Origin of the sequence: Microbacterium elymi (genome assembly GCF_021582895.2) — a bacterium.
GTDB classification, from domain to species: domain Bacteria; phylum Actinomycetota; class Actinomycetes; order Actinomycetales; family Microbacteriaceae; genus Microbacterium; species Microbacterium humicola.
In genome coordinates this window covers 1,090,493-1,998,214 of sequence record NZ_CP091139.2, presented here as the reverse complement: position 1 = coordinate 1,998,214, position 907,722 = coordinate 1,090,493, and the positions used below count along the sequence as shown (strand labels likewise).

Here is a 907,722-nt window from a genome sequence, read left to right as displayed (position 1 = left end):
GTGGCGCTCTGCCGTGATCTACCAGATCTATCCCCGCTCGTTCGCGGACGCCAACGGCGACGGCGTGGGCGACCTGCCCGGCATCACCGCCCACCTCCGGGACCTGCAGACCCTCGGCGTGGACGCGGTCTGGCTCAGCCCGTTCATGACCAGCCCGCAGAAGGACGCCGGCTACGACGTCGCCGACTACTGCGACGTCGATCCGCTGTTCGGCACGCTCGAGGACTTCGACCGGATGCTGGAGCGCGCGCACGAGTGCGGCATCCGGGTGATCGTCGACCTGGTCCCGAACCACTCCTCCGACCAGCACGTCTGGTTCCAGGCGGCGCTGGCCGCCGACCCCGGCAGCCCGAGCGGGCCCGCTACCTGTTCCGCGACGGCCGCGGCGAGCACGGCGAGCTTGCCGAACAACTGGGAGTCGGTGTTCGGCGGTCCCGCCTGGACCCGCGTGACCGCACCGGACGGCACTCCCGGCCAGTGGTACCTGCACCTGTTCGACGCATCGCAGCCCGACTTCGACTGGACCAACCCCGAGGTGCGCGCGGAGTTCCGTCGCATCCTGCGGTTCTGGCTCGACCGGGGCGTGGACGGCTTCCGCGTGGACGTCGCCCACGGCCTGATCAAGGCCGACGGCTTGCCCGACTACACCCCGGCCGTCGACGGCGGCTCGATGGGCGGCGACGAGACCGACGTCCCGTACTGGGGCCAGGAGGGTGTGCACGACGTATACCGCGACTGGCATAAGGTGCTCGCCGAATACGACGGCGACCGCGCCCTGTGCGCCGAGGCGTGGCTGCCGACCATCGCGCAGACGGCGCTGTGGGTGCGCCCGGACGAGATGAACCAGGCCTTCAACTTCGGCTACCTGATGAGCGAGTGGAACGCCGGCGCCCTGCGCCGGGTGATCGCCGACTCGATCCGGGAGTACGGCGCGGTCGGGGCCCCGAGCACCTGGGTGCTGTCCAACCACGACGTGATCCGGCACGCGTCGCGGCTCGCGCTGACCGCCGACAGCCCGCAGGGCGAGGGCATCGGCCCGAACTCCCCGGGCAAGCCCGACCCGGTGATCGGCCTGCGCCGCGCGCGTGCGGCCACGACGCTCATGCTCGCGCTGCCCGGCTCGGCTTACCTGTTCCAGGGCGAGGAGCTCGGGCTGCCCGAGGTCATCGACATCCCGGATGAGGCCCGGCAGGATCCGACCTGGTTCCGCACCGGCCACCAGCGGTACGGCCGGGACGGCTGCCGCGTCCCGATCCCGTGGCGGTCGGATGCCCCGGCGTACGGCTTCAACACGACCGGGACGTCGTGGCTGCCGCAGCCGGCCGAGTGGGCGCGGCTGGCCCGCGACGCGCAGTCGCAGGACCCGGCATCCACCCTCTCGCTCTACCGGCAGCTGCTCGCCGAGCGTCGCACGCGCGGCCTGGGCGTCGGCTCCCTCACCTGGACCGACTCCGAGCGGACGGATGTCGTCGCATTCCGCAACGGGAATGTCGCGGTGGTGGCGAACATCGGCGCCGAGCCGATCCCCGTCCCCGCGGGGCGGGTCATCCTGTCCAGTGGACCGCTGGCCGACGGGATGCTGCCGGTCGACACCTCGGTCTGGGTCGAGACGGACTGAGGCGGACTGAGACGGCCGGCCGGGAGGCGCCATGGTGAGCATCGACGAAGTCGCGCGGCTGGCCGGCGTGTCCACCGCCACCGTGTCGCGCGCGCTCAGCGGCCGCGGGCACGTGTCGGACGCCTCGAAGTCGCGGGTGCACGCCGCCGCCGAGTCGCTCGGCTATGTCGTGTCGGCGTCCGCGTCGAGCCTGGCATCGGGGCGGACCCGCAACGTCGGCGTGCTGGTGCCGTTCCTGCAGCGCTGGTTCTTCAGCACGGTCCTGTCCGGCGTGGCGGACGAGCTGATGCGGCACGGCTACGACATCACCCTGTACAGCCTCACCGAGGACCAGGAGCTGCGTCGCAACGTCTTCGACACGCTTGCGCCGACAGCGCGTGGACGGGGTGATCTCGATCTCGATCGAACTGGGGGATGCCGAGATCGAGCGCCTGCTCGCCCTGGGCATCCCGGTGATCGCGATCGGCGGGTCCGATCCGCGGCTGACCACGCTCACCGTGGACGACGTCGCGGTCGCCGAGCTGGCGGCCGACCACCTGCTCGCGCTCGGCCATCGCGAGATCGCGCACATCGGAGCCAGCCCCGAGTTCGATCTCGACTTCCACATCCCCACCCAGCGCCGGCAGGGCTTCGAGCGCGCGCTGGAACAGGCCGGGGTCGAGGTCAGGCCGCGGCTGTTCGAGCCGGCGGACTTCACCATCGACGGCGGATTCCGGGCGGCCAGGCACTGCCTGGGCCGGCCCGGCGAGAAGCCGACCGCGATCTTCGCGGCCTCGGACGAGATGGCCGTCGGCGCGCTGCTGGCCGCACGCGAACTGGGCTTCCGCGTTCCCACCGACCTGTCGGTGGTGGGGGTGGACGGCCACGAACTGGGCGACTTCTTCCAGCTCACCACGGTGGACCAGTTCCCGGTGCGCCAGGGCGAACGCGCGGCCGACGCGATCCTGCGCTTCCTCGAGCCCGGCGCGCATCCCCGTCCCGAGCCGGGCAGCCTCCCCTTCGAGCTGGTCGTGCGCGGCACGACCGCCCGGCCCGCAGCAGCCGCCTAGCATGCCGTTATGACCGATGCATCCCCCACCGCTCCCGCCCTGCGTCACGTGACCAGCATCCGGGTGGAGGTGGACGAGCCGATCGACCTGGGCTCCGGACCGGACGGGTGGCGCCGTATCGTGCCGATCCGCTCCGGCACCGCGACCGGCGAGCTCTCCGGTCGCGTGCTCGGCGGCGGCGCCGACTTCCAGGTCCTGCGGCCGGACGGCGTGACCGATCTGCAGGCGCGATATCCGATCCAGGTCGACGATGACACGGTGATCGAGGTGGTCAACACCGCGATCCGGGCCGGAGCGCCGGAGGATATCGACCGGCTGATGCGGGGCGAGACGGTGGATCCGGACCGGATCTACTTCCGCTGCGTTCCCGGTTGCGCGCCCCGCGCGGCGCCTGGGACTGGGTGAATCGCACGATCTTCGTGGGCACCGGCGTGCGGCACCCCGATGCCGTCGAGATCGCCGTGTTCGCCGTCGTCTGACCCGCGCCCGCGCCGTCGTCTGACCCGCGCCCGCGACGCCGTCCGACCCGCCCTCGCGGCGGCGCCGCCGCCGCCGCCAGATCACCTCTTGATCACGGGATGCCGCGCACGGCCGCGTCGCGTTGCAACCGCCCCCCGATAGGCGTAGTGTCACGCGCCGTGACAACAGAAGATCGTGATCCGGCGCCGGAGTCGCCGATCGCGAAGCGCATCCTCCTCGGCGACCCGCTCGCGTCGCAGAAAGCGGACGAGCACCTCCTGCCCAAGCGGATGGCGCTGCCGATCTTCGCGTCCGATGCGCTGTCGAGCGTGGCCTACGCCCCGCAGGAGCTGCTGATGATCCTGCTGACCGGCGGATTGGCGTTCCTGGCCTTCGCGCCCTGGGTCGCCGCGGCGGTCGTGCTGCTTGCCGTGGTCGTCCTCTCGTACCGGCAGCTGATCCGGGCGTACCCGTCCGGCGGCGGCGACTACGAGGTGGCGCGGACGAATCTCGGCGAAGTGCCCGGCGTAGTCGTGGCATCCGCTCTGCTGGTGGACTACATCCTCACCGTGGCCGTGTCGACGGCATCCGGGGTCGACAACATCATCTCGGCGCTGCCGGGACTGAACCCGTGGCGGGTCGAGCTGGCGGTGGGATGCGTCATCCTGATCATCGTCGTGAACCTGCGCGGCGTGCGCGAGGCGTCGCGCGCCTTCGCGATCCCCACCTACGTGTTCATCGCGTCGGTCGGCGTCATGGTGGTGGTGGGCATGGCGCGCACCTTCATCGGCGCGGCGCCGGTCGCCTCCAGCGCCCAGTACGGGCTGCACGCGCAGAGCATCTCGCAGGCCGCGGTGATCCTGCTGGTGCTGCGGGCCTTCTCCAGCGGCTGTTCGGCGCTGACCGGGGTGGAGGCGGTCTCGAACGGCGTGCAGGCGTTCCGCAAGCCCAAGATCCGCAACGCCCGCGCGACCCTGGCGCTGATGGGCACGATCGCCGGCCTCATGTTCGCCGGACTGGTCACGCTGGCGCTGATCTCGGGGGTGCAGTACTCCGAGAACCCGTGCGACCTGGTCGGCTTCGACTGCAAGAACCTGCCGCAAGCCGAGCCTGATGGCGCAAGCTGTCGGCGGCGACGTTCGGAATGAACTCGGTGCCGTTCTTCATCGTGCAGGCAGCGACCGCGTGCGTGCTGCTGCTGGCGGCCAACACCGCCTTCAACGGGTTCCCGCTGCTGGGTGCGGTGCTGGCCCGCGACGGCTATGCGCCGAAGGCGCTGAACACCCGTGGCGACCGCCTGGTCTACTCGAACGGCATGATCGTGCTCGGCATCGCCGCGATCGCGGTGCTGGTGGTGTACCGGGCGAACCTGAGCAATCTGATCCAGCTGTACATCATCGGCGTGTTCGTGTCGTTCTCGCTGGGCCAGATCGGGATGATCCGACATTGGATCCGCGGCCTGCGCCGGATCCAGGCGCTGCCCGCCGACGCCCGCGCGCAGGAGTCCGCCCATCGGCAAGCGCGCAGCTATCGCAAGGGCCTGGCCATCAACAGCGTGGGCGCGACCATGACCGTGGCGGTGCTGATCATCGTGACGATCACGAAGTTCACGCATGGCGCGTGGCTGGTGTTCCTGGCGATCCCCATCCTGTCCGTGCTGATGATGGGGGTCTACCGGTATTACCGGGATGTCGAGCACGAGATCCGGATGGATGACACCGTGCACTTCGGGGCGGCGGGGGATGTCGCGGTCATCCTGGTGAACCGGCTGCAGAAGCCGGTCGTCAAGGCCGTGGACTACGCCCTGGCCGCCCGGCACGACAAGACGATCGCGGTGCACGTCGGCGTCACCGAGGCCGAGTCGCGCGCGCTGCAGAAGGACTGGCAGGAGCACGGGATGCCGGTGCCGCTGATCACCATCGAGTCGCCGTTTCGCAGCTACGCCGGGCCCGTCATCGAGTTCATCAAGCAGTATCGCGCCGAGCACGGGTCGGCCGTCGTCACCGTCTACCTGCCGCAGTACATCGTCGGGCACTGGTGGGAGTCGATCCTGCACAACCGCCGCGCGCGGCGGATGGCACAGCAGCTGATGCTGGTGCACGGCGTGACGATCACGCTCGTGCCCTGGCTGCTGGATTCGTCCGAGCTCATCTACGGCCGGCGGTCGCGGCCGGTCCCCGGTCAGGATCGCGCCGGGCGGCCGTTCGCGCCGCAGACCCTGCCGCCGCCGGTGAAGCCGCACACCCCGGACCGCTGACCGCGGCCGGCCGCGGCATCCGCTCCGCCCGCTGCGGAGCGCGCACGTTTGAACCGGCCCGGCACCGCGCCTAGGGTGGGGGTCCATGGTCTCGTTCTGGAACCTCGCCCCTGCCCTGAACGCCCTGATCCTGCTGGTGATCGCCGCGGTGATCGTGATCGCCGCGGCCTATGTTCTCGGTCGCGTGCTCGGCGCTCTCGCCCGGCGCCGGCCGTGGCTCGATCTTCTCCGCCGCCGCACCCGTGTGCCGTTCCTGGTGGTCCTCTCGGTGATCCTGGCCTGGATCGCCCTGGCGGCGACCCTGCCCCTGACCGACCCCGGCGCCGTGCTGATGCGGCACGTGTTCGTCGTGCTCCTCGTGCTGTCGGCGGTGTGGGCGATCGGGTCGGTGCTCATGTTCGCGGCCGACATCGGCCTGTCGCACTACGCCACCGACGGCTCGGACGGATGGCAGGCGCGGCGCGCCCGCACCCAGGTGGTGGTGGTGCGTCGCCTGATCGGCGCGGCCACGGTGGTCATCGGCGTCGGCGCCGCGCTGCTGACGATCCCGCAGATCGCCGCACTCGGAACGACCCTGCTGGCGTCGGCCGGATTCCTGTCGGTGGTGGCCGGCCTTGCCGCCCAGTCCACGCTGGGAAACCTGTTCGCCGGCATGCAGCTGGCCTTCAGCGGGGCGGTGCGGCTGGAGGATGTCGTCGTGGTCAACGGCGAGTGGGGCTACATCGAAGAGATCACCCTCACCTATGTCGTGGTGCGGATCTGGGACGAGCGCCGGCTCGTCCTGCCCTCCACCTACTTCACCCAGCAGCCGTACGAGAACTGGACGCGCGAGTCGACCGCCGTGCTGGGCACGGTCTTCTTCGACCTCGATTGGGGCGTCGACATCCCGCGCATGCGCGCGCAGCTGGACCGCGTGCTCGATGAGAGCGGGCTGTGGGACGGAGCGGCCTCGTCGCTGCGCGTGACCGACACGGTCGGCGGGTATGTCCAGGTGCGGGCGCTGGTCAGCGCCGATGATGCGTTCAAGATGTTCGATCTGACGCGGACGGTGCGCGAAGAGATGCTGCTGGTGGCCGAGCACGAGAACCCCGAGGGCCTGCCGCGCACCCGCATCCAGACGATCCAGCGGGACGGCGAGCAGCTTCCGCGCACGCACCGGGCGCCGGTGGGCGGCGCTGCGACGGAGGATGCCGCGGACCACCGCTCGCGCGGGGATGAGACCCGGCCCATCCCGGTGATCGCGGACGCCGACGCGGATGAGGCATCCGCCGCCGACGCCCGCGACTGACGATCAGCCGAGCACCTCGCGGAGCCGGGCGGCGAACCCCGCCGGGTCGCCGGGCATGCCCGGCTGATCGGTGAAGCCCGCATGGTGGCTGGGCACGTCCATCACGCCGATCCCGACGGCGGCGGCGACGGCACGTCCGGCGCGTGCCGGCATCGTCTGGCCCGACTCGACGCCCACCGCGATGACCAGCCGGTCGCCGAGGGCCCGCAGGGCGTCGAGGTCGGGACGGTGATCGAGGATGTCCGGCATGTTGCGGAACAGCGGGTTCGTGCGGGTGCGGTCATCGACCGCCGACATGCCGAACATGGCGGGGTCCGGTTCAGGCCGCTGGAGGTAGTCGTCCGGAACGGTTCCGTCCAGCATCACGAATTGGATGAACTTCGCCATGGCCGGGCCGTCGCCGCGCTCGGCGTACGTGCGCTTCAGGTCGTCGACCACGGCGTGCACCGCGCGCTCGTCCGGCAAGCGCGGCGGTGGCCGGCTCGTGGGCCACCGCGTAGCGCACGTCCTCCGGGTGCGCGGCGACGAGGGCGAGCAGGTTCACGCCCCCGCCGCTGGTGCCGAAGGCGTCCACGGCGCCGACGCCGAGCGCCGAGATGACCCGGTGCAGGTCGTCGGCGTGCCGGTCGACGGTGATGTCGGCGGTGCCGAGCGGATTGCGCCCCGTGCCGCGCGGGTCGTAGGTCACCACCGGACGGTCGGTGAAGTGACCGGCCAGCAGGCCGAATCCTGTGGCGTCCATCGGAGCGCCGAAGAGGAACAGCACGGGGCGTTCCGGAGTCGCCGTGGCGAGGTCGCCGAGGATGTCGTAGGTGATGGCATCGTCGCCCTCGCCGACCAGCTGGGTGGTCACGGGGCGCGCCGCGTTGTCGTCGGTCATGCGGATTCCTCTCGGTCGTGCCGGGTCACGCCGGCAGCAGTTCGCGCTCGAGGCGCCGGTAGCTGGTCTCCATGCCGTCGACCATGCCCGTGGCCAGGACGATGTCGCGGGTCGCGGCATCCGGGTACTCGATGAGCAGGGTCAGGAGCGTCGCACCGTCCTCCTCGTAGAGCTGCAGGTCGTTGACGGTGGCCGGGTAGTCGGTGCCGGTCATGTGCTCGGTGGTCACCGCGCGGCGCGGCGCGTCCGAGACGAGCGTCTCGCCGTCGAAGCCGAACGCCTCACCCTCGGTGCCGGTTTCGGGCTCCCACGCGTACCGGTAGGTGCCGCCCGGGGCGGAGTCCACCTCGCACACCGTCATCCGCCATCCGTCCGGACCGAGCAGCCACTGCTTCAGCAGCTCGGGGTCGTGGTGCGCACGCCAGACGAGCTCGCGCGGGCCCTCGATCAGCCGGGTGATGCGCACGTGCTGGTCGTCCAGCACCTCGAGCCGGGTGCCCTTGCCGGCGGCGTAGTCGCGCAGGTCCTGCAGCACGGCGTCCAGCTGGTCCATGGCCATCCGGGTGCCCTCGACCATGCCCATGCCGACGGCCTTCTCGAGGTCGTCGACCGAGTGGAAGTACGTCGCCCCGTTCAGGCGCGTGCCGGTCGAGGTCGGCTCGAACGCGAACACCATCCGCATCGCCGGCATCGCGTCGTCCAGCTCGCCGTTCTCGTCGGCGAAGCCGTCCAGCACCTCGAACGAGCGGGGCGCGTCGATGGTGAGGAACTCCCAGCGACCGCGGGAGGTCTCACCGCGGGGACCGGTCATCCGGTACTGCGCGAGGCCGCCGGGCGCGAACTCGAACCCGGTGAAGGTGGCGGGCCACCCGGGGGACCCCAGAACCGTTCGAGCTGGCGGGGATCGGTGAAGACGCTCCACACGCGCTCGGGCGGGGCGGCGAAATCGGCGACGATGTTCATCGTCAGCTTCTCGGGATCGCTGGTGATGTCGATGACGGGCATGATCTCTCCTTGTGTGACGGATGCTGTGCGGTCATTCCTCGGGATCCTCGGCCAGCAGCGCGTCGATGCGATCGATACGGTGCCGCCACAGGTCCTGGTAGCGCTCGAGGGCAAGCCTGCGCCCGGGCGATCATCTCGGGATCGGTGCGCACGAGACGCTCCCTTCCCTCGGCCCGCTTGACGATCAGGCGGGCGGCTTCGAGCACGGCGACGTGCTTCTGCACCGCCGCGAACGACATGTCGTAGTCGGCGGCAAGCGTCGACACCGACTGCTCGGCGGCGATCGTGCGGCGCAGGATGTCGCGCCGCGTCGCGTCGGCGAGGGCCCGGAAGATCCGGTCCACCTCGTCGTCGCTGAGTCCAGTTCGTGCAACCATTTGGTTGTACGTTATACCCGCTCCCGGTGCCCGTCAACCCTTCGCTGCAGAATCAGGCGTACCCGTGGCCCAGCAGGCGCTTCGACGCCTTCGCGAAGTCGTCGGCGCTCGGGATGTCGAAGTCGAGCGCGTTCGCGTAGCGGGTGATCACGTTGAACGCGGCGGCGACGGCGGCCGCGTCCTCCAGCGCTGCGGGCTCACGCCCGCGGCGAAGGCGGCGCGGGCGTCGGCCGCGTCGACCCCGTCCGGGTCGCGGGTCAGCTTCTCCAGGAACAACAGCGCCGCCCGCAGCTGCGGCGAGAGCGGTGCCGCCCGGTAGTCGTCCAGCGCCCGCGCGACCACGTCGGCGTCCATGCCGTGCACGGCTACCGCGCTGTGCGCCCCGACGCAGAACGGGCACGAGTTCCAGGTCGCGACCAGCGCAGCCATCAGCTCCCGCTCGGCCACCGACCAGTCGCTCTCGCCGCGCATCGCCGCCTGCGTCCACGCGTTCAGCGCCGGTCCGACGTAGTCGGGGTGGTACATGGCCACCCGCGCGGCGTCGGGCAGCCGCATCCCCGAGACGGCGGAGACGAACCGGAACAGCAGCCGGGTCTTCAGCCGGTCGCCGTGCTCGACCTCATCCAGGCGCATCGCCGGCCTCCGCGATCGCGCGGACCGCGGCATCCCACCGCTGCGCACCCGCACCGGATGCTGCCGCCAGGATCACCTCGAAAGCCGCGCTGTCGCCGCCGGCGGCGGCGCGCACCGCCGAGACGTCCGCACCGGTGACCCGAGACGACTCCTCCCGGACCCGCTCGACGAGCGTGCGGTACGGCGGGCCCAGCGCCGACAGATCGCCGGCGAATGCCGCGGCACGCACGCCGAGGTCGCTGGTCCCCGCACCCCGCACCGCCGCTTCGAGCCGACGGCGGAGGGCGGCGTGCCCCTCGTACTCGCCCATGCCGGCAGGGTAGCCCGCTGTACGGCCGCTCACCAGACCCGACACGTCCCGCCCTCGGCCAGGTCTGCGACGCGTAGCCTGGAAGATGTGATCCCCCTCGCCGAGACCGGCGCGCTCGACGTCGCCGCCGTCCGCGCCGACTTCCCGATCCTGGCCGAGACGATCGGCGGCGCACCGCTGGTCTACCTCGATTCCGCCGCGACGAGCCAGAAGCCGCGCGCGGTGCTGGACGCCGAACGCGACTTCCTCGCGCACGGCAACGCGGCCGTCCACCGCGGAGCGCACACGCTGGCCGCCGAGGCCACGGAGCTGTTCGAGGATGCCCGAGCCACCGTGGCCGCGTTCGTCGGCGCCGCCGGCGAGAGCCTGGTGTGGACCTCGGGCGCGACGGCCGCCCTCAACCTCGTGGCGGCCGCGATCGGCAATGCGAGCATCGACGGGTCACGGTATGGGCTCACCGCGGGTGACGAGATCGTCGTGACCGAGGCCGAGCACCACGCGAACCTCATCCCGTGGCAGCAGCTGGCCGCCCGCACCGGCGCAGTGCTGCGTCACATCCCGGTCCGCGAGGACGGCACGCTCGACCTCGAGGCGGGCGGCCGGCTGATCGGCGAGCGCACCCGCGTCGTCGCCTTCGCGCACGTCTCGAACGTGCTGGGCATCGTCAATCCGGTCGCCGAGCTCGTCGCGCTGGCTCACGCCGTCGGCGCCCTCACCGTCCTCGATGCCTGCCAGTCGGCCCCGCACCTGCCCGTCGACCTGCCCGCGCTCGGCGTCGACCTCGCCGCGTTCTCGGGCCACAAGATGCTCGGCCCGTACGGCATCGGGGTGCTCTACGGCCGCAGCGAGGTGCTCGACGCGCTGCCGGCGGTGCTCACCGGCGGCTCGATGGTCACGACGGTCACTCTCGATCGCGCCGAGTTCCTGCCCGCGCCGCAGAAGTTCGAGGCGGGCACCCAGCCGGTGTCGCAGGCCATCGCCCTGGCCGCCGCCGTGCGATACCTCGACGCGCTCGGCATGCCCGCCGTGCACGCGCACGAGCGGATGCTCGAACGGCGTATGCGCGACGGGTTGCACCGGATCGACGGCATCCGGCTGCTGGGGGATGCCGCGGCCGACCGCGTCGCGCTGTGCGCATTCGAGGTGGCCGGGGTGCATGCGCACGACGTGGGCCAGGTGCTCGATGACCGCGGCATCGCGGTGCGCGTCGGCCACCATTGCGCGCAGCCGCTGCACCGTCGGTTCGGGGTGACCGCGACCGTCCGGGCGAGCGCGTCGGTTTTCACCACCGCGGACGAGGTCGACGCGTTCCTGGACGCCGTCTCGGGCGTGCGGGCGTTCTTCGGGGTGTCGCGATGAGCGGGCTCGAGTCGCTGTATCAGGACCTGATCCTGGACCATTCGCGCACCCCGCACGGCTTCGGGCTGAGCGCCGACGAGCACGCGGCCACCTCGCATCAGCGCAATCCCGTGTGCGGCGACGAGGTCACGCTGCGCGTGCACGTGGACGGGGACGTGGTGCGCGACGTCACCTGGGAGGGCTCGGGCTGCTCGATCTCGCAGGCGTCCGCGTCGATGCTCGCGGTGCTGGTGGACGACGCCGACGGGATGTCTCGGGCCGAGGCATCCGCCCTCATCGCATCGTTCCGCGAGGCCCTGCGCTCACGCGGCGAGACTCCGCTGGATGAGGAGCGGTTCGGGGATGCCGCGGCCCTGTCGGGCGTCTCGAAGTACACCGCCCGGGTCAAGTGCGCGATGCTCGCCTGGGTCGCGCTGGAGGACGCCCTCTCGCGCGCCTGAACGGCGAGGTGTATCGTTGGTGTATGACACGCACCAACATCGACCTGGACGACTCTGCCGTGGAGTCCGTGATGCGTCGGTTCGCGTTCTCGTCCAAGCGGGATGCCGTCAACTATGCGCTGCGCGCCCTCGCCGCCGATCCGCTGGACGTCGACAAGGCGCTGGCCTTGCGGGGGTCGGGGTGGGAAGGCGATCTCGACGCGCTCCGCGAGAGCCGGGCATCCTGAGGTGCTGGTCGACTCGTCCGCCTGGATCGAGTATCTGCGCGCGACAGGTTCGCCCGCGGATGCTGCCGTCGAACGGCTGATCCGCGAACAGGCTCCGCTGAAGACCTGTGAGCCGGTGATGATGGAACTGCTCGCCGGCGCGCGCTCGGACACCCACACACGCCAGTTGGAGCGACTGCTCGCGCGCGCGACCCTGCTGCCGACCCAGCCGACGGATTGGGTCGACGCCGCGCGCATCTATCGCACGGGACGTCGCGAGGGGGTGACGGTCCGCAGACTCGTCGACTGCCTCATCGCCGCCATCGCCCTGCGCAACGACGAATCGATCCTGCACCACGACGTCGATTTCGACGCCATCGCTCGCGTGACCTCGCTGACCGTCGCGCGCGACTGACCGCGGCTGCTCGCGCTCAGGGCAGGTCGTCGACGAAGCGCACGGCGGCCGCGGAGATCTGCGCACGGGCATCGTCCGCGCTGATCGTCGGCGTTCCGTCGCCGGCCTGCGGGCCGTAGGAGCCGAACTGCGCGTGCGACGCGCCGTCGATCTGCACGAACTCGGCGCCGGCGGGCAGGTTCGCCCGCGACGCGTCGACCTTCTCCGGAGTGGACAGGCCGTCCTTCGAGCCCGAGATCGACAGCACCGGCACGGTCAGCGACCCGCTGATGTCGTTCGCCGGGTAGGACGCGAAGAACATGAGCCCGACCGCGGGGTGCGTCGCCGCGGCATCCGCCTCATCCGCCTCGATGGCCGCCACCGTGCCGCCGAGAGAGTGGCCGGCCACGACCCAGCCCGTGACCTCGGCGAAGCGCGGACGCGTGGCGTCGAGCGCGCCGATGGCGAGGAACGCGATGCCCAGCGGCTGCTTCGGGATGACGACCGTGTGCCCGGCCTCGGCCAGCGGACGCAGTACGGCGGCGTACGCCCGCGCATCGACGAAGGCGCCGGGCTGGAAGAGCACGCCGACGTCGTCGACCTCGCCGGTCGGGGTCATCACGATCTCGGTGGCCGACTCGGCGACGGTGACCGCGGCATCCGACCGCATGGCCTCCAAGGCCGGTTCGGCGGCCGTGTGCGGGCGCATCCACACCGTGAGGGCGAGCCAGCCGACGCCCAGCACGATCGCGACGATGCGCAGGGTGAGACGCGCGGTCCCAGGGCGCCGGCCGCGAAGACCGACCACCCCGGTCAGGACCGACGCCACAACCGTGACGGCCAGCAGCACGGCGTAGGCGGGGTGTCCGTGCACGACGCCGCCCCACTGCGTGACGCACACCCAGACCACCACCAGCACCCCGACGCCGCCGAGCGCGACCAGCGTCCAGCTGAGGGGGTCGCGAGAGCGCGACATCCTATGCCGCCGTCAGGGCGCTGCGCCCGGCGACCAGGCACCACGCGCCGATCGCGAGGAATATGGGCGCGCCGATCAGCCCGCACCAGAAGCTCGGGGCGGCGAAATCGCGCGGCAGGAATGCGGCCACGATCGCGAGGGCGGTCAGCAGTCCGCCGGCCAGGTGCAGCGACGGGCTGGCCGAACACGACGGCGAGCGCGAAGAAGTGGATGCCGACGATCGCCAGGATCAGCGGGGCGACCAGATCCGACCGACCCGCCCGGATGACGACGAACGCGAGCACGCCGGCGATGACGAACTCGGCCCAGAACACGATGATGTAGATGACGAACGCACGGGTGTGCGGGTCGATCGCCGTCCCGGCGCCCCAGTTCTTGATCGCGAGCGGGATGCTGAGGGCCGCCAGGGCGACGCCGAGCAGCGAGAGCGCGCCCAGCACGACGCGCCATCCCGTCTGGGCAGGCGGACTCTCCTGCGCCCACCCGGCCCACATGAAAGCCGCGACGCCGAAGATGGCGCCGATCATGACGAGGTCGCGCGGATGGCCGAAGTCGAGCATGATGCCCCTTCCGATGTCTGCGCCTCACCCTAGCTGTGGCGCCCTCTCGCCGGCCAGGGGCGGCAGCGGGGCGAGGGGCGCTCGTTCCGTCGGTTCTCCACAGATTGGACAATCCGTCGGCTGTCCACAGATTGGGCGATTTTACTTCGGATGTCGGGAGCCAGTGTCAGGATGAAGTATGTCATTTTCATCCGAGCTTCGGGAGGCGGCAGACGCCCTCGCTTCCCGCCCTGAGCTCGGTGCGGCCACGCCGGATCTGCCCCGCGCGCTGCGCCACATCGATGGCGATGACCTCGTGCGGCTCCTGCGGGACGCCGCGACCCTCACCCGCGCCGTCGAGAAGGTCCGCGTGATCGGCGCCGGCATCCTGGCCGAGCGATCGGCGCGCGATATGGGGCAGTCGGGGCTTGCCGCGAAGCACGGCCATCGCACCCCGGTCGAATTCGTGCAGTCGATCGGCGGCGTCACCCGGGCCGAGGCGCGCCGGGACGTCACGCTGGGCGCGTCACTGCTGGATGGCCCGGGGGATGAACCCGGCGACGGCACGGGTGCCGGCATCGACGCGCCCGCGCCGCCCGACGCTGACAGGCCGCAGGACTGGCGCGCCCCGCTTGCGCGCGGCGCTGCTGAACGGCACCCTCTCGACCGCGCAGCATGAGGCCATCCAGCGTGGGCTCGGGGATCCGCCGGAAGATCGCGACGAGGGCGAGGCGGCCGAGGTGTGGCGCATCGCGGCCGAGCAGCTGACGGTCGAGGCGGCAGCGATGCCGGTCGAAGAGCTTGCGCGACGCGCTCGACAGGTGCGGGACGTGCTGGATGCCGCAGGAGCCGAGAAGAGATTCGCGCAAGCGGTTCGAGCGCCGGTCGTATCGAGCTGGACCGACCAGGACGGTCTGCACCACGGCCATATCGTGTACGACGACGAGATGGCGGCGTGGGTGCGCTCGATCACAGCGGCGGGACTGCGGCCGCGCCGCGGTGGACCGCGCTTCCAGACTGACGAAGAGCGGGCCGCCGAGCAGAGCCTCATCGACGATCCGCGCACGAACGAACAGCTCGAGTACGACCTGCTCATGCAGGTGCTGCGCGCCGGCGCGCTCGCGACTGCAAGCCGAGGTGTTCGGCGCGCGCCAGCCCGGCGTGCGGATGGTGACGATCGTAGATTCCGCCGGCCCGCGCGACGCGTTCGGGCGCGCGCTGATGACCGGGCACCTCGAGGACGGCGGCGATCCGCTGCCGGGTTCGGTCATCGCGCGATCCTTGTGCGAGACCGGAGCAGTGCCGGTCACCGTCGATTCGTGCGGCAACCCCCTCGACGTCGGTCGAGGCAGCGTCTGTTCACCGCGAAGCAACGGATCGCGCTGGCGATACGAGATGGCGGATGCCTGTGGCCCGGGTGCGTCGTGCCCGCGTCGTACTGCGAGGCGCACCACTGCGACCACTGGTCCGCCGACCATGGGTCCACCGACATCGACCGGGGCATCCTCCTCTGTCGATTCCATCATCTGCTGCTCCATAACGCCGGCTGGCACATTCGGCGCGGCGGCCACGGGCCATTCCTCCTGCACCGGCCGGACGGTGGTCCTCCGATCCCGGTCATCTCCCGTTCGCCGCTGCGGTGGGCGTGGGATCCACCACCCGACCGCGGCGATTGGCGTCAAGATCACGGGGGGCAGGAAGACCGACCGGTCGGAGTGCCGACTCCCGGCAGAGCTCGTGGTGCCCCGAACTAGACTGGGCACGCGGTCCCCTGTCGGCCGCCCGACACCGCCGGCTACCGCCCGGCATCCCGAACTTGGAGCTCAGTCGCGTGACCAACCCCACCGCTCAGGCACCAGCATCCGTCACCGCCAGCTCCGTGGCAGACACCGTTGAGAACGCGGCCGCGACCCCGGAGCGGGAGCAGCCGTACGGCGCCCTCGGTCTGAAGGACGACGAGTACGCGCAGATCCGCGAGATCCTCGGCCGGCGTCCCACCAGCGGCGAGCTGGCCATGTACTCGGTGATGTGGAGCGAGCACTGCTCGTACAAGTCGAGCAAGATCTACCTCAAGCGGTTCGGCCAGAAGGTCACCGACGAGATGCGCGAGCGGCTCATGGTCGGCATGGGTCAGAACGCCGGTGTGGTCGACATCGGCCAGGGCTGGGCGGTCACCTTCAAGGTGGAGAGCCACAACCACCCCAGCTACATCGAGCCGTTCCAGGGCGCCGCCACCGGCGTCGGCGGGATCGTGCGCGACATCATCTCGATGGGGGCCCGCCCGGTCGCGGTGATGGACCAGCTGCGCTTCGGCGCCATCGACCACCCCGACACCGCGCGCGTGGTGCACGGCGTGGTGTCGGGCATCTCGTTCTACGGCAACTGCCTGGGCCTGCCCAACATCGGCGGCGAGACGGTGTTCGACCCGGTGTACCAGGGCAACCCGCTGGTCAACGCCCTGGCCGTCGGGGTGCTGCGCCACGAAGACCTGAAGCTGGCCAACGCGTCCGGCACCGGCAACAAGGTCGTGCTGTTCGGCGCCCGCACCGGCGGTGACGGCATCGGCGGAGCATCCATCCTCGCCTCCGACACGTTCGCCGCCGGCGGGCCGACCAAGCGTCCGGCCGTGCAGGTGGGCGACCCGTTCGCCGAGAAGGTGCTCATCGAGCGCTGCCTCGAACTGTACCGGGGCGAACTGGTCGAGGCGATCCAGGACCTCGGAGCCGCCGGCATCTCGTGCGCGACCTCCGAGCTGGCCGCCAACGGCGGCTCGGGCATGCGCGTGGATCTGGAGAACGTGCTGCTGCGCGACCCCTCGCTCACGCCCGAAGAGATCCTCATGAGCGAGAGTCAGGAGCGCATGATGGCCATCGTCGCGCCGGACAAGCTCGACGCCTTCCTCGCGGTGACCGGAAAGTGGGATGTCGAGACCAGCGTGCTCGGCGAGGTCACCGGCGACGGCCGCCTGAAGATCTACTGGCACGGCGAGCAGATCGTGGATGTCGACCCGTCGACGGTGGCCGTCGACGGCCCGGTGTACGAGCGCCCCGTCGCCTACCCCGCGTGGCTGGACGCGCTCGAGCAGGACCCGGCGGCCGCGCTGCCGCGGTCCACCGATCCCGACGTCCTGCGCTCGCAGTTCCTGCAAGCTGGTGGCCGGCCCCAACCAGGCCGACACGTCCTGGATCACGAACCAGTACGACTACTACGTCGGCGGCAACACGGCGCTGGCGTTCCCCGACGACGCGGGCATGATCCGGGTCGACGAGAACTCGGGCCTCGGCTTCGCGATCGCCACCGACGCGAACGGCCGATACTGCCAGCTCGAACCCTATCAGGGGGCCAAACTCGCCCTCGCCGAGGCGTACCGCAACGTCGCCGTGACCGGGGCGACCCCGGCGGCGGTCACCGACTGCCTCAACTTCGGCAGCCCGGAGAACCCCGAGGTCATGTGGCAGTTCAGCCAGGCCGTCGACGGCCTCGCCGACGGATGTCTCGAGCTCGGCATCCCCGTCACCGGCGGCAACGTCAGCTTCTACAACCAGACCGGCGAGGTCCCGATCCACCCCACGCCGGTCGTGGGCGTGATGGGCATCATCGACGACGTCGCCCACCGCATTCCATCCGGCTGGCAGGACGAGGGCGAGAACATCTACCTGCTCGGGGTGACCGCCACCGAGCTGAGCGGATCGGCCTGGGCGGCCACCGTGCACCAGCACCTCGGGGGGCGGCCGCCGGCCGTCGACCTCGAGGCCGAGAAGCGCCTCGCGCACCTGCTGCGCGCCGCCAACGACCAGAACCTGATCTCCAGCGCGCACGATCTGTCCGAGGGCGGGCTGGCCCAGACGCTGGCCGACGGTGTGCTGCGGTTCGGCGTCGGCGCCCGGGTCTGGCTCGACGAGATCATCGACCGCGACGGGGTGGATGCCGCATCCGCCCTGTTCGCCGAGTCGACCGGCCGCGTCATCGTGTCCGTGCCGCGCGAAGAGGACGTCAAGTTCCGCGGGCTGTGCCAGGGCCGTGGCTACCCGGTGCTGCGCATCGGCGTGACCGATCAGGCCGGCGCCGACGCCGCACTCGAGGTGCAGGGAGTGTTCACCGTTCCGGTCGACGAGCTTGCGCGCGACATCCGCCGCCACCCTGCCGGCGGCCTTCGGACCGACCATCGCGGAGTGATCACCGGGCGGCGTCCGCGCCTGCCCCTAGACTTGAACGCATGTCGAGCGATGAGGACTACGGGCCCCTGAACGAGCGGCGCCAGCGTCGCATCAAGGTGATCGCCTGGGTCGTCATCGTCGCGCTCATCCTCGTGGCCGGCGGTGCCACCGTCCTCGCGCTGCTGTTCGGTTGACCTCGGGCCGAGCGCCCACCGCCGTCATGGGTACCATGGCAGGGTGCATGACTTCTGGCAGTTCGCCGGCAGCTACTGGTGGCTGATCTTCCCGCTGATGGGCGTCCTCGGGGGCGCCGGCAAGGCGTGGGAGCGCAACGCGCGCAGCCGGCACGAGCGGCGACTGGAGATCCTGCACGCGAAGGCCGAGATCACCTCGGCCAAGGCGGCGGCCCGGGGGACGGGCCGGGCCACGGGCCGGGCGGTCGCGGCATCCCCCGCTTCCGTCGAGCAGTCGCACGCCGAGCAGCTCACCCAGCTGTTCCGCGCGCACGACGCGGTGACCAAGCGCTGGCTGGACTACGAGCTGGATGTCGCGAAGCTGATCGCGTTCCCCGCGATGAGCGACGGACGCCAGCCGCTGACCGCGGCGTTCCTGCGGGCGAAGAAGGTCGCGGACCGGTTGCGCCCGGACTCGGAGAAGGTCCGGGTGACGAAGGAGCAAGCTGGACGAGTACCGCAACGCGGTGACCGACTTCGAGGTGGCGTTCGACGTCGCCGAACAGGATGCCCGCCGACTCCGGGACTCGTCGTTCACCGAGCCCGAGCGCAAGCGCCTCGACACGGCGAAGCAGCTGCTGACCGTCGCCATCGACCAGGCGGCGACCCCCGCCGAGCGCCAGGTCGCGTACAAGCGGGTGCGCGAAGAGCTCGACGGACTCATCTCGCTGTCGGACGGCGCGATCGAGGTGCTCGAGAAGAAGGTGGCGCTGGCCCTGCCACCGGGTGCCACGCTTCCGCCGCCCGCCGCGGAGACGCCTGCCGCGACACCTGCCGCGACCACCCCCGGTGCAACCCCGCCGCCGGGCGCCGCAGATGCGCCCTGGCCGGTCCCCCGCCGCAGCGGCGCCCCAGACGGCCGCGCCTGACCATCAGCCAGTGGCCTGATCCAGCACGGGGCTCATCCAACACCGGGCTCATCCAACACGGGCCTCATCCAGGACCGCGCTCATGCAGTACCGCGCTCATGCAGTACCGCGCTCATCCAGGACGGGATGCAGGTGCTTGGTGGTGAGCACGGTCGCCGCATGCCGTGCGCCCGCGGCGAGCGCCTCGGGCGCCTCGGCCCCGTCGAGCGTCGCGTCCAGCACGCCGACCAGGAACGCATCACCGGCGCCGTTGACGTCGACCACCTCGACCGGGACGGCGGCGACACGGTGCTCGCGCCCGGCCGCATCCACCGCGACCGCGCCGTCCGCGCCGAGCGTGCACACGGCAAGCGACGCCCCGCGGTCGACCACGGTACGCAGGAACGGCAGGGGGTCGCCGATGGCGTCCGCGTTCATGAACACGGCGTCGGCTTGCCGCGACGAACGGCCGCGCGAACTCCGCGGTGCCGTCGTAGTCGTGCACATCGGTCCAGATCGGGCGACCGGTCCGCCGCGCCTCGGGGATGAGCCGGCGCGCCTCGGCCGCGAGATCGAGCACGATGGCTGCGGCATCCGCCATCGCGGCCGTGACGGCCGCGGCGGTCCGGGCACGGGATGCGGCGGAGGCCTCACCCGGCGCCGACAGGTACAGCGAGACGCGCTCGCCCGCCGGCGTCATCAGGTTGAGGTGGCGCTCTGTGGCGTCGGCCGCCCCGGTGATGAGCTCGACGCCGGCACCGCGCAGGGCCTCCGCGATGCGGGCGGCCTCGGCATCCTCGCCCAGCAGCGTGTGCAGAACCGGCCGTCGACCCAGTGCCGCCAGCCCGAGCGCCTTGCCGGCCGACGTGCCGCCGACCGTCTCGTGCTCGGCGAGCGCGAACTGCATGTGCGGCACGGGGTCGGGCAGCCGGTCGAGCAGCACGATGCGGTTCCATGACGCGGGGCCCGCGATGAAGACGGTCACCGGTCCATCCTGCCGCCTCGGTCCGGCCGATCGGCGTCGCAACGGCAGGGCGGATCGTGCATTTCGGCGCCGCGGCGACCCCGGGTCCGCGATCCGGCCTGCCGTTGCCACGGCTCAGGGAGGTCCCTGGCCGGGCGGGGTCAGACCTCGGTGGCCTCGACCTTGACGGTCTTGGCCAGCTCGGCGTCGGTGACGGGCACGTCGGCGCGGTTGCTTGGGATGAACAGGGTCAGGACCGCCGACGCGGTCGCGGCGATCGCGGCGACGAGATAGACGACCTGGAAGCCCGAGCCGAGGGATGCGCCGGCCAGCCCCATGATGTCGCCCTGCGATCCGCTCAGTGCTGCGATGGCGCCGTCGACGGTCGCCTGCGGGGCGCCCGAGGCTCCCAGCTGAGCGGCGAACTGGCCGACGACGCCGTCCCAGCCCGAGAGCCACGCCAGCGGAGGCACCTGCGACAGCCCCGCGACGGCCTCGGCCGGCAGACCAGCACCGGTCAGCACGCCCGCGATCGGGGCGGCGAAGGCGGCCGCGCCGAGACCGAACGCGATGGCTGAGCCCACGACGGGTCCGAGCGTGAAGCCGAGGTCGCGCATGAGGCTGGTGGTCGCCGACGCCATGCCGATCTCGTGCGGCTTGCACGGTGTTGATCGCGACGGCCGTGATCGAGCCGATGGTCAGCGCGAAGCCGATGCCGAGCAGGAGCAGCGGTGCGAGGAAGTCCTGCCATGGCGCGCCGCCGAACTGCGCGGGCACACCGACCTTGTAGGTGGAGAGCCAGTATCCGCTCGCGGCGATGAACGCGAACCCGACGGTGAGGATCCACCGCGGCGACACGGAGTGGATGAGGCGTCCGACCAGCGGCGCCAGCACGAACGCGGGGCCCTGGATGCACACGAACAGCACGCCGAGCACCCACACCGGGCTCTGCTGGAGGGCACCGACGGAGATCGAGGTGGAGAACGCCGTCGCGAGGAACGCGAACATGCCGATCACGGCGACAATGCTGCCGATCGAGTACGCGCGGTTCTTGAAGAGCGACAGGTGCAGCAGAGGCGCCTTCGAGCGCAGTTCGATGACGATGAATGCGGCCAGGGTCACCGCGCCGACGATGTAGCCGGCGATGACCTGCCACGCCGACCATCCCGAGTCGACGGCGGTGACGGTGGCGTAGAGCACCGCGATCAGGCCGACCGCGAACGTGATCTGACCGGGGATGTCGAGCTTCCGGCCCGCCGGCGCCGACGAGTCGCGGGTCGCCAGGGACACGAAGACGAGGACGATGGCCACCACCACGATCACCCAATACGACACGCGCCATCCGCTGAAGACGTTCGGTGCCCCCGGCGCCGCCCCCGGGACGGTGAAGAACTGGTCGGTCAGCCCGGCCATGACCGGCGAGATGACGGCTCCGAGCGAGAGGAACCCGGCCCACATCGCGATCACGCGTGCACGCCGCCTCGGGTCGGGGGTCAGCGCGGCCACCATCGCCAGGCCGATCGGGAACAGCAACCCGGCCCCGATGCCGATGACCGCCTGGGCGAAGATCATGAAGCCGATCGTGCCGGCGACGGCGGACAGCGCGGCGCCGACGATCACCAGGGCGCTGCCCGCGACCATGAGCTTCTTGCGACCGAACAGGTCGCCGAGCAGTCCGAACGTGAGCTCGAAGGCGACGATACCGATCTCGAAGATCGCCGTGATCCAGGTCAGTCCCGCGCCGGAGGCGTGGAACTCGGCGGCGAACGCGCCGTTCAGGGCTCCAGGGATCGCGTAGGCGGTCTGGGCGAGCGCCACGGACAGGAACGCGGCGGCGAAGGTCGCCCGCACCGATCCGCGCGAGGCGATGATCGTGGTGGTCTGTGTGCTGGACATGGCTGCGGGAACCCCTTCGTTCCAAACGACGACGCGGCACGTGGGTGCGTGCTGTGATGATTGAACACGTTTCTTTACACTCTGTCAAGTGACTTGTCGCATCGTGAGCCGAACGGCCGATCGGCGGCACTGCGCGCCGAGGCCAGTCGGCGTGCGCACCCGGACCAGCGCGGCTGTCGTCGGCGCCGCAGACTGGGGCCGACGCCCGCGCCACTGCGGATGTCTGGACAACGGGAACGGAATCTCCCATGGATGAGAACCTGACGAAGACGTCATGGTCATCGGCTCGACAGCACCGCGAGGGAGAGGCGGCGGTGAACGACGTCGTCGTGATCGGCAGCGGACCCGCGGGGCTCACGACGGCTCTTCTGCTCGCCCGCCACGGCCTGCGGGTCACCGTCGTGACCCGGGAGACCTGGGTGGCCGATTCGCCGCGCGCGCACATCACCAACCAGCGCACGATGGAGGTGATCCGCCAGCTCGGGCTGGAGGATGCGGTGAGGGCACAGGCGTCTGGCCGCGGAACGATGGCCAGCCAGGTCGTCGCGACGGCGTTCACCGGGATGGAGCTCGGGCGCGCGTGGTCGTGGGGCAACAATCCCGGCCGGCAGGGCGAGTACCTGACGGCGAGCCCGACCGAGGGCTGCGACATCCCGCAGAACAGGCTCGAGCCTCTGCTGCTCGGCGAGGCCGCGCGGCGCGGGGTGCGGGTGCGCTTCCAGACGTCGTTCACGGGTCTGGATCAGGATGCCCAGGGTGTCACCGTGCACGTCGTGGACGGCGTCACCGGCCGAGCTGAATCCCTCCGGGCGCTCTACGCCGTCGGCGCCGATGGCGGCCAGAGTCCGGTCGCTGCGGCCCTCGGCATCCCGTTCGAGGGGGATGCAGGGATCGCGGGCGCGATGAACATCAGCTTCACCGCCGACCTGTCGGCGTATGTGGCTCATCGCCCCGGCTCGCTGTACGAGATCTTCCAGAACCGGCCCGAGGGGCCGACGCGGGCGATGATCCGCATGGTCAAGCCGTGGCACGAGTGGTCGGCATCACTCGTGTATCTCGGCGAGCGCAACTCCCGGCTGACCGCCGATGAGGCCGCCCACGAGATCCGGCAGGCGATCGGCGACGACGACGTCGATGTCACGATCACCGGCCTGTACCCGTGGCGCATCAACCGGATCGTGGCCGAACGGTACGGCCACGGGCGGGTGTTCATCGCCGGCGACGCCGCCCACCGGCATCCGCCGACGAACGGGCTGGGGATGAACACGTGCATCCAGGACGCGTTCAATCTGGCCTGGAAGCTCGCGTTCGTCGTCAAGGGCCTGGCCGGCCCGCGCCTGCTCGACACCTACACCGCCGAGCGGCAGCCGATCGGACAGCAGGTCGTGAACCGGGCGGTGGACAGCTGGGCACTCGGCGCCGATCTGCTGCCGGCCATGGGCCTGGATCCGACGCTGCCGTTCGAGGAGCGTGAGGCGCAGTTCGCCGAGCTCGGCGCGGCCAGCGATGCGGGCGAGCGGCGCCGGGCCGAGGTGCGCCGGGTCATCGCGGAGGAGTCGTACATCTTCGAGGCGCACGGCGTCGAGATGAACCAGGTGTACCGGTCGACGGCGGTGATCGACGATGGCACCGAGCCCGTGTACGAGCGGGATGCCGAGCTGTACATCCAGCCGACCAGCCACCCCGGGGCCCGTATTCCGCACGCGTGGGTCGGGGACGCGACTCGGACGATCTCGACCCTCGACGCCGTGGGCGGCGAGCGCCTCACGCTCGTGGTGCGCGACCGCGGGCAGGCGTGGGTGGATGCCGCGGCTCGGGTCGCCGCCGAGCTCGGCATCGAGCTGGCCACGATAATGATCGCCCAGCGCGGCGACGTGCAGGATCTGTACGGCGACTTCGGGCGGCGCAACGGCGTCGGCGAGGCCGGATGCCTGCTCGTGCGCCCCGATCAGCACATCGCCCTGCGCCAGGTCGACGCCGCCGACGACCCCGACACGGCGCTGTGCGAGGCTCTGGTGCGGATCCTCGATCGACAGGATGCCGGTGCCACCGAACGCGACCGCGACCACGGGGACGTCTGAGTCGGTGCCGCGCCCGGCACGCCACACGTCGCAGCACGCCATGGGCCGGCACCGGGCGCGCAGCACCGGGCGCCACGCGTGCGGCAGTCTCCTATGCGGCCGCTCGGCGCCAGGCACTGGGCGTCTCGCCGAATGCAGCGCGGAACGACCGGGTGAAGTGCGAGTGGTTTGCGAAGCCGTGCGCGAGCGCGATCTGCAGGATGTCGGCATCCGCCCATCCCGGGTCGACGAGCGCCTGCCGGGCCAGCTCCAGCCGACGCTCGCGGATCCACCCGGTCACCGACATGTCCCGCTCATGGAACAGCGCCTGCAGGTACCGCGGCGAGATGTCCACGGCCTCGGCGATCGTCGTCACCCGCAGCGGATCGGCGTTCGCACCCGGCGCCGTCCCGGTCAGGTGCGCGGAGATGTACGCGGTCGCCCGCCGGAACGCCGGCTCGGTCGGCTCGATCACGTCGGCGGCGGCGAGCTGCTCGGCGAGCATCGTCGAGAACACGCCGACCACGTCGTGCAGGATGCCCGAGCCCGACGATCCGGCCAGCAGTGCCGCGTCGTCCAGCACGTCGCGCGCGAAGCGCACCGCGATCCGCGCATACCCGCGGTCGGCGGGGAACGGGCGCCCGAGCACGGGACGCAGAGCCGCCGGGGCGAGGGGCAGGGCCGCACGCGGGGCGCGCAGCATCATCAGCCGGAACGGCCCGTCGAACTCCCACCCGTACGACACCGTCGGGTCGCCGTAGCTGACCATCCCGGGCTCCAGACGCACGGGCGGGTGCCCGTCGGCCGGGGTCAGGACGCTGGTGCCCGACAGCTGCACGACGACGATGTGCCGGGTGGCGGCCGTGCGCGCCACCTCGGCCGGGGTCCGCGCGACGCTCAGGTGGACGGCATCCACATCGAGCAGATCGAGCTCGGTGCGGTCCACGCGCCCGCGGACGAGCCGCCCGTCGACGCCGACCCACTCCTGCGGCGGACGGCGGCGCCCGTCGGCACCGGCGAACCGTCCCCAGCCGTCCAGCGCCGCGCCGAGGTCCCGCGCGGCGACGCACCGTCGTTCCGCCCGCGGCGAGCGACGCGACACGAGGGCCATCTCACACCGTGAATGGCGGCACGAGCCGGGACGGATGCTGCGCGTCGCGGTAGATCGTGTGGGTGACCGGGCGGCCCACCGGCAGGTGGAACGCGTCGGGCGGCAGCAGCGCGTTGTGCTCGTCGCTCAGCGGCTCGTCGCACGACAGTTCGGCCACCAGCCGGTGCCCGGGCAGGATCGTCGCGGCGAACGGGTAGATCCGCAGCACGTACTCGGTGATCTCGCCCGGCACCACCGGCACCTTGCGGGTGTGCGGGTGCACCGGGCTGCCCTCGGCCGACCGGTCGGGGTCGAGCTCGCGCTTGCGACGCCTTCAGGTACGCGGTGGTCAGCAGCTGCCGCGTGCCGCCGGGCGCGGCATCCCACAGTCGCAGGATGAAGTTCGTGTCGTCCTGGTCGATCGCGGCGTACAGGTGGAACGCACCGGTGCCGATCAGCTCGGCCGGCTGCTCGAACGCGGCGGTCGACCACGACAGCACCTCGACGGTGTCGGTCACCGTCAGCGGCGCCTGGAAGAACCCGTCGGGCGCGGCCGCCTCGGGCCCGAAGACCTCGGGCTCGGCCGACAGGGCCCGACGCGTGCGCAGATACAGCGGCCGGTGCTCGACCGGCTTCGGCGGCCACTGGTCGGCTGTGACGACCTCGCGCGACCCCTCGACGAACACCTCGACGGCCGGCTCGTGCTCGACGCCGTTGGAGATGCCCTTCAGCCACCGGTCGTACCAGCGGAACATCTTGTCGTGCTCCTCGATCCACGGCCGCGACTGCATCGGCGGGTACGACCCGATCGAGAGCCGCTTGTGGGGGCCGGGCAGCGCCTGGAACAGCTCGATCGTGCCGTCCAGGGTCCAGCCGCGGCCCTGGTCGAGCTCGAGCCACACCGGGATGTCGATGTTCGGTGCGACCGTGATGGGGTTGCGCTCCTCGTACCAGGGGCCGTCCAGGTCGTTGGTGACGATGTCGAACCACGCCTCGTGGTGCACCGGGTAGTGCAGCGTATGCACGAGATTCGGCCACGCCTGGATGTCGGGGTCGGCCAGCCGCTCGGCCACGCGGCGCTCGACCTCGCCCGGATCGACGTTCTGCAGCATCCGGCTCTTGATCCGGTCGGTGAACGCCCAGCCCGAGTCGCCGCCCCGACCCTCGCGCGCGGCGCGCGGCATGAACCACATGATGCCGCCGTGGTACGTCGTCTCGTAGAAGTCGTAGTGCCCGCCCGAGACGAAGATCGCCTTCAGATGCGGAGGGCGCTCGGCGGCGGCCAGCACCTGCATCGACCCGAAGTACGAGATGCCGATCATGCCGACGTTGCCGTCGCACCACGGCTGCGCGGCGACCCACTCGATGACGTCGTACGCGTCCTGCCCGAGCGAGACGCCGCCCGCGTTGTAGTTGCCGATGTGCTCGCCGCCGGATCCGCCCGATCCGCGCAGGTCGCCGATCACATGCACGTACCCTTCGCCGACGACCCGGGCGATGTCGCCGGCCTCGATGCAGCCGTCCCACATCGGCGAGGGCCGCCGCTGCGGCGGCATCGTGAGCGCGAGCGCCTGCAGCTCTTTGCCGTACGGGCTGAGGGCGATCAGCGCCGGACGGGCCTTCTCGTCCGGCGCGTGGTAGGCGTCGGCGACGAGCGTGACGCCGTCGCGCATCGGGATCTCGAGGTTCTTGCGCACCGCGATGGTCTGGGTGCCGGTTGTCACGGTTTTGATCATGATCGTGCTCCTGGGGAGTGCGTCGCGTAGCCGCGCATCGTGGTGAAGAAGGGGGACGGCTCGAGCATCGGGTCGCCGGTGTAGCCGAGGGATGCCGCGACCCCGGCGTACGGCGAGTACACCGAATCGTCCGGCCGAGGCGGGTGCGCCGCCACGGCCGCCCGGATGCGGGCTTCCTCGGCCAGGCTGCCGGCGAGCGCCTCCTCGGCGTCGACGGCGTCGAGCGCAACCGGGAACGGCGAGCCGTCGGCCCGGCGGTAGGGATGCCCGAGGTACAGGTGCGCGGGATGCAGAGCCTGCAGGCGCTGAAGGCTGGACCGATACGCGTCGGGGTCTTCGTATCCGGGGAATCCGCTGGCCGCGCCGTAGGCCTGGACCGCGTCGCCGGCGAACACGTGTCCGTCGACCGCGTAGGCCACCCCGCCCGCGGTGTGCCCGGGGACGGCGTGCACGTCGACCGTCACGCCGCCGAGGTCGAGCCGGTCGCCGTCGTCGACCACGCGGGTCGGCTCCAGCTCGCCCGAGATCGCCGCGGCCGCTTCGGCGGTCTTGGCGGCTTCGAGCCCGGGCACGCGGTCGCCGCGCAGGGCGAGCGCCTCGTCGACGTGCGCGCGGCGCGTGCGCAGGAACGGGGCGTCTCGCCGTCCGATCACGACCTGCGCCTTGCGGCCGGTCGCCTCCCACAGCGCGAACGCACCGCCGACGTGGTCGATGTGCCCGTGCGTGAGCAGGATCCATCGGATGTCGCGGGTGCGGCGGCCCAGCCCCTCGAGCGCGGCGGGCACCCCGGCGGCCGATGCGGTCACGCCGGTGTCGACGAGGGCCGGCTCGGGCGCGTCGATCAGGAAGCTGTAGAGGTGGAACCGCCCCCACGGCGCGGCGATCGGGTGGACGGCGACGGTCATGGCGCCCCCAGGAACGCGGCCACCCGGTCGATGGTCCGTCGGCTCTCGTCGATGGCCGGGAAGTTCTGCACGAACCCGTGGTTGACCCCCGGCATCCGCACCACCGTCGCATCGACGCCCGCCCCGCGCAGGCGCTGCCCGTACCGCTCGCCTTCGTCGCGCAGCGGATCGTACTCGGCGGTGACGATGAGGGCGGGCGGCAGCCCGGCCAGGTCGACCCGCTTGATCGGCGACACGAGCGGGTCATCGGGGTCGGCGCCGCTGCGCAGGTAGAAGGCGTTGAACGGGGCCAGGCCGGCGTACTCGAGCCCGTAGCCGGTGGCGTTCTCGACCAGCGACGGGTAGCGGCTCTGGTCGAAGTCGAGGTCGAGCGACGGGTACAGCAGCACCTGGTGGGTGATGCGGTCGAACCCCTCGTCGTGCAGCCGCGCGGCGACGGCGGCGGCGAACGTGCCGCCCGAGCTGTCGCCGGCCACCGCCCGCACCGGGCCGGGGAACCGGTCGGCTGCCCACCGCACGACGCCGGTCGCGTCGTCGAGCCCCGCGGGGAACGGGTGCTCGGGCGCGAGCCGGTAGCCGGCCGAGACGACGGTGAGCCCGGTCGCCGCCGCGAGCGCGCGGGCGATGTGGTCGTGCGTATCGAGACTGCCGAGGAAGAACGCTCCGCCGTGCAGGTAGACCAGGATGCCGCGGTCGCCGTCGCCGTCGCGGTAGATGCGCACCGGCACGTCGCCGTGCACGGTGTGCGCGATCTCGTCGTCCACCCGCGCCACGACCGGGCGCTCGGCCACCGGTGCCAGGTGCGCCTCGTCGGCTGCGCGCAGCGCGACGGGGTCGATCGGTCCGGGCGACGGCGTCGGCAGCGACGCGAGGACCTGCGCGATCACGGGGTTCAGCGGCATCCGTCAGCCCTTCGCCGTCGCCGCGAGGTCGCCGGGCTTCTGCCCGGGGAACACGGTCTGGATCTCGTCTTCGCTCCAGCCCTCGCGCGACACCTTCTGCAGCCCGTCGGTGATCGGCTTGCGCGCCGCCTGGTACTGCGCCAGCGCCGCGGCGACCGAGTCGGCGCCGGCCAGGGCCTCGGCCAGCACCTGCGCATCGAGGATGGCCGAGTTCGCACCCTGTCCCTGGTGGTGGCACATGGCGTGGGCGGCGTCGCCGACCAGCGCGACGGCCTCGGAGTGCCACACCTCGATCGGGTCGATGTCGTATACGGCGCGGACGTTGACGATGCCCATGTCGAGGTCGCGGGTGGTCTGCACGATCGCGTCCTCGAAGCCGGCGACGGTGGCGAGCATCGCCTGCTTTCCGTCGCGCGGGTTCGGCGTCGGGTCGGGGTTCAGTGCGGTGATGTCGAACGAGATCTGGCCGCGGTGCTCGAGCGGCAGCGAGTAGATCTTCGTGCCGTGGCCCAGGTACATGCGCAGCTTGTCGTCGAACGGCAGACCGTGCGCGTCGGCGATGTCGATCACGGCCCGGTAGGCGTGCTCCCCCGCGTAGATCGGCGGGCGATCGTCGAACAGCTGCTCGCGCACGAGCGAGCGGATGCCGTCGGCCCCGATCACGAGATCGGCGGTCACCGTCTTGCCGTTCGCGAACTCCAGCACGGGCCGAGTGCCGGTGTCGTCGATGCGGGTGAGCGTGTGCGAGGTGTGCACCATCCCGTCGGGCAGCTCGCCGATCAGGGCGTCGATGAAGTCGCCGCGGTGGACGAACCGGGTGGTCAGGCCGAAGACGTCCTTCTCGGGCCACTCCTCCTCGGCGATGCGCTGCCCGGTCGCGGTGAGGATCTCGAAGCTCTCGCTCGGGCTGGTCACCCGTTCGATCGCGTCGAGCATGCCCCAGGAGCGGAATGCGGCCAGCGACGACGGCCGGAGCCCGATGCCGGCGCCGACCTCGCGGATCTCGCGCGCCTTCTCGTAGACGTTCACCGTCGCGCCGAGCCGGCTGAGGGCCTTGGCGGTGGCGGCCCCGGCGTAGCCGGCGCCGACGATGGCGATGTCGAGATTCTTCAGGTCCATGACGCGTCCTTGTCGTTCTGGGGTCGTTCTGGGGTCGTTCGGGGTCGTTCGGGGTCGTTCGGTGTTCGGGTGTCAGCGGTCGATCGCGAGGAAGCCGGCGGGGTTCGTCACGAAGATCCGGTGGATGGTGTCGTCGTCGATGTCGGCGGCGTGCAGGGCCGGGATGAGCTGTTCGAACAGGTAGTTGACGGTATGGCCCTTCACGCCGGGCCAGCCCAGCGGGCTGCAGTTGGCGTCGGCCGAGGCCAGCAGCCGGTCGACGTGCCCGGCCCGCACCAGGCCGAGGAAGTGCGCGAGCCGCTCGTCGCGGTGGCGTCCCCAGAACGGCGGGTCGGGCAGTTCGAGGTCGTACCCGAACGTGTCGAAGCCCAGCCGCCCGCCCGCGGCGAGGATCGCCTCCTGGTTCACCCTGCCCTGGCTGACGCCGTCGTCGGCGTGGCCGAACAGCACGCGGTCCAGCGCGAGCCCCTCCTCGGCGAAGATCGCCAGCGCGGGCTCGACGTCGACGGCGAGGTGCGTGAAGACCGGCACCCCGGTCTGCAGCGCGGCGCGCGCGGCGGCGCGGTAGATGCGCAGGTCGAGCTCCTTCATCCGGAACCCGCGGCTCACGCCGACCTTGATGATCCCCGCCGCAAGCCCCGGTGCCTTGGATGCCGACCGTGATCTCGTGCACGAACTGGCGGTAGAGGTAGTCGACGCTCGCGTCGGCGAAGAACTTCAGCGCGGTGTCGCCGCCGACGAAGCCGGTGCACGCGACGATGTGCACACCGGTCTTCTCAGACAGCGACTGGTAATAGGGCACGTCCCGGCCGTTGCAGATTCCGGTCGCGTCGACGAACGTGCCGCCGCCGTTCTCATGGAACGCGCGCAGCTTCGGGACGGTCTCGTCGTAGCGCTGTTCGGGGCTCTTCCACCACTGGGGGTCCAGCTCTGACCCCGGCATCCCGTACCCGATGTGCTCGTGCACGGCGACGAAGCCGAGCTCCTCGGGGGCGACGGGGCCGAGGACGGTGTTCACGTGCGCCATGTCAGTGCTCCTTCACAGCCAGGAGGGCGGCCGGATTGTCGACGAGCAGGCGATGGATGTCGTCATCCGGCACGCCGGCATCCCGCAGCATCGGCACGAAGACCTCGAGCACGTGCGCGTACTCCGGCGCGGTGTCGGCGTCGGCATCCGGGTGCCCCTTCGCCACGCCGATCGCACTCGACGAGAGGATGATGCGGTCGCCGTGGCCCGCGGAGATGAGCTCGGCGACCAGCTGTGCGCGCTCGAGGTCGGTCGGCAGGTCGGCGCCGAGGTGTCCGATGTGGTCGATGCCGACGTACGCGCCCGCTTCGGCGACGGCGATCGGGGCGCCGGTGGCGAGGGCGTCGGGCCGGTCGAGCCCGCCGACGACCACGCGGTCGACGGGCAGGCCGGCATCGCGCACGACCTCGAGATCGTGCACGGCGTCGGCGCCGTACCGGACCGACAGCGCCGTCCCGGTCACGACGGCCGCCCGCGCGGCCCCGCGGGTCTGGCTCTCGTCGGTCGGCGTCATCCCGGCCGGCGTCACGCCGATCGCGATGAGGCCGGCGTGGCCGCGGCGCTCGACGCGCGGGACGACCATGCCCTCGGTGATCTCGCGCGCGTACAGTTCGGCGAACCGCTCGGCCGGCCACGGTGTGGGCGGGTTGGTCTGCGGGGTGAGGAAATAGCCGCCCAGTTCGTCTTCGGGCCCCTGTCCGGTCGAGGCCACGATGTGCACGCCGGTCGCCCGGGACAGCGCCTCGTAGAGCGGCAGGTCGCGCCCGTGGAACATCCCGGTGGCGTCGACGACCGTGCCTCCCCCGGCGGCGGCGAAGGCGCGCAGCTTCACGGCGAGGGCGGCGAAGATCTCGGACCGGTCGAACGGGATGTCGTACGCGTACTGCGCTCCGGGGACCACCGACAGCAGCGCTTCGTGCGTCGCGACGACGCCGAGCTGGTCGGCGGGGATGTCGCCGAGGACGGTGTGGACTGTGCCGCTCACAGGGTTCCTCTCCATCGAGTCGGGTGATCCGGCGGGATCGCTCTCCAGCTTCGCACTCACTTTACAGCTTGTCAAGTGAGTGACCACAGTGACCGGCGACCCCGCCGAGCAGAGTTAGGCTCGGATTCATGGCGAACCTACGGCAGCTGCAGAAGGAGACGACTCGCAGGCGGCTGCTCGAGGTCGCGCTGGACCTCTTCGTCTCACGTGGCTACGTCGCCACGACGATCGACGACATCGCATCGGCCGCCGGCACGACTCGAGTCACGTTCTATGCGCATTTCGAGTCGCGGCAGGATCTCATGCGCGCGCTGATCGCCGAGCTGAACGAGATCCTCGACCGGCACGCGCGCGCCGGCACCGGGGGATCCACAGCCAGTCCGCTCGTCGAGGCGGTGCAGATCGGCTCGCGTGAGCTGCTCACCGAGTGGCTGCGCAATCAGGCCGTGCGATGGCCGCGCATCCGCCCGTACATCCTGTCGGCCACCGAGGCCTCAGCCGTGGACCCCGACATCCGCGGCCTGTTCTCCGGATGGGTCGAAGAGGTCGTGGCCGATGTCGTCGAGGGGCTGGATGCGGCGGGCAGGTTCGATCCCGCGAGTCGGCACTTCCGCGGCGAGCTCGCGTTCGCGAACCTCGATCAGACGGCGCTGTACTGGATGCGCACCGGCGGCTTCGAGCCGGGCTCAGGTACGGAGTTCGACGTGCTCGCCGAGACCTGGTGGCACCTCGTCGGTGACGGCGGCTCACGCTGACCGCTCCCGCTCCGTCCCAGGTCCCTGAGCGAGGAGCGCAGCGACGAGACGAAGGGCCGGTACCCGCAGAACACGCGGTACCGGCCCCTTCGCCTCGCTCGGTGACCTATCGGGTCACGAGGTGAGCGAGTCGACGTAGTCCTGGTTCTCGGACATCCACTTCTTGACGATGCCCGGGTACTCGCTCTGCTTGTGATCCTCGCGGAACATCGCATTCTCGAGCGAGAACAGCAGGTCGGAGTCCATCTTGAACCCCTTGAACCAGCCGTTGACGTCGGCGAAGTCATCCGCGAACCCGGTGCGGGTCACGGTGTGGATCGACTCGGCGGCACCCAAGGCGCCCTTCGGGTCCTTCAGATCCTTCAGGTCGTAGGCGTCGTACGCCCAGTGCGGGCGCCACAGTGTCACGACGATGTCGTCACCGGCGTCCAACGACTTCTTCAGCTCGGCGAGCATGGCCGGGGTGGACGAGGTGAGGAAGTCCATCTTGTCCAGGCCGTACTCGGGGATGACCTTCTTCTCCATCGCCTCGGTCAGGCCGGCACCCGGCTCGATGCCGACGATGCGGTTGCCGAACTTATCGGCGTTCGCCGCCAGCTGGTCGATCGAGTCGATCGGCGCGTCCGCGTTCACGGCGAGCGTGAGCTTGGCGTCGTCGTTCCACGAGCCGACGTCCACGAGGTCGTCGCCGTACTTCTCGAAGTAGGTCTTGTGCGTGGTCGGCAGCCAGCCGTCGAAGGCCACGTCGTAGTCGCCCCCGGCGAGCCCGGCGAAGACGGGTCCGGCGTCGGCGTACTCGAGGTCGACGGTGTAGCCCTGGTCCTGCAGGACCTGCTGCCACAGGTACGAGGCGGCCTCGCCCTCGGGCCAGCCGTTGAACACGCCGACCGTGATGGTGCCCTTGTCGGCGGAGCCGCCGTCGCTGTCGCCGCCGGTCGAGCTGGAGCAGCCGACCAGCGCGATGCTGGCCACGGCGCCCATGGCGAGGGCGCCGAGCAGTGTGCGCTTCTTCATGTGATTCCTTTCCTCCCGTGTGCTGTCACGGGTGTTGGGGAGGCCCGCGGAGTATCCGCGGGCACGACGGCGCGCGGGCGCGCCGGGTCTGGGATGGGTGTCAGGCCGCGTTCATGCCGGCGGGCACGGATGCCGCGGCCGGCGCCTCGTCGGTAGTGATCGCGGCGGACGTGCGGCGGGGGCGCTTGGCCGCGCCGAGTGCACCCGTGATGCGATCGAGGATCATCGCGATGATGACCACCGACAGTCCGGCCTCGAAGCCGAGCGAGATGTCGGTGCGGCTCAGCGCCTGGATGATGTCCTTGCCGAGGCCGGGGGCGCCGACCATGCTGGCGATCACCGCCATCGACAGGGCGAGCATGATCACCTGGTTGACGCCGGCCATGATCGACGGCATCGCCAGCGGCAAGCTGGATCTGACGCAGGATCCGGCCCGGTGTCGCACCGAACGCGTTGCCGGCCTCGACCACTTCCTTGTCCACCCCGCGGATGCCGAGCTCGGTCAGGCGCACACCCGGTGCGACGGCGAAGAGGATCGTGGCGACCATTCCCGGCACTACGCCGATGCCGAACAGGAAGATCGCCGGGATCAGATAGACGAAGGCGGGCATCGTCTGCAGGAAGTCCAGGATCGGTCGCACGATTGTCGAGACGGTCTGCGAGCGCGCCGCCCAGATGCCGACCGGGATCGCGATGGCGACCGCGATGATCACGGCGACCAGGGTGAGCGCGAGGGTGTCCATCGCGTTGTCCCACTGGCCGACCACGACGATCAGCAGCAGGCCGATGATCGAGCCGACGGCGAGCTTCCAGCCCTTGACGAGCCAGGCGATGGCGGCGACCACGATGATGATCACCCAGAACGGGGGTGCGCCGAACAGCCAGTCGGCAGCGTCGTAGAGCGCGTTGAAGATCGCGGAGATGACGTCGAAGAGTCCTCCGAGGGTGTCGATCACCCAGTTGATGGCGGATTCGACCCAGTCGCCGAGCGGAATGCGGAACGCGTCCATCAGCGCTCACCCCCTCTGCCGTCGCCAGGTCCGGCGTGGCATCGGCGGGGCCGGCTGCCGCGGCGAAGGCTCCGGGGGCGAGCTCGGTCAGCTCGGTCGCGAGCGAGAACGCCGTGCTGGGCACGATGTCGATCGCCTGGGTGGTCGGCGGCACGTTGCCGAGCGCGGCCAGCAGGGTGATGCGGGGCACCACTCCCAGCAGACGCCCGCTCTCGTTCACGACGGGCAGCGGCACGGGCTGCCGACCGAGTCCTCGACGATGTCGGTGAGCAGGTCGTCCGGTCCGACCCGGGTGACGGTCTGGTCGGCGATCGTGCGCAGATCGGTGGTCCCGGCCTTCACAGCCCGGATCACGGTGCGGTCGGTGACCACGCCCAGCAGGTGCCGGTTCTCGACGACGAAGACCTCGTCCACCTGCTCCTCGCGCATGACGCGCAGGGCGCCGCGGATCCCGGCCGAGACCGGCACCGCCAGCGGACGCTCCATCACGGCGCTCGCGGTGAGCACGCGCGCCCGGTCGACGTCCTGCACGAACTGGGCGACGTAGTCGTTGGCGGGGTCGGTGAGGATCTCCTCCGGCGTCCCGTTCTGCACGATGCGCCCGTCGCGCATCACGGCGATGCGATCGCCGAGGAACATGGCCTCGTTCAGGTCGTGCGTGATGAAGATGATGGTGCGGCCGAGCTCCTGCTCGAGCTCGACCAGCTGCTCCTGCATCTCGCGCCGGATCAGCGGGTCCAGCGCCGAGAAGGCCTCGTCCATCAGGAGGATGTCGGTGCCGGCGGTGAGCGCGCGGGCCAGGCCGACGCGCTGGCGCATGCCGCCGGACAGCTCGTCCGGCATCGCGTCGACGCGGTCGCCGAGGCCCACCTTGCCGAGGATCTCGCGCGCACGCTCGCGTCGCTCCGCCTTGCCGACGCCCTGGATCTCCAGCGCATACGCGGCATTGTCGAGCACGCTCAGATGCGGCAGCAGGGCGAAGTGCTGGAACACCATGGACATCGACCGGCGGCGGATGTCGCGCAAGCTCGGCGGGATTGGCGTTCGTCACGTCGGCGCCCTGCACGAGCACCTGGCCGTCGGTGGGCTCGAGCAGCCCGTTGAGCATGCGGATGATCGTCGACTTGCCCGAACCGGACAGGCCCATGATCACGAAGATCTCTCCGGGCTGGACGGTGAAGCTGGCGTCGATCACGGCGGCGGTGCCGGCATCCTGCACGTCGGCGCGGGATTGTCCGGCCTTGAGTCTGCGGACGGCGTCCTTCGGATTGCGTCCGAAGACTTTGAAGAGGCTCTTCGCCTCGACTGCTGGTGGGATGGTCACGTTGCTTGGCCTCGGGCAGCCGATGGAACAGGCTGCTTTTGGTTACGCCCGGGTGACGATCTTCTGCGCATCGCGGCACCGCACGAGCGGCTCCAGACGATACGCGTACCGGCGACACACATCGGGTCCGTCGCCAAGACCGCCGACCATACGCCCACGTGTGCGGCTCCCCAGGAGCAGACGACGCGGTCGCGGACTGGTCGTCAAGGGCACAAGGCCCATCTAACGACATTACGCCCGTCGATAGAAACCCGCAAACCGAGCCCGCTGTCGGACGACCCGGGCTTGACATGGCACGGCCCTACTGGTTACCTGGTCAAGTAACTAACCAAAGAACTTTGAGGAGCAACGTGGTCGATGACGGCAGAGCGCTCTTCCTGCAGATCGCGGAGAGCGTCGAAGGCTCGATCATCGACGGCGGCCTCGCCGAAGAGACGCAGGCGCCGTCCACCAATGAGCTGGCCGCGTTCTACCGGATCAACCCCGCCACCGCCGCGAAAGGAATCGGAATGCTCGTGGACAAGGGCGTGCTGTACAAGCGCCGTGGAATCGGGATGTTCGTCGCGCCCGGAGCGCGTGCGCGCCTCCTGGCCGAGCGACGCACCGCCTTCGCCGAGCGCTACGTCGATCCCCTCCTGATCGAGGCGCGCCGGCTCGAGCTCGGGCCGGACGAGTTGGCCGCACTCATCCGCGAGCGCACATCCGCGAGCGTCCAGCCCGCAGAAGGGAACACACCATGACATCGGTCATCGAGGTCGAAGGCCTCACCAAGCGCTACGGCGACACCCTCGCCGTGGACGACGTCAGCTTCACGATCGAGCAGGACACCATCTACGGCCTCCTGGGCCGCAACGGAGCCGGCAAGACCACGGTCATGTCGATCCTGACCGCGCAGAACTTCGCCACGCACGGCGAGGTGCGCGTGTTCGGCGAGCATCCGTACGAGAACGCTCACGTGCTCGAGCGGGTCTGCTTCGTCCGCGAGGGGCAGAAGTACCCCGACGACGCCCACGCCCGGCACGCATTCGCCACCGCGCGCCTCTTCTTCCCGCACTGGGATCAGGACCTGTGCGAACGGCTGATCGAGGACTTCCAGCTTGCCGCTGAACCGGCGGATCAAGAAGCTGTCCCGCGGCCAGCTGTCCGCGGTCGGGGTGATCATCGGACTGGCCTCGCGCGCCGAGATCACGTTCTTCGACGAGCCCTACCTCGGACTGGATGCCGTGGCCCGGCAGATCTTCTACGACCGACTGCTCGCCGACTATGCGGAATACCCGCGCACCATCATCCTGTCCAGCCACCTGATCGACGAGGTCTCGAACCTGATCGAGCGGGTGCTGGTCATCGACGCCGGGCGGATGGTGATGGATGAGTCGACCGACCAGCTTGCGCGATCGCGCGGCCACGATCGTGGGCGACGCGGCGTCGGTGGACGCATTCGTCGCCGATCACGAGGTGCTTGCATCGCGAGCGGCTCGGCCGCATCGCCTCGGTCACGATGCTCGGCCGGCTCGACGACGAGGACCGCCGCCGGCTGGCCGCCGACGGCCTGGACGTCACACCCGTCTCACTGCAACGCTGATCGTGCGCATGACCCAGCACGCGGCCGAATCCGGCCGCGCCACCACGGAAGGAGCAGTGCGATGACCACCATCGCCCAGCCCGTCACGGGCAGCGGCAACCGCATCGTCAAGGTCGTGCGGATGCAAGCTGATCAACCGCATGACCTACATCTGGATCCCGCTGATCATCATCGTCAGCATGGTGGTGATCACGCTCGCGATCTTCGCGATCGTGCGCAGCGCGGGTGGCGACGTGGCGATGTACGGCGGCGGTGCGCAGGCGCCGCTCTGGTACTTCGGAGTCGTCGGGATGCAGGCGCTGACCCTCACGTTCCCGTTCTCCCAGGCGATGAGCGTCACCCGGCGCGAGTTCTTCCTCGGCACGCTGCTGACCGCCGCGATCACGGCAGCGATCCTGTCGGCCGTGTTCGTGATCGGCGGTCTGCTGGAGCAGGCCACCCACGGCTGGGGCATGAACGGCTGGTTCTTCGCGCTGGATTGGGTGTGGGCGGGCGGTGTCGCGACTGCGGCGCTGTTCTACTTCATGGTGGCGATGCTCTTCTTCGTCGTCGGATTCACCGCCGCGACCGTGTACAAGCGGTTCGGCACGATCGGACTGACACTCGTGGGCATCGGCCTGGCCCTGCTCCTGGTGGTCGCACTGTGGATCGTCGGGCGGCTGAACGCGTGGGTCGCCGTCTTCAGCTGGTTCGCGTCGCTGGGCGCGATCGGCCTCACCATCTGGGGACTGCTGCTGGTCGCGGTGCTCGCCGTCGTCGCGTTCGCGCGCTGCGCCGGGCCGTCCCCTGACCGGTCAGCCCTCCTCGGCGGCCGCCTCGTGATGGCGGATGACCTCGGCCACGACGAACCCGAACCACTTCTGGGCGAACTCGGGGTCGAGGTCAGCCTCTTCGGCGAGGCGGCGCAAGCCGTCCGATCTGCTGCTCCTCCCGAGCCGGATCGGACGGGGGCATCCGATGCACCGCCTTGAGCCGGCCGACCTGCTTGGTGCATTTGAAGCGCTCGGCGAGCAGATAGATGAGTGCGGCGTCGATGTTGTCGATGCTGCCCGCAGTCGCCGGAGCGTGTCGATCGGGTCGGCGTTGCCGTCGTCGGTCATGGCGTCCTCCCTGCATCCGCCCGCACGCGAGCGCGCGAATTCGAGGGTATCGCGCGCACCGCTTCTGCCCGCGCCGCATGACGGCGCGCGGCATCCGTCCCCATTCCGGACCCACCCCGCCCATAGAGTGTCTGCATGACCGACGCCACCAGCGAGTCCGCCGCAGCATCGGATGCCGCGGCATCCGCCCCCGCACCGGCGACGACCGCGCCGAGCGGCTCGACCGGCGCCGCCGCCGACGCCGTCGCCGCGCAGTCCGGCGAGGCCCCGCCATCGCGCACGTTCTGGGCGAGCCTGAACCACCCGTTCGCCCTGGGCTTCTTCGTCACCCTGGGCGCCCTGGTCGCCCTCGTGCTCGGCCTGGCGGTCTCGAATCTGTCGACCGTGATCATCTACGTCGTGTTCGCCCTGTTCGCCGCCCTCGGCCTCGACCCGGTGGTGCGGTTCCTCGAGCGGCACGGCGTGACGCGCGCGTGGAGCATCGTCATCGTCTTCACCGGATTCGCGGTGATCCTGGTCGGCGTGCTGTGGCTGATCATCCCGACGGTGGTCCAGCAGATCAGCCAGTTCATCAGAGACATCCCGGCGCTCATCGCGAACTTCCAGAGCTCCGCCCTGTTCGCCTGGCTGCAGGACAACCTCGGCGACCAGGTCGGCGACATCCTCAAGCAGATCCAGGGCTTCCTGACCAACCCGTCGAACATCGCGGCCATCGGCGGCGGCGTGGTGAAGGTCGGCATCACCATCGGCACGACGATCTCGGGGCTGATCATCGTCCTGGTGCTCAGCCTGTACTTCCTCGCATCGCTGCCCGCCATGAAGGTCTCGTTCGCCCGGCTGACGCCCGCGCGCAACCGGCCGACGGTCACCTCGATCACCGAGCAGATCACCAGCTCGATCGGCGGCTACCTCGGCGGCATGGTGGTGCTGGCGTTCTTCAACTCGATCGTCGCGTTCCTGCTCTACACCTTCCTGGGGTTGCCGTTCCCGCTGCTGATGGCGGTGGTGGCCTTCTCGATCACCCTGATCCCGCTGGTCGGCTCGGTGCTGTTCTGGATCATCGGGTCGATGATCGCGCTGTTCTCCAGCCCCCTGGGTGCGCTGATCTTCGCCATCATCTACCTCATCTACATGCAGATCGAGGCGTACGTGCTGACCCCGCGCGTGATGAACAAGGCGGTGTCGGTGCCGGGCTCGCTCGTGGTCATCGGCGCGCTCGTGGGCGGCACCCTGCTGGGGCTGCTCGGGGCGCTCGTGGCCATTCCGGTCACCGCGTCGATCCTGCTCATCATCAAACAGGTGCTGATCCCCCGCCAGGACGCGAAGGTCTAGCGGGATCAGCGCGTCGGCAGCAGGCAGGTCGGCGACGGCACGGCGGTGCGGTACCGCACCCGGCCGGGCACGCCGGAGTGCGCGTCCAGCGTGAGCGAGGCGATCTCGTTCGAGCGCTGGCCCGCCGCCAGCAGCGTGTCGCGGAGCACGACGTGGTGCCGCGGCCAGTCCACGCCGGAGTCGACCAGCGCGATCGACTGCAGCTCGGACCCGTCGCCGCGCACGCGCAGCGTGGCGATGGTGTTCGAGCCGCGGATGCCGGCATAGAGGAACTCTCCGTCGCGGGATGCCGCCAGCTCGGCCGCCGTGTCGTCGTCGAGCAGGCCCGGGGCCAGCGGAGTGCCGCCGACCACGCGCCAGGTCGCCGATGCGTCCGGCGCGAGCACGAACACCTCGCGCGAGAGCTCGGTGATCACGTACAGGTGGCCGCTGGGGTGCCAGCGCATGTGCCGGGGACCGCGGCCGCGCGGCAGCACGACGGCGCCGGCGGGCCGCAGCCCGGTGGCTGCCGGGCGCCAGAACCGCACGAGGTCCAGACCCATGTCGGTCGTGGCCACGAGCCCGCCGGGCAGGAAGATGGCCTGGTGCGTGTGCGACGTGCGCCCCCGGCGTCCCCGTCCCTGTCCCCGTCCCCATCCCCGTCCCCGTCCCCGTCCCCGGCATCCTCGTCTCCGTCGCCACTCCCGCGAGGGTCGGAGGCGGGATGCCGCAGGTCGACCGCCCTGGCGAACAGCTGCGGGTCGGACTCGGCGAAGGGATCCGGCTCGGCATACGGGTCGACCGCCGCCTCGGCGATCACCGGCGCGGACGGCCGGCCGTCGACATCCAGGCTCATCCGCACCACGCGCCCGTCGCCCCAGCAGGATGCGACCAGCCAGCCGCCGTCCGGCGCGACCTCGACGTGGCAGGTCAGCTCGCCGGCCTCGACCGGCGCCCCCAGCCGGGTGAAGGACGCCTCGCCCGTGCGGGCGAACGCCTGCACGGCGCCGCTCGCCTCGAGCGCGGCGTAGACCACGTCCCGCGTGGGGTGGGCGGCGATCCACGACGGCGACCCGCCGGTGGCCACGGCATCCCCCGCGAATCCGAGCGGGCCGCCGGCCAGCACGTCGTCCGCCGCGCCGGCCAGCAGCGTGCCGATGCCGGTGGCCGCGCCGTCCATGTCGGCGGTGTAGCCGCCCGTGAAGAGCCGCATCAGTCGACGAGGTCGTGGCGCACGACCACCGCATCGCGAGCCGCGCCGACGCCGATCACCGAGATGCGGGTGTTGCTCATGGCCTCGAGTGCGAGCACGTAGTCTCGGGCGGTCTGCGGCAGGTCGTCGAACGATCGGGCCGTGGTGATGTCCTCGCTCCAGCCGGGCAGGTACTCGTAGATCGGCGTAGCGTGGTGGAAGTCGGTCTGATTGACCGGCACCTCGTCGAAGCGGCGGCCGTCCACGTCGTAGGCGACGCAGACCGGAATCTGCTCCAGCCCGGTGAGGATGTCGAGCTTGGTCAGCACGAGGTCGGTGATGCCGTTGATCCGGGTCGCGTAGCGGGTGACGGGGGCGTCGTACCAGCCGACCCGGCGCGGCCGCCCGGTCGTGGTGCCGAACTCGAAACCGCGCGAGCGCAGCCACTCCCCGATTCGTCGAACAGCTCGGTCGGGAACGGCCCCGAGCCGACGCGGGTGGTGTACGCCTTCACGATCCCGACGATCCGGTCGAGCCGGTTCGGCCCGACGCCGGCCCCGGTCGCCGCTCCGCCGGCGGTCGCCGAGGACGAGGTCACGAACGGATAGGTGCCGTGGTCGATGTCGAGCATCGTGGCCTGGCCGCCCTCGAACACGACGACGTCGCCGGCATCCAGCGCCTGATCGAGCAGGAGCGCCGTATCGGCGACCATCGGCCGGAGCCGGTCGACGTACGACAGCAGGTCGTCCACGACCTCGTCGCAGGTGATCGCGCGGCGGTTGTAGACCTTCAGCAGCAGGTGGTTCTTCTGATCGAGCGCCCCCTCGACCTTCTGCCGGAGGATGTTCTCGTCGAACAGGTCCTGCACCCGGATGCCGACGCGGTTGATCTTGTCGGCGTAGGTCGGGCCGATTCCGCGACCCGTGGTCCCGATCTGCCGCTTGCCGAGGAACCGCTCGGTGACCTTGTCGAGGGTGCGGTGGTACTGCGTGATGATGTGCGCGTTGGCGCTGATCTTCAGCCGCGACACGTCCACGCCGCGGGCGGTGAGCGCCTCGAGCTCGCTGAACAGCACCTCGAGGTCGACCACCACTCCGTTGCCGATCACCGGGGTGACGCCGGGAGTGAGGATGCCGCTGGGCAGCAGGTCGCAGCGCGTACTTCTCGTCGCCGACCACAACCGTGTGGCCGGCATTGTTGCCGCCGTTGAACTTCACCACCCAGTCGGTGCGCTCACCGAGGAGGTCGGTGGCCTTGCCCTTGCCCTCGTCCCCCCATTGGACTCCGACGATGACGATTCCTGGCATGAGTGGGCCCCCGGGTTGTGGTCGAACGGGTTACGCCCCATCCTATCGACCGGGCTCCGGCATCCGCGGTCGTATCGCACCGCCGCCCGCTTCCCTACAGTGGGGACATGAATCGACGCTCGGGCACGTTCGCGACCGTCTGGACGGCGCTCCGGCTCGTGCTGGCCGTCGCCATCCTCGTGGCGGTGATCGCCCAGTTCACGACGTCGATGTCGACCTCCGCCGAGCGGGGCCGGGACCTGGCCACCACCGCGGCGAACTTCTTCAGCTTCTTCACGATCCTCTCCAACGTCGCGGCGGCGATCGTCCTGCTCTGGGCGGCGGCATGGTACTGGACGCGGGGGAAGAGCGCGACCCAGGAGCCGAACGGGCTCGCCCTGGCGCTGGCATGCGTCTCGACGTACATGATCGTCACCGGCGTCGTCTACAACGTGCCGCCTGCGCGGAATCACGCTTCCGCAGGGCAGCGAGCCGATCCCCTGGTCGAACGAGATCCTGCACCTGATCGCGCCGCTCTTCCTGCTCCTGGATGTGCTCCTCGGCGCGCGGCGACGATCACTGCGCCGGCGCGCGCTCTTCGTCATCGCCGCCTTCCCGATCGCCTGGGCGGTGTACACGCTCGTGCGCGGTCCGCTCACGACGAGTCCGGTGACCGGCGACGGCTGGTGGTACCCCTACCCCTTCCTGGATCCGCACAATTTCGCGAACGGCTACGGCACCGTGGCGCTGTACATCGTCGCGATCGCGATCGTGATCGTGGGCGTCGGCGCGGCGGTCGTGTGGACGGGGCGGAAGCGGGCGGCGCGGGTGCGGCATCCCGCCTCTTTGTAGACTTGGGCGCATGTCCAAAGTCCTGCAGTCCCTGCCCGTCGGCGAGCGCGTCGGCATCGCCTTCTCGGGCGGTCTTGACACCTCGGTGGCCGTCGCGTGGATGCGCGACAAGGGCGCCGTGCCCTGCACCTACACCGGCGATCTGGGTCAGCCGGACGAGGACGACATCGAGGCGATCCCCGGCCGTGCGCTCGAGTACGGAGCCGAGGTCGCGCGGATCGTGGACTGCCGGCGCGCCCTCGTCGAGGAGGGCCTGGGCGCCCTCGCGTGCGGCGCGTTCCACATCCGCTCGGGCGGTCGCACCTACTTCAACACCACGCCGATCGGGCGCGCCGTGACCGGCACCCTGCTGGTGCGCGCCATGAAGGAGGACGGCGTCGACATCTGGGGCGACGGCTCCACCTACAAGGGCAACGACATCGAGCGGTTCTACCGCTACGGGCTGCTGGCGAACCCGGCGCTGCGCATCTACAAGCCGTGGCTGGACGCCGACTTCGTCAGCGAGCTCGGCGGCCGCCAGGAGATGAGCGAGTGGCTCGTCGCGCACGGCTTCCCGTACCGCGACTCGGCCGAGAAGGCCTACTCGACCGACGCGAACATCTGGGGCGCGACCCACGAGGCGAAGACCCTGGAGCACCTGGACGTCTCGCTCGAGACGGTCGAGCCGATCATGGGCGTGCGGTTCTGGGACCCGGCCGTGCAGATCGACACCGAGGACGTGACGATCGCGTTCGCCGAGGGGCGCCCGGTGGCGCTGAACGGCGTCGAGTTCGGCGACCCGGTCGAGCTCGTGCTGGAGGCCAACCGCATCGGCGGACGGCACGGCCTGGGCATGAGCGATCAGATCGAGAACCGTATCATCGAGGCGAAGTCGCGCGGCATCTACGAGGCGCCGGGCATGGCCCTGCTGTTCATCGCGTACGAGCGCCTGGTCAACGCCATCCTCAACGAGGACACCCTCGCCACGTACCACGAGCAGGGGCGGCGCCTGGGCCGGCTGATGTACGAGGGCCGCTGGCTCGAGCCGCAGTCGCTCATGCTGCGCGAGTCGATCCAGAAGTGGGTGGGCTCGGTGATCACGGGCGTCGTCACCCTGCGGCTTGCGCCGCGGCGAGGACTACACGATCCTGGACACCGTCGCCGCACACTCGTCCTATCAGCCCGAGAAGCTGTCGATGGAGCGCGTCGGCGACGCCGCGTTCGGTCCGGTCGACCGCATCGGGCAGCTCACGATGCGCAACCTCGACATCGCCGACTCGCGGGGCCGGCTCGAGCAGTACGCCGGGCTGGGACTGATCGGCGGAGCGACCCGCGACCTGGTCGGACAGCTCGAGCAGGGCGCCGCCGACGAGATCTCCGAGGCGGGATCCGAGACGCAGCAGGCGGCCGCGGCGGTCAACGAGGCCGTCGAGGGCGCCGCCTTCGACGCCGGCACCGACTGAGGGCCGGCGCCGACTGAGGACTGGCGCTTCCGAGGACGAGCGGACCGCGGCATCCTGCGAGTTTGCACAGTCTTGTGCAAACTATTTGTGCACAGAGGTGTGCAAGTTCTATCCTGGATGTCGTGAACACAGCACTTCCCCCGCGTCGGCGCGACGCCGAGCAGAACCGGGCGGGCATCCTCGGCGCGGCACTCTCCGTCCTCGCCGACGACCCGGCGGCCTCGGTCGACACCATCACGCGCGCGGCCGGCCTGACCCGTCGCGCCTTCTACGGTCATTTCGCCGACCGCGATGCGCTCATCGACGCGGTGATCGCGAGCGGCGCCGAGCGGTTCAATGCGGTCGCGGCGGCCGTGACCGACGACGACCCGCGCGTCGCCCTCGCCCACCTGGCCCGCGAACTGTGGGCCGAGGCCGAGCACGTGCACGCCGCGGCGGCCCTCGCACTGCAGGATCGCCTCGTCGCCCGCACCGCCGATGCCCTGGCGCCGGTGCGCGCGCGGCTCGCCGAGATCTGCGCGCGCGGCTACGAGCGGGACGTGCTGCGGCGCGACATCCCGCCGACGGTGGCGGCGCGTCTGGTCGAAGAGGCCGCGCGCGGCGTCATCACTCGGGTCGACCCCGAACTCGCCCGGGATCACCGACTCGCCGCGCGGGCCGTGCTCGGCGCCGCCGGTCTGAGCTGGACCGAGTCCGATGCGCTGTTGGCCGAACCGGCGGAGGAGCGGGAATGAAGATCGAACTCCACGCGGTCGCCAAGGGGCCGCAGCGGGCTCGGGCGCTGGATCCGGTGTCGGTGTCGTTCGCGACCGGGCAGGCGGTGCTGATCGAGGCCGAGACCGAGCAGCGACCCACCGTGCTCGGCCTGGTCGCCTCGGGGCGGATGCGGCCGGACGCCGGGCAGGTCCTGCTCGACGGCGCAGACGCCGGCCGCGAGATCCGTCGCCGGGTGGCACTCTTGGATGCGCCGGAGGTCTGCGATCCGGCCCCGAACGTCACCGTGCTGGGGCTCGTCGAGGAGGAGCTGATGTTCGCCGGACGCGCGTCGAACGTCATCTCGGCCCGCCGGTGGCTGGATGAGAACGGCTTCGCCGGATTGGTGCGGATGCCGATCTCGGCCGTCGCCGCACGAGACCGCGTGGCGCTGCCGCTCGAGCTGACCGCGCTGCGGCGCGACGTCGAGGGCATGGTCCTGGTCTCGCCGGATCGGCACGGCGGAAGCCCGTTGGACTGGTGGGAGGTCGTCGACGGCTTCGCCGCCCGCGGGTACGCCATGCTCGCGATCACCGGCAGGGCCGCCGCGATGGTGCTGCGCGCCGTCTCGCCGGAGGCTGAGGAGGAGGCCGGGCCTGAGGCTGAGCCTCTTGACGAGCCGACGGGAGAAGAAGATTCCGCCGAGGGAAGGACGTTCGAGGACTCGGGCATCCTTCTCTCGCCCGAGTCTCCCGCCGTCGCAGACGAGACGTCCGACGAGCCACTCGCCGACGAGGCGTCCGAGCCCGAGGCATCCGAGCCCGAGGCATCCGAGCCCGAGGCATCCGAGCCCGAGGCATCCGACGACGCACCCGAGCCCGAGGAGGACCGGTGAAGATCCCCGCGATGATCACAGCCGAGCTCGGCGGCTGACCTCGACGAAGATGGCCGTGCTCGCGCTGATCGCGCTGATCGCCGTGCCGATCCTGTACGGCGGGCTGTACCTGTGGGCGAACCAAGACCCGTACGGCCAGTTCAGCGAAGTGCCGGTGGCGCTGGTCGTCGAGGATGACGGCGTCGCGGCATCCCACGATGCGGATGCCGTGAACTACGGCGATCGGGTGGCGGACGAGCTGCTTGCGGGCAAGGCGTTCGACTGGCACCGCATGACGGCCGCCGACGCCGCCACCGCCCTGCACGACGGCGAGGTCGATTTCACCGTGACGCTGCCCAGCGATTTCTCCGCGGCGCTGACCAGCGTCTCGGGCGCTGCACCGCACCAGGCGCTGATCGAGCTGGAGACCAACGACGCCAACAACTACCTCGCGTCCACGATCGGCGACCAGGCCGTCGAGAAGATCCGCCGCTCGGTGGCTGAGCTCGTCGGCCGCGAGGCCGCCGGGCGGCTGCTCACCGCGCTGTCGGACATCCGCGGCAGCCTGGTCACAGCGGCCGATGGCGCCGCCCAGCTCACCGACGGCGCGGCCCAGGCGGGGACGGGCGCCGCGACGCTGCACGACGGTGCGACCGACCTCGCCTCCGGCGCGAGCACCCTCGCCGGCGGCGCCCATCGAGTCGCCGACGGCTCGACCCAGCTCGTCACGGGCGCGCAGAGTCTCACGGCGGGCGCGCAGCAGGTCGCGGCCGGCACCCGGCAGATCGCGGACTACGCCGACCGCGCAGGCACGGCCGTGCAGCGGGTCACGGATGCGCTGCCCACCGCCCGCGCCGACATCACCCGCGTGCTCGCCGACAAGGGACTGGATGCCGCCGACATCGACGCCGTCCTGGCCACGCTCGACCCGCTCGCTGAGAAGGCGCGCGCCGGCGATGCGCAGGTGCAGGCCGCCGTCGACAAGGTCGACCAGCTCGCCACCGGGGCCGACCAAGTCGCCGCGGGCGCCGGCGACCTCACGGCCGGGGCTCGCACGATCGCCGACGGCGCATCGCAGGTGGCGGACGGGGCGGATGCCGCGGCCTCCGGATCCGCGCAGCTGCGCGACGGCGCCGCCCGGCTGCAGACCGGGCTCGGCACCCTCACGGACGGCGCGGCCGAGCTGCGCGACGGCCTGCGCGACGGGGTCGGACAGATCCCGGCATCCACCGCCGGCGTGCGGGCCGCGCAGGCCAAGACCATCTCGGACCCGGTGGATGTGCACTCGGCGAAGGCCGCATCCGCGGCGAACTACGGCGCGGGACTGGCGCCCTTCTTCGCGGCGCTGGCGGGCTGGATCGGCATCTACGCCCTGTTCCTGATCGTCAAGCCAGTCTCGCGTCGGGCGGTGACGGCCCTGCGCCGGCCGGTGCGGGTGACGATGGCCGGGTGGCTGACGCCGGCCCTGCTCGGCGGCGTCCAGATGGTCGGACTGTTCGGGGTGCTCGCGCTGGCCCTCGGCTTCGGGTTCGCGAACCCGTGGGGCACGCTCGGCGTGATGGTCGCGGCATCCTTCACCTACGCGGCCATCATCCTTGCGCTGAACGTGTGGCTCGGCTCGGTGGGCCAGTTCCTCGGGCTGGTGCTGATGGTGCTCGAGCTGGTCGTGGCCGGCGGCACGTTCCCCTGGCAGACGCTGCCCGCGCCGCTGGCCGGGCTCGACCACGTGCTGCCGATGGGCTACGTCGTCGATGCCATGCGGCAGCTGATGTACGGCGGCGACCTGGCGCGTGCCGGGGGCGACCTGCTCGTGCTGGCCGCCTGGCTGGTCGGGGCGCTCGTGCTCGCGGCGCTCGGTGTGACCCGGATGACCCACCGCCGCACGCTGCGCGACCTGCAAGCCCAGCCTGATCGGCTAGCCGCCCCCGCCCCCTCCTCCTCCTCGTTGAAATCGTACGATTTGGCCGAGTGCACATCAGTTTTGGCTGAGATTGATGTGCACTCGGCCAGATCGTACGATCCCGAGGCGAAGACGGGGGACGATACGATGCCAGGATGCCTGCGTCACCCGAAGCCGCGGGCGCCCGCACTGAAAGAGCGTCAATGTCGCACACGTCCCCCGTGCCCGAGTCCGCCACCCCTGGCACCCCCGGCACCCGGCCGAAGCGATCGCTCGGCCGCAGGATCGGGATCATCGCGTTCGCGGTCGTCGCCGGACTCACCGCGATCGCCCTCGTCGCCGCCGGCGTCGTCACGTTCACGATCCAGCGCTCGTTCCCGCAGCTGGACGGCACGGTCACAGCACAGGGGCTGAACCACGCCGTGACGGTGCAGCGCGATGACCGCGGCATCCCCACCCTCACCGCCGCGGACCCGCACGACCTGTTCTTCGCCCAGGGGTACGTGCACGCGCAGGACCGGTTCTGGGAGATGGACTTCCGCCGGCATGTCACCAGCGGCCGGCTGTCCGAGCTGTTCGGGAAGTCTCAGCTGGGCACCGACCGGTTCCTGCGGACGCTGGGCTGGCGCGCCGTCGCCGAGAAGGAGGTCGACCTCCTCTCGGACGACGCGAAGGCGTACTACCAGGCCTACGCCGATGGCGTGAACGCCTACCTCGCCGCCCACGACGGCGCCGCCGTCTCGCTCGAGTACGCGGTGCTCGGCCTGCAGAACCCGGATTACACGATCGAGAAGTGGACGATCGCCGACTCGCTCGCGTGGCTGAAGGCGATGGCGTGGGACCTGCGCTCGAACCTCGTCGAGGAGACGTCCCGCGCCCTGCTGGCCGCCGACGGCTACTCCGCGGCGCAGATCGACGAGCTCTACCCGAAGTATCCGTTCGATCAGAACCCGGTGATCGTGCCGACGCTGACCACGGATGCACCGAAGGCCAAGGCGCCCACCACGTCGGTGGCGCCGGCATCCGTGACCTGGTCGCACGTCGACTCCGTGATCGAGGCGGCCAGCGCCCTGGTCGGCGGGGCCGGCGAGGGGATCGGCTCGAACTCGTGGGTCGTCTCGGGCGACCTGACCGCCTCGGGCAAGCCGCTGCTGGCCAACGATCCGCACCTCGGCGCAAGCGATGCCCAGCGTCTGGCATCAGATCGGCCTGAAGTGCGCCACGGTGTCGGCGAAGTGCCCGTTCGACGTCGCCGGATTCGGCTTCTCGGGCGTGCCCGGGGTGATCATCGGCCACAACGCGACGATCGCCTGGGGCTTCACGAACCTCACCACCGACGTCACCGACCTGTACCTGGAGAAGATCCAGGGCGAGAAGTACTGGCGCGACGGCACGCTCGTGCCGCTGACGATCACGCACGAGAAGATCAAGGTGGCCGGAGGGAAGGATGTCGATCTCGAGATCCGCTCGACGAACAACGGTCCGATCATCTCGAGCGTGAACGGCGACGACGAGACGATCGCGAAGGATCCGCACACCGGCACCGGCGGCACCGTCACCGCCCCGACCGATGCGCCCGACGGCGAGACGGCGGTGGCCCTGAAGTGGACCGCGCTGACGCCCGGCACCACCGCCGAGGCGATCTTCACTCTGGACACGGCGCAGGACTTCGCCGGGTTCCGCGCGGCGGCGCAGCAGTTCGACGTCCCGGCGCAGAACCTGATCTACGCCGACATCGACGGCAACATCGGCTACCAGGCGCCGGGCAAGCTGCCGCTTGCGCGGCAAGGGCGACGGGTCGATGCCGCAGCCGGGATGGGATCCGGCGTACGACTGGAAGGGCTTCATCCCGTTCGAGAAGCTCCCCGTCTCGTACAACCCCGATTCGGGCTACATCGTGACCGCGAACAACGCGATCGTCGGCAAGGACTACCCGTACTTCCTCACCGACGACTGGGACTACGGCTGGCGCGCCGCGCGCATCGTCGACCTCATCGAGCGCCGGTCCGCCTCGCACAAGCTGACCGCCGAGGACATGCGCACCATCCAGGCCGACACCGACTTCTGGATCGGCAAGAAGCTCATCGCCGCGTACTCGGACATCACGGTCGACGACAAGGACGTGCATTCGGCGCTGGACCTGTTCGATCTGTGGGACGGTCACAACGACGTCGACTCGGCGGCCGCCGCGTACGCCAACGTCGTCTGGGACGAACTGGCGCAGGACCTGTTCTCGCGTCGCGACGCCCCGGCTCCGGTCACCAACCAGGCCCGGCTGTTCCTCGTCGTCGACACGCTGCTCGGCCAGCCCGACTCGCCGTGGTGGACCAACGACACCATCGGCGTGTCCGGCCGGGACCAGATGCTCGCCAAGGCCGCGACCGACGCCTACCAGCGCCTTGCGCAGACCGAGGGCCCGAACCCGGAGAGCTGGACGTGGGGCGGCATCCACACCCTCACTCTGACCAACGGCTCGTTCGGCACCAGCGGAATCGCGCCGATCGAGTGGCTGTTCAACCGCGGGCCGTTCCCGGTCGGCGGCGGCTCGTCGGTGGTGGATGCCACGGGCTGGGACATCGGCGACGACTTCAGCGTCGTCACGGTGCCGTCGATGCGCATGGTCGTCGACCTGTCGGATCTGGATGCGTCGACCTGGAACAACCTCACCGGCGAGAGCGGCCACGCGTTCCATCCGAACTACTACGACCAGACGGATGCCTGGCAGCATGTGACCCGCTGCCCTGGCCGTTCTCGGCCAAGGCGGTCGCCGCCGACGCCACGCACACGCTGGTACTGGCCCCGTAGTACCGCGCCCGACGCACGTCGACACGCCGATTCGTTATCGGACCGTTATCACCTCCCGGTCAGGCTTCTCGGATGAACCGTCCAGAAACCGCCCTTACCGTGGTCCAGTCCGCCGTTCGGCACCCGAGTCGTGGGGTGGATGTCTCGGTCCGACCTCCGCGGTCGAACGGTTTCAGCATCCTCCGTCGCCGTGCGCTGGGGGACATGCCGTGCCGAGAGGACCAGCCCGTCCGGGTTGCGCGAGCTGAACGCGTGCCTGTCACCCACCGCCCCACAGGAGCGGTGGGCACACGGCGGGACAGCATGAACATCGGAGCCCCGTGCGCCTTCGCACCCTCACCCGCCCCCGCAAGTTCCTCCTCGCCGCGGTGACCGTCGCCGCATCCCTCGGAGTCGTCGCCGTTCCCGCCAGTGCCGCCCCGCGCACCGCCGTGGCCGTCGCCGACCCGGTCTCCGCCCCCGTCGTGCGCACCGTGGACCGCGATGCCGCCTACTTCGCCAGTGTCGCCGTCGGCACCGCGAAGCTGGCCCACGGCAAGGTCAGCACCGGCAACCTGGACGTGCAGATCGCTCTCGTCGAGCAGTCCGAGAGCATGTCGGCCGACACCGCGAAGACCCTGACCGCCGATCTGCGCGAGATGACGGCATCCGTCGCCGCGCAGGTGGTGCACCACGACAAGGTCCAGGCCAAGAAGGCCGCCGAGGCAAAGGCCGCCAAGGAGCGCGCGCGCAAGGCCGCCGCCGCCGAGACGAAGCGCCAGGCCGCCGCGCGTGCGGCCGAGCAGGCGTCGGCCCGCTCCGCCGCACCGGCCTCGGTCGGCTCGTCCGCACCCGCCTCGTCCGGAGGCAACTCCCCATCGGCGGCCCGCGCGTTCGCGCGCAGCTACATGGCCGGCACCTACGGCTGGGGCGGCGACCAGTTCTCGTGCCTGAACTCGCTGTGGAACCGCGAGTCCGGCTGGAACTACCACGCCGCCAACCCGAGCGGCGCGTACGGCATCCCGCAGGCCCTCCCCGGCTCGAAGATGGGCGCCGGCTGGCAGGACAGCGCCACCGTCCAGGTCAAGTGGGGACTGGGCTACATCAAGAGCCGCTACGGCACCCCGTGCGGTGCCTGGGGCCACTCGCAGGCCAACGGCTGGTACTGACCCGCCCGGCGACCCTTCCAGCGAGAGGGCTGGGGGCCGGGCGGCGGGCGGCGGGCGGCGCAAGCCGAGCGCGGGATCAGGCGTCGGGGTCGCGCGCGTCGCGCAGTTCGTCGACGACCATCGAGGCCTCGTCGATGCGACCGTTGCGGTAGGCCTGCCGGCCGACCATGTGCGCGGCCAGCGGCGCGGTCGCCAGCTGGATCAGCACCACCGGCACCAGGAACGCCGTGATCGGCCACGACCGCAGCGCGAGCGCGACCGCCAGGCAGATCAGCATCAGCCCGAGCACCTGCGGCTTGGTCGCCGCGTGCAAGCCGGGTGGGCACGTCCTTGAACCGGGCCACGCCGATCGCCGCGGTCAGGCACAGCAGCGCGCCGACCAGCACGAGCACGCCGGCAGCGACATCCATCACCGCGTCCATCACTGCTCCTTCCGCGCCACGAATCGGGCGATCGCGATCGAGCCGAACACGCCCACGGCGGCGATGATCAGCAGCACCGGCAGGGTCTTCGTGTGGTGCGCGAACACCATGTCGGCGCCGAGGACGCACATCACCTCGGTCAGCAGCACGTCGGCCGCGACGGCGCGGTCCAGGATCGACGGCCCGCGCACGATCCGCCACAGCGTCACCAGCGCCGCCACCGCGAAGACCGCGTAGACCACTCCCATCAGCCAGATCATCGTCCGCCTCCCGAACTCGCGGCATCCCGCAGCTGCCGAGCTGTGCACGCGAGCCCACGGCGCGCACGATCCTCGCCTCCCAGTGCTGCACGTTGCGGCGCAAGCTTCTCGACGTCCGCCATCGAGCGCACGCCGATGAAGTGCAGATAGATGATGCGCCGCTCACGGTCGGTGTGCACCACCAGCGACCCGGGGATGAGGGATGCCGTCACTCCGACGTGCGTCATGATCAGGTCGTCGTCGGTGCGCAGCGGGACGGCGATGATCGCGGCGCCGGGCTGACGGCGCCAATCGACCGCCTGCCAGGCCACGGTGAGCGAGCCCACCACCACGGCGCCGAGGAACGTGACGATGTACACCAGGCCCCACCACAGGTTGATCCGACCGGACAGCTCCGCGGGGGGCAGGCGGAACACCCGGGTGACCACGAGCGCGACGACCAGCCCGCTGACGAACGCGAGGACGGTGAACTGCCCCCACAGCAGCATCCACAGCGCGATGAGCCAGACGAAGAACGGCATCTGCCGCCAGGCGGATCTCAGGGCGTTCACTCCCCGCCTCCTCATGCAGCTTGCCAGATGGACGGGTTGGGCGATGCCCACGCCGATCCGCGCGCACAGGTCGTACAGCGGGCCGGCGAACACGGTCAGCGCGATGGTCACACCCACCATCCCCACCGTGGCGGCGGTCATGATGCGCGGGATGACGCGCTGCTCGGTCTCGACCGCGGCCGCCGGAGCGCCCTTCAGGTAGGCCACCCGCGACAGGGTCTCGGCTTCGGCCTCGTCGGGCTCCTCCTCCTCGCGCCAGAACGAGAGGTTCCAGGCGCGCATCAGCGCGTACAGGGTCAGCAGCGAGGTGACGATGCCGCCCACGATCAGCGCGATCATCAGCGGCGTGCCCACCTGGGCGGCCGCGTCGAACAGCGCGTACTTTCCGATGAAGCCCGAGAACGGCGGCAGCCCGCCCAGGTTGATCGCCGGGATGAAGAACAGCACCGCCAGCAGCGGGGCCGCGCGCATCAGCCCCTTGACCTTCAGGATGGATGTCGAGCCCGCCCGCCGCTCGATCAGCCCGACCGCCAGGAACAGCGTCGTCTGCACGACGATGTGGTGCACGATGTAATACGCCGTCGCCCCCAGACCCGCCGGAGTCGCGATCGCGAGCCCGAACACCATGTACCCGATGTGGCTGACCAAGGTGAACGACAGGATCCGCTTCAGTTCGGCCTGGGCCAGCGCGCCCAGGATGCCGACGATCATCGTGGCCAGGCCCACGATCAGCAGGACCGTGTTGATGTCGCTGCTCGCGAAAAGCTGGGTCTCGGTGCGGATCATCGCGTACACGCCGACCTTGGTCAGCAGCCCGGCGAACACGGCCGTGACCGGCGCGGGGGCGGTCGGGTACGAGTCGGGCAGCCAGAACGACAGCGGGAACACGGCCGCCTTGATCGCGAACGCGATCAGCAGCATCAGGTGGAGCACAAGCTGGGTGGAGTCGGGCAGCTCCCCCATCCGCTCCGAGATCTGGGCCATGTTCACCGTGCCCAGGGCGCCGTAGATCATGGCGATCGCCGCGAGGAACAGGATGGACGAGACCAGCGAGACCACGATGTAGACCACGCCGGTGCGGATCCGCGACTCGGTGCTGCCCAGCGTGATCAGCACGAACGACGCCACCAACAGGATCTCGAACCCGACATAGAGGTTGAACAGGTCGCCGGCGATGAACGCGTTGAAGATCCCCGCCGCCAGGATCAGGTAGCTCGGGTGGAAGATCGAGATCGGCGTCTCGTCGTCTCCGTCGGCGGCGCCCTGGCCGACCGAGAACAGCAGCACCGCCAGCAGCACCACCGCCGAGACCCCCACCAGCAGCGCCGAGAGCCGGTCGACGTACAGGACGATGCCGAACGGGATGGGCCAGCCGCCGACCGAGACCGCCAGCGGGGTGCCCGAGGCGTCCACGGCCACCAGCAGGATCGCGGCGATCACGAGCACGGCCGACAGGGTGATGACGGATGCCGCGACCTGTACGCGCCGGCGGCGTGCGGCCGCGAGCGTCACGGCCGCGCCCAGCAACGGCAGCGTGACGATCAGCGGGATGAGCCCGTTCACGAGCGGTCCCCCCGGTCGGTGGGCGCGTCGTCGTCGATCGCCGGATGGTCGCGATGGTGCAGCACCGTGATCGGGGCGGTGGAGGTGCCGATGAAGTCGGTCGTGACCTTCTCGTCGGCATCCTCGACCTCGACCTCATCGTCCAGGGCGTCCTCCTCGGTGACCCACTCCGGCCCGCGCAGCGCGACGTCCTCCACATCGTCCTCGACGGTGTCGGCCTGGCCGAGCTCCAGGACCGGTAGATCAGCGCGAGCAGGAACGCCGACACCGCGAACGTGATCACGATCGCCGTGAGGGTCAGCGCCTGCGGCAGGGGGTCGCTCATGGTGTCCTTGTCGGCCTCGCCGAAGAACGGCGCGTCGCCGGGGACACCCATCACGATCAGCAGCAGCAGATTGGCCGCGTTGCCCAGCAGCAGGAAGCCGATGAGGACCCGGGTCAGGCTCCGCTCGAGCATCGCGTACACGCCGCACGCGAACAGCACGGCCATGATGACGATGAGCACGCCGCTGACGTTCATCGCGCACCCGCCTGCTCAGCCGTCAGCTCGTGCAGCTGCCGGTCGACCTCGGCGCCGAGGCTCGCAGCACGTCCAGCACCAGCCCGATCACCACGAGGTAGACGCCGATGTCGAAGATGGTGGATGTCACGAACTCGACGTGGCCGAGCACGGGCACCTCCGCCTCCAGCACCGCACTGGTCAGCGGTGCCGCCCCGAAGAACACCGGGATGATCGCGCAGGCCACCGCCAGCGTCATCCCGGCGCCCAGCAGCCGGCCGGCGTCCGTGGGCGCGGCCGCGCCGAGCTCGTATCGGCCGCCGGCGATGTAGCGCATCACCAGGGCGACGCCCGCGACGAGTCCCCCGGCGAAGCCGCCGCCGGGCAGGTTGTGGCCGGCGAACAGCAGGTACAGCGAGATGACGATGATGGTGTGGAACAGGATCCGCACGATCACCTCGAGCATGATCGAGCGCTCCCCCGCGCTGACCCGCTGCCCGCCCACCAGCCACGCGCGGCGCCCGCGCGTCTGCCCGGTCTGGCGGCGCAGGCCGTCCGCGGTCTCCACCAGCGGCCGGCGGGAGCGGCCGACGGCGGCGGGCAGGGCGGCGGTGGAGGACAGCAGGTCGGCGCGGTGGGTGACGAAGACGAGGGATGCCACGCCGGTGGCGGCCAGGATGAGCACTGACAGCTCGCCCATCGTGTCCCAGCCGCGCAGGTCCACCAGGGCCACGTTCACGACGTTCCGGCCATGGCCGAGCTGGTACGCGAGCTCGGGGAAGCTGTCGGAGACGGGGGCGGCCTGCCGCGCACCGGTGGCCACGATCGCGATCGCCGCCATGGTCAGGCCGACGGCCGCGCCGAGCACGGCGCGCGCGACCGGCCACACCGAGGCGTGATGGTCGCCCATCCGCGACGGGATGCGGCGCAGCACGAGCGCGAACGTGATCATCGTGACGGTCTCGACCAGCACCTGGGTCACGGCGAGGTCGGGGGCGCCGCTGGTCGCGAACAGCAGGATCATGCCCAGTCCGGTGACCGAGACCAGCACCACGCCGGTGTACCGCTTCCGCGCACGCACGGCCACCAGACCGGCCACGATCATCAACGGTGCCACCAGCAGCTGCATCGGGGTGTGCCACGCCGCCAGGTCGGCGCGCCAGTCCGATCCCGCCAGCAGTGCGGTGCCCTCGGCGGCGACGAAGACCACGAAGATCGTGGCCACGTACAGCGGCAGCGATCCGCGCTGGGTGGTGCGGGTCACGGCGACAGAGACGCGCGCGACTCCGCGCAGGGCGAGGTTGTACACCTCGACCGCGGTGAACGGCAGGACCCGTCGCCAGCGGTCCCACTGCACGGCACGAGCGGCGGCGAACACGAGGGCGCCGACGGCCAGCGTCCCCAGCGAGACCCACAGGGCCGGCTCGAATCCGTGCCAGAGCGCGAGGTGGGCGGGGTGGGCGCCCGGGTCCGCCACGGTGTCGGCATAGCCGGCCAGGACCGGATCCAGCAGCGACGCTGTCAGCCCGGCGACGATCGTCAGCCCCGACAGCAGCACCGGCGCCGCGGCGAATCCCCGCGGCGGCACCGGCCATGCCGTATCCGGCATATACGCGCCGTCGGGGGCCTTCTTGCGCCAGAAGGCGCCCCAGACGAAGCGGATGCCGTAGGCCGCGGTGAGCACGGAGCCCAGGACGACCCCGATCAGCGCGACCAGTCCCCACGCCTGGGTGGTCTGGTCGATCAGAGCCGCGAGGATCCCCTCCTTCGCGGCGAAGCCGATCGTGGGGATCACGCCCGCCATCGAGCAGATGGCGATGATCGTGAACGTGGCCAGCACCGGGGTCTGCCGGCCCACCCCGCTCAGTTCGCGGATGTCGCGGGTGGACAGCTGCCGGTCGATCACGCCGACGACCAGGAAGAGGCAGGACTTGAACAGCGCGTGGCTGATCAGCAGCGCGAGTCCGGCCAGGGCGAGGTCGCGGGTGCCGTACCCGAGCACCACGGTGAGGAATCCCAGCTGGCTGACCGTGCCGAACGCGAGGATGCGCTTGAGGTCGGTCTCGCGGAGCGCCTGGATGCCGCCCAGCAGCATCGTGAACGCCCCGAGCGCGATCAGGATCGGCCGCCACGGCCCGACGAGGGCGAAGGCCGGGGCCAGCCGCGCGATCAGATAGATGCCGGCCTTGACCATGGCGGCGGCGTGCAGGTACGCACTGACCGGGGTGGGCGCGGCCATGGCACCGGGCAGCCAGAAGTGGAACGGGAAGATGGCCGACTTGCTCAGCGCGCCGACCAGGATCAGCACGATCGCCGCATCCACGATCGGACCGGTCGGGGCCAGCGAGATGATTCCGGACAGGCTCGTCGTCCCCGCCTGCACCACCAGCAGCACCACGCCGACCAGCATCACCAGGCCGCCGACGGTGGTCACCAGCAGCGCCTGCAGCGCCGCCCGCCGGCTGGCACCGCGCCGGTGGTAGAAGCCGATGAGCAGGTAGCTCAGGACACTGGTGACCTCCCACAGCATCACCAGGACGACGAGGTCGTCGGTGAGCACCAGGCCGTACATGGCGCCGGCGAAGGCGAGCAGGCACGGCGGCGAACTGCCCGAGTCCCTCGTTCGAACCGGCTCGAAGTACCAGCGGCAGTAGAGCAGGACGAGGGCACCCACGCCCGTGACGATCAGCGCCATGATCCAGCCGAGGGTGTCCATCCGCAGTGAGATGCTGACGGAGAGACTGGGGATCCAGTGATATTCCTCGAACGGAATCCGTCCGGCCAGCACGTCGGGTGCCTGCAGGGCGGTGTGCACGAAGGCGACGATCGGCACCGCGGCCGCGGCGTAGAACGCGCGGGGACCGAGCAGGTGGACCAGCCACGGGAGCACCAGGGGAGCGAGGGCGAACGCGGCGAGGAGCAGCGCACGGTGCGGCCTCCTCGTGCTCGTCACCCGTGCCGCGGCAAGTACCGTGCCCGGGCAGGGACGTTCGGGGTGTGGACTCAATCCTACGGGCCGGTGCCTGCTCGCCGTGTCACGGCTGTCAGGCCGGGCCGGCGGTGTTGCCCGAGTGGAACGTGGAGGTGAAGCGGAAGGACGCCGCGTCCTGTCCGTTCAGCATGGCGGTGACCGCCTGGCCTGCGGCACGGCCCTTGTCGGCAGCCGGCTGGGCCATGGTGGTGAGGTCGTACGGCGCCAGACCGTCGACGCTGATGCCGTCGAACCCGGTCACCGTGAGGTCGGCGGGCACCCGCAGCCCCGCCTCCTCGGCCGCACGGATCACGCCGGCGGCGAGCAGGTCGCTCTGGGCGAGGATCGCCGTCGGCCGCGTGAGCGGATCGGCCAGCAGGATGCGCCCGACGATCAGGCCCTCGTCGATCGAGCTGGCCGCGGCGGCGAAGGCCCCGGCATCCGGATACACGTCCCGGAACCCGGCGAGCCGATCCCGGGTGACGTCGACGGTGATCGGTGCGTCGGGGCCGATCCAGCCGCGCTCGCGTGACTCGTCGCGGGGCAGGGTCACCATTGCCACCCGCTCATGCCCGAGCCGGCGCACGTGCCGGGCGACCTGCCCCTGCGCCTCACGGTTGTCCAGGTCGATCTGCGGGACTCCGGCGCCGGCGTCCCCCTCGATCACGACCACCGGGATGCCGCGGACCCGCAGTGTCTCCAGCGACGAGCGCATCCGCGGGTTGCAGCCCACGAGCACGGCGGCATCCAGCGGAGCGGTGGTCAGCGTCGGCTCGCGGTCCTCGTCGTCGCGCAGCAGAAGGAGGGCCGCCCCGAGATCGGCCACGCCGTCGGCGATCCCGTCCATCATGATGCGGGTCACCGGATCGAGGAACACCGTGCGCAGCGGCCCCTGGAAGACGATCCCGACGATCCCGCTGCGCCCGCGGCGCAGCGAGGCCGCGCGCGGATCCGGCCCCGTGTAGCCGAGCGACGCCGCCGCGTCGAGCACGCGCCGGCGGGTGGCATCCGAGGTCGGCGTCTTGCCGCTGAACACCACCGACGCCGTCGAGGCCGCGACCCCGGCGGCCCGTGCGACATCGGCGATCGTCGCCCTGCGAGTGCTCATCCTCTCGATGCTACCGGCATCGGTCGTTCCCTCCGAATCGATTCGATACACTGGCCCGATGGATCTCGCCCTCACCCGTTCTCAGCTCGTGCGCTGGCGCACCGCGATCTTCGCGATCTTCCTGGCCAGCGGGCTGAGCATCGCCACGTGGTCGGCGCGCGTCCCTGCGATCCGCGACACGCTCGGCATCACCCGCACCGACGTCGGACTGATGCTGCTGATCGGCGGGGCGGCATCGATCCTCGGCCTGTCCACCAGCTCGGTCTTCCTCGCGCGGTGGGGGGCCCGGCGGGCGATGCTGGCGATGATGGTCACCTTCGCGATCGGCATCGCGGTCATCGGCCTCGGCACGGATGTCGCCGGATCCTGGCCGGTCGTGACCGTTGGGCTGGTGCTGTGGGGCTTCGGCAACGGCTGTCTGGACGTGATCATGAACGTCGAGGGCGCCGCCATCGAGAAGCAGGTGAACAAGACGATCCTTCCGCTGTTCCACGCCTTCTTCAGCTTCGGCACCGTGATCGGCGCCGGGCTGGGCGTGCTGGCCATCACCGTGGGCATGGTTCCGGCGGTGCACCTGCCGATCATCGCGGCGATCATCGTCGTGGTCGGCGTGATCAGCGTGGCGAACGTGCCGCGTCGCGAGGCGGCCATGGACGCCCCGCAGCCGGCGGCCCAGAAGCAGGACTGGCGGGAGCGGCTGCACATCGCGCTGTCGGCGTGGAAGGAGCCGCGCACCTACGCGCTCGGCCTGATCATGCTGGGCATGTCGTTCGCCGAAGGGGGAGCGAACGACTGGCTTGCGCTGGGCGTGGTCGACGGGCATTCTGCGCCCGAGGCGATGGGCGCCGCGGCCCTGGCGACGTTCTCGGTGTGCATGACCGGAATGCGGGTCCTGGGCGGGCCGCTCGTGGATCGCATCGGCCGGGTCGCGACGCTGCGCGTCCTGTCGGTGCTGGCCACCGCCGGCCTGCTCCTGTTCATCCTCGCGCCGAACCTCCCGCTGGTGTTCGTCGGTGCGGCGCTGTGGGGGCTGGGCGCGTCACTCGGCTTCCCGCTGGGGATGTCGGCCGCAGCCGACGATCCGGCCAAGGCCGCCGCGCGGGTCAGCGCCACCGCCACGATCGGCTACGTCGCGTTCCTGGCGGGGCCGCCGGTCCTCGGCTACATCAGCGACCACATCGGCCTGCTGAACACCCTCTACATCATCGTCGCGCTCATCGTCCTGTCCGGCCTCGCGTCGGGCGCGGCGCGGCCGATCGCGGGATCGCAGGTCGGGTCCGGGCATCCGTCCGACCACGACGCTCGCTGACGGCCCCGGCCGGCGGCGACTCACGCCGCGCGACGCAGGGCGGATGCGGCGACCAGCGCGACCACCAGATGAATGACGCCGATCCCCACAGCGGCGATGACGACGCCGCCCCAGGCCGCGGCATCCACCCCGCCGGCCAGGACATGGCCGAGCACCACGGTCGCCGCGATCGCGCCGAGGTAGCGCATGGACTGGAGCAGACCGGATGCCACGCCCACCGCATCCGGCGGCGCCGCCCGCCGCACGGACTCCATCATCACCAGCGAGCCCATGCAGTAGGGGATTCCCATCAGCGCGGCCATCACCAGCATCCAGATCGGGGATGTCGTGAACACCCCGATCGTCAGGAACCCGCCTGAGATCAGGAGTGTGACGGCCATCGTGACCAGCACCGGGACGAGCCCGCGGCGTTCGATCACACGGGCGACGACGGGAGCCAGCGCGATCGTCGTTCCCGACAGCGGGAGCATGAGCAGACCCACCACCGCCGTGGAGTAGCCGGCGTGTGCCTCGAGGAACTGCGGCAGCCCGAAGAATGCCAAGTAGTACAACGCGTTGAAGAGACCGAAGCCGACGTAGGTCAGACTGAGAGCGCGGTTGGCGGCCAGCATCCGAACGTCGATGAACGGCACCCGGGCGCGCCGTTCCCGCCAGACGAACAGGCCGAACGCCACCACGCCGATCGCGATCAGGGGCCACAGCGCGTCGGCGCCGGCTCCGAGCGCGGCGATCAGCAGCGCCACGGCGGCGATGGCGAACGAGATCACCCCGGCCGGGTCGAGGGTGCGGACGACTGCGGCTGTGGTGACGGCTTCGCGCGGTGCATCCCGTGGGGCCAGGACGGCGACGCTGATCAGCCCGGCCAGCCCGAGCGGAATGTTCACGAGGAAGATCGCCTGCCACCCGGCCAGGGCGATCAGCAGGCCGCCGACGACGGGCCCGAGGGCTGCGGCCGTCGTGTTGGCGACCTGGATGCGCGCCAACAGCCGCGGGGGACTGGTCCCGCTGACGGCGGCCAATGGCCCCACCAGGGCGACGGCGGCGGGGAACGCGACAGAGGTCCCGATCGCCATGATGACGCGTGAGACGAGGACGAGACCGAAACCGTCCAGGGGTGCGATCGCGCCGGCGACGACCACCACCGCCATGCCGCCCACGAAGATCCGACGCGCCCCGAACGCGTCGATCACCCGCCCCATCAGCGGTTGCCCGACCGTCGAGGCGATGTAGAACAGGGTGATCACCCAGGTGACATCGGGCACCGACAGGCCGAAGTCGTGCTCGAGCGAGAGCAGCGCGACCGCGATCATCGACGAGTTCAGCGGATTCAGCGTCGTGCCGAGGCTGAGGGCTGCCACCGTGAGCGTCGCACGCCGCCGCGCGGCATCCGTCCCCTCGGTCTCGTCTGCGCCCACGCCTCGATCCTCGCACTCGGGCGGGCGAGACCCCGTCCCTACCTCAGCGCCTCGTGGATCCACTGGGCCGTCTCGCGCAGCCCGCCCAGCGAGAAGAAGTGCATTCGCACCTCGCCGTGCACGACCGGGTCGAGCCGCTCGGCGAGCTCGGCGATGAACCGTCCGGGGCCGACGCGCGAAGGCGGGTCGGCCAGCGAGAAGCCGTACCGCTCGACACTGTCGGGATCGGATGCCGCACCCACACGCCGCGCATACCCGAGCAGGCGAGCCGGCTCGATCGGCCCGCACGCCCCGACCCGGATCGGGGCGTGGATCCCCTCCTGCCGGATCGCCTCGATCCACGTCAGCACCGCGTCCACGGTGAGAGCGAGCTGGGTGAACAATTCGAGCCGCATCCTCTGCCTCGCGAGCTCGTCCACCTTCGCGCGAAGCGCGGTGTGGAGCACATCGGCCGGGATCGCGGGATGTCCCTCCGGGTAGCCGCCGATCCCGACGGTCTCGACACCGTAGTCGGCGAGCCGCACGGAGCGGATCAGCGCGAGTGCGCTGTCGAAGGGGCCTTCCGGCGTCGGCGGATCGCCGCCGATGATGAACAGATGACGACCGGTGCCGTCGTTCTGCAACCCGGTCAGCACCTCGCGCAACTCCTGCTCCGAGCCGATCCGCCGGGCCGCCAGATGTGGCACCGGTGTCAGTCCGGCGTCCGCAATCGCGACGCCCGTCATCCGGTGCACCTGCGCGCTCTGCCCGGTCGCAGCGCCCACGTTCACCCGGGTCCCCGGCGGCAGCGCCGCTGTCGCCGCCGTCAGATCACCGAGGCGTCGGCCGACCATGTCCAGCGAACAGTCCGCCAGCAGCTCGCGTGTCTGCATCCCTACCTCTTCCTCGGCGATGTGACGGTCCTGTCACAAGCCCGACGCGACGAGCTTCACGAGCACCTCCCCGGTTCCCGGCGCACCGAACTCGACGTCGGCGACATCGAGCTGATTCGGTGCGGTCACGATCGCCGCGCGCCCGCGGTCACTGTGCGGCCCTCTGCTCGAGGTTGAACACGATCGAATGTGCCCGCTGGTACGACTCCATCGCCTCCGGACCGCCTTCACGGCCCCAGCCGGACGCCTTCACTCCGCCGAACGGCACCGACGGGTCCATCAACGCCCAGCCGTTGATCCAGGTGATGCCCGCCTGCAGGCGCGCTGCGACCCGGTGCGCCTTTGCGAGGTCGGAGGTCTGGATGCCGGAGGCCAGGCCATACGCGGTGCCGTTGGCCAGCGCAACGGCCTCATCCTCGCTGTCGAAGGGCTCCACGGTCAGAACAGGTCCGAACACCTCCTCTGCCACCACCTCCGCATCGGAGTCGAGGCCGGCGAGCACCGTCGGGGCGTAGAAAAAGCCCCCGTTGAGATCGACCTTCTCGCCGCCCGTGACGACGGTGACCCCGGCATCCTTGGCCCGCTGCACCATGCCCGCGACCTTCTCACGCTGGGTCGCGCTCACGAGGGGTCCGATGACCGTTCCAGGATCGGACGGGTCGCCGAACGGCACCTGCGGCACCGCCTGGCCGAGGATGCCGAGCACGGTGTCGTAGATCGGCCGCTCGACCAGCAGCCGGGGCCCGGCCATGCAGAACTGGCCGGTGTTGAACACGAAGGCCGAGATGACCGTGTCGATCGCCTGGTCGAGGTCGGCATCGGCGAACACGATGTTCGCGGCGTTGCCGCCGAGCTCGGCCGTGAACGGAGTCAGAGCCTGTGCGGCCAGGGACGCCGCGCGAGCGCCGACCGCAGTCGATCCGGTGAAGGCGACCTTGTCCACGTCCGGATGGGTGACGAGGTGATCGCCGAGGGTCGAACCGGGGCCGGTCACGACGTTGAACACTCCGTCGGGCACGCCCGCCTCGCTGAGGATTTCGGCCATCATCAGTGCTGACAGCGGCGTGTCGGATGCCGGCTTGTGCACGATCGTGTTGCCGGCGACGAGCGCCGGCGCGATCTTGGAACTGGAGAGGATCAACGGGAAGTTGAACGGGGTGATCGCGACGACGACCCCGAACGGCTCCTTCTTCACATACGCGTGGGTGTTCCCCGTCGTCTCGCGCACCGCTCCGTCGTTGTGGTGCCCGAGGCTCGCGTAGTACTCGAAAAGCTCAGCGGCATTGTTCACGTCGACCGCACGGGCCAGGCTGATCGGCTTTCCGACATCGATCGACTCGGCAAGGGCGAGTTCCTCGGTGCGTTCGCGCATCAACTCATAGGCGCGCTGCAGGATGCGGCCGCGCTCGCGACTCGACATCCGCGGCCAAGGACCCTCGTCGAATGCCGCTCGAGCCGCCGCCACAGCGGCGTCGACGTCGGCGATGCCGGCGCGCGCGACATCGGTGATCTTCTCGCCGGTCGCGGGGTTCACGACATCGGTGCGGGCGCCGTCCGCCGCATCCCGCCATTGCCCCCCGATATACAGCCGACCGGGTGCGGAGCCGGTGCTGGTCTGCGGATTCTCTGTGACAGTCATCATGGTTCTCCTCTTCGAGAATGCCGGCGGGATGACGACCCCGCCGCGGCGCATCGGACTTCAGGCCCTGACAGCATTCTCGCCCGCCTCAGGTGCTCCGGGCGAGATACCGGCGGCGGCTTCGCAATTCGGACAATCACCTGGATATCCGGGCTCCGCGCTTGGCACCGAACTGGGCACATGCTAGGCCTGAGGAATGAAGGTCGACGGCGTAGTCGCAGGCATCGGTGTGGCACCGCCCACAGCGGTACACACCACGCGTGGGCCGACCAGGTGGCGGCGACCTACTCATTCAACGAAGGCGCGCAGCGACGCTTCAACGAGCGCATCAAGGACGCCCTCGACCCCAACGGCATCCTCAACCCCGGCAAGGCGGGAATCTGGCCAGCGCGACTGCGTGGTCGGGATGATCTGTAGCGACAGCGCGGTCGCGTAGGCTCGTCGGGTGCGCCTTGTCATCGCTCGCTGCTCCGTCGACTACCACGGGCGACTCAACGCGCATCTGCCGCCGGCCACGCGGCTGCTCGTGCACAAGGGCGATGGCAGCCTGCTGGTGCACTCCGACTCGCTCAGCTACAAGCCGCTGAACTGGATGAGCCCGCCGTGCACGCTCACGGTCGAAGAGCCGAGCGAGGATGCCGCATCCGCCGGCGTGCTCGAGCAGTGGCGCGTCACCCACCGCAAGAGCGGCGACGAGCTGGTCGTGCAGATCTACGAGCTGATCCACGACTCCCACCACGAGCTCGGCATCGACCCGGGGCTCCAGAAGGACGGCGTCGAGGCCGACCTGCAGCGGCTTCTCGCCGAGCAGGTGGATGTGATCGGCGACGGTCTCACGCTCGTGCGCCGCGAGTTCCCCACGGCGATCGGGCCCGTCGATCTGCTGCCGAGACCCGGCGGGGGGCACCATCGCGGTGGAGGTCAAGCGCCGCGGCGACATCGACGGCGTCGAGCAGCTCACCCGCTACGTCGACCTGCTGGATCGCGACCCGCACCTGACGCCGGTGCGCGGTGTGTTCGCCGCCCAGGAGATCAAACCTCAAGCCAAGGTGCTGGCCGCGGACCGCGGCATCCGCTGCGTCACCCTCGATTACGACGGGATGAAGGGCATCGAGTCCGGGGCGCCCCGCCTGTTCTGATCCGGATCCGAGCTTGCTGGATTTGGTCCTGACGGACTGCCCACCGCGTCAGAAGGGTGCGGGGTCGCGGGCGAGGGCGTGGCTGATCTCGTGGCTGTGTCGTGGTTCGTCGGTGATCAGCGCGATGGGTTGGAATCTGACGGTGCCGGGTGGTCGGGTGTGGTGGATGCGGCCGGTGGGGGCGGTCCATTCCAGGATCCCGCCGGGCAGCTGCACAACGGTCCAGTCGGTCTCGTGTTTGAGGGTGTGGTGCCGTTTGCACAGGTGTGCCAGATTGCACAGACACGTCTGCCCGCCCTCGGCGTACGCGACAGTGTGGTCCACATCGCATTTGTGGGCGGGGCGGCGGCAGCCAGGGAACCGGCAGTGCTCATCCCGCACCCGCAACAACAGCCGCTGTCGCTTCGACGGCCGGTACCGGTCCACACTGGTCGGGACCCCGGTGCACGGGTCGGTGAACACCCGGGTCCAGACCCGGGCCGCCCCGGCCAGGTCCCGGGCGGTGTCATCATCGATCGCCCCGAACCCGACCACCTCACCCCCGCCGACCGTTTCGCCGGTCAGGGTGCGGGCCGGGATGGCGACCTGCACCGTCCCGACGATCGCCCCGAGCTGGTTCCGGGCCTGCTCGGTGGTGCCGTGCCCGTCGGGGACGTTGGTCAGCAGCAGGTCGCTGAACACGTCCGCCATGATCTGCGACCGCGTCCGCTCATCAACCACCACCTCCCCAGACCCGGCCTCCCCAGACCCGGCCTCCTCAGACGGAGCATCATCGCTGCCGCCGTCCGCGACGCCGTCCGCGTCCGTGTCCGCGTCGGCGTTGGCACGGTCGCTGTTCGGGTCTGCCCCGGCGTTCGCATCGGCGGCCGCAAGCCGCGGCTTCGGCTTGGGCTTGGGCGCGGTCGGCGGCGTTCTGTTCGTACAGCTGATCGGCCATCTCCTGCAGCCGGTTCACGATCCCGACACCTTGGGCGGTGGGCAGGTCCGCGGTGATCCGGGCAAGCCCCGGCTCCAACTCCCGCACCGTCACCCTCCGGCGTTTCACGGCGTCCCGGACCCGCTGCTGGGTGCCTTCCGGGTCCAGCCGGGACACCAGCCCGGACAGGGCCGGCCGCAGCTGGGCCGGGGTCATCTCCCCCGCCATATCCACCGCCACAGCCTCGTACTGACGGCGCACCTGATCGTCCTCGATCACCGCACCGGTCTCCGCGATCAGGGTCGCATGCTCCGGCCAGATCCGGCCGTCGCTGGCCTCGCACAACGTCTCATAGAACCGGTGGGTCAGGCTCCACGCCTGCGACACCTTCCGCGCCACCTGCCACTCACTGAGCCGCAACGCGGCCGCGACCTCGGCGAACACCTCTCGCATCCCCAACTGCGACGAGGCGGTGACCGCCCCGTTCCCGTCCCGGGCGGCGCGTTCCCGTTCCCGCTCTTCGACCAGCCCGGCGACCCGTTCGAAGAAGAACATCTCCGCCGCGAACGCCCGCGCCGCCAGAGCCCGCGACCCGGTCAGGTCCTCGACCAGCTGATCCAACTCCGACAGCACCGCAGACCGGCCCGCAGACGATGATGACATCAGCGAAACCTCCGGTCTGTTCCTCGGGTGAACTCCCTTCAGTGTATCGAACGAAGCTTCGCCATGTCAATGGTCAATTCATGATTATCCTGCCGAATCCGTCACCCTCGACATCCCTCGTCCTTGCCATCAGCTTTGACCCAGATACGAACAAAGCAGCGGCTCAACCGCGACCGCGCCGGCGCAAGCCCGAACGACCTTCATCTGTCGCTGATGCACGGGAAACGCCGGGTTCGCGTACATCAGCGACAGCTGAAGCGGGCCGAAGGTCGCCGCGCGCCCCACCCCCACGGCGCGGGGCGATCAGACCGCGCGGACGATGCCCAGCGGAGTCGACTCGTGGCCCGGACCGAGCGGGTTGTCCTTCAGGATCGCCCGCAGCCGGTGTTCGCCGGCCTTGTCCAGCGTGGAGCCGAGGATGTTCCCGCCGAGGTCGTCGATGTCGACCACGGCTACGTCGCAGGCCAGGACCGCGCCCACCGGGCCCCTCCTGAAGGATCCGTGCCAGCCCGCCACCGTAGGCTGGGGGACATGTCCGCCCTCTCGCCGTTCACCTGCGTCCTCTGGGACGTGGATGGGACGATCGTGGACGCCTCCGAGGGCATCCTGCGCCGCCTCTCCATCGCCCTCGAGCACTTCGGCCATCCCGCCCCGACGCACGACGAGCTCGTGCACTGGATCGGACCGCCGATGTTCGACTCGTTCCAGGCGAACGTGGGGATGAGCCTCGAGCAGTCCGCCGAAGCGGTCGCCTACTACCGCACGATCGGCAGGGCCGACGGCTACACCACGGGCGCCCGGCTGTTCCCCGGAATGGCCGCCCTCATCGCCGAACTGGGCGCCGCCGGGATCCCCCAGGCCACGGCCAGTTCCAAGCCCGAGGTGCAGGTGGTGGCGCTGATGGATCACTTCGGCCTCGCCCCCCATCTGACCGCGACCGTCGGCTCCACGCCGGACGAGCAGACCCTGAGCCGCAAGGCCGACATCATCGGCGAGGCGCTGCGCCGGCTCGCGGCGGCCGGGGCGGATGTCTCGCGTCCCGTCCTGGTCGGCGACCGGCATCACGATGTCGAAGGCGGCGCCGAGCGGGATGTCCCGGTGATCTTCGTGCGCTGGGGATTCAGCTGGCCGCACGAGGCCGAGGGCGCCCAGGCGGCGGTGGACACCGTCGCCGAGCTCCGCGCTCTGCTGCTGGTCGGCGAGCCCGAAGAACCCAGGCCCGAAGAACCCGAGCCCGAAGAACCTGCCCGGGCCACCGCATCCCGACCCGCATCCGTCGAGATCGGCTGACATGCCGTTCGCGGGGGTGGTCGGCGAGATCGTGCGCTGGCTCGTGCCCGCGCTGGTCGTGATCGTGGTCGCCGCGGTGGTGATCGTGGCGATCGGCTGGGCGGTGAGGTCTGCGCGCCGCTCCCCGCGGGCCACGGCGGCAGCCGCCGCGGCGCGCACCGACGCGGGCTCGGCCCTGGTTCGACTCGATGACGAGGTGGGCGAGCTCGACCTCGAGGTCGGCCTGTCCGGAGCGCTCTACGGCGGCGGCGCCCCGGCGTCCCTGCGCCGCGCGCGCATGACGGCCCAGCACGTGCGCGACGAGGCCTTCGAGGACTATCGCGCGATCGGCGACGAATCCGGACTGCTGCCCGCCGAGGTGCAGCGCCGGGCAGGGCTGATCACGAGGCACGTCGCCGACGCCCAGGGCATCATCGCCCGCGCCCGCGCCGAGCACGAGGAGTGGATGCGCGCCAACACCTCGGCGCCGGCCCAGATCGACGCCGCCCGCACCCGACTGACCCGGCTGCGGGAAGAGCTCGGCGACCCCACCGCGCCGCTGCGCGAACTGGGCGAGCGGTTCGACGAGTCGGAATGGACGGATGCCGCGGCCGGCGCCGCCGCAAGCCGTGGCCCACGCCGACGAGGCCGCCGAACTCCTCGACCGGGCGGCGGCGAGCGCCCACGACCCGTCCCGCAGCGCTCTGAGCGACCTGGCCCTGGCCGAGCGCCGCATTCGCTCGGCCCAGTCCGAGACCCGCCGGATGGAGGAGGTCCACCGCCTGATACGCCAGGCGTCGGCCGCGCTGCCGGACGAGTTCGACGCGACCCGCGGGGCGATCCGGCAGGCGCTGACGGTGCGCGAGTCGCTCGAGCCGGATGCCTCCGCCCGGCTGGGCGGTGCGATCGACGAGGCGCAGGGCGCCCTGGCGGCGCTCGAATCGGATGCTGCGCGCCACCCCACGGCGGCGGTCGAATCGATCGCGCGGCTGCGCGATCGGCTCGACCTCGCGCTTGGAGACGCCCGCACCGCGCAGCAGCGCCTGCGGGGCGCGCGCACGGCACTGCCGGGCACGATCGCGGCCGCTCAGAACGCGGTCGCGCGGGCCGAGGCATCCGTCCCGGGAACCGGCGCCGACGCGCGCGCACGCCTCATCGGCGCGCAGGAGGAACTCGCCACGGCACGCCAACTGCCCGATCCGGTCGAGGCGCTGGATGCTGCGCGACGCGCACTGAGGCACGCCGAAGACGCACAGGCCCTGGCGGCATACGACCGGATGAGTCCTGCCTGAGGTCGCTGAGCGGGCGCGACGCCGTGCGAGCCCGCTCAGCGACCGAAAGCCGCGCTACAGCGCGCGGATGTTCTCGGCCTGGAGACCCTTGGGTCCCTGCGCCACGTCGAATTCGACGCGCTGGTTCTCCTCGAGCGAGCGGTAGCCGCTCGATTCGATGGCGGTGTAGTGCGCGAAGACGTCAGCGCCGCCTTCGTCGGGGGCGATGAATCCGAACCCCTTCTCGGAGTTGAACCACTTGACGGTGCCCTGCGTGCTCATGTATTGCCATTCTGTGCGTTCCGACACACCGTGCGCCGGATTGCCTCCACCGTAACGAAGTCGCGTGTTCGATGGCGGGTCTGCGACAGATGGTGACGGAAATGTTGCACGACGGGCCCCGTCGACGCCCGGACCGGGTCTGAGACCGACGGTCCGGGCGTCGACGTATCCCCCCGGATAGGCCACGCGCACGTGGCACCCCAACTGTACCGATATATCGGCCCGGTGCCCTCTCGCCACGCAAGATCGCCTGGTGCCCTGATAGTCACGGCTGATATATTGCGACGCATCCCAGTGCTGTTGTTCTCCTCGACCGACCCCCCACCGATCGAGACCCCCTGACAGAAGACTTGGGCAACCCATGACCAGCGATGTAGCTTTCGCGCCGCTCGACCCGCGCGGCGCCATCCTCGGCGACGAGGTGTACCGCGTGCTCGGCGAGGCGATCCTCGACGGCCGGCTCCGATCCGGCGAGCGCCTCCGCGACACCGAACTCGCCGAGCGACTGGGCGTCTCACGCACTCCCGTCCGTGAGGCGCTGCAGCGGCTGGAGCGCTCCGGCCTGGTCGAGGTGTCGGCCAACCGGTGGACGCGGGTGTCCGTCCCGGACGACAGCCTGCGCGCGGCGACGCACGAGATGGTCGTCTACATGATGGGCACCGCGGTGCGCATGGCGCTGAGCCGCTGCTCGGACGAGACAGTGGACCAGCTGCTGGCCGGGATCGATCAGATGATCGCCGCCTCCGACGCCGACGACCGCGACGACCTGCTGCGGGTCAGCATGCACTTCTTCATCCTGGTCACGTACGCCACCGAGAACCGGGTCGTGCAGATGATGCTCGAGGAGTCGGAGTTCGCCCTGCGCCGCAACCTGCACAGCTGGAGCCCGCACGTGACCGACCGCGCCGAGCGCACCGACATCTACCGGGTGTTCCGCGAGGCCGTCGCCGCGCGCGACGGCGACAGCGCGGAGCGCATCCTGCGCATGCAGCACGGCCTGGGCTGAGAGGCATTCCCGCACGGGGCGCGCACGGGTACGGTGTCGGCATGGGCCACATCGAGCTGCGTGACCTGGACGACGACGACCTCGACGCCGTCTTCGAGATGCTGCGCGATCCCGAGGCCATCGCAATGGCGGCCTTCACGGCACGGGATGCCGCGGACCGCACCGCGTTCGACGAATGGATCGCGGTGCGCCGCGCGTCGCCGGATGTCTCGCTGCACGTGATCACCGAGCGGGGCGGCTTCGCCGGCACGATCGCGGCGTTCACTTTGGATGGCGACCGCGAGGTCACGTTCTGGCTGCCGCGGCACGCGTGGGGGAGAGGGGTCGCGACCGAGGCGCTGCGCCTGCTCGTCTCGCGCGAGCCGACGCGTCCGCTGTTCGCCCGCGTGGCCGCACACAATCCCGGGGCGATCGCCGTGCTGGAGCACAACGGCTTCACCGAGGTGTCCCGCGACGTCGCGCCCGCCCCAGGACTCGGCCGCGACGTGGAGGAGATCGTCTACACCCTGGTGCCCACGCTCGAATAGCCGAAGGGCCCGAGGACGACACAGCCCCCGGTCCGGGAACCCGGATCAGGGGCTGTCTCTGCTGTGTGCGCGAGGGGGGACTTGAACCCCCACGCCCTTGCGGGCACTGGCACCTGAAGCCAGCGCGTCTACCAATTCCGCCACTCGCGCGAGTCGGGAAACCCCGAATCTCAACTTGTCGAGGATAGCACGGCTCGACCGGCCTCCGATTCTGGCGCTGCCCGTCGCATCGCCCGTCGCATCGCCCCGCGAGCGCCCTCCCCGCCCCGCGCCTCGCGCTGTCGTTTTCCGCTTTCGCGCCCGTCCTTTTCGGGCGCGGATGCCGGAAACAGCAGCGCGAGCCGCAGGGGCAGGTCGAGAACGGCCGCGCGAGCGGGAAACGACAGCGCGAGCGGGAAAGGACCGCGCGAGCGGGAAACGGCCGCGCGAGCGGGAAAGGACAGCGCGAGCGGGAAAGGACAGCGGGCCCGCGACACCGAATCCATCGTCTCCCCAGGCGGGGGAACTAGCATGTAGCCACTGATCTGCCTGCCTGAGGAGTCGTGTGGGACTACTTGACAGCTTCGAGAAGGGTCTCGAGCGCGCCGTCAACGGCGCGTTCGCCAAGACCTTCCGCAAGCGGCATCCAGCCTGTCGAGATCGCATCCGCTCTGCGGAGCGAGCTCGACAAGAAGGCCGCCGTGGTGTCACGCGACCGCATTCTGGTGCCGAACACGCTCACCGTGCGCCTCGCGCCGTCCGACGACGAGAAGATGGCGGCCATCGGCCCGGCACTGATCGGCGAACTCACCGAGATCGTGCGCACGCACGCGGCCTCCCAGCACTACTCGTTCGCCGGCCCCGTGTCGGTCACGCTCCAGCGCGACGAGCGGCTCTCCACCGGCACACTGCGGGTCGCCTCCCGCACGGCCGAGGGCACGGTGTCCTGGCGAGGCGTGGTCGACATCGACGGCACCCGGCATCCGCTCGCGCACCGGCCGCACCGTCATCGGCCGCGGCAGCGATGCCGACATCACCGTCGCCGACTCGGGCACCAGCCGCAAGCACGTCGAGATCCTCTGGGACGGCGAGCGGGCCATGGTGCGCGACCTCGGCTCGACCAACGGCACCAAGCTCGACGGGCAGCCGGTGAGCCAGGCTCCGCTCCCGCCCGAGGCGACGATCACGATCGGCCGCACCGAGATCGTGTTCCGCGTCGTCCCGCAGGCCGCGCCGCCGGTGCCAAGATCTTCGGCGGCGGATGCCGCGACCCGCATGTTCGACGTCGGGGGTGGCGACCGTTGAGTGAGCTGACACTTCTCCTGCTTGCGCCTCGGTTTCCTGGTGCTGATGTGGTTCTTCGTGTTCGCGGTGGTGTACTCGCTGCGCGCCGACCTGTTCGGGGTGAAGGTGCGCAAGATGCCCGCCCCCGAGGCCGCCGCAGCCGCGGCATCCCCCGCCCCCACGTCCAGCCCGAACGAGCTGACCACGCCCGTGCAGTCGCTGGCGCCGTCGGCCGCCGGCGGGGGAGCGACGACCGCGACGGTGTCGCGCATCGTGATCACCAGCGGCCCCAAGGCCGGACTCGAGCTGCCGCTGGGCACCGAGCCCCTGACGATCGGCCGGTCCAGCGAGTCGGGCCTGGTCGTCCGCGACGACTACACGTCCAGTCATCATGCGCGCCTCGTGCTCTGGGGCGACCAGTGGATGATCCAGGACCTCGACTCGACGAACGGCACCTGGCACGACGGGCGCCGGGTGGCCTCGCCCACTCCGGTGACCATCGGCGCGCCGATCCGCGTGGGCGCGACGACGTTCGAGCTGCGGAAGTAGGCCCCGCCCGCCATGGTCTTCCAGGGTTCGAGCGCTGCTCTCTCGCACACCGGCAAGGTGCGCGGGAACAACCAGGACTCCGGCTACTCCGGATCGAACCTGTTCGTCGTCGCCGACGGAATGGGCGGTCACGCCGGCGGCGACGTCGCCTCGAGCATCGCCATCGACCGGCTCGAGGGGCTCGACCACACCTATGACACCCCGGCCGAGGCCGAGCGCGCGCTCCAGCGCGCGCTCACCGCGGCGGCCGGCGCCCTGATCGACACGGTCAAGATCAAGCCCGAGCTGGCCGGCATGGGCACGACCGTGTGCGCGATCATCATGGTCGACGAGTACGCCGTCATCGCCCACATCGGCGACTCGCGCATCTACCTGTACCGCGACGACGCGCTCACCCAGATCACCACCGACCACACGTTCGTGCAGCGCCTCGTGGACTCCGGCCGGATCACCCCCGAAGAGGCGCGCTACCATCCGCGCCGGTCGGTGCTGATGCGGGTGCTCGGCGACATGGATGCCGACCCCGAGGTGGACACGTTCATCATGCCCACGCAGCCCGGCGACCGCTGGCTGCTGTGCTCGGACGGGCTGAGCGGGGTCGTGGACGACGCGCACACCGCCAAGACGCTGGGCCTGGGCCTGGCCCCCGGCCGCACGGCCGACGTGCTGCTCAAGCATGCGCTGGACGCCGGCGCGCCGGACAACGTCACCATCGTGATCGTGGATGTCGGCGGTCAGCATCCGCTCGTGTCCGGGACGCCGACGATCGTCGGTGCGGCATCCACCCCGAAGGGCGTCGAGGTGCCGCTCGCCCGCCCCGGACGCGTGTCGTGGCTGCACCTGACCCGGCAGGCGGCGAACGAGCCGACCCACTTCGAACCCGACGCCGAGTACCTCGAGGAGCTCATCGAGGAGGACCGCCGACGAGGCCGGCGGCGCCGGATCGGCTGGATCGCCGGGCTGATCCTGGTGCTCGCGCTGATCGGCGCCGCGCTGTTCGGCGCCTACCAGTGGACCCAGACGCGGTACTTCGTCGGTGCCGACGAAGACACCGTGGTGATCTTCCGCGGCATCCAGCAGAGCATCGGCCCGATCTCGCTGTCTTCGCCGTACGAGGACACCGGCCTGCCGCTGAGCGTGCTGCCCGAGTTCGAGCGCCAGGTCGTGCAGGGCACGATCTCAGCGGGCTCGCTCGCGGACGCCGAGCAGATCGTCGACCAGCTTCGACAGAACATCGGGGGTGACTGATGCGCACGCCCCCCGGTGGAAACACCCCGGTCCGCCCCGCGCCGACCCCGGCGCCGACCGACGGCGGGTCGGCCGACACCGCGGTCCTGCGCGCCCTGCGCAAGATCCGGGTGCCGCAGACCCAGCGCAACCGCGAGCTCGCGCTGCTCGTGTTCGCCTTCCTCATCAACGGCGCGGCCGTCGTCCTCGTCCAGCTGGGCGCGGCCGGCGAGATCGACCCGAAGTTCCTCATCTATCTGGGCGCGCTGACCGCGTTGGCCCTGGCGCTGGATATCGTGCTTGCGCCTGGTCGCCCGCGACGCCGACCCGTTCGTCGTGCCGATCGCGACCCTGCTGACCGGCATCGGGCTGGCCGAGATCTATCGGCTGGACGTGCACTGGGGCCGGCACGGCTGGGAGGCCTATTCGACCCGACAGCTCGCGTGGGCCGGGATCGCCCTGGTGGGGGCGATCGTGCTGGTGATCCTGCTGCGCAACTACCGCGTGCTGTTCCGGTACACATATATCTTCGGCCTGGTCGGCATCCTCCTCCTGCTCTGCCGATCGTCCCGGGCCTGGGGACGGATGCCAATGCCGACGTGTGGGTCTCGCTCGGGTTCTTCTCGTTCCAGCCGGGTGAACTGGCCAAGATCTGCCTGGCGATCTTCTTCGCCGGGTACCTGGTGCGCACCCGCGACAGCCTCACCTCGGTGGGCACCCGCTTCCTCGGGATGACCTGGCCGCGCGCCCGCGAGCTCGGGCCGCTGCTGGTGATCTGGCTGGTGTCGCTGGGGATCATCGTGATCCAGCGCGACCTCGGCACCGGGCTGCTCATCTTCGGGATGTTCGTGGCGATGCTGTACGTGGCCACGAGCAAGACCAGCTGGGTCCTCATCGGCGTCATCCTCGCCGCCGGCGGCGCGTTCCTGGCATCCCGCTTTCTGCCGTACGTCGGCGGACGGTTCACGAACTGGCTGGATGCCTTCAACCCCGACCTGGTCAACGGCAGCAGCTATCAGCTCGTGCAGGGCATCTTCGGGCTCGCCCAGGGCGGGCTGATCGGGACGGGGCTCGGACAGGGCCGCCCGTGGCTGACCCCGGTGGCCGAGAGCGACTACATCTTCGCTTGCGCTCGGCGAAGAGCTCGGCCTCATCGGCCTGTTCGCGATCCTCGCCCTCTACATGGTGTTCACCAGCCGCGGCATCCGCATCGGCCTGAACGGCCAGGACGACTTCGGCAAGCTCCTCGCGGTGGGCGTCTCGTTCACCATCGCGCTGCAGGTGTTCATCATGGTCGGCGGTGTGACCCGGGTCATCCCGCTGACCGGGCTGACCACGCCGTTCCTGGCCGCCGGCGGCTCGTCCCTGGTGGCGAACTGGCTGATCGTGGCGCTGCCTGCGGATCTCGGATGCCGTGCGCTCACGTCCGCGGGTGGTGATCGGCTGAGATGACCAAGGAACTGAGACGGCTGTCCATCATCATGCTGGTGATGTTCCTCGCGCTGTTCTGCTCGACCAGCGTCATCCAGGTGGTGCAGGCCGACACGTTGGCACAGAACCCGAACAACAAGCGGGCCATCTACGACTCGTTCGACGTGCAGCGCGGGTCGATCATCGCCAGCGGCTCGGCGATCGCCTCGTCCGTGCCGTCCAAGGACGTCTACAGCTGGCAGCGCACCTACGTCGACCCGCAGATGTGGGCACCGGTCACCGGATACATCAACCCGGTGCTCCGTTCGTTCTCGCCCGCACCGGGCATCGAGCAGACGATGAACCAGCAGCTGTCGGGCACCGGCAGCTCGCAGTTCCTGTCGCGGGTCGAGCGCATCGTCACCGGCCAGCCGGCGCGCGGATCGAACGTCGTGCTCTCCCTGGACGCGAAGGTGCAGAAGGCCGCCTACGACGCCCTGGGAAAGCTGCAGGGCGCCGTGATGGCGATCGAGCCGAAGACCGGCCGGGTCCTTGCCATGGTCACCAGCCCCAGCTATGACACGAACGCGCTCGCGTCCCATGATCCGGACGCCGTGAACGCCGCCTACGACAAGCTGAACGACGACCCGAGCCATCCGCTGTACAACCGTGCGATCGCCGGCAACCTGAACCCTCCGGGGTCGACCTTCAAGCTGGTCACGGTCTCGACGGCGCTGGCCTCCGGCGACTTCACCCCCGAGTCCAAACTCCCCAACCCGGCGCGCTACACGCTCCCGGGCACCTCGCAGCAGATCTCCAACGACACCGGCGGCACATGCGGCCCCGGCAAGGAGGTCACGATCGCCGATGCGCTGCGGCTGAGCCTGCAACATCCCGATGGCCGAGCTCGCGGTCAAACTCGGCGACGACGCCATCCGCGCCGAAGCCGAGAAGTACGGTTTCAACTCGTCGTTCGACCTGCCCCCGACATCGACGGCATCCTCGTACCCGAAGGCGCTGGATGACGCGCAGACCGCCCTGACCGGCTTCGGCCAGGGCCAGGTCACCGCCACCCCGCTGCAGATGGCGATGGTCTCGGCCGGCATCGCCAACGGCGGGAAGCTGATGAACCCGCGGATGGTCGATCAGGTCGTCGGGCCGGACCTGTCTGTCGGCAGCGGTACGAGGACAAGGAGTACGGACAGGTGCTCGATTCTGATCTCGATGCCGAACTGGTACAGATGATGGTCGCCAATGTCAGCAGCGGCGTGGCGACCAATGCAAGAATTGACGGGGTCGATGTGGCCGGCAAGACCGGCACCGCACAGAACGGGCCGGACAAGCCCTTCTCGCTGTGGTTCACCGGGTTCGCCCCTGCAGACGACCCCCAGGTTGCGGTGGCGGTCGTCGTGGAGAATGGCGGAGGTCAGGGGCAGTCGGGCAGCGGCAACACCATCGCCGCTCCTATCGCGAAGAAGGTCATGGAGGCGGTGTTGGGTAAATGAGACCGACGCAGGGTGTGACCTTCGGCGGCCGCTACGAGCTCGACTCGCGGATCGCGATCGGCGGGATGGGCGAGGTCTGGGAGGCCACCGACCACGTCATCGGCCGCACCGTCGCCATCAAGATCCTCAAAGACGAGTACATGGGCGATCCAGGGTTCCTGGAGCGCTTCCGCGCCGAGGCCCGCCATGCGGCCCTGGTCAACCACGAGGGCATCGCCAGCGTCTTCGACTACGGCGAGGAGAATGGCTCGGCCTTCCTCGTGATGGAGCTCGTGCCCGGCGAGGCGCTGTCCACGATCCTCGAGCGCGAGACCCAGCTGTCCACCGACAAGACCCTCGACATCGTCGCCCAGACGGCCACCGCGCTGCAGGCCGCACATGCGGCCGGTCTCGTGCACCGCGACATCAAGCCGGGGAACCTGCTGATCACCCCGGACGGCCGAGTCAAGATCACCGACTTCGGCATCGCCCGGATCGCCGACCAGGTGCCGCTGACGGCCACCGGCCAGGTCATGGGAACGGTGCAGTATCTCTCGCCGGAGCAGGCGTCCGGGCACCCGGCATCCCCCGCCACCGACATCTACTCGCTCGGCATCGTCGCGTACGAATGCCTGGCCGGCAAGCGCCCGTTCACGGGCGAGTCGCAGGTCGCCATCGCGATGGCGCAGATCAACGAACAGCCGCCCCGCTGCCGGCGACCGTCGCACAGCCGGTGCAGAACCTCGTGCTTTCGATGATCGCGAAGAAGCCCGAGGACCGGCCCGCCTCGACGGCGACGGTGGCGCGGGCTGCGACGGCGCTGCGTCGGGGCGACATGGCGGCCGCGATCGCGGCCGTCCCCGCCATCGGGGCGGGAGTGGATGCCGCGACCCAGCTGCTGACTCCCGCCGGCGCCACGGCCGCCACCACTGCGCTGCTCCCGTCCGGTGCTCCCGTGCCGCTCGAGGAGGAGAAGAAGAAGAAGCGCAAGCCCGTGGACCTGGCCGCTGATCGCGCTCATCGCGCTGCTGATCATCGTGCTGGGCGGCACGCTCTGGGCGATCTTCGGCCCCCGCGGTGACGAGGGGAAGGTGACCGGCAGCCCGTCGACGCCGATCTCGTCGCCCTCCAGCCCGACGCCCACTCCGGTGAACATCGATGCGCTGGCACTGACCACGATGAGCTGCGACGACGCGGCGGCGCTGTTGACCGATCGGGATCTGAACCCCGAGCGCCAGGACGGGTCTCCGGCCCCGTCGAAGGACAAGCAGGGCTGGGTCGAGTCCGTGCAGCCGGGCGGCAATGCCGAGAAGGGCACCACCGTCACCCTCACCTGCTACACCGCCCCCACGACGCTCACCGACAAGCCCGGCGCGGCCGACATCCGCGGCGACGGACCGAACAACCAGGTCATCGAGGGCGGGACGGCGATCATCACCGTCCCGGACTTCTCCTGCCCGTCCGGCACCGGAAACCTGACCGGCTACTCGTTCACCGCCACCAACGGACAGTTCGTGAACGGCTCGAACTCCGGTGACAAGTCGACGCTCGAGACGGGGACGACTCCCGGCGAGCTGTCGCTGAACGTCACCGGCAATGCGGGCGATCCGCTGGAGATCAGCTACACGGCGACCTGCTCGGGCGGCAGGCGGTCCGCTGACCTCGCCCGCGTCGTCGAAGTCCGTCACGATCGGCCCCGCCGCCGTCCAGCCGTCCGACACGCCGCCGCCGGCCGATGGACAGGGCGGTGGCGGAGGCGACGGAGCCGCTCCCGGCCCCACCGCCACAACCGAGCCCTGACCGGGAGTGTCCGCGGCCCGGAGCGGGCCGGTCCTCGCCGGTCGGTTAGGCTGGCATCTGTTCATCCCAGGGGAGAGAAGTGTCAGCCGAGCCACGCGTGCTTTCCGGGCGCTACCGCGTCGACGAGCCCATCGGGCACGGCGGCATGGCGTCCGTGTTCCGCGGCTACGACCTGACCCTGGGGCGCCCGGTCGCGATCAAGATCCTCGACAGCGCCCTGGCCGCCGACAGCTCGTTCCGCACCCGCTTCCGGCTCGAGGCGCAGGCGGCATCCCGGATGTCGAGCGCGACCATCGTGCGCGTGTACGACGCCGGTGAGGACAGCGAGGTCGACGACGCCGGCGAGCGGCATCCGATTCCGTTCATCGTGATGGAACTGGTCGGCGGCCGCCTGCTCAAGGACATCATCGCCGCCGGGCCGGTCCCGGTGCCGGACGCGATCCGGTACGTCGACGGCATCCTCGAGGCGCTGGAGTACTCGCACCGCGCCGGTGTGGTGCACCGCGACATCAAGCCCGGCAACGTGATGGTCACCCCGTCCGGCCAGGTCAAGGTGATGGACTTCGGCATCGCCCGCGCCGTCTCGGACTCGTCCTCGACGGTCGCCGAGACCACCAGCATCCTCGGCACCGCCGCATACTTCTCGCCCGAGCAGGCCAAGGGCGACGTGGTGGACGCGCGCGCAGATCTGTACTCCACCGGCGTCGTGCTGTACGAACTGCTCACCGGGCAGCAGCCGTTCCGCGGCGACACCCCCGTCGCGGTGGCCTACCAGCACGTCAGCGAGGCACCGCTCGCACCGTCCGAGGTCGTCGACACGGTGCCGCGCGCGCTGGATGCGGTCGTGCTGCGGGCACTGGCGAAGGATCCGTTCCAGCGATTCCCGGATGCCGCCGCCTTCCGTGAGACGCTGGATGCCGCCGCCTCCGGCTCGTCGCCGTCGCGACGCCAGGTCGACACCCTCGCGAACTCGCTGTACGGGCCCGACCCGAAGCAGGCGGCCGAGACCGCGCGCTCGCTGCGTCAGCTCAGCTCGGACCCGACCATGAAGCGCACCCAGCCCGGACCCCCGGCGGCGTGGATCTGGGCCGGCGTCGCGGTGCTGGCCGTCCTGCTCATCTCGGTGCTCATCTGGGTGCTCACCATGCGTCCCGGCAGCGTCATCCCGAGCGGCTCGCGCATCGTGCCCGATGTGATCGGCATGGTCTACGACGACGCCAACCAGACGCTCGCCGGGAAGGATCTGCTGGCGCATCGCGAGGACGAGGCCAGCGAGACGGTCCCCGAGGGCGACGTGATCCGCACCGACCCGGTCGCCGGCATCTCGGTCGCGCGTGACTCGCAGGTCACGGTGTACGTGTCGAGGGGCCCCGAGACCGTGAAGGTGCCCGCGCTCGTCGGCCTGTCGCGGGCCCAGGCCCAGACCGCGCTCGACGACGCCGGACTGGCCCTCGGCCAGGTGCGTCGTGAGGAGGACCCTGACAAGGAGGCCGACGTCGTGCTGAGCAGCTCGGCGAACGAGGGCGACGAGGTGGCCAAGGGCACCGTCGTCGACCTGGTGGTGGCCACCGGCACGGTCACGGTGGTCGACCTGACGTCCAATTTCAGCTTGGACGATGCGAAGAAGGCGCTCGAAGACCTGAAGCTCAAGGTCACCGTGCAGGACGACGACTCATGCCCGGCGACCGATCCGCGCAGCGTGAAGTCGCAGTCGGCCGGCCCCGGCGACGTGCCGATCCACTCCGAGGTGACCCTCGTCTCCTGCTCCGGCGCGGCCGGCAAGGGCGGCGACTAGGAGCCGTCGGGGGCGGCGCGGCGCACCGACATCCCACGCGCGTGGACCGCGGCATCCGTCATCCCGGTCAGCACCAGCCAGGCGCCGAGCATCCGGTGGCCGCCTTCGGTCAGGACGCTCTCGGGGTGGAACTGCACTCCCCAGATGGGCGCCTCACGGTGCGCGAGCGCCATCACCACACCGGACTCCGTGCGCGCGGTGACCTCGAGGTCGTCCGGCATCCGGGTGACGGCGAGCGAGTGGTACCGGCCCGCGGCGAGCGGCTGAGGCATCCCGTCGAACAGCCCTGTGCCGTCGTGCCAGACCGGCGAGACCATGCCGTGCATCAGCTCGGGAGCTTCACCGACCGTGCCGCCGAACGCCTCGGCGATGGCCTGGTGACCCAGGCACACGCCGAGCAGCGGAAGGCGCGCTGCGAACGCGGCGTGCACGACGGCGATGGACGCCCCGGCCCGTGCCGGGGTGCCGGGCCCGGGGAGATGAGCACGCCGTCGTATCCGGCGAGCGCGTCGGCCGCGGCATCCGGGTCGATCCGATCCGCTTCGACCATCACGACATCCGCCCCCAGCTCGACCAGGTAGTCGATGAGGGTGTGCACGAAGCTGTCGTGGTTGTCGATGACGAGGATGCGGCTCACTGGACCGTGCTCACTGGACCGTGCTCACTGGACCGTGCTCACTGGACCGTGACATCCTGCGGATCGATGAGCGCGCTCACCCAGGGGAAGACGGAGAAGAACAGGCCGTACAGGATGGCGGCCGCCAGCACGACGAGGATGAGCACCCGCACCCACCACGGGCCCGGAAGGATGCGCCACAGCGCCGCATACATCAGCTTGCTCTCCTTTGCCAGGGACGCCGGCGGTCCGTCCGCGCGCGGCGTGTACGACTCGAACACGCTGTAGGCCACGATGCGCTCGCTCTTGAAGTACATCGGGCTCGAGCTGGTCATCGTCAGGTAGCGGCCGTTCGCTTGCACGTGCGTCTCCTGGGGCACCGGCAGCAGCACGTCGACCGCGTCCGGCTTGACGTATTCGAGGGTCCGGAACCGGTAGGTGTACCAGCCGCCCTCCGTCTCGATGACGATGGCGTCGTTCAGGTGCGAGCTTCGCGATCTGGTTGAACGGCTTGCCGAAGGTGGTGCGATGGGCGGCCAGCGCCACGTTGCCGACGGCCCCCGGCATCGGGGTGTCGGGGTAGTGGCCGATCCCGATCGGGTCGAGGGTGCGCGGGCGGGTCACCCCGCCGGCGATCGGCACGTGGTAGTCCGCGCCGAACCGCGGGATGTGCATCACACCGAACACCTGCGCGTCCTTCGCCTCGGACAGGATCACCGGTTCGGCGCTCGAGGTCGGCTTCGGGGTGGATGTCGCGGACGGATCGGGCGTGGATGTCGGTGTCGGGGCGGGTGTGTCGGCGGCGGCCGCCCACTGCTGGCTGTAGCTCGTGCCGACGGCGTTCTTCTGCGCGGCGCCGATCCAGTCGCCGATCCACAGCTGCCAGACGACGAACAGCAGGGTGACCACGCCCAGGGTGATCAGCACCTCGCCGAGCACACCGACCACGCTCGGGCGTCGCGGGGTTGCGCGCGCGTCACGGCTGCGTGGCCGCCGCGTTCCCCCAGCATCCGGCTGATCGGTCACCCCGTGATTCTATCCGGCGCGGCCTGTGGTTCCGCCGGGCAGTTCGATTCGCATCCCTTCGCCCCGTAGAATGCCGGTATGGCACGATCAGGCAAGGATGAGGAGCCCCTCGTCGAGCGCAGCGGAACCGACGCTCCCCAACGCGGTGTGGTTCAAGCCGATCATGATCGGCCTCATGCTCGTCGGCCTCGTGTGGGTGCTGGTGTTCTACCTCAGCGGCAGCCAGTTCCCCATCCCGGGGATCGGCGCCTGGAACCTGGCGATCGGCTTCGGCATCGCGTTCGTCGGCTTCCTCATGACGACCCGCTGGCGCTGACCACCGCCGCCGAATTACACCGGTGTGATTCATCCCCAGCTGGGGATGAACCTGTGGATAACTTTCCGACTCGCCGTCAGACGTAGAACGTCGCGGGGATGATCAACAGGGCCAGCAGCACCACGGTGAGCGCGATCAGCAGGCCGATCTGCAGCCGGCGGCGCCGGATCGATCGCGTCCGGGCGTAGATGAAGCCCACGGCCGAGCCGGCGATCAGACCGCCCAGGTGCGCCTGCCAGGAGATCTGCACCGCGGCCAGCGACCCCGACAGCAGACCGACCACGAACGGGAACGCGAAGTTGATCGCGATGATGATCGCGATGCCCGACACGTTCGCGCCGATGTGGCGGCCGATGATCAGCAGCGCGCCGAACAGGCCGAAGATGGCGCCGGATGCCCCGACCACCCAGGTTCCCGGAGCCAGCAGCGCCACCGCCACGGAGCCGCCGATGCCCGAGATCAGGTAGATCACGAGGAATCGGACATGGCCCAGCAGCGGCTCGAGGATCCTCCCGATCATCCAGAGGGCGAGCATGTTCAGCCCGATGTGCAGCCAGCCGGAGTGCACGAACAGCACGGTGATCAGGCGCCAGGGCTCGATCGGTCCGAGCGCCGGGATCAGGTACGCGCTGTTCAGGGCCAGCCACTGCTGGACCGGTGAGTGCGGGATCAGCTGGGTCAGGTACACCACGACCGTGATGCCGATGATCCAATAGGTGGCCAGCGGTCGGCGATCCAGCGGGGCGGCGACGGTGGACGCGCCGCGGCTGCCGCCCAGCGTCGCTGCGCCTTGCGCTGGGCGGGCGAGGCCGCCTTCTGCTGGTCGCGGAGGCACTCGGGGCAGATCACGCCGACCGGGGCCTGGATCTGGCACTCGGGGCAGATCGTGCGCAGGCACCGCTGGCACAGCACGAAGCTCTGCCGATCGGGATGCCGATAGCAGTAGTTCTCCCGGTTCCGGGCGAAGTCAGCGGACGTCATGCGTCAGGTCAGAGGACCTGCCTCACGCCTCGACGACGTCGATCGATGAGATCACGACCGGCTCGACCGGACGATCCTGCGCGCCGGTGGGGACCTTGCTGATCTCGTCGACGACCGTGCGGGACGCGTCGTCGGCCACCTCGCCGAAGATCGTGTGCTTGCCCTGCAGCCACGGCGTCGGGTCGGTGGTCAGGAAGAACTGCGAGCCGTTCGTCCCCTCGGCCGCCCCCGTGATGGCATTGCGCCGCAGACCGGCGTTGGCCATGGCCAGCAGATAGGGCGAGCCGAACGTCAGTTCGGGGTGGATCTCGTCGTTGAACGTGTAGCCCGGACCGCCGGTGCCCACACCGAGCGGGTCGCCGCCCTGGATCATGAAACCGGGGATGATGCGGTGGAAGGCGACATCCGTGTAGAGCGGACCTTCGCCCGGCTGACCGGTGTGCGGGTCGGTCCATTCGCCGGTTCCGTCGGCGAGGCCGATGAAGTTCTTCACGGTACGGGGTGCGTGGTCGCCGAAGAGGTTGATGACGATGTCGCCGTGGTTCGTGTGGAGCGTGGCGACGGCGGTTGCATGAGGCATGGGCACATTCTCGCAGAGTTATCTTTCTAAGTTCTGTACATCCCCTTCCGCTCACGGGCGCGTCTGGCAAGATGAAGGGGCACACGACCCATTCGACAGGGAGGGAACCCCGTGAGCATCAGCCGCAAGCGCAAGAAGGAACTCCGCAAGCTTCAGGAACAGGCCAACAAGCTCTGGGAGTCGCAGCAGGTGCTGGTCGGCGAAGCCGCATCGGTCGCCCGTGAAGCAGGCCGCCAGCTGGGCAGCTACAACCGGGAGCATGTCGTCCCGGCCGTCCAGCAGAACTATGAGAAGTACGCCGCCCCGTATGTCGAGAAGGGCGTGAAGACCGCCCAGCACGTCTTCAATCAGAAGCTCGTGCCGGCGGCCGGCGCCGTGGTGGGCTCTGCCCTGTCCGTCTGGGATGCCGCGAACGACACCCGCTCGAAGCTCTCCGACGACCGCCGCCTGACGCTGCCGGACCTGGACGCGATGGCCAAGAACGCGAAGAAGCAGGGCAAGAAGGCGTCGAAGACGTTCGCGGCACAGCTGGCCGCGGTCCAGCCTCCCGCCAAGCGGGGAGTGGGCGCCGGCGGCGTCATCGCGATCCTCCTGGGCGTCGCGGCCGCGGTCGGTGTGCTCTACGCCGCCTGGCAGACGCTGCGTGCCGACGATGAGCTCTGGGTCGCCGACGACCCGCTGCGCGCTCCCGAGGCGTGACGGAACCCACGGCGGCTGACCCCACGGCGCGCGTGCGGGACGCGGCATCCGCACGGGGTCTGGCCATCGAGGTACGCGAGCGGCCCGTCGCACAGAGCCTGCCCGAGGCAGCCGCGCTGCTGGGTCTGGCCACGGCCGACATCGTCAAGACGCTCGTCGTCAAGCGCCGCGACGACACCTACCTGTTCGCGCTGATCCCCGGCGACCGCGCCATCTCGTGGCCGAAGCTCGGGCGGTGGTCGGCGTGAACAAGCTGCCGTTGCCCGAACCCGAACTCGCGCTGGCCGCGACCGGCTATGAACGGGGCACGATCGTGCCGATCGGCAGCGCGCATGAGTGGCCGGTGTTCGCCGACGAGCAGATCGTCGGCCGGCGCGTGGCGATGGGTGCCGGTGCGCACGGCTACAGCCTGTTCGTGGACGCCGATGACCTGATCGCCGCGTACGGCGCGACGGTCGCCGACATCTCACAGCCGGTGGACGGCGCCGCTGGCTGAGTCAGTACGCGGCATCCGCCATCTTCAGTGCGATGTCGACGAGCTTGACCCGCTCGAGCCGGCGTACGCCGCTCAGCGCGAACCATTCGGCGCGGTCGGTGGATCCGTCGATCTCGTTGCGCAGCTTGCCGCCCACGATCCGCGCCCGGTAGATGATGCGCGAGCGTGTCGCAGCGGCTCGGTGGCGTCGGTCACACGTCGGCCGGCCGGGATCACGCGCGAGTGGATGCCGAGCAGCTCGCCGACGTCGACCCGGTAGCCGGTCTCTTCGCGGACCTCGCGGCGGGCCGCCTCGACCGGGTCCTCGCCGTCTTCGAGTCCGCCGCCGGGCATCGTCCATGCCGGGCGGCGCCCCTGCGTCCAATGCGAGAGCAGGATGCGGTCGTCCGCGTCGATGATGACCGCATACGCGGCGACCCGTAGATCCATGGCTCCACCCTAGAACCCGGCCACCTCGGGATCGTGGCGCGCCCGGGTGCCCTGGGCGTGACTAGAGTGCGATTGAGGCGTGTAGACCATGGACCGGCGCGAAGACCATCGGCAGACGGCTCGCGTGCGGCGGCACGCGAGGGCCGGGTCTGCGGCCACGTCCGCGGTCTGGCCGGTCGCGTGCTGGGTGTTCGTGCTCGTGGCGATCGGGGTCGTACAGGTCGTGCGGATGCAGTGGTTCGATGCCGTCGTCTTCTGCGTGGCCGCAGGCGGTGTCGCGCTGCAGTCGCTTCGTGGAGTCCCGCGTCGGCCGACACGACGACTCGCCCTGCCGTGGTTGGCCGGCGCGGCGGCCGTGATCGGAGCGGTGCTCTGCTTCCTGCCCCGCCACGGCCCGATGATGCAGGCGATGGTCATCGCGGTCGGGGTGATCGCGATCGTCTTGGTTGCTCCCTCGGGTGCGGCGGTCGCGCGGCCGGACGCCCCCACCGCGCTGACCCCCGGCATCCGCCGTCTCGCCCTCGCGTGGACGGTGATCGTCGTGGCGGGCTGCGTCTGGGAGCTGATCCAGTTCATCCTCGGGCTCGTTCAGCCCGACGCGACCTGGTTCGCGCTGAGCGACCTGCTCAATCCGGCGGTGGCCACGGTGCCGGGCAAGATCCTCTTCATCGCCGTGTGGCTGGCCGGCGGCGTGTCGGCTGCTGCGCCGAGGAGGGAGACGATGATCGTCATCAGCGCCGGTGCGTTCCTCGCATGTGCGGCGGCCCTGGCGGTGGCCGGTTGGGTGATCGGACGGCGGTACGCCGAGGCATCCGTCACCGGGATGTTCGACCGGCTGATGTCGGACCGCGCGATCAGTCTCGCGGTGATCGTCGTGTGGTGGTGGCTCGGATGGCACTTCCTCGCCGGGCAGACGCTGTGATGCGGGTCGCGATGTCCAGGCCGCTCGGTTGCTCATACCGTCGAGCCGGCACTGAGTGACGATCAACGGGACGTCTGCGGGCGCCGGTCTTCTGCAATCAGGATCGCGGCCTGGGTTCGTGACCTCACACCGAGCTTGCTGAGGAGTGCGCTGACGTGGGTGCGGGCCGTGCGTTCGCTGATTCTGAGTTCGTCAGCGATCTCCTTGTTCGCAAGGCCACGCCCCACGAGAAGCAGAACCTGGGTCTCACGGGGCGTCAGCCGCGAGATCGCTCGGTCGATGTGGGTTTCATCTTCACGAGCGAGACTCATCGCCGCAGCAGGCTGGAGATACACACCACCTCGAACGACAGTCCGAATCGCTCGTTCGATCTCGTCGGCTCCGGCATCTTTGAACAGGAAGCCTGCGGCACCGAGGCCGAGTGACGCCCTCACAGTGTCCGATTCCTCGAACCCGGTGAGGCAGATATACGGGAGAGACCGAAATTCGACGGCAAGGCGCTGAGCGACTGCCAGTCCGCCCATCTCGGGCATGTGGATGTCCAGGAGCACCACATCGGGCAGCGCCGCGGGCTGGGCTTCGTGCAGGAGACGCAGCGCGTCGGCGCCGTTCGCCGCCTCCAGGACGCGTTCCACGTCCGGCATCGATTCCAGCAGTGCCCGGAGCCCGCGGCGAACGACCGCATGGTCATCGACGATCAGCACGGAGAGCATCGTCATGCCCTGCGGCGCGGGCTGACCACGAATGGCCCGAATCGGACGGAAACGCAGGTTCCGGTCCCGGTGGAGGTGACATGGAACTGGCCGCCCCATCGCTCGACACGCTGGCGCATGGACACGAATCCGAATCCCTCGGTGGTCGAGCCCGTGGTGAGGCCGCTGCCGTCATCGACCACGGTGCATTGCACGACCTCTGCAACCTGCACCTGTACGCCGATGCGCGTCGGGTTCGCGTGCCGGAGCGCGTTGAAGATCGACTCCGTCAGAATGAAGTACAGGTCCTCTACGAGGCCGGGAGGAAGCGTCTCGGCGCGCGCGTCTACGGTGAGGTCGATGCGGAGTCGGTCATTTCGCCAGCGAGCGACGACGCGTTCCAGAGCTTGCGGCGATCCCGCTCTCATCGAGGGAGGTGACCCGCGCTGACTCGATGATTGAGCGGAGCTCGGAACGTGCGGACACGGAGGTCTCGTGAAACTCTCGTGCCATCGCAAGAATCGCTTCGCCGGAGCGGCCTAGCTCGACGGCCTGCCGTTCGAGTGCTTTGCTCTGCATCCCGATCGCGAACAGATGCTGCAAGACAGAGTCGTGGAGGTCTCTTGCGATCCGCGCCCGCTCATCGAGGCGAGCCTGTTCGCGGTCGCGTCTGATGAGTTGATGATGGTCGATCGCCAACGCCGCCAACGCCGCCATGGAGCGGAAGAACGCCTTCACCTCGTCATCAGGAAGCCCGTTCGTGGCCATGTAGCAGTTGATGACCCCCGTTCCCGTCCCTTGCAGATCGAACGGGGTGGCGACGAAATCGGACCATTCGACTTCGCGCAGATACGGGTGCATCGGCGCCCAGGCCTCGGACGAGAGCATGTCCCGCTTCCGGTTGAGTATGACCACCTGCAGCCCTGTCCTGAGCGCTCTGATCGTCGCGAGGTCGGCGCCACGGTCACGGCAGGCGGCGAGGGTGCCGAAGAATTCCGGATCTGCGGCGAAGCCTGCCGCCCCCATCAGCTTGCAACGTGTGGTCACCCTCGGCGAGAACGACCTGCACACCCGCGACATCCCCAAGCTGGTGGATCTCTTCAGCCAAGGCGATGAGCACTGCGTCCAGCGTCTCGCGGGCAGCGAGGTTGGCTGCGCTGCGGGCCAGCGCGGCCAACCTCTGCCCATCACCTCGCGGAGACGAGGTCGTTCCGTTGCTCAAGGGTGGCATGGACGCAACGCTAGCTCACGTGGTCATTGCACAGCATCGAGCAGCGAGTCCTTCGCGTGCGGGGCCTTGTAGGGGGAGGGGTGCACGGTGACGGGCACACGCTTCTCCGGGTCGCCCGGATTGCCCCAGACCACCTCCAGCTGGGAGCCGGGCTCGGCAGCATCGACATCGATCGTCGCCAGCGACAGCGTCTTCCTGAACCAGTAGCTGAATCCGCGGGACGTGGACACGCCGAGGACCCTGCCGTCGCGTTCCACCCGGTCTGCCCACATGAAGCCCCGCTGGTCGCGGGGGAGCTCCATATACGTGTAGTGATTCTCATCGAGGACGAATGAAGACAGGATGTCTGCGACGTCGTCGGAGTTCCACTCCAGGCTCCGCAGTACGCGGCGTGGATTCTCCTTTTCGGCGAGCAGTGCCTCACGACCGGGGAACTCGTGGTCGCCGCTGATCATCCGGGCCCAGCCGAGCTCCACGGGGGTGCGGTAGTAGTCCTCGATGGAATCGCCACCGAAGCTGCCCGCGATGTATGCCGGAAGCGCGAACTTTGGCATCGACGACATGAAGTACTCGAGATAGTCGGGGTTGTCGAAGATTGCGGGGATGTACTCCGTGGCAATGGTCGGATATCCGGCCTCGAGATGATTGATCGGCGCGCCCCGTCCTCCCATGCGGCGGATGCCGAACTCCTGGCCCGCGTCCCACAAGGCAGCGTAGACGTCGTCCTTCAACTCGATCGGGCCTTGCAGTTCGAATCCGAGCTCTCCAGACATTCCCTGTCTCAGCGCCCAAATGTCGTGCCCCGCGATCCGGATTGGGGACACGTGCATGTAACCCGTTTCAAGGAGACCATCCCGAGGGTCGAGCTTGTGCAGGAGTTTGATCGACAGCGGCCCCGACACCTGCAGGATGAACCAGTTCTCCTGTGCGACGGTCGCGTTGTACCCGCCGCGCTCGGCGTTGAAGCGGAGCCAGAATCCGCCCCGACCGTGCACGAGATAGTCGTCCTCGCCGAACTTTGTCAGGACGCCCTCGTGGATGATCTTGCCGTCCGAATTGGTGTGGATCGCGTGCTTCGACTGTCCGATGCGAAAGCCCTTGACCGTATTCACCGTGTGCTCGCTGATCAGTCGCAACGCGTCTGGCCCGGTGATGCGATGCTGCCAGAGGAACGACCAGTCGCCTATATAGCAGGTCTTCTTCCATGCGATGTTCTCGTCGAACCACGTGGTGTACTCCGGTTCACCGAACCGACTCCATGCATAACCGGCGGGTGTGCGACGCATCGATTCGAGGGTGTAGTTCGTCATCTCTCAGTCTCCTTTCGGGGTGGTGCCATCAGTTGCTGTACGGTTCCGCGGAGCCGAAGATCGTGCCATCGAATTGCTGGATCACGGTCGCGTTGATCGGCGGGACACCGTCGGCAGATGCATCAAGCGCGACTCCGTCCAGCAGCAATGGGACCTTCACGTCGTTCAAGCGATGAATCACGTCCATGAGCGCCGACCTCGTGGGCGTCTCGAGCTGCTCGAACGCCGCCGTCAATGTGGCACCGATACCGTATGCCCACACACACTGCGGCACCACCGTGCTGATGTTCGTCGTCGCGTACTTGTCCAACGCCGCGAGGAATTTCTTCATCTCCGGGTCCTCGGCATAGGCCGGATCCAACGCAGACTTCGCGAATGCGCTGGTGTAGACCATCGGGAACACGCTCGCGTTGGCGGGTGCCAGTATCAGGTTCGGCGCCGAGGTCGTGGAGGGCAGGAACACCTTGGGAAACCATCCCACCTTCTGTGCTTGAAGAAGGGATCCGATGGCGATCGGGGTCAGCGTGGTTGCGTCGAAGAACACGTCGGCGCCGCTCCCGGCAAGCTCGGTGACCTGCGCGTCGACCGAGGTATCGGTCGCCTCATACGTCGCAGTTGCAACAATCGTGACGGCGGAGCCTTCGATGCCCCGTTTGAGTCCATCAACAAAGTCGGCGCCGAAGTCATCGTTCTGGGAGAGGACTGCGACCTTCGTCGGTTCGCCCGACTCCGCAAGGAACGTGCCGAACGCCTCCCCCTCACTCGCATAAGTCGGCGCCCAACCGATCGTGTACGGGTTCGCCGTTCGGTCAGCGCTGAACGCGCTGCTTCCGGACTGCACGAATACCTGTGGCATCTGCTTCGCCGTCGCTATCGGCATGATCGCCATATTCGTCACCGTGCCCAAGCCGCCCACGTCGAGGAACACTCGGTCGCCCACCATTCGCTGGAAGTTCTCGACAGCCCGACCGGGGTCGTACGCATCGTCGAATGACGTGATCTCCACACGACGTGTTGCTCCATCGCCGAACTTCACTCCGCCCGCCGCATTCACCTCTCCGAAGTACGCCTCCAGGCCGGCCAAGGAACAACCGCCTGGACCGGCCAATCCGCCCGATAGCGGTGTGCTGATCCCGATTGTCACGGAATCCTCCGTGATTCCCGGATCGGCAGGGGCCGATGAACCAGCTCCCGGTCCCGCGCTACGACTGCACGCGGTCAGTACCAGACCGACCGACGCAAGCAATGCGAACGCGGTCAGAGTTCGAGTCCTCATCATGCTCCTCCTCCTTGAGTGCATGCTCAGCGTAGAAACCGCGCAAGTCCTTCGTCATCGGCAAATCGGCCGACGGAACCTACGTCAAATGTCGTAGCGAACTGCTGCAAGCTGTGGTGGGGCATCGGGCGGACCATCTTGGAGCGCCAGGAGGCCCAGGGGTGGGGAGCCAAAGTGCTGGAGCGGCTTGCAGACGACCTCCACGCCGGCCGATGCCGGCCAGCTCGGCTTCTATGTCGCCGTCGTCGACGACCGGCTACGGATCCACGACAAGCATCAGCCGACCGTGGGCATCCTGCTGGTCGCCGGCAAGAACGACACCGTGGTCCGGTACGCGCTCGCGTCGACGACGCAAGCCGGTGGCCGTGAGCCGGTGAGAGATCGGCGAGGAAGAGCAGAGAGCTCGTCCCCGAGATCGAGCCCGGACGCTCAGTGCGGAGCGTCGTGACCGAGAGTCCCACCGGACAGATGATCGTCCTCGATTTCGACCGGGTCGGCATCCTGCTCGGCGTCGAAGTGCTCGGCGCACGAAGCATCCTGAACACCGAGTTCATCGACGGCGCCGAGCGACTGGATCAGCAGGCTGTACCTTGCGCAGGCGATTCATTCAGACTGTGGAGCCTACCGGGTTCGAACCGGTGACCCCCTGCTTGCAAAGCAGGTGCTCTACCAACTGAGCTAAGGCCCCGAGAGAGGTGATGTGGGGCTACCAGGATTTGAACCTGGGACCTCTTCATTATCAGTGAAGCGCTCTAACCAACTGAGCTATAGCCCCTCTGTCGACATGCACCGTCAACCTCCAAGAGATTACCCGAATCGGCGTGATTTTCCGAATCCGAACGGGCGAGGGTGCTTGACTGGGGGACATGACGGATGCCGACGGACAGCATCAGGATGAGCCGCACTCCCTGAAGGTCGGGGAGCGCCTCAACTGGCTGCGCGCCGGCGTGCTCGGCGCCAACGACGGCATCGTGTCTGTCGCCGCCGTGGTCGTGGGCGTCGCGGCGGCCACCCCGGATCTCGGCGCGATATTCACCGCGGGGATGGCGGCCCTGGTGGGCGGCGCGATCTCGATGGCTCTGGGGGAGTACGTATCGGTCAGCAGCCAGCGCGACACGGAGCGGGCGCTCATCGAGAAGGAGCGCTGGGAGCTCGCCGAGATGCCCGAGGCGGAGCTGGCCGAACTCACCGAGATGTACGAGCAGCGCGGGCTCACCCCCGAGACCGCCCGCACCGTCGCCCGGGAGCTCACCGCGCACGACGCGCTGGCCGCGCACCTCGAGGTCGAGCTCGCACATCGACCAGGACGACCTGGTCAACCCATGGCATGCCGCGCTGTCCTCGGCGGTGTCGTTCACGATCGGCGCGATCCTGCCGATGCTCGCGATCCTGCTCGTCCCCGCCCCGGCCCGGATCGCCGTCACGTTCATCGCCGTGCTGGTCGCCCTGGTGTTCACCGGGACCGTGTCGGCCCAGCTCGGCGGCGCGCCGAAGGCACGAGCGATCACCCGCCTGGTCGTCGGCGGCGCACTCGCGCTGGCGGCCACGTTCCTGATCGGGATGCTGCTGGGCACCACCGGCATCGCGTGACGAGCAGGTCCCTGAGCGAGGAGCGCATCGCGAAGGTACCGGCCCTTCGTCTCGCTCCGCTCGCTCAGGGACCTGAGGGGCGCAGCGCTGCTCAGGGACCTGAGGTACCGGCCCTTCGTCTCGCTCCGCTCGCTCAGGGACCTGAGGGGCGCTCCGCTCGCTCAGGGACCTGAGGGGCGCGAGGGTCAGTTCGAGGTGAACCCGATCAGCAGACCGCCGGTGATCTTCACCGCGAGGTTGTAGATGCCGGCAACGACCGCGCCGAGCACGGTCACGACGATGAGGTTCAGGATCGCGACGATCGCTCCCATCGCCATCACCTGGGCAGCCCGATGATCGATGACAGCGTCACGCCGCCGTCGCTGATGCTCTTGAACAGATCATCCGTCTTGCCGATCAGCCCGGTCGCCGACACCACCATGTAGATGAGGAAGAACGACACCACCGTGACCACGGCCAGCGCGACCGCGGCCAGGAACGACAGCTTGACCGCCGACCAGAAGTCCACGTAGACCAGCCGCAGGCGCACCTGTTTGGCGCTGGTCTTGTGGCTCGACTTCTTGGCCAGCTTGTCGGCTACCGTGCTCATGCGTCAGTACTCTCTTCGATGCTCTCGGGGGAGGTGTCGGATGCTGCCGCCGCCGAACTCTCGGGGGTTCCGGGCTCCGGTTCCACCGCGTCCTCCTCACCCAGTCCTCGTTCCGAGTTCCGAGCGATCGCGATGATGCGATCGTCGTCATCGGGACGGGCGAAGACGACACCCATGGTGTCACGGCCCTTGGCGGGCACCTCGGCCACGGCAGAGCGTACCACCTTGCCGCTGGCAAGAACCACCAAGACCTCGTCGTCCTCGGTGGCGATCAGTCCGCCCGCGAGATGGCCTCGATCATCGTTGAGTTTGGCGACCTTGATGCCCAGTCCGCCGCGTCCCTGGACGCGGTATTCCGAGACCGCCGTGCGCTTGGCGTATCCGCCGTCGGTGACCACGAAGACGTACCCGTCGTCCGAGACCAGCGACGCCGAAAGGAGGCAGTCGCCCGGCCGGAACGACATCCCCTTCACACCCTCGGTGGAGCGCCCCATCGGCCGGAGCGCCTCGTCGGTGGCGCCGAAGCGCAGCGACATGCCCTTCTGGCTGATGAGCAGGATGTCGTCGCCGGTGTTCACGAGCAGCGCCGAGACGAGCTCGTCCTCATCCGCGAGCCGGATCGCGATGATGCCGCCCTGACGGTTGGTGTCGTACTCGGTGAACGCGGTCTTCTTCACGCGACCGCCGCGGGTGGCCAGCACGAGGTAGGACGCGTCCTCGTAGGTGCGGACGTCGAGGATCTGGGCGATCTCCTCCTCTGGCTCGAGCGCCAGCAGGTTCGCGACGTGCTGACCCTTCGCGTCGCGCCCGGCCTCGGGCACCTCGTACGCCTTCGCGCGATAGACCCGGCCCTTGTTCGTGAAGAACAGCAGCCAGTGATGGGTCGTGGTCACGAAGAAGTGCTCCACCACGTCATCCGCCCGCAGCTGGGCGCCCTTCACGCCCTTGCCGCCGCGGTGCTGCGACCGATAGTTGTCGCTCCGGGTCCGCTTGATGTAGCCGTCGCGCGTGACGGTGATCACCATCTCCTCTTCGGGGATGAGATCCTCCATCGACATGTCGCCGTCGTAGCCGGGCAGGATCTGCGTGCGCCGCTCGTCGCCGAACTTCGCGACGATGTCGGTCAGCTCGTCCCGCACGATGCCGCGCTGACGGGCCGGATCGGCGAGGATCACCTTGAACTCGGCGATCTGGGCCTCGAGCTCGGTGGCCTCGTCGATGATCTTCTGGCGCTCCAGCGCCGCGAGGCGGCGCAGCTGCATCGCGAGGATCGCGTCGGCCTGGTCGGTGTCGATCTCCAGCAGCTGCTTCAGACCCTCGCGCGCCTCGTCGACCGTGGGCGAGCGGCGAATCAGCGCGATGACCTCGTCCAGCGCGTCCAGCGCCTTCAGATATCCGCGCAGGATGTGCATCCGCTCCTCGGCCTTGCGCAAGCCGGTACTGGGTGCGGCGCACGATCACTTCGATCTGGTGCACCAGCCAGTGCGTGACGAACCCGTCGATCGGCAGCGTGCGCGGCACGCCGTCCACGATCGCGAGCATGTTCGCGCCGAAGTTCTCCTGCAGCTGGGTGTGCTTGTAGAGGTTGTTCAGCACGACCTTGGCCACGGCATCCCGCCGCAGGACGACGACCAGTCGCTGCCCGGTGCGGTCGCTGGACTCGTCGCGGATGTCGGCGATGCCCGAGATCTTGCCGTCCCGGGCGAGGTCGCGGATCTTCACCGCCACATTGTCGGGGTTGACCTGGTACGGCAGTTCGGTGACGACCAGGCAGGTGCGTCCCTGGATCTCCTCGACGTTGACCACCGCGCGCATGGTGATGGAGCCGCGGCCGGTGCGGTAGGCCTCCTGGATGCCGCGGGTGCCGAGGATCTGCGCGGCGGTCGGGAAGTCCGGACCGGGGATGCGCTGGATCAGCGCCTCGAACAGCTCTTCACGGGAGGCGTCCGGGTGCTCGAGCGCCCACAGGGCGCCCGCGGCGACCTCGCGCAGGTTGTGCGGCGGGATGTTGGTCGCCATGCCGACCGCGATGCCCACCGAGCCGTTGACCAGCAGGTTCGGGAAGCGCGCCGGCAGCACGACCGGCTCCTGCGTCTGACCGTCGTAGTTGTCCTGGAAGTCGACGGTCTCCTCTTCGATGTCGCGCACCATCTCCAGCGCGAGCGGAGCCATCTTGGTCTCGGTGTATCGCGGCGCCGCGGCGCCCTGGTTGCCGGGCGAGCCGAAGTTGCCCTGCCCGAGGGCGAGCGGGTAGCGCAGCGACCACGGCTGCACGAGCCGCACGAGGGTGTCGTAGATCGCCGAGTCTCCGTGCGGGTGGTACTGACCCATGACCTCGCCGACCACACGCGCGCACTTCGAGAACGACTTGTCCGGACGGTATCCGCCGTCGTACATCGCGTAGATCACCCGGCGGTGCACGGGCTTCAGCCCGTCGCGCACGTCGGGCAGCGCGCGCCCGACGATGACGCTCATCGCGTAGTCGAGGTAGCTGCGCTGCATCTCGACCTGCAGGTCGACCTGGTCGATCTTGCCGTGGTTGTGCTCGGGAGCCTCGGTGGGGCGCTCGTCGTCGGCCATTCTCAGTTCTCTCTTCGTTTCGTTTCGTCTTGCTTCGTCCGCTGGGCGACCGAGGTCGTCCCGACGAAACGGTTCAGATGTCGAGGAAGCGCACGTCCTTGGCGTTGCGCTGGATGAAGCTGCGGCGGGATTCGACATCCTCGCCCATCAGCACCGAGAAGATCTCGTCTGCGGCCGCGGCGTCGTCGATGGTCACCTGTCGCAGCGTCCGCGTGACGGGGTCCATCGTGGTCTCCCACAGCTCCTTGGGGTTCATCTCACCCAGACCCTTGTAGCGCTGGATGCCGTTGTCCTTGGGGATCCGCTTGCCCGAGGCCAGCCCGTCGTTGAGCAGGGCGTCGCGCTCGGGGTCCGAGTACACGTACTCGTGCGCCGAGTTCGACCACTTCAGCCGGTACAGCGGCGGCATCGCGAGGTAGACGAAGCCCGCCTCGATGAGTCCGCGCATGTAGCGGAACAGCAGGGTCAGCAGGAGCGTGGTGATGTGCTGGCCGTCCACGTCGGCATCCGCCATCAGCACGATCTTGTGGTACCGGGCCTTCTCGATGTCGAAGTCCTCGCCGATGCCGGTGCCGAACGCCTGGATCATCGCCTGGATCTCGTTGTTGCCCAGTGCGCGGTCCAGGCGCGCCCGCTCGACGTTGAGGATCTTGCCGCGCAGCGACAGGATGGCCTGCGTGTGCGGGTCGCGTCCCTGCACCGCCGAGCCGCCGGCCGAGTCGCCCTCGACGAGGAAGATCTCGCTGATCGACGGGTCCTTGCTCGTGCAGTCCTTGAGCTTGTCGGGCATGGATGCCGACTCGAAGACGCTCTTGCGTCGTGCGGTCTCGCGCGCCTTGCGGGCAGCCAGTCGGGCGGTCGAGGCGTCGATCGACTTTCGGATGATGTTCTTGGCCGCGGTCGGGTTGCGGTCGAACCAGTCGCCGAGCCGATCGCCGACCACCTTCTGCACGAACGCCTTCGCCGACGTGTTCCCGAGCTTCGTCTTCGTCTGGCCCTCGAACTGGGGCTCGGACAGCTTGACCGAGATGACCGCGGTCAGGCCCTCGCGCACGTCCTCGCCGGACAGGTTGTCGTCCTTCTCCTTGAGCAGGTTGTTGGCGCGCGCATATCGGTTCACCAGCGTGGTCAGCGCCGCGCGGAAGCCTTCCTCGTGCGTGCCGCCCTCGTGCGTGTTGATCGTGTTCGCGTAGGTGAACACGTTCTCGGTGTAGCCGGTGGTCCACTGCATCGCCACCTCGAGCGAGATCTTGCGCTCCGTGTCCTCCGATTCGAAGTCGATGATCTCGTCGTTCACGTGCTCCGCCTTGCGCACGCGGTTGATGTACTCGACGTAGTCGACGAGTCCTCGTTCGTACAGGAACGTGTCGTGTCGCTGCGAGACGACATCGATGCCCTCGGCATCCTCCGTCACCTCGATCGCCTTCTCGCGCTCGTCCTGGAGAGTGATCTTCAGACCCTTGTTCAGGAACGCCATCTGCTGGAACCGCACGCGCAGCGTGTCGTAGTCGAACTCGACCGCATCGAAGATCGACCCGTCGGGCCAGAACGTGATGATCGTCCCGGTCTCGTCGGTCTCTTCCCCGCGCTCCAGCGGCCCCTGCGGCACGCCGCCGTCGGCGAACGTCTGCCGCCACGCGTATCCCTCGCGCTTGACCAGCACCTCGAAGCGGGTGGACAGCGCGTTGACCACGGATGAGCCGACGCCGTGCAGACCGCCCGAGACCGCGTAGCCGCTGCCGCCGAACTTGCCGCCGGCGTGCAGCACGGTGAGCACGACCTCGACCGTGGACTTGGTCGGGTCGGAGGAATGCGGACCGACCGGGATGCCGCGGCCGTTGTCGATGCATCGGATGCCGCCGTCGGCGAGGATCGTGACCTCGATCAGATCGCAGTACCCGGCGAGGGCCTCGTCGACCGAGTTGTCGACGATCTCCTGGACCAGGTGATGCAGTCCGCGCTCACCGGTGGAGCCGATGTACATGCCCGGACGCTTGCGGACGGCCTCGAGTCCCTCGAGGACCTGGATGGCGTCGGCACCGTAGTCGTTCTTTCCGGGTGTGGCGGGCTTCGCCGAGTGCTGCTCGCTCGCCTGCGCGGACTCGTTCTCCGGTGCATCTGACGTCATAGGTATCCCGCGCTCCAGTCGTCTGTGGTGACGTTCCCATCTTACCAAGAGGTGGCTGTAAAAGCCCGCCATACGCCCCTCTGCGGGCAGAAAAGGGACGAGATGGGTCCCGAACGTGGGTCACCCGTAGGTATCGCGCGGGCCGCGCCCTGGAACGGCTCTGGGACCCCATTTCCACGAGGGGACGTCCGGGCCGATGAACCGGATGCTGTCGACCCCGGCGTCCGGATACCGTCGCAGGATCTCGGTGAGGATGTGGGCCCGCATCAGCTGGAGCTGCTTGGCCCACGCGGTCGAATCGCACTGGACCGTCAGCATCCCATCGCTCAGGGCGACCGGACGCGTGTGCCGGGCCGTCTCGTCGCCCGCCACCTCGTCCCACTCCCGGACCAGGTCGGCGCGCGCCAGCTGGGAGTCCCACCCCGCCTCATGCGTGAGCGTCGTGAGCACGTCGCCGACGCCCTTCGGGTCGCGGCCGAGGCTGAACGGCTGGTTCTCGTCGTCGTCGCCGCTGCGGCGCCGGCGTCGACGCCTGCGGTGCGCGGACGGCTCGAGGCCGCGCAGCCGCAGGTAGGTCGCGATCGTCTCGGGGACGGCATCCTTCTCATCGCCCATCTGCGGGCTCCGCGGCGGGGATGGCATCGGCCGGGAGGATCGTGCCGGCCTCGACCCGGACGACATGCGCGCGCAGCGCGTCCGGCACATCGGGCTCGACCGCGGCGGTGACGATCACCTGTTCGTACCCGGCCGCCATGCCGGCCAGCCGCTCGCGCCGGTCGGCGTCGAGTTCGGCGAACACGTCGTCCAGGATCAGAACCGGATCGCCCAGGAGCGAGCGCTCCCGCAGAAGCTCGGCCGACGCCAGGCGCAGGCCCAGGGCCATCGACCACGACTCACCGTGCGAGGCATACCCCTTCACCGGCAGACCGCGCACCCGGAGCAGCAGATCGTCACGGTGCGGGCCGACCAGGGTCACTCCGCGGTCCAGCTCGGCGGACCGTCGGGCTGCGAGCGCGGCGCGGAACAGCTCGGGGTGTCGCCGGCGGCCTCTGCGGTCGCGGCATCCGCGCCCTCTTCCGGGTCGGCGCCGCGCACCGACAGCATCCACTCGAGCTCCGGGGCGTGATCGGCGCCGGCGATCGCCGCGTAGGCACGGGCGAGCGGCGCCGACATCTCGGCGCTGAGCGCGGCACGGGTGTCGATGACCTCGGACCCCAGGACGACGAGTTTCTCGTCCCACACCTCGAGCGTGGACAGCTGATCGCCGCGGATCCCGCGCGCCCGGGCTGACTTGAGCAGGGCATTGCGCTGCCGGCAGCACGCGGTCGTAGTCGGCGAGCACGCCGCTCATCCGCGGTGCGCGCTGGATCAGGAGCTGATCGACGAAGCGGCGCCGCGCCGACGGATCTCCGCGGACGATCTGCAGGTCTTCGGGGGCGAAGAGGACCACCTGCGCGTAGCGCGGCAGTTCGGCGGGCCTGATCGGGGCGCCGTTGACCCGGGCCTTGTTCGAACCCTGTCTGTTGATCTGCAGCTCGAGCTGCACCCGACGCTCACCGTGGGCGAGTCGGGTGCGGATGATGGCGGCGTCGGCGCCCTCCCGCACCAGCGGCGCGTCGGTCGAGACGCGGTGGGACCCGAGGGTGGCGAGGTACGCGATGGCTTCGGCGAGGTTCGTCTTGCCCTGGCCGTTGCTTCCGACGAACAGGTTCGGACCGCGGTCCAGCGTCACCTCGGCGGCCGCATAGTTGCGGAAATCCACCAGGCTGAGCTGCTCGACGATCACCGGATCAAGCCTACCGACGGCATCCCCCGCCGCCCATCTCCCGCCGCCTCTGCGCCCGCTCCACCCCTGGTCCAGTTCCGCGAAATCGTACGATTTGGCCGAAACCACATCAGACTTGGCCGAAATTGATGTGCACTCGGCCGGATCGTACGATTTCGACGAGAAGGCAAGCTGGGGAGGCGGGAAGACGCCGGCGGAGTCAGCGCAGCGAGCAGGTTGGGCTCGAGCAGGTAGCGGAAGCTGTCTTCGCCGCCCTTGTCGACCGAGGTCTGCGGGGTGATCAGCACCGGGCTGAGCTTGTTCTGATTCTCGGTCGACGTGAACGTGACGCGCGCGAACTCGCTGCGCACGGCGGCGAGCGCCTCGAGCAGATACTGCGGGTTCAGTCCGAGCGTGACGTCCTCGCCGACCAGCGTGGCATCGACGGACTCGCTCGCCCGCGCCTGCTCGGTGCCGGAGGCATCCATCGAGACGGTGTCGGGCGTGAACGTGAACCGCAGCGGTGCGGACCGGTCGAGCACGAGCGACACGCGCCGCACCGCCTCGGTGAGGTCGGCGGTGTTGACGACGGCGTGGTGCTCGGTCTGCTCCGGGAACAGCCGACGCACCGGCGGAAAGTTGCCCTTGATCAGCAGCGAGGTGACGGTCTTGTTGCCCGAGGTGAAGGCAATGATCTCGCGGTCGCCGGCACCCGAGAACGAGACCGCGATCTCGCCGCCGTGCGAGAACGTCTTGCCCACCTCGATGAGGGTGCGTGCCGGGACGAGGGCCGATGTGGTGTCTTCGGATGCTGCGGTCCCGCCGTCCCACGGGATCTCGCGCAGCGCGACCCGGTACCGGTCGGTCGCGACCAGGCTGAGCCGAGTGCCACTGACCTCGAGCTTGCACCCCGGTCAGCACCGGAGTGACGTCGTCACGGGATGCGGCGAAGGCGACCTGCGCGATCGCTGTCGCGAAGTCGTCGGCGGGAACGAGTCCCTTCTCGCCGCTCACCTCGGGAATGGCGGGATATTCCTGCACCGGCATCGACGCCAGCATGAACCGCGCGGATCCGCAGGTGAGCGCAATCCCCTCGTCTTCGACCTCGATCTGGATCGGGGCGTTGGGCAGCCGGCTGGCGATGTCGGACAGCAGCCGCCCGTGCACGAGGATCGTGCCCGGGTCGTCGACGCTCGCCTCGATCGTGGTGCGAGCGGATGCCTCGTAGTCGAACGCCGATAGGGAGAGCCCGGATTCGCTCGCCTCGATGAGCACGCCGGCGAGTATCGGCTGAGGATTGCGCTGGGGCAGGAGCTTCACAACGAACGAGACGGCCTCGCTGAAGACATCGCGACCTACGTGGAACTTCACTTGCGCTCCCTTGAGATGGGCGTGGGTTTTCTCATGCTAGTGCCCTTCGCGCTGGATGCCGATGCCGGGATTTCCGAAGCGGACGCTCACACCCCGCGCCGTCGAGGTGATCGGAGTTCCCTCAAATCGTTAACTATCTGTCATGGTGTTAACCGCTGTGGAATCTGTGGATAACTCGGTGGATCGTCTGCGGCTCTAAGGAACTACACGCGTGTGAGATGTGGACGTCCTGCGGAATCCCGGGGACAGAGCGGTTGTGGACAACCAGAGTGCCCCGCCGGTTATCCACAGTGGGGCGGTCCATCGCTCACAGAGAATGACATTCGCCGACGAGTTCTCCACAAGTTATCCACACTGTGCAGAACGCGAATTGTGGTGGTGCCGAGGGGTGGTTGTCAAGAGTCGATCTGTCCGCAGCATCCCGAATGCGTCCCCAGACCGCCCTCCGGCGGTCAGCGACCGTTGCGGCCGAGCTGCGCGGTGATGTCTGTGACGTGGTTGAAGATCGACCGGCGCTCCTTCATGAGGTCGCTGATCTTCTTGTACGCGTACATCACCGTGGTGTGATCGCGTCCGCCGAACAGCTGCCCGATCTTCGGGAGGGACAGGCTCGTCCGCTCGCGGCACAGATACATCGCGATCTGGCGCGCCTGCGCGACGGCCTGCGACCTGCTCGAGCCGTACAGGTCGTCGACCGACAGCTTGAAGTAGGCCGCAGTCGCGGTGATGATGTCGGTCGGCGAGATGATGTTCGCGTCATCCTGATCGACGATGTCGCGGAGCACCGTCTGTGCCAGCGACATGTCGAGGGTCGAGTGGTTCAGGCTCGCGAACGCCGAGACGCGGATGAGCGCGCCCTCGAGTTCGCGGATGTTCGATGAGACGACCGTGGCGATGTACTCCAGCACCTCGTCCGGGATCTGCAGCCGCTCGCTCTGCGCCTTCTTGCGCAGGATCGCGATGCGGGTCTCGAGGTCGGGCGCCTGCACGTCGGTGATCAGTCCCCACTCGAAGCGGCTGCGCATCCGGTCCTCGAAGCCGGTCAGGTGCTTCGGCGGCACGTCGCTGGTGATCACGACCTGCTTGTCGTGATCGTGCAGCGTGTTGAAGGTGTGGAAGAACGCCTCCTGCGTCTCGGCGCGCCCTTGCAAGAACTGGATGTCGTCGATCAGCAGGATGTCGACGTCGCGGTATCGGGCCTGGAAAGCGGAACCGCGGTTGTTCGCGATCGAGTTGATGAAGTCGTTCGTGAACTCTTCGCTGGAGACGTAGCGAACGCGGATGCCGGCGTACATGCTCTTCGCGTAGTCGCCGATCGCGTGCAGGAGGTGAGTCTTGCCCAGCCCCGAGTCGCCGTAGATGAACAGCGGGTTGTAGGCCTTCGCCGGTGCTTCGGCGACGGCGACCGCGGCGGCGTGCGCGAACCGGTTGGACTGGCCGATGACGAAGCTGTCGAACGTGTACTTCGGGTTCAGCCGGGTGTCGTTGCGGGTGCCGGCGGACGGCTTGCTCCACACGTTCGACCGGCGAGTGCTCCACCGTCGGCGACGGCGCGGTCTGCACCGGGATGGCCTCGGTCAGGTGGGTGTCGGTGATCTCCGGATTGACGACCACCCGGAAGGAGTTCACCTCGTCACCGGCGTGCTCCAGGGCCTCCATGATCGGTGCGCGCATCCGCTTGTTCATCTGCGCGGCCGTCAGGTCGTTGGGCACATCGATGTAGAGGATGCCGCCCATCACGCCCTGCGGGACGGCGAGATGCAGGAACCCCCACATCTGCGGGGTGATCCGGCCGTCGGCTTCGAGCAGGTGGAGAACGCTCGCCCAGATCGGAACGTCAGGACTCTCCTGCTGCACGATGGCCCCCCGGCGGAAATGTGACACAGGCGGCGGACCCGCGACTCAACCTGTGGATAACTTGCCCGAGCAACGCTAGTCAGCAGGTGCTCGGAGAGCAAACTCCACTGTAGATCCCGGTCGCGTGTCCCTTCCAGGGTTCCTGCGGCCGCTGTGGATAATGTCTGAGCGAAGTCGGCCGGTTTGAGTTATGTTCCGCCACGACGTAGCCTTAATCGGTTGACGTATGCCCTCCCGGCATGGTCCCCATTCGTCGTCTCCGGGCACATGACCCGGTGAACCTCCGGAGTGATCCCATGAGCAAGCGCACTTTCCAGCCCAACAACCGCCGTCGTGCCAAGAAGCATGGCTTCCGTGCCCGCATGCACACGCGCGCCGGTCGTGCCATCCTCTCTGCTCGCCGCGGCAAGGGCCGCAGCGAGCTGTCGGCCTGATCTGATCCTGGTGCTCGCGCGGCCGAACAGGTTGACCCGCGGTGCGGAATACAAGACCGTCGTCCGCAGGGGCGTCAAGTGCGCCGGTTCGCACACGGTGACGTACGTGGTGTCCTCCGGTGAGGACCGCGCAAGCCCGGTTCGGGTTCATCGTGAGCAAGCAGGTCGGTTCCGCGGTCACACGGAACACCGTCCGTCGTCGACTGAAGGCAGTCTGTGCCGAGGCGCTGCCGGAGGTCCGGCCGGGGGCGGATGTCGTCATCCGCGCGCTGCCGGGATCAGCGGGCGTTGACTTCCGCCAGCTGCGTGCCGAGGTCTCCCGCTGTCTGGCCCGGAGGGCGGCGTGAGCGTCACGACGCTGCCGGCGGCGTACCTCGGCGGCGGGACCTTCCGTGACTCGGGACTGGGTCGCAGCATCCCTCTTCTTCCACGGAACGCGCTGCTTGCGCTGCTCCATGGATATCGAGCGACGATCTCACATGCCTACGGCGACGTGTGCCGCTACTATCCCTCGTGCTCCGCGTACGCCGTGGGCGCGGTGCAGCAGCACGGCGCGGCGAAGGGCGCGGCTCTCGCGGCATTGCGCATCGCCCGCTGCCACCCGTGGGCGGCCGGTGGCGTCGACGACGTCCGGCCCCACGCACACTTCCGCTACGAGCTGACTCCGCACGGATTCGTCGTGCCCCCCAGAAAGGACTGATCCGTGCAGGATCTGCTGTTTCTCGCTGCCACGAGCACGCCGTCACCCACCGACGCGGCCGCCGGCGGCGGCTTCGACCCCATCGGGTTCATCCTCTGGCCGCTGAAGTGGCTCGTCGAGCTCATTCTGGTGGCCTTCCACGCGCTGTTCACCGCCATCGGAATGAACCCGGCTTCAGGTCTGACCTGGGTTTTATCCATCATCGGGCTGGTGGTCGTGGTTCGCGCTTGCGCTCGTTCCACTCTTCGTCAAGCAGATCAAGAGCCAGCGCAAGATGATGGAGATCGCGCCCGAGCTGAAGAAGGTTCAGGCCAAGTACAAAGGCAAGCGCGATCAGCTCTCACGCGAGGCGATGAGCCGCGAGACGATGGCGCTGTACAAGAAGAACGGCACCTCTCCGGTCTCGGGCTGTCTGCCGATCCTCGTGCAGATGCCGGTGTTCTTCTCGCTGTACAGCGTGCTGTCCACGATCAAGACGAACGCCGAAGCCGGACACGGCGGCATCTTCTGGCTCACGAACGAGCTGACTCAGGAGTTCTACAACGCCAAGCTGTTCGGGGTCGCGTCGCTGCACGAGTCGCTCCAGGGCACGCTTCAGACCAAGCCCGAGGGCTGGCAGACCACGGTCACCATCATGGTCACGCTGGTCGTCCTCATGATCGCGTCGCAGTTCTTCACTCAGCTGCAGATCGTCTCGAAGAACCTGTCGCCCGAGGCCAAGCAGGGCCAGGCGTACAAGATGCAGCGGATGATGGTCTACGTCCTGCCGTTCGCCTTCGTCTTCTCCGGCGTGTTCTTCCCGCTCGGTGTGGTGATCTACTGGTTCACCTCGAACATCTGGACCGCCGTGCAGCAGTTCATGGTCATCCGGAATCTGCCGACGCCGGGTTCTCAGGCGGCGAAGGAACGCGAGGAGCGGCTGGCCAAGCGCGGCAAGGCGCTGGACGCCAAGGGCAAGATCATCCCGATGGAGAAGTACGTCGCCGAGCAGGAGCGGCTGCTCGCCGAGGCCGAGAAGGCCAGGGCGGCCGCACCCAAGCGGCAGCAGCCGATGAGCAAGCAGCGCGCCAAGAAGCAGACATCCAAGCAGACCCCCTCCGGGCCGGGCGACTCGCCCGGAACCCCGTCCTGACTCCCTGAAACCCAAGGAAGCTCATGTCCACGACAGAGACCTCGTCATCCGCTCCGCTGGAGGATCGTTCGGCAACCGTCGAGCAGCTCGAGGAAGAGGGCGATATCGCCGCCGATTTCCTGGAGGGGTTGCTCGACATCGCGGATGTCGACGGTGACCTCGCATTGGATGTCCGCAACGGCCGCGCCTACGTGTCGGTCGAGGCGCCGGATGCCGGTGCTCTGGGCGGGCTCGCGGACCCTGACACCGTGCAGGCCGTTCAGGAGGTCACGCGGCTGGCCGTGCAGAACCGCACCGGGCGGTTCTCGCGGCTCATCCTCGACATCGGCGGGTCCCGGGATGCGCGTCAGCAGGAGCTGGCACACCTGGTGGACCGCGCCATCGAGCGACTGGATGCCGGCGCATCTCAGGCGTCGCTGCCGGCGATGTCCAGCTACGAGCGCAAGCTGATCCACGACATCGTCGCGGACCGTGGGCTCGTGTCGGAGTCGTATGGCGAGGGGTCGGACCGCCACACGGTCATCCGTCGCCCGTGATGTTTCACGTGGAACATCATGTCTGACGAGATCGCCGAGCTCGAGTCGGAGCCCGCTGCCGCGGCCGACATCTTCGGCGGCCGCGTCGAGTTGGCACGGCGTTTCACCGCGGCATTGGCACAGCACGGCGAAGAACGCGGCCTGATCGGACCGCTCGAGCGCCCTCGGCTGTGGTCACGACACATCCTGAACAGCGCCGTCATCGCGCCCCTGTTCTCGGGACGGGTCGGGGACGTCGGCTCGGGTGCGGGCCTGCCCGGTATCGTGCTGGCCATCGCGCGCCCGGATGTGGAATGGGTGCTGATCGAGCCGATGGAGCGGCGCGTCGCCTGGCTGGAGGAGCAAGCGGATGCCCTGGGGCTCGCGAACGTCGAGGTCGTGCGGGCACGCGCCGAGGATTGGAAGGGCGGACCGGTTCTGGATGCAGTGACCGCCCGCGCTGTGAGTGCCCTGCGCACCCTCGTTCCGCTCACCGCTCCCCTGGTCCGCGACGGCGGAGAACTCGTCCTCTTGAAGGGCATGAGCGCCCCGAAGGAGATCGAAGCCGCGCAGAAGCAGATCCGGCGCTTCGACTTGTCTGATGTGCGCGTGGAGATTGTCGGCGACGGGCTTATCCCCGACCCATCGCGTGTCATCCGCGCGCGCGTTCGCGCCTGACGCCTGCGCGGAGCGAAGTCGGTTGCGGCCCGCCCCTGCGTTTCACGTGAAACGGCTGTCGCGGTGACGTCATTGAAGTATCTGATGCGCGGTGACGCGCCGGGGGTGCGCCCCCATGTTGGCGGTTCCCGACGGACCGGCCGGTGGTGGCTCGCTGTTGCGCGCCTCTACGGTGGTGGGCAGACGGGCCCGAAAATCAATGCGGACCGAACGCCGCTTTCAGGGCGACCGCCAATGGAGCATGTTGGTGCCGCGGCACCCGGGCCGGCGGGACGCGCGGCCCTATCGCCGGGGTCGCCGGGAGCGAGCCGCGAACCGTGATCACAGGAACGGCCGGGGAGCGAGGAGAGTCCGCCGATGTCGGCCACGATCGACAGCACCGCGGTGGAGGTCACCCGCGCACCCGTCCCTGATCAGGAACGGCGCGACCAGCGTCGCGCGCATTGCCGGTCCCCGCTGCTCGCGCAGTCCGATGTCGGCCATCGTCAGGCGATCGCGGCCGGCTGATGGCTGTCGGCTGATCGGTCGATCGGCGGGACCCGCGGAGCGCCAGTTTTGGACCCCTGCCACTTCCGCGATCGCGGACGAGCTGTTTCACGTGAAACGTCACCCGGCCGGGCTCGGCGTGCGCGCCTGATGTGCCCGCTGGTCCTGGTCCTGGTCCTGCCCACTTCTAGTGTGGGGGATGTGATGTGTCGGGAATGTTGCAGGAGGCTGGCGGCAAACAACTCCGGCAGTACCCGATGCGCGATTCCGCATGTCCGCTGCGCGGAGGCAGACCGTCGGCGCTGCAGGCACCCGAGCCCATTCACGAATCCGCCGTAGGTCCCTTCGCTACGGCGGCGTTGCCGTTGCCCGTTTCACGTGAAACCACCTGGAGTGGCCTGTCCATTACCGTGGGAACGCCACGACGGGCGATCCGTCCGCGGAATTGTGGGACGGGGACCGCCGTCTGGAATCGCCCGCACAACGTATCGCCCATCCACGTGTGGCGTCGTTCCACGTGAAACATGCGAGACGATGTCATCGACAACTCAGAGAGGCCGGGGAGTGCGGGTCCGCGATTCGCGCGCGGCAACACCGGATGCGCCGTTCCCTATGCCCTCCCGACCGGCACGCCGCTGAACCGGCTGTTCGTCACGCTTGTCAGTGCGTCGGCACTGCGTCTCGCATGAGAGCTCGAGTGGGCATGCGTCCCTCGCTGATCCCCCGATGACCGGTCCGCCGGCCCGTTTCAGGTGAAACGACGGGATCGCCCGGGACGCCAACGAGCAGGCCGCGCCCGCTCGCGCAGCCTGCAGTGCCTGCACCCGGACCGACATACCCGAAGCTCGATGAAGATGCGTTCGCCGACACGCGACCCAGTCCACAGCATCCCCGCGCCCACAGCATCCCGCGCCGACAGCATCCCTGTCGCCGAAATCGTACGACTTGGCCGAGACCACATCAATTTTGGCCAAGTTTCATGTTCACTCGGCCAAATCGTACGATTTCGCGCAGGAGGGGCCGCGCGGGGGTGGGATCGACGGGAGCGGGTGCGGCGTCAGGGAATGGGGGATGCGGCGCCTAGACTGGACGGCAGGTCGATCGCACGTGCAGAGGGAGTGTGTTTCACGTGAAACAAGCCGAGAACGCGGGCATCACGGCCTTCGACCCTCTCGACGATGACAGTCCGATTGCGCGTGAGCTCGCTGACCTGTCGGCCCGCCGCCGCATGCTGGAGGCGACGACCGTGGAACTGCCGGGCGTCACGCGTGTGATCACCGTGTCGAACCAGAAGGGCGGCGTCGGCAAGACGACGACTGCCGTCAACCTGGCCGCGGCGCTGGCATCGGTCGGCGCCCGAGTCCTGGTCATCGACCTGGATCCGCAGGGGAACGCGTCGACCGCGCTCGGCATCCCGCACAGCGCGGACACCCCGAGCGTCTACGACGTCCTGATCGACGAGTTCCCGATCTCGGACATCGTCCAGACCAGCCCGGAGTCGGACCTGCTCACCTGTGCGCCGAGCACGATCCATCTCGCCGGCGCCGAGATCGAGCTGGTCTCTCAGGTCGCTCGTGAGCACCGACTGCGAACGGCACTGGACGACTATCTGGCCACGGTCGACGAGAAGCCGGACTTCGTCATCATCGACTGCCCGCCGTCCCTGGGCCTGCTGACGATCAACGCCTTCACTGCGGCGACCGAGGTGCTCATCCCGATCCAGTGCGAGTACTACGCGCTTGAGGGGCTCAGCCAGCTGCTGGGCAACGTGCGCATGATCCAGAAGCACCTGAACCCGCGCCTGCACGTCTCCACGATCATGCTGACGATGTTCGACGCCCGCACCCGGCTGGCGCAGCAGGTGGCGGACGAGGTGCGCGCACACTTCGCCGAGCAGGTGCTGCACACCGTCATTCCGCGGTCCGTGCGCGTCTCCGAGGCCCCGAGCTTCGGCCAGACCGTGATCGCGTACGACGGCCAGTCGGCCGGCGCGGTTGCCTACCGCGAAGCCGCGGTCGAAGTCATCCAGCGGTACAACCACACGCACGAGGACGCGGCTGCGTCAGAGGGAGGCGCCTGATGGCGGCCAAACGAACGGGACTCGGACGAGGCATCGGAGCCCTCATCCCGACTGCGGAGGCGACGATGGAGCGCCCCGTCGACGTCTTCTTCCCAGGGGCGGCCACGCGCACCACCGCGACGATCGCCAAGCCCCAGGACGAGGCGCTGGCCCCGGCCCCGGCCGAGGACGAGACGCCGGACCTGGTCGAGGTCCCCGGCGCGCGCCTGGTCCGCATCGACCCGCACCGCATCGTCCCCAACCCGCGCCAGCCGCGCACAGACTTCGACCCGGACGATCTGGCCGAGCTGGTCCACAGCGTGCGCGAGTTCGGCGTGCTGGAGCCGGTGGTCGTCCGCCAGAACGGCAACGGAGACTACGAGCTGATCATGGGCGAGCGGCGCACGCGCGCCGCGCGCGAGGCCGGACTCGAGTCGATCCCGGCGATCGTGCGCGACACGGCGGACGAACACCTGCTGCGCGACGCCCTGCTGGAGAACCTGCACCGGTCCGAGCTCAACGCCTTGGAAGAGGCATCCGCATATCAGCAGCTGCCTCGAGGACTTCGGCATCACCCAGGAGGAGCTGGCCTCGCGCATCGGCCGTTCGCGTCCCCAGATCAGCAACACGATCCGGCTGCTCGAGTCCCCGTGCCGGTGCAGCAGCGCGTCGCCGCAGGGGTGCTGACGCCCGGCCACGCGCGGGCGATCCTGTCGCTCGACGACGTCGAGGCGATGCAGCGCCTGGCCGACAAGATCGTGAACGAGGACCTCTCGGTCCGGGCGGCCGAGGCGGCCGCGAAGGCGAAGGATGCTGCGGGCACGCGCAGCCTTCCACCCAAGGCCGGTGCCCGCCAGGCGTATCTGAACGAGGTCGCCGACCGGCTGGGCGACCGCCTGAACACCAAGGTGCGGGTCGCGCTGGGTGCGCGAAAAGGCCAGATCACGGTTGATTTCGCCACTATCCAGGACTTGAATCGCATCCTCGCTGAGCTGGGCGAGTCGACGTACGGCGCCTGACCGGCACGCCGGGTCGCGATGGCGCCGAGTCGTCGCGGCTCACGTACCCTGGAACGATGGCGGATCCGGTGGGCGACGAGCGCGAGGTGCGGCTGCGGCGCCGCGCCAGCCTCGAGTTGCTGCGCGCGGAGGCCGCCGACGAGCTCGCCGTGATCGTGCACGAACGCCTGCTGGGCGGCGAGGATCCCTGGGAGTTCATGGACGATCTGCCCACGGTCGACGAGCTCGTCGTGTTCACCCTGCGCGCCGAGAACATCGCCGAGAACGGGGGCGTGCGGCCCAACGCCAGCAGGCATTACCGTGTCCTGCGGCAGATCGCGCTGGACTACCCGGCCCTGACCCCGGCGGTCTGGCGACTGCTCGGTGAGGCCAACACGCACCGGCGATGGGATGCGGTCATCCAGACCGACGCCTCCTGATCCATCCGACGAATCGCGCGGGCAGTTGGCCCCACGACGGCCCGACACGGGCGTACCGTGGGCACCGGCGACCCGCCCGTGAAGACGGGCCGTGACATCGAATCTCATGAGGATGTGTCACAGATGAGCAGCGCGCGCACGGAACCGGAGCCGATCACAGGAGCATTCGAGACCACGGATGCCGGGCTCAAACGCCGACTCTCGTTCACCCAGCTCCTTCTGCTCGGGGTTAGTGCGCAGATCGGGTCCGGCTGGCTGTTCGGCGTGCTCGCTCGAGCGGGGTGGCCGGTCCCGCTGCGATCCTGTCCTGGATCATCGCCTCGGTGCTGGTGTTCCTCATCGCGCTGACGTATCTCGAGCTGGGCGCGATGCTCCCGATCTGGCGCGATCGTGCGGTACACCTACCTCACGCACGGCGCCCTGTCGGGCTGGATCATCGGGTGGGCCTACTGGCTGTCGGTGGTCTCCATCCCGCCGATCGAGGCCGAGGCGACGCTGACGTACATCGGCGGGCGGTTCCCGGAGCTCCATCTTCTGACCAAGGTCGACGGCGTGGACGTGCTGAGCTGGCCCACCGGCATCCTCGCCGGCTTCGTGCTGATGCTGCTCTTCTTCGCCCTGAACTTCTTCGGGGCCCGCTTCCTCGCGGAGTCGAATCGCTGGGTCACGCTGTGGAAGATCGCCCTGCCGACTCTGACGTTCATCTTCCTGTTCTTCATCCTCAAAGGCAGCAACTTCACCAGCTACGGCGGATTCGCACCTCTGGGAGTACCCCCGATCTTCCACGCCATCGCGACCACCGGCATCATCTTCTCGCTGCTCGGCTTCCGCCAGGCGCTGGACTTCGGCGGCGAGGTCAGAAATCCGCAGCGCAACGTGCCCCTCGCCACGATCGGATCCATAGCGATCCCGGCTGTGATCTACACGCTGCTGCAGGTCGCTTTCATCGGCGCGATCAACTGGGCCGATATGGGGCTCGCCCCCGGCTCGTGGGACCAGCTCGTCTCCGGAGGCTGGGCCGATGGACCCTTGTTCCACGCGCTCGACTCGGCGAACATGGCGGCCCTCGCCGCACTCGGCACGTTCCTGCTCATCGACGCGGCGGTCTCGCCGCTGGCGACCGGCTGGGTCTACCTGGGTACCGGAGCCCGCACCGGCTACGGGCTGGGTGTGCACCGCAACATCCCGAAGGCGTTCACCAAGAACAACCGGTTCGGCATCCCGTGGTTGCCGCTGATCGTGTCCACTGTGGTCGGCTGCGTGTTCTTCGTGCCGGCGCCCAGCTGGTATCAACTGGTCGGATTCATCAGCTCGGCGGCGGTACTGACGTACATCATGGGCGGGGCGGGACTGCCGGTGCTGCGACGGACGGCGCCGAACCTGAAGCGGCCGTTCCTGCTCAAGGGCTTTCGCTTCTGGTCGCCGATCTCGTTCCTGGCCGCCGTCCTCATCCTGTACTGGAGCGGATTCTCGACGCTCACGAACGTGATCACCGCGACGTTCATCGGCCTGCCGGTCTTCACCGTCTACTTCGCGTGGAAGCACAAGTGGCTGAACGCCGTCACCAGCATCATCATCAGCGTGGTGTTCTTCGTGCTGTGGATCTGGGTCGCTGCCGCCGGTGGCTGGGTGCTGACCACGAACGGCGAGCAAAGGCCGGGCGGCTGGCCCTTCCCCGTCTACTACATCGCCTTCTGCGTGCTGATCATCGGCTTCTGCACGGCGGTCTGGGTGGCCGGCACCCGCGAGGCGCGACGGCACGTGCAGGCGAACTGGTGGCTGATCTGGCTGCTGCTCGCGTCGCTGCTGGTCGGCTACCTCGGGGAGTACGGACCGATGGAGCATCCGGCTCTCGGATTCCCCTGGGGAATGCTGGTCGAGGTGGCGGTCGGACTCGTCGCGTACGTGTGGGCCATTCGATCGGGGTTCGCCACCGACGAGATCAAAGACATCGTCGCGGTGTCCGCTGCGGAGGACGAGCGACGCCTGGCCGCGGATGCGGAGGCCGACGGCGCGTAGCGAGACGCGTGGAACGACAGAAAGCCCCCGCGGTCCGCCTCGGATTCCGGCGGCGGGTGCGGGGGCTCTCGCAGAGAGGAACTCAGCCCAGGTACGCGGCCAGATCCTGCTCGAGGGCGAACTTCGGCTTGGCGCCGATGATCGAGGTCTTCACCTCACCGCCCTGGAACACCTTCATGGCCGGGATCGACGTGATCTGGTACTTCATGGCCAGATCGGGGTTCTCGTCCACGTTGAGCTTGAGCACCGTGATCTTGTCGGGGTTCTCGGACGCGATCTCGTCGAGCACCGGCGAGACCATGCGACACGGACCGCACCACGCGGCCCAGAAGTCGACGAGTACGGGGCCGGGCGCCTCCAGGACGTCCTGCTCCCAGGTGGCGGATGTGGTCGCCTTGGCGGTCATGTCTCTCCTTCGATGGAAGTCTGTCGGTATGTGAAACGCCGGTGGCGGCGGGTTTGTTCCTCGTGCGCTCTCAGGCGACGCCTGCGTCGACGGTCACCTCGGGCGTCCGCCGATCTCATCGGCGTCGGCCTCGGGAGCGCCGGCCTCACCCAGCGCGGCGAGATAGTGCTCGGCATCCAGTGCCGACACGGTGCCCGAGCCGGCCGCCGTGACCGCCTGCCGGTAGGTGGGGTCGATCACGTCACCGGCCGCGAACACACCGGGGACCGACGTCCTCGACGACCGTCCGTCGACCCAGATCGTGCCCTCGGGCGTCAGATCGAGCTTGTCGTGCACAAGATGCGTGCGCGGGTCGTTGCCGATCGCGACGAACACGCCGGTGACCGGCAGCTCCTGAGTGGAGCCGTCGACCGTGGAGCGCAGCAGCACGCCGGTCACGGCATCCTCACCGAGGATATCGGCGACCTCGCTGTTCCACACGAATTCGATCTTCTCGTTCGCGAATGCGCGCTCCTGCATGATCTTGGAGGCCCGCAGTTCGCTGCGACGGTGGATGACGTAGACCTTCGACGCGAACCGGGTGAGGAACGTGGCCTCCTCCATCGCGGAGTCACCGCCGCCGACGACGGCGATCTCCTGCTCGCGGAAGAAGAATCCATCGCAGGTCGCGCACCAGGACACCCCGTGTCCGGACAGGCGCTGCTCGCCCTCGATGCCGATCTTGCGGTACGCCGATCCGGTCGCGAAGATGAGCGCCTCGGCCTCTTCGACCTTGCCGCTGCCGAGGGTGACGCGCTTGATCGGGCCGGAGACATCCAGTTCCACGACATCGTCGTATGAGATCTCGGCGCCGAACTTCTCGGCCTGCTGCTGAGCTTCGTCATGAGCTCGGGGCCCTGGATGCCCTCCGGGAACCCGGGGAAGTTCTCCACCTCGGTGGTGTTCATCAGCTCGCCGCCGATATCCACCGAACTGGCCACGACGAGCGGGCTGAGGTTGGCCCGCGCCGCGTAGATGGCGGCCGTGAAGCCTGCCGGTCCGGAACCGATGATGATGAGCTGACGCACGGTGTCTCCCTGTCTGCAGACGGTGCAAGACCGCCTGGATGCCTCAACACATCGTAACCGTGCGGCATTCCGCGTCGGCGCCGCACCTTCCGCTGTGTGAAACGTCAGCGACGGACGAAACGCCGCGCCAGCGCGAGGGCGGGGCCGAGCTCGGGTGCGCGGCAGCGCGAGGAAGACGCCGTACACCGCGACGGCGACCAGGCCGATGAGGGCAGCGCCGACGGCGCCGAGCACCCTGCTGGCGGTGGTCCAGCCGTCCACGCCGCCGGTGAGCAGGAACACGCCCCATCCGGCGAGGCCGGCGGGGATCGCCGCGGCGATGAAGCGGCCCAGCGCGGGGATCCACGATCGGGCCCCGAGGTCGCCGATCTTGCGGTGCAGCAGCCACGTCGCCAGGACCAGCTGCACGATCGCCGCCCCGGACTGCGCCAGCGCGAGCCCCGCGGCGATGAACTCGAGCGGGAGGGCGGCGCCGGCCGCCACAGTCGCGCCGATCACGATGGCCGCCTGCACGATCGTGAACAGGAACGGCGTGCGCGTGTCGTTGTACATGTAGAACGTGCGCTGGATGGTGAACTGCACCGCGTTCGGGATCAGCCCCACCAGGAAGCAGACCAGGACGACCGCGGCCGCCGAAGCCTCGCCGGCGGTGGTGGAGAACAGGCGTGAGGCGGGGACGGATGCCGCCGCCAGCGCGAACGTCGAGATGACGATGAACACGCCGAGGGTGCGGATGCTGCGGCCGATGTCGGCGCGCACCTCGTCGTGACGGCCCGCGGCGGCGTGCTCGCTGAGCCGGGTGAAGTAGGGGGTGCCGATGGACAGCACGATCAGCGAGTACGGGATCATGTACAGCAACCAGGCGTTCTGCGTGGCCAGGATGCCGGGGTAGTCCTGGCTCGCCCCGGACAGGACCATCGACTGCACGACTCCGGCGAGCTGGCCGAGCAGGACCATGAGGAAGGTCCAGCCGGCCAGCCGTCCGATCCGGCCGAGGCCGACGCCGCGCCACCGGAAGTCCAGGCGCACGCGCAGGTGCGCACGCGGCCAGAAGGCGGCCAGGATCAGGGCCTGGACGAGGATGCCGGCGGTCGCGGTGCCGCCCAGCAGGGCGACCATTCCCGGCGTCCACTCCAGCGAACTGCCGGTCGGGCCGAACATCAGGATGAACGCCGCGAAGCCGGCGATCGAGACGATGTTGTTGACGATCGGCGCCCAGGTGAACGGGCCGTACACCCGTCGGGCGTTCAGCGATTCGCCGACGAGGGCATAGAGGCCGTAGAACAGGATCTGCGGCAGACACCAGTATGCGAACGCGGTGGCCAGTGCCCGCTGCTCGGTCGGGAATCTCCAGCCGTACAGCTGCACCAGCAGCGGCGCGCAGACCATGGCGATCGCGGTGACGCCCAGCAGCGCCACGGCGCCGAGGGTGAACAGCTTGGAGATGAACGCGGTGCCCCCGTCGGGGTGAGACGCGGCCTGCACGATCTGCGGGACCACGACGGCGGCCAGCAGCCCGGTCGAGATGATCGCGTAGATGTTGTTGGGCAGCTGGTTGGCCAGACCGAACGCGTTGCCGGCCGCGGAGACCTGCCCGCCCACCGCTGCGACCAGGACGATCTGCCGAAGGAAGCCGCTGAGCCGCGAGACGACGGTGCCGGCCCCGATCAGGACGCTCGCGCGCCCGACGCCGCTCACGTGGCCTCCCGGTCATCGTGGGTGTGCTTGTCATCCGACGTGTTCTCGGCGGCGGCCTCGGGGGCGGCGCGCCGGCGGCGGGCGATGACGGTGCGGATCAGGCCCAGCACGAGGAACCCGCCGATCGCGATGCCCAGGGCGGTCAGGCCGATGGCCTCCCAGTCGGCATGCACATTGACCGTGACGCTCTGTGAGGACCCGATGCTCACGCCGGTCGGACTGTACAGCTGCAGATCGAGGGTCACCTCGCCGTTGCCGATCTTCGCGCGGACCGGCACGGTGACGCGGGTGGTGCTGCTGGCGTGCGCGACCACCGAGGTCGTGTTCTGGACTTCCAGGCGCAGGTCGTCCGGGCGGGTGATCAGGGTGAGATCGACCGGCCACGGCAGGTCGTTGCGGACGCCGAATCCCAGGTTGGCGACGGTCCCGGCCAGGTTGATGTTGCTGCTCGGGGCGATCGAGACCGCGGCCAGCGTGGTGCGGGTCGCCTCGCGGTGCGCCGCGATGGCGGCATCCCACCCCTCGGCATCCTCGATCCAGCCGCCGCCCAGCAACTGCAGGATCGAGGCACGCTCCGGCCCGGTCAGCAGCGCGGGGTCGGTCAGGATCGAGGCGAACGACCCGAGCGTCCGCTCGCCCTCGGTGAGCTGCGAGAGCGCGGTCACCCGCTCGGGGTGGGGCGCGGCATCCGCGATCGTCACCGGCCGCGCGGGCGCGGCGGTGAGGTCGGACAGCGACGCGCTGCGGGTGCTGGGCGCGCGGCCGACGGCCTCGACGGCAGCGGACAGTCCGAGGCCCGATCGAGCACCGACCGGTCGATGACGACGAGCACCGGCGTGGTGGGCGACGTGTCGGCGGCGAGCTCGAGGTAGCCGGTCGCCGCGGCCAGCGACGTGCCGCGCACGGCCGGGTCTTCTTCGGTGGATGCCGTGCGCAGCGCGTCCGATGCGGCCGAGTCATAGACCAGCAGGTCGGCGTCCCCGGCGGTGGCGTGCGCAGGAATGGCGTCGGATGCCGTCGCGCCAGAGGTCGTGTCGGAGGGCACGAGGGTCAGCGCCCGCGTGGCGTCGGTGGACAGCGCGCCGAGCGCGGCGACATCCTTCGGTCCGGCCGTCCCGGAGAAGGGCCAGGTGACGGCGTCGCGCGTGTTCCCGCCTAAGTATTGCAGCGCCTCGAGCGTCGGATACACCGGCTCGTTCGGGCCCGTCGTCGCGGTCGGGGAAGGGGTCGGCGACGCGGTGTCCACGGACGCGGGTCCGGCGCTGGCGCCGGTGTCGGCGTTCGCACCGGAGTCGGCGTCGGGGAGAAAGTTGGCCGGCTCCATGTAGGACTGCAGGGATGTCGGGGCCAGCAGGGTGCTGCGGCCGTCGGCGGTCTGCACCGTGACATCCGCGTCGCCGAACTGCAGCGCGAACCGCTCGTTCGGGAGGGCGTCGAGGCGGTCGAGCCAGTCGCGCGCCGAGTCGGGCGCCGACGTGCCGAGGACCCGGATCGCGGCGGGGATCGCGGGATCGATCGCGAGGATCGCCGAGGTGCCGGCGACGGAGTTCAGCTCGGTGGACAGCGCGCCGTCCAGCGCGGTGAGCGCGGCCAGTTCGTCGGAGGTCAGCAGTCCCGCGCTGAGCGGACCCGCCGTGATGGGCACGACCAGCCCGACCGGGGTGCGCTGCTTCGCACCCTCGTCCGGCACGACCACCACGCTGGTCGGGGTGCGCGCCTTCGACGCCCCGGCGATGGTCGCCGCCAGCGGGTAGACCCCGGGCTTCAGGCCCGTGAGGGCCTTGTCGTCGGCCGGCACTGTGATCAGGGTGCGGCCGACCGTGCCGGAGTCGATCGGGTCGATCGTGCCGGTGCCGATCGCCGTCATCCTGCCGGGCGCGGTGCCGTCGGTCAGCCAGGCGGTGAGCGCGGCGCGGGTCGTGATCGGCGCGGTGCCGAGCCGGAGGGTCACATCGGAGGCGGCCACGGAGTAGCCGGTGCCGTTGCGCAAGCGCCGCCCAGGTCGACAGCGGGCGATCGGTGCGCAGAATGCCGCCCGCGGTGGGCGAGACGAACGCCTCGAGCTCGCCCGAGAGGGTGGGGCTCGGAGCGGGTGTGGAGGTGTCGTCCGCGGCCTGCGCCGGGCCGGCCGCGAGGGCACCCAGCAGGGCGGCCGTCGCCGCGAGGGCGGCGCCGAGCCGGCGCCGGGCGGTGCCGGCTCGGCGCGGTGGCCGGGCGGCGCGCGGCGTGCCGGCGACGCGTGCGTGACGACGGCCGGAGCGAACGTCCTCTCGTGCGGTCGGGTCACCGCTGGCGCGCGGGTCGACGCGAGGCGGGGGCGGCTCGGTCTGGGACGCGCGCGTGACGGGATCAGGACGGGTCACGGACATGGTGGTTGGCGTGCGCACGCCGCGCGGCATGCGAACAGGTGCGATTCTACGGGGGACGGGCTCTGCGCTTCCCGAGCGCGCGCCGGAGCACGGGCGCGGTTGAATGGAAGGATGCCGCAGCCTGAACCCGATTCCGACCCGACCCGAGAGCCCGCTCGCGCGTCCGGAGGCGGGCCCGCTCGCGCGTCCGGAGGCGAGCCCAGCCCCGAGCTCTGCCGGGCGCTCGCGGCCGATCTGGACGACGCCGGGTATCGCACCGACCGGCTGCGCACGGCCTGGGGGACGGATGTCGACGGGTTGCTCGGCCGCGGGCCCGCGCTGCCGGCGCGCCGGCGCCTGGTGGCCGACCCCCGTCCGCTCGCATCGATCGCCCTGCTGTTCGGCCTCGGGGACGAGATCGGCGCGGACGCGGCATCCGCCGCCTTCCCCCGCACCGGGATCGACGGGCTCGTCGCGCTCGGGCTCGCGGCGCGGGACGGCGATCTCGTCCGCGCCCGCGCCCTGGTGCGTCCGCAGGGGTTCGCGGACGCGACCGGCGACGACGAATGGTGGATCGCCAGCGACCTCGACGAGGTTGCGATCGGCGGGCCGCTGCCGAGGACCACGTGCTCGGGGTGGGCGGCGCGTCGCTGACGCTCGCCGGCATCCAGCTGCCCGGACCGGTGGATCGGGCGCTGGACGTCGGGACGGGGTGCGGCATCCAGGCGCTGCGGGCACGGCGGGCTGCGGCATCCGTCGTCGCCACCGACGTCTCCGAGCGGGCCCTGCGGTACACCCGGCTCAACGCGCTGCTGAACGGGGTGACGGGCATCCAGACCCGATCGGGTGACCTGTTCGCGCCGGTCGCCGGCGAGCGATTCGACCGGGTCGTGTCGAACCCGCCGTTCGTGATCACCCCCCGCGCGTCGGGCGTGCCCGCCTACGAGTACCGGGACGGCGGGCGCGTCGGCGACGACCTGGTCGCCGAGTTCATCGCCGGCGTCCCGGCGGTGCTCGCGCCCGGCGGGACCGCGCAGCTGCCTCGCGAACTGGGAGAGCCGCGACGGCCGGACCGGGCTGGAGCGCGTCCGGGCCTGGGTGGAGGCCGCACCCGAGCCGCTGGACGCGTGGGTCATCGAGCGCGAGCTGCTGGACCCGGTCGCCTACGCCGAGCTGTGGATCAGGGATGCCGGGACACTGCCGGGCACGGCGGCGCACGACGCCCTGCTCGGCGCCTGGCTCGACGACTTCGCGGCGCGCGGCGTCCAGGCGATCGGATTCGGCTACGTCCTGCTGCGCCGGCCGTTCGGGCACGGGCCGACGCTGGCACGGTACGAGCGGGCGACCCAGCCGGTCGCCGAGAGCGGCCTCGGCCTGCACCTCGGTCAGGCACTGGTCAGGCACGACCGGCTGGCGCTGCTCGATGACGCCGAATTGACGGCATCCGTCCTGACGGTCGCCGCGGACGTCACCGAGGCACGGCACCATCTGCCCGGAGCCGAGGCGCCGAGCGTGATCGAGCTGCGCCAGGGCGGCGGACTCGGCCGGACGATCGAGGTCGACCCGGCACTGGCCGCACTCGTCGGCGCGTGCGACGGCGACCTGGCCGTCGGCCCGCTGATCGGCGCCATCGCCCAGCTGCTCGAGGTGGACGAGTCGGCGCTGTGCGCGGACCTGCTGCCGCGGGTGCGCGAGCTGACATTCTGCGGATTCCTCGACTTCGCGGCGGATTCGCCCACAGATGATGGCGTCGCCCACCCCGGTTAGGCTGGAACCCATGCTCAAGATGGCCGACTCCGTGGCGCGCCTGGACGCGCTGGCCGCATCGGACCCGGTCGATCGCCTGGCGCGCGCCTTCGCCGCCGCGGGCCGGGAGCTCGCCCTCGTCGGCGGACCCGTGCGCGACGCCCTGCTCGGCCGCGACACCCACGACCTCGACTTCACCACCGACGCGCAGCCGGACGAGATCCTGCGGATCGTCACGCCGATCTCCACAGCGCGCTGGGATATCGGGCGCGAGTTCGGCACGATCGGCGCGCGCGTGTCGGGCGAGCAGGTCGAGATCACCACCTACCGCGCCGACAGCTATGACGGCACGACCCGCAAGCCGGTGGTCGCGTTCGGCGATCGCCTGGAGGGCGACCTGGTGCGCCGCGACTTCACCGTGAACGCGATGGCGCTCGAGCTTGCCCGGCAAGCGGCTCGTCGACCCGACGGGCGGGGTCGACGACCTGATGCGCGAGGTCCTGCGCACCCCGATCGATCCGCGGATCAGCTTCGGCGACGACCCGCTGCGGATGCTGCGGGCCGCCCGCTTCGCCTCGCAAGCTCGAGTTCACCGTCGACCCGGACACGGTCGCGGCCATCGAAGAGCTTGCGCGAGACGATCCAGATCGTGTCGGCCGAGCGCATTCAGGGCGAGCGCTGCGACTGCTGGCCACCGGCGACCCGGGCCGCGGCATCCGTCTGCTCGTGGAGACCGGGCTGATGGCGCAGTTCCTGCCGGAGGTGCCGGCGCTGCGGCTCGAGGTGGACGAGCATCACCACCACAAGGACGTCTACGAGCACTCGCTGACCGTGCTGCGGCAGGCGATCGAGCTCGAGCAGCAGCGGCATCCGGGCCAGGCGCCCGACCTGCCGCTGCGGCTGGCGGCGCTTCTGCACGACATCGGCAAGCCCTCCACCCGCAAGCTCGAGCCGGGTGGGGCGGTCACGTTCCACCACCACGACATCCGCGGCTCCCGGCTGGCGCGCAAGCGGCTGCGCGAGCTGCGGTTCGACTCGGCGACCATCGACACCGTCACCAAGCTCATCGAGCTGCACCTGCGGTTCTTCGGCTATGCCGAGGGCGCATGGACGGATGCCGCGGTGCGCCGGTACGTGCGCGACGCCGGGGACGAGCTCGAGCGGCTGCACATCCTGACCCGTGCCGATGTGACCACGCGCAACAAGCGCAAGGCGCGCATGCTCGCATCGGCATACGACGACATCGAGCAGCGCATCGACGAGCTCGCCGCGCAGGAGGAGATGAACGCCATCCGCCCCGAGCTGGACGGCAACCAGATCCAGGAGATCCTGGACATCCCGCCCGGACGCGAGGTGGGCGAGGCATACCGCTTCCTGCTCGACCTGCGTCTGGATGAGGGGATGCTGGGCCCGGACGAGGCCGAGCGGCGCCTGCGCGCGTGGTGGGCCGCGCGCGGCTGACGGCTGAGCCGGGCTAGAGCCAGCCGTTCCCCTCGGCGATGCGGGCCGCGTCGGCACGATTGCGTCCGCCGGTCTTGCCGATCGCGCTGGACAGGTGGTTGCGCACCGTTCCCTCGGACAGATGCAGGATGCGGGCGATGTCGGCGATCGAGCCGCCCGCCCGCGCGGCCTCGAGCACGTCGGTCTCGCGCTCGGTCAGCGGAGAGTCCCCCTGGGCGAGCGACTCCGCCGCCAGCACCGGGTCGACCACACGCAGCCCCTGAGCCACACGGCGCACCGCGTCGGCCAGCTGGGCCGCCGGGGTGTCCTTGACGACGAAGCCGGAGGCCCCGGCCTGCATCGCGCGCTTCAGGTATCCGGGCCGCCCGAACGTCGTGACGATGAGGACGCGGCATCCCGGCATCACCGCCCGCAGTTGCGTGGCGGCGGCGATGCCGTCGATGCCGGGCATCTCGATGTCGAGCAGCGCGACATCGGGGTGGGATGTCTGCGCCGCCGCGACGACCTCGTCGCCACGTCCGACCTCGGCGACCACGTCGATGTCGGTCTCCAGAGCCAGCAGCGCCGACAGCGCCCCGCGCACCAGCGCCTGGTCGTCGGCGATGAGCAGACGGATCACAGCATCACCTTCAGGCTGAAGCCGCCCAGGTCGCTGCGGCCGATCGACATTCTTCCACCGGCGGCCTCGACGCGCTCGCGCAAGCCCGGACAGTCCGGTCGACGACGCGGCGGATGCCACGGGCCCGACGCCGTCGTCGGCGATCTCGATCTCGCGTTCGCCGATCCGCACCTCGCACCGTCCCGCTCGGGAGTGGCGGACGACGTTCGTCACCCCCTCGCGGATCACCCACGCCGCAAGCTCCCGTCGCGCGGCGGGCACGGCATCCGTGGCCCGCGGAAGCTCCGCGGCGATCCCGGCCGCGTGCAGGGCGACCCGTGCCGCGGCCAGCTCGCCGCTGAGGGTCACGCCTCGCGAGCCGGCGACGGTCGCCCGCACATCGGCGAGCGCCCCGCGGGCGAGCGCTTCGATCTCGGTGACCTCGGCTTTGGCGCGGGCCGGGTCGGCCTCGATGAGACGGGATGCCAGCTCGGACTTCACGGTGATCACGGTCAGCGAGTGCCCGAGGATGTCGTGGATGTCGCGCGCCATCCGGCCGCGCTCACGTTCCGCCGCCATCGCCTCGAGCTGATCCTGGGTCGCGCGCAGCTGATTCATCGCCGCGAGGGTGCGGGCGAACGAGGTCATCATGAGCGAGATCGAGAAGGTGATCGCCGGGACCCAGAAGTCGTCTTCGGCCCACCCGTCCAGCAGGAAGCCGAACCAGCCCGCCAGCAGCGTCAGCCCGGTGATCGCCGTCAGGGTGAGCGGCCACGAGACCACCATCATGCCGAGGGCCACCCCGACGTAGGTCCACAGACCGCGCACACCCCAGGACAGCCACGGGAACATCGTGAACGAGAGGGCGAACAGCCCGACAGTCAGCAGCAGTCGGGTACGGGTGCCCGCACCCCACCCCAGGGGGACGACCACGAGGAAGCCCACGGCGTACGCGACGAGCGCGGCGATGCCCAGGACGGCCGAGGTCGTCGTCGCCGCCTCGGCCACGATCTCCTGCCCGGCGCTGATCAGCCAGAGCAGGGCGACGGTTGCGCCGAAGTACCAGCTGACCGCGCCGCGGGAGCAGAGCCGCTGCGGCAGCGGGGTGACCGAGCGGGGACCGAGCGCTGCCGCGCGCACGGGCCAGGGCGGTCCGCTGAAGGGATCCGGCCGCAGCGCGGGGGCAGGGCGCGTCCTCGTGCATGAACTTCACCTTAGATCGTGGGCCGCGGTGCGCCGCGTGCGCCGAGGTTGTCCTCGGTCGCGCGAGGTTGTCCTCGGTTCCGCGAGGTTGTTCTCGGTGTCTCGAGATTGTGCTTGGTCGCGCGAGGTTGTGCTTGGTTCCGCGAGGTTGTGCTTGGTTCCGCGAGGTTGTCCTTGGTTCCGCGAGGTTGTTCTCGGTGTCTCGAGATTGTGCCCCCGTCCCCGGGACAATCTCGGCGGACGGAGGACAATCTCGGCGGACGGAGGACAATCTCGGCGGACGGAGGACAATCTCGGAGGGGAGGGGCGGGGCGGGGGCGGGCTAGACGCGCTTGGTGTCGCGACGGAACAGCAGCGCGGTGCCCACGATGAACAGGCCCAGCCACAGCAGGACGTTCAGCAGAGCGCCGAGGTCGAATCCCTCGCCGGTCAGGGGAGCGCGGCTGAGCTCTCCGATGCCGAACACGGGTGTCCAGGCCGCGACATCCTGCAGCACCGGCGGCATCATGCTCACCGGGTAGAACAGGCCGCCGATGAACGCGAGGAACACGATCACCAGGCTCGTCAGCTGCATGGCGTTCTCGCCGGGCACCAGGTAGCCCATCATCAGTCCCAGGGTCGTGAACACCGCCGACCCGAGCAGCCAGGCGACCAGCGCCGACACAATCCACTGCGACCCGCTCATGTGCACGCCGGTGAAGGCGCCGGCCAGGTAGGTCGCCACGATCGCGACCAGGCCGAACACCATGCCGCCGACCACCTTCGTGGCCACCGCCGCGACCGGCGACAGCGGGGTGAGTCGCAGCTGGCGACTCCACCCGAGCGAGCGCTCCACCGCGACGGCGGCGCCGGATGCCGTGGCCGACATCATCGCCCCGTACACGGCCATCGACACCATGAGGTAGGCCGCGACCGACAGCCCGCCCTGATCGATGGGGTGTCCGTCGATCAGCGGGGTGTTGCGCTGCGGGTAGCCGACCATGAAGTACATGGCGACCGGGAAGATCACGGTGAACACGAGCGTGCGGTAGTTGCGGAAGCGGCGCTTGAGCTCGAGCCCCAGGAAGCGCAGGTTGAACCCGCCGAGCGGCGGAACCTTCCGCTCCAGGCTGACCCGGCCCTGCGGGGTGGCGGTGACGGTCATCGCTGGTCTCCTTCGATGGATGCTGTGGACACGGTGGATGCGGCGGAAGCGCCCGCCCCATCCGAGGTGAGCGCGAGGAACACGCTCTCCAGGTTCTGCGACGAGATCTCCAGGTCGCGGGCCTCGGTGGTGGTGAGCAGGTGGCGGGCCAGGGCGTCCGAGTCGGACGTGCCGATGACCACGCGCTCACCCTGCACCTCGACATCCTTGACCCCGGGGACGGCCGCGAGGGCCACCGGGTCGGCGCCGGGCAGGGTCGCACGGACGATCCGGCCGGACACGAGGTTCTTGATCTGCGCGGCCTGCCCGTCGGCGACGATCCGGCCGTGGCTCATCAGGACGATGCGGTCGGCGTAGGCATCCGCCTCTTCCAGGTAGTGCGTCGCGAACAGGACCGTCCGGCCCCGACCAGCGTCGGCGCGGATGGCCTGCCAGAACGCGCGACGGCCCTCGACATCCATGCCGGTGGTCGGCTCGTCCAGGATCAGGACGCCCGGGTCGCTCAGCAGCGCCATCGCGAACCGCAACCGCTCGCTCCTGCCCGCCCGAGCACTTGCCGACCATCCGGTCGCCGATGTCGCGGATGCCGGCCCGATCGAGCACCTCGTCCACCGGCCGGGTGTCCGAGAACAGGCTCGCGGTCAGCTCGACCGTCTCGCGGACGGTGAGGTCCTTGAGCAGCCCGCCGGTCTGCAGCACCGCCGACACGTAGCCGCGCGAGATGGCGCCGCGCGGCGAGGTGCCGAAGACGCTGATCTGGCCGGTGTCGGGCTGGCTCAGGCCCAGGATCAGGTCGATCGTCGTGGTCTTGCCGGCCCCGTTCGGTCCGAGGAAGGCGACGACCTCGCCCGCCTCGACGTGGAGGTCCACCCCGTCCACGGCGCGCACGCGCCCGAAGCTCTTGGTCAGTCCGGTCGCCGCGATCGCCGGCGGAAGGGCGGCGGATGCGGCATCCGTCCCGATGCGTTCTGTCAGTGCTGTCGATTCCATGTCTCCATGCTCGGATGCCGCGCCCCGATGCCCCGCACACTCCCGTCACGTTCCGCCCATGACATTCGTCACGAGATCGTGTCTGCCGCACCAGACACGAAGAGACCAGATCGTCACCTGGCGACGGTTCGGGTGTACATAGACTTCAGGGGCCGGCAACGCCCGATGTGCCGGAGCAGTCCCCTCAGTGAAGAGGAAAGGCAAGAAATGCGAAGGATGCTCGTTCTGCCGGTGGCGCTCGCCGCGGCAGCGCCTTGCTGACCGGTTGTGTCAACAACCAGGCCGCAGAGAACCCCGGGTCCAGCGGCGGTGGCGAATCGGCCTCGAACCCGTACGGCGTCACGAAGGACGACGCGCTGGCCAAGCTCCTGCCCAGCAAGATCGCCGACGCCGGCTCCCTGCAGATCGGCACCGACCCGACGTACGCCCCCAATGAGTCCAAGGACGACACCGGCAAGATCGTCGGCTGGGACATCGACCTGGGTGATGCCCTGGCGGCCAAGCTGGGGGTTTCGACGGTGTACGTCGAGTCGAAGTTCGACAACATCATCCCGTCGATCACCGGCGGTCGATACGACATGGGCATCTCGTCGTTCACAGACACCCTCGACCGCGAGAAGCAGGTCGACTTCGTCAACTACTACAACGCCGGCATCATGTGGGCGTCGAAGAAGGGCGAGACGGTCGACCCGAACAACGCGTGCGGGCTGAAGGTCGCCGTGCAGGCCGGGACCACCGAGGATCTCGACGAGCTGCCGGCCAAGTCGAAGGCGTGCACGGATGCCGGCAAGAAGGCGATCGAGGTGTTCAAATTCGACGGGCAGGATCAGGTGACCAACGCCCTCGTGCTCGGTCAGGTGCAGGCGATGAGCGCGGACTCGCCGATCACGGAGCACGCGATCCATCAGCAGTCCGACAAGATCCAGGCCGCCGGGACCACGTTCGAGGTCGCGCCCTACGGCTTCGCACTGCCCAAGGGCGGCGAGATGACCCAGGTCATCCAGAAGACGCTGCAGGCGCTGATCGACGACGGCACGTACAAGAAGATCCTCGACAAGTGGGGCGTGGCCTCGGGTGCGGTCACCGAGGCCGCCGTCAACGCCGCCTCGAAGCAGTAGCCGATGAGCGAGAGCGAACGCCCCGGCCCGGCGGGCGGTGAGCCCGCCGAGCCGGGGGCCCGACCCCCGAGCACCGCGAACATCCCGGTGGAGCGGGCCGAGACGATCCGTGCCGTGCCGCAGAAGCACCCCTGGCGGATGACGATCGCCGTCGTCCTCGTCCTCATCGTGCTCCTGTTCATCCTCGACGCCGCCCAGCGCGAGACGTTCCAGTGGGACATCGTCGGCAAGTACCTGTTCGACGCGCGGGTCACGCAGGGCGCCATGGTCACGCTCGCTCTGACCGTGACGGCGATGATCATCGGCATCCTGCTGGGTCTGCTGCTGGCGGTGATGCGGCTGAGCCCGAATCCCGTCGTGAAGTGGATCGCGTGGGCGTACCTGTGGGTGTTCCGCGGGACACCGGTGTACGTCCAACTGGTGTTCTGGGGGCTGATCACCCTCATCTACAAGACGATCAACGTCGGCATCCCCTTCGTGCACACCTGGGCGGTCATCCAGGTCGAATGGGTGCCGCCGCTGTTCCTGGTCGCGATGGTGGGCCTCGCGCTGAACGAGTCGGCGTACATGGCCGAGATCGTGCGGGCCGGGCTTCTGTCGGTGAACCCCGGTCAGGAAGAGGCGGCGACGGCGCTCGGGATGCCGTGGGGCAGGACGATGCGCCGCATCGTGATCCCGCAGGCGATGCGGGTGATCATCCCGCCGACCGGCAACGAGGTGATCTCGATGCTGAAGACCACCTCGCTGGTGGTGGCCGTGCCGTTCTCGCTCGACCTGTTCGGCCGCACCAGCGACATCTCGGCGCGGCTGTTCGCCCCGATCCCGCTGCTGATCGTGGCGTCGCTGTGGTACCTGTTCTTCACGTCGGTGCTCATGGTCGGCCAGTACTTCGTCGAGAAGCGGTTCGCCCGCGGAACCGACCGGAACCGGCCGGCGATCGCGCTGGAGGGCCCCGCCGTCGAAGCGGTGGGCATCGAGATCGGAGGCAAGGGATGACCCCGTCCGACGCCGCGACGGCGACCCCGCCGACGACCCCGCCGCTGACCCCGCCGATGGTCGAGGCCGTCATGGTCTCCAAGAGCTTCGGCTCGCACGAAGTCCTCAAATCCATCGACCTGCGCGTCGAGCGCGGTCACGTGACCTGTGTGATCGGGCCCTCGGGTTCGGGCAAGTCGACGTTCCTGCGGTGCATCAACCACCTCGAGGTGGTCAATGCCGGCCGCCTCTACGTCGACGGCGACCTGGTCGGGTACCGCGAGAAGGGCGACAAGCTCTACGAGCTCAAGCCGAGCGAAGCCGCCCGGCAGCGTCGCGACATCGGCATGGTGTTCCAGCACTTCAATCTCTTCCCGCACATGACGGCGCTGGAGAACGTGATGGAGGCGCCGATGCAGGTCAAGGGCGTGTCCCGGAAGGATGCCGCGGCCCGCGGCCGCGACCTGCTGGCGCGGGTGGGGCTCAGCCAGCAGGTGGGGCACTACCCGGCGCAAGCTGTCCGGCGGGCAAGGCAGCGGGTGGCGATCGCGCGTGCGCTGGCGATGGATCCGAAGCTGATGCTGTTCGACGAGCCGACCAGTGCGCTGGACCCGGAACTGGTCGGCGAGGTGCTCGATGTGATGCGCGAGCTCGCCGCGACCGGGATGACGATGGTCGTGGTCACGCACGAGATGGGCTTCGCGCGCGAGGTGGGCGACCAGCTCGTGTTCATGGACGGCGGCGTCGTGGTCGAGGCGGGCGATCCGCACCAGGTGCTGGCCGATCCGCAGCATGAGCGGACGAAGGCGTTCCTCTCCAAGGTGCTCTGACCCCGGCATCCCCCGCCCGCTGAAGTGCCCCCGCGTCGCCCTCTCTCTTCGCCGAAATCGTACGATCTGGCCGAAACCACATCAAACCGGGCCAAAACTGATGTGCACTCGGCCAGATCGTACGATTTCGGCGGCGCGGGAGGCCGGGCGCGGCGGGCGGCGCATGCGCCCGCATCGAGTTGCTTTCTGGTCACGAATCGGTGCGGCGATTGCCGGATGCCGCGCCCCGCGGGGAGGATGGGAGCACAGTGGCCGCGCCACCCCGCGCGGCCGTCTCTCTTCGTATCAGAAGGATGAACCATGGCATTGCAGACATCCACGCGCGGGCGCGTGCTGTTCGCGCTCGGGGCGCTCAGCGTCTCGGCGATCGTCCTGGCCGGCTGCGCCGGTGGTGGCGGCGGCAACAACACCGGCGACGGCGGGCAGCGCCTCCGAACCGCTTCTGGTCGGCACGACCGACAAGATCACGTCGATCGACCCGGCCGGCTCGTACGACAACGGATCGTTCCAGGTGATGAACCAGGTCTATCCCTTCCTGATGAACACGAAGTACGGGTCGGCCGATGTCACGCCCGACATCGCCGTGTCGGCCGACTTCACCACCCCCACGGAGTACACCGTCAAGCTCAAGCCGGGTCTGAAGTTCGCGAACGGCAACGACCTGACCAGCTCGGACGTGAAGTTCACGTTCGATCGTGTGGTCAAGATCAACGCGGCAGACGGGCCGGCATCGCTGCTGGCCAACATGGACAGCGTCGACGCACCGGATGACACCACGGTCGTGTTCCACCTCAAGCACGCCGACCAGACCTGGCCGCAGGTGCTGTCCAGCCCCGCCGGCCCCATCGTCGACGAGCAGACGTTCTCGGCCGACAAGGTCACCCCCGACGACGACATCGTCAAGGGCGAGGGGTTCGCCGGCCAGTACAAGATCACCTCGTACAAGGTGAACCAGCTGATCAACTACGTGCCCAACCCCGACTACCAGGGCGAGCTGGGCGCCGCGGCCAACAAGGGCATCACCGCGAAGTACTACGCGGATGCCTCGAACATGAAGCTCGCGATCGGCAACGGCGACATCGACGTGGCCTACCGCAGCCTGTCGGCCACCGACGTCGCCGACCTCGGCAAGAACGACAAGGTCCAGGTCGTGAAGGGACCGGGTGGCGAGATCCGCTACATGGTCTTCAACATGGACACGATGCCGTTCGGCGCGAAGGCGCCCGAGGCCGACCCGGCCAAGGCGCTCGCCGTCCGCCAGGCGATGGCCGACCTCATCGACCGCGACAAGCTCGCCACCGAGGTCTACAAGGGCACCTACACCCCCCTGTACTCGTTCGTCCCCGAGGGGCTGACCGGTGCGACCGACGCGCTCAAGGGCATGTACGGCGACGGCAACGGCGGACCGTCGCTCGACAAGGCCAAGCAGGCCCTGCAGGCCGCCGGTGTGACGACCCCGGTGACGCTGAACATCCAGTACAACGGCGAGCACTACGGCCCATCGTCGGCCGACGAGTACGCCGCCATCAAGACCCAGCTCGAGAACGGCGGGCTGTTCAAGGTCAACATCGCGCAGACCGAATGGGTGCAGTACTCGAAGGACCGCACCAGCGACGTCTACCCGATCTACCAGCTGGGGTGGTTCCCGGACTTCTCCGACGCCGACAACTACCTGTCGCCGTTCTTCACCAAGGACAACTTCCTGAAGAACCACTACGACAACCCGGACGTGCAGGCGCTCATCTCGAAGGAGCAGACGGACGCCGACCCGGCGACCCGCAAGACCGACATCGAGAAGGTGCAGGAGCTGGTCGCGAAGGACCTCTCCACGCTCCCGATGCTGCAGGGCGCGCAGATCGCGGTCGTGGGCAAGGACGTCAAGGACACCACCCTCGACGCCTCGTTCAAGTTCCGCTACGCCCCGCTTGCACAAGTAGGCGCCATGAGGTCGCGCCCGGCCCCGATGCGGCCGGGCGCGACCCGCGTCTGAGTAAGGTTCACGCATGACCACTGTCGTCGAAGAAGCCGATCTCGTCGCCAAACCGGTTCGAGCGAAAAGCGGCGGACTCTGGCGGTTCATCCTCGTCCGCCTCGTGATGATCATCCCGACGGTGTTCATCCTCGTCACCGTCGTGTTCTTCCTCATGCGACTGACCGGCGACCCGATCACCGCGGCCCTGGGCGGCCGGCTCACCCCCGACCAGCTCGCCCAGCGCATCCACGAAGCCGGCTACGACCGTCCTCTGGTGGTGCAGTACTTCGAGTACCTCGCCGGGGTGTTCCGCGGCGACTTCGGCACCACCCTCACCGATCATCAGAAGGTCACGACGATCCTTCTGCAATACGGGTCGGCCACCCTCGAGCTGGCCTTCTACGCCCTCATCGTGGCGTTCCTGCTCGGCATCCCGTTCGGTCTTCTCGCTGCCTACAAGCGCGACCGCTGGCAGGACGCCCTGCTGCGCGTGGCCGCGATCCTCGGCTACGCGACGCCCATCTTCTTCATCGCGATCCTGCTCAAGCTCGTCTTCGCGGTGCAGTTCAACATCCTGCCCGTCTCCGGACGGGCCGGCACCCGCACCGAACTCGCGTTGCAGAGCCTGGATCATCCCACCGGCATCTACCTGATCGACGCGATACGGCTGGGGAACCCGGATGCCGTGGCCGACGTCCTCTGGCACGCAGTGCTGCCGGGGCTCGCACTGGGCATCCTCACCGCCGGCATCTTCCTCCGGCTCGTGCGCATCAACGTGATCGGCACCCTCGGCTCGCAGTACGTGACCTCGGCTCGCTCGCGCGGAGTGGGCGAGTATCGGCTGGTGACCACGCACGCCTACCGACCGGCGCTGATCCCGGTGGTCACCCTGATGGGCCTGCAGATCGCGGCGCTGCTGGCCGGTGCCGTGCTGACCGAGACGTCGTTCGAATGGAAGGGTCTGGGCTTCATGCTGGCGCAGTATCTCGGATCCCGCGACTTCGTCGCGGTGCAGGGGATCGTCATCATGATCGCCGTCGTGGTCGCCGTGGCGAACTTCGTCGTCGACGTGCTCGCCGTGCTCATCGACCCGCGAGTGAGGTACTGAGATGTCGGCCGCTGAAGACCCCACCCCGACCGGCGCCGAAGACCCCACCCCGACCGGCGTGCTCGACCCGATGCCCACCGGTGTGCTGCCGGCCGCCGAGACGCCGCGTCGGCCGCTGAGCGACCGCATCCCCGTCGTCTCGCACCTGAAGCACAGCGTGGGCTGGCAGCGCACGATGCTGGTGGTCGGGCTGGTGCTGACGGTGCTGTTCGTCGTCGTCGCGATCTTCGCACCGTGGATCGCCCCCTACGGGTATGCACAGCGCACCCTGGACGGGCGCGAGTTCGGCACTCTGCAGCCGCCCAGCGCGACGAACCTGCTGGGCACCACGGTCAGCGGCTTCGACGTGCTCTCGCGCACGATCTGGGGGGCGCAGACGGCGTTGCTGGTGATCGTGTTCGCCATTCTGTTCTCGATCTTCATCGGCATCTTCGCGGGGCTGCTGTCGGGGTACTTCGGCGGGTGGCTCGACCGCGTCCTCGTCGTCATCGCCGACGCGATCTACGCGTTCCCGTCGCTGCTGCTGGCCATCGTCATGGCGATCGTCATCAGTCACGGGCAGTCCACGCTGTGGGGCGGCATCCTGGCCGCTGCCATCGCGATCACCGTCGTGTTCGTGCCGCAGTACTTCCGGATCGTGCGCAGCGAGGTGCTGCGCGTGAAGTCCGAGCCGTTCGTCGAGTCGGCGAAGGTCATCGGCGTCCCCACGATCCGCATCCTCACCCGGCACGTGCTGCGCAACGCCACGCGGTCGGTGCCGGTGGTGCTGACGCTGAACGCATCCGAGGCGGTCCTGACCCTGGCGGGCCTGGGCTTCCTCGGGTTCGGCATCGAGGCCACCGCGGCGGCGGAGTGGGGCTACGACCTGTCGCGGTCGGTGTCGGATGTCACGAGCCACATCTGGTGGACGGCGATCCCGCCGGGTGTCGCGATCGTGCTGGTGGTGCTCGGCATCACCCTGGTGGGCGAGAGCCTGAACGACCTCAGCGATCCGCGGTTGCGCCGCCGGCGTCGGGTCGTGGTGAAGGGCGGCGACGAATGAGCGATGTCTCGATGCCGGATGCGGCATCCATCCGCAACCTGACGGTCACGTTCGCCACCGACGGCGACCCGGTCGTCGCCGTGAACCGGATCTCGCTCGAGGCGCACGCCGGCGAGGTGCTCGCGATCGTCGGCGAGTCCGGGTCGGGCAAGACCGTCACCGCGAACGCGCTGCTCGGCTGCCTGCCGAGACGGCGACCCTGAAGGGGGCGCTCGTGATCCGCGGGCGCGAGGGCGGCGAGACCGACGTCGTGCATGCGACGCCGGCGCAGCTGCGGGCGATGCGTGGGCGCGACGCGGCGATGGTGTTCCAAGAGCCGTCCACGGCGCTGAATCCGGTGTTCACCGTCGGCTTCCAGATCGCCGAGGGGCTGCGCGCGCACCACCGGATCGGCAAGCGCGAGGCCAAGCGCGCCGCGATCGACATCATGCGCCGTGTCGGCATTCCCGACCCCGAGCAGCGGGTGAACGATTACCCGCACCAGTTCTCCGGCGGGCAGAAGCAGCGGATCGTGATCGCGATGGCGCTCGTGCTGGATGCCGGGCTGATCATCGCCGACGAGCCGACGACGGCGCTGGATGTCACGGTCCAGGCCGAGATCCTCGACCTGCTGCGCATCGCCCGCGACGAGTTCGGCGCGACGGTCGTGCTGATCACGCACAACATGGGCGTGGTCGCCGACCTCGCCGACCGCGTGATCGTCATGTACCAGGGCGACATCGTCGAACAGGCGCCGGCGCGCGAGCTGTTCGCCGCGCCGAAGCAGGAGTACACGAAGAACCTGCTCGCCGCGGTGCCGCACGTGGGCCGAGGCAAGAGCGCGACTCAGGATCCGTCGGCCGAGGCGCCGACCGAGCCGGTGCCCGACTCGCTTGTGGTGGCCCGGGGGCTGCAGATCGCCTATCCGGGCCGGTTCGGCCGGGCGGGAGTGGTCGCGGTGCGGGGCGTGGACTTCTGGATCGGCCCCGGCGAGGTGCTGGGCCTGGTCGGCGAGTCCGGTTCGGGCAAGACCACGATCGGGCGGGCCATCGTCGGGCTCACTCAGGTGGTCGCGGGGTCGCTGACCGTGCTCGGGCACGAGATGCGCGGGACGTCGACGCGCTCGCTGAAGAAGCTGCGACCCGACATCGGGTTCGTCTTCCAGGATCCGGCGACGAGCTTCAACCCGCTGCTGACGATCGCCGAGTGCATCGCCGAGCCGCTGGTGGTGCACGGCCGGGCCGCGAACCCGGGGGCCGCACGTGCCCGGGTGAACGATCTGCTGGATGCGGTCCACCTGCCGCAGACGTTCGGCGACCGATACCCGCACGAGCTCAGCGGCGGCCAACGCCAGCGCGCATCGCTCGCGCGCGCGATCGCGCTGCGGCCGAAGCTGCTGATCGCCGACGAGCCGACCAGCGCGCTGGACGTCTCGGTGCAGGCACGGGTGCTCGAGCTGTTCGACGAGCTGCAGGGCGAGCTCGGGTTCGCCTGCCTGTTCATCAGCCACGATCTCGCGGTGATCGACGAGGTCGCCGACCGCATCGTCGTGCTGCGCCGCGGCGAGATCCGCGAGCAGGGCACGACCGCCCATGTGCTCGGAGCCGCGCAGGACGACTACACCCGCCGGCTGCTGGCATCCATCCCGGTGCCCGACCCGGAGCAGCAGGCCGCCCGCCGCGCCGCACGGCTCGCCGCGGAGGACGCGATCGCGGGCTGACTCCGTTCCCGCGTCGAAATCGTACGATGTGGCCGAGTGCACATCAATTTCGGCCAGGTTTCATGTTCAGTCGGCCAGATCGTACGATTTCGCGAGCAAGGGAGGGTTTCGCGAACGGGGAGGCGGGGGGCGGTCAGGTCGGCCAGGCGCCGGAGGCGGCGAACTCCTCGAGCACGGCCGCCGGCCCGGTGAGGTCCATCCCGCGTTCGGCCACCCACGCGTCGCTGTAGTACGTGTGCCGGTAGCGGTCGCCCGAGTCGCACAGCAGCGTCACGACGCTGCCGGTCTCGCCGCGGCGCAGCATCTCGGCGATCAGGCCGCACGCCGCCCACAGGTTCGTGCCGGTGGAAGCCCCGGCCGGAAAGCCGGTCCGCGCGGCGAGGAACCGCATCGCGGCGATGGACGCTGCATCCGGCACCTGCACCATGTGATCGACGATCTGCGGCAGGAAGCTGGGCTCCACCCGGCTTGCGCCCGATCCCCTCGATCCGGCTGGGCGCGTGCGTGGTCACGCCGCAGTCGCCCGTGGTCCACGCCTGGAAGAACGCGGAGTTCTCCGGATCGGCCACGCACAGCTGGGTGGGATGCCGCTGGTAGCGCAGATAGCGTCCGATGGTCGCGCTCGTCCCGCCGGTGCCGGCACCCACCACGATCCAGCGGGGGACGGGATGCCGCTCCCGCGACAGCTGCTGGAAGATCGACTCGGCGATGTTGTTGTTGCCGCGCCAGTCGGTGGCGCGCTCGGCGTACGTGAACTGATCCATGTAGTGGCCGCCGCACTCGGCGGCGATCCGGGTCGCCTCGTCGTACACGCCGGCGGCGTCGTCCACGAAGTGGCACCGGCCGCCGTAGAACTCGATCAGGTCGATCTTCTCCTGGGTGGTGGTCGCCGGGATCACCGCGACGAACGGCAGCCCCAGCATCCGGGCGAAGTAGGCCTCCGAGACGGCGGTGGACCCGCTGGAGGACTCGACGATCGTCGTGCCCGGCAGGATCCACCCGTTGCACAGTCCGTAGAGGAACAGGGATCGGGCGAGGCGGTGCTTGAGGCTCCCGGTGGGATGCGTCGACTCGTCCTTCAGATAGAGCTCGATGCCCCACTCCTCCGGCAGCGGCACGGTGAGCAGATGCGTGTCGCTGGATCGGTTGGCGTCGGCGTCGACCTTGCGCACGGCCTCGCTCACCCACTCGCGCGTGGTCCGGGCCTCGTTCGGATCGTGCATCGTCGCTCCCTTCCGCCGCGAGCCTATCCGTTCGCCCCGGGCCCGCGCCCTAGCATCGACCCGTGACGGACGAGCCGGGGAGCGAGCCGATGCAGCGCGTCTTCGGCGCCGAGCGCGCCAAGGCGTTCATCGACGCCGTCGTGGCGATCGCGATGACCCTGCTGATCCTGCCGCTGATGGAGAGCGTCAGCGAGGCCGACGGAGCCAAGGGCACCCTCGTCTGGCTCGACGAGCACCAGTGGCAGCTGATCAGCTTCGTGCTCAGCTTCGCCGTGATCGCGAATTTCTGGGTCAATCAGCATCACCTGTTCGCACGCGTCGAGCGGGTCTCGAACGGGCTGTTGTGGGCGTGCCTGGCGTGGCTGCTGACGATCGTGTGGATGCCGGTGGCCACCGCTCTGACGGCGGCTGATGCCGAACACCGAGCCGCTGGTGAAGGTCATCTACATCGGAACGATGATCCTGACGAGCCTGCTCGCACTGCTCGGAGCGCTTCGTGCTCCACCGGCATCCGGACCTGCACCGCATCGATGAGGACGCCCTGCGCCGAGGAATGGCCGTCGACATCTCGACGGCGCTCCTGTTCGGTGCCGCGCTCGTCATCGCCGTCGCGGTGCCCGAGGTGAACTACTACGCGTTGTTCCTGCTCTTCCTCACCGGCGTGCTGCGGCGCCTCATCTCCCGGATGATGGGCGGAAGACCCGTCCCGGGGAACGACCGATAACGTCCGGCGTTATCATCGAAGCGTGGACGACTACGGAGACTTCGTGCGAACACGCCGCGACATCCTCGGGATGTCACAGCGCGATCTCGCGGAGCGCTCCGGTGTGAAGCAGCCCTCCATCGCCGCGATCGAGCGGGGCCGTCGCGATCCGTCAGTCGCGGCCAAAGCCGCACTCGATGCCGCGCTCCGGCTTGCGCCCGTCGGCGGCACTGCGGGCGCGGCGGCGTGAAGTGGCCGGCCTCTTCGCGGCGGCATCGCTGAACCCGCCACTCGTGTTCGGTTCTGTGGCGCGCGGCGACGACGACGAGACCGGTGATCTCGACCTGCTCGTGGACTTCACCGACCGGCACGACATCACCGACCTGCTCGACCTGCGGGAGCGTCTCGGCCGTCTGCTCACGGTCCCCGTCGACCTCGTCGACTCCCGCGCCGGCGGCCGAGTGGTCCGTCAGGCGCTCGACGAGGCGGTGCCGTTGTGAGCGGAGACCCGATCGACGACCGTGTCCACCGTCGGCTGGATGATCTGGCGCACTTCGCGGCGGATGCCGCATACACGGTCTCGCTCGGGCGGGATCGCTACCTCGAACACTCGTCGGCCGGGCGTGTGCTGCGCAACAACGGGCGCCAGATCGTGATTCAGATCGCCACGGTCGTCGAGAAGCTCCCTGCCGAGTTCAAGGACGCGCGTTCCCACATCGACTGGATCCGCATCGCGCGCATGCGCAACCTCATCGCCCATCACTACGACGGAGTGGATGATCGTCTGGTGTTCTCAGCGCTGGAGCATCGCATCCCCGAGCTCGCCCGCGCACTCGGGCTCACCGACTCCTGAGCCCGCTGACCCGGGCGGATATCGACGGGGGCGAGTCAGAACCGCGTCGCCACCATGATCACGATCCACGCGGCGATGATCGCGACCCCGGCCATGACCGTCACCGCCGATGTCGACCGCCGGAGCCGGCGACCCGCAGGTGCGACGCCCGGTGGCGGCGTGAATGCGGCGACCGGTGCGGTGAACGGCAACGACGCGGCGCCTGCCGGTGAAGGTGCGGGGGCGGATGCTGTGCCCGACGTCGTCGCGCGGGCCGCGGCATCCGGAGCCAGCCGGTCGTCGCGCCAGCGCGCCCACTGCGCCATCTTGTCCAGGAGCGCGCCGACGGTCGCGAACATCCACGCCCAGGTCGCCGGATCGAGCGTGGACAGGGTGCGGCCCTGCGCGTACAGGAACAGCCAGTCGTCGACGATCTCCACGTCCAGGGCGGCGGCGTGGTCGATGAAGCGGGCCATGATGTCGGGGGTGAACAGGTAGAGCGCGTCCTGTTCATAGCCCTCGGGGCAGTACAGGGCGAAGTGCTGGTCGAAGTCGCCCTCGAGGTGCAAGCCGCTGGCCGCGGGCGAACGAGGCGGGCAGGTTCGAGCCGAACAGGCCGTTGTTGCTCACCGCATCCAGCACGATGTTCGGCAGCGGGCTGTCGAGCCGGATCGCGACGTAGCCCCAGTGGTGGGTGGTCTGCTCCTTGCCCGAGCCGGTCGTGTACTGGTAGTTGCCGAACTCGACGAAGCGGGACGCTGCCCGCGCACCAGGTCGGCCGAGCGGCGCGCGTTGCCCTGGCCGAAGATCATTCCGGGCAGCTGCGGAGCGGTCAGGCCCGGTTCGTACGACATGCCGTTCGCGCGGGCGAACCGGTCGAGGCGGTAGGCGCGCACGGCCGCGCCGGGGCCGAACATCGACCGGACGACCGCCACCAGCACGCCGATGACGGCGAGCCCGAACACCACCGGGACGACGACCAACAGCGCCCCCATGCCGCCGCCGACGCCGGCACCGGCCGAGAAGAACGCACCGAACACGCGGCTGCCCACACCGACGAAGAAGACCAGGAACACGACGGCGATCGCCACGCCGACGATGCGGTTGGTAGTGATGCCGCCGGACGATCGGATTCGCCTCCAGAAGGCGCGGGCGGCCTTCTTGTCGACGGGTTCGGTCAACGGACGGGGGTCGAAGGATGTCGCGGTCTGACTCATCGGTTCACCTCATCGCTGGTCCAGCCCAGGTCGGCGCCGGCCGGGACCGGCGCGGCCTCGAGCCGCGAATCGGCGACGACCGCGGCGATCAGCGCCTCGCTGCCGGCGACCACCGTCACGTCGAAGTCGACCTCGGTCACCATCACCCAGGCGTGGTCGTCGGGCCAGATGAGGGAGGGCGATTCGGCGGTCGGGTCGAAGCCGTGCTGCTCGCCGCTGTGATCGCTCCAGGGCGCGGTGCGCGCCCACGCCGGGTCGGCGAATTCGGCGACACCCCCGCGGAACAGCACGTAGTCCCGACCGGGCAGTGACAGCCGCGGTCCGCGCGAGATCTGGTCGGAGAGGATGCCGGGGCGCCACGTCGGTTGCAGGAACACGTCATTGAACACGTCCCGGCCGGCGTGGGCGAGGAAGCTCTCGTGCTGTCGGCTGACGTTGCGCGCCTCGTCTGATTCGGGATCGGCGGCACCGGCCTCGGTGAGGAACACGCGCGACGGCCCGTAGCCCATCCCGCCGGTGACCCCGCCCCACCCCTCCCACAGTGCGATGCCCCCGGCATCCGGGGTCGTCGTATGGGCACCGAGCACGTCTGCGAGGACGGCGAGCGTGTCGGGTTCGAGCTGGCCCTGCGGCGGGTCGCTGTAGCGCCAGCCGACGGCGTCGCGCGGCGAGCCGCCGTCGTGTCCGTACGGGTCCCGTTTGCCGACGAGTCGCTGCCACTGCGCGAGTGGGTGCATCGTCGTGCCGAATGCGGCGGCGGTCTGCGCCCACGTCACCCGTTCGGTGTCGACCTCGACACCCGCGCGCAGGAACGCCTCCCATCCGTCGCGGTCGTCCTCGTCGGGCCAGGCGCGGCCGACCGGCCGCTCCCGGGTCGCGGGGTGGAACACGCGCGCGTACGCGGCGAATCCGCGCGGCACGACATCGTGCATCGTGTTCCGCCAGGGGTCGTCGATGCGTGCGCGCAGCCACTCGCCGGTCGAGACATCCGCGGTCCACTCCATCCGACAACGGTACCCGGCGTCGGCGCGTCCGACCGGTCGTGTGCGACGCCGTCGCCACGCCTGGTCGGACGAGCCGAGTCTGGCGCGCGGGTCAGACCAGGGCCGGTTCGCGTTCGGCGATCCAGTCCAGTGCCAGCCGTGCGACATCCCGCCAGCCGGCGTCCATCGTGAGCGAGTGGCCGCGCCCCTCGACCTTGACGAAGTCGGTGCGCGAGGGATTGTCGGCGTACAGCTTGACGACGGCCTCGGTGACCTTCAGCGGCACCGTGTGGTCCTCGGTCCCCGAGATCAGCATCAGCGGACCGCGGATGGCGTGATGGGTGTCGACGGCCGCGGGCGAATCGCGGACGAACGCGGCGGACGCATCCTCGAAGAGCGGCCTGCCGGGCCCGGGGATCGTCCACTGCGCGAACAGCGCGTCCGACTCTTCGCGGGACAGCGTGTTGCCGAAGCCGTAGTGGAACTGGTCGGCGGTCAGCGCCACCGTCCGCTTGCGGTTGGCGGGGTTGCCCAGCACGGGAAACGCCGAGCGCAGCCTGCGAGAGCGGCAGGATCTTCACGCCCTTGACCGGGGCGGGATCGATCGCCACGGCGGCGGTCGCGTATCCGTTGGCCAGCAGCTCCTGGGCGATCAGTCCGCCGAACGAGTGGCCGACCACGATCGGCTTGTGCGGCATCGCGTCGATGAGGTCGGCGTAGTGCCGGCAGATCGCCGTGATGCCGAAGTCGGCGAGCGGCTCGGGGTGGTCGCGGGTGGCCTGCACGGTGTCTCCATCGCCGGGCCAGCCGGGTGCCGAGGTGACGTGGCCGGCGGACTCGAAGAGGTCCTGCCACGGTCGCCAGGCCGTGGCGTGGATCCAGAGTCCGTGGATGAACATCACCGGGAGGTGGTCGGCGGGTCTCGTCTCTGACATGAACTGCTCCTTCGTCTGGTGCCCGCGTACGCGGGCGAGGGTCCCGCTCCTGCGGGGGATCACGCACGGTGGTGCGATCACAGCGTCTGGATGAGGCCGCCGTCGATGCGGAAGTCGGCCCCGGTGACGTTGCCGAGGCGGTCGCTCGCGAGCATCACCACGAGGGCGGCGACCTCTTCGGGCCGAGTGAATCGCCCGGTGACGGCTTGCGCGGCGGCCGCTGCCGCCACCTGCGCCGGTGTCGGTCCGCCCGCTGCGGACACGGTCGCAGCCACGCCGTGCTCGCCGAGCCACAGCGCCGTTTCGACCGGACCGGGACTGACGGTGTTCAGACGGATGCCGGACCCGCCCAGTTCTTTGGACAGCGACTTCGACAGGTTGCTCAGCGCAAGCCTTGGCGGCCGAGTAGTCGATCACGAGCGGATCGGGCAGCGCGGCGTTCACCGAGCTGATCGTGACGATGCTCCCCGCCGCGCTCGATCAGCGCCGGAACCACGGCGCGGATGGTGCGGACCGCCGCCATGAGGGTGAGGTTGATGGTCTGCAGCCACTGCTCGTCCGAGACGGCCGTGAAACCCGAGGGCCGGGGCGTCACCGCGCCCACGTTGTTGACGAGGATGTTGATGCCGCCGCCGCGGAGGGCGCTGCGCACGAGGGTGGCGGGCCCGTCGGCGGCGGACAGGTCGAGGGGCTCGAACTCGACGCGGCCGTCGGCGACGAGTCCGCCCAGCTCATCGCTGAGGGTGCGCGCGCTCGCGACCACCTGTGTGCCTTCGTCCACCAGGGCTCGCACGATCGCGAGGCCGATGCCCTTGCTGGCGCCGGTGACGACCGCCCTCTTGCCTGCCAGGTGAAGATCCATCTGTCCCGCCCACCTCGAACCGCGCGCTGATTTGCGAATCTCGATCAAGGTAGACGGACTGGTCTATCTGGTCGTGTGAAAGTATGGCGTACAGGCAAACGGAAGGCAAGAGCGGATATGAGCCATGTCACGACCGCGGTGGATGCCGCGCCCACCGAATCGGAACGGCCGAGCTCGAAGGCCCGCCAGCGCATCCTGGCCACCGCCACGAGACTCTTCATCTCCGTCGGCATCCGCTCCGTGGGCGTGGACCGCCTGATCGCCGAATCCGAGGTCGCCCGGGCGACGTTCTTCCGGCACTTCCCGACCAAGGACGATCTCGTCGTCGCGTTCCTGCGGTCCCAGGCGGCGGAGGCCCGAGAGCAGCTGACCCGGGTGCGTGCGCAGCCGGACGGCCCCCGTGCGCTCCTGGCCGAGATCGCCGCCGGGGCCAAGGTGGGCATGGACTGCGACGGGTTCCGCGGATGCGAGTTCGTCAACACCGCGGCGGAGTACTGCGACCCCGACCACCCGGTGCGCCTCGTCGTCGATCAGCACCGGGCATGGGTGCGCGACATCATGTCCGACTCCCTGCACGAGCTCGGACATCCCACACCTGTCGCCACCGCCGAGGTGCTGTTCACGATGCGCACGGGCGCCGTCATCGCCTCGTCGCTCGAAGGGTTCGGCAACGTCGACGGCGCGTTCGATCGCGCGTGGTGGGCACTGATCGACCAGCGCTGAGACCTTGGCGTCCCGCTTGGGACGGCTCTCGGCGGCCGTCGAATCGGCGCCGGCCGCGGCATCCGGTACACTATCAAGGTTGCCCGCGGTCTGTCCGCCGGGCGACGTGAATCACACCCTCCTGCTGCGGGGAGATGCCCGCAGCCGTTCTAGTCCGAAGGAGGTGGGTAAGTGACGCACCAGTACGAACTCATGGTCATCTTCAACCCTGAGATCGATGAGCGCCAGGTCCCGACGCACCTGGACAAGTTCCTCAAGGTCATCACGGATGCCGCCGGAACGCTCGAGAAGGTCGACATCTGGGGCCGCCGCCGTCTGGCGTACGAGATCCAGAAGAAGAACGAGGGCATCTATGCCGTCGTCGACTTCACCGCCACGAGCGAGTCCACTCAGGAGCTCGACCGTCAGCTGAAGCTGAGCGAGCTGGTCCTGCGCACCAAGATCCTGCGCGCCGAGGAGGCGATCGCCCAGGTCGCCGCCGAGAAGGAGCGCTCCGAGGCGAAGGCCGCCCGCAAGGCGACCGCCGGCGCGAAGGCGTAACCGCGATGGCCGGCGAGACGATCATCACCGTCGTGGGAAACCTCACGGCCGACCCGGAACTGCGCTACACGCAGTCGGGACTGCCCGTCGCGAACTTCACGATCGCGTCGACGCCGCGCACGTTCGACCGTCAGGCGAACGAGTGGAAGGACGGCGAAGCGCTGTTCCTCCGCGCGAGCGTGTGGCGCGACTTCGCCGAGCACGTCGCGGGGTCGCTGACCAAGGGCTCCCGCGTCATCGCGAGCGGGCGCCTGAAGCAGCGCTCGTACCAGGACCGCGAGGGCAACAACCGCACCTCGATCGAGCTGGAGGTCGACGAGATCGGCCCCTCGCTGCGCTACGCGACCGCCCAGGTCACGCGCGCGGCGTCGTCCGGCTCGGGCGGCGGCAACGCCGGCGGACAGGCGCGCCCGCAGGGCTCGGACGAGCCGTGGTCGACCCCCGGGTCGAACGGCGGCGCCGACGGCTGGGCCGCGCCCGGCTCCTACGGGGACGACACGCCGTTCTGATTCGGGGCGGATCAATGCCGCGCAGCGGCGTTGATGCGACCGCGACTCAAGGCTGAGCGAGCCCGCGTGAAGCGCGAGCGAGACGAAGCCCGAGCGACAGTCTGCGTCTGACCGAGGCATCCGTCGCGAACAACTCTCATCTGATCTAAGGAAGCAACAATGGCTGGAAAGTCGAGCGGCGACCGCCGCAAGCCGCGGAAGGGCGCGAAGAACGCCGCTCCCGCGAAGTCGATCCGGGTCGGCGTCATTGATTACAAGGACGTCGCCACCCTTCGCAAGTTCGTCTCGGAGCGCGGCAAGATCCGCGCCCGTCGTATCACCGGTGTCTCCGTGCAGGAGCAGCGCCTCATCGCCCGCGCCATCAAGAACGCGCGCGAGATGGCTCTTCTGCCCTACGCCGGCGCCGGCCGGTAAGGGGTATCGACATGGCAAAGCTGATTCTCACGAATGAGGTCGCCGGGCTCGGAAGCGCCGGCGACGTGGTCGAGGTCAAGAACGGGTACGCCCGCAACTACCTCGTCCCCCAGGGCTTCGCAGTGGCCTGGAGCCGCGGTGGCGAGAAGCAGGTGGCGTCGATCCGCGCCGCCCGCGACTCCCGCGCGATCCACGACCACGAAGAGGCCGTCGCACTCAAGGACGCCCTCGAGTCGAACATCGTGCGCCTGGCCGTCAAGGCCGGCACCGAGGGTCGACTGTTCGGCGCCGTCAAGACCGGCGACATCGCCGACGCGGTCAAGGCCGCGGGTCTGGGCGAGCTGGACAAGCGCAAGATCCACATCACCGCGCCGATCAAGGCCACCGGCCAGCACGAGGCGACCGTTCGCCTGCGTGACGAGCTGACCGCCGTGATCACGCTGCAGGTGGTCGCCGCCAAGTAAGCGCGATCGCCGTGAGGCCGCCGACCTTCGGGTCGGCGGCCTTCTGCGTTGGCGCTGTTGGCGTCGGTGCTGGCGTTGGTGGAGTTCGCGTCGGCGCTCTTCGCGTCGGCGGTGACGCGCTCGTGCTGCGCTGTCGTTTTCGGCGTGCGCTGTCGTTTTCCCGCGGCGGATATCTGTCGCGCTATCGAAATCCGCTTCCGCGCCCGCGATTTACGGGCGCGGAAGCGGAAAACGACAGCGCGACGAATCGCGCACTGCCGAAGCCGGCGCGAGCGCGGCGCGGAGGGCCGCGTGGGCGCGAGCGCGGGTCAGAGGCCGCGGGCGATGGCCGCGGCGGCGGCGAGCCAGGCTCGGCGGGTGTCTGCCCGCAGAGCATCGAAGGTGATGATGCCGTCGACCAGCGTCGGATCGAAGGGGATGCTGACGACGTCGCGTGCGATCGCCCGGAAGCCGTCCGCGACGTGCCGGATGTCGGCATCCGTCGCCTTCGGATCGGCCTGGGTGACCACGGCCACCGCGTTCGCCGCAAGACGGGCCGAGCGCTCGTCGCGGTCGGCCAGACCCTCCAGCAGAAGCGCCCCGGCCTCGGCGTGGTCGTCGCGCGTGGTCGTCGCGATCACCAGCTGATCGGCGTGCTCGATCATCTGCAAGCCAGAGCGGGTCGGTCTCGTCGTTGCCCGAATCGATCACGATGAGCCGGTAGTACTTCGCCGCCACGGCGTGGATGGCGGAGACATCCTGCGCGGTGATTCGCTGCTCGCTGGCCAGAACCGCGGGCTTCGAGCGCAGCACGTCGTACTTGTCGGCCGTCTGGTGATGGACGAAGCGCGCCAGGTCGGCGGACTGCGCGCTGGTGCCGAGCAGGCGCCCGGTCTGCGGGAGGCTCGAGCAGCGTCGACTCGTGCGGACCGCGTTCGGTGCGCCAGCCCAGGGTGCCGCGGGTCTGGTTGTTGTCCCAGGCGAGGACGCCGGCTCCGCCATGGCGGGCGAACACGGCCGCCAGGTTGATCGTGGTGGGGGTCTTGCCGGCGCCGCCCTTGCCGTTGACCACGGCGATCGTGCGCGGACCGGGCCAGTGCTGCGACACGGCGTGCAGGTCGTCGCGCTCGGCCCGCTCGCTCGCGTTCGGCGGCACGCGCAGCCCCATGCGGACGAGTCCGCCCCGCCAGCCCTTCGAGGCCGGGCGCTCCGCCTGCTCGTGCTTCAGGAACGACTGGCGCTCCTGTGTGCGGGGCACGGATGCCTCACCCTGGGTCGGCGCGGGGGCGGCGGCCGGGACGGAGGTGATGGGCGGCGCGGCGGCGGCGACGGATGCGGCGACCTGCGGTGCTGCCGGCTTGCGGCGACGCGGGCTGCGCCGGTGCCGGGGATGCGGGCTGCGCCAATGTCGGCGACGCGGGCTGCGCCGGTGCCGGGGATGCTGGCTGGGACGCCGACTGCGGGGCCGGGGAAACGGGCTGGGACGCCGGCTGCGGCGACGCGGGCTTGCGCCGGTGCCGGGGCGGCGGTGGGGACCGCTGTGGTCGGTGCCGGATCAGCCGGTGCCGCGGTGGCCGCCGCGGCGGCCGGGACCGCGCTGACCGGCGCGGCAGCGGCGGGCGCAGGCATTCGGGACGGGCGTGTCGGCGGGCGCGGGCGCCGGGTGCGTGTCCTCGACGACGGTCACCGATCCGTCGGTGGCGACGACCAGCTGGACCGCGCCATCCGGCTCGGTCACGATGACGGGAACCGGCCGGCCGAGCGACGCCGCCCGGATGCCGGCGCGCTGCACGACCTCACGGCGCGCGTCTTCGGGGCGAGTCGTCGCGAGGGTCTCGACGCGGCCGTCGACCTCGAGGGTCACCGATCCGTCCACTCGGATGGTGGCGGCGATCTCCTTGGTGTTCGGCATGTGCTGCTCCTCAGCGGATCGGCAGAGACCTGGCGGTCGGATGGACGGCGGCCCCAGCCCGCCGCGGTGGCCCCAGCGATGTCTCCGTTCTCGACGGCTCCGCGGGCGCGCCCCGAAGGAACGCGCCATGAGGGATTTTAGCCGGATGCGGTCGGGAGGACCCTGAGTCCGCATCCCGGCGGCGGAGACGGATGCCGCGACACGTCCGGGCCCCACGGGTCGGGCATACCGAGCGGCAGTGTCGCGCGCGATGCTGATCCGCTACCGTGGCATGCGGACCGAGCGCGCCCAGTGCATCGAGCGCACCGCCTCCCGTCCGGCTTCTGTCCGGTCGAACCCCCCGATATCCGCCGCTGGATGTCGGTGCCGGCGCTTCGCCGAAGAACCCCGATGGCCGCTGAGGAGACCTCATGACCGACCCGATCCAGCGGCCCGAGGCGGCCTGGCCCTGCCCGCAGATCGCGGCCGGGCCCTGCGGCGGGGGCCGTGCCGCTGTGACCGGTGCGGGTCGATGAGCGCGGTCGTGGCGGGCGTGCCGCCGCAGGTGCTGCTGGGCCTGGCCGTCGTCGTGGTGGTCGTCCTGACCAGGCTCCGCGCACGGCCGATCCGACCCCGCCTCGTGATCCTGCCGATCGTCCTGATCGTCGCCGGGATCGCCGTTCTGCTTCCGGCGGTGATGGCCACGTCCGCATTCCACCTCGTGGATGCCCTGGTGCTGACGATCGACGTGGCGTTGTCGGTGGGGCTCGGATGGGTGCGCGGCGCGAGCGTGCAACTCCACGCTGCCGACGACGCCGTGTGGTCGCGGTACACCGTGGTGACGGTGGCGCTGTGGGCGGTGTCGATCGTCCTGCGGTTCGCTCTGGGACTGGTCGGAGACAACTTCGGCGCGGCGGCGGTGGTCACCACCGGGCCGGTGCTGTTCTTCCTCGGAGTCACGCTGCTGGTGCAGAACATCGTGGTCCGCCGGCGCGCATCTCGCCTCTGACCAGGGCCGCTGATGAGGGCGAACGGCCCCGCTCACGCAGGTCTCGGCTCGACTTGCATTCGGGCGCATGCTGTGCATAACTCACCGCGACGACGGAACTTTAAACCGCTACTTCAAACACAGATCCATCCACAGGCTGTGCAGACAAGAGTGCCAGGTCAAGCGGGAGAAAAAACCTGACTTTCGCGAATTACACCTCTGTTGTCCACAGGGCTTGTACACAGGCTCACCGGCGTTCTGCCCAATCTCTCCACATAGTTATCCACAGGGCCGTTTGCGGGCGATCTGCGCCGTGCATAGCGTGGTCTCTGGTTCATCCGGGGGAGAGCATCCGTCACAGGCGAGGGATGTCGGGGGTCCGTGGTGTGCTGTGCTCACGAGCGCGGCATCGACCGGCGACATCCTCCTGATGTGCAGGTTCATGCGTGCCAGACATCGTGGAGGAGGACAGACGACGTGTCGATCGCTGACATCTCCGACGAGCGCCTGGGCGGACCGCCCCGAGAGCACGAGCGGACCCCTCCGCACGACATCCTCGCCGAGCAGAGTGCGCTGGGCGGGATGCTGCTGTCGAAGGACGCCGTCGCCGACGTCATCGAGAGTCTGCGCGGCGCCGACTTCTACGTCCCCAAGCACGAGCTGATCTTCGAGGCGATCCTCAACCTCTACTCGCACGGCGAGCCCACCGACGTGATCACGGTCACCGACGAGCTGATCAAGACCGGTGATCTGCAGCGGGCCGGCGGCGCCGACTATCTGCACACGCTCACCTCGATCGTGCCGACGGCCGCCAACGCCGGATACTACGCGTCGATCGTCTCGGAGCGCGCGCTCCTGCGCCGACTGGTCGAGGCCGGCACGCGGATCGTGCAGATGGGCTACTCCGGCCAGGGCGAGGCGCTCGACCTGGTCAACAACGCCCAGGCCGAGATCTACTCGGTGACCGGCATCGAGGCGTCCGAGGACTATGTGCCGCTGACGATGGCGGTGGATGCCGCGGTCGAAGAGATCGAGGCGGCCCGTGGGCGTGACGGTCAGATGACCGGCATCCCGACCGGGTTCCGTGAGCTGGACGAACTGACCAACGGGCTGCATGGCGGCCAGATGATCGTGGTGGCCGCGCGGCCGGCGATGGGCAAGTCGACGCTCGCTCTGGATTTCGCCCGGGCGGCCGCGATCAAGCACGACATGCCGACGATCTTCTTCTCGCTCGAGATGGGCGCAGCGAGATCGCCATGCGCCTGCTGTCGGCCGAGGGCGCCATCCCGCTGCAGAACATGCGCAAGGGATCGCTCGACCAGCGCGACTGGACCACGGTGGCCGCCACCCGCGGCCGCATCAACGACGCGCCGCTGTACATCGACGACAGCCCGAACATGACGCTGGTCGAGATCCGGGCCAAGTGTCGGCGGCTCAAGCAGCGCGTCGGCCTGAAGATGGTGATCATCGACTACCTGCAAGCTGATGACCAGCGGCAAGCGCGTCGAGTCGCGCCAGCAGGAGGTCAGCGAGTTCTCGCGTGCGCTGAAGCTGCTGGCCAAGGAGCTGCAGGTGCCGGTCGTCGCGCTCTCACAGCTGAACCGTGGATCCGAGCAGCGGCAGGACAAGAAGCCCCAGGTCAGCGATCTGCGCGAGTCGGGGTCGATCGAGCAGGATGCCGACATGGTGATCCTGCTCGACCGCGAGTCGGTCTACGACAAGGACAGCCGCCCCGGCGAGGCCGACCTGATCGTGGCCAAGCACCGCAACGGCCCGACCGCGACCATCGAGATCGCGTTCCAGGGCCACTTCTCCCGCTTCGCCGACATGGCCCCGGCGGGCGAATTCCAGTAGCGCCGGTTGCCGGGGTCCTGCGAAGGGCGGCGACCTCTCGCCGCTGCGCCCGCAACGCGCCCCCGAACGATGCGCCGGAATGGACGCGCGGCGTTCGACGTTTCACTGCTCATGAGCCTCCGCGACATCCCGATCAAGACCATGGAGGGCACGCAGACGTCCCTCTCCGCATTCGACGGCAAGGCGCTGCTGATCGTGAACGTCGCCTCGCGGTGCGGACTGGCGCCCCAGTACGAGACGCTGGAGAAGCTGCAGCAGGAGTACGGCGACCGCGGGCTGCAGGTGCTCGGCTTCCCGAGCAACCAGTTCCTGCAGGAGCTGGGCAGCAACGACGCCATCAAGGAGTTCTGCTCCACCACCTACGGCATCACGTTCCCGATCTTCGACCGCATCCGCGTCAACGGGCGCCGTGAGCACCCGCTCTACACCGAGCTGAAGAAGACGCCGGATGCCTCGGGCAAGGCCGGGCGGGTCACCTGGAACTTCGAGAAGTTCCTCGTCAGCCCCTCGGGCGAGGTGCACCGCTTCCGCCCGCACACCGTGCCGGACGACCCGACGGTCGTCGCGGCGATCGAGGAGAGCCTGCCCGCCTGACTCCGCCCGGGAGCCTGATGCCGGAAGATGGTGTGGTGTCCCGCATCCATCTCTCCGGTGAGCTGATCTGTCGCGACCCGCATGAGGCGCAGGTCGTCGCCGACGCGCTTCCGGAGCACGTCGCGCTCACGCGCGCCGAGGCCGGATGTCTGTCGTTCGAGGTGGTCGCCACGGCCGATCCGCTCGTCTGGCATGTCGACGAACGATTCGTGGATGCCGCGGCCTACCGCCGGCATCAGGCCCGCGTTGCCGCATCCGACTGGGGTCGCGCGACGGCCGGCATCCAGCGACGGTACGAGGTGGAGGGGCTGTAGCCAGCGCCGCGTCCGATCCGGACCCGGCCGACCCCGAACTCAGGACTCCGAGGGCGCCAGCGGCAGCTCCGGACCGTGATTCCACGCGAGGATCGCGGGCTGCTCCCGGTAGAAGCCGAGCACCGAGACCGATCCGGCATCCAACGAGATCATCGCGCCGAAACGCGGTGCCAGACGGAGGAAGACCGCAGTCAGGATGCGCAGATAGTGGCCGTGGGCCACCAGCGCGACGTCCCCCTCCGCCATCGCCGGCAGCACGCGGGTCAGCACGCGTGACGCCCGCGCGGCCACCTCTTCGACGGTCTCACCCGGGGTCGCGCCGCGGATCACGCCGTGCGTGAAGGCCGTCCAGTTGTAGCCCAGCTCGGCGCGGATGTCCTTCGTCGTGCGCCCCTCGTACCCGCCGTAGTCCCACTCGACGAGCAGCGGATCGACGTCCGCGTGCAGCCCGGCCAGCTCGGCCGTGCGCCGACTGCGCTGCAACGGGGAACTCAGCACGAGCCGGAAGTCGTACCCCCGGACGAGTGCCCCGGCGGAACGGGCGAGCTCCTCGCCCCGCGCGGTGAGCGGGATGTCGGTGAGCCCGGTGTGCCTGCCCGCCTTCGACCACTCGGTCTCGCCGTGTCGCATCAGCACGAGCTTGCCGGGAGGGTTGTCGGGGGCGGGGCGGTCCGGCAGCTGATCGACATGGTCCATGTCGTCACCGTAATCCCGTTCCGTCCGCCTCACCCGTCAACGGCGGCCTGGATGTCGCGGATGATCGCTCCGAGCCGACCGGACGCCAGCATCCCCGGGCCGAGCGGCCCCGCGGACCTTATCCGCGCTTGCGCCCGGCGGACCGCGCGGGCCTGCGCGTCGGCGTGCGCGTCGCGCAGCAGGGCGATGACCGTCTCGGCCGTCCGTGCTCCCGGATTGACGACCGAGACCCAGCCCGCCGCGCCGTACAGCGGATGCGGGACGAAGACATCCACATCGGCGGGATCGTCGTGGTCCGCCGTGAGCTTGCGCCGCGATGTCGCGCCCGACGTGGATGTTGACGCGGAACCGATCGGGATCGTCGAGGCGGGATGCCTCGTCATCGGGGTAGTTCTTCGTGATGATCGTCCCGTACGGCTGGGTCCGCTCGGGCATCACGCCGTCCGGGGCGTAGTAGAAGAAGGCGTCTCCCCATGCCAGCTCGGGGAACGGGCCGCCCTCGTGCGGGATGAACACGAGCGCCCCGTCGAATACTTCGACGGCATCGATGATCTGCTGCATATCCATGCTTCCATCGTCACCTTCATGTGCTTATGTGGACTTCAACGGCTCAACGACCGGAGACAGGATGCCGAACCCTCAAGTGCCGCGCATGACGACGGCCGAGATCGGCCGCCTGGCAGGCTACTCCACCCAGCAGGTGCGCGACCTCGAGCGCCTCGGCATCCTGCCCGCCGCGGAGCGTGCACGCAACGGATACCGGCAGTACGAGCACCGGCACCTCGCCGCGCTGCGCGCCTACCGCGCCCTCGCCGTGGCGATCGGTCCGGTGCCCGCACGCCGCCTCATGCCCGTGCTGTTGACGAGTCCCCTGGACGTCGCGGCGGAGAGGATCGACGACCTCCACGCGGCCCTCGCCCGCGACCGCGCGCGGGTCCGCGAGGCGCGCCGCGGCCTCGACGCCGTGCTGGCCGACACCCGCGTCACGGCGGACTTCGATGACCGGGATGCCATGACGATCGGCGAGCTCGCCCAGGCGCTCGGGGTCCGCACCTCTGCGCTCCGGCACTGGGAGAGCGAGGGGCTCGTCATCCCGGAGCGTCTGCCCGCGACCCAGACTCGGCGCTACCGCGCCTCGGCGATCGCCGAGGCGCGCATCGTCGCCGCGCTGCGTGGCGGCGGCTACCGGATCCCCGAGATCGCCGGGGTGCTCGACCGGCTTGCGCACCGACGGAGACGCCGAGCGGGCACGGGCGATGCTCGATGATCGGCTCGCCGGCCTCACCGAGCGCAAGCATTGCACTTCTGGCCGCGGCATCCCACCTGCACGCACTCCTGACCGGTTCGACGCCGCGGTCCGGCGCGGATCTCACGCCTGGGTAGGGGCGGGAACGGCACCGGGGGTGATGTGCCGGCACCCACCGCGTCCATAGCCTCCTCGAGATCCACTCGAGGAGGACCCCCATGGTCATCATGCCTGCGCGCTCGGTGCGCGCGCCCACCGTCCCTCTGCCCACCGGCCGAACGGCGCCGCAGCGCGTCGGGCGCGACACCGCCATCGATCTGGTCCGGGCGCTGTGCGTGGCCACCGTCGTGCCTTGCACGCCCTCATGGTCGGCGTCACCATCGGCCCGGCCGGCCCGGTGTTCGAGAACGCCGCCGACGGGGCGCCGTGGCTGGTGCCGCTGACCTGGGTCGCGCAGATCATGCCGCTGTTCTTCGTGATCGGCGGGTATGCCGGTTCGGCGGCCTACCGCCGACTGCGCGCCCAGGGCGGCACGTCGGTCGGCTTCGTCACGGCGCGAGTGCACCGGCTGCTTGCCGGGCGTGCTGTCGATCGGCGCCGCCGGCATCGGACTCGCGCTGCTCGCGATCTGCGGTGTACCGGGTGACATCGTGCAGCTCGCCGGGTTCCGCTACAGCCAGCCCCTCTGGTTCCTCGGCGTGTTCCTGCTCTGCCAGGCGCTGCGCCGGCTCTGCTGGCCGCGCACGAGCGGGCGCCGATGCGCACCGTGGGCGCGCTCGCCGCGGCAGCGATCCTCGTGGATGTCGTCCGCGGGATCACCGGGGTCGGCGCGATCGGCTTCCTCAACCTCGCCTTCATCTGGCTCGCGCTCGAGCGAGCTGGGGTTCTTCCTCGCCGAGGGACGGATCGAGGCCCTCCCGCGCCGCGTGCGCGCTGGAGCGGCGATCGCGGCGGCCGCCGTGTTCGCCGCGGGGTGTGTGATCGGCGTGTTCTCTCCGGATCTCCTCGAGAACCTCAACCCGCCGACCGCCGCGCTGCTGCTCGTCGGGGTGGCGCAGACGGCGCTCTTCTCGCTCCTGCGCGCTCCGCTCACCGCTGTCAGCCGGCGCCCCCGAGTCGCCGCCTTCACGCGGTTCGTCACCGCCCGCACGATGACGATCTACCTCTGGCACATGCCGGTGCTGCCGACGCTGGCCGGTATCACCGCGCTCGTCGCGATGAGCAGCGGTCTCGCCCTGCCGGAACCGTCGAGCGCGAGCTGGTGGATGACCCGCCCGCTGTGGCTCGCGCTCGCCGTGCTGCTCACCGCCGTCGTCGCCTGGGCGCTGGCCGGGCTGGAACGTCGCCCGATGCCGGCTCCGACCAGCTCCGTGCGTCGCGCTCGACAAGCCGTGATCATCGGCCTGGTCGCCGTCGTGCTCCTGCTCGCGGCCGGCACCACCGCGGTCAGCGCAGCGGTCGCCGTCATCCTGCTCGTCGGCGCGCTCCTCCGCATCCGGGCACCACGACGGGGCGAAGTCGGGCAGATGCTGACGGAGCCTGGGACCGGGTCACCGGCATCCCGGACTCACGCGACGGCGAGCCCCACGATCAGCGCGACGATCGCCAGGAGCGGCACGAGACCCTGAGTGGTCGCCGCGGATCGCTTGTCGGGCGCGGAGCTGAACAGGACCAGGGATGCCGCGAGCATCATCGCCGTGCCGGTGAAGGCGAGAGTGACGCCGACGGTCTGGGCTCCGAACACCCAGACGACGATCCCGGCACAGGCCGCGACCGCCAGGAACAGGTTGTAGAAGCCCTGGTTGAACGCGAGCTTGCCGGGTCTGCTCGGCCTGTGCCGCCGTCATCCCGAAGACGGCGCGAGCGCGAGCGCTCGTCCACGCCACCGATTCGAGACAGAAGATGTACACGTGGATCAGGCCCGCGAGGACCGCGAGGATCAGCCCGACGACGATCATGTGTGCTCCCGCCGTGCCCGGGTCCGAACGTGCACTGCTTCAGTATGGGTGGAAAGCCGGCGCGGGCGTGAGCCCTTCGTGCGCTCAGAATGGTGGAGGGTCGGGAACGAACTGCACCGTCGAGGTCGGGCGATCGAGGTAGACGCGGCCGGTCGGCCTCGTCCACCTGAGGCGGCCGCGGCCCAGCTGCTCGACCCGCCACGGCGAGTGGTGTTTGAGGATGTGATGGCGCCGGCAGAAGTGGGCGAGGTTGCCGGCGCATGTCTTGCCGCCGCGCGCATGGTCGACGGTGTGGTCGAGGTCGCATCGCCACGTGGGCTGGGTGCATCCGGGAAACCGGCAGTGCTCGTCGCGAGCATCGAGGAATCGCTGCTGGGCGGCACTCGGTCGATAGCGGTCCACGGCCAGCGGCTCGCCCGTGCAGGGATCGGTCAGCACGCGGTCCCATCCCGACGCGGAGGCGGCGAGGCGTTTCGCCGTGGCGAGGTCGATCGGGCCGTGTCCGGTCAGGAGTGCCGGGCTGTCGCTCCTGCCGTCCAGAATCCTCATCGGCAAACACTGTGGCGTCGCCGCGCCTGAGCGCGGACACATTGATGCTGTCCCGACGCCTCTGGCGACGTGGAGACCTTGACGACCTCGTCCGGCTTGGAAACATACCGAACGGTTTGGCTCGCCGTACGGTGCACGACTCCGAACGCAGCCTGCGAGCCTGCTGCCGATTGTCCTCACTGACCTGATCAGCTGTCTCACCGACGCGATTCAGCGACTCACGTATTAGGTCCCTAAGCCAATTGATCGAGTACTTGCTGGCATAGTCGGTCGACTCCTCGAGGTCGATCGCACGGAACTTGGAGTGGATGTGCTCCGCGACCTCGTCGACGGAAAACATCTTGTAGCGGATGAGAGTGCGCTTCTCTCGCTGCTTCCCGCTGACCACTCGGCTGTACGTGGTCTCGCGCTCGAGCTCCGAGACCTGAGAAACGAGGGTGACGAACCCCTTCGAAAAATCGTACTCGTCAGGCGCCTGGTGCTCTTCGGACTCCTGCGTCTTGCTGTAGTCGATGTTCTCGAGATCGAAGTTGTAGTCGACTTCTTTGTCTGCCACCCGTGACACAAGCCTGTTCTCGATCTCGAGAACTTCATCGACGAGATGCCGAATCCTTGACGACCACGCATCGTGATTGAACACCGTGAGTACCGGACGCTCACCACGGTAAGAGTCGGGCACGCGAAGTCCGCGTCCCAGAACCTGCGCAATCAAGAGCTTGCTTGAGAACGCCCTCTCCTCGTGCGGCACGACTTGGAACACGTTCTTTACGTCCCAGCCTTCGGTGAGCATGCTCACTGAAACTACCCATTCGACCGGGCTATCCGCTTGGTCCACAGATCCGAGTTGGATCACGTTGCGCTTGTGGTCGGGATCAGAGGTGACGGTCAAGACCTTGGCGGCCGCCTGATCCTGGGTAAGCCCTTCCGCCGACGCCAAAAAACTCGCAACATCGACCGCCAGTCGTTTCGCGGCGGCGATGTCGCGCGTCGCGAGCAAGGTCAGAGGCATCACCTTGCGGTAGAACTGCTTGTTCCCCTGATGGTTGTCGTAGACCTTCTGGAGCTTCTCGTCCCGTGCGCCGCTTGAGTCCTCCGCGACGTAGTCGATCGTCTTGACGACGCCGGAGTCGATCGCGGCGCGAAGCGAGTAGCGGTAGATGACATCCGGGAAGTAGGAATTGTCGACGTAGCAGGTGCCAGAAACGCCAACCACGTAACGGAAGTTGAGGTCGGCGTCGCTGACGAACTCCGCCCACTTCCGCATGTCGCCGTTCGCGGAGTACAGATGGTGCGCTTCATCGTTGAGGATGAGCGTTCGGTCGCCTTTTCCTGCGAGGGTCGGGCGGATCGAGCTTCGCGACGACGCGAAGGTCGCGTGATAGTTCTCGATGCACACGGTGCCCGGGACTATCGACTCGGTGCCGTTGATGACCGCGGGCGCCGTATAAGCGGCACCCGAGGGCATTGCGGCGCGCAGCGCTTCGCTCGCCGCGAGGCTCTTGAACTTTTCCGTGAGGCCCGCCTCGATTGTGAGCGAGGGGCAGAGCACCAGCACTTGGTCGACCGCGCCGGTCGCGAGCATTAGCGCGGCGATCCCATACATCACGTGGCTCTTCCCGGTGCCGGTGGCCAGGTCAAGGCTGCAGGACAGTTGGTCAGGGAAGATGAGCTTTCGCTCTGCGGATGCTTCCCCGCCATAGACGTCCTTGAGCATGGGGTTCGCGTCCAGATTTTCGCGCAGTAGCGCGCGGAGGCTCTCATATCGCTGCCCGAGCAAGTATCTGAGCGTTTCTCGGATCGCGTCTTTCTGATACTCGCGAGTCGAGCAGAGCGCGTCGAGGAACGGCTCGTATGGGTTCAGGTCGAGAACGTTGGGATCGATTGCTTCGGTGACTTTTCGATCCTTACTTGAAGAACGGAACGAAAGTCAGGCAGATTCAGCTCGGGATCAACCCGGAGACGCTTGCGCGGCTGGGTCAAGCAGGCCGAGATCGACGCAGGCCAGGCCCCGGGAGTCACGACCGTGGAGGCGGCGCGGATCAAGGAACTCGAGGATGAGGTCCGGGAGCTGCGGCGGGCGAACGAGATCTTGAAGACGGCGTCGCGTTTTTCGCCGCGGCGGAGCTCGACCGCAAGCTGAAGTAACCGGAGTGCCGACCGCGGTGCTCGTCGAGTACATCGACGGGCACCGCGACCGGTTCGGGGTCGAGCCGATCTGCCATGTCCTGCGCGACAGTGGCCTGCAGATCGCCCCGAGCACCTACTACGCCGCGAAGGCGCGTCCGCCGTCCGTGCGGGCCGTGAGGGATGCAGGACTGACCGAGGACATCCGCATCGTCCACAAGGCCAACCTCGGCGTCTACGGCGCCCGGAAGGTCCACGCCGCCCTCAACCGAGAAGGCATCGAGGTCGCGCGTTGCACGGTCGAGCGGCTGATGCGCACCGCGGGAATCCAGGGCATCCGGCGCGACAAGACCCGCAAGACCACCTTCGGGGAAGGCGCGGAGACCGACCGGCCCGCCGACCTCGTCAAACGCGCGTTCACCGCGACCGCGCCGAACCAGCTCTGGGTCGCGGACCTGACCTACATCCGCACCCACGCCGGGTGGACCTACGCCGCATTCGTTCTCGACGTGTTCTCCCGCCGCGTCGTCGGCTGGCAGGTGTCCACGTCGCTGCGCAACGATCTCGCCCTCGATGCGCTCGACATGGGCCTCTGGGAACGCCGCAGAGCCGGGCAGGACATCACCGGGCTGATCCATCACAGCGATGCCGGAGTGCAATACCGTGCGATCCGCTACACCGAGCGCCTCGCCGAGGCAGAGGCCGTCGCGAGCGTCGGAACGGTCGGCGACAGCTACGACAACGCGATGGCCGAGGCGCTGAACTCGTTGTTCAAGGCTGAGTGCATCCGCAACCCGATGATGCGCCCGAAGGGCGGGTGGGCCTCGGTCCGCGACGTTGAGATCGCGGTCGCCGAATACATCGACTGGTACAACCACCGGCGTCTACAAGGCGAAATCGGACACGTCCCGCCCGCCGAGTTCGAGGCCGCGCACTGGGAATCCCACGAGCCCGTCAGCTACGTTGGAGAACAGGTTCCGATCGGAGCCGGTCCCAGATAACCGAGCCTCCACAAAACCCGGGGCGCTTCAGTCGTTCCGCTTGGTCGCTGGCTTGGACAGCATGAGTAAGGACCGCGTGGCCGTTCTCAGTCAGCTCCAGGACGTTTCGGCGCCGGTCGCCCGTGTCCGGGCGAATTGCCGGCCTCGATCCCGGCCTTCCCACCCTCGAGGAACTGCCCTTTCCAGTTCCCGATCGCTTGCTCGGACACCTTCTCACGACGCGCGGCTTCGGCGATCGAGATCTCACCCTCCCGCACGGATAACACGATGCGGAGCTTCTTCTCCGCGGGGATCGTCGGGCGACGACTCATGATGACTCAGACCTTTCGATAGGGCGCTGCCTCAGCAACTACTACCCCTGCCACATAGGCTGACGCGCGACAGAATCACGCACCCAACTTGCTGCGTGGGATGCGGCGGCTCGGCGACTCCCATAGCGATGATGCGTAGGAACGGGCGCCCGTGGAGCCAGTCCTCGTTGCGCGCCACCGACTTCGGCAATGCAGTGACTTCTGGACACCAGACGCAGAATGCGTAGAACTACGTGGTCACTCTGACCTGGAAGCGATCATGATGGTCAGAGCCGCATCATCGCGGCGGGTGCATGAGGCAAGGGAGCCAAGTAGTGTCTGGGAAGATCATACCCACGGCGGTTCGTATGGGGCTGTTCATTGGAGGTCGGGAACGGCAGACGGCGGAGACGCTGGAGGTCGCCGATCCGGCTATGGCAGGCGTGATCGTGGGTGAGGCGGCCTCCGCTTCGGCCGATGACGTCGCCGACGCGGTCGCGGCGGCCAAGGCGGCCTATCCGGCATGGTCGTCGCTCTCCGCGGCCGAGCGCGCGCGTCAGATGGCCGACGCGATCGCCGGGATCGCGGACGAGCGCGACACGGATGCGGCGATCCTGTCGCAGGAGAACGGCAAGATCCGTATGGAGTCCTGGGTCGACGCCCTGGTGTTCGAGATCCGGTGGAACCTCGCGTTGATGATCGCGGACGAGGTCGACGCGGGTAAGACGCTGCCCGTGGTCCCCGGCATCCCGGTCAGCACCGAGGTGACGTTCCAGCCGCTCGGGGTGGTGACGATCATCGTCCCGTTCAACTGGCCGATCGCGATCCTCGCGGCCTCCCTTCCGCACGCATTGCTGGCCGGGAACACCGTGATCGTGAAGCCGCCGCCCTCGGCGCCGCTGGCGACGACCCGGGTCGTGCAACGGGTGGCCGAGAAGCTGCCCGCGGGTGTGCTGAACGTCGTCACGGGCAAGGACGAGAACATGGGCGGGCTCATCCAGAACCCGGACATCGCGAAGGTCTGCTTCACAGGGTCCGTCAACGGTGGCAAGCGGATCATGGAGATGGCCGCCAAGTCGCTGACCCGCGTGACGCTCGAGCTCGGCGGCAACGACGCGGCGATCTTCGCGGAAGACGCGATCATCGACGACGTGCACCTCGACCGGCTGTACGCGGCGATATTCGACTCCACGGGCCAGATCTGCATGAATGCCAAGCGCATCTATGTGCATCGCTCCCGGATGCAGGAGGTTGTGGACGGCCTGTCGGCGCGGCTCGAGAAGGCAGTCATCGGTTACGGGCTCGACGCGGGCACCACGATGGGGCCGCTGCACTCGCCCGTGCAGAAGGCGTTCGTCGCGGAGATCATCGAAGAGGCCAAGGACTCCGGCGCGACCGTGCTGGAGTTCGGCGAGCTGCCCGGCGGTGACCTCGCCGGCGGCAACTTCCTGCGCCCGGCGATCGTGGTCGACCCCGACCCGGAACTGCGGGTCGTGACGCAGGAGCAGTTCGGTCCGGTCATCCCGATCATCCCGTTCGACACCGAGGAGGAGGCCGTCCGCGTCGCCAACGACACCTGGGGCGGACTCTGCGGCAGCGTCTGGACGGCCGACCCCGAGACGGCGAAGCGCATCGGCAACCAGCTCGTCTGCGGCTACGTGTTCGTCAACGATCACGGAGCAACGCGGCTCGACCTGCGCGCACCGTTCGGCGGCATGAAGCAGTCGGGCATCGGCCGCGAGCAGGGCATCGAGGGCATTCGGGCGTTCCAGGACACCCGCTCCATCGGCACGATCGACCCCGAGGCACTCGCCGCGATGGCACACTGACCGTTCCCGCATGCCGAAGCCATCTCCGAGAGACGGCGGACACGGCTGATTCCCGCATTGAAAGCGGTGCGCGGTCGAACGACTCTTGCGTCAGCACGGGCTGTGCGGCATCCGCCGGGGCAAGCAGTTCGTCACCACGAAGGCTGATGGGGCGGCGTTCCGACCGCCGGATCACGTGCATCGCTGTTTCCGCGCGGACGAGGACGATCGGGACCGTCGGCGACGCGTATGACTGCGAGAGTGTCAGGTGCCTTCTGGCGGCCTGACTCTTGCTGACGACTGACCTCGAGGTTGGGGTGTCCTTGCTGTTGATCTGTCGTCCGCCAGAAGGCGCATCACCCTCGTGGTGCTGGCCAGGCGGGCGTGACCTCATAGGAGCCTGATCGCATCAGTGTCCCATCAGTGTCCCATCAGTGTCCCATCACAGTCCCGTCCACCCGACCGGCCAGCGTCACTCCCCCTGTCTGGCGTCGACACTCACAAACACGTCCACGTCTCCGTCGCGGTCGCGGTCGCGGTCGACGAGCTCGGCGCGGTCCTGGACCGCCGGTCGTTCGCTGCGGATTCCGGTGGCTACGGTCAGCTGATCGACTGGGCCGAGTCGTTCGGTGGGAAGCTCACCTTCGGGATCGAAGGCAAGGATCATGCGGAGCGGGCCTTGCTGGCGCAGTCCGGCGCCACGGCATCGGCGCGTTAGAGGTGATGAGAACGGACCGACGTGACCGGCGGCAAGACGAAGTCCGAGATCATCCGGTGCCTCAAATATCTTCTCGCACGCCAACTCTGGGCCGCGATGCGCCCTATCCGCGAAGCCCGACCACCCCTCCGGATGGCCGCTTGACAGATATAGGAGCATCAACGCACTCGCCGAAACGGTCGTGGGGCTCTACAAGCCCGAGTGCATGATGATCGACGGCCCGTTCCGGACCGCCGACGAGCTCAAGCTCGCCACGTTCTCCTGGGTGCACTGGTTCAAAGAGAACAGGTTGCACTCTTCGATCGGATACCTCACACCCATCGAAAAGCAGGACGAGTACTACCGTGACATCAACTCCCAGAGCCAGCCGGCGCTGGGAGAACTCATCTTCCACTAAACCCGGGGCGATTCAGTTTCCGCCGCGATGCCATCGGCTACTCGATATCGAGGATACCGGGTAGATCGCCGTCAACCACGGGATGTACCCGCTCGATCCTCCCGGCGTCGCCGAGGCGCTGCGACCATCGAGATCCTCCCCTCGCTGCGGGCGCCTCCTACCGCGGATCCCTCGATGCCATGCCGGCCCGCGGAAGTGGACGAGCGGAATCCGCGGAGCGCGCCCATACCGGATTGCCTCATACCGCCGAAGGGCGCCAAAGGTCCAGGCGGATGACGGCACGATCGTTGACTCAGACGTAGACCAGGTTGCCCGGCGACGCGCCGAGCGGCTTTCGGATTCGCTGTCCAGACCGATCCGCCTGTTCCGCCCAACGAGTCGTTAGCGACCCCGATGGCGTCGTCTTCGTTCATCTAGAAAGGTCGGGGATGACAGGTCCGAACGGTTCCTGGGCTACGACGCGCGATCTCCCCTCCGGGTTCAGCCGCCAATGACACCCGGCTTGCCCGGATCTGCCGGGAGCGCTTCATGTTTGAACGGCGGGTTGGACGGATCAAGGTGACGGCGATGGATCAACAATCTCCATATCATCGAGTCTCTCGCCCGGCTTGTATGTTCCACCGAAAAGGTCCGAGCCGTCGTCCGTCAACCGGAGATCGATGACGCGCCATGAATCGGACGTTTCATCGATCGGTGTCGCCTCGCCGCGTGCGATCTCAACGCGGGGCATGGCACTGGGAGCGAGCCACGGATACTCGATCGTCACCGCGAGCACGGTACCGACGAACTCAATGGCGGGGTGCTTTATCGGCACCAACAGCATGCCGTGATGCCCACCGAATCGCACCTCCCCTACAAACTTCCGCTGAGGTGGGTCGGTGCCTGCGGTCGGTACGGGAACTATCTCGGGAGTAAACCGAAAAATCTCTCCGCAGTCGACCGCGCCGTAAGCCTCCACCGCCGCGCCATCGGGAAGACGCTCCACATACGCGCGGAAGCTCTTCTTCACGCTCCAATACAGCCCGGGTTCGCGTTCCATGTCCTCTTCCCGTGCCCCTACAGATCCAGGACGAGACGTCGTGAGCAACTTCGGGATACGCAGATCATCATGAAAGTGTTCTGCGCCTTCTCCGCGTCGGAGAGCACGGAATCCCGGTGGTCTGGAACGCCCTCGATCACCTCGGCCTCGCAGGTCCCGCAGGTCCCCTCCTCACAGGACGCGAGAACCTGCACACCCGTTTCGCGCACGACGTCTAGGATCGAGCGCCCGATGGGAACGGTGACGCTCACCCCGCTCGACGCCAGCTCCACTTCGAACTCCGAATCCACGGTTGCCCCTTCCAGCTGCTTCGGTGAGAAGTACTCCACTCGGGGCGGCATGCGCCCCACGGCTTTGCATGCATCGTCGATCGCCACAAGCAGCCGGGCGGGGCCACAGCAGTACAGGGCGGTCTCCGGACCCAGACCGTTCACGAGCTCCACCACGTCGATCCGTTCCCCCTCGCTGCCCGCGAAGAGGCGGACACGGTCCGCCCAGGGGCTCAGATGTTCCAGGAAAGCCATGTTGGAGCGTTCTCGGCCGCAATAGTCCAGACTCCACGAGGCACCCGAGCGTGCGACCGCATAGATCATCGGGAGGAGCGGGGTTATGCCGATTCCCCCTGCAACGAAGCGGTACTCGGAGGCCTCTATCAGGGGGAAGTGGTTCCGCGGTCCTCGGACCCAGAGTTTGTCGCCGGCCGACACGTGGTCGTGAATGTACTGCGAGCCACCCCGACCGTTCGCTTCTCGCAGAACGGCGACCGTCCATGTCCCGGCGCGAGTCGGGTCACCGGTCAACGAGTACTGGCGAAGCGTCCCGTCGGGCAAGGTCACCTCGATGTGTGCGCCCGGTGCCCACTCGGGCAGCGCCGCGTCATCGATCCCACGCAACGTCAGCTGGGTAATGGCCGCTGAGACGGTCGACTTGTCGACCACGACCACATCACCGGCCCACTCCACCGGTTCCACTGCATCGCCGTGCACGGGTTGTCCCTCACCGGCGAGCAGGTCGCCGAGAACTGTTCCAGTAAAGGACGTAGGCGTTGTGACCATGGCTGCTCCATCGCAATAGGCGTTCCCCTCAGTCTTTTCGGCGATGGATGATTCGGCACGCGTGTTTCTACGTGATTGGCGCACCGGCGGTGAGACGGCTGCGTTCACGGGTCACCCACGCAACCACCTGCGAACGCGATTCGAGTGCGAGCTTCGAGAGCACACTGGCGACGTACCCCTCGACCGTGCGGGGCGAGAGGACGAGACGCTCTGCGATCCGGCGGTTGCTGAGACCATCCGCAAGCAGGTCTGCCACCTGGCGCTCACGAGCGGTGAGGATATCGCCGTTGGAACCCGTCACGGCTGCTGAATTTTTCGTGTCGACCGCATAGGCGAGGAGCGACTCGTAATCCAGCCGTGCACCCTCAGCGAGGAACGAATCAAGCTGCGTAGGGCTGATGGCGGCTTGCAACGCGGCGTAGCAGTCGTCGGACCGCTCCGCAAACTTCGTCCCGAAGGCGGCTATCGACGTGCCGAGGTCGGACCAGATGGCTCGCGCGGCTCCGAGCAGCCGGGCCGCGCGCTGAAGCTGACGACGCGACGCCGACATCCAGGCCAGCGAGTCGATCTTCAGTGCCGTGCCGACCCGATCGAACGCCAGATTCATCCGCAACGCATGCTGGAGGCGCGCGCTCGCCGTCTCGTAGTCGCCCGCCATCCAGATGCCGTAGGCGTAAGCCCAGAGAAGCTGGGACGTGCCCCAGCGCTCCGTCTCGTGCTCGGGTCTGCTCGGGTTGCCGTCGTCAAGCTCACGGATCTCGTCGTAGTGGCCCGTCTCCGCGAGCGCGAGCGCGTAGAGCATAGATACGAAGTGCGGGCCCGGACACTCATCCCGCGTAGCCGCCGCGAAATAGGCGTGAGCCGCTCCGAGCCGTTCGAGAGCGATGTCGAGATCGCCTCGCCACAGATCCGCCGTGCCGCGAAACAGGTGGACGTACGCCCGCAGGCGGTCGTCTGCGAGGCTCTCTGCGATCTCCCACGCTTCCGCGAGGCGAGCCTCGGCTGCCGTCGCATCGCCCTGGAGGATCGATATCCACGCGCTGACCCAGAGGGCATCGCCGCGGACCTCCGAAGGTTCGTCGCTCCCCGCGAGAGCGCGGTTCATCCACCTACTGCCGTCCCGAAGGAACCCATCAACCGCCCAGTGGATGCGCAGGTTTGCCGCGAGGCGCATTCCCCGCGACTGAGCTCCGGCAGCGGTGAAGCTCCACTCCAGCGCCCTCGCGAAGTTCGACCTCTCCGTCCGCATTGCCGTCACGACATCCGGTTGTGACGAAGATCCCCAATCGTCGCACGCGGTCTGTGCCACAGAGGCGAAGTAGTCGAAATGGCGCTCCGAAATCGTGTCGAGCTCTCCCGAGGCGCTCAGTTGCTCCCGCCCATACTCGGCGATGGTCTCGAGGAGCCGAAAGCGGATCGAAGCGCCGGTGGATGTGGCGACGATCAGCGACTTCGCAACGAGGTGGTCGATCACGGCCCAGACCGCGTCGGCGGACCCCTCGCTGCCACAGACACGCTCCGCGGCAGCGAGGTCGAACCCTCCGGCGAACATGGAGCATCGCCGCCACAACACGCGCTCCGACTCCGTGCAGAGGTCCCAACTCCAGTCGATCATGGACCGGAGAGACTTGTGCCGAACGGGCACGGAGAGGTCTTTGGTCGCGATCGAGAGCCGGTCGGCAAGGCTCGTCGCGACCTCTCCGATCGTGAGTGAACGAAGCCGCGACGCAACGAGCTCGATGGCGAGCGGATTGCCCTCCAGTCGAGAGCATACGGAGGCCACCATGCGCCAGTTGTCCTCGTCGACGCGAAAGCCGGGGCGAACCGCCGAAGCACGATCCAGCAAGGCTTCACCGAGTCGAACTGCGCCACGTGATACGGGTCGACCATCGCGTCGGCGTCCGGTACCCCGAGCGGCTGGACGGGGATGACCCGTTCGCGAACGCTGTCGAAGGCCTCCCTGCTGGTGGCGAGAACGTGAATGTCGCGCCCACTGGAAAGAATCCGTGTGATCAGCTTGATGGCGGGCCCGAGTTGGGACTCGCAGTTGTCGAAGATCAGCAGCGCCCGCAATGATCGGAGGTAGCTGATCAGCCGGCCTTCCGATCTTCGCTGGGAATGATCCGGTCCCGCGATCGCGTCGAGCACATAATCCTCGATCTTCACGTCTACGGGTAGCTCCGAGAGATCGATGAACCACACGCCGTCGGGATACTTCGGCAGGACGTCCTCCGCGACCGCGATGGCCAGCCTCGACTTGCCGATGCCCCCCGGCCCGGTGAGCGTGACGAACGATGTCTGCTCGAGCGCGCGGCGAACAGCCGTTCTGGCTGCTCGCCGCCCGACGAGCGATGTCGCGGGGACAGGCGCATTTCCCCCGTCAGCACGCGTCATGGTGCTTGTACCCTACCCGTGGGTGCACGCGTGCTAGCGGATGCGAATGGGCATGCTGGCGTAACCGCGGGTGGAGTTGTTGAGTTCGCGCGTCGGCTCGCCGACGAGCTCGATCGTCTCCACGCGCTCTGCCAGTGCCGTGAACAGGGCCTGGGCCTCCATGGTGGCCAGCGTGCGCCCAGGGCACGAGTGCGTACCGTGATCGAATGCGAGGTGATCGGTCGGATTGCGGCGTACGTCGAAACGGTCGGGATCTGCGTAGCGACGTTCGTCTCTGTTCGCTGCGCCATAGGAATGCACCACCCGAGAATCCGCAGGGATCACCACTCCTTCGCCGAGGTCGACGTCGCGCGTCGTCGCGCGCGAGAAGAACTGGATGGGCGACTCCAGACGCAGCCCCTCGAGGAACGCGCTGGGGACGAGCGACTTGTCCTGCCTGACGATGTCCCACTGACCCGGGTTCTGAGCGAACAGCATGAGCAGGCTGCTCATCGCGTTGATGGTGGTGTCCAGCGACGCATGCAGAATCCCCGTCAGCGCGATCGGAACCACTTCGCGTGGGATGTCGCCCCGGGCCGCTGCGGCGTGCATGACCCCGCCGAAGCTCTGAGCGGGCATCTTATCCTCGGTCGCGTGTGTCCTGACGTACTCGATGCCCGCCTGCAGCTTGGGGAAGGAGTCGATCATTCTCTGGTTGCCTTCGGGACCGAGCGCGTTGAAGGCACCCTCCGCCCATTCGAGCATCTGTTCCCGCCCGTCGGCGGGCCATCCCACGAGGTCCATGATGATGTTCAGCGGGAGATCCTTGGCGAAGTCCTGCACCCCGTCGAACGTCCCGCGTGCAAGCAGAGCGTCGACCACGTCCTCGGAGCGCTGCTTCAGATCACCGAGGGCGTGGCGCACGAAACGTGGGCGAAGCGTGTCATCGAAGATTTTCCGTCGGTTGGTGTGCTCGGGCGGGTCGGATTCGAGGACCGAACCGCTCCAGGCGGCACGTCCGTCCTCGCTCAGCGCAACTCCCCCCATGTGGGCGGAACTGAAGGTCGCCCAGTCCGCGAGAGCGGATTTCACCACGTCGAACCGGGTGATGATCCACATGTCGTACTTCGTCATGTAGGCGGCTGGACCGAGATCGCGCAGCTGCTTGTAGTGCGGGTATGGGTTCGCCAGCACCTCATCACTCCAGATGTCCAGATCCGTGTGAACGTGCTCCTGATTCGCGAGTGTGACCGTCACGTGCTCTACCTTCCTGAGAATGAGGGCCCGCGGTCCACGTATGCTGCCAACATTGGCAGCGCGTGATGCGCCGGAAGAACCGGCCCGGCTTGTCACGCGGGGCTTCTTCAACCGTGGGTCCTCGATGACCTGTTCTCATCGTCCCCGTCTCGGGCGGATCTCCCATCCGTGGAACTACGTGATTGTCACCCTGCTCACAAACACGCGAGAGTCGAATCAGGGCGGCGAGGAAGACGATCGGTCCACGGAGAGTAGGCCGATGGCAGTCACATTCCGCGATTCGCGGCCGACCTCTTCGCAGCCCACAGCGCCAATTGCGTTCGGGAGCGGAAACCGAGTTTGGCGAGCGCGTGAGTCAGATGACCTTCGACCGTACGGACCGACAGGGTGAGCCGTTCTGCGATCTCTTCGGTGCTGAGTCCCTCGCCCACGAACCGGGAGACTTCGTTCTCCCGCGGCGTGAGGTGTCGTTCATCCGGGCTGCTGTTCGCGAGCGCCTTGCCCAACGCATAGTTGATCAGTTCTTCGACATGCAACGCCCGGCCTGCGGCAACACGCGAGTCGAACCTCGCGGCGGACATCGTCAGCCGCAGTGCCTCTTCGCATTCGTGCGCGTGTCGCGCAAAGTGGATACCGAACGCGGAGATGGATGTGCCTAACCGCTTCCACAGCTGTTGAACGCCGCCCAGCAGTGTCGCCGCACGCTCGTACTCGCGGCGGGACGCCGCGACCCACACCAGCGTCTCGAGCTTCAACGCCGTTCCCGTCTGATCGAAGTCGAGTCGCAGGTTCAGGGAACTCTCGACGAGCGTGTGTGCGGCCTCGTGATCCCCGGCGAGCCAACGGCAGTACCCCAGCGCCCACAGCGATTGGGCCCGCCCCCACCTCTCGCCGCTGCGGCCGCTTACGCTGAGGGCCTCCGTCGCCACGGACTCGGCCTCCTCGGCCGATCCCGCTTCCGCGAGAGCGAGAATGAGCATCATCGATGTGAACAGGAGCGCGCCCGCATCCTCCGCGCCACGGAAGAATTCGAGGGCGCTCCTAAGGCTGGTCACCGCATTGTGGGCGTCACCCACCCATAGCAAGGCGGTGGCTCGAAGCACCTGCGCTCGGGTGGAGGCGATCCGGTCGTCTCCTGCGAGCGCGAGCTCCCCGGCCTCGTCTAGCGCAACCGAGCAGGCCCCGGCGTCGCCCTGCAGGATCGTGACCCAGGCCAGCACCCACAGGGCAGTAGGCCTCATCCCCGCATCGGTCGTCGTGGCGTCGAGAGCACGTTGGAGCCACCTCCTTCCGTCGCGGATCGACCCGTCGATCGCCCAGTGATACCGCAGATGTGTGGCGATCTCGAGCCCTGCCTCCTCTTCTCCCGGAGTCGCAAGGCTCCAGCCGAGAGCTCGTGTGATGTTGGCCTTCTCCGCTCGGATCTTGCGTATGGATGCGGTTTGTTCAGCGGTATCCCACGCTCGCGCAGCGTCAGCCGTCATCGAACGGAAATAGTCACGGTGCCGGCGGTCGTAGTGCACACGCTCCGCAGACAGATCGAGCTGCTCACGCCCGAACTGCCGAACGGTCTCCAGGAAGCGGAAGCGCAGCGATGAGGGTCCACGCGTTGCAACGAGGATCGAGTTGGACACGAGCGAGTCCATTACTCGCCATATCTCCTCGCTCGGCAGCCGTTCATCCGAACACACCTGGCGTGCCGCGTCGAGGTCGAAGCCATCTGCAAATGGGGAGGCGCGCTGCCAAAGAGTGCGTGCCGCCGGCTCGCAGAGCTCCCACGACCATCCGATGACGGCCCGCAAGGAAGTATGACGGGCGATCGTTGCCGGGTCCTTGGAACAAAGCGCCAGACGGTCGTCCAACGTCTCGAGAAGCTGCGCCGGCGTCAGCGAGCGCAACTGGGACGCGGCGAGCTCGATGGCGAGGGGCCATCCTTCGAGCCGGGAGCAGACGGCGGCCACCTCCCGAAAATTGGACTGGTCCAGGTCGAAGGACGGCGATGCGGCCATGGCCCGGGCCACCAGGAGCCGGACCCCGTCGAAGGCCCGCACCTCGGCCGCATCCGTCACCAGATCAGGATCGGGGACGGCGAGGGGCGGCACCTGGACCACCCGCTCGCCGACACTGTCGAGCGCGATACGGGACGTCGCCAGGACGCTGAGTCCACGCGCGGTGGCCAGCATGTCCGAGGTGACGACGGATACTTGACGGCTCACATGCTCGCAGTTGTCCAGTATGAGGAGCATCCTCTTGCCTGCCACAACGTCGTTCAGCCGTCGGCCGGACGGCGTCATCGAATGGTCCCCACGCGTGAGGGATTCCAAGATCGCCTCATCGATAGGACCGCCAGCAGGCACGTTCGACAAGTCCACGTGCCACACACCGTCGCCGTAATGAGCACGCTCGCTTTCCGCGACGGCGATCGCGAGACGGGACTTGCCGATGCCGCCGGGACCGGTCAATGTCACGAGCGGCACCTTGCGTAGCGCTCTGACGACCTCCCTGAGGGAGTCGGCCCGTCCGACCATGGACGTGGTGGGAACGGGGAGGCAACCGAGTGGAAGCCGCATCTGTGACGCCCGCTCGACCATGTCGGTTCAGTCGAAAGTCAGAACCGGCTTGACGACCGCGCCAGACTCACTGTCGGCAAAGGCCTGCGCGATGTCGGCGAACGCGTACCTCCGGATGAGTCTGTCGAACGGGAACTCCCCCGCTAGGTACAGTTCGATGAGTTCCGGGATGAAGAGTTGCGGGATCGCCCCGCCTTCCACGACGGACGTCACCCGGATGGCCTGCGCCACGGCAAGCGCGAGGTTCACACGTGTCTCGGCTTCGGGGTTCGCGGCGGCGAGAAGGATGGCGTGGCCCCTGTGCCCGAGCGACTGGATCATGCCATCCACTACTGCGGCGTTCCCGGTCGTGTCGATGGCGTAGTCCACGCCGGACCCCGTGATCGTGGCGAGTGCTTCGGCGACGTCCCCATGCCCGGGATTCACGGTGTGAGTGGCACCCAGTTCGCGTGCGAGATCGAGGCGGGCGTCGACCATATCCACCGCGACGATCGTCTGCACCCGCGCTACCCGCGCCGCCAGGATCGCCGACATGCCCACCGCGCCGGCGCCGAACACCACCAGCGAACCGTCCATTCTTGGCTTCAAGACGTTCAGGACCGCACCTGCACCCGTCTGGACGCCGCAAGCCCAGCGGAGCGAGCGTCTCGAGCGGAACGTCCTTGCGGACCTTCACCACGCTACGCACCGGCACGTTCGCGAACGACGCGAAAGCAGACTGGCCGAAGAAGTGCGAGTTGACCTGTCGGCCTTCCTCATCGGTGAGCGAGGTCGTACCGTCGCCCCTGCCCCCCGCGAAGTTCTGAACATAGGAGTTCGCGCAGAAGGAGGGGTTGCCGGTGAGGCAGTCCACGCACACACCACAGCTCGCGACAGTCAGCACCACGTGATCGCCCGGCTCCAGGTGAGTCACTCCCTCGCCGACACGCTCGATCACGCCGGCACCCTCGTGCCCGAGGACGATGGGGAACGTCGTCGGGATCCAGCCATCTCGGACCGCCATATCGGTATGGCACACCCCGGTTGCCACCATCCGCACCTGCACCTCGCCGGCGCGGGGTTCATCGAGTGTCAGCTGCTCGATATCGAAGTCGCGGTGAAGGTCGCGGGTGACCGCAGCGGTGATGGTGAAGGTCATGGGTAGGCTGCCTTTCGTCATTTGGCCGTTCGACAGTCGCCAAGCGACGGTCTCGGTGACAGTCCCGCCGCGCATCCGTCGCAGAGAGCGGATCCTCGGGTCCGATCTCGACGCTGCTTCTGCGCTGAGGAAGCGTCGCCAACAGTCTCGTTGGCGCCGGCCCGTTCCGGCCGCGTAGAACTACGTGTTTCGTCGCATGGGGACTCGCCAGGCGAACCGCGACCGGCTCTTGTGTGCCATCGCGTAGTTCTACGGGGTCGTGATCGAGGTGTGCCGTTGACCATCGACTCAACCGTACGAAGCGACGGGCCGTTGGAGACAAAAGGAGCGCACCGTGTCAACGCCGACAATTGCACAGTCCGGATTCGAGACAGATGTCGATCTGTGGTCCGATGAGGTACTCGCCGATCCCTACCCCACTTTCCAGCGCCTGCGGGACATCGGCCCGGCCGCGTATCTGACGAAGTACGACATGTGGCTGACCACGCGCTACGACATCGTGAAAGGCGCGCTGAACGACTGGGAGTCCTTCAGCTCGGCACATCTCGGAGGCATCGCACTCAACCCGGGGACGAACATCGCCTGGCACGGCTCCGCACTTAACACTGATCCCCCGGAGCACTCCGTTCCCCGCACCGTGTTCGACAACGCACTGCGCCCTCGTCACCTTCGCAACTCGTTGCCCGACATCGATGCACGCGCTCACCGGCTTGTGGACATCCTCTTGGAGAAGGGCGAGTTCGATGGGGTTCAGGACTTCGCGCGCGATCTGCCCCTCCACATCGTGATGGATCTGGTGGGGTGGCCCCAAGAAGGCCGACGGGAGATGCTCGAATGGGCGGAAGGCGCCTTCAACGCGGCGGGTCCCGAAGGCAATCCCCGGACGGTCGAGGGCGTGAACCGCGTCGTCGCCGCGATGAAGTTCCTGTCGGAAACGGTGAACGCAGACAACATCGCCCCTGGCAGCTTCGGAAGCATCATCTTCCAAGCAGCCGAATCCGGCGCACTCCCCCGCGAGTTCGTCCCCATCACCCTCGCCGGCTACCTCAACGCGTCGCTCGACACCACCATCAACGCGGTGGCGAGCACCCTGTGGCTTTTTGCGACCCACCCTGAACAGTGGCAGTTGGTGCACTCCGACCCGACCCTGGTCCCTTCCGCCTTTTCTGAAGGTGTGCGGATGGAATCGCCCATTCAGTTCTTCTCACGGGCCACGACGCGCGCCGTCGATCTCGGCGACGGTTGCGTGATCCCCGCCGATTCCCGTGTCGTCCATTCGTACGGAGCCGCGAACCGGGACGAACGCCACTACGCCGATCCCCACGTCTTCGATGTACGACGCAACCCGACGGATCATCTCGCATTCGACTTCGGCGTGCACGCGTGTCCGGGCCGAACTCTCACAACGATGGAGGGACACGCACTCTTCACCGCACTCGCAGAAAAAGTGTCAACGATCGAACTGACGGCCGACCCGACCTGGACCCCCAACAACATGACGCGCGGTCCATCATCCGTGCCGGTGCGGATTCGCGCCGCATAGTCCCCTCCGGAGTGTCATTGACCGTGTCACCGGTACCGACAGCCCTTCGGCGAGACGCTGTAGCGTCGTCAGCGAACTTCTCCGCGTCAATGCAGATTTTCATTCGGCTCCTCATGTCGATGAGATGTCATTCCGGCTACGACTTTGCCGCGGTGCACGACGATGCGGGGGTGCGGTGCATCTGAGATCGCTTCGATCACCCCGGATGACGGCACCAAGACGAAGTCCGCCTGCGCGCCGACGAACGCTCCCGCAACGGGGAGCCCGAGAAGTGCCCGCGCCGACGAGCTGACCGTGTCGTACGCCTCATCGGCGCCAAGGTGGCCAGCTGCGATCGTCAATCCTGCGACGTCGAAAGGATCAAAGCGCCCCAGCGGGTTGAACGGATCACGGACGTTGTCTCCGCCCGCCGCGACGAGTACGCCTGCGTCCAACAGCTCGCGTAGAGGTGCCAGTCCACGTGGCCGGCCGATCGAATCCGACCGCCCTTGCAATTAGAGGTTGGTCAAGGGGAGGGTGACCACGCCGATGCCAACTGTGTGAACTTTCGCGGCTCTTCCCAGATGAGGGTGTAGGTCGGCCGGGAGCGTCGGTCCGCAGATAGACGTCGAGGTCTCCCGACGACGGAGGTTCCTACGCCATCCATCCGAAAGACCTCGACGTGTCCGACGCTACCCCGCCGGCCGGCTTCGGCCGCCCTGACCTGACCGCCTTCGCGTCTCATCCCAATCGACCCTGATCGGGTCTGCTGATCCTCTCGACGAGAACGCAGCGACATCACAGCCACCCAACCCCGACCGTCCGGGAAGCCGGGGCACGTCGCATGGCCTGTGCTGCGGGCGTGTCGAGTGGGTCGTCCAGGGGCGACGCAGGAGCGTCGACGCGACGTGCTGAGAGGTGGTTCTAAGGCATGGCGATAGGTCAGGAACGGCGTCGCTCCCTGCGCAGGAGGGAGCGCAGAGTCTCGGCGTTCGCGTAGCCGACCCGTAGCGCGATCTCGGCGGAGGTGAGGTCCGTGGTTGCTGAGAGGTGCCGAGCTCGTTCGATGCGAAGCCGTTGGACGAAGCCGAGCGGAGTGAGGTTGAGCGCCGCACGGACTCGTCGTTCGAGGGTGCGCCGGCTGGTGCCGAGCGACTGCGCGACGAAGGCGACGTTGAACGGTTCGTCCAGGCGGGCGCGCACGAAGCGTTCGAACTCGACGACGATCGGGTCCTCGTGCCGGAGATGTTCGTAGGCGACGAAAGCCGCCTGCGACGGACGCTCGTCGATGATGAGGAGCTTGGCGACATGTTGGGCCAGGTCGGGGCTGATCGATCGCACGAGTGAGAGCGCGAGGTCGATGTGGGCGAACGCGGCGCCGGCGGTGACGAGGTTCCCGTCGACCACGACCATGGTGTCGAGATCGAGGGCGACGGTCGGATAGCGCTTCAGGAACTCCGGCCCCAGGAACCAGCTGGTCGTCGCCCGCCGATGATGCATCCGTCCGGTCTCGGCGACAGCGAACACGCCGGTGCACGCCGCGGCGATCCGGGTGGTCGCCTCGTCGAGGCGCCCGAGCGAGGCGATGACCGAACGAGCATCTCGGCTCTGGAGGGCGTCGTTGGTAGCGGCGGCCGTAAGGGTTCCAAGCGCAGGGACGACGACCACGTCGAACTCTCCGGACTCCGACAGCGGGTGGTCCACCGACAGGGTCATCGATGCCGTCGTGGTCACTCGCCGTTTCGGTCCGAGGATGGCGAGTTCGATCGGGTCGATCCGCGGGTCGACATCGCCGCGGGCTCCGTCGGCCACCCGCACGATGTCGATGATCGACGCGATAGCCGAACCCAAGCAGCCGTCGATCGCGATCAGTCCGATACGCATGACGTAAACAATAGCAATACTGCCGTATACGCCACTCCCCACCGGCCCTCGCTCGTCATACGCTGAACTCGTCCCACGAAGAACCCCGACGTCAAGGAGAGTCCCTCATGTCCACACCCGCATCACTTCCGTATGCCTTCGTCGCCAAGATCGTCGCGGCCGATGGACAGCACGACGCGGTCGCCGATCTGCTCGCCGGCGCTGTCGCACTCGCCAACGAAGAAGTAGGAACGATTGTCTGGTTCGCGGTCAGGACCCACGCCGACACCTTCTGGATCTTCGATGCATTCCCCGACGAAGCCGCTCGCGACGCCCACGCCAACGGCGCCATCGTCGCAGCCCTGATGGCCAACCAGCACCTCCTCGGCGCAGCACCCGAGATCCTGGCGGCCGACGTCCTCGCGTCCAAGCTCCCGTAGTCCGCCAACGCACGAGACGATCGCGCCCCGCCGAGCCGTCGCCAGGTCGCGACGCAACGCCACGCTGCGTTGCCGAGCGGTGCGAGGCCTATCGGCACACGGACAGGATGCCGGCCGCGAGCGCTCAGCCGGCGAGGGGTCCGTCGCAGAGGAGAGCGACGTCGGTGTCGGGCAGAGCCGTGAGGCCAGCGCATCGCGCGACCACCAGAACGGTTCGCCGGAGCCGCCTGTCGGAATCGAACGGACGACCTGAATCACGTCGGCTTTGCGTCTATCGCTTGATGCGCCCACTGGGCGAACGAGCCGCTGACCTGCGCAAACGCCGAGCGTGGAGGACGCCGCCATCCGGTGGTGACCGACGACGACCGACCAGTACCGACCGTTTCACCGGAGCTTGCGGCGGCGTCGAAGCCGAGCAAGCTCCATTCTTTCAGCTCACCGCGCCATCCTCCTCGCCGGCCCCGTCGTCGGCGAAGACGTTTCAGGGGTCTTCTCAGATGACGGTGTAGGTCGGCCGGGCGCGTCGGTCCGCAGATAGACGTCGAGGTCTCCCGACGACGGAGGTTCCTACGCCATCCATCCGAAAGACCTCGACGTGTCCGACGCTACCCCGCCGGCCGGCTTCGGCCGCCCTGACCTGACCGCCTTCGCTCGACTCGACGGCCTCGGTCTGAGCGTGACCGGACAACGACTTGAACCGGATCGTGCGGTCCTCGCGTGCCGCGTGGTGGAACCAGATCAGTGGTGCCGACGGTGCGGCAGCGAAGGCGCCGCTCGTGACACCGTGATCCGGCGGTTGGCCCACGAGCCGCTGGGCTGGCGACCGACCGTGCTGGAAGTTGTAGTGCGCCGCTACCGCTGTGCCGACTGCGGACACGTGTGGCGCCAAGACACCAGCGCCGCGGCGGAGCCACGCGCGAAGCTCTCGCGCACCGGGCTGCGGTGGGCGCTGGAAGGGATCGTGGTCGCACACCTCACCGTCGCCCGTGTCGCCGAGGGACTCGGGGTCGCGTGGGACACCGCCAACAACGCGGTCCTGGCCGAAGGCAAGCGGCTGCTGATCAACGACCCCACGCGGTTCGAGGGCGTGAAGGTCATTGGCGTCGATGAGCACGTCTGGCGCCACACCAGGCGTGGCGACAAGTACGTCACCGTGATCATCGACCTCACCCCGGTCCGCGATGGCGCCGGCCCAGCAAGGCTGCTGGACATGGTCGAGGGCCGGTCGAAGGCGGCGTTCAAGACCTGGCTCGCCGACCGCGACGACGCCTTCCGTGACGCGGTCGAGGTGGTCGCGATGGACGGCTTCACCGGGTTCAAGACTGCCGCTGCAGAGGAGATCCCGGACGCGGTCACGGTGATGGATCCCTTCCACGTCGTGCGCCTGGCCGGTGACGCCCTCGACAGGTGCCGGCGCCGGGTCCAACTCGCGATCCACGGGCACCGTGGGTTCAGGGACGACCCGCTCTACAAGTCGCGGCGCACGCTGCACACCGGCGCGGACCTGCTCACCGACAAGCAGAGCGACAGGCTACGCGCGCTGTTCGTTGATGACGCTCACGTCGAGGTCGAGGCGACCTGGGTGTCTACCAGCGCATGATCGCCGCCTATCGCCACGAGGACCGGCAACGTGGCCGCGAGCTCATGGAGAAGCTGATCACCGACCTCAGCGCCGGCGTCCCCAAGGTGCTCACCGAGCTCACCACCCTGGGCCGGACCCTGAAGAAGCGAGCCGCCGACGTGCTCGCCTACTTCGAACGACCCGGCACCAGCAACGGGCCGACCGAGGCACTCAACGGACGGCTCGAACACCTGCGCGGCTCCGCACTCGGGTTCCGCAACCTGACCAACTACATCGCCCGAAGCCTGCTCGAGACCGGCGGCTTCAGACCCCAACTCCTACACCCCCGATTGGGATGAGCCTCGTTGGGTCACAGCGACGGTGAACTGTCGCGCGACATCGTGCTCGCGCACTGTGCCGCACTCGTCGACGCCGTCGACATCCCGATCAGCGCCGACCTGGAGGGCGGGTTCGGCGACGGTCTCGACGAGGTCGCCGAGACGTACGCCCGCGCCGCCCGGATCGGCCTGGCCGGGGCATCCATCGAAGACTCCGTGCCCGACGACGCGGCGCCGATCCGAGATTCCGCCGCAGCGCCGAACGGGTGCGTGTCGCGGCCGAGGCCGCGCACGCCGTCGACCCCGCGTTCGTGGTCACCGGGCGGGCCGAGAACTTCCTGCACGGGCGGGAGGACCTGCCCGACACGATCGCCCGGCTTGCAGGCGTATCAGGATGCCGGAGCCGACGTCCTCTACGCCCCGGGGCTGATGCGCGCCGACGACATCCGCGCGGTCGTGACCTCGGTCGACCGTCCGGTCAACGTGCTGCTGCGGCGCGGCGGCCCGGGCGTCGCGGAACTGCGGGCACTCGGTGTGGCGCGGATCTCGGTCGGCGGGCGCTTCGCGTTCGCCGCCTTCGCCGCGGCGGACGCCGCGGCGCGAGCATTTCTGGACGAGGGCCGCGAGCCCGGGACGGCCTGATCGCGGGGTGACCACCCGCTCGACCGAGGTCGCCCCAAGTACCCTGGAGGCATGCACCGGATCTTCACCACCAGCGTCGCGGCGGTCTACCCGCTGTACCTGACCAAGCTGGAGAAGAAGGGCCGTACCGCCGAAGAGCTGGACGAGGTGATCGGCTGGCTCACCGGCTTCGACGACGCGCAGCTGCATCGCCACCTCGCAGACGGGTCGACCTTCGAGGAGTTCTTCGCCGACGCGCGGCTGAACCCGAACGTGTCGCTGATCACCGGGATGATCTGCGGGGTGCGGGTCGAAGAGATCGAAGACCCGCTGATGCAGAAGATCCGCTACCTCGACAAGCTCGTCGACGAGCTTGCGCGCGGCAAAGCGATGGACAAGGTGCTCCGGCGCGCGTAGCGCCGCCCGACGGATCGGTCCGGTCCGGCTACACGTCCGGCTCGACTGTGCGCGCGGCATCCCACGGCACGGTCCAGCCCAGCGTGTCGAACATGCCGGACAGGATGATCGCGGTGAATCCCCAGATCAGCCGTCCGTCGAGCTCGAAGGCGGGCATCGGGGGCAGGTCCACCCCGCGCATGCGCGTGACGTTGACCCGGTTGGCGGGGTCGAGCAGGCGCGCGACCGGCGCCCGGAAGACCTCGGCGGTCTCGGCCGCATCCACCGCGTGCACGGGGGATGGATGCCGCCACCAGGCCGGCACCGGGGTCACGAGGTGGTTGCTGACCGCCAGTGGCAGGTCCGGCAGCGGGTCGAACAGCTCGAGCCCGTCCGGGTCCAGGCCGGTCTCTTCGACCGCCTCGCGCACGGCGGTGGCGCGGATGTCGCCGTCGGCCGGCTCCACCCCGCCACCGGGAAACCCGATCTGGCCGGGATGATGCAGCAGACTCGATGCGCGGCGCAGCAGCAGCACGTCCGCATGCGCCGGGTCGACGGGATCCGGGTGGGCGCCGTCCCCGTGCAGGACACCGTCCAGCGGACCGAAGAGGATGAGTACCGCGGATCGCCGCGCCAGCTCCGCGTTCACCGACATCCGCTCCGAGGCGAACTGCCGCCAGTCGAAGCCCGTCCGGCCCAGCGCCGCCAGCGCCGAGCGGACATCGGTCGTGGTCTGCGGGGCCTTCATCCCCTCAGCGTATGCCGCGCCGCCCCCACCGGATCGCCGGATCCGCCCGCCGACCGGAGCCGGCGGGGCACGTCGCGACGCGCCGACGACGCCGATCGGCGAGACTGACTCCATGCGCACGATCGGGATGCTGGGCGGGATGAGCTGGGAGTCGACGGCCGAGTACTACCGGCTGGTGAACGAGCTGGTGCACGAGCGGCTCGGCGGCTACCACTCCGCTCGGGTGATCATCGACTCGGTCGACTTCGCCGAGATCGAGGCCGCTCAGGTGGAGGACCGGTGGGACGACGCCGGCCGTCAGCGCGGCGCGGCGCTGTAGGGCTACCTCGAGCCGCCGGACCGATCGCCGAAGCCGGCGAACAGCGCGTGCAGGAGCGGCAGGGCCGAGATCGACATCAGCACGATGCCGAGGACGTCGTCGCTCGGCCGCAGCAGGATGCCGCCGATGAGCAGTCCGGCGAACAGCACCGCCGAGACCACCCGGCGTGCCGCGCGCTCGAGCCGGCGCATGCGCCGGTCGACGCTCGGCGTGTGCGCGGTCAGCCGGCCCTCTTCGAGGAGGCTCACGAGGGAGTCCAGTCGCTGCCGGCAGCCGCGCGGTGACCCCGGCGACGGTCAGCGCCTGGCGGGCGAGCTCGCGCACCGTGCTGCCGCCCTGGTCGCGCAGCAGCCGCTGCGCATACGGCTCGACCGCGTGCCACATGTTGAACCGCGGGTTCAGGGCGGTGCAGACGCCGGACATCACCGAGACCGCCCGGATGATGAGCAGGAAGTTCTCCGGCAGCTGGAACGGCATCGTGCGCATCACGTCGCTGAACCGGCGGGCGAAGTCCTCGAACTCGCGCGGGTCGACCTGCCAGATCCGACAGCGCCATGCCGCCGAACCGGTCGAACAGCTCGTGCATGGCCCGTTCGAGCTCGCCCGAGTCGGCCCCCGGCAGCAGCACGCCCATGTCGCGGATCGCGCCGACCAGCCCCTTGCCGTCGCGGGCGGCGACCGCGATGAGCACCTTCTGCAGACCCTGCCGAAGCCCGTCCGGGATCTCGCCCATCATCCCGAAGTCGACGAACGTGAGCGACCAGCCGCGTTCGGTGCCCGGTCGCGGTGTCACGAAGATGTTGCCCGGGTGCGGGTCGGCCTGGAAGAAGCCATGGATGAACAGCTGCTCGAACATGACGCCGGCGAACGTGTCGGCCACCTCGGCCGGATCGATCCCTGCGGCCTGCAGCCCGGCGATGTCGTTGATCTTGATCGCGGTCACGTCCGACAGCGTCAGCACGCGCCGGGTGGTGCGCTCCCACACCGGCTGGGGCGCATCCACCCGTGCGTCGTCCGCGAAATCCTCGGCGAAGCGCTCGGCGCTCGCCGCCTCGTGCAGGTAGTCCACCTCCTGCCGGCTGGTCACCGCGAACTCCTCGACCAGGGCCGGCAGGTCCACGCGCGCGGCGATGAACCGCACCCGGCTGAGCCATCCCGCGATCCGCCGCAGCGCCGCGAGGTCGACCTCGATGACCGCGTCGATCCCCGGCCGCTGGATCTTCACGACGACGTCCGTGACTCCCGCCTGCGCGGCATCGGCCGTGGACAGTCGCGCCCGATGCACCTGCCCGAGGGATGCCGCGGCCACCGGCTCCGGATCGAAGAAGGAATACGCCCGATCCAGCGCCACCCCCAGCTCGGTCTCGGCGAGCTCCAGGATCGGGGCGAACGGCACCGGCGGCACCTCGTCCTGCAACGACTCGAGCTCACCGGTGATCTCGGGCGGCAGCACGTCCAACCGGGAGGAAAGGAACTGCCCCACCTTGATCATCAGCCCGCCGAGATCGACCGCCAGCACGTGGAAGCGCCGGGCGATCCGCTCGAACCGGGCGGACCGGCCGGCCCGGGCCAGCCGGCCGAGACCGATGCGGGCAGCACCAGGCCGAACCACCACTCCTGCACCATGTGGCGCAAGCGCGAAGCGCATGATCCGGCGATAGCGGACACGCGTCGCCCTGGCGTCGGTCATCGGCTCCCCTTGGCCCCGGCCTCGCCGGCGGCATCCGCTCAGTCTTGCGCGAGAATCGAGTAGAGCCTACGCCGGGCGTCGTCGATGACCGCCACCGCCTGCTCGACCTGGTCGGCGGATCCGTCGTGGGCCACCTGCATAGCCACCTGCGCCAGCTTCGCCCCCGCCTTGGGCAGCGCGGCGGCGCGCGCGGCGCTCTTGGCCATCGACGACTCCCACGGCGCGTCGCCCTCGGCCGCCTCGGCCTGCTCGCGGCCGGCGTCGGTCAGAGAGTAGGTCTTCTTTCCGTCGGCGTGGTCGACCTCGACGAGGTCCTCGTCGGCCGGCAGGCTGCAGGGTCGGATAGACCGATCCCGGGCTCGGCTTCCATGCGCCGCCGGAGCGCTCCTCGATCTCGTGGATGAGCTGGTAGCCGTGCATCGGCTGCTCCCGGAGCAGGGCGAGGATCGCCGCGCGCACGTCGCCGCGCCCCATCCGCGGACCGACCCGCTGCTCGAACGCCTCCCGCAGATTGCCGACGGCATCCCACAGTCCGAAGCCCAGCGGCCCGAAGTCCGGGCGGTGCGAGTGATCGTCGGGTCGTCCGCTCGAATACGAACCGTTCATGGTGATCCTCCGTTCGATGACGGTGCCCCACCGAGGGGCGTTACCGATAGTCAACGATATATCGTTCAGACCCGAGGTGGAATACCCCGAGGCTGGTCAGGTTGGCGCTGGCATGAAGGCAGTGCGATTCGACCGGTACGGCGACGTGGATGTTCTGGACGTGCGGGAGGTCGCCGATCCGGCGCCCGGACCGCATCAGGTGATCGTGCGGGTGCGCGCGGCCGGCATCAACCCGGGCGAGGCGGCGATCCGACGCGGCGATCTGGACGCCCGCTGGCCCGCGCACTTCCCGGAGGGCGAGGGCAGCGACCTCGCCGGCGTCGTGACCGAGGTCGGCGCGGAGGTCACCGGGTTCGCGGTCGGCGACGAGGTCTTCGGCTTCACCAACGATCGCGCGAGCCACGCCGAGCTGGTGGCCGTCGACGACGACCAGCTCGTGCGCAAGCCCGCCGCGGTGCCGTGGGATGTCGCGGGGGCGCTGTTCGTGGCGGGCACCTCGGGCCGCGCGATCACCGATGCCGTCGGCATCCAGTCCGGCCAGACGGTGGTCGTCGTGGCGGCCGCCGGCGGCGCCGGCGTGTTCGCGACCCAGCTGGCCCGCAACGCGGGAGCGCGGGTGATCGGGCTGGCGAGCCCGGAGAACCACGAATGGCTTGCGCGGGCTCGGAGTGGTTCCGGTCGACTATCACGGCGAGGGGCTGGCGGACCGCATCCGTGCTGCTGCCGAGGGCCGGCCGATCGCGGCGCTGCTGGACACGCACGGAGGCGGATACATCGAGCTCGGACTCGACCTCGGCGTCGAGCCGGCGCGCGTCGCGACCATCGCCGACTTCACCGCGCGAGAGAAGGGCGCGCAGTGGGTCGGACACGACGCGGCCGCCACCCCCGCCGTGCTCGCGGCGCTCGCCGGCGAGATCGCCGCCGGGCGCCTGGAGGTGCCCATCGCGGCCCGCTATCCGCTCGCCGAGGTGCGGGCGGCGTACACCGACCTGGAGCGCCGGCGCACACGCGGCAAGATCGTGCTCGTGCCCTGACCGATCCTGCGGCGGCGTCACGCCGCGGTCCAGGAGCGCAGCTTGTCCGGATTGCGCACCACCCAGATGTGCGTGATCCGACCGTGCGCGACCTGGAAGGCGTAGACCGACACGATGACGCCGTCCCGGACGGCCACCAGACCGGGCTGGCCGTTCACCGTCCGCTCGCGGATGGTCAGCCCGGTGAACAGCTCCCGGAGCCGGACGAACGCGCGCGCGAACTGCTCCGCGCCCTCGATCGGACGCAGGCACGGTGTTGACCCGCCCGCCGCCGTCGCTGACCGCGATGGCGTCGGGGGCGAGGAGGGCGACGAGGGCGTCGATCTCGCCGTGCTCCCAGGCACGCTTGAAGTCTCGGATGACCGCCGCCTGCTCGGCGGTCGGCGGGGCGGGCGTGCGGGCCGCGCGGATGCGTGTGCGGGCGGACGATGCCAGGCTGCCGGCAGGCTGCGGCCGTGCGACCCACGATGTCGGCCACCTCGGCGAAGGAATAGCAGAACACGTCGTGCAGGATGAAGGCGACGCGTTCTGCGGGCGTGAGGGACTCCAGCACGACGAGGAATGCCATGTTGATCGACTCGTCGAGCGTGACCCGATCGGCGGGGTCGACCGGGGCATCGCCGGACAGCGCGACGCGCCAGTCCGATCCGCCGGGGACCGGCTCGGGGATCCACTCGCCCACGTAGCTCTCGCGGCGCACCCGGGCCGAGGTGAGCAGGTTCAGGCAGAGTCGGGTGGCGACCGTGGTCAGCCACGCGCCCGGTGAGGCGATGGCATCCCGCTCGACCCGCGACCGGGTGTACCAGCGGACGTAGGCCTCCTGCACGACATCCTCGGCGTCGGCGACCGAGCCGAGCAGGCGATAGGCGACGTTCATCAGTTGACGGCGCTCCCCCTCGACCTCCGGCGATCTCGGGTCGGGCTCGCCGGGCGGCGGGTACGTGTCGGTCATGATCTCGCCCATTCCCCTCCGGGATGTCTCTCACTGATCCGACCGCGCAGCACCGTGATGTGTCAGGTGGGGCCGCCTGACAATCCGGGCGGCTGTGCGGTCGGAGGGGTGAGACCAAGGAAGGGAGCCTCTCATGTCGACACTCAATCACGACACGTCGGTCCTCGTCATCGGCGGCGGGTATTCCGGGGCGCTTGCGGCCAACCGGCTGCGGAAGCGCCCGGAGGTGCGCGTCACGCTGATCAATCCCCGGCCGATGTTCGTCGAGCGGGTACGGCTGCACCAGCTCGTGGCCGGCACCGCCGCGGCGATCGTGGACTACCGGAGGATCCTCGCGCCCCCGGTCGACCTGGTGGTCGACACCGTCACGCGAATCGACCCCTCGGGGCGCGGCGTGCTCCTCGCCTCGGGGCGCACCCTGCCGTACGACCGCCTGATCTACGCCGTGGGCAGCACCGGCGAGCCTCCGGCATCCGTTGCCGGCGCCCGCGAGCACGCGCTGTCGGTCGCCGAGTTCGAGTCGGCGCAGCGGGCGCGCGCCGCGTTGGACGTGCTGCCGGCGGACGCCCCGATCACCGTGATCGGCGGCGGGCTGACCGGGATCGAGACGGCCACCGAGCTGGCCGGGACGGGCCGGTCGGTCACGCTCGTCTGCGCCGAGGGACTCTCGCCGTACCTGAGCGACCGCGTACGTCGTCACATCGCACGGTGGATGTCGCGGCACGGTGTGGTCGTGCTCGAACGGCAGCGTGTGGTCGAGGTGAGACGCACGGCGGTGGTGCTGGCCGACGGCACGGTGCGCGCGAGCGCGCTGACGCTCTGGACGGCCGGATTCGGGGTGCCGACGCTGGCCGCCGACAGCGGGCTGCGCACCGATGCGGTGGGACGGCTGCTCACTGACGAGACGCTCACGAGTCTTGACGACGATCGGATCGTGGCCACCGGCGACGCCGCCGCGCCATCGGGGCGACCGCTGCGCATGAGCCGCCAGGCCGCAGGCCCGCTCGGCGCCCAGGCCGCCGACACCGTGCTGAGTCGCATCGCCGGAACCGAGCCGAGGGCGATCGACCTCGCCCTCACCGGTGCGTGCGTCAGCCTCGGACGCCGCGCCGCCGTCCGGCAGTTCGCGCACAAAGACGACGTCGCGATGGATGGCTGCCTGTCCGGCGGCCTCGGCGTGGCATACAAAGAGCTGTCGACGAGGGTCGCCGTGGGCAAGATCCGCCTCGAGGCGCGTCGGCCCGGTTCCGTTCCCTGGCCTCGGGGAGGACGCCGGCCGGAGACAGTGGATGCCGGGGACATCGCCCTCGTGCGGGCGAGCGGGGTCACGTCATGACGGAGCGCATCACCGCGGCATCCGTCGTGGAGCGCCGGACCGATGCGAGCGGATGGGTCTTCCGCGGGGTCGTGAGCGCCCACATGGTGGCGCTCATCGGCCAGCCGGTGTTCGCCGGGATCCTCCTCTCCGGCGACCATGGCGGCCTCGGTCTGCACCTGATCGGCGCCAACCTGACCACGGCGATCGGCTATCTGCAGGTGATCGTCGCGATCGTCATCCTGGTGCGGCTGGGCCGACGGTGGCCGTTCGCGTCCTCCCTGGCGATCGCCGTCGCCGAGACCGCGCAGTATTACGCCGGAATCCACATCGGCCCGTGGCTGCACGTCCCTCTGGGCGTGCTGATCGTCGCTGCGGTGGCGCTTCGAGCTCGCCGCCGCCTGGCGCCTGCCGCTGGTGCGGGTCAGCCCATCGTCCCCTCGAACAGTCCGATCACGTTGCCGTCCGGGTCTTCGAACACCGCCCACCAGCTCGTCTCCGAGATCGGGCTCCGCGGGGTGAGGACCTTTCCGCCGGCCTGTTCGACCTGTGCCAGCACGTCCTCGATCGAGTCGACGGTCGAGCAGGATTCGAGAAGCGCGGGGACCGCGGCATCCGTAACGTGGGATCCACCACGACGAAGGGGAAGGCTCATGGCCGAGAAGACAGCCGAGAAGACGACGAAGAGCGGGTTCAGCGCCGACGAGCGGGCCGCGATGAAGCAGCGGGCGGCGGAACTGCGCGCCGAGAAGCAGGCGGCCAAGGGCGCGGAGAAGCGCGAGCAGGGGCTCCGGTCGCTCCAGGAGGCGATCGCCGCGCTGGAGGGATTGGACCGGGAGCTCGCCGAGAAGCTGCACGAGATCGTGACCGAGGTGGCCCGCAGCTCGAGCCGAAGACCTGGTACGGCTTCCCGTCCTATGCCAAGGACGGCAGCGTGCTGTGCTTCTTCCAGCCGGCGAGCAAGTTCAAGGCGCGCTACGCCACCCTGGGCTTCAACGACGGCGCCCAGCTGGACGACGGGTCCATGTGGCCCACGGTCTATGCGCTGATCGAGTTCACCCCCGAGGTCGAGGAGCGGGTGCGCGCACTGGTCGCGAAAGCCGCCGGCTGACTCCCCTCGGGTGACGGGGCGGGGGCGGGGGCGGGCGCGCGGAGAGTGCGGCCGACGGGCGGCAGTGGCAGGCTGAAGGGATGACGCTTCTCGACGATCCCCAGACGGCCGCAGCCGCTCACGCGGCGGCATCCCCCGCACTCCCCTCGACGAGGCCACCGTCGCGCACTGGCGCGAGCAGTTCCTGGCCGATCCGTCCGCCGTCCGTGCGATGAACGCCGTCACCCGCACTCCGATCGACGAGGTCGCCCTGAACCGGGCGCGGGTGGTCGACACGCGGCTGAGCATGTCGCACCGGCTGGACGACTGGGCGGCGACGAACCAGCAGAAGTCGGGGCGCTGCTGGCTGTTCGCGGCACTGAACCTCCTGCGGGCCGATGCCCGGCGCATCCTGCACGTGAAGGACTTCGAGTTCAGCCAGAACCACGCGATGTACTGGGACAAGATCGAGCGGGCCAACTACTTCCTCGACGACATGATCCAGCTCGCCGACACCGCGCCGGACGATCGCCTGATGGCGTTCCTGCTCGAGCAGCTGATGGGCGACGGCGGCCAGTGGAACATGGAGGTCTCGGTCTTCGCCAAGCACGGCGCCGTGCCCAAGGAGCTGATGCCCGAGACCGAGTCTTCGGCGAACACGGCGCGGATGAACTCGTCGCTGCGCACCCAGCTGCGCCGTGGGGCGCGGATGCTGCGCCAGGCCGCCGCGGCGGATGCGGCATCCGATGAGCTCCAGCGGCTGAAGGAGCAGATCCTCGCCGACACGCACCGGATCCTCACGATCCACCTGGGGGTGCCGCCGACCGAGTTCGAGTGGCAGTGGAGAGATGACGAGAGGCAGTTCCACCGCGCCGGCTCGTTCACCCCGCAGTCCTTCCTCGCCGCGTACACCGACATCGACCTGGCCGACTACGTGTGCCTGGTGGATGACCCGCGACCCGAGCACCCGAAGGGCGCCGCGCTGACCGTCGCGCATCTGGGCAACGTGGTCGGCGGCGACCCGGTCGTCTACCTGAACGTGGACATCGACCTGATCAAGCGGATCGCCGCGCAGACGATCGTCGACGGCGAGCCGGTCTGGTTCGGGTGCGACGTGGGTCCGCAGATGGCGCGCAAGGACGGGCTGTGGGCGGCCGACCTGTTCGACTACGCCGGCGTGTACGGGGTCGACCTGTCCACGACCAAGGAGGAGCGGGTCCGCTTCGGAGAGTCGGCGATGACGCACGCGATGCTGTTCACCGGTGTCGACCTCGACGAGGACGGCGCGGCCCGCCGCTGGCGGGTGGAGAACAGCTGGGGCACCGAGAACGCCGACAAGGGCTTCTACACGATGGCCGGCTCGTGGTTCGACGAGTACGTCTTCGAGGTGGTGGTGCGCAAGGACCGGCTGCCGGCCGAGCTGCAGGCGGCGCTGACGACCGAGCCGCTCGAGCTGCCGGCGTGGGACCCGATGGGTGCCCTGGCCTGAGCGCACGCGGTCTCGGCGGATACGCTGAGACCGGCCCCGGCGGAAGGAACCAGCGGTGAGCGCCTTGACGATTGTGCTGGATGTCGCGGTCATCGTGATCGCCACGGTCGTGGCCATGGTCGTGATCGGCGCGTTCGCCCGGCGGGTGCTCGGCATCCGCGTGAGCATCGTCCGCGTCGTCATCGCCGGCATCCTGGGGCTCGGCGCCGAGGTCGGCTTCGAGTCGCAGTTCGTGTGGGGCGCCTACACGCCGGCGCTGATCCCGGTCCAGTTCGGGATCATCCTGTTCGTGGCGATCGCGTTCCTCGTGCTCGCCGAGGTGGCCGTGCCCCAGGGCACGCTGCCGCGGCCGGATCAGTGGGCCGCGGCGATGCGCCGCAAGCCGGGAGCGCACCCGGCGCTATGCCGAGCGTTGCGGATCGCGTCGCATCACCGGCTGCTGCCGTTCAAGATCAACACCGAGCCGACCAACGCCGGCGCGGCCGAGCGGCGCCGCCAGGCCGTCGCGCTCACCGCCGCGCTGGAGGACGCCGGCGGCGCATTCGTGAAGATCGGCCAGCTGCTGTCGACCCGCACCGACGTGCTGCCGGTCGAGTTCACCGAGGCGCTCGGCCGACTGCAGCAGCGCGTGCCGCCGGCACCCTGGGAGCAGATCGCGCCGACGCTGGGGGCGTCGCTGGGCCGGCCGGTCTCGGAGGTGTTCGCCGACTTCCGCGAGGAGGCCGTGGCCGCGGCATCCATCGGGCAGGTGCACGAGGCGACGCTTCCGTCGGGGCAGCGGGTGGCGGTCAAGGTGCAGCGACCCGGCATCGTGCCGCTGGTCGAACGCGACATCGATATCGCCCTGCGGCTGTCGCGGCGGCTCGCGCAGTCGACCGGATGGGCGCGCCGGTTCGGACTCGACGAGCTCGCCGACAGCCTGGCCGCGAGCCTGCGCGACGAACTCGACTATCGGGTCGAGGCATCCAACATCGCCGCGATGGAAGCGGTGCAGGAACGGCGCCCGAAGGGGGAGCGGCTGCGCATCCCCCATTTCATCGCCGCGCTCAGCTCGCGCGACGTGCTCGTGATGGAGTACCTCAGCGGCACGACCCTGAGCGAGGGCGGTGCCGCCGACCGCATCCCGGAGGCGCAAGCGCCGGGCGCTGGCGGTGCGACTGTTCCAGGGCACGCTGGAACAGATCATGGATGCCGGGGTGTTCCACGCCGATCTGCACCCGGGCAACGTGATGGTCACCGACGACGACGATCTCGCGCTGCTGGACTTCGGGTCGGTCGGCCGACTGGACTCGGAGGTGCGGCGGCAGATCACCGACGTGCTGCTGGCGTTCTCGCGCGGCGATGCGCGTGCGTTCGCCGACACCCTGATCACATTCGTCGAGCTGCCGGACGACCTGGACGAGTTCATGCTTGCGCCGTCAGATCGGCGAGTTCATGTCGCGGTACCTCGGGGCCGGATCGGTGCTGGACGCCTCGGCCTTCACCGAGGTCATCGGCATCCTCGGCGCGCACGGACTGGCGGTGCCGCCGGAGCTGACGGCGGCCTTCCGTGCGATCGCGACCGTGGAGGGCAGCGCCCGCGTGCTGGTCCCGGACTTCGAGCTGGTCCCCGCCGCCGCGGCCTACGCGCAGGAGCGCCTCGTCGCGGGACGGAAGCCGGACGCGCTGGCGCGTGCGGTGGGGGATGAGCTGCTCGGCGCGCTCCCGATCGCGCGGCGCCTGCCGCGGCGGATCGACGACATCAGCGGACAGCTGGCCGCCGGGCGGCTCAACCTCAACGTGCGCCTCCTCGCGGACCGCCGCGACCGGGCGCTGCTGCGCGAGTTCATCAACCTCGCCGCGATCACATTCCTCGCCGGCGTGTTCGGCGTGATGGCCGCGATGCTCCTCACCAGCGGCGGCGGGCCCGAGATCACGCCGACCCTGAGCCTGTTCCAGGTGTTCGGCTACCTGCTGGTGCTCGTGTCGGGCGTGCTCACGCTGCGCGTGGTGTTCGATGTCCTCCGCCGAAGGTGAACGGCCGAGGCACAATGGAGGCATGATCGTGACACCGGACGTGATCGGCGTGGTCGTCGCCGTCTTCGTCGCGGCGGTCGGATTCGCGGGCGTGATCGCGGGGATGCTGCATCGCCAGACGCTCCGCTTGGACGCCCGGTTCGACAAGATGGACGCCCGGTTCGACAAGGTGGACGAGCGGTTCGACAAGGTGGACGAGCGGTTCGCCCGCGTCGAAGCCGAACTCGTCGAGGTGAAGATCGCGGTGGCCCGCATCGAGGGCCCGCGGCCGCCGTTCACGCTCGCCCGCTGAGGGTCGCGGCTCAGTCGTCGTCGAGCAGTGCCGCCGCGTACATCGGCCGTGCGGCGTCGGCGCTCGGCGGATGGAACAGCCCGGCCGCGGCATCGCGGTAGAGGCGGCTCACCTCGTTCGCGTTGCCGAACCCGCTGCCGCCGGCGCAGGTCAGGGCCGCCTCGGCAGCCCGCCGCGCCGCGTTGGACGCGTTGATCCGGGCCGAGACCAGGCGCAGCGGCCAGCCGGTGCCGTGATCGACGAGGTCGTCGAAATCGCGAGCGTAGGCGTCCAGCTTGCGCGGGAACGGCCATGTAGTCCATCAGCGCGTCGGCGAGCCGGGCGCGTGATTCCGGGATCTCGGCGAGGGATGCTCCGGCCTTCGCCGACTTCCGACGCTTCAGGCCCGCGGCGCCCAGGTCGAGCGCCCGTCGGGCGACACCGGCGTAGACCGCGCCGATCAGCAGCTGGAAGTTGCTCGTGATCGCGAAGGTCAGCAGATCCGGCACCCGCCCGGGCGCGATCCGGCGGGCGACCCGGTCGGCGCGCATCGGAACGTCCTTCAGGATGGTCGCGCGACTCTGTGAGGCGCGCATGCCGAGCACATCCCAGTCGTCCGAGACCGTGATGCCCCCGGCATCCCGCTCGATGAATCCGTACACGAGCATCGGGTCGCCGGTCGTGTCCAGCCCGTGCACGATCAGCCGGGTCCACACCGGCGACAGCGACGTGAAGATCTTCACCCCGGACAGGCGGTACCCGCCGTCGCCGGTCGGCGCGGCCACCGTGTTCGACCCCTGCAGCACCCAGTCGTTGCTGGGCTCGCTGATCCCGAAGGCGAAGATCTCGTCGGCCATCACGTCGTCGAACACCCAGGTCAGCGAGCGGTCGCCCCGATCGACCATCGCCTTGACCACGCCGGTGCACAGCAGGTGCATGTTGACCGCGAGCGCCGTGGCCGGCGCCGCACCGGCGAGCCGCTGCTGCAGACGCGACACCTCGGAAAGGCCGAGCCCCGGGCCGCCGAACTCGACCGGCACGAACAGCCGCAGGTATCCGCGCTCGCGCAAGCTCGGTCAGGTCCTCGTCGAAGAAGCGGTTCTCCCGGTCGTACACCGCGGCGCGCTCGCGGAATCGCTCGAGCAGTGCATCGGGCAGGTACTGCTCGGCGAGCTGGGCGTGGCGGGCTTCTCGGTCCATCGGGCTCTCCTCATCCGCGGGCGATCACGATCGCCCCGTTGTGTCCGCCGAATCCGAAGGATGTCGACAGGACGGTGTCGATGCGTTCGCGGCGTGGTGCCGCGACAACATTCCAGTCCGGGAATGCAGGGTCGTCGAGGTTGAGCGTCGGCGGCAGGACCTCGTCCCGCAGCGTCTGCACCGCGATGATCGCCTCCACCACGCCGGACGCCCCGAGCAGGTGACCCGTGCTCGACTTGGTGGCGCTGATCGGGATGCTGCGGGCCCGCCCGCCGAGGGCGGCGGCCAGGGCGTTCAGCTCGGCCGCATCGCCGGCGGGGGTGCCGGTGCCGTGCGCGTTGATGTGTGCGATCTCGGCGGCGCCGAGGCCGGCATCGGCCAGGGCCTGCGTGATGGCATCGGCCCCGCCCCGGCCGTCGGGATGCGGCGCCGTCGGATGGTGCGCGTCGCTGGCCGCCCCGAATCCGGCGAGCCGGGCGAGGACGGCCGCACCGCGGGCGTGGGCCGAATCCTCGGACTCGAGCAGGATCGCCGCGGCGCCCTGGGCCATGACGAACCCGCGGCGTCCCGCATCGAACGGACGGGACGCGGCGGTGGGGTCGTCCTCGTACCCGGATGCCAGTGCACGCATATTCGCGTTCGACGACAGGTTCACCGGGTTCAGGCAGTCCTCCATGCCGACCACCAGCACGGCGTCGGCGTAGCCGTGACGGATGCGCCGCAAGCCCCTCGCCCAGCCCGACCGCGCCGCTCGCACAGGTCGCGGACACGCCTTGCGCCGGGCCGCGGATGCCGTAGCGCTGGGTGAGCAGGGCGGCCGCGGCATCCGGTGCGCCGTGCATGGACAGGCTGAGCGGCACGGCGCGCGGGCCGCGCTCGTCGTACGCCCGGGTGGCCTGCTGCATCGCGTCGACCGGTCCCGAGCCGGTGGCGGCGATCACCGCGACCCGCAGCGGATCCCACGGCAGCTCGGCGGTCAGCGGGAATGCCGCCGCCTGCGCCAGCGCCTGGTCGGCCGCCGCGATCGCCCAGTGCTGCACCGGGCTGAGCCGCCGGGCCAGCGCATGGCTCAGTGCGGGGCCCGGTGCGGGACCTGATGCGGGACCTGATGCGGGACCTGGTGCGGGGTCCGGTGCGGGACCTGATGCGGGACCTGATGCGGGGTCCGGTGCGGGGCCCGGCGCGGTCTCGAACCCGCGCACCCGCCCGCCGATCCGGACGGCGAGTCCGGCGAACTCGGGCTCGTCGAGCACCGTGATCGCGCTGCGGCCGGTGGCCACGGCATCCCACAACGCGGGCACGTCCAGACCGCTGGGGGTGACCGCGCCCATCCCGGTGACGACGACCTGCCTCATCCGTCCGCTCCCCCGTCATCCTCGGCCGAGCCGAGGAGATATGCCCGGGCGCGGGCGAAATCGGGCCGGATCATCCTCGCTTCGGCAGATCTCCTCGGCTGGGCCGAGGGCCGGCGGCGCCCAGCGTCGAAGGCGAGGGAGGCGGGGGCAGTGGATGCCGCGGCCAGGGCCCCGCCCGCGGCCAGAACCCCGCGCGCGGCGAGCGCCACGCCCGCGGTCGGAACCCCGCGCGCGGCCAGTGCCACGCCCGCGGTCGGAACCCCGCGCGCGGTCGGAACCCCGCCCGCGGTCGGAACCCCGCCCGCGGTCGGAACCCCGTGCGCGGTCGGAACCCCGCCCCCGCTCACAGCCGGGCCGCCAGTCCGTCGTCCACCAGCTCGGTGGTGGCAGGGCGGCGGATCTTGCCGCCCACAGTCCGGGGCAGGGCCTCGATGCGATACCAGCGGCGCGGCACGAACTGCGGCGCGAGTCGCTCCCGCGCCCAAGCGATCAGCTCGTCCTTGCCGGGCCCGTCGCCCTCGACCACCAGCGCGACCACGCTTCCCAGGCCGCGGTCCGCGAGCGCCACCGCGCAGACGGCGCCGAGCCCCGGCATCCCGTCGAATGCCCGCTCGACCTCGGTGAGGGCGACCTTGTGTCCGCCGGTGATCGTGATGTCTCCGGCCCGGCCGACCAGCTCGCAGGCGGCCGTCGACGAGCCGCCCCTGGTCGTGCACGGTGGCCCACCCGCTGGGGTCCTTGAGCGGCTCGGTGGTCGTCGCCGAGATATACCCGTCCGAGCATGCGTCGGCGCGGATCCAGACCGTGCCGAGTTCGCCGTCGGGCACCGGGGCGCCGACATCGTCGCGCACCTGTGCGCCGATCCCCTCGTAGACCGAGATGAACGTGCCGTCGCCGTCGCGGCTGTCGCCGATGAACCCGATCTCGGCGGCGCCGTAGTAGCTGATCAGCCGCACTGCGGGAAGCACGGCGCGCAGCCCCGCGCGGAGGGATGCCGGCAGGTTCGCACCGCCGGTGACCACCACCTCGAGCCCGGTGATGTCGTGGCGTCGGCGCCGGGCCACGTCGGTGAGCGCTTGCACGACGGCGGGCACCGCCACGACCCGGGTGATCTGCTCGTCGCGGATGCGGCGACCGAGCGCGACCGGATCGAACGCATCCGCCACGTGTGCGCTGCCGCCGGTGGCCAGGCACTCGATCAGCGCATACAGGGTCAGGCTGTACGAGACGGGTCCCGGTGCGAGAGTCGCCACCCCGGGCAGCGGCTCGAGATGCGCCGCCGAGACCGCCACGTTCGCGCGGTACTGCCGCCGGGTCTTCAGGAACGCCTTCGGGTTGCTGGTGGTGCCCGACGAGAACAGCAGCAGGAACGGCTCGTCGCCATCCCGCACGCCCGGCTCGGGGTTCGACCCCGCCCCCGTCGGGACGGATGCCTCGACCTGCATGAACTCCGCGAGGCTGAGGATCGCACCGCCCCAGCCTCGCGCGTGCAGCGCCTCGGCGAGGTCGGCCTGGTCGCTGATGACCACGCCGATGCCGGTGGCCAGGACCACCGCGATGCGATGGGTGAGCGGCCAGCGCGGGTCGATGGTCGCCGAGACGGCGCGGAACCCGGCCAGGCCGGCCACGATGCGGGCGGTGTGGAACGCCGACGTGACGCTGATCGCGGTGATCGGGATGCCGCCGGTCTCGCGAGCCGGCGTCGGCGGCCGGGTCTGTGCCGCGTGCAGCTGATCGACGGCCGCGAACATGCGGCGCGAGTCGGCGACGAGCTCGGCGTAGGTGAGGCGACCGTCCGGTCCGACGATGGCGAGGCGTTCGGGATGTCGTGCCGCGACATCCAGCATCGCCCCCGTGATCGGCACCGTGACCTCCGCTTCCCCGGTCAGTCTATTCGGGATTCCCCGGTCGGGCCCGGGCGAGGGGGCCGTCACCTCATCCGTTCGGATGAGAGAAGGATCGGCCATCTTCCCGACGTGCCCGGCGCCGGCGACGGCTGGACTGGGGACCATGCTGCGTGTTCTGCGTTCGATCCCCTCCGTCCTGACCTCCCGCCGTGGTGCGTGGTGGTCGCTGGCCGTCGCCGCCGTGCTGCTGGTGCTGGCAATGGGCGCGCTCGGCCGCGCCGATCTCGACGCGGGCAACGAGGCCGCCCCGCCGCAGTCCGAATCTGCACGGGCCGCCACGGCCGCCGACCGGTTTCCCGGTGCCGAGTGCCAGACCCTGCTGATCGTGGCGAGCCGCGACGACGGCGCCCAGCTGACCGCCGGCGACACCGCGGCTCTCGGCACCCTGATCGATCCGGTCGGCACCGCCACCGGGATCGCCCCGCTCGGGCCGTTCCCCAGCGACGACGGCCGGGCCGCGGTGATCCAGGCGACCGTGGATGTCGGTGCCGACGGCGACGCGAAGGCGGCCGTGACCACGGTGCGCGATGCCGTCGCCGCGCACCCGATCTCTGGCGTGGCAGTGCAGGTGACCGGCGGTCCCGCGTTCGGCGTGGACGTCGCGGCCGCGTTCGACGGCGCCGACTTCACCCTGCTGCTGGTGACGATCGTGATCGTCGCGCTGCTGCTGATCCTGACCTATCGCTCGCCGGTGCTCTGGATGATCCCGCTGGTGGTCGTCGCCCTCGCCGATGAGCTCGCCGGCAGCGCCACCGTGGCGGTCGGCAACGCCCTGCAGCTGCAGTTCGACACCGGCATCGTCAGCGTGCTCGTGTTCGGTGCCGGCACGAACTACGCGCTGCTGCTGGTGTCGCGCTATCGCGAGCAGCTCGCCGTCGACACCGACCACCGGCGTGCGCTCGCCCGGGCATGGCGGGGCACGGCGGGCGCGATCGTCGCGTCGAACCTGACCGTGGTGCTGTCCCTGGCCACCCTGGTGCTCGCGGTGATCCCCGGCACCCGGGGCCTGGGGGTGGCATCCGCTGTCGGCCTGCTGATCGCCCTGGTCGCGGTGCTGTTCCTGCTGCCGCCGCTGCTGGCGGTGTGCGGGCGCGGGGTGTTCTGGCCGTTCGTGCCGCGTCCCGACCGGCCGCGCGAATACGGTCGGGCCTGGCGTGGTGTGGCCGAGCGTGTGGTGCGCCGGCCGTGGCTGCCCCTCGTGGGCGGAGCGGTGCTGCTGGGTGTGATGGCCGCCGGCCTGTTCGGCACCACCGTCGGGCTCACCCAGGTGGAGAAGTTCCGCGTGCCGTCCGAGTCGGCTGCCGGTCTCACGGTGCTCGGCGCGCACTTCGATCCGGGCCTGGCGCAAGCCGATGATCGTGATCGCCGACACGGCGGCGGCGGATGCCGTCACCGACGCGATCGCGGATGTTCCCGGCGTCGTGCGGGTCACGGCATCCGGCACCAGCGCCGATGACGCGCAGACCCGCCTGGTCGTCACCGGCGAGCCCGCGCCGGGCACCCCGGAGAGCCTCGAGCTGGTGCAGACCGTGCGCGATGCCGCCCGCGCCGTCCCCGGCGCCGATGCCCTCGTCGGCGGGCCGGTGGCCACCGACCTGGATGCGCGCGCCGGCAACCTGCGCGATTTCGTCCTGATCACGCCGCTCATCCTCGGCATCAGCCTGGTCGTGCTGATCGGCCTGCTGCGCGCCCTCGTGGCCCCGGTGCTGCTGCCGTGCGTGAACGCGCTCAGCGCGGTGGCCGCGATCGGCGCCGGCGCCTGGCTCGGCCGGGTGCTGTTCGGCTGGGAGGCGCTGGATCTGCAGGTGCCGCTGCTCGGGTTCCTGTTCCTGGTGGCGCTCGGCATCGACTACACGATCTTCCTCGTGCACCGCGCCCGCGGCGAGGCGCAAGCGGCGGGGCACGCGCGCCGGGATCGTGCGCGCGGTCGCCTCGACGGGCGGGGTGATCACCAGTGCCGGCCTGGTGCTGGCGGCGGTGTTCGCCGCCCTCGGGGTGCTGCCGCTGGTCACGCTCGGCCAGATCGGGCTGATCGTGGGGGTCGGGGTGATCGTCGACACGTTCGTCGTGCGCACGCTGATCGTGCCCGCGCTGTTCGCCGTGCTCGGCGACCGGATGTGGTGGCCGAGCCGGATCCGCCCCTCCGCCGGCCCGTCCGCCGACGGCGTCGACGAATCGGCCGGTGACGGGGGAGAATCGAAGGATGTCGACACCCATCCCGTCTCGGTCGCCGCGCGATAGCGCGCCGGCGCCGCGGTCCTGGGCGGGGCTGGTCGGGTCGATCCGGCTCGGCCAGGCGCTGATCACGGCGACGCTGCTGATCGCGGGCGCCGTCCGGGCCGCCGCCGACGGCGTGCCGATCGCGCTGACCGCGGCGGTCGCCGTCGCGTTCGCGGGCTGGTACGCCGCCGGCCTCGTGCTGAGCACCCGCACCGCCGACCGGCCGCTGGCCGCGTGGTGGCTGCTGGGACTGGCTCTGATCTGGGTGGGCGCCGTCGCCGTCAGCGCCGAGTTCGTCTGGCTGGCGTTCTCGCTGTGGCTGCTGGCCGGCTTCGCGCTGCGGATGCGGTGGGCGATCCCGTACAGCCTGATCGTGCTGGTCGTCGTGCTGGTCGCGCCCGTCGCCCACACCGGCAGCACGTCGTCGGCCAACGTGATCGGGCCGGTGGTGGGCGGCCTGTTCGCCCTGGGCATTGCGCGCGGCTACCTCGAACTCGTCCGGGACGGCCGCGAGCGCCGGCTGCTGATCGCGTCGCTGGTGGCCGCACAGGACGAGACCGCCGCGCTGCAGGACGAGCTGGCGCGCACGCAGCGCGAGTCCGGCGTGCACGCCGAGCGCACCCGGCTCTCGCGCGACATCCACGACACCGTCGCGCAGAGCATGACCTCGATCGGGATGCTGGCGCGCGGCGCCCTGGACGGCGCCGAGCGGGGGACGGGGGCCGAGGCATCCCGTGCCCTGCGGCAGATCGACGAGCTGGCCCGCGACGGACTGGCCGACACCCGACGGATCGTGAACGCGCTCATGCCGGCCGAACTGGACGGCACGGCGCTCGGCGACGCCCTGGCGCGCATGCTGGACCGGCTGCAGGACGAGACCGGCATCCGCACCGAGCTGCACGTGGATGCCGGCTTCCCCGCGCTGGCACCGGCCACCGAGGTCGCCCTGCTGCGGGTCACCCAGTCCGCGCTGGCCAATGTGCGCTCGCACGCCGACGCGCGCCGGGTGGTGGTGACGCTGGCGGATGCCGGGGACACCGTCCGGCTGGATGTGGCCGACGACGGCACCGGCTTCGACGCGCAGCGGTGGAACGCCCGCGCCGCGCGCGCCGGCGACGGCGGCTATGGGATGCGGGCGATGCGGACCCGGCTGCGCGAACTCGGCGGCGGGCTGGACGTGGAGAGCACCCCCGGGGAGGGCACCGCGCTGTCGGCGCATCTGCCGCGGCTGGCCGAGGCGCGTCCGTGACCGGGTCGGACCGGGGCGCGGACCGGGGCGCGGACCGGGGCGCGGACCGGGGCGCGGACCGGGGCGCGGACCGGGTGCGGTTGATCCTCGTCGACGATCACCCGATCGTGCGCACCGGGGTGCGGGCGCTGCTGACCGGGCAGAGCGACGTCGAAGTGGTCGGCGAGGCCGGCTCCGGCGACGAGGCCGTGGCCCTGGCACGGCACCTGCGCCCCGACGTGGTGCTGTGCGACCTGCGCCTGGGCGAGGGGATGGACGGGATCGCGACGACCGTGGCGCTGCGCGGGCTGCCGCATCCGCCCGCCGTCCTCATGCTCACCACCTTCGATCGCGACGCCGAGGTGGTCGGGGCGATCGAGGCCGGAGCCGTCGGCTACCTGCTCAAGGATGTCGAGCCCGCGACGATCGTAGCGGCGGTGCGCGACGCGGCCGCAGGGCGCCTGGTGCTGACCACGGAGCTCAGCCGGCGGCTCGTCACCGCGATGCGCGCCCCGCGGGTGCGCCTGACCGATCGCGAACGCGATGTGCTGCGGTTGCTGGACCGCGGCGCCTCGAACCGCGAGATCGCCCGCGAGCTGTTCGTGACGGAGGCGACCGTGAAGACCCATCTCGCCCATATCTTCACGAAACTCGGTGCCGACAGTCGCTCGCGCGTGCTGGCGGTCGCGCGCGAGACCGGCCTGCTGGAGTGACGACCGCCCGCCCGGATCACCGGGCCGGCGGCGGTGCCGTCGAGTCGCGCGAGCAGCACGGCGGGGTAGTTCCGGGCCATCGGCGTGGTGTCCCCGGAGACGAGCAGAGCCACGGCATCCCTCGCCATCTCGGTCACCTGCTGCGACACCGAGGTGAGGGCGGGCCAGGTGAAAGCGCCCTCTGCTGTGCCGTCGAAGCCCACGACCGACATCTGGCCGGGGATGTCGACGCCGCGCGAGTGCAGCGCGGCCATCAGGCCCATGGCCACCTGATCGGATGCCGCGAACACGGCCGTGATCTCGTCTCGGCGCTCCGCGACCTTCAGTCCCGCATCGAAACCGCTCTGCGGCGTGTATCCGCTGCGGAAGGCCGGACCGGCCGGGATGCCGGCATCCGACAGCGCCCGCCGCCAGCCCGCTTCGCGGGGATCCAGCGTCGACTCCTCGCCGACGAACGCGATCGACCGGTGGCCGAGCCCGAGGAGGTGCTCGACGGCCATCCGCGCGCCCGCGAGGTAATCGGTGCTGAAGGTGGGGTGCCCCGACCGGGCGCTGAACTGGTTCAGGTACACCAGCGGGATGCGGTTGCGCTCGATGATGCTGAGCTCCTGCGCGGTGAGGGTGTCGGCGCTGACGATGCCCTCCAGCTGCCTGCGAGGTCAGCCCGGCGATCTCGTCGCCGTCCGCAGAGCGGCGCTCCCGCGCGTTCAGGGTCAGCACCATCAGGTCGTGCGTGTGCGCGGCGCCGTCCAGCGCGGCCACCATCTCGGCGAAGAACGGGTTGCGCTGGTCGGGCACGATGAACCCGATCATCGTCGACCGGCCGCGGCTGAGAGCGCGTGCGGCCGCATTCGGCCGGTACCCGAGGGCGTCGGCCGCGGACCGCACGCGTTCTCGCGCCTGATCCGAGACCGGTCGGTCCGAGCCGGACAGCACGTAGCTGACCACCGCGGTGCTCACTCCTGCCAGCCGCGCGACGTCCGCTCGCGTGACGGTCCTTCTTCGGCCGTCCATCACCATCCGACTCCCCAGAGCCCCTCGTCCGATGTCATGATCCCGGGATGTCGCCGAAATCGGGGACATCCAACCGCTCGCCGTCCCGTCGGACGGACTCGTGGGCGATGATACCCGGCACGGTGAAGCGAGCCGCCCGCCACGCGTTCACCGGCGGCATCCCGCCGGCGTCGACCGCGACGGCGAAGTCGTCGACGAGGAAGTGGTGGCTGCCCTCGTGCCCGTTCGGCAGCGCCGCGACCGCCGCCGGGATGCGCTCCCGGTGATGCACCGGGGCGTAGCCGGACACGAAACTGGGGCGCAGATCCGGCGCGATGTGCGCCAGCGACGGATCGTCGACGTCCAGCGTGGCGGAGGTCTCCACCAGCCGCGACACGTCCTCGGCCCCTTCCCGGGTGTACCAGAAGGCGGCGGTGGCGACCTCCTCGAAGCTCGCCTCCGTGCCGAAATAGCGGAAGCGCGATTCGCGGATGTGCGACGGGTAGCCGACCCGACGGAACTCGTTCGTCCGGAACGAGCCGCCGCCGGCGACCTCGAACAGGGCCGTAGCGTTGGAGATGTCGTTGTCGAACATGCTCACCGACCGGTCGAACACGCCGTCACCGCGGGTGTCGCGCACGCCGATCCCGATCGCCTTGGTCACATGCGTGTCCCACGCGCCGAGGATGCCGCCGATCGAGTGCGTGGGATACAGCAGCGGCGGATAGCTCGCCGTGCGCCGCCAGTCCTCGCCCCCGCTGAACCGGTACGCGTCATAGAACCCGAGATCCATGTCGTGCAGGTAGTCGCCCTCGGCGTAGAAGAGCCGGCCGAACGCGCCGGCCTCGTTCCGATCGCGGGCCAGCACCGTCGCCGGGTTGTAGAAGCTGGTCTCGCCCATCATGTAGACCAGGCCGCTGGCGGTGACCGCGTCGATGATGGCGCCGATCTCGTCGACGCTGATGCCCATCGGCACCGTCGAGTAGACGTGCTTGCCGGCCCGCAGCGCCTGCACCGCGAGAGCCCCGTGCGTCCACCGCTGGGTGAAGATCGCGACGGCATCCACGCGAGGGTCGGCCAGCATCTGATCGAACGAGTCGAACGTGCCGGACAGGCCGTACCGCGCCACCAGCCGGTCCGCGCGCTCGGACACGACATCCGTGACCCAGACCTCGCCGATCAGGGGATGGTGTGTCAGCAGCGGCGCGAACGTGTCCGCGAACTGGCCGGCGCCGACGATGCCGATCGTGAACGGCATGCACGCTCCTCTCCGAACGGTTCGTCCTGCCCGCTCCAGCATCCAGCAGTCATCTACCCGCGTCAAGGTGCGGCCGTGTCGGCGCGCCCGCGATACCGTCATTTCAGCGATACTGAAGGGCGAATCCGCATCGTCACTTGAATATGTTCAGTTACGCGGGTAGATTCCTTGCCACACACCTCGAGGGCTGGTCGGGATCACAGGGAAGTGAGCAGATGAGCGCACGGAGAAGGACGATGGCGTGCGGTGTCGTGGCGGGCCTGGCCGCCGTCGGCATCGTGCTGACCGGGTGTTCCGGTGGTGGCGGCGGCACGGGCGGCACGGCGAAACTCGAGATGCAGACCGGCCTCGGCTCGGCCGATCCGACCCTCACCGTGCTGCAGGACATCACCAAGACCTGCACGCCGGCCGACACCACGATCGACCTCGTTCCGATGACGAACACGTACGAGGCCGACATGAAGACCCGCATGGCCTCGGGCGACCTTCCCGACATCTGGTCGACGCACGGCTGGTCGCTGCCGCGCTACAGCCCGTTCCTGGAGCCGTTGAACAAGCAGTCTTGGGCCGACAAGTTCAACACCGCGCTCGCACCGGCCATGCAGAACAAGGACGGCCAGTTCTTCGCCCTGCCGATCACCACCGACGTGGCGGGCATCCTGTACAACAAGGACACGCTGAGCAAGGCGGGCGTCGATCCGTCTACGCTCACGACGTGGGATGCGTTCACCAAGGCACTGGTCACGCTGAAGGATGCCGGCGTCACGCCGCTCTCGTCGTCGTCGAAGGATTCGTGGATGGCCGGCAACGTCGCCGACTTCATGTCGTCGGGCGCCTTCAGCGCCGCCGATCTGGAGAAGTTCACGAAGGGGACCTTCGTCGAGGGCGGGTACACGACCATGCTCGACGAGGTGCAGAAGTGGGCGAAGGCCGGGGACTTCAACCCCGACTTCTCGTCCATCACGATGGACGAGATCGGGCGGGGGCTCGGCAGCGGAGACGTGGGGTTCGTCTTCGTGCAGAACTCGCTGGTGAGCACGGCGCTCGAGCAGAGCCCGGACGCGAAGCTCGGCTTCATCCCGATCCCGTCCTTCGTGGGCGACCCGTACTTCGTCGGCGGGGAGGGCACGGCCTACGGCGTGTGGAACAAGAGCCCGCACAAGAAGCAGGCGCTGGCCTACATCGACTGCCTCGCCCAGCCCGACAACATCAGCAAGCTCGCCAAGGCGCTGGGGGCGATCCCCGGCCTGACGGACGCGACCGCCGATCTCGGCGTCCTGCAGGACAGCTACGACACACTCGTGAAGCCGAACACCTACACGCTGGAGCCGTACTTCGACCGGGTGTACCTGCCCAACGGGATGTGGGACACCATGGTGACCACGACCGGCGGAGTCATCAGCGGCCAGTCGACGCCCGCCGCGGCCGTCGACCAGATGAAGCAGCAGTTCTCCTCGTTGTTCGGCCAGTGACCGCTGGGGGCGGCTTTCGGTGGTGGGGCAGGTCGGGGGGCCGCCCCACCACCGAACGGGAGCGGCCATGACGGCGGTCGCCGGGCGCGGAACCGCCCCGCGCAGAACCGCCCCGCGGCGCCCCGCACGATCGCCGGGAGCGCCGTTCGTGCGGCGCCGGGTCAACCTGCTGTACCTGCCGGCGCTCGCCGTCTTCGCGGTGTTCACGGTGTACCCGCTGGTCAACGGCATCGCCATCTCGCTGACGAAGTGGGATGGCTACAGCCCCACCAGGACGTTCGTCGGGCTCGACAACTACCTGCACATGCTCGCCGATCCCCTGGTCGGCACCGCGTTGCGGAACACGTTCGTGTACGGCTTCGGATCGACGATCCTGCAGCAGGTGATCGGGCTCGCCCTCGCGGTCGCCCTCGACCGCGCCCTGCGCGGACGCAACCTCGCGCGCGCCATCGTCTACCTGCCGGTGCTGGTCTCGCCGGTCGTGATGGGGACGATGTACTACCTGCTGTTCTCGTATTCGTACGGCGGGCTCAACGACATCGTCGTCGCGCTCGGCGGGCAGCGGGTGGCCTGGCTGAGCACCGCGCCGTCGGCGATCACGATCATCGTGCTGGTGAACTCGCTGCAGTTCGTCGGGATCTCCATGGTGATCTACCTGGCCGGACTGCAGTCGATCCCGGTGACCTACTACGAGGCATCCCGAATCGACGGGGCAGGCCCGTGGCAGCAGTTCACCTCCATCACGGTGCCGCTGCCGAGCCCGCGTTCGCCACCAGCATCGTGCTCAATCTCATCGGCGGGCTGAAGCTGTTCGACGTGATCCGGGTGATGACCGGCGGCGGCCCGGGATACTCCACCGACTCGATGTCGACCCTGATCTCGAAGTTCTACTTCGACAACCAGAACGCCGGCTATGCGTCGGCGATCGGCGTGGTCCTGTTCCTCATCATCGCGATCTTCACGCTCGCGCTGAACACCTACTTCAACCGCCGACGGCTGGAGTACGTGTGATGCGTCGGCTCGGCACGATCGGAATGGTGGCGGGGCTGCTCGCCGCCTGCGCCCTGCAGCTCGTGCCGTTCTACATCACGCTGACCACGGCGCTCAAGCCCCGCACCGATCTGTCGTCGCAGTGGATCTTCCCCACCCGCGGGATCTACTGGCAGAACTTCCAGACCGCGATCGTGGACGGCGGCATCCTGCGCGCCATCGGCAACAGCGCCGTCGTGACCGTCGCGTCCACGGTGCTCATCTGCGTGCTGGGGGCGCTGGCCGCATACCCGCTGGCCCGTCGCGCGACGCTCGGGAACCGACTCGTGTTCGCGGGGATCATCGGGCTGATCATGATCCCGCCCCTCAGCATCCTGGTCCCCGTCTACACGCTGATGGCCCAGCTTGCACTGGATCAACACCTACTGGGGGGCGACCGCGCTGATGGTGGCGTCCCAGCTGCCGCTGAGCATCTTCCTGTACGCGAACTTCATGCGCAGCCTTCCGCTCTCGATCGAAGAGGCGGCCACCGTGGACGGGGCCGGTCTGCTGCAGACGCTGTTCCGGGTCGTGTTCCCGATGCTCAAACCCGTGACCGCGACCGTCATCATCCTGACCAGCGTGTCGGTGTGGAACGAGTACGCGCTGAGCGTGTTCATCCTCCGCGACCCCGAGGTGCGCACGACCGCGCCGGCGATCGCCACGTTCTTCGCCAGCCAGGGCAGCGATCCGAACGCCGCCGCCGCGGCGGCCCTGCTCACCGTCATCCCGGTGCTGGTGGCCTACCTGGTGCTCGAGCGCTACTTCATCAAGGGCATGGTCGCCGGCTACGAGAAGTGACCCCGCCCGCGAAAGTGCATCTGACGGCCGAGAGAGCGGTGATTTCCCGCATCCTCGGCCGTCAGATGCACTCTCGGCGACGGGGGCGGCCCGTTTAGACTCGAGCGCATGGCCGTCACCACCCGTCGCATGCAGGACCTCACCGTCGAAGATCACACCATCACCGTGCCGCTGGTGTGGGGTGACGCGGCCGACGCCCGCACCATCGAGGTGTACGCCGCGGTGGTCGCGCGCAACGGGGCGAGGACCTGCCGTACCTCGTGTTCCTGCAGGGCGGGCCCGGGGGCGATGCGCCGCGGCCGTTCCACGCGCCGGCGAGTCCGTCGTGGCTGGATGCCGCGCTCGAGCACTACCGCGTGGTCATGATCGATCAGCGCGGCACCGGGCGCTCCACGCCGGTCGGCGACCGCGACCTGGACGAGCGCGGTACCGCCGAGCTGGCCGAGTACATCACCCACCTGCGCGCCGACGCGATCGTGCGCGACTGCGAGGCGATGCGCGAGCACCTGGGCGCCGCCACGTGGAGCGTGCTGGGCCAATCCTTCGGCGGGTTCACCACGCTGGCGTACCTGACGACGGATGCCGCATCCATCCGGGACGCCTACTTCACCGGCGGGCTCTCGGCCGTGGGCCACCACCCCGACGACGTCTATGCGCTCACGTACGACAAGCTGCGGGATGCCTCCCAGCGGTACTACCGGCGCTTCCCGCATCACCGCGACACGATCCGACGCCTGGCGGATCTGGCCGCGGACGGGCGCATCGTGCTGCCGGACGGCGAGGTCGTCTCGGTCTCGCGGCTGCGCTCGCTGGGCACGCTGCTGGGCTCGAATGACGGATGGCAGAACCTGCACGAGCTGCTCGAGCACGAGCCGCACACCAACGCGTTCCGCTACGACCTGGCCGGCCTCCTGCCGTTCTCGGCCCGCGAGCCGCTGTACTACGTGTTCCACGAGTCCAGCTACGCCGACGGTCACGCGACGAGCTGGTCGGCCGAGCGGGTCGAGCCGGACGACTTCCGCAGCGACGTCACGCTGCTGACCGGTGAGCACGTGCACCGCGACTGGCTCGACACGGTGCCCGGCCTGCGGCCGTGGAAGGATGTCGCGCTCGCGCTCGCCGACCACCCCTGGCCGAAGCTCTACGACGCCGACGCCCTGCGCGCCTCGGGCGCGCGCGGCGCGGCCGCGGTGTACGTGCACGACCTGTACGTGCCGCTGGAGTTCTCCGTCGCCACCGCGGCGCTCGCTGCCGGGCGTGACCCCGTGGATCACCAGCGAGCACGAGCACTCCGGACTGCGCGAGGGCGATGTGCTGCCCGCACCTGATCGACCTGGCCCACGGCCGACGGGTGCGCTGAGCACGCGGTGAGGGGATGCCGGCGGCCGACCGCCGGCATCCCCCACGTCTATGGCTTGGAGCAGCACCTTGATCGCCCGCCGCTCGTCCATCGCCCGGTAGCCCTCGGCCACCTCGGACAGCGGCAGGGTCAGATCGAACACCTGGCCCGGGTCGATCTCGCGGCGCCAGATGCGGTCGATCAGGTCGGGCAGGTAGCGGCGCACCGGGGCCGGTCCGCCGAACAGGTGGACTTCGCTGTAGAACAGCAGCTCGCCGGGCAGCGCGACGCCGTGCGAGACGCCCACGAACCCGACGTGCCCGCCGGCGCGGGTGGAGCGGATGGCCTGCACCATCGACTCCTGTGTGCCGACGGCCTCGATGGTGGAGTGCGCGCCCAGACCGCCGGTCAGCTCCTTGATCCGCTCGACGCCCTCGTCGCCGCGCTCGGTGACGATGTCGGTGGCGCCGAACCGCCGCGCGAGCTCCTGTCGGTCGGCGTGCCGGCTCATCGCGATGATGCGCTCCGCGCCGCGGGCCCGGGCCGCCAGCACGCCGAGCAGTCCGACCGCCCCGTCGCCGACCACGACCACGGTCTTGCCCGGCCCGGCATCGGCCGCCTCGGCGGCGAACCACCCGGTGCCCAGGACGTCGGATGCCGCCAGCAGCGACGGGATCAGCTCGGGCGCGGGCTCGCCCGGCGTCGCCACCAGCGTGCCGTCGGCCCACGGGACGCGCAGCCGCTCGGCCTGAGCGCCCAGCGACCCCATCGAGACCACGTTCACGCACCGCGACGGATACCCGGCCCGGCAGATCTCGCACGTCCCGTCGGACGCCATGAACGAGCCGACGACGACGTCGCCGGGCGACAGCGTCCGCACGTCGGCGCCGATCTCCTCGACCACCCCGACGTACTCGTGCCCCATCCACAGCGGACGACGGATGTCGTTGAGCCCCCGATACGTCCACAGGTCGGACCCGCACACGCACGTCGCCAGCATCCGGATGACGGCATCCGTCGGCAGCTCGATCCGCGGGTCGTCCCGCTCTTCGAACCGGACGTCCCCGGGGGCGTGGATCACTGCTCCGCGCATGTCAGACCTCCTTCACAGGGGCGGATGCGGCATCCACCCGTGTCGTTGCCTCATCGGTGATCACCAGCACGCCGGAGCGCTCATGCAGGGCGTCGACCGTGGCCTCGGCCGCCCGGTCGATCTGCACCCGCGGCGCGGTGGGCTCGCCCTCGGGGTAGAACGTGCCCGGCCCGTAGAACTGTCCGTAGCGCAGCACGACGCCGCCGAACGCGAGGACCGAGCGCTCCAGCTCGTCGACCGCGTCCTGCCCCGGGCCCGGCGGCATCGTCCAGGCGACGCTCTGCGCGAGCAGGCGTGTGACCTGGGCGGCACGGGCCGCGGCGAGCAGGTTGCGGGTGCCCTCGGTCCGGATGCGCGAGTGCCGCAGCCGGTACGCGGCGATCTGCCCCGGGTCGTCGGGAAGGTCGGTCAGCTCGTGGATCACCAGGTCGGGCTCGAACGCCACGACCGCGTCGGTGAGGGCGTCCGCGTCGTACACGTCGCAGACCACGGGCGTCGCCCCCAGCTCTTCGAGCAGGACGGCCTTGCTCTCGGTGCGGGTCAGGCCCGCGATCTCGTGGCCGTCGAGACACAGGAGGGGGATGAGTCGGCTGCCGATGACCCCGGAGGCACCGGCCAGGAACACGCGCATGTTCCGATCGTAGGCCGGGCCGGTAGGCCGGGGGAGGCGGGTTGTGTGTGGCAACGGCAGGCGGGATCGGCCGCGGCGGGGCTGTGGTGGGGCGGAACGCCCGTTTCGGCCTGCCGTTGTGACCGGTCGGATCTGTGCCCCGGCCGAGTGGGGCCGGGCCGGCAGGCCGGGGGAGGCGGGTTGTGTGTGGCAACGGCAGGCCGGATCGGCCGCGGCGGGGCTTGCGGCGGGGCGGAACGCCCGTTTCGGCCTGCCGTTGTGACCGGTCGGATCTGTGCCCGGCCGAGTGGGGCCGGGCCGCTCGGTGGGGTGCCCCCGGCCGAGTGGGGCCGGTCCGGCAGGTCCAGAGGAGGCGGGTCGTGTGTGGCAACGGCAGGCCGGATCGGCCTTGGCGGGGCTGTGGCGGGGCGGAACGCCCATTTCGGCCTGCCGTTGTGACCGGTCGGATCTGTGCCCGGCCGAGTGGGGCCGGCCCGGTCGGCGGATGTGGCCTGGCGAGTGGGGCGGCCCGGCCGGGTGGGGCGGCCCGGCCGGGTGGGGTGGTCCGGCGGGTGGGGCGGCCCGGCCGAGCGGCTAGCGTGGAGCGTATGGGACGGAACCACCTCGGTCTGGACACGGTCGCCGTGCACAGCGGCCGCGAAGACCTCGCCGCACTGGGCGTGCATGCGCTGCCGATCGACCTGTCGACCACCAATCCGCTGCCGGACATCGACCGCGGAGGGGACTCGTACGAGTCGATCTCCGGCGGCGGGCATCCGCTCGCCGACGGCGGCATGGTCTACGCCCGGCTCTGGAACCCGACCGTGGCCCGGTTCGAGCAGGCCCTCGCCGAGCTCGAGGGTGCCGAGGCGGCCGTGGCGTTCGCGTCGGGGATGGCCGCCACGACGGCCATGATCATCGCGCACACCGGCACCACCGGCAAGCGGCACGTGGTCGCGGTCCGGCCCCTGTACGGCGGAACGGACCACCTGCTCGAGTCCGGTCTGCTGGGGACCGAGACCACCTACTGCGCCGAGGATGCCGTGGGCGACAGCATCCGCGACGACACGGCCCTGGTCGTGATCGAGACGCCCGCCAACCCCACCCTCGACCTGGTCGACATCGCGGCCGTCGTGGCTCAGGCCGGGTCGGTGCCGGTGGTGGTGGACAACACGTTCGCGACTCCGGTGCTGCAGAACCCGCTCGCGTGGGGCGCCCGGATGTCGCTCGCACAGCGCCACGAAGTACATCGGCGGGCACGGGGATGTCATCGCCGGCGTGATCGCCTGCGACGAGGAGACCGCGGTCGCTCTGCGCAGCGTCCGGGTGATCACGGGCGCGGTACTGCATCCGCTCGCCGCCTATCTGCTGCACCGCGGGCTGCAGACGCTGCCGCTGCGGATGCGCGCCCAGCAGGACAGCGCCGCCCGGATCGCCGCCTGGCTGGCAGAGCACCCCGCCGTGCGCGAGGTCTACTACCCCGGCATCGACGGGGACCCGCGCGGCATCGTCGCCCGGCAGATGCGCGGCACCGGGGCGATGCTCTCGGTCAGCCTGCACGGCGGATACGCCGCCGCCAGCGCCCTGACCTCCGGCGTCCGGCTGTTCAGCCATGCGGTGTCGCTGGGCGGGGTCGATTCGCTTGCCGACCTGCCGGCGGCGCTGACGCATCGACCGGTGCCGGCCGAGGTGCGGCCGGGAGCGGATGTCGTGCGCATCTCGATCGGCCTGGAGGACGTGGACGATCTGATCGCCGACCTCGACCAGGCCCTGCGCTGACTCGTCCCCCGGCGATGTCCCGCCCGGACTCGCGGGTTCGGCCGGGCCGCCGGGAGGCGGGCGCGACCGGCGGGGCGGCGCACGATCTAGACTGGAGGCATCCGTCTCGCGCTCTGCGAGCCCCCGTCGTCGAGGAACCAGTCGTGTCGTCTCGTTCTGCCGTGCGCCCGTTCGAGGTGCGTCACCTTCAGATCGCGCGCGCCGCCATCGCGGCGCTCGCGGCTGCGATGATCACGTTCTCATCCGACCACTCGGCGACGCTGGGACTGTCGGTGTTCAGCGGCTTCGCGATCACCTCGGCCTTCGTCCTGTTCGTCGCAGCCTGGCTGGTCTTCCCGGCCGGGCGGCGGTCGGCCGCCGTGCTGCTGGCCGTGCTCGACCTGGCCGCCGGCATGGTGGCGGGGATCGGGCCGATCCGCAGCGACGGGCTGTTCTTCGGGCTGGTGATCGGCTGGGGTCTGGCCACCGGCGTGGCCGAGGGCGTCGCCGGGCTCCGCGCCCGTCGGGCCGCGGCACTGGGCGACGACCCGAGCTCCGCTCCGAGGCGCGGGACGCCATCACCGTCGGCGCGATCGGCGTGCTCCTCGGTCTCGGCCTGCTCCTGGTCCCGGCCGGTTATGCGCTGAACTACACGGTCGAAGAGGCGCACGCCACGTTCACCCTCACCGGCATCACGATCGGCGTGGGCGTGTTCGGCGGCTATGCCGCCATCGCCGCCGTCTATCTCGGCATCGCGGGATTCTCCCCGCGCAGGGATGCCGCCACGAACACTCCTCTCGCGGCCGAATCGACCGCATCCGATGACCATCCCGGAGGTGCCGCATGAGCGGCCAGCGACCCACCACGCGCCGTGACCTGATGAAGCCGGCGCAACTGCTCGGCCTGGCACTGATCGCCGCGCTGTTCGCCGGGCTGGTCACCCTGTTCTCGATGGGGTTCTTCCAGTCCCGGTTCCCCGGCGAGTCGACGCATGCCCTGATCATGGCGCTCGTCGTCGCCGGAATCACCTTCATCGTGACCATCGTCGTGATCGCGCTGCGCTGCTGGTGGTCCAGCCCGACCAGGTCACGCATCGCATCGACGGTCCCGTGCTCATCGCCCGCGATCGAGCGGTCGCCGACGAGGCGCGGGAGAAGGATGCCGCGGCCGCCCCGGCCTCGGAGACCGACGCCGCCCCCACCGCGCCCGACGAGGACGACTCGACGGAGCGCTGAGCTCCCGGCCCTCGCCGTCCCGGCCCTCGCCGTCCCGGCCCGGCCCTCGGTCAGTCTCGGCGCGCGCCGTCCCGGCTCGGTCAGTCTCGGCGCGCGCCAGCCCGGCCGGTCAGCCGCGAGACCGGGTATCTGCGGCGAAACCCAGCGGAATGTCCTCGGTTTCGCCGGGAGTCCCCGGTCTCGGCGAACCGGGGCGCGGTCAGGGCGAACCGCCGGCCCGCGCTACGGGACGAGGCGGGATGCGAGGCCGGTGTAGCCGGCGGGTGTGAGCGCGAGCAGACGCTGCTTCGCGGCATCCGAGATGTCCAGTCCCTGGACGAACTCCGCCAGCTCGGCCGCGCCCACGCGGTGGCCGCGGGTGAGCTCCTTCAGCAGCGCGTACGGGTCGGAGATCTGGGAGTTGCCGGCGGTGATCTCGGCGCGCACGACGGTCTGGATCGCCTCGGCCAGCACCTCCCAGTTCGCGTCGAGATCGGCCAGCAGCACGTCGCGCGACAGCGAGATCGAATCCAGCCCGCGCAGCAGGTTGTCCAGGGCGAGCAGCGAGTGTCCGAACGCGACCCCGATGTTGCGCTGCGTGGTCGAGTCGGTGAGGTCGCGCTGCATCCGGCTGGTGACGAGGGTGGATGCGAGCGTGGCGAACAGTCCGCCGGAGATCTCGAGGTTCGCCTCGGCGTTCTCGAACCGGATCGGATTGATCTTGTGCGGCATCGTCGACGAGCCGGTGGCTCCGGCGACCGGGATCTGGGCGAAGTAGCCGAGCGAGATGTAGGTCCAGGCATCCGTGGCCAGATTGTGGAGGATGCCGCCGGCATGCCGCGCGCGGTCGTAGAGTTCGACCTGCCAGTCGTGCGACTCGATCTGCGTGGTCAGCGGGTTGAACCCGATGCCGAGGCCCTCGATGAACTCCTGCGACAGCGCCGGCCAGTCCACCTCGGGGTCGGCGGCGAGGTGCGCCGACCAGGTGCCGGTGGCACCGGAGAACTTCGCCAGGAACTCGCCGGAATCGATCTGGTCGGCCACCCGCCGCAGGCGCCACGCGAACACCGCGAGCTCCTTGCCCATGGTGGTCGGCGTCGCCGGCTGGCCGTGCGTGCGCGCCAGCATCGCGGCATCCGCGTGCGTGCGGGCCATCGCGTCGAGCACGGCGATCACCTCGCGCAGCTTCGGCAGCCACACCTGAAGCACGGCGCGCTGCACGGTCAGCGCGTAGGAGGCCGAGTTGACGTCCTCGCTGGTGCACGCGAAGTGGGTGAGCTCGGCGACGGCGTCCAGGCCGAGTGCGGCGAGCCGGTCGCGCACCAGGTACTCGACAGCCTTCACGTCATGGTGGGTGACCGCCTCCTTCGCGGCGAGCCAGGCGATCTCGTCCGGACCGAAGTCGCGGTACAGCCCGCGCAGGCGCTCCTTGTCGGCATCCGCCATCGGGCTCGTGCCGAACAGTCCGCGATCGGTGAGGGTGATCAGCCACTCCACCTCGACCTCGACCCGCGCGCGGTTCAGCCCCGCCTCGGACAGGTACTCGGACAGGCCGGCGACGGCGTCGCGATAGCGTCCGTCCAGGGGGCTCAGGGGCTGAGGGGCAAGAGCGGTCACGGGTCTCCCGTTCGTCGCGGACCCGGCTCGCTGCAGGTCAGCCGGCGGCGCGGATCGCGGGTTCGAGCTGCCGGAAGAGCGCCCGGCACGCGCTCTCGATCATACCGAGCACGTCGTCGAACATCTCCGGCTCGGCGTAGTACGGGTCGGGCACGTCCAGGGCCCCGCCCGCGGTCTGGTCGAACGAGAGCAGCGCGATCTTGGACTCGTCGTCTTCGCCGCGCGCCCACTCGTGCAGCACCCGCTCGTGTCCGGTGTCGAGGGCGACCACCAGGTCGTTGGCGTCGAAGTCGTGGTAGCCGAACTGGCGGGCGCGGTGCGTGGCCGGGTCGTATCCGTGCCGCTCGAGCGCGGCGATGGTGCGGCGATCGGCCTGCTCGCCGACGTGCCAGTCGCCGGTGCCGGCGCTGCTGGAGATCACCCGATGGCCCAGGCCGACCGAGTGGGCGAACCAGCGGAACACGATCTCGGCCATCGGCGAGCGGCAGATGTTCCCGGTGCATACGAACACGACCCGGAAGGGCGGCGGCGCATCGGTCATGCTCCTATTCTGGGGTGTCCAGCGGTTCCTGCACAGCATGGGGCCGCACACGGTCTGTCCACCGATCGGCGAAACCGCGGCATCCGGCACCCGGGGCCCTGGCATCGTGGGGATATGAGCGCTGTGACCGTGGATGCCGTGGCGGCGATGGATGCCGTTCTCCACGCCCTGGACGAGGTCGAGCGGCGGCTGCGCGCGGTGCAGGATGCCGCATCCGCCGTGATCGACGAGACGCACTGGCAGGCGCGGGCCGTCCAGGCGTACCACCGCGACGCCGGGATGTGGCGGGACGGGGTCGGCCGGGTCGCCGCCCGGGTGGTCGACGAGCAGGACCGGCTGCGGGCGATGCGCGCCGCGGCGTACGTGGCGATGGGTGCGGGATGAGGTGTGGCGATGGGCGCGGGATGAGCGATGCGATGGATACGGATGAGCGATGACCTCGACATCCGCGACGGCGGGCTGGTCGCCGTCGACACCGGCAGCCTGCGCGCGGCGGCCGGCCGATACCGCGGCCTGGGGCAGGAGCTCAGGATGCCTGCGATGAAGCTCCGCGCGCAGGCCGAGCGCCTCGCCGCCGTGGGCGCGGCCGGTGCCTGGGGCGGGTCGCTGCCGACGCTCCGAGCAGTCGGCGTGGGCCGCCGCGCAGAGCGCGGACGAGGCGGACGAGATTGCCGACGACCTGCGCACGCTGGCGGAGACGTACGAGATCGTCGAGCTGCGCGCGCGGCAGGCGATGGCGGTCGGGGCGGGCGCCCGGGCGGGAGCTGCCCTGGTGTCCGGGCGGGCCGAGGTGCAGCATCCCGCTGCCGCGGACGCCGCAGATCGCGCGACATCCGCCTGGGAGCGCCGGGTGGGCGGCGGCCTGATCTCCGGCGCGAACCTGGGATGGGCGCTGCCGACGGGACTCGGGCCGGTGCTGCCGGCGCCGGTCGCGGCCGCGCTGTACTCCGCCGTGATCGCGCTGCCCGCGGCGGCGCAGAATCTGCAGGCGCTCGCCGGCTGCCTGGGCACCGGCGTCATCGGGCCCGACGAGCGGCTGGACGGGGCGGCGCGCCCGGTGCGGCTGGAGCGGACCTCGGCGGTCACCGCGACCGGGCCGCCGGACGACTTCGCCGCCGCCCTCGGCCGGATCCCGTCGGGCGACGCACGCATCCGGGTGGAGACCTACACGATGCCCGACGGGACGACGCGGTACGCGGTGTATCTGGCCGGCACCCGCGACTTCTCGCCGACCACGGAAGGCGCCGATCCGTGGGACATGCGCTCGAACCTGCGGCTGTATCTGGGGAGGATGCCTCGGCCTACGAGGCGACCGTGCAGGCGATGAGGGATGCCGGGGTGCCCGATGGCGCGCAGGTGTACCTGTTCGGGCACTCGCAGGGCGGGATGATCGCCGACCGGTTGGCGATCGAAGGCGGCTACGACACCCGGCTGCTGGCCACCGCCGGGTCGCCGACCGAGGCGGCCGTCGGACCGGAGACGCTCAGCGTGCAGCTCCGGCACACCGACGACCTCATCCCGGCGTTGGCGGCGGGCGGATCGCCGACCCGGGTCGGGGCGCCGGGCAGCCTCGTCGTCGAGCGCGTCGGCGACCCGCTGCCCGGACTGCAGGACCTGTCGCTGGCGCCGCACCATCTGGGGAGTACGTGGCGACGGCGCGGATGCTGGATGCCGCGCGCGACCCGCGCACGACGGCTCTGCGTCGCGCCGTCGGCGAGCTGCGCGGCGCGACCTCGGTCACCGCGGTGGAGTACGACGCGCGCCGGGTGCTGCCGGATCCCCCGCCGCGTCCGCACCCGGACCCGCGGCCGGGGCCGTCGCCCAGGCCGACGCCGGGCGCCGCGCCGCCGGGGCCGGGGCCGGGCGCCGCCCCGCCGGGGTCGGGTTCGTGAGCGGGCAGGGGGTCAGAAGCCGGGCTGCGCCAGGACGGCGCCGCCCCGCCGGGGTCGGGCCCGTGAGCGGGCAGGGGGTCAGGAGCCGGGCCGCGCCAGGACGCCGGCGGCCTGCCGCGCTGCCCGAGGGCGACGTACTCGGCCGGCTCCGGCACCTCGACGTCGACGCCGAGCACCGCCGGCGCGATCGCGCGCACCGCCGCGGACTGCGCGCCGCCGCCGATCAGCAGCGCGCGGCGCAGCGGCACCCCGAGCTCGCGCAGGGTCTGCATGCCGAACGCGAGACCGCCCAGCATCCCCTCGACCGCCGCACGGGCGAGGTTCTGCCGGGTGGTCGAGGCCAGGGTCATGCCCGACAGGGTCGCGGTCGCGTCGGGCAGGTTGGGCGTGCGCTCGCCCTCGAAGTACGGCTCGAGCTCCAGGCCGGCCGCCCCCGGCTCGGCCGCGAGGGCCAGCGTGCTGAGCCCGGCGTGGTCCACGCCGAGCAGGGCGGCGATCGTGTCGAGCACGCGCGCCGCGTTCAGCGTGGCCACCAGCGGCAGCCAGTTGCCGTCGGCGGCGGCGAAGCCGGCGACCGTCCCGCTCGGGTCGATCACCCGGTGCGCGCTGACCGCGAAGACCGTGCCGCTGGTCCCGATCGAGACCACCGCGTCTCCGGGGCGGGCGTCCAGCCCCAGGGCCGCACCGGCGTTGTCGCCCGCCCCCGCGCCGACGCGCCGGCTCGCGGCATCCGTCACGAACTCGTCGGGTCCGAGCACCCGCGGCAGGATCGCGTCGTGGCCGAGGGCGGCCGCCAGCACGTCGCGGTCGTACCCGTCCGGCCCCCAGTAGCCGGTGCCCGAGGCATCCGACCGGTCGGTGATCAGCGCCGACAGGTCCGGACGTTCCGGGCCGAATCCGCGCAGCCGCCAGGTGAGCCAGTCGTGGGCAGCGCGACCGCGGCCACGCGGGCGGCGGAGTCGGGCTCGTGGTCGCGCAGCCACCGCAGCTTCGTGCTCGTGAACGACGCGACCGGCACCAGGCCGGTCCGCTCGGCCAGGGCGTCCGCCCCGAACTCGGCGATCAGATCCGATGCCGCCCCGGCCGACCGGGTGTCGTTCCACAGCAGGGCCGGGCGGATGACGCGGCCGGCCTCGTCGAGCGCCACCATGCCGTGCTGCTGCCCGCCGATCGCCCACGCCGCGACGTCATCGAGCCCGCCGGCGGCCGTGATCGCGGCCTGGAGCGCGACCCACCATGCCTCGGGATCGACCTCGGTCCCGGGCGGGTGCGTCGCGCGCCCTTCGCGCACGATCGCGCCGGTCGCGGCATCCATCACCACGACCTTGCACGCCTGGGTCGACGAGTCGACCCCCGCAACGAGCGTCATGCTGGGGGCGGGATCAGCGGGCGCCGAGCAGGTGCTCGGTGGCCAGCTGCTGGAGTCGCACGAACCCGAACCCGCGTCCGCCGAAGTACGGTGCGGGGTCGAAGTCCTCGAACGCGGAGCGGTCGGCCAGCAGCTCGGCGTATCCCTCGCCGTCGGCCAGGGTCGGCTGGGCGAGCTCGGCGACCCGCGACGCGGCCAGGGCCTCCTGCACCTCGGGGTCGGCGCGGAATGCCGCGGCCCGCTCCTTGAGCAGCAGGTAGGTGCGCATGTTCGCGGCGGCCGAGTCCCACACGCCGGTCTCGTCCTCGGTGCGCGAGGGCTTGTAGTCGAAGTGCCGCGGCCCGTCGTAGGCCGGGCCGCCGTCGGGGCCGCCGTTCTCGAGCAGGTCGACGAGGACGAACGCGTTGTGCAGGTCGCCGTGCCCGAACACCAGGTCCTGGTCGTACTTGATGCCGCGCTGGCCGTTCAGATCGATGTGGAACAGCTTGCCGTGGTACAGCGCCTGCGCGATGCCGGCGGCGAAGTTCAGCCCGGCCATCTGCTCGTGCCCGACCTCGGGGTTCAGCCCCACCATCTCGGGGTGCTCGAGCGAGGAGATGAACGCGAGGGCGTGGCCCAGGGTGGGCAGCAGGATGTCGCCGCGCGGCTCGTTCGGCTTCGGCTCGATCGCGAACCGGATGTCGTAGCCCTTGTCGATGACGTACTCCGAGAGCAGGTTCACGGCCTCGCGGTACCGCTCCAGCGCCGAGCGGATGTCCTTGGCCGCGTCGTACTCCGCACCCTCGCGTCCGCCCCACATCACCAGCGTGTTGGCGCCCAGCTCGGCGCCCAGGTCGATCTGGCGCAAGCACCTTGCGCAAGCGCGTAGCGGCGCACCGACCGGTCGTTCGAGGTGAAGCCGCCGTCCTTGAACACCGGCGGGCTGAACAGATTCGTGGTGACCATCGGCACGACCAGCCCCGTGTCGGCGAGCGCCCCCTTGAGACGGTCGATCTGGGTCTGCCGCTCGGCGTCGGTCGAGCCGAACGCGAACAGGTCGTCGTCGTGGAAGGTCAGCCCGTACGCGCCGAGCCCGGCGAGCTTGGTGACCGCATGCACGACATCGAGGGGAGGACGGGTCGGCCCGCCGAACGGGTCGGTGCCGTTGTAGCCGATCGTCCACAGTCCGAAGGTGAACTTGTCGGCGGGTGTCGGGGTGGGCATGGCGCTCCTTCGCGGCGGAGAGGGGGATAAATGTTGCTGCCAACAACCTATACCAGATGGCCCGCCGCGTCCAGCTTTCGTCGGCGAATCCAACAAATCTCATACAGTGGTCGGGTGAGCCATGCCAGACAGACCGGGATCCGCGAAGCGAACCTCGCGCACGTGCTGCGACTGGTGCACCTGGACGGGCCGCTCTCCCGCGCCGTGCTGACCGCGCGGACCGGCCTGAACCGCTCGACCATCGGCGACCTGGTGACCGCGCTCGCCGAGGCCGGGCTGGTGCGCGAGCAGGACCCGGACACCCAGGGCCGGGTCGGCCGGCCGTCCCCGGTCGTCGCCGTCGATCCCGCGCCGGTGGCGATCGCCGCCAACCCCGAGGTCGATGCGCTGACCGTCGCCGCGGTGGGCCTGGACCGCGGCATCCGGGTCCGTGCCCGCATCGAGCGCGACCGGCTGCTCGCCCCCGACGAGACCGCGCAAGCTGATCGCCGAGCAGGTGGCGCAGTGGCGGTCCGGCCCGCTGAAGGACGCGCGCGTGGTCGCGGCCGGGGTCGCCGTGCCTGGGCCGGTGCGCGTGGCCGATGGGCTCGTGCGCGCTGCGCCGCACCTGGGATGGACGGATGCCGCCCTCGGCCCGCTGGTGGCGGAGGCCACCGGGCTGCCCGTCGTGGTCGGCAACGATGCGAACATGGGCGCCGTCGCCGAGCACCTGTTCGGCGCGGCGCGCGGTGTCGACGATGTGGTCTACCTCAACGGCGGGGCGAGCGGCATCGGCGGCGGGATCATCGTCGGCGGCCGTGCTCTGGTCGGTGCCGGCGGGTACGCGGGCGAGTTCGGTCAGAGCCGTCCCGCAGCTTCGCGCGCGGACGACCGCCGCAAGCCCGGACGGTGCGCTCGAAGACGAGGTGAGCAGACGTCGACTGCTGGATGCCGTCGGTCTGCACGCCGCGGACGACGCGGCGCTCGCCGCCGCGCTGGCGGCATCCGCCTCGCCCGCGGTCGCTGCCGAGGTCGGGCGGCAGCGGCGGATCCTCGCCACCGCCCTGGCCAACGCCGTGAACGGGCTGAACCCGTCCGTGGTCGTGCTGGGCGGATTCCTCGCCACGATCGCGGAGGTCGACCTGGCTGGACTGCTCGCCGATGTGCGCGCGCAGTCGATGCCGAGCTCGGGGGAAGGCCTCGACATCCGCCCCGCGACCCTCGCCGAGGATCGGCTGCTGATCGGTGCGGCCGAGGCGGCGTTCGCCGCGCTGCTCCGCGACCCGCTCGGCTGACCGCGGCCGCGCGGTCCGGCGCATCAGCCGGAAGAGGCGGAAGCTCTGCTTCTTCCGGCGGTGCGGGGCTCAGGCACCGCAGGCGTCAGGCGGTGCCGTGTGTGGCGCGCGAGCGCCGCGACAGCGAGTCGATGATCACGGCGAGCAGGAGCACCGCACCGGTCACCATGAACTGCACGTCCGAGTCCAGGCTCAGCAGGGTCAGCCCGTTGAAGATCGACTGGATCACGACGATGCCCAGCAGCGCCGACCATGCCGATCCGCGTCCGCCGAACAGGCTCGTGCCGCCGATCACCGCGGCCGCGATCGCGACCAGGTTCGTCGTGCCGCCGCCGGTCGAGATGCTCGCCGCGGTCAGCCGCGCCGCGAGCATGAGGCCGCCGAGGCTGGCCAGCACGGTCCCGACCATGAGCGCCGAGATGTAGATGGCCTTCACGTTGATGCCGGCCCGGCGGGCAGCCTCGACGTTGCCGCCGACGGCATAGATCCAGCGTCCCCACCGGGTGCGGGTCAGCGCCGACGCCATCACCGCGACCAGCACGATGAACAGCAGGAACGACACCGCGACGCCGCGGTTGGTGGCCAGCCACGTGATCGCCGCGGCGGCCACGATCGCGATGACGATGGCCTTGAGGACGATGAGCGACACCGGCCCGGTCGACAGGCCCGCCTTCGCACGGCGCCGGGCCCTGGTGACGTCGTTGACGACGATGCCGAGCACGACCAGTCCGGCGAGCGTGTACGCGAGCCACGGCGGAAGGAACCAGGATGTCGCGAACTGCACGATCCAGGAGTTGTAGGGCAGGTTGATGGTGCCGGTCGGGCCCAGCACCCACAGCTCGCAGGCCGAGGAATCCCATGAGGCCGGCCAGGGTCACCACGAACGTGGGCACGCCGAATCGCGTGAACAGGAAGCCGTAGATGTAGCCGATCGCCGCACCGACGGCCAGCGACAGCAGGATCGACGCCCAGATCGGCCAGCCCCAGCTCACGAACGTCACGCCGAGGATCGCGGATGCCAGTCCGGCGAGCGACCCGATCGACAGGTCGATCTGGGCGACCAGCAGCACGACCACGACGCCGAGCGCGATGGTGCCCAGCGCCGCGCACTGCAGGGTCAGGTCGACGAGGTTGGTCGCCGACAGGAATCGCGGGTTGAGGATCTGGAAGACGATCCAGATCACGATCAGTCCCAGGAAGACCGGCAGCGAGCCGACGTCGCCGGTGCGGATGCGCGTCCCGAACGCGCTGAAGACTCCGCGCAGGCCGTCCCCGCGCATCAGCCGCTCGTCCTGCAGGTCGGCGGCGACCGTGGTCGGCGCCGAGTTGTCCTTGGTCTCGGGCGTCGCGTTCGTCATTCTGCCTGCTCCTTGTCGGCCGCCCCGGTGTGGGCCCGGCTGCTGACGGGGTTGTCGGTGGCGCCGGTGATCGCGGCCACGATGTCCTCATAGCTGACGTCCGCGGTGCGGAACACGCCGTTGTTGCGGCCCAGGCGCAGCACGACGACGCGGTCGGCCACCGCCTGCACGTCGGCCATGTTGTGGCTGATCAGCAGCACTCCCAGGCCGCGCTCGCGCAGGCGCTCGATCAGGTTCAGCACCTCGGCGGTCTGGGCGACGCCGAGGGCCGCGGTCGGCTCGTCGAGGATCACGATCTGCGGCTCGCCGATCAGCGAGCGGGCGATCGCCACGGTCTGCCGCTGTCCGCCGGACAGGGATGCGACGGCGATGCGCACGGAGGGGATCTTCGCGGAGAGCTGGCGGCAGGCTTCCCAGGCCTGCTGTTCCATCCCCTCCTCGTCGATCGCCAGGCCGCCACGCTCGCGGCCGAGGAAGAGGTTCGCGACGACGTCGAGGTTGTCGCAGAGGGCGAGGTCCTGGAAGACGGTGGCGATGCCCAGTTCGCGCGACTCGGTCGGCGATGGGATGGACACCGGTGCGCCGTTGAACGTGATGGTGCCCTGATCGGCGGAGTGCACGCCGGCGAGGATCTTCACCAGTGTCGACTTGCCGGCGCCGTTGTCGCCCACCAGGGCGACCACCTCGCCGGCATAGACGTCCAGCGCGACGTCGGTGAGTGCGCGCACGGCGCCGAACCCCTTCGACACGTCGCGGATCGACAGGACGGGTTCGCGCGCCGGTGCGCGCTGTTCGTCGGTGGCGGATGCTGTGGCCACGGCGGCTCCTTGGTCGTTGGGGTGGGGCGGTGGTTGACGGGTGCGCGTGCCGGCCGGGTCGCCCCGGCCGGCACGCGGGAGGGATGCTACTCGAGACCGTTCTTCTGGCACGCCGCCTTGTAGGCGGAGGTGCAGATCTGGTCCACGGTGTACAGGCCGTCCTTGACCACGGTGTCCTTGATGTTGTCGACGGTCACGGCGACCGGCGTCAGCAGGAAGGAGGGGATGGACGTCCCGCTCGCGGTGTCGGTTGCGGCATCCGCCTTCGGGCTCTCACCCTTGGTCAGCGCCACGGCCAGCTCGGCCGCCTGGTACGCCTCGGGCTTGAACGCCTTGTAGACCGACATGTACTGGTCGCCGGCGAGGATCCGCTGGATGCCCGAGAGCGCGGCGTCCTGACCGGTCACCGGGGCAGCGGCTTGATGCCGCCGGCCTTCAGCGCCGCGATCGCGCCACCGGCGGTGTCGTCGTTCGCGTCGTAGACGCCCTTGATCTTGTCGCCGAACTTGGTCACCTGGCCGGAGACCCAGTCCTGAGCCTTCGGCGGCTCCCATCCGGGTGTGTCGTACTCGGCGAGCACGGTCAGCCCGGAGGAGTCGATGACGCTGTGCGCGCCCTTCTTGAACTGGGCCGCGTTCGGGTCGGTCGGCGAGCCGTTGACCATGATGATGCCGGCGTCGGCCGGCAGGCCGAGGGCCTTCATCCGGTCGACCAGGGCCTGGGCCTGCAGTTGCCCGACCTTCTCGTTGTCGAAGGACACGTAGTAGGCGACGTCGGCGCTGTCCACGAGACGGTCGTAGGAGATGACCGGGATGTTCTTCGACTTGGCCTGGTTCACGATCGCGGCCGCGGCCTTGCCATCGAACGGGTCGAGGACGAGCACGTTCACGCCCTGCGTGAGCATCGACTCGGCCTGCTGCGCTGCTTGGCCGCGTCGCCGTCGGCGTTCGCGTAGAGCACCTCGCAAGCCGGAGCAGAGGTCCTTGACCTTCTCTTCGAAGTAGGGCTTATCGGCACTCGCGTACCGCTCGGTGACGTTGTCGGGAAGGAGCAGGCCGATCTTGGCCGAGCTCGCGTCGGCGCCCGTGGAGGCCGAGGCGTTGTCTCCGGCCTTCTGCGCGCCGTTCGAACACGCCGACAGCATGCCCATAGACAGGAGCAGCGCGGTCGTGGCGACGAGCGCTCTCTTGGTGGTGATCTTCATCGAAACCTCCGTTGCTGTGCCGACCACTGTGGCGACGATGTTGAGCATTCCATCTTCCCGCGTTGGCGTCAAGACTTGAACACAACGGTTTGGCAACGCCGTTCAGACCGCCGCCGACTGCACGTTCACCTGATCGATCGCGTGCACCGCCGCCCCGATCGCGGCCGCGCTCACTCCGAGCTGCCCCTGCACCACGTCGGGGGCGGAGGCGACATCCACGATCACCGAGTTCTCCATCGCCAGCCGGATCGGTCCGAGCAGCAGCTCGCCGGCGCGGGCGAGGTCGCCGCCGACCACGATCCGCTCCGGGTCGATCAGGTTGCAGAGGTTGCCCGTGGCCAGGCCGATGTGCTTGCCGGCATCGGACAGCGCGCGGATGCTGGCCCCGTCGCCGGCCATCGCCCGCACGACGATGTCGCCGAGCTTCATCGCGCCGGCGATGGGCTCGAGCCGCTCGAGGATCGCCGGTCCGCCGGCGATCGCCTCGAGGCATCCGCGGTTGCCGCAGCGGCAGAGCGGTCCGTCCTCCAGGATCACGGTGTGGCCGAGTTCGCCGGCGGTGCCGTTGTGCCCGCGCAGCACCTGGCCGCCGAGGATCAGGCCCGCGCCGATGCCGTCGCCGATGTCGAGGTAGATGACGTTCTGCCGGCCGCGTCCCGCACCCAGCCGGGCCTCGGCGAGGGCGGCGAGGTTGGACGCGTTGTCGAGGTGGACGGGGCGGCGCAGACCGCCGATGCATCACGTCCGCGATGTCGACGCCGGTCCATCCGCGCAGGATGCCGCGGCCCGCCACCCGGCCGGTGGCCCGGTCCAGCGGCGCCGAGATCGCCACGCCCACGCCGAGCAGCTCGTCCAGCCCGGAATCCAGGGTGGAGAGCATGTCGGCCAGCAGCGCGTGGCCCGGTCCAGCTCGTTGTCGGCGCGGTGATCGCGGGCCAGGGGCATGTGCCGCTCGCTGAGCACGGTGCGGTTCACGTCGGCGACGATCACTCGCAGATGACGGGTGTTGACGTGGATGCCGGCGACCAGACCGACCGCACGGTTGAACGTGACCAGGCTCGCACGCCGACCGCTGCGCGTGCTGGGCGTGGTGCGCAGCACGCCGACGCCGGCCAGCTCGCGCACGATGTTGGAGACGGACGCCGGGGACAGGCCCGTGATGGCGGCCAGCTCGACCTGGGTCAGGCCGCCGTGCTTGTTGATGGCGGTGACGATTCGAGCCCGGTTGGCTTCACGAAGTGAAGCCTGCGAGCCCGGAGTCCGTCGTTGGTTTGCCACGAGCACACGATACCCGGTGACTCGCCCGCGGCAACCGCGGGTTCTGTCGAGCCCGCCCAGCCGCGATGTCAGCGCACGCGATGCGCGGCCAGGAAGACGTCCTCCGGATCGTAGCGGAGCTTGAGCTCGGCGAGCCGCGCAGCGGATTCGCCGAACCCGCCGGCCGGGTCGCGGTCGTCGTCGACGAACGTGAGCGCCAGGCCCGGACCGTGCCATTCCGACAGCGCGCCGACCACACCCCGGACCGCGGCGGTGGCCGCGGGCAGGGCGTCCGGCACGGGGACGAGCTGAACGGCGGACAGGAGATGCTCGCCGGTCACCGCCCCGACCGCGCCGGCGTCGGCCGGGCGGCGTCCGAGCGCACCGCCCAGGTGCCGGATCTCGCTGACCATCGGCCGGGCCGCGAACGCCGTGGACACGAACGCGTCGACGGCTGGGGCATCCAGTGCGGCGAGCATGGCGTGATCCTGCACGGCGCCGGCCGGCTCGGGCGGGTCCATGTGCACGTCGACCAAGCCGGGTGCGGGCATGCGGGCGAATGTGTCCAGCTCGGGTGCGAGCGCGCGCAGCGGCTGGAGGATGGCCGCGGCCGCGGCATCCGTGTCGAGGATCGCGCCGTCCACGATCACCACCGACCGGCCGGACAGGAACGGCGGCAGGCTCGGGGATGGGCGGGAAGTGCATGATCCGCAGCGCGGTGGTCGCCGATTCGGGGGCGGATGCCGTCCACTGCGCCCACGCCTGCGCGACCTCGACCGCGCGGGCGCCGTCCCAGAGCAGCATGCCGGCGAAGACATCCGCGATCGGCAGCAGGTCGATCTCGAGTTCGACGACCACGCCGAACGCGCCGGCACCTCCACGCAGGGCCCAGAACAGGTCGGGGTTCTCGGTGGCGCTCGCCGTGAGGATCGACCCGTCGGCGGTGACCACGCGCGCCGCGCGGACCGTGTTGGTGGCCAGGCCGTGCCGGCGGCCGTAGAACGAGATCCCGCCGGTGAGGGTGTAGCCGATGACCGAGATGTCGGCGGCGCTGCCGTGCAGACCGGTCAGCCCGTGCTCGGCCGCGACCGGCAGCAGGTCGTGCCAGGCGGTGCTGCCTCGCACGGTCGCCGTGCGCGCGGCCGGATCGACGTCCACCCCGCGCAAGCCCCGGAGCGAGACGATGACCGTCCCCGACAGGTCGGCTCCGCGCAGTGCGCCGGCGCCGTGGCCAGTGGACTGCGCCGTGACGCGCAGGCCGGATGCGGCGGCCGCCGCGACCACGGCGGCCACCTCGGCCTCGGTCTCGGGCAGCGCCACGGCGAACGGTCGTTGGTCGACGGCGAGGTTCCAGGCGGTGCGGGCGGCGTCGTAGCCGGCGTCGGCGGCGAAGAGCACGCGGGTGCCCAGGGCGTCGCGCAGCGGCTGCGCGGCCTCGTCAGAGGTGAGAAGTGTCATGTCGTCCGATCCTCGGGGGATGCCGCATCCATCACGACGACGGAACGGCTCTGCCGGGACAGAGACGATGTGCGCACCCCAGATACACGCGATGTCACGATTGTGCTCCTGCCCTGTGACATTGGGAAGGGGGCATGAGGGCGGGTTATTCCCGGAAGTCCTCCGGGTCGACCTCCTCGATGAACTTGGAGAACTCCTCGACCTCGGTCTCGGTCTCGGCCTCGGTGATCACGTCGTCGACCCCCGCCGCGGCGAGCACCTCGTCGGCGACGAAGATCGGGGCGTCCGTGCGCGCGGCCAGGGCCACGGCATCCGAGGGACGCGCGTCGATGCGCTGCACGCCGCCCGTGCCGCCGGCGACGGTGATCTCGGCGTAGAAGGTGCCGTCGTCGATCCGGGTGATCTCGACCCGCTCCACGGTGGCGCCGAGGGTCTCCAGGACCGTGCGCAGCAGATCGTGTGTGAGCGGCCGGGGCGTCTCGGTCCCCTCGATGGCGACCATGATCGCGGTGGCCTCCATCTCGCCGATCCAGATCGGCAGCAGCTTGCTCTCCGCCGGCACCGCCTCCAGCGGCTGGAGCAGGATCACATGCTGCCCCGACGTGTCGAGGGCGACTCCCGCGACTCGAACCTGGACCATGATTCCTCCCGGTGCCCGTCTGGCCATGGTACGCATCACCCGGCCCGGCGTGGGCCGGTCTGCGCGCCCCCGCCCCCGCGCGTCAGGACGCGAAGAAGGTCTGGGCGACGCGGGTCAGGGCGTGCAGGTCGGCGACGCCGGCCAGCTCGCGGGCGGAGTGCATCGACAGGATCGGGATGCCGACGTCCACAGTGCGGATGCCGAGCCGGGTCGCCGTGATCGGGCCGATCGTCGAGCCGCACGGGACGGCGTTGTGCGAGACGAACTCCTGGCTGTCCACGCCGGTCGCGGCGCACCAGCGGCTCCAGGCGGCCGCACCGGCGGCATCCGTCGCATAGCGCTGGTTCGCGTTGATCTTCAGGATCGGTCCGGATCCGAGCAGGGTCTGCACCACCGGATCGTGCTTGTCGGCGTAGTTCGGGTGCACCGAGTGGCCGACGTCGCTGGAGACGCACCACGATGCCGCCAGCGCCCGCAGCTGCCTGGTCGCGGTCGGCGCCGAGGGCCAGCCAGACGCGCTCGAGCACGTTCTCCAGGAACGGACCGGCGGCGCCCGAGCGCGTGGCCGACCCCACCTCTTCGTGGTCGAACACGGCCAGCATCGCGATCCGGTCCAGGTCGCGCTGCGCGGCGATCCGCGCCAGCGCGGCCACCCCGGCGTGCACCGAGGCGAGGTCGTCGAGCCGGCCGGCGGCGAAGAACGCGTCATCCTTGCCGAAGACCTGTCCGCGGGCGGTGTCGGCGGTGACGACGTCGTAGCCCCGGATGCGGGCGGCGTCGACGCCCGCGGATGCCGCGAGCTCGGCGAGGATGTCGGCGGAGTCGACCTCGCCGAGCCCCCACACCGGCTGGGTGTGCCGCTGCTTGTCCAGCGTGAGACCCTCGTTCGCCGAGCGGTCGAGGTGGATCGCCAGCTTGCGGCAAGCCGCAGCGGGCCGGTGGATGCCAGAACCTGCGCGCCGTCGTCGAGCACGAGTCGCCCCGCCAGCGTGAGTTCGCGATCGAGCCAGGAGTTCAGCAGCGGGCCGCCGTACACCTCGACCCCGGCTTGCAGCCAGCCGCGCGATCCGGTCGTCGGCCGCGGCTTCAGCGTGAAGGCGGGCGAGTCGCTGTGCGCGCCGAAGATGTGCATTCCTGTTTCGGCATATGCCTGCTCGGGCACGACCCAGGCGATGATCGCCCCGTCGCGCTGCACGAAGAATCGGCCACCCGGCTGGGCCGGCCAGGGCTCGCGTCTCGTCGAGCGCGCGGAACCCGGCATCGCCCAGGCGCCGGGCCACCTCGGCGGCGGCGTGGAAGCTCGACGGCGAGGCCGCGACGAAATCTGCGAGGTCTTCGGCGTGGGCGAGGGCGGCGGGAGTGGGCACGGCGGGAGTGGGCACGGAGCGGCCTTCCTGGCAGAGAGGATGCGGTTCTTCGATCGTACGCGCGAGCGTGTGGGCCGCCCGGTCGCGCAGCGGGCCGAGCCGCGGGCTGAGCGACGGGGCCGAGCGACGGGGCTGAGCGACGGGGCTGAGCGGCGGGGCCGAGCGACGGGGCCGAGCGACGGGGCCGAGCGACAGGGCCGAGCGGCCCGCCGAGCAACGGGGTCGAGTGGCAGGGCCGAGCGGCGGGGCCGAGCGGCGGGCCGAGCGGCCTCAGTCCTGTGCGACGGGCTCTCCGGCAGGGCCGGCGGCCGCGGACTCCACCCGGTCGCCGCCGATGGCTTCGCCCATGAAGCTCAGGATCTCCCAGCCCGCGTCCGGAGTGCCGTCCGCGACCACGACTCCGGTGTTGTGCAGCGGGTTGTGCATGATGAAGTCAGAGGGCACGTTCCGGCCGCGCAGCGACATCCACGTACGGATCGCCGCACCGTGGCTGACCACCGCGACCGCCTCGTGATCGCCGGACGCGGCCTCGGCGATCACGTCGTCGAACCGGTCGAGGAACTCCGCGCCGCTTTCGCCCCCGGGGATGCGGCGGTCCAGTTCGCCGCGCGTCCAGTCGAAGACCGTGCTCATGTACCGCATGACCGAGTCGTGGTCGCTGCGCATCTCGAGGTCGCCGGAGGTGATCTCGCGGACGCCGGGGCGTTCGATGGTCTCCAGCCGCCGGGCGGCGGCGAGGTGCGCGGCCGTGAGGTGGGTGCGCACCATGGTCGACACGTAGATCGCCGAGATGTCCTCGTCGGCCAGCGCCCGCGGCAGCGCCGCCGCCTGCTCCAGACCGAGGCCGGTCAGTCCCGGCCCGGGCACCCGGGTGTCGAGCAGTCCGCTGACGTTCGACGGAGTCTGGCCGTGACGGATGAGGACGAGACGCACTTCGCTCCCTGGAGATCGGTGTGGACGCAGATCGGTTGGACGCGTCATCCCAGACTACAAGCGGTCCGCTGGGCTTCTCCGCGTCCGCCGGCGGGACTATCGTCGCCTGCATGGACCTCGAACTGAAGGGGCGCGTCGTCCTCGTCGTCGGCGCGACCGGATTCATCGGATCGGCCGTCGCCGCGCGGCTGCGGACCGAGGGCGCGACGGTGGTCGCGGCATCCCGTCACACCTCGGACGGCGTCGTGATGGACGCCCGCGACGACGTCTCGGTGCGCGACGGGCTGGAGCGCGTGCTGCGGGAGCACGGGCGATTGGATGCCGTGGTGGTGACCGCCGCACCGGCCGCGCAGACCCTCGACCCGTCACGGAGCTCTGATCCGGACCAGGTGCTGGAGGCGGTGGAGACCAAGTCGCTGGCGTTCCTGCGGGTGGCGGGCGCGGTCCTGCCCACGATGACCGATGCCGGCTATGGCCGGGTCGTGGGGGTGAGCGGCCAGAACGCGTTCACCACCGGGAGCATCGCGGGGTCGGTGCGCAATGCCGCGCTGATCATCGCGGCGAAGAACCTGGCCGATCAGGTCGCCGGCACCGGCGTGACGGTGAACACGGTGAGCCCCGGCATCGTCTCCACCGATCCCGATCGCGCCGTCGCGCACGGTGGGGGCCAGTGCACCCCGGACGAGATCGCCGACCTCATCGCGTTCCTCGTCTCGCCGCTCGGCGGGGGCGTCTCGGGCGAGTCGATCGCCGTCGGCCATCGCATGCGCGGCACCACCGGGCTGTAACGCGCGGGACCCGAGCTGGGGTCAGCGCCGGTGCGCGCAGGTGCAGAACTCCGGAGATCCGGTGGCCCGAGGGCCAGGACGGCTCTGATTCCGGACCCCAAGGTCGAAATCTCCGGAGTTCTGCACGCCGGGTCCGGCCGACGCACGGCCGCTCCCGGGCTCTGAACCGGGCGCGGCCGATTGGTCGCGCCGCGGCCGCCCGCCGCAGCACTCGGCCGGGAGGAGTCTGGTGCCGGTGGCCGGGCGTGCAGAACTCCGCCGGTGGCCGGGCGTGCAGAACTCCGGAGATCCGGCGCCCAGACCCCCGAGAATGACCTGATTCCTGCCCCTCGTGTGAGAACTTCCGGAGTTCTGCACGGGCAAGGCCGCGGCGGGCGCAGCGGCCGGATGTCCCCGGATCGGTGAACAGTCCGTGTCTGCGGCCTGACATCTCGCGCAGGGGCTGGTGCGCGTCGGGGGGTCGTGCCATTCTGGGGCATCGGGTGCCGCGGCGACGATCGGCGGCGGCGCCCGCTCCCTGCGAGAACCCCACGAGGAAGTGTGCCCGGGATGAACCGATTCGCCACCATCGCCGTCTGCCTGGCCACCGTGGCCGCCACCTGCACGGTCGTCGCCGCGCCGGCCATGGCGAACACGGCCGGCACGGATGTCGTCATCAGCGAGGTCTACGGCGGGGGCGGCAACTCCGGCGCCACCTTCACCAACGACTTCATCGAGCTGTACAACCCCACCGCGGCCGCCATCGCACTGGACGGCTGGAGTGTGCAGTACGCCTCGGCGAGCGGCACCTCGTGGAGTGCGACCCCGCTGCACGGCAGCATCCCGGCGGGCGGCCACTATCTGGTGCAGGAGGCGCAGGGCGCCGCCGGGACCACGCCCCTACCCACCCCGGACGCGACCGGCACGCTGGCGATGTCGGGCTCCAGTGGCAAGGTCGCCCTCGTCTCCAGCACCGCAGCGCTCTCCTGCGGCACTGCCTGCGCCGCCACAGTCGTCGACTTCGTCGGCTACGGCACCGCCAACGACCGGGAGGGGAGCGGGCCCGCTCCCGCACTGACCAACACCACCGCCGACGCCCGCACCAACGGCGTCGACACCGACGACAACCTCGCTGATTTCACCAGGGGCACTCCCGCCCCGGAGAACTCCGGCGGCGGCGACACGGCCACCGTCGCCGTCACGAACCCGGGCGATCGGACCGGCACGGTCGGCACCGCGATCGCGCCGATCACCCTCACCGCCACCGGCGGCACCCCGCCGTACACGTGGGAGGCAACCGGCCTCCCCGGCGGACTGGTCATCACCGCCGCCGGCGTGATCTCCGGCACCCCCGACACCGCCGGCACCTCCACGGTCGCGGTGACCGCGACCGACGCCGCCGGCGCGGCAGGATCAGCCACCTTCGCGTTCGAGGTCGCAGGCCCGGGCAAGCTGCGGTGACCATCGCCGAGATCCAGGGGACCGACACCGACACATCGCCGTACAGCGGGAAGCACGTGACCACCACCGGCGTGGTCACCGCGGCCTACCCGACCGGCGGGTTCAACGGGTTCTACCTGCAGACCGGCGGTTCCGGCGGCGAGCCGGATGCCACCCCCGGCGCCTCGGACGGCATCTTCGTGTTCGGATCGCAGTCGGCGGGCGCAGTGGCGGTCGGCGAGAGTGTCAGCGTCGCCGGCGAGGTGCAGGAGTACCAGGGCACGACCGAGATCACGTTCCCGACCGTCACCAAGCTCGCGCAGCCTCTGCCGGCCGTGACCGCCGGAGCCCTCCCGTGGAACCGGCTCGATACCGCCGCCGAGAAGGAGGCGCACGAGGGCGAGCTGCTCGCACCCCAGGGCGCGTTCACCGTGTCGGACAACTACGACACCAACTACTACGGCTCGTTCGTGCTCGCCGCCGGCACCACGCCGCTCGCCCAGCCCACCGACGTGGGCCCGGCGGGCAGCGACGCCGCACACGCCGCCGTCGCCGACAACGCGCGCCGGATGATCACGCTGGACGACGGCTCGAGCTGGAACTACGCCGTGTTCAGCTCGCACACCGGCGACCCGCTGCCGTGGCTCACCTCCGACAACCACCCGCGGGTGGGCGCGGCCGTCACCTTCACCGCCCCGGTGATCCTGGAGTACCGGTTCGACGCCTGGAACCTCCAGCCCGCGCACCAGGTCACCGACGCCGGCACGGATGTCGTGACCTTCGCCGACACCCGTGCCGACAACCAGCATCCTGCCGCCGTCGGCGGAGACATCCGACTGGCCACGTTCAACGTGGAGAACTACTTCGCCACCACCGGCGAGGAGTACGTGGCCAAGGGGCTCGGCACCTGCACCTGGTACGACGACCGGCAGGGCAACCACGTCACCGACAACCGGTGCGTGGGCACCGACGGCAGCGCGGGCCCGCGCGGCGCCGCCACGGCCGCGAGCTTCGCCAAGCAGCAGGCCAAGATCGTGACCGGGATCAACCGGCTCGACGCCGGCATCGTGTCGCTGGAGGAGATAGAGAACTCGGTGAAGTTCGGCGAGCCGCGCGATGCGGCCCTGGCCGGGCTGGTCGATGCGCTGAACGCCGCAAGCCGGATCGCCGGTGTGGGCGTACGCGCCGTCGCCGGATGCCGCGGACCTGCCGCCCACGGCGCAGCAGGACGTGATCCGCACCGCGTTCATCTACAAGCCGGCTGAGGTCTCGCCGGTCGGCGCCTCGCACGTGCTGAGCGACGAGTCCGGCGCGGGCCAGTCGTTCTCGATCGCGCGGGAACCGCTGGCGCAGGCGTTCACGAAGGCCGGGACATCCGCCCAGTATGCGTTCCTGGTGGTGGCCAACCACTTCAAGTCCAAGGGCGCGGACGCCGACGGCCTGTTCGACGACTGCGTGAACGGCGGGGATGCCGAGAACACCGATCCGGCCCTGGACCAGGGCGCGTTCAACTGCACCCGCGTGCATCAGGCGAAGGATGCCGCGGCCTTCGCCGAGGCGACCGCGAAGAGCATCGGCACCGACCGGATCTTCCTGCTCGGCGACCTGAACGCCTACACGCACGAGGACCCGATGCAGGCACTGTACGACGCCGGATACACCGACCTCGGCAGCGCGATCGACCCCTCCGAGGCGACCTATTCGTACGGCGGCCTGGCCGGCTCGCTCGACCATGTGCTGGCCAATGCGGCGGCGCGGGCGATGGTCACGGGCGCGGACGTCTGGCAGATCAACGCGCAGGAGGCCGTGGCCTATGCGTACAGCCGCGACAACTACAACGTGCGGCAACTGTTCGATGCGTCCGACCCGTTCGCGGCATCCGATCACGACCCGGTGGTCGTCGGACTGACGCTGCCCGCCCCGGCGGACTGGAACGCCAGCACCGTGTACAACACCGGCGACGAGGTGACCTACGACGGGTCGACGTGGCGCGCGCTGTGGTGGACGAAGAACCAGAAGCCGGGTGACCCGAACGGCGCATGGGAGCAGATCGTCGTGGGAGTGGACGGGACCGCGGTGTGGACGCCCTCCCGGATCTTCCACGGCGGCGACTCGGTCACGTACCAGGGCAAGACGTACGAGGCGCTGTACTACACGCGCAACCAGAAGCCCGGCGACGCGAAGGGGCCGTGGCAGGAGATGGCGTCCGCGCCCGACGGCACCGCGCTGTGGACGGCCTCACGGGTGTTCGAAGCCGGAGACGTGGCGCTCTACCAGGGCGTCACGTACGAGGCCCAGTACTACACGCGCGGCGACCGGCCGGGGCAGAAGCACAGCCCGTGGAAGGCGATCGGCTGACCGGATGCCGCGGCCGGAAACCGCCCAGGTCCCTGAGCGAGCGCCCGTCCACCACCCAGGTCCCTGAGCGAGCGCAGCGAGACGAAGGGCCGATACTCACGCCGCCGAAGGGATGCCGCGGCCCGAGTCCGCCCAGGTCCCTGAGCGAGCGCCCGTTCACCCAGGTCCCTGAGCGAGCGCAGCGAGACGAAGGGCCGATACTCGCGCCGCTGGAGGGATGCCGCGGCCCGGTCACGCGGTCAACGCGATGTACTGCTCCTCGAGGAACTCGTGGATGCCCTCGAATCCGCCTTCCCGCCCGAGCCCGCTCTGCTTGACGCCGCCGAACGGAGCGGCGGGATCGCTGACCACGCCGCGGTTGACGGCCACCATCCCGGCTTCCAGTCGTCGGGCCACGGCGACCGCTTCGCGCTCCGGACCGAACACGTACCCCATCAGCCCGTAGATGGTGTCGTTGGCCATGCGGATCGCCTCGTCCACGTCGTCGTACGACACGATCGCGGTGACGGGCCCGAAGATCTCCGAGGTGTTGATGGTGTCGCCGTGCGCGACATCGACGAGGAGGGTGGGCGCGTAGAAGGCGCCGCCCTCGAGCGGCCGGCCACCGCAGACGACGGTGGCTCCCTCGCGCACCGCGCCCTCCACGAGCCGGGCCACCTTGTCGCGTTCGGCCACCGAGACGTGCGCCCCCAGCTCGTTGGATCGCACGCTGCCGGGACCCACGGTGATCTGCTCGAGTGCGGCCTGCATGCGGGCCACGAACTCGTCGTGCAGGGAGGAATGCACGTAGAACCGGTTGGCGGCCGTGCACGCCGACCCGCCGTTGCGCATCTTCGCCAGGAGTGCGCCCTCGACCGTGACATCCAGGTCCGCGTCGGGCAGGACGATGACCGGGGCATTGCCGCCCAGCTCCATCGACGCGCTCACCACGGTGTCCGCGCAGGCGTGCAGCAGCTCGCGCCCGACCTCGGTCGACCCGGTGAACGACAGCTTGCGCACCTCGGGCCGGTCGATCATGCGGGCCACCAGCGGGCCGGTCGGCACCGGCGTGACCAGGTTGACGATCCCGCGCGGTGCGCCCGCGCGCTGCATCGCCTCCACGATGCAGGCGGCGGTCAGCGGCGTCTCGCGCGCGGGCTTGAGGATCGTCGCGCACCCGGCCGCCAGCGCGGGTGCCAGCTTGCGCGTGGCCATGGCCGCCGGGAAGTTCCACGGCGTGACCAGCAGCGAGACCCCGACCGGCTGCCGATCGACGACGATGCGCTTGCGCCCATCCGGCGAGAGGCGGTAGTCGCCCCCGATCCGCACCGCCTCCTCCGAGAACCACCGGAAGAACTCGATCGCGTAGCCCGCTTCGGCCTCAGCATCCGCCCATGACTTGCCGTTCTCGGCGACGATCACCGCCGCCAGCGCCTCGGCATCGGCGTGCAGCTGTTCGAACACGGCGCGCAAGGCTCGCTGCGCTCGCGCGGGGCAGTCGTGCCCCACGACTCCTGTGCGGCCGCGGCCGCGTCGACGGCGGCGTCGCAGTCCTCGGCCGTCGCCACCGCGAACCGCGCGATCGTCGACAGGTTCGCCGGGTCGATCACGGCGAACCGCTCGTCGGACGATCCCGGACGCCACTCGCCGTCGATGAACAGGTCTGCTCGGTACGTCACGATGCGCTCCCATCTGTCAGCGTGCCGGCCAGGGCGTTGTCCAGGATCTCGTGCAGCAGCACGGCGTCAGCCGGCACCGGAGAGATCGCCACGAGCCGCTGCGACTGGAGCGCGAGCTCGACGATGCGGGCAGCTTGCCCGCGCTCGATGCCCAGCTCGGCCAGGTCCGGTGGGACCCCGATGACGCGGTTGAGTTCGACCAGCGCCGCCACGACGGCGCCCGGATCTGCCGCGACGCCGAACGTCGCACCGAGCTCGCCGATCCGCAGGGCGGCCTCGGCATCCTGCGCGAGAACGTCCAGCACGTAGGGAAGCAGCAGCCCGTGCCCAGCCCGTGCGGCGTCTTGGTGAGTGCGCCGATCGGATACTGCAGGGCGTGTGACAGGTGGGTGCCGGTCGGACCGAACGCGATGCCGGCCTGCAGCGCGCCGACCGAGAGCTCGGCCCGTGCGCGGCGGTCGCCGCCGTCGCGCACGGCGACGGGCAGCCAGCGATGGATGCGTCCTGCCGCCTGAAGGCTCAGACCCGCCGTCAGCACGTTCCGCCCGGTGAACACCGGCACCGCAGCCGCGGAATCCGTCGCCGCCTCCGAGGAGAAGGGCGCGGCCGTATAGGACTCGACGGCGTGCACGAGCGCGTCGATCCCGGCGAATGCGGTGACGGATGCCGGCGCCGCCATGGTCAGCTCCGGGTCGACGAGGGCCACGGCGGGAACCAGGTACGGGCTGGAGACGCCCACCTTCAGTTCACGTTCCGAATCCGCGATCACCGCGACCGGAGTGACCTCCGACCCGGTGCCCGCGGTCGTCGGCAGCGCGACCACCGGCAGCACCGGCCCGGGCACGCGGTTCTCGCCGTAGTAGCGCGAGAGCGGGCCGCCGTGCGCGAGGAGCAGGGCGATGAGCTTGCCGGCGTCCAGGGCGCTCCCGCCGCCGACGGCGACGATCACCTGTGCGCCGAAGTCGGCGGCGTCGGCCGCGGCCGCGGTCAGCGAGTCGACCGGCAGCTCCGGCGTGATGTCGGAATACACGCTCACCTGGCGGCCGGCACCCTCCAGCAGTGTCGCAGGCTGCGCCCAGATGGGAGTGCCGACCAGGAACGGGTCGATCACGGCGAGCACGCGCTCGCTGTCGGCAGGCAGCTCGGCGACCAGCCGCTGTCGCACGCCGAATCCGACGTGCACCCGCGGGGGAGCCGCAGGGTCCCCTTCAGCCAGGCATCCGTCATGTGAACCTCACCGTCCTTCCGCGCTCGACCGCCGTGCGCGCCGCGGCGCCCAGCAGCCCGGCATCGTTTCCCATCAGCATGAACCGCAGGCCCGCGTCGACCGCGGTCTGCACGGCCTCGGCCGACGCGGCGCCGGCGCACCCGACCGGCATCCCCCTCGTGGACGCCTGCGCGACGGCATCCGCCGTCATCGCACGCACCCGGGGGTCGGACTCGTCGAGCCCTTCGCTCATCGACAGGTCGGCGGTGCCGACCAGCAGCGCATCCACCCCGGGGACATCCGCGATGGCGCCGGCGTGGGCGATGGCCTCGGCGCTCTCGAGTTGGGCGATGAGCGCGGCCTCCTCCCGACCGAAGCGCACATATTCCTCCCGCGGCATGGCGCCCCAGTCCCCGGCGCGGCTCGTGGCGCCCACGCCGCGCGCTCCGAGGGGCGGGAACCGCACGGCGGATGCCGCCGCCCGTGCCTGCTCGGGGGTGTCGATATGCGGCACCATGATGCCGTCCGCGCCGGCGTCGAGCACGCGCTGGATGACAGCCGCATCGAGCGCGGGGACCCGCACGATCGGCGCGACCCCGGTGTGCGAGCCCGACGCCGATCAGGTCATAGGCGGTCTGCAGATCGATGGGCGAGTGCTCCAGGTCGATCACGGCGAAATCGAAGCCGGCGAGCGCGATCAGCTCCATGCTGCCCGTCGTCGGCAGCTTGATCCAGGTGCCCAGCGCAGGACGATCGTCGTTCAACGCGGCGCGGAAGAGACTGCGTCGCATCATCGGGCCGGGTAGTCGTCGGCGTTGAGGACCCACCCCGAGGCGGAGAAGTCGACGCGCGGCGGCGAGAAGATGTCGATCAGCTGCTGGTGCGGACCCACCCCCTGGGTGGTGTGCACGGTCGGCGGCGGGATGATGCAGATCGAGGGGGTCGCGATCTCGCGACTCTCGTCGGGCCGCCACTGGGTCGAGTCCGGCCCCCACGGATAGCGGATGTGGTGGACGAAGCGCCCCTTGACGGCGAGCGAGATCTGCTCGAAGTCGTCGTGGTGGTGGGGCGACAGCTTGCGCCGGTCGCGCGGAGCCGGTTCCTCGGCCAGGAAGTTCACCATCAGGTTGGTCGTGCGGAAGATGCGCCCGAAGCGCCCCTCGGCGATCGGGGTGTCGGCCAGCCGGTACACCCGCAAGCCGGAATCCGCCGACCGGATCCGGCCACGGCTCCAGCGGCGCCGCCCGCAGGTCGGGCTCGGCGTAGGCGGCCGCGTTCAGGGCGCCGTTGCGCAGGTCGTCGGCGCGCGTGGAGAACAGACGGATCAGGATGCCGTCGGCATCCGCCCGCACCTCGCTGTCGCCGGGCGGCACGACCACGAACGCCTCTTCGGCCACCCGCGCCTCCTCGCCGCCGGCGCTGACCGTGACCGGCGCGGACTCCGAGTACATCAGCACGGCGTACTCGTCCGGCTGACTGCGGCGCGCGAGCACGTCGCCGGCCTTCACGGCCGAGTATGCGATGACCGCGTTCGCCGCGCGTGCGACCCACGTGCGTCCGCCGCGCGGGGTGGTCTCGGTCGGCTCGTGCGCGAGGAACTCGACCCACTGCGAGGGCTTGATCGGGGTCGTCGGATCGATCGTGCGGACCGGTGAGACCTCGGCGAGGGTGGAGCGGATGTCGTCTGCGGCATACGTGCTCATGCGGGTGTGCTTCCTTCCCGGTCCCGACCGCGCAGCGCGAGGATCTCCCGCGCGTCGTCGGGGGTCGCGATCTGCTTTCCGAGGTCCTCGATCACTCCGCGGATCTTGCGGACCTGCTGGGCGTTCGATTCGGCGAGCCGCCCCTTGCCGATCCAGAGACTGTCCTCCAGGCCGACGCGCACATGGCCGCCCAGCCAGGCGCTGTGCGTGCCGAACTGCATCTGGTCGCGCCCGGCGGCGAACGCCGAGAACGAGTAGTCCGCGCCGAACAGCTTGTCGGCGATCCGGACCATGTGCTCGAGGTTCTCGTGGTCCGCACCGATGCCGCCGAGGATGCCGAAGACCCCCTGGATCAGCAGCGGCGGCTTGGCGAGACCCTTCTCGGCGAAGTGGGCGAGCGAGTACAGATGACCGATGTCGTAGCACTCGTACTCGAAGCGCGTGCCCTGCGCGCCGAGCGTGCGCATGGTGTGCTCGATCCGGTCGAAGGTGTTGATGAACGGCTTGCGAGTACGTGTTCAGCACGTAGGGCTTCTCCCAGTCGTGCCGCCACTCGGTCACCCTCTCGGCGATGCCCGAGTAGACGAAGTTCATCGAGCCCATGTTCAGCGAGGCGAGCTCGGGCCGGAACCGGGTCGCCGCCGCCAGCCGCTCATCCATCGTCATGGCGGACGATCCGCCGGTCGTGATGTTGATGACCGCATCCGTCTCGGACTCCAGCACCGGCACGATCTGCTCGAACACCTCCGGCTCGAACGCCGGGCGTCCGTCCGGGTGCCGTGCGTGCAGGTGGATGATCGCCGAGCCGGCCTCGACCGCCTCCAGCGACGCCGCCAGCACCTGCTCGGCGCTCAGCGGAAGGTGCGGACTCTGCGACGGGATGTTGACCGAGCCGGTCACCGCCGTCGTGATGATCACCTTGTCGGCTCGACGCATCAGATCGAGTCCTCGAGTCCGAGCAGGTAGGCGGTGTTGCGACAGATCATCTGACGGATGTCGCGCTCGGAGACGCCGTGGTCCAGGCTTGCCTGGATGATCAGGATGTAGCCGTCGACCGGCAGCGGGTTGCCCTTCTGCCCGAGGTCGGAATCGATCACGGTGTGCTCGGGGCCGATCCGCTCGATCCAGTCCACGAGCCGCTGGATCGGCCATTGCGGCGCCGAGACGCCGGGGTGGTACATCGCCAGCTCGTGCTCCACGAAGGCGCCGAGTCCCACGAGCTCGTCGAGCACGTTCTCGGGTGTGTTCACGATGAAGTCCGGGTGGTGCAGCAGCAGGCGCTTCACCCCGTTGCGGTGCGCGGCGTGGAAGAACGCCGAGATCGAGGTGGGGTCGAGGTGACCGCCGGTGAGCATGACTCCGGCTTCGGCCACGAGCTTGGTCACGGTGTCGGCGGCCTCGGAGACGTCGCCGTCGTCGCCGAGGACCGTCTCGGTCCGCTCGTACAGGTTGCCGCCGATCGTGGGGAACCCGTCGTCGTGGCTGTGAGCGGCGATGTGCTGTGCTGCCGAGACCGTGGGGCCCCAGACGCAGCGCCCGCCCATCGAGAGGGCGAGGGCGACCGCCGAGGGGTTCACGCCGCCGACCTCGGTGTTCAGGGCGACGCCGCCGTACACCGGCGTCGGTGCGTCGGCGAGTGGCTTGCTCATGGCCAGGACGTCCATCGCGGTGTTGTGGTGGTGCGACTTGACCAGGATGGCGCGCATGTTGATGCGGGCCGCGTCATAGGACGCGTCGACGTGGTCGATGCGACGCGGGAACGGGCTCGGGCCCGAGTGGGTATGCAGGTCGACGGCCCCGTCGAGCACCTTGAGCAGAGCGGGGGTGGGAGTCAGGGAATCTTCGCCGACGAACGTCACTATGGTCACCTTTGTTCGGAATACGTATTGCTGGTTCATAATATGCACACGTCGGACAGATGTCCACCATGGAGCGGGATGTGGTCGCGATGTGAACTACGCTGTCGGCATGGCCAAGAGTGAGCGCGGCGAGGCGTCCACCTCAGACATCCAGGCGGTCGATCGGGTTGCGCAGATCTGCGGCCTGTTCGGCGCGAACGAGCTGACCGCGGCGGATGTCGCGGAGCTGACCGGGCTGAACCGCACGACGGCGTACCGCTACTGCGCGTCGATGACGGCCGCCGGCATCCTCGAGCGCGGCTCGCGCCGCGGCACCTTCGCCCTGGGCGGGCTCATGCTGCAGATCGGCATCCAGGCGCTGGGCCGACGCCGCGTGGTCGACATCGCACCCAGCCACCTGAGCGAGCTGCGGGATGCGGTGGGGATGACGACGGTGCTGAGCCTGTGGGCCGCCGGACGCCCGGTCGTCGCCCTCGTCGAGGAGGATGCCAGCCGCGGGGTCATGATCACCGTGCGCCCCGGCACCCGGCTCGACGAGACCGCGGCCCAGACCCACGTCTACCTGGCCTACGCCGGTGACGACGCGGTCGCCGCCGCGGCGAAGGGGCTCCGCAAGGACGACACGGCGCGTCTGCTGGCCGACGTGGAGCGCGCACGGGGGGCCGGCTACTCCGTCGTCGGCTACGACGGCGGGATGTTCGGGGCCGCCGCGCCCGTCTTCGACCAGAACGGCATCTGCGCCACCATCGCCGTGCTCGGCGCGACCCAGCTCGCGGACCTGTCCGAGACATCCCCGGCGCTGGGCAGTCTGCGTGCGACCGCCGCGGCCGTGAGCGCGGAGCTCGGCGGCGCGATCCCGTCCCCGACCGACTGACCCGTCCGGCCGGGCACGCCGGCCGTCGTCCGCGAATCGCCGGCTGCCGCACGCCCGGTGACGGTGTTCGGCCTGTCTGCGATCCGTCCGGGCGCCGGGTGCAGGCCGGCCGACAGCGAGCGCCGCCCCCCGTCTGTGACCGACGATGCCCCTTGGCGGGACGGATGCGGGTGTGGTAGACATCACTCCAGATAATCCGTATTATGCACAAGGTGCGCACATTGCGAACAACAAGGAGGTCGTCGTAATGAAAGCCTGGCTGTGGCACGTCGGCAAACTCCTGCTCTCGTCGTTCCTGCTGTTCCTCGCGGTCGTCACCGTCCTGTTCTTCCTGCTCGAGATCGCGCCCGGCGATCCGGTGCAGGCCCTGGTGGGCGATGTGCCGATCTCCGACGCCGTCCATGACCAGCTGGTCCAGGCGTACGGGCTCGATCAGCCGCTGCTGGTCAGGTACGCCACGTACATGGGCAATGTGCTCACCGGCAACCTCGGCTACTCGTACGCGACGAACTCGCAACCGGTGCTCGAGATCATCCTCAGCCGCGCGGGCAACACCCTGGCCCTGGCCATTCCCGCCTTCATCCTGTCCACGGTGGGCGGCATGGTGCTGGGATCCATCGCCGCACGCACGCGGTCGCGCTGGCTGGACGGGGGCATCTCCGGCACCGCGGTCGGCCTGTTCTCGGTGCCGAACTTCTGGTTCGGGATGCTGCTGATCCTGGTGTTCTCGATCTGGCTGGGGTGGCTGCCCACCGGCGGCATGGCACCCTATGGCGACACGGGCATCCGGCCGCAGTACCTCGTGCTGCCGGTGATCACGATGGCCACCACCGAGCTGGCCTACAAGACGCGCATCATGCGCTCGTCGATGATCGAGTCGCTCGGCCAGGACTTCATCGACACCGCCCGCTCCAAGGGCCTGTCGTCGAACCGGGTGCTGTGGCGGCATGCCATGCCGAATGCGCTCCTGCCGATGATCTCGGTCGCCGGCTACAGCCTCGGGTTCATCCTGGCCGGCTCGATCCTGGTCGAGCGGGTGTTCGGCTGGCCCGGTATGGGCCTGCTGTTCTTCGACGCCATCGAGCGCAAGAACAACATGGTGGCCCTGGGCATCGTGATCGTGCTCACGATCACGATCATCATCGTCAACATCCTCACCGACGTGGTCTACGGGCTCGTCGACCCGCGTCTTCGCGCGCGATTCATCCCGCGCCGACAGGAGGTGGCCGCATGACCGTCGAGCAGATGGACGGTTCGACCGACATCGTCGAGACCCCGCCCGGGGGAACGCGTCCGCCACGGCGGCCGAGTCGGATGCCGCATCGCCGCGACGGGCCGGGGGAACGCGCGCCGCCTGGCGGACGTTCTTCCGCACCCCGGCAGCGATGGTCTTCATCCCGCTGCTGGTGCTGTTCGTACTGGTCTCGGTGATCGGCCCGTTCTTCGTGGCCGACCCGGTCGCCACCAGCTTCCCGAAGCTGCTCCTCCGAGCGGGGAGCACCTGCTCGGGACCGACATGCTCGGGCGCGACTATTTCGCCCGGGTCGTGTACGGCGGCCAGGTCTCGCTGCTGGTCGGCTTCAGCGTCGCCCTGCTGTGCATGACCATCGGCCTGGTCGTCGGCGGACTCGCCGGATATTACGGCGGATTCATGGACGTGATCATGGTCAAGGTCGCCGAGTTCTTCCAGGTGCTGCCCGGCATCGTCCTCACCCTGATCGCGGCCGCCCTGCTCGGGGCGAACATCTGGATCCTGGTGGCGATCCTGGCGATCACCATGTGGCCGGGAGTGGCCAGGATCGTCCGCGCCGAGGCCATGCGGATCTCGCAGCTGGGCTATGTGGAGTCGGGCCGTGCGGCGGGCTTCGGCGGCGTGCGCCTCATCCGCTCGGATGTGATCCCGAACCTCATGCCCCCCGTCCTGGTGGCCACGAGCATGACGGTCGGTCGCGCCATCCTCATCGAGTCGGGACTTGCCTATCTGGGCATCGGCGACCCGAGCGCCCCCAGCTGGGGCGCTCTGCTGAACTCGGCCCAGTCCTACATCAGCGACGCCTGGTGGCTGGCGGTGTTCCCCGGCGGCTGCATCTTCCTCGTGGTCCTGGCCGTGAACATGCTCGGCGACGCCCTGAACGACGCCTTCAATCCGACCGTGGGGAGAGTCAAGTGACCATGGATGCCGCATCCACGCCACTGGTCGCGGTGCGCGACCTGCGCGTCATGCTGCCGACCGGCGCCAAGAGCGAGATCGAGGCGGTGCACCACGTCGACCTCGTCGTCGCCGACGGCGAGCGCGTCGGCCTGGTCGGCGAGTCCGGCTCGGGCAAGTCGGTGACCGGCCGTGCCATCGCGGGACTCCTGCCCACCTCGCCGCGCGTGCGCGTGTCCGGCTCGATCAAGATCGCCGGCGACGAGCTGGTCGGCGCACCGCGGACCGCGTGGGACGAGGTCCGGCGCACCCGCGTCGGCATGATCTTCCAGGATCCGCTGACGTTCCTGAACCCGACGATGCGCGTGGGAGCTCAGGTGGTCGAATCGATCCCGCGGCGTCGCGAGGCATCCGCCGCGGCCCGTTCCGCCGCGGCCCTGGAGTTCCTGCGCCAGGCCGGCCTCGACGATGCCGAACGCGCCGCCGCCGCGTTCCCGCACGAGTTGAGCGGCGGGATGCGGCAGCGGGCGCTCATCGCCATCGCGATCGCGAAGCTGCCGTCGCTGGTCATCGCCGACGAGCCGACCACGGCGCTGGACGCGACCGTGCAGGCCCATGTGCTGCGCACCCTCGACCAGACGGTCCGGCAGCTGAACACCTCGCTGGTGCTGATCTCGCACGACCTCGCCGTGGTCGCCGGGATGACCGACCGCGTCTACGTCATGTACTCCGGGCGCATCGTCGAGGAGGGTCCGACCGAACAGGTGATGAACGACCCGCAGCATCCCTACACGAAGGCGCTCATCCGCAGCGTGCGGAGCCTCACCGACCCCGGGGTCGAGCTCTACTCGATGCCGCCGGGCTGCGGCGCGAACTGTCGGAGATGATGACCGATGCTTGAAGCGCACAACGTGACGAAGATCTTCCGCGGCCGACGGTCCGCGAGCCCGGTGATCGCCGTCGACGAGGTCAGCGTGCAGGCCGGCCCCGGCGAGTTCGTCGCCATCGTGGGCGAGAGTGGCAGCGGCAAGAGCACGCTCGCGCGCATGCTGCTGGACCTCATCCCCGCAACGTCCGGATCCGTCCTGCTCGACGGCCACGACATCACCGCGATGAACCGGACCGACAAGCGCGGCTACCGCCGTCAGGTGCAGGCGGTGCCTGCAGGACCCGGCAGGGTCGCTGAACCCGCGCAAGCGCGTCGATCGCGCGATCGGCGAGGTGATCCGGCTGCATGGGATCGCGACCGGCAGCGGCATCCGCGACAAGGTGGTGCAGACCCTCGAACTGGTGGGGATGTCGCCGGCCGACCGATTCTTGGATCGCTTCCCGCACGAGCTCAGCGGGGGCAGCGGCAGCGCGTGCTCATCGCCCGCGCGCTCGCGCTCGACCCGCGGATCATCATCGCCGACGAAGCGGTGTCGGCCCTGGACGCGTCGGTGAAGGCCGGCGTGCTGCGCGTGATGGTCGATCTGAAGGATCGGCTGGGCGTCGGCTTCGTCTTCATCACCCACGACCTGCCGGTCGTGAAGAAGGTGGCTGACCGGGTCTATGTGATGCACCGCGGAAAGGTCGTCGAAGAAGGTCCGAAGGACCGCATCTTCGACGCCCCGAAGGATCCGTACACGCGCACGCTCCTGGCCGCCGCACCCTCGCTCACCCCGACCACCTGAACCCCGGCGGCGCCGATGCCGCGACCAAGGAGGACATCCGATGACAATCACACGACGCGCGGCCGTCGCGGCACTCGCCGCACTCGCGCTCGCCCTCACCGCCTGCTCCGGAGGCGGCGCGGACGACAGCAGCGAACGCGTCTGGGTCCGCGCCATGAACGGCGATCCGATGACGACCGGGCTGAACGCCCAGTTCACCACCGGCACCGTCCCCAGCCTGTTCAGCGCACAGATCCTGGATCCGCTGATCTTCATGAACGGCGACTTCAAGACCAGCCCGGGGCTTGCCACCGACTGGAAGCTCAGCGACGACGGACTCGACTTCACGATGAATCTGCGTCACGACGTGACGTGGCACGACGGCAAGCCGTTCACCGCGGAGGACGTGAAGTTCGACTTCGACGAGCTCGTGCCTCTGAACGTCGCCGGATCACAGCTGGCCGCGCGGCTGGATTCGACCGAGATCGTCGATGACGACACGGTCGTGCTGCACCTGTCCAAGCCGTTCGGGCCGCTGATCGAGACGATCTCGCAGCAGTACATGCTCCCCAAGCACATCTATGAGGGGACGGACTACCTGACGAACGAGGCGAACAAGGAGCTCATCGGCACGGGTCCGATGATGTACGACTCGTACAGCCCGGGCAAACAGGTCGTGCTGGTGAAGAACCCCGACTACTGGGGCGGGGTGAGCAAGGTCGACAAGGCGGTCTACTCCACGGTGGCCGACCCGAACAGTCGGGCCCAGGCCCTGTTCGCCGGCGAGATCGACGAGGCGATCCTCGACCCGTCCCAGGTGGACAAGGTCGACAAGGACCCGAACACCGAACTGCTCACAAGCGGCGAATACCCGCAGGACGACATCATGATCTTCAACACCGAGAGCGAGCAGCTGAAGGATGCCGCGGTGCGCAAGGCGCTGTACTCCGCGCTGGACCGGCACGCCATCGCCGAGACCGCGATGGCCGGCGTGGGCGAGCCCGCCACGACCTTCCTGCCGGATTCCCTCGGGTGGGCGGTCGACCACGACGTCGACTTCGACAAGATGTACCCCTTCGACCCCGATGCGGCCAACAGGGCCCTGGACGAGGCGGGATTCCCGCGCGGCGCCGACGGCAAGCGCTTCACCCTCAAGGTGGTGTACATCCTCACCCTCAACGAGGTCGTCTCCGCCGTCCAGATGGCCCAGTCGATGTTCGCCGATCTCGGCATCGACCTGAAGCTGGTCCCGGTCGGCGGAGCGCAGTACAGCGAGATGGTCTACACCAAGGGCGATTTCGACCTGGCATTCGTCCGGGCCAACCTCGGCGCGGACCCGAGCCTGGGCGTGGTGCGCTACTTCGAGTGCAACAAGGACCGTCGCGTCGGGTTCAACCCGTCCGGCGTCTGCGACCCGCAGATCGATGAAGCCGCGGCCGCCGCGCTGGACACCTCGGACCGCGCTGCCCGCGGTGCGGCGCTGAAGAAGCTGCAGGCGCGTGCGGCGGAACTGATGTTCAACGTGCCGCTGGCGTGGTACCGGGGCGCGTACCCGACGATCAACTCGTCGCGGTGGAAGGGACAGGACAAGCGCGACCTGATGGCCGAGCGGATGCCGTGGCAGACCATGACGTTGGGCTAGCGACCACCCGACCCGAGCAGGCGACGACGAAAGCAGAACAGACATGACCAGCCCCCTCTTCGACACCCACGCCCATCTCATCTCCGATGACTGGGCCACCTACCCGGCCACACCGCTTGCGCCCGGACCTGCCGGTTCCGCGCAAGCCCGACTACACCGTGACCGTGGACGCGCTCATCGAGATGATGGACGCGCAGGGCGTGACCGACGCGTGCCTCGTGCAGCGCGGTCACCTGTACGGCTACGACAACAGCTACATCCTCGACTCCGCAGCGCGGCATCCGGGCCGCCTGCATCCGGTCGTGATCCTCGACCCGCAGGATCCGGCCACGCCTGCCCGCTACCGGGAGATGGTCGAGAACCAGCACGTGCGCGGGTTCCGGATGGCGCACCTGCGCCCCTGGATCCTCGACACCGCGTGGGTGAGCTCGCCGCAGGCGATGGAGGTGTGGAAGACGTGCGCCGACCTGGGCACGCCGATGACGCTGATCCTGTTCCGCAACCAGCTGTCGTACCTGCTGCCGCTGATCCGGATCATCGCGAAGCAGTTCTCGGAGCTGCCGATCCTGCTCGACCACGGCGGCATGCCGTACGGGATGTCGCAGTACGAGGTCGGACTGGCGCGCGAGGCCGGCGAACCGGTCGAGCTCCGGGGCCGCCGCACTTCGGCATCGACACGACGATCTCGGTGCTGCGGGACGCGCCCAACGTGCATTTCAAGATCACCGAGATCAATATGGAGCGCTTCGACGCCGAGAATGTGCGGGCAGCCCACGTGGTGCGCCGCATGGTCGATGAGTTCGGTCCCGACCGGCTCGTGTGGGGTTCGGACATCGGACAGAGCATGCTGTGGTCGTACGAGGAGAAGGCGGCGATGGCGCGGTCCGCGGCCGACTTCCTCACCGAGGACGAGGCGAACGGCTTCCTGCACGACAACGCCGCGCGCGTCTACCTCGGCGGACGGTGACGGATGGCGATCCAGTACCGCAGACCGCAGCCCGCGTCACAGCTCGAGCACGACGTCGTCTACCGAGACGAGGCGCAGTTCTGCGCGTGGCCGTACACGATGGGGTTCTGGGAGGTCGGCTCGTCCGAGCTCGTCGCGAACTTCATGTCGCTCGACGCGGACTACAGCGACCCGTCCGGCATCAGTCACGATCGCCTCGGCGAACGCTTCGGCGCGGGCAGCCGGATGGTGACGGTTCGTTCGACCGACCGCGGCCGCACCTGGGGCAAGCCCGAGTTCGACGTCTATCCCCGGGTCTCGCCGGACGACGACTTCCCCGCCGACCTGTCGGCGTGGGGGCCGTTCGACTTCACCCGGCCGGATGTGCTGATCGGGAACGTCAGCACCCAGTTCGGCAAACCCGAGAGCCGCGCCTATGTGCGCGTGTCGCAGGATGCCGGCCGCAGCTGGACGCCGTCGGCGCGCCTGCCGCTGGACGGCCTGCACTCGCTGTCGGCGATCAACTCGGCCCTGGTGCGTCCCGACGGGCGGGCGCTCCTGTTCCTCACCCTGGTCAGTGAGGACGGCTGGAACCGGCGACCCCTCGTCTACGCGAGCACGGATGACGGCACGGACTTCCACTTCCTCTCCTTCATCACGCCCGAGCACGACCCGTTCGCCGCCGCCGACGGCGACTGGAAGAGCACGTATCGCTTCGGCGGGCACCGCTGGTTCTACCCGCGCGGCGTGCTGCTGCCGGACGGGCGCATCGTGTGCACGCTGCGCGAGCCAGCGCGACCCCACCGGGGTGATGTGGACCGAGGTGTACGCGAGCGACGACGGGGGCCGCACCTGGTTCTTCCTGTCCCGCGTCAACGACTTCGGCGCGCCCGGCAGCCTCATCGTGCTGTCGGACGGACGGCTGGTCGTGGTCTACGGCTATCGCATCAAGCCCTACGGCATCCGTGCCGTGGTCAGCGAGGACGGTGGACGCACGTGGGGCCCCGAACTGATCGTGCGCGATGACGGCGGCAGGCTGGGATCTCGGCTACCCGAACGCGTTCGAGGTCGAGCCCGGCCGGATCGGGACGCTCTACTACTTCAACCGACGCGACGACGCCGTGCAGGCGAACGGAGGCGTGCGGCACATCGCACGCAGCATCTTCACCGTCTGAAGGTGCGACGAAAACCGACAAGGAGGTCAGGATGATGGGAACGAGCAGGAGAAGAGGAATCGCCGTGCTGGCGGGGCTGGCGATCGGAGCACTCGCCCTCGCCGGCTGCACCGGTGGGGGTGGCGGTGGCGGCGGCGACGAACAGCCTGCGTGGGTGGGCGTCGTCGGCGGCGACCCGATGAACTTCGGACTCAACTCGCAGCTGGCGGTCGGATCGGCCCCGAAGCTGTTCAGCGCCCAGATCCTGGACCCGCTGATCTACATGTCCGACGACTACGAGTTCTCGCCCGCACTGGCTGAGAGCTGGGAGCTCAGCGATGACGGTCTCACGCTCACCCTGCACCTGCGCTCCGGCGTGAAGTGGCACGACGGCAAGCCGTTCACGGCCGAGGACGTGAAGTTCAACTTCGACGAGATCGTCCCGCTCCAGGCCTACGGGAGCGAACTGTCTGCGCGCATCGCCGACGTCGAGATCGCCGACGAGAGCACCGTCGTGGTGCACCTGAAGAAGCCCTACGGGCCGCTGCTGGAGAACCTGTCGACGCAGTTCATGCCTGCCCAAGCACGTCTACGAAGGCACCGACTATGTGACCAACCCCGCCAACAACCATCCCATCGGCACCGGGCCGATGATGTTCGACTCCTATGTCGAGGGGTCCCAGGTCATCCTCGCCAAGAACCCGGACTTCTGGGGCGGCGACGTCAAGGTCGACAAGGCCGTGTACACCGTCATCCCGGACATCAGCGCCCGCGCCGAAGCGCTGTTCGCGGGCGAAGTCGATGAGGCGGTGCTCCACCCGTCCAAGCAGCAGCGCGTGTCCGGCGACGACGACACGAAGCTGCTCACGCACGGCGCCTTCCCCGAAGAGATCGTGATGATCCAGAACACGGAGAAGAAGTTCCTGTCCGACCCGGCCGTGCGCAAGGCCGTATTCTCCGCAATCGACCGGACGGCCATCGTGAACAAGGCCCTGTCGGGTCTCGGCGTGCCCAGCAAGGGCTTCGTCCCCGACACGATCGGCTGGGCCGTCGATCCCGACATCGACTTCACCGAGCAGTTCCCGTACGACGTCGACGCCGTCAACGCCGCCCTCGACAAGGCGGGGTACCCGCGGGGAGCGGACGGCACCCGATTCACCCTCGATGTCGTCTACATCAACGCCCTGCACGCGGTGGTCTCCAGCGTCGAGATGGTGGAGTCGATGCTGGCCGACGTGGGGATCAAGGTGAAGCTGGACGGCGTGGGCGGCGCGGCCTACGTGGACCGGGTGTACGCGAAGGGGGATTACGATCTCGCCTTCGTCCGGTCGTCGGTGGGTCCGGACCCGAGCCTGGGCATCGTCAACTGGTACGCGTGCAACAAGGACCGGCAGCCCGGCCGCAACCCCACCGGCATGTGCGACCCCGAACTCGATGCCGCCGCATCTGCCGCGCTCGACACCAGCGATCGCGACAAGCGCTCCGCCGCGCTGCGGACCGTCGGCAGCGGGCCGCCGACCTGATGTTCTACGCGCCGCTGGTCTGGTACGACGGCGCCTTCCCCACCGTGAACACCTCGCGCTGGCAGCGCGCCGACGAGCCGGCGATCCAGGCCGATCGGCGCCCGTGGCTGACGATGACCCCCGCGAACGGGAAGTGACCGGTGAACCACACCCAGCAGCTCGTGCCCACCGGGTGGCCGCCGCGCCGCGATGAGACCGCCGAACACCACATCGTCTACCGACGAGACGACGAGTTCGCAGCCTGGCCGTACTACTGCGGCCTGTGGCTGACCGCGGACGGGAGCGTGGTCGCCGGCTTCAAACGGGTGCCCACCGACTATCGCGACATCGACCACTACAACCTCGTCCGCAAGCCGGGTGAGATCGTCGTGATCCGGTCGGATGACGGGGGCCGGACGTGGGATGACGAGTCGATAGTGCCGGTGTTCGACATGTCGATCACGTCCGAGGCCGAGCTGCCGGGCGGCGCCAGCGACGAGTGGACCGACCTGCCGCCGCTGGATTTCACCAGCCGCGACACCCTCGTGATGGGCGGAGGCATCCCCCGGCTCATGTCGGGCGACGGCTCCCGCGCGTGGGTGCGTGCATCCGCCGACGGCGGCCGCACCTGGCGGCCGCACCGCCTGCTGCCCAACTGGGACCTGCCGGGCGTGACCATGCCCGGAACGTCGATGTACGCGGTGCGACCGGATGGCGTGATGCTGTTCGGCGTGCACGCCTGGGCGCCCGGCGCCCAGAACCCGCTGCCCGTCGTCTATGCCAGCGAGGACGGCGGCCAGTTCCGCTACCTCGGGCAGATCGTGCCCGAGGCGCCGGCGTCGCCGTTCTGGCCGGGCGGCAGATTCGCCTCGGCCCAGCACATCTACCCGCGCCTGGTGGTCCTGGCGGACGGGCGGGTCCTGGCATCCGTCCGCTACGAACGCGACCCCCGCGGCCTGTTCTGGGTCGAGATCCACGAGAGCCTGGACGGCGGACGCACCTGGCACTGGCTGAGCCGGGTGAACGACTGGGGGCACCCGGCGACCTCGTCCCGCTGCAGGACGGCCGGCTGCTGTGCGTCTACGGCTATCGGCTCTCGCCGGGCCGCGGCATCCGATATCGGATCAGCGCCGACCAGGGGCGCACCTGGGGGCAGGAGGTGATCCTGCGCGACGACGGGGCGACATGGGACCTCGGGTACCCGCGTGCGATCGAGGTGGAGCCGGGCGTGGTGCTCACCCACTACTGGATGAACCTCGCCGAGCCGGGCTCCGGCGACGGTGGTGGAGTCCGCCACATCGCGAGCACGAGGTTCCGGCCATGAGCGGCACGATCACCACGACCGAGACCGCGCGCCTCGCCGGACGTCTTTCCGGCACCGAGGCGGTGCGGGCGATCAAGCGGCTCGCAGCACGCATGGGGACACTACGCCGACGCCGGCGACCTCGAGGCGATGGCCGATCTCTTCGCCCGCGACGGCCGACTCGTCCTCCCGCCGCACGAGGCCACCGGACGCGACGACATCCTGGCCCTGCTGAGCCGGACGATGGGGGGCGCGGATGCCGCACCCGACCGGCTGAACGTCCGGCTCGAGCTCTCCCCGGTCGTCACCGTCGCCGCCGACGGCGCCACCGGCCGGGGGCGCTGGCACGAGCTCGCCCTGACCGGACGGCACGGCGAGAGCGCCCTGTGGTCGGGCGGCATCCACGAGAACACGTACGTGCGCGAGGACGGGGTGTGGAAGATCGGGGTGCTGCATCACCACCCGCAGTTCGCCGGACCGCACGAGACCGGCTGGCGCAGCGTGTCGGACGCCGTCCCACTCGTGCCGTTCCACTTCACCCCGGACGGTGCCGGCACCCCCGTGCCGGACGGGATTCTCGGCGACGAGGCCGAACCGCGCTCGCTCGCCGCCCGCGCGCAGCGCCTGGTCGACCAGGGCCTGGTGCAGAACCTGCTCGCCGCATACGGCTTCTATGTCGATCGTCGGCTGTGGGACGACGTCGGCGATCTTTTCGCCGAGGACGGCGTGCTGCAGTGGGGCGACGACGAGTGGGGCGGACGGGCCGGCATCCGGCTCGCACTCGAGACGATCTCGCCGGCCGGGCTGCGCCGCGGCGAGCTGTTCGACCACCTGCAGCTGATGCCGATCGTCGACATCGCCCCGGACGGGGCGACCGCACGAGTGCGCAGCCTCGAACTGCAGTCCATCGCCGGCCCCGGCCGACCCGACCGATGGGGCGTGCGGGTGTGCGACGGCGAGTTCCGTCGCACCGCGTCCGGATGGCGGATCGTCGCACTCCGGTTCCGTCCGCGGCTGCTCGCCGACCACGACCGCGGCTGGCGGGACGAGCTCCCGCCGCGCTCGGCGCTCGGCACGGCCTACCCCCAGTCCCGCGGACCCGCGATCGCGTTCTCCCATCCGGTGCGAGAGGCGACCCCGCCGCCCGTCGTCCGAAGCGAGGCATCCCTCGATGACCTGCGCGCGACGCTGGCCGTCGCCGAGGCGTTCGACGGGGCGGAGAACGTCGCGTGCGCGTACGGCTACCTCCTCGACGAGGCGCAGTGGGATGCCACGGCCGACCTGTTCGCCCGCGACGGGTGGAAGGAGCTCTCGTTCGTCGGCACCTACATCGGGCGCGAGCGCATCCGCGACTCGCTCGTGGCGCGCTACGGCCGCCGCCCGCGGCGCCCCACCTTCCTGCCGATCCACCAGAAGACGCAGCCCTATGTGACGGCCGAACCCGGCGGACAGCGGGCACGCGTCCGACTGAGGATGCTTCAGGTCAACAGCGGCTGGGACACCGAGGCGAGCACCGTCACCGGGGTCTATGAAGAGCAGATCGTGCGCGAGGACGGTGTCTGGCGGATCCACGGCATGGACCTCGACTACATCGTCGTGACCCAATGGGCCGGCGGATGGTCGGCCGTCACGCCCGACCTCGGACGCAAGTTCGCCCCCACGCCCGAGGTCATCGCCGCCTTCGATCCGGCCCCCGACGGCCCGCTCCGGGGCCTCGCGTTCGCGCCGTTCCCCGAGATCGGGCCGCTCGGCTTCCACTTCGCCAACCCGGTCAGCGGCCGGGCGCCCGCCGTGCACTTCGACTGGTCGGACGGCCGGTTCGACCCCGCCGACGGCATCCCCACCACAGACATGACCCGAAAGGCCCCTCATGACCGATGAACTCTTCGACGTCCGCGGCAAAGTCGCCCTCGTCACCGGCGGCACCGGCGGAATCGGCGGAATGATCGCCCGCGGCTTCGTCCGCCGCGGCGTGCGGACCTACCTCGTCGGGCGTGATCCGCAGAAGACGACGGATGTCGCAGCCGCCGTGTCGGGGGACGACGGCGACTGCCGGCCCCTGGTCGCCGACCTGGCCGATCCCGCTCAGGTGGCGGCGCTGGCCGCCGAGTTCGCGCGGCACGAGGAGCGTCTGCACATCCTGGTCAACAACGCCGGCGCCGTCGGCCCGGACTCGCTCGATGCCAGCACCACCCAGGCGTGGGACGACATCATGGAGCTGAACGTGCGCACCCCGTTCCAGCTCGTGCAGGGGCTGCTGGCGCCGCTGCGTGCGGCGGCGAGCGTGGACGATCCCGCCCGGATCGTGAACATCGGCTCGATCGGCGGCCTGCACGTGCCGAACTGGGAGGCGCATGCGTACGGCGCATCCAAAGCCGCACTGCACCACCTCACCCGGTCGCTGGCCAAGAAGCTCGGTCACGACTCGATCACGGTGAACGCGATCGCTCCGGGCCCGTTCCCGACGAGCATGACCTCCGCGAGCGCCGAGACCGTGCGCAAGAACGTGCAGACCTACATCCCGCTGGCCCGCGCGGGCGAAGAGCACGACATGCAGGGGCTCGTGCTGTTCCTGAGCTCGCGCGCCGGCGCCTACGTCAACGGCGTGACGATCCCGCTCGACGGCGGCTACATGGCCGCCCTGTGACCGTCGGTCAGTCGGTCAGCAGCGAGCTGAGGTAGCCGGCGGCCTCGCTCAGCTGCTCCACCCGGCGGGCGCCGTGTTCGCCGCCCAGCTGGGGGCTCGTGCCGAGCAGACCCATCGCCGCCTGGGCTTCGTCGTCCCGGAAGATCGGGGCGGCGACCGAGGCGAGACCGGTGCGTCCGAGGTCGGCCCACGCGATGCGCTCGTTGCGCACCCGCGCGAGCTCGCCCTGCTCGCGGACCTGTTCGGCCGGCGGCAGGTCGGCCAGCGCGCGGGAGACGATGGCCGGGTCGGACTGGAACGCGAAGAGGGCGCGCGACTGTGCGGCCTTCAGCTCGAGCATGGTGCCCACCCGCACGGTCAGGACGATGGTGCCCTCGCGGGCCTCCTCGACGAGTGTCACCACGGCGCCGGACCGGCCGAGGAACGACAGCACGACGGTCAGGTCGGTCTGCGCGGACAGCTGCCGCATGATCGCCGGGGCGAGGGTGAGCGTCTGCTGCCGCGTGGAGACCAGGCCGGCCAGCTGGTCCAGCAGCGGTCCCGGTGTGTAGCCCGCGGTGAGGAACCCGGCACCCTGCAGGGCGAGCAGGTACCGGTGCGCGGTGGTGCGGTTCAGGCCGAGCCGCTCGGACACGAGATTCGGGGTCAGCACCCGGGTGTCTTCGTCGAACAGGGCGAGCACGTTCGCCGCACGGTCGATGGACTGGATCGGCCCGCGCTCCTCGGTCGCGCGGCTCATACCCGGTACCCCCCGTCTACCGGAAGATGCACGCCGCTCACGTGGCAGGCGCGATCGCTGAGCAGCCAGGCAGCCGCCTGCGCGATGTCGGTCGTGGTCGCCGTCTTGCGCAAGCGGGGTCGCCGCGACGCGCGCCTCGACGCCGCCGGGGATCGCAAGGCGGGTCGCGTCGAGCATCGGTGTCTCGGTGGGCCCGGGTGCGAGCGCGTTGACCCGGATCCCGGCCGGCCCCCCGTCGTGGGCGGCGGTGCCGGTCAGGCCGAGGACGCCGTGCTTGCTGGCCTGGTAGGCGCCCAGCCCGCTGCTCGCCTTCAGCGCGCCCACGCTCGTCACGTTCACGATCGACCCGCCGCCGGCGCGGCGCATGTGCGCCATCTCGCTGCGCAGGCACAGCCAGACCCCCTTGAGATTGACGGCGATGATGCGGTCGAACTCGTCTTCGGTGAGCTCCTCCAGCAGACCCGACTGGGTCATCGCGGCGTTGTTGAACGCTCCGTCGAGGCGTCCGAAGCGCTCGACCGCGGCATCCACCAGGGTCTGCACGTCGGCGGCGGAGGTCACGTCGCAGCGTTGCGACTCCGCGCGGAATCCCTCGGCGCGGAGGCTGTCGACCTGTGCGGCCAGCAGTTCGTCGCTGCGCGCGCCGAGCATGACGGCCGCCCCCTCCTGCGCGAACGCGCGCGCGGCGTCCGCTCCGATCCCCGTGCTGGCGCCGACGACGAGGACGACCTTCCCCGCGAGCAGTCCGCTTGCCGCATCCATGATCCCCCTCGGTTTTCCACCCGGTGTTCACAAACCGAACGTTCAGATTATATGGTGAACAGTCATGGAAAGCTATCACCCCGAGTCCGAGATCCGCTGGCCGTCCTTCCGTGAGCTCGGGCAGGCGGATCCGCCCGAGACCTCCTGGTCGCTGTTCGGCGCCGACGACGGGATCGGCACCCTCAACTTCCTGACGCCGGAGGTCCGGCGCCGGGCCGCCGCGCTGGTGCGGACGGGGCGCACCTTCAACCTCGACTACGCGATCGGGGCGTTCGATCCCTTCCCGACCGGGACCCGGCCCGAAGCCAAGCACTCGATGTTCAGCAACAACCCGTGGCACTTCGACGACTGGCTCGACTCGTTCTATCTGCAGGCGACGACTCAGATCGACGCGCTGCGGCACATCGGGCACCCCGAGCTCGGGTTCTACGGCGGACGGGCGCGTGAGGAGTTCTCCACCGAGACCAGCACTCTCGGCATCCAGACGTATGCCGAAGCGGGGATCGTCGGTCGCGGCGTCCTGCTGGACGTCGCCCGTCACCTCGAGGCGGAGGGCCGGCCGATCGCGCAGGACACGGCGTACGAGATCGGCGTCGACGACCTCGAGGCGACCGCCGCGCGCCAGGGCGTCCGCTTCGAGGACGGCGACCTGCTCCTGGTGCGCACCGGGTGGGCCGAGTACTGCCGCGCGCACATGGATGCCGCGGCCCGGGCCGCCTTCACGTCGGACATGCGTCTTCCCGGCCTGGCCACCACCCGGGCCGTGGTCGCGTGGCTGTGGGACCATCACTTCTCGCTGGTGGCCGTCGACAATCTGGGTGTGGAGTGCTTCCCGTACACCCCCGGCAACGATCTGCGGCTCGAGGGGCAGGAGCCGCCCGAGCGTGGCGTCGACCACAACGGGGGCATCCACCGGCATCTGCTGACCATGCTGGGCTTCGCGCTCGGCGAGATGTGGGCGCTCGACGGTCTCGCGCAGGACTGCGCGACCGACGGGGTCTACGAGTTCCTGGTGACGGCGAAGCCGCTCAACCTGCCGGGTGGAGTCGGTTCTCCGGCCAATGCGATGGCGATCAAATGAGCGCCTCTGCATCCGGCGACATCCGCGTCCTCGCCCGGGACGTCGCACGGCTCGAGTCCCTGCGCTGCGCGAAGGACGTGCAGCGCACGTACGCGCAGCGCTGCAGCTCGGCCGCGCGGAGGACGCCGCCGCGCTGTTCGCCGCGGACGCGAGCGTGCACTGGGGCGATCTGACCCTGAACGGCCGCGACGAGATCCGCGACTGGCTGGCCGGGCGCGCCGGGCGGGCCGTGCAGCCCGGCGGCCTGTACACCGAGCTGATCGATGCCCCGGTCGTGCATCTGTCGCCGCACGGCGACACCGTGTTCGGTCGTTGGTCGGCGCTGGTCTTCCTCGGGGACGGCGCCGGCGCGGCCGCCGTGGAGGGCGGTCTGTACGAGAACCGATACGACCGGCGAGACGGGCGGTGGCTCATCACGTCGATGACCTTCCATCCGCAATACGCCGGGGATGACGTGAACGGGTGGGCCAACGTGAACGGCGCTGCGCTTGCCGGTCATCCCGACGCACTTCGGAGCGTACGACGCGGGGACCCCGCTCATGAAGCCGGTCGGCGACGCGCCCGATCCCGGCATGTCGGTGGGGGAACTGGCCGCGCACATCGGCCGGCTCAACGACGAGGATGCTGTCCGCAACCTCGTGCACGCATACGGCTACTACCTCGACCGGCGGATGTGGGGCGACGTCGTCGACCTGTTCACCGTGGACGCGGCGATCCGGTTCGACGACGAGGTCTTCCACGGGTCCGAAGGCGCCCGGCGCGCACACGAAGCACGCGGGCCGGAGGGCCTCGGATGGGGCGAGGCGGCCGAGCACCCGCTGTTCGACGTGACCGTCGAGATCGCCGACGACGGCACGGCCCGGGCCCGCGGCATCCAGCTCGGGATCCTGGCCGACGTGCGCACCGGGACAGCCTGCTGGGAGTTCGCCACCGTCCGGGCGCGGCTGGTCGCCGGGACCGGCGGCCTCTGGCGCATCGCCGGTCTGGACGTGGATGTGCTGCCGGGCCGACTACCGCGAGGGATGGGCCGGCGGCGGCATCCGGGCTCGACGACCGGACCCCACCCGGGTGATCGAGCCGCACGGGCGGTCACAGCCGCCGATCGCCGCCGGCGCGGCCGGCGAGACGGCTCCGGGTGCCGGGGACACCGCTGATCTGGCGCGACGGCTTGCGCCGTTGCGTGGCCTACGACGGTGTCGAGAACGTGTCGGGCGCGTATGGCTTCTTCCTCGACGACTTCCGCTGGGCCGACATGGCGGCGCTGTTCGCCGCGAAGGGGCACAAGCAGTCCGCGTTCGCCGGCTACGCGATCGGCCCCGAGGCGATCCTGGGCACCGCCATCGCCTGCTACGGCACCACGCGTGCGTTCCGGCCGGTGCTCAGCTTCCACTGGCGCACCCAGCCGGTGATCCACGTGTCGCACGACGGCCGCTCGGCGAACCTGCGCACGCGCCTCTTCCAGCCGCGCACCGCCATCCATCCGGACGACACGCCGCGGGACTTCTACATGGGCGGCCTGCACACCGGAATGTATCCGAACGACCAGGCCGTCCTCGAGGACGGCACCTGGCGACTGTGGAGTCTCGCCGTCGACGAGCATTACGTCGCGATGCAGAACTGGCGCGAGGGCTGGGCCGGCGTCAGCCCACGGCCGGAGGGGATGCGCCGCGGCCGAGTCCGGTGCTGACCGCGTATCCGCCCGAGATCCTGCTGCGCGACATCGCCCCGCGCGAGGAGGGATTCCGCGGCGGTCCGGGTCGGCTGGTGGAGTGGCCGGAGATCCTGCCCATGTGGTTCCACTATCGGAATCCGGTCAGCGGCCGCGTGCCCGAGCGGTTCTGGCCGGACTGCGTTCCGTGCGAGGTCGCACCGCACGCGCGGATGACCGCGCACGGGTACCAGCGGCCGCCTGACGGGCCCGAGATCGACGGACGAGAGGTCCCTCGAGACGTTCGCGATATGGACGGCCAAGACGCAATATGAACAAAGTCCTTGATTTCAGCCGCGCGGCAATCTAGTCTGACCAACAAGAAATGTCCGACAGGTGGAACACGTGTTCAACTGACGGAATACCTCGCTCTCATCAAGACAAGGAAGTCACATGATTCGGACAGGACGTTTGGTGGGATTCGCTGCCGTCGCCGCGGTCTGCGTCGCGCTCGTCTCCGGGTGCACCGCAGGCGGCTCCTCGGGCGGCACGCCGACCGACGGCGACGCCGGCACGCTCAACCTCTACTCCTTCACAGAGCCCACGAGCTGGGATCCCGCCGCCTTCGGCGAGAGCCCATACCTGCCGTACGCGCTCGCGGTCTACGACTCGCTGTTCATCCTGGACAAGGACGGCAAGGTCGCCCCCAAGCTCGCGACCGGCTACAAGTACAGCGACGACAACCTCACGCTGACGCTGACCCTGCAGACCGGCGTGAAGTTCTCGGACGGCACCCCGTTCAACGCCGACGCCGTCAAGGCCAACATGAAGCACTTCCAGGGCTTCGCGACCCCGGCCGGTCCGCTGCTTCAGAATGTCGCGAGCATCGACGCCGTGGATGACAGCACGGTCAAGCTCACGCTGTCCCAGCCCGATCCCGGCTTGCTGTTCTCGCTGACACAGGCCGCCGGCCTGATGGGCAACCCGAAGGACCTCGGCACCAAGGCGATCGCCGCCGACCCGGACGGCACCGGCCCCTACACGCTGGACACGGCCCACTCCGTGCCCGGATCGAAGTACACCTTCCAGCGCAAGGACGGCTACTGGGACCAGAAGTACCCGTACTCGACGGTGACCTACGCGGTCTTCCCGGAAGAGACGGCGCGGCTGAACGCCTTCAAGTCGGGGCAGATCCAGTACGCACACACCACGACCGCCTCGGCGGCGCTCGACGCGAAGAACGCCGTCGCCGGTGCCGACATGAAGCAGAACATGGTCACCTGGGAGGGCCTGTTCTTCCTGGACCGCGACGGCAAGATGCTGCCGCAAGCTGAAGGACGAGCGGGTGCGCGAGGCGCTGACCATCTCGATCGACGCGGATGCCATGATCAAGACCATCCGCGGCGGGTACGGCAAGGCGACCGACCAGATCTTCGCACCCACGATGGACGCGTTCGACAAGAGTCTGGACGACGCCTCGCCGTACGACCCCGCCCGCGCCAAGGCAGCCTGGCCGAGGCGGGCTACCCGGACGGCTTCACCGTTCCGTGGCCGCGCACCGGGTCGATCCTCCCCGAGATCTACACCGCGATCTCGCAGTACTGGAGCAAGATCGGCGTCAAGACGAAGGACGTCCAGTGGGCGCCGGGCGAAGCCGTCAAGTCGATCATGGCCGGCGACTACGGGCTCGTGTACTTCTCGAACCTCGAGCTGCTGGACACCTGGTCGGTCATCCAGCTCTCGGTCGCGCCGCACACGCAGTACAACCCGTTCCACTCCGAGACGCCCGAGCTCGACAAGCTCATCTCGACGCTCGCAGCACGCGACCGACGCCGAGCGTCCCGCGGCCGGACAGGCGGTGAACAAGTACCTCGTGGAGCACTACTGGTACGGCCCGCTGTATCGGCCCGCGATGTTCTACCTCACAGCGCCTGGCATCGACCTGACGGTCTACCCGGGCTACGTGCAGCCGCCCATCTGGGCATTCGCTCCGGCGAAGTGAGGCCGCCGAAGTGAAGACGCTCCTCCTGAAGAGGGCGGTGTCGGGGCTCACCCTGATCATCGTCATCTCGTTCCTCGCCCAGCTGCTCATCCTCCCGGGGCTCGGCAACATCGCGCGGAACGTGCTGGGAGAACTGGCCAGCGACCAGCAGGTGGCGCTGAAGGCGCACGAGCTGGGCCTGGACCAGCCGCTCCTGGTCCGGTATGGCAACTGGCTGGCGGGCGTCGTGCACGGTGACTTCGGCACGTCGTACTACTCGACGCAGTCGGTGACGGATGCCATCGCCACCCGCCTGCCGGTGACCATGTCGCTGGTGATCCTGGTCACCGTGCTCACCGCCCTCATCGCGTTCGCCCTCGGGATCACGGCGGCCGTGCACCGCGGATTCGTGGACCGGATGCTGCAGGTGCTGGTGACGGTGGCCGACGCCCTGCCGGCGTTCGTGATCGGCCTGTTCCTGGCGACGGTGTTCGCCGTCCAGCTCGCATTGGTTCCCGGCCACGGGGTACGTGCCGCTGCTGTCGTCGCCGCTGGGCTGGGCAGCCTCGCTCGCGCTCCCGGTGGCGGCGATGACGGTGTCGGGCGTGGTCGGGGTATCGCAGCACGTGCGGTCCTCCGCGATCACCGTGCTCGCGAGCGACTACCTGCGCACCCGCCGCAGCCGCGGCCTGCCCACCGGCTACCTGCTGACCACCACGGTGCTGCGCAACTCCGCGACCCCGGGCCTGGCCGCTCTCGCGGTGCAGGTGGTGGGCCTGCTGGGCGCCTCGGTCGTGATCGAGATGGTCTTCGCCCTGCCCGGGCTGGGGTCGCTGGCCGTGCAGGCGGCGCTGCGCTCGGACATCCCCGTGATCCTCGGGGTGCTGATGACGTACGTGGTGATCGTGGTGGTGGTCAACCTCCTGGTCGATGTGCTCATCGCCTGGGTGAACCCGAAGGTGAGGCTGAACGCATGAGTGCGACCACAGGGACCGTCGCGCTCCCGACGACCGGCGTCACGCGCCGGCTGCTGGGCAACGGCCTCGGCATGACCTCGGCGATCGTGATCGCGATCGTCATCCTGGTCGCGGCGCTTGCGCCGCTGCCGCCTGCCCTCGCCGGACGCGGGAGAGCTCGCCGACGCCATGCAGGGGCCGAGCGCGGCCCACTGGCTCGGCACCGACACGACGGGCCGCGACATCCTCAGCCGACTGGTGTGGGGTGCGCGCGTCAACCTGCTGGGCGCCGCGCTCGCCGTCGCGGTGGCACTGGTCCTGGGCGTGCCGGTCGGCATCGCCGCGGGCTACTACCGCCGCTGGGTCGACTCGGTCTCGGGCTGGGTGAACGACCTTGTCATGGCGCTGCCCGGCATCATCGTGCTGCTCGCCGTCAGCGCGGTGGTCGGCCCGTCGGTCTGGCTCGCGATGGCGATCTTCGGCATCATGCTGGCCCCCGCCTACTTCCGGATCGTGCGTGCCTCGGTGCTCGCCGTGCGCGGCGAGCTCTACGTCGACGCGGCGCTGGTGTCCGGGCTGTCCGACGGGCGCATCCTGTTCCGGCACGTGCTGGCCGTGGTGCGCGCCCCGATCCTCATCCAGGGTGCCCGGCTCGCTGTCATCGCTATCGCGATCCAGGCGGGGCTGGAGTTCCTCGGCATCGGCGACGTCACCGTCGCCTCGTGGGGCGGGATGCTGAACGAGGGCTTCCGCCGGGTGTACGACGCGCCGATGCTGATCGTCTGGCCGAGCCTGGCGATCGCGGTGGTCAGCGTCGCCCTGGTGCTGTTCTCCAACGCGCTGCGCGATGCGCTCGAGGACCGTACCCAGCCGGTCGGCGGTCGCCGGAAGACGGCGACGATCGTCGCCCCGCCGGCGGTCGGCGAGGATGCGGCACCCGACGCGCTTGCGGGTCGCGGATCTGCGCGTCGGCTACGGCTACCGCACCGGCGAGGTCGAAGTCGTGCACGGCATCTCGTTCGACATCCGCGCGGGCGAGGTGCTCGGGCTCGTGGGCGAGTCGGGGTCGGGAAAGTCCCAGACCGCGCTGGCCGTCCTCGGCCTGCTCCCGCACGGCGGCGAGATCACGGCGGGCTCCGTCCGACTGGACGGGCGCGAGCTGACCGGCCTCGACGAGAAGCGCTACACCGCGCTGCGCGGCACCGACATCGCGTACGTGCCGCAGGAGCCGATGTCCAACCTCGACCCGACGTTCACGGTCGGCAGCCAGCTCGTCGTCCCGCTTGCGCCGCAAGCTCGGGATGTCGGCGCGTGACGCGCGCACCCGTGCCCTCGAGCTGCTGGCCCGGGTCGGCATCCAGGACCCGGAGAAGGTGTTCGCGTCCTACCCGTTCCAGCTGTCCGGCGGCATGGCCCAGCGGGTGCTGATCGCCGGTGCCGTCTCGTGCAGCCCGGCTGCCCATCGCGGACGAGCCGACCACGGCGCTGGATGTCACCGTGCAGGCGGACGTGCTGGAGATCCTGCGCACCCTGCAGCGGGAATCGGGCATGGCGGTGCTCATGGTCACGCACAACTTCGGGGTCGTGGCCGACATCTGCGACCGGGTGGCGGTGATGTCGCAGGGAGAGCTGGTCGAATCCGGCGATGTGCGCACGGTGCTGCGCAACCCGCAGCATCCCTACACCGTGTCGCTGCTGGACGCGATGCTCAGCGAGACCACGACCCGGATCGACATCGACGACCAGGCGAAGGAGACGGTGGCATGAGCGGGGCGCTGCTGGAGGTCGACGACCTCACCATCGGATACCGGACCGGCCTGGCCCGGGCCGCGACGCCGGTGGTGCACGGCGTGGGCTTCGAAGTCGCGCAGGGGCGCACGCTGGGCCTGGTCGGCGAGTCGGGGTCGGGAAAGTCGACGATCGGCCGGGCCATCCTGGGTCTGGCGACGCCGATGGGCGGTGCGATCCGGTTCGCCGGACAGGACATCACGAGCCTGTCCCGTCGCCGCCGGCGCCCCCTGGCCCGCGACATCCAGGTGATCTTCCAGGATCCGTACTCGTCGCTGAACCCGGCGATGCAGATCCAGGACATCCTCGCCGAACCGCTCATCGCGCAGGGGCGCTCGACGCGCGACGCGCGAGCCCGGGTGCGCGAGCTGCTCGATGCCGTGCACCTGCCGGCGGATTCGGCGCGCCGGGTGCCGAGCGAGTTCTCCGGCGGGCAGCGGCAGCGGGTCGCGATCGCCCGGAGCCTTGCCACCGAGCCGCGGCTGATCATCTGCGACGAGCCGGTGTCGGGGCTGGATCTGAAGACGCAGGCGCACGTGCTGGACCTGCTGATCGAGCTCGAGCAGCGCACGGGTGTGGCGTACCTGTTCGTGTCGCACGATCTGAGTGTCATCCGGCACATCAGCCACGACGTGATCGTGCTCCTGCGGGGGCGGATCGTGGAAGAGGGTCCGGTGGTCGACGTCACCGAGCGGCCGCGGCACGACTACGTGAAGCGGCTGTTCATGTCCTCGCCGCTGCCCGACCCGGACGAGCAGGCGGAGCGCCGCGCTGCGCTGCGCGCCCTTCCGCCGGTCGCGTGAGCGGCTGACCTCGGTCTACGTCAGCGACAAGGGAGTGGGAGCAGGCAGTGGCAGATCGCGCCGGAGGGCCGGAGGGAGACATCCGCGTCGTCGTGCGCTGCACGCAGATCCTCGGCATGTTCTCCCGCGAGGTGCGGGCCGTCCGGCTGAAGGACGTGGCCGCCGAGCTCGACCTCGGCCGCACGACGGTCTACCGCTATCTCACCTCGATGGCCAGTGCGGGCCTGCTCGAGCGGGTCGACGAGGGGTATGCCCTCGGGCCCCTGGCCGCGCAGCTGGGTGCGCTCGCGCTGACCGACTCCGACGTGGTGGACATCGCCGGGCCGTACCTGCGCGAGCTGTCGGATGCCGCCGGCGAGACCTCCATCCTCGCGGTGTGGGGCGACCGGCAGCCGGTGGTGGTGCGCACCGCCGAGCCGTTCGACCGCAGCCTGCACATCTCCGTGCGGGTGGGGCAGACGCTCGGGGCGGATGCTGCGCAGTCGGCCGTGTTCGCCGCGTACGGCGCCGACGGCGGGGCCGTGGCGGACGAGCTGGCGGCCCGCGACGGGGTCACCGCGCAGCGCGTGCGCGACCGCATCCGCCGCACCGCGCAGACCGGGATCGCCGTGAGCGACACGGTCACGTCGGGCACCCGCGGCATCGCGGTGCCGGTGTTCGACCGCGATGGCGACGTCGCGGCGACGATCGCGCTCCTGGGCACCGTGCACACGCTGCCCGGGGCGCTGGATTCCGCGCAGGCGACAGAGCTGCGCGGCACGGCGGCCCGTCTCTCGCGCGCGCTAGGCTACTCCGGCGCCGTCGCGGCGGCAGGGCCGTCCGGCGGCAGCTGATATCCGTGCGCCGTCATGCTGGTGTGCGGCGCGATCCGGGTGGGCACGCCGTCCGGCCAGAAGTGCTCGGGCGTGCGCCCGCTGACCGGGTTGCGGTAGTGGAACCACATCGGCAGGATCTCGGGCCACTCCCGCACGTCGCCCGTGCCTCCGCGGAAGTGCCGGGCGCGTCGCCCGAGGGCGGTCATCGGGACGTCGGGCGGGTAGATCTCCATCAGGCGGCTCGGCTTCGGGGCGGTTCCGGTGGCGGCGGGCACCGATGCCCATCCGCCGCGCCAGTCGAGGGAGACGAAGTACGGCTCGTCGATCGTCAGGCTCCACAGCCGCCACTGCCCGTCCTCGAGGACGGCCTGGTCGTTCGGATACATCCCGCTGTGGAAGCCGGCGGCGTAGAAGTCGCCGGCGCGGCTCGGCAGCTTGTGCGTGCGCGGCTGGAAGAGCCGCACCCGGAAGCTCGCGGAGCGCCCGTCCGCCGAGATCGAGATGACGGGCTGGGTGCGCCAGTGGTACGAGATTCCGGGGCGGGTCTCGGGCGGCGAGCCCCAGAAGGATGTCGCGGCCGCGGTGATGCGGTCGCGTCCGAAGTAGTACCCGGCGAACGGGGACTGCTTGTTGCCGTTCTCGGCGAACAGCGCCGCCATCTCGGTCCACTGGAAGTCGTCGATGTAGTAGCCGTAGGCGGATGAGACGTTCTCCACGCCGTCGTAGGCCAGGGCGCGGTCCAGCTGTGTCCGCAGCACCGCGGGCGGGGTGGTCGCCGGTGCGGCCGGATCGGTGGCGGCCGTGGACGTCGCCGGTGCGGCCGCACCGGTGGCGACGGCTGTATCGGTGGCGGCCCTGGCGCTGGCGCTGAGCGGATCGTCGGCCGTCGGAGCCGAGGGGGTTCGGAGGTCGGCATCGGCCCAGCCGCGGAAATAGTCGGCGTGCATCACCCGTTCCAGCCGCACCTCGTCGAGTCGCCAGACCCCGTTGTGCTTGCGGCAGCGGGTGGTGAGGATCCGCACCTCCCAGGCCGCCTCGTGGCGTGTGGCGTCGCCCAGCATGCCGAGCTCGATGCTGCGGGTGGTCGCGAGCCCGCCGGGCAGGATGCGGACCAGGGTGTCGAACAGCGGGCGGTCGTTGAGCTGTCCGGTCTCCAGGCCCTCGGGGCCCATGGTGAGCATCGCCTCACGGATGCCGTCGGCTCCCCGGAAGGATCCGCCGGGGGCGAGGTCGACCTGCACGTCCGCAGTGCACAGCTCGACGACATCCGTCCACATGCGCCGATCGACGTAGTAGCCGTACGCGTGGACGAGGTTGCGCACGGCGCCTTCGTCCTCGAGCGCGGCGATGGTGGATGCGAGCTCGTCGTCGGGGATGTCCGGGCCGGGGGTCGGGGAGTTCGACGGCGGCAGGGGCACGCCGACCTCGTCGACGGTGAAGTGGTAGGGCACCATCGGCAGCTCGGCGCCGTCGATGTTGGTCCAGCCGTCCGCGTGCGTGCCGCTGTACTGCGGGAAGCAGTGCTGCCGGGCGATCCGCCAGCCCTCGGGGTGCGCCGGTACTCGTTCTCGTAGACGCCGCCGTCGATGCCCGTGCCCCCGATGCCGTCCGCGTTGAAGCAGAGGGACGACCAGCGGGCGCGGGCGGTCGATCCATCGCCGTCGAGGTGGGCCAGCGGCTCGTCGACGAGCTCGGTGCGGAACGTGCCGGGCCGGCCCGATGCGCCCGGCTGGGTCGGCAGCCACTTCGCGATCGCGGCACGCCCGGCGACCGTGTGGTCGCCGACCTGCACCGTGGCGTCCGAGGTGAACAGGGCGGCGGCATCCGCCCACCGGCCGAGTTGCCCGAGGTGGGCGTAGCGGCGGTGCAGATCCTTCACCGCGCGCAACGACTGCAAGCCGGGCGATGTCCTCAGCGAGTCTCTTCATCAGTGTTCACAATACAGTCACAGACTTCATAATGCGATCACCCCGGTCCCTGCGCGAGCGCCCGTCCACCCAGGTCCCTGAGCGAGCGCCAGCGAGACGAAGGGCCGATACTCACGCCGCCGAACCGATGGCCCCGGCTCGTCCGAGCGTTCACCGCGGATGCGTGGGCCAGAGGTCGAGGAAGTCGCCGAGCCAGGTCCGCGCCGACGCGAGGCACTCGGCGCTGACCTGACCGGCGATGCCGGTCAGTCGCTCGCGGCTGAGGGTGCCGGGGTGTTCGGTCATGATCCACGAGGGCCGGTCGAGTCCGGCGGGTCCGGTCACGACGACGTGGTTCGGCCACCCGCGGTCCTTCGAGGTGACGGGGAGGACGATGGCCAGCGTGGTCGCGGCCGCGAGGTGTCCGAGCGACGACACGACCAGCACCGGCCGGTGACCGGCCTGTTCGCGCCCGCGGATCGGATCGAGGGCAGCCCAGGCGATCGTTCCCGGCGTGAGCGCGCGATCAGTCATGTTGCGCGTCGGTGAGCTCCGCCGCCTCCCAGCGGCGTGTCTCTTCTCGGTACTCGTCGACGCCAGCGGGAGAGGACGCCATCGCCTGCTTCGCCGCGGCGAGGCGATCTCGCCGGTCGGCGAGGTCCGCGAGTTCTGCCAGGTGGGCGCCGAGGGTGAGGCCCGCTTGGGATGCTTGCGCCTTGAGTCGATCGCGGAGCTCGTCGCTGACCTTGATCGTCGTGGTCATACTTTCAGTATACCGAGTGGATGCCGCAGCGAAGGCGGTCGCTCGGGTCAGAATCCGTACCCGCCACTCAGCGAGATCGCCGCCGGCGTGGTCAGTGCAGCCTGTGCGAACCCCTGCAGTGCGCGCGACGCCCTCCAGGTGTCGCGCGTGCGCGCGGCCAACCCGAGAGGCTCCAGCCTCTCGGTGAGGGGGAGGACCAGCGGCCGGATGCTGTCGACCTCCACCCGCGACGCCACCGACACGCTCGGATCGGCGGGCAGGAAGAAGTCGCGGTCCTCCCACCAGGAGCGTGCTCGCCACGCGTCTTCGTCGATGTCATTGCGGACATCGTGGGCGCGAGCGATGCGATCGAGCCCGCCGTCCTCCCCGCCGTCTGCGATCGAACCGTCGGCGATCGCCAGGAGAACCAAGGCGTTGACGAACCGCAGGCGGCCGTCGCCGGCCTCCGGGAGCTTGTCGGCCAATGCGTCCCACAGCGCGAGCGGGTCATCGGCCAGTGGCACCGCACTCTTCATCGTGAGCAGACGTCCTTGCAGAGTGCGGACGAACCGCAGTTCGCGTGCGGTCCGCTGCACCACCGGAAGCTGCGCGACCGTCGTGCCGCAGGCATCCGCCCACTCCTGAGCGAGCCCGGCCGGCAGGTGTGCGCCGTCGAGCGGCAGCCCCTCGCGGCCACGATCGAGCAGCCAGGCGAACGGGCGGACGAACTGGATCATCTCGTCGCGCGTCACGAGCGGCGGCACGTTCAGACCCACCGAGACGAGATGCCGTTCCAGTCCGGCCGCGTTCGAGGCGGGAAGCGCCTCGAGCACGGCATCCAGACGCGAGCGCGTGCGGCCGCGCGGGGTCGGTTGTGCCCGGTCGAGCCGCTTCTGCACCCACCCCTGCTCGAACCCGGTCGGGTCGAACTGCGCCCAGGGCCCGGCTGCCCTCGCCAGCCGCGCCACGGCTTGCGTCGTGATCGGGATGCGCGGGGCCGGCGTAGGCGCGAAGCAGCTGGGCGTACTCGGCCACGGCGAGCAGCGACAGCGGCGATGCGCCGCGGCCGTCGATGATCTTGACCGATGAGCTCGGCTCGGCCGCGTTGCGTGCGTCGAGGGCGAACCAGGCGAAGTCACCCGGTTCGTGCGGGTCGCCGGAGCGATAGTGGAGGCGCCCGCCGTCGGCGAAGGCATCAGCCAGAGGTGTGTTGGATTCGCTGAGGACGTTGGGGTCGCGCCAGTCGATCATCGTCCAGGTGTCGCCCCACCGACGGCGGGGCCGCCATCCGTAATGGTCCTGACGCGTCGTCCAGGCGCAGTCGTCGTCCCCGCTCTGCGGCGAGGGCGGGAAGCCGCGGGGGAACGGCTCCTGGTCGCTGAAGACGTGATGGGCGTGCACCTCGCCGTCGAAGGCGAGCTGGATCGCCCGGTGGAGGTCGGCGAGCGTGCTGGGCGCGGGCATCGTGACGGTGCGCTCGACGGGCGGGTCGATCCCGCGCAGCACGATAGTGACGGACAGTGCGGTCTGAACGGTCGTGACTTCCATGCCCGAGACGCTACGGGTGCACCGGTCGCCGCAGGTGGCCGAGGCCCGGATCGGTGGAGAACCGGCCGCCGGGGCCCGGCTGGGGAGGAACCGCGCGCCCCTCGCCGGCCGAGGCCCGGTTCCCCCACCCCTACAGCAGCTCGGCGACCATGCCGTACCCGGCGGTGGCGCCAGCGGCGACGGATGCCGCGACGCCGAGCATCGGGCTGACGACGTTTCCGGCGGCCCACAGGCCCGGAACGCTGGTGCGGCCCATCGCGTCGACTCCGGCCCACGTGCGGCCGAAGGCCTCCACCCGCTCTGCGCCGAGCGCGACGAGGACGTCGTCGCGGGGCGCGGTGCGGGGGCTGACGAACAGCGCATCGAGCGGCGACTCGCCGCCGTCGGCGAACGCGACGCCGCGGATGCCGTCGTTCGTGGTGAGCACGCGCGCCAGCGGTCGCTGGTCGAGCGTGATGCCCGACGCGGCGAAGTGCGCCAGCTTGCGTCTCGTCGAACGGCGGGCTGCCGTTTGTGAGCACTGTGATCCGATCGGTCAGGCGCCGCAGCATCCGGGCCTGATGGAACGGGTCGGCACTCTCGGCGAGCACGCCGATTCGGGTGTCGCGGTTCTCCCACCCATCGCAGAACGGGCAGTGGTGCACGCCGCGACCCCAGCGCTCAGCGAGCCCCGGCACGTCGGGCAGGGTGTCGCGCGCGCCGGTCGTGACGAGCACCGCGCGGGCGCGGGCGGTGGCTCCGCTCGTGGTGGTGACGGTGAACAGCTCTCCGGTGCGGGTGGCGGTGGATGCGGCATCCTGCCGAACCTCGACGCCATAACGGGAGAGCTCTCGGCGCCCGTCGGCGAGCAGCTCGAGGGGGGACGTGTGGTCGCGCCCGAGCACGCCGTGCATGTGCCCGGCGAAGCGGTTGCGCGGAGCGTCGTCGTCGAGCACGAGCACACGGAAGCGCAGGCGCGAGAGCTGCAGAGCCGCGCTGAGTCCGGCGCTGCCGCCGCCGACGATGAGCGCGTCGTGGATGTCGATGTCTGTCATGTTCTCACTCTGCGGCCTGGGCGCAGCCAGCAGCAACTATCCTTGCTGAAACAGCAAAGGAGGCATCGTGACAGAACATGTCGACGTCGCCGGGATGCTCGATGCGGTCGGCCCGCGGCTGCGCGCCCTGCGCACGCGTCGCGACTTCACGCTCACCGAGCTGTCGGCCCGCACCGGCATCTCGGTCAGCACGCTGTCGCGCCTCGAATCGGGCGAGCGGCGCGCGAGCCTGGACCTGCTCGCCGATCGCGACGGTCTTCGACGTCGGACTTGACGCTCTCGTCGGGGTCGAGACATCCCGCGATCCGCGCGTGCACGGCACGCCGATCACGCGCGACGGCCGCACCTGGGTCGCGCTGTCGCGTCACGGCGAGGGGCCGACGGCGTTCAAGGTGACGCTGCCGGCGGTGCCCGCGAAGCGCCGCGTCGAGCAGCGGGTGCACTCGGGCTACGACTGGTTCTTCGTCGTCTCGGGCCGCGTGCGCCTTGCGCTCGGCGACCAGGAGCACCTGATCGAGGCCGGCGAGGCGGTCGAATTCGACACCCTGATCCCGCACGGCACCGCCTCGGCCGGGCCGGGACCCGCCGAGATGATCCACCTCATGTCGCGCGACGGCGAGCGGGTGCACCTGCGCGACGTGTGAGCGCGCGGATGCCGTGGTGTGGCATGTACGTCGGCCGGCTCGTCGATCACCCTCGCGTTGCGCATGCCGCCCACGGTAGAGCGGGGGTCGGACAGGCGGCTCGCCCGTAGCCGCCGGCCGGACGTCCAGGTCAGCGCGCTCAGGTCATCGCGCCCGCGACGATCAGGCTGCTGACGACGCCGGTCACGACCAGTCCGAGCGCCGACCAGACGATGATCCGCGGCCAGTCGATCCAGCCGCGCGAGTGCTCGGCGCCGGCGAAGGCGACGGCATCCGTCCACGCGACGAACTCGTCGAAGCGCAGCGTGACCCGCGGCGCATCGGCCCGCGGGGGATGCGGCTCGCCCGTCCGTGATCGTGCAGTCGACGCCGGACGCGACCCGGGCCGCGGCCGCGGCGCCGTGCGGACCGTCGAAGGATCGGATGCCGGAGCCGGCTCGCGCTCGGCGTCCAGCGTGAAGCGCACCAGGATGTCGCGGGCCTGCCGGGCGCGGTCGAAATCGCGCGCGAGGCGCGCGCGGGCTGCGTCATCCACCTCGGGGAAGCGATCCGGGTGCAGCCATCGCGCGCACCGGCGGAAGGCCTGCTGGATGTCTTCCACGCTGGCGCCCCGCTCGATGCCGAGGTGGCGGCGTGCCTCATCGAGGGTCATGCGCTGGTCACCAGATAGCGCTGGTACTCGCGGGTCAGCCGCTGCGACCGGCGGCGATCGGCCTCGGACTCGAGCTGTCGGAACAGGCGCCGCGTCGTCCGCGCCCGGAGGACGGTGTAGACGATGAGGCAGGTGAGCATGGCGGCGCCGAGCGCCATCCCGGCGAGGCGCACGAGCGGGAACGCGCTCAGGAATGCGGATGCCGTGGTGACCAGGATCGAGGCGAGGGCCAGCCACGCGGCGCTGGTCTGCCAGCGCATGACGCCGCGGTACATCGAGGTGCTCGTGGTGTACCAGTGCGGGTTCGGCAGCCAGAACACCCAGTCCGCGGGGGCGAGGGGGAGGCCGTCCCGTGGCGTCCAGTCGGCGGGCGGACGCCAGAAGGCGTTCTCGCGGATCCACTGGTCGGTCGGCGTCGTCCACCCCGGCGGCACGCGGAAGTCGGCGGCGACACCCGGAACCCGGATCCGCCGGGCGCGTCCAGTCATCGCACGACTCCCTTTGAAAATGAGAAAGCTCTCATGAAACTGTAGCCGGTCCGGGCCGAAGGTGGAATGGCGAATCCGCGCGCGCGTTCGCCGCGGTATCAGCCCGATGCGAGGGCCGCTCTTCCCGGTGGACGATGCCGAGGTTGCGGCATCCGATCTTCGGGAGTCCCTCATGTCCACGCAAACGCTCAAGACCTACGGCGACGTGCGAGCGCTGATCGCGCAGCACGATCTGGGATGGCGGGTGCTGCCGTCGATCCCCGACGACGCGCCCCTCGTGCGCCGGCTGCTCGGCGGTCCGCCGCCGAAGCCCGCCGACCCGACGGAGCGCGTCGACGTGCTGACGCTGGTGTCCGAGCATCCCATCGCCCGGCAGTTCGCGCAGGCGCCGTCGCCCGGGCTCGTCCCCGGGTTGCGCCTGCCGATCCCGAAGCCGACGCCGCCCGCGCCGCCGGCCCCGGCGCCCGCACGCCCCGCGGCGGTGGACTGGCGCACGCACAACGGCTGGCCGATCTTCACCCGCACGCGCGACCAGTTCGACTCGGAGCACTGCTGGATCTTCGCCCCGACCGGCATCATCGAGGCGATGACCCGCATCGAGCACTGCACGTGGGCACCGCGGTCGGAAGGGGATGTCGTGCGCGGTCTGACTGTGGTGGTCGGGCAGTGCGGTGACGCCGTGAACACACTCAACTGGGTGAAGAACAACGGGCAGGCCGACCCGGGCTCCATCCCGTGGCCGTTCCCGGCCGCGCACAACGACGGCTACTGGGTGCCGGGACCGAGGCAGGTCCGGCACCGGCTCGACGCAGCACACGACCGCGACGACGACGTTCGACCGCAGCGGTCGCACGGTCAAGATCCCCGCGTTCACCACCCTGAGCAACGTCGACGACATGAAGAACTGGATCTGGCAGGTCGGCCCGACCGTGGCCAGCTCCATCACGATCTTCGACGACTTCTACGGCTACAGCGACATCTCGACCGTGTACAAGGCGGCCCCGCACCAGAGCTCCAACGGCACGCACGTGGTCGACGTCGTCGGGTTCGACGACCGCAAGCAGGCCTGGCTGATCCGCAACTCGTGGGGCGGCACGCCCGGGGGAGACGACTGGGGCGACCGCGGGTACGGCTGGATCGGCTACGGCCAGATCAACATCGACTCGAACGTGATGTACGGGCTTGCGCGGCACGAACCCCGACCCGTGGGCGAAGCGGTTCAGCCACAACGGCGCCATGTTCGAAAGCGGCGACGGCGCGGGCCACGACAACTTCGAGCTGTTCGTGCACGCGGCCGCGGGCGGCGGCATCGCGCACTGGTGGCGCGACAACGGCACCGGCAGCCTGCCGTGGGCCCAGGCATCCGGGTTCGCGAACGACGCCGGCTCCGAGCCGACGGCCACCGGCACGACCTACAACCGCAACTTCGAGCTGATCTACGCGTCCAGCGCCGGCCGCCTGCGGCACTGGTACTTCGATCAGACGCACGGCACCTGGAACGACGGCGCGACCTTCGGGCCGGCCAACGCGGTGGGCACCCCCGGGTTCGTGCAGAGCTCGTACGGCGCGAACTTCGAGGTCGTGGCGGGGCTGGCCAGCGGGCAGCTGCGAGCACTGGTGGCGCGACGGCGGCGGATGGCACGCCGGCCCGGTCTTCGGCACGAACGTGCGCGAGGCGGGGCCGAGCCTGATCCAGACCACGAAGGGCGACCTCGAGCTGGTGTGCGTACGCGCCGACGGCACCCTGCAGCACTGGGCGCGGGCCGACGGCACCACCTGGGCGTGGTCGCCGATGGCGTCGTTCGCGAGCGGATGCCGCACCGCGCCGGTGATGATCGAGGGTCAGTACGGGCGCGCCGACGAGTTCGCGTCGGGCAACTACGAGCTCGTCGTGGCCCTGGCCTCGGGCGTGCTGCGAGCACTGGTGGCGCGACAGCGCGGGAGTGTGGCGCCCCAGTGCGAGCTTCGGCACCGCCATCGAGCGGGTGCTCGCCCTCGTGCAGGGCAGCTTCGGGTTCAACCTCGAGGTGGTCGCCCGCAGGCAGGATGGACGCATGCAGCATTTCTGGCGCGACGGCACGGGATGGCACGACGGAGTGATCATTGGACCTGCCCTCTGAGCTCGAGCTGACGATCGGGGCGCAGTTCCGCGCCCCGATCACCGGCGCGGGCAGCCAGGGCTACCGGTGGCTGGCCACCATCACCGGGGATGCCGCGGCCATCGAGGTGCGGACGGTCGGGATGCCTCCGGTCGGGCACACGCCGGGGCACGGCAGCTACGAGCGCGAGCTGCAGATCGACGCGCTTCAGGTCGGGGTCGCCGTGATCGACCTTGCGCTCACCCACGCGGGCGGGCGCGTGCGGGAGCGGCACGGGCTGGTCGTGCGGGTCGTCGCGCCGGGGTGAGATCCGAGTGCTGACTAACCGTGGTCTGGTGTGCCGCGTGCAGAACTCCGGACGATCGACACGGCGAGGTCCGGATTCTCGGCGTGTTGCGCCGTTGCATGTCGATATCTCCGGAGTTCTGCACGACGACCGCCGCAGAGTGTGGTGGCGGCGCAGCGACGTCACATGCTGGGGTTGTCGAGCACCCACCGCCACGACCCGTCCGGTTGACGGCGAGCGACTTCGGCCGTGACGCTTCCGTCCGCCATGCGCGTGGAGGTCAGCGCGAAGTCTCCGCTCGCGCAGCACCGGCTCGAGCTCTGATCCCGGCCCGCCCGGTGTGCGCTCGGCGAACACCTGACGGAACACTTCGGCGATCGCGGTGTTGCCGCGGGTCTGCTCGCCCGGCGGAAGCGCGAGCACGGCGTCGGGCTCGTAGAGCGAGGCGAGCCCGTCATAGTCGCCCGCCTGCACGAACTGCACGAACAGTCGCGGGATGTCCTCCGGATTCTCGGCCTTCTCGTGCTCGTCATTCGAGGGCATGGCGGTCTCCTGTCTGGTCTGCTCCTCCCAGCTTGGCACCGCTTTCGCGGGCGGGATCGGCCGCGATGCACGCCTCCGGTCCGGTCCCCCGCAGGTCGGAAACCTCGAGAGTCAGGCGGTGAGGACGGGAGCGAGCGCGGCAGCGGCACGGTATCCGGACGCCACCGCCCCCGACAGCGATTGGGCGAGCCCGGTGTGCTCGCCGGCGATCGCCACGCGCGCGGTGGGGCGGTCGAACGCATCCGCGTCGTCGGGCTGCCAGTCCAGACCGGTGTTCGCCGCCCTCGGCCGTCAGCCGCGAGCCACCTCGCGGATCGCGCCGGTGATCTGCTGGCATGACCAGCGGAACAGTTCCGGCTCCATCGTCAGTGCCGGCTGCATGCGGTACAGCGACTTGGATGCCTCGCTGATCGCGAAGACGCCGCGTCGCATCGCTGCGAGGTTGACGGCGTGCTGGAACTCGGGCGCCGGCTCGATCTCGCCCCGGCCGGTGACGAACTCCAGACACGCCCATGCCCCGATCGCACGGGCGTCGCCGAGCTGGTCGATCTCGTCGACCAGCGGCCGGAACTCCTCGAGCGCGATGCGCTCGAGCTCGCAAGTGTTGGCCAGCACGGTGCCATCGGCCAGCAGGTCGAGCCCGGCGATGGCGCCGGCGCAGGCGGCCGGTTCCCACGCGTACGTGCCGCCGAGGTGCGTCGTCGAGTCGGCCATCATCTCGTCGGTGCCCAGCACTCCGGCCACGGCCTGGCCGCCGCCGGTCACGCCCTTGCCGACCAGCAGCAGATCGGGCTCCAGTCCCCAGCGCTCGGCCGCGAACACCGTGCCGCAGCGCCCGAGACCGGTCTGCACCTCGTCCAGGCAGCAGCTTCCAGCCGTACTGGCGGCACATGCCCACCAGGCGATCCCAGAACGCCTGCGACGGCGTCAGAATCCCGGCTTCGCCCGCGACCGGCTCGATGAGCACACCCGCGATCTGGCTCGGCTCGACCTGGTAGCGCAGCACCCAGTCGCGCAGATAGTCCAGGCACATCGTGTCGTCGTACGGCCCGGGCCCCTCGTGGAACGGCGCACGGAACGACTGCGGATACGGGATCTGCACGATCCCGGGCACATACTGCGCGATGCCGCTCGTGTTGCCGGGCATGTCGGTCGAGACCGACGCCGTCAGATACGTCGATTCGCCGTGATACTGCCCGAGGAAGCTCAGGATGATCGGTCGGCCGGTCGCCTCGCGCGCGAGCTTGACCGCGCCCTCGACGGCCTCGGTGCCGGTGACGGTGGGCGCGGCGCGCGTGATCGCGCCGGGCGCGAGCGCCACGAGCCGCTCGGCGAGCGTGACCACCGGCTCGCTGGCGAGGTACTGCGAGATCTCCATGCCGTAGCGATCCCACGCGCCGGTCACGGCATCCCGAACCTGCGGCGGCTTGCGCACCATACGGGGCGGCGCCCCACGCCGACACGTGATCGGCGAACACGTTGCCGTCGACGTCTTCGAGAAGATGCCCGTGCTTGCGCCCGAGCACGAACGGCACGTTCTCGGCGTCGCGCAGGGGTCCCTGCAGCACGGCGTCCTTTCGAGCGAGGATGCCGCGGCTGACCGGCCCCGGAAGCGCGGTGTGCACGCGGGGCCAGTCGGTGGTCAGGGCGGTCGTGAGGGTCATATGCACACATTGAACGGTCATTCAACGAATGTCAAGGGGCGGTCGAGAGCGCGGACGGGCGCGGCGACGGGAGCGGCGTCGGGAGTGCGGTCAGGAGTGCGCGGGGGCGCGGACGTGATCCGGCGGCAGGAGCAGTCGGTCGCGCAGCTCGAAGGCCAGGCTCAGGGCTTCGTCAGGGGTGACGGCGGGGTCGCCCAGCTCGAGCGGAATCGACAGGCCGTCCAGCAGCGCGGTGAGCATGCGGGCGGCACGATCGGAGTCGATCTCGGGGCGGAAGTCGCCGTCGACCTGCCCCTGCCGGATGATCTCGGCCACCGCGGCGACCCAGCGCGCATCCAGCGCGGCGCGCTGGGTCGCGGCATCCCGATCATGCGCCGCCCGGTTCCAGATCTCGAACCACAGCGCCCAGCCCTGCGGCAGGTTCACGTCGGGCTCGGGCGAGCAGTCGATCACGATCAGCTCGGTCAGTCGATCGGCGGCCCGAGCGATCGGGGCGAGACGTTCGGCGACGAGCTCATAGAACCGGTCTTCGGTGTACTGCAGTGCGTCGGTCAGCAGCTGTTCGCGCGTGCCGAAGTAGTGCACGATCAGCGGGGCGCTCACCCCCGCCTCCTGCGCCACATCGGCCAGCCGCGTGTTCGCGAATCCGCGCTCGGCGATCACTCGCGCTCCGGCCTCGAGCAGCTGTTGACGGCGCGCCCGCGTCACCGCTTCGTCAGCCATGGCATCCCCTCTGCACGGCGCCTTCTGCATGCGGCCTTCTGCATGCCGCCTTCTCACCCTGCGATGCAACCGTCACGGCGCCACCGCCGGCGGAAAGACGACGATACCGCGATAGACCGGGTGGCCCCAGCGCGCGACCAGATCGAGGGTCGCCGGCGGCAGCGGCAGCGCGAACGTGTCGGCCCACGTCTCGGCATTGTCGGCGTCGACCCACGGGTCCGAGACGATGAGGTCGTCGCCGATCACGTCGTAGGCCAGGATCCAGTGCGGTGACGGGTCGTCGATGAGCGGGGCGAGGTCGATCAGGATGCCGACGTTCGAGCCGTCGCGCACGAGAGCGGCGATCTCGGCGACGTCGATCCAGCGGTGCTCGACCGGCACGCCGAGCAGGCCCGCGCGGCGCCGGGCCTCGGCCTGCAGGTCCTCGCGCAGGCGCAGTTCGCCGGGCCGGTCGGCGAACTCCTCGAGCAGCACGGGCTGATCGGTGCTCACGATCACCCGCGGCGAGACGGCGTACTCGCCCAGTTCTTCTCGCGTGGCCACGGCCAGGCCGATCGGTTCGCACGCGGGCAGGTTGGTCGCGAGCCGCCAGAACCCCAGCTCGATCGAGTGGTTGTCGTCGCGGTCGGCGGCGAACGCGCCGTGCCCGGCCGCGTGCATCGCACCCAGCGCGGTGACCGCCCCGCAGGTCACCTCGGTCGTCTGGCCGTAGTACGGGATGCGGCGGGTCGGGGCATCCGTGCTCCACCGCGACCACACGTCCACGCCCTTCGGCTTGCCCACCAGGGTGCTCGGCACCGACGGCACGGCGGAGTCTTGACGCCCGAACCCGGCGTCGGCGAGCGCCTGCGCACGAGCGGGCGGCAGTGCCGCGCGCTGTTCGAGGTGCAGCACCGTCGCCGGAAGGATGCCGTCCAGCCCGCCGCCGTCGCCACCGAGAGCGATCACGGCGTCGAGCAGGGCGGCGTAGTCGGCGTCGGTGGCCGCGAGGGTGTCGACGATCTTGCGGTAGGCGGTGCCGGGTCGGGCCATGGTCAGCGCCGCGCCGGTGGCGGTGCCATCGGCCGCGCGGATGACGGTGGTCACCGGCATCCAGAACTCGCGCACCGACGACCAGCGCACGACGGCGTCGGGCGTGGCGAGCGTCTCGGGCAGGTGTGCTCCGGGCCGGTGCTCGACGGTGATCACTCCGCCCCCTCGGTCGTGTCCGGCATCGTGCTGCTCACGTGGGCCATGCTGTCGCGGTGCGCGGCGGCCAGCAAGCCTGCGTGTACGGATGGTCCGGCGTCGTGAGCACATGCGCGGTGGTGCCGCGTTCGACGATGACGCCCTCCCGCAGCACGATGACCCGGTTCGCGATGCGCGCGACCACGCTCAGATCGTGTGTGATGAACAGCATCGCGAGGTTCAGGGTCTGACGCAGGTGGTCGAGCAGCGCCAGGATCTGGGCCTGCACCGAGACGTCGAGCGCCGACACGCTCTCGTCGCAGATGAGCACCTGCGGCTCGGGGGCCAGTGCCCGGGCGATCGCGACGCGTTGGCGCTGCCCGCCCGACAGCTGCGCCGGCCGTCGGCTGCGCAGCTGCCGGGTCGAGTCCGACCAAGGTCAGCAGCTCGTCGACCCGCGCGGTGAGCTTCGTGCTCGTGCCGGTGCCCGCGCCGGTGCCGCTGGCGCGCACCGCCTCGGCCAGGGCCGCCCCCACCGTGAAGGCGGGGTTCAGCGTCGAATACGGGTCCTGGAACACGATCTGCATCTCCCCGGCGTGCGCCCGTGCCGTGTGCTCGACAGCGTGGTGTCGCCGAGTTCGACCACGCCCGCGTCGGGCGCCTCGAGTCCCGCGATGCAGCGGGCCAGCGTCGATTTGCCCGATCCCGATTCGCCGACGATCGCCACCACTTCGCCCGCGGCCACGTCGACCGACGCATCGCGTACGGCGACGGTGCCGCCGAAGCTCTTGGTGATGCCGCTGGCCGTCAGCAGTGCGGGCTGTGAGCCGGCGAGCGGTCCGATCGGATCGGTGAGTGCGGGATTGGCGTCGATGAGGGCGCGCGTGTATTCGTGCGAGGGATGCCGCAGCACCTGATCGGCGCCTCCCCGCTCGACGACCTCGCCGCGGCGCATGACGATCACGTGGTCGGCGCGGCCGCCGACCACGCCCAGATCGTGGCTGATCAGGATGAGGCTCATCCGGTGCGCGAGCTGCAGTTCGCGCAGCAGGTCGAGCACCTCGCCCTGGGTGCTGGCATCCAGAGCCGTCGTCGGCTCGTCGGCGATCGGCAAGCTGCCGGTGACGCCGACAGGGCCGCGGCGATGGCGACCCGCTGGCGCATGCCGCCCGACAGCTCGAACGGGTACTGCCCGGCGACCTTCTCGGACAGGTGCACTTCGTCCAGCCGCCGCGCGACCTCGGTGCGCAGCGCCTTGGCGCCGGGCCGGCCGCCGCCGGCGGCCTGTGCTTGGGCCTGCAGCGTCCAGCGGATCTGGTCGCCGCACCGATACAGCGGGCTCAGGCTCGTGAACGGGTCTTGCAGGCAGGCGCAGCCCGCCGGCCGCGCACGCGCGACCAGGCGTTCTCGCCGCGCTGGGCCAGGTCGTAGGCGAATCCGGCGACGTTCGCCGACCCGTCGGCGGTGACACCGCGCGGGCAGCAGCCCGGTGATTGCGCGGGCGGTCATCGACTTGCCCGAGCCCGATTCGCCGATGAGGGCGACCATGCGGCCGGCCGGCACCGTCAGGTCGAGCGGCGCGACGATCACTCCGTCGGGGCCGTGCACGGTCAGGCCCGACGCGGTGAAGCCCGACGCGCCTGCGTCGTGCGCGCCGCCGGCGGCGGCATCCTGCGTATCGCCGTTCACTGCAGTCCCCGTTCGCGCAGCGTGTCGTCGAGCCAGTCGCCGAGGACGTTGACGGCCATCGCCACCAGCACGATCAGCAGGGCCGGCACGATGAGCATGGCGGGGTTCTCGCTCATGATGTTCTGTCCGTCCGAGATCTGGCGCCCCCAATCGGGGGTGCCCGGGGCCACGCCGATACCCAGGAACGACAGCGACGACAGCGTCACCAGTGCGATCGCGACGTTCAGCAGAAAGTTCGTCACGATCAGGGGCCACACGTTCGGGACGATGTGCCGATACATGATCTTGGCCGGCGACAGCGACAGCATCTGGGCGGCTTCGACGTACGGTCGCGGTGCCTGTTCGGTCACGCCCGCGCGCACGATGCGGATGTCAGAGGGGCAGAACAGGAAGATCAGCATCACCACGGTGACCCAGTAGCCGGCGCCGAACACGCCCGCGACCACCAGGGCGACCAGCATGACGGGCAGCGAGAGCAGGATGTCGACGACCCGGCCGATGACCCAGTCGGTGGTGCCGCGCAGATAGCCGGCGACGGTGCCGAAGATGATCGCGAGCACCATCGAGCCCGCGGCGATCACGACCGGTCCGACCGTCGCCGACCCGGTGCCGGCGAGAGTGAACAGCAGCACATCGCGACCGAGCTCATCCGTCCCCAGCGGGTGCCCGATGGTCCCGGGCGGCAGCGTGGCGTCCATGATGTGCTGCGCGGTGGCCGCCGTCTGCAGGAACGGCGAGGCGATCGCGGTGATCACCACCAGCACCAGGAACACCGCCGAGACGATGACCGTCCAGCTGCGGTGCTTGAGCGACTGGGTGCGCGCGCGGCCGACCGCCGCGATCCGCTCGGTCGGCGTCGACGGGACGCCTTGGCCGGGGTTCTCGAACCCGCCGTCGATGGGCGGCGCGCCGTTCTCGAGGGTCATCGGTTCAGCTCCCTCGCCCGCACCCGGGGATCGAACACCAGATAGCTGAGGTCGACGATCACCGTCACGATGCCGATCGCCGCGGCCACCAGGAGGGTCAGGGCCTGCACCGTCGGCAGGTCTTTGAACAGCACGGACTCTTCGAGCAGCTTGCCCGATGCCCGGCAGCGCGAACACCGTCTCGACGATGATCGTGCCGCCGATGATGAACGTCAGGATCAGGCCGGCGCTGGTCACGATCGGGATCAGGGCGCCGCGCAGCGCGATGCGCTGGACGACCTGCTGCGACAGCCCGCGGGCGCGGGCGAACGTGATGGCGTCGCCGTCGAGCTCACGGATCACGGCGGCCCGCGTCATCCGCATCAGAATCGCCCCGATGCCGGCAGCCAGGACGATCGACGGCAGGATCAGGTGGTACAGCTGGTCCCAGATCCCCGACCCGGCGCCGTAGGCGGGGAAGATCGGCAGCAGCATCGCGAACAGGTAGATGCCGACGATCGCCAGCGCGAAGCTCGGCGCCGACAGCCCGGTCAGTGTGACCGCGCTGGCGAAGCGATCCAGTGCGCTGCCGCGGCGGGTGGCGCTGAGGATGCCGAGCGGGATCGACGAGACGACGGCGATCACGAACGACAGCACGATCAGGATGATCGTGACGCTGCTGCGGTCGGCCAGCACCTGCGAGACCGGTCGCTGCATCCGGATCGATTCGCCCAGATCGCCGTGCAGGCACGCCCTTCAGCCACTCCCAGTACTGCACGATGAACGGGTCGTCGAGGTGGTACTGGGCGCGGATCGCGGCGACCGCCTCGGGGGTGCTCGGCCGATTGCCCAGCAGGTTCTTGACCAGGTCGCCGGGAGCCAGGTACATCAGCGCGAAGGTGAGGAAGGAGATGATCGCCAGGATCACCGCCACCCCGAGCAGGCGCAGGACGATCGTCTGGGCGAGGCGCAGGGACTGCCGGCCGCTCATTTGACCTTTGCCGAGAACAGCTGCGGTCCCCACATCGTCACGAACGTGTAGGGGCTGTATGAGTCGATGCCGATCTTGTTGCTGAAGTAGGTCACCGACTGGCCCCACCAGATCGGCGCGTTCACCGCGCTGTCGGCGCTGAGCTTCTCGAGCTTCATGAGATCGTCGATGCGGGCTTTCGGGTCGGATTGCGCCGACGACGTCGTGATGATCTGTTCGGCGGCGGGGTCGGTGAAGTTGTTCGGGTTGTCCGGGCCGACGAGGTAGCTGTTGATCTCGGACGGGTCGCCGGTGGTCGAGAAGTACCACATGAAGCCCAGGCCGTGCTTGCCGTCGCCGATGGTGGCAAGCCACTGCTCGATGGGCACCTCGCTGACCTTCACGGTGATGCCGATCGTCTTCAGGTTCTCGGCGATCGCCTGCGCGGCCAGGCCGATCTGCGGCCCCGTGTTGGGGTAGGTCAGTTCGACCGTGAAGCCCTTCGGCACCGACGACGCCTGCAGGGCGGCCTTGGCCTTGGCCGTGTCGAAGTCGTACTGCGGAAGGGTGGCCAGCAGCTTCTTGGCCGCGTCGGCGCTGTACGCGGGCTCGAGTGACTCGGGCGTCATGATCGCCGTCGCCGGCTGGCCGAGGCCCGCAGCAGGTTCTGCACGATCGCATCGCGGTCGATGCTGTACGAGATGGCCTTGCGCACGTTGACGTCGTCGAACGGCTTGACCTTCTGGTCGAAGATCATGCCCACGTACGACAGGTCGTTGACGGCCTCGATGCGCGAGTCGCCGATGCTCTGCCACTGCTTGAGCTGAGTGATCGGCACGTTCAGCGCGATGTCGACGTTGCCCTTCTGCGCGGCGGCCAGGCGCGTGTTCTGGTCGGGGATGAACTCGAACACGATCTTCTTGACCTTGGGCACACCGCCCCACCACGTGTCGACGCGCTCGAGGGTGACATGCGAGTCGGGCACGAACTCGGTCACCTTGTAGGGGCCGGTGCCCATGATCAGCGTCTGGCTGGTGCCGATCTTGCCGTTGTGGGCCTGCCAGAACTTCTTCTGCGTGACCGCGATGGCCCCCGCGATCGACATGTTCACGAGGAATCCGGCGTCGGCGTGCTTGGTCTTGACGGTCACCTCGGCGGGCCCGGTCACCGCGACGGATGCCATGTTCTGCAGGTAGTAGTACGTGCCTGGGGATGCTGTGGCGTCGGCCGCTTCCTTGATGCTGAACGCGACGTCCTCGGCGGTGACCGGATCGCCGTTCTGGAACTTCGCGTCTTTGCGCAGTTCGAACACGTAGGTCGTGGCATCCGGCGTCGTCCAGCTCGAGGCGAGCGCGCCGACCATCTTGCCCGACGCATCGCGACCGACCAGGCCTTCCTGCACCGAGGCGATGACGTTGTAGTTGAGGATGCCGTCTTCAACGCCCGGGTACAGGTTCGACAGCGACCCCGGCAGCGCGATGGTGACCTTGTCGACCTCGGCCCCGGTGTTCTCGAGCGTGATGCCCGGGGACTTGATCGTCGCCTGCGTCGCCTTGGGCACCGGCGTGCACGCCGCCATGCTGAGCGCCGCGACGGCGCTGACCGCGACGACGAGGACGGTGCGCCACCCGGGGCGCTTCTGCCGAACTGCTGAGCTCATCTGACCGCTCCCTTGCGTCAGCTCGGCCCGGCGACGGGGATCCTGCGGATTTCGTCGCACGTCGGGCGTAAGGCAACTGATTTCAATGTGGGACTGAATTGGAGTGCACGATACCGCATTTAACGGCGAGTCAACAGCTTCGAAATCAGATTGCGACCAAGCGGGCGCGCGCTACTCGGCGACGAGAACCTCGACACCGCCGGCGTCGAACTCCGCCATCAGGTCGGCCGGCGGCTGCGCGTTCGTGATGAAGTAGTCCGCGGCATCCAGCGTCGCCACCTGGGCGAACAGATCCCGCCCGAACTTCGACGAGTCGGCGAGGATGGCCACCCGTGTGGAGCGGGCCATCATCGCGGCCATCATCGCGGCGTCGCCCAGGTTGCTCGTGGAGTAGCCGCCGACCGGGGACACCGCGCCGATGCCGATGAACGCGAGGTCGCTGCGCACCTCGATCTCGTGATCGCCCGGGCCCAGACGCAGCGAGATCGGGCCGGTCGTGGTCTGGGTCACCGTCCGAACCGGGCCGCCGAACATGTACAGGTCGCGCAGGACGTTGGGCGAGATCTCGGCGGGGATGCGCAGATTGTTCGTCGCCACCGTCAGGTTGCGGTGCTTGCGCAGGTGACGGGCCAGGGCGAGCGTCGTGGTGCCGCCGTTGAGCATGACGACAGATCCGTCTTCCACCAGGCTTGCCGCCCGCCGCCCGATTGCCTCTTTGGCAGACGTCTGAACACGCAGCCGGACCTCGAGCTCGGTGTCGGGCTTCGTCCCGGCGCTCAGGCTCACGGCGCCGCCGTGCGTGCGGATCACCATTCCCTCATGGTCGAGATGATCGAGGTCGCGCCGGATCGTGTCGGTCGAGACGCCGAAATGAGAGGCCAGCTTCGCGACGGTCACCTCGCCGAGCTCTGACACGTAGGCGGCGAGTTCGGCCTTGCGCCCCGCCGGAAGGCGCCGCTCGGAGTCGGGCAGGCTCATCGTTGACCCCCTAGAGATTCGCGTGCGGCGACAGGAACAGCATAGAACAGCCGCATCGAACCGCATCGGATTGCATGGACCGGCGGCCCCGCGAACGCCGTCCGCCCATTATTGCCGTTTTTTGCTTGACTCTGCAAGGCAGATGCTTCTAACATGCAGATAACTGCAGAAAGCAGTAGAGAACAGCAGTCTCATTCCAACGATGGGAGAATCATGGGCAAGGAAGCTCGGAGGCCGCTTCGGCGGCTGCGATGGATGCTTGCTGCCACCGCGACCACGTCGGCGGTCGCGCTCGCGCTGACGGGTTGCAGCGGCGGATCCGGCAGTAACGACGGAGGAAACGTCACACTCACCTTCTCGCAGTGGTGGGCACCCGAGATGCCCAGCGGTGCACTGCAGAAGATCGTGGACGACTTCCACAAGGCGAACCCGAAGATCACGATCAAGCTGATCAGCGCGCCGTTCGCGTCGCTGCAGACGCAGACGATCTCGCAGGCGGCGTCGGGCACGCTGCCCGACATCGTCGGCCTCGACGGCTCGTGGGTGAATCCGCTGTACAAGCAGGGCGCCCTGTATAACCTCACCGACGCCATGAAGAAGGCGAACTACGACGACAGCGAGCTCGCCAGCCAGGTGGCGTTCAAGGGCAGCACGTACATGATCCCGGTGGTCAACTTCGTCTACCCGCTCTTCACCAACGACGCGATCCTCAGCAAGGCCGGCATCACGACGCCGCCCACCACCTGGAGCGAGTTCAGCGCCGATGCCAAGAAGATCAGCAAGACCGAGAGCGGCGTCAAGGGATGGGTCGTGCCGCTGGGCACCACCAACCCCAACGGCGCGCAGAACGACATCCTGTCGTGGGCCTGGGCCTCGGGCGGCAGCATGCTCAAGGACGGCGAGCCGAACCTCACCGACAACCCGGACGTGAGCGGTGCCGTCGACATGGTCAAGGACCTCATCACGTCGGACGCCGTCCTTCCGGGTGCGAACAGCCTGCAGGAGACCGACAAGGTCACCAACTTCATCAACGGCCGGGTCGGCATGATGGTCGACTCGCTCGCACATGTCACCACCATCACGCAGGGTGCGGCCGACCTGAAGTTCAGCGTCTCGGCGCAAGCCGGTGAAGGACGGCTACACCGGCACGAAGGGCATGCTCACCGCATCATGGGGCATCGGGATGTCGGCGAAGACCCAGCACGCGGCGCAGGCGTGGAAGTTCATCCAGTACCTGATGAACAAGGACACCAACTCGACGCTCTCGACCCTGGCCAACGGGTTCCCCGGCAACAAGACCTCGACGCCCGACTTCTCCGGTGCCGACCCGCACTTCAAGGCGGCGTTCGACATCTACCAGAAGAGCAAGCCGGTCAACGAGTTCACCGGCCTGCCGGCAGCCGACCAGCTGATGACCTCGTTCCTCACCGAGTTCCAGAAGGCGGTGGCAGGTCAGGAGCCCACCACCACGATGCTGCAGAACGTCCAAGACCAGTGGAAGAAGCAATTCTGATCCGCGTCGGATCTCGCTGAGGCGCAGATCGGGCCGGCCGCACCCGCACGGTGCGGCCGGCCACCCGGAAAGGGAGCTCCATGACCACGTCTGCACCAGACACCGTCCTGATCACGACATCCGCACCCCGCAGGCCGTCCCATCCGCATTCGGGCCGGCGCGGGCGGTTCGAGCCCTACGTGCTGATCGCGCCGACCGTGCTGCTCGTGCTCGGCCTGATGGTCATCCCGATCATCATCGTCATCGTCTACTCGCTGTTCGACAACGTCGTCACCAACCAGAACCCGCAGTTCGTCGGATTCGCCAACTACGTCACGATCCTGACCGATCCGAACTTCTGGAACGCGGTCAGCAACACGCTGATCTTCACGGTCGCCAGCGTCGTCATCCACATGATCATCGGCGTCGCCTTCGCACTGATGCTCAACTCGAAGCTCGTGCACGCGCTGCCCGGGCGATCTTCCGCGCGATCTACATCCTGCCGTGGATCTTCACGGCATCCGTGGTCGCCGTCCTGTGGCGGCTGCTGCCTGGACCCGTCCGGCGTCATCAACTACGTGCTGACCACGCTCGGTGCCCTGCAGGAGGCGGTGCCGTGGCTGGCGACGCCGGCGACCGCACTGCTCGCGGTGACGGTGATCAACATCTGGTCCGGCTATCCGTTCTTCATGATCAGCCTGCTCGCCGGCCTCCAGGGCGTCCCCACCGATCTGTACGAGGCGGCCCGCGTCGACGGCGCCGGGCTGATCCGCCAGTTCTTCAGCGTGACGCTGCCCGCCCTGCGCCCCGTGCTGTACAGCATGGCGCTGCTGGACCTGCTCTGGACGACCCAGCAGTTCACCCTGATCTGGGCCACCACCGGCGGCGGGCCGATCAACCACACCGAAGTGGTCAGCACCTACACCTACAAGCTCGCGTTCAACAGCTACCAGTTCTCGCTGGCCTCCACGAGCGCGGTCGTCATCCTCGTCGCGTCGCTGTTCGTCGCGATCTTCTACGTGCGCCAGCAGAAGAAGGCGAGTCAGTTTTGAGCATCGCAATGAAGTCCCGCACGCGACGCAACGTCGGACGCGTCCTCATCTACATCGCCCTGGTCGTCGGCGCGATCTTCGCCGGGTTTCCGGTGCTGTGGATGCTGTCGAGCTCGTTCAAGTCGAATGCGAACATCTTCGCGTTCCCGCCGAAGCTCGTGGACGGCTCGTTCTCGTTCAGCGCGTACGCCGCAGTGCTCACCGACCCGGTGAAGATCGGCTACTTCGTCAACAGCTACATCGTGGCGATCTGCGTGGTGATCATCACACTGGTCATCGCGCTGCTGGCCGCCTACGTGTTCAGCCGGTACGACTTCAAGTTCAAGTCGATCATCCGCGTGGTGATCATCGGCGTCCAGGCGGTGCCCCCGATCACGCTGCTGATCCCGTTCTTCGGCATCATGGTCGTGCTCGAGCTCTACAACACCTACCAGGGGCTCATCCTCACCTATGTGGTGTTCACGCTGCCCTACGCGATCATCATGATGACCGCGTACTTCGACAGCCTGCCGCGCGAGCTCGACGAGGCGGCGCGCGTGGACGGCGCCGGATCGATGTCGGTGCTGTGGCGCATCCTGGTGCCCGTCTCGGTGCCGGGCATGGTCTCGGTGGGCCTGTACACGTTCATGATCTCGTGGAACGAGTACCTGTTCGCCCTCACCCTCACCCAGAGCGACGACCGGCGCACCGTCCCGGTCGGCATCCAACTGCTCATGGGGCAGAACAACTACCTCTGGAACGAGGTGATGGCCATGAGCATCCTCGGCTCCATCCCCGTGCTCGTGCTGTTCCTCATCTTCCAGCGGTACTTCATCGGCGGCCTGGCCGCCGGCGCCGTGAAGGCCTGAGCCGACGGCCCCGGAACCTCAACAAGAAAGAGAGACACATGCTCTACGCAGGAAAGTCCATCCTCGACGTCGCGAACGCGCACAACTTCGCGATCCCCGCGTTCAACATCAGCGACTGGGCGATGTTCAATGGCGTCATGGACATCAGCGAGGAACTGGCGGCGCCGGTCATCATCGCGATCCACCCGGACGAGGTGGCGCACATCACGACCGACCTGATTCCCGCGATGCACTCCCGCGCGCACCGCTCGAGCGTGCCCGTGGCGATCCATTGGGATCACGGCGGCAGGCTACGAGCAGATGATCCGGGCGATCCAGGCCGGTTTCACGTCGGTGATGATCGACGCGTCGCTCAAGCCGTTCGACGAGAACGTCGCGCTCACCCGCAAGGTCGTCGAGGCCGCGCACGCCGTGGGCATCCAGGTCGAGGGCGAGCTCGGCACGATCGGGGCGAACGACAGCTACGGCGAGTCCGGCGCCGCCGAGATCATCTACACGAGCGCGGAGGACGCCGTCCGCTTCGTCGCCGAGACGGGGGTCGACAGCCTGGCGATCGCGATCGGCACCTCGCACGGCCTGTACCCGGCCGACAAGAACCCCGAGCTGCGGCATGACCTGCTCGAGGAGATCAAGGCGGCCACCGGCATCCCCCTGGTGCTCGCACGGCGGATCGGCGAACCCCGACGCCGAACTGCGGCGGGCGGTCGAGCTCGGCATCAACAAGATCAACATCTCCAGCGACATCAAGGTGGCGTACCACAACCGGATGCGCGAGGTGCTCGGCACCGACGAACGACTGCGCGAGCCGAACGCCATCCAGCCCGAGCCGATCGCGGCCCTGAAGGTCACGGCGGCGCAGAAGATCGAACTCTTCGATGCAGCCGGCAAAGCGGATCTCTACTGACGCGCATTCTCCCTCGGGGCCCGGGCGCATCGTCCTGGGCCTCGGGGGCACCATCGACGACGAGATCGTCTGGGACGCGCAGGTCCTCGAGGGCATCGCGCGCGAGCACGGCATCCGCATCGCGGACTGCGATCCCACGCTGCCGATCCGCGACGAGCGGTCGCTCGCGTGCGTGATCCTCGGGTTCGCCCGCGAGCGGCGCGGCGGCGAGCGGTTCGTCGAGTCGCCCGACGTCATCGCGCGGTTCGCGGCACGGCATGACAAGACGGTCACCCTCGGCGGTACGTGCGTGCGCGCGGCGCTCATGATGCGGACCCTCGGGGTGCGCTCCACCGTGCACCTCGTCAGCATCGACGTCGACTTCCGCCGGCTGTACCCGAAGGACTGCGACTACATCTCCAGCGCGACCAGTGACGGCATGCACCCGCACCTGATCGTGCAGCTGCCCGAGCACGACCGCGTCGCGCTCGTCGATGGCGAGATCGAGATCGAGGGGCCGAACCGGCTGATCTTCACGAACGATCCACCGCACGTGCAGATGGCGCTGAGCCCCGACTTCGCCGAGGCCGTGCGCCTCGCCGAGTGGCTTCTGATCTCGGGGTTCAACGTCATGACCGACGCGGATGTCGTGAAGGCCCGGCTGGCCGAAGTGCAGGCGGCGATCGAGGCGCGCACGGTGCCCGGTGTGGTGATGTACGAGGATGCCGCGTTCCACGACATCCGTCTGCACGAGATCGTGCGCACGCGCATCGCGCCCGCCGTCGACGTGTACAGCATGAACGAGGACGAGCTGCAGTCGCACCTGGGGCGATCGGTCGACCTGCTCGATGTCGCCTCGGTCGCGCGGGCGCTGCGCGACATCCGCGTGCTCGTGCCCGGGCCGACGCTGATCGTCCACACGCGGCATTGGGCGCTTGCCTATGGTGAGGATGCGGCGCGATTCACGGCGGCGCTGCGCGGCGGCACGTCCGCGGCGACCGCTCGATATGCGCACGGCGACCGGGTCACCGCCGAGCAGGTGGCCGCCATCGCGGAGGGCGAGCCGCCCGCCGCACACTCCAGGTTCGCGGAGGAGATCGTGTCTCAGACGGGGGAGCCGGCCACGTGCGTGCCGGTCCGGTCGATCTCGGTCGAGCGGCCCACCACCATCGGACTCGGCGACTGCTTCGTCGGCGGGTTCCTTGCGGCGCTGGCCGCCGCAGAGAGGATCGAAGCGGCATGACCACACAACTGGAACCGGTCGTTCTCGGCGAGAACCGGCCGACGCCGCGCGCGTACCGCGGCGGCGCGGCGATCGAGTGCTTCCGCCGGAGCGCCGCGAGCGGCGACGAGTGGCTGCCGAGGACTTCGTGGCCTCCACCGTGACCACGTTCGGGTCGGACGATCAGGGGCTCACGGTGATCGACGGGGTCACGCTGCGCGACCGCATCGCCGCCGACCCGGTCGGATACCTGGGCGAGGCGCACGTGTCCGCGTTCGGCGCCGACTCGAAGCTGCTGTGCAAGCGCTGCACACCGGCGATCGAATCTTCGTGCACGCGCACCCCGACGGCGCGTACGCACGCCGCGAGCTGCACGTCGCGAACGGCAAGACCGAGGCCTGGATCGTCCTCGACGCCGAGGGCGGCGAGGGCCGTGCGTGGGTGGGCTTCCGCGAGGACGTGGACGAGGCGACGCTCGCGGAGTGGTTCGACACGCAGGATGCCGCGGCCATGCTCGCCGCGATGAACGAGGTCACGCTGCGGCCCGGCGACGTGCTCTTCGTGCCCGCCGGCATCCCGCATTCCATCGGCGAGGGGATGCTGATCCTCGAGCTGCAGGAGCCGGCCGACCTCTCGATCATCCTCGAGTACGAGCCCTACGAGCGGCTGACCAAGCAGGACTCGCTGCTCGGCCTCGACGAGGCCACGGCGCTGCGCGCTGTCGACCGCTCGGCGTTGAGTGAGGACGCGATCGCCGGATGCCTCGGGCACGTCGACGACGGGTCGTTCCTGCCTACGGGGGCCGAGACCTTCTTCCGCGCCGAGGGGCTGTCGGTGAGACCGGGGAGCGCGGTAGAGCTCGCTCCGCAGTTCTCGGTCATCGTCGTGACCGACGGGACCGGGCAGCTTGCGTGGGACGGTGGAACGCTGCCCGTGACCGCCGGCGAGACGGTGCTCGTTCCGTTCGGAGCCGGTCGAGTGCGAATGACGGGGGAGCTGTCGGCCCTTCGGGGGATGCCGCCCGAGTCGCGCGCTTGATTGCACCATCGGTCAGCCATCAGTGAAGCCAGCGGACCTCATGATCGCCCGCCTGCACGAACTGCACGAACAGTCGCGGGATGTCGCCGCATTCAGTCGACGATGGTGTTCGAGCGCCTCACGTCGTGATCCTCATGGTCGCGGCCTGGTTTGGCGGCAAGGCCCCCCGGTGGTGACGGGCAACCTCTACGCAATGATGAAATCGGTTTGCGCCAGAGCTGCGAATGTGCCAGTCTGTGGGGGTAGCTCCCCACCGTCCTCCGGGACTGGTGGGGCTTTTCTTGTCCTGGGAGTGCAACGATGCCCGACCTTCGCGCAGCCGTCATCATCGACTATCAAAATGTCCACCTGACGGGCGTCGGACTGTTCGAGCATCACCAGCCGCCGCATGAGCATCTCGTTCATCCTCTCCACTTCGCCAACCAACTGATCACTCGGCGCAATAGCAACCAGCGGGAGGGGAGGGCTCACGCAACACTCAGGAAGGTCCTCGTCTACCGGGGTCTCCCATCGGCAGACATCGACCCCAAGGCGTATGCGCGGAACCTCGCGCAGAAGGCACATTGGGAGCAGGATCCTCGCGTCAGTGTCACACTGCGTCCGCTCAAATACCGGTACGCGCGCGCTCAGGACGGGCGCAAGGCGACCGATGCCGCTGGCCGCTTTATCCTCAATGGCAAACCACAGGAGAAGGGCGTCGACGTGCTCTGCGCGCTCGCGCTCGTTCGTGAGGCGCGGGACCCCAACATCGATTTGGTGATCCTTGCCTCTCAGGACACAGATCTCGAGCCGGCCCTCGACGAAGCATGCGCACTCCAGACCGCGAAAGTTGAGACCGTTTCGTGGTTCGATCAAGGACAATATCGACAGAGCCGTGAGATCCGCCCGGACGCACTCCGTATCTGGAACACGCGCTTGAATGCGCAGGCGTTCTCCGCGTGCCGTGACCCGGAGGACTACGACTGAGGCCAACTGTCCGGATAGCGGCTCTCGAGTCAGTGCTCGAACGTAGAAGATGCGCCGTGTCTCGAGACCTCGACGGCCTCAAGCCGGGCCGTCGACGCGCGCGGGATGAGGGTCGGCAACGTGCGCTGCACGGTACCGGTGCGCTTCTCGCCGTCCAACAGCAACTCGATCGCGCGCGCGGCGATCTGATCGAACGGCGTGCGGACTGAGGTGAGCGGGATCGGCAGCCGGGATGCGAGCGGGATGTCGTTGTACCCGACGATGGAGTACTCCCGCCCCGGCGTCAGCCCGAGCGCACTCCCCGCGTTGATCACGCCGACGGCCAGGTTGTCGTTCGCCGCAAAGACGGCGGTGGGACGCTCATCGCCCGCGAACAACTGCCGTCCCACATCGACGCCGGCGTCGACCCCGTAGCCGGTCCAGAGCACCCGTTCTGGCGGGATGCTGATCCCCGCCTCGCGCAACGCGCGCTGCGCACCGGCATGGCGATCGACGCCTGTCGATGTGAACTCTGGGCCATTCACGAGCGCGATATCGCGATGGCCGAGGTCGATCAGATGCCGGGCCGCGAGGTAGCCGCCGGTCTCGTCGTCGCCGAGTGAGGACGGGCTGATCCGGTCGGTGCGCAGGACGAGAACATGGGGGATGCCGCGGTCCCGCAGTGAGGTCGGCAGGGCATCATCCATCCGGGCGGTCGCGAGAATGAGGCCGTCGATGCCGCGATCGAGCAGCGTCTCAGCGGCAGCCCGTTCGTCATTCGGGTCGTCTCCGCAGGTGCCCACGACCGCGAAGTATCCCTGCCGACGGGCAGTGCGCTCGATCGCCTCGAACATGAGCGCCATCACCGTGTCGCTCAGGCGAGGGACCAAGACGCCAACAGTCGCTGCCGCGCCCCGGCGCAGACTCGAGGCGAACGTGTTGCGGCGGTAGCCGAGGCGGTCAGCCGCGGCGCGCACGCGCTCCGCCGCTGCGGACTTGGTCGGGGGAATGCGCTCATCCAGCACCCGACTCACGGTGGAGATGCTCACGCCCGACGCCTCGGCGACGTCCTTGAGCGTCACAACGCGTCGTTCGAGCCGATCTTCGCTGGCCAACGGTCCCCTCTCCGCAACGATCCTACCGGCGTCGTCGCCGATATTGGAAACCTTTGCGGGAACGATCTTGCAAATTCTCTTGACTTGTTCGTGCGCTGGCGGCCATACTTGCAATCGTTCCCGCAAACGTTCACACTCAAGGAGAATGACATGGTCCTCGACCTTCGCGGGCTGAACCCCGCCCCCGTCACCCCGTTCACCGAAGACGGCGACGTCGACTACGCAGCGATCCAGCGTCTGGGCTCCTGGCTCGGCTCGATCGACGGTGTCAAGAGCCTGGTCGTGCTCGGGCACGCCGGCGAGGGCACGTTCCTCACCGAGGACGAGCAAGCTCGACGTGATCCGCGCGTTCCGCGACTCGGTGGACGGTCGGCTGCCGATCATCGCCGGCATCACCAAAGAGGGAAACCTGACCTCCGCCCGCGAAGCCAAGGCCGCCGCGGATGCCGGAGCCCAGGGCGCTCTGGTCTACCCGTCGCACGGGTGGCTGCGCTTCGGGTTCCAGCCGGGCGCGCCGCAGACTCGGTACCGCGCGATCTGGGAAGAGTCCGGGCTCGAAGAGATCCTGTTCCAGTACCCCGACAACACGCACGCCTCCTACGACCTCGACACGCAACTGGAGATCGCCAGTCAGGAGGGTGTGAACCACACCAAGAACGGCGTGCGCAACATGCGGCGGTGGTACACCGAGATCCCTGCGCTGCGCGCTGCGTACCCCGACCTGCAGATCCTGTCGTGCCACGACGAGTACCTGCTGCCGACGATGTTCGATGTCGACGGCCTGCTCGTCGGCTATGGCAACATCGCGCCGGAGCTGCTCGTCGATCTCATCGCAGCGGGCAAGGCCAAGGACTACGCGGCCGCGCATGCCATCCATGAGAGGCTCCTCCCCGTGACCAAGGCGGTCTACCACCGCGGTTCGCACATGGAGGGCACGGTGGCGCTGAAGTGGGGGCTGGTCAGCCGCGGCATCCTCGACCACGCCACCGTGCGCACGCCGCTGCTGCCGCTGCCGGAGGGCGCCGCTGCCGAGATCGCACAGGCGTTCGCCGCCGCTGGGCTGGAGTCGGTTTCAGTATCGGCCTGACCCGGTTCGGGGGTGGGCCGACCGCGGAACCCACCCCCGGGCATCCATCCGGACCGTATCCGGAACCTCTCGCGGGTTGTGCATCCGCACGATCTGTGACATCACCGTCAATGAAGACATGCGGCTCGGCCGCACTCCAACGAAGGAGAACCTGATGAGCGACGAAACGAGAACTCGTCACACATCGACTACGCCCGGCACCGGCTACGGGCGGGTCTCGACGCAGACCATGCGCAAAATCGTAGACTCGCATGCCACGCGCCGCACGTTCTGGCAGCAGCTCGCCCTGATCGGCCCCGCGTTCGTGGCGGGCGCCTGGCAGTTCGGGCCCGGCAACCTCACCACCGCCGTGCAGGCTGGCAGCGCCTTCCAGTACACCCTGATCTGGGTGATCGTCGTCTCGACCATCCTGATGATCTTCCTCACCGACATGAGCGTTCGACTGGGCATCAAGACTCCAGTCTCGCTGATCAGCTCGATCAAGGAGCACCTCGGCGGATGGGTAGGCGTCGTCGCCGGTGTTGGCGTCTTCCTCATCACCCTGTGCTTCTCGGTGGGCAACGCCGTGGGCGCCGGCTTGGGGCTGTCGATGCTCTTCGGCGGCAACCCGATCATGTGGACCGTGGTCTGCACGGTGGCCGTCGCCGCCGTGCTGCTGATCAGGAACGTCTACCGCGTCATCGAGAAGATCCTCGTCGTGATAGTGGCGGTGCTGGCTGCAGTCTTTATCATCAGCGCCTTCATCTCGCGCCCTGACTGGGGGCACGCGGCGTCAGGCCTCTTGCCGACCGCGCCGGGCGGCTCGTGGCTGCTCATCGTCGCACTCGTGGGCACGAACTTCTCGATCAACGCCGCCTTCTACACCTCGTACGGCACGAAAGAACGCAAGCGGACCGAGGCCGAGTGCCGGGACGTGACGATGGTCGACACGATCCCCGGCATCGTCGCACCCGGGATCATGACCGCGCTGGTCATCATCGTCGCGGCGGCCGTGCTCGGGCAGACCGGTGAGACGGCGACGACGATCGTCGGGCTCGCGGGCGTGTTCAAGCCGGTCGCCGGCGCCGTGGGCTCGACGATCTTCGCACTCGGGTTCTTCGGTGCCGCCTTCTCGTCGATGATCGCGAACGCAACCGCCGGCGGCACGATGCTCTCTGACGGCCTCGGCCAGGGCTCGACATCCAACTCGAGGGCAGCGAAGATCATCAGCGGCATCATCCTCGCGTTCGGCATCGCGGTGACACTCACCTTCCAGTCGTCGCCCATCCAGCTGATCGTGGTCGCGCAGGCCTGCACAGTGTTCGTCTCGCCGATCCTCGCTGTGCTGATCATCGTGATGGCGAACCGGCGCCGGTTGATGGCCGAGATGCGCAACAAGTGGTGGCAGAACGTCGCCGGCGTGGTCGGTTTGGTCGCCGTGCTTGCGCTGTCGGTGCGGCTGGCCGTTCGGCTGCTCAGTTAGGCGGAGTGCGACCACGGGCATGATGTGCTGGCAGCGACGCTGGCACACCATGCCCGCAGCCGTGTGCCGATTGATGTCGATCGGACGACCCATCAGCATCGGAATCGGCGTCCGGGTTTCCGTGGTGTGCCCTCGCCGCGGTGAGAGCATGACTGGGTGACGCACTCCACAGAGGTGAGCTGGTCCCTCGACGGCATCGAGATGTACGGCACCGTCACGGCGCCCGACACCCCGGGGCCTCACCCGGCCGTCGTCATGGTCGCCGGAAGCGGCCCGACCGATCGTGATTGGACCTCACCGCTGATCCCCGGCAGCAACGGCAGCGCGAGGCCGCTCGCCGAGGCGCTCGCCGACGCCGGCCTCGTGTCGATGAGGTACGACAAGCGGGCATCCGGACCGTACGTCGCCGAGAACCTTCCCGCGCTGGTCGGCCGGATGAGCATGCAGTCGCACCTTGACGAGATCGTTGCTGCAGTCGGCGCACTGACGGGTCGTGACGATGTGGATGCTGAGCGGGTCGTCGGGCTCGGCAACAGCGAGGGCTGCCTGCACGTGCTCCACTACGCGACCAGCGAGCAGGCCGTGCCGTTCGCCGGCCTCGTGCTCACAGCCCCGCCCGGGCGCTCGATCGGCGATGTGCTGCTGTCCCAACTTGGGATGCAGCTGGGTCAGATGCCCGGCGGAGCGGAACTGTTGCCGCTGGTCGAACAGGCGGCGGCGCGGTTCACCGCCGGTCAGCCGAGTTCGGTCGCTACCCGCTCGCGCAAGCACGTCCTCTTCTCGACGTCGAGGGTCGTGACCGACGCGGAGTGGCATGCGCGAGGTGTGTCGCGGTCTCAGCCTGAGACAGCTCTCCGTCGGGGCACTTCATCCGGGGACTCTCCGATCCGCGTTCTCATTCACTCCTCTACTGGGACGGTATCCAGCGGACCGAGCACGTGGGCTCGGCGGCGGCTGGGCCCCGGAGCGATTCGTTCCTTATGACCAGCCGAATCGCCACCGCCGACTGAAGCTGTCGGACGTGCTCGAGCACCGCGAGCGCACACACCGCGCGACGACCGACCGACTTGACGCACTGACGAGCAAGGCCGCATCGGCGTCACTGTATGACAGCTCAGCCGCCGACCATGCGCAAGCACTCCGCGCGGCGAGAAAGCGCACGAGCGAAGGTTGAGGGTGGCTCGCCTCACTCCCCAGGCGGGCTGAGGTCGATCCGCATCCACTCCAGGTCTTCGTCACGCTCGCCGATGTAGCGCAGCAGGTCCTCCTGCCGCGGCTGACCCATCACCAGCCGGTACGCGCCGACGGTGCGCTCGAGCCGCTCCAGCTTGCGCTGACTCGCGACTGAGCGGCTGCGTCGGCACATACCGTTCGATGACGGCGCCGGTGGGCCGCGTGAACACCCAGAACGGGGTGATGTCGGATGCCGCGGCCGGCCGACCTTCGACGGCCGCATCGACGGTATTCGTGCGCGCGGAACCGGGCGCGCATCTCGTCGGGTGTGCCGCCGTCGTCGGCGGCACGGCGCAGCAGCCAGGGGATGAACAGTACGTAGCGCAGACGTGTGTGCAGCACCGAAGTGCCCGGGAACAGAATGTCGGAGAGTGCGTCGCGCACCGCGCCGATGCCGAGTTCGTCGACCGTGCCCGGCTCGCGGAAGAGGTCGATGATCTCAAGCATCCGACGCCGCTCGCCCGCGTCGGCGTCCAGCCAGCCGAAGGAGGACATGGTTCGACCGTACCGGTGAATTCCGCGCGCTCTTGCCTGGGGCGGGGGATGGGGTTGATGCCGCTCGCATGCCTCGTCCTCACCGCCCGGGGCGCTCGATCGGCGATGTGCTGCTGTTCCAGGTTTGGTCGTGAACCTGGGGTTAAGGATCGGGCGCTCTGAGCTCAGCTTGCGTGGTCATCCGATGGTTGCTCACCGCGTCGACGGGAGAACCGCTCAGCGATCCCGGCTGAGGCACTACTGGCGACAGACTTGGCGTTCATGAGGGCTTCGGTCCCGAAGCGTCCTGTCGCCGTCACCCCGGCTGCCGTCGTCAGCATGATCGCTTCCTTCGTGTCGGACGCTGCCTCTGTCCACCGTTTCGCTTCCACCGACTGGCGGCCCTGCTCGATTCCCAGACGTTGGTTGAACTCGATGACATGGCCCCCGACCTGATTGCTTGAGTGCACCACCTCGCCGGACAGTAGAGGGTGAAGTAACACCTTCGCGTTGGCTGTCGCAGCGGCCGCATCCATGCGGGCGAGGAGACGCACCGTGCTGCGCGCGATGAGCTCCCGACGTTTCTGGCGAGCGGTTTGGAGCCCTGCCCGGTGGCGGTCAAGATCTTCGGGGGAAGAGTCCAACACACGGTCGAGTTCGAGCACCGCGATGCCATCTTGCAGTTGGAAGCATCGGGCGAGGACGGCGAGCCATTCCTGCACGGTCTCTTCAGCAATCTTCGAGACCTTCGCGAGGTCGCTGACCCCGTTCTTCTTCTCCAGCTTCTCTGCGAGGGCGTCAAGCTGTCGCAGGGCGTACGCCTGAGTGCGCGCGATGGTCTGCGGTGCGCCGCTCACCTTCGACCAGGTGACATCCGAGACTCGGCCGACTTCGTCGCGGACCGTCATCGCCTCATCGATGACGAATCCGACTCCGATCATGTCGGCAAGTGCGGCATCTTTCTGGGCGCGCAGGATGTCGTCCACCTTCTCGTCGATCGCGGCGAGGTAGTCGGTGATCTCCTCCATCGTTTGCCTGCATCGCGAGCTTGCGCCATGATGCCCGCTTGCGCCGGCCAGCATCGCCGGGTTGGCCAGCATCGACCGGGGCGTCTTGACGATTTCGAGGATGCCCTTGATCTTGCCCTTGTCTGTCAGCACCGCACGACTGACCCCGCTTGAGGAGCCCTTCATCAGCGTCCCGACGTTCATGGCCTTCGCCGACTCCTCTGTGAGCTTCACCCAGCGACCGGCGTTTGCGGCGACCTCTGAGCTCGCCTGCGCGATACCGGCTCCGGTGCTGAGTGTCGAACTGAGCCGCTGATGCAACGCAAGGTCTCTGGACGGCACGCCCGCAGAACTCAGGAAGCGTTCGACCGCCGTGCGATCACCGATGACGGCAAGGCCATCGCCGTCTGCGATCAGTTCGATCTCGCTGTTCATTTCGGCTCCCGTGGAGTGGGCTGTCGCGCAGGTCTGCGCTTGAATCACGCTAGTCGATACAGCCGACACCCCCGCCAAACCGGCGATGATGACTGGCTCTACGCGCGGGAGGGACGCGAATCGACATACCGGGGCGGTGCTCAGACAGGCCGAACCGTGAGCTCCTTCCCGTGGCATGGGCGGGGTCCGCCTCGTCACCTCCGACGCCCACGCCGGGCTCGTGGAAGCGATCGCGGCGAACCTGCCCGGAGCTGTCTGGCAACGCTGCAGAACCCACTACGCAGCGAACCTGATGAGTGTCTGCCCGAAGAGTATGTGGCCGGCGGTCAAAGCGATGCTCCACTCCGTCTACGACCAGCCCGACGCCGACAGCGTCAACGCCCAGTTCGACCGACTACTCGACTACGTCGAGGAGAAACTCCCCGACGCGTTCGAGCACCTCGATGCCGCCAGAACGGACATCCTCGCGTTCACGCAGTTCCCCGACGGGCTCTGGCAACAGATCTGGTCCAACAACCCCAACGAGCGCCTCAACCGCGAGATCCGCCGCCGCACCGACTCCGTCGGCATCTTCCCGAACCGTGACGCGATCATCCGCCTCGTCGGCGCGGTCCTGGCCGAGCAGACCGACGAATGGGTCGAAGGCCGCCGCTACCTCGGCCTCGAGATCCTCGTTAAATCCCGCCTCACCCTCATCCCCGACACCGGAAGCGAGGTGACCGACCCCATCCTCGAACTCAGCGCTTATACAACCAGAAGGATCACCAACGGCTACACCACGTCCCGGGGCTTGACCCGGGCGCTTCCCTGCGACGCCGAGAGTCTAGCGATCGGTTGCGTCTCCGTTCTCGCCGCACACTCCTTGCAGACTTCGCGCTGGCGCGCTCCGCTTAGCAGCCGTTCGATGACGAGCACTGCGCCGCCCCCGATCGCTGAGGCGGCTGATTGTCGGAGGGGAGGCCGCTGTGCGATACGGGCGCGCCTGGATGGATGCGGCAGAGTACGGCGAGGCCCGCGAGGTGCACATCGAGGACAGTCGTCTCGCGCCCTACGAGAGTGTCGAATCAACGATGGACGACACCTTCGAGGAGCGCTCCACGAGCTCATCACCCCGGTCTTGTTTAGTCTGCTTGAAGTCGGTGAGCGATGTCGTCCGCCACGGCAACAGCAGACTCGTGCTCCCAATACCGCATCACCTTCCAGCCCGCGTCAGCCATCCTCAAATCAGTCAGACGGTCCCGCTCCACGTTGCGTGCGAGCTTCGGCTCCCAGTAGTCGCGGTTCGACTTCGGCATGATGAAGTGGTCAGGGCACATGTGCCAGAAGCACCCATCGATGAATACGGCCACCTTCGCACGGGTGAACACGATATCGGCACGCGAGCGCAACTTGGCGACGGGTGCGAAGTCCACGCGGTACCTGAAGCCTCGGGCGTGAAGGATGCGGCGGACCCTGAGCTCTGGGGTGGTATCCCTGCGGCGGTTGGCAAGCATTGTCCGTCGTGCGCCCTCGGTGCTGGGAGGCGGAACGGCGATGGAGACCATTCAGCAAGCGTAGGCCGCCGGCGACGCGCAACCGTCAGAAACTCAAGAAGTATGAGCCGTCATCGAGTGCGGTGAAGACTGCTTCGGTGGCGCCATAGCGATGCAGATCTCGCGTTGATACGAACGCATTACCAGGTAATCCCAGCCGGCGCCGAAACCACAAGCCGATGTCGGCGTTGTCTGGCACGCTGTGCAGCGCCTTGTCGCCGTCCTGAGCGACCGTGAGAAAGAGAGTTGCTCCGTCATCAGCGTGGACTGCGAATGGGATGCCGCGGTTTGGAAAGAAGCCAGATCTAGCCGCTGCCGCGGGCACCGGAATATACGCCTCGGCGCGCCGCCGGTTTCCGCGCTGGCCCCAGTTCAATCCTGCGCCCGCATTGTGAACTTCGCCAGGATTCTTCGTTCGTTGAACGAGTGGAAGCGAGATCTGGGGTCGCCCCGTGAGCTCCGCGTGTGTCACAGGCTTCGCGGCCGTGACTCTGCTCCGGACCTCCTGCTCGAGCACTTCGTATATCTCAACCTGGGAGAAGACATCGGCTCCATCGGCCGGGACGAACTCGATCGCGGCAGATTGCAACATCCGCCAGGCCGATGCCGCATCGATGGAGACCATTGTCTCGCGACGTGTTCCGTCGATTCCGAACGCTGTCGCGGAGTAGTTCGCAGAGCCGAACCACGCCTTGATCGGGATACCGCCCCTCAGCCACACATACAGCTTCGAATGGTCGGAGATGCCGGCGGGAGCGTATGCGATTCGGAGCCAGGCACCCGAGACAGCGCTTGCGGCAGCGGCGTACGCCTGGTGTGCTCTGAGCAGCAAGCCGTCCGTACCAGTCATGCCGATGTTCAGCCGGATACCGAAGTCGCGCTTCAGGTGTTCGCGCGCTTCCAAGATGTGAAACATCGCGAAGCTTGCAGAGGCGTAACCCGTAAGGATGTGGAGCTCATCCGCACCGTCTGCCAACGGTGATAGCAGGACCTGCTGGAACAGATCGTCGCGGATGAGATCAGTGCTCACGTCAGTTGGCTACCGCGACTTCCTCATAGGACGGGACCATGTGGAGGAGGTTCGCGTCGACCCTGTCGTAGCTGATGCCGGCGAAGCTGCGGAACAGGGCAGTGAACACCGCGCTGGCCCCGTCGACCGGGACGGCCATGCCAATCTGCTTGCGGACGTTCTCCTTCGACCCTTCGAAGACGAAGTCGTCGGGGAATGTCTGGATGCGCGCGCGCTCGCGATTGGTGAGTGCCCGCGGCTCCTGCCAGTGGTAGACGTGGGTGCCGCCGCCACCCGACCCCGTCACGGTGTAGGACGGTTTGGCGTACTCGAGCCGACGGTAGATTTGGCTGATGCGAGCGCCGGCCACATTGAGCTGGAGGTGCTCCGGCAGGTCAGCCGTGAAGGCATTCTGGCCGGGGAGGATGTGAGTCAATCGCTCCACAACCTGCTTCGCCTGGCGCGTGAGCTCGTGGTTCGGAGCATCAGCCGCAATCGGCGGCTTCGAGAGACGTCGACCGACGCTGACGTCGACTTCCTCATACAGTGACGGCGAGGGCACCGTGAAGTCGATGTCGAGGTCGGCGCGGATGCCGACGATGAGGATGCGGTGACGGCGCTGCGGCACCCCGTACTGCTCGAACCTGTAGAGGTGCGGGTAGAGCCGGTAGCCGTGTTTCCCCGCGGACTGGAGCGCCGAGAGGATCATCTTGAATGCTCGACCCTCATTGCTGCTTTGCAAGCCGCCCACGTTCTCAGCGACGAACCATTTCGGGTTGTGTGCCTCCAGCGCATTGACGCCGTACTGATACAGCGGGCCGAAGTTGCCGTGGATGCCCTTCTGCTCTCCTACCAGGCTGAAGTCATTGCACGGGAAGCCGAACGCGAGACCATCGATGGGGGGCAGGCCGCGGATGTCGAGCTTGCGAACGTCCTGATGGATGACCGATTCCCTTGTTGCGCCCGGGATGTTACGGCGATACGTGGCGCAGGTGCTGTGGTCGTAATCAGACGCCCATGCGTGGGTAACCTCGATTCCGGGGACAACATCTGCTGCGTGATGGGCCCCGAGTGCGATTCCACCTGGCCCGCAGAATAGCTCGCCCAGCGCGAAGGTTGTCATGAGTCTCCGTTCGTCTCGTCCATTCTCGCCCGGGCGTCCGACATCCGGTGCCACCACGCCCACGTTCAGCCCCGCTTGGGGGCGAATCCCAACCGGGCGGCCTCATCGAGGATCTTCACCGCTTGCGTCACCTGCTTGGCCGTCGGGGTCTTCCCCGCCGCAACGAGTCGTCCGACGCTGAATGCGATGCCGCGTTGCCAGCCCTGCAGGTTGTCGGTCTCCTTCGCCCAGGAGCTCAGCTGGAACCACGCCTGACTCCCGAACTCCTCCACTCGTTCCCGGGCGGTGATGTCTTCGTCATCTGCTGCGAGACCGATCACGGCCTGGCTCGCGGCAACCGCCATGCGGGTAGCGTCAGGCGCAGGCTCTGAAGTGGTGAGAGCCGAACCGGGGTTCCAATCGATGTCCTGCACTGCAGACCACGCGGCCGTAGTCTTCGACCAGCTCGACACGTTCCGCGCTCCGGCGTCGCGAATGAGGTTCGCGTGGACCTCCGGGGCGACAGCTGTCACGGCGTCTCGCCACGCGTCCCCGGCGTCCTGACGCCGAGCGATGGTGTCCAGATCGAGCCGTCCCGCTGTCCGGTTCGAGATCAGTGCGATGGTGTATCCGACATCGACGGCCTTGTATCCGCCGAGATCGAGCGAGCCGATGACGCGGTCGGTTTCTGCCCATAGCAAGGCCTTCGCGACGAGTCGCCGATAGTACTTCTCATCAGGCACGCCGCCGGAGGCCGGTCCGTGCTCGAGGTTCATGAAGATTGCAAGCGACTTCTCTGCGCCGGCGGCAACGACCTGCGGCATCTGAAGCCACGCGAGCTCGTACTTCGCGAGCTCGGCCTTGTCGAAACGGCGAGTGCGGTCATACTTCCGCTTGAAGCGCGCCTCCGCGCCGAGGGCGCGCGCGGCGGCGGTCTCCGTCGCGAACTGCCCCCGGATGCGCTCGAAGAACCACAGCTTTCCTGTCTGATCCGCAGAAAAGTTCACCGTGCGCGAAAGCTGCTCGATGCTCTGGAAGAAGCGATTGTTCGAGGTGAGGTCGCCCATCCGAACGGGACTCTGACTGTTGGCGAACCGCGCGATCTGCAAAGCCATCTCGTCGGCGCGGATGGGCAGAACGGTGAGCTTCGCCTGAACAGACACGCCAGCAAGGCTGATTCCATCGTGATACTTGGCGTGGTGCAGGGACGCCGTCGTCTGCCCGCCGTTCACGATCTCGAGGCCCTTGATCGAAGTGACGACGTGCTCCCCGCCAACCAGCGATCGCTCCAGTTCGGTCGCAGTCAGGGAGAGCCCATTATTGAAGGCGAAGAACGATCCAGGCGTCTCTCGCAGGCTCTGACGGATGCCCTTGTTCACGCGGTTGTTCACCTGGAGGAACGCGCGAATGTTGCGCCCCAGAATGCTTGCGCCGTGTGCTTGATAGAGATCGGCGATGAGGCCACCGGGAAGGACCATCAGGTAAGAGCTCACATCGTGCTCCCCGATGGGCCCAAGAATGGGGACACCTCCTCCGGGTTGATCGTCGAAGTGAATCGTCTGCTCTCGGACCGCAGTATGCGCCACCGCAGTCGCGAGGTCGCCGGCATCCCAGACGGTGAGTTCTGCAGGGATCTCCGCGATGCTCTCCAGAGCCGCCTGCTGCGTCTCGTAGGACCCATTCGACAATGCGATGATTCGGATTGCCCGGATCTCACCGCTCAGATCACGCAGGTAGGAGATTGCGCGCGTGGCGTCGCCATCGCTTCGAGTTGCGGCGGGCAGCAGTCGAGTGAGCTGCGAAATGGCATCGCTCACAGCGGGGAGCAGTTCGCGCTTGTCGCGGACTTCGCCCCATCTGCTCGGTGCGAAATCGGTGACGATCACAGTGAGTCGACCTGTGTCAGCATCCCAGTCGAACGCATCGATACGACCGACTGGGTTTGCAAACCATTCAGGTCCGTTCAGCTGGCCGGCTTCCTCGAGCAGTGCCATGCCCTGCCCAGTGAATGCCCGTGATGGTGGAACTCCCTCGTTCTCTGCCGAGATCGAGATGATCGTCCGCAGCGTATCCAGCGGGCTGGTCGCTTCCGCCATTGGCTTCTCCTTATGAATGTCTGCTTCAGCTCAGATGGCGTTCGCGCCCGAGCGCCGCGAACGCGCAGTCCACGACGTCATCGTCATCGAGCAGGCCACCGGGGTCGGCATCCGCAGCAACGTCCTCGTCCTCAACGAAGTACGTGATCGCGGCATAGACGATCGACCTCGCGTCGTGGTCAAGCGATGCCCAATCGCCCATGAGATCGGCCAGGTCGTCGTAGATGCGCGCGGCAACCCGATCACCGTCAAATGTTCGGAGGTGCTGCTTCGCCTGGACCAGCATCGCCATCGCGGTCGTGTAGTCGACTGGAACCAGCATCGGCTCGAGGATCACGGCGTATGCCGCCGTTGCCTGAAGGAAACGTGCTCTCGCGTCTGCGGGCGGGACAGCGTTCGACGGCGATCCCATGTCAGCGGTCGAGCTAGAGTCCTCCACATCGATCTGCGATCCACTCGCCGACATCTCGGATGCGGCCGGTAGGTCCTCAGCGTCGGGCTTGGCAGCCGCCGCGTTCGCCTTTGCGGCCCGCTTGGCGGCAGCGGCCGCCTTCTTCGACTCCAGTTCTTCAGCGACGTCAGCGGTCGCGCGATCGAACGCGTGATTGACGATGGTCTTGACGTGTTCCTCCGGCAGCGCTTCGACGGCTATTCGTCCGAACTCACGGCCGATCAGGATGAGTGCGCGCCGAAGAGCGAAACGCCGATGGTACGGGCCCTGTCCTACGCGGTCGAGATGCGCCTGCACAATGAGCCGCGCAAGGGCCCCGTAGCCCGTGAGCGAAACTCGATCGGTAAGGTTGATGAAGTTGTCTTCGTCGAGCCGCAAGCATGCGTCCTGTCCGAGCAGGTTTCCTCGCCACCATGCCTGCCGGAACACGCCACGTCGCCTGCCCAGGAGGCGCTCAGTGCGTGAGTCCGATCGGGTTTCCCCTTCGTCATCGACCAGTGTTCGGTCAGGTTCGCCCTGCATCGCGGGCCATCGCCATATCGCCACGTCTGGCAGCACGCTGAGAGTGATGAACGCCCAAACCTCTTCATCGGCAGCCTCAACAGGAAGCATCGGAACCGACTCAGCGAAGAGCACCGCCAGCTCTTGGTCAAAGGTGTAGGTCTGCCTGTTCCGCGTATGGGGAAACCCGTGCTTCTCGGCTAGCGCGACGACCGAATCTCGAAGCCCATCCAGCGTTCTTTTGTCGACGCGAGTAGGTGCCGTCGCGTAGAACCTGCGTCCTTCGACATCCGTGTTCACGTACTCGGCCGCGGCGACGGGCGACTGCTCCCACAGCTTCGAGATAGCAGTGACCGCCTCATCGATGGGCATGCGCGGCCAGCCAGCGGGCATAAGGACCTCAGCCATTCACCCGCTCCTCGCCGAGCCGGCCTTGCAGTTCGACGTCGAAGCTGGCGGCATCGTATTGGGCGATGTTCTGCAACGAGCTCGAAGTCCTTCCGGAACAGCCCGAGCGACGCAGATAGTGCATCTCCCAGAGAGCCATCGGGGTAGTCACGGTCGTGCTCATACACGCTGTCCTCCGCGAGCGCCAGACGCATGAGCTCCCGCTGAATGTCGATGAGCAGTGACGATGTCATTGCGTTTGCCGTCTCGCCGCCCGGTTCCGCCATCATTCGCTGCACGTTCTCATTCGACTCATTCACGAAGATGCGCACCGCTGCGTCGATGGGCGCTTCGAGGTCGGCCATGTCGACCTTCACCAGCCACCGGGCATTGTGCAGATCGATGAATGGGTGTTGACTCGCCGACACGGGAATGATCGGGAGTCGAGCCGCGATGCCCTCAAGCATGACGTGCCACTCCATAGACCAGAGGACCGATCCCATCTCCGTGGGCGCGAGTTCATCCCGGTGGCCGGTCCCGGGAGTCACGAGTACGACCTTCGCTTCGAGGGTGAGCGAGCCGCCGACTGCGCCTACCGGGATCAGCACGCTCGCGCTTACTTCCGCGCCGTCGACAGGCACGATCGCGGAGCTTCCGCGGAGTCCCACGCGGCTCGTGCGCCAGGCAAGGCTCACCCCGAACTCTGCGTCGTCGGACAGTCCGGCCGCGCTCGCGAGTCCTGCGGCGTCCAAGAGCACTTCGACGCTCGCCTGGATGCTCTGGTAGTACGTCCAGTCCGTTGCGATCGTCATGTTGTCGTAGGACGGCCCATCTTCAACTGCGATCGTCCAGCGGTCGATGCGCGCAAGCCGTGGGAGGCAGGACGCGGTACCCCCGGCTCGAGTGCGTCACGCGAGAGCCTCCTTCGAGATCTGCACTGTGATCGCGGCTCTGCGGGTGTGGACCACTCGAACTTTCAGACCCTCAGCCTTCAGCTTCGGGCCGTCGATCACAGCTCCGCTTGCGACCACGTCGTCACCGGCCACCCATCCGATAATCTCGGCGGGGGTGTCGACATCAGTCTTCGTCGCGCCGCCACCTGCTTCGGCGACCACGCGAGGGTCTGCCATGACCTTCCAGCGCGACAAGTCAGCGCCGGGACGGATGCGAACCGCGAGTGGGAAGTCCACGACGATCTCATCACCATCCGTGCCGACAGGGGAGGGGTCACCATTGACAGTCACGCTCAGCTCCACTCTCGAACGCGTGCCTTGGGTCCTTCGCTGCTTCTCTGCGCCCCTTCCAGTGAACCCCATGAGGTTCTCAGCGAGCGTGCGCGAGAGGTGTGCGACTCCGCCGATGCTCGACTTGGAGTCCTCCGGATCGGGCGCCTGCAGTCGCACGGTGGTGGCGGTTCGAATGCTGTCGAGCGTCCAGGCGACGGGTCGGAGCTTCCTCGCGCCGTGCTCGCGCGCCCATGAGTCGTGTGTAACGGGCTCCGAGCGAGCGAAGTCATCCTCCACTGCGGGGTCCGCGAGGAAGACCCCCGCCAAGTACTGGCCATGCGGATCCGGGTCGACCTTCTCGTAGCGGACTACGAAGCGCGGGCCGCGCATGAGCGCGACAGTTGCGTTGAGATCACGGCTGAGCCGGCGCTCCATCGATTCCGCTTGGAGAGCCCGACGGGTAACCAAGACTCCCGTTCGAGGGCGCTTGGTGTCCAGGGGGAGGGAGTAGGCCTCAGCCTGCCATGAGGGCTCGTAGCCATCCTCTGTCTGGACCCGAGCGGCTTCCCTGAATGCAAGCGCGAACTGCTGGATCTGCGGATAGTGGTCGATCTCGAGGGGAAGCAGCGCGCCGTCCACCGAGTACGCGAAGCGGATGCTCGCCTCACTGCTGGCGGCCGCGAAATGTGGCCACGCCCAGGTCATCGTCGCGTCCCGGATCGAATCCATGATTGCCGGCAGATCCTCGTTGGATTCCACCGACGGATCCTTTGGGGCAAGCACGGCGATCGTCGTGCCTGTAACGCCGCCACTGGTCAGCATGTTGAGCCGTGCGGCGAGTTCCGTCGCTGCCGGGCCCTCAAGGGGGAGGACTCCGTTCTCGGGCGCTGCCCCCACCAGTGGCGGCCGGTGAAGCGACGGCCGGCGTGCGCGAAACCTGAACCGACGCAGGTCGCGATGAAACGGTCGATCAGCTGTCCGTCCATCTCCGTCCGTGTGTACACCAGGCACGTCCGTACCGAGCTCGCGTCGTACAGGACGCCCTTTCCGAACCCGTACGTTCCACCGCCGAGCTCCCGACGAAGATCGCGCCCGATGTCGAACACGAAATTGCGGAAGTCGGTTCGGACGCCGTCATCGACCGCCTGATCAGCTGGCGCGGGCCCGGACAAACCGCGAGTACCGCCGTCACGGACGAGCAGTGCGTTGAGATTGCCCGTGGAGAAAAGCGATCCAAGCTGATCGGCCGGCGCGGGCAGTGAATCCGCGAAGACCAGGTCGCGAAGCGTGGCAATCGCTCGCTGCATCGAACCGGACGGCATCGATCGCGAAGTCGATCGATCCGCCGCGATCGACGCGCGCATCCCAGCTGTTCTGCAGCGACTCCCGTAGGAAGACCTCCCAGAATCCGAGGTTGGGCTTCCCGAGCGCTCGCCGAGCCGCGTCGCCGTCGATCATTCCGGTGGGCGGGACCATCTCGGAGCAAAGGTCAAGCTTCATCGGCGTCGTCCAGCTCTTGCTCGTCTGCCTTGTCGGCGGCGTCCAGAGCATCGGCTTCCTCGATGTCCGCTTGCGCCCGGCACGTTGGCGATCACGTAGCCGATGGCCTTGTCGGGAGTTGACGACTCCGGGAAGTCCACCGAGATGCCTGTGACGATGCCGACTGCGTCGAGCGGGACGCGCGTTGTGGCGCTGGCGGCGGGCGCCGAGGTGCGATCGAGGAAGTACAGACGCAGGATGCCTTCGTCTGGGTGCCGTTCGGAGCGCTCGACCACCAGGTCTGCGCCCTTGGGCGGCGTCTCGCCGCCCTCCCAGTCGATGCCTGCGATGCGGTCCTCGGCGCTCGTGAGGATGCGGATGTTTGCGAGATCGTCGTCTGTATTCCTGAGCCGGCTGCGGACAACCGTGCCGATCTGTCCGATACCGGGAAGATCCAGCTTCTCGCCGTTGGGTCCCTCCATGATCACCACGCGCCATTTCCGCAGCGAGTCCTGTTGGAGTTCGTCCTTGAGGTAGTCGGTGAGCAGAGCTCGGGTCATCTCGCGCTGGTCCTCATCAAACTCGTAGTCCTCGAGGAAGCGCAGGATGTACTCCGCGGGCACGTCGCGATATCCACGGAGCGACTGCTTGAGCGAGGCGCCCGCGGGGAACTTCGCGATGTCGCCGCCATAGCGCTTGCACCGTTTCCAGCAGGTCCTTCGCCGCCGTAAGGTTGCGATTGAGGCGTGCGCCGTCCAACCGCCGGAATACGGTTGTCTGCGGGTTACGGCCGCTGTAAGACAGCGAAGCGTTCACGGCGTTCCGCATCTTCGCCGCTTCGGTGATCGCGAGATCCGGGTGCAGTCGGATGCGCACGCCGAGCTCGAGCGGCGACAGGCCCTCTCGGCGGTAGCGCGCGATCTCGTCGCGGATCTCCTGCTCAACCTTGGACAGGTCGCGGAACCATCCGCGCAGCTCGTCGGTCATCCAGACCCGGCAGAGATCTTCGTACCCTCCGCGATAGCCGAACCATCTGCCCATCTGAAGGAGCGTGTCGTAGGCGGACGCCGAGCGGACGAAGTAGCTGGACGTCAACCCTTCCAATGTCAGACCGCGGGAGAGGGTGTTGCCTCCGATGACGATGGCCGTTGTCGGCTTCGCGCTGGAGTAGCTCAGGCGGTCGGAAGACTTGTAGTTGTCGACGACGATGTCGATGTCATCGATGGTCGCACGCAGCGTCGCCCCCAGCTCACCCCACGTGATGGACTCGTACCCGAAGCTGCTGGCCGGCACGCGCGCCGACTCCGACTTCCAGATCTCCTCAAGTTCGAGGAGCGTGCTCGTGTCGTTGGTCGCGATGCCAACACGCACCGGTTCGAGAGCATCGAAAACGATGTCCCGCGTGCGAAAGTGTGCGTCCGAGAGCATCGACGTGTGGATCAGCATCGAGGAATGCTGTCCGTGCCCGTTCCGAATCCGCTTCGCGGCGGTCGAGAGAACGAACCAGAGAATCGCGCGGCGGAGCTCCGAACCGAGGGTCGGGCTCCAAGTCTTCACCGCACCCAAGCCAGCCGGAGGTCGGGCCGACACCGCCTCTGCCGCCGGAATTGTCCGGATCATGTCAAGGCCCGCCTCGTCCGGTGAGTCGATACCGCCGAAGAGGCGTTCCGGCCCGAAGTAGCCAGCGGGCTTCGGCATCGACACGATGACGGTGCGCGGATAGAGGTCGTTCTCGTTGCTCGGGTCGATGAGTAGGTTCGCAAACGGCGTCGCTGTGTAAGCGACATATGCACTGCGTGGGTGCTTCAAGATGTCGCGGAGAAGGCCATTGATCGTCGAGGTGCGGCCAGCGGCCCCCACGTCGATGCTTGCCTGGTCAGCCTCATCATCGATCAGAAGCATGGGAGCATGCTGCATCGCGATCTTCCCTGCGCCGGTCATCCAATCGCGCAAGCGGCGAAGTCGTGCCGGGTTCTTCTTGATGACGGCGATGAGAGCTCCGTCGAACTTCGTGAAGAGCGCAGCGGCGCCGCTTGACTGCGCGAAGTCCTCACCCCGTTTCGTCAGCGGATACCACTCGACCGAGTCGCCGACCAGCACTTCATCTATACGAGCCTGCGTCTGATCGCGGAGGATGTCGGTCACGCCGGAGAGCACGATGATGAGCTTGTAGCCGGCGTCCGCCGCTTTCGCCGCGAGTGCCATGAAGTTCGTCGTCTTGCCGCTCTGCACGTAGCCGAGGACCAGGCCGCGATCCGAGAACTGGTGGTTCCCTGGAGGGTTCAGCTTCGACAGCGTCAGGCTCGTCACCTTGTCGATGTCGGTGACGGCCGCATCACCGACACGATCCTCGAGGATGGCCTTCACAGGGGGCCAGAAGCGATCGCTCGCTTTCGGTCCCGGGTACCACGGCGTATGCGGAGTCTTCGGGTCGACGACGACCTCGACGCCGGCGATGTCGGACATCCGCATCTCGTGTCGCGCGATCGCGAGTTCGATCAGCTCTTTCGGTGTTCGCGTCGCTCGAAGAAGCTGCGTACCGAATCGAGCGACTGCCCGCCGGCGACCCAGGCGCCGACCATGTTCGTAAAAATGTCGATCTCATCGTCCGAGTACAGGTCACTCATCAGGTCTGAATGCTCCCCTTTTTCAGTAGGTGGTATGTGCACCTGCGTCAGTCCCCATGGCGCAGTTGTCTGGCGTCCGGTAGGTGTCCGCTCCTAGAGCCCGCCAAATGTCTCGTCGAGAATCGCCTTGAATGCCTTAGCGGCGGTGTAGTCGAAGTGGATGCTCTGGGTTGGGGAGTCGCCCGGCCTTGGGCCACTCTCCTTGTAGTTGTAGAGGTAGAGATAGAGGGTCCCGTCCTCGTCCAGGACCTTCTGCACATATCCTTCCACCGTGCTCTGGGGCGGTTTCACCTGCCGATCACCAACCACGAACTTCCCAATTGCCGCCATAGCTCACTCCTTGCTTGTCTGGAGCATCTGCGCCCCGGTTGAACGCTATCGAGGAAGTGCTGCGGGACGCATCCCAACACTTCCGGAAGCCGAATGCGCGCGCGCCGCCCGGCGCAGAGCCGGCAGCCACGCTCCGTAGAAGTTGCGAATCGACGCCGGCGACGGACGGCGAGTGCCCGCAGCCGCCTGCTGTTTGACCCACTTCTCGTAGTTCGCAAAGGTCTGTTCGGTGCGAGACTCCGTCGCATCCGCGATGAAGTCGACGATCGCCTGCGTGTAGTCGTCCTCGCTGAAAGCCAGCAGTCCTTTTTGCCGGCCCTTGGCCGCCGTCGCCAACCCCATCGACTCAAGGGCGTCATTCCAGCCGTCGTATCGCTTCTGGATCGTCTGGCGAGTAGGAGGCCATGGCTTCGCGCCCTTCGCGGACGTCAACCCCATCGCATCGAGCAGTTCGCCGCGCAATTCGTTGTAGCGAGCGCCGGTGATTGTGAGGGTCCCGTCGTCGAGGGCGGCCCGCTGCGCGGCGCCGATGATGCCCAGGATGGTCGCGAGTTCCTCAGGGGTGACGGATGCCTCGACCAGGTGCGCTCCGAGCTCGTCGAGCAGCTCCTGCGGGAGGTTCACGACTGCCCACGCGTAGTCGGGTTTGAGACGGAGCTCTGAGCCGAGGAGGAACCACACTCCCGCTTCGAGGGCGACATTGGAGAAGATGTCGACGTCGTTGTTCTGGTCGAACACGATGCCGGACGCCTTGAGGGCATCGTCGGCCACGACGACATCCATGGCCGGATATAGCACTGCAAGCCGCGAGATCGTCTCGGCTCGCGTGAGGCCCTGGTTCGCGAGACTTGACGCGAGGTCGCGGAACGAGGCCAGGAACTCGTCGCTGGCCTGTGCGGCGACCGCCTCTCTCGCGGCCTGGCGAGCGGCACGCGACGCCTCGGCGTCTGCTCCCCCGTGCTTGACGACGACAAGACGCACACCCTCACGAGTCAGGCCGACAACAGTAGCGATCTCCTGGAGGGTCGCGCCGTCGGCGTAGCGGTCGAGGATGAGCTTGTTGCGGTCGCTGATCGTGGTTGTCGTGTTCATCGGGTTCGACCTTCGGGATCGGATCAGGTGGTGTCGCATTCACAATAGACTATGCGCTGAGCAAAAAACTACTTGTGCATTCAGCGGTCGTCGTGTCATGCTCGACACGTCGGGCCGAAATGCCCGGCGGAAGGCACAACCTGGCGGCTCCGGATGGAGACGCGTCACCACACAAGAAACCCGGCAGGGCTTCTGGAGGGTCATCCCGACCCGCCGCAGCACAGGCCGGCCTCGAGCCGGCCTCTCTGTTTCCAGGGGCTCTCCTCAATGAAAGAGGTAGAGCAATGAACACCACCGTGGCAGCGACATTTTCCGCATTCCACGCGGTGATCAAGTTCGACAAGCTCGTCGAGCAGACCGTTGAACGCATCACCCGCTTCTCGGGGTTCGTTCCGGCGAGGCACTTCGTTCCGGTGATCGACGTGATCGATCTGGAGGCGAATCCGCGGTCCTCAAAGGTCGGACAGGTCACGGCCGCGATCCGGGAGTCGATCGAGAACACCCCGAACGACTTCCCCTTCAAGACCAAGGGCATCCTCCTGGGTGCGTCGAGCTACCGGCGCCTCGACCGCGACCGCATCGGCGTGAACTTCGAGAAGCGCAAGATCGAAGGCATCCTCGACGGCGGCCACAACACACTCGCGATCGGCCTCCACGTCCTTGCCAAGGCGGGTGTGCCCGACGCCTCTATCAGGAAGGTCAAGGTCTGGGACGACTTCCGCACTCTGTGGCATGAGCAGGCTGAGGCGGTCGATGAGCTCCGCGCGAAGGTGCGCGAGGGTGACAGCACCGATCTGGACTTCCTGATCCCGGTGGAGCTCATCGTTCCTTCCGACCCCGAGGATGAGGTCGTGACGGAGGAATTCGAGGCCTCCCTCCTCGACATCTGCGCGGCTCGCAACAACAACGTCCAGCTCAAGGTCGAGGCGAAGGCGAACAAGCGCGGCTACTTCGATGATCTGAAGCAGACGCTGCCGTCGTACATCAGCGAGCGCGTGGAATGGCAGCAGGGCGACCCGAAGCCGATCAAGGTGGCCGACATCGTCGCGCTCGCGTGGATTCCGCTCGGGACGCTGGAGCCGATGCCCGCGGCCGACGACGGCAAGCCGGTCGTTCCGCCGCTTCCGCAGAACCTGTACCGCAACAAGGGCGACTGCATCGTACGCTTCGAGCGGCTGATGAGCTCGCCGGTGGTCACCAAGGAGCACGGCGCGGTCGCTGAGCTTGCACAACATCCCGGTGTTCAGCGCGCTGGCGATCGCGGGGCAGATCCCCGAGCTGTACGAGCTGATCTACCGCAAGTTCCCGGAGGCGTACAACAAGAACGGCGGACTGTACGGGCGCATCACCGCAGTGAGCAAGATGAACCCCGCGAACTCGAAGACTCCGCACAAGACGCGTTTCACCGACCAGGGCGCGAAGTACGCGAGCCCCGAGGGCTTCATCATCCCGCTCGTCTACGGCCTCTCGGCCCTGCTCGAACGCCGCGAAGACGGCACGATCGCGTGGAAGACGGACCCGACGACGTTCCTCAACGACAACCTCGACGAGATCGCAAAGCGGTTCAAGGGCATCATGCAGATGGGAGACTTCGACCCGCAGAAGGTGGGCAAGTCCGGTCCCGCGTACACGATGGTGCGCGACACGTACACGACGCTCGCTGGCGGCGAAGGCAGGGGAGGCCGTCTGATGGGTGACGATGTCGAGTTCAACGTCGGGCTGGTCGCCATCGTGATGAGACCTGAGGATGTCGATTTCCGCGGCATCTCGGTGTCGGCCGGCCGCGGGGGTACCGAGCAAGAGGGCAGACTTCGCGAAGCGGTTATCGAATCCAGCGATGGATTGCGCATGACGATCGGATGCACGGTCTGGGGGGACGGCTCCGCGGACGTGCAGCCCTCGACTTCCTCGCTGGCCCCGACGCCTATCGCCGGCTCGAGGCGGCCGGCCGCATGACGCTCGCCGACGGTGGCAACGGTGCGCGGGTGGCGCTCCTACGCACCCTCAAGTATGGCGATCGCGGTTACCCGTCGCTCGCGTCGATCACGTGGGAAGAGCTGAACGGCCTGGCAGGCGCGGATGCTGCGGACCTCCTGATCTCGCACGGCGCTCGGATCGGGGCGTATGAGGACCTCAGGCCGGAAGCTCGGCAGTACCGTGAGCACCCCGCCTTCGCTGTCTCGGAGGACGGGCTCGAGGCGGTCTTCGCCGCGTTCGCGATCACGCGGGTGATCCCGATCATGAAGGGCTTCGGCCGCGATGGTGGAGTGGAGGCGCTGTACTGATGGCGGGATATATCGTCGAGTTCCCTGATCACAACACCTATGGCGAGGTGATGAAGGGATACTTCTCACTCATGCGCGGATTCGGACTCGAATTCGCGAACCGCAGTCACGGCATCCTCTCACCGACGCATGGTGCGCGCTGGTTCGATGACTACGTCGCATGGCGGAACGAGCAGGATCCGGTTCATGTGAAGCGGCGCCAGTCGCCGGCCGACCCGAGCTTCTTCCTGCGGGAGTTTCTGAGCGCTCCTGAGACTGTTTACCGCGAGGTGATCCCGAACACGGGGGATCTGCGCGTGCTCTCGAAGAAGATCATCGACACTCGCAATACGTGGTTGCACTTCGCCGATGAGCCGTCGGTACTGCAGCCTGCGGGAAGCGGCAGAGTATCTGCGCGACTTCGGCACGAGAGCGTCGATGGGCGTTGCTGTCCCGGCGATCCGCATGATCAAGAGAATCGACCGCATCAAGTCGGGACAGCATCAGCCGGGACAGACGCAGGTGAGTTCCACGTTGCAGGACGCGCCAATGGATGCCGATAGTGGTGAGCCGCCCACCGAGATCCCGCTCGAACCCGTGGCCAACGAGCCTCGCCCTCCGATCGGGTCTCTCTGGCGTGGCGGTATTCCCGCGCGGCGAGTGAAGGTGACCCGCACCCGTGACGTGGTCGACATCGCGACCGGAGCGTCGCTTCGCCAGGAGATCAGCGGCGATCCTGGCGAGAAGATCCGCCAGTGGACTTCGGCGCGCCCGATGGGTGAACTGTGGGTGGATGCCGATGGCGCGGTCGGCGGCTTCGTCGAGGGTCAAGAGCGCCTGCTCGGCTACACCGGCGAAGACCCCGAAAGCGAGACAGCCCGCGGGTTCCTGGTCAAGAGGTTCTACGACATCCGCGACGGCAAGCTCATCGACATCGACTCGGGATCGGCGCTGCGGGATACGGTGAGACCGATATGCGCCGAGCGCGCGCGCGAGATCGAGGATGCCGTGGCCGGCGTCATGGAGCCTGGGGGCACCATTCGCGTGACCAACTACGGCGACGTGCTGTACCTCGACGAGACAGGAACGTCGCGCATCGCTGCGGTCACCCCGGAGACGTGGTTCCCAGGGCACCTGGGGTAAGAGCCATCGGCTACGTACCGCGAATGCTGCAACTCGAGGTCGCTGACAAATCCGTGGCCGGCGAAGCCCCGCGAGCTACAGTCGGGTCGCGACGACGCGTCTGCGATGCAACGCGTGTAACGGTGAGGTAGTCGAGCAAGACTCAGCGTTGCGCGCGGCTACGCTCCTCGACGACGCCCTGCATCACGCGAGTCTGAACTTTGTTGAGTGCTTCCATTCGGACGGACGTGGGGAGCGTTTCCAGGTCCTGGACAGCCCGCGTGATCGCCTCCTCGATGGACGGACGCACCCGGGTTGATAGGGCAGCGGATCGAGGCACTGGCAAGGCCCCGGCGGTGTCGAACAAGTCATCAAGCGACATCCCGAGGACACGCGAAAGTGTGACCTGGTGCTTTGCAGATGGGAGCCGGTACCCGGTTTCGATCTGTGCGACGTACGGGTATGAGAGATCGGTTGCCTCGGCGAGATCCTTTCGACTCATCCCAAGTTCGTCACGTCGCGCAGCGATACGGCGACCAAGCGCGAGGTCTCCGGTGCGCGGGGAGGAACCTCCGTGCGGTTCGGGGCTGACGCGGGCCATGCCTCTATGCTCTCAGAACAGATGAAGTCATGCAAAGGGCGACTGTCGATCGGGCTCCGAACGACTGAATGCTCCCACAACTGTCGACGATCACTTCGCGAGCGCCCTGGCGTTGTTGGTCCGACAACCTCAAGCAGCTCACCCCACCGGGATTTGATCTGTTGATGAACGAGCTCGAAGCGCTTGCCGAGAGAGACCGAACCTAGCGCCGTGCACATGCTTCGCAGATATTGCCCACGCCGGGCAAAAGAACGCTCGCCGCCACGGAGTCGCGGGCTGAACAGAAAGGGGCAATGCACGCAGGCACCCAGGGTGACGGACAACGCTTAGAAGCACTCTCGAGGCCGCGGTGAGAGGCGTCGTGGAGACCTGGCTCAAGGCCGACCTCCGGATCGGAAATCTCTAGCGGTTGAGGGGTCGTCGCGCTGGGCGCAACCTCGGCGGCTTCTGCTCGATCCACGTGTCTGCTCCGACGGCGCACGCCCGTGCGCTCGTAGGTTCGGTATCGTTCTGGCGTCTCGTCCCTCGCCGCGCCGGCGCTACGTGAGCACCTCGGGCCACTTCTCAAGGTACTCGGCGAGGCCCTCGAGGTCGGCGTAGATGGTCGCGAATCGGTGGCCGAACCGTTGCTCGAGTTGATTGCGGATCTCGACCTTCGCGTCCGGGGCTATGACATACGTGAACACCGGAGCCTTCGTGGGGAGACGCCCCTCACGGAGATGCGCCAACCGCATCGGTACCGAGGAGAATCGGCGCACCTCGTCGGCTGCCCACATGGAACGGCCGCGGCCTTCGCCCGGCGCCGCATCGACGGCGTCGATCGGAACGCCATCGAGGATGAACGCCGCGTTCTGTGCCGGGATCCGGCCGTGCAATGCCGGTGGTCGCCAGATCTTGCGCCCGTATCCCGTACCCCAATTCACGGCCCGCCGTGCGGAGGTGTCGTGAAGTCGATGCCAGCGCGGCGTGTTCCCATTCCAATTTGAGTTGAGTTGCAGTGGCTCTCCTGCGGTGAACGCCAGCAGTCGCGCTGGGAGGTCATCTGCCGACGTATCTCTGGCGACGGCGAACCATGCTGCGATAAGGGGGTTGTACGTGACGTCGAGCAGCCGGGTGGGCGCGCCCACGTGCTGCATCTGCGCGAAGAGTTGCAGTGCCGGAATGCCGTCCAGCCGCCACTCCGTGCGCGCCATGCGCAGCAGTCTCGCTTCGGCTGTATTCAGCTCGCTCTCGCTAGGCGGGCTACCAGTCGTGTCCATCAGCAGTCGGTACAGCGAACTGTGCAAGCCCCACCTCGCATCCGTCTGGCCGCGCCAGACGAACCCCTGATCCGGGTGGATGGACGTGATGTGGTTCACCGCGCTTTGGAACGACTGCCAGCCGTCGATCGTCTCCTGCCAGGGGAGAAGAGGTCGGTCGCGTCGATCTGCGCAGGGGCCGTCATGGGCACATCATTCCATGGCACGTGCACCCTCTGCGGTGGGCACTCATCCTGCAGCGATCCTCCTGACGGCCTCGCGCAGGAACTCCTGCGGTGCGAACCCGGGGAGAACGTCGCGAACATCCGCCCACGCCCGGTCCAGAACAACGCCGCAATGGCGGGCGCCGTAGAGTCGCTGCGACGGCGGCCGTGCGGCTGCGCGCTTCGAAGCAGTGCACGAACACCGTTTTGCCTTGCGCGCGCAGGGCGGAGACGGCATCCACTGTCTCGCTCAGGACGAAGTCGACGTCGATGTTGCGGTCCGGCTGGTCGACGAGCCACACCTGCACGCTCTCGCACCACGCCGGCACCTGTGCAGTGCCCACGCGGCACAGCGAGACGACGGCATCCACCTCGTCGGGCAGCCGGTCGAGCGCGGCGATCGATCCGATCCACACGCCGTCATCGTGCGGATGCCGCACCAGAACGTCACTCGCCGGTGACACGGCTGCGCGCTCGGCGAGCGGCCAGCCTGCGGCATCCGGCTCGCCGTGGCGCGCGGCCAGGTATGCCAGGCGGGTGAGCTCGTTGGCGTCGATGCCCGGCCAGCCGTGCAGCACGCGCTTCCACGACAGCGGTACTGCGGTGCCGCCGTACACCGCGCCGGCCAACGACCCGGCGATCGCCGCCACCGTGTCGGTGTCGTTACCTCCGCGGACGGCGCGCTGCACGGCATCGGGCAACGATTGCGACCCGGCGACCGCGGCAAGCGCCCCCTGGAAAGCCCGCACCACCCATCCGTTGGCCTTGTTGAAGTCGCGCGGATGGGCGCCAGGTGTGAGCGCTTCGTCGATCAGAGCCGACCAACGGCGGTTCGTTTCGGCCGGTTCGGCCTCGCTCGACGGGCCAGGGGTCGGGCGTTTCGTCTCGTCGCTGCGCTCCTCGCTCAACGACCGGGGGGTGCTGCGCTCCTCGCTCAACGACCGAGTGTCGGTCAAGGTCCGTACGTACACGTCGAGGGTAGTGCGCATGTCGAGCACGCCGGTCATGATGGCGTGCCTGATCGCGAGGCACCACAGCGCGCATGCGTGGACGTTGTCATCCTCCCAATGCGTCAACTGCGCGACGCGACCGGCCGAGGCGACGAGCTCGGCGGTGGTTCGGTCGAGGTAGCCGAGCGCGACTGGTCCGGTGCGCATGAGCGACCCATTGCCGGCGCTGCGTTTCTCGCAGCGTGTGCGCGCTCCGACTCCGCGAATGCTGCGGCGGCCGTCGGCACGGGCAGCGCGGACAGGATGCTGCGGGTCTGCGCCCCGACATCCTTGGCCGAACGCGACCACTCGCACCAGCTTGCGACGATCTCGTTGAGCGCGGCCAGGTCTTCGAGTGTGCGGCCGTCGGCAAGCACACGGAGGATCGGCATCGCCATGCTGGTGTCGTCCGTCCACTCGCCGACGTCGTGGCCGAACACGCCGCGGCCGAATGCCGGGGTGACCTCGTCGGGCAACGCCGGGCCGAATTCGTATCGCGACCCGAGGGCATCGCCCGCTGCCGAGCCGAGCACGGCACCGACGGCGCGGTCGAGCTGGATTGCGGTCAGGTGGAGCGGGCGTCTGGTCGTTCCTCGCTCGTCCCGTGGCCTAGTCTCCGGTGCGCTCAACGCTCCGCTCCCGCCAGGCCGAGAATGCGCTGCGCCCGTCCGTACTTGATGGCGAGACGGTCTCGCGTCGCAGGGTCGAGCAACCGAGTGCGCTTCGGGCGCAGGTTGTCGCCGATGTCGGCCGAGGCGACCGCACGTGCGACCGGAACGGCGGCGACCCGCTGGTAGTACTCGGCCGCCGGCGTTCCCGGCGCGCGTGTGAGCACGCAGACCAGTTCGACGATGTCGGCATGCACGCCGGCCGCGCGCAGATCGGCGGTCGTCACCCCGGTGTCTTCGATGACGTCGTGCAGCCAGGCGACGCAGTGTTCAAGCGGTTTCCGCAGCGGGTCGAAGCGGGCAGCCACTCTCGCCGCGTGCGCAAGAATCGGTACGCCCGCCTTGTCAGTCTGGCCGCGGTGCGCGATCGTCGCGATGGCGCACGCAAGTGCGACCTGGGCTCCAGCATCCGGGTCCCCGGCATCCGGCGATACCCGTGTGCCGGCGGGCGCTTCACCCTGCCCTGCCACGTCCGTGCGCAGATAGTAGAACTGCCACGTCCCGTTGAGCTTCGCGTCACCGCGGCAGACGTAGATCGCATGGTCGCTGTCGTCAGCCGGTTGGGTGAGCGGGATGCTCAGCGTCACGTTCGTGTACGGCTTGCCCGTGTCGGGCAGGTCGCCGTACCGCGTGCCGTCGAGCGGACCGCCGATCAGTTCGGCGGGGATCGTCCCCCGGATGCCGTCGTTCATGTCTTCCTCCAGGTTTTACGCTCTTGTGCGTTAATAACTGCAGTATGGGGCGAACCTCCGACATTGCGCAAGTCTCAGTAAAATGGAGCCATGACATACCGTGACCGGTCCGGTCGTGCGCTCGAGGACTACCCGCGCCCCTCCGTGGCGGTCGACACCGCGGTACTCACGGTGTGGGACGACACGGTGGGGGTTCTGCTCCTGTCCGACGGCGACGGCGGTCGACGCCTGCCGGGTACCTTCGTCCATCCCGGGGAACGGCTGGCGGATGCCGCGGACCGCGCGCTCCGCGAAAAGGCCGGGCTCACCGGCATCCATCCCCGTCAGCTTGCACGTGTTCGACGCGCCGGCTCGCGACGACCGCGGATGGGTACTCAGTGTCGCGCACTACGACGTCGTGCAGTTGAGCCGGCTGGCCCTGACCGACGGAGTGCAGGTGGTGCGAGTGGAATCGCTTCCGCCGTTGACGTACGACCACGACGCGATCATCGCGTTCGCCGTGGATGCGATGCGCTCGAGGTATCGCGCCGCACCAGATCCGGCCGGGCTGCTCACCGAGCCGTTCACGATCCGCGAGTTGCGCCACGTCCATGAAGCCGTGGCCGGACACAGGCTGCTGCCCGACACGTTCCGGCGATCGATGCTGCCCGGGCTCGCTCAGACCGGCGAGACCTTCAGCGAAGGACGCGGCCGCCCCGCCGAGCTGTATCGGCGGATCTCAGCAGGCTGATGGAGTGGTCGAAGACCACCAGCATCGAGGAAGGCCCAACCTCATGCGGCGGAGCGACCCGGCATGGGGAATTTCAGTGAGCAGAAGTGGCTCTCCTGGCTCTTCCGTGGGTTGTTGAGCGGGTCTGAACGGGCGCACGCCGTTCTCTCGTCTAGGTTTCTGGACTGCTTAGGAACAGGAACCGAGAGTGCGGAGAGCGGCGCGCTGAATCCCAGCCTATGGCGTGCCTTGCTGGGCGTGGACGCAATACGCGCGCTCGCGCGCACGGACGTCGTAGCGGAGCGCGACCAGCTCGATGGCGTGACCGCCAGGCTTCGAGTGGGAGACGTCGATCCCAGCACGGGCGCCGCATACTGCGGACCAACCCAGTATGTGTTGCGTTCTCGCGATCGGATCGTCGTCGACGAAGCCGGCATGGTCGACCTGCAGACGGCGAACGTCCTTGTCGAGCTCGCGATCGAGCAGGGCGCCGGACTGGCGTTCGTGGGTGACACGCACCAGGCGTTGCCGGTCGGACATGCGGGCGCGATGGGTTCTGCGATCCGGCACGCGAACGCTGCGGTCGAGCTCGACACGGTGCACCGGTTCCGCGATCCCGACTACGCGGCACTCACACTGCGGCTCCGGGATGCGGGTGATCGCGAGCGTGCGCTGGTCGTTGCGGGGGAGCTTGCCGAACGCGGTCACGTCGATCGGGTCGATCATCGCGAAGCGGCGCGTGGGCGGATGATCGACGCGTACTTCGATTGGCACGCGCGCGGCAAGCGGGTGACGCTGGTATCTGGCACGAATGCGGAGGCGGATGCGATCAACGACGCCATCCAGCAGCGGCGAGTGGATGAGGGCGAGCTCGACGTCTGCGTCGCCGCGTGGGGAATGGGAGAGCAGCGGATTCTCGTCGGTGACATCGTTCAGACCCGTCGGAACGACCGGCTCACGGGAGTCGAGAATCGCGCGCAGTGGGTAGTGCGCGGCATCCGCGACGAGCACCTGTCTCTTGCCTCCGTGAGCGACAGCGGAGAGGTGGCGCGTGTGTCCTCCGAGTACGCGCGGGAGCACCTGCAAGCTCGCCGACGCATCCACCGCGCACGGCGTGCAGGGCGACACCGCCGAAGCGTCGGTAGTCGGGCCGGATGTCGATGCGGCAGGGCTCTATGTCGGCCTCACGCGAGGGCGGGTGCACAACGTCGCGATCGTCGTGGCGCGAACGGATGCCGCGGCCCGCGAGTGCCTCGCCGAGTCGATGCAGCGCGGCACTCCGGAGTTGACGATGCAGGATGCCGTGCGCGCGGCCCAAGCGGAGATGCGTCGCGCGGCGCGGGAACGGGACTTGGCGCCGATGGCGACCGGACCGGTAGCCGGGCCAGCACCGTCGGCGGGTGCGGGGCGAGGAAGGGGGATCTGAGGCTTCCGCTCAATCGCACGCTGAGATCCATGCTCGGAGATACGGCGAGCTGGCGCTTTACGCCTCCCCGAACGACGCTGGAGGCTAGATAAGAATCATAAGTTGGTCATGAAGGGACCTCAACTCGTCCTCCGCCTCGAGATACAGGGGATGTGCTGCCGCCTCCTTTGCTCCGCCATCGAGTTCGCTCCGGGCGAATGCGCCACGCAGTTCTCGCTGCAAGGAGCGAATTCGCTCGATCCGCTCAACGATCGCCAACCCATCTTCGAGATTTGCTGACACCGTTTGTCCCCTCACCTCGGTCGGCTCCGACCGCCTTTTCGAATGCCCTCGTGCTGTTCGCGCGTCGCGCGGAGAGTCATAAAGATGGGGTCAGCCGCGCATGCTCGTACTGATCAATTCTCTCAATGATCTCTTCGGCGAACAGGCGGCATTGGGCCCGTTGTGCCTCACCGAGGACTTCAGGTCGACCGTGCGCGAGCGGCGCGCGATACTGTGCAAGACCAGTCATGACGCTCCGCCAGTGGGCCTTGTCTTTCGTGCTGAATAAGCCTACGAACGCGCTCCACTCGACTTGTACGATGTCCCAAAGGTCACCGGGATATGTGTAGGACAGCCATGGAGCTTGGCGCGCGAACATTTTCGTGTCCCGTGCTTGTTTAGCATGGGCGTCTGCGAGGGCCTTCTTTACAGCCGGGTGCTTCTTGGCGACCTGGTGTTCCCATTCCTCCCCGTAGACGTCTCGAAGCGTACTATCTATCACTCCTCTCAGCCGAACTTCTGCAAGTCCCAAGAGGCCCCATGGGTTCATGCTCCATGTGCGATGTCGTAGCGCATCTCTAAATATCTGCTGCTCCGACAAGGAGATGGGCGTCTCTTCTTCCCCGCGATCCTTTACATGGTTCACCTGCTCCGGGACAATGCCGAGCAATTCAAGCTCTTGCCTTTCGAACATGAGATCGTCGACGATCGGCCCCAGCACGTATTGTGCCGCTGCATCGATCAGACGCAGGTCGGCGAGGTGATCCAGAACGCGTAAAGCAATCTTGGCGCGCTCCATGTCGCCCGATGGATCAGGTGACAAGTCGGGGCGCGTTGTCAACCAGTACTTAGCGAGTGAGGGGTGCCCACCCGACCATCGAAGACAATCGGTCCGCTCCGCATCTGTGAGCCCGCTTGCACCCGGTCCGAGGTCATCGAGGTCGTTAGCAGCCAGGCTACCGAGATACTGGGTGTAACACACGCTCGCGAGCGTTGAGATCCCGGAGACCTTGGTCTCGATGGATTGAAGCGAACGGCGGGAGACTATCAAGGCCGTGCATCGAAGCGATTCTGGGCGATGCACCAATTCTCGCAACAGGAGCAAAAAGTCTACTGCGTCGTCGAAGTGGACCACTCGGTCGAACTGATCCAGCAACACGACGAAGTGACGATCCGACTGCATCAGACACGTTCGAACTGAACGCCATACCTCACGGATAGAGCCGGTGTCCGTGTGGGCGCGGACATCGGTGCAATTGAGGCCAACAAGCAGTTCGGCAAGCACGTCCTTGCCCGACGACGTTGTCGAGAGGTCTACACGGATAACCGGCTGCCCAGCGTCCTCGAGTAGGTGAATTACGCGATCACTGATCCAGGACTTGCCGGATCCGGGGCTTCCGTGCAGCGCAACGTTCGCGGGAGCACTTAGCAGCGCTCGGACCCGCTCGGGAGTCTTTGCTCTATCGGTCATCACTCATGTCTTCTCAAATAGTCGGCGTAAAGGAGAACACGGATGGAAACCCCGCTTTCGTTACGGCTTAGGACTCCGCGTAGGAGCAGATCTTCGAGGGCCATAACTCGCCACGGATCAAGTTGCAGGTGATCGATCGGTACTGGGCTGTTTTGGCTACCAGAGAGGTGCGCAATTCTCCGCAGTACGGTTAGGGCAAGCTCGGTCCCATCGGCCTCCTCCTCGTCTTCGACGTTTGACATCAATGTGTGCGTATTGTCGGCTGTGACGAGGCAGTCGAACTTATGCGCCTCAATGCGATCTTGACCGGATAATAGGCCTTCGACCGCCTCCTCTACGTCGGTCTCGGTAACCTCGGAGCGGTTGTGGGAGTTTACGAGGGTTATCACTCGGTCACAGAGGATTTGGGTAAAGAACGGGTGTCCGCCCGTATATGACGCGATCGTGCTTAGCGCGTAACCCGTATAGCGACTGCTGTTCTCGGCCGTTCTGACTGGTAGGTCGGCTAGTCGTTGGGTCTCATCCATTGTGAGATAGTCAAGCTTGCGGGTCGTCATGACACTGAACTCGTTTGGATACGACTCCAAGAACCTCGGCATGGTGTCCTGGCCTATCAAGAGAGCGGAAAATAGCCTCGCCTCGAGGAGGCCTTTCAGTTGCCGCATGAAATCTTTGAGTTCGTTGTGTTCCGAGGGGTCGATGCCGCGACGACGCAGGATCTCGTAGACATATGTGAACTCGTCGACGACGACAACGAATGCCACTCCAGTCAAGCCAGTAGACCGAAGGAGCGTCCGTGCCTGCCTCCAGCGCCCTCTGAAAGCTCCGCAGCGGGCGGCTCTCTATGGCTGCCGTCTCGGGCCACCGATCCAATAGGAGCCTTGATGTTTGGGCAGGAAGTGCGCGGTCGATTTGGATACGGAACTGGTCCAGGATCTCTTCCACGAAATCGACAGTCACGCTCCGGCGGTCAATCGTGCCCATTGACAACGAGGCGACGATAGCTTTCCTTTCGAGTAGGCGCGTTCTCACTTGCTCAAGGACGCTCGACTTACCGGTGCGTTGTTGCCCATATACGGCGAAGCACGTACCCCCTGGCGTCTTGCCCAAATCGCGAACCAGGTCGTGAATCATTGCCTCGCGCCCGAAGAACATCTCAGGTGATGACACTGGCAAGCCGCCTGCGTAGGGACGATATGGATTTGGGATCTCGGTGTGCGCCTCGTTGCCCTGAATGCTCAGCAGCAAGGACTGCCGAGGTGACGAATGGGTCTGACCATCTGGCAAGCGATACCTCAGGTGCGCGTCGATACGAATATCTGAACGTGCACCCTGCTTGCGGTTGTCGCGAAGCCGCACATTTACTGTCGTGGTTTGACCGCTCTCAAGCAGCGGCAGGCTAGGCGCTCGACCAATCAGGCTCAGATTTCGATACCTGTCCAACACGACCGTTACGTCGCGCAGTTCCAACGCCGACTGGTCGAGACTGATCCTCACGGGAAGATCGAACTCGTGATCGTTTCTTCGCGTGACGTTGACTCGGTCGCGGGTGACGATGACTGGTGGGTGCGCGGCCCTCGTGGAAGTGGTCATCCAATGTTCTTCGTGCTCAGCGACCAAACTGTCGAGTGCGCTCACGAGGGCGATTGTCAGAGCGTTGCGCGAAGACCTATATCGTCCGTCTGCTCTTGCCTGACGAATGGCACTGGCAGCGCGATCCCTTGGACCTGCCGCGCTAACGAAGTCGTCGTTCGACAGCTTGCGCCTCGACCGCCTCCGCGACAGATAGTACGGCCTTGACAAGACGAGTGTTCAGCGCGGACGATACATCACCCTGCACTTCCTTGAGGCGCAAGCGGATCAACTTCGCGCGCTCCAAAGCCTGCGGTTCGGTCTCGGCGGCTGCCAAGGTGCTCTCCATCGCACGGGCCAACTCGCCTTGCGTGGGTGCAACGCGAGCCGACCGGGAATCCTGCGTCGGCTCAGCATTCGGCTTGTCCACATGAGCAATGCTTACGAGAGCTGTCAGCGGCACTGCTATGGTCCGTCCGTCAGCCATATTCAGCTGCACCGTATCTTCATTGAGACCCGCAACCTTCGCGCGCAGACGGTAGGTCGAGCGAGCGCCCGACAACTCGAACTCGGCACTCATCCCAGCGCTGAGATCTTTATGGCCGATCAAACCGGCTCCTCTTCGTGCGGAACTCGTTCGGACGAGCTTAGTTGTGACTATACATACCTGTGGGACATAGGCCAGGGACCAGCGAATGCTCTCTGGAGTCGATCGAGCCATTTCATCGAGGCGAGTCCGGGCGACGACAGTCCAGCAACGTGACATCGAGCGGGGACCTACGGCCTGGACTCCTGGTTTGCGATGTCCTCCATCGCATCATCGTGGCACTCGATCTCGCGGCGCTCCCACTCGTCGTACTCGGCGTCGGTCTGAACGAGCTTCTCAATGAAGCCCGCACGCCTCGTCTCGAATGGGTCGCGGCGCAGGTACGCCTCGACGATCTCGGTTCCCTCGCCGGCCAAAGCCTCCACGAGCCGATACAGATCCCGATCGGGCGACCCGGGCCAGTTTCCCTCCGCCGACTGGTTACGCGCCTGGTTGAGAAAGTAGATCACCTGCATTACTTCCTCCCGCGTCGCGCGATCGGGAATCAATCCCGCCTGAGCACGGAGCAATCGACGGCGCTCCTTTGTCCAGATCGTCTTCCAGACTGGGTACCAGGGCTCGCTGCGAGATCATCTGCCCGAATGTGCGCTCGGCGTCCGAGATCGACCGCTCGAGGTCGATGAACGATTCAAACAGGGCCCGCACATCAGCCTTGGTGTCTTCTCGGCGTGCGTCCGCCACGGCGGCCTCCCGAGCTTTCTCATCACGATGCGACTGGTGCTTCGCGGAGCGGCTCTGCCCGGCCAAAGTGAAAAAACCACCTATCAGGGCACCGAGCAGCGCGGCGGCCACGGTCCGCAACCACTCTGAGATGTCTTCGTTCTGTGTCCACCAGAAGATGTACCAGAGCCCCTCAGGGTCGGTCGTGGCGGCAAGTGCTGACGGGATCACGCTGCGACCCTATCGAGCGCGGACACCAGCGACTCGGTTGACGTGCCGTGAGTGGCGGATGGGCGAAGCCACCAACCGCGCCTGTAGCCGGAAGGGGTCGCGTCGTGCCTGCCGGCTGATTCGACGTTGGGCAGCGCCGCCCGTCGAGCCGCTATCAGGCGTCGACGCCGAAGGCGCGGAGCAAGCGGGACGCGGGGGATCATCCGGCGCGGGCCGAGTTGGACCGTGGGGATGGTCCCGCTCTCGATCCCGAGCTTGATCGTGCGGTAGTCGACGCCGACGAGCTTGGCGGCATCCTTCATTGTCAGAGCCAAGCAGTCCTGTGACCGGTTCATCGCCCTTCCTTCCTGTGAGCCAGCAGTGTCAGTCTCCCTTCGTCGCAAGCCATCACAATCGTGAGCCAAGATCGACAGTCTTCTTCGCAAATCGTCGACGACCTGGAATAGTGGGCTCCATGGCAGACGTCGAGGCGTATGACTTCAGCGACGAACGCATTGATCTCGGCAGTGGGGTGAGTCTTCCGAAGTCGTGGCGCGCGCGCGTGTCGGGTGAGCAGGGCGCGCGCGGAACGATCACCGTCCGCGTGGAGTGGGATGACACGCTCGGACGCAGCGCCGTCGTCTTCGCTGCCCTCGAGCGCGAAGCGGAGGGCGTCGACATCACCAGCCAGGTGCTCCGGGAGGTGCGGACGCACTGGATCATGACGAGGTCAGCTCTTGATGTCGTCACCGTCGACGTCGGCATCGACGATGGCGACAAGGTCGACCGTGTACCGGTGCGCGAGTTTCTCAGTCGCGTGCGGGCACATAAGGAGCGAGAGCCCATGGAGTCCCTCCACGCGGCGATCTCCGTCTATCGCGTCGCGACAGCAATCAGCTTTCCCCCGCTGAAGCTCGTCGCCGACACTCTCGAGATCAGCCAGAGCACCGCGACCCGCCTCATGAGTCGCGCGCGCGACTCCGGTCTGGCACCCGAAGTCCGCATCCAGGAGCCGCGGCGGGCGCCAGCGGTCGACCCCTACAACCCGGGCAGGCCATACGACCCTGCGGCGCCCCACCAGGGGCCGTCCCAGCCCGGAGGGCCTTCGATCGGCCGATGAGAGACGCGGTGGCGCGGTTCCCCGATTGGGACTCAGCGCGAATGAGCTTCGGAGTTCGCGCCGCAACCGCAACTGTGTCAGACCGCTCCGGAACGGGAGACAGAGCCACCATCGTCGTTGGTGCGCTGCGCGACGCCCCGATCCTGCATGTGCACGATGGCCGACCCCATGTCGTCACTCGCGACCGGGGTGGGGCGGAGGAGTCGTCAGGGGTGGGTCGCGTTTATCTTCTCGGCGAGGGCCTCGAAGTTGTCGAGCGTCGTTGCGGACAACGCGTCCACGCGGGCGGGGTCGTGCAGCGAGCTCGGCGGGCCGCCAGTGGTCGAATTTGGGCTCTCCCGCGGACTCGAGCCGCTTCAGGATGCGATCGTGGTGCTCCGACAGGCTCTCAGCCGTGATGCTCCTGCCCAGCGCCTCGTTGTAGAGCGCGAGGTAGTCCTCCACCGCGAAGAGGTCCTCGATATCGGCGTGATTCTGCTGGAGCACCGAGCTGACGAGAACCACCCGATCGCTGTCGATCTTGTTCGCGTTCATCGCGGCTTCGACCTTGCCCGCACCCTCGACACCCGAGTCGAGCAGGACGGTGACCGAGACCTTCCGGCCGAGGAGTGACACGAAGGTCGGTACGTTCGAGGAACCACCAGCCGGAAGGATGCGCCAGCGTTCGTCGAGCCCCACCCCTCCGACCTTGCGGAGGGCACGACTGAGCAGGTCGAGATAGGCAAGGTCCGACGGGCCCTCGACGAGCAGGTTCCGCTCGCCGATGAAGAGGTTCTGGCTGAGGTCGTAGCCCAGCGCGGCCTGCAGCGGGAACGCGCTGTCCTCGCCCACCTCCAACGCGTCAGAGGAAGTGACCGACCCGATGTCCTCGCCGCGATCCTCGACCACACGGACGCGCTCGATCTGGTCGACCATGAACGGCGAGTGGGTCGTGTAGATGACCTGCCCGGCCGGCGCGAGGCGCTCGTTGATGAATCGCATGAAGTCCCGCTGGGCCTTGGCGTGGAGCGTGAGGCCGGGCTCGTCGAGCAGGATGACGACGTCCTCGCCGCGGCTCTCGAACTCGCTGAACGCCGCGAGGAACGAGAAGAACCACCTATAGCCTGACGACCGGCGGGAGAAGTTGTTGGTGAAGTCGTGCTTGCGGTCCTCGACGCGGAAGTTGAGATAGCGGATGACGCTGCGCTCCCCGCGAGCGTCCGCGACCGTCTCAGGCTCCGTCATGATCTTGATGCGGAGCTCGGGGTTGGTGCTCCAGTACGCCTTCATCTCCCTGGACAGGTCGTTGGAGACCGACTCCAGTTCAGCCGTGCTCGACTCGAAGTTCGAGTTCGCCATCGCGTTGACGTCGGTGTTGGCGAGCTTCAGGAGAGCACGAGCGGTCTGCCGGGGAGATGCACCAGGCTGCTCGTCGGCATCCTCCCTGAGCGTCGCCACATCGACCCGTCCCTCCAGACTCTGGTAGTCCGAGAAGAGGAAGAACTTGGGGATGCGAGCCAGGACGATCGAGTTCGCCACTGCCTCGAGATCGCCGGTACCGACGACCGCAGAGATGCGTGCGAGCACCTCCTGGATGGACGTGCCAGGCGCAGGAACCGGAGCCGGCGACGTGACCGTCTCGCCTGCGGCCTCGGCCTCGGCCTCGGCCTCCGCTGCCGCGCAGCGGCTTCGGCAGCAGAAGCGGCTTCGGCAGCGGCACGGGCAGCGGCATCGGCCTCCTCCTGAGCCAGCGCCTGAAGCGCGGCGCGCAGTGCGGCGACGGTGTTGTGCTGCTCAGCGAAAGCCTGTGCGTCGGGGTGCCCCTCGAGAACGTTCTGGAGGAACCGTGCCTCGTCGAGCTCGACCTGTGCCCACGTCTCACCGCTGTAGCGACGACCGACCAGCGCACTGTCGGCAGTCACGACGCCGTCGCCAAGGGTCGCCGTCAGCGTGTCGAGATCGGCCTTCTCGAGGCGGAAGGTCGCCTGGATCGGCGAGACCTGCAGGAGGTCCTCGCTGCGACTGTCTCGGCTCCGCCTCCAGCGCGGGTAGTCCTCGAGCTCTACGAAGCCGTCGCCGTAGACGGGATTGAGCCGGTAGAGCGCGTCCAGCATCGTGGACTTCCCGGACTCGTTCATCCCGACGAGGGTCGTGATGTCGTCCTCGACGGACACCTCACTCGAGTCCAGCACATTCTTGTACTTGTACACCTGGAACGATGACAGCTTGCATCGCGCCCCCTCACGCCTCGAAAATCAACGCCTCTGACCCTAGCTGGGCGTACGGACACGTCGAAGTTTCAATCGGTGAGGGACTCAGGTGAATCCATCGCCGAACGCTCGACTGCTCGGAAGCGAGACGCTGGTCGACGACCACTAGCCGCCGAGTTTCGGTTCACGCGACCACTCTGCTCGCGAGCGGTGCCCGGGTAAGGATCCCGCCGTCTCGCGCATCGATAGTGTCGACGCGTAAGTGAGCGCAAAAGATCGACCTTGGCGGGGGCCCAATCGACTCGACTCGGATTCCGCGAACTGACATCTGAGCGCCGAGATGGGCCCGTCGAACGTGCACCGCCCGCTTGGGGATCCTCGTTGCGCACCCCACCAACGTGAGCATGCCCGCCCCGATGCCTTTCCGATCACCCGCCGTGGCTCGCTGTGCATAGTTCGCGCGCGGAGACGGTCAGTTCGTCTTTAATGACTTTCCTCGACGGAAGGCGCCCATGCGGGCCTCGTGAGCCGCTCTTGCTGCTCGACGGGTGATGACTCGCTCTGCGATCTCTGTTACCGCGACGGAGAGAGCGCCGGCCATCGTTCCGACGATCAACGACCAGACCCAGAGCACGCTTGGATCGAGGTTGGTCGCTGACCAGAAACCAATCATGACCCCGTAGGCGATCACCAGCGCTCCGATCGATGAACCGATTCGCCATCGTCGCGCCATCCTCCGGTCTGGACCGTTCCATGCGTTCAGTTCATGAGCCAGCTCCGTAATCACGGTGCCGAGTTGATCGCGCTCACTGGATTCAGGGAGTAGAGCGTAAGCCTCCCCGAGTCGGCGGATGCGCATGAGGAGGCGGCCCTCCTTGGTCCAGCGGGGTCCCGCCCACCCGACGACGGCGATAAGCGCGAGGGTGATCGCGCCCAGGAGGGCTCCTAATTCAACACTCACGAGAAGCAAGCTAGTGGAGGACTCCGACAGCGGCCGCCATTGTGCGGTGAGCGCCGGGCACGTCGCGCCGCTATCAGGCGTCGACGCCAAAGGCGCGCCGCGGGCCAGCGCGGCGGATCATCCGGCGCGGGTCGAGTTGGACCGTTGGTATGGTTCCGCTCTCGATGCCGAGCTCAATCGTGCGGTAGTCGACCCCGACGAGCTCGGCGGCATCCTTCATCGTTAGTGCGAGCGAGTTCGGGCGAGCCGGAGAACCTGGGTGTGATCCGTGTGCGCGTCGTTTATGACCAGCAGTTGCGACGGTCGGTCGCGGCATCCGTCAGAGTGGATCGGGCGGGGGCGGGGGCGGGGAGGAAGTCACGGCCGCCTCGCTGCGGGACGTGAGCGTCCTGCAGATTGTCCAACGGTCTGCGCTGCAAGTGGTCACGGTGCAACGCGGCGAGGGTATGGCATTGGAGCTGGGCGAGCACCTCGCCGACGTGCGGGCACGCGCATCGGATCGCCAGCTCGGCGAGACCGTCCGTGAGGCGGTGAGGCTGTACCGGATCGCAACCACGGTGAAGATCGCGCCACTCAAGCTCGTCGCGGATCAGCTCGGCGTGAGCGTCAGCACGGCGACGCGGATGATGGCGCGGGCGCGCGCAACCGGTCTCGCGGAGGACCTCCTCGCTGGGGCTCTGACGTCAGAAGGACGCATCAAGCTGCATCGATGCACATTGCCAAGCAAAGTGCACTCATGCGCGCAAATCGCCCAAAATGTGCCTCATTGCGGACCTGACCAATACAGTCTTGGCCGCATTCGTGTCTGGCATCGGTCGGAGCCTCGCTCCCCCACTGCCAACTCGTGGCCGCAGATTGGCCGCATTCCATTCGCCGCTGGCTGTTTTCGGACGTCGCTGGATGTCGTAGCGGACTCGAAAACCCGCGTAATTCCGCGGAAGTTGTCGTTCGACGTCGCTATGCAAAATGCTCAGAACGTGTTCGAGTCCCTCCAGGGGCACGGCCACCTTCGCCTTGGTGGCTCCTTCTGGCGCAAGACCACGTGAAACCCGCTTGCGCATTCTGAGATCTGCTGAGGGGCGGCAACGACGCGCTTTCACGACGGTCGGGCGTAGCGAGTCCGCGGGCCGTTCGGCACCGCCACCAGTGGCATGGCGCCGTTGAGGCGCCGCGTCGCGACGGCATCCGGGTCATCGTCCAAGAGTTCGGCGTAGGTGTCCAGCGTCATCGCGGCCGACGCGTGCGCGAGCATCCGTTGCACTGCCTTCACGTTCGCGCCTGAGCTGATGGCGAGCGACGCCGGCAGGTCGGTGGGACGCCGCACGGCAAGCGCGGCGTCACAGGGGCAAGTGCTCCAGAGGCGAGCGACAACAGCGCCCCCTGCTACACTCGCCCCACAGCCGAGACACGAAGCGAGGAGGTGATACCCATGAACGAATCGACGTGGGTGCTCCTCAGCGGGGTCACGGTCGGGCGATAGGTCGTCCGGGAGCGCCGTCTGAAGAGCACTCCCGAAAGGCACGACCATGCAGTTCACCAGTGAACGACGACTCGACCACGAGGTCGTCGAGCGCGAGTTCACCCTCGACGAGATCCCCGGGATTCTGTGGACCCCGGGATCCGCCTCCGCCGCCGATCCCGTCCCGCTCATCCTGATGGGCCACCCCGGCCGGCTGGGCCCGATGTATCCGCGGCTGGCCGCGCGGGCCACCGGCGCGGCAGGGCAGGGGTTCGCCGCCGCCACCATCGAGCTGCCCGGCGCCGGCGACCGGCCCCGCCTCGCCGCCGTCGACCACGCCCGCGCCGACCTGCGGAGCGCGCTCGCGGCCGGCGAACCGGTCTCGAGCGACATCGTCGACCGGCTCATCCTCCCGCTGGTCGACCAGGCCGTTCCCGAATGGCGGGCGCTCCTGGACGCGGCGCTCGCACTGCCCGAGATCGGCGGCCCGGTCGGATACTCCGGCGGAGTGATCGGCATCGGCATCCGGCTCGCCGTTGTCGAGCCGCGGATCGTCGCGGCAGGCCTGTTCGCCGGCAGCTACGTGCCGGCGAGTCTGCTCGAAGAGGCCCGGCAGGTCACGATCCCGCTGCACGTGCGCTGCGATGGGATGACGAGGGCAACGACCGGCAGCTGGCGCTGGACCTGTTCGACGCCTTCGGGTCGACCCAGAAGACGCTCCAGGCCAACCTGGGCGGCCACACCGGGGTGCCCTCGTTCGCCGGCGAAGACGCGGCCCGGTTCTTCGCCCGCCACCTGGCCTGACGGCGGGATACCGGCGGTGCGCCGCAGCTGATCCAGCCGTTGCCCGCAGGCTCAGTGCGGCGCCCGCAGCTGATCGACCGGGCGCAGGGCTGTCTCGGCGCGGCATCCCAGTTCTCCGGGCTCGAGCAGCGCACGCGGGGAACGTGGAGAACCTCGACGCCGCCGGTGGGCCGGCGCACCGCGAGCAGGCAGTCGTCGGCATCCCCCATCGCGAACCCGATCTGGTGGTCGCCGATCGTGACGGACGCGGCGAACGCGACCTCGCGGTCGCCGGTGGGCTGCGGCATCCGCTTCTTCACTTCGGCGAGGATGTCGTCGGGCGAACCTTCCGCAGTCGCGCGGGTGAGCACGTCGACGACGACGTCTTCGGCGCCATCGGGCATGACGTAGACGGGGCGGGTGTCGACGGGCGGATCGATGGGATGCGCGTCCGCCGGGCAGTCGATCGAATGGGCGACCGCCTTGTCGTCGTCCCAGTGCGCGTGGTCGTCAGTGACGACGCCCCAGTAATCGAACTGCGACTCGAAGCACGCCACGTAGGGGTCGGCGCCGTCGTAGCGCTCGATCGTGACCCGCAGCTGCAGGGTGCCGAACGGCTCGGCGTGCGTGGCGTCGGGGTAGGCCGTGTAGCCGATCAGCTGGGATGAGGCCAGGCCGCCGAGCCGCTCGTCGGCCCACCGGGCATAGTCGTCGATCGTGTCGGTCGGACCGCGGTACAGGTGCCGGGCGATGTCGGCCGCTTCGTGCTGCGCCTGCGTGGCCAGCGCCGCGTCGCGGCCGGACATGGTGCGGGCGCAAGCCGGTCAGCGCCCCGGCGGCCAGCAGCGATGCGAGGAGGGCCGCGGCGCGGAGGGGACGGGAAGCCGGCATGAGTCGATCTAACCCTGACCGGCCAGTTCCTGCGACCCGAGCACGACCGCCAACTCGAGCTTCTGTGCGCCCTCCGAGCCGGGCTCGGCCGTGTAGACCATGATCCGCAGGTCGTCGTCGGTGACGACGAGCACGTCGCAGTCCAGCTCGATCGGGCCGACCAGCGGGTGGTCGATGATCTTGTGCCGCGACGGCTCGGCGGTCGGGGCATCCGTCGCCGACGTCCACAGCTCGCGGAACGTCGGGCTCTGCGCGCGCAGGTCGTCGACCAGGCGCCGCAGCCGCCCGTCATCCGGATACCGGGCGACCGTCATCCGCAGGTCGGCGACCAGTCCCGCGTTCTGCCGCGCCTGCTCTTCGGGAGTGTGCCGCGCCCGCGAACCGCTGCCGGCCACGTTGCGCCACACCGCGTTGCGGTCGTTGCCCCGCAGCTGCGACGTGGCCCCCATCAGCGCGTCGAACGGCGCATTCGCCTGGATCAGATTCCACGCCGCGTCGTACACGACGACCGGGGTGTTCGCCAGCCGGTCCAGGCAGCCGCTGCACGCTCGGCGCGATCCGGGTCGGAACGACTCCCGGCCCCGGCACCGACAGCCCCGCCCCGCGGAACAGCCGCTCGCGCTCGTTGTCGCTCACCCGCAGCGCACGGGCGAGGGCTTCGACCACCTGCGCCGACGGCGACGTCGCGCGGCCCTGCTCGAGCCGGGTCAGGTAGTCCACCGAGATGCCCGCCAGCTTGCGCCAGCTCTTCGCGGCGCAAGCCCCAGCGCCCGGCGGTGCGCTCCCGCCGGCATCCCGACCGCCGCCGGCTCGACCCGATCGCGCCACTGTCGCACCAGCCGGCCGAATTCGCGATCATCCACTCTGCCAGCCTGGCACTCGCACCGCCGCCTGTCGTGGTACTGCCGTTCCTACGATGAGCGGAGCGCTGGCTGTGGATGCCGCATCCGCGCACGATCGGACCATGACAACAATCCTCATCACTGGGGCCAACAAGGGCCTCGGCAAGGCGACCGCCCAGCTGCTCGTCTCACACGGCCACACCGTCTATGTCGGAGCGAGGGATGCCGCACGCGGCCGCGCCGCCGCCGACGAGATCGGTGCGCGGTTCGTCCCCCTCGACGTGACCGACGACGCCTCGGTCGCCGCCGCGTTCGAGCACATCGCCGCCGACGGCGGACTGGACGTGCTCGTGAACAACGCGGGCATCGCGAACCGTCTCGGCCCGACCGAGGCCCTCGACGGCCCGAGCGTGCTGTCGACGTTCGACACGAACGTGGTCGGCATCGTGCGCGTGACCGAGGCGGCGCTGCCCCTGCTCACCCGATCGGCGAACCCGGTCGTCGTCAACATCTCGAGCGCGCTCGGCTCGTTCTGGGCCACGCACGAGCCGTCGCGCCCGGCATCGCACTTCCCCTCGATCGTGTACGGGTCGAGCAAGGCGGCCGTCTCGATGCTCACCGTGCAGTACGCGAAGCTGCATCCGCAGGTGAAGTTCAACGCGGTCGAGCCGGGCATCACCGCGACCGGGCTCGGCGGCGGGGGCTCGGAGAGCTACCCGGGGCGATCGGCCGACGTGAGCGCCCGGATCGTCGCGCAAGCTGGCCGAGATCGGGACGGACGGCCCCACCGGCGCGTTCTGGGAGGACGACGGCGAACTGGGGTGGTGAGACGGATGCTGCCGGGGGCCACGGCCGCCCGGCAGCATCCATCCGCGGCACGGCGCGGATTACGATGTCGCAGTGAGCCAACCGTCAGACGAGGGACCGTTCTATCACGGCACGAAGGCCGATCTGCGGGAGGGCGACCTGCTCACCGCGGGCTACCGGTCGAACTACCGGCCCGAGGTGGTGATGAACCACATCTACTTCACCGCACTGCCCGACGGCGCCGGGCTGGCCGCGGAACTGGCCCAGGGTGACGCCGAACCCCGTGTCTATCTGGTCGAGCCGACCGGTCTGTTCGAGGACGACCCGAACGTGACCGACAAGAAGTTCCCCGGCAACCCCACCCGGTCGTATCGCAGGCGAGCCGCTACGGGTCGTCGGCGAGATCACGGACTGGACGCGGCTGACGCCCGAAGCGCTGCAGACCTGGCGGGAGCGCCTGGCGACCATCCTCGACGAGGAGCGCGGCGAGATCATCAACTGACGCCCGGGGGCGGCTTGAGCCGAGCAAGAACCTCACGAACTAAGGCCGCCCGTTGGTCGGCGAGTAGTGACCGGCCGTCCTCCCCGGTGCTCACTCCATCTGGCGATCGATGAATGCGGCCATGCCGGGGACCGTGAACGCGACGATGCCATGATCGGGCGCGTACACGAGTCCCTTGTGGATGAGGTTCGCTCGCACGGGTCCGAGGCTATTCACTGACTTCGACAGGCGGTTTGCGACTTCGCCTGACCCGATTCCGAAGTCACCCTCGGGGCACATCGCACGAAGGTACTTCTTCTCGGTAACCGTCGCGCGGTCCCAGCGTGCGCGAAAGAAGCCGTTGTCCAGCTGGTTGCGCCCGGCGGCGACGCCGTATTCGGCGTCGGATAGCTCGATCTTTGTGCCTTCACCGTGATTCCAGGTTTCCTGACCGAACTGCTGGATGAAGTACGGGTAACGTCCGGAGGCATCGACCAGATGGTCGAGCGCGTCCGCTGACCACGTGACACTCTCATCGCTCGCCGGCTTGGCTATTGCTTCACGAGCATCGGTGTCGCTGAGCCTCTCGACGTGCGTGAACTGGAATCGCTCGGTGTATGACTTCGCCTCTGACAAGGTCTGAGGAAGGCTCGGCAGACCGGCGAGTGCGAACAGCACAGGCCAGTCATCTTGTGCGGCGGCCTGTGCCACTATGGCGAGGGTCGTGAGTTCCTCATCCTGAAGCTCCTGTGCCTCGTCGACGAGGATTGCCAACCCAACGCCTTCTTCTCGTGCGGCGAGCGAAACATCCTTGATGATCTTCTTCAGGTCCGTGCTGAGGATCCCGCTGTCTGCTCCACCGCCCGGGGTGGTAGACAGATCGACCCCGAAGGTCCATGTACCGGATGCGTCGTACGACGCTTTGAAGGACAGCGCTGTTTTCAATGCCTTCAGGAGGCGGCGGCCGGCGGCCGGTCTGTCGAGGTCTGAGAGGGGTTCATAGAGCGCCTCGCCCAGCAGTGTCCGAAGACTCTGTTCGCCTCCGGCCTCGATATGCGCGACGATCCAGTCCCGCTGCTCGGCATGGTGGCGGAGCTGAGTAAGAAGGACGGTCTTGCCGACACCACGCAAGCCCATACAAGATGAACGGTTGGTCTGTGACGCCGCGCTCGGCTCGCTGGAGTGCGACCTGCCATGATCTGAGCACCGCATCCCGTCCGACGAGAGCAGCCGGCTTGCGACCGGCGCCGGGCATATACGGGTTGCGAACTGGATCCACTGCGGTCACCCCTAGTGAAGTATAGCTATGTATACAAAGGCACTATAGTCGGCTAGATCTCTCTATAGGTGCTGTTCTTCATCGAGCGTGTGGGTGAGCGATGAAGTCACGGTGGTGAGCTGGTTTGCGCCATCGCGATAGCTCACCGTGTTGATCGTGGGAATCGTAGTGAGCGGTGATGAGAGCGCCAGTGTCCTGGGAGGTCTGAGAGCCTCCGGAAGCGGTCAGCCCTGGAGCACGGACAGGACGTTGCCGGCCGGGTCGCGGAACCAGGCGATGTCGGGGCCATGGCCGTTGCCCCGGGCGATGCCCTTCTCGTCGGTGCCGAAGTCCGGGTCGCGATAGATCTTCGTCTCCACCCCGCGCGTATTGAGGTCGTCGATGGCCGCATCGATGTCGTCGACGCTGAAGTTCAGGATGGTGAAGCTCGCCGGCTCGTGGTTCGGCTTGGGGTAGATCAGCACGTGGGCGCCCGCGGGGAGCACGAGGTCGAGCATGCCCATCGGATTGTCCTCGACGTCCAGCCCGAGGGTCTGGCCGTAGAACGTCTTGGCCGCGGCGATGTCGTCGACGCTGAAGCCGCTGAACGCGTCGGTGGGGGTGAAGCCGGTCATTCCTCCAGCATCCTCCGTCGCAGGCGCCGAGTCCACAGGCGGCTCGACCGGGGCCGCGCGCGGCGCGAGCGTTCGCGCCGGCTCAGGATCTGGCTCGATCCCCGCGACCCGCCAAGGCGTCGGCTTGCGGCATCCTCTTCGGCTTCGGCCGGGATGGGTGCGGGCTCACGCGGGATGACCGGGACCGCGAAGATCGGCGCGAGCGCCACCGCGGCAAACGCGAGCGGGTAGCCGACCAGCGTGATCAGGCCGCCAACGGCCGGCCCGACCACCGATGCCGCCAGGAACTGCCCGGTGTTCTGCGTGCCCAGCGCCCGGCCCGACCAGAATGGCCCGGCGATCTCGGCCACCGCGGTGTAGGCCAGGCCGTTGTCGGCGACCGTGATCGTGGCGGCCACGATCAGCGCGGCCGCGCCCGCCCACGCCGGGGCGAGCTCGCTGGCCGCGAGCAGCACCATGACCAGCCCGGCGGCCCACGCCACCCACCGCAGCGGTCTCATCCGGCTGCCGACGTGGTCCGACAGCATCCCGATCGCGACCCGCCCCAGCGCGCCGATGAACTGCGCGGCGCCCACGACGATGCCGGCCGCCACCGGGCTGAGACCGCGATCGGCGGTCAGCCAGACCAGCCCGAAGATCGACACGGTGAACTGCGGCACGACCAGCAGGGCCGACGCCGCGTGGATCCGGACCAGCCCCAGGCGCGACCGATACGGGTTCGCCGGCCGGGTCGCGGCCGCCGTCCCCGTCCGCGCCGGGCGCGGCGGATCCACGATGAGCACGACGCTGAGCACGGCGAGCACGGCCGTCAGCACGAGCGGCAGCGACATCGCGGCCGACACGCCTCCGGATGCCGCGAGCGGCGGGATCGCGAGGGCCGCGACCGCGACCCCCAGCGGCTGGCACATCTGTCGGATGCCCATCGCCAGCCCGCGACGGTTCTTCGGGAACCAGCCGACGACCACACGGCCGCTGGCGGCGTTCGTGCTGCCCGAGGCGGCCCCGCCCAGCAGGAGGAAGAGGCCGAGCCCGAGGTATCCCGGAGCCAGGACCGCCCCGACTGCGGCGAGGGCGGTCAGGGCCATGCCCCCGGCGATCACCCAGCGCTCGCCGACGCGGTCGGTCAGGGCTCCCCAGGCGACGAGGGTGAGGACGAGTCCGAGCGTGGGGGCGGAGGCGAGCAGGCCCGCCTGGGCGAGCGGGATGCCGCGCTGGGTGTGCAGCAGGGGGATGAGGAAGGCGGGCGCCGACTGGAAGACCGTGCCGGCGGCCTGCGCGAGCACCGCCACGCCCAGCATCACCCACGGGCGGGCGCCGCCGACCCGCGGCTGTGTCGTCCAGCTCATTGGTATACCGTAGTGGTATCCCAATCCAGTTCGCAACTCGCGCTCATGCCGGATACTGGAGCGGAGCCGACACACCGGGAGCGAGCATCCATGCCCACCTCACAGACCCAGCTGCTCTATGACCGGGTGCGGCAGGCGATCCTGTCGTTCGACCTCGTCCCCGGCTCGCCGCTGAGCGAACGCGGGCTCGAGGCCCAGTACGGCGCGAGTCGCACGCCCGTGCGCGCGGCGTTGATGCGCCTGCAGGCCGAGGGGCTGGCGGCCCGCGACGGGCGCGCGTGGCGGGTCACCCCGATCGACCTGGACGAGGTCACGGCCCTGGCCGAGTACCGAGAGGCCGTCGAGATCGCCGCGGCGCGGCTCGCCTGCGAGCGCGCGTCCGATGACGAGATCGCGGCGCTCGCCGCGGCCGACCGCGACGCCCAGGACTCGGCCGGCGATGCGGAGGCCGGGATGCGGCGCGGGTCCGACTTCCACGAGGGGCTGGCCGCGCTGGCCGGGAATCCGTTCATCCGGCAGGCGGTGACGGATGCCGTGACCCGCATGGCGCGGGCGCGCTGGCTCGAGATGCGCAGCGAGGAGGGGCGGGATGCCGCCTGGCGCGAGCACGCCGCGATCGTCGACGCCGTCCGCGACCGCGACGCGCAGGCAGCGGCATCCGCCGTCGCCCGCCACTCGCAGGCGAACCTGGAGCGCCTGCTGACCTCGCTGCGCGCCGATCGTCGTGCGCTCGGCGCGCGCGGGCTGCGCATCGTCGGGGAGTGAGGCGGGGTGCCGGGAACCCCTTCAAGCCGCTCCTCACACCCGCGCAGCATCCATCCGCGCGATCAGCGACGGTCGCCGCGCGTACCGTGCGCGCAGTTCCCCCAGGTAATCGGTGGCGAACTCGGGCTCGCCCGCATCGAGCGCAAGCCTTGCGCAGTGCCTTCATCCGCCGCACGGCTCCGGGATACACGCGCGTGTTCGCCTCGACCAGCCGGTCGTCGATGAGCTGTGCCATCACCGGTAGGACGGCGCCCGGATCGACCTTGGCGTAGCGGGTGACGAGGTCGTCCCACTGATCCGCGAGCAGCGAGCGACCATCCTCGGCGGCGCGAAGCGCCTCGTGCCAGGCGCGCTCGACATCGCCCGCATCGATCAGATATGAGGTGAGCTCCCAGGCCCGCCCGCGCAAGCTGTGCGATCGCCGCCTCGCGGTGTACCTGCCACGTGCCACCCGCCGCCTCTTCCCATGCGCGCGCATTCGATGCCGTCGGCCACCGGTAGAAGACCTCGGATGCCGCAGCCGCGGCATCCTTCCCGCTCGAAGCCGTCACCAGCTCGACCCACAGCTCGCCGCACTCCTGCTGCTGGAAGTCCCCGCCGGGCAGATGCATCCCCTCTTGTGCCACCGTCATCGCCCGTTCGACGAACCCGGCCTCGCGCAGCGCTTCGGCCGCACCCGCGCGCAGGTGCGCACGCGGAAGATCGCCGCCGTGCGTGCGGACGATCGCCGCCTCGTCCCGTGCAGCACGGCGAGCCGTTGCAGGTTGGCCCGCAGGGCATGCCGGGCATGCCACTCGTCATCGTGGTCGAACTCCAGCTCGGGACGCTCGTCGAAGGCCGACAACTCTGCCCGACGCGCCGCCAGCTGCGCCTCGAAGCGCGCGATGCCGCGCTCACCCAGGGCCTCTTCATAATCGATGACATCGATCGTGAAATACTGGCCCAGCTCACCGAACTGCTGCTTCTGGATCCAGCTGGACAGCGTCGCGGGCGCAGGCGGTGCCTCGGCGCACAGCTTGGCGTGCAGCGTCAGCAGGTCGGCGATCACGAGCTGGATCACACCGTTCGAGTCATCCGCGCGCATCAGCACGCGGAACGTGCTGGCGATCGCCTTCTGCACGACCGGGATGACCCCTGCCGCACCGTAGTCCTCGGCCATGTCGGCCAGCAGCGGCACCGCCTGCTCGGCCTCGTACGCGTATTCGTCCACGGCGCGCCAGTTCCACATGTCGCGTCGTGTGGTGCGGAACGAGGCCAGAACGTTCGGGATGTCGCGAGCGAGCGTCATGCGTCCAGGATGCCAGGAGTGAGCGCGGTGCCTCGCCGTCGGGCCTCGACGGAACGCGGCGAGACCGACCGCGCCGAGTGCGCGTCGCGTGCGGGCGGGAGCATCGATGTCGCCGGCCGACCCGGCGCCGCGCCCGGGCGGCCTCAGGCCGTCGTCGCGCGCAGCCCCTCGGCCTTCTGCCGCAGCGACGTGCCGCTGCGCCGCGTTCGTGCACAGCGCCGCCGCGGTCAGCAGCTCCGAGCGGGCCTCGTCGGCCCGGCCCAGCTGGGCCAGCAGCTCTCCGCGCACGCTTGGCACGAGGTGCGAGCCGCGCAGCGCCCCGCCTCGTCGATCTCGTCGACGATCGCCAGCGCCGCGGCCGGACCCTGCGCCATCGACACGGCGACCGCCCGGTTCAGGTCCACGATCGGGTTGGGCGCAACCCGTCCGAGCACCTCGTACAGGGTCACGATCCGCGCCCAGTCGGTGTCGGCCACGCTCGGCGCGACGGCATGACACTGCGCGATCGCCGCCTGCAGGGCATAGGCGCCTCGACCCGTGCCGTGTGCGCGAGCCGCGGCATCCGCCCGCTTCAGCAGCCCGATCGCGCGCTGGATCTGCCCGTGGTCCCACCGCGATCGGTCTTGGTCGGCCAGCAGCACCGGCGCACCCGAGCCGGCTTCGCGGGCGGCGAAGCGCGAGCGCTGGAACTCCATCAGCGCCACCAGCGCGAGCGGCTCGGGCTCGCGCGGCAGAGCCCGACCACGACCCGGCCCAGCCGGATCGCCTCGTCGGCGAGGTCCGGACGCACCCAGCGGTCGCCCGCCGTGGCGGCGTACCCCTCGGTGAACACGAGATACACGACCCCGAGCACGGCGCTCAGCCGCGCCTTCCACTCGCTCGGATCGGGTGTCTCGAACGGCACCCGCGCCGCGGCCAGCGACTTCTTCGCCCGGGTGATCCGCGCCTGCACGGTGGGCACGCTGGTCAGCAGCATCCGCGCGATCTCGTCCGTCGACAGCCCCGCGACCACCCGCAGCGTCAGCGCCACCTGCGATTCGCGCGACAGCGCCGGGTGGCAGGCGGTGAACACGAGCCGCAGCACGTCGTCGTCGATCGGCTGCCAGTCGTCGTCGGATGCCTCGTCCAGCGTCCGCGCGATCGCCGCGTACCGGTCGTCCAGCCGCTCGCGCCGACGCCACGCATCGATCGCGCGCCGCTTCGCGACGGCCGTCAGCCACGCGCCCGGATTGTTCGGGATGCCGGAGTCCGGCCATGCCCCGAGAGCTTCGATGAGCGCTTCCTGTGTGACATCCTCGGCGAGGCCGAGGTCGCCGGTCATCTTGGCGACGGATGCCGTGATCCGCGGCCCTTCGATGCGCCAGACGGCCTCGACCGTGCGCCGGGTGTCATCCATGTCGGTTCGCGTTGCGGCTCAGTTGGCGCCCAGCTCGGCGCGCCACTCCTTCTCCTTCTGGACGTACTCGTTGTCGGCGAACGCCTCGAAGTCGGCATCCTCGTGCACCCGCCGCACCTCGAGCTTGCCTGCCCGGGCCGAGGGGCAGCGCTTGGCCCACTCGAGCGCCTCTTCGGCGGTGGCGGTCTGGATGATCCAGAACCCGTTGAACAGCTCGTGCACCTCACCGTAGGGGCCGTCGCTGACGATCGGCGGCTCGGCGGCGAAGTCGACGACGTAGCCCGGCTCGTACGACAGTCCCTCGCCGGCGACCATCACCCCGGCCTTGATCATGGACTCGTTGTATGCGCCCATCGCGTTCAGCACCTCGTTGAAATCGAGCTGCTTCGACGCCTCGACCGCCTCGGCAGTGGCCCGCATGATCAGCATGTGCTTCATTTCGATTCTCCTCGATCGGTGGGGACCGTTCGTCCCCTCTCACTATCGCGTCGAACGGGCGTCAGCGGAATCGACATCGGGGGGTGAAATCTTCTCGGCGGCGCGGTTCATCTGTCGCGGTTGCGCGCGTTCGCGGGGGATCGTGCGCAACCGCGACAGGTGAACAGGGCGCGGATGCCGTCGGGCCGGCGCTAGCCTGGTCGGGCACGCTGGAAGGAGGACGCGCATGCCGCTGTTCCTGGAAGACCTCGAAGCCGGGCAGTCGTTCGTCAGTCCGGGCCGCACCATCACCGAGGCGGATGTCATGTCGTTCGCCGCATGGACCAACGACAACAACCAGGTGCACACCGACGCCGAGTTCGCGAAGGGCACGCGCTACGGCCAGCGGATCGTGCACGGGATGCTGGGGGCCTCGCTCTGTCTGGGGCTCATCGCCCGCACCGGCGTGTTCGAGGGCAGCGCCGTCGCTCTGCTCGGCATCGACGGGTGGCGATTCACCGCCCCGGTGTTCATCGGCGACACGGTCACGTGCACCGTCGACATCCTCTCCACCCGTCCGACCTCGTCGGGGACTACGGCATCGTCGAACGCCAGGTGACCCTGCGCAACCAGCACGGCGAGACCGTGCAGTCCGGCCGGATGGACCTGATGGTGCTCCGCCGGCCCGCGCCCGACGAGAGCATCACCGCGACGGGCTAGCGGCGCGTTTCGTCAACCGTCGTCGGCTGCCATCCGAGCCGCCGCTGCCAGCGCCGGGAAGCGGCGTCTTTCACAGTGCGACCGCCTCGGCGAGGATCCGCTGATCCCGCGTGTCATCGAGCGCGGTGACGGGCACGGCCGACACCGGGACGCCCAAAACGGTCTCGACGTCCAGTTCGAACTGCGCGATGTCGAAGAGCGTCGCCCCGGGTTCTGGCGTGACGAGAAGGTCGAGGTCGCTGTCGGGACGCTGATCTCCACGGGCCACCGATCCGTAGACTCGTACGCCGCTGAGTCCGGATGCCGCGGCCAGCCGCTCGATCACCGGCTTGAGCGTTCGAAGCCGATCGATCGTGATGCCCGCCGCGCCCGCGTCGGTCAGCTGCCGATATGCCTGGACCGACAGCAGGACCACTTCGGGGCGGCGATGCGTTCCGATGACGACAGGATCGGCCTCGGGATCGGCCCGGAACCGGGCGATCAGTCCCGACAGTCCCGCTCGAGCGTCTGCCACGGGAATCACGTCCATGCGCGCCTCCAAAGATGTACAGCTAATTGTACGACTTCGAGGATATGGCGTCCTCGACCGTGAGCGGGGAGGCCGAACGGCCGCGCCCTGCGGCTTGCCCCCGGCATCCGTTCTGCCCCCGGCATCCGCTCTCGTCCCGGGCCCACTCGGATGCGGCACCTGCGGCTGCCCCCGGCATCCGCTCTGCCCCCGGCATCCGCGCTGTCCCCGGCATCCGCGCGAGCCTGGCCCTAGGCTGGATGGATGACCGGCGACGCCCAGCGGCCCGACCGGCTTGCGCACCTGGTGGAGCCGGCGGCTGCGCGTGTTCAGCGGTGAGATCGTCCGTGCGGCGTTCCCGCCCACGCAGCGCGTCTCGATCCCGTGGAGCGACGACGCGCTCTCGCAGCGGCACGCCCGCGCGGTCATCGACCTGTGCCTGCGCGCCGGCGAGACGATGCTCGCCACCGGCGCGACGACGGCCGACGTGGTGGCCACCGTGCTGCGCATCAGCGCGACGTACGGGCTGCGCAACGTCCACGTCGACATCGCGTTCACCTCGATCACGATCTCGGTGCATCGCGGACTGGACGAGAACCCGATCTCGATCATGCGAGTGGTGAAGGTCCGCACGACCGACTACACGCGGCTGCAGGCGGTGTACCGGCTGATCGACGAGGCGGTCACGTCGGGCGGCGCGATCGACGTCGACGAGGTGCGCGAGCGGCTCGGCACGATCCTGAACCAGCCGCATCCGTACCGCCGGTGGATCGTGACGCTCGGGATGGCGGTGCTGGCCGCCGGCGTGGTCGTGATGTTCAACGCGAGCGTCGTGCTGGTGGTCGTGGCCGCGGCATCCGCGGTGATCGCCGATCTGATCGGTCGGCGCCTGAGCAAGTGGGGGATCGCGGTCTTCTTCTCCCAGATCGCGTGCGCGGCGGCCATCACCATCATCGCCGTGGTCATGTACTGGCTTGCGCTCGGTGGGACTCGAGCTGCCGGGGACGAACCACCCGACCGTGATCGTCATCTCGGGCATCATCATGCTGCTGTCCGGCATCGGCCTGACCACGGCCGCCCGCGACGCCGTCGACGGCTACTACCTCACCGCCGCGGCGCGGATGATGGAGGTCGTCATGCTCACCCTGGGCCTGGCGATCGGCATCTGGATCACGCTCGGCGCCGCCTTCCGGCTCGGGGCACCCGTCGCCGTCGGGACCACGCTCGGCGGCGGGCGCGGGCTGTGGGCCGGGATGCTGGGGGTCGCCCTCATCGGGATCGGCTTCGCCCTCACCTCTTATGTGCGCTTCGGCCTGGCGCCGCTGATGGCGGCCGATGCGGCCGCCGTGTTCGCCGTGTACTACCTGCTGCGCCCGCTCATGCCGCAAGCCGGGGATGGCCGCGGCCGTGGCCGGCGCGGTCGCGGGGGTGATCGCCTACCTCGCGTACCGGTGGATCAAGGTGCCCGAATCGGCGATGGCCATGGCCGGCATCATCGGACTGATCCCCGGCCTGGCCTTCTACCAGGGGCTGTACAGCCTCATCGGCGACGACTTCGACCCGTCGGCGGCGGCGCCCGCGCTGCTGACGGCCGCCGCCACCGGGCTGGGCCTGGCCGCCGGGACCGCCATCGGCGGATACATCGCCCGGCTCAGCTTCGGCCTCGACCGCTCGGCGCGGATCGCCCAGCGCCGCTCCCGCGTCCGCGGCTGAGGCGGGGTGCGGGGCTTCGGATCGCCCGGTTCTGGCGGGTTCGGCATCCTCGGTCGACCGAGTTCTGAGCCCCGCGGCGTCTCGACGGCTCGCCGCCCGCGCATCCGGCGTATCGTGCAGACGGTCGGCGCGTCGCGCGCCGGAAAGGAGGCCATCATGCGGTTGCGAGACATCCCCACCCGGCTGGCCACCGGGGCATACATCGTGCACTCCGGGATCACCAAGCTCAGCGCCGGCCCGGAACAGGTCGCGGGCCTGTACGCCGGCGCCACGAGTGCGTATCCGGCGCTGACGCGCATCCCCGCCGGCAAATTCGTCCGGCTGCTGGCGATCGGCGAGATCACGGTCGGATCGCTGCTGCTCGTCCCGTTCGTCCCCACCGCCCTCGCGGGCGCCGCGCTGACGGTGTTCTCGTCCGGACTGGTCGGCATGTACCTGCGCACCCCGGCGCTGCGCAAGCCGGGCAGCATCTGGCCGAGCCAGGCGGGCACCGCGATCAGCAAGGACTCGTGGATGCTGGCCATCGGCCTGAGCCTGCTGATCGGCGCCGCCGAGGACGACGAGGACTGAGCCGCACGGACGCCGCGACGGTGCACGGCGCATGACCGTCGTCGACTTCGCCGATGTCCCCGGCATGCACCGCGGCTCGGCGCGTCCCTCTGCTCGCGCGCTCGCGCCGGTCACTCGGCGCCCCTGCGGTCGGGCCGGTCGCTCGGCGTCCCTCCGCTCGCGCGCCCGTTTTCCGCATTTGCGCCCGAAAGAAGCGGGCGCGGATGCGGGAAACGGCAGCGCGAGCGTCATCCAGACGTCGTCGCCGTTCGCGGTGCCGACGTTCGTCGCTCCCGCCCGTGTCGCACCGCGCCGCCCGCGCCCCGACCACTCGCGCGCCCGTTTTCCGCATCCGCGCCCGAATGAAACGGGCGCGGATGCCGAATGGGCAGCGCGAGCGCGTCCACATGAGATCGCCGCCCCGTACTGCGCGCTTGCCGGCCGGGTTGACCGCGTCGCCGCTCGCGGTGCCGACGTTCGTCGCTCCCGCCCGTGTCGCACCGCGCCGCCCGCGCCCCGACCACTCGCGCGCCTGTTTTCCGCATCCGCGCCCGAATGAAACGAGCGCGGATGCCGAATGGGCAGCGCGAGCGTCATCCAGACCGTGTCGCCGCTCCGCGGTGCCGACGTTCGCCGCTCCCGGCCACTGCGGCCCGTGTCTCACCGCGTCGCCCGGACCCCCGGCGTACGCACCTCCCACGCCGCTCGGCTCCGCCCCACCTGGGAGGCGTTCCGCTGGTCGATGAACGCCGGCCTGTCGGCCGCAGCATCCGGAATCGTGTACTGGGGCTGGGACATAGCCGGCTTCTCGGGCGAGATCCCGTCGGCCGAGCTGTATCTGCGCGCGACGCAGGCGGCCGCGTTCGTCCCGATCATGCAGTACCACTCGGAGTTCAACCACCACCGCACACCGTCGCGCGACCGCACGCCGTGGAACATCGCCGAACGCACCGGAGACGCCCGGGTCCTCCCCGTCTTCCGCGCGTACGCGCAGCTGCGTGAGCGGCTCGTGCCGTACCTGACGGCGGCGGCCGCCGAGAGCATCGCGACCGATCGACCGCTCATGCGTCCGCTGTTCTTCGAGTGGCCGGACGACCCCGAGGTGTGGCGCGCGGATGTCGAGTGGCTGCTGGGGACGACATCCTCGTCGCGCCGGTGCTCGCGCCCGGGGTCGAGGAGCGCGACGTGTACCTGCCGGTCGGAGAGTGGATCGACGTCTGGACCGGGCAGCGGCATGCGGGCGGACGAACGATCACCGCGGCCGCGCCGATCGACCGGATCCCCGTCTACACCCGCGACGCCGGCCTTCTCGCGCTCTTCGAGGGGGTCGCGCCGGGGGCGTGACGCGGCCGCGGCGGGCGGGGCGGGACGCGGCGCGGTGCCGGATGCCTCGGCGGCGCGGTGTGCAGCGCGCCGCGTCGCAACGGCAGGCTGGATCATGCGTCATCGGGACCTGCAGTCGGGGATCGGCCGATCCGCCCTGCCGTTGCGACGGGCTGGGCGGCTGAGAGCAGGCGGGTTCGCGGCTGGTATCGGCGATACTCTGCGCCGCCGGCACCGCGGCAGCGCCGATTCCGAACCTGTCATCACGAGATGAGAGACATGCTCCGTGATGATGTGCGGCGCACCCGCGCGATGGTGCTGCGACGGTCTGGCGGCTGATGAGCGAGACCGGCACGGCCCGGATCAGCGTCGACGACATCGCCGACCGTGCCGGAGTCAGCCCGGCCAGCGTCTACCGGCACTTCGGCAGCAATCAGGCGCTCATCGATGAGGTGTCGGTCGACCGCTGGCGGCGTGCGGCTGGATGGGCAGCAGGTCGGCCAGAGCCGAGCGGGCCCTGATCGACATCGTCACGACCCTCGACCGGTTCTCGCTGATGGTGGCCGACGACAGCGAATTCATCGCCGCGGCCGGCGTCGACGTGGGTCAGACCTCGGTCGCCATCCTCCCCGTCCGGCGAGAGTTCGCCCAGGGCCGCGGGCCTTGGCCCGCACGGGCGCCTGAACATCAATTCGCCCATTGCACATCAATCTCGGCCGAAATTCATGTGCACTCGGCCAGATCGTACGATCCCGAAGAACACACGACGCGGGGGTCGGGCGGGAGAGACGGGGCCGCGGGCCTTGGCCCGCGCGCGACTGAACATCAATTCGCCCACTGCACATCAATCTCGGCCGAAATTCATGTGCACTCGGCCAAATCGTACGATCCCGAAGAACACACGACGCGGGGCCACGCGACGCGGGGCCGAGCGGGGCCGGGCGGGCGGGAGAAGACGGGCAGGGCGGGCGGTCAGGCGGGGTCGGCCGGCACCGGGGTGAAGCCCGACTCGGCCTCGGTCGCGGCCAGCACGATGTCGCGGAACCACAGCAGCGAGCTGGCCTCCTGATGCGCGGACCGCGTGTACAGCCGCACCTGCACCGGATCGAACGGGAACGGCAGGTCGCGCATCACCAGCGGCCACTCGCGCGCCCACCGCACGGCCAGGCTGTACGGCATCGTGGCGACCAGGTCCGTCGCGCACAGCATCGGCGGCAGCGCCGTGAAGTGGTTCATCACCGCGACCGGCTCGCGCGCCCCGCCCAGCGCGTCCACGGCCCGCTCGATGTTCGAGTGCCCGGATTCCCCGGTCACCACGGCGTGCGACGCACCCCGATATGCGGCCAGGTCGAGCTCGCCCGAGGCGAGGGGGTTGGATGCCGCCATCAGCACGACGTACGGCTCGTGCTTCAGCGTCCAGGTCTGGAACCGGCCCGGGACGACCGCCGAGTTGATCGCGACATCCACCACCCCGCGGGCGAGCGTGTCGGCCATCCCGGCCGGATCGAGCTGGATGACGTCCACGCCCATCCCGGATCCGGCCGCGCTGACCCGCTCCACGATCGAGGCCAGCCAGTGCATCTCGCCGAGCTCGGACAGTGCGATGCGGAAGCGCCGGCTCGAGGTCGCCGGGTCGAACGCCTGCGCCGAGACCGCGTTCTCGATCCGGCCCAGCGCATCCCGGATCACCGGGAACAGCTCCTGGGCGTACGGCGTCGGGAGCATCTCGCGCCCGGACCGGTAGAACAGCTCGTCCGCGACATCCCGTCGCAGCCGACTCATCGCCTGGCTCACCGCCGACTGCGTCACGTGCAGAGCGGATGCCGCTCCGGTCAGGCTGCGCGCTTCGTAGACCGCCATGAAGGTCCGCAGCAGGTTGAGGTCCATGACCCCATACTGGCCGTCCCGCCCGATCACGACGTGGGGACCGCCCCCGTCTTGGCCATCAGCTGGCTGGACGCCTTGATGTTGCGGTAGATGTGGGCCCGCAGCTCGCCGAACTCGGGCAGCTGCTCGGTCGCCAGCTGGTCGCGCGGCTTGGGCAGCGTCACCGCCACGTCCTCCTCGATGAAGGTCGGGCGCGCGCCCATCACCAGCACCCGATCGGCCAGGTAGATGGACTCGTCGATGTCGTGCGTGACGAACACGATCGTCACGTCGAAGTCGTCCCGCACCTTCATCACCAGGTCTTCCAGGTCGGCGCGGGTCTGGGCGTCCAGCGCCCCGAACGGCTCGTCCATCAGCAGGATCTCGGGCTGGTACGCCAGCCCGCGCGCGATCGCCACACGCTGCTGCATCCCGCCGGACAGCTGCCACGGGTACCGGTCGGGCGACGCGCCCAGCCCCACCGACTCCAGCGCGTGCGCTACGCGCTCGCGCCGCGCCGCCCGGCTCAGCTTCATCCGTCGCAGCGGGAACGCCACGTTGTCGGCCACCGTCATCCACGGGTACAGCGAGTTGGCGTAGTCCTGGAAGACCAGCGCGATCTGCTCGGGCGGCCCGGCGACGGGATGCCCGTCCACCTCGATCGTCCCGGCGGTCGGCGCCAGCAGCCCGGCCATCAGCTTCAGCACGGTGGTCTTCCCGCATCCGGAGGGCCCCACGATCGTCACGATCTCGCCGCCGCCGATCTGGAACGTGAGGTCCCTGACCGCCAGCATCCCCGTCGTCGCGTCGCCGTAGCGCTTGCTCACGCCGTTCAGTGTCAGCATCGTGTTCCTTTCACCGCGCCGCAGCGCGCGCCCCGCGGTGCCAGGCCAGCACCCCGCGTTCGATCAGTGTGAACACAAGGTTCAGCAGGTATCCGAGGATGCCCAGCAGCAGGATGCCGGACCACATGTCCGCCAGGGCGAACGTGCGTTGGGCCTGCAGGACGAAGTACCCGAGCCCGTCGGTGGAGGCGACCATCTCGCTGATCACCATGAGGATGATCGCCAGCGGGAGCGCCGTGCGCATGCCCGCGAAGATCTGCGGCGACGCCGCCCGGAGCTGCACGTGCAGCAGATCGTCGGATGCCCGGATGTGATAGACCCGCGCCGTCTCGGCCATCGTCGGCTCGATGCCGGCGATCCCGTCCATCGTGTTCAGCAGGATCGGCCAGATGCACACGAACGCGATCAGGGCGACCTTGGCCGACGAGTCCACGCCGATCGCGACGATCGTGAACGGCAGCAGCGCCGGCGGCGGGATGGCCCGGAGGAACTCGATGATCGGCGAGGCCTGGCGGCGCAGCCAGGCGACGCGCCCGAGCAGGACGCCCAGCAGCACGCCGAGCACAGCGGCGATGAGGTAGCCGCTGAGCAGCCGGGCCAGCGAGGGCACGAGATCGACCGGGATCCGCGCGAACAGCCAGTTCTTCTGGAACGCGACCAGCACGTCCTGCAGCGGCGGGAAGTAGAAGCTGCCGGCCGTGTTCGTGAAGATGAGCACGCCGAGCACCACCAGCACCGGCAGGAGCACCTCGGCCGCGACGTACCAGCCGCCCCGGCGGGTGGCGACCCTTCCCTTCTCGCGCTGCGCCGTGGTCATGACTCGACCTTCCGATGCGATGGATGCCACTTCAGCACGCGCTTCTCGAGCCATGCGAACGCGGCGTTCAGCAGCAGCCCGAGGATGCCGGACATGACCACGTACGCGTACATCACATCCACGGCGCTGCCCTCGCGGGCGAGGTTGATCTGCTCGCCGATGCCGCCGGCGTTGATCACGATCTCGCCGGTGAGCACGAGGATCAGCGCCACGGTGGAGGCGATCCGGATGCCGGTGGCCAGATACGGCGCCGCGCTGGGCAGGCACCACCTTCAGGGCGACGTCGCGGCGGCGGATCTGGAACGAGCGCGCGGTGTCCAGCTGGGTGGGCAGCACATTGCGCACCCCGTAGATCGTCTGGATCAGCAGCGGCCAGATCGCGGCGAACGCGGCGAGGAAGATCTTGCCGTCGCCGAGGTTGCGGCCGAACAGCAGGAACACCAGCGGGATGAGCGCGACCGACGGCACCGGGCGCAGGAACTCCACGATCGGGCGGGTCGCGCGGTACGCGAGCTCGCTCGAGCCGAGCAGCAGGCCGAGGGGCACGGCGATCACGATCGCGATCCCCAGCCCGATCGCCCAGCCGCGGAGGGTGTCCAGGATCGCCCACCACGCCTCGGGCGTGCCGAGCTCGCCGACCAGGGTGACGATGACCACCGACGGCGGCGGCAGGAATCGGCTGGGCAGGATCTCGAGCCGGGTCACCAGCTCGGCCAGCAGGAGGACGACGACCACGCCGCCGAGCGCACCGACCCCCCTGCCCATTCGTCGCAGCAGGGTGGCCGGTCCGCTCGGGGCGGGTCGGGACAGGACCGTCATGATGGCGTGCGGCCTACGACTTCGGCGTGTAGATGAGGTCGGCGGCGTTCAGGTCCTTCTCCAGGACCCCGTAGCTCTTCGTGTAGCCGATCAGCTCCTGCATCTGGTCGATCGGCAGGTCCGGGCTGAAGATCGGCAGCCGGATCGCGGCGGCCATCTCGGGCTTGACCGACGTGTACTCCGGGATGATCTTGCGCACGGCATCCGGGTTGTCCCGGGCGTACTCGACCGACTTGATGATGGCGCGGGTGAACGCGGCCACCGTCTCGGGGTCGCGGTCGATGACCTGCTGCGAGGTCTCCCACGCGCCGTTGGGGAAGTGCTTGCCCATCACGACGTACGGGGTGTCCACGACGTGGCCGCCGGCTTGCAGCACGGCGGTGACGAACGGCTCGGGCACCAGCGCAGCATCCACTCGCCCCTCCGAGAGCGCGACCGGCATCTCGGGGAACGGGATCTCGGTGAGCTTCATCTTCGAGTCGTCGATGCCCTGCTTCTCCAGCGAGGCGCGCACCTGCACCTCGGCCACGCCCTTGAGCGCGTTGACCGCGACGGTGGCGGTGGCGAGGTCCTCGGGGTCTTCACCGCGCTGTCCTTGCCGGCGACCACGATCTGCCAGTCCTTGTCGGGGGTGTCGGCGCCGGTGTCGTTGCCCGCGAGGAACTTCAGCGGCAGGCCCTGCGACTGGGCGGTGAAGACCGGCACGTAGCCGGCGGCGATGAAGTCGAACGATCCGCCCAGCACGCCGGTGATCATCGCGCTGCCGGACTGCACGTTCTGGATCGTGACATCCAGCCCCTCGTCGGTGAAGAAGCCCTGCTGCTGGCCGAGCTGGACCGAGGCGAGGTTGGCGGTCGGCAGCGAGGCGACGGTGATGGCGACGGGCTCGCCGTCGGTGTGGTCGGCCCCGCCGCCGGGGCCGGACGAGCACGCGGTGACGGCGAGGACGGATGCCGCGAGCCCGGCGGCGGCGAGGGTGAAGCGGGTTCTGCGTGAGGACATCGTTGTACTCCTTGGTTGTGCGGGGGATGTGCGTCAGTTCTCGTCCATCGAGTGCCCGAGCAGCCAGGACGGGAAGGCCGCCGTCTTGGCGTCGATCACGAACGGGCGCTCGCGCGGACCGTCCAGCCAGTCCTGCAGCGGCGCGATGTCGGCCGCCGACCGGACCGTGATGGCTTCGCAGCCGTAGCCGCGGGCGACGGCGGCGATGTCGGTCTCGGGGAACAGGACCGTGTCGAGGTCGTCGGTGACGTGCTTGAAGTGCTTGCACCTCGGCGCCGTACGCGCTGTCGTTGTAGACGAGCACGAGCAGGCCCAGCCGCAGGCGGACGGCGGTGTCGAGCTCGACGTGGCTCATCATGAAGCCGCCGTCGCCGACGCCGGCGATCGGGATGCGGTCGGGGTGGGCCAGCCCCGCGCCGATGGCGCTGGCCAGGGCGAGTCCGATCGACTGGAACGCGAGCGGGACGCTGTAGCCGTGCACGTCCGGCACCTGCAGGTAGGCGCCGGGGTAGCCGTTGAAGTTGCCGCCGTCGGGCACCACGACCCGGTTGAGGGGGACCATGGCGTCGACCGCGTTGGTGAACGTGCGCGGGTCGATGCGGTCGGCGTCGCCCTGGTCGTCGAACGGCTGGTCGCGCCACAGCAGGGTCTGGGCGAGCCGGCCCTCGACCTCCGGGGTGCGGTAGCCGGCCCGGCGGACCTCCCGCTCGGCGAGCAGGTCGGCGACCGCCGCGGCGACGGCCGCGGTGTCGCCGCGGACGCCGAGATCGATGCGCGTGTGGCTGCCGAGGGCGTCCGGGGTGTCGTCGATCTGGACGATCGTCTTGTCCTTGAGCAGCGTGCCGTTGCGGGTGGTCCAGCGGTTCAGGCTGGCGCCGAAGGCCACGAGCACGTCGGCGCCGGCGATGAGCTCGGCGCCGCCGTCGGTGGCGAAGCCGCCCATCACGTCGATGTGCCACGGGTCGTCGTGGAAGAGGCCGCGCGCGGCGGCCGAGGTGGTCAGCAGCGCGCCGACCTGGCCGGCGATCCGGGCGATCTGCTCCTTCGCGTGCCAGGCGCCGCGGCCGGCCACCAGCACCGGGCGCTCGGCCGCGGCGAGCAGATCGGCGAGGGCGCGGATCGCGTCGCCGCCGGCTCCGGCGCCCTGCGTGACGGGCACGGCGGGCACGGCATCCTCGTCCCAGTCCACGAGCGCGGTCTGCAGGTCGATGGGCACCGACAGCACGACCGTGCGGCGGTCCTTCACCGCGTGGACGTACGCGCGATAGGTGTCGGCGACGGCGGTCTCGGGGCGGTGCACGCGCATCGCGGCGGCGCCGAGCGCGGCGACCGCGTCGTCCTGGTCGATGTAGAAGTTCGAGGTCTTGGCGTGCCCGGGGGTGTCGCCGGTGAGCACCACGATCGGGGTGCGCGCCTTGGCCGCCTCGGTGATGCCGGTCATCGCGTTGGTCAGGCCGCACCCCTGGTGCAGGCTGACCACCGCGAGCTCGCCGGTCGTGCGCGTGTAGGCGTCGGCCATGCAGGTCGCACCCATCTCGTGCCGGGCGGCCGTGTACGGCATCCCGCCGGTGAGCAGGGCGTTGGTCATGTGGAAGTTGCCGCTGCCGACGACCCCGAACACGCGACTCACCCCGAGGCGGGCGAGGGTGAGCCCCACCGCCTCAGCGACCGTGATCCTGCGACCCATGCTGTTCCTCCGCTTCCTTGCGTCGTGCCTGTCGAGCATCGCAAGGCCGGAAGGATAAGTCGACTGAGGATTACTTGGGTCGCCCATCAGTGGGGCTAATGGGTGGGGTCCGGTCGGGGTCGCGGGTCGGCGGGGTGGGCCGGTCGGCGGGGTTGGGCCGGTCGGCGGCCAGTGCCGGCCCGCGCACACCGGTCGCGTCGGCCTCGCGCACGCTGGCCGTGTCGGTCCGGCGCACGTTGGCCGTGCCGGCCCGCGCACGGCGGCCAGTGCCGGCCCGCGCACGCCCAAACCACATCAAATCGCCCACTGCACATCAATCTCGGCCGAAATTCATGTGCACTCGGCCAGATCGTACGATTTCGCGGAGGGGTCAGCGGGTGAGGGTGAGCGAGAACTCGACGAAGCCGGAATCCTCGACCTTCACGAAGCCGAGGTCCAGGGCCTGCACGCCGTAGTCGGCGAAGCGGATCGGGATGCTGCCGGCCAGCTGGGCCCGCGCGCCGTCGAAGACGGCATCCATCGTCACCGTGACGGTGCGGGTGGTCCCGACCAGGGTGAGCTCTCCGGTCGCCGTCACCGTCTGGGCGGCGCCCAGGTGCGGGGCGGATGCCGCGACCACCGGCGCGGTCAGCTCGAACGTCGCGGTCGGGTGGCGGGATGCCTGCATCGCCGTACTGCGGAAGTACGAGTCGCGACTGCCCTGGTCGGTCGTGATCGAGGCGACGTCGACGGTGAAGGATGCCGCGGTCACGGATTCGCCCGCGACGGTCACGGTTCCGGTGACCTGATCGGTGCGCCCGTCCACCGTGACATCCGTGCCGTTGAGCACCTCGTCGACCCGGTACCCCGCGTACGACCCCTCGCCCACCCGCCAGTCGCCCTGGACATCGGCGGCGGCGACGGCCACGCCGCCGGCCGCGCCGGCCGTCACGGTCGGGGTGGGATCGGGCGCACCCACGATGACGTCGCGGTAGAACGCCGGGCCGACGATCGCGACGGCCGCCCCGGCCACGACGACGACGCCGGCGGTCACCAGCAGGACGATCGCGCGTTTCCTCACGGCTCCACGGTAGGGAACCGCCCTATGAGCGACATATCCGGGCGCCGGCCGGAGGCGCTTCATCTGTCGCGGCTGCACGCGAGGGCCCGCCACGGCGTGCAGCGGCGACAGGCGAAGCATCCCACCCCCGCAAGTAACCACACGATCCCACAGAATTGCCTCTTGTGTCGTGTGGGAACATGTTGTAATGTGTGGGAAACACCGGAGGTGACGATGTACGCGACGGAGCGACAAGAGCTCATCGAGCGGCTGCTGGGCGACGAGGGACGGGTCGGCGTCCACGACCTGGCCGCGCGGTTCGGCGTCACGACCGAGACCGTGCGCCGCGACCTCGCCGTCCTCGAGGGCTCCGGTGCGCTTGCGCCGCGTGCACGGCGGGGCGGTGCCGCAGGAGCGCCGCAGCAACGCCGAGCCCACCGTCACCGAACGCCGCCGTCGCCGCGCCGCGGAGAAGACCGCGATCGCCGCCCGCGCGCTGGAGGCGATCGCCGACGACTTCCGCGGATCGCTGTTCCTGGACGCCGGCACCACGACCGCCGCCGTCGCCGAGCAGCTGCCCGCGCGGCTGGCCGCCGTCCGCGGAACCGCCGATGTCGTGACCCACTCGCTCACGCTCGCCCCGGTGCTGGCCACCGTCGACAACATCACGCTCACCGTCGTCGGGGGCGCGTCCGCGGGGTCACCGCCGCCGCCGTCGGCTCCGCCACCGTGCGCACCATCGACGCGCTGCGGCCGGACATCGTCTTCCTCGGCGTGAACGGACTGTCGGCATCCTTCGGCCTGAGCACGCCCGACCCCGAGGAGGCCGCCGTCAAAGAGGCGATCGTCCGCGCCGCGCGCCGGGTGATCGTCGTCGCCGACTCGGGCAAGTTCGACGTCGAATCGCTCGTCCGGTTCGCGACCCTCGACGACATCGACGTGCTCGTCACGGACGCTTCGCCCGCGGGCGAGCTCGCCGCCGCGCTGCAGACCGCCGGTGTGGAGGTGTGGCTCGCATGATCGTCACCGTCACGCTCAATCCGTCGCTGGATCGCACCATCGTGCTGGATGCCCCGCTCGAGCCGGGAGCCGTGCAGGCCGCGGCATCCACCCGCGAAGACGCCGGGGGCAAGGGCATCAACGTCGCCCGCGTGCTCGCCGCCGCGGGGGCCGACGCCCTCGCCGTGCTGCCGCTGTCCGACGACGACCCGTACCGGACGGTGCTCGGAGCCGAGCGGCTGCCGGCCCGCACGGTGCCGGTCACCGGGCACTGCCGCGCCAACGTCACGATCACCGATCCGGCCGGCGTCACCACGAAGCTCAACCTGCCCGGTGCCACCCCGTCGACGTCCGAACTGGACGCCCTGCAAGCGGCGATCGTGGCCGCCGCCGAGGGCGCGCGCTGGGTGGTCCTGGCCGGGTCGCTGCCGCCCGGCGTCCCCGACGACTTCTACGCCCGGGTCATCGGTGCGGTGCGGGCCCGGTGGGGGGCGGCGGCGCCGCGGGTGGCGGTGGATGCCTCGGGCCCGGCGCTCGCCGCAGTCGTGCAGACCGCGCACCCCGACCTGATCAAGCCCAACGACGACGAACTGGCCGAGCTGTCCGGCCCGCTGCCGGACGACGACCTGATCGCCGCCGCCGCCCGCATCGCCCGCACGCTCGTGCCCGCTCGGGTCGGCGCGGCGCTGGTCACCCTCGGCGGCCACGGCGCCGTGCTTGTCACCGAGGACGGCGCCTACGCCGCCGCTGTGCCGCCGACCCGCGTGCGCAGCACGGTCGGCGCCGGCGACAGCGCGCTGGCCGGCTACCTGCTCGCCGAATCCACCGGCGGCGACCCCGCCGCGTGCGTAGCCTCGGCGACCCGACACGGCGCCGCCGCGGCATCCCTGCCCGGAACGGTCGTGCCGCGACCCGCTGACCTGCCGACGGCCGACATCGCCGTCACCCGCCTCTGAACCCTCGCTTACGGACCCGCATTCCCCGACCGATGGAGGTCACCATGTCCCACACCATCACCCCCGAACTCGTCAGCCTCGACGCCGACCTCGGCGCCGACAAGGCCGCCGTCCTGGGCGCCCTCGCGCGGCGCGTGGTCGACCAGGGGCGCGCGAGCGACGCCGACGCCCTCTTCGCCGATGCCTGGGCGCGAGCAGCAGGACGAGACCGGACTGCCTGGCGGCATCGCGATCCCGCACGCGAAGAGCCCCGCTGTCACCCAGCCGGCGCTGGCGTTCGCCCGGCTGAAGCCCGGTGTCGACTTCGGCGCCGACGACGGCCCGGCCGACCTCGTCTTCCTCATCGCGGCGCCCGCCGACGCCGCCGAGGCGCACCTCGCGGTGCTGTCGAAGCTGGCTCGAAGCCTCATGCAGGACGAATTCACCTCCCAGCTTGCGCGCCGCCGCGACCCCCGACGACGTCGTGCACATCGTCCGGGTCGCGATCGGCGAGGAAGAGCCCGCGGATGGCGCGGGGACGGCTGCCGTGGGTACGGCTGCCGCGGATGCCGCGTCTGCCAGTGCCGCGGATGCCGCGGGGACGACGGATGCCGCCGGTCCGGCGGTTGCCCCAGGGACTGCCCCAGGGACAGCCGAGGCGCCGGGGACAGCACCCGCCGCCCCCGGCGCGGCGCCGGCCGCGGCATCCGGCACCCGCATCGTCGCGGTCACCGCCTGCGCCACCGGCATCGCCCACACCTTCATGGCCGCCGACGCGCTGACGGCCGCAGGCAAGAAGACGGGCGTCGACCTCGTCGTCGAGCCGCAGGGCTCCAGCGGCTACCGCGCCCTGCCGGAGGACGTCATCGCCGCCGCCGATGCCGTGATCTTCGCGGTCGACGTCGACGTGCGCGAGCCGCAGCGGTTCGCCGGCAAGCCCGTCGTGCGCGCGTCGGTGAAGGCCGGCATCGAGCATCCCGAGAGACTCATCGACGAGGCTGTGGCCGCGGCATCCGACCCGCACGCGGAACGCGTGACTGGCGCGACCGCGACGGCGACGGCATCCGCGCCGGCCGAATCCGGGGGAACCCGACTGAAGCGCATCCTGCTGACCGGCGTCAGCTACATGATCCCGTTCGTGGCCGGCGGCGGCCTGCTGATGGCGATCGGGTTCCTGCTCGCCGGGTACGCCATCGCCCTCACGCACGGCGATTCCGGCGTGAGCAACGCGGTCTACACGCTGCAGAACTTCGCGATCTGGCATCTGCCGCCCGAGGGCCTCGTGTACTACCTCGGCGCCATCGCGTTCGAGATCGGCAGCATCAGCATGGGGTTCCTGGTGCCCGCGCTGGCCGGCTACATCGCGTTCGCGATCGCCGACCGACCCGGCATCGCCCCCGGATTCGTGGCCGGATCGGTCGCCGTGTTCATGAACGCCGGCTTCATCGGGGGCCTGGTCGGCGGCCTTATCGCGGGCTATGCGGCCTACCTCATCGGCAAGCCCGCCGTGCCGCGCTGGCTGCGCGGCCTGATGCCGGTGGTGATCATCCCGCTGCTCGCCTCGGCGATCGCCTCCGGTCTGATGCTGCTCGTGCTCGGCGGCCCGATCGCGTGGCTGATGGCGCGGATGACCGACTTCCTCAACGGACTGACCGGGGCCGGCGCGATCGGACTCGGCGTCATCCTCGGACTGATGATGTGCTTCGACCTGGGCGGGCCCGTCAACAAGACGGCGTACGCGTTCGCCGTCGCGGGCCTCGCCGCCCAGACGCCCGCCAGCCTCCACATCATGGCCGCGGTGATGTGCGCCGGCATGGTGCCGCCGCTGGCGATGGCGCTCGCCTCGACCGTGCTGTACCGCCGCGGGTTCACCACCGTCGAGCGCGAGAACGGCGCCGCCGCCTGGCTGCTGGGAGCGTCGTTCATCTCCGAGGGGGCGATCCCGTTCGCCGCCGCCGACCCGCTGCGGGTGATCCCGGCCAACCTGGTGGGCGGCGCCGTCACCGGAGCCCTGTGCATGGCGTTCGACGTGGCATCCCGTGCCCCGCACGGCGGGATCTTCGTGTTCTTCGCGATCGACCCGATCTGGGGGTTTGTGGTCGCCCTGATCGCCGGGACGATCGTGACCGCGCTGCTCCTGGTCGCGCTGAAGCGTTTCGTCGGCCGGCGGGTCGATGCGGTCCAGCCCGCGGCTGTGCCGGCGGCCGTCGCCGCCTGAGCCCGGCCGGCGGTCGGCGGATGCCGCCTCATCTGTCGCTGTTGTGCACTCCCTCGCGGATTTCCGTGCAACGGCGACAGATGAAGGCGCCCCGGGCATAGGCCGCGGCGGATGCCTCGGTGAGGCGGCGCCGTGGGCGGAAGGCCGGGGTGGACGCCTCGGTGAGGCGGGCGCGTGCGGCAGGAGGCCGGGTGGATGCCTCGGTGAGGCGGGGTCGTGCGCGCCGACCGCCGCGGGTGCATCCTGGAGGCATGAGTGAGCAGAACCGGCGTCCGTCGGCGCAGCGGGCGTTCACGCCGGTCGCGAAGGCGCTCGCCGGGCGCCGGTGGTTCCCGCTGTGGGCGGTCATGCATCACCGCGGGCGCCGTAGCGGCACAGTGTACGAGAATCCGGTCGCCATCGTGCCGGTCGTCGATGAGAGCGTCATCCTCATCGGGCTGCCGTGGGGTCGGAAGACGAACTGGGCGCGCAACGTCGTCGCAAGCCGGAGGGGCGATCCTGACCTGGAAGGGGCGCGACATCGTCACGAACGCGCCCCGCATCGTCGCGGCCGCCGAGGCGGCATCCCTCACCAAGCCGCTGTTCCGCGGGGTCGTGCGCCGGATGCCGGCGGCGATCGTCCTCCGGCACGGGGAGTGACCCGAGCGATCCGGCCGGCCGCGGCATCCTTGCCGCCCGCGCGTCCCCGGGCGAGGATGGGGCCATGAGCAACACCGAGGCGCACCCGCAGGAGATCGTCGCCCACGACGGGGGACTGCCGGGGCCGCGATCGGCATGCGCCGACGGCGCGCCGGTCGAGATCATCGAATCGCGCGAGGTTCCCCTCGGCGGCCCGCGCGCGATGACCGTGCGCCGCACGCTCCCGCAGCGCCAGCGCTCGATGATCGGCGCCTGGTGCTTCGTGGACCACTACGGCCCCGACGACGTGTCGACCTCGGGCGGCATGGATGTCGCGCCCCACCCGCACACCGGACTGCAGACCGTGAGCTGGCTGTTCGAGGGCGCGATCGACCACATCGACTCGGGCGGCAACGTCGGTCTGGTGCTTCCCGGAGAGATGAACCTGATGACGGCCGGCACCGGGATCTGCCACTCCGAGGTCTCCACCGCCGAGACCACGACTCTGCACGGCGTGCAGCTGTGGCTCGCGCTGCCCGACGCCGTGCGCAACGCCATCGGGCGCGTGTTCGAGCACTACGCCCCCGAGCCGGTGGCCTTCGACGGCGGGTCGGCGCTGGTGTTCCTGGGCAGCCTGCTGGGGGCGGCATCCCCCGTCGACGTGCACTCTCCGCTGGTGGGCGCCGAGATCCGCCTGGCGCCGGCCGCCACGCTCGTGCTGGACGTCGACCCGGGATTCGAGCACGGCGTGCTGGTGGATGCCGGGGACATCACGCTCGAGGGAGTTCCGGTGCCGCGCGCCACGATCGGGTACACCGGCATCGGCAGCGCCCGGCTGCGGACCCGCAACGAGGGCACGACCGATGCGCGGCTCGTGCTGATCGGCGGCGCTCCGTTCGACGAGGACATCGTGATGTGGTGGAACTTCGTCGGCCGCGACTCGGACGAGATCGCCCGGTTCCGCCAGGAATGGCAGGACGAGGGCGACCGGTTCGGCCGGGTCGAGGGATACGTCGGGCTCGGCGGACCGGGCGGCCTGCAGCGCCTGCCCGCCCCCGCCCTGCCCGGGCTGCGGCTGCGCCCGCGGCAGAACCGTCCGCCGCACGTGCAGGGCTGATCCGGGCTCGTCGTCCACGAGCGGGCCACAGGGCGGACGGATGCCGCGCCGCGTCCCGCTGCGTCCCGCCGCGCCCCGCCCCGCTCCGGCTCATCTGTCGCTGATGCACGGCGGTCGCAGGCATCCGCGTGCAACGGCGACAGATGAACGCCGAGTCAGTGTCGCCGAACCGGGCGACCCGAGGCCCGGGCTCAGCGCCGGCGCTGCGGGCGGAGGATGATGCCGAGGATCCAGTTGATGACGGTGATCAGCAGCGCCGCCACGACGCCCCACCAGAACGACTCGACGCGCAGACCCCAGTTCCACCAGTGCGTGAGCCAGGCGGTGATCCACAGCAGCAGGCCGTTGATCACCAGTGAGATCAGGCCGAGCGTGAGGATGTAGAGCGGGAAGGCGACGATCTTGATGATCGTGCCGATGATCGTGTTCACGATCGCGAAGATCGCCGCCACGATCAGCAGCGTGAGCACGAACTGCAGCGTGTCGCCGGGCGGGAACGCGATCACCGTCACGGTCAGCACCGGGATGAGGGTCGCGACCCAGATGGCGAAGGCGTTGATGACGACGCGGATGAGGAAGCGCATGCGGTCAGTCTGACATGCGGGATCGGCGGATGTCTCGGCCGGCGCGCGTGCAGAACTCCGGAAGAATGCGCCGCCGCGCGGCCGATCACCGGCGTGTCGCGGCGGACGGCTCGAAGTGTCCGGAGTTCTGCACGGGAGGCGGCGCCGCCTGCCGGTCACAGGCGGTAACACGCGCGGAGCCGCCGGCCGTGACGGGGAGAGATAGAAGGATGGACTCGATCGACAGGCAGGAGCACGAGGCGTGGCACCGCGAGCGCCTCGCGTCGGTCACCTCGGCGCGCGGCAACCTCGCCCTGGTCGAGACCCGGTGGTATCCGGCGGGCACCACGATCCCCGCCGAGGCAAGCTGCGCGACCCCGACGAGGACGGGGTGAGCATCACCGCCCTGCGCCGCACCGACCTCGAGACCGGCCTGAAGCAGGAGGGCTTGCGCCGCTGGGACGCGCACTCGCCGGCGATCGCCGCCTTCACCGACATCGGCTGCTACCCGTACGACCCCGCCTGGGTGCTCGAGGGCCGCTACACGCCGCTGGCGGCGGGCCACACCGTCTCGTTCGAGCACATGCGCGACAACGGGCGCACCCGCGACCTGGTCGTGCCGGGCCGGATCGACGTCGAGATCGCCGGGCAGGACTACCAGCTCAGCGCGTTCGACGACGACGGCACGCTGCGCTGGTCTTCGCCGATCCCACCAACGGCGCCGAGACCTACGGCGCCGGGCGGTTCCTGTTCATCGAGCGCGCCGCGGACGGCTTCGCCACCGAAGGCACCGTGACCCTCGACTTCAACCGCGCGTTCGTCCCGCCGTGCGGGTTCAGCGACCAGTACAACTGTCCGTTCCCGCCGCCGTCGAACCGCATCGGCGTCCCGGTGCGCGCCGGCGAGAAGCTGCCGCTGTTCGCACCGGATGCCGCGGCCGACGGCCGCTGAGAACGCGACGTGACCTGGGCGCAGCATCCACCAGGTCGACCCGATGACATACCCGAGAAGGAGAACCATGCGCACGGCACGTCCGATCGCCATCCTCGCCCTGGCGGTCGCCGCCGTCACCGTCCTCGCCGGCTGCGGGGCCGGGGCGTCGCAGAACACGTCCGCCGCGGGCGGATACGACAAAGAGGCGACGATCCAGGTCGGCTCGATCTACGAGCCGCAGAACCTGGACAACACCGCCGGCGGCGGCCAGGGCGTGACCGAGGCGCTGAACGGCAACGTGTACGAGGCGCTGTACAAGCTCGGCGACGACGGCAAGGTCACGCCGCTGCTCGCGGCATCCGAGAAGCACTCCGACGACGGACTCACCTACACGTTCACGCTTGCGCAAGGACGTGACGTTCCACTCCGGGCAGCCGCTGACCGCCCAGGACGTGAAGTACAGCATCGAGAAGGTGCTGGCCCCCGACTCGCAGTCGGCGCGCAAGGGCGACCTCGCCGTGATCGCCTCGGTGCAGACCCCCGACGATGCGACCGTCGTGATCACCCTGTCCAAGCCCTCGATCTCGCTGATCTACAACCTCAGCTACGTGTGGATCATCCAGCGCGACGCGAAGGACCTGAAGACCACCGAGGACGGCACCGGGCCCTACACGGTGTCGGACTGGAAGCAGGGCAGCGCCCTGACCCTGACCCGATTCGACGACTACTGGGGCACCCCGGCCACCAACAAGCAGGTCGTCTACAACTACTACAAGGACTCGACCGCCGAGAACAACGCGCTGCTGTCCGGACAGCTCGACATCGTCACCGGCGAGCAGAGCCCGGACGCGCTCACCCAGTTCGAGAACAACCCGCAGTACAAGGTCAACGACGGGTCGTCCACCACCAAGCGTTGCTGGCGTTCAACGACAAGAAGGCGCCGTTCGACAAGACCGCGGTGCGGGTCGCGATCACCCGGGCGATCGACCGCAGCGCGCTGCTGAACTCGATCTGGGGCTCCTACGGCAAGGTCACCGGATCGATGGTGCCGCCCACCGACCCGTGGTACCAGGACTTCAGCGCGCTCTACCCGTACGACCCCGCCGAGGCGAAGAAGGAGCTCGCCGCGGCCGGCTACCCGGACGGCTTCAGCTTCACCCTGGACACCCCCAACTACGACCCGCACCCGCAGGCGGCGGCGTTCATCAAGGAGCAGCTGTCGAAGGTCGGCGTGGACGTGAAGATCAACATCATCACGCCCGACGAGTGGTACACGAAGATCTACCAGAACCATGATTTCGCCGCCACGATGCAGGAGCACGTGAACGACCGCGACGTGGTCTGGTATGGCAACCCCGACTTCTACTGGGGCTACGACAACCCGGATGTCACGGCGCTGATCGCGAAGTCCGAGCAGGCCAAGACGGCCGACGAGCAGACCGCCGACCTGAAGCAGGCCAACGAGCTCATCGTGAAGGACGCCGCCAGCGACTGGCTGTACCTGTACCCGCAGATCGTCGTGGCCCGCACCACGCTCAGCGGATACCCTGTCAACGGCCTGAACTCGCAGTTCTTCGTGTACGGGATCAAGAAGCAGGGCTGATCGCAGGGCGCCGGGTCACGGCATCCGCAGCCGGGGAGGAGGGGCGACCGATGCTCGCGTACATTCTCCGGCGCCTCGTCTTCCTGCTGGTGTCGCTGGCGGCGGCGGCCGTCGTCACGTTCGTGCCTGCCGGATGCTGCCGGGTGACCCGGCGAACGCGCTGGTCGCCGTCGGCGCCACCCCCGAGCAGATCGCGGCCGCCCGGCACGCGATCGGCTCGGATCAGCCGCTCCTGCAGCAGTTCGCCACGTGGGCGGGGCAGATGCTGCGCCTCGACCTCGGCTCGTCGTTCGTGAGCAGCCTGCCGGTGGGCCCGCAGATCGCCCAGCGGCTGCTGGTGACCCTGCCGTTGACGCTCATCGCGTTCGTGCTGGCGATCCTGATCGCCGCCCCGGTGGGGTTCGTCGCCGCCCGCTACAGCCGCAAGCTGGGTCGGGGTGGTGTGCTCGGCGGTCTCGCAGCTCGGCATCGCGGTGCCGGTGTTCTGGATCGGCATCCTGCTGGTGTGGGCGTTCGCGCTCGGCATGCGGGTGCTGCCGGCGGGCGGCTTCCCGCAGGCGGACTGGGCCGACCCGGCCGAGGCGCTTCGGTCGCTGACCCTGCCGATCATCACCATCGCGCTGGTGATGTCGGCCTCGATCGCCCGCTACGTGCGTTCGGCGTGCATCGAGGTGATCGGCAGCGACTTCCTGCGCACCTTCCGGAGCCTGGGCGCCAGCTTCGGCAGCGCGATGCTCCGGCACGGCCTGAAGTCGGTGGCGGTGCCGCTGGTCTCGGTGCTCGGCATCGAGCTGGCCACCACGTTCCTGGGCGCCGTCGTGGTCGAGAACGTGTTCGCGCTGCCCGGGCTGGGTTCGATGCTGGTCACCGGCATCGCCCAGCACGACTACCCGACGATCCAGGGCGTGATCCTGGTCACCACGATGCTGGTGCTGATCGTGGGCTTCCTCGCCGACCTCGTGCAGAAGATGCTCGACCCCCGGCTTGCGGGGAGCGCTGCTGTGACGGCGCCGGTGGTGGATGTCGCGGCCGAGGTGGATGCCGCGGCGCGCCGCCGCGACCGGCGGTGGTCGGCGACCGCCACGATCGGTGCGGTGCTGGTGGGCATCGTCGTCGTGGTCGCGCTCGTCTCGCTGGTCTACCTGCCCTACCCGCCGGCGCAGATCGGCGGCGGACGGCTGACCGGCCCCTCGCCCCAGCACTGGCTCGGCACCGACACGCTCGGGCGCGACCTGCTCTCCCAGCTCATGGTGGGCGCGCGCATCGCGCTGCTGGCAGGGGCCGGCTCGGCCGCACTCGGCGGCGTGCTGGGCATCGTGCTGGGGCTTGCCGCCGCGTTCGCGCAACGGTGGTTCGACGACGCCATCGCCGCCGTGCTGGACGTGCTGATCGCGTTCCCGGCGCTGCTGCTGGCGATGCTGGTGGTCGCCGCCCGCGGCGCGACGCTCGGCTCGGCGATCCTCGCGATCGGGCTGGCCTGCAGTGCGATCGTCGCGCGGCTGACCCGGATCCTCGCCAAGCGGGTGCTCACCCAGCAGTACGTGACGGCGGCGCGCACGTCGGGCACGCGGTGGCCCGGCATCATCTTCCAGCACATCCTGCCCAACATCTGGCCGACCCTGGCGGTCATCGTGGCGCTGCAGTTCGGGCTCGCAGTCCTGGCCGAGGCGAGCCTGTCGTACCTCGGCTTGGGGGCGCCGCCGCCGAACGCGTCGTGGGGCAGCCTGCCGAGCAGGCGCAGGGGACGGTCTACGTGGCCCCGCTCGGGGCGATCGCCCCCGGTGTGGCGCTGATCGTGCTCGTGCTCGGGATGAACCTGCTCGCCGACGGGCTGCAGGACGCCTTCGACCCCACCCGGAGGCGGCGATGAGCGATCCGGTGCTGAGCGTCGAGCACCTGACCATCCGCGCCGGAGACGGGCGGGTGCTCGTCGACGATCTGACCCTGCGGGCCGAGCGCGGCCAGCGCCTCGCGCTGATCGGCGAATCCGGGTCGGGCAAGTCGCTGACCAGCCTGGCCATCCTCGGACTGCTGCCGGAGGGCATGACCGTGACCGGCAGCATCCGGCTCGGCGGGCAGGAGCTGGTGGGCGCGCCCGACCGGATCGCCCGGGCCGTGCGCGGCCGTCGCGTGGGCATCGTGTTCCAGGAGCCGCTGACCGCGCTGGACCCGCTGATGCGCCTGGGGCGACAGCTCGGCGAGGCGATCGGCCGGGCCGCATCGCCCAAGCCCGGCCGGCGGGCACGGGTCGAGGCCGTGCACGAGGCGCTTGCGCGCCGTGCGGCTGCGCGACCCCGAGCGGATCGCCCGCGCCTACCCGCACGAGGCGTCGGGAGGGCAGCGGCAGCGGGTGGCGATCGCGATGGCGCTCGCGTCGCGTCCCGACCTGCTGATCCTGGACGAGCCGACGACCGCACTGGATGTCACGGTCCAGGCCGAGGTGCTGCGCTGCCTGCACGCGGTGGTCGACGACGACCGGACCGCCACCCTGTTCGTCAGCCACGACCTGGCGGTGGTCGCCGAGATGGCCGACACCGCCATCGTGCTCCGCGACGGGCGCGCGGTCGAGACGGGTCCGGTCGGCCGGCTGCTGACCGCGCCGCAGGAGCCGTACACCCGCCGCCTGGTGGGCGCGGCGCGGGCGCTGGACCGGGCGCTGGATGCCGGGGGCCCGGCATGAGCGCGCTGTACGAGCTGGACGAGGTCGGCTTCCGGTACCGGTCCGGCCCCGACGTCCTGGCCGGCATCTCGTTCGCCATCCAGCCCGGGGAGCACGTCGGCATCGTCGGCGAGTCCGGGGCGGGCAAGTCGACGCTGCCGGCTTGCCGCTCGGCCTGAGCGCGCCCACGGCCGGGACGGTCCGCGCCGACGGGACCGCACTGCAGACCGGGGCGGGCGCGCGCATGCGTGCACACCGTCGTTTCGCGCAAGCCGGTCTTCCAGGATCCCTACTCGTCGCTGGACCCGCGCCAGCGCATCGGCCGCACGGTCTCGGAGCCGCTGCGCTCGCTGGGTGTGGCATCCGGTGCCCGCGCCGAGGAGCTGGCCCGCCGGACCCTCGTCTCGGTCGGGCTGGAGGGCGACACCGCCGACCGGTACCCGCACCAGTTCTCCGGAGGACAGCGTCAGCGGATCGCCATCGCTCGCGCGCTGGTCACGAACCCGCGCGTGCTGCTGGCCGACGAGCCGGTCTCGGCGCTGGACATGGTCACCCGGGTGGCGATCATCGACCTGCTGGAAGAGCTCGGCGGCGGCCGGGCCGGCAGTGGCGGCGGTGCCGAGGGCGACGCGAGCGGCGGCGACGGTGGCGGTGCGGGCGGTGGTGCCCGCGGTGGCGGCGGTGCGAGCGGCGGCGGCGAGGCCGGCGGCGAAGGCGAGGCCGGCCGCACGCCGGTGACGATGGTCGTCGTCTCGCACGACCTCAGCATCGTCGCTCGGCTGTGCCGCCGGATCATCGTGCTCGAGCAGGGGCGGATCGTCGAACAGGGGCCGACGGCATCCGTCCTCGCGGCGCCCGCGCATCCCTACACGCAGCGCCTGCTCGGCAGCGTGCCGCGGCTGCCTCCGGCCTGAGCTCAGGGCTCCGGATCCCCTGCGCGAGATCGGGGAGATGTCTCGGAATCTGGCGCGCAGCGGAGCATATTTCCGATCTCGCTGGGTGTGAAGCGAACGGGAGGCGGCCGAACAGCGAGCGGCCGGCTCAGCGAGCGGCCGGCTCAGCGAGCGGCGTCGCGAGAGACCGGGACGGCCTTCATCGTGGTCATCCCGGGGATCGTGACGTCGACGGCGTCGGTTCCGTCGGGCAGCGGCGGCATGATCATCGACACCAGGATGCCGGTGCCGTCGGCGCTGTCGGGCAAGCCGTCGCAGAGGCATCCGGTGTTCTGGCCGTCCGCATCCCGGGCGTTCTGGTAGGTGTACGGACGGTACGTCTTGCCGCTCGCGGTGTCGACGAGGCCGATGTTGCGGGTGTCGTGGAACGGGGCGACAGCGAACTGGAACGAGGTGATCCGCTCCTCCTTGCCCGAGGCGGTGGCGATCCGCAGTTCGAGCATCGTCGAGTCGGGCAGCGCCTCGAGGGCGACCACATCGATCGTCACCGCCGTCTTGTCGATCGCGTCGATGGTGCCGTCGGTGTGCGCGATCGACCCGGTCGGGAAGGCGGCATCCGCGATCTTCTTCGACACCTGATCGACCGAGAGGGCGGTCGGGCTGGGGGTGCTCGGCGACGGCGGGGTCGGCGGAGGCGTGGCGGTGCAACCGGCCAGGGCCAGCGCGAGGGCGAGACCCGCCGCGGCGAGGCCGGCGGCCGGGTGCGGCATCCTGCGGTTCACTTGTCCCCCTCGGTCGCGAACGAGACCGTCACGCGGCGGTTCAGCTGCCGTCCCTGTGCGGTGCCGTTGTCGGCGACCGGATCCTGCTCGCCGTGCCCGGCGGTCTGGAAGGTCACGCCGGTGTTCGTCACGAGCGGGGTCAGTGCCGTGCGCACCGACTGCGCGCGCGCCTCGGACAGCGCCTGGTTGTGCGCGTCCGAGTCGACCGAGTCGGTGTATCCGTCGATCATCACGACGCCCGTGCCGTGCGCGTTGATCTTGTCGGCCACCGCCCGCAGCGCGGACTGCGCCTTGCCGTTCAGGGTCGCGCTGTCGTTGGCGAACAGCACGTCCGAGGCCAGGGCGACGGTCGTGCGCGTCCGGCTCGTGGAGGTCGCCGCGACGGGGTCGGCGATGTTGGTGGTCAGCGGTCGCGTGGCCTGCTTCACGTCGCCGGCGGCGATCGCGGCCTCGTCGGCAGCTCGGGCCAGGATCCCAGCGGCACCGGCGCCGCGGCGACCGGTCCCGTCGGGGGCGCGTCGCCGACCGGGATGCCGGGCAGGAACGCGTACCCGCCCATCCGGATGGTGACCGAGCTCAGATCGGTCGGCAGCTCGGGCAGAATCGCGTAGCCCACGCTCGGCGTGCCGTTCGCGTCCGTGCCGGACAGGTCGCCGGCAGAGCTCGACAGGCAGCGCTCGCCCGAGATCAACGGCTGGTAGACGGCGTCGTGCGCGACGTCGACGATGGCCAGGTTCGCGAGAGCCTGGACGGGGAACGGATCGTTCAGCGACTTGGTGTGCATGAAGACCACATCGGCGTCGCCGGTGGAGTTCGGGGCCACGGCGTAATAGACCGCCGTGCCATGCGGGATGCGCGCCACCGCCAGGATGCCGACCCTGATCTGGCTCTCGCCGAGGGCGACCACGCGGTACGCGGTGGTGCCCAGCAGGGGCGCGGTGGCCGAGCCGGGGTCGCTCGGCGGGGGTGTGGATGCCGCAACCGCCGGCGTCGCCAGGCTCAGCATCCCGATCACCGCCGCCGTCGCGGCGATCCCTCTGCGTCCTGGCCTCATGTTCCCCCCGACTCCCGTCCCGACGCGGCTGGGTCGCCGGCCGTCAGTGAACGCTAGCCGCCGGCGGCGGATCGCTCCATGGGCACATTTCCCCATCCCCGGGCACACGAAATCGTACGATCTGGCCGAGTGAACATCATCCTGGGCCGAAATTGATGTGCAGTCGGCCAAGTCGTACGATTTCGGCGTCAGGGAGGATTCCGGCGTCAGAGAGGGGAGCGCGCACGGTGGCTCGTAGACTCGAGGCGTGACCGAAGACGTTCCCGTCCGCATCCGCCCCGAGATCGCGGCCCTGCCCCCGTACCGGCAGGGCAAGCAGGCCGGCGAAGACGCGTTCAAGCTGTCCAGCAACGAGAATCCGTACGAGCCGCTGCCCACGGTGGTCGAATCGCTGCGGCGCACCGTCGGCGTGAACCGCTACCCGGATGCCACGGCCGCCCGCCTGCGGCAGGCGCTGGCCGCGCGGTTCGGCGTCACCCCCGACGAGGTGCACATCGGCGCCGGCAGCGTGTCGATCCTGTCGCAGCTGATGCTGGCCGCCGCCGGTCCCGGCGACGAGGTCGTCTACGCATGGCGCTCGTTCGAGGCGTACCCGGGTCTGGTCCTGATCGCCGGGGCGACGCCGGTCGAGGTGCCGCTGACCGCGGACGCCCGGCACGATCTGGACGCGATGGCCGCCGCCGTCACCGACCGCACCCGCGCGATCATCGTGTGCAAGCCCGAACAACCCGACCGGCCCGGTGGTCACCCAGGCCGAGTTCGAGGCATTCCTGGCCAAGATCCCGTCCGACCTGCTCGTGCTCCTGGACGAGGCGTACGCCGAGTTCGTCACCGATCCGGACGCCGTCGACGGCCTGCGCAAGCTCGGCCGCGACGACCACCCCAACGTCGTCGTGCTGCGCACGTTCTCCAAGGCGTTCGGCCTGGCCGGCCTGCGGGTCGGCTACGCCATCGGGCACCGCCGCATCCTCGATGCGGCCCGCTCCACCGCCGTGCCCCTGTCGGTCACGGCGCAGTCCGAAGAGGCGGCGCTGGCGAGCCTGGACGCCGAGGCCGAGCTCCTTGCGCGCGTGCACACGATCGCCGACCGCCGCGACCGGGTCGTCGACGGCCTGCGCGCCCAGGGCTGGGCGGTCCCAGAGGCGCAGGGCAACTTCGTGTGGCTGGCCACCGGCGCCCAGACGATGGAGGCCGCGGAGCGGTTCGAGGGCGACGGATGCATCGTCCGGCCGTTCGCCGGCGACGGCATCCGCGTCTCGGTCGGCGAGGAGGAGTCTGTGGAGAAGGTACTGCAAATTGCAGGATCCATTGTCGAGTCTCTTCCGGAGGGGCATCCGGCGCGACGGTTAGCGTAGAACGGTGCTCCCCACCGATGACGATGTGACCCCTGACGACCCGGGCCTGGTCCGAGTCCTCGATCCGAGCGGATCACTCGCGCCGACACCCGCCGCGGAACCGTATCTCGACCTGGTCGAGGCGCTGCCCGACGCCGAGCTGGAGCAGTTCTACCGCGACATGGTGGTGGTGCGCGCGTTCGACCAGCAGGCCACCAACCTGCAGCGGCAGGGACAGCTCGCGCTCTGGCCGCCGAGCCTCGGGCAGGAGGCCGCCCAGGTCGGCTCGGCCTACGCCGCCCGCACCCAGGATCATCTGTTCCCGTCGTACCGCGAGCACGCGGTCTGCATGATCCGGGGCGTCGACCCGATCGACATCATCCGGCTCATGCGCGGCCTCACGCACGGGGGATGGGATCCGTCCGACCCGGCCGTCGGCAACACCCACATCTACACGCTGGTGCTCGGCTCGCAGACCCTGCACGCCACCGGGCTGGCCATGGGACTGGCCTTCGACGGCAAGTCGGGCACCGGCGATCCGGACCGCGACGAGGCCGTCATCGTGTACTACGGCGACGGGGCCTCCAGCCAGGGCGACGTGCACGAGGCGATGGTGTTCGCCGCCAGCTACCAGACCCCCGAGGTGTTCTTCCTGCAGAACAACCAGTGGGCGATCTCGGTGCCGGTCGCCACCCAGGCACGCGTGCCGCTGTCCCGCCGCGGTGCCGGCTACGGCATCCCGTCGGTCCGCCTGGACGGCAACGACGTGCTCGCCAGCTACGCGGTCACCCGTTGCGCCCTCGACGAGGCCCGCGCCGGGACCGGCCCGCGCGCGATCGAGGCCGTCACCTACCGGATGGGCGCGCACACCACCAGCGACGACCCCACCAAGTACCGCACCTCGGACGAAGAGGAATCGTGGGCGCGCCGCGACCCGATCGCGCGGATGCGCGCGTACCTGCGCGGGCGGGGGGCCTCCGACGCCTTCTTCGACGAGGTGGATGCCGCGGCCGCCGCGGGCGCCGACGACATCCGCACGCGCACGGTCGCGCTGGGGCCGATCCCGGCCTCGACGATCTTCGACCACGTGTATTCCGAGCCGCATCCGCTGATGGAACGCGAGAAGGCGTGGCTGGCCGAGTACGAGACATCCCTCGAGGAGGGCACCCGATGAGCGCTCCTGTCGCATCCTCCGCCGCGCCGGTGAGTGAGCCGGCGGACGTCGACGGCGGCCCCGCCGTGCAGACCATGCCGTTCAGCCGGGCGTTGAACGCCGGGCTGCGCCGCGCGATGGCCGACAACGACCGGGTGCTGCTGATGGGCGAGGACATCGGCCGGCTCGGCGGCGTGTTCCGCGTCACCGAGGGCTGCAGGCCGAGTTCGGCGAGCAGCGGGTGCTCGACACCCCGCTGGCCGAGTCCGGCATCGTCGGCACGGCGATCGGCCTGGCGATGGGCGGATTCCGTCCGGTGGTCGAGATCCAGTTCGACGGGTTCGTGTTCCCCGCGTTCGACCAGATCACCACCCAGCTGGCCAAGATCACGAACCGGCACGAGGGCGCGCTGCGGATGCCGGTGGTCATCCGCATCCCGTACGGCGGCCACATCGGGGCGGTCGAGCATCACCAGGAGAGCCCGGAGACGTACTTCGCGCACACCCCGGGCCTGCGGGTGGTCTCGCCGTCCACGCCGAACGACGCGTACTGGATGATCCAGGATGCGATCGCGTCGGACGACCCGGTGATCTTCCTCGAGCCGAAGGCGAAGTACTGGCAGAAGGGCGAGGTGGACCAGGCCGCCCCGGCGCTGCCGCTGCACGCATCGCGGATCGTGCGGCGCGGCACCGACGTCACCCTGGTCGGGCACGGCGCCATGGTCACGACGCTTGCAGGCCGCCGCCCTGGCCGAGGGCGAGGGCGTCTCGTGCGAGGTCATCGACCTGCGCTCGCTGTCGCCGATCGATTACGGGCCGGTGCTGGATTCGATCCGGCACACCGGCCGGATGGTCTACGCGCAGGAGGCCCCCGGCTTCGTGTCGCTCGGCGGCGAGGTTGCGGCGACCGTCATGACCGAGGCGTTCTACGCGCTCGAGGCCCCGGTGCTGCGGGTGTCGGGCTTCGACGCCCCGTTCCCGCCCGCCAAGCTCGAGGGCGTGTTCCTGCCCGACCCGGACCGCATCCTCGAGGCCGTCGACCGCGTCCTCGCCTACTGAGAAGACCCTCCGCGATGACCGCGAAAGTGCATCTGACGGGCGAGAGTATGGGTGATGCCCGCTCTCTCGGCCGTCAGATGCACTCTCGGCACGGTGCTGGCGGGGTGACGAAGGGAACGATATGAGCCCCCAGACCTTCCTGCTGCCGGATGTCGGCGAGGGCCTCACCGAGGCCGAGATCGTCAGCTGGCACGTGGCCCCCGGCGACCAGGTCGCCGTCAACGACGTCCTGGTCGAGATCGAGACGGCCAAGTCGCTCGTCGAGCTGCCGTCGCCGTTCGACGGCACCGTCGGCGAGATCCTCGTGACCGAGGGGACGACGGTGGATGTCGGAACCCCGATCATCACGATCGCGTCGGGCGCGGCATCCGCCCCCGACGCCGTGATGGGGCAGAGCGAGCACGGCGAGCCGGAGGCCGAACCGGCGACCGAGGGCTCCGTGCTCGTCGGCTACGGCACCGGCGGCCCGGTGAAGTCGCGCCGTCGCAAGCCCGCCGAGCGCCCGGTGCGCGCCTCGGTCGGAGCCGTCGCCAAGCCGCCGATCCGCAAGCTCGCGCGCGACCTGGGGATCGACCTGTCCGCGGTCACGCCCTCCGGCCCCGCCGGCGAGGTCACCCGCGACGACGTCCTGAAGCAGGCGTCGCAGGCCAGCGTCTTCCGCAACATCGAGACCCCCGACTGGTCGCCGGTGCGCGAAGAGACCATCCCGGTCGCGGCGCCGGCCGCGGCATCCGTCGACGAGCGCACCGAGACGATCCCGGTCAAGGGCGTGCGCAAGGCCGTCGCCAGCGGCATGGTGCGCAAGCGCCTACACCGCCCCGCACGTGACGGTGTGGACGGATGTCGATGCCACCCGCACGATGGAGCTCGTCAAGCGGCTCAAGTCCTCGCCGGACTTCGCCGACATCAAGGTGTCGCCTCTGCTGATCGTGGCCCGCGCCGTGATCTGGGCCGTCCGGCGCACGCCGATGGTCAACGCGGCGTGGATCGAGACCGGAGACGGCGCCGAGATCCGGGTGCGGCACTACGTGAACCTCGGGATCGCCGCGGCGACGCCGCGCGGGCTGCTGGTGCCGAACATCAAGGATGCGCAGAACCTGACGATGCGCGAGCTCGCCGCGGCGCTGCAGAAGCTCACGCTCACCGCCCGCGAGGGCAAGACCACTCCGGCCGACCAGCAGGACGGCACGATCACGATCACGAACATCGGCGTGTTCGGGATGGATGCCGGAACCCCGATCCTGAACCCCGGTGAGGCCGGGATCGTCGCGATGGGCACGATCCGGCAGAAGCCCTGGGTGGTCGACGGCGAGGTGCGTCCGCGCTGGGTCACCACCGTGGCCGGATCGTTCGACCACCGCGTGGTCGACGGCGACGGCATGAGCCGGTTCATCGCCGACGTCGCCTCGATCCTGGAGGAGCCCGCCCTCCTGCTCGACTGACCGCCGGCCGGCCGCCGCCCCGACCGCCCGACCCGGCCCGCCCCGGCCCGGCCCGGCCCGGCCCGGCCGCCGCCCCGACAGCGAGGGCGGCGGGGAGAGGGGGAGAGAGGCGCCCCGTGAGTTGAGAATGATTCTCATTACGGGTTAGGGTGGGGGACGTGATGAGAAACCGCGTGATCTTCGCCGCCTCGATCGCCTCCACGGCCGCCCTGTTCGCCGGATGCTCCGGCCCGACCGCCGCCGACGGCTCGGGGGATGGGCGCATCGCCGTGGTCGCTTCGACGAACGTGTACGGATCGATCGCCGAGGCCGTCGGCGGCGACCGCGTGGACGTCACCTCGATCATCGACTCCTTCGCGCTGGATCCGCACGAGTACGAGGCGAGCGCCCGCGACCAGCTTGCGCGTGGCGCATGCCGCGGTCGTGATCGAGAACGGCGGCGGGTTCGACCCGTTCATCGACGGCCTGATCCAGGCATCCGACAGCAAGGCCGCCGTGATCACCGCCGCGACCCTCTCGCCGGAGTACCCCGCCGACGGCGACCTCGGCACCCACCGTGACGACGACGCCCACGCCCATGACCACCTCGAGGGGTTCAACGAGCACGTGTTCTACGACCCCGCCGTGATGGCCACGCTCGCCGGCAAAGTCGCCGAGGAGCTCGGCACGATCGACCCGGCGGGCAAGGACGCGTTCGCGACGAACGCGCAGGCGTTCACGGCCGGCATCGAGAAGATCGACGGCCGCCTGGCCCAGCTGAAGAGCGCGCACGAGGGAACGGGCGTGTTCGTCACCGAGCCGCTGCCGCTCTCCCTCACCGATGCGGCCGGCCTGGACAACAAGACGCCCCCGGCCTTCAGCGAAGCCGTCGAGGAAGGGCAGGATGTCGCGCCCGCGACGCTTCTGGAAGCGCTGCAGATCATCTCGGCGAAGCAGGTCGCCGTCGTGGTCGTCAATGCGCAGGCCGGCGGAGCCGAGACCGACCGGGTGGAGCAGGATGCGAAGGATGCCGGCATCCCGACGCTGCGGTTCTCCGAGCCTTGCCCGACGGCGAGACCTACCTGACCTGGATGACGGCCAACGTCGACGCGCTCGCCGGCGCCCTGTCCTAGCCTCCGCCGCGACCCGGTCGCAGCCGCTCGCCCTCGCCCCGTGCCCTCCCTCGCCCCGTCCGGATGTCGAGACCAGGGATCCTCCGTGACACCGAGTGCATTCCGCCCGGTTTCGCGGCGATTCCCCGGTCTCGGCGTCTGCTCGGCGTCTGCTCGGCGTCTGCCGGGCGAAGGTCGCGCACACACTGAGAACCGTTATCACTAAGGTGGAGTGGTGAAATCCGAGCATTCCGGCCCGCCCCTCGTGATCGAGAACGCGGCGCTGCGACGCGGCGGCCACGGCCTGTGGTCGGGCCTGGACCTGACCGTCGACCCGGGTGAGCTCATCGCCGTGCTCGGGCCGTCCGGCTCGGGCAAGACCACGCTGCTGCGCGCGATCCTCGGGCTCGACCGGCTCAGCAAGGGCCGGATCACCGCGCTCGGCGAGCCCGTGCACCGCGCCGGCAACCGGCGGATCGGATACATCCCGGCAGCGCCCGCTGCCCGCGACACCGCGATGCGGGCCCGCGATCTGGTGCGCCTGGGGGTCGACGGGCACCGGTTCGGTCCGCCGATCCCGCATCGCGGCGACCGGGAGCGCGTCGACGAGCTTGCGCGCGGCCGGCGCCGCGGCGTTCGCCGACCGTCCGGTCGGGCTGCTCTCCGGCGGCGAGCAGGACGGCTGCGGGTCGCGCAGGCCCTGGCCGACCAGCCGAGGCTGCTGCTGTGCGACGAGCCGCTGACGAGCCTCGATCTGGCAAACCAAGACGCCGTCGTGCGCATGATCGACCGGCATCGGCGCGAGCAGCAGGCGGCCGTGCTGCTGGTCACGCACGACATCAACCCGGTGCTCGGCAAGGTCGACCGCATCCTCTACCTCGCCGGTGGGCGATTCATGCTCGGCGCTCCGCGCGACGTGCTCCGCAGCGATGTGCTCACCGACCTGTACGGCGCGGCGGTGTTCGTGATGCGGGCCGGGAACCGACTCGTGGTCGTCGGCGCACCGGATGCCGAGGCATCCCACCACCACCACGAAGGCGAGCACGAATGAGCTGGGGGATGTCTGGAACGCCATGTTCGGCGGCGTGGCCGACTACGGCGAGATCCTGGCACTGGTGTCGAACTCCGTGTGGGCGGGGGCCGTCCTCGGGCTCGTGGGCGGCCTGATCGGCGTGTTCGTGATGCAAGCGCGACATGGCGTTCGCCGTGCACGGCATCAGCGAGCTCTCGTTCGCCGGCGCCGCGGCGGCCCTGCTGCTGGGGGCGGATGCCGTGACCGGATCGATCGTCGGATCGCTGATCGCCGCGGGGCTCATCGGGTGGCTCGGCGCCCGCGCGCGGGAGCGCAACTCGATCATCGGCGTCCTGATGCCGTTCGGGCTGGGCCTGGGCATCCTGTTCCTGTCGCTGTATCCGGGTCGCAGCGCGAACCGGTTCAGTCTGCTGACCGGCCAGATCGTCACGGTGCAGAGTGCGCAGCTGGGCTGGCTGATCGTGATCAGCGCGGTCGTCCTGGTCGGGCTCGTCCTGATGTGGCGGCCGCTGCGCTTCGATTCGCTCGACCCGCAGGCCGCCGCCGCGCGGGGCGTGCCGGTGCGGTGGGTCTCGCTCGGGTTCATGCTGATGCTGGGCCTGGTGGTCGCCGTCGCCGTGCACATCATCGGCGCCCTCCTCGTGCTGGCGTTGGTGGTCACCCCCGCCGCCGCGGCCATGCGGGTGGCGACCGGTCCGGTCGCGGTGCCCGTGCTCGCGGCGGTCTTCGGTCTCGTCTCGGCCGTCGGCGGCATCCTGCTCGCCGTCATGGGCGAACTGCCGGTGAGCCCGTACATCACCACGATCTCGTTCGTGATCTACCTGGTCTGCCGGGGCGTGGGCGCCGGCCGCGACCGCGTCACGCGCTCGGCGGCATAGCCCCCGCCGGGCGCCGTCCGCCCCGCACCCGTCCCTTGTGGCACGGCCGATGCGCAGAGCCTGCGCGGCCACGACGGCCGTCTGAGACCTTCCTTAGTCGGTCGCGCGCACGCTCACCCCATGGTGGTCAGCGCGTTCCTCGCGTCATCCGGATCGCCCGCTCTCGTCGCCGGCGGGGCGGTGATCACCGGTGCCGGGGGCGGCTTCCTGATCGGACGCCGGCACGGGCGTCGATGGTTCCGTCCCGATGTGCGCATCCTGAAGTCCGCGTACCTCGATGAGACAGACGCGTTCTTCCCGCGGCGGGGGACGCCGTGACATGACGACTCTCGACCTCGAGGGGCGGATCCACAGCCCCACGGATCCCCCATCCCGGCGGCGGCTTGCGCCTGGCCGCGGTATCCCTGGGCGCCGTGGCCGCGGCGCTCGCCATGACCGGCTCGTGGATCCCCTCGCTGTGGGGCGACGAGGCGGCCAGCGTCCTGTCTGCGACACGGCCGGTCGGAAGCCTGCTCGCGATGGTCATACACGTCGACGTCGTGCATGCGGCCTACTACCTCGGCCTGCACGACTGGGTCGCGCTATTCGGCGCCGGCCCGTTCTCGGTGCGGTTTCCCTCCGCGCTCGCCGCGGGGATGTGCGCGGCCGCCGTCACCTGGATGTGCGGGCGCGTGGGCACCGTCCGCTTCGGCGTCCTGGCCGGCGTCCTCGTCGCGGTCCTGCCACGGCTCACCTATGCGGGCGAAGAAGCCCGTTCCTATGCGTGGGACGCGGCTCTGGCCGCGATCCTGTGCGCCATCGTCGTCGAGCTGCTGCTCGGCCGGGGGCCCTCCCGGCCGTGGTGGATCGCCTACACCGTGGTGCTCACGGTCGGCGTCTACGCGTTCCTCTACTTCGCGTTGCTCACCCTTGCCGTCGGCGCGGCGATCGCGATGACGCCCGAACTGCGGCCGCAACGGCGTCGCTGGCTGATCGCATCGGCCACTGCATCCGCCCTGGCGCTGCCCTGCTCGCCGTCGCGGCGACCCAGACGGCGCAGATCGGGTATCTGCGCGGGACGGATGTCGCGGGCCCGACCGCCGTGTTCATCCAGATGTGGTTCGCCACACCGCTGTTCGCGGCGATCGCCTGGGCCCTGATCGGTATCGCGACGCTTGGCGTGGTCGGCGATGCCGCGCGGCACATCGGTGACGGATCACCGGTGCGCGCGCTGGATGTGCTGGCCGTGTGCTGGCTGGTGATCCCGGTGGGGATCCTGGTCGCGGCGAGTCCGGTCGCGCCCGGATTCACCGCGCGGTATGGCACCTACGCCGCCCCCGCGGCCGCGGTGCTGATGGCGTCCGGCATCCGCCGGCTCGCGCGACTGCGATTCGGCCGGCGGCTCGCTCCGATCGCCCTGCTCGCGGTCATCGCGGCGGCAGTCCCGGTGTGGGCCTCGCAACGTACGCCGTTCGCGAAGAACCAGTCGGACTGGAACCAGATCGCCCAGGTGATCCGCACGCACGCGCGCGTCGGCGACGCGATCGTGTTCGACGATGGCACCCGCCCATCTCGCCGGCCGCGGCTGGCGATGGACACCGACCCGACATCCTTCGCAACCGTCCGCGATGTCACGCTGGCCTCGCCGTACCCCGACGATCCGACGTGGTATGACACCACGATGTCGGTGGATGCTGCGGCCCGCCACGGCCGGTTCCACGACGTGCAGCGGGTGTGGGTGGTCGAATACCGGGTCGGTCGGGCGGTGGACACCTGGGGCGTGGACGAGCTGCGTCGCCTCGGATACCGCGAGCGTGAGCGCGTCGTCGATCACCGCAGCGTCGTCGCCCTCTACACGTCTGCCGACTGACTGTCAGCGGCGCTTGGCCCGCGGCAAGCCCGATCGTGATCGTCGTCCCGTCGGCCGAGGTCTCGGTCACCTCGACCCAGCCGCCGAACCGCCCGGCGGTGTCCTGCACCAGCGACAGCCCGATCCCGAAACCGCCGGCGCCCGGCTCGGCGGCGCGCGCGAACCGATCGAACACGCGCTCGACGGGGATGCCGCGGATGCCGGGACCATGGTCGCGGACGGCGATCCGCACCTGCGCGCGGTCCGCACGCACCGCGACCTCGACGGCGTCTCCGGCGGCGGAGTTCTTCACGGCGTTGTCGATCACCGCGACCAGGGCGCGGTGCAGGCTCGTCTCGGGGACCCGCACCCAGACGTCCGGGGCGACGTCGCCCGCGGTCACGTGCACGCCCCTGTCCTGGCCGAGCATCCGCATCGACGACACCGCCGTCTGCACGATCGGTGCGAGCGCCACGGCTGCTGGTGCCCGGACGAGGCGACGTCGACCGAGTCGAGCAGGTCCGAGACCACGGCGATCAGCGAGCGGGAGTCCGCGCGCAAGCTCGGCGACGATGCCCCGCTGCGGATCGTCGGGCGGCAGAGAGCGCTCGAGCACCTGCAGCCGCGCGTCGAGGACGGCCAGCGGCGTGCGCAAGCTCGTGCGAGGCGTCGGCGACGAAGCGGCGCTGCCGGGCCAGCGCATCCACGAGCGGCGCGACGGCGCGGCGGGTGACGATCAGACTGAGGGTGCAGGCCAGCACGATGGCGAGCAGCCCGATGACGACGATCCCGGCCAGCGCGTCCAGCCCCCCGACATCGATCGACTCCTCGTGGTGCCGTCGGTCCAGCAGCTCGGCCAGGGGATCTGCCCCAGCACGATCGAGGACGCCGCCACCAGCACTGCGATCACCAGCACGGTCGCGGCGACGGTCATCCACGCCCCGACCGTCCACGCCGTCCGGCGGACCAGCCGGGCATCGGCATCCAATCGCCGCCGCCTCGCGCGGCCCGTCACATCATCCCCAGTCGATAGCCGCGCCCGCGCACGGTCGTGATGATGTCGCGATCGGTCTTGCGCCGCAGGTAGTGCACATACGTGTCGACCGTGCCGGGCGTGTCGGTCGCATCGAAGACGGCCTCGAGGATCTCGCCCCGGCTGAACGTCCTGCGGGGGTGCAGGGCGAGCAGTCGAGCAGCGCGCTCTCGCGATCGGTGAGGATGCTGCGGCCCTCGTACGGCGAGTAGACGGCACGCGACTCGGGGTAGAACTCCCACGGGCCGATGCGGACGAACGGCCCCTCGCCGTCGTCGGTCCGTCGGATCGCCCGCAGCCGGGCGAACAGCTCGTCGAAGTCGAACGGCTTGACGAGGTAGTCGTCGGCGCCGGCGTCCAGGCCGCTCACCTTGTCGTGCACCGTGCCCAGCGCCGTGAGGATCAGGGCGGGGGTGCGCACCCCCTCGCGGCGCAGGCGGGCGATGATCTCGAGGCCGTCCAGCCCGGGGAGCCGGCGATCGATCACGAAGACGGCGAACATGCCGTCCACTGCGGCGGCCAGCGCATCCGCACCATCCGGGATCAGGACCACGTCATACACCTCGTCGAGCACCCGGGCCATCAGGGGGCCGAGCTCGGGTCGTCCTCGGCGAGCAGCAGGCGCGGCCGGTCGCCGGTCATCGTGCGGATCCCATCCGGTCGTCCTCCCCGAGCGCGGCTTGCGGCCCCTGTGAGAAAGATACGTCCGTCCCGGGCGTGCGTCACGGCGCGTCGGCCGGCAGGTGCGTCGGAAGACCGTCGTCGGCGAGCAGGCGGATGCGCCCGGCCACCCGGTCTGCGGCCACGGCGAGCACCGGCACGAGGATCATCGAGGCGATCACATCGGTCGGGTAGTGCGCGCCGAGGTAGATGCGCGACCAGCCGGTCAGAAGCACGACCACCGCGGCGATCGCCACCGCGACCGCGCGGGCACGCCCGGTTGCGAGCAGCAGGATCACGGCGCAAGCCGAGGGCGGCCGCGAACGCCGTATGCCCGCTGGGGAAGCTGTAGGTCAGCGGCGTGGTGGCCGCCTGGCCGAGGAGTGCCGGGTCGGGCCGGGGTCGCCGCACGATGTCCTTGATCGCCTCGGCGACCGCCCAGGGCACCGCGATCACGATCGCCGTGCGGGCCGTGAGCCGCCAGGATCGGGTGCGCAGATATGCCACCGCCAGCACGATCAGGACGACCAGGATCGCCCCGGCCGGCCCGAAGCCGATGCCGATCGCCCCGGCGACGAGCTCGAGTCCGGCACCGCCCACGGACTGCACGGCACGGATCGCCTGGTCCTCGGCGACCGACCAGTCGGGGTGCCCGACGATCGCGAATCCGGCGCCGATGACCACGGCGAGAACAGCGCCGGCGAGGATCAGGGGCGCGACGAGCGCGGGGCGGGGTGAGCTGGTGTGCATGCACAGAACACTGGACGCCTCGCTCTGAGAATCGGCTGAGACGCGCCGCGGCCGTCGCGCGCGGACGCTCTCTGGGTGATTTCTTAGCGTGCGACATCCACTCTCTTCCGCGTGAGCGCACAGATCCCCGCGGCCCGACCGGTGAGCCGAGTGGCCGCTCCGTCGGTGATGTTCTGGGTCACGAAGGGCGCCTCGACGGCGCTGGGCGAGGCGCTGTCGGACTTCTCGATCCACGTGATGCCTCCGGTAGTCGCGGTGCTGCTCGGATTCGCGCTGTTCGCCGCCGCCCTCGCGCTCGAGCTGACCCGGCGGCGCTTCATCGCGGGCGTCTACTGGCTCGCGGTGGCGATGGTCGGCGTGTTCGGGACGATGGCGGCGGATGTCGTGCACGTCGTGCTCGGGGCGCCCTACGCGGTCTCGACCGCCGTGTACGCCCTGCTGCTGGCACTGGTCTTCGTCGGCTGGCGGCTGATCGAGCGCACCCTGGACGTGCACGAGATCACCAGCGCCCGCCGCGAGCTGTTCTACTGGGCGGCCGTCGTGGGCACCTTCGCGCTGGGCACCGCGCTGGGCGACTTCACCGCGGTCGGACTGGGGCTGGGATATCTGCCGTCGATCGCCCTGTTCGCGCTGCTGATCCTCGTCCCGGCGCTCGGGTATCGCGTGCTGCGCTGGAACGCCGTGTTCGCGTTCTGGTTCGCGTACGTGCTGACCCGGCCGCTGGGGGCGTCGGTCGCGGACTGGCTGGGCAAGCCCGTCGCCGACGGCGGCGTCGGCCTGGGCGCCGGCTGGGTGTCGCTCGGGTTCGCGGTGACGATGCTGGCCCTGGTGCTGGCGACTGTGCTGGCCACGGGGCGCGTTCACGCGTCGGTCGATCGGCGCTCGGGGATGCCGAGGGCCGCCGCGGCGCCCGCCCCCGCGCCTGCCCCACCCGGAGCCGACGAGCTCTGACCGGCGGTGCGCGTCGACTCCGAGTCCTAGGCTCGCGGTGTGAGCATCCCGACCGACATCCTGCCGACCCTCGTCGGCGTCGCGGTGCTGGCGGCGGTCACGACCGGCGTGCTGCTGCCGTTCCGGGTGCCCGCGGCGTGGACGCCGCTGCTGGCCATCCTGCGCGGCGCCGTGCAGCTGGCCGTGATCAGCGTCATCCTCAGCGGGATCATCACCCAGCCGGGCTGGATCGCCGTCGCCCTGTGCGTGATGTTCGCCATCGCCGCGTCGGTCGCAACCGGTCGGATCGGCTGGTCATGGCGGTCGATGACCATGATGACCGGCTCGATGGGCGCCGGCATCCTGCTCGCGGCGGTCATCGTGTTCAGCACCGGCGCGCTGGAGTTCACCCCGCGCTACGCCCTGGCCATCGGCGCGATCGTGATCGGCAACGCGATGACCATCGCCACGCTCACCGGCCGGATGCTGACGACGGCCGTCATCGACCACTGGGACGAGGTGGAGGGCTGGCTGGCCCTGGGCGCCACCCCGCGCCAGTCGACGATCGGGCTGGCGCGGCGTGCGGTGCGCGACGCGCTGATCCCGACGATCGACCAGACCAAGACGACGGGGCTCGTCGTGCTGCCGGGGCGTTCGTGGGGGCGATCTTCGGCGGCATCTCGCCGCTGGAGGCCGGCCGGTTCCAGCTCGTCGTGCTCGCGGCGATCATGACGGCGGGGTCGCTGACGGCGGTGCTGGTCGCGACCTGGATGGGGAGGATCACCGTCAAGCCCGTCCCGCTGCGGTGAGGGATGCCGGAGGCCGACGCCCAGCCTCATCTCGGGGAGCCCGCCTAGACTCGGAGCATGGCCCAGCGGAACACCTGGCAGCGCGAACGCGTGCGCGAGGCGCTCACCGACGCCCCCGGATTCGTGAGCGCGCAGACGCTGCACGCGACCCTGCGCGACGAGAACACCGGCATCGGCCTGGCCACCGTGTACCGCGCGCTGTCCGACATGGCTTCGGCCGGCGACGCCGACTCGCTGCAGAGCCCCGAGGGCGAGAGCCTGTACCGCGCCTGCACCAGCCCGGGCCACCACCACCACCTCATCTGCCGATCGTGCGGGCTGACCGTCGAGATCGCCGCGACCGACGTCGAGGACTGGGCGCGACGCACGGCCGCCGGCCATGGGTTCACCGAGGCCGAGCACGTCGTGGACATCTTCGGCCTGTGCGCCGACTGTGCGGCACGACGCGACGCTGCAGGCAAGAGCACGAGCTGACGTGACGCGGACCCCGGCCGCGGCATCCGTCGCCCGCCCGAAGCCCACCGATCGCCTCCGGCCGCCTCGCCGGCCGGCGCCCCGGCGCGCCCTCCTGCTCGGGATCGGCGTCGCCGCGATCGCCGTGCTGTTCGCGCTGGACGCGTTCGCGCCGCAGCTGATGCCCGGGGTCCCGACCCGCGCGCAGGACGGGCTGACCCTTGCGATCAGCGTGCTGATCGAGTCGCTGCCGTTCGTCGTGCTGGGCGTCCTGCTCTCGATCGTCGTGCAGGTGTGGATCCCGCCGGGGATGATCGAGCGGTGGATGCCGCGGCGCGCGTGGGCCCGGCGGGCCGTGCTGTCTCTGCTGGGCATGGTGATCCCGGTGTGCGAGTGCGGCAACGTCCCGTTCGCCCGCGGCCTGCTCATGCGCGGGTTCACGGTGCCCGAGACGCTCACGTTCCTGATGGCCGCGCCGATCGTGAACCCGATCGTGATCATCACGACCCACCAGGCGTTCGGCTTCAGCGACGGCATCCTCGTCGCGCGGCTCGTCGGCGGCTATCTGATCGCCAACCTGATCGGATGGATCTACAGCCGGCATCCCGACCCGGACGCCCTGCTGACCGAGCGGTTCCGCGACACGTGCGAGCTGGTCACGCACGAGCCCGGCGACCGGTGGCGGCGCAGCCTCGCCCAGTTCGTCGTCGAGCTGCGCGCGGTGATGCCGGCGCTGATCATCGGATCGGCCGTGGCCGGTGCCGTGCAGGTGCTCGTGCCGCGCGACGCGCTGCTGGCGATCGGATCGAACCCGGTGTTCTCGATCGTGGCGATGATCATGCTGGCCATGATCGTGTCGATCTGCTCGAACGTCGACTCGTTCTTCGCGCTGTCGTTCGCCTCCACGTTCACGCCGGGGTCGATCGTGGCGTTCCTGCTGGTGGGGCCGCTGGTGGACGTGAAGATGATGGCCCTGCTGCGGACCACGTTCACCACCCGGGTGCTGATCGGGATGGTGGTCACCGTGGTGCTGGCGGCGTTCGCCATCGGGGTGGGGGTGAACCTTGTCGCGTAGCGCCTCGGTCTGGAACCGCTGGCTCGGCGTGGGGCTCGCCTCGTGCCTGGCGGTGGTGACCCTCGGGCTCGCGCTGACCGGCCGGCTGGCCCTGTACATCAACCCGTCGTCGAACTGGTTCGCGATCCCGATGGCGGTGCTCCTGCTGGTCGGGGCGGCGTTGAGCTTCCTGCTGCCGCCCGGCGCCGAGGAGGACCACGGCCACGACCACGGCGACGCCTCTCACGCCCCTCACGCCCCCGCGCCCCCGGCCGCCGCTGGTCCGCGAAATCGTACGATTTGGCCGAGTGCACATCAAACCGGGCCGAGTTTCATGTTCAGTGGGCCAGATCGTACGATTTCGCGGCAGGGGTGGGGCGGAGCGCAGGGGCGGTGGTCGCCGCCACCGGGGGCGTCGCCGCGACCGGCGTCATCCTGTCGATCCTGCTGCCGCCCGCGTCGCTGTCGGCCGAGATCGCGCAGAGCCGCGACGTCGGCGCGGCGCCGCTGTTCGCGGGCGCGGATGTCGTGAGCCTGGCCACCCACGGAGACACGGCCAAGTTCGGGGTCGGCGACTGGGCCAGCGTGTTCGCGACCGCCACGAATCCCGACGCGTTCGAGGGCGACGCGGTCACCCTGACCGGATTCGCGACGCCGGCCGACGGGGGCGGCTTCGAGCTGACCCGCCTGATCATCACCCACTGCGTGATCGACGCGCAGCCGGCCAGCGTCCCGGTGGTCGGATCCGGCGCCGCACCGAAGACCGGCGCGTGGATCGAGGTCACCGGCACCGTCCGCTCGAGCGGGTCCGGCGCGCTGCAGATCGCGGCGACCGGCGTGAAGCCGATCCCCGAGCCCCAGGATCCGTATGAGTACTGACGCCGGAACCCGGCGTGCGGCCTCCCGCCGGCGTCGAGGACGGGCGTTCGCCGGCACGTTCGCGGCCGTCCTGGGTGCGCTCGCCGTCCTCGGACTGGCCGGGGCCGCCGTCGGCGGTGCGCAGGGACCGCGGCCCACGGCGGTGCACGTGGATCCGGATGCCGCGGCCACGGCATCCGGCGCGCGCCTGATCATGACGATGAACCAGTCGCTCGCACAAGATCAGGCCCGCACAGGTCACGGTGACCCCGGATGCCGAGTTCACCGTCGACACCGCCGGCCGCGACCTGGGCATCCGCTTCACCCTCCCGCTGCACGACGACACCGAGTACACGGTGCGCGTCGCCGGCGTGACCGGGCTCGGCGGCGGCCCGTCCACCACCGTGACCGAGACGTTCCGCACGCCGGGGCTGCAGACGTACCTGCTCGAGCGCGGCAGGCACGGCGACCGGATCCTGCGCACCGACCTGCACGGCGCCGACCCGGTGCCGGTGTTCAGCGGCGAGCACATCGAGGACTTCCGCGCCACGACCGGGCACCTGGTCATCTCCACGCTCGATGCCAAAGGCAACACGGCGCTCGTCGTGACCGACCTGCAGGGCAAGGGCGAGCGCACCCTCCCGCTGCCCGGACCCGGCACCATCTGCAGGCTGCAGAGCGCCGACCGCGGCGAGCTCGTCGGGTACACGTTCTCGGATGCCGCACTCGGCACCGCCGGCGCCCGCGAGAACCGGCTGTTCATCGCCTCGGTCAAGGATGCCGCCGCCGACACCGCCCCCACCGAGGTCGCCGTCAGCGGCACCGAGAAGCGGGTCGCCGACTGGCGCTTCGTGCCCGACAGCGACAGCATCCTTGTCCTCACCTACGACGGGCGGATGCTGCCGAGCAGCGCCGACGGACAGGATGCCGCGGACCTCGGCACCGGGATGGCGATCGACGGCATCGCCCGGGGATCGTCCGTCGCCGTCGTCGAGCGGGCCGACGGGATGGTCACCGTCGACCTCACCGACGGCACCCAGAACACGCTCACCAAGGCCAGCCTCGACGGACGCGACGTGCCCGGCCGGATGGGGGTCGTCACCCCGATCCCCGGCGCGGACGGCGGGTCGATCCGCCCCTACACGGTGCTGGACGTGGCCGGCGGCACCGGCGCCGGCCAGGGCGTTCCGGAGGGGACGCGGGTATACCGGGTCGCGGGCGACGGGGCCGCGGCATCCGTCTTCGACATGCCCCCGACGGATGCCCTGCTGCAGACCTGCGTGTCGCCGAGCGGCCAGTACGCGGCCATCACCGTCGCGCCCGATGCGGTCTCGAACAGCTACGACCAGTACCGGATGCCGATGCCGACCCGGGTGGTCACGCACGTGATCGCGCTCGCCGACGGCAGCGCCGTGCACACCTTCACCGGCTTCGACCTGTCCTGGTGTCAGGTGCCTCCGCCGCCGTCCCAGTGACGGGCGTGCTGGATGGTCCGGCGTCGCACGCCGCGGAGGTCAGGAAGCGCCGAACCGCTCCGTGAACGCCCGCAGCATCCGACCCGGCTCGGTGACCGGCGTGGCAAGCACCCGCTTGCGCGATCGCGTCGTACTCGGCGGCGTCGAAGTATCCGCCGTCGCGGTACAGCGCCATCCGCTCGGTGAACGGCACCGGCGTCGACTCGGGATGGAACTGCGTCGCATACAGGCGATCGCCCACCCGGTACGCCTGCGCCGGGCAGGCTTCGTTCGTGGCGAGCAGGGTCGCACCGGCCGGGGCGGCGCCGGCGCCCTCCTTGTGGGCGGACAGCGCGTGGAACGGCGAGGCGAGGCCGCCCGTGATCGGGTCGTCGCGACCGGCTGGGGTGAGCACGACGGTCGCCGGTCCGGTCGGTTCGGGATGCTGCCGGCTCACCTGGCCGCCCAGCATCCGGGTGACGACCCCGATGCCGTAGCAGGTGAACAGCGCCGCGGTGCGCGCGTCGGCCGCTCGAGCCGCGATCGCCTCGAGTTCGGATTCGACGCGGCGCTGCACGTCGGACTTGTCGCGCTCCGGGTCGGTCAGGTTGAACGGGCTGCCGCCGACGAGGAACCCGCGCCACCGCTCGAACGCATCCGCCGGCAGCGGCGCGCGAGTGAGGTCGTGCTGCTCGAGCTCGTCCGGACCCAGACCGGCCGTCTCGCGGAAGGACGCGTATTCGGCGGCGGCCGCCTCATGCTGCGGGCGCACGCACAGGTAGACGAGCGGCATGCGGCGAGTCTACGGCGGGGTGCGTGCGGGGCCGGGCGGTCGGGCGAGCCCGCGCCGCTCGGCGCCCCGCGCCGGTTCGGGCGCGCGGGTCGGGGTCCCGCACCGGTTCGGGCGCGCGCCGGTCGGCTCGCCGCGCCGGTCGGCGCCCCGCGCCCGTTCCCGACTTGTCAGAACTGGCGGGAATCATCGCGACCATACCGACCACTTTTGACGAGTCACGCACGGGCGAGTGGTCGGGGAGGGCCGGGCGGTCCCGCGCTCCGGCGTATCGTGGAGCGCGGGCGCCCCGCCCCGACCGCCATGACTGACACCGCACCCGAGACCGTGCCCCCGGCATCCGCCCGCTCGGCATCCGACAACCGAGCCGTGCCCCCCGCATCCGCCGACCGAGCCGTGCCCCCCGCATCCATCGACCGAGCCGTGCCCCCGGCATCCGCCCGCTCCGCCATGCATCCGGCCGCGCGCGCCGAGCTGTCCGGGCTGCCGCTCGAGGTCGCCCCGCGCCTGCTCGGCGGCGTGCTCACGGTGACGGTGGATGCCGAGACCGTCGCCGCGCGGATCACCGAGGTCGAGGCGTATCACGGCAAGGGCACCGGGCCGGTGCCGGATCCGGGATCGCACGCGCGCATGGGGTACACCCGCCGCAACGCCACGATGTGGGGCGAACCCGGTCACCTGTACGTGTACCTGAGCCACGGCATCCACTCCTGCGCCAACGTGGTGTGCGGCCCGGAGGGCGAGGCCGGCGGGATCCTGCCGCGCGCCGGCGAGATCGTCGAGGGGCTCGAGGTCGCGCGGCGACGCCGGCCGGCTGCCCGCACCGATCGCGAGCTCGCCCGTGGGCCCGGACGATTCGGCGACGCGATGGGACTGCGGCACGCGCTGCACGACGGCATCGACGTGGTCGAGTCCGCGCCGTTCGGCGACGCTGTGGCGCGGCTCGAGCTGCGGGACGAGCCGCTGGCATCCGTGGCATCCGGTCCCCGCGTCGGCATCGCCGGGATCGCCGGGACGGATGCCTTCCCCTGGCGGTTTTGGATCGCCGGCGACCGCACCGTCTCACCGTTCCGCTGGGGGCGGGGAGCCGCCGAGGCCGCGGCATCCCGCTGACGCCTGCGCGCGGGAGGACCCGCCGCCTCAGCCGCCGAAGCGCTGCGTGCCGAGCACGGAGAGCAGCTCGAGCTTCTCGGCCGCCTCGCTGTGCGGCGCGGCGGTGAGCACGAGCAGCGCCTGCGACTGGTCTTCGGTGAACAGGACCTGGCAGTCCAGCTCGATCGGGCCCAGCTCGGGATGGATGAGCGTCTTGTGGTCTTCGAAGCGCGCCGCCACCTCGTGCCGGTCCCACAGCTCGGCGAATTCGGGGCTGACCTCCTGCAGGGCGCGAACGAGCTCTCCGGCGCGCGAACGCCGGCCCATCGCGCCGTACGCGACCCGCAGGTTCGCGACCAGGGCCCGCGCCAGCCGGGGGTGGTCGTCTTCGGGGTAGACGGCGCGCGAGGTCGGCTCGGTGAACCAGCGGTAGACGTCGCTGCGTGAGGGGCCGGTGCGTGCCGTCGTGTCGCCGAACAGCGACGTCGCCATCCGGTTCGCCACCAGGGTCTCGCCGAGGTTCGAGAGGATCAGCGCCGGCGTGTCCTCGAGCCGGTCGAGCACGCGCAGCAGCGGCGGCGCGACATGCGGGAGGGAGCGGCGCCGGCCCGGCGCCGAATGCCCCGCCGTGCGGAAGAGATAGTCGCGCTCGTCATCGGTCAGGCGCAGAGCGCGGGCGAGAGCGGCGAGCATCTGCTCGCTCGGCTGGGGACCGCGACGCTGCTCGAGGCGGGTGTAGTAGTCGGCCGACATCCCGGTCAGGGCTGCGACCTCCTCACGCCGCAGCCCCGGCGCCCGCCGCCGAGCGCCCGCCGGAAGCCCGACATCGGCGGGTTGCAGCGACGCCCGGCGGCGGCGGAGGAAGTCGGCGAGTGCGACGCGGTCCATCCCCCATTGTGCGGCGTGCACGCCGCGGGAACCAGGGATTGAGAGTCCCCCGATCCGCAGGTCTCTTACCGCGTGAACGGATGCCGCGGATTCTGGATCGCATGGACATCACAGGAAACACCGTCTTCATCCCCGGCGCGACCCGCGGCATCGGTCTCGCCCTCGCGACCCGCCTGCAGGCGGCCGGCAACACCGTCATCATCGGCGGACGCAGCGCCGAACTGCTCGCCCGGCTGCAGACCCAGTACGGATTCGACACCGTGCGCATCGACACCGCCGACGCCGGCAGCATCCGCGGTGCGGCCGCCGAGGTGATCGCCGCGCACCCCGACGTGAACGTGCTGATCGCGATGGCCGGCATCATGCGCATCGAGGACTGGCGCGGCGACGGCTTCCTCTCCGACGCCGAGCAGATGGTCACGACCAACCTGCTCGGTCCGATCCGCCTGATCGCGGCGTTCGTCGAGGCAAGCTGCGCAGCCGCCCCGACGCGACGATCGTCACCGTCTCGAGCGGGCTGGCGCACACCCCGCTGCGCGTGACGCCGAGCTACAACGCGACGAAGGCCGCCGTCCACCAGCTGTCGGAGTCGATCCGTCTGCAGCTCGCCGACACGAGCGTGAAGGTGCTCGAACTCGTCCCGCCCGCGGTGGCGACCGAGCTGCTCCCTGGGCAGGACCGGAGTCCGTTCGCGATGCCGCTGGACGCGTTCGCCGACGAGACGATGGCGCTCATCGCCGCGCAAGCCGGACGCCCACGAGATCCTCGTCGAGAACGTGAAGCTGCTGCGCTTCGGCGAGGTGCGCGGCGACTACGCACAGACCGTCGCGACGCTGAACCGGCTCGACCCGCACGCGGCGGCGTGACGGCCGAGACGACAGAAATTCCCCGGTCAGGTGGCAGGAAGTGACTTCCTCGTGAAAGTCGGCTATGGTCGGCGGGACTACCCGCCAGCTGTGAAAGGGGACGCGAGTATCACCATGGCTGACAAGCAGAATGCGAAGAAGGCACCGCAGGCCACGCTGAAGGAGAAGCGTGCGCAGAAGCGGGAGAAGGCCGACGAGGGCATCGTCAAGACGCGCAAGCGCTGACATGAGCGGCGGATGCCCCGGCCTGCCGGCCCGGGCATCCGCCGCTTCTCCAGCCCGTGTCTCGGACGGATGCCGTCTCTCGCCGTTCGGCTCGGCAGTGATCGGGCGCCGGTTCTCCCCGTGCTAAACTGACTCCTTGTCTGCGCGCACTCCTGCGCGCAGTTCGCACCCTCCCCATTCTCGCCGGTCGGAAACGACGGGTTCGTGGAGTGGGTGCAGACAAGGGATCTTGGGTGAGGCCGTCCGGTCTCACGGTACAGAGGGAGACATCACCATGGCTGCAGTGTGCCAGGTGACCGGCGCGGTTCCCGGCTTCGGTCACAGCATCTCGCACTCGCACCGTCGGACGAAGCGCCGCTTCGACCCGAACGTGCAGAAGAAGACCTACTTCGTGCCGTCGCTCGGCCGGAAGATCACCATCAACGTGTCCGCCAAGGGCATCAAGGTGATCGACGCCCGTGGCATCGAGTCGGTCGTACAGGACCTGATCGCGAAGGGTGTGAAGCTCTGATGGCCAAGAAGTCGCAGGACGTCCGTCCGATCATCAAGCTGCGCTCGACCGCCGGCACGGGGTACACCTACGTGACGCGCAAGAACCGCCGCAACAACCCCGACCGCATCGTGCTGAAGAAGTACGACCCGGTAGTGCGTAAGCACGTCGAATTCCGAGAGGAGCGCTGATCCTATGGCGAAGAAGAGCAAGATCGCGCGCAACAACCAGCGCGCCGAGGTCGTGGCCCGCTACGCCGAGAAGCGCGCTCAGCTGAAGAAGCAAGCTCGTGGACCCGAACGCCTCCGACGAGGAGCGCGAAGCCGCTCGCGTCGGCCTGCAGAAGCTGCCGCGCAATGCGTCGCCGGTGCGACTGCGCAAGCCGCGACGTCATCGATGGGCGCCCCCGCGGCAACCTGTCGAAGTTCGGTATCTCGCGCGTCCGCTTCCGCGACATGGCGCACCGGGGCGAGCTGCCCGGCGTGACCAAGTCCAGCTGGTAGACCACGCTTTCGACGAAGGCCGGAGCCCCTCGGGCTCCGGCCTTCTCGCGTCCCTGCCGTCGGCCCCCCGCCCCCGCACCGGCGTACCCGGCCCCTCGCCGATCCGGCGGCGGGAGGATGCCGGAGTCACACCAGTCACACCAGTCACGCCCGGCGCGCGACACGCCGGGGAAGATCACGCAGGACCAGTGGAAATCCGCGTGATTCCGCGGTTTCTTGGTACATTCGACGCGGTTGAAAGACCAGCCGGGGGCAGGCCTTCTTCGGTTCCGTTTAGAACGACGGCGGTCCGCCGTCTGGAGGACACACCATATGGCTGACAAGTCCATCACCAAGACCGAACTCGTTGCGAGCATCGCCAGCGCGACCGGCCAGAGCCAGTCCGTCGTTTCGAGCGTGCTCGACTCCCTCTTCTCCACGGTCTCCGAGGCCGTCGCCAAGGGCAGCAAGGTCTCGATCCCCGGATGGATCGCGTTCGAGCAGGTCGCCACCGCGGCCCGCACCGGCCGCAACCCGCAGACCGGCGCCGAGATCAAGATCCCGGCAGGCAAGCGCGTCAAGGTGACCGCTGGCTCCAAGCTCAAGGCCGCCGTCAAGTAGGACGGTCGCTCGAGAGGGGATGCCGCAGCCGCGGCATCCCCTCTCGCATTCGATCGCGACCCACGCGCCGCCCGCGCACATCGGCCTCACCGGCGGGGCGTGGCAGGCCCGATCCCGCTTAGGCTTGAGGGGTGAACCCCACCCTCACTCCACGCCGCGCCGTCGCGCCGCGCGGAGTCCCGGGGAGCGCGGGCCCGGCCCGCCTGCTGCGGGCGCTCGGACCGGCGCTGCTGGTCGCGGCCGCCCTGCTCACGGCGATCTGGGCGCTCGCGTACGGCGGCGGCGCCGCGCCGCTCGCAGCTGGGCGATCCCGGGCCGTTCGTGCGGTGGAGCCTCCCACTGGTCACGATGGTCGTGAACCTGTCGGCCGCCGGTCTGTGCGGCACGCTCGTGCTCGCGCTGTTCGCCCTCCGCGCCGGCGAGAAGCCGTTCGAGATCGCGCTGAACACGGCATCCGTCTCGGCCGCCGTGTTCACGATCGCCGCCGGCCTCACCGGCTTCCTCACGTTCGTGCTCACCTTCAACGCGACCGTCGGGCTGGACAACACGTTCGGCTCGCAGGCTGGGCAGCTGGCTGGTGGGCACCGAGTCCGGCCGCACCTGGCTGCTGACCACCCTCGCCGGGGCGGTGCTCACTGTGCTGACCTTCGCCGTGCGCGGCTGGACGATGACGCTGATCACCGCCGGGCTCGCGCTGGCCGCACTGGTGCCGATGGGCACGCAGGGCCACTCCGGCGACCTCGCCTCGCACAACATCGCGGTCACCTCGCTGGTCATGCACATGATCGGCGCCGCGGTCTGGGTCGGCGGCCTCGTGCTGCTGGTGCTGATCCGGCCGGTCATGGATCACGACCGCATGGTCGACGTCGTCTCGCGCTACTCGTCGATCGCGCTCGTCGCGTTCGTGGTGGTCGCCGTCTCGGGCGTCGGCCGCGCGATCGTCGGGGTGGGCAGCTGGGCCGGGCTGAACTCCGGGTACGGCACGATCCTGATCGTCAAGGTCGCCGCCCTCGTGCTGCTCGGCCTGTTCGGCGCCGTCTACCGGACCCGCCTGATCACCGCGATGCGCACGGATGCCGCATCCCGCCGCCGGTTCTGGAGCTTCGTCGTCGGCGAGCTGATCATCATGGGCGTGGCCAGCGGCGCCGCCGTGGCACTGTCGCGGACGCCGCCGCCGACGGGGGCCGAGGTGCCGCTGTCGCAGACGCCCGCCGAGATCCTCACCGGCGCCCCGCTGCCGCCGATGCTGACCATGGCCCGCTGGTTCACCCAATGGGACATCGACCTGCTCTGGGCGGTCGTGTGCGGCTTCGGCATCTTCTTCTACCTCGCCGGCGTGCGTCGCCTGCGCCGGCGCGGCGACAAGTGGCCGGTGTACCGCACGGTGTTCTGGATCCTCGGGCTCGCTTGCCGTTCTGGGTCACCTGCGGGCCGATCAACGCGTACCAGGACTACCTGTTCAGCGTGCACATGGTCGGGCACATGCTGCTGAACATGGCCATTCCGGTGCTGCTGGTCCCGGGGGCGCCGGTCACCCTGGCGATGCGCGCCATCGCCAAGCGGCAGGACGAGACCCGCGGCGCCCGGGAATGGATCCTCTGGGCCGTGCACACCCCGTTCGCGCGCGTGGTCACCAACCCGATCGTGGCGGCCGTGATCTTCGGTGCGTCGCTGTGGGTCTTCTACTTCACCGACCTGTTCCGCTGGGCGATGTACGACCATCTCGGGCACGAGTGGATGATCGTCCACTTCCTCATCGCCGGGTACCTCTTCATCCAGTCGCTGATCGGCATCGACCCGGTGCCGTACCGGCTGCCGTGGGCGATGCGGCTGGTGGTGCTCATCCTCGTGATGGCCACGCACGCGTTCTTCGGCATCACGATCATGATGCAGTCCGGACTGATGGTGGCCGAGTGGTTCGGCTCGATGGGCCGCACCTGGGGTGCCACCCCGATGATGGACCAGTACGTCGGCGGCGGCGCCGCGTGGTCGATCGGAGAGATCCCCACCCTCATCCTCGCGATCGTGGTCGGCATCCAATGGAGCCAGAGCGATGCCCGCGCCGAGCGCCGGGCCGATCGCAACGCCGACCGCACCGGCGATGCCGAACTGGTCGAGTACAACGCCCGGCTCGCGGCGCTGGCCGAACGCGACGCCCGCGAGAGTGAGGGTACGGCGCGGCTGTAGCCGGTGCGTGCGGGCGGATGCGGCATCCACCCGCGCATGTCAGTCGCTGTCCGGCGCGCTCACCCGGATCGAGGCGGTCCCGCTCGGGGAGATGTCGATGGTCCCGACCATCGTGAACCGCACGTCCTCGTCGATGTGGGTCAGCGAGCCGTCGTAGATCGAGCGGATGTCGACCACGATGTGCGCGACGCCGTCGGTGGGCGGGATGGCCCAGCCCTCGCCGTCCGGGATCACGTCGATCTTCGGCGGCTGATCCATCGACCACTCCGGCGAGCCGTCGATGCGGTTCTGCACCACGTAGCCGAACGGGCATCCGGTCGGCTCGAGCACCTGCTGGGTCGCGCACTGGGTGAGGAAGTCGTCGACCCGGTCCTGCACGACCTGCACGAACTTCGACGTCGGCTCGGACTGCACCGTGACCGGCACGTTCTTCAGCGGGGAATCCGAGAGCACCGCCACCCCGGACGAGGACGAGATGGCCGTGTCCACCCGCACCGAGTAGATCCCGGGCGAGAACACGAGCAGCGGCACGGCATCCGCCGGGGCGGCCTCGGTGCCGGCGGGGGAGACCTGGCGCTTGTCGATCGCGAAGCCGTTGACCAGGAACGACATCGATCCGTGCACGGTCAGGTCGATCACCGCGAGCGGGCTGCGGGAGAACCGCCAGGTCGGCACAATGCCGATGCTCCCGGCGCGCTCGAGGTCGAACGTCGTGGTGCCCGCGTACCCGCCGGCCCGGTACGAGACGGTGACGTGCGAGCCGGCCGCGTCGGTCTGCTCGGAATCCACCCGGACGTCGGTCAGCGGGGCCAGCGCCGCCTGCCGCAGCGCGTCGGAGGCGTCGTCGGCAAGCCCGGCCGCCTTCAGCTCGGACCGGTCGACGGCGACGCCGGGCACGCGAAGCGCATCGGCCGCGTGCCCGCTGGACAGCAGCGACAGATAGTGCTCGACGAACGCCGACGGGCTGTACAGCGTGCGATAGGCCGCGAAGCCGGCCACCCCGAGGCCGCCCAGCAGGGGCGGTGATCAGCACGATGACGGTCAGATCCCGCCCCAGATGGGTGCGACGGGGTGGGATGTCGGCGCCTGCGACGGTCGCGTCGACGAACGTGGTCCCGGTCGGGGCGGGTGCCGCGGTCACGGGAGTGGCCGGCGGGGCCGAGGCATCCGCAACGGACGGCGCCGGGGCCGTCGCGTCCTTCGCCTGCTGCTCCACGCACCCAGTCTAGGAAAGGGCATCCGGGATTCCCCTGTGGAATGTCGCAGATCGACGCACGCCGACCCGCCTACGATGGACAGGGTGAGCACGCCCGCCCTGTCCGCCGAGCAGGAGGAGCTGTATCGGCTCATCGAGGACACCCGGGAGCACGTGTTCGTGACCGGCCGCGCCGGGACCGGCAAGTCCACCCTGCTGAACCACCTCGCCCGGCACACCGAGAAGCAGATCGCCGTGTGCGCGCCCACCGGGGTGGCGGCGCTGAACGTCGAGGGGCAGACGATCCACTCTCTGTTCAAGCTGCCGATCGGGCTGATCGGCAGCAAGGACGAACCCCAGACCGACGCCACCCGCAAGCTGCTGAACGCCATCGACACGCTGGTCATCGACGAGATCTCGATGGTGAACGCCGACGTGATGGATGCCGTGGACCGCGCGCTGCGGACCGCCCGAGGCCGGCGCAGCGAGCCGTTCGGCGGTGCGCAGGTGGTCATGTTCGGCGACCCGTACCAGCTGGCGCCGGTGCCGCCGCGAGGCGACGAGGCGCGGTACATCGCCGACCACTACCGGTCGTTCTGGTTCTTCGACGCGCACGTGTGGGCCGGCTCGGCGGCGGATGCGGACGGCCTGCTGGATGTCGGGACGTACGGCGCCGAACTGCACATCCGCGAGCTGCGCGACATCCATCGGCAGTCCGATCCGGCCTTCAAGGCGATGCTCAACGCCGTGCGGCACGGGCGGGTGACCGCCGACATCGCGCAGATGCTCAACGACACCGGCGCGCGCACGCCGCCCGAGCCGGTCGACGGCGAGACCCCGATCATCACGCTGGCCACCCGCAACGACCGGGTGAGCGCGATCAACAAGCGGTACCTGGACGCGCTGCCCGGTCGGGCCCAGAACGCGGTCGCCGAGGTCAACGGCGACTTCGGGCGCGGTGACGCCTACCCGGCCGACGTCGACCTGGAGCTGAAGGTGGGCGCGCAGGTGATGTTCCTGCGCAACGACACCGGGTCGTTCGGCGAGCCGCCGCGGTGGGTGAACGGCACGATCGGGACGGTCACGCGGATCGCCGGCGGCACCGTGCGGGTGGACGTCGACGGCGAGGAGCACGACGTGGAGCCGGCGGTGTGGGAGAAGTTCCGCTATGCGTACGAGCCGTCGACCAAGGCGCTGACCCGTGAGATCGTGGCGGAGTTCACCCAGTTCCCGCTGCGGCTGGCGTGGGCGGTGACGATCCACAAGTCCCAGGGCAAGACGTATGACCGTGCGGTGATCGATCTCGGGTCGGGGGCGTTCGCGCCCGGCCAGACGTATGTCGCGCTGTCGCGGCTGACCGCGCTGGACGGGCTGTACCTGACGCGGCCGCTGCGGCCCCGCGACATCCAGGTCGATCCGGACGTGCAGCGGTTCATGGCCGGCGTGCGCGCGCCCGCGCCCTGACCGGCCGCGCCGCTTCCCCTCGGCCCCCGTACTCCGCGCCCGGGGACCCCGCCCCTCTTCTGCCCGAGATCGTACGATTTGGCCGAAACCACATCAAACTTGGCCGAGTTTGATGTGCACTCGGCCAAATCGTACGATCTCGGCGCGGAGGGAGGCGGGTCAGGCCACGCGCTCGGGGCGGCGGCGGTCGAGATCCTCGAACAGCTCGGTGTTGCAGCGGTACGCCAGCAGCACCTCGTCGATCACGCGCTCCTTCTCGACCTCGTCCCAGGGGGCGGCATCCAGCTGCTCGCGGTACACGGTCTTGAACTGGGCCGGGTCGGCGATCCCGTCGAACAGGTAGAACCCGATCCCGTTCGTCTCGAACCCGAACTGCCGCTGCATCACCTTGCCGATGTACAGCCCGCCGGACAGGTCGCCCAGGTACCGCGTGTAGTGGTGCGCGACGTACCCGCCCGCCCACACGGTGCCCACCTGCGTGATCCGCTCGACGTAGCGCACGGTCGCCGGCAGCGGCTCGATCCGCTCGCGCCAATCCGCGCCGATCAGGAACTCGAGGTCGGCCTCCAGCGCGGGCAGCCGGGTCAGATGGTCGCTGATGAACGGAGCCGCGACCGGGTCGTACCGCATGCGCTCGGTCGCGGCCTCCAGCGCCGCATAGATGAACCAGTGCTGGGCGACGAGGTTGACGTAGTCGTCCCGCGTCCCGCGGCCGCGCAGCAGGTCGGCCATGAATCCGGCGTGCTCGCTGCCGCTGTGGGCGCCGCTGGAGCGCTCGCGCAGCGCGGTGGAGAAGGGGATCGGCTCACTCATACCTTCACCCTAGCTCAAGGTAAGGCGTGCCTAACCAAGAAAACGGCATGAGGATGCCGTGACCGTCCTCAGTGCTCGCTGCGGGCGTCCACGCCCAGCCGTCGGCACGCCTCCTGGTAGACCGCCACGACGGCGCGGCGCACGGCCGGCCGCTCGCTGATCGCTCCGCCCGGCCAGGGCACGCGCACCGTCGCCGTCGCACCGTCCGCCGCCGTCGCCTCCCACGTGCCGGCGTCGCCGTCCACCCCCGTCATCCGGCCCGCGGTCGCATCCGGCGCGCCGAAGGCGCGGACGATGAGGAGATTGTCATCAGCGTGATCGCCGTTCATGTGACCGAGGACGCCGGCCACGGCATCCGGTTCGAAGATGTGCGCCATCCCTCCACCATACGGATGCGCCGCCTCGATGCCCGCCCCCGGCGCCCGGGACGCACCGCCGTCGGCCGGTCATGCCCGCCGGTTCCGCAGGGAGCGTGTGTTTGAATGCATATGCACAGTCATCGGGGGTGAGAATGCCGGTCCGCTCAGGAATCAGGCGCGTGATCGCGTCGGCCGCCGCCGTGCTGGCGATCACCCTGGTGGCCGCGGCCTGCTCGGCCGGACACGCCGACCCGGGCGCGGGGACCCTCGCTCCGGACAAGAACCTCCCTTCGGACACGCAGGATCAGCTCACGGGCGCGGTCGACGATGCGATGGCGGCAACCGGCGCCTCGGGTGCCATCGTGGGCGTCTGGGCGCCGTGGAGCGGGTCATGGGTGGCCGGTCTCGGCACGGTCGAGCCGGATGGCAAGACCGCGGTGACGCCGGAGATGACGTTCCGGGCGGGCCAGCTGACCCGCCCGATGATCTGCGACGTCCTCTATGCGCTCGCCGACGACCACGTTGTCGCGCTCGGCGACAGCATCACGAAGTACGTCGGCGGGATGCCGCGGTTCGCTGATGTCACGCTGGAGAGCCTGTGCGACGGGACCAGTGGCATCGGCTCGTACAACGCGCTGCTGAAGAGCCAGTCCCTGGGCAACCCCGACCGCGTATGGGACCCGCGCGAGCTGGTCGGCTACGGCATCGGGCAGGTCGGCGGCGAGGTCCGCACCGGGGTGACGTACCGGGATTCCGATGCCGGATACGTGCTGCTGGGCCTCGCCCTGGAGCGGGCGAGCGGCAAGAGCGCGGCGGAGCTGCTCCGCGAGCACGTGTTCGACCCGCTCGGCATGGACAGCACGGCACTGCCGGACCCGGCCGCGGCCGCCCCGGTGGTCGGCTCGTCGACCGCGCTGCCCGGCTACTACCTCGGCAAGACGTCGAAGAGCGGCGCGTATGTCTGCGACAAGCAGACCGACATCACCGAGCAGTCGGCCAGCTTCGGCTTCACCGATGCCGGTGTCGTCTCCGACATCAGCGACCTCGGCAGCTACGCGCGCGCGCTGGCCCGGGGGACGCTGGTGTCGGACAAGAGCCGTTTCGCCGACGCGCTGCCGGTCACCGCGAGCTCGCCCTCCTGGTTCACCACGGCCGGCGGCGCCGTCCAGGCCGGGCCCATGGTCGGGCAGTACGGCTCGACGGCAGGGTATCTGACCGCGGCGTTCTCGGACCCGAAGAGCGGGCTGACGGTCGCGGTCGTGCTGAACAACTCGACCGCCGGGCGCGGTCCGATCGTCGACCTGGCGCGCGAGCTGGCCGCGATCGCATCGAAGGCGCCCGCCACCGGCGACCGCGAAGCACCTGCGCTGGGACTGCCCTGGTCGGCCGACCAGTTCCACAGCACGATCGCCAAGGCGGCCGTGTGCCCCGTCCCCCGGTCGTGACCGGAGGTCTCCGCTTCCGTACACGTCGGGATGCCGCACCGGCGGCGGGTGAGCGGTGAACCGGCCGGGGAGGGCGGGCGCGATCTCGGCCGTCGGCCTCGTCGTCGTCGGCGAGATCTGCATGGATGTCGGGGCCGCGATCGCCGTCCTCCTGTTCCACCGGGTGGGGCCGGTGGGGATGGTGATGATGCGGCTGGTGTTCTCGGCCCTCGTCCTGCTGGCGATCGCCCGGCCGCGGCTGCGCGGTCACCGGCGGGACGCATGGCTGGCCGTGCTCGGCTACGGCACCGTTCTGGCGACGATGAACACCCTGTTCTACCTGGCGCTGGAGCGGCTGCCGCTGGGCGTCACGGTCACGATCGAGGTGCTCGGGCCTCTCGCCCTGTCGATCATCGCCAGCCGGCGCGCCTCGGCCTGGCTGTGGGCGGGGCTGGCGCTGGCCGGGGTGGTGTGCCTGGGCGGCGGCGGATGGGACCACCTCGACCCGCTCGGGGTCGTGTTCGCGCTGGGCGCCGCCGCCAGCTGGGCGGGGTACATCCTGGCTGCGGCGCGGGTCGGCCGCGAGTTCCCCCGGCTGGACGGCCTGGCCATCGCCATGTCGATCGGCGCGCTGCTGTCACTGCCGTTCGGCATCATCGACGGCGGCGCGGTGCTGCTGCGCCCGAGATCCTCGGGCTGGGCGCCGCCGTGGCGCTGCTGTCGAGCACGATCCCCTACGCCCTGGAGCTGATCGCGCTGCGGCGCCTGCCCGCCTCGGCGTTCGCGATCCTGATGAGCCTGGCCCCGGCCACGGCCGCCCTCGCCGGTCTCGTCCTGCTCGGTCAGGCCTTGACCCCGCTCGAGCTGGCCGGCATCGTGCTGGTGGTCGCCGCGGGTGTAGGGGCGGTGCGCGCGGGCGTGGCCGCGTCGCAGCGCGCCGAGCGGACCGGTCCGATCCAGACGCTGCCGGCCCCGGCCGGGCCGCTGTCGGCCGCGGATGCGGTGATCGCCGATCCGACCGGCCCGCTCGCCGGCTTCAACGGTCCGCTGACCGGTCCGATCGAGACGCTGCCGCTGCGGGACGACCCGGAAGAGCCGTTCGCCGAGCCGCGGGCGTAGCCGCGGCATCCGTCATTCGCTGAGGCGCTGGTCGGTGTTCGAGTAGCTGATCTGATCGGCGCGCGCGCCCACCAGGCCGAGCGTGACGCGCACCAGGGACGGCGCGATGCCGTCCTTCGGCGGCGGGGTGTCGGCCCCGAGCGTGTACGAGTGTCCGTCCGCGGTGGTCGCGGTGAGCGAGTTCACGTACACGGCGACGTCGCCGCGCAAGCGTCATCCGGTCGGCGGTGGTCGCCAGCGTCGGACCCGTCTCGGCCCGGACGGTGAGCGCGAATCCGTCGATCGTGATGCTGTCGGCCCGCAGCCGGAGCGCCGCGACCCACGACCCGTCGGCCAGCCGCACCTTCACCGCGGCGATGCCCTGGAGCCCCGAGAACGAGAGGGAGGATGCCCCGAGCTGGGCGGGCGGCTGGGTGAACACCATGCTGTCATCGGCGGGCAGCAGGCTCGGGTCGGTGGTCTTCGGGGTGCTCGCGCCCGGGTCGTCGGGCGCGGCCGGGGTGCCCTTGTCCGGCTCGCCGGGGGCGGTTCCCGCCGCCGGCGGGGCGTCGGAGGCGTGGGGCGACGGCGAGTCCGTGGGCGTCGGGGTCGGGGTCGGCGTCGGCGAGGCCGAGGGCTTCGGGCACGGCAGCAGGATCGGGATGCACAGCTTGCGCCGAGGCGGGCGCGGCCGCCACCACCGACTGGCCGACCAGGAGGCATCCGATCGCGGCCGCCGCGCCGACGGCAAGCCGCAGCCGAGGCCGCCGAGCGCGTCCGCCCCCGCGCGTCACGGGCGATCCTGCAGGTCGTCGGCGCCCGCATCGGCCGCACCCGCTGTGCCCGCATCGGCCGCGCGCGGCTTCGGCATCCACGCCACGATGAGGATGCCGCCGATGCAGCCGAGCAGCATCCCCAGGACGAACCCGCCGAGGTTCACCCCGATCAGCGAGTAGACGGCGACCGCCAGGGCGAGCACGCCGTAGAACACGTGGTGTGCGGGCATCGCGACCGCAAGGGCGCCGAGCAGGATCAGGACGAGCGGGATCACCGTCGCCTGGAACCCCTCGATGCCCAGCTTGCACGTGCAGGTGCCCGATGTCCAGCTGGCTGGACAGGAACATCTCGGCGCCGGCGAGCACGGTGAGGATGCCGCCGATCAGCGGCCGCCGCCTGCCCCAGCTCCGGGATCCTCCGCGATCCGCGGGGACCGCGGCATCCCGTCGCCGCATCGACGCGGTCAGAAGCATCCCTTCGATCCGTCCGTCAGCTTCATGGTCATTCCGGTGAGGGTGAACACGGATGCCTGGGTGCTCCAGGCCGTCTGCTGCAGGTTCTTGATCGTGACGGTGTCGGCGTCCTGCGCGAAGTCGCCGGCCGAGCCCTTGGCCTTGGTGTTCACGGTCGAGGCGTCCACGCCGATGCGGATGTGGCCGAACGACGAGTCGCCTTTCAGCCCCGTCATCCCGATCTGCAGGTCGGATGCCGTGGCCGGCTTGTCTCCGCCGCCCGCGGTGATCAGCACCCCGACCTTTCCCAGCGGGGTGTCGGTGACCACGGACTGGCACAGGTCGTGCAGCGTCGCGGACTTGATGTTGGCGATGGCGACGGCGTGGCTCTTGCCGGCGGTGTCCTCGGCCACGCCCGCGTACTGCGAGAAGCCGGTGCCTTCCAGCGAGGACGCGCCGATCTGGAACTGGCTGCCCGAGACGGCGAACGAGACGGGGACCGCCCCCTGCGCGACGCCGGCGGTCACGAGCGTGACCGCGGCGGCGACGGGGATCGCCGTGAGGACCAGCCGCCCGGCATGTGAGCGTGCGAACGTGCGGAACTTCATCGGCTCTCCCTCGTCGTCGGCGCGACCGCGGTGTCGCTCCGGGACGAGCCTAGACACTATTGACTGTCGGTCAATAGTGATCGCGGATTAGGCTTCTTTCATGTCCGCCGACCGTCGGATGCGGCTGACTCCCGATCAGCGCCGCTCCCAGCTCGTCGCGCTCGGCGTGAACTTCCTCGCCGACCGCCCCCTCGACAACCTCACCATGGAGGTCCTGTCCGAGCTCGCCGGCGTCTCGCGCGCCCTCGTCTTCCACTATTTCGGATCGCGTCAGGGCTGCACCGCGAGGTCGTGATCACCGCGCGCGACAGTCTGCTGCAGGCATCCGCCCCCCGTGCCGAGCTCCCGGCCGAGCGCTTCCGCGACACGCTGCAGCGCATCGTGGGGTTCGTGCGCGAGCATCGCGGCACGTTCTACTCGCTGGTGCGGGGCGTGGCCAGCGGCGATGCCGAGGTGCGTGCGGTGATCGACGAGTCGCGGGCCGAGAACGCGCAGCGCCTGCTGGACGTGCTCCTCGAGCAGGGCACCGAGGACTCGCCGCTGCTGCGGGTGGCGGTGCGCTCCTGGGTGGGGTTCGCCGAGGAGGTGCTGGTCGAGCTCGCGGTGGACGCCGACCGGCCCGCCGACGAGATCGTGGACTTCCTCGAGCGCGCGGCGCGTGGCGTCGTGGCCGCCGTCGTCCGCCACTGACCCGCCCGAACCGCGAGAGTGCGACCAGTAGCACCTTCTCCGGTTCGAAGGGCCGACGGGCCCGCGAGCGCACTATTATTGCCGCGATGCAAATATTGCGGAAATGCACGTGTGTCGAGAAGGCGCTCGCGTGACCTCGGCCGATTCCCGGGAGGACGCGGCCGAAGCCACTGTGACGGCCTCGCGAGCCCTGTTGGGGATCATCGCCCGCTCGATGGTGCCGGCGTTGGAGCAGGTGTCGCTCCCGCAGTTCCGGGTGCTGGTCGTTCTCGCCTCGGCCGGTCCGCTGCGCATGGGGGCCCTGGCGGAACGGCTCGGCGTGAACGTGTCCACGTTCAGCCGAATGGCGGATCGTCTCGTCCTGGGCGGTCGGGTCAGACGCGAGGGCAATCCCGACAGCCGACGAGAGGTGATCCTCGCGCTGACCGACAGCGGGCACGAGCTCGTGCGGTCCGTCACCGACCAGCGCCGCACGCTGATCGCAGAGGTTCTGGCACGGATGGATCCGGGCGACCGCGACACGCTCAATGACTCGTTGCGCGCCTTCGACCGGGCCGCCGGCGAACCCGCGGTCGCCGACCTTCTGATCCTGGGGCTGTGATGATCGGCCTGCTCTCCCACATGCCGATGCCTCCCGCAGGAGGTGCCGCCGCGATGACCGGCCCCATGTGGATGCCGACCCAGCCCGTCAGCACGGCGAACCTGTTCGCCGTGCATCCGCAAGCCGATCCCGGTGCTCCCCGTGCTGGGGCTGGCGCTGGCAGTCTGCTACGTCGCCGGCGTGCTGGTCCTGGTCCGCCGCGGCGACAGATGGCCCGTGATCCGGACGACGTGCTGGATGCTGGGCGTGTTCACGATCGAGCTGATGACGGCGACCGGGTTCGACGGCTATGGCATGGAGCTGTTCAGCATCCACATGATCCAGCACATGACGCTGAGCATGGTGACACCGATCCTGCTCGCGCTGGGGGCGCCGATCACGCTCCTGCTGCGCGCGCTCTCCAGCGGCGGCCGCGTCCGTCGCCGGCTCCGCGCCCTGTTGCTGCGCGTCGTGCATTCGGCTCCGGTCGCGTTCATCGCGAACCCGGTCGTGACCGGTCTTCTGTTCCTGTTCAGTCTCTACGTGATGTATTTCACACCGCTGTTCGACGTGCTGATGAGCTCCATGTGGGGCCACAACCTCATGCTCATCCATTTCATGCTGATCGGGATGCTGTACTTCTGGGGAATTCTCGGCGTCGATCCGAACCCGCGCCGAGGTAGCGGCCTGATGGGGCGTGCGGCCAGCCCCGTCGCGCGCATCGCCGAGATGGCCCTGCCGATCCCCTTCCACGCCTTCTTCGGGGTCGTGCTGATGATGGCCAGCACCGCGGTCGTGACCTACTACGCGGTCCCGATGCCGTTCCTGCACGTGACCGCACTCAGCGATCAGCAGACCGCCGGCGGCATCGCCTGGGGATTCACCGAGTTGCCCACCTTGCTGGTCCTCCTGGTGCTGTTCCTGCAATGGCAGCGCGGCGAGGCACGGCACACGGCGGCCGTCGACCGTCGTGTGGAACGGTTCGGCGACATCGAGCTGGACGCCTACAACGCGCGACTGCAGGAACTGGCGACGCGGGACGGCCGACTCGGGTGATGACCGGCGGCGTCATCGGCTTCGCGTTCCTGCTCGGGATGGTCGCGCTGCTGAACCCCTGCGGATTCCCCCTGCTTCCGGTCTACCTCGCCGCCTTCGTCCAGGACGGCCGCCGCAAGCTGGGTCGCGCGCGTGGTGACCGGAACACGGGCCGGGCTGGCGGTGACGATCGGATTCGTCGCAGTGTTCTCGGCCGCAGGACTGCTCGCCGGATCGCTGCACGCGGTCCTGATGGCGGTGGCACCATGGCTGATGATCGCGGTGGCGACGGCCATCGTGGCCCTGGGGATCATGGCAGTGCGGGGGAAGACGGTGCCGATGCATTTCCTGCCGGGGTTCCGCAGCGGCGCGGGCGTGCTCCCGATGATCGGATTCGGCATCGCCTACGCGGTCGGCTCATTGAGCTGCTCCCTGCCCGTCTTCATCGCCGCGGTCGGCGGTGCGCTCACCACCGAGTCGGCTCTCGTGACAGCGGCCGTCGTGGTCGCATATGGGCTGGGCATGGGGCTGCTTGCCATCGTCCTGGCCCTGATCGCTTCGCTCGTCGGCGCGGTCCGGTTCGGCCGGCTGCGACGCATCGCCTCCGGCCTGCCCCGGGCCGCGGGCGTGGTGTGCATCGTGATCGGCGTCTATCTGATCGGGTACTGGGTCGGGCAGGCGGGCGGCCCGCAACTGGTCGCTCCGATCACACGGGTGCTGGAGACCGCCCAGCAGGGGATCGTCGGAGCCATCGAACGGGCCTGGCTTCCCATCGGCGTGGGCGCCGCGGCGTTCGTTCTCGCCGCCCTCATCGTCGCGGCCCATCTCAGCCGCGGCCCCGCGTCGGGCGCGGCATCCCCACCCCCTACCGAGAGGAGAACCCGTGACACGAGACGATAAGAGACCACTGCAGGTCTGGCAGCGCACCTGGGTGCTGTGGATCTCGTCGGCCGGGCTGCTGGCGGTCATCGTGGCGCTGACCCTGGTCGCCGTCGGCGCCGGTCGCGCGCCGTCCGCGCCGCGCGCGGTCGATGTCCTGCCAGCGGGTGTGAATGAGGCGACCGCGAGTCTGCTCGGGGTGGCACCGGTGGCCACCGATCCCGTCTCGGCGCCGTCGTATCGCCTCACCGATCAACGCGGACGCGTCGTGGACCCTGCGAAGCTGCGGGGCAAGGTGGTCGTCCTCACCTTCAGCGACGACCGATGCACCGACCTGTGCGCGATGCTGGCCACCGACATCCTCGCGGCCGACGATGACCTGTCGGCCTCCGCGCGGGGCAAGATCGAGTTCGTCTCGATCAACGCGAACCCCTACTACCCGAAGCCGTCCGACGTGAGGGCCTGGTCCGAGCAGAACGGGCTGGGCACGTTGCCGAACTGGGAGTATCTCACGGGCAGCGCGGCGCAGGCTGAGCGCTGCCGCCCGCGCCTACGGCGTTCCGGTCGAGCTCGACCCTGCCACTCGCACGATCTCGCACGGCAGCCAGATCTTCATCATCGGCCCGCAGGGACGAATCGTGGAGCAGGCCGCGTTCGGCACTGAATCCGCCGACACCGCTCCCTTCGCGCACGGGCTGGCCACGCTCGCGAACGACGCGCTGCCGAGCGCTCAGCGCGGAGAAGTGACCGGCGCCAATCTGGCAGGCGAGATCGCCGGGGGCACCGGCCTCTCAGACACCCCCGCGCCGGTGACCGGTGACGCTCTGGGCGGGACGGGCAACCTGAGCAGCGCGACCTCGCACGGACGGTACACCGTCGTCGACTTCTGGTCATCGACGTGTGCGGCGTGCACGACCCAGCTTCCGGCCGTCCAGACCGAGGCGAGCCGACTGAACGGTGCCGTCGCCTTCCTGGGCGTCGACGTCGGCGACCAGATCGCCACCGGGCGCGCCGTCACCGCCCGCGCGCACGTCGCGTTCCCGAACCTGCGCGACCCGGATGGCGCACAGGCAGCGCGCTTCCGGGTGAGCGAACTCCCCTACACGGTCATCCTCTCGCCCACCGGAGAGGTGCTGGTGCGCCACCCTGGCCTCTTCACCGTCGACGAACTCGACTACGTGCTGCGCGACCTCGACGCCGCGCTGCCGCCTGGCGAGGGGTAGCGCCGCCGGGTCACTCCTCGACCGGCACGGCGTGCGCGACGACGTAGGCCTGCAGGGCCACCCCGATCAGATAGGTGGTCGTGCCCGCGAGGCCGGACAGCAACCACGCCAGATGCACGAGAGGGACGATCGACACCGCCCAGCACACCCCGGTCGCCACGATCAGCGTCACGATGTTCCCGCTCGCCACCAGGTACGGATGCGCGATCACCCGACGTTCTACCGCCGGGCGGTTGCCGTGCCGATGGTGTGCGACCCGGCCGACGACCACATACGCGCTGCACGCGCCGACGAGCAGGAGAACGACCGACAGCAGGTCCGGAAGGCCGTGGTGCTCCACCGTGACCATGGTCGTGCTCCAGATGAGAAGCGTGTACGTGTGCGGGATCGCGACCGTCTCGGTGACCTCGTGGATCAATCGCCCATACGGCGTCCGCGGTCGTGATGTCGTCACAGCGCGACCGCCCGTCGGGTCGAGGCGCCGGCTGGACCGCAGGCGGATGCTTCGGTGCGGTGGATATCTGCGGGGAGGGCCATGCCTCCAGACTGCCACCGCGAGCGGTGGCTTCCCCGCTCGGCAGGGTCGCCACGCTGCCGCGCCGCCCCCGAGGAGAGGCGGTCGCTGGAAGAATGGCGGCAGGAGGGGAGCGACATGGATGACAGCGAGAAGGGTCCGCGCGGCGGCATCCTGGTCGGCGTGCAGCCCGGCCTGCCCGATGCCGTGCTGCACGAGGCCGCGCGCTTGGCCCGCGACCTGCACGTCGACCTCGTATGCGCGCACGTCGACCTCGAGCGGTACACGGTCGGCGAGCACCTGGACGGCTCGGTGCTGACCCGCTCGATCGACCCCGACCTGCCGGACGAGCGCGAGGGCGGGTTCGACTCCAACTTGGCCGCGCACATCGACGAGGTGCTCGCCGGCTCGGGAGTGGCCTGGGTCGGCCGCGAGCTGGCCGGTGATCCGGGCCACGCGCTCGGCCGGCTCGCCGAGACGGTCGACGCCCGCTACATCGTCGTCGGCACCCGCGAAGCCACCATGCGCGAGACGCTCCGCGAGTTCTTCCAGGGGTCGGTCGCCAGCCACCTCGCCCATCGGCAGCACCGCCCCGTGCTCGTGGTGCCGCTGCGTCCGGTGGCCGACGGCGAACCGCTGCCGTGGGAGTGAGCGGCGCGGTGCCGGGAGATCCGCCGGCCGCGGCATCCGCCCCTCGCCCCGTGCATCTGCGCTGGTCGGCGATCGGACTCGTGATCGCCGGCGGCGCGATCGGCACACTCGCGCGGTATGGGCTGTCGCTCGTGCTGCCCGAGTGGGGCGGGATGCCGGTGCCGATCCTCCTGATCAACGTCGTCGGGGCATTCGCCCTGGGCTGGCTGCTGTCGGTGCTGGGTCGGGGCGGGCCCGACGTGGGCCGGCGGCGGATGCCTGCGCCTGTTCGCCGGCACCGGGATCCTGGGCGGCTTCACCACCTACTCGACATTCGCGGTCGGGGCCGACGGCCTGTTCGCGGCCGACCGGCCGTGGCTCGGGATCGCGTATGCGCTGGCCACCGTGATCGTGGGAGCCGCGGCATCCGTCGCCGGCATCGCCCTCGGCGCCCGGACGGGCCGCGGATGATCCCGGTGCTGCTCGCCCTCGGCGTGGCGGTCGCCGGCGGCATCGGCGCCGCCGCGCGAATGGTGCTGGACGGCGCCATCACCGCGGCCACCCGCATCCCGTACCCGGTCGGGACGACCGTGGTCAATGTGACCGGATCGCTCCTGCTCGGCGTGGTGACCGGCCTCGCCTCCGGCCTCGGGCCGTGGGCGCTCGTGCTGGGCACCGGCCTGCTCGGCGGATACACGACCTTCTCCACCGCGAGCTTCGAGACCGTCCGGCTCGCCCAGCAGGGCCGCTGGCGAGCCGCGACCGCGAACGCGTTCGGGATGCTGCTGCTCGCCCTGCTCGCGGCCTGGCTCGGCCTCTGGCTCGGCGGGCTTCGCTGAGCTGGGGCGTGTCGCGGGTCCGGGCGCTTCGTCTCGCTGCGCTCGCTCAGCGACCTTGGGGCTGGTCAGGTCCCTGAGCGAGGAGCGCAGCGACGAGACGAAGGGCCGCGGCCGGTCACACCGGGGTGTAGACCACCAGCTGCAGGTCGAGCCGGTCGGAGGGACGCAGCTGGTGGTGCTCGAACGTGGCCGTCCCGCCGTCCGGCAGGTGGAACACGCGCTCGCGCGACTCGAACCCGCCGACGTCGTACGACTCCCAGCCGGCCCGGAACTCCGGGCTGGCCTCGCTCAGCGCCTGCACCAGCTTGCGCACTCGACGGATCGGCCATCCGCCCCGCCTCCGCCCGGAACTCCGCGAGGAACCGCCGGGACGTGACATCCCAGTCGTCCAGCAGTTCGCGCACCGACGGGTCGGTGAACACGAGCCACAGCAGGTTCCGCTCGGCTGCGGCCACCGCCGCGATGCGCGGGTACAGCCGCTCGTACGCGGCGTTCCACCCCGCCATGCCCCAGTCGGGCGCGAGCGCATAGGCCGGGTGGGCGAGGGCATCCATCAGGCGCTGCACGTGCGCGGGCGCCGGCTCGACGTGCGCCGGCCGCGGGGGAGCGTATCCCGCCAGCGACAGCACGTATCGCCGCTCGGCATCGGTCAGCCGCAGCGCATCGGCCACCGCCGACAGCACCTGCCGGGACGGGTGGATGTCGCGGCCCTGCTCGAGCCACGTGTACCAGGTGATGCTCACCCCGGACGCGACCGCGACCTCTTCGCGGCGCAGGCCCGCCGTCCGCCCCCGTGTGCCCGGCGGCATCCCGCACGCCGCCCGGTCCAGTCGCTCGCGGCGGGAGCGCAGGAAGGCGCCCAGCTCTTGGCGTCGCGGGTCGTGCATCCCCTCAGGGTAGTACTGACACCACTAGCACCAAGACCGTCTGGTGCGGCATCCCACTACCACCCAAGATCGAAGGATGCCCGTCCTGCGTTCTCGTACCGTCACCCATGGCCGCAACATGGCGGGAGCCCGCGCCCTCATGCGCGCCTCCGGCGTGGACGCCGCCGACTTCGGCAAGCCGATCATCGCCGTCGCGAACAGCTTCACCGAGTTCGTCCCCGGCCATACGCACCTGCAGCCCGTGGGCCGGATCGTCTCCGAGGCGATCCATGCCGCCGGCGGCATCGCGCGCGAGTTCAACACGATCGCCGTCGACGACGGCATCGCCATGGGCCATTCCGGGATGCTGTACTCGTTGCCCAGCCGCGACCTCATCGCCGACTCGGTGGAGTACATGGTCAATGCGCACCAGGCCGACGCGCTGGTGTGCATCTCGAACTGCGACAAGATCACGCCCGGGATGCTGCTGGCAGGCGCTGCGGCTGAACATCCCGACCGTGTTCGTCTCGGGCGGCCCGATGGAATCGGGCCGCGCGACCCTGGTCGACGGCACCGTGCGCACTCTCGACCTGGTCGACGCGATCAGCGACGCCGTGAACGAGAACGTGTCGGACGCCGACATCCTGCGCATCGAAGAGTCGGCGTGCCCGACCTGCGGATCGTGCTCGGGCATGTTCACCGCCAACTCGATGAACTGCCTGACCGAGGCGATGGGCCTGGCGCTGCCGGGCAACGGCTCGGTTCTGGCCACGCACACGGCGCGGCGGGCGCTGTACGAGCGGGCGGGCGAGGTGGTCGTCGACATTGCGCACCGCCACTACGACCAGGACGACGACTCGGTGCTGCCGCGCAGCATCGCCACCCCCGCCGCGTTCGGCAACGCGATGGCGATGGACATCGCGATGGGCGGATCGACCAACACGATCCTGCACCTGCTCGCCGCGGCACACGAGGCCGGTGTCGCCTACGGCCTGGACGACATCGACGCGGCGTCGCGCCGCGTGCCGTGCCTGGCCAAGGTCGCGCCCAACGTGGCCGGGTCGCGCACGTACTACATGGAGGACGTCCACCGGGCCGGCGGCATCCCGGCCATCCTCGGCGAGCTTGCCCGCGGTGGTCTGCTCGACGAGAACGTGCACGCGGTGCATGCGGATTCGCTGGGCGAGTGGCTGGATGCCTGGGACATCCGCGGCGGCAAGGCCTCGGACGAGGCACGCGACGTCTGGTACGCCGCCCCGGGCGGAGTGCGGTCTTCGAGCGCGTTCAGCCAGTCCGAACGCTGGCTGGCGCTGGACGAGGATGCCGCGACCGGCTGCATCCGCGATGTCGCACACGCGTACTCCACCGACGGAGGGCTGGCCGTGCTGCGCGGGAACATCGCCGTCGACGGCGCAGTCGTGAAGACCGCCGGCGTCGACCCATCGATCTGGACGTTCTCGGGCCCCGCCGTCGTCTGCGAATCGCAGGAAGAGGCCGTCGAGAAGATCCTGAACAAGCAGATTGGCCCCGGCGACGTCGTCGTTATCCGATACGAGGGTCCGAAGGGAGGCCCGGGCATGCAGGAGATGCTGTACCCGACGTCGTTCCTGAAGGGACGCGGCCTCGGCAAGGAGTGCGCGCTGATCACGGACGGCCGGTTCTCCGGCGGCACGTCGGGCCTGTCGATCGGGCACATCTCGCCCGAGGCGGCGTCGGGCGGGGTGATCGCCCTCGTCGAGGACGGCGACATCGTCTCCATCGACATCCCCACCCGATCCCTGACCCTCGACGTGCCCGACGACGTACTGGACGCTCGGCGTGAGGCGCTGCTGGCCGCAGGTGGATATCAGCCGCGCACGCGGGTGCGCCACGTCTCGGCGGCGCTGCGCGCGTACGCGGTGATGGCGCAGTCGGCTGACAAGGGCGCGGTGCGCGACGTGGATGCCGTCGAGCGGGCCATGGCGCGGGTGGCGGCGGAGGATGCTGCGGCCCAGCCCGCGCTCGCCTGACGGCACGCGGCGCCCTGACGGCGGGCGCGCGCGTCCGGGCTGCCGGCGCGGGCCGGGCTGCCGGCGGGCCGTACTGCTGGCGCGGGCCAAGCTGGGCCATAGCGCGGATCCCGACTCGTCAGAAGTGGTCGCAATGAGCCGACCAATTACGACCACTTCTGACGAGTCACGGGCGGCGGCGACTCGCCGGGGCGCGCGCCGCGGGGTGGGAATCCGGTCGTGGGTCGCGGGTCGTGAACCGTGAGCCGTGGGTCGCGCCACGGCGCCGGCGGCGGAAGATACCGTGGCCCAGCCCGCGCTCGCCTGAAGGAACACTGCTCGCGGCGCCAGGACCTCTGGGAGCCGGTCCGATCGGTGATCGAGTTCTGCGACATGCGCCGCGGACGCGACTGTTGGGGTCACCTATCGATACGCTGTGTGCGACTGGGGTGCCCGGCGACATCGCGATCGCTGCGGCTAGTCCCGTGGCTCGCGGGGGACGTGCACCGAGCGCGCTCGGACGGTTCTCGTGCGCATCAATGACGATGAGGGGAACAGAACGTGGAAATCGCCGACAGGTTGAAGAGTCTCGCTGCAAAGATCGAAGCCCAGCGAGCAGGGATCGAGACCGAAGAGGCGACGAAGAACGCCTTCGTCATGCCGTTCATCTCGATGGTGCTGGGCTACGACGTCTTCAATCCCAACGAGGTGGTGCCTGAATTCACTGCGGATGTCGGCATCAAGCGCGGCGAGAAGATCGATTACGCCATCGTCAAGGGTGACGACGTGCAGATCCTCATGGAGTGCAAGAAAATCGGCGCTCCGCTGAGCGTCAACCACGCGTCTCAGCTGTTCCGGTACTTCGCCGTGGCTCGGGCACGAATCGCAGTTCTCACGGATGGCGACGAGTACCAGTTCTACACGGATCTCGACGCTCCGAACCGGATGGATGAGAAGCCGTTCCTCGTGCTGCGCATCACTGAGCTCGACGAATTCCTCATCCCCGAGCTGCTGAAGCTGACGAAGGATGCGTTCGACATCGACTCAGTGGTGAGCGCCGCTGAGGAACTCAAATACATCGGCGAACTGAAACGCGTGCTCGGCGCACAGTTCCGCGCACCCGACGCCGAATGGGTGCGCTTCCTCGCGACTCGCGTCTACTCGGCACCCTTCACCCAGCGTGTGCGCGATCAGTTCACACCGTTGGTGGGGAAGGCGATGAAGCAGTTCCTCAGCGACCAGGTCAACGAGCGGATCAAGGCTGCCTTGGGTTCGCAGGGCTACGGGAGTGATCGTGACGACGCCTCCGTGTCCGGTTCGGACGCCAGTGAGCGCGTCGCGCAGGCGAGCGCGGCGCAGGTCGAGGATGACTCTCGCGGGATCCAGACGACGTTGGACGAGCTCGAGGCGTACCAGATCGTCCGCGCGATCGCCTGCAGTGAAGTTCCGGCGGTACGGATCGCTCAGCGCGACACCAAGTCCTACTTCGGGGTCCTCCTCGACGACAACAACCGGAAGCCCATCGCTCGGCTTGCACTTCAATGGCGGGCAGCACTACATCGGTCTCTTCGATGAGGAGAAGAGCGAGACACGGCATGCCATTGACGTGAATGACGAGATCTATCAGTTCGCCGAGCAGATCCGCCGGACCGTCCACTATTACGACGACTGACGGTAACGAATTCCTGGGCGCGAGCGCATAGCCTGGTCGTGTGCGCGCCCGTCTGCTCGCGATCCCGCTGCTGGCCGGCGCGGGCGTGCTCGCATGGGGCGAGCTGATGCACTGCCGGGCCAGTCGGCGGCGACTGGGCACCGGGCGGATGCCGGGGCCCGAGGCGGTGGTCGTGCTCGGATTCGGCAACCGCGATGGGCGCGCGAACCTGGTGAATCGCTACCGGGTGCGCGCCGGCATCCGCTCGCTCGACGGGCCGGAGTCGGTCCTCGTGCTGTGCGGGGCGCCGTCGCCGGGCGCACACCCGAGGCCGACGTGATGGCCCGCTATGCCCGGGATGAACTCGGCCATACCGGCCCGCTGCTGCTCGAGCGGGCAGCAGGACGACGGAGGAGAACATCCGCAACGCGATTCCGCTGATCGAGACGGCCGGCACCATCAAGATCGTCTCCGATTCGCTGCACGCTGAGAAGGGGCGCGCGTACCTGTGGATGCCTGCGGCCCGATCTGGCCGTACGGCTCGCCCGCGGACGGGACTACCGGTTCGGCGAGCTCATCCTGCTCAAGCCGATCGCCGCGGTCATGGGTCTCGTCGGGCTTCGCCGGCTATCGCGCCCGGCGTTCTGACGCAGGAGCACCCCCAGTGGCGGAGCGCACCGGTGGGTGTCGTGAGGCACATGCTGTCAGGCGTCTGTTCACGGCACCCACCCAAACGCAAGATCCGCGACGAACTCTGGGCACCCACCGGCCAAGACTCCCCAGCGGTTCAGCCGGTGACGGGTGCCCTTCGTCCTTCACGCCCCCAGTGCGTTTGAACGGTCCCAACGATACATCCCGCTTGTCCCCCAAATGGGGGACATTTCGTGCAGCTTGAGCCAATCCTGAGGTTCGAGGCCGGACCGCGGTGAATCGCAGAAGCGCCCCACGCGGGCCTCGACAGCGAGGCGGGCGCGGGGCGCTCCGGCTGGAACGAATGACCCAGCATTGACCGGGCGGGTTAACGGCGTCGAGCAGAGGAAGCACACTGCCGTTCCCGGTCACCGCCAGACTAGACCCGCACAGCCCCTGATGCTCACCCTCCGGCGCGCGGGGAACCTCACGCGTGACCGGGATTCACTGTGGAGGGGCTGACGGGAATCGAACCCGCGCTGTCTGCTTGGGAAGCAGAAGTTCTGCCATTGAACTACAGCCCCACACGCACAGAGTGCGTTCGGCCAGCATAACAAACTCGACCCGCCCGCCCGCCCAGCCGTGACACGCCCGACGTGCTGCTTGCAGGCGGAGCCGAGGATGCTGCACGATAAGGGCAGTCATTCACGTCCCGCCGCTGCGCGGGGCGCGCGCTCTGGGGAGTTCGCGCGGATGGCGACGGTCGAACTGGGGGACGACATGGCTTTGGAGCACGCGCACGGGGGAATGCCCGCCGGGTGGTACCGCGACAGCGATCCGAGTCGACTGCGCTGGTGGGACGGCGAGGACTGGACCGATCGCGTCGAGCAGGCAGCGCCGTCTCTGCGCGCGGTGCCGCGCAGCGCGGTCCCGGCGATCGCGGGCAGCGCCGTGCCGCTCAGTGCGGTCTCGCGCAGGAGCACCGCGGTCCGGCACGTCGAGCCGCTCGTCGAACGCAACCGCATCGCGGTCTGGGCAGCCATCGTCGGACTGGTCTCGCTGATCGCCGTCGTGATGGCCTGGGTGACCCCGATGCCCGAGTGGGCGGTCCCGACGATCGCGCTGGGTGGCGGCATCCTCACCCTCGTGCTGGGAGCGGTCGCGGGCCGGCGGGCCTCGCAGATCGGCACCGGCCGTGGACCGGCAGTGGTCGCGCTCAGCCTCAGCGCGCTGCTCGTGCTGTCGGGGATCGCGGTGGTGGCCCTGCAACTCGCCCGGGCGACGCTCGCCGGCTGACCGGCATCGAAACGCTCGCCGGACACCGGGCGCCGCCGGTAGGCTGACCTCGTGCTGCTCAGTGACCGCGACATCCGCTTGCAGATCAAATCCGAGCGCATCGCGCTGGACCCCTGGCTCCCGCAGATGGTGCAGCCGTCGAGCGTCGACGTGCGACTGGACCGGTACTTCCGGCTGTTCGACAATCACAAGTATCCGTTCATCGATCCGGCCGACGACCAGCCGGACCTCACCCACCTGATCGACGTCGCCCCCGACGAGCCGTTCGTGCTGCACCCGGGTGAGTTCGCGCTCGGCTCGACCTACGAGCAGATCACGCTGCCCGACGACATCGCCGCGCGGCTGGAGGGCAAGTCGTCGCTGGGCCGGCTCGGCCTGCTCACGCATTCCACCGCCGGGTTCATCGACCCGGGCTTCTCGGGGCACGTGACCCTCGAGCTGTCGAACGTCGCGACTCTGCCGATCAAGCTCTGGCCCGGGATGAAGATCGGGCAGCTGTGCTTCTTCCAGCTGTCGTCGGCTGCCGAGACGCCGTACGGCGCCGGGGCGTACGGCAACCGGTACCAGGGCCAGCGCGGGCCGACGGCATCCCGTTCGTTCCAGAACTTCCACGTGACGGATGTCGGCCGCTCCGAGGCGGGATCGCTCGGCGGCTGACCGGACGCACGTCGAGGCGGTCGATGGGTTGGCGGTTCGGCTGCGCGCACCGCACGATCTATCGTTCCTCGCGCGTCACCGAGTTCGGGGGCCTCTTCCTCGGCACGGCGGGCTGATCCGCGCGGGCGGGGGTGATCTGCACCGGAGAGCTTGCGTCGCCCGAGACGACGGCGGGGCCGGACCTGCTCACGCAGACCCAGCCCCGCCATCTCGTCGCCGCTCAGTCGGCCGACGCGGATTCCTCCGCAGGGGCGCCCGGGGCGCGCCCCGAGCTGAACCCGGCCGCGAAGCCGCGCTCATACGCGCGCTCGGCGCGACGGTGGTCGCGCCCGCCGTGGTGGCGGCGCTCGAACTCGGCGCGCAGGTGCTCGTGGTGGCCGGGGCCGAAGCCGCGACGCCCGGGGCCGAAGCCACGGTCGTCCCACTCGGCATCCGGCGCCCATCCGGCGTGACGATCCCACCCGGCGTGCGGGCCGTGCTCGCATCCGTCCGGGTCGTGGTGCCACGGGCCGTGGTCGTGCCGGACGTCCGGCGCGAAGCCGGGCCGGCGGCCATGGCCGCGGCCGAAGCCGCGTTCCGGCGCGAAGCCGCGTTCCGGCGCGAAGCCGCGTTCCGGCGCGTAGCCGGGGTGGAACCCCGCATGAGTCCCGCCGAAGCCGGGCCGACGGCCGCGGCCACCGCGGGGCATCGGCTGCGATTCATCCCAGCCGAGCTCGCGGGCGATGGCCTCGAGTGAGGCCTGCAGCTGCGCGAACTGGTCGGGGGCGACCGCGCCGGCCACCTTCTGCCGCACGGCGTCGACGCGCTCGGCGAGTCGATCGCGGGCGGCTCGGCCGTCCTCGGTCAGCTGCCAGGCGCCGTCGTCGGCGGTGGTGATCCAGCCGCGCTCGGCGAGCCGTCGGACGTGCTTGCCGCGGTGGGCAAGTCGCCCGGTCATCCACGGGGCGTCCACGGTGCCGGACAGTGCGTTCAGCAGCATCCAGTCACGGCGTGAGACATCCTCGCCGGCGAGAGCCGTCGTGAACTCGCGGGTGATCAGCGCGTCGACCAGGCGCAAGCCATGCACCCAGCGGTCGGCGGTCGGTCGGGGTCGATGCGCCCTCGTCGGGCGCCGGGTCTGTGTCGTTCTCGTTCATCTCTTGGTCCTTTCGGTGCGGTCGCATGAGCGCGGCCGTCAGGCTGCCGAAGCAGTCCATGTCAGATAACATGTATATGCAGTGTGACATGCGATGGCCTTACATGTCAAGTTGCATGTAAATTGGATGTCGTGGCCCCGACATCCGATTCGTCCGCAGACCCTGCCGAGCTGATCGCCGCCGCGCTGGCGCGGCTGCGCGGGCCGCGGCCGCCGCGTCGCGGACCTGAGCCCGGCGACCTCGAGGACGAGTCCGGCGATCACCCGCACCACGGGCACGGCCCCGGCGGTCCGTTCCAGGGCGGGGAGGGCGGGCGGCACGGCCGGCACGCGGGGCCGCACTCCGGCCACGGGATGGGGTTCGATCCGCACATGCACGGCGGTCCTCCGTGGGCATCGTCGCGTGGGCGCTTCGCCGGGCCGGCACGGCTGCGCCTGCTCGAGGCGCTGGCCGCGGCATCCACGCCCCTGTCGGTCGGCGAGATCGCCGAACGCATCGGCGTGGACCAGCCCCGGGCATCCCGGCTCGTGCAGCAGTCCGTGCAGTTCGGGCTCGTACGACGCGAAGCCGACCCCGATGACGCCCGCCGCACCCGGATCGTGATCACCGATCAGGGCACCGCGATCCTGCGCGGGTTCCGCGGGTATCGCCGCGCCGCCGTCGAGGACGCGCTGGCCGACTTCACACCGGAGGAGCGCGCACAGCTCGCCGCGCTGCTGACCAAGCTCGCCGACAGCTGGCCGCGGTAGGCGCGGGCGCCCGCGCGCGGCGCGCCCGGGCCGCGGGCGAGCGTGCTCAGACCGGCACGGGGCGGCGGATGGGGTCCTGGTAGAGGGCCGGGGTCACGGTGATGTCGGTGGCGTCGTCGGTCCAGGACAGCGCCCGGCCGCGCTGCCGCGCCCGGCGCAGGCGGATGAGGCTGCCCGCCAGCGGGGTGCCGATCGCGATCGCAACCGCGCCCGACAGCGTGCGGTCCTCGTGGCCGAGCACGGCCTTCCGCTCGAACGCGGCGTGCAGCGCGCCTCCGCGCGGCTCCGGGACCGGCCGAGCCGGAAGGAGCCCGCGCCGGCGCAGCTCGACGAGCTCCCGGACCCGGTCCCACCAGGTCGAGTCGGCGGGGTCGTGGAAGTAGTTGTCGCGCATCCAGAGCGGGTGGGGATGCCGGAACCGGCGTGCGATCACGTCGTCGGCGTCTCCGAGCAGGCCGCTGCCGCGGAACACCGTGTTCAGCAGCGTCTTGCGCACGCCGAACGCGGCCAGCGCGATCACCGGCACGCCGCGCGCCATGGCCTCGATCGCCGCCGTCGAGCTGACCGTGACCAGCCCCTCGGCCCGATCGAGGACGCGGTGCATCGGCTCGTACGACAGGACGAGGTTGTCGGGGCGGTCCGCGAGCAGGTCGGCCAGTCGCAGCCGTTCGTAGTGCGTCTCGGTCTCGCCCTGCTCGGGCCGAGGCGCAGCTTGAGCACCACCCGCCGGGACGGATCGGCCCTCGCCGCGGCGCGCAGCATGTCGGCGATCGCGCGGCGCTGCTCCGGCTCGCGCGGCACGATGGCCTGGGCGGCGAACACGAGATCGGTGCCGGATGCCGCAAGCCGACGAGGCCCGTGCGAACGGCAGGGTCGCCAGCCCGAGGTCCAGGTCCGCGCCGATCCGGCGGCTCACCTCACGGAAGGCCCGCACCTCGCGCAGCGAGTGCACCACCACGAGGTCCGAGTGCCGCCGGTACTGCACCGCCCCGCGCTGCGCGGGGATCGAGATCCCGGGCAGTCCGGTCACCACGACCGGGCGCTGTGCGAGCCGGTCGACCTCGCGTTGGACCAGCCGGACGAACGGCCCGCGTCCGGCGATGACCACGACATCCGCCCGCAGCTGGGCCAGTCGCGCCGCCAGCTCACCGTGCGCGACGCGGAGCACGGCGTCCGTCGAACCCGCCGCGCCCTCCGTCCCATCCAGCCCGGTCTCGCCCAGTCCGGACCCATCCACCCCGGTCCCGCCCAGCCCCGCCCGGCCCAGCCCCGCCTGGCCCAGCCCCGTCCCGTCCAGCGCGATGGCCTGCTGATCCTCGCTCACCGTGAGCGGCGTGCGCACGATCAGCATCCGCCGGTCGACGTCCGGGAGGGTGTCGAGCATGGCGCCCGCCCACTTCACGTACGAGTCGGCGTCGGCGATCGCGACCACCTGCAGACGGGTGCACCGCCCCGGCTCTGCGCCGGGACGGTGCCTCGTGGATCGGTCCGGCGTCCCGCCCAGGCGGTGCGCCGCAGATCGCTGGACGGCGGTGATCATGCCGGGACGCGGCGCAGCTTCGCCATCGGGGCCAGCTCGCCCGGGAACACGCGCTTCACACCGTCGCCGAGCGCCTCTTCGAGGACGCGGATGTCTCGCACCAGGTGCTCGAGGCCGGCCGGCTCGAGCGAGGCGGCGTGGTCCGAGCCCCACATGGTGCGGTCCAGCGTGATGTGGCGCTCGACCGCGACCGCGCCGAGGGCGACGGCGGCCACCGAGATCTGCAGGCCGCGCTCGTGCCCGGAGTAGCCGACCGGGATGCCGGCGTACCGGTCGCGGAGGGTCGCGATGGTCTTGAGGTTGGCCTCTGCCGGCTCCATCGGGTAGGTCGAGGTGGCGTGCATGAGCACGACCCGCTCCCCACCCAGGGTCTGCAGGGCGGTGTCGATCTGCTCGATCGTCGACATCCCGGTGGACAGGATCACCGGCTTGCCGGTCTCGCGCAAGCGCGGTGAGCAGCTCGAGGTCGGTCAGGCTGGCCGAGGCCACCTTGTGCGCGACGACGTTCAGATCCTCGAGGAACGCGACCGAGGGCACGTCCCACGGAGAGGCGAACCAGTCGAGCCCCGCCATCGTGGCGTAGTCGCTGATCTCGATGTACTGCTCGCGCTCGAACTCGACCCGATAGCGGTACTCCAGGTAGGTCATGGTGCCCCACGGGGTCTCCCGCGGCGTGTCGCGCATGTGCGCCGGGGTGGAGATCTCGGGCGTGCGCTTCTGGAACTTCACCGCGTTCGCGCCCGCGTGGGCGGCGACGTCGATCAGTCGCTTCGCGATCTCGACGTCGCCGTTGTGGTTGAGGCCGATCTCTGCGATCACGTAGACGGGGTGTCCGCCTCCGATGACGTGCGTGCCGATGCTGACGGTCATCTCAGTCCCTTCGCTGTCCTTGGCTTCAGGTTCCGCGGCGTCGGTGAACGCCGCGCAACGCGGGGGTGTCGCCCGGAGGGACGGATGCCGTCAGGTCCCCAACACGCGGGTGACCAGTTCGCGAACGGCCCCGTGCCCGCCGCGTCTGGTGAGCACGACCCGTGCCCGGGCGCGCACCTGCGGGTGGGCGTCGGCCACGGCCACCGGCCAGCCGACCAGCGCCATCGCGCCGAGGTCGTTCACGTCGTTGCCGAGGTAGGCGATCTCGGCCAGCGGGATGCCCGCATCCGCCGCCCACGCGCGCAGCGCCGCCGCCTTGTCGGCCGAGCCGTGGATGACGGGGACCCGGAGCTTGGCCGCGCGGGCGCGCACCACCGGGTTGGTCTCGGTGGACAGGATGAGCAGCGGGATGCCGGCGGTGCGCAGCAGCGCGACCCCCATGCCGTCCTCACGGCTGACCCGCACCTGCTCGCGCCCGTCCTGATCGACCTGCACGGTGTCGTCGGTGTGCACGCCGTCGAAGTCCGTGACCACCGCCCGTGCCGTGATCGGCTCGGGCGCATCCAGCAGTCCGGCCAGGGCGGATGCCACGGCCAGCTGATCCTCATCGTCGATCTCGATCGCGGTGCGCTCGGGCACCTCGACGATGCCGATGCGCCCGAAGAACCGGTGCCGGGCGGCGCGGAACCCGTCCGCGCCGAAGGCGTAGAACGCGCCGGTCTCGACGTAGTGCGGTTCGCGGTCCTGCCGCCGGGGGCGGTGGGATGCCTCGTGCCCGACGGCTGCGGCATCCCCGTCGTCCGTCCGTCGCCACACGAAGGCGAACGACTCGTGGGCCGAGAACGCGCAGTCCCAGCGACCGGAGCGGATGCCGGCCACGGCAGCCGCGATCCCGTCCGTCGGGAGGAAGGGGGATGTCGCCTGGATGAAGACCACGACTTCGAGCCGGGCGCCGGAGCGCTCGAGCTCGTCCATCGCGTGCAGCACCGCGGTCTCGCTCGAGGCGGTGTCGCCGGACAGCTCGGCCGGGCGGCGGATGACGCGCGCCCCGGCCCTGGCCGCGACCGCGGCGATCTCGTCGTCGTCGGTGGAGACCACCACCAGGTCGATGCCGCTCGCGGCGGCGGCCGCCCGCACGGCGCGGGCGATCAGCGGCACGCCACCCACCGGGCGGACGTTCTTGCGCGGCACGCCCTTCGACCCGCCGCGGGCGGGGATGATCGCCGCGACGATCCCGGTCATCGCCCGCGCACCGCCCGCCACGCGCGCTGGCAGCGGCGGCGGAACCCGCGCACCGCCAGTCGCGCCTCGTCCGCGCGACCGTAGCCGCCGGTGCCGCGCAGCGTCCAGGTCAGGCGGCCCAGCCGGGTCGCCCCGGGCAGTCCGAGCTGGGCCAGCCGTGCCGCGGAGAAGTACCGGGTGCGCTCGGCCGGGCTGATCCGGGCCAGCAGCTCTTCGGCCCGCGGCCGCAGCTGCTCGGCGATGCGCGGCTGCATCGCGTACCCGACCGCGTCGACGAGCAGGCTCAAGCTCGCCGGTCGCCGCGAACGGCGAACCCGGGCGGGTGAGCGCGTCGACGATGGTCGCCGGGATGCGATTGCCGTTCTCGAACGGGGCCAGCCGTTCCAGCACGACGTCGTTGCCCACGGCGGCGATCGGCGTGCCGGCCAGCGCCTGCACTGTCGGCAGCGCGGTGGAGAACCCGGCGGCGACCCCGACGGCGCCCAGGCGCACGGCCACGACCTCGGCCGGGACGTCGCCGCCGTAGGTCGTGAACGCGACGCCTCGCTGCAGCGCGCGGGCCCGGACGGCGTCGGTGAGCGCGGGCGGTGCCGACGGGTGCGGCTTGAACACCACCCGCTCCACGCCCCAGTCGCAGGCGCGATCGATCATCTCCTCCTGCATCGCCAGCTCCTCACCGGCCGAGACGATCTCCAGCGCGGTCAGGTACTGGCCGAGGACCAGGGCGGTGCTGGCCGGATCCCGGGCGAGCAGCTGGAGCTCGGCATCCGTCGTCGCCTCGTCGACCTCGGTGATCGCCCGGGCGAACGCCGCCGCCGGGACCGGGATGCGGGCGGCCTGATCGAACAGCAGCGGCTCGATCCCGGGCACCAAGTCGGCGTACACGACGCTCTCGACGCGCTCGACGACCGAGCGCGGCATCCGACTGCGGATCGGCGAGTACGTCATCAGCCCGTCGCCGATGATCGACAGCGTCGCCCGCGAGAACATCGACAGGAAGATGCGGGTCGGGGCGACCTGCGGGGTCTGCACGAACACATGCAGCGGCTCCTCGCCCAGGCCCCACGCACGCCGGAACAGCCGCTCCAGCAGCGGGAGCTCCTGCTCGCGCGGCGACCAGCCGGTGGGATGCAGCGGCGACAGCAGTGCGGTCAGCGGCTCGATCCGGTCGAACCGGCTCAGCAACGGTCGCAGGTGCGGGGCCTCGTCCAGCCCGCGGTGGATCTCGGGGACGGCGGCGGAGTTGATCGGCACCAGGATGCGCTCGTCGGCCGGCTCGACCAGCCCCTCGTCGATGGCCGAGACCGCGGTCATCAGCCCGTACGCGGTATGCAGGGCGAACAGCTGGATCATGCGGTGACCGCCTTGCGCAGCGGTCCGGCCAGCACCCGCCGCCGCGGCTCGCTCAGGCGTGGCAGCGCGCGGACGAGCGCGTCGTGGGCAGCCGGGCCAGCAGCGCGCTCATGCCGTCGCGCAAGCTCGCGGCGCAAGCTCGGGAGACATGGAACGCGCCCGCACCAGGTGGCGCGAGCCGACCGCCAGCACGGTCGCGACCACCTTCGGGACGAACCGGGCGGCCTCGGCATCCGTCTCGACGATGTCGATGACCTGCCCGAACGCGCGCGTGAAGTCCAGCTGGCGCCGATCGCGCACCTGGGTCAGCGAGGTGGAGATGCCGCGGCGATACAGCAGGTGGGGCGCGTCGACGAGAGCGAAGGATGCCGCCTGCAGGTGCAGCCGCCAGATCCAGGGGCGGTCCTCGGCCGTGAACAGGCCCGATGGGAACACCGCGAGCCCGTGCTCGAGCACCGAGCGGTGGAACATGCCGGCCCAGGCATATGGATAGTCGACCATCGTCGAGTCGTCGGCCGGAAGGATGGCCTCACGCGGCGAGAAGACCCGATTGCGCCAGGTGAACGGCGCCTTCACGAGCGCCCGGCGGCGCCCCGTGACGGCCACGTGGTCCGTGCGCACGAAGTCGCAAGCCGAGCGCGCGCACGGCGTCGACCAGGGTCTGCGAGCCGAAGCGGCTGCATCCAGTCGTCGCCGTCGACGAAGCAGAAGAAATCGCCCTCCACGTGGGCCAGACCCTGATTGCGGGCGCTGGCCAGGCCGATCGGCTCGGGGTTCGTGATCAGCTGGGCGTGGCCGAATCGCTCCGCATAGTGCCGCATGTGCGCACCGGTCTCGTCCCGGGAGCCGTCGTCGATGGCCACGAGCTTGAGCGCGCCCGGATCGTCGAACTGGCGCAGCGCTCTCCAGGGTGGTGCCGATGTAGGGTCCGGCATCCTTCGCAGGCAGGATGACCGTCGCGATGGGTCTGTGCACTTCGACTCCCGACGTCGTCCGGTGTTGCTGGCGTGCACAGATCGTGCCAAGCCGGGGTTACGGCATGGAGTCGTCGGGGTGAACGGGCGGTGGCGCCTGTGCCACCGGGAGGCGTGACCTCGCGCCGGGGCGAGCGGGAGGGCGAGTGCGGATGGAGCGGGTGCGGAAGGAGCGGATGCGGATGGGTCAGAGGCGCACGTGCTTGGGCAGCCGGACGAACAGCAGCAGGATCAGGCCGGCCAGCAGCACCAGCACGATGCCCAGGATGCCCCAGTAGGTGGCGCCGAACCAGGCGATGAACAGCGCCCACAGTCCCGGGGCGAGGAAGCTGGCGACCCGCCCGGTGGTGGCGTACAGGCCGAAGATCTCTCCCTGCATGCCGTCCGGGGTCACCCGCGCCAGCAGGGAGCGGGTCGCCGCCTGCGCGGGCCCGACGCAAGCCGACAGCACGAGTCCGCCGATCCAGAACGGCAGCTTGCCGGCGTCGTGCATGAGGAAGACGACGATCGCCATCGCCACCAGGATGCTCAGCGAGGTGATGATCACCGAGCGGGCGCCGTAGCGGTCGTCCAGTCGTCCGGCGAAGATGGTGGCGATGCCCGCGACGACGTTGGCGGCGATACCGAACAGGATCACTTCGTTCGCCGAGAACCCGTAGACGACCGCGGCCAGCACGCCGCCGAACGCGAACACGCCCGCCAGGCCGTCGCGGTACACGGCGCTGGCCAGCAGGAACCAGAACGTCGACCGGTGGTCGCGGTACAGCGCGGCGATGTCCTTGACGAGTTCGACGTAGCTGCGGAAGAACCCGACCCGCGGCGCACCGAGGCTCGACGGGGTCTCGGGCACGTTCACGAACAGCGGGATGGCGAACACGATCGTCCACACCGCGCAAGCCGACCGCGATCAGCCGGTAGGCCAGGCCGTTGGAGGTGTCCATGCCGAACCAGTGCACGGCGTTCAGCACGACGACGATGCCGAGGGCCAGGATGCCGCCGATGTAGCCCATGCCCCAGCCCAGCCCGCTGACCTTGCCGATCGTCTTGGGCGTGGAGACCGTCACCAGGAGGGCGTTGTAGTTCACGCCGGCGATCTCGGAGAACACCGAGCCGACCGCCACGGTGATGGCCCCGAACCAGAAGTAGGCCGGGTCGGCCTGCACGAAGAACAGCGTGAACTGGGTGAGCGCCAGCAGCACCGTCGCGATCAGCAGCCAGCGCTTCTTGCGTCCGGCGCGGTCGGCGCTCTGCCCGAGCACCGGTGCCAGCAGCAGGATGGCGATGCCGGCCCAGAACGCCACGAACCCGTAGCCGCTGCTGAGGTCGGCCAGCGCCTTCTCCTTGATCGGGTCGGAAGGATCCAGCGCGGCGACGTCGGCGGGCAGGAAGCTGTCGGAGACGAGGAACAGCGACACGAAGACGAACGTGAGGACGACGGAGTTGAACGGTTGCGTCGCCCAGTCCCACATCGCCCAGGACCACACCTGCCGGCGGGGTACCGGAGCCGCGTCGGGGGTGGTCGCCATCGCAGCGGTGGAGAAGCGCGGGTCGGGGGCATCGGTGCCGGTCACGAAGCTCACGCTACGGGACAACCGGGGTGGATGCCACGACCCGCCCAGGACGCCGCGGCACGGCACCCGCACACCGAAGTGCAAACTTGAGTCCGTCCATATCAACTTCTTTGACAGCGCGGCATCGGCGACGTACACTTGAGTCATCGCGACTCAACGTCAGTTCCGTCGCTCCGTGACTTCATCAGACAGCCGGGCCGAGGCATCCGTCTCGCCCACGAAAGGAAGAGAACACATGGCACGTGCAGTGGGTATCGACCTCGGAACGACGAACTCCGTCGTCTCCGTCCTCGAGGGCGGCGAGCCGAAGGTCATCGCCAACGCCGAGGGCTTCCGTACGACTCCCTCGGTCGTCGCGTTCACGAAGGACGGCGAGGTGCTGGTCGGCGAGACCGCCAAGCGCCAGGCCGTGACGAACGTCGACCGCACCATCACCTCCGTCAAGCGGCACATGGGCACCGACTGGAAGACCCAGGCCATCGACGGCAAGCAGTTCACGCCGCAGGAGATCTCGGCGCGCATCCTGCAGAAGCTCAAGCGCGACGCCGAGCAGTACCTCGGCGACACCGTGACGGATGCCGTCATCACCGTGCCCGCGTACTTCAACGACGCCGAGCGCCAGGCCACGAAGGAGGCCGGCGAGATCGCGGGCCTGAACGTGCTGCGCATCATCAACGAGCCCACCGCGGCGGCCCTGGCCTACGGCCTGGACAAGGGCAAGGAGGACGAGCTCATCCTGGTGTTCGACCTCGGCGGCGGCACGTTCGACGTGTCCCTGCTCGAGGTGGGCAAGGACGACGACTTCTCCACCATCCAGGTGCGCTCCACCGCCGGTGACAACCGCCTCGGCGGCGACGACTGGGACCAGCGCGTCGTGGACTGGCTGATCAAGCAGTTCAAGGACACCACCGGAGTGGATGTCTCGGGTGACAAGATCGCGCTGCAGCGTCTGAAGGAGGCCGCCGAGCAGGCCAAGAAGGAGCTGTCCAGCTCGACGTCGACCAGCATCTCGCTGCCGTACCTGTCGCTGACCGAGTCGGGCCCGGCGAACCTGCAGGAGACCCTGAGCCGCGCCAAGTTCGAGGACCTCACCAAGGACCTGCTGGACCGCACGAAGAAGCCGTTCGACGACGTCATCCGCGAGGCCGGCATCAAGGTCGCCGACATCGACCACGTCGTGCTGGTGGGCGGATCGACCCGCATGCCCGCCGTGAGCGAGCTGGTCAAGCGCGAGGCCGGCTCCGAGCCGAACAAGGGCGTCAACCCGGATGAGGTCGTCGCCGTCGGCGCCGCCCTGCAGGCCGGCGTCCTGAAGGGCGAGCGCAAGGATGTGCTGCTGATCGACGTGACCCCGCTGTCGCTGGGCATCGAGACCAAGGGCGGCATCATGACCAAGCTCATCGAGCGCAACACGGCCATCCCGACCAAGCGCAGCGAGACCTTCACCACCGCCGACGACAACCAGCCGTCGGTGGCGATCCAGGTCTTCCAGGGCGAGCGCGAGTTCACCCGCGACAACAAGCCGCTGGGCACGTTCGAGCTGACCGGCATCGCGCCGGCCCCGCGCGGCGTGCCGCAGGTCGAGGTCACCTTCGACATCGACGCGAACGGCATCGTGCACGTGTCCGCGAAGGACAAGGGCACCGGCAAGGAGCAGTCGATGACGATCACCGGCGGGTCCAGCCTGCCCAAGGACGACATCGAGCGCATGGTGCGCGAGGCCGAGGAGCACGCCGCCGAGGACAAGAAGCGCCGCGAGTCCGCCGAGACCCGCAACCAGGCCGAGACCCTGTCGTACTCGATCGAGAAGCTGATCAAGGACAACGAGGACAAGCTGCCCGCCGACGTCAAGGACAGCGTGCAGGCCGACGTCGACGCGCTGAAGACCGCGCTGGCCGGCGAGGACGACGACGCCGTGAAGACGGCGTACGACACGCTGAACCAGAGCCAGCAGAAGCTGGGCGAGGCGATCTACCAGGCGGCGCAGGCCGAAGGCGCCCAGGGCGACCCCAACGTCGCCGACCCGGGCAACGGCGAAGTGCCGAACCCCGAGGAGGACGTGGTCGACGCCGAGGTCGTGGACGACGAGGACGAGAAGAAGTAGGGGACATGACCGACAAGGACTTCGATGACGACGAGGTCCGTCCCAGCGGCGAGGGGTCGGAGGCACACGCCTCCGACCGCGAGTCGCAGGACGAGACCGCACCGGATGCAGACGACGAGCTGACGGTCGACGACATCCTCGGCGCCATGCAGAACGCGGACGCCGCAGCCGAGGACGCCAAGCTGGCCGACCTCGAGTCGACGCTGCTGAACGACCTCAAGCGACTGCAGGCGGAGTACGCGAACTACCGCCGACGCACCGAGGAGCAGCGGCAGATCGAGATCGACCGAGCCAAGGGCGAGGCCGCCAAGGCGCTCCTGCCCGTGCTGGACGACCTCGATCGCGCACAGAAGCACGGCGACCTCGAGGACGGGTCGGCGTTCACGCTGATCGCCGAGAAGGTCCGCGGGATCGTCGAGCGCATGGGCGTGGTCGCCTATGCTGAGCCCGGCGAGTCGTTCGATCCGCAGCATCACGAGGCGGTGTTCCAGCAGCCGACCCCCGGCACGACCGAGCCGACGATCCTCGAGGTCGTGGAGGTCGGCTACCGCCTGGGATCGGTGGAGCTGCGCCCGGCGAAGGTCGTGGTCGCCGTTCCGGCCGACTAGGGCCGGAAAGGAGCATCCATGGCCAGTCAGGACTGGTTCGACAAGGACTTCTATGCCACGCTCGGGGTGTCCAAGGACGTCGACGACGCCGAGCTGAAGAAGACCTACCGCAAGCTCGCGCGCAAGTACCACCCGGATTCGAATCCGGGAGACGCCGCCGCCGAGGCGAAGTTCAAGGAGATCAGCGAGGCGTACTCGGTGCTCTCCGACAAGGAGCAGCGCACCGAGTACGACCAGATCCGGGCGATGGGCTCGGGCGCCCGCTTCACCGCGGGCGGCCAGGACGCCGGCGGCTTCGAGGACGTGTTCAGCATGTTCGGCCAGGGGCGCGGCGGCGGCACCCGGTTCCAGACCTCGTCGGGCAACTTCGAGGACATCTTCTCGATGTTCAACCAGCCCGGCGGATTCGGCGAGCCCACCGGCGGCTACCGCGGCTACGGCGGTCCGCATCGGGGGGCGGATGTCACGGCCCACACCACGCTGGACTTCGTGACCGCGGTCAAGGGCGAGACCATCACCCTCGCCGGCGAGGACGGCAAGCCGTTCAAGGTGAAGATCCCGGCCGGCGTCTCGAACGGACAGAAGGTGCGGCTGCGCGGCCGCGGACGCCCCTCGCCCGACGGCGGGGAGCACGGCGACATCGTCGTGACGGTGACCGTGCGACAGCATCCGATCTTCACCCGTGACGGGCTGAACCTGCGCGTGACCGTCCCGGTGACCTTCACCGAGGCGGCGCTGGGCGCGACCATCGAGGTGCCCACCCTCGGCGGCGACCCGGTGCGGCTGCGGGTCGCGCCGGGCACGCCGTCCGGACGCGTGCTGCGCGTGAAGGGCCGCGGGGTGGAGACCAAGAAGGGCACCGGCGACCTGCTCGCCGAGGTGCAGGTGGCGGTGCCGTCGCACCTGGACGACAATGCCCGCGAGGCGCTGGAGCGATTCGCCGATCTGGAGCCGAAGGAGAACCCGCGCGCCGACCTGATGGCCAAGGCGCAGACCGCGCGTTGAGCGAGCGAAGCGTGGAGACCGACAGGTCGTTGAGCGAGCGAAGCGTGGAGACTGACAGGTCGTTGAGCGAGCGAAGCGAGACGAAACGCCCGGGGCAGAGAGAGCGCCTAAGTTCAGTCAGCAAGGAGGTGGATTCCGATGCACGATCAGCGGCCCGACGACGAGGCGCCGATCTTCGCGATCGCGGCCGCCGCCGAACTGTCCGGGATGCATCCCCAGACGCTTGCGCCAGTACGACCGGATGGGCCTCGTGGTGCCGGCGCGCACACAGGGCGGGTCGCGCCGGTATTCGCTGCGGCACATCCGGCAGCTGCGCGAGGTCGCCCGGATGTCGGCGGACGGCATGAGCCTGCCGGCGATCGTGCGCATCCTGGAGCTCGAGGAGCACGTGCGCGACCTGCACGTGCGGGTCCAGATGCTCGAGGAGCGCGTCCGCGTCGAGGTGGAGAACAGGCCGGGCGCCCGGGTGTTCGCGGCCGGTTCGACCGGCGCGGTGGTCACGCTTGCGCCACGGTCGGCGCGTGCGTCGCGCCACCGACATCGTGCTGTGGACCCCGCGCCAGGCGCTGCCGCCGGGGACGGATGCCGACGACCAGGGATGACCCGGTCGGAATACGAGCCGTTCGCGTACCGGGTGACCAAGGCCGGTGACGTGCTGATCTCCCGCGCGGGACGTCTGGTCACCACCGTCCGCGGTGCGGGCGCGGCCCGGCTGATCGCGCGACTCGGACGGGACGAGGCATCCGATCAGGCGGCGCTGCAGCGCGTCACCGGCAACTACCGGCGCGGCAACGAGCACTGAGTGATCGAGCGGTGAGGCGCGGGTGCATCCCGATGTGGGATGCACGATGGTACGATGAGAGCATGTCGACCCAGATCGCCGTGCGGCTTCCGGAAGCGGTGGTGGAATTCCTCGACCAGCAGGTCGCCGATGGCCGGGCGCCGAGCCGCGCGGCTCTCGTGACGTCCGCGCTCGAGCGCGAGATGCGCCGGATCCTCGCCGAACACGACGTCGACATCCTCACGCGCTCGGGAACGAGCGACGACCTGGACGCGCTGGTGGACTGGACCGTCACCCACGTCGCGATCGAGGACTGACGTGCGTGAGATCTGCCTCGCGCGCCTCGACAAGACGCGCCCCGTGGTCGTCCTGACGCGCGACGCCGCACGGGCGACGATGACGAAGGTGACGGTCGTGCCGATCACGTCGACGATCAAGGGACTGAGCAGCGAGGTTCTCCTCGGCGCTGAGAATGGGCTCGATCACGCGTGTGCGGCAGCCGTCGACAACGTCGTGACGATCCCGGTCGCGGCGCTCGGCCGCACGGTCGGATTCCTCACCGGCCGACAGGAGGCCTCCCTCGCCCGCGCGGTGGTGCTGGCGTTCGACCTGGATCTTCCGCTCATGGATGCCGCGTTCCGAACGGCTGCCCGCTCAGTTCAGCGCTGAGGTGAGGCGGGCCAGGCCGTCCAGGAAGGTCGCCTTGCCGGGCTCCCTCCGCCATTCGTCCAGCGTGAGCTCGCGGCCGGCGTCGCGGTAGTCCTGCTCGACCGCGCGCATCGCGGCGGTGAAGGAGGCGCCCCGCACCAGCAGCGAGATCTCCATGTTGAGGCTGAACGAGCGGATGTCCATGTTGCTGGATCCGATGACGGCCAGGTCGTCGTCGATCGAGAAGTGCTTCGCATGCAGGATGTACGGCGCCGGGTAGAGGAAGATCCGCACGCCGGCCTCCAGCAGCGTCTCGTAGTACGAGCGCTTGCGCGTGGTAGACCAGGCCCTGGTCGCCGACCTCCGAGACGAACAGCTTGCACCTCGAGGCCGCGTTCGCAGGCTGTGGTGATCGCATAGACCATCGCCTCGTCGGGCACGAAGTAGGGGCTCGCGATGATGACCCGCTCGGTCGCCCCGTGGATCATCGACAGGAACAGGCGGAGGTTGTTCTCGGTCGCATAGCCTGGGCCGCTCGGCACGAGCTGGCAGCTCAGCGGCGCCCCGCCGGCGGCCGCGATCTCGCTGCTGGGCACGTGCTCGGCCCACAGCTCCTCGCCCGTCTCGATCTGCCAGTCGGTGAGGAACACGGTGTCGAGCTGGGCGACCACCGGCCCCTCCACCCGCGTGACGAGCTCCTGCCACTGCAGGCCGCGGGAGATGTTCTTCGGCGCGTTGTAGTGGCGGGCGACCAGGTTCTGCGATCCCATGAACGCGACCTGGCCGTCGACCACGACGAGCTTGCGATGGTTGCGCAGGTCGGGGCGCTGGTAGCGGCCTCGGAGCGGCTCGACCGGCAGCATCCACGACCATCGCACGCCGATGCGGTCCAATTCGGCGAACGTCTCCTTCGAGGCGGGGATCTTGCGCGAGGCGATGTAGTCTGCGAGCAGACGCACGGTCACGCCGCGGGCGACCGCCGCCTCCAGCGCCGCGAAGAATCCCCGGGTGGTGTCGTCCCACGCGAGGATGTAGAACTCGACATGCACGAAGCGCCGGGCCCGCCCGATCTCTTCGGCCATCGCGTCGATCGACCCCTGATAGTCCGGCAGGAGCGTCGCCGCGTTCCCGTCCAGCGCGGGCAGCGTGGTGAGCGACTCGTTCTGCACCGCCACCCGCTTGCAGCCAGCGCGGCCACGACGACGTGTCGGCGCGCGGCTCGCCGGCGGTACGCGCGCGGATCTCGTCGTCGATGCGCGCCTGCGCGTCCCGTCGCTTCTTCGGCAGCCGGAAGCTGCCGATCAGCAGGAAGAGCACGATCCCGACCAGCGGCAGCGAGGATCAGCAGGAGCCACGCCATCGCCGCCGTCGGCTTGCGGCGCCTGGGGATGACGATGAGGGCGGTCAGGTCGATCGCGAGGGTGACGAGGGCGGCGAGGACCCAGATGAGATTCGCACCGAGGAGAGGGTCCATGAGTCGACCTTACGAGGTGGCGGTGCAGCCTCTCGCCCCGATCGGGTGAGCTGCGGAGCTGAAATCGATTTCGCTAGACTGGCGGCTGATCAAGGAGGATCATGCCTCGTGCCCCTCGCTGTGGCCCGCACCATCGCCGTCGCCTGCGGCGCATCGCCGTCGCGGCATCCGCGGCTCTGATGGCCGTGCTCGTCGCATGTTCCGGAGGTGACGGCGTGAGGGTGGATCCCGATTCCGACAAGCCGTTCGTGCTCGGCGGGGTGAGCGCGGTGACGCAGGTTGCCCGCCTCACCGGCCCGGACGCGATCAACGACACGCAGAGCGTCGGCGTGGCCGGCACCGACCTGGGCTCGATGGTCAATCTGGGGGAGCAGACGTTCTTCTTCTTCGGCGACACGTTCGGCGAACGCGAGCCGGACAGCTACGGCGGGCAGGGCGGCTTCTGGCGGTCGAACGTCGCCGCTCACACCACCGACGACGATCCGTCCGACGGGATCACGTTCGACGGGTGGGCGCCGGTGGACGACGTCGGTCTGGCGGCGGCGATGGTCGAGGGGGAGCACGAACCGGACGACACCGGCGAGGTCACCAAGATCCCGACCTACGGCTTCACCGTCGACGGAGCCCTCTACATCTTCTACATGTCGGTGCGGCACTGGGGCGCAAGCCGGAGTCTGGGATGCGAACTACTCCGGGTTGGCGCGGTCCAGCGACCAGGGGCGGACGTGGATCCCGCTTCCGTCCCCGCGATGGCCGGGCGGATCGGACTTCATCCAGGTGGCGACGGCGGCCGTATCGGACGGCGGCCGCGACTTCATCTACCTCTGGGCCATCCCGGCAGGGCGGTTCGGATCGGTCCGCCTGATGCGGGTGCCGGCGACGACGGAGGACGTCGAAGACGCGGCGTCGTACACGTACTTCGCCGGCACCGGGTCCGACGGCGACCCGCGGTGGAGTGACCGGATGACGGATGCCGCGACCGTGCTCGACGGCACGATCGGCGAGCTCTCGGTGATGTGGTCGACGTACCTGGACCGGTGGCTGATGACCTACTCGGATGCCGGCAACGCCTACATCCGAGAGGGGATCACGCCGTGGGGGCCGTGGGGCGAGCCGATCGAGCTGGCCGCGGCATCCGACTACCCGGGCCTGTACGCCCCCTTCATGAACCCGCGCTACGTGGCGGACGGAGGCCGGCGCATCTACTTCACGATGTCGCTGTGGGGGCCGTACAACGTGTTCTGGTTCTCGGCTGAGCTGGACCGCGCTGATTAACGGTCCGGTATCAGCCCATTGCAGATGAAATCGATTTCGTCTACTCTGGCGAGCGACGAGATCAACGGCGACTCACAGTGGTACGCGAGTCACCCGCTCGGCACCACCCGCCGGTGTCAACCGGTCACAGCGACGGTTCATCGATGAGCCGTGTTCCTGAGGAGGACGAATGCACAAGCGTAAGAGCAGGCTTCTCGCCGTCGGCGCGGCCCTTGTCGTAGCGGGTTTGGGGCTCTCTGCATGCTCCGGCGGCGGAGGCGGGGCCGATGCGAACGGTGTCACCACCATCACCTTCTGGCACCGCACGTTCACGCCCCCGGAGAACGCCTGGTACAAGGACATCGTCAAGAAGTTCAACGACTCGCAGAGCAAGATCAAGGTCGTCGACACCGAGGTGCCGGCCGACGCGTGGGACCAGAAGATGAAGGCGGCGCAGGCTGCGGGGAAGGCGCCGGACATCTACACGCACTCCGGCCCGATCCAGGACGCGGTCAACGCCGGCCAGCTGTACGACCTCGACAAGGTCGTCGACAAGGCGGCGCTGCAGGAGATCCTGCCGGCGGCGCAGTCGGTGTCCGAGCTGGACGGAAAGTTCTACGCCTACCCGCTGCTGCAGGAGGCGCAGGCCGTGCTGTTCTGGAACAAGGACATGCTGACCGCGGCCGGTGTCGACGCCGACGCCGGACCGACCACGTGGGACGAGCTGATGGCGGACTGCGCGAAGATCAAGCCGACGCTGAAGGCCGGGCAGTTCTGCATCTCGCCGGCCGGTGATGCCGCGACCTTCGCGTGGTCGACCGTCGGGCAGCAGTACAACTTCGCCGGGCACACCGCGCTCACGGATGACTGGACCAAGCCCGACATCGACAACCAGGGCTATCGCGACCTGATGGCGCAGTACAAGGAGCTGTGGGACAAGGGGTACATGCCTAAGCAGGCGCTCGCCGCCTACGTGGAAGGCAAGGACTTCGGCCAGCAGAAGGTCGCGTTCAAGGTCTCGGGCTCGTGGATGATGTCTGAGATCGGCTCGGACTACAAGGATCTGCTCACCAAGACCGGGGTCGGCGCGTTCCCGAACGCGCCGCAGGCCGACGGGCGGACCGCGACGACTCTGGGCAACTTCAAGTGGGTCATCGACGCGAAGTCGAAGAACGCGGATGCCGCGGGTCAGTTCCTGCAGTGGTCGATCGCGGGCGACCCCGCGAACGTGGTGCCGTTCTTCGTGAACACGCAGTTCACCAAGATCCCGGTGCGCAAGTCGGTGCAGGAGGCGGTTGCCGCAGATGAGGCGGCGGCCAAGGCGCCGTGGTCCGACATCCTGGTCAACCAGATCGCGCCCACCGCGATCCCCGAGCCGATCTACCCGTGGGATGTGTCCCTGGCCGTCGGCACCGCGATGGAGTCGGTGATGAAGGGTGCGGCCTCGCCGGACGCTGCCATCAAGACCGCCGACGCGGCGATCGCGAAGGTCATCCAGCAGAACGACCTGCCCAGCAAGGCGCCGAAGAACTAGGCGCCCACTGTTCGGGGGCCGGGCTCGACCGGCCCCCGAACAGCGTGTCGAAGGGGTGAGAGCATGACCGTGATGCATCCGACCATGACCGAGACCGAGGTTCTGACGGTGCCCGATGCCGGCGACGCCCGGCGCCGACACCGCAGGTACCTTTACCGCGACGGCAAGGTGGCGTACTGGCTCGTGCTGCCGGCGATCGTCCTGCTCGGGATCTTCGTGATCTGGCCGGCGATCTACGCGGCGTACCTGTCATTCCAGGACTGGAGCTTCTACAAGGCCCCGGAGTTCGTCGGCTGGCGCAACTACACGAACGTGCTCACCGACCCGCTGTTCTGGGCCGCGATCGGGCGGGGCTTCGTGTTCGTCGCGATGACGGTCCCGCCGATGCTGCTCCTGGCGTTCGCGTTCTCGAGCCTGGTCGTCGCGGTCTCGCGACGATTCGCCAGCATCCTCAAGGTCTCGATCTATCTTCCGACGATCATCTCGACCGTCATCACGTCGATCATCTTCGTCATCATCTATGACTATTCGGGCGGCCTGCTCAACGCGCTGCTGGGGCTCTTCGGCATCGACCCGGTCGCCTGGATCGGAGACCCGAAGTGGGCTCTGCTGGCGATCGCCATCCCCGCGGTCTGGCTCGGGATGGGCCTCACCTCGCTCATCATGGTGGCCGCGATGATCGACATCCCCACCGAGTATTACGAGGCCGCGGCGATGGAGGGCGCCAACTGGTGGCAGAAGACCTTCTTCATCACGATTCCGCAGATGAAGAACATCATCCTGTACTTGCTCGTCACCGGGTTCGTCGCCGCCATTCAGCAGCTCGACCTGCCGCTGGTGATGACCCAGGGCGGACCGCTGGACTCGACCACGCTGCCGAACCTGTTCATCTTCAACCACTTCACGAACGACGTGAACGTGGGCTACTCGATCGCCGCCGCGCTTGCTGTTCGTCGTGCTCGGCACGGTCTCGGCGCTCATCTTCCGATTCGTCAACTCCGAGAGGCTGGTGGACTGACATGGCCGTCGTCGCACAGCAGGTCGCGCCGGCCCGTCGGCGCCCGCAGCGCACCACGGCGTGGTGGCTCTACACGGTGGGCAAGGCGATCGTCGGAGCGGTGTTCGTGCTGGTCGCGCTGTTCCCGCTGCTCTGGCTGCTGATCGCCGGCTTCAAGTCGAAGAACGAGGTCGTGGCGACCCCCTTCCAGTTCTTCCCGGAGGTGTGGAAATGGGAGAACTACGCGCAGATCCTCGGCGATCCCACCTTCCTCCTGACGATGGGGTGGACGTTCCTGGGGGCGATGCTGTTCACGGTGCTCGCCCTCACGGTCAACTCTCTGGCCGCATACGCGTTCGCGCGCCTCGACTTCCGCTTCAAGCGCACGCTGTGGGTCGCCGTCATCACGACGATGTTCATCCCCGGCATGACGATCCTGCTCACGAGCTTCATCGTCGTGACGGATCTCGGCATGCTCGACAGCCTTGCCGTCCTCGTCATCCCGGGTGCGGCCACGGCGGCGATGATCTTCTTCATCCGGCAGTTCTATCTCAGCATCCCGTCGAGTCTGGAGGAAGCCGCGATGCTGGACGGCTGCGGCCGCCTGCGGATCTTCTTCTACCTGTTCCTGCCCCTCTCCAAGCCACCGTTCGTCGTCATGGGAATCACGGCGTTCCTCGCCTACTGGAATTCGTACGTCTGGCCGATCCTCACCATCACCAGTCCCGAGAGGTTCGTCGTGCAGCAGTACCTCGCCACATTCCGCACCGGCCGGGGCAGTTCCGAGCTCGGCCTGCTCATGGCGGGGTCGGTCCTGGCGGCGGCTCCGGTGATCATCCTGTTCCTCATCTTCCAGCGCCAGATCATCGGCAACATCAAGATGGCCGGGCTGAAGTAGCGCGCGTGCATCGGCGACCGGCTCGCGGACCGCGTGGTGGTGACAACCGGACGTGATGCGTATCGTCGGCGAGACGGCGTCGCCGTTGTGCCTCTCGCCCTGCTCGGCCGCTGATCGGGGTGATCGGGCAGTCCGCCGCTAACGCACGCCGCGGGCGGCCAGCGCGTCGCCGAGCTCGTCGGCGTGCTTGAGCGTCGTGACCAGGTAGGGCACGGCGAACCGTCGGATGCCGACGCGCGCGCCGCGGGCGCGCTGGGCGTCGCGCACATCCCGGGCGATCCGCGCGAGATCCGGGATGGTGCCGACCGTCACGGTCAGCATCAGCGCCGTGCGGGCGGGGTCGAGGCGGATGAGTGAGAGCGGTGCGAGGCCGCGCTCGAGCGCATCCAACAGCGCGGTCACCGGCGTCGTCAGCGCGATCAGCCCGGCCAGCAGCACGGCAGACGTCACCCGCACGGTGTTCACTGCCGCGGGCAGCGGCCCGAGGAACACGAGCTGGCCCGCGACCATCAGCGCGATCACCCAGCGCAGCGACCACGCCTGACGGCCCAGCACCCGCAGCCCGCACATCCCCAGACCGACGAGATGGGCGAGCAGGCAGACGCCGGCCGCGACGCCGGCCGCCCAGAGCGCCGTCGGCAGCGCGAGACCGCGAGCACCAGCGCGATCAGCGACACGAGCTTCGGGCCGGCCGGCATCCGGTACAGCGGTCCGCGTCCAGACCGGTACAGCGTCAGCACGCGAGCGCCTCCTCGTACGCGGCGATGACCTCGTGCACGTCGCCCGACGCGCGCACGGTTCCGTCCAGGAACAGCACGGCCGCATCGCAGCGGCGTGCGAGCGCGAGGTCGTGCGTGGCGAGCACGAGCCGGTGACCGGCGTCGGCGAGCAGATGGTCGGCGATGCGGCGGGCGTTGCGCGCATCGAGGTACGCGGTCGGCTCGTCCGCGACGACGAGAGTCGGCTCGCGCACGAACGCGCCGGCGAGGGCGAGCAAGCCTTCTGCCCGCCCGACAGGTCGTGCGCGGGGCGATCGGCGAGCGCGGTGAGCCCGAAGCGCGCGAGGGATGCCTCCACGCGAACCGCCTCTGCCGCGCGATCGCGGCGCTGCCCGCGCTGCGGACGCAGCGAGAACGCGACATCCTCGGCGACGGTCGGCATGACGATCTGCGTGTCGGGATTGCTGAAGACGACCGCCACTCGACGGCGCAGCGCGGTCGTCTCGCGCACCGGGTCCAGGCCCAGCACCTGCACGGTGCCGGATGTCGCCGGCACCAGCCCGGCGATCAGCCGGGCGAAGGTGGACTTGCCCGAACCGTTCTCGCCGATCACCGCGACCGTGCGCGCGTCGACCTCGAGCGTCACGTCGTGCAGCGCCTCGACCTCGCCGAGGCGCACCGACGCATGCGCGAGTCGGATCATGCGGCATCCGAGCGGACCGATGTGGCGGCGAAAGTACGGCCGAATGCCCGCGGATAGGCACGCACGAGCGTCATGGTGACCGCCGTGGCGACGACGGCCTTGATGATGTCGCCGGGAAGGAAGACGAGGCTCGTGAGCGCGGTCTCGGGCACCGGCATCCGCGTCACGAGTGCCTGGAGCGGAATGCCGCAGGCATACATCACTCCGATGCCGCCGACCGCGATCCCCAGTGCCGTGCGCCACAGCACCGGGCGTCGGCCGCCGGCGTGCACGATCAGTCCGATCACGAGTGCGCCGAGCACGAAGCCGAGAAGGTAGCCAGCCGACGGGCCGACGAAGACGCCGATGCCGCCCCGCCCGCCCGACAGCAGCGGCAGACCCACCGCGACCAGCGCCAGCAGCACCGTCATCGACAGCGCACCGAGCCACGGTCCCAGGATCGCCCCGGCGAGCATCACGCCGAGCGTCTGCGCGGTGATCGGCACGGCGCCGAACGCGGTGAACCCGCCCGGCAGCCCGAGCACCGCGACGATGCCGGCGAACACGGCGACGCGGGCGACGTCGGTGGCGCCGAGACGGTGTACGGCGGGGCGTGCGGTCACGTCGGTCATCTGTGCGTCATCCTCTTACTGAACGGTGTTCACCTGAACGCTGTTCACTATAGTGAGGGGATGCGACTCGGCGAAACCGCACGGCGCCACACGCGCGACGATGTGGCGCGGACGGCGCTGCGGCTTCTCGACGACGTCGGGCTGCCCGATCTCACGATGCGGCGGCTGGCTGCCGCGCTCGAGGTGCAGCCGAGCGCGCTGTACCACCACTTCCCGAACAAGCAGACGATGCTCGCCGAGCTGGCGGAGCGCATCGTCGCCCTGCGGTCGGAGCCCCCGGCATCCGGAGACTGGGCCGCCGACGTGCGGGCCGCCGCGGCCGGCCTGCGCGATGGACTGCTCGCCTACCGGGACGGGGCGGAGGTCGTCGCGAGCACGCTGAGCATGGGACTGGGGGCGGATGCCGCCGCCAGGCGTCTCGCCGAGGCGATCGCCGGAGGCGGTTTCGACGAGGCGACGGTCACCCGGGCGTCGACGACGCTGCCGACTTCGTGCTGGGGCATGTCTCACACGAGCAGCGAGCGGCTCGATTCGACAGCCTGGGCGTGGTGGCGCCCGACGTGGTCGATGACTCGGCCGCCGCGTTCGCATTCGGGGTCGACCTGCTCGTCGACGGCCTGCGCGCCCGCGTCGCAGCGCGCTAGCGCCCCCGGTCCGCGTCCGCGCCTCCGCGTGTGCGTGCGTGCTACGCCTCGGGATCGTACGATTTGGCCGAGTGAACATCAGTCTGCGCCATGTTTGATGTGCACTCGGCGATTTCATGTGCAGTCAGCGGCGCTCGACGGCCGGCGGCGCTCGACGGCAGCCGACGGCAGGCGGCGGCGCTCGGCGACAGGCGGCAGGCGCCAGAGGCGGCAGTCGGGGCAGTTGGTGGCACTCAGGGCCAGGCTGCGGTCGGTCGCATTCCCGATGCGACCGGAGTAGCATCGAGACATGGGCGCCAAGGTGAGCATCAGCTTGGGTGAGGACGACATCGCCGCACTCGATGCGGACGTCCTCGCCGGCCGGTTCGCGAGCCGCTCCGCCGCGGTGCAGCGGGCGCTTCAGCTGCTGCGTGAGAGCGAGCTCGCCGATGCCTACGCGGAGGCGTTCGGCTCGTGGGTGGATGACGGTGAGGCGGCCGCCTGGGATGCGGCGCCAGACGACGGGGTCGCATGACCGGCGACGGCGTCACGCTCGTCCGCCGCGGGGCGATCGTGCTGGTCGACCTCGATCCGGTCTCCGGTTCCGAGGCGTCCAAGACGCGACCCGCGGTCGTGGTGAGCAACAACACCGCGAATGCGGCCGCGGTGCGGACGCGGCGCGGCGTGATCACGGTCGTGCCGATCACGAGCAGCACCGCACGGGTGTTCCCGTTCCACGTCCTCCTCGACGCCGATGCGACCGGCCTCAGCCACGACTCGAAGGCGCAGGCCGAACAGGTGCGTGCCGTGTCGATCGGGCGGATCCTGCGCATCGTCGGCTGGGTTCCCGCCGAGGCGATGACGCAGGTGGATGCCGCACTGCGTCTTCACCTCGCGCTCTGACCGCAGCATCCACTCGCCGTCGGATGCCGCGGTTCAGTCCTGCGGCGCGCGCGGCGGTGTCGCCCCGATGTCGGGGACCGGAGCCGTCCCCAAGTGCACCTCCATATCGTCGGCGCTCGGCGTCTTCGGGCGCCGCGCCGTCGGCCGATCGAGGTAGAACATCGCCGTCGAGGCGATGTCGTCCCGCAGCGGGAGGTACCGCCATCCGCTGCGCCATCCGAGCGCCTGGATGTCGACCTTGGGGATGCCGGTGGCGAAGTGGATCGGGTCGACGACGTGCCATCGGTACATCCCGAATCGCGCTGCGACACATAGAGCCCGTCCGGGCGGATGACCTGCGGCATCCCGAGATACGGCGTCGAGAAGGCGGTGTATCCCTGTTCCGGGATGTCGAAGTTCCACGCGCCGCCGAAGTAGTCCTCGGTTCCGGTGCCGCAGATCGTCGGGTAGTCGGTATCGCCGTCGAGGTAGAACTTGATCTCGCCCTCGCCCCACCAGCCGTTGGAGTTCACGCCCCAGGCGATGTATGTGCCGACATAGTGGCCCTGTCCCTCGATCCCCTCCAGGATCGTGTGCGGCACGAGCTCATCGAGCGGGTTCGATCGGCGCCACTGGGCGTGGAAGTAGCCCTCGTCCGTGTAGTCCGCGCCGGTCTCGTAGGTGATCTGGTAGTAGATCCGCACGTCGACGGTCGAGGTGTTCTCGATCGTCAGCCGGGCGCCGGTCTGGAACGGCATCGGCCAGTACGAGTTGAAGCCGCCGTGGGGATTCGCCGCGATGACCTGCGAATTCACCTGAGCGAACACGCCCCAGCCGTTGCAGAAGAAGTCGCCGTAGGGCACCTCGACGGCAGGCTCAGCGGCGCCGTCCCAGTAAGCGCGGAGCAGCAGCGTGCGCCAGTTGTCGGTGTGGGTGGTGATCCAGATGTGCGTGATCTTGCCGGCGCCGGAGATGTTCGCGAGCTCGAAGGTCTCGCCCGCCTTGACGTCCACGCTGGGCGAGATCTTCCAGCCCGGTCCGAGGTCGCGCGCGCAGGACGCGCCGGTGCCCTCGCGCGCGCGCCCGCCGCCGCCGACCGCGCCGTCGAAGTTCTCGGGCGAGATCGACCGGGTCTGCACGGCGCGCAGCGCGCTGAGCGAGGAGAGTGGGGACGTCGTTGTCATGGGGTCAGCTCCGTCGTCGGGGTTCTCGGTGAGACCACTCTTATGGAATCGATTTCACCACTGTATTGTGGACCAGAGGCGCTGTCAACGCGCACCGATCGCAGAGCGGGAGACCATGGCCACCATCTATGAAGTGGCGAAGCTCGCGGGCGTCTCGCCCGCCACCGTCTCTCGCGTGTTCAACGGCGCGGGTGTCTCTGACGCCAAGACGACCGCCGTGCGCGATGCCGCGCAGCAGCTGAGGTTCAGCCCGAATCGGACGGCTCGGTCGCTGCGTCGACAGGAGTCCGAGGTCATCGCGCTGCTGATCCCCGACATCGAGAACCCCTACTTCACGGAATTGGCACGCGGCGTCGAGGATGTCGCGCAGAATGCCGGCTACTCGGTCGTACTGTGCAACACCGATGCCCAGGTGGAGAAGGAATCGCGGTACCTGCAGATCGCGCTGTCCGAGCACATGGCCGGGGTGATCCTGGCCGCTGCCGCGGACCACACCAATCTCGATGACGTCATCGCCGCCGGGCGCCCCGTCGTCGCCGTCGATCGAGGCACCGGGTACGACATCGACGGGGTGGTGATGGCCAACCGCGCCGCCGGCCGTGCCGCCACCGAGAACCTCGTGCAGGCCGGCTTCCGTCGGATCGCGTTCATCGCGGGACCGGAGCAGATCGAGACTGCGTCCGAGCGCGCCGACGGCTGGCGGTCGGTGATGGAGCAGCACGTCCCGGATGTCGATCTCCATGCGCTTGCGCTACTCCACCTTCCAGGTCGAGGGCGGTCGCAGTGTGATGGAAGAGCTGCTCACCCTGCCCGAGCCGCCCGAGGCTGTAGTGGCCGGCAACAACCTGATCGGCGTCGGCGCCATCCAGGTGCTCACCGAGCACGGGCTCACCCCGCCCCAGGTGGGGGTGGCCGTCATCGGATCCCTGCCGTTCACCACCCTCTCGCCCAGCGTCGTGACGCTCGTCCGGCTGCCCGCGCGTCACATGGGTGTGACCGCGGCTCGGCTCCTGCTCGAGCGCATCAACGGCGACGACCAGCCGGCGCGCACGGTCGTGCTTGCGCAACGAGTTGCAGCCGGCCACGGTCCTCCGCGCACACTGAGCCCCGGCATCCTCGCCCGCTGTTTGCCCGAGGTTGTGCTCGGTTCGCCGAGGTTGTCGCTGGTGCGCCGAGGTTGCTACTTGGAACGAGGACAATCTCGCCGGACGGGGGACAATCTGGCGCGACGGGGGACAATCTCGCGCGACGGGGGACAATCTCGCGCGACGGGGGACAATCTCGCCGGACGGAGGACAATCTCGCGCAACGGAGGACAACCTCGGCGATTGTGGATGAAATCGATTTCGTGTAGCGTGAACCGGGTTCGCGATGACACCGACGTGATCGAGGAGGGATGCGATGCGGTGCACTCTCGGGGTCGACGTCGGCACCTCCAGCAGCAAGGGAGTCCTCGTCGACGACGCCGGCCGCATCCTCGCCACGGCCGTCCTCGAGCACGAGGTGCGGCGGCCTCATCCGGGCTGGGTCGAGATGGACGGCCGGATCTGGTGGGACGAGTTCGTCGCCATCACCCATGAGCTGCGCGCCCAGTGCCCGGACGCCGAGATCGCAGCCGTCGGGGTCAGCGGCATGGGCCCGTGCGTCCTGCTCGCCGACGACGATGACGTGCCGGTGCGCCCGGCCATCCTGTATGGCGTCGACACCCGATCCGGCGCGCAGATCGACCGCATCACCGCCGAACTCGGCCCCGAGGCGATCACCGCGATCGGCGGCTCGCCGCTGACCTCGCAGGCCGGCGGCCCCAAGATCGCCTGGATCGCCGAGGAAGAGCCGGATTCCTACGCCCGGGCGAGACGGCTGTACATGCCGGCCTCGTTCCTGGCGCGACGACTCACCGGGGCCTACGTGCTCGACCATCAGTCGGCCAGCCAGACCTCCCCGCTCTACGACGTCGAGCGCGGCGCCTGGCACGAGCCCTGGTGGGACCGGATCGCGCCCGGGATCGAACGGCCCGCGCTGCGGTGGGCGGGGGATATCGCGGGATGGGTGACGGATGCCGCCGCCGACGCCACGGGGCTGCAGGCCGGCACACCGGTCATCGCCGGCACCATCGACGCGTGGACCGAGGCGGTGAGCGTCGGCGCGCACGAGGTCGGCGATCTGATGCTGATGTACGGCACGACGATGTTCCTCATCGCGACCGGTGCGCACACGCTGCGCACTCCGTCGATGTGGACCACGGTCGGTGCCTTCGAGGGCACCCGCAACCTCGCCGGGGGTCTGGCCACGTCGGGGGCGCTGACCGCCTGGCTGAGGGATCTCACCTCCGCCGACTATCCGACGCTCCTCGCCGAGGCCGCGGCTTCCGGACCCGGGGCGCGGGGACTGGCGATGCTCCCCTACTTCGCCGGCGAGCGCACCCCGATCCAGGATCCGGATGCCCGCGGCGTGATCGCCGGCCTCACCCTCGCGCACACCCGCGGCGATCTGTACCGCGCCGCGCTGGAGGCGACGGCCCTCGGCGTCCGGCACAACGTCGAGACCATGCGCGCCGCGGGCGCCGATATCCGCCGTATCGTCGCGGTCGGCGGCGGCACGCAGGGACAGCTCTGGCTCCAGATCGTCTCGGATGCCACGGGCCTGACCCAGCAGGTGCCGCAGACCACGATCGGCGCGAGCTACGGCGCCGCCTTCCTGGCGGCCACGGCGACCACCGCGCCCGGAACCGAGCCGCGGATCGCCGAGTGGAATCCGGTCGTGGCGACCATCACGCCCAATTCGGCGACGTCCGCCGTCTATGACGCCCTGTTCGACCGCTACCTGCGCCTCTACACCGGGACGACGGATGTCGTGCACGAATTGGCGGGCACACAGCGAGAAGAGGTGTTCGCATGACGCGTCGGGCCCGCGGCATCCCGCACACGGCGACGCGCGCCGCGTTTCCACTCGGCGGCATCGGCACGGGGAACGTATCGCTGGGCGCGCGCGGCGAGCTGCGTGACTGGGAGCTGGAGAACCTGCCCGACAAGGGTCGCCGCAACCCCCACACGTTCTTCGCCATCCACGCCCTCGCGGCGGGGGCCGAGCCGGTCACCCGTGTACTGGAGGCCCGGATGAACGGGCCGTACGACTGGGATGCCGGGGCTCCGTTCGACGCGCTCGCCGGCCTTCCGCGCCTGGATGCCGCCACGATGCACGGCGAGTACCCGATCGTCGAGATCGAGTTCGCCGACGATGCGCTGCCGGTCGACGTCTCACTGCGCGCGTTCACGCCGCTGGTGCCGCTTGACCCCGACGCATCCGGCATCCCGGCCGCCGTGCTGCGCTACCGCGTGACCAACCCCGGCCCGGCGCCGGTCGACGTCACGATCGTCGGCTCGGCCAGCCACACCGCGGGGCGCGGCGAGGGGCCCTTCGGCATGCGCGGTACGCAGACCGTGCGCTGGCGGGACGACGGCCCGGGCGAAGAGGGTGCCGTGCGCGGGCTCGATTTCGGCATCGACCTGCCCGCGGACGACTTCGGCTACGGCACGCTCGCGCTCACGACGACGGATGCCGCGACCACGACCAAGCCGCAGTGGGTCACCGGGTTCTGGCCCGACGGTGCACGCCTGTTCTGGAACGACTTGGTCGCCGACGGCCTGCTCGAGATCGAACCGCGTCTGACCTTGGAAGACCGCCCGCGTGGGCTGTTCGCGGAGGGAGACGCCGGTCGGCCGATGAGCGAGGCGGAGCTGTTCGCCACCTTGCCGCGCATGCGCACCGGATCCCTCGGCATCGTCCACGCGCTGGCACCGGGCGAGACCCGCGACTTCGAGTTCGTGCTGAGCTGGTCGTTCCCCAACCGGCACCGGGGATGGCTCGGCCACATCATCGGGAACGATCCGCACGCCGACGAGGTCGTGCGCAACCACTACGCCACACTGTGGCCGGATGCGTGGGCCGCGGCATCCCACCTGCACCGTCACCTGCCCGCGCTCGAGGGGGCGACGACGGCGTTCGTCGAGGCGCTGTACGGCGGCACCCTCGACCCCGTCATCGTGCAGGCCGCGGGCGCCAACATCGCCGCGGTGCGGTCGACGACGTGCTTCGTGGTCGAGACGCCGAACCCGGCGCTCGGGGCGGGTCCGGTGTTCGCGGCGTGGGAGGGCTCGTTCGACCATGGCGGCTCGTGCGAGGGCACCTGCACGCACGTCTGGTCGTACGCGCAGACGGTGGCGTGGCTGTTCCCGCAGCTGGAGCGCAGCGCGCGCCGCAACGAGTTCCTGCTCGAGACCGACGCGGTCGGTGCGCAGAAGTTCCGGTCGAATCGGGTCTTCGACGGGCCGACCTGGTTCATGGGTCCGGCGGTGGACGGACAGCTGGGCACCGTCATCCGGCTGCATCGCGAATGGCGGTTCTCCGGCGACGACCACTTCCTGCGCGAGCTGTGGCCGGCCGCCGACCGGGCGCTCGGGTACGCGCTGCGCGAATGGGACCGCGATGGCGACGGCCTGCTGGACGGCGAGCTTGCACAACACCTACGACATCGAGTTCCACGGGATCGAGCCGCTCGCGAACGGGATGCTGATCGCCGCCCTCCGCGCCGGTGCCCGGATGGCGCGGCATGTCGGCGACGGCGGACGGGCGGTCGAGCTCACCGCGCACGCCGACCGGGCCGCGGCGCGCATGGACGAGGTGCTGTGGAACGGCCAGTGGTATCGACAGGTGATCGATGACCTCGACGGGCACCGCTACCAGTACGGCGAGGGCGTCCTGTCCGACCAGCTGCTCGGACAGTTCCACGCGCAGTTGAACGGGCTCGATGACATCCTGCCGGCGGACCGCGTGCGCACTGCGCTGTCGGCCATCATGACCCACAACTTCCGCGGCGATCTCACAGACCACGAGAGCACACAGCGCGTCTATGCGCTGAACGACGAGGGTGGGCTGCTGCTCGCCTCATGGCCGGCCGGCGGGCGCCCGGCGATCCCCTTCGTCTACTCCGACGAGGTGTGGACCGGCGTCGAGCACCAGGTCGCGGCATCCCTCGCCGCCGCCGGTCTCGTCGAGGACGCACTGCTCATCGAGCGTACGCGCGCCGCGCGCTACGACGGCGTTGTGCGCAACCCGTGGAACGAGATCGAGTGCGGCAACCACTACGCGCGATCGCTCGCGTCGTGGGGCGTGCTGCTGGCGTTCACCGGGCAGCGATGGGATGCCCCGACCCACACGCTCGGGTTCGCGCCGGCCCAGCCCGGTCCGCTGCGCGCGCTGTTCACCACGGGCACGGGCTGGGGACGCGTCGAGATCGATGCCGACGCGCTCACGCTGCGGCTGGACGGCGGCGAACTCGCGCTGGCCGAACTGCGCCTGAGCGGCACCGTCGTCGGAGTCGACATCCACCTTTCAGAAGGCGATGCGCACATCGCCCCCCTGACCTGACCATTCACCAACGGAGACACCATGAGCTACACACTTCCCACTCCCACGGCCCGCCCGACCGCCGCGCCGAACACGGTCTACCTGATCACGTCGGGCGACCTGCGCGAGTCGGCGAACGTCGCCGGCTGGCCGGTGCAGGAGGCGACCGAGGCGGCTGTCACCGCGGCCTTCGAGCAGCTCGGCTGGAGCGTCGTGCGGCCGTTCGGCGTCGACGAGGAGCGGGGTCACGGGTACATCCGCAGCCAGCGGATGGGCCTGGAGGTCTTCACGAACATCCCCGAGGATGCGCCGCTGGTGGTCGCGATCGCCAACTGGCAGTACTCCCACCACGTGCTCGCCGGGCTTGCGCACGCATCGCGGCCCGATCCTGACGACGGCGAACTTCGCGCCCGACTGGCCGGGTCTGGTCGGTCTGCTCGGCCTGAACGCGGGCCTGACGAAGATGGGCAAGGAGTACTCCACGATCTGGTCGGTCGACTTCACCGACGAGTGGTTCCGGGCGGGTCTGAGGGAATGGGTCCAGACCGGGCACATCACCCACGATGCGTCGCACGTGCACGAGCTGCCCGCGCTGCCCGACTCTCCCGAGACCCAGCTCGGTCGGGCCCTTGCCGACCAGCTGCTCGCCGACAAGGCCATCATCGGCGTGTTCGACGAGGGCTGCATGGGCATGTACAACGCGATCTTCGACGACGAGCTGCTGAACCGGACCGGGATCTACAAGGAGCGCCTGTCGCAGTCCGCGCTGTACGCCGAGATGCTCGAGGTGGCCGAGTCCGAGGCCGACGCGGCGTACGACTGGCTGATCGAGCACGGAATGACCTTCAAGTACGGGCAGGATGCCGCGACCGAGCTCACCCGCGACCAGGTGCAGTGGCAGCTGAAGATGTACATCGCCGCGCTGCGGATCGCCGACGACTTCGGACTGGATGCCGTCGGCATCCAGTACCAGCAGGGGCTGAAGGATCTCGTCCCGGCGTCTGACCTGGCCGAAGGCATCCTGAACTCGACCGAGCGGCCGCCGGTGTTCTCCCGCGACGGCGAGCGCGAGCTGCACGCCGGTCGCGCGTTCCCGCACTTCAACGAGGCCGACGAGGGCGTCGCGGTGGATGCGCTGATCACGAACCGGGTGTGGACGGCGATGGGGCTGAACCCCGACACCACGCTGCACGACGTGCGATGGGGTGAGGAGTACGACGGGCAGTTCGTGTGGGTGTACGAGATCTCGGGCTCGGTGCCCGCCTCGCACCTGGGCGGATGGGACAAGGCCGAGGGATGGCGTCAAGGGCACGTGTTCTTCCCCGCCGGCGGGGCGACGATCAACGGGGTGTCCAAGCCCGGAGAGGTCGTCCTCTCGCGCGTGTACATCGCCGACGGGGCGCTGCACGCCGACCTGTTCCGCGGTTCGGTCGTCGCGCTGCCGGAGGAGGAGACCCAGCGCCGCAAGGACGTCACGAACCCGGAGTGGCCGATCGCGAACGTGGTGCTGCACGGCCAGACCCGCGACCAGTTCATGGCCCGGCACAAGGCCAACCACGCCCAGCTGGCCTACGCCCCCGACGCCGCCACCGCCGACAAGGCGCTCGCCGCCAAGGCCGCGATGTTCGATGGGATGGGCATCCGCGTCCACCTCGTCGGCGACGTGGACCTGTAACCCGCGTCCGTCCCGCGCCGAGATCGTACGATTTGGCCGAATGTACATGAAACCGGGCCCAGTTTGATGTGCAGTGGGCGGTTTCATGTTCAGTCGCGGGTGGGATGCCGCAGAGCGCGCCGGGCCGAGGGGCGGACGCCGGTTCGGGCCCGCGCAGCTGAGTTCTGAACGCCGAGGAGGCAACATGCATGACGCGACCATCGACGAGACCGGCTGGCTGAGGCCGGTCGCCGGTGCCGGGCCGCGGGAGCCCCGCTGGGGCCACCCGGACGGCATGCAGATCGGACTTCACCCGCTGGCCGGGCCGCGCGGGTTGATCCGGGTGTTCACGCCCTACCTCGACCAGCCGCGCGACCGGCTCGTCAACTTCATCGCCATCGAGCCGGTCCCCGCCGGGCAGGCCGAGCGCGGCTATTCCGAACTCGAGCGATCACGGCTGGACGACACCCCGGGCTGCGGTTCTGGTCGGCCGACGATCCGTCGGATGCGGCTCCGCGGGCCGACACCGATCCCGCGCGCGGCGTGGTCGACGGGGACACCCTGACCGTCAGCATCCTCTGCGAACCGTTCGCGAACGGCGCGGACGTGTGGGTCACCGCGAGCTTCACCCGCGACCGCCCGCACGAAGTGCAGGTGGCGGCATTCGCCGGGGAGACCTCGGTGGCGCTGGATGCCTGTGTCCTGACGGCCACGATGGGCAACTGGGCGCGACTGCGCGAGCTGGAACTCTCCGGCCGCACGGCCCACGCGAGCGCGCTGTGGCCGGACTATCACGGCACCGCGTTCGCCCCGCACGCCTCGTTCGGTGTGGGGGAGCTGGTCCGCGACGGCGGCGACGTCGTGGTGCGGGCGCGTCCGGACGAGGGCGACCCGGTGGGCGCCACCTACGCTGAGGGCACGGCCGAGCACTGGCACTACGTCGGGCGACGCGGCGTCCAGGAGTGGCGTGCCGCCGACCCGGACCCGGCGCTGCGCGCCCAGGTCAACGGGCGTCACACGTATTGGATGAGCGAGCATCCCATCCCGAGCGGCATCGCGTTCGAGAACTTCGAACTGGTCGAGCCGTTCCGGCAGGGGCGCGCCTTCACGTTCGGCATCGAGCCGCTCTGAGCGGGCAGCCGGCCGGTCCGCCCGGACCGTGCCCCAGTCCCGGTTGAAGGGTCGTGGCCATCCACGGGCCGCCGGGCACAGGTTCCCGCACGAGCTGCGGAGACCTCACGAAACGAGGGGGTTGCGGGGCGCAATCCCTCCTCAGCTCGTGAGATCTCCGCAAGCTCATGAGCAAGCACCGAGCCCGCTACAGCCCGAGCACGGCCTTCGCGATCAGGAAGTAGATGACCAGGCCGGTGGCATCCACGAAGGTGGTGATGAACGGGTTCGAGAACACGGCGGGGTCGACGCGGATGGCGCGGGCCGCCAGCGGCATGACGCCGCCGATCGTCGCGGCCAGCGAGCACACCGCGACGAGGGTGAGGCCGATCACGAGTCCGATGTCGAACGAGTACACCGCGCCCGCGATGGCGAAGCCGATCAGCCCGAGGGCGAGTCCGAGCAGGAATCCGACGCGCAAGCTCGCGGCCGAGCACGCGCAGGATGTCGCGCGGCCGCACTTCGTCCAGCGCCAGCGCGCGGGTCACGGTGGTGGCGGCCTGGTTGCCGGTGTTGCCGCCGGTGCCGATCAGCAGCGGCACGAACAGCGCGAGCGCGGTCAGCTGCGCCAACGTCGACTCGAAGATCTCGAGCACGTGCACGGTCAGCGTGGCGCCGATCGCGAGCACGAACAGCCACACCACGCGCGAGCGCACGAGCCGTGTGATCGGGGTGCTCAGATAGGGGCGACCGAGCGGCTCGACACCGCCCTGACGGGCGACATCCTGACTCTCCTCCTGCTTGAGGATGCGCGCCGCATCGTCCAGGGTCAGGATGCCGAGGAGCCGGCCTTCGCTGTCGACGATCGGCAGCGCGAGCAGGTTCATGTCCGCGCACAGCCGTGCCGCCTGCTCGACGTCGCTGGTGGCCGTGGCGGTGCGCGCCTCGCTCATGACGTCGCGCACGAGCGCGGCATCCGGCGCCGACAGCAGGTCGCGCAGGCTCACGACGCCGACGACCTCGCGTCCGTGGTCGGTGACCGGGAGGGTGTAGATCGTCTCGGCCTCGTCGAGCCGGGCCCGCACGCGCGCCATCGTCTGCGCGACGGTGAGGTCGGGGTGGGTCGTCACGTACTCCGGGCTCATGCGGCGCCCGATCGCGTTCTGCGGATACCCGAGCACCTCGGCGGTCAGCTGCCGCTCGCGCACCGGCAGCCCGCGCAGCAGCCGCGGCGCGACCGACGCGGGCAGCTCGTCCAGGAGCCACACCCGGTCGTCCGGGTCCATATCGGCGAACACGGCAGCGACCTCGGAGTCCTGCGAGCCGCCCGACGATGTCGGCCTGCACGCCGGGCGCGAGCGCCTCGAACACCGCGAGCGCGCGGTCCTTGGACAGCAGCCGGAACAGCACGGCACCCTCGCCGGGGTTGAGGCGCTCGATCGCCGTGACGACCTCATGCGGATCCAGCCCGCCGAGGGCATCGGATGCTGCGACCAGGTCGCCCTGCATCAGGTGCTGCGCGAGTTCGTCGATGCGGTCGGAGAGTTCGGTGATGGTCATGGCGAGGCTTCCTCGGGCGGCCACGGCGGTGCAGGGCACCGGCGCGGCGCGGGTGGATGGGAGGGATGCCGGACACGGCACTTCCCGGACCTCGAACTGACGGAGGGTCAGTGCGTGGCGGAGGCGGCGCCCGGCAGGGGATGACGACTGTCACTGCTCATGGGTGCACCACCTCGCTCTCACGCTCTCGTCCGCCGATCGGCGGCTCGTCGTCGCACGACCTGCGACGAATCCGGCGGCCTCGACGGGCCGCGCCGCGACAAGCCTACCCGGCATCGCAGGCGGCACCGACCGATCGGTCCGCTCAGGCCGACGGCGCCGCCGCGGCGGCCGCGCGGGCCGCGGCCGGCAGCGCTTCGAGCACCCGCGACACCGCGGCGTCGTCGTGTGCGGCGCTGACGAACCAGGCCTCGTACGCGCTCGGCGGCAGCGAGACGCCCGCCTCCAGCATCGCGTGGAAGAACGGGCCGTACCGGAACGCCTCCTGACGCTGGACTCCGGCATAGTCGTGCGCCCGCGACGGCAGGAACTGGATGCTGAACAGACTGCCCGCACGCGAGACGACGTGCTCCACCCCCGCCGCGGACAGCGCGTCGGAGGTCGCCGCGGCGATCGCCGCCGACACCTCGTCCACCCGCGCGTACACCGCCGCATCGGCTGCCTGGAGGGTCGCAAGGCCCGCCGCCACGGCGACCGGGTTCCCGGACAGCGTTCCCGCCTGGTACACCGGACCGGTCGGAGCCAGCTGCTCCATCACCTCGCGCCGCCCGCCGAGGCCGGCCAGCGGCATCCCGCCCCCGATGACCTTGCCGAACGTGACGATGTCGGCCGCGGCTGGCTCGAGCCCCAGCCAGCCCGCGGGCGAGACCCGGAAGCCGGTGAGCACCTCGTCCACGATGAGCAGGGCGCCGTTCCGATGCGCGGTCGCGGCCAGGAACGCGTTGAACCCGGGCTCGGGAGCGATCACGCCCATGTTCGCCGCCGCCGCCTCGACGATCACGGCGGCGATCCGCGGGCCGTACGAGGCGAACGCCGTCTCCACGGCCGTCCGGTCGTTGTACGGCAGCACGAGCGTCTGCGCGGCGATCTCGGCGGGCACCCCGGCCGAGGCGGGAAGCGCCAGCGTGGCCAGGCCGCTGCCGGCATCGGCGAGCAGCCCGTCCGAGTGGCCGTGATAGTGCCCGGCGAACTTGACCACCAGTGATCGCCCGGTCACGCCCCGCGCCAGGCGGACCGCCGTCATCGTGGCCTCGGTGCCGGTGGAGACCATCCGCACCTGTTCGATGACCGGCCCTTCGTCTCGCGCCGGCTTGCGCCGGGGCTCGCTCAGGGACCTGGATCGCATCCGCGGACCGGGTGACGCGGGAGAGGCGGGCGATCACGGCCTCGGCCAGCTCGGTCTCGGCCGGCGTCGAGGCGCCGAACGACAGCCCCCGGTCGACGGCCGCGTGCACGGCATCCCGCACCGCCGGATGCCCGTGCCCGAGCACGCGGACCCCACGAGCACACCAGGTCGACGTACTCGCGGCCCTCGACGTCGACGATGTAGGGCCCGTGCCCCGACACCATGAACCGCGGGGCGCCGCCCACCGACCGATACGCGCGGACCGGCGAGTTCACCCCGCCGGGAATGACGGCGGATGCCTCGGTGAACGACGTCTCGTTGCTCATACCCGCCCCTCCGCGGCCAGCTCCAGCGCCCAGTAGGTCAGCACGGCTCCCGCGCCCGCCCGCAGGATGCCGGTGACGCTCTCGCGGATCGCCCGGTCGCGGTCGATCCAGCCGTTGCGGGCGGCCGCCTCGATCATCGCGTACTCGCCCGAGACCTGGTACGCCCACACCGGCACCTGGGCCGTGGCCGCGACATCGGCCAGCACGTCCAGGTAGCTCATCGCCGGCTTGACCATGAGCACATCGGCGCCCTCGGCCTCATCCAGCCCGGCCTCGCGCAGCCCCTCGATCCGGTTCGCCGGGTCCTGCTGATAGGTGCGCCGGTCGCCGGTCAACTGCGAATCCACCGCCTCGCGGAACGGCCCGTAGAACGCCGACGCGTACTTCGCCGCATACGCGAGGATCGCGGTGTCGGTGCGCCCGGCGGCGTCCAGCGCATCTCGGACGGCGGCGACCTGGCCGTCCATCATGCCGGACAGGCCCAGCAGCGCCGAGCCCGCCTCGGCCTGCGCGACCGCCATGTCGCGGTACCGCTCGAGGGTCGCGTCGTTGTCGACGAGGCCGCGGGCATCGAGCACGCCGCAGTGTCCGTGGTCGGTGAACTCGTCCAGGCACAGGTCGGTCTGGACCACCAGCGCGTCGCCGACCTCGGCGGCGACGGCCCGGGTGGCGCGGTTCAGGATGCCGTCGGCATCGGTGGCGGCCGACCCGATGGCATCGCGGGTGGACGGGATGCCGAACAGCATCACCCCGCCGATGCCGGCGGCCGCAGCATCCGCCGTCGCCGCCTTCAGCGAGTCGAGCGAGTGCTGGACCACTCCGGGCATGGCCTCGATCGGCGCCGGGGCGGTCAGACCCTCGCGCACGAACAGCGGCAGGATCAGCTGCGCGGGGTGGATCCGCGTCTCGGCCACGAGCCGGCGCATCGCCGGGGTGGTACGCAGTCGGCGCGGGCGGATGAGGGGGTTCATGCGGTGGCCTCCGGGAACGGGGCGAGCTCGCCGGCGCCGCCCTGCGAGCGAGCTGCGCGACCACCCAGCGGGCGGCGTCGTCGGCGACCTCGGCCAGCGCGGATCCGTCGGCGACCGGGCGGGTGTGGGATGCCTCGACCCGGCGGCTGCCGTCGAGCGCGTACACGGCGGCGGTCAGGGTGAGGGCGCCGGTCTCGAACCGGGCGGTCGCGCCCACGGGCGCGGAGCAGCCGGCCTGCAGCCCGGCGAGCACGCCGCGTTCGGCTTGCCGCCAGCGCCGCACTGACCGGATCGTCCACCCGGCGCAGCGCCTCGGCCAGCGGGCCGGCGGAGGCGTCGTCCGCGCGCACCTCGACGGCCAGCGCGCCCTGGGCGGGGGCGGTCGGCCACGCGTCCAGGTCCATCGGGTGCGCGGCGACGTCGGTGCGGCCCAGTCGGGCGAGCCCGGCCGCGGCCAGGACCACCGCATCCAGCCGCTCGTCGCCGGACGCGTGCAGTCGCGCCAGCCGGGAGTCGACGTTTCCGCGGATGTCGACGACCTCGACGTCCGGCCGCGCCGCCTGCACCTGCGCGGCGCGACGCGGCGAACCGGTGCCGACGCGGGCGCCGGCCGGCAGGGTGTCGAGGCCGCCGCCGCGAGTGACGACGACGTCGCGCGCGTCCTCGCGTCGCGGCACCGCGCCGACGGTGAGACCGGTCGCGGGCGCCGTGGGCAGGTCCTTGAACGAGTGCACGATGACATCGCAGCGGCCCTCGCGCAGCGCGTCGCGCAGTGCGGTGGCGAACACGCCGGTGCCGCCCAGGCTCGCCAGCGACGCGCGGGAGACGTCGCCGTGCGTGGTCACGCGGACGATCTCGACCGGGATGCCGCCGAGCGCGGTGGCCAGGGCGTCGGCGACCAGCTTGCGTCTGGGCCACCGCAAGCGCGCTGCCGCGGGTCCCGACGCGCAGGATGTCGGGGCGCGAGGCCGCCGCGGGCGGGGTGCCGGTCATCGCGCCGCCGCCGCGCCCATCCCAGGCTGGGAGTGCACGTCGTCCGCTGGGGCCGCAGTCGTCGCGTTCGAGGCCGCGGCGATCTCCGCCCCACGTCCGACGGGGGCATGATCCGGCCACGGGCCGAGCGCGGTCCGATGCGGACGCTTGCGCGTCGGGCACGGCATCCACCCGCTCCTGGATCAGGTCGACCAGACCGGCCACGAACGCGGGGTCCACGCCCGGGGTGGCCACCCGCGCGAAGCCCACGCCCACCTCGGCAGCCGGTCTCGGCCGCCTCGGTGTCGAGATCCCACAGCACTTCCATGTGGTCGCTGACGAAGCCGATCGGCACCACGACCACCCGGCCGACACCGGATGCCGCAAGTCGTCGGATCTCGTCGTTCACATCGGGCTCGAGCCACGGCGTGCGCGGGTCGCCGCTGCGCGACTGGTATGCGAGCGAGTACGGCACTCCGGGCGCCGCCTCCGCGGCGATCACGTCGGCGACCGCGAGATGCTGGGCGACATATGCGCCCCCGGCCCGAACCCGGGACCGGAGGCGTCGGCCGCCGCCGCAGGGATGGAATGCGTTACGAACAGGACGTGGGTGTCGGCGGCACCTGTGCTGAGCGAGCGCGAGCGAGACGAAGCATCCCGCCCCACCGCCTCGCGCAGCCCGGCGACGAACGGCGCGACGAAGCCGGGGTGGTCGAAGAATTCGCGCACGCGGTCGATCGAGACGACCCCGTCCAGCCCGGTCTCGGCCAGAGCCTGCTCGAAGTTCTCGCGGTACTGTCCGACGCCGGAGTACGAGGTGTACGCGCTGGTGACCACGGCCAGCAGCCGGTCGTGCCCGGCCTCATGCGCGGCACGCAGCGCATCCGCGAAGTACGGGTCCCAGTTGCGGTTGCCCCAGTGCACCGGCAGGTCGATGCCGCGCGCGGCAAGCTCCGCCTCGAGCGCGGCCGTCAGGGCCCGGTTCTGCGCATTGATCGGGCTCACCCCGCCGAAGTGGCGATAGTGCACCGCGACATCCTCCAGCCGCTCCTCGGGAACCCCGCGGCCGCGCGTCACGTTGCGCAGGAACGGGATGACGTCGTCCTGCCCCTCGGGTCCGCCGAAGCTCGCCAGCAGCACCGCGTCGAACGCGCCGGCGCTCACGAGAGCACCTCGGCGGCCTCCGCGGTGCCGATGCGGCGACCGGTGAAGAACGGGGTCTCGATCACGACGTGGCGGCGCGCGTCGACGTAGCGCAGGTCGCGCATCATGTCGACCAGATCGGTGAGCTCGTCGCCCTCGATCGGCACCACCCACTCGTAGTCGCCGAGTGCGAACGCCGCCACCGTGTTGGTCAGCACCTCGGTGTAGGCCGCGCCGGCGCGCCCGTGCTCGGCCAGCATCCGGCTGCGCTCGCCGTCCCGGATCAGGTACCAGTCCTTGCTGCGCACGAACGGGTACACCGTGATCCACCGCTTCGGCTCGACGCCGCGGACGAACGCGGGGACGTGCTGGCGGTTGAACTCGGCCTCGCGGTGCACGCCCATGAGGTTGGTGTGCGGGATCAGGGCAGCGATGGCCGGCACGCGGCGCAGTGCCCGCGCGGCCGCCTGCAGCGCCCGGGGGCTGTCGCCGTGCAGCCAGAACAGCAGATCGGTGTCGGCCTTGAAGCCCGAGACGTCGTACATCCCCCGGACGGTCACGCCGGACAGTTTGGCCGCCGCGAACGCGGCATCGAGGTCGGATGCCGCCGAGTGCGAGCGCCTCGGCGGGCAGCGGCTCGGCGGGCCGGGCGAACACCAGCCACAGGGTGTAGACCGCGGGTGCCGCGGGCTGATCGGCGGATTCGGGGGCGAGGGGTTCGGGGAGGGGGAGACGCGATCGGGCACGATCCCCATCATCACCCCGCGCCTTGTGAGTTCCCAGAAAACCTTCAGCTTCGCTGTATGCGGGATGCCGCGGCCCGCGCGTCCGGGATCACCGAGGCCAGCCCCGTCCCGGCCAGCCACGCGCCGGTCGCCTCCAGGCCGGGGGCGGCGGCGACCGCTTCGCGCACCGCGCGGATGCGGTCGGCCTGCCCGCGTGCGGCGAGCGGGACGGCGTTCGCCCAGGCGGCGCGGCCGAAGCCGATCACCTGCTCGTCCCGCAGCGGCGTGCCCAGCAGCGCGGTCGCGTCGCGCAGCGCGAGAGCGCGCAGTGCGGCGGCGTCCAGGTCTTCGGCAGGGTTGCCGGCCCCGGCCCGGCCGTACGAGAGCCGCACGACGTGTCGCCCCGCCCCCGCCGCCTCGGCCAGCCACGCCCACTTCGCCGTGGCGTGGGTGAGCGCCTTCGCCGCGACCCGGTCGTGCGCGTCCTCGGCCACCAGCAGCCCGGTGCCGCGCGGGGCGGCATCCAGCTCGGGCGCGTCGAGCACGAGGGTCGCCAGTTCCACCCGTGTCGGCGCCGGCCAGTCCAGGTCGGCCAGTGCCGGCGCGATCGAGGTCAGCAGGCGGAGGGCCGAAGCATCCGGAGTCGCCACGACGACGGCATCCGCCGTCATGGTCGAGTCGCCGGCGAGGTGGATGACCCACGTGCCGTCGTCGGCGCGGGCAAGGGCGTCGGCCGTCGTGCCGATGAGGATGCCGCCTCCCCGCGCGAGGACGTCGTCGGCCAGGGCCTCGATCAGCGTGTGCATGCCTCCGCGCAGGCCGCCCGCGGCCGATCCCGGCGTGGTCGGGGTGCCCGCGGTCTGGTGGCTGCCGGCCGCGGCGGGCCGGGTGGGCGCGCCGCCGGATCGCACCTCGTGCGCGGCACGCGCCAGCGATCGGGTGCGCACCAGCGCCGCCCGCAGGCCGGGGGCGATCGCATCGACCGCCAGATCGTCGGCCGACGACGAGTAGACGCCGGTGGCGACCGGCGAGACGAGCCGGTCGAGCACGGCCTGCCCCATCCGCTCGCGGACGAGTGCGCCGAGCGTCGCGGGGTCGGCGGTCCGCGGCATCCGGAACAGGCGGTCGCGCTGCGCGCGCCAGGCCGCCCGCAGCCCGATCGCCGCGACGACGTCGCGGGCCAGCGGGCGCGGCGGGATGCCCAGGAGTCCGCCCTTCGGCATCGGCACGGTGCGATCGGACAGGTGCAGCCACGCCCCCGCCGCATTCGGCCAGACCACGTGCGCCCCGAGTCCGAGTTCGTCGATCAGCCCGGCGACCGCACCGCCACGGGTCGCGAAGCTCTCGGCGCCGGCGTCCAGGACCAGGTCGGCGATCTCCTGCCGGGCCACACTTCCGCCCAGGGTCGGGCCGGCCTCGAGCACCGTCACCTCGCAGTCGGCCACCGTGCAGGTGCGCGCCGCGACCAGCCCGGCCGCCCCGCCGCCGATCACGACCACGCGCTGCGGGGTGCTCCGCCGGCGCGCGCCGGGCCGCGCGGTGGTCATCCGGCGACCGCTTCCGCTCCCGTCGGACCGGCGGCGTCCGATCGGCGCGCGGCATCCGCGTCGGCACCGGCGTCGTGCGACCGAAGCGCCGCGTCGGCACCGGCGTCGTGCACCAGCCGGACCAGCCGGGTCAGGACATCCGGGTCGGTGTCCGGCGGCACGCCGTGCCCGAGATTGACCACGTGCGCGGGCGCCGCGCGACCGCGGCGCAGCACGTCGCGGGCGTGCTCCTCGAGCACGGGCCAGGGGGCGGCCAGCAGGGCGGGGTCTATGTTGCCCTGCAGCGGCACCGCGTCGCCGAGGCGGCGGGATGCCTCGTCCAGCGGCATCCGATAGTCCACTCCGACCACGTCGGCCCCGGCATCCCGCATCTCCGGCAGGAACTCACCGGTGCCCAGCCCGAAATGCACGAGCGGCACCGCGGCGCCGTCGGCGGTGAGCCCCCTCGCCCACCCCAGGGCGCGGGCCGATGCCGGAGCCACATGCTGCGCGTAGTCGGCCCGCGAGAGCGACCCCGCCCAGGAGTCGAACAGCTGCCCGGCGCTGGCCCCGGCCAGCAGCTGCGCGCGCAGGAACGCGCCGGTGACGTCCGCGCACCACGCCATCAGCCGCGCCCAGGCGTCGGGGTCGACGTGCATCAGGCGGCGGGCGGCGAGGTGGTCGCGCGACGGTCGGCCCTCGACCAGGTATGCGGCCAGGGTGAACGGCGCCCCGGCGAAGCCGATCAGGGGCGTCGTGCCGAGCGCGTCAACGGTCCGGCGCACGCCCGCCCGGATCGGCTCGAGAGCGTCGTCGTCCGCGGTGAGGGGGCCGGTCGCGACGAGGGCGTCGACGTCGGCGGCCGTGCGCACCGCCCGGTCGAACACCGGTCCGACGCCGGACTGGATCTCGACGCCGATCCCGGCCAGTCGCAGCGGGATGACGATGTCGCTGAAGAAGATCGCCGCGTCCACGCCGTGCCGGCGCACCGGCTGCAGGGTGATCTCGGCGGCGGTCTCCGGATCGAGGCAGCGCTCCAGCATCCCGCCGCCCGCGCGCAGCGCGCGATATTCGGGCAGCGACCGGCCCGCCTGCCGCATGAACCACACCGGCGCGGTCTGCGGGCGCACGCCGCGATACGCCTGGACGAGCGGGGCGGATGCCGTCGCTCCGACGGTCAGCGGATGATCGGCGGGCAGGGGACGAGGGGCGGTGGGGACGGTGGTCACGCGGCGATTCTCGCAGACCCGCCCGAGTGCGGGGCCGGGCGTGCTGCCTCTGCCGCGCGCGACCGTGGCCGAATCGTCACCCTGCGTGGTGCGGTGCGTCGGTACCGTGGGCCGCATGGCGATGACGGCGATCCGGTCGGCGGCGGCGCTGGTCGCGGGTGGGATACTGGCGCTCACGGGGTGCACGGCGATCATCTCGGTCGGGTCGGCCGGTTCCTGCGTGGCCCCCGAGGCGACGACGGCGCCGACCTCGGCATCGCCGGGAGAGACCATCACGTTGCGCGGCAAGTACTTCATGCCGTGCAACGACACCAACATGGCTTCGGATCCGCCGTTCGGCGACCTCGACATCCAGTGGGTGCAGGGCGACGCCGTCAGCGCGCTTGGCACGGTCCACCCGGAGGGGACGATCGGCGAGCTGGCCGTCGATGTGACCGTGCCGGCGGACGCGACCGGCGGATCCGCGGTCGTGCGCATCATGATGCCGACCCTGTACGGCACGGTCGACGTGCCCGTGACCGTTGCGGAGTAGTGCTGAGACGGGCCCGGGGGAGGCGCTGATCCGGGCGGGGTATCCTTGAGCCCCGTGCTCCTCTGCTTCTCGTCCAGCCATCGCACCGCCGCGCTCGACACCGTCGAGCGACTCGAGCGTCGTGCCGATGACGTGATCGCCCGGCTCGCCGAGCCGATCGACGGGATCGATGGCAGCGTCGTCGTGTCGACCTGCAACCGCTTCGAGGTGTACCTCGATGTGCCGGGCACCACGCCCCACCCCGAGCGTCCGTGGGACGCGGCATCCATCGACGCGGATGCCTTCGTCGACACCGTGGCCGCCGCCACCGGGCTGGACGGCGGCGAGGTCCGCGAGTCCGGGATCCTGCTGCACGGCGATGCCGTCGCCGCGCACGTGTTCTCGGTGGCCAGCGGGCTCGAATCGATCGTCGTCGGCGAGGGCGAGATCGCCGGCCAGGTGCGGCGCTCACTGGAGCGGGCGCGGGAGCGCGGAACCGTCTCGCCCGAACTGGAGCGGGTCTTCCAGCTGGCATCGCGCACTTCGCGCGGGGTGAAGAATCGCACCGACCTGTCACGCGCCGGCCGCTCGGTGGTGCGCCTCGCGCTGGACATGGCCGAGACCCGCATCACCGACTGGGCCGGCACCCGGGTGCTGCTGGTGGGCACCGGACGCTACGCCGGGGCCAGCCTTGCGGCGCTGCGCGAGCGGGGCGTGACCCGGGCGCAGGTGTACTCGCGCAGCGGGCGGGCCGCCGGCTTCGCGGCCGGTCACGACATCAAGGCGGTCCCGGTCGACGGCCTCGAACAGGCCGTGGCGGCCAGTGACCTCATCGTGACCTGCAGCGTCGCGCCCGCCGTCATCCTGGATGCCGCGACCGTCGCCGCCGCTGCCGGGCGCGCCGGCGCGCTGCCGCGGCGGCTGATCATCGACCTCGGCCTGCCGCGCAATGTCGACCCCGGCGTGGCCGCGGTGCCGGGCACCGAGCTGCTCGACCTGGAGACGCTGCGCCTGCATGCGCCGCTGCCCGAGCTCGGGGCGACCGCCGAGGCGCAGGCGCTCGTCGACGCCGCGGTGGCGGACTATCGTCGTGCGGCGGCGGAGGATGCCGTGACGCCGGCCCTCGTCGCGCTGCGCGCGCATGTGTTCGACGTCCTCGACGACGAGATCGCCCGGGCGCGCAGGCGCGGCGATTCCGATGGGCAGACCGAGGCCGCGCTGCGGCATCTGGCCGGCGTGCTCCTGCACGAGCCGTCCGTGCGGGCGCGGAAGCTGGCCGCGGCCGGCCGGGCCGGCGAGGTCGAGTCCGCACTGTCTGCGCTGTTCGGCATCGAGTCGCGCCGAGAGTGCCCTGTGGCTGAGATGCGGCCGGCGCCGCGGCGGGCGGGCGCGGCGTCCTGACCCCCGCGCCGCGGCGGGGTGCGGCATCCTCCCTCCCAGCGGGGAAGGGGTGCGGCATCCTCACTTCCGCCCCGTCGGGATGTTCTCTGGAGCGCGATGGACTTCCGGTTCACACGGCTTCGCTGACGCGGGCTGTGCGCGCGGCGGCGACCGCTCGGTCGGCGGGCGGCGGCCTGGAAACGGGACCCCGGACGGACGATACTGGGGCCATGATGATGCTCGACGAGGTGCGCGCGATCTGCCTCGGGTTCCCGGGCGTGACCGAGAAGATCTCGGGCCACGGCGGTGGGGTCACCTGGCGTGCCGCGCAGGGACAGTTCGCCTGGGAGCGCGGGCCGCGCAAGACCGACCTGGCCCAGCTGGCAGACCTCGGCCGCACCTGGCCGGACGGCACCGTGCTCGCCATCCGCACCGACGGACTCGAGGCAAAGGCGGCGCTGCTGCAGACCTACCCCGACACGTTCTTCGAGATCCCGCACTTCGAGGGATACCCGGCGGTGCTCAGCGCCCTCGCGACCGCCGATCCGACGCTTGCGCGAGACCATCACCGAGGCGTGGCTGATCCGGACCACGCCCCGCCTGCGCGACGAGTGGCTCGCCGCCCAGCCTCCGCACTGAGGCCGGCTCGCGCATCCCCCGCCCTCACCTGGGTCCCGCCCCGCCTGCACTGAGCGGCCACTCACTCGTCAGAAACGGCGGGAATGCCCGCGGGAATTCCGACCACTTGCGGCAAGTCACCGAAGGGGAGCGTCCGGGTCGCACATCGCCGGGCAGGCGACGGGCTGACGAAGAGGATGGCGCAGCCGGGCGTCACCGGGCGGCGACGAAGGCCGCGTAGTCGGCGCGGGACAGGTCGGCGTAGGCGTGTGCCCATTCCCGCAGGGGCTCCGCGGCCGCACGGCCGTCCCCGAGGTAGCCGGCCACCATCGCCGCAGCGGGCGACTGGGCGTGGGCGCGGGCAAGGACGATCGCGCACGACTGCGCATACTGCGCGAACGGCTCGTCCTCCAGCCCGTCGATCTCGATCCCGCCCTTCATGTCGTGGAACTGCCGCACGTACAGGTCCACGCCGCCATCCGAGCGGAGGTGCCCGAGGAACGGGTCCGACACCGCCTGCAGGATCCGCTGCATCCCGACGACCCGTCCGCCCTCGCCGAACCGTGCGACGTGCTCGTCCAGCGCCCGCGGCTGCCGGATGCCGCCGTGCTCGGCCAAGACGCTGCGCCCGGCCTCCTTCGCCTGCAGCAGCAGGCCGTTGCCGTCCCCGTCCTCGAGCACGACCAGGTGGCACCGCGTGCCGACGCTGCCGACCCCCACCACGCGCCGGGCGACATCGGCCACGGTGTAGTTCTGGCAGGCATCCGGATGTCCACGGCGGCGGATGCCGCGTACCGGTCGGCGTACCCGTGCACGCGCTCCTCGAGCTCGGGCGAGACATGCGTGAGCCGGGGCGGATCCTCGACGAACGCCAGGCGCCCGTCCGCGTCGCGGGTCGTGGTCCGATCCGCCGCGCGCTCGCCGGTCCGCTTCTGCGCGGCGCGGATCGCGGCACGCAGCACCTTCCGTGACGCCTTGTCGAGCGTGGCGCGCACCGCGTCGACATCGAAGTGCGAGAAATAGCGCTGCGTCGGGCTCATCGCCACTGCGGTGCGGATCGCCCGTGCATATGCGCGGACCGCGCCGGTCGCGGCATCCCGCACGCTCGCCTCATCCCGCGAGGTCGCCTGCCCGGCGATCACGATGCTGGTCACCAGGCGCTTGACGTCCCACTCCCACGGAGCCCACGCGGCCTCGTCGAAGTCGTTCAGATCGAACACCACTCGCCGCTTGCGGCGATGCGTAGAAGCCGAAGTTCGACACGTGCGCGTCCCCGCAGGACGCGACGAGGATGCCGCTGTGCGGACTCTGCGCCAGGTCGGCGGCCATCAGCGCCGCCGTACCGCGATAGAACGCGAACGGACTCTGCGACATCCGCTCCACCCGCAGTGGGATCAGCTCGGGCACGCGGACGGAGTTCTGGCGATCGAGGATCCCCAGAGGGTCACGGGCGCCGACGGTGAGCTCTGCCAGGCCGCGGCGCGGGAGGACGCGCCGGCGTGCCCGACCCGACGCGCTCCGTGCGGCGGTGGATGCCGGTGACAGGCCGGTGCCGGGATCGCTCATGCGCACATCATGGCACCGGCGGACGTCCATCCGCGCCCGCCACCCTCCCCGACGACTGAGTGCGCACTCACTCGTCAGAAGGGGTCGCATCGGCCGCCGGGAATGCGACCACTTCTGACGAGTCAGAGGGGGAGGGCAAGGGATGGGCGGGGGATGCCGCGGGCCGGTCTTCCGCGGGCTTCCGCGGGTCGCCGCCGTGCGCGGTTCCCGCGGCCCTAGAGTCCGAGGCGTGGCAGACCGGCGGATGACCGAGGAGCGGTGGCAACGGGCCACCTACTGGCCGCTGATGGCGATCTCGCTGGTCTGGCTGGTGGCCTACTCCTGGCAGGTCATCGCCGATCTCTCCGGCCCGGACGAGCTCGTGGCCCGGGGCATCACCGGCGTGACGTGGGCGCTGTTCCTGGTGGACTACGTCGTGCGGCTCGTGCTCGCCGATCCCCGCGGATCGTGGTTCCGTCACCACCTGTTCGACCTCGCCGTCGTGGCTCTGCCGCTGCCGGCCGCTGCGGCTCGCTGCGCGTGTTCACCCTGGTGACCGTGCTCGAGCGAACCGCCGGCTCGGCGCTTGCGAGCCGGATCGCGATCTACGGCGCGGGCGCCGCGCTGGTGCTGATCTATGTCGGCGGGCTCGCCGTGCTCGATGCCGAGCGGCACGCTCCCGGCGCCGACATCACGAACTTCGGCGATGCGATCTGGTGGGCGTTCGTCACCATCACCACCGTCGGGTACGGCGACTTCGTGCCCGTGACCCTCGGCGGCCGGGCCGTGGCCGTGGGCCTGATGGCCGGCGGCGTGGCCGTGCTCGGCGTGGTGACGGCGACCCTGTCGTCCTGGGTGATCGAACGGGTCGCGCGCGGTCACGACGACGACGAGGCCGCCACCCGCGGGCAGGTCAGGCAGCTCACCGAGCAGGTGGCCGCGCTGACGGCTCGGCTGGCCGAGCCACCGGACGCGCCGCCGAGCCAGCCCCCGCTGGACGTCCCGCCCTCGGGGCGCGCCCCGACGGACTGACGGTCCACGGCTTTCGCCGGCGTCTACTGGCGCGTCATGGCGATCTGCATGCGGTGCTCTGCATCGGCGAGGTGAGAGTGGTCATCGTCTCCGAGATCGATGCGGATCCAGACGATCCCGCCGGTGAACTCGTTGCCGGTCGGTCCGTAGTCGCCCGAGACCGGCGTCGCGAGGTCGGCGCCGATGTCCACGGTCTCGTCCATCGAGAAGAAGAACGGCAGCGTGCGGGTCACGCGCCCCGAAGCGACCTCGGTGTCGTCGTGGGAGAGGGTCACCATGCCGCCCTTTCCGAGTCCGCCGCCGTCGTAGGCGAAGTGCATCCGCACCTCGTGCTCCCCCTTCGCGAGCGGTGCGTCGGCGCGCGTGTACTCCGTCTGCACTCCGCCGAGGTTGTAGGCGAAGGCGAGCCCGCCGCCCGTGAGGTACACGCTCCATCCGCCGTAGGCGCCGCCCTGTGCGATCAGCACGCCGTCGGCGCCGCCGTCGGGCACCACGATGCGCGCGGTCACGGTGAACGACTTGTTCTTGACGTTCACCACCGAGTTCTCACTCATCCGCTTCATCCCGGAGTAGAACGTCTGGCTGTCGCCCTTCACGAGCTGCGGCCGCCCCACGAGCTCCCCGTTGAAGCGCTCGGCCGAACGCACATCCATCGGCAGCACGTTGAAGCGCGCGGCCTGAATGAGGAACAGTCGCTCGAGCTCGGCGAGCTTCTCGGGCTGCTCCGGAGCCACATCGTGCGACTGCGTCCAGTCCTCCTCCACGTTGTAGAGCTCCCACACGTCGTCGTCGAGGCCGTGCGACGACGACAGCCACGGATCCTTGTGCTTGGCCACAGCCGTCCAGCCCGAATGGAAGATCGCACGGTTGCCGAGCATCTCGAAATACTGTGTCGTGTGCCGTTCTGGGGCATCCGCGTCGTCGAAGCTGTAATTCATCGGCGTGCCCTCGTACGGGCGCTGGGTGATGCCGTTGACAGTGTGCGGTTCGGGGATACCCGCCGCCTGCAGCACCGACGGGGCCACATCGATCACATGCGCGAACTGTTTTCGGATCTCGCCTCGCGCCGCGATCCCGTTCGGCCACGAGACGATCGTGCCATTGCGCGTGCCGCCCCAGTGAGAGGCGACCTGCTTCGTCCACTGATAGGGCGTGTCCATGGCGTGCGCCCAGCCGATCGCGTAGTGATTGTACGAAAGCGGAGTCCCGAGGTCGCCCTGGTGCGCGATCTTGTAGGCGTCGTCCTCGATGTCCTCCATGTGGTTGATGGTGAAGCCCTCGTTGGTGGTCCCCGTCATCGTGCCTTCCGCGGACGCCCCGTTGTCGCCGATGATGAGGTAGATGAGGGTGTCGTCGAGCTCGCCGAGTTCGTCGAGCGCGTCCAGCAGCGAGCCCCACATGGTGATCGGCGTAGTCGAGGTATCCGGCATAGACCTCCATCTGACGAGCCAGCGTCGGCTTGAGGGCCTCGCTCATCTCGTCCCACGCCGGGATGCCCGGGTTGCGTGCGGTCAGCACCGCATCCGGCGGGACGACGCCCAGCTTCTTCTGCTTCGCGAAGGTCTCCTCGCGCACCGCGTCCCAGCCCTGGTCGAAGGCCCCCTTGTACTTGTCAGCCCACTCGGCCGGCACGTGATGCGGGGCATGGGTGGCCCCGGGTGCGAAATAGGTGAAGAACGGCTTGTCGGGCGCGAGCGACTTCTGCTGCTTGGTCCACTCCACCGCCTTCTGCGTCATGTCGGCCATGAAGTGGTACCCCTGCTCGGGTGTCCCCCACGGCTCAACCGGCGAGGTGTTCTCGTAGATCGCCGGGTACCACTGATTGGTCTCGCCGCCGATGAAACCGTAGAAGTACTCGAAGCCACCGCCGGGGTGCGGCCAGTGCTCGAATGGGCCGACGGCGCTCGACTCCCAGACCGGCACCTCATGGCACTTGCCGAACTGAGCCGTGCTGTAGCCGTTGAGCTTCAGCGTCTCGGCGAGCGGTGCGCAGTTGTTGGGGCGCAGAGAGTTGTACCCGGGTGCGCTCGTCGCGATCTCGGTGATCCCACCCATCCCGACCGTGTGATGGTTGCGCCCGGACAGCAGGGCCGCCCGTGTCGGCGAGCACAGCGCGGTCGTGTGGAATCGGGTGTATTTGACCCCGAGGGCGGCCACACGTTCGAAATTCGGTGTGTGCACCGGGCCGCCGAACGCACTGGTGGCGCCGAAACCGCAGTCGTCGATGAGGATGACGAGGACGTTCGGCGCGCCGGCCGGCGGCCGGATCTGCCGGATGGGTGGATAGTGCGTGTCGGGGGAGGTGGCATCGTAGGTGACCGTGCCGGTGTAGGCGAGGTCGGGGATCGGCAGACTGGACCGCTGCACGTCGTGGATCTCGGTCATCGGATGCCCCTCTGTACGCCGATCGGTCGGCGATCGATCCGGCGCGTGACGCAGGCGTCATCGCTTGAGGTCATTGAACCCGTCGCCCCGCTCGGCCACAAGGGTCGACTCGGCCGAACCACCCGTTTCGGGTGATCCGCTCCTCCCACCCATGCGGGATGATGTCCCACAGGATCGAGGGGGCGCCGATGGGTGGTCGGGTGGGCGGTGCTTCGTGAATGGCCCGACCGTGACGCGCAAGGGTCGCATCTGGCTCCTGCCCACGTTGCAGGCATATCGGCCCAACCTGCTGGGGCGGGACATCCTGGCAGGTCTGTCGGCCGGTGCGGTCGTCGTGCCGCAGGCCATGGCGTACGCGACGATCGCCGATCTGCCACCGCAGACGGGTCTGTACACCTGCATCGTGCCGATGCTCGTGTACGCGTTCCTGGGCGGATCGCGTGCGATGAGCGTCTCGACGACGTCGACCATCGCGACCTTGACCGCCACCACCATGGTCTCGGCCGGAGTCGTCGCCGGGTCCGAGGATGTTCTCGGCGATCTGGTCACGCTGACGCTGCTGGTGGGGGCGGTGCTGCTGGTCCTCCGCCTGTTCGCGCTCGGGTCGCTGGTCGAGAACATCAGCACGCCGACGATCCTCGGCATCCAGATCGGCGTGGGGGCGACGGTGGCGGTCGGACAGCTGCCCACGCTGTTCGGCGTCGACTCGAACTACTCCGGACACGGCATGATCCGGTCGATCGCCGGCGTCGTCGAGGCCCTGCCCGGGCTGAACTGGCCGACCGTCGCGCTGTCGGCGGCGTCGATCCTCGTCCTGTTCGTGCTCAAACGATTCGCGCCGAAGTCGCCGTCGGCCCTGATCGTGGTGGGTGCCGGCATCCTTCTGGCAGCCTTCACCGACCTGCCGAGCACCGGTGTCCAGCTCATCGCGCCGATCACGCAGGGACTCCCCTGCCGCATTTGCCGTCGCTCGCCCATATCGCCGGGCTCGTCCCCGGCGCTTTGGGGATCGCCCTGATGGCCTTCCTCGAGACCATCGGCGTCGCGCGAGCGCTTGCGCACCCCCCAGGAGCCGCAGATCGACAGCAATCAGGAACTGCTGGCGATATCGGCCGCGACACTGATCGGCGGGCTGTTCGCCACGATGCCGGCGGCGGGCGGGTTCTCGCAGAGCGCCGTCAACCAGAGCTCCGGGGCGCGTTCCCAGGTCGCGGGCCTGACCACCGTCGTGTTGGCCGTCCTCGTCGCCCTTTTCCTCGGCCCGGTCCTGTCGCTGCTTCCACAGGCTTCGCTGGCGGCGCTTGTGTTCGTCGCCGTGATCGGGCTGATCAAGGTCGGCGATCTCGTCCGGCTCGCCCGCATCAGTCGCCGAGACTTCTGGGTCGCCGTGGCGACCGCGGTGATCGGACTCACTGCGGGCTGCTGCCCGCGGTCGGGGCCGGCGTCGTGATCACTCTGGTGCTGGTGCTGCGCGAACTGAACCGGCCGCGCCTCGACATCCCGGCCCGGTCGGACACCGCCATGGCGATCCATTTCGGTCGAGGGCTCTACACGGCCAACGTTCTGGAGAACGAGCGCGCCGTCATCGAGCTGGTGGACGCCGAAGATCCGCCGGTCACGGCCGTGGTGCTCGATCTGGAGCGGATGGTCACCATCGGGATCACCGTGATCGACGCGTTGGAGGATCTCGACCGCGAGCTGACGCGCCGCAGCATCGTGCTCGCATCTGGCCCGCCTGCCAGCCGATGCGACCCGGATCGCGTCGAAGACGACGTGGTATCAGGCGATGGATGCTGCCGGGCGGGTGCACGACACCGTCAAAGACGGCCTCGTCTCGGCCACGGGCTGAGGTGCCTCATGTTCTTCCCGAGGACCCCGACGCCCGATAGCCTGACCCGATGAGACGCCGTGCCGTCGACATCCCGCCGCCCGCCGCGCCGGCCGCCCCGGCGCTCTCGCCCATGCTCCGGACTTTGATCGGGCTGGCCGCCGCGGTCGTGGCCCTCGCCGGCCTGTACCTCGGCCGCGACATCGCCGGTCCGCTGGCGCTGGGCGCCGTGATCGTGATCATCTGCGAGCCGATCCGCTCGCCGCTGGAGCGGCGCCGCTGGCCGAGATGGGCCGCGACCACGGCCGTCATCGCGGTCGGCTACTTGATCCTGATCGCCCTCGCTCTCCTCCTGGTGTTCGCCGGCATCCAGTTCGCCCGCCTGGTCGCCGACTACGCCGACGCACTGCGGGCGAGCGGGTCGGCGCTGGTCGACTGGCTCGACTCCCTCGGGCTGGACAGCCAGGTCTCCGGCGCCACGGCCGCGGCGCTCGAGCCATCCTCGATCCTGAGCTTCGTGTCGTCGCTGGGCGGCACCGTCGTCGGGATCGTCACGGCGCTGTTCTTCGTGTTCGCGTATGTCGTGTTCATGGCGGCGGACGCGGCTCGTTACGGCACGGCGGAGGCCTCCTTCGGCAGCGGCATCCGTCCCGCACTGGTGCGGATCCGACGTTTCAACACCGGCGTGCGGCGCTACTACATCGTGAACGCGTCGTTCGGTGCCGTCGTGGCCATCATCGACGGACTCGCCCTGTGGGCGGTCGGCGTGCCCGCACCGGTGGTGTGGGCGATCCTCGCGTTCGTCACCAACTTCATCCCGAATGTCGGCTTCATCATCGGGCTGATTCCGCCGGCGGTTCTGGCGCTGGTGGTCGGCGGCTGGCCGCTGATGCTGGCCGTCATCGCCATCTACTGCGTCGTCAACGTGGTGCTGCAGGTGTTCGTCCAGCCCAAGTTCGTCAGCGACGCGGTGAACCTGAGCCTGACCCTCAGCTTCTTCTCCGTGATCTTCTGGACGTTCGTGATCGGGCCGCTCGGCGCGATCCTGTCCATCCCGCTGACCCTGCTCGTGCGCGCCCTGGTGCTGGAGGGCGATCCGGGATCGCGCTGGCTGCGCTGGCTGTCCGGGGATGCCGCGGCCGCAGCGGAGCGAGGATCGTGACGTGCGTCCGGCGCTGACCGGAGGCCTGTCCTGGAACTGGTCGTTCTTCCTGCTCGGCGTTCTGTACGCCCTCCCCGCCGTGATCGTCATCCCGTTCAACCCGACGGCGGGGCTCGGGCTGGCCGTCGGCGTGATGCCGGTCGCCGCGTTCAACCTGCCGGCCGTGCGCCGCGGCCGTCGGGTCATCCCGGTGGTGGGGATGCTGAGCGGGATCTCGTTCTTCGTCGGATCCGTGCTCACCCACGTGCCCGTCCTGGCCGTGATCGGACTGTTCGCTCTCGCCGTCGGAGCGTCCCTGTGGGCGCGCGCCAGCCGGGTGGGAACGCTCGTGCTGGTGCTGTGTCTGCCGTTGGTGGGCATCGGCCTCAGCATCCGGACCGTCGGAGGCGGACTGGTGGCGGGTGGTCTCATCATCGTGGGCTCCTTGTACGCGTGGGGCATCGCGATGGCGTGGCCCGAGCGTCAGGTGCCGCTACCCGCGCGCGCGACGCCCCCGTCCACCGCCGACACGCTAACCTACGGCGTGCTGCTGGGCCTCGCGGGGGCCGCCGCCGCGCTGATCGGCTACCTGCTGCACGTGCAGCACGTCGGATGGGCGGCCGGTGCCGCGCTCCTGGTCATGCGGCCGGTGCAGGACGAACTGATCCGGCGCAAGCATCGGGCGCGCGGTGAGCGTCATGGTCGGCGCGTTCGCGGCCGCGGCGCTGGCCCTGCTCGGTCCGCAGACGTCGATCACAGCGGCCGCGGTCGGTCTCGCGCTGGCCGCGCTATCGGCCACGCAGGCGAGCCGCTGGTACGTCGCGCCCGGGTTCACCTCGTTCATCGCGCTCACGCTGATCCTGCAGGGGCCGGATCGGCAGCCGGTGGCGCGCTTCGTCGAGCGCGTGTTCGAGACCTGCCTCGGCGTCGGTCTGGCCCTGTTCTTCGGCGCGGTCATCCCCGCCGGCATCCGCCTCTGGCGGGCGCGTCGCCGCACGCTGAAGGACTGAACCGGCTGCGCGCCGCGGACAGAACTGGCGCCGGCCGGCCCGCGCCGGTCAGGAGTTGCCGGACACGGACTGGAGCTTGGCCAGCACCTGGTCGATCGTGAACGAGGCCGGCTTCTGCCGGGCCGGGAACTCCACCAGCGTCTTCAGCATCTGGGCGACGTAGGCCTGCGCCGGCACCAGCTGGAACACATGGTCGAGCATCCAGTCGAAGTACGTGTTCGACGTGCGATCGGCCCGCTCGAACGGGTCGGTGCGCAGATTGAAGATCTTCGGCGCGCGCAGCTCGATCCACGGATCGAGCCAGATCGCCAGGGTGCCCTCCGTGCGCTGCTCGAGGAACACGAACTTCCAGTTGTCGTAGCGCAAGCGCCGTCAGATCGCCTTCGTCGGACACGTAGAAGAAGTGCCGGCGCGGAGACTCGTCGACGGCCCCGGTGAGGTAGTCGAGCAGATTGTGACCGTCCAGATGCACCTTGTATTCGGTGCCGGCGAGTTCGGTGCCCTCCTTCAGTCGGTCGGCGACGTCGGTGTCGCCGGCGGCGGCGAGCAGCGTGACGAACCAGTCGTTGTGGCTCACGATGCCGTTGAGGACCGTGCCGGCGGGGATGTGCCCGGGCCAGCGGACCATGCACGGCACGCGGTACGCGCCCTCCCAGTTGGAGTTCTTCTCGCACCGGAACGGGGTCATGCCGCCGTCGGGCCAGCTGTTCATGTGCGGGCCGTTGTCGGTGGAGTACATCACGATCGTGTTCTCGGCGATGCCGAGGTCGTCGAGGGTCTGCAGCGGCTCGCCGACCAGGTCGTCGTGGTCGCACATGGTGTCGTGGTACTCGGACTGCCAGCGGCCCGCGCGCCCGCGGCTTTCGGCCTTGCCGTGCGTGCGGAAGTGCATGTGGGTCGAGTTGAACCAGAGGAAGAACGGCGTGTCGGACTCGGTCTGGCGCGTCATGAAGTCGACGGCGGCGTCGCGGAACTCCTCGTCCACCGTCTCCATCCGCTTCTTCGTCAGGGCGCCGGTGTCTTCGATCCGCTGGGTTCCGTCGCCGTTCGCCCAGGAGTGGATGACGCCCCGCGGGCCGAAGCGCTCCTTGAAGCCGGGGATGTCGTCATCCGTCGGGTAGTCACGCAGCTCGGGTTCCTCTTCGGCGTTGAGGTGGTAGAGGTTGCCGAAGAACTCGTCGAAGCCGTGCATCGTCGGCAGGAACTCGTCGCGGTCGCCGAGGTGGTTCTTGCCGAACTGCCCGGTGGCATATCCGACGTTCTTCAGCGCCGTGGCGATCGTCGGGTCTTCGGCACGGAGTCCGACGTTCGCGCCCGGCATCCCGACCTTCGTCATCCCGGTGCGGTACGGGTTCTGGCCGGTGATGAACGCGGCACGGCCCGCCGTGCAGCTCTGCTCGCCGTACGAATCGGTGAAGCGCACCCCCTCGTGGGCGAGGCGGTCGATGTTCGGGGTGCGATACCCCATCACCCCGTCGGAGTAGGCGCTCACGTTCGTGATGCCGATGTCGTCGCCCCAGATGATCAGGATGTTCGGCTGCTCGGCCATGGCCCCTCCTCGCTCGGTGCGGCCGCGATGACCGCTCACTCGGCAGAAGCCAACCACGATGGCCGTGCGCAGCAGGCATCCCTCACCCGTCGAGGGTGGTCGACCTCAGGCGTCCTGCACGAGCCGGAAGCCGATGTGCGACATCCCGGTGTCCTCCGCCTGCGGCGAGCGCGCCGCCGGCCGGAAGCGCAGGCAGTAGTCGGGGGAGCACAGGTGCGAACCGCCCTTGAGCACGCGCCGGGGGATGTCGGGGAAGCCCTCCTGCGCGCTCGCGGCGGCGAGCAGGTTCTGCCGCTTGCCGGCGTCGACCGGCTTGTCCGACAGGCGCAGGTGCCGGGGCGTGTAGAAATCCGTGGTCCACTCCCACACGTTTCCGGTCATGTCGTACAGCCCATAGCCGTTCGCCGGGTAGGAGCCCACCGGCGCCGCGTCCCCGACGCCCTGGTTGTCGTACGGGAACCGGCCGAGCCACGAGTTGGCCTGCGCCACACCGTCCGGATACGTCTCGTCGCCCCACGCGAAGCGCGCCCCGTCGAGGCCCCCGCGGGCGGCGTACTCGTGCTCGGCCTCGGTCGGCAGGCGCTTGCCGGCCCACTGCGCGTAGGCGGCGGCATCCTCGAACGCGACGTGCACGACGGGATGCCGCATCCGATCGTCGATCGACGACTCGGGTCCGAACGGCCGCCGCCAGTACGCGCCCGGCTGCCACCGCCACCAGTTGCGCCAGTTGCCGAGGTCGACCGGCCCGGACGTCGGGGTGAACACCATCGACCCGGGCACCAGGTCGGCGGGGTCGGCGCCGGCGAACGCGGCCGGGTCGAGGTCGCGCTCGGCGACCGTGACGTAGCCCGTCTCGTCCACGAAGCGGGCGTAGTCCTCGTTCGTCACCTCGTACCGGTCGATCCGGAACGGCGCCATCTCGCGCTCGTGGACCGGACGCTCGTCGGGGTAGAAGTCCGGGGACCCCATCCGGAACGTGCCGCCGGGCAGGAGCACCATCTCTGCTGTCACCCCACCACCGTAACCCGCACGGTGCGGGGTCAGTGCGGGTCCAGGCGCAGCGTGGTCGACTCGTCGATGGTGAGATCGTCGACCACCCGCAGTGTGCGGGCCAGGGCATCCACCGGCCCGGTGAGGGTGCCGAAGCGGGAGCGGTCCGGAGACACGGCGGTCAGCGTCACGAAGTGGGTGCCGGTGTCCCAGGTGTAGGTCGCGAACGGGGGCGTGTCCGGCGACTCCGGCATGGCCACGATCAGCCGCTCGCCGACGCCGAGGTGGGGATTGCGGAAGTCCTCGGTGTCGTCGTACTCGATCGGCATCATCGCGCGGGCGGTGCGCAGCTGCGGCGTCGCCTCCTGCAGCTGGGCCATCGTCACCAGCAGTTCCGGGTCGTCCTTCCACACCCAGGCGAGGATGCGCCCGTCGGCCTTGCGGATGAGGAACGGCGCGGCCTGGCTGAGCATCCACGCGAAGACGCCGCCGCCCGGACGACCCGGCGTCGCCCCGGCGGCACCGCCCGTCTGGGCCAGCAGCATCCGGATCGCCGCCTTGCGGTGGCGCCGGCCGCGCAGCCCCAGCGAGCCGGTCACGGGGACCCACCGATCGGCGGGCGCGTCGGCCTGTAGTCGGGGCATCTCCCCAGGGTATGCCCGGACTCTCCGCGGCGACAGGCACAGCAGCCGGACGGGCGCGCGCAGACCCTCCCCGCACTCCCAGGCAGGCGGGGACCCCTCGGGTACTGTGGATGCGGCGCCCCGCCCCATCTCGGGCGCCGCATCCACAGAGAGGGACTCACCCCACCGTGACTGGAGCCGCCGGCGCCGAGCCGCAGCATCCCGAACCGTCGGACGCGCCGCGCGCGCACGAGACGGAACAGCCCCGTCCCGACGCCCCCGCCGCGCGCCCGCTGACCGTCCTGATCGGCGCGGACACCTTCACTCCGCACGTGAACGGCGCCGCCCGTTTCGCCGAGCGCCTCGCTGCCGGGCTGGTGGACCGCGGCCACGACGTGCACGTGTCGGCCCCCAGCGCCGGGCACCGCAACCACGGCACGTTCGTCGAGCAGATCGAGGGACGCCCGGTCACCGTGCACCGACTGCCGTCGTGGCGCTGGACCCCGCACGACTGGCTCACGTTCGTGCTGCCGTGGCTGAGCAAGCACTACGCGCGCCGCATCCTCGACGAGATCAAGCCGGATGTGGTGCACATCCAGTCGCACATCGTGATCGGCCGGGGAATGGCCCGCGAGGCGCGCAAGCGCGGCATCCCGATCGTGGCGACCAACCACGTCATGGCCGAGAACATCCTCGACTTCACCACGCTGCCGCCGGTGCTGGACAAGGTGATGCTGAAGCTCGCATGGGACGACGCCGAGCGCACCCTGAAGATGGCCCGCGCCGTGACCACCCCGACCCGCAAGGCCGCCGACTTCCTCGAGTCCACGATCGATCTGCACGGCGTCATCCCGGTCTCGTGCGGCATCGACCGGTCGCACTACCGCCCGGATCTGACCCCGCGCGACGCGCACCGCATCCTGTTCGTGGGGCGGCTCACCTCCGAGAAGCAGATCGACGTGCCTGCGGGCGACCGCACAGCTGGATCCCGCGCTGGACGCGCAGGTGGATGTCGTGGGCAGCGGCGACCAGCGGCGCAACCTCGAGCAGCTCGCACATCAGCTGGGGCTCGATGCGCGCGTGACGTTCCATGGGCACACGTCCGACGACGAGCTGCGGGACCTGTACTCGCGGGCGAGTCTGTTCGCGATCGCCTCGGTGGCCGAGCTTGCAGTCGATCGCCACGATGGAGGCGATGGCCTCGGGCCTGCCGATCGTCGCCGCCGACGCGGTCGCGCTGCCGCATCTGGTGCACGACGGCGAGAACGGCTACCTCTTCCCGCCGGGCGACGTCGATGCGCTCGCCGACCGGCTGACCCGGGTGCTCACCGCGGCGCCCGAGGAGCGCCGCCGCATGCAGCAGGCGTCGCTGGACGGCGTGATCATCCACGACATCAACCGCACCCTCGACACGTTCGAGGCGCTGTACCGCGGCGAGCCGCTGCCCGAATAGGTCCGCCGTGCACGTCGTCTTCTTCTCCGACCAGCACCTGGACTCGCTCGGCGGTGCCCAGGTCTCGATGCGGCTGCAGAAGAGGTTCCTCGAGCGGGCCGGCCACACCGTGACCGTGATTGCGCCCCGCATGCACGGCGTGCATGCGGCCAGCCTCGCCGGGCGCGTGCACGACCCGGACTTCATCGACACGCCGTCGATGCCGATCACGCCAGATCGGGAGTACTCCCTGACCTGGCCGGGGCGACGCACCGATCGCTACATCGACCGGGCCCTGGAGCCCGCCCCGCCGTCGACCTGGTGCACATCCAGGCCGACTTCTGGGGCGCCCTGACCGGTCAGCGGTTCGCGGCCCGGCATCGCCTGCCGGTGGTGCACACCATGCACAACCGGATCGGGGTTGGGATCGCGGCGACCATGCCGTTCCCGTCGCTCGCTCGCGGGCGATGACCGGCTGGCAGCGGTGGGCCCTGGGCGCGCCGTCCGGGACCGTACGCGGGCACGACGGGTGGGGCTATCTGCGCGGGCTCGCCGCCCGCGCGGACGCGGTGACCGCGCCGTCGGCGCACTTCGCCCGTCGGCTCGAGGAGCACTCGGTGCTGCCGCGGCTGGGGCGCGGCATCCGTCCCGACGCCACGTCGCCCCACATCGACGTGATCTGGAACGGGATCGACGATCAGGTGCTCGACGACGCGCTTGCGCACCCGCTCCGAGCGGCGTTCCGGGCCGCCTCGGTTCATCTGGCTGGGCCGGATGAGCCCCGAGAAGCGGCTGCTGCCGTTCCTGGACGCGCTGTGCGACTCGGGGCTGCGCGCCGACGTGCAGGTGCTCGGCGGCGGCGCGCAGCGGCGTGCGGCCGAGCGGCTGATCGAACGGCGCGGGCCCGAGGCGTCCGTCGTGTTCGGCGGCCGGATGACGTACGTCGAGACGCTTCGGCGGATCGCCGAGGCGGATGCCGTCGTGCAGACCTCGATCGGCTTCGAGACCCAGGGTATGACCGTGTTCGAGGGGGCATCGCTGGGGACGCCGGCCATCATCAGCGACAGCGACATCGGCGCCGAGCTGGGATCGGGGTACTGGCAGGTGCCGGATGCCTCGACCGCCGGGCTCGCGCAGACCCTGACCCGTGCGGCCGCCGACATCGCCGACGGCTCCGGGCCGACGCCGAACCCGGTCGTGGCCGAGCGCTTCCGCCAGTCCTCGCGCACCGCCGCGATGCTCGAGGTGTACGGACGAGTCCTGCACTGACCGAGGCCCTTCGCTAGCGTGATCCTGTGCGCATCGATCTGAAGGGGCTGTTCTCCCGCAAGACGCTGGGCAAGGACATCACCGCCGGCATCGTGCTCGGGGTGGAGAGCGTGCCCGACGGGCTGGCCTCGGGGCTGCTGGCGGGCGTCAACCCGCTCGCCGGCCTGTACGGCTACCTGTTCGGGATGGTGGGCGCCGCCTTCGCCACCAGCAGCGCCTACATGGCGGTGCAGGCGACCGGCGCGATGTCGCTCGTGGTCGCCGATGCCGATCTGCAGAGCCGGGCCGATCCGGACGCCGCGCTGTACACGCTGGCGATGATGGCCGGGGTCATCATGATCATCGCCGGGGTGCTGCGCCTCGGACGCCTCATCAGCTTCGTGCCCACCGCCGTGATGACCGGCTTCATCACCGCGGTCGGCGTCAACATCGTGCTCGGCCAGCTCTCCAACCTCACCGGCTACGACGCGCGCGGCGCGAACCGCATCACGAAGACCATCGATCTGCTGCCACATCCCGCAGTGGCAGGTGTCGGCGGCGATCGTGGGGGCCATCACGATCCTGGCGATCGTCCTGTTCCTGCCCACCCGCATCGGCTCGACCGGGCTGGTCATCGCCGTGATCGTGGGGTCGGTCGCGGCCGTCCTGCTGAACCTGTGGGTGCCGCATCCTGTGCAGATGCTGCACGACATGGTGGACGTCCCCCGCGGGCTGCCCGCGCCGGTGCTCCCGTCCCTCGACGACATCCTGTTCCTGGCCGTCCCCGCACTCTCGCTCGCGTTCGTCGGGCTCGTGCAGGGCGCCGGCGTCTCGGCGGGCATCCCCACCGTCGACGGCCGGCCGGCGGACGCATCCCGCGACTTCATCGGCCAGGGCGTCGGCAACATCGTGGCGGGGGCGTTCCGAGGCATGCCGGTGGGCGGATCGATGTCGGCGTCCTCGCTGGTCGTGGCCGCGGGCGCCCGCACCCGGATGGCGCTGTTCGCCGCCGGCGCGACGATGGCCCTCGTCATCCTGCTCCTGTCCGGCCTGGTCGCCTACGTCGCGATGCCGGCCCTGGCCGGGCTCCTGATCGTGGTCGGCGTGACCTCGATCAAGCCGAGCCGCGTCTATTCGGTGATCAAGGCCGGGCCGCTGCAGACCTCCATAATGGCGGTCACGTTCGTGCTCACGCTGGTCATCCCGCTGCAGTTCGCCGTGCTGGTCGGGGTGGGGCTGGGCATCGTCCTGTTCGTGGCGCAAGCAGTCGAACCGGGTGCGTGTGCGGGCCGTGCAGATCGCCGAGGACGGCCGGATGCGCGAGACCGACCCGCCGGCCGAGATCCGCAGCGGGCAGGTCGTGATCCTCCAGCCGTACGGCAGTCTGTTCTTCGCCAGCGCTCCCACGGTCGAGAAGCACTGCCCACCGTGTCGGGCGACTCGTCGCACGCGGTCGTGATCGTGCGGCTGCGCGGCACCGACCAACTCGGGCTGGCGCTGATCGCGGTCCTGCGGCGATACGCGCACGAGCTGGCCGCCGTCGAGGCGCAAGCTGAAGGTGGTGGCCAGCGAACCGCGGGTGCTCGCCCAGATGCGGGCCGGCGGACTGACCGCGGACATCGGCGCCGACAACGTCTACCAGGGCGACGAGTGGGTGGGGGCGGCGCTGCGACGTGCATACGCGGATGCCCGCGCCCAGCTCGACCATTGAGTGCGCAGAACCGTTGAGCGCGGCAGGTGGCAGTGTTAAACTTGAGCGCAGAAGACTCAAGTTTGAGTCCCGCAGATTTCAAGGAGACCCATGAACGCACAACCGCAGCCCGGGCAGGAGGAGCAGCAGACCCCGCTCGAGCAGTTCGGCATCAACCTCACCGACCGCGCCCGGCAGGGCAAGCTCGACCCCGTCATCGGCCGTGACAGCGAGATCCGCCGCGTCAGCCAGGTGCTGACCCGCCGCACCAAGAACAACCCGGTGCTGATCGGCGAGCCCGGCGTCGGCAAGACCGCTGTGGTCGAGGGCCTCGCCCAGCGCATCGTCGCCGGCGACGTCGCCGAGTCGCTGAAGGGCAAGGAGCTGATCGCCCTCGACATCTCCGCGCTGGTGGCCGGCGCGATGTACCGCGGCCAATTCGAAGAGCGGCTGAAGAGCGTGCTCAAGGAGATCACCGAGTCCGAGGGACAGGTGATCACGTTCATCGACGAGCTGCACGTGCTGATGGGCGCCGGCGGCGGCGAAGGGTCGGTCGCGGCATCCAACATGCTCAAGCCCATGCTCGCGCGCGGCGAGCTGCGCCTGATCGGCGCGACCACGCTGAACGAGTACCGCGAGTTCATCGAGAAGGATGCCGCGCTGGAACGCCGCTTCCAGCAGGTCTACGTCGGCGAGCCGACGGTCGAAGACACCATCGCGATCCTCCGCGGGTTGAAGGAGCGCTACGAGGCCCACCACAAGGTCGCCATCGCCGACGGGGCGCTCGTGGCCGCGGCATCCCTGTCGCACCGGTACATCCCCGCCCGGGCAAGCCCGGACAAGGCGATCGACCTGATCGACGAGGCCGCCTCGCGGCTGCGCATGGAGATCGACTCGGCGCCGCTGGAGATCGACGAGCTGCGCCGTCACGTCGACCGGCTCAGGCTCGAGGAGCTCGCGCTGAAGAAGGAGAAGGATGCCGCCTCGCAGGAGCGGCTGCAGACGTTGCGCGACGACCTCAGCGGCGAAAAGGCGCGGCTGGGCGAGCTGCAGGCGCGCTGGGACCGGGAGCGGGCGACGCTGAACCGGGTCGGAGACCTGAAGACCCAGCTCGATGCCGCCCGCAGCGAGGCCGAGCGCGCCCAGCGCGAGGGCAACCTCGAGAAGGCGTCGCGGCTGCTGTACGCCGAGATCCCGGGCTCCGAGCGCCAGCTCGCCGACGCCGAGCGCGCGGAGGGCGGCGAGGACCGCATGGTCGGCGACCAGGTCACCGACGAGGACATCGCGTCCGTCATCGCGTCGTGGACCGGCATCCCGGTCGGGCGGCTCGTCGCAGGGCGAGACCGAGAAGCGCTGCACCTGGAGTCCGAGCTCGGCAAGCGGCTGATCGGACAGAAGCCGGCCGTGAAGGCGGTCGCGGATGCCGTGCGCCGGTCGCGCGCGGGCATCAGCGACCCGAACCGGCCGACCGGATCGTTCCTGTTCCTCGGACCCACCGGCGTCGGCAAGACCGAGCTGGCCAAGGCGCTGGCCGAGTTCCTGTTCGACGACGAGCACGCCATGGTGCGCATCGACATGTCCGAGTACGGCGAGAAGCACACCGTGTCGCGGCTGGTCGGCGCCCCGCCCGGATACATCGGCTACGAGCAGGGCGGACAGCTCACCGAGGCCGTGCGCCGCCGCCCGTACAGCGTCGTGCCTGCTGGACGAGGTCGAGAAGGCTCACCCCGAGGTGTTCGACGTGCTCCTGCAGGTGCTCGACGACGGTCGGCTGACCGACGGGCAGGGGCGCACGGTCGACTTCACGAACGTCATCCTCGTGCTCACCTCCAACCTCGGCTCGCCGATCCTGATCGACCCGATGCTGTCGGCCGACCAGAAGCGCGAGCAGGTGATGGCGCTGGTGCGCCAGGCGTTCAAGCCCGAGTTCCTCAACCGGCTCGATGACATCGTGATGTTCCAGTCGCTGAGCGAGGACGACCTCGCCCAGATCGTGGAGCTCGCCGTCGACCAGCTCGAGCGTCGGCTGCACGAGCGCCGGCTCACGCTGGCCGTGACGCCGGACGCCCGGGCCTGGCTCGCCGCCCGCGGCTACGACCCGGTGTTCGGGGCGCGGCCGCTGCGCCGCCTCATCCAGAGCGAGGTTCAGGATGGGCTCGCGATGGCGCTGCTGTCGGGCACCGTGCACGACGGCGACGTGGTGCGGGTGGATGTCGCGGCCGACGGCTCGTCGCTCGTGCTCACCAGTGACGGCCAGGCCGCGGCATCCGGCCCCGACGACGACGTGATCGAGGCCGAGCTGCTCGACTGAGCGGCCTGCGCCCGCCGATTCCGCGAAACCGGGGATTCTCCGCGAAACCGAGGCGCATGTCCCGGGTTTCGAGGGGAATCCCCGGTCTCGACGGTCGGGGCGCGTCCGGGGTCAGAGCAGGACGAGCGTCGCCAGCAGCAGGACCATTGCGACGCCGGTCAGGGTGACCCGCAGGGGGAGGATCGACTCCCAGCGCGCCTGCAGGGCGCGGGCGTCGGCGGGCACCTCTCCGGCGAGCGCGGCGGCGGTGAGCGTCGTGTTGATGGGCTTGGCGATGCCCGCATAGAAGAGCAGCCACACGATCACCAGGATGAAGCCCGCGGATGCGAGGATGCCGGCGAGCGTCGACTCCCAGAGGAACGCCGCCGCGGCGGTGGCGGCGGTGAGGATCGTGCCGGAGATCCCGATGGCCGGCATCCGGCGGTCGCCGTAGTAGTGGCCGCGACCGACCACCTGCACCATGGAGCGCTCGTCCAGCTCGGCGTAGACGGACCGCTGCACGAGGGCGCCGACGACATCCGTGCCGAAGATGACGGCGAGGCTCAGGATGGCGAGCGTCCCGGTGATGGCGATGACGATGGTCATGATTCCTCCAGTGTTAGCAGTGCTAAGGGTTAGTGCTGCTAACATAGCGTCATGGCCCGATCACCGCAAGACACCCAACGGATCCGCGAGCGCGAACTGCGGATCGTCCGGGCAGCGCGCGAGATCGCCGAGCAGGAGGGCTGGCCCGCAGTCACCGTGCGGCGCCTCGCCGACGCGATCGGCTTCAGCCAGCCGATCCTGTACCGGCATTTCCCCGGCGGACGGGACGAGATCGTCGAACACGTCGTGATCCAGGGCTACACCGAACTCGCCGCGGCGATGAGCGCGCCCGGCGAGGGGGCCGGGATGCTGTCGGCGCTCATTGCGGCCTACCTCGCGTTCGCGCGCGAGCATCCTGCCGTCTATGAGGTGATGACGTCGGCCCGCACGGGCATCGTGTTCGCCTCCGACGACACCCCGGAGGTCCTGCGCCAGGGTTTCGCGATGCTCGAGCGCGCGGTCGGCGGCCAGACGCCCCGCCAGCGCGCCGTGCGCGCCGAACTGCTCTGGAGCACCCTGCACGGCGTCAGCCGGTTCTCGGCCGACGGCCGCCTCGACCCCGCCCTCGACGACGCCCGCGCTCAGGCGATCTCGGGCCTGTTCGCGTCTCGCTGACGTCCCCACTCGGTGCCGCCCGCCCCCGCGACCGGGCGACTCCGCGACACCGCATCCGCCGACCGGGCGACTTCGCGTCACCGCATCCGCGAGACCGGGGATTCTCCGCGAAACCCAGGCGCATGCCCCCGGTTTCGCGGAGGATCCCCGGTCTCGGCGAATCGGGGCGGCCGCGAGTGTCGGCGCGCCCGGGGTGCCACCGGCGCGGGGCGCCACCGCGCGGGGGTCGGGTGCCGGCCCTTCGTCTCGCTGCGCTCGCTCAGGGACCTGAGACTGCGCTCGGGGCCCTTCGTCTCGCTTGCGCTCGCTCAGGGACCTGAGACTGCGCTCGGGGCCCTTCGTCTCGCTGCGCTCGCTCAGGGACCTGAGACTGCGCTCGGGGCACTTCGTCTCACTGCGCTCGCTCAGGGACCTGAGGTCGCCCAGTCGGCGGGGCCGGTCGACCCGGCGGGGTACTCCTCCAGCGGCACGTCGCCGCGCTCCCAGGCATCGCGGACCGGCTCGATGATCCGCCAGCACTCCTCGGCCGCGTCGCCGCGCACCGACAGGGCGACATCCCCGTCCAGGCAAGCCGAGAGCACCTCGGTGTAGGCCAGCATGGTGCTCTTGCCGATCTTCGTCGACAGCGACTCGCGGCGCAGCGCGAACGGATCGTCGCCGCCGTTGACGTTGAGGACCAGCTCGATCCGGTCCGGGCTGAGGCCGATGCGCAGCAGGCCGCCGTCGTCGGGCTGTCCGGTCAGTCCGTCCGGGATGTGGCGCACCGGCCGGAAGCGCACCACGATCTCAGCGGTCTTCTCGCCCAGCGCCTTGCCGCTTGCGCAGCGTGAACGGCACGCCGGCCCAGCGAGACGTGCGCACCTCGCACACGATCTCGGCGATCGTCTCGGTCTCCCGCGCCGGGTCGACGCCCTCCTCGTCGACGTACGACGGCAGCTGACGGCCGTCGATCGTGCCGGCGGTGTAGCGTGCGCGCCGCGAGTGGCGGACGGGATTGTCGTCCCAGATGTGCGTCGCGCGCAGCGCGGCGCTCTTCGCGTCGCGCAGGTCGATCTCGTCGAGGTCGACCGGCTCCTCCATCGCCAGCACGGCCAGCACCTGCAGCAGGTGGCTCTGGATCATGTCGACCATCGCCCCGGCCTTGTCGTAATACCGGGCTCGGCCCTCCAGGGCGAGCGACTCGTCGTAGCGCACGAGCACCGACTCGACGTGGTCGGCCGACCACACGGGCTCGATGAGGCGGTTCGCGAATCGGACGCCGAGGATGTTCAGCAGCGTCGACCGGCCGAGGAAGTGGTCGACCCGGAAGATGCTCTTCTCGGGCACCAGTGTGGTCAGAGTGGCGTTGAGCGCGCGGGCGCCGGCTTCGTCCCCGCCGAACGGCTTCTCCAGCGCGAGCACGGTGTCGTCGGGCAGTGTGAGCTTCTGCATCGCCTCGCAGGCCGCGACCGTCACCGCGGGCGGCACGGCGAAGTACATCACCAGCCGGCCCTCGGCCCGATCCAGAAGCTTCTTCAGGTCGTCGGCTTTGGTGATGTCAGCCTGCGTGTACGTCGTGTCGGCGACCCGATCGAGCATGTCCTCGGCATCCGCCGATGTGAAGGCGTCGCGGACAGCGTCCTTCCACCGGCGACTGCTCCAGGCATCCGATCCCGCCCCGTGCAGCACGATCTGGCGATCCGGTTCGCGCTCGAGCAGCTGGCCGAGAGCGGGCAGGAGCAGACGCGAAGTGAGATCGCCGGATGCTCCGAGGATGAGAAACGTCGTCGTCTTCGGCATATCGTTCACCATAATCCGATCCGTCGGCCGATGTCCTGGCGTCCGACATGCGGCGGTGCCAGACTCGGAAGCGATGTCCACGCCGATCGAGGAATACGCACTCCTGAGCAACTGCCGCACCGCGGCCCTGGTCTCACGCACGGGCAGCATCGACTGGCTCTGCCTGCCGCGGCTGGACTCGGGATCGGTCTTCGGCGCGCTGCTCGGCGACGAGGATCACGGATGCTGGAGCCTGCATCCGGCGGACGCGGCCGCCACCGCGAGCCGGCACTACGACGGCGACACGTTCGTCCTGATCACCCGGTGGGAGACGGCCAGCGGCATCGCCGAGGTGCATGACTTCATGCCGGTCGATCCGCATCGGCACGTCGACTCGGATCGGATCGACGTCGTGCGGCGCGTGGTCGGCATCACCGGTCTGGTCGAGTTCGACAACGCAGTGCGCATGCGGTTCGACTATGCCCGCGCCATGCCCTGGGTGCGTCAGACCGGCACCGACGAGTCGCCCGAGCTGGTGGCGATGGCGGGGCCGGATGCCGTGGTTCTGCGCGGCGGGCTGCTCAAGGCGGCCGATCATGTCCACCGCGGAAAGGTCGCGGTCGCGACCGGTCAGAGCGTCGATCTGAGCCTGACGTGGTTCCCCTCGCAACTGCGCACTCCGCCGCGCCTGGACGTCGACGAGGAGGTGGCGCGCACTCGCGACTGGTGGCAGCGGTGGGCCGACCGGATCGAACACGACGGGGCGCACAAGGACATGGTGGTGCGGTCGCTGCTCATCCTGCGCGCCCTGACCAACCATGAGACCGGGGGGATCGCCGCGGCGGCCACGACATCCCTGCCGGAGGACTTCGGCGGCGAGCGCAACTGGGACTACCGGTTCGTGTGGCTGCGCGATGCCGCCCTGACCCTGGAGGCGCTGCTGGACCACGGCTTCGTCGCCCTGGCCGGGCACTGGCGCGAGTGGCTGGTGCGGGCGGTCGCCGGCGATCCGGCCGATCTGCAGATCATGTACGGGCTGGCGGGGGAGCGCGACCTGTACGAACGCGAGATCCGGACCCTTCCTGGGTACGCCGGTTCATCGCCGGTGCGGATCGGGAATGGGGCCGCGCTGCAGTACCAGGCCGACGTGGTCGGCGAGGTGCTGGTGACGCTGTCGGCGGCCCGCGACGGCGGACTGCCCGACTCGGAGTTCTCCTGGCCGCTGGCCAAGAAGCTCGTGGGCTATGCGGCCCGCCAGATCGACCGGCCCGACAACGGGCTGTGGGAGATCCGGGGCGAGCTGCAGATGTTCACCCACTCGCGGGTGATGGTGTGGGCCGCCTTCGATCGCGCAGTGCGGGCCGTGGAGAAGCACGGGCTGAACGGAGCGGTGGACTCGTGGCGCGCGCTGCGCGACCGGATGAAGGACGAGGTCGACACGCAGGGCGTCACCGACGGTTGCTTCACCCAGTACTACGGCACCACCGAGGTCGACGCATCCCTGCTCCTGCTGCCGCAGGTGGGGTTCTGCGCGCCCGACGATCCGCGAATGCTCGCCACGGTCACCCGGATCGAGAACGACCTGATGCAGAATGGGATGCTGCGCCGCTACCGCACGACCACCGGCGTGGATGGGCTGTCCGGCGAGGAGTCGCCGTTCCTCGCCTGCTCTTTCTGGCTGGTGGAGCAGTACGCCGCCACCGATCGAGTCGACGATGCGCGCGCGCTGATGGACAAGCTGTGCGCGCTGGCCAACGATGTCGGGATGCTGTCGGAGGAGTACGACCCGAAGGCCGGGCGCCAGGTGGGGAACACCCCGCAGGCGTTCTCGCACCTGGCGCTGGTGCGCGCCGCCGACGCGCTGGCGCGCGCCCGCCACAAGCCCCGGTAGTCTGACCCGGATATGGCGCACGAGTCCCCGCGGGTGCTGGCCGAGCTAGTGTCGTCAGAGCGTGGCACAGCGGGATGTCAAGCCCCCGGCGTCGCGGTCGGGTGTGTGCCTAGCGTGTCGTCATGACGAATCTGAACGCGAACGCTGGTCGAGGAGTTCTCGTGAAGCGAGCGCTGCGGAAGCTGGAATCCGCACGGGCGCTCGACCGGCTCACGCTGCCGCTCAGCGGCGTCGTGAACCGGCTGATCCCGACGGGGAAGGCGCGCGACCTGCTGCACGGCGTTCCCCTCGGACATCCCCTCCACCCGCTGCTCGTCCAGCTTCCGCTCGGGGCCTGGCTGTCTGCCGCGGCGCTGGACCGAATGCCGGGCGCGGGACGATCCGCCACCGCGCTGGTCGGCCTCGGCACGGCCGCGGCCGTGCCGGCCGCCGCCACGGGGATCCTGGACTGGGCGAAGGGCCACGAATCGCAGATGAGGGTGGGTGTCGTCCATTGGGCGGCCAACACCGTCGCGGTCGGATGTTTCGCGGCATCCTTCGTCGCGCGAGTGCGCGGACGCGCCTCGACCGGACGGCGGTTGACCCTGGCCGGCCTGGGGCGGCAAGCCGTCGGCGGCTACCTCGGCGGCCACCTGGCATATCGGCTGGCGCTCGGCGCGAACCACGTGGAAGGCGTCCCGCACGTGCTGCCGGAGGGATGGCACGACGTCGGCGCACTGGACGAGCTGTCGGATCGGGCCATGACCCGGCGCGTCGTCGACACGGTCCCCGTCCTCCTGTACCGGGATGGCGACCGGGTCCAGGCGCTCACCGACCGGTGCTCGCACCTGTCCGGACCGCTGCACGAGGGCGCGCTGATCGAGGAGGGCCGGCGCGGCATGTGCGTCGTGTGCCCGTGGCACGGCAGCACCTTCGCCCTGGCGGACGGGTCGGTCGTGCACGGGCCGGCCACCAGCCCGCAGGCTGAGACTTCGCACGAGGATCAGCGGAGGTCAGGTCGAGATCTCACTCGCTGACTGACGCTCGGCCCCTTCGACCAACGCCGCCAGCGGAATGAGCTGCGTGCGCAGGTACTCGGCGTAGCCGCCATCGGTGCGGCCGTACTGCCGGCCGCTCGTGCGCACCCAGGAGCCGTCCGATGCCACGATCATCGCGCCCCGCATCCGCAGCTGTTCGATGAGTCGCACATCCTCGTGCAACGGGATCGGCGGGAATCCACCCGCGTCCGCCAGAGCGCTTGCGCGAGTGCCGAGGTTCGCGCCGTGCACGTGGCCATTCGCCACGCCCGGCACGTGGGTCGCCCACCAGGCGTCCGTCTGCTCCGGGGACAGATCACAGAAGTCCGGCCGGACCGTCCCGATCGCGACATCCGCCCCCGCCTCAGCGAGCGCCAGCTGATGGGAGAGCCAGTGCGCGGGGACCACGGAGTCGGCATCGGTGTGCGCGATCCACAGCCGCGCGGGCGGGACGTGCGGGAACGAGCGCAGGACGGATCGCACACCAGCATCCCGCGCGACGCCGACCGAGTGGGCGTCCACCGTCATCGTGATCACGGGAAAGCGTGCGGCGATCCGTGCCGAGTCGTCTGCGCAAGCGTCGAGGACCACATGCACGGAGGTGACCGCGCGCACCGCCCGCGCCGCGGTGACCAGCGATGCCAGGCAGTCCGCCAGCAGGTCCTGCTCGTCGTGAACCGGAACGACGACGGCGATGACCTCGACGGCGTTGTCGACGGTATGGCCGCATCGCCTTCTCACGGCCCCACCCCGGTCCTGGCCGCGACCGACTGCAGGCGATCCGGGCGCGCGAAGACCTCGAGGATGAAATCCTCTTCGCGGTGCCGCACAGACGGCGACAGGTTCGCCTGCGCCCGGATCGCGTCGTGGACCGCGTCTCCCGACTGCGGGGCGCCGGGGATCGGATGCCGCCAGTGGCAGGCCACGAGCTCACCATCCGCGTCGAGCGATCCGTCGATGCGCGACAGGACGGCGTCCAGATCGGATGCCGACCAGTAGTACGCGACCTCGGACAGCACGACGAGATCGAAACAGCCACCGGGCCAGTCCGCGAGCAGATCCACCTGCTGCCACCGCACGTGCGAGACGCCTGCGAGTCGATCGCGTGCGCGCACAAGCGCGTGTGCGGAGGCGTCCACCGCCACGACGTCCTCGGCGCGGTCGGCGAGGATCTGCGTGAACGCACCTGTTCCGCAGCCGAGCTCCAGTACGTGCCCGTACCGCGGCCGGGGCAGGCAGGCGGCGATCACGTCCCGCTTGCGCCGCTCGTACCAGCGGGAATCGACGCCCCAGGGATCGGATCGACGCGCGTACCGCTCCTCGAACCACGCGGCGTCGAACGTCGGGACGGGCTCGGGCTGGATGAACACCTCGAACCCGCGCTCGAAGTGCCGCAGCATCTCGCCGTGGATGATCGCCTCGTCGCCGGGCCGGTCCGACAGCGGCTCGATCTGGCTCACGTGGCGCCGCATCGCCCGTGCCTTGGCCGCCGCCGCGGCCTCGTCGAGTCGCAGCGCGCACCAGCCGTCGGTGTCCGTCGATGCCGGATCCCCCCAGTGCCAGAGCCAGATCGGATAGCCGATGATCTGGGCGCCGGCAGGGCGCAGCCGGCGGGCGATCTCGCCGAGCACGCGATGGTCGCGGTGCCCATCGCCCCACCAGGGCACGGCGACGACCGTCACGGTGCCTTCTGTGTTCGACAGCAGGTTCTGCGCGTGTCGCCGCACGGCGGGAGCCGCCTCCCGGAGCCCGCCGTCGGGGAACGCGGGAAGGTCGATCGCCGCCTGCGGCGCGAGGTCGGCCACGGCGTCCAGCACCTCCTGCCGGCGTTCGCGGCGCATGTCGTGCGGCCGGGACGAGTCGGGATGGGACGACTCGCCGTCGGTCATCACGACGACCGTGACGGGGATGCCGCGGGCGGCCGCCATGGCGATGAGACCGCCCGCACCCAGAGTCTCGTCGTCGGGGTGGGCGGCCAGGACGATGAGCCTTTCCATGTCCAGTGCCATTTCCGGCGCGGTACGCCAGGGTGCGGCATCCTCCCACGCATCCTCTGACGTCCCCGGTTCTCGATGGTCGAAGCTGACGGTCATCACGTCACGCCCGATCGCCCCAGCCGTGCGAGATCCCGTTCGGCGTGATGCTGGCGCAGGTAGATGCGCAGATCGGCGACGCGCCGTGCGTGGTCTTCGTTCGTGGTCAGCGGGCCGGGACCCAGCCCGTGGTCGGCGAGCGTCAGCACGCGCTCGGCGGCCCGCGCAGCGACGGCGCGCACCCGTTCGGCCAGCGCACGCGCATCGGACGTCGGTGGCGCGTCGACCCGCCGAGCCGCGTCCGCGAGGACGACTTTCGCCGCCCACTGCTCGGCATCCGCCTCGCCGCACAGCAGCTGTGCGATCTGGTCGGCGTCCGGGCGTTCGGCCGCTTCCGTCAGGGCGTCGACGATCGGACTGGTGCCGCCCCACCAGACGGCGGCGACGCCCATCCCACCCCAGCGGAAGCCCGGGCGATTCAGGTACCAGTCCGTCTCACCCACGGGGATCGCCGGGGTGCCGTCGAAGTCGACGGCCGCGCTCACTATCGCGCGCAGACCGCGGGCCACCCACGGCCCGCTGTGCGGGCGCACCGAGGGGTCCCGCAGCGACACGGCGAACAGCCGGCGCGCCTGCGGACCGACCCAGGCGGTGATCAGGGCATGGCTCAGCTGTGCAGCGAGCGAGCACCACGGCTTGGTGCCCCTCAGCCGCCAATGCCCTGCCGCATCCTGATGTGCGTCCACCCGCGCGGCGCCCTCGGCGGCGAACACGCCCCAGGATGAGCGCCCATCCGTGTCGAGGTCATGCTCGTCGTCCGAGGCCAGGGCGCCCGCCGTGCGTGCCTCGTCGAGGATGGCGAGCGCATCCAGATGCGGTTCGAGTATTCGCGCCGCACCGACATCCAGCGCTCCAGCGGTCGCCAGTGCGCTCCACCGGTCGGCCGTCCGCCCCTGTCCGGGAAGCGGGATGCGGCTGGAGAGCCGCACCGCCCACTCGATCGTGGCCTCCACCTGCGTGCCGAGCTCGCCCACGTCCGCGGCGGCGCGCTCGACGTCGCGCGCCGCCGCGGACGGCGTGTCGGCGAGGGTGAGTGCGGTGCCGCCGTGGCCGGCGGCCGGGCTCATCTGACCGCCGGTGAGCGGTTCTCGGCGCTGACCATCCACGACAGCTTGCTCGAGACTGGACAGGATGTCGTGCAGGATGTCCGCGGTCGTCGGGTCCTCTTCGTCCACCGCATCGTGCACGTCGCGCACCGTGCCGACCGTCACGTCCAGCCGCTCGGTGATCAGGTCCACCGTCGTTGTCGTGTCGATCTCTCCCTGCGGATATTCCGGAAGGCTCGTGGTCGCCGCGACGGTGTCGCTGCGGCCGTCCGGGAGGGCGTGCAGCGCGCGCATGCGCTCGGCGATGACATCGCTGAATCGGCGAGCAGCCGCGACCACCTCGTCGAGCTGGAGGTGTGTGTCACGGAAGTTCGTGCCGACCACGTTCCAATGCGCCTGCTTGCCCTGCAGCGATAGTTCGATGAGGTCGATGAGGACGGTCTGAAGGTGATTCTTCAGTTCGGCGGAGGCGCGGAATCCCTTCTCCGCGTTTTGCTCGGCCGTCCGCTTGGCACCCGAGCCGCCGCGAGCTGCGCGACGGCGATTCTTGGCCGGTGACTTCTCTGACATGTCGTTCCTCCTTGCAGGATGTCTTCTCAGGGGGCGGCCGGACCTACGCGCGGTTGCGGCCGCTGATCAGTCGGAAGAGGAAGGCGATCAGAGCAATCACGCCGACAATGATGGCGACCCACAGCAACCAGCTGAGCGCTGAGTTCAGCCCGCCGAAGATGGCGAGGATGATAGCGATGACGATGATGATGACGAGTGCGATGTTCACGGGGGAGTTCCTTCCGGTCATGAACGGGTCGCCGGCAGACGGGACGTCTGAGCCGACCGATGTGTGATGACCGTGGCATGCCGTCGCGAAGCCCGTCGCGGGGGTTGACTCTCCGTTGCGCACGGTGATAGGAAGCCGAGGGCTGGGACGACGTGTGGATCGCCCGTGAGCCGCTCGCGCACATCCAGGCGGTCGCGTGAGCACACCCGGTGTTCGACGTCAACCCTCTTCCCCGCTCCCCGCGGCCGCCTGCAATGGAGACGAACGACGTAGACGACTGCGCGTGGGACATATGAAGGAGAGCGTGATGGGCATCGACGACAAGATCAAGAATGAGGCCGAAGACGTGAAGGGCAAAGGCAAGGAGGCCGCGGGCAAGATGACCGACGACGAGCGCCTGGAGGCAGAGGGAAAGGTCGATCAGGCCAAGGCCGGAGTCAAGAAGGCGGTCGAGGATGTGAAGGACGGACTCGACTGACGCGGGTCGACGGGCGGTCGGGATCCTCGGATCCCGGCCGCTTCATTGCGATGTCCGCTATCCGGCCGCGTCGTCGGCGGCGACATCCACCATCTGCGGGGCAGTGTCGGGGATGTCGATCGCTCCGGTGTCGATGTGCTCGGAGACGAGCAGGATGCCGCCAGACGTGTTCGCCGAGTTCGCGAGCTCGTCGATCCAGTGACGGCTGAGCGGAGGCGGCTCGGGCTCATCGAACACGAACCGAAGCGGGATGGACGGGTGCAACCAGATCGTGCCTGCGGCCCCGTGCTTGATCGTCGGGATGCTGCCACGACACCGTGAAGCTCTCGCCCCGTCGCAGCTTCGTGGCGATCACGACCTTCAGATGTGCGAGCGCCCGATCCTCGATGTGTATGGGCGTCGCTGACCCGCCGTAATAGATTGTCCCCACGATGGGAGCTTAGACCTCGGCGGGCGAGATCGATCCGCTCAGCCGCATACTGGTCAACGAGGACTGCGGGGAGGCCACCATGGGCAAGTTCATCTACGAAGGATCGGTGCGCGTCGAGATCGAGGACCGTGCGCTTGCGCACCTGCAGGTCGTGATCAGCAACAAACTGCGGCGCGGTGAGGCATTCCAGTTCACCTGGAGGGACGATGCGAGTGTCGGAGACGGTCGGACCAGCGTCTGGATGCACGCGCACGCGTCGCTGGTGTTCAAGTACTACGGGAGTCGTACGCCAGCGGTGAACCCGGCGTGGCTGGACGCACTCGCCTACACGGCGAACTCGACGTCGGGCCTGCACCTTGTGTCGGAGCCGGCTCACAACGGGGCCGACGAGACCGCCGAAGTGGTGCCGTAGCTCATTCTTCGTCCGTTGGCGCGTCCTTCGTCTCGATTGGGTAATCCGGCCGTTCCGGTTGCGCCGGTTCGCCCGATCCCTCGCCGCCCTCACGCCCTCCATATGGCCGTCCGTGGTCAGCGTATTCGTCCCGCATGTAGACGAACGTCCAGTCGCCGAGGGTGAAACGTGCGCCGGTGCGCAGCACCTCGCCGTCTTGGCCCCTCGCCGTGTCCATCGGCCGGAGTCGCGCGTTCGTCTCGCCGGACTCGTGCGGGATGAAGACATACTCATCGGCTTCGTCGTGGAACACCTCAGCGGCGGTCGCGCCGATGCCGTCGAGGCGGATGTCCGCATCCGCACCGGATCCGATGCGCGTGACGTCGTCCTTGAGCCGCACTTCACTCCGGCTGTCCTCGCGCGTCACGATGAGGCGTGGAGCGCCGGCGCCCCAGGCAGCGTGCGTGGTGGTCTCGCCCGATGCGGGGCGCGTCGATCGCTGGTCATTCATACCGCCAGCATCCGGGTGCCGCTCGATGCCGGCAAGGGCCTTGACGACGAGGGACGGGTCTGTCACTCCGGGACGTCTGGGCCGCTCCGGTCGGGCGCGAAGCCGAGCGCCACCTCCGCTTGTCCGATGACACCCACCAGATCATCGTTCTCGATCACCGGGACCAGCCGGATCCGGTGCTGGCACATCGTTTCCACGACGTCCCAGACCTCGTCGTCCGCCGACACCGCCACCGGTCTGCCATCTGCCAGCGAGCCTGCCGGTGCGTTCCGGGGGTCCCCGCCCCGGGCGAGGCATTTCACCACGATGTCCCGGTCTGTGGCCATGCCCTGCAGCATCCCATCATCGCCGCAGATGGGCACAGATCCGACGTCCAGTTCCGCCATCAACCGCGCCGCGTCGGCGAGGGTGTCGTTCTCATTGACGTGCTGCGGCGACGGCATCATGATGTCACGTGCCACTGTCATGCTCTCCTCCTGGCCCGGGCCTGATCTCTGCCAGTCTCGAACGCAGGCGCCTTCGCCGGTGATGGGGTTGACAGCGGCCCGATCAGGATGTCGACAGCGGCGCGGCGATGTCCTCGAGGGATCGGCGTTCGGCGTTCACCCCGAGGAAGACCTCGACCAGGCCGGCGGCGATCATCAGTCCTGCGCCGATGAAGTATCCGAGGGCTACGGCCGAGATCCCCATCGACACGAATTCGCCGAACAGCAGGGGCCCGATGATGCCGCCCAGCCCGGTTCCGACCGCGTAGAAGAACGCGATCGCCATCGCCCGCGTCTCCATCGGGAAGATCTCGCTGACGGTGAGGTAGGCGGCACTGGCGCCCGCCGAGGCGAAGAAGAAGACGATCACCCAGCACACCGTCAGCCACACGGCATCCAGCACCCGCGCATCGAAGAGGATTCCGGTGACCACCAGCAGGATGCCGCTGCCGATGTACGAGGCCGAGATCATCACCTTCCGGCCGACCGAGTCGAACAGCCGGCCCAGCAGAAGCGGACCGAGGAAGTTGCCGATCGCGATCGGCACCAGGGTCCACGGGGCGATGTCGGAGGGGACGCCGAGCAGCTTGGTGAGCACCAGCGCGTACGTGAAGAACACCGCGTTGTAGAGGAACGCCTGGCCGATGAACAGCGACAGGCCGAGCACGAAGCGCTTCGGATAGCGCGTGATGGCCGTCTTCGCGATCTCGCCGAACCCGGTCGACCGGCGCTGGTGGATCTCGATCGCCTGGTCCTCCGGCACCTCGTCCAGCTCGCGCCCGGTGTCGTCCTGGACCGTGGCCTCGATCTCGGCGACTTGCCGCTCGGCGTCCTCGTCCCGACCGTGGATGAACATCCACCGCGGTGATTCGGGCACATTGCGACGCACCAGCAGGATCGTCAGCCCCAGCACGGCTCCGAGCCCGAAGGCGATCCGCCAGCCGATCCCAGCGGGGAAGATGGCGGTGTTGAGCAGGAACACCGTGAGCACCGCGCCGAATGCGGTGCCCAGCCAGTACGACCCGTTGATCGCGAGGTCGACGACGCCGCGTCGTCGAGCCGGGATCAGCTCATCGATCGCCGAGTTGATGGCCGCATACTCACCGCCGATGCCGGCACCGGTGAAGAACCGGCAGACGAAGAAGAACAGCGGCGTGAACGAGAACGCGGTGGCGACCGTGGCCAGCAGGTAGAGGCCGAGGGTGAGGATGAACAGCCGCTTGCGGCCGAACCGATCGGTGAGGTAGCCGAACACGAGCGCACCGACGCACGCCCCGGCGACGTAGATCGCCGCCGCCTGGCCCACCTGTGCCGAGGTCAGCCCGAGGCCGCTCGACTTCTCGGTGAGCCGGCTGGCGATCGCCCCGACGATCGTGACCTCGAGGCCGTCGAGGATCCACACGGTGCCGAGGCCGACCACCACCAGCCAGTGCCATCTCGACCACGGGAGGCGATCGAGCCGCGCCGGAATCCTGGTCGAGATCGTCTTCAGCTTCACCCCGGACATGAGTTCCACCCTCAGGCTCCGATGACGTGATCACTCACGGGCCCCAGCTATACACCGGGAGCAAGTGATTTGGCCACCCCCTGGCCGAACGGGATCCGGACATGCACGATCCCAGCGTGGAGACGATGTATGGCATTGATCGGGTCCTGCGCAATGTGCGCACGGGACGGTTCGAACGCAGCCTGTCCGGGCTGACGGCGGTGGGGGCGATGGTCACCACGGCCGAGATCTTCTTCGAGCACGACAAGGCGAGCTTCGGCAATCGGTGGATGTGGGCGCCGATCGTGCTCGGCCCGGTCGGGGCGGCCGCCGGCCTCGCAGGAGTGTGCAGTCGACGGGCGGCGAAGACGCTGCCCCTTGCGTCTGCGACGATCGTCGCCAACGGGCTGCAGGGTCTGTGGCTGCACGGGCGGGGGATCAGGCAGAAGCCGGGAGGGTGGCGCAACTTCCGCTACAACATGGAGATGGGGCCGCCCCTCATGGCCCCGCTCTTGGTGACCCTGGTCGGCGGGATGGGAGTGCTCGCTGCTGTTCTGAGGCGCGAGAAGTGAGCGCGCTTCCGCTGGAGCCCCGCCAGGGCGGCGACCGGTATCCCGGGTTCGATGTGATGGCACAGGCGCCTCACTGGGATGCCGCGACGGCTGCTGTCGTCCAGCGGCGGCTGGATCGGCCACCGGCGATGCGGTTCTTCACCGAACCGGAGGAGGCAGCCGCCTCCGCACTGTTCGATCAACTCCTCTCTCAACGCACCGAGCCCCGCATCCCCGTCGTGCAGATGGTGGATGTGCGTCTGGCTGAGAACCAGACCGATGGCTGGCACTATCGCACGATGCCCACGGACGCACAGGCGTGGCGCGACTCTCTGGCAGGCCTGGACGCAGACGCGCGTGCCCTCCGCGATGTGACGTTCGCGGAGTGCACGTGGGCACAGCAGACCGAACTGCTGCAGGCGGTCCAGGATCTGGGTGCCCGCGGATGGCATGGAATGGCCGCTGCACACGTGTGGAGCCTCTGGACCCGCTATGCATGCACGGCGTTCTACTCCCACCCGTGGGCCTGGAACGAGATCGGGTTCGATGGGCCCGCGTACCCCCGCGGGTACAAGAACCTCGGGATCGATCGGCGCGAGCCGTTCGAGGTGGTCGACGCGCATCCGCGCCACGACCCCGTCGCTTCGCGCCGCGCCGCAGGGGATGCGCGATGACCGCCGTGCGCGCGCGCAATGAGTCCGCGTGGCTGCTGGGTCCCGACGGCTCACGGATCGCTCCCGGGCTGCGTGAGAACATGCGCGTATTCGACGATGACGATGAGATCGATCTCGTGATCGTCGGCTGCGGAGCCGGTGGATCGACGCTGATGCAGCGCGTCGCACGGACCGGGATGTCCGTCGTCGGCCTGGATGCCGGGCCGTTCTGGGATCCGGAGACCGACTGGGTCAGCGACGAGGCCGGCTCGCACGATCTCTACTGGACCGAGCCGCGCGAGATCGGCGGCGATGATCCTGTTCCCCTCGGAGCGAACAACTCCGGCCGCGGCGTCGGCGGGTCCATGGTCCACTACGCCGGGTACACGCCCCGCTTCCACCCGAGCGACTTCCGCACGTGGTCGAATGACGGCGTCGGCGCCGACTGGCCCCTCGAGTACGCGGCTCTGCAGCCGTACTACGAACAGATCGAAGAGGAGCTGCCGGTATCGGGCCAGCACTGGCCGTGGGGAGACCCGCACTCCTACCCGTACAGCCCGCACCCGGTGTCGGGCAACGGCGAGGTGTTCCAGCGCGGCGCCGAGGCCTGCGGCATCACCACCCGGGTCGGCCCGGTCGCCATCACCAGCGGTCGCTTCGGCAACCGCCCGCACTGCATCTATCGCGGATTCTGCCTGCAGGGGTGCAAGGTCAATGCGAAGGCCTCGCCCCTGATCACGCACGTCCCGGATGCCCTCGCCCACGGTGCCGAGGTGCGCCCGGACTCGATGGTCACCCGGATCGGAATCGATCAGCGGACCGGCCGGGCCACGGGCGTGCATTATGTGCGCGGCGGCGTGCAGCGCTTTCAACGCGCGCGGACAGTGGCTGTGGCCGGGTATTCCATCGAGACCCCGCGGCTTCTGCTGAACTCGACATCCGATCGATTCCCGAACGGCCTGTGCAATGACTTCGATCAGGTCGGGCGCTACCTCATGGTGCAGGGGGCGCCGCAGACCGGCGGCCGTTTCGCCGACGAGGTGCGGATGTGGAAGGGCCCCCCACCCGAAGTCAGCACCGAGGAGTTCTACGAGACCGACCCGGCCAAGCCCTATCGGCGCGGCTTCTCGGTGCAGACCGTCTCGCCGCTGCCGATCACCTGGGCAGAGCATGTGGCGGCTCAGGGCCACTGGGGGGCGACGTTGCGCGATTACATGAGCGACTACGTGCACTGGGCCTGTCTCGGTGCGCTGTGCGAGTTTCTGCCGCGGCCCGACAACCGGGTGACGCTGGCCGAGGAGAAGGACCGTCATGGGATGCCGATCGCCCGATTCGACTACACCCAGGGCGACAACGACAAGGCGCTCGTCGGCGCCGCCACGGCCGTGATGGAGCGCATCCTCACCGCGGCCGGTGCCGAGGAGGTCATCACGATCGACCGCTTCGCGCACCTGGTCGGAGGCGCGCGGATGGCGGCCTCCGAGCGCGACGGGGTCGTGGATGCCGACTGCGCGGCTTCGCGGTGCCGAACCTGCTGATCGTGGACGGGAGTGTGCTGCCCACGCAGGGCAGCGCCAACCCTGCCCTGACGATCATGGCGGTCGCGGCCCGTGCAGCGGATCGCTTCATTCAGACACCGGACGTCGAAGGACGCAAAGAGAAGGGACAGCCATGGCAACGGTGAGTGACTTCGTGATCCAGCGCATCAGGGAGTGGGGAGTGAGTCGGGTCTTCGCATTCCCGGGAGACGGCATCGGCGAGTTCGACGGCGCTCTGGGCCGGGCTCAGCGAGATGGGGACGGTCTGCAGTACGTGCGTCCGACCCACGAGGAGATCTGCTCGTTGATGGCGACGGCCCACGCCAAGTTCACCGGCGAGGTCGGTGTCTGCATTGCGACCTCCAGCCCCGGTGCGTTCCATCTGCTCAACGGGCTGTATGACGCACAGATGGACAACCAGCCGGTCGTCGCGATCGTCGGCCAGCAGGGCCTGAACGCCCTCGGCACCTTCACCCAGCAGCAGAGCAATCTCGAACGCGTGCTGTCGGATGTCGCGGTGTACGTTCAGACCGTCGTCTCGCCGGCCCAGGCCCAAGCTGTCCTGGACACAGCGTTCCGCACCGCGAAGGTTCGACTCGGGCCCGCCGTGGTCATCCTGCCGCACGACGTGCAGGGCATGGAGATGCCCGAGCTGGAGCCGGCGAACTGGGTGTCGCGATCCAGCGCTGTCGCCCCCTCGATCGCCATCACGCCTCCCGAGACCGACGTCCGGCAGGCCGCGGCCATCATCAACGCCGGGAAGCGGGTGACGTTCCTCGTCGGGAACGGGGCGAACGGCGCGACGGACGAAGTCCTGAAGGCCGCGGAATTGTGCGGCGCCGGCATCATCACCACGCTCCGGGCCAAGCACGTCGTGCCCTCCGACATCCCGCACCACTCGCAGCAGCTGGGACTGCTCGGATCGCTGCCCAGCGTGCACCAGATGAGCGGGTGCGACACGCTCGTCCTCCTCGGCACGAACTATCCGTACGGCCAGTTCCTGCCACCGAGCGGACAGGCGCGAGCCGTCCAGGTGGATCTGAAGCCCGAGCAGATGGGTCTGCGCTACCCGACCGAGCTCAACCTGCTGGGCGACGTGAAGGCCACTCTGACCGCTCTCATCCCGCACCTGGACGCCAAGCGCGACCACGGTTGGCAGGCCGACGTCGCCGACGAGATGGTCGAATGGGAGAACGAGATGGAGGCGCAGGCGCTCATCGGATACGACGACGGCGTCAATCCGCGGCGGGTCTACCACGAGCTCAACAAGCGACTCCCGCCACAGGCGATCGTGACGGCCGATGCGGGGTCGACCGCCGACTGGTACGGCCATCACATCCGCCTGCGCCGTGGGATGCTGGGGGACCTGTCGGGTCGGCTCGCCACCATGCTGGCGGCCATGCCGTATGCCACCGCCGCGAAGTTCGCCTATCCGGACCGCACGGTGATCTGCACGATCGGCGACGGCGCGTTCCAGATGCTCGGGCTGAACGAGCTGATCACGATCAAGAAGTACATGGGGCAGTGGGACAACCCGCAGCTGATCGTGATGGTGCTGCACAACGATGACCTGACCCAGGTGTCGTGGGAGATGCGCACCGAGGACGCCAACCCGGTGTGGTCGGAATCGCAGGATGTCGAGTCCGTCGACTATGCCGGATGGGCGCAGGCTGCTCGGCTTCACCGGCATCCATGTCAGGACCGACGACGAGGTCGCCGCCGCGTGGGATGCCGCGTTCGCGAATCGCGGCGTCACCCTGATCGACGCACATACGAGCAAGAACGTGCCGCCCCTCCCGCCGCACATCACGTGGGAGTTCGCGAAGAACACCGCCGAGGCGCTGCTGAAGGGCGACCCGGAGGAGCCGACGGTCCTGGTCGACTCGGCCAAGGCTCTGGTCAGCGAGGGCATCGAGCGCATCAAGGACACCCTTCATCACGACAAGGAGCGGGACGACTGAGGCCGCCCCCGTCAAAGGAGAAGGTCATGAGCAGCTTCGTCAACGGGGTGCGCGCCAGCGGCAACGGTCTGCTGCGCGCGTCTCGATCATCGCGGCCATCGGCGGCCTGCTGTTCGGCTTCGACACCGGCGTCATCTCGGGCGCCCTGCTGTTCGTGAAGAAGGACCTGCATGCCGGCTCGGTCGCGCAGGAGTGGATCGTCTCGGTGCTGCCGCTCGGCGCGATCCTCGGGGCGATCCTGTCGGGCTACCTGGCCGACAGACTCAGCCGGAAATGGACCAAGGTCATCTCGGGCTGCGTGTATGTGATCGGCGCGCTGGGCTGTGCGTTCGCGATCAGCATCCCCATGCTGATCGCATTCCGCTTCATCCTCGGGCTCTCGGTGGGCACGGCATCCTTCGTCGCCCCGCTGTACATCTCCGAGGTCTCGCCGCCGCGCATCCGCGGCGGACTCGTCTCGTTCAACCAGCTCCTGATCACGCTGGGCATCCTGCTGGCGTACCTGGTCAACTTCGCCTTTGCGAACGTGCCCGACGGGTGGCGATGGATGCTGGGGGTCGGGGCGATCCCCGGCGCCGTCCTCGCGATCGGGATGCTCACCGTCCCGCACACCCCCCGTTGGCTGATGGAGCAGGGCAGGGAGGATGACGCCCGTGACGTCCTGAAGCGACTGCGCGGATCCGATCCCGACGCGGACATCGACAAAGAGATCCGCGACATCCGGAAGGCGAAGGAGCAGGAGAACTCGACGACGCTGCGCGACCTGCTGCGTCCCAACATCCGACCGCTGATCTGGATCGGCATCGGACTGGCCGTGTTCCAGCAGTTCGTCGGGATCAACACCGTGATCTACTACGCGCCCACGATCCTGTCCAAGACCGGCTTGACCGACAACGCGGCGATCACGCAGACCGTCTTCGTCGGCGTCACCAACGTCGTCTTCACGATCGTCGCGGTGCTGCTCCTCGACAAGGTGGGGCGTCGGATGCTGCTTCTGATCGGCACCGCCGGACTCACCGTCGCCATCGTCTTCCTCGGGGTGTTCTTCGCCTCACCGGCACTGCAGCAGCACGCGAGCTATCTGGCACTGGTGGCGCTTCTGGTCTACATCGCCTCGTTCGCGGTCGGGCTGGGTCCCGTGTTCTGGCTGATGATCTCGGAGATCTATCCGACCGGCATCCGCAGCAAGGCGATGTCGGTGGCGACGGTGTTCAACTGGGCGGCCAACTTCATCGTCGCCGGAACGTTCCTGACGCTGATCTCGCTGATCAGCCGGCAGGGGACGTTCTTCGTCTTCGGCGGCCTCGGGGTCCTCGCGTTCCTGTTCTTCGTGTGGAGGGTGCCCGAGACGAAGGACAAGTCGCTGGAGCAGATCCAGGATGAGCTGGTCGGCTCGCACGCCGGTCGGTCGGGCCGGGGAGGGGCGGGCGGTGATGGCGGACCCGCGGGTCGAGCGTCTTGAGGTCCGGGCCTATACGATCCCGACCGACGCGCCTGAAGCGGACGGCACGATCGCGTGGGACTCGACGACGATGGTGCTGGTCCGAGCCCATTCGGGCGGAGTCGTCGGGACCGGGTGGACGTACGGCGCCGTCGAGTGCGCTGACGTGGTCCGGGACACCTTGGCGCCTCTCGTGGTGGGGTGCAGTGCGCTGGAGACCGGGAGGTGCTTCCAGTCGATGGTGGCGGCGGTGCGCAACAGCGGGCGACAGGGGGCGATCGGCTACGCCATCTCGGCCGTGGACACCGCCCTGTGGGACCTGCAGGCGCGACTGCTCGGGGTGCCGCTGCACCGGCTGTTGGGGGCCGTGCGCGACACGGTCCCGGTGTACGGGAGCGGCGGCTTCACGACGTACTCCGATCGGCAGCTGGCCGAGCAGCTGGGGCGGTGGGTGCACGACCAGGGCATCCCGCGGGTGAAGATCAAGATCGGGCAGTCCTGGGGGACGGACGTGCCACGCGACCTGGAACGCACGCGACGGGCGCGCGAGGTGATCGGGCCGGATGCCGAGCTGTATGTGGATGCGAACGGTGCCTACACCCGCAAGCAGGCCATCCGGCTCGCACACGCGGCTGCCGACCTGGACGTGCGCTGGTTCGAGGAGCCCGTATCATCGGACGACCTGGACGGTCTGCGAGAAGTCCGCAACGCGATCGACGCGGATGTCGCCGCCGGCGAGTACGGGTTCGACCTCGTCTGCTTCCACCGCATGTGCCAGGCGCTGGCTGTGGACTGCCTGCAGATCGACGCCTCGCGCTGCGGCGGGATCACCGAGTGGAGACGCGCCGCGGCCGTCGCGGCGGCGTACGGACTCGACGTCTCGGCGCACTGCAGCCCCCACCTGCACGCCCACGTCGCCGCGGCCACCCTCAACCTGCGCCATCTGGAGTGGTTCCACGACCACGTGCGGATCGAGACGCGCTTCTTCGACGGCGCCCTCGACCCGCAGGGCGGGACGCTGCGGCTGGACGACTCCGCTCCCGGCACAGGGCTGACCCTGCGAGCGGACGACATCGCGCAGTTCCGTGTGAGCTGAGAAGCCGAGGTCTCACCGTGAGCGTGCGATGGCAGAACGAGGTGGAACGTCCCTGGGTGGGCATGACGACCGAATCGATGACCGACGTCGAGCGCTCGCGCGCCGAACTGGCCGCCGCCGTGTCCGCGCTGAAGGCGAAGCTGCGCGGTGTGGAGCGCATCCGACGGCGGCTCCTGCCCGCCGTCGACACCCGGCGCCTGCGACGGGTGGCGACCATCATCGCGGTCATCGCGGGCGTGGCTCTTCTCGTCGTCGCGCGACGGCATCGACGGCGCGCTGAGTCGGTTCCGCCGTACACCGTCGACTCGCCGTTCGCAAGCCTCTTCTTCGCTCGGACCGTCGGACTTAGGTTCTGACAACAGACGAAAGGCGGTCGCCCATGGATGAGTACGAGCAGTCACACCGTGACCTGCGGACTGCCACCATCCGAGAGCTCCTCGTCGAGTTGGACGGCGTCGAGAAGGCGCGCGAACAAGCGGACTGCTTTCGACTGCGGTCACGGGAACGCGGAATCTGCGCAGAACTCGCGCGGCGTCGGCACGACGAGACGCATTCAGAGCCGATCGCCAGCAGCCGATAGGAGGTGAGGAAGAGAGCAGGGGATGAGCGACACGCCATCAGACGGCCGGCGCGACGGGCTAGCGCTGTCCCGGGATGGCACGCCGCACGTCCAACGGGATGTCGGGCGGGTCCACGCCGAGGATCACGGCACCCGTCTCGACCCGCTGCACGCACTCCCATGGGATCACCCGCGATCGCCGGTCGCAGCCACCCGATCGGCTTGGCGATGGCCACCGGCTGATCGACGCGGCCCCGCTCGTAGCCGTAGAACGACATCCGGCTGTGCGGGCTGACGATGAGAGCGATGAGCGTCAGCGCTCCCGCGTGCCCGCGGGTCGCCGGCTGCCGCTGGAACCGGACATCGACGACGTGGCCGATGTGGCGGCCGTCCTTGCTCTGCACGGTCGAACCGAGCAGTTCACTCAGGAGCATGCGCGCCTCCCGGGATGTGCGCGATGATGCGGTCCCTGATCCAGCGTTCGAGCCAGACCGCGTCCAGCTCTTCGGCGGCATCGTTGAGTTCGATGACGGTGTCCAGCGCCGTCACATGCTCCCAGTCGATGCGGGCCCATCGTGAGCGCGGCATCGCTCCGCCGAAGATCCGCGGGAGCACGGCCGCCCCGACCAGGAGGGCGGTCACGGTGGGCGGCTGGTCGTGGTCGACGGGTTGGCCGATCGTCGCCCCGTCGAGCTCGACGTCGTCCACAGTGCTGACGGGCTTCTGGTCGCGGTCCAGCATCTGCCGATCCAGCAGATGCAACCGGGCATCGATCCCGCGGCCCTCCGGGTCGCGGTACCAGTCCAGCTCGTGGGTCGGACGCCGCGCCCCTCTCATGAGCCCATCCCCGTCGCGATCATGAGGGGGATGGCGGCGATCGCCGCCACCAGGATGATCACGAGGAAGATCACGGCCAGCGCGTTGCGCACCCGGCCGTTCACCTCGCTCCCCATGTAGTCCGGATCGTTCGCGACCACCAGGATCGGGAAGTATGTGAGCGGCAGTGCGATCGCCGAGAACACCACCGACACCTCGGTGACCATCACCGGATCGACCCCAGTGGCCAGGACGCCGCCCCCGATCAGCAGCGAGATGATCATCGACAGGTGGAAGCGTGCCGCCTGCCGGGGCCGACGGAACTTGCCCCAGCTCCAGCCGAAGAACTGGGCGAGCGTGTATCCGCTGGAAAGGGTGGTCTCCAGCGCGGCGCCGAAGGTGGCGGCGAGGATCCCCACGATCGCGAATGCGAGTGCGAGCTGTCCGCCGGCCTGCGCGACGGGCAGGACGACCTGCGAAAGCGAGGTCACGTCGATGCTGTGCGGCAGCAGGACGATGGCGGCGCAGGCGGCGATCGACAGCGACACCATGCCGCCGAGCGGGAATCCGATGAACACGTTGATCCGCTCGGTGCCCAGGTCCTTCTTCGTCCAGCCCTCCTCGACCGCGCCCGAGGAGAAGAAGAACACCTCGTACGGCGTCATGGCCGCACCGAACAGGGCCACCGCGTAGTACCAGTACGACAGATCTCCGGCTCCCGACGTCCACGGGCGTGCGGCCTGGTCGGCCAGCTGCCCCAGTCCGGGCCGAGCAGGAAGACCGCGACCGAGAAGACCACCAGGCACAGCCCCATCATGCCGGCGACGTTCTCCATGATCGAGAACTTGGCGCGCCAGACGACGATCCACAGCGCGAACATGGCCACCGGGATCCACGCTCCGGGGGCCACTCCCGACGCCAGTCTGCATCGCCAGGGCGATGCCGCCCACCTCGGCGGTGAGGGTGAGCAGGTTGATCAGGAACGACGCGGAGAGGTTGGCGAGTCCGGTGCGCGGACCCAGCCGTTCGCGGATGATCTCGAACGTCGCCCGTCCGCTGACGGCGGCCACCCGCCCGGCCATATCGGCATAGATGCAGATCCCGATGATGCCGGCCACCACCACCCACGCCAGGCCCATGCCGTATCGCGCGCCCACGACCGTGTTCGTGACGAGGTCCCCGATGTCGACGAACCCGCCGATCGCGGTGAGGATGCCGAGCGCGACCGCGAACAGCTTCTTCATCGCTTCTCCAGTGCGGCGAACGCGGCGTCGGCGGCGTCGAGCCGGTCCGCGGCGGCGGCGAGCTCACCGTGCTCGGCCGCGTGCACCCCCTCGATCGCGGTGCGCGTGGCGCCCAGGGCGTCGCGCCGGTAGCGGGCGTCGAGGGCGGTCGAGGCATCCGCCAGCTCGAGCTCGCGTCCGGCGTCGGCCAGTTTCTGTGCCATGTCCTGGTAGACGACGGATGCCGTGGTCCCGAACAGCCGTCCCTGCTCGTCCTGCTCGACCCGATCCGGGCCGAACGGGCCGCGCTGACCGCATCGCTCACGGTCAGGACCATCGCGGGGTCCGGCCCGGCGGGCGCGCACCCGGCCAGCGCCACGGTCAGCACGACGACGGGCAGCACCGCGCGGGGCCGGCGGTGGCGTCTTCGCCCGGCCCGCCGGTGCCGCGCCCCGATCACAGCGGCTTTCCGCCGGTGACCGGCAGCACGGCACCGGAGACGTACGAGGCGTCGTCCGACGCGAGGTAGACATAGGCGCCGGCCAGCTCGGCGGGCTGCCCGGCGCGGCCCAGCGGGGTGTCCTGGCCGAAGGATGCAAGCTGCTTCGGACCCCAGCCGGTGGCCGGGATCAGCGGGGTCCAGATGGGTCCGGGGGCGACGGCGTTCGCCCGCACCCCTTTCGGGCCCAGCTCTTCGGCGAGCGCCTTGATGAAGGCGACCTGCGCCGCCTTCGTCATGGCGTAGTCGATGAGCACGGGAGAGGGGTGGAACGCCTGGATCGACGCCGTCACGGTGATCGTCGCCCCCGGCTTCAGGTGCGGGATGGCGGCACGGGCGGTGAACATCAGCCCGTACAGGTTGGTGCGCATCACCCGGTCGAACTCCTCCGTGGGAAGCGTCGCAAGACTGTCGCGGTCCTTCTGATAGCCCGCGTTCAGGACGAGGATGTCGAGGCCGCCGAACTCGTCCCGAGTGCGGTCGACGATCTGCGCGGCGAAGGCTTCGTCCCGCACGTCGCCGGGAAGGCTCAGTCCGTTGCGTCCGGCATCATGGATGCAGCGGATCGTCTCGTTCGCGTCCTCCTGCTCCTCGGGAAGATGGGCGATGGCCACGTCCGCGCCCTCGCGTGCGAACGCGATCGCCACGGCACGGCCGATGCCCGAGTCGCCTCCGGTGATCAGCGCCCTTCTGCCGCGGAGGCGGCCATGACCCTCGTAGCTCTTCTCGCCGTGGTCGGGCCTGGGCGTCACCTCGTCGAGGTGACCGGGCTGATCCTGCCCTTGGGGCGGGAATCCCTCTTCGCGGTGGTCGTCGCGCGGGTCGTCGGCGCCGTTCGTGGTCATCATCGCCATCCCTCCAGAGCGTCTCGGTCAGCGTGCGATGATCACGCTAGAGACGCCCGATGCCCTCGAAGAGGCCCTTGACAACCGGCGGTCCCGTGGAGCAGGCGGCATCGCCCGTCCGTCGACGATCTCGGTCTGCTCCTGCACGAACTGCAGGTCGCGCTCGTCCAGGCGGCCGGCGGCCGGGGCATCCGCGCCCACGCGTGTGCGGTCAGGCGCGAGGACATCGCCTCAGGATCGCGGTCGGCTCCGGCATCCCACCACCGGGTTGACATCGCGGCCCTCGGCGCGCATCCTCCTCGCCGCTCCGGCCCGCCGCGCCTACGTCCGCAGGGCGTCGGCGAGCTTGACCCGGGCGCCCATCCGCAGCGCGAGTTGCGGTACAGCCGCGAGCCGACCAGGATCGCCGCCAGGCACGTGGCCACGAGGATCACCAGCGACAGCAGCGGCTCCCACCACTGCGCGTCACCCAGGTACAGGCGCAGCGGCATCCCGACCGGGGCCGAGAACGGCACATACGACATCACCGCCAGCACGACCGGGTTGTCGTTGAACAGGATCACCAGGATGTACGGCGCGAGGATCAGCATGGTCAGCGGCATGGTGGTCGACCCGATGTCCTCCTGCCGCGAGACCATCGCGCCGGCGCCGGCGAACAGCGCCGCCAGCAGGATGAATCCGAACAGGAAGAACACGGCGAACCAGACCATCGGACCGCCGAGGCCGGTCAGGATCGCGCTCTGGCCGGTCACGCTGAGCCCGACGATGGCGATCGAGACGAGGATGACGATCTGGGCCATCGCGAGGATGGTGTTGCCGATGACCTTCCCCGCCATCAGCGCCCGCACCGGGATCGCCGAGATGAGGATCTCCACCACCCGGGTCTGCTTCTCTTCGACCACCGACTGCGCGATGGTGCTGCCGAACATCGACGCCGACATCAGGAACACGACCCCGAACCCGATCGCCACCAGATAGCGCAGCAGCCAGTCCTGCGAGCTCGGGGTCAGCAGCTCGACCGTGGGCGAGACGCTCAGCTGCGCGACCAGCCCATCGGGCACCGAGGTGTCGCCGACGAGCTTGACCTGCGTCGGGCTGGCCGGATCCGGCACGATGGCCGCATCCGCCTTCCCGCTCTTGACCAGCGCGATGGCGTCGTCGGCCGAGGCGGCGGTGGTGACCTTCAGCCCGGGCACGTCCTCGACCACCGAAGCCGTCTGGCCGGTCACCGCGACCGGGGTCAGCGAGGGGTTCGCCGCGGCGAACCCGCCCCAGATCACTCCGCCCAGCGCGATGGCGAACATCACCAGGGTCGAGATCATGAACACCTTGCTCGCAGCTTCGAGCCGATCTCGCGCTCGGCGACGAGCCAGGTGCTCTGCGCGATGCTCGGCGCCGCCGGCACGACACGCGCCGTGCGGGTGGGGGGAGCGGATGTCGTGGTGCTCACTGGATGACCTCCTTGAAGATCTGGGCGAGGGAGGGGCGGCGCGGGGTGAAGCTGTGCACCGGCGCCTGCGCGATCGCGGTGCGCAGCGACGCGCTGGGCGGTCTCGTCGCTGTCGGCGTCGAACACCGCCGACCCGGCCGCGAAGTCGACGACGGCAATCCCCGGTTCGGCGCGCAGCCAGCCCACGTCGCCGGCGGTGTGCAGCTCGTACTGCCGGCCGGCGTGCTCGGCGCGCAGCCGTTCGGCACTGCCGGCGGCACGGATCGTGCCGTCGGCGATGATCACCAGGTCGTCGCACAGCCGCTCGACCACGTCGAGCTGGTGCGAGCTGAACAGCACCGACACGCCCTGCTCCGCCCGCGCCGTCAGCACCCCGGCCACCACGTCGACCGCCATCGGGTCCAGGCCCGAGAACGGCTCGTCCAGGATCAGCACCTCCGGGTCGTGCACCAGCGCGGCCGCGATCTGCGCGCGCTGCTGATTGCCCAGCGACAGCGTCTCGACCTTGTCGTGCAGGCGCTCGCCCAGGCCGAGCTCGGTCAGCAGTCCGGTGGCGCTGGCTTCGGCATCCGCCTTCGAATAGCCGTGCAGCCGCGCGAGATACGCGATCTGCTCGGCGACCTTCATCTTCGGATACAGACCGCGCTCCTCGGGCATGTAGCCGAAGCGCCGCCGGTCGGTGTCGGTGATCGGGGCCCCGTCCAGGCGCACCTCGCCGCCGTCGGCCTCGAGCACGCCCAGCGCGATGCGCATGGTCGTGGTCTTGCCGGCGCCGTTGCCGCCGACGAAGCCGGTCAGCCGCCGGGGGGCGACCTCGAATCCGACGTCGTCGAGGACCCGGCGCCCGCCGTAGTTCTTGGTGATGCCGCTCAGTGTGAGCATCCGTCCTCCTCGTGTGATGGCTCCACGTTACGAGCCGGACGGATGCTGCGCCTCCCCCGCGGGAGGGAGATCCGGCCGCTCGCCGGCCGGGACGGATGCCGTCACGCCAGCCCGTGCCGGTGGGCGAGCACCACGGCCTGCACCCGGTCGCGTGCGCCGAGCTTGGCCAGCACGTTCGAGACGTGCGTCTTCACCGTCGCCTCGCCGATGAACAGCCGCCCGGCGATCTCGGCGTTGCTCAGCGCCTCCGCCATCAGGCGGAGCACCTCGGCCTCGCGTTCGGTGAGCAGCGCGGCGAGCGCGCGCGCATCCGATTCGGTCGTCACAGACTGCGGATTGCCCGGGGTCGGAGTCACGTCTTGTGACGACCGAACGCCCGTCGCGGCCTGCCCATCCGTCGCGAAGCGGGCGATCACCCGCCGCGTCACCTCGGGCGCCAGCAGCGCGTCGCCGGCCGCGGCCACCCGCACCGCGCGGACGAGCTCTTCCGGGCCGGCGTTCTTCAGCAGGAACCCGGCCGCCCCGGCCGACAGGGCCGAGAACAGGTAGTCGTCGCGGTCGAACGTCGTCACGATCAGCACGGCCGCCTGCAGCTGCGGGTCGCCGACGATCCGCCGGGTGGCCTCCAGCCCGTCCATATCGGGCATCTGCACGTCCATGCAGATGACGTCGGGTCGCAGTCGCACCGCCGCAGCCACGCCCTCCGCGCCGGTGGATGCCTCACCCACCACCGCGATGCCGTCCGCCGCCTCCAGGATCAGCCGGAACCCCGCGCGCATCATCGCGTGATCGTCGACCAGCAGCACGCGCGTCGGCTCAGGCACCCGCGTCGGCTCCGGCATCCGCGTGCACCGCCAGGGGCACCGAGATCCGCACCAGGAACCCGTCGCCATCCCGAGGGCGCGCCTCGAGTCGGCCGCCGCACGCCGCGGCCCGCTCGCGCATGCCGACCAGCCCGAGCCCCCGGCCGACCCGGGCCACGCGCCGGCCGGTGTTGGTCACCTCCAGCTCGATGCCGGCCCCGCCGGGGATGTCGGCGGTGCCGGTCTCGGCGGTGCCGGTGTCGCCGGCGTCGTGATAGCGCAGGCGCACGTCGGCTGTGGCATCCGGTCCCGCGTGCCGGCGCGCGTTCGTCAGCGCCTCCTGCGCGATGCGGTACAGCGACACCTGCACGGTGTCGGGCACCGGCCGGGGATCGCCGATCACGGTCAGCGTGGTCGGCACCCCGGCGCCGGTGGACTCGTCGACCAGGGTCGACAGCGCGGCCAGGCCGAGGGTCGTGGCGGCGGTGTCGAGGTCGTCCGAGCGCAGTGTCTCCAGCAGCTGGTCGGAGCTCGTCGAGGGCGCCGCGGGCGGATGCCTCGACCTGCGCGAGCGTGCGGGCCGCGGCATCCGGGTCCTTCGCCATCACCGCACGGGCCGCACCCGCCTGCACCCCCATCAGCGAGACGTGGTGTGCCACGACGTCGTGCAGCTCGCGCGCGATGCGCACGCGCTCCAGCGCGACGGCCTGCGCGGCGGTGCGCTCGCGCTCGCGTTCGAGCTCGGCGGTGCGCTGCTCGAGCATGCGCCGCTGCCGCGATGCGGCGTAGGTGCGCTCGCCGAAGTAGTAGGCGCCGCCGAAGTAGAGGGCGTTGACGACGATGTTCAGCAGGGCGTAGGCGACGAACGGCGAGAAGGCGCCGGCCTGCGAGGGTGAATCGTCGGACGGGTTGGTCGACTGGATGAAGGTGGCCGTCAGCAGCCAGACGAACATGCCGACCGTGATGCCGATGCGCACCCACGCGGCCCGGCGCCGGTCGGTCGAGATCGCCCCGACCGTGTAGAAGCCGATGAACATCGCGATGTTCCCGGCGTACAGCTCGGGCACGTGCCAGGTGCCGGCGGCGAAGTAGGCGGCCGCCGTGGCGACGGCGACCACACTCGGCCAGCGCCGACGCACCGCGATCGCGGCCGCCAGCACCGCGGCGTAGACGACCGCGACCCACATCGGCGCGGCATGGTCGCCGAAGATGCCGGCGACCCCGCCCAGCGCAAGCGCTGATCACCGTGCCCACGCCGACGGCGGCGGCCAGCGCGAGATCCTGTCGCTGCAGGCGGACGTCCAGAGGCATCCCTCCACCGTACGGGGGACGGATGCTGCGCGCCTCCCCCGCGCGGCGGAGCCCCGACCGGGCGTCGATATCTATGCGGCGGAATAGGACATAGGAAGATCCGCTTGACTGGACGCGACCGGGGCTCCCGTCCGCTGCGCGTCCACTCCGCGGCGGCAGCAGGCGGTGCCCGAATCGAGACACAGAAGGATCACCGTGACCCCGTACACGATCGGCTTGCATCGTCGGCAGCATCTCCAGCACCTCCATCAACCGGCGGCTCGCCCGGGCCCTGGCCCGCCTCGCCCCCGCCGGCGTCGAGCTCGTCGAGATCCCGATCAAGGACCTGCCGTTCTACTCGCCCGACCACGACGCCGATTTCCCCCAGGTCGCCCGTGACTTCAAGCAGGCGATCGCCGACGTGGACGGTGTGATCATCGTGACGCCCGAGTACAGCCGCTCCATCCCGGGCGTGCTCAAGAACGCGCTGGACTGGTCGGCCCGCCCCTACGGTCAGGCCTCGTTCGACCACAAGCCGACCGCCGTGATCGGCACCTCCGGCGGCCCGATCTCCACGGCCGCCGCCCAGCAGCATCTGAAGGCGATCCTGAGCCACTACAACGCGCCCACGCTCGGCCAGCCCGAGGGCTACATCCAGTCCACGCCCGGCCTGTTCGGCGTGGACGGTGCGGTCTCCAACGAGGGGACGGCCGCGTTCCTGACCTCCTACCTGGCCGCGTTCACCGCGCTCATCGCCCGCTACGTCGACACGGCGGATGCCGCCGCGGGGGACGCGGCCGCGGAGGACGCAGACTCCGACGCGGCCTGACACCGGCCGCGCCGCGCCATCCCCACGCGCGCCGCGCCGCGGCATCCCCACGCGCGCCGCGCTGCGGCATCCCCACCGCGCCGCGCCCGCGGCATCCCCACGCGAGATCACGCTCGTGTACATGTTTCGCGCTCACAGCGTGCACGAGCGTGATCTCGCGGATGAGATCGGTCCTGGCTCTCGCGGGCGGGTCCAGAGAGGGGTCGGTCGAATCGGGTCTTGACGACCAGCTTGTTCTTTGCAAGCATGCTTGTTAAGAACAAGCAACTCGGATGGAGTCGACATGGCCACCAACGTCTTCGTGAACCTTCCCACCAGCGACCTGGAGCGCAAGCAAGGCGTTCTACGCGGCGCTCGATACGTCCCTGAACCCCCAGTTCACCGACGAGAACGCCGCGTGCATCGTGTGGGATGAGAACATCTTCTTCATGGTGCTCAAGCGCGAGTTCCTCGCCACTTTCACCGACAAGCCGATCGCCGATCCGATCGACACCCTGCAGGTCTCGGTCGCGTTCAGCTGCGATTCGCGCGAGGACGTCGACCGGCTCATCGCGGCCGGCATCGCCGCCGGGCAGCGAACCGCGCCCGGCACAGGACCTCGGCTTCATGTACAGCCGCGACCTGGACGACCCGGACGGCAACTCGCTCGGCTTCCTCTACATGGCCCCGGAGGCCGTCGAACAGGGACCCGAGGCGGCCCTGGCCGCGCAGGGAGAAGGTGCCGCGTAGGTGGCGGCCCGCAGCTACGGACAGTACTGCGGGGTCACGACGGCCGTCGACCTGATCGGCGAGCGCTGGGCGCTGCTGATCATCCGCGACCTCCTCGTCGGCCCCCGCCGCTACACCGACCTGAATCAGGGACTGCCCCGGATCCCCACGAACATCCTCTCCGCCCGGCTCAAGGAGCTGCAGGACGGCGGAGTGGTGCGGCGCGTGCCGCTTGCACCACTGCGGCCTGGTGTACGAGCTGACCGAGTACGGCCGCGAGCTCGAGCCGATCGTCCTCGCGCTCGGCCGCTGGGGGTTCCAGGCGATGGGCGACCCCGGCCCCGACGACCAGGTCACCCCGGACTCGCTGACCATGGCGCTGCGCACCGCGTTCCAGGCGGATGTCGCGGCCTCGGCGCCGCCCGCGGACTACGAGCTGCACGTGGGCGACGTCGCGCTGCGGGCCCAGGTCTCCCCCGAGGGCTGCATGTCGCGCAGGTGGCGCCGCCCGCGCCGCCGGTGGGCGGGATGCCGCCGGCCGGTGACCCGGACATCACGATCGCCGCGGGCCCCGGCATCCGGCACATCATCTCCGGTGAGCTGACGCCGGCCGCCGCCCTCGACGCCGGCGTGCTGCACGTGCTGGCGGGCGACCCGGTGCTGCTGGAGCGGTTCGCCGCGACGTTCCACATCGACTCCGGGACGGTTCTCGTCCCGGAGCGCACGGCCGACGAAAGGACACGCGCATGACCGGCCGCATCCTGATCGATCTGTTCACCACCCTGGACGGCGTGGCCCAAGCGCCCGGCGCCGCCGAGGAGGACCCCAGCGACGGCTTCGGCTTCGGCGGGTGGCAGGCTCCGCTGCTGGACGACACCGGGGGACGCCTCGTCACCGAGAACATGGAGGGGCTGGACGCGCTGCTGCTCGGCCGCCGGACGTACGACATCTTCGCGGCGTACTGGCCCCGGCACACCGACAACCCGATCGGCGCGCTCTTCGACCGGGTGCCGAAGTACGTCGCCTCCCGCGGGACCCCGGCGCTGGGGTGGCAGGGCAGTTCGCTGCTCGGGCCGGACCTGCGCACCGAGATCGACGCGCTGCGGGAGCGGCACCGCAACGTGCACGTGATCGGCAGTGTGGACTTCGCCCACTCGCTGCTGGCGGACGAGCTGTATGACGAGCTGGTGCTGTGGACGTATCCGGTCGTGCTCGGCGGCGGCAAGAAGGTGTTCCCCGACGGCGCGGTCCCGGCCGCGCTGCGTCTGGTGGCCCCGGCCGTGACGACCGAGAAGGGCATGGTGCAGCTGCGCTATGCGCCGGCCGGTGCGCCCACCACGGGGGATATGACGCTGGGGGACTGACGGGGCCTGCGCGGGTCGAGGCCGGCGTCAGCCGAAGATCATCGGCACGTCGTCCTCGTCGCCGGCGGGGTCGAGGTCGACGTCCGCGGTCACCGGAACGTGGTCGCTGGGGATCTCGCCCTTGCGCTCGTTGCGGTGGATGCCGGCGGCCGAGACCGCGTCGGCGAACGCCCGGGAGCCGAGGATGAAATCGATGCGCATGCCCTCGTTGCGGGGGAAGCGCAGCTTGCCTGTAGTCCCAGTACGTGAAGCCGGTGGGAACGAGCGGGCGGACGACATCCGACAGCCCCGCCGCCTCGAGCGCGGCGAAGGCCGCCCGCTCGCGCGGCGACACGTGCGTGGACACGCCCTCGACCACCGCCGGGTCGCCGTTGTCGGCGTCGGTCGGGGCGATGTTGAAGTCGCCCACCAGGGCCAGCGGCAGCTGCCGGGTCGCGGGCCAGCTCATCCTTCACGTGCGCGGCGAGGGCGGCCAGCCAGTCGAGCTTGTACACGTAGTGGGGGTCGTCCAGGCCGCGGCCGTTGGGCACGTACAGGCTCCAGACCCGGGTGCCGCCGACGAGCGCGCTGATCGCCCGCGCCTCCTGGGGCTGGTCGGGGCCTTCGTGGCCCTTCGCGAACCCGGGCATGCCCGGGAACGAGGTCTGCACGTCGGCCACGGGCAGCCGGCTGGCGATCGCGACGCCGTTCCACTGGTTCAGGCCGTGTGCGTGGACCTCGTATCCGGCGTCCTCGAACGGTCCGTAGGGGAACTGGTCGGGTCGGCACTTGATCTCCTGCATCGCCAGGACGTCGACATCCTCACGGACGGCGAACTCCACCGTGCGGGCGACGCGGGCGCGGATCGAGTTGACATTCCAGGTGGCCAAGCGCATGCGCCCAGCCTATGGCGCCCCGCCGACCCCCTCCGCGGGATCGTACGATTTGGCCGACTGCACATCAATCTCGGCCCAGACTGATGTTCACTCGGCCAAATCGTACGATTTCGACGAGAAAGCGGCGGGGTCGGGGGCACCCAGAACGGGGGCGCGGTCAGTCGACGGACGCGGTGCCGACGAGGATGCCGCGGGCCAGCGCATGGAAGTGCCGATTGAACCCCAGCACGGCCGGCGTCGACCCCGGCGCGATGTCGAGGTGCGAGACATCCAGCGCATCCACGACGAAGAAATACCGGTGCACGCCCGTGGTCGCCGGCGGCGCCGCACCGATGTACCGCTCGCTGCGCGCCTCGTTCGGCAGCGTGATCGCCCCGGCCGGCAGCGACCCCGCACGGCCGTTCCCGGCGTCCGCCGCCAGTTCTCCCACGGATGAGTCGATGTCGTACACGGCCCAGTGCCAGTATCCGGATCCGGTCGGGGCATCCGGATCGAAGCAGGACACCGCGAAGCTGCGCGTGCCCTCGGGCGCCCCCGACCAGCTCAGCTTGCGGCGAGCGGTCCGCACCTCCGGCGCCGGAGCCCCAGCTCTCCTGCGGAAGCCGCTGCCCCTCAGTGAAATCGGTGCTCGTCACCGTCAAGGTGGGGAGTTCCTTCAGCCGCGCCAACTCCGCGTAGGGGTCGTACTCGAACATCTCGTCCTCCTTCGTCGCAGCCTTCGTCGCAGTCCTGCCGCCCACGCTACCCGCGCCGACCGCATGACGGGCGGCTTCCGGCTCGCCTCACAGCGCCCGCAGGATGTCCTCGACCCGCTCCTTCGCGTCGCCGAACAGCATCTGTGCGTTGTCCCGGTAGAACAGCGGGTTGGCCACGCCGGCGTACCCCGACGCCATCGACCGCTTGAACACCACGACGTGCGCGGCCTCCCACACCCGCAGCACCGGCATCCCGGCGATCGGACTGCCCGGATCCTCCGCGGCCGCCGGGTTCACGGTGTCATTCGCGCCGATCACCAGCACCACGTCCGTGTGCGCGAAGTCGTCGTTGATCTCGTCCATCTCCAGCACGATGTCGTACGGCACCTTCGCCTCGGCCAGCAGCACGTTCATGTGCCCGGGGAGCCTGCCCGCCACCGGATGGATGCCGAACCGCACCTCGATGCCGCGCTCGCGCAGGTGTCGGGCGAGGTCGGCGACCCCGTGCTGGGCCTGTGCGACGGCCATGCCGTATCCGGGCGTGATGACGACGGTGGATGCCGCTTCCAGCAGCCGCGCGACGGCAGCCGCATCCGTCTCATGGTGCTCGCCGACCGGCTCGTCGCCGTCCGCGCGCGGCGCCTCGATGCCGAAACCCCCGGCGATCACCGAGATGAACGACCGGTTCATCGCCTTGCACATGATGTACGACAGGTACGCACCGGATGAGCCGACCAGCGCCCCGGTGACGATCAGCAGGTCGTTGTTCAGCAGGAATCCTGCCGCGGCCGCCGCCCATCCCGAATAGCTGTTGAGCATCGAGATGACCACCGGCATGTCGCCGCCGCCGATCGAGGCGACCAGGTGCCAGCCCAGGGCCAGCGCCAGGGCGGTCACGACCACCAGCAGCCACAGCTCCGGCGTGATCACGTACCAGACGGTCAGCGCGACGAACACGACGAGCGCGCCGACGTTGAGCACGTTCTTGCCGGGCAGCATCAGGGGCCGCGAAGAGATCTTCGCCGACAGCTTCAGATACGCCACGATCGAGCCGGTGAACGTCACCGCGCCGATGAACACGCCGATGAACACCTCGGCGTGGTGCACGCCGAGCAGATCGGGGGCGATGCCCTCGGTGTAGAGCGCGCCGTTCCATCCGACCAGCACCGCGGCGAGCCCCACGAAGCTGTGGAACAGGGCGATCAGCTCCGGCATCCCGGTCATCTTCACCGTCGCCGCGCGCCACAGGCCGATCGCGGCGCCGATGATCATGGCCACGATCAGGAGCGTCAGCCCCAGCACCGCCGTGGGCTGGCCCCAGGCATCCTCGAGCATCAGCCAGACGGTCGCCGCCAGGGCCACGATCATCCCGACGATGCCGTACAGGACGCCGCCGCGGGCGCGCTCCTGGCGGCTCAGGCCGGCCAGGCTCATGATGAACAGCAGGGCGGCGACGATGTAGGCCGCGCCGGCGATCGCGCCGGCGAGGGTCACGCCGGTCACCGGGTGCCCGCCTGCGTCGAACCGGTGGGATGCTTCGCCCCGGCCGTTCGCCCCGGGTCGGCGGGATCACGCACGAACATCGACAGCATTCGGCGGGTCACGGCGAAGCCGCCGAACACGTTGATGCTGGCGACCAGCACGGCCACCGCGGCGAGGATCTGCACGACCAGGCTGGGGGCGACCAGCTGCCCATCGCCCCGACGATGATGATGCCGCTGATCGCATTGGTCACGCTCATCAGCGGGGTGTGCAGCGCGTGCGTGACCCGGCCGATGACGTAGAAGCCGACGACGACCGACAGTGCCAGCACGAGGAAATGCTGCGGCAGCGGCGGCGGCGAGACCACGCACAGCGCGAACAGGGCGGCCAGCCCCAGGGCGATCAGCCCCGCGCGACGAGCGGGCGACATGGTCTTCTTGGGCGGCGGCGCCTCGGGGTGGCCGGCCGGCACACCTGCGGCATCCGCCGCCTGCGGTGCGGGAGCGGGCGCCGCCGAGACCTGCACGGGCGGCGGCGGCCAGGTCACCGCGCCGTCGCGCGTGACCGTGACCGCGCGCTGCACGACGTCGTCGAAGTCGATCGTCAGCTCTCCGTCCTGGCCCGGGGTGAGCAGGGTCAGGAGGTTCACCAGGTTCGTGCCGTACAGCTGCGAGGCCTGGGTCGGCAGGCGTCCGGGCAGGTCGGCGTAGCCGAGGATCGTCACGCCGTTGCCGGTCACGACGCGCTCGCCGGGCACCGAGCCCTCGACATTGCCGCCCTGCGCCGCCGCCATGTCGACGATGACGCTGCCCGGTCGCATGCTCGCGACATCGGATGCCGTGATCAGGCGCGGCGCGGTGCGCCCGGGGATCTGCGCGGTGGTGATGATGATGTCGACATCCCGGGCCTGCTCGGAGTAGATCTCCGCGGCGCGTCTGTCGTACGCCTCGCTGGTGGCCTTGGCGTAGCCGTCGGTGGACTGCTCCACCGTGACATCCACCGGCAGATACTCGCCGCCGATCGAGCGGACCTGGTCGCCGACCTCGGGACGCGGATCGGTCGCGCGCACGATGGCGCCGAGGCTGGAGGCGGCCCCGATCGCAGCGAGCCCGGCCACGCCGGCGCCGGCGACGAGCACCTTCGCCGGCGGCACCTTGCCGGCTGCGGTGACCTGGCCGGTGAAGAACCGGCCGAACTCGTGCGCGGCCTCGACCACGGCGCGGTAGCCGGCGATGTTGGCCATCGAGCTGAGCACGTCCATGGACTGGGCGCGCGAGATGCGGGGGACGGCGTCCAGCGCCACGGCTGTCACGCCGCGTGCGGCCAGCCGGGCGAGCAGGTCGGGACTGAGCGCCGGGCTCAGCAGCCCGATCAGCGTGGCGCCGGGGTTCAGGCGCGCGACCTCCTCGGCCGTCGGTGCGGCCACTTTCAGCACGACATCGGATGCCCACGCCTCGGGTCCGGCGACCAGGGTGGCCCCGGCATCCGCATAGGCGCCGTCGGGGAACGAGGATGCCGCACCCGCCCCGGGTTCGATGACCACCTCGTAGCCGAGCGTGCGGATCTTCGCGACCGTCACCGGGGTCGCGGCGACGCGGTTCTCGCCCGTGGGTTCAGCGACTATGCCGATGCGCATCAATGAGCTCCGTGCCTCTCGTGTCGGGTGCGGCGCCGCAGGGTGCCGATGCGACCGACTATAGGGGCGTCCGCGCAGGTATCGGGCTTGCCTGAGCGCGATCCCGGTGGAAAGAAGCCGCAGATCTTCGCGCGGCGGAAGCGCGGGCCGCGGGGTGGGCGGGTGGCGGCTGCGGGTTGCGGGTGCGGGCGGTGGGTGCGGGTAGCGGGGTGCAGGTGGCGCGTGCAGAACTCCGGAGGATTCGCTCCTCCTCGGGCTGAAGTTGCTCCCACGAACCGTCCGGCGTCCGGAACTCCGGAGTTCTGCGCGCCGCACCGAGGACGAGGGCGGTGTCCGGATGCGGGACCGCGGCCTCCGTCCCAGGCCGCGGGCTGCGACATCCGGGCCGCGGGCTGCGACATCCGGGCCGCGGGCTTGCGACATCCGGGCCGCGGGCCGGGACATCCGGGCCGCGGGCTGCGACATCCGGGCCCATAGAATCGATGACATGACCGTCGCCTCCACGCCCGCGCTCGAAGCCGACCGCCAGACCCTGATCGGGCTGATCACCGCGGAGGCCGTGTTCCGCGGCGACTTCACGCTCTCCAGCGGCAAGCAGGCCAGCTACTACGTCGACATGCGCAAGCTCACGCTCGACCACCGCGCGGCACCGGCGATCGGCCGCATCGTGCTCGACCTGATCGGCGACCTCGACGTCGTCGCGGTCGGCGGGCTGACGCTCGGCGCTGACCCGATCGCGAACGCGGTGATGCACGAGTCGGTGCATGCCGGGCGCCCGGTGGATGCTTTCGTGGTGCGCAAGGAGCCGAAGGATCACGGTCGCGGGCGCCAGGTCGAGGGGGCGGATGTCGTGGGCAAGCGCGTCGTGGTGGTCGAGGACACCTCGACCACCGGCCAGTCCGCGCTCAAGGCGGTCGCGGCGCTGCGCCGCGAGGGGGCCGTACCCGTCGCCGTCGCGGTGATCGTGGACCGCAAGACCGGCGCCCAGGCCGCCGTCGAGGCCGAGGGCCTGCAGTGGCTGGCCGCGATCGACCTCGACGACCTCGGCCTCGCCCCGCAGTAGTCGCGCCGCGTCTTCCGCGCCCCGCGTCTCTCCCTCCCTCCCGGGCGAAATCGTACGATCTGGCCGAGTGAACATGATCCCGGGCCGAAATTGATGTGCAGTCGGCCACATCGTACGATTTCGGCGCGAGCGGGCGAGCGGGCGAGCGGGCGAGCAAGCGAGCGGGCGAGCGGCAAGCAGCGCGGGCGAGCGGCGAGCAGCGGGGCGAGGGCGCGAAGGGCAGCGGGGATCCGGTAACGTTGCCAGAAACCAGGATCGGACCGCCATGGAAGACGTACCGACAGAGACCGCGCAGCGCCGCGCGACGATGAAGGATGTCGCCGCCCGCGCCGGCGTCGGTCTGTCCACCGTGTCGCGCGTCGTCTCCGGCAAGGGTGGCGTCGCCGCGTCCAAGGTGCGCGCCGTCGAGCGGGCCATCCGCGAGCTCAACTTCAGCCGCAACGACTTCGCGCACACCCTGCGCACCGGTACGTCGGCGACGATCGGGATGGTGGTCACCAACATCTCCGACCCGTTCTTCTCGGCCCTGGTCAGCGGCGTGGAAGAGCGCGCCCGCGCGCGCGACCAGCTCGTTCTCGTGGCATCCGTCACCGACGACCCCCGCGAGGCGGAGCACATCATCCGCCGCCTGCTCGAGCGCCGCCTGGACGGGTTGATCCTCGTGGCGCCGGAGGATGCCGACCTGAAGTTCCTGCAGGAGGAGCAGCGCGCCGGCACCCCGATCGTGTTCGTCGACCAGCCCCCGACCGGCATGGACGCCGACCTCGTCGTGGTCGACAACGAAGGCGGGTCGGCCAGCGCCGTGCGGCACCTGTACGCCGCCGGGCACCGCCGTATCGCCTGCTTCGCGCACGTCTCCGGTCGCTACACCTCGGTCCGTCGCGAAGACGGCTACTACCGCGGGCTGCGAGAGGTGGGTCTGCCGACCGACCCCGCTCTCGTGGTCTCGGTGGACGACGAGGTGGATGTCTGCACCGAGGCGCTCCTCGAGCTCGCCCGGCTGCCCGACCCGCCGACCGCCGTGTTCTCCACGAACGGTCGCACGACGAAGGCGATCCTGGGCGCACAGCGCCTGCTCGGCTCGCACCTGGCGCTCGTCGGCTTCGACGACTTCGACCTGGCCGTGCTGATGAACCCGCCCACGACCACGATCGTGCAGGATCCGACCGCCATCGGACGCGCCGCCGCAGACCTGCTGTTCAGCCGCATCGCGGGGCGCGCGGGTCCGACCCAGCGCATCATCCTCGGCACCCGGCTGGCCGAGCGCGGCTCCGGCGAGCTGCCGCCCGCCGCGCCCTGACGCTCTTCCCCGCGGACCTGCGCGCTGACGCCGGTCCCCGCACACCGCGCACTGACGCCGGTCCGCGCACCCCGCGCCCTGACGCCGGTCCCCGCACCCCGCACGCCGACGCCGGTCCCCGCACCCCGCGCGCCGACGCCGGTACCCGCCCCCGCGCCCCGACGCCGGTCGGCACCGGCCCGCCCCGGCCCGCCCCGGCGACCCGCCCCCCGCGCCCTGACGCCGGTCGGCACCGGCCCGCCCCGGCCGGCCCGCCCCCGCGCACTGACGCCGGCCCCGCCCGCCGTGCGCTGACGCCGGTCCCGCTCCCCGCCCCCCGCGCGCTGACGCCGGTCTCCGCACCCCGCGCGCCGACCCTGCCCCGGCCGACCCGCCCGCACACCCCCGCGTCGCCGCCCGTCAACCCGCAAACGGCCCCCCGCGCGGTCACGATTCGATCACAGGACGGATGCCGTCGCCCCCTCGTCTTGCATTTGGCAACGTTTTCAGATTTCATGGCAATCTATTGAAGAGCACGGCCGGCGCAAGGCAGGCTGACGACATCCAATGGAGGATCACATGCGGAAAGCACTCGCAGCAGTCGCGGGCCTGGCGGTCGCCGGTCTCGCACTGGCCGGCTGCTCCGGCTCGAGCGGCGGCAAGGACGGCGGAGACCCGAACCAGGTCGAGGTGTTCACCTGGTGGGCATCCGGCTCGGAGAAGCTGGGTCTGGACGCCCTCACCAAGGTGTTCAACGAGCAGTACCCCGACGTCAAGTTCGTCAACGCGGCAGTGGCCGGCGGTGCCGGCTCGAACGCCAAGAACGCGCTCGCGTCGCGGCTGAAGGCCAACAACCCGCCGGACTCGTTCCAGGCGCACGCCGGGGCCGAGCTGACCGACTACATCGAGGCCGACAAGCTCGAAGACCTCAGCTCGTTCTATGAGGAGAACAAGCTCAACGACGTCTTCCCCAAGACGCTGCTGGACCGGCTCACCGTCGACGGCAAGGTCTACTCGGTGCCCAGCAACATCCACCGCGCCAACGTCGTGTGGATCAACACCGAGCTGCTGAACAAGGCCGGCATCGACCCGAAGAAGGCTCCGGCCGACATCGACGGGTGGCTGGCCGACATGAAGAAGCTGAAGGACGCCGGCGTGGCGACCCCGCTGTCGGTGGCCACCGACTGGACCCAGGTCCAGCTGTTCGAGAACGTGCTGCTGTCCGACCTCGGCGCCGACGGCTACCAGGGACTGTGGGACGGCTCGACCAAGTTCGACGACCCGCAGGTCACCAAGGCGATCGCCGACTACGGCAAGCTGCTCTCCTACGCCAACACCGACGGCACCGGCCAGGACTGGCCGGTCGCGACCGACATGGTCATCGACGGCACCGCCGCGTACAACGTGATGGGCGACTGGGCGCTGGCCGAGTTCGACTCGAAGGGCAAGACGTACGACAAGGAGTACACGACCTGGCCGACCCCGGGCACGGACGGCACGTTCGACTTCCTCGCCGACTCGTTCACGCTGCCCAAGGGCGCGCCGCACGCTGACGCCGCGAAGGACTGGCTGCGCACGATCAGCTCGGCCGACGGACAGAAGGCGTTCAACCTGGCCAAGGGCTCGATCCCGGCGCGCACCGACGCGAACGCGGACGACTACCCCGCCTACCAGCAGGGCGCGATGGCCTCGTTCGCCAAGGACACCGTGGTCAGCTCGCTCGCGCACGGCGCGGCGGTCAAGGTGTCGTGGCTGAACGACATCACCTCGGCCATCGGCCAGTACGTGTCCACCAAGGACGCGGGCGCGCTCCAGGACGGTCTCGTCCAGGCGCAGACCAAGGGCCTCGGCAAGTAACATCCGACCCGCGTGGGGCGGCGGCATCCGTCGCCCCACGCGGCTCATCACGTCCGGGAGGACACGATGCGCAAGGGCATCCGCAACTGGGGGCCGCCGCTTGCTGATCTCGCCGACGATCATCCTGCTCGGGATCTTCGTCTACGTCCTCATCGGCGTGAACATCTCCACCGCCATGACGAAGGACTCGGCGCTGTCGGCGTCGCAGTTCGTCGGGCTGCAGAACTTCGTCGACCTGCTCACCGAGCCGCGCTTCCTGCACTCGCTGGCCAACCTCGGCATCTTCACCGTGTTCTTCATGGTCGGCACCATGGTGTTCGGCTTCCTCTGGGCGTGGATGCTGGACAAGGGCGTGACCGCGGAGGGTGGATTCCGCTCCATCTTCCTGTTCCCGATGGCCGTGTCGTTCGTGGCCTCCGGCGTGGTGTGGCGGTGGCTGCTCAGCTCCGCTCAGGATGACCGCGCCTCCGGGCTGAACCGGCTGCTGCAGTCGATCGGGCTGGGCGGGCTGCAGAACGACTGGTACTCGGCGCCGTACTGGGGCATGGCCGCCATGGCCATGCCGGCGATCTGGCAGGCTGTCCGGATACGTGATGGCGCTGTTCCTGTCCGGCTTCCGCGGCATCCCCGAAGAGCTTGCGCGAGGCGGCCCGGATGGACGGCGCGTCCGAGTGGAAGCTGTACCGGCACGTGATCTTCCCGAGCTGAGCCCGGTCGCCCTGTCGGCGCTCGTGATCGTCGCGCACATGTCGCTGAAGGTGTTCGACCTGATCATGGCCGTGACCGGCTCGGTCTACATCACCGAGGTGCCCGCCACCTACATGTGGGTGGCGCTGACCGGCGCCGAGTACGGCAAGGCGTCGGCCATCGCGACCGTGCTGCTGGTGCTGGTGTGCATCTTCATCGTGCCGTACCTGATCTACACGGCCCGCGCCGAGAGGAAGGCCCGCCGATGACCGTCGCAACTGGAATCGAGCGCCGCACCACCGTCGGCGGCGGCGGCATCCCCACCAATGGCAAGGCGAAGGCCCGCGTCGGCCGGACCGCGAAGTACGTGCTGCTGGTCCTGTTCGTGGTCGTCGTGCTGATGCCGGTGTACGTGCTCCTGGTGACCAGCCTGAAGAGCCCCTCCGACGTGTCGGCTGTGACATCCTGGCAGCTGCCCGCGCGCTGGCCGTGGCAGGCCGGTCCCGACGGCGCCACTGGATTCGACAACTGGTCCACCGCCTGGACCACGCTGGCCGCCCCGATCGGCCGGACGTTCCTGCTGGCGATCCCGGCGGCGATCATCTCGGCCATGCTCGGCTCGATGAACGGATTCGTGCTCTCGCGCTGGAAGTTCCCGTACGCGAACATCGTGTTCACGCTGATCCTGTTCGGCATGTTCATTCCGTACCAGGCGATCATGGTGCCACTGGTGCAGATGAAGACCTCGCTGGGCATGCCCAGCAGCATCCTCACCCTGCTGATCGTGCACATCATCTACGGTCTGCCGATCTGCACGCTGATCTTCCGCAATTACTACGAGGGCGTGCCGAACGAGCTGATGGAGGCCTCGCGCGTGGACGGCGCCGGCATGCTCGGCTCGTACTGGCGGATCATCCTGCCGCTGTCGCTGCCCGGCTTCGTGGTGACCATCATCTGGCAGTTCACCTCGGCGTGGAACGACTACCTGTTCGCGCTGTTCCTCTCGGACGCGAATCAGGGGCCGGTGTCGCTGTCGCTGGTGAACCTGTCGCAGGGGCGCAAGCTGTCGAACTACGGGGCGTCCATGGCCGGGGCGCTGATCGCCTCGCTGCCGACCCTGGTGGTCTACATCATCCTGGGCAAGTACTTCATCGGCGGCCTGATGAGCGGATCGGTGAAGTCGTGACGGGCCGGATGCTGTGACCGTCCACGCTCTGGCCCTCGATCTGGGCGGCACCAAGGTCGAGGCGGCCCTCGTCGACGCCACCGGCATGGTCGTGCCCGGGAGCCGGCACCGCCGCCCGACCGGTCCACGGCTCACGCCCGAGGCAAGCTGCAGGGCGCGCTCATCCAGGTGGTGCGCGATGCGGCGGGGGAGCGGGACGGCGCACTCGTCGGAGTCGGGATCGGCAGCGCCGGGCCGATCGACCACGGCGCGGGGACGATCGCGCCGGTGAACATGCCGAGCCTGCACGGGATGCCGCTGAAGGCCGCCGTCGCCGATGCGGCCGCGCGTGCCGGGCTCGGTGACGTGCCGGTGCGTCTCGGGCACGACGGCGGATGCCTCGCCCTGGCCGAATCGTGGATCGGAGCCACCCGCGGCGCCCGCGCGTCGCTGGCGATGGTGGTCTCCACCGGGATCGGCGGCGGATTCATCCTCGACGGCGGTCTGATGGCCGGGGCGACCGGGAACGCCGGACACCTCGGGCAGATGCACTCCGAGGACGGCCGCACCCTCGAGCAGGTCGCGTCCGGCCCCGCCAGCGTCGCCTGGGCGCGCGAGCAGGGGTGGCACGGCGACAGCGGCGAGCAGCTGGGCGCTGCCGCGGCATCCGGTGATCGCATCGCCCGCGCCGCCGTGGAGCGCTCGGCGGCGGCGGTGGGGCAGACGCTGGCGGACGTGTCGGCGCTGGTGGACCTGGAGGTCATCGCGATCGGCGGGGGATTCTCCCGCGTCGCGGACGACTACATCGACCTGGTCGGTGCGGCGCTGCGCGCCTCGGCCGCGCTGGAGTACGCCCGGTCGGTGCGGGTGGTGCGCAGCGGCCTGCACGGCGACGGCCCGCTCATCGGCGCGGCGGCGCTGGTGCTGCACCCTGCCGCGTAGGCCGGTCGGGCCTCAGTCGTCGTCGCGGTGCTTGCCGTAGCGGCAGATGTACTGCACGACGAACACGACCAGCGTGCCGGCCAGCACGATCGCGGTGACCGCCAGCATGAGGGTCTGCTCGAACGCGTTCATCCCGATCAGCGCGCGGGTGCGATCAGGTCGGCGACCGACTCGACGATCTCGTCCGGCCGGAACGGATAGCGGTCCACCTCGGCGCGATCGCTGATGCCGGTGAGCACGAGCACCGTGTCGCAGCCCGGCCTCGATGCCGGCCACGACATCCGTGTCCATCCGGTCGCCGATCATGCCGGTGTTCTCGGAGTGGGCGCCGATCTGGTTCATCGCCGAGCGGAACATCATCGGGTTCGGCTTGCCGACCACGTACGGCTCCTTGCCGGTGGCGGTGGTGATCAGCGCGGCGAACGACCCGGTCGCCGGGACCACCCCGGCCGGCGTCGGGCCGGTCGAGTCGGGGTTCGTGATGATGAACCGGGCGCCCTTGTTGATGAACCGGATCGCCTGGGTGATCGCCTCGAACGAGTACTGCCGGGTCTCGCCGACCACGACGTAGTCGGGCTGGGTCTCGGTCATGATGAACCCGGCCTCGTGCAGTGCCGTGGTCAGCCCCGCCTCGCCGATGACGAACGCGGATCCGCCGGGCAGCTGCGTCTTCAGGAACTGGGCAGTCGCCAGGGCGGAGGTCCAGATCCGGTCCTCCGGGACATCCAGCCCCGAGCGGGCGAGCCGCGCCGACAGATCACGCGGGGTGAAGATCGGGTTGTTCGTGAGCACGAGGAATGGGATGCCGGCATCCCGCCACTGCGCGAGCAGCTTCGCCGCACCGGGGATGGGGCTGTTGTCGTGGACGAGCACGCCGTCCATGTCGGTCAGCCAGCAGTCGATATCGGCGCGGGTCCGCATGCGGCCAGCCTATCGAGCGGACGGGGCGGCGCAGGCCGGATGTGCCCGCCCGCCGGGCGCGTCGCGCCGCCGCATCCGCGCACGAGCGGGCCGGCTGGCCTAGGCTCGAAGCGTGGCGCGAACCGGGTGGAACCCCGTGCGCCTGCCCGACCTGGAGGGCAGGCGCTACCTGATCACCGGTTCCACGCGTGGCCTGGGATATTTCTCTGCAGAACAGCTGGTCCGCGCGGGTGCGCACGTGATCATGACCGGCCGTCATCCCAACCGTCTGGCCGCCGCGCACGCCGCCGTCGAACGGCGCCTCGGGGAGGACCGGCGCGGCAGCGTCGAGACCCTGCTGCTGGACACCAGCAACTTCGGCTCGATCCGGGCCGCGGCTGCGACCGCGCGGGCCCGCGGCCCGCTGCACGGAGTCGCTGCTGAACGCCGGGATCGTCCACCCGCCGCGGCAGCGACGCACCGCCGGCGGCCACGAGCTGGTCTTCGCGACGAACGTGCTCGGGCACTTCGCCCTGGCCGGCGAACTGCTGCAGAACCTCGCCGTGGTGAACGGGCGGATGCTGTGGGTCGGCAGCCTGTCGACCCTGTACGGCGACTACGAGCCGGTCGACCCCGAGCTGGTGGACGGGTACAGCCCGTGGCGCGCATACGTGCAGTCGAAGGTCGCCACGACCGTGCTCGGGCTGGAGGCCGATCGGCGCCTGCGGGCGGCCGGGGTCCCGGCATCCAGCGTCGTGGCCCATCCCGGCTACGCGATCAGCGGCCGCACGATCGGGGTGCGCGGGGTGAACGAGCCGTCGCGGACCAAGCGGTTCATCGACAACCTGCAGACGCCGATCGCCCAGTCGAAGGATCGTGGTGCGCGCAGCCTCGTGCGCGCCCTGATCGACCCGGAGGTCGGCGGCGGCGAGCTGTGGGGTCCGCGCTTCGGCGTGCACGGGGCACCGCATCGCGGGACGCCGGGCAAGCTCACCCGCAGCCGCGAGCTCGGTGAGCGGCTGTGGGAGTACTGCGAGAACGCGACCCGCGTGCGCTGGCCGTTCGAGAAGGCCGCGCGCGCCCGCCGTCGCTTCCGCTGACCGCGCTCTCCCGTGTGCCTCCCGCGTTGAACCATCCCTCCCGCGTTGAACCATGCCTCCCGCGTTGAAATCGTACGATTTGGCCGAGTGCACATCAATTTCGGCCGAGTTTCATGTGCACTCGGCCAGATCGTACGATCCCGAGCAAGGGGCGGTCAGGCGGTGAGCCACACCACGTCGGCGACGCCGTCGGGCAGGCGCACCCGGTCGGCGCCGTCGACCCGGACCGCGTCGGCCCCGACCACCTCGACCGCCCGCCCGATGTGCAGCCCGGCATCCTCGACCGCGCGCAGCAGCTGCGGGTCGCGGTCGCTGACCCGCAGCACGCGCCCCCGGTGGCCGGGCGCGGCATCCCGCAGCGCACGAAGTCCTCGCGGTGCACGCGTCCGTCCGCGTCGGGGATCGCATCGCCGTGCGGATCGAAATGCGGATGCTCGAGCCGCGCGTCGATCCCCTCCAGCAGCCGGTCGCTGATGGCGTGCTCGAGGACCTCGGCCTCGTCGTGCACCTCGTCCCAGGCGTAGCCGAACTCGCGCACCAGCCACGTCTCGATCAGCCGGTGCCGCCGGATGATCGCGGCCGCCCGACGCTCGCCCTCGGCGGTCAGCGAGATCGGACCGTATGGCCGGTGCGTGACCAGGCCGACGCCGGCGAGCTTCTGCACCATCTCGGTGACACTGGACGGCGCAAGCCCGAGCACCGCCGCCAGCTGGGACGGCGTGATCCGCTCGTCCTGCCACTCCGTGTGGTGGTAGATGGTCTTCAGATAGTCGTCGACGGCGGGGGATGCCACGGTCCCAGGCTACCCGCGCTCTCACGCGCCGCTGAAGACCAGCAGCAGCATCCCGTTCAGGATGATCAGGAAGACGGATGCCAGGATTCCGAGCAGCGTGGTGATCCGGCGATTGCGGAACCGGCCGAGCAGCTCGGCGCGCGACGTGAGCCGCACGAGCGGGATCACCGCGAACGGGATGCCGAAGGACAGCACCACCTGGCTGAGCACCAGCGACAGCGTGGGATCGGCGCCGAACGCGAGCAGGCCGAGCGCCGGGATGAGCGAGATCACACGCCGGAGCACCAGCGGGACGCGCAGGTGCAGCAGGCCGTGCATGATCTCGGCGCCGGCATAGGCTCCGACCGAGGTGCTCGCCAGTCCGCTGGCCAGCAGGCCGACCGCGAACAGCGTCGCGATCAGCGGGCCGATCCCGTCGCGGAGCGCCGCGTACGCGCCCTCGAGCGTGTCGGTGCCGACGACGCCGGTGAGGTTGGCCGCGGCCAGCAGCAGGATGCACACGTTCACCGCGCCGGCCACGATCATCGCGATGGACACATCCCACCGGGTGGCGCGCAGGATGCGGGGGACCGGGGTGGCGTCGCCGGCGAAGCGGTCGCGGGCGAGCGCCGAGTGCGCGTAGATCGCGTGCGGCATGATCGTCGCCCCGAGGATCGACGCCGCCAACAGGACCGAGCCGGTGTCGGCGAAGCGGGGCACCATGCCGCCGAGGATGCCCGCCGGACTCGGCGGCGCCACGAACACTCCCGCCACGAACCCGATCGCGATCACCGCGACCAGGCCGATGATGACGAACTCGAACGTGCGCGGCCCGCGCCGGGAATGCAGGACCAGGAGGGCCAATGACACTGCGCCGGTGATCCCCCGCCCCACAGCAGGGGCAGCCCGAACAGCAGGTGCAGGGCGACTGCGCCGCCGATCACCTCGGCGACATCGGTCGCGATCGCCACGAGTTCGGCCTGCAGCCAGTACGCGCGCCGCGCCCAGGGGCGCCGGATGCGCGCCCCCAGCAGCTCGGGCAGGCTCTGCCCGGTGACCACGCCGAGCTTCGCCGACAGGTACTGCACGAGCCACGCGATCAGGTTCGCGAGGACGACGACCCAGACGAGCAGGTACCCGTAGCGCGCACCGGCGGTCATGTTGCTGGCGACGTTGCCCGGGTCGAGATAGGCGACCCCGGCCACCAGCGCCGGTCCCAGCATCCACGTCACGCGGGGGAGGGATGCCGCGGCTCCGCCGCCGGCGGGCCGGTGGCCGAGAGCACCCGGGGAGTGTCGCGTGTCAGCACGCGACGCGTTCCGGTCTCCGCTCGACTTTTCGGCACACCAAAATCCTATAGCTGTTTTCGGGAGACCGAAAGGTTTGGCACTCGGCTGGGCCGAGGAGATATGCCGAAAGGAGGGCCGAATCGGGGAGAGCATCCTCGCTTCGGCATTTCCCCTCGCCTGGGCCGAGGGCGGCCCGGGACGGGTGCGTCGGAGGGGGCAGGCACGCCGGCGCCGGCTGGCCTCCGGCGCTCCGGGTTGCCGCCGCGGCTACCCTGGGATCGTGACCGACGCCCCGCTGCCTGACGCCGCCGGGTCTGGGGAGGAGCGGCCCGAGCCGCAGGGCGAGCGGCCCGAGCCGCAGGAGGAGCGGCCCGAGCCGCAGGGCGAGCGGCCCGAGCCGCAGGGCGAGCGGCCCGAGCCGCAGGGCGAGCGACCCGAGCACGGCGTCGGCCCGTGGCCCGGCGGGCGCGGGGAGTGGCCGACCGACGACCGCTTCGACCCGGAGCTGCTCGCCCACGGCGACCGCCGCAACGTGATCGACCACTACCGCTACTGGCGGATGGACGCGATCGTCGCCGATCTCGACGAGCACCGGCATCCGTTCCACGTCGCGATCGAGAACTGGCAGCACGACATGAACATCGGCTCGATCGTGCGCAAGCGCCAACGCGTTCGGCGCCGACACCGTGCACATCATCGGCCGCCGCCGCTGGAACCGCCGGGGTGCGATGGTCACCGACCGCTACCAGCACGTCGTGCACCACGAGGATGTCGCCGCGTTCGCGCGGTGGGCGGATGCCGAGGCCGTGCCGATCATCGCGGTCGACAACGTTCCCGGTGCGGTGCCGGTGCAGCAGGCGGACCTACCCGAACGGTGCGTCGCTGCTGTTCGGCCAGGAGGGGCCGGGGGTCTCGTCCGAGGCGCTGGATGCCGCATCCGCCCTCGTCGAGATCACCCAGTACGGCTCGACCCGATCGATCAACGCCAGCGCGGCGGCGGCCGTCGTCATGTACGAATGGTGCCGGCGCTGGGCGTGAGAGCCGCGCGCAGAATGGAATCGAGCACAGTACGACCGCGCAGAACCGAGCAGAACCGAGCCGAGGAGGCACGCATGAGCAATCCGTACGCGCAGCACAACGATCCGATCGTCGCGGAGTTCCGGGCGACCGGCGGAACGGTGACGCACTTCGGGCGGGGCCTGGTGCTCGCCGCACCACATCGGAGCGCGCAGCGGTGCGGAACGGGTCACCCCGGTCATGGGCATCCGAGAGGGGGACACGTGGCTGATCGCCGCGTCGAAGGCGGGCGCCGACGACAATCCGGCCTGGTACCACAACCTGGTCGCCCATCCCGAGGTCGAGATCGAGACGCCCGACGACGGCGTCGTCGCGGTGCATGCCACGGTGCTGGCGGGCGCCGAGCGGGATGCCGCGTGGGAGCGGTTCACGGCGGCGGCTCCGGGTTTCCGCAGCTATCGAGAAGCGCACGAGCCGCGTCATCCCGGTGGTGAAGCTGACCCGTCGCGGCTGACTCCGCCGCGGCGGCGGTGAGCGTTCAGGCCGGCTGCGTCAGCCATGCGGGGCGACGGATGCGCCACCCCAGCGTCACGAGGCGGGCCATCATGTACACCCCGAAGAACGCGACGGCGAGCCAGGTGAGCCCGGTCGCGCCCCCGGGGTGCCACACCGCGAGCGCGACCAGGACCGGGACGTAGACGGCCAGGTTGATCACCCCGGCCAGGGCGAGGTAGCGGGCGTCGTTCGCCCCGATGAGCACCCCGTCGAGCACGAAGACGATCCCGCAGATCGGCTGCGCGACGGCCAGCACGATCAGCGCCGGCTGGACGAGTGCGGCGAGCTGCGCGTCGCCGGTGAACACGAGCCCGATCAGTCCGGAGCATCCGCCGATGATCGCCCCCGTCACCACGCCGAACCCCGCACCCCAGGCGAGCGTGCGTCGCAGCACGCGGCGCACGTCGCTGACCGAGCCGGCGCCCAGCCCCTTGCCGATGAGTGCCTGGGCGGCGATCGCCAGGGCGTCCAACGCGAACGCGGCGGTCGAGAACATCGTGAACGCCACCTGCCAGCCGGCCAGTTCGGCGGTGCCGAAGGCGCTGGCCACCGCCACGGTGGACAGCAGCGCCCCGCGCAGCGACACGGTGCGCAGGAACATCCAGCCGCCGGATCGCGCCGAGCCGCGGACTCCTTCGCGCTGTGGGCGGACCGATGCCTCGTGCCGGCGCGCGAGTCGCCCGATCACGGCGACGTAGGCGGCCACCATCCCCCACTGCGCGAGGACGGTGCCGGTCGCCGATCCGGCGATGCCCCAGCCGAGGCCGTAGATGAAGGCCCAGTTCAGCAGGGCGTTGCCGGCGAAGCCGATGCCGGCGATCCACAGGGGCGTCACCGTGTCCTGCATGCCGCGCAAGCAGTCCGGTCGCGGCGAACACGATGAGCATGGCCGGCAGGCCCCACATCGAGATGCCCAGATAGGTGCGCGCATCGGCGGCGACCTCGGGTCCGGCGCCGAACAGCCCGACGAGCATCGGCGTGGACAGATAGCCCACCAGCGCCAGCACCGCGCCAAGGCCGAGCGCGAGCCACATGCCGTCGATCCCGACCGACACCGCACGCGTCGGGTCGCCGGCGCCGAACCGGCGGGCCACGGCCGGTGTCGTCGAGTAGGCGAGGAACACCATCAGGCCGACGATCGTCTGGAGGACCGCCGACGCGATGCCGAGGGCCGCCAGCGGCACGACCCCCAGATGCCCGACCAGCGCAGAATCGATGATCAGGAAGAGGGGCTCGGCGATCAGGGCGCCCAGCGCCGGTATGGCGAGCCGCAGGATGTCGCGGTTCAGCGTGTCGGGCGGGCTCACGCTCCGAGCCTACGGGTGGGCGCCGACGTCAGCGGTCGCGCGCGGGCCCGCGTCAGTCGAATGCCACCTCGTCGGACGCGACCACCTGCGCCGTCTTCCCCGGTGCTCCCTGGAACGACCAGTACAGGTTGGTGTGCGCGATCACCTGGTCCACGGGCGGGGCGCCCCACGCCGACTTGTCGCCGGCGGTGTGCGCGTCCGAGACCAGGGTCGTGTCGTAGCCGCGCGTGAACGCACCATGGATCGTGGACCGGATGCAGGCATCCGTCTCGGCGCCCGCCACGATCACGCGGCCTACGCCGCGAGCCGCCAGCACGCTCTCCAGATCCGTGCCCTCGAACGCGTCGCCGTATTCCTTGCCCACCAGGGGCTCGTCGTCGGCCGGTGCCAGTTCGGGCACGATGCGCCAGGCGTCCGAGCCCGGGACGAGCTCGGGATCGGAGTCGCTGCACCCAGACCACCGGGACGCCGGCGTCACGGGCGCGGTCGACGAGCGTGCGGATGCGCGCGACCACGGCGTCGCGCTCGTATGCCTCGCCGACCACGTCGTTCTGCACGTCCACGACCAGCAGCGCGGTGTTCGGACGATCGGTCAATGTCGTCATGTCTGCCTCCCGATCCCAGGTTACGCACGGCCCCCGACATCCGGCCCCGTGCCCACCCCCACCCACCCTGCGCCACCGAGACAGCACACGGATGTCTCCTCCGCGGCATATCCTGGATCGCATGACCGAATCCCCCGATCGGGCTTGGAGCTCGACGCGTTCAGCGCCGACATCCGCCCGCAGGACGACCTGTTCCGCCACGTCAACGGATCCTGGATCGACGCGACCGCGATCCCCGACGACAAGGCCCGCTGGGGGTCCTTCCATTTCCTCGCCGAGCAGGCCGAGGTGCATGTGCGCACGATCATCGAGGAGTCCCAGGATGCCGAACCCGGCACCGAGACCCGCAAGATCGGCGACCTGTACGCCAGCTTCATGGACACCGACCGGATCGCCGAGCTGGGCACCCGGTCGATCACCGATCAGCTGGCCGCGGTGGATGCGATCGATTCCATCCCCGCTTTCCTGGCCACGGTCGGCCGGCTGGAGCGCGACGGCGTGGGCGGCCTGATCGAGCTGTACATCGAGCCGGATCCGGGCGATCCCGAGCGCTACGTCCCGTTCCTCATCCAGGGCGCGATCACCCTCCCCGATGAGAGCTACTTCCGTCTCGACAGCTTCGCGCCCACGCGCACCGCCTACCGTGAGCACATCGCGCGGATCCTCGACCTGGCCGGGGTGGCGGATGCCGCGGACGCCGCCGAGCGGATCTTCGCGCTCGAGACCGAGGTCGCCTCGCACCACTGGGACAACGTGCGCAAGCCGGGACGCGGTCGCCACCTACAACCTGAAGAGCTGGGACGAGGTGCAGGAGCTGGTCGGCGTCGACCTCGAACCCTGGCGCGCCGCGGTCGCCCCCGCGCACGAGGACGGCTTCACCGAGGCCGTGGTGATGCAGCCGAGCTTCCTCGACGGCCTGGGCCGGATCCTCGTCGAGGACCGCCTCGAGGATTGGAAGGCCTGGCTGCGCTTCCAGATCGTGCACGCCGCGGCGCCGTTCCTGACCGATGAGTTCGTGGCCGAGAACTTCTCGTTCTACGGCACGCAGCTGTCCGGCGTCCCGGTCAACCGCGAACGCTGGAAGCGGGGCGTCGGCATCGTCGAGGCGGCGATGGGCGAGGCCGTCGGCCGCGTGTACGTGGAGCGGCACTTCCCGCCCGCGGCGAAGCAGGAGATGGATGAGCTCGTCGCCAACCTGATCGAGGCCTATCGGCGCAAGCATCCGCGACCTGGAGTGGATGAGTCCCGCCACCCGCGAGCGGGCCCTGGCCAAGCTGGACGCGTTCACCCCGAAGGTGGGCTACCCGGTGAAGTGGCGCGACTACGCCGGCCTGACCATCGACGCCGGCGATCTGGTGGGCAACGTCCGTCGGGCGCACGTGCTCGAGCACGACCGGCAGCTGGCCAAGATCGGCCAGCCGATCGACCGCGACGAGTGGTTCATGACCCCGCAGACGGTCAACGCTTACTACAACCCGATGATGAACGAGATCGTGTTCCCGGCCGCGATCCTGCAGTATCCGTTCTTCGACCCGGAGCGGGATGCCGCGGCCAACTACGGCGGCATCGGGGCCGTGATCGGCCACGAGATCGGCCACGGGTTCGACGATCAGGGCAGCCGGTTCGACGGCACCGGCAAGCTGGCGGACTGGTGGACCGACGAGGACCGCGCCGCCTTCGAAGAGCGCACCAAGAGCCTCATCGAGCAGTACGACGCGCTCGTCCCGCTCGGCCTGCCCGTCGAGAACCACGTCAACGGCGCGCTGACGATCGGCGAGAACATCGGCGACCTGGGCGGCCTCGGCATCGCGATCAAGGCGTACGCGCTGTCGCTGGGCGAGGCCGAAGCACCCGAGATCGACGGGTTCACCGGCATCCAGCGCCTGCTGCTGAGCTGGGCGCAGGTGTGGCGGCAGAAGGGGCGGGATGCCGAGACCATCCGGTTGCTGACGATCGACCCGCATTCGCCCAACGAGTTCCGCTGCAACCAGATCGTGCGGAACGTGGACGCCTTCTACGACGCCTTCGACGTGGTCGAGGACGATGCGCTCTGGCTTCCCGCCGAACAGCGCGTCACGATCTGGTGACGAAGACCCGGGATCGAGGCCCGAGCGGCCGCGGGACGGGGAATCGCGCCTCACAATCGAATATCGCGTGTGCGCATCCGCGCAGCACGCACCGACCCACCTGAACGCGGAAGGATGGCCGTGGGCACGCCCCCAGAGCCCCAACGGGAAGCTGCATCGCTACGGGGGTCGCGACGCAGCAGCAGACGACTGCCGAGGAGGGCGGCAGCCGGAAGACGCACCTTCACGTCGACGCTGAAGGCGCTGGACGAGCTCGCCCGGTCCGGCGCGAAGGTGTCGGTGCGCATCGACGATCTGGATCGCGGCAGCGCGGTGCTCGCGGGCGACGACTTCGTCACGCTGCCGGTGGCCGGGCTCGGCGTCGTGCCGCTGCTGATCGAGGTGGCCGCCCAGATCGAGGCGGGCACTCTGGACGGCCTGGAGATCATCGACCGATCGGCCATCGACCGGGTCGAGGCCGGCGGCCTCTGGCAGCATCTGAAGGCCCCCGCGCTGCCGGTGACCGACCTGGCCGTGCTGGCCGCGGCATCCGGCGACACCCTGGCGGCCAACGCGCTGATCCACCGGGTCGGCCTGCCCGCCGTGCGCGCCCGGATCGAGCAGCTGGGCCTGACCCGGTCGGCCCTGCTGGACCGGTTCCGCGACAAGCGGGGGCCGGATGACGCGCCGCAGGTGGCGCTCGGATCCGCGCGCGAGCTCGCACAGCTGTTCGCCGCGCTGGTGAACTCCGAGGTCGTCACCGCCGGGGTGAGCGCGCAGGTGGCCGAATGGCTCAGCCTGAACCAGGACCTCTCGCTCGTCGCCTCGGCCACCGGTCTCGACCCCTTCGCGCACTTCAACGACGAGCACGGGCTGCTGTTCATCAGCAAGACCGGCCGGGACTCCGGCATCCGTGCCGAGGCAGGAGTGCTCGCCGGCCCGCGCGCGGGGATCTCGTACGCGCTGATCGTGTGCTTCGACGACCTCTCGATCGCGCACCGGCTTCGCGCGCATGAGGCCTTCCGCACCCTGGGCGTGGAGCTGATGGAGTACGTGTTCTGAGGCCGGATCGGCCTCCCTCTCACGGCCGTTCGGCGCGCGCGAAGGCCGTGTCGAGGTCGAGCCCGTCGGTGTCGAGCTGGAACTGCTCGGCCAGCACCGCACGCAGCTGCGCGACGTCCTCGAGGATGCGACTCTGCGACGGCTGCCCGGGTGTGTGCGTGGTGAAGCGCCGTCCGGCCAGCGCATAGCGGCGCTCAGAGGTCGCGCGCGCGGCCGCCAGCGCGGTGACGAACCGCGAATGGGGCGAGGTCGACAGATACCAGTTGGGTGCCTCGTAGTCGACCGGCAGCTGTGCCTGCAGGTCGAAGCGGTAGAGCGGATGCCACTCCGGGCCGATGAGCGCCTGCAGGATGTACTCGTCGGCGTGCTGCATGAGGCGGAACGGCTCCAGCGGCGTCGGCTTGCGCGGCATCCGTCTGCAGTGCGAGGCTCGTGGTCAGCACCATGCCGCCGAATCCCACGTCGGCGATCCGCTGCTCGTCGCCGACCGACACCACCAGCAGCATGTGGCTGCGCGGATTGACGGTTTCAGGGTCTGCGCGCCAGAGCACGCGTGCCGACAGGCTGCGGACAGCGAAGCCGAGGCTGAGCAGGACCGCCCGCAGGCAGATTGTGCTCGAAGCAGTAGCCGCCTCGCCCGCGGTCCACCAGCTTGCGCTGCAGTGACTCCAGATCGAGCCGGTTGGGTGTCCCGAGGAACGGATCGAGGTTCTCGAACGGGATCGCCGTCGTGTGGCGGGCGATGATCTCGTCCAGCACCTGCCGGGTCGCCTCACGCGTGCCGGAGTATCCGATGCGGTCGAGGTACCGGTCGAGGTCGAGTCGTGGCGGGGCCGTCATATGCTCCATTGTGCATCAGCGCGGTGTCCGGTTCTCCGACGGACGGAAGCAAATATGACACATCTCTCACATTCCGCGGTTGCAAAATAGAAGATAGGTGCTAGAGTGGAGAGAGCAAGCAGTCCTCGATACGCACCAGCTTCCGGCCAAGATCATCCTCACTCCAGACGTCGTGGACACGCCCTTCATCTGTCGGCGTTCGTCTGGAGGCGGCCATGGGAAACGAGCAGCAGTCGTCCGGCAGCTGGCGCGCCCTGGACGCCCTCGTGGATGAGGTGGTCGACACCCGCCGTCAGATCGCCGCATTGCAGGCGAAGGAGGCCGCGCAGCTGGCGCGGGCGGTGGACCTGGTCAGCGCCCGCGAGCGGGAATGGCATGACGCCGGCCAGCGGTTCGGCGATGACCTGCCGCTGCGCGAGGTCTCCAGCGAACTCGGTGCGGCGATGCGCTTGTCCGACCGGTCGGTCCAAGCGCGGATGGGTGACGCCGCGCTTCTGCTCGATCGGTTCCCGGCCGCCTATGCCGCGCTGGCGGCGGGCGAGATCGACCTCGCTCACGCGCGCACGATCGTCGATGCCGGGGCCGCGATCGCCGACGATGCCAAACGTGCCGACTACGAGGCGCGCGCGCTGGCGGCTGCGGCCGATGAGACACCGTTCCGGCTGAGCAAGATCGTCAAAGTGCTCGCCGCCCGTATCGACCCCGACACGGCCGCCGAGAACATCCGCCGGGCTCACGAAGACCGCACAGTGCGCTTGATCGACCTCGCCGACGACACCGCCCGCGTCATCTACGAGGGGCCGGCCGTCCTCGCGCACGCCATCTATGACCGCCTGAGTGCCATCGCGCACCACCTCACCATCACCGAAGAAGATGCAGACGACGACGCGGATGCGGACGCCGACGCGGATGCTGACGCCGACGCGGATGCCCCCGACGCGGATGCTGACCCCGACGTGGATGCTGGCCCCGACGCGGCTGCTGACCCCGACACGGATGCTGACCCCGACGGAGAGGTGGATGGTCGTGCGGACGGAGAAGCGGCCATCTGTGCGGACGGAGACGACAGCGGCGGGTTCGCATTGATCACCGGCGGCACCGCACACGCGGACACCCACGCTGATCGGGGCGACACCCGGACGATGGATCAGAAGCGGGCCGACATCCTCGCTGACATCCTCCTGACCGGCGCCCCCGCCGGGCACACCACGGGAAATCCCATCGATGCCATCCAGGCGAAGGTGCAGATCACGATCCCCGTGCTCACCCTGCTCGGCCACAGCAGACAGCCCGCCCTGCTCGCCGGTTACGGGCCGATCGATCTGAGCACGGCCAAGCGACTGGCGGCATCCGCCCCCGGCTGGGACCGCGTCCTCACCGACCCCTACTCCGGCGAGCCCATGTCCGTCGACCGATACCGCCCGACGGCCGCCCTCGCACGCTTCCTCGACACGCGCGACGAGCACTGCCGGTTCCCGGGCTCGCACCCAACCGGTCTGGCACTGCGATCACGACCACACGATCGACGCCGCGCGCGGCGGGCCCACCAGCAAGGGCAATCTCGCCAACTTCTGCCGACGCCATCACATCGTCAAACATCACACCCTCTGGCGCGTCGAGCAGATCGGCCACGGCCGCCTCAGATGGACCAGCCCCACCGGCCGCATCTACATCGACACGCCGGTCGCGACGGTCCAATTCGTCCCCGAACCACTGCCCCCGTTCTGACCAGCCACGCGGAGGGACCGAGAGGCGAACGCCACGACCGCTTCTGACCGGCCACGCGGAAGGGCCGAGAGGCGAACGCCACGACCGCTTTTGACCGGCCACGCGGAAGGGCCGAGAGGCGAACGCCACGTCCGCTTCTGATGAATTCGCGCGGAGCGGGCCGCACCGGTCTCACACAGTGGTAGATTTCCGTCCGCTGGGCAGCTTCGGCATGCCGGCGATGTCCGACCCGATCCCACACCGTTGCGCGTGCCGTTCCTGACGGCACCTGACACACAGCAGTGGAGGGACGGACATGAACGGGACAGAAGCAGTTTCGATCGGCGCACCCGCGACGGGAGCGGCGCGATGAGCGGCCCGGCAGGCCGGGCCGCACCCGACAGCCTGCAGGGCGAGGTGATCCCGGAGGAGTCGCGTCAGCTCATGGCCCGACTGGACCGGATCCGGACGTGGTCGCTCTCGCCCGCGTTCCTGGCCATCATCGGCGTGGGGTTTCTCTTCACGTTCTATGACATCTTCGACATCAATGTGTCGTTCGTGCAGACCTGCACCCAGCTGGTCGCAGGATGCACACCCGAGAACGCGCTGGCGTCACTGCCGCTGCCGGTGGTGCTCAACCTGGTCGGCTACGTGGTCGGCACCCTGGTGCTCTCGCCCCTGTCCGACCGGATCGGCCGCCGGAACATGCTGCTGATCACCATGCTGATCACCGGCCTCGGATCGCTCTACACAGCACTGTCGGGCGACTTCGCGAACTTCACGATCTCGCGGGTGATCACCGGCATCGGGATCGGCGCGGACCTCGCCATCGTGAACACGTACATCGGCGAGGTCTCGCCCAAGCATTCGCGGGCGAAGTTCACGACCGTGATCTTCATCATGTCGGCACTCGGCGCCTTCTTCGGCATCTGGCTGGGGCTGTTCCTGACCACCCCGGCCTCGCCGTGGCCGGCGGGCCTGCCGTTCGCACTCGGGCTCGAATCGGGCTGGCGGTGGATGTACGCGATCGGCGCGATCCTCGCCATCGTCGCGATCGTGCTGCGGTTCCAACTGCCGGAGTCTCCGCGGTGGCTCGCCGAGCGCGGGCGCATCGCCGAGGCCGAGGCGGTCGCCGTCTCGATGGAGGCCCGCGCGGCCCGCCGCGGCGCGCTGGCCGAACCGACCCTGACCGCCGTCCCCACCCACTGGCCGCCGGCCCGCCGCGTGCCGTACGCCGACATCTTCGGGAACCCGGTCTATCTGCGCCGGACGATCCTGCTGTTCTTCCTCTGGTTCTTCGGCTACATCACGGTCTATGCCTACGCGGCGGGCTTCACCTCGGTGTTCACCTCGCTGGGGTTCAGCCCGCCCGAGGCGGGCGTCATCGCGGCTGTGGGCACGCTCGGCTTCGTCGGCGAGGCGATCATCATGTCGTTCATCGTCGAGAAGATGGAGCGGCGCTACTGGCTGCCGGTCGGGACCATCGTCACGTTCATCGGCGCGGTGGTGATCGCCATCGGCGGCCAGTCGCTGGTCGTCGACTTCATCGGGGCCATCCTGATCTTCGCCGGCTTCAACCTGTGGGTCTCGCCCACCTATGCGCTGACGGCGGAGAACTTCCCGACCCGGGCGCGCTCCACCGGATTCGCGATCGTCGACGGCGTCGGTCACCTCGGCGGCGGCATCGGCATCATGGTGCTGGCGCCGCTGATCCCGCACCTGTCGGTGTTCTGGGCGCTGATGCTGATCTCGTGCTTCCTGATCATCGCCTCGATCCTCGCCCAGTTCACGGTGCACACCCGCAACCGGGGGCTCGAGGATGTCTCGCCCTGACCCGACAGCCGCGACCGGCACGGCGGGGGCCCGGCATCCGGGCCCCCGCCGATCGGGTCAGTGCGCCATCGCGGCGAGGGCCGCGGGGTCGATCGTGGCGATGGCGCGGGTGTCCTGGAAGTCGCGGACGCCCTCGATGCCCTGCTCCCGGCCGAACCCCGAGCCCTTCATGCCGCCGAACGGCGCACGCAGGTCGAGGCGGGTCGCGCCGTGGTCGTTGACCCAGACATATCCGCACACCAGCTGCGAGCCCACGCGCTGCGCGGCCTCGGGCGAAGCGGTCCATACCGACCCGCACAGGCCGGCCCAGGTGTCGTTGGCCAGGCGCACGGCCTCGTCCTCGTCATCGAACGGGATGACGGGGATGACCGGGCCGAACTGCTCCTGCGTCACCACCCGCAGCGACAGGTCCGGGTCGACCACGATCGCCGGACGCGCGAAGTTGCCGCCTTCCAACTCGCCACCGGGCACTGTGCCGAACTCGCGGACGTCGGCTCCGGCATCCTTCGCCTCCTGGATGATCTCCTCGACGAACGCCTTCTGCGCGGCCGAGTTCAGCGGACCCATGGTGGTGCCCTCGTCGAGTCCGTAGCCGAGCACGGCCTTCTCGAGCCGGGCCGACAGGCCCGCGACGACCTCGTCGAGCCGCGAGCGGTGCACGAACACGCGCTTGGCGTTCATGCAGATCTGCCCGGTGGTGTCGTAGATCGCCGCATACAGCCGGTCGAGGTGCTCGTCGTCCAGGATCGCATCGGCCAGGAACACCGCCGGGTCGTTGCCGCCGAGCTCGAGGGTCACCCGGGTCAGCGTGGTCGCGCCCATCTGCATCATCCGCTTGCCGCCGTTCACGCTGCCCGTGAACGACACCTTCGCGACATCCTGGTTCTGGATCAGGCCCGACATGTTCTCGTCCTTGCCGCTGATCACGTTCAGGACCCCGGCGGGAAGCCCCGCCGCCACCCGCTGGACGACGCGGGTGATCGCCAGCGGCGTGGTCGGCGGCGCCTTCACGACCACGGTGTTCCCGGCCAGCAGTGCATAGGGCAGGGATGCTCCGAGGATGGCGATCGGCCAGTTGAACGGCACGATCAGGCTCACCACCCCGAGAGACTGGTGCGCGACCCGGGTCGCCACCGGGATCGCCCCGGGCACGACCGGCAGGGTCGTCACCTCGTCGACCTGGTCGGCGATCTGCAGGGCCAGGTTCCAGCGCAAGCTCGAAGACGAGGGCGTCCACCCAGGCCTCGAGCCGGATCTTCCCGTTCTCCTGCGACAGGATCTCGGCGTCCGCGTCGCGGTCGTCGCCCACGCCGGCGATGGCCGCGGCCATCGCCGCAGCGCGCTCGGTGGCCGGCAGCGCGGACCACGACGGGTACGCCGCCTTCGCCGCGGCGACCGCGTCGGCCACGTCCTGGGGGAGGCCGATGCGGCCTCGCCCACGATCCGGCCCGGCTTGCCCGGGTCGGCGACCGGCAGCACCTCGTCGGTGAACCGCTCGGCGCCTCCGATGAACAATCCGGTGCGCACTGACCGGCCGACCGCCTCGATGGTCTCAGACATCCCTGTCCACCTCTCTGAACCGCGTGTCCGGACGCGCTCGGGTGTGCGCGATATGGCCGGGTGACGCTCGTGCGGCGTCCCGCCGACTCGCGGGAGGCCGACACCTCCATCGTCGCCCACTCGACGGCGGTACTCAAGACTCGCGACAAAATCATCTGGGATTTCGTCGCCAACTCATCGGCGGCGATATTCTCGGAGGACGGGCTGCGTCACCGGCGGGCAGATCCGCTGTCGCCGGTGTACGCCGTGCACAGGGAGGCAGTGTGTCCACGACGGTGATCGAAGAGGGCGTGTCGGCGCCCGGCGAACTGACCCAGGCAGCTGCGGGCGGCGATCCAGAACGCGGAGTTCGCGCCGCATCAGCGTCTTATCGAGGCCGACATCAGCGAGCGCTACGGCGCATCGCGCTCGTCGGTGCGCACGGCGCTGCTGAACCTCACGAACGAGGGACTGGTCGAGCGGCTTCCCAACCGCGGCGCGCGCGTGCGCGCGATCACGGTGGAGGAGGCCGTCGAGATCGTCGAAGTGCGCATGGGCCTGGAGTCCCTCGTCGCACGCAAGGCCGCCCAGCTGCGCACCGACGACGACGTGGCGGCCCTGCGCGAGCTTGCGGGACGGGATCGAGGCCGCGGTGACGTCCACCGATCTGGTGCGGTACTCGCGGCTGAACCAGGAGCTGGACCGCCGCATCCGCGAGATGAGCGGCCATGCCACGGCCACCCAGCTGCTGGAGCGGCTGCGGGCCCAATCGGCGCGGCACCAGTTCCGGTTGAGCTTCCTGCCCGGACGGGCCGCCACCAGCGCGCCCGAGCACGTGGCGATCATCGATGCGATCATCGCCGGCGACCCGGATGCCGCGGCTGTGGCCACGCGGGAGCATCTGGCCGGCATCATCGAGGTCCTCCGCGCGGCGGACTGACCGCGCGCGTACGCCACGGGTCACGCCGGCCCGCGGCATCCCGTCGCCGGCGCGGGGCCGCGGCATCCCGCACACGCGCGAGGGCCCCGCCCGGATCTGAATCCGGTCGGGGCCCTCGTCACGAGCGGATCAGCCGAACGAGCTGACCGTGTCGTAACCCTTGCCGTTGTACTTCTGGACGACCACGGTCGAGACGGCAGGCTGGCCGTCCTCGGTCGTGTTCACCGCGGTGCCGTCGAGCATGAGCGGGGCCTTGAAGTCCGAGATGGACCGCAGCGCCGTCATGAAGTCGTCACGGGTCGGCTTGGTCATCTTGCCGAACGCCTGCTCCAGGGTCGCGCCGCTGATGTAGCTCCACACGCAGTGCGGGAACGCCGGAGTGCCGTCGTACTTCGCGTACGTCTTCAGGTCCGACAGGAACTGCTTCATGTCGGCGTCGCCGGCGGTCGCCGGGCTCGATGCGGACTTGGAGAACGCCACCGTGTACACGCCCGGGAACGCCGTCGCCTTGCCCGGCTCGAGGATCGCACCGGGGCTGGAGGTGTTCGAGGGCAGGAACCAGCTGGGCTTCCAGTTCAGCTGCTGCGCCTTCTGCAGCGACGTGATCACCAGCGGGGTGATCGACATCGCGTTGAAGAACACGTCGGCGCCGGTGGCGGCCAGCTCGGTCAGCTGCGCGTCCACCGAGGTGTCGGTGGCCTCGTAGGTGAGCTCCTTGGTGATCGTGATGTTGGAGGCACCCTTGATGCCGTCCTTGAAGCCCTGCACGTAGCCCTCGCCGTAGTCGTCGTTCTGCGACAGGATGGCGACCTTGTGTGCGCTGCCGGAGGCGGCCAGCAGCTTGCCGAACGCCTCGCCCTCGTTGAGGTAGGTCGGGACGAACCCGAGCCTGCCACGGGCTCTCCTCCTTGTTGGAGAAGATCGGGTCGCCGGTCTCGACGAGCACCTGCGGCACCTTGTCGGCGATGGCCGCCTCGCGCCAGGCGCGGTTGGTGGGCGTGCCCAGGCCGATCCCCATCATGAAGACCTTGTCCTTGAGCTGGTCGTAGTTGGCCTTGGCCTTCTGCGGGTCGTAGCCGTCGTCCAGCGCCTCGATCTTGACCTTGCGGGTCTTGCCGTCGCCGAACTTGACGCCGCCGTCCTTGTCGTTCTTCTCGCCGAAGTACGCCGTGACGCCCGCGACCGTGCAGGTGCCGGGGCCGGCGGTGGCGCCGGACAGCGGGGTGGTGATGCCGATCGTGACTTCGGTGTCGGTGATGCCGGGGCTCGACGCCGCAGGCACCGCCCGTCTCATCGTTGCCGCCGCCGCCGCGGGAGCAGCCCGCGAGCGCGAGCGCGACCACGGATGCCATGGCGACGACGCCGACGGCCTTCCGAGCTGTTCTGCGCATGTTCATGCGTGACCTTGCCTCTCTGTTGGGTTTCCCTCCACCGCGGCGGCCGGGTCCGGTTCCGCGATCGGAGTGGTCTGGGGGCGCCCGGAACCGCCGCCTCGGCGCCGGAACAGGCGGGCGAGCACGCGCGGGAGCGACACGAGGCCGCCGGGCAGGACGAACAGCACCACGAGCAGGATCGCGCCCTGCAGCAGCGCCGTCGCGTTCGGGTCGACGATGTTGGTCAGCTGCGGCACCAGCACGTAGTACGCGCCGCCGAGCAGTGACCCGATGATGCTGCCGGCGCCGCCGATCACCATCGCGGCCAGCAGGGTGATCGAGTGGCCGAAGCTCATCGTCTCGGGCGAGGTGTACTGCACCACCACCATATAGAGGAAGCCGGCGACACCGCCGATGAGGGATGCCACGGTGAAGGCGATCACCTTGTACCAATAGGGCGAGATCCCCATCGAGGACGCCACCGCCTCGTTGCCCTTGACGATCGCGAACGCGCGGCCGTACCGCCCGCGCACCAGGTTGCGGGTGAGCAGGAAGACGATCGCCGTGATGATGATCACCAGGTACAGCTGCCACTGGTCGTTGTACAGGCCGCTCCACTCGGGGGCGTCGGTGAACCGGGCCGACATCCCCTGCGAGCCGCCGGTGAAGTCGTTCAGGCGCTTGGCCAGCGGCACCCCGACGATCGGCAGCGCGATGGTCACCATCGCGATCGCAAGACCGCCCAGGCGGGCGGCGGCAAGCGCGATGAGCAGGCCGACCGCGGCGGGGGCCGCGAAGGCCAGCACGAAGACCAGCACGAGGTTCCAGTCGTGCTGCACGCCGTAGGCGGTGATGTAGGCGCCGAAGCCGACGAAGAAGATCTGGCCGAGCGAGACCTGCCCGGTGTAGCCCATCACGACGTTCAGGCCGAGCACGGCCACGGCGAACACTCCGATGCGTGCGACGGTCTGATTGGCGAATTCGGGCATCACCAGCGGCGCGACCACGAGGATCACGACCACCAGGGCGGCGGTGGCCCACCGCACCCAGCTGCGCTGGAAGAACGGGGACTTGTGGCGCACGGAGGGCGTGCGCGAGGACGAGGTCACGGACATCAGACGCGCACCACCGATTTCCGGCCGAACAGCCCTTGGGGTCGCACGATCAGCACGACGAAGATGAGGATGAACGGCACCGCGACCTTCAGGTCGTAGCCGATGAAGGGAAGGTAGACGGCGGCGAGGTTCTCGAGCACGCCGATCAGCCAGGCGGCCACGACCACGCCGAACGGGCTGGTCAGCCCGCCCAGGATCACCGCGGCCAGCGCGTACACCAGGGCGTTGTCCATCATCCCCGGCGTCAGCGTCAGCTGCGGTGCGACCAGTGCGCCGGCCATCGCGCCCAGCACCGCGGCCAGGCCCCAGCCGACCATCAGCAGCCGGCCCACCGGCAGCCCCGAGAACGCGGCCGACTGCGGGTTGATCGCCACCGCGCGCAGCGCCAGTCCGAGCTTGGTGCCCACGAACAGTCCCTGCAGCGAGCACCATCATCACGATGATCACCAGGGTCGTGCCGATCGAGCGGACGCTGATCGATGCGCCCAGCACCTGGACGGTGTCCAGCGAGAACAGCGACGGGAACTGCTGGTTGTTGTAGGTCCACAGCCAGCCGCACAGCCCGGTGATCAGGGTGAGCAGGCCGATCGTGACCACGACGGCGGTGTCGGGGTCGCCGCGCTCGAAGCGCCGCATCAGGTAGCGCTCGATGACCGCGCCCAGGACGAACGAGACCAGCAGCGACAGCAGGATCGCCAGGATCAGCGGCACGCCCATGTTCACGAACAGCCAGGCGATGTAGGCGGAGAGCACCGCCATGCCGCCCTGGGCGAAGTTGACCAGGCCGGTCGCCTGGTTGACCAGCACGATCGCCAGCGCGAGCGCGGCGTAGATCGAGCCTGTCGACAGCCCGTCGACGAAGAGTTGGATGAACGTCCCCACCGGTCAGCCTCCCAGGTAAGCGCGTCGGATCTCGTCCATGCCCTTGAGCTCGGCCGTGCTGCCGGACAGGACGTTGCGTCCGGTCTCGAGCACCGTGGCCGAATCGACGAGGGTGAAGGCGAGGTTGGCGTTCTGCTCGACGACCACCATGGCGATGCCGGATTCGCGGCGCAAGCCGCCCGATCGCCGCGTAGACGTCCTTCGCGGTGCTCGGCGCGAGTCCGAGGGATGCCTCGTCCAGCAGCATCAGCCGCGGCTTGGACATGATCGCCCGCCCCACGGCCAGCATCTGCCGCTCGCCGCCGGACAGCGCCGAGGCGTTCGATCGGATGCGGTTCTGCAGCTTGCGGGAACAGGTCCAGGCAGTAGTCGATGTCGCCGGCGATCGCCTTGCGGTCGCGGCGCAGGTACGCGCCCACGCGCAGGTTCTCGCGCACGCTCAGGTCGCCGAGGGTGCCGCGCCCCTCCGGCACATGGGCGATGCCCAGGCCCGCCACCCGATCGGGTCGCAGTCCCCGGATGCTCTTGCCGTCGAACGTGATCTTCCCGCCGGCGCGCACCGTGCCGCTGACCGCGCGCAGCGTCGTGGTCTTTCCCGCGCCGTTCGCGCCGAGGATGCCGACGGCCCCGCCGTCCGGCACGGACAGGGACACCCCGTCGAGCACTTGGACCGGACCGTAGAACGCCGTGACGCCCTCCAGCTCAAGCAGCGGCATCCGTCGCGTCCTTTCCGATGTACGCCTCGATCACCCGGGGATCGGACTGCGCCTCGGCGGCCGTCCCCTCCATCAGCTTGCGGCCGTGGTCCAGGACCACCACGCGGTCGGTCAGCGCGGCGATCAGTCCCATGTGGTGCTCGACGACCACGACGGTGATGTCGTCCTGGTCGCGGATGCGGCGCACGGTGGCGATCAGCTGCTCCACCTCGGTGTGCGGCAGCCCGGCCGCCGGCTCGTCCAGCAGCAGCAGGCGCGGCTTCATCAGCAGCGCCCGGCACAGCTCAACGCCCTTGTGCAGGCCGTGCGACAGCTCGTCGGCGCGGACGTCGGCCGCCCAGCCGAGGCCGTTGCGCTCCAGCAGGTCGCGGGCCTCGATGCGCAGCCGCTTCTCGGCGCGGCTCGTGTGCGGCAGGCGCAGCGCCCACTCGAGCGGACCGCCCGGCAGGCGGGTGTGCGCACCGAGCAGGATGTTCTCCAGCACGGTCTCGTGCAGCTGCAGCGCGGGGTGCTGGAACGTGCGGGCCAGGCCGTGGCGGGCCAGGGTCGCCGGGCGCGCGCCGCTGACCTCGGTGTCGTCGATCAGGATCGATCCGGCGCTGGGCTTGTAGTGCCCGCTGATGCAGTTGAACAGCGAGGTCTTGCCGGCGCCGTTCGGGCCCACCAGTCCCAGGATCTGCCCCGGCTCGACGTCGAACGCGACGTCGTCGAGCACCTTCACCCCGCCGAAGTGCAGCGCGACGTCGCGCAACGTCAATCGAGCGGCCATGGCTCGCCTCCCCGTGGTCGTTGCCTCATTGCCCATGACGGACGGTCTTCGCCCGGGCGGTGCCTCTCGGGTAGAGGGATCCTCGGGTGGAGGACGGACACAGCCCCTGATGGGACGGTACGGATTCGCACTTGGATTGTCAACGATTTTGGATCGAAGTCGCCGATGTCTTTACCCAACCGTTGTGGACCGCGTGCGTGGCCGCCCGACCGCCTCCAGTCTCGCCGCATCTCGCCGTGGTCGCCGCATCGGTTCCATTCAAAGGAATCGACCGTGCCGTGCCGTCCGCAAGGTGCTTACTCTGCCCCTGAGACCGAAAGGAAGGGTCGACGATGACCGAATCACTTGCCGAGGCGATCGCCCGGACCGGCAGCGCCGTGGAGCCTTGCGAGACCAGGACTGGCCGGCGTTCACGTTCCCGGTGGCGCCCGAGTTCACCAACTGGCGGGACGAGCAGCGGGCGTGGAACGCCACGGTCGCCCTGATGGACCAGTCGCATCACATGACGCAGCTGTTCCTGCACGGCGCCGACCTCATCCCGATGCTGTCCGGCATCTCGCCGAACACGTTCGCCACCTTCCGTCCCGGAGTGGCCAAGCAGCTGATCGCGGTGAACAAGGACGGCTACCTCATCGGTGACGGCATCCTGTTCTACAACTCCGAGGGACCCGACGGGCTCGTCCTGATCGGGCACCACCTGCTCATCGACTGGGTCCGCTTCAACGCCGAGAAGGCGGAGGCGGCCGGCCGCGACGTCCACCACCGGCTCGAGGCGAACTCGAACATGCGCAAGGAGCCGCCGACGTTCTACCGGTACGAGCTCGGAGGCCCCCGTGCGGACGATGTGATGGAGAAGGTCTTCGGCGGACCGGCGCCGGACATCAAGTTCTTCCACATCGGCGAGGTGACGATCGCGGGCCGGCCGGTGCGCGCGCTGCGCCATGGCATGGCCGGCCAGCCGGGCTTCGAGTTCTACGGACCGTGGGAGGACAACGAGATCGTCCTGAACGCGCTGATGGACGCGGGCGCCGAGTTCGACATCCGCCGGGTGGGCGCCAAGGCGTACTCGTCGACGCCGCTGGAGTCCGGCTGGGTGCCCACCCCGTTCGCCGCGATCTACGACGACGACTTCGCCGAGTACCGGGAGTGGCTGCCCGCCGCGCGGGCCGGCTCGATCGGCGGCTCGCTGTACTCCACCGACATCCACGACTACTACATGACCCCGTACGACATCGGGCTGGGCAAGTCGGTGCGCTTCGACCATGACTTCCACGGCCGCGAGGCGCTGGAGAAGCACGCCGAGAATCAGAAGCGGCACAAGGTGACGCTGCTGTGGAACGCGGAGGATGTCGCGGCCGTCGTGCGCTCGCAGGTCGAGCCGGGCATCCCGGCGAAGTTCCTCGAGTTCCCCAAGGCCCGCTACGGGCTGTTCCAGATGGACGAGGTGGTCAAGGACGGCGCGCGGGTCGGGATCTCCACCGACGCCGGGTACGTCGCCTCGGACCAGCTGTACATGTCGCTGGCCACGCTGGACAAGGACATCCCGGACGGCACCGTGGTCGAGATCGTCTGGGGCGAGGACCCCATCTCGCACAAGCCGCAGGTCGACGCGTCGCACCGCCAGGTGCGCATCCGTGCCACGGTGGCCCCGGCGCCGTACCACGAGTACGCCCGGACCGTGTACCGCGCGAACGACTGACCTCCCGAGTTCTGGGCGGATGCGCCGGCCCCCTGGGCGACAGGTAACCTGTTGCCCAGGGGGCCGCCATGGCAAGAGGGTCTGCCGGCGAGTCGGCATTGCGCAAGCACCTGCGGGTGCTGGAGGCGTTCAACGCGCTGCGACCGTTCCTGACGCTCACCGAGATCGCCGACGAGGCGGGGCTGGCACCGTCCACCGCGCATCGGCTGGTCGCTCAGCTCGAGGCGGAAGGGCTGCTGGAGCGGATGCCGGACCGCTCCTACCGGCTGGGCGTGCGCCTGTGGGAGTTCGCCTCGCGCACCCCCGGCGCCCTCGGACTGCGCGAGCTGGCGCGCCCGTGGATGAGCGGCGTGCACGCCCGGATCCGGCAGGCACACCCAGCTGGGGGTGCGCACCGGGCGCGACATCCTGTTCATCGAGCGGATGTCGACCCGCGAGGCGGTGATCAACGCGACCCTGATCGGCGGACGCACCCCGCTGCCGGTCAGCTCGAGCGGGCTGGTGCTGCTGGCACACGCCGACGACCTGCTGGTCGAAGACGTGATCGCCGCCGGCTGGACCCACTACACCGCGCACACGATCCGCGATGGCCTCGAGCTGCGGGCGCGGCTGCGTCGGGTGCGGGCCGCCGGGTTCGTCGATCTGCCCGGGCACATCCACGAGGCCTCCCGCGGGGTGGCGGTCCCGGTGATGGGTCCGCACGGCGTGATCTACGCGGCGCTGGGGGTGGTCGTGCCTAACGACGGCGCACCGGTGCAGGGCATCCTCGAACTGCTGACGGTCGGCGCGGCCGGCATCACCCGCGCCCTGGAAGAGGCCTACCTGCCGGAAGGCGGGGCCTCCGGAGCCGGCACACGCCCCGGCATCCGCCCCCTGGTGAGCTCGTCGCTGGCCTCGCTGGACTACTTCGCCGGGCTGGACGCGGGAGCGGACTCCGGGGTCGACGACGACCGGCCCGTCGTGGTCTGAGGTGGCGCGCGCCATGCCGCGGATTGACACGACGATGCCCGCCCGCGGAGCGCGGACGGGCATCGGTCGGGAGGTGGGGACGATCAGAAGCCGGGGCCGCGTCCGCCCTGTGCGACGAAGGATGCCGCGAGCGCCTTCAGGCTGCCCGGGGCGGCCGGGTCGTACGAGAAGATCGACGACGTGTCCGGCTTGCAGTCGGTCGGCCGCCGGCCCGTAGGTCATGTCGCCGTTCAGGCCGAGATAGCTGACCTTGTCGAGCTCGTCCATCGCCTTCATGATGCCCGGTCCGGACAGGTCGCCCAGGGCGACGGCCTTCTCCAGGATCGTGGTGGCCGTGATGGCCTGCATGAAGCCGTACACGTTCTGCATGGTCGGCGTCTTGCCGAGCTGGTCGGTGAGCATCTTGATGCCCTCGATCGAGCTGTCGTCGAGGTCGCCGGCCAGACCGGTGATCATGAAGTGGTCCTTCAGATACCCGGCGATGTCGGTGTCCTTGAACGACTGGGCGATCGCGAAGAACTCGGCCAGCCAGGTGGGCGAGTAGCTCAGCTGCGTGGCCGCGGCCACGAGGTTCGGCACGTTGTTGGTCGCACCGCCGAACACCACGACGTCGCACTTCGCGTTCTTCAGCGTCTGCACCTGCGCCGTGAACGCCGTGTCGGTGGGGGCGAACTCGGCCTTCGGCCCGACCTTGAAGCCGAGCTGCTTGGCCGCGTAGTCCAGGCCGTCCTGCCGGGCCTGCCCGGACTGGTCGGCCTGGATCATCGAGCAGACCGTGGAGTCCTTGGTGATCTCACCCTTCTCGAACATGTACGCCAGGGCGTTCCACACGTTGGACTGGTAGGACGTGAACGTCATGCCCAGGTTCTCGTCCTTGGTGAAGCGCGAGCTCTGGGTCGACGGCAGGGCGACGGCCTTGTCCTGCCGCAGGATCGGCAGCAGGGCTTCGGTCGACGCGTCGCCGAGGACGCCCGACAGCATCACGACCTGGTCCTTGACCCGCTGATACTCCTGCACGGCCAGCTGGGGGTTGTACTGGTTGTCGGCGGTGACGACCTTGACCTTGTACTTGCCGTCGATGCCGCCCTTGGCATTGACGATGTCGTAGTACGCCTGCTGACCGGCCACCTGCTCGTTCGAGGAGGGGGCGAGCGGACCGCTGAGGGCGGTCATCTGACCGACGTGGATGACGCCGTCAGACATGTCGAAGCCGGGCACGGACTTCAGCTCGGCGGTCTGACCGGCCGACGGCTTGTCGCCGCCGGTGGTCTGGACGGCGCAGGAGGTGAGCAGCAGAGCGGCTGCAGCGGCCATGGCGAGGACGCCGGGAGTGCGGTTCTTCACGGTGTGGGTCCTTCCTTCTCGGGTGTGGATTGCTGGTTCTCGGTGGTGGGCGGGGATATCTCGGTGCGGGATTGCGTCGTCGTGGCGGTGGAGGGAGTGGTGGACGTGGATGCCGCGGCGCGGGCGGGCATGCGGAAGAACGAGATGAGCCCGCCCCGGCGGAACAGCAGGAAGACGACGATGAGGATGCCGTAGACGACCAGGCCGAAGCCCGAGACGCTGATCCCGCCGTGCTGGCCGGGCTTGGCGATGAACGGCAGGTAGTCGGCCAGCCAGATCGCCACCACGGGCACGAGCCCGATGAACAGCGCGCCCAGGACCGGCCCCCAGATGCTGGCGAGGCCGCCGATGACCACGATCGCGACGTATTGGATCGACAGGTCGAGGCCGAAGTTCTCCGGGCGGATGTACTGCAGCAGCACCCGAGCAGCCCGCCGGCGATGCCGCCGAGCACGGACGACACGATGAATGCGTTCATCATCGACGGCAGGCGCTTGACGCCGAGCACTTCGGCGGCCAGGTCGTGATCGCGGATGGCCTGCATCGCCCGGCCCGAACGCGAGCGCACGATGTTCGCGGTCAGCAGAGCACCAGGGCGAGGATCCCCCAGCACAGGATGAACATGCCCTGCTCGCGGGTGAGGAGGAAGGGGCCGACCTGCAGGGCGGCGAAGTCGACCGGACCGATGGCGACCGGGGCGGTGACCACGGTGCCGTTCAGACCCCCGGTGAGGGCCGGCAGGTTGCGGGCGGCATAGATGCCGATGTAGACCAGCCCGAGCGAGACGATCGCCAGGTAGGGTCCGCGCAGGCGGAGGGCGAACGGCGCGATGGCCGCACCCAGCGCGCCGGCGAACAGCCCCGCCAGCGGCAAGCCAGAGCAGCAGCGGCAGCCCCAGCTCGCCGCCCAGCACCTGGCCGGCGAAGGCGCCGGCCCCGACGAAGAACGCGTGCCCGAGCGAGATCTGCCCGGCGTAGCCGGTGAGCAGGTTCAGCCCGGTGCAGGCGATGGCGGCGACCGCGGCGGTGGCCAGCACGGTGAGCACGTAGCTGTCGGCGATGTTCAACGGGATCGCGACGATCGCGATCACGAACACGGCCGCGAGGATCTTCTTCGTGAGGGTGTCGAACAGGCGCGGTGCGCGGGTGCGCGGGCGGGTCGCGGGCGCGGCGTCGACGGTGGCGGCGGTCATGCGCGTCGGATCTCCTTCCGGCCGAACAGGCCTGCGGGGCGGATGAGCAGGATCGCGAGCATCACCACGTAGGGGACGACATCCGAGAATCCGGATCCCCAGCTCTCCGGGACCAGCGAGACGGCGAACTGCTGGACCACGCCGATGATGAGGCCGCCGATGACGGCACCCAGCGGCGACTCCAGGCCGCCGAGGATGATCACCGGCAGGGCGAGGAACGCGTACACCTCCAGGCCGGGCCGGACGCCGCCGCCGACCGTGGTCGACAGGACCACGCCGCCGAACGCGCCGAGCGCTCCGGCGATGCCCCACGAGATGCCGTAGACCAGCCGGGTGCTCACGCCCTGGGCCATGGCCGCCTCGCCGTCGATGGCGGTCGCCCGCAGGCTCAGGCCGATCCGGGTGAACCGGAAGAACAGGTAGAACGCGAGCAGCGAGCGCCGTGATCGGGATGAGGGTGGCGTCGCGTGCGGTGATGCCGATCCCGCCGATGCGGATCACGTTCAGTGCCCAGGGGTCGTTGAGGTTCAGCGAGTCGCCCGGCCAGATGGCGGTGACGATGGGGGCGATCGCGATGGTCACCCCGAACGTGACCAGCAGCGCGACGAAGTGGTCGGTGACCCGGTGCACGACCAGCGCCTCGAGGGCGACGGCGAACACGGCGACCACGGCCATCGCGATGATCACGCCGATCCAGAACGGCAGTCGGGCCTGATGGATGAGGGCGTACGCGAGGTACGCGCCCAGCACCACGAAGCTGCCCTGAGCGAGGTTCAGGATGCCGGAGGCCCGGGCCACGACGACGAAGCCGAGCGACAGCACGGCGTACAGGCAGCCCAGGGCGATGCCGGAGACGAGGATCTGCAGGATGTCGGTCATCGCAGCGCTCCCTTTCGCGTGCGCGGCGCCTTCCGGGTGAGACCCTTCGGGATCTTCAGCGCGATGTTGCCGGTGGTGGTGGGGTCTTCGGCGTCGTCGGACTCGTCGCCGAGGTAGGCGGCGATCACCCGCGGGTCGGCGATCGCGGCTCGGGGCGACTCGATCGTGATGGTGGTGCCGAAGTCCAGCACGAGCGAGCGGTCGCCCAGCCGGGTGACCAGCCCCATGTCGTGCTCGATCATGACGACGGTCAGGTCCAGTTCGCGCTTGGCGACCAGGATCCACTCGGCCAGTTCGTCGGTCTCGTCGTCGTTCATGCCGGCGGCCGGCTCGTCCAGCAGGAGCAGCCGGGGCTCGACGGCCAGCGCCCGGGCCAGCTCGATCCGCTTCTTGATGCCGTACGGCAGGTCGCCGATGGGGCGGCGCAGGTAGGCGCCCAGGCCCATCAGGTCGATGAGCGGCTCGCAGGCGCGGCGCGCCGCCGCCTCTTCGCGACGTGCCCGACCGAACCAGACGGCGCCGGTGAGCACGCCGGAGCGCATCAGCCGGTGGCGGCCGAGGACCACGTTGTCGAGCACGTCCATCTGCTCGAACAGGGCGAGGTTCTGGAACGTGCGGGCGATGCCGAGACCGGCCAGCGCCGAGCGCTTGGCGCCCAGCAGCGGGGCGCCGTCGAACGTGACGGTGCCGCCGGTCGGGCGGTAGATGCGGCTGATGACGTTCAGCAGCGATGTCTTGCCGGCCCCGTTCGGGCCGATCACGGTGAAGAACTCGCCGGGCTGCACGTCGAACGAGACTCCGCGAAGGATGTGCAACCCGCCGATCGTCAGCTCGATGTCGCGCACATCCAGCAGGGGTGCCGCATCCGTGCTCATGCCGCCTCCTCCGCACCGAGGCCGAGCAGCGAGCCGCTGCAGACCCTCGTCCTCGCGCAGGTGCGCCGCGGTGTCCTCGTGCACGATCCGGCCGTGCTCGATCACGTAGCCGCGGTCGGCGACCGACAGCGCCATCGTCGCGTTCTGCTCGATCAGCAGCACGCTGGTGCCGGCTTCGCGGATGGCGCGGATGGTGTCGCGCACGAACGTGACGAGCTTCGGCGACAGGCCGAGGGTCGGCTCGTCCAGCACGAGCAGCCGGGCGAGGACATCAGCGCGCGGGCGACGGCCAGCATCTGCTGCTCGCCGCCGGACAGCAGGCCGGCGGCCTGGTCGCGACGCTCGGCCAGGCGCGGGAACAGCGCGAACATCTGCTCGCGGTTGGCCCGCAGCTGGGCGCCGCGGACGGTCGTCCCGCCCATCTCGAGGTTCTCGGTGACCGTCATCGCGCCGAAGATGCGTCGACCCTCCAGCGTCTGGGCGACGCCGTGCCGGACGATCGTGCGTGGCGAGCGGCGGGTCAGGTCGCCGCCGAAGCTGCGGATGTGTCCGGCGGTGATCGTGCCGCCCTGCGCGGGGAGGAGTCCGGTGACGGCCCGCGCCAGGGTGGACTTGCCGGCGCCGTTGAGCCCCATCAGAGTCACGACCTCGCCGTCGTGCACAGTGAGGTTCACTTCCCGCAGGGCGGTGATCGACCGTCCGTACCGGACGCTCACCCCCACGACATCCAGGGCGGGCGCGGCAGGCGGATGCTGCTGTTGAGTCGTCACGGCGTCAGGTCCTCCTCGACCTTCGTCGATCCACATCGCTGCGGATCCGATCGCCCCAGTATCAGGTAACCTGAGACTCAAGTCAAGGGGACAGCAGGTAACTCTTCAGCAGTGTGCCGGTTGGTCAGGCCCAGACCGGATGGAACCCCCGGTCCGTGAGCGCCGCGCGGGTGATCTGAAACGGTGAAATCTCGTGTTCCGTCGCCCCGGCCGTCACGAGGTCGGCGAGGATCGAGCCGACGAGGGCTGCGAACTTTCCCGCGTGCCCGGCGCCGACGAAGACGGCGACGTGCGGACTTCCCGGCAGAGTGTCCAGGATGAAGTCGCGATCGGGGGTCAGGTCGTAGACGCACGTGCGGCTCATGAGGACCGGGCCGACGCCATCGGGCAGATGGCGTCGCAGAAACTCCACGAGGTAGGCGGCCTCTTCCGCATCCGGGTCGAATCGACGCTGGTCACGTTCGATGAAATGCGCGCGCATGTCGCGCCCGATCTTGATGGCGGCCTCTCCGTAGACGGGAAAGCCGTAGAAGTCGCCGTAGGCCTCGCCGTGGTACAGCCAGACGGGGAAGTCCTCGGGTCGGAACGCGTTCAACTGCGGTGTCGCGACGTATGTCACCTGCTCCTGAGACAGGGTGATGGGCAGGTCGAGACCGAGATCCGCGGTCAGGTCCTGGATCCACGACCCCACGGCGACCACGAGGTTGTCGGCGTCGAAGGCGCCCGCCGAGGTGGACACCGACACTCCGCGGTCACGGACGTCGATGCCGGTCACGGTCGTACGCGGGAGGAAGGTCACGCCCGCCGACAGGGCGAGGGATGTCATGGTCGAGACCGCTCGACGGATGTCGAGCAGACCGCCGTCCTGCTGGAAGATCCCGACGACATCGTCGTCCAGACGCCACTGCGGGTAGCGGGCCCTGATCTCGTCGACGGTCAGGTTCTCGTACGGATGGGATCGGGCATCCAGTGCCGCCTTGTATGAGTACAGCACGTCCTCACCGGGAGTGCCCGTCTGGGCCAGATCGAGTCCGCCGGTGCGGGTGTACAGCTTGCATCCCGACCTGTTCTCGATCGTCTCCCACGCGCGGAACATCGCCGGTGTCAGTCCGGTGTAGTCAGTGCTCTGGTAGGCGTGACGGATGATCCTCGAGTGATCTCCGGACGAGCCGAATCCGTGGATGAGATCGAACTGCTCGATCACGAGCACGCGGTCCGCCCCGGCGTCGGCCAGCGCGTACGCCGTGGCGCTGCCGATCGCGCCGGCGCCGATGACGATGTGCGAGTATCCGCTGCCCATTTCGTCCGCATTCACTTTCCGGTCGCCGCGAGCGACGGGTCGAGACCGTTCGCGCTCAGGATGTCGGCGATGCCTGCCCTCGTCGAGCAGCGTGGCGATGTCCGCATTCATCGCCTCGGTGAGCGAGGCCGCCTTCTTGTTCAGCAGGAGGACGACGTCGTTCGGCTTCTGACTGGAGGGGATGTCGGCGGTGGGCGCGAGGCTTGGCCGTGAGTGCCGTGTCCTCGGCGGCACGCAGCGAGGCCTCGGCGCTGGTGAAGGCCCCGGCATTCACCCGCCCGTTCTTGATGTCGGCGATCAGCGATGCCGAGGTCTGGTAGACCTTGACGGCGTCGGCACCCAGTGCGGCCTGGAACTCCGCGTTCCACAGGTACCCCTGGATGACGCCGAGCTGCTTGCCCTTCAGGCCCGCCAGCGAGTCGATGCCATCACGGGAGAGGATCGCCGCCTGGTCGAGGTACATCGCATCGGTGAGGCTGAAGCTCTTGGCTCGATCCGGGCTCGCATATACGCCTCCGATGGCGATGTCGGCGCGTCCGGAATCGATCGTCGAGGGGAGTGCCGCCCCGGCGACGGAGGAGATGTCCAGGGTCAGGCACTCCATTGTGGCGATCTTGGCGACGATGTCGCCGTCGACGCCCTTGATCGTCCCGCCATCGTCGACCGTGTACGGGGGAGACACGTACGCGGCGACCGTCAGGGTGCCCGGCGTGATCGTCTCGAGCTCCGCATGGGCGGGGCTCCAGTCGGCCGGGCTGCTCGCCGGCGGCGGTGGCCGCGCATGCGCTCAGCGCGATCGCCAGCATGGCGGTGACGGCCACGGCCGGCGCAGTTCGTGTGATGGACATCGGGTGCTCCTTGTGGTGTTCGGGTGTCGTGCGGTCGGTGTGCCGCGTCAGAACGGGATGCTCTTGCTCGGCAGCGGGGGTGGCTTATCTGCGGACGCGGACGTCTGCGCCGACGGATGCCGAGCAGGGCGACGCCGATGAGTGAGACGACCCCGTAGAGGATCCCCGCGAGAGTGAGCGGCGGGAGGAATTGGAACGTGATGGTGCCGGCGTTGTAGGCGCGGCTGAGAAGCTCCGGCACGGAGATCGCGTACGCGAGGGATGTGCCCTGGAAGGTGATGATCGAAAGACCGATCAGCGGGGGGATGACGATCCGGACGGCCTGGGAGGCACCACCAGGCGGAACTCGTTCCAGCTGCTCAGCCCCAACGCCCGACTGGCCTCACGCTGTCCCTTCGGTACGGCCTGGATGCCGGCGCGGAACACCTCTGCCGAGTAGGCGCCCGTCGTCAGGGCGATGGCCAGCACCGCGGCGGGAAGCTGCTCAACAGCACGTTCACCTGCGGCAGGCCGTTGTAGACCAGATACAGCAGGATCAGCGCCGGAAGACCGCGGCCGATCTCCACGATCGTGATCACCGGCCAGCGGAGGGCGCGGGGTGAGGCCAGGGTCCCGACCGCGAGCACGATGCCGAAGGGGAGGCCGAACACGAGGGAGAGCACCGTGAGCTTGCGCTGTGACCAGCAGGCCGGGCAAGGCGTGGGCAGCAGGAGGCCCCATTGGCTCAGCAGATCGTTCATGCGCCGACCAGCCTTCTGGACAGCCGGCGGTCCACGGCGCGTCCCAGAACGGCGACCGGGATGCTCAGGGCGATGTACAGAAGCCCCGCGACCGCGAAGTTGCCGAGGCCGTTGAGATCGACCTGCGTCTGCTGATTGGCATAGAACGTGATGTCCTTCGCGCCGATCACCGAGGCCACCGCGCTGTCCTTCAGCAGGCCGATCGCATAGGTCGCCGCAGGCGGGATGATGGTCACCACCGCCTGCGGCAGGATGACGGTCCGCGCCGAGGCGAGGCGTGGCATCCCGAGTGCGGTGGATGCCTCCCACTGACCTTTCGGCAGGCCGTCCAGGCCGGCGCGGTAGATCTCCGTCAGGTACGCGGCCGAGATGAGGCCGAGTCCGATGACCGATGCCTGCAGGGTGTCGAGCTTGACCGCACCCGAGCCGATGCCGTAGTACACGATGAACAGCCAGACCAGTGGTGGGACGGCGCGTGTCAGCTCGACGACCGCCAGCGCGGGCAGCCGCAGCCACCTCCTCGGCGATCGCCGCAGGAGCACGAGGGGAACCGCGAGCACGGCCCCGACGACGAACGACAGCACCGTGATGAGCACCGTCGTCCCGACGCCTCTCGCGAGCAGTTCGAGCAGGTCCCACATCATCGGCCTCGATATGCGGTGAGGAACTGCTGGATGCGGGCGTGCTGGGGGTGCGCAGCAGGATCTCAGGCGGGCCCTCCTCGAGGAGCGCTCCGTCGCACATGAAGATCACCCGGTCGGACACGTCCTCGGCGAACTGCATCTCGTGGGTGCAGACGATCATCGTCATCCCCTCGTCCGCGAGCCGGCGCATCGTGCTGAGCACCTCGACGCTGAGCTCGGGGTCCAGGGAGGCGGTCGGCTCGTCGAAGAGCATGAGCTGAGGATCCATCGCCAGAGCGCGGGCGATCGCGATGCGCTCCTGCTGACCTCCTGAGCACTGCGCGGGCTTCTTGTCGGCGTGTTCGGCCAGACCCACACGCGTCAGCTCCTGCTCGGCCCGGATGCGTGCGTCCGCCTTGGATCTGCCCAGCGTGTGCATCTGGGCGAGCATCACGTTCTCGTACGCGGTCAGATGCGGGAAGAGGTTGAACTGCTGGAACACCATGCCGACATCGCGGCGGAGGGCGTTCAGGGAGCGGCGATCCGAGCCGACGATGCGCCCGTTGAAGCTCATCGTCCCCGAGTCCGGCGATTCCAAGCGGTTGATGCTCGCGAGCAGGGTGCTCTTTCCCGCGCCGCTGGGCCCGATCAGCGCGATCACCTCGCCGGCGTGGACATCCAGCGACACCTCGTTCACGACGGTGACGTGGCCGAAGGACACCCGGATGTCGGAGAGCTCGAGCAGCGGTGTTCCCTCGCTGCTCGTCACCACGTGCGCGGGGCGGGATGTGGAGCGACTGCGCTGTGTCACGGTGGGTCACCACTTCTGCTCAGACGACATCGGCTTTGGGCCATCATTGCGCGGCGGGAGCGGGATCTGAAACAGCTTCTCTGCCCGGATGTACAATCAATGGTTGTGGATTCGATCCGGCGCCTCCGCGCGTTCGTCGCGCTGGCCGACAACCTGCACTTCGGGCGTACCGCGGCGCAAGCTGTTCGTCTCGCAGCAGGCGCTGAGCAAGCAGATCGCCACGCTCGAGGCCGAGGTCGGGGTCACGCTGTTCACGCGCACGACCCGCGCCGTCGAACTGACGCCGGCCGGCGAGCTGTTCGTGCAGGCCTGCCGCCGAGCACTCGCCGAGCTGGATGCCGGTGTGGAGGCGATCCGCGGCGACCCGGGGATCCTGCAGCTCGGTCTCATCGTGCTCGGTGCCTTGGAACTGACCGAGCCGATACTGGCGGAGTTCCGCCACGCGCGACCGGGCTCCGAGATCGTGACGCGACAGTTCACATTCGCCGACCCGAGTGCGGGCCTGGCCGACCGCTCCTCGGACGTCGCCGTCGTGCGCCTTCCCATCGACGTTCCCGGACTGCGCACCGAGCGACTTTTCGTGGAGCCCCGCGTCGTGGTCGTACCGTCCCGCCATCCCATCGCCGCGCAGCCGGATGTCGCGGTCGCGGAGCTGCTCGGCGAGCGGATCACGGTCAGCAACGCCACCGATGAGCGCTATCACCGGTTCTGGACCCTGGCCGATCATCGCGCGACCCCCATGCCTGCCCCGATCCTCGCCCGTTCCCACGCCGAGGAGATCGAGATCGTCGCCTCCGGACGTGCCCTGAGCATCTCGTCCGCCTGTGCGGCCCGGCTGACCCCGCATCCGGATGTCCGGTTCGTCCCGATCCGGGATGTCCCCGGCACCGAGTGCGCGATCGCGTGGCGGGCTGATCAGGAGAGTCCGCTCATCCGCGACTTCGTCGACGCGGCACGCCGCGTGCGAGAGCGGGAGACCGCACTCGTGTCATCGATCGAGCATCCCGGCCGCTGACACGGCCGATCCCTTTCACAACTCGGGATTGTCTATCCGGACGCACTCGCTGTTTCCGTCCGCGCTGTCGGCCGGGGCACGATCGCAGGGAGGCGTGATTCGCCTGTCCCGGACCGACGAAGGTCCGGGCACCGATGCGGAACGGATGGATTATGACTGTCATCATCTCGGGTGAGGGGCTCTCGGTCGAGCAGATCGCCGCTGTGGCCAATGGCGAACCGGTGGAGATCACCGGCGATCCGGACGTGCGGGCACGGATGGAGCGGTCGAGGGACGTCGTGCGTGATGCGCTGGCCCGCGGTGAGGCGGTCTACGGGGTCTCGACCCTGTTCGGCGCCATGGCCGACCACCACGTGCCGGCCGACCAGCTCGTCGAGCTCGAGCGACTGGCGCTCTGGCAGCACAAGACGGCGACCGGGCCGCGGCTTCCCGCCGAGGAGGTGCGCGCGGCGATGCGCTGCGCGCGAATTCGCTCGTGAAGGGGGCATCGGCAATCCGCCTCGAGATCGTCCAGCGGTACGCGACATTCCTGAATGCGGACGCCGTGCCGCAGGTGTACCAGCGAGGCTCGATCGGAGCCAGCGGCGACCTCGTGCCGCTGAGCTACATCGCGGGCGCGATCCTCGGGCTTGACGCCGGGTTCCTCGTGGACTACGAGGGGGAGGAGTTGGACGCGCTCACCGTTCTCGCACGACTCGGCCTGGAGCCCCTCGAGCTCCAAGCCGAAGGAGGGGCTCGCGCTGAACAACGGAACGGCAGCGTGCACCGCGGTAGCGGCTGTCGCGGTGAACCGTGCCTTCGACCTGGCTTCCGTCGGCTTCGGCGTGCATGCGCTGTACGCCCAGGCGCTGTTGGCGACGGACCAGAGCTTCGCCCCGTTCGTGCAGGCGGTCAAGCCGCACCCGGGCCAGATTTTCACGGCCGCCGCGATGATCGATCTCGTGACCGGTTCGGCGGCCATCCGCAACGAGGAAGGGGGTGCGCGCGATCGCCCGGAGGGGGTGCTCATCCAGGACCGGTACTCGCTGCGGTGCCTGCCGCAGTACATCGGACCCATCGTGGACGGGATGGTGACGGTCAAGCGCCAGATCGAGGTGGAGTCCAACAGCGCGAGCGACAACCCCCTCGTCGACGGGGAGCGCGGCGAGATCCTGCACACCGGGAACTTCCTCGCCCAGTACACCGGCGTCGCGATGGACCAGCTGCGGTACCACCTGGGACTGATGGCGAAGCACATCGACGTGCAGACGGCGCTGCTGATGGCACCCGAGTTCAACCACGGTCTGGCACCGTCGTTGACCGGGCACATGGACGGCATGAGCGTGGGGCTGAAGTCGCTGCAAGTGGCGGTCAATCAGATGATGCCGCTGATGGGCTTCTACGGGCAGTCGATCGTCGACCGCTTCCCCACCCATGCGGAGCAGTTCAACCAGAACGTGAACAGCCAGGCGATGAACTCGGCCAACCTTGCACGTGAGACCCTCGACGTCTTCACGCACTTCCTGGCGGTCTCGCTGTTCGTGGCGGTGCAGGCGGTCGAGCTGAGGGCGAAGCAGATGCGCGACACCTACGACGCCCGGGAGATCCTCTCGCCCGCCACGATCGGACTGTATGAGGCGGCGCGCGCTGCGGCGACGCCGAAGCAGATCGGCGACGGACCGCTGATGTTCAACGACATGGATCAGCTGGTCCAGCCGATGGTCGAGGGCCTGATCGCCGGGCTCGACACGGACGGGTCCATACTGCGTTCCGTCGATGCCGTGAACCGAAAGCTCCGCGCACACGACGATCGCTGATCGGCGCACAGGCCGGCTGCGGTCAGCGGACGAACGCGCTGTGCCCGGTCAGTGCCCGGCCGACGATGAGCGTGTTGATCTCGCGGGTGCCCTCGAACGTGTACATCGCCTCGGCGTCGCCGAAGAAGCGCATCGCGTCGCCGGTGAGCAGGATGCCGTTGCCGCCCATCGTCTCGCGGGCCAGCGCGACCGACTCGCGCAGACGGTCGGCGGCGACGCGCTTGACCAGGCTCGCCGACACGTCGTCGGCGATCGGATGGGTCGTCGTGCGCACCGCGAGCGCGAGCGTCTGGGCGATGTTGCCGACGATCTGCACGAGCTTGTCCTGGATCAGCTGGAAGCCGGCGATGGGGCGTCCGAACTGCTCGCGGTGCTGCGCATAGTGCAGGGCCGCGACATATGCCCCCAACTGCATACCAGCCGAACTCCAGGCGATGTCGGCGCGCAGCCGGCGGAATGCCCGGTTGATGTCGCGGAACCCCTCGATCCGCGGCAGGCGTCGTTCCTCGGGCACGAGCACGCCCTCGAGCAGGATGTCGGCGTTGTGCACGAGCCGTGCCGCGCCCTTGTGCGCGATCACGGTGCGGCGCACGCCCGGAGAGTCGGCGGGCACGACGAACGCGAGCACACGATCCCCGTCGGCCTCGCGGGCGACGATGACGAGGTTGTCCGAGATCGTGGCGTTGCCGATCCAGCGCTTGGCGCCGTCGATCACCCAGCCGTCCGCGGTGCGCCGCGCTGTCGTGGCCATCCCGCCGGCGACATCCGAGCCGTGGTCCGGCTCGCTCAGGGCGAAGCATCCGGTGAAGCTGAAGTCCAGGATGCCGGTGTCCCAGGCGGCGATCTGCTCCGGCTTGCCGCCGGCGTGGACGAGGGTGCGGAACATGCCCACCTGGCCGCCGTACGTGATCGACATGGCCAGGTCGAGCCGGCACAGCTCGAGGGTGACGAATCCGCGGTACAGCGGGCGCAGCATCCCCTCGTCGTCGAGGAGCTCGGGCGCATCGAGCAGATCGAGCGCGGCCAGAGGACGGCGGAAGTCGGCGAGGTTGTCGCCGCGTTCCCACCGCTCCACGAGTACCGGACGCACGTTCTCGTCCAAGTACGCGCGCAGCTCGGCCAGCTTCGCCTTCTCGGCGGCGGTCAGATCGTCGGCGAAGCCGAGCAGGTCTCCGGGATAGTCCAGTTCCACGGGGCCGTCGGTCATGATCCCCCTTCGAGCCCCAGCAGGCGCACGGCGTTGTCCTTGAGCACGAGCCGGACCACCTCGTCGGGCAGCTCGAGCCCGGCGAAGTCGCGCAGCCAGCGGTCGGGGGTGAGCGCCGGGAAGTCCGAGCCGAAGAGCATCTTGTGCTTCAGATAGGTGCGGGTGGCGCGCACCAGCGCCGGGCTGAAGTACTTCGGCGACCACCCGGACAGGTCGATCCACACGTTCGCCTTGTGCGTCGCGATCGAGATCGCCTCGTCCTGCCATGGGACGCTGGGGTGCGCCAGGATGATGGGGAGTTCCGGATGCCGTGCCGCGACGTCGTCCAGCAGCATCGGGTTGGACAGGCCCAGCCGCAGACCCAGTCCTCCCGGGACGCCTGCACCCACCCCGGTCTGCCCGGTGTGCACGACGATCGGCAGACGCAGCTGCTCGATGGCGGCGAACAGCGGGTCGAACTCGGGCGCCGACGGGTCGAAGCCCTGCACCGTCGGATGGAATTTGAACCCCCGCACCCCGAGGTCGCCGGCCTGCCGGTGCAGTTCGGCCAGCGCCGCGTCGCCCTGCAGCGGATCGACCGACCCGAACGCGATGAGGGTGTCGGCGTTGCGCGCCGCGCCCGCCACGATGTCGTCGATGCTGTTCGGGGCATGACCGGTGTTGGTGGTGGCATCCACCGTGAACACCACGGCCATCATGTCGCGCTCGCGGTAGTACGCGGCGGTCTCATCGACGGTGCGGGTCGGCTCGCCGCTGCCGAAGTAGCGGTCCATCGCCTCGCGCTGCTCGTCGGATGCGCCGAAGTGGCCGCTGTCATCGACCTGGATGTGCACATGGGTGTCAATGGCGCGGATGCGGTCGAGATCGGTCATGCGGACCCCTTCTGGTTGCGATCGCGCACGACCTCGTCCCGGAGCGAGCCGATGTCGACCTTGCCGGTGGGCGTGCGGTCCATGGAGGCGCGGAACAGGATGTGCCGCGGCTTCTTGTACCCGGCCAGCAGGCTGTCCACGTGGGCGAGCAGCTCGTCCGGGGTGACGTCCGCTCCGCGCTGCACCACCGCCGTCACGACCTCGCCGAACCGGGGGTCCGGGGCGCCGAGCACGACCGCGTCCGCCACGGCGGGATGGGACAGCAGCGCCTCCTCGACCTCGAGCGGGTAGACCTTCTCGCCGCCGGTGTTGATGACGCCGCTGCCGCGGCCGAGGAACTCGATGTGACGGTCGTCCTCCACCCGGACCCAGTCGCCGGGCACCACGTGACGGACGCCGTCGATGATAGGGAAGGTGGCCGCCGTCTTCTCGGCGTCGCCGTGGTAGCCCAGCGGCAGTGCGCCGCGCTGGGCGAGCACGCCCAGCGCCCCGGGCCGGTCCTGGATCTCGTGCCGCTGCTCGTCCAGCACGACCGCGGTCGGGAACAGCTGCGGCCGCCCCGGCAGATTGTCGACGCCGGTCGTGGTGGTCACGGCGAACCCGCCGCCCTCGGTCGAGGCCAGCAGGTCGAAGATGGAAAGATCGCCGAGCTCGTGCAGCCGGCGCTTGCTCTCCGGGCTGAACCGCATGCCCGAGCTCATCACCGACGTGACCGTCTCCAGACGCACGCCCAGCCGCTCGGCGGCGTCGACCAGCGGGATGGTCACCGCGTCGCCGGCGACGATCACCCGGGTCGCGTGCGCAACGTTGGCGAATCGCACGGCGGCTTCGGCGTCCAGCCGGGCCGAGCCGGTGATCAGCACGGTGCCGCCGATCGTGAGGGTGTTCATCGACGTCGTCAGCGCCGTGCCGTGCATGAACGGCGCCAACGGCAGGTTCACCATCGGCGGATACGAGCGGTCGCTCGCGATGGCCACGGCCTCGTCGAGGGTGTGCGGCCACGGGCGCTCGGAGAGCGAGTAGGTGGCGAACATCTGCACCTCGAACATGTCCTGCTCGTCCCAGCGCACCGCCTTGGGGCGGCCGGTCGTCCCGCCGGTGTAGATCCACAGCTCGGCGCCGTCCGGGGCGGCCGGCGGCAGCGGGGTGTCGCCGGCGACCGCGTCCGCCCAGCTCAGACCCGGCGCGGGCGCGGTGTCGTCGTCGACGACGCTCAGCAGCACGTCGCCGGCGGCCTGGGCCGCGGCATCCGTCGCCACCGGCGTGAGCGAGGTCGGGTGGATCAGCACCGCGGCGCCGGAGTCGTCCAGCAGTGCGGCGACCTCGCCCGCGCGCAAGCCGGTAGTTCAGCGGCACCGGGATCATCCCGCTGGCCAGGCAGGCGAAGAACGTGATCAGGAACTCGGGACGGTTGTACAGAAGGATCGCGACGGCATCGCCCGGGCGCACGCCGTGCGCGCCCAGGGATGCCGCCAGGGCGCCGGACTCGCGGGCGAAGCGCTCATACGTCCAGCGCTCGCCGTCGATGCTCTGCAGGGCCGTGCGGTCGGGCAGGGCGCGTGCGACGGCCTGCCACAGGTCTGCGTAGTGTGCTCGCATGGGTCAATCCTGCGGCCCGGAGTGCTGGGCGTGCGCGGCCAGGTCGGCGTGCCATGCCTCGTCGATCTGATCCGGGCTCCACCCGCCGTCCTCGTCGAGCGTGCGCAGCACGGCGGGGTGGGAGTACAGGGTCAGTCGGTCGCCGCCGATGCCGATGGCCTGACCGGTGACGTCGGCGGCGGCATCCGATGCGAGCCAGACGATGAGGGATGCCACGTCCTCCGGGGTGCCGAGGGCGTGATCGCGGCGATACTCGGTGGGGATGTCGGCCCCGGCGACATAGTCCTCGTACACCTGGGTGTACGCGGGGATCGTGGCGGTCATCGGCGACAGGGCGGTGGGGATCACCGCGTTGGCGGTGATCCCGGCTCGGGCCAGCTCCAGCGACCAGGTGCGGGCCATCGCGACCAGGCCGGCCTTCGCGGCGGCGTAGTTCGTCTGGCCGAAGCTGCCGAACTGTCCGGCCGGCGAGCCGATCAGGATGATGCGGCCACCGGTGCCCTGTTCGCGCAGGCGGGTCGCGGCCGCGCGCCCGCAGGTGAACGTGCCGCGCAGGTGGGTCTCGATGACCAGGTCGAAGTCGTCGTCCCCCATCTTCCACAGCACGCGGTCGCGGAGCACGCCGGCGTTGGCGACCAGGACGTCGAGCCGGCCGAACTCGCCCACGGCCGCCGCCACCAGCGCGTCGGCGGTCTCGGTCGGCCCGACCGGGGCGACCACGGCAGTGGCACGGCCGCCGGCGGCCTCGATGTCGGCCACGGTCTGCGCGGCGGTCTCGGGGTCGACGTCGTTGACGACCACGGCGGCGCCGGCGTCGGCCAGGGCGAGGGCGTAGGCGCGGCCGAGGCTGCGGCCGGCGCCGGTGACGATGGCGACCTTGCCGTCCAGGCGGATCGGCGCGCTCACTTGTAGTACCTCAGGACGAGCTCGGCCACGCACGCCGGCTTGGCGCCGCCCTCGATCTCGAACGTGATCGGCACCTCGATCTGCCAGCCGCCGGCGACCTCGGTCACATTGGAGACCTCGCCGGTCACGCGGATGCGCGAGCCCACCGGCACCGGCGAGGGGAAGCGCACGCGGTTCAGGCCGTAGTTGATGCCCATCCCCACCTCGGTGATCGTGAACACCTCGCGCATCAGCGGGACGACCAGGCTCAGGGTGAGCAGTCCGTGCACGATGCGGGTGCCGAACGGCGTGGCCGCCGCGAAGTCGGCATCCACGTGGATGGGATTGTCGTCGCCCGACAGCTTGCGCATAGAGGTTCACTTCCTCCTGCGTGATCGTCTTCCAGCTGGACGGACCGAACGTGCGGCCCGCCAACTGGGCAGCTCGTCGATCGTCACGGACACGGGGTTCTCGGCCATGGTGCCTCTCTCGCCTCGTCGCATCGCGTTCGCACGCGGAGCATCTTCGCTCTGAGTATCAGGCTACCTGATAATGGGCGGACGCGCCAGACCGCGGCATCCCGCCACCGGTGCGCACCCTAGGATGAGGCCGTGACCGCAGAGCGTACAGAGCGATCGCGCGACCGCGTGCAGAGCATCGAGCGCGGCATCGCCGTGCTGCGTGTCTTCGACGGGCGCTCGGCGCCCCTGTCGGCGAGCGACATCGCGGCCCGTGCGGGTCTGCCGCGGCCGGTGGTGCGCCGCATCCTGCTGACCTTCGAGCACCTCGGCTACATGCGCGGGCAGCGCGGCCTGTGGAGTCTGACCCCGCGCATCCTTGAGCTCGGTGCCGCGTACTTCGCCGACTCGTCGCTGCCCGAGATCGCCCGCCCCGCGATGGACGACGTGGTCGCCCAGCTCGGCGAGACGTGCAGTCTGGGGGTGCTCAGCGGCGCGGATGTGATCCACGTCGCGCGCGTCGAGGATCACCGCCCGCTGCCCGGGGCGGTGAGGGTCGGGATGAGCCTGCCCGCGTCGGCCACCGCCGTGGGCAAGGTGCTGCTGGCGGGACTCGGCGAGGCCGCGCTCGCCCGCGCCCTGGCCGAGGTCGACTGGGAGCCGCACACCCCGCACACGATCACGGATGCCGCGGCCCTGCGCGCGCGGATCGCGCAGGTGCGCACCCAGGGCTACGACGTGTCGATCGAGGAGCTGAACCCCGGCATGGTCGCAGCCGCCGTGCCGATCACCGTGGGCGGCGAAGCGGTCGGGGCGCTCGGGGTGTCCTCGACCACGGTGCGGCAGGACGAGGCATCCCTCACCCGTGACGTCGTGCCGGTGCTGCGCGTCGCCGCCGACCGCATCGCGCGCGGCTACCTCGGCGCGAACCCCCACCTCTACCGCCCCGCCCCCTGACCGGGCCGGTCCCACGGCTTCGTCAGGGGTGCACGGACGCGTTCGCGAGCGCCGCGACCGCGGCATCCCCGCCCTCGATGAGAAACCGCTCCGGTTGGCGGCCCGGATCGGCGCGCTCCCACATGAACAGCGCGAGATCGGCGACGGAAGCAGTGACCCTGGACCCTCCCGCCGCCGGTGCGGCGTCGGCTGCACGCCAATCCCGGGCGATCGTCCACGTGCGATCGATGTCGGTGGCGGCGAGCGTCACGGGCTCCGGCAGCGGGTCCAGCGACGGGCGACTCCGCGGGAGGAACACCTCGAACAGCTCGTCGATCCCGTCTGCGTAGTCGACCGGTGCGAGTTCGGGCGCGGGGCGCCATGATGCGCCGCCGGCGGCGCGCAGATCCGTGAGGTGCTTGACGCTCTCATAGACGAGGCGCCGGCTCCAGAAGCGCGCCTCGCCCTCCGCGGACTCACCCAGCACCCAGCACGGGCGCTCGGGCGGCGTCTCCGTCAGCGCCGCCAGCAGTTCGCGCCGGCAGTCCCCGTACCACCGTCGCCTGTCTCCGACCGGTGGCGGCGGCAGCGTCTTCCGGGGCACGTTGTTCCCGGTTCTCACGATCCGGGCCGCCCACAGGTGGATCTGCCCCAGGTGACCGATCAGATCCGAAACCGTCGGCCAGGCATCCCAGGCGATCGAGGCCGTCGGCGCATGGTGCTCGATCTCCGCGTCGAAGGCGGCGGTCACCCGAGCGAGGAGAGCCACCCGTATGTCATCGACGTCTCCGCGCATGTGCGGGCGACTCCTCTCCTTCGACCCGCGTCCGGCTGACGGACGAGGCGTCTTCGTGCCGGCACGGGTCTGCGGCGATCCTAACGCGGCAGTCCGCTGGCTGCGCCCGGCTCGCGCCCTGCCCCTCCCGACCGCCTCCGAGGCGTGACCCGTCACAAGTGGTCGCTATGGCCGCGCTCAAAGCAGCCGATTCTGACAAGTCGGCGACTGACGGGAGGGAGACGGGGGAGGCGCGAGGCGGGATCAGAAGAGGATGCCGCCGCGGATGTTGCGGCCCTCGATCATGTCCCGGTAGCCCTGGTTGATGTCCTCGAGCGGATACATCCGGGTGATCAGCTCGTCGAGCTTGAGCTGGCCCGCGTCGTACATCTGCAGCTGGCGGGGCACATCGGCCTGCGGGTTGGCGTGTCCGTAGATCGTGCCCTGGATGCGCTTCTGGTAGCGGGTGAGCTCGAGCGGGCTGATCGGGATGCCGGTCTCGTCGTCGGGCGCGATCCCGGTGACCACCGCCACCCCGCCCTTGCGGATCGCCGAGACCGCCTCGGCCACATGCGAGCCGCGCACCACCCCGATGGTCACGATCGACCGGTCGGCGCCCTGGCCGTTCGTGATCGAGCGGGCGAAGTCGGCCGCCTCGTCCATCGTCGCGAACGCGTGCGTGGCGCCCAGCCGCAGCGCCGACTCGCGCTTGAACTCGACTGGGTCCACGGCGATCACCGCGACCGCGCCGGCGTGATGCGCGCCCTGCACGGCGTTGATGCCGACACCGCCCACGCCCATCACTATCACCACGTCGCCCGGCTGCGTCTCGGCGGCGTACACGGCGCTGCCCCATCCGGTGCCCACACCGCAGCCCAGCAGCCAGACCTTCTCCAGATCGGCGCCGGCGGGCAGCTTGATCGCCGAGTCCACCGAGACCAGGGTGTGCTCCGAGAACGACCCGACCTGGCACATCTGGCCGACGGGCGTGCCGTCCGGCAGCGCGAACCGGTAGCTGTCCTCGTCGTCGAACCGGTGCCCGGCCAGCAGGTAGCGGCCACGGTCGCACAGATTCGTCATGCCCGAGGTGCACCAGCGGCACTTGCCGCAGCTGGGGATCCAGGTGAACACGACGGCCTCGCCGACCTCCCAGCCCGGCGTGTTCGGCCCGACCGACTCGACGATGCCGGTGCCCTCGTGTCCGCACACCATCGGCAGGTGTCCGGCCACGCTGTCGCCGGTCATCATGTGGTAGTCCGAGTGGCACATGCCGGCGGCGACCATCCGCACCCGGATCTCGTTCTGCCTCGGCTCGTCGACCAGGACATCGGCCAGTTCGAACTCGCCGGGGACTTCGCGCACGATCGCGGCGCGGGACGTGATGGGCATTGCTCCTCCTTCGGACCATTGCTGGTGAGCATCGACGCTCAATCTCAGGCTACCTGAAACACGGCGGATGCGGGAGCCCCGGCATCCGCCCCGCTCGGAAGGCGTCAGCGGAAGGCGTCAGCGGAAGACCGACGTGCTCTCGCGGTAGTTCTCGATCGCCTCCGGGCCGAACTCGCGCCCGACGCCGGAGTCGCGCACGCCACCGTACGGCGAGCCGAGGTCGGGCCGGTACCCGTTCAGGCCGATCGATCCGGTCTTGACCCGCCGCGCGACCTCCAGGGCTCTGCCCTCGTCGGCGCTGAAGACGGCACCGCCCAGGCCGTAGCGCGTCGCGTTCGCGATGCGGACGGCATCGTCGACGTCGACGTAGGGATGCACTGAGAGCACCGGGCCGAAGATCTCGTGCTGCGCGATCGGGCTGTCCGGGTCGGCGCCGGTGATGATCCGCGGAGCGTAGAACCAGCCGTCCGTCGGCGCCGCGGTGTCGCCGGCGAGCACCGTCGCCCCGGTCGCCCGCGCCTCGTCGACCATGCCGGTGACCCGGGTCAGCGCGCGCTGCGAGACCAGCGGCCCGATCTCGGTCGCCGGGTCCTTCGGATCGCCCACCCGCAGGTCGCGGGCGAGGTCGACGAGCGCCTCGACCGTGCGGTCGTAGCGGGATGCCGGGACCAGCACGCGCGAGAGCGCATTGCAGTTCTGCCCGGTGTTGCCGAAGGAGGCCACCCGCAGGCTTGCCAGCACGGCGTCCAGGTCGGCGTCGTCGAGGATGACGGCCGCCGACTTGCCGCCGAGCTCGAGCGTGGCCGGGATCAGTCGCTGTCCGGCCACCGAGGCGATGTGACGGCCGGCGGCGCTGGACCCGGTGAAGGCGACCTTGTCCACGCCCGGGTGTGCGACCAGCGCCTGCCCGGTCTCGCGGCCGCCGGTGACGATGTTGACGACCCCGGGCGGCAGGCCGATCGTCTGGGCGGCCCGGGCCAGCGCGAAGATGTCCAGCGGCGATTCGGCCGCCGGCTTGATCACCACGGTGCAGCCGGCCGCCAGTGCGGGGCCGAGCTTGAGCGTGGTCGAGGACTGCGGGTGGTTCCACGGCACGATCAGGGCAGCCACGCCCAGCGGCTGCCGCAGGTGCAGCGTGGTGCCGTCGCGGTCCACGTTCTCGCGCTCCTGCTCGACCATGAGCTCGCGCGCCAGACGCGCGTAGTAGCGCAGATGCTGGACGGGACGGATGCCGTTCATGAAGCGCGCGACCGAGATGGGCTGGCCCACCTCGTCCGTGACGAACGCGGCGATCTCACCGGCGCGCGCCTCGAGCTCGTCGGCCAGTCGGTCGATCCAGTCGCCGCGCTCGGCGGGGGACAGGCGCGGCCATGGACCGTGGTCGAACGCCTCGCGCGCCGCGCGCACGGCGCGGTCGACGTCCTCGGGCGAGCCGTCCGGCGCATGGCCGATCACGGTGCGGTCGTACGGGTTTGCGGCGGTGACCCGCTCGGCACTGGTGGAGTCGAGGTACTCCCCGCCGGCGAACACGCGTTCCTGAATCTTCGTTGCTTCGGGCACGTGGGCAGGCTAACACCGAGAATGACTGCACGTCACGCATTGCGACCAAGCGACCGCAATGCGTACACTGGCGGCATCCGTACACCATCGACGTCGATGAGGGACTCATGACCGAACTGCGCAGCAACTTCTCCCCGTCCTCCGCCCTGGGCATCGCGCGGCGCGCCGAATGGCGGCCGCTGGGGATCCGCGCCGACGAGCTCGCATAAGCCCAAGGTTGCGATCGTGAACAGCTCATCCGACCTCGCCGCCTGCTTCGGGCACCTGGATGACATCGTCCCGGTGCTGAAGGCCGAGCTTGCGCGCGCTGGGCGTCCTGCCGTTCGAGATCCGCACCGCGGCCCCGTCCGACTTCATCACAAGCGCCGGACGCGGCGGCAGCTACATCCTCTCCAGCCGCGACCTGATGGTCAACGACGTCGAGGTCGCCGTCGAGGGCGCCCAGCTGGACGCGATCATCGCGCTCAGCTCGTGCGACAAGACCACCCCGGCCCACCTGATGGCCGCCGGCCGGCTGAACGTGCCCACGGTGATCATCCCGTGCGGCTACCAGCACAGCGGACTCGCCGAGGGGCGCACCGCCGATGTCGAGGAGATCTTCCTGCAGGCGGCGATGGCCGCCGTCACCCACGAGCCCACCGACGCGCTGCAGGAGCTGGCCGACGACGCGATCCTGGGACCGGGGGTGTGCGCCGGACTGGCGACCGCCAACTCGATGCACATCGTCGCCGAGGCCATCGGCATGGCGGTGCCCGGCGCCGCCCCGGTCCGGGCCAACAGCGAGCCGATGTGGGACAGCGTCCGCCGGTCGGCGGCGGCCCTGGTCGCGATGATCGAGCGCGACATCCGCCCCGCGACATCATCACCGCCGGCTCGGTGCGCAACGCCGTGCGCGCGATGCTCGCGGTCGGCGGCTCGACCACCACGATCAAGCACCTGCAGGCGATCGCCGTCGAAGCCCGCGTCGACATCGACGTGTGGGAGGAGTACCGCGTCCTCGGCCGGTCCACCCCGGTGCTGTGCGCGGTGCGCCCGAACGGACCGACCCTCACCGAGGAGTTCGAGGACGCCGGCGGCGGGGCCACCGTGCTGCGCGAGCTGATGCCGCTGCTGGACGGCGGGCAGCTGACCGTCACCGGGAAGACGCTCGCCGAGAACGCGGATGCCGCGGTCCCGGCGGACGGGAGCATCATCCGGTCGCTGGACCGCCCGTACAGCACCGACCCGGCGATCGTCGTGCTGCGCGGCTCGCTCGCACCGGGCGGCGGAGTCGCCAAGCGCCCGGTGCCCGACCCCGGTCCGAAGCAGTTCACCGGCCCGGCGCGGGTGTTCGGCAGCCGCGAGCAGGGGATCGCCGCGATCACGGACGGAACGCTCGAGCCCGGCGACGTCGCGGTGATCCGCGGGATCGGAGCCGTCGGCGGGCCGGCCCTCGGCTTCACCTCGTCGTTCATCTTCGCGCTGAACGCCCGCGGGCTGGCCGACAAGGTCGCGTTCGTGACCGACGGGCAGTTCAGCGGGCTGGTCAACCAGGGCATCACCGTGGGCGAGGTCTCGCCCGAGGGCGTCGCCGACGGACCGCTGGGCCGGGTGCGCGACGGGGACGTGATCCACATCGACCTGGTCGCCGGGACGCTCGACCTGCGCGTGCCGGCCGACGAGCTCGCGGCCCGGGAGCCCTACGCTCCCACCGAGCAGCGTGACGCCGGCGGCGGCTACCTCGACCAGTACCGCGAGCTGGTCCAGCCGCTCTCCTGCGGCGCGGTGCTCGGCTGCCGGGCCTGCGGGGCGTGCGAGAACGACGACCGTGCGCCGTTCGCCGGGGCGGAGGCGTCGGCATGAGCGCCACCGTGACCCTGCCGGCACGCGAGGTGCCGGTGATCGGCGAGTACGAGGTCGTCGTCGTCGGCGGCGGCCCCGCCGGGATCATGGCCGCCACCGCAGCCGCCCGGGTCGGCCGCTCGACCCTGCTCATCGAGCGGTACGGGTTCCTCGGCGGCGCCGGAACGATGGGCGGACTCAGCACGTTCTGCGGGCTGCACGCCCGGGTCCACGGCGAGGACGTGCGCGTCATCCGCGGCTACGCCGACGAGCTGCTGGAGCGCCTCGAGCGGCTGGACGGGCTGAGCGAACCGCACCTGTCGGTGGAGGGCCGCATCATGGCGCAGGCGTTCGACATCTCCGCCTACAAGATGGCCGCCGACGATCTCGTGCTCGCCTCCGGCGCCGAGCTGCTCTTCCACGCGGCGGTGCAGGGCCTCGTGCACGACGATCTGGGTCGCATCGACGGCGTGGTGGTCGAGTCGAAGTCCGGCGCCGGCCTGGTGCGCGGACGATTCTTCATCGACGCCTCCGGCGACGGGGATGTCGCGGCCTGGGCCGGCGCCCCGTTCGAGCGGAGCGAGCACCTGCTCTACCCGTCGCTGATGTTCCGGATCAACGGCGTCGACCCGGTGCAGGCCGGGCCGGCGTGGAAGACCATCCGGACGCTGATGGAGGACGCCGAGGCCGCCGGGACGCACAGCTTCCCGCGCAAGAAGCCGATCGTCCGGCCGCAGCGCAACCCGCTGGAGTGGCGCTCCAACCTGACCCAGCTCTCGAACGAGGACGGCTCGGCCATCGACGGGACGGACGTGCGCCAGCTCACCCGCGGCGAGATCCAGGGACGCCGTCAGGTGCGCGACACGTTCGCGTTCATCCGCGAGCGCACCCCCGGCTTCGAGGACTCCTATGTGGTCGACATCGCGCCGCAGATCGGCATCCGCGAGACCCGGCGCATCGTCGGGCCCTACCAGCTGACCGAGCAGGACGTGCTCGGCTTGCGCCGACTTCGACGACACCATCGGCGTGAACGGGTGGCCGGTCGAGGCGCATGTGATCGGCGACGTCGAGTTCCGCTTCGCGCCGGCCGACTCGCGCGGCTTCAACCAGCTGCCCTACCGGATGCTGGTGCCCCAGCAGGTCGACAACCTCCTGGTCGCCGGGCGCTGCGCCTCGATGAGCGCAGCGCGGCCAGTCCTCCGGCCGGGTCACCGGCCCGTGCTTCGTCATGGGCCAGGCCGCGGGCACCGCCGCCGACCTGGCGCTCGGTGCGGGCGTGACATCCGCCGCCGTCGATGTGGCCGAGCTCGAGCGTCGGCTGGAGGGCGAGGGGGCGTACCTGGGCACGGCGCTGCCCACTGCGTCGACCGCAATCGTGCACTGAGAGCCGCCGGTCACGCTACCCTGAACGGGCCATGGACCAGACGAACTTCACATACGTCATCAAGCAGGTGGAGCTGGCGCTCCGCCCGTACATCGACGGCGCGTGCGCGGCGGCCGGGATGACGACGGCGCAGTACACCGCGCTGACCGTGCTGGAGCGTCGCCCCGGGATCACGAGCTCCGAGCTCGCGCGCCGGTCGTTCGTGCGCGCCCAGACGATGGCCCAGACCATGGACCCGATGCTGGAGTCGGGTCTGGTGCGACGCGAGCGCGACCCCGGGCATGCGCGTCGGCTGCTGCTGTACCTGACCGACACCGGGTCGGCGGCCATCGCGCGGGCGCGCCCGCGGGTGACCGAGCTGGAGCGGCTGATCCTCAGCGACTTCTCGGTGGATGAGGCGGCGGCCTTCGCCGACTACCTGCGTCGGGCGCGCCGCTCGCTCGCAGGAGGGCGTGCCGGCCCCGACGCACTGACGCCGCCCGGGGGCCCGGGCGGCGTCAGTGCGTCTCGCGTGCTACAGCGTGCCGGTGGTCCGCCAGCCGCCGTGGTACTCCTGGCGGGCGGTCTCGGCGTACGGCACCGGGCTGACCACGGCGCGCACGGCCAGCTGCTCGTGCGGCTCGACCGTGGTCTTGCGGGACCCGCCGTCCGGCTCGCCCCAGACCACGCGCACCTCGGCGCCGATCGGCACGTCGCGGTCGACGGTGGCCAGCGACAGGCCGCGCTTCTCGTTCGCCGTCACGCCGGTGAACATCGACAGCCCCACGGTGCTGCCGTCGGCGTCGATCACGGCGTCGTAGTTGCTGGACCCGTAGTTCGCGTTGGGCAGGTCGAAGAACTGGTAGCCCGGGCCCGAGCGGTCCAGCACCGAGGAGAGGATCTTCGACAGGTCCTCGTCGTTCCACGCCAGCGTGACCTTCTTGCGCTGCTGCTCGGGGTCGAGCTTCTCGAGGGCGTCGCGTCCGATGAAGTCGTGGTCGAACTTCACGAACGAGCCGTAGCCGAGTTCCCACGGGTTCAGGTAGTAGTCCTCGATGTCGTCCGAGACGAACGAGCCGGCGAGCGCGTTGATGGCCTCGTAGCTGTTCGCGGGCAGCCATTCGCGGTAGGCGCGCTCGCCCTCGCTCGAGTAGATCGCCGGCAGCGGCGAGGGGATCCAGCCCGACTCGAGCGTGTTCGACGAATACGCCCGCGATCCGCACGGCTCGATGCCGAGGTCGCGACCGGCCTCGAGGATCGCGTCACGGATCTTGCCGTGCTGGGCGTACGGCCCCCACAGCTCCAGGCCCGGCGCGCCGGCCATGCCGTGGCGCAAGCGTCCGCACCTGCTCGCCCGCGATGGTCATGTGCCCCATGCGGAAGAACCTGACCTGCTCGACGGTGCCGCCGGCGAGCTTCTCGATGATCGACCAGGCCGCCGGTCCCTGGATCTGGAACCGGTAGTAGTCGCGGTGCACGGCCTCGCCGTAGGGGCGGGACGGCGAGCGGTCGTCGTAGCGGAACTGGACGTCGTACCCGCCGGTCTCGGCGTGGAACTGCAGCCAGTTCGCGCCCGGCGCGCGCCCGACGTAGACGTACTCGTCCGGCCCCTCGTGGAACAGGATGCCGTCGCCGATCACGCCGCCGTTGGATGCCGTGGGCACGAACTGCTTGGCGGTGTCGACCGGGAAGTTCGCGAACGAGTTGATGCCGGTGTCGCTGAGCAGCTTCAGCGCGTCCGGACCGGAGACGAAGAAGTTGACCATGTGGTGCGTCTGGTCGTAGAGCACCGCGGTCTCGCGCCACGCCTTCTGCTCGCGCCGCCAGTTCGTGAACTCGGCCGGCACCACCGGATAGATGTATGTGCCCAGCTGTGAGTCGCGGAGCATCTGGACGATGTTCCCCTTCTCGTCGAGCAGTTCCTGCAGATTCCCAGCCATGCTGTTGTTCTCCTTCGACGTCGATGTCGGCTCTGCGCACTGGTTGCGCGCACTGTCGTTCGTGCACCGCGTTGCGGGCACTGTCGTTGTCGTGCACTGTCGTTGTTGTGCACTGTCGCGTGCGGACCGACCCTGGCTCGATGGTACGGACGAAATATCACTATGTCCATAGGTAATTTCCGACCGGTGAAAAACGAACCAAGATTGTCGACAATTTCTTGACCAATACCACGGGGTGTGGTTCGCTGGTGGGGAGCGGCCGTGCCCGCCTGGCGGATCCGCCGCCGCACGGCCCGCGACCCGACGACGTGTGAGGAGTCCGATGACTGGCGTGAGCCCTTCCCTGCTGGTGGTCAGCGCGCACGCGGGAGACTTCGTCTGGCGCGCAGGCGGCGCGATCGCCGCCGCCGCGCTTGCGCGGCGAGCGCGCGACCGTGGTCTGCCTGTCCTACGGCGAGCGCGGCGAGTCCGCGTCGCAGTGGCTGGCGGGCAAGTCGCTGGACGAGATCAAGGCCGTCCGCCGCGAAGAGGCCGAGGCCGCGGCATCCGCCCTGGGCGCCGAGATCGAGTTTCTCGACCTCGGCGACTACCCGCTGCGCGAATCGCCCGAGGAGGTGGCGCAAGCTCGTGGACGTGTACCGGCGCGTGCAGCCGACCGTCGTGCTGACGCATCCGCTGATCGACCCGTACAACGGCGACCACCCGGCAGCGGCGCGGATGGCGCTCGAAGCCCGTGTGCTCGCGCAGGCGATCGGCGTCGCCAATTCCGACGGCAGCTTCCCGAACAAGGAGGAGATCATCGGCGCACCGCCGGTCTTCTTCTTCGAGCCGCACCAGAGCGAGCAGTGCGACTTCAAGCCGAACGTGCTGCTGGATGTCACCGAGGCGTTTCCCCGCAAGCGCGCCGCGATGGAGTGCCTGCCGGCGCAGAAGCACATGTGGTCGTACTACACCGACCTCGCGGTCCGTCGCGGCGTGCAGGTCAAGCGCAACGCCGGCCCGAACCTCGGGCTGCCGCACGAGACCATGGGCGAGGCGTACATGCGCTACTACCCGCAGGTGACGGACGTGCTCGAATGAGCGGCGTGATCGTCACCGACATCGCCCGGGGGATGCGGCGACCGCCGACGCGCTCGCCGTCCACGGGGTCGCGACCGTCCACGAGGCGATGGGCCGCACCGGCCTGGTCGGCCCGGGCATCCGTCCCATCCAGCAGGGTGCGCGGATCGCCGGCACGGCTGTCACCGTGCTGAACTGGCCGGGCGACAACCTGATGATCCACGCCGCGGTCGAGCAGTGCCGGGCCGGGGACGTCCTCGTGGTCACGACCACGTCGCCGAGCGGCGACGGGGTCTTCGGCGACCTGTTCGCCACCGCGCTGAAGGCGCGCGGCGTGCGGGGCCTGGTCACCTCGACCGGCGTGCGCGACACCGCCGACCTGCGTGAGATGGGCTTTCCGGTCTGGGCGGCCGACGTGTTCGCCCAGGGATCGGTCAAGGCGACCGGCGGCTCGGTGAACGTGCCGATCGTGGTGGGCGGACAGCTGGTCTCGCCCGGTGACATCGTGGTCGCCGACGACGACGGCGTCGTGATCGTCCCGCGCACCGGGGCTGACGCCGCGCTGACGGCGGCCGAGGCCCGCGTGGCGAAGGAGGCCGCCGACCGCGAGGCCTACGCCTCGGGCACCGAGCTCAGCCTTGACCGCAAGGGCCTGCGACCGCTGCTGGCCGAACTCGGCGTCACCTACGTCACGCAGGAGGAGTATTTCGGTGGCCGCTGATCCGCTGGACGGCGACCCGGTGCATGCTGACCCGGTGCACGTTGACCCGGTGCATGCCGACCCGGTGCGTGACGGCATCCGCTGCATGCTCATCCGCGGCGGAACCTCGAAGGGCGCCTACTTCCTCGCCGAGGACGTGCCGGCCGACCCGGCCGAGCGCGACGACCTCATGCTGCGGGTGATGGGCAGCCCGGACCCGACCGAGATCGACGGTCTGGGCGGGGCGCACCCGCTGACCAGCAAAGTCGCCATCGTGTCGGCCTCGTCCGAGCCGGGCGTGGACATCGACTACCTGTTCCTGCAGGTCGCGGTCGACGAGCCGATCGTCAGCGATCGGCAGACCTGCGGCAACCTGCTGGCCGGGATCGGCCCGTTCGCCGTCGAGCGGGGACTGATCACCGCCGGCGACCCGCACACGACCGTCCGCATCCGGCTGGTGAACACCGGCGACCTCGCCACGGCGACCTTCGCCTCGTCCGGCGGCCGACCCGACTACGACGGCGCCCAGCTGATGAACACCGTGGCCATCGCCGGCGTGCCTGGCACCGCGAGCCCGATCGAGCTCGAGATGGCCCCCGGCGCCAAGCCGCTGCTGCCCACCGGAAACCCAGTGGACGACGTGGCCGGTCACCGGGTCACACTGGTGGACAATGGCATGCCCGTGGTGCTGATGGATGCCGCCGAGTTCGGCGTGAGCGGTGACGAGACTCCGGAGGAGCTGGAGTCGCGCGCCGAGCTGCGCGGCGCCCTCGAGCAGGTGCGGCTGCACGCCGGCCGCCTGTTCGGACTGGGGGATGTCGCCGCCCAGACGGTGCCGAAGATGTTCCTGCTGTCGCCGCCCCGGCACGGGGGCGCCATCGGCACGCGCGCGTTCATCCCGTCGCGTGTGCACACCTCGATCGGCGTGCTGATGGCGGCATCCGTGGCCGCCGGCATCCGCATCCCCGGCTCGGTCGGCCACGCTCTGGCCAGCCTCGGCGACGCCGATGACACCCCGATCGAGCACCCGGGCGGCACCTTCACCGCCCGCGTGCGCGTGACCGCGGACGAGGACGGCACGTGGCGGGCCACCTCGACGTCGCTGCGCACCGCCCGCAAGATCTTCGACGGACGGGTCTTCCCCGTCCGCGACTGTGACCAGTACCAGCCGTCAAGGAGGACCCACCATGGCACATCCCGAGAGCTTCGACCTCGCCCACCTGGGCGGAATCGAGCTGTTCACCCCGAAGTTCGACGAGAGTCTGCACTTCTTCCGCGACATCTGCGCGATGCGCGAGGTCGCACGCGTCGGCGATTCGGCGTATCTGCGCACCTGGGACGAGTACCAGCTGTACTCGCTCAAGCTGACCGCATCCGACACCAACGGCGTCGGCCGGACCCTGTTCCGCACCACCAGCCCCGACGCGCTCGACCGCCGGGTGGCCGCGATCGAGGCCGCCGGGCTCGGTCACGGCTGGCGCGAGCCCGAGGTCGGCGTCGGCCGCTCGTACGAGTTCGAGGACCCGGACGGCCACCTGATGGGCATCTACTACGACACCGAGCTGTACGTGCCCGACGACGAGGACCGCCCGGCGCTGAAGAACCAGGCCTCGGCGTACCCCGGCCGGGGCATCAACGCCCGTCGCCTCGACCACATCAACTACCTCGCCGCCGACGTGGACGCCGCCGGCGACTTCTGGCAGGACGTCATGCACTCCCGCGAGTCCGAGCGGGTGCGGATGGACGACGGCCACTTCGCGGCCCGCTGGTTCCGGTTCCACCAGAAGTCGTACGACGTCGTGTACTCCGAGGACTGGACCGGCGAACGCGGCCGCTTCCACCACTTCGCGTTCGCGCCGGACTCGCGCGAGGATATCCTCAAGGCGGCCGACATCTGCCTCGAGAACGGCATCTACATCGAGTACGGCCCGTACAAGCACGCGATCAATCAGACGTTCTTCCTGTACGTGTGGGAGCCCGGCGGCAACCGCATCGAGTTCGCCAACGCCCAGGCGCGGCTCGCTGCTGGACCCGGACTATCCGACCGTGCAGTGGAGCCAGGCCGAGCGCGCCAAGGGCCAGGCCTGGGGCATGAAGACCGTGGCCACCTTCCACACGCACGGCACGCCGTACGTGGAGAACCAGGAGGAGATCGACCGGCAGGCCCTCGCCGGGCACTGAGCGCGGGCAGCGGGTGCCGGTCGATCGACCGGCACCCGGACCACAGGTTGCAGGCTCGACAGGAGGTCACGCGCCCGATGAAGAACCACCGCGGCGAGGGTGCCGCCAGCGTCGACCCGATCGGCGACGGATTCCACGTTCCGCGTCGCGTCGTGACCGGCCACGACGCGCAGGGGGTCTCGGTCGTCGTCAGCGACGGACCGGTGCCGGTCACGCGCGCGCTGCCCGACGATGGCGTCGCCTTCCACGAGGTGTGGGCGACGGACGCGGTGCCCGCCGACATCCACGCGGGGGCCGAGGACCCGACCGCCGGCTCGATCACGGTGCCCCCGCCACAGCACGGCACCCGCATCCGGATCAACGAGTTCCTTCCCGGACACCTCGATGAACGCGGTCTCCAGTCGCCGGTGCACCGCACCGAGTCGATCGACTACGGGATCGTGCTCGAGGAGAGATCACATTGATCTTGGATGACGGCGAGGTGACCGCCCGAGCCGGCGATGTCATCGTCCAGCGGGGCACCGAGCATGCCTGGGCCAACCGAGGCGAGAGTCTCGCCCGCGTCGCCTTCGTGCTCGTGGGTGGACGATTCGGCGACGAGGTGCTCGCTGTGCTTCCCGAGAACGTGCACGATTCCCTCATGCATCACGGACCGCATGACGGACCCGGCCCCATCAGCCCGGAGGCATGATGACCGAGATGACGCTGCCCGGCATCGCGGGGAACCTGTTCGTGGTCACGGGTGCCGCCGGCGGACAGGGAGCCGAAGAGGCGCTGCTGCTGGCGCGCCAGGGCGCCGACGTCATCGCCGCGGATGTCCGCGACGACGCGCCAGAGCTGACGGATGCCGCAGCCGGCCTTGCCGGGACCGTCACCTATCGGCGGCTCGACGTGACCGACGAGGCGCAGTGGAGTGCCCTCGCCGAATCGCTCGGCGCCCGCGCGGTGAAGGGCCTGATCAACAACGCCGGCGTCACGCACCGGGTGCGCATCGGCGCGGTCGAGCGCGCCGACTGGGATCGGGTGCTCGCCGTCAACGTCACCGGCGCGATGCTCGGCATCCAGGCGCTGCTGCCGCTGATGGGCCCGGGGTCGGCGATCGTGAACATCGGCTCCGCCGCCGGGCTGACCGGCCACTACACCGCCGCCTACACGACGAGCAAGTGGGCGCTGCGCGGACTCACCCACTCGTGTGTGACCGAGCTCGGCCCGCGCGGCATCCGGGTCAACATCATCCACCCCGGCTACATCCGCACCGAGATGACCGCGAGCGCCCCGGCCACGTTCCTGGACGCGAACCTCGCCGTCGCCCCGCTGCACCGCGGCGGCGAGCCCGAAGAGGTCGCCAACGTCGCGGTGTTCCTGCTGTCGGATGCCGCGAGCTACATCACCGGCGCCGAGGTCGGCGTCGACGGCGGTCAGTTCCTCTCCGGCGTGGCGACCTTCCTCTCCGACGCCGTCCGCCCCCAGACCTCGTAGCCCGGCGCCTGAGCTCACTCGGGCGCGGAGGCCGCCAGCATGTCGTCCCACGCGCCGGAGCGTTCCAGCCGCTCGATGAGGTCGAGCCCGCGGCGCGCCCACGAGATCTCCACGTCGGCGCGGTCGACCAGGCCCTCGTAGGCGAACCGCTTGAAGTCGATGGCACGCTCGCGCTCGACGGCGGGGATGCGCTCGAGGCGGCGGTTCAGCATGGTGCTGGTCATCTGGTCGATCTGGTCGATCTGACCCTGGAACTGCGAGAGCTCGCCCTCCCACTGGGCGATGTGCGCGTGCAGGAAGGCGCGCGCCGCGTCCGGGGTCGCGTTCTCGAGGTAGGCCGCGCGCAGATGGGCCGGATCGCGCACCCGCTGATACTCGGCCGGCGATGCGAGCCACTCGCGGTACGCCGTCTCACCGGCCGGGGTCACGTGGTACACCCGCCGGGTGCCGCGCTCGCCGCGCGTCTGCTCCTCGCCTTCGATGAGCCCGGCGTGCTCCATCTTGCGCAAGCTCGGGATAGATCTGCGAGTCGGGCGCATGCCACACGTGGCCGACCGACTGGGAGAACTGCTTCTGCAGGTCGTATCCCGACAGCGCGCCGACGCGCAGGATCGCCAGGATCGCGTAGCGCAGACTCATGGGGCTCCTCTCACCTCCGAGGCTAACAAGTCATGTTCCCGGGCTGCCAGCGGCGCCACCGGAAGTAACGGAGGGGTTCGGGCGGACGCCCGAACCCCTCCGTCAGGTCACAGCGACCGGCTCACTCGTTCGTGTATCCGGTGCGCCATCCGCCGTGGTACGTCGAGCGCGCCACCGTCGAGTACGGCACGGGGCTGACCACGACGCGGACCTCGGTCTGCTCGTGCGGCTCGACCGAGGCCTTGCTGGTGCCGCCGTTCGGCTCACCCCAGACGACCTTCAGCTCGGTGCCTTCGGGCACGTCGGGGTCGACCACGGCCAGCGACAGGCCGCGCCGCTCGTTGGCGCTGTAGCCGGTGAACATCGACAGTCCGACGACGGTGCCGTCGCCATCCACGATCGAGTCGTAGTTGGCTGAGCCGTAGTTGGCCAGGGGCAGGTCGAAGAACTTGTAGTTCGGGCCGTCGACGTTCAGCAGCGACGTCCAGACCTTGCCGAGATCCTCGGCGTCCCACGCCAGCGTGACCTTCTTGCGCTGCGTGCCCGGGTCGATCTTCTCCAGCGCGTCGCGACCGATGAAGTCGTGGTCGAACTTGACGAAGTTGCCGTAGCCCAGCTCCCACGGGGTGAGGTAGTAGTCCTCGATGTTGTCCGAGACGAACGAGCCGGCGAGCGTGCCGGTGGCCTCGTAGCTGTCGACGCCGAGCCACTCGCGGTACGCGCGCTCGGCCTCACCGGTGTAGATGGCCGGCAGCGGCGAGGGGATCCAGCCCGACTCGAGCGTGTTCGACGGGTATGCCCGCGAGCCCACCGGGACCAGGCCGAACTCGGCGCCGGCCTCGACGATCGCGTCGCGGATGGCGTCGTGGTCAGCGTAGGGCCCCAGATCTCCAGCCCGGGGGCGCCGGCCATGCCGTGGCGCAGCGTGCGCACGTCCTTGCCGGCGATGCGCATCGTCGACATGTTGAAGAAGCCGAGCTTCTCCAGCGGTCCGCCGTTGAGCTTCTCGATGACCTGCCAGGCCGTCGGGCCCTGGATCTGGAAGCGGTAGTACTTCCGCGAGACGCCGTGACCGTAGGGGCGCGAGGGCGAGCGACGGTCGACGCTCACGTCGAGGTTCGCATAGCCGCCGGTCTCGCCGTGGTAGAGCAGCCAGTTCGAGGCCGGGGCGCGGCCGACGTAGACGTACTCGTCTTCTGCCTCGCGGAACAGGATGCCGTCACCGATGACGTGACCGGCGGCGGTCGTGGGCACGTACTGCTTGGCCTTGTTCACGGCGAAGTTCGCGACGGAGTTGATCGCGGTGTCGCTGATCAGCTTGATCGCGTCCGACCCCTTCAGGAACACGTTGTCCATGTGGTGGGACTGGTCGTAGAGCACCGACGTGTCACGCCAGGCCTTCTGCTCCTTGATCCAGTTCTGGAAGTCCGCGGGGACGACCGGATAGATGTAGGAGCCGATCTGCGAGTTGCGCAGGAGCTCGACGGGGTTGGTCGCATCGAGCAGCTGCTGAAGGTTGTCAGCCATGGGAACCTCTCTGTTTCATGATTTCTTCGGGATGGTTGGTCGGGGTCAAAAGACGATGGTTTGGTTGCCGTGTCGGATGACGCGGTCTTCGGCGTGCCATTGGACGGCGCGGGACAGGACGGCGCGTTCGACGTAGGCGCCGCGGGCTTGGAGGTCGCTCGCGGTCATGGAGTGGTCCACGCGGGCTACGTCCTGCTCGATGATGGGTCCCTCGTCGAGGTCTTCGGTGACGTAGTGGGATGTCGCGCCGATGAGCTTCACGCCGCGTTCCTTGGCCTTGCGGTACGGGGCGGCGCCGATGAAGGCGGGCAGGAAGGAGTGGTGGATGTTGATCACCGGGACGGCGACCTTCTGCAGGAAGTCCTCGCTGATGATCTGCATGTACCGGGCCAGGACCACGAAGTCCACGTTCCCGGCCAGCAGTTCCAGGATCTTCGCTTCGGCCTCGGACTTGTCCGGCCCGGCGGAGGGGACGTGGAAGAACGGGATCCCGAACGTGCGCACGTCCTCGGCGGTGTTGGTGTGGTTGCTGATGACCATCGGGATGGTGACCGGCAGCTCACCGCGGCGGTGCCGCCAGAGCAGTTCGAGCAGGCAGTGGTCGCTGGTGGAGGCCAGGATCGCCATCCGCTTCGGGATGGACTGATCGGTCAACGTCCACTCCACCCCATACGGGGACAGTGTGGCGTCCAGGTCGGCCTGGATCTCGGGCAGCGCCGCGGACAGGTCCGCCCGGTGGAACACCACCCGTTGGAAGAACGCGCCACCGGCCGGGTTGTCGGAGTACTGGTCCAGGGTGACGATGTTGCCCTGGTTGCGGGTGATCAGCCCGGTCACGGCCGCGACCAGCCCGGGCTGGTCCGGGCCGTGCACGATCAGGCAGGCGTGATCCTTGTTCGGTTGAATATGCGCGGTCATGCCGTGTCTCCTCAGGACTGGGCGGTCACGTATTCGGCCGCCCACTCGGAGGTGGCCTTCAGTCCGCCGAACGTATAGAAGTGGAGCTTGACGCTACCGGATCCCTGATCCTCGGCCAGCCGTGCGGACAGATCCGACACGAACCGGTCCGGGCCCGCGGTGCCCATCAGGTTCGTCAGAGAGAACCCGTACTTCTTCACGATCATCGCGTTCGCCCCGATCCCGAAGCGCCGCGCGAACCCGAGCAGCCGCTTGATCCCGGCCGGTCCCGGCGTCCCGATCCGGATCTGCGTGTCGATCCCGCGGGAGCGGACCTGATCGATCCAGGCCACCACCGGGTCGGTGTCGAACGAGAACTGGGTCAGGATGACAGCATCCAGCCCCTGCTCCGAAAGCGCCGCGGACTTGTCTTCCAGGTGCTGCCACAGCACATCGTTCGGGATGTCGGGGTGACCCTCCGGGTAACCGGCGATCGAGACCTCCCGCACCCCGTACTTCTGCAGGATGCCGGTGCGGATCACGCTCAACGAGTCCGGGTACGGGCCCTCGGGCTCGGCCGGGTCACCGCCCACCGAGAACACGTGCTCGGTCGCGCCGACCTCCGCCAGGGCGCCCAGGAACTCCTCCAGCTGGGCCAGCGACCCGATCCGCCGGGCCGAGATATGCGGGACCGGGACGAAGCCCAGCTCCTTCACCGCCTTGGCCGCCGCGACCCGCATCGGCAGGTCCTCGTTACCCAGGAACGTCACGTTGATCTTCGTGCCCTGCGGGATCACAGACGCCGCTTCCCGCAATCCCGGGACATCCTTCCCCGTCATCTCCAACGAGAAACCCTCCACCAACTCGAGAGCGGCGGTCTTGTTCGGTGCGGGGGCGATATGAGCCACGTACGGATCCTTCCGTCTGCCAGGGAAGCGCGGCTGTGTGCTTCCGATAGTCCACATTACCTATGGGCATAGGTAAATACAAGAGGGAAATCCGGATGCCTCGCGGCGGCCTTTCCACACCGCGGAAGCACGCCTTGAGGGCGTGGGGCCCCGGCGGCGATGGTGGCCCGACGCCGCACACGAGGGAGTGATTGTGAAGTCGTACGTCGTTCATGTCGGCAAGCTGCTGCTCTCGTCGCTGCTCCTGTTCCTGGTCGTGATCACGGTGCTGTTCTTCCTGCTCGAGCTCGCGCCGGGCGATCCGGTGCAGACCCTGGTCGGCGATGTGCCGATCTCGCCGGAGTTCCGCGCCCAGATCACCGCCGCCTACGGCCTGGACCAGCCGGTATGGCAGCGCTACCTCGCGTACGTGGGAAACGTGCTCACCGGAAACCTGGGCTACTCCTTCGGCACGAACAACGAGCCGGTGCTCGGGCTCATCCTCAGCCGGGCCGGCAACACGCTGGCGCTGGCGGTGCCGGCCTTCCTCATCTCCACGATCGGCGGCATCGTGCTCGGCTCGATCGCCGCGCGCACCCGGCGGCGGTGGCTGGACGGCGGCATCTCGGGCATCGCCGTCGGGCTGTTCTCGGTGCCGGGGTTCTGGCTCGGGATGATCCTCATCCTGATCTTCTCGCTGACCCTGGGCTGGTTCCCGACGCAGGGCAAGGCGCCGTACGGCCAGAGCGGGATCTCGCTGCGCTACCTGGTGCTCCCGGTGATCACGATGGCCGCGACCGAGCTGGCGTACAAGACGCGGATCATGCGCGCCTCGATGATCGAGTCGCTCGGGCAGGACTTCATCGACACCGCCCGCTCGAAGGGTCTGAGCCCGCAGCGGGTGCTGTGGCAGCACGCCCTGCCGAACGCCCTGCTGCCGATGGTCACCGTCGCCGGCTACAGCCTCGGATTCCTGTTCGCCGGGTCGGCGCTGGTGGAGAGCGTCTTCGGCTGGCCCGGGATGGGCCTGCTGTTCGTGGACGCGATCAATTCGCAGAACAACATGGTGGTGCTCGGCGTGGCGATCGTCCTGACCGTCACGATCATCATCGTCAACATCCTCACCGACATCGTCTACGGCCTGGTCGATCCGCGCCTGCGCGCGCGCTTCGCCCGCACGACGGGAGCGAGAGCATGACCACGCAGAGCGACATCGACACCGCCGGGCTCGGCGCCGCCCCCCGCCCGGGCACCGGCATCGACATCGGCGCCCCGGCCGGCGGCGCGCCCGAGACCGAGCCGGTCGCGCTGGCACGCCGGCGTCGGTCCTCGGCCTGGCGCACCTTCTTCCGCAAGCCGTCCACGCTGGTGTTCGGCATCCTGCTCGTGGTCATCGCGCTCATCTCGTTCCTCGGACCGTTCTTCGTCGGCGACCCGGTCACGACCTCGCAGACCGTGCTCGCCCCGCCGAGTGCCGAGTATCCGCTGGGCACCGACATGCTCGGCCGCGACTACCTCGCCCGCGTCGTCTACGGCGGGCAGATCTCGCTGCTGGTCGGGTTCAGCGTCGCGCTGCTGTGCATGACCTTCGGCCTGCTGGTGGGGGGCCTGGCCGGGTACTACGGCGGCTTCGCCGATACCGCCCTGGTCAAGGTCGCCGAGTTCTTCCAGGTGCTGCCGGGCCTGGTCCTGGCACTGGTGGCGGCGGCCCTGCTCGGCTCGAGCGTCCTGATCATCGTGGTGATCCTCGCGATCACGATGTGGCCGGCGGTGGGCAGGATCGCCCGTGCCGAGGCGATGCGCATCTCGCAGCTGGGGTACGTGGAGTCGGCCAAGGCCGCCGGGTTCCGCGGCCCGCGGATCATCTGGTCGGACGTCATCCCCAACGCCATGCCGCCGGTGCTCGTGGCCACCAGCATGACGGTCGGACGGGCGATCCTCGTCGAGTCGGGCCTGGCCTATCTCGGCGTGGGCGACTCGAACCGGCCCAGCTGGGGCGCGCTGCTGAACTCGGCGCAGGCGTACATGCAGTCCGGCTGGTGGCTCGCGCTGTTCCCCGGCGCGCTGATCTTCCTCACCGTGCTGGCCATCAACATCCTCGGCGACGGACTCAACGACGCCTTCAACCCGACCGTCGGGAGGGTCAAATGAGTGCGAATGCCCCGTCGACGCCGCTGCTCCAGGTCGCCGGCCTCAACGTCGTGCTGCCGTCCGGTGAACGCGACGAGATCGAAGCGGTCACCGCCGTCGACCTGACCGTCGCCGACGGCGAGCGGATCGGGATCGTGGGCGAATCCGGATCCGGCAAGTCCGTGACCGGCCGCGCGATCGCAGGCCTGCTGCCCACCTCGCCCCGGGTGCGGGTGCACGGCTCGATCCGGATGTGCGGCCTCGAGATGCTGGGCGCTTCGCGCGACGCATGGGACACGGTGCGCTCCCGCACCGTGAGCATGGTGTTCCAGGACCCGCTCACGTTCCTGAACCCCACCATGAAGATCGGGCGACAGGTCGCCGAATCGGTGCGCGTGCACGGTGGGATGCCGCGGGCCGACGTGCTCGCCCATGTGCACCGGTCGCTGGCCGAGGCCGGGCTGGACCGGGTCGAGGACGTCGCCGAGCGCTTCCCGCACGAGCTCAGCGGCGGCATGCGCCAGCGGGTGCTGATCGCCATCGCCCTGGCCAAGCAGCCGGAACTGATCATCGCCGACGAGCCGACCACGGCGCTGGACGCCACGGTGCAGCGGCGGGTCGCCGCACACACTGGAGGCGGCCGTGACCGGGGCCGGGGCATCCCTCATCCTGATCTCGCACGACGTCGCCGTGGTGGCCGGCATGACCGACCGGATCTACGTCATGTACAACGGCCGGATCGTAGAGGACGGCGCCACCGACGAGGTGCTGCATCACCCGCAGCATCCCTACACCCAGGCGCTCGCTGCGCAGCGTGCGCAGCGTGACCGACGAGGGACTGGAGCTGTACTCCATCCCGCCGGCCCTGCGCCGCGAACTGGCCGAGGAGGTCGCCCGTGCTTCTTGAGGCCAAGAACGTGTCGAAGGTGTTCCGCGCACGGCGCGGCGGCGGCGAGGTGGCGGCCGTGACGGACGTGACTCTGCGGGCCGAGCCCGGCAGGTTCATCGCGATCGTGGGCGAGAGCGGCAGCGGCAAGAGCACGCTGGGCCGCCTGCTCCTGGACCTGCTGGCCCCGACCGGCGGAAGCGTCGAACTCGACGGCGTGCCGCTGCGGCAGATGGGTCGCGCCGCCACCGTCGCCTACCGGCGGCGGGTGCAGGCGGTGCCTGCAGGATCCGGCCGGGTCGCTGAACCCGCGCAAGCGCGTCGGCGAGGCGATCGGCGAAGTGATCCGGCTTGCACCGCATGGCGCGCAGCCGCAGCGCCGTGCGCGAGAAGACCGCCGACGTGCTGGCGCTGGTCGGGATGAGCCCGGCCGACCGGTTCGTCGACCGGTTCCCGCACGAGCTCAGCGGCGGCCAGCGCCAGCGCGTGCTCATCGCCCGCGCGATCGCGCTGGACCCGCGCGTGATCATCGCCGACGAGGCGGTCTCCGCGCTGGATGCCTCGGTCAAGGCCGGCGTGCTGCACGTCATGCGCGACCTGCAGGAGCGGCTCGGCGTCGGATACGTGTTCATCACGCACGATCTGGCCGTGGTGCGCAAGGTCGCCGACTACGTCTACGTGATGAAGGACGGCCGGATCGTCGAAGAGAACAGCAAGGACGCCATCTTCGCCGACCCCCGGCATCCGTACACCAAGGAGCTGCTGGCCGCAGCCCCGTCCTGGCATGACGGCCGGCTCCCCACCGAGAGGAAGATCATGAGCAGAAGAAACAGCACCCGGGTGGCCGGGATCGTCGGTGCCCTCGCGGCGCTGGCGCTGGTCGCCACCGGCTTGCACCGGCGGAAGCGCGGATGCCGACGGCGAGAAGGTGTACGTCCAGGCGATCGCCGACGACCCGATGGGCTTGAACGGACAGCTCATCAGCGGCGCCACGCCGACGATGTTCAGCGCCCAGATCATGGACACGCTGATCCGGATCGACGAGACCGGCAAGCTCACCCCCGGGCTGGCCGAGTCGTGGGACCTGAGCGACGACGGGCTCGAGCTCACGCTGCATCTGCGCTCCGGCGTGAAATGGCACGACGGCGAGCCGTTCACCGCCGAGGACGTCAAGTTCAACTTCGACGAGATCGTCGCCCTGCAGACGTTCGGCGCCGCGCTGGCCGACCACATCTCGTCCGTGGAGGTCACCGACGAGCACACCGTGGTGGTGCACTTCTCCGAGACGTACGGGCCCGTGCTCGAGACCGTCGCGCAGCAGTTCATGCTGCCCAAGCACGTGTACGAGGGCACCGACTACGTCACGAACAAGGCCAACATGGCCCCGATCGGCACCGGCCCGATGAAGTTCGACTCGTATGAGTCCGGCCAGCAGGTCGTCCTCGTGAAGAACCCGGACTACTGGGGCGGAAAGGTGCAGGTCGACCGGACCGTCTACCCGATCATGACCGATCCGAACGCGCGGATGGCGGCGCTGTCGACCGGCGAGGTGGACCGTGCCGACGTCGACCCGTCACAGCAGAAGAAGGTCGCCGACGACCCGAACCTGGAACTGCAGCGGACCGGGTTCTTCCCGCAGGACGTGACCGTGATGATGAACGGCAAGAGCACCGCGCTGGCCGATCCCGCCGTGCGCAAGGCGGTGTTCTCGGCGATCGACCGCAAGGCGGTCACCGACGTCGCCCTGGCCGGGCTCGGCGAGCCCGCCACCGGGTTCTTCCCGCCCGAGCTGGACTGGGCGCTGAACACCGACATCGACTTCGACCGCGAGTATCCCCGGAACGTCGATGCGATCAACGCGGCGCTGGATGACGCCGGGTTCCCGAAGAAGGCCGACGGCACCCGGTTCACGCTGAACGTGCGGTACATCTCCGAGCTTTCCGAGGTGGCCGCCACCGCCGAGATGGTCAAGTCGCAGCTGGCCGAGGTGGGCATCAAGACGAACCTCGTCGGCACCTCGGGGAGCGTGTTCACCGAGAAGGTGTACACCGACAGCGACTTCGACCTCGCGTTCCTGCGGTCCACCGTCGGGGCCGATCCGAGCACCGGGATCGTGCGTTGGTATGCCTGCAACCCCGACCGGGCCGCGGCATCCAACCCCTCGCAGATCTGCGACGACCGGATCCAGAAGGATGCCGACGCCGCCCTGGCCACCACCGACCGCGCCCAGCGCGGCGAGGCCTTCAAGGACCTGCAGCAGCGGGCCGACGAGCTGATGTTCTACGCGCCGATCAGCTGGTACTACGGCTCGTTCCCGACGGTGAACACCACGCGCTGGGACGGGCAGCTGGACCGCCAGCCGTCCACGAGCATGCTGCCGTGGACCACGATGTCGCTGAAGGGCTGATCCGCACGGCGGCGAGGCAGCGACAGCACAGCGGCGGGGCCGTCCGGGATCCGGGCGGCCCCGCCGTCTTCCGTGCAGCGAAAAGGGCGATCATCGGCGGCAGCCGTGGGCCTAGCGTCGATTCCGACGGTGAGGGAGGAGCGACGATGTCCGCCGACAGCCTGATCGATGCACCGAAGATGACCGCGGCCGGCCGTGTGCTCGCGTTGCTGGGCGCGTTCACGAAGGGCGGCGGGCGGCTCACCCTGTCTGAGATCAGCCGCCACGCCGGGCTGACGCTGACCACCACCCACCGGCTCGTGCACGAGGTGCTCGCGTGGGAGGGCCTGGAGGTCGACGAGTGCGGCAAGTACCGGCTGGGGCCGAAGATCCTCGAACTGGCCTCGACCTCCACCGAGGGCTTGCGGCTTGCGTGAGCGGGCACTGCCGCATCTGATCGATCTGCACCGGCGCACGAACATGACCGTCCACTTCGCGGTGCGCAACGGGCTGGATCTCATCTACCTCGAGGCGCTGCGCCCGCATCCGAACTACACCGGCCAGAACCGCATCGGCGGTCGGCTGCCGATGCACGTCGGCGGCACGGGCCTGGTGCTGCTCGCGTTCGCCCCGGACGACGTGATCGACGAGTACCTGAGGGGCCCCCTGCGTCGCTACACGCCGCAGACGATCGTCGACCCGGGTGAGCTGCGCGCGCTGCTGGAGCGCATCCGCCACGACCGCGTCTCGATCACGCGCGGCCTGCTGACCGCACGCGCCGGCTCGGTGGCGGCGCCGGTGACCGGACCGGATGGCCAGGTCGAGGCATCCGTCGGTCTGGTGTGCCTGTTGGACCGGCATGAGCCCGAGCAGTACGCCGAGCTCGTGCGCGGCACCGCGGTGCGGGCCTCGCATGCGCTGCTGGACCGGCCGGCGCCGATGAGCCCGGGCGCGCGGGAATTCCACCTGCGGCATCTCGCGCGGCGCTGAGCGGGGGCGTCCGTCCGACCCGGCGTCGCAGTTCGGCTTGCAGTTCCGCTTCCACCGCGCGGAAGCGGCCGGCGACGGCGACGGTCTCGGCGTCGCATCCTGGTCCGACGCGAGACGCCAGGAGGACCCGCGATGCAGACCATCATCGATCCGACCGTGAGCACGGCCCGCGTCGTGCCGACCCCGAGTCCGCGCCGTGCGCCGAGGCAGCCCTCGCTGCACGGACTGCGGGTCGGGCTGCTGGAGAACACCAAGCGCAACGCCGCCGCACTGCTCGGCGACCTGGGTGAGATCCTCGCCGATCGGCACGGCGCCGGGCGGCTCGTGGCCCGGACCAAGCGGCCGTTCGCGCTGCCCCTGTCCGACGAGCTGCTGCACGAGCTGACCGCCGAGTGCGACGTGGTCGTGATCGGCGTGGGCGACTGCGGCTCGTGCAGCGCCGCGGCGATCGCCGACGGGGTGGCGCTGGAGCAGGCCGGGATCCCCACCGCGGTCATCTGCACCGATGCATTCGCGACGACCGCCCAGGCGATGGCCGATCTGAAGGGCGACGGCGGCTTCCCCTATCTGCTCACCGCCCATCCGGTCGCCAACCTCAGCGCCGACGAGCTGGGAGTCCGGGCGCACGAGCTGGCCGACGCGGTCGCGGCGCGGATGACGGATGCCGCGGAGCCGGTGGCGGATGCCGCAGCGCGGATGACGGATTCCGCGGGGCCGGCCGCGTGAGCGCCGACACCGTCCTCGACCCGCAGGCGGCCCACGCCGTCGCCGACCATCTGTACGAGCGGGGCTGGTCGGACGGGCTGCCGTGCTGCCGGCGACCGAGGAGTCGATCGCCGGGTTCCTGGCCGGCACCACGCGCGACCCGGACGAGATCGTCGCCCGGCACGTCGGCCTGGGCCGGGCGGTCACGGTGCGCGACGCGGCCGTGCACGCGGTGATGGCCGGCTGTCGGCCGGAGTACTTCCCGGCGGTGCTGGCCGCGTGGGATGCCCTCTCGGCCGATCGAGCCGCCGGCGGCGGTGGATGGCAGAGCACGAGTGGGCCGGCGCCGCTGGTGATCGTGAACGGGCCGCTGCGCGCCGAACTCGGCGTGAACGCCGCCGGGGGCGTGCTCGGGCCGGGATTCCGGGCCAATGCGGCCATCCCGCGCGCCCTCGGACTGACCGTGCGCAACGGGTTCGGCATCCGCCCGCATGAGTTCGAGCAGGCGACCCAGGGACTTCCCGGCCGGTGGACGATGGGCATCGCCGAGGACGAGGAGTCCAGCCCGTGGGAGCCGTTCTCGGTCGACGGCGGGCTCGAGCCGGGCGACAGCGCGGTGTCGGTGATGCTGGTGCGCACGTGCGAGTTCGTCGACAACCGGCACTTCACCGACCCGGTCGAGGTTCTGCGCGATCTCGCCGACACGATCCAGCGGTCCGGTGCCTGGATCTTCCGTCATTCCTCGGTGGGCATTGTGCTCAACCCGGACCACGCGCGGGTCTTCGCCGAGGCGGGGATGTCGAAGCAGGACGTACGCGAGTGGCTCGTCGCACACGCCGGCCGGACGGAGGGCGAGCTCGCCGCGGTGGGCAAGGGGCTCAGCCGGCTGCCGGAGGGTCCGTTCCCGGACGACCACTTCCACCCGGTCTTCGCCGACGCATCCGCCGTCAGCCTGCCGATCATCGTCGCCGGCTCGCCGAACGCCGCCATGTCGATGGTGTTCCGCGTGTTCGGGGAGTGGTCCGGCCGGGCCTTCCCGGTGAGGTGAGGGCTCGGGGCTCGACATCGGCCGCTGACTTCTTCGGGCGCGCGGCCTGGGCTTCCGCCCGGCGAAACCGACCACGTGGCGGGAGGTGCCGGTCGGCCAGAGTGGGAGACATCCCGACACGAAGGAGCGACCCGATGCCCAGCGATCCGTCCACGTGGGAATTCCCCGTCACCGATGCCCTCGCCACGGCAGGGCCGCCGTGGTTGCCCGGCCGGGTCGCCGTCGTCGCTGGCGGCGGACTGAGCGGCCCCGAGGGGGGCGTGGGCTTCGCGATGGCGTGGCTGTACCACCGCAACGGCGCCGCCGTGGCGGTGCTCGATCGGGACGAGGCCGCCGCGCAGCGCACCGTCGACGGCATCCGGGCCGCGGGCGGCGAGGCCGAGGCCTTCATCGTGGACATGGTCGACGACGCGGATGTCGCCCGGACGGTGGACGCCGTCATCGCGCGCTTCGGACGGATCGACGTGGTCGCCGACTCGATCGGCGGCGGCGGCGTGGAGGGCATCTTCGAGACGAGCGTCGAGGCGTGGGACTTCGCCATGGACCTCAACCTGAAGTCGGCCTGGTACCTGCTGCGGCATGCGCAGAAGCACATGACCGAGGGCGGCTCGGCCGTGCTGATCTCGTCCGGCGCGGCCGAGGGCCGCGGACCCGGCCTGCCGTACAGCATCGCCAAGGCGGCGCTGGAGAAGCTCACCACCGGCGCCGCCGCAACCCTCGCGCCGCGCCGCATCCGCGTCAACTGCGTCCGCGTGGGCATGATCTGGGGCGCGTTCGCCGCGCACGGCATGAACCAGGAGCAGCGCGAGATCCGCCGGCAGAACGTGGCGATGGGAGTCGAGGGCAACAACTGGGACATCGCCTCGGCGGCCCTGTTCTTCTCCACCGACGCCGCCCGCTGGGTGTCCGGCCAGATCCTCTACGTCGACGGCGGCGGCTTCGCGATGCGCAACGTCGGCCAGGCCGGCGCGAAATAGCCGGCCCGTCAGCGCGCGCCGAACCCCATCGCGTCGCGGACGGCCACGTTCGCGGCGGGACCGTCGGCATCCGACTTCCCTCGAGCTCCGGCCTGGACCTGAACAGGCCGTCACCTTCCCCGAGTGGTCGGAATTCGGATGCCGATTCCGACCGTTTCTGACGAGTCAGCGAAGCGGACCGGGCGCACCGACCACGGCCGCCCGGCCCGCGCACCGGGTCGAACCGACCCGGGCCCACCAGCCCGGGCCGGATCAGACCCCGGGTCAGCGCCAGGAGGGGCGGTGGTGCCGCGGCGGGTAGGTGCGCGCGTTCACGAACGTGGCCGGGTGATACGTGATGAAGCTGCTGTCGCCGTAACCCGTGACATCCGCCGCCCGGGTCAGGGCATGCGCCGTCGTGCTCGGCCAGTGGCCGGTGGACACGCGGGCGTGCACGGTGTTCAGCGCGCCCACGATCTCGGCCGGAGTGAAGTTGCAGTGCCCGATCGACTGCGTGTACGCCTGGCGCAGCAGGTGGCCGCGGCCGGCGCGGTTCACCTGGTCGCGGTACTGGCGCTCGTACGTGATCGGCGCGAGCTGGTCGCTGATCGTGTGCAGCGTGAGCTCGGGCACCGTGATCTTGCCGGTGACCGTGGACGTCGCGGTCAGGTTGCGCAGCGCGTCGGCATCCGGGGCGATGTCGGCGGTCCGGGTGAGCGTGCGCAGATCGGCGTCGAGGTTGAGCCCCGCCGTCCGGTACAGCGCGCGGATCTGCGGGTACCGGTCGGATCGCCGGATCATCTTCGCATAGTCGACGCCGACGTTCCAGGACGCGTTGCCGCCGGCGGATGCTTCGATCGAGGGGCGCCCCGAGATGACGAAGCTCAGCTGCGGAGGCAGCCACGCGGCCTCCTGCGCCTGCTGCTCGGCGTAGCCGGTGGGCGGGGTGTCGCCGCTGATCCAGTCGGGCGTCTGCATCAGAGCCGCTGCCAGCGCGATGCGCGCGCGGCCCTGGGCCGTCTGCTGCCCGGCGGTCACGGCATCCGTCAACGCCGCCGTCGCCGCCTGCACCTGCCCGGAATCGGCGTAGTCGACCAGCTGGATGTCGGGGTCATCGGCCAGCAGCTGGGCGATGGCGTGCTCCCCGTCGAGCTGGTAGTTGTTCAGGTTCACCCCGCCGCCGAGCAGCCCGCAGGTGGTCAGGGCGCCGTCGATGCGGCCGTTGCCGCGCTCGGCCTCCTGCGCGCTGATCAGCCCGCCCATCGACGTGCCAAGGGCGAGCACCTGCCGCGGGTGGCCGATCACGCTCTTCGCGGCGGCGAGCGCCGCGAACTGGTCGTCGGTGGCGGATGCCAGGGCCCACAGGCTCGGTCCGCTGTACGAGGATCCGACCAGCGCGTAGCCCGAATCCAGCAGCGCGGCCTGGGTGTCGGGGTTCGGGGCGTCGGAGGGACTGAGCGTGCCGAAGCCGTGGCTGTACAGCACGAGCACGCCGTTCCAGTCGGCGGGCTTGTCGGCGACCCAGGTCGCACCGTCGGCGAGGGTCCCGGTGAAGTGGGTGGATGAGGGGGCGGTGGTCGTGGCGTCGGCCTGAGCGGCGACACCTCCGGTGAGCACGAGCGCCGCGGCTGCGGCGACCGTCGTGAAGGCGCGGGTGAATCCTCTGGTCATGCGAACTCCTTCGTCCGAACAGTAGGTGACGGGAACAATTATCAGGACTCCTGTGAATTGCACAAGGGGGTCCGGCTCCCGACCTTCGTAAGAAGCGGATGTCACGGCCTCGCATCGTTCTGGGGTTGAGGGTTGACTCCGACCCCTTCGCTCGTTCATACTTCCTGACAGTCAGGCAACCTGATAATGGCGCCGATGCAACCCGATGATGACGCCGACTTCTGTGTTCAACGATGAATCGGAGAGACCATGAGATCCAAGACCCTGCTTGCCGTCGCCGCATTCGCCACAGCATCCGTCACCGCGCTCGCGCTGGCGGGATGCTCCGCAGGAGGCAGCACATCGCCGTCCGGCAGCGCTGCCCGGGCCCATCAAGATCGGCGCGGTCATGCCGCTGACTGGCCCGCTGTCGGCGCTCGGAGCTGGTGACAAGGAAGCGGCCGAGCAGACGGTCGCCGACATCAACAAGGCCGGCGGCATCAACGGCCAGAAGATCGAACTGACCGTCGTCGACGACAAGACCGACCCCACAGAGTCGGTCAAGCAGTTCAACCAGATGGCGTCCGACTCGAGCTACTCGGCGATGCTCGCCAGTTCGATGACGTCCGCGGCGATGGCCGTCAGCTCCAGCATCACCCAGTACAAGATCCCGACGATCGCGCTCAGCCCGGTCGACGGATACGTGGACGGCAGCAACCCCTACGCGTTCACCTCGCCCGGCAGCACGAAGATCTACGCCGCCGCCCTCGTGGACTACTGGAAGGCGAAGGGCGTCAAGACCATCGCCGTGGCCTACACGGGCACCGACCTGTACGGGCAGACGGGTGAGAAGTCGACCAAGAGCCTGGCCGAGGCCGCCGGCATGCAGATCGTGCTGGACGAGGCCTACGACCCGGCCGCCACCGACTTCACGCCGCTGATCACCAAGGTCGTCGCCGCCAAGCCCGACGCGTTCGTGCAGTGGGGCTCCGGTCCGGCGCCGGTCATCATCACCAAGCAGATCGCCGGCAAGGGCGTGCCGTTCTACGTGACCGGCTCGCAGGCGTCCAACCTGTGGCTGGAGCCGTCCGGTGCCGCCGCCGAGGGCGTCATCGGCGCCACGACCGCGGCGCTGGACCCCGATGCCATCCCCGCCGGTCCGTACAAGGACCTGGTGATGGCCGTGGCCGGCCCGTGGCGCGCACAGCACGACAACGTGAACCCGCCCGAGTTCGCGTACGGCGGGGCGACGGCGATCGAGCTGCTGAAGAACGCGATCGAGAAGGCCGGCTCCACCGACCGGGACAAGATCCGGGATGCGCTGGAGGCGACCGATCTGCTGACCCCGAACGGCCACTACCACTACAGCAAGACCGACCACATGGGCCTGGACGCGAGTGCCATCGGCATCATGGTGGTCAAGGACGGCGTCTGGACGGCCACCGACTACCAGGCGGAGAAGTTCAAGACGGACGCGCCGAAGTAGCCATGCTCGAGGTCGACCGGCTCTCCCGGGCGTTCGGCGGCGTGTATGCGGCGCGGGATGTCTCCCTCAGCGTCGCGGACGGCGAGCTGCGCGGGGTGATCGGCCCGAATGGTGCGGGCAAGTCGACGCTGTTCACGATGATCAGCGGACACCTGCACCCCCATTCGGGTCGGATCACCCTCGACGGCGAGCACATCGACCGGCTCCCGCCGCACCGGCGTGCCCGGCGGGGTGTGGCGATCGTGTTCCAGGGGGCGCGGATCTTCCCCGGGATGTCGGTGCTGGCCAACGTCGCCGTGGGAGCCACCGCGCGCACCCGGGCGGGGGCGGCCAGCGCCGTCCTGCGCCTGCCGCGGCACCGACGCGAGGAGCGCGAGATCTTCGCCTCGGCGCGCGAGGCGCTGGCCCGGGTGGGGCTGGCCGACTGGGCCGACCGGGACGCCGAGCAGCTGCCGCTGGGCCAGCAGCGGCGCCTGCAGCTGGCCCGGGCGCTGACCGCCCGGCCGAAGCTGCCGCTGCTGGACGAGCCGGCGTCGGGACTGCGGGCGAGCGAGCGACGCGACCTGTCGCAGCTGATCCGCGAGCTTGCACGGCGACGGCATGACCATCATGCTGATCGAGCACGACGTGTCGATGGTGACGTCGCTGGCCGACCGCATCACCGTCCTGGATCTCGGCGAGGTCATCGCCGACGGCACTCCAGACGAGATCCGCCGCGACCCGCGCGTGATCTCGGCGTACCTGGGCAAGGCGGCCGCGGCATGATGCTCACCATCGACGACCTGGTCGTCCGCTACGGGGCGGCCACGGCTCTGGACGGCGTCTCGCTGACCGTGGATGACGCGGAGCTGGTCGCCCTCGTGGGTCCGAACGGGGCGGGCAAGACATCCCTCGTGAACGCGATCTCGGGGCTGGTCAAGACCGTGTCCGGACGGATCGAGGTCGGCGGGCGCGTCGCCCAGGTGCCCGAGGGACGGCAGATGTTCGGCGAGCTCAGCGTCGAGGACAACCTGCGCCTGGGCGCCTGGCGGCACCGTCCGAAGGACATCGGCCCGGTGTACGAGCTGCTTCCCGACCTGCAGCGCCTGCGCCGGCAGCGCGCCGACACCCTCTCCGGCGGCCAGCAGCAGATGGTCGCGGTCGGTCGCGCCCTGATGGCCCAGCCCGACCTGCTGGTGGTCGACGAGCTCTCGCTCGGGCTCGCGCCGATGGTGGCCGCGCAGCTGGTCGAGCATCTCGCCGAGCTCAATCGCTCGCGGGGGACCGCCGTGCTGCTGATCGAGCAGGAGATCGGGTTGGCCTTCGAACTGTGCTCGCGCGCCTACGTGCTCGAATCCGGACAGATCGTCACCGAGGGGCCCACCGCGCAGCTGCGGGACGCCCCCGAACTGCAGGACGCCTACTTCGGCGGCCTCGATCCGAACGCGACGGGAGTCTGACATGCAGGCGTTCCTCACCTACCTGCTCTCGGGTCTCGCGCTGGCGGGATCGTTCGCCCTCGTCGGCAGCGGCATGGTCGTCGTGTACCGGGTCACCCACGTGCTCAACTTCGCGCAGGGCATGCTCGCGGTGTTCGGTGCGATGATCTCGTACACGCTGCTGAGCGGGATGCTGCCGCACGGCGTCGCGGAGCTCGTGGCCGTGATCTGCTTGCGCCGTGATCGGCGTGGCCATCGGCATCGTCGCGATCGGCAAGCGCGGCACGCCGCCGATGATCTCGCTGCTGATCACCCTCGGGCTGGGCATGATCGCCGAAGCGGTCGTGGTCGCGATCTGGGGGCAGAACCCGGTCTCGCCGCCGGGCCTCGGGGCAGCATCCAGATCCTCGGTGTGAACCTGGCCAGCCAGCGCATCCTCGTGTTCCTGGTGGCGCTGGTCACGTTCGCGCTTGCTGAGCCTGTTCTTCGCCCGGACCGACATCGGCAAGGCGCTGACCGCGGCGGCATCCAACCCGCGCGCGGCCCGGCTGGTCGGCATCAACACCCGGATGATGGGGCTCGTCGCCTTCGCGATCGCCGGCGCGCTCGGGGGCCTTGCCGGCGTGCTCATCGCCCCGACCACGGCGGTGTCGGTGTCCTCGGACCTTCCGCTGATCCTCAGCGGCTTCGCCGCCGCGATCTTCGGCGGGCTGCGCAAGCCCGTGGATGACGTTCCTGGGCGCGGTGATCCTGGGCGTGGTCGGGCAGCTGGTCGCCGCCTACGGCAACGGCTCGTACCAGACCCCGGTCGCCCTGCTCATGATGCTGGTCATCATGATCGTGCGAGCCGGCACGATGAACCCCGAGGAGGCGAAATGAGCACCAGCGCCGTGCGCGTGCGTCCGGCCCTGGGCCGGGCCCGCTGGATCGCGGCCATCGCCGTGTTCGTGCTCCTGGGGCTGGTCCCGCTGGTCCTGACCGACCTGACGTTCTTCGTCCAGACCGTGCTGGCCGCGGTGGTGGTCACCGGGCTGTCGCTGTTCATGGGCTACGCCGGCCAGGTCTCGCTGGGCCAGAGCGCCTTCGTCGCCGTCGGCGGGCTCACCGTGGCGACCCTGACCGTCAACCTCGGGTTCCCGCCGCTGCTGACCCTCGTGCTGGCGCCGATCCTCGGGGCGGTGGTGGCCGCGCTCATCGGCTGGCCGTTGCTGCGGCTGCGCGGGCACTACCTCGCGTTCGGCACCCTGGCCGTGCCTGCTGATCATCCAGACGGTCATGGCGACCGTGCCGTTCCTCGGCGGCGGCGTGGGCATCTTCGGCATCCCGCCGCTGTCGGTCGGACCGATCGTGTTCAGCGGCCAGCTGCCGTACGCGTATCTGGCCCTCGCCGCGCTGGCGGCGGCGATGGCCACCGTGCACAACCTCGTGAACTCACGGTTCGGCCGCGGCATCCGGGCCCTGGCCGGCAGTGAGAGCGCGGCCGCCTCCAGCGGCGTCCCGGTGCTCGCGAGCAAGGTGGTCGTGTTCGCCATCGCCGGCGCCTTCGCGGGCCTGGCCGGCGGCATCGGCGCGTTCTTCACGCCCTTCGTCAGCCAGGACACTTACCCGCCGCTGGCCTCGTTCGGCTACGTCATCATGGCCATGGTCGGGGGGCTCGGCACCCTCTGGGGTGGCGTGGTCGGCGCAGTGGCGCTGAGCCTCTGGCTCGGCCTGCCCAGTGCCCTGGCCTCGCTGCCCGGCCTGCCGCCGACGGCGGGGCCCATCCTGCAGTATGCCGGCTATGGCGTCGTGCTGGTCGTGTTCCTGCTGCGCTGCCGCGCGGCATCGTGCCGTCGGTGACGGATGCGGTGGCCCGGCTTCGGCGCGGCGGCCGCCCACCGGCGGCTGGCCTCGCCGTGCACGAGGAGGCCGTCGTCGATGCCCGCTAGCGCGCGGTCGCCGGTGTCGACCGCGACCGCGACCGAGGCGCCGCCGGTGACCATGCTGTACCTGATCAAGCAGGTCGAGCTCGCCGTCCGCTCCCGCCTGGACGAGCTGGCCGCCGCACACGGCATCACCGCCGTCCAATACACGGTGCTGACCGTGCTCGAACGGCACCCGGGGCTGATCGCCGCGCAAGCTGGCGCGCATGTCGTTCGTACGCCCGCAGAGCATGACCCAGCTGCTGGACACCCTCGAATCGCGCGACCTGGTGCGCCGGGTCCCCGACCCGTCGTCTCGGCGGCAGCAGCACATCTCGCTCACCGAGACCGCGTACGAGCTGCTGGAGCGGATGCGCGGACCGGTCGCCGAGATCGAACAGGACATGACGGCCTCGCTCTCGCACGCCGACGCGCAGTCGCTGCGCGCCATGCTCCAGGCCTGTCGCATCGGGCTGGCCGGAAGCGCAGCCCACTGACATGGCCGCGTACCGTGTCAGTGGCCTGCGCATCCCGCTGCGCGACGGCATCACCCTCGGCGCCGACCTGTACACCCCGGCCGGGGAGTCGAAGGGGCTGCTGCTCACCCGCGGTCCGTACGGCCGCGGCCGCATGATCGCCCGCAGGATGGCGGGGCCGTGGGCCGCGCAGGGCTGGACCGTGCTGTTCGTCAGCAGTCGCGGCACCGCCGACTCGGGCGGTCAGTTCGACCCGATGCGCACCGAGCAGGCCGACGGTCAGGATGTCGCGGCCTGGATGCGCGAGCAGGACTGGTACCCGGGTCGGTTCGCGACCGTCGGCGGATCGTATCTCGGCTACACGCAGTGGGCGATGCTCGCCGACCCGCCCGCCGACCTGGTCGCTGCAGTGGTGCTGATGGGTCCGCACGACTTCAGCCGGCACGCCTGGGGCACCGGCACGTTCACCCTCGACCTGTTCGGCTGGACCGAGCAGACGGTCGTGCTCGGCGGGCGCGGCATCCTGCGCACGATCCTGGGCATGATCACCGCGAACCGCCGGCTGCGGCCGGTCCTGCAGGCCACCCCGACCGTGGATGCGGCCGTCGCGCACTTCGGCGACGCCGCCCCGTGGCTGCGCGACCGGCTGGTGCGCGACGATCTCGCTGACCCCTATTGGGCGCCGATGCAGCACACCGAGGCGCTGGAGCGCACCGACATCCCCGTCCTGATCCTCGGCGGATGGCAGGACATCTTCCTGCGGCAGAGCATCCAGCAGTACCGCCGGCTTGCGCGAGCGGGGCGTCGAGACGGCCCTGACGGTCGGCCCGTGGACCCACCTCGACCTGACCGGCGCCGCCGCCAAGGTCACGACCGTCGAGACCCTCGCCTGGCTGGATGCGCACGTGGCCGGGATCCCGGGACCGGCGCGGATGGCGCGGGTCCGGGTGTACGACAAGGGGACGGATGCCTGGGTCGAGCGGGACGACTGGCCCGCGGCATCCACCACCCGGACGCTGCACTTCGACGGCGCGGCGCTCGCCGAGGCGCTGGGCACAGCGCGCGAACGCCGGTTCGTGTACGACCCGGCCGATCCGACGCCGACTGTCGGCGGCAACATCATCAGCGGCGGGGGATACGTCGAGGACGGCCGGCTCGCCGACCGCGGCGACACGCTGGTCTACTCCACCGCCGTGCTGGAAGAGGATGTCGTGGTGCGCGGGGCGCCGATCGTCGAGCTCGAGCACGCCGCCGAGCACCCCGACGCCGACCTGTTCGCGCGGATCAGCGACGTGGACCCCCGCGGCCGATCGCACAACGTCGCCGAGGGCTGCGTGCGGCTTGCGCGGGGATGCGAACGGCCCGGTGCGGGTCGAGCTGCTCGACACCGCGTACACGTTCCGGGCGGGCCACCGCATCCGGCTCGTCCTGGCCGGCGGATCGTTCCCGCAGTTCGCTCGCAGCGCCGGCACGGGCGAGAATCCGCTGACCGCGGCGGCGCTCGTGCCGAACACGCACACCGTGACCGAGGGCACGCTCACGCTGCCGGTCGCGTGAGCCCGCCGCATCCGATGTCACTATCGAGATAGTGAAACGGATCGAACGCGCGTAGCCTTGCCGATCATGCCCGAACGCACTGCGCGCATCCGCTCCCTCGCCCTGCTGACGGTGGTCATCGTGCTGTCCGCGACGATGCTGCGGGGGCCGATCCTGGCCGTCGCGCCGGTCGCGCTCGACATCGGCGACGACCTCGGCGTGGGGGCCGGGGTGGTCGGGCTGCTGACCACCATCCCGGTCCTCTGCTTCGCCGTCTGCGCGCCGCTGGCGATCGCGATCATCCGCCGGGCCGGCGCCGACGTCGCGCTCACCGTGACGGTGATCGGGGTCATCCTCGGCAGCATCCTGCGCTCGTCCGGCGGCATCGGCACCGCGCTGGCGGGCACCGCCGTGATGGGCGCGTTCGTCACCATCGGCAACGTCGTGCTGCCGATCGTGATCGCCCGCGAGTACAGCGCCCGGCGGGCGCACACCATGACCGGGGTGTACACCTCGGCGCTGAACGTGGGCACACTCGCCGTGACCCTGGGCACCGCCCCGATGGCCGATGCGGTGGGCTGGCGCTGGGCGATCGTGGCGTGGTCCATGTTCGGCGTCGCCGCCCTCGCCACGTGGATCCCGCTTGCGCGGTCTGCGCGCCGCGTTCGTGCCGCACCCCGGCCCGCGCCCGGACATCGACGCTCCGCGCGTGTCGGTGCTGCGCCACGCGCCCACCTGGATCCTGGCTTGCGGCGTTCGCGGGGCAGGCGTTCGCCTTCTACGCGATCACCGCCTGGCTGCCGACGCTCATGGCCGGTCAGGGCTACTCGCACACCGACGCGGGCCTCATCGCCTCGGTCTTCCAGGTCGCCGGGGTCGCCGGATGCCTCATCCTGCCGGTGATCACGCTGCGCACCTCGATCCGGGTCGGGGTGCTGTGCGTGGGCATCGGGTGGCTGGCGATCCCTCTCGGCTTCCTCCTGGCCCCCGGCGGATGGCTGGCCTGGTGCCTCATCGGCGGATTCGCGCAGGGCGCCGGGATCACGATCGTGTTCATCATGATCAACGCGTTCGGCGACGACGAGCACACCACGGCCGGCCGCTCCGGGATCGTGCAGGGCATCGGCTATGCGGTCGCCGCGACCGGTCCGCTGCTGCTGGGCCTGCTGCACGAGCTGACGGGTGCCTGGGTGCTGCCGCTGATCGTGGAGCTCGTCGCCGTCCTGCTCTTCCTCATCCCCGGCCTGATCGTGACCGTCTCGCTGCGTCGCGCCTCCCGGACCGGGTGAGGAGCGGAGCCGACGTTCCGGCTTCCCGGACTAGAATCGTTGGGGTACTGACGATATAGTGGAGGCGATCCCGCTTCCGGGGCGCTGATCGAAGGAGATCGCATGCAGTTCTATCGCGACGGCTACCGTCCGGGCGACCCGGGCCTCGAGCCGGCCTCGCCGCAGGCGATCGCCCGCAGCCGTGACATCCCGCCGACCGTGGACGTGCTGATCGTCGGCACCGGCCCCGCCGGATCGGTGCTGGCCGCGCAGCTGGCGGCGTTCCCCGACATCGACACGCGCATCGTCGAGCGGCGGGGCGGCCCGCTGGAGAAGGGGCAGGCCGACGGCGTCGCCTGCCGCACGGTCGAGATGTTCCAGGCGTTCGGCCTGGCCGAAGCGCTCGTGCGCGAGGCGTACTGGGTGAACGAGGTGCGGTTCTGGGGGCCCTCAGCAGCCGACCGCTCGCGGATCGAGCGCACCGGATGGGTGGAGGACACCCCCGCCGGTCTCAGCGAGTTCCCGCACGTGATCGTCAACCAGGCGCGGATGCAGCAGTTCCTGCTCGATCACGCGGCCCGGTCGTCCAGCCGGCTCGAGCCGGACTACGGCATCGAGTTCGTCACGCTCACGGTCGGCGACGGCGAGTATCCGGTCGAGGTGACCCTGCGCCGCACCGGCGACGATGCGGCGGGGGAGGGTGCCGGCGAGGAGTTCACCGTCCGGGCGAAGTACGTCGTCGGCTGCGACGGCGCGCGCAGCAACGTGCGCCGGGCGATCGGCCAGCACCTGCGCGGCGACGCCGCCAACCACGCGTGGGGCGTCATGGACGTGCTGGCGACCACCGACTTCCCGGACTGGCGCACCAAGAACGTCATCCAGTCGGACGGCAAGGGCAGCCTGCTGATGATCCCGCGCGAGGGCGGGAACATGGTGCGGTGCTACGTCGACCTCGGCGAGGTGACCGCCGGTGACGCGGCGATCCGCGACACCACCGCCGCGCAGATCGCAGATGTGGCCCGCGGCATCCTGCATCCCTACACATTCGAGCTGAAGTCGGTGGTGTGGTCGTCGGTGTACGAGGTCGGCCAGCGGCTGACCGACAGGTTCGACGACGTGCCGGCAGGTGACGCCACAGGCCGCCTGCCGCACGTCTTCATCGCGGGGGATGCGTGCCACACCCACTCGGCCAAGGCCGGGCAGGGCATGAACGTGTCGATGCAGGACGCCTTCAACCTCGGGTGGAAGCTGGCCGCGGTGCTGCAGGGGCGGTCGGATGCCGCGCTCCTGCACACCTACTCCGCCGAGCGCCAGACCGTGGCCGAGGACCTCATCGAGTTCGACCGGTTCTGGTCGGCGTTCGTCGCCCAGCCCACCGTCGACCCGCAGCATCCCGAGCGCGGCGGGGTCACCAGCGAGCAGATGCAGGCCGAGTTCACCCGGCAGGGCCGCTATACCGCGGGTCTGGCCACCACCTACACCCCGTCGACCCTGACCGGCGGCCCGGAGCACCAGCATCTGGCCGCCGGCTTCGAGATCGGCACGCGGTTCCACTCCGCGCCGGTGGTGCGCGTCGCCGACGCGAAGCGGGCCGAGCTCGGGCACGCGCACCGCGCCGACGGGCGGTGGCGCGTCTACGTGTTCGACGACGAGAGCGGACGCGGCCTGATCGAGACCGCCGAGTGGCTGGGCGCGGCATCCGACTCTCCGGTCGTGCGGTTCACCCCCGACGGTGCCGACATCGACAGCGTGATCGACGTGCACGGCGTGTTCCGGCGCGGGCACCACGACGTCGACCTCGGGCAGGTGCCGGCGCTGCCTGCCGCGCTCCGGTCCGCTCGGCCTGCAGGACTGGGAGAAGGCGTGGGCCGTCGACCCCGAGCGCGACATCTTCGCCGCCCGCGGCATCGACCGGGCCGGCGCGGTGGTCGTGGTCCGGCCCGACCAGTACGTCGCGCACGTGCTCCCGCTGGCCGACCACGCCGGGCTGGCCGCGTTCTTCGCCGGGTTCCTCGTGGAGCCCGATCGATCGGCACGGGGATGATGGATGCTGTGACCGCAGCATCCGTCCCCTCCGAGCTCGACGACGCCGACGGGGCCTCCGGTGCCTCCGGCGCCGACGAGCCCGAGCCGCAGCGGCACCTCGGATACCTGATCCGGCGCGCGCAGCGCTGCACGTCGCGGCCTGGGGGCGGATCGTCTCGCCGGAGATCTCCAGCGTGCAGTACACGGTGCTCGTGGTGCTCGACCGGTACGGCGAGGCCAGTCAGCGGGAGCTGTGCGACCAGGCCGATCTGGACCGGTCCACGATCGCCGACCTGGTGGCGCGGATGGAGCGGCGCGGACTCATCGTCCGGCGCCGCTCGGCCGCCGATGCCCGCCGCAACGTCGTCTCGCTCACCCCGCACGGCGCCGCCGAGCGCCGGCGCCTGGCGCCCCTCGTCGCCCAGGTCCAGGTCGAGCTGGCCGCCGGAATGCCCGCCGAACAGGTCGCTCGCCTGCGCGCCGACCTGAAGACGCTGCTCGCTCGCCCCTCCTGACCCGCCGCCCGGCGGCATCCTGCTCCGCCGCCCCATTCCTCCCCAACCGCGTCTGTGACCCGTCAGAAACGGTCGGAATGTCTGCGAGAATTCCGACCACTTCTGACGAGTCACAGAAGGGCGGGGAGGGAGGGGGATGCCGCGGGGCGGGATGCCGCGGGGCGGGATGCCGCGGGGCGGGATGCCGCGGGGTCAGGGGCGGGTGAGCCTCCGGCCGATGATCTCCTTCATGATCTCGGTCGTGCCGCCGAAGATGGTGGCCACCCGGGAGTCGAGATAGTCCTGCGCGACCGCGTACTCGGTCATGAACCCGTACCCGCCGTGCAGCTGGACGGCGCGCTGGATCACGCGCTGATGCAGCTCGGTGACCCACCACTTGGCCATCGCCGCGGTGACCTCGTCCAGTTCGTGGTTCGAGGCATCCAGGATGCAGCGATCGACGAACACCTGTGTGACCTCGATCTCGGTGGCAAGCTCGGCGAGGTAGAAGCGGTTCGCCTGGAACGAGGCGATCGACTGCCCGAACGCGTGCCGCTCGATGGAATACGCGAGCGCCTGGTCGAAGGTCGCCCGCATCCGCGCCATCGAGGTCACCGCGATGTTCAGGCGCTCCTGCGGGAGGTTGTGGCGCAGCTCGCCCAGCCGCCGCCCTCGACGCCCAGAAGGGCCGAGCGCGGCACCCGCACCTCGTCGAAGAACAGCTCGGCGGTGTCCTGCGCCTTCAGCCCCACCTTCTTGAGCGGGCCGCTGCGGGAGAAGCCCGGCAGATCGGTCTCCACGCAGAGCAGGCTGATCCCGCCGCGGCCGGCATCGGGATCGGTCCGCGCCGCGACGATCACGACGTCGGCGAGCATGCCGGTCGAGATGAAGGTCTTCGCCCCGGTGAGCACGAAGTGGTCGCCCTCGGGGCGGGCCGTGGTCGTGATCGCGGCGAGGTCCGAGCCGGTGCCGGGCTCGGTCAGGGCGATCGCCCCCACCGTGTCGCCGGCGATCATGGGCGCCAGCCACCGCTCGTTCTGCTCGTCCGTGCCCAGCGCCACCAGGTACGGCGCGATCAGGTCGTTGAACCCGGTGATCGACATCCCGACAGCGGTGGCGCCCACGCGCGCGAGCTCCTCGATGAGGATGGCGTTGTACCGGAAGTCGTCGACGCCGCCGCCGCCGAAGCGCTCGGGTGCGGAGATGCCGAGCAGCCCGAGCTCGGCGGCTTCGCGGAACAGGCCTCGATCGACGCGACCCGCCTCCGCCCACTCGTCGAGGTGCGGGACGACGTGACGCTCGACGAACGAGCGGACGGTCTCGCGGAAGTCGTCATGAGACTCGTCGAAGATGGTGCGCGCAAGCGAAACCGAGGCCATGCTCTCTCCTTCTGCCGGTCCTCGCCGTGGGCGCTTCCCGGAACATTCGACACTCTGTGTGCATCTGTATGAAAAGTGTAGACGATCTGGCGGCGGGGAGCTAGACCGGTTCGGCGAGCAGGTCCTGCCGCGCCCGCTCGTGCCACTCCGCGTAGCGCGTGCGGTAGAGGCGGGCAGCGGTCTCGGCCGGCCAGTTCTCGGGGAGGAACTCGACGGGCAGTCGCGGATCGTGCCGAGCACGTCGCAGCAGGTGATTCGTCATGAGGATCTCGCTGCTCGCCGGATGGGCCCGCCCGACGTCTGCCCAGCGATCGAGGAAGCGCTCGTATCGGATGGCGACGGCGTCGAGGTCGAAGGCCTGTGCCACGACGACCTCGGGGGTCGTCGGAGGGGACGGCACCCCCCGCATCACGATGATGTGCTCGGCCAGGTCGAGGCCGTCCAGCACCCGGTCGAGATCCACGTCGTGGGGCGATATCCACAGCCCGGCACGGACCGCTCCGAATCCCGCCCGGCTGAGTCGGGTGCGCAGCTCATGACGCTGCCTCTGGAACGACTCCGGCATGGAGAACGCGAGCGAGGTCCACGAGCCGTCCCAGGTGCGGTTCACCGGATCGCGTTCCCAGACCAGACGGCGACCGTCCTCGACGATGCCCCGCGCCTCCGGCGTGAGCGCGAACAGCGTCCGGCGTCCGTCGACGCGTCGGAAGACCAGCCCGCGCCGGACCATCCGGGCCAGGGTCGCCCGGGTCGCCGGCTCGCCGTGGCCGGCATCGGCCAGGACGTCCACGATCGACCGGGACGAGAGCCAGCCTTCCGCGTCGGGGAAGTAGATGCCCAGCAGGTTGAGGATCAGGTTCTGCGGGCGCGCGCGCGGCTCGCTCTCGGCGACGGGGGGCAGGGGGACGGAACGGGCCATGGGGGCATCCTACGGAGGCGGTGGCGCGCGTCAGCGCACGGGTCGCGCGGGCGCCCGACCGGCGATGGATGCCGCGACCAGGCCGATCACCGGGCAGAGCGTCATGAGGACGGTGGCGGGCAGGGCGGTGCCGGTCCCCGCGATGCCGCCCAGGGGGGATGCGATCGCACCCAGGACGAACTGGATGAAGCCGATCAGCGCCGAGCCGGTGCCCGCGGTGGCGCCGGCGGCGCCCACGGCCAGCGCCGATGCGGTCGACATCATCGTGCCGCACCCGATGCAGAACGCCACGACCAGCGGCACGTAGCCGACGAGGGTGAGCGTGTGCGTCAGCGCCAGTATCGCGGCGATGACCGCCGCGCCGAGTGCGAGCAGCTGTCCGAACCGCAGCGCCCCGGCCGGCGTCCACCGTGGCGCGAGCCGTCCGCTCAGCCAGGCGCCCAGCATCACGGCGACCGATGTGGCGGTGAACGTGAAGCCGTAGCCGAGAGGGGTGACACCGAGGACGTCCTGCACGATGAACGACGACGACCCGATGTAGCTCATCAGGCCGGCATAGGAGATCCCGAACGCGACCGCCCATCCGGCGAACCGCCGGTCGCGCAGCAGCCGGCCCATCGCGCGACCGATCGCGTGCGGCGTGGCCGGGTGGCGACGTTCGGGCGGAAGGCTCTCGGGGATCGCGAGGATCGCCGTCAGCAGCATCCCGGTCGCCAGCACCGCCAGGCCCAGCAGCGCTGTCCGCCAGCCGCCGAGCTGGGTGAGCAGCGCGCCCAGGGGGCTGGCGACGGCCGGTCCCAGCGCGGTCATGATCCACAGTCGGCTGAACGCGCGCACCGCCTCTTTGGGGGCGCTGAGGTCGGCGACCACCGCACGCGCCAGGACCGAGCCGGCCGCGCCGGCGAAGCCCTGCACGCCGCGAACGACGATCAGCATCCCGATCACGGGGCTGGCGACGGCCAGGAAGCAGCAGGCCGTGAACACGGCGAGGGCGACGATCAGCGTGCGCCGGCGGCCGAAGACGTCCGAGACCGATCCGATCGCCAGCTGGCCGAGCGCCGAGCCGATCAGGAACGCCGTCAGGGTCAGCTGCACCACCGACGCCGGCGCGCCGAGATCGTCGGCGATGTCGGGGAACGCCGGAAGGTAGAGATCGGTCGACAGCGAGCCCGCCATCGAGAGGTAGCCGAGCGCGCCCGTGAGCCGGACGCCGAGCCGCCGCCCGGCGGTCTCGGTCATGAGGCGGCCGCGTGGGTGCCGGCCCCCCTCTTGGCCAGCTGGATCTGCTCGTACACGAAGTGCCGCAGCTCGGTGAACCGGGGCAGCGAGCGGGTCTCGAGCTGGTCGCGCTCCGGGCCGAGGTCCACGACGAGGTCCTGCCTGCACCACCGTCGGCGAGCTCGACAGCATGACCACGCGCTCGCCGAGGTACACCGACTCGTCGATGTCGTGCGTGACGAACAGGATGGAGATGCCCAGCGTCTTGCGCACGCGGCGGACGAGGTCCTCCAGGTCGGCGCGGGTCTGCGCATCGACGGCCGCGAACGGCTCGTCCATCAGCAGCACCTCGGGCTGGTAGGCGATCGCGCGTGCGATCGCCACGCGCTGCTGCATGCCGCCGGACAGCTGCCACGGGTAGGAGCGGGGGACGTGCGCCAGCCCCACGTTCTCCAGCGCCTCGGCCACCAGGTCCGCGCGCTGGGCCTTCGGCATCCCGGCGTTGCGCAGCGGCAGCTCCACGTTCTCGGCCACCCGCAGCCAGGGGAACAGCGACCGGCCGTACTCCTGGAAGACGACGGCCATGTTCTTCGGCGGGGCCGTGATCTTCTGGCCGCCGAGGACGACCTCGCCCTCGGTGGGGGCCAGCAGCCCCGCGATGCACTTGAGCAGCGTGGTCTTGCCCGAACCCGACGGACCGACAAGGCACGTCAGCTCGTTCTTGCCCAGGTCGAAGGTGAGGTCGCGGACGGCCTCGATGTCGCCGCCGTCGGTGCGATAGACCTTCTTCAGGCCGCGCACCGAGAGCAGGGTGTCTTCGGCCGGCAGCGTCCGTCCGCCGGCGATGGTGTCGAGGGGGTGTCAGGCAGGCATTCTCAATGTCCTTCAGTCCGTGGTACCAGCGCAGGAGGCGACGTTCGACGACGCGGAAGATGATCGCGACGGCGTAGCCGATCAGTCCCAGCACGAGGATGCCCGACCACATCTCGGGGATCGCGAACCGTCGCTGGAACTGGATGATCGAGAAGCCGAGGCCGGATGTCGTCGCGAACATCTCGGAGATGACCATGAGGATCAGGCCGATGGGCAGGGCCTGCCGCACGCCGGCGAGGATCTGCGGGGCCGCCGACGGAAGGATCTGGTAGCGCACCCGATTGAATCCGTGGATGCCGTAGGAACGGCTGGTCTCGTTCTGCACCGGGTCGGCGGCCCGCACGCCCTCGATCGTGTTCAGCAGCACCGGCCAGACGCTGGCCAGCGCGATGAGGAAGATCTTCTCGGCATCGGTGGGCCCGAACAGCAGGAGCAGCGCGGGGATCAGCGCGGGCGCCGGCAGGGCACGGAAGAACTCGAACACCGGCTCGGTGATCGAGCGCAGCGTGCGGTTCAGGCCGATCAGGATGCCCAGCAGGATGCCGACCACGATCGCCGCGATCACGCCCAGTGAGAATCGGCCCAGGCTCGGCAGCACGTCCTCCCAGAACGCCGGGCCGAACCAGACCCGGAAGAACGTGGTCACCAGCTCACCGGGCGTGGGGACGAAGAAGTTCGTCGAGACGGCCGTGGCCAGCCACCACAGGAGGATGAGGATGATCGGCAGTCCGAGGGTGAACGCGATGCCGCTGAGGACCTTCTTCATGCCGGCACCTCCTCGCGCACGGAGTGATGCCAGCTCAGCAGCCGGCGCTCCAGCGCGCGGGCGCCGAAGTTGATCACGACGCCCAGCAGCCCGGTCGCCAGCACCAGCGCGTACATCGTGGAGTAGAGTCCCGCGTTCTGGGCGCTGAGGATCTCGAGCCCCAGCCCTGGCGTGCCGATGATCAGCTCGGCGGTGATCGCCAGGATCAGCGCGACCGCGGCCGCCAGCCGCAGCCCGGTCATCAGGTACGGCAGCGTGGTCGGGAAGACGATGTCCTTGATGCGCTGCCAGGTCGAGAACCCGTAGCCTGCGGCCGGTGCTCATCGCCACCTGGTCGACGTCGGCGACCCCGTACAGCACCTGGATGAACACCTGCCAGAAGGCGGCGTACACGATCAGCAGCAGGCTCGACTCGATCCGCACGCCGAACAGCAGCACCGCGAGCGGGATGAGCGCCACCGACGGGATCGGGCGGAGGAACTCGACCGTGGAATGGGTGGCGCGCCGCAGGAACGGCGAAAGCCCGATGACCACGCCGAGCACGCAGGCCAGCACGACGGCGATGAGAAGGCCGAGTGCCCAGGCCAGCATGGTGTCGCCGACGGCGACCCAGAAGTCGGCCAGGGCGGCGATCTGCACGAGCTGGGGGATGACCTCGGTCGGCGGCGGCAGGTATTTGCCGTTGACCAGTCCGCTGCGGGCGGCGATCTCCCAGATCGCGAGGAAGGCCAGGATGCCGGCCAGGCCCAGCAGCGTCTGCTTCGGGCGCATCCGGCGTCGCCGGGATCGCGCCTGGGCGACGGCGACCGTGCGGGTGATGGTCTCGTCGGGCGCGGCGGCCGTCATGGGGTCCTCGCTTCGGACGCGTCGGGCAGGGTGGGGTACGCCCGGCGCAGGTCGGCCTTGCGGATCTTGCCGCTGGCGGTGCGGGCAGCTCGTCGACGAATACGACGGCCCGGGGGATCTTGTACTTGGCAAGTCGCCCTGCAGGTGTCCGAGGACATCGTCGGCGGTGAGGTGCGCGGCGTCGTCCCGGGTGGCGACCGCCATCGGGACCTCGCCCCACTTCTCATCCGGCACGCCGATCAGCGCGACCCCGGTGATCTCCGGGATCTGCATGATCACGCCTTCGACCTCGGCGGAGTAGATGTTCTCGCCGCCCGAGATGATCATGTCCTTCAGGCGGTCGGAGATGTAGATGTAGCCGTCCTCGTCGAACGAGCCGAGGTCGCCGGAGCGGAACCAGCCGTCCACGATCGCCTCGGCGGTGGCGTCGGGCCGGTTCCAGTACTCGGAGATGACGTTCGGGCCGCGCACCCAGATCTCGCCGACCTCGCCGGGCGGCAGCGTGCGGCCCTGCTCGTCCACGATCTTCACGTCGGTGAAGAAGTGCTTCAGACCCGACGACCCCATCTTGGCCGTGCTCATCCGCGGCGGCATCGCGGTCGCCCCGGGAGAGGTCTCGGTCATGCCGTAGCCGCAGGAGAAGTGCAGCCCGCGCTCTTCGTAGGCCTCCAGCATCCGCTTGCGGCATCGTCGACCCGCCGCACGTGAGGTGGCGCAGGCTGGAGATGTCGGTGGTCGCGAAGTCGGGGTGCTCCTGCAGCGAGCTGGAAGGTGGTGGGCACGCCCGAGAGCATCGTGATCTGCTCGTCCTGGACGGTGTGCAGCACGGCACCGGGCTCGAACTTCTCGTGCAGGATGACGGTGCCGCCCTGCAGGCAGGACTGGCAGCGCCCCCATGCTGAGGGATGCCACGTGGAACATCGGCGAGATCAGCAGCACGCGTTCGTCCGCGCTGATGCCGTAGTCCACGAGCGCGTTGAAGCAGTTCCAGGTGAGGTTGCCGTGGGTGAGCACGGCGCCCTTCGGGTACCCGGTGGTGCCCGACGTGTAGAGGATCATCGCGGGGTCGTCGAGCGTGACCGTCAGGTCGAGGCGGTCGGTGGATCCGGATGCCACGAGGGTCTCGTAGTCCTCGACGCCGGGCAGCGGCATCCCGCCAACCTGGATGCGACGGCGGGCGCCCGTGGACCACGTGCCGGCGCGCGCGAGCTCGTGCAGGTCGGCGTGGAAGATGAGGGTGGATGCCCCCGAGTTGTCGACGGCGAATTCGATCTCGGGCGGGGCCAGGCGCGTGTTCAGCGGCACGAAGATCGCGCCGAGCGCCGCGGTGGCGAACAGCGCCTCGAGGAAGGACGGGTGGTTGTTGCCGAGGTACGCGACGCGGTCGCCGCGCTGCACCCCGCGCTCGCTCAGCGCGTTCGCGAGCCGGGTGATGCGCTCGTCGAGTTCGTCGTAGCCGAGGCGCTGGTCGCGGAACGCGATCGCGACGTCTTCGCGCATGCGCTGGGCACGCCGCGCCACCCAGGTGCCGATCCCCTGGTTCTGCATGGCTTCTCCTTCGACGGTGAATGAAGAGGGTGGATGTCCGGCGCCGCCGGGGTGGGCGGCGCCGGACGGGGGTCAGTCGACGATGACCTTGTCGAGGTCGGGCGCCTGCTTGACGAAGCTGTACTTCTGCGCCATCGTGCTGAGGTTCTCGATGACCGAGCGGTCGAGCGTGCCGGTCAGGTGCTCCAGGTGGATGCCCTTCACGACATCCGCCGGCATGCCGGTGAAGGCGACGATCGCCTCGTCGTAGTGCGCGGTGTCGTCCATCGCGGCCTTCGTGCTCTCGGTGATCGCGTCCCGGAACGCCTTCACCACCTCGGGGTGGGCATCAGCGTACGCGCCGGACGTGAACGTGACCATCGTGTAGAGGTTGGGGATCGTCCGCATCGGGTCGCCCAGGAACGTCATGCCGTCCTCGGCGAGGGCGGCGGACAGGAACGGCTCGGGGACCCACGCGGCGTCGATGTGCCCCTGCTCCAGCTTGCGCCAGCTGGTCGGGGAACGCGATCTCGGTGAACTTCACCGCCTTGGGATCGCCGCCGTCCGCCTCGACCGAGGCCATCGTGGTCAGGTCGCCCTGGGTGTTCAGCGCGTTGACCGCGACCGTCTTGCCGGCGAGATCCTTCCACGAGTCGATCCCGGACGACTTCTTCACGACGACGCCGGACGGCGCCTTGTCCTCGGGCACCTCGATGCTCGAGTACCCGGCGATGATGTTCATGTCCAGGCCCTGGCTGGAGGCGACCAGCACCGACAGCGGGTTGCCGACGGCGAACTGGATCGACTGGCTCGACACGGCCGGCAGGAGGGCCGCACCGCCCTGGCCGAGCTGAACCTTCACGTCCAGCCCGTGCTTGGCGAAGATGCCGTCGTCGATGCCCATCTGCACGGCGGCGGACGGTGCGATCTTCAGCAGCCCGACGGTGACCGGAGTGAGGTCGCCGCCTGCGGAGGGGGCTCCGCTCTTGTCTCCGCCGCTGAGCGATCCGGACGAGCAGGCGGTGAGGGCGAGTGCGGTGGCGGCGGCCACCGCGAGGGCGGCGAAGCGGGTCTTCTTCATGTCAGCGACTCCTTTGTTACTGCGTGTGATTGCGATTCGGGTGTTCGGGTACGGGATGCCCGTTGCCGGGCCGGTGTTCAGTTGTGGTGTTCCTGCGGCCTGCGGCGGAGCACTGTTCTCCGCCGCACGCAGCGTCAGGCGTAGAACCGGCTGAGCCCTCGGGCCACGACCGCGGGCTTGCTGCCGCCCTCGATCTCGACGGTCTGGTCGACGGCGATCTGGTAGCCGCCGGCGACCTCGGTCACATCGGCGATGACGGCCTTCATCCGGATGCGGGCGCCCACCATCACCGGCGAGACGAACCGCACCTTGTCGAGGCCGTAGTTGACCTTCGTGGTCACGCCCTCGACGTCCAGCAGCTCGGTCCACATCGGGATGGTCAGCGACAGGGTGAGGAACCCGTGGGCGACGGCGCCGCCGAACGGGCCGGTCTTGGCGCGCTCGGGGTCGACGTGGATCCACTGGTGGTCATCGGTGGCGTCGGCGAACGTGTTCACCTGGTCCTGGGTGACCTCGCGCCACTCGGTGTAGCCCAGGTCGCGGCCGACGAGGCCCGGCAGTTCGGCGTAGGGGACGGTGGTGGTCATTTCTCTCCTTGTGTCGGATGGACGCGGGTCGGATGGACGCGGTCGGATGGATGCGGACGAGCCGGTCAGGCGCCCAGGCCGAGCAGTCGCACGGCATTGTCCTTCATGATGCCGGGCAGCACTTCGGGTTTGAACGCCGCCTGCTCGGCGTCCCGCCGCCAGCGGTCCGGGGTGATCAGCGGGAAGTCCGAGCCGAACAGCACCCGGTCCTTGATGAGCGAGTTGGCGTACCGCACCAGCTCGGCGGGGAAGTACTTCGGGCTCCAGCCGGACAGATCGATCCAGGTGTTGTGCTTGTGCGTGGCCACCGACAGCGCCTCGTCCTGCCACGGCACCGACGGGTGGGCCATGATGATCTGCAGCCGCGGGAACGCCGCGGCCACGGCATCCAGCAGCATCGGGTTCGAGTAGCCGAGCCGGAACCCGTAGCAGCCCGGCAGGCCCGCGCCGATCCCGGTCTGCCCGGTGTGGAACAGGGCGGGGACGCCGGCATCCTGGATCGCGTCGTACAGCGGGAACCACCGGTCGTCGCTCGGGTCGAAGCCCTGCACGGTCGGGTGGAACTTGAAGCCGCGCACCCCGCTCTCGTCGACGAGCCGGCGGATGCGGTCCCGCGCGTCGTCCCGGTGCGGGTCGACCGAGCCGAACGGGATGAGGATGTCGTTGTGGCGCGCGGCGCCCGCGGCGATGTCGGCGCTTGAGATCGGGGCGTGGTGCAGCTGCGTCTCGGCGTCGACGGTGAACACGACCGCCGCCGTCCGGCGCTCGCGATAGTACGCGGCGACCGCGTCGAGGTCGCGGGCGGGGCCGCCGGCGCTGAAGTACTTGTCGGCGGCGGCCGACAGGTCGGCGGGCAGCGAGTTGCCGCCGTGGCCGTCGTCTTCGATGTGCACGTGCACGTCGATCGCGTCGAGCGCGTCGACGTCGATCGCCGATTCGTAGCGGGTCATGGATGCCTCTTCCGGACGGGCGGTCAGCGCTTCAAGCTCGTCGGGCAGCGGCGGGAACTTCTCGCCGACGTCCTGGGCCTGGTACAGGCCGGCGAAGTCGGCCTGCAGCGCGTCGTAGCTCCAGCCGCCGTCGTGGTATGCGGTCACGACCGGCTCGGGGTGCGACCAGACCTGCAGGCGGTCGCCGCCGATGCCGATGGCCTGACCGGTGACGCCGGCGGCGGCATCCGATGCCAGGTAGGCGATGAGCCCGGCGACGTCGTCGGCGGTGCCGAACCCGAGGTCGTGCCGGAAGAACGGCGGCATGGCCTCGCCCTGCGCGTCGGCCTCCATGGCGGCGGCGAAGTAGGGGACGGTCGCAGTCATCGCGGTGGCGGCCACCGGGATCACGGCGTTCGCGGTGATCCCGGCCTTGCGCAGCTCGAGCGCCCAGGTGCGCACCATGCCGACGATGCCGGCCTTGGCGGCCGCGTAGTTGGTCTGGCCGAAGTTGCCGCGCTGGCCGGTGGGCGAGCCGATGCAGATGATCCGGCCGGCGATCTCGTTCGCGCGCATGTAGGTGGCGGCCTCGCGGACGCAGGTGAAGGTGCCGCGGAGGTGCACGCCGATCACGGTGTCGAAGTCGTCGTCGCTCATCTTCCAGAGCACCGTGTCGCGCAGCACGCCGGCATTGGTGACGAGGATGTCGAGGCGTCCGAAGGTGTCGACGACCGTCTGCACCAGCTGCTGCGCGGTCGCGGTGGACCCGACCGGCGCGACCACGCTGACGGCCTTGCCGCCGTCGGCCTCGATCGAGGCGACCGCGTCGGCGGCGGTCTGCGCGTCGACGTCGTTGATCACGACGGATGCTCCCTGCCGGGCCAGCTCCTGGGCATATGCGAGTCCGAGCCCCCGGCCCGAACCGGTGACGATGGCGACTTTGCCTTCCAGCGACATGCGTGCTCCTTTGCCTGTTGACTTCGATGCAAACCCAAATCATTGTAAATGTCAATAGTTGTGGTTGTTAAGGTGCAGAATGGGAACCGCACGAGCGGATCGAGGAGGATCGGATGAGTCGGACGACCACCCAGGAGCACGTCGGCGCTGATCGGCTCTGGGGCACCACGGTGGGTGGCGACGTCGCCTTCCTGCTGGCCCGGGCCAATGCGCTGTCGCTGTCGCGCACGAGTGAGGCGCTCTCGGCGCACGCGCTCAAGGTCCGCTCGTACTCGGTGCTCGGGGTGGTCGTCTCCGACGCCCGCCCCACCCAGCGCGAGCTCTCGGACTTCCTCGAGCTCGACCCCAGTCAGATCGTCGCGCTGGTGGACGGCCTGGAGCGGCAGGGCTTCGTGCGGCGCGAATCCGACCCGGGCGATCGGCGTGCCAACGTCGTCGTCGCCACCCCCGAGGGGCGCGCGGCGTTCATCGCGGCGCGGGCGTCGGCGCAGGCGGCCGAGGAGCGCACTCTCGGCTCGCTCAGCGCGAGCGAGCGCGCGCAAGCTGGGCGACCTCATCCGTCGGCTCGCGGTCGACGACGAGGACTGATCCTGGCTGCGCGCCGTCAGCGCGGATCGAGCACGAATCGGTCGCGCCCGGCGAACAGCCCGGTGACCACCTGCGCGACCATCGCCGCCAGCAGCAGGGCCAGGGGGACGGTCCATCCGTCCGTGGAGGCGTGCAGCCAGCCGAACAGCACCGGCCCGCACGCGGCCATGAAGTAGCCGACCGACTGCGCCATGCCCGACAGGGCGGCCGACGTGTCGTGGTCGCGCGCCCGCTGGGCGAGCAGCGTCAGCGACATGGCCAGGGACGAGCCCGAGAACAGGCCGATCACCGCGGCCCACAGGTCGATGACTCCCGGTGCGACCATGAGCCCGACGACGCCGGCGACCCCGAGCACGGGGATCAGCGCCGGGACCAGCCGTTCGCTGCGGCCGCGCAGGACCAGCGGCAGCAGGATCGAGCCGACCAGCGAGAACAGCTGGAACAGCATCACGTCGATGCCGGCCAGCACCTCGCTGCGCCCGGTCGAGGTCGAGATCGTCGCGAGCCAGGTCACGAGCATGTAGAACGATGCCGACTGCAGGCCCATGTACACCGCGACCTGCCAGGCCAGGCCGTCGCGCCACATCGCCGCGCGTCGCGGTCGTGCGGCGGTCACCGAGGGCGCGGATGCCGGGGGCGCTGACGTCAGGGGCGGAGCGGATGCTGCGGGTCGGGCGATCAGCCCCGGCATCCGCGGTCCCCGGATGCTGCCGGGCACCGCCCATCCCCAGGCGAGGATCGCGAACGGAGGCAGGGCGCAGCCGATGAGAGCGAGCGAGGTGCGCCAGCCGGCGGGGGAGTCGGGGCCGCCGATCAGCGAGATCGGCACGGCGACACCAGAGGCGACCGCGCCGAATCCGGCCAGCAGCGCGGTGTACAGCGCCATCACGAGCGGAACCCGGCGGAAGTCGCGTTTGATCACCGCCGGCAGCAGCACATTCGCGACCGCCAGGGCGGCCCCGATCAGCACGGTTCCCAGCCACAGGCTCACGGTCGGACCGGGCAGGGAGCGCACGAGCGTGCCCACGACCAGCAGCACCAGCGACCAGAGCACGACCCGCGACATCCCGAATCGCCGGCTGAGCACGTGGGCGAACGGCGAGATGGCACCCCAGGCCAGCAGCGGCACCGCGGCGAGCAGGCCGAGGCCCCCGGGGCTCATGCCGGTGTCGTCGCCGATCTGGCCGAGCACCGGTCCGACCGAGGTGATCGTCGGCCGCATGTTGGCGGCCACCAGCAGCACCGCGGCCGTCAGTGCGGCGACGGACGTCCGCCTGGTCATCGCGCCGGTGCTCATCGCTGGGACTCTATCCCAGTGCTGGGGCGCCCCCGCACCGCGGGCACGGTGCCGACACGGTCCCGGGCGCCGAGGCATGTTCAGAAACGGTGCTGAACCTCCGGTTCGCACACGCGCGTCCCCGGGGATCGGCCGACGGGCGTCCCAGGGATCGGCCGACGGGCGTCCGCCCGGGGAGCGGCCGACGGGCGTCCCAGGGATCGGCCCGCGGGGTTCCTGGAATCGGCCGACCGGATTCAGCCGCCCCCGGCTCGGGCTCAGCGCGGCAGTTCGACCGGCCAGCCGGTGTAGGCCTCGGCCAGGTAGGTCCGCCCGGCGCGCGAGTCGGTCACCGAGCGGAGCTCGCCGAGCTGCCGCATCCGGTCGAAGTCCGAGGCATCCGGCGTCTGATGCAGCATGCTCGTCATCCACCAGGAGAAGTTCTGCGCCTTCCAGATCCGGTGCAGCGCCGCCTCCTCATACCCGTCGAGCAGCCGGGCGTCGTCCTCGAGCAGGAACGCGCGCAGCGCACCCTCGAGCAGCAGCACGTCGGCGATGGCCAGGTTCATGCCCTTCGCGCCGGTCGGCGGCACCGTGTGCGCGGCATCCCCCACCAGCACCGCGCGACCCCGCCGCAGCTCGCGGGCGACGAAGCTGCGGAACTGCAGCACGTCGCGCTGGAAGATCGGTCCCTCGTGCAGCGTCGTGCCCGGCACCCGCGACTGCAGGATCTCCCACAGCTTGCTCCTGCGAGTACGCCTCGGGGTCGACATCCGGTTCGCACTGGAAGTACATCCGCTGCACCGTGTCGGAGCGCTGGCTGATCAGGGCGAACCCGTTCGGCGAGTTGCTGTAGATGAGCTCGGGCGCGCTCGGCGGCGCCTCGCAGAGGATGCCGAACCAGGCGAACGGGTACTCCCGGTACATCCCGGAACGGGGTCCCGACATCGCCTTGCGCACGATCGAGTGCGAGCCGTCCGCGCCCACGACGATCTCGGCGACGATCTGGGTCTCGGCCCCGTCGGCGTCGGTCGCGATCACCCGTGGGCGCTCGCCGTCGACCTCTTCCACGCGCTGCGCGGTCAGACCGAAGCGGATGTCCTGCCCCGCCGGCACGAGCGTGGCCAGCAGGTCCTGCAGCACCAGACGCTGCGGATACAGCCACACTCCCCGGCCGACCAGCTCGGCGAAGTCGATTCGGTGACCGGCGCCGTCGAAGCGCAGTTCGATGCCGTCGTGGCGCATGCCCGTCTGGTGCGCGTGCGTGTCGACGCCGGCCGCGACGAGCGCCTCGACCGTTCCCTCTTCGAGGATGCCGGCGCGGATCGTCTGCTCGATGTCCTCGCGCGAGCGGCTGTCGATCACGATCGACTCGATGCCGGCTCGGCGCAGCGCTGCGCGAGCAGCAGACCGGCGGGCCCGGCGCCGACGATGGCGACCCGGGTGCGGACGGTGGTGGTCATGTGTCCCCCTTGACGTGTCGCCGGCGGTGTGGCGGTGCCTCGATTCTGGTCGATCCCCGTGCGCCATGGCCAAGGACGCCCGATGAATGGGAGTCGGACGTTCACTCCTCGGCCGGGCCGAGGAGAAATGCCGAGGAGAGGGCGAGTTCGGGGGAATCGGCCCTCGCTTCGGCACATCCCCTCGGCCCGGCCGAGGGCCGAGGGCCGGGGACCGGGGACCGGGGGCCGGGGGCCGGGTGCGGGTGGTTCGCGCCTCGAGGGTGGGATGCCTCGCCCGGCCGAGGCTGTCGTGTTCACTCCTCGGCCGGGCCGAGGAGAAATGCCGAGGAGAGGGCGAGTTCGGGGGAATCGGCCCTCGCTTCGGCACATCCCCTCGGCCCGGCCGAGGCTGTCGTGTTCAGCCCTCGAGGGCTGAGCGGATGTCGCGGGCCGCGCGATGCAGGGTGGACAGCGGCGCCTCCACCGGCGCCTCGCGGGCGATGATCACCGACAGCGCGGCCACCACTTGGCCGGCACGGTCGCGCACCGGCACGGCCAGGCCGGTCGCGACATCCTCGATCGATCCCGGTGCCACCGCATGCCCGAGCCGGCGCACCTCGGCGAGCTTGCGCCGCAGGGTCGGCGCGTCCGTGATCGTGGCCGCGGCCACCCGCGCCAGCGGGGCGGCCAGCACCCGCTCCTGCAGGCCCGGATCGGCGTAGGCCAGCACGCACGAGCCCGGATGAGGAGGCATGCAGGGGGAGGCGCCCGGCGATCCGGGTGACGTTGGAGGTGGCATCCGGATTCGACAGCCGCTCCAGGAACAGCGCCTCATCCTGCTCGAGGATCGCCAGCTGGGTGTGCTCGCGCACCGCGGCCTGCACCCGCTCCATGGCCGGCATCGCCGCCTCGCGCAGCCGCAGGGCCGCGGACGAGCGGGTCGCCAGCTCCCACAGCCGCATGCCGACGCGGATGCGGCGATCCTCGTCGCGCTCGAGCAGGCCCGCCTCGACCAACTCGCCGACCAGCCGGTGCGCGGTCGAGGAGGGAAGACCCGCGCGACGCCCGATCTCGGCCGAGGTCTGCATCGTGCGGGTCGGGGTGAACGTCTCGAGCACCCGCAGCAGCCGATCGATGACCGCGTCGCCGGAGGGGGAGTTCGCCATGCGCCCACCTTCTCACGGGGCATCGGCCCGGGGCGGGTCGCGAACAGGCCATGTCGAGAACGGCGCGGTACCCTCGGGCGCGGGAGGCGCGATGACCGAGGACGGGATGCTGGAGCGCATCATGCGCCTGCTGGCCTGCCTGTCCGCCGACGAGCCGGCCGCGACCGCCGCCGAGTTCGTCCGGCGCACGGGGCTTCCCACCTCGACCGTGCACCGGCTGCTGGCGAGCCTGGTCGCCCAGGGGCTGCTGACCCGCATCTCGGGCCACCGGTACGCGATCGGGGCGCGCCTGTGGGAGCTGGGCGAGCTGTCGCCGCTGTCGCTCCGGCTTGCGCGAGACGGCGCTCGCACACATGGTGCGGCTCTACGAGGCGACCGGCGAGAACGTGCACCTGGCCGTCCTGGACGGCCCCAGCCCCGCGGCATCCGACGCGCTGTTCGTCGGGCGCGTCACCGGCGCCGGCTCCATCCCGACCTTGAGCCGGATGGGCGGCCGGCAGCCGCTGCACACCACCGGCGTCGGCAAGGCGCTGCTGGCCACCCGCGACGACGCGTGGCTGGACCGCTTCTTCTCGGTGCCGCTCGAGCGCGAGACCGCGCACTCGGTGACCGACCCGGCTACGCTGCACGCCGAGCTGCGCCGGGCCCGCGCCCGGGGGTACGCGACGACCCGCGAGGAGATGACCCTCGGCAACGTGTCGGTTGCTGCGGCCCTCGCGCACGTGGACGGACTGCCGCCGATCGCCATCGGGCTGGTCGTCCACCTGGAGCGCGCCGATGTGCGCCGGCTCGCGCCGCTGGTGGTGCAGGCGGCGAAGGACCTCCGTCAGGACCTGCAGAAATCTCACTGAGTGAGAGTGGATCCGAGGGGGATGCCGTCGCCCTGTCACCCTGGAGGTGGCGCCCACTCCCGAAGGCCGGGCGCGTCGAAGGAGACACCATGACCGATCCCGATCCCACCGGCGAAGAGGCGTTCTCGTCCTCCGTCGTCCTCGAGCCCGGGGCCGCGACCGCGGCGGCGCCCGAGTCGCTGCTCGCGTCGCACGACTTCCCTCCGCAGTCGGCGATCACCCAGGAGATCCGGGACCTGCACGCCGAGTACGAGCGGCGTGAGGCGGCGGGCGAGAAGCTCCCGCTCACGATGCACGACTTCCCGCCGTACCGGTCGAGCCTGCTGCGCCACCCGACGAAGAACCCGAAGCTGGTCGATCCCGAGACGATCGAGCTGTTCTCGCCGGCGTTCGGGCAGCGCGACGTGGCCGCGATCGAGTCCGACCTGACGCTCGAGCACTCCGGCGAGCCGCAGGGCGAGCGGATCACGGTGCGCGGGCGCCTGCTCGACTCGTGGGGCCGCCCGGTGCCGAACCAGCTGATCGAGATCTGGCAGGCCAATGCGGCCGGCCGGTACATCCATCAGCGCGACCAGCATCCCGCCCCCCTCGACCCGAACTTCACCGGCGCCGGCCGCTTCGTCACCAACGACGACGGCGAGTACCTGTTCACCACGATCAAGCCCGGCCCCTACCCCTGGAAGAACCACCAGAACGCGTGGCGACCGGCGCACATCCACTTCTCGGTGTTCGGCAGCGCGTTCACGCAGCGCATCGTGACGCAGATGTACTTCCCCGGCGACCCGCTGTTCGCCCTCGACCCGATCTACAACTCGATCCGCCGGCAGCAGGACCGCGACCGCCTGATCAGCACCTACGACCACGACCTCACGGTGCCCGAGTTCTCGATGGCCTACCGCTGGGACATCGTCATCGACGGCCCCGACGCGACCTGGTCCGAGCAGGAGGATGAGCACTGATGAGCGAGAAGACCCTTCAGCCCACGGCTGGTCAGACCATCGGCCCGTTCTTCGCCTACGGCACCGTCTACCCCAAGATGCACGAGGTCGTCCACCCGCACAGCCCGGGCGCCGTCGTGCTCGGTGGGACGGTGTACGACGGCGCCGGCGCGCCGATCCCGGACTCGATGATCGAGATCTTCGGCGCCGACGCCGACGGCAGCGTCTCGCGGGCCCGCGGTGCATTCCACCGCGACGACCACACCTTCACCGGTTTCGGCCGCTCGTTCACGACGGATGACGGACGCTACGAGTTCTGGACGCGCAACCCCGGAGCCGCCGACGGGAAGGCCCCGTTCTACGCGGTGGTCGTGTTCGCCCGCGGCCTGCCGGACAAGCTGCACACCCGGATCTACCTGCCCGAGCACGAGGAGCTGCTGGCCGCCGACCCGCTGCTGTCCTCGCTCAGCGCCTCCGAGCGCGCTACGCTCGTCGCGACGCGTCTGCCGGACGGGAGTCTGCACCACGACATCCGCCTGCAGGGCGAGAAGGAGACCGTCTTCCTTGCCTTCTGATCCGCCTGGGGGCCCCACCCAGGTCCCTGAGCGAGACGGCGCCGCGCGAGACGGCGCCGACCTGCTGTCCCCGGTGACTGTCGGCCACGACGCGGCCGTCGCCGACGCGGCGGTCCTGGCCGCGCTCATCGCGGCCGAGGTCGCGCTCACCCGCGCGTGGGTGCGCGTGGGCACGGCACCGGATGCCGCGGCCGACGCGGTCTCGGCGGCCTTCGGCGGGACCGGGGTCGGCAGGCACGGCGCCGGGATCGAGATCGCCGGGTACGACGCCGCCGGAATGGACACTTCCGGGCACGACGCCGCCGGAATGGACACTTCCGGGATCGACACCGCCGGGATCGACACCGCCGGGATCGACATCGGCGCGCTGGCCGCGGCATCCGTCGCCGGCGGCAACCCCGTGATCCCGCTCGTCCCGCAGCTGAAGGCCCGGGTGCCGGCCGAGGCCCGCACCTGGGTGCACCGCGGGGCGACCAGCCAGGACATCCTCGACACCGCGCTGATGCTCATCGCGCGGGACGCGGTGGCCCAGATCGGCTCCGCGCTCGCCGAGGCGCAGTCCGCACTCGCCGCGCTGGCCGCCGCCGGACGCGATCAGACCGCCGCCGCCCGCACCCTAACCCAGCACGCCGTGCCGACCACGGTCGGTCTGCGCGCGGCCACCTGGCTTGCGCGGCGTGCGCCGCGCCGCGGGACGCATCGACGCGCTCGAACTGCCCGCGCAAGCTGGGCGGGGCCGCCGGCACGCTCGCCGCGTTCACCGAGATCGGCGGGGCGGATGCCGCAGCCCGCCTGCCCGCGGCGTTCGCACGCGAGCTGGGACTGACCGCGCCCGAGGCTCCGTGGCACACCACCCGCTGGCCGGTGACCGAACTCGGCGACGCACTGGTCCAGACCATCGATGCCGTGGGCGTGATCGCGGCCGACGTGGCCACCCTGAGCCGCACCGAGATCGCCGAGCTGTCCGAGTCGGCCGGCGGCGGCTCGTCGGCCATGCCGCAGAAGCAGAACCCCGCCGAGTCGGTGCTGATCCGCTCGGCCGCGCTGCGGGCGCCGCATCTGGCCGCGACGCTGCACACCGCCGCCGCGTTGGCGGTCGACGAGCGGCCCGACGGGGCGTGGCACGCCGAGTGGCCCACGCTTGCGCGAGCTGCTCCGCCTCGCCCTGGGTGCCACCGCGCACGCGGCGCAGCTGGTGGCCGGGCTGCAGGTCCACGGCGAGGCGGTGGCCCGCAACCTCGCCCTCACGCACGGACTGATCGTCGCCGAGCGCCTGTCGATCGTGCTCACCCCGCTGATCGGGAAGGACCGTGTGGCCGCGCTCGTGCAGGCGGCCGCCGGCGGGGGCGACCTGGCTGCCGCGGTGCGCGCGCTGCCCGAGGCATCCGGAATCGACGTCGACCGACTGCTCGACCCGTCCGCGTACACGGGCCTGGCCGCCCGCCTGGTCGAGGACGCCATCGCCCCCGAGGAGAACGCATGACCGTCCCCGTCCTCGCCGTCACCGAGCCGATCGGCCCCGCCGAGGCGCCGCTGCTGATCCTCGGCCCGTCGCTGGGCACCTCGACCATCATGTGGGAGCAGGTGGTGCCCGCACTGGCCGGGCCGCACCGCGTCGCGCTGTGGGATCTGCCCGGGCACGGCGCATCGCCGGCCGCGGTCGACCCGTTCACCGTCGCCGAGCTGGCGGATGCCGTTGCCGCCCTCGCGGCCGGCTTCGGCGCGGATCGGATCGACTACGCCGGGGTGTCGCTGGGCGGGGCCGTCGGGCTCGAGCTTGCCGCCGGCATCCGCAGCTGGTGTCCCAGGCGGCGATCCTGTGCTCGGGCGCGAAGATCGCCACCGCCGACAGCTGGCACGAGCGCGCCGCCCAGGTGCGCGCGCAGAGCACCTCGTCGCTGATCATCGGGTCGGCGCAGCGGTGGTTCGCACCCGGGTCCATCGCCCGGCATCCCGAGCTGACCGGTCGGCTGCCGACGTGCCGCAGGAGTCCGACGACACCAGCTATGCGCTGTGCTGCGAGGCGCTGGCCGCGTTCGACGCACGCGACCGGCTCGGCCGGATCGCCGCGCCGGTGCTGGCGATCTGGGGCGAGCATGATCTGGTCACCCCGGAGAGCTCGGCCCGCGAGATCGCCGACGGAGTGCAGCACGGGCGTGCCGCCGGGATCGCGGATGCCTCGCACCTGTCGCCGGTGGACGACCCGCAGGCCGTGATCCGGCTGCCCACGGAATTCTTCGCCGCCGGCCGCTGAGCGGTCCCTCCCGCTCGTTGAGCGAGGGAGCGCAGCGACCCAGACGAAACGCCCCGATCGAAGGAGACACCATGACGACCGAACGCCGCACCGACCAGGAGCGCTTCGAGCAGGGGATGACCGTGCGCCGCGCCGTGCTCTCGGACGAGCACGTCGACCGTGCGAACGCGAAGATCACCGCGGTGACCGAGGACTTCCAGGACTTCATCACGCGCGTGGCCTGGGGGATGTCTGGTCCCGGCCCGGATTGGACCGGCGGTCGCGCTCGGTCGCGGTGATCACCTCGCTGATCGCGCACGGTCACCACGAGGAGCTCGCCATGCACCTGCGCGCGGGCCTGCGCAACGGGCTGACCGTCGACGAGATCACCGAGGTCATCCTGCAGTCGGCGATCTACTCCGGCGTCCCGGCCGCGAACACCGCGTTCCGCATCGCGCAGGAGGTCTTCGCCGAGGCCTGATCTCGCCGCGGCCGCGCGGCGGGCTCAGCCCGCGCGGCGTGCGCCCTCGCCGAGGGAGTCGAGCTTGGCCCAGGCGATGTCGGGGTGCACCCGCCCGCCGAGGCCGCAGTCGGTCGAGGCGATCACCCGCTCGGGTCCCACGATCGAGGTGAAGCGGCCGATCCGCTCGGCGACCAGGTCGGGGTGCTCGACGACGTTCGTCGCGTGGCTGACCACGCCCGGCACCAGGACGAGGTCGGCCGGGACGTCGGCATCCTTCCACACCGCCCACTCGTGCTCGTGCCGCACATTGCCCGCCTCGAACGAGAGCGAGCCCACGTTCGCCTGCAGCACGACCGGCAGCAGGTGGCGCAGCTCGATGTCGGTGGTGTGCGGGCCGTGCCACGAGCCCCAGCACAGATGCAGCCGCACCTGCTCCTTCGGCAGCCCCGCGATCGCCCGGTTCAACGCGTCGATCCGGATCTTCGTGAACGCCTGATAGTCGGCGACGGACGGCTCGGGGTTGATCTGGTCCCAGTTCTCGGCCAGGGACGGATCGTCGATCTGCAGGACCAGCCCCGCGTCCACGATCGCCCGGTACTCCTCGCGCAGCGCATCCGCCCAGGCGTCGATGTGCTCCTGCTCGCTCGCGTAGTGCGAGTCGACGATGCGCGCGGCGCTGCCGGGCGAGATCGCCGTGAGGAAGCCCTGCTCGCCGGGGGCGAGCGCGGCCTTCAGATGACGGATGTCGGCGGCCACGGCATCCTGCCCGCGATAGCTGATCGGACCCGTCGTGGTCGGGAACGCGGTCGCGATGCGTCCGGACGGCACCGCCTCGGCATCGTGGTAGACGGCCGGGAACGCCCGGCGGTCGCGCCGGTCGACGAAGGACGTGAGGCGGATCCGCCCCGGCTCGGAGCGCACCGCGCGCTGCCCCGGCACCTCGCGCGCGTCCGGCGCCGAGGTGAGCGGGTCGACGTCGGTGAGGGTGAGGCCGTTCACCCGCTGGAACGAGTACGACCACCACGCGCCGTAGTCCACGGCGCTGGACATGGCCTTGCCGAACTCGCCGTCGCCGACGAGCGTGACGCCGGCCGCGCGCTGGCGGGCGACGACATCCGCCACCGCCGCGGCGACGAGCTCGTCGAACTCCGGAGAGGAGGTCAGGGTGAAGCCGTCGTCGGCGAGCACACGTGCGCGGTTCGCCTCGATGAGCGCCTGCGTGCGGGGCAGGCTGCCCGCGGTCGTGGTGGGGATCGTCGGCATCGGCTCGGCACCTTTCGTCGGGGAGACTCTACCCACCGTGCCGTGATCGCGGGCGCGGGTGACGGCGCGTGACGGCGCGTGACGGCGCGGGCTACCGACGCCGCACCGCAGCCGGCTTCGGCGCCCCCTCGGTGAGGAAGGCGAGGGCGCGTCTGATCAGCAGCTCGTCCGCGAGGGTGCTGCGGCGGCTGCGCGATTCCACCCGGGACGCGCCGGGGATGCGGCGGGCCAGCAGCTCTGGCGAGCCGGACGACCCGTCATCGATGATCAGCACGGGGATCCGCAGCGACGACAGCGTCAGCCGCAGACCGGCGACCGGCGCCAGCGTGTCGATGTGCGTGTGCGTGCACAGCGCGCCGATGCTGACCTCGGCCTCCGTCATCGCGAGGGGAGCGGCATCGCCGGCCGCCAGGGCGTCGTCGGCGTCCAGCGAGATCTCGGCGGGTCGCCAGAGGACCAGGCGTCGCACCCGCGCGTCGTTCAGGGCGAGGATCAGGGCGGGCTCGACGCCGGACCCCTCGGCCATCACGTCGACCTCGTCGACGTCGAGCGCGTCGATGGCGGCGGCCAGGGACTGCGCCAGCGGAAGGTCCGGATCGTGACCGAGCGCATGGGCCGAATCGATCGTCCGCAGGTAATGCTCTTCGAGCGTGGCACAGGGTCGCCCGGCCGCGTGCAGGGCTGCCCGGATGCCCTCCCACACCAGCTCGGTCTCGATCATGAACCCCTGATGCAGGAGCACGGGACGCGCGTGGGACCCGCTGTCGTCGATGCGGATCCGCGGGGGCCGCAGCGACGCCAGGGATGCCGACCATGGCCGGGGGGTGCCGGTCGTCGCCATCGTCGTCCCCTATCATGGAGTCGGTTCTCGGGAGGTCCGGGCGCGATCCGCCCTCGGCCCCACTGACGAAGATACGCCCAATGGAAGATGCGCCTCTATGGTTGTCCTGATCGGGTTCATGGGTGCCGGCAAATCGACGGTCGGGCGCATCGTGGCCGACATGCTCGGCGTCTCGTTCGTCGACAGCGATGTGCTGATCGAACGCCGGGAGGGCCGGTCGATCCGCGAGATGTTCGATCTGCACGGGGAGCGGTACTTCCGTCAGATCGAGCGGACGGTCGTGGCCGAACTGCTCGAGGACGCCACCTCCGTCCTCGCGCTGGGCGGTGGGGCGGCCCTGGACCCCGAGGTCCGCCGGATGCTGGCATCCCACACCGTCGTCTACCTCGATGTGCCGTACGAGCAGGCGATGCAGCGCATCAACGGCGACAGCTTCCGCCCGCTGCTGCAGACCTCCGGCGTGCGCGAGATCTACGACCGCCGGCTTCCGCTGTACGAAGAGCTGGCGACGGTCCGCGTCGACACGATGGGCAAGCGCGCCGACGATGTCGCCGTCGAGATCCTCCGGTTCATGGTGCCGCCTCCGGTCCTGGCGGATGCCTCGAGCCGGCTCGTCGCCACGATCGGCGGCACGTACTTCGCCCACGCCGGCGGCGGCCTTCTCGAGCGTGCGCAGGAGCTGATCCCGGCCGCCGATGCCGCCGAGAACATCGTGCTCGTCACCGCCGAGCGCGACGCGTCGATCGCCGAGGCGATCGCCGGGCAGTTCGGGGGCAGGACCGTCATCCCGGTCCGCGTCGACGACCGCGAGGCGAGCAAGACGTTCGAGACGATCTCGCGGATCGCCGAGCAGATGGCCGACCACGCCATCCACCGCCACGACATCGTCGTCGGCATCGGCGGCGAGGTCGTGTGCGACGTCGCCGGACTGGTGGCCTCCCTCTTCAACCGGGGCATGCCGCTCGCGCTGATCCCCACCACGCTCGTGGCCCAGGCCGACTCGGCCATCGGCGGCAAGAACGCCATCAGCCTGCCGCAGGGGCGCAACCTCATCGGCACCATCCACCAGCCGATCGCCGTCGTGGCCGACACGAACGTCGCCGCGGGCGCGGACCAGCGCGGCTACGCCGCGGGCCTGGCTGAGATCGCCAAGCACGCCCTCCTGGACTCGGCCGCCGCCGTGGAGCGGCTGCTGTCGCTGGCAGGCCGGCTGCGCGCCGCGATCCGCTCGCCGTGTATCAGGCGGTGTGCGACAGCCAGGAGTTCAAGGCGGCGATCGTCTGCCGGGACGAGCGGGAGTCCGGTGAGCGGGCGTTCCTGAACTACGGGCACACCTTCGCGCATGCGGTCGAATGGCTGATGGAGCTGGACGCCAGCGACGACGGCACCCCCGTCGCGATCGGCATGATGGCCGCTGCGCATCTCTCGCACGTGCAGGGCCGGTTGGCGGCGGCGGATGTCGAGACGCACCGCGCACTGCTGAACGCCCTGGGACTGCCGACCGTGGCCGACATCGACGCCGACCGGCTTGCAGGAGGCATGGAAGCGCGACAAGAAGTACGACCACGGCGTGCGGCTGATCCTCCTGGACGGCATCGGCCGGCCGACGCGCGGGCGCACCGCGACGCAGGAAGAGCTGACGCGGGCCCTGCACGACCTGGCCGCAGGCTGAAGGCATCCAGACGCGGTGCACGCGCAGGCGTCCGGGCCTAGCGGAATCGGGTGTCACTGTGATTACGAACGGGCAATAAATAGCTCTTGACGGATAATCGGGCCCGCTTTATGTTCAATTGAAGGACGCTCGACCCCAGAGCGTGCAGATGTCCCGACGCGGGGCGACCCGGCTCTCGAGCCCGATCGCTTCCCCAGCACAAAGAGGTGAGACATGGTTCAGAGGCGAATCACGAGGACGGCGACGCTGCTCGCGGGAGCGGCGGCACTGGGAATGCTGTTGGCCGGCTGCGCAGCGCCCGGACAGAACAAAGGGGCCGCCGAGAGCGGTGGCACCGGCCCGATCAAGGTCGCGATCGTCAACGCGCAGAGCGGTCAGCTCAGCTCGCTGGGCGACTGGGAGTACAAGGGCGTCAAGATGGCCTTCGACGAGCTGAACGACGCCGGCGGCATCGACGGCCGTCAGATCAAGTACACCCTGTACGACGACCAGGGAGATCCCACGGTCAGCACGAACCTCGCCCGGAAGGTCGCCGGCGACGGGAACATCGCGATGATGGGCACCGCGGAGAGCGCGGACGCGCTGGCGATGGCGCCCATCATGGCCGAGAACAAGATCCCCATGATCACGTCGGGACAGTCGCCGAAGCTCGGCGAGCTCCACAACCCGTTCGTGTTCCTGAACAGCCCGCCCAGCACCGCATTCGATGAGACGCTGGCGAAGTACCTGGTCACCACCAAGGGCTACAAGAACATTGCGATGATCAGCAACAACGGCGCGTACGGGGCCGGCGAGCACGATGCCTTCCTGGCCTCGCTCAAGGCCCTCGGAGTCTCGCCGAGCGCCGACCAGGTGGTCACCCCAGATCAGAAGGACTTCAGCTCCGCGCTCACCCGCATCCGCGACGCCAAGCCCGACGTGCTGTTCACCGGCACCGAAGAGGTCGAGACCGGCCTGATCGTCAAGCAGGCACGGCAGCTCGGCATCGACGCGATCATCGCCGGCGGCGCCCCGGCCGGCACCCCCGTCTACGTCAAGACCGCCGGCACCGCCAACGCCGAGGGCACGATCGTGAGCACGCCCTACCTGGGCAACGACACGAACGAGAAGACCAAGAAGTTCGCCGCCGACTACAAGGCGAAGTACAACGAGGACGGCGAGTTCCACGGTGCCAAGGCCTACGACGGCGCGCAGATCCTGATCCAGGCGCTGAAGAAGTCCAACGTCGCGACCGGCCAGAAGCTGAGCGATGCCATCCGGTCGATCACGTACGACGGCCTGGTCGGGCACTTCGCCTTCGATGCGAACGGCATCGGCGTGCACGAGACCCAGATCGGCAAGATCGACGCGAGCGGCAACCTCGTCCCGGCGAGCTGATCGCCCGACGGATGACGGGGCGCGGCATCCCGCCCCCGTCATCCGTCGCCACCCCACTCTCACACCACCACCCGGGTCGGATCAGCGTTGACCGACGCGGGACTCTGGAGGACAGCATGCAGTTCATCCTGCAGACCCTCGTCGGAGGGATAGGCCTCGGCGCGATCTACGTGCTCGTCGCCCTCGGCTTCTCGCTCGTGTATCGCACGATGGGTCTGGTCAACTTCGCCCACGGCGACATCCTGATGGTCGGCGCCTACCTGGCGGCGACGTTCTACATCAGCGCCAAGCTCCCGTTCTGGGTCTCGATCATCATCGCCATCGTGGCCACGGCCGTCATCGGCCTGGTGATCGAGCGCATCCTGCGCCCGCTCGAGAACAAGGACTTCGACCTGATGCTGATCGGCACCATCGGGTTCGGCATCATGCTCGAGGGCATCGCGATCCTGGTGTGGGGCACGACGGGCGAGGCGGTGCCGACACCCGTCGGCGGCGCACCGTTCGAGCTGTTCGGCATCTTCATCCAGCGCTATCAGCTGGTGGTGGTCGTCGTCGCCGCGCTCGCCGCCTTCGTGCTCTGGCTGTTCCTGGATCGCACCAAGAGCGGCATCGCGATGCAGGCCGTGGCCATCAACCACGAAGAGGCGACGGCGCTCGGGATCAACGTGGGTCGCAGCAACGCCATCGCCTTCGCGATCGGCTCGGGGCTGGCCGCCCTCGGCGGCGGCCTGGCCGGGCCCGTCCTCTACGTGAGCCCGACCTTCGGAGCGAGCCTGGGGATCATGGGATTCTCCGCCGCGATCCTGGGCGGGTTCGGGAACATCAAGGGCGCCATCGTCGGCGGTCTCGCCTTCGGCATCCTCTACGCGTTCGCATCCGGGCTGGCACAGGGTTACGCCGATCTGGTGGCGTTCGTGGCGTTCGCCCTGATCGTCATCATCCGCCCGACCGGCATCTTCGGAGAAAGCACGGTGAACCGCGCATGACGCTCAAGAAGACAGCCACCCTGGGCGCGCCGCTGCTCGTCCTGCTGGTGCTGGCGCTCATCTTCCCGTACCTGGTCGACCCGTACACGATCCACGTCAGCAACGTCTCGATGATCTTCGGGCTGCTGGCGATCGGACTGTTCCTGTCCATGGGCATCGCCGGCCAGTTCGACCTGGCCCAGGTCGCCTTCCTCGGCGTCGGCGCCTACACGGCCGCAATCCTCACGCTGCACGCCGGATGGTCGTTCTGGCCGGCGGCCCTGGCCGGCGTGGTCCTGGCGATCCTCGTGTCTCTGCTGGTCGGCATCCCGGCCCTGCGGGTGCAGTCGCACTATCTCGCGATCGTCACGCTCGGGCTGTCGCTGGCGTTCATCAGCCTGGTGATAAACCTGCCACTGGCCGGCCAGGCCGAAGGGCTGAGTGGAGTCCCCGCGCCGACGTTCTTCGGGATCGACCTGGGCGACGACTACCTCTTCTATTACCTCGGCCTGTTCTTCCTGGTGCTCGGCATCGCATTCGCGGCGTTCATCGTCCACACCCGACTCGGCCGCCGACTGCGCGCGATGCGCGACGACGACCTGGCCGCCGCCGCGATGGGCACCCGGGTCCCGGTGCTGCGCATGATCGCCTTCGCATTCGGCGGGCTGTACGGCGGAGTCGCCGGCGCGCTCTACGCCGGACTCATCCGCTTCGTCGCCCCGGAGTCGTTCAGCCTGGCCAACATGTTCCTGCTCCTGGCCATGGTGATCATCGGCGGACGCCACAGCCTGCCGGGCGTGGTCATCGGCGCCGTCGGACTCATCTTCGTCCGGTCCTGGCTGGCCGACTTCTCCATCTACGCGCAACTCGGCTACGGCGCGCTGGTCGTGATCTTCGTGGTCTTCCTTCCGACCGGGATCGCCGGCATCCCCGCCCGCCTGATCAAGCTCTGGCGGCGCAGACGCTCCAGCGAGCAGGCCGGCGGCCTCGGTGTCGCCCCCTACGTCCCGTTCGCGGTCGACCTGCCCGGCGCGGTCAACGGACCGCCCGAAGGCGCCCCGATCGTGCTCGAGGTCACCCAGGTCGTCAAGGCCTTCAAGGGTCTCCGCGCGCTGGACGGGGTATCGATCCGGGTGCGCGAGGGAGAGATCCGCGGATTGGTCGGACCCAACGGGTCGGGCAAGACGACGCTGTTCAACGTCATGAGCGGCATCCACCCGCCGACGTCCGGCACCGTCGAGATCCTCGGCGAGCGATCGACGAGCACACCGTCGTACCGGCTGTCGCTGCGCGGCGTGGCCCGTACCTTCCAGAACCTGCGGCTGTTCGCGCTGCTTTCGGTGCGGGAGAACGTCCAGATGGGCGTGGACCGCACGAAGAGTCGCTGGGGCTGGCGGTACATCTTCCGGCCGCTGTTCGTGCTGCGGTCCGAGCGCCGGATGCGGCAGGAAGCCGATGAGATCCTCGAGCGGTACGGTCTCCTGAAGATGGCTGACGCCGTCCCCTCGGAGCTGTCCTACGGTGCACAGCGTCGCGTCGAGATCGCCCGGGCGATGGCGACCAAGCCGAAGCTGCCGTGCTGGACGAACCCGCCGCCGGGCTGAACGGCGACGAGGTCAACCAGCTCAAGGCGATCGTCAAGGACGTCCGTGCCATGGGCGTCACCGTGATCATCATCGAGCACAACATGGGCCTGGTGATGTCCATGTGCGATCGGGTGACGGTGCTGTCGACCGGGAAGGTCATCGCCGACGGGCTCCCCGAGGAGGTCGCCAAGTCGGCGGAGGTCATCGAGGCCTACCTCGGTGACGACGCGAAGCTGGAGGAGGAGATGCTCGAGAGCGCTCCGGTGGAGGGAACGGCAGAATGAGCGATGCATACACGGCCGCACATCGGCTGACCTCGTCTTCCGGGCACAATCCGGCGAAGCTGGTCGCCGAGGGGCTCTACGTGAACTACGGGGGAGTCGCCGCCGTGCAGGGCGTCAGCTTCTCCGTCGACATCGGCCAGGCCGTGGGGATCATCGGTGCCAACGGCGCCGGGAAGACCTCCACGCTCAAGGCGGTGCTGGGCCTGGTGCCCCGACGGGCGGAGCGGCTCGAGTACGGCGAGGTGGACCTCAAGCGCATCCCCGCGCGCAAGGTCGTGCGTGAGGGGATCGGCTACGTGCCGGAGGGACGCCACGTCTTCGGCGGCCTGAGCGTGGAGAAGAACCTGCTCCTCGGGGCGTACATCCAGCGCTGGAACGCCGAGACGAAGGCGCAGGTCACCGAGATCTACGAGATGTTCCCGGTCCTCGGCGAGATGCGCACCCGCCTGGCCGGTGCGCTGTCCGGCGGACAGCAGCAGATGCTGGCGATCGGTCGCGCGCTGATGTCCAAGCCCCGCCTGCTGGTGCTGGACGAGCCGTCGATGGGACTGTCTCCGAAGCTCGTCGACGAGGTGCTGGCCGTGGTGCAGCGGCTGAACCGGGCCGACATGGGAATCCTCCTGGTGGAGCAGAACGCGAAGCTCACGTTCGAAGCCACCACGTACTGCTACGTGATGGAGAACGGCCGGATCGAGATCGAGGGATCGGCCGCCGAACTGCGCACCGATCCGCGCGTGCGCAAGATCTACCTCGGCATCTGAGGAGAGGGTCGATGATCGAGCAGGACCCGGCCCCGGCGCGCTTCCGCGTGGGGCTGATCGGACGAGGGATCGGCCCGTCGCTTTCGCCCGCGCTGCACACGCGGGAGGCCGCCGCACTCGGGTTCGACTACACCTACACGCTGGTCGATCTCGCCGATCGCGGCCTGCCGCCGGAAAGCGTCGGCGACCTGTTGGACGAACTGCGCGACGCCGGCTACTCCGCGGTCAACATCACCTACCCGTGCAAGCAGCTGGTCATCCCCCATCTGGACGAGATCGATCGGGAACGCGCAGCGGCTCGGGGCGGTGAACCTGGTCATCATCCGCGGCGGGCGGTTCATCGGCTACAACACCGACTGGGTGGGATTCCGAGACGGGATCCTGGACGGCCTGCCCGGACTGCCCCTCGACGATGTCGTCCAGTTCGGCGGAGGAGGGGCCGGCTCTGCCGTCGCCTACGCCATGCTGTCGCTCGGCGCGAGTCGGCTCACCCTGGCCGACATCGATCCCGTCCGGGTGGAAGAGCTGGCGCAGCGGCTACGCGACGTCTTCCCGGCCCAGCAGGTCGATACCGTGAGCACGCGGGACGCCTCTCCGGCACTGGGCCGTGCCGACGGCGCCATCAATGCGACCCCGCTCGGGATGCTGAACCACCCCGGAGCGCCGTTCGACGTCGCCGAGTTGAAGGATGGCGCATGGGTCGCCGATGTCGTGTACTTCCCGATCGAGACCGAACTGCTGACCGCCGCCCGAGAGCGGGGACTGAAGACCCTGGACGGTGGACGCATGAACGTCGGCCAGTCCGTCGAGGGGATGCGCCTGATCACCGGCATCCGACCGGATGCCGCGCGGATGCGCACGCACTTCCTCGAGCTGGTGGCGGCTCGATGACGACAAGGAGACCACAGTGAGCAGACCGCTGATCATGATCCTCAACGGGCCAAACCTCAACCTTCTGGGGCTGCGGGAGCCGCACATCTACGGCACCGACACGATCGAGGATGTCGAACGGCTGTGCACCGAGACGGCCGAAAAGCTGGGGCTGGACATCTCGTTCCACCAGAGCAACCACGAGGGGGTGATCATCGACCTCATCCAGCAGGCGCGGACGCAGGCCGACGGCATCATCATCAACCCGGCCGGGTTCACCTCGACGTCCATCGCCATCCTGGACTCGCTCCTGGCCGCGGAGCGCCCAGTCATCGAGGTCCACCTGACCAACATCCACCGGCGCGAGCCGTTCCGGCACCTGTCATACGTGTCGAAGGCGGCCTCGGCCGTCGTGATGGGCGCCGGCATCCAGGGCTACGAGCTCGCCCTGCGCCGGCTGAAGACGCTGACCGCCGGCTGACGGCACGGCCCTGCTCACACGTCGACGGCCTGTCCGGTCGCCGCCGAGCGCGCCACCGCCTCGACCACCTCCAGGTCGCGGGTGCCCTCGTGGGCGCTGACCAACGGCACCGCCCGCCCGGCGACGACGTCGCCGAGGTGCTGCAGTTGGGCCTTGTACGGGTCGCCCGGCCCGGCCTCGTCGTGCACGGCATGCAGGGGACTGGTCCAGCTACGCGGGCCGTCGTGCTCCCAGAGCTCCAGCGTCGGCAGGGTCAGGGATGCGGACTCCCCGCCGATCCGGTGCGATTCCACCGGATGGGTCGGGAATCTCGGCGAGTCGCCCGCGGTGAGGTCCCAGCTCCACGGCCCGGCGACGGCATCCGAGATCGCCAGGCTCGCCACGGCCCCGGTGTCGAAACCGAAGATCACCGCGCCGGTGTCCTCGACCTCCAGGCCTCGGGTGGCGGACGATGCCAGCGCCGAGACCGACGTGATCTCGCCGACGAGATGGCGCAGCAGATCGACCTCGTGGATGAGGTTGATCAGGAACGGCCCCCCGGTTCCGCGGGCGCGCCGCCAGGCGACCTCGAAGTACTCATCCGGCTTGCTCACGAACGCCGTGGCGCTCACGGCGACGATCCGGCCCAGCCGCCCGGACGCGATGATCTCCTTCGCGCGCCGCACCACCGGGTGGTACCGACGGTGGTGCCCGACCAGCACCGGGACACCAGCGCGCTCGGCCGCCGCCACGAGCGTGCGCGCCTTGGCCGCCGTGGTCGCGATGGGCTTCTCCACCAGCATCGGGATCGCGGCGGCGACCAGTTCGAGGGCGATCGGGACGTGCAGGTCGTTCGGCGTCGCGATGATCACCGCATCCGGTGGGATGTCGTCCCACAGCCCGCGGTGGTCCCGGTGGTGGGTCGTCCCGAACTGTGCGGCCAGCTCGGCGCCCGCATCGGTGGGGTCGGCGATCCCGGCCAGCTCGAAGCCGTCCGTGGTCGCCACCGTGTGCGCGTGCGTGTGGCCGATGGCGCCGGCGCCGATCAGCCCGATGCGCGTCATCCGGGCCGCCCGTCCACTGCCGCCGCCGCGCCGGCCGTGAACGCGCGGGTGATGGCGGACCCGATCGTCGCGCCGCCGCCCGGGTAGGTGTTGCGGAAGACGCTCGCACTCACGTTCCCGGCCGCGTACAGCCCGGGGATCGGTGCCGCCGTCCAGTCCAGTACCTGTCCCTCGGCATTCGTGCGCAGCCCGCCGGAGGTGCCGAGGACGCCAGGATGCAGCGGCACGGCCGAAAACGGCGGCGCTGCGAGCGGTGCCAGGCACGGGTTCGGCGTGTGTCCGGCATCGCCTAGGAAGCGGTCTTCGGGGCTCTCGCCCCGCCCGAACTGCGGGTCCTGGCCCGTGGCCGCATCCCGGTTGAACCGTTCGATCGTCGAGCGCAGGCCGGTGGCGTCGATGCCGCAGGCCGCGGCGAGCTCGTCGACGGTGTCCGCGGTCCGGGCCCAGTCCGGGGCGGCACCCGGACCGGATCCGGCGATGGGGTAGCGCTGCGCGAAGGCCTGATCGAACACGAGCCAGGCGGGCACGTTGCGCAAGCCGGCCGGTCCGCGAGTCGGTGTCGCCGAACATGCGCGTGGTGTCCTGATAGGCGAGCGCCTCGTTGACGAAGCGCTCGCCGGCCGCGTTCACCACGATGGATCCAGGCAGGGTCATCTCGACGTTCCCCATTCGCCCGGACGGCTTCCCGTCATACAGCTGAGTCGGCGGCGCGAGCACCGGAACGCCCCAGATCGCGGTCATGTCGGCGACGGCTTGCGCCGGCGGTCAGCCCCATCTCCAGGCCGTCGCCTTCGTTGGATGGGGCGCTGATCGGGGTGATCGGGAACGCGAGGAAGGCGTCCCGCAGCCGGGCGTTCCACTCGAATCCGCCGGTTGCGACCACCACGCTGTGCGCGCCCACGGTGACGGAGTCGAATCCGACATCCCATTCCTCTCCGTTCCGGCGCAGCGACCCGGCACGCGCCTCGGTGACGATCGGGATGCCGCGGTCCAGCGCGGAGGCCGCGAGGGAGCCGACGAGCGCTCCGCCCATGGTGCGCACACCGTGCCGTCGGCGTTCGTCCAGCAGCTCCGCGGAGGGCGCGCCGCCGTTCAGCTCGTCCCGTTCGGCCATCGTCAGCAGCGGGAAGTAGGACGACGGCCGCAGCGCGTCCGCGAGTCCGGGGATGTCGGCCGGGTCGAACGGGTCGTTGTCGAGACTGCGTCCGCCGGCGGCCGCTCCGGGCCACTCGCCGCGGTAGTCGGGGCGGGCCAGGGCTGTCAGGCTCACGCGCGTCTGCGTTAGCAGGTAGTCGACGGCTTCCGCCGCCGTCCGGACGTACCATTCGATCGTCTCGTCGTCCATCACGTGCCCGGATGCGGCCGTCAGGTAGGCGACCGCCTGTTCAGCCGAGTCGTCGAAGCCGCCCGCGCGCGCCCGGGATGTCGCGGGCGCCCACATGACGCCGCCCCCGACGCTCGTGGTGCCGCCGAGCAGCGACGCCTTCTCGGCGATGCACACCGAGGCCCCGGCGTCGGCGGCGCGCAGCGCGGCGACCAGGCCCGCGGCGCCGGACCCGAGGACGAGCACGTCGACCCGCGCGGGCAGCCGATCGACGCCGGACTCGATTCGGGCGCTCACCGGGTCACACCCTCGACCGCGCCCTCGGGCCGGGCGACGTCGATCACGATCTTCCCCGTCGGCACAGTGCGATCGGCCATGGTGCGGAACGCTCCGGCCAGGTCGGCGAGGGGGAATCGGTGGGTGATGAGGGTCGAGGCGGCATCGGGATGCCGCTGGAGCAGGCCGAGGGCCTCGGGGATCAGGCCGCGACTGTTCCGGCTGCCGCGCAGGTCGATCTCTTTGTCGGTGAGGTCCTTGATCGCGACAGCGGCTCGGCCCGAGGAGATTCCGACCTGGACGATGCGGCCCGCGGGGGCGATCAGGCGGATCGCGTTCTCCAGCGAGGCCGGTGCGCCCGTCGCCTCGATGATGATCTGCGGCCCGGCTCCGTCGGTGAGCCCGGCCAGCAGCTCGCGCTGGGCCGCATCGGGGAAGGCGGGGCCGACGAGCATCGTCTGCGTCGCGCCGAACGCGGCGGCCAGCGCGGTGCGATGCTCGTCGATGTCGGCGGCGACCACGGTCACCCCGCCCTCGGACAGGGCGAGCGCGGCCAGGAGCCCGATGGGGCCGCAAGCCGAAGATGAGGGCGACCTCGCCTGGCTGCGGTGCGGCGCGGCTGACGGCCTGCAGCGAGATCGACGTCGGCTCGGCCAGCGGTGCGACGCCGAGGGCGAGGTCGTCGGGGATCCGGTGCAGACGCACGGCGGGCACGCTCAACATCTCGGTCAGCCCGCCGTCCTGGTAGCAGCCGAGGACGGACAGCTGCGCGCAGACGTTCGCGTGACCGGAACGGCACGCCGGACACGCGCCGCACGAGACCAGCGGGTCGGCCACCACCCGGTCCCCGATCGCGAACCGGCCGCGGTCATCCGCCTCGATCACGGTTCCGGAGATCTCGTGCCCCTGCACGATCGGCAGCTCGGTCGGATAGTCGTCCTCGAAGATGTGCAGATCGGTGCCGCAGAGGCTGACGGCCTGGATCCGGACCAGGCAGTCGCCGGCACCGCGCTGCGGGACCGGCACCTCGTCGAACGACAGAGTCTGCCGGGCGACGGTGCGCGCGGCGAGCATGCCGGTCACCGGTCCGCCGGGCGGCGCGGATCGAAGAACACCTTCCAGGGCTCGATCTCGCGCCGGGCGATCAGGCCGTTGCGGTGGAACGGATCCTCGTCCATCCGCGCTTCGAGACTCGGGACGTCGTCATCCTCCAGCACCAGCACTGCCCGTGGCGGCTCTTGGGTGAGCGGGCCGCTCATGTAGAGCACCCCGGCGTCGCGCAGCCCCTGCAGGAACGCGACGTGGTCGGGTCGATGCTCGGTGCGACGCGCGTCGCTGTCGTCGGCGTAGTGGTAGGTGACGATGAATGTCGACATGGGTGATGATTCCCTCGATCGATGTGCGGCCGGCAGCCGTGGGCTCCTTCCAGTATCGATCGGAAATGTGTAAACAGAACGACTGAGTTGAGCATTAATTCTATTGAATCTGCACTAGATCCACGGGTAGCCTGCCTACATGTCCCAGGTGACGTTCTCCTTCGACGGCATGCACGCCGTCGTCACCGGCGGCGCCGGCGGCATCGGGCGCGAGATCGTCGATCTGCTCGCCGCATCCGGAGCAGATGTCGTGGTCTGGGACCGCGCGTCCCCCGAGACCGCCGGGCGCGACGTGCGGGCACCGTCCCTCGCGGTCGATGTGACCGATGAGGAATCGGTGCGCGCCGCACTGCGCGAGACGGTGGGGATGATCGGCCGGGTCGACGTGCTGATCTCGTGCGCGGGTATCACCGGTCCGGTCGCGAACGCCTGGGAGTACGACGCCGCCGCGTGGCGTCGGGTCGTCGACATCGATCTGACCGGCGCGTTCCTTGTGGCCAAGGCCGTCGTCCCCGAGATGCGGCGTCGCGGGTACGGCCGGATCATCACGGTGGCCTCGATCGCGGGCAAGGAGGCGACGCCGATGCTGGCGGCCTACGTCGCCGCCAAGCACGGGGTGGTCGGGATGACGAAGGCGTTCGGCCGGGAGCTCGCCGGATCGGGGGTCACGGTGAACGCGGTGGCGCCGGTGATGGTCGAGACCGAGCTGTTCGCGCAGCTCACGCCGGAGTTCATCGAGCGCACGCAGGCCCTCATCCCGATGCAGCGCTTCCTGACCGCCGGCGAAGTGGCTGCCACTGTCGCGTGGATCGCGAGCGACCAGAGCAGCTTCACCACCGGTCAGGTCTTCGACCTGTCCGGCGGCCGCGCCGACTACTGAGCGTTCTCGGCCGGGGTCGGCAGGATCGTCTGGGACAGCTCCAGCACGGCGGCCACCGCGGCCGAGTGGTCCTCGGCCATCCACGCGATCCCGTGGTCCATGTAGACCGGATCGTCTTCCAGCTGAATCCAGCGCGCGCCACGCGGCAGGATGGTGTTCAGATCCTTGGCGGCGATGCTGACCCCCATTCCCGCGGCGACGAAGGTGAGGAGCATGTAAGGGTCGGTGATCTCCTGCACCACCCGCGGGCGGAATCCGCCGGCCGCGCAGCAGCGCATCAGCGCGTCGGCCATCGCGGAGGAGCCGTCCATCGGCATGCAGAGGAAGTCGTCGTCGGCCAGCCGCGAGACGCTGATCGACGTCTCGTCGGCCAGTGGATGGTCCTCGGGGACGACCGCGCCCATCTCCATCCGCGAGATGAGGCGCGATGTGACCGCCGGTGCCCCGCCGATCGGCAGCCCGACGAATGCGATGTCGAGGGTCCCGTTGCGCAGCTTCGTGATCCCCTCCCCGGTGCTGATCCGACTGATCAGCTCCAGATCGATGTCGGGCAGGTCGCGCCGGATGGAGCGGGCCAGGGCGGGCAGGGTGAGGTGGTTGAAGGCGCCGGAGAACCCGATCCGCACGGTGCCGTGCACCCGACCGGACGCCGCCTGGGCGGCGGCGGTGGCGAGCGCGACGTCCCGCAGCACCCGATAGGCCATAGGCAGCGCGCGGTCCCGGCCGGCGTCAGGACGACGCTGCGGGTGTTGCGGTCGAACAGCGACACCCCCAGGCTCGTCTCGAGCCGGCGGATCGTCTGGCTCAGCGGCGACTGCGCCATGTGCAGGCGCTGTGCGGCGCGCCCGAAGTGCAGTTCCTCGGCGACGGCGACGAACGCCTCCAGCCAACGTGCTTCCACAGCGCCCCTAATCGTCCACCGGTCGCCCGGCGGCATCCATGCCCGCAACATACCCGAAGGTCATGCCGGCGCCGACCTGACACCCGGCGCCGGGGTACTCGGCCCCCATCGGCGAGTCGGCGTCGTTGCCGGCGGCGTACAGCCCCGGGATGGGCGAGCCGTCGGCGTCGAGCACGCGGGCACGGCTGTCGGTGCGCAGGCCGAGGGCGGTGCCCAAGGGCGTGGGCACGACGGGGAGCGCATAAAAGGGAGCGGATCGGATCGGTCCCAGGTTGACGTTGGGGGTGTGCCGGGGATCACCGTACTGGCGACCGAACGTGCTCGTGCCCTTCGCGAACTCCTCGTCCACGCCGGTGATCGCGGCGCGGTTGGCCGTCGCGACCGTGCTCACCAGTCCGTCGGCGTCGACGCCGATGCGCGTCGCAAGGGATCGGATGCTGCCGGCCCGATGGATGTACCCGTCGCGCACGTACTTCGTCAGGAAGGGGCGCGGGGTGTGCGGCCGGATCATGCCGAGGCCGTACGCGCGCAGCGAGGCGGAGTCGATGATCAGCCAGGCCGGGATGCTCGCGGCGCCAGCCTCGGCGTCGGCGTCGGTTGCGTACATCGCGCGCACGAACTGATCGTACGACACCGATTCGTCCACGAAGCGGCGGCCCGCCCGGGTGACGGCGACGATCCCGGGCTTGGCGCGGTCCCAGATGTGGGGGAAGACCATCAGCGACCCGTCCCGTCGCCGACCGATCGAGCTGGGGAACCACAGGGCGTTGTCGCCGTGGTCCGGGCCCAGGGTCCCCCCGGCGGCGACGCCGAGATCCAGGGTGTCGCCGGTCGCACCCTCGGCGGCGCGGGTGAACTGCGGCGTCGGCTGGGGAGATGCTGCTCGCGCCAGGTGCGGCTGGCCGAGAATCCACCGCCGGCCAGCACGACGCCGCGTCGGGTCTGCACCCGCAGCTCGCGGCCGTGCGACTCCACGACGGCGCCGACGACCTGCCCGCCGTCTGTGATGAGCTCTTTGACCGTGCTGTTGAACAGCACCTGCCCGCCCCGCTGCTTCAACACGAAGAAGAGGTGCGCGACCAGGGCGTTGCCCATGGCCAGGCGCGTCCCGCGGGGATAGCGCAGTCGGTCGAAGAACCAGCGGATGCCGAGTCGCAGCGCGAGCGCGGCCGCCCGCGGCGAGCCGCGGAACAGCTCCAGCAGCCGGTTGACCTCGGCGCGCCGCACCATGAGCGTCCCGCCGAACAGCGAGAACTCGGGCACCGGCCAGCGCACGCGGCGGAAGTCCTCGGGTCCGAGCCGCCGTCCGTCGAACGTCTCGGGCTCGAGCGCCCGCCCGATCCCTGCGCCGTCCACTTCGGGGTGGTAGTCGATGACCGATGCGGAGTGCCAGAAGCGCACGCCGAGCCCGTCGAAGAAGTCGATCATCTCCGGCCCGCGGTCCAGATACGTCTCCCGCAGCTCCCGCGGCGCGCGCTCGCCCACGATCAGATCGAGGTATCGCTCGGCGGCGGCGCGCTCCCCGGTCATGCCGAGCGCGCGCTGATGGCGGTGCCCGGGGATCCAGCAGGTACCCGCCGAGTAGGCGGTCGTCCCGCCGAGGTACTCGGTCTTCTCCAGCACCAGGGCGTCCAGCCCCCGGGCGGCCGCGGTGGTGGCCGCCGACAGGCCGGCGGCGCCGGTGCCGAGCACGAGGAGGTCGACGCTGCGCTCCCAGGTGGGCTCGGGAACGGCCGTCTCGGGAATCGTCGGCACGGGAATCGTCGGCTCAGACATCCGTCGTGCCTCCCGGGTCGGCGGCCTGGCCGCCGTCGACGTGGGCGATGAGCTCGCGGGCGGCGTGCGCGTTGCGGGCGAGGAACTCGGTCGGGCTCAGTTCGGCCTGCAGGCGCTCATTGGGGATCTCCAGGCTCACCGGCGTGCCGGCGGGCGCGGCGGCCAGCAGGGCCGCCAAGGGCAGCGCGCCGTCGCCGATGAGCAGCCTGTTCTTCCGCGCTTCGTACTGCCGCGCGTCGGCGCTGCCCGGGCCGTCGTCGGCCAGCCGGAGCGGCGCGTCGCACAGCTCGAGCACCGGGATGAGATCGGGGTCGAGCGCCGCGACGTCATCGATGCTCGACCCGCCGCGCTGGATGTGCAGCGGATCCAGCATGAGGGCGGCCCCGGTCGCGCGGGCGATCGCGGCCGCGTCGTCCACCCGGCTGACCACCTGATACGAGATTGCTTCCAGGGCGGGGCGGATTCCGAACTGGGCAGCATCGACGGTGAGGCGTGCGAGCGTGTCGACCAGGCGCGACCGATCCGCATCCGCCCCGGCGACGGTGAGCACGCCGGCCCCCAGCAGCGCACCGGTCTCCAGCGCGGGATTCCAGTCGTCTGGCCCGGTCTCGGCGGTGATCGGCAGAAACTCGACGTCGCGGACCACCACGCCCGTGTCGCGCAGCCGCGCGATGGTCTCGAGCAGGACGGGCGAACCGGGATGCATGGCCGGCAGGGACTCCTCGGCGCTGACCGCACGGACGCGGATGCCGACGAAGTCGAGGCCGACGGCTTGCGGCGACCGTGACCATTTCAGGCGGTGTCAACGGGAGGAGAGTGAGGTGTGCGACGCCGATCTGCCTGGTCACTGCGGGTCTCCCTTGATCGGGGTGGGGGTGGGTGCGGTCTGGGCGAGCTCGCGCCCGATCGCGAAGCCGAAGGTGAGGGCCGGTCCGATGTTCACGCCGCCGGCGGGGTAGTGACCGCCCATCACATTGGCCTGATCGGCCCCCGCCGCATAGAGCCCGGGGATCGGCCGGCCCGCAGCATCCAGCACCCGTGCGCGCTCGTCGGCGGCGAGCCCGGCGAACGTCCCGAACGAGCCCGGCCGCACCCGCACGGCGTAGTACGGCGGTCTGTCGATCGGAGCCAGCGAAGGATTCGGCGTGTGGGTGGCGTCTCCGCCGTAGCGATTGAACGGCGTGGAGCCGCGCGCGAAGTCCTGGTCGACGCCCCGCCGTGCATCGGCGTTGAATCGCGCCACGGTCTCGACGAGTCCATCCGGATCGATCCCGCATTTCCGGGCCAGCTCGCCCAGCGATCGCGCGCGGACCAGGTAGCCGCCGCGCAGATAGGGGAACAGCGGCACCGGGCGCGGCTTGGCCATCCCCAGCGGGAAGCGCCGGACGAAGCGGGAGTCGGCGATCTGCCAGGACTGCACGGGCTCACCCTCGGGCGCCGCGGTGAACATCGCGCTCACATAGTCGAAGTACCCGTTCGCCTCGTTGACGAAGCGGCGTCCGGTGCTGACCACCCCGATGCTGCCGGGCTTGGCGCGGTCCATGATGTGCGGGAAGACGCCGACGCGGCCGCTGCGATACGGCACCAGCGACACGGGGCACCAGGCCCCGGCCGACGCGCCCTGCGTCAGCACCCCGCCCACGCTCTCGCCCAGCGAGATTCCGGTGCCGTCGGTGGTGGCCGGCGCGAGCGTCCAGTGCTCCGCGCCGGTGGGCGTGCGCGGGAAGCGGGCGCTGCGGCGTTCGATGTCGTTCGGGAAGCCACCGGCGGCGAGCACCACGCCGCGCCGGGCGGTGAACGCGCGCGGACCGTTCGGCGTGCGTGCGACGACACCGGTCACCCGGCCGCCGGGATCGGTGAGCAGCCGGCGTGCCGGCGACGAGACGAGGATCCGGACGCCGGCGTCCTCGGCGGCCTGCAGCAGGCGTCCGATCAGCGCGCCGCCGTTGACCAGCTTGCATCCCGCGTCGGTGCAGCACGAGGTCGATCAGGTGCGAGCCCCAGTCGCCAGGTGCAGTGCCAGAGGCCCTTCAGGTCGCCCCGCGCTGCGGCCAGGAAGCCGCCGAGGTCGTCCCCGGCCATGATCCCCATGCCCAGGAACGACGTCTCGTACAGCTGTCCGCGCAGAAGCCGGCGCACCGACCGGCTCAGCCGCCGGGCGTTGACGGGTTTGGCGCCGGCCGAGCGGTTCCCCGTCCCCGCGTGGGGCAGGTCGCCGTACACGTCGTGGATCCGGGAGCCCGGCACGAACTTCAGAGCCGTCCGGGTGTGGAAGAATTCGATCATCTCCGGAGCGGTGCGGAGAAACGCATCCGTTCGCCCCTCGTCGTAGTCGTCGCCGAGCGCGGCGCGGAGGTAGGCCTTGACGTCGTCGAGGGATTCGTCGACGCCTTCGGCGCGAGCGAGCATCGAGCGCGGCGCCCATAGCCATCCACCGGACCACGCGGTGGCACCGCCGCAGACATCCGCCGCCTCCAGGACCAGGACGGATGCGCCGCCGTGGGCGGCCCGGACGGCCGACGCAAGCCCGCCCGCCCCGGCTCCGACCACGACCACGTCGAACGTATCCGCGGTGACAGGGTCGGTCAGCGACGACATCATTACCTCCAGTGGCGCGGCGGCGACGATCACACTATGTCGCGATGAGACATAAACGCTGAACTACCGTGCTGATAGCACGCTATATTTTCTGCCCCGAATGCGCAATACCTCGGACCCGCCGGATTGGGCCGTAGGCGTGATATCCTGTTCACAGGACGGACATACGTTCGCACAGCGAACAGCATGTGACCTTGAGGAGGAGGGCTCGTGATCGACAAGACCGTGCCGGATGTCGCGGCCGCCGTGGCCGGCATCCCCGATGGCGCGACCATCATGATCGGCGGATTCGGCCGGGCCGGTCAGCCGGTCGAGCTGATCGACGCCCTGATCGCCCAGGGCGCCGGCGACCTCACGATCGTGAGCAACAACGCCGGCAACGGCGATGTGGGCCTGGCCGCCCTGCTGGCCGAGAAGCGGGTGCGTCGGATCATCTGCTCGTTCCCCCGCCAGCACGACTCGTGGGTGTTCGACGGGCTGTACCGCGCGGGCCAGATCGAGCTCGAGCTGGTGCCCCAGGGCAATCTCGCCGAGCGGATCCGCGCCGCCGGCGCCGGCATCGGCGGGTTCTTCACGCCGACCGGGGTGGGCACCCAGCTGGCCGAGGGCAAGGAGCACCGGGTGATCGACGGCCGCGAGTACGCTCTCGAGTATCCGATCAAGGCCGACGTCGCCCTGGTCAGCGCGCTGCGGGCAGATCGCTGGGGCAACATCGTCTACCGCGAGACGGCCCGCAACTTCGGGCCGATCATGGCCTCGGCGGCGACCATGACCATCGTGCAGGTGGACGAGGTCGTCCCGCTGGGGGCGATCGACCCCGAGACGGTGGTGACGCCCGGCATCTTCGTCGACCGGGTCGTGGCGCTGGGCGCGCGTCCATGGCTGCGCGAGGGCGCATTCATCGGCGGCGTCGACCTCGAGGGTGCTCCGCTGGAATCGGATGCCGCGACCGGGCAGGAGGCCCAGCGATGACCACGATCAGCCGACAGGACCTGGCGGCGCGGATCGCCGCCGACATCGCCGAGGGCTCGTACGTGAACCTCGGCATCGGCGCGCCGACGCTGGTGGCCAACTATCTGCCCGACGACCAGGAGATCATCCTGCACACCGAGAACGGCCTGCTCGGCATGGGCCCGGCACCCGAGGCCGGCCGAGTCGACCCGGATCTCATCAACGCGGGCAAGCAGGCGGTCACTGCACTGCCCGGCGCGGCGTACTTCCACCACGCCGACTCGTTCGGGATGATGCGCGGCGGCCACCTTGACGTGTGCGTGCTCGGGGCGTTCCAGGTGTCGCAGACCGGCGACCTGGCGAACTGGTCCACCGGGGCGCCCGGAGCGATCCCGGCCGTCGGCGGCGCGATGGACCTGGCCATCGGCGCCAAGCAGGTGTTCGTGATGACCGACCTGCTCACCAAGAAGGGCGAGTCGAAGCTGGTCGCGGCCTGCACCTACCCGCTCACCGGCGTCGGCTGCGTCACCCGCGTCTACACCGATCACGCCGTGTTCGACGTGACCCCGGAGGGCTTCGCCGTGCGCGAGGTCTTCGGCGACAACACCGTCGCGTCGCTGGCCGAGCTGACCGGACTGGAACTGACGGATGCCGCAGCCGCGGCATCCCGGAAGGAAGACTGACATGACCGCCACCTATGTGTACGACGCCGTCCGCACCCCGTTCGGCCGCGCCGGCGGAGCCCTGGCCGGCGTGCGCCCCGACGACCTGGCCGCCCTCGTGATGAAGGCGACGATCGAGCGGACGGGACTGGACCCGGCGCGCATCGACGACGTGATCTTCGGCGACGCGAACCAGGCCGGCGAGGACAACCGCAACGTCGCGCGCATGGCCGCGCTGCTGGCCGGGTTTCCCACATCCGTCACCGGCGTGACCGTGAACCGCCTGTGCGCCTCCTCGGTCGAGGCGGTCGTCCAGGGCTCGCGGGCGATCGAGTCGGGAGATGCCGACATCATCCTCGCCGGCGGCGTCGAGTCGATGAGCCGGGCGCCGTTCATCGTGGAGAAGTCGGCCAAGCCGTGGCCGGCCACCGGCAACCAGACGATGTGGAACACGTCGATCGGGTGGCGCATGACCAACCCGAGGCTGCCCGCCGACTGGACGATCTCGAACGGTCAGTCGGCCGAGAAGGTCGCCCGGGAGGCCGGGATCTCGCGCGAGGAGCAGGACGCCTTCGCGCTGCGCTCGCACCGGCTCGCGGCGGATGCCTGGGCTCAGGGCGTCTACGCCGGCGAGATCGTGCAGGTGCCCGGCGCCGAGCTCGACCGCGACGAGGGCATCCGCCCGGACACGTCGATGGAGAAGCTCGCGGGACTGCGCGCCCTGTTCGCGACGGACGGAAGCGGATCGGTGACCGCGGGCAACTCCTCGTCGATCAACGACGGCGCGTCGGCTGTGCCTGCTCGGACGGGAAGGCGCGGTGGATGCCGAGCCCCTGGCGCGGATCGCCGGCCGCGGGGCGCACGGGGTCGACCCGGATGTGTTCCCGCTCGCACCGATCGAGGCGGCCAACAAGGCGCTCGCCCGTGCGGGCCGCACCTGGGCCGACGTGGACTTCGTCGAGCTGAACGAGGCGTTCGCGTCGCAGTCGCTCGCCGACATCCAGGGGTGGCCGGAGCTGGACCCGGACAAGGTGAACATCCACGGCGGCGCGCTTGCGATCGGCCACCCGCTGGGTGCGTCGGGCGGCCGGATCATCGGCCACGCCGCGCACGAGCTGCGCCGACGGGGCTCGGGCGTGGCGGTCGCGGCGATCTGCATCGGCGTCGGCCAGGGCCTGGCCGTCGTCCTCGAGCGCTGACCCCGCCCCCTCCCGCCCCGCGCCCTCCCGCCCCGCCCTTCCCGCCGAGGTTGTCATATGTTCGTCGAGGTTGTCGTTCGTTCGCCGAGATTGTGCCCCACGCCGGGGACAATCTCGACGAACCGAGGACAACCTCGCGGGACGGGGGCAACCTTGCGGGACGGGGGACAATCTCGACGAACCGGGGACAATCTCGACGAACCGAGGACAATCTCGCGGGACGGGGGGCAACCTCGCGGGACGGGGGGCAACCTCGCGGGACGGGGGACAATCTCGCGGGACGGGGGACAACCTCGGAGGAGCGGGCGGATGACGGGGGAGGGTGCGCGTGAGTGAGGCGACCGGATCGGGCGACTTCGTGCAGTCGCTCGCCCGCGGACTGGCCGTGATCCGCGCGTTCGACGGCGACCACGCCCGGCTCAACCCGAGCGAGGTCGCGAAGCGCGCCGACATCCCCCGCGCGGCGGCCGGCCGGTTCCTGCGAACGCTCGAGACCCTCGGCTACGTGCGCAAGCGACGGGCGCGCCTTCGCCCTCACCCCGCGGGTGCTCGAGCTCGGCTTCAGCTACCTCTCGGCGCTGTCGCTGCCCGAGACGGTACAGCCGCACCTCGAGCGGCTCTCCCGCACCGTGGACGAGAGCGTGTCGGCGGCCGTGCTCGACGGCGGCGACATCGTCTACATCGCCCGCGTCCCCACCCGCCGCATCATGAGCGTGCGGATCACGATCGGCACGCGCTTCCCCGCCTACGCCACGAGCATGGGTCGGGTGCTGCTGGCCGCGCTGCCGCCGGAGGCGAGGGATGCCGCGCTCGCGGCATCCGCGCACGAGTCGTTCACCGCTCGGACCGTGACCGATGCGGCCGACCTGGCCGCGGAGCTCGCCCGGGTGCGCGCCCAGGCGTGGGCCCTCGTCGACGGCGAGCTCGAGCCGGGCCTGCGCTCGATCGCCGTGCCCCTGCACGCCCGCGACGGATCGGTCGTTGCCGCCGTCAACGTCTCGACCAGCACGCACCGGGTCGAGGCGGATGTCGTGACCCACGACTACCTGCCGCAGCTGCAGGAGACCGCCGCCGCGATCGACGCCGACCTCGCGCTGCTCTGACCCGCTCCGACCGGCACCGGCCCGCTCCGACCGGCTCTGACCCGCTCCGACCGGCACCGGTCCGCTCCGACCGGCTCTGACCCGCACCGACCGGCCGGCTCACAGACGCATCAGGTCCTCGCCTGCGATGATCTCGCCGGAGAACTCCCGGGCGATCGCGGCGAGGTCGTCCGGTCCGGCGTCGGTGTAGTGCGAGAGCACGACCGTCCGCACCCGCGCCGCAGCCGCCATCCGCCCGACCTGGGTCGGCGACAGATGCTCGGCCCGCATGTGCGCCCGCACCGGCGCCGGGACGGCGGCGGCATCCGCCTCCGTCACCATCTCGGAGACCAGGATGTCGGCCCCGGCCGCCAGCCGGGTGACGGCCGGGCTCTCGCCGGTGTCTCCGGTGAACACGATCGACCGCCCGCCGGAATCGAAGCGCAGCGCGTACGAGCGGTGCGCGCCGTCGAACGACGTGAGGGCGTAGTGCGTGTTCTCCACCGCGGTCACGGTGACCGCGGCATCCGCCATCACGACTCCCGGTTCGACCTCGCGGGCGGCGAGCAGCGTCGCCGGGTCGGGAAGGCTGCCCTCCCGGCCGCGGATCGCGGTGTTGGTGCGCAGGTACGCGAGGATGCCGTCGCGCAGGGCCGCAGTGCCAGGCGGACCGATCACGGTCAGAGGCCGGCCGCGCATGGTGTGCCGGAACGTCATCAGCGCCGGCAGCCCGGCGGTGTGGTCGTCGTGGAGGTGGGTCAGCAGGACGGTGTCGACATCGCCGACCGCGCAGCCGGCGTGGGCCAGCTGCTGCACGACGGCCACACCGGCATCCACCAGGATGCGGCGGCCGCCCACCGTCACGAGGCTCGCGATCCCCGCTCGATGCAGATGACCGCCGGGTCCTCCGGCCGTCCCCAGCAGCGTCAGCTCGATCGTCGTCGTCATGGGGTCAGTCCATCAGCTTGCGCGCTGAGCTCGTCGATCGCGACGATGATCTCGCGGTTGTAGGCGGCCTTCGGGCCGGGGACGTACCGCACGTGCTGCAGTGCGCCGCGATACTCGAAGGCGCCGTGCCGCTCGTGCAAGCTTCCCAGTCGACCGGCCCCCCGGCATCCCGCCCCACGCTGATTCCGGTGAACGGCGCCATGCCGACCAGCATGGCCACCCGATCCAGCACCATCGCCGGGGCGCCGTCGACCTCGATCTCCACCCGCCACGCGAGCTCGCGCAGGGCCTCGAACCGCGCGATGATGCGGCCCACCGACGCGGGGACGGCGGTCTGGGTGCGCCGCAGGTCGCCGTAGGCGTTGTAGCCGAGATGGAGCACTCCCGCCTCGGCCCAGAGCAGATATCCGCCGCCCTGGTCGCCGTGCGCGACCAGCACGCCGTCGCCGAGCGCACCGCCGACCTCGATCTCGATGGCGAACGAGCGCAGGCCGATCAGCCGCGACGAGCGGAACCGCTCCAGCGTGGGCATCCCGGGGCGCAGGGTCACCGGTTGCGCCAGCGCCAGGTCGGTCGACGGGCGGGTGGCCAGGAGGGTCGGCTCGTCCGGTTCGGGGAACACGGTGTTGTGCCACGCCGCCTGCCGCCACGCCTCGGCGAGCTCGGCCACGAGCGCCGGGTGCTCGGTGGCGAGGTCCTCGGTCTCGGCCGGATCCGACACGATGTCGTACAGCGACCAGAGGCTCAGGTCGTCGGGGCGGCCACGCCCGGTGGCGACGGCCTTGTGGCGGCCGCGGTAGAACGCGCGCTGGCCGAGGAGTGCGACGTACTGCCCCGCCGGCTCCGTCGCGGCTGCCGCCGCATCCGCGTCGCCCATGCCCGCGTCATCCATCCGCGGGTCCCGCAGCGCCGCGGCGAAGCTCGAGCCGTCGATGGATGTCGTCGGCCGGCCGTGCAGCGAGCGGGGCGCGTGATCCCGGCCAGCTCGAACAGCGTCGGGGCGAGGTCGGTGACGAAGGCGAACCGATCCCGCACCCCGGCATCGGCGTCGGCGCGGGCAACCCTCGCGGCCAGGACACGATGAGCGGACTGTGCACGCCGCCCTCGAGCACCGAGCCCTTGTACAGGCGGAACGGCGTGTTCGACGCGTGCGCCCACCCGCGCGGGTAGTGGCCGTGCACGCGCGGTCCGCCGATCTCATCGAGCGGGCGCTCGACGTCGGCGACCCAGTCCTCGGGCAGGAGCGGCATCGTCGTGAAGCGGCTGAAGTAGCTGCGCGTCCCCTCCACCCCGCCTTCCCCGCTGCCGCCGTTGTCGCTGGTGAACACGATGATCGTGTTCTCGTACTCGCCGAGCGCCTTCAGGTGCGCGACGATGCGCGCGACGCTCTCGTCGATCGACGAGACGGCGGCCGCATACACCTCCATGTGCCGGGCGTACAGCTCCCGCTCCCGGTCGTCGAGATCGTCCCAGGCGGGCACGCCGTCGGTCTGCTCGGCGTCCGACGGCGAGAGCACCGCGTCCGTGGGCAGCAGTCCGCCGGCCTGCTGGCGGGCGAACCGCTGCGCCCGGACGACATCCCACCCCGCGTCGTACGCCGCGCGATGCGCGGCGATCTTCTCGGGCTTGGCCTGCACCGGCCCGTGCACGGCGTGGTGGGCGAAGTAGAGGAAGAACGGCCGCGTCGCCCCGCCCGAGCGATGCGCGTCGATCATGCCGAGGGCCTCGTCGGTGAGCCGGTCGGTGAGGTAGTCGTCGTCGCCGAACTGCTCGGTGACAGGCGAGTTGTCACGCACGATCCGATGCGGGTGGTACAGCGTGGTGAAGCCGTCCATCGACCCGAAGTACCGGTCGAATCCGCGCTGGATGGGCCACGTGCTCTTGTCGGCGCCGTCGTGCATGTCCGCCTCGCGGGTGAGATGCCACTTGCCGACCATGAGCGTCGCGTACCCGTTCGCGCGGAACGACTCGGCCATCGTCGGCATGTCCGACGGCAGCCGCATGCTCATCCCGGGGTACCCGGGGTCGACGTGCGGCACCATCCCGAATCCGGCCCGGTGCGGGTTCACCCCGGTCAGCAGCGCCGCGCGCGAGGGGGCGCACAGCGGCGTGACCCGGAAGTTGGACATCCGGTAGCCGTCGTCGGCGAGCTGCTGGATCGCCGGGGTGGTGATCTCGCTGCCGAACGGCTTGCACGTCGCTGAAGCCCATGTCGTCCACGAGGATGACGACGACGTTCGGGGCGCCAGGAGCGGCGGATGTCGGGACCGGCCACCACGGCGTCGAGGCGGACGAGTTCGGGGCGACCAGGCCTCCGAAGCCCTCGTAGCCGCGGGGCTTCGCGCCGGCAGCACCGCGCAGTCGGCTGTGGGGTGATTCCGTCACCGTGATCCTCCTCGATCTCACCGGTTCACAAGTGTATCTGCTGATTCATTGGATGAAAGTACGTTTCATCGTTCTCATGGCGAGTGAGGGACCGTTAGGCGCACCCTAATGCGCGTCGTGCGAATCCGAATGGCCAAACGGCTGGACAGTGTCCATGCTTGACCACAAGCTCGCGTGACCCGCACGCCGCTTACGACATACGACGTCGAAGTCTGCACCGATCACAGGAGATCAGGATGTCTCGAAAGAACTACGCCGCACGGGGCGCCGCCGTCCTCGCAGCGGTCGCCGTCTCGGCTCTCGCACTCAGTGCCTGCTCCGGCGGTGGCGGCGGCGGTGGCACCGACGGTCCCGTCGACACCTCCAAGCTGACCATCGGCATCCAGGCCGATATGGCCCCGTCCGGCTACGACCCGGTGCGTTATGGCACCGGCCAGCGGATCTTTTACGAGGGCATGTACGACTCGCTGTTCACCCTCGACCAGGACGGCAAGGTCGTCCCCGACCTGGTGACGAAGTTCAGCTACAACGCCGACAAGACCCAGCTCACGCTCGATCTGGACACGAGCGCGACCTTCACCGATGGATCCACCCTCAATGCCGAACTGGTCAAGGCGAACCTGGCCGGCATCGGAAATCCCGAACTGAACTCCTACAACCAGTTCGGCAAGGGCCAGGACAACGAGATCTCCAAGGTCACGGTCGTCGACGACGACACGGTCACGCTCAGCTTCACCGCCCCGCGCCCCGGATTCGAGGCGAACCTCACCATGCCGGCCGGCGCGATTGTGGGCGCCAAGGCCGCCGCCGACCGCACCACACTCGCGGCGGCACCAGACGGCTCGGGACCGCTGACGATCGACGCGTCGAAGACGACGAAGGGCAACACCTACCTCCAGGTGAAGAAGGCCGACTACGCCGGCAAGGACCCCTATCCCTTCGACTCGTACGACTTCCGCCCGATCCTGGATCCCCAGGCGCGCGTGAACTCCGCCATCTCCGGCCAGGTGGACGTCGCCGAGATCACCTCCGACACCCAGGCGCAGGTCACCTCGGCCGGCGTCGGCCTGGTCGCCAACGGCGGCACCGTCCAGAACATCATCGCGTTCGACAAGGTGGGCGCCACCGGGCCCGAGTGGAGCGACCCGAAGGTCTACCAGGCGCTGTCGATGGCCATCGACCGCAAGGCCTACGTCAACGCCGTGCACAAGGGAGAGGTCCCCACGGCCAACGCGTTGCCTGCGGACAACCCTGGATACCTGCCCGAACTCGAGACGCAGTACGCCTACGACCCGACCGCTGCCAAGGCGCTGCTGGCCGAAGCGGGCTACCCGAACGGATTCAGCTTCACATTCAATATCACGCCAGGGAACCAGCGTGACATCGAGGCGCTCCAGCCCTACTGGGCGGCCATCGGCGTGAAGGTGAAGCTGAAGAACTCGTCGTCGACCGAAGAGCAGTTCAAGGCGGTGCAGACGACTCCGTTGGGCGGACCGCTCCCGTTGCCCTGGACCAACCCGCTGAGCAACGTGTTCGGGGTGCTCTTCGGCTTCGCGAACTACCACAAGGCCGAGAACCCCGACATCCAGAAGGCTGCGGGGGCTCTCGGTGCCGCGCAGGGCGCCGGCGACGCCGATGCGCAGACCGCCGCACTGAAGGATCTCAACCGATCGATCGTCGACTCCGGCTGGCTGATCCCGCTGTTCGAGCAAGCTGTCGCCGTGGGCGTACGACACGTCCAAGGTGGCCAAGCTCACCTTCCCGGGCGCCGAGCCCTACCCGCTCCTGGCATCCATCCAGCCGGCATCCTGATCGCGTTCCGGTGTCGTCGTGAGGCGGCACCGGAACCACGGGGAGTGATGATGTTCCTCTATATCGGCAAGCGAGTCGGCCTCGCCATCGTGACGTTGCTCGTCGCGTCGGCCGTCGCGTTCATGCTCGTGCACCTGTCGGGGTCCAGCCCGGGCGGGGTCGCCCTCGGGCAGTCCGCGACGCCCGCGCAGATCCAGGCCTACAACGAGAAGATCGGCTGGTCCGACCCCTGGATCCAGCAGTACGTGCGCTGGATCGACGGCGTGCTCCATGGCGACTTCGGCGTCTCACTCGTGGATGGGCAGCCGATCAACCAGGCCCTGGCGAAGCGGCTGCCCGTCACGGCCGCACTCGCGGTGGGTGGCACGCTGCTCAGCGCGATCATCGGAATCATCCTGGGCGTGACCGCCACGGTGCGCGGTCGGGCGACGGATCGCGTGATCACCGTGATCACCGGCATCCTGCTCTCACTTCCCGCCTTCTGGGTCGGGGTGCTGCTCGTGTATGTCTTCGCCGTTCAGCTGCGGCTGCTGCCCGCGACCGGCTTCGTCCCCTTCGAAACCAGTCCGGAAGGCTGGGCGCGCTCGCTCGTGCTTCCGGTCCTGACCATCGCCCTCACCTCGGCGGGCGTGATCGCCCGTCAGGCCCGAGCGTCGATGGCCGAATCCCTCGCCCAGGAGCACATCCGCACGCTGCGAGCGGTGGGCACACCCACTTGGCGCATCATCTACGTGCACGCGCTTCGCGGAGCGAGCCTGCCGATCGTCGCCAGCATCGCGGTGCAGTTCATCGTTCTGTTCGGCGGGTCGGTCGTCATCGAGCTGCTGTTCGCGCTGCCGGGCATCGGCCAGGCCATGCAGGCGGCGGTGGGAAGCGCAGATCTGCCGTCGGTGCAGGCGCTCGTGCTGGTGGCCACGTTCGTCGTCGTCGTGGTCAACCTGGCGCTCGAACTCCTCAACCGCGCTCTCGACCCGAAACTGCGTGCCTCATGACGGTCTCCACCACCTCCATCCTGACCACGCGTCGGCAGAGCCGAAGCGGATTCGTCACGCTGCGTTCGCCGACGGTCGTGATCTCGCTGATCTGGCTCGTCGGCCTGCTCGTGGCGTCCCTGACCGGTCCGCTCTGGCTGAGATACGGGCCGCTCCATCAGGACCTCTCCGCCGTGCCTGCAGGGCCCCTCTGCGGCGCATCTCCTGGGCACCGACGAACTCGGACGCGACCTGCTCTCGCGCATCGTCACCGCGGCCGCCCCGACCATCGGGATTGCTCTGATCGCACCGATCGTGGGGGTGGCAGTCACCCTGCCGTTGACACTGTGGGCGGTGCGCAGCCGGCGCGGCGCATCCGTCACCAACAGCATTGCCGAGATCGTGCTCTCGCTGCCCGGAATGGTCATCATCCTGGCGGTCATCGCGGCGGTGGGAACCAACATGCCGGTCGTGATGGCCGTGCTCGGCATCCTGTTCTTCGGCGCCCTCTACCGGATCTTCGCCGGGCAGGCGGCATCGCTGCAGAAGCAGCTCTATGTCGAGGCGGCGACCGTCGACGGAGTGCGTCCGATCGTGGCCAGCTTCCGTCACGTCCTGCCGAACATGCTGACCACCGTCGTGGTCCAGTTCGTCATCTTCTTCGGCGTCGGCATCATGATCCAGGCCGGGCTGGCCTTCATCGGCCTGGGACCGCAGCCGCCCGCGCCGACCTGGGGCGGCATGATCCAGAGTGCCGCGGGCTTCATCTTCCAGCAGCCGTGGATGATGGTGCCCACCGGAGTCGTCCTTGCGCTGACGCTCATCGCGGCCAATGCGCTCGGCGATGTCCTGGGCGGCGGTGCGACCGCGCCGCCGCCGCTGGTCGCGATCCGGCGGCGCAAGCGCAAGAACCTCGCCATCATCGCCGATGATGCGACGCGCGGCGGGGTCGTCACGGCCGCCCCGGTCGCCGCCCGTGCGAACGAACTCGTCGTCGACGACCTCGTGATCGGCGTCGACGACGGCCCCGCCCTGGTCACGGGCGTGTCCCTCCGGGTGGAGCCGGGCCGGGTGACCGGACTCGTGGGCGAATCCGGATGTGGCAAGAGCGTGACCTCGTACGCGATGCTGGGCCTGCTCTCGCCGGGGCTGTCCGTGCGGTCGGGACGCATCCAATGGGGCGACATCGACCTGGCGCGCGCCGATGAACAGGCGCTCTCGAGGGTGCGCGGTCACGAGATCGCATTCATCTCACAGGAGCCGACGCGAGCCCTCGATCCGATGTTCACCGTGCAGTCGCAGCTCAGCGTCGCTGTGAAGCGGCTGCGCAGAGTGGATTCGGCCGAGGCCAAGCGCATCTCACAGCAACTGCTCGTCGACGTCGGCATCGTGGATCCGCCGCGCGTGCTCAAGAGCTATCCGCACCAGATCTCGGGCGGAATGGCCCAGCGTGTGGCCATCGCGCTGGCACTCGCGGGGGAGCCCCGCCTGCTCATCGCCGACGAGCCGACCACCGCCCTCGACGTCACGGTTCAAGCCGAGATCCTCGGACTGCTGCGCGGCCTGATCGCCGAGCGAGGGATGTCGGTCATCCTCGTCACGCACGATCTCGGCGTCGTCGCCGACATCTGCGACGACGTGTCGGTGATGTACGCCGGGCAGATCGTCGAGACGGGCAGTGTCCGCGACGTGCTCGTGCGTCCGGAGCATCCCTATACGATGGCCCTTCTCGCTGCCGACCCGCACGCGATTGTGGACTTCGAGGGCACGACCACGCTCGCGTCCATCCCCGGACAGGTGCCGCTGCCGGGCTCGTGGGGGAAGGATGCCGGTTCGCCCAACGCTGCCGCTTCGCCCGAGAGGAATGCCTCGCTCCCATCGCGCTCGAATCGCGTGCCGAGGGTGTCGGCGAGGTCCGATGCGTTCGACACGACGCGGTGCGCGGCCGTGAACAGGAGTGGCGTCAGCCGGTCGGCGCCGGAGGAGAACGATGAGCACTGTGGTCACCGACGCAGCGACGGCGCGGGTCGCACCGACCCCGCTCCTCGAGGTCCGCAACCTCACCGTCCGCTATGGCGCCAAGGGTCCGGCCGCCGTGAGCGATGTGTCGTTCACCATCGCGCGAGGCGAGACCGTCGGCCTGGTCGGCGAGTCGGGTTCAGGCAAGACCACGATCGGCCGCGCCATCCTCGGGCTCGCAAGCCCGTGACCGAGGGGCAGATCCTCTTCGAGGGGCGCGACATCACCCATGCCAGTGCCAAGGATCGTCGGTCGCTCCAGGGCGATCTGCGCGCGGTCTTCCAGGATCCGTTCTCATCGTTGAACCCACGGCGGCCGATCGGCGACGCGATCGCCGAACCGCTCCGCGTCGCGGGAGTGCCGCGGGCCGAACGCGACCGACGGGTGGCGGACGTGCTGGCCGCCGTCGGGCTGGCGTCCGGGTCCGAGCAGCGCCTCCCGCGTCAGTTCTCGGGAGGCCAGCGCCAGCGCATCGCCATCGCCCGTGCGCTGGTGACCGATCCGCGCCTTGTCGTGTGCGACGAAGCCGTCAGCGCGCTCGACTTGTCGACCCAGGCGCAGGTGCTCAACCTCCTCGCCGAGCTGCGAGTCGGTACCGATCTCGGCTACCTCTTCATCGCCCACGACATGGCGGTCGTCGAGTTCCTCGCGCAGCGGGTCGTCGTGCTCAATCGCGGTCGCATCGTCGAGCAGGGAGTGACCGCCGATGTGATGCGCAACCCGCAACGCTCTACACCCGGGTTCTCGTGGCCGCGTCGCCCGTTCCCGATCCCGACGAGCAGGCTCGTCGACGGGAGGAATGGAAGGTGCTGCGGGCGGAGGCGAAGTTGCAGGAGGCCGCGCGGTGACGCCCGTGCCCATCGCCACGAATCCCATGCTGGGCGGGTTCCACCCCGACCCGACGATCGCCCGTGGGACCGACGGGGCGTACTACCTGGTGACCTCGTCGTTCGAGTACCTGCCGGCGCTGCCAGTGCACCGCAGCACGGACCTGCGCGAGTGGGAGCTCATCGGGCACGTCGCCACGCGCGACGAGCAGGTGGCTCTGGCACGGGTGCCCACACCGGGTGGCGTCTGGGCGCCCACGCTGCGCTTCCATGACGGCCGGTTTCACCTGATCGTGTCGGTCTTCCTGGGCGGGCGCGGCTGCGTCGTGTTCACCGCGACCGATCCAGCCGGCCCCTGGGATGACGGCGTCGTGATCGACGCGGTCGACGGCATCGACCCGGACCTCGCCTGGGACGATGACGGCACCGCCTATGTGACGTTCGCGCGTCATCCTGATGCGATCCGGCAGGTGCGCGTCGATCTCAGCACCGGCCGGGCGCTCGAACGGGTGCGCCCGCTGTGGGCGGGCAGCGGGCTCTATTCGCCGGAAGGGCCACACCTGTATCGGCGTGGCGACTGGTGGTATCTGCTTGCGGCGGAGGGTGGCACCGACCGCGGACACGCTGTCACCGTCGCCCGAAGCCGTCGACCGGACGGACCGTTCGAGTCGGCGCCGCAGAACCCGATCCTCACTGCCGCCGGCACCGGTGCGCCGATCCAGAACACGGGTCACGCCGACCTCTTTGATGATCCCGACGGTGCGACTCGGATGGTGCTGCTCGGCGTGCGGCCAGTCGGGCTCGCGCAGTCATTCTCGCCGCTCGGGCGCGAGACGTTCATCACGACGGTCGACTGGATCGACGAGTGGCCGTGCGTGCGGATGCCGCAGCTCGCCGCTTCACGAACCGAAGACGCGCGCTACGACTTCACCACCGGTCTCGGGGTGGCCGACCCGGAATGGGTCGCTGTGCGCCGCGCTCCGTCGCAACTGGTCACTGCATCGATGCAGGGGCTGGTGTTTGAGGGCGACGACCGCACGATGAATGCGCCCGATCCGTGCTTCGTCGGGCAGCGGCAGCGCCACCTCGAGGTCGACATCCGCGCGGTGCTGGACGTCCGCGCCGGAACCGGCGGGCTCGCCGTTCGCAATGCGGAGGATAACTGGTTCGGCATCGAAGCCCGCGGGGTCGACAACCATGTGGTGGTCACGGGCCGCGCCGTCATCGCGGGCCTCGACCACAACTGGGAGGCCATGCTGCCGGCCGGTGATGTCCAGCTGCGGATATCGATGACCCCGCCGCCAGGCGACTTCAGCGTGGGAGCCGTTGGCGGTGACATCATCCGGCTCTTCGCTTGTTCGCATGGGGAACCCATACTGCTCGCCGAGCTGGACGGGCGGCATTGGTCGTTCGAGACGGCGAAGGCGTTCACCGGACGGGTCTTCGGCATCTTCGCTGCCAGCGGACGAATCGTGTTGCGGACACTCGACTATTTCGGGCGGGACTAGCCGGCCGCAGCAGGCTCTCAGTGGAACGTGGCGTCCACGAGGGGCGAGAGATCCTTTGCAGTCTCGCGGAAGGCGCGCACCATCGGATTGCGGGTGTCGTTCAGGCTGCACAGCACGATCGTCGCCGGCTCGATGTCGTGGACGGGCACGAAGGCCAGTTCATCTCGACGGTAGTGTCGTCCGGCCGATTCGCCGGCGATGTTCACCCCGGCGCCGGCGGCGACGAGTTCGAGCAGTCCCTCGACGCTGTCGGCGGTCGGCCCCCGCTTCGCCCGAGAGCCGTCGGGGCGGGGGTCCACGATCCACCAGTCGACCACCTCTGGGACCCCGCCCGAGACGGCGACGAAGGTCTCGTCGTTGGCGTCGAGGATAGAGATCGATTCGCGGCGGGCGAGCGGATGCTCGACGGGGACCACCAGAACCCGGGCCTCCCGCCAGAGCGGCTCGACCCTGATTCTCGGCGGCAATCGCATGGGCCACGGGGCGAACACGACGTCCACCCTCTCGGACTCCAGGTCGTCGGCGACGTCGAAGAAGCCGAGTCGGCGCATCTCGATCCTCGCGTTCGGCATCGCCGTCATGGTGGCCGAGATCGCGGCGGTGGTCAGCGAACCCGCGCCGGCGGCCACGACCCCGACCCGCAGCACGGGCGCGTCCCGGTCGCGGCGCACGGACCGCGCCCAGTCGATGACCTGATCGTGGTCGTCCTGTACCCGCCGCGCCAGCGGCAACAGGTCTCGACCGTACGCGGTCAGCTCCACCTTGCGCGGGCTGCGATCGAAGAGCTTGACGCCTATCTGCTGCTCCAGCCGGCTGATCTGCTGGCTCAGCGACGGCGGGGTGATGCTCAGCCGCTCGGCGGCGCGGCCGAAGTGCAAGCTCTTCGGCGAGGACGCAGAAATACCGGATCACGTGGATAGGGACATCCATGTCGTTCACCTTAGCCTGTGGCTAACGTCGTGTAGGGATCTCGAACTGGCTTCCGGGCGTGACAGACGCACAGAATTGAACAATCGGAAAGAGCCGCGGGAATGAGCCGGCAGCTCGACGCCTCAGGGCGCGCACTGTTTACACGGAGGTAAGCATGACCATTTTCACGACTGACGACCCCGAGAAGGTCGCCTTCGCCGGCATCCTCCCGGCCTCGCCGAAGCCGTTCATCCTGCGGGACGGGGAGGGCGAGAAGTCGTTGGTGTTCGACCAGCTCTTCGAGATCATCCTGTCGGCGGACGAAACCGAAGACCAGTACGGCGCATGGACGATGAAGGCTCCCAAGGGCGACCGGATCCCTGCGCACAAGCACCTCCGCACGCACGAGTTCTTCTACGTCGTCGACGGTGAGCTGTCGGTGTGGATGGATGACGAGGCCGACTATCACTCGATGACCACCCTCACGACCGGCGACTTCGGCTACGTGCCGGCCGGCACGGTGCACGCGTTCCGCACCGAGGCGACCACCAAGGTGTTCGGCGCCGGCACGGCGGGCTTCGAGCGGTTCTTCCACGCCATGGGGCAGAAGACGGATGCCACCGAGCCTGAGGGGATCTACGTGCCGCCGTTCGAGGTGATGCGCGCCGCTGGCGAGAAGTACGCCACCGTCTTCCTGCCCGAGTTCGAGTTCCGTGACTGACACAGCGCATGCCGAGGCACAGCGGGTGCTCCGCGATCTCGTGTTCGCGGAGCCGGTCGGCTACCGTCCGCTCAGCCTCGATCTGCACCTCGGTGCGGACCGGGCGCCACTGATCGTCTTCGTGCACGGCGGCGGCTTCCGCCTGGGCAGTCGCCGGATGTTCTGCCCGACGATGACGGCGGACGACCCGTTCGCCCGCATCGTGGACGCCGGCTTCGCCGTGGCATCCGTGGACTACCGGCTCAGCGCCGAGGCCACCTTCCCCGCGCAGCTCGATGACGTCTTCGACGCCGTTCAGTGGCTGTGCGCACACGCCGATGAGTTCGGGTTCGATGCCTCGCGCGTCGTCCTGTGGGGCGAGTCGGCAGGGGCGACCCTCGCCGCCCTCGTGGGTCTGCGCCCCGATGCGGGCGTTCGGGGCGTGGTCGATTGGTACGGTCCCGCCGACATCGTGGCGATGGCGACGGAGCTGGGTCAGCTGAGCGATCCCGAGACCCGCGAAGCGGGCTGGCTCGGTGGGACCGTCGATTCCGATCTCGCCGTCGCCGCCCAGGCCAGCCCGGTCACCCACGTGCACGCGGACGCGCCGCCGTTCCTGATCGCGCACGGTCAGGATGACCAGGCGGTTCCCCTCAGCCAGAGCAGGCTGTTCGCAGCCGCGCTCACCCAAGCAGGGGCATCCGCCGACCTCGAGCTCGTTGCCGGAGCCGGCCACATGTGGCAGGGGGACGACGTCGATCGCCGAGGTCTGCTCGAGCGCGCCATCGCCTTCGCCCGCCGCTGCACCGATTGACTCGACGATAGGAAGCATCACATGTCCACTCTTCCCGCCGCGTTCCTCTGGGGCGCCTCTGTCGCCGGCCATCAGGTCGAGGGCGACAACACGAACAGCGACACCTGGTTCCTTGAGAACGTCGAGCCGACGGTCTTCGCGGAGCGCTCGGGCAAGGCCTGCAACAGCTATCAGCTGTGGGAGACCGACCTCGACCTCCTCGCCGCGCTCGGCCTGAACGCGTTCCGCTTCTCGACCGAGTGGGCGCGCATCGAACCCGAGCAGGGCGTCATCGACGCGGCATCCCTCGACCACTACGACCGGATGGTCGACGGATGCCTCGCCCGCGGTATCGCGCCGGTGGTCACGTTCAACCACTTCACGCTGCCCCACTGGGTGGCGAAGAAGGGCGCATGGCTGGATGCCGATGTGCCCGATCTGTTCGCGCAGTTCTGCGGCACGGTCACCGCGAAGCTGGGCGATCGCCTCGCTGCAGGCGTCACGCTGAACGAGCCGAACCTGCCGCGTCTGCTGAGCTGGATCCTGCCCGAGTTCGTGCACGAGCAGAGTCGCGCGACGCTCGACGCCGCGAGCCGCGCCGCGGGAGTGGAGCGCTACCGCACCGGCAACGTGATGGTCCCCGAGGACTACGACGGGATGCAGGAGGGCATGACACGCGGTCACCTCCTCGCCCGCAATGCGATCCGCGCCGAGCACGCCGATCTTCCGGTAGGGCTGTCGATCGCCATGGTGGATGACGTGGCGCTGCCTGGCGGCGAGGCGATCCGCGACCGCAAGCGCGCGGCACTCTACGACCACTGGCTCGACCTCGCCCGGGACGACGACTTCATCGGCGTGCAGAACTACGAGCGACTCACATACGGTCCGGGCGGCGAGGTGCCCGCGCCCGAGGGCGGCCTGCGCAACCAGATGGGCCAGTTCGTCGACCCGGGCTCGCTGCGGGGCGCGATCGAGTACGCGCACGCGCGCAGCGGCAAGCCGGTGTTCGTCACCGAGCACGGCATGAGCACGACCGACGACTCGGTGCGCGAGGAGTTCACCGCGGCATCGATCGACGCGATGCTGGACTCCATTGCCGAAGGCACTCCGGTACTCGGCTACCTGCACTGGTCGCTGATCGACAACTTCGAGTGGATCTTCGGCTACGGTCCGCGGTTCGGCCTGCACTCCTTCGACACCGAGACGTTCGAGCGCACCGCCAAGCCGAGCGCCGCGCGGTACGCCGAGATCGTGCGGGAGCACCGCGCGCCGGCAGGACGGGCGTGACGGGTGCCCGAGGCATGACCGCCCGCATGATCGCGCCGGTGGAAGTCGCCGATGCCGCTCCGCTTGCGTCGCGAGTTCGAGCTGGACGAGGGCCACGGAAGCATCTCACGCGCCACGCTGGCACTGAGTGCGCTCGGGGTCATCGAAGCGTGGATCAACGGCGCGGCGACGTCGGATGAGCTGCTCGCGCCGGGGTGGACGAGCTACGAGTGGCGTGTCCGGATCGTGGAGCACGATGTCACCGCGTTGATCACCCAGGCGAACGCGATCGTGCTCGCAATCGGCCACGGCTGGTACTCCGGTTATCTCGGCTTCACCGGCGACCGCGAGGTCTACGGCTCGGAGCGCGCGGGTCTCGCTGATCTTTTGATCGAGTTCGACGACGGCCACGTGCAGCACATCGTGACCGATGACTCTTGGCACGCCGGCACGAGTGACGTGATCGCGGACGACCTCTACAAGGGGCAGACAGTCGACGCGCGTCTGCGCGATCCGGCGCCGATGCTGCCGGGCTTCGATGACAGCACCTGGGGTGCCGTGCATGAGGTGGAGTTCGACACTTCGTTGCTCGTGGCGCGGACGTCAGAGCCCGTGCGCCGGGTCGGCGAAATCTCCGTGCAGAACGTCTGGACATCGCCGTCGGGTGCGACGCTCGTCGACTTCGGGCAGAACCTCGTGGGCTTCGTGCGGGTGCGCGTGCGCGGTGCCAGAGGCAGCGAGGTCGTGCTGCGGCACGCGGAAGTTCTCGAGGACGGCGAGCTCGGCACCCGTCCGCTGCGCGCGGCCGATGCGACCGACCGCTTCATCCTGAGCGGCGGCGACGATGTGTTCGAGCCCACGTTCACGTTCCACGGATTCCGTTACATCGAGGTCAGCGGGTGGCCGGGAGAGCTCGACCCCGCTGCCGTCACCGCCGTGGTCGTGGCATCCGATATCCGTCCCATCGGCACCTTCTCCTGCTCCGACCCGCTGGTGACCCGGCTCCACGAGAACGTGGCGTGGGGGATGCGGGGCAACTTTCTGAGCGTGCCGACCGACTGCCCGCAGCGCGACGAGCGGCTCGGCTGGACGGGCGACCTCGCCGTCTTCGCACCCACCGCGACGTATCTTGGCGACGTGGAGGCGTTCCTCGCCGACTGGCTCGTCGACGCCGAACTCGAGCGCGCCGCATCGACACAGCGGACCGTGCCGGTCGTCGTACCCGATGTGCTGAAGTACCTCGACACCGGCTTTCCCGCGCCCGGTGCGACGGCGGTCTGGGCGGATGCCGCGGCCTGGGTGCCCTGGGCGCTCTGGCGCGCGTACGGGAACGAGCAGACGTTGCGCACCGCCTACCCGCTGATGGCTGCGCACGCGCGCAGCGTCGCTGACGCGCTGTCGCCGTCCGGCCTTTGGGACACCGGGATGCAGTTCGGCGACTGGCTCGATCCGGATGCGCCGCCCGATGACCCCGGCGCCGCGAAGGCCGATCCGGGCGTGGTCGCGACGGCGTGTGCATTCCGGACAGCGACGATTCTCACCGAAGCGGCATCGATCGTCGGAGCGAGCGCGGATGCCGCGGAGTTCGACGCCCTCCGCAATCGGGTGCGCGACGCCTTCATCGAGCACTATGTCGCTGAGTCTGGGCGCATCCGCAGCGACTGCGTCACAGTGTACAGTCTGGCGATCGCGTTCGGCATCCTTCCGGATGAGCATGTGGAGTCCGCCGGGGATCGGCTAGCCGAGCTGGTGCGCGCCGCGGACTACCGGGTCAGCACCGGCTTTGCCGGCACCCCGTATGTGCTGGACGCATTGACCGAGACGGGTCATCTCGGTGATGCATATGCGCTGCTGCTGGAGCGCGGCATGCCGTCGTGGCTGTACCCCGTGACGATGGGTGCCACCACCATCTGGGAGCGTTGGGACTCGATGCTGCCGGACGGCACGATCAACCCCGGTGAGATGACCAGCTTCAACCACTACGCCTTCGGCGCCGTGGCCGACTGGCTTGCACCGCACGGTCGGGGGGCTGTCGCCGCTCGATCCGGGGTATCGGACCATGCTGGTAGCGCCCCAGCCCGGCGGCGATATCACCTCCGCGGAGACCTCGCTCCAGACGCCGCACGGCCGTGCCAGCGTGTCCTGGCAGATCGACGCCGGGATCCTGCAGGCCGTCGTCATCGTCCCCGACGGGGCGACCGCCGTGGTGCGGATGCCCGGTGTGGATGAACGCCGCGTCGCGGCCGGCACCTACGAGTTCGCACAGGCGGTCGGTTGACGGAGCAGGACGGTCCGGTCACCCGACCCGAACGGCCGCGGCCGGGCACCATCGCGCTTGCGAGCAGACCGGATCACCCTCTCATTCAGATGGCGCGCAACCGTCGCGAGATGTCGTCTGCCGTGGCGCGGAGACGCTCAAGCATCGGCCCGCGCAGCGAGTCGAGGCCGTGCCGGGATGACGCCACCGCGATGTTGATCGCCGCGGCGGGCTTGGCCCCACGGCCGAACACCGGCACCGACACCGACCGGAGACCGGCGGCGACCTCCTGGTCCTGCAGTGAGTATCCCTGCTCGCGGATCAACACGAGCCGCTCGCGCAGTTCGTCGGGCGATCGCGCGGCATTGGGGCCGGCATCCCGCTCGAAGTCATGAGTCGCGAGTGTCGCGTTCAGCTCGTCATCGCTGAGATACGCGAGCAGAAGCTTTCCCATCGACGTGTAGGCCGCCGGCAGCGTCGACCCCACCTGGATGTTCGCCGTCACCAGGTCCGAGTTGCGCAGTCGCACGAGGTAGAGCACCTGATCGCCCAGCAGCACGCCGAGGTTGACGGTCTCGCCGGTCTCTTCGACCAGGCGACGAAGCGGCTGCTCGCTGAGCTGTACCAGGCTCGAGCCGCGCAGCGCCGCCGACCCGAGGGTCAGCACGGCGACGCCGGGACGGATGGCACCGTCCGGCAGGCGCTCCAGGAAGCCCTCCTCTTCGAGCGTCGCGACCACCCGGAACGCGGTCGGCATCGGGATGCCGGTGCGGTCGCAGATCTCGCGCAGCTTCAGTGCGGTGGTGGTCTCGTCGAACAGCCGCAGCACGTCCAGCCCTTTGGCGAGGGCCTCGATGCGATAGCGACTGGCCTTCGCAGTGGCGGTCATGCTGTCTGGTGCTTTCATCGTGTGAAACCGTATCTTGTTGTCAACGTCTGGACAAAGTCAGGGCTCGGCCCGGAACACCCGCAGTTGCAGCGCAAGGGTCGAGTAGTAGCCGACGAGGGTGGTGAGCTCGAAGACGACTGCGGCACCGAGGGCGCGAGATGCATCGTCCCATGTCGTGTCGTCCAGGTCGCCGTGCAGAAGCTGGGTGGTCGCGGCGACGACCATTGCCTCGTCCCCGGCGAAGCCCGACGGCGCGCCGGTGCGCAAGCGATGCGAGCTCGTCGTCGGTCAGACCCGCGGCCCGGCCGACCGCCTCGTGCGCCTCCCGTTCGAAGGCACTGTCCCAGCGTGCGGCCACCATGAGGATGGCGATCTCGCGAGCGCGATCGGTGAGCGCGCCCCGATAGCGGATGGCCGCTCCGACATCCTGCAGCGCGCTGCCCAGCGGCGGGGCGAGGAGGAATGCGTTGAACGGCCCTCGCAGCGTTCCGTCCGCACGAGTGAGAGCGAAGTGCTGCGGCCCCTGTGCCCGCCGGCCGCCGGCGATCGCGTCGTAGACGCCTCGGGCGGCGGGTGGGAGTTCCTCGGGAGCGAAGGGCGGAATGCGTCCGGTCATCGGAATCCTCTCGACGTGGACGATGCGGCCATCGACAGTTGACGGATCGTCGGATTCAGCATACATTCGATAGACGAAAGATGCTTTCATGCAATGAACTGGATGCCGATCTCCGATCAAGGAAGGGGTGTCATGGCCGACACCACCGAGTCGCCCATCGCCACGCATGATGTGGCGTTGAACGCGGCGGAGTACGACTTCCGCGTGCGTGTCTATCCGGCAGCCGATCACGGTGCGGACCCGAACGGCACGGTGCTGGTCTGGCTGCACGGTGGCGCCTTCATCCACGGCGATCTTCAGATGCCCGAAGCTGACGAGACCGCCCGCCAGGTCGCCCGTCGCGGAACGACCGTCATCTCGCTCGACTACACGTTGGCGCCGACAGCGGTGATCGCGCAGTTCCCCCCGCTCCCGCCCATGGACGGAATGCCGTCACCCGATGAGTTCCTCGCTTCGCTGGAAGCCGCCGGTCCGCGTGCGGCCTATCCCGTCGCATCGGTGCAGACGGCAGCGGCGATCGAGTGGGCCCGCGAGCACGCGGCCGAGTTCGGCGGTCGGCCAGAACTCGTCGCCGTCGGCGGAGCCAGCGCCGGGGGAACCTCGCCGCCGGGGCCGCGCTGCGCGTGCGCGACAGCGGCGACGCCCGGCTGCTCGCCCAGGTGCTCGTCTACCCCGTTCTTCACGCCGAGCACCCCGCGCCCGACGCGGAACTGGCCGCGATGCTCGCCGAACTGCCGTTCGGATTCTCATCCGAGCAGACGCAGGCGATCAACGCGAACTACCTCGGCGACGCGTCGCCGGGGGAGATGTACGCATTTCCCGGCGGGCATGACCTCCGCCGCGTCGCCCCGGCACTCATTGTCGCCGCCGACGGGGATGACCTCCGTCCATCGGCCGAGGCCTATGTGGGGGATCTTGCGCGCTCGGGCGTCGACGTGGAGTACGTCCGCCAGCCGGGGGCAACGCACGGGTTCTTGAACATGATCGGCGACGCCTCTGCGCTGCACACGGTAGACCGCATCGCGCGCTACCTGTGCGAACGTGCCGAAGGGGCTGGCATTTGACCGCTCGCGTGCGGGTGATCCTCGACAACGACTTCGGTGGTGATCCGGACGGGCTGTTCCAGCTCGCCCACCATCTGCTCAGCGACTCGGCGGACGTGCGACTGGTGATCGCGTCGAAGATCCCCGACGCGTTGGCCGAGCTCGACGCCGGGGTCGTCGCCCGCGGCGTCTCGTCGGCGGATCGGATTCTCCAGCTTCTGGGCCGGCCCGAACGGGCGATCGGCGGCAGCGAAGAGAGCCTGCGCACAGGCGAGCTTCCGCCGTTGGACGCCCCAGCCCGCGCGGTCATCGCTGAGGCGATGCGGGACGACACCGACCTCCCCCTCTTCTACTGCGCGGGCGGCGGGCTGACCGCGCTCGCCACGGCCCTCCTGCACGAGCCACGCGTGGCCGATCGCCTCACACTGGTGTGGATCGGCGGCCCCGGATATGACGATGAACCCGCGGGCAGCCCCCAGCGGGAGGCGGAGTTCAACACGACGATCGACCCGATCGCCGCCGGAGTCGTGTTCGCCTCGCCGGTCGAAATCTGGCAGGTTCCCGAAACCACGTATGAGCAGTGCCTGGTCTCGTGGGCCGAACTGCAGCACATGGCACGGCTGGGTCCGCTCGCGGCGCACCTTGTGGACACTCTGTGGGAGTTCGGTGATCGGTTCTCCGACATGCTCGGGATCGACTTGGGCGAGACGGTCGTGCTCGGCGACAGCCCATTGGTGGTGCTCACCGCACTGCGCGGGCCCTTCCGTGCCGAGCCGACGTCCTCGCCGTCGCAGCGGCGCACGCGTTGCGCCCTCACCCCGGATGCGCGATACGGCGATGTCCTCGACGGGAGGCCGCCGGTGCGGGTGTTCACCGGCATCGACATGCGATTGATGATCGGCGACTTGACAGCGAAACTGACGGGTGCAGGGACATGAGGGCGGCTGTGACAAATCACCCAGACGACAGCTCGTCGAGTTCGAAGGAGAGTCCCATGATGCATACCCCGGTGCGGATCCACGACATCGCCCTGAACGGCGGCGGATATGACTTCCGGGTGCGCGTGTATCCCGCCGAGGTGCCCACCGGCGCCATGCTGGTCTGGCTCCACGGCGGCGGGTTCATGTTCGGCACGGTCGAGATGCCCGAGGCCGACCAGGTCGGGCGCCGACTGAGTGCGCTCGGGACCACCGTCGTCTCGGTCGACTACACCTTGGCGCCGCTGGATGCGCTTGCCTCGCTGCCCCCGCTCCGCCGGAGGCCGGGATGCCGTCGCCCGAGCAGATGGCCGCCGAGGCTCGGCGGCGGGCCCCCGTGCTCGCCATCCCGTCGCCTCGTTGCAGACGGTCGCGGCGTTCGACTGGGCGGTCGAGAACGCGGAGCGCTTCGGCGCGGCGCCGGACCGGGTGGCGATTGGCGGGGCAGCGCCGGGGGAAACCTGGCGGCCGGCGCGGCGATGCGGTTGCGCGATCGCGCCGCCGACGACCCCGACGCCGTCGTGCCGAGCGTGGTGGGGCTGGTCTACCCCGTCCTGCATGCTCCGCTGCCGCCAGCCGACGCCGAGCTCGAGGGGCTGCTGACGGGCCTTCCTGCGGCCCTCACCTTCCCGCCGGAGGCGACCCAGGCGATCAATGCCAACTACCTGGGCGACACGCCGTCGGATCGGTACGCGTTCCCCGGCGGCCACGACCTGACCGGATACCCCCGCACGCTCGTCGTGACCGCCGATCGCGACCGGCTGCGCCCCTCGGGCGAGGCGTTCGCCGCCGAACTCGCGCGCGCCGGAGTGGACGTGCGCATCGAGCGACAGCGCGGCGCGATGCACGGCTACCTGAACGAGATCGGCGATCCGGCCGCAGAGCGCACGCTCGCGCTGCTGGCCGCGGCGGTGCATCCCACGGGGTTTGACGAGAGCCTTCCCCTGGGATAGATTCATCTAACAAAAGAAGCTTTCAGTCAATAAAACGCCTGAATGGACCGAGGAGACGCCGATGGCGACTGCCCCCACCGCCGAGATCACGCCGCACGCCGCGACCGACACCGACTGGCTCGGCCTGCGCGGGTCACGGGTGCTCGTGGCCGGCGGCGGCGGGATCGGCGGCGCCTGCGCCCTCGCCTACGCGTCGGCCGGGGCATCCGTCGCAGTCGTCGACCGTGACTCCAGCGTGCTGGACGCCCTCGGCGCGGCGGCCGCCGCAGCCGGTGTGGAGTACCTGCCCATCCAGGCTGATCTCACCGAGCATGGCGCGGGCGCACGGGTGGTGGATGAGGCGGTCGACCGGCTCGGGGGCCTGGACGTGCTGCGACGCGGTGGGCATCAACGACCGCCGGCCCATCCTGGACTTCACCGAGGACGAATGGGACCACATCCTGCAGGTGAACCTCTCGACCCTTTTCGGGGTGGCCCAGGCAGCCGGCCGATACATGGTCGCGCAGGGGTCCGGGCGCATCCTCGCCCTGTCCAGCGTCTCGGGGCTGCTGGCGCATCACTCGCACGGGCCCTATGCGGCCTCCAAGGGCGGCGTCAACCAGCTGCTGCGCGTGATGGCACGCGAGTGGGCCGAGGCCGGCGTCACGGTCAACGCCCTGGCGCCCGGGTACATCGAGACCCCGCTGACCGCGGGCGAGCTGGCCAAGCCCGGCAAGCGCGCGAGCCTGGAGGGGATGGTGCCGGCGGGGCGGCTGGGCACCCCCGACGAGGTGACCGGGCCGGCGCTTTTCCTGTCGTCCCGGCACGCGGGGTTCATCACCGGACACGTCATGTACATCGACGGCGGACGCACGCTGGTCTGACCGTCGCAGGAGCGGATCGAAGAAGAGAGAAGGTCGAAGATGTCCGAGATCTACCCCCGGTTCGCCGGAAAGACCGTGCTGGTCACCGGCGCCGGCACCGGGTTCGGCGCCGAGATCGCGGTGCGCGCCGCGAAGGAGGGCGCGAAGGTCGCCGTCCACTACAACAGCTCGAAGGCCGGCGCCGAGCGCACGCTCGAGCGGGTGCGCGAAGCCGGCAGTGACGGCATCATCGTGCAGGCGAACATCGCGAAGTGGGACCAGATCAAGGCGATGGCCGACGAGGTCTGGAAGCAGTTCGGCGGCCTCGACGTGCTCGTCAACAACGTCGGCGACATGTCCAGCGAGCAGCAGGGATGGCGCGAGCTCACGCAGCAGGCGCTGGACGATGTCATCGACGTCGATCTGAAGGGCACCCTCCTCATGACGCACGAGTTCGGCGAGCGGATGCACGCCGACGGGCACGGGGCCATCGTGAACGTGGGTTCGACGGTCGTCGTGAACGGGTCGCCGCGGGCGCCGCAGTATGCGGCGGCGAAGTACGGCATCCTCGGCGTGACGAAGTCGTACGCGCGCGCACTGGCGCCCGAGGTGCGGGTGAACACCTTCGCCCCGGGATTCATGGAGACCGAACGGCTCAAGAGTCGTCAGGACTGGAAGGACGGACGTCGGGAGCAGGTGCTCGCGCAGACGCCGATGGGGGTGATCGCCACCCCCGCAGAGATCGCCGGCACCTGCCTGTGGCTGGCGACCGAGGAGTCCGCGCATCTGACCGGCGGCTACATCGTCGCCAACGGCGGCAACACGATGGTCGGCGCATAGCGATGACGGTGCCGGAGCGAATCGGCTCCCGGGCGGGCCCGGACGCGGCACCGGCGGTGCGCGTCGAGGACGTGACGCTGATGTACGGCGACGTCGTGGCCGCGCACGACATCAGCTTCGACGTGCGGCCCGGTGAGTTCGTGAGCCTGATCGGGCCGTCCGGATGCGGCAAGAGCTCGGTGCTGCGCGCCATCGGCGGCCTGCTGCCGCCGACGGCGGGCCGGGTGAGCGTCGCGGAGCGTCCGGTGACGCGCCCGCGCCCGGCCGAGATCTCGTTCGTCTTCCAGGACCTCGCGCTGTATCCGTGGCGCTCGGCGCTGCGCAACATCGAGATCGCGCTGCAGTTCGCCGGGGTGCCCGCCGGCAGCGTCGGGCCCGCGCGATGGACGCCCTCGTGCGCGTCGGGCTCGGCGACGTCGCCGACCGATACCCGCAAGCTGTCCGGGGGCATGCGTCAGCGCGTCGCGATCGCGCGGGCGCTCGTCTCCGATGCGAAGATCCTGCTGCTGGACGAGCCGTTCGCCGCGCTCGACGAGCAGAGCCGGCTCAGCATCGGGGCGCAAGCTGATCACGATCCTCGAGGAGGAGCAGAAGACCGTCGTCTTCGTGACGCACAGTCTCTCCGAGGCGGCCTATCTCTCCGACCGGATCGTGGTCATGGGTCCGCGGCCCGGTGATGTCCGCGACGTGATCGAGGTCCCGCTGGAGCGCCCGCGGCACGCCTCGCTCATGCGCGACCCGGTCTTCCACGAGCTGACCGACCGGCTCAGCTCGCTGCTCTACGCAGATCGGCAGGATGCCGCGTGATCACGCTTCGACGGGGTGCGACGTATGTGGGCGTCATCGCCTTCGTGCTCCTCGTCTGGGTGGCGCTGACGTCGTTCGGCTCGATCAAGCCGTTCCTGCTCGCGTCTCCCGGTGCGGTGCTGGACAGTCTCGCCCAGCTGGCGACGACCCCGGGAAAGATCCTGCAGCCGATCGGAGTCACGCTCGCCGAGACCGGGACCGCGTTCGCCATCGCGACCGTCGCGGGCGTGGTCCTGGGTGTGGTCGTCGGCTCGTCGAAGCTGCTGGTGGCCGCCTACGAGCCCATGGTCACGACCCTCAGTGCGCTCCCGCTGATCATCCTGTATCCGGTCCTGGCGGCCACCCTCGGCGTCGGGTCGCCCTCGAAAGTCGCGATCGGTGCACTGTACGGGTTCTTCCCGATCGCGATCAGCACGATGCGCGCGGTCGCGCGGGTCGACCCGACGCTGATGACCGCGTCCCGGACGATGGGTGGCCGCGGACTCGGACTGGTGGGGTCGGTCGTGATCCCCGCCGTCAGCCCGGCGGTGATCGCGGCGATGCGGGTGGCCATGTCGCTGTCGCTGGTCACGATCATCGCCGCCGAATTCATCTCCGGTGCCGCCGGGGTCGGCTATCAGCTCGCGGCGGCCAGCCAGGGCCTGGACACGCCGGCGCTGTTCGGCTGGGTCCTGATCGTCATCGTGCTCACCATCGTCGTCAACATTCTGTTCGCACTGCTCACCACCGCACTAAGAAGGGGAATTGAACGATGAAGATCACTTCTCGTATCGCGCTGGGCGTTCTCGCCGCAAGCGCTGGTCGGCCTCACCGCAGGATGCAAGCGGGGGCGCGGCCCCCGGAGCATCGGGGGATGCCGCAACCGTCAAGATCGGCCTCGTCCAGGGGCAGGACTTCATCCACGCGATGCCGGCCCGGGTCGCCGCGGCGCAGGGGTTCTTCACGAAGGAGGGGATCGACGCGTCGATCGTCGACTTCACCTCCGGCTCCGATCTCACCAAGGCGATGGCGGGCGGTTCGATCGACGTCGGCGCCGCGACCGGGCTCGAGCCGGTCTCGGCCGTCGCGCACGACATCGATCTGCAGGCCTTCTGGGGGATCTACTCACCCAGCCCGATGGTGCTCGTCGTCGGGCCGGACTCGAAGATCTCCGGCTTCGCCGACCTGAAGGGGAAGAAGGTCGGCATCTCCCGCGTCGGATCGCTGACGGACTACATCGTCCGGGCGGCGCTGAAGGCCGTCGGCGTCGAATTCGACAGCGTGACCGAGGTCCCGCTGGGAGACCCGGCCTCGACGATCGCCGGGCTCGCCAAGGGCGATATCGATGCGTTCGTCCTGCCGGTCAACTTCGGTCTGACCGTCGAGGCCGAAGGGACGGGAAAGATCGCGCAGACCGCCGACGACGCGATCGGCGACACCGACCAGTTCGCGATCCTGATGGCGTCCTCGGACTTCATCTCGTCGAACAAGAAGACCCTGACCGGCCTCACCGCCGCCTACACCGACGCGATCCAGTGGATGAAGGACAACCGGGACGACACCATCGCCCTCGCCGTCGACAAGCTCGGCATGAAGAAGGACATCGCAGGCAAGACCTATGACGCCCTCGTCCCGAACTTCAGCACGGACGGCAAGATCAACATGGCCGGATTGACCGGTTACGCCGACGCCCTGCCCGAGCTGGGAATCGCGGACTCGGTGCCCGAGCAGTCGGCGTACTACAGCGACGCGCTGCAGAAGTAGCGGACGGCGGACCACCGTGGCGACCCCCACCCAGACGATCGCGAACGCGCAGGCGCGCGTGTCGCACCGCGGCCTCTCGCTGCGTGCGAAAGCAGCGATCCTGCGGTGGGCCACGGTGGTCGCGGTCGTCATCGTGTGGGAGGTCGTCGCCGCCGGTCCCCTGGCCGGCAACCCGTACCTGTCGCCGCCCTCGGTCGTGGCGACCGAGGGCCTGCAGGGGATCCTCACGCCGGACGCCCTGTTCCAACTCGGCAACACGACCCTGCGATTCCTCGAGGCCTTCCTGATCGTGGTGGTGGCCGGTGTGCCCCTGGGGCTCGCTGCTGGGCCGGCTCTCACGCGGCTCGTTTGCGGGGTCCCGCGACGTGGTCTCCATCCTCTACGCGCTCCCGATGGTCCCGTTCTACCCGCTGCTGGTCCTGTGGCTCGGGCTCGGTGCGCCGTCCGAGGTCGCGTTCGGCGTCATCCACGGCATCGTCCCGGTGGTCCTGATCGTGATGACCGCGAGCAACGTCGTGCGACCCGACCTGCTCACCTCGGCGCAGGTGATGGGCGCCGGCTCCGGGCAGCGCCTTCTCTGGGTCGTGCTCCCGGCCACCCTCCCCGAGGTCGTCGGCGCACTGAAGATCGGCGCCTCCCTGACCATGCTCGGCGTGCTGCTGGCCGAGCTGATGATCTCGGTGGACGGCATCGGCTCCTTCATCACGCAGCAGATCACGAATCACCAGGGCGCGCGCCTGGACGCGATGATCGTCGTGGTGTGCATCGGCGTGGTAGTCATCAACACTCTGCTGTCCGCGCTCGAGCGCCGTCTCGCGCATGGACAGGACAGCCAGTCCCAATAAAGAAAGGCAATCCCATGAAGCTCATCACCTTCGACGGCGGCCGGGTCGGCCGCCTCGAACTGGAAGAGGGCGTCGTGCTCGAACTCGACGTGCCCTCCACCCGCGAGTATTTCGAGCGCGGCGGCGACGTGCGCGAGACCGGAGAGCGGCTCGCGTACGCGGATGTGAAGCTGGAGGCGCCGATCCGCCCGAAGAAGTTCTTCCACACCGCGGGCAACTTCATCGACCACCACAACGAGCTCACGGCGGTGGACTGGTCGCACCCCGTGCACAAGGGCATCGTGTTCTTCCAGAACCTCGACGCGATCATCGGACCCGACGACGACATCGTCTACCCCGAGGGGCTGACCAAGGAGCTGGACTACGAGCTCGAGATGGCGATCGTCATCGGCAAGAGCGGAAAGTTCTTCGACGCCGACGAGGCCGAAGACTACATCGCCGGGTTCACCGTGTTCAACGACATCACCGCGCGCGACATCCAGCGCAAGGAGATGGAATCGGGCGTGTTCTCGTTCAGCAAGGGCATCGACACGTTCTGCCCGATCGGGCCCTGGATCGTCACGAAGGACGAGGTGCCCGACATGCACAACATGGCCATGGAGCTGCGGGTCAACGGCGAGGTGCGCCAGCAGGGCAACACCAACCGCACCCGCATCCAATGGCCGCACCTGGTCGCCTACCACTCGCCGCAGATCTTCAGCGCGGGCGACCTGCTCACCACCGGCACCATCTCGGGTGTGGCCGCGGTGCAAGCCGAACCCGTTCGATTTCTACCTCAAGCCCGGCGACGTGGTCGAGGCCGAGATCGAGGGCATCGGCGTGCTGCGCAACCGCGTCATCTCGTGGGAGGACCGCTACGGCGAGCCCGCCCCGCAGCGCGTGGACTGGTGATCGCGTGAAGCTCGCCAACCTCGCCGGCCGTGCCGTCCTCGTCACCGAGGACGGCACGGTCGACGTCGCCGCGGCCTCGCAGGGCCGGTTCGGTCCCGACCCGCAGACGCTGTTCGATGACTGGGCCGCATTCGCGCAGTGGGCGCAGACCGCGCCGACTGCGGCATCCACCCCGTTCGACCCGTCGGCATTGGATGCCCCGGTCCCGCGTCCGCGGCAGGTGTTCGCGATCGGCCTGAACTACGCCGAGCACGCCGCCGAGGCCGGCTACCCGCCGGACGCGGCACCGGTCACCTTCACGAAGTTCCCGAGCTGCATCGTCGGGCCGCGCACCGTGGTGACGCTGCCCGAGGGGCACGTGGACTGGGAGGTCGAGCTGGTCGTCGTCATCGGCCGCGAGGGGTTCCATCTCACTCGCGAGAACGCGTGGGAGCACGTGGCCGGGCTCACGATCGGGCAGGACCTCTCCGAGCGGATCACCCAGCTTGCAGGGCGCGGCGCCGCAGTTCAGCCTGGGCAAGTCGTTCCCCGGCTTCGGGCCCACCGGCCCCTGGCTGGTCACGCCCGACGAGCTCGCCGACCGCGACGATCTCGCGATCGGGTGCAGCCTGTCGGGCGAGCGGATGCAGTCCTCGCGCACCTCGATGATGCTCTACGACGTGCCCGAGCTGCTCGTGCGGCTCTCGGCGGTGTGCACCCTGCTGCCGGGTGACATCATCTTCTCGGGCACCCCGTCGGGCATCGGCAACCGTCGCACCCCGCCGCGGTTCATCGGCGCCGACGACGTGCTCGTCAGCGAGATCGAGGGCCTCGGCACGCTGACCACCCGGTTCGCCTGAACGCCCCTCACCGAAGGAGGGCCCGTGGCCGCCTGCCATGACCTGCGCGTGGAGTACCTGACCGCGCCGATCGGCATCGGCGTGACCGTGCCCCGCTTCACCTGGCTCGTCGACCATGCGCAGGCGGCGTACCAGCTGGAGGTGGCGGCGGGTGGGGACCAGGTGTGGGCCACCGGCGCCGTGGCCAGTCCCGAGACGGCCCTGATCGACTACGCCGGCGCGCCGCTGCGCTCGAATAGCACGTACACCTGGCGGGTGCGCAGCCGCGCAGCGGGCAGCGCGTGGACCGCCTGGGCGTCGTCGTCGTTCGAGACGGCGCTGCTGGATGCCGCGGACTGGCAGGCGGCATGGGTCGAACCCGCGCAGCAGGATGCCGTCGTGGAGCGGTGGAGCATCCTCGATTGGATCCGCGGCGCCACGCCGGTCGGGCCGCCGGAGCAGCGCCTGCGCCCGCCGCAGCTTGTGCGGCAGAGGTTCACGCTGGAGGCCGAGCCGGTGCGCGCCCGCCTGTACGCGACCGCGCGTGGCGTCTACTCCGCGTTCGTGAACGGGCGTCGCGCCGACGATCAGGTGCTCGCGCCCGGGTCGGACGCCTACCGGCACCGCATCTCGGTGCAGTGCTACGACGTGACCGGCGCGCTGACGGCCGGCGAGAACGTGCTGGGCGTCGCGCTGGCCGACGGCTGGTGGGCGGGCCGGCTGGGCCTGACCGGGTCGAGCGCGCAGTTCGGCACCCGCACTTCGGCGATCTGGCAGCTGCACCTGGACTTCGCCGATGGGACGACCTCGATCGTGGCATCCGGCGCCGATGCGCGCAGCGCCCGGGGCCGTGGGCCTATGCCGATCTGTTCGTCGGCGAGCTGTTCGACCGCCGCGCCGAGCCCGCCGGCTGGGACCGCCCCGGATTCGACGACGCCGGGTGGATGCCGGTGGCAGAGGTGGGCCGCGACCACGAGGCGCTGCGTCCCTTCACCGGCGAGCCGATCCGGCGCGTACGCGAGCTGCCGGCGGTGTCGGTCACCGAGACGGCCGACGGCGCGGTCGTCGACTTCGGGCAGGTGATCGCCGGACGGGTGCGGGTGCAGCTGCGCGATACCGTCGCCGGGCAGCGCATCGTGATCGAGCACACCGAGACCCTTGCCGCCGATGACACGTGGTTCACCAACATCGTCGGCATCAACAAGGACCAGACCGACGTGTTCGTGGCGGCCGGAGGCGATGACCGCTGGGAGCCGGAGTTCACCTGCCACGGGTTCCGCTACGCCCGCATCCGGGGGATCGACCGGCTCGACGCGGCCGACATCCTCGCCGTGGTGATCGCCAGCGATCTGGCGCAGACCGGCCGGTTCGAGACATCCGATCCGCGGCTCGGCAGCGGCTGCACGAGAACATCGTGTGGAGCCAGCGCGCCAACTTCCTGTCCGTGCCCACCGACTGCCCGCAGCGCGAGCGCGCGGGCTGGACCGGCGACCTCCAGGCATTCGTCGGCGCCGCCGCCGACAACGCGCAGGTCGTGCCGTTCGTGTCGCGCTGGCTGGAGAACCTGCGCGCCGATCAGCTGGAGGACGGCCGCGTCCCGATCTTCTCGCCGCGCTCGCCGTTCGACGCCGAGGCGGCCCAAGCGGCGACCGGCGTCGGCTCGATCGTCGCGGCGGCGGGTTGGAGCGACGCGATAGCGAGCGTGCCTTGGACGCTGTACCGCCGATCGGGCGACCGACGCCTCGTCGAGGACAATTTCGGCGCCGTGCGGCGATGGATCGAGTTCCAGCGCACGACCGCGGCGGCCGAACTGCCGGCACGGCTCTCCGGCGTCGAGCTGACGGCCGCGCAGCGTCGGAATCAGTCGCTGCTGTACAACACCGGCGAGCAGTTCGGCGACTGGCTCACCCCGTCGACCATGGAGGGGCGGCCCACGCACGACGCGATCGGCATCGCCCCGGCCCTGACCGGCGAGTACATCGCGCCGATGTTCCAAGCCCGCACGCTGACCCTCGCCGCATCCATGGCCACGGTGCTGGGGCGCGAGGCGGATGCCGCGCAAGCTGGCCACCCGGGCCGCCGAGGTGCGTGCCGCCTTCGCGAGCGAGTACGTGGATGCCGCGGGTGACCTGCCGGTTCGGCTTGCAGGGCGTCTACGTCCTGGCGCTGGCGTTCGACATGGTCCCCGTCGGGCTTGCGCGGACGGACCGCGGCGCGCCTGGTCGAGCTCGTGCACGCACGCGGCGATCGGCTCGACACCGGGTTCCTGTCCACGCCGCACCTGCTGGACGCGCTGTGGGACAGCGGATACCCCGAGCTCGCCCGCACCCTGCTGTGGCAATCCCAGACGCCGTCGTGGCTCTACCAGGTCGACCGGGGTGCGACGACGCTCTGGGAGACATGGGATGCCATCGCGCCGGACGGCGAGATCCGCCCGATGTCGTTCAACCACTACGCGACCGGCAGCGTCGACGACTGGCTCTATCGGCGGGTCGCCGGAATCCGCGAGACCGCACCCGGCTATCGCACCGCTGTGATCGAGCCGGATCTGGACGCCGGGCCGGAGCGGGTGCGCGCGGCGGTCGGGACTCCGTACGGTCGGCTCGGCGTCGAATGGGAGTGTGGGGCGGATGCCGCATCCATCGTCGTCGAGGTGCCCTGGGGCGTGTCGGCGACGCTTGCGCACCCTGTCGGGGACGAGCGCTGCCACCCGGACGAACCGTTCGCACGCGGTCCCGCAAAAGCTCGGAGGACCGCGCCAAGTTCGGATGATTCGGGCGAGATCGTCCGAACTCCGGCTGATCCTCCGAACCCTGTGAGGGGCGCGCCGGCATCTGCGTGGGGCGGTATCCGCCAGACTGATGATGTGCATAGTGGATCCGGGGTTTGCTTATGTGCCGCATGGCGATTGAATCGAGGCGAGTCAATCGCCCGAGGAGATTCAATGTCGAATGTCGCTTCCCGCCCGCCCGCGCCCATCACCCGACGGGCAGGGGTGTGGCAGGCCGTCCTGCTGCTGGCGGGCAGCTGCATGCCCGTGCTCGGATCGGTGCTGATCACACCGGTGCTGCCGCAAGCTGTCGGAGCATTTCGCGAAGGAGCCGGGCGCCGAGGTGCTCGTGCCGATGATCGTGGCGATCCCGGCGCTGATGATCGCGCTGTTCGCCCCCTTCGCCGGACAGATCGTCGACCGCCTGGGCCGGAAGAAGCTGCTGATCGGCGCCCTCGTGATCTATTCGCTGGTGGGCACCGCGCCGGTCTGGCTGGAGGGCCTCACCGAGATCCTCGTGAGCCGGGTCCTGGTCGGCGTGTGCGAGGCCGCCATCATGACGGTGTGCACGACGCTGATCGTCGACTACTTCCACGAGGAGAAGCGCCGCAACCGCTACCTCGGCCTGCAGACCGTGACCACGACCCTGGCGGCCACGGCGTTCATCGTGATCGGCGGCGCTCTGGGCGCCGGCGGCTGGCACGTGCCGTTCTGGGTGTACCTGGCCGGTGTGATCATCGCCATCCCGATGCTGTTCTCGCTGTGGGAGCCGGGAGCCGACCCCACCGACGCACATGTGGCCACCGGCGAGCGCGCCCGCGTGCCGTGGCGTCGGATCATGGCACCGCTGCTGGTGACGCTGTTCGGCGGCTTCGCGTTCTACGTGCTGATCATCGAGGTCAGCTACCTGGTGGTGGGCACCGGGATTGCGGCCGGCAACACGGCCGTCATCGGCGCCGTCGCGGCCGTGGCATCCCTGGCCACCGCGATCGGCGGACTGCTGTTCGCCCGGCTCGCGGTCGTGCGACCGGTGCGGCTGCTGCCGATCGCCTTCGGCTTCCAGGCCGTCGGCATGATCGTGGTCGGGCTGGTGCCGGCGTTGCCGGGCGTGATCGTCGGCGCGATCATCGCCTCGTTCGGGTCGGGCCTGCTCGCCCTCACTGCTGACCTGGGCGGTGACCACGGCTCGGTTCGAGGAGCGTGGGCGGGTCACCGGATGGTGGACGGCGTCGTTCTACCTCGGCCAGTTCCTCACCCCGATCCTGATGGGCGCGATCTCGGCGGCGGTCGGCGGCCTCGCCACCGGTGTCGCCGTGGTGGGTGTGGTCGCGGCCGTGTTCACGATCGCCACGCTGATCGTGAACGGGCGCCGGCCGACCCCGATCGCCGTGGAGGAATGACCCCGTCCCCTCTGCCGGCGCGGTGACGATCGCGAGCGCCCTGCTGCATTCAGATCGGCGCAGTCAGTGCGCCGAGAGTCCGGCCGATGAGGGCGCCGTAGGCAGCCATGTCGGCATGCGGATCCTGCTCCCACTTCGACAGTTGCACAGAGTTCTCCACAACCATCCGAGCACGTTCGAATCGGCGATCCGAGAATGCGTTCAACGCCGCTGCGGTGGAGCCGTGCGCGACCAGTTCCTCGGTCAGCACCAGGCCGTCTTCGACGGCGATGCCCAGACCGTAGGAGATGTGCGGCGTCGTCGCGTGGGCGGCGTCGCCGATGAGCACGGCGCGTCCTCGGTGCCAGGGCGCCGGAACGAGCAGCGATGTAAGCCGGCGCACCTCCGCGCCCGGCTCGAGTGTCGCCGCAACCTGCGGCACCGAGCCCCCGTACTCCGCCAGTGCGGCGCGCAGCTCGTCGCGCCGGTCGCCGCCTCGTCGCTCCGGCGGTTCCGGCACGTTCTGCAGCATGTACAGGTACACCTGCTCGGCAGAGATCGCCACGAGCCCGACCTTGCTGCCGGCACCGTGGTACATGAGGTACTCGGTCACCTCCGGCGGACGCGGAGCCACGGCCCGCCAGCACACCTGGCCGACATACTCCTCTTCGCCGATCTCGGGAAAGGTGAGGTGTCGCACGCGGGAGTGCACGCCGTCGGCGCCGATCACCAGGTCGTACCGCGCGTGCTCGCCGTCGCGGAACGTGACGTCCACGTCTGCACCGGTCTCATCGAGCGCGTCGACAGTGCTGTCCAGGCGCAAGCCGGATTCCGGAATCCGTCACCGCGCGCCCGAGGATGTCGGCCAGGATCTGCCGCGAGATGGCCACCGTGGCCGGAAGCCCGGGTATCAGGGCCGGCGGCGTCGCCCTGTCGAACTCGTGTCCCTGGCTGTCCAGGCGATGGATCGGGCCGTGCGGCCAGCCGCGCGCGACGATCTCGTCGGTCAGGCCGAGGCTGTGCAGGGCGCGCAGCGGCGAGTTCTCGGCAGCACTCCGACACCGGCGGCGGCCAGGCGGTCTTCGAGCTCGGCGATCTCGACCTCGAACCCCGCCCTGGTCAGGGCGAGGCCTGCGGTGAGGCCGGCCGGGCCGCCGCCGACGATGAGAATACGGCGCACGGTCACGGCAGTCTCCCCTCATATTGCAGTATGTAGACCCCGCCACCGGCGCGGTCGGTGACGAACACGACGCCGTGCTCGTCGACGTACAGGTCGTTCAGCAGGGACGACTCTTGGCCCTGTGGCGCCGGCGGAACGAAGTGCGCGACCTCACGCGGCTGGAACTGGTTCGTGATGTCCCAGACCCGCAGCCCGGCATTGGAGTAGGTGGCGAAGACGGTCCGGTCATCGATGAGGCTGCCCGGTCGATTCTCGTGCAGGTTGTGCGGTCCGTATACTCCGGGCAGCTGCGCGAACGACGTGGCGCCGGTGGATGTCGGGGGCACGGGTTCGGGCAGGGTGGCGATGGTGACCGGATGAGTCTCATCGCGCACGTCGATGACCCAGATGCGCTTGTCGCCGGCCTGCAGCTGATGAGGCACGCCTTCACTGGTGGCGATGACCAGACCGCGGTCGGGCAATGGCAGGGCGGTGTGCACGAAGCCGCCGAACGGCGGCGACCAGCTGATGCGGCTGACGAGGGTCGGTGCGGCGATCTCGGAGATGTCGAGGATCGCCATGCCGGCGTCGAAGCACGAGACGTAGGCGCGATCGCCGTGGGGGATGACTCCGTGAACGCCTTCCTGTTCCTGTGGGTGCCCGCGCCACCACGACTCGTCGTCGGCGGCGAAGGTGCCGGGAACCGACCACGATCCGGCCGAGATCGGATCCGTCGGGTCTGAGAGGTCGACAATGTCGTAGCTCTGCGTGCGGCCACCGGGCAGTGTGTGCGAGATATGCGCGTACGGCAGCTCGCTCAGCCAGAGCCGATGCGTCCCCTCGCCGTCGGCGGGGTGGAAGCCGACCTGTCGCGGCTCGGCCGGGTCGGTGAGGTCGAATACCGACAGTCCGGTCGTCGCTGCGGTCGCGGTATCCTGCACCCAATACGGGCGCTCGTTGTTCTGGATCAGCACGTTCCCGGCCACCTGCACCTTGTGGCATCGGGTGTTCTCGGGGTGCTCGCGTTGGTACACGAGCTGGGGGCGGTCGAGGTCGGTGATATCGAGGATGGTGAGCGCTGCCGGGCTTGTGCCCAGATGCGCGATATAGAGCAGATCGTCGCGGCGGATGACCTGGAATCCGTCGCCGTTTCCGCCGAGGTCATGGTGCGCGATGAGGCGGAAGCCATCGATGTCGGAGGTGCGCCGAGCGTGCTCGAGCCAGGATGTCTGCGGTGACATATCGCTCCTTCGCGGTTATGCGCTCATCCTACAAACTTATGCGTAAAAAGGACAGAAATGTTGCTACGATGAGCGGCGGGCCCTGGTTGCGGTCTACGAAGGAGAAGACATGCCCAACGGACTGATCACCGCCGACAGCCTCCGAGTCCACCCCGATGGTCTGGCTCTGTCCCTCACCGTCCCGTGGTACCGCAGCCTGTGGCTGTCGTCGGTGAGCACCATCCGGTTGCGCGTCGACGGCGCGGATGTGCCGGAGGGCGACATGGTGTTCGAGCTCGCCGGGGCACGGCATGCGATCGCCGATCTTCCCATGCAGAGCGAGGTGCTCTGGTATCTGCAGGAGCATCCGCTCCTGATCGTTCACCGCGACGAGCCGATCGCGCTCGGCGAGCAGCACGAGGTCACGATCCACGGCGAGCTGCGACTGCCGTACATGCAGATCGCCCCCGGTGAGAACGGCGGCCCGGGCATGTACGTGCCGAACATCGTGCACCAGACGCTCAGCCTGGTGGCGACCGATCATGACGCTCCCGTACCGGCGCTGGTGTCGGATGTCGCGCCCCCGTCGCCGGCGGTAGAGGAGGATCCGTTCCAGCTGGGCCTGACCCTCTACTCAGCCAGCGCCGAGTTCCGCGCCGGCTGGTTCGACTTCGACGGGTTGCTGGACCGCGTCGCCGAGCTGGGGATCGGCCCCGGCATCGAGATCGTGGCATCCCAGGTGCTGCCCACCTACCCGTACGTGTCGGACGAGTTCGAGCGTGGGTGGCGCGCAGCGTTCGACCGACACGGCTTCGATGAGAGCTCGTTCGGGGCGAACCTCGACATGGGTCGGCGACGCGACCGTGACATGACGCCCGACGAGGAGTTCGAGTTCTCCAGGCTCATGTTCGAGGGGGCCGAGAAGCTCGGGTTCCCGCTGGTGCGCATCCAGTCGGCCAAGCCCGAGCGTTGCCGCCGGCCTTGCCGGTCGCCGAAGAGAAGAACCTGAAGCTCGCGTATGAGATCCACGCGCCCATGGGCCCCAACTCTCCGGAGATCGTGCGAGTGCGCGAGACGTACGCCGAGCTCGACTCGCCGCTGCTGGGCTTCGTCGCCGACTTCTCCGCGACCATGCACGCGATGTCGCCGACTCTCCTCCGCGCCGTGCAGCGAGCGGGGCTGGACGACAAGGCACTGGCGACGCTCGAGCGCATCTGGGCGACGGATACCGCCATGCGCGACCGGCAGGAGGAATTCATCGGCTACCTGCGCGGCCGCGACTTCGACCCCGGCCGCCTCGGCTCGTTCGCCCACCTCGCCTTCAACATGCACGGCCATGTCGACCCGCGCGAATGGGCCGACATCATGCCGCAGATCCTGCATGTGCACGCCAAGTTCTACGACATCGACGAGAACGGGCAGGAGCCGTCCATCGACTATCCAGAGCTCGTACGCGTGTTCGTCGACGGCGGCTACCGCGGATACTGGTCGAGCGAGTGGGAAGGGCACGCCTTCGCCGAGCTCGGCGAGGTCGACCCGCTCGTGCTCGTGCGCAAGCAGCACGATCTCATCCGCTCGGCGATGCGATCGGTGGTTCCGACGGCCTGAGCGGCCCTCGGAGCCGGGCTCAGTCGCAGCTCGGGCTCGGTCATCGGCTCAACCCGGCTGCGGTCTGTCTTCAGTCAGCTGGCGAGTGACGATGCTCCCGGCCTCGGCGAACAGCTCGCGCATCCAGGCGTGCTCGGGATCGCGACTGTGCACGGGATGCCACCACAGCGCGTTCACCAGCGACGTGGGTGCGAACGGCAGCCCGACTCTCCGCACCTCGCCGATCCGCTCGGCCAGGGGCGCCAGCGCAGACTGGATGATTCCGACCCGACCGGTGCCGGCGATGAAGTGCGGCATCGCCAGGAAGCTTTCCACGACCACCTCGACGTGCGGCTCGATGCCGAGCTGCTGCACCTGCCGTTCGGCAGAGGTGAAGGCCGACCGCGTCTGGTAGTTCATGACCCACGGCATCCGTTCCAACTCCTCCTGGGAGAGGGCGTCGCCGACGTCGTCGTTGTCTCTCGCGACGATGGCGACCCAGTCGTCGTGCCAGAGGTCGACGTAGGGCAGGTCGCTGAGGATGCCGTGGGGGATCACCATGCCGTCGACCGAGCGCAACCTGTTGGCGGCGTCCTCCACCACGACCGGATTGTGCGAGCATGAAGCGGAAGCGCACACCGGGAGCGCGCTCGGCCGCCAGCGTCGAGACGACGCGCCCGACCGTCGTGAACCCGTAGTCGGAGCCGTAGATCGAGAACTCACGCACCGACTCACTCGGTTCCCATGTGGCCTGGCTCTCGAAGACACGGCGCGCCGCCTCCAGAGCGGTCGTGGTGTGATCGGCGAGCCGCAACGCGAACGGGGTCAGTTCATAAGTGTTCCCGCGCCGGGCGAGGATCGGGTCGCCGAAGTGCGTGCGCAACCTGGCCAGCGATGCACTCAGGGCCGGCTGACTCAGATGCAAGCCGTTCGGCGGCGCGGGTGACGCTTGCGCTCGGTGAGAAGCGCATCAAGCGAGACGAGCAGGTTCAGATCGAGTCGGGAGAGCAAGGTGTGATCGGCCACGTCGTCGAGATCCTCCGGGTGCAGGTAGAGAGAATCTATCAGCAGCGCCTATGCCGTGAGGAGGTCGCATCGACCCCAGCGATATGCGATCCGCCGCCACTTATGCTGCATATCGAAGAATCTTATGTGTAATTCGGGCGCATCTCGGTCATACTGATGCATACGGCACGGTCTCTCTCCCGAACGCGCCGCCGACAATGAAGTCAGAAAGGCTTGCATCATGTCACAGCATCATCGCTCCCACGTGGTCCGGAGCGGTCTCGTCGCCGCCGCGGCTGCCGGTGCACTCGTCCTCGCCGGCTGCTCCGGCGGCAGCGGCGACGGCAACGGAGGATCGACCGGGTTCTCGCTGTCGTACGCCGTCACCAACAGCGCCGTCGAGACGCCGTACAAGGCGCTCGCCGAGGCGTACATGAAGGCGAACCCCGACGTCAAGATCACTCTGAACGAGGTCCCGAACGACTCCTACGGTCAGACCGTGACGACGCAAGCTGAACGCGGGCAACGCCTCGGACGTGTTCCAAACCGCGCCCGGCGTCGGGCAGACCTACAGCACTGTCACCCTCGCCAAGGCGGGGTTGCTCGCACCCCTGGGCGACGCGGCGGCCAAGACGATCCCGAACGGATCCGAGTCCCAGTTCCAGGACGGCGGCAACACGTTCGGCGTCGCGCTCGGACTGACCTTCGTAGGCTCGGTGCTCAACGACACCACCGCCAAGGCGGCCGGAGTGACCTATCCAACCGACTGGGCGGGGATGCTCAGCACCTGCAAGGACCTGGCATCGAATGGCAAGTCGATGTTCGTGCTGGCCGGTTCCATGCCGCCGAACACGGGGCTGATGGCAATGTCGATCTCGGCGACCCGGGTGTACGCCGAAACCCCGACGTGGAACGAGGACCGCGCCACCGGCAAGACGACGTTCGCCGATACGCAGGGCTGGAAGGACACGCTCAACGACATTGTCGACATGAACAAGGCGGGCTGCTTCCAGAAGGGGGTGGAGGGTGCCGGCTTCGACGCCATCACCTCGAACGTGCTCCAGGGCACCTCGCTGGCGGCGTTCATCCCCAGCGGCTCGGCCTCTGACCTGAAGCAGAGCGCGCCAGACCAGGACTTCGTGATCGAGGCGATGCCGCCCGCCGCGGGTGGCAAGGCATTCGGCATTGCCGGCGCCGACTACGCGCTCTCGCTCTCGAAGAAGTCGAAGGACAACCCTGCTGCGAGCAAGTTCGTCGAGTGGGCGACCACGGCCGACGGGCAGAAGGTGTTCGCCAAAGCCGCGGGCGCACTCCCCCTCGGCGAGGACCTCTCGAGCACGCCGTTCGCTCCGGTGGCCGACATCGTCAACAACGGCGACTTCGTCCCGCTTCCGAACTCCAGCTGGTCGAATGCCGCCGTCTACGACGCGCTCGGCGCTGGGGTGCAGGGACTGCTGACCGGGCAGAAGACCGTGGACCAGGTCCTGGCTGACATGGACAAGGCCTGGGGGTAGCGACGGTCGGTCGTCACCCGGGGGAAGGCTCACCCGGGTGACGACCTGGGCGACACGACGATGCAGGGATTGGCGAGGACATGAGCACGACGATCTATTCCGAAACCGAGGCGGTGATCGTCCCGAAGCGCAAGCAGAGGGGACGCCGCCCCAACAGCACGCCACGGCGTCCCGGCGTGCTGCGGTTCGGACACTGGTGGTGGGCACTGCCCGGAGTCGTGCTCGTGCTCGGCATCCACTACGTGGCCACCACGGTGGGTGGCGCTTTCGCGTTCACGGACTGGACCGGCATCGGCACGTTCCACTGGATCGGGTTCGAGAACTTCGTGACGATCTTCCAGGATCCGGCGAAGATCGGCGCGCTGGGCAACACGCTGTTCCTGGCCATCACGTCGGTGATCCTCACGAACGTCATCGGCCTCGGGATCGCGCTCGGATTGAACCGGCTCGTGAAGACCCGCTATGCCCTGCGGGTGCTGTTCTTCATGCCGGCGGTGCTCAGCCCGCTGGCCGTCTCATACATCTGGAAGTTCATCTTCGACTTCAACGGCCCGATCAACGCGGTGCTCACCGCCGTCGGTCTCCAGGCGTGGGTGCGGCCATGGCTGGCAGACCCCAATCTGGCGATCTGGGCGGTGCTGGTGGTCCTGGTCTGGCAGCAGACCGGGTTCACGATGGTCATCTACATGGCCGGGCTCGCATCTGTCCCACCGGAGATCGAAGAGGCCGCCGCGATCGACGGCGCAAACCTCTGGCAGCGTTTCTGGCATGTCGTGCTGCCGGCGATCCGGCCGGCCGTCGCCATCGCGACCACGCTGGGGATCGTGAACGGGCTTGCGCGTCTTCGACCAGATCATGGCGCTGACCAACGGTGGGCCGGCCGGCGCGACCGAGACGCTGGCCACGCAGGTGTACAAGCAGGCCTTCTCGCTCGGCAACTTCGGCTACGGAGCCGCGCTGGCGCTGCTGCTCGCCCTGATCATCCTGGTGTTCGCCGTCATCCAGCAGCGGCTGACCTCAGGGCGCCCCGAGGAGGCCTGAACCGTGTTCCGTTACACGAAGCTGACCGCACTGCGCGAGGTATCCCTGTGGGTGCTCGCCCTCATCTTCCTGCTGCCGTTCTACTTCCTGATCGCGATAGCGCTCAAGCCCGACAGCGAGATCTACACCACCTCGCCGCTGTCATGGCCGCAGCATCCGTCACTGGAGAGCTTTGCGTCCGCCCTGAACGGCCAGGGCAACGCGAACATCCTGATGGGTCTGGTCAACAGCATCATCATGACCGCGGGGTCGATCCTCTGCCTCGTCGTGCTGGGCGCTCTGACCGGATACGTGATCTCGCGGTCCACCCGCCGATGGTCTCGCGCGGTGTACTACCTGTTCCTGATAGCGATCATCCTTCCGACGCAGCTGGGCACTGTGCCGTTGTACATCGGCGCGCGGGCGATCGGCCTGACCGGGTCGGTGTGGGGCATGATCGTCCTGTACACGGGCATGATGCTGCCGCTGTCGATCTTCTTGTATGCCGGGTTCTTCCGGGGGCTGGGCACCGAGTACGAAGAGGCAGCCGCGATCGACGGAGCCAGCCGCACGCAGATCTTCTTCCGCATCGTTCTGCCATTGATCTCGCCGGCGACGGGAACGGTGGCGATCCTGGCCGGCCTGATCATCTGGAACGACTTCTTCACCTCGCTGATCTTCCTCGGCGGGTCCGAGAACCAGACACTTCCGGTCTCGATGTACTTCTTCATCGGCTCGCTCGTGTCGAAGTGGAACTCGATCTTCGCGATCGTCATCATCTCGATGATCCCGATCCTGCTGTTCTACCTGTTCGCGCAGAAGAAGTTCATCCAGGGCTTCGCCGGCGGGCTCAAGGGCTGACGTGCTCGAGCGGGTCCCCACGCATGCCGCCCACGACCACCCGATGTTCTGAACAGGAGACCCATGAACCGCTACCCCGCGTCTGTCGACGTTGCGATCGTCGGCAGCGGTCCCACCGGGGCCGCCTATGCCCGCATCCTCAGCGAACGCGCCCCCGAGGCCACGATCGCGATGTTCGAGGTGGGCCCCACGGTGTCAGATCCGCCGGGGGCGCACGTGAAGAACATCGTGGATGCCACGGCTCGCGCCCGCGCCCAGGAGCGGTCCGAGGGGCCGGGAGCGGGCGCCGCCACGGTGGACTCCCCGGGCGCGGTGAAGTCCGGCGACCGGATGGCGCGCCCCGGCACCTACCTCCTGGCGGAGGGCTACGCCTCGCCGGACGAGGACGGCCTTCCCGTCGCCGCGTTCTCCAGCAACGTCGGCGGCATGGGCGCCCACTGGACGGGAGCCTGCCCGCGGCCGGGCGACAGCGAGAGGATCGGCTTCCTCGACGATCTCGACGAGCTTCTCGACGAGGGCGACCGGCTGCTCGGCGTGACGACCGACGCGTTCGACGGCGCACCGTACACCGACCTCGTCCGCGAGCGCCTTGCCGCCCAGGTCGACGACTCGCGCGCCCCCGACCGCCGGGTGCAGAAGATGCCGCTTGCAGTGCACCGCCGTCTCGACGGCGGCCTCGTCTGGTCGGGATCCGACGTCGTCCTCGGCGACGTCACCCGTGACAACCCGCGCTTCGCCTTGCGCGACGAGTCGCTCGTCACACGCGTCCTCCTGAACGACGGGCGCGCGGCGGGCGTCGAGGTGCGCGACCTGCGTACGGGGGCAGTCCACGAGGTGCGGGCGCGTTTTGTCGTCGTGGCGGCCGATGCGCTGCGCACCCCGCAGGTGCTGTGGGCGTCGGGCATCCGCCCTGCAGCCCTCGGCCGGATGCTCAACGACCAATCGCAGATCGTCTTCGCGGCACGCATCCGCGACGCCGCATCACCGTCGCACCGCGCGCCCGTGGGGCAGTCCGACGAGCACGACGTCGTCGGCGGCTCGCTCAGCGAGCAGAGCGGCGTCAGCTGGGTGCCGTTCACCGACGCCGAGCCGTTCCACGGACAGATCATGCAAGCTGGACGCCTCGCCGGTGCCACTCGCCGAGGACGACCCCGCGGCGCCCGGCACGATCGTCGGGCTCGGGCTCTTCACGGCGAAGGACCTGCAGTGGGACGACCGGGTGGAGTTCTCGGACGAGAAGACCGACGCGTACGGCATGCCCGCGATGAGCATCCGCTATCGGCTCACCGAGCGCGATCACAAGATGCTCGAACGGGGCCGGGCGCAGATCGTGCGCTGGGGGAAGGCCGTGGGGGAGCCGATCGACGAGCGCCCGTTCACGATGCCGTTCGGTGCGTCGCTGCACTATCAGGGCAGCGTGCGGATGGGCGAGACCGACGACGGGCGCAGCGTCTGCGGCCCCGACAGCGAGGTCTGGCAGGCGCCGGGGGTGTTCGTCGCCGGAAACGGCGTCATCCCGACCGCCACCGCCTGCAACCCGACGCTCACCTCCGTCGCGCTCGCGGTGCGCGGTGCCCGACGGATCGCCCAGGAGCTCGGGCGATGAGGCGCCCCTCGCTGACCGCCGCCGGGTGAACGCCGTTTGCTTATGTCGAAAAGAGACATTAATGTGTAGGAACATAGAAGAAGTAGGGAGGTGGATGCCGTGATCCCCGATCGCATCATCGAGCAGGGCACCCTCACCAGCGACAGCACGCGCACGTCGGTCGAAGTGCGCATCCCGTGGTACCGGGCGCTTCCGGCATCCTGTATCGCCGGCGCCAGCCTGACGGTCGACGGCGCGACGGCGCCGGCCGAGACCCTCCGGTGGGAGATGAACGGCAAGACGTTCACCTTCGCCGAGATGGTCGACGACACCGAGCAGTGGTGGTTCCCCCTCGACTCCGCCGTGCTCTCCGGCGAGGTCGCCCTCGCGCCCGCTGCGGAGCACGAGGTGACAGTCGGCCTCACCCTCTACATCCCGTACATCGTGATCGGCGACCGGGAGGTGCTCCACATCGAGGAGCGCGACACCAAGACGATGACGCTCGCGCGGGAGGTGGCGGCATGACCGGCCTCAGCACCTCCACGCTGGGCACTCCCATCCAGGGCGTCACGCTCTACAGCTTCACGCGGGCGTTCCACGGCCGCGAGTACGACCTCGAGGGACTGATCCGCAAGGTCGCCGCCGACGGCAACGGCCCGGGCCTTGAGATCATCGGCTTCTCCAGCTTCCGCGGGTTCCCGGCGGTCGACGACTCCTTCGCCGGGCGCTTCCGCGATCTCGTCGACGAGGTCGGGCTCGTGCAGACCTCGCTGGCGATCAACGCCGACATCGGCATCCACCGCGACCGGCTGCTGAACCAGGACGAGCTCGTCGAGTACATGCGTCGGCAGATCGAGGCGGCGGCCAAGCTCGGGTTCCCGATCGCCCGCGTGCAGATCTCGATCGAGCCCGACTCGATGGAGCGGCTCGCCCCGGTCGCCGAGCGCTACGGCGTCACGCTCGCCCTCGAGGTGCACGCCGACCAATACGCCTCCCACCCCCGCATCCTCGCGCTGCGCGATCGGTACGAGAAGGTCGGATCTCCCTTCCTGGGCTTCACCGCCGACTGGGGGGCGACCACCACGGGGTTCGCCCCGTCGCTCATCGAGGCCTACCGTCGCCGCGGGGCGTCCGACGAGCTGCTGTCGGAGGTCGTCGCGCTGTGGGACGAGTTCTACCGGGCGGGGCCGCCCGCCGACCAGGCCGAGCACGGACAGCGCTTCGGCCGCTTCATCGCCCTCGGCGCCGAGAACGGCCGGCCCGATCTCGGCATCGACTTCGGGATCAACGGCACGGGGCTGTTCGGTCCCGCGCGCGTCGACGACTGGCTCGAGATCATGCCCTGGATCCGTCACGTGCACGGCAAGTTCTTCGGCATCGACGAGTCAGGCGAAGAGCCGTCGGTCCCGGTGCGGGGCCTCATCCGCCTGCTCGTCGAGAACGGCTACAACGGCGCCATCTCCAGCGAGTACGAGGGATGGCACTGGAACCACTGGCAGAGCCCGTTCGACATCGTCGCGGCCGAGCAGGCGGTGCAGCGGTCGGCGGCAGAAGACGCCGGAAGCCGGATGGAGACGGATGCGGCGGCCGCCCGCACGCAGCTGTCGCAGTGGCTGAGCCCCGGCCGCGCCGACGAGCGCACACCGGCCGCCCGCACGGAAGGAGCACGCGCATGAGCGATTCCATCGCCGGCACGGGCATCAAGCTCGGCACGACGCTCTACTCCATGACGAGCGAGTTCGCGGCGGGCCTCTACACGCCGGAGACCCTCATCGCCGCCGTCGCCGAGAACGGCATCGGCCCCGGCGTCGAGTTCAACATCGCCCAGCTGCTGCGCACGTATCCCGATGTCGACAGGGCGTTCGTGAAGCTCTGGTTCGGCACGCTCGAGAAGTACGGCCTGGAGCCCAGCGCGGTCGGCACCAACCTCGACATGGGCCGCCGCAAGGACCGCGACATGACGCCCGACGAGGAGCACGACTTCCTCGCGCGGCAGCTGAAGACCGCGCACACGCTCGGGTTCACGCGCGTCGTGATCCGCTCCGCCGGCAAGGAGCTCCTGCGTCGGCTGCTGCCCTCGCCGAGGAGTACGACCAGAAGCTCGGCTACGAGATCCACGCACCCCAGGGTCCGAACGACCCGGTGGTGCTCGGCATCCGGGAGATGTACGACGAGCTCGGCAGCGACCGCCTCGGCTTCACCGCCGACTTCTCGTCGACGATGCACAGCCTGTCGCCGACGCTGCTCGACGCAGCTGGCGAAGATGGGGCTCGACGAGCGGCACTTCCCCGTGATGGACGAGATCTGGCACCGGCCCGAGCCGATGCACGTGCGCAATCAGGCGTTCGAGGACTACCTGCGCGGCGAAGGCGTCGACCCGGTGCGGTTCGGCCCCTTCACCCGCCTCGCGTTCAACATGCACGGCCTGGTGCCGCCGGAGGAGTGGCTCGACATCATGCCGCAGATCTTCCATGTGCACGCGAAGTTCTATGACATCGACGCGAACGGCGACGAGCCCGCGATGGACATCCCGCGCATCGTGCGCCAGTTCGTGACCGGCGGCTACCAGGGATACCTCTCCAGCGAGTGGGAGGGGCACGCGTTCAGCGACCTGGGCGAGGCGGATCCCATCGAGCTCGTGAAGAAGCAGCGACGCGCTCATGCGGCGTGCGATCGAAGACGCCATCGTCCCGGCCTGACAGCGAGGAACATCATGGCCACGCACAACTCCCTGTTCTCCGCGAACGACGTCCGGCGCACCGACGACGGGATCGCCGTCTCGGTGCAGATCCCCTGGTACCGCAGCCTCTGGCTGTCGGCCGTCGACGATGTCGAGGCATCCGTCGACGGCGTCCGGATCCCGCGTGAGGAGCTCCGCTTCGCGCTGAACGGGCGCACCTATCGCATCGACGAGCTGCCGAGCAGTCCGAGACGCTCTGGTTCGTCGCCGACCGACCGGACATCCTGATCCCGCTCGCGCAGGCGCCCGAGCTGGGGGCCGCACTCACCGTCGAGGTGGTGCTCACGATGCGCCTGCTGTACATGCAGATCATGCCCGGCGTCGACGGCGGCCCCGGCCGCTACGTCACGAACCGCGTGCCGGTCGAGCGAGAGGTGGTGCTCGCATGACCCTCCGGGTGGCGATGATCGGGTACGGCTTCATGGGCGCCGCACACTCCGTCGGCTGGCGGCAGGCGCCGGCGGTGTTCGACCTGCCCGAAGAAATCGAGATGCGCGTGCTGGTCGGCAGGAATACGGATGCCGTGGCCCAGGCCGCGTCGCATTGGGGATGGACCGAGTCGGCGACCGACTGGCGTGAGGTGATCGCCCGCGACGACATCGACGTCGTCGACATCGTCACGCCCGGAGACTCGCACGCCGAGATCGCGATCGCCGCACTCGAAGCCGGCAAGCACGTGCTCTGCGAGAAGCCGCTCGCCAACTCCGTGGCGGAGGCCGAGGCGATGCTCGCCGCGGCCGAGCGTGCCGCCGACCGTGGCGCGAAGGCGATGGTGGGCTTCACGTACCGTCGCGTCCCGGCCGTGACGTTCCTGCGCGACCTCATCGCCCAGGGCACGATCGGGACGGTGCAGCAGGTGCGGGCCGCGTACCGTCAGGACTGGCTCGTCGACCCCGAGGCGCCGCTGGCGTGGCGGCTGCAGAAGGAACACGCCGGTTCGGGGGCGCTGGGCGACATCGGCGCGCACATCATCGACATGGCCCAGTTCGTCACCGGCCAGACCGTCGAGGCGGTGTCGGGCACCCTCGAGACGATCGTGAAGCAGCGCCCGCTGCCTGCGGTCCGGAACGGGGCTCTCCGGCGTGGCCGCCGACGGATACGGCGAGGTCACCGTCGACGACGCCGCGATCTTCACTGGCCGGCTGTCGAGCGGAGCGCTCGTCTCGTTCGAGGCGACCCGGTTCGCGACCGGGCGCAAGAACGCGCTCACGATCGAGGTGTCGGGCGACAAGGGGGCTCTCGCGTTCGACCTCGAAGACCTCAACAGCCTGCAGTTCTACGACCGCACCGCCCCCGCCGACCGGCAGGGGTTCGCGAAGATCCTCGTGACCGAACCGGAGCATCCGTACATGGCGGCGTGGTGGCCGACCGGCCATATGCTCGGCTACGAGCACGGGTTCGTCCACCAGGTCGTCGACCTCGTCGCGGCGCTGCATGACGGCATCGACCCGCATCCGACGTTCGCCGAGGGGCTGGGCGTGCAGCGCGTGCTCGCCGCCGTCGTGCGCAGTGCGGCGAACGACTCCGCCTGGGTGCGCACCGACCTTCCGGCCCGGGTCTGATTTCGAAGGAGAGTGATATGACACGTCCCATCACGCTGTTCACCGGCCAGTGGGCCGACCTGCCATTCGAGGAGGTCTGCCGGCTCGCGGGCGAGTGGGGGTACGACGGCCTCGAGATCGCCTGCTGGGGCGACCATCTCGACCCGAACCGCTGGGACGACGACGCCTACATCAAGGACCGGCTCGACATCCTCGAGCGCCACGGCCTGACGGTGTGGACGATCTCGAACCACCTCAAGGGCCAGGCGGTCTGCGACGACCCGATCGATCAGCGGCACCGCGACATCCTCCCCGACGGCGTCTGGGGTGACGGCGACCCCGAGGGCGTGCGCCGCCGCGCCGCCGAGGAGCTGAAGAACACGGCCCGCCTGGCAGCGCGCCTCGGCGTGAAGACCGTCACGGGGTTCACCGGGTCGTCGATCTGGAAGTACGTGGCGATGTTCCCGCCGGCATCGGATGAGATGATCGCGGCGGGCTACCGCGATTTCGCCGACCGCTGGAACCCGATCCTCGACGTCTTCGAGGAGGAGGGCGTGCGGTTCGCGCTGGAGCCGCACCCGTCGGAGATCGCGTACGACTACTGGACGGCGAAGGCGACTCTCGACGCGATCGGGCACCGGAAGAGCTTCGGGTTCAACTTCGACCCATCGCACTTCATGTGGCAGAGCTCGACCCGGTGGCGTTCATCCTCGACTTCGCGGACGACATCTTCCACGTGCACGTCAAGGAATCGGTCACGAACCTCGACGGCCGCAACGGCGTGCTCGGCTCGCACCTACCGTGGGCGAACCCCCGCCGCGGCTGGACCTTCGTCTCGACGGGTCATGGCGAGGTGCCGTGGGAGCCGATCTTCCGCGCGCTGAACGCGATCGGCTACAGCGGGCCGACGAGCGTCGAGTGGGAGGACGCCGGAATGGACCGCCTGCAGGGAGCGCCCGAGGCGCTCGCCTTCGTGCGTGAGCTGAACGCCATCACCCCGCCCGCAGCCGCCTTCGACGCGGCGTTCTCGACGAAGTAGGCGGGCCCGCCGGCCGTCCCTGCTGCGCAGAACTCCGGAATATCGAGCGCGCCGCGTCGCCGAGGGTATGCAATGGCGCGGGCGAGCGTCGCCACGACCGACGATCTTCCGGAGTTTTGAACGCGCGGCGGCCGGTCAGGGCGCCGCGGTGACGGTGACCCCCGTGAGCCGCTTGATCGCAGCGGCCAGCGCCGTCGCGGGCTGGACTGCCGTGGGCTGCAGGAGCGATTGCAGGGCAAAGCCATCCTTCAAAGCGATGAGTTCATTCGCGAGCTCTGTCGGGGACTGGTCGGCCGGCAGTTCGCCTGCAGCACGCATCGCCTCAAGCGCGGCGGCGAGATCGGTGCGCAGGCGCGTGTAGAGCGCGACGAAGTAGTCGTGCGCGGGATGCTGCGGATTCGTCGCCTCGGCCGAGAGCACAGCGAACAGCTCGGTGAGTCCCGTCGTCTTCGAGTTCGCGGTGGCGATATCGACGATCGCCTGCAGAGGAGAGCTCGACCGGTCTATCGCCGTGATGAAGATCTCGGCATCGATCTGGTCGCGACGTTCGAGCACGGCGGTCAGCAGCGCCTCTTTGCTGTCGAAGTGGTGGAGGAGACCCGGGCGGGAGATGCCGCAGGCCCGCGCGATGTCGGTGAGGGTGGCCGTGTGGAAGCCGGACTGGCCGAACGCGGCGATGGCCGCGTCGAGGAGACGCTCGCGCCGTGCGCGCCCGGGAGCGTATCCGTTGCTGCGATCGGCCACGCGGCTATCCAACCACAGGTTGAAAACCTACGGATGAGTCGGAAATAAATACTTACGGACAAGTCGGGATTCATGCTACGGTCCCCGCATGACCTACCAACTCGCCCCAAACATCGAGCTGCTCTTCACTGAGGCCGGCGACTACCACGACCGGGTCCGCGTCGCCGCGGCGGCAGGCTTCACCGCCGTGGAGATGTGGGGCCCCACCGGAGTCGACGCGCCGGCGACACCGAAGGACCTCCCCGCCCTGAAGGCCGCCCTCGACGAGACCGGCACGCAGCTCACCGCGCAAGCTGAGCGAACCCCGCACCCAGTTCATGATCCCGCCATGGGACCACTCCGAGTTCTTCCGCAAGTTGGACGAAGGAGTCGCGATCGCCCGCGATCTCGGCTGCCCGCGCATCGTGGTGGGCAGCGGCACGGGGTTCGGCGGGTGGAAGCGCCAGGTGCAGCTCGACAAGCTCATCGAGATCTACCGGACGGCGATCGCGCAGATCGACGGATCGGGCATCACCCTGGTGCTCGAGCCCGTGAACGTCCGCGTCGACCACCCGGGGTCGCTGCTCGACCGCACCGCCGAGGCGGTGTACGTCGCCCATGGCGTCGATTCGCCGTTCTTCGGCATCCTCTATGACATCTACCACTCCGCCGTCGAGGGGGAGGACATGGAACAGGAGCTCACGAACGCGGCGGACGTCCTCGCGTACGTGCAGCTGGCCGACGCCCCCGGCCGCGGAGAGCCTGGTTCGGGCGAGCTCGACTGGCCGCAGCGACTCGGCATCCTCCGCTCCGTCGGCTACGACGGACCCATCGGGCTCGAGTACTACCCGACAGGGGAGTCCGTGGCATCCACCGCCCTCATTCGTGCCGTCGCGGCCGACGCCTGATTCGCAACGGGATCCGGAAATGACGTGGATCAAGTGGTCGTACATGGACCATTGGGTGACCCAGACGCCGCAGGGGCCGCTGCCGCCCCAGTTCAACCGCGCGCACATGGACCGATATCTCGAGCAGCTCGCGGCTGCCGGGTTCACCGGATTCGACACGTTCTTCTTCTATCTGCCGGCGCTGGTAGGCATGTACGGATCGCTGCAGGGGTTCGAACAGCGGCTGCGCGAGGTCGGCATGGAGAAGATCACCGGCATATTCACCGCGTATCCGTCGGCGACCGCGTTCACCGCGCCGCATGTGCGCGAGACCCACGATCGCATCTTCGCGGATTCGCTGCGCACAGTGCAGGCACTCGACGGGCTATCCGTCGAGAACTTCATCGTCATGCCGTCGAGCACCTATCACCAGACCGAGCCCGTCACCGACGACCGCATCAAAGCGATTGCCGAGCTGTGGTCACGTGTCGGGGCCATGACTCTCGAGCACGGCATGAAGACGACCTGTCACTTCGAGTTCTGGGGTGCGATCCGCACACGCGAGCAGCTCGCCACGTTCTTCGACTACAGCGACCCCGAGACCGTGTTCTTCTTCTGCGACACCGCGCAGCACACCATCGCGGGGCTGGACCCGGTCGAGCTGTTCCGCGAGTACGGACAGCGGTGCACGGGATTCCACTTCAAAGACACGCACGATGTCGATCGCAACGAGGCGTACCGCACGCCGCCCGACCCGGAACTGATGGCGCCCGGCGTCGACCGGTGGTTCTACGAGATGGGTACCGAAGGCGGGCTCGTCGACTTCCCCGCGCTGATGAAGGAGATCGTGGCGTCGGGATACGACGGATGGCTCACGGTCGAGCACGACAAGGCCGACACCTTCGGGGAGCTACGCCGAGGCGACCTGCGTCGCCAAGTGGTACATCGACAACGTGCTGGCCGCAGCCCAGACCGAGGCCGAGGCCGAGAAGGAGGTCGCACGGTGAGCGACGGATTGCGCTGGGCCTACGCCCTGAACCAGTGGAACTTCCGGATGGACATCTTCGTGCGCCACGACCATCAGCTTGCGCGCGCTCAAGACCGTGTCAGCGCTCGGCTTCGATCACATCGAGCTCGCCAGTGGCATGGGCGGGCGCTGGGACAACATCGGCCGGCCGGAGGTCATCCTCGCGAATCACGGTGATGCCTGCGGGCTTCCGCCAGTTCCTTGCCCGAGCCGCCGTGGGGGGCCTCTCGAGCCATTTCTGGGATCCCGGGATGCCGACGGAGGAGGAGGGCTATGCCTTCCTCATGCCGCTCGACCCGAGCCAGCACGACGCCATCGTCGCCGCAGCGGAGCCGTTCGTCAGCTTCCTCGCCGCGGTTGGTGGCGAGCAGCTCGTTGTGCGGCCCGCGCCGTCTGCATGGATGACCGGACCGCTCGACGACGACGCGATCCGGCTGCTGGGTGCACTGTGGAATCGCGTAGGGGCGCGCGCCCGCGAGGCGGGTGTCGGCCTGGCGCTGCACTACGACTGCCTGGGCGGCATCCACTCTCCCGCGCAACTCGAGACGCTCCTGGATGCGACCGACCCCGCGCTGGTCGGCCTCGCCCTCGACACCGCCGAGTTCATGATCGCCGGCATCGATCCGCTCGCGTTCTACCGTGCGCACTCCCAGCGCGTCACGCATGTCCACCTGAAAGACGTGCGCGACACGGACGCTGGTGACGAATACCTCACCCCCGGCGCCGAGCAGACGATGCCTGCAGGGCGGGGCGTGCCGCCGCATCGAGCGCTGGTTCTACGAGCTCGGCACCGAGGGCGGTCTCGTCGACGTGAAGGGCTTCGTCGCTGCCCTCCGCGAGCGGGGCTACGCCGGGTGGGTGGTCGTGGAGAGCGACCACGCCGGCGAGCCCGCCGAGATGGCGATGCTCAACTCCTGGTACGTACGACACGAACTCACTCAGAAGGGATGAAATGAACCGCCTCCATTCCTCTCGCGCGATCGGCGTCGGCGCCATCGCGATCAGCGCGCTCACCGACCCCGAGGTCGCGAAGGAATTCCCCGACATGTACTCCGAGGGCGAGGTGCTCGGGCAGAAGGTCTGGGCGCACTGGGTGTGGTGCAAGTATGCGATCGACTTTCTGCGCCAGGACGGAGAGTGGAAGTTCTGGAAGTTCCGTTGCTACGAGCTGGCGCGCGCGCCCTTCGATGAGAACTGGGTGAGTTTCGGGTTGAAGAACCAGGCGGCCTTCGACCTCGACCTCATGTACTTCGGCGACGACGGCAAGCCCGTCTTCATGCCGCCGGCCGACGAGCCTGTGCCCAGCGAGAACCACCCGTACAGTCCGACCACGGTGCAGAAGCTCGAGCCAGTCCCGCCGGTGCCGTACGAGACCTTCACCGACACCTTCCGCTAGGAGTGACATGTCCGAGATCGTGAACGTCCTCATCCTGTCGGGTCATATGACGCGCGAGCACGACAACGAGGTGCGCAGCTTCCGTCAGCACAATGAGTGGCTGACCACTCTGCTGGAAGACACCGGCCGCTTCCGGGTGCGGGTGGTCGAAGACCCCCGTGGCCTGGGGGCCGAGATCATCGACAAGTACGACGTCGTCCTCGTGGTGTTCGAGGGGCGGGACGGCTATCACGAGAAGGCCGTCGGTTTCGGTGCGGAGACGGACGCCGCGCTGCTGCGCCTCGTGCACGACCACGGCAAGGGCATCGTGTGGTTCCACGGATCGGCTGCGCAGGAGGACTCGTGGGGCTACCCCGAGGAGTACAACGTCATGCGCGGCGCGAAACTCAGCGCATGGGAGACGGGCCTGCGGCCGCGGCCGTGGGGCGAGGCGCAGCTCGACACGGTCGAGCCGCGGCATCCCATCACCGAGGGCATCAGCGCGCGGTGGACGGTGACCGGCGACGACATCCTGACCGGCGTGCAGCTGTATGACGGTGCGCGGGCGCTGCTGACCACGTTCGACGACCTCGAGTCGTACGAGAACGCGCCCGTCTGGCCGATGTCGCACTACCCGGTGGACATCCCGCCGGGGGGTATCGCGGCCCTTCCCGGGATGAACACCGACCAGCCCATCGCGTGGATCAACGAGTACGGCGCGGGGCGGTCGTTCACGATCACCATCGGGCACGACATCGACACCTTCCGCCGCATCGAGTTCATCCAGATGTTCCCGCGTGGTGTCGAATGGGCGGCGACCGGGGCGGTGTCGGTTACCGGACCGGATCGTCGGGGCGAGCGTCGATTCCTGCCCTGGCCTTACTACAACCGCGAGGGGTGATCACTGCTCGGTATTGAGCGTGCCGACCCGTCCTGCGGCGAATATTGAGGCGCCCGCGCTGCTGTGGTCACATTCATCTCGATGACAGGATGGTGCGTGTCAGCGCGAGATGGGCGCGCGTCATCTCGGTGGCGTCCGCATCCAGCCACTCGTGTCCACCCCATTCACTGCAGAGCGTTCCGGTGAAGCGGCAGGTCCGTAACATCGTTGCAAGGTCACGGACGGGTCCTGTGACGCGGCCGTCTGCGTCGTCGAGGTCCCAGAACTTCACATGGACGCCGCCGATCAATGACAGAACCCCCGTCAGGGCAGCGGCATTCGATCTGCCGAACCGGATCACGAGATCCATGAACAGGGTGTGCACGCGCGGCGGCACGGCGCCGTCGCGCAGAGCATCGAACACCGCGACCTGGGTCGCGGGATCCTGCCATTCGGTCGACAGGATGCGAACGAGCTCGGGATTCACGCCGCCGGCGGAGAGCGCGTCCAGGTAGCTGACCGGGAGCTGGGGCATGAGCATGCTGACGTCGATGAGCAGACGCAGGTGTGGGTCGTCGATCCGTGCCAACGTCTCGTAGTCCTCGGCGTGCGCCGGATTCTGCGGTGTCTGGTGGCCCTGCGCCTCTTCATACAGCACGAGATCCAGCTCCTCAAGATGCGGCAGGGCTCGCTCCAGCAGCGCAGTGCCCGCCTGCCCGATCGGCAGTCGCACCCCCGACGCGCCCAGTATGCGCGCAGCGCGCAAGCTGTGGCATGAGGAATGCGAGGCGCTCGTCATCCGAGCGACGGCGAGCCCTGCCCTCGCCCATCAGATGCCAGTCGTCGAGGGAGATTCCTACGATCGAGACTGTTCCGCCCGCGGCCTCGATCCTGGTGCGCAGGGCACGCAGTTCTACGGAGTCCGGTTCCGGGTACGTGCGCACCATCTGTCCCAGCTCGAGTTCAATGGTCGATGCCACCCGGGCCGCGCCGGCGGCGAGCTCTGAGGTCGTCTTCTCTGCGCGCACGATGTCGGGCGTCCAATTGAACGCGGAAGCGGCGAGAGTCCACCCTTCGGCCATGGCGCTCATGCGATGTCCTGCGAGACGCCGGGAACGGTGGCGCTGCTGCGCAGTGTGCGGTGCTCGTGGAAAGGCAGCCGCAACGGACCCTCCGCACCGGCAGTGAGGTAGGGGATGTCAAGGCCGAAGTCAACGACGACATCGATCGGACCGGATGTCACGTCCCGGCCGCCGCGCAGCACGACGCGGTCCTGCGCCGGCCACCACCTGTCGGCGGCCGCAGGCGTGCGGAGGTCGTCGACACTGCTGCCGTCGAACGAGACAACGACATCGGTCAGGCTCGACAGCGGCAGCGCGCGGATCCAGGGGAGGGCGATGCGCAGCTCGAAGCCGTCGGCCGTCGCGGTGAGCGCGTCATCGCGCAGGAAGGTGAGGGGCATGACTGTCCTTGCGGTCGTAGTAAGTCCACAAGATACACACTTCTGTCTGATTTCGTAAGAAGTGCGGGTGGCGCATCAGTGATGCTGGCGCACCACTCAGGATGCGGCGCGCACTCCCTCGATCGTCGGGCGACCGTCCGCGAACCAGCGCGGGAACGTCGCGTCGAACAGCTGCTCACGCGCGAGTTCGGCTCCGCCGCGCAGCGGCTCGCGCTCGTCGTTCATCGAATTGACGATGCTCAGATCGCGTGTCGCCAGCGGAAGAGACAGTTCGTACACGCGCTGTCTCACTTCGGCGAGAAAGAGCTCGCCCGCCGCAGCGATGGCTCCTCCCATGACTATCACGCCGGGATTGAACATGTTCACGAGCGCGGCGATCGACTCGCCCACCACGCGCGCCGAGCGCTGGACGAGCGAAATGGAGAGGGCATCGCCGTCCTCCGCTGCGCGCGCTATGCGGTCCGGGGTCGGTGTGTCACCGGCCGCGGACGCGCGCGCCAGAGCGCCGGTTGCTCCGGCGGCGATGGCGTCTTCAGCTTCGCGCACCAGTGCCCAGCCGCCGGCGACGGCTTCGAGGCATCCCACCTTCCCGCATCGACACGGCGTCTCCGAGTCGCGTACGCGCACGTGACCGATGTCGCCAGCAGCACCGTTCGCCCCGCGGTGGATGCGGCCGTGCGAGAGAAGACCTGCGCCGATGCCCGATCCCACCTTGCAATAGATGAGGTCGACGTCATCGGTGTCGCGCCGAGCTCGCTCGCTCAGGGCCAGGAGGTTCACGTCGTTGTCGACCCATACGGGCGCGTCAAACCGCTGTTCGAAGCGACGTCGCACGTCGAAGCCGTTCCACCCCGGCATGATCGGCGGGGCGACAGGTCGGCCGCTCTCGAAGTCCACCGGGCCCGGGACGCCGACGACCACTGCCCACACCGGCACTTCGCCATGGTGCGTGAGGAGCTCGTCAATCATCGCCATCACGGTGTCAAGGGTCTCGGCCGGGCCCCGCGCTATGTCCCAGTCCTGGTGAGTCTGATCGAGGATGTCGCCGTCGAGCGCGGCGATTCCGACGCGTACGTGCAGTGCGCCCAGAGCACAGACGATGATGTGCGCCTGCTCGGAGCGGAATCGCAGCGTGCGCGGCGCGCGGCCACCGGATGAGCGGCCGAACTCCCCGTCTTCGAGAAATCCCATCTCGATAGCCTGGTCGACCCGCTGGGTGACCACTCCGCGCCCGAGCCCGGTGAGTCTGCCGATCTCGGGGCGGGTGGTGGCTTCTTCGGTCCGGACGAGATTGACGATCCGCAACAGACTCGTGACTTCATCGGTCTGGGCGCCGAAGCGCAGAGCGGATCCGGTTGCCATGGACAGATTCTGGCACAACTCGGGAGATATGCGCGCCAAGTCTGGCACAAGTAGGCTCTAGAGTGAAGCAACTTAGGTATGCTTTCGACGTAAGTGGATCAACGAGGGAGTTGCCGCATGACTGTGGGCGTCGGCGTCATGGGAGCGGGTCCGGGAGCCGCGGCTCTCCACCTGCCGACGATCGCCCATTTATCGCCGGACTTCGCCATCGTCCACATTTCGGATGGCGGCAGCGGACGTGCCCAGGGCTTGGCCACTGGCACCGGCGCCCGATTCTCGGCGGGAGAGGCCCAGTTGCTGGCAGACCCCGCGGTCGACGTCATCGCGATCTGCAGTCCCGTCGGTCGGCATGCCGACCAGATCCTTCAGAGCGTCGCCGCCGGCAAGCGAGCGATCCTGTGCGAAAAGCCGATAGCGATGACCCACGCAGACGCAGACGCAGTCGTGGCGGCGTGTCGTGAGGCGGGAACGATGCTCGTCGTGGGCACGAATCATCACTTCGACCCCGCGTGGGCCCGAGCCAAGCACCATCTGGTCGCCGCCGAAGCTCGCGTGCACACCGTCGCCGTCACTATCGCTCTTCCGCCCAATGGGCGCTATCACGATGTCGTCACGCAGCTGGCTCCGGACATGCGATCCGCCCAGCGGCCACGGCCGGATTGGGATGATCCCGCGTTCGCTGCCGCGGTTGTCCGCGAGCTTGTTCTCGGACTGGGCATCCACGACCTGCCGGCGTTGCGTGACCTGGCACCGCGTCTGACGCGCGTCGTGTATGCGAGGCCCGTGCCTCCCATCGGCTACGCGATAGGACTGCGGGCCGGGGACGTTCTCGTTCAGCTGACTGCCCTCATGCTGCCGGGAGGACCCGATGCGCGTTGGCGGATGTCGATAGGCACCGGGTCTGACATGGTGGATGTCGACTTCCCTCCCGCATTCGTGCATGCCGGCAGCGCATCCGTTCGGGTGTACTCCGACGATGGCAAGTCGACCGAGTACCCTCGCGATGCCGAGGATGGATATGTGGCGGAGTGGCGAGCCCTCCTCGCGGCGATTGAGAGATCGACGCCCGTCGAATACGACGAGATCCTGCATGACGCGCACTTCGCGATCGACATCGCAGACGCCGCCGCCGACGCCGTTCGTCACGGAGTCGCGCGGTGAGCCCGGCGGAGCGGATCGGCGTCTTCGCTGCCGCACGAGCAGACGTTGACGGCGTTGTGGCGGCAGCGGTCGCTCAACTGCCGCTGCGCGCACGGCCGGTCGCTGATCCCCGGGGCGCGGTCGCTGTGCTCGCGGGTGGGCCCGATTGGGTGTCGGCTGCAGAAGAACTCCTTGCGGCAGGAGCTGCCGCCCTCGTCGTCGCCGACCCGGCCGCCGTCGCGGCGACGGAGCTTCGCGCGCTGTGCGCGGGAGCCGTCACGGTACCTGTCGTTCTTGACCGACGGTGGCTGAGGGCCGACGTCGCTTCCGACGCCGATCGTCAGGAAGCTGCGCCGCTGTACACGGCGCAGTGCGCTGCATCGCCGCGGGCAGTGCCGGCGGTCGTGGCTGATGCCATCGGCTGGCTGCGTGTGCTCTCGGGGGCGCCCCTGCGGCTGCGGTCATCGGAGGCCACCGAGCGGGGCGCGCTCGCTCTGCTCGACGCCGGTGACGCGGTCGCCACTCTCACCGTGACGTCTCTGACCGCGGTGGACACGCGTCACCCGGATCGTGGACGGATCAGCGCGGCCGCATTCGGCACGGTGCGCACCGACGTCGCCATTGGTGTCGACAGCTCGGCACGTGTCCTGATCGACGACGGGGCGGGGGCCCGCATGACTCCCACCCGCTGGGAGTCGAGGCTGCGTCTTGCGCTGCGGCGTGCGATCGACGCGCTGGATCGTGCGGAGTCGGTGCGTGATCTCGACGACCTCGAGCACGATCTCACGCGGGCGGAGCTGATATGTCATCGGCCACCGGGCACATAAACGCGCCTGATCCGCACCATAGCGAGAATCGGCTTCCCTGATGTGATGGTGGGCCACAGACTCGACCCAGGGCGAGCGATTTCGCCCTCGGAAAGGACCGTTCGAAGATGAGCACGTTGCTGTCCCACCTCTCCTACGTCGCGGTGACGAGCCCTGACGTCGAGGCCTCCGTCCGCTTCTACGAGGAGCAGGTCGGTCTGACCGTCGTCGACCGCATCGACGGCGCCGTCTACCTGCGCTGCTGGGGTGACTACTACGCCTATTCGGTCGTGGTGACTCCCGGCGACCAGCCGTCCATGGCCACGATGGCCTGGCGAACCTCCAGCGCCGAGGCGCTCGACGAGGCCGTGCGCCGCATCGAGGCCGCCGGTGCCACCGGCGAATGGGTCGAGGTCCACAAGATCGGCCGCGCCTACCGGTTCACCGGACCGTGGGGCCACTCGATGACCCTGCACTGGGACGTCACGCGCCACCAGTCCGCCGGAGCCGAGGCATCCGTCTACCCGGACCGGCCCTCCACCCGCAGCAAGGTCGCCGGCGCCCCGCGCCAGCTCGACCACGTCACGATCGCGGCCAGCGACGTCGACGCCTTCACCGCCTGGTACAGCGAGGTGCTCGGCTTCCGGCACATGGCGCGCACCGAGCTCGACGAGGCGCCGATCTCGGTGTTCTCGGTGCTCACCACGAACGAGAAGTCGCACGACCTCGGCGTCGTCCTCGACGGATCCAGCGCCGCCGGACGCATCAACCACTACGCATTCTGGGTGGACACGCGCGAGGAGCTGCTGATCGCCGCCGACGTGCTCCTGGAGAACGGCGTCGCCATCGAGTACGGCCCGTCCATCCACGGCATCGGCGAGCAGAACTTCCTCTACTACCGCGAGCCCTCCACCCTGCGCATCGAGCTGAACACCGGCGGCTACCGCAACTACGTGCCCGACTGGGAGGCCAACACCTGGCATCCGTCGCAGGGCTCGAACAACTTCTACCGCAACGGCGCGATGCCGATGTCGATGACCGAGTCGTTCCCGCCCGCCGACGGCCCGAGTGCCACCGAAGAGGGCGTGCCCGACGAGATCAAGGGCGCGCTGCTGAACCCGTACGCGAAGCACGGGCAGGGCTGATCGTGCCCACGGACAGCCTCGAGGTCCCGTTCGCACTGGCGCGCCGGCGCGACGGCGACGCCGTGCGCACGGCGCTGGTGACGGGCCAGAAGATCCGCGACCTGCGCTCGGACGAGCTGGGCGCCGCGGATCTGAACGCGTTCCTCGCCGCGCCCGACTGGGACCGGATCGCCGCGCTCGCCGAGGCGGACGGCGAATGGATGCCGCTGGCCGACGCCGTGCTGACGGCTCCGGTGACGCCGCGTCAGGTGCTGCAGACCGGGGCGAACTACCGGCAGCACGTCATCGAGCTGGTCGCCGCGGGCCTGACCCAGAATTCCGACCGGACTCCGGACGAGGCCCGCGCATTCGCCGCGCAAGCTGATGGACGAGCGCGCCGCGCACGGCGAGCCGTACTTCTTCATCGGCCTGCCCGCGTGCGTGGTCGGCGACGACGTCCCACTCGTGCTGCCCGACTACAGCGAGGTGCACGACTGGGAGCTGGAGCTGGCCGTCGTGATCGGCCGCGAGGCGTTCCGCGTCTCGCGCGACGAGGCGATGGACCACGTGGCCGGCTACACGATCTGCAACGACATCACCACCCGCGACCTCGTGTTCCGCAAGGACATGAAGGAGATCGGCACCGACTGGTACCGCGCCAAGAACGCCCCCGGGTTCCTGCCGACCGGTCCGTTCCTCGTGCCGTCGTCGTTCGTCGACGGCGCTGACCTGAGCGTGCGGCTGGAGCTGAACGGGCAGGTGATGCAGGATGCCTCGACCACCGATCTGCTGTTCGACATCCCCGCACTGATCTCGGGTGCGTCGCAGACGATGCCGCTGCTGCCCGGCGACCTGCTGCTCACCGGCAGCCCGGCCGGCAACGGCCAGCACTGGCGCCGGTTCCTGCAGGATGGTGACGTGATGACCGGCAGCATCCAGGGCCTGGGCACCCAGATCGTCCGCTGCGTCGCCGACCCGCACGCGACAAGCTGACGCACCCCTTCACGAACAGAGAACAGAGAGGTTCTGAGATGACCGCAGTCTCCACGGTCGCCGTCGTCGGCGCCGGTGTGGCGGGCCTTGCCGCCGCGATCCAGCTGGCAAAGGCCGGTGTCGAGGTCGACGTCTTCGAGGCCAAGCCCGAGCTGAGCGCACTCGGCTCGGGCATCACGCTGCAGGGCAACGCCCTGCGGGCGTTGGATGCGCTCGGCGTGTGGGAGGACGTGCGCGCCGCCGGCTTCCCGTTCGAGGGCCTCACCCTGCGCGCCCCCGGCCCGACCGCCCCGGTGGTGGCCGAGCTGCCGGACGTGAAGACCGGCGGTCCCGACTACCCGGCGGGCATGGGGATGTACCGTCCCGACCTGGCGGGGATCATGCTCGCGCACGCCGAGCGGGCAGGCGTGCGCTTCCGGTTCGGAAGCACCGTCACCGGCATCGACGACACCGGTGACCAGGTCGAGGTCGTCGTCGACGAGGCGCCCGTCGGACGCTTCGACCTGGTCATCGGGGCCGACGGACTGCACTCGGCGGTGCGCCGGCTCATCGGCATCGACACCGAGCCGCAGTCCACCGGCATGGGAATCTGGCGCGCGTTCGTGTCGCGTCCCGCCGAGGTGGTGCGCACCGAGCTGTACTACGGCGGCCCCGTCTACATCGCCGGGTACACGCCGACCGGCCCCGACACCATGTACGCGATCCTCGTCGAGAAGGCACAGGACCGGTCGGGTGTGAGCGACGCCGAGGCGACGCAGATCATGCTCGGCGAGTCGATGGCGTACGGCGGCCCGTGGGAGTCGATCCGCACCGACCTCGCCGCCGGCGCCCACGTCAACCACACCTGGTTCACCCAGCACGTGGTGGAGGCCCCGTGGAACCGCGGCCGAGTGGTCATCATCGGCGACGCCGCGCACTCGTGCCCGCCGACCATCGCGCAGGGCGCCGCGCAGGGGCTGGAAGACGCGGTCGTGCTGACCGAGCTCCTGATCGGTCGGGATGCCGTGGACCAGGCGGTCTGGGACGAGTTCCACGCGCGCCGCCTGCCCCGTGCGCAGGCGGTGGTCGACGCCTCCGTGCGAGCTCGGGCAGTGGCAGATCGACGGTGTCCGCGACGCCGACATGGGTGGGCTGATCTTCGGCATCGCGCAGCAGATGGCGCAGCCGGCATGAGCGTCACCGACGTCCACGCCCACGTCCTGCTGCCGGCCCTGCAGGACGAGGTGCGACGCCGTGACCCGGAGGGGTTCGCGGCGGCGGAGGCGCTGGATGCGGTCCGCAACGGCGCCGCCAGCCAGGCCGTCTCGGGCCCGATGGTCGGTGCGCGCATCCCGAAGCTCACCGACGTGCGCGTTCGGCTCGCCGCCATGGACGAGCAGGGCGTGGACCGGCAGTGGGTGAGCGCCTCGCCGAACCACTTCTATCCGTGGGCGGGGAGCAGCTGGCCGTCTGGGTGGCGTGCGAGACGAACCGGCTGGTCGCCGAGCATGTCGCGGCGGCACCGGAACGGCTGACCGGGCTCGGGCTGGTGCCGCTGCAGCATCCGGCGCGCATCGTGGAGTGCCTGGACGACGCGGTGCTCGGGCGGGGACTTGCCGGGGTGGAGATCTCCTCGTTCGCCGGTGACGTCGAGCTGTCCGACGAGCGGCTCGAGCCGTTCTGGGCGCGTGCGGCCCAGCTCGGCGCGATCGTGTTCCTGCACCCGTTCGGCTGCAGTCTCGACGAGCGGCTCGACCGGTTCTACCTGGCCAACACCGTCGGCCAGCCGGTGGAGAACGCGGTGGCGCTGTCGCACCTGATCTTCGCGGGCGTGCTCGACCGGCATCCGGGCCTGAGGATCGTCGCCGCGCACGGCGGCGGCTACCTGCCCACGTCGATCGGACGCTCCGACCATGCGTGGCGGGTGCGACCGGACGCGCGCGGCTGCGCGCACGAGCCGTCGTCGTACCTGAAGCGGATCTGGTTCGACACCGTGGTGCACGATCCGTCCGTGCTGCGGCACCTGATCGAGGTCGCCGGCCCCAGCCAGGTCGTGCTGGGCAGCGACTTCCCGTTCGACATGGGGCCGGAAGATCCGGTCGGATTCGTCCGGGGAGCAGGACTGCCCGATGACGTGACGCAGCGCATTCTGACAGGGACCGCCGACGAACTGCTGGCCTCGCGCATGCGCGCGTGACCGGCCGAGGGACGAGGAACGTGGACATGACCGACGAACCGATGATGCAGCAGGTCGCCGACGGCGTCTGGGCGTATGTCCAGCCCGACGGCGGCTGGATGGTCAACAACATGGGCCTGATCGACGGCGCGGACGGCGCGACGAGCGTCGACGTCACCTCGACCGAGCGGCGCACCCGCGACTATCTGAAGGCGGCCGCCGGGGTCGCGGCGCCGATCCGCCGCCTGGTGCTGACCCACTCGCATCCCGACCACTGCAACGGCGCGTCGCTCCTGGGCGAGGTCGAGATCATCGCGCATCGCACCGTCGCCGACGACCTGCGGCAGCCGCATCCGCTCGCCCCGCACATCTTCGAACCGTTCGAGCAGGGCGACGTCCGGCCGAGGCCGCCCACCGTCGTCTTCGACACCGGCGTCACCCTCACCCCGGACAGCCGCCGCATCGACGTGCGCCACCCCGGAACGCCGGCGCACACCCAGGGTGACTCCTACGTCTGGCTCCCCGAAGAGCGCGTGCTGTTCACGGGTGATCTGGTGTTCAGCGGCGGCACCCCGTTCGCACTGTCCGGCTCGCCGGCCGGCTGGTTGGGTGCGCTCGAGCAGATGGCGGCGCTGCGGCCGGAGGTCGTCGTGCCGGGACACGGCGCCGTCGGCGGACCGGAGCTGCCTCGAGCCCGTCGCCGACTACCTGCGGTTCCTGATCGACGCGGCCCGGGACGCGCATGAGCGCGGCCTGACCCCGCTGCAGGCGGCGCGCGGGCTCGACCTCGGCGGGTTCGCCGGTCTCCTCGAGCCCGAGCGCATCGCCGGCAACCTGCGCCGAGCGCTGGCCGCGCTGGACGGCGTCGAGCCCGATTTCGCCGCCGCCTGGCAGGATATGTACGACTACAACGGCGGACGTCCGCTGGAGGTGCACGCATGAGGATCGCACGTTGGCAGAATCAGGTCGCTGAGCGAGGAGCGCAGCGACGAGACGAAGCGCCCGGTGCCGTCTACGAAGGCTTCGTCATCGGCGATCGGGTCGTGCCCTTCCCGGACGGACTGACCGTCGCCGACATCCTCGCCCGAGGGCTGGGCGCGACCGGCGAGTTGCACACGCGCGTGCGGGATGCCGCAGGCACGCCGCTGTCGCAGGTGCGCCTGCTCGCACCCCTGGTGCCGGCCGCGATCCGGGACTTCGTGGCGTTCGAGGAGCACGTCGAGGGCATCAGCGCCGGCGTCGAGGGCAAGAGCGACGTCGCGCCCGAGTGGTACCAGGCACCGACGTTCTACTTCACCAACCCCCACACCGTGCTCGGCCCCGACGAGCCCGTCTCGCCGCCGGTGACCGAGCGCCTCGATTTCGAGCTCGAGCTGGCCGTCATCGTCGGCGCCGTCCCCGGAATCGGCCAGGCGAACCTGAGTGCGCAGGATGCGGCATCCGTCATCTTCGGCTACACGATCATGAACGACTGGTCGGCCCGCGACCTGCAGGGCCGCGAGATGAAGGTCCGCCTGGGCCCGGCCAAGGGCAAGGACTTCGGCATGAGTCTGGGGCCGTGGATCGTCACCGCGGACGAGCTCGAGCCGTACCTGGACGAGGACGGGTTCCTCGCCGTCCGCGCCGAGGTCTACGTGAACGACGAGCTGCTCGGCGAGGACCTGATCTCGAACATGGGCTGGCCGCTGCCCGAGCTCGTCGCCTACGCGTCGCGCAACTCACGGGTCGTCCCCGGCGACGTGCTCGGGTCGGGCACTGTCGGCAACGGCGGATGCCTGGGAGAGCTGTGGGGCCGCAACGGCGCTCTGACCCCGCCCCCGCTGGCCACCGGCGACGTCGTGCGCATGGTGATCGAGGGCATCGGCGAGCTGTCGGGGGCGGTCGGCCCGCAGGTCGCGGCGCCCGAGCCTGCCGCCTGCGCGTGAGCGGACGCGTGCACGCAGGCGCTCCACTTCTGTTGCTTTCGCACCGAAGAACGCCTAGAATAGACGTGACGTCGGGGTTCCTCGCGGAGCCCGATCCCGGCCGTGCTGCCGCGTCCCGGGACACACACCGTCGCGTCGACGGCCCGGTCGTTCGGGTGACTGAATCATGCCACTCTCGCCGCTGAGGTTCCGCTTCCTCGTCATCTCCCTGTTGACCGTCTCGTTCCTCGGGGCGCTGGACAACACCGTCGTCTCGACCGCCCTGGCCACCGTGGCCGGACAGCTCGGCGCGCTCGAGCAGATGAGCTGGATCGTCGTCGGATATACACTCGCCAGCACGGTGCTCTGCCGGTGCTCGGCAAGGTCGGCGACATGATCGGGCCGCGGGCGGTCTTCCTCGGTTCGATGGTCGTCTTCATCGCCTCGTCCATCGGGTGCGGGTTCGCACCGTCGATGCTCTGGCTCATCATCGCGCGCGTCGTGCAGGGGATGAGCTCTGCCGGCCTCCAGCTGATGTCGCAGACGATCATCGCCGAGACGACCACGCCCCGGCAGCGTCCGAAGTACATGGCGGTGATCGGCGCCGCGTTCCCCGTCGCGATCCTCGTCGGGCCGGTCATCGGCGGGCTCATCACCGACTACTGGAGCTGGCAGTGGGTGTTCTGGGTCAATGCGCCGGTCGGCATCGTCGCGTTCGTGCTGGCCGTCATCGCCGTGCCGCACATCCCCGGCGGTGGGCGCTCCCGGTTCGACGTCGCCGGATCGGCGACCCTGACGGGCGGGATCGTCGCGCTCGTGCTCGCCGTGACGTGGGTCGTCGACACGCAGCAGACGGTCGCCGCCCTCGTGGCGTTCGCAATCGCGGCCGTGTGCCTTGCCGCGTTCCTCGTCATCGAGCTGCGTGCGGCTCATCCGATCGTCCCGCTGCGCCACTTCGCCGACCGCACGATCGCCACGGGCATCGTGATCTCGGCCATCGTCGGCATCGGGCTGTTCTCGATCACCGCCTATCTGCCCACCTATTTCCAGATGGCGTATCGCACCAGCGCGACCGTCTCGGGATTCGTGCCGATCGCAACGGTGTTCGGGATGCTGGTGAGCAATCTGACGACCGGTTGGATGGCGAGCCGGACCGGTCATTATCGGGCCTTCCCGCTGGTGGGCACGATCCTCGGCGCGGCGGGCCTGGCCGTGATGGCGATCCTGCCGGTCGGCCTGCCGCTGTGGGTGCCGATGCTCGTGATGGCGATCGTGGGGCTGGGCACGGGGGCGTTCATGAGCCTGATCGTGGCCGTCGTGCAGAGCGCCGCACCTCCGGGTGAGACCGGCACGGTGACGGCGACCGTGAATCTGGTCCGCCAGGTCGGCGCCACGGTGGCCACCGCCCTGATCGGCGGCGTCATCGGCTTCGCCGTCGCGGGCGGGCTCCCGCCCGGGCTCGACGCGGCCTCTCTCACGCCGGCAGTCGTGCATGCGGCATCCGCTGCCGATCAGACGCAGATCGCGCAGCTGTACCGCGACGTGTTCGCCCCGATCTTCCTGTCGCTGGCGGCGACCTATGCGGTCGGCATCGTGGCTTCGCTGCGCTGCCGCCCGGCCGGCTCTCCGACGAACATCCCGACGTTCCCGTGGCTGCGCCGCGGCATCCTGTGAGGAGCACCCGATGACAACATCGCCCACCATCGCCATCGTCGGCAGCGGACCGATCGGGTCCGCCTACGCCCGCGTGCGCTGCTCGAACGGGTGCCCGACGCCCGCGTCGTCATGTTCGAGGCGGGGCCGCAGCTGACCGAGACACCGGGAGAGAGCGTCCGCAACATCGTCGACCCCGTCGCGAAGGCGACGGCGCGCGAGCGGTCGCAGGGTCCTCAGGCGGGAGAGCACCGCGCATCGCTCGGCATTCCGGAAGGCGTCGTCGTGGAGGGGATGTTCACCGCACGGGGCGGCACCCATCTGCTCGATTTCGGCGCCCCGGGAGCCGCGCACGCCGAGCAGTTCCCGGCCGCCGCCGCATCCACGAACGTCGGCGGCATGGGCGCCCACTGGACGTGCGCGACACCCGCCCCCTCGTTCAGCGAACGCATCCCGTTCATCCCCGATGCCGAGTGGGACGAGCTCATCGCCGATGCGGAGCGTCTGCTGCACGTGCAGCACGAGGCGTTCGCCGACTCGGCGATCTCGGCCGCGATCAGCACGCTGCTGGCCGACGCATTCGAGGGGATGCTGCCGGACGGCTACGGTCCGAGCACACTGCCCGTCGCCGGCGATCCCCAACCGGACGGCTCGATGCGTTGGGCGGGCGCCGACGTGGTCCTCGGACCCCTGATCGAATCCGGCACGCCGGAAGCAGCGCGGTTCACGCTTGCGCGACCTCACCCTCGTACGTCGCATCGAGCGCGACGGCACGCGCGTGACCGGGGTGACGGTCGAGGATCTGCGCACGCACGAGCAGGAGTTCGTCCCCGCCGACCTCGTGGTGGTCGCCGCCGACGCGTTCCGGTCGCCGAGCCTGCCGTGGGCGTCGGGCATCCGTCCTCGCGCGCTCGGCCGCTACCTCACCGAGCATCACGTCGTGATCGGCACCGTGGCACTGGACGGCGAACGGATGTCGCGCCTCGTCACCGACGACGAGCTGGGGCGTGAGCTCGCCCGCCGCGCACAGAACCCCGCCGATCCGGTCGGGGCGGTCAACCGCATCCCGTTCTCCGAACCCGATCACCCGATCTCGCTGCAGGTCATGTATGCCGAGAACCCGCCGTTCCCCCTCGACCCGGAGCACCCCGCCGCGGGCAACCGGTGGGGTTACGTGAACATGGGCTACGGGGTGCGCAAGCACCCGCGCGTCGAGGACGGCGTGCGCTTCGACGATGACGAGCTCGACTACCGCGCCCTGCCCAACATGACGATCGAGTACGCCCTCACCGACAGCGAAGACGAAGAGATCGAATTCGCGACAGGGATGCTGCGCCGCGCCGGGAACGCGCTGGGCACGTTCGTGGCCGACCCGCGTCTGCTGCCCAACGGGTCGAGCCTGCACTACATGGGCACCATGCGGATGGGGGAGGCCGATGACGACACCTCGGTCGCCGACCCGTACTCCCGGGTCTGGGGGTACGAGAACCTCGTCGTCGGCGGCAATGGGCTGATCCCCACCGCCAACACGATGAACCCCACCCTGACCAGCGTCGCACTCGCTGTGCGTGGCGCGCGGCAGGCGGTCGAGGACCTCACCCACGCGTCTGCGTGATGGACACGAAAGGAAGAACATGCTCGAAGAACCGCTGATCCAAGCAGCCGGGTTCCGCAACGTCGGACCCGAGCAAGCCCCCACGGGCTTCCAGCTGCGCGTGCGCAAGCCCGTACTACCGAGGCATGTGGGCGAGTCTGCTCGACGAGCCCACCGTCGTCGTGGACGGTGAGGAGTTCGATGGCGAGGGCATCCGCTGGTCGCTGCCGACCGGCGACTATTCATTCGCCGAACTGCGCGCGTCCACCGACGCACGCTGGCCGATGGACGAGCCGGCCGTGCTGACGGTTTCCAAGCCCGGTGGCCTGAGCCGCGGCATCCACGACGTGACGTTCGTGCTCCGCGTGCGCATGTCGTACATCCCCGAGGAGCTTGGAGCCCTCGATCTGGACCGCGAAGCGGAAGGTGGTGATCGTCCGATGAGCACCGACAACCTGCCCTTCGGGCTCGGCGTGTCGCTGTACAGCTACACCGAGGACCTCGGTGTGACGATGACGGTGGAGGACTGCATCGAGGATGTCGCCGATCTCGGCGCGACTGGTCTCGAGATCCTCGGCGAAGGGCACATCCGGGACTACCCGAACCCGTCCACAGCGTGGATCGATGCCTGGTTCTCGGGCAACGAACGCCTGGGTCTCACCCCGACGCTGTACGGCTCGTGGCTGGACACCCGCCGGTTTCCCGGCCGGTCGATGACCGTCGCCGAGGGCGCGGCGCAGTTGGAGCTCGACCTCCGGCTGGCCGGCCGGCTCGGCTTCTCGTTTCTGCGGCCGAAGATCGGCGTCATCAGCGAGGATCTGCGGGTCGACCCGATCTGGGCCGACGCCGTCCAGCGCAACCTCGACCTCGCCGCCGAGCTCGGCATCGTGATCTGCCCCGAGATCCACTGGCCGACGGTCATCAAGTCGCCGGTGGTCGAGGAGTACCTCGAGTTCAAGGAGCGCACCGGCACCGAGCAGTTCGGCCTCCTCATCGACACCGGCGTGTTCGACGTGCAGCGGTACGCGCGCCGTGGCGGGAGCGCCGCGTTCCAGATGGGCACTGGCAGCGCACGCCCGCCGGAGGTGCCGTTCGTGCCGGTGTCGGACCTCGCCGACGTGATGGAGCACGTGGTGTACTTCCAGGCGAAGTTCTACGAGGTCGACGACGAGCTCGTCGACCACTACATCCCGTGGCGCGAGATCCTCGACGTCGCGCTCGACGCCGGATACAGCGGATGGTTCTCCAGCGAGTACGAAGGGCACCGTGAGCTGTACCGAGCGCCCGACCAGCTGCGCCGGCAGCACGCGCTGATCCGCTCGATCGCGGCTGAGCGGGCCTGACCGGCCCGCCTGTCGTGATCGTCGACGACCAGACGGCCGACCTCACGCATTCGTGAGGTCGGCCGTCTGCTCGCTCGGACGATGGGCAGCGTCAGCGACTGCTCCTGCCCTTCCCTCGATGCCCGTTCGAGTTGTCCTGCTTGCAGACGAAGCTGGACGCGGCATCCGGGTCGCCCTTGCGGTAGGTCGCCACCGCCGGGTACACGCAGAGCGGGCGGCTGCGGTCCAGCGACCACCCCGACGGCAGCCTCGGGGTTGGACGGGTTCACGGTCGCGACGAGGCGGTCCGGCGCGTCACCGCGCTCGACCCAGTCGATGAGCGCCGCGAGCGCCCGGTACTGATCGGTGGCCGGGCCTCCGCGCACATGGCCCATGCCGGGCACTTCGAAGTACCGCACGAACTGTCCGGCCTTGCCCTTGTACCGCTTGTCGAGGCTGTCGTACCACCGGGCTGTGTCGTCCGGCGAGAAGACGCCGTCGGCCGCGCCGTGGATGACGATCATCTTGCCGCCGTTGTCGCGCAGGGTGTCGAGTTTCGTCGGCTTGCGGCGGCGTCATGAACTGCATCGCGCTCTCGGTGTAGATTCCGCTCGTCTGATAGATGGATGCGGCGATCCGATCGATGTCGACGGTCAGCGCGTAGTCGTAGAAGTCGTCCAGGGCCGGGGCGTCGGGCGGTGACGTGAACACGTATCCCATGGCGGCCGGGTCGCGGTTGCTGATCGAGGAGGAGAACTTCCACCCCGCCCATCCCGACTGCGCCAGGCCCGGGTCGTAGGGGAAGGACGCATAGATCTTCTTGCCCGTGCTCGTCTTCGCGCCGGCGAAGACCGTGGCGACCACGTTCTTCTGCGCGCGTGTCAGGCAGGTGCCGTCGCGTTCCGAGTCACAGGTCGGAACGTCCCGAGACACGGAGAAGACCCTCTGACACTTCTGCGATGCCTGCACCATGCCGTCCTTGAGGCCGTCGAGGCGATCGCACGCGGCGAGGATCGCCTGCGCGACGGTCTGCCGTTCGGCGGGGGTGAACGCGGAGTTCAGGTCGTGCTCGGTGGCGACGGTGGCCCACTGCTGAGCGCCCCAGAGCTGGGCGACGGCGGCCTGCGGCAGATCGAACCCGGGAGAGACCGCGAGGAAGCCGTCGTACTCGTCGGCATATCGGGCCGCTCCGACCATCGTGTGCCGGCCGCCGTTGGAGCCGCCGGTCATGTACGAGACGTCAGGACCGCGGCCGTAGGCGGCGGCGACGAGCGCCTTGGCCATCGGGGTCAATGTGCCGACCGCCTGATAGCCGTAGTCGAGCCGCGCCTGCGGGTCGAGGCCGAAGGTGGGGTTCTGGCTGCCGGTGTGGCCGGCGTCCGAGCTGATCACGGCCATGCCCATCTGCAGGCCGCTCTCCCCGCCGCCCACTCCGCCGATCGCGGTCGCGACGCTGCCGTCGATGCCGCCGTTGGCCTGGTAGAGATAGCGGCCGCTCCAGGCGGTGGGCAGGCGCATCTCGAAGCCGATCGCGTAGGTCTGGCCATCGACCGGACTGACCCTCTCGTTCATCCGGCCCTTCACGAGGCAGTGGGCGCCGATCGGCTCGCCGCCGTTGCTGAGCACTCCGGCCGCCACCGTGGCGACCGAGTCGATCGTGGTGTTCGGGTAGCTGAAGTCGGCGAGGCCCGCGCACTCCTCCAGCCCGCTCGGGTGAGCCTGAACGGGGCGCTGATCGTGGTGGGCGCTGTGTCCGGGGTGTGCGCCGGAGGGCGAGGTGGAGGCCGAGACGGCGGGCCCGATGCCGATGCCCACCAGGAGCGTCGCCGCTGCTGCGGCGACCAGGGCGGTGGAGCGCAGTCGTGTTCTCATCGACGGCCTCCCGCCCCTGCGCGGTGCGATGAGCATGTGCATTTCGTGTTGACGGACATGCGGATCCTCTCCACTCTGCCGTGATGCGACAGCGCGCACCGAGGCGGTCACGTCGTCCGCGACGTTGCGGCCGACGATACCGAGTGTAGGGAGGGGTCGTTGTTTCTGACAATGATTGTTCTGAACAACGAGATGAGAATGGCCTCATCCTCCGCGCGGGCACGGGCGCGGCCATGATTAGACTTCGGTCCGGAGGTCTGAACGTGGAATCGACAGCAGTGGAAGAACGGGTCGGCGTCCTCAGAGGCAACCCGGGCTTCCTCGCGTCGCGCTTCTCGTACCTCGCGGCCAAGGCCTCGGACGCGGCTCTGGCCCCCTTCGACCTCTCGATCAAGCCCTATGCCCTGCTCGAGCTGGCGTCCGTTTCGCCCCGGTCACAACGTGAGCTGGGCCGGATCCTGTGCCTCGACCCGAGTCGGGTGCTGCGCCTCGTCGACCAACTCACCGAGCGCGGGTCGGTCGAGCGGGTGCCCGATGCGGCGGACCGTCGCGTGACGCTCATCCGCGCGACCCCCTCGGGTCGGCGGCTCGCCGTGGCGGCAGCGGCCGCGCTGGCCGCCGCCACGACGCCCCTCACGGCCGGATTGTCCGCGGACGAGCGCGCCGAACTCCTTCGTCTGCTCGGGATCGTCGCGCTCGAGGAGTGAACCTCGGTCCGCCGAGGCTAGTCGAACTCGTCGCCCTCACCCTCGACGGCGAGGCGGTCGGCCTCGGCGCTGTCGATGAGGTCGTCGTCGGCATCCTCATCGAGGACCTCGTCGCCGTCGTCGTCCTCCCGCATCGGCCTGGCCTCCGGGTCGTCGTCGCCCATCGGGATCGGGGGCGGGAATGCTCCTGTCGACATCTGCGTCTCCCTTCGTCGTGCGTGCGACGCTATGCCGCCGGCCGCGTGTGACGAGGGGGTTGACAGTGCGCCTCAGCGCACTCCCCGCATCAGCGCCAGCACGGGCTTGGCGGCCAGGCCCAGGCCGATCCCGACGAGGATGGCGATGCCGCCGAGAATGGCGAAGTACGGCACTTCGTTCTTCGGGTCGTAGAACTGCACGAGCCACCCCGAGATCGCTGTGCCCAGCGCCACGGAGAGGAAGAACAGCGCGACCATCTGGGTGTGGAAGGCGGCCGGGGCGAGCTTGGTCGTCACCGACAGCCCGACCGGCGACAGCAACGCTCGGCGACGGTGAACACGAACAGGATCCCGACGATCGCCAGCAGCGGCGTCGAGTTCGGCCCGCCGTCCGCGAACGGCAGGAAGAGCAGGAACGCGCCGCCCATGATGATCGCCGCCAGCGCGAACTTCACCGGGGTGGACGGCTGGCGTCTGCCCAGCTTGGTCCAGATCGCGGCGAACACGCCGGACAGGATGATGATGAAGACCGGGTTGATCGACTGCACCCACGAGACCGGCATCTCCCATCCGAACAGACTCCGGTCCAGGCGCTGGTCGGAGTACACCGTCAGCACCGTGAACTGCTGCTGGTAGAGCGACCAGAACGCCACGCTCGTGATGAACAGCGGCAGGAACGCCCACACTCGCGACCGCTCGGTGGCGTCGATGCGCCGGCTGGACAGGATCACCGCGAAATAGGCGATCGCGGCGGCCACGGTGGCCAGGATGACGATGGTCGACAGGTTGTCGGCGCGGATGACGCGGACCAGCACCAGCACGACGATCAGCACGATCGCCGCCGCGGCGACGATCCACACCCAGCGGTATCCGCTCCTGGGCAGGGGATTGGCCACGTGACTGGCCTCGGCGGGCAGCTGCCGCCGGCCGAACGAGTACTGGACGAGGCCGAGCGCCATGCCGAAGGCGGCCAGTCCGAAGCCCCAGTGGAAGCCGATCGTGGACTGCAGGCGCCGGTCAGGATCGGACCGAGGAACGCGCCCAGGTTGATGCCCAGGTAGAACAGCGAGAAGCCGGCGTCTCGCCGGGTGTCCTCCGGCGAGTAGAGGGTGCCGACCACCGAGGTCGCGTTGGCCTTGAGCCCGCCCGAGCCGACCGCGACCAGCACCAGCCCGATCCCGACGCCGATAAGGCCCGGGACCAGGGCGAGCGCGAGGTGCCCGGCCATGATGACGATCGCGCTGTAGAACAGCACCCGCTCGGACCCCAGCATCCGGTCTGCGATCCACGCCCCCAGCACGGTGGACAGATACACGGCGCCGCCGTAGGCGCCGACGATGCCGCCGGCCACGCCTTGATCGAGCCCCAGCCCGCCGTCGGCGACCGAGTAGTACAGGTAGATGAGCAGGATGCCCTGCATGCCGTAGAAGCTGAACCGCTCCCACATCTCCACCCCGAACACGTGGGCCAGGGCCCACGGCTGCCCGAAGAACCGGGTGTCAGAACTGCCATGCGCGGTCGGCGCGGACTTCTCCGGCGTGCTCATGGATTCCACGGTAACCGGGATGCCCCGTTCGCGCGGGCCCTATTCCGGCAGGGACGGATGCCGCTCCTGGGCGTCGCGTGCGGCGGGGATGAACAGCGCCATCAGCAGCGCGGCCAGCGCGGCGGCCCCGCCGAGCACGAACGACAGCTGGAACGCGGCCGGTGACGGGACCGCCACGCCGTCGTGCACGATGGTCATCGTGGCCAGCACCGCGCCGATCACCGCGGCCGCGGTGCTGGTGCCGAGCGACCGGAACAGGGCATTGAGCCCGTTGGAGGCGCCGGTCTCGGTCTGCGGCACCGAGCGCATGATCAGCATCGGCATCGCCGCGTAGCCGAAACCGATGCCCACGCCGATCAGGATGTTGGCCACGAGGATCTGCCACACCTCGGTGGAGAACACGAGGGTGTAGCCGTAGGCGGCGATCAGCGCCACGGCCCCCAGCAGCGAGGCAGGCCGCGGCCCGAACGCGCGCGCGAGGCGCCCGGAGAACGGCGAGAGCACCATCATCACCAGGCCGGACGGCATCACCACCAGGCTCGCCGCCACCAGCGACAGTCCGAACCCCGAGCCGGTGCCCACCGGCAGGCTCGAGGATCTGCGGGTAGATGACGTTCGAGCCGAACAGCGCGAACCCCATCGCCACCGAGGCGATGTTCGTCAGCAGCACCGGGCGTCGCGCGGCCACGCGCAGGTCGAGCAGCGGATCGTCGATGCGCAGCTCGTACCCGCCCCAGGCCAGCAGCACCACGAGGCCGCCGATCCCGCAGACGAGCACCGCCGGCGAGGCCCAGCCCCACTCGTTGCCGCGCGAGATCGCCAGCAGCACCCCGACCAGGCCGATCGCGAGCCCGACGGCGCCGACGTAGTCGAAGCGGCCGGCGGTGCGCAGCACGCTGACCGGCACGATCCACAGCACGAGGCCGAACACGACCGCGCCCAGGGCCGCCGCCATCCAGAACAGCACGTGCCAGTCGCTGTGCTCGGTGATCAGGGCGCTGATGGGCAGACCCAGCGCGGCGCCGACGCCGAGCGTCGCGCTGATCAGCGCGATCGCCGGATCCACCCGATCTTCGCGCAGCACATCGCGCAGGATCGAGATGCCCAGCGGGATCACGCCGGTCACCGCGCCCTGCAGCGTGCGGCCGATCACCACGCCGATGATCCCGGGAGAGACCGCGGCGATGACCGAGCCGAGCACCAGCACGGCCAGCAGCACCAGGACGATCCGGCGCTTGCCGTACATGTCGCCCAGGCGTCCGGCGATCGGCGTCATGACGGCCGCGGCCACGAGCGTCGCGGTGACCACCCAGGCGGTGTCCTCGCGACTGGCGTGCAGGAGTTCGGGCAGCTTGGCCTGGATCGGCACGACCAGGGTGAACATGAACGACGAGGCCAGGCCCGCGATCGCGAGGACCGCGACGATCGCCCCTTGCCGCGGCATCCGGGTGAGGCGTCTTCTGCTGTCCTCGTCCCGGTTCACCGATCCAGGTTATCGGTCCGCCCGCCGCCGGTCCGCTCGCTCCCCTTCCCGCATACTCACCGCGGTGCGAAACTGGGCTCATGGCACAGGAGTACGCGCTGCCGGCAGGCATCCGCATCCGCCCCCTCGACACGGTGGAGCAGGTGTTCAGCGCCTCGGCGGTGCTGGGCGAAGTGTGGGGCGGCGATCGCAGCGGCATGCCGGCGAACCTGCTGCGGGCGCTCGCGCACTCCGGCAACTACGCGGTCGGACTGTACGACGGCGAGCGGATGATCGGTGCGTCGGTGGCGTTCTTCGAGCAGCCGTCGGCCCGGTCGATGCATTCGCACATCACCGGCATCCTGCCCTCGCACCGCGGGCACGAACTCGGCCGAGCCCTCAAACTGCACCAGCGCGAGTGGGCGCTCGCGCGCGGCGTCGGGCACATCACCTGGACGTTCGATCCGCTGGTGGCCCGCAACGCGCACTTCAACCTGCGCGTGCTGGGCACCCGGGTGTCGGAGTACCTGGTGAACCAGTACGGCCCGATGGACGACGGCGTGAACCGTGGCGACGAGTCGGATCGGCTGCTGGTCTCGTGGGCGCTGGCGGCGCCGCCGGCGCCGACGCCCGAACCGGATCGGGTGGTGGCGACGGTGGCTGTGCCGCCGGACATCGAGGCCGTGCGGGCGAGATCGCCGGAGGATGCCGCGGCCTGGCGCCGGCGCGTGCGCGAGGAGTTCCTCGGACGCCTGGGGGACGGCCTGGTCGCCGCCGGCTTCGCCGACGATCGCGGCTACCTCTTCACCCGCCCCTGACCCCCGCCGCCGAGGTTGTCCCCGGTTCGCCGAGGTTGTCGTCGGTTCGCCGAGGTTGTCCTTGGTCCGCCGAGGTTGTCTTCGGTCCGCCGAGGTTGTCGTCGCCGGGCGCCGGTAGGGTGGGCGGATGCTCCCTGCAGACTGGACCGAACACCGTCGCGACGACGGCGAGCTGGTCGGGTGGATCCGGCCGGCCGGAGACGACTGGGTCGCCGTCGACCTGCTCGGGCGGGACGCGTCCGAGCCGATCGACTGGCTGGACGCCGAGGCCGTCCTCGAGCGCCGCGGGATCGGCTGGCTCGCCGACATCTGGATGCTGGACCGCGCGGATGCCCCGCCCCTGCGCGTGCGGATGGTCGAGGTCACGCCCGACCACGTCGTCGTGCAGACCGATGACTTCGGTGCGATCGACGTGCCCGTGACCCGATTCGAACTGCCCTGGCCGGCCCCGGAGGGGCTGCGCCCGCGCAAGCGAGGACGACCCGGACGGGCGTGAGTTCGGCGCCCGCAGCGTCGCCCGCTGACGCCGCCGCACAGCGTCGCCCGCCGCGCCGCCCGCTGACGAACACCACGCCGCGCGCCGACGGCGTGTATCTGCGTGGGCAGCATCCTCCTCTTCCCGGCAAGCCATACCGCCGAGGAGGGGAGCTGCAGATGGATGCCACGACCCAGCCGGTCCGCGTGCTCCGCCGGATGCTCCACCGCACCCTGCACCGTCATGACCGGCGCCGCTCGACGTTCCGCCCGGTGCGCGACCAGGCGCTGCGCATCCCGCACTGGATGCCGATGCCCTGACCGGGCCTGGGCCCTGACCGGGCCTGGGCCCTGACCCCACTGGATGCCGATGCTCTGACCGGGGATAGCCTGGGGCCATGCCCATCGCCCGCCCCGCGGCATCCATCGCCCTCGAGGGGTTCGAGCTGCGCGTCCTGCACATCCCGCTGGTCGCCCCGTTCACGACGTCGTTCGGCACCGAGTCGGTGCGCGAGGTGATCGTCGTGCGCGCCCTCACCGGCGACGGCGACGGCTGGGGTGAGATCGTCACGCAGCACGCTCCGCTGTACTCCAGTGAATACACGCACGGCGCGTGGGATGTCGCCCAGCGCTTCCTCATTCCGGCGCTGCTGGATGCGCACACCGTCGCACCCGAGCAGGTCGCCGGCATCCTCGACCCGTTCATCGGGCATCGGATGGCCAAGGCTGGCGTCGAGCTGGCGGTGCTGGATGCTGCGCTGCGCACGGAAGGCCGCCCGCTCGGCGAGTACCTCGGCGCGGTCCGCGACCGCGTGCCCTCCGGCGTATCGGTGGGCATCCAGCACGACGCGGCCACCCTCGTGGACACCGTGCGCGGGTACCTCGACGAGGGCTACGTGCGGATCAAGATCAAGATCAAGCCCGGTCGGGATGTCGCCGAGACCGCCGCCGTGCGCGATGAATTCGGCGCGATCCCGCTGCAGGTCGACGCCAACTCGGCCTACACGCTTGCCGATGTCGACACGCTCGCCGAGCTGGATCGCTTCGACCTGCTGCTGATCGAACAGCCTCTGGCCGAGGACGACATCGTCGACCACGCGACTCTCGCGCGGCGGCTGCGCACGCCGATCTGCCTGGACGAGTCGATCACCTCGGCCAAGGCCGCGGGCGACGCGCTCGCGCTGGAAGCGACTTCCGTCATCAACATCAAGGCCGGCCGGATCGGCGGGTATCTCGAGGCCGTCCGCATCCACGATCTGTGTCGGGATGCCGGGGTGCCGGTGTGGTGCGGCGGGATGCTCGAGACGGGAATCGGCCGTGCCGCCAACGCCGCCCTGGCCGCGCTGCCCGGCTTCACGCTGCCCGGGGACGTGTCCGCGTCGAGCCGGTTCTACGCCCGCGACATCGTCACCGAGCCGGCCGTGCTCGAGGACGGGCACATCGCGGTGCCGACCGGTCCGGGGCTGGGCATCCAGATCGACCCCGCCGCGCTCGACGAGTTCACCGTCGATCGGGTCGAGCTGCGGCGCTGAAGGAGCTTCCGGGCCCTTCGTCTCGCTGCGCTCGCTCAGGGACCTGGGGGGCTGCGCTCGCTCAGGGGCGCGGAGAATGGCAGCTCGCTGAGCGAGGGAGCGCAGCGACCGAGACGAAGCGTGCGGGGTTGTGGGCGGGTATCGGCCCTTCGTCTCGCTGCGCTCGCTCAGGGTCCTGGCCGAGGTGAGCGAAGAACCGGGCATTCCGGTGCGGGTACCCGGTCGGGTGTGACGGGCGCCTTGCTACCGCGGCGCAACCCCCTCGTACAGAAGGATCGATTCCGGCGGCAGCGGCCGGTCGTGCACGCGACGGTGGCGCACCTCGACGTCGGTGAACCCGGCCGCCCGCAGCGCGGGCAGCGGATCGCGGTCCTGGTGGCATCCGCCGCACCAGCGCTTCGTGAACGGCGTCGCCACATGCTGCAGCCCGCGCATCGTCGCGCTGTGCGGCGCGAGCACATGCTCGACCAGCAGGACCCGGCCGCCGGGCGTGAGCACGCGCCGCGCCTCCGCGACGGCGGTCTCGATATCCGTCACGGTGCACAGCACGTACGTCGCGACGACGGTGTCGACGGATGCCTCACCCAACGGCAGCTGCTCGGCCACGGCATCCATCGGCGACGCCTCGTGACCCCACTCGCGGGCGCGCCGCGCGAGTTCCGCACGCCGTTCGGCATCGGGTTCGAGGCCGTGCCACGCGATGTCGGGCCGGAACGCGCCGAAGTTCTCGCCGCGGCCGGCGCCGATCTCGAGCACACGCCCTCGTGCGCGGCCCATGAGCTCGCGCTCGAGGTCGTCCAGGGCGTCGTCGTCGATCATGAGAGGCTTGGCCATGCCTCCAGTCTGCGTGGACCGGGGCATCCAACGCCATGACAATTGTCATCGTCGCTCTGCTCCGCCTCTGGCGCCCGCGCATAGTTACCCCCTAGGCTCATGCCCGTGAGCACACCGCCGATTCCTCCTCAGCAGCCGCCCGTTCCGCCGCAGGGTCCGCCGGTCCCGCCGCCCGGCGGCTACGCGCAGGGGCCCCAGCCGATGAACCCGTCCGACGAGAAGCTCTGGGCGACGCTCGTGCACATCGGCGGCATCTTCTTCGAGTTCATCCCGGCACTGATCGGGTACCTCGTCCTGAAGGACCGCGGCCCGTTCATCAACGCGCACACCAAGACGGCGCTGAACTTCCAGCTCACGCTGCTGATCGCCTGGATCGTCGGCTGGATCACGGCGTTCATCTTCATCGGACTGCTCATCATGCTGGCCGCCTGGATCGTGAACATCGTGTTCTCGATCATCGCAGCCGTGAAGGCGAACAGGGGCGAGTACTACTCGTACCCGATGACGATCCCGTTCATCAAGTGAGGCCCGGCGGGGCGTCTGCCCCGCGCCGATAGAATCGAGGATGCCGCAGCTTTGCGGCATCCTCCTTTCTTTCCGACCATTGGAGCCACCATGGCCGAGCCGTCGCGCCTCGACAAAGTCATCGCCCTCGCCCGTCATCGCGGGTTCGTGTTCCAGGCTGGTGAGATCTACGGCGGCTCTCGCTCGGCGTGGGACTACGGCCCACTCGGCACCGAGCTGAAGGAGAACATCCGCAGGCAGTGGTGGCAGACGTTCGTCCGGGGACGCGGCGACATGGTCGGCTTGGACTCGTCGGTGATCCTGCCGAAGCGGGTGTGGGAGGCATCCGGGCACCTCACGACGTTCACCGATCCGCTGGTGGAGTGTCTGCAGTGCCACAAGCGGTTCCGTGCCGACACGCTCATCGAGGACTTCGAGGCGCGCAAGGGCCGCACGGCAGAGAACGGTCTCGCCGATGTGCCGTGCCCGAACTGCGGCACGAAGGGCCGGTACACCGAGCCGAAGGCGTTCTCGGGTCTGATGAAGACCTACCTGGGTGTGGTCGACGATGAGTCCGGACTGCAGTACCTGCGGCCCGAGACCGCGCAGGGCATCTTCATCAACTTCGCCAACGTCGTGCAGACCTCGCGCAAGAAGCCGCCGTTCGGCGTCGGGCAGGTCGGCAAGGCGTTCCGCAACGAGATCACCCCCGGCAACTTCATCTTCCGCACCCGCGAGTTCGAGCAGATGGAGATCGAGTACTTCGTCCCGCCGGCCGATGCCGGCCAGTGGTTCGAGCACTGGGTCGAGGAATGCTGGAACTGGTTCACCGACCTCGGCCTGGACCCCGACAACATGCGCCGCTTCGACGTGCCCGAAGAGGACCGCGCGCACTACTCGCACGCCACCATCGACCTGGAGTACCGCTTCGGCTTCATCGGCAAGGAGTGGGGCGAGCTGATGGGGGTGGCCGATCGCACCGACTTCGACCTGAAGAACCACACGGATGCCTCGGGCCAGTCGCTCACGTACTTCGATCAGGCCTCGGGCGAGAAGTATCTGCCGTATGTGATCGAGCCCTCGTTCGGCCTGACCCGGGCGATGATGGCGTTCCTGGTGGACGCCTACCGGGAAGAGGAGGCGCCCAACGCCAAGGGCGGCACCGACACCCGCACGGTCCTGAAGCTCGACCCGCGGCTGGCGCCGGTCAAGGTCGCCGTGCTGCCGCTGAGTCGCAACGAGAGGCTGTCGCCGATGGCGCGGCAGCTGGCCGCGACGCTGCGCGGCCACGGGTGGAACACCGACTTCGACGATGCGGGCGCCATCGGCCGTCGCTACCGTCGGCAGGACGAGGTCGGCACCCCGTTCTGCGTGACCGTCGATTTCGACTCACTCGACGACGACGCCGTCACGGTGCGCGATCGCGACAGCATGGCGCAGGAGCGCGTTCCGCTGACGGCGGTCGAGCAGTACCTCGCGGAGCGGCTGAAGGGCGCGTAGGGAGGAGTACCACCACCCGGGCGTCACCAGGGCGGCGGGTCGGCGTCGGTGACCTTCGCCGTCGGCGACACCCACCAGGTGGCCCCGCTATCGGGATCGGTGTGGGCTGCCACAGCGTCTCGGTCTTCACCACATGGTGATGTTCGCACAACGGCCCCGCGTTGTCGGCGGCGGTCTTCCCGCCGTGCTGCCACTCGGTCCTGTGGTCGATGTCGCAGTCCCGGGCGAGGCGACCGCAGCCCGGGAAGGCGCAGACCTTGTCGCGGATGCCCAACCAGCGGCGCAGGGCCTTCGGGATCCGGTATGTGGTGCGATCCACGTCCAGGACCGTGCCATCCACGGGGTGGGTGAGGATGCGCACCCACGAGGACGCATCCCCGGCGAGCCTCTTCGCCGTGTTCAGGTCGATGGGTCCGAATCCGTCCAGGATCGCCGGCTCATCCGACCGACCGAGCAGGGTCATCACCGGGACGGTGATCGCGACCGCCGGCCTTCCTGCGGCGGCACCGGTGGCGGCGCCGTCGACGGTGGCGCCGTTCAGGAGGGCGAGGGCCACGTCGGCACGAAGCTGCGCCAGGGTGCGGGTCTCGCCTTCCTGCTCGTGCAGGTGACGGGCGATCCGGTCGACGCGGGTGTCGGCAGCGTGGACGTCGGCGGCCGGGCCGTGGATCCCGAGGTCGGCCATTCCGTCCAGCTCGGGCCGCGTCCAGATGCGTCGGTCTTCGGCGGCCCGCTCGTGCCGGGCATCGATCGACTCGGATGCAAGCCGCTCGCGCAGCGCCCGCGCCCAGGTGCGGAACTTGCCCACCGGCAGCTTCTGCCCGGTGTCGGCGGCGCGCTGGTCGAACGTCGCCCAGGTCTCGGGGTCGTCGGCGGGGAGGGTGATCGCCAGGTCGGCGGCGGTGTCGGCGTTGCGCTCGTCCAGGAGTCCGTCGCAGAAGGCCGCCCAGGTGCGGGGGCAGCGTTCCTGCAGGATGCGGGCGGTGTCGGCCCGGGCCCGGATGGTGCGTTCGGAGACGTGCACCCGCACGGCCAGGTCGCACACCGCGGCCCGCTCGGCGAACTCGGCCCGGGATGCCCGCACCTGGGCGATCGCCCGATCCCGCGGGTCGCGCCAGGCCGGATCCCTCGTCGGGTCGGGACCGCACCACGCGTCGGGGTAGGCCATCGCGTCGGCGATCACGCGCGCGCACGCCGCGTACAGCTGTGCCGTCGCACCGCGCGCGACCTGCGCGGCGGCCTCGAAAGCGTCCACCTCGCGGTCGTGCACCGCCCCCGACGAGATCAGCTCATCACCCCAGTCCGAGCCGGGCTGGGCGGCGACATAGTCGTCGTATGCGGCCAGCGCGGCATCCTCGCCGACGAGGACGGGAGGGAACCATTCCTCCTGCCCGACCTCGATGCCTGCTCATCCTCCCAGAGTAGTGAGGGCGTACGACACTCGAACCGCTCTCGCGGATCAGCGACTGAGCAGCAGATGGCGACATTCTCTCCTGATCCCGATGTCTTTCCATACGATCTAGAGTAGAAGCAGGGTACGACGCTCGATGCGAGAGCGGGTCCGTCACCGTGGCGGCGCGGCCAGCTCCGGCATCCCGCGCACTAGGCTTCCCACATGAACCCCCGCGCCGACAGCGTCGACGGCGTCCTCCGCCGCAGCGCCGCCCGTACTCCCGCCCGCACCGCGCTGACCTTCGAGGACAGGGCCTGGACCTACCGCGACCTCGACGACGCGGTCTCGCGTGCCGCAGCCTGGCTGCTGGCGCGCGGTGCAGAGCGCGGTGATCGCGTCGCCGCCTACGGCACGAACTCGGACGCGTATCTGATCGGCTTCCTCGCCTGCGCCCGCGCAGGTCTCGTGCACGTGCCGATCAACTACGCGCTGCGCGGCGGCGAGCTGAAGTACCTGCTCGAGCTCTCGGGCGCGCGGCTCGTGCTCGTCGACCCGGCGCTGGCCGAGGCATCCGCCCCGGTATGCGCCGAGCTGGGGATCGATGAGGTCGTCCCGCTGCGCGACGGGGTGGGATCGCTGCTGGAGGCCGCGTCCGACGGCCCCGTTCCGTCGTTCGACGACGATGTGGACGGATCCGAACTCGTGCAGCTGCTGTTCACATCGGGCACGACATCCCGCCCCAAGGGCGCGATGATGAGCCACGGAGCGCTGGTGAGCGAGTACGTCTCGTGCCTGCTCGCGCTGGACTTCACCCCCGAGGACCGGCCGCTGATCTGCATGCCGCTGTACCACTCGGCCGCGATGCACGTGTTCATGCTCCCGTACCTGTCGATCGGCGCGACGATCACGCTCCTGGGCGCGCCGGTGGTGCCCGAGATCCTCGAGCGCGTCGAGTCCGAGCGCATCGGGTCGCTGTTCCTGGCCCCGACGGTGTGGGTGCCGCTGGCCAACCACCCCGATCTCGACACCCGCGACCTCTCGTCGCTGACGAAGGCGCAGTACGGAGCATCGATCATGCCGGTCACGGTGCTGCAGCGCCTGCGCGAGCGGTACCCCGACCTCGGCTTCTACAACTGCTTCGGCCAGTCCGAGGTCGCGCCGCTGGCGACCGTGCTGCGTCCGGAAGAGCACGACGAGCGCCCCGCATCGTGCGGCCGGCCGGTGTTCTTCGTGGCGGCACGGGTGGTGGATGCCGAGGGCCGGGATGTCGCGGCCGACGAGCCGGGAGAGGTGCTGTACCGCTCGCCGCAGCTGTGTGACGGGTACTGGAACGACCCGGACGCGACGGCCGAGGCGTTCCGCGACGGCTGGTTCCACTCCGGCGACCTCGCGACGCGCGACGCGCAGGGCTTCATCACCGTCGTCGACCGGATCAAGGACGTCATCAACACCGGCGGCATCCTGGTCGCCTCGCGCGAGGTCGAAGACGCGCTGTACACGCACGAGGCCGTCGCGGAGGTCGCCGTGGTCGGCATGCCCGACGAGCGCTGGATCGAGGCGATCACCGCGTTCGTCGTGCGCCGTGACGGTGCCGACGTGCGGCCCGAGGAGCTCATCGCGCATGTGAAGGGGATGATCGCGCCGTTCAAGGTGCCCAAGCGCGTCGAGTTCGTCGACGAGCTGCCGCGGAACCAGAGCGGCAAGCTGCTCAAGCGCGAGCTGCGCGCGCGGGGCTGAGGGCGCGGGCGGTCGTTGCCGTCAGCGCAGGATCGCCGTGACCGTCGCGAGCCGGGCGAGCACCTCGTGGCTGATCGAGCCGAGCAGCGCAGTCGTGCGATCGCGCCCCGCCCGTGGCTGCCGACCACCGCGAGGCGGGCGTTCTCGGCGAGGCCGGTGATCACCGTCGACGGGTACCCGCACTCCACCTGCTCAATGATCTGAAGGTCCGGATGCTCGGCCCGCACCTCGACCAGTGCGTTGCGGAGGATCTCGGCCGTGACATCCTGCATGCCGTCCAGGTACGGCTCGGGATACCCGCTGATCGGCCCCGGGATCGGCATCGGCGTCCACACGCTGACCGCGGCCAGCGGCTCGCCGAGCCGGGATGCCTCGGCAGCGGCGAACCGCACGGCGTCGGCCGAGACATCCGATCCGTCCGTGCCGACCACCACGCCCGAGCGTCCGTCCACGTCGATGTCGGGGACCACCACGACCGGGCAGTGCGCGGCCGCCGTGATCCGGATGCCGTGCGCGCCCCGCGGCTGCGCATCCGGCCCGCCGAAGTCGCTGCCGATGACGAGCAGACCGGCCTCGGCGGATGCCTCGACGAGCACCGCGACCGGATTGCCGCGTTCGACCCGGGTCGTCACCGACGCCCCGGCGGTCTGCGCACGCTCGGCGTGCTGCTGCAGCATCCGTGCCGCCGCCTCGTGCGCGCCCTCCACGATGCTGTCTTCGCCGACCGAGCCGACGGCCCCGCCGACGATCGTCAGCAGCTCGAGCTCCTGGCCGAGCGCCGCGGCGCGGCGTGCCGCCCAGTCGACGGTGCGCACGGCCACCGGAGCGGCCGCGACCCCCACCACGATCTTCTCGCCCATGGCACTGACCTCCCTGTGCTCACAGGCTAGGGCACCGCGGCGTCCGGAGCGAGGGGTGGCAGCTGGATGCCCGCCGTCAGCCCGGCTGCTTCGCCGCTTTCGCGGAGGCCTTCATCTCGCGTTTGAACTCGCGGACCCGCGTCAGCGACTCGGGGCTCGTGATGTCGGCGACGCTGCGGTGCGATCCGTCCTCGCTGTACGGGACGGATGCCTCGCGCCATCCATCGCCGTCGAAGCCGCATTGCTTGCCCAGCAGGGCCAGGAAGATCTTGGCCTTCTGCTCGCCGAAGCCGGGCAGCGCCCGCAGCCGTGCGTAGACCTCGGCGCCGGTGGGTGCGTCGCGCGTCCAGATCGCACTCGCGTCACCGTCCCAGTCCTGCTCGATCCGCTGGCACAGCGACTGGACCCGCGCCGCCATCGACCCCGGATACCGGTGGATCGCCGGTGTCTGCCGGAACGCCTCGACGAGCGACTCGGGATCGGCGTCGGCGATGGTGGCGGCATCCACTGCCCCGATGCGCTCGCGCAGCTTGAGCGGCCCCGAGAACGCGGTCTCCATCGCGACCTGCTGATCCAGCAGCATCCCGATCAGCAGGGCCAGCGGGTTGTCCGTGAGCAGTTCGTCGGCGGCCGGATCGGCCGTGATGTGCAGCGCCATGACCCCAGTGTGGCAACTTCTCGCCTGGATCGGAACGGATGCCGCCTGTGGGGTGGGCTTTGCGGGTAGGCCATGGCCGGCCGTTCGGTCGTCACGAACTGTGACTTCGGGATGCTGTCAGCTGCAATTCGTGACGACCGAGCGCCGGGGCCGTTTCTCAGTCGTCACGAACTGCGGCCGGTGACGCTGTCGGTGACAGTTCGTGACGACTGAGCGCCCTGAGGGGCGGCCTGTGGATAACTTCATCGTGGCTTCCGCGACTTGTGCCAGCGTGGCGTCATGGCACGCGGTGAGCTCCCTCCCGGCTTGGGCGCCGCATTCGGCGTCGGGGCGGCGCTCCGCGCCGGAGTGGCTGACTCGCGACTACGCGCCGACGACCTGCATCGCCCCTTCCACGGCGTGCGGTCGGTGCTCGGCGCTCAACTGATCGTCGACGAGGATGAAGACGCGAAACGCGCATATCCCCGCACAGCCGAGGTGCGGCGGGTGCACGAGCGTGCTGCGCAGTACGCGCCCGTCATGTCGACGTCGGCATTCTTCTGCGGACTGAGCGCAAGCTGTGCTGTGGGACGCTCCCGTCCCACGCGGCCTGCTCGCCGCCGATCGGGATCCCGAGCAGCCTCGTCCGGCGTTCGATCCGGACGTCCTCGAGGTGGGCGTGTTCTGGCCGGACCGCGCGCCGCGCGGAGCCGGGATCCGGGGCCATGCGATCCGGCCCGGTCTCGTCTGGACAGTGACTCATCCTGTCTCGGGACTGCGACTCACCTCACCGGCGTCGACCTGGGCGATGCTCGCAGGACAGCTGCCGCATCCATATGACCTCGTCGCGATCGCCGACCACTTCGTGCGCGTGCAGCGCCCGCCGCACTCTCGGTCCTGGGAGGACGTCCCGCCTCCCTCGGCGACGATCGATCAGCTCGCCGCAGCGGTTCATGCCGGGCGGCGACGGGGGATCACCGAACTCCGTGACGCTCTGGCTCGGGTGCGGACGGGTGCAGCATCCCGGACCGAGACGTGGACCCGCCTCACCCTCGTCGATGCCGGCCTGCCCGAGCCCGTCCTCGACCACGACGTCTTCGACAGCCATGGCCGGTTCGTCGCTCGCGTCGACATGGCGTATCCGGAGTGGAAGATCGCCATCGAATATGACGGGACACATCACAACGATGGCCAGCAATGGGAGCACGACGTCGACCGTCTGGCGCGCCTCGAAGATGAGGGATGGCGCGTTATTCGGGTGACGCGGACCCTGCTGTTCGCACATCCGGCGACCATGATCGCGCGTGTCCGTGCGGCGATCGCGCAGCGCACGCGGTGATTCCGGGCCGCTGCGGGCTGCCATTCGGTCGTCACGATCTGAGGGCTGCGGATGCCGCAGGTCGCAGTTCGTGACGACCGAAGCACCGCCGCAGCTCAATCGGCGCGCACGAGCAGCTCGCCGACCTCGCAGTCCAGCGCTCGGCGAACTCCGTGACGCTATGCCGACGGCGAACACCGCCGAGAAGCATCCGCCCTCTCGTTACGCTCGATGCAAGGCGCCAGAGGTGAGCGCCCGGAGGAGTCAGAGATGTTCGAGAGATTCACCGACCGTGCCCGTCGTGTGGTTGTGCTCGCCCAAGAAGAGGCGAAGATGCTCAACCACAACTACATCGGCACCGAGCACATCCTCCTGGGGCTGATCCACGAGGGGGAGGGCGTCGCTGCCAAGGCGCTCGAGTCGCTCGGCATCTCCCTGGATGCCGTGCGCGAGCAGGTGCAGGACATCATCGGCCAGGGTCAGCAAGCCGACCGGCCACATCCCGTTCACGCCGCGCGCCAAGAAGGTGCTCGAGCTGTCGCTGCGCGAGGCGCTCGCAGCTGGGCCACAACTACATCGGCACCGAGCACATCCTGCTCGGCCTCATCCGCGAGGGCGAGGGTGTCGCCGCCCAGGTGCTGGTCAAGCTCGGCGCCGACCTGAACAAGGTGCGTCAGCAGGTCATCCAGCTGCTGAGCGGCTACCAGGGCAAGGAGCCGGCCGCCGTCTCGGGCGCCGCGCACGATCCCGGCGCCACCGCGCAGGGCGGATCGCAGGTGCTCGATCAGTTCGGCCGCAACCTCACCCAGGCTGCCCGCGACAACAAGCTCGACCCGGTGATCGGGCGCGAGAAGGAGATCGAGCGGGTCATGCAGATCCTCTCCCGCCGCTCCAAGAACAACCCGGTCCTGATCGGCGAGCCCGGCGTCGGCAAGACCGCCGTGGTCGAGGGTCTGGCCCAGGCGATCGTGAAGGGCGACGTGCCCGAGACGCTGAAGGACAAGCAGCTCTACTCGCTCGACCTCGGCTCGCTGATCGCCGGCTCGCGCTACCGCGGTGACTTCGAGGAGCGGCTGAAGAAGGTCACCAAGGAGATCCGCACCCGCGGCGACATCATCGTGTTCATCGACGAGATCCACACGCTCGTCGGCGCCGGTGCCGCCGAGGGCGCGATCGACGCGGCATCCATCCTGAAGCCCCTGCTGGCCCGCGGGAAGCTGCAGACGATCGGTGCGACCACGCTGGACGAGTACCGCAAGCACTTCGAGAAGGATGCTGCGCTCGAGCGCCGCTTCCAGCCGATCCAGGTCGCCGAGCCGACGCTGCCGCACACCATCAACATCCTGAAGGGACTGCGCGACCGGTACGAGGCGCACCACAAGGTGCAGATCACCGACGGCGCGCTCGTGGCCGCCGCGAACCTCGCCGACCGGTACGTGGCCGACCGCTTCCTGCCGGACAAGGCCATCGACCTGATCGACGAGGCCGGCGCCCGCCTGCGCCTGTCGATCCTGTCCAGCCCGCCCGAGCTTGCGCGAACTCGACGACAAGATCGCCGACGTGCGCACGCACAAGGAGGCCGCCAGCGAGGATCAGGACTTCGAGAAGGCCGCCTCGCTGCGTGACGAGGAGAAGTCGCTGCTCGCCGAGCGCCTCCGCCTGGAGAAGCAGTGGCGCAGCGGGGATGTCGCGACCCACGCGGTCGTGGACGAGGGCCTGATCGCCGAGGTGCTCGCCCAGGCCACCGGCATCCCGGTGTTCAAGCTCACCGAGGAGGAGAGCTCGCGCCTGGTCTTCATGGAGAAGGCGCTGCACCAGCGGGTCATCGGCCAGGACGAGGCGATCGCCGCGCTCTCGCGCACGATCCGCCGCCAGCGCGCCGGGCTGAAGGACCCGAAGCGCCCCTCCGGCTCGTTCATCTTCGCCGGCCCCACCGGCGTCGGCAAGACCGAGCTGGCCAAGGCGCTCGCCGAGTTCCTGTTCGACGACGAGGGCGCGCTGATCTCGCTGGACATGAGCGAGTTCGGCGAGAAGCACACCGTCTCGCGGCTGTTCGGCGCCCCTCCGGGATTCGTCGGATTCGAAGAGGGCGGCCAGCTCACCGAGAAGGTGCGCCGCAAGCCGTTCTCGGTGGTGCTGTTCGACGAGATCGAGAAGGCACACCCCGACATCTTCAACTCGCTCCTGCAGATCCTGGAGGAAGGTCGTCTGACCGACGGCCAGGGTCGGGTGATCGACTTCAAGAACACGGTGATCATCATGACGACGAACCTCGGCTCGTCGGCGATCGCCGGGGGACCGGTGGGCTTCCAGGTCGAGGGTGACACCACGACCACCTACGAGCGGATGAAGGGGAAGGTCAACGAGGAGCTGAAGCGTCACTTCAAGCCCGAGTTCCTGAACCGCGTCGACGACATCATCGTGTTCCCGCAGCTGGACAAGATGGAGCTGCGGCAGATCGTCGGCCTGTTCGTCAAGCAGCTGGACGAGCGCCTGCTCGACCGCGACATGACGGTGGAGCTGACCGACGCCGCCAAGGACAAGCTGATCGAGGTCGGATTCGACCCCGCGCTGGGTGCCCGCCCGCTGCGCCGCGCCATGCAGCGCGAGATCGAGGACCAGCTGTCCGAGCGGATCCTGCACGGCGAGCTCAACACCGGCGACCACATCAAGGTGGACGTCGAGGACGGCGAGTTCGCGTTCGAGCACGGTCCCCGCGGCGAGCGCATCGCGGTCGGCGTCGGTGCGCAGAACCAGATCGAGGCGACGCCGGACATCATCGCCGGCGCGTAGCGATCATCACGACGAAGAGCGGATGCCGCGCGGCATCCGCTCTTCGTCGTCAAGGCGCTTGCGCCTAGGGTGCGGTGATCCCCGCCGATGTGCGGGCCGGCGCGCGGCGCGGTCGGGGTGCCGGCTTGGGCGCCCCGAGCGTGCGCTCGAAGCCCTGCGGGATCCAGAGGTCGGCACGGCCGAGCTCGCCGATCGAGGAGTGTCCGAGCCCGAGCACGGCGGAGTCCAGGCCCATCCGCATCAGGTCGAGGACGTTCTCGACCCCGGTCTGGCCGTTCGCGGCCAGACCCCACAGGTAGGCGCGGCCGATCATGACGGCCCGGGCACCGAGCGCGAGCGCCTTGGCGACGTCGCCGCCACGGCGGACCCCGCCGTCCAGCAGCACCTCGAGCTGGTCGCCGACCGCGTCCGCGACCGGGCCGAGACAGCGGATCGTGGCCGGCGTGGTGTCGAGGTTGTTGCCCCCGTGGTTGGAGACAGAGATGGCGTTCGCTCCGATGTCGACGGCGCGCTTGGCGTCATCGACCCGGGTGATGCCCTTGAGGAGGAACGGGCCGCCCCACTCCTTGCGCAGCCACGCCACGTCCTCCCAGCTCGGCGGCGGCGTCTGCATCCACTCGCCGTACGCGCCGAAGAAGGTGGGCGCCTCGCCGCCCGGCGGCTGCAGGTTGGGCACGCTCAGATCCGGGATGCCGTGCTTGGCCCATTCCATCAGCCACTTCGGGCGGATGATGCCCTCCGGCGCGAACTGGACCATCGCCTTCAGATCCATCTTGTCCGGGATCGAGGGGCTTGCCCAGTCGCGGCCGACCGAGAACGACCAATCCAGCGTGGCGATCAGCGCCTTGGCGCCTGCCTCCCGCGCCCGGTCCATGCGCTGGATCATCGACTCCTTCGAGCCGGTCCAGTACATCTGGAAGAACGTGTTCGGATTGGCCTCGACGACCTCTTCCACCGGCTTGCTGGCGAACGAGCTCAGCCCCATGATCGTGCCGCGTGCCGCCGCGGCACGCGCGACCGCGACCTCACCGTCGGGGTGCACGGCCTGCACCCCGGTCGGCGAGATCAACACCGGCAGCGAGATCGGGATGCCGAGGACGGTCGTGGACAGGTCACGTTCGGGCTGGTGGCCGGCCACATGAGGCGCGAACTCCAGCTCAGCGAACGCGTCGGTGTTGTCGGCGGGGGTCTTGCCGCGCTCCGATCCGGCCACCAGTGCGGCGTAGACGGACGGCGGCAGCCGCCGTTTGGCCCGGCGCTGGGCCTCCAGCACGGTCTCGAACCACGGGTTCTGCTTCCACGGCCAGTACATATGCGATCCTCTCTGCGCGGAGCGCGGGCTCAGAAGGTGTGAGCGCCCTGGTCGATGCTCAGGTGCTCGGCGGTGATCAGACGGGCGTCGTCGGAGGCGAGGAACGCGACGGCGTTGGCGATGTCCTCCGGTTCGGCGGCCCAGATCGGCAGGAACGGGGTGCCCATCGCATTCAGCGCCGGGTTCGTCTCGCCGGCCTTCGTGATCGCCTCGACCATGTTGCCGGAGCCCATCGGCGTGTTCACGCCGCCGGGGTGGACGCTGTTGACCCGGATGCTGTGCGGACCGAGTTCGGCTTGCGAACGCGCGGGTCATTCCCGTCACGGCGTGCTTGCTCGCCGTGTAGTGCACCATGAAGGGCTTGCATCTTCTTGCCCGCGTATGAGCTGGTCAGGATGATGGATCCGCCGCGTCCGCCGTCGATGATGTGGTGCGCGCCGGCCATGACGGTATTCCAGACGCCGACCACGTTGGTGTCGATGGTGACCCGGAAGGTTTCGGGTGTGATGGTGTCCCAGGCCTCGGGGATGCAGATGCCGGCGTTCGCGACGATGACGTCGAGCCGTCCGAACTCGGCCACGCCCCTATCCGCCGCCGCGCGCAGCGCGTCGATGTCGCGGACGTCGGCGATCGCGGCGACGATGCGTCGATCCAGCGCCTCGACCTGGCGCACTGTCTCGTCGAGGTCGGCCGGAGTGGGGGAGTCGTAGGGAACGTGGTCGAGATGGCCGGCGAGGTCGACGGCGATGATGTCGGCGCCCTCCTGGGCCAGGCGGACCGCGTGCGCGCGACCCTGGCCGCGTGCGGCTCCGGTGATGAAGGCGACTTTGCCTTCGAGGCGTCCTGTCATGATGACCTCCGTGTCATTGGATGATGCGTCGTCGCATCCCGCACAGTCTATTGGCACTGAGTGTCATATAGAAGGGCATTTCGGATTTCATGTGCGGAACATCTGGCCGAGCGCGGGTGCGACATCGCGGTACCCGTGGATGATGCGGCAGGTGCCCCGACCGCGTGCCGAAAGCTCGCGCCCGAGCTGCACGTCCTGCTCACCACTGGCATCCAGCAGCACATCCAGGCGCGGGAGACGCGCGGCGAGAGGGCGTGGGTCCGGTCCGGCGTTGTGTACGCAGTCCGACAGCAGCACCACCCGCGCATCGCGCGCCGGCACCCGTGCGAGCTTGCGTCGCGGCCAGCTCGAGCGGGAACGCCACGTTCGTCAGTCCGCGCGCCGGCAGGCGCAGGATGTCATCCAGCAGCGCCGTCGGCGAGACGGGCGCACCGAGCGGGAGGAGGATCGCGGCGTCGGACCAGAACGCGATCACGCCGAGAGCGTCGTGCTCGCAGCTGTGCCGAGAGCGCACCCACCGTGGCAGCGAGCCGTCTTGATCCGCTCACCGCGCATCGACCCGGAGACATCCACCAGCAGCACGACCGAGCGCTTCGTGCGCAGGCGCTCGCGAACGATGATGTCCTCATCGTCGGGGACGGGCCGTTCGGCGAGCACCTCGATCGTGCGGTCCAGGTCGATCTCGTCCGAGGTGCCCCGGTAGGGGATGCTGTCCAGCTCGCCGATGCCGCGACGTGCGGTGACGTCGTGGCGAGCGTGGGCCACCGACAATCGGGTCGCGATCTGCTGCGCGATCTCACGCACGACCGGGTCGGGGGTGCGCCGTCGGCGGGAAGCGGCACGACCGTGCCGACCTCGTCGGTCTCGGCGCGCGCCTGCCCGCGCGGCGCCGCGACCGTCCTCGCGCCTCGACCGGTGCGCGTGGCGCGCAGGACGAGGCCGCCCTCATCGCCGCTCACCTCGAATGCGGTCGGGGCGGCGTCCAACTCCTTCGGCCGGCGCCGCAGCGGCGTGCCCGGGGTGCGCGTGCCGCGCCCGCCGCGGCGCAAGCGGCGAGTCGGCCGCGATCTCCCTTCAGCCGGGCGCGGCCTGGTGCGGCTCCAGGATGAATCGGTCCTCCCAGATCTCCCGCAGCACCTGCTCCGGGGTGGTCTCGGCCGCCTCATCCAGGTGGATCCGCCCCGACAGTGCCACGATCATCGCATCGAAGACCAGTTCCGGGTAGTCCGCGGCATCCGGCTCATCCACCCCGCGCAGCCGGGCGAGTCGGGTCGCCACCAGCACCGTGTCGATGGCACCGCGGACGCTCGAGCCCTGCCGCACGTCGTCGTGTTCGCGCGTGGCGCGCGTGAGAGCGACCGCATCACGGATCAGGCGCTCGCCGAGCGGGTCGGACACCCCGGAGCGCAATGCGACGATGCGCTCCTCGGCATCTGCGTCCTGATAGCCCACGGCGAGCCGGTTCAGCCGATCGTGCACGCTCGTGGACAGGCGCGTGGTCCCGACGTTGTCGTACGGGTTCATCGACGCGATCACGCGGAACGTGGGCTCGGCGCGGATCCGGCCGACCCGCGGCACCGCGATCGACCGGTCGGCCATCGCCGTCAGCAGCGTGTTCAAGGTGTCCTCCGGTGCACGGTTGAACTCTTCGATGTAGAGGAAGCCGCCCTGCTGCATGGCCTCCACGAGCGGGCCCGGCACGAAGTTGTCGGCGGAGTAGTCCTCGCGCAGCACGCGGGCCGGGTTGTGATGGCCGACCAGCTTCGACGGGGTGAGGTCGGCATTGCCCTCCACGAACAGGAGCGGGATGCCCCACTCCGAGGTGATCGCGGACAGGATCGTCGTCTTGCTGGTGCCGGGCGGACCTTCCAGCACGATGTCGCGGCCGGCATCGACGGCCGCGAGCGTGAGTTCGAGCTCACGCTCCCGGCCGACGATGCGGGCGGCGATCCGCTTCCGGCTCTCGGCGAGCTTGCGCCGGATCGCCGCCGCTCACTTGATCGCCGCGCCCGCGTCCACCGGCAGGGCGACGCCGGTGACATAGCGTGCCTCGTCGGAGGCGAGCCACAGCAGCGCGTTGGAGATGTCCACGGCCTCCACCCAGGGGATGGGCAGCGCGTTCATCGCCTGGGAGACCGGAAGGAACTCCTCCAGGGTGCCCTCCTCCTTGCCGACGAACAGGCCGTACACCCGCGGGTTCTTGATCATCGGCGTATCCACCTGGGTGGGATGGATGCTGTTGACCCGGATCATGTCCGGCGCCAGCTCGAGTGCCAGCGTGCGCATCAGACCCACTACACCGTGCTTGGCCGAGACGTAGTGGGCGATGTTCGGGAACGCGAACAGGCCCGCATCCGAGCTCGTCAGCACGATCGCCCCGCCGCGACCACCGGCCTTCAGGTGCGGGATGGCGGCCTTGGCCGTGTGCCACACGCCGGTGAGGTTCGTGGCGATCATGTTCTGCCACATGTCCTCGCCGAGCTCGTCGGCCGGTGCCATCTGCGTGGAGATGCCCGCGTTGGCCGAGACGATGTCGAGGCGGCCGAGCTGGGCCACCCCGTCATCGACGGCCTGCTTGAGCCCCGCGTAGTCGCGCACATCGGCCTTGGTGGCGACGATCCGCCGGTCCAGCGCCTCGACCTGGCTCACCGTCTCGGCGAGATCCTCCTCGGTCGCCCGCGCATACGGGGCGCCTGGGATGTCCTCGAGAAGATCGACCGCGATGATGTCGGCCCCCTCCTGCGCCAGCCGGATGGCGTGGCTGCGACCCTGGCCGCGCGCCGCTCCGGTGATGAAAGCGACCTTGCCTTCTACTCTTCCCATGATCGGGATCCTTCCTTCGTGGGCGACACCGTCACTTGACGGGGTCGGGGTTGTATCCGGGCTGCAGCAGGTGGCCGGCATCCACCGGCACCGAGATGCCGGTGACGGCGGCGGCCAGATCGGAGTTCAGCCAGAGCGCGGCGTCAGCGATCCGCTTGCGGCGAGAGGAAGCCGGCGCCCTTCAGCGCGTGGAACGAGTAGCCCGCTTCGAGCATGTCGGCCTCGGTGCCCTCGCCGGCCGGCTTGCCCGACATCATGTCCCATGCGCCCTGCCAGCTGGTCATCGGAGTGAGGATCGCGCCCGGGTGCACGGAGTTCACCCGGATGCCGTGTCGGGCATACTCCAGCGCGAGGGTCTTCATGATCCCGACCACGCCGAACTTCGCCGCGCAGTAGTGCACGTAGTTGACGCCCGGCTCGAGGCCGTTGATCGAGGACGTCATCACGATCGAACCGCTGCCGCGCTCCATCATGTGCGGCAGCACCGCCTTGGCGGACTTCCAGACGCCAGTGAGGTTCACCGCGATCATGTCATCCCACATCTCGTCGGTCAGCTCGTGCGCCGGGGCGAGTGAGAAGATGCCGGCGTTGGCGATCAGCACGTCGATCTTGCCGAGTGCGGCGATCCCCTCGGCGACGGCGTGGTCCAGGTCGGCCTGCTTGCGCACATCGCCGACGACCGGCACGATCCGGCGGTCGAGGGCTTCGACCTGCCTGCACCGTCTCGTCGAAGTCGGCCTGCTGTGCCATCGGGTAGGCGACCGATCCGATCTGGTCGAGCGTGTCGACGATCACGACATCTGCGCCCTCCCGTGCGCTGGTGACGGCGTGCGCGCGGCCCTGACCGCGCGAGCCGCCCGTGACGAGCACGACCTTTCCATCGAGAAGTCCCATCGTGGGTTCCTTTCTGTCTGCGGGCGCGCCGAATCGGCGCCCCTCGTGACGCACCTCGCCCCGACACCCGGGTGTCGCGGGTGCCACAGACGGCGGAGCTCAGCGGGGGTCGATGCGTTCGCCCTCCTCGTGACGCCCGACGCCGGTCGGCGTGGATGTCGGGATCAGCGCGCGGTCCGCAGGCAGGCCGCGCAGGACTGGGTCTACGATTTTCTGATCAGACCGGAGCGCTTCGCCGGCCAAGGTCTCCCTTTCCATGCGATGCTCCTTCCGCGGATATCTGTCGTCGTCGACGGATCTCGCTGTTGGGGACGATAGTAGTGACACCGAGTGCCGATTGGAAGAGCTCGTGGATGAGAATCTGGCGGAGAGCGCCTCTGGAGCCGCTGATCGGCGGTCCCGCGGCGGCCGATCGCCGTCGACATCGCGCGACGAGCTGAGCCATATCGCCCTGGAGCTGTTCCTGGCGAACGGCTTCGACGAGACCACGGTCGATGAGATCGCCCGCGCCGCCAGGATCGGTCGGAGAACGTTCTTCCGCTACTACGCATCCAAGAACGACCTGGCCTGGGCAGCTTCGACGAACTCCTCGCGAAGATGGCCGCCCACCTCGACGCGCTCGGCGACTCCGTCGCGCTCATGGACGCGCTGCACGAAGCCGTCATCGAGTTCAATCGGTTTCCAGAGGAGGAGATCCCGTTCCACCGCGAGCGGATGCGCCTGATCCTGACGGTGCCGAGCCTGATCGCGCACTCCTCGCTGCGCTACGCGGACTGGCGGCAGGTCGTTGTCGACTACGCCGCGCGGCGCCTGGGCGAGTCGCCCGACGCCTTCCGTCCGCGTGCGATCGGCTGGACATGTCTGGGCATGTGCCTCGCCTCGTACGAGCAGTGGCTGGCCGGGGACGACGAAGATCTCCTCGCCCGCATCGACGAGGCGTTCGGCTGGTTCACCATGCGGGGCACGGCGCTGAGCGACTGACGCCGGCCCAGCCCGGCACCGCCCCGTCCTCCCGGGTCGCCGGGCGGGTCGGTCGTAGGCTGGGCGAGTGACCGAGATCGTCATCCGCCCCGCCCGCACCGCCGACGTCCAGGCGATCCACGGGCTGCTGGCCCCCTTGGTGGATCGGCGCATCCTGCTCGGCAAGGAGCTGGTGTCGCTGTTCGAGGCGGTGCAGGAGTTCGTGGTCGCCGAGCATGACGGCGCGGTGATCGGATGCGGCGCCCTGCACGTGATCTGGCGCGACATCGGCGAGGTGCGCACCCTGCTGGTGCGCGAGGACCGGCTCCATGAGGGGATCGGCGGTCGGATCGTCGAGGTGCTGGAGGCCCGGGCGATCGAGCTCGGACTGTCGCGGCTGTTCTGCCTCACCTTCGAGGTGTCGTTCTTCACCCGGCACGGCTTCACGCCGATCGGCGAGCAGATCGTCGATCCGGACGTGTACGCCCAGCTGCTGCGCAGCCCGGATGCCGGTGTCGCCGAGTTCCTCGACCTCGCGCACGTCAAGCCCAACACCCTGGGGAACACGCGCATGATCAAGCTGCTGTGAGCGCGCTCCTCCCGCTGTGATCGACCTGGGCCCGGGCGCGCCCTCCCGGTGCGGGGGCGGCCGGCGACTTACCCTGACACCGTGAGCACACCCCACCGCCGTCACTCGCCCGCCGTCTATCGGCGCCGGCGCCTCCTGGTGCTGCTCGTGCTGCTGGTCATCGTGGTGGCCGTGGTGTGGGTGCTGATCGCGCAGCCATGGCGGGGGAGCGCAGAGCAGGGGAACAAGGATGCCGCGACCCAGTCGGCAGACCCGCTGCTGCCGTCGGTGCAGAACACCAGCGGGGCCACACCGTCGGCGACGCCGACCGGCACCCGGGGAGTGCGTCGCCGACGCCGGGTGCGACCTCGAGCGCGAAGGCGAGCGCCGGACCGGCGGCATCCGCCAAGCCCTGCAGCGCGAACGACGTCGCCGTGACCGCCGTCACCGACAAGAGCAGCTATGCGTCCGGGCAGGACCCGAAACTGTCGATCCAGCTGACCAACACCGGATCGGCCGCCTGCACCCTGAATGTCGGCACGAGCGCGCAGACATTCGCGATCACCAGCGGCAGCGACACCTGGTGGCAGTCCACCGACTGTCAGACCGAGCCGAGCGACATGGTGGTGCTGCTGAAGGCCGGCCAGAAGGTCGCCAGCGCCACGCCGATCACCTGGGACCGCACCCGATCATCGGTGGCGACCTGCGAGGCGAAGAACCGGCCGAAGGCGCCCGGTGGCGGTGCGACCTATCACCTGACCGTCTCGATCGGCGGGATCGAATCGATCGACGACGCCCTCTTCCAGCTGTACTGATCTGCGGCAACGCTGCGGAGAGCTGTCCCCAAAAGGGGGACAGCGGCTGGAATCGGATTTCCCTTACACTGTAGGCATACGTTGCGCATAGGCGCGGTGGAGCTGTCCCCAGCAGCTGAACGGCTCGTCCCCAGCGAGTCCCCGACCGCCGTTGCAGCGTGCGGGCCCTCTCGTGTCGTCCAGTCCCCAATGAGCGACTCGAGGGGGCCCTTTTCCGTCCCGACTACGCTGGAGTCGTGGCATCCGGCAAGAAGCGTCCCCCCAAGCCCCTCGACTTCCGCAACACCCCGCTGGCCGACGCGCTGCAGACGCAGGACATGGCGGCGGTGGCCTTCGCCCTCCGGCACGGGCCGACCGTCGTGCCGCTGATGCGGCCCGGCGCACCGGACGACCCACGCGACTCGGGCGAGGTGTGGACGTATCGCGACCCGGAGTCGGGGGATGTGGCGCTGCTGCTCTTCAGCGACGCGACGCACAAGCCGGCCACCCTGCCGCCGGCGGTCGGGCTGCACTCGCCGGCCTGGCTGCGGGCGTTCCTGGCGGCCCACGGCGACGAGATCACGACGGTGTTCTTCGACATCGCCGGACCGCATCCGATGCAGGCGTCGCCGGACGACCTCATCGCGGCGCTGGACGCCTGACAGCCGGCACCAACCAGCCTCCTGCCGCCGGCCCACGACTCAGAACTCGGGGACATCGTCGTTCGCGGATGTCGGAGCCATCGCGGTCGCGGCGACCATGTTCAGCGCGCGGGCGATGGACTGGGCGCCGTCGTCGATCACCGTGCGGTAGCCGAGCCGGCCGGCCTCGCCCCGGCGCTGCGCGGACTGGGTGACCGGTCGGATCTCGCCGGACAGGCTCAGCTCGCCCACCGCGGCGACGTCGTGCCGCACCGCCTGGTCGCGCAGCGCGGTCGCGATCGCGATCGCGATGGCCAGGTCGGCGGCGGGCTCGACGAGCCGCACCCCGCCGACCGTGGACACGTACACGTCCTGCTTGGACAGGTCCACGCCGGTCCGCTTCTGCAGCAGGGCGAGGATCATGGCGACACGGGCGCCGTCCACCCCGCTGACGACGCGGCGCGGGTTCGGCGCAGCGGTGGGCACCGTGAGCGCCTGCACCTCGACCGGCAGCGCGCGCCGCCCCTCGAGCGCGATCGTCACGCACGTGCCGGCGACGGGCTTGCCGCTGCCCAGGAACAGCCGGCTGGGGTCGGGCACCTCTTCGATGCCGGCGCCGGTCATGTCGAAGCATCCCACCTCGTCGGTGGGGCCGAACCGGTTCTTCAGCGTGCGCAGGAAGCGCAAGCGCGGTCTGGCGGTCGCCTTCGAAGTGGCACACCACGTCGACCAGGTGCTCGAGGATGCGCGGCCCGGCAATCGAGCCGTCCTTGGTCACATGGCCGACGATGATGATCGGCAGCGCGCGGTCCTTCGCGACGCGGATGAGCGTCGCGGCCACTTCGCGCACCTGACTCGGGTGGCCGGCCAGTCCGTCCGACAGGGACGACGAGACCGTCTGCACCGAGTCGACGATGAGCAGCTCGGGCTCGACCTCGTCGACATGGCCGAGGATGGTGGCCAGGTCGGTCTCGGCCGCCAGGAACAGCTCGTCGTGCAACGCGCCCGTCCGCTCCGCCCGCAGGCGCACCTGCGCGGTGGACTCCTCGCCGCTGGCGTAGAGCACGCGTCGCCCCGCGCGAGCGGACTGCGCGGCCACCTCGAGCAGCAGCGTCGACTTGCCCACGCCGGGCTCGCCGGACAGCAGGATCGCCGCGCCGGGGACCACGCCGCCGCCCAGCACCCGGTCGAACTCGCCCACGCCGCTCGTGCGTCGCGGGGTCGAGGCGGTGTCGATCATCGTGATGGGGCGTGCCCGGCGCCCGGCCGCGGGGCGGCTGCGGTGATGCGGCGCGCCGCCAGGCCGGTGGATTCGGATGCCTCGACCACCGTGCCCCACTGCTGGCACTCGCCGCACCGGCCGACCCACTTCAGCGTCGTCCACCCGCACTCCGTGCAAGCGATACGGGGAGCCGGTGGGTTGCTTGGTGGCCATGCGTCCAGGCTAGGCCGGGCCGGCGACATCCGATGTCAGCGCAGGGCGTCGGCCGCCTCGCGCAGCGCGCCTGCGGAGCGTGCGAACAGCTCGCGCTCGCGGTCCGAGAAAGATGTCTCGCGGATCGGCACCGCGCCGGAGGCGCTCACGATCGAGGGCACCGACAGCGCCACTCCGCTCACGCCCTGCACGCCGTCGAGCACCGTCGAGACCGGCATGAGCGCGTGCTCGTCGTTCAGGATCGCCTCCACGATCCGTGCGCTGGACAGCCCGATCGCATAGTTGGTCGCGCCCTTGCCGCGGATGACCGTGTATGCGGCATCCCGCACGTCGTCGGCGATCTCGGCCAGCTCGCCCTCGGTGAACGGGTCGGCGTCGGCGGGTCGCCAGTCCAGGATCGGCACCGAGCCGATCGTCGCCTGCGACCACAGCGGGAACTGCGTGTCACCGTGCTCGCCGACGATGTGCGCGTGCACGCTGGCGGTCGACACGCCGGCGCGCCGGGCCAGCGGCCATCGCAGGCGGGACGTGTCCAGCACCGTGCCGGACGCGAAGATCCGCTCGGGGGAAGGCCGGTCGCCTCCTGCGCGAGCACGGTCAGCACGTCGCACGGATTGGTGACGATGACGTAGATCGCGTTCGGGGCGACCTCGAGCAAGCTGCGGCATCATCGTGGCGAGGATGCGGGCGTTCACCGCGGCCAGGTCCATCCGCGTCTGGCCCGGATCCTGCTTCGCCCCGGCCGTGATCACCACCACGTGCGACCCCTCGACCACCGAGATGTCGCTGCCGCCGACGATGTCACTCGAGCCGGTGAACTGGGTGCCGTGCGCGAGGTCGAGCACCTCGGCCTCGGCCCGCTCGCGCGCGATGTCGTACAGCGCGATGTGCCGCGCGGATCCGCGGATGAGCGCGGCATAGGCGGTGCTGGATCCGACGCTGCCGGCGCCGACGACCGTCAGCTTGGAGTTCTCGATCACGCTCATGGCACCAGTGTGGCATTCTTGACCTATTCGCAGCGCTGATGCGAGGCCTCGCGCCCCTGGAGGGCACTGGCTGCGACTCCCCGTCCATCCCGGGAGTCGCCTGGCTCCCGGTCTTCCGAAGGAGCATCATGACCCAGCCGCAGGGCGCCCACCTGGTCGGCAGCGTCAACTACGACGACGCCGAGACCACCATTCGCCGGGCCGCCGGCATCCTCGGCCCCCACCTGAAGCGCATTCCCGATGGGGAATGCGGGCCGCGCTTCCACTGGATCATGTTCCAGCCCGACATCCTCGGGCAGGCGGAGGGGATCGAGCGCGTCGGTGCAGAGCGCATCCCACTGCGGATGCTGGATGCCCGCCCGCTGCGCATCGCAGACGGCGTCGACCCGGCATCGCTCGGCTTGCCGCCGCTGGGGTACGCGTCGGCGGCGGTCGACTCGTACGCGATCTTCACCCGGCTGCGGGACGAGGGCGTCGTGCCGGCGGGCACGCGCTTCCAGGTGTCGCTGCCCACGCCGCTGGCCGTCGTCGGGGCGTTCTTCCCGGCCGAGCAGCGCGCCGGCATCGAGCCGGTGTACCGGGCGGCGATGTACCGCGAGCTCGATGAGATCCTCGGGACGATCCCGCATGAGGACCTCGCGATCCAATGGGACAACGCGGTGGAATTCGGGATGATCGAGGGCGTCAGCGCCGCCCCGTGGTGGGACGGCGACGTGTGGGGCGGTCTGACGTCGCGCTCGGCCGAGCAGGCCGACCGGGTCCCGGACGATGTCGAGGTCGGATTCCACCTCTGCTACGGCGACGTGGCCGAGAAGCACTTCGTCGAACCGACCGACGCGGGCAGCCTCGTGCGCTTCGCGAACGCGCTGGTGGCGGCATCCGCTCGGCGCATCGACTGGATCCACCTGCCCGTGCCGATCGAGCGCGATGACGACGCGTACTATGCGCCGCTGGCCGGCCTGGAGCTCGGCGACACCGAGCTGTACCTGGGCCTGGTGCACCGGGAGGACGGCGCCGAGGGTGCCATCCGCAGGATCGCCGCCGCCCGGCGGCACGTCACGACGTTCGGGGTGGCCACGGAGTGCGGCATCGGCCGCGCCCCCGAGGGCACCACCGAGGGGATCCTGCGCATGCACGCCGAGGTCGCCGCCGCCTGGTGAGAGGGGCGGGCGCTCGGATTGGCGAGCGCGGCTTCGTCACGTACACTTGACGGCGGTGACGTGTCCGAGCGGCCGAAGGTGCAACTCTCGAAAAGTTGTGTAGGGTAACCCCCTACCGTGGGTTCAAATCCCACCGTCACCGCCACTTTCGAATCCCGTTTCAGTCTGTTTCGATCAGCTGAGACGGGATTCGTTCCGTTTCGGTCCGGTTCGATCGGCGTCGATCCACAATCGCCCGTCGGTCGTGGGGGTGGGCTGAGGTAGCTTCGCGTGATGGATGGCGACGCGCGCGCATGGAGCATCGAGTACGAGGGCGCGGACTTCGAGCGCCTCTTCTCGAAACTCGGCGGCTACGAGCAGGCGTGCTCACCGCCGCGATCAGCCACGTGCTGAAGGTCCACGGGATCGACATCTGCCGGGCGAGTGGGGGAAGCCTCTTGGTGACGGGTTGAGCAGAGTTGGACCGCTGACGAACGACGTGTTCATGATGCGGCTGTGCGCGTGTTCCAGATTGAGATGGCGGCCCGCACCGAGCTCGGCGAGCAACTCCGCACCGCACGTACCGCAAAGTCGCTGAGTCAGCCGGCGCTGGCGGCCGTCACCGGTATCCAGCAGTCAGAGATCAGCCGTATCGAATCGGGCGCCGCGAACCCCACTGTGGCGACCATCAGCAGACTCGCGGATGCGCGTGAACTCAAGTTGTCCCTGACTCCTCAACACTGACCACGTGCGAGAGATTGAGTTGCGCGAATCCGCGTGGAACCGGGGTTCGAGATCGGGATACATCTCGGGTGCATGGGTTCAATTCCCACCGTCACCGCCACAATGAATCCCCCGCCATCCCTTCTGAGGCAACACGTGGCCCGAGCGTCACCTATGGATGTGGCGCAGCTTTTCCAACGCAGGCCGGCGGTCGCGGCAACACACGCGATGGCCGAGCGTCGCGAGGGCCGAACCAGCTCCCCGTCGAAGGGCTGCAGGACCAGTGACCCGGTCGGAATCTCATTCAGCGTCAGCGGTAACGCGGCGGTAACGGAACAACTGTGGAACGGCGGGGGAGACTAAGCGTCCTCCTCGCCGGCTTCGAGCTCTTCAGTCGCTTGAGCTTGCTCCAGGGCGTGAGGGCGATCCACGCAATCGACGCGATCGCGCCGCCCATGATCATCGACGCGATATCCATGCCCTCGACGCTACAAGGCGTGAGGGTTCCTGCACATCCCCCTCGCGACGGATGCCCGAGACATCACGTTCGCGTTCGGCATCCGCATGCATCATGACCGACGGCTTCACATCGTCCGGCCAGACGCGGGCTGCTCGTCGGCGGCCGACCTTGCCTGAGTTCGCGTCCCAGCAATCGTCCCGGCATTCCCTAGCGGGTTCCGCCGCGCCGCTCGGCGAGGTATTCGGCCGGCATTCCCGGGCCGATGCTTACGGTGATCTCCTCTGCGGGGACAACGCCGCATTTCTCGCATACGGCGACCGCGTGCACCGCGCCGGCGTCGCACGCGGTGTGTCGGTAGAGGATCGGCGGTTCGATGGGTGATGCCCACGAATCGCCCCACTCGGTGAGGGCTATCAGCGCGACAGCCAGTGCGTGACCCTTTGCGGTGAGGATGTAGTCGACGGAACCCTCGCGCTCCATGATGCCGCTGTCTACGAACGACGCCAGTCGCGCTGTGAGCACGTTGGTTGCGATCCCGAGGTTGTGCTGAAAGTCGCCGAAGCGGGTCACTCGAGCGAAGAGCGCGTCGCGGATGATGAGCAGGCTCCACCGCTCGCCGACGAGCTCGAGTGATCGCGCGATCGAACACACCTGGGTGTCGTATGTCTTGCCCAACATGGCTCGACTCTATCACTTGCGTGATGCAAGCGCCTTGGGTTACGGTGACTTGCATCACACAAGTTCACCCCGCCTTCCATTCGTGAGAGGCACGTAGAGGAGCAGACAGATGACCGCGAACTTCACGACCACGATCACAGTGAATGCCACGCCGCGAGAAGCGTTCGACGCGATCAATGACGTCGCCGGATGGTGGGGACGGATCACCGGTTCGACCGCCGCAGTCGGCGACGAGTTCGTCTACCTCGTCCCCGGTGTGCACTACAGCGGATTCCGAGTCACCGAGATCGCCCCCGAGCGGCGGGTCGCGTGGCTCGTCACCGGCAGCTACCTCGACTTCATCGCTGACAAGCAGGAGTGGACCGGGACCACCGTCCGATTCGACATCGATGAGACCGATGGTGGAACGCGGATCATCTTCACGCACGAGGGCCTCAAGCCCCAGGATGAGTGCTACGAGGTCTGCTCGAACGCGTGGACCATGTTCGTGAACGGCAGCCTCACGCAGTTCATCGAGACCGGAGTGGGCGCGCCGCACAGGTTCGATGGCGACGAGACGCTCACCGCCGCCGACCAGGTGCAAGCTCCATCGCGAGGCGGCTGAGGCGGCCGGACTCGCACGCAGCACGCAGAGGGATGTCGGCGCGCGCTCTTAGTCTTTGGCGATGGACGCCGCGGACATCCTCAGCACACTCATGCAGGCCATCGATGAGCGCCGGTGGGACGCGCTGGGCGAGTACCTGCACCCGGACTTCGTCTGTCGCTACGTGCACACCGGCGAGAACCTCGACCGGGACTCGTGGGTTCGACTGAACGCCGAGTATCCAGGCTTCGACCGGCTGCGCGTCGAGGAGCTGGTCGGCGGCGGTGATGCAGCCGCTTGCCGATCACACGTCACCGGCCACGGCGCAAGCGGTACGGACCACTTCGAGTGCGCCACGTTCGTGCACCTCCGGGACGGACTCATCCATCGGATGACCGAGGTCTGGACCGATGTCGGCCAGACGCGTAGCCGACCGCGGACAGGGCCACAGTGAGCACGACGCTGGAGAGCGGATCCATAGGGCACATGATATCGGCAGGCTGAACGGGCTCTGGTGACGTTCGGGGCGGTCCCTCAGCGAGCCCCGACTTTCACTGCACGCAGCAAGAAGAGGCCCTTGCCACTTCACTCCGTTCGATGCTTTAATGCTTGTCGAACCGGTTCGACACTTTCGGCCGGGTCATACGTCCGACCGGCAACGCCTCGATCAATGGAGACGAAGCAGATGAAGAGAATCAACCCCGCGCGGCGGTCGCGGCCCATGAATGTCCCCGGAGGAGGCCAGCGTGCTGGCCTGGCCTGGAGAACCCGCAGTCGACGATCAATCGCCGCAATGACCGCGGCCGCGATCGTGGCCAGCGGCGGTCTGCTGACGCTGGCACTCCCCGCGGATGCGGCGCCCGGCGCGGCAAGCACCCTCGTGGTCGAGGCAGACCAGCCGTTCCGTCCGGTCACGCATATGGCCAGCGGCTCGCTCTACGGGCTCGCCGGCGCGAACATCCCGACGCTGGACAAGATCCTGCCGATCAAGCCCCACACCTTCATGCAGAAGCCGGAAGGCGGCACGCAAGGCCCACGGGGGACGCGCTCTCTGTCGCGGACACGGCCAAGGCAGCAGGTGCCGGAGTGGTCATCCGCCTCGTCGACTACCTTCCCGGATGGCCGTACCGCTACAACAAGGCCGAGTGGCTGCCCGCGGTGGAGAAGATGGTCAAGGACACCAAGGCATCCGGCAAGACGAACATCGTCGCCTACGCCATCTGGAACGAGCCAGACATCACGTGGCAGACGGCCAACGGGTCGTTCTTCGACATGTGGACGGACACGTACCGCCTGGTACGCAGCCTCGACCCGACGATGCCCATCCAGGGCCCGAGCTACTCCGACAACATCTCGAACATGCGCGCGTTCTTCGAGCACGCCAAGGCGACCGACACGCTTCCGGACGTCCTCGAATGGCACGAACTCATCCGTTCCTCGAAGATCAAGGGCGACGTGGAGAATGTCCGCAAGATCCTGTCCGATCTGAACATACCGGAGCGGCCGATCGACATCGCCGAGTACGCGGCACCCGCCGAGGTCGGGCTGTCCGGACCCTTGGTGGGCTACATCGCGAAGCTCGAGCGGTACGGGATCACCCGAGCCGAGCTTCCGTTCTGGAACCAGTCCGGCGCACTCGGCGACCTTCTCACCGGACGCAACGGAGACCCGAACGGCGCGTACTGGCTCTACACCTGGTATGCGCAGATGAGCGGCCAGATGGTCACCACGACGCCACCGTCGAACGAGAGCCCGCTCGACGGTGCCGCCTCGGTCAACGATGCGCGAGACGAGGTCAGGGTCATCACCGGCGGGAACACGGGACCGACATCCGTGAAGATCAACGGACTCGACAAGCTGTCGCTCGGCTCGAAGGTGAACGTGGAGCTGGACTTCACGGCCTCGTACGGCCGCACGGTGAAGACGGATGGTCCCATCAACATCTCCAACACGACCTACGAGGTCGGTGCCGACGGCTCGATCACCGTGCCGATCGTGATGAACCCGACCTACGGCTATCAGGTGGTTGTGACACCGGCCGGCGATCCGACGAACCTGTCGGGAACCTATTCTCTGACGAACCTCAGTGCCGGGCTCCAGCTCGCCACGCTGGGCGGCGCCACGGCGAACGGGACGCCGGTCGTCCAGGCGGAATCCACCACCACCGGTCAGGTGTGGAAGCTCGTGCCCGCAGGGCAGGGACTCTACAAGGTCGTCCACACGCCCAGTGGTCGTGTGCTCTCCATCGCGGGCGGGGCGACGTCGAACGGCGCACCGGCCGTGATCGAGGATGAGAGCACGGCCGAGCAGCGAGCTGTCGGAGCTCGTCCCCGATGGCAAGGGCGACGTGCGTCTGGCCAACTACGCGACGGGCAAGACCCTCGGGGTCATGGGCCTGAGCAAGAACGATGGTGCTGCCGTCATCCAGTGGACCGACGGATCGCCGACATCGAACTGCCAAGCCGACGGCGCTCGTCAGCCGGGCAAATTCGGGTCCGCGCTCGATTTCTGCAAGACGGCGTCCTACGGCTCGCTGCCGAGCGGAATCGTCAGCGGCCTCACCGGCGACTGGTCGATCTCGACGTGGATCAAGCCGGCCGCACTCACGAGCTGGTCACGCGTGTTCGACTTCGGAACCGGCCAGAACGTCAACATGTTCCTCACCATGAACGCCGGTGGCGCAGGACCGCGGTTCGCGATCACGAACAGCGGTGCCGGTGCGGAGCAGCAGCTGACATACGGCGGGCAGAACTTCCCGCTGAACCAGTGGTCGAATGTCGTCGTGACCGTCTCGGGCACCCGCGGCACCATGTACCTGAACGGCACCGTGGTCGCAACGAACAACAACATGACCGTGAAGCCGTCCGCACTGGGGAACACGACCCGGAACTACCTCGGGAAGTCGCAGTACAACGATCCGGCATACGACGGAGCGATCGACGACTTCGCGATCTACAGCCGGGCGCTGTCGGCCGATGACGTGGCGGCGCTCGCGGCCGGCCAGGCCGCGGCGGGCGACGTCGCCCAGTACAAGTTCGATGAGGCCGGCGGAGCGACCCTCCAGGACTCGTCGGGCAGGCAACCGCAACGGGACCGTCGTCCTCGGCACCGGTGGGTCGGCCACCAGCACGGCAACCGACGCCCAGACCGCGGACCGCTTCTGGAAGCTGACCCGCGTCGACATCACCGCACCCGTGGTGACGGTCACGTGCCCAACTGAGGCCGTGCAGCTCGGCGCCACAGCCGCTGCGAGCTGGCGCGCGACCGACGAGGCGAACGGGTCGGGGCTGGCGACTCCGGCAGAAGGCTCGATCGGACTGGACACCTCGAGCGTCGGCGCGAAGACGGTTACGGTGCCGGCAGGCACGGCGACGGATGCCGCGGGCAACAGCTCTGCCGCGGTGAGCTGCGGCTACGCCGTCGTGTACGACTGGTCGGGCTTCGCCCAGCCCGTCGATTCAGGCGACGTGGTCAACTCGGTCAAGGCCGGGAGTGCGGTCCCGATCAAGTTCACGCTGAACGGCGATCAGGGAACCGACATCCTGGCGGCGGGATCGCCCACGGTCCAGTTCGGAACGTGCGCACCCTCGGCCACGGTCGACGAGATCGAGCAGACGGTGACGGCCGGTGCCAGTGGGCTGAAGTATGACGCCGATGCCGACCAGTACGTCTACGTGTGGAAGACCGACAAGTCCTGGGCGGGACGCTGCGCGACCTTCTCGCTCGAAGCTGGATGACGGGACGACGCACACCGCACAGTTCTCGTTCGACAAGTAGGACGGCGAACCGGAGATGCGGTGCGCGGCCTCGCCGGCCGCGCACCGCATCTCGGCCTTGACGGGCGCGCAAGCGACTCGTAAGCGATCCGCTCTCACTGGCGCGGCGGTGCGATGCTCCCGCGATCATGGATGACGGGGGCGATGAGCTCGATGCGGGCCGGGGACGCCGACGGTCCTTGGTCGATACGGGCGACCAGGGCTTCGACCGCGCGTCGGCCCAACTCGTCGGCGGCGCTGTCGACCGCGGAGTAGGGCAGCGAGAACATCCGCGCGAAGTCGTCGGAGTAGCGTCCCACCACCGAGATGTCTTCGGGGCAGGTCAGCCCCCGCGATGCCAGCACGTTCGGAAGCGCGGCGGCTGCGGCCTCGTTGTTCAGGAGCAGTCCCGTCGCGGACGGGTGCGCGTCGAGGAATCCGTGCAGGTCGCTGCCGATCGCCGGCTTGCCCGCTGCGCCGTGGTGGTCGTGCAGCGTGATGCCCAGCTCACCGGCGCGCTCCCGTGCACGATCAGCCAGCCGCCACACGTAGGCACCGCCGCGCTCGATCACGTGCACGGGCTGCGAGACCAGGATCAGTTCGCGATGCCCGCGGGCGAACATCTCGTCCACCATCAGCGCCCCGGCAGCAGGGAAGTCCAGATCGAAGACATCGAGCTCGTCCGGGTCGCCGGGCAGCCCCACCAGCGCACCCGGCTTGCGCCGCGCTGTGCAGGACGGGAAGCCGGTCGTCATTCTCGGCGACGTTCAACAGCACGAATCCGTCGACCATGCGGGACGAGGAGATCCGCTCGAGCGCAGCGACGCCGTCGTCTTCTGACACCAGCAGCGTGTCGTACCCGAGTTCGCGCGCACGGTTGGTCACTCCGAGGATGTAGTGCAGGCATCGCCGGCGCGAACTCGTCGGACAGGAATCGGCCCAGAAGGGCAATCACGCTCGTCCGGGATGTCGCCAGCGCCCGTGCGCCGGCATTCGGCGTGTAGCCGAGCTCGCGGACGGCATCGGCGACCCGCGCGCGCACCTCGGGCGAGATGGTCCGCTTGCCGGAGAGGGCATACGATGCCGTGCTCCGCGAGACGCCCGCGGCGCTGGCCACATCGCCGATGGTCACCACACCACCACCCCCTCGCGAACCGATTCGACCTCAGAATAGTCCCACGTCGACGCCCGCCCGAACGCTGGCTTGGATCGTTCCCGTCATCCGCGCTGGGATGTCGGGAGCCACACCCTCATCGTGGACGGTCCCCGGTTCGCCCAGCGGAAATACGGGATGAGATCGGCCTGGAGCGGCTCGCCGGTCGACGTCTCGGCCTGGCCGAACGGCCAGTCCCTTGCCGAAGCGGGATGGACTCGGAGGCGGACGCGCGCGCCGCCGCCTCTGGAGACCGGATCGACTTCCGTATCGACGGTCACCCGGTCCACCGTGATCCCGTCCGGCAGATCGACGTCCTCCAGCGCGAGCACGAGCGGGCCGCTCTCCACGGCGACCTGACCCCGTACCGCGTCCACGGACGGATGCGGCCAGGTGAAACGCGGCTCGAGCGGAAGGATGAGTTCGATCGCATCGATGTTCTGGAACGCACGAGTGACGGCCACTGTGGCGCCCGTGATCGGCACCTCCTGCCCGTTGACGGTCACCGATGCGCTGCCCGCCGCCCATGCGGGGATCCGCAGGGTCAGCGTGATCGGTGCGGCGAGATCACGGGTGGGGGTGATCGTGATCCTCTCGTCGAACGGATACCTGGTGGACACGCGGAAGGCGACGCGCTGCCCGCCCGAAAGCGTGGTGTCCAGTTCCATCGGCGCATACTGGTGCAAGCTGGATGCCGCCGTCGTCCGCCGTCGCGAGGTAGCCGGGGAGGCTGGCCAGGGTGCGGGCGACGTTGGTCGGGCAGCACGACACCTCGAACCACGGCGCGCGCAGGGTGGCCTCGGCCCGCTCGCTCAGTCCCGCTTCAGACTCGCCCGTGCTCGCCGTGCGCTGGTGCAGGGTGTTCGCATAGTAGAAGGCCCTGCCGTCTTCACGCGGCGAGACCAGGATGCCGTTCAGCAGCGTCCGTTCGATCAGGTCGGCGTACTTCGGCTCGCCGGTGCGCAGAAGCAGGCGCCAGCTCAGCATGACCGAGCCGATGCTCGCGCACGTCTCCGCGTAGGCGCGGTCGGCGGGCAGCTCGTAGTCCTCGCCGAACTCCTCGTTCTGATGGTGGGCTCCCATTCCGCCGGTGATGTACGTGCGTCGAGCGACCGTGTTGGCCCACTGGGCCTTGACCGCACCGAGCAGTTCGTCGTCGCCGTTGTCGATCGCGACATCCGCCGCCCCGGAAGCGAGATAGAGGGCTCGCACCGCGTGCCCCCTCAGCACCGTGGCATCCCGGACCGGCAGATCGTCGAGGAAGTACTCGTGGCCGTGGAAGGGCGTCGTCTTCAGCTGCCCGTGGCCGCGCCGCTCGACCAGCAGTGTCGCCAGCACGAGGTAGCGCTCGTCGCCGGTCGCCCGGGCGAACTCGGCGAGGGCCATCTCCGCTTCCGGGTGACCGCAGAGGGCAGATCTGCCCTCCGGCCCGAACTCCCGATAGAGGTGGTCGGCGAGACGTCGGGCGATCGCGGGGAGCTCGTCGTCGTGCCCGGTGCGCAGGCGCGCCACGGCGGCCTGGATCAGATGCCCGAAGCAGTACAGCTCGTGCCCCCACTCCAGGTCGCTGTACCGTGCTGGCTGACCCTCGTGGCCGAAGCTCGTGTGCAGATAGCCATCGCCATCCTGGGCGGCGCCGATACGGTGCACCAGATCGCGGTACCGCGACTCCAGCGCGTCATCCGGATGAGTGCCGAGCTCCCACGCCATCGCCTCGAGCAGTTTGTACACCTCGGAGTCCACGAACTCGATCCCGGCGTGCTCGCCGTCCGCGGTGCCCGCGGCGCGATCGAAGTTGGCGATCCAGCCGATCCGTGACGTCCAGGTGTGGCAGTGGTCGATGATGACGTCGGCGTTGAGCCGATGCAAGCTCGCCCCACAAGCCGTCCACGAGGCGCACCTCGTCCAGGCCGAGCGGTCGAAGGGCACCGCGGCTCGGGGTGACCGGTGCCATGGGACGGATCGCGGGCGATGCTGAGCGGGGTGGCGTGGTGATGGCGGACACGAAGGGAGGTTCCTCCTGGTCGAGGGCGAAGGATGTCGAAGTGCTTGCGGAGTCGAACCGGTTCGATTACAGTATCCACTCATGGGGTCGAACTCAACCGAGATTCGACGGTCAAGTGCCCGATTCGGGCGCGTTCGACGACAAACCGGCGCGCGAAGCGGCGTGGGTGAGACATCCCGAGTCGAATCGGTTCGACGAAGAACAGGAGACGCCGTGGCCACGATCGGGGACGTCGCGCGGGTCGCGGGGGTCTCCCGCAGCACCGTCTCCTATGCGCTGTCGGGCAAGCGGGCGATCTCGAGCGAGACCCGCGATCGCATCGAGACGGCCATCGACCTGCTCGGCTACACCCCGAATGCGGGGGCTCGCGCGCTGGCGACCTCCCAGACCATGGTCATCGGACTGTTCGTACAGTTCTTCCGCGACGAATTCTCGCCGGCCATGCCTGCAATACGTCCTTCCGATCTCGGATGCGGCCCGCGAGGAGGGGTACGACATCCTGATGGTCACCGAAGAGGACGGGCCGCGAGCGCTCGAGCGGATCACCGATTCGGACATGGTCGACGGCGTCCTGCTCTTGAACGTCAGCCACAACGACGCCCGTGTGGCGCCGCTGCGCGCCGCACGACAGCCGGGCGCCCTTGTGGGACTTCCCCGCGACACCGACGGGCTGGACGTGTTCGACCTGGACTTCGGCGAGGCGGCGCGGATGCTGGTGGACCACCTCTATCAGCGGGGCCACCGCGAGATCATCGTGATCGCGCCGCACGAGCATGTGATCGCGCGCGGTGGGGCCTACGCGTGGCGTTTCCGCGAGGCGGCACTCGAGCGGGGCGCGCGCTATGGACTGCGGATGTTCCCGTACTACGGCGAGACCGAGCAGCCGCAGATCGCCGAGGCGCTGAATGCCATCCTCGATGCGCGTCCCACGGCGACGGCGATCATCATCCACAACGACGCGATGATCGCCGGACTTCCGTCCGTGCTGAACGCGCGTGGGGTGAAGGTGCCCGATGACCTGTCGGTGGTCGGGATCTTCGCCGAAGACTTCGGCCGACTGTTCTCGCTGCCGTACACGGCCATCGAGACGTCGCCGGACAAGCTGGGCCGCGCCGCGGTCCAGGCACTCGTGCGACGAATGAAGGATCATGCTGCCGCCGGCATGCCCGTGGTCCGATTCATCGCGCCTGAGCTGACGGATCGAGGAAGCACCCGCTGATCCACAGCCGCGGCGCGGAACGATTTCGCCGCTCCGGTTCGAACCGGTTCGACCATCACTACCCGTACCACCTTCAGAGAGGAACACCGTGGACACCACCCGAAAGGCCCGCACGATAGGTGCGGTCATCGTCGCCGTCGGCGTCAGCGCCGCCGCACTCACCGGATGCTCATCGTCGGGCAGCGGAGGAACGCCCTCCGCCGGCTCGACCGAGTACACGCTGTGGGATCCGTACCCCGACCGTGATGCATCGTCGACGTGGGCGAAGGCGATCGACGAGTGCGCCGCAGACATCGGCATCACCATCAAGCGCAACGCCGGCAACACCGGCGACACCGTCAAGGACCTCACCACCGCCGCCGGCAACCTTCCGGACATCGCCATGGTCGACAACCCCAAGGTCTCCACACTGGCCGACGCCGGCCTTTTGACGACCACCGCCGACAACGGGCTCGACGTCTCGAACATCGAAGCGAACATCCTCAGCGCCGGCGAGATCGACGGCAAGTACTACGGTGTTCCGGTCGGCGCGAACACGCTCGGCCTGTACTACAACCCGACCGTGCTCAAGGCCGCGGGCGTGGACATCGCATCGGTGAAGGATGCGGCATCCCTCACCGCCGCGCTGAAGAAGGCCGTCGCGGCCGGCAAGAAGGGCATCACGTTCTCGGCCGTCGGGACAGAGGAGGGGAGCTTCCAGTTCCTTCCGTGGTTCTGGGGCGCCGGCGCCGACCTGAAGAAGCTCGACTCGGCGCAGGCGGAGCGTGCGCTCGCACTGTGGACCGGCTGGGTGAAGGACGGACTCGCGCCGAACTCGGTGCTCTCCAACACGCAGGGCACGAGCTGGGACGAGTTCATGACCGGCGAGTTCGCGTTCGCCGAGAACGGCTCGTGGTTCAAGTCCGCCGCCGACAAGGCCGGCTACAAGTCGATCCAGGTGCCTGGCTTCGACGGGGGCGTCGCGCCGGCTCCCACCGGTGGCGAGTTCATCACCATCCCCGTGCAGAAGGACACCGCCCGCTACGCCACCTCGGTCAAGATCGTGGACTGCCTCAGCACAGGAGACGCCGGCGCGACGGCCCTGGGCTATGTGGCGCCCACGGCCGAAGGCCAGAAGGCGCAGCTCGCCGCCGACCCGACGCTGGAGTTCTGGACCACCGCGGTCGGCGATGCCAAGCCGCGCACGGCCGACAACCTCGGCATCTCGTATGGCGTCATCTCGGAGCAAGCTGTACACCGCGGTCCAGAACGCCCTGAGCGGTGCCGCGAGCCCCGCCGACGCGCTGAAGGACGCGCAGGCGGCAGCAGTCGAGAAGCTGAAGTAGTCTCGGCTCGCCGCCGGTCGATTCGCACAGGTCCGCAAAGGAGCAATCGGATGCCCGCACCATCGTCCCCCGCGGAGACACCCGTGCTCGTGATCGCGGGGAAGGCCGCGTCCTCGACGGACGCGTCCTCCCCGCGCCACGGCGCGACCGGAAATCCCCGGCCGCTCGAACGCGTGCGTCCCGGCGCAGACTGCGCAAGCCAGCTGACCGCGTGGGCGTTCGTCACGCCGGTGGCGGTCTACATGGTCGTGTTCTACGCCTTCCCGCTCTACCGCAACCTCGACCTGAGCTTCCGCGACTACACGCTGCGCTCCTTCATCGACGGCACCGCCCCGTTCGTGTGGTTCGAGAACTACGCAGAGATCCTCCAGAGCTCCACCTTCCTGCCGGCGCTCATCAACACCGCGGTGTTCACGATCGTCTCGATCGCGTTCCAGTACTCCATCGGGCTCGCCTTGGCCGTCTTCTTCTTCAAGCGGTTCCCCCTCGCCGCCACGCTCCGCGCGCTGTTCCTGGTCCCCTGGCTCTTGCCGCTGCTGGTCTCCGCATCCACCTGGGCATGGATGCTCAACAGCGAGTCGGGCGTCGTCAACGCCGGACTTGCGCTCCTCGGCGTCCCTCAGATCAACTGGCTCACCTCTCCCCAATGGGCGATGGTGTCGGTGCTCATCGCCAACATCTGGATCGGCATCCCGTTCAATCTCGTGATCCTCTACAGCGGCCTGCAGGGCATTCCGAACGACATCTACGAGGCGGCCTCGCTCGACGGTGCGAACGGGTGGCAGACCTTCTGGCGGATCACGTTCCCGCTCCTCCGCCCCGTCTCGGCGATCACCATCCTCCTCGGGCTCGTCTACACCCTGAAGGTCTTCGACATCATCTGGATCATGACCCGAGGCGGACCCGGCAACGCATCGACGACCTTCGCCATCTGGTCGTACCGGCTCGGCTTCGGCGGCGGCTCACCCGAACTCAGCCCGGCCGCAAGCAGTGGGCAATCTGCTGATCCTCATCGCCTTCGTCTTCGGTCTGATCTACATCCGGACCCAGCGCCGAATGGAGAAGTCATGACCTCGACCCGCCGTGTCGCGAACACGGTCATCGGATTGGCGCTCACCGCGATCATGCTGTTCCCGCTGTACTGGATGATCAACGTGTCGCTCACTCAGCCGACCGAGCTGCGCAAGGACCCGCCGAACTTCTTCCCCGTCAATCCCACGTTCGAGGGCTACCGTACGGTGCTCAACGAGCAGCTGCCCTACCTGGGAACCAGCCTCGTCATCGGCCTGGGAACCGTGGCGCTCACGCTGGTGCTGGCCGCGCCGGCGGGATTCGCGCTGGCCAAGCTCCGGCCACGCGGCCGCACCGCCATGGATTTCACGCTTCTGATCGCGCAGATGATCCCGAGCATCATCATGGCGATGGGCTTCTACCTCATCTTCTTCAACTGGGGCATCCTCGACACCGTCCCTGGTCTGATCCTCGCCGACTCGACCCTCGCGGTGCCGTTCGCCGTGCTCATCTTCACCGCGTTCATGGCCGGTATCCCGGACGAGCTGATGAACGCGGCGAAGATCGACGGCGCATCCGCATGGCGCACCTTCCGGTCGGTGATCCTGCCGGTGAGCCGCAACTCGATCGTGACCGTGTCGCTGTTCGCGTTCCTGTGGGCGTGGTCGGACTTCATCTTCGCGTCCACGCTCAACCGCGGCGGCGACTTCCAGCCGATCACCATGGGCATCTACAAGTACATCGGCAACAACACACAGGACTGGAATGCGATCATGGCCACGGCGGTGGTCGCATCCATCCCCGCCGCACTCCTGCTGATCGTCGCGCAGAGGTACGTCGCCGCCGGAGTGACTGCCGGCGCGGTGAAGGACTGAGGATGCCGAGACTGGAGTTCTCGCTGGACGAGGTGCCGTTCAGCATGCGCGGATCCTGGCTGTCCGTGTCCCGGGTGACCGGGTTGCACACTCGATCGCCGCACGTGCATCTGGTCTCTCATCAGACCGGCATGCATCCGGTGCTCGCGGTCCTGGTCTACGACCGAGGAGAACTGCTCGAGGCGCTGCCCGCGGCATCCCCGCAAGCGGCTTGCGATGGGACGCGGCATCCGGCTTCATGGAGGCGGTCTTCGCCGACGTGAACACCGTGCGGCTGCGGGGGAGGGGCTCTCGCTCGTCCTCGAGGACGCGGCTGCCGGGCTCACCCCGTTCACCGGCAGCTTCCTGTTCACCGGCTTCGTCACTCGCCGGTCGACGGATCCGCCGTCCTGACCTCGTACGAGACGGGACGACGCTATCGGATCAGCCGGATCGCGGGTGATTTCGCCATCGTCGGCTCCGAGCTCCTGGGCACCGGTGAGCGGAGTGTGCACGCGGGTGCGGACGGCTTGGCCTGGGAGGTCGCGGTCGAAGAGGTCGAATCCGAGCCGCATGCGGCGGCCCGTGCGGACACGTTCGACGAACTGGTGGCGGCGCGCGGCGCGGAGTTCGACACGTACGCGGATGCGGTGGCCCCATTTCGCGCGCAGCATCCCGCTGCGGCCCTGGCCGCATACGTCCTGTGGTCTGCCACCGTCCGTCCGCTCGGCTTCGTCACGCGCGAGACCGTGCTGATGTCGAAGCACTGGATGGACAAGGTGTGGAGCTGGGACCACTGCTTCAACGCGCTCGCGCTCGCGCGCTCGCACCCTGACCTGGCCCTGGACCAGTTCCTGGTCGTGTTCGACCATCAGACCGAGACCGGAGCGCTGCCGGACTCGGTCACGCACTCGGAGGTGCTCTACAACTTCGTGAAGCCGCCGATCCACGGATGGGCGTTCGGGCTCCTTCGCAGGAGTCTGGGCGGGCCGATCCCCCGAGAGACGCTCATCGAGGTCTACTTGCGGCTCTCGGCCTGGACTCGCTACTGGCTGGACCATCGGCGTGCTCCCGGCAGCCGGCTGCCCTTCTATGAACACGGCAATGACAGCGGCTGGGACAACTCGACCGTGTTCGACGCCGATCGGCTCATCGAGTCCCCGGACCTGGCCGCCTTCCTCATCGTGCAGCTGGATGAGCTTGCCCGGCTGGCAGACGAGGTGGCGCCGGAAGATGCGGCCGGGTGGCGGGAGGAGTCGGATGCGGTCGCGGCTGCTTTGGTCGAGCAGCTGTGGGATGGTGAGACGCTCTCCGCTCGATCGGTGATCGGGCATCGGCCCGCGAGCGACTCAAGCCTGCTGACGGCGCTGCCCATCATCGCCGCGCACCGGCTGCCCGCGTCGGTCGTCGCGGGCTTGGTGCCTCGTATCGAGGCCCACCTGACCCGGTACGGACTCGCGACCGAACTCGTCGACTCTCCGCACTATGCCCCCGACGGCTACTGGCGCGGTCCGATCTGGGCACCCGCGACTGCTATCGTCGAGGCCGGTCTGCGCGCGGCCGGTGAAGTCGCGCTTGCGGACGAGGTCAGCGAGCGCTTTCGCCGGCTCTGCGAGCGGAGCGGCTTCGCCGAGAATTTCGATGCGCTGACCGGCGAAGGTCTTCGCGACCGCGCCTACACGTGGACCGCGAGCGTGTACCTGTCCTTCGCCGAGGCGACTTCCGCCCGGGGTCTCACAGCAGGCCGTAGGCCTTCGTCGGAGCGAACTCGTAGACCAGCCGATGCTCCTCGGCCATCCGGGTGAGGAAGGCATCCTCGTCGAGTTCTTCGCCGTACCAGGTCAACGGGCCGGTCGGGCGCCGCTGCATCACGCGGAACAGCTCGAGGTTGCGCTGCGGCGCGTCGGGCCCGTCGAGCAGCGTGACGGTCGACTCGATCGTGAGGTAGGCGTATGCCTTGTCGAACACGAACAGCGTGCACCGCGGCTCGTGGCGGAGCCGGGTCGTGCGGATCCGGTCTGCGGTGCCGCTGCTCCACAGCCTGCCGTCGACCAGGGCGACGCCGACACGCACCGCCTTGGGGGTGCCGTCCCGCGCGATCGTGATCATCGCCGCGGCATGGTTCTCGTTCAGAAACTCGAGCTGTCGCTCGCTCCACTCCATGCCGCGATTCTCCCGCACACGTCCGACACGCATCACATGACGACACGTGTCGACGATCGGATGTCGCCGCCAGATCGTGGCTCGCTGACGCGAGCAGGTTGCGGCCTGATTCGACATCCATCAATATAGAAGAATGTCGAATCAAGTCGGAGCCGCGGCTCGCCCCGCCGTCCGCCGGCTGTCGACCCTGGACCGATGGCTTCCGGCCTGGATCGTGCTCGCCATGGTCGCCGGTCTCGTCCTCGGACGGGGGGTGCCCGGCGTCTCGGAAGCTGCTCGCGCGGCTCGAGGTCGGTGGAGTCTCGGTGCCCATCGCGCTGGGACTGCTCGTGATGATGTACCCGGTGCTCGCGAAGGTGCGCTACGACAGGGTTGCGGCGGTGACCGGCGACCGGCGGTTGCTCGTCTCATCGCTGGTGTTGAACTGGCTCGTCGGCCCGGCGCTGATGTTCGCCCTCGCCTGGCTCGTTGCCCGACCTTCCGGAGTACCGCACGGGCCTGATCATCGTGGGCCTCGCCCGCTGCATCGCCATGGTGGTGATCTGGAACGACCTCGCCTGCGGCGACCGTGAGGCCACCGCCGTGCTGGTGGCGATCAACTCCGTCTTCCAGGTGGTGGCGTTCTCGCTGCCTGGGCTGGTTCTACCTCGCCGTGCTGCCGGGCTGGCTCGGCCTCGACTCCCATGGGCTCGACGTGTCGGTCGGGCAGATCGCCCTCAACGTGCTGGTGTTCCTCGGTGTGCCGCTCGTCGCGGGCTTCGCCTCGCGCTGGATCGGTGAGCGGCGCCGGGGGAGGGACTGGTACGAGGCGACGTTCCTTCCCCGAGTCGGCCCCTGGGCCCTCTACGGTCTGCTGTTCACCATCGTGCTGCTGTTCGCGCTCCAGGGCGAGGCGATCACCTCCCAACCCCTCGACGTCGCCCGGATCGCCCTTCCGCTCCTGGCCTACTTCGGTCTGATGTGGTTCCTCGGGCTCCTCCTCGGCCGGGGGCTCGGACTCGGCTACGCCCGGTCCGCCACGCTCGCCTTCACCGCCGCGGGCAACAACTTCGAGCTGGCCATCGCTGTGGCCATCGGCACATTCGGCGCCGCGTCGGGCCAGGCCCTCGCCGGAGTCGTCGGCCCGCTGATCGAGGTCCCGGTGCTGGTCGCACTCGTCTACGTCTCGCTCTGGGCCGCCCGCGCCTGGTTCCACACCGACCCATACGAAGGGAACGCCGCATGAGCACCGCCCTCGCCGCCGAAGACTGTGCGCCCTCGTCATCCCACGCCATCGGACCGGAGTACGCGGCAGCCCTGGCCGACTCCCTGAAGGCCCTCGCCGATCCGCTCCGGCTTGCGGATGCTGTCTGCGCTGGCCACGGACCCCCGCGGTGAATGCTGCGTCTGCGACCTGGCCGAGCTGGCACAGGTCTCACAGCCGACGGTGTCGCATCATCTCAAGGTGCTCAGGGACACCGGGATGCTGCTCTCCGAACGGCGCGGCACCTGGGTCTACTACCGCATCGCCCCCGCCCGCCGTGCCGCCACCACCGCGCTCCTGGAGGCCTTCGCTCCCGCGGTCGTCCTTGAAACCGGAGACGACGGCGCCGAGCAGGCGGACGCGCTGCGCACGATGGATGCCCGGGTCACCCGCCTCGCGGAGGAGCTGGCGGAGGAGCTCACCGACCTGCACCGTGATCTGGTGGTGGCGATCGTGCGCGAGTCGTACGCGGGGCTGGTCCGCTCCGCCCGGCTCACGCAGCATCTGATTCCGTTGACGGAGCGCTTCGCCCGGCAGCGGCTCGCCGACCTCAGCCGTGACCGCGAGACGTCGGTGCCCCAGGTGCTCTTCGTCTGCGTGCAGAACGCGGGGCGCTCCCAGCTCGCCGCGGCCCTCGTCAACCGGCTCGGCGCCGGGCAGGTCGTCGCCCGCTCCGCCGGTTCCACCCCGGCCCCGGACATCCACCCGCAGGTCCGCTCTCTTCTCTCCGAGATCGCGGGACGCCAGGCGGCCGACACCGCGTTCGCGAAGCCGCTCACCGACGATGCGGTGCGAGCCGCGGATGTCGTCGTCACCATGGGCTGCGGCGATGTCTGCCCGATCATCCCAGGCGTTCGCTACGAGGACTGGTCAGTCGGCGATCCGGCCCTCGCCTCGGCCGAGGGCGTCGACGCCATCCGTGGCGACATCGAGACCCGCGTCCGCACCCTGCTCGAGACTCTGGTCGCCCACTGATCCGAAGGATTTCCTCATGCCCGCTCAGAAGCCCGCCGTGCTCTTCGTCTGCGTCCACAACGCCGGGAGATCCCAGATGGCGGCCGGCTACCTGCGCCGCGTCGCCGGCGATCGCATCGAGGTGCGCTCGGCCGGCTCCCTCCCCGCCGACCGGATCAACCCTGTCGCCGTCCAGGCCATGCGCGAGGACGGCATCGACATCACCACGGAAGAGCCCAAGGTGCTGACCACCGAAGCGGTGCAGGCGTCGGACGTCGTGATCACCATGGGCTGCGGCGATGCCTGCCCGTTCTTCCCCGGCAAGCGATACGAGGACTGGACGCTCGATGATCCCGCGGGTCAGGGCATCGAAGCGGTCCGGCCCATCCGCGACGAGATCAAGACGCGGATCCAGGCGCTGGCCGCCGAACTCCTCGGCTGAAGCCGACCCCGCGCGGAGGAGAGCCAGGGGCGATGGCCGCTCGCGGTGCCGGTCACCCGTGCAGCGCCAGATAGGGGGCGAGGGCGAGAAGCGCGGCCACCAGCGCGACCTTCAGTCGTCGGGTCGGGATCGCGTGCGCGACCCTCCAGCCGATGACCACGCCGAGCGCTTCGGGGATCCCTACCAGCAACGCGAGCGGCCAGTCGACGGCCCCTTGCATCGCGTATCCGATCGATCCGACGGAGGCGATCACGATACTCTGCGCCTGCGCGGCGGCGAGCGCAGGGAGAAGGGGCACGCCGATGGCGATCAGCACGGGAACCGACAGCATCGGCCCTCCGACTCCGAACATGCCGCTGACGACGGCGATGCCCAGCCCCAGCGGCACGAGCAGAGCGAGTGGATGCCGGGGGTGAGCGCCCTCGGGCAGATGACGCGTCCGGCGCTCGCGGTAGAGGACGAGGAGGGCCACGACAGCGACGAACACGCCCAGCAGCACTCCGAAGGCCCGCACCGAGAACAGCGAGTTCACGAGCACGCCGATCGGGGTGCCGACGAGCGCTGTGGCCGCGAGCACGACCGATGTGCGTCTTGTCACCGGCTCGCGCAACTGCCCGGAGCGCAGGTACACGGCCGTTCCCAGCAGTCCGGTGCCGATATGGGTGACGATCGAGGTGCCCGCCACCATCGCCGGCGTCAGGTCGGTCAGCGCGAACAGCCCGATGGTGACCAGCACGCCGCCCGGCCCGAGAGCGGTGATGCCGATGCCGCCGACCAGGGCGATCGCGACGAGCAGGATCAGAACGGGTAGACCGAGCTCGAGCACACGTCGACCTTCCCCGCCGGGACGGCCGGCGATGACCAAAACGACCAGGCTAGCCGACCTCGCCGGCCGGCCAGGTCACCAGCGCCGGGCGAACGGCAGCGGCGTGCGCATGCGGATCAGCAGGCGAGCGGGAAGACGATATAGGGCAGGTTGAACGCGAGGAACACGGGGATGTTGGGGCTGACTTCGCCCGGTCGGCCGAAGAACTCGACCCCGAAGATCGGGATGCCGGTCAGGGCGATGATCATCGTCGCGTAGATGACGCTGGGCAGCTGGATCCAGTTCCAGCCGCGGACGATGGAGATGATCAGCAGCACGTAGAAGATGACGTAGACGAAGGCGGACGTGCCGCTGATGAAGCGAAGCCACAGCGGGTGCGACTGATAGAGCGGGTCGAAGTTGCTCGCGTACCAGTAGTTCCACTGGACGAGCAGATTGGGCGAGTCGGCGACCTGATCGAGTCCGAGTCCTTCGACCGAGTCGCTGATGATGCAGGTCACGATGAAGATCGAGAAGACCACCAGGAACGCGATGTCGAACGGCCTCTGCCGCAGCGGCAGGTTCCGGACCGGAGTGGAGGTGGGGACGGTGGCGGTCACGTTCCCGAACCTAGTGGACGAGGTGCCCGGACGTGCCGAGATCGACCTCGCGTCCCCCGGTCGGCAACCGGGGGATACCGTGGCCTCTATGCGGATCGCGACACGTGCGGTGAACTTCTCGTCCGGCAACGTGCGCGGTGCGCGCGGGAGGCGGGCCGCTCGCGTGGGCGGGATCGTGGTGGGTGCGCTGCTCGCCGTCGCGGCGACCGGCTGGGCCGCCATGCTCTGGCTGTTCGGCGGCGATCACCCGCGGGTGTTCGGGCGCAAGGTCGCCGAGATCGAGCAGCGTTACCGGGGCAAGCGGCCGAACGGCGACATCCTGCTCACCGGCAGCTCGTTCTTCGAGCGCTGGACCTCGTCCGCGGACGACCTGGCCCCGCTTGCGACCACCAACATCGGCATCGGCGGCACGAAGATCGGCGACCAGGCGTTCTATCTGGACCGCCTCGTGCTGCCCTTCGCGCCGCGGGCGCTGGTCGTCTATGCGGGGTCGAACGACATCAACGGCCTTCCGTTCGTGTCCAAGACGGGAGCCGACGTCGTCGCGCGCGTCCGCCGGTACCTCGCCGACGTCCGTCGCCGGCTGCCGGGAGTCCCGATCTTCTACGTCGCGATCACCGAGACGCCGTCGCGGGCGAAGGTGCGCGGCGAGATCACCCTGGCGAACCGTCTGCTGCGCGAGTGGGCGGAGGAGTCGGGCGAGATCACCTTCATCGACACCGCACCGAGCCTGCTCACGCCGGACGGCGAGATCGACGGTTCGCTCTTCGGCCCGGACCGCCTGCACTTCAACGCCGCGGGCTATGCGCGCTTCGCTCCGCCGATCCGCGCCGCGCTGATGCGCGACCTCGCACCGACCGCCGGCACGGTCGGGGCCGTTGGTACGGGCGGGTCCGCGGGCACGGGCGGGTCCGCGGGCACGGGCGGGTCCGCGGGCACGGCGGGGGCCGCGGGCACAGTCGAGTCCGCGGGTCCCGCGTAGACTCGGGCCCTATGTCGATCGGCGCGGTCATCCACACATTCGCCGTGCAGCTGGCCGACGTCGACCGCGGGGTGTACGACGATCTGTCACTGCGCGTGGCCCGGCAGGCGTCCGAGACCGACGCGTTCATGATGACGCGGGTGCTGGCGTACTGCCTCGAGTTCGAAGAGGGCATCGCCTTCAGCGAGGGGATCGCCTCGGCCGACGAGCCGGCGGTGCTCGTACGAGACCGCACCGGCGCGGTGACCGCGTGGATCGAGGTGGGCGCACCGGATGCCGCGCGCCTGCACTTCGGCAGCAAGCTCGCCGACCGCACCGCCGTGTACACCCACCGCGACCCGGTCCGGGTGATTGCGCAGTGGACCGGCAAGACCATCCACCGCGCCGACGCGATCGCGGTGCACAGCTTCGATCCGGGCTTCGTCGAGGCGGCCGCGGCCGCCCTCGGGCGACGCAACACCATGACGCTGTCGGTCACCGAGCACCAGCTCTATCTCGACCTCAACGGGACCACCCTGACCAGCGGCATCCACGACCACTCGATCTGACCCCTGCGCGCGGCCCGTCCGGCCCGGCTCGGGTTCGGATCAGTGCAGCGGGCGGTCGGCCGTCACGGGGTCGGCGGCGCTGCGCCGCTCGATCAGGATCGTGTCGCGCCACCGGCCGGCGTGCGGGCCCGCCTCGGCCTTCGCGATGCGCTCGCGTCGGCCGACGGTGCGGAACCCCGCAGCCTCGCGGCAGCCGCAGGCTGGCCGTGTTCTCGGGGAAGATGCTCGACTGGATCGTCCAGATGCCGACATCCTCGGCGGCGGCGATGAACGCCGTCAGAAGCAGGCGGCCGAGGCCCCGTCCGCGTGCGGCCCGGTCGACGTAGACCGAGTGCTCGACCACGCCGCGGTAAGCGGCGCGGGATGAGACGGCGGATGCCGCGACCCAGCCGGCGACCGCGCCGGAATCGTCCACGGCGACCAGGCGCGGCCGGGGGAGTCGCCCGGCGTCGAAGGCCGCCCAGGTGGGCACGGTCGTCTCGAACGTCGCCTCGCCGTCCTCGATGCCCTGCGCATAGATCCGCTCGACCGCGGGCCAGTCGGCGGCCGTCAGCTCGCGGATCGCGGTCACGCGCAGCGATCCGCCGCCGTCGGCCGTGGAGCACACTCCGGTGGCCGGCAGCACCAGCTCGACCTGGGACGCCGCCGCCGCGTCGCCGGCCAGCCACGCGGTGACTGACCGCACCTGCTCGTAGCCGGTGGCCAGCAGGAAGGTGGGTGCGCGGCCGTAGGACTTCATCCCGACGATGAAGAATCCCGGGTCCGGATGGGCGAGCTCGCGGAACCCGTGCGGCTCGACCGTCCCGCACGAGTGGAGGTTGGGGTCGATGAGCGGGGCAAGCCGCTTCGGCGCCTCGACGATCTCATCGAGCTCGAGGCGGATCTCGCGCAGGAAGCCGAGATCGGGGCGGAACCCGGTGGCGTTGACCACCAGATCGGTGCGGTGCGTGACGACGTCGCCCCGACGGTGGCCGACCAGTTCGACGGCATCGCCCGCGCGGCGGCCGCTGATGATCTCGAAGTCCGAGACCACCTCGACCATGCCCTCGGCGACGGCCTGGTCGACGCGTGCGCCGAGCCGTGCACGATCGGCGAGCTCATCGTCGGCCGATGACGAGACGCGCGCGGCCTGCGCATTGCGGATCAGCCAGGTGATCGCGGTGCCCGGTTCGCTGCGCGCCTCGCTGCGCGCAAGCTCCACCAGCCCCAGAAGGGTGTTGGCGGCCGAGTGGCCGGCGCCGACGACTGTGGTGTGTGCTCCGGCGAACAGCGCCCGGTCACGGCCGAGCACATCGGGGAGGGCGGGGACGACGCGTTCCTCGATCTCGGACATCCCCGCAGCGCGAGCCCACTCGCGGACAGCGGATTGGGGGATCGGTAGGTGCCCGACGCGTCGATCACCGACCGGGCCGCGACATCCTCGATTTTGCCCTGCCGGTCGCGGGTCCGCACCGTGAACGGCGTCGCGGCGCGCGACCTCGTGCGGGTGCGGTCCATTCCCTCGCGGGCGAGGCCGATGACCTCGACGCCGAGCCGGACCCGGGACGAGATCTCGGGGAGCGCGGCCAGCGGCACGAGGTACCGTCGGACCAGCTCGGCGCCGCTCGGGGCCTGTTCCGGATCGGGAAGAGCCCAGCCGCGCTCCTCCAGCAGCCGCCGGGATGCCGGATCGACGAGATGCTTCCACGGCGAGAACAGGCGGGTGTGCCCCCATTCCTGCACGCTGGCCGCGATCCTGTCGCCGGCCTCGAAGACGATGAAGTCGATGCCGCGCTCGACGAGGTTGGCCGCGGCCGCCAGGCCGATCGGCCCGGCCCCGATGATCGCCACAGGGAGCCCCGACAGCCTCTCGGTCGGCGCGGCGCGGGGAGTGAGATCGAGCAACGTCACAACTGCCTCCGGGGGATGTCGGTGGGTGCCACACGTCGATTCTGCCGCCATCTATCGACGACTGTCAATATCGATTATGATCGATGTATGACCCGGATGCTGGATGTGATCGACGTCTCCGCCGGCGCGTGCTGCACGCCTCTCGTGCGGGAGCCGCTGACGATCGCCGAAGCCGAGCAGCTCGCGACCACGATGAAGGCGCTCGCCGATCCGGCCCGTCTGCGGCTGCTGTCGATCGTGGCGGCGGCGCCGGACACCGAGGCGTGCGTGTGCGATCTCGTCGACGCCGTCGGGCTGAGTCAGCCGACGATCTCGCACCACCTCAAGGTCCTCACCGCGGCGGGGTTCCTGGCCCGCACGCAAGCGCGGGACATGGGCCTACTTCGCCCTCGTCCCGGGTGCGCTGGATCGGGTGTCGCAGCTTGCTCGATCCGTCCTGAGCGCGCGAGGTTGGTCGCTCGCGCGCCCGTTTCCGGCATCCGCGCATGAAAGATTCGGGCGCGGAAGCAGAAAACGACAGCGCGGGTCGGGATGCGCGCAGGGCTGCGGTCTCGCGCGCCCGTTTTCGGCATCCGCGCATGAAAGATTCGGGCGCGGAAGCGGAATTCGACCGCGCGGGTCGAGACGCGCGCGGGGCTGCGGTCTCGCGCGCCCGTTTTCGGCATCCGCGCATGAAAGATTCGGGCGCGGAAGCAGAAAGCGGCAGCGCGGGCCGAGACGCCTACCGCGTCGCGCTCAGCCCGCCGCCTGCCGGGCCCGATAGGCGGCGACCGCATTGCGGTTCGCACACGTCGTCGAGCAGTACCGCTTGGACCGGTTGCGAGAGAGATCCAGCGCGATCGCCGCGCAGTCCGCGTCGGCGCACACCGTGATCCGGCTGCCCTCCTCGGCCCGGATGACGTCGATGAGCGCCATGGTCGTCTCGATGAGGATGCGCTCGGGAAGCGGCCGATCATCGGCCACGGCGTGCAGATGCCAGTCGGCCCCGTTGTGGCGGGTCAGACGGGGCGCCAGCGTGACGGCGGCGAGGGCGGAGTTCACGTGCGCGACCATCTGGTCACGCGGCGCCAGCAGCATCCCGCGCAGCTCGGCCGCAGCGCCCGCAGTCCGGCGAGTTCGGCCTCGTCCCGATCGATGCGTCCGGAGTAGGGGAACTCCTGCAGAAGTCGGTCGACATCGGCCGGCGAGGTCAGCGTGTCGGGCGCTTCTGCGCTGTTTGCCAGCCACACGGCCGCCCGCAGGGCGTCTTCGGTGTCATCGGCGAAGATCATGTTGACATGTTACACCGGGCAGGGCTAGCGTCATGGATCATGAGCACAGTGACCAATGACGTCCGCTCCCGAGTCGGAGTCGGACTGCTGGCCGCGCTCGGCGCCGCCTTCGCGTTCGGGATGTCGGGGGCCTGGGCGCGCGGGCTCATCGACGCCGGCTGGACCCCGGGGGCCGCCGTCACCGCCCGCGTCTGGGTCGCCGCCCTCGTGCTGCTCGTGCCGACCCTGGTCGCGCTGCGCGGGCGGTGGAGGATCGTGCGCAGGAATGCCGGCCTGATCGTCACATACGGGGTGCTGGCCGTGGCCGCGACCCAGCTGTTCTACTTCCAGGCGGTGGCCGTGATGGATGTCGGCATCGCGCTGCTGATCGAATACACCGCCCCCGTCGCGGTCGTGCTGTGGCTGTGGGCACGCCGCGGCGAGCGGCCGAGCGGGCGCAGGCATCCTCGGCGCGGTCATCGCGCTGGCCGGCCTCGTGCTCATGCTCGACATCCTCACCGGCGCCCGCGTGAGCCTGCCCGGCATCCTGTGGGCGCTCGGGGCGATGATCGGCGCGGCCGCGTACTTCGTGCTGTCCGGCCGCGGCGACACGGGGCTGCCGCCGATCTCGCTTGCCGGGCTGGGACTGCTGGTCGGTGCGGTCGGGCTGACCCTGGCCGGCACCGTCGGCGTGCTGCCCATGAGATGGACGACGCACGACGTCGCCTACCGGTTCGGCACCGTGCCGTGGTTCGTGCCGGTGTTGGCCATCGGACTGCTCGCGACCGCGCTCGCGTACGTGCTGGGCATCACGTCGACCCGGATGCTGGGCTCGCGCCTGGCCTCGTTCGTCGCGCTGGCCGAGGTGATGGCCGCGCTGCTGTTCGGCTGGCTGATGCTCGGCCAGCTGCCCGATCCGCTGCAGGCGGTCGGTGCGGTGCTCGTGCTCGTCGGCGTGATCGTGGTCAAGCTCGGGGAGCGGACGGTCACCGAGTTCGTCGAGCCGGTCGCGCCGGCCCCGAGCGCCGTCGGATCAGCGCGGCGCCACCGGGCTCGCTGACCCGGCGAGAGGAGTGCCGGATCCGTCGACGGCGCCGCCACGGGCGGAGCGAGCCGCCTCGATGCCCGGGAAGGCGTCCAGGACCATGTCGGCCAGGCGATCCAGCGGCCGGGTCAGCGCGTCGGTCGCCGGCAGGTTGAGGTCGAGCTCGTACTCGTCGATGGAGGCGCCGATCTCGGCGTCGTTCATGTTCTCGTGGTTGATCGTCACGCCGATCACCTGGGTGTCGGCGAACGCCTCGATCAGGGCGATCTCGCTGGCCACGGTGGGCATGGCGATCATCGGGAAGTCTCCGAGCGTCTTGCGCTTCGGGGCGTGCTGGACGATGACGCCGGCCGGTCTGCTTCCGCGGAGGATGTACGCCGAGGTGAGGTAGGCGGGGTGGCTGAGCGCGCCCTGCCCCTCGACCACGATGACGTCGGGGCGCTCGGTCTCATATGCGGCGACGACCTGGTTCTCGACCTCGCCGGCGCAGAACTGCGGGACGAGGGCGTCCAGAGCGACGCCGTACTTGCCGCCCTGGATGAGGGAGGTCTGTCCGGTGCCCACCAGGACGGCCTTGACGCCTCGGTCGTTGAGCGCCTCCACGAGCAGGGTCGCGGTGGTGCGCTTGCCGATGGCCCCGTCGGTGCCGAGGATCGCGATCCGCGGACAGGGGATGTCGAAGATCCGGCCGGAGAACTGGTGGAGGTCCTTCTTCGGCTTCGGGCGGCGGACATCGGTGATGGTCACATCCGCACGCAGGGCGGCGGCGGCGAACTCGATGTCGTCCGCCAGGAACTCGTGCAGGCCGTTGATGATGTGCATCCCACGGGTGATCCCGTCGAGCAGGACGGTGCGCTGATCGGCCGTGAGGAGCCCGTCGGACGGGGCGATCCCGCAGATGAGGTAGTCCGGCACAGCACCGGCGTGGGCGATGGCGTCGGTGAGGCTCGCCAGCAGCGGGATGCCGTTGCGCACGCCGTCGAGCACGAATCCGGTGTCGTCGCCGGCGCGGGTGCTGTCGATCACGCTCAGGATCTCGTAGCGCTCGGAGTGGCGCACGAGCCCGTTGGCGGTCTTGCCGTCCTGCTCGCCGAACTGGCCCTCGCAGTAGACGACGGCCGTCGACCCGCGGGGCAGGGAGGTCGGGATGAGTTCGGGGACGGAGGGAGACGGGAACATGGCGATCCTCTGAGTAATTCAGAGGAGGCGACGCAATCGCGGCCGGGCGACGAGCCCGACGTTCAACGAGAAGTCTTCCCTGATCCGGCGGAGATCGCCGGGACCCTCATGGTACCGGCGGTTCCTGTGCTGGACCGGTGAGCGCCGACCGCTTGCGCCCCGGACACGGACGCGCGCTCCGGCATCCGTCAGACGGATGCCGGAGCCCGGCCGTGTTGGACCGTCAGCCCGCGAGCGCGCGTGCCTTGATCTGGGCGTACTCGTCGGCGGTGATGGTGCCCGAGTCCAGCAGCGCCTTCGCCTTGGCGATCTCGTCGCTCGGGCTCGCGCCGGCGACGGACTTGATGTAGTCGTCGGCCGCGGCCTGTGCGGACTTGGCCTGACCGGCGCTGCGCTCGGCCATGCCGTTGCCGCGCGCGACGAGGTAGACAAGCGTCGTCAGGAACGGCACGAAGATCAGGAAGATGATCCACAGGGCCTTCCACCAGCCGTTCAGCTTGCGGTCGCGGAACAGGTCGCCGATGACGGCGAACAGCGCGAACAGGTAGGAGATGAACACGAACGCCCAGAAGAACCACCAGATGATGTCCCAGAAACTCGACCAGAAAGTCATTTGTCACCCCTCGTAGGAAGTGGACCGCATGGCCCACGCGCCCAGCTTGGCGTATCGGACGTGCTTCTGTCATCCCCCGTCACGGGTGATTCCTGGGCGCGAGCAAGAACAGGATCGTGGTAGGTCCCGGAATCGTCACCCGCAATGGGCGAACGCTCCGGCCCGCGTCGGCTCGCCGGGGGCAGGATCAGACCAGCGGCCGGACCGGGGGAAGCGGATTCGATGGGGGCACGACGGTGAGCATGGAGCACGGGGATGAGTGAGCACGAGAACGCCATCCCGTCACGGCGACGACACCTGTTCGACATCATCACGGTGTTCACGCTGTCGATCACGGCGGTGCTCACCGCCTGGTGCGGGTTCGAGGCGTCCAAATGGGGCGGCGAGATGTCGATCGCGTTCAGTCAGGCCTCCAGCGCGCGGATCCAGCAGTCCTCGGCCGACGGCGCCGCGCGCGACGCGCGCCAGTTCGACCTGACCGTATACGTGCAGTGGGCGCTGGCCGATGCGCAGGGCGACAAGGACCTCGCCGCGTACATCGAGCAGCGCTTCAGCCCGGAGTTCCGGGTGGCGTTCGACGCCTGGGTGGCCGAGGGCCGGAAGGAGCAGGGCCCGCTCGCGATGGACGAATATGTGCCGCCGGGCACGAAGCAGGCCGCCGAGCTCGGTGCCCGGGCGGATGCGAAGTTCGCCCAGGCGCTGGTGGACAATCAGCGCGGCGACAACTTCTCGCTGCTGACCGTGATGTTCGCCCTGGTCCTGTTCCTCACCGCGATGTCGCAAGCGGGAGTTCGCGCCCTGGGTCCGCCGGACCCTCCTGGGCCTGGCGGTCGTGATCGCGATCGTGCTTATCGTGGTGATGCTCACGTTTCCGATCAAGATCTGACCGCCGCCGTCGGCCCGGTCATCGCAGAGGAAGAAGCATCCATGTTCGAGATCACCCTCAACAACGGCGTCATCATGCCCGCCCTGGGGCTGGGCGTGTTCCAGAGTCCGCCGGAAGAGACCGCGGCCGCCGTCGACACCGCCCTGCGGGTCGGCTATCGGCACATCGACACCGCGGCGGCCTATGCCAACGAGCGCCAGGTGGGCGAGGGCATCCGTCGTTCCGGCATCGCCCGTGACCACATCTTCATCGAGACGAAGGTGTGGGTCTCGGATTACGGGTACGAGAAGACCCTGCACGCGTTCGACAAGGCGACCGGGAAGCTGGGTGTCGACACCCTCGATCTGCTGATCCTGCACCAGCCCGCGCCGAGCCGGTTCGACGCGGTCATCGCTGCCTACAAGGCGCTCGAGACCCTGCTCGCCGACGGTCGGGTCCGGGCGATCGGGGTCAGCAACTTCATACCCGATCACCTCGACCGGCTGCTGGCGGCGACCGATGTGGTGCCGGCGATCAACCAGGTCGAGCTGCACCCGTACTTCTCGCAGCCGGACGTGCGGGCGATGGATGCCGCGCACGGCATCGTCACGCAGGCCTGGTCGCCGATCGGCGGCATCACCTTCTACCCCGGGCCGTGGGGCGACGAGCGTCGCAGCGTCATGGAGGACCCCACGCTGGCCGACCTCGCCGCCGCCCACGGCAGGTCGCCCGCGCAGATCATGCTGCGCTGGCACCTGCAGGAGGGGCGCTCGGCGATCCCGAAGTCGGTGCACGCCGAGCGGATCGACGAGAACTTCGACGTCTTCGACTTCGAGCTCTCGCCCGCCGAGCTCGCGCGGATCGACGCGCTCGACACCGGCGTGCGCAGCGGCCCCGACCCGGACGTGCCCCGCGAGGAGCTGTTCGACCGGGTCGTCGACGAGGCCTGAGCCCCTCGGCTCCGGGTGGCGCGGGTCCGCCGCGGGCTGCTACCGGTCGGAGGGGCGGCGCCGGGACAGCGCGGCGACGATGGCGCTCTGGGCGTCGGCGCCGGCGTCGGCCGCGGCCGAGACGTTCTCCTCGCCGACCGCGGCGACGATCTCGGCACGCTGGATGCGCGTGGAGCGCGGAGCGTCGATGCCGATGCGGATGCTGTCGCCCTTGACCTCGAGCACGGTGATCGTGACGTCGTCGCCGATCAGCACGCTCTCGCCGATCCGCCTCGTCAACACCAGCATCCTCCCACCCTACTGGGACGCCACCGCCTTCGCGGATGCGGCGCCGGGCACCTGCTCGCGCACGACACCGACCGTCTCGATCGCCACTCCCGCGCTGCTGGCCTCGGTGTACGAGAGCACCGGCAGCCCGTCGGTCTGGGCAGACACGAGCCGGCGCACCGCGACCCGCAGGCTCGGCGCGCACACCAGGACCGTCTCGCCGCCGTCGCCGGCCGCGGCGGCCGTCTGCTTCACCGAGGCGATGACCGCCTCCATCCGATCCGGCTCCAGCACGATGTGCGAGCCGTCCTCGGCCGTGCGCATGCCCTCGAGCAGTGCCTGCTCCAGCAGCGGCGCGAACATGATCACCCGGAGCGTGCCGGCCTCGGCGAAGCGCGCCCCGACCGCCGGCCCGAGCGCCGCGCGAGCGGACTCGATCAGCCCCTCCGGCTCGGTCGAGACCCGGGCGCGCAGGGCGAGCGCCTCGTAGATGCGCGCCAGGTCGTTGATCGGGAGGCGCTCGGCGAGCAGCCCTGCAGCACCCGCTGGATCTCGGCGAGCGAGAGCAGCGACGGGGTGAGCTCCTCGACGGCGGCGGGGGAGACCTGCTTGAGGGCATCCGTCATCTGGCGCACGTCCTCGCGACTGAGCAGGCGGTCCGCGGCGGACTGGATGACGCTGGACAGGTGCGTGACGATGACGCTGGCGCGGTCGATCACGGTGGCCCCGGCGACCTCGGCGCTGTGCCGCATCTGCGCCGGGATCCACTTGCCCGGAAGCCCGAACACCGGGTCGTGCACGGCCGAGCCGGGCAGCGTGTCCAGCCCCTGGCCGAGCGCGAGCACCGATCCGGCCGGTGCGGTGCCGCGGCCGGTCTCGACCCCCGCGACGCGGATGACGTAGCTGGACGGGCCGAGCTCGACGCTGTCCCGGGTGCGCACGGGTGGCACGACCAGACCCAGCTCGAGCGCGATCCGGCGGCGCAGCGCCTTCACCCGCGCCAGCAGATCGTCCGGGCCGCCCACCACGAGGTCGACGATGTCGGGCGCCAGCAGGATCTCGAGCGGGTGCACCCGCATCCGGTCCAGCAGCTCGTCCGTCCCCTCGGCGGCCGGCGCGGCGGCCGCCGGTTCGGCGGCGGCGGCCCGGCGGGCCTGGCCGGCCTTGACCCGCTGCGAGGCCAGCAGCAGCAGGGCGCCGATCGTGGCGAACGGCAGCATCGGCATCCCCGGGATGAGCGCGAGCGCGATGGCGGCGCCGCCGGCGATCGCGAGGGCGTGCCGCGACTGCCCGAGCTGGGCGGATGCCGCCTGCCCGATCTCGGTGTCGGCGCCCGAGCGGGTCACGATCATGCCGGTGGACACGGCCATCAGCAGGGCGGGGATCTGGGTGACCAGGCCGTCGCCGATCGTGAGCAGCGTGTAGGTGCTCACCGCCTCGTCGATCGACAGCCCGCGCTGGACCATGCCGATCGCGATGCCGCCGACGATGTTGATGATGATGATCACGAGCCCGGCGATCGCGTCGCCCTTGACGAACTTCGAGGCGCCGTCCATCGCGCCGTAGAAGTCGGCCTCGGCGGCGACCTCGGCCCGCCGCTCCCGTGCCTGCACGTCGGTGATGAGCCCCGCGTTCAGGTCGGCGTCGATGGCCATCTGCTTACCGGGCATGGCATCCAGGGTGAAGCGCGCGCCGACCTCGGCCACCCGCTCCGAGCCCTTGGTGACCACCACGAACTGGATCACCACGAGGATGAGGAACACCACGGCGCCGATGATCAGCGATCCGCCCACCGCGATCTGCCCGAACGCCTCGATCACCTGCCCGGCGTACGCCTCGCCGAGCACCAGCCGGGTCGAGGCCACGTTCAGGCCGAGGCGGAACAGCGTCGCCACCAGCAGCAGCGACGGGAACACGGAGAAGTCCAGCGGCTTCTTGACGAACATCGTCGTCAGCAGGACGACCAGCGCGAACATGATGTTCAGGATGATCAGCGTGTCCAGCAGAGCGGGACGATGGGCACCACCAGCAGCATCAGGATGCCGACCACGCCGATCGGCACGGCGAGCTTGCGCAGCAGGTCTTTCATGCGGTCCTCCTCTTGGGAAGGGAGTGGATGCCGCGGGCAGCTCCCCGCCGACGCAGGGCGTCGACGAACACGAGCACATGCGCCACGGCGGTGTACAGGTCTTCCGGGATCTCCTGGCCGAGCTCGCACGCGGCGTGCAGGGCGCGGGCGAGCGGGATGTCGCGGATCAGCGGGACCGCGGCATCCGTCGCCTTGTCGCGGATGCGCTCGGCCATCACCCGCTGCCCTTCGCGACGACCCGCGGGGCGGACTTGCCCGGCTCGTAGCGCAGCGCCACGGCGATGTGCGTGGGGTTGACCACGACGACATCCGCGTCGGCGACGGCGCCGATCATCCGGTTGCGGCTCATCGCGAGCTGGCGCGAACGGCGCTGCTGGCGCACGAGAGGGTCGCCCTCGGTGTTCTTGCTGTCGTCCTTGACCTCGCGCTTGGTCATGCGCGTGTGCTTCATGTTGCGGCGCATCACGACGAACACGTCGAGCGCCGCCAGCGCCAGGCCGACGCCGACCGTGGCCTGCAGGAGCGCCGCCGTGCCGTCGGCGGCAGTGTCGAGCAGGAGCGCGACGGAGTGGGCGCCGCTGGCGGCCAGCACCGGCATCAGCCCGGCGATCACCGCCCACACCGCGATCGCGATGGCGGCGGTCTTCAGCAGCGCCTTCGCGCCCTCCCAGAGCGCCTGGGCACCCAGCAGCCGCTTCATGCCGTTCACCAGGTTGAACTGCTGGAACCGTCCGGTCGGCAGCCGCAGGTGCACGCCGCCCTGCGCGACCGAGCCGACGAGGGTGACGATGCTCACGGTGGCCAGCAGCGGCCCCAGCGTGGCCAGCACCGAGCCGAGTCCGCGGCCGAGAGCGCTGATCGCGGCGGCCGGCGTGGGGTCGCGCATGACCGCGCTGAGCACGATCATCTGCTCGGTGCCGGCGGAGGCCCCGGCAGCGATGGCGGCGGGCATGCACAGGGCCGCCGCCCCGATGCCCAGCCAGGCGGTCAGGTCCTGGCTTGCGCGACAGCTTGCCCTTCTGCCGCGCCTCGCGCAGGCGACGGTCGGTGGCCTTCTCGCTGCGCTCGCCGCTGTCGGTGCCGCTCATCGCCCCGCCCCCCGCATCATGCGCAGCGCATCCGAGCCGAGCGACTCGACGATGTGCGGGAGAGCGAGATAGACCGCACCGGCGAGCACCAGGGTCAGCAGCACCTTCACCGGCATACCGAGCGCGAACGCGTTCAGCGCGGGAGCCCCGCGGGTGACGAGGCCCAGCGCGACGTCGGCCAGGAACAGCACGAGGATGAGCGGGCCGGCGATCTGGATGGCCGCCAGCAGCATCTGCGACAGACCGTCCACGAGCAGGCGGGCCGATGCCGCGACCGCGAACGGGCCGTCGACCGGTACGGCGGTGAAGCTGCGGGTCAGCCCGGCGATGATCAGCTGGTAGCCGCCCGAGGTGAACAGCAGGACCAGCGCCGTCATCTGGAACAGCCGGGCGAACTGGGCGCCGTTCACCTGCGCCTGCGGGTCGAACATCTGGGCCACCTGGAAGCCGCCGAACACGTCGATCAGACCGCCGGCCGCCTGCACCGCCGAGAAGCAGAGCAGCACCAGGAAGCCGAGCAGCCCCCGATGATCAGCTCGAGCACCAGGGCTCCGAGAAACGGCCCGGTGTCGAGGTTCTGGTAGCCGGGTGCGACCGTGCCGCTCACGGCGAGGGCGAGCCCGACCGCGAGCATGCCCTTGATGCGCGCCGGGATCGCGCCGTACGAGAACGGCGGGGCGATGAACAGGAACGCGGTGATGCGCACGGCGGCCAGCATCGTCACCTCGAGCCAGGCGAAGTCGACGGGGATGTGCACGTCATCCCCCCGACAGCAGGGTGGGGATGCGGGTGAACATCTCGTTCGTGAACGAGATCATCTCGGTGATCATCCAGTTGCCCGCCACCAGCAGGGCGATGCCGACGGCGATCGCCTTCGGCACGAACGAGAGCGTGACCTCCTGCACCTGGGTGATGGACTGCAACGGCGAGATCGCGAAGCCCACCACGAGTGCGGTCACGAGGATGGGAGCGGCCAGCTTCGCCGCGATGACGAGCGCCTGCGCGCCGATGTCGAGGGCGGCTTCGGGGCTCATCCGCCGCCTCCGTAGCTCTCCAGCAGCGACCGCACGATAAGACCCCAGCCGTCCACGAGGATGAACAGCAGGATCTTGAACGGCAGCGAGATCATCACCGGCGGCAGCATCATCATGCCCATCGACATCAGCGCCGCCGCCACCACCAGGTCGATGACCAGGAACGGCACGAAGATCACGAACCCGATCACGAACGCGGCGCGCAGCTCGGAGATCATGAACGCGGGGATGAGCGTGTGCAAGCGGGACGCTCTGCGGATCGGCCGGGTTGGCCACCCCGCTGCCCGCGACATGAGCGCGAGGTCCTCCTCACGCGTGTACGACAGCATCCAGTCCCGCAGCGGTCCCTGGCCGACGTCGATCGCCTGCGCGAACGTGAGGGTGCCGTCCACATACGGCTGCACGGCGACCTGATTGATGTCGGTGAGCACCGGCCACATGATGAACAGCGACAGGAACAGGGCGAGCCCGGCGAGCACCTGGTTGGGCGGGATGGTCGGCAGCGACAGGGCGTTGCGGGTCATCGCCAGCACCACGAAGATCTTCGTGAACGACGACATCATCAGCAGCAGGGCCGGGGCGACCGACAGCAGCGTGATCCCGAGCAGGGCCAGGATCGAGGCGGAGGGTGAGCCGTCGTCGCCGTTGATGTCGATCGTGATGCCGCTGGCCGGCGGGGTGGGCGGCGTCGGGTCGACGACCGCGGCGTGCGCGGGGGTGCCGATCGTCATCGCGAGGATGCCGCCGACCACGATCACGCCGGCGATCAGCAGCGTCCAGCGCAGGGTGCGCCGCCCGTGGGATGCCGGGCGGCCGGCGCTGCGGCCGGCACCGATGCCGCGCGGCCACAGGCCGCCCAGCGTCGTCAGCGACGAGAACGGGCTGAGGGGCGGACGCCCGGCGGCGGCGCGTTCGGCGGAGAGGAGGACGGACGCGGACGGCGCAGCCGCGCGGCGATCGGCGCGCAGCGGGAGGGAGGTCGCGGCATCCGTGGTCGAGGCGGCGGTGAGGATGCTGTCGAACGACGCGATCGCGGCGGGGCCCTGCGCGCGGAGGGGCGCGCGGAGGGGCGCGCGGACGGGCGCGCTGCGGCGCAGCTCGATCGATGCCGGCTCGTCCGCGGCGAGCGGGGTCGCCGGCAGCCGATCCACGACGCTGACACCGTGCTCGGTGACGCCGAGCACGTAGCGGGCGTCCTCGGTCTGGACGATGACCAGCTGGGCCTTCGACCCCAGGGCCTGGCGGCCGAGCACGGTGACCTTCTGCTCGGCGCGGCGGCGCGTTCCGGCACCTGCCGTGCGACGCGAGAGCCGGCGCTGCAGGTACCAGAGCGCGCCGAGCACCGCCGCCAGCGATACGGCGACGCGCAGCGCCAGCAGCAGGTCTTCCAGCTCAGACCTCGGCGTTCTCAAGGATGCGGGTGATCCGCACCGCGTAGTCCTGATCGACCACGACGATCTCGCCGTGGGCGATGATCCGGCCGTTGAGCTTGACGTCGGCGGGGGCGCCGGCCGAGCGATCCAGCTCGACGATGCGGCCGGGCTCGAGGTCGAGCACGTCGCGCACGGCCATCCGGGTGCGGCCGATCTCCACGGTCAGCTCCATCTCGACGCCGGCGATGCGGTGCAACCGTCGAGAAGGCGTCGAGGCGTGGCCGGCGGTGTCGGCGGTGTGGGTGATCCGCACCGCGAGCCGCCCGATCGCGCGACCGCTTTCGTCCTGCAGGTCGAAGACCTGGGCGAGCGGATGCGCGAAGATGCGCGAGGCGTCCTCCACGCTGGCCTCGCCCAGGGTCCCGGGGCCGAGGGCGGCGACCGCGGCGGCCATCGCCCCGTGCAAGCCGGTCGGGGAGGGGGGCCTCGAGCAGGCCGTCGATCAGGGATTCCTGATCGAGGATCTGCACGGCCAGCTGCGCGCTGGTCTCCCCGATGTAGCTGACGACGACGGCCTCGCCGGTGTCGCCGGACGCCTGGGCGGCGCGTGCGGTGACCGGGACGGCCGTCGGCAGGGTGGCCGCGAACGCGGCGGCGACGGCGGCTTCGTGGGCGGTGGTGCTGGTCACGGGGACTCCTCGGCGGGATCGGGCGCGGTCGCGGTGATGACGCAGGCCAGCCGTGCACCGCTGGTGCCGGCGGCGGCGGTGGCCATCAGGTGGTCGTCGGTGACCAGGTCGAGCGGCCGGTCGGCCGCGTGGGGGAACGAGATGACGTCGCCGACCATCAGGCCGAGGACCTCCTGCGGCAGCACCGTGCGCGGGGCGAGCCGCAGCGCGACCTCGACCGGCGTGGCCTCGACCTGCCGGCGCAGCGTCCGGGCGTGGCCGCATCGGTCCGCTCCGGGTTCTGCGAGGTCAGGCCCTCCAGGACGACGGATGCCGGAAGCATGACGCTCGCCGGAATGATGCGGTCGCCCAGGCGCATCGAGAAGCGCACGACGATGACCACGTCACTGGCGGCCGCCACCTGGGCGAACTGCGAGCTGTACTGGATGCCGGCGATCGAGAGGGCGGGCAGCAGCCCGCCGAGCGAGTTCGTGAGATTGTCGGCGGCATCCGTCATCAGCGCGCGCACGAGGGCCTGCTCGATCGGGCTGAACGGCCGCTCCTCGGGCTGGGCGACCGGCTTGCCGCCCACCATCTGCACGATCCACGAGATGGCCGCCGACAGCGGGAACTGAAGGATGACGCGCTCGTCCGACTCGGGCAGGGCGCACACCACCATGGTGGTGGTGGCAGGAAGCGAGTCGGCGTACTCGTCGTAGGTCTGCATCGTCACCAGCTCGACCGACACGTGCGTGCGCACGCCGATCTTCGCCGACAGCTGGGACGCCCACTGGCGCGAGAACGTCTCGAACGCGAGCTCGAGCAGGCGCGCGTGCTCGCGCGACAGGGTCGCCGGCCGGCCGAAGTCGTAGACCTCGACCTCGATGGACGCCCCGGCGTCTGCAGGGACGTCGAGGGGCGCACTCGTCTCGATCACCACGCCCTCGACTATCGGGCGGCGACCGGCGTGCGTAAGGCGGCGCGGGGAGTGGGATCAGAGCGGCTTCTGCGCTGCTTGCAACTGCGGCAGCAAGCCGGCGCACCTCCTCCTGGGCATCGGAGAGCACGACGATGTCGACTCGGCGGTTCTGGGCCAGGGCGGCGGCGCTGGATCCGGCGGCGACCGGGTGCGCGTCGCCGAAGCCCACCGACTTGACGCGCCCGGGATCCAGGCCGCGGTCCTCGACCAGATACCGCAGCACCTGGGTGGATCGTCCCGCCGACAGCTCCCAGTTCGTGGGGAACGGGGCGGCGGCGGTGCGCCGATCGGCGTGACCTTCGACCGAGATCTGATGCGTGACATCCACCAGCACACCGCCCAGCGCATCGAGCACGTGGATGGCCTTCGGCGAGAGCCTGGTGCTGTTGGTGGCGAAATAGGTGTCGGCGCTGACCAGGCCGATCGTCAGCCCGCGTTCGTCGATCGTCAGGGTGGCGGTGCGCTCCAGCCCCTCCTTCTTCAGCGCCTCGCGCAAGCCGGTCGCGCAGGGCCGAGAGCTCATCGAACTCGGCGCGCGCCTCGGCGATCGCGATGTCGGCGAAGCCGACGGCGTCCTCGTCGAGCAGCTCTGCCGGCACGACCACGCCCTCTGCGGCATCCACCGTCTTCGACGCCTCCTGGCCGAAACCGGTCGCGAGCGAGTTGCTCAGTGCGACGAACTTCTCCGCGTCGACGGTGGACATCGCGAACAGCACGATGAACATGCACATCAGCACCGTGACCATGTCGAGGTACGACGCCATCCAGCGCTCGTCCGGGCCGTGGTGCTCCTCCGGCGCCGCACGGCGCCGGCGCCGCGTGCTCATGGGGACGTCACCGGACTCGCGGTCGGCTCGCCGGCCGCGCGCCGCTCGGGCGCGGGCTTCTTCTCGGCCTTCTCGGTCGGGCGCTGCGAGACCATCGCGCGCAGCCGCTCGCTCACCAGCTTCGGCGGCGAACCGGCCTGCACCGCCAGCATCCCCTCCATCAGCAGCGTCATCCGCTCCAGCTCGAGCTCGCCCAGCCGCTGCAAGCCGACCGCCGATCGGCAGCCAGATGAAGTTGGCCGAGAGCAGGCCCCACAGGGTCGCCACGAACGCGGCGGCGATCATCGGCCCGAGCGTGTCGGGGCTGTCGAGGTTCTCCAGGACGTGCGTGAGCGAGACGACCGTGCCGATGATGCCGACGGTGGGGGCGAACCCGCCCAGGGTCGAATAGAACTTGGATGCCGCTTGGTTGCGCGCCGCGGTGGACGCGATCTCGTCCTCCCACACGATGCGCAAGCTCCTCGGCATCCGTGCCGTCGGCGATGCCCTGCAGCGCCTGCCGGACGAACGGGTCGTCCTCGTCCGGGACGGCCTGCTCGAGGGCGAGCAGGCCCTCGGCGCGCGCCTTCTCGGCGTACGCGACGACGGTCGCGATCATGCTGTGGGCGGTGCGCTTGTCGCCGCGGAACGCACGGGAAGCGACTTGACCGCGAACACCGCGTCGCGCAGGGTGCCGCTGGCGATGCCGACGGCGATCGTCGCGCCGAACACCAGCACCATGGGGGCGGGCAAGGCAGCGCCGAGACCGAGCCGCCCTCCAGCCCGATCATGGCCAGAAGCCCGCCGAAGGCGAGGACCAGCCCGATGATGAATGCGGGATCCATCAGCGCACCCCCTCGGAGCCGGCCGGGTGGTGTTCGGCGTGCTGCGGGGCGGTGTCCTGCGGGGCGGTGTCCTGCGGCCATGCGGCGGCGGTGGCGAGCACCCGGGCGCGGAAGCGGGTGATCTGCTGGATCACCTCGTCCATCGTCTCGGTCACCACGAACGTGGCCCCGTCGACGAGGGTGATGGTGGTGTCCGGTGCGGCCTGGATCCGCTCGACCAGGTCGGGATTCACCGCGAACCGAGTGCGGTTCAAGCGCGTGACGACGATCATCGGTCTTCCATCCTGGAGAGTGTGCGCCGCCCTGTACGGGGTGGCAGCGGGCGGTCCTTCCTGGACCGTCACACAGGACTTTCGGCACTCGGGTGCGGTTGGTTAGGCGTGTGGGGCGCTCAGTGCTTCTCGCTGTCGATCTGCTTCTCGCTGTCGAACTCCGGCCCGGTGAGGCCCACGGGTGCTTCCTGCTCGCGACGGCCCACAATCCGAACGTGCCATCCACGTGCACCCGCGCTCCGTGCTGGTGTGCGATCGTGGCGGCTTCGGCGATCGGGTGGTCATCCCAGCAGCTGTCGCCGTAGCGCGTCGCGGGCGCGGTGGAGTGATCCTGACGTGGGGCGCCATTGCCGGGCGGGATCGATGGCCGCGGGGGCGCGAACTTGGGGGACGCCGTCGATCATGCGGATCTCCCATCCGCTGGTGTCGATGGTGCTGTGGTGGTACCAGCAGAGCGGAACGCCGTTGTCGACGTGGGTGGGTCCGCCGCGTGCGTGTTCTTCGACGTGGTGCAGTTCGCACCAGGCTGCCGGGACCTGACAGCCGGGGATGATGCAGGCTCCGTCGCGGGCGGTGATGGCCCGGCGCTGCTGGCCGGTGAAGCCGCGCTGGGGGGTACCGAGTTCGATGATCCGGCCGTCGGTGTTGAAGATGAGGCGTTGGACGCCGCCGCAGCAGACGACGTGGCGGGCGACGAGGGCGGGGACGGTGCTGTCGGTTCCGTCGATGAATGCGACCCCGTCGTCACGGTCGAGTTCGTCGGCGGCGATGGTCACCAGCAGGGTGGGTGGCAGTCCGCCGAGGGTCGGGCTTTCGGCGGAGCGGGCGGCGACTCCGAGGATGGTGGCCAGCACGTCGTGCAGTTTCTGCTCGTGGGTGCGGGTGTCCCGCGGCTCGTCTCCGTCGGTCCCGGCATCGGCGCTGTCGGGTGCCGGGCGGAACCGGACGCCGGGGTCGTCCGTGCGGTCTTCGACGCGCGGATTCAATTGTGCGTCGGCGAGGCGTTGGAACTGGGCGGCGACGTCGGGCAGCAGATTCCCGGTGACCGGGACGATCCCGTCGCGTTCCCGGCCGAGCTGGAACCCGCGTCGGCGCAGCGCGCGTTCGTCGTCGGGGAGGGTGCCGTCGGGGTCGAGCACGAGGGCCCACACCTTCGCCTGGATGCGGGTGTCATCCGCCGAGCACGCCGGGGCGCCGTCGAGGGAGGCGCCGATCGCTGCGGCGACCAGTTCGTGCTCGGCGGCGGCCAGGTGGGTCGGGTCGCACCGGTCGGCGAGGGGAGCGAGGGCGGTGACGATCGCGGTCACACTGTCGACCGCTATCGCCCCGTCGCTCAGTGCGTCGCGCACCGCCGGGAACCGGGCAGGAAGAGGTTCACCGGTCAGTGCCGTGCGAGTCGCGATCGCGTGCGCGTGCTGGATCCGGACGCGCGCGCTGGTCCCACCGATCCCCGTGAGCCGGGTCAGCAGATCGGCGGCATTCATGCACCCGGCCCGGGCGGAGAGCCGTTCCTCGCCGAGTTCGGTGCGGGACCGGTCATCGACCTCACCGGCCGCGGTGACCCGCAGTGCGTCCACCCGTCGCCCGAGTGACTCGGTGACCCTCGTGAACGCAACGAGTTCGTCGTCGGTCATCAGCCGCCCGACGTCCTCATCGAGGGCGTTTCGCACGTCGCCAGCCAGCAGGTCGTCGAGGTGCGTGAGCGCCTCGATCAGGTCTGCCGGTGACGTGTTCATCCTCCCATCATGCCGACCACCTCCGACATCGACGGAGACGGGAATGGCCGGTCATGAGTGTTTTCTGTGGATAACCTTCCCGGCACGTCGCCTGTGGAGGAACCGATGCGAGCGTCTACCATCGACGGCGCATCCGGATGCGTCAGCGCTTCAGGTTCGTCAGCTCCTGCAGCACCTCGTCGCTGGTGGTGATGATGCGCGCGTTCGCCTGGAACCCGCGCTGCGCGACGATGAGGTTGGTGAACTCCTGCGACAGGTCGACGTTGGACATCTCCAGGGCGCCGCTGACGATCTTGCCCATGCCGTCGGCGCCGGCGGTGCCGAGTGTCGGCTGGCCGGAGTTGACGCTGGGCACGTACTGCGACGAGCCCGTCTTCTCCAGTCCGCCCGGGTTCGTGAAGGTCGCCAGCGCGACGCGGGCGAGCACCTGCGTCTCGCCGTTGCTGAACGTGCCGATGAGGCTCCCGTCATCCGACAGCGCGTACGACAGCAGGGTGCCGGCGGGTTCGCCGTTCTGCGTGTCGAAGGCGACGGTGTTCACATCGGCGAAGCCGGTGACCGTCGTCAGGTCGACCGTGACGCCCCCCGAGACCAGCGTGCCGCCGCCGGTCAGCTTCCCGTCGGTGAAGGCCAGCGAGGCGGTCCCGCCGGCGCCGTCCGCGACATCCCATCCACCGGCGGTGCGGGTGAACGTCAGCGCGAGCATCGTGCTGCCGCCCTCGGCGTCGTAGACGCGGACGTCGCGGACCAGCTGGTCGCCGACCGCGGTCTCGGCCGGGAGGTTGCCGGTGACCGTCGCGCCGGTCGTCGGAGTGGCCGGCAGGGTCGCATCGACGGGCAGGCGGATGTCTCCGACTCCCTGTCCCGGCTGGATGACGCCGTTCTGGGCGGTCCAGCCCTGGACGAGCGCACCGTCGGCGCTGACGAGCCGGGCGTTCGCGTCGAACGTGAACCCGCCATTGCGGGTGTAGCGGGTCTCGGCGCCCGAGCGCACGACGAAGAAGCCGTCGCCGGCGATCATCAGGTCGGTCGGCACGCCGGTGGACTGCGACGCGCCCTGGGCGAAGTTGGTGCTGATGCCGGCCACCTGCACGCCGAGTCCGACCTGGGCGGGGTTGGAGCCGCCGGATCCGGACTGGGGCAGCGTGGAGTTCTTCACCAGCTGCGACAGCGAATCCTGGAACTGCACGGATGACGCCTTGAAGCCGGTCGTGTTGACGTTGGCGATGTTGTTGCCGGTGACATCGAGCATGGTCTGGTGAGAACGCAGGCCCGAGATGCCGGAGTAGAGCGAACGGAGCATGGTGGTGCCTTTCTTCGGGGTCAGGAGGTGAGGGACAGGCCGGAGACGGCATCCAGCGGGATGCTGGCGTCTCCGATCGTGAGCTGCGGGACGGCGCCGGCGAACGAGATGGCGCTGACCTTGCCGGTCTGCTCGACGCCGTCGGCGTCGAGGTACTGCGCCTGCTGCCCGATCAGGGCGGCGGCGGTCTGGCGCATGCTGAGCGCGAAGCCCTCGGACGAGGTGGTGGCCAGCGCCGTGAGCTGCTCCATGGACGCGAGCTGGGTGGTCTGCCCGATCATCTCGTTCGTGTTCATCGGCGAGCTCGGGTCCTGGTTCGCCAGCTGGGTGACCAGCAGCTTCAGGAACACCTCGGAATCCAGCGTCTGCTTGCGCTCGGTGGTGGGTCCGGTGCTGCCGGTGTAGAGGCCGGTGGGGGCCACAGGGTCGATGGTGGTCATGATGTCCTTCCGCGTCAGGCGAAGATGTCGATCCCGGTCGAGGTCAGGCTGTCGGCCGAGGGGCGCGCCGGCCGGGCTGTCGGGGCGTCGTCGGGTCGGCGGTCCGGGTCGGCGGCACCGGGCCGTCCCTGTCCGGGCGCGCCGCCGGTCGGACCCGATGAGCCGCCTCCGGCCTGCCCGCCTCCGAGCTGCCCGCCTCCGCCGCCGGCTGCGGCATCCCCGTTGGAGACGCTGATCGAGGCCTGCGGGGCGGTGCCGGCCAGGTCTCGGCGCAGATCGGTGATGATGGCGCGCAGGGCGTCGCGTCCGATGTCGGTGGGCGCGTGCAGCTCGATCCGCACGACGCCGTCGGAGACGTGCGCGCGCACGGTGACGGGCCCGAGGTTGTCGGGCGAGACCGTGAGCGTGATGCGGTGGTCGCCGTTCGGCGCCTGCGCGAGCGCGAGCACCGGCGCCGAGACCTGCGGCGCCAGCCCGGCCCGTGCGGCGGCCGGTGCGGCGGTCGGCGCAGGGGCGGGTGCGGCGGTCGCGGCAGGGGCCGGCAGTGGCGGAGCGGCGACCGGAGCAGCCGCGCCGTTCGCCGAGTCGGCGAAGGTGGGGGATGCGGGCGGGGTCGGATCGGTCGACGTGGCGATCCGGCTGTGCGCGCTGGATGCCGCGGTCTGGCCGGTCGGTGGGAGGTCGCCCGGCGACCGGCCAGGCGCAGGCATCGCGGTCGCCGGCGCAAGCCCGGTCGCCGGCGGAGGCCCCAACGCCGGCGCAAGCCCGGTCGCCGGCGAGGCGGCGGCATCCACGGTCGTGACAGGCGCGGGCGCGGCGGCGGCATCCACGGTCGTGACAGGCCCGGGCGCGGCGGCGGATACCGGGGACAGCCCGCCCGGTGTCGTGGGTGAGCTCGGTGTCAGGGGCGACGTCTGTGCTGTCGCGCCCGTGGGCGGAGGCGTCGTTCCTTGTGTGGCGGCGGCTGAGAGCATGGCGGCATCCGTGCTGGTTGCGGTGGGTGTACCGGATGCGGTGCGCGTGCCGGTCGCGTCGGGTCCGTCGTCGCCGACCGGGCTGCCGCCGACCGGGCTGCCGCCGAGGGGAGCGCCGCCGGCCGGGCTGCCGCCCACCAGGCTCGCCAGGATGAGGCCCGCCGTGGGATCCCCAGGCACGAGGCCAGGCATGAGATCCCCGGGCACGGAACCGGATACGGCGCCGCCCCGCACCGCGGATACCGCATCCGTCGCAGCATCCGCCTCGCCCGTGTCACCGGGGTCGGTGGTCTCGTCACCGGGGGTCGACGGAGAACCGGAGCCGCGGGCATGCCCGGGGCGGTCGTTCGGCGGGGATCCGACGACGCCGCGCACGGCGTCGTCGAACGCCGCGGCCGCGGCCGGGTCGCCCGTGGCGGGCGCAGACGCCGCGGTGCGCGGGCCGGTCGCCGCCGGGCCGGCGATGAGACTCGCGATGCTCACGCGGCCACCTCCTCGTCCGAGCCGAGGGGAATTGCCGAAGAGAGGGCCGAACGGGCCGGTTCGCTCCTCGCCTCGGCAGATTTCCTCGCCCGAGCCGAGGGCAACCGGCCACCGGCCCCGGAGACACCCGCCACGACACCCCGCAGCCCGCTCATGCGTCGTCCGCCCGCATCCGCAGGGCGATCTCGTCGAGCTCGACCTGTTCCGCGCGCAGCTCGTCCGCGCGCACCTGCCGGAGGTGGGCCTGCGCCAGCTTCTCCAGCCCTCGCACCTCGCGGCGCCGGGCGTCGTGCGCAGTGCGCGCGGTCCGGACCTCCTGCTGCTGCAGCGCCGACAGCGCCGACACATCGGCGAGCATGGCACGCGCCGACGCGCGGGATGCCGCGAGGGCGGCCAGCGACGCGGAGTCCATGGTCTCCGGGTCGGCACCCCCCAGCGCCGCGCGCAGCCGCCGGTCGCGGGCCGCGGTCTGATTCGCCTCGACGGCCGCGCGGGACAGCCGCTGCGCCGCCTCGCGCTCCTGCACGCTGCGCACCCGGAGCAGTCCCGCCAGCGAGAACGATCGGCTCATCCGACACCTCCGAAGCTCGACACCAGCGCGGCCAGTCGCCGCCACGATTCCTCCGCCGGGCTGGTCTCGCCCAGGCCCTGGGTGAGGAAGTCCGAGATCTCGCGCTCATGCGCGATCGCGGCATCCACCCGGGCATTCGCGCCGGAGTGGTAGGCGCCGATGTCGATCAGATCGTTCGCGCTTGCGTCGGGCCGCGAGCACCGCGCGCATCGTCGTCACCAGCGCGCGCTGATCGGCCGAGGCGACCTTGCCGGCCACCCGCGACACCGAGCCGAGGATGTCGATGGCCGGGTGATGCCCGGTCAGCGCGAGTGCGCGATCGAGCACGATGTGCCCGTCGAGGATGGACCGGACCGCGTCGGCGATGGGCTCGTTGTGGTCGTCGCCATCCACGAGCACGGTGTAGATCCCGGTGACCGAGCCGTGCCGGTCGGTGCCGGCGCGCTCCAGCAGCCGGGCCAGCAGCGCGAACGTCGACGGCGGGTATCCGCGGGTGGCCGGCGGCTCGCCGGCGGACAGCCCGATCTCGCGCTGCGCCATCGCGACGCGGGTCAGCGAGTCCATCATCAGGATGGCGTGCGCCCCCTCGTCGCGGAACGACTCGGCGATCCTGGTGGCCGTGAACGCGGCCCGCAGGCGGGCCATGGCGGGCTGATCGGATGTCGAGACCACCACGACCGCGCGCTCCAGCCCCTCCGGGCCGAGGTCGTCGTCGATGAACTCGCGCACCTCGCGGCCGCGCTCGCCGACCAGGGCGATGACGGCGGCGTCCGCCTCGGTTCCCCGCGCGATCATGGACGGCAGCGAGGACTTGCCGACCCCCGACCCGGCGAACAGGCCGACCCGCTGGCCCTGGCCGATCGTGGTGAGCGTGTCGATGGCCCGCACGCCCAGGGGCAGCGGCGCGGCGATGCGGTCCCGGCCCATCACCGACGGGGGCTCGTGGTCGAGGCCGACCCGGGGCGCTGTGACCGGCCCGCGGCCGTCGATCGGCCGACCGAGCCCGTCGACCACCCGGCCGAGCAGGGCGCGCCCGATCGGCACGCGCAGCGGCCCGCCCAGGGCGCGGACCGGCGCGCCCACCATCAGCCCGTCGGGCGGGGCCAGCGGCATGCAGCGCAACCCGTCGTCTCCGGTGGCGACGACCTCGGCGTGCCGGCCGTCGGCCAGCGAGACCAGGTCGCCGACCGCGCACTCCAGTCCGCGCACCTGCACGCTCAGTCCGCGCACCTGCGAGATCCGCCCCACGCGCTCGGGCCGGGCGGCCTGAACGACCGCGCCCCAGGCGCTCACGTCGTCGCCTCCGCGATCGCGCGGCGCGCCCGCTCCAGGGCCGCGTCGACTCGCGCGTCGACGTGCCCCTCGTCCAGGACGGCGACGGCATCCCCCGGCGCGAGGTCCGCGTCCGCGGTGAGCACGACGCCATCGGGACGGATGTCGAGGCGAGCCAAGGTGGCCAGGTCGTCCGGGTGCAAGCCGCAGCTCACGAACCTCGGCGGCGTCGTCGGCGCCCAGCGCGCGGCGCACCGCGGCCCGGGCGGATGTCTCGCCGTCGGCCAGTTCGCCCGCCAGAAGCACCGTCGCCAACTCCACGGCGTGCGCGAAGACCTGCGCCTGCGTCGCCGCAGTGAGCTCGCGCGTGCGCCGGGTCAGCGCGGCGGCCGCCGTCTGCAGCATCGCCACGGCCTCGGCCACCCGGCGGGCCGCCTCGGCGTCCGCCGCGGCGCGGTGCGCCCGTGCGGCCTCGGTCTCGGCCTCGGTCACCAGCGCCGCCGCCCGGAACCCCGCCGCGTGCCCGGCGACGAATCCGTGCCGGCGCGCACGTTCGCGCTCGGCCTCGAGATCGGCGTCGTGCAGGCGCGGGAAGACGGCGGGGGCGAAGGCGTCAGCTGACATATTCGTCCTCGTCCGAACGGCGCACCATGATGTCGCCGGATGACTCCAGCGCCCGGATGGTGCGCACGATCTCGGCCCGCGCCTCTTCGACCTGCGACATCCGCACCGGCCCGAGGGCGCGCGTCTCGTCGTCGAGCACCTCGCGGTTGCGCTCGGACACGTTGCCGCGGATGAGCTCGACGATCGCGGGCTGGGCGCCCTTCAGTGCGAGGGCGAGGGCGCGGATGTCGATGCCGCGCAGGCACGCGCTGCGCGTCGCGGTCCTCGAGCCGGACGATGTCGGCGAACGTGAACATGCGCGAGCGGATGTCTTCGGCCAGCGCGCTGTCGCGCGCCTCGATGCTGGCCAGCAGCGCCTTCTCGGTGGTGGCGTCCGAGCTGTTGATGATCTCCACGAGCGGCTCGACGCCGCCGAGCATCTCCGGCGTCTCGCGAGTGGCGAACACCCCGGTGCGGGCGCGCAGCGCGTCGCTGACGATCGCGATCGCCTCCTGCGTGGCGGTGCCCATCGTGGCGATGGACTGGGCGACGTCGGTGCGTGCGGGATCGGGCAGTGCGGCCAGCACGGTGGCGGCCTGCTCGGCCGGCAGGTGCGCCAGCACGAGCGCCACGGTCTGCGGCAGCTCGCCGTCCAGCAGGGTCGCAAGCTCCGCGGGAGCGGCCGCGGCGAGGAAGTCGAAGGCCGCGCTCGCCTTCGTCGCAGTCACCCGGCCGAGGACGCTCGCGGCCCGCTCGGAGCCGAGGGATGCCTCCAGCAGCCGCGCGGCGATGTCACGGCCGCCGCGCCCCGGCGGGAGGTGGCCGGAGGCGAGCCGATGGAACTCGCCCAGCGCGCGGGCGGTGGTCTCGGCATCCAGCTGCCGCATGGCGACGATCTCGGCCGCGAGGGCCTCGGCCTCGGACTCGGACAGATGCTTCATCACCTCGACGGCGTGGGCGCCGTCGAGGTTGAGGACGACGACGGCGGCGGTCTGCCGCCCGGTCAGCACGGTCATGCGTCCTGCCGTTCGTCCAGCAGGCTGCGCAGCAGCCTCGGCGGTGCGCCGCGGATCCTGCCGGGCGAACGCGTCGATCTCGCCGCGGCGGCGCTCGAGGCTGACCTGCGCGGGCTCGAGTTCGTGCTCGGGATCGGGCTGCTCCGGCGCGGGCTCGGGGTCGGTGAACTCCAGCGTCGCGACCGGGGCCGGCTCGAGCCGCTCGGTCGCCGCGGCCGCCGGTGCGCCCAGCAGCGAGCGCGGACGCCCGTCCAGCAGGGGCACGTACTCGGGCTCGTCCTCGTCGTCCGCACGCCGACGCGCGCGCACGATCAGCGCGATGACCGCGATCAGGAGGGGGAGGGCGACCGCCCCGGCGATGATCATGGTGTTGCGCAAGCGTGGCGGCACGGGCGGCCTCCTCCGCCTCCTTCGCCGCGCGCAGGGCCTCCTGCGCCGCGGTCGCCTCGGTCTGGCTGAACGGGACGAACTCCACCGCGACCGTGTCGCCGCGCTTCTGGTCGATGCCCGCGGCCGTCGCGATCAGCCCGCGCAAGCTGATCGGCGTCGACGCTGCCGGCGGCGGTCGCGTCCACGGCCACCGAGACGGACTGGCGCCGCAGCTCTCCGGCCGGGGTCGTGGTGGTCTGCACCGACTTGTTCACGACGTTGTTGCGGGTCACCTCGGTGGTCTGGCTCTCGCCGCCGGCGTCGCCCGACGGCACGGCGATGTTGTCCGGCCCCAGCACCCCGGCGTCGCTCGCGCTGCCCTTGGATGTCTGGGTCTTGGTCTGCTCGTTCGCCGGTGGCGCGCCCTCGGCGGGCGTGTACGTCTCGTCCTGGCGCTGGTTCGACGAGTGGTCGATCTCGGCGGCGACGGTGACGGTCGCGTTGCCCACGCCGACCACCGAGTCGAGCATCTTCTGCACGCTCGCCGCGATCCGGGTCTCGTAGTCGCCCGCCTGCTCGTCGACGCTGCCGGCGGTGCCGGCACCGACCGCCGACAGCGTGTGCCCGGCCTGGTCGACGACGGCGACGTTCTCGGGCTTGAGCCCGCTGACCGCCGCCGAGGTCAGGTGCACGATCGCCTCGACCTTCTGCGCCGACAGAGTCGAGCGGTCGCCGAGCTCGACGAACACCGACGCCGTCGGGTCCTTCGTCTCGGAGACGAAGACGCTCTCCTCGGGGATGGCGAGCTTCACCGATGCCGCCGTCACCCCGTCCATGGACGAGATGGTGGCGGCGAGCTCGCCCTCGATCGCTCGCTTGTAGGTGACGGATTGCTGGAACTCGGATGCCGTCACCCCCATCTCGTCCAGGAGGGTGTAGCCGCCGGAGCTGGCGGTGGGGAGGCCGGCGGATGCCGCGGCCAGGCGCTGGTCGTAGACGTCGTCCTTCGGCACCAGCACGGTCGCGCCCCCATCGGCGAGCTCGTACGACACCGAGGACGAGCGCAGCTGCTCGACCACGGCGTTCGCGTCCGACGCGCTGAGCCCGGAGAACAGGGGTGTGTACTCCGGCCGGGACAGCCAGCTGAACAGCGCGACACCGCCGAGGACGACGGCGGCGAGCCCGATGATGGCGATCGTGCGCTGCGCGAGCGTGAAGCCCGCGATGAAGGCTCCGACGCGGCGCAGCGCGGTGGTGACGGGCTGGGGCATCAGGCCTGCATCCGCATGATCTCGTTGAACGCGTCGACGCCCTTGTTGCGCACGGCGCTGACCAGTTCGAGCGTGACCGCGGCGCGGGTGGAGGCGATCATCGCGGAGTGGATGTCATCCAGGTCGCCGGTCACCGCCGCCACGCTGAGCTGGTTGGCGGTCGTCTGCAGCCCGCGCAGGTCGTCGACGGCGCCGGCGAGGCTCGACGCGAAGCCGGAGTCGTCGCCGGCAGCCGCGACGGCGGGAGTGGTCGTGGCCGGGGGAAGGGCGGCCGAGACGGCGCCGATGCCGGGGATGGAGCTCATCGGCCTCGTCCGATCTGCAGGGCGGATTCGTAGGTGGTGCGGGCCCGGTCCACGACGCCGGCGTTCGCCTCATAGCCGCGCTGGGCGAGGATGAGCTGGGCCATCTGGTCGCCCAGGTCGATGTCGGGGTAGCGCACGTAGCCGTCCGCGTCGGCCAGCGGGTTGTCCGGCTCCTGCACGAGGCGGCCCTCGGCATCCCCCAGCGCCGTGCCGGCCACGTACGCGCCGGGCGTGATCTCGCCCGCCGAGACGCGGACGTAGCGCTCGCGGAACGCGGTGTCGCCGGGCGCGACGGCCGTGTTGATGTTGGCGATGTTGTCGCTGAGCGCGTCCAGCCACTTGCGGTGGACGGTCAGGCCGGTGCCGGCGATGCCGATCGCGTCGAAGGTCATGAGGTGGTCCTCAGCGCCGTGCGGACCGCCGAGAACGAGCCGTCGACCGCCTGCGAGGCGAACTGGAAGCGCAGCATGGTGTCGATGCTGGACAGCGTCTCGGTGTCGAGGTTGACGTTGTTGCCGTCCAGCCGGGTCGGCTCGAGCGACTCGCCGACCGTCGCGGTCGCGCTCCCGTCACCGGCCGCGACGGAGGCGGCCAGCGCGTCCTCGAACTGCACGCGCTTGGCGTGGTAGTCGGGGGTGTTGATGTTGGCGATGTTGTCGGCGATCGTGCGCTGCCGCAGCGAGAGCCCGTTCAGCGCGCTGGTCAGCGCCGAGATGGTCACAGAATCGAGCACGGCCCCGTCTCCCGATGTCGAGTCGGTCAGTGGCGGCCGTTCCCTGGCCGAGTGTCGAGCGATCCCTGCTCGCGGTGCTCTATCGGCGGTCCGGAGCGATACGTTAGACGGCTCTCATAAATCTCTGGCGGGTCGATCTCCGACGGGTCGATCTCCTACAGATCGAGGTCGAGCAGCGCGGGGGCATCGCCGCGCACCGGCGGGATGCGCCGCAGGGCGACGATCTCGCGGTGCAGCGCGTCCAGCTCGTCGTGCACCTCGCGGATGCGCTCCTGCTGCCGTGCCAGGAGCCGCCCCGCCCGGTCGGCGAGCTCGGGCGGCAGCGGGGTCGACGGCGGCGCCCACGGCCGCACCGATGCATCGGCGCCCAGATCCTGCTCGAACCGCTCGAGCAGGGCCGGCCAGGCGGCATCCGTCATGCGGGCACGCCGCTCAGCCTGCGCCGCGGCCTCGTGCCAGGCGTCGCGCAGCGGCGCGATCAGCTCATGGCACGCACGCGTGCGGTCGGCGTCGCGGCCGATGTTCGCGCCGATGAGGGTCTGGGTGACGAAGGTGTACAGCGCGCGCAAGCCCGTCGCTGCCGTCCCAGGCGTCGGTGAGCGAGCCGGACAGCTCGGCGACGATCGCCTGCGCGTGCTGCAGGTGGGTGCTCGCGGCCGCCCAGTCGCCGGCCCGCTGCGCGGCCTCGCCGCGCTCGATGTCCAGCAGCAGGCGGTCGTAGAGCATCGTGACGAGCCGCTCCGGCGGGGCCGAGAGGACGGCGTCGTCGCGGTACCGCTGCTGGGCCCTCAGCGCGGCGTTCACGAGCTCGATCCGCTCTGCGAGGTGGAAAGACTGGCCAGCTGCGTGGTCAGGTACGAGGACTGCGACTGCATCTGCGAGAGCATCGTCTCCAGGTGCGCATACGTGCGCTCGAGCGAGGCCTGGCGCTGCTCGAGCCGGACGTCCCAGCGGGCGATCTGGTCGCCGAGCGCCTTCACCTCGCTCTGCTGTCCGACGATGCGCGTGGTCAGCAGCCCGTCGTACTTGTCGGAGTACCGCTCGGACACATCCTGCACGCGGGCGGCGATGCCGGTGAACATCGCCTCGGCGGCCGCGGGGTCGGCGGCCGCGGCGTCGGCGAACTTCTCGCTGTCGAACGAGAGCACCCCGTACCGGTCGATGGAGATTCCCATCGTCGAGGGCGAGACGCCGTCCACCGGGTGCTGGATCGCGTCGGCGACCGCTTGGCGCAAGCGCGCGGACGGTGCTGTCGCCGGTGAACACGCCGAGCGTGGTGGTGCCGCCGGCGGCATCGGCGACCGTGGCGGTGGATCCCTTGTCGATGCGACTGAGGATCGAGGCGACCTGCGTGATGAAGTCGCCGACGGTCTTGGCGCGCGCGGCGTCGTCGACGCCCACGCCGATCGAGACCGGCTCGACGGATGCCGCGGCGACCGTCACGTCGACGCCCGGGAACAGGCCGGTGAACGTGTTCCCGGACGAGGTGACGACCTGCTCGGCGGCCGTCCCCGCCCACAGCCGCAGCTGTGCGTCGCTGCCGACCGTCACCACCGCGCCCCCCGGTGCGGTGGTGATGTCGGCGGCGGTCCCGGCGGCGGCCGCGCCGAGGTCGCCGCGGAGGACGCGGAACGCTCCCGCCTCCCCGGTCTCGTCCGCCGTCAGCTCGCAGCCGGTAGGCCGGGCTGCCGTCGGCGTCGGTGCCGGCCCGGACGACGGTGGCGGTGATGCCGGCTCCGGCATCCGTGATGGCGCGGGCCACATCCTGCATCGACGTGGATGCGGCAGTGACCTCCACTCGCTCGCCGGCGGCGTTCTCGAGCGTGAGCACGGGCGGGTCGTCCGGCCAGGTGGCGGATGCCGCGGAGACGACGGTGTGCGCGCGGGCCACCTTGTCGACCACGATGTCGGCGGAGGTGGGCGCGGCGCCGGATCCCGCGGTGACGGTGACGGCGGGGGAGGACGAGGTGGTCGTGAACTGCGCGAGGGCCGTGCCCGACGCGGCCTTCTTCGCCCTGTCGGCGAGGGATTGGATCGAGGCGTTGAGGGTCTGCAAGCTGCGAGATGATGCCGCTCTTGTCGGTCTGCTTCGCCGACAGCAGGTTGCGCGGGATCGCCTCGACGTCCATCAGGGACTTGATCAGGGCCGTGGTGTCCAGGCCCGAGACGAGGCCGTCCAGGGAGAGTCCCATGGGTGTCCTTCCGCGTCAGGTGGGGGAGGGCGGCCCCGCGGTCACCCGCGGAGCCGCCCGGTGTCTCAGCGTGATCAGCGCAGCAGCTGCAGCACGCCCTGGTTGGCCTGGTTGGCCTGGGCGAGCATGGCCGTGCCGGCCTGCGACAGGATGTTCTTCGCCGTGAACTTGACCATCTCGGACGCCATGTCGGTGTCGCGGATCCGGCTCTCGGCGGCAGCCAGGTTCTCCGAGGAGACGTTGAGGCTGTTGATGGTCGACTCGAACCGGTTCTGTGCCGCACCGAGGCCCGCGCGGGCCGTCGAGACGGTGGTGATGGCGTCGCTGACGGTGGTGATCGTCGTGGCCGCCACCGTCGCGTCGGCGAAGCCGTCGGTGGTGACGATCGCCGTCTTCAGGTCGGTCGCGAGCGTCTTGATGTCGGCACCGCTCAGGTCGACGGAGATCTGGTTCGCGGCGGACCCGTCCGCACCGACCTGGAACGACAGCGAGGCGACGCTCCCGTCCAGCAGCTGGATGCCGTTGAAGTTCGTCGAGTCGGCGATGCGGCCGAGCTCATCGACCAGCCCCGTCACCTCCTGCGTGATGGCCGCGCGCGAGTCCACGTTGTTCGAGTCGTTTCCGGCCTGCACCGCGAGGTCGCGCACGCGCTGCAGGATGGAGTGGACCTCGGTCAGGGCGCCTTCCGCGGTCTGGATGACCGAGATGCCGTCCTGGGCGTTGCGGGCCGCGACGTTCAGGCCGTTGACCTGCGAGCGCAGGCCCTCGGAGATCGCCAGGCCCGCCGCGTCGTCCGCGGCCCGGTTGATGCGAAGGCCGCTCGAGAGCTTCTCGAGGGACTTCGACAGGTCGTTCTGCGTGTTCGACAGGTTGCGGTAGGCGTTCAGTGCCGACACGTTGGTGTTGATCTGCATACCCATGGTGTTTCTCCTCCGTGATGGGGTACCCGGGAGCCCATCCGTGGGCTTCCGAAGACAGCTATCGGCGCCGCATACGCCGTCGTTAGGCGCGCGTCGGGATCTCTCAGACGGCGACGGCCGTGCGCGGGCGCAAGCGCGTTCGCCATCCGCGGGCCGCCGGCCTCGATCATCCGCGCGAAGAACGCCTCGCGCACGGATGCCGAGACCCGCGAGACCGGTTCGGGCCGGTCGCCGTCGGCGAAGAACTGGTCCAGCGCGTCGCGCAGCAGCCGCACGGCCTCGGAGCGCTGCTGCGAGACGGCGGAGTGCGAGACGCCGAGCTCGTCGGCGATCTCCTTGACCGGCCGCTCGTCGATGTAGACGGCCTGCACGATGTGCCGCATCCGCTCGGGGAGGGCCCGGACGGCGCACTCCAGCACCTCGCGGCGCTCGGCCAGCAGTGCCGACTCCTCGGGGAGCGGGATGTCGCCGGCCAGATCCTGCGCGGATGGGTCGTCGAGGGTCGTGACCGTGCGCGCGGCGTCGGCCAGCGCGTCGCTGACGGTCTCGGCGGGCACGCCCATCGCGGTCGCGATCTCGGCGACCGTGGCGGTGCGGCCCAGCCCTGCCGTCAGGGTGTCGCGGACGGCGACGGTCTCTTTGATGCGCTTGCGGGTGCCGCGTGAGGCCCAGTCCATCGCGCGCATCTCGTCGGCGAAGGCGCCCAGCACGCGGCGTCGGGCGTAGGCGCCGAACGGCACGCCCAGGGTCGGGTCGAACGCGTCCGCCGCGGTCACCAGTGCCAGGGCGCCGACGGCGGCCAGCTCTTCGCGTGGCACGTTCGTGGCGCGCGCGTGGGTCTCGGCGGCGAGGTATCCGACCAGTGGCAGGTTGTCCTCGATCAGGCGGTTGCGCTCGGCTCGCGTCTGCATCTGGATGTCTCTCACTACTTGGCTGTCCCCCGACAGCTTCGGTGTCCCCAGATCACGACGGCTCCGGTTGGGAACCGACGATGCGACGCCTCTCCTTCTCCCCGCGATCGGGGAAAATGAGAAAACGCTCATCTTCGTGCATAACCATAGGGGAGAGTCTGTCGATAGGACAAGACGAACGCTGAAATCGGCGCGTCGCGACTGGGGATCACTGGGGAAGGAGGAGCCGATGGGAACGAACGAGTTGTCGATGCGGCTCTGGCATGAGCGTGAGCTGCTGGAGATGCTCCTGTTCAAACTCGAGGTCCAGGCAGCTGCCTGGCCGCCGGAGACGGTCGCTGGATGCATTTCGCCACGCACGAGATCGAGCAGGTGCTGGACCGGCTTGCGCACGACGGGCATCGCGCGCGTCGTCGATGCGGCGACGGTCGCCGAGGAGTGGGGGGCGCCCGAGGGCGCGACCCTGCGCGAGCTCGTCGAGCACGCCCCCACCGACCCGTGGCGCGACGTGTTCACCGATCACCTCCGGGTGCTGACCCAGCTCGTCGCCGAGATCGGACAGCTTGCGCGACGTCAACGTGCGGCAGCTGACGTCGGTGATGCGCGCCACGCAGGAGACGATCGCCGGACTCGGCGCCGACACCGGCGAGTACACGACCCACGGCGGGCGCACGCGCGAGGACGCGGCCCGCATCATCGACACCGAGATGTGAGCGAGGGAGCATGTCCACCTTCAGCGGGCTGAACACCGCGGCATCCGGGCTCGCCGCCGCGCGTCGCGGGATGGATGTCGTCGGGCAGAACATCGCGAACCAGACCACCGACGGGTACACGCGGCAGCGCGTGAACACGCACGCGATCGCCGCGGTGGCCCAGGCCGGCCGGTTCTCGACCGGCGCCGTACCGGGCCAGGGCGTGGCCGTCGACGGGATCGCCCGGCTGGGCGATGCGCTGCTGGATGCCCGGGTGCGCGACACCCTCGCCGCATCGGGCTTCTGGTCGACGCGAGCGCAGGCCGCCACCACGGCCGAAGTGGCGCTGGCCGAGCCGACCGCAGACGGCATGGCGGCCCGGCTGTCGGCGTTCTGGTCCGGATGGCAGGATCTCTCGAACGCCCCGGACTCCGGCGCCGCCGCCGCGGTCGTGCTCAGTTCGGCCCAGGAGCTGGCCGGCCGCCTCGCCGAGGGGTACCGCACCGTCGCCGGGCAGTGGAGCGACGCCCGGACGGGCGTTGACCGCACCGTGTCGCAGATCAACAGCGCGGCCGATCAGATCGCCGCGCTGAACCGCCAGATCCGGGATGCCGTGGCCTCCGGCCGCACCGCCAACGAGCTCATCGACCAGCGCGGCGTGCTCGCCCAGAACGTCGCCCGGATGGCCGGCGCGCGTGCGAGCGAGGAACCGGACGGCACCCTCACCGTCCGGGTCGACGGGAACGCGCTGGTGTCCGGCGCCCAGGCCCGGCACCTCGTCGTCAGCGGTCCGACCACGATCGACGGCGGGCAGCCGGTGACGCTGGGCTGGGAGGGGTCCGCGTTCCCGGTCGCGCTCGGCGACGGCGAACTCGGCGGGGCGCTCTCGGTGCTCGCGCCGGCCGGCCAGGGCGGACCGCTGGCCCAGCTCGCCGCCGCGTACAACACCGTCGCGACGACCCTCGCCGACCGGGTCAACGCGCAGCACCACCTGGGAGTGACGGCAGCCGGCACCGCCGGCGGCGATTTCTTCGCGCTGGCCGCGACCGGTCCGGCCGCGCTCGGGCTGAGCGTGGTGCCGACCTCGGGCGCCGATCTGGCCCTGGCCGCACCCGGCGCCGGCGCGTTCGACGCGACCAACGCCGACGCCATGTCGCAGGCTCGGCACCGGCGACGGCTCGCCGGACGCCGTCTGGGCCGACCAGGTGCTCCGCTTCGGGGTGTCCACCGCCGGGGACGTGCAGCGCGCCCGGCTGTCCGAGACCTCGGCGGTGGCCGCGACCACTGCCCAGCAGTCGGTGGCGGCCGTCGACGGCGACGAGGAGACCCTCAGCCTGGTCACCTACCAGGCCGCCTACCAGGCATCCGCCCGCGTGCTCAGCGCCATCGACGAGGCGCTGGACGTGCTGATCAACAAGACCGGAATCGTCGGCCGATGAGAGAGGGAGCACGATGATCTCGCGTGTGACGGCCCCGGCCATGGCCCAGTCGGCGATGCGACACCTGCAGGCGAACCTCGCCCAGCTGGCGCGCCTGCAGGAGCAGGCGACATCCCAGCGCGCCTTCGCGGTGCCCTCCGACGACCCGGCCGCCGCGGCGACCGCCCTGCAGGTGCATGCGCAGCGCAGCGCACCCAGCAGTACGCCCGCAACATCGACGACGGGCTCGCCTGGGTGACCACGGCCGACAGCGCCATCTCGTCGTCGACCGCGCTGCTGGGCCGCGCCCGGGACCTCACCGTGCAGGGCGCCAACGACGGGGCGCTGGATGCCACGGCCAAGGAGGCGATCGCCACCGAGCTGGAGGGCATCCGGGCCGAGCTGCTCGCCCAGGCCAACACCACGCTGCTGGGCCGCACCGTCTTCGCCGGGACATCCGATGCCGGCGTCGCCTTCGACCCCGCCTACGGGTTCACCGGGACGCCGGGGGCCGAGGTGCAGCGACGGATCTCGGACGGGGTCACCGTGCGAGTGGACGCCGACGGCGCGGCCGTCTTCGGCACCGGTGCCGACTCGGTGTTCGCGCTGCTGGACTCGGTCGTGGCCGACCTGCGCTCGGGGACGAATGTGGGCCACCACCTCACCGCGATCGATGAACGGCGCACCGCTATGCTCAGTGCCCAGGGCGCCGTCGGCGCCCGTCAGTCCCAGATCGAGCGCGCGAAGGAGGCCGCCGTGGACGATGCCGTCTCGCTCGAGGCCCGCCGCGCGGCCGTGGAGGATGTCGATTCGGTCGAGGTGCTGGTGCGGCTGCAGTCGCAGGAGCTCGTGTACCGCTCCGCGCTGGCCGTGACCGGGCGCGTGCTCGAGCCGTCGCTGATGGACTTCCTGCGATGACCGATTCCGCCTCCTCCGTCGCCGAGTCCTTCGTCGCCCTGTCCTTCGTCGCGCCGCCGCCGGGCTTCGCGCCGCACACCGCGTTCGCCCTGACCCCGATCGAGGGGGCCGACGGGCTGTTCGCGATGCACGCGGCCGAGCAACCGAGCTGCGGGTCTTCCTCGTGGATCCGCAGACCGTGGCATCCGGCTACGCCCCGATCCTCAGCGAGGAGCAGGTGGCCGACCTCGGGCTGGCCTCGCCGGACGACGCGATGCTGCTGGTCGTGGCCCACCCCCGCCGCGACGGGGTGAGCGTGAACCTCCTGGCCCCCGTGGTGGTCAATCGCACCTCGGGTGCGGCATCCCAGGTGATCCTCGAGGACCAGGACTACCCGCTGCGCGCCGCGCTCGGGTGACACGCGCACCCGCGTGCGCGGCGTAGGCTCGGTCGGGTGCGCGAACGACCGGACCGGATCAGTGGGGCTCGCGTCTGAGATGCATCCGATCAGCGCGCAGCGGCATCAGGCCGCCACCACGGGCGGCATCCCCGAGCCGGAGCCGATCGACGACGGGCTGTGGTCGGTGCCGCTGCCGATGCCGGGCTCGTTCCTCACCTACACGCTCGGCGTCGTGCACCGCGCGGCATCCGGTGCCGTCACCGTGATCGACCCCGGGTGGGACTCGGACGCGGTGATCTCGGCGCTGGACGCCTTCCTCGCCACGATCGACCGCCGGCTCGCCGACGTGCGCACGGTCGTCGTCACGCACGCGCACCCCGATCACATCGGGTCGGCCGGGCGGCTGCGCTCCGCCTCCGGTGCCGGGGTGGTCCTCGGCCGCCGCGAGCAGGCCTCCATCGACGCCGCGGGCGCCGGCGGCGCGGCCGACCAGCTCGCATCGCTGGAGGCCTGGGGCGTCCCGGATGCCGCGGCCCGGGCGCTCCGCGAGCGGATGGCCGAGCACGGCGGCCCGAACCGGATCGCCCTGACCGCCGACATCCTCGTGGACGACGGCGACCAGATCCCGGTCGACGGCCTGCGGTGGCGGACCGTGCTCACCCCCGGGCACACGCCCGGGCACATCTGCATCGCCGACGAGGAGCGCCGCATCCTGTTCTCCGGCGACCACATCCTGCCCACCGTCTACCCGGGGCTGGGACTCGGCGCCCAGCTGGGGACGAATCCCCTCGCCGACTACTTGCGCTCGCTGCGCGCGCTGGCGCCGTACGACGAGTGGGATGTCGCACCCGGCCACGGCTACCGCTTCCGCGGGCTCGGCGATCGGCGCCGATCCGCCGCGGCCCACGCCCTGCGCCGGGCGCGCGAGGTCGCCGCCGCAATCGCCGCCGAGGCCCACGCGACCACGTGGGACGTGGCATCCCGCCTCACCTGGTCGGCCGGCTGGAGCAGCTCTCGCGCAGCGGGATGCTCGGCTCGGCCCTGCCTGCAGACCGACATGTATCGCTCATTCGTCGAGGCCGGCGGGCTGGACGACCAACCGGCCGTCTGAGCCGCCGGGCGACCGCCTCCGGGCCGGTGCGTCACTCGTCGCGCAGCCGCACGGTCAGGGTCTGGGCGCTCGCGCCGATCGGGCCGTCGGCGTCGTGCAGCGCGGCACGGGTCAGGCCGATGCCGTCGGCGCCGATCGAGACCTCGGTGTCGAAGCCGATCCACGCGTCGCGGGGAAGCCGGAACAGGTGCACCGTCAGGTCCAGGTTCGGGTAGTTCGCGACCTCCGGTGTCAGCCGCGGCGTCATCCCGTTGACGATGTCGGCCACGCCCAGCACCTGCGCGGTCGTGCTCACCGGCTCGTCGTCGAGCAGCGGCATCCCGAGCCGCAGCCATACCTGCCCACGGCCCGGCTCGACCAGCCGCCGCCGCGCCTCGATCGTGCGCGCGAAGGTGCCGGCCCAGCCCGCCGCGGGATCGAATGCCTCCAGCTCGTGCGGGCCGGGGATCGACGGCAGCGCGCTCCACTGCACTGCACCGGTGTCGTACCCTGCTCGAGCCACGCGCGGGCGATGAGCGCCGTGCGGCCGTCGTGCGCGAGGGTGGCCTCGACGAGTTCGATGGTGCGGCCCGGGCGCAGCACGCGCACCGCGACCTCGAGCGTGCCGACGGGCATGGTGCCGAGGATGTCGACGGAGAGGCGCGTGAGCAGCAGGCCGTCGTCGCGGCGGGCGTCCCGGTCGGACTCGATCGCGTGTGCGAGCAGCCCGATCGTGGGCGCCACGTGCATCTGGGTCGGATCCCACGCGCCGCGGGTGTGATCGGTCGCGCGGAACGAGGTCGGGCCGAGTCGTTCGAAGTAGGCGGTCACACCGGCATGCTACGCGGCGGGGGGACGAGGCTCGTCGAGCCCCCGGTCGCAGACGGATGCGCGAGCCCGTTGACGTGACCGGGGGAGCGGTTGCATGCTGGGGACATGACGGCGGCACTCCTCTCGGTCGGAACGGCCGCTCCCCCCACCCGACTGACCCAGCAGCGGATCCGCGACCTGTTCGCCGGGCAGGCCGGCATCGACCGTCGCGCGGTGCGGCTGATCGGCGCGGCGTTCGACCATGCCGCGATCGACCACCGGCACAGCGTCGTCGCCGAACTCGCCGGCGGGGAGGGGCTGTTCCTCGACGCCGACGACCGGCTGCGGTCGCCGTCGACCGAGGCGCGCAACGAGGTCTACCGGCGTGAGGCGCCCGGGCTGTTCGCCGCGGCGGCGCTGGACGCCCTGCGGCGCGCACGGATGTCGGCGGCCCAGGTCACCCATGTGATCACGGTCTCGTGCACCGGTTTCTTCGCGCCCGGACCGGACTTCCGGCTGGTGCGGGACCTCGGCATCCCGGCCGGCGCCGAGCGCTACCACCTCGGGTTCATGGGATGCGCGGCCGCGTTCCCGGGCCTGCGGGCCGCGGCGCGGATCTGTGCCGCCCAGCCCGAGGCGGTCGTGCTCGTGGTGTGCGCCGAGCTGTGCTCGCTGCACCTGCGCTCATCGAGCGACCCCGACCAGATCGTCGCGTCCGCCGTCTTCGCCGACGGTGCGGCGGCCGCCGTGGTGGCCGGCGCACCGGCGCGGCGCGACGCCGCGGTGCTCGAGCTGGGGGCGTTCTCGACCAGCATCACCGACGACGGCGAGTCCGCGATGGACTGGACCGTCGGGGATGCCGGATTCGAGATGATCCTGACCGCCGAGGTGCCGCGCATCGTCGGACGCGAGATCCGCGGCGTGGTCCGCGCCGCGCTCGGCGGCGCCGCCGAGCCCGAGGACAGCCGTGACGATGCCTGCCCGGATCGCCGCGGTGGACGCCTGGGCCGTGCACCCGGGCGGGCGCAGCATCCTCGACCGGGTGCAGGCGGGACTGGGGCTTCCGGATGCCGCGATGGCGACCTCGCGCGCGGTGCTGCGCGAGTTCGGCAACATGTCCAGCGCCACGGTGCTGTTCATCCTGCAGCGCATCCTCGCCGACCGTGCGCTCGGCGACGACGCACGGGTGGTCGGGCTGGCGTTCGGACCGGGCCTGACCGTCGAGACCGCCCAGTTCGTCCGCCGGGAGGCGACGGCGTGAGCCTCGCGGTGCGCGCCGACCGGCTCGCCGAGCTGATGGACGATCCGGCCTGCGATCCGCAGCGCCTGCGTCGCACGCTCGAGCGGTTCGCCCTGGTGAACCGGCTGGTGGCCGGATGGGCGGGCGTGTACCGCACGCACCTGCGGCCCGCGCTGGCCGACGCCGCCGGACCGGTGCGCATCCTCGACATCGGGTGCGGGGGCGGCGACATCCTCCGCCGCCTCGTGCGCACCGCCCGTGCCGACGGCTTCGCCGTGACGGGGGTGGGCATCGACCCCGACCCCCGGGCGATCGCGGTGGCGTGCGCCGCGCGACCCGAACGCGGCGTCGCCTACCGCGCCGCGACGAGTGCGCAAGCTGGTCGCCGCCGGCGATGCCTTCGACATCGTCATCTCGAACCACGTGCTGCATCACCTCGACGACCGCGACCGCTCCGCGCTGTTCGCCGACACCTCCAGGCTCGCCACCCGGCTGGCGGTCCACGCCGACATCGCCCGCAGCCGCACCGCCTACGCGGCCTACGCGATCGGCATCCTGCCCCTGGCGCCCGGCACCTTCCTGCGCACGGACGGGCTCGCGACATCCGCCGCAGCTTCACCGCCGGCGAGCTGGCGGCCGCGCTGCCGCCCGGCTGGGCGGTCGCCGGCGCCCGGCCGTTCCGCCTGCTCGCCGTGCACCGGCCGGTGACGCGGTGAGCGGCGGTCCCGACCACGACGTGATCGTCATCGGCGCCGGGCCGACCGGACTGTTCGCCGCCGCGGAGCTGGCCCGACTCGGCCTGGATGTCGTGCTGCTCGAGGCGCGCCCCGACCCGGCGCCGGGCAGTCGCGCGATCGGGGTGCACGCTCCGGTGCTCGCGGCGCTGGAGCCGTCGGGTGCCACCGACCGCATCCTCGCCGATGCGGCGCGCGTGCCGCGCGGCGTCGCGCGGGCGGGTGGGCGGGTGCTCGGCGAGGTGCGCTTCGACCGGCTCGACACCCGATTCCCGTTCGTGGCGACGCTGCCCAGGCGCGGACCGAGGCGGCCGTGGCCGCAGGAGGGCCGCCGCCGCGGCGCGCGTCACGGGCGGTCGCCGTGCACGACCGCGGCACGGTCGTCGACGTGCTCGTGGCGGCGCCGGCCTCGCGCGGGACCGGTCGCGTCGGCGACCCGTCCGTGCCTCAGGCCGCCGAGCGGCTCATCGCGCGCACGGTGATCGTCGCGGCCGGTGCCGGCGGCCGGCATCTCGTGCCCGCGGCCGGCGTCCGATCCCACGCCTACCGCGACCGGTACCTCATGGCCGATGTGCCGGGGCCGTCGGTGGAGTCGGCCGAGGTCGCGGCGGTCACCCTGGATGCCGCGGGCGTGCTCGAGTCCTTCCCACTGCCCGGTGGCGGCCGCCGGCTCGTCGCCTGGGATGCGGCATCCGATCGCGGTTCTGCACCGCTCGATGACACGGATGCCGCGGCGGTCGACCGGTTGCGTCGCGCCGTCGCCGACCGTACCGGCGATGACGCCCTGGCGGCGCGGATCGAGCGGGTGACCGGATTCGGCATCCGTCGCGCGGTCGCCCACCGCCTGCGCCTCGGACGCGTGTTCGTCGTCGGCGACGCCGCGCACGAGGTGAGCCCGATCGGCGGGCAGGGGATGAACCTGGGGCTGCTGGATGTCGCGACCCTGGCGCCGCTGATCGCCCGTTGGCTGCCGCAGGTGGAGTCCTCGGACGAGCTCGCGCGGTGGGAACGGCAGCGCCTCGCCTCGGCCCGCACGGCCGTGCGGCTGGCCGCGGCGAACACCGCTCTGGGGCGACCGCGATCGGCGCTCGCGCATCGGGTCGTGACCGGTGCCCTCGCCGGTGCACTGTCCGGCCCGTTCGGGCCGATGCTGGCCCGCGCCTACGCCATGGGCCTGGACCGCGACGGGCGGATCGGCTCGGGACGGACGGCGCACGGGCTCACCGGGTGACGACCAGCTGTGCGGCCAGGATCAGCGCCGCCAGCATGACCAGGCGGAACACCAGCCGCCCCGGACGCGCCCGCAGCGACGCCGCCAGCCCCCATACCGCGACGGCCGTCACCGCCACGCCCGCGGCCGCCGTGATCGGCGCCACGCCGGTCGCCCCTGCCGCGAGCGGCCCGACGACGGCCGCCGCGGTGCCGGCGAGGAGCGCGACGAACGCGACCACCGCCGACCCCCGCGCCCCCAGCCGGTGCGGAAGCCCGCGCACCCCCGTGCGAGCGTCGTCCTCCAGGTCGGGCAGCGCGTTCGAGAAGTGGATCGCGACCCCGAGCGCCGCACCGGTCGCCCACGCCCACCCCGCCGCGACGTGGGGGATGGGCAGGGCCAGCGGGGCGAGGGAGGGGAACACGCCGAATCCGACCAGGAAGCACGCGGCCGACCAGATCGTCGACTTCAGCCGGGCGTTGTACGCCCAGCCGGAGCCGAGGAACACGGCGTGCGCCAGGGCGAGCCACCACCCGAGCGCGGCCGAGACGGCGAGGGCGACGAGCGAGGCGATCACCGCCGCGGTCCACGCCGCACTGACCGGGGCGTCAGGCCGGGCGAGCGGCTTGTCGGAGCGTCCGACGGCGCGATCGCGGGCGGCGTCGAGGACGTCGTTGGACAGTCCGATCGAGATCTGGCCGGCCAGCACCGCCGCGGTCAGGGCGACCAGCCGGACCGGGCCGAGGCCGACCGCGAGCCCGAGCGCGCACGCGATCACGGTGACGACGACGGTCGGCCCGGGGTGCGTCGAACGCCAGAGGATCGCGACGATGCGCATGACGGCGATGATAGGCCGTCGCCGCTCCGCAGCGGTGATCCGAGCCCGTGCGGAGGGCGGGCGCACACCCATCGACGCCGTGCGTGGCGAGGGCTACCCTGAGCCTCAGGCGGACATCCTGCCCGCCGTACCGGAGGAAGGCGGATATCGGATGGACGCGATGATGATGGGCGCCATGAGCAAGGACATGATGTCGATGCCCGGCATGCCCGCCATGGACATGGCCATGATGCAGGAGTGTATGGACGCCTGCTCGGCGTGCGAGCAGGCGTGCACCGTGTGCTCGATGCAAGCTGATGGACTGCGCCCCGGCATGTATGAACTGCGCAGACATGTGCAACACCATGATGCGCGGGATGATGCGGATGCAGGGCATGACGCCGGCGGCGATGATGGCGATGCTCGACGCGTGCGTGGCGATGTGTCAGATGTGCATGGACGCGTGCATGGAGCACGCCGACCACAGTGAGGTCTGCCGCATGTGCGCGCAGTCGTGCAAGGCGTGCATGGATGCCTGCGGCAAGATGCGCGACGCGATGATGGCGGCCGCCTGAGCTGCGGCCGTCAGCGAAGTCGCATCGTCACGCGACGCGCGTCGTCACGCGGCGAGCGCGACGTTGAACTGCGTGCGGCCGACGGCCAGCACGCCATAGCGCACGTGGAGTGCGACGGGGGTGCCGGGCGCCGCCTCGAGTGCGGCGCCGCCCGCGTTCCACACGGTGTGCCGGGTGCCGTCCAGCGCGTGCGCGGTGAGCACGCCGGCCGCGGCATCCACGTCCGTCACGACGGCGTCGACCCACTCGGCCGGCGTCGCCGACGCGAGGCGCGCCTGGATCAGATGCAGCGCGTGCCCCGGGGCGAACGAGGAGCACACATCGCCGTGCTGGCACATGCACGCCACACGCTCACGCACCGAGAGGGGCGTTGTGCGGGTCGGCGGCGTGTTCACGGGGATCTCCTTCTGATCGGGATCCCTCGAGAGTAGGCGGAGCCGGCGGCATCCCGAAGCGGGCCGCAACGGGGCGAAACAAAACCCGGACCCGGTGAGGGGGAGGGTGGCGCGCTCAATGCCGCCGCGGCTCACGGATCCAGGTGTCGAGGGTCGTCTCGCCGACGATCGCATCGTCGCCGGGCAGCAGAACCGATGACGCGATGTTGAATCCGTGCGGGCGAGCATTCTCATCCGCGACGACGAAGCGTTCGTCTCGATCGGCCAGCAGCAGACTCGTTCCTGCGCCGCCTTCGCGGCGAAGTGGCCGTCGCCTTCGGGAAGATCGGCGCCGACGATCGACAGCATGACGTGGTGGCGTACACCGGCGGCCAACCCCGCCTCGATCGTCCGGGCGGTCATCGTCGTGAAGAAGTCACGAGCCCCGTCTCCATCCGGGTGGGGCGCATTCGTCACGTCGATGACGGCGTCCGCGAGTGCGAGGGCATGGTCGAGCCCCACACCCGTCACGCCATCGACACCGGTGCGGCGGGATGCCACGACCACGGCCTCGGCCCGCCTCTCCAGTCGGTCCACCACGAGTCTGCCGATATGTCCGGTACCGCCCAAGACCACGATGCGCATGAGTCCGTCTCCCGTCCGGGGTCGTGTCTCGACCCGTTCGCCAGAAGTGACCGGATGCCGGCGGGTGATGTGACGGATCAGGCGGTCTTCAAAGCCCGCGAGGAGATGGACCGGAGTACGTCGAGGGCGACTTCCGCGCGTTCGGGAGTGAACCCGAACGTCTCGGTGATGGTGCGGTAGATCTGCGGCGCGTGCTCGCTGAGTGCCTGCCCGGCGGGAGTGGTGGAGACCACGACGGACCGCTCGTCCTTCGGATTGCGGGTGCGGGTGACCAGCCCCTGCTGCTCCATCCGCTTGACCAATGGCGTGATGGTGCCGTAATCGGACTGCAGGCGCCCGACCAGATCGCCGACCGGCACGTCGCCCTGGTCCCAGAGCACCGCCAACACGAGGTACTGAGGGTACGACAGGCCGAGAGGCTCGAGCAGCGGCCGGTACACCGCCGTCACCGCGCGGAACGCCGCGTGCAGGTTGAAGCAGACCATGTCATCCAGGGCGATGTTCGGGGATTCGGGATCGGTCACATCACGACGATAACACCGATCCATCGTATGCGATCACATTGTGTACGAGTGAATTTGTCGACCCCTCATCCCGCGTGCACGGATCGGCCTGCAGCGGGGTCTCGGCGTCGCCGGGTGCCGAGACCGGCATCGCGTCGAAGCAGCATCTCGAGACGCTCGAGGTCGCCCGTGCGACACGCGAAGATCAGTTCGCGCAGCAGGTGGCGGTGCGCGACGCTGCCGGGCTCGGACCGTGCGGGTGCGCACAGAAGGTCGCGCCGAGCCCGGCTGACGAGCTGACGGGCTCCGCTGCCGATGTCTCCAGCAATGCCGCGATCCGCGCGTAGGGGTAGTCGAAACCCACCCGCAGCACGAACGCCGCCCGCTCGGCGGGCGTGAGATGCGCGGCGAGTCTCGCCGCGGCCGCATCCAGCGCTGCGGTGCGCTCCGCATGGGTGGCGGGGTCGTCTTCGCGCGCGGCGCAGTCCTGCCATTCGGCAGTGGCCACCTCGTGTCGGGCATGCGCGCTGGTCAGCTCGTTGATCGCCACATGGCGCGCAGTGGTCGCCAGGAACGCGGCAGGGTTCCGCACGCCGCTGCGATCGTGGCGCTGCCATCGGCAGCCAGGTCTCCTGCACGGCGTCTTCCGCGTCGCCGGCCCGGCCGGTCAGCCGATAGGCCGCCGCGAAGATGCCTCCTCGTGCGGCGATGAAGTCGGACAATCCGTCGTCCGGCCGCGATTCCGGTGTCTCGATGGCCATGATGAGCTCCCGTCGTGCGACGCCGGCGGGAGCCTGGATGACTGGGGTCGGCGTCCGTTCACTTCTTCTCTGATCGGCAGAATACATCGTGCACGAGGAAATAGGAAGCATATAAATAGTGTCATGAAATCGGGCGTCGCTGTCACAAGAGGTCGGGTTGCCAGGTCTGCCCTGTATCCCCTACAGGAAAGGAGCAGAAATGCTCGATCACATCCTTCAGCCGGAAGCGCGCGCCTTCGCCGAGGCTGCTGCCGCACCGCCGGCCCTGGCCGATCGCGGCGTCGACGGTGCCCGTGCACTCCTCGACGGTGTGCAGGCAGCCCGATCGAGATGCCCGCGGTCGTCGATGAGTGGATCACCGTGCCCGCGAGCGTCGGTGACGTGCGCGTGCGCATCGTGCGTCCGGCCGGCGCCGTCGGCACGCTGCCGACTGTGCTCTACATCCACGGAGGTGGCTGGGTGCTCGGCAACGCCGGCACGCACGACCGGCTCGTCAGAGAGCTGGCAAGCGGCGCTGAGGCGGCCGTGGTCTTCGTCGAATACGATCGCTCGCCTGAAGCGCAGCACCCCGTCGCCATCGAACAGGCCTACGCGACGGCACAGTGGATCACCGATTCCGGCGCCGAGAAGGGGCTGGATGCCTCGCGGATGGCGATCGCCGGCGACTCGGTCGGCGGCAACATGGCCGCCGTCGTCGCGCTCCTGGCCAAGACCCGCGGCAACGTGGTGTTCGTGCACCAGTCGCTGTACTACCCCGTGACCGATGCGGCCATGGACACCCCCAGCTACACCGAGTTCGCCGAGGGGTATCACCTGACCGCCGCGGCGATGGCGTGGTTCTGGGACTGCTACCTGCCCGATTTCGATGCGCGCAAGGGCATCACGGCCTCGCCGCTGCGTGCACCCGTCGACGACCTGAGGGGCCTGCCCGAGACGTTCCTCATCGTCGACGAGAACGACGTGCTGCGTGACGAGGGCGAGGCCTACGCGCGCAAGCTCATCCAGGCCGGCGTGCGCACCACGTTCGTGCGCTACGACGGCACGATCCACGACTTCATGATGCTGAACCCGCTGCGGCCCTCCGCGGCGACCACGGCCGCGGTCGAGCAGGCCGTGCACATCCTGCGCAAGGCTCTCGGCCGCGCGTGACATCCACCACACGGTGACATCCACCCCCAATAGAGAGAAGAAGAAAATGTCCGAAAGCAAGCCCACCGTCGTCCTGGTTCACGGCGCCTTCGCCGAGTCGGCCTCGTGGAGCGGCGTGATCGCGCGACTGCGCGAGCACGATGTGAAGACCGTCGCGGCGGCCAACCCGCTGCGCAGTCTGTCCGGTGACGCCGCGTACGTGCACGATGTGATCGCGGCGATCGGCGGCCCCGTCATCCTCGTCGGCCACTCGTACGGCGGCATGGTGATCACCGAAGCCGCCGCGGACAACGACGCGGTCGTCGGCCTCGTCTATGTCGCCGCGTTCGTGCCCGACACCGGCCAGAGCGCGTTCGAGCTGTCCACCAGCGCGCCCGGCAGCACGCTCGGCGCGGCGCTGAACGCCTCCCCGGTGGCCACCGGCGGCAACGAGTTCGCCATCCGCCAGGAGGTGTTCGCGCACCAGTTCGCCGCGGACGTGGCCGCGGACGAGGCGGCCGTGATGGCCGTCACCCAGCGCCCGGTGACCGAGGCGGCGCTGTCCGAACCGCTGCCGACCGCGCACCCGGCGTGGAAGAGCATTCCGTCGTGGCACGTGTTCGGCGACGCCGATCTGAACATCCCCGTCGCCGTCCACCGCGCCGGTGCCGCCCGCGCGGCCTCGCGCGGCATCACCGAGATCGCCGGCGCATCGCACGCGATCTCGGTGTCGCAGCCGGATGCCGTCGCGGCGACCATCGCCGAGGCCGGGAAGGCGTACATCGCCTCGCTCACGCCGGCGTGACCGGCCGCGGGTCGCAGATCCCGTCGCCGTCCGGAGACTCCCGTCCCGGGCGGCGACGGTCATGTGTCGTGTGCACTCACCAGTTGATCCCCGGGGCGGATCAACTGGTGAGTCTCCAGAAGGCAGACACCGGGGTCGCTCAAGGAGCACAAGAACCAGCGCAAGGATGCCGCCCGGAGCCGCGCGAGCCCACAGCACGAGGGCGCCGCGCAGACCATGCGCGGCGCCCTCGTCCCGACGGCTACTTGCGCGGGGGGTTCGCGGGCAGCCACTCCTCGAGCGTCGTCGCGAAGATGCGGGCGCCGTCCACGGGGACGAGCGTGCGCTCATCGATCGCGGCGCCGTAGTACGGGGCCGTGTCGTCGCGCACGACCCGACGCGGGTCCTTCCGGAAGGCCAGCCCGCGGCGGATCCACTCGTCGAGCCCGAACTGCTCGGGCCCGGCGATCTCGATGTCGCCGTTCACGGGCGCCCCGGCCGCGGTCTGGGCGACAGCGGTCGCGACATCCGCCGCGGCGATCGGCTGGCACAGCGCGCCCGGAAGGCGGATCTCGCCGCCGACCACGGAGATGTCGGCGATGCTGCCGAGGAACTCGAAGAACTGGGTCGCGTGCACCAGTGAGTACGGCATGCCCGACTCGCGGATGATCAGCTCCTGGGCCATCTTCGCGGCGAAGTACGGGATCTGCTGCGGACGGTTCGTGCCGACGATGGTCAGCGCGACGTGGTGTCCGACGCCGGCGGCCTTCTCGGCCTCGAGCAGGTTCGTGGTCGAGGTCGTGAAGAAGTCGAGCACCGCCCGCTGCTCGAACGACGGCGAATTCGAGACGTCGACGACGACGTCGGCGCCGGCGAGCGCTGCCGCCACGCCTTCGCCGGTGATGGTGTCGACCCCGGTGCTCGGCGCGGGCAGCCACCGCGTCGTGTCCGTGGGCCGTGAGCTTGTCGACGACCTTCGATCCGATCAGTCCGGTGCCGCCGACGACGACGATGCGTGCCATGTCATTTCCTCTCGCTTCGCGCGCGGATGCGCGCTCTGCAGTGGTGACCGGATGCCGCGGCCCGCTGTGACACCGTCAGGTCCACATCGTCAGCTTGGCCGGGTTGAACATCGCCCAGAGCCGGATGACCAGGTGTCGGCGCGACTCGACGACCACCACCCCGCGCACCCCGCCGCCCGGCGTGCGCAGCAGGATCGCGGGCATCCCGGTGGCCTCGGCGAGCTCAAGGCGACCGGCGCCGTCGGTCAGATCGCAGCGTCGCGGTGACATCGGCAGCGCCGCGGACCGGCTCGGTGAGAGTGCCCACGCCATCGGCGGTCAGCGAAGTGCGGCGGTGCAGGACGGCAGTCACGGCTTGCGGCGTCCCGTGCCTGCCACGCCGCCAGCAGGCGCTGAGCTGCCGCGTCCGCGCCGGCGTGCCGGCGACGCATCACAGCCCGGTCGCGGTCACGTGGCGCAGCTTGTCGGGACTCATGATCCACAGCAGCTGGTGGATGCCGTCAACGCCCACGTGGACAGTGAGCATGGTGGTGACCACTCCGTCCTGCACGAGCGCGGCGCCGGGCAGGCCGTTGACGGTCACCCAGTCGATCCGCTTGGCTTTCCAGAAGTGGCTCGAGAACGCCGCCACGAACTTCGCCACGCGCGCGCGACCGCGCACCGGGATCCGGGCGGCGAGCTTGACGCCGTTGCCATCGGTGTAGCTGACGACGTCGTCGACGAACAGCGCCTCCAGCCGTGCGGTGTCGCCGCGCTGGGCCGCGGCCAGGAAGGCCTCGAGCAGGCGACGGTGGGCAGCGGCATCCGCCTTCGCCTGACGCTCGGACGCGAGGTGCTTGCGGGCGCGGCTGACGAGTTGGCGGGCGGCGACGGGCGTGGTCTGGACGACGTCCGCGATGCGGTCGTACGGATAGTCGAGCGCCTCGCGCAGCGCATATGCGGCCCGCTCGGTCGGGGTGAGCTTCTCGAGCAGGATCAGCACCGCGTATTCGAGCGCCTCAGCGCGCTCGGCACCCAGACCCGGATCGTCCTCCGTGTTCACCGGCTCGGGCGACCACGGGCCGATATACGTCTCGCGACGCACCCGTGCGGAGTGCAGCGCGTTGATCGCCAGTCGCGTCGTGACCGTCGTCAGGAACGCCACCGGCTCGCGGACGGCCGATCGGTCCGTGGTCTGCCACCGGATCCAGGTGTCCTGCAGGCACGTCCTCGGCATCGGCGACGGTGCCCAGCATCCGGTAGGCGATGCCGAACAGCCGACGGCGGTGTTCGGCGAACTGGGCCGCCGCGAGGTCGAGGTCGTCGCTCACCGCGTTCCCTCCTGCCACTGGGCGAATCGTGTCGTGGACAGTCTCGCATCGGCGCCCGGCAGCAGATCCTCTCGGCCGAGAGCAGCGCCGAAGTACGTTCCCAGCGGGTCGGCGACCACCTGCCGCGGGTCGGAGCGGAAGCGCAGATCGCGGCTGAGCAGCTCGCGCAGCTCGAACACCTCCGGGCCGGCGTTCTCGACGATGCCCTGCGCCGGTCCGCCGCGGACGGCGGCGGCGACCGCCGCGGCGACGTCGTCGGCAGCCATCGGCTGGATGAGCACATCGGCCGCGTGGGTGATGCCGCTGACGGTGGCCTGCTCGGCGATGCTGCGGACGAATTCGAAGAACTGCGTCGCGTGCACGATGGTGAACGGTCGGCCCGATTCGACGATGAGGCGCTGCTGCCTGCGCCTTGGCGATGAAATACCCGCCTTGGCCGGCCGCGAGCCGGTCGGTGCCGACGACCGAGAGGGCGATGTGGTGTCCGACACCGGCCGCCGCCCCGTACGTCAGCAGGTTCAAGGTCGACGCATAGAAGAAGTCCTGGGCACCGCGCTCGTCGAGGTACGACGAGTTCGACACATCGACGACGACGTCGGCGCCTGCCAGGGCGTCGGCGAGTCCCTCGCCCGTGTACGAGTTGACGCCGGTGGCACGGGCCGCCGCGACCACATCGTGCCCGTCGGCCTTCAGTCGCCACACGAGTCGGGTTCCGATGAGTCCCGTGCCGCCTACCACCGTGATCCGCATGTCCTCGCCCTCTCCGCCGCGCCGGCCGCGGCATCCACAGGGGTGACCGGGCGGCCCCACGATCTGTGACAGCGGCGGCGTGAGCGGGCCACCGGATGCCGCATCCGCGCCCCCTGCACGGCCGGATACACTGGCCCCGACCGGGAGGTGCTCGTGTGACGTGGGGACTGGCACTGGACCTGCTCGGCACGTTCTTCTTCGCCATCTCGGGGAGCCTGCTGGCCGCGCGGCGCGGCTTCGACATCGTCGCGTCCCTGCTGCTGGGATCGCTGACCGGCCTGGGCGGCGGCGTCATCCGCGACCTCGTCATCGGTGCGCCCCCGGCCGCATTCGCCCAGCCGATCCACTTCGCCCCGCCGGTGCTCGCGGCCGTACTCGTGTTCTTCCTCAGCGGCCTCGTGCAAGCGCTACTCGCGCACGCTGCTCGTCTTCGATGCCGCCGGACTCGCCGTCTTCTGCACGACCGGCACGGTCACGGCGCTGACGGCGGGGATGAACCCGATCGCGGCGATCCTGCTCGGGGTCACGACCGGCGTGGGCGGTGGACTGATGCGGGATGTCGTGGCCAACCGCGACCCGCAGCTGTTCAATCCGAACGACCTGTACGCCGTTCCCGCGTTCATCGGTGCCGTCCTGATCGCCGGCCTCTGGTACGTCGGCTGGTACGGGCCGATCGCACTGTATGCGGTGACCGCGCTCGTGTTCGCGTTCCGGGTGCTGTCGCTGCGATTCCGGTGGCGGATCCCGCACGCGCGCGGGCCGTGGTTCCACCCGCGTCCCTAGGCGTATCGTGACGCTCGGGCGCCCGTGGAGCGACGCCGGGGGAGGCATCCATGTCGGCTTTCACAGACCTCGTCGCGCAGTATGGATCGATCCGCGCCGACCAGGAGGACACGTATCGCGACCTGCACCGGCATCCCGAACTGTCGCACGACGAGACCCGCACCGCAGCCGAGGTCGCGCGGCTGCTGACCTCGTGGGGCTACCGCCTCAAGCAGGGCGTCGGCGGCACGGGCGTCGTCGGGGTGCTGGTCGGCGGTGACGGCCCGACCGTCCTGCTGCGCGCCGACATGGACGCGCTGCCGATCCGCGAGGCCACCGGGGCCGCGTACGCGAGCACGGTCGAAGCGACGGATGCCGCGGGCCAGACCGTCCCGGTGATGCACGCGTGCGGGCACGATGTGCACGTCGCGTGTCTGCTCGGCGCGGCACGGCTGCTCGCCGCGCGCCCCGAGGCGTGGCGCGGCACGGTGATCGCGCTGTTCCAGCCCGCCGAGGAGACCGGCGACGGCGCCCGCGGGATGATCGAGGACGGCCTGGCCGACCGCATCCCGAGACCGGATGTCGCCCTCGCCCAGCACGTGCTGCGGGGCCCATCGGGACGTGCGCTGACGCGGGAAGGGCCGGTGCTGTCGGCGGCCGACAGCATGCGGATCCGGGTGTTCGGACGCGGCGGGCACGGGTCGATGCCGCAGAACACGATCGATCCGGTGGTCCTGGCATCCATGATCGTCGTGCGGCTGCAGACCGTCGTCGCCCGCGAGATCGCGCCGACCGAGCCGGCCGTGCTGACGGTCGGGTCGATGCATGCCGGGTCGAAGAGCAACATCATCCCGGACGAGGCGGTGCTCGAGGTGAACATGCGCAGCTACACCGACCAGACCCGGCAGCGGCTGCGCGACGCCGTCGAGCGGATCGTGCGCGCCGAGTGCGCGGCCAGCGGCGCGACCCGCGAGCCCGAGTTCGAGGTGTTCGACAGCTTTCCGCTCACGTCGAACGACCCGGCCGCCACGGCGCGCGTCGCGGGGGCGTTCGCCGCGCACTTCGGCGAGCGTGCCGAGCAGATGGCGCTGCAGACGGCGAGCGAGGACTTCAGCGACCTCCCGCGCGCGCTGGGCGTGCCGTACGTGTACTGGTCGGTCGGCGGCACGGACCCGCAGCAGTGGGATGCCGCGGTGCAGGCGGGGACGGTCGACTCCGACATCCCGGCGAACCACTCACCGCTGTTCCTGCCCGTGATGCAGCCGACGCTGCAGACCGGCACCGAGGCGCTGCTGGTCGCGGCCGGTGCGTGGATCGGCGTCTGAGGGCGGCGTCGTGCGGGGCGGCGGCCGGGGCCGCGACGGCGTGCGCGGTGGTGGCCGCCGGGGCGGCGACGTGCGGATCGGCACGTCGGGGTGGAGCTATGACCACTGGCGGGGCGTGCTGTATCCGCCGGGAACGCCGGCCGCGCGGCGGCTGGAGGTGTACGCGGACGAGTTCGACACTGTGGAGCTGAACGCCAGCTTCTATCACTGGCCCCGTGCGGAGATGTTCGCGACGTGGCGCGATCGGGTGCCGGAAGGGTTCCTGTTCACGGTCAAGGCGCCGCGCGGACTGACGCATGCGCGGAGGCTGCGCGATCCGGAGGAGTGGATGCCGCGGCTCGCGGACGGCATGGCGGCGCTCGGCGACCGCGCCGGGTTCCTCCTGTTCCAGCTTCCTGCCGCCACCGAGCGCGACGACGAGCGGCTGGCGGCGCTGCTGGCGGCGATGCCGCCGCAGATCCGCGTGGCGGTGGAGCTGCGGCATCCGTCCTGGGACGACGACGCGGTGTACGCGCTGCTGGAGAGCCGCGGCGCGGCGTACTGCGTGATGAGCGGGGCCGGGCTGCCGTGCGTGCCGCGGGCGACGGCCGAGACGGTGTATCTGCGCTTCCACGGGCCGCACCCGGAGCAAGCTGTACACGGACTCGTACTCGGATGCGGAACTCGAGCGCTGGGCAGACCGGATCGGCCGGTGGCGGGGATCGGGACACGATGTGGTCGCCTCCTTCAACAACGACCTCGGGGGCGCCGCCGTGCGCGATGCCCGTCGCGTGCGCGCGCTGGTCGGGTGAGGCGGCCCGGCGGTCGCGGCCCGTGCGCCGCGCCGGGTCGCGGTGCGGCACACCGGGCGTGCACCGAGCCGGTCGCCCTGTGTGAGCGGGAAGTTCATCACGCGCATCGAGCGGTGACTTGCCGCGAGTGGCTGGAATTCGTGCGAGGATTCCGACCCCTTCTGACGAGTCACGGTGCTGCGCGGGTGCCGGGTGCCGGGATGCCGCGCCCGGGTGCCAGGGGCCGGGTGCTTGGTGCCGGGTGCCGGGATGCCGGGTGCCGGGATGCCGCGCCGGACGCGCCACCCCGCGGCTCAGGCGAGGCCGCCGGTGGCCCAGATCACCAGCAGCGAGGTCACGGCGACGAGTATCCAGAGGATCGCGCCCAGGAGCAGCGGGCGCCAGCCGGCGCGGCGGAGGGCCGCGACATCCGTCGAGAGTCCGATGGCGGCGAGCGCCACCGCGATGAGGAAGATGCTCGCCTGCACGAGGAAGTCCTGGGCGCCCGAGGGGATGACCCCGAGCGAATTCACCACGGCCACGACGAGGAACCCGATGAGGAACCACGGGACGAGCGTTCCGACCTTCCGCAGCGACATGCCCGACGAGGCGCTGCGGTGTGCCTCGACGGCGGCGAGCGTGACCGTGATCGGGATGATCATCAGCGTGCGGACGAGCTTGACGACCACCGCGTAGCCGAGCGCGGCGGCGCTGAACACGCTGGCTGTCGCGACCACCGAGCTGGTGTCGTTGACGGCGGTGCCGGCGAACAGTCCGAACGTGTGCGGATCCATCGACAGCAGGTGTCCGACGGCGGGGAAGATGACCACCGCGAGCACGTTGAAGAGGAAGATCGTCGAGACGGCGTAGGCGATCTCGCTGCTGGCCGCCCCGATCACCGGCGCGACGGCGGCGATGGCAGAGGCGCCGCAGATGCCGGTGCCGACGCCGATGAGGGTGCGCAGGCGCGGCTCGATGCGCAGGGCCCGGCCGATGATCCACATGCCGGCCAGGCACACCGCCAGCGACGACAGCATGACCGGCAGCGACTCGAGTCCTACCCGGGCGATGCTCCCCAAGGACAGCTGCGCGCCCAGCAGCACCACGGCGCACTGCAGCAGGAACTTCGAGCTGTACGCGATGCCCGGCCGCAGCCGTTCGGCGGGACGACGGATGAGCGTGATGACGACGCCGATCACGATCGCCGGCACGGCGGCACCCAGGATCGGCACGAAGTGCCCGGCGACGGTGGCCACTGCGGCGATCACCACGCAGACGGCGACGCCGGGCCAGACGGCCGCGGCGCGGGTTCCGAGTCGATGCGGAAGGGTGACGACGGGCGAGAGCTGCACGTGCTCCATCGTTGCGCAAGCCGGGTGGCGCGGCGGTAGGCGGGGATAGTCTGTGGCGATACAAGCGGAGGTTGTGATGCGTGGACGGGTGCCGGAGCTCGCGGCGTTGGAACTGGTGGATGCTGTGGCCCGCACCGGCAGCATGTCGGCGGCGGCCCGCGAACTGCGCGTGACCCAGCAGGCGGTCTCGACCCGGGTGCGTGCGGTCGAGCAGAGAATGGGCGTCGAGCTGTTCGTGCGGTCGCCGCAGGGTGCGCGGCTGACCTCCGACGGAGAATCGGTGGTCGCCTGGACGCGCGACGTCCTGGCCGCGGCCGAGAAGCTCGGCGCGGCGCTGGACCTGCTGCACGCCTCGCCCGAGCGGACCCTCACCGTCGGCGGAAGCCAGACGATCGCCGCCTGGCTGCTGCCGCGGTGGATGCTGCAGCTGCGCGAGCGCCAGCTGGCGGCAGGGAAGGATGCCACCGCCGTGCGCCTGCGCTCGGGCAACAGTGTCGAGATCGCGCGGCTGCTGCGCGACGGGATGCTGGACCTCGGGTTCATCGAGAGCCCGCTGGTGCCCTCCGACCTGGGCTCGACGACGGTCGCCGTGGATCGGCTGGTCGTGGTGGTGCCGCCCGGGCATGCCTGGACCGGAGCAATCGACCTGCCGACGCTGGCGCGGATGCCGCTGGTCGCGCGCGAGCGCGGCAGTGGCACGCGGACCGGCTACGAGCTGGCGGTGCGGGAACGGATGGGAGCGGAGCCGGCCGATCCCGCGCTGGAACTGGCCACCACGGTCGCGGTGCTCTCGGCCGTCGCGGCCGGAGTCGCGCCCGCCGTGCTCAGCGAGCTGGCCGTCGCGGACGAGGTCGCCCTCGGCCGCGTGCGCCGGGTGGAGATCGCCGGGGATCCGGTCACCCGTCCCCTCACCGCCCTGTGGCGGGGTGCTGCCGTCCGTGGGGCATCCCGGATGCTGGTCGAGATCGCCGCCGCGCCCCCGGCTCCGCCCTCCGGCCCCTGACCGCCCTGTGGCGGGCGGCGACGGCGGGGGGTCACTCCGGGCGCGGGCCTCGGCGTCGGATCGTGCTGTCGTTTTCCGCTGGCGCTGGCGCTGGCGCTGGCGCTGGCGCTGGCGTTTGGGTGGTGGCCCATGCTCGCGCTGTCGTTTTCGGTGTTCGCGCCCGAAAGGATCATGCGCGGATGCGGAAAACGCTAGCGCGACGCGGGGAGTGGGCGCGCGACCCGCTGGCGCGCACGTTTCCGGCTGGCGCGCACGTTTCCGGCTGGCGCTGTCGTTTGGGTGGTGGCCCATGCTCGCGCTGTCGTTTTCGGTGTTCGCGCCCGAAAGGATCATGCGCGGATGCGGAAAACGGTAGCGCGACGCGGGGGAGTGGGCGGGCGGCTGGCTGGCGCGCACGTTTCCGGCTGGCGCTGTCGTTTGGGTGGTGGCACACGTTCGCGCTGTCGTTTTCGGTGTTCGCGCCCGAAAGGATCATGCGCGGATGCGGAAAACGCTAGCGCGACGCGGGGGAGTGTGCGCGCGACCCGGTTGCGCGGTCGTTTCCGGCTTGCGCTGTCGTTTGGGTGGTGGCCCATGCTCGCGCTGTCGTTTTCGGTGTTCGCGCCCGAAAGGATCATGCGCGGATGCGGAAAACGCTAGCGCGTACGACCTGGGGAGCTCGCCGGCGCGAGGCCGCGGCCGAGGACGCGGGCGCGGACGGCGTCACGACGGCCCGGCATCGGCCGCAGGCCCGCGGCCCGCAGGCCCGCAGGCACGGCATTCGCCCGCAGGCCCGCAGGCCGGCAGACAGATGGGCGGCCTGGCGGGCGGCCGTGGCACAATGGGCACACCCGGGGATCCGACGACACAGAGCGAGACGAGGACGAGCGTGGACCTGCTGTCACAGAGCGTCATCGCGCTGTCGACTTGGGCCTGGCTCGAACTGCACTCCACCTCGCTGACGATGCTGATTGCCACCCTGTTGGCTCTCGCCGTCCTGTCGATCGTGGCAGCCGCGGTGCTGGCCACCGTGGTCCGCCGACTGGCTGCGGCATCCATCCCCGCGACCGAGCGCGAGCCGTTCTTCCGCCTCGCCGTGCCACGGGCGACGACGCGCCGCCCCGACGGAGGTCGCGGTCCCCGCGCCCCGGGCGTCGTGCTCGGCCGCCTCGCCCTGCGCTGACGACACCGCGTCGACATGCCTGCGCTGACGACACTGCGCTGACAACACTGCGCTGACGACACTGCGCTGACGCGCGTGCTGACGCCAGTCCGGTGCCGATCACCGCGCTGACACGGTCGCGCTGACGCGCATACATGCTCGGGTCAGCCTTGCTCCGCTCGATGCATGCCGCATGCGGCATGCACGACGACGGATTGGATGCCGCAGGCCTGCGGCAGCGAGGCGGCACACGCATCCGTGTTCGTTCTCTCACGAAAGCATCGCCATGTCTTCTCTCCGTTCTCTCGCCACCCGGTCCACCCCGTGCACTCGCCGCGGCCGTCTGCGGCGTCGCCTCCGCCTGCTCCGGCTACGAGCCCGTCGTCGAATGCGAGCTGTGGGCCGCGCCGCTGTGGAGGCTGAACACCTGGATGATCCTCGGCGCGGCCGCCGTCGTCGGCTTCGAGGGTCTGGAGGCGCTGCTGGGCACGTTCCTGCTCGCACCCGAACTGCTCCCGTTCGCCCTGCTGGCGCTGGCCGCGTACTGGGTCCTCCACGAGCGCATCGGCCGCGGCATCCGTCGTCTGCGCGCCGTCTCCCGGGCCCGCCGCCTGCGGCGACGTCGCCGCGCGCGCTGACGCCTCGTCACGGCGCCGCGGCCGGGCGCCCGATCGATCCACGACGCGGATGCCGGAGACCGGCGCAGTCGAAACGGGCCCCGGGCTCCCGCACCCCGAGTGTGGCTCAGCTGCGGTCGGCGTGCTTCGCCGGAGGATCGGGACGGGGGTCGCGTTCCGCCGGCTCGCCGTCGGTGGTCGGCATCTCGGCGTCGTCGAACTGCCCGTCGGGCAGGCTCCCGGCCGAGGGTGGCGGATCCCCACCCTCAGCCCCCGCCGCGTCGGGTCTCTGCCCCTTCTGCGGCTCATCCGGACCTTCAGCGCAACCTCCCGGCCCAGCGCAACCCTCCGGCCCAGCGCAACCCTCCGGCTCAGCGCAACCCTCCGGCTCAGCGCAACCCTCGCGGCCCAGCGCAACCCTCCCCGGCTCAGCGCTGCGGCTCGACCACGCTCTTGATCGTGCCGGGCGCCGTCGTCGACTCCAGGGCGGCGCGCACGTCGGCCAGGCCGTAGGTCCCGGTCACCATGGCGTCCAGATCGACCCGGCCGTCGGCGGCCAGGGCCACCGCCGTCGGCCACGTGTTCGCATAGCGGAACACGCCGGTCACGACCAGCTCGTTGTTCTGGATCCGGGTCACCGGCAGGGGCTCGGCCAGGCCCATCCCGACCAGCACCGCTCGTCCCGCCGGTCGCAGTGCGTCGATCCCGGCCCGGACCGCGGCACCGGCGCCGGAGGCATCCACGAACGCATCGACCGCGGCACCGGCCACGGCGTCCGCTTCGGCCACCGGGTCGAGCGCGGATGTCGCGCCGAACCGGAGCGCCGCCTCGCGCCGGGCCGGGCTGATGTCGGTCATGATCACCTCGGCGGCGCCCGCCGCCCGGGCGACCTGCGCCACGGCGAGGCCCACCGGGCCCGCACCGGTCACGAGCACGCGCGAACCCACGGCGAACCCGGCCTTGCGCCCGGCGGCGATCGCCACCGACAGCGGCTCGAGCAGCGCCGCGGCGTGGTCGCTGACGCTGTCCGGCACACGGTGGGCGAAGTGGCCCTGGATCGTGACGTACTCCTGGAACGCTCCGTCGGTCCCGGGCACCGCATAGAAGCGCATCTGCGGGTCGAGGTTGTAGTCGCCGCGCAGCGTCTCGGCCGACGACGGCGACGGATGCTGCGGCTCGACCGAGACGCGCTCGCCGATCCGCGTCGGGTCCACGCCCGACCCGACCGCGACGATCACGCCGCCGGACTCGTGTCCGAGCACGAGCGGCTCGTCCACGACCCAGTCGCCGAGGCGGCCCTCGTGGTAGAAGTGCACGTCGGATCCGCACACCCCGACCGCGGTCACTCGGACCAGGACCTCATCGGCCGCCGGGACCGGCACCGGCCGCTCCCCGAGGCGGATCTCACCGGCCTGCGCGAGCACCGCAGCGCGCATGTTCTGGGGGACGGGCATCGTCGGCTCCTCTGTTCGGTCACGAGTCGGACACGGTGTGTTGACATCCGTGCGCCACTGTTCCTATGGTGTATCTAACGTGATCATGTGACAAGATCACGTTGAAAATAACACGAGGTGAACGACCACCGCCCGTAACGGTGGCCGCGCCGCGAACGGGAGCAAAGATGCGCGCAGTTGTATTCGCCGCCGAGGGTGAGCTCACTCTCGAAGAACGGCCGGTCCCCGAACCGGGGTACAAGCAGATCCTGATCGAAACGGCGGCGGTGGGCATCTGCGGCACCGACACGCACGTCTTCGACGGCGAGTTCGAGGGGACCGTCTTCCCCCTGGTTCCCGGGCACGAGGCCACCGGCACCATCGTGGCGCTCGGTGAGGGCGTCAACGACGGCGTCTACGACTTCCAGGTCGGCGACCAGGTCGCGATCAACCCCAGCACCACCTGCGGGGAGTGTGAGTTCTGCCTGAACGGCCACCAGAACCTCTGCCCGAAGTGGAATGGCCTGGGCGTGGTCGCCTCCGACGGTGCCTCGCAGCAGTTCTTCACCGCGCCGTCCACCAACGTGTACAAGCTCAAGCCCGAGACCGACCTGTACCAGGCCGCCCTCATCGAGCCGCTGGCCTGCGCCATCCGCGGCTGGGACGTCCTGCCCCGTCGCCTCGGCGACCACGTCCTGGTCTACGGCGCCGGCACGATGGGCCTGCTCATGGCGCAGCTCGCGGGCCGGGCCGGCGCCTCGACGGTGAGCATCGTCGACCTGAACGAGGACCGACTGCAGGTCGCCGCCGAGTGCGGCATCCAGAACCGCTACACCAGCGCCGATCAGGCCGACCGCGAGAAGTGGGACGTGGTCATCGACTGCACCGGCAACATCCGCGCGATCGAAGACGCCCTGACCCGCGTCAAGCCCGCCGGCTTCTTCCAGGACTTCGGCGTGGCGCCGGCCGACCGGACGGCGCAGTTCTCGCCGTTCCGCGTGTACCGCGACGAGATCTCGATCGTCGGCACGATGGCCGTGCTCAACTCGTTCGGCCGCGCCGTCGAGCTGTTCGAGGCGGGCGCGATCAACGCCCAGGCCATGATCAGCCACTCGTTCACGCTGGACGACTACGCCGAGGCGCTGGACATGTTCCGCGCGGGCACCGGGCGCAAGCTCCAGATCCGCCCGAACGACAGCGAGTCCCGGGTGCTGATCCCATGAGCGCCGCCACCACCTCCGTCGCGGTCAAGCGCAAGGGCCTCAGCCCCCTGGTCAAGCGCCTGATCTGGATCGGCGTACTCGTGCTCCTCGTGATCGCGATGGCTCTGAGCACCAAGGTCGTGCCCAAGGACTCGGAGCTCGCCCAGGGCACGCAGCAGTTCAACGCGGCCGAGTACGGGGCCACGCAGTTCCCGAAGATCCAGGACTACATCGCCAAGAACGCGGTGGACGCGTCCACCCTGGCGACGGCGGTGAAGGCGGATGCCGCCGCTGCCGCGAAGCAGTACGGCAAATCGGCGGACGGGGCGACCTACATCATCCCGGTGACGTTCACCGGCGTGGTCGGCACGATCCCGGCATCCGGCTACACGCCGATCACCGTCACCGGCCTGCCCGACGACATCAAGGTCGGCCTGCAGCTGGGCCCGGCCGTCAACGGCACCGACCTGCGCGACGTGACCGGCACGGTGACGCTGAACGACTTCGAGAACCAGATCCAGTACCAGGATGCCGGGGCCGCCATCAATGAGGAGCTGAAGAAGAACCTCGCCAAGATGGACGCCTCCGGGCTCGAGGGCCAGACCGTGAAGGTCGAGGGGGCGTTCACCCTGATCAACCCGCAGCAGTGGAACGTGACGCCGTCGCAGATCACGGTGGAGAAGTGATCGCATGAACGCGCCACAGCAGCTCGGAGAGCCGGTCCTGTCGGCCCGGCACATCGTCAAGAACTACGGCGGAGTGCGCGCGCTGAAGGGCGTGGACTTCGACGTGTACCCGGGCACGGTGACCACCCTGTTCGGCGAGAACGGCGCCGGCAAGTCGACGCTGATGAAGATCCTGTCCGGTGTGGAACAGCCCACCGACGGGACGATCCTGCTCGACGGCGCCGAAGTGACGTTCGCCGACACCAACGACGCGCGCGCACACGGCATCTCGATCATCCACCAGGAGCTGAGCCTGTCGCCGAACATCTCCGTGCGCGACAACCTGTTCATGGGCCGCGAGCTGCGCCGCGGGCTGGGCGTGGACTACCGCCGGCAGGAGCAGCGCAGCCGCGAGGCGATGTCCGACCTCGGACTGGACATCGACCCGCACGTGCTCGTGTCCGAGCTGCGGCTCGGCGAGCAGCAGCTGATCGAGATCGCCCGGGCGCTGCTGGCCGACTCGCGCATCCTCATCATGGACGAGCCCACCTCGGCGCTGTCGGCCAACGAGGTCGAGATCCTGTTCCGGGTGATCGAGGACCTGACCAGCAAGGGCGTGGCGATCGTCTACATCTCGCACCATCTGGAGGAGGCGCTCCAGGTCACCGACCAGGCCGTCGTCCTGCGCGACGGCGCGATGACCGCGAAGGCGCCGGCGGACGAGATCGACCTGGAGTGGATCGTCCGCAACATGGTGGGCGAGCACTTCGACCTGGGCTCGCCGCCGGTCGGGTACGAGTTCGGCCCCGTCGCCCTCGACATCGACGACGTCAGCGTCGCCGATCCGAAGGAGCCGGACCGGATGCTGGTCGACCAGGTGTCGCTGCAGGTGCGCGAGGGCGAGATCGTCTGCATCTACGGACTGATGGGCGCCGGCCGCACCGAGCTGCTCGAGGCCGTCGCCGGACGTCGCCCCACGGTGGGCGGAGCGGTCCGGATGAGCAAGGGCGAGATCACCAATCTCAGCCTGCGCGACCGGCTCGCCGCAGGCCTGGGCCTCGTGCCGGAGGACCGCCAGCGCGACGGTCTGGTGCCGACCCTCAGCGTCGGTCGCAACATCTCGCTGGCCGCGGTCAGCACGTTCGTGAAGGGCGTGTTCGTCTCCCGCGCGCAGGAGAAGGCGCACAGCGCCGACGCGATCGCCGACGTGCACGTGAAGACCGACGGCGGCGGCGCCCCGATCGGCTCACTGTCCGGCGGCAACCAGCAGAAGGTGGTGATCGGCAAGATCGTCTCCACCGGGCCGAAGGTGCTGCTGCTGGACGAGCCCACCCGCGGCATCGACGTCGGCGCCAAGGCCGAGGTCTTCAAGCTCGTCGCCCAGCGCGCCCGCACCGGCCTTGCCGTCGTCTACTCCACCAGCGAGGTCGGCGAATGCCTGAGCATCGCACACCGCATCGTCGTGATGGCGCGCGGCCGCATCGTCGCCGAGTTCGATCCCACCGTCACCAAGGAACAGATCATGGCCGCCTCCGGTGAAGCGGTCGTCGGGGCCTAGCCCCCGTCCCTAAGGAAATCTCATGGCTGAAGCACTCCTGTCCGGCAAGCGCCGCCCATTCCAAGGGCTCACGCCCGCCGCGGTCCTCCTCGAAGCGCGGGCCTTCCTCGCGCTCGTGGTGATCTTCGCGGTCTTCTCGTTCCTCGCGCCCGCCGCGTTCCCGACCCTGTCGAACATCATCGTGATGTGCCAGCAGGTCTCGGTGTACGCGATCCTCGCGATCGGGATGCTGGTGGTGATCATGGACGGCGGCATCGACCTGTCCGTCGGCTCCACGCTCGGACTGTCCGGCATGGTCGCCGGTCTCGCCCTGCAGGGCTTCCCGGTCGGCGGGGTGATCCTCTACCCGCCGGTGTGGGTGGTGGTGGTCCTCGCGGTGGCCGCCGGGGCCCTGGTGGGACTGCTGAACGGCGTGCTGGTGGCGCGGCTGAACGTCGCCCCGTTCGTGGCCACCCTGGGCACCATGTACGTCGTGCGGGGCCTCGCCCAGCTGACCACCAACGGCCTGACCGTGAACAACCTCGGCGGCAAGGAGGAGCTGGGAAACACCGGCTTCGCCTGGCTCGGGTTCAACTCGATCCTCGGCATCCCGGTCGGGGTCTGGATCATGGTCCTGGTCAGCCTCGCGGCCAGCCTGCTGCTCAGCCGCACCGTGTACGGCCGCTGGCTGTACGCGCAGGGCGGCAACCGCCGGGCCGCCGAGCTGTCGGGCGTGCCGGTGCGCAAGGTCAGCGTGCGCGCCTACGTGATCGCCGGCGTCTGCGCCGCGATCGCCGGCGTCATCCTCACCAGCGAGCTGACCAGCGCCGGACCCACCCAGGGCACGTCGTACGAGCTCACCGCGATCGCCGCGGTGGTCATCGGCGGGGCGTCGCTGATGGGCGGCACCGGCAACGTGCGCGGCACGCTGCTGGGCGCCTTCGTGATCGGCTTCCTGGCTGCGGGCCTGACCATCGTGGGCATCTCCGCCTACGTGCAGACCGTGTTCACCGGCGCCGTCATCGTGCTCGCGGTGCTGCTGAACGGCATCCAGCTTGCGCTCGCGCAAGGGTCGCAAGGCCGGCCCGGCGACACCGCCGGACGCCGCCGCACCACCGGCGGGCGGACCGGACGCCGCCGAGAAAGTCGTCACCGAGAACGCCGGCTGACCGCCGGCACCTGCTCACCGAAGAGAAGAAGAGGAAACAGATATGTCCCGTAGATCATTCGCTGCGGTCGCAGCCCTCGGGCTGACCGCGGTTCTGGCCCTGGCCGGCTGCTCCGGCCAGAGCGGCTCGAACCCGTCGTCGTCCGAGAGCGCCGGCGGCGGCAAGGCTGGCGGCTTCATCCAGATCGTCGTCAACGACCCGTCCAACCCGTACTGGCTGACCGAGGGCAACGTCGCGCAGGCCGAGGCCGAGAAGCTCGGCTACACGGCATCCGTCGCGGCGTCCAAGGGCGACGTGAACACCGAGTCGACGATCATCGACACGGCGATCGCGAAGCACGCCGCCGGCATCATCCTCGACCCGGCCAACGCCGACGGCTCGATCGGAAACATCAAGCGCGCCATGGCCAAGAAGATCCCGGTGTTCCTGGTCAACGCCGAGATCAACGAGCAGGGCGTCGCCCTGGGCCAGCTGGTCTCCAACAACGCGCAGGGTGCGGCCCTGGGCGCGCAGCAGTGGATCAAGGCCGCCGGCACCAAGGGCAGCTACGCCGAACTGTTCGGCCTGCCCTCGGACAACAACGCGGCGACCCGGTCGAACGGCTACAAGACCGTGATCTCGCAGTACCCGGACTGGAAGAAGGTCGCACAGCAGACCGCCAACTGGGACCGCGCGCTGGGCAGCAGAAGATGCAGTCGATCCTGCAGGCGCACCCCGACATCAACGCCGTGATCTCGGGCAACGACGAGATGGCGCTCGGTGCGATCGCCGCGATCAAGCAGGCCGGCAAGAAGCTGTCCGTGGACGGCACCAAGGGCGGCATCGTCGTCGGCGGGTTCGACGGATCGCCGGACGCGGTCGACGCGATCAAGTCCGGCGAGCTGGCCTACACGGTGCTCGAGCCGGTGGCCGTGTTCGCGCAGAAGGCGGTCCAGCAGCTGGATGAGTACATCCGCACCGGCAAGAAGCCGGCGCAGGAGAAGCAGTCCTTCGACTGCATCCTCATCACGAAGGACAACGTCGACAAGATGACCGGTCCGTTCACCTACAGCGGCTGACCGGTCCGCAGACGGCCGTGCGCTCCCGTGCGGCCGGCGCCGGGGGCGGATGCCACGCATCCGCCCCCGGTACCTCCCGCCGGATCCGATCCGATCCGGCAGCATCTTCGCCCGCCCACATCCGACAAGGACACCATGAGCTACGTACTCAACGATGCCGCCGAGTTCGCCGATGAGTCCGCGGACGGCTTCGTCGCGGTCCACCGCGGCCTCGTGCGCCGGGTGCGCGGTGGGGTCGCCCGAGCCGCGGCCACGCCGGACGGCGAGGTCGCCGTCGTCATCGGCGGCGGATCCGGGCACTACCCCGCGTTCGCCGGCCTCGTCGGTCCGGGGATCGCGCACGGCGCGGCGATGGGCAACGTGTTCGCCTCGCCCAGCGCACAGCAGGTGCACTCGGTGGCCCGCTCCGTGGCCACCGATGCCGGAGTGCTGCTCACCTACGGCAACTACGCGGGCGACGCCTTGAACTTCGATCAGGCGCAGGAGCGGCTGCGCGCCGAGGGGATCCCGTGCCAGACGGTGCGGGTCACCGACGACATCTGCAGCGCCGGCCCGGACGAGAGCGAGAAGCGCCGCGGCATCGCCGGCGACCTCGTCGTGTTCCGCGTGGCCGGATGGGCGGCCGAACGGGGCCTGCCGCTGGACCAGGTCACCGCGCTGGCCGCCCGTGCCAACGACCGCACCCGCTCGATGGGCGTCGCGTTCTCGGGCTCGACGCTGCCGGGCGCGAGCGAGCCGCTGTTCACCGTGCCCGCCGGCCAGATGGCCGTCGGCATGGGCATCCACGGCGAGCCCGGCATCGAGACGCTGCCGCTGCCGACCGCCGACGAACTGGCGGCGCTGCTGGTGCAGCGGCTGCCTGGCCGAGCGCCCCGACACGTCCGGCGACCGCGTCGGGGTGATCGTCAACGGGCTGGGCTCGGTCAAGTCCGAGGAGCTGTTCGTGCTCTACGGCGGGATCGCCGCGGCGCTGCAGGATGCCGGCATCCAGATCGTCGAGCCGGAGGTCGGCGAGTACGCCACCAGCTTCGAGATGGCCGGCGTCTCGCTCACCCTGGTCTGGCTCGACGATGACCTCGAGCAGGCCTGGCGCGCACCCGCCTACACGCCCGCGTATCGCAAGGGCGCCATCGACCTGCCCACCGGCGACGCCGCCGTCGCCGAGGAGCAGGGCGAGCAGGAGACCATTCCGCCGGGAGCACCGGAGTCCGCGACAGCTGGCCGGGTCGCGGCATCCGCCCTGTCCGCCATCCGTGCGGTGATCGACCGGGAGGCCGACGAGCTCGGCCGACTGGACGCCATCGCCGGGGACGGCGATCACGGCATCGGCATGCAGCGGGGAGCGCATGCCGCCGACGCCGCCGCGGCCGACGCGGTGGCGGCCGGAGCGGGTGCCGGCACGGTGCTGACGCGTGCCGGCGACGCATGGGCGGACAAGGCCGGCGGCACCTCCGGGGCTCTGTGGGGAACGGGCTGCGTGCGGTCGGGGAGCGGTTCGGCGACGCCGACGCGCCCGGGCCGCGCGCGGTGGCCGAGGGCATCGCCGCCGCACGCGACGCGGTGCAGGGCTTCGGCAAGGCCGAGGTCGGCGACAAGACCCTCGTGGACGCGCTGGTGCCGTTCGTCCAGCGCCTCGCCGAGCGGGTCGACGCCGGCGACGGGCTGACGGCGGCATGGACGGATGCTGCGACCGCGGCCACCGCGGCGGCGGCCGCGACCTCCGACCTGCTGCCGCGGGTGGGTCGCGCCCGTCCGCACATGGAGAAGAGCCTGGGCACGCCGGACCCGGGCGCGGTCTCGCTCGCGCTGGCGATGACGGCGGTGGCCGCTCTGCTGGCCGAGCAGCGTGCCCACGAGCACGCAGACGAACAGAAGGAGAACTGAGATGGCTCGCACATGGCGCGTGATCGTCGGGTCCGACGACGCGGGGTTCCAGTACAAGGAGGCGCTGAAGGCCGACCTCGAGAACGATCCGAGGGTGGCCGAGGTGATCGACGTGGGCGTGGACGCGCAGTCGCACACCCCCTACCCGACCGTCGCGATCGCAGCGGCCGAGAAGGTCGCCGCCGGCGACGCCGACCGCGCGCTGCTGGTCTGCGGGACGGGGCTGGGCGTCGCGATCGCGGCGAACAAGGTCGCCGGCATCCGTGCCGTCACCGCGCACGACAGCTACAGCGTCGAGCGCAGCGTGCTCAGCAACAACGCGCAGGTGCTCACCTTCGGCCAGCGGGTGGTCGGGCTGGAGCTGGCCCGCCGCCTGGCGAAGGAATGGCTCGGCTACGAGTTCGACGAGTCCTCGTCATCCGCCGCGAAGGTCGCGGTGCTCAAGGACTACGAGTCCGGCGACGCAGGGTCGAGCGGCATCGGGTCGAGCGGCACCGGGTCGGGCGGAGACGCCGCCTGATGGGCGGGCGCACCACGGTGACTCTGGGCGTGAGCCTGAAGCTGTATCTGGACATCCCTGCCACCGTCCGCTGGGCGCACGAGGTCGCCGCGATCGCGCGGCGCCAGGCGTCCGTGCGCTCCGGTGCGGTGACGCTGATCGCGCTGCCCTCGCTGCCGGCGCTGGAGGCGACCCGTGCGGCGCTGGAGGGAAGCGGCGTGCAGGTCGGCGGGCAGGATCTGTTCTGGGAGGACCGGGGTGCGTACACCGGCGCCGTGAGCGGCGCCGACCTGCGGCAGGCGGGCTGCCGCTACGTCGAGGTCGGCCACGCGGAGCGCCGCTCGGTGTTCGGCGAGGACGACGGCGTGGTGCGCCGCAAGCTGGCGGCGGCCGTGCGCAACGGGCTGGTCCCGATCCTGTGCGTGGGCGAGCAGACCCCCGACGAGGATGCCGCCGCCGCGTGCGTCGGGCAGCTCTTCTCGGCGCTGGCCGGGATCCCCGACGGCACCGTGGTCGACGAGCTGATCGTCGCCTACGAACCGGTCTGGGCGATCGGCGCGCAGGAGCCCGCGCCGGCCGCGGCCGTGACCGCCGTCGCGGTCGCCGTGCGCGCCGCCCTGGCCGACGATCCGCGGGTGGCCGCGGCATCCGTCCTCTACGGCGGCAGCGCCGGGCCGGGCCTGCTCGGCACGCTGGGCGCGGCGGTCGACGGCCTGTTCCTCGGCCGGTTCGCGCACGACCCGGCCCAATTCGAGCGGGTGGTGGAAGAGGCCGCGGCGCTACTCTGAACGCAGCTCTGACAGGATGCAGACCAAGACCCGGGAGGCGATGTGAGCGCACCGACGACTCAGCCGCAGTCGCGGCAGAGCCGGCAGCAGGCGCGGCAGCGCGAGATCACCGAGGCGGTCATGGCCGAGGGCGCCATCCGGATCGAGCAGATCGCGGACCGGTTCAACATCAGCGTGATGACCGCGCATCGCGATCTGGACGAGCTCGAGGGCCGGGGCGCTGCGCAAGGACCGCGGGGTGGCCACGGCGATGTCGACGGCGCTGGTCGAATCCAGCGACGTCTACCGGTCGAGCCGGCAGCTCGCCGAGAAGGAGGCGCTGGCCCGCGCCGCGCTGGAGTTCATCGAGCCCGGCCAGGCCATCATCCTGGACGATTCCACGACCACGCTGCACCTGGTGCCGCCTTGCACGCCAAGACCCCGCTGACGGTGATCACGAACACGCTGACCATCATGGAGCAGCTCAAGGGCACCCGCGGGATCACGCTGCTGTCGGTAGGCGGGCAGTTCTACAACTGGTGCTCGGCGTTCATGGGACGCATGGCGGTCGAGGCGTTCGCGTCGCTGCGCGCCGACGTGCTGGTGATGTCGACCTCGGCGATCACCGACGACATCGCGTTCCACCAGACCCTGGAGACCGTGGATGTCAAGCGCGCGATGTTCGAGTCGGCGAGCACGCGCATCCTCCTGGCCGATCACACGAAGTTCGACCGTCGTGCGCTGCACGCCATGCTCCCGTTGAGCGATTTCGACGCGGTGGTGGTGGATGCCGAGACCGACCGCGCGCACGTCGACCGGCTGCGCAAGCGCGGCGTGAAGGTGGTCGTCGCCAAGAAGGCGCCGCGCGAGGCGCGGTCATGACCGGGCGGCCGGATGTGGATCGCTCGGATGTGGATCGGCGCGATGGGGCGGGGCATGTGCCTCGGCTCGATGTGCCTCGGCTCGATGTGCCTCGGCTTGATGTGCTCGGTGCGATCAACCAGGACGTCGTGGCCCGGGTCGAGCGCGCGCCGCGCCCCGGCGAGACCGTGGCCGACGGCATCCTCACCCATCAGCCCGGAGGCAAGGGCGCCAACCAGGCGACGGCGGCGGCGCGGCTGGGGGCGTCGGTCCGGATGCTCGGAGCCGTCGGACCGGATGCCGCGGCCAACCAGATGCGCGCCGCGCTGGCGGATGCGGGGGTGGATGTCTCGGCCGTCCAGACCGCCGACGAGGCCACCGGCACCGCGCTGATCGTCGTGGACGAGACCGGCGAGAACTCGATCGTCGTGTGCCCGGGGGCGAATCTGCAGATCGACCCGGAGCGGATCGACCGGGATCCGGCCGTGCCCGTTCTGGCCCAGCTCGAGGTCGCGCCGCACGTGGTCGACCACGTCGCACGCACGAGCACCGGACTGTTCGCCCTGAACGTCTCGCCGGCCCGCGAGCTGGGGCCGGTGCTGTGGGACCGGGTCGGTCTGTTCATCGTCAACGAGGGGAGTACGCGCACCTGCCGCGGCTGGCGACCGCACCGCTGGTCGCGCTCACGCTCGGCGCCGACGGGGCGGTGCTGCTGCGCGGCGGCGTGAAGATCGCCGCGGCGCCGTCGGTCCCGACATCCGTCGTGAGCACCGTGGGCGCCGGCGACGCGTTCGCCGCGGCGCTGACGGTGGCGCTCTGCGCGGGCTCGACGAGGAGGCCGCACTGCGGGCCGCCTGCGCCGTGGGCGCCGCCGCCGTGGCCGACGAGCGCAGTCAGCCGCGGCTCGAGCCGCTGGACGCCTACCTGTCCTGACGGTCGGGCTGTATCCGGCCTGACGGTCGGTTCGGTCGTCACGAACCGTGGCTTTGGCCCGCGGCAGGCCCCGCGTTGTGACGACTGAACCCCGCGCCCGCCGCTTCGGTCGTCACGAACCGTGGCTTTGGCCCGCGGCAGGCCCCGCGTTGTGACGACTGAACCTCGCGGACGTCAGCGGCCCGCGGTTCGGTCGACGCATACGGCTGCTCGCGCCTCCATCGCACAGCCATTTGCGTCGACTGAAGATCGCGCCCGCGGTTCGGTCGACGCATACGGCTTGCTCCCGCGGTCGTCGCACAGCCATTCGCGTCGACCGAAGATCGCGCCCGCGGTTCGGTCGACGCATACGGCTGCTCGCGCCTCCATCGCACAGCCATTTGCGTCGACTGAAGATCGCGCCTGTCGGCGGCCGCGGTTCGGTCGTCACGAACTGCTGCTTCCGTCCGCGGCAGGCACCGGATCGTGACGACCGAACGCGCGGCCCGGCTCCGGCACCCCCGTACGCTGGAGGGGCCGCTCGGCCGAAAGGACGCGATGACCGCCCTCATCCCACTGACGAACACTCCCCGCGACTACGCCTGGGGCGCGGTCGACGGCGTCGCCCGCACGCTCGGCTGGACTCCCACCGGCGGGCCCGAGGCCGAGCTGTGGCTCGGCGCGCACCCGCTCTCGCCGAGCCGCGCCGTCGACCAGGACATCCCGTGGGACGACCTGGCCGGCTGGGAGCAGTGGTCGGGTACAGCGCTGCCGTACCTGCTGAAGCTGCTGGCCGCGGCATCCCCCTCTCGCTGCAGGCGCACCCCACGCCGGAGCAGGCGGCCGACGGGTTCGCGCGTGAAGAGGCCGCCGGCATTCCGCTGACCGCACGCGAGCGCAATTACAAGGATCCGAACGCGAAGCCCGAGCTCATCGTCGCCGTCGAGGACGGGTTCGAGGCGCTGTGCGGCTTCCGGCCGGTCGACGAGACGCGGGACCTCATCGATGCGCTGGCCGCGGCATCCGATGCGCCGCACGAGCTGGCGCCGTGGCGGGATGCGGCGGCCACCGGGGTCCGTGAGGGCTTCGCCTGGCTGCTGTCCGGGGCGACGGAGGTCGCGACCGCCGTGGCCGCGGCGTCGGTCATCGCGCAGGCCCACCCGCGCCGGTTCGAGCTGATCGATCGGCTGTCGCGTCAGTATCCCGGTGACCCGGGCATCCTCGTCGCGCAGATGCTCAACCACGTCACGCTCGCCGCCGGCGAGGCGCTGTGGCTGCCGGCGGGCAACATCCACGCGTACCTGCGCGGCACCGGCGTCGAGCTGATGGGCCCGAGCGACAACGTGCTGCGCGGCGGGCTGACCCCCAAGCACGTCGACCGCGACGAGCTGGCGAAGGTGCTCGACTTCACGCCCGGCCCCCCGTCGCGCCTCGCGCCGCTCGCGCGCGGCGCGAATGTGGTCGCCTACCGGCCGATGTCCGTGCCGTCAGGCGCCGGAGTCGGGTTCGAGCTGCTGCTGATCACCGGCGACGCCACCGTCCAGACCGGCTCGGCCGCGATCGCGCTGACCGTCGAGGGGTCGTTCGCACTGTCGGCGGACGGGGCGGATGCCGCCGCCGACCACGGCGCCGTCGTCTTCATCGACGCACCCGCCGAGGTGCGCATCACCGGCTCGGGGCGGCTGTTCCTCGCCGCCGGCGTCTGAGCCGCCCGCGCCCGCCCCCTGCGCGAAACCGGAGATCGGGCGTATCCTGCGAGCGTGACCGCACCGGGGACTGACGTGTGCATCGCCGGCGGCGGGCCCGCCGGGGTGATGCTGGGGCTGCTCCTGGCTCGCGCCGGCATCGACGTGACCGTGCTCGAGAAGCACGACGACTTCTTCCGCGACTTCCGCGGCGACACCGTGCATCCCTCCACCCTGAACCTGCTCGACGCGCTCGGGCTTGCGCGCGCGGTTCGAGGCCATCGAGCACGCCCCGCTGCCGCGGCTGGATGTCGTGATCAACGGCATCCGGATCCACGCGGTCGACTTCACCTCGCTGCCGGCACCCAACCGGTTCGTCACGCTCATGCCGCAGTGGGATCTGCTCGACCTGCTCGCCGATGCCGGGCGGGAGCATCCGTCCTTCCACCTGCACATGGGCGCCGAGGTGACCGACGTGATCCGCAGCGGCGGCCGTGTTCGTGGGGTGCGGGCGCGCACCGCCGACGGCGAGCTGACCGTCACCGCGCGGCTGGTGGTGGCCGCCGACGGGCGGTCCTCGACCGTGCGCCGCGCGCTCGCGCTGGTGCCGCAGGTGAGCCCGGTCGACACGGACGTGCTCTGGTTCCGGGTGCCGCGGCCCGAGCGTCCGGTTCCCGACACGCTGGCCTGGGCGAACGCCGAGGGGATGGCGATCACGATCCCGCGGCCGGAGTATCTGCAGTGCGCGCTGCTGGTGGCCAAGGGATCGCTCGACCGGCTGCAGGAGCAGGGCATCGGGGCGTTCCGCGACCGGGTCGCGCGCACGGTGCCGCGGCTGGCCGACGTGGTCGGCGCAGTCGCCTCGTACGACGACGTCAAGCTGCTGTCGGTGCAGATCGACCGCCTGCCGCGCTGGTGGCAGGCCGGGGGTCCTGTGCATCGGGGATGCGGCGCACGCCATGTCGCCGATGTTCGGCGTGGGCATCAACTACGCGGTGCAGGATGCCGTGGCCGCCGCCCGTGTGCTGGTTCCGGCGCTGGGCGGGGGAGCCGGAAAGGCCGCCGTCCCGGACACCTCCGACGACGCGGTTGATCGCGCGTGTGCGGCCGTGCAGGCGCGGCGCGAGCGGCCGACCGCGCTGATGCAGCGGATCCAGCGCGCCGGGCACCGGGTCATCGCGACCGGGCGCGTCGGCCGGCTGGTCGACAATCCGCCGACGCGGATGCAGCGCGCCGTGCTGCGGACCGCCCTGCCGGTCCTCAAGCCGCTGTTGGCACGTCTGGTCGGCTACGGGTTCCGGCCGGAGCGACTGTGACGGCGGCGGGCCGCGGCATCCACCATTCCGGGTCGGTCCAGCGATCGGCTGCCTCCGCCCGGGCCAGCTTCGGCAGGTAGGCGGGCACCGCGGCCCGCCGCTCGCGCACCGACTCGTGCAGCACGGCGTCGTCCGGGAGGTGCCGGCGCAGCGGGATCAGCAGGTTCCAGACCCATGAGTTCTGGTGCAGGGGAGCGGTCTGGGCGAACGTCCGCTCCACCGTGCAGTAGCGCGCGTAGATCTCGGCGGGCCGGCGATCGCGCAAGCTGGAGCTGGTCGCAGACCCCGTCGAACACCCACTTGAGGGCGATGGTGGCCAGGTCGTGATCGTGGAACGTGCCCCCCACGTCGCAGTGCACCCCGGGAAACCACGCCTCTTCGAACCCGTCGCGGCGATCCACGGGCAGGTAGCGGAACGAGCGCCGGGTCTCGTCGATCGAGACGGCGTGCCGCAGGCGGCGCACGTTCCACAGCGAGCAGGTGTCGGGCCAGTCCAGGCTTCCGAGCCCCGCGAACCACGCCTCCACGGTGTCCCAGATGCCGAGGTACTCGACCGGGATCGCGTGCACGTCGCCGGCGAGCTCGTCGGGCACGGCATCCGCGAATCCCCCGATGCCGGCGCCACCGGCTCGCCCGCGGTGCCCCAGCACAGCGCATCGGCGAACGCCTGGGCCTCGCGGGCGCGCAGCGCGACCGCCTTCTTCGTGCCGACCGGCTTGACATACTGCGCGACGGCGTAGTCGACGAGGTGCTCGGATCCGTTCGCAGCAGGCCCGGTCGCGCCAGCAGCGCCGCCAGCGCCCGTGCGGTGTACGCGCCGCGGCTGAACCCGAAGATGTAGATGCGGTCGCCGGGACGGTAGTTCTCGACCAGCCACCCGTAGGCCTGACTCACCTTCCGGCGCATGCCGAAGCCGAAGGCGAGGCCGCCCAGCCGCGACAGCCGGCGTCCGATCGCGCCGCGCGCGGTGGCCGAGGGCAGCGTCCCGACGCCGGGGTCGTAGTAGGCGATCTGCGTCGCCGGGTCGTCGAGGTCGAGCATCATGAACACCTTCGCCGCATTCGTCGGATGGTGGTCGAGCTCGTTGCTCGTGCCGTCCAGGCAGACGACGATGTTCTTCGGGCTGTACGGAGCACTCATCGGAACCTCCCCGCTCACCAGGAAGACCCCTGCCGCCCGCCTCCTGATACACGGCCCTTCCGTCCCCCTGCGCCTCGCCATCCCCCTTCACGGGGTCGGGCGCGGGGTGTCAGCCGCGGACGGCGCGCACGGCGTCCCAGACCGCGTCGGCGACGGCGCGCTTGGTTCCGGATGCCTCGGCCACGACGTCGCCGCCGGCTGCGAGGACGACCACCTCGTTGTCGGCGCTCTCGAACCCCTGGGTCCAGCCCACGGCGTTGACCACGAGCAGGTCGGCGCCCTTGCGGGCGAGCTTGCGCCGGCCGCGCTCGAGCAGCTCCTCATGCGAGCCGACCGTCTCGGCGGCGAAGCCGACGATGGTCTGCCCGTCGCGGCGCGCGCGGACCAGTCCCGCCAGCACGTCGGCGGTCTCGACAAGGTCGAGCACTCGTCCCGGCCCGTCGACGGCATCCTTCCGGAGCTTCGCGTCGGATGTCTCTGCCGGCCGGTAGTCTGCGACCGCGGCCGCCATCACCACCACATCGGCGCCTTCCGCGGCATCCGCCATCGCGTCGTCGAGCTCGGCGGCCGTGGCCACGCGCACGACGGTGAGCCCGGCGGCGTCGGCCAGCACGCCGTCGTCGGTGTGCGCGGCGACCAGCGTCACCGCCGCCCCGCGATCGGCGGCGGCCCGCGCGAGCGCCATGCCCTGGCGCCCGCTGGACCGGTTGCCGAGGAACCGCACCGGGTCGATCGGCTCGCGCGTGCCTCCGGTCGAGACCGCGATGCGCAGGCCGGCCAGATCCTGCGGGCGCAGGCATCGCGAGGGCGGCGGCGACGATCTCCTCCGGCTCGAGCATCCGCCCCGGCCCTGAGTCGCCACCGGTGAGCTCTCCGTCCGCCGGCCCGACCACGTGCACGCCCCGCGCCGTGAGCGTGGCGATGTTGGCCCGCGTAGCCGGGTGCCGCCACATCTCGGTGTGCATGGCCGGCGCGACGACGACCGGTGCCGTCGTGGCAAGTAGGGTGGTCCCGAGCAGGTCGTCGGCGATGCCGGCGGCCATCTTCGCGAGGGAGTTGGCTGTGGCAGGAGCGACGATCACCAGATCGGCGGACTGGCCCAGGGCGACATGGCGCACCTGCGGGACGTCGTCGTGCACGCTGGTGGTGACCGGGTGGCGGCTGAGCGCCTCCCAGGTCGGCAGCCCGACGAACCGCAGCGCATCCTCGGTCGGGACGACGTGGACGTCATGACCGTCCTTGACCAGCAGCCGCACCAGGTGGACGCTCTTGTAGGCCGCGATCCCACCGGTCACTCCCACGACGATGAACATGGCTCGATCCTGCCACTGATCGGCGGAGGCATCCGATGTGCACCGTGATCATGCGGGTGCCCGAGCTCCCGGACGAGACCGTGCGGATCCTCGCCGTGCGCGACGAGGACGCCGACCGCCCCTGGCTGCCGCTGGCCGCCTCGTGGCCCGAACGGCCCGGCGTCGTCGGCGTGCGCGACGTGCGGGCGGGCGGGGCGTGGCTGGCGGCGGATGCCTCGGCCCGACGGCTCGCGATCCTGCTGAACCGGCACAGCCCGGAAGTGCCGGACGGCATCGCGCCGATCTCGCGCGGCGGGATCGCGCTGCAGGCTGTCGCGGGCAAGCCGATCGCTCCGACCGAGGCCGTGCCCGGGTTCAACCTCGTGGACGTCCGGCCCGATGGCGTCCGGATCATCACATGGGACGGGACGACCCGCACCGAGGTCGCCGTGCCGCCCGGCGTGCACATGATCGCCCACCACGACCTCGACGACGCCCGGTCGGCGCGGATCGTGGCCTGGCACGACACGTTCGCCCGCGCGGCCGCCGAGTGGGATGCCGACGACCCGGCGGATGCCCCCAGCTGGGAGGAGTCGTGGCTCGCCGTCCTGGCCCGCAGTGCCCAGCTGGATCCGACCGACGAGCGCGCGATCATCCGCGACAACCGGCCGCTGGGCTACCCGACCCAGTCGCTGCTGCTGTGCACGGCCGAGGTCGGCCCCGACGGCGTCGCGGTCGAGTACGCCGAGCTGGCCCATCCCGGCCGCTGGAGCCCGATCACCCTCGTCCCCCCGGCCTGACCCGCGCCGCCCCCTCGAGGTTGTCCCGCGTCCCGCGAGGTTGTCCTGCGTCGCGCGAGGTTGTCCTCGATCCGCCGAGGTTGTCCTCGGTTCGCCGAGGTTGTCCTCGTTCCGCCGCGTCAGACTTTCGCGGGCTCCGCAGCTTCGGGATGATTCAGGTCGAACGCGGGGCGCTCGCTGCGGATCCGCGGGATCGACGTGAAGTTGTGCCGCGGCGGCGGGCAGCTGGTCGCCCACTCCAGCGACGCGCCGAAGCCCCACGGGTCGTTCACGGTCACTCTTGGCGCCTTTCGGGTCGTGACCCACACGTTGAACAGGAATGGGATCATCGATGCGCCCAGCAGCATGGCGCCGATGCTGGACACCTGGTTCATCCAGGTGAATCCGTCAGACGGAGCGTAGTTCGCGTATCGACGCGGCATCCCGGCGACACCGAGCCAGTGCCTGCACCAGGAACGTCATATGGAAGCCGATGAACAGCATCCAGAAATGCACCATCCCGAGGCGCTCGTTCAGCATCTTGCCGGTCCACTTCGGCCACCAGAAGTAGAACCCGGCGAACATCGCGAACACCACCGTGCCGAACACGACGTAGTGGAAGTGCGCGACCACGAAATACGAGTCGGTGACATGGAAGTCCAGCGGCGGGGAGGCGAGGATGACGCCGGTCAGGCCGCCGAACACGAACGACGTGAGGAACCCGATCGCGAACACGATGGGCGTCTCGAACGTCACCGATCCGCGCCACATGGTGCCGATCCAGTTGAAGATCTTCACCCCGGTGGGCACCGCGATCAGCATCGACATGAGCGAGAAGAACGGCAGCAGCACCGCCCCCGTCGCGTACATGTGGTGCGCCCACACCGACACCGACAGTGCCGCGATCGCGATGGTCGCGAAAATGAGGGTGCGATAGCCGAAGACGGGCTTGCGGCTGAAGACCGGAAAGATCTCGGTCACGATGCCGAAGAACGGCAGCGCGATGATGTAGACCTCCGGATGGCCGAAGAACCAGAACATGTGCTGCCAGAGCGGCACACCGCCGTTCGCGGCGTCGAAGAGGTGTGCGCCGAGGATGCGGTCGGCCGCTACCGCGAGCAGCGCCGCCGCGAGCACAGGGAAGGCCATCAGCACCAGGACGCTGGTGAGCAGGATGTTCCACGAGAAGATCGGCATGCGCCACATCGTCATGCCCGGAGCGCGCATCGTGATCACCGTGGTGATGAAGTTCACCGCACCCAGGATGGTGCCGAACCCGCTCATGGCCAGGCCCATGAACCAGAGGTTGCCGCCGGCGCCCGGCGAGAATGTCGCGTTGGCCAACGGCTGGTAGGCGAACCAGCCGAACGCCGCCGCCCCCTGCGGGGTCAGGAATCCGGCCACCGCGATCGTCGACCCGAACAGGAACAGCCAGAACGCGAACGCGTTCAACCGGGGGAAGGCGACATCCGGCGCCCCCAGCTGCAGCGGCAGGATCGCGTTGGCGAACCCGGCGAACAGCGGCGTCGCGAACATCAGCAGCATGATCGTGCCGTGCATCGTGAACAGCTGGTTGAACTGATCGTCCGTGGGGATGATCTGCATCCCCGGCTCGAACAGCTCCGCCCGGATGATCAGGGCCATCACCCCGCCGAGCATGAAGAACATCACCGAGGCCATCAGGTACATGTACCCGATCGTCTTGTGGTCGGTGGAGGTGATCCACCGGACGACGATGTTGCCCTTCTGCGCAACGCGGGTGCGGGTGAGGAGTTCGGCCTGGCGAGGCGGGAGAGATGACGTCTTCGTGTCTGTCAGGTCGACCGGAGTCGTGGTCGCCATACCCGCATGTTCCCACGCTTCGCGGGGTTCGTGGGCCGTTCGGCCGGAACTCGACGCGGAATGCCTCTGCCTTGCGCTCACCCGGTGCGGTGGGCGCCCACTCGTTTTCGCATCCAGAGCGGATGGTTGTCCACGGGTCGCCATCGGCGGTGCGGGTCCCACCAGGCAGGGCCGCGGACCTGCGGAACACCGTTCAAGATCCGCACCTCCCAGCCGCTGGTCTCGAGCGTCCGGTGGTGGAACCAGCACAGTGCCACCCCGTTGTCGGTGGATGTCTCGCCGCCCTCGGAGTGTTCGCGGACGTGGTGGATCTCACACCATGTCGCGCGTACGTTGCACCCTGGGATCGCACACCCGCCGTCGCGCAAGCGCGATCGCTCGGCGCTGATGCGGGGTGAAGATGCGGTCCCGGACCTGAATGTCGAGGATGCGTCCGAACGCGTCGAGGATGACCCGCTCGATCTTGCCGCAGCAGGCGGCGTGCCGTGCCACGTGCAGCGGCACCGGCTCGTCGATCCCATCGATATGGGCGTAGCCCCTGCCGCACTCGAGGTCTTCGGCACGCACGGCTACGGTGAGGGTCGGCGCAGCGCCTCCGAGGGTGGGCGTGTCGGCTGAGCCTGCCGCGGCGATCAGGATCGCAGCGAACGCGTCGTGCGCCCGCTGCGGCATCGTGCGCGGGTCGGCAAGGGACTTCGGCGGCTCATCAGAGTCGTCGGAGGGGATCGGAGCGAAGGTCGGCCCCTGCCGTTTCGGGTTGTTCTGCGCGTCCAGCAGGAGTTGCAGCTGCGCGGCGACGTCGACCAGCAGATTGCCGCGCAGTGACACGATGCCATCCCGCGCGCGCCCCAGACGCAACTCACGCAAGCCGGGTTGCCCGGTCGTCGCGGGGTTCGGCGCCGTCGGGGTCGAGCACCGCCGCCCACACCTGGGCCTGCAGTCGCAGATCGTCGCACCCTGCCGGCGGGTGACCCCCGGGTGAGGCACCGCGGCCGGCCGCCGCGAGTTCTTCGTCGGCGGCCAGCCGCTGCTCGACGGTCGCGGCCGGCAGTGCCTGCTCGAGCACCCGGAAGATGCCGCTCAGTGCCTCGGACGAGACCTCGCCGGCGCCGAGCGCCTCACGGAGGCAGGGGAACCGGGCCGGCAGCAGTTCGCCGCTGGACACGGCGAGGCGACGGCGAACGCCCCGCGCGGCACGACCGAGCTCGGCGGTGCGCTGCGACGAGCAGCGGGTCGCCCGCCGCAGCAACTCGTTCGTGTCACGGCATCCCTTGCGCGAACAGAGCCGATCGCCACGGTCGGCCGCATCGTCGCGCGCCTGGATGTGCCCGGTCGCCTCGACCAGCATCGCGTCGGCGAGCCGGCTCATCTCTGATGCTGTACGCGGCAAGCCGGAGCAAGTCGTCATCGGATGCCGCGGCCATCGCGTTGTTGTCGAATGCCGTGCGCACCACGGACGACAGCGCATCGCCGATGCGATCCAGTCGTTCCGTGAGCTCGTCCATACCTTCGATTATTCACGGGGGCTCCGACATCCGAATCGACGACGCCGAGAGTTATCCACAGGTTCGCTGCGGCGCACCGAGGCGGCCTGCCAGAGGAGTCAGGCCGCGTCGGTGCAGGTCACTCGGCCTTCAGCGTCCAGGCTCCGTCGCCCTGCACGGTCAGGATCGACGGTCCCGCCGAGAACGGGACGGTGCCGGAGTAGGCGCCGATCTCGTTGACCAGCAGTCCCATGCCGAAGGCCTCGGATGTCTCTTCGTAGACGACGAAGTTGCGCTGCCCCTTGTGCGTCGCGGTCAGTGCCGCGGCATCCCCGTTGTAGAGCATCACCCCGTCACCCGTGCCCTTCGCCGACCCGGTGAACTCCTTCGCGGCTGCGAACGGAGAGATCGTGACCGTCCAGTCGCCATCGGCGGTGACCTGCAGCCGCACGCCGTCCCCGAGTGCCATCAGCCCCCATGCCGTGGTGCCCGAGTATCGGCCGATCGTGTTCACCAGCAGTTCGCCGGTCGACGAGTTCGACGCGTCCAGCATGCTGATCGCGAAGTTGCGCTGGCCCTTGTGGGTCGCCGTCACGATGCCGCCGGTGGCGCCCTTCGGCAGCGTGATCAGCGAGTCGCCGTGCCCTGTCTTCTTGACCGGGGCGAACGTGCCGAACGAGTCATCCGCCCAGACGGCGGCGGCGTTGACCGGTTCAGCCTCGTCCGCAGACTCGGATGCCTCGTCCGAGGCCGCCGATGCCTCGGCGGCGGGGGCGGATGCCTGGGCCGACGCCGTCGAGTCGGCTGCCGCGGGCGGCTGCGTCTGTGCGGGAACGTCCGCACCCGGCGTCGACGATCCCGCGTTCGCACCGCTGACCGAGCCGATGACGATGCCGAGCACGACCAGAACGGCCGTGACGATCCAGGCGATCTTCCTGTGCGCGTGGTACCCGACCAGCGGCCGGCCGGCGCGGTCGCGCATCGTGCCGGTGAGGATCAGGATGAGGTCGATGAGCCACCAGATGCCGAGCCCGCCGAACGTGATGAGCTTGAGGATGCCGGTGCCCACCTTGCCGAGGTAGAAGCGGTCGACGCCGAGGAATCCGAGGAAGAACGACAGCAGCCAGGCGGCGAGGAACTGCTTGCCCTCGGCCCGCGGCGGCGCTGCGGAGGAGACGGGCGGTGCGGGAGGCTGTGTGTCGGGACCCATCGGGGTCGGGGGAGTGGTCATGGTCTGTCCTTTCAGATGGTGATTCTCGGTGTCGGGAGGATGTGCTGTCAGAGCGCCAGGTAGGACCCCAGCGCGAGGCCGACGGTGATGAGTCGCTTCACGGTGCTCTCCTCTGTTCGGTGGCGAACTGTCTGCGGCGGAGCGGGCGGGCGACGGGTTCCCCCGTTCCCGACACCCGCCCTGGCGGCGCGTCGCCAGAGACAGACGCTAGAAGCGACCGTCGTGCTGTGGTTCAATCCAGTTGATAAGGCCTCTTATCAAGCAAATGCCCCCACTCGCGCGGAATGCCCCGCTACGGTGAGCACATGACCACGACGCCCGTATCGGCAGGGACGGCACCCGAGCCGCTGCTGATGTCGTTGTCGGGCGTGGCCGAGTTGGCGGGAGTGCAGCGTGCCGTCGCATCGATGTGGCGCACGCGATTCGCCGGCGGTGACGCTCCCTTCCCATCTCCGGCGGCCCGCAAGGGCGGGCGTGACCTGTTCGACGCGCACGATGTCGCGGTCTGGCTCGCCGAGACCGGCCATGGCAACAACCCCGATCCGATCGCCGACGCTGCGGCGTCCGCCGACGGCATGTCGATCGACCTGGCCGACCCCGACTCCGTCGCCGAGCTGTCGGCGCTGATCACGTTGCGCGCGCAGAGCGCAAGCGGTGCTGGCGGACCACGGGCCCGAGGAACTCGCCGCGCTGGCCCGCCAAGGCGACCCCGACGACACGCATCTGCGGGCCGAGATCGCGCGCCACCTCGAGCGGGGAGCGCCGTGGCTCGCCTATGTGGACGCCCTCGTCGACGCGGCGTACTCACCCGCAGCGGCGCTGGCGCGCATGAGTGCCCGAGCGCATCGAGCCCAGCGCGCCCACGGATCGGCCGGCGACCTCGGCGGGCGGGCACGCGACCTCGCCGTCGCACTCGTCCACGGGCTGGTCGGCGGCGCCGAGCGTCCTGCGCTGCGCATCGAGCCGGGCATCGACGCCGCACTGTTCGACGCGATCCTCCAGCCGTTCGACGGCGATGCCGACGTCGAGATCCCCGGCAGCGACCAGGCACGCGCCCTGCGCCGCCGTTCGATGTGTGCAGGGGTACCGGTGGGCCTCGGCCCGGGCGACGCATCCGTGGTGGCGGTCGCGCGATATCCGCTCACGCCCGGCGAGGGCGTCGAGGCGATCCTCGCGGCCGTGGACGAGTTCACCTTGGGGCTGGGCTCCGACGAGTCGGCCGTGGTGATCGCGCCGGCGCGGTGCCTGGTGGATGCCCTGCCGGCCGCACTGTCAGCCGTCCGTGCCGAGACCCTGCGGACGGGGCGGGTGCGGGCGATCGTCCGTCTGCGCCCGGGGCTGGTGACGACGGCTTCGCGTGAGGCGCTGGCGCTGTGGGTGTGCGGCCCCCACGCCGACATCCCCCTCGGCGATCGGGTGATCGCGCTCGCGGACCTCACCGAAGTGGAACTGACCCGTGCCGCCGTCACCGATCTGGTCAGCGACATCCTGGCCAATCTCGGTGGTCCGGGCCAGGCTCGTGCGCACGCGTTCCGGTTCGCCCGTCTGCAGCGCACGTCGTCGGTGCTGGCTCGTCCCGGTGCGCTGGTGAAGGATGCCGCACCTCGGCGGATGCGGGAGGTGCCGGCATCCGGCGACCTGTCGGCGCAGCTCGACGCGGCGATCCAGGCGGCAAGCCGCGGACGCCCCCGCGCTCGCGCCGACGCCGCAAGCCGGGGGCGGTCGTCCCGCGCACCATGACGCTCGCCGATGCGCTCGCCGCGGGGCACGTGCGGGTGATCCCGGGAACTCGGGTGGATGTCGACGAGTTCGGCGACGACGGGCTCGGCGTGGTGACCGCCGATGACCTCGATGATCCCGCCGCGATCGGCACGCGACGCGTCGATCAGCTCGGGTTCGCGCAGGCTCATCCGAGTGCGGCACTGACGCGTTCCGGGGACGTCGTGTTCCGCACGAGTCGGTCACCGCGCGCCTGGGTCGATCACTCCGGTTCGCACGTCGTCGTCTACCCCGCACGCGTGCTGCGGATCACGCCGGGCGACCCCGGAGGACTGGTCCCCGAACTCGTGGCAGCCGACATCGCAGCCGGGGCCGCCGTGTCGTCGGGCTGGCGCCGCTGCCAGGTGCGCGTCGTCGACCCCGCACAGGTGGCACCCCTGCGGGCGGTGCTGGCCGCGGCATCCGCCACTCGCGAACAGCTGCAGGACCGCATCGACCGACTCGACCGAATGACCGCCCTGCTCGCCGACGCCGTGGCCGCCCGCGCGGTCACCCTGAATGACGCACCTCACCGATAAGAAGGAACCATGCCAAGAGCCGCGAAGACCGCCCCGCAGTCGCCCTCCACGATGAAGGAGCTGAAGGACACGCTGTGGAAGGCCGCCGACAAGCTGCGCGGGTCGATGGACGCCTCGCAGTACAAGGACGTCATCCTCGGGCTGGTGTTCCTCAAGTACGCGTCGGACGCGTTCGACGAGCGCCGTGCGCACATCCGCACCGAGCTCGAGGCCGACGGATACGACGCCGACCAGATCGCCGAGCTCATCGACGATGTCGACGAGTACACCGGGCGGGGCGTGTTCTGGGTTCCCGCGAACGCGCGGTGGGCGTTCCTCGCCGAACACGCGAAGGGGCTCGCGGCGTCGCTGGATTCGCCCGAGAAGCAGGCGGGCAAGCTGGTCGACGAGGCGATGGATGCTGTCATGCAGGCCAATCCGCAGCTGAACGGCACGCTGCCGCGCATCTTCAACCGTGACAACGTCGACCAGCGACGGCTGGGCGAGCTGATCGATCTGCTCAACTCGGCGCGATTCGCCGGCCAGGGGCAGTCGGGCGAGACCGGGCGGCGCGCCCGCGACCTGCTGGGCGAGGTGTACGAGTACTTCCTGGAGAAGTTCGCCGCCGCCGAGGGCAAGCGGGGCGGAGAGTTCTACACCCCGCGGGTGTCGTCCGGGTGCTGGTGGAGATGCTCGAGCCCACGCACGGGCGGGTCTACGACCCGTGCCTGCGGGTCGGGCGGCATGTTCGTGCAGGCCGAGAAGTTCATCGACACGCACCATGGCGAGGGATCGGACATCTCGGTCTATGGGCAGGAGCTCAACGAGCGCACCTGGCGGATGGCGAAGATGAACCTGGCCATCCACGGGCTCAACGGCAACCTGGGGCCGCGGTGGGGCGACACGTTCGCGCGCGATCTGCACCCCGAGCTGCAGGCCGACTTCGTGATGGCGAACCCGCCGTTCAACATCAAGGACTGGGCCCGCAGCGAGTCGGATCCGCGGTGGCGGTACGGAGTGCCGCCGGCAGGGAACGCGAACTACGCGTGGATTCAGCACATCCTCTCCAAGCTGGCGCCCGGCGGGCAGGCCGGCGTCGTCATGGCAAACGGCTCGATGTCGTCGAATTCGGGTGGGGAGGGCCAGATCCGCGCCGAGATCGTCGAGGCCGACCTGGTCTCGTGCATGGTGGCGCTGCCCACGCAGCTGTTCCGGTCGACCGGCATTCCGGTGTGCGTGTGGTTCTTCGCCCGCGACAAGGGCAAGCGCGCGGGCGAGGTGCTCTTCATCGATGCCCGTGGGCTGGGCCACATGGTCGACCGCGCCGAGCGCGCGCTGTCGGATGACGACATCGCGAAGATCGCCGACACCTACCACGCCTGGCTCGGCCGAGACGTCCCTGAGCGAGCGAGTACCCAGGTCCCTGAGCGAGCGCAGCGAGACGAAGGGCCGGAACCATACGAGAACACCCCGGGCTTCTGCTACTCGGCATCGCTGGCCGAGATCAAGGCTGCCGATTACGCCCTGACCCCGGGCCGCTACGTCGGTGCTGCCGAGGTCGAAGACGACGGCGAGCCGATCGAAGAGAAGCTCGCGCGTCTGCGTGCTGAACTCGAGTCCCAGTTCGCCGAGTCGGCACGGTTGGCGGAGGTCGTGCGCGAGCAGCTGGGGAGGGTGTCGTGAACCGGCGAGGACTAACGGTGGCGGATATCGCGAATCCCGAGCCTCGTTCAATCGCAATTGGCCCCTTCGGGTCGGCGCTTCGTTCAGACAGGTACACAAGCAGCGGGGTCCCGGTTGTTCGTGGCCAGAACATTGGTGACCGCTGGGTGCTGAAGTCGGATGACGTCGTGTACGTCGCGCCGGAGACGGCCGCTGAGTTTCCTGCTTGCATCGTGCGTGAGGGCGATCTTGTCTTTCCGCACCGTGGAGCGATCGGCCGAGTAGCCCTTGTCGGAAATGAAGAATGGCTCTTGTCATCGAGCATGATGAAGCTGACGGTGAATCCGCAGATCGCAGATCCTCGATATGTGCTCTTGTACTTCCGGAGTTCTGGCCGAGATGAACTATTGAAGCGGGCATCGACTGTTGGGACGCCCGGAATCGGACAGCCGCTGACGTCGCTCCGTGGTATTGAAGTTCCCCTCCCACCCCTCCCCGAGCAGCAGGCGATCGCCGAGGTTCTAGGCGCCCTCGACGACAAGATCGCCGCCAACACCAAGCTCGCCGCCACCGCCGATCAATACCTAGCCGCCTTGCTGGATCGTGAACTGTCGTTGGATCATGAACTGACCGAGTTGGGGGAGATTGCCAGTGTCAATGCTGATGCGGTCAAGCCCGTCGCCGGGGGCTCGTTGCGGTATATCGACATTGCGTCCGTTGCCGTGGGCGGGTTCACATTCCCAGAACTCAGCAGCTGGGATGACGCGCCCGGACGTGCTCGTCGCAGAGTTCATTTCGGAGACACGATCTGGTCGACCGTCCGACCCAATCGCCGCTCGCACGCGCTGAACCTGACCGACGATCCTCTCCTGGTCGCGTCGACTGGGCTCGCTGTGCTCTCGCCCCGTTCGGTCGGGTTCGCCTACCTCTACGAGGTCACGCGCCGCCCCGAATTCAGTGCCTATCTTGAGAACGTCGCAGAGGGAAGCGCATACCCGGCCGTCCGCGCAGATCGCTTCCTTGACGCGCCTGTCGCGGTCCTGACGAGTGACCGGGTCAAGCGGTTCGAAGATGTTGCTACGCCGCTACGGAAGCACGTAAACGCACTCGCGACCGAGAACCGCACCCTCGCCGCAACCCGCGACGCCCTCCTGCCACAGCTCATGTCGGGCAAGCTTCGCGTGCGCGAGGCGGAGGCCGCGGCATCCGAGGTAGGAGTCTGACATGTGCAGTCATCTGTCCGGCTGGGTCCTGTGGCCGATATCGATATGAGAACCTGCTCTTCAACCAAGGGAACCACCATGCGCGTCGCGCCCTTCCTCGCAGCATCCGCCATCGCTCTCATCGTCGGAGTCGGCCTCACCGGCTCCGAGCGGCGCGTCGGACGAGGCGCCGGCCGCGTCGAAGCCCGCTGCCGAGAAGTCCGAGGCTCCCGCCCCACAGCCCGTCGACCTCGACGGATCGTGGAAGCAGACGAACGCGAAGAGCGACACGAACTATCAGCAGGCGACCATCGCTGACGGAGTCATCCAGGTCGACTGGGTTGCCGACGGCGGTGACACCACGTCGATCTACTGGGTGGGGACGGCGACTCTGCCGACCGACGCCAGCCAGACCTTCACGTGGGACTCGACACGTGACAAAGCCAAGACCGACAACGCACTTCTCGCCTCGCATGACGACACCAAGACATTCTCGTACGGCGATGACGAGATCAGCTACGAGGTGACGGCGCTGGGCACGACGACGACCGTGCGCTTGGGGCGAGAATGAGTCGGCCGAGAGTCCCGAGTGGAGAGAAGGGTGAACATCACCTTGCGCGCCCTCGTCGACGAAGCTGGGTAAGGATCCTGAGGGGTGTTACCGGCGCTCTCCCCGGCATCACAGCGTGTACCGAATCAGGCCGCTATGAGTTCGCGCGCTTCTCGGGGTATCTGATCGAGTTCGGTGCTGGGTATCGCTCGGACGCCGAGCGATACCCATGCTTCGCGAGCAGCGGCGAAGACCTCGCCATGACGAGCAGATTGTCCGGCAGGGGGTTCCTGGAAGGCGACCGCAATCGGTACGGCGGCATCGGCGCGCGTCGTTACTCCGTGTGCCGAGACCTCTGCACCGTCGCTGCGCAGACAACCGACGACGAAGTTCCAGGATTGCAGTTGCTGCTCGAGAGAGTCGACATCTTGCACATCGAACGCGAAGACCTGCGACAACTGGTCTACGTGGTCGTCGATCACGGCGAAGTCGAAACGCCCGCGCTGTCGACCGATGACCGCCCTGGGTCGGCTGAGCAACGACTCACCGACTTCCAGATTCGCAGTGCGTTCGTACAACTGGGCGAGGTCGCTGATGATTCGGGTACGCGTGCGCGATCGGTTCGCTACCTCGGGAGTGGCCACCAGCAAGGCGAAGAGAAAGTCCGCCCCATCGGCTGCAGACTCTGCTTCGACCGGGGTCGCCGGGCTGATCTGAAGCACATTGTTGAACCGATGGGAGACCAGTTCGAGCCATGCACGCGTTACGCGGACGTCGTCGGGGCTCGTGAAGAGGTGCAACGGGGGGCGCTCGTAATCGTCGATAGAGCGCTGGAGGCGATCGAGCCAGGGGCGAATGGCACCCGCGTCGCCGCCGAGTCGGCTGGCTCGACGCAAGTTCGGCGCAACGCGGACCGCCCAATCTCCACTGTCGCGTCCCACGATGACGGCGACGTTTACTCGCTCGCCGCGCGCTACGTCGGGGACGTAGCGTACGAGCCAGTAAAGGTATGCCGCGCTCATTTCGAGGATCCTGTCGTCTGTCGGCCCGACACAGCGGCCGCGAGGTCGTTGAGCCTGTGTGCGACGGGCCCGCGGCGGCTGAACAAGAACCACGCCATCGCTTCGAGATCCTCGTCGCCGGTACCCCATTCTACTGGGACGGCAGACACTGCGGTCAGCAGTTCTCCGCTGGCCAGAGAACTGATACGAGCGGCCGTCTCTCGCAGCGCACGAACGCTGATTTCTGTTGGGGGGTTCGGGAACGAGGCGTTCGTGTCGAGCAGTCTGTTCAGCACCATGGCATTCCAGTCTCCCTCGCCGGTCGAGAACCAGAGTCCGTGGTCGTATGACCAGACGGAGTATGCGGCGGTCGTCTCGTACAGCCACTGCGGGTCTTCGCCAACGCAGAGGTCCCAGAGGCCGAGCATCGCGGCCTGGCGCCGGGCGTTGTCGTCGCGACGCGTGTACGTCAAGTCGTCGTCGTCCACGGCGTGCGGTACATGGAGCGACCCGTGTGCAAGCAGCGGCACAGTACTCACGGCTGCGGGAAAGTCCGACCACGTGGTGACGACGGGCGGAACGGTGACGAGCGCGCGCTCACGCACGGGAGCACCGATGAGCTTTCCGACCTCGGCCACGATCACTTCATTGACGAGAACCTGGTCGCCCTGTCCGTTGCCTGGCACCTTGACCCAGTACTGCCTGCTATCTGCGCCCAGAGCGAGAAAGGCGCCCGCACCAGAGGATCGTGCCCGTTCCCGAGGAGCACGGATGACCGTTGAAGCCCGAGGGCGCTGCAGACCTGTAAGACTTCCGCGCCAGGTTGCGAGATCGTCATCAGGCCACATGATCCGACAATATCGAGAGTGCACCCGCGGTGCTGCTATCGCGGACCAGAGTAGTCCGCCCGACGTCCGAGAGGGGAGCCACTGATGCCCTTCGCTGTCGTCGATTTCGAGACCACCGGCATACTGCCGTCCTATCACCATCGCGTCGTCGAGATTGGTATCACCCACGTTGAGGATGACGGGGTGATCAGCGGGCGGTGGGAGACGCTCGTCAACCCAGAACGCGACCTCGGGCCGCAGGCACATCCACGGCATCAGCGCTGCGGAAATCCTCGCCGCCCCAACGTTCGATGACATCGCCGCCGACTTCGCGACCCTGCTGCACGGGCGTACCTTCGTCGCACACAACTCGTCCTTCGACGAGCGCTTTCTGCAGGCGGAGTTCGAGCGCTGCGGATATCTGTTGCCGGGCCCGGTGCCGAGCTTGTGCACCATGCGCTTGGGCTCGAACTTCGGTCTCGGCGGATCGTGTGCTCTTGTGCGGGCATGCGAACAGTTCGGGATCGAGAATGCGCTCGCGCACAGCGCCGGATCAGACGCACACTCCACGGCGCAACTTCTCGTCGCGTACATGCGGATGAGCGCGCAGTGGCAGGGTTGGACCGACTATTGGGCGCAAGCGGCGCACGCGGGCGACGCGTTCCCCTACCCGTACGCATCTTCAACCGGCGTCGCGTGGAAGGTGCGCGGTGACCACTCATACGCCCCCGCGCACTTCCTCGAACGGATCTCGACCTCGGCCGCCCGCAGCACAGACGCCGGCGCAGAAGCTGAGTACCTTGCGGTTCTCGATCGGTGCCTGCTCGACCGGTTGATCTCGGTCAACGAGGGTGACCAGCTCGCTACCATCGCCGCAGAACTGGGGCTCACGCGCTCACTGGCGGACGCGCTGCACGCCGAGTACTACGCGGCCCTTGTGCGGGAGGCGTGGGCCGACAGCGTCCTCACCCCCGACGAGCGGGACGACCTCGCAGCCGTCGCCGAGCTTGCCGGTTGCCAGCCGAACTCCGTGGGACGGATGACTCGCCCCGTGGAGCTTCGTCGGCCCCCGCATCCGACGAGTCCGCCCGCTTCGTACTGCGCCCCGGTGACATGATCGTGCTCACAGGCGAGATGAGTCGGGCGCGGGAGGACTGGGAAGCTGAGCCTGCGTGCGCGCGGCTTCGTGACGCACCCCACCGTCACCAAGAGGGTCGCGCTGGTCGCCGCCGCCGACCCCGACTCTCTCTCGGGCAAGGCGCGAAAGGCTCGTGACTACGGCATCCCGATCGTGAGCGAAGACGGACTCGTGCGGCTGTTGGCGGGATGAGGATGCTTTCCGCTGTGCGATGGTCCCTGCCGGCTCTAGAGATCGTGCGGATACACGACGTCGATCTCGGAGATGTCTCGCGAGAAGTCCTTGCGGTTGTCGGTGAGGAAGACATCAGCGCCCGCGGAGACGGCTGTGGCCAGATGGGCGCCGTCCGCAGCACGCAGGCCATATATGGTCGAGAGCGCGACGGACAGCCGCGCGGTCGGCTCGTCGAACGCCCTGAGATCAAGCCGACTGAGCAGGCCCGTCAGTGCGGCGACCTCTTCCGATCGGGGATCAGCGTGCAGTGGTTTCGTCAGGACCTCCGGAAGGACTGGATCGTACGTCTTCGTACGAAGATGTACACATTCCGTGCACAACCTCTTCGGGAGCGTGTCGATCCTCGAGATGACCTCGAGTGGTTCGGGTCGCTTTATGAGTAATATAGTTACTCATAAAATTGGGATGATGGCTTATGGGCACAGCTGACAACACCGCTGCATGGCCCGCACTCGCGATGGAGCAGCAGGTGTGGGTGCCGAGTTCGGCCTGGGGTGTCGACGCGGAGCGCGCTCGCGCCGGCGTGCCCTACCTGTCCGCTGTGCCACCGTTGATCGCGACGTTGTCACCGCATCCTGATGCCGACGCTCTGACCGCAGCCGACACTGCCGCACGTGAGCTGAGCCGCCTCGATGCTGAACTGGGCGGTCGGGTCGCGTCGTTCGCCCCCGTCCTGCTGCGTTCAGAGGCGGCATCGTCGTCGCAGATCGAGAACATCACCGCATCCGCTCGCGCGATCTTCAGTGCCGAGCTCGGCGCGAAGACGAGCCGCAACGCCGAGATGATCACCGCCAACACCCGTGCCATGACCGCAGCGATCGAACTGTCGAACGATGTCTCCGCCGACGCAGTCGCCCGGATGCACGAGGTGCTGATGGCGGGACAGCCGCAGCACACGCCCGGACGCTGGCGCCAAGAGGCCGTGTGGATCGGAACACGCGGCGACAGCCCGGTGGGCGCCGAGTTCGTCGCCCCGCACCACTCTCGCGTGAGCGGTCTCATCGATGATGTGGTGGCCTTCGTGCGAGCGCGAAGACGTCGCGCCGCTGGTTCTGATCGCGGTCAGCCATGCGCAGTTCGAGACCATCCATCCGTTCACCGATGGCAACGGGCGCACCGGCCGCGCACTCGCTCAGTCTCTGCTGAGGTCCCGTGGAGTCACCCGCAACGTGGCGCTTCCCGTATCGGCGGGGCTCCTCGCCGACACCGAGGGGTATCATCGCGCCCTCGGCGCCTATCGAACCGGTGATGTCACGCCGATTGTGAAGGCCTTCGCGGATGCCGCGGCCCGTGCCGTGGGGAACACACGGACGCTCATCGCCGAGATGGACGAGATCCGCGAAAGCTGGAACGAACGGCTGACGGTGCGTCGTTCGAGCAACGCCTGGAAGCTGCTCGACGTGCTCATGCGCCGACCGGTGCTCGACTCGGCGACGGCTGCGGCCGAACTCGGCGTGCAGAGCCGAACGTCTATCCGCCACTGGCGGCCCTGGTCGACGCCGGAATCCTCCGGTCGAAATCCGAATATCGTCTCGGGCCGTTCTGGCGAAGCGAAGAGATCCTCGGCGCCATCGATCGGTTCGCCGAGCGCGCCGGGCGCCGTGAGGCACCCCGACCACAGCAAGGAGCCCGCTCATGACCCGCATCCCGGAGTCCGAATGGGAGCGCGTCGCGCTCGAGACGCTCGCCGAGCTCGGCTGGCGGCCCCTGGCGGGCGAGAAGATCGCCCCGGGCAGCGGCGAGCGCGACACCTGGGACGAGCTCCTTATCCGTCCCCGCCTGCTCGAGGCGCTGCGCCGGCTCAACCCCGACGTCCCCGGCCATTACCTGCAGCAGGCGCTCGCTGAGATCGCCGCACCGCGCTCGCAGGACGCGATCACCGAGAACCACCGGATCCACCGCTGCCTGGTCGACGGGTACCCGCTCAGCTACATCGACACGGACGGCATCGAGCAGAATCCGCGCATCCGGCTGATCAGCACCGAGCCCGAGCAGAACGACTGGCTCGCCGTCAACCAGGTCACCGTCCGCGACCGCGACGTGCACCGCCGGTTCGACCTCGTGCTCTACGTGAACGGGATGCCGCTGTCGATCCTCGAGCTGAAGGCCGCGGGCGCCGAGTCGGTCGGGGTCTCCAACGCCTACTGGCAGCTGCAGACCTACCTCGATGAGCTGCCGATGGCATTCCGCTTCTGCGTGTTCACGGTGGCCAGCGACGGCACCGGCGCCAAATACGGCACCCCGTTCACGCCGTTGAACCACTTCGCGCCGTGGAACGTCGACGACGACGGCGCCCGCTGCCGCAAGCCGCGGATCGAAGAGGGCATCGATATCCAGCCTCTCGACGATGCGCTGGACGGCCTGTGCAATCAGGAGCGGTTCCTGCAGGCTTGCCGCAACTTCACCGCGTTCGACGAGGGCCCCGATGGGCTGGTCAAGCGGATCGCCAAACCACACCAGTACTTCGCCGTCACCAAGGCCGTCGGCCGCACCGTCGCGGCCGTCGCCTCCAACGGCAAGGCCGGCGTGGTCTGGCACACCCAGGGGTCGGGCAAGTCGATGGAGATGGAGCTGTACGCCAACCTCGTCTCACGCCGCCCCGAGCTGCGCAACCCCACCCTGGTCGTGGTCACCGACCGCAACGAGCTGGACGGGCAGCTGTTCCAGACCTTCGCGCAGAGCCTGCTGCTGCCCGAGCGGCCGAAGCAGATCCACGAGCGGGCGCAGCTGCGTGACGAGCTGGCAGGCCGGATCACCGGCGGGATCTACTTCACGACGCTGCAGAAGTTCGGACTGTCGAAGGCCGAGAAGGATGCCGGGATCCGGCATCCACTGCTCACCGACCGACGCAACGTGATCGTCGTCGTCGACGAGGCACATCGCAGTCATTACGACGACCTCGACGGCTACGCCCGACATCTGCGCGATGCGCTGCCGCACGCCACGCTGATCGCGTTCACCGGCACCCCGATCTCATTCGCCGAGCGCGACACCCAGGCCGTGTTCGGCGACTACATCGACATCTACGACCTGACCCGGGCCGTGACCGACGGCGCCACGGTGCCGGTCTCGTTCGAGCCGAGACTGATCAAGGTCGCGCTGGCCGACGGCATGAGCCAGGACGAGATCGACCGCGCCGCCGACGAGGTCACCCTCGGATTGGACGACGCGGAGCGCGCGCGGGTCGAGGCATCCGTCGCCGTCGTCAACGCCGTGTACGGCGCCCCCGAGCGCATCGATGCGCTCGCCGCCGACCTGGTCGCCCACTGGGAGGAGCGCCGTGCGCGCATGGAGCCGTTCATCGGCGCCCCGGGCAAGGCGCTCATCGTCGGCGGCACCCGCGAGATCTGCGCCCGGCTCTATGCGGCCATCGTCGCGCTGCGACCTGACTGGCACGCGGACGCGCTGGATGCCGGACGCATCAAGGTCGTCTACTCGGGCACGGCGAGCGACCAGCCGCCCGTGCGCGATCACGTGCGGCGCGACTCGGAGAACTCCGCGATCAAGGCACGGCTGAAGGATGCCGACGACGAGCTCGAACTGGTGATCGTCAAAGACATGATGCTCACCGGATTCGACGCCCCGCCGCTGCATACCCTCTACCTGGATCGGCCGCTGAAGGGCGCCCTGCTCATGCAGACCCTGGCCCGCGTGAACCGGACGTACCGGGGCAAGCAGGACGGGCTTCTGGTCGCCTACGCGCCGCTGGCGGACAACCTCGCCACCGCTCTGTCGGAGTACACCGTCGACGACCAGGCGATGCGCCCCATCGGCCGCGATGTCGAAGAGGCCGTCGAGATCGCCCTCGAGTTCGTCACCCAGCTTGCGCGAGATGCTCGCGCCCTGCGATTGGCGGGGAGTGCTCGCGCGCGGCGGGTCGCGGGCGATGCTCACCGCGGTCACGACGGCTGTGAACTACCTGCGCGACCAGCAGAACCCGCTCAACGCCCCCGACCTCGGGGCAGAGCGGCTGGCCGCCCGTTACCGCGCGGCCAGCTCGGGACTCGCACGCGCCTGGGCCCTGGCATCCCGTCGCCCGGGACTCGTCGAGCTGCACGACGAGATCGCCTTCTACGAAGAGGCGCGGGTGTGGATGGCGAAGTACGACGCCTCGGACCGGCAGGCGCGGGACGAGCCGATCTCGGACGAGATCCAGCGGCTGCTCGGCCAGCTGGTCGCGCAGTCGATGGCCACCGGCGAGGTGCTCGACATCTATGAGGCGGCCGGCCTGCCGCGCGTGTCGCTGAAGGACCTCGGGCCGGACTTCCTGGATCGGGCGCAGCAGGCGCGAAACCCCCAACTGGCGATCGAGGCGCTGCGCAAGACGCTCATCGACTCGTCGATGGCCGCCACGCGCGGCAACCTCGTGCGCCAGCGGGCGTTCAGCGAGCGGATCGGCGAGATCATGCTCCGCTACACGAATCAGCAGCTCACCAGCGCAGAGGTCATCGCCGAGCTGGTCTCACTCGCGCAGGAGGTGCAGGCCGAGGCATCCCGCGGCGAGTCCTTCACCCCTCCGCTCTCACACGACGAACTCGCGTTCTACGACGCCGTCGCGCAGAACGAGTCGGCGGTGACCGTGCAGGGCGAGGACGTGCTCGCCCAGATCGCCCGGGACCTCGTCGAGGTGATGCGACGCGACGTGCGCACGGACTGGACGGTGCGCGACGACGTGCGCGCCAAGCTCCGGTCGTCGATCAAACGGCTGCTCGTCAAGCACAAGTACCCGCCGGACCGCCAGCCCGGGGCCATCAGGCTCGTCATGGACCAGATGGAGGCGATGGCGCCGAGCTACGCGGTCGAGCGCGACCGCCGCTGAGCCCCGGTCGGGGGCAGGATGCCGGGGTCAGAGCGTGCCGGTGCGCTCGCGCGCGGCCTGCTCGGGGCGGCCTTCGGCCTCGTACCCCGCGACGACTCCGGCGCGGTCGGCGTCGGAGCGGTTCTGGCTCCACTTGGCCTTGGCCTCGACGTCCGCCACCTGCATCTCGAGGCCGACGATCGCGCGCAGCTGCCCGGCGACGTACTTCTCCGGGGCATCCGTCACCGCCCAGGGCTGGTCGCGCTCGCCCTCATGCCGATCGGTGAGACGGGTCACGGCATCCCGCAGCCACCCGGCGTCCTCGTGCACGGTCACCGCTCCGCGCAGGTGCACCGCGGAGTAGTTCCAGGTGGGCACGACCTTGCCGTGCTCGGCCTTGGCCGCGTACCAGCTCGGCGTGACATACGCGTCCGGCCCGTACACGATGACCAGCCCCGCGGCACCATCGGCGATGCGCTTCCAGTGCTCGTTCGCGCGCGCGAAGTGCGCGATGACCCGGTCGCCGTCCCACAGGATCGGCAGGAGCGTCGCGTCGGGCACGCCGTCCGCGCCGGCAGTGACCAGCGTGCCGACGGCGGCCTGCCGCACGAACGCACGCGCGGCGTCGAGGTCGTCGATGCGATTGAAGTGCGGCACGTACATGCCTCGAGCGTACGCGGCGGCGCGAGCGGCGTCGCACGCTAGCCTGATCGCGTGAATCCGAGTTTCGTGCTGATCCCGCTGATGGCCGTGCTGGCGCCCGTGGCCGCGCGGGCGCTGGGACGATGGGTGCGGATTCCGGTCGTCGTGTTCGAGCTGGTGCTCGGGATCCTGATCGGCCCGTCGGTACTCCGCTGGGCCCAGCCGTCCGAGTTCGTGCACACCCTGTCGGAGTTCGGGCTGGCGATGCTGTTCTTCGTGGCCGGCACCGAGATCGAGCTCAGCGCGCTGCGGGGCCGCTCCGGCCGAGGTGCGATCTGGGGCTGGCTGATCAGCCTGGTGGCCGGCGTCGCGCTCGGCCTCATCGTGGCTCCGGGCGAGGGCGCGATCATCATCGGGATCGCCCTCGCCTCGACCGCGCTGGGCACCCTGCTGCCGATCCTGCGCGACACCGGCGAGATGGCCACCCCGTTCGGCCGCGCGGTCGGCGCGCTCGGCGCGGTGGGCGAGTTCGGCCCGCTGGTCGCGATCTCGGTGTTCCTCGGGGCCCGCTCGCCCGGCGCGGCCACGATCGTCCTGGCCGTCTACGTGCTCCTGGCCGGCGGAGCGATCTGGTACGCGTTCGCCGCCCCGCGCGGCGCGCTGCACCGCTTCGTGAGCGCGACGCTGCACACCTCGGGCCAGTTCGCGGTGCGCGTCGTGCTCCTGCTGCTGGCGGCACTGGTCGCGTTGAGCGTGTTCCTCGACATCGACATGCTGCTGGGCGCGTTCACTGCCGGCATCGTCTGGCGTCTGCTCATCCGCGACGCCGACGCGCACGACCGCGAAGAGGTCGAGAGCAAGATCGAAGCCGTCGGCTTCGGCTTCCTCGTGCCGATCTTCTTCATCTACACGGGCATCACCTTCGACCTGCGCTCGCTGCTGCAGACCCCGCTTCTGCTCGGTCTGGTCGCGATCACCGTGCTCGTGCTGCTGGTGGTCCGCGGCATCCCGTCGCTGCTGGCCACGCCGCCGGGATCGAGCATGCGCGACCGCATCGCGACGGGGCTGATGGGCGCCACCGGTCTGCCGATCATCGTGGCCGTCACCGCGATCGGCGTGGACAAGGGCATCCTCTCCACGGCGGCCGCCGCGGTCTTGGTCGGAGCCGGGATGCTGTCGGTCCTGCTGTTCCCGCTGATCGCCATGTCGCTTGCACGGCGACCGCGTGCCGGTGAGCACCACGGCCGACGACCACGCCTGAGCCGGCGCGGCGATACGGCGAAGGGCCGGTACCGCGGATGTGCGGTTCCGGCCCTTCGTCTCGCTTCGCTCGCTCAGGGACCTATGAGGGCGCCGCTCGCTCAGGGACCTGTGCGGGTACCGGCCCTTCGTCTCGCTTCGCTCGCTCAGGGACCTGTGTGGCGCCAGGATTCCTACGGGCGGTCGGCGGCCGGGTCGTCCCCGGCAGCCTCGCGCTCGGCGGTCAGCGTCGACGTCGTCGCCGCGGCCGCCGTCGTGCCGTCCTCGCCCACCACGCTCAGCGCGCCGGTGACGACCGCGACCGAGTCGGCACCGTCGATCTCCAGGCTCTCGGCCGCGACGTCGCCGCGGTCGATCGTCTTCTTCAGCGGTACTTCCTTGACGAAGCACACCAGGACGGTCGCGATCAGCACGAGCGGCAGGATGTAGAGGAAGATCGGCGTCAGCGCATCGTTGTAGGCGCCCACGATGATGCCGTGGATCGGCTCGGGCAGGCCCTTGACCAGCTCGGGCGTCAGGCTGTTGGCCCCGCCGGCCGAGCCGCCGGCGCCGGCCGGCATCCGCTCGCTGAGCAGGTCCAGCAGCCGCGTGGCGAACAGGCTCCCGACGATCGCCGAGCCCAGCGACGCGCCGATCTGCCGGAAGTAGTTGTTCGTCGAGGTGGCAACGCCGACCTCCGAGCCCGGGAACGTGTTCTGCACGACGAGCACGAAGATCTGCATGCACAGGCCGAGGCCCAGGCCCATCACGCCGAGGAACACGCAGATCAGCCATACCGGCATGTCGGCGGTCATGGTCGACAGCAGCACCATTCCGACGGCGGTGACGAGGGTGCCGGTGATCGGCGCCCACTTGTACCGTCCGGTCCGGCTCACGAGCGCCCCCGACACGATCGACGAGAGCAGCACGGTGCCCATCATCGGGATCATCAGCAGACCCGACTGGGTGGCGTTGGCGCCGGTCACCATCTGCAGGTAGGTGGGGATGTAGGCGAGCGTGCCGAACATCGCCACGCCGATCGCCAGGCCCGCGGCGGTCATCAGGTTGAAGTTCAGCTTGCGGAACAGGTGCAGCGGCATCACCGGCTCGGCGGCGCGCATCTCGACGAACACGAACGCGACGGCGGCCAGCACGGTGCCGACGATCAGGCTGATGATCTGCGGGGAATCCCAGGCGGACCCGTTGGGCGCGTCATGGCCGCCCCAGGTCGTGATCAGGACGATGCCGGTGGATGCCAGGGCCAGCAGTGCGATGCCGAGCACATCCAGCTTCACCTTGCGCTTCGGGTGCTTGGGCAGGTGCAGGAACATCACGGCCGCGACGATGGCGAGGATGCCGAGGGGGATGTTCATCCACAGGCCCCAGCGCCATCCGATCACATCGGTGAACCAGCCGCCCAGCAGCGGGCCGGCCACGGACGAGATGGCGAACACCCCGCCCATGATGCCCATGTACTTGCCGCGCTCGCGGGCGGGCACGACATCCGCGATGATCGCCTGTGACAGGATCATGAGCCCGCCGCCGCCGATGCCCTGCACGCCGCGGCCGATGATCAGCCAGGGCATGTCCTGCGCCCAGCCGCCGATGATCGAGCCCAGGATGAAGATCGAGATCGCCGCGATGAAGATGCCCTTGCGGCCGATCAGGTCGCCGAGCTTGCCGTACACCGGCAGCATGATCGTCGAGGCCAGGATGTAGATCGTGATGACCCAGGTCATCTGGTCGACGCCGTGCAGGTCGCCGACGATGGTCGGCAGCGCGGTGCTGAAGATCGTCTGGTCCAGCGATGCCAGCAGCATCGTGACCATCAGCCCGGCGAACACCAGCAGGATGTTCCGGGTGTGGTGCGGCTCTACGGCCGCCGTGTCCGCGGTTGCGGTCATTGCAGTAGTCCTGTCATTTCTCGTACCAGCGCGGCCGCGCGGGTGCGCAGTCGTGCCGTTGCTTCATCGGTGGAGAGGTGTGAGTGCTCGCGGGCGAGCTCGATCGTGGCGGCGCGCATGGCGGCGCCGCAGGTCATGAGGACCACTTGGGCCTGCTCGTCCGAGCAGGGCGCAGGCATCCTTCTGCGCAGCATCCTTCTTCACGGCATCTTTCTGGGCGGGCCCCGACGTGCGGTCGATCAGCGCGCGCACGCCGTCGCTGAGCGGACTCAGCATCCCATCCATGTGCGAGAACTTGCGCTGCAGGAGTTCGGGATGCGCGCGGACGATCTGGTGCCGCTGCTCGTGCAGGTCGCGGCCGGGGCCGCGCACGACGGCGCTCAGCAGCTCGAGAACGCCGTCCAGCAGGGAGGTGGGCTGCATGCCCTCGAGGGTCTCGGCGACCAGCTCCTGCGTGTCCTCCTGCGTGCGCACGCCGAGGATCGCATCTTCCTTGCTGTCGAAGTAATTGAAGAACGTGCGGGGTGAGACCTCGGCACGTTCGCTCAGCGCATCGATGGTCAGCTTGTCCAGACCGTCCTCGAGGACGATCTCGACCGCCGCGGTCTCGAGGCGCCGGCGGGTCTGCTCGCGCTTGCGCTCGCGCAGTCCGGGAAGGGGAGCTTCTTCTTGCACTCGTGCAATCTTCCTCGCGTACCCGAAGTTGCGCAAATGCAAACATGCACTCGTGCATAATTCACAGCCGACTCGTAAAGTCGGGCCGCCGACGCTGGCCTGACTCTCAGCCCTGATCCATAGGGTGGGGCCATGCTCGACCAGCCGGAGATCGACGCCCCCGTCGACATGTCCCCGTCCCAGTTGCGCTCCCTGCGAGACGAGCTCGAGCGATTCCTGCCTGCCGTACCAGTTCGGGTTGCATGAGATCTCGACCAAGATCGACATCCTGCGCGACGAGTTCCAGTACCTGCACGAATACAACCCGATCGAGCACGTCTCCAGTCGGGTGAAGACCCCGGACAGCATCGTCGACAAGGTCGTGCGCAAGGGCATCGACCCTGACTTCGCCAGCATCCGCAGTCACATCACCGACATCGCCGGCATCCGGATCACCACGAGCTTCACCGCCGACGCGTACCGGCTGTTCGACCTGCTGACCACGCAGCCCGACATCTCGGTGCTGCGGGTCAAGGACTACATCTCGCACCCCAAGCCCAACGGCTACAAGAGTCTGCACGCGATCGTGCAGGTTCCGGTGTTCCTGTCCACCGGTCCGATCGAGGTGCCGGTCGAGGTGCAGTTCCGCACGATCGCGATGGACTTCTGGGCCAGCCTCGAGCACAAGATCTACTACAAGTACCAGCAGCAGGTGCCCGGCGACCTGCTGGCGGAGCTGAAGGATGCCGCCGACTCGGCCGCCCTCCTCGACGAGCGGATGGAGCGGCTGCACCGCGAGATGCACGGCGGCACGCGCGAGATCGAGAGCACCCGGATCCTCGCGGTCTGAGCCGGCTGCGGGCGTGCCCGGGGTCGAGGTGTCCGGGGCCGGGGACCGCGGGGCGGCGTGCAGAACTCCGGAGATTCGCGCGCCGCGGGAGTGATCGCCCTGGGAGCCCGCGCGGCGCGGGCTGGCATGCACCGGATCTCCGGAGTTCTGCACGCCCACCCGCCGGTAGCCTGGCCGGGTGGACGTCGCGGAGATGATGGATGCCGCACGGCGGCGTCTCTCGGAGCTCCCGCGTGAGCGGCTGGGCGAGCTGGTCGTGCCGCGGCGCATCCTCGGCATCGCCCGCCCGCCGCGGATCGAGCCGCGCGGCACCGCCTGGCATCTGGGCGTGCTGCTGCTGACCGACGACGAAGTGCTGGCCACCGGCGACATCCTGCGCGCCCGCGAGGACGTACGGCGCGGGTTCACCGCCGAGTCGCAGCGCGAGCGGGCGGCGCTGGCCGCAGCGGCCCGGCGCGGCGGATTCGCCGAGGGGGAGCCCGTGCACATCGGGTGGGAGCGGCTCGACCCGGCCGCGCTCGCGCGGGGCGAGGCATCCGGCCCACTGGCGATGCTCGGCTCGGTGCCCGGCATCCGCTGGAGCCGGACGGGTGCGCTCGTCCCGCTGGAGGGCTACCTCGACGACCGGATCGCGCTTGCTGGCCCCGCCGGGCTGAGACGCGACCTCGGGTAGTCTGGAACGTCGACTCAAGGTGGGGAAACGATGGAGACATGGCCCGGGGCGGCGTACCCGCTGGGCGCGACGTACGACGGCAACGGCACGAACTTCGCGCTGTTCAGCGAGGCCGCTGAGCGCGTCGAACTGTGCCTGTTCGACGACGACGGCGCCGAGACCCGCGTCGACCTCGTCGACGTCGACGGGTACGTCTGGCACGCCTACCTTCCGCAGATCGCGCCCGGCCAGCGCTACGGCTACCGGGTGCACGGCGCGTACGAACCGGCCGAGGGCAAGCGCGCCAACCCGGCCAAGCTCCTGCTCGACCCGTACGCCAAGGCGGTCGAGGGGCAGACGGTGCACGGGCAGTCGCTGTTCGCGTACGACCTCGACGACCCCGAGCAGCGCAACGACGACGACTCGGCGCCGGACACCGTCCGCGGCGTCGTGATCAACCCGTTCTTCGACTGGAACGGCGACCACGCACCGCACACCCCGTACGCCCAGACGGTCATCTACGAGGCGCATGTGAAGGGGCTGACCGAGCGGCATCCCGACATCCCGGATCAGATCCGCGGCACGTACAGCGCCCTCGCGCACCCGGCGATCATCGCGCATCTGCGCAAGCTCGGGGTCACCGCGATCGAGCTGATGCCCGTGCACCAGTTCGTGGATGCCGCCAGCTCGGCCGATCACGCGCACGCGAACTACTGGGGCTACAACACGATCGCGTTCCTCGCCCCGCACAACGGGTACGCCTCGGGGGCGACCGCGGCCAGCAGGTGCAGGAGTTCAAGGCGATGGTCAAGGCCCTGCACGCCGCCGGCATCGAGGTGATCCTGGATGTCGTCTACAACCACACCGGCGAGGGCAACGAGCTCGGCCCGACGCTGAGCATGCGCGGTATCGACAACGCCGCCTACTACAAGCTCGACGAGAAGGACCCGGCCCGGTACACGGACTACACCGGCACCGGCAACAGCCTGAACGTCAGTCATCCGCACACCCTGCAAGCTGATCATGGACTCGCTGCGGTACTGGGTGCTCGAGATGCACGTCGACGGGTTCCGGTTCGACCTGGCCTCGACTCTGGCGCGGGAGTTCTACGAGGTCGACCGCCTGTCGGCGTTCTTCGACATCGTCCAGCAGGATCCGGTGATCTCGCAGGTCAAGCTCATCGCCGAGCCGTGGGATGTCGGACCGGGCGGATACCAGGTCGGCAACTTCCCGCCGCTGTGGACCGAGTGGAACGGACAGTACCGCGACACCGTGCGCGACTTCTGGCGCGGCGAGCCGCAGGCGCTCGGCGAGTTCGCGTCGCGCCTGACCGGGTCCAGCGACCTGTACGCGCACTCGGGGCGCCGGCCCGTGGCATCCGTCAACTTCGTGACCGCGCACGACGGCTTCACCCTGCGCGACCTGGTCTCGTACAACGAGAAGCACAACGAGGCCAACGGCGAGGACAATCGCGACGGCACCGACGACAACCGCTCGTGGAACAGCGGTGTCGAGGGGCCGACCGACGACCCCGCGATCCTCGCGCTGCGCGCACGGCAGGAGCGCAACTTTTTGGCGACGCTGCTGCCGAGCCAAGGCGTGCCGATGATCTCGCACGGCGACGAGCTCGGCCGCACGCAGCAGGGCAACAACAACGGGTACAACCAGGACAGCGAACTGACCTGGATCGACTGGGATGCCGCGGACCTGCCGCTGATCGAGTTCACCGCGAAGCTCTCGAAGCTGCGGCGGAAGCATCCGACCTTCCGGCGGAGCCGGTTCTTCGAGGGGCGTCCGATCCGTCGGAGCGAAGGCGCGCCGGTGCCTGACATCGCCTGGCTGCGGCCGGACGGCACGCAGATGCAGCCGGAGGACTGGGAGTCGGGCTTCGGCCGCGCGATCGGCGTGTTCCTCAACGGCGACGGGATCCGCGAGCGGGATGCCCGGGGTCGCACGATCACCGATCGGCACTTCATCGTGCTGTTCAACGCGGGCGACGAGGCGATCGACTTCCGCATCCCGTGGGTCAAGGCCAGCCCGAGCTGGGACCTGGTCGTCGAGACCGGCGCGCACGGCAACGGCGACCACCCCGTGCCGCCCGGAGGCAATGTCACCCTCGAGGCCCGGGCGCTCGCGGTGCTGCGTGCGCACAGCGACGAGGCGAAGGGCCCGGATCACACGGTCGAGGCGTCGCTGGCCGCGGCGAAGCCGGCGGGCGCGGGCGGGCGCTGAGGGCGCGCGGGCGAGGCGTGGCATCCTGGTCGCTCGGTCGTCACAAATGGCTGCTCGCGGGCGCTGAGGGCGCGCGGCCGAGGCGTGACATCCTGGTCGCTCAGTCGACGCACATGGCTGCTCGCGGGCGCTGGAGCCCGCATTCTGCGTCGACTGAATTCGTGGGTCGCTGTTCGGTCGTCACATATGGTTGCTCGCGGGCGCTGGAGCCCGCATTTTGCGTCGACTGAATTCGTGGGTCGCTGTTCGGTCGTCACATATGGTTGCTCGCTGGCGTTGAAGCCCGCATTTTGCGTCGACTGGATTCGTGGGTCGCTGTTCGGTCGTCACATATGGTTGCTCGCTGGCGTTGAAGCCCGCATTTTGCGTCGACTGAATTGCAACGGTGTCAGCCGCCGCAATCGCAGCACCCCCGCACTCGACCGCCGACCTCGAGCCCCCGCCCGGGCGCCGCAGCCTGCACGCCGCACACGCCGCACCCCGCCGCACCCGCGACTGCACATCAATTTCCCGACTGCACATCAAACTCGGCCCAGACTCATGTGCACTCGGCCAAATCGTACGATTTCGCAGCGAGAAGCCCGGCGGAGGGGCGGGAGGTATCAGGGGGAGGACTACCGTGCTCTGGGTTGTTGTGGACACAATGGTCATCATGACGACTCTGGGGGATGCCGCGTCGGCCGAGCCCGCGGACGAGCTGCCGCGCTGGGAGCGCGCCGGCACACTGTTCCGCGCATGGCGAGACGGCGAGGCGCGAGCAATGGACGACCTGGTCCGGCTGATGTCCCCGACCCTGTGGCACATCGTGCGCGCCTACGGGCTCGACGCGGCCCTGGCCGAGGATGTCGTGCAGACGACCTGGCTGACCCTCGTCCGCCGGCACGAGAGCATCGCCGACGCGCGGGCGGTGTCGGGCTGGTTGACCACGACCGCCCGCCGCGAGGCCTGGCGCGTCGGACGCGCCCAGCGGCGCGCGGACGTCACCGAGACCGAGGACCTCGAGCCCAAGCTGCCGACGCAGGAGTCGGCCGAGACATCCGCCACACGCCTGGACGGGGCGCATCGCCTGTGGGATGCCGTCGGCCAGCTCACCGAGCGCTGTCAGCGGCTCTGCGGGTGATCGCGTTCGAGGAGCGCCCGGACTACGCCCGGCTGGCGCAGGAGATGTCGATGCCGATCGGCTCGATCGGCCCGACTCGCCAGCGGTGCCTGGTCAAGCTGCGCGCACTGCTGGGCGATGAGGGGGCGATGGCGTATGGAACATGAGGATTTCGCCGCCGATGCGGCGATGTTCGCGCACCTGCGCGCGATGTGGCGGGAGCACGATCCCGAGCCGGCGGGCCTGGTCGACCGCATGGTCGCCGCGGTCGCGGTCGAAGACCTCACTCGCGAGTACGCGCTGCTGACCATGGTCGAAGGCGAGTACGCCGAGGTGCGCGGCGAGGGCGACACCTCGACGCTGCAGTTCAGCGACGGCGAGACGAGCGTGCCGCTGCACGTGACCGTCACCGAGGACGGCGACCGCCGGATCGACGGGTGGGTGGATGCTGCGGCCGTCGCGGTGCGACTGGTCCAGGGCGATCACGAGCGCGGCACCGAGCCCGGCGAGCACGGCCGGTTCGCGTTCGACGGCGTGCGTGCGGGGCTGACCCGGGTGCGGCTGACAGTGCGCGGCGTCGGCGACGAGGTGCGCGAGTTCCAGACGCCGCAGTTCGAGGTGTGACCGCGACGGACTCCTGGAGTCGTCGGCCTGCGCCAAGATAGAGGCGTGGCCCCGAGCGCGCAAGCTGCATCGTCGTGCCGTCGAGGAGAGCATCCGCGGACGGTTCGCCGCGGCCGAGCGCACGCTGCAACGTGCTGCGGCCATCGTCGAGGACGTCGACCTGCGTGCGCGGATCATGGGCACCCAGGCCGTGGTGCTGCAGCGCACGGGGCATCCCGGCGAGGCGGAGCGCCTGTGCCGTGACGCCCTCGCCCTGACCGAGCTTGCAGGAGAGCACGCGTGCCGTGCTGCTCGGCCAGCTCGGTGCGCTCGCGCTGGTGGGCGGACGCCTGCGCGACGCCGAGCGGCTGCTGTCCGATGCGATCACCGGACTCGCCGACGACCCCGTGGCCGAGGCGCGCGTGCGCATGAACCGCAGCGTCGCCCGACTGCAGGTGCGCGATCTTGACGGCGCGGCCGTCGACCTCGACGTCGCCGCACGGATCTTCGCGGAGTCCGGCCTGCCGGTGGACGGTGGTCAAGCCGAGCACAACCGTGCGTACGTGGCGCTGCTGCAGGGCGACCTGGTCGCGGCGCTGCGCGGCATGCAGGAGGCGCGCCCCCGGGCCGCGGCATCCCCCATCACCGCCGGCATCTGCGACACCGACCGCGCCGAGGTGCTGCGCGACGCCGGTCTGACGCGGGACGCGGAGCAGCTGCTGGCGGCGACGGCGAAGCTGTTCGGCGCGCACCGCATGACCCAGCTGCGGGCCGAGGCGGAATTCCAGCTCGCGTGCTCGCAGCTGACCCACGACCCGCCGCATGCTCGCCGCACGGCCGCAGCCGCGGCGCGACGCTTCGACCTGCTCGGCAACCGGACGTGGGCGGCGCGCGCCGAGGCCGTGCGGATGCGCGCCGTGCTCAGCGGCGGGGCGGTGCGACGCGGCGGTGGGCGGCTGCCGGATGCCGGGCGCATCCCCTCCACCGACGAGGTGGCCGGGCTCGCGACCCGGCTGCGTCGCGCCGGATTCCCCAGCGAAGCAGCGTCGTTGCGACTGGGGTTGGCGATCTGGCAGGCGCGGCACGGGCAGAGACCCCCTGGCTCGACGATCCGCGTGCCGGCGTCGGCGCCGATTCAGGTGCAGCTGCTGGCGCATGAGGCTCGGGCCGTCAGCGCGCGCGCCCGGGGGACGATGCAGCGGCCCGCCGCCATGCCGCACGAGGCCTGGACCACTTGACCCGGTGGCGTGCGGCGTTCGGAAGCCTCGACCTGCAGACCTCTGTGGCGATGCACGGGAACGGTCTCGCGCTGGTGGGCCTCGACGCCGCCGCGCGCTCGGGACGACCCGACGTCGTGTTCGAGTGGTCCGAGCGCGCCCGGCAGCTCAGTCAGCAGGTGGTGCCGCTGCGTCCGCCGCCCGACCCTGACCTCGCCGCCGACCTCGCCGAGGTGCGGATGCTGCGTGCCGACGATCCGGCGTGGGCGACCAGCGCGCGCGGGATGGTGCTGCGAGAGCGGGCGCGCACCCGGCAATGGACGCAGACCTCCTCGGGCGAGGCATATCAGCGGATCCGCTGCCCGAACTGGTCAGCGCGCTCGATGACGCCACGGCCGTGCTGTCGTACATCTACTCCGGGGACGCGGTGACCGCCCTCGTGGTCACCGCGGATGCGCAGCGCGTCGTCCCGCTGCCGGGCCTGGCCGCCATCCGCGACCTCATGCCGGGGCTGCGCGCCGATCTCGACATGGCCGCGACCGTGCGCACCGGCCCCCTCGCGGCCGCGGTCCTGCAATCGCTGCAAGCGCGACTGCAGGCGCTGTCGGCGGCCCTGCTGGACGGTCCGCTGGCGGCGGTCGGCTCGCGCCGCGTGGTGATCACGGCCCCCGGCATCCTCTCCGGCATCCCCTGGGCGATGCTGCCGGCCATGCGCGGCCGCGCGTTCACGCTCGCCGCGTCGGCGTCGCAGTGGGTGCGGGATCGCGAGCAACCGCGGACTGCGATCGCGACCGCCGGATTCGCCGTCGGGCCTCGCGTGGCCCGGGGCGATGAGGAGGTGCGTGCCGCCGCGGCGGCATGGACTGCCCCGGTGATCGTGGATCGGGAGGATGCGAGGGCGGATGCCGTGACCGAGCTCGCGTCCCGGGTCGATGTGCTGCACATCGCGGCGCACGGCCAGCACGCGGCCGACAACGCCCTCTTCTCGGGGCTGGAACTGGCCGATGGCACGCTCTTCGGCTACGACATCGATCGGATCGGACGGGTCCCGGCGATCGTGATCCTCTCGGCCTGCGAGGGCGGCCGTTCGTCGGTCCGCTGGGGTGAGGAGGCGATCGGCATGGCGCGGATGTGGCTGTCAGCCGGCGCGCGATGCGTCATCGCCACTCCGGTGGTGGTCGCCGACGACGCCGCCTGCGAACTGCTCGGGGCCATGCACACCGAGCTGTCGGCAGGGGTGGACCCCGCCGAGGCGCTGGCCGCGGCATCCGCCCGCACCGGACTGGTGACGCCGTTCCAGGCGCACGGCGCGGGTTTCTGACTGCGCGTGTATCAGCGAGGGATGCCCCCGCTCTGACACGGTGGGACGTTCGCAGCGCGACCGGGCCGCATGACTGGGGAGTCGGGCCCACAGGGGAAGCGCAGCGAGTGGGGACGGTGTTCTGGGGGCGCCGTCGCCGAACCCAAGGGGGAGGATGCCGGTGCAAGCCGGGATCCTCCCCGTCTTTCCAGGGGAATCCGCCTCGCTGGGGCGTCGCGGGGACCGCTAGAGTTCGAGATCACGGGGAGCGCGCGCTGCGCACGGCGAGGAGGCCACGATGGACGACCAGACGGAAAAGAACGGGCCGGGTGAGCCGGTCGACGCCCGGCGCGGGGGAGCGAGCTGGGAGCAGCGCGAGGAGGCGATCAAGCCGCTCGGAGTGGTCCTGCAGCCGCCGGCCGAACCCGGTCCGAGCCGGGTCTTCCCGACCGTCTACATCCCGGATCGCCTGCTCGTGTCGGGCCGGCGGGACGTGAACGAGGTCGTGCGCGATCTCAATGCGGCGTTCGTGAGCGCCGGCTGGCAGTTCGAGCCGCAGCCGGTTGTCACGATCGAGCGGCGCGCTTCGCGGCCCGGGCGCGAGGGGCCGCGGGCGACGTCGGTGACGAGGGTGCAGGTTCTCGCCCAGGGGCAGCGGCCGGGTCGGTTCCGGACGCGTGGGCTGTGCTGGATGCTGCCGCACGGCAGGGCGTGAACCTCGATGGCGTCGGACTCGACCACCTGCTGACCGTGGGCCCGATCGGGATGAATCCGTTCACCTCCACTAATCCCTTCGGCTCGACGAACCCGTTCACATCGACGAACCCGTTCACGTCGACCAATCCGTTCACCTCGACGAACCCGTTCGGTTCGACGAACCCGGCATCGGCGGGACTCGGCGCCTACGCTCTGCCCGGGTTCGGCGGCCGTCAAGCCGTGACGTGGGTCGGCGACGCGCCCCATCGTTCGCGCGAACGCAAGCGCGATCGTCCGATCGTCATGATCATGGACACCGGCTGCGCGAAGCATCCGTGGTTCCGTCCCGGGGTCGTGCGCACCCGGGTCGAGCTCGATGGGGTGCCGATCGGCCTGACCGACATGGCAGAGGACCCGGACCTGAATCCGGACCTGGTCGGGCCGCTGGACGGGCAGATCGATCCGGTATCGGGGCATGGCACGTTCGTGGCCGGTGTCGTGCATCAGGCATGCCCGGATGCCGACATCCTCGCACCGCGCATCGCCGACAGTCTGGGCCGGGTGATCGAGTCGGACCTCATCGACGCGATGGATCAGGTCGCCGAGCTCGTGCTGCGCCACGCGCAGGGGCTGCCCGGAGGACAGCGCATCGACGTGCTGAACCTGTCGCTCGGGTATTACCACGAGACCCCCGAGGACGTGCTGTACAGCGCCGGGCTTGCGCCTGGTGCTCCTGGAGATCGCGGCGGCGGGGACCACGATCGTGTGCAGCGCCGGCAACGACGCGACCGATCGGCCGATGTTCCCGGCGGCGTTCCCCGGCGAGGACGGCTGCGCGCCGATGCTCGCCGTCGGGGCGAAGAATCCGAACGGCCGCACCGTGGCGCTGTTCAGCAACACCGCCCCGTGGATCGATCTGTATGCGCGCGGGGTGTCGGTGCTCTCGACATTCCCGGCTTTCAACGGCGGGGCCCAGGCGGTGACGCGGCGCGATGCGCACGGCAAGGAGCGCGACTCGCTCGATCCGGACGACTTCACCGGCGGGTTCGCGGTGTGGAGCGGCACCTCATTCGCCGCCCCGCTCGTGTCGGGCAGCATCGCCGCGCGCCTGGATGCGCTCGACGAGGGGGCGGATGCCGCAGCCCGCGCCGCGGCATCGGCCAAGATCGTCGACCAGCTCCGTGAGGAGGAGCTGTAGGGCGCGCTGTGCCGGGGTTTCGGCCCTTCGTCTCGCTGCGCTCGCTCAGGGACCTGGCGTTGGAGAGGTCCCTGAGTGAGGGAGCGCAGCGACCGAGACGAAGGGCCCGGGTCCCGCGCTCGCTCAGGGTCCTGGTGTCGGAGAGGTCCCTGAGTGAGGGAGCGCAGCGACCGAGACGAAGGGCCGTCCTGCGCTCGCTCGGGGACCTGGTGTCGGACAGGTCCCTGAGCGAGGGAGCGCCAGCGACCGAGACGAAGGGCCGGGCGTCGGACGGGGCTTGACGTCGGTCCCGCGCTCGCTCGGGGACCTGGTGTCGGAGAGGTCCCTGAGCGAGGGAGCGCAGCGACCGAGACGAAGGGCCGAGGCCGCCCCCGGCGCGTGACCACGCCTCAGCGCGACGAATTCGCGGTGCGGCCGCGCACGATCCCTACGAAGGCGTCGATCAGGTCCGAGGGGCGGTCGGCGTCCCACACGAGCGCGACGGTGGAGATCGGTCCTCCGCGCAGCGGCCGGTAGGTGACGTCCTTGCGGTGATGCAGACCGGGCCAGCGACATCGGCACGATGACGACGCCGACACCGGCGCCGACCGTGGCCACGGCATCCTCGGTCGTCTCGGGCGCAGCGAAGCTCGGCTCCCGCGTGCCGGATGCCGTGAACCCGAGCACGTCGTCGGCCGGGGTGATCAGCACCTCGCCGGCCAGGTCGGCGGCTTCGAGCTCGTCGGCGGCGGTCAGATCCGATTCGGCCGGGACGACGACCACCGGCACCTCGTCGTACAGCGCGATCACGTGCCGTCCGGCGCGGTCGATCGGCAGGCGCACGAGGGCCGCGTCGACCGCGCCCGATCCGATCGCGTCGCGCTTGCGCGGCGGCGGTGAGCGGGATCAGTTCGAGCGGATTGCGCGGCATCCGCTCCTCCCAGATGCGGATCCACTTGCCCGGAGTCGCGCCGGGGACTGCACCGAGACGGAACGGGCCGGCGGGAAGGGGTCCCGGCGTCGGCGGGTTCTTCCGTGGCGTCTTCTCGGCGGCCGGCTTCTTGGGCACCCGACCGGTACCCGGCTTCGCGGTGCGCCGGGGTGCTCGTCCTCCGCCGGATCGCCTGCTCGCCATACTGTTCAACCTAGTCGTTGAGGCCCGACAGGACCCCGGCATCCCGTCCTGTGTGCGCCGCGGGCTCGGCCGTCGCACGCGCAGCGACGCTGCGTGTCGCCGACACCTCGAGATCGCTCATGAAGACGTCACCGAGCGCGATCGAGAGGACCGTTCAATTCGCAGGAAGATCTGGCTCAGCCCCCGCGACACGCCGGGGTGACGCGCCCGGATCGCGAAATGTTCCTGCGAGCAGAACGGGCCAGGAATGGATGCCGCAGTCCGGGCGGCGGCGCGGTACCCAGTCCTGCCACCGCCTACAGCCGCGTCCAGGCCTCGGTGAGCACGCCGCGCAGGATCTGCTCGATCTCGTCGAACTCGCTCTGCCCGATGGTCAGCGGAGGGGCGAGCTGGATGACCGGGTCGCCACGATCGTCGGCGCGGCAGTACAGCCCGGCATCGAACAGCGCCCGGGACAGGAAGCCGCGCAGCAGCCGCTCGGACTCGTCCTCGTCGAACGTCTCCTTGGTGGCCTTGTCCTTGACCAGCTCGATGCCGAAGAAGTAGCCGTCGCCGCGCACGTCGCCCACGATCGGCAGGTCGAGCAGCTTCTCCAGGGTAGATCGGAACGCCGGCGAGTTCTCGCGCACCCGGGCCGGCAGCCCCTCCTCCTCGAAGATGTCGAGATTCTCCAGGGCCACCGCAGCCGAGACCGGGTGCCCGCCGAACGTGTACCCGTGCGGGAACGAGGCGTTCCCGTGCGCGAACGGCTCATAGATGCGATCGCTGACGATCGTGCCGCCCAGCGGCGAGTATCCGCTGGTGACGGCCTTGGCGAACGTGATCATGTCGGGCTGGTAGCCGTAGGCGTCGCAGGCGAAGTACTCGCCGATGCGCCCGAACGCGCAGATCACCTCGTCCGAGACCAGCAGCACGTCGTGCTTGTCGCAGATCTCGCGGACGCGCTGGAAGTATCCCGGCGGCGGGGGAAGCATCCGCCCGAGTTCTGCACCGGCTCCAGGAACACCGCCGCGACCGTGTCGGGACCCTCGAACTGGATCATCTCCTCGATCCGGTTCGCCGCCCACAGGCCGAACTCCGCCTCGGTGCCGCCGGGGAATCCTGCCTCGTCGGCCCGGTAGAAGTTCGTGTTCGGCACGCGGAACCCGCCCGGGGTGACCGGCTCGAACATCGCCTTCATGTCGGGGATGCCGGTGATCGCCAGCGCCCCCTGCGACGTGCCGTGGTAGGCGATGGACCGCGAGATGACCTTGTGCTTGGTGGGCCGGCCCTGCAGCTTCCAGTAATACTTCGCGAGCTTGAACGCCGTCTCGACCGCCTCGCCGCCGCCGGTGGAGAAGAACACGTGGTTCAGGTCTCCCGGTGCGTAGCCGGCGAGCCGGTCGGCGAGCTCGATCGCCGACGGATGGGCGTACGACCAGATGGGGAAGAACGCGAGCTGCTCGGCCTGGCGGGCGGCAGCATCCGCCAGCCGCTTGCGCCCGTGTCCGGCGTTGACCACGAACAGACCGGACAGCCCGTCGATGTACTTGCGGCCCTGCGAGTCCCAGATGTGATGGCCCTCGCCGCGCGTGATGATCGGCACGCCGGGGCCGTCGGTCATCACGGACTGCCGGGCGAAGTGCATCCAGAGGTGGTCCTTGGCCATCTGCTGCAGTTCGGCTTCGGTGCGGGGAGAGCTGGTGATGGTCATCGTGTGCCCCAGTCGTAGAGCTGCTTGTGGAGTTTGAGGTAGACGAGCGCCTCGGCGTGGGCGACGTCGGGAAGGGGACGGATGCTGCCGTTCAGCATGTCGAGCAGTTCGTCGTCGCTTTCGCAGACGACTTCCACGAGCACGTCGAACGTGCCGGCGGTGAGCACGACGTAGGTCACGCCGGGCAGCGCGGTGACCGCCTCGGCGACCGTGCGGGCATCGCCCGAGACGCGCACCCCGATCATCGCCTGACGCGCGAAGCCGAGCTGGAGCGGATCGGTGACCGCGACGATCTGCATCGCACCGCTCTCGATGAGGCGCTGGACGCGCTGGCGGACGGCGGCCTCGCTGAGGCCGACGGCGCGCCCGATCTCGGTGTACGAGCGTCGCCCGTCCGCCTGCAGCTGTTCGATGATCGCCTTCGAGGTGTCATCGATCGCGGCGCGTGCAGGTTGCGGCATCCTTCGTCTCCTTCGCCTAACCGCACGGTATCAGTTGTCCAGCCGGTTCTACAAGAGGGATTCCGTAGCTAGGATGGCTCGCAAGAGATGGAAAACGCATCTGGACAGGGTGGTCGCATGCGCAACGGCGGCGTGTCGTTCTGGTGGCAGCAGCTCGGTCTGCCGAGCCCCCGAGAGCCGCTGCCGGGCGATGTCGACGTGGACGTGTGCATCGTCGGTGCCGGGTTCACCGGACTGTGGGCGGCGTACTACCTGCGCACGCTCGACCGGTCGATGCGGGTCGCGGTCGTGGAGGCGCGCTTCGCCGGGTTCGGGGCATCCGGTCGCAACGGCGGGTGGCTGACGAATTCGGTGACCGGCGGACGGGAGCGGTACGGCCGGGACGGCGGCATCCGTCAGCAGGCCGCCCTGAACGCGGCGGTGGACGAGGTGATCCGGGTCGCCGGCGTCGAGGGCATCGCGTGCGACATCGCGAAGGGCGGTGAGCTCAACGTCGCCTACACGCCGGCGCAGCTCGCCCGGCTTGCGGGCGGTCGTGGCCGCCGAGGCGGACTGGCCGGGGGCGGATGTCGCCGCGCTCGGGCCGGCCGAGACCAGAGAGCGGGTCGCTGTGGACCGTCCGCTCGGCGGGATGTGGCATCCGCACTGCGCCCGCATCCACCCGGCCAAGCTCGTGCGCGGGCTGGCGGCGGCGGTCGAGCGGGCGGGTGCGGTGATCTACGAGGACACGCCGGCCGTCTCGATCGAGCCGGGGCTGGTGCGCACGGCACGCGGGTCGGTGCGGGCCGCGCACGTGCTGCGGGCGACCGAGGGATTCACGGCGAATCTGCGGGGCGAGCACCGCACGTGGCTGCCGATGAACTCGTCGCTGCTGGTGACCGAACCGCTGCCGGCGGCGGTATGGGAGCAGATCGGCTGGGCGCACGCCGACACGCTGGGCGACCTGGCGCACGTGTACACGTATGCGCAAGCGCACCGCCGACGGGCGGATCGCGTTCGGCGGTCGCGGCGTGCCGTACCGGTACGGGTCGAAGGTCGACACCGATGGGCGCACGCAGGACCGCACCGTCCGCGGGTTGACCCGGCTGCTGCACCGGGCGTTCCCGGCGGCGGCCGCGGTGCCGATCGCGCATGCGTGGTCGGGCGTGCTGGGGGTGCCGCGCGACTGGGCCGCGTCGGTCGGGCACGACCGGCGCACCGGGCTGGGCTGGGCCGGCGGATACGTCGGGACCGGTGTGACGGCGACGAACCTGGCCGGGCGGACGCTGGCCGATCTCGTGCTCGAGCGCGACACCGACCTCGTGCATCTGCCGTGGGTCGGGCATCGCGCGAGGAAATGGGAGGTCGAGCCGCTGCGCTGGATCGCCGTGAACGCGATCTATGCCGCGTACGGCATGGCCGACGCGCAGGAGGCGCGGGGCGGTTCGCGCACGCCGCCGGTCGCGCGCATCGCCGACCTCATCTCCGGTCACTGACCCGGCCCGCCGAGGTTGTCGTCGGTCGCGCGAGGTTGTCGTTTGTTGGCCGAGATTGTCGTTCGTACCGCGAGATTGTCCTCGGTTCAGCGAGGTTGTCGTTTGTTGGCCCAGGTTGTCGTTCGTCCCGCGAGGTTGTCGTTGGTTCAGCGAGGTTGTGCTCGGTACCGCGAGGTTGTTGAGGACAATCTCGGCGGACGGAGGACAATCTCGGCGGACGGAGGACAATCTCGGCGAGAGAGGAGGGGCGGAGCTAGGCGAGGCTGGACATCACGTGCTTGACGCGGGTGTAGTCCTCGAAGCCGTAGATCGAGAGGTCCTTGCCGTATCCGGACTGCTTGAACCCGCCGTGCGGCATGTCGGACACGAACGGGATGTGCGCGTTGATCCAGACGCAAGCCGAAGTCCAGCGCCCGGCTCATCCGCATCGCGGTGGCGTGGTCGGTCGTCCACGTCGAGGTCGCGAGCGCATAGGGCACGCCGTTGGCCAGGGCCACGGCATCCGCCTCGGTCTCGAACGGCTGCACGGTCAGCACCGGGCCGAACACCTCGGACTGGACGATCTCGTCGTCCTGGTGCACGCCCGACACGATCGTCGGCTCGAAGAAGTACCCCGCCTCGCCCTGCCGGCGCCCGCCGGTCTCGATCCGCGCATGCGCGGGCAGCCGGTCGATGAACCCGGTCACGCGCTCGAGCTGCCCGGCGTTGTTCAGCGGCCCGAAGAAGGCCCCCGAATCGGGTGCGCCGGTGCGGATGTTGCCCCGCACATATGCCACCAGCTCGCGCACCAGCGCGTCGTGGGCGGATGCCTGAACCAGCACCCGGGTCGCGGCGGTGCAGTCCTGCCCGGCGTTGAAGAACGCCGCCTGGGCGATCCCGGCGGCGGCACGTGCCAGGTCGGCGTCGGCGAACACGACGGCCGGCGCCTTGCCGCCGAGCTCGAGATGCACGCGCTTGAGGCTGCTCGCCGCCGCGGCGGCCACCTGCATCCCCGCCCGGACCGAGCCGGTGATCGCGACCAGCTTGCGGCACAGGATGCTCGGTCAGCAGCGCGCCGGTGGTGCGGTCACCGAGGACGACGTTGAACACGCCCGCCGGCAGGATCTCGGCGGCCAGCTCGGCCAGCCGCACCGTCGTGGACGGCGTGGTCTCGCTCGGCTTGAGCACCACGGTGTTGCCGGCGGCCAGGGCCGGCCCGATCTTCCAGATCGCCATGTTCAGCGGATAGTTCCAGGGCGTCACCTGCGCGACCACGCCGATCGGCTCGCGCCGCACGTACGAGGTGAACCCCTCGGCGTACTCCGCCGCCGCCCGGCCGTTCAGCTCGCGGGCCGCGCCGGCGAAGAACCGCAAGCTGATCGACCGACTGGTCGATCTCGTCGGCGACCAGGCTCGCCCGCGGCTTGCCGGTGTCGCGCGACTCCAGGTCGGCGAACTCGTCCGCGTGCGCGGCAAGAGCGTCGGCGAGCCGGAACAGCGCCAGCTGGCGGGCGGCCGGCGTCGCATCGCGCCAGCCCGGAAAGGCGCGGGATGCCGCGGCGAACGCGGCATCCACGTCCAGGGCGGTCGAGACTCCGGCCTGTGCATAGGCCTCGCCGGTCACGGGTGAGACGAGATCCAGCAGCGGTCCGGACGGCTCGACCGCCGCGCCGTCGATGATGTTGTGCAGGGTCATGGTTCGATCCTTCCGGCCCTTCGTCTCGCTTCGCTCGCTCAGGGACCTGTGTTCGCTTCGCTCGCTCAGGGACCTGTGTTGGCTTCGCTCGCTCAGGGACCTGTGTTGGTTCGATCCTTCCGGCCCTTCGTCTCGCTTCGCTCGCTCAGGGACCTGTGTCGGCTTCGCTCGCTCAGGGACCTGTGTCGGCTCGCTCAGGGACTTACATGTACTCGTCCGCGGCGTGCAGCGCGGCATCGATCACGTCGAGGCCGCGCACGAGGTCGTCCTCGGAGATCACCAGCGGTGGGGCCACGTGCAGGCGGTTGAAGTGCGTGAACGGCCACACGCCGCCCTTCTTGCAGGCCGCCGCGACCGCGGCGACCGGCGCAGCATCCGCCCCCGTCGCGTTGAACGGCACGAGCGGCTCGCGGGTCTGCTTGTCGCGCACCAGTTCGATCGCCCAGAACAGGCCGATGCCGCGCACGTCCCCGACCGAGGCGTGCCGTCGCGCGATCTCGCGCAAGCCGGGGCCCGACGACCCGGTCGCCGAGATCGCGGACCCGCGCGAGGATGCCGTCGCGCTCGAACACCTCGAACGTGGCGACGCCGGCCGCACACGCCAGCGGATGCCCGGAATAGGTCAGGCCGCCGGGGAACGACACCGTGTCGAAGTGTCCGGCGATGCGATCCGAGACGACCACGCCGCCCAGCGGCACGTACCCGGAGTTCACCCCCTTGGCGAACGTGATCAGGTCGGGCACCACGTCGAACGCCTGGAACGCGAACCATTCGCCGATCCGGCCGAAGCCGACCATCACCTCGTCGGCGATGTAGACGATGCCGTACCGGTCGCACAGCTCGCGGACCCCGGCCAGGTAGCCCGGCGGCGGGACCAGGATGCCGTTGGTGCCGACGATCGTCTCGATGATGATCGCGGCGATGGTGGCGGCGCCCTCGAGCACGATCGTCTGCTCGAGGTGCTCCAGCGCCCGCGCGGTCTCTTCTTCGGGCGAGGTCGAGTGGAACGGCGAGCGGTACGGGTACGGCCCGAAGAAGCGCGCCACCGACCCGTCGCCGGGCTCGTTCGCCCAGCGCCGCGGGTCGCCGGTCAGCGAGATCGCGGTGGTGGTGTTGCCGTGGTAGCTGCGGTACATCGCCAGCACCTTGCGCCGGCCGGTGAACTGGCGCGCCATGCGCACCGCGTTCTCGACCGCGTCGGCGCCGCCGTTGGTGAAGAACACCTTCGAGAACCCGTCGGGGGCGACTTCGCTGATGCGCCGGGCCAGTTCGCCGCGCACGTCGTTGGCCATCGACGGCTGGATCGTGGCCAGTCGCCCGGCCTGTCGCTGGATGGCCTCGACGAGATCGGGATGCTGGTGCCCGAGGTTCAGGTTCACCAGCTGGCTCGAGAAGTCGAGGTAGCTGTTGCCGGCGTAGTCCCAGAACGTGGCGCCGTCGCCGCCGGCGACCGGCAGCGGGTCGATGAGGGCCTGCGCGCTCCACGAGTGGAAGACGTGCCCGCGGTCGTCGGCGCGCACCCGCGCGTCGGCGGCCCGGTCGACGGTGGTCGGCAGCGTGTCGGTCATGAGCGGGTCCTTCAGTCGTTCTGCGGGAAGCCGAGGTCGATGCCGCCCCGGGCGGAGCGGCCGCGCGTGGCCGGATCGACCCAGCGCGCGGTGACGGCCTTCTCACGGGTGAAGAAGTCGAACCCGTGCACGCCGTACGCCTTCGCGTCGCCGAACAGGGACGCCTTCCACCCGCCGAACGAGTGGTACGCCACCGGCACCGGGATGGGCACGTTGATGCCGATCATGCCGACCTGCACCTCGCTCTGGAAGCGTCGTGCGGCCCCGCCGTCGTTGGTGAAGATGGCCGTGCCGTTGCCGAACCGGCCGGAGTTGATCAGGTCGAGGCCTTCCTGGAAGGTGGCCACCCGCACGATCGACAGCACCGGGCCGAAGATCTCCTCCTGGTAGGCGCGGGAGTCGGTCGGGATGCCGTCGATCAGCGTCGGCCCGAACCAGAAGCCGTCCTCGTGCCCGTCCACGGTGAACCCGCGCCCGTCCACGACGATGTCGGCGCCGTCCTGCTCGGCGACGCCCACGTAGCCGGCGACCTTGTCGCGATGCGCGGCGCTGATCAGCGGCCCCATGTCGGGCTCGACGGCATCCGTGCCCGGCCCCACCCTCAGCCGGTCGATGCGCTCGACGATCTTGGCCCGCAGCGGGTCGGCGACCTCGCCCACGGCCAGCACGACCGACACGGCCATGCAACGCTCGCCCGCGGCGCCGTAGCCGGCGTTGACGGCCTGGTCGGCGACGAGGTCGAGGTCGGCGTCGGGCAGCACCAGCATGTGGTTCTTCGCCCCGCCGAGCGCCTGCACGCGCTTGCCGTGACGGGATGCCTCTTCGTAGATGTACTGCGCGATCGGCGTCGATCCGACGAACGAGATCGCCTGCACCGCGGGGGAGTGCAGCAGGCCGTCCACGGCCTGCTTGTCGCCCTGCAGCACCGTGAAGGCGCCGTCCGGCAGGCCCGCCTCGGACCACAGCCGGGCCAGCCACAGCGCCGCCGACGGGTCCTTCTCGCTGGGCTTGAGGATGACCGCGTTGCCGGCGGCCAGTGCGACCGGGAAGAACCACAGCGGCACCATCGCCGGGAAGTTGAACGGCGAGATGATCCCGACCACGCCCAGCGGCTGACGCAGCGTGTACACGTCGATGTCGGTGGAGGCGTTCTCGCTGAACCCGCCCTTGACCAGCTGCGGGAACCCGCAGGCCAGCTCGACGACCTCGAGGCCCCGCATGACCTCGCCCAGCGCGTCCGAGACCACCTTGCCGTGCTCGCCGGAGATGATCTCGGCCAGTTCGCGGGTGCGGGCGTTCAGCAGCTCGCGGAACGCGAACAGCACGCGCTGGCGCTTCGCGATCGACCAGCCGCCCCACTCCCGGAAGCCGCGCTGCGCGGACGCGATCGCGGCATCCACGTCGGCCTGGTCGGCCAGCGCGACCTCGGCGCGACGCCGGCCGGTGGCCGGATCGAACACCGGCGCGGTGCGCCCGCTCGCCGACGCGCGGGGAGCGCCGTCGATCCAGTGGCCGACCATCGGGAGATCGGATGCCGCGGCCGCGTCGTCAGACGATGCTGTGGTCACGGATCCGACCACGGCCGTGCTCGCGGATGTGTTCATCGGGGTCCTTCCGGGCGGCACGGGTCCGCCGGCCCGGTCGGCCCGGCGAGGGACGCGCGCCCGTCCTTCCGGACAGATCGCCTGATCCCCACTCCCGCGTGTTGCCCCCAGCTTTCCAGGGGATGCCGCACGTCAGCAGGCCCGATCCGTCGCGAAGTTCACGGCTCGCCGGACGCTTCGTCCGGCTGCCGCGTGTCGCCGGTGCGGCTCAGGCGGCCAGCCGCAGTCCGCGGCGGTCGGTCGCGATCCGCTCGCCGTCGCCGATGGTCTCGTCGTCGCCGATCAGAGACCCCACGGCGACCATGGCGTGATCGCCGATGTGCGTGCGCACGCCGATCTTCGCGTTCGCGCCGATGGCGGCGCCCGGTCCGATGTGCGCGTGCGGCGCGATCTGCACGCCCGCGCCGATCACGGCATCCGCCTCGACCCAGGCGCCGTGGCCGACATGCACGCCGGCGGCGATCTGGGCGCGCGGTTCGACGTACGCGCCGGTCTCGACGATGGCGCTCGGGTGCACCTTCGCCCCATGGGCGATCAGCCCGCGCCCGTTCGCATGCTTGCGATAGCGCAGGGTCTCGCCCGAATCGTTCTCGATGTCCACGTAGTTCTTGCCCACAGTGTCCTCCCCGACATCAGGTGCTGCCGGTAATAGGAATAACCCTGTAAGAAATCATCTCATTCCCGACCCCATCTGCGAAACCGGTTCGTCGTACGCGTATTTCCCGCCGCGCAGCGCCGACGCGAACGCCGCGACCAGACAGGCGATGATCGCGAACGCGAACGCGACGGTCAGCCCGTCCGCGAACGGCTGCGAGATCAGCGAGGGGAAGAAGCCGCGCCCGGTCAGGTAAGCGGCCGAGGATGCCGGCAGCCGGCCGAGCACGTCCGGCCCGAGCAGCGTCTGGACCGGGTTGTAGCCCAGCAGCGACGCGAACAGCACGCTCACCGGCGGCAGCGCCGCGACCTTCGCCGCGGCGGCGGCCGGCACACCGTGGGCGATCAGGCCCGCCGACAGGGTCTGCGGCAGCGACCGGGCCAGCCCGGTGATCATCAGCGAGAAGAAGATGCCGATCGACAGCACCATCGCGGCGTTCTGGAACACGGTGCTCATGCCCGCGCCCACCCCGCGCACTCCCGGCGGGAGGCTGTTCATGATCCCGGCCCGGTTCGGCGCGGCGAACACGCCCATCCCGATCCCGTTCAGCAGCAGTGCCGCCGCGAACGGCGGGTAGGAGAAGTCGACCGGGAGCAGGAGCAGCCAGACGAAGCTGGCCGCCGCCAGCAGCATCCCGCCGGTCGCGAAGGTGCGCGCGCCGAACCGGTCGCTGAGCCAGCCCGAGACCGGTCCGGCCAGGAGGAAGCCGACCGTCAGCGGGAGCATGTAGATGCCCGCCCACAGCGGCGTCGACGCGAAGTCGAATCCGTGCTGCGGCAGCCAGATGCCCTGCAGCCAGATGATCAGCACGAACATCAGCCCGCCGCGGCCGAGCGAACTCAGCAGCGAGGCGAGGTTGCCGGCGGTGAAGGCGCGGATGCGGAACAGCGACAGGTGGAACATCGGCTCGGCGACCCGCGTCTCGATCACGCCGAACACGATCAGAACGAGGATGCCGCCGCCCAGCGCCGCCAGCACCGCGGGGTTCGTCCAGCCCATGGTGTGGCCGCCGTACGGCTGGATGCCGTAGGTGATGCCGACCAGCACCGCGACCAGACCGACGGCGAACGTGACGTTGCCCCACCAGTCCACCCGAGCCCGGCGGCGCACGCCGGTGTCATGCAGGCTGATGTAGGCCCAGACGGTGCCGATCACCCCGACCGGCACCGACACCAGGAACACCAGCCGCCAGTCGATCGGGCCGAGCAGCCCGCCGATGATGAGCCCGATGAACGACCCGGCGATGCCGGCGACCTGATTCAGCCCGAGCGCCAGCCCTCGCTGGGCCACCGGGAAGGCGTCGGTGATGATCGCGTTCGAGTTGGCGAACAGCATCGCCCCGCCGACGCCCTGCAGGATGCGCATCACGATCATCCACAGGGCGGCCGGCGTGCCCTGCATCCACGTGGCCGCGAGCAGGATCGAGAACACGGTGAACACCGCGAAGCCGGCGTTGTACATCCGCACCCGGCCGTAGATGTCGCCCAGCCGCCCGAAGCTGACCACGAGCACGGCGGTGACCACCATGTAGCCCATGATCAGCCAGAGCATGAGACTCGTGTTGCCGGGCTCGAGCGGGTTCACGCCGATCCCGCGGAAGATGTCCGGCAGGGCGATGAGCAGGATCGACGCGTTGATGGAGGCCATCAGCACGCCCAGCGTCGTGTTCGACAGGGCGATCCAGCGGTAATGCGGGCTCGCGGTGCGGATCGCGGCCCGCCGTGCCCGGCGCGCGGAGCGGGTGCTCAGCGACGTGCGCCGTGGGACCCGAGGCCGCGTCTCGCGCACGGTCATGCCGGCATCGTCTTCTCTCGCACCGGTCCTCCTCGCACAGGGACCGGGACGGCGGCCGTCGCCCCGGCGTGGGATGCACGGCTCCCGTTTCCGGGGGTCGGCACCACTATACGCGCGGAATACCGACCGATCGTTCAGGAAGCGGAGGCGCCCCCGAGGGTGCCGACGAGCAGCTCCGCCGTCGCGCGGGCGGACGCGTTGCGGGACGGCGAGACCTCGATGTCGCTCATGAAGACGTTGCCGAGCGCGATCGAGACGACGCCCGCCGCAACCCGCTCGCATTTCTGGACGGGGGAGTGGGGGATGCTGCGGTCAGCAGCGTCGTGAGCTCTTCGTGCATGCTCTCGTAGGCTCGTACGACGATCGCGTGGATGTCCGGATTCGTCCGTCCGGCCTCGACGAAGGCGAGCGCCGCCGCGTTCTCGGGCCCCGGGTCGGCGAACTCCCCGAACAGGTAGTCCAGCGCATCGTCGAAGGTGTGCACGGCGGACGGCAGGAAGGACCCATCGGTCGATGGCATCGTGTCGCCCTCGGCCGGAATGACCGAGAAATAGAGGTACCAGGCGGCGGCGACGAGCATTTCGTCACGATTGCCGGCGAAGTGGCGCACATGCCCGCGGGCCATCCCCGCCTCGTTCGCGACGCGATCCAGCGTCGTGCCGGCATAGCCGTGCGCACCGATGCACCGGATGGTCGCCTCGGCGATCTGCCGACGTCGCTCGACGGCGACGGAGGGGCGCGTCATGGGTCCTCCTGAACATCTGACATTAATAGTCGGTATTGACTATAAACTATCAGGTGCTTCAGCGTATCGGGTGAAGGATTGTCTAGTCATACTTGACTATCAACGATGCAGTCCGTAACGTGACCGTCACCCGGACCGCAGAAGCCCCCTGCTGTCCGACTCGAAGGAGAGTCCATGCCCGAGGTATTGCGGATCCCGCCGGCCGCCGAAGGCCCGCATTCGTTCGCGGCCCGAATCCGCACCCGTGACGGAGTGCAAGCTGGCCGCCGACGTCTACCTGCCGGGTGCGCCGGAGGAACCCGACACGACGGCGGGCGACACCATCCTCATTCGGCTGCCGTACGACAAGTCGGGCGTGTACTGCTTCATCCCCCTCATCGCCGAATACTTCACGCGGCACGGCTATCGCGTGCTGGCCCAGGACGTCCGTGGCAAGTTCCGGTCGGAGGGCGACGCCCTCCTGTTCGTGAACGAGGTCGACGACGGTTACGACACGATCGAGTGGATCACCCGGCAGCCCTGGTCGAACGGCCGGGTCGCGATGTGGGGCGACAGCTACTTCGGCTACACGCAATGGGCGGCGGCCGCCAGCGGCCATCCGGCGCTCAAAGCCATCGCTCCGCGTGTGACCGGCACCGGTCTCGGTGAGCCGGTGCGTCGCAGGCCCGGGCAGCGCACGCGCGCGGTGGAGTGGACCGTGACCTACATGTATCCCCTCACGCAGTTCTTCGACAACGACATGCTGATCTGGCAGCTCGACTCGTCGCGCCGCGAATTCGCCGCGCAGGCGGAGGAGTTCATGGCACAGGTCGGTGGGCGCGGGCTCTCGTACGATCAGTGGTACCCGAACCCCGTCCTGCCTCGTTTTCCGGCCGGCGACCCTTTCGCGGGACGCTCGGTGCCGACGCTGCACACCATCGGCTGGTGGGACAACTGCGCGCCGCTGGCGTGGGCTGATGTGGATCGCATCGCACACCACCCGAACTGGGACGCCCACCACTACCTGCGGATCGAATCGATCGACCACGAGTCCTTCCAGCTGCTCGACGCCGAGGAGGACCGCGTGATGGAGCGCAGCGAGCGGCAGATTCGCGATCTGCTGCCCCGCACTCTCGACCCGGCGCTCGCCTTCTTCGAGGTGTTCGTCCGCGACAACGGCGTCGCCGCCGATGTGCCCCGCGTCATCTGGAGCCTCGGCGGCACCGACGAGATGCGCGAGGAGCCGTCATGGCCGCCCCGTGCCGCGAGCCCGGTCACGCTGTTTCCGACCCCATCCGGCTCGCTCGCGTCCCAGGCGGAGCAAGGTGCCCACGTGCGCACGTGGGTGCACGATCCCGATGACCTCGTCCCCTCCAGCGTTCCCGACGCCTTCTCCTACCTGCTCTTCCACCCGGACGAGGCGCAGATCGGCGACCGCGACGACGTGCTGCGCTTCGACTCCGAGCCGTTGGCGGTCGATGTGGACCTCGCCGGCCCCGTCAGCGCCCGCGCCCGCGTGTGGTCGGACGGACCCGTGCTGGACTTCTTCGTCCGCGTCCTCGATGTCGCCCCCGACGGCACGGCCCTGCGAATAGCGCGAGGCCAGGTTCAGCTGGCCGATGCCACCGAGGCCGCGACCGTCGATGTCGATCTCGGCCAGATCGGATATCGCCTCCGCGCCGGCCACCGGCTTGCGCGTGCACATCTCCAGGCAGCGACTACCCGGAGTTCCTGCCGCAGACCGGCACCGGCGCCGATCCCTGGACGTGGGGGCCGACCCGCGTGAACAGCCAGTCACTCGTCATCGGCGGCCCCGAGGCATTCGCCCTGACCCTGTCCGTCCTCGAAGGAGAGCTGCCGTGATGGAACCCACTCTTGAGTACGTCTTCGAGATCCGAGCGACGATCCAACCCGATTTCCACATCGGCCGCGGTCCGGAAGAGAAGCTGTCGTTCACCCCGGTGTCGGGGGAAGCGTCGCGGGGCCCCGGCTCAACGGCGAAGTCCTCTCCGGCGGCGGCGACTGGGCCGTCGAGCGGTTCGGCACCGCGCAGCTCGAGGCGCGCTACCTGATCCGGGCCGACGACGGGGCTGTCATCGACATCCTCAACCGCGGCTACTTCCGGGCGACGTCGGAGCTCATCGAGCGGATGGAGCGCGGCGAGGACATCCCCGAGGATGAGCCGGGCCTCTACTTCCGGACGGCCCCGGTCTTCCAGACCGATGCCCGCAGCACCGCTGGCTCGCCGAGAACCAGTTCGTCGGCCTCGCACGGGATGAAGACGGCCAGGTCTGCATCCGCGTGTACCGGCTGGCCTGACGGCGGCGTCTTCGACGTCATTGCGCGCAACTGAACACCGACACCCGAACAGCACCTCTTTCCATCCAGCGACCGCAGACCGGAGTGATCCGGTATCGGGCCGTGCAGATCCGAACGGAACGTCACATGAAACGAATCGCACTGGCGGTGGGCTCGCTCGCCTGCGTGGCCATGCTCACGCTCACCGCATGCACCGCCCGCGACGGCAGCGACGCCGACAACGGCAAGACCGAGAACATCACCCTGGTCGACTCCCTGCCGGCGGGGACCACCCCCGTCGACACGGTGACCTGGGCCATCGTCGAGGGGGAGCCGGCGACGCTGAACCCCGCGTCGTCGGCGAACCTCATCATCCCGAACCTCTGCGACAACCTGCTGTCGCTCGAGCCCGACTATTCGATCAAGCCGGGCATCGCAGAGAGCGCCGAGTTCGTCGACCCGGTGACCTTCGTCATCACGCTGCGCGACGACGTGACGTTCTGGGACGGCAAGCCGGTCACCGCGGAGGACGTCGTCTACAGCCTCGGGTTGAACATGAACCCCGCGTCGCAGTGGTACGGCGCTTTCACCCTCATCAAGCCGAAGGACGGCATCGTCGTCACCGGTCCGCACGAGGTCACCATCCACTTCGTCGCCCCCGACACGACATTCCGCGATGCCATCAGCGGTCAGGGCGGGGCGGTCATGGAGAAGGCCTTCGGCGAGAAGGCCGGCGAGAAGCTCGGCACGGCCGACACCGGCCTGATGTGCACCGGCCCCTACAAGCTCGAGCAGGGCGGGTGGAAGCCGGGCAGCAAGATCGACACCGTCGCCAACGAGGACTACTGGGGAGGCGCGCCGCTGGTGAAGCACCTGAACTACACCTTCGTCGCGGACGGCTCTACGCTTGCCACCGCGCTGACCCAGGGCGAGATCGACGGGGCGATCAACGTGCCGCCCGCCTCGCGGGCGGCCTTCCAAGGTGACGGCGCCGGGACGCTGACGGTCGGCCACTCGACCGCTTCGTACAGCTTCGGGCCGACGTCGGCCACCTCCGCCGCCGCGAACCCGAAGATCCGTCAGGCGCTGAGCCTGGCCATCGACCGCAAGCAGTACATCGACACGGTGGTCAACGGGCTCGGATACGTGCAGAAGACGATCGTCCCGGAGTTCTCGTTCCAGTCGATGGACGAATCCTCCGTCTACCGGGCGGGATACGACGCGCTGCCCGAGCCGAAGGTCGACATCGATGCCGCCAAGAAGCTCGTCCAGGAGAGCGGGGTCGACGTCAGCAAGCCGCTCACGATCGCCGTACCGGCCGGCGCGAAGGAATTCCAGCAGACCGCGGCGATCGTGCAGTCCGCCGGCCAGCAGATCGGCCTGACCATTGAGATCAACGAGATGCAGGCCTCCGACTTCGGCGCTCTCTTCTACGATCCGAGCAAGCGCGAGGGCGTCGACTTCGTCGCGACCCAGGGGTATCTGGAGACTCCGGGAGTGCTCGGCTACCCGTCGCTGTTCATCCTGCCGCCCGACCGGGGCGGGGTCTTCAACTGGAGCGGCTACGACAACCCGGAGGTGACGCAGCACATGATGGCGGCGCGCAACGCGACGGATGCGAAGACCGCCGCGGAGGAGTTCGTCGCAAGCGCAGAAGATCTTCGCACCGGATCAGCTCCAGGTGACACTGGCGGGCACGTACCAGCTCACCTACCTGAGCAAGAAGCTCACGGGCGTGACGACCTCGGTCGCCGTCTACAGCAGCCCCTGGGCGCTGCACCTGGGCGGCAAGTAGCGCCACGGCAGGTGGGGCCGCGAACGGGTCGCGGCCCCACCGTGCCGGACAATCGAGACAACGACCAGAGGATCGGAAGCGAGGAGCCGGCATGACGAATGCCCTGACCCGAATGCTGCTGGGGCGGCTCGGCGGCCTGCTGCTGACGCTGTTCCTCGCGAGTGTCGTGATCTTCTCGGCGGTGCTGCTGACGGGAGACCCGATCGCGGCGCTGGCGGGAGGCGCCAAGCCCACTCCCGAGCTCGTCGCCCAGATCCGGGCCGACTACCACCTCGATGATCCGGTCTGGACGCGTTACTGGCTGTGGCTCAGCGGCGTTCTCCACGGGGATTTCGGGCGCTCCTTCATCTACAAGACGGATGTCATGACCCTCGTGGCCCCCCGGTTCGGCATCACGCTGGAACTCGTGATCCTGACGGTCCTGCTCATCCTGATCTTCGGCGTCGGCTCCGGCATCCTCGCCGCCACCCGGGGCCGCGCGGTCGACCGGACGGTCTCGATCCTGACGTCCCTGGGCATGGCACTTCCGACCTTCGTCGTGGCCATCCTGCTGATCTGGATCTTCGCCAAGTCCCTCGGCTGGTTCCCGGTGTACGGCGAAGGCAGCGGCTTCTGGGACCGGATATGGCATCTCATCCTTCCCGCGGTGTCGTTGGCAGTCCTCTTCCTCGCCTACATCAGCCGCATCACCCGCAGCTCCCTCGTCGCGCAGCTGCACTCCGAGCATGTCGATACGGCGCGGGTGCGCGGCATCCCCCGGCAGCGCATCTTCGCCGTGCACGTCTTCCGGAACGCCTCCCCGCAGATCCTCGCCATCGCGGGGACGACGGTTGCCGGCCTGTTCGCCGCCTCGGCGATCGCCGAGGTCGCGTTCGGCGTGGGCGGTATCGGGGCGCTGCTCGTGCAGGCGTCGGCCCGCGCCGATCTTCCGGTCGTCCAGATCATCTCGCTGCTGCTGGTGACCATCTTCGTCGTGCTCAACGCCATCGCCGATCTGATCAGCGCCGTCATCGATCCCACGAGCGTGGGCGGCGGGAGCAGAGCATGAGCGTCGCTCAGATCGCCGGCGGCACGGTTCCCGACGTTGCGCGCCGGGCCGCAAAGAAGGACTGGATGTTCCTGGTCGGCCTCGCGATGTTCGTCATCATCGCGCTCGGCGCGGTGATCGGGCCGTGGGTGGCACCGTTCGACGCGAATCAGCTCTATACCGGACCGGTCAACGGCGCCTCGAGCCTGGCGCATCCCTTCGGGACCGACGACGTCGGCCGCGACATCCTCTCCCGTGTGCTCGTGGGCGCACGTGTCACGGTGTTCGCCCCGATCGCGGTCGTCATCCTGTCCACTCTCATGGGTGTGATGCTCGCGCTGGTCGCGGCGTGGTACGGCGGCTGGGTGCAGGGCGGCATCTCTCGCCTGATCGACGTCATCTTCGCCATTCCGGGCCTGGTGGTCGCGGTGCTGGCGATCGCCCTCTTCGGCAAAGGGCTGTTCGCCCCGATCATCGCCCTGTCGATCGCGTACATCCCGGTCGTGGCGAGGCTCTCGCAGACGGCGGCTGCGCGCGAACTCGGCAAGCCGTACGTGGCGGCACTGCGTGTGCAGGGAGTGTCGAACGCGGCCATCTGCTTCCGGCACCTGCTGCCGGCCATGGTGCCGATCGTGGCCGCGCAGATGGCAGTCGGCTTCGGCTACGCGATGCTCGACCTCGCCGCCATCTCGTTCCTCGGGCTCGGCCAGCAGCCGCCCAACCCGGACTGGGGGTCGATGATCTCCAGCGGACAGGCCGGGATCCTCGCCGGAGCCCCCGAGCAGTCGGTCTTCCCGGCGATCTTCGTCGTCATCACCGTGCTCGCCGTCGGCATCATCGGGGCGCGCGTGACGGTCTGGGCCGAGGAGAAGGACAAATGAGCGCACCCGTCCTCGAGATCGCCGGACTCGACGTCTTCGCCCCGGGCGTCGACGGCCCGCGGCAAGCTCGTGTTCGACAGCAGCCTGACCGTGGGCAGAGGCGAGGCGGTGGGCCTGGTCGGCGAGTCGGGCTCGGGAAAGACGCTCACCGTCAGGGCCGTGGCCGGGATCCTCCCCGAGGGATTCACGACCCGGGGCGCGATCAGGATCGACGGACGCGATATCGACACGATGAGCGGCCGGGACCTGCGCGACCTGCGTGCGCGACGAATCGGCATGATCTTCCAGACCCCGCGTGCGCACCTGAATCCGCTGCGCACGATCGGCGACTTCATGACCGAGGCGCTCGTGCACGTCGCGGGCGCCACGCCGAAGGTCGCCACCCGCCGGGCGATCGAACTGCTCGACGAGGTCGGCATCAACGATCCCGGCCGTCGCATGCGCCAGCATCCCGCGGAACTGTCCGGCGGCCTGCTGCGAGCGGGTGATGATCGCGGCCACCCTGGCGATGGATCCGGAGATCCTGCTCGCGGACGAGATCACGACAGCGCTCGACGTCACCACCCAGGAGGAGGTGATGGCGGTGATCGCGGAGCTGCGCGCGCATCGCGATCTGTCGCTGCTGTTCATCACCCACGACCTGGCGCTGGCGGGAGCCGTGTGTGACCGGGTCGCCGTCATGCAGCACGGGCGGATCGTCGAGACCCTGCACGCGGCGACCATGCGGCGGGACGCGAAGGAGGAGTACACGAGGGTCCTGATGAACGCCGCGCTCGATGAGGCCCCACCGCTGGGCGCCGACCACGATCAGGCGACGCCGATCCTGTCCGCCCGCGAGCTGCACAAGACGTACCAGGTGCGGGGCGACGACGGCCGGCGTGAGACGCTGGTCGCCGTCGACGGCGTCTCGCTGGAGCTGGCGCCCGGCGGCTCCCTGGGGATCGTGGGAGAGTCGGGGTCGGGCAAGTCCACGACGGCTCGGTTGCTGCTGGGGCTCGAACGGGCCGACAGCGGCACGATCACCGTCGTCGGGCAGGATTGGACCCGGCCGGCCCGCAGCACCACCGATCGTCGGCAGCGCGCGAAGACCGCCCAGATGGTCTTCCAGGACCCGTACCAGTCGCTGGATCGGCGGCAGACAGTGCGTCAATGCCTGGTCGAGGCGATCCGGGTGCACTCGCCGAAGAACGACAAGGGCGCCATCGGCACGCGCGTGCGCCAGCTCATGTCGCAGGTCAGGCTGGGGGAGGAGCTCCTCGACGTGCGCCCGCGTGCGCTGTCGGGTGGGCAGCGCCAGCGGGTGGCGATCGCGCGCGCGCTGGCCGCCGACCCCGAGCTGCTCGTCCTCGACGAGGCGGTCTCGGCGCTCGATGTGACCACCCGCGTCGAGATCCTGACGCTGCTGGACACGATCCGTCGCGAAACCGGCGTGGCACTTCTCATGATCACCCATGACCTCACGGTGATCCGGCGGCTGTGCGATCAGGTCGTGGTCATGCGCGAGGGCAGGATCGAAGAGCGCGGCACGGCGACGCAGATCCTGGACGACCCGCAGGCGGAGTACACGCGCCTTCTGCTGGATTCGATTCCGCGCGAGGGATGGAAGCCGCGGCGGCGACGTCTGGGCCGCACGCATTCGCTCTACACCGTGACCCGCAGTACGACCATTCCGCAATGACGAGGGAGACCGCCCGATGCCGCTCATGACGCCCGATTTCGAGTACTGCTTCGAGTTGCGCTGCGAGGTCGAGGAACCTCGGCAGCTGGGCGGCCCCGTCCCGGGGGAGGGACTGCACTTCGCGCGGGTCTCGGGCGGGACGTTCGACGGTCCGCGTCTGCGCGGCACGATCCTCGACAGCGGAGGGGACTGGTGGAACGGCCGCGGGCTGACCGTCGCCCTCGACGCGCGGTATGTCATCGAGGCGGAACTGGCCGACCAGTCCGCCGCCGTGGAGGTCGTCAATCGCGGCATCTGGCGCACCGACGAGGCGACATTCGATCGGATGCTGGCCGGTGAGACCGTCGACGAAGAGGAGCTCTACTACCGCACGGCGTTCCAGTTCCGCACCGAGCACCCGGAACTGCGGTGGCTGACCGAGTCGCAGTTCATCGGCTATGCCCGCGCGGAACCGGGCCTTGTGATCATCCGGGTGTTCCGGCTGGTCTGATCACCACGACGACGCAGAGAGCTGGGACGAATGACACCGACGGCAGACCTCATCATCACGAATGGACGTGTCTTCGACGGGAGGACGCGAACCGAGAGCACCGCGGTGGCCGTGGCCGATGGCCGCATCGTCCGCATCGGTTCCGACATCCGCGTCGAAGAGCTTGCCGGGGCCGCGACGCGCGTCGTCGATGCGGGCGGCGGGCTCATCCATCCCGGCTTCGTCGACGCGCACGCGCACGCCGTCTTCGCCGGCGTCGAACGGCTGAGCCTGGACCTCACCCCCGCTCGCACCGTCGAGGAGACGCTCGCGCTGATCCGAGAGGGAGCGGAGCGCAAGCGATGCCGAGTGGCTGACCGGCGGTGGATGGAGTCATGAGCTCTTCTCGGTGCCGACCCGTCACCAGCTGGACGAGATCGTCCGCGACCGGCCAGTCGCACTGAGCGACGCCGGGCACCACACCCTGTGGGTCAACTCGCGCGCACTGGAGCTCGCCGGGGTCGACCGCCACACGCCGCAGCCGCACAACGGTCACATCCACGTCGACGCCGACGGCGTTCCCATCGGCTACCTGAACGAGACGGCGGCGGAGATCGTGGGGCGCGTCATTCCGCCCGCGACGGACGACGAGATGTACGCCGGGCTGCTGAACGCGCAGGAATATCTGTGGTCGTTCGGTGTCAGCGGGTGGCACGAGGCGATCCTCGGCGACTACAACGGCAAGGCCGACTGCACGCCCGCGTATCTGCGGGGGATCGCCTCGTCGACGCTGAAGAGCGACACGTCGGGGGCGCTGTGGATCGCTCCAGGGCTGCGGCGCGAGGACGTGCCGGCGCTCGTCGCACGGTTCGTCGAGCTGCGCGAGCGCAACGCCGCCGCGGGCTTGGACACATCGACGGCGAAGGCGATGATCGACGGCGTGCCGCACGGCGAGACGGCCGCACTCCTCGAGCCGTACTGCAACCACAGCGCCGACGGGTTCACCGGCGAGCTTGCACTTCGACGAGGCGGCGATCCGCGAGTTCGTCCTGCAGCTCGACGCGGCCGGGTTCGCACTGCACCTGCACATCATGGGCGATCGCGGCATTCGGGTCGCGCTGGATGCGATCGAAGCGGCGCGGGCGGCGAACGGCGCCGGGCCGCGGCACCACATCGCGCATCTGTCGATGGTGCGAGCCCGACGACGCCAAGAGGTTCGGACCACTGGGGGTGACCGCGAACATCCAAGGGCTGTGGGCGGCGCCCGACCCCTTCGTCGTGACGCTGATCGGCCAAGAGCGGATGCTGCACGGCTATCCGTTCCGGACGATGGCCGACGGCGGCGCCGACCTTGCGATGGGGTCGGACTGGCCGGTGTCGCCGGCGGATCCGTGGCTCGCGATCCACGTCGCGGTCAACCGCTGGGCGCCGCCGCCGCCCGGGGTCGAGGTGCCGCCGCTGGCCGCCGGCGCGCTGCCGCCGACGCTCGACGCCGAGCATCAGGCGCTGACGCTGGCTCAGGCGCTCGCGGCGTATACGAGCGGTTCGACATCACTCGTGCTGGGGCGCCCCGGCCGCGTGCGAGTGGGGGAGCGTGCCGACCTCGCGGTGGCGACCGGCGATCCGTTCGAGATGCCGGCCGAGGTGCTGGTCTCGCTGCAGACGGCCGTCACCGTCGTCGCCGGGGAGGTCGTGTTCGAGCGTTGAGCCGGCAGTGGTCAGCCGTCGACCCATCCGAAGGTGGCGGCGTGGTATCCGCCGGGCAGCGGCCCGGATGCGTGGTACCCGTCCGGAGGCAACTCGGACGCGTGTTCGCTGCTGGATCCGAGCATGGAACGCGTGAGCTGCTCACGTGAGTCCATGAGGCGGTCGAGTTCCGCGGTGAGGTCTTCGTCGCGGGGTTCACGCCCGTCCTGAACTGCGCGCAGCACGTTGCGCCTCATCAGCTCCTTCGCGAACGAGCCCGTCGTCCCTTCGGCTCGATCCGCTGCCTCGTCAAGCACCGCACGCGTATACGGCAGGCTCTGCGCGTACCGGCGGAACAGGCGGCGCCGTTCGCCCGGGGCGGGGAGCGGAACTTCGACGGCGAGATCGACGCGACCGGGGCGCTCGGCGAGGGCTCGTTCGAGCACTTCGACGCGGTTCGTCGTCATGATGAAGGCCACGTCGGCGTCACCGTCGAGCCCGTCCAGCGCGTCGAGCACCTCGAACAGCAGCGGCTGGGGTGTGCCATGTCTCTCCATGGCGACGAGGTCGATGTCCTCGAGCACGACAAGCGCGGGTTGGAAGGTGCGTGCGATCTCGGTCGCTGGGCCGATGAAGCGGATGCTTGCTCCGGTGAGGACGACGGCGGTGACGTCGGGCGTGGCGGTGAGCAGATGGCGAACCGTGAGGGTCTTGCCCGTGCCTGGGGGGCCGTACAGGAGCACACCGCGCTTCAGATGCTGACCCGCGCGCTGCAGCGCGTCGCTGTGTTTCCCGATGCCGATCACGTGCTGGACGATCTCCTCCAGCACGCCCTCCGCGAGCACGATGTCGTCTGTGGGGACCGCCGGCCGCTCCACGAACGTGGCGCCGGCGTCTCGCCCGTACTCGGTGGCTTGAAATGACAGCACCTGGCCGCGCAGCACGCTTCTGTCGATCATCGTGCGGCGAAGGGCCTCGAGAAAGCGAGAGACGGCCGTATCGTCCGCGCTCATGACTTCGACCACGGCGTCTGCTCTGCCATACTGCGGGGCGGCCGCGCGCTGGGCGAGCGCGAGAGGGGTGCCTTCGAAGCGCAGCAGTCGCACGCCCAGCGACACGACGCGCCTGCTCGAGTTCGGGCCGGTGGCCCGCTCGGCGTAGTCCACCGGGCCGGGCGCGTAGCGTGTGTGCGGGTTGGCGATCCACTCTGCGAGTCCTTGATGATGCCGCTGCTCGCCGCCGGTGACGCCGAGAAGGCGGCCGTCGCTCTGCGCGAGGTCGTCCAGCGCGAGGTCTGCGTCGACCAGACGATGGTCGGCGATGTGCTCCACCACGACGGACACCTGCGATGCATCGACCCCGAGATGGTCGCTGATCACATCACCCAACGGCGACCGGACCGACGGCTCCTCCCGGGCTGTCAGCTCGTTCACTCGCTGGAGGTACCCGGAGACGGCACGCATCAGATCACGATCGTCGTCACGCAACATGCCATCGACTCTCCCACACGCCCGTGCCACCAGACCAGCGAGCTCGTTTCCATCGTCGAAGAACAGCACGGGAATGGACCTGCCCGGGGACGCCGTGCCGGCTCCGGACAGATGGTCCGGGGCCGCATAAGCTGAAGCATCCGGCACCATCACCCGAGCGAGAGGATGCCGACCATGAGCGTCGAGCGCGCCCTCCCTTCGCCTGAGACGGATCGTCCGGGCCCGCGCGCCGAGCGCTCGGACGCCGGGCTGCCGACCGTCCGCGAGATCCTCGCGCTGCCGTCGCTCGTCGAAGGGGTGCCCGAGGTGCTCGTCGGCGAGGACGGACTGGATGCACGGGTGCGGTGGGCGCACGTGTCCGACAGCGCCGGCGTGGCCCGGCTGCTCGAACGGGGCGAGCTGCTGTCGACCGGCTCGGGCTGGCCGCAGGACCCGGCGGCCCTCGACGCGTTCATCGCCGAACTGGTGGATGCCGGTGTGGCCGGGCTCGTCCTCGAGCTGGGCGCGCATTACCGCTGGACCCCGGCGGTGATCATCGACGCCGCGCGGCGGCACGGACTCGTGCTGGCGGTGCTCGACCGAGAGGTCAAGTTCGTCTCGGTCACCGAGGTCGTCCACCGGCTGATCATCGACCGGCAGACCGCGGCGCTGCGGGCACGCGACGAGGTGCGCGACCGGTTCACCGCCCTCATCCTGCGCGGTTCGCCCGCCGACTATGTCGTGCAGCGCTCGCCATCACCCTGGATGCGCCGGTCGTGCTGGAGAACCTCGGCCACGATGTGGTCGCCGCCGAGGTCCCGCCCGCGATGGAGCACGAGCTGTTCTCGGACTGGGAGCGCCGTTCGCGGGCAGCCCACCGCGGCGATGCCGAGGACGGGTGGCTGGTGGTGCCGGTCGAGGCGCGCGGCACCCGCTGGGGCCACCTGCTCGCCCTGCCGGGGCCGGCGCATCCCGCCGGCCGACTCGGCGTGCTGCAGCAGGGCGCGATCGCCCTCGCCCTCGGGCGGCTCGCTGACGGGCCGGTCGACGAATGGGAGCGACAGGCGCGTCGCCGACTGCTGGACCGCCTGCTGTCCGGACGCTTCGCGAGCACCGAGGGCGCCGCCGCCCGCCTGGCCGCCGCCGGTCTGCCCGTCGAGGGCCGCGTGCTGCATGGCGTCGTCCTCGCGCGGGCGATGGTCACCCCGGAGCGCGTGGATGCCGCGGCCCGGGCGGTCGGGGGACGCGCTGTCACCGGATCCGCGCCGGCGAATGTGGCCGGTCCGGCCGCCGGCATCCTGCTCTCGCTGCCGGCCGGGAGCGCGTTCAGCGACGCCGCCGCGCTCGCGTTCGGAGCGGAGGCGGCCGACGGCTCGGATCGCCTCGTCGTGTCGGTGGGGTCGCCGGCGACCGGACTGGATGCCGCGCTGGTCTCGCTGCAGGAGGCGATCGATCTGGCCCGCAACCGGGTGCGGGGCGAGCGCGGCGGCCCGCAACTGCGGCGCGCCGACGACCGGCCCCTCGTGCGCCTGGTCTCCACCCTCCGCGACGACCATCGGCTGCTCGAGCACGGAGAGCGGATGCTGGCGCCCCTGATCGAGCACGACCTGGCCCGCGACGGCGACCTGCTCGACGTGCTGGCCGCCGCGCTGTCGCACCCCGCGAATCGCACAGCGGCCGCGTCGGCCTCGCACCTGTCGCGTTCGGTCTTCTACCAGCGCTTCGCCCAGATCGAGCGGCTGCTGGACGTCGACCTGGACGACGGCGAGACCCAGACCGCGCTGCATCTGGCGCTGCTGGTCCGCCGCAGTTCGGGTCGATAGCGCACGGGCGCGCGATCAGGCGATGTAGACCTTGCGCAGGGTCTCGCGCACGGTCCACACCGTGTGCATCCCCGCGGCGAGCCGCACGATCACTCCCGGGCGCAGCTCGACCGGCGGCAGCGCGGGCCGGGTGAACTCGATCAGTCCGGCGCCGGCGACCACCACGAAGACCTCGTCGGCCTCCACATCCGTCGAGACGCCGGGGGTGTGCTCCCAGACTCCGATCGCCCGACCCTCGGTCTCGTCCAGATCGAGGAACCCGGTCCGGGGCGAGCCGGCGCGCACCCGGTCGGCGGGCACCGGTTCGTCCGGGATCTCCAGGGATGCCGCGACCGCGGCGGCACCGGCATCCATTCTGGTCATGAGTCGAACCCCAGACCGACGGCATCCAGCGTCTTCAGCAGGAGATTGCGCCTGCCCTCGTTGTGGTCGGCGCGATCCATCGACCAGCGGGTGGCGTTGATGCCGATCGCGGCGGCCGGCTCGGGCGGGAACGGCAGCGGCCGCTTGCGCACCATCTCCAGACTCGTCCGCTCGTTCTCGGCGCCGTCCAGCAGGTCGAGCATCACCTCGCCCGCGAATCGGGTCGACCCCACCCCCAGTCCGGTGAAACCGGCGGCGTACGCGACGCGGCGGTCGCGGGCGGTGCCGTAGAACGCGGCGAACTGGGTGCTCGAGTCGATCGCGCCCGCCCACCGGTGCGTGAAGCGCAAGCCCTCCAGCTGGGGGAACGTGGTGAAGAAGTGGCCGGCCAGACGCTCATACGATGCGGGTCGGTCCTCATACTCCGCGCGTACCCTGCGGCCGTAGTGATAGATCGCGTCGTAGCCGCCGAACAGGATGCGGTTGCTCTTGGTGATCCGGTAGTAGTGGAACTGGTTGGCCAGGTCGCCGATCCCCTGCCGGGCCTGCCAGCCGATCGAGGCCAGCTGCTGGTCGGTCAGCGGCTCGGTCATCAGCACGTAGTCGTACACCGGCACGGTCATCAGCCGGTTGCGCTTGAGCAGAGACGGGAACACGTTCGTGGCCAGGATCACCTGGTCGGCCTGCACCTGCCCGTGCTCGGTGACGACGGTCGCGCGCACCTTGCCCGGGGTCTGCAGCGCGCGGACCCGGCTCTGCTCGAAGATCTCGACCCCGCGCTCCTCGGCGACGCGTGCCAGCTCGGCGGCCAGCCGCGCGGGATGCAGGATGCCGCACGTGCGCTGCTCCCAGACCCCGGCCAGGTAGGTGGGCGAGTTCACCTGGGCGCGCACGGCATCCTGATCGAGGAAGACGACGCCCTCCTCGCCCCGGGCGACGGCCTCGTCGTGCCACTCGTGCAGCCACGGCACCTGGTGCGGCTCGGTCGCCGGCGACAGCTCGCCGGTGCGCTGGAACTCGAAGTCCATGCCGTACTGCGCCTCGCTGGCCTCGATCGCGTCGAGGTTGGCCATGCCCAGCCGCTCGAGCAGCGGCATGTCGTCCGGCCAGCGCGACAGGCCGTTCTCGCGTCCGTGGGTGAGGCTCGTCTCGCAGAAGCCGCCGTTGCGCCCGGATGCCGCCCAGCCCACCCGCTGCGCCTCCACCAGCACGATCCGGGCATCCGGCATCCGCTCGGTGGCCAGCAGGGCCGCCCACAGGCCGGTGTATCCGCCGCCGACGATCACCAGGTCGGCGGTGTGCGCGCCGGTCAGTGCCGGCCGGTCCGGCGTCAGCCCGGGGGGCAGGTCGTCGCGCCAGAAGACGGCGTGTGCGGTGTCGCGCAGGGCGTGCGCGACGGTGGATGCGGCGGGTCGGCGTCGTTCGAAGACGGTGGTGCCCACGGGTATCAGCTCCGTTCGGTTGCAGGGTGGGGGAAGGAGATTCCGACGGAAGAAGGATGTGTGATCGTTCACATCTCCCTCCCCGGCCGGGATCTCCTGCTGTCGGCCAAGAGGGCCTGCGCGTCAGTCCACGGCGTAGACCCGCTCGCCCTCGACGAAGGTCTGCAGCACCCGGGTGGCGCCGAGCTGATCGGCCGGCCCGGCGAACGGATCGCGGTCCAGCACCACCAGATCGGCGTACTTGCCGGCCTCGACCGTTCCGGTGTCGGCGTCGAGGTGGTTCACCCACGCCGAACCGGCGGTGTACGCGGTCAGCGAGGTCGCCAGGTCGATCGCCTGCTCCGGCAGGAACGGGTCGTACTCGCCCTCTTCGTAGCCCGGCGCGGCGGTGCGGTTCACCGCGGTGTGGATCGCGGCCAGCGGGTTCGGGCTGGACACCGACCAGTCGCTGCCGGCGGCCAGCACGGTGCCGGCGCGCAGCAGGTCGCCGAACGGATACTGCCAGCCCGCGCGCGGCTCGCCCAGGAACGGCAGGGTCAGCTCGACCATCTGCGGCTCCAGCGTCGCCCACAGCGACTGCATGTTCGCCGCCACGCCCAGGCGCCGGAACCGCGGGATGTCGTCCGGGTGCACCACCTGCAGGTGCGCGATGTGGTGCCGATTGTCGGTGCGGCCGTTGCGACCGATCGCCTGCTCCACGGCATCCAGGCACTGCCGCACCGCGCGGTCGCCGATCGCGTGGAAGTGCACCTGGAAGCCGAGCGCGTCCAGCTGCGGCACCGCCTCGTTCAGGATCGCCGGGTCGACGAACGAGATCCCCGAGTTGTCGGTGGGATGCCCGTGCCCGTCGCCGTACGGCTCCAGCATCGATGCGGTGAAGTTCTCGGCCACGCCGTCCTGCATGACCTTGACGCTGGTGGCGGCGAACCGCCCGCCGCGGTACTGCTCGCGGCGCGCGACGATCGACGGGATCTGCTCGAGGCCGGCGGCGCGGTCCCACCAGATGGCACCCACGACGCGGGCGGTCAGCAGTCCGTCGGCGGCCGCCGACAGATAGGCGGGCCC

774 protein-coding genes, 5 tRNA genes, 289 pseudogenes and 1 other annotated feature (2 of these 1069 only partly in view) are annotated in these 907,722 nt (G+C 69.9%); of the genes and pseudogenes, 572 read left to right on the top strand and 496 right to left on the bottom strand.

The genetic code is table 11. The annotated features are described in order from the left end of the window. The 6 genes and pseudogenes from L2X98_RS10895 to L2X98_RS10875 all read left to right on the top strand — a co-directional run. Positions 1–1,618, top strand: partial view of a glycoside hydrolase family 13 protein gene (locus L2X98_RS10895; RefSeq protein WP_259610918.1) — the 3' portion only. The gene continues 59 nt to the left of window position 1, outside the view; only the last 1,618 of its 1,677 coding nucleotides appear in the window; its start codon lies off the left edge, out of view; the stop codon is at positions 1,616–1,618. A gap of 31 nt (positions 1,619–1,649) precedes the next feature. Continuing rightward, positions 1,650–2,667, top strand: a pseudogene (locus L2X98_RS10890) (LacI family DNA-binding transcriptional regulator). 9 nt (positions 2,668–2,676) lie between these two features. Next, entirely contained in the window at positions 2,677–3,072 is a 396-nt protein-coding gene (locus L2X98_RS10885; RefSeq protein ID WP_354002748.1) for a DUF3237 family protein, read from the top strand. Next, entirely contained in the window at positions 3,039–3,146 is a 108-nt protein-coding gene (locus L2X98_RS20965; protein WP_354002747.1) for a DUF3237 family protein, read from the top strand. The genes L2X98_RS10885 and L2X98_RS20965 overlap by 34 nt, the downstream gene beginning before the upstream one ends. A gap of 99 nt (positions 3,147–3,245) precedes the next feature. Beyond that, positions 3,246–5,383 (top strand): annotated as a pseudogene (locus L2X98_RS22290) (APC family permease). Positions 5,384–5,468: 85 nt separating this feature from the next. Continuing rightward, the gene (locus L2X98_RS10875) at positions 5,469–6,671 is read left to right on the top strand and encodes a mechanosensitive ion channel family protein (RefSeq protein WP_259610917.1); all 1,203 of its coding nucleotides are present in this window, start codon (positions 5,469–5,471) and stop codon (positions 6,669–6,671) included. A gap of 3 nt (positions 6,672–6,674) precedes the next feature. On the opposite strand, the gene L2X98_RS10870 is transcribed toward L2X98_RS10875, so the two are convergent. The 6 genes and pseudogenes from L2X98_RS10870 to L2X98_RS10845 all read right to left on the bottom strand — a co-directional run bounded on the left by L2X98_RS10870 (position 6,675) and on the right by L2X98_RS10845 (position 9,876). Continuing rightward, positions 6,675–7,034, bottom strand: coding sequence for a hypothetical protein (locus tag L2X98_RS10870; RefSeq protein ID WP_259610916.1), 360 nt, complete (start codon positions 7,032–7,034; stop codon positions 6,675–6,677). Beyond that, complete coding sequence (locus tag L2X98_RS10865) at positions 6,991–7,551, bottom strand: alpha/beta fold hydrolase (RefSeq protein WP_259610915.1); 561 nt, start codon at positions 7,549–7,551, stop codon at positions 6,991–6,993. The genes L2X98_RS10870 and L2X98_RS10865 overlap by 44 nt, the downstream gene beginning before the upstream one ends. A gap of 25 nt (positions 7,552–7,576) precedes the next feature. Then, positions 7,577–8,556 (bottom strand): annotated as a pseudogene (locus L2X98_RS10860) (SRPBCC family protein). Between the two features lie 31 nt (positions 8,557–8,587). Then, positions 8,588–8,933: pseudogene (locus tag L2X98_RS10855) on the bottom strand (ArsR/SmtB family transcription factor). Between the two features lie 147 nt (positions 8,934–9,080). Then, on the bottom strand, positions 9,081–9,566 hold the full coding sequence (locus tag L2X98_RS10850; RefSeq protein ID WP_259610914.1) for a carboxymuconolactone decarboxylase family protein: 486 nt from the start codon (positions 9,564–9,566) through the stop codon (positions 9,081–9,083). Then, a complete protein-coding gene (locus L2X98_RS10845; protein ID WP_259610913.1) occupies positions 9,553–9,876 on the bottom strand; it encodes a hypothetical protein in 324 nt (107 codons plus the stop codon). Before L2X98_RS10845 ends, L2X98_RS10850 begins: the two co-directional genes overlap by 14 nt. Before the next feature lie 87 nt (positions 9,877–9,963). Between L2X98_RS10845 and L2X98_RS10840 the strand changes: the two genes are divergently transcribed. The 4 genes from L2X98_RS10840 to vapC are packed head-to-tail and all read left to right on the top strand — an operon-like array spanning position 9,964 to position 12,296. Beyond that, the gene (locus L2X98_RS10840; RefSeq protein ID WP_259610912.1) at positions 9,964–11,235 is read left to right on the top strand and encodes an aminotransferase class V-fold PLP-dependent enzyme; all 1,272 of its coding nucleotides are present in this window, start codon (positions 9,964–9,966) and stop codon (positions 11,233–11,235) included. Further along, entirely contained in the window at positions 11,232–11,675 is a 444-nt protein-coding gene (sufU, locus tag L2X98_RS10835) for a Fe-S cluster assembly sulfur transfer protein SufU (RefSeq protein WP_259610911.1), read from the top strand. Before L2X98_RS10840 ends, sufU begins: the two co-directional genes overlap by 4 nt. Before the next feature lie 23 nt (positions 11,676–11,698). Beyond that, positions 11,699–11,902, top strand: a complete 204-nt coding sequence (locus tag L2X98_RS10830) for a type II toxin-antitoxin system VapB family antitoxin (protein ID WP_259610910.1) — start codon at positions 11,699–11,701, stop codon at positions 11,900–11,902. A gap of 1 nt (position 11,903) precedes the next feature. Then, complete coding sequence (vapC, locus tag L2X98_RS10825) at positions 11,904–12,296, top strand: type II toxin-antitoxin system VapC family toxin (protein WP_259610909.1); 393 nt, start codon at positions 11,904–11,906, stop codon at positions 12,294–12,296. A 16-nt stretch (positions 12,297–12,312) separates the two neighbouring features. Here vapC and L2X98_RS10820 read toward each other — a convergent pair whose 3' ends face one another. Beyond that, positions 12,313–13,194: an alpha/beta hydrolase gene (locus L2X98_RS10820; protein WP_259610908.1), complete on the bottom strand. Its 882-nt coding sequence runs from the start codon at positions 13,192–13,194 to the stop codon at positions 12,313–12,315. Then, positions 13,089–13,811, bottom strand: a complete 723-nt coding sequence (locus L2X98_RS10815) for a hypothetical protein (protein WP_259610907.1) — start codon at positions 13,809–13,811, stop codon at positions 13,089–13,091. Before L2X98_RS10815 ends, L2X98_RS10820 begins: the two co-directional genes overlap by 106 nt. A gap of 178 nt (positions 13,812–13,989) precedes the next feature. Between L2X98_RS10815 and L2X98_RS10810 the strand changes: the two genes are divergently transcribed. The 5 genes and pseudogenes from L2X98_RS10810 (at position 13,990) to L2X98_RS10790 (ending at position 19,195) form a co-directional block, all read left to right on the top strand. Beyond that, complete coding sequence (locus L2X98_RS10810) at positions 13,990–14,469, top strand: hypothetical protein (RefSeq protein ID WP_259610906.1); 480 nt, start codon at positions 13,990–13,992, stop codon at positions 14,467–14,469. Continuing rightward, a complete protein-coding gene (locus L2X98_RS10805) occupies positions 14,423–15,544 on the top strand; it encodes an HNH endonuclease signature motif containing protein (RefSeq protein ID WP_259610905.1) in 1,122 nt (373 codons plus the stop codon). The genes L2X98_RS10810 and L2X98_RS10805 overlap by 47 nt, the downstream gene beginning before the upstream one ends. Positions 15,545–15,621: 77 nt before the next feature. Then, positions 15,622–17,966 (top strand): annotated as a pseudogene (purL, locus tag L2X98_RS10800) (phosphoribosylformylglycinamidine synthase subunit PurL). Between the two features lie 40 nt (positions 17,967–18,006). Further along, entirely contained in the window at positions 18,007–18,141 is a 135-nt protein-coding gene (locus L2X98_RS10795; protein WP_259610904.1) for a hypothetical protein, read from the top strand. A gap of 43 nt (positions 18,142–18,184) precedes the next feature. Then, complete coding sequence (locus L2X98_RS10790; RefSeq protein WP_354002744.1) at positions 18,185–19,195, top strand: hypothetical protein; 1,011 nt, start codon at positions 18,185–18,187, stop codon at positions 19,193–19,195. On the opposite strand, the gene L2X98_RS10785 is transcribed toward L2X98_RS10790, so the two are convergent. The 3 genes from L2X98_RS10785 to L2X98_RS10775 all read right to left on the bottom strand — a co-directional run bounded on the left by L2X98_RS10785 (position 19,146) and on the right by L2X98_RS10775 (position 21,888). Next, the gene (locus L2X98_RS10785) at positions 19,146–19,394 is read right to left on the bottom strand and encodes a PfkB family carbohydrate kinase (RefSeq protein WP_259610903.1); all 249 of its coding nucleotides are present in this window, start codon (positions 19,392–19,394) and stop codon (positions 19,146–19,148) included. The genes L2X98_RS10790 and L2X98_RS10785 overlap by 50 nt on opposite strands. Next, complete coding sequence (locus L2X98_RS10780) at positions 19,288–20,013, bottom strand: carbohydrate kinase family protein (RefSeq protein WP_259610902.1); 726 nt, start codon at positions 20,011–20,013, stop codon at positions 19,288–19,290. Before L2X98_RS10780 ends, L2X98_RS10785 begins: the two co-directional genes overlap by 107 nt. Before the next feature lie 114 nt (positions 20,014–20,127). Then, positions 20,128–21,888, bottom strand: a complete 1,761-nt coding sequence (locus tag L2X98_RS10775; RefSeq protein ID WP_259610901.1) for an MFS transporter — start codon at positions 21,886–21,888, stop codon at positions 20,128–20,130. A 248-nt stretch (positions 21,889–22,136) separates the two neighbouring features. Here L2X98_RS10775 and L2X98_RS10770 point away from each other — a divergent pair, with 248 nt between their 5' ends. Continuing rightward, positions 22,137–23,969, top strand: coding sequence for an FAD-dependent oxidoreductase (locus L2X98_RS10770; protein WP_259610900.1), 1,833 nt, complete (start codon positions 22,137–22,139; stop codon positions 23,967–23,969). Between the two features lie 91 nt (positions 23,970–24,060). On the opposite strand, the gene L2X98_RS10765 is transcribed toward L2X98_RS10770, so the two are convergent. The 8 genes and pseudogenes from L2X98_RS10765 to L2X98_RS10725 form a co-directional block, all read right to left on the bottom strand. Further along, complete coding sequence (locus L2X98_RS10765) at positions 24,061–24,894, bottom strand: helix-turn-helix transcriptional regulator (RefSeq protein ID WP_259610899.1); 834 nt, start codon at positions 24,892–24,894, stop codon at positions 24,061–24,063. Further along, positions 24,846–26,762, bottom strand: a complete 1,917-nt coding sequence (locus L2X98_RS10755) for a CocE/NonD family hydrolase (RefSeq protein ID WP_435526189.1) — start codon at positions 26,760–26,762, stop codon at positions 24,846–24,848. Before L2X98_RS10755 ends, L2X98_RS10765 begins: the two co-directional genes overlap by 49 nt. Positions 26,763–26,770: 8 nt before the next feature. After that, entirely contained in the window at positions 26,771–27,679 is a 909-nt protein-coding gene (locus L2X98_RS10750) for an MBL fold metallo-hydrolase (RefSeq protein ID WP_259610898.1), read from the bottom strand. Then, complete coding sequence (locus L2X98_RS10745) at positions 27,676–28,581, bottom strand: alpha/beta hydrolase (protein WP_259610897.1); 906 nt, start codon at positions 28,579–28,581, stop codon at positions 27,676–27,678. Before L2X98_RS10745 ends, L2X98_RS10750 begins: the two co-directional genes overlap by 4 nt. A gap of 3 nt (positions 28,582–28,584) precedes the next feature. Further along, positions 28,585–29,700 carry an FAD-dependent monooxygenase gene (locus L2X98_RS10740; RefSeq protein ID WP_259610896.1) on the bottom strand — a complete coding sequence of 372 codons (1,116 nt, stop codon included), beginning with the start codon at positions 29,698–29,700 and terminating at the stop codon, positions 28,585–28,587. Between the two features lie 72 nt (positions 29,701–29,772). Continuing rightward, complete coding sequence (locus L2X98_RS10735; protein ID WP_259610895.1) at positions 29,773–30,309, bottom strand: phosphotriesterase family protein; 537 nt, start codon at positions 30,307–30,309, stop codon at positions 29,773–29,775. A gap of 91 nt (positions 30,310–30,400) precedes the next feature. After that, positions 30,401–30,727, bottom strand: a pseudogene (locus L2X98_RS10730) (phosphotriesterase family protein); the annotation flags it as partial. A gap of 1 nt (position 30,728) precedes the next feature. Beyond that, positions 30,729–31,712 (bottom strand): phosphotriesterase family protein, encoded by a 984-nt coding sequence (locus L2X98_RS10725; protein WP_259610894.1) that lies wholly within the window; start codon positions 31,710–31,712, stop codon positions 30,729–30,731. 128 nt (positions 31,713–31,840) lie between these two features. Between L2X98_RS10725 and L2X98_RS10720 the strand changes: the two genes are divergently transcribed. Then, on the top strand, positions 31,841–32,467 hold the full coding sequence (locus tag L2X98_RS10720; protein ID WP_259610893.1) for a TetR/AcrR family transcriptional regulator: 627 nt from the start codon (positions 31,841–31,843) through the stop codon (positions 32,465–32,467). Positions 32,468–32,581: 114 nt separating this feature from the next. Here L2X98_RS10720 and L2X98_RS10715 read toward each other — a convergent pair whose 3' ends face one another. The 3 genes and pseudogenes from L2X98_RS10715 to L2X98_RS10705 form a co-directional block, all read right to left on the bottom strand. Continuing rightward, a complete protein-coding gene (locus L2X98_RS10715; protein ID WP_259610892.1) occupies positions 32,582–33,481 on the bottom strand; it encodes a glycine betaine ABC transporter substrate-binding protein in 900 nt (299 codons plus the stop codon). A 100-nt stretch (positions 33,482–33,581) separates the two neighbouring features. Next, a pseudogene (locus tag L2X98_RS10710) lies at positions 33,582–34,491 on the bottom strand (ABC transporter permease). Positions 34,492–34,615: 124 nt separating this feature from the next. Then, positions 34,616–35,815, bottom strand: a pseudogene (locus tag L2X98_RS10705) (quaternary amine ABC transporter ATP-binding protein); the annotation flags it as partial. 350 nt (positions 35,816–36,165) lie between these two features. Here L2X98_RS10705 and L2X98_RS10700 point away from each other — a divergent pair. Together L2X98_RS10700 and L2X98_RS10695 are read left to right on the top strand one after the other, a co-directional pair. Continuing rightward, entirely contained in the window at positions 36,166–36,555 is a 390-nt protein-coding gene (locus tag L2X98_RS10700; RefSeq protein WP_259610891.1) for a GntR family transcriptional regulator, read from the top strand. Beyond that, positions 36,552–37,462: pseudogene (locus tag L2X98_RS10695) on the top strand (ABC transporter ATP-binding protein). The gene L2X98_RS10700 and the pseudogene L2X98_RS10695 overlap by 4 nt, the downstream one beginning before the upstream one ends. Positions 37,463–37,542: 80 nt before the next feature. Here the strand turns inward: L2X98_RS10695 and L2X98_RS10690 are convergent. Together L2X98_RS10690 and L2X98_RS10685 are read right to left on the bottom strand one after the other, a co-directional pair. Further along, positions 37,543–37,851 (bottom strand): hypothetical protein, encoded by a 309-nt coding sequence (locus L2X98_RS10690; protein WP_259610890.1) that lies wholly within the window; start codon positions 37,849–37,851, stop codon positions 37,543–37,545. A gap of 340 nt (positions 37,852–38,191) precedes the next feature. Next, positions 38,192–38,497: pseudogene (locus L2X98_RS10685) on the bottom strand (chorismate mutase). Positions 38,498–38,632: 135 nt separating this feature from the next. On the opposite strand from L2X98_RS10685, the gene L2X98_RS10680 reads away from it, so the two are divergent. Next, positions 38,633–39,829, top strand: coding sequence for an AI-2E family transporter (locus L2X98_RS10680; RefSeq protein ID WP_259610889.1), 1,197 nt, complete (start codon positions 38,633–38,635; stop codon positions 39,827–39,829). Positions 39,830–39,834: 5 nt separating this feature from the next. Here the strand turns inward: L2X98_RS10680 and L2X98_RS20950 are convergent, their stop codons facing one another. The 5 genes and pseudogenes from L2X98_RS20950 to L2X98_RS20940 form a co-directional block, all read right to left on the bottom strand. Further along, the gene (locus L2X98_RS20950) at positions 39,835–40,401 is read right to left on the bottom strand and encodes a lactonase family protein (RefSeq protein WP_354003041.1); all 567 of its coding nucleotides are present in this window, start codon (positions 40,399–40,401) and stop codon (positions 39,835–39,837) included. 287 nt (positions 40,402–40,688) lie between these two features. Then, a pseudogene (locus L2X98_RS20945) lies at positions 40,689–40,988 on the bottom strand (beta-propeller fold lactonase family protein); the annotation flags it as partial. Positions 40,989–41,020: 32 nt separating this feature from the next. Then, positions 41,021–42,195, bottom strand: a pseudogene (locus tag L2X98_RS10670) (adenylosuccinate synthase). Positions 42,196–42,226: 31 nt separating this feature from the next. After that, positions 42,227–42,307: pseudogene (locus L2X98_RS10665) on the bottom strand (adenylosuccinate synthetase); the annotation flags it as partial. Positions 42,308–42,401: 94 nt separating this feature from the next. Further along, positions 42,402–42,722, bottom strand: coding sequence for a hypothetical protein (locus L2X98_RS20940; RefSeq protein WP_354002743.1), 321 nt, complete (start codon positions 42,720–42,722; stop codon positions 42,402–42,404). Positions 42,723–42,838: 116 nt separating this feature from the next. Between L2X98_RS20940 and L2X98_RS20935 the strand changes: the two genes are divergently transcribed. From L2X98_RS20935 to L2X98_RS10625, 9 genes and pseudogenes are all read left to right on the top strand, one after another. Further along, positions 42,839–43,138: a Pr6Pr family membrane protein gene (locus L2X98_RS20935; RefSeq protein ID WP_354002742.1), complete on the top strand. Its 300-nt coding sequence runs from the start codon at positions 42,839–42,841 to the stop codon at positions 43,136–43,138. Positions 43,139–43,148: 10 nt separating this feature from the next. After that, positions 43,149–44,580 (top strand): annotated as a pseudogene (gene argG, locus L2X98_RS10655) (argininosuccinate synthase). A gap of 122 nt (positions 44,581–44,702) precedes the next feature. Continuing rightward, on the top strand, positions 44,703–45,314 hold the full coding sequence (locus L2X98_RS10650) for a TetR/AcrR family transcriptional regulator (protein ID WP_259610888.1): 612 nt from the start codon (positions 44,703–44,705) through the stop codon (positions 45,312–45,314). After that, positions 45,311–46,168 (top strand): hypothetical protein, encoded by an 858-nt coding sequence (locus L2X98_RS10645; protein WP_259610887.1) that lies wholly within the window; start codon positions 45,311–45,313, stop codon positions 46,166–46,168. The genes L2X98_RS10650 and L2X98_RS10645 overlap by 4 nt, the downstream gene beginning before the upstream one ends. After that, a pseudogene (locus L2X98_RS10640) lies at positions 46,165–48,066 on the top strand (YhgE/Pip family protein). The gene L2X98_RS10645 and the pseudogene L2X98_RS10640 overlap by 4 nt, the downstream one beginning before the upstream one ends. A gap of 136 nt (positions 48,067–48,202) precedes the next feature. Continuing rightward, a pseudogene (locus tag L2X98_RS20930) lies at positions 48,203–49,180 on the top strand (penicillin acylase family protein); the annotation flags it as partial. A gap of 49 nt (positions 49,181–49,229) precedes the next feature. Further along, positions 49,230–49,883 (top strand): annotated as a pseudogene (locus L2X98_RS20925) (penicillin acylase family protein); the annotation flags it as partial. Then, complete coding sequence (locus L2X98_RS10630) at positions 49,849–50,928, top strand: penicillin acylase family protein (RefSeq protein WP_259610885.1); 1,080 nt, start codon at positions 49,849–49,851, stop codon at positions 50,926–50,928. The pseudogene L2X98_RS20925 and the gene L2X98_RS10630, both read left to right, overlap by 35 nt. 244 nt (positions 50,929–51,172) lie before the next feature. Further along, positions 51,173–52,000 (top strand): aggregation-promoting factor C-terminal-like domain-containing protein, encoded by an 828-nt coding sequence (locus L2X98_RS10625; protein WP_259610884.1) that lies wholly within the window; start codon positions 51,173–51,175, stop codon positions 51,998–52,000. Positions 52,001–52,076: 76 nt separating this feature from the next. Here L2X98_RS10625 and mnhG read toward each other — a convergent pair. The 7 genes and pseudogenes from mnhG to L2X98_RS10590 form a co-directional block, all read right to left on the bottom strand. Further along, positions 52,077–52,422, bottom strand: a pseudogene (mnhG, locus tag L2X98_RS10620) (monovalent cation/H(+) antiporter subunit G). After that, entirely contained in the window at positions 52,422–52,682 is a 261-nt protein-coding gene (locus tag L2X98_RS10615) for an MrpF/PhaF family protein (protein ID WP_259610883.1), read from the bottom strand. The pseudogene mnhG and the gene L2X98_RS10615 overlap by 1 nt, the downstream one beginning before the upstream one ends. After that, positions 52,679–53,170, bottom strand: coding sequence for a Na+/H+ antiporter subunit E (locus tag L2X98_RS10610; RefSeq protein WP_259613284.1), 492 nt, complete (start codon positions 53,168–53,170; stop codon positions 52,679–52,681). The genes L2X98_RS10615 and L2X98_RS10610 overlap by 4 nt, the downstream gene beginning before the upstream one ends. A gap of 87 nt (positions 53,171–53,257) precedes the next feature. Then, a pseudogene (locus L2X98_RS10605) lies at positions 53,258–54,796 on the bottom strand (Na+/H+ antiporter subunit D); the annotation flags it as partial. Next, positions 54,793–55,316, bottom strand: a pseudogene (locus L2X98_RS10600) (Na(+)/H(+) antiporter subunit C). The pseudogenes L2X98_RS10605 and L2X98_RS10600, both read right to left, overlap by 4 nt. Positions 55,317–55,338: 22 nt before the next feature. Further along, positions 55,339–58,248: a Na+/H+ antiporter subunit A gene (locus tag L2X98_RS10595; protein ID WP_435526188.1), complete on the bottom strand. Its 2,910-nt coding sequence runs from the start codon at positions 58,246–58,248 to the stop codon at positions 55,339–55,341. 91 nt (positions 58,249–58,339) lie between these two features. Continuing rightward, positions 58,340–59,374 (bottom strand): LacI family DNA-binding transcriptional regulator, encoded by a 1,035-nt coding sequence (locus tag L2X98_RS10590; RefSeq protein WP_259610882.1) that lies wholly within the window; start codon positions 59,372–59,374, stop codon positions 58,340–58,342. Between the two features lie 58 nt (positions 59,375–59,432). Here L2X98_RS10590 and L2X98_RS10585 point away from each other — a divergent pair, with 58 nt between their 5' ends. Then, entirely contained in the window at positions 59,433–60,683 is a 1,251-nt protein-coding gene (locus L2X98_RS10585) for an MFS transporter (RefSeq protein ID WP_259610881.1), read from the top strand. 20 nt (positions 60,684–60,703) lie between these two features. On the opposite strand, the gene L2X98_RS10580 is transcribed toward L2X98_RS10585, so the two are convergent. The 3 genes from L2X98_RS10580 to L2X98_RS10570 all read right to left on the bottom strand — a co-directional run bounded on the left by L2X98_RS10580 (position 60,704) and on the right by L2X98_RS10570 (position 64,612). Beyond that, on the bottom strand, positions 60,704–62,098 hold the full coding sequence (locus tag L2X98_RS10580) for an MFS transporter (RefSeq protein ID WP_259610880.1): 1,395 nt from the start codon (positions 62,096–62,098) through the stop codon (positions 60,704–60,706). A 38-nt stretch (positions 62,099–62,136) separates the two neighbouring features. Beyond that, positions 62,137–62,970 carry a methylenetetrahydrofolate reductase gene (locus tag L2X98_RS10575; RefSeq protein WP_259610879.1) on the bottom strand — a complete coding sequence of 278 codons (834 nt, stop codon included), beginning with the start codon at positions 62,968–62,970 and terminating at the stop codon, positions 62,137–62,139. A 148-nt stretch (positions 62,971–63,118) separates the two neighbouring features. Further along, positions 63,119–64,612, bottom strand: coding sequence for an aldehyde dehydrogenase family protein (locus L2X98_RS10570; RefSeq protein ID WP_259610878.1), 1,494 nt, complete (start codon positions 64,610–64,612; stop codon positions 63,119–63,121). Between the two features lie 177 nt (positions 64,613–64,789). Between L2X98_RS10570 and L2X98_RS10565 the strand changes: the two genes are divergently transcribed. Beyond that, the gene (locus L2X98_RS10565; RefSeq protein WP_259610877.1) at positions 64,790–65,026 is read left to right on the top strand and encodes an FAD-linked oxidase C-terminal domain-containing protein; all 237 of its coding nucleotides are present in this window, start codon (positions 64,790–64,792) and stop codon (positions 65,024–65,026) included. Positions 65,027–65,054: 28 nt separating this feature from the next. Further along, positions 65,055–65,748: pseudogene (gene nucS, locus L2X98_RS10560) on the top strand (endonuclease NucS). Positions 65,749–65,796: 48 nt separating this feature from the next. Here nucS and L2X98_RS10555 read toward each other — a convergent pair. The 3 genes and pseudogenes from L2X98_RS10555 to L2X98_RS10545 form a co-directional block, all read right to left on the bottom strand. Further along, entirely contained in the window at positions 65,797–66,471 is a 675-nt protein-coding gene (locus tag L2X98_RS10555) for an HNH endonuclease signature motif containing protein (protein WP_259610876.1), read from the bottom strand. Positions 66,472–66,517: 46 nt separating this feature from the next. After that, positions 66,518–67,327 carry a 13E12 repeat family protein gene (locus L2X98_RS10550; protein ID WP_259610875.1) on the bottom strand — a complete coding sequence of 270 codons (810 nt, stop codon included), beginning with the start codon at positions 67,325–67,327 and terminating at the stop codon, positions 66,518–66,520. A gap of 303 nt (positions 67,328–67,630) precedes the next feature. After that, a pseudogene (locus L2X98_RS10545) lies at positions 67,631–67,786 on the bottom strand (coenzyme F420-0:L-glutamate ligase); the annotation flags it as partial. Between the two features lie 72 nt (positions 67,787–67,858). Here L2X98_RS10545 and L2X98_RS10540 point away from each other — a divergent pair. Next, a complete protein-coding gene (locus tag L2X98_RS10540; RefSeq protein ID WP_259610874.1) occupies positions 67,859–68,617 on the top strand; it encodes an HAD hydrolase-like protein in 759 nt (252 codons plus the stop codon). Between the two features lie 581 nt (positions 68,618–69,198). Further along, the gene (locus tag L2X98_RS10535; protein WP_259610873.1) at positions 69,199–69,888 is read left to right on the top strand and encodes a hypothetical protein; all 690 of its coding nucleotides are present in this window, start codon (positions 69,199–69,201) and stop codon (positions 69,886–69,888) included. Positions 69,889–69,942: 54 nt separating this feature from the next. On the opposite strand, the gene L2X98_RS10530 is transcribed toward L2X98_RS10535, so the two are convergent. Beyond that, a complete protein-coding gene (locus L2X98_RS10530; RefSeq protein ID WP_259610872.1) occupies positions 69,943–70,149 on the bottom strand; it encodes a cold-shock protein in 207 nt (68 codons plus the stop codon). 361 nt (positions 70,150–70,510) lie between these two features. On the opposite strand from L2X98_RS10530, the gene L2X98_RS10525 reads away from it, so the two are divergent. Next, on the top strand, positions 70,511–71,155 hold the full coding sequence (locus L2X98_RS10525) for a GntR family transcriptional regulator (RefSeq protein ID WP_259610871.1): 645 nt from the start codon (positions 70,511–70,513) through the stop codon (positions 71,153–71,155). A 41-nt stretch (positions 71,156–71,196) separates the two neighbouring features. Then, positions 71,197–71,682 (top strand): GNAT family N-acetyltransferase, encoded by a 486-nt coding sequence (locus L2X98_RS10520; RefSeq protein WP_259610870.1) that lies wholly within the window; start codon positions 71,197–71,199, stop codon positions 71,680–71,682. Positions 71,683–71,748: 66 nt separating this feature from the next. Here the strand turns inward: L2X98_RS10520 and L2X98_RS10515 are convergent. After that, positions 71,749–71,832: transfer RNA gene (locus L2X98_RS10515), tRNA-Leu, on the bottom strand. 394 nt (positions 71,833–72,226) lie between these two features. On the opposite strand from L2X98_RS10515, the pseudogene L2X98_RS10510 reads away from it, so the two are divergent. The 7 genes and pseudogenes from L2X98_RS10510 (at position 72,227) to pknB (ending at position 81,210) form a co-directional block, all read left to right on the top strand. Further along, positions 72,227–72,966: pseudogene (locus tag L2X98_RS10510) on the top strand (FHA domain-containing protein). Further along, a pseudogene (locus L2X98_RS10505) lies at positions 72,963–73,494 on the top strand (FHA domain-containing protein FhaB/FipA). Before L2X98_RS10510 ends, L2X98_RS10505 begins: the two co-directional pseudogenes overlap by 4 nt. A 12-nt stretch (positions 73,495–73,506) precedes the next feature. Further along, positions 73,507–74,742 carry a PP2C family protein-serine/threonine phosphatase gene (locus tag L2X98_RS10500; protein ID WP_259610869.1) on the top strand — a complete coding sequence of 412 codons (1,236 nt, stop codon included), beginning with the start codon at positions 73,507–73,509 and terminating at the stop codon, positions 74,740–74,742. Beyond that, a pseudogene (locus L2X98_RS10495) lies at positions 74,742–76,168 on the top strand (FtsW/RodA/SpoVE family cell cycle protein). Before L2X98_RS10500 ends, L2X98_RS10495 begins: the two are co-directional and overlap by 1 nt. Position 76,169: 1 nt before the next feature. Continuing rightward, a pseudogene (locus tag L2X98_RS10490) lies at positions 76,170–77,636 on the top strand (peptidoglycan D,D-transpeptidase FtsI family protein). Beyond that, positions 77,633–79,415: pseudogene (locus L2X98_RS10485) on the top strand (serine/threonine-protein kinase). Before L2X98_RS10490 ends, L2X98_RS10485 begins: the two co-directional pseudogenes overlap by 4 nt. A gap of 145 nt (positions 79,416–79,560) precedes the next feature. Then, on the top strand, positions 79,561–81,210 hold the full coding sequence (gene pknB / locus L2X98_RS10480; protein ID WP_259613283.1) for a Stk1 family PASTA domain-containing Ser/Thr kinase: 1,650 nt from the start codon (positions 79,561–79,563) through the stop codon (positions 81,208–81,210). On the opposite strand, the pseudogene L2X98_RS10475 reads toward pknB, so the two are convergent. From L2X98_RS10475 to L2X98_RS10465, 3 pseudogenes are all read right to left on the bottom strand, one after another. Further along, a pseudogene (locus L2X98_RS10475) lies at positions 81,207–81,847 on the bottom strand (anthranilate synthase component II). The gene pknB and the pseudogene L2X98_RS10475 overlap by 4 nt on opposite strands. A 320-nt stretch (positions 81,848–82,167) precedes the next feature. Further along, a pseudogene (locus tag L2X98_RS22665) lies at positions 82,168–82,290 on the bottom strand (class E sortase); the annotation flags it as partial. A gap of 76 nt (positions 82,291–82,366) precedes the next feature. Next, positions 82,367–82,501: pseudogene (locus tag L2X98_RS10465) on the bottom strand (class E sortase); the annotation flags it as partial. A 429-nt stretch (positions 82,502–82,930) separates the two neighbouring features. Between L2X98_RS10465 and L2X98_RS10460 the strand changes: the two are divergent. Then, positions 82,931–83,168: pseudogene (locus L2X98_RS10460) on the top strand (cell division protein CrgA). Between the two features lie 76 nt (positions 83,169–83,244). Here L2X98_RS10460 and L2X98_RS10455 read toward each other — a convergent pair. Together L2X98_RS10455 and L2X98_RS10450 are read right to left on the bottom strand one after the other, a co-directional pair. Continuing rightward, the gene (locus tag L2X98_RS10455) at positions 83,245–84,003 is read right to left on the bottom strand and encodes a rhomboid family intramembrane serine protease (protein ID WP_259610867.1); all 759 of its coding nucleotides are present in this window, start codon (positions 84,001–84,003) and stop codon (positions 83,245–83,247) included. A gap of 168 nt (positions 84,004–84,171) precedes the next feature. Further along, complete coding sequence (locus L2X98_RS10450) at positions 84,172–84,729, bottom strand: peptidylprolyl isomerase (protein ID WP_259610866.1); 558 nt, start codon at positions 84,727–84,729, stop codon at positions 84,172–84,174. Positions 84,730–84,840: 111 nt separating this feature from the next. Between L2X98_RS10450 and L2X98_RS10445 the strand changes: the two genes are divergently transcribed. Beyond that, positions 84,841–85,428, top strand: coding sequence for a DNA helicase (locus tag L2X98_RS10445; protein WP_259610865.1), 588 nt, complete (start codon positions 84,841–84,843; stop codon positions 85,426–85,428). 32 nt (positions 85,429–85,460) lie between these two features. Next, positions 85,461–85,924: pseudogene (locus L2X98_RS10440) on the top strand (aminoacyl-tRNA deacylase). Between the two features lies 1 nt (position 85,925). On the opposite strand, the pseudogene L2X98_RS10435 reads toward L2X98_RS10440, so the two are convergent. After that, positions 85,926–86,353, bottom strand: a pseudogene (locus L2X98_RS10435) (NUDIX hydrolase). Between the two features lie 124 nt (positions 86,354–86,477). On the opposite strand from L2X98_RS10435, the gene L2X98_RS10430 reads away from it, so the two are divergent. Next, on the top strand, positions 86,478–87,275 hold the full coding sequence (locus tag L2X98_RS10430) for a DUF6186 family protein (protein WP_259610864.1): 798 nt from the start codon (positions 86,478–86,480) through the stop codon (positions 87,273–87,275). Between the two features lie 62 nt (positions 87,276–87,337). Here the strand turns inward: L2X98_RS10430 and L2X98_RS10425 are convergent, their stop codons facing one another. From L2X98_RS10425 to L2X98_RS10405, 5 genes are all read right to left on the bottom strand, one after another. Further along, the gene (locus L2X98_RS10425; protein WP_259610863.1) at positions 87,338–87,994 is read right to left on the bottom strand and encodes a response regulator; all 657 of its coding nucleotides are present in this window, start codon (positions 87,992–87,994) and stop codon (positions 87,338–87,340) included. After that, positions 87,991–88,395 (bottom strand): sensor histidine kinase, encoded by a 405-nt coding sequence (locus tag L2X98_RS10420; protein ID WP_259610862.1) that lies wholly within the window; start codon positions 88,393–88,395, stop codon positions 87,991–87,993. The genes L2X98_RS10425 and L2X98_RS10420 overlap by 4 nt, the downstream gene beginning before the upstream one ends. Further along, positions 88,340–89,014, bottom strand: coding sequence for a GAF domain-containing sensor histidine kinase (locus L2X98_RS19465; RefSeq protein ID WP_290427305.1), 675 nt, complete (start codon positions 89,012–89,014; stop codon positions 88,340–88,342). Before L2X98_RS19465 ends, L2X98_RS10420 begins: the two co-directional genes overlap by 56 nt. 207 nt (positions 89,015–89,221) lie before the next feature. Further along, positions 89,222–90,508, bottom strand: a complete 1,287-nt coding sequence (locus L2X98_RS10410; protein WP_259610861.1) for a hypothetical protein — start codon at positions 90,506–90,508, stop codon at positions 89,222–89,224. Between the two features lie 28 nt (positions 90,509–90,536). Next, entirely contained in the window at positions 90,537–91,652 is a 1,116-nt protein-coding gene (locus L2X98_RS10405) for an ABC transporter substrate-binding protein (protein WP_259610860.1), read from the bottom strand. Positions 91,653–91,971: 319 nt separating this feature from the next. Between L2X98_RS10405 and L2X98_RS10400 the strand changes: the two genes are divergently transcribed. Both L2X98_RS10400 and L2X98_RS10395 read left to right on the top strand, forming a co-directional pair. After that, the gene (locus L2X98_RS10400; RefSeq protein WP_259610859.1) at positions 91,972–92,232 is read left to right on the top strand and encodes a PDDEXK nuclease domain-containing protein; all 261 of its coding nucleotides are present in this window, start codon (positions 91,972–91,974) and stop codon (positions 92,230–92,232) included. Beyond that, the gene (locus L2X98_RS10395) at positions 92,229–92,426 is read left to right on the top strand and encodes a hypothetical protein (RefSeq protein WP_259610858.1); all 198 of its coding nucleotides are present in this window, start codon (positions 92,229–92,231) and stop codon (positions 92,424–92,426) included. The genes L2X98_RS10400 and L2X98_RS10395 overlap by 4 nt, the downstream gene beginning before the upstream one ends. Here L2X98_RS10395 and L2X98_RS10390 read toward each other — a convergent pair. After that, positions 92,400–92,472 (bottom strand) — tRNA-Ala (locus L2X98_RS10390). The two genes, L2X98_RS10395 and L2X98_RS10390, sit on opposite strands and share 27 nt — an antisense overlap. A 13-nt stretch (positions 92,473–92,485) precedes the next feature. After that, a tRNA-Ile gene (locus L2X98_RS10385) sits at positions 92,486–92,559 on the bottom strand. Positions 92,560–92,650: 91 nt separating this feature from the next. Here L2X98_RS10385 and L2X98_RS10380 point away from each other — a divergent pair. Then, a pseudogene (locus tag L2X98_RS10380) lies at positions 92,651–93,374 on the top strand (VIT1/CCC1 transporter family protein). Positions 93,375–93,559: 185 nt separating this feature from the next. On the opposite strand, the pseudogene L2X98_RS10375 reads toward L2X98_RS10380, so the two are convergent. The 7 genes and pseudogenes from L2X98_RS10375 to dnaA all read right to left on the bottom strand — a co-directional run. After that, positions 93,560–93,963, bottom strand: a pseudogene (locus L2X98_RS10375) (DUF3566 domain-containing protein). Further along, positions 93,960–96,543, bottom strand: a pseudogene (gene gyrA / locus L2X98_RS10370) (DNA gyrase subunit A). Before gyrA ends, L2X98_RS10375 begins: the two co-directional pseudogenes overlap by 4 nt. Before the next feature lie 73 nt (positions 96,544–96,616). Continuing rightward, positions 96,617–98,671, bottom strand: coding sequence for a DNA topoisomerase (ATP-hydrolyzing) subunit B (gyrB, locus tag L2X98_RS10365; RefSeq protein WP_259610857.1), 2,055 nt, complete (start codon positions 98,669–98,671; stop codon positions 96,617–96,619). 120 nt (positions 98,672–98,791) lie between these two features. Beyond that, positions 98,792–99,286 carry a DciA family protein gene (locus L2X98_RS10360; protein WP_259610856.1) on the bottom strand — a complete coding sequence of 165 codons (495 nt, stop codon included), beginning with the start codon at positions 99,284–99,286 and terminating at the stop codon, positions 98,792–98,794. Further along, the gene (locus L2X98_RS10355) at positions 99,276–100,457 is read right to left on the bottom strand and encodes a DNA replication/repair protein RecF (RefSeq protein ID WP_259610855.1); all 1,182 of its coding nucleotides are present in this window, start codon (positions 100,455–100,457) and stop codon (positions 99,276–99,278) included. Before L2X98_RS10355 ends, L2X98_RS10360 begins: the two co-directional genes overlap by 11 nt. A 209-nt stretch (positions 100,458–100,666) precedes the next feature. Beyond that, a pseudogene (gene dnaN / locus L2X98_RS10350) lies at positions 100,667–101,807 on the bottom strand (DNA polymerase III subunit beta); the annotation flags it as partial. 452 nt (positions 101,808–102,259) lie between these two features. Next, positions 102,260–103,297, bottom strand: a pseudogene (gene dnaA, locus L2X98_RS10345) (chromosomal replication initiator protein DnaA); the annotation flags it as partial. Positions 103,298–103,960: 663 nt separating this feature from the next. Here dnaA and rpmH point away from each other — a divergent pair. The 11 genes and pseudogenes from rpmH (at position 103,961) to L2X98_RS10290 (ending at position 113,125) form a co-directional block, all read left to right on the top strand. Then, complete coding sequence (rpmH, locus tag L2X98_RS10340) at positions 103,961–104,098, top strand: 50S ribosomal protein L34 (protein WP_259610854.1); 138 nt, start codon at positions 103,961–103,963, stop codon at positions 104,096–104,098. 119 nt (positions 104,099–104,217) lie between these two features. Next, positions 104,218–104,445 (top strand): ribonuclease P protein component, encoded by a 228-nt coding sequence (gene rnpA / locus L2X98_RS10335; protein ID WP_354002741.1) that lies wholly within the window; start codon positions 104,218–104,220, stop codon positions 104,443–104,445. After that, the gene (gene yidD / locus L2X98_RS10330; protein ID WP_435526187.1) at positions 104,442–104,798 is read left to right on the top strand and encodes a membrane protein insertion efficiency factor YidD; all 357 of its coding nucleotides are present in this window, start codon (positions 104,442–104,444) and stop codon (positions 104,796–104,798) included. The genes rnpA and yidD overlap by 4 nt, the downstream gene beginning before the upstream one ends. A gap of 15 nt (positions 104,799–104,813) precedes the next feature. After that, positions 104,814–105,930 (top strand): annotated as a pseudogene (yidC, locus tag L2X98_RS10325) (membrane protein insertase YidC). A gap of 23 nt (positions 105,931–105,953) precedes the next feature. Then, complete coding sequence (locus L2X98_RS10320; RefSeq protein WP_259610852.1) at positions 105,954–106,466, top strand: Jag family protein; 513 nt, start codon at positions 105,954–105,956, stop codon at positions 106,464–106,466. Between the two features lie 18 nt (positions 106,467–106,484). After that, positions 106,485–107,123, top strand: coding sequence for a 16S rRNA (guanine(527)-N(7))-methyltransferase RsmG (rsmG, locus tag L2X98_RS10315; RefSeq protein WP_259610851.1), 639 nt, complete (start codon positions 106,485–106,487; stop codon positions 107,121–107,123). A gap of 357 nt (positions 107,124–107,480) precedes the next feature. Then, positions 107,481–107,630 (top strand): hypothetical protein, encoded by a 150-nt coding sequence (locus tag L2X98_RS10310; protein WP_259610850.1) that lies wholly within the window; start codon positions 107,481–107,483, stop codon positions 107,628–107,630. Positions 107,631–108,738: 1,108 nt separating this feature from the next. Then, on the top strand, positions 108,739–109,689 hold the full coding sequence (locus L2X98_RS10305) for a ParA family protein (RefSeq protein ID WP_435526186.1): 951 nt from the start codon (positions 108,739–108,741) through the stop codon (positions 109,687–109,689). Further along, complete coding sequence (locus tag L2X98_RS10300) at positions 109,689–110,687, top strand: ParB/RepB/Spo0J family partition protein (RefSeq protein WP_259610849.1); 999 nt, start codon at positions 109,689–109,691, stop codon at positions 110,685–110,687. The genes L2X98_RS10305 and L2X98_RS10300 overlap by 1 nt, the downstream gene beginning before the upstream one ends. 56 nt (positions 110,688–110,743) lie before the next feature. After that, positions 110,744–111,106: a tryptophan synthase subunit alpha gene (locus L2X98_RS10295; protein ID WP_259610848.1), complete on the top strand. Its 363-nt coding sequence runs from the start codon at positions 110,744–110,746 to the stop codon at positions 111,104–111,106. 351 nt (positions 111,107–111,457) lie between these two features. Next, positions 111,458–113,125, top strand: a complete 1,668-nt coding sequence (locus tag L2X98_RS10290; RefSeq protein ID WP_259613280.1) for an APC family permease — start codon at positions 111,458–111,460, stop codon at positions 113,123–113,125. An 82-nt stretch (positions 113,126–113,207) separates the two neighbouring features. On the opposite strand, the gene trxA is transcribed toward L2X98_RS10290, so the two are convergent. The 5 genes and pseudogenes from trxA to L2X98_RS10265 all read right to left on the bottom strand — a co-directional run bounded on the left by trxA (position 113,208) and on the right by L2X98_RS10265 (position 118,286). Next, positions 113,208–113,531, bottom strand: coding sequence for a thioredoxin (trxA, locus tag L2X98_RS10285; RefSeq protein WP_259610847.1), 324 nt, complete (start codon positions 113,529–113,531; stop codon positions 113,208–113,210). 93 nt (positions 113,532–113,624) lie between these two features. Further along, positions 113,625–114,598: pseudogene (gene trxB, locus L2X98_RS10280) on the bottom strand (thioredoxin-disulfide reductase). Between the two features lie 216 nt (positions 114,599–114,814). After that, positions 114,815–116,296, bottom strand: a pseudogene (gene murJ, locus L2X98_RS10275) (murein biosynthesis integral membrane protein MurJ); the annotation flags it as partial. Next, a complete protein-coding gene (locus L2X98_RS10270) occupies positions 116,293–117,030 on the bottom strand; it encodes a DUF6049 family protein (RefSeq protein WP_259613279.1) in 738 nt (245 codons plus the stop codon). The gene L2X98_RS10270 and the pseudogene murJ, both read right to left, overlap by 4 nt. Then, positions 116,994–118,286, bottom strand: a complete 1,293-nt coding sequence (locus tag L2X98_RS10265; RefSeq protein ID WP_259610846.1) for a DUF6049 family protein — start codon at positions 118,284–118,286, stop codon at positions 116,994–116,996. Before L2X98_RS10265 ends, L2X98_RS10270 begins: the two co-directional genes overlap by 37 nt. A gap of 613 nt (positions 118,287–118,899) precedes the next feature. Between L2X98_RS10265 and L2X98_RS10260 the strand changes: the two are divergent. Both L2X98_RS10260 and L2X98_RS10255 read left to right on the top strand, forming a co-directional pair. After that, a pseudogene (locus L2X98_RS10260) lies at positions 118,900–120,411 on the top strand (DUF7059 domain-containing protein). 10 nt (positions 120,412–120,421) lie between these two features. Continuing rightward, positions 120,422–121,851: pseudogene (locus L2X98_RS10255) on the top strand (CCA tRNA nucleotidyltransferase). Between the two features lie 13 nt (positions 121,852–121,864). Here the strand turns inward: L2X98_RS10255 and L2X98_RS10250 are convergent. The 4 genes and pseudogenes from L2X98_RS10250 to L2X98_RS10235 all read right to left on the bottom strand — a co-directional run bounded on the left by L2X98_RS10250 (position 121,865) and on the right by L2X98_RS10235 (position 125,786). Beyond that, positions 121,865–122,470, bottom strand: a complete 606-nt coding sequence (locus L2X98_RS10250; RefSeq protein ID WP_259613278.1) for a response regulator transcription factor — start codon at positions 122,468–122,470, stop codon at positions 121,865–121,867. 411 nt (positions 122,471–122,881) lie between these two features. After that, positions 122,882–123,001, bottom strand: a pseudogene (locus tag L2X98_RS10245) (histidine kinase dimerization/phosphoacceptor domain-containing protein); the annotation flags it as partial. 973 nt (positions 123,002–123,974) lie between these two features. Beyond that, the gene (locus tag L2X98_RS10240) at positions 123,975–124,796 is read right to left on the bottom strand and encodes an ABC transporter permease (RefSeq protein WP_259610845.1); all 822 of its coding nucleotides are present in this window, start codon (positions 124,794–124,796) and stop codon (positions 123,975–123,977) included. Continuing rightward, positions 124,793–125,786: pseudogene (locus L2X98_RS10235) on the bottom strand (ABC transporter ATP-binding protein). The gene L2X98_RS10240 and the pseudogene L2X98_RS10235 overlap by 4 nt, the downstream one beginning before the upstream one ends. Positions 125,787–126,040: 254 nt before the next feature. Between L2X98_RS10235 and L2X98_RS10230 the strand changes: the two are divergent. The 7 genes and pseudogenes from L2X98_RS10230 (at position 126,041) to L2X98_RS10200 (ending at position 134,530) form a co-directional block, all read left to right on the top strand. Further along, entirely contained in the window at positions 126,041–126,904 is an 864-nt protein-coding gene (locus tag L2X98_RS10230; RefSeq protein ID WP_259610844.1) for an ABC transporter substrate-binding protein, read from the top strand. A 3-nt stretch (positions 126,905–126,907) separates the two neighbouring features. Continuing rightward, complete coding sequence (locus tag L2X98_RS10225; RefSeq protein WP_435526185.1) at positions 126,908–127,900, top strand: amino acid ABC transporter permease; 993 nt, start codon at positions 126,908–126,910, stop codon at positions 127,898–127,900. A gap of 56 nt (positions 127,901–127,956) precedes the next feature. Next, the gene (locus L2X98_RS10220; protein WP_259613276.1) at positions 127,957–128,709 is read left to right on the top strand and encodes an amino acid ABC transporter ATP-binding protein; all 753 of its coding nucleotides are present in this window, start codon (positions 127,957–127,959) and stop codon (positions 128,707–128,709) included. Between the two features lie 300 nt (positions 128,710–129,009). After that, positions 129,010–130,699, top strand: a pseudogene (locus L2X98_RS10215) (ABC transporter substrate-binding protein). A 13-nt stretch (positions 130,700–130,712) separates the two neighbouring features. Next, positions 130,713–131,789, top strand: a complete 1,077-nt coding sequence (locus L2X98_RS10210) for an ABC transporter permease (protein ID WP_259610843.1) — start codon at positions 130,713–130,715, stop codon at positions 131,787–131,789. 70 nt (positions 131,790–131,859) lie between these two features. Next, positions 131,860–132,831 carry an ABC transporter permease gene (locus L2X98_RS10205; RefSeq protein WP_259613275.1) on the top strand — a complete coding sequence of 324 codons (972 nt, stop codon included), beginning with the start codon at positions 131,860–131,862 and terminating at the stop codon, positions 132,829–132,831. 11 nt (positions 132,832–132,842) lie between these two features. Continuing rightward, positions 132,843–134,530 (top strand): annotated as a pseudogene (locus L2X98_RS10200) (dipeptide ABC transporter ATP-binding protein). A gap of 133 nt (positions 134,531–134,663) precedes the next feature. On the opposite strand, the pseudogene cds1 reads toward L2X98_RS10200, so the two are convergent. Next, positions 134,664–135,753 (bottom strand): annotated as a pseudogene (cds1, locus tag L2X98_RS10195) (L-cysteine desulfhydrase Cds1). An 89-nt stretch (positions 135,754–135,842) separates the two neighbouring features. On the opposite strand from cds1, the pseudogene L2X98_RS10190 reads away from it, so the two are divergent. The 5 genes and pseudogenes from L2X98_RS10190 to L2X98_RS10170 all read left to right on the top strand — a co-directional run. Then, positions 135,843–136,079: pseudogene (locus L2X98_RS10190) on the top strand (TMEM175 family protein); the annotation flags it as partial. 170 nt (positions 136,080–136,249) lie between these two features. Then, positions 136,250–136,477, top strand: coding sequence for a hypothetical protein (locus L2X98_RS10185; protein ID WP_259613410.1), 228 nt, complete (start codon positions 136,250–136,252; stop codon positions 136,475–136,477). Positions 136,478–136,499: 22 nt separating this feature from the next. Beyond that, positions 136,500–136,706: a helix-turn-helix domain-containing protein gene (locus tag L2X98_RS10180; RefSeq protein ID WP_259610842.1), complete on the top strand. Its 207-nt coding sequence runs from the start codon at positions 136,500–136,502 to the stop codon at positions 136,704–136,706. A 1-nt stretch (position 136,707) separates the two neighbouring features. Beyond that, the gene (locus tag L2X98_RS10175; protein WP_259610841.1) at positions 136,708–136,956 is read left to right on the top strand and encodes a nucleotidyltransferase family protein; all 249 of its coding nucleotides are present in this window, start codon (positions 136,708–136,710) and stop codon (positions 136,954–136,956) included. Continuing rightward, on the top strand, positions 136,953–137,309 hold the full coding sequence (locus tag L2X98_RS10170; protein ID WP_259610840.1) for a HepT-like ribonuclease domain-containing protein: 357 nt from the start codon (positions 136,953–136,955) through the stop codon (positions 137,307–137,309). The genes L2X98_RS10175 and L2X98_RS10170 overlap by 4 nt, the downstream gene beginning before the upstream one ends. A 35-nt stretch (positions 137,310–137,344) precedes the next feature. Here the strand turns inward: L2X98_RS10170 and L2X98_RS20920 are convergent, their stop codons facing one another. From L2X98_RS20920 to L2X98_RS10145, 7 genes and pseudogenes are all read right to left on the bottom strand, one after another. Further along, positions 137,345–137,857, bottom strand: coding sequence for a hypothetical protein (locus tag L2X98_RS20920; RefSeq protein ID WP_354002739.1), 513 nt, complete (start codon positions 137,855–137,857; stop codon positions 137,345–137,347). A gap of 57 nt (positions 137,858–137,914) precedes the next feature. After that, positions 137,915–138,505 (bottom strand): hypothetical protein, encoded by a 591-nt coding sequence (locus L2X98_RS20915; RefSeq protein ID WP_354002738.1) that lies wholly within the window; start codon positions 138,503–138,505, stop codon positions 137,915–137,917. After that, positions 138,502–139,509 (bottom strand): hypothetical protein, encoded by a 1,008-nt coding sequence (locus L2X98_RS10160; RefSeq protein ID WP_259610839.1) that lies wholly within the window; start codon positions 139,507–139,509, stop codon positions 138,502–138,504. Before L2X98_RS10160 ends, L2X98_RS20915 begins: the two co-directional genes overlap by 4 nt. Before the next feature lie 91 nt (positions 139,510–139,600). Further along, positions 139,601–140,026, bottom strand: coding sequence for an alpha/beta fold hydrolase (locus tag L2X98_RS22285; RefSeq protein WP_259610838.1), 426 nt, complete (start codon positions 140,024–140,026; stop codon positions 139,601–139,603). Next, positions 139,914–140,387 (bottom strand): annotated as a pseudogene (locus tag L2X98_RS20910) (alpha/beta fold hydrolase); the annotation flags it as partial. The gene L2X98_RS22285 and the pseudogene L2X98_RS20910, both read right to left, overlap by 113 nt. A gap of 113 nt (positions 140,388–140,500) precedes the next feature. Next, positions 140,501–140,755 (bottom strand): SDR family oxidoreductase, encoded by a 255-nt coding sequence (locus tag L2X98_RS10150; RefSeq protein ID WP_259613274.1) that lies wholly within the window; start codon positions 140,753–140,755, stop codon positions 140,501–140,503. Between the two features lie 50 nt (positions 140,756–140,805). Further along, positions 140,806–141,285 (bottom strand): SDR family NAD(P)-dependent oxidoreductase, encoded by a 480-nt coding sequence (locus L2X98_RS10145; protein WP_259610837.1) that lies wholly within the window; start codon positions 141,283–141,285, stop codon positions 140,806–140,808. Between the two features lie 117 nt (positions 141,286–141,402). Between L2X98_RS10145 and L2X98_RS10140 the strand changes: the two genes are divergently transcribed. From L2X98_RS10140 to rplI, 5 genes are all read left to right on the top strand, one after another. Further along, positions 141,403–142,008 carry a TetR/AcrR family transcriptional regulator gene (locus tag L2X98_RS10140; protein WP_259610836.1) on the top strand — a complete coding sequence of 202 codons (606 nt, stop codon included), beginning with the start codon at positions 141,403–141,405 and terminating at the stop codon, positions 142,006–142,008. A 171-nt stretch (positions 142,009–142,179) separates the two neighbouring features. Further along, positions 142,180–142,548: a 30S ribosomal protein S6 gene (rpsF, locus tag L2X98_RS10135; protein ID WP_259610835.1), complete on the top strand. Its 369-nt coding sequence runs from the start codon at positions 142,180–142,182 to the stop codon at positions 142,546–142,548. 5 nt (positions 142,549–142,553) lie between these two features. Continuing rightward, positions 142,554–143,057 (top strand): single-stranded DNA-binding protein, encoded by a 504-nt coding sequence (locus L2X98_RS10130; RefSeq protein WP_259610834.1) that lies wholly within the window; start codon positions 142,554–142,556, stop codon positions 143,055–143,057. A 159-nt stretch (positions 143,058–143,216) separates the two neighbouring features. Then, positions 143,217–143,471, top strand: coding sequence for a 30S ribosomal protein S18 (rpsR, locus tag L2X98_RS10125; RefSeq protein WP_259610833.1), 255 nt, complete (start codon positions 143,217–143,219; stop codon positions 143,469–143,471). An 11-nt stretch (positions 143,472–143,482) separates the two neighbouring features. Continuing rightward, positions 143,483–143,935: a 50S ribosomal protein L9 gene (gene rplI, locus L2X98_RS10120; protein ID WP_259610832.1), complete on the top strand. Its 453-nt coding sequence runs from the start codon at positions 143,483–143,485 to the stop codon at positions 143,933–143,935. A gap of 308 nt (positions 143,936–144,243) precedes the next feature. On the opposite strand, the gene L2X98_RS10115 is transcribed toward rplI, so the two are convergent. From L2X98_RS10115 to L2X98_RS10105, 3 genes are all read right to left on the bottom strand, one after another. After that, the gene (locus L2X98_RS10115) at positions 144,244–144,579 is read right to left on the bottom strand and encodes a hypothetical protein (protein WP_259610831.1); all 336 of its coding nucleotides are present in this window, start codon (positions 144,577–144,579) and stop codon (positions 144,244–144,246) included. Beyond that, entirely contained in the window at positions 144,576–145,172 is a 597-nt protein-coding gene (locus L2X98_RS10110; RefSeq protein WP_259610830.1) for a nucleotide-binding protein, read from the bottom strand. The genes L2X98_RS10115 and L2X98_RS10110 overlap by 4 nt, the downstream gene beginning before the upstream one ends. Positions 145,173–145,469: 297 nt before the next feature. Continuing rightward, complete coding sequence (locus L2X98_RS10105; RefSeq protein WP_259610829.1) at positions 145,470–145,826, bottom strand: hypothetical protein; 357 nt, start codon at positions 145,824–145,826, stop codon at positions 145,470–145,472. Between the two features lie 511 nt (positions 145,827–146,337). Here L2X98_RS10105 and L2X98_RS10100 point away from each other — a divergent pair. The 4 genes and pseudogenes from L2X98_RS10100 (at position 146,338) to L2X98_RS10085 (ending at position 149,555) form a co-directional block, all read left to right on the top strand. Continuing rightward, positions 146,338–146,814, top strand: coding sequence for a hypothetical protein (locus L2X98_RS10100; RefSeq protein ID WP_259610828.1), 477 nt, complete (start codon positions 146,338–146,340; stop codon positions 146,812–146,814). A 456-nt stretch (positions 146,815–147,270) separates the two neighbouring features. Continuing rightward, positions 147,271–148,647, top strand: a pseudogene (dnaB, locus tag L2X98_RS10095) (replicative DNA helicase). A 111-nt stretch (positions 148,648–148,758) separates the two neighbouring features. After that, a complete protein-coding gene (locus tag L2X98_RS10090; protein ID WP_259610827.1) occupies positions 148,759–149,241 on the top strand; it encodes a glutathione peroxidase in 483 nt (160 codons plus the stop codon). 35 nt (positions 149,242–149,276) lie between these two features. Next, entirely contained in the window at positions 149,277–149,555 is a 279-nt protein-coding gene (locus tag L2X98_RS10085) for a putative quinol monooxygenase (RefSeq protein ID WP_259610826.1), read from the top strand. Positions 149,556–149,594: 39 nt separating this feature from the next. On the opposite strand, the gene L2X98_RS10080 is transcribed toward L2X98_RS10085, so the two are convergent. After that, complete coding sequence (locus L2X98_RS10080; RefSeq protein WP_259610825.1) at positions 149,595–150,251, bottom strand: histidine phosphatase family protein; 657 nt, start codon at positions 150,249–150,251, stop codon at positions 149,595–149,597. Between the two features lie 29 nt (positions 150,252–150,280). Continuing rightward, positions 150,281–150,812, bottom strand: a pseudogene (locus L2X98_RS10075) (DUF6194 family protein). A 91-nt stretch (positions 150,813–150,903) separates the two neighbouring features. Between L2X98_RS10075 and L2X98_RS10070 the strand changes: the two are divergent. The 3 genes from L2X98_RS10070 to L2X98_RS10060 all read left to right on the top strand — a co-directional run bounded on the left by L2X98_RS10070 (position 150,904) and on the right by L2X98_RS10060 (position 153,125). Then, complete coding sequence (locus L2X98_RS10070; protein ID WP_259610824.1) at positions 150,904–151,518, top strand: MerR family transcriptional regulator; 615 nt, start codon at positions 150,904–150,906, stop codon at positions 151,516–151,518. A gap of 331 nt (positions 151,519–151,849) precedes the next feature. Beyond that, positions 151,850–152,143 (top strand): hypothetical protein, encoded by a 294-nt coding sequence (locus L2X98_RS10065; protein ID WP_259610823.1) that lies wholly within the window; start codon positions 151,850–151,852, stop codon positions 152,141–152,143. Beyond that, on the top strand, positions 152,079–153,125 hold the full coding sequence (locus L2X98_RS10060) for an acyltransferase family protein (RefSeq protein WP_259610822.1): 1,047 nt from the start codon (positions 152,079–152,081) through the stop codon (positions 153,123–153,125). Before L2X98_RS10065 ends, L2X98_RS10060 begins: the two co-directional genes overlap by 65 nt. Here L2X98_RS10060 and L2X98_RS20905 read toward each other — a convergent pair. From L2X98_RS20905 to L2X98_RS10050, 3 genes and pseudogenes are all read right to left on the bottom strand, one after another. Further along, a complete protein-coding gene (locus L2X98_RS20905) occupies positions 153,065–153,253 on the bottom strand; it encodes a hypothetical protein (protein WP_354003040.1) in 189 nt (62 codons plus the stop codon). The genes L2X98_RS10060 and L2X98_RS20905 overlap by 61 nt on opposite strands. A 115-nt stretch (positions 153,254–153,368) precedes the next feature. Beyond that, positions 153,369–153,455, bottom strand: a pseudogene (locus tag L2X98_RS20900) (DUF1304 domain-containing protein); the annotation flags it as partial. A gap of 84 nt (positions 153,456–153,539) precedes the next feature. Further along, positions 153,540–154,004 (bottom strand): HNH endonuclease signature motif containing protein, encoded by a 465-nt coding sequence (locus L2X98_RS10050; protein ID WP_259610821.1) that lies wholly within the window; start codon positions 154,002–154,004, stop codon positions 153,540–153,542. A 304-nt stretch (positions 154,005–154,308) separates the two neighbouring features. Between L2X98_RS10050 and L2X98_RS10045 the strand changes: the two genes are divergently transcribed. After that, positions 154,309–154,566 carry a hypothetical protein gene (locus L2X98_RS10045; RefSeq protein WP_259610820.1) on the top strand — a complete coding sequence of 86 codons (258 nt, stop codon included), beginning with the start codon at positions 154,309–154,311 and terminating at the stop codon, positions 154,564–154,566. A 639-nt stretch (positions 154,567–155,205) separates the two neighbouring features. Here the strand turns inward: L2X98_RS10045 and L2X98_RS10040 are convergent. Then, a pseudogene (locus L2X98_RS10040) lies at positions 155,206–155,865 on the bottom strand (DEAD/DEAH box helicase family protein); the annotation flags it as partial. A gap of 102 nt (positions 155,866–155,967) precedes the next feature. Here L2X98_RS10040 and L2X98_RS10035 point away from each other — a divergent pair. Together L2X98_RS10035 and L2X98_RS10030 are read left to right on the top strand one after the other, a co-directional pair. Continuing rightward, on the top strand, positions 155,968–156,144 hold the full coding sequence (locus L2X98_RS10035; protein ID WP_435526184.1) for a hypothetical protein: 177 nt from the start codon (positions 155,968–155,970) through the stop codon (positions 156,142–156,144). Further along, positions 156,107–156,259: a sequence feature (AL1L pseudoknot), on the top strand. It overlaps the preceding gene by 38 nt. Further along, the gene (locus tag L2X98_RS10030; protein ID WP_259610819.1) at positions 156,155–157,129 is read left to right on the top strand and encodes an IS3 family transposase; all 975 of its coding nucleotides are present in this window, start codon (positions 156,155–156,157) and stop codon (positions 157,127–157,129) included. (Overlaps the previous feature by 105 nt.) 86 nt (positions 157,130–157,215) lie before the next feature. Here the strand turns inward: L2X98_RS10030 and L2X98_RS10025 are convergent, their stop codons facing one another. Continuing rightward, on the bottom strand, positions 157,216–157,440 hold the full coding sequence (locus tag L2X98_RS10025) for a helix-turn-helix domain-containing protein (RefSeq protein ID WP_259610818.1): 225 nt from the start codon (positions 157,438–157,440) through the stop codon (positions 157,216–157,218). A gap of 293 nt (positions 157,441–157,733) precedes the next feature. On the opposite strand from L2X98_RS10025, the gene L2X98_RS10020 reads away from it, so the two are divergent. Beyond that, positions 157,734–159,248, top strand: coding sequence for an aldehyde dehydrogenase family protein (locus tag L2X98_RS10020; protein WP_259610817.1), 1,515 nt, complete (start codon positions 157,734–157,736; stop codon positions 159,246–159,248). Between the two features lie 451 nt (positions 159,249–159,699). Here L2X98_RS10020 and L2X98_RS10010 read toward each other — a convergent pair whose 3' ends face one another. Next, complete coding sequence (locus tag L2X98_RS10010; RefSeq protein WP_259610816.1) at positions 159,700–159,894, bottom strand: hypothetical protein; 195 nt, start codon at positions 159,892–159,894, stop codon at positions 159,700–159,702. A gap of 118 nt (positions 159,895–160,012) precedes the next feature. Between L2X98_RS10010 and L2X98_RS10005 the strand changes: the two genes are divergently transcribed. Beyond that, positions 160,013–160,342, top strand: coding sequence for an integrase core domain-containing protein (locus L2X98_RS10005; RefSeq protein ID WP_354003039.1), 330 nt, complete (start codon positions 160,013–160,015; stop codon positions 160,340–160,342). Positions 160,343–160,413: 71 nt separating this feature from the next. Here L2X98_RS10005 and L2X98_RS20895 read toward each other — a convergent pair whose 3' ends face one another. From L2X98_RS20895 to L2X98_RS22280, 9 genes and pseudogenes are all read right to left on the bottom strand, one after another. Beyond that, entirely contained in the window at positions 160,414–160,755 is a 342-nt protein-coding gene (locus L2X98_RS20895) for an aldehyde dehydrogenase family protein (protein ID WP_354002737.1), read from the bottom strand. A gap of 140 nt (positions 160,756–160,895) precedes the next feature. Next, positions 160,896–161,351 (bottom strand): HtaA domain-containing protein, encoded by a 456-nt coding sequence (locus L2X98_RS10000; protein WP_259610815.1) that lies wholly within the window; start codon positions 161,349–161,351, stop codon positions 160,896–160,898. 47 nt (positions 161,352–161,398) lie between these two features. Further along, positions 161,399–162,367 carry a PDR/VanB family oxidoreductase gene (locus L2X98_RS09995; RefSeq protein ID WP_259610814.1) on the bottom strand — a complete coding sequence of 323 codons (969 nt, stop codon included), beginning with the start codon at positions 162,365–162,367 and terminating at the stop codon, positions 161,399–161,401. Between the two features lie 136 nt (positions 162,368–162,503). Beyond that, entirely contained in the window at positions 162,504–164,051 is a 1,548-nt protein-coding gene (locus L2X98_RS09990) for an ATP-binding protein (RefSeq protein WP_259610813.1), read from the bottom strand. Beyond that, entirely contained in the window at positions 164,048–164,830 is a 783-nt protein-coding gene (locus L2X98_RS09985) for an ATP-binding protein (RefSeq protein ID WP_259610812.1), read from the bottom strand. The genes L2X98_RS09990 and L2X98_RS09985 overlap by 4 nt, the downstream gene beginning before the upstream one ends. A gap of 33 nt (positions 164,831–164,863) precedes the next feature. Beyond that, positions 164,864–166,066, bottom strand: coding sequence for a cytochrome P450 (locus L2X98_RS09980; protein ID WP_259610811.1), 1,203 nt, complete (start codon positions 166,064–166,066; stop codon positions 164,864–164,866). 266 nt (positions 166,067–166,332) lie between these two features. Next, entirely contained in the window at positions 166,333–168,594 is a 2,262-nt protein-coding gene (locus L2X98_RS09975) for an ATP-binding protein (protein WP_354003038.1), read from the bottom strand. A gap of 69 nt (positions 168,595–168,663) precedes the next feature. Beyond that, positions 168,664–169,197: a zinc-binding dehydrogenase gene (locus L2X98_RS09970; protein WP_259610809.1), complete on the bottom strand. Its 534-nt coding sequence runs from the start codon at positions 169,195–169,197 to the stop codon at positions 168,664–168,666. Positions 169,198–169,363: 166 nt separating this feature from the next. Further along, positions 169,364–169,639, bottom strand: a pseudogene (locus tag L2X98_RS22280) (alcohol dehydrogenase catalytic domain-containing protein); the annotation flags it as partial. Positions 169,640–170,108: 469 nt separating this feature from the next. Here L2X98_RS22280 and L2X98_RS09960 point away from each other — a divergent pair. Further along, positions 170,109–171,317, top strand: coding sequence for a cytochrome P450 (locus tag L2X98_RS09960; protein ID WP_259610808.1), 1,209 nt, complete (start codon positions 170,109–170,111; stop codon positions 171,315–171,317). Between the two features lie 86 nt (positions 171,318–171,403). Here the strand turns inward: L2X98_RS09960 and L2X98_RS09955 are convergent, their stop codons facing one another. Both L2X98_RS09955 and L2X98_RS09950 read right to left on the bottom strand, forming a co-directional pair. Then, positions 171,404–171,811, bottom strand: coding sequence for an amidohydrolase family protein (locus L2X98_RS09955; protein ID WP_259610807.1), 408 nt, complete (start codon positions 171,809–171,811; stop codon positions 171,404–171,406). 427 nt (positions 171,812–172,238) lie between these two features. Beyond that, positions 172,239–173,180 (bottom strand): GlxA family transcriptional regulator, encoded by a 942-nt coding sequence (locus tag L2X98_RS09950; protein ID WP_259610806.1) that lies wholly within the window; start codon positions 173,178–173,180, stop codon positions 172,239–172,241. Positions 173,181–173,287: 107 nt separating this feature from the next. On the opposite strand from L2X98_RS09950, the gene L2X98_RS09945 reads away from it, so the two are divergent. The 4 genes and pseudogenes from L2X98_RS09945 (at position 173,288) to L2X98_RS09930 (ending at position 176,536) form a co-directional block, all read left to right on the top strand. Next, positions 173,288–173,599, top strand: coding sequence for a putative quinol monooxygenase (locus L2X98_RS09945; protein WP_033107114.1), 312 nt, complete (start codon positions 173,288–173,290; stop codon positions 173,597–173,599). A gap of 595 nt (positions 173,600–174,194) precedes the next feature. After that, positions 174,195–175,519 (top strand): annotated as a pseudogene (locus tag L2X98_RS09940) (ISL3-like element ISPfr2 family transposase). A 6-nt stretch (positions 175,520–175,525) separates the two neighbouring features. Further along, the gene (locus tag L2X98_RS09935) at positions 175,526–176,140 is read left to right on the top strand and encodes an isocitrate lyase/phosphoenolpyruvate mutase family protein (protein ID WP_259610805.1); all 615 of its coding nucleotides are present in this window, start codon (positions 175,526–175,528) and stop codon (positions 176,138–176,140) included. Between the two features lie 51 nt (positions 176,141–176,191). Further along, entirely contained in the window at positions 176,192–176,536 is a 345-nt protein-coding gene (locus L2X98_RS09930) for a DUF2200 domain-containing protein (RefSeq protein WP_259610804.1), read from the top strand. 28 nt (positions 176,537–176,564) lie between these two features. Here L2X98_RS09930 and L2X98_RS09925 read toward each other — a convergent pair whose 3' ends face one another. Continuing rightward, entirely contained in the window at positions 176,565–177,263 is a 699-nt protein-coding gene (locus tag L2X98_RS09925) for an NUDIX hydrolase (RefSeq protein WP_259610803.1), read from the bottom strand. Between the two features lie 112 nt (positions 177,264–177,375). Here L2X98_RS09925 and L2X98_RS09920 point away from each other — a divergent pair, with 112 nt between their 5' ends. Next, positions 177,376–177,582, top strand: a complete 207-nt coding sequence (locus L2X98_RS09920) for an aspartate/glutamate racemase family protein (protein WP_290427303.1) — start codon at positions 177,376–177,378, stop codon at positions 177,580–177,582. Positions 177,583–177,584: 2 nt separating this feature from the next. Here the strand turns inward: L2X98_RS09920 and L2X98_RS09915 are convergent. After that, positions 177,585–179,272 (bottom strand): annotated as a pseudogene (locus L2X98_RS09915) (ABC1 kinase family protein). Positions 179,273–179,310: 38 nt separating this feature from the next. Next, positions 179,311–179,878, bottom strand: a pseudogene (locus tag L2X98_RS09910) (PadR family transcriptional regulator). On the opposite strand from L2X98_RS09910, the pseudogene L2X98_RS20885 reads away from it, so the two are divergent. Further along, positions 179,877–180,263 (top strand): annotated as a pseudogene (locus tag L2X98_RS20885) (alcohol dehydrogenase catalytic domain-containing protein); the annotation flags it as partial. The pseudogenes L2X98_RS09910 and L2X98_RS20885 sit on opposite strands and share 2 nt — an antisense overlap. 268 nt (positions 180,264–180,531) lie before the next feature. Further along, positions 180,532–180,912 (top strand): zinc-binding dehydrogenase, encoded by a 381-nt coding sequence (locus tag L2X98_RS09900; RefSeq protein ID WP_259610801.1) that lies wholly within the window; start codon positions 180,532–180,534, stop codon positions 180,910–180,912. Between the two features lie 17 nt (positions 180,913–180,929). Here the strand turns inward: L2X98_RS09900 and L2X98_RS09895 are convergent, their stop codons facing one another. Then, positions 180,930–181,070, bottom strand: a complete 141-nt coding sequence (locus L2X98_RS09895) for a hypothetical protein (protein ID WP_259610800.1) — start codon at positions 181,068–181,070, stop codon at positions 180,930–180,932. A gap of 17 nt (positions 181,071–181,087) precedes the next feature. Continuing rightward, positions 181,088–181,864, bottom strand: coding sequence for a sigma-70 family RNA polymerase sigma factor (locus tag L2X98_RS09890; protein WP_259610799.1), 777 nt, complete (start codon positions 181,862–181,864; stop codon positions 181,088–181,090). 133 nt (positions 181,865–181,997) lie between these two features. On the opposite strand from L2X98_RS09890, the gene L2X98_RS09885 reads away from it, so the two are divergent. The 7 genes and pseudogenes from L2X98_RS09885 (at position 181,998) to L2X98_RS09855 (ending at position 188,066) form a co-directional block, all read left to right on the top strand. Next, positions 181,998–183,200, top strand: coding sequence for an NAD(P)/FAD-dependent oxidoreductase (locus L2X98_RS09885; protein ID WP_259610798.1), 1,203 nt, complete (start codon positions 181,998–182,000; stop codon positions 183,198–183,200). A gap of 632 nt (positions 183,201–183,832) precedes the next feature. Beyond that, positions 183,833–184,290 (top strand): annotated as a pseudogene (locus tag L2X98_RS09875) (DUF1801 domain-containing protein). A 130-nt stretch (positions 184,291–184,420) separates the two neighbouring features. Further along, on the top strand, positions 184,421–185,758 hold the full coding sequence (locus tag L2X98_RS09870; protein ID WP_259613272.1) for a C1 family peptidase: 1,338 nt from the start codon (positions 184,421–184,423) through the stop codon (positions 185,756–185,758). A gap of 115 nt (positions 185,759–185,873) precedes the next feature. Further along, positions 185,874–186,848 (top strand): annotated as a pseudogene (locus L2X98_RS09865) (ABC1 kinase family protein); the annotation flags it as partial. Positions 186,849–186,942: 94 nt separating this feature from the next. Next, positions 186,943–187,056 (top strand): annotated as a pseudogene (locus L2X98_RS20880) (AarF/UbiB family protein); the annotation flags it as partial. Between the two features lie 163 nt (positions 187,057–187,219). Beyond that, a complete protein-coding gene (locus tag L2X98_RS09860; RefSeq protein WP_259610796.1) occupies positions 187,220–187,774 on the top strand; it encodes an AarF/ABC1/UbiB kinase family protein in 555 nt (184 codons plus the stop codon). Positions 187,775–187,796: 22 nt separating this feature from the next. Beyond that, complete coding sequence (locus L2X98_RS09855; RefSeq protein ID WP_259610795.1) at positions 187,797–188,066, top strand: hypothetical protein; 270 nt, start codon at positions 187,797–187,799, stop codon at positions 188,064–188,066. Positions 188,067–188,076: 10 nt separating this feature from the next. On the opposite strand, the pseudogene L2X98_RS22275 reads toward L2X98_RS09855, so the two are convergent. The 4 genes and pseudogenes from L2X98_RS22275 to L2X98_RS09835 form a co-directional block, all read right to left on the bottom strand. Then, positions 188,077–189,245, bottom strand: a pseudogene (locus tag L2X98_RS22275) (acyl-CoA dehydrogenase family protein). A 10-nt stretch (positions 189,246–189,255) separates the two neighbouring features. Then, a pseudogene (locus L2X98_RS09845) lies at positions 189,256–190,600 on the bottom strand (beta-ketoacyl-[acyl-carrier-protein] synthase family protein). 343 nt (positions 190,601–190,943) lie between these two features. Further along, on the bottom strand, positions 190,944–191,195 hold the full coding sequence (locus tag L2X98_RS09840; protein WP_259613271.1) for an AMP-binding enzyme: 252 nt from the start codon (positions 191,193–191,195) through the stop codon (positions 190,944–190,946). A 232-nt stretch (positions 191,196–191,427) separates the two neighbouring features. After that, positions 191,428–192,447 (bottom strand): annotated as a pseudogene (locus L2X98_RS09835) (AMP-binding protein); the annotation flags it as partial. Positions 192,448–192,610: 163 nt separating this feature from the next. On the opposite strand from L2X98_RS09835, the gene L2X98_RS20870 reads away from it, so the two are divergent. From L2X98_RS20870 to L2X98_RS09820, 4 genes and pseudogenes are all read left to right on the top strand, one after another. Then, positions 192,611–193,963, top strand: a complete 1,353-nt coding sequence (locus tag L2X98_RS20870; RefSeq protein WP_354002734.1) for an MMPL family transporter — start codon at positions 192,611–192,613, stop codon at positions 193,961–193,963. Beyond that, positions 193,860–194,748, top strand: a pseudogene (locus L2X98_RS20865) (MMPL family transporter). The gene L2X98_RS20870 and the pseudogene L2X98_RS20865 overlap by 104 nt, the downstream one beginning before the upstream one ends. Beyond that, complete coding sequence (locus L2X98_RS09825; protein WP_259610794.1) at positions 194,711–195,976, top strand: sensor histidine kinase; 1,266 nt, start codon at positions 194,711–194,713, stop codon at positions 195,974–195,976. The pseudogene L2X98_RS20865 and the gene L2X98_RS09825 overlap by 38 nt, the downstream one beginning before the upstream one ends. Before the next feature lie 74 nt (positions 195,977–196,050). Beyond that, entirely contained in the window at positions 196,051–196,668 is a 618-nt protein-coding gene (locus L2X98_RS09820; RefSeq protein ID WP_259613270.1) for a response regulator, read from the top strand. A gap of 104 nt (positions 196,669–196,772) precedes the next feature. Here the strand turns inward: L2X98_RS09820 and L2X98_RS20860 are convergent. The 3 genes and pseudogenes from L2X98_RS20860 to L2X98_RS09815 all read right to left on the bottom strand — a co-directional run. Next, a pseudogene (locus tag L2X98_RS20860) lies at positions 196,773–197,306 on the bottom strand (substrate-binding domain-containing protein); the annotation flags it as partial. A gap of 55 nt (positions 197,307–197,361) precedes the next feature. After that, positions 197,362–197,682 (bottom strand): annotated as a pseudogene (locus L2X98_RS20855) (LacI family DNA-binding transcriptional regulator); the annotation flags it as partial. A gap of 34 nt (positions 197,683–197,716) precedes the next feature. Next, positions 197,717–198,919 (bottom strand): Gfo/Idh/MocA family protein, encoded by a 1,203-nt coding sequence (locus L2X98_RS09815; protein ID WP_259610793.1) that lies wholly within the window; start codon positions 198,917–198,919, stop codon positions 197,717–197,719. A gap of 215 nt (positions 198,920–199,134) precedes the next feature. On the opposite strand from L2X98_RS09815, the gene L2X98_RS09810 reads away from it, so the two are divergent. The 3 genes from L2X98_RS09810 (at position 199,135) to L2X98_RS09800 (ending at position 201,402) form a co-directional block, all read left to right on the top strand. Next, complete coding sequence (locus tag L2X98_RS09810) at positions 199,135–200,391, top strand: ABC transporter substrate-binding protein (RefSeq protein ID WP_259610792.1); 1,257 nt, start codon at positions 199,135–199,137, stop codon at positions 200,389–200,391. Positions 200,392–200,458: 67 nt separating this feature from the next. Further along, the gene (locus tag L2X98_RS09805; protein WP_259610791.1) at positions 200,459–201,196 is read left to right on the top strand and encodes a carbohydrate ABC transporter permease; all 738 of its coding nucleotides are present in this window, start codon (positions 200,459–200,461) and stop codon (positions 201,194–201,196) included. Continuing rightward, positions 201,172–201,402: a carbohydrate ABC transporter permease gene (locus L2X98_RS09800; RefSeq protein WP_259610790.1), complete on the top strand. Its 231-nt coding sequence runs from the start codon at positions 201,172–201,174 to the stop codon at positions 201,400–201,402. Before L2X98_RS09805 ends, L2X98_RS09800 begins: the two co-directional genes overlap by 25 nt. A gap of 145 nt (positions 201,403–201,547) precedes the next feature. On the opposite strand, the gene L2X98_RS09795 is transcribed toward L2X98_RS09800, so the two are convergent. Then, entirely contained in the window at positions 201,548–201,736 is a 189-nt protein-coding gene (locus tag L2X98_RS09795) for a hypothetical protein (RefSeq protein ID WP_259610789.1), read from the bottom strand. A gap of 50 nt (positions 201,737–201,786) precedes the next feature. Between L2X98_RS09795 and L2X98_RS09790 the strand changes: the two genes are divergently transcribed. Both L2X98_RS09790 and L2X98_RS09785 read left to right on the top strand, forming a co-directional pair. Then, positions 201,787–202,221, top strand: coding sequence for a carbohydrate ABC transporter permease (locus L2X98_RS09790; RefSeq protein WP_259610788.1), 435 nt, complete (start codon positions 201,787–201,789; stop codon positions 202,219–202,221). Between the two features lie 260 nt (positions 202,222–202,481). Beyond that, on the top strand, positions 202,482–203,549 hold the full coding sequence (locus L2X98_RS09785) for an alpha/beta fold hydrolase (protein ID WP_259613269.1): 1,068 nt from the start codon (positions 202,482–202,484) through the stop codon (positions 203,547–203,549). A gap of 90 nt (positions 203,550–203,639) precedes the next feature. On the opposite strand, the pseudogene L2X98_RS09780 reads toward L2X98_RS09785, so the two are convergent. Next, positions 203,640–204,653, bottom strand: a pseudogene (locus L2X98_RS09780) (zinc-dependent alcohol dehydrogenase family protein); the annotation flags it as partial. A gap of 1 nt (position 204,654) precedes the next feature. Further along, positions 204,655–205,284: an NAD-dependent epimerase/dehydratase family protein gene (locus L2X98_RS09775; RefSeq protein ID WP_259610787.1), complete on the bottom strand. Its 630-nt coding sequence runs from the start codon at positions 205,282–205,284 to the stop codon at positions 204,655–204,657. 587 nt (positions 205,285–205,871) lie between these two features. Here L2X98_RS09775 and L2X98_RS09770 point away from each other — a divergent pair. The 4 genes and pseudogenes from L2X98_RS09770 to L2X98_RS09755 all read left to right on the top strand — a co-directional run bounded on the left by L2X98_RS09770 (position 205,872) and on the right by L2X98_RS09755 (position 208,256). Further along, positions 205,872–207,042 (top strand): annotated as a pseudogene (locus tag L2X98_RS09770) (trans-sulfuration enzyme family protein). A gap of 143 nt (positions 207,043–207,185) precedes the next feature. After that, positions 207,186–207,668, top strand: a complete 483-nt coding sequence (locus L2X98_RS09765) for a hypothetical protein (RefSeq protein ID WP_259610786.1) — start codon at positions 207,186–207,188, stop codon at positions 207,666–207,668. Continuing rightward, positions 207,620–207,868 (top strand): hypothetical protein, encoded by a 249-nt coding sequence (locus L2X98_RS09760; RefSeq protein WP_259610785.1) that lies wholly within the window; start codon positions 207,620–207,622, stop codon positions 207,866–207,868. Before L2X98_RS09765 ends, L2X98_RS09760 begins: the two co-directional genes overlap by 49 nt. A 220-nt stretch (positions 207,869–208,088) precedes the next feature. Continuing rightward, positions 208,089–208,256, top strand: coding sequence for a hypothetical protein (locus L2X98_RS09755; protein ID WP_259610784.1), 168 nt, complete (start codon positions 208,089–208,091; stop codon positions 208,254–208,256). 222 nt (positions 208,257–208,478) lie between these two features. On the opposite strand, the gene purB is transcribed toward L2X98_RS09755, so the two are convergent. Then, positions 208,479–209,852 (bottom strand): adenylosuccinate lyase, encoded by a 1,374-nt coding sequence (purB, locus tag L2X98_RS09750; RefSeq protein WP_259610783.1) that lies wholly within the window; start codon positions 209,850–209,852, stop codon positions 208,479–208,481. Between the two features lie 37 nt (positions 209,853–209,889). Beyond that, complete coding sequence (locus tag L2X98_RS09745) at positions 209,890–210,393, bottom strand: low molecular weight protein-tyrosine-phosphatase (protein WP_259610782.1); 504 nt, start codon at positions 210,391–210,393, stop codon at positions 209,890–209,892. Positions 210,394–210,507: 114 nt separating this feature from the next. On the opposite strand from L2X98_RS09745, the gene L2X98_RS09740 reads away from it, so the two are divergent. Then, positions 210,508–210,777 (top strand): hypothetical protein, encoded by a 270-nt coding sequence (locus tag L2X98_RS09740; protein WP_259610781.1) that lies wholly within the window; start codon positions 210,508–210,510, stop codon positions 210,775–210,777. Positions 210,778–210,982: 205 nt separating this feature from the next. Beyond that, a complete protein-coding gene (locus tag L2X98_RS09735; protein WP_259610780.1) occupies positions 210,983–211,720 on the top strand; it encodes a hypothetical protein in 738 nt (245 codons plus the stop codon). A 567-nt stretch (positions 211,721–212,287) separates the two neighbouring features. On the opposite strand, the pseudogene L2X98_RS09725 reads toward L2X98_RS09735, so the two are convergent. Then, positions 212,288–213,654: pseudogene (locus L2X98_RS09725) on the bottom strand (FGGY family carbohydrate kinase); the annotation flags it as partial. Between the two features lie 13 nt (positions 213,655–213,667). Further along, a pseudogene (xylA, locus tag L2X98_RS09720) lies at positions 213,668–214,857 on the bottom strand (xylose isomerase). Positions 214,858–215,287: 430 nt separating this feature from the next. On the opposite strand from xylA, the pseudogene L2X98_RS20850 reads away from it, so the two are divergent. After that, positions 215,288–215,695, top strand: a pseudogene (locus L2X98_RS20850) (ROK family protein); the annotation flags it as partial. Between the two features lie 67 nt (positions 215,696–215,762). Beyond that, positions 215,763–216,131, top strand: a complete 369-nt coding sequence (locus L2X98_RS20845) for a hypothetical protein (RefSeq protein ID WP_354002976.1) — start codon at positions 215,763–215,765, stop codon at positions 216,129–216,131. A gap of 85 nt (positions 216,132–216,216) precedes the next feature. Here L2X98_RS20845 and L2X98_RS09710 read toward each other — a convergent pair whose 3' ends face one another. The 10 genes and pseudogenes from L2X98_RS09710 to L2X98_RS09665 all read right to left on the bottom strand — a co-directional run bounded on the left by L2X98_RS09710 (position 216,217) and on the right by L2X98_RS09665 (position 225,166). Beyond that, complete coding sequence (locus L2X98_RS09710) at positions 216,217–216,963, bottom strand: ABC transporter permease subunit (RefSeq protein WP_259613143.1); 747 nt, start codon at positions 216,961–216,963, stop codon at positions 216,217–216,219. A gap of 70 nt (positions 216,964–217,033) precedes the next feature. Next, positions 217,034–217,411 (bottom strand): annotated as a pseudogene (locus L2X98_RS09705) (ABC transporter permease subunit); the annotation flags it as partial. Between the two features lie 74 nt (positions 217,412–217,485). Next, the gene (locus L2X98_RS09700) at positions 217,486–218,307 is read right to left on the bottom strand and encodes an ATP-binding cassette domain-containing protein (protein ID WP_259613142.1); all 822 of its coding nucleotides are present in this window, start codon (positions 218,305–218,307) and stop codon (positions 217,486–217,488) included. 86 nt (positions 218,308–218,393) lie between these two features. Beyond that, the gene (locus L2X98_RS09695) at positions 218,394–218,714 is read right to left on the bottom strand and encodes a substrate-binding domain-containing protein (RefSeq protein WP_259613141.1); all 321 of its coding nucleotides are present in this window, start codon (positions 218,712–218,714) and stop codon (positions 218,394–218,396) included. Continuing rightward, entirely contained in the window at positions 218,711–219,511 is an 801-nt protein-coding gene (locus L2X98_RS09690) for a substrate-binding domain-containing protein (RefSeq protein WP_259613140.1), read from the bottom strand. Before L2X98_RS09690 ends, L2X98_RS09695 begins: the two co-directional genes overlap by 4 nt. 102 nt (positions 219,512–219,613) lie before the next feature. Then, positions 219,614–220,177, bottom strand: coding sequence for an ROK family protein (locus L2X98_RS09685; RefSeq protein WP_259613268.1), 564 nt, complete (start codon positions 220,175–220,177; stop codon positions 219,614–219,616). Positions 220,178–220,249: 72 nt separating this feature from the next. Next, positions 220,250–222,226, bottom strand: a complete 1,977-nt coding sequence (locus L2X98_RS09680; protein ID WP_259613139.1) for an FAD-binding protein — start codon at positions 222,224–222,226, stop codon at positions 220,250–220,252. Positions 222,227–222,371: 145 nt separating this feature from the next. Beyond that, positions 222,372–222,866, bottom strand: a complete 495-nt coding sequence (locus L2X98_RS09675; RefSeq protein ID WP_259613138.1) for a bifunctional nuclease family protein — start codon at positions 222,864–222,866, stop codon at positions 222,372–222,374. A gap of 82 nt (positions 222,867–222,948) precedes the next feature. After that, a pseudogene (locus tag L2X98_RS09670) lies at positions 222,949–224,233 on the bottom strand (M18 family aminopeptidase). Positions 224,234–224,503: 270 nt separating this feature from the next. Continuing rightward, entirely contained in the window at positions 224,504–225,166 is a 663-nt protein-coding gene (locus L2X98_RS09665; RefSeq protein WP_259613137.1) for a histidine phosphatase family protein, read from the bottom strand. Between the two features lie 110 nt (positions 225,167–225,276). Here L2X98_RS09665 and L2X98_RS09660 point away from each other — a divergent pair, with 110 nt between their 5' ends. The 4 genes from L2X98_RS09660 (at position 225,277) to L2X98_RS09645 (ending at position 229,731) form a co-directional block, all read left to right on the top strand. Beyond that, positions 225,277–225,954: an SDR family NAD(P)-dependent oxidoreductase gene (locus L2X98_RS09660; RefSeq protein WP_354002975.1), complete on the top strand. Its 678-nt coding sequence runs from the start codon at positions 225,277–225,279 to the stop codon at positions 225,952–225,954. Between the two features lie 549 nt (positions 225,955–226,503). Beyond that, the gene (locus L2X98_RS09655) at positions 226,504–227,394 is read left to right on the top strand and encodes a lamin tail domain-containing protein (RefSeq protein ID WP_259613135.1); all 891 of its coding nucleotides are present in this window, start codon (positions 226,504–226,506) and stop codon (positions 227,392–227,394) included. Then, entirely contained in the window at positions 227,391–228,638 is a 1,248-nt protein-coding gene (locus L2X98_RS09650; protein WP_259613134.1) for a hypothetical protein, read from the top strand. Before L2X98_RS09655 ends, L2X98_RS09650 begins: the two co-directional genes overlap by 4 nt. Beyond that, positions 228,544–229,731, top strand: coding sequence for a carbohydrate-binding protein (locus L2X98_RS09645; RefSeq protein WP_259613133.1), 1,188 nt, complete (start codon positions 228,544–228,546; stop codon positions 229,729–229,731). Before L2X98_RS09650 ends, L2X98_RS09645 begins: the two co-directional genes overlap by 95 nt. Positions 229,732–229,962: 231 nt before the next feature. Here L2X98_RS09645 and L2X98_RS09640 read toward each other — a convergent pair. The 4 genes and pseudogenes from L2X98_RS09640 to L2X98_RS09625 form a co-directional block, all read right to left on the bottom strand. Beyond that, positions 229,963–231,320 (bottom strand): annotated as a pseudogene (locus tag L2X98_RS09640) (NAD-dependent succinate-semialdehyde dehydrogenase). 85 nt (positions 231,321–231,405) lie between these two features. Continuing rightward, entirely contained in the window at positions 231,406–232,554 is a 1,149-nt protein-coding gene (locus L2X98_RS09635) for an iron-containing alcohol dehydrogenase (RefSeq protein ID WP_259613132.1), read from the bottom strand. Positions 232,555–232,612: 58 nt separating this feature from the next. After that, a pseudogene (locus L2X98_RS09630) lies at positions 232,613–233,185 on the bottom strand (HpcH/HpaI aldolase family protein); the annotation flags it as partial. A gap of 201 nt (positions 233,186–233,386) precedes the next feature. Further along, on the bottom strand, positions 233,387–233,794 hold the full coding sequence (locus L2X98_RS09625) for a cupin domain-containing protein (protein ID WP_259613131.1): 408 nt from the start codon (positions 233,792–233,794) through the stop codon (positions 233,387–233,389). 110 nt (positions 233,795–233,904) lie between these two features. Between L2X98_RS09625 and L2X98_RS09620 the strand changes: the two genes are divergently transcribed. Further along, positions 233,905–234,072: a hypothetical protein gene (locus L2X98_RS09620; RefSeq protein WP_259613130.1), complete on the top strand. Its 168-nt coding sequence runs from the start codon at positions 233,905–233,907 to the stop codon at positions 234,070–234,072. Between the two features lie 223 nt (positions 234,073–234,295). On the opposite strand, the gene L2X98_RS09615 is transcribed toward L2X98_RS09620, so the two are convergent. From L2X98_RS09615 to L2X98_RS09605, 3 genes and pseudogenes are all read right to left on the bottom strand, one after another. After that, positions 234,296–234,766: a beta-keto acid cleavage family enzyme gene (locus tag L2X98_RS09615; RefSeq protein ID WP_259613129.1), complete on the bottom strand. Its 471-nt coding sequence runs from the start codon at positions 234,764–234,766 to the stop codon at positions 234,296–234,298. Positions 234,767–234,911: 145 nt separating this feature from the next. After that, positions 234,912–235,235 (bottom strand): annotated as a pseudogene (locus tag L2X98_RS09610) (3-keto-5-aminohexanoate cleavage protein); the annotation flags it as partial. Further along, positions 235,235–236,158: a DUF6282 family protein gene (locus L2X98_RS09605; RefSeq protein ID WP_259613128.1), complete on the bottom strand. Its 924-nt coding sequence runs from the start codon at positions 236,156–236,158 to the stop codon at positions 235,235–235,237. The gene L2X98_RS09605 and the pseudogene L2X98_RS09610, both read right to left, overlap by 1 nt. A gap of 109 nt (positions 236,159–236,267) precedes the next feature. On the opposite strand from L2X98_RS09605, the gene L2X98_RS09600 reads away from it, so the two are divergent. The 19 genes and pseudogenes from L2X98_RS09600 (at position 236,268) to L2X98_RS09520 (ending at position 250,027) form a co-directional block, all read left to right on the top strand. Next, entirely contained in the window at positions 236,268–237,032 is a 765-nt protein-coding gene (locus L2X98_RS09600) for an IclR family transcriptional regulator (protein ID WP_259613127.1), read from the top strand. Between the two features lie 247 nt (positions 237,033–237,279). Beyond that, positions 237,280–238,266 carry an ABC transporter permease gene (locus L2X98_RS09595; protein WP_259613126.1) on the top strand — a complete coding sequence of 329 codons (987 nt, stop codon included), beginning with the start codon at positions 237,280–237,282 and terminating at the stop codon, positions 238,264–238,266. Positions 238,267–238,390: 124 nt separating this feature from the next. After that, positions 238,391–238,636: pseudogene (locus L2X98_RS20840) on the top strand (hypothetical protein); the annotation flags it as partial. Continuing rightward, entirely contained in the window at positions 238,549–239,202 is a 654-nt protein-coding gene (locus L2X98_RS09590; protein ID WP_259613125.1) for an ABC transporter permease, read from the top strand. The pseudogene L2X98_RS20840 and the gene L2X98_RS09590, both read left to right, overlap by 88 nt. Before the next feature lie 2 nt (positions 239,203–239,204). Then, positions 239,205–240,068 carry an ABC transporter ATP-binding protein gene (locus tag L2X98_RS09585; RefSeq protein ID WP_259613266.1) on the top strand — a complete coding sequence of 288 codons (864 nt, stop codon included), beginning with the start codon at positions 239,205–239,207 and terminating at the stop codon, positions 240,066–240,068. 6 nt (positions 240,069–240,074) lie between these two features. Further along, complete coding sequence (locus L2X98_RS09580) at positions 240,075–240,854, top strand: ABC transporter ATP-binding protein (protein ID WP_259613124.1); 780 nt, start codon at positions 240,075–240,077, stop codon at positions 240,852–240,854. Positions 240,855–240,894: 40 nt separating this feature from the next. Beyond that, positions 240,895–242,475, top strand: a complete 1,581-nt coding sequence (locus L2X98_RS09575) for an ABC transporter substrate-binding protein (protein ID WP_259613123.1) — start codon at positions 240,895–240,897, stop codon at positions 242,473–242,475. A gap of 86 nt (positions 242,476–242,561) precedes the next feature. Next, a pseudogene (locus L2X98_RS20835) lies at positions 242,562–243,017 on the top strand (amidohydrolase family protein); the annotation flags it as partial. After that, positions 242,924–243,442 carry an amidohydrolase family protein gene (locus L2X98_RS20830; RefSeq protein ID WP_494337246.1) on the top strand — a complete coding sequence of 173 codons (519 nt, stop codon included), beginning with the start codon at positions 242,924–242,926 and terminating at the stop codon, positions 243,440–243,442. The pseudogene L2X98_RS20835 and the gene L2X98_RS20830, both read left to right, overlap by 94 nt. 3 nt (positions 243,443–243,445) lie before the next feature. Beyond that, positions 243,446–244,447, top strand: coding sequence for a sialidase family protein (locus L2X98_RS09565; RefSeq protein ID WP_259613121.1), 1,002 nt, complete (start codon positions 243,446–243,448; stop codon positions 244,445–244,447). Then, positions 244,444–244,596: a hypothetical protein gene (locus L2X98_RS09560; protein ID WP_259613120.1), complete on the top strand. Its 153-nt coding sequence runs from the start codon at positions 244,444–244,446 to the stop codon at positions 244,594–244,596. Before L2X98_RS09565 ends, L2X98_RS09560 begins: the two co-directional genes overlap by 4 nt. A 31-nt stretch (positions 244,597–244,627) precedes the next feature. Continuing rightward, positions 244,628–245,134 (top strand): annotated as a pseudogene (locus tag L2X98_RS20825) (ABC transporter substrate-binding protein); the annotation flags it as partial. Positions 245,135–245,183: 49 nt separating this feature from the next. Continuing rightward, entirely contained in the window at positions 245,184–246,098 is a 915-nt protein-coding gene (locus tag L2X98_RS09550; protein WP_259613119.1) for an ABC transporter substrate-binding protein, read from the top strand. Continuing rightward, positions 246,098–246,235 carry a hypothetical protein gene (locus tag L2X98_RS09545; protein WP_259613118.1) on the top strand — a complete coding sequence of 46 codons (138 nt, stop codon included), beginning with the start codon at positions 246,098–246,100 and terminating at the stop codon, positions 246,233–246,235. The genes L2X98_RS09550 and L2X98_RS09545 overlap by 1 nt, the downstream gene beginning before the upstream one ends. Positions 246,236–246,238: 3 nt before the next feature. After that, positions 246,239–247,240, top strand: coding sequence for a sialidase family protein (locus tag L2X98_RS09540; RefSeq protein ID WP_259613117.1), 1,002 nt, complete (start codon positions 246,239–246,241; stop codon positions 247,238–247,240). Next, on the top strand, positions 247,237–247,401 hold the full coding sequence (locus L2X98_RS09535) for a hypothetical protein (protein WP_259613116.1): 165 nt from the start codon (positions 247,237–247,239) through the stop codon (positions 247,399–247,401). The genes L2X98_RS09540 and L2X98_RS09535 overlap by 4 nt, the downstream gene beginning before the upstream one ends. A 96-nt stretch (positions 247,402–247,497) precedes the next feature. Continuing rightward, positions 247,498–247,815: pseudogene (locus L2X98_RS09530) on the top strand (nuclear transport factor 2 family protein); the annotation flags it as partial. Beyond that, positions 247,798–249,261 (top strand): nuclear transport factor 2 family protein, encoded by a 1,464-nt coding sequence (locus L2X98_RS09525; protein WP_259613265.1) that lies wholly within the window; start codon positions 247,798–247,800, stop codon positions 249,259–249,261. The pseudogene L2X98_RS09530 and the gene L2X98_RS09525, both read left to right, overlap by 18 nt. Beyond that, positions 249,251–250,027: an SDR family oxidoreductase gene (locus tag L2X98_RS09520; protein WP_259613115.1), complete on the top strand. Its 777-nt coding sequence runs from the start codon at positions 249,251–249,253 to the stop codon at positions 250,025–250,027. Before L2X98_RS09525 ends, L2X98_RS09520 begins: the two co-directional genes overlap by 11 nt. Before the next feature lie 7 nt (positions 250,028–250,034). Here L2X98_RS09520 and L2X98_RS22270 read toward each other — a convergent pair whose 3' ends face one another. Continuing rightward, complete coding sequence (locus L2X98_RS22270) at positions 250,035–251,528, bottom strand: SDR family NAD(P)-dependent oxidoreductase (protein ID WP_259613114.1); 1,494 nt, start codon at positions 251,526–251,528, stop codon at positions 250,035–250,037. 64 nt (positions 251,529–251,592) lie between these two features. On the opposite strand from L2X98_RS22270, the gene L2X98_RS09510 reads away from it, so the two are divergent. From L2X98_RS09510 to L2X98_RS09455, 14 genes and pseudogenes are all read left to right on the top strand, one after another. After that, on the top strand, positions 251,593–252,609 hold the full coding sequence (locus L2X98_RS09510; protein WP_259613113.1) for a cyclase family protein: 1,017 nt from the start codon (positions 251,593–251,595) through the stop codon (positions 252,607–252,609). Beyond that, positions 252,590–252,976 (top strand): annotated as a pseudogene (locus L2X98_RS20805) (nuclear transport factor 2 family protein); the annotation flags it as partial. The gene L2X98_RS09510 and the pseudogene L2X98_RS20805, both read left to right, overlap by 20 nt. A gap of 121 nt (positions 252,977–253,097) precedes the next feature. Further along, complete coding sequence (locus tag L2X98_RS09500; protein WP_259613111.1) at positions 253,098–253,763, top strand: nuclear transport factor 2 family protein; 666 nt, start codon at positions 253,098–253,100, stop codon at positions 253,761–253,763. Beyond that, on the top strand, positions 253,745–254,296 hold the full coding sequence (locus tag L2X98_RS09495) for a nuclear transport factor 2 family protein (RefSeq protein ID WP_354002974.1): 552 nt from the start codon (positions 253,745–253,747) through the stop codon (positions 254,294–254,296). Before L2X98_RS09500 ends, L2X98_RS09495 begins: the two co-directional genes overlap by 19 nt. Then, positions 254,290–254,592, top strand: coding sequence for a hypothetical protein (locus tag L2X98_RS09490; protein WP_259613110.1), 303 nt, complete (start codon positions 254,290–254,292; stop codon positions 254,590–254,592). Before L2X98_RS09495 ends, L2X98_RS09490 begins: the two co-directional genes overlap by 7 nt. 118 nt (positions 254,593–254,710) lie before the next feature. Further along, positions 254,711–255,481: pseudogene (locus tag L2X98_RS20800) on the top strand (ABC transporter substrate-binding protein); the annotation flags it as partial. Positions 255,482–255,641: 160 nt separating this feature from the next. Next, a complete protein-coding gene (locus L2X98_RS20795) occupies positions 255,642–256,259 on the top strand; it encodes a hypothetical protein (protein WP_354003035.1) in 618 nt (205 codons plus the stop codon). 10 nt (positions 256,260–256,269) lie between these two features. Next, a pseudogene (locus L2X98_RS20790) lies at positions 256,270–256,512 on the top strand (ABC transporter permease); the annotation flags it as partial. Positions 256,513–256,768: 256 nt separating this feature from the next. Next, entirely contained in the window at positions 256,769–257,215 is a 447-nt protein-coding gene (locus L2X98_RS09480; protein WP_259613108.1) for an ABC transporter permease subunit, read from the top strand. A 168-nt stretch (positions 257,216–257,383) separates the two neighbouring features. After that, positions 257,384–258,001, top strand: a pseudogene (locus L2X98_RS09475) (ABC transporter permease); the annotation flags it as partial. Between the two features lie 40 nt (positions 258,002–258,041). Beyond that, complete coding sequence (locus L2X98_RS09470; RefSeq protein ID WP_354003034.1) at positions 258,042–258,509, top strand: ATP-binding cassette domain-containing protein; 468 nt, start codon at positions 258,042–258,044, stop codon at positions 258,507–258,509. A 119-nt stretch (positions 258,510–258,628) separates the two neighbouring features. Then, entirely contained in the window at positions 258,629–258,961 is a 333-nt protein-coding gene (locus tag L2X98_RS09465; protein WP_259613107.1) for an ABC transporter ATP-binding protein, read from the top strand. Then, on the top strand, positions 258,958–259,785 hold the full coding sequence (locus tag L2X98_RS09460; RefSeq protein WP_259613106.1) for an ATP-binding cassette domain-containing protein: 828 nt from the start codon (positions 258,958–258,960) through the stop codon (positions 259,783–259,785). Before L2X98_RS09465 ends, L2X98_RS09460 begins: the two co-directional genes overlap by 4 nt. Before the next feature lie 47 nt (positions 259,786–259,832). Further along, positions 259,833–260,618 carry an IclR family transcriptional regulator gene (locus tag L2X98_RS09455; RefSeq protein ID WP_259613105.1) on the top strand — a complete coding sequence of 262 codons (786 nt, stop codon included), beginning with the start codon at positions 259,833–259,835 and terminating at the stop codon, positions 260,616–260,618. On the opposite strand, the gene L2X98_RS09450 is transcribed toward L2X98_RS09455, so the two are convergent. The 8 genes and pseudogenes from L2X98_RS09450 to L2X98_RS20770 all read right to left on the bottom strand — a co-directional run. Next, a complete protein-coding gene (locus L2X98_RS09450; protein ID WP_354003033.1) occupies positions 260,573–262,054 on the bottom strand; it encodes a nuclear transport factor 2 family protein in 1,482 nt (493 codons plus the stop codon). The two genes, L2X98_RS09455 and L2X98_RS09450, sit on opposite strands and share 46 nt — an antisense overlap. 152 nt (positions 262,055–262,206) lie before the next feature. Next, positions 262,207–262,479: pseudogene (locus L2X98_RS20780) on the bottom strand (nuclear transport factor 2 family protein); the annotation flags it as partial. A gap of 199 nt (positions 262,480–262,678) precedes the next feature. Then, the gene (locus L2X98_RS09445) at positions 262,679–263,041 is read right to left on the bottom strand and encodes a type II toxin-antitoxin system PemK/MazF family toxin (protein ID WP_259613103.1); all 363 of its coding nucleotides are present in this window, start codon (positions 263,039–263,041) and stop codon (positions 262,679–262,681) included. Then, positions 263,034–263,270, bottom strand: coding sequence for a ribbon-helix-helix protein (locus L2X98_RS09440; protein ID WP_259613102.1), 237 nt, complete (start codon positions 263,268–263,270; stop codon positions 263,034–263,036). Before L2X98_RS09440 ends, L2X98_RS09445 begins: the two co-directional genes overlap by 8 nt. A 47-nt stretch (positions 263,271–263,317) precedes the next feature. Next, a complete protein-coding gene (locus tag L2X98_RS09435; protein WP_259613101.1) occupies positions 263,318–264,217 on the bottom strand; it encodes a hypothetical protein in 900 nt (299 codons plus the stop codon). Positions 264,218–264,269: 52 nt separating this feature from the next. Continuing rightward, positions 264,270–264,713: pseudogene (locus L2X98_RS20775) on the bottom strand (hypothetical protein); the annotation flags it as partial. Between the two features lie 214 nt (positions 264,714–264,927). Continuing rightward, a complete protein-coding gene (locus tag L2X98_RS09430) occupies positions 264,928–265,224 on the bottom strand; it encodes an NAD(P)/FAD-dependent oxidoreductase (RefSeq protein WP_259613100.1) in 297 nt (98 codons plus the stop codon). A gap of 181 nt (positions 265,225–265,405) precedes the next feature. Next, positions 265,406–265,831, bottom strand: a pseudogene (locus L2X98_RS20770) (NAD(P)/FAD-dependent oxidoreductase); the annotation flags it as partial. 67 nt (positions 265,832–265,898) lie between these two features. Here L2X98_RS20770 and L2X98_RS09425 point away from each other — a divergent pair. Both L2X98_RS09425 and L2X98_RS09420 read left to right on the top strand, forming a co-directional pair. Next, positions 265,899–266,105, top strand: coding sequence for a helix-turn-helix domain-containing protein (locus L2X98_RS09425; protein ID WP_259613099.1), 207 nt, complete (start codon positions 265,899–265,901; stop codon positions 266,103–266,105). A gap of 37 nt (positions 266,106–266,142) precedes the next feature. Then, positions 266,143–266,475 (top strand): cupin domain-containing protein, encoded by a 333-nt coding sequence (locus L2X98_RS09420; protein ID WP_259613098.1) that lies wholly within the window; start codon positions 266,143–266,145, stop codon positions 266,473–266,475. Positions 266,476–266,614: 139 nt separating this feature from the next. Here L2X98_RS09420 and L2X98_RS09415 read toward each other — a convergent pair whose 3' ends face one another. The 3 genes from L2X98_RS09415 to L2X98_RS09405 form a co-directional block, all read right to left on the bottom strand. Next, positions 266,615–267,127: a J domain-containing protein gene (locus tag L2X98_RS09415; RefSeq protein WP_259613097.1), complete on the bottom strand. Its 513-nt coding sequence runs from the start codon at positions 267,125–267,127 to the stop codon at positions 266,615–266,617. After that, positions 267,124–267,615, bottom strand: coding sequence for a hypothetical protein (locus tag L2X98_RS09410; protein WP_259613096.1), 492 nt, complete (start codon positions 267,613–267,615; stop codon positions 267,124–267,126). The genes L2X98_RS09415 and L2X98_RS09410 overlap by 4 nt, the downstream gene beginning before the upstream one ends. 195 nt (positions 267,616–267,810) lie before the next feature. After that, complete coding sequence (locus L2X98_RS09405) at positions 267,811–268,212, bottom strand: hypothetical protein (protein ID WP_259613095.1); 402 nt, start codon at positions 268,210–268,212, stop codon at positions 267,811–267,813. Positions 268,213–268,466: 254 nt separating this feature from the next. Here L2X98_RS09405 and L2X98_RS09400 point away from each other — a divergent pair. The 3 genes and pseudogenes from L2X98_RS09400 to L2X98_RS09390 all read left to right on the top strand — a co-directional run. After that, a pseudogene (locus L2X98_RS09400) lies at positions 268,467–269,306 on the top strand (C1 family peptidase); the annotation flags it as partial. Beyond that, entirely contained in the window at positions 269,282–269,746 is a 465-nt protein-coding gene (locus L2X98_RS09395) for a hypothetical protein (RefSeq protein WP_259613094.1), read from the top strand. The pseudogene L2X98_RS09400 and the gene L2X98_RS09395, both read left to right, overlap by 25 nt. Further along, positions 269,719–270,021 (top strand): hypothetical protein, encoded by a 303-nt coding sequence (locus L2X98_RS09390; RefSeq protein WP_259613093.1) that lies wholly within the window; start codon positions 269,719–269,721, stop codon positions 270,019–270,021. The genes L2X98_RS09395 and L2X98_RS09390 overlap by 28 nt, the downstream gene beginning before the upstream one ends. Before the next feature lie 291 nt (positions 270,022–270,312). On the opposite strand, the pseudogene L2X98_RS20765 reads toward L2X98_RS09390, so the two are convergent. From L2X98_RS20765 to L2X98_RS09335, 12 genes and pseudogenes are all read right to left on the bottom strand, one after another. After that, a pseudogene (locus L2X98_RS20765) lies at positions 270,313–270,543 on the bottom strand (YybH family protein); the annotation flags it as partial. 291 nt (positions 270,544–270,834) lie between these two features. Then, positions 270,835–271,395, bottom strand: coding sequence for an aminotransferase class III-fold pyridoxal phosphate-dependent enzyme (locus L2X98_RS09380; protein WP_259613092.1), 561 nt, complete (start codon positions 271,393–271,395; stop codon positions 270,835–270,837). 31 nt (positions 271,396–271,426) lie between these two features. Beyond that, positions 271,427–271,981, bottom strand: a pseudogene (locus L2X98_RS20760) (aminotransferase class III-fold pyridoxal phosphate-dependent enzyme); the annotation flags it as partial. Positions 271,982–272,297: 316 nt separating this feature from the next. Continuing rightward, positions 272,298–272,930, bottom strand: coding sequence for a TetR/AcrR family transcriptional regulator (locus L2X98_RS09375; protein ID WP_259613091.1), 633 nt, complete (start codon positions 272,928–272,930; stop codon positions 272,298–272,300). A gap of 72 nt (positions 272,931–273,002) precedes the next feature. Then, a complete protein-coding gene (locus tag L2X98_RS09370; protein ID WP_259613090.1) occupies positions 273,003–274,118 on the bottom strand; it encodes a peptidase C39 family protein in 1,116 nt (371 codons plus the stop codon). 34 nt (positions 274,119–274,152) lie between these two features. Beyond that, the gene (locus L2X98_RS09365; protein ID WP_259613089.1) at positions 274,153–274,428 is read right to left on the bottom strand and encodes an ABC transporter ATP-binding protein; all 276 of its coding nucleotides are present in this window, start codon (positions 274,426–274,428) and stop codon (positions 274,153–274,155) included. A gap of 219 nt (positions 274,429–274,647) precedes the next feature. Continuing rightward, positions 274,648–275,157, bottom strand: coding sequence for an ATP-binding cassette domain-containing protein (locus tag L2X98_RS09360; protein WP_259613088.1), 510 nt, complete (start codon positions 275,155–275,157; stop codon positions 274,648–274,650). Further along, positions 275,115–275,786: an ATP-binding cassette domain-containing protein gene (locus L2X98_RS09355; RefSeq protein ID WP_259613087.1), complete on the bottom strand. Its 672-nt coding sequence runs from the start codon at positions 275,784–275,786 to the stop codon at positions 275,115–275,117. The genes L2X98_RS09360 and L2X98_RS09355 overlap by 43 nt, the downstream gene beginning before the upstream one ends. Further along, a complete protein-coding gene (locus L2X98_RS09350) occupies positions 275,783–277,408 on the bottom strand; it encodes an ABC transporter permease subunit (RefSeq protein WP_259613086.1) in 1,626 nt (541 codons plus the stop codon). Before L2X98_RS09350 ends, L2X98_RS09355 begins: the two co-directional genes overlap by 4 nt. A 79-nt stretch (positions 277,409–277,487) precedes the next feature. After that, positions 277,488–277,682: pseudogene (locus L2X98_RS09345) on the bottom strand (ABC transporter permease); the annotation flags it as partial. Further along, positions 277,679–279,024: pseudogene (locus L2X98_RS09340) on the bottom strand (ABC transporter substrate-binding protein). The pseudogenes L2X98_RS09345 and L2X98_RS09340, both read right to left, overlap by 4 nt. 468 nt (positions 279,025–279,492) lie before the next feature. After that, positions 279,493–280,299, bottom strand: a complete 807-nt coding sequence (locus L2X98_RS09335) for a DeoR/GlpR family DNA-binding transcription regulator (protein WP_259613085.1) — start codon at positions 280,297–280,299, stop codon at positions 279,493–279,495. A gap of 255 nt (positions 280,300–280,554) precedes the next feature. Between L2X98_RS09335 and L2X98_RS09330 the strand changes: the two genes are divergently transcribed. The 9 genes and pseudogenes from L2X98_RS09330 to L2X98_RS09290 all read left to right on the top strand — a co-directional run bounded on the left by L2X98_RS09330 (position 280,555) and on the right by L2X98_RS09290 (position 287,800). Continuing rightward, positions 280,555–281,832 (top strand): ABC transporter substrate-binding protein, encoded by a 1,278-nt coding sequence (locus tag L2X98_RS09330; RefSeq protein ID WP_259613084.1) that lies wholly within the window; start codon positions 280,555–280,557, stop codon positions 281,830–281,832. Positions 281,833–281,892: 60 nt separating this feature from the next. After that, on the top strand, positions 281,893–282,843 hold the full coding sequence (locus L2X98_RS09325) for a carbohydrate ABC transporter permease (protein ID WP_259613083.1): 951 nt from the start codon (positions 281,893–281,895) through the stop codon (positions 282,841–282,843). Beyond that, positions 282,840–283,691, top strand: a complete 852-nt coding sequence (locus L2X98_RS09320; RefSeq protein WP_259613082.1) for a carbohydrate ABC transporter permease — start codon at positions 282,840–282,842, stop codon at positions 283,689–283,691. The genes L2X98_RS09325 and L2X98_RS09320 overlap by 4 nt, the downstream gene beginning before the upstream one ends. Positions 283,692–283,729: 38 nt before the next feature. Further along, a pseudogene (locus tag L2X98_RS09315) lies at positions 283,730–283,921 on the top strand (class II fructose-bisphosphate aldolase); the annotation flags it as partial. Between the two features lie 70 nt (positions 283,922–283,991). Further along, positions 283,992–284,291 (top strand): annotated as a pseudogene (locus L2X98_RS09310) (class II fructose-bisphosphate aldolase); the annotation flags it as partial. Positions 284,292–284,301: 10 nt separating this feature from the next. Further along, positions 284,302–284,595: a class II fructose-bisphosphate aldolase gene (locus L2X98_RS09305; RefSeq protein ID WP_259613081.1), complete on the top strand. Its 294-nt coding sequence runs from the start codon at positions 284,302–284,304 to the stop codon at positions 284,593–284,595. Continuing rightward, on the top strand, positions 284,567–285,817 hold the full coding sequence (locus L2X98_RS09300; RefSeq protein WP_259613080.1) for an ADP-dependent glucokinase/phosphofructokinase: 1,251 nt from the start codon (positions 284,567–284,569) through the stop codon (positions 285,815–285,817). Before L2X98_RS09305 ends, L2X98_RS09300 begins: the two co-directional genes overlap by 29 nt. 309 nt (positions 285,818–286,126) lie before the next feature. Beyond that, complete coding sequence (locus L2X98_RS09295; RefSeq protein WP_259613079.1) at positions 286,127–286,834, top strand: class I mannose-6-phosphate isomerase; 708 nt, start codon at positions 286,127–286,129, stop codon at positions 286,832–286,834. Between the two features lie 300 nt (positions 286,835–287,134). After that, positions 287,135–287,800 (top strand): PIN domain-containing protein, encoded by a 666-nt coding sequence (locus L2X98_RS09290; RefSeq protein WP_259613078.1) that lies wholly within the window; start codon positions 287,135–287,137, stop codon positions 287,798–287,800. Positions 287,801–287,829: 29 nt separating this feature from the next. On the opposite strand, the gene L2X98_RS09285 is transcribed toward L2X98_RS09290, so the two are convergent. After that, positions 287,830–288,804 carry a substrate-binding domain-containing protein gene (locus tag L2X98_RS09285; protein WP_435526276.1) on the bottom strand — a complete coding sequence of 325 codons (975 nt, stop codon included), beginning with the start codon at positions 288,802–288,804 and terminating at the stop codon, positions 287,830–287,832. A 240-nt stretch (positions 288,805–289,044) separates the two neighbouring features. Here L2X98_RS09285 and L2X98_RS09280 point away from each other — a divergent pair. The 3 genes and pseudogenes from L2X98_RS09280 (at position 289,045) to L2X98_RS09270 (ending at position 292,427) form a co-directional block, all read left to right on the top strand. Further along, a pseudogene (locus tag L2X98_RS09280) lies at positions 289,045–289,981 on the top strand (dihydrodipicolinate synthase family protein). A 154-nt stretch (positions 289,982–290,135) separates the two neighbouring features. After that, entirely contained in the window at positions 290,136–291,443 is a 1,308-nt protein-coding gene (locus tag L2X98_RS09275; RefSeq protein WP_259613077.1) for an Nramp family divalent metal transporter, read from the top strand. Between the two features lie 156 nt (positions 291,444–291,599). Next, positions 291,600–292,427, top strand: a complete 828-nt coding sequence (locus tag L2X98_RS09270; RefSeq protein ID WP_259613076.1) for an alpha/beta hydrolase family protein — start codon at positions 291,600–291,602, stop codon at positions 292,425–292,427. A gap of 202 nt (positions 292,428–292,629) precedes the next feature. On the opposite strand, the gene L2X98_RS09265 is transcribed toward L2X98_RS09270, so the two are convergent. From L2X98_RS09265 to L2X98_RS09255, 3 genes are all read right to left on the bottom strand, one after another. Next, complete coding sequence (locus tag L2X98_RS09265) at positions 292,630–292,809, bottom strand: hypothetical protein (protein ID WP_259613437.1); 180 nt, start codon at positions 292,807–292,809, stop codon at positions 292,630–292,632. Beyond that, entirely contained in the window at positions 292,728–293,123 is a 396-nt protein-coding gene (locus tag L2X98_RS09260; protein WP_259613260.1) for a DUF6361 family protein, read from the bottom strand. Before L2X98_RS09260 ends, L2X98_RS09265 begins: the two co-directional genes overlap by 82 nt. A 212-nt stretch (positions 293,124–293,335) precedes the next feature. Further along, positions 293,336–294,592: a hypothetical protein gene (locus L2X98_RS09255; protein ID WP_259613075.1), complete on the bottom strand. Its 1,257-nt coding sequence runs from the start codon at positions 294,590–294,592 to the stop codon at positions 293,336–293,338. A gap of 166 nt (positions 294,593–294,758) precedes the next feature. On the opposite strand from L2X98_RS09255, the pseudogene L2X98_RS09250 reads away from it, so the two are divergent. Next, a pseudogene (locus L2X98_RS09250) lies at positions 294,759–295,337 on the top strand (transposase); the annotation flags it as partial. 376 nt (positions 295,338–295,713) lie between these two features. Here L2X98_RS09250 and L2X98_RS09245 read toward each other — a convergent pair. The 14 genes from L2X98_RS09245 to L2X98_RS09180 form a co-directional block, all read right to left on the bottom strand. Continuing rightward, positions 295,714–296,085, bottom strand: coding sequence for a very short patch repair endonuclease (locus L2X98_RS09245; protein WP_259613259.1), 372 nt, complete (start codon positions 296,083–296,085; stop codon positions 295,714–295,716). A gap of 85 nt (positions 296,086–296,170) precedes the next feature. Next, positions 296,171–297,154: a restriction endonuclease PLD domain-containing protein gene (locus L2X98_RS09240; RefSeq protein ID WP_259613074.1), complete on the bottom strand. Its 984-nt coding sequence runs from the start codon at positions 297,152–297,154 to the stop codon at positions 296,171–296,173. A gap of 1 nt (position 297,155) precedes the next feature. Beyond that, positions 297,156–298,256, bottom strand: coding sequence for a DNA cytosine methyltransferase (locus L2X98_RS09235; RefSeq protein ID WP_259613073.1), 1,101 nt, complete (start codon positions 298,254–298,256; stop codon positions 297,156–297,158). A 65-nt stretch (positions 298,257–298,321) separates the two neighbouring features. After that, the gene (locus L2X98_RS09230; protein ID WP_259613072.1) at positions 298,322–300,331 is read right to left on the bottom strand and encodes an AIPR family protein; all 2,010 of its coding nucleotides are present in this window, start codon (positions 300,329–300,331) and stop codon (positions 298,322–298,324) included. A gap of 25 nt (positions 300,332–300,356) precedes the next feature. Continuing rightward, on the bottom strand, positions 300,357–301,655 hold the full coding sequence (locus L2X98_RS09225) for a DUF6339 family protein (protein ID WP_259613071.1): 1,299 nt from the start codon (positions 301,653–301,655) through the stop codon (positions 300,357–300,359). Further along, the gene (locus L2X98_RS09220) at positions 301,580–302,482 is read right to left on the bottom strand and encodes a hypothetical protein (protein ID WP_259613070.1); all 903 of its coding nucleotides are present in this window, start codon (positions 302,480–302,482) and stop codon (positions 301,580–301,582) included. The genes L2X98_RS09225 and L2X98_RS09220 overlap by 76 nt, the downstream gene beginning before the upstream one ends. Before the next feature lie 96 nt (positions 302,483–302,578). Continuing rightward, entirely contained in the window at positions 302,579–303,655 is a 1,077-nt protein-coding gene (locus L2X98_RS09215) for a hypothetical protein (RefSeq protein ID WP_259613069.1), read from the bottom strand. A 56-nt stretch (positions 303,656–303,711) separates the two neighbouring features. Next, positions 303,712–304,260, bottom strand: coding sequence for a hypothetical protein (locus tag L2X98_RS09210; RefSeq protein WP_259613068.1), 549 nt, complete (start codon positions 304,258–304,260; stop codon positions 303,712–303,714). Positions 304,261–304,392: 132 nt separating this feature from the next. Further along, complete coding sequence (locus L2X98_RS09205) at positions 304,393–304,998, bottom strand: hypothetical protein (protein WP_259613067.1); 606 nt, start codon at positions 304,996–304,998, stop codon at positions 304,393–304,395. Next, on the bottom strand, positions 304,952–306,841 hold the full coding sequence (locus L2X98_RS09200; RefSeq protein WP_259613066.1) for a Z1 domain-containing protein: 1,890 nt from the start codon (positions 306,839–306,841) through the stop codon (positions 304,952–304,954). Before L2X98_RS09200 ends, L2X98_RS09205 begins: the two co-directional genes overlap by 47 nt. 32 nt (positions 306,842–306,873) lie before the next feature. Beyond that, positions 306,874–307,002 (bottom strand): hypothetical protein, encoded by a 129-nt coding sequence (locus L2X98_RS09195; RefSeq protein WP_259613065.1) that lies wholly within the window; start codon positions 307,000–307,002, stop codon positions 306,874–306,876. Between the two features lie 93 nt (positions 307,003–307,095). Then, positions 307,096–307,332: a hypothetical protein gene (locus tag L2X98_RS09190; RefSeq protein WP_259613064.1), complete on the bottom strand. Its 237-nt coding sequence runs from the start codon at positions 307,330–307,332 to the stop codon at positions 307,096–307,098. A gap of 45 nt (positions 307,333–307,377) precedes the next feature. Then, a complete protein-coding gene (locus L2X98_RS09185; RefSeq protein WP_259613063.1) occupies positions 307,378–308,424 on the bottom strand; it encodes a hypothetical protein in 1,047 nt (348 codons plus the stop codon). Positions 308,425–308,876: 452 nt separating this feature from the next. Then, positions 308,877–309,659, bottom strand: a complete 783-nt coding sequence (locus L2X98_RS09180) for a hypothetical protein (protein ID WP_259613062.1) — start codon at positions 309,657–309,659, stop codon at positions 308,877–308,879. On the opposite strand from L2X98_RS09180, the gene L2X98_RS09175 reads away from it, so the two are divergent. The 3 genes from L2X98_RS09175 to L2X98_RS09165 all read left to right on the top strand — a co-directional run bounded on the left by L2X98_RS09175 (position 309,649) and on the right by L2X98_RS09165 (position 311,831). After that, the gene (locus L2X98_RS09175; protein ID WP_259613061.1) at positions 309,649–310,380 is read left to right on the top strand and encodes a hypothetical protein; all 732 of its coding nucleotides are present in this window, start codon (positions 309,649–309,651) and stop codon (positions 310,378–310,380) included. The two genes, L2X98_RS09180 and L2X98_RS09175, sit on opposite strands and share 11 nt — an antisense overlap. After that, positions 310,377–310,709: a hypothetical protein gene (locus tag L2X98_RS09170; protein ID WP_259613060.1), complete on the top strand. Its 333-nt coding sequence runs from the start codon at positions 310,377–310,379 to the stop codon at positions 310,707–310,709. The genes L2X98_RS09175 and L2X98_RS09170 overlap by 4 nt, the downstream gene beginning before the upstream one ends. 348 nt (positions 310,710–311,057) lie before the next feature. After that, positions 311,058–311,831, top strand: a complete 774-nt coding sequence (locus L2X98_RS09165) for a hypothetical protein (RefSeq protein ID WP_259613059.1) — start codon at positions 311,058–311,060, stop codon at positions 311,829–311,831. Positions 311,832–311,973: 142 nt separating this feature from the next. On the opposite strand, the gene L2X98_RS20755 is transcribed toward L2X98_RS09165, so the two are convergent. From L2X98_RS20755 to L2X98_RS09145, 5 genes and pseudogenes are all read right to left on the bottom strand, one after another. Next, on the bottom strand, positions 311,974–312,411 hold the full coding sequence (locus L2X98_RS20755; protein WP_354002973.1) for a helix-turn-helix domain-containing protein: 438 nt from the start codon (positions 312,409–312,411) through the stop codon (positions 311,974–311,976). Between the two features lie 539 nt (positions 312,412–312,950). Next, a complete protein-coding gene (locus tag L2X98_RS09160) occupies positions 312,951–313,769 on the bottom strand; it encodes an FRG domain-containing protein (RefSeq protein ID WP_259613058.1) in 819 nt (272 codons plus the stop codon). An 82-nt stretch (positions 313,770–313,851) separates the two neighbouring features. After that, entirely contained in the window at positions 313,852–315,171 is a 1,320-nt protein-coding gene (locus L2X98_RS09155) for an ADP-ribosylglycohydrolase family protein (RefSeq protein ID WP_259613057.1), read from the bottom strand. A 41-nt stretch (positions 315,172–315,212) separates the two neighbouring features. Then, positions 315,213–315,491, bottom strand: a pseudogene (locus tag L2X98_RS22660) (ADP-ribosylglycohydrolase family protein); the annotation flags it as partial. Next, entirely contained in the window at positions 315,488–316,117 is a 630-nt protein-coding gene (locus L2X98_RS09145) for a hypothetical protein (protein WP_259613056.1), read from the bottom strand. The gene L2X98_RS09145 and the pseudogene L2X98_RS22660, both read right to left, overlap by 4 nt. A 373-nt stretch (positions 316,118–316,490) precedes the next feature. Here L2X98_RS09145 and L2X98_RS22655 point away from each other — a divergent pair, with 373 nt between their 5' ends. From L2X98_RS22655 to L2X98_RS09130, 3 genes and pseudogenes are all read left to right on the top strand, one after another. Continuing rightward, positions 316,491–316,952, top strand: a complete 462-nt coding sequence (locus L2X98_RS22655; protein WP_259613055.1) for an NUDIX hydrolase — start codon at positions 316,491–316,493, stop codon at positions 316,950–316,952. A gap of 63 nt (positions 316,953–317,015) precedes the next feature. Next, positions 317,016–317,591, top strand: a pseudogene (locus tag L2X98_RS09135) (AAA family ATPase); the annotation flags it as partial. A 391-nt stretch (positions 317,592–317,982) separates the two neighbouring features. Beyond that, positions 317,983–318,357, top strand: a complete 375-nt coding sequence (locus tag L2X98_RS09130; RefSeq protein ID WP_259613436.1) for a hypothetical protein — start codon at positions 317,983–317,985, stop codon at positions 318,355–318,357. 358 nt (positions 318,358–318,715) lie between these two features. On the opposite strand, the gene L2X98_RS09125 is transcribed toward L2X98_RS09130, so the two are convergent. From L2X98_RS09125 to L2X98_RS09105, 6 genes and pseudogenes are all read right to left on the bottom strand, one after another. Further along, the gene (locus tag L2X98_RS09125; protein WP_259613054.1) at positions 318,716–320,089 is read right to left on the bottom strand and encodes an ATP-binding protein; all 1,374 of its coding nucleotides are present in this window, start codon (positions 320,087–320,089) and stop codon (positions 318,716–318,718) included. After that, positions 320,089–320,853 carry a hypothetical protein gene (locus tag L2X98_RS09120; RefSeq protein WP_259613053.1) on the bottom strand — a complete coding sequence of 255 codons (765 nt, stop codon included), beginning with the start codon at positions 320,851–320,853 and terminating at the stop codon, positions 320,089–320,091. Before L2X98_RS09120 ends, L2X98_RS09125 begins: the two co-directional genes overlap by 1 nt. Positions 320,854–320,869: 16 nt before the next feature. Then, positions 320,870–321,244 (bottom strand): annotated as a pseudogene (locus L2X98_RS20740) (ATP-binding protein); the annotation flags it as partial. 580 nt (positions 321,245–321,824) lie between these two features. Next, positions 321,825–322,271, bottom strand: coding sequence for a hypothetical protein (locus L2X98_RS09115; RefSeq protein WP_259613052.1), 447 nt, complete (start codon positions 322,269–322,271; stop codon positions 321,825–321,827). A 167-nt stretch (positions 322,272–322,438) separates the two neighbouring features. Beyond that, the gene (locus L2X98_RS09110) at positions 322,439–322,723 is read right to left on the bottom strand and encodes a hypothetical protein (protein ID WP_259613051.1); all 285 of its coding nucleotides are present in this window, start codon (positions 322,721–322,723) and stop codon (positions 322,439–322,441) included. Next, positions 322,689–323,159 carry a hypothetical protein gene (locus L2X98_RS09105; RefSeq protein ID WP_259613050.1) on the bottom strand — a complete coding sequence of 157 codons (471 nt, stop codon included), beginning with the start codon at positions 323,157–323,159 and terminating at the stop codon, positions 322,689–322,691. The genes L2X98_RS09110 and L2X98_RS09105 overlap by 35 nt, the downstream gene beginning before the upstream one ends. Positions 323,160–323,613: 454 nt before the next feature. On the opposite strand from L2X98_RS09105, the gene L2X98_RS09100 reads away from it, so the two are divergent. Then, the gene (locus L2X98_RS09100) at positions 323,614–324,258 is read left to right on the top strand and encodes a hypothetical protein (RefSeq protein ID WP_259613049.1); all 645 of its coding nucleotides are present in this window, start codon (positions 323,614–323,616) and stop codon (positions 324,256–324,258) included. Between the two features lie 174 nt (positions 324,259–324,432). On the opposite strand, the gene L2X98_RS09095 is transcribed toward L2X98_RS09100, so the two are convergent. Then, positions 324,433–325,824: an ATP-dependent nuclease gene (locus L2X98_RS09095; RefSeq protein ID WP_259613048.1), complete on the bottom strand. Its 1,392-nt coding sequence runs from the start codon at positions 325,822–325,824 to the stop codon at positions 324,433–324,435. A 230-nt stretch (positions 325,825–326,054) separates the two neighbouring features. On the opposite strand from L2X98_RS09095, the gene L2X98_RS09090 reads away from it, so the two are divergent. Then, a complete protein-coding gene (locus L2X98_RS09090; protein ID WP_259613047.1) occupies positions 326,055–326,459 on the top strand; it encodes a hypothetical protein in 405 nt (134 codons plus the stop codon). 460 nt (positions 326,460–326,919) lie between these two features. On the opposite strand, the gene L2X98_RS09085 is transcribed toward L2X98_RS09090, so the two are convergent. Then, positions 326,920–327,306 carry a hypothetical protein gene (locus L2X98_RS09085; protein WP_259613046.1) on the bottom strand — a complete coding sequence of 129 codons (387 nt, stop codon included), beginning with the start codon at positions 327,304–327,306 and terminating at the stop codon, positions 326,920–326,922. A 175-nt stretch (positions 327,307–327,481) separates the two neighbouring features. Next, positions 327,482–327,628: a DNA-binding protein gene (locus tag L2X98_RS09080; protein ID WP_259613045.1), complete on the bottom strand. Its 147-nt coding sequence runs from the start codon at positions 327,626–327,628 to the stop codon at positions 327,482–327,484. Between the two features lie 160 nt (positions 327,629–327,788). Here L2X98_RS09080 and L2X98_RS09075 point away from each other — a divergent pair, with 160 nt between their 5' ends. Beyond that, positions 327,789–328,454 carry a hypothetical protein gene (locus L2X98_RS09075; RefSeq protein WP_259613044.1) on the top strand — a complete coding sequence of 222 codons (666 nt, stop codon included), beginning with the start codon at positions 327,789–327,791 and terminating at the stop codon, positions 328,452–328,454. A gap of 50 nt (positions 328,455–328,504) precedes the next feature. Here L2X98_RS09075 and L2X98_RS09070 read toward each other — a convergent pair. From L2X98_RS09070 to L2X98_RS09045, 6 genes and pseudogenes are all read right to left on the bottom strand, one after another. Further along, positions 328,505–328,711: pseudogene (locus tag L2X98_RS09070) on the bottom strand (site-specific integrase); the annotation flags it as partial. Positions 328,712–328,871: 160 nt separating this feature from the next. Continuing rightward, positions 328,872–329,501 carry a hypothetical protein gene (locus L2X98_RS09065; protein ID WP_259613043.1) on the bottom strand — a complete coding sequence of 210 codons (630 nt, stop codon included), beginning with the start codon at positions 329,499–329,501 and terminating at the stop codon, positions 328,872–328,874. Then, entirely contained in the window at positions 329,485–330,456 is a 972-nt protein-coding gene (locus L2X98_RS09060; protein WP_259613042.1) for a hypothetical protein, read from the bottom strand. The genes L2X98_RS09065 and L2X98_RS09060 overlap by 17 nt, the downstream gene beginning before the upstream one ends. A 93-nt stretch (positions 330,457–330,549) precedes the next feature. Next, positions 330,550–331,080: pseudogene (locus L2X98_RS09055) on the bottom strand (MmyB family transcriptional regulator); the annotation flags it as partial. Between the two features lie 130 nt (positions 331,081–331,210). Beyond that, a pseudogene (locus L2X98_RS09050) lies at positions 331,211–331,261 on the bottom strand (hypothetical protein); the annotation flags it as partial. Next, positions 331,249–331,404, bottom strand: a complete 156-nt coding sequence (locus tag L2X98_RS09045; RefSeq protein ID WP_259613041.1) for a hypothetical protein — start codon at positions 331,402–331,404, stop codon at positions 331,249–331,251. The pseudogene L2X98_RS09050 and the gene L2X98_RS09045, both read right to left, overlap by 13 nt. 53 nt (positions 331,405–331,457) lie before the next feature. Between L2X98_RS09045 and L2X98_RS19460 the strand changes: the two are divergent. Both L2X98_RS19460 and arr read left to right on the top strand, forming a co-directional pair. After that, positions 331,458–332,033: pseudogene (locus tag L2X98_RS19460) on the top strand (SDR family NAD(P)-dependent oxidoreductase); the annotation flags it as partial. A gap of 250 nt (positions 332,034–332,283) precedes the next feature. Further along, positions 332,284–332,692: pseudogene (gene arr, locus L2X98_RS09035) on the top strand (NAD(+)--rifampin ADP-ribosyltransferase). A gap of 90 nt (positions 332,693–332,782) precedes the next feature. On the opposite strand, the gene L2X98_RS09030 reads toward arr, so the two are convergent. The 3 genes from L2X98_RS09030 to L2X98_RS09020 all read right to left on the bottom strand — a co-directional run bounded on the left by L2X98_RS09030 (position 332,783) and on the right by L2X98_RS09020 (position 335,910). Next, a complete protein-coding gene (locus L2X98_RS09030) occupies positions 332,783–333,802 on the bottom strand; it encodes an ATP-binding protein (RefSeq protein WP_259613039.1) in 1,020 nt (339 codons plus the stop codon). 372 nt (positions 333,803–334,174) lie between these two features. Continuing rightward, positions 334,175–334,564: a VOC family protein gene (locus L2X98_RS09025; protein WP_259613038.1), complete on the bottom strand. Its 390-nt coding sequence runs from the start codon at positions 334,562–334,564 to the stop codon at positions 334,175–334,177. After that, positions 334,561–335,910, bottom strand: a complete 1,350-nt coding sequence (locus L2X98_RS09020) for an MFS transporter (RefSeq protein WP_259613037.1) — start codon at positions 335,908–335,910, stop codon at positions 334,561–334,563. The genes L2X98_RS09025 and L2X98_RS09020 overlap by 4 nt, the downstream gene beginning before the upstream one ends. A gap of 90 nt (positions 335,911–336,000) precedes the next feature. Here L2X98_RS09020 and L2X98_RS09015 point away from each other — a divergent pair, with 90 nt between their 5' ends. Beyond that, positions 336,001–336,675 carry a GntR family transcriptional regulator gene (locus L2X98_RS09015; protein WP_259613036.1) on the top strand — a complete coding sequence of 225 codons (675 nt, stop codon included), beginning with the start codon at positions 336,001–336,003 and terminating at the stop codon, positions 336,673–336,675. A 1,462-nt stretch (positions 336,676–338,137) separates the two neighbouring features. On the opposite strand, the pseudogene L2X98_RS09010 reads toward L2X98_RS09015, so the two are convergent. Both L2X98_RS09010 and L2X98_RS09005 read right to left on the bottom strand, forming a co-directional pair. After that, positions 338,138–339,359 (bottom strand): annotated as a pseudogene (locus L2X98_RS09010) (RNA polymerase sigma factor); the annotation flags it as partial. Positions 339,360–339,377: 18 nt separating this feature from the next. Next, positions 339,378–339,797 (bottom strand): YciI family protein, encoded by a 420-nt coding sequence (locus L2X98_RS09005; RefSeq protein WP_259613035.1) that lies wholly within the window; start codon positions 339,795–339,797, stop codon positions 339,378–339,380. Between the two features lie 226 nt (positions 339,798–340,023). Here L2X98_RS09005 and L2X98_RS09000 point away from each other — a divergent pair, with 226 nt between their 5' ends. After that, on the top strand, positions 340,024–340,395 hold the full coding sequence (locus L2X98_RS09000; RefSeq protein ID WP_259613034.1) for a MaoC/PaaZ C-terminal domain-containing protein: 372 nt from the start codon (positions 340,024–340,026) through the stop codon (positions 340,393–340,395). Positions 340,396–340,566: 171 nt separating this feature from the next. Here the strand turns inward: L2X98_RS09000 and L2X98_RS08995 are convergent, their stop codons facing one another. Then, positions 340,567–341,025 (bottom strand): nucleotidyltransferase domain-containing protein, encoded by a 459-nt coding sequence (locus L2X98_RS08995; protein ID WP_259613033.1) that lies wholly within the window; start codon positions 341,023–341,025, stop codon positions 340,567–340,569. 436 nt (positions 341,026–341,461) lie between these two features. Here L2X98_RS08995 and L2X98_RS20735 point away from each other — a divergent pair. From L2X98_RS20735 to L2X98_RS08965, 7 genes and pseudogenes are all read left to right on the top strand, one after another. Beyond that, positions 341,462–341,926: pseudogene (locus L2X98_RS20735) on the top strand (threonine/serine exporter family protein); the annotation flags it as partial. Positions 341,927–342,047: 121 nt separating this feature from the next. Further along, a pseudogene (locus L2X98_RS20730) lies at positions 342,048–342,122 on the top strand (hypothetical protein); the annotation flags it as partial. A 277-nt stretch (positions 342,123–342,399) separates the two neighbouring features. Continuing rightward, positions 342,400–342,717, top strand: a complete 318-nt coding sequence (locus L2X98_RS08985) for a threonine/serine exporter family protein (RefSeq protein ID WP_259613031.1) — start codon at positions 342,400–342,402, stop codon at positions 342,715–342,717. A gap of 156 nt (positions 342,718–342,873) precedes the next feature. Continuing rightward, positions 342,874–343,287: a hypothetical protein gene (locus L2X98_RS08980; protein ID WP_259613030.1), complete on the top strand. Its 414-nt coding sequence runs from the start codon at positions 342,874–342,876 to the stop codon at positions 343,285–343,287. A gap of 31 nt (positions 343,288–343,318) precedes the next feature. Continuing rightward, entirely contained in the window at positions 343,319–343,825 is a 507-nt protein-coding gene (locus L2X98_RS08975) for a hypothetical protein (protein ID WP_259613029.1), read from the top strand. 18 nt (positions 343,826–343,843) lie between these two features. Then, positions 343,844–344,863 carry a TIM-barrel domain-containing protein gene (locus L2X98_RS22255; protein WP_259613028.1) on the top strand — a complete coding sequence of 340 codons (1,020 nt, stop codon included), beginning with the start codon at positions 343,844–343,846 and terminating at the stop codon, positions 344,861–344,863. Positions 344,864–344,927: 64 nt separating this feature from the next. Beyond that, positions 344,928–345,110, top strand: a complete 183-nt coding sequence (locus L2X98_RS08965; protein WP_259613027.1) for a helix-turn-helix domain-containing protein — start codon at positions 344,928–344,930, stop codon at positions 345,108–345,110. 451 nt (positions 345,111–345,561) lie between these two features. Here L2X98_RS08965 and L2X98_RS08960 read toward each other — a convergent pair whose 3' ends face one another. From L2X98_RS08960 to L2X98_RS08935, 7 genes and pseudogenes are all read right to left on the bottom strand, one after another. Further along, on the bottom strand, positions 345,562–346,476 hold the full coding sequence (locus L2X98_RS08960; protein WP_259613026.1) for a LysR family transcriptional regulator: 915 nt from the start codon (positions 346,474–346,476) through the stop codon (positions 345,562–345,564). A 26-nt stretch (positions 346,477–346,502) separates the two neighbouring features. Then, the gene (locus L2X98_RS08955) at positions 346,503–347,300 is read right to left on the bottom strand and encodes an ABC transporter ATP-binding protein (protein ID WP_259613025.1); all 798 of its coding nucleotides are present in this window, start codon (positions 347,298–347,300) and stop codon (positions 346,503–346,505) included. A gap of 10 nt (positions 347,301–347,310) precedes the next feature. After that, on the bottom strand, positions 347,311–348,936 hold the full coding sequence (locus tag L2X98_RS22250; protein ID WP_259613024.1) for an ABC transporter permease: 1,626 nt from the start codon (positions 348,934–348,936) through the stop codon (positions 347,311–347,313). 13 nt (positions 348,937–348,949) lie between these two features. Next, a pseudogene (locus L2X98_RS20705) lies at positions 348,950–349,507 on the bottom strand (ABC transporter substrate-binding protein); the annotation flags it as partial. After that, entirely contained in the window at positions 349,405–349,938 is a 534-nt protein-coding gene (locus L2X98_RS20700) for an ABC transporter substrate-binding protein (RefSeq protein ID WP_354003030.1), read from the bottom strand. The pseudogene L2X98_RS20705 and the gene L2X98_RS20700, both read right to left, overlap by 103 nt. 286 nt (positions 349,939–350,224) lie before the next feature. Then, positions 350,225–351,625: pseudogene (locus L2X98_RS08940) on the bottom strand (thiamine pyrophosphate-binding protein); the annotation flags it as partial. A 370-nt stretch (positions 351,626–351,995) separates the two neighbouring features. After that, positions 351,996–352,685 (bottom strand): YceI family protein, encoded by a 690-nt coding sequence (locus tag L2X98_RS08935; RefSeq protein WP_259613022.1) that lies wholly within the window; start codon positions 352,683–352,685, stop codon positions 351,996–351,998. 213 nt (positions 352,686–352,898) lie between these two features. Between L2X98_RS08935 and L2X98_RS08930 the strand changes: the two are divergent. The 3 genes and pseudogenes from L2X98_RS08930 to L2X98_RS08915 all read left to right on the top strand — a co-directional run bounded on the left by L2X98_RS08930 (position 352,899) and on the right by L2X98_RS08915 (position 356,816). After that, positions 352,899–353,684: pseudogene (locus L2X98_RS08930) on the top strand (DeoR/GlpR family DNA-binding transcription regulator). Then, positions 353,681–354,619, top strand: coding sequence for a 1-phosphofructokinase family hexose kinase (locus L2X98_RS08925; RefSeq protein ID WP_259613021.1), 939 nt, complete (start codon positions 353,681–353,683; stop codon positions 354,617–354,619). The pseudogene L2X98_RS08930 and the gene L2X98_RS08925 overlap by 4 nt, the downstream one beginning before the upstream one ends. A 44-nt stretch (positions 354,620–354,663) precedes the next feature. Then, positions 354,664–356,816 (top strand): annotated as a pseudogene (locus tag L2X98_RS08915) (PTS fructose transporter subunit IIABC). 28 nt (positions 356,817–356,844) lie between these two features. Here L2X98_RS08915 and L2X98_RS08910 read toward each other — a convergent pair. Then, entirely contained in the window at positions 356,845–357,165 is a 321-nt protein-coding gene (locus L2X98_RS08910; protein WP_259613019.1) for a hypothetical protein, read from the bottom strand. Positions 357,166–357,230: 65 nt separating this feature from the next. On the opposite strand from L2X98_RS08910, the gene L2X98_RS08905 reads away from it, so the two are divergent. Both L2X98_RS08905 and L2X98_RS08900 read left to right on the top strand, forming a co-directional pair. Next, the gene (locus tag L2X98_RS08905; RefSeq protein WP_259613018.1) at positions 357,231–357,455 is read left to right on the top strand and encodes a hypothetical protein; all 225 of its coding nucleotides are present in this window, start codon (positions 357,231–357,233) and stop codon (positions 357,453–357,455) included. A 64-nt stretch (positions 357,456–357,519) separates the two neighbouring features. Next, positions 357,520–358,551 carry a pirin family protein gene (locus L2X98_RS08900; protein WP_259613017.1) on the top strand — a complete coding sequence of 344 codons (1,032 nt, stop codon included), beginning with the start codon at positions 357,520–357,522 and terminating at the stop codon, positions 358,549–358,551. A 191-nt stretch (positions 358,552–358,742) separates the two neighbouring features. Here the strand turns inward: L2X98_RS08900 and L2X98_RS08895 are convergent, their stop codons facing one another. Beyond that, positions 358,743–359,135: a phage holin family protein gene (locus tag L2X98_RS08895; RefSeq protein ID WP_259613016.1), complete on the bottom strand. Its 393-nt coding sequence runs from the start codon at positions 359,133–359,135 to the stop codon at positions 358,743–358,745. A gap of 209 nt (positions 359,136–359,344) precedes the next feature. Between L2X98_RS08895 and L2X98_RS08890 the strand changes: the two genes are divergently transcribed. The 3 genes and pseudogenes from L2X98_RS08890 (at position 359,345) to L2X98_RS20690 (ending at position 361,650) form a co-directional block, all read left to right on the top strand. Beyond that, entirely contained in the window at positions 359,345–359,509 is a 165-nt protein-coding gene (locus L2X98_RS08890; RefSeq protein ID WP_259613015.1) for a hypothetical protein, read from the top strand. Further along, a pseudogene (locus L2X98_RS20695) lies at positions 359,443–360,065 on the top strand (DUF1684 domain-containing protein). The gene L2X98_RS08890 and the pseudogene L2X98_RS20695 overlap by 67 nt, the downstream one beginning before the upstream one ends. A 395-nt stretch (positions 360,066–360,460) precedes the next feature. After that, positions 360,461–361,650, top strand: a pseudogene (locus L2X98_RS20690) (ABC transporter substrate-binding protein). Here the strand turns inward: L2X98_RS20690 and L2X98_RS08865 are convergent. Further along, complete coding sequence (locus L2X98_RS08865) at positions 361,634–362,146, bottom strand: hypothetical protein (protein ID WP_259613012.1); 513 nt, start codon at positions 362,144–362,146, stop codon at positions 361,634–361,636. The pseudogene L2X98_RS20690 and the gene L2X98_RS08865 sit on opposite strands and share 17 nt — an antisense overlap. On the opposite strand from L2X98_RS08865, the gene L2X98_RS08860 reads away from it, so the two are divergent. The 5 genes and pseudogenes from L2X98_RS08860 to L2X98_RS20670 all read left to right on the top strand — a co-directional run bounded on the left by L2X98_RS08860 (position 362,124) and on the right by L2X98_RS20670 (position 365,223). After that, on the top strand, positions 362,124–363,443 hold the full coding sequence (locus L2X98_RS08860; protein ID WP_259613011.1) for an ABC transporter permease subunit: 1,320 nt from the start codon (positions 362,124–362,126) through the stop codon (positions 363,441–363,443). The genes L2X98_RS08865 and L2X98_RS08860 overlap by 23 nt on opposite strands. Positions 363,444–363,516: 73 nt before the next feature. Then, positions 363,517–363,870: pseudogene (locus L2X98_RS20685) on the top strand (ATP-binding cassette domain-containing protein); the annotation flags it as partial. A 58-nt stretch (positions 363,871–363,928) separates the two neighbouring features. Further along, positions 363,929–364,330, top strand: a complete 402-nt coding sequence (locus L2X98_RS20680) for an ATP-binding cassette domain-containing protein (protein ID WP_354003029.1) — start codon at positions 363,929–363,931, stop codon at positions 364,328–364,330. Beyond that, positions 364,327–364,782: pseudogene (locus L2X98_RS20675) on the top strand (ATP-binding cassette domain-containing protein); the annotation flags it as partial. The gene L2X98_RS20680 and the pseudogene L2X98_RS20675, both read left to right, overlap by 4 nt. Before the next feature lie 72 nt (positions 364,783–364,854). Then, positions 364,855–365,223 (top strand): ABC transporter ATP-binding protein, encoded by a 369-nt coding sequence (locus tag L2X98_RS20670; RefSeq protein ID WP_354003028.1) that lies wholly within the window; start codon positions 364,855–364,857, stop codon positions 365,221–365,223. Between the two features lie 143 nt (positions 365,224–365,366). On the opposite strand, the gene L2X98_RS08840 is transcribed toward L2X98_RS20670, so the two are convergent. From L2X98_RS08840 to L2X98_RS08830, 3 genes are read right to left on the bottom strand one after another with little or no spacing between them, the layout of a single operon-like run. Beyond that, positions 365,367–365,984, bottom strand: a complete 618-nt coding sequence (locus L2X98_RS08840; RefSeq protein WP_259613008.1) for a hypothetical protein — start codon at positions 365,982–365,984, stop codon at positions 365,367–365,369. Then, on the bottom strand, positions 365,981–366,412 hold the full coding sequence (locus L2X98_RS08835; RefSeq protein WP_259613007.1) for an OmpA family protein: 432 nt from the start codon (positions 366,410–366,412) through the stop codon (positions 365,981–365,983). Before L2X98_RS08835 ends, L2X98_RS08840 begins: the two co-directional genes overlap by 4 nt. Further along, entirely contained in the window at positions 366,409–366,990 is a 582-nt protein-coding gene (locus L2X98_RS08830; RefSeq protein WP_259613006.1) for a hypothetical protein, read from the bottom strand. Before L2X98_RS08830 ends, L2X98_RS08835 begins: the two co-directional genes overlap by 4 nt. A 295-nt stretch (positions 366,991–367,285) precedes the next feature. Between L2X98_RS08830 and L2X98_RS08825 the strand changes: the two are divergent. The 11 genes and pseudogenes from L2X98_RS08825 (at position 367,286) to L2X98_RS08780 (ending at position 376,876) form a co-directional block, all read left to right on the top strand. Beyond that, a pseudogene (locus L2X98_RS08825) lies at positions 367,286–368,393 on the top strand (histidinol-phosphate transaminase). A gap of 4 nt (positions 368,394–368,397) precedes the next feature. Further along, complete coding sequence (locus tag L2X98_RS08820; protein ID WP_259613005.1) at positions 368,398–369,546, top strand: thiamine pyrophosphate-dependent dehydrogenase E1 component subunit alpha; 1,149 nt, start codon at positions 368,398–368,400, stop codon at positions 369,544–369,546. A gap of 74 nt (positions 369,547–369,620) precedes the next feature. Then, positions 369,621–370,583 (top strand): annotated as a pseudogene (locus L2X98_RS08815) (alpha-ketoacid dehydrogenase subunit beta). A gap of 121 nt (positions 370,584–370,704) precedes the next feature. Continuing rightward, positions 370,705–372,025 (top strand): annotated as a pseudogene (locus L2X98_RS08810) (dihydrolipoamide acetyltransferase family protein). A 161-nt stretch (positions 372,026–372,186) separates the two neighbouring features. After that, a complete protein-coding gene (locus L2X98_RS20665) occupies positions 372,187–372,585 on the top strand; it encodes a metal ABC transporter solute-binding protein, Zn/Mn family (protein ID WP_354003027.1) in 399 nt (132 codons plus the stop codon). Next, the gene (locus tag L2X98_RS20660; protein ID WP_354003026.1) at positions 372,482–373,090 is read left to right on the top strand and encodes a metal ABC transporter solute-binding protein, Zn/Mn family; all 609 of its coding nucleotides are present in this window, start codon (positions 372,482–372,484) and stop codon (positions 373,088–373,090) included. The genes L2X98_RS20665 and L2X98_RS20660 overlap by 104 nt, the downstream gene beginning before the upstream one ends. Before the next feature lie 261 nt (positions 373,091–373,351). Further along, positions 373,352–374,167, top strand: coding sequence for a metal ABC transporter ATP-binding protein (locus tag L2X98_RS08800; RefSeq protein ID WP_259613004.1), 816 nt, complete (start codon positions 373,352–373,354; stop codon positions 374,165–374,167). 22 nt (positions 374,168–374,189) lie between these two features. After that, positions 374,190–375,027, top strand: a pseudogene (locus L2X98_RS08795) (metal ABC transporter permease). Between the two features lie 120 nt (positions 375,028–375,147). Next, positions 375,148–375,345: an SNARE-associated domain-containing protein gene (locus L2X98_RS08790; RefSeq protein ID WP_259613003.1), complete on the top strand. Its 198-nt coding sequence runs from the start codon at positions 375,148–375,150 to the stop codon at positions 375,343–375,345. A gap of 95 nt (positions 375,346–375,440) precedes the next feature. Next, positions 375,441–376,166 carry a glycosyltransferase family 39 protein gene (locus tag L2X98_RS08785; RefSeq protein ID WP_259613002.1) on the top strand — a complete coding sequence of 242 codons (726 nt, stop codon included), beginning with the start codon at positions 375,441–375,443 and terminating at the stop codon, positions 376,164–376,166. Beyond that, complete coding sequence (locus L2X98_RS08780; protein ID WP_259613001.1) at positions 376,109–376,876, top strand: hypothetical protein; 768 nt, start codon at positions 376,109–376,111, stop codon at positions 376,874–376,876. Before L2X98_RS08785 ends, L2X98_RS08780 begins: the two co-directional genes overlap by 58 nt. A 37-nt stretch (positions 376,877–376,913) precedes the next feature. Here L2X98_RS08780 and L2X98_RS08775 read toward each other — a convergent pair. The 5 genes and pseudogenes from L2X98_RS08775 to L2X98_RS22245 all read right to left on the bottom strand — a co-directional run. Then, positions 376,914–377,285 (bottom strand): annotated as a pseudogene (locus L2X98_RS08775) (sensor histidine kinase); the annotation flags it as partial. 106 nt (positions 377,286–377,391) lie between these two features. Beyond that, positions 377,392–377,793, bottom strand: coding sequence for a hypothetical protein (locus tag L2X98_RS08770; RefSeq protein ID WP_259613000.1), 402 nt, complete (start codon positions 377,791–377,793; stop codon positions 377,392–377,394). A gap of 73 nt (positions 377,794–377,866) precedes the next feature. Next, positions 377,867–378,130, bottom strand: coding sequence for a winged helix-turn-helix domain-containing protein (locus L2X98_RS20655; protein ID WP_354003025.1), 264 nt, complete (start codon positions 378,128–378,130; stop codon positions 377,867–377,869). 113 nt (positions 378,131–378,243) lie between these two features. Beyond that, positions 378,244–378,471 (bottom strand): annotated as a pseudogene (locus tag L2X98_RS20650) (response regulator); the annotation flags it as partial. After that, positions 378,471–379,298 (bottom strand): phosphatase PAP2 family protein, encoded by an 828-nt coding sequence (locus L2X98_RS22245; RefSeq protein ID WP_435526264.1) that lies wholly within the window; start codon positions 379,296–379,298, stop codon positions 378,471–378,473. The gene L2X98_RS22245 and the pseudogene L2X98_RS20650, both read right to left, overlap by 1 nt. Positions 379,299–379,409: 111 nt before the next feature. Between L2X98_RS22245 and L2X98_RS08755 the strand changes: the two genes are divergently transcribed. The 6 genes and pseudogenes from L2X98_RS08755 to L2X98_RS08730 all read left to right on the top strand — a co-directional run bounded on the left by L2X98_RS08755 (position 379,410) and on the right by L2X98_RS08730 (position 384,877). Next, the gene (locus L2X98_RS08755) at positions 379,410–380,249 is read left to right on the top strand and encodes a COG4705 family protein (protein ID WP_259612999.1); all 840 of its coding nucleotides are present in this window, start codon (positions 379,410–379,412) and stop codon (positions 380,247–380,249) included. Between the two features lie 39 nt (positions 380,250–380,288). Further along, positions 380,289–380,941 (top strand): annotated as a pseudogene (locus tag L2X98_RS08750) (ABC transporter permease); the annotation flags it as partial. A gap of 153 nt (positions 380,942–381,094) precedes the next feature. Further along, entirely contained in the window at positions 381,095–381,511 is a 417-nt protein-coding gene (locus L2X98_RS08745; RefSeq protein WP_259612998.1) for a Fur family transcriptional regulator, read from the top strand. Position 381,512: 1 nt separating this feature from the next. Beyond that, positions 381,513–382,565 carry a permease gene (locus tag L2X98_RS08740; RefSeq protein WP_259612997.1) on the top strand — a complete coding sequence of 351 codons (1,053 nt, stop codon included), beginning with the start codon at positions 381,513–381,515 and terminating at the stop codon, positions 382,563–382,565. A gap of 351 nt (positions 382,566–382,916) precedes the next feature. After that, positions 382,917–383,423, top strand: a complete 507-nt coding sequence (locus L2X98_RS22240; protein ID WP_435526263.1) for a TIGR03943 family putative permease subunit — start codon at positions 382,917–382,919, stop codon at positions 383,421–383,423. 242 nt (positions 383,424–383,665) lie between these two features. Then, complete coding sequence (locus L2X98_RS08730; protein WP_259612996.1) at positions 383,666–384,877, top strand: hypothetical protein; 1,212 nt, start codon at positions 383,666–383,668, stop codon at positions 384,875–384,877. Here the strand turns inward: L2X98_RS08730 and L2X98_RS08725 are convergent. Then, positions 384,825–385,649 carry a glutamine amidotransferase-related protein gene (locus tag L2X98_RS08725; RefSeq protein ID WP_354002968.1) on the bottom strand — a complete coding sequence of 275 codons (825 nt, stop codon included), beginning with the start codon at positions 385,647–385,649 and terminating at the stop codon, positions 384,825–384,827. The two genes, L2X98_RS08730 and L2X98_RS08725, sit on opposite strands and share 53 nt — an antisense overlap. A gap of 447 nt (positions 385,650–386,096) precedes the next feature. Between L2X98_RS08725 and L2X98_RS08720 the strand changes: the two genes are divergently transcribed. After that, positions 386,097–386,759: a DNA-3-methyladenine glycosylase gene (locus L2X98_RS08720; protein ID WP_259613258.1), complete on the top strand. Its 663-nt coding sequence runs from the start codon at positions 386,097–386,099 to the stop codon at positions 386,757–386,759. Positions 386,760–386,786: 27 nt separating this feature from the next. Here L2X98_RS08720 and L2X98_RS08715 read toward each other — a convergent pair whose 3' ends face one another. Then, complete coding sequence (locus tag L2X98_RS08715) at positions 386,787–387,626, bottom strand: helix-turn-helix transcriptional regulator (RefSeq protein WP_259612995.1); 840 nt, start codon at positions 387,624–387,626, stop codon at positions 386,787–386,789. Positions 387,627–387,727: 101 nt separating this feature from the next. Here L2X98_RS08715 and L2X98_RS22235 point away from each other — a divergent pair, with 101 nt between their 5' ends. From L2X98_RS22235 to L2X98_RS08685, 7 genes and pseudogenes are all read left to right on the top strand, one after another. Beyond that, positions 387,728–388,168, top strand: coding sequence for an SDR family NAD(P)-dependent oxidoreductase (locus L2X98_RS22235; protein WP_435526262.1), 441 nt, complete (start codon positions 387,728–387,730; stop codon positions 388,166–388,168). Beyond that, a complete protein-coding gene (locus tag L2X98_RS22230) occupies positions 388,165–388,536 on the top strand; it encodes an SDR family NAD(P)-dependent oxidoreductase (protein ID WP_435526261.1) in 372 nt (123 codons plus the stop codon). Before L2X98_RS22235 ends, L2X98_RS22230 begins: the two co-directional genes overlap by 4 nt. Before the next feature lie 455 nt (positions 388,537–388,991). Next, a complete protein-coding gene (rpmB, locus tag L2X98_RS08705) occupies positions 388,992–389,228 on the top strand; it encodes a 50S ribosomal protein L28 (RefSeq protein WP_259612994.1) in 237 nt (78 codons plus the stop codon). Further along, positions 389,228–389,398 carry a 50S ribosomal protein L33 gene (gene rpmG, locus L2X98_RS08700; RefSeq protein WP_036301131.1) on the top strand — a complete coding sequence of 57 codons (171 nt, stop codon included), beginning with the start codon at positions 389,228–389,230 and terminating at the stop codon, positions 389,396–389,398. The genes rpmB and rpmG overlap by 1 nt, the downstream gene beginning before the upstream one ends. Before the next feature lie 4 nt (positions 389,399–389,402). Continuing rightward, a pseudogene (gene rpsN, locus L2X98_RS08695) lies at positions 389,403–389,710 on the top strand (30S ribosomal protein S14). 312 nt (positions 389,711–390,022) lie between these two features. Beyond that, the gene (locus tag L2X98_RS08690; protein WP_259612993.1) at positions 390,023–390,310 is read left to right on the top strand and encodes an HU family DNA-binding protein; all 288 of its coding nucleotides are present in this window, start codon (positions 390,023–390,025) and stop codon (positions 390,308–390,310) included. Between the two features lie 203 nt (positions 390,311–390,513). Next, a pseudogene (locus L2X98_RS08685) lies at positions 390,514–392,497 on the top strand (bifunctional copper resistance protein CopD/cytochrome c oxidase assembly protein). 39 nt (positions 392,498–392,536) lie between these two features. Here the strand turns inward: L2X98_RS08685 and L2X98_RS08680 are convergent. Further along, on the bottom strand, positions 392,537–393,496 hold the full coding sequence (locus L2X98_RS08680) for a hypothetical protein (protein WP_259612992.1): 960 nt from the start codon (positions 393,494–393,496) through the stop codon (positions 392,537–392,539). A 301-nt stretch (positions 393,497–393,797) separates the two neighbouring features. Here L2X98_RS08680 and L2X98_RS08675 point away from each other — a divergent pair, with 301 nt between their 5' ends. Continuing rightward, the gene (locus tag L2X98_RS08675; RefSeq protein WP_435526260.1) at positions 393,798–395,156 is read left to right on the top strand and encodes an ATP-dependent DNA helicase; all 1,359 of its coding nucleotides are present in this window, start codon (positions 393,798–393,800) and stop codon (positions 395,154–395,156) included. 159 nt (positions 395,157–395,315) lie between these two features. Here the strand turns inward: L2X98_RS08675 and L2X98_RS08670 are convergent, their stop codons facing one another. Then, entirely contained in the window at positions 395,316–395,969 is a 654-nt protein-coding gene (locus L2X98_RS08670) for a biliverdin-producing heme oxygenase (RefSeq protein ID WP_259612990.1), read from the bottom strand. A 68-nt stretch (positions 395,970–396,037) separates the two neighbouring features. Continuing rightward, positions 396,038–396,346: a DUF2470 domain-containing protein gene (locus L2X98_RS08665; protein ID WP_259612989.1), complete on the bottom strand. Its 309-nt coding sequence runs from the start codon at positions 396,344–396,346 to the stop codon at positions 396,038–396,040. A 161-nt stretch (positions 396,347–396,507) separates the two neighbouring features. On the opposite strand from L2X98_RS08665, the gene L2X98_RS08660 reads away from it, so the two are divergent. Both L2X98_RS08660 and L2X98_RS08655 read left to right on the top strand, forming a co-directional pair. Further along, positions 396,508–397,773 (top strand): serine hydrolase domain-containing protein, encoded by a 1,266-nt coding sequence (locus L2X98_RS08660; RefSeq protein ID WP_259612988.1) that lies wholly within the window; start codon positions 396,508–396,510, stop codon positions 397,771–397,773. A 121-nt stretch (positions 397,774–397,894) separates the two neighbouring features. Continuing rightward, positions 397,895–398,703, top strand: a pseudogene (locus tag L2X98_RS08655) (EamA family transporter); the annotation flags it as partial. A 180-nt stretch (positions 398,704–398,883) separates the two neighbouring features. Here L2X98_RS08655 and L2X98_RS08650 read toward each other — a convergent pair. The 4 genes from L2X98_RS08650 to L2X98_RS08635 all read right to left on the bottom strand — a co-directional run bounded on the left by L2X98_RS08650 (position 398,884) and on the right by L2X98_RS08635 (position 400,687). Beyond that, positions 398,884–399,081, bottom strand: coding sequence for a hypothetical protein (locus L2X98_RS08650; protein WP_259612987.1), 198 nt, complete (start codon positions 399,079–399,081; stop codon positions 398,884–398,886). 218 nt (positions 399,082–399,299) lie between these two features. After that, positions 399,300–399,644 carry a hypothetical protein gene (locus L2X98_RS08645; RefSeq protein ID WP_259612986.1) on the bottom strand — a complete coding sequence of 115 codons (345 nt, stop codon included), beginning with the start codon at positions 399,642–399,644 and terminating at the stop codon, positions 399,300–399,302. Continuing rightward, on the bottom strand, positions 399,641–399,901 hold the full coding sequence (locus L2X98_RS08640; protein WP_259612985.1) for a DUF6114 domain-containing protein: 261 nt from the start codon (positions 399,899–399,901) through the stop codon (positions 399,641–399,643). Before L2X98_RS08640 ends, L2X98_RS08645 begins: the two co-directional genes overlap by 4 nt. 189 nt (positions 399,902–400,090) lie before the next feature. Beyond that, the gene (locus tag L2X98_RS08635; protein WP_259612984.1) at positions 400,091–400,687 is read right to left on the bottom strand and encodes a DUF6230 family protein; all 597 of its coding nucleotides are present in this window, start codon (positions 400,685–400,687) and stop codon (positions 400,091–400,093) included. Between the two features lie 100 nt (positions 400,688–400,787). On the opposite strand from L2X98_RS08635, the gene L2X98_RS08630 reads away from it, so the two are divergent. The 7 genes from L2X98_RS08630 (at position 400,788) to L2X98_RS08600 (ending at position 405,094) form a co-directional block, all read left to right on the top strand. Then, the gene (locus tag L2X98_RS08630) at positions 400,788–400,982 is read left to right on the top strand and encodes a helix-turn-helix domain-containing protein (protein ID WP_259612983.1); all 195 of its coding nucleotides are present in this window, start codon (positions 400,788–400,790) and stop codon (positions 400,980–400,982) included. Beyond that, positions 400,979–401,377 carry a TetR/AcrR family transcriptional regulator gene (locus L2X98_RS08625; protein ID WP_259612982.1) on the top strand — a complete coding sequence of 133 codons (399 nt, stop codon included), beginning with the start codon at positions 400,979–400,981 and terminating at the stop codon, positions 401,375–401,377. Before L2X98_RS08630 ends, L2X98_RS08625 begins: the two co-directional genes overlap by 4 nt. A gap of 130 nt (positions 401,378–401,507) precedes the next feature. Next, a complete protein-coding gene (locus L2X98_RS08620; RefSeq protein WP_259612981.1) occupies positions 401,508–401,978 on the top strand; it encodes a MarR family winged helix-turn-helix transcriptional regulator in 471 nt (156 codons plus the stop codon). Between the two features lie 132 nt (positions 401,979–402,110). Then, a complete protein-coding gene (locus tag L2X98_RS08615; RefSeq protein ID WP_259612980.1) occupies positions 402,111–403,013 on the top strand; it encodes a cytochrome c oxidase assembly protein in 903 nt (300 codons plus the stop codon). 132 nt (positions 403,014–403,145) lie between these two features. Further along, positions 403,146–403,892 (top strand): cytochrome c biogenesis CcdA family protein, encoded by a 747-nt coding sequence (locus L2X98_RS08610; RefSeq protein ID WP_259612979.1) that lies wholly within the window; start codon positions 403,146–403,148, stop codon positions 403,890–403,892. Continuing rightward, positions 403,876–404,535, top strand: a complete 660-nt coding sequence (locus L2X98_RS08605; RefSeq protein ID WP_259612978.1) for an SCO family protein — start codon at positions 403,876–403,878, stop codon at positions 404,533–404,535. The genes L2X98_RS08610 and L2X98_RS08605 overlap by 17 nt, the downstream gene beginning before the upstream one ends. Next, the gene (locus tag L2X98_RS08600; RefSeq protein WP_259612977.1) at positions 404,510–405,094 is read left to right on the top strand and encodes a TlpA family protein disulfide reductase; all 585 of its coding nucleotides are present in this window, start codon (positions 404,510–404,512) and stop codon (positions 405,092–405,094) included. Before L2X98_RS08605 ends, L2X98_RS08600 begins: the two co-directional genes overlap by 26 nt. Positions 405,095–405,104: 10 nt before the next feature. Here the strand turns inward: L2X98_RS08600 and L2X98_RS08595 are convergent, their stop codons facing one another. Beyond that, positions 405,105–405,512 (bottom strand): hypothetical protein, encoded by a 408-nt coding sequence (locus L2X98_RS08595; RefSeq protein ID WP_259612976.1) that lies wholly within the window; start codon positions 405,510–405,512, stop codon positions 405,105–405,107. A gap of 234 nt (positions 405,513–405,746) precedes the next feature. Between L2X98_RS08595 and L2X98_RS08590 the strand changes: the two genes are divergently transcribed. The 3 genes and pseudogenes from L2X98_RS08590 (at position 405,747) to L2X98_RS08580 (ending at position 407,077) form a co-directional block, all read left to right on the top strand. After that, on the top strand, positions 405,747–406,259 hold the full coding sequence (locus L2X98_RS08590) for a universal stress protein (protein ID WP_259612975.1): 513 nt from the start codon (positions 405,747–405,749) through the stop codon (positions 406,257–406,259). Beyond that, positions 406,250–406,414 (top strand): annotated as a pseudogene (locus tag L2X98_RS20640) (hypothetical protein); the annotation flags it as partial. The gene L2X98_RS08590 and the pseudogene L2X98_RS20640, both read left to right, overlap by 10 nt. A 291-nt stretch (positions 406,415–406,705) precedes the next feature. Continuing rightward, on the top strand, positions 406,706–407,077 hold the full coding sequence (locus L2X98_RS08580; RefSeq protein WP_259612974.1) for a fluoride efflux transporter FluC: 372 nt from the start codon (positions 406,706–406,708) through the stop codon (positions 407,075–407,077). Between the two features lie 115 nt (positions 407,078–407,192). On the opposite strand, the pseudogene L2X98_RS08575 reads toward L2X98_RS08580, so the two are convergent. After that, positions 407,193–407,964: pseudogene (locus tag L2X98_RS08575) on the bottom strand (helix-turn-helix transcriptional regulator). 76 nt (positions 407,965–408,040) lie between these two features. Between L2X98_RS08575 and ilvD the strand changes: the two are divergent. The 3 genes and pseudogenes from ilvD to L2X98_RS08560 all read left to right on the top strand — a co-directional run bounded on the left by ilvD (position 408,041) and on the right by L2X98_RS08560 (position 411,922). Further along, positions 408,041–409,952: pseudogene (ilvD, locus tag L2X98_RS08570) on the top strand (dihydroxy-acid dehydratase). A gap of 540 nt (positions 409,953–410,492) precedes the next feature. Next, a pseudogene (locus L2X98_RS08565) lies at positions 410,493–411,603 on the top strand (type I restriction enzyme HsdR N-terminal domain-containing protein). 40 nt (positions 411,604–411,643) lie between these two features. Then, positions 411,644–411,922, top strand: coding sequence for a hypothetical protein (locus L2X98_RS08560; protein WP_259612973.1), 279 nt, complete (start codon positions 411,644–411,646; stop codon positions 411,920–411,922). An 800-nt stretch (positions 411,923–412,722) separates the two neighbouring features. On the opposite strand, the gene L2X98_RS08555 is transcribed toward L2X98_RS08560, so the two are convergent. After that, a tRNA-Gly gene (locus tag L2X98_RS08555) sits at positions 412,723–412,796 on the bottom strand. A 169-nt stretch (positions 412,797–412,965) separates the two neighbouring features. Here L2X98_RS08555 and L2X98_RS08550 point away from each other — a divergent pair. Then, entirely contained in the window at positions 412,966–413,508 is a 543-nt protein-coding gene (locus L2X98_RS08550; protein WP_259612972.1) for a DUF2510 domain-containing protein, read from the top strand. 51 nt (positions 413,509–413,559) lie between these two features. After that, on the top strand, positions 413,560–414,165 hold the full coding sequence (gene dcd, locus L2X98_RS08545; protein WP_259612971.1) for a dCTP deaminase: 606 nt from the start codon (positions 413,560–413,562) through the stop codon (positions 414,163–414,165). A gap of 220 nt (positions 414,166–414,385) precedes the next feature. Here the strand turns inward: dcd and L2X98_RS08540 are convergent, their stop codons facing one another. Then, positions 414,386–415,222 (bottom strand): MarR family winged helix-turn-helix transcriptional regulator, encoded by an 837-nt coding sequence (locus L2X98_RS08540; RefSeq protein WP_259612970.1) that lies wholly within the window; start codon positions 415,220–415,222, stop codon positions 414,386–414,388. Between the two features lie 210 nt (positions 415,223–415,432). Between L2X98_RS08540 and L2X98_RS08535 the strand changes: the two genes are divergently transcribed. After that, a complete protein-coding gene (locus tag L2X98_RS08535; protein WP_259612969.1) occupies positions 415,433–416,050 on the top strand; it encodes a MarR family winged helix-turn-helix transcriptional regulator in 618 nt (205 codons plus the stop codon). A gap of 46 nt (positions 416,051–416,096) precedes the next feature. Here the strand turns inward: L2X98_RS08535 and L2X98_RS08530 are convergent, their stop codons facing one another. The 8 genes and pseudogenes from L2X98_RS08530 to L2X98_RS20625 form a co-directional block, all read right to left on the bottom strand. Then, on the bottom strand, positions 416,097–417,482 hold the full coding sequence (locus L2X98_RS08530) for a DUF6716 putative glycosyltransferase (protein ID WP_259612968.1): 1,386 nt from the start codon (positions 417,480–417,482) through the stop codon (positions 416,097–416,099). A 104-nt stretch (positions 417,483–417,586) separates the two neighbouring features. After that, a pseudogene (locus tag L2X98_RS08525) lies at positions 417,587–418,460 on the bottom strand (N-acetylneuraminate synthase family protein). A gap of 90 nt (positions 418,461–418,550) precedes the next feature. Next, positions 418,551–419,702: a cytidylyltransferase domain-containing protein gene (locus L2X98_RS22225; RefSeq protein ID WP_435526275.1), complete on the bottom strand. Its 1,152-nt coding sequence runs from the start codon at positions 419,700–419,702 to the stop codon at positions 418,551–418,553. Between the two features lie 474 nt (positions 419,703–420,176). Beyond that, positions 420,177–421,016, bottom strand: a pseudogene (locus L2X98_RS22220) (polysialyltransferase family glycosyltransferase); the annotation flags it as partial. 147 nt (positions 421,017–421,163) lie between these two features. Beyond that, the gene (locus L2X98_RS08515; protein WP_259612966.1) at positions 421,164–421,676 is read right to left on the bottom strand and encodes a hypothetical protein; all 513 of its coding nucleotides are present in this window, start codon (positions 421,674–421,676) and stop codon (positions 421,164–421,166) included. Further along, positions 421,628–421,990 carry a glycosyltransferase family 2 protein gene (locus tag L2X98_RS08510; RefSeq protein WP_259612965.1) on the bottom strand — a complete coding sequence of 121 codons (363 nt, stop codon included), beginning with the start codon at positions 421,988–421,990 and terminating at the stop codon, positions 421,628–421,630. Before L2X98_RS08510 ends, L2X98_RS08515 begins: the two co-directional genes overlap by 49 nt. Before the next feature lie 226 nt (positions 421,991–422,216). Continuing rightward, positions 422,217–422,918 (bottom strand): MFS transporter, encoded by a 702-nt coding sequence (locus tag L2X98_RS20630; protein WP_354002967.1) that lies wholly within the window; start codon positions 422,916–422,918, stop codon positions 422,217–422,219. 130 nt (positions 422,919–423,048) lie between these two features. After that, positions 423,049–423,498: pseudogene (locus tag L2X98_RS20625) on the bottom strand (MFS transporter); the annotation flags it as partial. A gap of 337 nt (positions 423,499–423,835) precedes the next feature. Between L2X98_RS20625 and dnaK the strand changes: the two are divergent. From dnaK to L2X98_RS08470, 7 genes and pseudogenes are all read left to right on the top strand, one after another. Then, complete coding sequence (dnaK, locus tag L2X98_RS08500) at positions 423,836–425,704, top strand: molecular chaperone DnaK (protein WP_259612964.1); 1,869 nt, start codon at positions 423,836–423,838, stop codon at positions 425,702–425,704. Between the two features lie 5 nt (positions 425,705–425,709). Continuing rightward, positions 425,710–426,312, top strand: coding sequence for a nucleotide exchange factor GrpE (locus L2X98_RS08495; protein WP_259612963.1), 603 nt, complete (start codon positions 425,710–425,712; stop codon positions 426,310–426,312). 18 nt (positions 426,313–426,330) lie between these two features. Next, the gene (locus L2X98_RS08490; RefSeq protein ID WP_259612962.1) at positions 426,331–427,317 is read left to right on the top strand and encodes a DnaJ C-terminal domain-containing protein; all 987 of its coding nucleotides are present in this window, start codon (positions 426,331–426,333) and stop codon (positions 427,315–427,317) included. 138 nt (positions 427,318–427,455) lie between these two features. Beyond that, positions 427,456–427,919 (top strand): annotated as a pseudogene (locus L2X98_RS08485) (heat shock protein transcriptional repressor HspR). Further along, entirely contained in the window at positions 427,916–428,119 is a 204-nt protein-coding gene (locus L2X98_RS08480; protein WP_259612961.1) for a hypothetical protein, read from the top strand. The pseudogene L2X98_RS08485 and the gene L2X98_RS08480 overlap by 4 nt, the downstream one beginning before the upstream one ends. Before the next feature lie 62 nt (positions 428,120–428,181). Continuing rightward, positions 428,182–428,415 carry a ribbon-helix-helix domain-containing protein gene (locus L2X98_RS08475; RefSeq protein ID WP_259612960.1) on the top strand — a complete coding sequence of 78 codons (234 nt, stop codon included), beginning with the start codon at positions 428,182–428,184 and terminating at the stop codon, positions 428,413–428,415. 1 nt (position 428,416) lies between these two features. Further along, complete coding sequence (locus L2X98_RS08470; protein ID WP_259612959.1) at positions 428,417–428,767, top strand: type II toxin-antitoxin system PemK/MazF family toxin; 351 nt, start codon at positions 428,417–428,419, stop codon at positions 428,765–428,767. On the opposite strand, the pseudogene cls reads toward L2X98_RS08470, so the two are convergent. Next, positions 428,753–430,220 (bottom strand): annotated as a pseudogene (cls, locus tag L2X98_RS08465) (cardiolipin synthase). The gene L2X98_RS08470 and the pseudogene cls sit on opposite strands and share 15 nt — an antisense overlap. A 101-nt stretch (positions 430,221–430,321) precedes the next feature. Here cls and L2X98_RS20620 point away from each other — a divergent pair. The 5 genes and pseudogenes from L2X98_RS20620 to L2X98_RS08440 all read left to right on the top strand — a co-directional run. Beyond that, a pseudogene (locus L2X98_RS20620) lies at positions 430,322–430,831 on the top strand (DUF4185 domain-containing protein); the annotation flags it as partial. Between the two features lie 85 nt (positions 430,832–430,916). Next, positions 430,917–431,495 (top strand): DUF4185 domain-containing protein, encoded by a 579-nt coding sequence (locus L2X98_RS08455; protein ID WP_259612958.1) that lies wholly within the window; start codon positions 430,917–430,919, stop codon positions 431,493–431,495. A 169-nt stretch (positions 431,496–431,664) separates the two neighbouring features. Next, on the top strand, positions 431,665–433,008 hold the full coding sequence (locus tag L2X98_RS08450; protein ID WP_259612957.1) for an ABC transporter substrate-binding protein: 1,344 nt from the start codon (positions 431,665–431,667) through the stop codon (positions 433,006–433,008). A 63-nt stretch (positions 433,009–433,071) separates the two neighbouring features. After that, positions 433,072–434,169 (top strand): carbohydrate ABC transporter permease, encoded by a 1,098-nt coding sequence (locus tag L2X98_RS08445; RefSeq protein ID WP_259612956.1) that lies wholly within the window; start codon positions 433,072–433,074, stop codon positions 434,167–434,169. After that, entirely contained in the window at positions 434,103–434,903 is an 801-nt protein-coding gene (locus L2X98_RS08440) for a carbohydrate ABC transporter permease (protein ID WP_259612955.1), read from the top strand. The genes L2X98_RS08445 and L2X98_RS08440 overlap by 67 nt, the downstream gene beginning before the upstream one ends. 138 nt (positions 434,904–435,041) lie before the next feature. On the opposite strand, the pseudogene L2X98_RS08435 reads toward L2X98_RS08440, so the two are convergent. The 3 genes and pseudogenes from L2X98_RS08435 to L2X98_RS08425 form a co-directional block, all read right to left on the bottom strand. Further along, positions 435,042–435,643, bottom strand: a pseudogene (locus tag L2X98_RS08435) (energy-coupling factor transporter transmembrane component T family protein). Next, positions 435,637–436,325, bottom strand: a pseudogene (locus L2X98_RS08430) (energy-coupling factor ABC transporter ATP-binding protein). Before L2X98_RS08430 ends, L2X98_RS08435 begins: the two co-directional pseudogenes overlap by 7 nt. Further along, entirely contained in the window at positions 436,322–436,936 is a 615-nt protein-coding gene (locus tag L2X98_RS08425; protein WP_259612954.1) for a biotin transporter BioY, read from the bottom strand. Before L2X98_RS08425 ends, L2X98_RS08430 begins: the two are co-directional and overlap by 4 nt. A 60-nt stretch (positions 436,937–436,996) precedes the next feature. Here L2X98_RS08425 and L2X98_RS20615 point away from each other — a divergent pair. The 3 genes and pseudogenes from L2X98_RS20615 to L2X98_RS08410 all read left to right on the top strand — a co-directional run. Beyond that, positions 436,997–437,383 (top strand): annotated as a pseudogene (locus L2X98_RS20615) (TetR family transcriptional regulator); the annotation flags it as partial. 486 nt (positions 437,384–437,869) lie between these two features. After that, the gene (locus L2X98_RS08415) at positions 437,870–438,094 is read left to right on the top strand and encodes a ribbon-helix-helix domain-containing protein (protein WP_259612953.1); all 225 of its coding nucleotides are present in this window, start codon (positions 437,870–437,872) and stop codon (positions 438,092–438,094) included. After that, positions 438,091–438,462 carry a type II toxin-antitoxin system PemK/MazF family toxin gene (locus L2X98_RS08410; protein ID WP_259612952.1) on the top strand — a complete coding sequence of 124 codons (372 nt, stop codon included), beginning with the start codon at positions 438,091–438,093 and terminating at the stop codon, positions 438,460–438,462. The genes L2X98_RS08415 and L2X98_RS08410 overlap by 4 nt, the downstream gene beginning before the upstream one ends. Before the next feature lie 33 nt (positions 438,463–438,495). On the opposite strand, the gene L2X98_RS22650 is transcribed toward L2X98_RS08410, so the two are convergent. Then, the gene (locus L2X98_RS22650; protein ID WP_259613257.1) at positions 438,496–438,753 is read right to left on the bottom strand and encodes a DUF2961 domain-containing protein; all 258 of its coding nucleotides are present in this window, start codon (positions 438,751–438,753) and stop codon (positions 438,496–438,498) included. Positions 438,754–438,830: 77 nt separating this feature from the next. Next, positions 438,831–439,625 (bottom strand): annotated as a pseudogene (locus L2X98_RS08400) (glycoside hydrolase family 172 protein); the annotation flags it as partial. Between L2X98_RS08400 and L2X98_RS08395 the strand changes: the two are divergent. The 8 genes and pseudogenes from L2X98_RS08395 to L2X98_RS08360 form a co-directional block, all read left to right on the top strand. Then, positions 439,624–440,298, top strand: a pseudogene (locus L2X98_RS08395) (LacI family DNA-binding transcriptional regulator); the annotation flags it as partial. The pseudogenes L2X98_RS08400 and L2X98_RS08395 sit on opposite strands and share 2 nt — an antisense overlap. Positions 440,299–440,353: 55 nt before the next feature. Continuing rightward, positions 440,354–440,638: pseudogene (locus tag L2X98_RS08390) on the top strand (substrate-binding domain-containing protein); the annotation flags it as partial. Between the two features lie 388 nt (positions 440,639–441,026). Further along, positions 441,027–442,523: an FGGY-family carbohydrate kinase gene (locus L2X98_RS08385; RefSeq protein ID WP_259612951.1), complete on the top strand. Its 1,497-nt coding sequence runs from the start codon at positions 441,027–441,029 to the stop codon at positions 442,521–442,523. Next, positions 442,520–443,539, top strand: a pseudogene (locus L2X98_RS08380) (GH116 family glycosyl-hydrolase); the annotation flags it as partial. The gene L2X98_RS08385 and the pseudogene L2X98_RS08380, both read left to right, overlap by 4 nt. A 22-nt stretch (positions 443,540–443,561) precedes the next feature. Further along, positions 443,562–445,052 (top strand): GH116 family glycosyl hydrolase, encoded by a 1,491-nt coding sequence (locus tag L2X98_RS20610; protein WP_354003022.1) that lies wholly within the window; start codon positions 443,562–443,564, stop codon positions 445,050–445,052. A 343-nt stretch (positions 445,053–445,395) separates the two neighbouring features. Further along, the gene (locus L2X98_RS08370) at positions 445,396–446,706 is read left to right on the top strand and encodes a fucose isomerase (protein WP_259612949.1); all 1,311 of its coding nucleotides are present in this window, start codon (positions 445,396–445,398) and stop codon (positions 446,704–446,706) included. A 184-nt stretch (positions 446,707–446,890) separates the two neighbouring features. Continuing rightward, a complete protein-coding gene (locus L2X98_RS08365) occupies positions 446,891–447,250 on the top strand; it encodes a hypothetical protein (RefSeq protein ID WP_259612948.1) in 360 nt (119 codons plus the stop codon). Beyond that, complete coding sequence (locus L2X98_RS08360; protein ID WP_259612947.1) at positions 447,229–447,816, top strand: hypothetical protein; 588 nt, start codon at positions 447,229–447,231, stop codon at positions 447,814–447,816. Before L2X98_RS08365 ends, L2X98_RS08360 begins: the two co-directional genes overlap by 22 nt. Here L2X98_RS08360 and L2X98_RS22215 read toward each other — a convergent pair. Continuing rightward, entirely contained in the window at positions 447,699–449,093 is a 1,395-nt protein-coding gene (locus tag L2X98_RS22215; RefSeq protein WP_435526259.1) for a magnesium transporter, read from the bottom strand. The genes L2X98_RS08360 and L2X98_RS22215 overlap by 118 nt on opposite strands. Positions 449,094–449,250: 157 nt before the next feature. Between L2X98_RS22215 and L2X98_RS08345 the strand changes: the two genes are divergently transcribed. Next, positions 449,251–449,499 (top strand): hypothetical protein, encoded by a 249-nt coding sequence (locus L2X98_RS08345; protein ID WP_259612946.1) that lies wholly within the window; start codon positions 449,251–449,253, stop codon positions 449,497–449,499. Between the two features lie 160 nt (positions 449,500–449,659). Here L2X98_RS08345 and hemL read toward each other — a convergent pair. The 8 genes and pseudogenes from hemL to hemE form a co-directional block, all read right to left on the bottom strand. Then, positions 449,660–451,026 (bottom strand): annotated as a pseudogene (gene hemL / locus L2X98_RS08340) (glutamate-1-semialdehyde 2,1-aminomutase). After that, entirely contained in the window at positions 451,023–451,997 is a 975-nt protein-coding gene (gene hemB / locus L2X98_RS08335; RefSeq protein WP_259612945.1) for a porphobilinogen synthase, read from the bottom strand. The pseudogene hemL and the gene hemB overlap by 4 nt, the downstream one beginning before the upstream one ends. Before the next feature lie 151 nt (positions 451,998–452,148). Further along, positions 452,149–452,466 (bottom strand): annotated as a pseudogene (locus L2X98_RS20605) (hypothetical protein); the annotation flags it as partial. Then, positions 452,372–452,842 (bottom strand): annotated as a pseudogene (gene hemC, locus L2X98_RS20600) (hydroxymethylbilane synthase); the annotation flags it as partial. The pseudogenes L2X98_RS20605 and hemC, both read right to left, overlap by 95 nt. A gap of 144 nt (positions 452,843–452,986) precedes the next feature. Continuing rightward, positions 452,987–454,133: pseudogene (locus tag L2X98_RS08325) on the bottom strand (ferrochelatase). Further along, entirely contained in the window at positions 454,130–454,858 is a 729-nt protein-coding gene (gene hemQ / locus L2X98_RS08320) for a hydrogen peroxide-dependent heme synthase (protein WP_259612944.1), read from the bottom strand. Before hemQ ends, L2X98_RS08325 begins: the two are co-directional and overlap by 4 nt. A 44-nt stretch (positions 454,859–454,902) precedes the next feature. Next, a complete protein-coding gene (locus L2X98_RS08315; RefSeq protein ID WP_259612943.1) occupies positions 454,903–456,384 on the bottom strand; it encodes a protoporphyrinogen/coproporphyrinogen oxidase in 1,482 nt (493 codons plus the stop codon). Continuing rightward, positions 456,381–457,592 carry a uroporphyrinogen decarboxylase gene (hemE, locus tag L2X98_RS08310; RefSeq protein ID WP_259612942.1) on the bottom strand — a complete coding sequence of 404 codons (1,212 nt, stop codon included), beginning with the start codon at positions 457,590–457,592 and terminating at the stop codon, positions 456,381–456,383. Before hemE ends, L2X98_RS08315 begins: the two co-directional genes overlap by 4 nt. A 115-nt stretch (positions 457,593–457,707) precedes the next feature. On the opposite strand from hemE, the gene L2X98_RS08305 reads away from it, so the two are divergent. From L2X98_RS08305 to L2X98_RS08295, 3 genes are all read left to right on the top strand, one after another. Beyond that, the gene (locus L2X98_RS08305; protein ID WP_259612941.1) at positions 457,708–458,124 is read left to right on the top strand and encodes a hypothetical protein; all 417 of its coding nucleotides are present in this window, start codon (positions 457,708–457,710) and stop codon (positions 458,122–458,124) included. A 54-nt stretch (positions 458,125–458,178) separates the two neighbouring features. Beyond that, entirely contained in the window at positions 458,179–459,504 is a 1,326-nt protein-coding gene (locus L2X98_RS08300; protein ID WP_259613255.1) for a glutamyl-tRNA reductase, read from the top strand. Between the two features lie 209 nt (positions 459,505–459,713). Continuing rightward, positions 459,714–460,175 carry a hypothetical protein gene (locus L2X98_RS08295; protein WP_259612940.1) on the top strand — a complete coding sequence of 154 codons (462 nt, stop codon included), beginning with the start codon at positions 459,714–459,716 and terminating at the stop codon, positions 460,173–460,175. A gap of 139 nt (positions 460,176–460,314) precedes the next feature. On the opposite strand, the pseudogene L2X98_RS08290 reads toward L2X98_RS08295, so the two are convergent. From L2X98_RS08290 to L2X98_RS08280, 3 genes and pseudogenes are all read right to left on the bottom strand, one after another. After that, positions 460,315–460,914: pseudogene (locus L2X98_RS08290) on the bottom strand (DUF2252 family protein); the annotation flags it as partial. An 80-nt stretch (positions 460,915–460,994) separates the two neighbouring features. Then, positions 460,995–461,321 (bottom strand): annotated as a pseudogene (locus L2X98_RS08285) (DUF2252 family protein); the annotation flags it as partial. After that, a complete protein-coding gene (locus L2X98_RS08280; RefSeq protein WP_259612939.1) occupies positions 461,212–461,667 on the bottom strand; it encodes a DUF2252 domain-containing protein in 456 nt (151 codons plus the stop codon). The pseudogene L2X98_RS08285 and the gene L2X98_RS08280, both read right to left, overlap by 110 nt. Before the next feature lie 229 nt (positions 461,668–461,896). Between L2X98_RS08280 and L2X98_RS08275 the strand changes: the two genes are divergently transcribed. Continuing rightward, positions 461,897–462,202 carry a hypothetical protein gene (locus L2X98_RS08275; RefSeq protein WP_259612938.1) on the top strand — a complete coding sequence of 102 codons (306 nt, stop codon included), beginning with the start codon at positions 461,897–461,899 and terminating at the stop codon, positions 462,200–462,202. Further along, positions 462,187–462,678: a potassium channel family protein gene (locus L2X98_RS08270; RefSeq protein WP_259612937.1), complete on the top strand. Its 492-nt coding sequence runs from the start codon at positions 462,187–462,189 to the stop codon at positions 462,676–462,678. The genes L2X98_RS08275 and L2X98_RS08270 overlap by 16 nt, the downstream gene beginning before the upstream one ends. A 23-nt stretch (positions 462,679–462,701) precedes the next feature. Here the strand turns inward: L2X98_RS08270 and L2X98_RS20595 are convergent, their stop codons facing one another. Both L2X98_RS20595 and L2X98_RS20590 read right to left on the bottom strand, forming a co-directional pair. Then, positions 462,702–464,108, bottom strand: a complete 1,407-nt coding sequence (locus L2X98_RS20595) for a sulfatase-like hydrolase/transferase (RefSeq protein WP_354002966.1) — start codon at positions 464,106–464,108, stop codon at positions 462,702–462,704. A gap of 25 nt (positions 464,109–464,133) precedes the next feature. Continuing rightward, positions 464,134–465,063, bottom strand: a pseudogene (locus L2X98_RS20590) (sulfatase-like hydrolase/transferase); the annotation flags it as partial. A 151-nt stretch (positions 465,064–465,214) separates the two neighbouring features. On the opposite strand from L2X98_RS20590, the pseudogene L2X98_RS08260 reads away from it, so the two are divergent. From L2X98_RS08260 to L2X98_RS08250, 3 genes and pseudogenes are all read left to right on the top strand, one after another. Then, positions 465,215–466,513 (top strand): annotated as a pseudogene (locus L2X98_RS08260) (SulP family inorganic anion transporter). Further along, positions 466,510–466,965, top strand: a complete 456-nt coding sequence (locus L2X98_RS08255) for a hypothetical protein (protein ID WP_259612936.1) — start codon at positions 466,510–466,512, stop codon at positions 466,963–466,965. Before L2X98_RS08260 ends, L2X98_RS08255 begins: the two are co-directional and overlap by 4 nt. Then, positions 466,962–468,053, top strand: a complete 1,092-nt coding sequence (locus L2X98_RS08250) for an AI-2E family transporter (RefSeq protein WP_259612935.1) — start codon at positions 466,962–466,964, stop codon at positions 468,051–468,053. The genes L2X98_RS08255 and L2X98_RS08250 overlap by 4 nt, the downstream gene beginning before the upstream one ends. Positions 468,054–468,564: 511 nt before the next feature. Here the strand turns inward: L2X98_RS08250 and L2X98_RS08245 are convergent. Next, the gene (locus tag L2X98_RS08245; RefSeq protein ID WP_259612934.1) at positions 468,565–468,732 is read right to left on the bottom strand and encodes a hypothetical protein; all 168 of its coding nucleotides are present in this window, start codon (positions 468,730–468,732) and stop codon (positions 468,565–468,567) included. Between L2X98_RS08245 and L2X98_RS08240 the strand changes: the two genes are divergently transcribed. Further along, entirely contained in the window at positions 468,731–469,042 is a 312-nt protein-coding gene (locus L2X98_RS08240) for an FUSC family protein (RefSeq protein ID WP_259613254.1), read from the top strand. The two genes, L2X98_RS08245 and L2X98_RS08240, sit on opposite strands and share 2 nt — an antisense overlap. On the opposite strand, the gene L2X98_RS08235 is transcribed toward L2X98_RS08240, so the two are convergent. From L2X98_RS08235 to L2X98_RS08225, 3 genes are all read right to left on the bottom strand, one after another. Beyond that, on the bottom strand, positions 468,987–470,591 hold the full coding sequence (locus tag L2X98_RS08235; RefSeq protein ID WP_259612933.1) for an arylsulfatase: 1,605 nt from the start codon (positions 470,589–470,591) through the stop codon (positions 468,987–468,989). The two genes, L2X98_RS08240 and L2X98_RS08235, sit on opposite strands and share 56 nt — an antisense overlap. A gap of 105 nt (positions 470,592–470,696) precedes the next feature. Next, positions 470,697–471,590, bottom strand: coding sequence for a formylglycine-generating enzyme family protein (locus tag L2X98_RS08230; protein ID WP_259613253.1), 894 nt, complete (start codon positions 471,588–471,590; stop codon positions 470,697–470,699). Between the two features lie 41 nt (positions 471,591–471,631). Beyond that, positions 471,632–472,225, bottom strand: coding sequence for a hypothetical protein (locus tag L2X98_RS08225; RefSeq protein WP_259612932.1), 594 nt, complete (start codon positions 472,223–472,225; stop codon positions 471,632–471,634). A gap of 284 nt (positions 472,226–472,509) precedes the next feature. On the opposite strand from L2X98_RS08225, the pseudogene L2X98_RS08220 reads away from it, so the two are divergent. The 5 genes and pseudogenes from L2X98_RS08220 (at position 472,510) to L2X98_RS08195 (ending at position 478,885) form a co-directional block, all read left to right on the top strand. After that, positions 472,510–473,657: pseudogene (locus L2X98_RS08220) on the top strand (glycosyltransferase). A gap of 7 nt (positions 473,658–473,664) precedes the next feature. Next, positions 473,665–473,991 (top strand): glycosyltransferase family protein, encoded by a 327-nt coding sequence (locus L2X98_RS08215; RefSeq protein ID WP_259612931.1) that lies wholly within the window; start codon positions 473,665–473,667, stop codon positions 473,989–473,991. A gap of 419 nt (positions 473,992–474,410) precedes the next feature. Then, complete coding sequence (locus L2X98_RS08210) at positions 474,411–474,905, top strand: glycosyltransferase (RefSeq protein WP_259612930.1); 495 nt, start codon at positions 474,411–474,413, stop codon at positions 474,903–474,905. Positions 474,906–474,931: 26 nt separating this feature from the next. After that, positions 474,932–476,612, top strand: a pseudogene (locus L2X98_RS08200) (SulP family inorganic anion transporter). A gap of 73 nt (positions 476,613–476,685) precedes the next feature. Beyond that, positions 476,686–478,885 (top strand): annotated as a pseudogene (locus L2X98_RS08195) (ATP-dependent Clp protease ATP-binding subunit). A 111-nt stretch (positions 478,886–478,996) separates the two neighbouring features. Here the strand turns inward: L2X98_RS08195 and L2X98_RS08185 are convergent. Further along, a complete protein-coding gene (locus tag L2X98_RS08185; RefSeq protein WP_259612927.1) occupies positions 478,997–479,470 on the bottom strand; it encodes a DUF1772 domain-containing protein in 474 nt (157 codons plus the stop codon). A 51-nt stretch (positions 479,471–479,521) separates the two neighbouring features. Here L2X98_RS08185 and L2X98_RS08180 point away from each other — a divergent pair, with 51 nt between their 5' ends. Then, positions 479,522–480,085 carry a TetR/AcrR family transcriptional regulator gene (locus L2X98_RS08180; RefSeq protein WP_259612926.1) on the top strand — a complete coding sequence of 188 codons (564 nt, stop codon included), beginning with the start codon at positions 479,522–479,524 and terminating at the stop codon, positions 480,083–480,085. Between the two features lie 404 nt (positions 480,086–480,489). On the opposite strand, the pseudogene L2X98_RS08175 reads toward L2X98_RS08180, so the two are convergent. Next, a pseudogene (locus L2X98_RS08175) lies at positions 480,490–481,864 on the bottom strand (glucose-6-phosphate dehydrogenase). A 73-nt stretch (positions 481,865–481,937) separates the two neighbouring features. Here L2X98_RS08175 and L2X98_RS08170 point away from each other — a divergent pair. Together L2X98_RS08170 and L2X98_RS08165 are read left to right on the top strand one after the other, a co-directional pair. Beyond that, positions 481,938–483,734 (top strand): glycoside hydrolase family 15 protein, encoded by a 1,797-nt coding sequence (locus tag L2X98_RS08170; protein WP_259612925.1) that lies wholly within the window; start codon positions 481,938–481,940, stop codon positions 483,732–483,734. Between the two features lie 122 nt (positions 483,735–483,856). Beyond that, on the top strand, positions 483,857–484,750 hold the full coding sequence (locus L2X98_RS08165) for a Rieske (2Fe-2S) protein (RefSeq protein ID WP_259612924.1): 894 nt from the start codon (positions 483,857–483,859) through the stop codon (positions 484,748–484,750). Here L2X98_RS08165 and L2X98_RS08160 read toward each other — a convergent pair. The 5 genes and pseudogenes from L2X98_RS08160 to L2X98_RS08140 all read right to left on the bottom strand — a co-directional run bounded on the left by L2X98_RS08160 (position 484,727) and on the right by L2X98_RS08140 (position 488,667). Next, positions 484,727–485,491 (bottom strand): glycosyltransferase, encoded by a 765-nt coding sequence (locus tag L2X98_RS08160; RefSeq protein ID WP_259612923.1) that lies wholly within the window; start codon positions 485,489–485,491, stop codon positions 484,727–484,729. The two genes, L2X98_RS08165 and L2X98_RS08160, sit on opposite strands and share 24 nt — an antisense overlap. Continuing rightward, on the bottom strand, positions 485,488–486,843 hold the full coding sequence (locus tag L2X98_RS08155) for a PIG-L family deacetylase (RefSeq protein WP_259612922.1): 1,356 nt from the start codon (positions 486,841–486,843) through the stop codon (positions 485,488–485,490). Before L2X98_RS08155 ends, L2X98_RS08160 begins: the two co-directional genes overlap by 4 nt. Next, positions 486,843–487,910 (bottom strand): acyl-CoA dehydrogenase family protein, encoded by a 1,068-nt coding sequence (locus L2X98_RS08150; protein ID WP_259612921.1) that lies wholly within the window; start codon positions 487,908–487,910, stop codon positions 486,843–486,845. The genes L2X98_RS08155 and L2X98_RS08150 overlap by 1 nt, the downstream gene beginning before the upstream one ends. Then, positions 487,907–488,459 (bottom strand): annotated as a pseudogene (locus L2X98_RS08145) (Dps family protein). The gene L2X98_RS08150 and the pseudogene L2X98_RS08145 overlap by 4 nt, the downstream one beginning before the upstream one ends. A gap of 43 nt (positions 488,460–488,502) precedes the next feature. Then, entirely contained in the window at positions 488,503–488,667 is a 165-nt protein-coding gene (locus L2X98_RS08140) for a hypothetical protein (protein ID WP_259612920.1), read from the bottom strand. Between the two features lie 307 nt (positions 488,668–488,974). Here L2X98_RS08140 and L2X98_RS08135 point away from each other — a divergent pair, with 307 nt between their 5' ends. Further along, positions 488,975–489,145: a CsbD family protein gene (locus L2X98_RS08135; RefSeq protein ID WP_259612919.1), complete on the top strand. Its 171-nt coding sequence runs from the start codon at positions 488,975–488,977 to the stop codon at positions 489,143–489,145. Between the two features lie 57 nt (positions 489,146–489,202). On the opposite strand, the pseudogene L2X98_RS08130 reads toward L2X98_RS08135, so the two are convergent. Next, positions 489,203–489,575, bottom strand: a pseudogene (locus L2X98_RS08130) (DUF7882 family protein). Between the two features lie 79 nt (positions 489,576–489,654). Between L2X98_RS08130 and L2X98_RS08125 the strand changes: the two are divergent. Continuing rightward, positions 489,655–489,987, top strand: a complete 333-nt coding sequence (locus L2X98_RS08125; protein ID WP_259612918.1) for a DUF7882 family protein — start codon at positions 489,655–489,657, stop codon at positions 489,985–489,987. Position 489,988: 1 nt separating this feature from the next. Here the strand turns inward: L2X98_RS08125 and L2X98_RS08120 are convergent, their stop codons facing one another. The 3 genes from L2X98_RS08120 to L2X98_RS08110 all read right to left on the bottom strand — a co-directional run bounded on the left by L2X98_RS08120 (position 489,989) and on the right by L2X98_RS08110 (position 492,469). Beyond that, positions 489,989–490,477 (bottom strand): FHA domain-containing protein, encoded by a 489-nt coding sequence (locus L2X98_RS08120; RefSeq protein WP_259612917.1) that lies wholly within the window; start codon positions 490,475–490,477, stop codon positions 489,989–489,991. A 62-nt stretch (positions 490,478–490,539) separates the two neighbouring features. Further along, entirely contained in the window at positions 490,540–490,944 is a 405-nt protein-coding gene (locus tag L2X98_RS08115; protein ID WP_259612916.1) for a CBS domain-containing protein, read from the bottom strand. Between the two features lie 82 nt (positions 490,945–491,026). Then, the gene (locus tag L2X98_RS08110; RefSeq protein ID WP_259612915.1) at positions 491,027–492,469 is read right to left on the bottom strand and encodes an MFS transporter; all 1,443 of its coding nucleotides are present in this window, start codon (positions 492,467–492,469) and stop codon (positions 491,027–491,029) included. A 101-nt stretch (positions 492,470–492,570) separates the two neighbouring features. On the opposite strand from L2X98_RS08110, the gene L2X98_RS08105 reads away from it, so the two are divergent. The 7 genes and pseudogenes from L2X98_RS08105 to L2X98_RS08070 all read left to right on the top strand — a co-directional run bounded on the left by L2X98_RS08105 (position 492,571) and on the right by L2X98_RS08070 (position 500,044). Beyond that, entirely contained in the window at positions 492,571–493,020 is a 450-nt protein-coding gene (locus L2X98_RS08105) for a hypothetical protein (protein ID WP_259612914.1), read from the top strand. Next, on the top strand, positions 493,017–493,673 hold the full coding sequence (locus L2X98_RS08100; protein WP_259612913.1) for a gluconate 2-dehydrogenase subunit 3 family protein: 657 nt from the start codon (positions 493,017–493,019) through the stop codon (positions 493,671–493,673). The genes L2X98_RS08105 and L2X98_RS08100 overlap by 4 nt, the downstream gene beginning before the upstream one ends. Beyond that, positions 493,670–495,336: pseudogene (locus L2X98_RS08095) on the top strand (GMC family oxidoreductase). The gene L2X98_RS08100 and the pseudogene L2X98_RS08095 overlap by 4 nt, the downstream one beginning before the upstream one ends. Next, a pseudogene (locus L2X98_RS08085) lies at positions 495,324–496,814 on the top strand (thiamine pyrophosphate-binding protein); the annotation flags it as partial. The pseudogenes L2X98_RS08095 and L2X98_RS08085, both read left to right, overlap by 13 nt. Before the next feature lie 311 nt (positions 496,815–497,125). Further along, positions 497,126–498,613 (top strand): sugar porter family MFS transporter, encoded by a 1,488-nt coding sequence (locus L2X98_RS08080; protein ID WP_259613252.1) that lies wholly within the window; start codon positions 497,126–497,128, stop codon positions 498,611–498,613. Continuing rightward, on the top strand, positions 498,585–499,688 hold the full coding sequence (locus L2X98_RS08075; protein WP_259613251.1) for an enolase C-terminal domain-like protein: 1,104 nt from the start codon (positions 498,585–498,587) through the stop codon (positions 499,686–499,688). Before L2X98_RS08080 ends, L2X98_RS08075 begins: the two co-directional genes overlap by 29 nt. A gap of 17 nt (positions 499,689–499,705) precedes the next feature. Beyond that, positions 499,706–500,044 carry a hypothetical protein gene (locus L2X98_RS08070; protein ID WP_259612910.1) on the top strand — a complete coding sequence of 113 codons (339 nt, stop codon included), beginning with the start codon at positions 499,706–499,708 and terminating at the stop codon, positions 500,042–500,044. A gap of 623 nt (positions 500,045–500,667) precedes the next feature. Here L2X98_RS08070 and L2X98_RS08065 read toward each other — a convergent pair. The 10 genes and pseudogenes from L2X98_RS08065 to L2X98_RS22210 form a co-directional block, all read right to left on the bottom strand. Next, positions 500,668–501,084 (bottom strand): hypothetical protein, encoded by a 417-nt coding sequence (locus tag L2X98_RS08065; RefSeq protein ID WP_259612909.1) that lies wholly within the window; start codon positions 501,082–501,084, stop codon positions 500,668–500,670. Beyond that, positions 501,081–502,307, bottom strand: coding sequence for an NRAMP family divalent metal transporter (locus L2X98_RS08060; RefSeq protein ID WP_259612908.1), 1,227 nt, complete (start codon positions 502,305–502,307; stop codon positions 501,081–501,083). Before L2X98_RS08060 ends, L2X98_RS08065 begins: the two co-directional genes overlap by 4 nt. Next, positions 502,304–502,651 carry a hypothetical protein gene (locus tag L2X98_RS08055; protein ID WP_259612907.1) on the bottom strand — a complete coding sequence of 116 codons (348 nt, stop codon included), beginning with the start codon at positions 502,649–502,651 and terminating at the stop codon, positions 502,304–502,306. The genes L2X98_RS08060 and L2X98_RS08055 overlap by 4 nt, the downstream gene beginning before the upstream one ends. Positions 502,652–502,742: 91 nt before the next feature. Beyond that, complete coding sequence (locus tag L2X98_RS08050) at positions 502,743–503,630, bottom strand: SDR family oxidoreductase (protein ID WP_435526274.1); 888 nt, start codon at positions 503,628–503,630, stop codon at positions 502,743–502,745. Positions 503,631–503,657: 27 nt separating this feature from the next. Beyond that, complete coding sequence (locus L2X98_RS08045; protein ID WP_259612906.1) at positions 503,658–503,831, bottom strand: hypothetical protein; 174 nt, start codon at positions 503,829–503,831, stop codon at positions 503,658–503,660. Positions 503,832–503,951: 120 nt separating this feature from the next. Continuing rightward, positions 503,952–505,035 (bottom strand): annotated as a pseudogene (locus L2X98_RS08040) (ABC transporter permease). Positions 505,036–505,076: 41 nt separating this feature from the next. After that, a pseudogene (locus L2X98_RS08035) lies at positions 505,077–505,962 on the bottom strand (ABC transporter ATP-binding protein). A 101-nt stretch (positions 505,963–506,063) separates the two neighbouring features. Then, positions 506,064–506,804 (bottom strand): response regulator, encoded by a 741-nt coding sequence (locus L2X98_RS08030; protein WP_435526258.1) that lies wholly within the window; start codon positions 506,802–506,804, stop codon positions 506,064–506,066. After that, positions 506,779–507,354 carry a sensor histidine kinase gene (locus L2X98_RS20585; protein WP_354003021.1) on the bottom strand — a complete coding sequence of 192 codons (576 nt, stop codon included), beginning with the start codon at positions 507,352–507,354 and terminating at the stop codon, positions 506,779–506,781. Before L2X98_RS20585 ends, L2X98_RS08030 begins: the two co-directional genes overlap by 26 nt. After that, a pseudogene (locus tag L2X98_RS22210) lies at positions 507,341–507,952 on the bottom strand (sensor histidine kinase); the annotation flags it as partial. The gene L2X98_RS20585 and the pseudogene L2X98_RS22210, both read right to left, overlap by 14 nt. Positions 507,953–508,296: 344 nt before the next feature. Here L2X98_RS22210 and L2X98_RS08020 point away from each other — a divergent pair. The 4 genes and pseudogenes from L2X98_RS08020 (at position 508,297) to L2X98_RS08005 (ending at position 510,956) form a co-directional block, all read left to right on the top strand. Continuing rightward, on the top strand, positions 508,297–508,884 hold the full coding sequence (locus L2X98_RS08020; protein ID WP_259613249.1) for an NADPH-dependent FMN reductase: 588 nt from the start codon (positions 508,297–508,299) through the stop codon (positions 508,882–508,884). Between the two features lie 283 nt (positions 508,885–509,167). Then, positions 509,168–509,613 (top strand): annotated as a pseudogene (locus L2X98_RS08015) (VOC family protein). Beyond that, positions 509,614–510,342 (top strand): winged helix-turn-helix transcriptional regulator, encoded by a 729-nt coding sequence (locus L2X98_RS08010; RefSeq protein ID WP_259612904.1) that lies wholly within the window; start codon positions 509,614–509,616, stop codon positions 510,340–510,342. Continuing rightward, entirely contained in the window at positions 510,339–510,956 is a 618-nt protein-coding gene (locus tag L2X98_RS08005) for a dihydrofolate reductase family protein (RefSeq protein ID WP_259612903.1), read from the top strand. Before L2X98_RS08010 ends, L2X98_RS08005 begins: the two co-directional genes overlap by 4 nt. 27 nt (positions 510,957–510,983) lie before the next feature. Here L2X98_RS08005 and L2X98_RS08000 read toward each other — a convergent pair. The 4 genes and pseudogenes from L2X98_RS08000 to L2X98_RS07985 all read right to left on the bottom strand — a co-directional run bounded on the left by L2X98_RS08000 (position 510,984) and on the right by L2X98_RS07985 (position 515,647). Continuing rightward, a pseudogene (locus L2X98_RS08000) lies at positions 510,984–511,831 on the bottom strand (exodeoxyribonuclease III). 157 nt (positions 511,832–511,988) lie between these two features. Continuing rightward, entirely contained in the window at positions 511,989–512,399 is a 411-nt protein-coding gene (locus L2X98_RS07995; RefSeq protein ID WP_290427323.1) for a YbhB/YbcL family Raf kinase inhibitor-like protein, read from the bottom strand. Positions 512,400–512,613: 214 nt separating this feature from the next. Next, positions 512,614–513,960, bottom strand: a complete 1,347-nt coding sequence (gene pntB / locus L2X98_RS07990; protein WP_435526273.1) for a Re/Si-specific NAD(P)(+) transhydrogenase subunit beta — start codon at positions 513,958–513,960, stop codon at positions 512,614–512,616. Positions 513,961–514,025: 65 nt separating this feature from the next. Beyond that, positions 514,026–515,647, bottom strand: a pseudogene (locus L2X98_RS07985) (Re/Si-specific NAD(P)(+) transhydrogenase subunit alpha). Between the two features lie 484 nt (positions 515,648–516,131). Here L2X98_RS07985 and pyrE point away from each other — a divergent pair. The 6 genes from pyrE to L2X98_RS07955 all read left to right on the top strand — a co-directional run bounded on the left by pyrE (position 516,132) and on the right by L2X98_RS07955 (position 522,637). Beyond that, entirely contained in the window at positions 516,132–516,707 is a 576-nt protein-coding gene (gene pyrE / locus L2X98_RS07980) for an orotate phosphoribosyltransferase (protein ID WP_259612902.1), read from the top strand. A 265-nt stretch (positions 516,708–516,972) separates the two neighbouring features. Next, positions 516,973–518,007, top strand: coding sequence for a LacI family DNA-binding transcriptional regulator (locus tag L2X98_RS07975; protein ID WP_259612901.1), 1,035 nt, complete (start codon positions 516,973–516,975; stop codon positions 518,005–518,007). Positions 518,008–518,565: 558 nt separating this feature from the next. Next, positions 518,566–519,843 (top strand): ABC transporter substrate-binding protein, encoded by a 1,278-nt coding sequence (locus L2X98_RS07970; RefSeq protein ID WP_259612900.1) that lies wholly within the window; start codon positions 518,566–518,568, stop codon positions 519,841–519,843. A 671-nt stretch (positions 519,844–520,514) separates the two neighbouring features. Continuing rightward, positions 520,515–520,799: an ABC transporter permease gene (locus tag L2X98_RS20575; RefSeq protein ID WP_354002965.1), complete on the top strand. Its 285-nt coding sequence runs from the start codon at positions 520,515–520,517 to the stop codon at positions 520,797–520,799. Next, entirely contained in the window at positions 520,796–521,716 is a 921-nt protein-coding gene (locus tag L2X98_RS07960; protein WP_259612899.1) for a carbohydrate ABC transporter permease, read from the top strand. The genes L2X98_RS20575 and L2X98_RS07960 overlap by 4 nt, the downstream gene beginning before the upstream one ends. Before the next feature lie 171 nt (positions 521,717–521,887). Beyond that, positions 521,888–522,637 carry an ROK family protein gene (locus tag L2X98_RS07955; protein WP_259612898.1) on the top strand — a complete coding sequence of 250 codons (750 nt, stop codon included), beginning with the start codon at positions 521,888–521,890 and terminating at the stop codon, positions 522,635–522,637. Between the two features lie 137 nt (positions 522,638–522,774). Here L2X98_RS07955 and L2X98_RS07950 read toward each other — a convergent pair. Further along, positions 522,775–523,558: pseudogene (locus tag L2X98_RS07950) on the bottom strand (HAD-IIA family hydrolase). Between the two features lie 112 nt (positions 523,559–523,670). On the opposite strand from L2X98_RS07950, the pseudogene L2X98_RS07945 reads away from it, so the two are divergent. Together L2X98_RS07945 and L2X98_RS07940 are read left to right on the top strand one after the other, a co-directional pair. After that, positions 523,671–523,916 (top strand): annotated as a pseudogene (locus tag L2X98_RS07945) (SDR family NAD(P)-dependent oxidoreductase); the annotation flags it as partial. A 136-nt stretch (positions 523,917–524,052) separates the two neighbouring features. After that, positions 524,053–524,637, top strand: coding sequence for an SDR family NAD(P)-dependent oxidoreductase (locus L2X98_RS07940; protein WP_259613435.1), 585 nt, complete (start codon positions 524,053–524,055; stop codon positions 524,635–524,637). Positions 524,638–524,792: 155 nt separating this feature from the next. Here L2X98_RS07940 and L2X98_RS22205 read toward each other — a convergent pair. Together L2X98_RS22205 and L2X98_RS07925 are read right to left on the bottom strand one after the other, a co-directional pair. After that, positions 524,793–525,430 (bottom strand): annotated as a pseudogene (locus L2X98_RS22205) (metal-dependent transcriptional regulator). A 21-nt stretch (positions 525,431–525,451) separates the two neighbouring features. Continuing rightward, a pseudogene (locus tag L2X98_RS07925) lies at positions 525,452–526,632 on the bottom strand (Nramp family divalent metal transporter). Positions 526,633–526,993: 361 nt separating this feature from the next. On the opposite strand from L2X98_RS07925, the pseudogene L2X98_RS07920 reads away from it, so the two are divergent. Both L2X98_RS07920 and L2X98_RS07915 read left to right on the top strand, forming a co-directional pair. After that, positions 526,994–527,736, top strand: a pseudogene (locus tag L2X98_RS07920) (TrmH family RNA methyltransferase). Between the two features lie 180 nt (positions 527,737–527,916). Then, a complete protein-coding gene (locus L2X98_RS07915; RefSeq protein WP_259613246.1) occupies positions 527,917–528,249 on the top strand; it encodes a nitroreductase family deazaflavin-dependent oxidoreductase in 333 nt (110 codons plus the stop codon). A gap of 4 nt (positions 528,250–528,253) precedes the next feature. Here L2X98_RS07915 and L2X98_RS07910 read toward each other — a convergent pair. Both L2X98_RS07910 and L2X98_RS07905 read right to left on the bottom strand, forming a co-directional pair. Continuing rightward, positions 528,254–529,577 (bottom strand): annotated as a pseudogene (locus L2X98_RS07910) (MATE family efflux transporter). A gap of 52 nt (positions 529,578–529,629) precedes the next feature. Next, positions 529,630–530,182: pseudogene (locus tag L2X98_RS07905) on the bottom strand (cysteine hydrolase family protein). A gap of 129 nt (positions 530,183–530,311) precedes the next feature. Here L2X98_RS07905 and L2X98_RS07900 point away from each other — a divergent pair. Next, positions 530,312–532,269, top strand: a pseudogene (locus tag L2X98_RS07900) (M13 family metallopeptidase). A 114-nt stretch (positions 532,270–532,383) separates the two neighbouring features. After that, positions 532,384–533,310: a serine hydrolase gene (locus tag L2X98_RS07895; RefSeq protein ID WP_354002964.1), complete on the top strand. Its 927-nt coding sequence runs from the start codon at positions 532,384–532,386 to the stop codon at positions 533,308–533,310. A 19-nt stretch (positions 533,311–533,329) separates the two neighbouring features. Here L2X98_RS07895 and L2X98_RS07890 read toward each other — a convergent pair whose 3' ends face one another. From L2X98_RS07890 to L2X98_RS07885, 3 genes and pseudogenes are all read right to left on the bottom strand, one after another. After that, the gene (locus L2X98_RS07890) at positions 533,330–533,722 is read right to left on the bottom strand and encodes an arylamine N-acetyltransferase family protein (RefSeq protein ID WP_259612896.1); all 393 of its coding nucleotides are present in this window, start codon (positions 533,720–533,722) and stop codon (positions 533,330–533,332) included. Between the two features lie 58 nt (positions 533,723–533,780). Next, positions 533,781–533,861: pseudogene (locus L2X98_RS20570) on the bottom strand (hypothetical protein); the annotation flags it as partial. After that, on the bottom strand, positions 533,839–534,150 hold the full coding sequence (locus tag L2X98_RS07885; protein ID WP_259612895.1) for an arylamine N-acetyltransferase: 312 nt from the start codon (positions 534,148–534,150) through the stop codon (positions 533,839–533,841). The gene L2X98_RS07885 and the pseudogene L2X98_RS20570, both read right to left, overlap by 23 nt. Positions 534,151–534,365: 215 nt before the next feature. Between L2X98_RS07885 and L2X98_RS07880 the strand changes: the two genes are divergently transcribed. Together L2X98_RS07880 and L2X98_RS07875 are read left to right on the top strand one after the other, a co-directional pair. Beyond that, the gene (locus tag L2X98_RS07880) at positions 534,366–535,925 is read left to right on the top strand and encodes a 13E12 repeat family protein (protein WP_259612894.1); all 1,560 of its coding nucleotides are present in this window, start codon (positions 534,366–534,368) and stop codon (positions 535,923–535,925) included. Between the two features lie 301 nt (positions 535,926–536,226). Then, positions 536,227–537,690 (top strand): MFS transporter, encoded by a 1,464-nt coding sequence (locus L2X98_RS07875; protein WP_259612893.1) that lies wholly within the window; start codon positions 536,227–536,229, stop codon positions 537,688–537,690. Positions 537,691–537,747: 57 nt separating this feature from the next. Here L2X98_RS07875 and L2X98_RS07870 read toward each other — a convergent pair whose 3' ends face one another. Next, entirely contained in the window at positions 537,748–538,905 is a 1,158-nt protein-coding gene (locus tag L2X98_RS07870) for an aldehyde dehydrogenase family protein (protein ID WP_494337245.1), read from the bottom strand. A gap of 76 nt (positions 538,906–538,981) precedes the next feature. After that, positions 538,982–539,098: pseudogene (locus L2X98_RS07865) on the bottom strand (hypothetical protein); the annotation flags it as partial. A gap of 212 nt (positions 539,099–539,310) precedes the next feature. Between L2X98_RS07865 and L2X98_RS07860 the strand changes: the two are divergent. The 3 genes and pseudogenes from L2X98_RS07860 to L2X98_RS07850 all read left to right on the top strand — a co-directional run bounded on the left by L2X98_RS07860 (position 539,311) and on the right by L2X98_RS07850 (position 540,169). Further along, entirely contained in the window at positions 539,311–539,529 is a 219-nt protein-coding gene (locus L2X98_RS07860; RefSeq protein WP_259612892.1) for a hypothetical protein, read from the top strand. 42 nt (positions 539,530–539,571) lie between these two features. Then, positions 539,572–539,832 (top strand): annotated as a pseudogene (locus L2X98_RS20565) (GntR family transcriptional regulator); the annotation flags it as partial. 49 nt (positions 539,833–539,881) lie between these two features. Further along, positions 539,882–540,169 carry an FCD domain-containing protein gene (locus L2X98_RS07850; RefSeq protein WP_259612891.1) on the top strand — a complete coding sequence of 96 codons (288 nt, stop codon included), beginning with the start codon at positions 539,882–539,884 and terminating at the stop codon, positions 540,167–540,169. Between the two features lie 129 nt (positions 540,170–540,298). Here L2X98_RS07850 and L2X98_RS07845 read toward each other — a convergent pair whose 3' ends face one another. Then, positions 540,299–541,006, bottom strand: coding sequence for an ABC transporter substrate-binding protein (locus L2X98_RS07845; protein WP_259613244.1), 708 nt, complete (start codon positions 541,004–541,006; stop codon positions 540,299–540,301). A 106-nt stretch (positions 541,007–541,112) separates the two neighbouring features. Further along, positions 541,113–541,388: pseudogene (locus tag L2X98_RS20560) on the bottom strand (ABC transporter substrate-binding protein); the annotation flags it as partial. On the opposite strand from L2X98_RS20560, the gene L2X98_RS07840 reads away from it, so the two are divergent. After that, positions 541,312–541,572, top strand: a complete 261-nt coding sequence (locus tag L2X98_RS07840) for a hypothetical protein (protein WP_259612890.1) — start codon at positions 541,312–541,314, stop codon at positions 541,570–541,572. The pseudogene L2X98_RS20560 and the gene L2X98_RS07840 overlap by 77 nt on opposite strands. On the opposite strand, the gene L2X98_RS22200 is transcribed toward L2X98_RS07840, so the two are convergent. The 4 genes and pseudogenes from L2X98_RS22200 to L2X98_RS07820 form a co-directional block, all read right to left on the bottom strand. Beyond that, on the bottom strand, positions 541,563–543,539 hold the full coding sequence (locus tag L2X98_RS22200) for an ABC transporter permease (RefSeq protein WP_259612889.1): 1,977 nt from the start codon (positions 543,537–543,539) through the stop codon (positions 541,563–541,565). The genes L2X98_RS07840 and L2X98_RS22200 overlap by 10 nt on opposite strands. 3 nt (positions 543,540–543,542) lie before the next feature. Then, positions 543,543–543,713 (bottom strand): hypothetical protein, encoded by a 171-nt coding sequence (locus tag L2X98_RS07830; protein ID WP_259613434.1) that lies wholly within the window; start codon positions 543,711–543,713, stop codon positions 543,543–543,545. A 272-nt stretch (positions 543,714–543,985) separates the two neighbouring features. Continuing rightward, positions 543,986–544,255 (bottom strand): annotated as a pseudogene (locus L2X98_RS07825) (ATP-binding cassette domain-containing protein); the annotation flags it as partial. Further along, complete coding sequence (locus tag L2X98_RS07820) at positions 544,242–545,024, bottom strand: ABC transporter ATP-binding protein (RefSeq protein WP_259612888.1); 783 nt, start codon at positions 545,022–545,024, stop codon at positions 544,242–544,244. The gene L2X98_RS07820 and the pseudogene L2X98_RS07825, both read right to left, overlap by 14 nt. Before the next feature lie 385 nt (positions 545,025–545,409). Between L2X98_RS07820 and L2X98_RS07815 the strand changes: the two genes are divergently transcribed. From L2X98_RS07815 to L2X98_RS20535, 3 genes and pseudogenes are all read left to right on the top strand, one after another. Continuing rightward, positions 545,410–546,723 (top strand): aminomethyl transferase family protein, encoded by a 1,314-nt coding sequence (locus L2X98_RS07815; RefSeq protein ID WP_259612887.1) that lies wholly within the window; start codon positions 545,410–545,412, stop codon positions 546,721–546,723. Between the two features lie 68 nt (positions 546,724–546,791). Continuing rightward, a pseudogene (locus L2X98_RS20540) lies at positions 546,792–546,917 on the top strand (helix-turn-helix domain-containing protein); the annotation flags it as partial. 229 nt (positions 546,918–547,146) lie between these two features. Further along, positions 547,147–547,692: an IclR family transcriptional regulator domain-containing protein gene (locus tag L2X98_RS20535; RefSeq protein WP_354003019.1), complete on the top strand. Its 546-nt coding sequence runs from the start codon at positions 547,147–547,149 to the stop codon at positions 547,690–547,692. 222 nt (positions 547,693–547,914) lie between these two features. Here the strand turns inward: L2X98_RS20535 and L2X98_RS20530 are convergent. From L2X98_RS20530 to L2X98_RS07795, 4 genes and pseudogenes are all read right to left on the bottom strand, one after another. Next, positions 547,915–548,895, bottom strand: a pseudogene (locus L2X98_RS20530) (ABC transporter substrate-binding protein); the annotation flags it as partial. 137 nt (positions 548,896–549,032) lie between these two features. Beyond that, on the bottom strand, positions 549,033–549,458 hold the full coding sequence (locus tag L2X98_RS07805; protein ID WP_259612885.1) for an ABC transporter permease subunit: 426 nt from the start codon (positions 549,456–549,458) through the stop codon (positions 549,033–549,035). A 157-nt stretch (positions 549,459–549,615) separates the two neighbouring features. Continuing rightward, complete coding sequence (locus tag L2X98_RS07800) at positions 549,616–549,909, bottom strand: ABC transporter permease (protein WP_259613433.1); 294 nt, start codon at positions 549,907–549,909, stop codon at positions 549,616–549,618. Between the two features lie 315 nt (positions 549,910–550,224). Continuing rightward, positions 550,225–550,662 (bottom strand): branched-chain amino acid ABC transporter permease, encoded by a 438-nt coding sequence (locus tag L2X98_RS07795; RefSeq protein WP_259613243.1) that lies wholly within the window; start codon positions 550,660–550,662, stop codon positions 550,225–550,227. 17 nt (positions 550,663–550,679) lie between these two features. On the opposite strand from L2X98_RS07795, the gene L2X98_RS07790 reads away from it, so the two are divergent. Beyond that, positions 550,680–550,943, top strand: a complete 264-nt coding sequence (locus L2X98_RS07790) for a hypothetical protein (protein ID WP_259612884.1) — start codon at positions 550,680–550,682, stop codon at positions 550,941–550,943. Here L2X98_RS07790 and L2X98_RS20525 read toward each other — a convergent pair. The 8 genes and pseudogenes from L2X98_RS20525 to L2X98_RS07760 form a co-directional block, all read right to left on the bottom strand. Beyond that, positions 550,847–551,107, bottom strand: a pseudogene (locus tag L2X98_RS20525) (ABC transporter permease subunit); the annotation flags it as partial. The gene L2X98_RS07790 and the pseudogene L2X98_RS20525 sit on opposite strands and share 97 nt — an antisense overlap. Continuing rightward, positions 551,104–552,234, bottom strand: a complete 1,131-nt coding sequence (locus L2X98_RS07785; RefSeq protein WP_259612883.1) for an ATP-binding cassette domain-containing protein — start codon at positions 552,232–552,234, stop codon at positions 551,104–551,106. The pseudogene L2X98_RS20525 and the gene L2X98_RS07785, both read right to left, overlap by 4 nt. Then, on the bottom strand, positions 552,135–552,752 hold the full coding sequence (locus L2X98_RS07780; RefSeq protein ID WP_259612882.1) for an ABC transporter ATP-binding protein: 618 nt from the start codon (positions 552,750–552,752) through the stop codon (positions 552,135–552,137). The genes L2X98_RS07785 and L2X98_RS07780 overlap by 100 nt, the downstream gene beginning before the upstream one ends. 124 nt (positions 552,753–552,876) lie before the next feature. Then, positions 552,877–554,163, bottom strand: a complete 1,287-nt coding sequence (solA, locus tag L2X98_RS07775) for an N-methyl-L-tryptophan oxidase (protein WP_259612881.1) — start codon at positions 554,161–554,163, stop codon at positions 552,877–552,879. Then, the gene (locus tag L2X98_RS07770; RefSeq protein WP_354002963.1) at positions 554,108–554,734 is read right to left on the bottom strand and encodes a substrate-binding periplasmic protein; all 627 of its coding nucleotides are present in this window, start codon (positions 554,732–554,734) and stop codon (positions 554,108–554,110) included. The genes solA and L2X98_RS07770 overlap by 56 nt, the downstream gene beginning before the upstream one ends. A gap of 460 nt (positions 554,735–555,194) precedes the next feature. Then, a complete protein-coding gene (locus L2X98_RS20520; protein ID WP_354003018.1) occupies positions 555,195–555,326 on the bottom strand; it encodes a hypothetical protein in 132 nt (43 codons plus the stop codon). A gap of 23 nt (positions 555,327–555,349) precedes the next feature. Beyond that, positions 555,350–555,640: an ABC transporter permease subunit gene (locus L2X98_RS07765; protein WP_259613241.1), complete on the bottom strand. Its 291-nt coding sequence runs from the start codon at positions 555,638–555,640 to the stop codon at positions 555,350–555,352. Continuing rightward, on the bottom strand, positions 555,637–556,284 hold the full coding sequence (locus L2X98_RS07760; RefSeq protein WP_259612880.1) for an amino acid ABC transporter permease: 648 nt from the start codon (positions 556,282–556,284) through the stop codon (positions 555,637–555,639). Before L2X98_RS07760 ends, L2X98_RS07765 begins: the two co-directional genes overlap by 4 nt. A 98-nt stretch (positions 556,285–556,382) precedes the next feature. On the opposite strand from L2X98_RS07760, the gene L2X98_RS07755 reads away from it, so the two are divergent. Beyond that, positions 556,383–556,544: a hypothetical protein gene (locus tag L2X98_RS07755; protein WP_259612879.1), complete on the top strand. Its 162-nt coding sequence runs from the start codon at positions 556,383–556,385 to the stop codon at positions 556,542–556,544. Between the two features lie 29 nt (positions 556,545–556,573). Here L2X98_RS07755 and L2X98_RS07750 read toward each other — a convergent pair. Beyond that, positions 556,574–556,924, bottom strand: a pseudogene (locus L2X98_RS07750) (ATP-binding cassette domain-containing protein); the annotation flags it as partial. On the opposite strand from L2X98_RS07750, the gene L2X98_RS07745 reads away from it, so the two are divergent. The 4 genes and pseudogenes from L2X98_RS07745 (at position 556,827) to L2X98_RS07730 (ending at position 559,885) form a co-directional block, all read left to right on the top strand. Then, complete coding sequence (locus L2X98_RS07745; protein ID WP_259612878.1) at positions 556,827–557,144, top strand: hypothetical protein; 318 nt, start codon at positions 556,827–556,829, stop codon at positions 557,142–557,144. The pseudogene L2X98_RS07750 and the gene L2X98_RS07745 sit on opposite strands and share 98 nt — an antisense overlap. Before the next feature lie 33 nt (positions 557,145–557,177). Further along, a complete protein-coding gene (locus L2X98_RS07740; protein ID WP_259612877.1) occupies positions 557,178–558,089 on the top strand; it encodes a LysR family transcriptional regulator in 912 nt (303 codons plus the stop codon). Positions 558,090–558,223: 134 nt separating this feature from the next. Next, positions 558,224–558,756, top strand: a pseudogene (locus tag L2X98_RS20515) (aromatic amino acid lyase); the annotation flags it as partial. Then, complete coding sequence (locus L2X98_RS07730; protein WP_259612875.1) at positions 558,719–559,885, top strand: aromatic amino acid ammonia-lyase; 1,167 nt, start codon at positions 558,719–558,721, stop codon at positions 559,883–559,885. The pseudogene L2X98_RS20515 and the gene L2X98_RS07730, both read left to right, overlap by 38 nt. A gap of 22 nt (positions 559,886–559,907) precedes the next feature. On the opposite strand, the gene L2X98_RS07725 is transcribed toward L2X98_RS07730, so the two are convergent. The 6 genes and pseudogenes from L2X98_RS07725 to L2X98_RS07705 all read right to left on the bottom strand — a co-directional run bounded on the left by L2X98_RS07725 (position 559,908) and on the right by L2X98_RS07705 (position 564,819). Beyond that, a complete protein-coding gene (locus L2X98_RS07725) occupies positions 559,908–561,092 on the bottom strand; it encodes an acyl-CoA dehydrogenase family protein (RefSeq protein WP_259612874.1) in 1,185 nt (394 codons plus the stop codon). Beyond that, a complete protein-coding gene (locus L2X98_RS07720; RefSeq protein ID WP_259612873.1) occupies positions 561,089–561,964 on the bottom strand; it encodes an amidohydrolase family protein in 876 nt (291 codons plus the stop codon). The genes L2X98_RS07725 and L2X98_RS07720 overlap by 4 nt, the downstream gene beginning before the upstream one ends. After that, on the bottom strand, positions 561,961–563,301 hold the full coding sequence (locus tag L2X98_RS07715; protein ID WP_259612872.1) for an AMP-binding protein: 1,341 nt from the start codon (positions 563,299–563,301) through the stop codon (positions 561,961–561,963). Before L2X98_RS07715 ends, L2X98_RS07720 begins: the two co-directional genes overlap by 4 nt. 16 nt (positions 563,302–563,317) lie before the next feature. Further along, positions 563,318–563,563, bottom strand: a pseudogene (locus L2X98_RS20510) (AMP-binding protein); the annotation flags it as partial. A gap of 3 nt (positions 563,564–563,566) precedes the next feature. Next, positions 563,567–564,469, bottom strand: a complete 903-nt coding sequence (locus tag L2X98_RS07710; RefSeq protein ID WP_435526257.1) for an SDR family NAD(P)-dependent oxidoreductase — start codon at positions 564,467–564,469, stop codon at positions 563,567–563,569. Then, complete coding sequence (locus L2X98_RS07705; RefSeq protein ID WP_259612871.1) at positions 564,466–564,819, bottom strand: MaoC family dehydratase; 354 nt, start codon at positions 564,817–564,819, stop codon at positions 564,466–564,468. The genes L2X98_RS07710 and L2X98_RS07705 overlap by 4 nt, the downstream gene beginning before the upstream one ends. Positions 564,820–565,059: 240 nt before the next feature. Here L2X98_RS07705 and L2X98_RS07700 point away from each other — a divergent pair, with 240 nt between their 5' ends. Continuing rightward, positions 565,060–565,863, top strand: a complete 804-nt coding sequence (locus L2X98_RS07700; RefSeq protein WP_259612870.1) for an IclR family transcriptional regulator domain-containing protein — start codon at positions 565,060–565,062, stop codon at positions 565,861–565,863. Positions 565,864–565,885: 22 nt separating this feature from the next. Here the strand turns inward: L2X98_RS07700 and L2X98_RS07695 are convergent, their stop codons facing one another. The 3 genes from L2X98_RS07695 to L2X98_RS07685 all read right to left on the bottom strand — a co-directional run bounded on the left by L2X98_RS07695 (position 565,886) and on the right by L2X98_RS07685 (position 569,566). After that, positions 565,886–566,611, bottom strand: coding sequence for a maleylpyruvate isomerase N-terminal domain-containing protein (locus tag L2X98_RS07695; protein WP_259612869.1), 726 nt, complete (start codon positions 566,609–566,611; stop codon positions 565,886–565,888). Positions 566,612–566,881: 270 nt separating this feature from the next. After that, positions 566,882–568,006: an NDMA-dependent alcohol dehydrogenase gene (locus L2X98_RS07690; RefSeq protein WP_259612868.1), complete on the bottom strand. Its 1,125-nt coding sequence runs from the start codon at positions 568,004–568,006 to the stop codon at positions 566,882–566,884. Between the two features lie 117 nt (positions 568,007–568,123). Next, positions 568,124–569,566 (bottom strand): aldehyde dehydrogenase, encoded by a 1,443-nt coding sequence (locus L2X98_RS07685; RefSeq protein WP_259612867.1) that lies wholly within the window; start codon positions 569,564–569,566, stop codon positions 568,124–568,126. Between the two features lie 298 nt (positions 569,567–569,864). On the opposite strand from L2X98_RS07685, the pseudogene L2X98_RS22195 reads away from it, so the two are divergent. The 5 genes and pseudogenes from L2X98_RS22195 to L2X98_RS20495 all read left to right on the top strand — a co-directional run. Continuing rightward, positions 569,865–570,664 (top strand): annotated as a pseudogene (locus L2X98_RS22195) (dihydroxy-acid dehydratase domain-containing protein); the annotation flags it as partial. Positions 570,665–570,667: 3 nt separating this feature from the next. Continuing rightward, a complete protein-coding gene (locus L2X98_RS22190) occupies positions 570,668–571,408 on the top strand; it encodes a hypothetical protein (protein WP_435526272.1) in 741 nt (246 codons plus the stop codon). Further along, positions 571,405–572,382 (top strand): annotated as a pseudogene (locus tag L2X98_RS07670) (FAD-dependent oxidoreductase); the annotation flags it as partial. The gene L2X98_RS22190 and the pseudogene L2X98_RS07670, both read left to right, overlap by 4 nt. Before the next feature lie 31 nt (positions 572,383–572,413). Continuing rightward, positions 572,414–572,512 (top strand): annotated as a pseudogene (locus L2X98_RS20500) (hypothetical protein); the annotation flags it as partial. Positions 572,513–572,802: 290 nt separating this feature from the next. Further along, positions 572,803–573,003: pseudogene (locus L2X98_RS20495) on the top strand (MarR family transcriptional regulator); the annotation flags it as partial. 282 nt (positions 573,004–573,285) lie between these two features. On the opposite strand, the pseudogene ligM (L2X98_RS07660) reads toward L2X98_RS20495, so the two are convergent. After that, a pseudogene (ligM, locus tag L2X98_RS07660) lies at positions 573,286–574,690 on the bottom strand (vanillate/3-O-methylgallate O-demethylase). Between the two features lie 434 nt (positions 574,691–575,124). On the opposite strand from ligM (L2X98_RS07660), the pseudogene L2X98_RS20490 reads away from it, so the two are divergent. The 7 genes and pseudogenes from L2X98_RS20490 to L2X98_RS07630 form a co-directional block, all read left to right on the top strand. Beyond that, a pseudogene (locus L2X98_RS20490) lies at positions 575,125–575,253 on the top strand (PIG-L family deacetylase); the annotation flags it as partial. A 64-nt stretch (positions 575,254–575,317) separates the two neighbouring features. After that, positions 575,318–575,770 carry a PIG-L deacetylase family protein gene (locus L2X98_RS07655; RefSeq protein ID WP_259612863.1) on the top strand — a complete coding sequence of 151 codons (453 nt, stop codon included), beginning with the start codon at positions 575,318–575,320 and terminating at the stop codon, positions 575,768–575,770. 88 nt (positions 575,771–575,858) lie between these two features. Then, entirely contained in the window at positions 575,859–576,470 is a 612-nt protein-coding gene (locus tag L2X98_RS07650) for a 4-carboxy-4-hydroxy-2-oxoadipate aldolase/oxaloacetate decarboxylase (protein ID WP_290427322.1), read from the top strand. Between the two features lie 85 nt (positions 576,471–576,555). After that, positions 576,556–577,527, top strand: a pseudogene (locus L2X98_RS07645) (PrpF domain-containing protein); the annotation flags it as partial. 109 nt (positions 577,528–577,636) lie between these two features. Next, positions 577,637–579,094: a VOC family protein gene (locus L2X98_RS07640; protein ID WP_259612862.1), complete on the top strand. Its 1,458-nt coding sequence runs from the start codon at positions 577,637–577,639 to the stop codon at positions 579,092–579,094. A gap of 2 nt (positions 579,095–579,096) precedes the next feature. Further along, entirely contained in the window at positions 579,097–579,321 is a 225-nt protein-coding gene (locus L2X98_RS07635; RefSeq protein WP_259612861.1) for a cupin domain-containing protein, read from the top strand. An 8-nt stretch (positions 579,322–579,329) separates the two neighbouring features. Next, a complete protein-coding gene (locus L2X98_RS07630) occupies positions 579,330–580,109 on the top strand; it encodes an SDR family NAD(P)-dependent oxidoreductase (RefSeq protein WP_259612860.1) in 780 nt (259 codons plus the stop codon). A 14-nt stretch (positions 580,110–580,123) separates the two neighbouring features. Here L2X98_RS07630 and L2X98_RS07625 read toward each other — a convergent pair whose 3' ends face one another. The 5 genes and pseudogenes from L2X98_RS07625 to L2X98_RS07610 all read right to left on the bottom strand — a co-directional run bounded on the left by L2X98_RS07625 (position 580,124) and on the right by L2X98_RS07610 (position 584,011). Beyond that, a complete protein-coding gene (locus tag L2X98_RS07625; protein WP_354003017.1) occupies positions 580,124–580,609 on the bottom strand; it encodes a PadR family transcriptional regulator in 486 nt (161 codons plus the stop codon). Next, the gene (locus tag L2X98_RS20485) at positions 580,521–580,748 is read right to left on the bottom strand and encodes a PadR family transcriptional regulator (RefSeq protein WP_354002962.1); all 228 of its coding nucleotides are present in this window, start codon (positions 580,746–580,748) and stop codon (positions 580,521–580,523) included. Before L2X98_RS20485 ends, L2X98_RS07625 begins: the two co-directional genes overlap by 89 nt. Positions 580,749–580,869: 121 nt before the next feature. Next, positions 580,870–582,275, bottom strand: a pseudogene (gene ligM, locus L2X98_RS07620) (vanillate/3-O-methylgallate O-demethylase). Between the two features lie 45 nt (positions 582,276–582,320). After that, on the bottom strand, positions 582,321–583,193 hold the full coding sequence (gene purU, locus L2X98_RS07615; RefSeq protein WP_259612859.1) for a formyltetrahydrofolate deformylase: 873 nt from the start codon (positions 583,191–583,193) through the stop codon (positions 582,321–582,323). Between the two features lie 11 nt (positions 583,194–583,204). Next, positions 583,205–584,011: a methylenetetrahydrofolate reductase gene (locus tag L2X98_RS07610; protein WP_259613240.1), complete on the bottom strand. Its 807-nt coding sequence runs from the start codon at positions 584,009–584,011 to the stop codon at positions 583,205–583,207. Positions 584,012–584,273: 262 nt separating this feature from the next. Here L2X98_RS07610 and L2X98_RS07605 point away from each other — a divergent pair, with 262 nt between their 5' ends. The 11 genes and pseudogenes from L2X98_RS07605 to L2X98_RS07555 all read left to right on the top strand — a co-directional run bounded on the left by L2X98_RS07605 (position 584,274) and on the right by L2X98_RS07555 (position 593,181). Further along, positions 584,274–585,257: an ABC transporter permease gene (locus tag L2X98_RS07605; RefSeq protein ID WP_259612858.1), complete on the top strand. Its 984-nt coding sequence runs from the start codon at positions 584,274–584,276 to the stop codon at positions 585,255–585,257. Continuing rightward, positions 585,254–586,210 (top strand): ABC transporter permease, encoded by a 957-nt coding sequence (locus tag L2X98_RS07600; RefSeq protein WP_259612857.1) that lies wholly within the window; start codon positions 585,254–585,256, stop codon positions 586,208–586,210. Before L2X98_RS07605 ends, L2X98_RS07600 begins: the two co-directional genes overlap by 4 nt. After that, positions 586,207–587,016 (top strand): ATP-binding cassette domain-containing protein, encoded by an 810-nt coding sequence (locus L2X98_RS07595; protein ID WP_259612856.1) that lies wholly within the window; start codon positions 586,207–586,209, stop codon positions 587,014–587,016. The genes L2X98_RS07600 and L2X98_RS07595 overlap by 4 nt, the downstream gene beginning before the upstream one ends. Positions 587,017–587,085: 69 nt before the next feature. Then, positions 587,086–587,499: an ATP-binding cassette domain-containing protein gene (locus L2X98_RS07590; RefSeq protein ID WP_290427321.1), complete on the top strand. Its 414-nt coding sequence runs from the start codon at positions 587,086–587,088 to the stop codon at positions 587,497–587,499. Further along, positions 587,436–587,861 (top strand): annotated as a pseudogene (locus L2X98_RS07585) (ATP-binding cassette domain-containing protein); the annotation flags it as partial. The gene L2X98_RS07590 and the pseudogene L2X98_RS07585, both read left to right, overlap by 64 nt. 172 nt (positions 587,862–588,033) lie before the next feature. After that, a complete protein-coding gene (locus L2X98_RS07580) occupies positions 588,034–589,482 on the top strand; it encodes an ABC transporter substrate-binding protein (RefSeq protein ID WP_354002959.1) in 1,449 nt (482 codons plus the stop codon). 146 nt (positions 589,483–589,628) lie between these two features. Beyond that, positions 589,629–589,898 (top strand): helix-turn-helix domain-containing protein, encoded by a 270-nt coding sequence (locus tag L2X98_RS07575; protein ID WP_259612854.1) that lies wholly within the window; start codon positions 589,629–589,631, stop codon positions 589,896–589,898. Continuing rightward, positions 589,891–590,451, top strand: coding sequence for an IclR family transcriptional regulator (locus L2X98_RS07570; protein WP_259612853.1), 561 nt, complete (start codon positions 589,891–589,893; stop codon positions 590,449–590,451). Before L2X98_RS07575 ends, L2X98_RS07570 begins: the two co-directional genes overlap by 8 nt. Before the next feature lie 132 nt (positions 590,452–590,583). Next, on the top strand, positions 590,584–591,177 hold the full coding sequence (locus tag L2X98_RS07565; protein WP_259612852.1) for a UGSC family (seleno)protein: 594 nt from the start codon (positions 590,584–590,586) through the stop codon (positions 591,175–591,177). An 82-nt stretch (positions 591,178–591,259) separates the two neighbouring features. Next, the gene (locus tag L2X98_RS07560; protein WP_259612851.1) at positions 591,260–592,204 is read left to right on the top strand and encodes a hypothetical protein; all 945 of its coding nucleotides are present in this window, start codon (positions 591,260–591,262) and stop codon (positions 592,202–592,204) included. A gap of 134 nt (positions 592,205–592,338) precedes the next feature. Beyond that, on the top strand, positions 592,339–593,181 hold the full coding sequence (locus L2X98_RS07555) for an SDR family NAD(P)-dependent oxidoreductase (RefSeq protein WP_259612850.1): 843 nt from the start codon (positions 592,339–592,341) through the stop codon (positions 593,179–593,181). Positions 593,182–593,445: 264 nt separating this feature from the next. Here L2X98_RS07555 and L2X98_RS07550 read toward each other — a convergent pair whose 3' ends face one another. Beyond that, on the bottom strand, positions 593,446–594,831 hold the full coding sequence (locus L2X98_RS07550) for an alpha/beta fold hydrolase (RefSeq protein WP_259612849.1): 1,386 nt from the start codon (positions 594,829–594,831) through the stop codon (positions 593,446–593,448). A 268-nt stretch (positions 594,832–595,099) separates the two neighbouring features. On the opposite strand from L2X98_RS07550, the gene L2X98_RS07545 reads away from it, so the two are divergent. The 15 genes and pseudogenes from L2X98_RS07545 to L2X98_RS20435 all read left to right on the top strand — a co-directional run bounded on the left by L2X98_RS07545 (position 595,100) and on the right by L2X98_RS20435 (position 605,435). Next, positions 595,100–596,296: an ABC transporter substrate-binding protein gene (locus tag L2X98_RS07545; protein ID WP_259612848.1), complete on the top strand. Its 1,197-nt coding sequence runs from the start codon at positions 595,100–595,102 to the stop codon at positions 596,294–596,296. Between the two features lie 2 nt (positions 596,297–596,298). Continuing rightward, positions 596,299–597,735: an ATP-binding cassette domain-containing protein gene (locus tag L2X98_RS22185; protein ID WP_259612847.1), complete on the top strand. Its 1,437-nt coding sequence runs from the start codon at positions 596,299–596,301 to the stop codon at positions 597,733–597,735. 218 nt (positions 597,736–597,953) lie between these two features. Further along, positions 597,954–598,130 carry a hypothetical protein gene (locus L2X98_RS20460; RefSeq protein ID WP_354002958.1) on the top strand — a complete coding sequence of 59 codons (177 nt, stop codon included), beginning with the start codon at positions 597,954–597,956 and terminating at the stop codon, positions 598,128–598,130. Between the two features lie 54 nt (positions 598,131–598,184). Beyond that, positions 598,185–598,379: pseudogene (locus L2X98_RS20455) on the top strand (ABC transporter permease subunit); the annotation flags it as partial. A gap of 61 nt (positions 598,380–598,440) precedes the next feature. After that, positions 598,441–598,593 (top strand): hypothetical protein, encoded by a 153-nt coding sequence (locus L2X98_RS07530; RefSeq protein WP_259612845.1) that lies wholly within the window; start codon positions 598,441–598,443, stop codon positions 598,591–598,593. Beyond that, positions 598,590–598,955: pseudogene (locus L2X98_RS07525) on the top strand (ABC transporter permease subunit); the annotation flags it as partial. The gene L2X98_RS07530 and the pseudogene L2X98_RS07525, both read left to right, overlap by 4 nt. A 34-nt stretch (positions 598,956–598,989) precedes the next feature. Further along, positions 598,990–599,553 (top strand): ABC transporter permease subunit, encoded by a 564-nt coding sequence (locus L2X98_RS07520; RefSeq protein WP_259612844.1) that lies wholly within the window; start codon positions 598,990–598,992, stop codon positions 599,551–599,553. A gap of 280 nt (positions 599,554–599,833) precedes the next feature. Then, complete coding sequence (locus tag L2X98_RS07515; protein WP_259613238.1) at positions 599,834–600,112, top strand: MarR family winged helix-turn-helix transcriptional regulator; 279 nt, start codon at positions 599,834–599,836, stop codon at positions 600,110–600,112. A gap of 1 nt (position 600,113) precedes the next feature. After that, positions 600,114–600,884: pseudogene (locus tag L2X98_RS20450) on the top strand (CocE/NonD family hydrolase); the annotation flags it as partial. Next, positions 600,880–601,392, top strand: a pseudogene (locus tag L2X98_RS20445) (CocE/NonD family hydrolase); the annotation flags it as partial. The pseudogenes L2X98_RS20450 and L2X98_RS20445, both read left to right, overlap by 5 nt. Continuing rightward, a complete protein-coding gene (locus L2X98_RS20440) occupies positions 601,298–601,648 on the top strand; it encodes a CocE/NonD family hydrolase C-terminal non-catalytic domain-containing protein (protein ID WP_354002957.1) in 351 nt (116 codons plus the stop codon). The pseudogene L2X98_RS20445 and the gene L2X98_RS20440, both read left to right, overlap by 95 nt. A 66-nt stretch (positions 601,649–601,714) precedes the next feature. Then, positions 601,715–602,302: pseudogene (locus L2X98_RS07505) on the top strand (MFS transporter); the annotation flags it as partial. Next, positions 602,227–602,916 (top strand): MFS transporter, encoded by a 690-nt coding sequence (locus L2X98_RS07500; protein WP_354002956.1) that lies wholly within the window; start codon positions 602,227–602,229, stop codon positions 602,914–602,916. The pseudogene L2X98_RS07505 and the gene L2X98_RS07500, both read left to right, overlap by 76 nt. Before the next feature lie 102 nt (positions 602,917–603,018). Beyond that, a pseudogene (locus L2X98_RS07495) lies at positions 603,019–604,653 on the top strand (FAD-dependent monooxygenase); the annotation flags it as partial. Beyond that, a complete protein-coding gene (locus L2X98_RS20435) occupies positions 604,578–605,435 on the top strand; it encodes a MarR family winged helix-turn-helix transcriptional regulator (protein ID WP_354003014.1) in 858 nt (285 codons plus the stop codon). The pseudogene L2X98_RS07495 and the gene L2X98_RS20435, both read left to right, overlap by 76 nt. Before the next feature lie 192 nt (positions 605,436–605,627). Here L2X98_RS20435 and L2X98_RS19455 read toward each other — a convergent pair whose 3' ends face one another. From L2X98_RS19455 to L2X98_RS20425, 7 genes and pseudogenes are all read right to left on the bottom strand, one after another. Next, on the bottom strand, positions 605,628–606,020 hold the full coding sequence (locus tag L2X98_RS19455; protein WP_290427324.1) for an acyl-CoA dehydrogenase family protein: 393 nt from the start codon (positions 606,018–606,020) through the stop codon (positions 605,628–605,630). Positions 606,021–606,037: 17 nt separating this feature from the next. Further along, on the bottom strand, positions 606,038–606,793 hold the full coding sequence (locus L2X98_RS19450; RefSeq protein WP_290427320.1) for an acyl-CoA dehydrogenase family protein: 756 nt from the start codon (positions 606,791–606,793) through the stop codon (positions 606,038–606,040). Positions 606,794–606,893: 100 nt separating this feature from the next. Continuing rightward, positions 606,894–607,712, bottom strand: a complete 819-nt coding sequence (locus tag L2X98_RS07480) for a PaaX family transcriptional regulator (RefSeq protein WP_259612840.1) — start codon at positions 607,710–607,712, stop codon at positions 606,894–606,896. 30 nt (positions 607,713–607,742) lie between these two features. Then, a pseudogene (locus L2X98_RS07475) lies at positions 607,743–608,894 on the bottom strand (multidrug effflux MFS transporter); the annotation flags it as partial. 53 nt (positions 608,895–608,947) lie between these two features. Further along, a pseudogene (locus L2X98_RS07470) lies at positions 608,948–609,799 on the bottom strand (ABC transporter ATP-binding protein). Between the two features lie 98 nt (positions 609,800–609,897). After that, positions 609,898–610,287, bottom strand: a pseudogene (locus L2X98_RS20430) (ABC transporter permease); the annotation flags it as partial. Positions 610,288–610,565: 278 nt separating this feature from the next. Beyond that, positions 610,566–610,814: an ABC transporter permease subunit gene (locus L2X98_RS20425; RefSeq protein WP_354003013.1), complete on the bottom strand. Its 249-nt coding sequence runs from the start codon at positions 610,812–610,814 to the stop codon at positions 610,566–610,568. A gap of 71 nt (positions 610,815–610,885) precedes the next feature. On the opposite strand from L2X98_RS20425, the gene L2X98_RS20420 reads away from it, so the two are divergent. Further along, the gene (locus L2X98_RS20420; RefSeq protein ID WP_354003097.1) at positions 610,886–611,716 is read left to right on the top strand and encodes a hypothetical protein; all 831 of its coding nucleotides are present in this window, start codon (positions 610,886–610,888) and stop codon (positions 611,714–611,716) included. On the opposite strand, the pseudogene L2X98_RS07455 reads toward L2X98_RS20420, so the two are convergent. From L2X98_RS07455 to L2X98_RS07430, 6 genes and pseudogenes are all read right to left on the bottom strand, one after another. Beyond that, positions 611,599–612,915: pseudogene (locus L2X98_RS07455) on the bottom strand (AMP-binding protein); the annotation flags it as partial. The gene L2X98_RS20420 and the pseudogene L2X98_RS07455 sit on opposite strands and share 118 nt — an antisense overlap. Positions 612,916–613,035: 120 nt before the next feature. Further along, positions 613,036–613,428, bottom strand: a complete 393-nt coding sequence (locus L2X98_RS07450) for an ABC transporter substrate-binding protein (RefSeq protein ID WP_259613235.1) — start codon at positions 613,426–613,428, stop codon at positions 613,036–613,038. 94 nt (positions 613,429–613,522) lie between these two features. Continuing rightward, a pseudogene (locus tag L2X98_RS07445) lies at positions 613,523–613,846 on the bottom strand (ABC transporter substrate-binding protein); the annotation flags it as partial. Between the two features lie 311 nt (positions 613,847–614,157). Continuing rightward, a complete protein-coding gene (locus L2X98_RS07440; RefSeq protein ID WP_259612839.1) occupies positions 614,158–614,610 on the bottom strand; it encodes a MaoC family dehydratase in 453 nt (150 codons plus the stop codon). 65 nt (positions 614,611–614,675) lie between these two features. Next, positions 614,676–615,560: an amidohydrolase family protein gene (locus L2X98_RS07435; RefSeq protein ID WP_259613234.1), complete on the bottom strand. Its 885-nt coding sequence runs from the start codon at positions 615,558–615,560 to the stop codon at positions 614,676–614,678. Positions 615,561–615,590: 30 nt separating this feature from the next. Beyond that, positions 615,591–616,496, bottom strand: a pseudogene (locus tag L2X98_RS07430) (SDR family NAD(P)-dependent oxidoreductase); the annotation flags it as partial. A 113-nt stretch (positions 616,497–616,609) separates the two neighbouring features. On the opposite strand from L2X98_RS07430, the pseudogene L2X98_RS07425 reads away from it, so the two are divergent. Then, a pseudogene (locus tag L2X98_RS07425) lies at positions 616,610–616,891 on the top strand (MarR family winged helix-turn-helix transcriptional regulator); the annotation flags it as partial. A gap of 209 nt (positions 616,892–617,100) precedes the next feature. On the opposite strand, the gene L2X98_RS07420 reads toward L2X98_RS07425, so the two are convergent. The 4 genes and pseudogenes from L2X98_RS07420 to L2X98_RS22180 all read right to left on the bottom strand — a co-directional run. After that, positions 617,101–618,381, bottom strand: coding sequence for an MFS transporter (locus L2X98_RS07420; protein ID WP_259612838.1), 1,281 nt, complete (start codon positions 618,379–618,381; stop codon positions 617,101–617,103). Between the two features lie 257 nt (positions 618,382–618,638). Further along, a pseudogene (locus L2X98_RS07415) lies at positions 618,639–619,725 on the bottom strand (4-hydroxybenzoate 3-monooxygenase). A 495-nt stretch (positions 619,726–620,220) separates the two neighbouring features. Next, a complete protein-coding gene (locus L2X98_RS07410; RefSeq protein ID WP_259613233.1) occupies positions 620,221–620,556 on the bottom strand; it encodes an IclR family transcriptional regulator domain-containing protein in 336 nt (111 codons plus the stop codon). Between the two features lie 46 nt (positions 620,557–620,602). Next, positions 620,603–620,890, bottom strand: a pseudogene (locus L2X98_RS22180) (helix-turn-helix domain-containing protein); the annotation flags it as partial. On the opposite strand from L2X98_RS22180, the pseudogene L2X98_RS22175 reads away from it, so the two are divergent. From L2X98_RS22175 to pcaC, 10 genes and pseudogenes are all read left to right on the top strand, one after another. Then, positions 620,775–621,164, top strand: a pseudogene (locus L2X98_RS22175) (hypothetical protein); the annotation flags it as partial. The pseudogenes L2X98_RS22180 and L2X98_RS22175 overlap by 116 nt on opposite strands. 133 nt (positions 621,165–621,297) lie before the next feature. After that, a complete protein-coding gene (locus L2X98_RS07395) occupies positions 621,298–621,819 on the top strand; it encodes an IclR family transcriptional regulator (RefSeq protein ID WP_259613232.1) in 522 nt (173 codons plus the stop codon). Between the two features lie 89 nt (positions 621,820–621,908). Beyond that, a complete protein-coding gene (gene pcaH / locus L2X98_RS07390) occupies positions 621,909–622,778 on the top strand; it encodes a protocatechuate 3,4-dioxygenase subunit beta (protein WP_259613231.1) in 870 nt (289 codons plus the stop codon). After that, entirely contained in the window at positions 622,778–623,332 is a 555-nt protein-coding gene (gene pcaG / locus L2X98_RS07385; protein ID WP_259612837.1) for a protocatechuate 3,4-dioxygenase subunit alpha, read from the top strand. Before pcaH ends, pcaG begins: the two co-directional genes overlap by 1 nt. Before the next feature lie 73 nt (positions 623,333–623,405). Then, positions 623,406–624,158: a lyase family protein gene (locus tag L2X98_RS07380; RefSeq protein ID WP_259612836.1), complete on the top strand. Its 753-nt coding sequence runs from the start codon at positions 623,406–623,408 to the stop codon at positions 624,156–624,158. Beyond that, positions 624,059–624,322 (top strand): annotated as a pseudogene (locus tag L2X98_RS07375) (lyase family protein); the annotation flags it as partial. The gene L2X98_RS07380 and the pseudogene L2X98_RS07375, both read left to right, overlap by 100 nt. Before the next feature lie 151 nt (positions 624,323–624,473). After that, a complete protein-coding gene (locus L2X98_RS07370; protein WP_259612835.1) occupies positions 624,474–624,815 on the top strand; it encodes a lyase family protein in 342 nt (113 codons plus the stop codon). Then, positions 624,812–625,234, top strand: coding sequence for an alpha/beta fold hydrolase (locus L2X98_RS07365; protein ID WP_259613230.1), 423 nt, complete (start codon positions 624,812–624,814; stop codon positions 625,232–625,234). Before L2X98_RS07370 ends, L2X98_RS07365 begins: the two co-directional genes overlap by 4 nt. 76 nt (positions 625,235–625,310) lie before the next feature. Next, complete coding sequence (locus L2X98_RS07360; RefSeq protein WP_259612834.1) at positions 625,311–625,586, top strand: alpha/beta fold hydrolase; 276 nt, start codon at positions 625,311–625,313, stop codon at positions 625,584–625,586. Positions 625,587–625,657: 71 nt separating this feature from the next. Beyond that, positions 625,658–626,046 (top strand): annotated as a pseudogene (pcaC, locus tag L2X98_RS07355) (4-carboxymuconolactone decarboxylase). A 24-nt stretch (positions 626,047–626,070) separates the two neighbouring features. On the opposite strand, the gene L2X98_RS07350 reads toward pcaC, so the two are convergent. After that, complete coding sequence (locus L2X98_RS07350) at positions 626,071–627,291, bottom strand: cobalamin-independent methionine synthase II family protein (protein WP_259612833.1); 1,221 nt, start codon at positions 627,289–627,291, stop codon at positions 626,071–626,073. A gap of 91 nt (positions 627,292–627,382) precedes the next feature. Continuing rightward, a complete protein-coding gene (locus tag L2X98_RS07345) occupies positions 627,383–628,132 on the bottom strand; it encodes a hypothetical protein (RefSeq protein WP_259612832.1) in 750 nt (249 codons plus the stop codon). 97 nt (positions 628,133–628,229) lie between these two features. On the opposite strand from L2X98_RS07345, the gene L2X98_RS07340 reads away from it, so the two are divergent. The 10 genes and pseudogenes from L2X98_RS07340 to aroQ all read left to right on the top strand — a co-directional run bounded on the left by L2X98_RS07340 (position 628,230) and on the right by aroQ (position 636,128). Continuing rightward, positions 628,230–629,453, top strand: coding sequence for an iron-containing alcohol dehydrogenase (locus L2X98_RS07340; RefSeq protein WP_354002955.1), 1,224 nt, complete (start codon positions 628,230–628,232; stop codon positions 629,451–629,453). Further along, a complete protein-coding gene (locus tag L2X98_RS20410) occupies positions 629,378–629,845 on the top strand; it encodes a 3-dehydroquinate synthase family protein (protein ID WP_354002954.1) in 468 nt (155 codons plus the stop codon). The genes L2X98_RS07340 and L2X98_RS20410 overlap by 76 nt, the downstream gene beginning before the upstream one ends. Positions 629,846–630,017: 172 nt before the next feature. Then, positions 630,018–631,181, top strand: a complete 1,164-nt coding sequence (locus L2X98_RS07335; protein WP_259612831.1) for an ABC transporter substrate-binding protein — start codon at positions 630,018–630,020, stop codon at positions 631,179–631,181. Positions 631,182–631,297: 116 nt separating this feature from the next. Further along, on the top strand, positions 631,298–632,167 hold the full coding sequence (locus tag L2X98_RS07330) for a branched-chain amino acid ABC transporter permease (RefSeq protein ID WP_259612830.1): 870 nt from the start codon (positions 631,298–631,300) through the stop codon (positions 632,165–632,167). Beyond that, positions 632,164–633,750, top strand: coding sequence for a branched-chain amino acid ABC transporter ATP-binding protein/permease (locus tag L2X98_RS07325; RefSeq protein ID WP_259612829.1), 1,587 nt, complete (start codon positions 632,164–632,166; stop codon positions 633,748–633,750). The genes L2X98_RS07330 and L2X98_RS07325 overlap by 4 nt, the downstream gene beginning before the upstream one ends. Continuing rightward, entirely contained in the window at positions 633,723–634,016 is a 294-nt protein-coding gene (locus tag L2X98_RS07320; RefSeq protein WP_259612828.1) for an ABC transporter ATP-binding protein C-terminal domain-containing protein, read from the top strand. Before L2X98_RS07325 ends, L2X98_RS07320 begins: the two co-directional genes overlap by 28 nt. Beyond that, positions 634,013–634,777 (top strand): ABC transporter ATP-binding protein, encoded by a 765-nt coding sequence (locus tag L2X98_RS07315; protein WP_259612827.1) that lies wholly within the window; start codon positions 634,013–634,015, stop codon positions 634,775–634,777. Before L2X98_RS07320 ends, L2X98_RS07315 begins: the two co-directional genes overlap by 4 nt. Before the next feature lie 11 nt (positions 634,778–634,788). Further along, a pseudogene (locus tag L2X98_RS20405) lies at positions 634,789–635,007 on the top strand (hypothetical protein); the annotation flags it as partial. Positions 635,008–635,083: 76 nt separating this feature from the next. Further along, positions 635,084–635,668, top strand: coding sequence for a shikimate dehydrogenase (locus tag L2X98_RS07310; protein ID WP_354002953.1), 585 nt, complete (start codon positions 635,084–635,086; stop codon positions 635,666–635,668). 16 nt (positions 635,669–635,684) lie between these two features. After that, entirely contained in the window at positions 635,685–636,128 is a 444-nt protein-coding gene (gene aroQ, locus L2X98_RS07305; RefSeq protein WP_354002952.1) for a type II 3-dehydroquinate dehydratase, read from the top strand. Between the two features lie 14 nt (positions 636,129–636,142). Here aroQ and L2X98_RS07300 read toward each other — a convergent pair whose 3' ends face one another. From L2X98_RS07300 to L2X98_RS07280, 6 genes and pseudogenes are all read right to left on the bottom strand, one after another. Next, positions 636,143–637,171 carry a Gfo/Idh/MocA family protein gene (locus tag L2X98_RS07300; RefSeq protein ID WP_259612826.1) on the bottom strand — a complete coding sequence of 343 codons (1,029 nt, stop codon included), beginning with the start codon at positions 637,169–637,171 and terminating at the stop codon, positions 636,143–636,145. Next, the gene (locus tag L2X98_RS07295; RefSeq protein ID WP_259613228.1) at positions 637,168–637,698 is read right to left on the bottom strand and encodes an FAD-binding protein; all 531 of its coding nucleotides are present in this window, start codon (positions 637,696–637,698) and stop codon (positions 637,168–637,170) included. Before L2X98_RS07295 ends, L2X98_RS07300 begins: the two co-directional genes overlap by 4 nt. Positions 637,699–637,859: 161 nt before the next feature. Then, complete coding sequence (locus tag L2X98_RS07290; protein ID WP_290427319.1) at positions 637,860–638,792, bottom strand: FAD-dependent oxidoreductase; 933 nt, start codon at positions 638,790–638,792, stop codon at positions 637,860–637,862. Then, positions 638,789–639,328, bottom strand: a complete 540-nt coding sequence (locus L2X98_RS07285; RefSeq protein WP_259613226.1) for a zinc-binding dehydrogenase — start codon at positions 639,326–639,328, stop codon at positions 638,789–638,791. The genes L2X98_RS07290 and L2X98_RS07285 overlap by 4 nt, the downstream gene beginning before the upstream one ends. A 136-nt stretch (positions 639,329–639,464) precedes the next feature. Next, positions 639,465–639,845: pseudogene (locus L2X98_RS20400) on the bottom strand (alcohol dehydrogenase catalytic domain-containing protein); the annotation flags it as partial. 5 nt (positions 639,846–639,850) lie between these two features. Next, entirely contained in the window at positions 639,851–640,147 is a 297-nt protein-coding gene (locus L2X98_RS07280) for a YciI family protein (protein WP_259612825.1), read from the bottom strand. A 139-nt stretch (positions 640,148–640,286) separates the two neighbouring features. Between L2X98_RS07280 and L2X98_RS07275 the strand changes: the two genes are divergently transcribed. Then, positions 640,287–641,027: an SDR family NAD(P)-dependent oxidoreductase gene (locus tag L2X98_RS07275; RefSeq protein WP_259612824.1), complete on the top strand. Its 741-nt coding sequence runs from the start codon at positions 640,287–640,289 to the stop codon at positions 641,025–641,027. On the opposite strand, the gene L2X98_RS07270 is transcribed toward L2X98_RS07275, so the two are convergent. The 7 genes and pseudogenes from L2X98_RS07270 to L2X98_RS07245 form a co-directional block, all read right to left on the bottom strand. After that, positions 641,021–641,719 carry a LysR family substrate-binding domain-containing protein gene (locus tag L2X98_RS07270; protein WP_259612823.1) on the bottom strand — a complete coding sequence of 233 codons (699 nt, stop codon included), beginning with the start codon at positions 641,717–641,719 and terminating at the stop codon, positions 641,021–641,023. The two genes, L2X98_RS07275 and L2X98_RS07270, sit on opposite strands and share 7 nt — an antisense overlap. Before the next feature lie 86 nt (positions 641,720–641,805). Then, positions 641,806–641,964 (bottom strand): annotated as a pseudogene (locus L2X98_RS22170) (helix-turn-helix domain-containing protein); the annotation flags it as partial. Next, positions 641,936–642,820 (bottom strand): FAD-binding protein, encoded by an 885-nt coding sequence (locus tag L2X98_RS20395; protein WP_354003012.1) that lies wholly within the window; start codon positions 642,818–642,820, stop codon positions 641,936–641,938. The pseudogene L2X98_RS22170 and the gene L2X98_RS20395, both read right to left, overlap by 29 nt. After that, positions 642,808–643,704, bottom strand: a pseudogene (locus L2X98_RS20390) (FAD-dependent oxidoreductase); the annotation flags it as partial. The gene L2X98_RS20395 and the pseudogene L2X98_RS20390, both read right to left, overlap by 13 nt. Continuing rightward, positions 643,697–644,410 (bottom strand): TIM barrel protein, encoded by a 714-nt coding sequence (locus L2X98_RS07255; protein ID WP_259612822.1) that lies wholly within the window; start codon positions 644,408–644,410, stop codon positions 643,697–643,699. The pseudogene L2X98_RS20390 and the gene L2X98_RS07255, both read right to left, overlap by 8 nt. Before the next feature lie 138 nt (positions 644,411–644,548). Continuing rightward, the gene (locus L2X98_RS07250) at positions 644,549–645,625 is read right to left on the bottom strand and encodes an FAD-binding protein (RefSeq protein WP_259613225.1); all 1,077 of its coding nucleotides are present in this window, start codon (positions 645,623–645,625) and stop codon (positions 644,549–644,551) included. A gap of 11 nt (positions 645,626–645,636) precedes the next feature. Next, positions 645,637–646,305 carry an FAD-dependent oxidoreductase gene (locus L2X98_RS07245; protein WP_259612821.1) on the bottom strand — a complete coding sequence of 223 codons (669 nt, stop codon included), beginning with the start codon at positions 646,303–646,305 and terminating at the stop codon, positions 645,637–645,639. Between the two features lie 207 nt (positions 646,306–646,512). On the opposite strand from L2X98_RS07245, the gene L2X98_RS07240 reads away from it, so the two are divergent. The 4 genes and pseudogenes from L2X98_RS07240 to L2X98_RS07225 all read left to right on the top strand — a co-directional run bounded on the left by L2X98_RS07240 (position 646,513) and on the right by L2X98_RS07225 (position 650,217). Further along, positions 646,513–647,274, top strand: coding sequence for a 3-oxoacid CoA-transferase subunit A (locus tag L2X98_RS07240; protein ID WP_259612820.1), 762 nt, complete (start codon positions 646,513–646,515; stop codon positions 647,272–647,274). After that, positions 647,271–647,936 carry a 3-oxoacid CoA-transferase subunit B gene (locus L2X98_RS07235; RefSeq protein WP_259612819.1) on the top strand — a complete coding sequence of 222 codons (666 nt, stop codon included), beginning with the start codon at positions 647,271–647,273 and terminating at the stop codon, positions 647,934–647,936. Before L2X98_RS07240 ends, L2X98_RS07235 begins: the two co-directional genes overlap by 4 nt. A gap of 1 nt (position 647,937) precedes the next feature. Next, positions 647,938–649,114, top strand: a pseudogene (locus tag L2X98_RS07230) (thiolase family protein). Positions 649,115–649,442: 328 nt separating this feature from the next. Beyond that, positions 649,443–650,217, top strand: a pseudogene (locus tag L2X98_RS07225) (IclR family transcriptional regulator domain-containing protein). A gap of 99 nt (positions 650,218–650,316) precedes the next feature. On the opposite strand, the gene L2X98_RS07220 reads toward L2X98_RS07225, so the two are convergent. The 3 genes from L2X98_RS07220 to L2X98_RS07210 are packed head-to-tail and all read right to left on the bottom strand — an operon-like array spanning position 650,317 to position 653,498. Next, positions 650,317–651,144 carry an MBL fold metallo-hydrolase gene (locus L2X98_RS07220; RefSeq protein ID WP_259612818.1) on the bottom strand — a complete coding sequence of 276 codons (828 nt, stop codon included), beginning with the start codon at positions 651,142–651,144 and terminating at the stop codon, positions 650,317–650,319. A gap of 4 nt (positions 651,145–651,148) precedes the next feature. Continuing rightward, positions 651,149–652,036, bottom strand: coding sequence for a hypothetical protein (locus L2X98_RS07215; protein ID WP_259612817.1), 888 nt, complete (start codon positions 652,034–652,036; stop codon positions 651,149–651,151). Continuing rightward, the gene (locus tag L2X98_RS07210) at positions 652,029–653,498 is read right to left on the bottom strand and encodes a sulfatase-like hydrolase/transferase (RefSeq protein ID WP_259612816.1); all 1,470 of its coding nucleotides are present in this window, start codon (positions 653,496–653,498) and stop codon (positions 652,029–652,031) included. The genes L2X98_RS07215 and L2X98_RS07210 overlap by 8 nt, the downstream gene beginning before the upstream one ends. A 267-nt stretch (positions 653,499–653,765) precedes the next feature. Here L2X98_RS07210 and L2X98_RS07205 point away from each other — a divergent pair, with 267 nt between their 5' ends. The 3 genes and pseudogenes from L2X98_RS07205 (at position 653,766) to L2X98_RS07185 (ending at position 660,666) form a co-directional block, all read left to right on the top strand. Next, positions 653,766–656,333, top strand: coding sequence for an ABC transporter substrate-binding protein (locus L2X98_RS07205; protein ID WP_259612815.1), 2,568 nt, complete (start codon positions 653,766–653,768; stop codon positions 656,331–656,333). 294 nt (positions 656,334–656,627) lie between these two features. Next, positions 656,628–658,802, top strand: a pseudogene (locus L2X98_RS22165) (ATP-binding cassette domain-containing protein); the annotation flags it as partial. 328 nt (positions 658,803–659,130) lie between these two features. After that, complete coding sequence (locus tag L2X98_RS07185; protein ID WP_259612814.1) at positions 659,131–660,666, top strand: glycoside hydrolase family 43 protein; 1,536 nt, start codon at positions 659,131–659,133, stop codon at positions 660,664–660,666. Positions 660,667–660,683: 17 nt separating this feature from the next. Here L2X98_RS07185 and L2X98_RS07180 read toward each other — a convergent pair whose 3' ends face one another. Beyond that, positions 660,684–661,544: a LysR family transcriptional regulator gene (locus L2X98_RS07180; RefSeq protein ID WP_259612813.1), complete on the bottom strand. Its 861-nt coding sequence runs from the start codon at positions 661,542–661,544 to the stop codon at positions 660,684–660,686. 206 nt (positions 661,545–661,750) lie between these two features. On the opposite strand from L2X98_RS07180, the gene L2X98_RS07175 reads away from it, so the two are divergent. The 5 genes and pseudogenes from L2X98_RS07175 (at position 661,751) to L2X98_RS07155 (ending at position 666,612) form a co-directional block, all read left to right on the top strand. Beyond that, entirely contained in the window at positions 661,751–662,296 is a 546-nt protein-coding gene (locus tag L2X98_RS07175) for a quercetin 2,3-dioxygenase (RefSeq protein WP_259612812.1), read from the top strand. Then, entirely contained in the window at positions 662,289–663,089 is an 801-nt protein-coding gene (locus L2X98_RS07170; RefSeq protein ID WP_259612811.1) for an alpha/beta hydrolase, read from the top strand. The genes L2X98_RS07175 and L2X98_RS07170 overlap by 8 nt, the downstream gene beginning before the upstream one ends. A gap of 21 nt (positions 663,090–663,110) precedes the next feature. Beyond that, positions 663,111–664,355 (top strand): family 1 glycosylhydrolase, encoded by a 1,245-nt coding sequence (locus L2X98_RS07165; protein WP_259612810.1) that lies wholly within the window; start codon positions 663,111–663,113, stop codon positions 664,353–664,355. 51 nt (positions 664,356–664,406) lie between these two features. After that, a pseudogene (locus L2X98_RS07160) lies at positions 664,407–666,284 on the top strand (family 78 glycoside hydrolase catalytic domain); the annotation flags it as partial. A 109-nt stretch (positions 666,285–666,393) separates the two neighbouring features. Continuing rightward, positions 666,394–666,612 carry an alpha-L-rhamnosidase C-terminal domain-containing protein gene (locus L2X98_RS07155; RefSeq protein WP_259612809.1) on the top strand — a complete coding sequence of 73 codons (219 nt, stop codon included), beginning with the start codon at positions 666,394–666,396 and terminating at the stop codon, positions 666,610–666,612. Positions 666,613–666,697: 85 nt separating this feature from the next. On the opposite strand, the gene L2X98_RS07150 is transcribed toward L2X98_RS07155, so the two are convergent. The 3 genes and pseudogenes from L2X98_RS07150 to L2X98_RS20385 form a co-directional block, all read right to left on the bottom strand. Next, a complete protein-coding gene (locus L2X98_RS07150; protein ID WP_259612808.1) occupies positions 666,698–667,480 on the bottom strand; it encodes an IclR family transcriptional regulator in 783 nt (260 codons plus the stop codon). 57 nt (positions 667,481–667,537) lie between these two features. Continuing rightward, entirely contained in the window at positions 667,538–667,747 is a 210-nt protein-coding gene (locus L2X98_RS07145) for a hypothetical protein (protein ID WP_259612807.1), read from the bottom strand. 43 nt (positions 667,748–667,790) lie between these two features. Continuing rightward, positions 667,791–668,096: pseudogene (locus L2X98_RS20385) on the bottom strand (carboxymuconolactone decarboxylase family protein); the annotation flags it as partial. Positions 668,097–668,189: 93 nt separating this feature from the next. On the opposite strand from L2X98_RS20385, the pseudogene L2X98_RS20380 reads away from it, so the two are divergent. From L2X98_RS20380 to L2X98_RS07065, 16 genes and pseudogenes are all read left to right on the top strand, one after another. Next, a pseudogene (locus L2X98_RS20380) lies at positions 668,190–669,160 on the top strand (alpha/beta hydrolase). A 131-nt stretch (positions 669,161–669,291) separates the two neighbouring features. Further along, entirely contained in the window at positions 669,292–670,077 is a 786-nt protein-coding gene (locus L2X98_RS07135) for a nucleoside hydrolase (protein ID WP_354002951.1), read from the top strand. A 56-nt stretch (positions 670,078–670,133) separates the two neighbouring features. Then, entirely contained in the window at positions 670,134–671,069 is a 936-nt protein-coding gene (locus L2X98_RS07130) for an alpha/beta hydrolase (RefSeq protein ID WP_259612805.1), read from the top strand. A gap of 61 nt (positions 671,070–671,130) precedes the next feature. Beyond that, a pseudogene (locus L2X98_RS07125) lies at positions 671,131–671,382 on the top strand (SDR family NAD(P)-dependent oxidoreductase); the annotation flags it as partial. A gap of 67 nt (positions 671,383–671,449) precedes the next feature. Beyond that, positions 671,450–671,932, top strand: a complete 483-nt coding sequence (locus L2X98_RS07120) for an SDR family NAD(P)-dependent oxidoreductase (RefSeq protein WP_259612804.1) — start codon at positions 671,450–671,452, stop codon at positions 671,930–671,932. 39 nt (positions 671,933–671,971) lie between these two features. Beyond that, on the top strand, positions 671,972–672,751 hold the full coding sequence (locus L2X98_RS07115; RefSeq protein WP_259612803.1) for an SDR family NAD(P)-dependent oxidoreductase: 780 nt from the start codon (positions 671,972–671,974) through the stop codon (positions 672,749–672,751). A gap of 8 nt (positions 672,752–672,759) precedes the next feature. After that, on the top strand, positions 672,760–673,428 hold the full coding sequence (locus tag L2X98_RS07110; protein WP_259612802.1) for an ABC transporter ATP-binding protein: 669 nt from the start codon (positions 672,760–672,762) through the stop codon (positions 673,426–673,428). A 126-nt stretch (positions 673,429–673,554) separates the two neighbouring features. Continuing rightward, complete coding sequence (locus L2X98_RS07105) at positions 673,555–674,313, top strand: ABC transporter permease (protein WP_259612801.1); 759 nt, start codon at positions 673,555–673,557, stop codon at positions 674,311–674,313. Next, a complete protein-coding gene (locus L2X98_RS07100) occupies positions 674,303–675,301 on the top strand; it encodes an ABC transporter substrate-binding protein (protein WP_259612800.1) in 999 nt (332 codons plus the stop codon). The genes L2X98_RS07105 and L2X98_RS07100 overlap by 11 nt, the downstream gene beginning before the upstream one ends. Positions 675,302–675,603: 302 nt before the next feature. Further along, positions 675,604–676,146, top strand: a complete 543-nt coding sequence (locus L2X98_RS07095) for an ABC transporter permease (RefSeq protein ID WP_354002950.1) — start codon at positions 675,604–675,606, stop codon at positions 676,144–676,146. Between the two features lie 14 nt (positions 676,147–676,160). Beyond that, positions 676,161–677,045, top strand: a complete 885-nt coding sequence (locus L2X98_RS07090) for a fumarylacetoacetate hydrolase family protein (protein ID WP_259612799.1) — start codon at positions 676,161–676,163, stop codon at positions 677,043–677,045. Next, positions 677,042–677,473: pseudogene (locus tag L2X98_RS07085) on the top strand (fumarylacetoacetate hydrolase family protein); the annotation flags it as partial. The gene L2X98_RS07090 and the pseudogene L2X98_RS07085, both read left to right, overlap by 4 nt. 49 nt (positions 677,474–677,522) lie before the next feature. After that, positions 677,523–677,876 carry a fumarylacetoacetate hydrolase family protein gene (locus L2X98_RS07080; protein ID WP_259612798.1) on the top strand — a complete coding sequence of 118 codons (354 nt, stop codon included), beginning with the start codon at positions 677,523–677,525 and terminating at the stop codon, positions 677,874–677,876. A 24-nt stretch (positions 677,877–677,900) separates the two neighbouring features. Further along, positions 677,901–679,190: pseudogene (locus L2X98_RS07075) on the top strand (family 78 glycoside hydrolase catalytic domain); the annotation flags it as partial. After that, positions 679,102–680,550, top strand: a pseudogene (locus L2X98_RS07070) (alpha-L-rhamnosidase-related protein); the annotation flags it as partial. The pseudogenes L2X98_RS07075 and L2X98_RS07070, both read left to right, overlap by 89 nt. Positions 680,551–680,980: 430 nt before the next feature. Beyond that, positions 680,981–682,051 carry an MFS transporter gene (locus L2X98_RS07065; RefSeq protein ID WP_259612796.1) on the top strand — a complete coding sequence of 357 codons (1,071 nt, stop codon included), beginning with the start codon at positions 680,981–680,983 and terminating at the stop codon, positions 682,049–682,051. A gap of 23 nt (positions 682,052–682,074) precedes the next feature. Here L2X98_RS07065 and L2X98_RS07060 read toward each other — a convergent pair whose 3' ends face one another. From L2X98_RS07060 to L2X98_RS07050, 3 genes are all read right to left on the bottom strand, one after another. Continuing rightward, on the bottom strand, positions 682,075–682,827 hold the full coding sequence (locus L2X98_RS07060; protein ID WP_259612795.1) for an FAD-dependent monooxygenase: 753 nt from the start codon (positions 682,825–682,827) through the stop codon (positions 682,075–682,077). Between the two features lie 183 nt (positions 682,828–683,010). After that, entirely contained in the window at positions 683,011–683,190 is a 180-nt protein-coding gene (locus tag L2X98_RS07055) for an NAD(P)-binding protein (RefSeq protein ID WP_259612794.1), read from the bottom strand. Continuing rightward, positions 683,187–684,404 carry an LVIVD repeat-containing protein gene (locus L2X98_RS07050; RefSeq protein WP_259612793.1) on the bottom strand — a complete coding sequence of 406 codons (1,218 nt, stop codon included), beginning with the start codon at positions 684,402–684,404 and terminating at the stop codon, positions 683,187–683,189. Before L2X98_RS07050 ends, L2X98_RS07055 begins: the two co-directional genes overlap by 4 nt. Positions 684,405–684,513: 109 nt before the next feature. Between L2X98_RS07050 and L2X98_RS07045 the strand changes: the two genes are divergently transcribed. Together L2X98_RS07045 and L2X98_RS07040 are read left to right on the top strand one after the other, a co-directional pair. Then, positions 684,514–685,392: a C-glycoside deglycosidase beta subunit domain-containing protein gene (locus L2X98_RS07045; RefSeq protein WP_259612792.1), complete on the top strand. Its 879-nt coding sequence runs from the start codon at positions 684,514–684,516 to the stop codon at positions 685,390–685,392. Then, positions 685,365–685,991 carry a hypothetical protein gene (locus L2X98_RS07040; RefSeq protein ID WP_259612791.1) on the top strand — a complete coding sequence of 209 codons (627 nt, stop codon included), beginning with the start codon at positions 685,365–685,367 and terminating at the stop codon, positions 685,989–685,991. The genes L2X98_RS07045 and L2X98_RS07040 overlap by 28 nt, the downstream gene beginning before the upstream one ends. A gap of 48 nt (positions 685,992–686,039) precedes the next feature. On the opposite strand, the gene L2X98_RS20375 is transcribed toward L2X98_RS07040, so the two are convergent. Further along, positions 686,040–686,573, bottom strand: coding sequence for a LysR substrate-binding domain-containing protein (locus tag L2X98_RS20375; RefSeq protein ID WP_354002949.1), 534 nt, complete (start codon positions 686,571–686,573; stop codon positions 686,040–686,042). Between the two features lie 938 nt (positions 686,574–687,511). On the opposite strand from L2X98_RS20375, the gene L2X98_RS07030 reads away from it, so the two are divergent. Beyond that, complete coding sequence (locus tag L2X98_RS07030; protein WP_259612790.1) at positions 687,512–688,489, top strand: extracellular solute-binding protein; 978 nt, start codon at positions 687,512–687,514, stop codon at positions 688,487–688,489. Positions 688,490–688,727: 238 nt separating this feature from the next. Here L2X98_RS07030 and L2X98_RS07025 read toward each other — a convergent pair whose 3' ends face one another. Next, a complete protein-coding gene (locus L2X98_RS07025) occupies positions 688,728–688,904 on the bottom strand; it encodes a hypothetical protein (RefSeq protein WP_259612789.1) in 177 nt (58 codons plus the stop codon). On the opposite strand from L2X98_RS07025, the pseudogene L2X98_RS07020 reads away from it, so the two are divergent. From L2X98_RS07020 to L2X98_RS06980, 9 genes and pseudogenes are all read left to right on the top strand, one after another. Continuing rightward, positions 688,885–689,259, top strand: a pseudogene (locus L2X98_RS07020) (carbohydrate ABC transporter permease); the annotation flags it as partial. The gene L2X98_RS07025 and the pseudogene L2X98_RS07020 sit on opposite strands and share 20 nt — an antisense overlap. Before the next feature lie 64 nt (positions 689,260–689,323). Continuing rightward, entirely contained in the window at positions 689,324–689,530 is a 207-nt protein-coding gene (locus L2X98_RS07015) for an ABC transporter permease family protein (RefSeq protein ID WP_259612788.1), read from the top strand. A 3-nt stretch (positions 689,531–689,533) separates the two neighbouring features. Beyond that, complete coding sequence (locus L2X98_RS07010; protein ID WP_259612787.1) at positions 689,534–690,370, top strand: carbohydrate ABC transporter permease; 837 nt, start codon at positions 689,534–689,536, stop codon at positions 690,368–690,370. Positions 690,371–690,433: 63 nt separating this feature from the next. After that, positions 690,434–691,976 (top strand): annotated as a pseudogene (gene carA, locus L2X98_RS22160) (c-glycoside 3-oxidase CarA). 90 nt (positions 691,977–692,066) lie between these two features. Beyond that, the gene (locus L2X98_RS07000; RefSeq protein ID WP_354002948.1) at positions 692,067–692,480 is read left to right on the top strand and encodes a C-glycoside deglycosidase beta subunit domain-containing protein; all 414 of its coding nucleotides are present in this window, start codon (positions 692,067–692,069) and stop codon (positions 692,478–692,480) included. Beyond that, a complete protein-coding gene (locus L2X98_RS06995; RefSeq protein WP_259612786.1) occupies positions 692,477–693,631 on the top strand; it encodes a sugar phosphate isomerase/epimerase family protein in 1,155 nt (384 codons plus the stop codon). The genes L2X98_RS07000 and L2X98_RS06995 overlap by 4 nt, the downstream gene beginning before the upstream one ends. After that, positions 693,628–694,923: a C-glycoside deglycosidase beta subunit domain-containing protein gene (locus L2X98_RS06990; RefSeq protein WP_259612785.1), complete on the top strand. Its 1,296-nt coding sequence runs from the start codon at positions 693,628–693,630 to the stop codon at positions 694,921–694,923. The genes L2X98_RS06995 and L2X98_RS06990 overlap by 4 nt, the downstream gene beginning before the upstream one ends. Before the next feature lie 175 nt (positions 694,924–695,098). Next, positions 695,099–696,257 (top strand): annotated as a pseudogene (locus L2X98_RS06985) (Gfo/Idh/MocA family protein). Between the two features lie 17 nt (positions 696,258–696,274). After that, positions 696,275–697,275: pseudogene (locus L2X98_RS06980) on the top strand (sugar phosphate isomerase/epimerase family protein). Positions 697,276–697,410: 135 nt separating this feature from the next. Here L2X98_RS06980 and L2X98_RS06975 read toward each other — a convergent pair. Further along, positions 697,411–698,019 (bottom strand): TetR/AcrR family transcriptional regulator, encoded by a 609-nt coding sequence (locus L2X98_RS06975; RefSeq protein WP_259612784.1) that lies wholly within the window; start codon positions 698,017–698,019, stop codon positions 697,411–697,413. A gap of 317 nt (positions 698,020–698,336) precedes the next feature. Here L2X98_RS06975 and L2X98_RS06970 point away from each other — a divergent pair, with 317 nt between their 5' ends. From L2X98_RS06970 to L2X98_RS06945, 5 genes are read left to right on the top strand one after another with little or no spacing between them, the layout of a single operon-like run. Continuing rightward, positions 698,337–698,906: a TIM barrel protein gene (locus L2X98_RS06970; RefSeq protein ID WP_259612783.1), complete on the top strand. Its 570-nt coding sequence runs from the start codon at positions 698,337–698,339 to the stop codon at positions 698,904–698,906. Positions 698,907–698,925: 19 nt separating this feature from the next. Continuing rightward, positions 698,926–700,089, top strand: a complete 1,164-nt coding sequence (locus tag L2X98_RS06965) for a sugar phosphate isomerase/epimerase family protein (RefSeq protein ID WP_259612782.1) — start codon at positions 698,926–698,928, stop codon at positions 700,087–700,089. Next, positions 700,089–700,868, top strand: a complete 780-nt coding sequence (locus L2X98_RS20360; protein WP_354002947.1) for a sugar phosphate isomerase/epimerase family protein — start codon at positions 700,089–700,091, stop codon at positions 700,866–700,868. Before L2X98_RS06965 ends, L2X98_RS20360 begins: the two co-directional genes overlap by 1 nt. Then, positions 700,865–701,308 carry a hypothetical protein gene (locus L2X98_RS06950; RefSeq protein ID WP_259612779.1) on the top strand — a complete coding sequence of 148 codons (444 nt, stop codon included), beginning with the start codon at positions 700,865–700,867 and terminating at the stop codon, positions 701,306–701,308. Before L2X98_RS20360 ends, L2X98_RS06950 begins: the two co-directional genes overlap by 4 nt. 7 nt (positions 701,309–701,315) lie before the next feature. After that, positions 701,316–702,188: a ThuA domain-containing protein gene (locus L2X98_RS06945; protein ID WP_259612778.1), complete on the top strand. Its 873-nt coding sequence runs from the start codon at positions 701,316–701,318 to the stop codon at positions 702,186–702,188. A gap of 73 nt (positions 702,189–702,261) precedes the next feature. Here L2X98_RS06945 and L2X98_RS06940 read toward each other — a convergent pair whose 3' ends face one another. The 3 genes from L2X98_RS06940 to L2X98_RS06930 all read right to left on the bottom strand — a co-directional run bounded on the left by L2X98_RS06940 (position 702,262) and on the right by L2X98_RS06930 (position 704,991). Beyond that, on the bottom strand, positions 702,262–702,900 hold the full coding sequence (locus L2X98_RS06940) for a hypothetical protein (RefSeq protein ID WP_259612777.1): 639 nt from the start codon (positions 702,898–702,900) through the stop codon (positions 702,262–702,264). Between the two features lie 354 nt (positions 702,901–703,254). Further along, a complete protein-coding gene (locus L2X98_RS06935; protein ID WP_259612776.1) occupies positions 703,255–703,629 on the bottom strand; it encodes a hypothetical protein in 375 nt (124 codons plus the stop codon). Positions 703,630–703,725: 96 nt separating this feature from the next. Further along, positions 703,726–704,991 carry an ROK family protein gene (locus L2X98_RS06930; protein ID WP_259612775.1) on the bottom strand — a complete coding sequence of 422 codons (1,266 nt, stop codon included), beginning with the start codon at positions 704,989–704,991 and terminating at the stop codon, positions 703,726–703,728. A gap of 117 nt (positions 704,992–705,108) precedes the next feature. Between L2X98_RS06930 and L2X98_RS06925 the strand changes: the two genes are divergently transcribed. From L2X98_RS06925 to L2X98_RS06860, 14 genes and pseudogenes are all read left to right on the top strand, one after another. Continuing rightward, a complete protein-coding gene (locus tag L2X98_RS06925; protein WP_259612774.1) occupies positions 705,109–706,152 on the top strand; it encodes a Gfo/Idh/MocA family protein in 1,044 nt (347 codons plus the stop codon). Positions 706,153–706,535: 383 nt separating this feature from the next. Then, complete coding sequence (locus L2X98_RS06920) at positions 706,536–706,958, top strand: hypothetical protein (RefSeq protein WP_259612773.1); 423 nt, start codon at positions 706,536–706,538, stop codon at positions 706,956–706,958. Between the two features lie 107 nt (positions 706,959–707,065). After that, the gene (locus L2X98_RS06915) at positions 707,066–708,082 is read left to right on the top strand and encodes a VOC family protein (protein WP_259612772.1); all 1,017 of its coding nucleotides are present in this window, start codon (positions 707,066–707,068) and stop codon (positions 708,080–708,082) included. Beyond that, positions 708,079–709,054: pseudogene (locus L2X98_RS06910) on the top strand (fumarylacetoacetate hydrolase family protein). The gene L2X98_RS06915 and the pseudogene L2X98_RS06910 overlap by 4 nt, the downstream one beginning before the upstream one ends. A gap of 38 nt (positions 709,055–709,092) precedes the next feature. Next, positions 709,093–710,227 (top strand): annotated as a pseudogene (locus tag L2X98_RS06905) (FAD-dependent oxidoreductase). A gap of 220 nt (positions 710,228–710,447) precedes the next feature. Beyond that, complete coding sequence (locus tag L2X98_RS06900) at positions 710,448–711,230, top strand: amidohydrolase family protein (protein WP_494337240.1); 783 nt, start codon at positions 710,448–710,450, stop codon at positions 711,228–711,230. Positions 711,231–711,256: 26 nt separating this feature from the next. After that, positions 711,257–711,955 (top strand): MBL fold metallo-hydrolase, encoded by a 699-nt coding sequence (locus L2X98_RS06895; RefSeq protein WP_259612771.1) that lies wholly within the window; start codon positions 711,257–711,259, stop codon positions 711,953–711,955. Positions 711,956–712,147: 192 nt separating this feature from the next. After that, positions 712,148–713,134, top strand: coding sequence for a fumarylacetoacetate hydrolase family protein (locus L2X98_RS06890; RefSeq protein WP_259612770.1), 987 nt, complete (start codon positions 712,148–712,150; stop codon positions 713,132–713,134). Between the two features lie 166 nt (positions 713,135–713,300). Beyond that, positions 713,301–713,510, top strand: coding sequence for a hypothetical protein (locus tag L2X98_RS06885; protein WP_259612769.1), 210 nt, complete (start codon positions 713,301–713,303; stop codon positions 713,508–713,510). Then, positions 713,486–714,787 (top strand): MFS transporter, encoded by a 1,302-nt coding sequence (locus L2X98_RS06880; RefSeq protein WP_259612768.1) that lies wholly within the window; start codon positions 713,486–713,488, stop codon positions 714,785–714,787. Before L2X98_RS06885 ends, L2X98_RS06880 begins: the two co-directional genes overlap by 25 nt. Positions 714,788–715,496: 709 nt before the next feature. Then, positions 715,497–715,643: pseudogene (locus L2X98_RS06875) on the top strand (hypothetical protein); the annotation flags it as partial. Positions 715,644–715,706: 63 nt separating this feature from the next. After that, the gene (locus L2X98_RS06870; protein ID WP_259613220.1) at positions 715,707–716,381 is read left to right on the top strand and encodes a GMC oxidoreductase; all 675 of its coding nucleotides are present in this window, start codon (positions 715,707–715,709) and stop codon (positions 716,379–716,381) included. A 19-nt stretch (positions 716,382–716,400) separates the two neighbouring features. Further along, on the top strand, positions 716,401–716,553 hold the full coding sequence (locus L2X98_RS06865) for a hypothetical protein (protein ID WP_259612767.1): 153 nt from the start codon (positions 716,401–716,403) through the stop codon (positions 716,551–716,553). Beyond that, complete coding sequence (locus L2X98_RS06860; RefSeq protein WP_259612766.1) at positions 716,507–717,703, top strand: sugar phosphate isomerase/epimerase; 1,197 nt, start codon at positions 716,507–716,509, stop codon at positions 717,701–717,703. The genes L2X98_RS06865 and L2X98_RS06860 overlap by 47 nt, the downstream gene beginning before the upstream one ends. A gap of 320 nt (positions 717,704–718,023) precedes the next feature. Here the strand turns inward: L2X98_RS06860 and L2X98_RS20355 are convergent. After that, a pseudogene (locus L2X98_RS20355) lies at positions 718,024–718,206 on the bottom strand (tannase/feruloyl esterase family alpha/beta hydrolase); the annotation flags it as partial. 280 nt (positions 718,207–718,486) lie between these two features. Beyond that, positions 718,487–719,254: pseudogene (locus L2X98_RS06855) on the bottom strand (tannase/feruloyl esterase family alpha/beta hydrolase); the annotation flags it as partial. A gap of 563 nt (positions 719,255–719,817) precedes the next feature. On the opposite strand from L2X98_RS06855, the gene L2X98_RS06850 reads away from it, so the two are divergent. Further along, positions 719,818–720,261 carry a MarR family winged helix-turn-helix transcriptional regulator gene (locus L2X98_RS06850; RefSeq protein WP_259612764.1) on the top strand — a complete coding sequence of 148 codons (444 nt, stop codon included), beginning with the start codon at positions 719,818–719,820 and terminating at the stop codon, positions 720,259–720,261. Between the two features lie 17 nt (positions 720,262–720,278). Here the strand turns inward: L2X98_RS06850 and L2X98_RS06845 are convergent, their stop codons facing one another. From L2X98_RS06845 to L2X98_RS06835, 3 genes and pseudogenes are all read right to left on the bottom strand, one after another. Next, complete coding sequence (locus L2X98_RS06845) at positions 720,279–720,425, bottom strand: hypothetical protein (protein WP_259612763.1); 147 nt, start codon at positions 720,423–720,425, stop codon at positions 720,279–720,281. Positions 720,426–720,530: 105 nt separating this feature from the next. Then, a pseudogene (locus L2X98_RS06840) lies at positions 720,531–722,004 on the bottom strand (peptide MFS transporter). Positions 722,005–722,043: 39 nt separating this feature from the next. Next, positions 722,044–723,448: pseudogene (locus L2X98_RS06835) on the bottom strand (MFS transporter). 119 nt (positions 723,449–723,567) lie between these two features. On the opposite strand from L2X98_RS06835, the gene L2X98_RS06830 reads away from it, so the two are divergent. From L2X98_RS06830 to menC, 4 genes are all read left to right on the top strand, one after another. Continuing rightward, entirely contained in the window at positions 723,568–724,284 is a 717-nt protein-coding gene (locus tag L2X98_RS06830; RefSeq protein ID WP_259612762.1) for a GNAT family N-acetyltransferase, read from the top strand. A 127-nt stretch (positions 724,285–724,411) separates the two neighbouring features. Next, positions 724,412–724,780 carry a hypothetical protein gene (locus L2X98_RS06825; protein ID WP_259612761.1) on the top strand — a complete coding sequence of 123 codons (369 nt, stop codon included), beginning with the start codon at positions 724,412–724,414 and terminating at the stop codon, positions 724,778–724,780. Then, the gene (locus L2X98_RS06820) at positions 724,777–725,079 is read left to right on the top strand and encodes a hypothetical protein (protein ID WP_259612760.1); all 303 of its coding nucleotides are present in this window, start codon (positions 724,777–724,779) and stop codon (positions 725,077–725,079) included. Before L2X98_RS06825 ends, L2X98_RS06820 begins: the two co-directional genes overlap by 4 nt. Positions 725,080–725,156: 77 nt before the next feature. Continuing rightward, a complete protein-coding gene (gene menC, locus L2X98_RS06815; protein WP_259612759.1) occupies positions 725,157–726,290 on the top strand; it encodes an o-succinylbenzoate synthase in 1,134 nt (377 codons plus the stop codon). A gap of 243 nt (positions 726,291–726,533) precedes the next feature. Here menC and L2X98_RS06810 read toward each other — a convergent pair whose 3' ends face one another. Continuing rightward, positions 726,534–727,124, bottom strand: a complete 591-nt coding sequence (locus L2X98_RS06810; RefSeq protein WP_259612758.1) for a class I SAM-dependent methyltransferase — start codon at positions 727,122–727,124, stop codon at positions 726,534–726,536. A gap of 105 nt (positions 727,125–727,229) precedes the next feature. On the opposite strand from L2X98_RS06810, the gene L2X98_RS06805 reads away from it, so the two are divergent. Next, positions 727,230–727,649, top strand: coding sequence for a DUF4870 domain-containing protein (locus tag L2X98_RS06805; RefSeq protein WP_435526255.1), 420 nt, complete (start codon positions 727,230–727,232; stop codon positions 727,647–727,649). 90 nt (positions 727,650–727,739) lie between these two features. Next, positions 727,740–729,128 carry a glycine--tRNA ligase gene (locus tag L2X98_RS06800; protein ID WP_259612756.1) on the top strand — a complete coding sequence of 463 codons (1,389 nt, stop codon included), beginning with the start codon at positions 727,740–727,742 and terminating at the stop codon, positions 729,126–729,128. Here the strand turns inward: L2X98_RS06800 and L2X98_RS06795 are convergent. Then, entirely contained in the window at positions 729,037–730,383 is a 1,347-nt protein-coding gene (locus L2X98_RS06795) for an HNH endonuclease signature motif containing protein (RefSeq protein ID WP_259612755.1), read from the bottom strand. The two genes, L2X98_RS06800 and L2X98_RS06795, sit on opposite strands and share 92 nt — an antisense overlap. A gap of 360 nt (positions 730,384–730,743) precedes the next feature. On the opposite strand from L2X98_RS06795, the gene L2X98_RS06790 reads away from it, so the two are divergent. Beyond that, entirely contained in the window at positions 730,744–732,258 is a 1,515-nt protein-coding gene (locus L2X98_RS06790; RefSeq protein ID WP_259612754.1) for a fatty acyl-CoA synthetase, read from the top strand. 149 nt (positions 732,259–732,407) lie between these two features. Here the strand turns inward: L2X98_RS06790 and L2X98_RS06785 are convergent. After that, a pseudogene (locus L2X98_RS06785) lies at positions 732,408–733,118 on the bottom strand (universal stress protein); the annotation flags it as partial. A gap of 76 nt (positions 733,119–733,194) precedes the next feature. Next, on the bottom strand, positions 733,195–733,776 hold the full coding sequence (locus L2X98_RS06780; protein ID WP_259612753.1) for an HhH-GPD-type base excision DNA repair protein: 582 nt from the start codon (positions 733,774–733,776) through the stop codon (positions 733,195–733,197). Between the two features lie 559 nt (positions 733,777–734,335). Here L2X98_RS06780 and L2X98_RS06775 point away from each other — a divergent pair. Next, on the top strand, positions 734,336–735,094 hold the full coding sequence (locus L2X98_RS06775) for an endonuclease domain-containing protein (protein WP_259612752.1): 759 nt from the start codon (positions 734,336–734,338) through the stop codon (positions 735,092–735,094). Between the two features lie 249 nt (positions 735,095–735,343). Further along, a pseudogene (locus L2X98_RS06770) lies at positions 735,344–737,866 on the top strand (ATP-dependent Clp protease ATP-binding subunit). A gap of 64 nt (positions 737,867–737,930) precedes the next feature. Here L2X98_RS06770 and mftD read toward each other — a convergent pair. The 9 genes and pseudogenes from mftD to L2X98_RS06725 form a co-directional block, all read right to left on the bottom strand. Further along, complete coding sequence (mftD, locus tag L2X98_RS06765; RefSeq protein WP_259612751.1) at positions 737,931–739,178, bottom strand: pre-mycofactocin synthase MftD; 1,248 nt, start codon at positions 739,176–739,178, stop codon at positions 737,931–737,933. A gap of 29 nt (positions 739,179–739,207) precedes the next feature. Continuing rightward, positions 739,208–739,423, bottom strand: a complete 216-nt coding sequence (locus L2X98_RS06760) for an SDR family oxidoreductase (RefSeq protein ID WP_259612750.1) — start codon at positions 739,421–739,423, stop codon at positions 739,208–739,210. Next, on the bottom strand, positions 739,420–740,028 hold the full coding sequence (locus L2X98_RS06755) for an SDR family NAD(P)-dependent oxidoreductase (protein WP_259612749.1): 609 nt from the start codon (positions 740,026–740,028) through the stop codon (positions 739,420–739,422). The genes L2X98_RS06760 and L2X98_RS06755 overlap by 4 nt, the downstream gene beginning before the upstream one ends. Before the next feature lie 199 nt (positions 740,029–740,227). Further along, positions 740,228–740,503: a hypothetical protein gene (locus L2X98_RS06750; protein WP_259612748.1), complete on the bottom strand. Its 276-nt coding sequence runs from the start codon at positions 740,501–740,503 to the stop codon at positions 740,228–740,230. Next, positions 740,500–740,832 carry a vWA domain-containing protein gene (locus L2X98_RS06745; RefSeq protein WP_259612747.1) on the bottom strand — a complete coding sequence of 111 codons (333 nt, stop codon included), beginning with the start codon at positions 740,830–740,832 and terminating at the stop codon, positions 740,500–740,502. Before L2X98_RS06745 ends, L2X98_RS06750 begins: the two co-directional genes overlap by 4 nt. A 270-nt stretch (positions 740,833–741,102) precedes the next feature. Continuing rightward, positions 741,103–741,903 carry an AAA family ATPase gene (locus tag L2X98_RS06740; protein ID WP_259612746.1) on the bottom strand — a complete coding sequence of 267 codons (801 nt, stop codon included), beginning with the start codon at positions 741,901–741,903 and terminating at the stop codon, positions 741,103–741,105. 117 nt (positions 741,904–742,020) lie between these two features. Further along, complete coding sequence (locus L2X98_RS06735; protein WP_259612745.1) at positions 742,021–742,851, bottom strand: mycofactocin-coupled SDR family oxidoreductase; 831 nt, start codon at positions 742,849–742,851, stop codon at positions 742,021–742,023. Between the two features lie 143 nt (positions 742,852–742,994). Continuing rightward, a pseudogene (locus L2X98_RS06730) lies at positions 742,995–743,585 on the bottom strand (SDR family NAD(P)-dependent oxidoreductase); the annotation flags it as partial. 259 nt (positions 743,586–743,844) lie between these two features. Then, the gene (locus tag L2X98_RS06725) at positions 743,845–744,003 is read right to left on the bottom strand and encodes a hypothetical protein (RefSeq protein WP_259612744.1); all 159 of its coding nucleotides are present in this window, start codon (positions 744,001–744,003) and stop codon (positions 743,845–743,847) included. Between L2X98_RS06725 and L2X98_RS20350 the strand changes: the two are divergent. The 6 genes and pseudogenes from L2X98_RS20350 to L2X98_RS06695 all read left to right on the top strand — a co-directional run. Beyond that, positions 744,002–744,301 (top strand): annotated as a pseudogene (locus tag L2X98_RS20350) (TetR family transcriptional regulator); the annotation flags it as partial. The gene L2X98_RS06725 and the pseudogene L2X98_RS20350 sit on opposite strands and share 2 nt — an antisense overlap. Before the next feature lie 41 nt (positions 744,302–744,342). Next, complete coding sequence (locus tag L2X98_RS06715; protein WP_290427318.1) at positions 744,343–744,726, top strand: acyl-CoA-like ligand-binding transcription factor; 384 nt, start codon at positions 744,343–744,345, stop codon at positions 744,724–744,726. A gap of 67 nt (positions 744,727–744,793) precedes the next feature. Next, positions 744,794–745,294, top strand: a complete 501-nt coding sequence (locus tag L2X98_RS06710) for an amino-acid N-acetyltransferase (RefSeq protein WP_259612742.1) — start codon at positions 744,794–744,796, stop codon at positions 745,292–745,294. Positions 745,295–745,375: 81 nt separating this feature from the next. After that, complete coding sequence (locus tag L2X98_RS06705; protein WP_259612741.1) at positions 745,376–745,711, top strand: hypothetical protein; 336 nt, start codon at positions 745,376–745,378, stop codon at positions 745,709–745,711. Further along, positions 745,708–746,088: a hypothetical protein gene (locus L2X98_RS06700; RefSeq protein WP_259612740.1), complete on the top strand. Its 381-nt coding sequence runs from the start codon at positions 745,708–745,710 to the stop codon at positions 746,086–746,088. Before L2X98_RS06705 ends, L2X98_RS06700 begins: the two co-directional genes overlap by 4 nt. Before the next feature lie 236 nt (positions 746,089–746,324). Beyond that, positions 746,325–746,729: a dehydrogenase gene (locus tag L2X98_RS06695; RefSeq protein ID WP_259612739.1), complete on the top strand. Its 405-nt coding sequence runs from the start codon at positions 746,325–746,327 to the stop codon at positions 746,727–746,729. Between the two features lie 39 nt (positions 746,730–746,768). Here L2X98_RS06695 and radA read toward each other — a convergent pair. Both radA and L2X98_RS06685 read right to left on the bottom strand, forming a co-directional pair. Continuing rightward, positions 746,769–748,172, bottom strand: a pseudogene (gene radA / locus L2X98_RS06690) (DNA repair protein RadA). Positions 748,173–748,178: 6 nt separating this feature from the next. Further along, a pseudogene (locus tag L2X98_RS06685) lies at positions 748,179–749,129 on the bottom strand (L-lactate dehydrogenase). Between the two features lie 128 nt (positions 749,130–749,257). Here L2X98_RS06685 and L2X98_RS06680 point away from each other — a divergent pair. The 3 genes from L2X98_RS06680 (at position 749,258) to L2X98_RS06670 (ending at position 751,012) form a co-directional block, all read left to right on the top strand. Next, a complete protein-coding gene (locus L2X98_RS06680) occupies positions 749,258–750,289 on the top strand; it encodes a hypothetical protein (protein ID WP_259612738.1) in 1,032 nt (343 codons plus the stop codon). 54 nt (positions 750,290–750,343) lie between these two features. Beyond that, positions 750,344–750,434: transfer RNA gene (locus tag L2X98_RS06675), tRNA-Ser, on the top strand. 350 nt (positions 750,435–750,784) lie between these two features. Further along, complete coding sequence (locus tag L2X98_RS06670; RefSeq protein ID WP_259612737.1) at positions 750,785–751,012, top strand: helix-turn-helix domain-containing protein; 228 nt, start codon at positions 750,785–750,787, stop codon at positions 751,010–751,012. Positions 751,013–751,658: 646 nt separating this feature from the next. Here the strand turns inward: L2X98_RS06670 and L2X98_RS06665 are convergent. Continuing rightward, positions 751,659–752,102 (bottom strand): winged helix-turn-helix transcriptional regulator, encoded by a 444-nt coding sequence (locus L2X98_RS06665; RefSeq protein WP_259612736.1) that lies wholly within the window; start codon positions 752,100–752,102, stop codon positions 751,659–751,661. A gap of 136 nt (positions 752,103–752,238) precedes the next feature. Here L2X98_RS06665 and L2X98_RS06660 point away from each other — a divergent pair, with 136 nt between their 5' ends. The 5 genes and pseudogenes from L2X98_RS06660 (at position 752,239) to L2X98_RS06645 (ending at position 756,449) form a co-directional block, all read left to right on the top strand. Continuing rightward, positions 752,239–752,733 (top strand): SRPBCC family protein, encoded by a 495-nt coding sequence (locus L2X98_RS06660; protein ID WP_259612735.1) that lies wholly within the window; start codon positions 752,239–752,241, stop codon positions 752,731–752,733. A gap of 61 nt (positions 752,734–752,794) precedes the next feature. After that, a complete protein-coding gene (locus L2X98_RS06655; protein ID WP_259612734.1) occupies positions 752,795–753,166 on the top strand; it encodes a nuclear transport factor 2 family protein in 372 nt (123 codons plus the stop codon). 713 nt (positions 753,167–753,879) lie between these two features. Next, positions 753,880–754,983 (top strand): annotated as a pseudogene (locus L2X98_RS20345) (RICIN domain-containing protein); the annotation flags it as partial. Between the two features lie 19 nt (positions 754,984–755,002). Then, a pseudogene (locus tag L2X98_RS20340) lies at positions 755,003–755,638 on the top strand (LamG-like jellyroll fold domain-containing protein); the annotation flags it as partial. Between the two features lie 112 nt (positions 755,639–755,750). Next, positions 755,751–756,449, top strand: a complete 699-nt coding sequence (locus L2X98_RS06645) for a PxKF domain-containing protein (RefSeq protein WP_259612732.1) — start codon at positions 755,751–755,753, stop codon at positions 756,447–756,449. 134 nt (positions 756,450–756,583) lie between these two features. Here the strand turns inward: L2X98_RS06645 and L2X98_RS06640 are convergent, their stop codons facing one another. From L2X98_RS06640 to L2X98_RS06630, 4 genes are all read right to left on the bottom strand, one after another. Further along, positions 756,584–757,222, bottom strand: a complete 639-nt coding sequence (locus L2X98_RS06640; protein WP_259612731.1) for a substrate-binding domain-containing protein — start codon at positions 757,220–757,222, stop codon at positions 756,584–756,586. Further along, complete coding sequence (locus L2X98_RS06635; protein ID WP_259612730.1) at positions 757,219–757,599, bottom strand: LacI family DNA-binding transcriptional regulator; 381 nt, start codon at positions 757,597–757,599, stop codon at positions 757,219–757,221. Before L2X98_RS06635 ends, L2X98_RS06640 begins: the two co-directional genes overlap by 4 nt. An 86-nt stretch (positions 757,600–757,685) precedes the next feature. Further along, positions 757,686–758,288 (bottom strand): glycoside hydrolase family 127 protein, encoded by a 603-nt coding sequence (locus tag L2X98_RS20335; protein WP_354002946.1) that lies wholly within the window; start codon positions 758,286–758,288, stop codon positions 757,686–757,688. Then, complete coding sequence (locus tag L2X98_RS06630; protein WP_354002945.1) at positions 758,188–759,489, bottom strand: glycoside hydrolase family 127 protein; 1,302 nt, start codon at positions 759,487–759,489, stop codon at positions 758,188–758,190. The genes L2X98_RS20335 and L2X98_RS06630 overlap by 101 nt, the downstream gene beginning before the upstream one ends. Before the next feature lie 217 nt (positions 759,490–759,706). On the opposite strand from L2X98_RS06630, the pseudogene L2X98_RS06625 reads away from it, so the two are divergent. From L2X98_RS06625 to L2X98_RS06600, 6 genes and pseudogenes are all read left to right on the top strand, one after another. After that, a pseudogene (locus L2X98_RS06625) lies at positions 759,707–759,922 on the top strand (LacI family DNA-binding transcriptional regulator); the annotation flags it as partial. A gap of 205 nt (positions 759,923–760,127) precedes the next feature. Beyond that, on the top strand, positions 760,128–760,844 hold the full coding sequence (locus L2X98_RS06620; RefSeq protein WP_259612729.1) for a LacI family DNA-binding transcriptional regulator: 717 nt from the start codon (positions 760,128–760,130) through the stop codon (positions 760,842–760,844). Between the two features lie 88 nt (positions 760,845–760,932). Next, on the top strand, positions 760,933–764,055 hold the full coding sequence (locus tag L2X98_RS06615; protein ID WP_259612728.1) for an extracellular solute-binding protein: 3,123 nt from the start codon (positions 760,933–760,935) through the stop codon (positions 764,053–764,055). A 2-nt stretch (positions 764,056–764,057) separates the two neighbouring features. Beyond that, positions 764,058–764,318: a hypothetical protein gene (locus tag L2X98_RS06610; RefSeq protein WP_259612727.1), complete on the top strand. Its 261-nt coding sequence runs from the start codon at positions 764,058–764,060 to the stop codon at positions 764,316–764,318. Then, positions 764,272–764,448 carry a hypothetical protein gene (locus L2X98_RS06605; RefSeq protein WP_259612726.1) on the top strand — a complete coding sequence of 59 codons (177 nt, stop codon included), beginning with the start codon at positions 764,272–764,274 and terminating at the stop codon, positions 764,446–764,448. Before L2X98_RS06610 ends, L2X98_RS06605 begins: the two co-directional genes overlap by 47 nt. Positions 764,449–764,564: 116 nt before the next feature. Then, positions 764,565–765,839, top strand: a complete 1,275-nt coding sequence (locus L2X98_RS06600; RefSeq protein ID WP_259612725.1) for an amylo-alpha-1,6-glucosidase — start codon at positions 764,565–764,567, stop codon at positions 765,837–765,839. Here the strand turns inward: L2X98_RS06600 and L2X98_RS06595 are convergent. Further along, positions 765,769–766,197 carry a pyridoxamine 5'-phosphate oxidase family protein gene (locus tag L2X98_RS06595; protein ID WP_259612724.1) on the bottom strand — a complete coding sequence of 143 codons (429 nt, stop codon included), beginning with the start codon at positions 766,195–766,197 and terminating at the stop codon, positions 765,769–765,771. The genes L2X98_RS06600 and L2X98_RS06595 overlap by 71 nt on opposite strands. Positions 766,198–766,330: 133 nt before the next feature. Between L2X98_RS06595 and arsB the strand changes: the two are divergent. From arsB to L2X98_RS06580, 3 genes and pseudogenes are all read left to right on the top strand, one after another. Beyond that, positions 766,331–767,422, top strand: a pseudogene (arsB, locus tag L2X98_RS06590) (ACR3 family arsenite efflux transporter). Continuing rightward, positions 767,419–768,415: pseudogene (locus L2X98_RS06585) on the top strand (metalloregulator ArsR/SmtB family transcription factor). Before arsB ends, L2X98_RS06585 begins: the two co-directional pseudogenes overlap by 4 nt. A gap of 16 nt (positions 768,416–768,431) precedes the next feature. Next, a complete protein-coding gene (locus L2X98_RS06580) occupies positions 768,432–768,836 on the top strand; it encodes an arsenate reductase ArsC (RefSeq protein ID WP_259612723.1) in 405 nt (134 codons plus the stop codon). 52 nt (positions 768,837–768,888) lie between these two features. On the opposite strand, the gene L2X98_RS06575 is transcribed toward L2X98_RS06580, so the two are convergent. Further along, positions 768,889–769,701 carry a sulfite exporter TauE/SafE family protein gene (locus L2X98_RS06575; protein WP_259612722.1) on the bottom strand — a complete coding sequence of 271 codons (813 nt, stop codon included), beginning with the start codon at positions 769,699–769,701 and terminating at the stop codon, positions 768,889–768,891. Between the two features lie 77 nt (positions 769,702–769,778). Then, complete coding sequence (locus tag L2X98_RS06570) at positions 769,779–770,261, bottom strand: EXPERA domain-containing protein (RefSeq protein WP_259612721.1); 483 nt, start codon at positions 770,259–770,261, stop codon at positions 769,779–769,781. On the opposite strand from L2X98_RS06570, the gene L2X98_RS06565 reads away from it, so the two are divergent. After that, positions 770,251–771,243 (top strand): GDSL-type esterase/lipase family protein, encoded by a 993-nt coding sequence (locus tag L2X98_RS06565; protein ID WP_259612720.1) that lies wholly within the window; start codon positions 770,251–770,253, stop codon positions 771,241–771,243. The genes L2X98_RS06570 and L2X98_RS06565 overlap by 11 nt on opposite strands. Before the next feature lie 11 nt (positions 771,244–771,254). Then, entirely contained in the window at positions 771,255–771,791 is a 537-nt protein-coding gene (locus L2X98_RS06560) for a YaeQ family protein (RefSeq protein ID WP_259612719.1), read from the top strand. 39 nt (positions 771,792–771,830) lie between these two features. Here the strand turns inward: L2X98_RS06560 and L2X98_RS06555 are convergent. Then, positions 771,831–772,344 (bottom strand): annotated as a pseudogene (locus L2X98_RS06555) (GNAT family N-acetyltransferase). Between the two features lie 590 nt (positions 772,345–772,934). Next, a complete protein-coding gene (locus tag L2X98_RS06550; protein WP_259612718.1) occupies positions 772,935–773,621 on the bottom strand; it encodes an NAD(P)-binding domain-containing protein in 687 nt (228 codons plus the stop codon). Between the two features lie 147 nt (positions 773,622–773,768). Here L2X98_RS06550 and L2X98_RS06545 point away from each other — a divergent pair. Further along, positions 773,769–774,105: pseudogene (locus L2X98_RS06545) on the top strand (metalloregulator ArsR/SmtB family transcription factor); the annotation flags it as partial. A 311-nt stretch (positions 774,106–774,416) separates the two neighbouring features. Here L2X98_RS06545 and L2X98_RS20330 read toward each other — a convergent pair. Together L2X98_RS20330 and L2X98_RS20325 are read right to left on the bottom strand one after the other, a co-directional pair. After that, positions 774,417–774,758, bottom strand: coding sequence for a CGNR zinc finger domain-containing protein (locus L2X98_RS20330; RefSeq protein WP_354002944.1), 342 nt, complete (start codon positions 774,756–774,758; stop codon positions 774,417–774,419). Continuing rightward, a complete protein-coding gene (locus L2X98_RS20325) occupies positions 774,719–774,952 on the bottom strand; it encodes a hypothetical protein (RefSeq protein ID WP_354002943.1) in 234 nt (77 codons plus the stop codon). The genes L2X98_RS20330 and L2X98_RS20325 overlap by 40 nt, the downstream gene beginning before the upstream one ends. A 6-nt stretch (positions 774,953–774,958) precedes the next feature. Here L2X98_RS20325 and L2X98_RS06535 point away from each other — a divergent pair. After that, positions 774,959–775,324: pseudogene (locus L2X98_RS06535) on the top strand (EamA family transporter); the annotation flags it as partial. A gap of 109 nt (positions 775,325–775,433) precedes the next feature. Then, entirely contained in the window at positions 775,434–775,991 is a 558-nt protein-coding gene (locus tag L2X98_RS06530; protein WP_259613218.1) for an EamA family transporter, read from the top strand. Here L2X98_RS06530 and L2X98_RS06525 read toward each other — a convergent pair. Together L2X98_RS06525 and L2X98_RS06520 are read right to left on the bottom strand one after the other, a co-directional pair. After that, positions 775,965–777,155, bottom strand: a complete 1,191-nt coding sequence (locus tag L2X98_RS06525) for an N-acetyltransferase DgcN family protein (RefSeq protein WP_259612717.1) — start codon at positions 777,153–777,155, stop codon at positions 775,965–775,967. The genes L2X98_RS06530 and L2X98_RS06525 overlap by 27 nt on opposite strands. Positions 777,156–777,378: 223 nt before the next feature. Continuing rightward, positions 777,379–777,768 carry an SHOCT domain-containing protein gene (locus L2X98_RS06520; protein ID WP_259612716.1) on the bottom strand — a complete coding sequence of 130 codons (390 nt, stop codon included), beginning with the start codon at positions 777,766–777,768 and terminating at the stop codon, positions 777,379–777,381. A gap of 927 nt (positions 777,769–778,695) precedes the next feature. On the opposite strand from L2X98_RS06520, the gene L2X98_RS06515 reads away from it, so the two are divergent. Then, positions 778,696–779,583 carry an aldo/keto reductase gene (locus L2X98_RS06515; protein ID WP_259613217.1) on the top strand — a complete coding sequence of 296 codons (888 nt, stop codon included), beginning with the start codon at positions 778,696–778,698 and terminating at the stop codon, positions 779,581–779,583. Positions 779,584–779,622: 39 nt separating this feature from the next. Here L2X98_RS06515 and csrA read toward each other — a convergent pair whose 3' ends face one another. The 32 genes and pseudogenes from csrA to L2X98_RS06370 all read right to left on the bottom strand — a co-directional run bounded on the left by csrA (position 779,623) and on the right by L2X98_RS06370 (position 804,118). Further along, on the bottom strand, positions 779,623–779,871 hold the full coding sequence (gene csrA, locus L2X98_RS06510) for a carbon storage regulator CsrA (protein WP_259612715.1): 249 nt from the start codon (positions 779,869–779,871) through the stop codon (positions 779,623–779,625). A gap of 9 nt (positions 779,872–779,880) precedes the next feature. After that, positions 779,881–781,939 (bottom strand): annotated as a pseudogene (locus tag L2X98_RS06505) (flagellar biosynthesis protein FlhA). Continuing rightward, positions 781,936–783,027, bottom strand: a pseudogene (locus L2X98_RS06500) (EscU/YscU/HrcU family type III secretion system export apparatus switch protein). Before L2X98_RS06500 ends, L2X98_RS06505 begins: the two co-directional pseudogenes overlap by 4 nt. Beyond that, positions 783,024–783,784: pseudogene (fliR, locus tag L2X98_RS06495) on the bottom strand (flagellar biosynthetic protein FliR). Before fliR ends, L2X98_RS06500 begins: the two co-directional pseudogenes overlap by 4 nt. A 1-nt stretch (position 783,785) precedes the next feature. Further along, complete coding sequence (fliQ, locus tag L2X98_RS06490) at positions 783,786–784,061, bottom strand: flagellar biosynthesis protein FliQ (protein WP_259612714.1); 276 nt, start codon at positions 784,059–784,061, stop codon at positions 783,786–783,788. Then, positions 784,058–784,792: a flagellar type III secretion system pore protein FliP gene (gene fliP / locus L2X98_RS06485; RefSeq protein WP_259613216.1), complete on the bottom strand. Its 735-nt coding sequence runs from the start codon at positions 784,790–784,792 to the stop codon at positions 784,058–784,060. The genes fliQ and fliP overlap by 4 nt, the downstream gene beginning before the upstream one ends. A 387-nt stretch (positions 784,793–785,179) precedes the next feature. Further along, positions 785,180–785,404: pseudogene (locus tag L2X98_RS06480) on the bottom strand (flagellar biosynthetic protein FliO); the annotation flags it as partial. 49 nt (positions 785,405–785,453) lie between these two features. Continuing rightward, complete coding sequence (gene fliN / locus L2X98_RS06475) at positions 785,454–785,888, bottom strand: flagellar motor switch protein FliN (RefSeq protein WP_259612713.1); 435 nt, start codon at positions 785,886–785,888, stop codon at positions 785,454–785,456. 231 nt (positions 785,889–786,119) lie between these two features. Further along, entirely contained in the window at positions 786,120–786,308 is a 189-nt protein-coding gene (locus L2X98_RS06470) for a FliM/FliN family flagellar motor C-terminal domain-containing protein (protein ID WP_259612712.1), read from the bottom strand. Continuing rightward, on the bottom strand, positions 786,281–787,039 hold the full coding sequence (locus tag L2X98_RS06465) for a hypothetical protein (RefSeq protein ID WP_259612711.1): 759 nt from the start codon (positions 787,037–787,039) through the stop codon (positions 786,281–786,283). The genes L2X98_RS06470 and L2X98_RS06465 overlap by 28 nt, the downstream gene beginning before the upstream one ends. A gap of 205 nt (positions 787,040–787,244) precedes the next feature. Further along, positions 787,245–787,604 (bottom strand): annotated as a pseudogene (locus L2X98_RS20320) (OmpA/MotB family protein); the annotation flags it as partial. A 181-nt stretch (positions 787,605–787,785) separates the two neighbouring features. Beyond that, positions 787,786–787,845 (bottom strand): annotated as a pseudogene (locus tag L2X98_RS20315) (hypothetical protein); the annotation flags it as partial. 59 nt (positions 787,846–787,904) lie between these two features. Beyond that, positions 787,905–788,732: pseudogene (locus L2X98_RS06455) on the bottom strand (motility protein A). Then, a complete protein-coding gene (locus tag L2X98_RS06450) occupies positions 788,732–789,004 on the bottom strand; it encodes a flagellar FlbD family protein (RefSeq protein WP_259612710.1) in 273 nt (90 codons plus the stop codon). Before L2X98_RS06450 ends, L2X98_RS06455 begins: the two are co-directional and overlap by 1 nt. A gap of 281 nt (positions 789,005–789,285) precedes the next feature. Then, positions 789,286–790,740 carry an HNH endonuclease signature motif containing protein gene (locus L2X98_RS06445; protein WP_259612709.1) on the bottom strand — a complete coding sequence of 485 codons (1,455 nt, stop codon included), beginning with the start codon at positions 790,738–790,740 and terminating at the stop codon, positions 789,286–789,288. 142 nt (positions 790,741–790,882) lie between these two features. Next, positions 790,883–792,043, bottom strand: coding sequence for a flagellar hook protein FlgE (locus tag L2X98_RS06440; RefSeq protein WP_259612708.1), 1,161 nt, complete (start codon positions 792,041–792,043; stop codon positions 790,883–790,885). Between the two features lie 20 nt (positions 792,044–792,063). Beyond that, positions 792,064–792,483: a flagellar hook assembly protein FlgD gene (locus tag L2X98_RS06435; RefSeq protein ID WP_259612707.1), complete on the bottom strand. Its 420-nt coding sequence runs from the start codon at positions 792,481–792,483 to the stop codon at positions 792,064–792,066. 14 nt (positions 792,484–792,497) lie between these two features. Continuing rightward, positions 792,498–793,940, bottom strand: coding sequence for a flagellar hook-length control protein FliK (locus tag L2X98_RS06430; protein WP_259612706.1), 1,443 nt, complete (start codon positions 793,938–793,940; stop codon positions 792,498–792,500). A gap of 151 nt (positions 793,941–794,091) precedes the next feature. Continuing rightward, positions 794,092–794,511, bottom strand: a complete 420-nt coding sequence (locus L2X98_RS06425) for a flagellar FliJ family protein (protein WP_259612705.1) — start codon at positions 794,509–794,511, stop codon at positions 794,092–794,094. Beyond that, a pseudogene (locus tag L2X98_RS06420) lies at positions 794,508–795,804 on the bottom strand (FliI/YscN family ATPase). Before L2X98_RS06420 ends, L2X98_RS06425 begins: the two are co-directional and overlap by 4 nt. Before the next feature lie 592 nt (positions 795,805–796,396). Continuing rightward, on the bottom strand, positions 796,397–796,612 hold the full coding sequence (locus tag L2X98_RS20310) for a FliG C-terminal domain-containing protein (protein ID WP_354003010.1): 216 nt from the start codon (positions 796,610–796,612) through the stop codon (positions 796,397–796,399). 88 nt (positions 796,613–796,700) lie between these two features. After that, a pseudogene (locus tag L2X98_RS06415) lies at positions 796,701–797,402 on the bottom strand (flagellar motor switch protein FliG); the annotation flags it as partial. A gap of 362 nt (positions 797,403–797,764) precedes the next feature. Then, positions 797,765–799,042 (bottom strand): flagellar basal-body MS-ring/collar protein FliF, encoded by a 1,278-nt coding sequence (fliF, locus tag L2X98_RS06410; RefSeq protein WP_354002942.1) that lies wholly within the window; start codon positions 799,040–799,042, stop codon positions 797,765–797,767. Next, a complete protein-coding gene (gene fliE / locus L2X98_RS06405) occupies positions 799,042–799,347 on the bottom strand; it encodes a flagellar hook-basal body complex protein FliE (protein ID WP_259612704.1) in 306 nt (101 codons plus the stop codon). The genes fliF and fliE overlap by 1 nt, the downstream gene beginning before the upstream one ends. After that, positions 799,344–799,739, bottom strand: a complete 396-nt coding sequence (locus tag L2X98_RS06400) for a flagellar basal body rod protein FlgC (protein ID WP_259612703.1) — start codon at positions 799,737–799,739, stop codon at positions 799,344–799,346. Before L2X98_RS06400 ends, fliE begins: the two co-directional genes overlap by 4 nt. Continuing rightward, entirely contained in the window at positions 799,736–800,080 is a 345-nt protein-coding gene (flgB, locus tag L2X98_RS06395; protein ID WP_259612702.1) for a flagellar basal body rod protein FlgB, read from the bottom strand. Before flgB ends, L2X98_RS06400 begins: the two co-directional genes overlap by 4 nt. 155 nt (positions 800,081–800,235) lie before the next feature. Beyond that, positions 800,236–800,649, bottom strand: coding sequence for a flagellar protein FliS (locus L2X98_RS20305; RefSeq protein WP_354002941.1), 414 nt, complete (start codon positions 800,647–800,649; stop codon positions 800,236–800,238). Further along, a complete protein-coding gene (locus tag L2X98_RS06390; RefSeq protein WP_354003009.1) occupies positions 800,564–800,884 on the bottom strand; it encodes a flagellar export chaperone FliS in 321 nt (106 codons plus the stop codon). Before L2X98_RS06390 ends, L2X98_RS20305 begins: the two co-directional genes overlap by 86 nt. Continuing rightward, the gene (gene fliD, locus L2X98_RS22645) at positions 800,881–801,315 is read right to left on the bottom strand and encodes a flagellar filament capping protein FliD (protein WP_259612701.1); all 435 of its coding nucleotides are present in this window, start codon (positions 801,313–801,315) and stop codon (positions 800,881–800,883) included. The genes L2X98_RS06390 and fliD overlap by 4 nt, the downstream gene beginning before the upstream one ends. 701 nt (positions 801,316–802,016) lie before the next feature. Further along, positions 802,017–802,136, bottom strand: a pseudogene (locus L2X98_RS20295) (hypothetical protein); the annotation flags it as partial. Between the two features lie 210 nt (positions 802,137–802,346). Further along, a complete protein-coding gene (locus L2X98_RS06375; RefSeq protein WP_259612699.1) occupies positions 802,347–803,192 on the bottom strand; it encodes a flagellin N-terminal helical domain-containing protein in 846 nt (281 codons plus the stop codon). Beyond that, a complete protein-coding gene (locus L2X98_RS06370; protein WP_259612698.1) occupies positions 803,156–804,118 on the bottom strand; it encodes a sigma-70 family RNA polymerase sigma factor in 963 nt (320 codons plus the stop codon). Before L2X98_RS06370 ends, L2X98_RS06375 begins: the two co-directional genes overlap by 37 nt. Before the next feature lie 214 nt (positions 804,119–804,332). On the opposite strand from L2X98_RS06370, the gene L2X98_RS06365 reads away from it, so the two are divergent. The 6 genes from L2X98_RS06365 to L2X98_RS06340 all read left to right on the top strand — a co-directional run bounded on the left by L2X98_RS06365 (position 804,333) and on the right by L2X98_RS06340 (position 808,621). Continuing rightward, positions 804,333–804,848, top strand: a complete 516-nt coding sequence (locus tag L2X98_RS06365; RefSeq protein ID WP_259612697.1) for a flagellar protein FlgN — start codon at positions 804,333–804,335, stop codon at positions 804,846–804,848. Beyond that, a complete protein-coding gene (flgK, locus tag L2X98_RS22150) occupies positions 804,827–806,251 on the top strand; it encodes a flagellar hook-associated protein FlgK (RefSeq protein WP_435526254.1) in 1,425 nt (474 codons plus the stop codon). The genes L2X98_RS06365 and flgK overlap by 22 nt, the downstream gene beginning before the upstream one ends. After that, on the top strand, positions 806,248–806,472 hold the full coding sequence (locus L2X98_RS20285) for a hypothetical protein (protein ID WP_354002940.1): 225 nt from the start codon (positions 806,248–806,250) through the stop codon (positions 806,470–806,472). The genes flgK and L2X98_RS20285 overlap by 4 nt, the downstream gene beginning before the upstream one ends. After that, positions 806,469–807,131 carry a flagellin gene (locus L2X98_RS06350; protein ID WP_354002939.1) on the top strand — a complete coding sequence of 221 codons (663 nt, stop codon included), beginning with the start codon at positions 806,469–806,471 and terminating at the stop codon, positions 807,129–807,131. The genes L2X98_RS20285 and L2X98_RS06350 overlap by 4 nt, the downstream gene beginning before the upstream one ends. Before the next feature lie 163 nt (positions 807,132–807,294). Continuing rightward, positions 807,295–807,528 (top strand): flagellar assembly protein FliW, encoded by a 234-nt coding sequence (gene fliW, locus L2X98_RS06345; RefSeq protein WP_259612696.1) that lies wholly within the window; start codon positions 807,295–807,297, stop codon positions 807,526–807,528. A gap of 79 nt (positions 807,529–807,607) precedes the next feature. Beyond that, positions 807,608–808,621: an MBL fold metallo-hydrolase gene (locus L2X98_RS06340; protein WP_259612695.1), complete on the top strand. Its 1,014-nt coding sequence runs from the start codon at positions 807,608–807,610 to the stop codon at positions 808,619–808,621. A 31-nt stretch (positions 808,622–808,652) separates the two neighbouring features. Here the strand turns inward: L2X98_RS06340 and L2X98_RS06335 are convergent, their stop codons facing one another. Next, entirely contained in the window at positions 808,653–809,000 is a 348-nt protein-coding gene (locus L2X98_RS06335; RefSeq protein ID WP_354003007.1) for a thioesterase family protein, read from the bottom strand. Further along, on the bottom strand, positions 808,913–809,431 hold the full coding sequence (locus tag L2X98_RS06330) for a thioesterase family protein (protein ID WP_259612693.1): 519 nt from the start codon (positions 809,429–809,431) through the stop codon (positions 808,913–808,915). Before L2X98_RS06330 ends, L2X98_RS06335 begins: the two co-directional genes overlap by 88 nt. A gap of 105 nt (positions 809,432–809,536) precedes the next feature. Here L2X98_RS06330 and L2X98_RS22145 point away from each other — a divergent pair, with 105 nt between their 5' ends. The 3 genes from L2X98_RS22145 to L2X98_RS06310 are packed head-to-tail and all read left to right on the top strand — an operon-like array spanning position 809,537 to position 812,615. Then, positions 809,537–811,366: a hypothetical protein gene (locus L2X98_RS22145; protein WP_435526253.1), complete on the top strand. Its 1,830-nt coding sequence runs from the start codon at positions 809,537–809,539 to the stop codon at positions 811,364–811,366. Continuing rightward, the gene (locus L2X98_RS06315; RefSeq protein WP_259612692.1) at positions 811,363–811,866 is read left to right on the top strand and encodes an FAD-dependent oxidoreductase; all 504 of its coding nucleotides are present in this window, start codon (positions 811,363–811,365) and stop codon (positions 811,864–811,866) included. Before L2X98_RS22145 ends, L2X98_RS06315 begins: the two co-directional genes overlap by 4 nt. Beyond that, entirely contained in the window at positions 811,827–812,615 is a 789-nt protein-coding gene (locus L2X98_RS06310; RefSeq protein ID WP_290427317.1) for an FAD-dependent monooxygenase, read from the top strand. Before L2X98_RS06315 ends, L2X98_RS06310 begins: the two co-directional genes overlap by 40 nt. Here L2X98_RS06310 and L2X98_RS06305 read toward each other — a convergent pair. Continuing rightward, complete coding sequence (locus tag L2X98_RS06305) at positions 812,605–813,432, bottom strand: UbiA family prenyltransferase (protein WP_259612691.1); 828 nt, start codon at positions 813,430–813,432, stop codon at positions 812,605–812,607. The genes L2X98_RS06310 and L2X98_RS06305 overlap by 11 nt on opposite strands. Before the next feature lie 296 nt (positions 813,433–813,728). Between L2X98_RS06305 and L2X98_RS22640 the strand changes: the two genes are divergently transcribed. Next, positions 813,729–813,986: a four-helix bundle copper-binding protein gene (locus L2X98_RS22640; protein WP_494337239.1), complete on the top strand. Its 258-nt coding sequence runs from the start codon at positions 813,729–813,731 to the stop codon at positions 813,984–813,986. 44 nt (positions 813,987–814,030) lie between these two features. Here the strand turns inward: L2X98_RS22640 and L2X98_RS06295 are convergent, their stop codons facing one another. The 3 genes from L2X98_RS06295 to L2X98_RS06285 all read right to left on the bottom strand — a co-directional run bounded on the left by L2X98_RS06295 (position 814,031) and on the right by L2X98_RS06285 (position 816,058). Further along, positions 814,031–814,960 (bottom strand): SDR family oxidoreductase, encoded by a 930-nt coding sequence (locus L2X98_RS06295; protein ID WP_259612689.1) that lies wholly within the window; start codon positions 814,958–814,960, stop codon positions 814,031–814,033. A 122-nt stretch (positions 814,961–815,082) separates the two neighbouring features. Continuing rightward, the gene (locus L2X98_RS06290) at positions 815,083–815,529 is read right to left on the bottom strand and encodes a MarR family winged helix-turn-helix transcriptional regulator (protein WP_259612688.1); all 447 of its coding nucleotides are present in this window, start codon (positions 815,527–815,529) and stop codon (positions 815,083–815,085) included. 184 nt (positions 815,530–815,713) lie between these two features. Then, complete coding sequence (locus L2X98_RS06285; protein WP_259612687.1) at positions 815,714–816,058, bottom strand: sigma factor-like helix-turn-helix DNA-binding protein; 345 nt, start codon at positions 816,056–816,058, stop codon at positions 815,714–815,716. A 541-nt stretch (positions 816,059–816,599) separates the two neighbouring features. On the opposite strand from L2X98_RS06285, the gene L2X98_RS06280 reads away from it, so the two are divergent. Continuing rightward, positions 816,600–817,418 (top strand): alpha/beta hydrolase, encoded by an 819-nt coding sequence (locus L2X98_RS06280; RefSeq protein ID WP_259612686.1) that lies wholly within the window; start codon positions 816,600–816,602, stop codon positions 817,416–817,418. Between the two features lie 46 nt (positions 817,419–817,464). After that, complete coding sequence (locus L2X98_RS06275; protein ID WP_259612685.1) at positions 817,465–818,202, top strand: alpha/beta fold hydrolase; 738 nt, start codon at positions 817,465–817,467, stop codon at positions 818,200–818,202. Positions 818,203–818,443: 241 nt separating this feature from the next. Here L2X98_RS06275 and L2X98_RS06270 read toward each other — a convergent pair whose 3' ends face one another. From L2X98_RS06270 to L2X98_RS20265, 6 genes and pseudogenes are all read right to left on the bottom strand, one after another. Continuing rightward, the gene (locus L2X98_RS06270; protein WP_354002938.1) at positions 818,444–819,070 is read right to left on the bottom strand and encodes an SDR family oxidoreductase; all 627 of its coding nucleotides are present in this window, start codon (positions 819,068–819,070) and stop codon (positions 818,444–818,446) included. 58 nt (positions 819,071–819,128) lie between these two features. Beyond that, positions 819,129–819,203 (bottom strand): annotated as a pseudogene (locus L2X98_RS20270) (hypothetical protein); the annotation flags it as partial. Between the two features lie 75 nt (positions 819,204–819,278). Next, complete coding sequence (locus L2X98_RS06265) at positions 819,279–819,515, bottom strand: hypothetical protein (protein WP_259612684.1); 237 nt, start codon at positions 819,513–819,515, stop codon at positions 819,279–819,281. 118 nt (positions 819,516–819,633) lie between these two features. Beyond that, complete coding sequence (locus L2X98_RS06260) at positions 819,634–820,347, bottom strand: sigma factor-like helix-turn-helix DNA-binding protein (protein ID WP_259612683.1); 714 nt, start codon at positions 820,345–820,347, stop codon at positions 819,634–819,636. A 162-nt stretch (positions 820,348–820,509) separates the two neighbouring features. Next, a complete protein-coding gene (locus tag L2X98_RS06255) occupies positions 820,510–820,875 on the bottom strand; it encodes a hypothetical protein (protein WP_259612682.1) in 366 nt (121 codons plus the stop codon). A 295-nt stretch (positions 820,876–821,170) separates the two neighbouring features. Next, positions 821,171–821,263: pseudogene (locus L2X98_RS20265) on the bottom strand (NAD-dependent epimerase/dehydratase family protein); the annotation flags it as partial. Positions 821,264–821,358: 95 nt separating this feature from the next. Here L2X98_RS20265 and L2X98_RS20260 point away from each other — a divergent pair. From L2X98_RS20260 to L2X98_RS06235, 4 genes and pseudogenes are all read left to right on the top strand, one after another. Then, positions 821,359–821,592 (top strand): annotated as a pseudogene (locus tag L2X98_RS20260) (TRIC cation channel family protein); the annotation flags it as partial. Further along, positions 821,576–822,046 (top strand): trimeric intracellular cation channel family protein, encoded by a 471-nt coding sequence (locus L2X98_RS06245; protein ID WP_354002937.1) that lies wholly within the window; start codon positions 821,576–821,578, stop codon positions 822,044–822,046. The pseudogene L2X98_RS20260 and the gene L2X98_RS06245, both read left to right, overlap by 17 nt. A gap of 50 nt (positions 822,047–822,096) precedes the next feature. After that, on the top strand, positions 822,097–823,350 hold the full coding sequence (locus tag L2X98_RS06240) for an amidohydrolase (RefSeq protein ID WP_259612680.1): 1,254 nt from the start codon (positions 822,097–822,099) through the stop codon (positions 823,348–823,350). Positions 823,351–823,420: 70 nt separating this feature from the next. Then, positions 823,421–824,141 (top strand): annotated as a pseudogene (locus L2X98_RS06235) (DUF72 domain-containing protein). A 293-nt stretch (positions 824,142–824,434) separates the two neighbouring features. Here L2X98_RS06235 and L2X98_RS06230 read toward each other — a convergent pair. Then, positions 824,435–825,472 (bottom strand): YeiH family protein, encoded by a 1,038-nt coding sequence (locus L2X98_RS06230; protein ID WP_259612679.1) that lies wholly within the window; start codon positions 825,470–825,472, stop codon positions 824,435–824,437. An 88-nt stretch (positions 825,473–825,560) separates the two neighbouring features. Between L2X98_RS06230 and L2X98_RS06225 the strand changes: the two genes are divergently transcribed. The 3 genes from L2X98_RS06225 to L2X98_RS06215 all read left to right on the top strand — a co-directional run bounded on the left by L2X98_RS06225 (position 825,561) and on the right by L2X98_RS06215 (position 828,254). Then, positions 825,561–826,475: a LysR family transcriptional regulator gene (locus L2X98_RS06225; protein WP_259612678.1), complete on the top strand. Its 915-nt coding sequence runs from the start codon at positions 825,561–825,563 to the stop codon at positions 826,473–826,475. A gap of 868 nt (positions 826,476–827,343) precedes the next feature. Continuing rightward, complete coding sequence (locus L2X98_RS06220) at positions 827,344–827,637, top strand: hypothetical protein (protein ID WP_259612677.1); 294 nt, start codon at positions 827,344–827,346, stop codon at positions 827,635–827,637. A 410-nt stretch (positions 827,638–828,047) separates the two neighbouring features. Beyond that, positions 828,048–828,254: a hypothetical protein gene (locus L2X98_RS06215; RefSeq protein WP_259612676.1), complete on the top strand. Its 207-nt coding sequence runs from the start codon at positions 828,048–828,050 to the stop codon at positions 828,252–828,254. A gap of 407 nt (positions 828,255–828,661) precedes the next feature. Here L2X98_RS06215 and L2X98_RS06210 read toward each other — a convergent pair whose 3' ends face one another. Then, on the bottom strand, positions 828,662–829,687 hold the full coding sequence (locus L2X98_RS06210) for an NAD(P)-dependent alcohol dehydrogenase (RefSeq protein WP_259612675.1): 1,026 nt from the start codon (positions 829,685–829,687) through the stop codon (positions 828,662–828,664). A 167-nt stretch (positions 829,688–829,854) separates the two neighbouring features. Here L2X98_RS06210 and L2X98_RS06205 point away from each other — a divergent pair, with 167 nt between their 5' ends. From L2X98_RS06205 to L2X98_RS06140, 15 genes and pseudogenes are all read left to right on the top strand, one after another. Next, the gene (locus tag L2X98_RS06205; protein ID WP_259612674.1) at positions 829,855–830,889 is read left to right on the top strand and encodes a zinc-dependent alcohol dehydrogenase family protein; all 1,035 of its coding nucleotides are present in this window, start codon (positions 829,855–829,857) and stop codon (positions 830,887–830,889) included. Further along, a complete protein-coding gene (locus L2X98_RS06200; RefSeq protein ID WP_259612673.1) occupies positions 830,886–831,554 on the top strand; it encodes a DUF2291 family protein in 669 nt (222 codons plus the stop codon). The genes L2X98_RS06205 and L2X98_RS06200 overlap by 4 nt, the downstream gene beginning before the upstream one ends. A 4-nt stretch (positions 831,555–831,558) precedes the next feature. After that, positions 831,559–833,091: a sugar ABC transporter ATP-binding protein gene (locus tag L2X98_RS06195; RefSeq protein WP_259612672.1), complete on the top strand. Its 1,533-nt coding sequence runs from the start codon at positions 831,559–831,561 to the stop codon at positions 833,089–833,091. Positions 833,092–833,113: 22 nt separating this feature from the next. Continuing rightward, positions 833,114–834,292, top strand: coding sequence for an ABC transporter permease (locus tag L2X98_RS06190; protein WP_259612671.1), 1,179 nt, complete (start codon positions 833,114–833,116; stop codon positions 834,290–834,292). Then, positions 834,282–835,297 (top strand): annotated as a pseudogene (locus L2X98_RS06185) (D-ribose ABC transporter substrate-binding protein). The gene L2X98_RS06190 and the pseudogene L2X98_RS06185 overlap by 11 nt, the downstream one beginning before the upstream one ends. 135 nt (positions 835,298–835,432) lie before the next feature. Next, positions 835,433–837,181, top strand: a pseudogene (locus tag L2X98_RS06175) (dihydroxyacetone kinase family protein). A gap of 1 nt (position 837,182) precedes the next feature. After that, positions 837,183–837,701, top strand: a complete 519-nt coding sequence (locus tag L2X98_RS06170; protein WP_259612668.1) for a ribose-5-phosphate isomerase — start codon at positions 837,183–837,185, stop codon at positions 837,699–837,701. A 29-nt stretch (positions 837,702–837,730) separates the two neighbouring features. Beyond that, entirely contained in the window at positions 837,731–838,468 is a 738-nt protein-coding gene (locus L2X98_RS06165; RefSeq protein ID WP_259612667.1) for a triose-phosphate isomerase family protein, read from the top strand. A gap of 42 nt (positions 838,469–838,510) precedes the next feature. Beyond that, positions 838,511–839,329, top strand: coding sequence for a DeoR/GlpR family DNA-binding transcription regulator (locus L2X98_RS22140; protein WP_259612666.1), 819 nt, complete (start codon positions 838,511–838,513; stop codon positions 839,327–839,329). Positions 839,330–839,415: 86 nt separating this feature from the next. Next, positions 839,416–840,036 (top strand): PfkB family carbohydrate kinase, encoded by a 621-nt coding sequence (locus L2X98_RS06155; RefSeq protein ID WP_354002936.1) that lies wholly within the window; start codon positions 839,416–839,418, stop codon positions 840,034–840,036. Then, positions 840,015–840,329 carry a PfkB family carbohydrate kinase gene (locus tag L2X98_RS20240; RefSeq protein WP_354002935.1) on the top strand — a complete coding sequence of 105 codons (315 nt, stop codon included), beginning with the start codon at positions 840,015–840,017 and terminating at the stop codon, positions 840,327–840,329. Before L2X98_RS06155 ends, L2X98_RS20240 begins: the two co-directional genes overlap by 22 nt. 449 nt (positions 840,330–840,778) lie before the next feature. After that, positions 840,779–841,926: pseudogene (manA, locus tag L2X98_RS06150) on the top strand (mannose-6-phosphate isomerase, class I). Positions 841,927–842,034: 108 nt separating this feature from the next. Beyond that, positions 842,035–842,157: pseudogene (locus L2X98_RS20235) on the top strand (FAD-dependent monooxygenase); the annotation flags it as partial. A gap of 133 nt (positions 842,158–842,290) precedes the next feature. Beyond that, positions 842,291–842,740 (top strand): annotated as a pseudogene (locus L2X98_RS20230) (FAD-dependent monooxygenase); the annotation flags it as partial. A 124-nt stretch (positions 842,741–842,864) separates the two neighbouring features. Next, complete coding sequence (locus L2X98_RS06140; protein WP_354002934.1) at positions 842,865–843,221, top strand: hypothetical protein; 357 nt, start codon at positions 842,865–842,867, stop codon at positions 843,219–843,221. Here the strand turns inward: L2X98_RS06140 and L2X98_RS06135 are convergent. The 3 genes and pseudogenes from L2X98_RS06135 to coaBC all read right to left on the bottom strand — a co-directional run bounded on the left by L2X98_RS06135 (position 843,194) and on the right by coaBC (position 845,674). Beyond that, positions 843,194–843,871 (bottom strand): phospholipase effector Tle1 domain-containing protein, encoded by a 678-nt coding sequence (locus tag L2X98_RS06135; protein ID WP_259612663.1) that lies wholly within the window; start codon positions 843,869–843,871, stop codon positions 843,194–843,196. The two genes, L2X98_RS06140 and L2X98_RS06135, sit on opposite strands and share 28 nt — an antisense overlap. 67 nt (positions 843,872–843,938) lie before the next feature. Next, a pseudogene (locus L2X98_RS20225) lies at positions 843,939–844,361 on the bottom strand (phospholipase effector Tle1 domain-containing protein); the annotation flags it as partial. 109 nt (positions 844,362–844,470) lie between these two features. After that, positions 844,471–845,674: pseudogene (gene coaBC / locus L2X98_RS06130) on the bottom strand (bifunctional phosphopantothenoylcysteine decarboxylase/phosphopantothenate--cysteine ligase CoaBC). Positions 845,675–845,709: 35 nt separating this feature from the next. Here coaBC and L2X98_RS06125 point away from each other — a divergent pair. Next, positions 845,710–846,453: an NRDE family protein gene (locus L2X98_RS06125; protein WP_259612662.1), complete on the top strand. Its 744-nt coding sequence runs from the start codon at positions 845,710–845,712 to the stop codon at positions 846,451–846,453. Positions 846,454–846,572: 119 nt separating this feature from the next. Here L2X98_RS06125 and ctaD read toward each other — a convergent pair. The 5 genes and pseudogenes from ctaD to L2X98_RS06105 all read right to left on the bottom strand — a co-directional run bounded on the left by ctaD (position 846,573) and on the right by L2X98_RS06105 (position 850,989). After that, a pseudogene (gene ctaD / locus L2X98_RS06120) lies at positions 846,573–848,274 on the bottom strand (aa3-type cytochrome oxidase subunit I). Between the two features lie 77 nt (positions 848,275–848,351). Continuing rightward, positions 848,352–848,642 carry an HNH endonuclease signature motif containing protein gene (locus tag L2X98_RS20220; protein ID WP_354002933.1) on the bottom strand — a complete coding sequence of 97 codons (291 nt, stop codon included), beginning with the start codon at positions 848,640–848,642 and terminating at the stop codon, positions 848,352–848,354. After that, complete coding sequence (locus L2X98_RS06115) at positions 848,587–849,102, bottom strand: DUF222 domain-containing protein (RefSeq protein ID WP_259612661.1); 516 nt, start codon at positions 849,100–849,102, stop codon at positions 848,587–848,589. The genes L2X98_RS20220 and L2X98_RS06115 overlap by 56 nt, the downstream gene beginning before the upstream one ends. 31 nt (positions 849,103–849,133) lie before the next feature. Next, positions 849,134–849,643, bottom strand: a complete 510-nt coding sequence (locus tag L2X98_RS06110; RefSeq protein WP_259612660.1) for a hypothetical protein — start codon at positions 849,641–849,643, stop codon at positions 849,134–849,136. Between the two features lie 254 nt (positions 849,644–849,897). Beyond that, on the bottom strand, positions 849,898–850,989 hold the full coding sequence (locus tag L2X98_RS06105) for a TM2 domain-containing protein (protein ID WP_259612659.1): 1,092 nt from the start codon (positions 850,987–850,989) through the stop codon (positions 849,898–849,900). A 654-nt stretch (positions 850,990–851,643) separates the two neighbouring features. Here L2X98_RS06105 and L2X98_RS06100 point away from each other — a divergent pair. The 5 genes from L2X98_RS06100 (at position 851,644) to L2X98_RS06080 (ending at position 856,700) form a co-directional block, all read left to right on the top strand. After that, positions 851,644–852,729, top strand: a complete 1,086-nt coding sequence (locus tag L2X98_RS06100; protein ID WP_259612658.1) for a hypothetical protein — start codon at positions 851,644–851,646, stop codon at positions 852,727–852,729. Beyond that, a complete protein-coding gene (locus L2X98_RS06095; protein ID WP_259612657.1) occupies positions 852,726–853,286 on the top strand; it encodes a hypothetical protein in 561 nt (186 codons plus the stop codon). Before L2X98_RS06100 ends, L2X98_RS06095 begins: the two co-directional genes overlap by 4 nt. Before the next feature lie 9 nt (positions 853,287–853,295). Then, positions 853,296–854,948: a type I restriction-modification system subunit M gene (locus tag L2X98_RS06090; protein WP_259612656.1), complete on the top strand. Its 1,653-nt coding sequence runs from the start codon at positions 853,296–853,298 to the stop codon at positions 854,946–854,948. Between the two features lie 17 nt (positions 854,949–854,965). After that, entirely contained in the window at positions 854,966–856,150 is a 1,185-nt protein-coding gene (locus L2X98_RS06085) for a restriction endonuclease subunit S (RefSeq protein WP_259612655.1), read from the top strand. Positions 856,151–856,505: 355 nt separating this feature from the next. After that, positions 856,506–856,700 (top strand): hypothetical protein, encoded by a 195-nt coding sequence (locus L2X98_RS06080; protein WP_259612654.1) that lies wholly within the window; start codon positions 856,506–856,508, stop codon positions 856,698–856,700. A 125-nt stretch (positions 856,701–856,825) separates the two neighbouring features. Here the strand turns inward: L2X98_RS06080 and L2X98_RS06075 are convergent, their stop codons facing one another. Both L2X98_RS06075 and L2X98_RS06070 read right to left on the bottom strand, forming a co-directional pair. After that, complete coding sequence (locus L2X98_RS06075; RefSeq protein ID WP_259612653.1) at positions 856,826–857,701, bottom strand: DUF3037 domain-containing protein; 876 nt, start codon at positions 857,699–857,701, stop codon at positions 856,826–856,828. Further along, positions 857,698–858,366 carry a hypothetical protein gene (locus tag L2X98_RS06070; protein WP_259612652.1) on the bottom strand — a complete coding sequence of 223 codons (669 nt, stop codon included), beginning with the start codon at positions 858,364–858,366 and terminating at the stop codon, positions 857,698–857,700. Before L2X98_RS06070 ends, L2X98_RS06075 begins: the two co-directional genes overlap by 4 nt. A 406-nt stretch (positions 858,367–858,772) precedes the next feature. Here L2X98_RS06070 and L2X98_RS20215 point away from each other — a divergent pair. The 3 genes and pseudogenes from L2X98_RS20215 to L2X98_RS06055 all read left to right on the top strand — a co-directional run. Next, positions 858,773–859,030, top strand: a pseudogene (locus L2X98_RS20215) (3'-5' exonuclease); the annotation flags it as partial. 75 nt (positions 859,031–859,105) lie between these two features. Further along, complete coding sequence (locus L2X98_RS06060; protein WP_259612650.1) at positions 859,106–859,624, top strand: hypothetical protein; 519 nt, start codon at positions 859,106–859,108, stop codon at positions 859,622–859,624. Between the two features lie 45 nt (positions 859,625–859,669). After that, entirely contained in the window at positions 859,670–859,837 is a 168-nt protein-coding gene (locus tag L2X98_RS06055; protein WP_354003003.1) for a BRCT domain-containing protein, read from the top strand. A gap of 35 nt (positions 859,838–859,872) precedes the next feature. Here the strand turns inward: L2X98_RS06055 and L2X98_RS06050 are convergent, their stop codons facing one another. Next, positions 859,873–860,199 (bottom strand): type II toxin-antitoxin system VapC family toxin, encoded by a 327-nt coding sequence (locus L2X98_RS06050; protein WP_259612648.1) that lies wholly within the window; start codon positions 860,197–860,199, stop codon positions 859,873–859,875. Between the two features lie 95 nt (positions 860,200–860,294). On the opposite strand from L2X98_RS06050, the pseudogene L2X98_RS20210 reads away from it, so the two are divergent. Beyond that, positions 860,295–860,690: pseudogene (locus tag L2X98_RS20210) on the top strand (Fic/DOC family N-terminal domain-containing protein); the annotation flags it as partial. A gap of 193 nt (positions 860,691–860,883) precedes the next feature. After that, a pseudogene (locus L2X98_RS20205) lies at positions 860,884–860,964 on the top strand (hypothetical protein); the annotation flags it as partial. A 149-nt stretch (positions 860,965–861,113) separates the two neighbouring features. On the opposite strand, the gene L2X98_RS06045 reads toward L2X98_RS20205, so the two are convergent. Next, positions 861,114–861,503: a hypothetical protein gene (locus L2X98_RS06045; RefSeq protein WP_259612647.1), complete on the bottom strand. Its 390-nt coding sequence runs from the start codon at positions 861,501–861,503 to the stop codon at positions 861,114–861,116. Between the two features lie 11 nt (positions 861,504–861,514). Between L2X98_RS06045 and L2X98_RS06040 the strand changes: the two are divergent. Further along, positions 861,515–864,698, top strand: a pseudogene (locus tag L2X98_RS06040) (type I restriction endonuclease subunit R). Between the two features lie 27 nt (positions 864,699–864,725). Here L2X98_RS06040 and L2X98_RS06035 read toward each other — a convergent pair. Next, positions 864,726–865,340: an FMN-binding negative transcriptional regulator gene (locus L2X98_RS06035; protein ID WP_259612646.1), complete on the bottom strand. Its 615-nt coding sequence runs from the start codon at positions 865,338–865,340 to the stop codon at positions 864,726–864,728. 81 nt (positions 865,341–865,421) lie between these two features. Between L2X98_RS06035 and L2X98_RS06030 the strand changes: the two are divergent. After that, positions 865,422–866,456 (top strand): annotated as a pseudogene (locus tag L2X98_RS06030) (cation:proton antiporter); the annotation flags it as partial. A 296-nt stretch (positions 866,457–866,752) separates the two neighbouring features. Here the strand turns inward: L2X98_RS06030 and L2X98_RS06025 are convergent. Together L2X98_RS06025 and L2X98_RS06020 are read right to left on the bottom strand one after the other, a co-directional pair. Next, on the bottom strand, positions 866,753–868,462 hold the full coding sequence (locus L2X98_RS06025; protein ID WP_259612645.1) for an MDR family MFS transporter: 1,710 nt from the start codon (positions 868,460–868,462) through the stop codon (positions 866,753–866,755). A 63-nt stretch (positions 868,463–868,525) separates the two neighbouring features. Then, positions 868,526–869,137: a TetR/AcrR family transcriptional regulator gene (locus tag L2X98_RS06020; RefSeq protein ID WP_259612644.1), complete on the bottom strand. Its 612-nt coding sequence runs from the start codon at positions 869,135–869,137 to the stop codon at positions 868,526–868,528. 132 nt (positions 869,138–869,269) lie between these two features. Here L2X98_RS06020 and L2X98_RS06015 point away from each other — a divergent pair. The 12 genes and pseudogenes from L2X98_RS06015 to L2X98_RS05965 all read left to right on the top strand — a co-directional run bounded on the left by L2X98_RS06015 (position 869,270) and on the right by L2X98_RS05965 (position 878,963). Further along, positions 869,270–869,966 (top strand): annotated as a pseudogene (locus L2X98_RS06015) (GTP pyrophosphokinase). 178 nt (positions 869,967–870,144) lie between these two features. Further along, a complete protein-coding gene (locus L2X98_RS06010) occupies positions 870,145–870,639 on the top strand; it encodes a glutaminase (RefSeq protein WP_259612643.1) in 495 nt (164 codons plus the stop codon). Positions 870,640–870,669: 30 nt separating this feature from the next. Next, positions 870,670–872,850: pseudogene (gene glgX, locus L2X98_RS06005) on the top strand (glycogen debranching protein GlgX). A 652-nt stretch (positions 872,851–873,502) separates the two neighbouring features. Continuing rightward, the gene (locus L2X98_RS06000; RefSeq protein WP_259612642.1) at positions 873,503–873,970 is read left to right on the top strand and encodes an RNA polymerase sigma factor; all 468 of its coding nucleotides are present in this window, start codon (positions 873,503–873,505) and stop codon (positions 873,968–873,970) included. Further along, positions 873,967–874,116, top strand: coding sequence for a hypothetical protein (locus L2X98_RS05995; RefSeq protein WP_259612641.1), 150 nt, complete (start codon positions 873,967–873,969; stop codon positions 874,114–874,116). The genes L2X98_RS06000 and L2X98_RS05995 overlap by 4 nt, the downstream gene beginning before the upstream one ends. Further along, the gene (locus L2X98_RS05990; protein ID WP_259612640.1) at positions 874,106–874,573 is read left to right on the top strand and encodes a hypothetical protein; all 468 of its coding nucleotides are present in this window, start codon (positions 874,106–874,108) and stop codon (positions 874,571–874,573) included. The genes L2X98_RS05995 and L2X98_RS05990 overlap by 11 nt, the downstream gene beginning before the upstream one ends. Positions 874,574–874,836: 263 nt before the next feature. After that, a complete protein-coding gene (locus tag L2X98_RS05985) occupies positions 874,837–875,790 on the top strand; it encodes a hypothetical protein (RefSeq protein ID WP_259612639.1) in 954 nt (317 codons plus the stop codon). Then, positions 875,787–876,200, top strand: a complete 414-nt coding sequence (locus L2X98_RS05980) for a hypothetical protein (RefSeq protein WP_259612638.1) — start codon at positions 875,787–875,789, stop codon at positions 876,198–876,200. Before L2X98_RS05985 ends, L2X98_RS05980 begins: the two co-directional genes overlap by 4 nt. Continuing rightward, positions 876,167–877,090, top strand: a complete 924-nt coding sequence (locus L2X98_RS05975; RefSeq protein WP_259612637.1) for a CHAT domain-containing protein — start codon at positions 876,167–876,169, stop codon at positions 877,088–877,090. Before L2X98_RS05980 ends, L2X98_RS05975 begins: the two co-directional genes overlap by 34 nt. 277 nt (positions 877,091–877,367) lie before the next feature. Next, positions 877,368–877,784 carry a hypothetical protein gene (locus tag L2X98_RS05970; RefSeq protein ID WP_259612636.1) on the top strand — a complete coding sequence of 139 codons (417 nt, stop codon included), beginning with the start codon at positions 877,368–877,370 and terminating at the stop codon, positions 877,782–877,784. A 50-nt stretch (positions 877,785–877,834) separates the two neighbouring features. Next, positions 877,835–878,443: pseudogene (locus L2X98_RS20200) on the top strand (S8/S53 family peptidase); the annotation flags it as partial. 49 nt (positions 878,444–878,492) lie between these two features. Continuing rightward, positions 878,493–878,963 carry a S8 family serine peptidase gene (locus tag L2X98_RS05965; protein ID WP_259613213.1) on the top strand — a complete coding sequence of 157 codons (471 nt, stop codon included), beginning with the start codon at positions 878,493–878,495 and terminating at the stop codon, positions 878,961–878,963. A gap of 123 nt (positions 878,964–879,086) precedes the next feature. Here L2X98_RS05965 and L2X98_RS05960 read toward each other — a convergent pair whose 3' ends face one another. The 3 genes and pseudogenes from L2X98_RS05960 to L2X98_RS05950 form a co-directional block, all read right to left on the bottom strand. Continuing rightward, positions 879,087–879,785 (bottom strand): hypothetical protein, encoded by a 699-nt coding sequence (locus tag L2X98_RS05960; protein ID WP_259612635.1) that lies wholly within the window; start codon positions 879,783–879,785, stop codon positions 879,087–879,089. 588 nt (positions 879,786–880,373) lie between these two features. After that, positions 880,374–881,770: pseudogene (locus tag L2X98_RS05955) on the bottom strand (aspartate aminotransferase family protein). Beyond that, positions 881,767–882,231 (bottom strand): Lrp/AsnC family transcriptional regulator, encoded by a 465-nt coding sequence (locus L2X98_RS05950; protein ID WP_259612634.1) that lies wholly within the window; start codon positions 882,229–882,231, stop codon positions 881,767–881,769. Before L2X98_RS05950 ends, L2X98_RS05955 begins: the two are co-directional and overlap by 4 nt. Positions 882,232–882,318: 87 nt before the next feature. On the opposite strand from L2X98_RS05950, the pseudogene L2X98_RS22635 reads away from it, so the two are divergent. The 3 genes and pseudogenes from L2X98_RS22635 to L2X98_RS20190 form a co-directional block, all read left to right on the top strand. Beyond that, positions 882,319–882,714 (top strand): annotated as a pseudogene (locus L2X98_RS22635) (NAD(P)/FAD-dependent oxidoreductase); the annotation flags it as partial. Next, positions 882,713–883,135: pseudogene (locus L2X98_RS22630) on the top strand (NAD(P)/FAD-dependent oxidoreductase); the annotation flags it as partial. The pseudogenes L2X98_RS22635 and L2X98_RS22630, both read left to right, overlap by 2 nt. Before the next feature lie 58 nt (positions 883,136–883,193). After that, on the top strand, positions 883,194–883,706 hold the full coding sequence (locus tag L2X98_RS20190) for an FAD-dependent oxidoreductase (protein ID WP_354002932.1): 513 nt from the start codon (positions 883,194–883,196) through the stop codon (positions 883,704–883,706). 253 nt (positions 883,707–883,959) lie between these two features. Here the strand turns inward: L2X98_RS20190 and L2X98_RS05940 are convergent. From L2X98_RS05940 to L2X98_RS05915, 6 genes and pseudogenes are all read right to left on the bottom strand, one after another. After that, positions 883,960–885,381: pseudogene (locus L2X98_RS05940) on the bottom strand (aminobutyraldehyde dehydrogenase). A 202-nt stretch (positions 885,382–885,583) separates the two neighbouring features. Next, positions 885,584–886,949, bottom strand: a pseudogene (locus L2X98_RS05935) (aspartate aminotransferase family protein). Between the two features lie 11 nt (positions 886,950–886,960). Then, positions 886,961–888,469, bottom strand: coding sequence for a CoA-acylating methylmalonate-semialdehyde dehydrogenase (locus L2X98_RS05930; RefSeq protein ID WP_259613212.1), 1,509 nt, complete (start codon positions 888,467–888,469; stop codon positions 886,961–886,963). Between the two features lie 292 nt (positions 888,470–888,761). Further along, positions 888,762–889,169, bottom strand: coding sequence for a transferase (locus tag L2X98_RS05925; protein WP_259612633.1), 408 nt, complete (start codon positions 889,167–889,169; stop codon positions 888,762–888,764). 54 nt (positions 889,170–889,223) lie between these two features. Next, the gene (locus L2X98_RS05920; RefSeq protein WP_259612632.1) at positions 889,224–891,002 is read right to left on the bottom strand and encodes an MFS transporter; all 1,779 of its coding nucleotides are present in this window, start codon (positions 891,000–891,002) and stop codon (positions 889,224–889,226) included. Between the two features lie 226 nt (positions 891,003–891,228). Then, positions 891,229–891,747 carry a TetR/AcrR family transcriptional regulator gene (locus L2X98_RS05915; protein ID WP_259612631.1) on the bottom strand — a complete coding sequence of 173 codons (519 nt, stop codon included), beginning with the start codon at positions 891,745–891,747 and terminating at the stop codon, positions 891,229–891,231. Positions 891,748–891,991: 244 nt separating this feature from the next. Here L2X98_RS05915 and L2X98_RS05910 point away from each other — a divergent pair, with 244 nt between their 5' ends. The 10 genes and pseudogenes from L2X98_RS05910 (at position 891,992) to L2X98_RS05860 (ending at position 901,581) form a co-directional block, all read left to right on the top strand. Then, positions 891,992–893,512: a CocE/NonD family hydrolase gene (locus L2X98_RS05910; protein WP_259612630.1), complete on the top strand. Its 1,521-nt coding sequence runs from the start codon at positions 891,992–891,994 to the stop codon at positions 893,510–893,512. A gap of 216 nt (positions 893,513–893,728) precedes the next feature. Continuing rightward, positions 893,729–894,079, top strand: a pseudogene (locus L2X98_RS05905) (DUF3237 family protein); the annotation flags it as partial. Between the two features lie 92 nt (positions 894,080–894,171). Continuing rightward, positions 894,172–895,914 (top strand): ABC transporter substrate-binding protein, encoded by a 1,743-nt coding sequence (locus L2X98_RS05900; protein WP_259612629.1) that lies wholly within the window; start codon positions 894,172–894,174, stop codon positions 895,912–895,914. Beyond that, complete coding sequence (locus L2X98_RS05895) at positions 895,911–896,867, top strand: ABC transporter permease (protein WP_259612628.1); 957 nt, start codon at positions 895,911–895,913, stop codon at positions 896,865–896,867. The genes L2X98_RS05900 and L2X98_RS05895 overlap by 4 nt, the downstream gene beginning before the upstream one ends. Then, the gene (locus L2X98_RS05890; protein ID WP_259612627.1) at positions 896,864–897,727 is read left to right on the top strand and encodes an ABC transporter permease; all 864 of its coding nucleotides are present in this window, start codon (positions 896,864–896,866) and stop codon (positions 897,725–897,727) included. The genes L2X98_RS05895 and L2X98_RS05890 overlap by 4 nt, the downstream gene beginning before the upstream one ends. A gap of 69 nt (positions 897,728–897,796) precedes the next feature. Then, positions 897,797–898,393 (top strand): ATP-binding cassette domain-containing protein, encoded by a 597-nt coding sequence (locus L2X98_RS05885; protein ID WP_259612626.1) that lies wholly within the window; start codon positions 897,797–897,799, stop codon positions 898,391–898,393. Continuing rightward, positions 898,305–899,405 (top strand): ABC transporter ATP-binding protein, encoded by a 1,101-nt coding sequence (locus L2X98_RS05880; protein WP_354003002.1) that lies wholly within the window; start codon positions 898,305–898,307, stop codon positions 899,403–899,405. The genes L2X98_RS05885 and L2X98_RS05880 overlap by 89 nt, the downstream gene beginning before the upstream one ends. Positions 899,406–899,421: 16 nt before the next feature. Further along, positions 899,422–899,895, top strand: a complete 474-nt coding sequence (locus tag L2X98_RS05875) for a DUF3237 domain-containing protein (protein WP_259612625.1) — start codon at positions 899,422–899,424, stop codon at positions 899,893–899,895. 30 nt (positions 899,896–899,925) lie between these two features. Further along, positions 899,926–900,811 (top strand): annotated as a pseudogene (locus tag L2X98_RS20185) (amidohydrolase family protein); the annotation flags it as partial. Between the two features lie 76 nt (positions 900,812–900,887). Then, positions 900,888–901,581, top strand: a pseudogene (locus L2X98_RS05860) (amidohydrolase family protein). Positions 901,582–901,592: 11 nt separating this feature from the next. Here the strand turns inward: L2X98_RS05860 and L2X98_RS05855 are convergent. After that, positions 901,593–902,993: an AAA family ATPase gene (locus L2X98_RS05855; RefSeq protein WP_259612621.1), complete on the bottom strand. Its 1,401-nt coding sequence runs from the start codon at positions 902,991–902,993 to the stop codon at positions 901,593–901,595. Between the two features lie 222 nt (positions 902,994–903,215). Here L2X98_RS05855 and L2X98_RS05850 point away from each other — a divergent pair, with 222 nt between their 5' ends. Both L2X98_RS05850 and L2X98_RS05845 read left to right on the top strand, forming a co-directional pair. After that, complete coding sequence (locus tag L2X98_RS05850; protein WP_354002931.1) at positions 903,216–904,625, top strand: PucR family transcriptional regulator ligand-binding domain-containing protein; 1,410 nt, start codon at positions 903,216–903,218, stop codon at positions 904,623–904,625. Further along, positions 904,610–904,852, top strand: a complete 243-nt coding sequence (locus L2X98_RS05845; RefSeq protein ID WP_259612619.1) for a helix-turn-helix domain-containing protein — start codon at positions 904,610–904,612, stop codon at positions 904,850–904,852. The genes L2X98_RS05850 and L2X98_RS05845 overlap by 16 nt, the downstream gene beginning before the upstream one ends. A 15-nt stretch (positions 904,853–904,867) precedes the next feature. Here the strand turns inward: L2X98_RS05845 and L2X98_RS05840 are convergent, their stop codons facing one another. From L2X98_RS05840 to L2X98_RS05830, 3 genes are all read right to left on the bottom strand, one after another. After that, positions 904,868–905,215, bottom strand: coding sequence for a cupin domain-containing protein (locus L2X98_RS05840; protein WP_259612618.1), 348 nt, complete (start codon positions 905,213–905,215; stop codon positions 904,868–904,870). Further along, complete coding sequence (locus L2X98_RS05835; protein ID WP_259612617.1) at positions 905,212–906,657, bottom strand: NAD(P)/FAD-dependent oxidoreductase; 1,446 nt, start codon at positions 906,655–906,657, stop codon at positions 905,212–905,214. The genes L2X98_RS05840 and L2X98_RS05835 overlap by 4 nt, the downstream gene beginning before the upstream one ends. Positions 906,658–906,780: 123 nt before the next feature. Then, on the bottom strand, positions 906,781–907,722 hold the final stretch of the coding sequence (locus L2X98_RS05830) for an amidohydrolase family protein (protein WP_259612616.1). The gene runs 1,176 nt beyond the window's last position; the window shows 942 of its 2,118 coding nt (coding positions 1,177–2,118); the start codon falls outside the window, past its right edge; its stop codon occupies positions 906,781–906,783.

What these genes read in the sequence shown, in the direction of transcription:
- L2X98_RS10885 (WP_354002748.1), top strand. Translation starts at nt 2,677, where the DNA reads ATGACCGATGCATCCCCCACCGCTCCCGCCCTGCGTCACGTGACCAGC.
- L2X98_RS10875 (WP_259610917.1), top strand. Translation starts at nt 5,469, where the DNA reads ATGGTCTCGTTCTGGAACCTCGCCCCTGCCCTGAACGCCCTGATCCTG.
- L2X98_RS10870 (WP_259610916.1), bottom strand. Translation starts at nt 7,034, where the DNA reads ATGCTGGACGGAACCGTTCCGGACGACTACCTCCAGCGGCCTGAACCG.
- L2X98_RS10865 (WP_259610915.1), bottom strand. Translation starts at nt 7,551, where the DNA reads ATGACCGACGACAACGCGGCGCGCCCCGTGACCACCCAGCTGGTCGGC.
- L2X98_RS10850 (WP_259610914.1), bottom strand. Translation starts at nt 9,566, where the DNA reads ATGCGCCTGGATGAGGTCGAGCACGGCGACCGGCTGAAGACCCGGCTG.
- L2X98_RS10845 (WP_259610913.1), bottom strand. Translation starts at nt 9,876, where the DNA reads ATGGGCGAGTACGAGGGGCACGCCGCCCTCCGCCGTCGGCTCGAAGCG.
- sufU (WP_259610911.1), top strand. Translation starts at nt 11,232, where the DNA reads ATGAGCGGGCTCGAGTCGCTGTATCAGGACCTGATCCTGGACCATTCG.
- L2X98_RS10830 (WP_259610910.1), top strand. Translation starts at nt 11,699, where the DNA reads ATGACACGCACCAACATCGACCTGGACGACTCTGCCGTGGAGTCCGTG.
- L2X98_RS10815 (WP_259610907.1), bottom strand. Translation starts at nt 13,811, where the DNA reads ATGCTCGACTTCGGCCATCCGCGCGACCTCGTCATGATCGGCGCCATC.
- L2X98_RS10810 (WP_259610906.1), top strand. Translation starts at nt 13,990, where the DNA reads ATGTCATTTTCATCCGAGCTTCGGGAGGCGGCAGACGCCCTCGCTTCC.
- L2X98_RS10795 (WP_259610904.1), top strand. Translation starts at nt 18,007, where the DNA reads ATGTCGAGCGATGAGGACTACGGGCCCCTGAACGAGCGGCGCCAGCGT.
- L2X98_RS10775 (WP_259610901.1), bottom strand. Translation starts at nt 21,888, where the DNA reads ATGTCCAGCACACAGACCACCACGATCATCGCCTCGCGCGGATCGGTG.
- L2X98_RS10770 (WP_259610900.1), top strand. Translation starts at nt 22,137, where the DNA reads ATGGATGAGAACCTGACGAAGACGTCATGGTCATCGGCTCGACAGCAC.
- L2X98_RS10750 (WP_259610898.1), bottom strand. Translation starts at nt 27,679, where the DNA reads ATGACCGTCGCCGTCCACCCGATCGCCGCGCCGTGGGGGCGGTTCCAC.
- L2X98_RS10745 (WP_259610897.1), bottom strand. Translation starts at nt 28,581, where the DNA reads ATGCCGCTGAACCCCGTGATCGCGCAGGTCCTCGCGTCGCTGCCGACG.
- L2X98_RS10740 (WP_259610896.1), bottom strand. Translation starts at nt 29,700, where the DNA reads ATGGACCTGAAGAATCTCGACATCGCCATCGTCGGCGCCGGCTACGCC.
- L2X98_RS10720 (WP_259610893.1), top strand. Translation starts at nt 31,841, where the DNA reads ATGGCGAACCTACGGCAGCTGCAGAAGGAGACGACTCGCAGGCGGCTG.
- L2X98_RS10715 (WP_259610892.1), bottom strand. Translation starts at nt 33,481, where the DNA reads ATGAAGAAGCGCACACTGCTCGGCGCCCTCGCCATGGGCGCCGTGGCC.
- L2X98_RS10690 (WP_259610890.1), bottom strand. Translation starts at nt 37,851, where the DNA reads ATGCCCCAGCCGTGGGTGGCCTGCTCCAGCAGACCGCCGATCACGAAC.
- L2X98_RS10680 (WP_259610889.1), top strand. Translation starts at nt 38,633, where the DNA reads ATGACCGACGCCACCAGCGAGTCCGCCGCAGCATCGGATGCCGCGGCA.
- L2X98_RS10645 (WP_259610887.1), top strand. Translation starts at nt 45,311, where the DNA reads ATGAAGATCGAACTCCACGCGGTCGCCAAGGGGCCGCAGCGGGCTCGG.
- L2X98_RS10630 (WP_259610885.1), top strand. Translation starts at nt 49,849, where the DNA reads ATGCCGCAGCCGGGATGGGATCCGGCGTACGACTGGAAGGGCTTCATC.
- L2X98_RS10615 (WP_259610883.1), bottom strand. Translation starts at nt 52,682, where the DNA reads ATGATCTGGCTGATGGGAGTGGTCTACGCGGTCTTCGCGGTGGCGGCG.
- L2X98_RS10610 (WP_259613284.1), bottom strand. Translation starts at nt 53,170, where the DNA reads ATGCTGCTGTGGGGGCAGTTCACCGTCCTCGCGTTCGTCAGCGGGCTG.
- L2X98_RS10590 (WP_259610882.1), bottom strand. Translation starts at nt 59,374, where the DNA reads ATGAGCACTCGCAGGGCGACGATCGCCGATGTCGCACGGGCCGCCGGG.
- L2X98_RS10585 (WP_259610881.1), top strand. Translation starts at nt 59,433, where the DNA reads ATGGATCTCGCCCTCACCCGTTCTCAGCTCGTGCGCTGGCGCACCGCG.
- L2X98_RS10575 (WP_259610879.1), bottom strand. Translation starts at nt 62,970, where the DNA reads ATGCAGACACGCGAGCTGCTGGCGGACTGTTCGCTGGACATGGTCGGC.
- L2X98_RS10570 (WP_259610878.1), bottom strand. Translation starts at nt 64,612, where the DNA reads ATGATGACTGTCACAGAGAATCCGCAGACCAGCACCGGCTCCGCACCC.
- L2X98_RS10565 (WP_259610877.1), top strand. Translation starts at nt 64,790, where the DNA reads ATGCTAGGCCTGAGGAATGAAGGTCGACGGCGTAGTCGCAGGCATCGG.
- L2X98_RS10550 (WP_259610875.1), bottom strand. Translation starts at nt 67,327, where the DNA reads ATGTCATCATCGTCTGCGGGCCGGTCTGCGGTGCTGTCGGAGTTGGAT.
- L2X98_RS10540 (WP_259610874.1), top strand. Translation starts at nt 67,859, where the DNA reads ATGTCCGCCCTCTCGCCGTTCACCTGCGTCCTCTGGGACGTGGATGGG.
- L2X98_RS10535 (WP_259610873.1), top strand. Translation starts at nt 69,199, where the DNA reads ATGCCGCGGCCGGCGCCGCCGCAAGCCGTGGCCCACGCCGACGAGGCC.
- L2X98_RS10530 (WP_259610872.1), bottom strand. Translation starts at nt 70,149, where the DNA reads ATGAGCACGCAGGGCACCGTCAAGTGGTTCAACTCCGAGAAGGGGTTC.
- L2X98_RS10525 (WP_259610871.1), top strand. Translation starts at nt 70,511, where the DNA reads ATGACCAGCGATGTAGCTTTCGCGCCGCTCGACCCGCGCGGCGCCATC.
- L2X98_RS10520 (WP_259610870.1), top strand. Translation starts at nt 71,197, where the DNA reads ATGGGCCACATCGAGCTGCGTGACCTGGACGACGACGACCTCGACGCC.
- L2X98_RS10500 (WP_259610869.1), top strand. Translation starts at nt 73,507, where the DNA reads ATGGTCTTCCAGGGTTCGAGCGCTGCTCTCTCGCACACCGGCAAGGTG.
- pknB (WP_259613283.1), top strand. Translation starts at nt 79,561, where the DNA reads ATGGCGTCCGTGTTCCGCGGCTACGACCTGACCCTGGGGCGCCCGGTC.
- L2X98_RS10450 (WP_259610866.1), bottom strand. Translation starts at nt 84,729, where the DNA reads ATGCCTCATGCAACCGCCGTCGCCACGCTCCACACGAACCACGGCGAC.
- L2X98_RS10425 (WP_259610863.1), bottom strand. Translation starts at nt 87,994, where the DNA reads ATGACGATGCTCTCCGTGCTGATCGTCGATGACCATGCGGTCGTTCGC.
- L2X98_RS10420 (WP_259610862.1), bottom strand. Translation starts at nt 88,395, where the DNA reads ATGAGAGCGGGATCGCCGCAAGCTCTGGAACGCGTCGTCGCTCGCTGG.
- L2X98_RS10410 (WP_259610861.1), bottom strand. Translation starts at nt 90,508, where the DNA reads ATGACGAACTACACCCTCGAATCGATGCGTCGCACACCCGCCGGTTAT.
- gyrB (WP_259610857.1), bottom strand. Translation starts at nt 98,671, where the DNA reads ATGACGTCAGATGCACCGGAGAACGAGTCCGCGCAGGCGAGCGAGCAG.
- L2X98_RS10360 (WP_259610856.1), bottom strand. Translation starts at nt 99,286, where the DNA reads ATGGGCGATGAGAAGGATGCCGTCCCCGAGACGATCGCGACCTACCTG.
- rpmH (WP_259610854.1), top strand. Translation starts at nt 103,961, where the DNA reads ATGAGCAAGCGCACTTTCCAGCCCAACAACCGCCGTCGTGCCAAGAAG.
- L2X98_RS10320 (WP_259610852.1), top strand. Translation starts at nt 105,954, where the DNA reads ATGTCCACGACAGAGACCTCGTCATCCGCTCCGCTGGAGGATCGTTCG.
- rsmG (WP_259610851.1), top strand. Translation starts at nt 106,485, where the DNA reads ATGTCTGACGAGATCGCCGAGCTCGAGTCGGAGCCCGCTGCCGCGGCC.
- L2X98_RS10310 (WP_259610850.1), top strand. Translation starts at nt 107,481, where the DNA reads ATGTCGGCCACGATCGACAGCACCGCGGTGGAGGTCACCCGCGCACCC.
- L2X98_RS10300 (WP_259610849.1), top strand. Translation starts at nt 109,689, where the DNA reads ATGGCGGCCAAACGAACGGGACTCGGACGAGGCATCGGAGCCCTCATC.
- L2X98_RS10295 (WP_259610848.1), top strand. Translation starts at nt 110,744, where the DNA reads ATGGCGGATCCGGTGGGCGACGAGCGCGAGGTGCGGCTGCGGCGCCGC.
- trxA (WP_259610847.1), bottom strand. Translation starts at nt 113,531, where the DNA reads ATGACCGCCAAGGCGACCACATCCGCCACCTGGGAGCAGGACGTCCTG.
- L2X98_RS10240 (WP_259610845.1), bottom strand. Translation starts at nt 124,796, where the DNA reads ATGACCGTCACCGCCACCCCGCAGGGCCGGGTCAGCCTGGAGCGGAAG.
- L2X98_RS10225 (WP_435526185.1), top strand. Translation starts at nt 126,908, where the DNA reads ATGAGCGAGAGCGAACGCCCCGGCCCGGCGGGCGGTGAGCCCGCCGAG.
- L2X98_RS10220 (WP_259613276.1), top strand. Translation starts at nt 127,957, where the DNA reads ATGGTCGAGGCCGTCATGGTCTCCAAGAGCTTCGGCTCGCACGAAGTC.
- L2X98_RS10210 (WP_259610843.1), top strand. Translation starts at nt 130,713, where the DNA reads ATGACCACTGTCGTCGAAGAAGCCGATCTCGTCGCCAAACCGGTTCGA.
- L2X98_RS10205 (WP_259613275.1), top strand. Translation starts at nt 131,860, where the DNA reads ATGCCCACCGGTGTGCTGCCGGCCGCCGAGACGCCGCGTCGGCCGCTG.
- L2X98_RS20915 (WP_354002738.1), bottom strand. Translation starts at nt 138,505, where the DNA reads ATGAGTCAGACCGCGACATCCTTCGACCCCCGTCCGTTGACCGAACCC.
- L2X98_RS10160 (WP_259610839.1), bottom strand. Translation starts at nt 139,509, where the DNA reads ATGGAGTGGACCGCGGATGTCTCGACCGGCGAGTGGCTGCGCGCACGC.
- L2X98_RS10145 (WP_259610837.1), bottom strand. Translation starts at nt 141,285, where the DNA reads ATGGATCTTCACCTGGCAGGCAAGAGGGCGGTCGTCACCGGCGCCAGC.
- L2X98_RS10140 (WP_259610836.1), top strand. Translation starts at nt 141,403, where the DNA reads ATGAGCCATGTCACGACCGCGGTGGATGCCGCGCCCACCGAATCGGAA.
- L2X98_RS10130 (WP_259610834.1), top strand. Translation starts at nt 142,554, where the DNA reads ATGGCCGGCGAGACGATCATCACCGTCGTGGGAAACCTCACGGCCGAC.
- rpsR (WP_259610833.1), top strand. Translation starts at nt 143,217, where the DNA reads ATGGCTGGAAAGTCGAGCGGCGACCGCCGCAAGCCGCGGAAGGGCGCG.
- rplI (WP_259610832.1), top strand. Translation starts at nt 143,483, where the DNA reads ATGGCAAAGCTGATTCTCACGAATGAGGTCGCCGGGCTCGGAAGCGCC.
- L2X98_RS10115 (WP_259610831.1), bottom strand. Translation starts at nt 144,579, where the DNA reads ATGATCGAGCACGCCGATCAGCTGGTGATCGCGACGACCACGCGCGAC.
- L2X98_RS10105 (WP_259610829.1), bottom strand. Translation starts at nt 145,826, where the DNA reads ATGCCGAACACCAAGGAGATCGCCGCCACCATCCGAGTGGACGGATCG.
- L2X98_RS10100 (WP_259610828.1), top strand. Translation starts at nt 146,338, where the DNA reads ATGAGCGCGGTCGTGGCGGGCGTGCCGCCGCAGGTGCTGCTGGGCCTG.
- L2X98_RS10090 (WP_259610827.1), top strand. Translation starts at nt 148,759, where the DNA reads ATGAGCCTCCGCGACATCCCGATCAAGACCATGGAGGGCACGCAGACG.
- L2X98_RS10080 (WP_259610825.1), bottom strand. Translation starts at nt 150,251, where the DNA reads ATGGACCATGTCGATCAGCTGCCGGACCGCCCCGCCCCCGACAACCCT.
- L2X98_RS10070 (WP_259610824.1), top strand. Translation starts at nt 150,904, where the DNA reads ATGACGACGGCCGAGATCGGCCGCCTGGCAGGCTACTCCACCCAGCAG.
- L2X98_RS10050 (WP_259610821.1), bottom strand. Translation starts at nt 154,004, where the DNA reads ATGAGGATTCTGGACGGCAGGAGCGACAGCCCGGCACTCCTGACCGGA.
- L2X98_RS10025 (WP_259610818.1), bottom strand. Translation starts at nt 157,440, where the DNA reads ATGAGTCGTCGCCCGACGATCCCCGCGGAGAAGAAGCTCCGCATCGTG.
- L2X98_RS10020 (WP_259610817.1), top strand. Translation starts at nt 157,734, where the DNA reads ATGAGGCAAGGGAGCCAAGTAGTGTCTGGGAAGATCATACCCACGGCG.
- L2X98_RS10010 (WP_259610816.1), bottom strand. Translation starts at nt 159,894, where the DNA reads ATGATCCTTGCCTTCGATCCCGAAGGTGAGCTTCCCACCGAACGACTC.
- L2X98_RS20895 (WP_354002737.1), bottom strand. Translation starts at nt 160,755, where the DNA reads ATGAACGAAGACGACGCCATCGGGGTCGCTAACGACTCGTTGGGCGGA.
- L2X98_RS09990 (WP_259610813.1), bottom strand. Translation starts at nt 164,051, where the DNA reads ATGATCGACTGGAGTTGGGACCTCTGCACGGAGTCGGAGCGCGTGTTG.
- L2X98_RS09985 (WP_259610812.1), bottom strand. Translation starts at nt 164,830, where the DNA reads ATGACGCGTGCTGACGGGGGAAATGCGCCTGTCCCCGCGACATCGCTC.
- L2X98_RS09975 (WP_354003038.1), bottom strand. Translation starts at nt 168,594, where the DNA reads ATGGTCGGACGGGCCGACTCCCTCAGGGAGGTCGTCAGAGCGCTACGC.
- L2X98_RS09950 (WP_259610806.1), bottom strand. Translation starts at nt 173,180, where the DNA reads ATGCGTATCGGACTGATCGCGATCGACGGCTGCTTGGGTTCGGCTATC.
- L2X98_RS09945 (WP_033107114.1), top strand. Translation starts at nt 173,288, where the DNA reads ATGTCCACACCCGCATCACTTCCGTATGCCTTCGTCGCCAAGATCGTC.
- L2X98_RS09930 (WP_259610804.1), top strand. Translation starts at nt 176,192, where the DNA reads ATGCACCGGATCTTCACCACCAGCGTCGCGGCGGTCTACCCGCTGTAC.
- L2X98_RS09925 (WP_259610803.1), bottom strand. Translation starts at nt 177,263, where the DNA reads ATGAAGGCCCCGCAGACCACGACCGATGTCCGCTCGGCGCTGGCGGCG.
- L2X98_RS09920 (WP_290427303.1), top strand. Translation starts at nt 177,376, where the DNA reads ATGCGCACGATCGGGATGCTGGGCGGGATGAGCTGGGAGTCGACGGCC.
- L2X98_RS09890 (WP_259610799.1), bottom strand. Translation starts at nt 181,864, where the DNA reads ATGACCGACACGTACCCGCCGCCCGGCGAGCCCGACCCGAGATCGCCG.
- L2X98_RS09885 (WP_259610798.1), top strand. Translation starts at nt 181,998, where the DNA reads ATGTCGACACTCAATCACGACACGTCGGTCCTCGTCATCGGCGGCGGG.
- L2X98_RS09855 (WP_259610795.1), top strand. Translation starts at nt 187,797, where the DNA reads ATGATCGTGACACCGGACGTGATCGGCGTGGTCGTCGCCGTCTTCGTC.
- L2X98_RS09840 (WP_259613271.1), bottom strand. Translation starts at nt 191,195, where the DNA reads ATGCCGGGGCTCGGCGCCGTCTGCGCGGTGGCGCTCGCGGACCGCGGC.
- L2X98_RS20870 (WP_354002734.1), top strand. Translation starts at nt 192,611, where the DNA reads ATGCTGCGTGTTCTGCGTTCGATCCCCTCCGTCCTGACCTCCCGCCGT.
- L2X98_RS09825 (WP_259610794.1), top strand. Translation starts at nt 194,711, where the DNA reads ATGTCGACACCCATCCCGTCTCGGTCGCCGCGCGATAGCGCGCCGGCG.
- L2X98_RS09815 (WP_259610793.1), bottom strand. Translation starts at nt 198,919, where the DNA reads ATGCCGTTCACGATCGGCATCGTCGGCGCCGGCCAGTTCGCGGACACG.
- L2X98_RS09810 (WP_259610792.1), top strand. Translation starts at nt 199,135, where the DNA reads ATGAGCGCACGGAGAAGGACGATGGCGTGCGGTGTCGTGGCGGGCCTG.
- L2X98_RS09805 (WP_259610791.1), top strand. Translation starts at nt 200,459, where the DNA reads ATGACGGCGGTCGCCGGGCGCGGAACCGCCCCGCGCAGAACCGCCCCG.
- L2X98_RS09795 (WP_259610789.1), bottom strand. Translation starts at nt 201,736, where the DNA reads ATGATCAGCCCGATGATCCCCGCGAACACGAGTCGGTTCCCGAGCGTC.
- L2X98_RS09775 (WP_259610787.1), bottom strand. Translation starts at nt 205,284, where the DNA reads ATGCGCGTGTTCCTGGCCGGTGCCTCCGGGGTCATCGGCAGCCGACTC.
- L2X98_RS09745 (WP_259610782.1), bottom strand. Translation starts at nt 210,393, where the DNA reads ATGACCGATGCGCCGCCGCCCTTCCGGGTCGTGTTCGTATGCACCGGG.
- L2X98_RS09740 (WP_259610781.1), top strand. Translation starts at nt 210,508, where the DNA reads ATGAGCGCTGTGACCGTGGATGCCGTGGCGGCGATGGATGCCGTTCTC.
- L2X98_RS09690 (WP_259613140.1), bottom strand. Translation starts at nt 219,511, where the DNA reads ATGAAGATCACCACCAAGAGAGCGCTCGTCGCCACGACCGCGCTGCTC.
- L2X98_RS09680 (WP_259613139.1), bottom strand. Translation starts at nt 222,226, where the DNA reads ATGACACTTCTCACCTCTGACGAGGCCGCGCAGCCGCTGCGCGACGCC.
- L2X98_RS09675 (WP_259613138.1), bottom strand. Translation starts at nt 222,866, where the DNA reads ATGGTCCAGGTTCGAGTCGCGGGAGTCGCCCTCGACACGTCGGGGCAG.
- L2X98_RS09660 (WP_354002975.1), top strand. Translation starts at nt 225,277, where the DNA reads ATGGACCTCGAACTGAAGGGGCGCGTCGTCCTCGTCGTCGGCGCGACC.
- L2X98_RS09655 (WP_259613135.1), top strand. Translation starts at nt 226,504, where the DNA reads ATGAACCGATTCGCCACCATCGCCGTCTGCCTGGCCACCGTGGCCGCC.
- L2X98_RS09615 (WP_259613129.1), bottom strand. Translation starts at nt 234,766, where the DNA reads ATGCGCACGCTCGGCGCGCAGGGCACGCGCTTCGAGTACGAGTGCTAC.
- L2X98_RS09600 (WP_259613127.1), top strand. Translation starts at nt 236,268, where the DNA reads ATGGCCAAGAGTGAGCGCGGCGAGGCGTCCACCTCAGACATCCAGGCG.
- L2X98_RS09595 (WP_259613126.1), top strand. Translation starts at nt 237,280, where the DNA reads ATGAAAGCCTGGCTGTGGCACGTCGGCAAACTCCTGCTCTCGTCGTTC.
- L2X98_RS09590 (WP_259613125.1), top strand. Translation starts at nt 238,549, where the DNA reads ATGCTCGGGCGCGACTATTTCGCCCGGGTCGTGTACGGCGGCCAGGTC.
- L2X98_RS09585 (WP_259613266.1), top strand. Translation starts at nt 239,205, where the DNA reads ATGGATGCCGCATCCACGCCACTGGTCGCGGTGCGCGACCTGCGCGTC.
- L2X98_RS09580 (WP_259613124.1), top strand. Translation starts at nt 240,075, where the DNA reads ATGCTTGAAGCGCACAACGTGACGAAGATCTTCCGCGGCCGACGGTCC.
- L2X98_RS09575 (WP_259613123.1), top strand. Translation starts at nt 240,895, where the DNA reads ATGACAATCACACGACGCGCGGCCGTCGCGGCACTCGCCGCACTCGCG.
- L2X98_RS09565 (WP_259613121.1), top strand. Translation starts at nt 243,446, where the DNA reads ATGGCGATCCAGTACCGCAGACCGCAGCCCGCGTCACAGCTCGAGCAC.
- L2X98_RS09560 (WP_259613120.1), top strand. Translation starts at nt 244,444, where the DNA reads ATGACGGCGGCAGGCTGGGATCTCGGCTACCCGAACGCGTTCGAGGTC.
- L2X98_RS09545 (WP_259613118.1), top strand. Translation starts at nt 246,098, where the DNA reads ATGTTCTACGCGCCGCTGGTCTGGTACGACGGCGCCTTCCCCACCGTG.
- L2X98_RS09520 (WP_259613115.1), top strand. Translation starts at nt 249,251, where the DNA reads ATGACCGATGAACTCTTCGACGTCCGCGGCAAAGTCGCCCTCGTCACC.
- L2X98_RS22270 (WP_259613114.1), bottom strand. Translation starts at nt 251,528, where the DNA reads ATGGATGCGGCAAGCGGACTGCTCGCGGGGAAGGTCGTCCTCGTCGTC.
- L2X98_RS09510 (WP_259613113.1), top strand. Translation starts at nt 251,593, where the DNA reads ATGGAAAGCTATCACCCCGAGTCCGAGATCCGCTGGCCGTCCTTCCGT.
- L2X98_RS20795 (WP_354003035.1), top strand. Translation starts at nt 255,642, where the DNA reads ATGATCAAGACCATCCGCGGCGGGTACGGCAAGGCGACCGACCAGATC.
- L2X98_RS09470 (WP_354003034.1), top strand. Translation starts at nt 258,042, where the DNA reads ATGCGCTCGAGGACCGTACCCAGCCGGTCGGCGGTCGCCGGAAGACGG.
- L2X98_RS09460 (WP_259613106.1), top strand. Translation starts at nt 258,958, where the DNA reads ATGAGCGGGGCGCTGCTGGAGGTCGACGACCTCACCATCGGATACCGG.
- L2X98_RS09450 (WP_354003033.1), bottom strand. Translation starts at nt 262,054, where the DNA reads ATGGTGCCCTACCACTTCACCGTCGACGAGGTCGGCGTGCCCCTGCCG.
- L2X98_RS09445 (WP_259613103.1), bottom strand. Translation starts at nt 263,041, where the DNA reads ATGACTGATCGCGCGCTCACGCCGGGAACGATCGCCTGGGCTGCCCTC.
- L2X98_RS09440 (WP_259613102.1), bottom strand. Translation starts at nt 263,270, where the DNA reads ATGACCACGACGATCAAGGTCAGCGACGAGCTCCGCGATCGACTCAAG.
- L2X98_RS09415 (WP_259613097.1), bottom strand. Translation starts at nt 267,127, where the DNA reads ATGACCCTCGATGAGGCACGCCGCCACCTCGGCATCGAGCGGGGCGCC.
- L2X98_RS09410 (WP_259613096.1), bottom strand. Translation starts at nt 267,615, where the DNA reads ATGACTGGACGCGCCCGGCGGATCCGGGTTCCGGGTGTCGCCGCCGAC.
- L2X98_RS09405 (WP_259613095.1), bottom strand. Translation starts at nt 268,212, where the DNA reads ATGCGGGTCATCGCCTCGATGATGCCGGTCGGGGCGAAGATCCAGCAG.
- L2X98_RS09375 (WP_259613091.1), bottom strand. Translation starts at nt 272,930, where the DNA reads ATGGCTGACGAAGCGGTGACGCGGGCGCGCCGTCAACAGCTGCTCGAG.
- L2X98_RS09350 (WP_259613086.1), bottom strand. Translation starts at nt 277,408, where the DNA reads ATGCAGCGACCGGTCTCGCAGGTGCTGGCCGACCGCAGCAGCGTCACG.
- L2X98_RS09335 (WP_259613085.1), bottom strand. Translation starts at nt 280,299, where the DNA reads ATGAGCCTGCCCGACTCCGAGCGGCGCCTTCCGGCGGGGCGCAAGGCC.
- L2X98_RS09330 (WP_259613084.1), top strand. Translation starts at nt 280,555, where the DNA reads ATGCTTGCTGCCACCGCGACCACGTCGGCGGTCGCGCTCGCGCTGACG.
- L2X98_RS09325 (WP_259613083.1), top strand. Translation starts at nt 281,893, where the DNA reads ATGACCACGTCTGCACCAGACACCGTCCTGATCACGACATCCGCACCC.
- L2X98_RS09305 (WP_259613081.1), top strand. Translation starts at nt 284,302, where the DNA reads ATGACCTGCTCGAGGAGATCAAGGCGGCCACCGGCATCCCCCTGGTGC.
- L2X98_RS09300 (WP_259613080.1), top strand. Translation starts at nt 284,567, where the DNA reads ATGCAGCCGGCAAAGCGGATCTCTACTGACGCGCATTCTCCCTCGGGG.
- L2X98_RS09290 (WP_259613078.1), top strand. Translation starts at nt 287,135, where the DNA reads ATGCCCGACCTTCGCGCAGCCGTCATCATCGACTATCAAAATGTCCAC.
- L2X98_RS09275 (WP_259613077.1), top strand. Translation starts at nt 290,136, where the DNA reads ATGAGCGACGAAACGAGAACTCGTCACACATCGACTACGCCCGGCACC.
- L2X98_RS09265 (WP_259613437.1), bottom strand. Translation starts at nt 292,809, where the DNA reads ATGTGCCGACGCAGCCGCTCAGTCGCGAGTCAGCGCAAGCTGGAGCGG.
- L2X98_RS09260 (WP_259613260.1), bottom strand. Translation starts at nt 293,123, where the DNA reads ATGCTTGAGATCATCGACCTCTTCCGCGAGCCGGGCACGGTCGACGAA.
- L2X98_RS09255 (WP_259613075.1), bottom strand. Translation starts at nt 294,592, where the DNA reads ATGAACAGCGAGATCGAACTGATCGCAGACGGCGATGGCCTTGCCGTC.
- L2X98_RS09245 (WP_259613259.1), bottom strand. Translation starts at nt 296,085, where the DNA reads ATGCTTGCCAACCGCCGCAGGGATACCACCCCAGAGCTCAGGGTCCGC.
- L2X98_RS09235 (WP_259613073.1), bottom strand. Translation starts at nt 298,256, where the DNA reads ATGACAACCTTCGCGCTGGGCGAGCTATTCTGCGGGCCAGGTGGAATC.
- L2X98_RS09230 (WP_259613072.1), bottom strand. Translation starts at nt 300,331, where the DNA reads ATGGCGGAAGCGACCAGCCCGCTGGATACGCTGCGGACGATCATCTCG.
- L2X98_RS09225 (WP_259613071.1), bottom strand. Translation starts at nt 301,655, where the DNA reads ATGCCCATCGATGAGGCGGTCACTGCTATCTCGAAGCTGTGGGAGCAG.
- L2X98_RS09220 (WP_259613070.1), bottom strand. Translation starts at nt 302,482, where the DNA reads ATGACGATCGCAACGGACTGGACGTACTACCAGAGCATCCAGGCGAGC.
- L2X98_RS09210 (WP_259613068.1), bottom strand. Translation starts at nt 304,260, where the DNA reads ATGCGCGCGTCGATCGCGGCGGATCGATCGACTTCGCGATCGATGCCG.
- L2X98_RS09200 (WP_259613066.1), bottom strand. Translation starts at nt 306,841, where the DNA reads ATGTCCGACATCGCCGGCGTCGAGGTCGTCGTCGACCCGAAGACTCCG.
- L2X98_RS09195 (WP_259613065.1), bottom strand. Translation starts at nt 307,002, where the DNA reads ATGAGTGACCTGTACTCGGACGATGAGATCGACATTTTTACGAACATG.
- L2X98_RS09190 (WP_259613064.1), bottom strand. Translation starts at nt 307,332, where the DNA reads ATGGCGGCAATTGGGAAGTTCGTGGTTGGTGATCGGCAGGTGAAACCG.
- L2X98_RS09185 (WP_259613063.1), bottom strand. Translation starts at nt 308,424, where the DNA reads ATGAACACGACAACCACGATCAGCGACCGCAACAAGCTCATCCTCGAC.
- L2X98_RS09180 (WP_259613062.1), bottom strand. Translation starts at nt 309,659, where the DNA reads ATGTTGTGCAAGCTCAGCGACCGCGCCGTGCTCCTTGGTGACCACCGG.
- L2X98_RS09170 (WP_259613060.1), top strand. Translation starts at nt 310,377, where the DNA reads ATGACGCTCGCCGACGGTGGCAACGGTGCGCGGGTGGCGCTCCTACGC.
- L2X98_RS09165 (WP_259613059.1), top strand. Translation starts at nt 311,058, where the DNA reads ATGAGCCGTCGGTACTGCAGCCTGCGGGAAGCGGCAGAGTATCTGCGC.
- L2X98_RS20755 (WP_354002973.1), bottom strand. Translation starts at nt 312,411, where the DNA reads ATGGCCCGCGTCAGCCCCGAACCGCACGGAGGTTCCTCCCCGCGCACC.
- L2X98_RS22655 (WP_259613055.1), top strand. Translation starts at nt 316,491, where the DNA reads ATGCCGCGGACCGCGCGCTCCGCGAAAAGGCCGGGCTCACCGGCATCC.
- L2X98_RS09125 (WP_259613054.1), bottom strand. Translation starts at nt 320,089, where the DNA reads ATGACCGATAGAGCAAAGACTCCCGAGCGGGTCCGAGCGCTGCTAAGT.
- L2X98_RS09110 (WP_259613051.1), bottom strand. Translation starts at nt 322,723, where the DNA reads ATGCAGGTGATCTACTTTCTCAACCAGGCGCGTAACCAGTCGGCGGAG.
- L2X98_RS09100 (WP_259613049.1), top strand. Translation starts at nt 323,614, where the DNA reads ATGGCAGACGTCGAGGCGTATGACTTCAGCGACGAACGCATTGATCTC.
- L2X98_RS09085 (WP_259613046.1), bottom strand. Translation starts at nt 327,306, where the DNA reads ATGCGCATCCGCCGACTCGGGGAGGCTTACGCTCTACTCCCTGAATCC.
- L2X98_RS09080 (WP_259613045.1), bottom strand. Translation starts at nt 327,628, where the DNA reads ATGAAGGATGCCGCCGAGCTCGTCGGGGTCGACTACCGCACGATTGAG.
- L2X98_RS09060 (WP_259613042.1), bottom strand. Translation starts at nt 330,456, where the DNA reads ATGTCCGGCCGCGACGCGGCGCTGGCCACGCAGGCGCAGCACGAAGCG.
- L2X98_RS09025 (WP_259613038.1), bottom strand. Translation starts at nt 334,564, where the DNA reads ATGACCGGCTTCACCCCCACCGACGCGTTCAGCGGCTTCAGCGTCGAC.
- L2X98_RS09020 (WP_259613037.1), bottom strand. Translation starts at nt 335,910, where the DNA reads ATGAGCTGGACGACACAGCCGCGGGTCGGCGGCGCCCGCCCGTGGGTG.
- L2X98_RS09015 (WP_259613036.1), top strand. Translation starts at nt 336,001, where the DNA reads ATGCCCACCTCACAGACCCAGCTGCTCTATGACCGGGTGCGGCAGGCG.
- L2X98_RS09005 (WP_259613035.1), bottom strand. Translation starts at nt 339,797, where the DNA reads ATGAAGCACATGCTGATCATGCGGGCCACTGCCGAGGCGGTCGAGGCG.
- L2X98_RS09000 (WP_259613034.1), top strand. Translation starts at nt 340,024, where the DNA reads ATGCCGCTGTTCCTGGAAGACCTCGAAGCCGGGCAGTCGTTCGTCAGT.
- L2X98_RS08995 (WP_259613033.1), bottom strand. Translation starts at nt 341,025, where the DNA reads ATGGACGTGATTCCCGTGGCAGACGCTCGAGCGGGACTGTCGGGACTG.
- L2X98_RS08985 (WP_259613031.1), top strand. Translation starts at nt 342,400, where the DNA reads ATGGCCGCGGCCGTGGCCGGCGCGGTCGCGGGGGTGATCGCCTACCTC.
- L2X98_RS08980 (WP_259613030.1), top strand. Translation starts at nt 342,874, where the DNA reads ATGCGGTTGCGAGACATCCCCACCCGGCTGGCCACCGGGGCATACATC.
- L2X98_RS08975 (WP_259613029.1), top strand. Translation starts at nt 343,319, where the DNA reads ATGACCGTCGTCGACTTCGCCGATGTCCCCGGCATGCACCGCGGCTCG.
- L2X98_RS22255 (WP_259613028.1), top strand. Translation starts at nt 343,844, where the DNA reads ATGGGCAGCGCGAGCGTCATCCAGACCGTGTCGCCGCTCCGCGGTGCC.
- L2X98_RS08965 (WP_259613027.1), top strand. Translation starts at nt 344,928, where the DNA reads ATGAGCGAGACCGGCACGGCCCGGATCAGCGTCGACGACATCGCCGAC.
- L2X98_RS08960 (WP_259613026.1), bottom strand. Translation starts at nt 346,476, where the DNA reads ATGGACCTCAACCTGCTGCGGACCTTCATGGCGGTCTACGAAGCGCGC.
- L2X98_RS08955 (WP_259613025.1), bottom strand. Translation starts at nt 347,300, where the DNA reads ATGCTGACACTGAACGGCGTGAGCAAGCGCTACGGCGACGCGACGACG.
- L2X98_RS22250 (WP_259613024.1), bottom strand. Translation starts at nt 348,936, where the DNA reads ATGACGGTCCTGTCCCGACCCGCCCCGAGCGGACCGGCCACCCTGCTG.
- L2X98_RS20700 (WP_354003030.1), bottom strand. Translation starts at nt 349,938, where the DNA reads ATGTCCTCACGCAGAACCCGCTTCACCCTCGCCGCCGCCGGGCTCGCG.
- L2X98_RS08925 (WP_259613021.1), top strand. Translation starts at nt 353,681, where the DNA reads ATGATCGTCACCGTCACGCTCAATCCGTCGCTGGATCGCACCATCGTG.
- L2X98_RS08910 (WP_259613019.1), bottom strand. Translation starts at nt 357,165, where the DNA reads ATGACCGCCCACAGCGGGAACCACCGGCGCCCGGCGAGCGCCTTCGCG.
- L2X98_RS08905 (WP_259613018.1), top strand. Translation starts at nt 357,231, where the DNA reads ATGAGAGCGTCATCCTCATCGGGCTGCCGTGGGGTCGGAAGACGAACT.
- L2X98_RS08900 (WP_259613017.1), top strand. Translation starts at nt 357,520, where the DNA reads ATGAGCAACACCGAGGCGCACCCGCAGGAGATCGTCGCCCACGACGGG.
- L2X98_RS08895 (WP_259613016.1), bottom strand. Translation starts at nt 359,135, where the DNA reads ATGCGCTTCCTCATCCGCGTCGTCATCAACGCCTTCGCCATCTGGGTC.
- L2X98_RS08890 (WP_259613015.1), top strand. Translation starts at nt 359,345, where the DNA reads ATGGACTCGATCGACAGGCAGGAGCACGAGGCGTGGCACCGCGAGCGC.
- L2X98_RS08865 (WP_259613012.1), bottom strand. Translation starts at nt 362,146, where the DNA reads ATGCCGATCCAGAACACCGGCACCGCGATGCCGAGCTGCGAGACCGCC.
- L2X98_RS20670 (WP_354003028.1), top strand. Translation starts at nt 364,855, where the DNA reads ATGGTCACCCGGGTGGCGATCATCGACCTGCTGGAAGAGCTCGGCGGC.
- L2X98_RS08830 (WP_259613006.1), bottom strand. Translation starts at nt 366,990, where the DNA reads ATGCTGAGCCTGGCGACGCCGGCGGTTGCGGCATCCACACCCCCGCCG.
- L2X98_RS20665 (WP_354003027.1), top strand. Translation starts at nt 372,187, where the DNA reads ATGAGAAACCGCGTGATCTTCGCCGCCTCGATCGCCTCCACGGCCGCC.
- L2X98_RS08790 (WP_259613003.1), top strand. Translation starts at nt 375,148, where the DNA reads ATGGTGGTCAGCGCGTTCCTCGCGTCATCCGGATCGCCCGCTCTCGTC.
- L2X98_RS22245 (WP_435526264.1), bottom strand. Translation starts at nt 379,298, where the DNA reads ATGCACACCAGCTCACCCCGCCCCGCGCTCGTCGCGCCCCTGATCCTC.
- L2X98_RS08745 (WP_259612998.1), top strand. Translation starts at nt 381,095, where the DNA reads ATGGCCCAGCGGAACACCTGGCAGCGCGAACGCGTGCGCGAGGCGCTC.
- L2X98_RS08725 (WP_354002968.1), bottom strand. Translation starts at nt 385,649, where the DNA reads ATGCCGCTCGTCTACCTGTGCGTGCGCCCGCAGCATGAGGCGGCCGCC.
- L2X98_RS08720 (WP_259613258.1), top strand. Translation starts at nt 386,097, where the DNA reads ATGCATCCGGCCGCGCGCGCCGAGCTGTCCGGGCTGCCGCTCGAGGTC.
- L2X98_RS08715 (WP_259612995.1), bottom strand. Translation starts at nt 387,626, where the DNA reads ATGGACCGCGTCGCACTCGCCGACTTCCTCCGCCGCCGCCGGGCGTCG.
- L2X98_RS22235 (WP_435526262.1), top strand. Translation starts at nt 387,728, where the DNA reads ATGGACATCACAGGAAACACCGTCTTCATCCCCGGCGCGACCCGCGGC.
- rpmB (WP_259612994.1), top strand. Translation starts at nt 388,992, where the DNA reads ATGGCTGCAGTGTGCCAGGTGACCGGCGCGGTTCCCGGCTTCGGTCAC.
- rpmG (WP_036301131.1), top strand. Translation starts at nt 389,228, where the DNA reads ATGGCCAAGAAGTCGCAGGACGTCCGTCCGATCATCAAGCTGCGCTCG.
- L2X98_RS08690 (WP_259612993.1), top strand. Translation starts at nt 390,023, where the DNA reads ATGGCTGACAAGTCCATCACCAAGACCGAACTCGTTGCGAGCATCGCC.
- L2X98_RS08670 (WP_259612990.1), bottom strand. Translation starts at nt 395,969, where the DNA reads ATGAGTGAGCCGATCCCCTTCTCCACCGCGCTGCGCGAGCGCTCCAGC.
- L2X98_RS08665 (WP_259612989.1), bottom strand. Translation starts at nt 396,346, where the DNA reads ATGGCGCACATCTTCGAACCGGATGCCGTGGCCGGCGTCCTCGGTCAC.
- L2X98_RS08635 (WP_259612984.1), bottom strand. Translation starts at nt 400,687, where the DNA reads ATGAAGTTCCGCACGTTCGCACGCTCACATGCCGGGCGGCTGGTCCTC.
- L2X98_RS08630 (WP_259612983.1), top strand. Translation starts at nt 400,788, where the DNA reads ATGTCCGCCGACCGTCGGATGCGGCTGACTCCCGATCAGCGCCGCTCC.
- L2X98_RS08590 (WP_259612975.1), top strand. Translation starts at nt 405,747, where the DNA reads ATGGATGACAGCGAGAAGGGTCCGCGCGGCGGCATCCTGGTCGGCGTG.
- L2X98_RS08580 (WP_259612974.1), top strand. Translation starts at nt 406,706, where the DNA reads ATGATCCCGGTGCTGCTCGCCCTCGGCGTGGCGGTCGCCGGCGGCATC.
- L2X98_RS08550 (WP_259612972.1), top strand. Translation starts at nt 412,966, where the DNA reads ATGGCGACGGTCGAACTGGGGGACGACATGGCTTTGGAGCACGCGCAC.
- L2X98_RS22225 (WP_435526275.1), bottom strand. Translation starts at nt 419,702, where the DNA reads ATGACCGGGATCGTCGCGGCGATCATCCCCGCCCGCGGCGGGTCGAAG.
- L2X98_RS08510 (WP_259612965.1), bottom strand. Translation starts at nt 421,990, where the DNA reads ATGCCGGACCCTACATCGGCACCACCCTGGAGAGCGCTGCGCCAGTTC.
- dnaK (WP_259612964.1), top strand. Translation starts at nt 423,836, where the DNA reads ATGGCACGTGCAGTGGGTATCGACCTCGGAACGACGAACTCCGTCGTC.
- L2X98_RS08495 (WP_259612963.1), top strand. Translation starts at nt 425,710, where the DNA reads ATGACCGACAAGGACTTCGATGACGACGAGGTCCGTCCCAGCGGCGAG.
- L2X98_RS08490 (WP_259612962.1), top strand. Translation starts at nt 426,331, where the DNA reads ATGGCCAGTCAGGACTGGTTCGACAAGGACTTCTATGCCACGCTCGGG.
- L2X98_RS08480 (WP_259612961.1), top strand. Translation starts at nt 427,916, where the DNA reads ATGACCCGGTCGGAATACGAGCCGTTCGCGTACCGGGTGACCAAGGCC.
- L2X98_RS08475 (WP_259612960.1), top strand. Translation starts at nt 428,182, where the DNA reads ATGTCGACCCAGATCGCCGTGCGGCTTCCGGAAGCGGTGGTGGAATTC.
- L2X98_RS08450 (WP_259612957.1), top strand. Translation starts at nt 431,665, where the DNA reads ATGCACAAGCGTAAGAGCAGGCTTCTCGCCGTCGGCGCGGCCCTTGTC.
- L2X98_RS08445 (WP_259612956.1), top strand. Translation starts at nt 433,072, where the DNA reads ATGACCGTGATGCATCCGACCATGACCGAGACCGAGGTTCTGACGGTG.
- L2X98_RS08425 (WP_259612954.1), bottom strand. Translation starts at nt 436,936, where the DNA reads ATGACCGACGTGACCGCACGCCCCGCCGTACACCGTCTCGGCGCCACC.
- L2X98_RS08415 (WP_259612953.1), top strand. Translation starts at nt 437,870, where the DNA reads ATGGGCGCCAAGGTGAGCATCAGCTTGGGTGAGGACGACATCGCCGCA.
- L2X98_RS08410 (WP_259612952.1), top strand. Translation starts at nt 438,091, where the DNA reads ATGACCGGCGACGGCGTCACGCTCGTCCGCCGCGGGGCGATCGTGCTG.
- L2X98_RS22650 (WP_259613257.1), bottom strand. Translation starts at nt 438,753, where the DNA reads ATGTACCGATGGCACGTCGTCGACCCGATCCACTTCGCCACCGGCATC.
- L2X98_RS08385 (WP_259612951.1), top strand. Translation starts at nt 441,027, where the DNA reads ATGCGGTGCACTCTCGGGGTCGACGTCGGCACCTCCAGCAGCAAGGGA.
- L2X98_RS20610 (WP_354003022.1), top strand. Translation starts at nt 443,562, where the DNA reads ATGCGTGGGCCGCGGCATCCCACCTGCACCGTCACCTGCCCGCGCTCG.
- L2X98_RS08365 (WP_259612948.1), top strand. Translation starts at nt 446,891, where the DNA reads ATGCATGACGCGACCATCGACGAGACCGGCTGGCTGAGGCCGGTCGCC.
- L2X98_RS08345 (WP_259612946.1), top strand. Translation starts at nt 449,251, where the DNA reads ATGCGGATCCAGCCCGCCGAGGGCATCGGATGCTGCGACCAGGTCGCC.
- hemB (WP_259612945.1), bottom strand. Translation starts at nt 451,997, where the DNA reads ATGAACCCCCTCATCCGCCCGCGCCGACTGCGTACCACCCCGGCGATG.
- L2X98_RS08315 (WP_259612943.1), bottom strand. Translation starts at nt 456,384, where the DNA reads ATGACCACCGCGCGGCCCGGCGCGCGCCGGCGGAGCACCCCGCAGCGC.
- L2X98_RS08305 (WP_259612941.1), top strand. Translation starts at nt 457,708, where the DNA reads ATGGCGATGACGGCGATCCGGTCGGCGGCGGCGCTGGTCGCGGGTGGG.
- L2X98_RS08295 (WP_259612940.1), top strand. Translation starts at nt 459,714, where the DNA reads ATGATGATGCTCGACGAGGTGCGCGCGATCTGCCTCGGGTTCCCGGGC.
- L2X98_RS08280 (WP_259612939.1), bottom strand. Translation starts at nt 461,667, where the DNA reads ATGAGCGATCCCGGCACCGGCCTGTCACCGGCATCCACCGCCGCACGG.
- L2X98_RS20595 (WP_354002966.1), bottom strand. Translation starts at nt 464,108, where the DNA reads ATGCCGGATACCTCGACTACGCCGATCACCATGTGGGGCTCGCTGCTG.
- L2X98_RS08250 (WP_259612935.1), top strand. Translation starts at nt 466,962, where the DNA reads ATGAGACGCCGTGCCGTCGACATCCCGCCGCCCGCCGCGCCGGCCGCC.
- L2X98_RS08240 (WP_259613254.1), top strand. Translation starts at nt 468,731, where the DNA reads ATGGTCGGCGCGTTCGCGGCCGCGGCGCTGGCCCTGCTCGGTCCGCAG.
- L2X98_RS08245 (WP_259612934.1), bottom strand. Translation starts at nt 468,732, where the DNA reads ATGACGCTCACCGCGCGCCCGATGCTTGCGCCGGATCAGTTCGTCCTG.
- L2X98_RS08235 (WP_259612933.1), bottom strand. Translation starts at nt 470,591, where the DNA reads ATGGCCGAGCAGCCGAACATCCTGATCATCTGGGGCGACGACATCGGC.
- L2X98_RS08230 (WP_259613253.1), bottom strand. Translation starts at nt 471,590, where the DNA reads ATGGTGCTCCTGCCCGGCGGCACGTTCCGGATGGGGTCCCCGGACTTC.
- L2X98_RS08225 (WP_259612932.1), bottom strand. Translation starts at nt 472,225, where the DNA reads ATGCCCCGACTACAGGCCGACGCGCCCGCCGATCGGTGGGTCCCCGTG.
- L2X98_RS08210 (WP_259612930.1), top strand. Translation starts at nt 474,411, where the DNA reads ATGAGCCCCGAGAAGCGGCTGCTGCCGTTCCTGGACGCGCTGTGCGAC.
- L2X98_RS08185 (WP_259612927.1), bottom strand. Translation starts at nt 479,470, where the DNA reads ATGACCATCGTCATCGCCATCACCGGGACGCTCGCCATCCTGAGCCTC.
- L2X98_RS08180 (WP_259612926.1), top strand. Translation starts at nt 479,522, where the DNA reads ATGGCCCGATCACCGCAAGACACCCAACGGATCCGCGAGCGCGAACTG.
- L2X98_RS08170 (WP_259612925.1), top strand. Translation starts at nt 481,938, where the DNA reads ATGTCCACGCCGATCGAGGAATACGCACTCCTGAGCAACTGCCGCACC.
- L2X98_RS08165 (WP_259612924.1), top strand. Translation starts at nt 483,857, where the DNA reads ATGACGAATCTGAACGCGAACGCTGGTCGAGGAGTTCTCGTGAAGCGA.
- L2X98_RS08155 (WP_259612922.1), bottom strand. Translation starts at nt 486,843, where the DNA reads ATGACCGTCAGCTTCGACCATCGAGAACCGGGGACGTCAGAGGATGCG.
- L2X98_RS08150 (WP_259612921.1), bottom strand. Translation starts at nt 487,910, where the DNA reads ATGAGCCCGGCCGCCGGCCACGGCGGCACCGCACTCACCCTCGCCGAC.
- L2X98_RS08135 (WP_259612919.1), top strand. Translation starts at nt 488,975, where the DNA reads ATGGGCATCGACGACAAGATCAAGAATGAGGCCGAAGACGTGAAGGGC.
- L2X98_RS08125 (WP_259612918.1), top strand. Translation starts at nt 489,655, where the DNA reads ATGGGCAAGTTCATCTACGAAGGATCGGTGCGCGTCGAGATCGAGGAC.
- L2X98_RS08120 (WP_259612917.1), bottom strand. Translation starts at nt 490,477, where the DNA reads ATGAATGACCAGCGATCGACGCGCCCCGCATCGGGCGAGACCACCACG.
- L2X98_RS08115 (WP_259612916.1), bottom strand. Translation starts at nt 490,944, where the DNA reads ATGACAGTGGCACGTGACATCATGATGCCGTCGCCGCAGCACGTCAAT.
- L2X98_RS08110 (WP_259612915.1), bottom strand. Translation starts at nt 492,469, where the DNA reads ATGTCCGGGGTGAAGCTGAAGACGATCTCGACCAGGATTCCGGCGCGG.
- L2X98_RS08105 (WP_259612914.1), top strand. Translation starts at nt 492,571, where the DNA reads ATGCACGATCCCAGCGTGGAGACGATGTATGGCATTGATCGGGTCCTG.
- L2X98_RS08075 (WP_259613251.1), top strand. Translation starts at nt 498,585, where the DNA reads ATGGCGGACCCGCGGGTCGAGCGTCTTGAGGTCCGGGCCTATACGATC.
- L2X98_RS08065 (WP_259612909.1), bottom strand. Translation starts at nt 501,084, where the DNA reads ATGAGAGGGGCGCGGCGTCCGACCCACGAGCTGGACTGGTACCGCGAC.
- L2X98_RS08060 (WP_259612908.1), bottom strand. Translation starts at nt 502,307, where the DNA reads ATGAAGAAGCTGTTCGCGGTCGCGCTCGGCATCCTCACCGCGATCGGC.
- L2X98_RS08050 (WP_435526274.1), bottom strand. Translation starts at nt 503,630, where the DNA reads ATGACCACGAACGGCGCCGACGACCCGCGCGACGACCACCGCGAAGAG.
- L2X98_RS08030 (WP_435526258.1), bottom strand. Translation starts at nt 506,804, where the DNA reads ATGCCGGAGCCGACGCGGGTGCCTGAGCCGACGCGCGTGCTGCTGGTC.
- L2X98_RS20585 (WP_354003021.1), bottom strand. Translation starts at nt 507,354, where the DNA reads ATGCCGCGGCCCGCACGCTCGCGCAGGTCGAGGCATCCGCCCGCGGCG.
- L2X98_RS08005 (WP_259612903.1), top strand. Translation starts at nt 510,339, where the DNA reads ATGACCGGCCGCATCCTGATCGATCTGTTCACCACCCTGGACGGCGTG.
- pntB (WP_435526273.1), bottom strand. Translation starts at nt 513,960, where the DNA reads ATGAGCCTGGCCGGCCTGAGCCGCCAGGAGCGCGCCCGCGGCGGCGTC.
- pyrE (WP_259612902.1), top strand. Translation starts at nt 516,132, where the DNA reads ATGACCGTCGCCTCCACGCCCGCGCTCGAAGCCGACCGCCAGACCCTG.
- L2X98_RS07975 (WP_259612901.1), top strand. Translation starts at nt 516,973, where the DNA reads ATGGAAGACGTACCGACAGAGACCGCGCAGCGCCGCGCGACGATGAAG.
- L2X98_RS07970 (WP_259612900.1), top strand. Translation starts at nt 518,566, where the DNA reads ATGCGGAAAGCACTCGCAGCAGTCGCGGGCCTGGCGGTCGCCGGTCTC.
- L2X98_RS07960 (WP_259612899.1), top strand. Translation starts at nt 520,796, where the DNA reads ATGACCGTCGCAACTGGAATCGAGCGCCGCACCACCGTCGGCGGCGGC.
- L2X98_RS07895 (WP_354002964.1), top strand. Translation starts at nt 532,384, where the DNA reads ATGGCCGTGGGCACGCCCCCAGAGCCCCAACGGGAAGCTGCATCGCTA.
- L2X98_RS07890 (WP_259612896.1), bottom strand. Translation starts at nt 533,722, where the DNA reads ATGCCGCGCAAGCCGACGCCGCTGGAGCCGTTCCGCCTCATGCAGCAC.
- L2X98_RS07885 (WP_259612895.1), bottom strand. Translation starts at nt 534,150, where the DNA reads ATGACGGCCCCGCCACGACTCGACCTCGACCGGTACCTCGACCGCATC.
- L2X98_RS07880 (WP_259612894.1), top strand. Translation starts at nt 534,366, where the DNA reads ATGGGAAACGAGCAGCAGTCGTCCGGCAGCTGGCGCGCCCTGGACGCC.
- L2X98_RS07875 (WP_259612893.1), top strand. Translation starts at nt 536,227, where the DNA reads ATGAGCGGCCCGGCAGGCCGGGCCGCACCCGACAGCCTGCAGGGCGAG.
- L2X98_RS07820 (WP_259612888.1), bottom strand. Translation starts at nt 545,024, where the DNA reads ATGGCCGCTCGATTGACGTTGCGCGACGTCGCGCTGCACTTCGGCGGG.
- L2X98_RS20535 (WP_354003019.1), top strand. Translation starts at nt 547,147, where the DNA reads ATGTCGACCCGCGAGGCGGTGATCAACGCGACCCTGATCGGCGGACGC.
- L2X98_RS07790 (WP_259612884.1), top strand. Translation starts at nt 550,680, where the DNA reads ATGAGGGTGGCGTCGCGTGCGGTGATGCCGATCCCGCCGATGCGGATC.
- solA (WP_259612881.1), bottom strand. Translation starts at nt 554,163, where the DNA reads ATGAATGCGGACATCGCCACGCTGCTCGACGAGGGCAGGCATCGCCGA.
- L2X98_RS07765 (WP_259613241.1), bottom strand. Translation starts at nt 555,640, where the DNA reads ATGAACGATCTGCTGAGCCAATGGGGCCTCCTGCTGCCCACGCCTTGC.
- L2X98_RS07760 (WP_259612880.1), bottom strand. Translation starts at nt 556,284, where the DNA reads ATGATGTGGGACCTGCTCGAACTGCTCGCGAGAGGCGTCGGGACGACG.
- L2X98_RS07755 (WP_259612879.1), top strand. Translation starts at nt 556,383, where the DNA reads ATGAAGATCACCCGGTCGGACACGTCCTCGGCGAACTGCATCTCGTGG.
- L2X98_RS07725 (WP_259612874.1), bottom strand. Translation starts at nt 561,092, where the DNA reads ATGACCGACGGCCCCGTGGAACTGGACTATCCCGGAGACCTGCTCGGC.
- L2X98_RS07720 (WP_259612873.1), bottom strand. Translation starts at nt 561,964, where the DNA reads ATGACCGATCTCGACCGCATCCGCGCCATTGACACCCATGTGCACATC.
- L2X98_RS07705 (WP_259612871.1), bottom strand. Translation starts at nt 564,819, where the DNA reads ATGCGCAAGCTGTCGGGCGACGACAATCCCATCCACGTGGATGCCGAC.
- L2X98_RS07690 (WP_259612868.1), bottom strand. Translation starts at nt 568,006, where the DNA reads ATGCCCATCACGTCCCGCGCCGCGATCGTGCGCGAAGTCCCCGGCGAG.
- L2X98_RS22190 (WP_435526272.1), top strand. Translation starts at nt 570,668, where the DNA reads ATGCCGCTGCTGGACGGCGGGCAGCTGACCGTCACCGGGAAGACGCTC.
- L2X98_RS07650 (WP_290427322.1), top strand. Translation starts at nt 575,859, where the DNA reads ATGGGCCGCACCGGCCTGGTCGGCCCGGGCATCCGTCCCATCCAGCAG.
- L2X98_RS07640 (WP_259612862.1), top strand. Translation starts at nt 577,637, where the DNA reads ATGGCACATCCCGAGAGCTTCGACCTCGCCCACCTGGGCGGAATCGAG.
- L2X98_RS07630 (WP_259612860.1), top strand. Translation starts at nt 579,330, where the DNA reads ATGACGCTGCCCGGCATCGCGGGGAACCTGTTCGTGGTCACGGGTGCC.
- L2X98_RS07625 (WP_354003017.1), bottom strand. Translation starts at nt 580,609, where the DNA reads ATGGAGCACGCCGGGCTCATCGAAGGCGAGGAGCAGACGCGCGGCGAG.
- L2X98_RS20485 (WP_354002962.1), bottom strand. Translation starts at nt 580,748, where the DNA reads ATGAGTCTGCGCTACGCGATCCTGGCGATCCTGCGCGTCGGCGCGCTG.
- purU (WP_259612859.1), bottom strand. Translation starts at nt 583,193, where the DNA reads ATGACCGCGCATATTCAACCGAACAAGGATCACGCCTGCCTGATCGTG.
- L2X98_RS07610 (WP_259613240.1), bottom strand. Translation starts at nt 584,011, where the DNA reads ATGACGGGGAAGGATGTCCCGGGATTGCGGGAAGCGGCGTCTGTGATC.
- L2X98_RS07600 (WP_259612857.1), top strand. Translation starts at nt 585,254, where the DNA reads ATGACCACGCAGAGCGACATCGACACCGCCGGGCTCGGCGCCGCCCCC.
- L2X98_RS07595 (WP_259612856.1), top strand. Translation starts at nt 586,207, where the DNA reads ATGAGTGCGAATGCCCCGTCGACGCCGCTGCTCCAGGTCGCCGGCCTC.
- L2X98_RS07580 (WP_354002959.1), top strand. Translation starts at nt 588,034, where the DNA reads ATGGGCTTGAACGGACAGCTCATCAGCGGCGCCACGCCGACGATGTTC.
- L2X98_RS07575 (WP_259612854.1), top strand. Translation starts at nt 589,629, where the DNA reads ATGTCCGCCGACAGCCTGATCGATGCACCGAAGATGACCGCGGCCGGC.
- L2X98_RS07565 (WP_259612852.1), top strand. Translation starts at nt 590,584, where the DNA reads ATGCAGACCATCATCGATCCGACCGTGAGCACGGCCCGCGTCGTGCCG.
- L2X98_RS07555 (WP_259612850.1), top strand. Translation starts at nt 592,339, where the DNA reads ATGCCCAGCGATCCGTCCACGTGGGAATTCCCCGTCACCGATGCCCTC.
- L2X98_RS07550 (WP_259612849.1), bottom strand. Translation starts at nt 594,831, where the DNA reads ATGACCAGAGGATTCACCCGCGCCTTCACGACGGTCGCCGCAGCCGCG.
- L2X98_RS22185 (WP_259612847.1), top strand. Translation starts at nt 596,299, where the DNA reads ATGCTCGAGGTCGACCGGCTCTCCCGGGCGTTCGGCGGCGTGTATGCG.
- L2X98_RS07530 (WP_259612845.1), top strand. Translation starts at nt 598,441, where the DNA reads ATGACGTTCCTGGGCGCGGTGATCCTGGGCGTGGTCGGGCAGCTGGTC.
- L2X98_RS07520 (WP_259612844.1), top strand. Translation starts at nt 598,990, where the DNA reads ATGGCGACCGTGCCGTTCCTCGGCGGCGGCGTGGGCATCTTCGGCATC.
- L2X98_RS20440 (WP_354002957.1), top strand. Translation starts at nt 601,298, where the DNA reads ATGTCGTGGTGCGCGGGGCGCCGATCGTCGAGCTCGAGCACGCCGCCG.
- L2X98_RS19455 (WP_290427324.1), bottom strand. Translation starts at nt 606,020, where the DNA reads ATGGCGCGGATGCGGGCGACCTTCGACCAGGCGCTCGCGTATTCCATC.
- L2X98_RS19450 (WP_290427320.1), bottom strand. Translation starts at nt 606,793, where the DNA reads ATGGCCTCGGTTTCGCTTGCGCGCACCATCTTCGACGAGTCTCATGAC.
- L2X98_RS07480 (WP_259612840.1), bottom strand. Translation starts at nt 607,712, where the DNA reads ATGGCCCGTTCCGTCCCCCTGCCCCCCGTCGCCGAGAGCGAGCCGCGC.
- L2X98_RS07440 (WP_259612839.1), bottom strand. Translation starts at nt 614,610, where the DNA reads ATGACCACCACCGTCCCCTACGCCGAACTGCCGGGCCTCGTCGGCCGC.
- L2X98_RS07435 (WP_259613234.1), bottom strand. Translation starts at nt 615,560, where the DNA reads ATGACCCGCTACGAATCGGCGATCGACGTCGACGCGCTCGACGCGATC.
- L2X98_RS07420 (WP_259612838.1), bottom strand. Translation starts at nt 618,381, where the DNA reads ATGAGCACCGGCGCGATGACCAGGCGGACGTCCGTCGCCGCACTGACG.
- L2X98_RS07410 (WP_259613233.1), bottom strand. Translation starts at nt 620,556, where the DNA reads ATGCCTCCTCATCCGGGCTCGTGCGTGCTGGCCTACGCCGATCCGGGC.
- pcaH (WP_259613231.1), top strand. Translation starts at nt 621,909, where the DNA reads ATGACCGATCCCGATCCCACCGGCGAAGAGGCGTTCTCGTCCTCCGTC.
- pcaG (WP_259612837.1), top strand. Translation starts at nt 622,778, where the DNA reads ATGAGCGAGAAGACCCTTCAGCCCACGGCTGGTCAGACCATCGGCCCG.
- L2X98_RS07365 (WP_259613230.1), top strand. Translation starts at nt 624,812, where the DNA reads ATGACCGTCCCCGTCCTCGCCGTCACCGAGCCGATCGGCCCCGCCGAG.
- L2X98_RS07350 (WP_259612833.1), bottom strand. Translation starts at nt 627,291, where the DNA reads ATGCCGACGATCCCCACCACGACCGCGGGCAGCCTGCCCCGCACGCAG.
- L2X98_RS07345 (WP_259612832.1), bottom strand. Translation starts at nt 628,132, where the DNA reads ATGGCGACGACCGGCACCCCCCGGCCATGGTCGGCATCCCTGGCGTCG.
- L2X98_RS07340 (WP_354002955.1), top strand. Translation starts at nt 628,230, where the DNA reads ATGGTTGTCCTGATCGGGTTCATGGGTGCCGGCAAATCGACGGTCGGG.
- L2X98_RS07335 (WP_259612831.1), top strand. Translation starts at nt 630,018, where the DNA reads ATGGTTCAGAGGCGAATCACGAGGACGGCGACGCTGCTCGCGGGAGCG.
- L2X98_RS07330 (WP_259612830.1), top strand. Translation starts at nt 631,298, where the DNA reads ATGCAGTTCATCCTGCAGACCCTCGTCGGAGGGATAGGCCTCGGCGCG.
- L2X98_RS07325 (WP_259612829.1), top strand. Translation starts at nt 632,164, where the DNA reads ATGACGCTCAAGAAGACAGCCACCCTGGGCGCGCCGCTGCTCGTCCTG.
- L2X98_RS07315 (WP_259612827.1), top strand. Translation starts at nt 634,013, where the DNA reads ATGAGCGATGCATACACGGCCGCACATCGGCTGACCTCGTCTTCCGGG.
- L2X98_RS07300 (WP_259612826.1), bottom strand. Translation starts at nt 637,171, where the DNA reads ATGACGCGCATCGGGCTGATCGGCGCCGGCGCCATCGGCCACACGCAC.
- L2X98_RS07280 (WP_259612825.1), bottom strand. Translation starts at nt 640,147, where the DNA reads ATGTCGACATTCATCGTCACCTACCACTACGCCGACGACAGCGACGCG.
- L2X98_RS07275 (WP_259612824.1), top strand. Translation starts at nt 640,287, where the DNA reads ATGTCCCAGGTGACGTTCTCCTTCGACGGCATGCACGCCGTCGTCACC.
- L2X98_RS07255 (WP_259612822.1), bottom strand. Translation starts at nt 644,410, where the DNA reads ATGCATCCCGGTTCGCCCGTCCTGCTCGAGACCATCGCGCGGCTGCGC.
- L2X98_RS07245 (WP_259612821.1), bottom strand. Translation starts at nt 646,305, where the DNA reads ATGATGTCGTCGCTGACCGACCCTGTCACCGCGGATACGTTCGACGTG.
- L2X98_RS07235 (WP_259612819.1), top strand. Translation starts at nt 647,271, where the DNA reads ATGACCACGATCAGCCGACAGGACCTGGCGGCGCGGATCGCCGCCGAC.
- L2X98_RS07220 (WP_259612818.1), bottom strand. Translation starts at nt 651,144, where the DNA reads ATGACGACGACGATCGAGCTGACGCTGCTGGGGACGGCCGGAGGACCC.
- L2X98_RS07215 (WP_259612817.1), bottom strand. Translation starts at nt 652,036, where the DNA reads ATGGATGACGCGGGCATGGGCGACGCGGATGCGGCGGCAGCCGCGACG.
- L2X98_RS07205 (WP_259612815.1), top strand. Translation starts at nt 653,766, where the DNA reads ATGTCTCGAAAGAACTACGCCGCACGGGGCGCCGCCGTCCTCGCAGCG.
- L2X98_RS07185 (WP_259612814.1), top strand. Translation starts at nt 659,131, where the DNA reads ATGGAAGGTGCTGCGGGCGGAGGCGAAGTTGCAGGAGGCCGCGCGGTG.
- L2X98_RS07175 (WP_259612812.1), top strand. Translation starts at nt 661,751, where the DNA reads ATGACCATTTTCACGACTGACGACCCCGAGAAGGTCGCCTTCGCCGGC.
- L2X98_RS07165 (WP_259612810.1), top strand. Translation starts at nt 663,111, where the DNA reads ATGTCCACTCTTCCCGCCGCGTTCCTCTGGGGCGCCTCTGTCGCCGGC.
- L2X98_RS07155 (WP_259612809.1), top strand. Translation starts at nt 666,394, where the DNA reads ATGCTGGTAGCGCCCCAGCCCGGCGGCGATATCACCTCCGCGGAGACC.
- L2X98_RS07150 (WP_259612808.1), bottom strand. Translation starts at nt 667,480, where the DNA reads ATGACCGCCACTGCGAAGGCCAGTCGCTATCGCATCGAGGCCCTCGCC.
- L2X98_RS07130 (WP_259612805.1), top strand. Translation starts at nt 670,134, where the DNA reads ATGATGCATACCCCGGTGCGGATCCACGACATCGCCCTGAACGGCGGC.
- L2X98_RS07115 (WP_259612803.1), top strand. Translation starts at nt 671,972, where the DNA reads ATGTCCGAGATCTACCCCCGGTTCGCCGGAAAGACCGTGCTGGTCACC.
- L2X98_RS07090 (WP_259612799.1), top strand. Translation starts at nt 676,161, where the DNA reads ATGAAGCTCATCACCTTCGACGGCGGCCGGGTCGGCCGCCTCGAACTG.
- L2X98_RS07065 (WP_259612796.1), top strand. Translation starts at nt 680,981, where the DNA reads ATGATCGTGGCGATCCCGGCGCTGATGATCGCGCTGTTCGCCCCCTTC.
- L2X98_RS07050 (WP_259612793.1), bottom strand. Translation starts at nt 684,404, where the DNA reads ATGTCACCGCAGACATCCTGGCTCGAGCACGCTCGGCGCACCTCCGAC.
- L2X98_RS07045 (WP_259612792.1), top strand. Translation starts at nt 684,514, where the DNA reads ATGCCCAACGGACTGATCACCGCCGACAGCCTCCGAGTCCACCCCGAT.
- L2X98_RS07025 (WP_259612789.1), bottom strand. Translation starts at nt 688,904, where the DNA reads ATGACGTTCGTGAGGATCACCGACGTGATGGCCAGGAACAGCGTGTTG.
- L2X98_RS06995 (WP_259612786.1), top strand. Translation starts at nt 692,477, where the DNA reads ATGACCGGCCTCAGCACCTCCACGCTGGGCACTCCCATCCAGGGCGTC.
- L2X98_RS06990 (WP_259612785.1), top strand. Translation starts at nt 693,628, where the DNA reads ATGAGCGATTCCATCGCCGGCACGGGCATCAAGCTCGGCACGACGCTC.
- L2X98_RS06970 (WP_259612783.1), top strand. Translation starts at nt 698,337, where the DNA reads ATGATCCCGCCATGGGACCACTCCGAGTTCTTCCGCAAGTTGGACGAA.
- L2X98_RS06965 (WP_259612782.1), top strand. Translation starts at nt 698,926, where the DNA reads ATGACGTGGATCAAGTGGTCGTACATGGACCATTGGGTGACCCAGACG.
- L2X98_RS20360 (WP_354002947.1), top strand. Translation starts at nt 700,089, where the DNA reads ATGCCTGCGGGCTTCCGCCAGTTCCTTGCCCGAGCCGCCGTGGGGGGC.
- L2X98_RS06950 (WP_259612779.1), top strand. Translation starts at nt 700,865, where the DNA reads ATGAACCGCCTCCATTCCTCTCGCGCGATCGGCGTCGGCGCCATCGCG.
- L2X98_RS06945 (WP_259612778.1), top strand. Translation starts at nt 701,316, where the DNA reads ATGTCCGAGATCGTGAACGTCCTCATCCTGTCGGGTCATATGACGCGC.
- L2X98_RS06935 (WP_259612776.1), bottom strand. Translation starts at nt 703,629, where the DNA reads ATGCCCCTCACCTTCCTGCGCGATGACGCGCTCACCGCGACGGCCGAC.
- L2X98_RS06930 (WP_259612775.1), bottom strand. Translation starts at nt 704,991, where the DNA reads ATGGCAACCGGATCCGCTCTGCGCTTCGGCGCCCAGACCGATGAAGTC.
- L2X98_RS06925 (WP_259612774.1), top strand. Translation starts at nt 705,109, where the DNA reads ATGACTGTGGGCGTCGGCGTCATGGGAGCGGGTCCGGGAGCCGCGGCT.
- L2X98_RS06915 (WP_259612772.1), top strand. Translation starts at nt 707,066, where the DNA reads ATGAGCACGTTGCTGTCCCACCTCTCCTACGTCGCGGTGACGAGCCCT.
- L2X98_RS06895 (WP_259612771.1), top strand. Translation starts at nt 711,257, where the DNA reads ATGACCGACGAACCGATGATGCAGCAGGTCGCCGACGGCGTCTGGGCG.
- L2X98_RS06890 (WP_259612770.1), top strand. Translation starts at nt 712,148, where the DNA reads ATGAGGATCGCACGTTGGCAGAATCAGGTCGCTGAGCGAGGAGCGCAG.
- L2X98_RS06885 (WP_259612769.1), top strand. Translation starts at nt 713,301, where the DNA reads ATGCCACTCTCGCCGCTGAGGTTCCGCTTCCTCGTCATCTCCCTGTTG.
- L2X98_RS06865 (WP_259612767.1), top strand. Translation starts at nt 716,401, where the DNA reads ATGCTCGAAGAACCGCTGATCCAAGCAGCCGGGTTCCGCAACGTCGGA.
- L2X98_RS06860 (WP_259612766.1), top strand. Translation starts at nt 716,507, where the DNA reads ATGTGGGCGAGTCTGCTCGACGAGCCCACCGTCGTCGTGGACGGTGAG.
- L2X98_RS06845 (WP_259612763.1), bottom strand. Translation starts at nt 720,425, where the DNA reads ATGGGCGACGACGACCCGGAGGCCAGGCCGATGCGGGAGGACGACGAC.
- L2X98_RS06830 (WP_259612762.1), top strand. Translation starts at nt 723,568, where the DNA reads ATGGCACAGGAGTACGCGCTGCCGGCAGGCATCCGCATCCGCCCCCTC.
- L2X98_RS06825 (WP_259612761.1), top strand. Translation starts at nt 724,412, where the DNA reads ATGCTCCCTGCAGACTGGACCGAACACCGTCGCGACGACGGCGAGCTG.
- menC (WP_259612759.1), top strand. Translation starts at nt 725,157, where the DNA reads ATGCCCATCGCCCGCCCCGCGGCATCCATCGCCCTCGAGGGGTTCGAG.
- L2X98_RS06810 (WP_259612758.1), bottom strand. Translation starts at nt 727,124, where the DNA reads ATGGCCAAGCCTCTCATGATCGACGACGACGCCCTGGACGACCTCGAG.
- L2X98_RS06800 (WP_259612756.1), top strand. Translation starts at nt 727,740, where the DNA reads ATGGCCGAGCCGTCGCGCCTCGACAAAGTCATCGCCCTCGCCCGTCAT.
- L2X98_RS06790 (WP_259612754.1), top strand. Translation starts at nt 730,744, where the DNA reads ATGAACCCCCGCGCCGACAGCGTCGACGGCGTCCTCCGCCGCAGCGCC.
- L2X98_RS06780 (WP_259612753.1), bottom strand. Translation starts at nt 733,776, where the DNA reads ATGGCGCTGCACATCACGGCCGATCCGGCCGCCGACGAACTGCTCACG.
- mftD (WP_259612751.1), bottom strand. Translation starts at nt 739,178, where the DNA reads ATGTACTGGCCGTGGAAGCAGAACCCGTGGTTCGAGACCGTGCTGGAG.
- L2X98_RS06755 (WP_259612749.1), bottom strand. Translation starts at nt 740,028, where the DNA reads ATGACAGGACGCCTCGAAGGCAAAGTCGCCTTCATCACCGGAGCCGCA.
- L2X98_RS06735 (WP_259612745.1), bottom strand. Translation starts at nt 742,851, where the DNA reads ATGGGAAGAGTAGAAGGCAAGGTCGCTTTCATCACCGGAGCGGCGCGC.
- L2X98_RS06725 (WP_259612744.1), bottom strand. Translation starts at nt 744,003, where the DNA reads ATGGAAAGGGAGACCTTGGCCGGCGAAGCGCTCCGGTCTGATCAGAAA.
- L2X98_RS06715 (WP_290427318.1), top strand. Translation starts at nt 744,343, where the DNA reads ATGGCCGCCCACCTCGACGCGCTCGGCGACTCCGTCGCGCTCATGGAC.
- L2X98_RS06680 (WP_259612738.1), top strand. Translation starts at nt 749,258, where the DNA reads ATGACCCAGCCGCAGGGCGCCCACCTGGTCGGCAGCGTCAACTACGAC.
- L2X98_RS06660 (WP_259612735.1), top strand. Translation starts at nt 752,239, where the DNA reads ATGACCGCGAACTTCACGACCACGATCACAGTGAATGCCACGCCGCGA.
- L2X98_RS06655 (WP_259612734.1), top strand. Translation starts at nt 752,795, where the DNA reads ATGGACGCCGCGGACATCCTCAGCACACTCATGCAGGCCATCGATGAG.
- L2X98_RS06645 (WP_259612732.1), top strand. Translation starts at nt 755,751, where the DNA reads ATGAGGCCGGCGGAGCGACCCTCCAGGACTCGTCGGGCAGGCAACCGC.
- L2X98_RS06640 (WP_259612731.1), bottom strand. Translation starts at nt 757,222, where the DNA reads ATGACGACCGGCTTCCCGTCCTGCACAGCGCGGCGCAAGCCGGGTGCG.
- L2X98_RS20335 (WP_354002946.1), bottom strand. Translation starts at nt 758,288, where the DNA reads ATGGAACTGGACACCACGCTTTCGGGCGGGCAGCGCGTCGCCTTCCGC.
- L2X98_RS06620 (WP_259612729.1), top strand. Translation starts at nt 760,128, where the DNA reads ATGGTCACCGAAGAGGACGGGCCGCGAGCGCTCGAGCGGATCACCGAT.
- L2X98_RS06610 (WP_259612727.1), top strand. Translation starts at nt 764,058, where the DNA reads ATGCCGAGACTGGAGTTCTCGCTGGACGAGGTGCCGTTCAGCATGCGC.
- L2X98_RS06605 (WP_259612726.1), top strand. Translation starts at nt 764,272, where the DNA reads ATGGGACGCGGCATCCGGCTTCATGGAGGCGGTCTTCGCCGACGTGAA.
- L2X98_RS06595 (WP_259612724.1), bottom strand. Translation starts at nt 766,197, where the DNA reads ATGGAGTGGAGCGAGCGACAGCTCGAGTTTCTGAACGAGAACCATGCC.
- L2X98_RS06580 (WP_259612723.1), top strand. Translation starts at nt 768,432, where the DNA reads ATGCCCGCTCAGAAGCCCGCCGTGCTCTTCGTCTGCGTCCACAACGCC.
- L2X98_RS06560 (WP_259612719.1), top strand. Translation starts at nt 771,255, where the DNA reads ATGTCGATCGGCGCGGTCATCCACACATTCGCCGTGCAGCTGGCCGAC.
- L2X98_RS20330 (WP_354002944.1), bottom strand. Translation starts at nt 774,758, where the DNA reads ATGCTGCTGGCGCCGCGTGACCAGATGGTCGCGCACGTGAACTCCGCC.
- L2X98_RS20325 (WP_354002943.1), bottom strand. Translation starts at nt 774,952, where the DNA reads ATGATCTTCGCCGATGACACCGAAGACGCCCTGCGGGCGGCCGTGTGG.
- L2X98_RS06530 (WP_259613218.1), top strand. Translation starts at nt 775,434, where the DNA reads ATGCTCGACATCCTCACCGGCGCCCGCGTGAGCCTGCCCGGCATCCTG.
- L2X98_RS06525 (WP_259612717.1), bottom strand. Translation starts at nt 777,155, where the DNA reads ATGTTCCCGTCTCCCTCCGTCCCCGAACTCATCCCGACCTCCCTGCCC.
- L2X98_RS06520 (WP_259612716.1), bottom strand. Translation starts at nt 777,768, where the DNA reads ATGACTTTCTGGTCGAGTTTCTGGGACATCATCTGGTGGTTCTTCTGG.
- L2X98_RS06515 (WP_259613217.1), top strand. Translation starts at nt 778,696, where the DNA reads ATGTTCGAGATCACCCTCAACAACGGCGTCATCATGCCCGCCCTGGGG.
- csrA (WP_259612715.1), bottom strand. Translation starts at nt 779,871, where the DNA reads ATGCTGGTGTTGACGAGGCGGATCGGCGAGAGCGTGCTGATCGGCGAC.
- fliQ (WP_259612714.1), bottom strand. Translation starts at nt 784,061, where the DNA reads ATGAGCCCCGAAGCCGCCCTCGACATCGGCGCGCAGGCGCTCGTCATC.
- fliP (WP_259613216.1), bottom strand. Translation starts at nt 784,792, where the DNA reads ATGACGATCGGCACCCCCGCGCACGCCGCGGTCGTCGACCCGACGCCG.
- fliN (WP_259612713.1), bottom strand. Translation starts at nt 785,888, where the DNA reads ATGGCCGCCGCGGTCGCCGCCCTCGGCCCCGGGACCCTGGGCGAGGCC.
- L2X98_RS06450 (WP_259612710.1), bottom strand. Translation starts at nt 789,004, where the DNA reads ATGATCGTCGTCACGCGCTTGAACCGCACTCGGTTCGCGGTGAATCCC.
- L2X98_RS06445 (WP_259612709.1), bottom strand. Translation starts at nt 790,740, where the DNA reads ATGAACACGTCACCGGCAGACCTGATCGAGGCGCTCACGCACCTCGAC.
- L2X98_RS06440 (WP_259612708.1), bottom strand. Translation starts at nt 792,043, where the DNA reads ATGCTCCGTTCGCTCTACTCCGGCATCTCGGGCCTGCGTTCTCACCAG.
- L2X98_RS06435 (WP_259612707.1), bottom strand. Translation starts at nt 792,483, where the DNA reads ATGACCACCATCGACCCTGTGGCCCCCACCGGCCTCTACACCGGCAGC.
- L2X98_RS06425 (WP_259612705.1), bottom strand. Translation starts at nt 794,511, where the DNA reads ATGAGCCGATCGTTCTCGCTGGCGGGACTGCTCCGGGTGCGCAGCGTG.
- fliF (WP_354002942.1), bottom strand. Translation starts at nt 799,042, where the DNA reads ATGCCCCAGCCCGTCACCACCGCGCTGCGCCGCGTCGGAGCCTTCATC.
- fliE (WP_259612704.1), bottom strand. Translation starts at nt 799,347, where the DNA reads ATGAGCTCCATCCCCGGCATCGGCGCCGTCTCGGCCGCCCTTCCCCCG.
- L2X98_RS06400 (WP_259612703.1), bottom strand. Translation starts at nt 799,739, where the DNA reads ATGACCTTCGACGCGATCGGCATCGCCGGCACCGGCCTGACCGTCCAC.
- L2X98_RS06375 (WP_259612699.1), bottom strand. Translation starts at nt 803,192, where the DNA reads ATGGGTATGCAGATCAACACCAACGTGTCGGCACTGAACGCCTACCGC.
- L2X98_RS06365 (WP_259612697.1), top strand. Translation starts at nt 804,333, where the DNA reads ATGGGAACGAACGAGTTGTCGATGCGGCTCTGGCATGAGCGTGAGCTG.
- flgK (WP_435526254.1), top strand. Translation starts at nt 804,827, where the DNA reads ATGTCCACCTTCAGCGGGCTGAACACCGCGGCATCCGGGCTCGCCGCC.
- L2X98_RS20285 (WP_354002940.1), top strand. Translation starts at nt 806,248, where the DNA reads ATGATCTCGCGTGTGACGGCCCCGGCCATGGCCCAGTCGGCGATGCGA.
- L2X98_RS06340 (WP_259612695.1), top strand. Translation starts at nt 807,608, where the DNA reads ATGCATCCGATCAGCGCGCAGCGGCATCAGGCCGCCACCACGGGCGGC.
- L2X98_RS22145 (WP_435526253.1), top strand. Translation starts at nt 809,537, where the DNA reads ATGACGGCGGCACTCCTCTCGGTCGGAACGGCCGCTCCCCCCACCCGA.
- L2X98_RS06305 (WP_259612691.1), bottom strand. Translation starts at nt 813,432, where the DNA reads ATGCGCATCGTCGCGATCCTCTGGCGTTCGACGCACCCCGGGCCGACC.
- L2X98_RS22640 (WP_494337239.1), top strand. Translation starts at nt 813,729, where the DNA reads ATGGACTGCGCCCCGGCATGTATGAACTGCGCAGACATGTGCAACACC.
- L2X98_RS06280 (WP_259612686.1), top strand. Translation starts at nt 816,600, where the DNA reads ATGCCCGCGGTCGTCGATGAGTGGATCACCGTGCCCGCGAGCGTCGGT.
- L2X98_RS06275 (WP_259612685.1), top strand. Translation starts at nt 817,465, where the DNA reads ATGTCCGAAAGCAAGCCCACCGTCGTCCTGGTTCACGGCGCCTTCGCC.
- L2X98_RS06265 (WP_259612684.1), bottom strand. Translation starts at nt 819,515, where the DNA reads ATGGCGTGGGCACTCTCACCGAGCCGGTCCGCGGCGCTGCCGATGTCA.
- L2X98_RS06240 (WP_259612680.1), top strand. Translation starts at nt 822,097, where the DNA reads ATGTCGGCTTTCACAGACCTCGTCGCGCAGTATGGATCGATCCGCGCC.
- L2X98_RS06215 (WP_259612676.1), top strand. Translation starts at nt 828,048, where the DNA reads ATGATCCTCGGCGCGGCCGCCGTCGTCGGCTTCGAGGGTCTGGAGGCG.
- L2X98_RS06210 (WP_259612675.1), bottom strand. Translation starts at nt 829,687, where the DNA reads ATGCCCGTCCCCCAGAACATGCGCGCTGCGGTGCTCGCGCAGGCCGGT.
- L2X98_RS06205 (WP_259612674.1), top strand. Translation starts at nt 829,855, where the DNA reads ATGCGCGCAGTTGTATTCGCCGCCGAGGGTGAGCTCACTCTCGAAGAA.
- L2X98_RS06200 (WP_259612673.1), top strand. Translation starts at nt 830,886, where the DNA reads ATGAGCGCCGCCACCACCTCCGTCGCGGTCAAGCGCAAGGGCCTCAGC.
- L2X98_RS06195 (WP_259612672.1), top strand. Translation starts at nt 831,559, where the DNA reads ATGAACGCGCCACAGCAGCTCGGAGAGCCGGTCCTGTCGGCCCGGCAC.
- L2X98_RS06190 (WP_259612671.1), top strand. Translation starts at nt 833,114, where the DNA reads ATGGCTGAAGCACTCCTGTCCGGCAAGCGCCGCCCATTCCAAGGGCTC.
- L2X98_RS06170 (WP_259612668.1), top strand. Translation starts at nt 837,183, where the DNA reads ATGGCTCGCACATGGCGCGTGATCGTCGGGTCCGACGACGCGGGGTTC.
- L2X98_RS06140 (WP_354002934.1), top strand. Translation starts at nt 842,865, where the DNA reads ATGTCGCCGATGTTCGGCGTGGGCATCAACTACGCGGTGCAGGATGCC.
- L2X98_RS06125 (WP_259612662.1), top strand. Translation starts at nt 845,710, where the DNA reads ATGTGCACCGTGATCATGCGGGTGCCCGAGCTCCCGGACGAGACCGTG.
- L2X98_RS06110 (WP_259612660.1), bottom strand. Translation starts at nt 849,643, where the DNA reads ATGAGCCGGCTCGCCGACGCGATGCTGGTCGAGGCGACCGGGCACATC.
- L2X98_RS06105 (WP_259612659.1), bottom strand. Translation starts at nt 850,989, where the DNA reads ATGACCACTCCCCCGACCCCGATGGGTCCCGACACACAGCCTCCCGCA.
- L2X98_RS06095 (WP_259612657.1), top strand. Translation starts at nt 852,726, where the DNA reads ATGACGCTCGCCGATGCGCTCGCCGCGGGGCACGTGCGGGTGATCCCG.
- L2X98_RS06090 (WP_259612656.1), top strand. Translation starts at nt 853,296, where the DNA reads ATGCCAAGAGCCGCGAAGACCGCCCCGCAGTCGCCCTCCACGATGAAG.
- L2X98_RS06075 (WP_259612653.1), bottom strand. Translation starts at nt 857,701, where the DNA reads ATGAGCGCGGCATACCTTTACTGGCTCGTACGCTACGTCCCCGACGTA.
- L2X98_RS06060 (WP_259612650.1), top strand. Translation starts at nt 859,106, where the DNA reads ATGAGCGCGCAGTGGCAGGGTTGGACCGACTATTGGGCGCAAGCGGCG.
- L2X98_RS06035 (WP_259612646.1), bottom strand. Translation starts at nt 865,340, where the DNA reads ATGTACGTGCCGCACTTCAATCGCATCGACGACCTCGACGCCGCGCGT.
- L2X98_RS06025 (WP_259612645.1), bottom strand. Translation starts at nt 868,462, where the DNA reads ATGACCGCAACCGCGGACACGGCGGCCGTAGAGCCGCACCACACCCGG.
- L2X98_RS06000 (WP_259612642.1), top strand. Translation starts at nt 873,503, where the DNA reads ATGACGACTCTGGGGGATGCCGCGTCGGCCGAGCCCGCGGACGAGCTG.
- L2X98_RS05990 (WP_259612640.1), top strand. Translation starts at nt 874,106, where the DNA reads ATGGAACATGAGGATTTCGCCGCCGATGCGGCGATGTTCGCGCACCTG.
- L2X98_RS05970 (WP_259612636.1), top strand. Translation starts at nt 877,368, where the DNA reads ATGGACGACCAGACGGAAAAGAACGGGCCGGGTGAGCCGGTCGACGCC.
- L2X98_RS05950 (WP_259612634.1), bottom strand. Translation starts at nt 882,231, where the DNA reads ATGCCGCAACCTGCACGCGCCGCGATCGATGACACCTCGAAGGCGATC.
- L2X98_RS20190 (WP_354002932.1), top strand. Translation starts at nt 883,194, where the DNA reads ATGCGCAAGCGCACCGCCGACGGGCGGATCGCGTTCGGCGGTCGCGGC.
- L2X98_RS05930 (WP_259613212.1), bottom strand. Translation starts at nt 888,469, where the DNA reads ATGGTCGGCCACTGGATCGACGGCGCTCCCCGCGCGTCGGCGAGCGGG.
- L2X98_RS05920 (WP_259612632.1), bottom strand. Translation starts at nt 891,002, where the DNA reads ATGACCGTGCGCGAGACGCGGCCTCGGGTCCCACGGCGCACGTCGCTG.
- L2X98_RS05915 (WP_259612631.1), bottom strand. Translation starts at nt 891,747, where the DNA reads ATGACGCGCCCCTCCGTCGCCGTCGAGCGACGTCGGCAGATCGCCGAG.
- L2X98_RS05900 (WP_259612629.1), top strand. Translation starts at nt 894,172, where the DNA reads ATGAAACGAATCGCACTGGCGGTGGGCTCGCTCGCCTGCGTGGCCATG.
- L2X98_RS05895 (WP_259612628.1), top strand. Translation starts at nt 895,911, where the DNA reads ATGACGAATGCCCTGACCCGAATGCTGCTGGGGCGGCTCGGCGGCCTG.
- L2X98_RS05890 (WP_259612627.1), top strand. Translation starts at nt 896,864, where the DNA reads ATGAGCGTCGCTCAGATCGCCGGCGGCACGGTTCCCGACGTTGCGCGC.
- L2X98_RS05880 (WP_354003002.1), top strand. Translation starts at nt 898,305, where the DNA reads ATGGCGGTGATCGCGGAGCTGCGCGCGCATCGCGATCTGTCGCTGCTG.
- L2X98_RS05875 (WP_259612625.1), top strand. Translation starts at nt 899,422, where the DNA reads ATGCCGCTCATGACGCCCGATTTCGAGTACTGCTTCGAGTTGCGCTGC.
- L2X98_RS05850 (WP_354002931.1), top strand. Translation starts at nt 903,216, where the DNA reads ATGCCGACCATGAGCGTCGAGCGCGCCCTCCCTTCGCCTGAGACGGAT.
- L2X98_RS05845 (WP_259612619.1), top strand. Translation starts at nt 904,610, where the DNA reads ATGCTGGCGCCCCTGATCGAGCACGACCTGGCCCGCGACGGCGACCTG.
- L2X98_RS05840 (WP_259612618.1), bottom strand. Translation starts at nt 905,215, where the DNA reads ATGACCAGAATGGATGCCGGTGCCGCCGCGGTCGCGGCATCCCTGGAG.